Annotated in this window: 805 protein-coding genes, 12 tRNA genes, 3 rRNA genes, 2 other RNA genes, 9 pseudogenes, 4 riboswitches and 2 other annotated features (3 of these 837 only partly in view); of the genes and pseudogenes, 320 read left to right on the forward strand and 511 right to left on the reverse strand. The window is 44.5% G+C overall.

Features of this window, described 5'->3' with window-relative positions:
- A protein-coding gene (locus JKJ11_RS10390) for a triose-phosphate isomerase (RefSeq protein ID WP_252038133.1) crosses the window boundary here: on the reverse strand, positions 1–3 show its beginning. 774 nt of this gene lie to the left of the window's left edge; only the first 3 of its 777 coding nucleotides appear in the window; its start codon is at positions 1–3; its stop codon lies beyond the left edge, outside the window.
- On the reverse strand, positions 1–632 hold the 5' portion of the coding sequence (gene dhaL / locus JKJ11_RS10395; RefSeq protein ID WP_062457366.1) for a dihydroxyacetone kinase subunit DhaL. The gene continues 1 nt to the left of window position 1, outside the view; the window shows 632 of its 633 coding nt (coding positions 1–632); its start codon is at positions 630–632; only part of the stop codon is in view: it crosses the left edge, with 2 bases visible at positions 1–2. The genes JKJ11_RS10390 and dhaL overlap by 4 nt, the downstream gene beginning before the upstream one ends.
- Before the next feature lie 2 nt (positions 633–634).
- Positions 635–1636, reverse strand: coding sequence for a dihydroxyacetone kinase subunit DhaK (locus JKJ11_RS10400; RefSeq protein ID WP_252038134.1), 1002 nt, complete (start codon positions 1634–1636; stop codon positions 635–637).
- 17 nt (positions 1637–1653) lie between these two features.
- Entirely contained in the window at positions 1654–2664 is a 1011-nt protein-coding gene (locus tag JKJ11_RS10405) for a 4-hydroxythreonine-4-phosphate dehydrogenase PdxA (protein ID WP_252038135.1), read from the reverse strand.
- 18 nt (positions 2665–2682) lie between these two features.
- A complete protein-coding gene (locus JKJ11_RS10410; protein WP_006073799.1) occupies positions 2683–3966 on the reverse strand; it encodes a TRAP transporter large permease in 1284 nt (427 codons plus the stop codon).
- The gene (locus JKJ11_RS10415) at positions 3963–4538 is read right to left on the reverse strand and encodes a TRAP transporter small permease (protein WP_231892927.1); all 576 of its coding nucleotides are present in this window, start codon (positions 4536–4538) and stop codon (positions 3963–3965) included. The genes JKJ11_RS10410 and JKJ11_RS10415 overlap by 4 nt, the downstream gene beginning before the upstream one ends.
- Before the next feature lie 56 nt (positions 4539–4594).
- Complete coding sequence (locus tag JKJ11_RS10420) at positions 4595–5578, reverse strand: TRAP transporter substrate-binding protein (RefSeq protein WP_006073802.1); 984 nt, start codon at positions 5576–5578, stop codon at positions 4595–4597.
- 39 nt (positions 5579–5617) lie between these two features.
- Positions 5618–6064: a ribose 5-phosphate isomerase B gene (gene rpiB / locus JKJ11_RS10425; RefSeq protein WP_006073804.1), complete on the reverse strand. Its 447-nt coding sequence runs from the start codon at positions 6062–6064 to the stop codon at positions 5618–5620.
- A 430-nt stretch (positions 6065–6494) separates the two neighbouring features.
- Between rpiB and glpX the strand changes: the two genes are divergently transcribed.
- The 3 genes from glpX to JKJ11_RS10440 all read left to right on the forward strand — a co-directional run bounded on the left by glpX (position 6495) and on the right by JKJ11_RS10440 (position 8942).
- Complete coding sequence (gene glpX / locus JKJ11_RS10430) at positions 6495–7502, forward strand: class II fructose-bisphosphatase (RefSeq protein WP_252038136.1); 1008 nt, start codon at positions 6495–6497, stop codon at positions 7500–7502.
- A gap of 40 nt (positions 7503–7542) precedes the next feature.
- Positions 7543–8517 (forward strand): sugar-binding transcriptional regulator, encoded by a 975-nt coding sequence (locus JKJ11_RS10435; protein ID WP_252038137.1) that lies wholly within the window; start codon positions 7543–7545, stop codon positions 8515–8517.
- Positions 8518–8693: 176 nt separating this feature from the next.
- The gene (locus JKJ11_RS10440; RefSeq protein WP_006073808.1) at positions 8694–8942 is read left to right on the forward strand and encodes a hypothetical protein; all 249 of its coding nucleotides are present in this window, start codon (positions 8694–8696) and stop codon (positions 8940–8942) included.
- A gap of 94 nt (positions 8943–9036) precedes the next feature.
- Here the strand turns inward: JKJ11_RS10440 and JKJ11_RS10445 are convergent, their stop codons facing one another.
- The 4 genes from JKJ11_RS10445 to JKJ11_RS10460 all read right to left on the reverse strand — a co-directional run bounded on the left by JKJ11_RS10445 (position 9037) and on the right by JKJ11_RS10460 (position 14852).
- Complete coding sequence (locus tag JKJ11_RS10445) at positions 9037–10221, reverse strand: D-alanyl-D-alanine carboxypeptidase family protein (RefSeq protein WP_006073810.1); 1185 nt, start codon at positions 10219–10221, stop codon at positions 9037–9039.
- Positions 10222–10696: 475 nt separating this feature from the next.
- On the reverse strand, positions 10697–11971 hold the full coding sequence (locus JKJ11_RS10450) for a dicarboxylate/amino acid:cation symporter (RefSeq protein WP_252038138.1): 1275 nt from the start codon (positions 11969–11971) through the stop codon (positions 10697–10699).
- An 83-nt stretch (positions 11972–12054) separates the two neighbouring features.
- Positions 12055–13287 (reverse strand): NAD(P)/FAD-dependent oxidoreductase, encoded by a 1233-nt coding sequence (locus JKJ11_RS10455; protein WP_252038139.1) that lies wholly within the window; start codon positions 13285–13287, stop codon positions 12055–12057.
- A gap of 284 nt (positions 13288–13571) precedes the next feature.
- Positions 13572–14852 carry a sensor domain-containing protein gene (locus JKJ11_RS10460; RefSeq protein WP_006073814.1) on the reverse strand — a complete coding sequence of 427 codons (1281 nt, stop codon included), beginning with the start codon at positions 14850–14852 and terminating at the stop codon, positions 13572–13574.
- Between the two features lie 302 nt (positions 14853–15154).
- Between JKJ11_RS10460 and JKJ11_RS10465 the strand changes: the two genes are divergently transcribed.
- The 6 genes from JKJ11_RS10465 (at position 15155) to JKJ11_RS10490 (ending at position 20264) form a co-directional block, all read left to right on the forward strand.
- Positions 15155–15433, forward strand: coding sequence for a hypothetical protein (locus JKJ11_RS10465; RefSeq protein WP_252038140.1), 279 nt, complete (start codon positions 15155–15157; stop codon positions 15431–15433).
- Between the two features lie 323 nt (positions 15434–15756).
- Positions 15757–16890 (forward strand): ABC transporter substrate-binding protein, encoded by a 1134-nt coding sequence (locus JKJ11_RS10470; protein WP_503060926.1) that lies wholly within the window; start codon positions 15757–15759, stop codon positions 16888–16890.
- A gap of 22 nt (positions 16891–16912) precedes the next feature.
- Positions 16913–18619, forward strand: coding sequence for an ABC transporter permease (locus JKJ11_RS10475; RefSeq protein ID WP_240206078.1), 1707 nt, complete (start codon positions 16913–16915; stop codon positions 18617–18619).
- A complete protein-coding gene (locus tag JKJ11_RS10480) occupies positions 18585–19232 on the forward strand; it encodes an ATP-binding cassette domain-containing protein (RefSeq protein ID WP_031496155.1) in 648 nt (215 codons plus the stop codon). Before JKJ11_RS10475 ends, JKJ11_RS10480 begins: the two co-directional genes overlap by 35 nt.
- Entirely contained in the window at positions 19226–19831 is a 606-nt protein-coding gene (locus JKJ11_RS10485) for a CDP-alcohol phosphatidyltransferase family protein (RefSeq protein ID WP_006073824.1), read from the forward strand. Before JKJ11_RS10480 ends, JKJ11_RS10485 begins: the two co-directional genes overlap by 7 nt.
- 85 nt (positions 19832–19916) lie before the next feature.
- On the forward strand, positions 19917–20264 hold the full coding sequence (locus JKJ11_RS10490) for a YajD family HNH nuclease (RefSeq protein ID WP_006073826.1): 348 nt from the start codon (positions 19917–19919) through the stop codon (positions 20262–20264).
- Between the two features lie 59 nt (positions 20265–20323).
- On the opposite strand, the gene dkgB is transcribed toward JKJ11_RS10490, so the two are convergent.
- Both dkgB and JKJ11_RS10500 read right to left on the reverse strand, forming a co-directional pair.
- Positions 20324–21130 (reverse strand): 2,5-didehydrogluconate reductase DkgB, encoded by an 807-nt coding sequence (dkgB, locus tag JKJ11_RS10495; RefSeq protein ID WP_006073828.1) that lies wholly within the window; start codon positions 21128–21130, stop codon positions 20324–20326.
- Between the two features lie 143 nt (positions 21131–21273).
- Positions 21274–21873, reverse strand: coding sequence for a TetR/AcrR family transcriptional regulator (locus JKJ11_RS10500; protein WP_124939900.1), 600 nt, complete (start codon positions 21871–21873; stop codon positions 21274–21276).
- Between the two features lie 209 nt (positions 21874–22082).
- Here JKJ11_RS10500 and JKJ11_RS10505 point away from each other — a divergent pair, with 209 nt between their 5' ends.
- Positions 22083–23156, forward strand: a complete 1074-nt coding sequence (locus tag JKJ11_RS10505) for an efflux RND transporter periplasmic adaptor subunit (RefSeq protein WP_503060927.1) — start codon at positions 22083–22085, stop codon at positions 23154–23156.
- A complete protein-coding gene (locus JKJ11_RS10510; protein ID WP_252038143.1) occupies positions 23153–26209 on the forward strand; it encodes an efflux RND transporter permease subunit in 3057 nt (1018 codons plus the stop codon). The genes JKJ11_RS10505 and JKJ11_RS10510 overlap by 4 nt, the downstream gene beginning before the upstream one ends.
- Positions 26210–26265: 56 nt before the next feature.
- On the opposite strand, the gene gnd is transcribed toward JKJ11_RS10510, so the two are convergent.
- The 6 genes from gnd to JKJ11_RS10540 all read right to left on the reverse strand — a co-directional run bounded on the left by gnd (position 26266) and on the right by JKJ11_RS10540 (position 34374).
- Complete coding sequence (gene gnd, locus JKJ11_RS10515; RefSeq protein ID WP_252038144.1) at positions 26266–27714, reverse strand: decarboxylating NADP(+)-dependent phosphogluconate dehydrogenase; 1449 nt, start codon at positions 27712–27714, stop codon at positions 26266–26268.
- A 95-nt stretch (positions 27715–27809) separates the two neighbouring features.
- Positions 27810–29312: a glucose-6-phosphate dehydrogenase gene (gene zwf, locus JKJ11_RS10520; RefSeq protein ID WP_088877605.1), complete on the reverse strand. Its 1503-nt coding sequence runs from the start codon at positions 29310–29312 to the stop codon at positions 27810–27812.
- Positions 29313–29473: 161 nt separating this feature from the next.
- Complete coding sequence (locus JKJ11_RS10525; protein WP_038225819.1) at positions 29474–30478, reverse strand: LacI family DNA-binding transcriptional regulator; 1005 nt, start codon at positions 30476–30478, stop codon at positions 29474–29476.
- 190 nt (positions 30479–30668) lie between these two features.
- Positions 30669–31772, reverse strand: a complete 1104-nt coding sequence (locus tag JKJ11_RS10530; protein ID WP_006073841.1) for a porin — start codon at positions 31770–31772, stop codon at positions 30669–30671.
- A 147-nt stretch (positions 31773–31919) separates the two neighbouring features.
- Positions 31920–32936 carry a nuclear transport factor 2 family protein gene (locus JKJ11_RS10535; protein ID WP_006073842.1) on the reverse strand — a complete coding sequence of 339 codons (1017 nt, stop codon included), beginning with the start codon at positions 32934–32936 and terminating at the stop codon, positions 31920–31922.
- A 133-nt stretch (positions 32937–33069) separates the two neighbouring features.
- The gene (locus tag JKJ11_RS10540) at positions 33070–34374 is read right to left on the reverse strand and encodes an MFS transporter (protein ID WP_031494084.1); all 1305 of its coding nucleotides are present in this window, start codon (positions 34372–34374) and stop codon (positions 33070–33072) included.
- A 337-nt stretch (positions 34375–34711) separates the two neighbouring features.
- Between JKJ11_RS10540 and JKJ11_RS10545 the strand changes: the two genes are divergently transcribed.
- A complete protein-coding gene (locus JKJ11_RS10545; RefSeq protein WP_038222829.1) occupies positions 34712–36253 on the forward strand; it encodes a sodium:solute symporter family transporter in 1542 nt (513 codons plus the stop codon).
- Positions 36254–36267: 14 nt separating this feature from the next.
- Positions 36268–37638 (forward strand): L-serine ammonia-lyase, encoded by a 1371-nt coding sequence (locus JKJ11_RS10550; RefSeq protein ID WP_006073665.1) that lies wholly within the window; start codon positions 36268–36270, stop codon positions 37636–37638.
- Positions 37639–37701: 63 nt separating this feature from the next.
- On the opposite strand, the gene JKJ11_RS10555 is transcribed toward JKJ11_RS10550, so the two are convergent.
- The 6 genes from JKJ11_RS10555 to JKJ11_RS10580 all read right to left on the reverse strand — a co-directional run bounded on the left by JKJ11_RS10555 (position 37702) and on the right by JKJ11_RS10580 (position 43722).
- Positions 37702–39420, reverse strand: coding sequence for an ABC transporter substrate-binding protein (locus JKJ11_RS10555; RefSeq protein ID WP_038222822.1), 1719 nt, complete (start codon positions 39418–39420; stop codon positions 37702–37704).
- A 128-nt stretch (positions 39421–39548) separates the two neighbouring features.
- Complete coding sequence (locus JKJ11_RS10560) at positions 39549–39821, reverse strand: DUF2160 domain-containing protein (protein WP_006073669.1); 273 nt, start codon at positions 39819–39821, stop codon at positions 39549–39551.
- Positions 39822–39832: 11 nt separating this feature from the next.
- Positions 39833–40651, reverse strand: a complete 819-nt coding sequence (locus JKJ11_RS10565; protein WP_006073671.1) for a carbohydrate ABC transporter permease — start codon at positions 40649–40651, stop codon at positions 39833–39835.
- A 12-nt stretch (positions 40652–40663) separates the two neighbouring features.
- Positions 40664–41527: a carbohydrate ABC transporter permease gene (locus JKJ11_RS10570; RefSeq protein WP_006073672.1), complete on the reverse strand. Its 864-nt coding sequence runs from the start codon at positions 41525–41527 to the stop codon at positions 40664–40666.
- A complete protein-coding gene (locus tag JKJ11_RS10575; RefSeq protein ID WP_252038145.1) occupies positions 41527–42627 on the reverse strand; it encodes an ABC transporter ATP-binding protein in 1101 nt (366 codons plus the stop codon). The genes JKJ11_RS10570 and JKJ11_RS10575 overlap by 1 nt, the downstream gene beginning before the upstream one ends.
- Before the next feature lie 6 nt (positions 42628–42633).
- Positions 42634–43722 (reverse strand): ABC transporter ATP-binding protein, encoded by a 1089-nt coding sequence (locus JKJ11_RS10580; protein ID WP_006073675.1) that lies wholly within the window; start codon positions 43720–43722, stop codon positions 42634–42636.
- Between the two features lie 316 nt (positions 43723–44038).
- On the opposite strand from JKJ11_RS10580, the gene JKJ11_RS10585 reads away from it, so the two are divergent.
- Positions 44039–45934, forward strand: a complete 1896-nt coding sequence (locus JKJ11_RS10585; protein WP_252038146.1) for a sigma-54-dependent Fis family transcriptional regulator — start codon at positions 44039–44041, stop codon at positions 45932–45934.
- 32 nt (positions 45935–45966) lie between these two features.
- Here the strand turns inward: JKJ11_RS10585 and JKJ11_RS10590 are convergent, their stop codons facing one another.
- Positions 45967–46923, reverse strand: coding sequence for an NAD(P)H-dependent oxidoreductase (locus tag JKJ11_RS10590; protein ID WP_252038147.1), 957 nt, complete (start codon positions 46921–46923; stop codon positions 45967–45969).
- A 126-nt stretch (positions 46924–47049) separates the two neighbouring features.
- On the opposite strand from JKJ11_RS10590, the gene JKJ11_RS10595 reads away from it, so the two are divergent.
- The gene (locus tag JKJ11_RS10595; RefSeq protein ID WP_038225842.1) at positions 47050–47952 is read left to right on the forward strand and encodes a LysR family transcriptional regulator; all 903 of its coding nucleotides are present in this window, start codon (positions 47050–47052) and stop codon (positions 47950–47952) included.
- A gap of 52 nt (positions 47953–48004) precedes the next feature.
- Positions 48005–48625 (forward strand): HAD family hydrolase, encoded by a 621-nt coding sequence (locus tag JKJ11_RS10600; protein ID WP_252038148.1) that lies wholly within the window; start codon positions 48005–48007, stop codon positions 48623–48625.
- A 69-nt stretch (positions 48626–48694) separates the two neighbouring features.
- On the opposite strand, the gene JKJ11_RS10605 is transcribed toward JKJ11_RS10600, so the two are convergent.
- The 4 genes from JKJ11_RS10605 to JKJ11_RS10620 all read right to left on the reverse strand — a co-directional run bounded on the left by JKJ11_RS10605 (position 48695) and on the right by JKJ11_RS10620 (position 53012).
- On the reverse strand, positions 48695–49714 hold the full coding sequence (locus JKJ11_RS10605) for a YcjF family protein (protein WP_006073684.1): 1020 nt from the start codon (positions 49712–49714) through the stop codon (positions 48695–48697).
- Positions 49711–51084, reverse strand: coding sequence for a YcjX family GTP-binding protein (locus JKJ11_RS10610; protein ID WP_240206085.1), 1374 nt, complete (start codon positions 51082–51084; stop codon positions 49711–49713). Before JKJ11_RS10610 ends, JKJ11_RS10605 begins: the two co-directional genes overlap by 4 nt.
- A 114-nt stretch (positions 51085–51198) precedes the next feature.
- Entirely contained in the window at positions 51199–51384 is a 186-nt protein-coding gene (locus tag JKJ11_RS10615) for a hypothetical protein (protein WP_006073687.1), read from the reverse strand.
- A 107-nt stretch (positions 51385–51491) separates the two neighbouring features.
- Complete coding sequence (locus tag JKJ11_RS10620; protein WP_038225844.1) at positions 51492–53012, reverse strand: fumarate hydratase; 1521 nt, start codon at positions 53010–53012, stop codon at positions 51492–51494.
- Between the two features lie 178 nt (positions 53013–53190).
- Here JKJ11_RS10620 and pabB point away from each other — a divergent pair, with 178 nt between their 5' ends.
- The gene (gene pabB / locus JKJ11_RS10625) at positions 53191–54561 is read left to right on the forward strand and encodes an aminodeoxychorismate synthase component I (protein WP_252038149.1); all 1371 of its coding nucleotides are present in this window, start codon (positions 53191–53193) and stop codon (positions 54559–54561) included.
- Here the strand turns inward: pabB and JKJ11_RS10630 are convergent, their stop codons facing one another.
- From JKJ11_RS10630 to JKJ11_RS10645, 4 genes are all read right to left on the reverse strand, one after another.
- Positions 54562–56268: an ATP-binding protein gene (locus JKJ11_RS10630; RefSeq protein WP_252038150.1), complete on the reverse strand. Its 1707-nt coding sequence runs from the start codon at positions 56266–56268 to the stop codon at positions 54562–54564.
- 7 nt (positions 56269–56275) lie between these two features.
- The gene (locus JKJ11_RS10635) at positions 56276–56815 is read right to left on the reverse strand and encodes a heme NO-binding domain-containing protein (RefSeq protein WP_006073693.1); all 540 of its coding nucleotides are present in this window, start codon (positions 56813–56815) and stop codon (positions 56276–56278) included.
- A 156-nt stretch (positions 56816–56971) separates the two neighbouring features.
- Positions 56972–58405, reverse strand: a complete 1434-nt coding sequence (locus tag JKJ11_RS10640; RefSeq protein ID WP_252038151.1) for a hypothetical protein — start codon at positions 58403–58405, stop codon at positions 56972–56974.
- Positions 58406–58431: 26 nt separating this feature from the next.
- Entirely contained in the window at positions 58432–60405 is a 1974-nt protein-coding gene (locus JKJ11_RS10645) for an EAL domain-containing protein (RefSeq protein WP_006073697.1), read from the reverse strand.
- 159 nt (positions 60406–60564) lie between these two features.
- Between JKJ11_RS10645 and JKJ11_RS10650 the strand changes: the two genes are divergently transcribed.
- A complete protein-coding gene (locus tag JKJ11_RS10650; protein ID WP_198557992.1) occupies positions 60565–60924 on the forward strand; it encodes a hypothetical protein in 360 nt (119 codons plus the stop codon).
- A 102-nt stretch (positions 60925–61026) separates the two neighbouring features.
- Positions 61027–61407: a hypothetical protein gene (locus tag JKJ11_RS10655; RefSeq protein ID WP_006073701.1), complete on the forward strand. Its 381-nt coding sequence runs from the start codon at positions 61027–61029 to the stop codon at positions 61405–61407.
- Positions 61408–61421: 14 nt separating this feature from the next.
- On the opposite strand, the gene JKJ11_RS10660 is transcribed toward JKJ11_RS10655, so the two are convergent.
- Complete coding sequence (locus JKJ11_RS10660; RefSeq protein ID WP_252038152.1) at positions 61422–62294, reverse strand: sigma-70 family RNA polymerase sigma factor; 873 nt, start codon at positions 62292–62294, stop codon at positions 61422–61424.
- A gap of 306 nt (positions 62295–62600) precedes the next feature.
- On the opposite strand from JKJ11_RS10660, the gene JKJ11_RS10665 reads away from it, so the two are divergent.
- The 4 genes from JKJ11_RS10665 (at position 62601) to JKJ11_RS10680 (ending at position 66477) form a co-directional block, all read left to right on the forward strand.
- A complete protein-coding gene (locus tag JKJ11_RS10665; RefSeq protein WP_006073707.1) occupies positions 62601–62936 on the forward strand; it encodes an Hpt domain-containing protein in 336 nt (111 codons plus the stop codon).
- Positions 62937–62954: 18 nt separating this feature from the next.
- Positions 62955–63548: a CoA pyrophosphatase gene (locus JKJ11_RS10670; protein WP_006073708.1), complete on the forward strand. Its 594-nt coding sequence runs from the start codon at positions 62955–62957 to the stop codon at positions 63546–63548.
- Between the two features lie 227 nt (positions 63549–63775).
- Positions 63776–65026 (forward strand): aromatic amino acid transport family protein, encoded by a 1251-nt coding sequence (locus JKJ11_RS10675; RefSeq protein ID WP_038225865.1) that lies wholly within the window; start codon positions 63776–63778, stop codon positions 65024–65026.
- An 89-nt stretch (positions 65027–65115) separates the two neighbouring features.
- Complete coding sequence (locus JKJ11_RS10680; RefSeq protein WP_006073710.1) at positions 65116–66477, forward strand: L-serine ammonia-lyase; 1362 nt, start codon at positions 65116–65118, stop codon at positions 66475–66477.
- Positions 66478–66557: 80 nt separating this feature from the next.
- Here JKJ11_RS10680 and queD read toward each other — a convergent pair whose 3' ends face one another.
- Genes queD through JKJ11_RS10700 form a run of 4 tightly spaced genes read right to left on the reverse strand, consistent with a single transcriptional unit; the run spans position 66558 to position 69735 of the window.
- Positions 66558–66920, reverse strand: coding sequence for a 6-carboxytetrahydropterin synthase QueD (gene queD, locus JKJ11_RS10685; protein ID WP_006073712.1), 363 nt, complete (start codon positions 66918–66920; stop codon positions 66558–66560).
- Positions 66921–66979: 59 nt separating this feature from the next.
- On the reverse strand, positions 66980–68113 hold the full coding sequence (locus JKJ11_RS10690) for a hypothetical protein (protein ID WP_252038153.1): 1134 nt from the start codon (positions 68111–68113) through the stop codon (positions 66980–66982).
- Entirely contained in the window at positions 68106–69131 is a 1026-nt protein-coding gene (locus tag JKJ11_RS10695) for a glycosyltransferase family 2 protein (RefSeq protein ID WP_006073716.1), read from the reverse strand. Before JKJ11_RS10695 ends, JKJ11_RS10690 begins: the two co-directional genes overlap by 8 nt.
- Positions 69121–69735 (reverse strand): hypothetical protein, encoded by a 615-nt coding sequence (locus JKJ11_RS10700; protein ID WP_240206090.1) that lies wholly within the window; start codon positions 69733–69735, stop codon positions 69121–69123. The genes JKJ11_RS10695 and JKJ11_RS10700 overlap by 11 nt, the downstream gene beginning before the upstream one ends.
- Before the next feature lie 334 nt (positions 69736–70069).
- Between JKJ11_RS10700 and JKJ11_RS10705 the strand changes: the two genes are divergently transcribed.
- The 6 genes from JKJ11_RS10705 (at position 70070) to JKJ11_RS10730 (ending at position 77935) form a co-directional block, all read left to right on the forward strand.
- Positions 70070–71689, forward strand: coding sequence for a methyl-accepting chemotaxis protein (locus JKJ11_RS10705; protein ID WP_252038154.1), 1620 nt, complete (start codon positions 70070–70072; stop codon positions 71687–71689).
- A gap of 124 nt (positions 71690–71813) precedes the next feature.
- Positions 71814–73214, forward strand: coding sequence for an asparagine--tRNA ligase (asnS, locus tag JKJ11_RS10710; protein ID WP_063603779.1), 1401 nt, complete (start codon positions 71814–71816; stop codon positions 73212–73214).
- Between the two features lie 207 nt (positions 73215–73421).
- A complete protein-coding gene (locus JKJ11_RS10715; RefSeq protein WP_252039111.1) occupies positions 73422–73730 on the forward strand; it encodes a hypothetical protein in 309 nt (102 codons plus the stop codon).
- Between the two features lie 264 nt (positions 73731–73994).
- Entirely contained in the window at positions 73995–75185 is a 1191-nt protein-coding gene (locus tag JKJ11_RS10720) for an amino acid aminotransferase (RefSeq protein WP_252038155.1), read from the forward strand.
- Positions 75186–75319: 134 nt separating this feature from the next.
- The gene (locus JKJ11_RS10725; RefSeq protein ID WP_038225878.1) at positions 75320–77209 is read left to right on the forward strand and encodes a putative nucleotidyltransferase substrate binding domain-containing protein; all 1890 of its coding nucleotides are present in this window, start codon (positions 75320–75322) and stop codon (positions 77207–77209) included.
- A gap of 9 nt (positions 77210–77218) precedes the next feature.
- Positions 77219–77935 carry a 3'-5' exonuclease gene (locus JKJ11_RS10730; RefSeq protein ID WP_038222837.1) on the forward strand — a complete coding sequence of 239 codons (717 nt, stop codon included), beginning with the start codon at positions 77219–77221 and terminating at the stop codon, positions 77933–77935.
- Positions 77936–77980: 45 nt separating this feature from the next.
- Here JKJ11_RS10730 and JKJ11_RS26170 read toward each other — a convergent pair.
- Positions 77981–79153 (reverse strand): annotated as a pseudogene (locus JKJ11_RS26170) (methyl-accepting chemotaxis protein); the annotation flags it as partial.
- A pseudogene (locus tag JKJ11_RS26175) lies at positions 79136–79864 on the reverse strand (cache domain-containing protein); the annotation flags it as partial. The pseudogenes JKJ11_RS26170 and JKJ11_RS26175, both read right to left, overlap by 18 nt.
- A gap of 403 nt (positions 79865–80267) precedes the next feature.
- Here JKJ11_RS26175 and JKJ11_RS10740 point away from each other — a divergent pair.
- Positions 80268–80900 (forward strand): CatB-related O-acetyltransferase, encoded by a 633-nt coding sequence (locus JKJ11_RS10740; RefSeq protein ID WP_252038158.1) that lies wholly within the window; start codon positions 80268–80270, stop codon positions 80898–80900.
- Positions 80901–80977: 77 nt separating this feature from the next.
- On the opposite strand, the gene JKJ11_RS10745 is transcribed toward JKJ11_RS10740, so the two are convergent.
- The 8 genes from JKJ11_RS10745 to JKJ11_RS10780 all read right to left on the reverse strand — a co-directional run bounded on the left by JKJ11_RS10745 (position 80978) and on the right by JKJ11_RS10780 (position 89399).
- The gene (locus JKJ11_RS10745) at positions 80978–82549 is read right to left on the reverse strand and encodes a BCCT family transporter (RefSeq protein ID WP_006073732.1); all 1572 of its coding nucleotides are present in this window, start codon (positions 82547–82549) and stop codon (positions 80978–80980) included.
- A gap of 295 nt (positions 82550–82844) precedes the next feature.
- Positions 82845–83321 carry a MarR family winged helix-turn-helix transcriptional regulator gene (locus JKJ11_RS10750; protein WP_006073734.1) on the reverse strand — a complete coding sequence of 159 codons (477 nt, stop codon included), beginning with the start codon at positions 83319–83321 and terminating at the stop codon, positions 82845–82847.
- Positions 83322–83515: 194 nt separating this feature from the next.
- A complete protein-coding gene (locus JKJ11_RS10755; protein WP_006073738.1) occupies positions 83516–84151 on the reverse strand; it encodes a response regulator transcription factor in 636 nt (211 codons plus the stop codon).
- Positions 84151–85500 carry a cache domain-containing protein gene (locus tag JKJ11_RS10760; protein WP_006073741.1) on the reverse strand — a complete coding sequence of 450 codons (1350 nt, stop codon included), beginning with the start codon at positions 85498–85500 and terminating at the stop codon, positions 84151–84153. Before JKJ11_RS10760 ends, JKJ11_RS10755 begins: the two co-directional genes overlap by 1 nt.
- Before the next feature lie 110 nt (positions 85501–85610).
- Positions 85611–86894, reverse strand: a complete 1284-nt coding sequence (locus tag JKJ11_RS10765; RefSeq protein WP_006073742.1) for a TRAP transporter large permease — start codon at positions 86892–86894, stop codon at positions 85611–85613.
- Between the two features lie 10 nt (positions 86895–86904).
- Positions 86905–87447, reverse strand: a complete 543-nt coding sequence (locus JKJ11_RS10770) for a TRAP transporter small permease subunit (RefSeq protein ID WP_006073743.1) — start codon at positions 87445–87447, stop codon at positions 86905–86907.
- 106 nt (positions 87448–87553) lie between these two features.
- A complete protein-coding gene (locus tag JKJ11_RS10775; RefSeq protein WP_006073745.1) occupies positions 87554–88648 on the reverse strand; it encodes a TRAP transporter substrate-binding protein in 1095 nt (364 codons plus the stop codon).
- A 388-nt stretch (positions 88649–89036) separates the two neighbouring features.
- Complete coding sequence (locus tag JKJ11_RS10780) at positions 89037–89399, reverse strand: MarR family transcriptional regulator (RefSeq protein WP_038225886.1); 363 nt, start codon at positions 89397–89399, stop codon at positions 89037–89039.
- A gap of 211 nt (positions 89400–89610) precedes the next feature.
- On the opposite strand from JKJ11_RS10780, the gene JKJ11_RS10785 reads away from it, so the two are divergent.
- The gene (locus JKJ11_RS10785; protein ID WP_252038160.1) at positions 89611–90282 is read left to right on the forward strand and encodes a DUF2982 domain-containing protein; all 672 of its coding nucleotides are present in this window, start codon (positions 89611–89613) and stop codon (positions 90280–90282) included.
- Positions 90283–90334: 52 nt separating this feature from the next.
- Here the strand turns inward: JKJ11_RS10785 and JKJ11_RS10790 are convergent, their stop codons facing one another.
- The 9 genes from JKJ11_RS10790 to JKJ11_RS10830 form a co-directional block, all read right to left on the reverse strand.
- A complete protein-coding gene (locus JKJ11_RS10790; RefSeq protein ID WP_038223099.1) occupies positions 90335–90988 on the reverse strand; it encodes an MBL fold metallo-hydrolase in 654 nt (217 codons plus the stop codon).
- A 63-nt stretch (positions 90989–91051) separates the two neighbouring features.
- Positions 91052–91597 carry a peptidoglycan L,D-endopeptidase MepK gene (mepK, locus tag JKJ11_RS10795; protein WP_063603768.1) on the reverse strand — a complete coding sequence of 182 codons (546 nt, stop codon included), beginning with the start codon at positions 91595–91597 and terminating at the stop codon, positions 91052–91054.
- 155 nt (positions 91598–91752) lie between these two features.
- Positions 91753–93399, reverse strand: coding sequence for a L,D-transpeptidase family protein (locus JKJ11_RS10800; protein WP_252038161.1), 1647 nt, complete (start codon positions 93397–93399; stop codon positions 91753–91755).
- Between the two features lie 91 nt (positions 93400–93490).
- On the reverse strand, positions 93491–94579 hold the full coding sequence (locus JKJ11_RS10805) for a DUF1513 domain-containing protein (RefSeq protein ID WP_124939922.1): 1089 nt from the start codon (positions 94577–94579) through the stop codon (positions 93491–93493).
- Positions 94560–95591, reverse strand: coding sequence for an imelysin family protein (locus JKJ11_RS10810; RefSeq protein ID WP_006074880.1), 1032 nt, complete (start codon positions 95589–95591; stop codon positions 94560–94562). Before JKJ11_RS10810 ends, JKJ11_RS10805 begins: the two co-directional genes overlap by 20 nt.
- A 10-nt stretch (positions 95592–95601) precedes the next feature.
- Positions 95602–96999: a di-heme oxidoreductase family protein gene (locus tag JKJ11_RS10815; RefSeq protein ID WP_252038162.1), complete on the reverse strand. Its 1398-nt coding sequence runs from the start codon at positions 96997–96999 to the stop codon at positions 95602–95604.
- 64 nt (positions 97000–97063) lie between these two features.
- Entirely contained in the window at positions 97064–98323 is a 1260-nt protein-coding gene (locus JKJ11_RS10820) for an imelysin family protein (protein WP_006074878.1), read from the reverse strand.
- A 182-nt stretch (positions 98324–98505) separates the two neighbouring features.
- Positions 98506–99153, reverse strand: coding sequence for a GTP cyclohydrolase II (locus JKJ11_RS10825; RefSeq protein ID WP_006074877.1), 648 nt, complete (start codon positions 99151–99153; stop codon positions 98506–98508).
- Between the two features lie 176 nt (positions 99154–99329).
- Complete coding sequence (locus tag JKJ11_RS10830; protein ID WP_006074875.1) at positions 99330–99503, reverse strand: hypothetical protein; 174 nt, start codon at positions 99501–99503, stop codon at positions 99330–99332.
- A gap of 229 nt (positions 99504–99732) precedes the next feature.
- Here JKJ11_RS10830 and JKJ11_RS10835 point away from each other — a divergent pair, with 229 nt between their 5' ends.
- Both JKJ11_RS10835 and dbpA read left to right on the forward strand, forming a co-directional pair.
- Complete coding sequence (locus JKJ11_RS10835) at positions 99733–100209, forward strand: WbuC family cupin fold metalloprotein (protein WP_006074874.1); 477 nt, start codon at positions 99733–99735, stop codon at positions 100207–100209.
- 108 nt (positions 100210–100317) lie between these two features.
- Positions 100318–101700 (forward strand): ATP-dependent RNA helicase DbpA, encoded by a 1383-nt coding sequence (dbpA, locus tag JKJ11_RS10840; protein WP_252038163.1) that lies wholly within the window; start codon positions 100318–100320, stop codon positions 101698–101700.
- 57 nt (positions 101701–101757) lie between these two features.
- On the opposite strand, the gene JKJ11_RS10845 is transcribed toward dbpA, so the two are convergent.
- The 6 genes from JKJ11_RS10845 to JKJ11_RS10870 all read right to left on the reverse strand — a co-directional run bounded on the left by JKJ11_RS10845 (position 101758) and on the right by JKJ11_RS10870 (position 108026).
- Complete coding sequence (locus JKJ11_RS10845) at positions 101758–102336, reverse strand: ferredoxin-type protein NapF (protein WP_252038164.1); 579 nt, start codon at positions 102334–102336, stop codon at positions 101758–101760.
- Positions 102337–102351: 15 nt separating this feature from the next.
- Positions 102352–102960, reverse strand: a complete 609-nt coding sequence (locus tag JKJ11_RS10850) for a molecular chaperone TorD family protein (RefSeq protein WP_240206100.1) — start codon at positions 102958–102960, stop codon at positions 102352–102354.
- Positions 102961–103036: 76 nt separating this feature from the next.
- On the reverse strand, positions 103037–103879 hold the full coding sequence (locus tag JKJ11_RS10855; protein ID WP_031494042.1) for a DmsC/YnfH family molybdoenzyme membrane anchor subunit: 843 nt from the start codon (positions 103877–103879) through the stop codon (positions 103037–103039).
- A gap of 1 nt (position 103880) precedes the next feature.
- Entirely contained in the window at positions 103881–104495 is a 615-nt protein-coding gene (locus JKJ11_RS10860; RefSeq protein ID WP_063603757.1) for a DMSO/selenate family reductase complex B subunit, read from the reverse strand.
- A 10-nt stretch (positions 104496–104505) separates the two neighbouring features.
- Entirely contained in the window at positions 104506–106953 is a 2448-nt protein-coding gene (locus tag JKJ11_RS10865) for a DmsA/YnfE/YnfF family dimethyl sulfoxide reductase (protein WP_006074867.1), read from the reverse strand.
- A 260-nt stretch (positions 106954–107213) separates the two neighbouring features.
- Positions 107214–108026: a LysR family transcriptional regulator gene (locus tag JKJ11_RS10870; RefSeq protein ID WP_006074866.1), complete on the reverse strand. Its 813-nt coding sequence runs from the start codon at positions 108024–108026 to the stop codon at positions 107214–107216.
- A 108-nt stretch (positions 108027–108134) separates the two neighbouring features.
- On the opposite strand from JKJ11_RS10870, the gene JKJ11_RS10875 reads away from it, so the two are divergent.
- Positions 108135–108782, forward strand: a complete 648-nt coding sequence (locus JKJ11_RS10875; RefSeq protein WP_252038165.1) for a glutathione S-transferase family protein — start codon at positions 108135–108137, stop codon at positions 108780–108782.
- A 114-nt stretch (positions 108783–108896) separates the two neighbouring features.
- Here JKJ11_RS10875 and JKJ11_RS10880 read toward each other — a convergent pair whose 3' ends face one another.
- The 4 genes from JKJ11_RS10880 to JKJ11_RS10895 all read right to left on the reverse strand — a co-directional run bounded on the left by JKJ11_RS10880 (position 108897) and on the right by JKJ11_RS10895 (position 112371).
- Entirely contained in the window at positions 108897–109373 is a 477-nt protein-coding gene (locus tag JKJ11_RS10880) for a hypothetical protein (RefSeq protein WP_006074864.1), read from the reverse strand.
- Positions 109374–109504: 131 nt separating this feature from the next.
- Positions 109505–110953, reverse strand: coding sequence for a winged helix-turn-helix domain-containing protein (locus JKJ11_RS10885; protein ID WP_252038166.1), 1449 nt, complete (start codon positions 110951–110953; stop codon positions 109505–109507).
- Positions 110954–111155: 202 nt separating this feature from the next.
- Entirely contained in the window at positions 111156–111407 is a 252-nt protein-coding gene (locus JKJ11_RS10890) for a DUF2999 family protein (RefSeq protein ID WP_031497056.1), read from the reverse strand.
- Positions 111408–111486: 79 nt separating this feature from the next.
- Positions 111487–112371, reverse strand: a complete 885-nt coding sequence (locus tag JKJ11_RS10895; RefSeq protein ID WP_198558013.1) for a LysR family transcriptional regulator — start codon at positions 112369–112371, stop codon at positions 111487–111489.
- Positions 112372–112490: 119 nt separating this feature from the next.
- Between JKJ11_RS10895 and JKJ11_RS10900 the strand changes: the two genes are divergently transcribed.
- A complete protein-coding gene (locus tag JKJ11_RS10900; RefSeq protein WP_252038167.1) occupies positions 112491–113162 on the forward strand; it encodes a type 1 glutamine amidotransferase domain-containing protein in 672 nt (223 codons plus the stop codon).
- 70 nt (positions 113163–113232) lie between these two features.
- On the opposite strand, the gene JKJ11_RS10905 is transcribed toward JKJ11_RS10900, so the two are convergent.
- Positions 113233–114174, reverse strand: coding sequence for a DUF3179 domain-containing protein (locus JKJ11_RS10905; RefSeq protein ID WP_503060930.1), 942 nt, complete (start codon positions 114172–114174; stop codon positions 113233–113235).
- A 315-nt stretch (positions 114175–114489) separates the two neighbouring features.
- Here JKJ11_RS10905 and JKJ11_RS10910 point away from each other — a divergent pair, with 315 nt between their 5' ends.
- The 3 genes from JKJ11_RS10910 (at position 114490) to JKJ11_RS10920 (ending at position 118445) form a co-directional block, all read left to right on the forward strand.
- Positions 114490–115863 (forward strand): PTS transporter subunit EIIC, encoded by a 1374-nt coding sequence (locus JKJ11_RS10910; protein WP_124939932.1) that lies wholly within the window; start codon positions 114490–114492, stop codon positions 115861–115863.
- Positions 115864–115970: 107 nt separating this feature from the next.
- Complete coding sequence (locus tag JKJ11_RS10915; RefSeq protein WP_252038169.1) at positions 115971–117413, forward strand: glycoside hydrolase family 32 protein; 1443 nt, start codon at positions 115971–115973, stop codon at positions 117411–117413.
- A gap of 18 nt (positions 117414–117431) precedes the next feature.
- Positions 117432–118445, forward strand: a complete 1014-nt coding sequence (locus JKJ11_RS10920; RefSeq protein ID WP_006075497.1) for a LacI family DNA-binding transcriptional regulator — start codon at positions 117432–117434, stop codon at positions 118443–118445.
- Between the two features lie 57 nt (positions 118446–118502).
- Here JKJ11_RS10920 and JKJ11_RS10925 read toward each other — a convergent pair whose 3' ends face one another.
- The 12 genes from JKJ11_RS10925 to uvrY form a co-directional block, all read right to left on the reverse strand.
- A complete protein-coding gene (locus JKJ11_RS10925) occupies positions 118503–119057 on the reverse strand; it encodes a YceB family lipoprotein (protein WP_006075496.1) in 555 nt (184 codons plus the stop codon).
- Between the two features lie 124 nt (positions 119058–119181).
- On the reverse strand, positions 119182–120315 hold the full coding sequence (gene nspC / locus JKJ11_RS10930) for a carboxynorspermidine decarboxylase (RefSeq protein WP_252038170.1): 1134 nt from the start codon (positions 120313–120315) through the stop codon (positions 119182–119184).
- Between the two features lie 51 nt (positions 120316–120366).
- Positions 120367–121611 (reverse strand): carboxynorspermidine synthase, encoded by a 1245-nt coding sequence (locus JKJ11_RS10935; RefSeq protein ID WP_252038171.1) that lies wholly within the window; start codon positions 121609–121611, stop codon positions 120367–120369.
- 25 nt (positions 121612–121636) lie between these two features.
- A complete protein-coding gene (locus JKJ11_RS10940; RefSeq protein ID WP_252038172.1) occupies positions 121637–124534 on the reverse strand; it encodes a pyridoxal phosphate-dependent class III aminotransferase in 2898 nt (965 codons plus the stop codon).
- A gap of 501 nt (positions 124535–125035) precedes the next feature.
- Positions 125036–125758 (reverse strand): riboflavin synthase, encoded by a 723-nt coding sequence (locus JKJ11_RS10945; protein WP_006075492.1) that lies wholly within the window; start codon positions 125756–125758, stop codon positions 125036–125038.
- A 123-nt stretch (positions 125759–125881) separates the two neighbouring features.
- Positions 125882–125957 (reverse strand) — tRNA-Gly (locus JKJ11_RS10950).
- Between the two features lie 26 nt (positions 125958–125983).
- Positions 125984–126070 (reverse strand) — tRNA-Leu (locus JKJ11_RS10955).
- A 62-nt stretch (positions 126071–126132) separates the two neighbouring features.
- A tRNA-Gly gene (locus JKJ11_RS10960) sits at positions 126133–126208 on the reverse strand.
- A gap of 18 nt (positions 126209–126226) precedes the next feature.
- Positions 126227–126300: transfer RNA gene (locus tag JKJ11_RS10965), tRNA-Cys, on the reverse strand.
- Positions 126301–126639: 339 nt separating this feature from the next.
- Entirely contained in the window at positions 126640–127194 is a 555-nt protein-coding gene (gene pgsA / locus JKJ11_RS10970; protein ID WP_038225942.1) for a CDP-diacylglycerol--glycerol-3-phosphate 3-phosphatidyltransferase, read from the reverse strand.
- A gap of 48 nt (positions 127195–127242) precedes the next feature.
- Positions 127243–129078: an excinuclease ABC subunit UvrC gene (uvrC, locus tag JKJ11_RS10975; protein WP_124939940.1), complete on the reverse strand. Its 1836-nt coding sequence runs from the start codon at positions 129076–129078 to the stop codon at positions 127243–127245.
- Positions 129078–129722 (reverse strand): UvrY/SirA/GacA family response regulator transcription factor, encoded by a 645-nt coding sequence (gene uvrY / locus JKJ11_RS10980; RefSeq protein WP_006075673.1) that lies wholly within the window; start codon positions 129720–129722, stop codon positions 129078–129080. Before uvrY ends, uvrC begins: the two co-directional genes overlap by 1 nt.
- A 482-nt stretch (positions 129723–130204) precedes the next feature.
- Here uvrY and JKJ11_RS10985 point away from each other — a divergent pair, with 482 nt between their 5' ends.
- Positions 130205–132583 carry a DNA polymerase II gene (locus JKJ11_RS10985; RefSeq protein ID WP_240206110.1) on the forward strand — a complete coding sequence of 793 codons (2379 nt, stop codon included), beginning with the start codon at positions 130205–130207 and terminating at the stop codon, positions 132581–132583.
- An 8-nt stretch (positions 132584–132591) separates the two neighbouring features.
- On the opposite strand, the gene JKJ11_RS10990 is transcribed toward JKJ11_RS10985, so the two are convergent.
- On the reverse strand, positions 132592–133359 hold the full coding sequence (locus tag JKJ11_RS10990; protein ID WP_252039112.1) for a nucleotidyltransferase domain-containing protein: 768 nt from the start codon (positions 133357–133359) through the stop codon (positions 132592–132594).
- A 160-nt stretch (positions 133360–133519) separates the two neighbouring features.
- On the opposite strand from JKJ11_RS10990, the gene efpL reads away from it, so the two are divergent.
- On the forward strand, positions 133520–134086 hold the full coding sequence (gene efpL / locus JKJ11_RS10995; protein ID WP_006075135.1) for an elongation factor P-like protein EfpL: 567 nt from the start codon (positions 133520–133522) through the stop codon (positions 134084–134086).
- Positions 134087–134089: 3 nt separating this feature from the next.
- Positions 134090–134407, forward strand: coding sequence for an HI1450 family dsDNA-mimic protein (locus tag JKJ11_RS11000; RefSeq protein WP_006075134.1), 318 nt, complete (start codon positions 134090–134092; stop codon positions 134405–134407).
- Positions 134408–134490: 83 nt separating this feature from the next.
- On the opposite strand, the gene JKJ11_RS11005 is transcribed toward JKJ11_RS11000, so the two are convergent.
- The 3 genes from JKJ11_RS11005 to JKJ11_RS11015 all read right to left on the reverse strand — a co-directional run bounded on the left by JKJ11_RS11005 (position 134491) and on the right by JKJ11_RS11015 (position 136519).
- Positions 134491–135024, reverse strand: a complete 534-nt coding sequence (locus tag JKJ11_RS11005; protein ID WP_006075133.1) for a phosphatase PAP2 family protein — start codon at positions 135022–135024, stop codon at positions 134491–134493.
- A gap of 113 nt (positions 135025–135137) precedes the next feature.
- Positions 135138–135530: a DUF2750 domain-containing protein gene (locus tag JKJ11_RS11010; protein ID WP_006075132.1), complete on the reverse strand. Its 393-nt coding sequence runs from the start codon at positions 135528–135530 to the stop codon at positions 135138–135140.
- A gap of 83 nt (positions 135531–135613) precedes the next feature.
- Positions 135614–136519, reverse strand: coding sequence for a manganese-dependent inorganic pyrophosphatase (locus JKJ11_RS11015; protein ID WP_006075131.1), 906 nt, complete (start codon positions 136517–136519; stop codon positions 135614–135616).
- 208 nt (positions 136520–136727) lie between these two features.
- On the opposite strand from JKJ11_RS11015, the gene JKJ11_RS11020 reads away from it, so the two are divergent.
- Positions 136728–137969 carry a putative manganese transporter gene (locus tag JKJ11_RS11020; RefSeq protein WP_252038173.1) on the forward strand — a complete coding sequence of 414 codons (1242 nt, stop codon included), beginning with the start codon at positions 136728–136730 and terminating at the stop codon, positions 137967–137969.
- Positions 137970–137974: 5 nt separating this feature from the next.
- Here JKJ11_RS11020 and JKJ11_RS11025 read toward each other — a convergent pair whose 3' ends face one another.
- From JKJ11_RS11025 to torE, 4 genes are all read right to left on the reverse strand, one after another.
- Positions 137975–139726 carry a glycoside hydrolase family 36 protein gene (locus tag JKJ11_RS11025; RefSeq protein ID WP_252038174.1) on the reverse strand — a complete coding sequence of 584 codons (1752 nt, stop codon included), beginning with the start codon at positions 139724–139726 and terminating at the stop codon, positions 137975–137977.
- Between the two features lie 117 nt (positions 139727–139843).
- Positions 139844–142306 carry a trimethylamine-N-oxide reductase TorA gene (gene torA, locus JKJ11_RS11030; protein WP_006075128.1) on the reverse strand — a complete coding sequence of 821 codons (2463 nt, stop codon included), beginning with the start codon at positions 142304–142306 and terminating at the stop codon, positions 139844–139846.
- Between the two features lie 23 nt (positions 142307–142329).
- On the reverse strand, positions 142330–143511 hold the full coding sequence (torC, locus tag JKJ11_RS11035; RefSeq protein WP_006075127.1) for a pentaheme c-type cytochrome TorC: 1182 nt from the start codon (positions 143509–143511) through the stop codon (positions 142330–142332).
- 44 nt (positions 143512–143555) lie between these two features.
- A complete protein-coding gene (torE, locus tag JKJ11_RS11040) occupies positions 143556–143732 on the reverse strand; it encodes a trimethylamine N-oxide reductase system protein TorE (protein ID WP_006075126.1) in 177 nt (58 codons plus the stop codon).
- Between the two features lie 426 nt (positions 143733–144158).
- On the opposite strand from torE, the gene JKJ11_RS11045 reads away from it, so the two are divergent.
- Entirely contained in the window at positions 144159–144953 is a 795-nt protein-coding gene (locus JKJ11_RS11045) for an ABC transporter permease (RefSeq protein WP_124939945.1), read from the forward strand.
- Positions 144954–145211: 258 nt separating this feature from the next.
- Entirely contained in the window at positions 145212–145358 is a 147-nt protein-coding gene (locus JKJ11_RS11050) for a hypothetical protein (RefSeq protein ID WP_006075124.1), read from the forward strand.
- Between the two features lie 61 nt (positions 145359–145419).
- Here the strand turns inward: JKJ11_RS11050 and focA are convergent, their stop codons facing one another.
- The gene (focA, locus tag JKJ11_RS11055) at positions 145420–146262 is read right to left on the reverse strand and encodes a formate transporter FocA (RefSeq protein ID WP_031496119.1); all 843 of its coding nucleotides are present in this window, start codon (positions 146260–146262) and stop codon (positions 145420–145422) included.
- A 289-nt stretch (positions 146263–146551) separates the two neighbouring features.
- Complete coding sequence (locus JKJ11_RS11060; RefSeq protein ID WP_252038175.1) at positions 146552–147736, reverse strand: hypothetical protein; 1185 nt, start codon at positions 147734–147736, stop codon at positions 146552–146554.
- Between the two features lie 269 nt (positions 147737–148005).
- Between JKJ11_RS11060 and JKJ11_RS11065 the strand changes: the two genes are divergently transcribed.
- The gene (locus JKJ11_RS11065; protein ID WP_006075120.1) at positions 148006–148239 is read left to right on the forward strand and encodes a TIGR02647 family protein; all 234 of its coding nucleotides are present in this window, start codon (positions 148006–148008) and stop codon (positions 148237–148239) included.
- A 61-nt stretch (positions 148240–148300) separates the two neighbouring features.
- Here the strand turns inward: JKJ11_RS11065 and JKJ11_RS11070 are convergent, their stop codons facing one another.
- Positions 148301–148717 carry a PACE efflux transporter gene (locus JKJ11_RS11070; protein WP_006075119.1) on the reverse strand — a complete coding sequence of 139 codons (417 nt, stop codon included), beginning with the start codon at positions 148715–148717 and terminating at the stop codon, positions 148301–148303.
- A gap of 97 nt (positions 148718–148814) precedes the next feature.
- On the opposite strand from JKJ11_RS11070, the gene JKJ11_RS11075 reads away from it, so the two are divergent.
- Together JKJ11_RS11075 and JKJ11_RS11080 are read left to right on the forward strand one after the other, a co-directional pair.
- Complete coding sequence (locus JKJ11_RS11075) at positions 148815–149699, forward strand: LysR family transcriptional regulator (protein WP_124939949.1); 885 nt, start codon at positions 148815–148817, stop codon at positions 149697–149699.
- Between the two features lies 1 nt (position 149700).
- Positions 149701–150543: an NAD-dependent epimerase/dehydratase family protein gene (locus JKJ11_RS11080; protein WP_198558033.1), complete on the forward strand. Its 843-nt coding sequence runs from the start codon at positions 149701–149703 to the stop codon at positions 150541–150543.
- Positions 150544–150609: 66 nt separating this feature from the next.
- On the opposite strand, the gene JKJ11_RS11085 is transcribed toward JKJ11_RS11080, so the two are convergent.
- Together JKJ11_RS11085 and cysS are read right to left on the reverse strand one after the other, a co-directional pair.
- Entirely contained in the window at positions 150610–151188 is a 579-nt protein-coding gene (locus JKJ11_RS11085; protein WP_006075116.1) for a thymidine kinase, read from the reverse strand.
- A 59-nt stretch (positions 151189–151247) separates the two neighbouring features.
- Positions 151248–152630, reverse strand: coding sequence for a cysteine--tRNA ligase (cysS, locus tag JKJ11_RS11090; RefSeq protein ID WP_038225968.1), 1383 nt, complete (start codon positions 152628–152630; stop codon positions 151248–151250).
- A 241-nt stretch (positions 152631–152871) separates the two neighbouring features.
- On the opposite strand from cysS, the gene JKJ11_RS11095 reads away from it, so the two are divergent.
- The 4 genes from JKJ11_RS11095 (at position 152872) to JKJ11_RS11110 (ending at position 155961) form a co-directional block, all read left to right on the forward strand.
- Positions 152872–153366 carry a peptidylprolyl isomerase gene (locus JKJ11_RS11095; protein ID WP_006074416.1) on the forward strand — a complete coding sequence of 165 codons (495 nt, stop codon included), beginning with the start codon at positions 152872–152874 and terminating at the stop codon, positions 153364–153366.
- A gap of 37 nt (positions 153367–153403) precedes the next feature.
- Complete coding sequence (gene lpxH / locus JKJ11_RS11100) at positions 153404–154129, forward strand: UDP-2,3-diacylglucosamine diphosphatase (RefSeq protein ID WP_252038176.1); 726 nt, start codon at positions 153404–153406, stop codon at positions 154127–154129.
- A 98-nt stretch (positions 154130–154227) separates the two neighbouring features.
- Positions 154228–155460 (forward strand): EAL and HDOD domain-containing protein, encoded by a 1233-nt coding sequence (locus JKJ11_RS11105; RefSeq protein ID WP_164491465.1) that lies wholly within the window; start codon positions 154228–154230, stop codon positions 155458–155460.
- Positions 155461–155472: 12 nt separating this feature from the next.
- The gene (locus tag JKJ11_RS11110; protein ID WP_236109452.1) at positions 155473–155961 is read left to right on the forward strand and encodes a YchJ family metal-binding protein; all 489 of its coding nucleotides are present in this window, start codon (positions 155473–155475) and stop codon (positions 155959–155961) included.
- A gap of 81 nt (positions 155962–156042) precedes the next feature.
- On the opposite strand, the gene JKJ11_RS11115 is transcribed toward JKJ11_RS11110, so the two are convergent.
- Together JKJ11_RS11115 and JKJ11_RS11120 are read right to left on the reverse strand one after the other, a co-directional pair.
- On the reverse strand, positions 156043–156243 hold the full coding sequence (locus JKJ11_RS11115; RefSeq protein WP_006074412.1) for a DUF4250 domain-containing protein: 201 nt from the start codon (positions 156241–156243) through the stop codon (positions 156043–156045).
- Between the two features lie 77 nt (positions 156244–156320).
- Positions 156321–157004 carry an HI_1241 family integral membrane domain gene (locus tag JKJ11_RS11120; RefSeq protein ID WP_038225976.1) on the reverse strand — a complete coding sequence of 228 codons (684 nt, stop codon included), beginning with the start codon at positions 157002–157004 and terminating at the stop codon, positions 156321–156323.
- A gap of 152 nt (positions 157005–157156) precedes the next feature.
- Between JKJ11_RS11120 and JKJ11_RS11125 the strand changes: the two are divergent.
- The 15 genes and pseudogenes from JKJ11_RS11125 to JKJ11_RS11195 all read left to right on the forward strand — a co-directional run.
- A pseudogene (locus tag JKJ11_RS11125) lies at positions 157157–159340 on the forward strand (YgiQ family radical SAM protein); the annotation flags it as partial.
- A 200-nt stretch (positions 159341–159540) separates the two neighbouring features.
- Positions 159541–159873 (forward strand): STAS domain-containing protein, encoded by a 333-nt coding sequence (locus JKJ11_RS11130; protein WP_006074409.1) that lies wholly within the window; start codon positions 159541–159543, stop codon positions 159871–159873.
- A 43-nt stretch (positions 159874–159916) separates the two neighbouring features.
- The gene (locus JKJ11_RS11135; protein WP_006074408.1) at positions 159917–160744 is read left to right on the forward strand and encodes an OmpA family protein; all 828 of its coding nucleotides are present in this window, start codon (positions 159917–159919) and stop codon (positions 160742–160744) included.
- Positions 160744–162846, forward strand: coding sequence for an SLBB domain-containing protein (locus tag JKJ11_RS11140; protein WP_006074407.1), 2103 nt, complete (start codon positions 160744–160746; stop codon positions 162844–162846). Before JKJ11_RS11135 ends, JKJ11_RS11140 begins: the two co-directional genes overlap by 1 nt.
- On the forward strand, positions 162846–163562 hold the full coding sequence (locus JKJ11_RS11145; protein ID WP_252038177.1) for a CpsD/CapB family tyrosine-protein kinase: 717 nt from the start codon (positions 162846–162848) through the stop codon (positions 163560–163562). The genes JKJ11_RS11140 and JKJ11_RS11145 overlap by 1 nt, the downstream gene beginning before the upstream one ends.
- A gap of 112 nt (positions 163563–163674) precedes the next feature.
- On the forward strand, positions 163675–165162 hold the full coding sequence (locus tag JKJ11_RS11150; protein WP_006074405.1) for a sigma-54-dependent transcriptional regulator: 1488 nt from the start codon (positions 163675–163677) through the stop codon (positions 165160–165162).
- Complete coding sequence (locus JKJ11_RS11155; RefSeq protein ID WP_198558038.1) at positions 165152–166213, forward strand: glycosyltransferase family 4 protein; 1062 nt, start codon at positions 165152–165154, stop codon at positions 166211–166213. The genes JKJ11_RS11150 and JKJ11_RS11155 overlap by 11 nt, the downstream gene beginning before the upstream one ends.
- Before the next feature lie 201 nt (positions 166214–166414).
- Complete coding sequence (locus JKJ11_RS11160) at positions 166415–167551, forward strand: glycosyltransferase (RefSeq protein ID WP_252038178.1); 1137 nt, start codon at positions 166415–166417, stop codon at positions 167549–167551.
- Positions 167552–167611: 60 nt separating this feature from the next.
- Complete coding sequence (locus JKJ11_RS11165) at positions 167612–169000, forward strand: O-antigen ligase family protein (RefSeq protein ID WP_031493834.1); 1389 nt, start codon at positions 167612–167614, stop codon at positions 168998–169000.
- 105 nt (positions 169001–169105) lie between these two features.
- Entirely contained in the window at positions 169106–169840 is a 735-nt protein-coding gene (locus tag JKJ11_RS11170) for an acyltransferase (protein WP_198558040.1), read from the forward strand.
- Positions 169841–169877: 37 nt separating this feature from the next.
- Positions 169878–170999, forward strand: coding sequence for a glycosyltransferase family protein (locus JKJ11_RS11175; protein WP_252038179.1), 1122 nt, complete (start codon positions 169878–169880; stop codon positions 170997–170999).
- Positions 170996–172426 carry a GumC family protein gene (locus JKJ11_RS11180; protein WP_252038180.1) on the forward strand — a complete coding sequence of 477 codons (1431 nt, stop codon included), beginning with the start codon at positions 170996–170998 and terminating at the stop codon, positions 172424–172426. Before JKJ11_RS11175 ends, JKJ11_RS11180 begins: the two co-directional genes overlap by 4 nt.
- A 132-nt stretch (positions 172427–172558) precedes the next feature.
- Positions 172559–173674 carry a glycosyltransferase gene (locus tag JKJ11_RS11185; RefSeq protein ID WP_252038181.1) on the forward strand — a complete coding sequence of 372 codons (1116 nt, stop codon included), beginning with the start codon at positions 172559–172561 and terminating at the stop codon, positions 173672–173674.
- A gap of 39 nt (positions 173675–173713) precedes the next feature.
- Positions 173714–174901, forward strand: coding sequence for a glycosyltransferase family 2 protein (locus tag JKJ11_RS11190; protein WP_236109442.1), 1188 nt, complete (start codon positions 173714–173716; stop codon positions 174899–174901).
- A 10-nt stretch (positions 174902–174911) separates the two neighbouring features.
- The gene (locus tag JKJ11_RS11195; RefSeq protein WP_198558044.1) at positions 174912–175547 is read left to right on the forward strand and encodes a sugar transferase; all 636 of its coding nucleotides are present in this window, start codon (positions 174912–174914) and stop codon (positions 175545–175547) included.
- A 23-nt stretch (positions 175548–175570) separates the two neighbouring features.
- Here JKJ11_RS11195 and arnF read toward each other — a convergent pair whose 3' ends face one another.
- From arnF to arnB, 7 genes are all read right to left on the reverse strand, one after another.
- A complete protein-coding gene (gene arnF, locus JKJ11_RS11200) occupies positions 175571–175996 on the reverse strand; it encodes a 4-amino-4-deoxy-L-arabinose-phosphoundecaprenol flippase subunit ArnF (protein WP_124939967.1) in 426 nt (141 codons plus the stop codon).
- Positions 175996–176343 carry a DMT family transporter gene (locus tag JKJ11_RS11205; RefSeq protein WP_124939968.1) on the reverse strand — a complete coding sequence of 116 codons (348 nt, stop codon included), beginning with the start codon at positions 176341–176343 and terminating at the stop codon, positions 175996–175998. Before JKJ11_RS11205 ends, arnF begins: the two co-directional genes overlap by 1 nt.
- On the reverse strand, positions 176343–177995 hold the full coding sequence (gene arnT, locus JKJ11_RS11210; RefSeq protein WP_124939969.1) for a lipid IV(A) 4-amino-4-deoxy-L-arabinosyltransferase: 1653 nt from the start codon (positions 177993–177995) through the stop codon (positions 176343–176345). The genes JKJ11_RS11205 and arnT overlap by 1 nt, the downstream gene beginning before the upstream one ends.
- An 89-nt stretch (positions 177996–178084) precedes the next feature.
- On the reverse strand, positions 178085–178999 hold the full coding sequence (arnD, locus tag JKJ11_RS11215) for a 4-deoxy-4-formamido-L-arabinose-phosphoundecaprenol deformylase (RefSeq protein WP_006074392.1): 915 nt from the start codon (positions 178997–178999) through the stop codon (positions 178085–178087).
- Positions 178999–180981 (reverse strand): bifunctional UDP-4-amino-4-deoxy-L-arabinose formyltransferase/UDP-glucuronic acid oxidase ArnA, encoded by a 1983-nt coding sequence (gene arnA, locus JKJ11_RS11220; RefSeq protein WP_252038182.1) that lies wholly within the window; start codon positions 180979–180981, stop codon positions 178999–179001. The genes arnD and arnA overlap by 1 nt, the downstream gene beginning before the upstream one ends.
- 24 nt (positions 180982–181005) lie before the next feature.
- On the reverse strand, positions 181006–182004 hold the full coding sequence (gene arnC, locus JKJ11_RS11225) for an undecaprenyl-phosphate 4-deoxy-4-formamido-L-arabinose transferase (RefSeq protein ID WP_006074390.1): 999 nt from the start codon (positions 182002–182004) through the stop codon (positions 181006–181008).
- 3 nt (positions 182005–182007) lie between these two features.
- A complete protein-coding gene (arnB, locus tag JKJ11_RS11230; protein ID WP_252038184.1) occupies positions 182008–183168 on the reverse strand; it encodes a UDP-4-amino-4-deoxy-L-arabinose aminotransferase in 1161 nt (386 codons plus the stop codon).
- Between the two features lie 449 nt (positions 183169–183617).
- Here arnB and JKJ11_RS11235 point away from each other — a divergent pair, with 449 nt between their 5' ends.
- Complete coding sequence (locus JKJ11_RS11235; RefSeq protein ID WP_252039113.1) at positions 183618–184541, forward strand: 1-aminocyclopropane-1-carboxylate deaminase/D-cysteine desulfhydrase; 924 nt, start codon at positions 183618–183620, stop codon at positions 184539–184541.
- An 81-nt stretch (positions 184542–184622) separates the two neighbouring features.
- Here the strand turns inward: JKJ11_RS11235 and JKJ11_RS11240 are convergent, their stop codons facing one another.
- Entirely contained in the window at positions 184623–185402 is a 780-nt protein-coding gene (locus tag JKJ11_RS11240; RefSeq protein WP_198558047.1) for a tetratricopeptide repeat protein, read from the reverse strand.
- Positions 185403–185702: 300 nt separating this feature from the next.
- Here JKJ11_RS11240 and JKJ11_RS11245 point away from each other — a divergent pair, with 300 nt between their 5' ends.
- From JKJ11_RS11245 to JKJ11_RS11255, 3 genes are all read left to right on the forward strand, one after another.
- Positions 185703–186146 (forward strand): dCMP deaminase family protein, encoded by a 444-nt coding sequence (locus JKJ11_RS11245; RefSeq protein ID WP_031495097.1) that lies wholly within the window; start codon positions 185703–185705, stop codon positions 186144–186146.
- Positions 186147–186294: 148 nt separating this feature from the next.
- Positions 186295–187629 (forward strand): DUF4397 domain-containing protein, encoded by a 1335-nt coding sequence (locus tag JKJ11_RS11250; RefSeq protein ID WP_252038185.1) that lies wholly within the window; start codon positions 186295–186297, stop codon positions 187627–187629.
- A 142-nt stretch (positions 187630–187771) separates the two neighbouring features.
- The gene (locus JKJ11_RS11255) at positions 187772–188659 is read left to right on the forward strand and encodes a TonB-dependent receptor (RefSeq protein WP_252038186.1); all 888 of its coding nucleotides are present in this window, start codon (positions 187772–187774) and stop codon (positions 188657–188659) included.
- A gap of 265 nt (positions 188660–188924) precedes the next feature.
- Here the strand turns inward: JKJ11_RS11255 and JKJ11_RS11260 are convergent, their stop codons facing one another.
- The 3 genes from JKJ11_RS11260 to JKJ11_RS11270 form a co-directional block, all read right to left on the reverse strand.
- Positions 188925–191219: an efflux RND transporter permease subunit gene (locus JKJ11_RS11260; protein WP_252038187.1), complete on the reverse strand. Its 2295-nt coding sequence runs from the start codon at positions 191217–191219 to the stop codon at positions 188925–188927.
- Between the two features lie 253 nt (positions 191220–191472).
- A complete protein-coding gene (locus JKJ11_RS11265) occupies positions 191473–192168 on the reverse strand; it encodes a YccT family protein (RefSeq protein WP_252038189.1) in 696 nt (231 codons plus the stop codon).
- Between the two features lie 172 nt (positions 192169–192340).
- Positions 192341–193396 (reverse strand): porin, encoded by a 1056-nt coding sequence (locus tag JKJ11_RS11270; protein WP_252038191.1) that lies wholly within the window; start codon positions 193394–193396, stop codon positions 192341–192343.
- A gap of 534 nt (positions 193397–193930) precedes the next feature.
- Here JKJ11_RS11270 and dinG point away from each other — a divergent pair.
- Genes dinG through rsmS form a run of 4 tightly spaced genes read left to right on the forward strand, consistent with a single transcriptional unit; the run spans position 193931 to position 197492 of the window.
- Positions 193931–196006, forward strand: coding sequence for an ATP-dependent DNA helicase DinG (gene dinG / locus JKJ11_RS11275; RefSeq protein ID WP_252038193.1), 2076 nt, complete (start codon positions 193931–193933; stop codon positions 196004–196006).
- 14 nt (positions 196007–196020) lie between these two features.
- Positions 196021–196794: a sulfite exporter TauE/SafE family protein gene (locus JKJ11_RS11280; RefSeq protein ID WP_252038194.1), complete on the forward strand. Its 774-nt coding sequence runs from the start codon at positions 196021–196023 to the stop codon at positions 196792–196794.
- 27 nt (positions 196795–196821) lie between these two features.
- Positions 196822–197334 (forward strand): primosomal replication protein PriC, encoded by a 513-nt coding sequence (gene priC / locus JKJ11_RS11285; RefSeq protein ID WP_252038195.1) that lies wholly within the window; start codon positions 196822–196824, stop codon positions 197332–197334.
- Positions 197334–197492, forward strand: a complete 159-nt coding sequence (gene rsmS / locus JKJ11_RS11290) for a pleiotropic regulatory protein RsmS (protein ID WP_252038196.1) — start codon at positions 197334–197336, stop codon at positions 197490–197492. Before priC ends, rsmS begins: the two co-directional genes overlap by 1 nt.
- A gap of 71 nt (positions 197493–197563) precedes the next feature.
- Here the strand turns inward: rsmS and mukB are convergent, their stop codons facing one another.
- From mukB to cmoM, 4 genes are read right to left on the reverse strand one after another with little or no spacing between them, the layout of a single operon-like run.
- The gene (gene mukB, locus JKJ11_RS11295) at positions 197564–202012 is read right to left on the reverse strand and encodes a chromosome partition protein MukB (RefSeq protein ID WP_252038197.1); all 4449 of its coding nucleotides are present in this window, start codon (positions 202010–202012) and stop codon (positions 197564–197566) included.
- Positions 202009–202752 (reverse strand): chromosome partition protein MukE, encoded by a 744-nt coding sequence (gene mukE / locus JKJ11_RS11300; protein WP_006074957.1) that lies wholly within the window; start codon positions 202750–202752, stop codon positions 202009–202011. The genes mukB and mukE overlap by 4 nt, the downstream gene beginning before the upstream one ends.
- Entirely contained in the window at positions 202733–204070 is a 1338-nt protein-coding gene (gene mukF / locus JKJ11_RS11305) for a chromosome partition protein MukF (RefSeq protein ID WP_006074956.1), read from the reverse strand. The genes mukE and mukF overlap by 20 nt, the downstream gene beginning before the upstream one ends.
- Positions 204071–204081: 11 nt before the next feature.
- The gene (gene cmoM / locus JKJ11_RS11310) at positions 204082–204864 is read right to left on the reverse strand and encodes a tRNA uridine 5-oxyacetic acid(34) methyltransferase CmoM (RefSeq protein WP_038223139.1); all 783 of its coding nucleotides are present in this window, start codon (positions 204862–204864) and stop codon (positions 204082–204084) included.
- 114 nt (positions 204865–204978) lie between these two features.
- On the opposite strand from cmoM, the gene elyC reads away from it, so the two are divergent.
- Positions 204979–205872: an envelope biogenesis factor ElyC gene (gene elyC, locus JKJ11_RS11315; protein WP_252038198.1), complete on the forward strand. Its 894-nt coding sequence runs from the start codon at positions 204979–204981 to the stop codon at positions 205870–205872.
- Between the two features lie 111 nt (positions 205873–205983).
- Here the strand turns inward: elyC and torR are convergent, their stop codons facing one another.
- Positions 205984–206694: a two-component system response regulator TorR gene (gene torR, locus JKJ11_RS11320; protein ID WP_006074953.1), complete on the reverse strand. Its 711-nt coding sequence runs from the start codon at positions 206692–206694 to the stop codon at positions 205984–205986.
- Positions 206695–206974: 280 nt separating this feature from the next.
- Between torR and torD the strand changes: the two genes are divergently transcribed.
- The 5 genes from torD (at position 206975) to JKJ11_RS11345 (ending at position 211046) form a co-directional block, all read left to right on the forward strand.
- A complete protein-coding gene (torD, locus tag JKJ11_RS11325) occupies positions 206975–207628 on the forward strand; it encodes a molecular chaperone TorD (protein WP_252038199.1) in 654 nt (217 codons plus the stop codon).
- Between the two features lie 302 nt (positions 207629–207930).
- Positions 207931–208935 (forward strand): HTH-type transcriptional repressor PurR, encoded by a 1005-nt coding sequence (gene purR, locus JKJ11_RS11330; RefSeq protein WP_006074951.1) that lies wholly within the window; start codon positions 207931–207933, stop codon positions 208933–208935.
- A 179-nt stretch (positions 208936–209114) separates the two neighbouring features.
- Positions 209115–209202, forward strand: a riboswitch (cyclic di-GMP riboswitch).
- Between the two features lie 115 nt (positions 209203–209317).
- Positions 209318–209908 (forward strand): TfoX/Sxy family DNA transformation protein, encoded by a 591-nt coding sequence (locus JKJ11_RS11335; protein WP_006074950.1) that lies wholly within the window; start codon positions 209318–209320, stop codon positions 209906–209908.
- 119 nt (positions 209909–210027) lie between these two features.
- Positions 210028–210711, forward strand: coding sequence for a TVP38/TMEM64 family protein (locus JKJ11_RS11340; RefSeq protein WP_006074949.1), 684 nt, complete (start codon positions 210028–210030; stop codon positions 210709–210711).
- Positions 210711–211046 (forward strand): putative signal transducing protein, encoded by a 336-nt coding sequence (locus JKJ11_RS11345; protein ID WP_006074948.1) that lies wholly within the window; start codon positions 210711–210713, stop codon positions 211044–211046. Before JKJ11_RS11340 ends, JKJ11_RS11345 begins: the two co-directional genes overlap by 1 nt.
- On the opposite strand, the gene JKJ11_RS11350 is transcribed toward JKJ11_RS11345, so the two are convergent.
- From JKJ11_RS11350 to topA, 4 genes are all read right to left on the reverse strand, one after another.
- A complete protein-coding gene (locus JKJ11_RS11350; protein ID WP_006074947.1) occupies positions 211024–211824 on the reverse strand; it encodes an alpha/beta fold hydrolase in 801 nt (266 codons plus the stop codon). The genes JKJ11_RS11345 and JKJ11_RS11350 overlap by 23 nt on opposite strands.
- Before the next feature lie 161 nt (positions 211825–211985).
- Complete coding sequence (glgA, locus tag JKJ11_RS11355) at positions 211986–213449, reverse strand: glycogen synthase GlgA (RefSeq protein WP_038223135.1); 1464 nt, start codon at positions 213447–213449, stop codon at positions 211986–211988.
- Between the two features lies 1 nt (position 213450).
- Complete coding sequence (glgC, locus tag JKJ11_RS11360) at positions 213451–214668, reverse strand: glucose-1-phosphate adenylyltransferase (protein WP_006074945.1); 1218 nt, start codon at positions 214666–214668, stop codon at positions 213451–213453.
- A gap of 538 nt (positions 214669–215206) precedes the next feature.
- A complete protein-coding gene (gene topA, locus JKJ11_RS11365) occupies positions 215207–217834 on the reverse strand; it encodes a type I DNA topoisomerase (protein WP_236109428.1) in 2628 nt (875 codons plus the stop codon).
- A 332-nt stretch (positions 217835–218166) separates the two neighbouring features.
- On the opposite strand from topA, the gene JKJ11_RS11370 reads away from it, so the two are divergent.
- The gene (locus JKJ11_RS11370) at positions 218167–218415 is read left to right on the forward strand and encodes a YciN family protein (protein WP_031494484.1); all 249 of its coding nucleotides are present in this window, start codon (positions 218167–218169) and stop codon (positions 218413–218415) included.
- A gap of 40 nt (positions 218416–218455) precedes the next feature.
- On the opposite strand, the gene aroA is transcribed toward JKJ11_RS11370, so the two are convergent.
- Complete coding sequence (gene aroA, locus JKJ11_RS11375; protein ID WP_236109427.1) at positions 218456–219736, reverse strand: 3-phosphoshikimate 1-carboxyvinyltransferase; 1281 nt, start codon at positions 219734–219736, stop codon at positions 218456–218458.
- Between the two features lie 227 nt (positions 219737–219963).
- On the opposite strand from aroA, the gene aat reads away from it, so the two are divergent.
- The 3 genes from aat (at position 219964) to infA (ending at position 221686) form a co-directional block, all read left to right on the forward strand.
- Positions 219964–220689, forward strand: coding sequence for a leucyl/phenylalanyl-tRNA--protein transferase (gene aat, locus JKJ11_RS11380; protein ID WP_198558058.1), 726 nt, complete (start codon positions 219964–219966; stop codon positions 220687–220689).
- Positions 220689–221387 (forward strand): arginyltransferase, encoded by a 699-nt coding sequence (locus tag JKJ11_RS11385; protein ID WP_198558059.1) that lies wholly within the window; start codon positions 220689–220691, stop codon positions 221385–221387. Before aat ends, JKJ11_RS11385 begins: the two co-directional genes overlap by 1 nt.
- Positions 221388–221467: 80 nt before the next feature.
- Positions 221468–221686 (forward strand): translation initiation factor IF-1, encoded by a 219-nt coding sequence (infA, locus tag JKJ11_RS11390; protein WP_006075347.1) that lies wholly within the window; start codon positions 221468–221470, stop codon positions 221684–221686.
- An 85-nt stretch (positions 221687–221771) separates the two neighbouring features.
- Here the strand turns inward: infA and clpA are convergent, their stop codons facing one another.
- Complete coding sequence (clpA, locus tag JKJ11_RS11395; protein WP_006075346.1) at positions 221772–224054, reverse strand: ATP-dependent Clp protease ATP-binding subunit ClpA; 2283 nt, start codon at positions 224052–224054, stop codon at positions 221772–221774.
- Between the two features lie 41 nt (positions 224055–224095).
- The gene (gene clpS / locus JKJ11_RS11400; protein WP_031494481.1) at positions 224096–224416 is read right to left on the reverse strand and encodes an ATP-dependent Clp protease adapter ClpS; all 321 of its coding nucleotides are present in this window, start codon (positions 224414–224416) and stop codon (positions 224096–224098) included.
- 562 nt (positions 224417–224978) lie between these two features.
- Here clpS and cspD point away from each other — a divergent pair.
- A complete protein-coding gene (gene cspD / locus JKJ11_RS11405) occupies positions 224979–225200 on the forward strand; it encodes a cold shock domain-containing protein CspD (RefSeq protein ID WP_006075342.1) in 222 nt (73 codons plus the stop codon).
- A 96-nt stretch (positions 225201–225296) separates the two neighbouring features.
- Here the strand turns inward: cspD and JKJ11_RS11410 are convergent, their stop codons facing one another.
- Positions 225297–227519, reverse strand: a complete 2223-nt coding sequence (locus tag JKJ11_RS11410) for an NADP-dependent isocitrate dehydrogenase (RefSeq protein ID WP_124939981.1) — start codon at positions 227517–227519, stop codon at positions 225297–225299.
- Positions 227520–227832: 313 nt separating this feature from the next.
- Between JKJ11_RS11410 and JKJ11_RS11415 the strand changes: the two genes are divergently transcribed.
- A complete protein-coding gene (locus JKJ11_RS11415; RefSeq protein WP_252038201.1) occupies positions 227833–228555 on the forward strand; it encodes a pseudouridine synthase in 723 nt (240 codons plus the stop codon).
- Positions 228556–228574: 19 nt separating this feature from the next.
- On the opposite strand, the gene kdsB is transcribed toward JKJ11_RS11415, so the two are convergent.
- From kdsB to JKJ11_RS11440, 5 genes are read right to left on the reverse strand one after another with little or no spacing between them, the layout of a single operon-like run.
- Positions 228575–229330 (reverse strand): 3-deoxy-manno-octulosonate cytidylyltransferase, encoded by a 756-nt coding sequence (kdsB, locus tag JKJ11_RS11420; protein WP_198558060.1) that lies wholly within the window; start codon positions 229328–229330, stop codon positions 228575–228577.
- Entirely contained in the window at positions 229330–229509 is a 180-nt protein-coding gene (locus JKJ11_RS11425; protein WP_006075338.1) for a Trm112 family protein, read from the reverse strand. The genes kdsB and JKJ11_RS11425 overlap by 1 nt, the downstream gene beginning before the upstream one ends.
- A complete protein-coding gene (gene lpxK, locus JKJ11_RS11430) occupies positions 229490–230500 on the reverse strand; it encodes a tetraacyldisaccharide 4'-kinase (RefSeq protein ID WP_252038203.1) in 1011 nt (336 codons plus the stop codon). Before lpxK ends, JKJ11_RS11425 begins: the two co-directional genes overlap by 20 nt.
- Positions 230497–232251, reverse strand: coding sequence for a lipid A ABC transporter ATP-binding protein/permease MsbA (gene msbA, locus JKJ11_RS11435; protein ID WP_252038205.1), 1755 nt, complete (start codon positions 232249–232251; stop codon positions 230497–230499). Before msbA ends, lpxK begins: the two co-directional genes overlap by 4 nt.
- Positions 232252–232282: 31 nt before the next feature.
- Positions 232283–234565: a DNA internalization-related competence protein ComEC/Rec2 gene (locus JKJ11_RS11440; RefSeq protein ID WP_252038206.1), complete on the reverse strand. Its 2283-nt coding sequence runs from the start codon at positions 234563–234565 to the stop codon at positions 232283–232285.
- 8 nt (positions 234566–234573) lie between these two features.
- Between JKJ11_RS11440 and JKJ11_RS11445 the strand changes: the two genes are divergently transcribed.
- Positions 234574–235083 carry a DUF2062 domain-containing protein gene (locus JKJ11_RS11445; protein ID WP_006075333.1) on the forward strand — a complete coding sequence of 170 codons (510 nt, stop codon included), beginning with the start codon at positions 234574–234576 and terminating at the stop codon, positions 235081–235083.
- Positions 235084–235219: 136 nt separating this feature from the next.
- Here JKJ11_RS11445 and lolE read toward each other — a convergent pair whose 3' ends face one another.
- The 3 genes from lolE to lolC all read right to left on the reverse strand — a co-directional run bounded on the left by lolE (position 235220) and on the right by lolC (position 238363).
- Positions 235220–236401: a lipoprotein-releasing ABC transporter permease subunit LolE gene (gene lolE / locus JKJ11_RS11450; RefSeq protein WP_252039114.1), complete on the reverse strand. Its 1182-nt coding sequence runs from the start codon at positions 236399–236401 to the stop codon at positions 235220–235222.
- Between the two features lie 71 nt (positions 236402–236472).
- A complete protein-coding gene (gene lolD / locus JKJ11_RS11455) occupies positions 236473–237162 on the reverse strand; it encodes a lipoprotein-releasing ABC transporter ATP-binding protein LolD (protein ID WP_038229573.1) in 690 nt (229 codons plus the stop codon).
- Positions 237155–238363 carry a lipoprotein-releasing ABC transporter permease subunit LolC gene (gene lolC / locus JKJ11_RS11460; RefSeq protein ID WP_038223394.1) on the reverse strand — a complete coding sequence of 403 codons (1209 nt, stop codon included), beginning with the start codon at positions 238361–238363 and terminating at the stop codon, positions 237155–237157. Before lolC ends, lolD begins: the two co-directional genes overlap by 8 nt.
- Before the next feature lie 174 nt (positions 238364–238537).
- On the opposite strand from lolC, the gene JKJ11_RS11465 reads away from it, so the two are divergent.
- The 4 genes from JKJ11_RS11465 (at position 238538) to JKJ11_RS11480 (ending at position 244085) form a co-directional block, all read left to right on the forward strand.
- Positions 238538–239107, forward strand: a complete 570-nt coding sequence (locus JKJ11_RS11465) for a PilZ domain-containing protein (RefSeq protein ID WP_006075597.1) — start codon at positions 238538–238540, stop codon at positions 239105–239107.
- 5 nt (positions 239108–239112) lie between these two features.
- Positions 239113–242571 (forward strand): transcription-repair coupling factor, encoded by a 3459-nt coding sequence (mfd, locus tag JKJ11_RS11470; RefSeq protein ID WP_252038207.1) that lies wholly within the window; start codon positions 239113–239115, stop codon positions 242569–242571.
- A gap of 108 nt (positions 242572–242679) precedes the next feature.
- Positions 242680–243480, forward strand: coding sequence for a peptidoglycan binding protein CsiV (locus tag JKJ11_RS11475; protein ID WP_031497044.1), 801 nt, complete (start codon positions 242680–242682; stop codon positions 243478–243480).
- A gap of 59 nt (positions 243481–243539) precedes the next feature.
- Entirely contained in the window at positions 243540–244085 is a 546-nt protein-coding gene (locus JKJ11_RS11480) for a GNAT family N-acetyltransferase (RefSeq protein WP_031497042.1), read from the forward strand.
- A 60-nt stretch (positions 244086–244145) separates the two neighbouring features.
- On the opposite strand, the gene JKJ11_RS11485 is transcribed toward JKJ11_RS11480, so the two are convergent.
- The 9 genes from JKJ11_RS11485 to hinT form a co-directional block, all read right to left on the reverse strand.
- The gene (locus JKJ11_RS11485; RefSeq protein WP_031497041.1) at positions 244146–245435 is read right to left on the reverse strand and encodes an NAD(P)/FAD-dependent oxidoreductase; all 1290 of its coding nucleotides are present in this window, start codon (positions 245433–245435) and stop codon (positions 244146–244148) included.
- Positions 245436–245829: 394 nt separating this feature from the next.
- Entirely contained in the window at positions 245830–249975 is a 4146-nt protein-coding gene (locus tag JKJ11_RS11490; protein ID WP_252038208.1) for an Ig-like domain-containing protein, read from the reverse strand.
- A gap of 10 nt (positions 249976–249985) precedes the next feature.
- Positions 249986–251017 (reverse strand): outer membrane beta-barrel protein, encoded by a 1032-nt coding sequence (locus JKJ11_RS11495; RefSeq protein ID WP_252038209.1) that lies wholly within the window; start codon positions 251015–251017, stop codon positions 249986–249988.
- Between the two features lie 211 nt (positions 251018–251228).
- Positions 251229–251768 (reverse strand): alpha/beta hydrolase YcfP, encoded by a 540-nt coding sequence (gene ycfP / locus JKJ11_RS11500; RefSeq protein WP_006072986.1) that lies wholly within the window; start codon positions 251766–251768, stop codon positions 251229–251231.
- Between the two features lie 115 nt (positions 251769–251883).
- Positions 251884–252726, reverse strand: coding sequence for a phosphotransferase (locus JKJ11_RS11505; protein ID WP_252038210.1), 843 nt, complete (start codon positions 252724–252726; stop codon positions 251884–251886).
- A gap of 10 nt (positions 252727–252736) precedes the next feature.
- A complete protein-coding gene (lpoB, locus tag JKJ11_RS11510; RefSeq protein WP_006072984.1) occupies positions 252737–253327 on the reverse strand; it encodes a penicillin-binding protein activator LpoB in 591 nt (196 codons plus the stop codon).
- A 40-nt stretch (positions 253328–253367) separates the two neighbouring features.
- Positions 253368–253760, reverse strand: coding sequence for a YcfL family putative periplasmic lipoprotein (locus JKJ11_RS11515; protein ID WP_252038211.1), 393 nt, complete (start codon positions 253758–253760; stop codon positions 253368–253370).
- Positions 253760–255163 (reverse strand): COG3014 family protein, encoded by a 1404-nt coding sequence (locus JKJ11_RS11520; RefSeq protein WP_252038212.1) that lies wholly within the window; start codon positions 255161–255163, stop codon positions 253760–253762. The genes JKJ11_RS11515 and JKJ11_RS11520 overlap by 1 nt, the downstream gene beginning before the upstream one ends.
- A 77-nt stretch (positions 255164–255240) precedes the next feature.
- Positions 255241–255591 carry a purine nucleoside phosphoramidase gene (hinT, locus tag JKJ11_RS11525; RefSeq protein ID WP_006072981.1) on the reverse strand — a complete coding sequence of 117 codons (351 nt, stop codon included), beginning with the start codon at positions 255589–255591 and terminating at the stop codon, positions 255241–255243.
- 418 nt (positions 255592–256009) lie between these two features.
- Between hinT and JKJ11_RS11530 the strand changes: the two genes are divergently transcribed.
- Together JKJ11_RS11530 and JKJ11_RS11535 are read left to right on the forward strand one after the other, a co-directional pair.
- The gene (locus JKJ11_RS11530; RefSeq protein WP_252038213.1) at positions 256010–258001 is read left to right on the forward strand and encodes a methyl-accepting chemotaxis protein; all 1992 of its coding nucleotides are present in this window, start codon (positions 256010–256012) and stop codon (positions 257999–258001) included.
- A gap of 209 nt (positions 258002–258210) precedes the next feature.
- Positions 258211–259383, forward strand: a complete 1173-nt coding sequence (locus JKJ11_RS11535) for a DUF1887 family protein (RefSeq protein ID WP_006072978.1) — start codon at positions 258211–258213, stop codon at positions 259381–259383.
- A 58-nt stretch (positions 259384–259441) separates the two neighbouring features.
- Here JKJ11_RS11535 and JKJ11_RS11540 read toward each other — a convergent pair whose 3' ends face one another.
- The gene (locus tag JKJ11_RS11540; RefSeq protein WP_252038214.1) at positions 259442–260686 is read right to left on the reverse strand and encodes an MFS transporter; all 1245 of its coding nucleotides are present in this window, start codon (positions 260684–260686) and stop codon (positions 259442–259444) included.
- Between the two features lie 364 nt (positions 260687–261050).
- On the opposite strand from JKJ11_RS11540, the gene JKJ11_RS11545 reads away from it, so the two are divergent.
- Entirely contained in the window at positions 261051–261932 is an 882-nt protein-coding gene (locus JKJ11_RS11545; RefSeq protein ID WP_006072976.1) for a LysR family transcriptional regulator, read from the forward strand.
- Positions 261933–262006: 74 nt separating this feature from the next.
- On the opposite strand, the gene JKJ11_RS11550 is transcribed toward JKJ11_RS11545, so the two are convergent.
- The 3 genes from JKJ11_RS11550 to JKJ11_RS11560 all read right to left on the reverse strand — a co-directional run bounded on the left by JKJ11_RS11550 (position 262007) and on the right by JKJ11_RS11560 (position 265500).
- Positions 262007–263383 (reverse strand): aldehyde dehydrogenase, encoded by a 1377-nt coding sequence (locus tag JKJ11_RS11550; protein ID WP_006072975.1) that lies wholly within the window; start codon positions 263381–263383, stop codon positions 262007–262009.
- 80 nt (positions 263384–263463) lie between these two features.
- The gene (buk, locus tag JKJ11_RS11555; RefSeq protein WP_006072974.1) at positions 263464–264528 is read right to left on the reverse strand and encodes a butyrate kinase; all 1065 of its coding nucleotides are present in this window, start codon (positions 264526–264528) and stop codon (positions 263464–263466) included.
- Between the two features lie 36 nt (positions 264529–264564).
- Positions 264565–265500 (reverse strand): bifunctional enoyl-CoA hydratase/phosphate acetyltransferase, encoded by a 936-nt coding sequence (locus JKJ11_RS11560; protein ID WP_252038215.1) that lies wholly within the window; start codon positions 265498–265500, stop codon positions 264565–264567.
- Between the two features lie 683 nt (positions 265501–266183).
- Between JKJ11_RS11560 and JKJ11_RS11565 the strand changes: the two genes are divergently transcribed.
- Both JKJ11_RS11565 and JKJ11_RS11570 read left to right on the forward strand, forming a co-directional pair.
- Complete coding sequence (locus tag JKJ11_RS11565; RefSeq protein WP_006072972.1) at positions 266184–267710, forward strand: diaminopimelate decarboxylase family protein; 1527 nt, start codon at positions 266184–266186, stop codon at positions 267708–267710.
- Between the two features lie 642 nt (positions 267711–268352).
- Positions 268353–269609, forward strand: a complete 1257-nt coding sequence (locus tag JKJ11_RS11570; protein WP_252038218.1) for an MFS transporter — start codon at positions 268353–268355, stop codon at positions 269607–269609.
- 67 nt (positions 269610–269676) lie between these two features.
- Here JKJ11_RS11570 and udp read toward each other — a convergent pair whose 3' ends face one another.
- From udp to JKJ11_RS11590, 4 genes are all read right to left on the reverse strand, one after another.
- Positions 269677–270435 carry a uridine phosphorylase gene (udp, locus tag JKJ11_RS11575; RefSeq protein WP_006072970.1) on the reverse strand — a complete coding sequence of 253 codons (759 nt, stop codon included), beginning with the start codon at positions 270433–270435 and terminating at the stop codon, positions 269677–269679.
- Positions 270436–270688: 253 nt separating this feature from the next.
- Positions 270689–273001, reverse strand: coding sequence for a zinc/cadmium/mercury/lead-transporting ATPase (locus tag JKJ11_RS11580; RefSeq protein ID WP_252038219.1), 2313 nt, complete (start codon positions 272999–273001; stop codon positions 270689–270691).
- Positions 273002–273071: 70 nt separating this feature from the next.
- Positions 273072–274538, reverse strand: a complete 1467-nt coding sequence (locus tag JKJ11_RS11585) for an MATE family efflux transporter (protein WP_006072968.1) — start codon at positions 274536–274538, stop codon at positions 273072–273074.
- Between the two features lie 71 nt (positions 274539–274609).
- Positions 274610–275026 (reverse strand): CBS domain-containing protein, encoded by a 417-nt coding sequence (locus tag JKJ11_RS11590; protein ID WP_006072967.1) that lies wholly within the window; start codon positions 275024–275026, stop codon positions 274610–274612.
- Positions 275027–275279: 253 nt separating this feature from the next.
- Between JKJ11_RS11590 and JKJ11_RS11595 the strand changes: the two genes are divergently transcribed.
- Positions 275280–275537, forward strand: a complete 258-nt coding sequence (locus JKJ11_RS11595) for a hypothetical protein (RefSeq protein WP_006072966.1) — start codon at positions 275280–275282, stop codon at positions 275535–275537.
- Positions 275538–275541: 4 nt separating this feature from the next.
- Here the strand turns inward: JKJ11_RS11595 and JKJ11_RS11600 are convergent, their stop codons facing one another.
- From JKJ11_RS11600 to cobA, 5 genes are all read right to left on the reverse strand, one after another.
- Complete coding sequence (locus JKJ11_RS11600; RefSeq protein ID WP_252038220.1) at positions 275542–277290, reverse strand: bifunctional protein-serine/threonine kinase/phosphatase; 1749 nt, start codon at positions 277288–277290, stop codon at positions 275542–275544.
- Positions 277291–277392: 102 nt separating this feature from the next.
- Positions 277393–278862: a NarK family nitrate/nitrite MFS transporter gene (locus tag JKJ11_RS11605; protein ID WP_252038221.1), complete on the reverse strand. Its 1470-nt coding sequence runs from the start codon at positions 278860–278862 to the stop codon at positions 277393–277395.
- Positions 278863–278917: 55 nt separating this feature from the next.
- On the reverse strand, positions 278918–279256 hold the full coding sequence (gene nirD, locus JKJ11_RS11610; RefSeq protein ID WP_006072963.1) for a nitrite reductase small subunit NirD: 339 nt from the start codon (positions 279254–279256) through the stop codon (positions 278918–278920).
- A gap of 51 nt (positions 279257–279307) precedes the next feature.
- Positions 279308–281863 (reverse strand): nitrite reductase large subunit NirB, encoded by a 2556-nt coding sequence (gene nirB, locus JKJ11_RS11615; protein ID WP_252038222.1) that lies wholly within the window; start codon positions 281861–281863, stop codon positions 279308–279310.
- A 17-nt stretch (positions 281864–281880) separates the two neighbouring features.
- Positions 281881–282687 (reverse strand): uroporphyrinogen-III C-methyltransferase, encoded by an 807-nt coding sequence (gene cobA / locus JKJ11_RS11620; RefSeq protein ID WP_231892929.1) that lies wholly within the window; start codon positions 282685–282687, stop codon positions 281881–281883.
- Between the two features lie 427 nt (positions 282688–283114).
- Between cobA and JKJ11_RS11625 the strand changes: the two genes are divergently transcribed.
- The 3 genes from JKJ11_RS11625 (at position 283115) to JKJ11_RS11635 (ending at position 287824) form a co-directional block, all read left to right on the forward strand.
- Positions 283115–285604 carry a molybdopterin oxidoreductase family protein gene (locus JKJ11_RS11625; RefSeq protein ID WP_252038223.1) on the forward strand — a complete coding sequence of 830 codons (2490 nt, stop codon included), beginning with the start codon at positions 283115–283117 and terminating at the stop codon, positions 285602–285604.
- Positions 285605–285797: 193 nt separating this feature from the next.
- Positions 285798–286460 carry a potassium channel family protein gene (locus tag JKJ11_RS11630; protein WP_006072958.1) on the forward strand — a complete coding sequence of 221 codons (663 nt, stop codon included), beginning with the start codon at positions 285798–285800 and terminating at the stop codon, positions 286458–286460.
- The gene (locus JKJ11_RS11635; RefSeq protein ID WP_252038224.1) at positions 286457–287824 is read left to right on the forward strand and encodes a TrkH family potassium uptake protein; all 1368 of its coding nucleotides are present in this window, start codon (positions 286457–286459) and stop codon (positions 287822–287824) included. The genes JKJ11_RS11630 and JKJ11_RS11635 overlap by 4 nt, the downstream gene beginning before the upstream one ends.
- Positions 287825–287873: 49 nt before the next feature.
- On the opposite strand, the gene JKJ11_RS11640 is transcribed toward JKJ11_RS11635, so the two are convergent.
- Entirely contained in the window at positions 287874–288860 is a 987-nt protein-coding gene (locus JKJ11_RS11640; protein WP_006072956.1) for a glycosyl transferase family protein, read from the reverse strand.
- 434 nt (positions 288861–289294) lie between these two features.
- Here JKJ11_RS11640 and JKJ11_RS11645 point away from each other — a divergent pair, with 434 nt between their 5' ends.
- On the forward strand, positions 289295–290065 hold the full coding sequence (locus JKJ11_RS11645; RefSeq protein WP_006072955.1) for a glycoside hydrolase family 16 protein: 771 nt from the start codon (positions 289295–289297) through the stop codon (positions 290063–290065).
- Positions 290066–290234: 169 nt separating this feature from the next.
- On the forward strand, positions 290235–291038 hold the full coding sequence (locus JKJ11_RS11650) for an HAD family hydrolase (RefSeq protein WP_252038226.1): 804 nt from the start codon (positions 290235–290237) through the stop codon (positions 291036–291038).
- 41 nt (positions 291039–291079) lie between these two features.
- Here the strand turns inward: JKJ11_RS11650 and moaE are convergent, their stop codons facing one another.
- The 5 genes from moaE to moaA all read right to left on the reverse strand — a co-directional run bounded on the left by moaE (position 291080) and on the right by moaA (position 293824).
- Positions 291080–291538, reverse strand: coding sequence for a molybdopterin synthase catalytic subunit MoaE (gene moaE, locus JKJ11_RS11655; protein WP_252038227.1), 459 nt, complete (start codon positions 291536–291538; stop codon positions 291080–291082).
- Between the two features lies 1 nt (position 291539).
- A complete protein-coding gene (gene moaD / locus JKJ11_RS11660) occupies positions 291540–291785 on the reverse strand; it encodes a molybdopterin synthase sulfur carrier subunit (RefSeq protein WP_006072952.1) in 246 nt (81 codons plus the stop codon).
- Entirely contained in the window at positions 291782–292261 is a 480-nt protein-coding gene (gene moaC, locus JKJ11_RS11665; protein WP_006072951.1) for a cyclic pyranopterin monophosphate synthase MoaC, read from the reverse strand. Before moaC ends, moaD begins: the two co-directional genes overlap by 4 nt.
- A gap of 16 nt (positions 292262–292277) precedes the next feature.
- A complete protein-coding gene (gene moaB / locus JKJ11_RS11670) occupies positions 292278–292790 on the reverse strand; it encodes a molybdenum cofactor biosynthesis protein B (RefSeq protein ID WP_006072950.1) in 513 nt (170 codons plus the stop codon).
- A gap of 44 nt (positions 292791–292834) precedes the next feature.
- Positions 292835–293824, reverse strand: a complete 990-nt coding sequence (moaA, locus tag JKJ11_RS11675) for a GTP 3',8-cyclase MoaA (RefSeq protein WP_031494455.1) — start codon at positions 293822–293824, stop codon at positions 292835–292837.
- A riboswitch (molybdenum cofactor riboswitch) is annotated at positions 293813–293950 on the reverse strand. It overlaps the preceding gene by 12 nt.
- 171 nt (positions 293951–294121) lie before the next feature.
- Here moaA and JKJ11_RS11680 point away from each other — a divergent pair.
- Positions 294122–295006, forward strand: a complete 885-nt coding sequence (locus JKJ11_RS11680) for a YvcK family protein (RefSeq protein ID WP_006072948.1) — start codon at positions 294122–294124, stop codon at positions 295004–295006.
- 63 nt (positions 295007–295069) lie between these two features.
- On the opposite strand, the gene luxU is transcribed toward JKJ11_RS11680, so the two are convergent.
- From luxU to uvrB, 3 genes are all read right to left on the reverse strand, one after another.
- Positions 295070–295417 (reverse strand): quorum-sensing phosphorelay protein LuxU, encoded by a 348-nt coding sequence (luxU, locus tag JKJ11_RS11685; RefSeq protein WP_006072947.1) that lies wholly within the window; start codon positions 295415–295417, stop codon positions 295070–295072.
- Positions 295414–296811 carry a quorum-sensing sigma-54 dependent transcriptional regulator LuxO gene (gene luxO, locus JKJ11_RS11690; RefSeq protein ID WP_062462808.1) on the reverse strand — a complete coding sequence of 466 codons (1398 nt, stop codon included), beginning with the start codon at positions 296809–296811 and terminating at the stop codon, positions 295414–295416. The genes luxU and luxO overlap by 4 nt, the downstream gene beginning before the upstream one ends.
- 132 nt (positions 296812–296943) lie before the next feature.
- A complete protein-coding gene (gene uvrB, locus JKJ11_RS11695) occupies positions 296944–298974 on the reverse strand; it encodes an excinuclease ABC subunit UvrB (protein WP_096442393.1) in 2031 nt (676 codons plus the stop codon).
- A gap of 486 nt (positions 298975–299460) precedes the next feature.
- On the opposite strand from uvrB, the gene JKJ11_RS11700 reads away from it, so the two are divergent.
- The 9 genes from JKJ11_RS11700 to gloA all read left to right on the forward strand — a co-directional run bounded on the left by JKJ11_RS11700 (position 299461) and on the right by gloA (position 307484).
- Positions 299461–299536: transfer RNA gene (locus JKJ11_RS11700), tRNA-Asn, on the forward strand.
- Between the two features lie 541 nt (positions 299537–300077).
- Positions 300078–300659, forward strand: a complete 582-nt coding sequence (gene rsxA, locus JKJ11_RS11705) for an electron transport complex subunit RsxA (protein ID WP_006072943.1) — start codon at positions 300078–300080, stop codon at positions 300657–300659.
- On the forward strand, positions 300659–301240 hold the full coding sequence (gene rsxB, locus JKJ11_RS11710) for an electron transport complex subunit RsxB (protein WP_006072942.1): 582 nt from the start codon (positions 300659–300661) through the stop codon (positions 301238–301240). The genes rsxA and rsxB overlap by 1 nt, the downstream gene beginning before the upstream one ends.
- Positions 301241–301248: 8 nt before the next feature.
- A complete protein-coding gene (rsxC, locus tag JKJ11_RS11715) occupies positions 301249–303945 on the forward strand; it encodes an electron transport complex subunit RsxC (protein ID WP_252038228.1) in 2697 nt (898 codons plus the stop codon).
- On the forward strand, positions 303945–304991 hold the full coding sequence (gene rsxD / locus JKJ11_RS11720) for an electron transport complex subunit RsxD (RefSeq protein ID WP_252038229.1): 1047 nt from the start codon (positions 303945–303947) through the stop codon (positions 304989–304991). The genes rsxC and rsxD overlap by 1 nt, the downstream gene beginning before the upstream one ends.
- A 5-nt stretch (positions 304992–304996) precedes the next feature.
- Positions 304997–305629: an electron transport complex subunit RsxG gene (gene rsxG, locus JKJ11_RS11725; RefSeq protein WP_124940006.1), complete on the forward strand. Its 633-nt coding sequence runs from the start codon at positions 304997–304999 to the stop codon at positions 305627–305629.
- Positions 305626–306315 (forward strand): electron transport complex subunit E, encoded by a 690-nt coding sequence (locus JKJ11_RS11730; protein WP_006072938.1) that lies wholly within the window; start codon positions 305626–305628, stop codon positions 306313–306315. Before rsxG ends, JKJ11_RS11730 begins: the two co-directional genes overlap by 4 nt.
- Positions 306316–306407: 92 nt before the next feature.
- Positions 306408–307049, forward strand: coding sequence for an endonuclease III (gene nth, locus JKJ11_RS11735; RefSeq protein ID WP_252038230.1), 642 nt, complete (start codon positions 306408–306410; stop codon positions 307047–307049).
- Between the two features lie 18 nt (positions 307050–307067).
- Entirely contained in the window at positions 307068–307484 is a 417-nt protein-coding gene (gene gloA, locus JKJ11_RS11740; protein ID WP_006072936.1) for a lactoylglutathione lyase, read from the forward strand.
- 69 nt (positions 307485–307553) lie between these two features.
- Here gloA and motY read toward each other — a convergent pair whose 3' ends face one another.
- Positions 307554–308396, reverse strand: a complete 843-nt coding sequence (gene motY / locus JKJ11_RS11745; protein ID WP_412104838.1) for a flagellar protein MotY — start codon at positions 308394–308396, stop codon at positions 307554–307556.
- A gap of 342 nt (positions 308397–308738) precedes the next feature.
- On the opposite strand from motY, the gene rnt reads away from it, so the two are divergent.
- Together rnt and JKJ11_RS11755 are read left to right on the forward strand one after the other, a co-directional pair.
- Complete coding sequence (gene rnt, locus JKJ11_RS11750) at positions 308739–309392, forward strand: ribonuclease T (RefSeq protein ID WP_062458260.1); 654 nt, start codon at positions 308739–308741, stop codon at positions 309390–309392.
- A gap of 25 nt (positions 309393–309417) precedes the next feature.
- Entirely contained in the window at positions 309418–310743 is a 1326-nt protein-coding gene (locus tag JKJ11_RS11755) for a Na+/H+ antiporter family protein (RefSeq protein WP_088875961.1), read from the forward strand.
- A 91-nt stretch (positions 310744–310834) separates the two neighbouring features.
- Here JKJ11_RS11755 and JKJ11_RS11760 read toward each other — a convergent pair whose 3' ends face one another.
- A complete protein-coding gene (locus JKJ11_RS11760) occupies positions 310835–311173 on the reverse strand; it encodes a Grx4 family monothiol glutaredoxin (RefSeq protein ID WP_252038231.1) in 339 nt (112 codons plus the stop codon).
- A 300-nt stretch (positions 311174–311473) separates the two neighbouring features.
- Here JKJ11_RS11760 and sodB point away from each other — a divergent pair, with 300 nt between their 5' ends.
- From sodB to JKJ11_RS11775, 3 genes are all read left to right on the forward strand, one after another.
- On the forward strand, positions 311474–312058 hold the full coding sequence (gene sodB / locus JKJ11_RS11765; RefSeq protein WP_031493433.1) for a superoxide dismutase [Fe]: 585 nt from the start codon (positions 311474–311476) through the stop codon (positions 312056–312058).
- Between the two features lie 122 nt (positions 312059–312180).
- Positions 312181–312687, forward strand: coding sequence for a VC2046/SO_2500 family protein (locus JKJ11_RS11770; RefSeq protein ID WP_252038232.1), 507 nt, complete (start codon positions 312181–312183; stop codon positions 312685–312687).
- A 209-nt stretch (positions 312688–312896) separates the two neighbouring features.
- Positions 312897–313571, forward strand: a complete 675-nt coding sequence (locus JKJ11_RS11775) for an SDR family oxidoreductase (protein WP_038229491.1) — start codon at positions 312897–312899, stop codon at positions 313569–313571.
- Positions 313572–313704: 133 nt separating this feature from the next.
- On the opposite strand, the gene adhE is transcribed toward JKJ11_RS11775, so the two are convergent.
- The gene (gene adhE, locus JKJ11_RS11780) at positions 313705–316404 is read right to left on the reverse strand and encodes a bifunctional acetaldehyde-CoA/alcohol dehydrogenase (RefSeq protein WP_062457764.1); all 2700 of its coding nucleotides are present in this window, start codon (positions 316402–316404) and stop codon (positions 313705–313707) included.
- A gap of 659 nt (positions 316405–317063) precedes the next feature.
- On the opposite strand from adhE, the gene JKJ11_RS11785 reads away from it, so the two are divergent.
- Complete coding sequence (locus tag JKJ11_RS11785) at positions 317064–317702, forward strand: YchE family NAAT transporter (RefSeq protein ID WP_006070066.1); 639 nt, start codon at positions 317064–317066, stop codon at positions 317700–317702.
- A 142-nt stretch (positions 317703–317844) separates the two neighbouring features.
- The gene (locus tag JKJ11_RS11790; protein WP_006070065.1) at positions 317845–318690 is read left to right on the forward strand and encodes an ion transporter; all 846 of its coding nucleotides are present in this window, start codon (positions 317845–317847) and stop codon (positions 318688–318690) included.
- A 65-nt stretch (positions 318691–318755) separates the two neighbouring features.
- Here JKJ11_RS11790 and asd read toward each other — a convergent pair whose 3' ends face one another.
- The 4 genes from asd to yejK all read right to left on the reverse strand — a co-directional run bounded on the left by asd (position 318756) and on the right by yejK (position 323800).
- Entirely contained in the window at positions 318756–319874 is a 1119-nt protein-coding gene (gene asd / locus JKJ11_RS11795; protein WP_006070064.1) for an aspartate-semialdehyde dehydrogenase, read from the reverse strand.
- A 173-nt stretch (positions 319875–320047) separates the two neighbouring features.
- Positions 320048–321250: a chemotaxis protein gene (locus JKJ11_RS11800; protein ID WP_252038233.1), complete on the reverse strand. Its 1203-nt coding sequence runs from the start codon at positions 321248–321250 to the stop codon at positions 320048–320050.
- A gap of 177 nt (positions 321251–321427) precedes the next feature.
- Entirely contained in the window at positions 321428–322735 is a 1308-nt protein-coding gene (locus JKJ11_RS11805) for an Hpt domain-containing protein (protein ID WP_252038234.1), read from the reverse strand.
- Positions 322736–322801: 66 nt separating this feature from the next.
- Positions 322802–323800, reverse strand: coding sequence for a nucleoid-associated protein YejK (gene yejK / locus JKJ11_RS11810; RefSeq protein ID WP_031494007.1), 999 nt, complete (start codon positions 323798–323800; stop codon positions 322802–322804).
- Positions 323801–323884: 84 nt separating this feature from the next.
- On the opposite strand from yejK, the gene JKJ11_RS11815 reads away from it, so the two are divergent.
- The 4 genes from JKJ11_RS11815 (at position 323885) to JKJ11_RS11830 (ending at position 326354) form a co-directional block, all read left to right on the forward strand.
- Positions 323885–324112: a YejL family protein gene (locus JKJ11_RS11815; RefSeq protein ID WP_006070060.1), complete on the forward strand. Its 228-nt coding sequence runs from the start codon at positions 323885–323887 to the stop codon at positions 324110–324112.
- Between the two features lie 26 nt (positions 324113–324138).
- A complete protein-coding gene (locus tag JKJ11_RS11820) occupies positions 324139–325962 on the forward strand; it encodes a DUF3413 domain-containing protein (RefSeq protein ID WP_252038235.1) in 1824 nt (607 codons plus the stop codon).
- Positions 325963–326025: 63 nt separating this feature from the next.
- A tRNA-Pro gene (locus JKJ11_RS11825) sits at positions 326026–326102 on the forward strand.
- A gap of 161 nt (positions 326103–326263) precedes the next feature.
- Positions 326264–326354 (forward strand) — tRNA-Ser (locus JKJ11_RS11830).
- 375 nt (positions 326355–326729) lie between these two features.
- Here the strand turns inward: JKJ11_RS11830 and JKJ11_RS11835 are convergent.
- Genes JKJ11_RS11835 through JKJ11_RS11845 form a run of 3 tightly spaced genes read right to left on the reverse strand, consistent with a single transcriptional unit; the run spans position 326730 to position 328387 of the window.
- A complete protein-coding gene (locus tag JKJ11_RS11835; protein ID WP_006070058.1) occupies positions 326730–326918 on the reverse strand; it encodes a DUF2986 domain-containing protein in 189 nt (62 codons plus the stop codon).
- A 54-nt stretch (positions 326919–326972) separates the two neighbouring features.
- A complete protein-coding gene (locus JKJ11_RS11840) occupies positions 326973–327461 on the reverse strand; it encodes an NUDIX domain-containing protein (protein ID WP_006070057.1) in 489 nt (162 codons plus the stop codon).
- Positions 327458–328387 carry a histone deacetylase family protein gene (locus tag JKJ11_RS11845; RefSeq protein WP_198558093.1) on the reverse strand — a complete coding sequence of 310 codons (930 nt, stop codon included), beginning with the start codon at positions 328385–328387 and terminating at the stop codon, positions 327458–327460. The genes JKJ11_RS11840 and JKJ11_RS11845 overlap by 4 nt, the downstream gene beginning before the upstream one ends.
- A 54-nt stretch (positions 328388–328441) precedes the next feature.
- On the opposite strand from JKJ11_RS11845, the gene JKJ11_RS11850 reads away from it, so the two are divergent.
- Positions 328442–329128: an SDR family oxidoreductase gene (locus JKJ11_RS11850; RefSeq protein ID WP_124940061.1), complete on the forward strand. Its 687-nt coding sequence runs from the start codon at positions 328442–328444 to the stop codon at positions 329126–329128.
- A gap of 18 nt (positions 329129–329146) precedes the next feature.
- On the opposite strand, the gene JKJ11_RS11855 is transcribed toward JKJ11_RS11850, so the two are convergent.
- From JKJ11_RS11855 to JKJ11_RS11865, 3 genes are all read right to left on the reverse strand, one after another.
- Positions 329147–331099, reverse strand: coding sequence for a DNA topoisomerase III (locus tag JKJ11_RS11855; RefSeq protein ID WP_252038236.1), 1953 nt, complete (start codon positions 331097–331099; stop codon positions 329147–329149).
- Between the two features lie 100 nt (positions 331100–331199).
- Positions 331200–331748 carry an NAD(P)H nitroreductase gene (locus tag JKJ11_RS11860; RefSeq protein WP_252038237.1) on the reverse strand — a complete coding sequence of 183 codons (549 nt, stop codon included), beginning with the start codon at positions 331746–331748 and terminating at the stop codon, positions 331200–331202.
- Positions 331749–331839: 91 nt separating this feature from the next.
- Positions 331840–333843 carry an NADPH-dependent 2,4-dienoyl-CoA reductase gene (locus JKJ11_RS11865; RefSeq protein WP_198558096.1) on the reverse strand — a complete coding sequence of 668 codons (2004 nt, stop codon included), beginning with the start codon at positions 333841–333843 and terminating at the stop codon, positions 331840–331842.
- A gap of 298 nt (positions 333844–334141) precedes the next feature.
- Here JKJ11_RS11865 and sppA point away from each other — a divergent pair, with 298 nt between their 5' ends.
- Positions 334142–335995 carry a signal peptide peptidase SppA gene (gene sppA, locus JKJ11_RS11870; protein WP_006070051.1) on the forward strand — a complete coding sequence of 618 codons (1854 nt, stop codon included), beginning with the start codon at positions 334142–334144 and terminating at the stop codon, positions 335993–335995.
- A gap of 113 nt (positions 335996–336108) precedes the next feature.
- Positions 336109–337122, forward strand: a complete 1014-nt coding sequence (gene ansA / locus JKJ11_RS11875; protein WP_006070050.1) for an asparaginase — start codon at positions 336109–336111, stop codon at positions 337120–337122.
- Positions 337123–337173: 51 nt separating this feature from the next.
- On the opposite strand, the gene JKJ11_RS11880 is transcribed toward ansA, so the two are convergent.
- The gene (locus JKJ11_RS11880; RefSeq protein ID WP_252038238.1) at positions 337174–337623 is read right to left on the reverse strand and encodes a low molecular weight protein-tyrosine-phosphatase; all 450 of its coding nucleotides are present in this window, start codon (positions 337621–337623) and stop codon (positions 337174–337176) included.
- Between the two features lie 96 nt (positions 337624–337719).
- Here JKJ11_RS11880 and cobO point away from each other — a divergent pair, with 96 nt between their 5' ends.
- From cobO to JKJ11_RS11895, 3 genes are all read left to right on the forward strand, one after another.
- Positions 337720–338328 carry a cob(I)yrinic acid a,c-diamide adenosyltransferase gene (cobO, locus tag JKJ11_RS11885; RefSeq protein WP_198558105.1) on the forward strand — a complete coding sequence of 203 codons (609 nt, stop codon included), beginning with the start codon at positions 337720–337722 and terminating at the stop codon, positions 338326–338328.
- A 322-nt stretch (positions 338329–338650) separates the two neighbouring features.
- Positions 338651–339859: a NupC/NupG family nucleoside CNT transporter gene (locus tag JKJ11_RS11890; RefSeq protein ID WP_063606545.1), complete on the forward strand. Its 1209-nt coding sequence runs from the start codon at positions 338651–338653 to the stop codon at positions 339857–339859.
- Positions 339860–340076: 217 nt separating this feature from the next.
- A complete protein-coding gene (locus tag JKJ11_RS11895; protein WP_031496837.1) occupies positions 340077–340370 on the forward strand; it encodes a hypothetical protein in 294 nt (97 codons plus the stop codon).
- 87 nt (positions 340371–340457) lie between these two features.
- On the opposite strand, the gene JKJ11_RS11900 is transcribed toward JKJ11_RS11895, so the two are convergent.
- From JKJ11_RS11900 to apbC, 3 genes are all read right to left on the reverse strand, one after another.
- Complete coding sequence (locus tag JKJ11_RS11900) at positions 340458–342566, reverse strand: AsmA family protein (RefSeq protein WP_252038239.1); 2109 nt, start codon at positions 342564–342566, stop codon at positions 340458–340460.
- Positions 342567–342723: 157 nt separating this feature from the next.
- Complete coding sequence (gene udk / locus JKJ11_RS11905) at positions 342724–343365, reverse strand: uridine kinase (RefSeq protein ID WP_006070044.1); 642 nt, start codon at positions 343363–343365, stop codon at positions 342724–342726.
- Between the two features lie 203 nt (positions 343366–343568).
- Entirely contained in the window at positions 343569–344645 is a 1077-nt protein-coding gene (gene apbC, locus JKJ11_RS11910) for an iron-sulfur cluster carrier protein ApbC (RefSeq protein WP_252038240.1), read from the reverse strand.
- 167 nt (positions 344646–344812) lie between these two features.
- Here apbC and metG point away from each other — a divergent pair, with 167 nt between their 5' ends.
- Positions 344813–346879: a methionine--tRNA ligase gene (gene metG / locus JKJ11_RS11915; protein WP_062457845.1), complete on the forward strand. Its 2067-nt coding sequence runs from the start codon at positions 344813–344815 to the stop codon at positions 346877–346879.
- Positions 346880–347080: 201 nt separating this feature from the next.
- On the forward strand, positions 347081–347887 hold the full coding sequence (locus JKJ11_RS11920) for a hypothetical protein (protein WP_124940081.1): 807 nt from the start codon (positions 347081–347083) through the stop codon (positions 347885–347887).
- 49 nt (positions 347888–347936) lie between these two features.
- Here the strand turns inward: JKJ11_RS11920 and fadR are convergent, their stop codons facing one another.
- On the reverse strand, positions 347937–348776 hold the full coding sequence (fadR, locus tag JKJ11_RS11925; protein WP_252038241.1) for a fatty acid metabolism transcriptional regulator FadR: 840 nt from the start codon (positions 348774–348776) through the stop codon (positions 347937–347939).
- Between the two features lie 672 nt (positions 348777–349448).
- On the opposite strand from fadR, the gene nhaB reads away from it, so the two are divergent.
- On the forward strand, positions 349449–351041 hold the full coding sequence (gene nhaB / locus JKJ11_RS11930; RefSeq protein WP_038229448.1) for a Na(+)/H(+) antiporter NhaB: 1593 nt from the start codon (positions 349449–349451) through the stop codon (positions 351039–351041).
- Between the two features lie 80 nt (positions 351042–351121).
- Entirely contained in the window at positions 351122–351664 is a 543-nt protein-coding gene (dsbB, locus tag JKJ11_RS11935; protein ID WP_006070038.1) for a disulfide bond formation protein DsbB, read from the forward strand.
- A 71-nt stretch (positions 351665–351735) separates the two neighbouring features.
- Here the strand turns inward: dsbB and JKJ11_RS11940 are convergent, their stop codons facing one another.
- Positions 351736–352338 carry a YecA family protein gene (locus JKJ11_RS11940; RefSeq protein WP_252038242.1) on the reverse strand — a complete coding sequence of 201 codons (603 nt, stop codon included), beginning with the start codon at positions 352336–352338 and terminating at the stop codon, positions 351736–351738.
- 123 nt (positions 352339–352461) lie between these two features.
- Between JKJ11_RS11940 and dusC the strand changes: the two genes are divergently transcribed.
- Entirely contained in the window at positions 352462–353424 is a 963-nt protein-coding gene (gene dusC, locus JKJ11_RS11945; RefSeq protein WP_252038243.1) for a tRNA dihydrouridine(16) synthase DusC, read from the forward strand.
- Positions 353425–353434: 10 nt separating this feature from the next.
- Here the strand turns inward: dusC and malZ are convergent, their stop codons facing one another.
- From malZ to JKJ11_RS11965, 4 genes are all read right to left on the reverse strand, one after another.
- The gene (gene malZ / locus JKJ11_RS11950; RefSeq protein WP_252038244.1) at positions 353435–355267 is read right to left on the reverse strand and encodes a maltodextrin glucosidase; all 1833 of its coding nucleotides are present in this window, start codon (positions 355265–355267) and stop codon (positions 353435–353437) included.
- A 155-nt stretch (positions 355268–355422) separates the two neighbouring features.
- Entirely contained in the window at positions 355423–356217 is a 795-nt protein-coding gene (locus JKJ11_RS11955; protein ID WP_006070034.1) for an ABC transporter ATP-binding protein, read from the reverse strand.
- Positions 356214–357155 carry an ABC transporter permease gene (locus tag JKJ11_RS11960; protein ID WP_006070033.1) on the reverse strand — a complete coding sequence of 314 codons (942 nt, stop codon included), beginning with the start codon at positions 357153–357155 and terminating at the stop codon, positions 356214–356216. Before JKJ11_RS11960 ends, JKJ11_RS11955 begins: the two co-directional genes overlap by 4 nt.
- 71 nt (positions 357156–357226) lie before the next feature.
- Positions 357227–358192 (reverse strand): ABC transporter substrate-binding protein, encoded by a 966-nt coding sequence (locus JKJ11_RS11965; RefSeq protein WP_006070032.1) that lies wholly within the window; start codon positions 358190–358192, stop codon positions 357227–357229.
- Between the two features lie 392 nt (positions 358193–358584).
- On the opposite strand from JKJ11_RS11965, the gene JKJ11_RS11970 reads away from it, so the two are divergent.
- The gene (locus JKJ11_RS11970; RefSeq protein WP_252038245.1) at positions 358585–359691 is read left to right on the forward strand and encodes a PQQ-dependent sugar dehydrogenase; all 1107 of its coding nucleotides are present in this window, start codon (positions 358585–358587) and stop codon (positions 359689–359691) included.
- A 72-nt stretch (positions 359692–359763) separates the two neighbouring features.
- On the opposite strand, the gene yfbV is transcribed toward JKJ11_RS11970, so the two are convergent.
- Positions 359764–360216, reverse strand: coding sequence for a terminus macrodomain insulation protein YfbV (yfbV, locus tag JKJ11_RS11975; RefSeq protein ID WP_006070030.1), 453 nt, complete (start codon positions 360214–360216; stop codon positions 359764–359766).
- A gap of 338 nt (positions 360217–360554) precedes the next feature.
- Between yfbV and JKJ11_RS11980 the strand changes: the two genes are divergently transcribed.
- Both JKJ11_RS11980 and pta read left to right on the forward strand, forming a co-directional pair.
- On the forward strand, positions 360555–361751 hold the full coding sequence (locus JKJ11_RS11980) for an acetate kinase (protein ID WP_006070029.1): 1197 nt from the start codon (positions 360555–360557) through the stop codon (positions 361749–361751).
- A 127-nt stretch (positions 361752–361878) separates the two neighbouring features.
- Positions 361879–364023, forward strand: a complete 2145-nt coding sequence (pta, locus tag JKJ11_RS11985; protein ID WP_006070028.1) for a phosphate acetyltransferase — start codon at positions 361879–361881, stop codon at positions 364021–364023.
- Positions 364024–364084: 61 nt separating this feature from the next.
- Here pta and JKJ11_RS11990 read toward each other — a convergent pair whose 3' ends face one another.
- From JKJ11_RS11990 to JKJ11_RS12020, 7 genes are all read right to left on the reverse strand, one after another.
- The gene (locus tag JKJ11_RS11990; RefSeq protein ID WP_124940085.1) at positions 364085–365026 is read right to left on the reverse strand and encodes a glutathione S-transferase family protein; all 942 of its coding nucleotides are present in this window, start codon (positions 365024–365026) and stop codon (positions 364085–364087) included.
- Positions 365027–365259: 233 nt separating this feature from the next.
- Positions 365260–366252 (reverse strand): murein tripeptide/oligopeptide ABC transporter ATP binding protein OppF, encoded by a 993-nt coding sequence (gene oppF, locus JKJ11_RS11995; RefSeq protein WP_038221908.1) that lies wholly within the window; start codon positions 366250–366252, stop codon positions 365260–365262.
- Positions 366253–366257: 5 nt separating this feature from the next.
- Positions 366258–367229: an ABC transporter ATP-binding protein gene (locus JKJ11_RS12000; RefSeq protein ID WP_252038246.1), complete on the reverse strand. Its 972-nt coding sequence runs from the start codon at positions 367227–367229 to the stop codon at positions 366258–366260.
- A gap of 22 nt (positions 367230–367251) precedes the next feature.
- Positions 367252–368154: an oligopeptide ABC transporter permease OppC gene (gene oppC / locus JKJ11_RS12005; protein WP_031493371.1), complete on the reverse strand. Its 903-nt coding sequence runs from the start codon at positions 368152–368154 to the stop codon at positions 367252–367254.
- Between the two features lie 15 nt (positions 368155–368169).
- On the reverse strand, positions 368170–369090 hold the full coding sequence (gene oppB / locus JKJ11_RS12010; protein ID WP_006070023.1) for an oligopeptide ABC transporter permease OppB: 921 nt from the start codon (positions 369088–369090) through the stop codon (positions 368170–368172).
- Between the two features lie 98 nt (positions 369091–369188).
- On the reverse strand, positions 369189–370820 hold the full coding sequence (locus JKJ11_RS12015) for an ABC transporter substrate-binding protein (RefSeq protein ID WP_038221884.1): 1632 nt from the start codon (positions 370818–370820) through the stop codon (positions 369189–369191).
- 662 nt (positions 370821–371482) lie between these two features.
- Complete coding sequence (locus JKJ11_RS12020) at positions 371483–372319, reverse strand: helix-turn-helix transcriptional regulator (protein ID WP_006070020.1); 837 nt, start codon at positions 372317–372319, stop codon at positions 371483–371485.
- A gap of 335 nt (positions 372320–372654) precedes the next feature.
- Here JKJ11_RS12020 and JKJ11_RS12025 point away from each other — a divergent pair, with 335 nt between their 5' ends.
- Positions 372655–374271: a long-chain-fatty-acid--CoA ligase gene (locus JKJ11_RS12025; RefSeq protein WP_252038247.1), complete on the forward strand. Its 1617-nt coding sequence runs from the start codon at positions 372655–372657 to the stop codon at positions 374269–374271.
- Positions 374272–374499: 228 nt separating this feature from the next.
- Positions 374500–375726, forward strand: coding sequence for an MFS transporter (locus tag JKJ11_RS12030; protein WP_038229425.1), 1227 nt, complete (start codon positions 374500–374502; stop codon positions 375724–375726).
- A 46-nt stretch (positions 375727–375772) separates the two neighbouring features.
- On the opposite strand, the gene JKJ11_RS12035 is transcribed toward JKJ11_RS12030, so the two are convergent.
- Positions 375773–376750, reverse strand: coding sequence for a Gfo/Idh/MocA family protein (locus tag JKJ11_RS12035; RefSeq protein ID WP_236111356.1), 978 nt, complete (start codon positions 376748–376750; stop codon positions 375773–375775).
- A gap of 106 nt (positions 376751–376856) precedes the next feature.
- Positions 376857–377795: a helix-turn-helix domain-containing protein gene (locus JKJ11_RS12040; protein ID WP_252038248.1), complete on the reverse strand. Its 939-nt coding sequence runs from the start codon at positions 377793–377795 to the stop codon at positions 376857–376859.
- Between the two features lie 162 nt (positions 377796–377957).
- Between JKJ11_RS12040 and JKJ11_RS12045 the strand changes: the two genes are divergently transcribed.
- On the forward strand, positions 377958–379988 hold the full coding sequence (locus JKJ11_RS12045) for a TonB-dependent siderophore receptor (protein ID WP_252038249.1): 2031 nt from the start codon (positions 377958–377960) through the stop codon (positions 379986–379988).
- Positions 379989–380038: 50 nt separating this feature from the next.
- On the opposite strand, the gene JKJ11_RS12050 is transcribed toward JKJ11_RS12045, so the two are convergent.
- From JKJ11_RS12050 to JKJ11_RS12060, 3 genes are all read right to left on the reverse strand, one after another.
- Positions 380039–380560 carry an NADPH-dependent FMN reductase gene (locus tag JKJ11_RS12050; protein WP_006070014.1) on the reverse strand — a complete coding sequence of 174 codons (522 nt, stop codon included), beginning with the start codon at positions 380558–380560 and terminating at the stop codon, positions 380039–380041.
- Positions 380561–380673: 113 nt separating this feature from the next.
- The gene (locus tag JKJ11_RS12055) at positions 380674–380937 is read right to left on the reverse strand and encodes a YfcL family protein (protein ID WP_006070013.1); all 264 of its coding nucleotides are present in this window, start codon (positions 380935–380937) and stop codon (positions 380674–380676) included.
- 24 nt (positions 380938–380961) lie between these two features.
- A complete protein-coding gene (locus JKJ11_RS12060) occupies positions 380962–381492 on the reverse strand; it encodes an elongation factor P hydroxylase (protein WP_006070012.1) in 531 nt (176 codons plus the stop codon).
- 194 nt (positions 381493–381686) lie between these two features.
- On the opposite strand from JKJ11_RS12060, the gene JKJ11_RS12065 reads away from it, so the two are divergent.
- A complete protein-coding gene (locus JKJ11_RS12065) occupies positions 381687–382310 on the forward strand; it encodes a trimeric intracellular cation channel family protein (RefSeq protein ID WP_006070011.1) in 624 nt (207 codons plus the stop codon).
- Between the two features lie 180 nt (positions 382311–382490).
- On the forward strand, positions 382491–382961 hold the full coding sequence (locus JKJ11_RS12070) for a hypothetical protein (RefSeq protein WP_006070010.1): 471 nt from the start codon (positions 382491–382493) through the stop codon (positions 382959–382961).
- Between the two features lie 98 nt (positions 382962–383059).
- Here JKJ11_RS12070 and fusA read toward each other — a convergent pair whose 3' ends face one another.
- The 3 genes from fusA to prmB all read right to left on the reverse strand — a co-directional run bounded on the left by fusA (position 383060) and on the right by prmB (position 387524).
- A complete protein-coding gene (gene fusA, locus JKJ11_RS12075; RefSeq protein ID WP_252038250.1) occupies positions 383060–385075 on the reverse strand; it encodes an elongation factor G in 2016 nt (671 codons plus the stop codon).
- 272 nt (positions 385076–385347) lie between these two features.
- Complete coding sequence (aroC, locus tag JKJ11_RS12080) at positions 385348–386433, reverse strand: chorismate synthase (protein ID WP_006070008.1); 1086 nt, start codon at positions 386431–386433, stop codon at positions 385348–385350.
- Positions 386434–386591: 158 nt separating this feature from the next.
- Positions 386592–387524 carry a 50S ribosomal protein L3 N(5)-glutamine methyltransferase gene (prmB, locus tag JKJ11_RS12085; RefSeq protein ID WP_006070007.1) on the reverse strand — a complete coding sequence of 311 codons (933 nt, stop codon included), beginning with the start codon at positions 387522–387524 and terminating at the stop codon, positions 386592–386594.
- A 62-nt stretch (positions 387525–387586) separates the two neighbouring features.
- Between prmB and smrB the strand changes: the two genes are divergently transcribed.
- Positions 387587–388117, forward strand: a complete 531-nt coding sequence (gene smrB / locus JKJ11_RS12090) for an endonuclease SmrB (protein ID WP_031493271.1) — start codon at positions 387587–387589, stop codon at positions 388115–388117.
- A gap of 4 nt (positions 388118–388121) precedes the next feature.
- On the opposite strand, the gene sixA is transcribed toward smrB, so the two are convergent.
- A complete protein-coding gene (gene sixA / locus JKJ11_RS12095) occupies positions 388122–388586 on the reverse strand; it encodes a phosphohistidine phosphatase SixA (protein ID WP_198558117.1) in 465 nt (154 codons plus the stop codon).
- A 293-nt stretch (positions 388587–388879) separates the two neighbouring features.
- Here sixA and JKJ11_RS12100 point away from each other — a divergent pair, with 293 nt between their 5' ends.
- Positions 388880–391663 carry an insulinase family protein gene (locus JKJ11_RS12100; RefSeq protein WP_198558118.1) on the forward strand — a complete coding sequence of 928 codons (2784 nt, stop codon included), beginning with the start codon at positions 388880–388882 and terminating at the stop codon, positions 391661–391663.
- A 39-nt stretch (positions 391664–391702) separates the two neighbouring features.
- On the opposite strand, the gene fadJ is transcribed toward JKJ11_RS12100, so the two are convergent.
- Together fadJ and fadI are read right to left on the reverse strand one after the other, a co-directional pair.
- On the reverse strand, positions 391703–393820 hold the full coding sequence (fadJ, locus tag JKJ11_RS12105) for a fatty acid oxidation complex subunit alpha FadJ (RefSeq protein WP_198558119.1): 2118 nt from the start codon (positions 393818–393820) through the stop codon (positions 391703–391705).
- Positions 393820–395142: an acetyl-CoA C-acyltransferase FadI gene (gene fadI, locus JKJ11_RS12110; RefSeq protein ID WP_006070002.1), complete on the reverse strand. Its 1323-nt coding sequence runs from the start codon at positions 395140–395142 to the stop codon at positions 393820–393822. Before fadI ends, fadJ begins: the two co-directional genes overlap by 1 nt.
- A gap of 523 nt (positions 395143–395665) precedes the next feature.
- Between fadI and JKJ11_RS12115 the strand changes: the two genes are divergently transcribed.
- The 4 genes from JKJ11_RS12115 to JKJ11_RS12130 all read left to right on the forward strand — a co-directional run bounded on the left by JKJ11_RS12115 (position 395666) and on the right by JKJ11_RS12130 (position 399930).
- Positions 395666–396172, forward strand: coding sequence for a sigma-70 family RNA polymerase sigma factor (locus tag JKJ11_RS12115; RefSeq protein WP_006070001.1), 507 nt, complete (start codon positions 395666–395668; stop codon positions 396170–396172).
- Complete coding sequence (locus JKJ11_RS12120; protein ID WP_006070000.1) at positions 396165–396881, forward strand: DUF3379 domain-containing protein; 717 nt, start codon at positions 396165–396167, stop codon at positions 396879–396881. Before JKJ11_RS12115 ends, JKJ11_RS12120 begins: the two co-directional genes overlap by 8 nt.
- Positions 396882–397143: 262 nt before the next feature.
- Positions 397144–398397, forward strand: a complete 1254-nt coding sequence (locus JKJ11_RS12125; RefSeq protein ID WP_198558120.1) for an outer membrane protein transport protein — start codon at positions 397144–397146, stop codon at positions 398395–398397.
- A gap of 291 nt (positions 398398–398688) precedes the next feature.
- A complete protein-coding gene (locus JKJ11_RS12130) occupies positions 398689–399930 on the forward strand; it encodes an outer membrane protein transport protein (RefSeq protein WP_252038251.1) in 1242 nt (413 codons plus the stop codon).
- Positions 399931–399996: 66 nt separating this feature from the next.
- Here the strand turns inward: JKJ11_RS12130 and JKJ11_RS12135 are convergent, their stop codons facing one another.
- The 60 genes from JKJ11_RS12135 to JKJ11_RS12430 form a co-directional block, all read right to left on the reverse strand.
- Complete coding sequence (locus tag JKJ11_RS12135) at positions 399997–400872, reverse strand: MlaA family lipoprotein (protein ID WP_124940097.1); 876 nt, start codon at positions 400870–400872, stop codon at positions 399997–399999.
- 195 nt (positions 400873–401067) lie between these two features.
- On the reverse strand, positions 401068–402285 hold the full coding sequence (gene ccmI, locus JKJ11_RS12140) for a c-type cytochrome biogenesis protein CcmI (RefSeq protein ID WP_006069996.1): 1218 nt from the start codon (positions 402283–402285) through the stop codon (positions 401068–401070).
- A complete protein-coding gene (locus JKJ11_RS12145) occupies positions 402285–402770 on the reverse strand; it encodes a cytochrome c-type biogenesis protein (RefSeq protein WP_006069995.1) in 486 nt (161 codons plus the stop codon). The genes ccmI and JKJ11_RS12145 overlap by 1 nt, the downstream gene beginning before the upstream one ends.
- On the reverse strand, positions 402767–403321 hold the full coding sequence (locus JKJ11_RS12150) for a DsbE family thiol:disulfide interchange protein (RefSeq protein ID WP_006069994.1): 555 nt from the start codon (positions 403319–403321) through the stop codon (positions 402767–402769). The genes JKJ11_RS12145 and JKJ11_RS12150 overlap by 4 nt, the downstream gene beginning before the upstream one ends.
- Positions 403321–405282, reverse strand: coding sequence for a heme lyase CcmF/NrfE family subunit (locus JKJ11_RS12155; protein ID WP_252038252.1), 1962 nt, complete (start codon positions 405280–405282; stop codon positions 403321–403323). The genes JKJ11_RS12150 and JKJ11_RS12155 overlap by 1 nt, the downstream gene beginning before the upstream one ends.
- A complete protein-coding gene (gene ccmE / locus JKJ11_RS12160; protein WP_006069992.1) occupies positions 405279–405764 on the reverse strand; it encodes a cytochrome c maturation protein CcmE in 486 nt (161 codons plus the stop codon). The genes JKJ11_RS12155 and ccmE overlap by 4 nt, the downstream gene beginning before the upstream one ends.
- A complete protein-coding gene (ccmD, locus tag JKJ11_RS12165) occupies positions 405761–405967 on the reverse strand; it encodes a heme exporter protein CcmD (protein ID WP_006069991.1) in 207 nt (68 codons plus the stop codon). The genes ccmE and ccmD overlap by 4 nt, the downstream gene beginning before the upstream one ends.
- Positions 405968–405972: 5 nt before the next feature.
- Positions 405973–406722 (reverse strand): heme ABC transporter permease, encoded by a 750-nt coding sequence (locus tag JKJ11_RS12170; RefSeq protein WP_006069990.1) that lies wholly within the window; start codon positions 406720–406722, stop codon positions 405973–405975.
- Between the two features lie 66 nt (positions 406723–406788).
- Positions 406789–407457: a heme exporter protein CcmB gene (gene ccmB, locus JKJ11_RS12175; RefSeq protein ID WP_252038253.1), complete on the reverse strand. Its 669-nt coding sequence runs from the start codon at positions 407455–407457 to the stop codon at positions 406789–406791.
- 1 nt (position 407458) lies between these two features.
- The gene (ccmA, locus tag JKJ11_RS12180; protein WP_062457921.1) at positions 407459–408076 is read right to left on the reverse strand and encodes a cytochrome c biogenesis heme-transporting ATPase CcmA; all 618 of its coding nucleotides are present in this window, start codon (positions 408074–408076) and stop codon (positions 407459–407461) included.
- Positions 408077–408365: 289 nt separating this feature from the next.
- Positions 408366–408869, reverse strand: a complete 504-nt coding sequence (locus JKJ11_RS12185; protein ID WP_252038254.1) for a DUF2802 domain-containing protein — start codon at positions 408867–408869, stop codon at positions 408366–408368.
- Positions 408869–409363, reverse strand: a complete 495-nt coding sequence (locus JKJ11_RS12190; protein ID WP_006069986.1) for a chemotaxis protein CheW — start codon at positions 409361–409363, stop codon at positions 408869–408871. Before JKJ11_RS12190 ends, JKJ11_RS12185 begins: the two co-directional genes overlap by 1 nt.
- A 71-nt stretch (positions 409364–409434) precedes the next feature.
- A complete protein-coding gene (locus JKJ11_RS12195; protein WP_252038255.1) occupies positions 409435–410448 on the reverse strand; it encodes a chemotaxis protein CheW in 1014 nt (337 codons plus the stop codon).
- Positions 410438–411217: a ParA family protein gene (locus JKJ11_RS12200; protein ID WP_006069984.1), complete on the reverse strand. Its 780-nt coding sequence runs from the start codon at positions 411215–411217 to the stop codon at positions 410438–410440. Before JKJ11_RS12200 ends, JKJ11_RS12195 begins: the two co-directional genes overlap by 11 nt.
- A gap of 2 nt (positions 411218–411219) precedes the next feature.
- Positions 411220–412347 carry a protein-glutamate methylesterase/protein-glutamine glutaminase gene (locus tag JKJ11_RS12205; RefSeq protein ID WP_239940878.1) on the reverse strand — a complete coding sequence of 376 codons (1128 nt, stop codon included), beginning with the start codon at positions 412345–412347 and terminating at the stop codon, positions 411220–411222.
- A gap of 13 nt (positions 412348–412360) precedes the next feature.
- Positions 412361–414574: a chemotaxis protein CheA gene (locus JKJ11_RS12210; protein ID WP_252038256.1), complete on the reverse strand. Its 2214-nt coding sequence runs from the start codon at positions 414572–414574 to the stop codon at positions 412361–412363.
- Between the two features lie 9 nt (positions 414575–414583).
- Positions 414584–415300: a protein phosphatase CheZ gene (locus tag JKJ11_RS12215; protein WP_006069981.1), complete on the reverse strand. Its 717-nt coding sequence runs from the start codon at positions 415298–415300 to the stop codon at positions 414584–414586.
- Between the two features lie 31 nt (positions 415301–415331).
- Positions 415332–415700 carry a chemotaxis response regulator CheY gene (gene cheY / locus JKJ11_RS12220; protein ID WP_006069980.1) on the reverse strand — a complete coding sequence of 123 codons (369 nt, stop codon included), beginning with the start codon at positions 415698–415700 and terminating at the stop codon, positions 415332–415334.
- Between the two features lie 45 nt (positions 415701–415745).
- Positions 415746–416477 (reverse strand): RNA polymerase sigma factor FliA, encoded by a 732-nt coding sequence (locus JKJ11_RS12225; RefSeq protein WP_006069979.1) that lies wholly within the window; start codon positions 416475–416477, stop codon positions 415746–415748.
- On the reverse strand, positions 416470–417357 hold the full coding sequence (locus JKJ11_RS12230; protein WP_031495379.1) for a MinD/ParA family protein: 888 nt from the start codon (positions 417355–417357) through the stop codon (positions 416470–416472). Before JKJ11_RS12230 ends, JKJ11_RS12225 begins: the two co-directional genes overlap by 8 nt.
- A 12-nt stretch (positions 417358–417369) precedes the next feature.
- Positions 417370–418920: a flagellar biosynthesis GTPase FlhF gene (flhF, locus tag JKJ11_RS12235; protein ID WP_252038257.1), complete on the reverse strand. Its 1551-nt coding sequence runs from the start codon at positions 418918–418920 to the stop codon at positions 417370–417372.
- Between the two features lie 28 nt (positions 418921–418948).
- A complete protein-coding gene (gene flhA / locus JKJ11_RS12240) occupies positions 418949–421048 on the reverse strand; it encodes a flagellar biosynthesis protein FlhA (protein WP_006069976.1) in 2100 nt (699 codons plus the stop codon).
- A 126-nt stretch (positions 421049–421174) separates the two neighbouring features.
- Entirely contained in the window at positions 421175–422305 is a 1131-nt protein-coding gene (gene flhB, locus JKJ11_RS12245) for a flagellar biosynthesis protein FlhB (protein ID WP_006069975.1), read from the reverse strand.
- An 18-nt stretch (positions 422306–422323) separates the two neighbouring features.
- Positions 422324–423106: a flagellar biosynthetic protein FliR gene (fliR, locus tag JKJ11_RS12250; RefSeq protein WP_006069974.1), complete on the reverse strand. Its 783-nt coding sequence runs from the start codon at positions 423104–423106 to the stop codon at positions 422324–422326.
- Positions 423107–423113: 7 nt separating this feature from the next.
- Entirely contained in the window at positions 423114–423383 is a 270-nt protein-coding gene (gene fliQ / locus JKJ11_RS12255; RefSeq protein WP_006069973.1) for a flagellar biosynthesis protein FliQ, read from the reverse strand.
- 13 nt (positions 423384–423396) lie between these two features.
- On the reverse strand, positions 423397–424260 hold the full coding sequence (gene fliP / locus JKJ11_RS12260) for a flagellar type III secretion system pore protein FliP (protein ID WP_240206857.1): 864 nt from the start codon (positions 424258–424260) through the stop codon (positions 423397–423399).
- Positions 424253–424684: a flagellar biosynthetic protein FliO gene (gene fliO / locus JKJ11_RS12265; RefSeq protein ID WP_252038258.1), complete on the reverse strand. Its 432-nt coding sequence runs from the start codon at positions 424682–424684 to the stop codon at positions 424253–424255. The genes fliP and fliO overlap by 8 nt, the downstream gene beginning before the upstream one ends.
- Position 424685: 1 nt before the next feature.
- Entirely contained in the window at positions 424686–425096 is a 411-nt protein-coding gene (gene fliN, locus JKJ11_RS12270; protein ID WP_006069970.1) for a flagellar motor switch protein FliN, read from the reverse strand.
- A gap of 18 nt (positions 425097–425114) precedes the next feature.
- Positions 425115–426164, reverse strand: coding sequence for a flagellar motor switch protein FliM (fliM, locus tag JKJ11_RS12275; RefSeq protein ID WP_006069969.1), 1050 nt, complete (start codon positions 426162–426164; stop codon positions 425115–425117).
- Positions 426165–426171: 7 nt separating this feature from the next.
- Entirely contained in the window at positions 426172–426666 is a 495-nt protein-coding gene (fliL, locus tag JKJ11_RS12280) for a flagellar basal body-associated protein FliL (RefSeq protein WP_198558130.1), read from the reverse strand.
- A gap of 33 nt (positions 426667–426699) precedes the next feature.
- Positions 426700–428478, reverse strand: coding sequence for a flagellar hook-length control protein FliK (locus JKJ11_RS12285; protein ID WP_252038259.1), 1779 nt, complete (start codon positions 428476–428478; stop codon positions 426700–426702).
- A gap of 120 nt (positions 428479–428598) precedes the next feature.
- On the reverse strand, positions 428599–429042 hold the full coding sequence (gene fliJ / locus JKJ11_RS12290) for a flagellar export protein FliJ (protein WP_031494285.1): 444 nt from the start codon (positions 429040–429042) through the stop codon (positions 428599–428601).
- Positions 429043–429049: 7 nt separating this feature from the next.
- The gene (gene fliI / locus JKJ11_RS12295; protein ID WP_252038260.1) at positions 429050–430372 is read right to left on the reverse strand and encodes a flagellar protein export ATPase FliI; all 1323 of its coding nucleotides are present in this window, start codon (positions 430370–430372) and stop codon (positions 429050–429052) included.
- Positions 430372–431172: a flagellar assembly protein FliH gene (gene fliH, locus JKJ11_RS12300; protein ID WP_252038261.1), complete on the reverse strand. Its 801-nt coding sequence runs from the start codon at positions 431170–431172 to the stop codon at positions 430372–430374. Before fliH ends, fliI begins: the two co-directional genes overlap by 1 nt.
- 55 nt (positions 431173–431227) lie before the next feature.
- A complete protein-coding gene (fliG, locus tag JKJ11_RS12305) occupies positions 431228–432280 on the reverse strand; it encodes a flagellar motor switch protein FliG (RefSeq protein ID WP_006069963.1) in 1053 nt (350 codons plus the stop codon).
- Positions 432280–433992, reverse strand: coding sequence for a flagellar basal-body MS-ring/collar protein FliF (gene fliF / locus JKJ11_RS12310; RefSeq protein WP_412104837.1), 1713 nt, complete (start codon positions 433990–433992; stop codon positions 432280–432282). Before fliF ends, fliG begins: the two co-directional genes overlap by 1 nt.
- A 54-nt stretch (positions 433993–434046) precedes the next feature.
- Positions 434047–434358, reverse strand: coding sequence for a flagellar hook-basal body complex protein FliE (gene fliE / locus JKJ11_RS12315; protein WP_006069961.1), 312 nt, complete (start codon positions 434356–434358; stop codon positions 434047–434049).
- A 130-nt stretch (positions 434359–434488) separates the two neighbouring features.
- Positions 434489–435904 carry a sigma-54-dependent transcriptional regulator gene (locus JKJ11_RS12320; protein WP_252038262.1) on the reverse strand — a complete coding sequence of 472 codons (1416 nt, stop codon included), beginning with the start codon at positions 435902–435904 and terminating at the stop codon, positions 434489–434491.
- Complete coding sequence (locus JKJ11_RS12325) at positions 435904–436977, reverse strand: sensor histidine kinase (protein WP_006069959.1); 1074 nt, start codon at positions 436975–436977, stop codon at positions 435904–435906. The genes JKJ11_RS12320 and JKJ11_RS12325 overlap by 1 nt, the downstream gene beginning before the upstream one ends.
- 178 nt (positions 436978–437155) lie before the next feature.
- Positions 437156–438616 carry a sigma-54 dependent transcriptional regulator gene (locus JKJ11_RS12330; RefSeq protein ID WP_006069958.1) on the reverse strand — a complete coding sequence of 487 codons (1461 nt, stop codon included), beginning with the start codon at positions 438614–438616 and terminating at the stop codon, positions 437156–437158.
- A 236-nt stretch (positions 438617–438852) separates the two neighbouring features.
- Positions 438853–439263 carry a flagellar export chaperone FliS gene (fliS, locus tag JKJ11_RS12335; RefSeq protein WP_006069957.1) on the reverse strand — a complete coding sequence of 137 codons (411 nt, stop codon included), beginning with the start codon at positions 439261–439263 and terminating at the stop codon, positions 438853–438855.
- A 10-nt stretch (positions 439264–439273) separates the two neighbouring features.
- The gene (locus JKJ11_RS12340; RefSeq protein ID WP_252038263.1) at positions 439274–439576 is read right to left on the reverse strand and encodes a flagellar protein FliT; all 303 of its coding nucleotides are present in this window, start codon (positions 439574–439576) and stop codon (positions 439274–439276) included.
- 27 nt (positions 439577–439603) lie between these two features.
- On the reverse strand, positions 439604–441526 hold the full coding sequence (fliD, locus tag JKJ11_RS12345; RefSeq protein WP_252038264.1) for a flagellar filament capping protein FliD: 1923 nt from the start codon (positions 441524–441526) through the stop codon (positions 439604–439606).
- 43 nt (positions 441527–441569) lie between these two features.
- Positions 441570–442016 (reverse strand): flagellar protein FlaG, encoded by a 447-nt coding sequence (locus tag JKJ11_RS12350; RefSeq protein WP_006069954.1) that lies wholly within the window; start codon positions 442014–442016, stop codon positions 441570–441572.
- Positions 442017–442154: 138 nt separating this feature from the next.
- Complete coding sequence (locus JKJ11_RS12355; protein WP_006069953.1) at positions 442155–443303, reverse strand: flagellin; 1149 nt, start codon at positions 443301–443303, stop codon at positions 442155–442157.
- A 276-nt stretch (positions 443304–443579) separates the two neighbouring features.
- Positions 443580–444728 carry a flagellin gene (locus JKJ11_RS12360; protein WP_006069952.1) on the reverse strand — a complete coding sequence of 383 codons (1149 nt, stop codon included), beginning with the start codon at positions 444726–444728 and terminating at the stop codon, positions 443580–443582.
- Positions 444729–445219: 491 nt separating this feature from the next.
- Positions 445220–446365, reverse strand: coding sequence for a flagellin (locus JKJ11_RS12365; protein ID WP_006069951.1), 1146 nt, complete (start codon positions 446363–446365; stop codon positions 445220–445222).
- Between the two features lie 346 nt (positions 446366–446711).
- Entirely contained in the window at positions 446712–447905 is a 1194-nt protein-coding gene (flgL, locus tag JKJ11_RS12370; protein WP_006069950.1) for a flagellar hook-associated protein FlgL, read from the reverse strand.
- A gap of 11 nt (positions 447906–447916) precedes the next feature.
- Complete coding sequence (gene flgK / locus JKJ11_RS12375; protein WP_236110929.1) at positions 447917–449785, reverse strand: flagellar hook-associated protein FlgK; 1869 nt, start codon at positions 449783–449785, stop codon at positions 447917–447919.
- 206 nt (positions 449786–449991) lie between these two features.
- The gene (flgJ, locus tag JKJ11_RS12380; protein WP_252038265.1) at positions 449992–450930 is read right to left on the reverse strand and encodes a flagellar assembly peptidoglycan hydrolase FlgJ; all 939 of its coding nucleotides are present in this window, start codon (positions 450928–450930) and stop codon (positions 449992–449994) included.
- 9 nt (positions 450931–450939) lie between these two features.
- Positions 450940–452031 carry a flagellar basal body P-ring protein FlgI gene (locus JKJ11_RS12385; protein WP_006069947.1) on the reverse strand — a complete coding sequence of 364 codons (1092 nt, stop codon included), beginning with the start codon at positions 452029–452031 and terminating at the stop codon, positions 450940–450942.
- Positions 452032–452102: 71 nt separating this feature from the next.
- Positions 452103–452876, reverse strand: a complete 774-nt coding sequence (flgH, locus tag JKJ11_RS12390; protein ID WP_006069946.1) for a flagellar basal body L-ring protein FlgH — start codon at positions 452874–452876, stop codon at positions 452103–452105.
- A gap of 19 nt (positions 452877–452895) precedes the next feature.
- Positions 452896–453684 carry a flagellar basal-body rod protein FlgG gene (gene flgG / locus JKJ11_RS12395; protein ID WP_006069945.1) on the reverse strand — a complete coding sequence of 263 codons (789 nt, stop codon included), beginning with the start codon at positions 453682–453684 and terminating at the stop codon, positions 452896–452898.
- A gap of 24 nt (positions 453685–453708) precedes the next feature.
- The gene (gene flgF / locus JKJ11_RS12400; RefSeq protein WP_006069944.1) at positions 453709–454458 is read right to left on the reverse strand and encodes a flagellar basal-body rod protein FlgF; all 750 of its coding nucleotides are present in this window, start codon (positions 454456–454458) and stop codon (positions 453709–453711) included.
- A gap of 287 nt (positions 454459–454745) precedes the next feature.
- Positions 454746–456044 (reverse strand): flagellar hook protein FlgE, encoded by a 1299-nt coding sequence (gene flgE, locus JKJ11_RS12405; protein WP_006069943.1) that lies wholly within the window; start codon positions 456042–456044, stop codon positions 454746–454748.
- A 26-nt stretch (positions 456045–456070) separates the two neighbouring features.
- Positions 456071–456778 (reverse strand): flagellar hook assembly protein FlgD, encoded by a 708-nt coding sequence (gene flgD, locus JKJ11_RS12410; protein WP_006069942.1) that lies wholly within the window; start codon positions 456776–456778, stop codon positions 456071–456073.
- Between the two features lie 15 nt (positions 456779–456793).
- Positions 456794–457210, reverse strand: coding sequence for a flagellar basal body rod protein FlgC (gene flgC / locus JKJ11_RS12415; protein ID WP_006069941.1), 417 nt, complete (start codon positions 457208–457210; stop codon positions 456794–456796).
- 5 nt (positions 457211–457215) lie between these two features.
- Positions 457216–457611, reverse strand: coding sequence for a flagellar basal body rod protein FlgB (flgB, locus tag JKJ11_RS12420; RefSeq protein WP_006069940.1), 396 nt, complete (start codon positions 457609–457611; stop codon positions 457216–457218).
- A gap of 290 nt (positions 457612–457901) precedes the next feature.
- On the reverse strand, positions 457902–458729 hold the full coding sequence (locus tag JKJ11_RS12425; RefSeq protein WP_006069939.1) for a protein-glutamate O-methyltransferase: 828 nt from the start codon (positions 458727–458729) through the stop codon (positions 457902–457904).
- A 75-nt stretch (positions 458730–458804) separates the two neighbouring features.
- Positions 458805–459743 carry a chemotaxis protein CheV gene (locus JKJ11_RS12430; RefSeq protein ID WP_252038266.1) on the reverse strand — a complete coding sequence of 313 codons (939 nt, stop codon included), beginning with the start codon at positions 459741–459743 and terminating at the stop codon, positions 458805–458807.
- A gap of 76 nt (positions 459744–459819) precedes the next feature.
- Here JKJ11_RS12430 and flgA point away from each other — a divergent pair, with 76 nt between their 5' ends.
- The 3 genes from flgA to JKJ11_RS12445 all read left to right on the forward strand — a co-directional run bounded on the left by flgA (position 459820) and on the right by JKJ11_RS12445 (position 461428).
- The gene (gene flgA / locus JKJ11_RS12435; protein ID WP_031493497.1) at positions 459820–460566 is read left to right on the forward strand and encodes a flagellar basal body P-ring formation chaperone FlgA; all 747 of its coding nucleotides are present in this window, start codon (positions 459820–459822) and stop codon (positions 460564–460566) included.
- An 85-nt stretch (positions 460567–460651) separates the two neighbouring features.
- Positions 460652–460969 carry a flagellar biosynthesis anti-sigma factor FlgM gene (gene flgM / locus JKJ11_RS12440; protein WP_006069936.1) on the forward strand — a complete coding sequence of 106 codons (318 nt, stop codon included), beginning with the start codon at positions 460652–460654 and terminating at the stop codon, positions 460967–460969.
- Between the two features lie 33 nt (positions 460970–461002).
- On the forward strand, positions 461003–461428 hold the full coding sequence (locus JKJ11_RS12445) for a flagella synthesis protein FlgN (RefSeq protein WP_006069935.1): 426 nt from the start codon (positions 461003–461005) through the stop codon (positions 461426–461428).
- A gap of 67 nt (positions 461429–461495) precedes the next feature.
- Here JKJ11_RS12445 and JKJ11_RS12450 read toward each other — a convergent pair whose 3' ends face one another.
- Together JKJ11_RS12450 and JKJ11_RS12455 are read right to left on the reverse strand one after the other, a co-directional pair.
- Positions 461496–461924, reverse strand: a complete 429-nt coding sequence (locus JKJ11_RS12450) for an LPP20 family lipoprotein (protein ID WP_006069934.1) — start codon at positions 461922–461924, stop codon at positions 461496–461498.
- A 9-nt stretch (positions 461925–461933) separates the two neighbouring features.
- Complete coding sequence (locus JKJ11_RS12455; protein ID WP_006069933.1) at positions 461934–462569, reverse strand: FlgO family outer membrane protein; 636 nt, start codon at positions 462567–462569, stop codon at positions 461934–461936.
- A gap of 161 nt (positions 462570–462730) precedes the next feature.
- Here JKJ11_RS12455 and JKJ11_RS12460 point away from each other — a divergent pair, with 161 nt between their 5' ends.
- Both JKJ11_RS12460 and JKJ11_RS12465 read left to right on the forward strand, forming a co-directional pair.
- A complete protein-coding gene (locus tag JKJ11_RS12460) occupies positions 462731–463864 on the forward strand; it encodes a flagellar assembly protein FlgT (protein WP_124940115.1) in 1134 nt (377 codons plus the stop codon).
- 55 nt (positions 463865–463919) lie between these two features.
- Positions 463920–463996, forward strand: a tRNA-Arg gene (locus tag JKJ11_RS12465).
- 603 nt (positions 463997–464599) lie between these two features.
- Here the strand turns inward: JKJ11_RS12465 and JKJ11_RS12470 are convergent.
- Positions 464600–466678, reverse strand: coding sequence for a hypothetical protein (locus JKJ11_RS12470; protein ID WP_252039115.1), 2079 nt, complete (start codon positions 466676–466678; stop codon positions 464600–464602).
- Positions 466679–467001: 323 nt separating this feature from the next.
- On the opposite strand from JKJ11_RS12470, the gene JKJ11_RS12475 reads away from it, so the two are divergent.
- Complete coding sequence (locus JKJ11_RS12475; RefSeq protein WP_252038267.1) at positions 467002–468300, forward strand: hypothetical protein; 1299 nt, start codon at positions 467002–467004, stop codon at positions 468298–468300.
- 199 nt (positions 468301–468499) lie between these two features.
- Here the strand turns inward: JKJ11_RS12475 and JKJ11_RS12480 are convergent, their stop codons facing one another.
- The gene (locus tag JKJ11_RS12480; protein ID WP_252038268.1) at positions 468500–468793 is read right to left on the reverse strand and encodes a Fis family transcriptional regulator; all 294 of its coding nucleotides are present in this window, start codon (positions 468791–468793) and stop codon (positions 468500–468502) included.
- 262 nt (positions 468794–469055) lie between these two features.
- On the opposite strand from JKJ11_RS12480, the gene JKJ11_RS12485 reads away from it, so the two are divergent.
- Positions 469056–469547, forward strand: a complete 492-nt coding sequence (locus JKJ11_RS12485) for a VOC family protein (protein ID WP_006069926.1) — start codon at positions 469056–469058, stop codon at positions 469545–469547.
- A 141-nt stretch (positions 469548–469688) separates the two neighbouring features.
- On the opposite strand, the gene JKJ11_RS12490 is transcribed toward JKJ11_RS12485, so the two are convergent.
- Positions 469689–471047 carry an aminotransferase-like domain-containing protein gene (locus JKJ11_RS12490; RefSeq protein WP_252038269.1) on the reverse strand — a complete coding sequence of 453 codons (1359 nt, stop codon included), beginning with the start codon at positions 471045–471047 and terminating at the stop codon, positions 469689–469691.
- Positions 471048–471213: 166 nt separating this feature from the next.
- On the opposite strand from JKJ11_RS12490, the gene JKJ11_RS12495 reads away from it, so the two are divergent.
- On the forward strand, positions 471214–471822 hold the full coding sequence (locus tag JKJ11_RS12495; RefSeq protein WP_006069924.1) for a LysE family translocator: 609 nt from the start codon (positions 471214–471216) through the stop codon (positions 471820–471822).
- Between the two features lie 122 nt (positions 471823–471944).
- Entirely contained in the window at positions 471945–472340 is a 396-nt protein-coding gene (locus JKJ11_RS12500; protein ID WP_006069923.1) for a PaaI family thioesterase, read from the forward strand.
- Between the two features lie 156 nt (positions 472341–472496).
- Here the strand turns inward: JKJ11_RS12500 and JKJ11_RS12505 are convergent, their stop codons facing one another.
- Entirely contained in the window at positions 472497–472901 is a 405-nt protein-coding gene (locus JKJ11_RS12505) for a winged helix-turn-helix transcriptional regulator (RefSeq protein WP_252038270.1), read from the reverse strand.
- A 149-nt stretch (positions 472902–473050) separates the two neighbouring features.
- On the opposite strand from JKJ11_RS12505, the gene JKJ11_RS12510 reads away from it, so the two are divergent.
- Complete coding sequence (locus JKJ11_RS12510) at positions 473051–473593, forward strand: nuclear transport factor 2 family protein (protein WP_252038271.1); 543 nt, start codon at positions 473051–473053, stop codon at positions 473591–473593.
- Positions 473594–473720: 127 nt separating this feature from the next.
- Here the strand turns inward: JKJ11_RS12510 and JKJ11_RS12515 are convergent, their stop codons facing one another.
- Both JKJ11_RS12515 and JKJ11_RS12520 read right to left on the reverse strand, forming a co-directional pair.
- On the reverse strand, positions 473721–474071 hold the full coding sequence (locus JKJ11_RS12515; protein ID WP_252038272.1) for an ATPase: 351 nt from the start codon (positions 474069–474071) through the stop codon (positions 473721–473723).
- A 9-nt stretch (positions 474072–474080) separates the two neighbouring features.
- Entirely contained in the window at positions 474081–476429 is a 2349-nt protein-coding gene (locus tag JKJ11_RS12520) for a S8 family serine peptidase (RefSeq protein ID WP_252038273.1), read from the reverse strand.
- 595 nt (positions 476430–477024) lie between these two features.
- Between JKJ11_RS12520 and JKJ11_RS12525 the strand changes: the two genes are divergently transcribed.
- Entirely contained in the window at positions 477025–477396 is a 372-nt protein-coding gene (locus JKJ11_RS12525) for a hypothetical protein (protein ID WP_006069918.1), read from the forward strand.
- A 1-nt stretch (position 477397) separates the two neighbouring features.
- On the opposite strand, the gene JKJ11_RS12530 is transcribed toward JKJ11_RS12525, so the two are convergent.
- The 5 genes from JKJ11_RS12530 to JKJ11_RS12550 all read right to left on the reverse strand — a co-directional run bounded on the left by JKJ11_RS12530 (position 477398) and on the right by JKJ11_RS12550 (position 481118).
- Positions 477398–477814, reverse strand: a complete 417-nt coding sequence (locus JKJ11_RS12530; protein ID WP_252038274.1) for a MarR family winged helix-turn-helix transcriptional regulator — start codon at positions 477812–477814, stop codon at positions 477398–477400.
- A complete protein-coding gene (gene dmeF, locus JKJ11_RS12535; protein ID WP_252038275.1) occupies positions 477814–478743 on the reverse strand; it encodes a CDF family Co(II)/Ni(II) efflux transporter DmeF in 930 nt (309 codons plus the stop codon). Before dmeF ends, JKJ11_RS12530 begins: the two co-directional genes overlap by 1 nt.
- A gap of 97 nt (positions 478744–478840) precedes the next feature.
- Entirely contained in the window at positions 478841–479926 is a 1086-nt protein-coding gene (gene rodA, locus JKJ11_RS12540; RefSeq protein WP_503058975.1) for a rod shape-determining protein RodA, read from the reverse strand.
- A gap of 83 nt (positions 479927–480009) precedes the next feature.
- The gene (locus tag JKJ11_RS12545) at positions 480010–480687 is read right to left on the reverse strand and encodes a DedA family protein (RefSeq protein WP_124940123.1); all 678 of its coding nucleotides are present in this window, start codon (positions 480685–480687) and stop codon (positions 480010–480012) included.
- A 56-nt stretch (positions 480688–480743) separates the two neighbouring features.
- The gene (locus JKJ11_RS12550; protein ID WP_051868256.1) at positions 480744–481118 is read right to left on the reverse strand and encodes a hypothetical protein; all 375 of its coding nucleotides are present in this window, start codon (positions 481116–481118) and stop codon (positions 480744–480746) included.
- A gap of 279 nt (positions 481119–481397) precedes the next feature.
- Between JKJ11_RS12550 and JKJ11_RS12555 the strand changes: the two genes are divergently transcribed.
- The 7 genes from JKJ11_RS12555 to JKJ11_RS12585 all read left to right on the forward strand — a co-directional run bounded on the left by JKJ11_RS12555 (position 481398) and on the right by JKJ11_RS12585 (position 488504).
- Positions 481398–481796 (forward strand): YgiW/YdeI family stress tolerance OB fold protein, encoded by a 399-nt coding sequence (locus JKJ11_RS12555; RefSeq protein WP_006069912.1) that lies wholly within the window; start codon positions 481398–481400, stop codon positions 481794–481796.
- A 174-nt stretch (positions 481797–481970) separates the two neighbouring features.
- Positions 481971–482687, forward strand: a complete 717-nt coding sequence (locus JKJ11_RS12560; protein ID WP_252038276.1) for a sugar isomerase domain-containing protein — start codon at positions 481971–481973, stop codon at positions 482685–482687.
- A 190-nt stretch (positions 482688–482877) separates the two neighbouring features.
- Positions 482878–483243, forward strand: a complete 366-nt coding sequence (locus tag JKJ11_RS12565; protein WP_006069902.1) for a hypothetical protein — start codon at positions 482878–482880, stop codon at positions 483241–483243.
- 194 nt (positions 483244–483437) lie between these two features.
- The gene (gene mltC, locus JKJ11_RS12570; RefSeq protein ID WP_252038277.1) at positions 483438–484523 is read left to right on the forward strand and encodes a membrane-bound lytic murein transglycosylase MltC; all 1086 of its coding nucleotides are present in this window, start codon (positions 483438–483440) and stop codon (positions 484521–484523) included.
- 456 nt (positions 484524–484979) lie between these two features.
- A complete protein-coding gene (locus JKJ11_RS12575) occupies positions 484980–486572 on the forward strand; it encodes a BCCT family transporter (protein WP_252038278.1) in 1593 nt (530 codons plus the stop codon).
- 411 nt (positions 486573–486983) lie between these two features.
- Complete coding sequence (locus tag JKJ11_RS12580) at positions 486984–487514, forward strand: DUF3332 family protein (RefSeq protein ID WP_006069898.1); 531 nt, start codon at positions 486984–486986, stop codon at positions 487512–487514.
- 75 nt (positions 487515–487589) lie between these two features.
- Positions 487590–488504 carry a LysR family transcriptional regulator gene (locus tag JKJ11_RS12585; RefSeq protein ID WP_164491426.1) on the forward strand — a complete coding sequence of 305 codons (915 nt, stop codon included), beginning with the start codon at positions 487590–487592 and terminating at the stop codon, positions 488502–488504.
- Between the two features lie 22 nt (positions 488505–488526).
- On the opposite strand, the gene JKJ11_RS12590 is transcribed toward JKJ11_RS12585, so the two are convergent.
- From JKJ11_RS12590 to JKJ11_RS12665, 16 genes are all read right to left on the reverse strand, one after another.
- Positions 488527–489837 (reverse strand): MFS transporter, encoded by a 1311-nt coding sequence (locus JKJ11_RS12590; RefSeq protein WP_006069896.1) that lies wholly within the window; start codon positions 489835–489837, stop codon positions 488527–488529.
- Between the two features lie 11 nt (positions 489838–489848).
- Positions 489849–491360, reverse strand: coding sequence for a signal transduction histidine-protein kinase/phosphatase UhpB (uhpB, locus tag JKJ11_RS12595; protein ID WP_252038279.1), 1512 nt, complete (start codon positions 491358–491360; stop codon positions 489849–489851).
- Positions 491360–491971 (reverse strand): response regulator transcription factor UhpA, encoded by a 612-nt coding sequence (gene uhpA, locus JKJ11_RS12600; RefSeq protein ID WP_006069894.1) that lies wholly within the window; start codon positions 491969–491971, stop codon positions 491360–491362. Before uhpA ends, uhpB begins: the two co-directional genes overlap by 1 nt.
- Before the next feature lie 159 nt (positions 491972–492130).
- Positions 492131–493522, reverse strand: coding sequence for a hexose-6-phosphate:phosphate antiporter UhpT (gene uhpT, locus JKJ11_RS12605; RefSeq protein ID WP_031494267.1), 1392 nt, complete (start codon positions 493520–493522; stop codon positions 492131–492133).
- 245 nt (positions 493523–493767) lie between these two features.
- Entirely contained in the window at positions 493768–494940 is a 1173-nt protein-coding gene (locus tag JKJ11_RS12610; protein WP_252038280.1) for a MalY/PatB family protein, read from the reverse strand.
- 12 nt (positions 494941–494952) lie between these two features.
- A complete protein-coding gene (gene nhaC / locus JKJ11_RS12615; protein WP_252038281.1) occupies positions 494953–496416 on the reverse strand; it encodes a Na+/H+ antiporter NhaC in 1464 nt (487 codons plus the stop codon).
- A gap of 148 nt (positions 496417–496564) precedes the next feature.
- Positions 496565–497569 carry a LacI family DNA-binding transcriptional regulator gene (locus tag JKJ11_RS12620; protein WP_252038282.1) on the reverse strand — a complete coding sequence of 335 codons (1005 nt, stop codon included), beginning with the start codon at positions 497567–497569 and terminating at the stop codon, positions 496565–496567.
- 38 nt (positions 497570–497607) lie between these two features.
- Entirely contained in the window at positions 497608–498828 is a 1221-nt protein-coding gene (locus JKJ11_RS12625; protein WP_252038283.1) for a DEAD/DEAH box helicase, read from the reverse strand.
- Positions 498829–498992: 164 nt separating this feature from the next.
- Positions 498993–499493: a DUF3332 domain-containing protein gene (locus JKJ11_RS12630; RefSeq protein WP_006069888.1), complete on the reverse strand. Its 501-nt coding sequence runs from the start codon at positions 499491–499493 to the stop codon at positions 498993–498995.
- Positions 499494–499871: 378 nt separating this feature from the next.
- Positions 499872–501218: a magnesium transporter gene (locus tag JKJ11_RS12635; protein WP_252038284.1), complete on the reverse strand. Its 1347-nt coding sequence runs from the start codon at positions 501216–501218 to the stop codon at positions 499872–499874.
- Between the two features lie 238 nt (positions 501219–501456).
- Positions 501457–502230 (reverse strand): IclR family transcriptional regulator, encoded by a 774-nt coding sequence (locus JKJ11_RS12640; protein WP_124940132.1) that lies wholly within the window; start codon positions 502228–502230, stop codon positions 501457–501459.
- An 11-nt stretch (positions 502231–502241) separates the two neighbouring features.
- Positions 502242–503549 (reverse strand): TRAP transporter large permease, encoded by a 1308-nt coding sequence (locus JKJ11_RS12645; RefSeq protein WP_031496093.1) that lies wholly within the window; start codon positions 503547–503549, stop codon positions 502242–502244.
- A 4-nt stretch (positions 503550–503553) separates the two neighbouring features.
- Positions 503554–504063, reverse strand: coding sequence for a TRAP transporter small permease (locus JKJ11_RS12650; RefSeq protein WP_006069884.1), 510 nt, complete (start codon positions 504061–504063; stop codon positions 503554–503556).
- Positions 504064–504116: 53 nt separating this feature from the next.
- On the reverse strand, positions 504117–505100 hold the full coding sequence (locus tag JKJ11_RS12655; RefSeq protein WP_006069883.1) for a TRAP transporter substrate-binding protein: 984 nt from the start codon (positions 505098–505100) through the stop codon (positions 504117–504119).
- A 22-nt stretch (positions 505101–505122) separates the two neighbouring features.
- Positions 505123–505956, reverse strand: coding sequence for a 5-dehydro-4-deoxy-D-glucuronate isomerase (gene kduI / locus JKJ11_RS12660; protein WP_124940133.1), 834 nt, complete (start codon positions 505954–505956; stop codon positions 505123–505125).
- A gap of 298 nt (positions 505957–506254) precedes the next feature.
- Positions 506255–507061: a crotonase/enoyl-CoA hydratase family protein gene (locus JKJ11_RS12665; protein WP_006069881.1), complete on the reverse strand. Its 807-nt coding sequence runs from the start codon at positions 507059–507061 to the stop codon at positions 506255–506257.
- 301 nt (positions 507062–507362) lie between these two features.
- On the opposite strand from JKJ11_RS12665, the gene JKJ11_RS12670 reads away from it, so the two are divergent.
- Both JKJ11_RS12670 and JKJ11_RS12675 read left to right on the forward strand, forming a co-directional pair.
- On the forward strand, positions 507363–507659 hold the full coding sequence (locus JKJ11_RS12670) for a hypothetical protein (protein ID WP_031494511.1): 297 nt from the start codon (positions 507363–507365) through the stop codon (positions 507657–507659).
- Positions 507660–507857: 198 nt separating this feature from the next.
- Entirely contained in the window at positions 507858–508100 is a 243-nt protein-coding gene (locus tag JKJ11_RS12675; RefSeq protein ID WP_038167169.1) for a hypothetical protein, read from the forward strand.
- An 82-nt stretch (positions 508101–508182) separates the two neighbouring features.
- Here the strand turns inward: JKJ11_RS12675 and yihG are convergent, their stop codons facing one another.
- The 11 genes from yihG to JKJ11_RS12730 form a co-directional block, all read right to left on the reverse strand.
- The gene (yihG, locus tag JKJ11_RS12680; protein ID WP_252038285.1) at positions 508183–509067 is read right to left on the reverse strand and encodes a 1-acylglycerol-3-phosphate O-acyltransferase, YihG family; all 885 of its coding nucleotides are present in this window, start codon (positions 509065–509067) and stop codon (positions 508183–508185) included.
- A 129-nt stretch (positions 509068–509196) separates the two neighbouring features.
- Positions 509197–509700, reverse strand: coding sequence for a phosphatidylglycerophosphatase A (pgpA, locus tag JKJ11_RS12685; RefSeq protein WP_124940135.1), 504 nt, complete (start codon positions 509698–509700; stop codon positions 509197–509199).
- Positions 509697–510668: a thiamine-phosphate kinase gene (gene thiL / locus JKJ11_RS12690; RefSeq protein WP_062458073.1), complete on the reverse strand. Its 972-nt coding sequence runs from the start codon at positions 510666–510668 to the stop codon at positions 509697–509699. Before thiL ends, pgpA begins: the two co-directional genes overlap by 4 nt.
- 90 nt (positions 510669–510758) lie before the next feature.
- Complete coding sequence (gene nusB, locus JKJ11_RS12695) at positions 510759–511226, reverse strand: transcription antitermination factor NusB (protein ID WP_006069876.1); 468 nt, start codon at positions 511224–511226, stop codon at positions 510759–510761.
- Positions 511226–511696: a 6,7-dimethyl-8-ribityllumazine synthase gene (ribH, locus tag JKJ11_RS12700; protein WP_004415274.1), complete on the reverse strand. Its 471-nt coding sequence runs from the start codon at positions 511694–511696 to the stop codon at positions 511226–511228. The genes nusB and ribH overlap by 1 nt, the downstream gene beginning before the upstream one ends.
- A gap of 176 nt (positions 511697–511872) precedes the next feature.
- The gene (ribBA, locus tag JKJ11_RS12705; protein ID WP_031493350.1) at positions 511873–512982 is read right to left on the reverse strand and encodes a bifunctional 3,4-dihydroxy-2-butanone-4-phosphate synthase/GTP cyclohydrolase II; all 1110 of its coding nucleotides are present in this window, start codon (positions 512980–512982) and stop codon (positions 511873–511875) included.
- A 48-nt stretch (positions 512983–513030) separates the two neighbouring features.
- On the reverse strand, positions 513031–513684 hold the full coding sequence (locus JKJ11_RS12710) for a riboflavin synthase (RefSeq protein WP_038229276.1): 654 nt from the start codon (positions 513682–513684) through the stop codon (positions 513031–513033).
- 4 nt (positions 513685–513688) lie between these two features.
- A complete protein-coding gene (ribD, locus tag JKJ11_RS12715) occupies positions 513689–514798 on the reverse strand; it encodes a bifunctional diaminohydroxyphosphoribosylaminopyrimidine deaminase/5-amino-6-(5-phosphoribosylamino)uracil reductase RibD (RefSeq protein WP_252038286.1) in 1110 nt (369 codons plus the stop codon).
- A 37-nt stretch (positions 514799–514835) separates the two neighbouring features.
- Positions 514836–515285, reverse strand: a complete 450-nt coding sequence (gene nrdR, locus JKJ11_RS12720) for a transcriptional regulator NrdR (protein WP_006069872.1) — start codon at positions 515283–515285, stop codon at positions 514836–514838.
- Positions 515286–515363: 78 nt separating this feature from the next.
- On the reverse strand, positions 515364–516140 hold the full coding sequence (gene truC / locus JKJ11_RS12725; RefSeq protein WP_198558162.1) for a tRNA pseudouridine(65) synthase TruC: 777 nt from the start codon (positions 516138–516140) through the stop codon (positions 515364–515366).
- Complete coding sequence (locus JKJ11_RS12730; RefSeq protein WP_124940139.1) at positions 516137–516433, reverse strand: YqcC family protein; 297 nt, start codon at positions 516431–516433, stop codon at positions 516137–516139. Before JKJ11_RS12730 ends, truC begins: the two co-directional genes overlap by 4 nt.
- 124 nt (positions 516434–516557) lie before the next feature.
- On the opposite strand from JKJ11_RS12730, the gene JKJ11_RS12735 reads away from it, so the two are divergent.
- Both JKJ11_RS12735 and JKJ11_RS12740 read left to right on the forward strand, forming a co-directional pair.
- Positions 516558–517607, forward strand: a complete 1050-nt coding sequence (locus JKJ11_RS12735) for a DUF3549 family protein (RefSeq protein ID WP_124940140.1) — start codon at positions 516558–516560, stop codon at positions 517605–517607.
- A gap of 12 nt (positions 517608–517619) precedes the next feature.
- The gene (locus tag JKJ11_RS12740; RefSeq protein ID WP_081875866.1) at positions 517620–517919 is read left to right on the forward strand and encodes a DUF3301 domain-containing protein; all 300 of its coding nucleotides are present in this window, start codon (positions 517620–517622) and stop codon (positions 517917–517919) included.
- On the opposite strand, the gene JKJ11_RS12745 is transcribed toward JKJ11_RS12740, so the two are convergent.
- Positions 517810–518388 (reverse strand): GNAT family N-acetyltransferase, encoded by a 579-nt coding sequence (locus JKJ11_RS12745; protein ID WP_124940141.1) that lies wholly within the window; start codon positions 518386–518388, stop codon positions 517810–517812. The genes JKJ11_RS12740 and JKJ11_RS12745 overlap by 110 nt on opposite strands.
- Positions 518389–519172: 784 nt before the next feature.
- Here JKJ11_RS12745 and JKJ11_RS12750 point away from each other — a divergent pair.
- Positions 519173–519460, forward strand: a complete 288-nt coding sequence (locus JKJ11_RS12750; RefSeq protein WP_252038287.1) for a hypothetical protein — start codon at positions 519173–519175, stop codon at positions 519458–519460.
- Entirely contained in the window at positions 519453–519905 is a 453-nt protein-coding gene (locus tag JKJ11_RS12755) for a YaiI/YqxD family protein (protein WP_038229268.1), read from the forward strand. Before JKJ11_RS12750 ends, JKJ11_RS12755 begins: the two co-directional genes overlap by 8 nt.
- A 97-nt stretch (positions 519906–520002) precedes the next feature.
- Here the strand turns inward: JKJ11_RS12755 and JKJ11_RS12760 are convergent, their stop codons facing one another.
- From JKJ11_RS12760 to JKJ11_RS12785, 6 genes are all read right to left on the reverse strand, one after another.
- A complete protein-coding gene (locus JKJ11_RS12760; protein WP_236110860.1) occupies positions 520003–521253 on the reverse strand; it encodes a glutamate-5-semialdehyde dehydrogenase in 1251 nt (416 codons plus the stop codon).
- Positions 521254–521270: 17 nt separating this feature from the next.
- Positions 521271–522407: a glutamate 5-kinase gene (proB, locus tag JKJ11_RS12765; protein ID WP_082795499.1), complete on the reverse strand. Its 1137-nt coding sequence runs from the start codon at positions 522405–522407 to the stop codon at positions 521271–521273.
- Positions 522408–522543: 136 nt separating this feature from the next.
- Positions 522544–522933, reverse strand: a complete 390-nt coding sequence (gene crl / locus JKJ11_RS12770; protein ID WP_006075710.1) for a sigma factor-binding protein Crl — start codon at positions 522931–522933, stop codon at positions 522544–522546.
- A 129-nt stretch (positions 522934–523062) separates the two neighbouring features.
- A complete protein-coding gene (gene frsA / locus JKJ11_RS12775) occupies positions 523063–524310 on the reverse strand; it encodes an esterase FrsA (RefSeq protein WP_031494605.1) in 1248 nt (415 codons plus the stop codon).
- A gap of 91 nt (positions 524311–524401) precedes the next feature.
- Positions 524402–524866, reverse strand: coding sequence for a xanthine phosphoribosyltransferase (gene gpt, locus JKJ11_RS12780; protein WP_038229262.1), 465 nt, complete (start codon positions 524864–524866; stop codon positions 524402–524404).
- Positions 524867–524897: 31 nt separating this feature from the next.
- Entirely contained in the window at positions 524898–526190 is a 1293-nt protein-coding gene (locus tag JKJ11_RS12785; protein WP_031494607.1) for an NCS2 family permease, read from the reverse strand.
- Positions 526191–527083: 893 nt separating this feature from the next.
- Here JKJ11_RS12785 and JKJ11_RS12790 point away from each other — a divergent pair.
- From JKJ11_RS12790 to JKJ11_RS12800, 3 genes are all read left to right on the forward strand, one after another.
- Positions 527084–528553 (forward strand): aminoacyl-histidine dipeptidase, encoded by a 1470-nt coding sequence (locus tag JKJ11_RS12790; protein ID WP_171391835.1) that lies wholly within the window; start codon positions 527084–527086, stop codon positions 528551–528553.
- Positions 528554–528692: 139 nt separating this feature from the next.
- Positions 528693–528899: a YaeP family protein gene (locus tag JKJ11_RS12795; RefSeq protein ID WP_006075713.1), complete on the forward strand. Its 207-nt coding sequence runs from the start codon at positions 528693–528695 to the stop codon at positions 528897–528899.
- 9 nt (positions 528900–528908) lie between these two features.
- A complete protein-coding gene (locus tag JKJ11_RS12800) occupies positions 528909–529100 on the forward strand; it encodes a DUF4250 domain-containing protein (protein ID WP_038229260.1) in 192 nt (63 codons plus the stop codon).
- Positions 529101–529176: 76 nt separating this feature from the next.
- Here JKJ11_RS12800 and JKJ11_RS12805 read toward each other — a convergent pair whose 3' ends face one another.
- The 13 genes from JKJ11_RS12805 to bolA form a co-directional block, all read right to left on the reverse strand.
- Positions 529177–530538, reverse strand: coding sequence for a sodium-dependent transporter (locus JKJ11_RS12805; protein ID WP_172427882.1), 1362 nt, complete (start codon positions 530536–530538; stop codon positions 529177–529179).
- Between the two features lie 259 nt (positions 530539–530797).
- Positions 530798–531565, reverse strand: coding sequence for a YggN family protein (locus JKJ11_RS12810; RefSeq protein ID WP_252038288.1), 768 nt, complete (start codon positions 531563–531565; stop codon positions 530798–530800).
- Positions 531566–531586: 21 nt separating this feature from the next.
- Positions 531587–532063 carry a GreA/GreB family elongation factor gene (locus JKJ11_RS12815; RefSeq protein WP_240206923.1) on the reverse strand — a complete coding sequence of 159 codons (477 nt, stop codon included), beginning with the start codon at positions 532061–532063 and terminating at the stop codon, positions 531587–531589.
- 39 nt (positions 532064–532102) lie between these two features.
- The gene (gene dinB / locus JKJ11_RS12820; protein ID WP_252038289.1) at positions 532103–533173 is read right to left on the reverse strand and encodes a DNA polymerase IV; all 1071 of its coding nucleotides are present in this window, start codon (positions 533171–533173) and stop codon (positions 532103–532105) included.
- 148 nt (positions 533174–533321) lie between these two features.
- Positions 533322–533555: a (Na+)-NQR maturation NqrM gene (gene nqrM / locus JKJ11_RS12825; protein ID WP_006075179.1), complete on the reverse strand. Its 234-nt coding sequence runs from the start codon at positions 533553–533555 to the stop codon at positions 533322–533324.
- Positions 533556–533567: 12 nt separating this feature from the next.
- Positions 533568–534593: an FAD:protein FMN transferase gene (locus JKJ11_RS12830; protein WP_006075180.1), complete on the reverse strand. Its 1026-nt coding sequence runs from the start codon at positions 534591–534593 to the stop codon at positions 533568–533570.
- 162 nt (positions 534594–534755) lie between these two features.
- Positions 534756–535979 (reverse strand): NADH:ubiquinone reductase (Na(+)-transporting) subunit F, encoded by a 1224-nt coding sequence (gene nqrF / locus JKJ11_RS12835; RefSeq protein WP_006075181.1) that lies wholly within the window; start codon positions 535977–535979, stop codon positions 534756–534758.
- A gap of 17 nt (positions 535980–535996) precedes the next feature.
- Complete coding sequence (gene nqrE, locus JKJ11_RS12840) at positions 535997–536593, reverse strand: NADH:ubiquinone reductase (Na(+)-transporting) subunit E (RefSeq protein WP_006075182.1); 597 nt, start codon at positions 536591–536593, stop codon at positions 535997–535999.
- Between the two features lie 7 nt (positions 536594–536600).
- Complete coding sequence (locus JKJ11_RS12845; RefSeq protein ID WP_006075183.1) at positions 536601–537233, reverse strand: NADH:ubiquinone reductase (Na(+)-transporting) subunit D; 633 nt, start codon at positions 537231–537233, stop codon at positions 536601–536603.
- Positions 537233–538015: a Na(+)-translocating NADH-quinone reductase subunit C gene (locus JKJ11_RS12850; protein ID WP_063604111.1), complete on the reverse strand. Its 783-nt coding sequence runs from the start codon at positions 538013–538015 to the stop codon at positions 537233–537235. Before JKJ11_RS12850 ends, JKJ11_RS12845 begins: the two co-directional genes overlap by 1 nt.
- Positions 538005–539246 carry an NADH:ubiquinone reductase (Na(+)-transporting) subunit B gene (locus JKJ11_RS12855; RefSeq protein ID WP_006075186.1) on the reverse strand — a complete coding sequence of 414 codons (1242 nt, stop codon included), beginning with the start codon at positions 539244–539246 and terminating at the stop codon, positions 538005–538007. Before JKJ11_RS12855 ends, JKJ11_RS12850 begins: the two co-directional genes overlap by 11 nt.
- Positions 539247–539249: 3 nt before the next feature.
- Complete coding sequence (locus tag JKJ11_RS12860) at positions 539250–540590, reverse strand: Na(+)-translocating NADH-quinone reductase subunit A (protein WP_252038290.1); 1341 nt, start codon at positions 540588–540590, stop codon at positions 539250–539252.
- A 505-nt stretch (positions 540591–541095) separates the two neighbouring features.
- Positions 541096–541404, reverse strand: coding sequence for a transcriptional regulator BolA (gene bolA / locus JKJ11_RS12865; RefSeq protein ID WP_006075188.1), 309 nt, complete (start codon positions 541402–541404; stop codon positions 541096–541098).
- A gap of 151 nt (positions 541405–541555) precedes the next feature.
- Between bolA and JKJ11_RS12870 the strand changes: the two genes are divergently transcribed.
- The 4 genes from JKJ11_RS12870 to JKJ11_RS12885 all read left to right on the forward strand — a co-directional run bounded on the left by JKJ11_RS12870 (position 541556) and on the right by JKJ11_RS12885 (position 545380).
- Positions 541556–542686, forward strand: coding sequence for a methyltransferase (locus JKJ11_RS12870; protein ID WP_252038291.1), 1131 nt, complete (start codon positions 541556–541558; stop codon positions 542684–542686).
- Positions 542687–542812: 126 nt separating this feature from the next.
- Positions 542813–543382 carry a YajG family lipoprotein gene (locus tag JKJ11_RS12875; protein WP_252038292.1) on the forward strand — a complete coding sequence of 190 codons (570 nt, stop codon included), beginning with the start codon at positions 542813–542815 and terminating at the stop codon, positions 543380–543382.
- The gene (locus JKJ11_RS12880; RefSeq protein ID WP_252038293.1) at positions 543382–543930 is read left to right on the forward strand and encodes a peptidylprolyl isomerase; all 549 of its coding nucleotides are present in this window, start codon (positions 543382–543384) and stop codon (positions 543928–543930) included. The genes JKJ11_RS12875 and JKJ11_RS12880 overlap by 1 nt, the downstream gene beginning before the upstream one ends.
- An 82-nt stretch (positions 543931–544012) precedes the next feature.
- Positions 544013–545380: an AmpG family muropeptide MFS transporter gene (locus JKJ11_RS12885; protein WP_252039117.1), complete on the forward strand. Its 1368-nt coding sequence runs from the start codon at positions 544013–544015 to the stop codon at positions 545378–545380.
- A gap of 76 nt (positions 545381–545456) precedes the next feature.
- Here JKJ11_RS12885 and JKJ11_RS12890 read toward each other — a convergent pair whose 3' ends face one another.
- The 3 genes from JKJ11_RS12890 to JKJ11_RS12900 form a co-directional block, all read right to left on the reverse strand.
- Positions 545457–546137, reverse strand: coding sequence for a ChrR family anti-sigma-E factor (locus JKJ11_RS12890; RefSeq protein ID WP_124940149.1), 681 nt, complete (start codon positions 546135–546137; stop codon positions 545457–545459).
- 1 nt (position 546138) lies between these two features.
- Positions 546139–546717, reverse strand: coding sequence for an RNA polymerase sigma factor (locus JKJ11_RS12895; RefSeq protein WP_006075194.1), 579 nt, complete (start codon positions 546715–546717; stop codon positions 546139–546141).
- Positions 546718–546809: 92 nt separating this feature from the next.
- A complete protein-coding gene (locus tag JKJ11_RS12900) occupies positions 546810–547406 on the reverse strand; it encodes an LON peptidase substrate-binding domain-containing protein (RefSeq protein WP_124941184.1) in 597 nt (198 codons plus the stop codon).
- A 305-nt stretch (positions 547407–547711) separates the two neighbouring features.
- On the opposite strand from JKJ11_RS12900, the gene JKJ11_RS12905 reads away from it, so the two are divergent.
- From JKJ11_RS12905 to csdA, 4 genes are all read left to right on the forward strand, one after another.
- Positions 547712–548509: an outer membrane protein OmpK gene (locus JKJ11_RS12905; RefSeq protein WP_124940150.1), complete on the forward strand. Its 798-nt coding sequence runs from the start codon at positions 547712–547714 to the stop codon at positions 548507–548509.
- Between the two features lie 130 nt (positions 548510–548639).
- Entirely contained in the window at positions 548640–549533 is an 894-nt protein-coding gene (gene panE, locus JKJ11_RS12910) for a 2-dehydropantoate 2-reductase (protein ID WP_252038294.1), read from the forward strand.
- Positions 549526–550131, forward strand: a complete 606-nt coding sequence (locus JKJ11_RS12915; protein WP_006071112.1) for a DJ-1 family glyoxalase III — start codon at positions 549526–549528, stop codon at positions 550129–550131. Before panE ends, JKJ11_RS12915 begins: the two co-directional genes overlap by 8 nt.
- Entirely contained in the window at positions 550124–551323 is a 1200-nt protein-coding gene (gene csdA / locus JKJ11_RS12920; protein WP_252038295.1) for a cysteine desulfurase CsdA, read from the forward strand. The genes JKJ11_RS12915 and csdA overlap by 8 nt, the downstream gene beginning before the upstream one ends.
- An 81-nt stretch (positions 551324–551404) precedes the next feature.
- Here csdA and csdE read toward each other — a convergent pair whose 3' ends face one another.
- From csdE to JKJ11_RS12940, 4 genes are all read right to left on the reverse strand, one after another.
- A complete protein-coding gene (gene csdE, locus JKJ11_RS12925) occupies positions 551405–551836 on the reverse strand; it encodes a cysteine desulfurase sulfur acceptor subunit CsdE (RefSeq protein ID WP_252038296.1) in 432 nt (143 codons plus the stop codon).
- Positions 551837–551845: 9 nt separating this feature from the next.
- Positions 551846–552658, reverse strand: a complete 813-nt coding sequence (gene tcdA, locus JKJ11_RS12930) for a tRNA cyclic N6-threonylcarbamoyladenosine(37) synthase TcdA (RefSeq protein WP_252038297.1) — start codon at positions 552656–552658, stop codon at positions 551846–551848.
- Positions 552659–552764: 106 nt separating this feature from the next.
- The gene (gene mltA / locus JKJ11_RS12935) at positions 552765–553862 is read right to left on the reverse strand and encodes a murein transglycosylase A (RefSeq protein ID WP_252038298.1); all 1098 of its coding nucleotides are present in this window, start codon (positions 553860–553862) and stop codon (positions 552765–552767) included.
- A gap of 70 nt (positions 553863–553932) precedes the next feature.
- Positions 553933–554379, reverse strand: coding sequence for a DUF2850 domain-containing protein (locus JKJ11_RS12940; protein WP_006071103.1), 447 nt, complete (start codon positions 554377–554379; stop codon positions 553933–553935).
- A gap of 146 nt (positions 554380–554525) precedes the next feature.
- Here JKJ11_RS12940 and argA point away from each other — a divergent pair, with 146 nt between their 5' ends.
- Positions 554526–555863 carry an amino-acid N-acetyltransferase gene (gene argA / locus JKJ11_RS12945; protein WP_038222242.1) on the forward strand — a complete coding sequence of 446 codons (1338 nt, stop codon included), beginning with the start codon at positions 554526–554528 and terminating at the stop codon, positions 555861–555863.
- Positions 555864–556061: 198 nt separating this feature from the next.
- Positions 556062–556241, forward strand: coding sequence for a hypothetical protein (locus JKJ11_RS12950; protein ID WP_006071100.1), 180 nt, complete (start codon positions 556062–556064; stop codon positions 556239–556241).
- Between the two features lie 71 nt (positions 556242–556312).
- On the opposite strand, the gene recD is transcribed toward JKJ11_RS12950, so the two are convergent.
- The 4 genes from recD to JKJ11_RS12970 form a co-directional block, all read right to left on the reverse strand.
- On the reverse strand, positions 556313–558481 hold the full coding sequence (gene recD, locus JKJ11_RS12955) for an exodeoxyribonuclease V subunit alpha (RefSeq protein ID WP_252038299.1): 2169 nt from the start codon (positions 558479–558481) through the stop codon (positions 556313–556315).
- Positions 558481–562098, reverse strand: a complete 3618-nt coding sequence (recB, locus tag JKJ11_RS12960) for an exodeoxyribonuclease V subunit beta (RefSeq protein ID WP_252039118.1) — start codon at positions 562096–562098, stop codon at positions 558481–558483. The genes recD and recB overlap by 1 nt, the downstream gene beginning before the upstream one ends.
- 246 nt (positions 562099–562344) lie before the next feature.
- Positions 562345–565821 (reverse strand): exodeoxyribonuclease V subunit gamma, encoded by a 3477-nt coding sequence (gene recC, locus JKJ11_RS12965; RefSeq protein ID WP_252038300.1) that lies wholly within the window; start codon positions 565819–565821, stop codon positions 562345–562347.
- 77 nt (positions 565822–565898) lie between these two features.
- Positions 565899–566873 (reverse strand): TDT family transporter, encoded by a 975-nt coding sequence (locus tag JKJ11_RS12970; RefSeq protein WP_252038301.1) that lies wholly within the window; start codon positions 566871–566873, stop codon positions 565899–565901.
- A 97-nt stretch (positions 566874–566970) separates the two neighbouring features.
- Here JKJ11_RS12970 and JKJ11_RS12975 point away from each other — a divergent pair, with 97 nt between their 5' ends.
- From JKJ11_RS12975 to dapD, 3 genes are all read left to right on the forward strand, one after another.
- Complete coding sequence (locus JKJ11_RS12975; protein WP_006071093.1) at positions 566971–567864, forward strand: LysR family transcriptional regulator; 894 nt, start codon at positions 566971–566973, stop codon at positions 567862–567864.
- Positions 567865–567990: 126 nt separating this feature from the next.
- Positions 567991–568287 carry a YebG family protein gene (locus tag JKJ11_RS12980; RefSeq protein ID WP_006071091.1) on the forward strand — a complete coding sequence of 99 codons (297 nt, stop codon included), beginning with the start codon at positions 567991–567993 and terminating at the stop codon, positions 568285–568287.
- A gap of 265 nt (positions 568288–568552) precedes the next feature.
- The gene (gene dapD, locus JKJ11_RS12985; RefSeq protein WP_252038302.1) at positions 568553–569584 is read left to right on the forward strand and encodes a 2,3,4,5-tetrahydropyridine-2,6-dicarboxylate N-succinyltransferase; all 1032 of its coding nucleotides are present in this window, start codon (positions 568553–568555) and stop codon (positions 569582–569584) included.
- Between the two features lie 56 nt (positions 569585–569640).
- Here dapD and rfaH read toward each other — a convergent pair whose 3' ends face one another.
- Positions 569641–570132, reverse strand: a complete 492-nt coding sequence (gene rfaH, locus JKJ11_RS12990) for a transcription/translation regulatory transformer protein RfaH (RefSeq protein ID WP_006071087.1) — start codon at positions 570130–570132, stop codon at positions 569641–569643.
- Positions 570133–570435: 303 nt separating this feature from the next.
- On the opposite strand from rfaH, the gene JKJ11_RS12995 reads away from it, so the two are divergent.
- Entirely contained in the window at positions 570436–571821 is a 1386-nt protein-coding gene (locus JKJ11_RS12995) for a peptide MFS transporter (RefSeq protein ID WP_006071085.1), read from the forward strand.
- 73 nt (positions 571822–571894) lie between these two features.
- On the opposite strand, the gene hemH is transcribed toward JKJ11_RS12995, so the two are convergent.
- The 3 genes from hemH to htpG form a co-directional block, all read right to left on the reverse strand.
- Positions 571895–572854 carry a ferrochelatase gene (hemH, locus tag JKJ11_RS13000; protein ID WP_006071084.1) on the reverse strand — a complete coding sequence of 320 codons (960 nt, stop codon included), beginning with the start codon at positions 572852–572854 and terminating at the stop codon, positions 571895–571897.
- A gap of 118 nt (positions 572855–572972) precedes the next feature.
- On the reverse strand, positions 572973–573617 hold the full coding sequence (gene adk / locus JKJ11_RS13005) for an adenylate kinase (protein ID WP_006071083.1): 645 nt from the start codon (positions 573615–573617) through the stop codon (positions 572973–572975).
- Positions 573618–573936: 319 nt separating this feature from the next.
- Positions 573937–575841 (reverse strand): molecular chaperone HtpG, encoded by a 1905-nt coding sequence (gene htpG, locus JKJ11_RS13010; RefSeq protein WP_124940158.1) that lies wholly within the window; start codon positions 575839–575841, stop codon positions 573937–573939.
- Positions 575842–576102: 261 nt separating this feature from the next.
- Here htpG and JKJ11_RS13015 point away from each other — a divergent pair, with 261 nt between their 5' ends.
- Together JKJ11_RS13015 and JKJ11_RS13020 are read left to right on the forward strand one after the other, a co-directional pair.
- On the forward strand, positions 576103–576933 hold the full coding sequence (locus JKJ11_RS13015; RefSeq protein ID WP_124940159.1) for a winged helix-turn-helix domain-containing protein: 831 nt from the start codon (positions 576103–576105) through the stop codon (positions 576931–576933).
- An 11-nt stretch (positions 576934–576944) separates the two neighbouring features.
- Positions 576945–577463 (forward strand): regulatory protein ToxS, encoded by a 519-nt coding sequence (locus JKJ11_RS13020; protein WP_006071076.1) that lies wholly within the window; start codon positions 576945–576947, stop codon positions 577461–577463.
- A 125-nt stretch (positions 577464–577588) separates the two neighbouring features.
- Here the strand turns inward: JKJ11_RS13020 and JKJ11_RS13025 are convergent, their stop codons facing one another.
- The 4 genes from JKJ11_RS13025 to JKJ11_RS13040 all read right to left on the reverse strand — a co-directional run bounded on the left by JKJ11_RS13025 (position 577589) and on the right by JKJ11_RS13040 (position 581664).
- A complete protein-coding gene (locus JKJ11_RS13025) occupies positions 577589–578737 on the reverse strand; it encodes a flagellin (protein WP_006069952.1) in 1149 nt (382 codons plus the stop codon).
- A gap of 239 nt (positions 578738–578976) precedes the next feature.
- Positions 578977–580113, reverse strand: coding sequence for a flagellin (locus JKJ11_RS13030; protein WP_124940160.1), 1137 nt, complete (start codon positions 580111–580113; stop codon positions 578977–578979).
- A 114-nt stretch (positions 580114–580227) separates the two neighbouring features.
- Positions 580228–581133: a Dyp-type peroxidase gene (locus JKJ11_RS13035; RefSeq protein ID WP_006071073.1), complete on the reverse strand. Its 906-nt coding sequence runs from the start codon at positions 581131–581133 to the stop codon at positions 580228–580230.
- 36 nt (positions 581134–581169) lie between these two features.
- Positions 581170–581664 (reverse strand): DUF2919 domain-containing protein, encoded by a 495-nt coding sequence (locus JKJ11_RS13040; protein ID WP_198558185.1) that lies wholly within the window; start codon positions 581662–581664, stop codon positions 581170–581172.
- Positions 581665–581776: 112 nt separating this feature from the next.
- On the opposite strand from JKJ11_RS13040, the gene JKJ11_RS13045 reads away from it, so the two are divergent.
- Positions 581777–582118: a DUF2956 domain-containing protein gene (locus JKJ11_RS13045; protein WP_198558186.1), complete on the forward strand. Its 342-nt coding sequence runs from the start codon at positions 581777–581779 to the stop codon at positions 582116–582118.
- Positions 582102–582452 (forward strand): DUF4156 domain-containing protein, encoded by a 351-nt coding sequence (locus JKJ11_RS13050; protein ID WP_252038303.1) that lies wholly within the window; start codon positions 582102–582104, stop codon positions 582450–582452. The genes JKJ11_RS13045 and JKJ11_RS13050 overlap by 17 nt, the downstream gene beginning before the upstream one ends.
- 83 nt (positions 582453–582535) lie before the next feature.
- Here the strand turns inward: JKJ11_RS13050 and JKJ11_RS13055 are convergent, their stop codons facing one another.
- The gene (locus JKJ11_RS13055; RefSeq protein ID WP_006071066.1) at positions 582536–582817 is read right to left on the reverse strand and encodes a winged helix-turn-helix domain-containing protein; all 282 of its coding nucleotides are present in this window, start codon (positions 582815–582817) and stop codon (positions 582536–582538) included.
- Between the two features lie 293 nt (positions 582818–583110).
- Between JKJ11_RS13055 and JKJ11_RS13060 the strand changes: the two genes are divergently transcribed.
- From JKJ11_RS13060 to JKJ11_RS13075, 4 genes are read left to right on the forward strand one after another with little or no spacing between them, the layout of a single operon-like run.
- A complete protein-coding gene (locus JKJ11_RS13060) occupies positions 583111–583461 on the forward strand; it encodes an ArsC family reductase (RefSeq protein WP_006071064.1) in 351 nt (116 codons plus the stop codon).
- A gap of 34 nt (positions 583462–583495) precedes the next feature.
- Positions 583496–584632 (forward strand): succinyl-diaminopimelate desuccinylase, encoded by a 1137-nt coding sequence (gene dapE / locus JKJ11_RS13065; protein ID WP_006071062.1) that lies wholly within the window; start codon positions 583496–583498, stop codon positions 584630–584632.
- 2 nt (positions 584633–584634) lie between these two features.
- Complete coding sequence (locus tag JKJ11_RS13070; protein ID WP_006071061.1) at positions 584635–585309, forward strand: M15 family metallopeptidase; 675 nt, start codon at positions 584635–584637, stop codon at positions 585307–585309.
- Between the two features lie 9 nt (positions 585310–585318).
- Entirely contained in the window at positions 585319–585528 is a 210-nt protein-coding gene (locus tag JKJ11_RS13075; RefSeq protein WP_006071058.1) for a DUF2897 family protein, read from the forward strand.
- 15 nt (positions 585529–585543) lie between these two features.
- On the opposite strand, the gene bamC is transcribed toward JKJ11_RS13075, so the two are convergent.
- Together bamC and dapA are read right to left on the reverse strand one after the other, a co-directional pair.
- Positions 585544–586563 (reverse strand): outer membrane protein assembly factor BamC, encoded by a 1020-nt coding sequence (gene bamC, locus JKJ11_RS13080; protein ID WP_006071057.1) that lies wholly within the window; start codon positions 586561–586563, stop codon positions 585544–585546.
- A gap of 50 nt (positions 586564–586613) precedes the next feature.
- Entirely contained in the window at positions 586614–587492 is an 879-nt protein-coding gene (gene dapA / locus JKJ11_RS13085; RefSeq protein WP_006071055.1) for a 4-hydroxy-tetrahydrodipicolinate synthase, read from the reverse strand.
- A gap of 286 nt (positions 587493–587778) precedes the next feature.
- Here dapA and JKJ11_RS13090 point away from each other — a divergent pair, with 286 nt between their 5' ends.
- The 8 genes and pseudogenes from JKJ11_RS13090 to JKJ11_RS26090 all read left to right on the forward strand — a co-directional run bounded on the left by JKJ11_RS13090 (position 587779) and on the right by JKJ11_RS26090 (position 596270).
- Positions 587779–588321, forward strand: coding sequence for a glycine cleavage system transcriptional repressor (locus JKJ11_RS13090; protein WP_006071054.1), 543 nt, complete (start codon positions 587779–587781; stop codon positions 588319–588321).
- A gap of 34 nt (positions 588322–588355) precedes the next feature.
- A pseudogene (gene bcp, locus JKJ11_RS13095) lies at positions 588356–588688 on the forward strand (thioredoxin-dependent thiol peroxidase); the annotation flags it as partial.
- A gap of 91 nt (positions 588689–588779) precedes the next feature.
- A complete protein-coding gene (locus JKJ11_RS13100) occupies positions 588780–590183 on the forward strand; it encodes a tyrosine-type recombinase/integrase (RefSeq protein ID WP_252038304.1) in 1404 nt (467 codons plus the stop codon).
- Complete coding sequence (locus tag JKJ11_RS13105) at positions 590183–592504, forward strand: hypothetical protein (RefSeq protein WP_252038305.1); 2322 nt, start codon at positions 590183–590185, stop codon at positions 592502–592504. Before JKJ11_RS13100 ends, JKJ11_RS13105 begins: the two co-directional genes overlap by 1 nt.
- 14 nt (positions 592505–592518) lie before the next feature.
- Positions 592519–594714 carry a site-specific integrase gene (locus tag JKJ11_RS13110; RefSeq protein ID WP_252038306.1) on the forward strand — a complete coding sequence of 732 codons (2196 nt, stop codon included), beginning with the start codon at positions 592519–592521 and terminating at the stop codon, positions 594712–594714.
- The gene (locus JKJ11_RS13115) at positions 594714–595217 is read left to right on the forward strand and encodes a bacterioferritin comigratory protein (protein WP_252038307.1); all 504 of its coding nucleotides are present in this window, start codon (positions 594714–594716) and stop codon (positions 595215–595217) included. The genes JKJ11_RS13110 and JKJ11_RS13115 overlap by 1 nt, the downstream gene beginning before the upstream one ends.
- A gap of 169 nt (positions 595218–595386) precedes the next feature.
- Complete coding sequence (gene bcp, locus JKJ11_RS13120) at positions 595387–595851, forward strand: thioredoxin-dependent thiol peroxidase (RefSeq protein ID WP_062458177.1); 465 nt, start codon at positions 595387–595389, stop codon at positions 595849–595851.
- Between the two features lie 38 nt (positions 595852–595889).
- Positions 595890–596270 (forward strand): annotated as a pseudogene (locus JKJ11_RS26090) (recombinase family protein).
- A gap of 436 nt (positions 596271–596706) precedes the next feature.
- Here the strand turns inward: JKJ11_RS26090 and JKJ11_RS13125 are convergent.
- On the reverse strand, positions 596707–596913 hold the full coding sequence (locus JKJ11_RS13125) for a helix-turn-helix domain-containing protein (protein ID WP_062458179.1): 207 nt from the start codon (positions 596911–596913) through the stop codon (positions 596707–596709).
- 94 nt (positions 596914–597007) lie between these two features.
- Between JKJ11_RS13125 and JKJ11_RS13130 the strand changes: the two genes are divergently transcribed.
- The 7 genes from JKJ11_RS13130 to JKJ11_RS13160 all read left to right on the forward strand — a co-directional run bounded on the left by JKJ11_RS13130 (position 597008) and on the right by JKJ11_RS13160 (position 602473).
- Entirely contained in the window at positions 597008–597553 is a 546-nt protein-coding gene (locus JKJ11_RS13130; RefSeq protein ID WP_252038308.1) for a VspR family transcription factor, read from the forward strand.
- Positions 597547–598941 (forward strand): DEAD/DEAH box helicase, encoded by a 1395-nt coding sequence (locus tag JKJ11_RS13135; protein ID WP_252038309.1) that lies wholly within the window; start codon positions 597547–597549, stop codon positions 598939–598941. Before JKJ11_RS13130 ends, JKJ11_RS13135 begins: the two co-directional genes overlap by 7 nt.
- A 356-nt stretch (positions 598942–599297) precedes the next feature.
- Positions 599298–599579 carry a hypothetical protein gene (locus tag JKJ11_RS13140; protein ID WP_062458188.1) on the forward strand — a complete coding sequence of 94 codons (282 nt, stop codon included), beginning with the start codon at positions 599298–599300 and terminating at the stop codon, positions 599577–599579.
- Between the two features lie 28 nt (positions 599580–599607).
- A complete protein-coding gene (locus tag JKJ11_RS13145; protein ID WP_252038310.1) occupies positions 599608–600006 on the forward strand; it encodes a globin in 399 nt (132 codons plus the stop codon).
- An 866-nt stretch (positions 600007–600872) separates the two neighbouring features.
- Positions 600873–601097 (forward strand): GNAT family N-acetyltransferase, encoded by a 225-nt coding sequence (locus tag JKJ11_RS13150; RefSeq protein WP_305820486.1) that lies wholly within the window; start codon positions 600873–600875, stop codon positions 601095–601097.
- Between the two features lie 433 nt (positions 601098–601530).
- Positions 601531–601806 carry a rhodanese-like domain-containing protein gene (locus tag JKJ11_RS13155; RefSeq protein ID WP_062458195.1) on the forward strand — a complete coding sequence of 92 codons (276 nt, stop codon included), beginning with the start codon at positions 601531–601533 and terminating at the stop codon, positions 601804–601806.
- 10 nt (positions 601807–601816) lie between these two features.
- Positions 601817–602473 carry a DsbA family oxidoreductase gene (locus JKJ11_RS13160; protein WP_062458198.1) on the forward strand — a complete coding sequence of 219 codons (657 nt, stop codon included), beginning with the start codon at positions 601817–601819 and terminating at the stop codon, positions 602471–602473.
- Between the two features lie 518 nt (positions 602474–602991).
- On the opposite strand, the gene JKJ11_RS13165 is transcribed toward JKJ11_RS13160, so the two are convergent.
- Positions 602992–604698, reverse strand: coding sequence for an FAD-dependent oxidoreductase (locus tag JKJ11_RS13165; RefSeq protein WP_062458201.1), 1707 nt, complete (start codon positions 604696–604698; stop codon positions 602992–602994).
- Positions 604699–604891: 193 nt separating this feature from the next.
- Between JKJ11_RS13165 and JKJ11_RS13170 the strand changes: the two genes are divergently transcribed.
- The 8 genes from JKJ11_RS13170 to JKJ11_RS13205 all read left to right on the forward strand — a co-directional run bounded on the left by JKJ11_RS13170 (position 604892) and on the right by JKJ11_RS13205 (position 612917).
- The gene (locus tag JKJ11_RS13170) at positions 604892–605185 is read left to right on the forward strand and encodes an ArsR/SmtB family transcription factor (protein WP_062458208.1); all 294 of its coding nucleotides are present in this window, start codon (positions 604892–604894) and stop codon (positions 605183–605185) included.
- 332 nt (positions 605186–605517) lie between these two features.
- Positions 605518–605934, forward strand: a complete 417-nt coding sequence (locus JKJ11_RS13175) for a YeeE/YedE family protein (protein ID WP_252038311.1) — start codon at positions 605518–605520, stop codon at positions 605932–605934.
- Between the two features lie 11 nt (positions 605935–605945).
- Positions 605946–606392 carry a YeeE/YedE family protein gene (locus tag JKJ11_RS13180; protein WP_096444078.1) on the forward strand — a complete coding sequence of 149 codons (447 nt, stop codon included), beginning with the start codon at positions 605946–605948 and terminating at the stop codon, positions 606390–606392.
- Positions 606393–606819: 427 nt separating this feature from the next.
- Positions 606820–607830, forward strand: a complete 1011-nt coding sequence (locus JKJ11_RS13185; RefSeq protein WP_252038312.1) for an efflux RND transporter periplasmic adaptor subunit — start codon at positions 606820–606822, stop codon at positions 607828–607830.
- 11 nt (positions 607831–607841) lie between these two features.
- On the forward strand, positions 607842–611015 hold the full coding sequence (locus JKJ11_RS13190) for an efflux RND transporter permease subunit (protein WP_252038313.1): 3174 nt from the start codon (positions 607842–607844) through the stop codon (positions 611013–611015).
- 62 nt (positions 611016–611077) lie between these two features.
- The gene (locus JKJ11_RS13195) at positions 611078–611266 is read left to right on the forward strand and encodes a YgaP family membrane protein (RefSeq protein ID WP_062458224.1); all 189 of its coding nucleotides are present in this window, start codon (positions 611078–611080) and stop codon (positions 611264–611266) included.
- Positions 611267–611289: 23 nt separating this feature from the next.
- Entirely contained in the window at positions 611290–611607 is a 318-nt protein-coding gene (locus JKJ11_RS13200) for a rhodanese-like domain-containing protein (protein WP_096444082.1), read from the forward strand.
- Positions 611608–611615: 8 nt separating this feature from the next.
- Positions 611616–612917 carry a TolC family outer membrane protein gene (locus JKJ11_RS13205; protein ID WP_252038314.1) on the forward strand — a complete coding sequence of 434 codons (1302 nt, stop codon included), beginning with the start codon at positions 611616–611618 and terminating at the stop codon, positions 612915–612917.
- Between the two features lie 131 nt (positions 612918–613048).
- On the opposite strand, the pseudogene tnpA reads toward JKJ11_RS13205, so the two are convergent.
- Positions 613049–613495, reverse strand: a pseudogene (tnpA, locus tag JKJ11_RS13210) (IS200/IS605 family transposase).
- A 656-nt stretch (positions 613496–614151) separates the two neighbouring features.
- Entirely contained in the window at positions 614152–616380 is a 2229-nt protein-coding gene (locus JKJ11_RS13215; RefSeq protein ID WP_252038315.1) for a hypothetical protein, read from the reverse strand.
- A 2094-nt stretch (positions 616381–618474) separates the two neighbouring features.
- Between JKJ11_RS13215 and JKJ11_RS13220 the strand changes: the two genes are divergently transcribed.
- The 5 genes and pseudogenes from JKJ11_RS13220 to JKJ11_RS13240 form a co-directional block, all read left to right on the forward strand.
- Complete coding sequence (locus JKJ11_RS13220) at positions 618475–618708, forward strand: hypothetical protein (RefSeq protein ID WP_252038316.1); 234 nt, start codon at positions 618475–618477, stop codon at positions 618706–618708.
- A gap of 115 nt (positions 618709–618823) precedes the next feature.
- A complete protein-coding gene (locus JKJ11_RS13225) occupies positions 618824–619765 on the forward strand; it encodes a substrate-binding domain-containing protein (protein WP_252038317.1) in 942 nt (313 codons plus the stop codon).
- 743 nt (positions 619766–620508) lie between these two features.
- Positions 620509–620850 (forward strand): annotated as a pseudogene (locus JKJ11_RS26095) (PAS domain-containing protein); the annotation flags it as partial.
- Positions 620851–620906: 56 nt separating this feature from the next.
- Positions 620907–622577: pseudogene (locus tag JKJ11_RS26100) on the forward strand (GGDEF domain-containing protein); the annotation flags it as partial.
- A gap of 411 nt (positions 622578–622988) precedes the next feature.
- A pseudogene (locus JKJ11_RS13240) lies at positions 622989–623135 on the forward strand (thioredoxin-dependent thiol peroxidase); the annotation flags it as partial.
- A gap of 77 nt (positions 623136–623212) precedes the next feature.
- On the opposite strand, the gene JKJ11_RS13245 reads toward JKJ11_RS13240, so the two are convergent.
- Positions 623213–624283 (reverse strand): AI-2E family transporter, encoded by a 1071-nt coding sequence (locus tag JKJ11_RS13245; RefSeq protein ID WP_124940166.1) that lies wholly within the window; start codon positions 624281–624283, stop codon positions 623213–623215.
- A gap of 3 nt (positions 624284–624286) precedes the next feature.
- The gene (locus JKJ11_RS13250; RefSeq protein WP_038167498.1) at positions 624287–624514 is read right to left on the reverse strand and encodes a sulfurtransferase TusA family protein; all 228 of its coding nucleotides are present in this window, start codon (positions 624512–624514) and stop codon (positions 624287–624289) included.
- A gap of 291 nt (positions 624515–624805) precedes the next feature.
- Here JKJ11_RS13250 and bepA point away from each other — a divergent pair, with 291 nt between their 5' ends.
- The 4 genes from bepA to JKJ11_RS13270 are packed head-to-tail and all read left to right on the forward strand — an operon-like array spanning position 624806 to position 627629.
- Positions 624806–626257 carry a beta-barrel assembly-enhancing protease gene (gene bepA, locus JKJ11_RS13255; RefSeq protein WP_006072846.1) on the forward strand — a complete coding sequence of 484 codons (1452 nt, stop codon included), beginning with the start codon at positions 624806–624808 and terminating at the stop codon, positions 626255–626257.
- 22 nt (positions 626258–626279) lie between these two features.
- Complete coding sequence (gene arsC / locus JKJ11_RS13260) at positions 626280–626630, forward strand: arsenate reductase (glutaredoxin) (RefSeq protein ID WP_006072845.1); 351 nt, start codon at positions 626280–626282, stop codon at positions 626628–626630.
- Positions 626630–627199, forward strand: a complete 570-nt coding sequence (wrbA, locus tag JKJ11_RS13265) for an NAD(P)H:quinone oxidoreductase (protein ID WP_252038318.1) — start codon at positions 626630–626632, stop codon at positions 627197–627199. The genes arsC and wrbA overlap by 1 nt, the downstream gene beginning before the upstream one ends.
- Positions 627200–627206: 7 nt before the next feature.
- Positions 627207–627629, forward strand: a complete 423-nt coding sequence (locus JKJ11_RS13270; protein ID WP_062460787.1) for a DUF2069 domain-containing protein — start codon at positions 627207–627209, stop codon at positions 627627–627629.
- An 86-nt stretch (positions 627630–627715) separates the two neighbouring features.
- Here the strand turns inward: JKJ11_RS13270 and JKJ11_RS13275 are convergent, their stop codons facing one another.
- Positions 627716–628939 carry a DUF2066 domain-containing protein gene (locus JKJ11_RS13275; RefSeq protein WP_252038319.1) on the reverse strand — a complete coding sequence of 408 codons (1224 nt, stop codon included), beginning with the start codon at positions 628937–628939 and terminating at the stop codon, positions 627716–627718.
- A 273-nt stretch (positions 628940–629212) separates the two neighbouring features.
- Here JKJ11_RS13275 and JKJ11_RS13280 point away from each other — a divergent pair, with 273 nt between their 5' ends.
- Entirely contained in the window at positions 629213–630454 is a 1242-nt protein-coding gene (locus tag JKJ11_RS13280) for a uracil-xanthine permease family protein (protein WP_062460781.1), read from the forward strand.
- A gap of 67 nt (positions 630455–630521) precedes the next feature.
- On the opposite strand, the gene upp is transcribed toward JKJ11_RS13280, so the two are convergent.
- Positions 630522–631148 (reverse strand): uracil phosphoribosyltransferase, encoded by a 627-nt coding sequence (gene upp / locus JKJ11_RS13285; RefSeq protein WP_006072840.1) that lies wholly within the window; start codon positions 631146–631148, stop codon positions 630522–630524.
- A gap of 245 nt (positions 631149–631393) precedes the next feature.
- On the opposite strand from upp, the gene purM reads away from it, so the two are divergent.
- Both purM and purN read left to right on the forward strand, forming a co-directional pair.
- Positions 631394–632434, forward strand: a complete 1041-nt coding sequence (gene purM / locus JKJ11_RS13290; RefSeq protein WP_031495244.1) for a phosphoribosylformylglycinamidine cyclo-ligase — start codon at positions 631394–631396, stop codon at positions 632432–632434.
- A gap of 4 nt (positions 632435–632438) precedes the next feature.
- Entirely contained in the window at positions 632439–633077 is a 639-nt protein-coding gene (gene purN, locus JKJ11_RS13295; protein ID WP_006072838.1) for a phosphoribosylglycinamide formyltransferase, read from the forward strand.
- Positions 633078–633161: 84 nt separating this feature from the next.
- On the opposite strand, the gene JKJ11_RS13300 is transcribed toward purN, so the two are convergent.
- Together JKJ11_RS13300 and lpcA are read right to left on the reverse strand one after the other, a co-directional pair.
- Complete coding sequence (locus JKJ11_RS13300) at positions 633162–634004, reverse strand: class II glutamine amidotransferase (protein ID WP_006072837.1); 843 nt, start codon at positions 634002–634004, stop codon at positions 633162–633164.
- A 50-nt stretch (positions 634005–634054) separates the two neighbouring features.
- On the reverse strand, positions 634055–634630 hold the full coding sequence (gene lpcA, locus JKJ11_RS13305) for a D-sedoheptulose 7-phosphate isomerase (RefSeq protein WP_006072836.1): 576 nt from the start codon (positions 634628–634630) through the stop codon (positions 634055–634057).
- A 317-nt stretch (positions 634631–634947) separates the two neighbouring features.
- Here lpcA and fadE point away from each other — a divergent pair, with 317 nt between their 5' ends.
- Entirely contained in the window at positions 634948–637392 is a 2445-nt protein-coding gene (gene fadE, locus JKJ11_RS13310; protein ID WP_124940170.1) for an acyl-CoA dehydrogenase FadE, read from the forward strand.
- An 86-nt stretch (positions 637393–637478) separates the two neighbouring features.
- Here fadE and JKJ11_RS13315 read toward each other — a convergent pair whose 3' ends face one another.
- Both JKJ11_RS13315 and dnaQ read right to left on the reverse strand, forming a co-directional pair.
- The gene (locus JKJ11_RS13315; RefSeq protein WP_062460772.1) at positions 637479–638723 is read right to left on the reverse strand and encodes a TIGR03503 family protein; all 1245 of its coding nucleotides are present in this window, start codon (positions 638721–638723) and stop codon (positions 637479–637481) included.
- A gap of 9 nt (positions 638724–638732) precedes the next feature.
- On the reverse strand, positions 638733–639479 hold the full coding sequence (gene dnaQ, locus JKJ11_RS13320) for a DNA polymerase III subunit epsilon (protein ID WP_124940171.1): 747 nt from the start codon (positions 639477–639479) through the stop codon (positions 638733–638735).
- Between the two features lie 57 nt (positions 639480–639536).
- Here dnaQ and rnhA point away from each other — a divergent pair, with 57 nt between their 5' ends.
- Positions 639537–640001 carry a ribonuclease HI gene (rnhA, locus tag JKJ11_RS13325; protein ID WP_038227874.1) on the forward strand — a complete coding sequence of 155 codons (465 nt, stop codon included), beginning with the start codon at positions 639537–639539 and terminating at the stop codon, positions 639999–640001.
- 29 nt (positions 640002–640030) lie between these two features.
- On the opposite strand, the gene JKJ11_RS13330 is transcribed toward rnhA, so the two are convergent.
- On the reverse strand, positions 640031–640771 hold the full coding sequence (locus JKJ11_RS13330; protein WP_038227875.1) for a class I SAM-dependent methyltransferase: 741 nt from the start codon (positions 640769–640771) through the stop codon (positions 640031–640033).
- A 38-nt stretch (positions 640772–640809) separates the two neighbouring features.
- Between JKJ11_RS13330 and gloB the strand changes: the two genes are divergently transcribed.
- Both gloB and JKJ11_RS13340 read left to right on the forward strand, forming a co-directional pair.
- The gene (gene gloB, locus JKJ11_RS13335) at positions 640810–641568 is read left to right on the forward strand and encodes a hydroxyacylglutathione hydrolase (RefSeq protein ID WP_198558190.1); all 759 of its coding nucleotides are present in this window, start codon (positions 640810–640812) and stop codon (positions 641566–641568) included.
- A 76-nt stretch (positions 641569–641644) separates the two neighbouring features.
- Positions 641645–643207 (forward strand): LysM peptidoglycan-binding domain-containing protein, encoded by a 1563-nt coding sequence (locus JKJ11_RS13340; protein WP_031493868.1) that lies wholly within the window; start codon positions 641645–641647, stop codon positions 643205–643207.
- Between the two features lie 62 nt (positions 643208–643269).
- On the opposite strand, the gene JKJ11_RS13345 is transcribed toward JKJ11_RS13340, so the two are convergent.
- The 21 genes from JKJ11_RS13345 to rpsB form a co-directional block, all read right to left on the reverse strand.
- Complete coding sequence (locus JKJ11_RS13345) at positions 643270–644121, reverse strand: endonuclease/exonuclease/phosphatase family protein (RefSeq protein WP_107307139.1); 852 nt, start codon at positions 644119–644121, stop codon at positions 643270–643272.
- Between the two features lie 66 nt (positions 644122–644187).
- Complete coding sequence (glnB, locus tag JKJ11_RS13350; RefSeq protein WP_031495634.1) at positions 644188–644526, reverse strand: nitrogen regulatory protein P-II; 339 nt, start codon at positions 644524–644526, stop codon at positions 644188–644190.
- A gap of 118 nt (positions 644527–644644) precedes the next feature.
- Positions 644645–644956 carry a c-type cytochrome gene (locus JKJ11_RS13355; protein ID WP_031495636.1) on the reverse strand — a complete coding sequence of 104 codons (312 nt, stop codon included), beginning with the start codon at positions 644954–644956 and terminating at the stop codon, positions 644645–644647.
- Positions 644957–645068: 112 nt separating this feature from the next.
- Positions 645069–646382, reverse strand: a complete 1314-nt coding sequence (tilS, locus tag JKJ11_RS13360; protein WP_252038320.1) for a tRNA lysidine(34) synthetase TilS — start codon at positions 646380–646382, stop codon at positions 645069–645071.
- A gap of 67 nt (positions 646383–646449) precedes the next feature.
- Complete coding sequence (accA, locus tag JKJ11_RS13365; protein ID WP_006075352.1) at positions 646450–647409, reverse strand: acetyl-CoA carboxylase carboxyl transferase subunit alpha; 960 nt, start codon at positions 647407–647409, stop codon at positions 646450–646452.
- Between the two features lie 50 nt (positions 647410–647459).
- Positions 647460–650939 carry a DNA polymerase III subunit alpha gene (gene dnaE, locus JKJ11_RS13370; protein ID WP_088876133.1) on the reverse strand — a complete coding sequence of 1160 codons (3480 nt, stop codon included), beginning with the start codon at positions 650937–650939 and terminating at the stop codon, positions 647460–647462.
- A gap of 88 nt (positions 650940–651027) precedes the next feature.
- Positions 651028–651654, reverse strand: coding sequence for a ribonuclease HII (gene rnhB / locus JKJ11_RS13375; RefSeq protein WP_031496237.1), 627 nt, complete (start codon positions 651652–651654; stop codon positions 651028–651030).
- Entirely contained in the window at positions 651651–652793 is a 1143-nt protein-coding gene (gene lpxB, locus JKJ11_RS13380) for a lipid-A-disaccharide synthase (RefSeq protein ID WP_252038321.1), read from the reverse strand. Before lpxB ends, rnhB begins: the two co-directional genes overlap by 4 nt.
- Positions 652794–652888: 95 nt before the next feature.
- Positions 652889–653677, reverse strand: a complete 789-nt coding sequence (gene lpxA, locus JKJ11_RS13385; RefSeq protein ID WP_124940175.1) for an acyl-ACP--UDP-N-acetylglucosamine O-acyltransferase — start codon at positions 653675–653677, stop codon at positions 652889–652891.
- Between the two features lies 1 nt (position 653678).
- Complete coding sequence (gene fabZ, locus JKJ11_RS13390; protein WP_370736793.1) at positions 653679–654173, reverse strand: 3-hydroxyacyl-ACP dehydratase FabZ; 495 nt, start codon at positions 654171–654173, stop codon at positions 653679–653681.
- Positions 654174–654289: 116 nt separating this feature from the next.
- Positions 654290–655321, reverse strand: a complete 1032-nt coding sequence (lpxD, locus tag JKJ11_RS13395) for a UDP-3-O-(3-hydroxymyristoyl)glucosamine N-acyltransferase (RefSeq protein WP_006075358.1) — start codon at positions 655319–655321, stop codon at positions 654290–654292.
- A gap of 21 nt (positions 655322–655342) precedes the next feature.
- Positions 655343–655852: an OmpH family outer membrane protein gene (locus JKJ11_RS13400; RefSeq protein ID WP_038223300.1), complete on the reverse strand. Its 510-nt coding sequence runs from the start codon at positions 655850–655852 to the stop codon at positions 655343–655345.
- A gap of 50 nt (positions 655853–655902) precedes the next feature.
- Positions 655903–658341, reverse strand: a complete 2439-nt coding sequence (gene bamA / locus JKJ11_RS13405; RefSeq protein ID WP_006075360.1) for an outer membrane protein assembly factor BamA — start codon at positions 658339–658341, stop codon at positions 655903–655905.
- Positions 658342–658388: 47 nt separating this feature from the next.
- Positions 658389–659747 carry a sigma E protease regulator RseP gene (rseP, locus tag JKJ11_RS13410; protein WP_252038322.1) on the reverse strand — a complete coding sequence of 453 codons (1359 nt, stop codon included), beginning with the start codon at positions 659745–659747 and terminating at the stop codon, positions 658389–658391.
- 16 nt (positions 659748–659763) lie between these two features.
- A complete protein-coding gene (ispC, locus tag JKJ11_RS13415; RefSeq protein WP_252038323.1) occupies positions 659764–660963 on the reverse strand; it encodes a 1-deoxy-D-xylulose-5-phosphate reductoisomerase in 1200 nt (399 codons plus the stop codon).
- A gap of 60 nt (positions 660964–661023) precedes the next feature.
- Positions 661024–661866 carry a phosphatidate cytidylyltransferase gene (locus JKJ11_RS13420; protein WP_006075682.1) on the reverse strand — a complete coding sequence of 281 codons (843 nt, stop codon included), beginning with the start codon at positions 661864–661866 and terminating at the stop codon, positions 661024–661026.
- 12 nt (positions 661867–661878) lie between these two features.
- Entirely contained in the window at positions 661879–662634 is a 756-nt protein-coding gene (uppS, locus tag JKJ11_RS13425; RefSeq protein ID WP_124940179.1) for an undecaprenyl pyrophosphate synthase, read from the reverse strand.
- Positions 662635–662729: 95 nt separating this feature from the next.
- A complete protein-coding gene (gene frr / locus JKJ11_RS13430) occupies positions 662730–663287 on the reverse strand; it encodes a ribosome recycling factor (RefSeq protein ID WP_031494736.1) in 558 nt (185 codons plus the stop codon).
- An 83-nt stretch (positions 663288–663370) separates the two neighbouring features.
- Entirely contained in the window at positions 663371–664102 is a 732-nt protein-coding gene (pyrH, locus tag JKJ11_RS13435) for a UMP kinase (RefSeq protein ID WP_124940180.1), read from the reverse strand.
- 150 nt (positions 664103–664252) lie between these two features.
- A complete protein-coding gene (gene tsf, locus JKJ11_RS13440) occupies positions 664253–665095 on the reverse strand; it encodes a translation elongation factor Ts (protein ID WP_038227908.1) in 843 nt (280 codons plus the stop codon).
- Between the two features lie 129 nt (positions 665096–665224).
- Positions 665225–665956: a 30S ribosomal protein S2 gene (rpsB, locus tag JKJ11_RS13445; RefSeq protein ID WP_006072474.1), complete on the reverse strand. Its 732-nt coding sequence runs from the start codon at positions 665954–665956 to the stop codon at positions 665225–665227.
- 370 nt (positions 665957–666326) lie between these two features.
- Between rpsB and map the strand changes: the two genes are divergently transcribed.
- From map to JKJ11_RS13460, 3 genes are all read left to right on the forward strand, one after another.
- Positions 666327–667205, forward strand: coding sequence for a type I methionyl aminopeptidase (map, locus tag JKJ11_RS13450; RefSeq protein ID WP_062460750.1), 879 nt, complete (start codon positions 666327–666329; stop codon positions 667203–667205).
- A 110-nt stretch (positions 667206–667315) separates the two neighbouring features.
- A complete protein-coding gene (gene glnD, locus JKJ11_RS13455) occupies positions 667316–669940 on the forward strand; it encodes a bifunctional uridylyltransferase/uridylyl-removing protein GlnD (protein ID WP_006072479.1) in 2625 nt (874 codons plus the stop codon).
- Between the two features lie 181 nt (positions 669941–670121).
- Positions 670122–670505 carry a DUF3461 family protein gene (locus JKJ11_RS13460; protein WP_006072480.1) on the forward strand — a complete coding sequence of 128 codons (384 nt, stop codon included), beginning with the start codon at positions 670122–670124 and terminating at the stop codon, positions 670503–670505.
- A 46-nt stretch (positions 670506–670551) separates the two neighbouring features.
- On the opposite strand, the gene JKJ11_RS13465 is transcribed toward JKJ11_RS13460, so the two are convergent.
- Complete coding sequence (locus tag JKJ11_RS13465; RefSeq protein WP_252038324.1) at positions 670552–672138, reverse strand: AbgT family transporter; 1587 nt, start codon at positions 672136–672138, stop codon at positions 670552–670554.
- 348 nt (positions 672139–672486) lie between these two features.
- On the opposite strand from JKJ11_RS13465, the gene tsaA reads away from it, so the two are divergent.
- The 3 genes from tsaA to JKJ11_RS13480 all read left to right on the forward strand — a co-directional run bounded on the left by tsaA (position 672487) and on the right by JKJ11_RS13480 (position 675825).
- Positions 672487–673185 carry a tRNA (N6-threonylcarbamoyladenosine(37)-N6)-methyltransferase TrmO gene (gene tsaA, locus JKJ11_RS13470; protein WP_006072483.1) on the forward strand — a complete coding sequence of 233 codons (699 nt, stop codon included), beginning with the start codon at positions 672487–672489 and terminating at the stop codon, positions 673183–673185.
- Between the two features lie 90 nt (positions 673186–673275).
- On the forward strand, positions 673276–674991 hold the full coding sequence (locus JKJ11_RS13475; protein ID WP_006072485.1) for a proline--tRNA ligase: 1716 nt from the start codon (positions 673276–673278) through the stop codon (positions 674989–674991).
- A 147-nt stretch (positions 674992–675138) separates the two neighbouring features.
- Positions 675139–675825 (forward strand): tellurite resistance TerB family protein, encoded by a 687-nt coding sequence (locus tag JKJ11_RS13480; RefSeq protein WP_252038325.1) that lies wholly within the window; start codon positions 675139–675141, stop codon positions 675823–675825.
- Positions 675826–675872: 47 nt separating this feature from the next.
- On the opposite strand, the gene JKJ11_RS13485 is transcribed toward JKJ11_RS13480, so the two are convergent.
- Both JKJ11_RS13485 and purL read right to left on the reverse strand, forming a co-directional pair.
- Entirely contained in the window at positions 675873–676127 is a 255-nt protein-coding gene (locus JKJ11_RS13485) for a DUF3622 domain-containing protein (RefSeq protein WP_031496763.1), read from the reverse strand.
- A 193-nt stretch (positions 676128–676320) separates the two neighbouring features.
- Positions 676321–680220: a phosphoribosylformylglycinamidine synthase gene (gene purL, locus JKJ11_RS13490; RefSeq protein WP_252038326.1), complete on the reverse strand. Its 3900-nt coding sequence runs from the start codon at positions 680218–680220 to the stop codon at positions 676321–676323.
- Between the two features lie 296 nt (positions 680221–680516).
- On the opposite strand from purL, the gene mltF reads away from it, so the two are divergent.
- Positions 680517–682091, forward strand: a complete 1575-nt coding sequence (gene mltF / locus JKJ11_RS13495) for a membrane-bound lytic murein transglycosylase MltF (RefSeq protein WP_503059274.1) — start codon at positions 680517–680519, stop codon at positions 682089–682091.
- Positions 682092–682159: 68 nt separating this feature from the next.
- On the opposite strand, the gene JKJ11_RS13500 is transcribed toward mltF, so the two are convergent.
- The 3 genes from JKJ11_RS13500 to JKJ11_RS13510 all read right to left on the reverse strand — a co-directional run bounded on the left by JKJ11_RS13500 (position 682160) and on the right by JKJ11_RS13510 (position 684000).
- Entirely contained in the window at positions 682160–682348 is a 189-nt protein-coding gene (locus tag JKJ11_RS13500; protein WP_124940187.1) for a hypothetical protein, read from the reverse strand.
- A gap of 238 nt (positions 682349–682586) precedes the next feature.
- Positions 682587–683123 (reverse strand): tRNA adenosine(34) deaminase TadA, encoded by a 537-nt coding sequence (tadA, locus tag JKJ11_RS13505; RefSeq protein WP_088876145.1) that lies wholly within the window; start codon positions 683121–683123, stop codon positions 682587–682589.
- Positions 683116–684000 (reverse strand): LysR family transcriptional regulator, encoded by an 885-nt coding sequence (locus JKJ11_RS13510; protein WP_062460732.1) that lies wholly within the window; start codon positions 683998–684000, stop codon positions 683116–683118. The genes tadA and JKJ11_RS13510 overlap by 8 nt, the downstream gene beginning before the upstream one ends.
- A 172-nt stretch (positions 684001–684172) precedes the next feature.
- Between JKJ11_RS13510 and JKJ11_RS13515 the strand changes: the two genes are divergently transcribed.
- Together JKJ11_RS13515 and fghA are read left to right on the forward strand one after the other, a co-directional pair.
- Positions 684173–685297: an S-(hydroxymethyl)glutathione dehydrogenase/class III alcohol dehydrogenase gene (locus tag JKJ11_RS13515; RefSeq protein WP_006072498.1), complete on the forward strand. Its 1125-nt coding sequence runs from the start codon at positions 684173–684175 to the stop codon at positions 685295–685297.
- A 53-nt stretch (positions 685298–685350) separates the two neighbouring features.
- Positions 685351–686196, forward strand: a complete 846-nt coding sequence (gene fghA / locus JKJ11_RS13520) for an S-formylglutathione hydrolase (protein ID WP_038228008.1) — start codon at positions 685351–685353, stop codon at positions 686194–686196.
- Positions 686197–686269: 73 nt separating this feature from the next.
- Here the strand turns inward: fghA and JKJ11_RS13525 are convergent, their stop codons facing one another.
- The 5 genes from JKJ11_RS13525 to JKJ11_RS13545 all read right to left on the reverse strand — a co-directional run bounded on the left by JKJ11_RS13525 (position 686270) and on the right by JKJ11_RS13545 (position 690958).
- On the reverse strand, positions 686270–687829 hold the full coding sequence (locus tag JKJ11_RS13525) for an AbgT family transporter (RefSeq protein ID WP_006072502.1): 1560 nt from the start codon (positions 687827–687829) through the stop codon (positions 686270–686272).
- Positions 687830–688184: 355 nt separating this feature from the next.
- Positions 688185–688598 (reverse strand): type IV pilus modification PilV family protein, encoded by a 414-nt coding sequence (locus tag JKJ11_RS13530; protein ID WP_252038327.1) that lies wholly within the window; start codon positions 688596–688598, stop codon positions 688185–688187.
- The gene (locus JKJ11_RS13535; RefSeq protein ID WP_252038328.1) at positions 688588–689841 is read right to left on the reverse strand and encodes a hypothetical protein; all 1254 of its coding nucleotides are present in this window, start codon (positions 689839–689841) and stop codon (positions 688588–688590) included. The genes JKJ11_RS13530 and JKJ11_RS13535 overlap by 11 nt, the downstream gene beginning before the upstream one ends.
- On the reverse strand, positions 689838–690467 hold the full coding sequence (locus JKJ11_RS13540; RefSeq protein ID WP_006072509.1) for a PilW family protein: 630 nt from the start codon (positions 690465–690467) through the stop codon (positions 689838–689840). Before JKJ11_RS13540 ends, JKJ11_RS13535 begins: the two co-directional genes overlap by 4 nt.
- Positions 690464–690958, reverse strand: coding sequence for a GspH/FimT family pseudopilin (locus tag JKJ11_RS13545; RefSeq protein ID WP_006072510.1), 495 nt, complete (start codon positions 690956–690958; stop codon positions 690464–690466). The genes JKJ11_RS13540 and JKJ11_RS13545 overlap by 4 nt, the downstream gene beginning before the upstream one ends.
- Before the next feature lie 141 nt (positions 690959–691099).
- Here JKJ11_RS13545 and JKJ11_RS13550 point away from each other — a divergent pair, with 141 nt between their 5' ends.
- Positions 691100–691522, forward strand: coding sequence for a type IV pilin protein (locus tag JKJ11_RS13550; protein ID WP_006072512.1), 423 nt, complete (start codon positions 691100–691102; stop codon positions 691520–691522).
- A 46-nt stretch (positions 691523–691568) separates the two neighbouring features.
- On the opposite strand, the gene dnaJ is transcribed toward JKJ11_RS13550, so the two are convergent.
- The 4 genes from dnaJ to grpE form a co-directional block, all read right to left on the reverse strand.
- Positions 691569–692708, reverse strand: a complete 1140-nt coding sequence (gene dnaJ / locus JKJ11_RS13555; protein WP_006072513.1) for a molecular chaperone DnaJ — start codon at positions 692706–692708, stop codon at positions 691569–691571.
- A gap of 305 nt (positions 692709–693013) precedes the next feature.
- Complete coding sequence (gene dnaK, locus JKJ11_RS13560) at positions 693014–694927, reverse strand: molecular chaperone DnaK (protein WP_006072514.1); 1914 nt, start codon at positions 694925–694927, stop codon at positions 693014–693016.
- A gap of 280 nt (positions 694928–695207) precedes the next feature.
- A complete protein-coding gene (locus tag JKJ11_RS13565) occupies positions 695208–696482 on the reverse strand; it encodes a dicarboxylate/amino acid:cation symporter (RefSeq protein WP_038227932.1) in 1275 nt (424 codons plus the stop codon).
- Positions 696483–696756: 274 nt separating this feature from the next.
- Positions 696757–697365 (reverse strand): nucleotide exchange factor GrpE, encoded by a 609-nt coding sequence (gene grpE, locus JKJ11_RS13570; RefSeq protein WP_252038329.1) that lies wholly within the window; start codon positions 697363–697365, stop codon positions 696757–696759.
- 154 nt (positions 697366–697519) lie between these two features.
- Between grpE and nadK the strand changes: the two genes are divergently transcribed.
- From nadK to bamE, 3 genes are all read left to right on the forward strand, one after another.
- Positions 697520–698404 carry an NAD(+) kinase gene (gene nadK / locus JKJ11_RS13575; RefSeq protein WP_006072517.1) on the forward strand — a complete coding sequence of 295 codons (885 nt, stop codon included), beginning with the start codon at positions 697520–697522 and terminating at the stop codon, positions 698402–698404.
- Between the two features lie 184 nt (positions 698405–698588).
- Positions 698589–700253, forward strand: coding sequence for a DNA repair protein RecN (gene recN, locus JKJ11_RS13580; RefSeq protein ID WP_006072519.1), 1665 nt, complete (start codon positions 698589–698591; stop codon positions 700251–700253).
- Positions 700254–700423: 170 nt separating this feature from the next.
- A complete protein-coding gene (gene bamE / locus JKJ11_RS13585; protein ID WP_006072521.1) occupies positions 700424–700783 on the forward strand; it encodes an outer membrane protein assembly factor BamE in 360 nt (119 codons plus the stop codon).
- Between the two features lie 55 nt (positions 700784–700838).
- Here the strand turns inward: bamE and JKJ11_RS13590 are convergent, their stop codons facing one another.
- Together JKJ11_RS13590 and JKJ11_RS13595 are read right to left on the reverse strand one after the other, a co-directional pair.
- The gene (locus JKJ11_RS13590) at positions 700839–701204 is read right to left on the reverse strand and encodes an RnfH family protein (RefSeq protein ID WP_252038330.1); all 366 of its coding nucleotides are present in this window, start codon (positions 701202–701204) and stop codon (positions 700839–700841) included.
- On the reverse strand, positions 701194–701634 hold the full coding sequence (locus JKJ11_RS13595) for an SRPBCC family protein (protein ID WP_006072526.1): 441 nt from the start codon (positions 701632–701634) through the stop codon (positions 701194–701196). The genes JKJ11_RS13590 and JKJ11_RS13595 overlap by 11 nt, the downstream gene beginning before the upstream one ends.
- Before the next feature lie 175 nt (positions 701635–701809).
- Between JKJ11_RS13595 and smpB the strand changes: the two genes are divergently transcribed.
- The 3 genes from smpB to JKJ11_RS13610 all read left to right on the forward strand — a co-directional run bounded on the left by smpB (position 701810) and on the right by JKJ11_RS13610 (position 704966).
- The gene (gene smpB, locus JKJ11_RS13600) at positions 701810–702295 is read left to right on the forward strand and encodes an SsrA-binding protein SmpB (protein WP_006072527.1); all 486 of its coding nucleotides are present in this window, start codon (positions 701810–701812) and stop codon (positions 702293–702295) included.
- 67 nt (positions 702296–702362) lie between these two features.
- Positions 702363–702729, forward strand: a transfer-messenger RNA (tmRNA) gene (gene ssrA / locus JKJ11_RS13605).
- A 194-nt stretch (positions 702730–702923) separates the two neighbouring features.
- On the forward strand, positions 702924–704966 hold the full coding sequence (locus JKJ11_RS13610) for an FUSC family protein (protein WP_252039121.1): 2043 nt from the start codon (positions 702924–702926) through the stop codon (positions 704964–704966).
- Positions 704967–705122: 156 nt separating this feature from the next.
- Here JKJ11_RS13610 and JKJ11_RS13615 read toward each other — a convergent pair whose 3' ends face one another.
- Together JKJ11_RS13615 and JKJ11_RS13620 are read right to left on the reverse strand one after the other, a co-directional pair.
- On the reverse strand, positions 705123–706187 hold the full coding sequence (locus JKJ11_RS13615; RefSeq protein ID WP_252038331.1) for a threonine aldolase family protein: 1065 nt from the start codon (positions 706185–706187) through the stop codon (positions 705123–705125).
- 14 nt (positions 706188–706201) lie between these two features.
- Positions 706202–706375: a hypothetical protein gene (locus JKJ11_RS13620; RefSeq protein WP_156020474.1), complete on the reverse strand. Its 174-nt coding sequence runs from the start codon at positions 706373–706375 to the stop codon at positions 706202–706204.
- Between JKJ11_RS13620 and JKJ11_RS13625 the strand changes: the two genes are divergently transcribed.
- Positions 706367–706972 carry a DedA family protein gene (locus tag JKJ11_RS13625; protein WP_006072533.1) on the forward strand — a complete coding sequence of 202 codons (606 nt, stop codon included), beginning with the start codon at positions 706367–706369 and terminating at the stop codon, positions 706970–706972. The two genes, JKJ11_RS13620 and JKJ11_RS13625, sit on opposite strands and share 9 nt — an antisense overlap.
- Here JKJ11_RS13625 and JKJ11_RS13630 read toward each other — a convergent pair.
- Positions 706969–707487 carry a GNAT family N-acetyltransferase gene (locus JKJ11_RS13630; protein ID WP_124940197.1) on the reverse strand — a complete coding sequence of 173 codons (519 nt, stop codon included), beginning with the start codon at positions 707485–707487 and terminating at the stop codon, positions 706969–706971. The genes JKJ11_RS13625 and JKJ11_RS13630 overlap by 4 nt on opposite strands.
- Positions 707488–707720: 233 nt before the next feature.
- A riboswitch (FMN riboswitch) is annotated at positions 707721–707868 on the forward strand.
- Positions 707869–708064: 196 nt separating this feature from the next.
- On the opposite strand from JKJ11_RS13630, the gene ribB reads away from it, so the two are divergent.
- The gene (gene ribB, locus JKJ11_RS13635; protein WP_006072538.1) at positions 708065–708727 is read left to right on the forward strand and encodes a 3,4-dihydroxy-2-butanone-4-phosphate synthase; all 663 of its coding nucleotides are present in this window, start codon (positions 708065–708067) and stop codon (positions 708725–708727) included.
- 82 nt (positions 708728–708809) lie between these two features.
- Here ribB and JKJ11_RS13640 read toward each other — a convergent pair whose 3' ends face one another.
- Positions 708810–711335: a glycosyl hydrolase family 18 protein gene (locus JKJ11_RS13640; protein WP_252038332.1), complete on the reverse strand. Its 2526-nt coding sequence runs from the start codon at positions 711333–711335 to the stop codon at positions 708810–708812.
- Positions 711336–711675: 340 nt separating this feature from the next.
- Positions 711676–711777: riboswitch (TPP riboswitch) on the forward strand.
- Between the two features lie 70 nt (positions 711778–711847).
- Here JKJ11_RS13640 and thiD point away from each other — a divergent pair.
- The 6 genes from thiD to JKJ11_RS13670 all read left to right on the forward strand — a co-directional run bounded on the left by thiD (position 711848) and on the right by JKJ11_RS13670 (position 717722).
- Positions 711848–712669 (forward strand): bifunctional hydroxymethylpyrimidine kinase/phosphomethylpyrimidine kinase, encoded by an 822-nt coding sequence (gene thiD, locus JKJ11_RS13645; protein ID WP_006072541.1) that lies wholly within the window; start codon positions 711848–711850, stop codon positions 712667–712669.
- Complete coding sequence (locus JKJ11_RS13650; protein ID WP_252038333.1) at positions 712666–713406, forward strand: ABC transporter ATP-binding protein; 741 nt, start codon at positions 712666–712668, stop codon at positions 713404–713406. The genes thiD and JKJ11_RS13650 overlap by 4 nt, the downstream gene beginning before the upstream one ends.
- A 62-nt stretch (positions 713407–713468) precedes the next feature.
- Positions 713469–714209 carry an ABC transporter permease gene (locus JKJ11_RS13655; protein ID WP_373455219.1) on the forward strand — a complete coding sequence of 247 codons (741 nt, stop codon included), beginning with the start codon at positions 713469–713471 and terminating at the stop codon, positions 714207–714209.
- 18 nt (positions 714210–714227) lie between these two features.
- A complete protein-coding gene (locus tag JKJ11_RS13660) occupies positions 714228–715175 on the forward strand; it encodes an ABC transporter substrate-binding protein (protein WP_252038334.1) in 948 nt (315 codons plus the stop codon).
- Between the two features lie 8 nt (positions 715176–715183).
- Complete coding sequence (gene tenA / locus JKJ11_RS13665) at positions 715184–715846, forward strand: thiaminase II (RefSeq protein ID WP_252038335.1); 663 nt, start codon at positions 715184–715186, stop codon at positions 715844–715846.
- Positions 715847–716174: 328 nt separating this feature from the next.
- A complete protein-coding gene (locus tag JKJ11_RS13670; RefSeq protein WP_252038336.1) occupies positions 716175–717722 on the forward strand; it encodes an alanine/glycine:cation symporter family protein in 1548 nt (515 codons plus the stop codon).
- A gap of 134 nt (positions 717723–717856) precedes the next feature.
- On the opposite strand, the gene JKJ11_RS13675 is transcribed toward JKJ11_RS13670, so the two are convergent.
- The 3 genes from JKJ11_RS13675 to guaB all read right to left on the reverse strand — a co-directional run bounded on the left by JKJ11_RS13675 (position 717857) and on the right by guaB (position 721802).
- Positions 717857–718450 (reverse strand): acetate uptake transporter, encoded by a 594-nt coding sequence (locus tag JKJ11_RS13675; protein WP_006072549.1) that lies wholly within the window; start codon positions 718448–718450, stop codon positions 717857–717859.
- A 181-nt stretch (positions 718451–718631) separates the two neighbouring features.
- Complete coding sequence (gene guaA, locus JKJ11_RS13680) at positions 718632–720185, reverse strand: glutamine-hydrolyzing GMP synthase (protein WP_252038337.1); 1554 nt, start codon at positions 720183–720185, stop codon at positions 718632–718634.
- Positions 720186–720338: 153 nt separating this feature from the next.
- Positions 720339–721802, reverse strand: a complete 1464-nt coding sequence (gene guaB, locus JKJ11_RS13685; RefSeq protein ID WP_006072553.1) for an IMP dehydrogenase — start codon at positions 721800–721802, stop codon at positions 720339–720341.
- Positions 721803–722009: 207 nt separating this feature from the next.
- Between guaB and xseA the strand changes: the two genes are divergently transcribed.
- Positions 722010–723383, forward strand: a complete 1374-nt coding sequence (xseA, locus tag JKJ11_RS13690; RefSeq protein ID WP_051647159.1) for an exodeoxyribonuclease VII large subunit — start codon at positions 722010–722012, stop codon at positions 723381–723383.
- A gap of 9 nt (positions 723384–723392) precedes the next feature.
- Here xseA and JKJ11_RS13695 read toward each other — a convergent pair whose 3' ends face one another.
- The 21 genes from JKJ11_RS13695 to trmJ all read right to left on the reverse strand — a co-directional run bounded on the left by JKJ11_RS13695 (position 723393) and on the right by trmJ (position 743066).
- On the reverse strand, positions 723393–723626 hold the full coding sequence (locus JKJ11_RS13695) for a zinc ribbon domain-containing protein (protein WP_006072556.1): 234 nt from the start codon (positions 723624–723626) through the stop codon (positions 723393–723395).
- Positions 723627–723730: 104 nt separating this feature from the next.
- Complete coding sequence (locus JKJ11_RS13700; RefSeq protein WP_252038338.1) at positions 723731–724750, reverse strand: sensor domain-containing diguanylate cyclase; 1020 nt, start codon at positions 724748–724750, stop codon at positions 723731–723733.
- Positions 724751–725075: 325 nt separating this feature from the next.
- Positions 725076–725939 (reverse strand): hypothetical protein, encoded by an 864-nt coding sequence (locus JKJ11_RS13705; protein WP_006072558.1) that lies wholly within the window; start codon positions 725937–725939, stop codon positions 725076–725078.
- Between the two features lie 64 nt (positions 725940–726003).
- The gene (der, locus tag JKJ11_RS13710) at positions 726004–727488 is read right to left on the reverse strand and encodes a ribosome biogenesis GTPase Der (RefSeq protein WP_006072560.1); all 1485 of its coding nucleotides are present in this window, start codon (positions 727486–727488) and stop codon (positions 726004–726006) included.
- 173 nt (positions 727489–727661) lie between these two features.
- Positions 727662–728819, reverse strand: a complete 1158-nt coding sequence (gene bamB, locus JKJ11_RS13715; protein ID WP_006072561.1) for an outer membrane protein assembly factor BamB — start codon at positions 728817–728819, stop codon at positions 727662–727664.
- A gap of 12 nt (positions 728820–728831) precedes the next feature.
- Positions 728832–729446, reverse strand: a complete 615-nt coding sequence (locus JKJ11_RS13720; RefSeq protein WP_006072562.1) for a YfgM family protein — start codon at positions 729444–729446, stop codon at positions 728832–728834.
- Positions 729447–729527: 81 nt separating this feature from the next.
- On the reverse strand, positions 729528–730796 hold the full coding sequence (gene hisS / locus JKJ11_RS13725) for a histidine--tRNA ligase (protein ID WP_252038339.1): 1269 nt from the start codon (positions 730794–730796) through the stop codon (positions 729528–729530).
- Positions 730797–730822: 26 nt separating this feature from the next.
- Positions 730823–731947: a flavodoxin-dependent (E)-4-hydroxy-3-methylbut-2-enyl-diphosphate synthase gene (gene ispG / locus JKJ11_RS13730; protein WP_124940205.1), complete on the reverse strand. Its 1125-nt coding sequence runs from the start codon at positions 731945–731947 to the stop codon at positions 730823–730825.
- Between the two features lie 9 nt (positions 731948–731956).
- Complete coding sequence (rodZ, locus tag JKJ11_RS13735) at positions 731957–732910, reverse strand: cytoskeleton protein RodZ (RefSeq protein WP_252038340.1); 954 nt, start codon at positions 732908–732910, stop codon at positions 731957–731959.
- Positions 732911–733398: 488 nt separating this feature from the next.
- Positions 733399–734523, reverse strand: a complete 1125-nt coding sequence (gene rlmN, locus JKJ11_RS13740; RefSeq protein ID WP_006072569.1) for a dual-specificity RNA methyltransferase RlmN — start codon at positions 734521–734523, stop codon at positions 733399–733401.
- Between the two features lie 189 nt (positions 734524–734712).
- Entirely contained in the window at positions 734713–735138 is a 426-nt protein-coding gene (ndk, locus tag JKJ11_RS13745) for a nucleoside-diphosphate kinase (RefSeq protein ID WP_006072571.1), read from the reverse strand.
- A gap of 32 nt (positions 735139–735170) precedes the next feature.
- The gene (gene pepB, locus JKJ11_RS13750) at positions 735171–736469 is read right to left on the reverse strand and encodes an aminopeptidase PepB (protein ID WP_088876171.1); all 1299 of its coding nucleotides are present in this window, start codon (positions 736467–736469) and stop codon (positions 735171–735173) included.
- A gap of 176 nt (positions 736470–736645) precedes the next feature.
- Positions 736646–736846, reverse strand: a complete 201-nt coding sequence (gene iscX / locus JKJ11_RS13755; RefSeq protein WP_006072574.1) for a Fe-S cluster assembly protein IscX — start codon at positions 736844–736846, stop codon at positions 736646–736648.
- Between the two features lie 14 nt (positions 736847–736860).
- Complete coding sequence (gene fdx / locus JKJ11_RS13760; protein ID WP_006072576.1) at positions 736861–737199, reverse strand: ISC system 2Fe-2S type ferredoxin; 339 nt, start codon at positions 737197–737199, stop codon at positions 736861–736863.
- Between the two features lie 19 nt (positions 737200–737218).
- Positions 737219–739069 carry a Fe-S protein assembly chaperone HscA gene (hscA, locus tag JKJ11_RS13765; RefSeq protein WP_252038341.1) on the reverse strand — a complete coding sequence of 617 codons (1851 nt, stop codon included), beginning with the start codon at positions 739067–739069 and terminating at the stop codon, positions 737219–737221.
- 23 nt (positions 739070–739092) lie between these two features.
- Positions 739093–739608: a co-chaperone HscB gene (gene hscB, locus JKJ11_RS13770; protein WP_006072580.1), complete on the reverse strand. Its 516-nt coding sequence runs from the start codon at positions 739606–739608 to the stop codon at positions 739093–739095.
- A 67-nt stretch (positions 739609–739675) separates the two neighbouring features.
- Positions 739676–739999 carry an iron-sulfur cluster assembly protein IscA gene (gene iscA / locus JKJ11_RS13775; RefSeq protein WP_006072581.1) on the reverse strand — a complete coding sequence of 108 codons (324 nt, stop codon included), beginning with the start codon at positions 739997–739999 and terminating at the stop codon, positions 739676–739678.
- Positions 740000–740057: 58 nt separating this feature from the next.
- Complete coding sequence (gene iscU / locus JKJ11_RS13780) at positions 740058–740438, reverse strand: Fe-S cluster assembly scaffold IscU (protein ID WP_006072582.1); 381 nt, start codon at positions 740436–740438, stop codon at positions 740058–740060.
- Between the two features lie 33 nt (positions 740439–740471).
- Positions 740472–741686, reverse strand: a complete 1215-nt coding sequence (locus JKJ11_RS13785; RefSeq protein ID WP_006072583.1) for an IscS subfamily cysteine desulfurase — start codon at positions 741684–741686, stop codon at positions 740472–740474.
- A 29-nt stretch (positions 741687–741715) separates the two neighbouring features.
- Positions 741716–742222 carry a Fe-S cluster assembly transcriptional regulator IscR gene (iscR, locus tag JKJ11_RS13790; RefSeq protein WP_006072585.1) on the reverse strand — a complete coding sequence of 169 codons (507 nt, stop codon included), beginning with the start codon at positions 742220–742222 and terminating at the stop codon, positions 741716–741718.
- 112 nt (positions 742223–742334) lie between these two features.
- A complete protein-coding gene (trmJ, locus tag JKJ11_RS13795) occupies positions 742335–743066 on the reverse strand; it encodes a tRNA (cytosine(32)/uridine(32)-2'-O)-methyltransferase TrmJ (protein WP_038227966.1) in 732 nt (243 codons plus the stop codon).
- A 177-nt stretch (positions 743067–743243) separates the two neighbouring features.
- On the opposite strand from trmJ, the gene suhB reads away from it, so the two are divergent.
- Positions 743244–744047, forward strand: a complete 804-nt coding sequence (gene suhB, locus JKJ11_RS13800; protein ID WP_031493748.1) for an inositol-1-monophosphatase — start codon at positions 743244–743246, stop codon at positions 744045–744047.
- Between the two features lie 227 nt (positions 744048–744274).
- Here suhB and secF read toward each other — a convergent pair whose 3' ends face one another.
- The 5 genes from secF to queA form a co-directional block, all read right to left on the reverse strand.
- Positions 744275–745222 (reverse strand): protein translocase subunit SecF, encoded by a 948-nt coding sequence (gene secF / locus JKJ11_RS13805; protein ID WP_038227970.1) that lies wholly within the window; start codon positions 745220–745222, stop codon positions 744275–744277.
- A 9-nt stretch (positions 745223–745231) separates the two neighbouring features.
- Positions 745232–747088, reverse strand: a complete 1857-nt coding sequence (gene secD, locus JKJ11_RS13810; RefSeq protein WP_006074800.1) for a protein translocase subunit SecD — start codon at positions 747086–747088, stop codon at positions 745232–745234.
- 22 nt (positions 747089–747110) lie between these two features.
- Positions 747111–747440 (reverse strand): preprotein translocase subunit YajC, encoded by a 330-nt coding sequence (gene yajC / locus JKJ11_RS13815; protein WP_006074799.1) that lies wholly within the window; start codon positions 747438–747440, stop codon positions 747111–747113.
- Positions 747441–747609: 169 nt separating this feature from the next.
- A complete protein-coding gene (gene tgt, locus JKJ11_RS13820; protein ID WP_006074798.1) occupies positions 747610–748743 on the reverse strand; it encodes a tRNA guanosine(34) transglycosylase Tgt in 1134 nt (377 codons plus the stop codon).
- A 151-nt stretch (positions 748744–748894) separates the two neighbouring features.
- Positions 748895–749947 carry a tRNA preQ1(34) S-adenosylmethionine ribosyltransferase-isomerase QueA gene (queA, locus tag JKJ11_RS13825; RefSeq protein WP_252038342.1) on the reverse strand — a complete coding sequence of 351 codons (1053 nt, stop codon included), beginning with the start codon at positions 749945–749947 and terminating at the stop codon, positions 748895–748897.
- A 255-nt stretch (positions 749948–750202) separates the two neighbouring features.
- Here queA and JKJ11_RS13830 point away from each other — a divergent pair, with 255 nt between their 5' ends.
- Complete coding sequence (locus tag JKJ11_RS13830) at positions 750203–750673, forward strand: CBS domain-containing protein (protein WP_198558220.1); 471 nt, start codon at positions 750203–750205, stop codon at positions 750671–750673.
- A gap of 762 nt (positions 750674–751435) precedes the next feature.
- On the opposite strand, the gene JKJ11_RS13835 is transcribed toward JKJ11_RS13830, so the two are convergent.
- Entirely contained in the window at positions 751436–752341 is a 906-nt protein-coding gene (locus JKJ11_RS13835) for a hydrogen peroxide-inducible genes activator (protein WP_006074795.1), read from the reverse strand.
- A gap of 187 nt (positions 752342–752528) precedes the next feature.
- Between JKJ11_RS13835 and JKJ11_RS13840 the strand changes: the two genes are divergently transcribed.
- From JKJ11_RS13840 to JKJ11_RS13855, 4 genes are all read left to right on the forward strand, one after another.
- Positions 752529–753137: a peroxiredoxin gene (locus tag JKJ11_RS13840; RefSeq protein WP_006074794.1), complete on the forward strand. Its 609-nt coding sequence runs from the start codon at positions 752529–752531 to the stop codon at positions 753135–753137.
- A gap of 192 nt (positions 753138–753329) precedes the next feature.
- A complete protein-coding gene (locus tag JKJ11_RS13845) occupies positions 753330–754079 on the forward strand; it encodes a copper homeostasis protein CutC (RefSeq protein WP_252038343.1) in 750 nt (249 codons plus the stop codon).
- An 87-nt stretch (positions 754080–754166) separates the two neighbouring features.
- Entirely contained in the window at positions 754167–755108 is a 942-nt protein-coding gene (locus JKJ11_RS13850; protein ID WP_252038344.1) for a LysR family transcriptional regulator, read from the forward strand.
- Between the two features lie 85 nt (positions 755109–755193).
- A complete protein-coding gene (locus JKJ11_RS13855) occupies positions 755194–755682 on the forward strand; it encodes a hypothetical protein (RefSeq protein ID WP_252038345.1) in 489 nt (162 codons plus the stop codon).
- Between the two features lie 9 nt (positions 755683–755691).
- On the opposite strand, the gene phoU is transcribed toward JKJ11_RS13855, so the two are convergent.
- From phoU to JKJ11_RS13875, 4 genes are read right to left on the reverse strand one after another with little or no spacing between them, the layout of a single operon-like run.
- Positions 755692–756387, reverse strand: a complete 696-nt coding sequence (gene phoU / locus JKJ11_RS13860) for a phosphate signaling complex protein PhoU (protein WP_006074790.1) — start codon at positions 756385–756387, stop codon at positions 755692–755694.
- Positions 756388–756405: 18 nt separating this feature from the next.
- The gene (gene pstB / locus JKJ11_RS13865; protein WP_006074789.1) at positions 756406–757224 is read right to left on the reverse strand and encodes a phosphate ABC transporter ATP-binding protein PstB; all 819 of its coding nucleotides are present in this window, start codon (positions 757222–757224) and stop codon (positions 756406–756408) included.
- A 2-nt stretch (positions 757225–757226) separates the two neighbouring features.
- The gene (gene pstA / locus JKJ11_RS13870; RefSeq protein WP_252038346.1) at positions 757227–758873 is read right to left on the reverse strand and encodes a phosphate ABC transporter permease PstA; all 1647 of its coding nucleotides are present in this window, start codon (positions 758871–758873) and stop codon (positions 757227–757229) included.
- 20 nt (positions 758874–758893) lie between these two features.
- Positions 758894–761089 carry an ABC transporter permease subunit gene (locus tag JKJ11_RS13875; RefSeq protein WP_252038347.1) on the reverse strand — a complete coding sequence of 732 codons (2196 nt, stop codon included), beginning with the start codon at positions 761087–761089 and terminating at the stop codon, positions 758894–758896.
- Between the two features lie 283 nt (positions 761090–761372).
- Here JKJ11_RS13875 and ppk1 point away from each other — a divergent pair, with 283 nt between their 5' ends.
- Together ppk1 and ppx are read left to right on the forward strand one after the other, a co-directional pair.
- Positions 761373–763481: a polyphosphate kinase 1 gene (gene ppk1 / locus JKJ11_RS13880; RefSeq protein ID WP_006074786.1), complete on the forward strand. Its 2109-nt coding sequence runs from the start codon at positions 761373–761375 to the stop codon at positions 763479–763481.
- Positions 763459–764964, forward strand: coding sequence for an exopolyphosphatase (gene ppx, locus JKJ11_RS13885; protein WP_252038348.1), 1506 nt, complete (start codon positions 763459–763461; stop codon positions 764962–764964). The genes ppk1 and ppx overlap by 23 nt, the downstream gene beginning before the upstream one ends.
- Positions 764965–764999: 35 nt before the next feature.
- Here ppx and JKJ11_RS13890 read toward each other — a convergent pair whose 3' ends face one another.
- From JKJ11_RS13890 to phoB, 3 genes are read right to left on the reverse strand one after another with little or no spacing between them, the layout of a single operon-like run.
- On the reverse strand, positions 765000–765962 hold the full coding sequence (locus JKJ11_RS13890; protein WP_252038349.1) for a PstS family phosphate ABC transporter substrate-binding protein: 963 nt from the start codon (positions 765960–765962) through the stop codon (positions 765000–765002).
- A gap of 5 nt (positions 765963–765967) precedes the next feature.
- A complete protein-coding gene (phoR, locus tag JKJ11_RS13895; RefSeq protein WP_038227984.1) occupies positions 765968–767266 on the reverse strand; it encodes a phosphate regulon sensor histidine kinase PhoR in 1299 nt (432 codons plus the stop codon).
- Between the two features lie 19 nt (positions 767267–767285).
- Positions 767286–767975 (reverse strand): phosphate regulon transcriptional regulator PhoB, encoded by a 690-nt coding sequence (gene phoB, locus JKJ11_RS13900; protein ID WP_038227986.1) that lies wholly within the window; start codon positions 767973–767975, stop codon positions 767286–767288.
- Positions 767976–768169: 194 nt separating this feature from the next.
- On the opposite strand from phoB, the gene rdgC reads away from it, so the two are divergent.
- The 3 genes from rdgC (at position 768170) to JKJ11_RS13915 (ending at position 770856) form a co-directional block, all read left to right on the forward strand.
- Positions 768170–769078 (forward strand): recombination-associated protein RdgC, encoded by a 909-nt coding sequence (gene rdgC / locus JKJ11_RS13905; protein WP_038227988.1) that lies wholly within the window; start codon positions 768170–768172, stop codon positions 769076–769078.
- Positions 769079–769216: 138 nt separating this feature from the next.
- A complete protein-coding gene (trhP, locus tag JKJ11_RS13910) occupies positions 769217–770599 on the forward strand; it encodes a prephenate-dependent tRNA uridine(34) hydroxylase TrhP (protein ID WP_006074777.1) in 1383 nt (460 codons plus the stop codon).
- Between the two features lie 2 nt (positions 770600–770601).
- Positions 770602–770856, forward strand: a complete 255-nt coding sequence (locus JKJ11_RS13915) for a YfhL family 4Fe-4S dicluster ferredoxin (RefSeq protein ID WP_006074776.1) — start codon at positions 770602–770604, stop codon at positions 770854–770856.
- A gap of 33 nt (positions 770857–770889) precedes the next feature.
- Here JKJ11_RS13915 and JKJ11_RS13920 read toward each other — a convergent pair whose 3' ends face one another.
- The 12 genes from JKJ11_RS13920 to rluD form a co-directional block, all read right to left on the reverse strand.
- On the reverse strand, positions 770890–771198 hold the full coding sequence (locus tag JKJ11_RS13920) for a hypothetical protein (RefSeq protein WP_038223073.1): 309 nt from the start codon (positions 771196–771198) through the stop codon (positions 770890–770892).
- A gap of 178 nt (positions 771199–771376) precedes the next feature.
- Positions 771377–771712: a DUF1904 domain-containing protein gene (locus JKJ11_RS13925; RefSeq protein ID WP_252038350.1), complete on the reverse strand. Its 336-nt coding sequence runs from the start codon at positions 771710–771712 to the stop codon at positions 771377–771379.
- 220 nt (positions 771713–771932) lie between these two features.
- Positions 771933–772009, reverse strand: a tRNA-Trp gene (locus tag JKJ11_RS13930).
- 35 nt (positions 772010–772044) lie between these two features.
- Positions 772045–772121: transfer RNA gene (locus JKJ11_RS13935), tRNA-Asp, on the reverse strand.
- A gap of 56 nt (positions 772122–772177) precedes the next feature.
- Positions 772178–772293 (reverse strand): 5S ribosomal RNA (gene rrf / locus JKJ11_RS13940).
- Positions 772294–772383: 90 nt separating this feature from the next.
- Positions 772384–775270, reverse strand: a 23S ribosomal RNA gene (locus JKJ11_RS13945).
- Positions 775271–775544: 274 nt separating this feature from the next.
- Positions 775545–775620: transfer RNA gene (locus JKJ11_RS13950), tRNA-Ala, on the reverse strand.
- A gap of 41 nt (positions 775621–775661) precedes the next feature.
- A tRNA-Ile gene (locus tag JKJ11_RS13955) sits at positions 775662–775738 on the reverse strand.
- A gap of 64 nt (positions 775739–775802) precedes the next feature.
- Positions 775803–777355, reverse strand: a 16S ribosomal RNA gene (locus JKJ11_RS13960).
- The 16S, 23S and 5S rRNA genes sit together here with 4 tRNA genes alongside, the layout of an rRNA operon.
- Before the next feature lie 488 nt (positions 777356–777843).
- Positions 777844–780417 (reverse strand): ATP-dependent chaperone ClpB, encoded by a 2574-nt coding sequence (clpB, locus tag JKJ11_RS13965; RefSeq protein ID WP_006072932.1) that lies wholly within the window; start codon positions 780415–780417, stop codon positions 777844–777846.
- Between the two features lie 86 nt (positions 780418–780503).
- Positions 780504–781232, reverse strand: coding sequence for a peptidoglycan editing factor PgeF (gene pgeF, locus JKJ11_RS13970; RefSeq protein ID WP_252038351.1), 729 nt, complete (start codon positions 781230–781232; stop codon positions 780504–780506).
- Positions 781232–782206 (reverse strand): 23S rRNA pseudouridine(1911/1915/1917) synthase RluD, encoded by a 975-nt coding sequence (gene rluD / locus JKJ11_RS13975; RefSeq protein ID WP_171389603.1) that lies wholly within the window; start codon positions 782204–782206, stop codon positions 781232–781234. Before rluD ends, pgeF begins: the two co-directional genes overlap by 1 nt.
- A gap of 130 nt (positions 782207–782336) precedes the next feature.
- Between rluD and bamD the strand changes: the two genes are divergently transcribed.
- The 4 genes from bamD (at position 782337) to pheA (ending at position 786693) form a co-directional block, all read left to right on the forward strand.
- The gene (bamD, locus tag JKJ11_RS13980) at positions 782337–783062 is read left to right on the forward strand and encodes an outer membrane protein assembly factor BamD (protein ID WP_006072929.1); all 726 of its coding nucleotides are present in this window, start codon (positions 782337–782339) and stop codon (positions 783060–783062) included.
- A gap of 160 nt (positions 783063–783222) precedes the next feature.
- Complete coding sequence (locus JKJ11_RS13985; protein WP_252039122.1) at positions 783223–784644, forward strand: MltF family protein; 1422 nt, start codon at positions 783223–783225, stop codon at positions 784642–784644.
- 286 nt (positions 784645–784930) lie between these two features.
- The gene (gene hpf / locus JKJ11_RS13990; protein ID WP_006072926.1) at positions 784931–785257 is read left to right on the forward strand and encodes a ribosome hibernation-promoting factor, HPF/YfiA family; all 327 of its coding nucleotides are present in this window, start codon (positions 784931–784933) and stop codon (positions 785255–785257) included.
- Positions 785258–785379: 122 nt separating this feature from the next.
- Positions 785380–785499 (forward strand) — a sequence feature (Phe leader region).
- A gap of 12 nt (positions 785500–785511) precedes the next feature.
- Complete coding sequence (gene pheA, locus JKJ11_RS13995; RefSeq protein ID WP_006072925.1) at positions 785512–786693, forward strand: prephenate dehydratase; 1182 nt, start codon at positions 785512–785514, stop codon at positions 786691–786693.
- Positions 786694–786762: 69 nt separating this feature from the next.
- Here the strand turns inward: pheA and JKJ11_RS14000 are convergent, their stop codons facing one another.
- Positions 786763–787422, reverse strand: a complete 660-nt coding sequence (locus tag JKJ11_RS14000) for a YiaD family glycine zipper/OmpA-like lipoprotein (RefSeq protein WP_252038352.1) — start codon at positions 787420–787422, stop codon at positions 786763–786765.
- A 189-nt stretch (positions 787423–787611) separates the two neighbouring features.
- Between JKJ11_RS14000 and yjjX the strand changes: the two genes are divergently transcribed.
- Entirely contained in the window at positions 787612–788127 is a 516-nt protein-coding gene (gene yjjX, locus JKJ11_RS14005; protein ID WP_252038353.1) for an inosine/xanthosine triphosphatase, read from the forward strand.
- A 43-nt stretch (positions 788128–788170) separates the two neighbouring features.
- Here the strand turns inward: yjjX and trpR are convergent, their stop codons facing one another.
- On the reverse strand, positions 788171–788458 hold the full coding sequence (trpR, locus tag JKJ11_RS14010; protein WP_006072922.1) for a trp operon repressor: 288 nt from the start codon (positions 788456–788458) through the stop codon (positions 788171–788173).
- Between the two features lie 72 nt (positions 788459–788530).
- Positions 788531–790474, reverse strand: a complete 1944-nt coding sequence (gene sltY / locus JKJ11_RS14015) for a murein transglycosylase (protein ID WP_252038354.1) — start codon at positions 790472–790474, stop codon at positions 788531–788533.
- Positions 790475–790777: 303 nt separating this feature from the next.
- On the opposite strand from sltY, the gene ettA reads away from it, so the two are divergent.
- The gene (gene ettA / locus JKJ11_RS14020) at positions 790778–792445 is read left to right on the forward strand and encodes an energy-dependent translational throttle protein EttA (protein WP_006072920.1); all 1668 of its coding nucleotides are present in this window, start codon (positions 790778–790780) and stop codon (positions 792443–792445) included.
- A 146-nt stretch (positions 792446–792591) separates the two neighbouring features.
- Positions 792592–793599, forward strand: a complete 1008-nt coding sequence (locus tag JKJ11_RS14025; RefSeq protein ID WP_031493144.1) for a M23 family metallopeptidase — start codon at positions 792592–792594, stop codon at positions 793597–793599.
- A 54-nt stretch (positions 793600–793653) separates the two neighbouring features.
- On the opposite strand, the gene tyrA is transcribed toward JKJ11_RS14025, so the two are convergent.
- Together tyrA and JKJ11_RS14035 are read right to left on the reverse strand one after the other, a co-directional pair.
- Positions 793654–794781 (reverse strand): bifunctional chorismate mutase/prephenate dehydrogenase, encoded by a 1128-nt coding sequence (gene tyrA / locus JKJ11_RS14030; protein WP_252038355.1) that lies wholly within the window; start codon positions 794779–794781, stop codon positions 793654–793656.
- A gap of 8 nt (positions 794782–794789) precedes the next feature.
- Complete coding sequence (locus JKJ11_RS14035) at positions 794790–795863, reverse strand: 3-deoxy-7-phosphoheptulonate synthase (RefSeq protein ID WP_006072917.1); 1074 nt, start codon at positions 795861–795863, stop codon at positions 794790–794792.
- A 250-nt stretch (positions 795864–796113) separates the two neighbouring features.
- On the opposite strand from JKJ11_RS14035, the gene JKJ11_RS14040 reads away from it, so the two are divergent.
- Together JKJ11_RS14040 and btsR are read left to right on the forward strand one after the other, a co-directional pair.
- Positions 796114–797817, forward strand: coding sequence for a sensor histidine kinase (locus tag JKJ11_RS14040; protein WP_038223941.1), 1704 nt, complete (start codon positions 796114–796116; stop codon positions 797815–797817).
- The gene (gene btsR / locus JKJ11_RS14045) at positions 797814–798539 is read left to right on the forward strand and encodes a two-component system response regulator BtsR (protein ID WP_006072915.1); all 726 of its coding nucleotides are present in this window, start codon (positions 797814–797816) and stop codon (positions 798537–798539) included. The genes JKJ11_RS14040 and btsR overlap by 4 nt, the downstream gene beginning before the upstream one ends.
- 92 nt (positions 798540–798631) lie before the next feature.
- Here btsR and nagZ read toward each other — a convergent pair whose 3' ends face one another.
- Positions 798632–799615: a beta-N-acetylhexosaminidase gene (gene nagZ, locus JKJ11_RS14050; protein WP_088876192.1), complete on the reverse strand. Its 984-nt coding sequence runs from the start codon at positions 799613–799615 to the stop codon at positions 798632–798634.
- 102 nt (positions 799616–799717) lie between these two features.
- Between nagZ and JKJ11_RS14055 the strand changes: the two genes are divergently transcribed.
- Entirely contained in the window at positions 799718–800836 is a 1119-nt protein-coding gene (locus JKJ11_RS14055; RefSeq protein WP_252039123.1) for an anhydro-N-acetylmuramic acid kinase, read from the forward strand.
- A gap of 8 nt (positions 800837–800844) precedes the next feature.
- Positions 800845–801777: an N-acetylmuramic acid 6-phosphate etherase gene (gene murQ, locus JKJ11_RS14060; protein ID WP_006072912.1), complete on the forward strand. Its 933-nt coding sequence runs from the start codon at positions 800845–800847 to the stop codon at positions 801775–801777.
- A 40-nt stretch (positions 801778–801817) separates the two neighbouring features.
- Here murQ and JKJ11_RS14065 read toward each other — a convergent pair whose 3' ends face one another.
- Entirely contained in the window at positions 801818–802159 is a 342-nt protein-coding gene (locus JKJ11_RS14065; RefSeq protein WP_031493145.1) for a DUF2799 domain-containing protein, read from the reverse strand.
- Positions 802160–802435: 276 nt separating this feature from the next.
- On the opposite strand from JKJ11_RS14065, the gene JKJ11_RS14070 reads away from it, so the two are divergent.
- A complete protein-coding gene (locus tag JKJ11_RS14070; protein WP_006072910.1) occupies positions 802436–803920 on the forward strand; it encodes a carbon starvation CstA family protein in 1485 nt (494 codons plus the stop codon).
- 75 nt (positions 803921–803995) lie between these two features.
- Here the strand turns inward: JKJ11_RS14070 and JKJ11_RS14075 are convergent, their stop codons facing one another.
- The 5 genes from JKJ11_RS14075 to thrA form a co-directional block, all read right to left on the reverse strand.
- A complete protein-coding gene (locus tag JKJ11_RS14075; protein WP_006072909.1) occupies positions 803996–804988 on the reverse strand; it encodes a Gfo/Idh/MocA family protein in 993 nt (330 codons plus the stop codon).
- Between the two features lie 87 nt (positions 804989–805075).
- Positions 805076–805873, reverse strand: a complete 798-nt coding sequence (locus JKJ11_RS14080; protein WP_062459835.1) for an arylamine N-acetyltransferase family protein — start codon at positions 805871–805873, stop codon at positions 805076–805078.
- A gap of 139 nt (positions 805874–806012) precedes the next feature.
- The gene (thrC, locus tag JKJ11_RS14085; protein WP_252038356.1) at positions 806013–807293 is read right to left on the reverse strand and encodes a threonine synthase; all 1281 of its coding nucleotides are present in this window, start codon (positions 807291–807293) and stop codon (positions 806013–806015) included.
- Positions 807290–808252, reverse strand: a complete 963-nt coding sequence (thrB, locus tag JKJ11_RS14090; RefSeq protein WP_252038357.1) for a homoserine kinase — start codon at positions 808250–808252, stop codon at positions 807290–807292. The genes thrC and thrB overlap by 4 nt, the downstream gene beginning before the upstream one ends.
- A 1-nt stretch (position 808253) precedes the next feature.
- Positions 808254–810713, reverse strand: a complete 2460-nt coding sequence (gene thrA, locus JKJ11_RS14095) for a bifunctional aspartate kinase/homoserine dehydrogenase I (RefSeq protein ID WP_038223951.1) — start codon at positions 810711–810713, stop codon at positions 808254–808256.
- 29 nt (positions 810714–810742) lie between these two features.
- Positions 810743–810858, reverse strand: a sequence feature (Thr leader region).
- A 277-nt stretch (positions 810859–811135) separates the two neighbouring features.
- On the opposite strand from thrA, the gene JKJ11_RS14100 reads away from it, so the two are divergent.
- Entirely contained in the window at positions 811136–811609 is a 474-nt protein-coding gene (locus JKJ11_RS14100) for a hypothetical protein (RefSeq protein WP_006072904.1), read from the forward strand.
- A 29-nt stretch (positions 811610–811638) separates the two neighbouring features.
- Here JKJ11_RS14100 and JKJ11_RS14105 read toward each other — a convergent pair whose 3' ends face one another.
- Together JKJ11_RS14105 and JKJ11_RS14110 are read right to left on the reverse strand one after the other, a co-directional pair.
- Positions 811639–812121, reverse strand: a complete 483-nt coding sequence (locus tag JKJ11_RS14105) for a putative 4-hydroxy-4-methyl-2-oxoglutarate aldolase (protein WP_006072903.1) — start codon at positions 812119–812121, stop codon at positions 811639–811641.
- Between the two features lie 99 nt (positions 812122–812220).
- Positions 812221–812610 carry a DUF3293 domain-containing protein gene (locus JKJ11_RS14110; RefSeq protein ID WP_252038358.1) on the reverse strand — a complete coding sequence of 130 codons (390 nt, stop codon included), beginning with the start codon at positions 812608–812610 and terminating at the stop codon, positions 812221–812223.
- Positions 812611–812939: 329 nt separating this feature from the next.
- Here JKJ11_RS14110 and arcA point away from each other — a divergent pair, with 329 nt between their 5' ends.
- Positions 812940–813656, forward strand: coding sequence for a two-component system response regulator ArcA (arcA, locus tag JKJ11_RS14115; protein WP_006072901.1), 717 nt, complete (start codon positions 812940–812942; stop codon positions 813654–813656).
- A 70-nt stretch (positions 813657–813726) separates the two neighbouring features.
- Here the strand turns inward: arcA and JKJ11_RS14120 are convergent, their stop codons facing one another.
- The 3 genes from JKJ11_RS14120 to mnmL all read right to left on the reverse strand — a co-directional run bounded on the left by JKJ11_RS14120 (position 813727) and on the right by mnmL (position 817552).
- Complete coding sequence (locus tag JKJ11_RS14120) at positions 813727–814197, reverse strand: hypothetical protein (protein ID WP_252038359.1); 471 nt, start codon at positions 814195–814197, stop codon at positions 813727–813729.
- Positions 814194–816545, reverse strand: a complete 2352-nt coding sequence (gene arcB / locus JKJ11_RS14125) for an aerobic respiration two-component sensor histidine kinase ArcB (RefSeq protein WP_006072899.1) — start codon at positions 816543–816545, stop codon at positions 814194–814196. Before arcB ends, JKJ11_RS14120 begins: the two co-directional genes overlap by 4 nt.
- Before the next feature lie 68 nt (positions 816546–816613).
- Positions 816614–817552: a tRNA modification radical SAM protein MnmL/YtqA gene (gene mnmL / locus JKJ11_RS14130; protein WP_252038360.1), complete on the reverse strand. Its 939-nt coding sequence runs from the start codon at positions 817550–817552 to the stop codon at positions 816614–816616.
- 526 nt (positions 817553–818078) lie between these two features.
- On the opposite strand from mnmL, the gene gltB (JKJ11_RS14135) reads away from it, so the two are divergent.
- The 12 genes from gltB (JKJ11_RS14135) (at position 818079) to JKJ11_RS14190 (ending at position 837263) form a co-directional block, all read left to right on the forward strand.
- Positions 818079–822626 carry a glutamate synthase large subunit gene (gltB, locus tag JKJ11_RS14135; RefSeq protein ID WP_006072897.1) on the forward strand — a complete coding sequence of 1516 codons (4548 nt, stop codon included), beginning with the start codon at positions 818079–818081 and terminating at the stop codon, positions 822624–822626.
- Complete coding sequence (locus JKJ11_RS14140) at positions 822626–824095, forward strand: glutamate synthase subunit beta (RefSeq protein WP_038223963.1); 1470 nt, start codon at positions 822626–822628, stop codon at positions 824093–824095. Before gltB (JKJ11_RS14135) ends, JKJ11_RS14140 begins: the two co-directional genes overlap by 1 nt.
- A gap of 371 nt (positions 824096–824466) precedes the next feature.
- Complete coding sequence (gene gltB / locus JKJ11_RS14145) at positions 824467–828930, forward strand: glutamate synthase large subunit (protein WP_252038361.1); 4464 nt, start codon at positions 824467–824469, stop codon at positions 828928–828930.
- Between the two features lie 18 nt (positions 828931–828948).
- Positions 828949–830361 carry a glutamate synthase small subunit GltD family protein gene (locus JKJ11_RS14150; protein WP_038223967.1) on the forward strand — a complete coding sequence of 471 codons (1413 nt, stop codon included), beginning with the start codon at positions 828949–828951 and terminating at the stop codon, positions 830359–830361.
- Between the two features lie 89 nt (positions 830362–830450).
- Positions 830451–830891, forward strand: a complete 441-nt coding sequence (locus JKJ11_RS14155; protein WP_240207150.1) for a DUF1499 domain-containing protein — start codon at positions 830451–830453, stop codon at positions 830889–830891.
- An 85-nt stretch (positions 830892–830976) separates the two neighbouring features.
- Positions 830977–831672, forward strand: coding sequence for a 5'-methylthioadenosine/S-adenosylhomocysteine nucleosidase (mtnN, locus tag JKJ11_RS14160; RefSeq protein ID WP_006072892.1), 696 nt, complete (start codon positions 830977–830979; stop codon positions 831670–831672).
- Between the two features lie 48 nt (positions 831673–831720).
- A complete protein-coding gene (locus tag JKJ11_RS14165; protein WP_252038362.1) occupies positions 831721–832674 on the forward strand; it encodes a cobalamin biosynthesis family protein in 954 nt (317 codons plus the stop codon).
- A gap of 4 nt (positions 832675–832678) precedes the next feature.
- Entirely contained in the window at positions 832679–833497 is an 819-nt protein-coding gene (gene btuF, locus JKJ11_RS14170; RefSeq protein ID WP_252038363.1) for a vitamin B12 ABC transporter substrate-binding protein BtuF, read from the forward strand.
- 113 nt (positions 833498–833610) lie between these two features.
- Positions 833611–834219, forward strand: a complete 609-nt coding sequence (locus tag JKJ11_RS14175) for a TRIC cation channel family protein (protein ID WP_412104864.1) — start codon at positions 833611–833613, stop codon at positions 834217–834219.
- A 115-nt stretch (positions 834220–834334) separates the two neighbouring features.
- Entirely contained in the window at positions 834335–835789 is a 1455-nt protein-coding gene (locus tag JKJ11_RS14180; protein WP_006072888.1) for an ATP-binding cassette domain-containing protein, read from the forward strand.
- A gap of 3 nt (positions 835790–835792) precedes the next feature.
- Positions 835793–836377 (forward strand): flavodoxin family protein, encoded by a 585-nt coding sequence (locus tag JKJ11_RS14185; protein WP_252039124.1) that lies wholly within the window; start codon positions 835793–835795, stop codon positions 836375–836377.
- 31 nt (positions 836378–836408) lie between these two features.
- The gene (locus tag JKJ11_RS14190) at positions 836409–837263 is read left to right on the forward strand and encodes a LysR family transcriptional regulator (protein WP_038223974.1); all 855 of its coding nucleotides are present in this window, start codon (positions 836409–836411) and stop codon (positions 837261–837263) included.
- On the opposite strand, the gene JKJ11_RS14195 is transcribed toward JKJ11_RS14190, so the two are convergent.
- The 23 genes from JKJ11_RS14195 to rsmI form a co-directional block, all read right to left on the reverse strand.
- Positions 837205–837984 (reverse strand): TSUP family transporter, encoded by a 780-nt coding sequence (locus JKJ11_RS14195; protein WP_006072885.1) that lies wholly within the window; start codon positions 837982–837984, stop codon positions 837205–837207. The genes JKJ11_RS14190 and JKJ11_RS14195 overlap by 59 nt on opposite strands.
- A 97-nt stretch (positions 837985–838081) precedes the next feature.
- Positions 838082–838579, reverse strand: a complete 498-nt coding sequence (locus JKJ11_RS14200) for a porin family protein (protein WP_124940236.1) — start codon at positions 838577–838579, stop codon at positions 838082–838084.
- 168 nt (positions 838580–838747) lie between these two features.
- A complete protein-coding gene (gene carB / locus JKJ11_RS14205; RefSeq protein WP_006072883.1) occupies positions 838748–841972 on the reverse strand; it encodes a carbamoyl-phosphate synthase large subunit in 3225 nt (1074 codons plus the stop codon).
- A gap of 16 nt (positions 841973–841988) precedes the next feature.
- Positions 841989–843128, reverse strand: coding sequence for a glutamine-hydrolyzing carbamoyl-phosphate synthase small subunit (gene carA / locus JKJ11_RS14210; protein ID WP_062459866.1), 1140 nt, complete (start codon positions 843126–843128; stop codon positions 841989–841991).
- Between the two features lie 545 nt (positions 843129–843673).
- The gene (gene dapB / locus JKJ11_RS14215) at positions 843674–844483 is read right to left on the reverse strand and encodes a 4-hydroxy-tetrahydrodipicolinate reductase (protein ID WP_252038364.1); all 810 of its coding nucleotides are present in this window, start codon (positions 844481–844483) and stop codon (positions 843674–843676) included.
- Between the two features lie 75 nt (positions 844484–844558).
- Positions 844559–844957, reverse strand: coding sequence for an 8-oxo-dGTP diphosphatase MutT (gene mutT / locus JKJ11_RS14220; protein WP_124940237.1), 399 nt, complete (start codon positions 844955–844957; stop codon positions 844559–844561).
- Positions 844958–845044: 87 nt separating this feature from the next.
- Complete coding sequence (secA, locus tag JKJ11_RS14225; RefSeq protein WP_124940238.1) at positions 845045–847777, reverse strand: preprotein translocase subunit SecA; 2733 nt, start codon at positions 847775–847777, stop codon at positions 845045–845047.
- Positions 847778–848274: 497 nt separating this feature from the next.
- Positions 848275–849192: a UDP-3-O-acyl-N-acetylglucosamine deacetylase gene (lpxC, locus tag JKJ11_RS14230; protein ID WP_031494089.1), complete on the reverse strand. Its 918-nt coding sequence runs from the start codon at positions 849190–849192 to the stop codon at positions 848275–848277.
- Between the two features lie 99 nt (positions 849193–849291).
- On the reverse strand, positions 849292–850521 hold the full coding sequence (gene ftsZ, locus JKJ11_RS14235; RefSeq protein ID WP_031495612.1) for a cell division protein FtsZ: 1230 nt from the start codon (positions 850519–850521) through the stop codon (positions 849292–849294).
- A 29-nt stretch (positions 850522–850550) separates the two neighbouring features.
- Positions 850551–851813 (reverse strand): cell division protein FtsA, encoded by a 1263-nt coding sequence (ftsA, locus tag JKJ11_RS14240; RefSeq protein ID WP_038223983.1) that lies wholly within the window; start codon positions 851811–851813, stop codon positions 850551–850553.
- Between the two features lie 110 nt (positions 851814–851923).
- Positions 851924–852718, reverse strand: coding sequence for a cell division protein FtsQ/DivIB (locus JKJ11_RS14245; RefSeq protein WP_006072718.1), 795 nt, complete (start codon positions 852716–852718; stop codon positions 851924–851926).
- Between the two features lie 233 nt (positions 852719–852951).
- Positions 852952–854412, reverse strand: a complete 1461-nt coding sequence (gene murC / locus JKJ11_RS14250; protein WP_006072717.1) for a UDP-N-acetylmuramate--L-alanine ligase — start codon at positions 854410–854412, stop codon at positions 852952–852954.
- A gap of 18 nt (positions 854413–854430) precedes the next feature.
- Positions 854431–855492 (reverse strand): undecaprenyldiphospho-muramoylpentapeptide beta-N-acetylglucosaminyltransferase, encoded by a 1062-nt coding sequence (murG, locus tag JKJ11_RS14255; protein WP_031494213.1) that lies wholly within the window; start codon positions 855490–855492, stop codon positions 854431–854433.
- Positions 855479–856705: a cell division protein FtsW gene (gene ftsW / locus JKJ11_RS14260; protein ID WP_006072713.1), complete on the reverse strand. Its 1227-nt coding sequence runs from the start codon at positions 856703–856705 to the stop codon at positions 855479–855481. Before ftsW ends, murG begins: the two co-directional genes overlap by 14 nt.
- 14 nt (positions 856706–856719) lie before the next feature.
- The gene (gene murD / locus JKJ11_RS14265; protein ID WP_198558298.1) at positions 856720–858048 is read right to left on the reverse strand and encodes a UDP-N-acetylmuramoyl-L-alanine--D-glutamate ligase; all 1329 of its coding nucleotides are present in this window, start codon (positions 858046–858048) and stop codon (positions 856720–856722) included.
- A 23-nt stretch (positions 858049–858071) separates the two neighbouring features.
- Positions 858072–859154: a phospho-N-acetylmuramoyl-pentapeptide-transferase gene (gene mraY, locus JKJ11_RS14270; RefSeq protein WP_006072711.1), complete on the reverse strand. Its 1083-nt coding sequence runs from the start codon at positions 859152–859154 to the stop codon at positions 858072–858074.
- Positions 859151–860515 carry a UDP-N-acetylmuramoyl-tripeptide--D-alanyl-D-alanine ligase gene (locus JKJ11_RS14275; RefSeq protein ID WP_096442833.1) on the reverse strand — a complete coding sequence of 455 codons (1365 nt, stop codon included), beginning with the start codon at positions 860513–860515 and terminating at the stop codon, positions 859151–859153. The genes mraY and JKJ11_RS14275 overlap by 4 nt, the downstream gene beginning before the upstream one ends.
- Complete coding sequence (gene murE, locus JKJ11_RS14280; protein ID WP_198558300.1) at positions 860512–862011, reverse strand: UDP-N-acetylmuramoyl-L-alanyl-D-glutamate--2,6-diaminopimelate ligase; 1500 nt, start codon at positions 862009–862011, stop codon at positions 860512–860514. The genes JKJ11_RS14275 and murE overlap by 4 nt, the downstream gene beginning before the upstream one ends.
- A gap of 9 nt (positions 862012–862020) precedes the next feature.
- On the reverse strand, positions 862021–863757 hold the full coding sequence (locus tag JKJ11_RS14285) for a peptidoglycan glycosyltransferase FtsI (protein WP_006072706.1): 1737 nt from the start codon (positions 863755–863757) through the stop codon (positions 862021–862023).
- Positions 863754–864074 (reverse strand): cell division protein FtsL, encoded by a 321-nt coding sequence (gene ftsL, locus JKJ11_RS14290; RefSeq protein WP_006072704.1) that lies wholly within the window; start codon positions 864072–864074, stop codon positions 863754–863756. Before ftsL ends, JKJ11_RS14285 begins: the two co-directional genes overlap by 4 nt.
- Before the next feature lie 11 nt (positions 864075–864085).
- A complete protein-coding gene (rsmH, locus tag JKJ11_RS14295; protein ID WP_006072702.1) occupies positions 864086–865036 on the reverse strand; it encodes a 16S rRNA (cytosine(1402)-N(4))-methyltransferase RsmH in 951 nt (316 codons plus the stop codon).
- Between the two features lie 153 nt (positions 865037–865189).
- An RNA gene (gene rnpB, locus JKJ11_RS14300) (RNase P RNA component class A) lies at positions 865190–865596 on the reverse strand.
- A 30-nt stretch (positions 865597–865626) separates the two neighbouring features.
- A complete protein-coding gene (rsmI, locus tag JKJ11_RS14305) occupies positions 865627–866490 on the reverse strand; it encodes a 16S rRNA (cytidine(1402)-2'-O)-methyltransferase (RefSeq protein WP_006072698.1) in 864 nt (287 codons plus the stop codon).
- A gap of 62 nt (positions 866491–866552) precedes the next feature.
- Between rsmI and JKJ11_RS14310 the strand changes: the two genes are divergently transcribed.
- Genes JKJ11_RS14310 through JKJ11_RS14325 form a run of 4 tightly spaced genes read left to right on the forward strand, consistent with a single transcriptional unit; the run spans position 866553 to position 870111 of the window.
- Positions 866553–868457, forward strand: a complete 1905-nt coding sequence (locus JKJ11_RS14310) for a penicillin-binding protein activator (RefSeq protein ID WP_503059295.1) — start codon at positions 866553–866555, stop codon at positions 868455–868457.
- On the forward strand, positions 868420–868809 hold the full coding sequence (locus JKJ11_RS14315) for a YraN family protein (protein ID WP_252038366.1): 390 nt from the start codon (positions 868420–868422) through the stop codon (positions 868807–868809). The genes JKJ11_RS14310 and JKJ11_RS14315 overlap by 38 nt, the downstream gene beginning before the upstream one ends.
- Positions 868810–868811: 2 nt before the next feature.
- Entirely contained in the window at positions 868812–869402 is a 591-nt protein-coding gene (locus JKJ11_RS14320; protein ID WP_006072694.1) for a phosphoheptose isomerase, read from the forward strand.
- Positions 869403–869412: 10 nt separating this feature from the next.
- A complete protein-coding gene (locus JKJ11_RS14325; protein WP_240645396.1) occupies positions 869413–870111 on the forward strand; it encodes a BON domain-containing protein in 699 nt (232 codons plus the stop codon).
- A gap of 67 nt (positions 870112–870178) precedes the next feature.
- Here the strand turns inward: JKJ11_RS14325 and ilvN are convergent, their stop codons facing one another.
- From ilvN to erpA, 5 genes are all read right to left on the reverse strand, one after another.
- Positions 870179–870673: an acetolactate synthase small subunit gene (ilvN, locus tag JKJ11_RS14330; protein WP_006072691.1), complete on the reverse strand. Its 495-nt coding sequence runs from the start codon at positions 870671–870673 to the stop codon at positions 870179–870181.
- Position 870674: 1 nt separating this feature from the next.
- Positions 870675–872411, reverse strand: coding sequence for an acetolactate synthase 3 large subunit (locus JKJ11_RS14335; RefSeq protein WP_006072689.1), 1737 nt, complete (start codon positions 872409–872411; stop codon positions 870675–870677).
- A gap of 424 nt (positions 872412–872835) precedes the next feature.
- Positions 872836–875985: an efflux RND transporter permease subunit gene (locus JKJ11_RS14340; protein WP_252038367.1), complete on the reverse strand. Its 3150-nt coding sequence runs from the start codon at positions 875983–875985 to the stop codon at positions 872836–872838.
- Between the two features lie 9 nt (positions 875986–875994).
- Complete coding sequence (locus JKJ11_RS14345; protein WP_252038368.1) at positions 875995–877110, reverse strand: efflux RND transporter periplasmic adaptor subunit; 1116 nt, start codon at positions 877108–877110, stop codon at positions 875995–875997.
- A gap of 252 nt (positions 877111–877362) precedes the next feature.
- A complete protein-coding gene (gene erpA, locus JKJ11_RS14350; RefSeq protein ID WP_006072684.1) occupies positions 877363–877704 on the reverse strand; it encodes an iron-sulfur cluster insertion protein ErpA in 342 nt (113 codons plus the stop codon).
- Positions 877705–878007: 303 nt separating this feature from the next.
- On the opposite strand from erpA, the gene hemL reads away from it, so the two are divergent.
- From hemL to JKJ11_RS14370, 4 genes are all read left to right on the forward strand, one after another.
- A complete protein-coding gene (gene hemL / locus JKJ11_RS14355; protein WP_124940246.1) occupies positions 878008–879300 on the forward strand; it encodes a glutamate-1-semialdehyde 2,1-aminomutase in 1293 nt (430 codons plus the stop codon).
- A 338-nt stretch (positions 879301–879638) separates the two neighbouring features.
- The gene (locus tag JKJ11_RS14360) at positions 879639–880712 is read left to right on the forward strand and encodes an AI-2E family transporter (RefSeq protein WP_006072681.1); all 1074 of its coding nucleotides are present in this window, start codon (positions 879639–879641) and stop codon (positions 880710–880712) included.
- Between the two features lie 66 nt (positions 880713–880778).
- On the forward strand, positions 880779–881801 hold the full coding sequence (rsmC, locus tag JKJ11_RS14365; RefSeq protein WP_252038369.1) for a 16S rRNA (guanine(1207)-N(2))-methyltransferase RsmC: 1023 nt from the start codon (positions 880779–880781) through the stop codon (positions 881799–881801).
- Positions 881802–882034: 233 nt separating this feature from the next.
- Positions 882035–885421 (forward strand): response regulator, encoded by a 3387-nt coding sequence (locus JKJ11_RS14370; RefSeq protein WP_252038370.1) that lies wholly within the window; start codon positions 882035–882037, stop codon positions 885419–885421.
- 100 nt (positions 885422–885521) lie between these two features.
- Here the strand turns inward: JKJ11_RS14370 and acnB are convergent, their stop codons facing one another.
- The 4 genes from acnB to hrpB form a co-directional block, all read right to left on the reverse strand.
- Positions 885522–888119, reverse strand: coding sequence for a bifunctional aconitate hydratase 2/2-methylisocitrate dehydratase (acnB, locus tag JKJ11_RS14375; protein WP_252038371.1), 2598 nt, complete (start codon positions 888117–888119; stop codon positions 885522–885524).
- A gap of 302 nt (positions 888120–888421) precedes the next feature.
- Positions 888422–890740 (reverse strand): patatin-like phospholipase family protein, encoded by a 2319-nt coding sequence (locus JKJ11_RS14380; protein ID WP_124940249.1) that lies wholly within the window; start codon positions 890738–890740, stop codon positions 888422–888424.
- An 81-nt stretch (positions 890741–890821) separates the two neighbouring features.
- Complete coding sequence (gene mrcB / locus JKJ11_RS14385) at positions 890822–893212, reverse strand: penicillin-binding protein 1B (protein ID WP_252038372.1); 2391 nt, start codon at positions 893210–893212, stop codon at positions 890822–890824.
- The gene (hrpB, locus tag JKJ11_RS14390; protein WP_252039125.1) at positions 893209–895674 is read right to left on the reverse strand and encodes an ATP-dependent helicase HrpB; all 2466 of its coding nucleotides are present in this window, start codon (positions 895672–895674) and stop codon (positions 893209–893211) included. The genes mrcB and hrpB overlap by 4 nt, the downstream gene beginning before the upstream one ends.
- A gap of 56 nt (positions 895675–895730) precedes the next feature.
- Between hrpB and sfsA the strand changes: the two genes are divergently transcribed.
- The 7 genes from sfsA (at position 895731) to panC (ending at position 901613) form a co-directional block, all read left to right on the forward strand.
- Complete coding sequence (gene sfsA / locus JKJ11_RS14395; protein WP_124940252.1) at positions 895731–896444, forward strand: DNA/RNA nuclease SfsA; 714 nt, start codon at positions 895731–895733, stop codon at positions 896442–896444.
- 131 nt (positions 896445–896575) lie between these two features.
- Positions 896576–897022, forward strand: coding sequence for an RNA polymerase-binding protein DksA (gene dksA / locus JKJ11_RS14400; RefSeq protein ID WP_006072667.1), 447 nt, complete (start codon positions 896576–896578; stop codon positions 897020–897022).
- Between the two features lie 66 nt (positions 897023–897088).
- On the forward strand, positions 897089–897976 hold the full coding sequence (gluQRS, locus tag JKJ11_RS14405; protein ID WP_252038373.1) for a tRNA glutamyl-Q(34) synthetase GluQRS: 888 nt from the start codon (positions 897089–897091) through the stop codon (positions 897974–897976).
- Between the two features lie 87 nt (positions 897977–898063).
- The gene (gene pcnB, locus JKJ11_RS14410) at positions 898064–899413 is read left to right on the forward strand and encodes a polynucleotide adenylyltransferase PcnB (protein ID WP_252038374.1); all 1350 of its coding nucleotides are present in this window, start codon (positions 898064–898066) and stop codon (positions 899411–899413) included.
- Positions 899413–899898, forward strand: a complete 486-nt coding sequence (gene folK, locus JKJ11_RS14415; RefSeq protein WP_252038375.1) for a 2-amino-4-hydroxy-6-hydroxymethyldihydropteridine diphosphokinase — start codon at positions 899413–899415, stop codon at positions 899896–899898. The genes pcnB and folK overlap by 1 nt, the downstream gene beginning before the upstream one ends.
- A gap of 24 nt (positions 899899–899922) precedes the next feature.
- Complete coding sequence (panB, locus tag JKJ11_RS14420; RefSeq protein WP_006072660.1) at positions 899923–900717, forward strand: 3-methyl-2-oxobutanoate hydroxymethyltransferase; 795 nt, start codon at positions 899923–899925, stop codon at positions 900715–900717.
- A gap of 8 nt (positions 900718–900725) precedes the next feature.
- Positions 900726–901613, forward strand: a complete 888-nt coding sequence (gene panC / locus JKJ11_RS14425; RefSeq protein WP_124940254.1) for a pantoate--beta-alanine ligase — start codon at positions 900726–900728, stop codon at positions 901611–901613.
- Between the two features lie 90 nt (positions 901614–901703).
- On the opposite strand, the gene JKJ11_RS14430 is transcribed toward panC, so the two are convergent.
- On the reverse strand, positions 901704–902960 hold the full coding sequence (locus JKJ11_RS14430) for a methyl-accepting chemotaxis protein (RefSeq protein WP_198558305.1): 1257 nt from the start codon (positions 902958–902960) through the stop codon (positions 901704–901706).
- A gap of 134 nt (positions 902961–903094) precedes the next feature.
- Here JKJ11_RS14430 and JKJ11_RS14435 point away from each other — a divergent pair, with 134 nt between their 5' ends.
- On the forward strand, positions 903095–903862 hold the full coding sequence (locus JKJ11_RS14435; protein WP_006072654.1) for a potassium channel family protein: 768 nt from the start codon (positions 903095–903097) through the stop codon (positions 903860–903862).
- A 46-nt stretch (positions 903863–903908) separates the two neighbouring features.
- Here the strand turns inward: JKJ11_RS14435 and JKJ11_RS14440 are convergent, their stop codons facing one another.
- The gene (locus JKJ11_RS14440; protein ID WP_006072653.1) at positions 903909–905426 is read right to left on the reverse strand and encodes a CYTH and CHAD domain-containing protein; all 1518 of its coding nucleotides are present in this window, start codon (positions 905424–905426) and stop codon (positions 903909–903911) included.
- Between the two features lie 205 nt (positions 905427–905631).
- On the opposite strand from JKJ11_RS14440, the gene JKJ11_RS14445 reads away from it, so the two are divergent.
- The 3 genes from JKJ11_RS14445 (at position 905632) to JKJ11_RS14455 (ending at position 908532) form a co-directional block, all read left to right on the forward strand.
- Positions 905632–906312, forward strand: coding sequence for a TIGR00153 family protein (locus JKJ11_RS14445; protein WP_038222611.1), 681 nt, complete (start codon positions 905632–905634; stop codon positions 906310–906312).
- 124 nt (positions 906313–906436) lie between these two features.
- Positions 906437–907699 carry an inorganic phosphate transporter gene (locus tag JKJ11_RS14450; protein ID WP_038224033.1) on the forward strand — a complete coding sequence of 421 codons (1263 nt, stop codon included), beginning with the start codon at positions 906437–906439 and terminating at the stop codon, positions 907697–907699.
- A 221-nt stretch (positions 907700–907920) separates the two neighbouring features.
- Complete coding sequence (locus JKJ11_RS14455; RefSeq protein ID WP_006072646.1) at positions 907921–908532, forward strand: TIGR04211 family SH3 domain-containing protein; 612 nt, start codon at positions 907921–907923, stop codon at positions 908530–908532.
- 74 nt (positions 908533–908606) lie between these two features.
- On the opposite strand, the gene rpoS is transcribed toward JKJ11_RS14455, so the two are convergent.
- The 9 genes from rpoS to JKJ11_RS14500 form a co-directional block, all read right to left on the reverse strand.
- On the reverse strand, positions 908607–909584 hold the full coding sequence (gene rpoS / locus JKJ11_RS14460) for an RNA polymerase sigma factor RpoS (RefSeq protein ID WP_006072644.1): 978 nt from the start codon (positions 909582–909584) through the stop codon (positions 908607–908609).
- A 115-nt stretch (positions 909585–909699) separates the two neighbouring features.
- Positions 909700–910656 carry a murein hydrolase activator NlpD gene (gene nlpD, locus JKJ11_RS14465; RefSeq protein ID WP_124940255.1) on the reverse strand — a complete coding sequence of 319 codons (957 nt, stop codon included), beginning with the start codon at positions 910654–910656 and terminating at the stop codon, positions 909700–909702.
- Positions 910657–911280 carry a protein-L-isoaspartate(D-aspartate) O-methyltransferase gene (locus JKJ11_RS14470; RefSeq protein WP_006072640.1) on the reverse strand — a complete coding sequence of 208 codons (624 nt, stop codon included), beginning with the start codon at positions 911278–911280 and terminating at the stop codon, positions 910657–910659.
- Between the two features lie 4 nt (positions 911281–911284).
- The gene (gene surE / locus JKJ11_RS14475; RefSeq protein WP_006072638.1) at positions 911285–912049 is read right to left on the reverse strand and encodes a 5'/3'-nucleotidase SurE; all 765 of its coding nucleotides are present in this window, start codon (positions 912047–912049) and stop codon (positions 911285–911287) included.
- Between the two features lie 4 nt (positions 912050–912053).
- The gene (gene truD, locus JKJ11_RS14480) at positions 912054–913031 is read right to left on the reverse strand and encodes a tRNA pseudouridine(13) synthase TruD (protein ID WP_252039126.1); all 978 of its coding nucleotides are present in this window, start codon (positions 913029–913031) and stop codon (positions 912054–912056) included.
- A gap of 12 nt (positions 913032–913043) precedes the next feature.
- Positions 913044–913523: a 2-C-methyl-D-erythritol 2,4-cyclodiphosphate synthase gene (gene ispF / locus JKJ11_RS14485; protein ID WP_006072635.1), complete on the reverse strand. Its 480-nt coding sequence runs from the start codon at positions 913521–913523 to the stop codon at positions 913044–913046.
- A complete protein-coding gene (gene ispD, locus JKJ11_RS14490) occupies positions 913520–914230 on the reverse strand; it encodes a 2-C-methyl-D-erythritol 4-phosphate cytidylyltransferase (protein WP_006072633.1) in 711 nt (236 codons plus the stop codon). The genes ispF and ispD overlap by 4 nt, the downstream gene beginning before the upstream one ends.
- Entirely contained in the window at positions 914227–914508 is a 282-nt protein-coding gene (gene ftsB / locus JKJ11_RS14495) for a cell division protein FtsB (RefSeq protein WP_006072631.1), read from the reverse strand. Before ftsB ends, ispD begins: the two co-directional genes overlap by 4 nt.
- A 116-nt stretch (positions 914509–914624) precedes the next feature.
- Positions 914625–915278: a PilZ domain-containing protein gene (locus tag JKJ11_RS14500; RefSeq protein WP_252038376.1), complete on the reverse strand. Its 654-nt coding sequence runs from the start codon at positions 915276–915278 to the stop codon at positions 914625–914627.
- Positions 915279–915498: 220 nt separating this feature from the next.
- Between JKJ11_RS14500 and JKJ11_RS14505 the strand changes: the two genes are divergently transcribed.
- The 3 genes from JKJ11_RS14505 to JKJ11_RS14515 all read left to right on the forward strand — a co-directional run bounded on the left by JKJ11_RS14505 (position 915499) and on the right by JKJ11_RS14515 (position 920659).
- Positions 915499–917631: a TonB-dependent siderophore receptor gene (locus tag JKJ11_RS14505; RefSeq protein ID WP_252038377.1), complete on the forward strand. Its 2133-nt coding sequence runs from the start codon at positions 915499–915501 to the stop codon at positions 917629–917631.
- Between the two features lie 188 nt (positions 917632–917819).
- Positions 917820–919589, forward strand: a complete 1770-nt coding sequence (locus JKJ11_RS14510) for a bifunctional lysophospholipid acyltransferase family protein/GNAT family N-acetyltransferase (RefSeq protein ID WP_252038378.1) — start codon at positions 917820–917822, stop codon at positions 919587–919589.
- Between the two features lie 221 nt (positions 919590–919810).
- Positions 919811–920659, forward strand: a complete 849-nt coding sequence (locus JKJ11_RS14515; protein ID WP_006072625.1) for a GGDEF domain-containing protein — start codon at positions 919811–919813, stop codon at positions 920657–920659.
- A 44-nt stretch (positions 920660–920703) separates the two neighbouring features.
- On the opposite strand, the gene arsB is transcribed toward JKJ11_RS14515, so the two are convergent.
- The 3 genes from arsB to arsJ form a co-directional block, all read right to left on the reverse strand.
- Positions 920704–921753, reverse strand: a complete 1050-nt coding sequence (gene arsB / locus JKJ11_RS14520; protein WP_006072623.1) for an ACR3 family arsenite efflux transporter — start codon at positions 921751–921753, stop codon at positions 920704–920706.
- Between the two features lie 99 nt (positions 921754–921852).
- On the reverse strand, positions 921853–922161 hold the full coding sequence (locus JKJ11_RS14525; RefSeq protein ID WP_050798630.1) for an ArsR/SmtB family transcription factor: 309 nt from the start codon (positions 922159–922161) through the stop codon (positions 921853–921855).
- A 131-nt stretch (positions 922162–922292) separates the two neighbouring features.
- A protein-coding gene (gene arsJ, locus JKJ11_RS14530) for an organoarsenical effux MFS transporter ArsJ (RefSeq protein ID WP_252038379.1) crosses the window boundary here: on the reverse strand, positions 922293–922746 show its end. Its footprint extends 767 nt past the window's final position; 454 of the gene's 1221 nt are visible here — the last part of the coding sequence; its start codon lies off the right edge, out of view — the gene reads right to left on this strand; its stop codon occupies positions 922293–922295.

Below are 922746 nucleotides of genomic sequence, written 5' to 3' on the forward strand. Positions count from 1 at the left end.
CATGCTGGAACCTGCTCGCACGCATACTCAGACATGAACTGTAAGATAAGAGACATAGAAACCGCGCCTGGGTCTGGATGACCCAGTGAACGCTCGCCAAGAGTTTTCGCTTTACCAGTTGTGGCAATCATATCTTTAGTTGCTTCAACACCTTGCTTGGAGGCAGCAGCAATTGCAGGTAGGTTTTTCGTCAAGTCACCAGAAAGTTTTTCAGATGCTTCAACAGCTGCTACTAGGGCATCAATCATCGTCTTGTCCCCTGGTTTTGCACCACCACGGTCATAAACACCTTGCAAGCCGCCGGCTAAGAATGTCGCCAGTGTTTCGGTATCTAGTTGCTCTGCACCTTTGATGGACTTAGCACCGCTACGGAACAAGGTACCGAAGATCGCCCCAGAAGCCCCGCCCATGGTAGCCATCATAGTAGAGCCAATTTTCAGCATCAGCTTACTGACATCTTCTGGTTGAAATTCGTCCGTCAGCAGCGTCTGAACGGCTAGAAAGCCTCGCTCCATACCTATGCCGTGGTCACCATCACCAATCGCTTGATCATACTTAGTCAGCATAGGTTCGCTATCGACCATGTTCTTTGCCACATAAGCCATCATGTTTTTCGCTGTTAATACATCCATTGTTATTTCCTCAAAGCAAATGATTCACAAGGTAGGTCGTAGAGCGCTTTCAGCTCATCATCCAGTTTTAATAAAGTAATTGAGTAGCCAGACATTTCCTGAGACGTACAGTAGTTACCGACTAACGTGTCATGAACAGTGATGCCGCGCTCTGCCAGAAGCGCATGCGCTTGCTTGGTAGCAATAAGAAGTTCCATATAAGTCGATGCGCCTAGGTTATTAACCAAAAGACACACTTCATCGCCAGATTGATACGGAAGGTCAGTGCACAGATCATTAATGAGACGGGTGACGACTTCGTCAGCAGAGGTCATTTTCTCGCGGGATACGCCCGGTTCACCATGCAACCCCATACCAATTTCTAGCTCATCATCTGGCAGTTCAAAGTTAAAGGTATTGGTTTGTGGTACTGAACCCGCCGACAATGCCACGCCAATTGAGCGGGTGTAGTCGCGAGCGCGTTCAGTCACTGCCACAATTTGGTCAAAGTCATCGTATTTTTCAGACGCTGCACCCGCGATTTTTAGCACGTATAAATCACCCGCTGTACCGCGTCTTTCTTCGATTTTTTCTAGCGGTGCAGAAGCCACATCATCCCAAACACGAATGGTGTGAGTTTTGATGTCATCATCGTCCGCAAGTTCGGCAGCAATATCGAAATTCATATTGTCGCCCGCATAGTTACCGTAAATGTAAATCACGCCTTTGCCATTGTTGACCGCTTCAGTCGTCTGCAAAATCACGTTAGGAGCAGGAGCGGCGAAAATATCACCCAGAGCCGCGGCATCCGCGAGCCCCTTGCCGACGTAGCCTGCAAATAATGGCTCGTGACCTGCACCACCACCTGTCACGATAACGACTTTATCCTGAGGAAAATCGGTACGCATTGCTGCGGTAATACCCGGTAAGCCTTCCAGCTTGCCATTCATCGCAACTAAGAGACCATCAAATTGCTCTCTTGCCACCGCCATTGGATCATTAATCAGTTTTTTTGGCTTTCTCATGGGGTTCACCATTTGATTTATTGTTGTTTTAGTTGATAACTAGTCGCCATTCTTGTGGTCAGCTTCAGCGCATTTTCCATTGCAGGCGTTGAGGCAACATTCTTGCCGTAAATATCAAAGGCAGAGCCGTGGTTAGCGGTTGCGATTGGAATTGGGATTCCTCCCTGAACTGTTACACCGCGGTCAAAGCCCATCATTTTCAGCGCTGTCGCGCCTTGGTCGTGGTACATAGAAACAATCGAATTCATCGATTCTTTCTCTACAACCCACATAGTCGTGTCACCAGGGAATGGCCCGAATGCTTCGATGCCTTTTTGCTTCGCTTTTTCAATTGCCGGTGTAATAGTGGTAATTTCCTCATCACCGAACAGTCCACCTTCCCCACCGTGTGGGTTAAGAGCTTGAACGGCAATTCGTGGCGACTCAAAACCTGCAGATCGCAATGTTTTGTCCATCAGCTCAATGGTTTCCAAAACCGAATCAACCGTGAGGTTATCGACAACATTCTTGAATGGAATATGAGAGGTAACGCGACCAGCCCAAATGTCGTCAACAACGTTGACTTCACAACCAAATCCTTGATACCCAGTTAGCTCTGCAAACCACGACAGTTCATCACGGTGAGCCAGACCTGCCATGCTCATCGCCTGCTTATTCAAAGGCGCAAAGCAAATGCCGTGGGTTTTATGGGCTAGGGTTAAATCAACCGCTATCTTGAGTGTTTCAAGCACATAAGTTCCGCCTTGCGCCGTGGCTTTACCGTACTCAATAGGCGTGGCATGAGAGCTGCTAAATTTCAGTAGAACAGGCTTATTGTCGACAAAATTGGCTTGCTCGAATGAATCCACCACATCGTAATCAAATGTCACCTGCGCAATATCCATGCCTTTGCGAAGTTCGTATTCATCAGCAATGATAAGAATATTGGCTTGCTGTCTGTTTGCCTCGTCAGCGAGCACCTTAACCGCAACTTCAGGGCCAATTCCGGAAGGGTCACCTAATACAAGAGCAATAGTCGGTTTAGTCATGTTTTAATTCCTTGAAAGTTATTTATAAATGAAGTCCACAAAACCTACAGAGAGCGCGGGTACGTACGTTGCCAGTAGCAGTACAAAGAACAGTACTCCAATGAACAGTGCGTTGACTTTTGTTACCTGCCAAATGTCTCGTTTCGCAATAGAGCAGGCCGTGATAAGTACACTTGCCACGGGCGGCGTTTGCTGACCGATAGAGATGTTCAATGCCAGCATAATTCCGAAGTGGATTGGGTCGATACCTAATTCATGAATCAGTGGGAGTACGATAGGTACAGTTAGAATGATGGCCGCAGCGCCGTGCAGGAATACACCAACAATTAAAAGCATCACGTTAAGCATCATGAGAACAACGTACTTGTTTTCAGAGATACTTAAGATGCCAGCTGCCATTTGTTGTGGTACTTCTTGCTCGGTTAGGAACAGACCTAGTACTGCCGAGGTTGCGACAAGAAGCATAACTACTGATGTACCTGTCACCCCTTCCATCATCGCTTTATAGAACAGCTTTAGATCCATCTCACGGTAGATAAAGATACTGATTACTAACGCTAGTAACACCGCGATGCCCGCTGCTTCGGTCGCGGTCATAAAGCCTGAAAGGATGCCACCAAGAATAGCGAACGGCAGCGTTAGCGCCCAAAATGCATCTTTAAATGCTACCCAAAGCTTACGAAGGCTAAACGACTCTTCTCTTGGCAAGTTGTATTTGACCGCGTAGTAGTAACACACTCCAAACATGCCAGCTGCGCCTAGGAGACCCGACACGATGCCTGCCACAAACAGCTGTGAAATCGACACATCTGCCATCGCACCGTAAATAATCATTGGTAACGATGGTGGAATGATCACCGCTAAAGAAGCTGAAGACGATGTGACCGCCGCAGAAAAGCTTCCTGAATAACCACGTTTTTTCATCGCTGGAATCAAGATAGAACCTAGCGCGGCAACGTCGGCCACTGCCGAGCCAGAAATCTCAGCAAAAATCATCGAGACACCAACATTTACCATAGATAGGCCGCCGCGAACGAAGCCTACAATAGCGTTAACGAAATTGATCAATCGAAGAGAAATACCACCGGTGTTCATTAGTGCACCAGCGAAGACAAATAATGGAATAGACAGTAGCGTGAATTTAGAGCCACCCTCAAACATTGCCAGCGCAGCGTTGTAAATTGCGTCAATGCCTGACGTCGCGACCATCCCAACAATAGCAACCGCTCCGATAGCAACACCAATTGGTACATTAATCATTACTAAAGCGATCAAACAAAACAAAACGACTAACGCACTCATTTCACAGCCTCCATTGCTTCTGACATATCCTTTTTGGCATCACGAATTGCTTCTTTTATTTCTTCGTCTTCTTGCGTTGAACCATCACAGAGTAAGTTCCATGCTTTTGGCAATGAGCAGATTTGTGCCACGATAAACAGCACCGCTCCAATAGGTAACGCGGATTGAGCAAAGGAAAGTGTAATAAAGTCGAGACTCGTTAATGTCTCTTCTCCAAAAATCTCCAAAATGTAGTAACTGGCCCAAGCAATCACTGCAAAGAATCCAATCACCACCAGTTCACTAAATAAGAACAGCGCTTTACGTAATGGCAACGTCATGCTCGCCACTAAACCGCCAAAGCCCATATGAGATCGTTTGATTGCACAAAGCGCTGAACCATAGAAGGTCAACCAAGCCAACAAAATAGCGGAGACTTCGTCGTACCAATAAAGAGAAGCACCACTAAAGCGTGAAAAAACCGCAACAATGATAATGGTGCTGAGTGCGAGTAAGATCGTCATTGAAATAGCGATCAACACTTTTTCTAGAACGCTAGAAACTCTATTTAACACAGCTAGAAAAGACATCATAAACCCTCGCGAAAAACACATGAGTGGCTGCACCCAAGGTGCAGCCAAGGAACTTCTTAGTTAGCTGTTGCCATTGCTTTATTTAGCATGACTTCGCCGTTGTTTACGTTTTTCACAAAATCGTCGTAGATAGGTTGGCTTGCATCTACGAAGGCTTGACGGTTCGCTACGTTAAGCTTCATACCACCAGCAACCAGCTTATCTTTCAGTTCGCCTTCTAGCTTCGCGGCTTCTTGATAACCCCACTGCTGTGCTTGCTTAGCAGAGTCTTCAAGCACTGCTCGAACTTCATCAGGGAATTTCCCATAGTGGCGTGCACCTGCAGTTAGGTATGCTGGTGTGTACACGTGGTTTGTCACACTCAAGTAGCCTTGCACTTCATGTAATTTCGCTGCATAGATGTTGGTATACGGGTTTTCTTGCCCATCGATAACACCAGTTTGTAGACCAATGAATACCTCACTGAAGCTCATAGGCGTTGGGTTCGCTCCCCAGTTTTTGAACATCTTCACGCGCCATGAACTGTTTGGTGTGCGAATTTTCAAACCATCAAGATCTTCTGGTGTGTTAACCGGGCGCTGCGCATTAGTGATGTTTCTAAAGCCGTTTTCCCAAAAACCGATGACTTTATAACCTTTCTTTTCAGCAGCCGGCGCGATATATGGCCAGAATACTTGCTCCTCGATCTTAGCGACATGGTCACGATCTGAGACTAAAAATGGTAGTTCAAACAACGCCATTTCTGATACATGCGTTGGTAGTGTTGAAGTGAGTAGAGCCAAGTCTACCGTGCCAAGCTTCAACTTCTGCTGCACATCTTTATCTTTACCTAATTGAGCTGCACCAAAGAACTTAAGGTTGTAGTCAATACCTTGTTTTTTGAATTCTTCGTTTGCCACTTCAGTAAAATATTGTGTCGTGTTGTATTGAAGTGAACCTACCTGCGCGCTAGTCGCCACTTTTAGGTCTTTGGCAAATGCCGCTGAAGAAAGAACAGCAGACACAGCGAGTGCAGTAAAAGTAAGTGTTGTTTTTTTCATTTTAGTTTCCACGTTATTCCATTAAACATTGAGGGAGGGTTATCCAATAAATTCTTTCTCTATCTCCTTAATTCTATTTACCTTAGGGGTCGAGGGTCCGTCAGAAAACTCTGAATCTAACCATGTATCTAATATCGCTTTTGCGAGCTCAGAACCGATCACGCGAGAACCCATAGTGATAATTTGCGCGTCGTTGCTCTTACGAGCTCGCTCAGCAGAAAACGTATCGTGGCAAAGTGCAGCTCTAATACCTGGTACTTTATTTGCCACAATAGATACACCGATTCCGGTACCACAAAGAATGATGCCGCGTTCATGCTTTCCAGCACTCACTGCTAAGCTTACTTCTTTGGCAATATCCGGATATAGTGATGCGTTCTCTGGGTCGATTCCGTAGTCGACATACTCAATACCTTTCGCAGCTAAATGAGCTTTCAAGCACTCCTTCAAATCTACTGCTGCGTCATCACATCCAATTGCAATCATGTCGCTATCCTTATGTTCATTTGTCCATCGAGATTGCAAATGATATTGAACTTTTATTCCTAAAAGTTACAGATGAACATCTTTTAAATGAGATATCAGTCACCAAAACAATACAATTTATTAACATTATCGTGATCAACCTAGCCTAAAATCCAATTTAATAAATGCCTGTAGCTTTTATAAAACAGAACATACCTTAGATCTTGCAAATAGTATATTGTTTTATTATTCAATAACTTAAGATTAATTAGCAAAATTATCACCACTTGCTTAGTAGAGCATAAGCTCTATTCCGTAACTGTAAAACACCCAGTTTGATAGTTTGTTCACACAAACAAAGAAATGAGAACGCGAACATTCTAAATGCATTGTTCAGATGTTATATTGACTGAACATATGAACAACACCTATAACAAAAGGACTTGCCAAAATGCATAACGAATTAGGTTTAACACTTTCTCAAGTAACTGAATCAGCAGCACTAGCTGGATACAAATGGCTTGGGCGTGGAGATAAGAACAAAGCAGACGACGCAGCGGTAGCTGCAATGCGACATCAACTTAACGAATCACATGTCGACGCGACTATTGTCATTGGGGAAGGAGAAATCGACGATGCTCCCATGCTGTATATTGGTGAACAGTTAGGAATAGGCGGAGCTGCTATTGACATTGCTGTAGACCCTATTGAAGGCACACGAATGACGGCTATGGGACAATCGAACGCCCTCGCGGTGTTAGCTGCCGCTGAAAAAGGTACATTGCTTCAAGCTCCCGACATGTATATGGAAAAATTAGTTGTCGGCCCAGAGGCGAAAGGTGCGTTAGATTTAACGCTCCCTATTGAAGAGAACATTCTCGCTGTCGCTAAGAAACTCAATAAACCAGTACAAGATATTGTTGTCGCAACGCTCGCAAAACCGAGACACGATGCCATCATTCAAACTATGCAATCGATGGGTGTCAGAGTCTATGCTTTCCCAGATGGGGATGTCGCCGCTTCCCTACTCACATGCATGCCAGAAAGTGATGTTGATATGATGTACTGTATTGGTGGAGCACCTGAAGGTGTTGTAACAGCAGCGGTAATACGTGCATTAGATGGAGACATGCAGGCTCGATTATTAACACGTGATGTAGTCAAAGGCGAAACCTTAGCCAATATCAAACATGCCAAATCAGAGCGCCAACGCTGTCAGGAGATGGGGGTAAGTGAAAATGTTATCTTATCGCTCAACGACATGGTGAAAACCGATAACATTGTGTTCTGCGCAACGGGTATTACCAAAGGTGACCTCCTTGATGGTGTTCAAAAACATGGGTCGTACCTCACAACTGAAACCTTACTTATACAAGGTCACAACAGAACGATTAGAATGATAAAGTCTAATCACGACCTAAATAAAACCAATAAAGAACTACTTAAGCTTATTGCTTAGCAATCTATTGCTTGCAGTGATACGCCTTTAAAGGAACAGAATGGACTTAACCAACATAGAACAAACAGAAGAAACTAACCTTCTGACCGAGATTGCTGTAGCCTATTATCAAGATGGTGCAACACAAGAAGAAATATCAAAACGTTTTGGTCTGTCACGTGTCAAAATAGGACGCTTACTCAAACGTGCTAGAGATCAAGGCATTGTCGAAATCAAAGTCAAGTACCATCCTGTTTTTGGCGCTAAGCTCGAGGAGCAGCTCAAAGAACGCTTTGGTTTAAAGCGAGCTTTAATAGCACTCGATCAACCGACCGAAGATGAGCAACGCGCACTATTAGCCGGTGTCGTTTCTACCTACCTTTCCTCAACGTTAAAGGACGGCATGATTGTCTCAATCGGTCAAGGACGTAACGTCTCGTCTGTATCTGAGCATATCGGCGTCGTTAATCCGAAAAAATGTACATTCGTTTCTAGTATTGGAGGTATTCATCCCCGTGGTGGCATGCTCAATGCGGACCATATCTCGCGGCGCTTTGCTAAAACTTTTGGTGGCGTTAGTGAAACCTTGTACGCTCCTGCTTATGTTCGCAACCCCGATCTTCGTAGAGCCTTGCTTGAAGACGAAACCGTTCAGCAAACAATGGACATCGCAAAAAAAGCCGATGTGGCATTAGTCGGAATTGGTGACTTGAATGAAAGTAGCTATATGGTGAACCTAGGCTGGTTTTCAGTTCAGGAAATGGTCGAAGCACGAATCCAGCAAGGTGTAGTCGGTGAAGTCGGCGGTTATGATTTTTACGATATCAAAGGCAACGTCCAAGATACCAAAATGAGTAACCGTGTAATCGGACTAACCATCGCTGACTACCAAAAAATCCCACAGGTAATCGCTATTGCTGCAGAAAGCAGTAAGCCACTGTCTATTGTTGGAGCTTTGCGTACCAGAGCGGTAGACATACTAGCGACTAGCGTCGCCAACGCGATCACCATTCTTAATTTAGACGCTCAGCAATAAAATAGCCGTGCAATGTAACAACTAGTGCATTGCACGGCTTCAACTTATTGTTCCCGTTTACTTCACATTTCTCTCAGTTGACAGGAAAAGTCGTGTTTTCTCTCTTATCCTAAACAAGACGCCATAGTGACATTATTGTCATTATGACTTATCAAGTAACGATTCTAGGAGCTTCTATGGGAAAACTGATGCTAAAAGTTATTGTGCCAGCGCAAATGCATACAGGGATGACAATGGTGCCTGACCCAATGCCACAGTATATTGGAGCAGAATCACTTCTACCTAACGGGTTGCTACCACCAATGATAGCTGGAGCGACGGTTATTGGAGGCCAAAAGGTCGGGAGCAAATGGATGGGGTGTACTTACATGAAAGCTCCGTATGTGATTCCAGGATTTGCCGAAGTTGAGGAAACCCCTTTTTAGGCAGCAATGAACTATTTGCCTACCTATTTCATTCCGGTACCTACCTATTCAAAGAGTAAGTACCGGAACTTGTGTTCAAACTAATCCCAAAGAATTAACTCTCCCAAAGTCCTTTTGTATCAGAGAACAACGACTTAAACCAAAGAACAACTGAGTCCCATGCTCGTTTAAAAATAGAGCCTTGCTCTACATTAGACATGGCAATCAGAGGCTCTGAGGCAATTTCATCATTACCAACACTCCAAGTGACATTACCAATGATATCTCCTTGTTTCACGGGAGCAACCAACGGTGCGTAGATTTCGGTTTCCTTTGTCACTCCACGGCTGTTACCGCGAAGGTAAGTCGCATAAACATCATGATCAAACCCCACGTCAATATTGGCGTTTTTCCCTTTCCAAACTCTAATCGTCGCTTCACTTTCGTCCGCTACGGCAAGTTGGTCTGTTTCATAAAAACGGAAACCGTAATTGAGAAGTTGTCTTGATGCTTCCACGCGAGTTTGAGTACTTGGTGTCCCCATGACTACGGAAATCAGACGCATCTGTCCTTGTGTCGCTGAACTGACTAGGCTGTACCCTGCATCTGAGGTATATCCAGTTTTTCCACCGTCGACATTAAGAGAGTTATCCCATAGCAGTCGATTGCGGTTGTATTGCTTAATATCCGCCCAAACAAAGCGTTTTTCTGAGTATATTTCATAAACCTCTGGCACATCTTCGATGATCTTTCTCATCAATATTGCCATATCGTTTGGCGTAGTGTGAATACCCTGCCCGTCTAAGCCATGTGCATTAATGAACTGAGTATTGTTCATACCCAAGTTCACTGCCCACTGATTCATCAAGGCAACGAAACCACTTTCCGTTCCGGCTACATGTTCAGCAAGTGCGACCGCGGCATCATTTCCTGATTGAACAATCAAACCACGCAACAAGTCCGCAACCGTGACGTTGTCACCCGGCTTAATGAACATTTTGGAAGAATCTGGAAATTTAACTGACCACGCGTTCTCACTGACCGCTACTTTACTATCCCAAGAAGTACGGCCATTTTCGATTTCTTTGCCAACTACATAGGCAGTCATCAATTTTGTTAAACTAGCAGGTGCTAAAGCGGCATCTTGGTTGCCTCCCACGAGTATAGCTCCAGACTGATAGTCCATGAGCACGTAGCCTTTGGCATTAAGAGTGGGTGGGTTTGGTGTCACCAACGCCGCGACAGACACCGATGAACTCAAGGCTAAAGACGCAAACAGCAGTGACATAGTTTTATTCATCTCACGGACTCCTTATTCTGTGAGCACTCCGTTGAACCACCGATTTAGGGAATCTTGACTACAACTCGTCATTTGAAACATCGGCATCAACACGGAGCAGAAAGATTTCTTTCCCCCTACCCACAAACTAGAATAATATTCGCAAGTTAGCTCAGAATTTTTGTAAGATTTATTACGGCATCTCGAAATCACTCTTCGGGGTATTGCTCGCTACAATTATCGCCTACTTTACGCAACTCTCTCCTTTACTCACCTCACGTTTACTATATTGTTTTATAGCCACCTACTTATTTTGGTATGTCAGTAATACGGTAAAAAGCAACACAAAAACATCTCTATCAAAGTTCAAACATCGAGTTTATGATTATTGAGTACATACTTTGTAACAATGCGCCATCTGAAACCTATCTAATCGCCGCCGTTTGCCCTGTTGGGTCATGCACCGATGTTATTAAGTATGCTCGGTCCCCCTTCTTTACATCGCTTCAGGTGAACGTACCCCCTTAACATCATCTGCTTGATGCCACTTTTCCACGACCAGTGATGCAATCAAATCACCCTCTACATTTACTGCCGTTCTGAAAGTATCAAGGGGACGTTCTATAATGAGCAGAATGGCTATTGCTTCGAGCGGAATTCCCGCCGCCAATAAAACCATCTGCATCCCAGACATAGAACCAGAAGGCATACCGGGTGCCCCAATTGATGAAATCATCGCCATAATAAAGATCATCACCAAGCCCGTGGTGGTTAAATCAACACCGAACAATTGTGCTAAGAAGATTGCCGCAACGCCCTCAAATAAAGCCGTTCCATCCATATTCATAACTGCGCCTAACGGTAACACCATACTGCTCGTGCTTTGTGATACTTTAAGCTCTTGTTCTGCTACTTGCATCGAGAGTGGTAACGTAGCCGAACTGGATGACGTCGCAAATGCCATCGCCATCGGTGCATAGATCGCTTTAAACAGAGTTCTATAACTGATTCCCGTCACCAACTTGGCGATTGCTGGCAGAACAACTGCACCGTGGAACACCGTCAATAAGAACACGAGTAAAGCAAATAAGATCAGTTGATGAAACAAGCCACTGTTGCCGTTCGTGGTAAACTCAAACACGATGGAAAATACAGCGATTGGTGCCAATTTAATGATACCACTGACTACCGTATTGACGGCTTTGTTCAGTCCAGACAAGGACTCAAAGATACTGTGTTTCTCTGGCAACGAAACCAGCAATGCAATACCTAGTAAAAATGAGAATGTTACAATTGCTAGCAGATTCCCTTTAGCTAAAGCTGCTACAGGGTTTACCAACGCCATATTCAGTAGCTTTTCCACAATGGCGCCGCCCGTTGTGGACTCAGTGTCAATGAGTTGGACATGACTTTCTAAAGGCACATGACTAGTGAGCGGTTGCCATGCTGGTAACAATAGCGAAGCACCAAGACCTAAGCTGACCGCTAGAAGTGTTGTGGAAGTATAAAACAGTAGTGTGTGGCGTCCGATGCTCTTCAGTTTGACCGTCGAGCCTATGCTCGTAATGCCGTGTAGTAGCGACAACATAACCACGATACCTACAACCATTTTTAACAAGCCAATATAGGTGGCCTTACCTAACATAATCAGCTGATACCAACTCGTCTGAGTCAGGTTATTAGGTAACGGTAGAAAGGTCGCTATACTCCAAGCGAGAAACGCAGCAAACAACAATTGCAGTGGTAGAGAAAGACGCAGTTTTGCCCACATGATGGTGATATCCATAAACGATGAAACGAGTAACGAGAAGGCTCATTGGCCTTCTCATCTTTGAACCTTGGTGCTAGTAACAATTAAGAGATGTTGTTTCTATAAAAAGGATTCAAAGCACTTTTTAGTCGCTTCAGAACCACCAATGCCGTGACTCGACCCCACCCAAATAAGATACGCTGGTGAAGTCTGAAAATAGTATCGTAGAGATTGCGAACTAATCGCCCACGTAAAATCAGTTTATTGTTCATCAAAGTACCCACCGCGTAGTTGTGGCCCACCGCGATAACCATCCCACCGTCTTTGAAAATAAACGGCTTAATGGTTTTGCCTTTCAGCAGTCGTTTGATCTGATTCGCTAAATGTCCTGCTGCTTGATTAGCTGCCTGTGCGCGAGGCGGGACAAAACTGCCGTTGGGCTGAGGACATTCCGCGCTATCGCCAACCACGAAAATGGCATCATCAAGAGTGGTGACTAGATTAGCGTCTACTTTTAATTGATTTAGCGAGTTGGTTTCTAGACCATCAAGCGTTGCCAGCCATGGTGCACACTTGATACCAGCCGCCCATAGCTGCAAGTTAGCGTTAATAACCTCACCGCTATCAGTCACCAATTTACCCGCGTCGGCACGTTTAATGCGGGTCTCCGTTTTCACTTCGACACCATTTCTTACCAAGGCCTTACGCACTTTCTCTGACATGCATCCTGGGCCAGCAGGCAAGACTCGACTTGACGCTTCAATCAGAGTAATGGTGAGATTCATGTCATGGCGATAACGTGTCAGTTTCTGACTGACTTTTGCCAATTCGGCCGCCAGTTCCACACCGGTTGCTCCAGCACCGACGATCGAGATTCTTTGCTCACCTTGCGTACGTAACAATGGATTTATCTGATCCCATGCTTGTTGTGCTTGCAAAGCGGAGTCTAAAAATAAGCAGTGTTCACTAACACCTTCTGTTTTGAAATCATTACTCACCGCACCAACGGCGATCACCAAATAATCGTAAGCCAACTCAGAGACCATACCTTGTTGATCTTGAATCTCAATGGTCTTTTGACCTCGATTTAGCGATTTCATCGATGCCTGAACGTATTGATATTGATTGCAATAGCTATGTTGTAAATAGCTCACCGCATCAAGCTCCGAATCAAAAGTACCAGAAGCAATTTCATGTAAACGCGGCTTCCAATAATGGTGACTAGCGGACTCCACCAGTACGACCTCGTGTTGACCTACACGGCCAAAACTTCTTCCTAAACGAGTAACTAATTCAAGGCCGGCTGCACCGCCGCCTACTACCACGACTTTTGACATCGTATGCTCCAATAACTGTACAACCAATCTAGATTGCGCTCTAAAACCAATTGTTTGCGCAAACCCAACGCCTGACATCAAACAGAATGGCGACATTGTATTGGAACGATTTATTATGATAATCCAGCTAAATTCATATTAACTTATACAGATTTGTAATAATGAATTTGACCATCAAAGTATGACACTCTGGGATGTGGGACGAGTTTGAGAGTGGTCCTAAATAAACGCGTTTAGGGAGACAGAATGGTGTTTCAGTCGCTAACGGCCTTAACTCAGCAAATTTACATTAGGCTTTTCTTTTTATAATCAATAAAGTAGCTAGAGGAACCTTGAGTTTTCTTAGCTTCATACATTGCAGTATCAGCGATATGTATTGCTTGCTGAATGTCAATATGTCCACTTAAACACAGTGTGGTACCTATACTGAGCTCTGGCGTTACCTTATCACCATTATGAACATCGATGGGGTGAGATGAGACTTGCAATAGATGATTAGCGATACTTAGAACATGTTCTCGACTATTAAGTCCAGGTAATACCACCAAGAACTCATCTCCACCTAATCTTGATACCACGTCCGTTTGTCTAGTGAAATCCTGCAATCTCTCGGCAAGCGCCACCAATATTTCGTCTCCTATCACGTGACCATAGGTATCGTTGATCACCTTAAAATTGTCGATATCTAGAAACATAAACGCGATTTTCTCTGAACGATTCCAACAATGGCAGATCATTTCTTGAAGTTTCACGTCTAGAAGGCGGCGGTTGGGAAGACTCGTCAAAGGATCAAGGTTCTGCTTTTCTATGACGAGTTGCTCTCTAGCCTTTCGTTCAGAAATATCACGGACGATAGCCAAAAAATAGTTCTCACCATTAAACTCCACCATACTGATGTTAGCCTCGATAGGGATCTCAACTCCATCTTTACGTTTGTGCGTTGCTTCGACGAAACGATTTTGAGCTTGTTTCATTTTTTCAACGTGGTCTTTCCAAGTTATTTCTCTATTAAACAAAGGGTTGATATCTGGCACAGTTAGACGTAACAGCTCCTCTTTGGTGTAGCCTAGACGTTGATAACCAAGTTCGTTGCAGTTCAAGATCTGACCAAATTCCATATCGACGACATAAATCGCGTCATGTGATTTACGCACTAGTTGGTCAAGTAATAATTCAGCGGCTTGAGATTGTCTTGGCCCAGACAAATCAATTATTTGCGAGACTAAACGGGTAATATTTCCTTCATCATCACATTCAGCTGACATATTGAGTAGAGCTAATATTGAATGGCCGTCTTTGTGAATATACCGTTTATGGGTTTGAACGGAGTCAGTTGGGTTTTCAAGAAGTTGCGCCCTTATCCGCTTATTTAGCGCAAGGTCGTCCGGGTGAGTAATAACAACACTGTCAGACATTAACTCGGCTTCCGAATAGCCGAGTAGTTTACGCAAAGCAGCATTAGTATATTCCAACTTACCTGTTGGTAAGCTAATCGCTGTTGGTATCGGCGTTATATCGAATAGCCGACGAATAGAGTTATCCATTTGAGCGGAATTTTTATCCATACCATCCCCGCTTTTCTATAGTCGTAACACGTGAAAGCTAGCCAACATGTCACTACTGTACACAGCCCAGAACATTAAAATATGTATCACCAATGCTGACTGTCTTTTGATTATTGTTCAGAAACTATAGCCAAAACTTAAACAGAATATGCTTAATCTTGCCCGATAGAATGGTGTTATTAATCAATTACTCAAAAATGAGACATTGTCGTACAGGCGTTTTATCTACCTATAAAGTGGCATTCTATCGCGTGAGTGACTGGCTTATTATTCTCCCCAGTTAAACTACAAGTACTTTGCCAATGACCTCCAAACCTAGTCTTACTGATGCTACTCTGCAACTCATTTCCGACGTTAAGAAACAATTACCTCTTTACTCCGAGGATACGTTTGTTTGTGGTCCTGATAATTCTTGTATCGGCTGTCCTAAAAAGTTAATGGAATTAGTAGAGACCGAAGTAAGCTACTGGGAATCGGCATTATCACGTGGAATTACACCCAACTTTGAAGAACTCAGAAGGTTTGGAAAGTTGTGTTCTAGTGTAAGACGAGGATTGATTCGAAACGGTCTTGTTAACTAAGCACGATCACTCGTATTTTCCGATAATATTGTCACACGGATGTGAATCTCCCTTCCTTTTCTATTTCTATTGATTTACCCACTTCTATTACTGACAAATTAAATATCAACATCTTGAAATTTAATATCTTGTCTAGCGGTCTAGTGCTTTGAACCGATATTTTTTGGACGACCTCAATAGATAGCCTCAAGACTATTGATTATCGTGTCTCAACCTTTAGTATCAATTGTTAACAACAGGGCAAGGTTCGCCACAAACAGTATAAAATGGATAACATAATGAATAATAAGATGTTCAAATCTGCAGTGCTTTCCACTCTCGCAATGACGGTCTCTTCTTGGTCAACCGTTGTCTCTAGCGAAACACTCGACACGACTCAATGGAATTCGGTATTAGAACAAGCCAATGGACAAACAGTATACTTCCACGCATGGGGAGGTAGCCAAGAAATTAACCGTTACCTCCAGTGGGCAGGTAAAGAACTAAAAGACCAATATGGCGTTAACTTTAATCACGTAAAAGTCACCGACATCGCCGAAACTGGCTCTCGTTTACTCGCTGAAAAAGCAGCAGGAAAAAATGACGGTGGCAGTGTCGATATGGTGTGGATTAATGGTGAGAACTTCAAATCCATGAAGGACAATGCCCTACTTTATGGACCTTTTGTACCCAACCTTCCGAATTGGCAATACGTCGATAAATCGCTTCCCGTTGACAGCGACTTCTCAGAACCAACGGAGGGGCTTGAAGCACCTTGGGGAGTGGGTCAACTCGTGTTTATTCACGATACACAAACTCTCAATAACCCACCGACGTCTTATATGGAGATGCTCAACTACGCTAAAGCGTTTCCGAATAAGTTAAGCTACCCAAAACCGCCAGAGTTTCATGGTACTAGCTTCTTGAAGTCTCTGTTAATTGACCTTACAGATAACGATCCTGCGTTAGCAAAACCCGTTTCAGAAGCTGACTTTCAAGGCGTCACCAGGCCGCTTTGGGATTATCTGGATGAGTTTCATAAGGTTGCATGGCGGGCTGGTAAGCAATTCCCTGCCGGAACCGCTGAAACAATCCAATTACTAGACGATGGTCAGCTTGATCTAGCTATTACTTTCAATCCAAACGCTGTCTACTCTGCTCAAGCGAATGGTAACCTTAGCGATACCACTACCGTGTATGCAATGGATAGTGGTGCATTGTCCAACATTCATTTTCTTGCAATCCCTTGGAATGCTAATGCTAAAGCAGGGGCTCTAGTCGCTATTAACTTCCTACTGAGTCCAGAAGCACAATCGCGAAAAGGTGATATCGCAATTTGGGGTGACCCTTCGGTACTCAGCAAGCAATATCTCACTGGCAGTGCAGCGAAAACTCAACAATTTAAGTCTGTCGCCGAGCCTCACCCAAGCTGGCAGAGCGCCCTTGAGCAAGAGTGGCTCAAGCGCTACGGCAGCTAACGGCTTACGAGATAATAAGATTATGCTTAGACTGTTGTACGTCTGTTTAGTCGTTGTCTGCATTTTCCCTACAGTACCTGGTTTACTTGGGGTGGTGATATCCTCTTTGGGTTATATCCCCCCTTTAGGTCTACATCATTTTGATTTAGCCGGATTCAATCAGGTCTTTGCATGGCAAGGCGTAGAAACTTCTATTTTGCTGACGTTTAGCTCCGCAATACTGAGCAGCTATCTCGCCTGCTTCTTATCCTTTGCCATTATTGCCTCTTGTTGGAACAGTAGTTGGTGGAAACGAATCGAACTATCGCTATCTCCTTTACTTGCTCTGCCTCACGTCGCCTTTGCTATTGGTTTTGCTTTTCTGTTTTCTCCTACCGGATTTGGCGCGAGAGCCTTAGTTGACCTTTTGGGAATGGATCTAAGCGGAAACTCTGCCAGTTCAGCTTGGCTAGTCAAGGACCCTTATGGCGTTGGCTTGACGTTGATGCTAGCCCTCAAGGAAGTACCGTTTATACTGCTGATGAGCATCCCAATACTACGACAACTTAGAGTCAGTGAGTCACTGCGTATCGCTACATCACTCGGATACACTGAAAGTGCAGCTTGGTGGAAGATCATACTGCCACAATGGTTTACTAAAATTCGATTCCCGATGCTCGCAGTGATTGCCTACAGTTTATCTGTCGTCGACGTTGCTTTAATTATCGGACCAACTAACCCACCAACCTTCGCTGTCTTAGTTTGGCAATGGTTCAATGACCCCGACCTGAGCTTGCTTCCCCGCGCCAGTGCTGGTGCTGTTGTGCTATTTGCTATTGCTTCAATCTTGATTGGTATCGCTCGTCTCATCGAGCATCTCGTCGTTGCCATTTGCAATCAATGGCAATATTCAGGTCGTACATCGCTGCGCATTCCTGGCAAACCAATATTCACCGTACTTGTATCCATTGTTGCCGCCATGATACCGCTGACGGTTATTTGGACATTTGCGCAGCGTTGGCGTTTTCCGGACGTCTTACCAAGCCGCTATACATTGCGTTTCTGGGAGTACGAATGGGACGGTATTTTTGAAGTGATGGCACAGAGCTTGACCATCGCGCTTATCTCGGCAACGATTGCTCTCATACTTGCTGTTGTAGGACATGAGTATCGCAATAAATATCGCTTACATATACCAGGTTACGTCATTGCGATTCCCATGCTATTGCCGCAATTAAGTATCTTGTTCGGATTGCAAGTTACCACGCTATTACTTAGTGACTCGAGTTATTTGCTTTGGGTTTGTTGGTCACATGTATTCTTCGCCTTCCCGTTTGTTTTCCTTGCACTAGATGGGCCATGGCGCGGCTTCAATAGTAAGTTTACCCAGGTATCACTGAGCCTTGGGAAGAGCCCTATTCATACTTGGTTGCACGTCAAATTGCCGCTTCTTTTCCCTGCAATGGTATTTGCATGGGCGGTAGGCATTAGTGTGAGCCTTGCTCAATACTTACCTACGCTGGTATTAGGAGCGGGTCGAGTTGCCACTATTACAACCGAAGCGGTAGCCCTATCGAGTGGATTCGATCGCAGAGTCACCGCCATCTATGCACTCTTCCAGGCTTTCTTACCACTACTATTTTTCTCTGTTGCCGTATTGGTTAATCGCATTCACTCTCGTTATCGACGAATTAAGATCAAAGGACTTTTATTTAATGACACTATCGCTGGCAAACCTCACCATCCGTAAGAAGGAAGGCGAGGTGCTGTTTTCTGACTGCAGTTTCAACGTAAAACAGGGCGAAATATTGACGCTAATGGGCCCAAGCGGTTGTGGAAAATCCACGCTGCTTGACGTCGTTGCGGGTCATCTGTCGTCAGAGTTTGTCTACCAAGGACAAGTTCTACTCGAAGACAAACGTATCGACATGCTAGAACCACACAAGAGACAAGTCGGAATTTTGTTTCAAGATGACCTGCTGTTTCCTCATCTCAATGTATGGGAGAACCTTGCCTTCGCCTTGCCTAATCGAATTAAAGGAGCTGAACGACAAGAACATGCAATGAACGCTCTTGCTAGTATTCAACTCAATGGTGTGGCTAATCATTACCCAGAGCAATTATCCGGAGGACAACGTGCCCGCATCAGCTTAACACGAATGCTGCTCGCTGAACCAAAGGCCGCCCTACTTGATGAGCCATTCAGTAAACTCGATAAAGAACTGCGGGTTCAGTTCAGAGATTGGGTTGTGGAACAGCTTCGCAGTGCCAATATTCCCGCTTTAATGGTCACACATGATGAGGATGATATTCCTGATGGCAGCCAAGTCCTTAAATGGCCTTGGGAGAGTGCAGCATGTTAGACAGCATTAGTATCAAAGTTATTCGCTGGCCGTTATCTCAATCGGCACGTGTGCTTAACCGATTAGGGGTAACAGCTAATCAAACTACACTATTTGGCTTCGCTTTGGGTTGCCTTGCTTTTCCTGCTTTAGCGTTTGAGCACTATTCCATCGCCCTGATATTTATTTTGTTAAACCGAATTTGCGACGGTCTTGATGGCGCTCTAGCACGTATTCAAGGGATTTCAGATGCCGGAGGTTTTTTAGATATAAGCTTGGATTTCTTATTCTACTCACTGATACCGTTTGGTTTTGTTATTGCCAACCCGGAGCAGAATGCCATTGCTGGCGCTTTTTTGATTTTCTCTTTTATCGGCACAGGAACTAGCTTTTTGGCATTCGCTGTGATGGCAGGTAAACGCGGTATTGAGAATCCAGTTTATCGTCATAAATCTTTGTACTATATGAGTGGCCTTACCGAAGGCACCGAGACCATCGGTTGCTTTGTTCTTTTATGCTTATTACCTGAACATTTTGCTACCATTGCGTTCGTCTTCGGGGCTGCGTGCTGGTTTACAACGTTCACTCGCATTTATTCAGGGTTTCACACATTGCGATAAACACTACCGAAATCAAGTTAGAACCCACTTTTGTTGTGGTACATTCAGCATTAGTTGTTTCGGTTAATACGATGAAAGGATCGATATGTCTTCAGACTACTTTGGAACCAGTGCAGCCTACGCACGAAAAGAGAGCGATTACCGTGAAAAAGCCCTTAAGCTTTATCCGTGGGTATGTGGAAGCTGCGCTAGGGAGTTTGTTTATTCAAACCTGAGAGAGCTAACGGTCCATCACAAAGATCATGACCACACGAATAACCCCGATGACGGAAGTAATTGGGAACTTCTATGTTTGTACTGCCATGATCATGAGCACTCAAAATATACTGAGCACGATTTATACGGTAGCGAAGTAAAACCAGGAGAAGATAACCATCAGGCCGCTACGCATAATCCGTTTGCAGACTTAGCAAATATGATGAAGAAAAAGTAAGCGCATTAAACAAAAAACGTCAGGGCTTACCCTGACGTTTGTTTTCACCCAGTCGAAACTTAGTCCCACTCAGGAGCGAAGTCTGGATTGGCTAATCGATGACCTCTATCCAGTTTCGAGATACTCTCCATATCTTCATCGTCTAATTTAACGTGAACATACGCTAAATTACTTTCGATGTTCGCTTGCTTAGTCGATGATGGAATAGTCACAAATCCACATTTCGCCATCCAAGCCAATACGATTTGAGCAGGCGTCGCTCGATGTTTGTCGGCAATGTGTTTTATTGAACCATCTTTAAGTACATCCCCATACGCAAATGGCATGTAACCAGTCACAATCATATTTTGTTGACGGCAATACTCCACTACTTGTTGATTCTGAAGGTAAGGATGAACTTCAACTTGGTTGGTATAAAGCACATTATCGCCCAAGATTTCGATTGCCTGTTTCATTTGAGCAACAGTGAAATTAGATACGCCAATATGACGAGCGAGTCCACTATCTTGAGCTTGTTTAAGTTCTTTAAGGTACTCTTCCATTGATACTGCTTCATCTTTAAGAGGCCAATGAATAAGAAGTAAATCCACGTAGTCTACTTGAAGGTCTTTTAAGCTCTCTTGTAAACTCGGTATAAATGAGTCTTTTCCCAGTTTATCCATCCAGATTTTGGTGGTTATATAAAGCTCCTGACGAGGAATTCCGGAATCTGCTATCGCTTGCCCCACTTCTTTTTCATTGCCATAAATCTGAGCGGTATCAATGTGGCGATAGCCAGCATTTAATGCCATTTCAACAGACTTATAAGCATCGTCGCCTTTTAAACGAAAAGTACCAGCGCCAAGAGTTGGAATAGAAAGAGACATAGTTTTTCCTTGAATATATTCGGTGGACACTCTTATCCAGCAAGAGTCAAAGTTAAAACTTACTATAACTCAGAATTACAAAGTGTGCGCCACCTCTAAAACTATATAGTTTTAGAGGTGTTTAAGTTTTCAAGTGTTGCCGATTAACTTTCAGGTGCAAATGTTTTTAGTACTGAAACAACAATGAGCTCAATTTTTTCTTGGAGAACTGTTTCATCCGGTTTAGACGCCAAATCTAACACTTGTGGCCAAAACAGTAGACCTTGCAGAACACTGAGGTAAAAGCTTGTAATAGTCTGAGCATCTTTAGCACACAATTTACCATCAGCAATCGCTTGCTCGAACCAACGAGTAACAGCACGTGTTTCATAGATTCGTTGACTGATATTCTTAGCTAAGTCTGGCTGACGGAAAAACTCCATAATGATGGTGCGCGAAAAAGCAATACCGTAAACATCATAAGAAATATTGACCTCATTGACCGTAATCGCCATCAACTGTTGATGCAAACTGCTGTCGCTGTTGTAGGGGTAATGCCCCGCTCTCTCGACACCATCTTGTACGATCGCCAACACTGCTTCAAACAAAACTTCTTTACTCTCAAAGTGTCGATATAACGTTCGTTTAGAAACTTCTGCTGACGTACAAACGTTATTCATGTTCGCAGCTGAAAAACCGTTGTCGATAAACTCTTTTTTTGCTGCATCAAGGATTGCTTTTCGCTTTTGTTCTGAGCGAGTCATTCGTTATCTCCTATTCATTGATACCGAGTCTAACAAATCAATTATCGCAGGTAAACTTTAAGGTTTACTTTTTAAAAAACCTCAAATAGAATCCAAAAAATAAACCCATGAGTTTACCTCTATATTGATGAACTCTTTTATCTATCTTCTTTTTGGAGCACAACGTGAACGATACGCGCACTGCCACTTTTCGTAATAAGCCAAAAGCAATGGCATGGCTTTTTGGTATCTCTCTAACAGGATTACTTTTAGCGGGCTGCAACTCTCAATCAAAAACAGTCGAAACGACGGCTGTCGTTCGCCCTGCTCTTGTTGAATCAGTCTCAGCACACAAAAACGATCATCTGAGTTTTAACGGTGTAGTTCGAGCTGCTGAACGTGCAGATTTATCTTTTCGTATCAACGGTCGACTCACTGACATACTGGTTGAAGAAGGCGATCGAGTTGCACGTGGTCAATTACTCGCAACATTGGATTCAAAAGACGCAGAAATAGCATTAGCTTCTGCCGAATTAGAATTAGATAACTTGGCCGCTGAGTACAAAAGAGCTCTAACTATTTATGAGAAAAGCAACGCCATTTCTAAGAGTAGTCTTGATGAGCTAACGACCCGCTACAACTTGGCACAAAATCGCCGTGATGAAGCGCTTCGTCAGGTGGAATACACCAAAATTGAAGCTCCTTTTGATGGCGTAATCGGACGCAAATGGGTCGACAACCACATGCAGATCCAGGCGAATGAGGCCATATTTACATTACATGACCTCGACACGATGGAGGTGGTCATTCATATTCCTGACAACGTGATGATGTCAGGACTTAAAAGTACCAAAGCCATCGCTGAAATTACCGCCATTCCCTCACAAGTGTTCGATCTAAGCTTAGGGACCCACGCTACTCAAGCTGACCCTATCAGTCAGAGCTACGCTGTGGTTTTGCGGTTTGATGATTTGAAAGGGTTTCGCTTACTACCGGGTATGACCGCAAAAGTGAGACCCGTTGACGATCACGTTGTCTCAGGAAGCCAATACATTACGCTGCCTGTCACCTCTGTTGTTCCTGATAACCAAGGTAGACAATTCGTGTGGTTGGTGAACGACAATAACCTTATCACTCGTCGTTATGTACAAGTAGGCGCACTTAGCCAAGATCGATTGGAAATCAGCCAGGGGCTGACTGTGGGAGAGTCAGTGGTCATCGCGGGTGTTTCTAGCTTGCATGAAGGTATGGAAGTGCGTCCAGTGCTGTCTGTCGGCAATGGCAGTCAAGAGGTTCAACAATGAACATTGTTCGTTACACCATCGCTAAACGCACCAGTGTTTGGGTGTTAATCGCTCTGACGTTACTGGGGGGATACATTAGCTACCTAAAGTTAGGTCGCTTTGAAGATCCTGAGTTCGTCATTCGTCAGGCGGTGATTAATACGTCCTACCCTGGCGCGACCGCACAGGAAGTTTCCGACGAAGTCACGGATGTGATTGAGGGCGCAGTACAAACCCTGCAAGAGTTGAAGGAAGTCAAGTCCGTCTCAAAGCAAGGCATGTCTGAAGTAACCGTTGAAATTAAACTTGAGTTCGCTAACAGCAGCGCTGAACTGCAGCAAGTCTGGGATAAACTGAGACGAAAAGTCAGCGACGCACAACGCTTGCTGCCACCAGGAGCAGGGGCGTCTATAGTTAATGACGACTTCTCAGACGTGTATGCTCTGTTCTTTGCTGTCACCGGGGAAGGCTACACCGATAAACAGCTACAAGACTATGTCGATCAACTGCGACGAGAGCTCGTGCTGGTTCCTGGGGTTGCAAAAACTGCAACCTTGGCAGAGCGACAAGAGACCATATTTGTTGAAGTTTCAGGTGAACGCCTGGCTAAATTTGGCCTCTCTGCCGAGCAAGTGTTTCAAGTACTGCAAAAGCAGAATTTAGTCACTGTTGCCGGCGCTATCGATACGAAAGACATGCGCATCCCAGTGATTCCACGCTCAAACATTCATTCGTTTGATGACTTGCGCAATCTGCAAGTGGGCATTGGGCAAAATAATACTGTTATGCAACTTGGCGACATCGCAACGGTAACTCGGGGCTATCAAGAGCCATCAAGTATGCTTATGCGCTATAACGGCCAGCGTGCTGTCGGATTTGGTATTTCTAATGTCAATGGCGGCAACGTTGTCGAAATGGGCAACGCAGTTAAAGCAAGACTACTAGAGCTTGATAGCCAGCGACCAATTGGTATGGAGCTACACACTATCTCGATGCAGTCGGATTCCGTGCGCGCATCGGTAGCGAACTTCATCGACAACTTGATTGCTGCTGTGGTCATTGTATTTGTTGTGTTGTTGGTCTTCATGGGGCTGCGCTCTGGCGTCATTATTGGCTTTGTTCTATTGCTGACGGTTGCGGGTACGCTTTGTATCATGTTTATCGATGACATTGCCATGCAACGTATCTCTCTCGGAGCACTGATTATTGCTCTAGGTATGCTTGTCGATAATGCTATTGTGGTTACTGACGGCATCTTAGTACGACTGCAAAACAACCCAGAGCAAGATAAAGAAACGATCGTCTCTGAAGTGGTCGATGCAACAAAATGGCCACTGCTAGGAGGCACTGTCGTAGGTATCTGTGCGTTTAGTGCTATTGGCTTATCCCCTTCAGATATGGGTGAATACGCTGGGTCACTGTTTTGGGTTATCTTGTATTCCATGCTATTGAGTTGGGTATTCGCTGTGACAGTGACGCCAATGCTGTGTTTCGACTTTTTAAAAGTCAAAGCGAGTAAACAAGGTGCTAAGCCCGGCCGCATTATGACGACCTATAAAGCGGCGCTCAATTGGGTACTAAGCCATCGTTGGATGAGCCTTGGTATGTTGCTGGCAATAATGGTGGTAGCGATATATAGCCTCAAATATGTGCCTCCTGGTTTCATGCCGGATTCACAGCGTCCGCAATTTGTTGTCGATGTATATCTACCACAAGGTTCGGATATCTCACGCACTGAGCGTGTGGTCGCTAATATTGAACATGATGTGAAAGCAAAAAGCGGTGTGACCAATATCACCAGCTTCATTGGCGGTGGCGGTTTACGCTTTATGTTGACCTACTCTCCCGAGCCTCGTAACAGTAGCTATGGGCAGTTATTAATCGATGTTGACGACTATAAAAAAATCGCGCCATTACTTGGAGAGCTACAAGACGAGCTGTCCGTGAAATACCCAGACGCATCGATTAAGGTTTGGAAGTTTATGCTAGGCCGCGGGGGCGGTAAGAAAATCGAAGCTGGATTTAAGGGACCAAATAGTCAGGTACTTCGCTCTTTAGCCGAACAAGCTAAGGCGATTATGCTTGAAGACGAAAACCTCATCGCAATTCAAGACGACTGGCGCCAGCAAGTGCCGGTGTTGAGTCCGATTTATTCAGCAGAAAAAGCGCAACGTTTTGGCTTAACAACTCAAGAAATTAACCAAGCGATTGCTCAGACGCTAAGTGGCCGCAATGTGGGTGTGTACCGTGAAGGGAACGATCTAATTCCTATTGTGGTTCGCTCTCCAGAATCAGAACGTGACCACCAGCGAGCCGTTGAGAATACTGAGGTTTATGCCTCAAACGTAAATGGTTTCATTGCGGTCAGTCAGTTGGTCGATTCGGTGGACTTGGTATGGCAGGATGCGATTTTGCGCCGTATCGATAGAGTACCTACTATTTTGGTTCAAGCGGACCCAGCTCCGGGCGTCTTGACCTCTGATGCGTTCAATCAGATTCGTACAAAAATAGAAACCATCGAATTGCCACCGGGTTATGAGTTGATTTGGTACGGTGAATATAAAGCGTCTAAAGATGCCAATGAAGGTCTTGTCATTTCTGCACCTTACGGGTTTGCTGCGATGATTTTGTCGGTCATATTTATGTTCAACGCGATACGTCAGCCTCTCGTGATTTGGTTAACAGCGCCATTGGCTGTCGTCGGTGTAACCGTTGGCCTGATTGCATTCCAAACTCCATTTGAGTTTATGGCAATCCTAGGGTTCTTGAGCTTGATAGGTATGATGGTGAAAAATGCGATTGTGTTGGTAGATCAAGCCGATGTGGAGATCTCACAAGGTAAACAGCCTTACCAAGCGATTATTGATGCGGCAACTAGTCGTGCACGACCGGTTCTACTTGGCGCGCTCACTACCATCTTTGGTGTTGCTCCGCTGCTCGTTGATCCTTTCTTCAAGAGTATGGCGGTAACCATCATGTTTGGTTTGCTGTTTGCTACCATCTTAACCTTGGTGGTGATTCCTCTGTTCTATGCCCTCTTCTTTGGCATTAAATCGGAGCCAAAATCACTCTAAATCGCACCAAAAAAAGCCTCGCTAATTAGCGAGGCCTTTGTCATTTCACAAACGAATTATACGTCGTAAGTCGTTGAAGCCGTGTTACCACCTGTACCAGTCCAGTTTGTGTGGAAGAACTCACCACGTGGACGGTCAGTGCGCTCATAAGTGTGAGCACCAAAGTAGTCACGTTGAGCTTGAAGCAGGTTAGCTGGTAGACGTGCTGTTGTGTAACCGTCTAGGAAAGATAGCGCTGAAATCGTACATGGCATTGGGATGCCCGCTTCTAGAGATTTCGCTGCTACTTTACGCCATGCCGCTAGGCTGCTTTGTAGGATGTTTTTGAAGTAATCATCTGAACCTAGGAATGCGATATCTGGGTTCGCTTCGTAAGCATCACGAATATTACCTAGGAATGCAGAACGGATGATACAACCACCACGCCACATTAATGCTACGTTACCGTAGTTTAGATCCCAACCGTTCTCGTTTGACGCTTCACGCATTAGCATGAAACCTTGAGCGTAAGAAATGATCTTAGATGCAAGTAGTGCTTGGCGCAGTGCATCAACCCACTCTTGCTTATCGCCTTCTACTGGAGTAATAGTCTTGCCGAATAGAGATTCAGCTTCAACACGTTGGTCTTTAAGAGCAGATAGACAACGAGAGAATACAGATTCAGAGATAAGCGTTAGAGGAATACCAAGGTCTAGTGCGTTGATACCTGTCCATTTACCCGTACCTTTTTGGCCAGCAGTATCAAGGATCTTCTCTACTAGTGGCTCACCGTCTTCATCTTTGTAACCAAGAATATCAGCGGTGATTTCTACTAGGTAGCTGTCTAGTTCTGTCTTGTTCCAATCTGCAAATACAGCCTGCATTTCATCTGCAGACATACCTAGGCCGTCTTTCATGAACTGGTACGCTTCAGTAATCAACTGCATGTCGCCGTATTCGATGCCGTTGTGAACCATCTTAACGAAGTGACCTGCACCATCGTTACCAACCCAATCACAGCAAGGCTCGCCAGCATCAGTTTTCGCAGAGATACCTTGGAAGATAGGCTTAACTGCTTCCCAAGCTTCAACTGCGCCGCCTGGCATGATTGAAGGTCCGAAACGAGCGCCTTCTTCACCACCAGAAACGCCAGTACCGATAAAGTGGATACCTTTTTCACGTAGCTCAGCAACGCGACGGTTTGTGTCTGGGTAGTTTGTGTTACCGCCATCAATGATGATGTCGCCTTTGTCTAGTAGTGGTACTAGCGCTTCGATGAACTTATCTACAACATCACCAGCACGTACCATTAGCATCACTTTGCGTGGCGTTTCTAGCTTATCAACGAGTTCTTCTAGCGAGTATGCACCAACAATGTTCGTGCCTTTTGCTGGACCTTCCAGAAACTCGTCAACTTTTGCAGCAGTACGGTTGTGAGCCACTACTTTAAAGCCGTGGTCATTCATGTTTAGGATAAGGTTCTGACCCATTACCGCCAGACCAATTACACCAATATCACCTTTCATTGTTCTCTCCATCAATTCGGCAACTTAACTTGCTGCTTTGAAATCTTTTCGTCGAGCCAAGTTGTGCAGCTCTCCTAGCTCGACATTATTTGTGATTACAGTTCGCAGTAATCGGTATCAGTCAGGTTTTTACATGGGAAGCGCCACGCGCGACCATCATTATGTAGTAGCTGATCTGACTCTTGTGGACCCCAAGTACCACACGCATAACCAAACAGGGATTGCGGATCTTGCTTGTAGTCCAGAATTGGTTGAACAAATTCCCAACATGCCTCAACTGCATCGCTACGTGCGAACAGCGTAGCATCACCATTAAGTGCATCAAGTAATAGACGCTCATAAGCTGTAAGCATCTGTGTCTCTTGCAGTGATGCGTAATGGAAATTCATTTTTACTTCTTTTGCATTGAAACCAGCACCTGGTTCTTTCAAACCAAAGCTCATTTGAATGCCCTCATCCGGTTGAATACGGATGATCAGCTTATTCTCTGGCGCATCTTTACCAAACACTGGGTGCGGCGTTTGTTTAAAGTGAATCACTACCTCTGTCACACGTGTCGGCAATCGTTTACCTGTACGAACATAAAAAGGAACACCGTTCCAACGCCAGTTGTCGATAAACATTTTCAAGCCAACGTAAGTCTCTGTGCGAGAGTCGTCAGCAACACCATGTTCGTTGCGATAGCCTGGTAGGAATTGACCACGTACGTTAGATTCTGTGTACTGCCCGAGTACAAGGTTGTTACGCAGGTCTTCATCTGAAAGAGGACGCAAACACTGCAGCACTTTAACTACTTCGTTACGAATAGCGTCAGCGTTAATTTGAGCTGGAGATTCCATACCGACCATTGCTAACACTTGCAATAAGTGGTTTTGGAACATATCACGTACCGCGCCAGAACCATCATAGTAGCCACCGCGCTCCTCCACACCAAGGAACTCGGCACCTGTGATCTCAACATAGTCGACATACTGGTGATTCCAAAGTGGCTCGAACATGGCATTTGAGAAACGTAAAACCAATAGGTTTTGTACCGTTTCTTTACCCAGATAATGGTCGATACGATAGATTTGATGCTCTTGGAAATGCTCGTGAATTTCTTTGTCCAATTGGCGCGCAGACGCTAGGTCATAACCAAATGGTTTTTCGATGATCAAACGCTTCCAGCCATCAGCTTCATCATTGAGACCGTGAGCAGCAAGACTTGCAGGAATAATGCTATAAAGGCTTGGCGGTGTCGCCAAATAGAAAAGCGTATTACGTTGCTCGAAACCATATTGGTCAGCAACATCATCAAGGCGGGTTGCCAGTTTCGCGTAGTCTTGAGTATCAGAAGTATCAATGGCTTGATAGTGAAGATGATTACAGAAGGCTTCTAGTTTTTCAGGTTCTGTTTTTTCCATCTCCTGAAGGGAGTGTTTTAGCTTTTCTCGGTATGATTCGTCGCTGTATTGAGTGCGGCTTACACCAAGAATTGCGAAAGATTTAGGTAGCTGGTCGCTAGCATACAAATGGTAAAGTGCAGGGATCAACTTACGATAAGTAAGGTCGCCTGAAGCACCAAAAATCACGATGCTGCTGTTTTCAGGTATTACCATCTTTTTTCCTTAGACAATGGGGGCAATTGTTTAGCGGACGCAATGTTAACAGCGTGCTAGAGAAAAAGAAAATAAGTTTTGCCTATCCAAAGGATAGGCAAATTCACTCAAATGATAAGGTCTGACCACGACTATTATAGTCAGTTTAAAGATATTAGAGGTTAGTTAGTGCTATTTCGCTCAATAAAGCGTACGGGAACCATCAAGCGAACCAAACTTGAGTCCTTTTCTTTGATTTGATTTGAAATGATTTTTACTGACTCTCTCGCAAGACGTGTAAAATCTTGGCGGAAGGTCGACAGCTCATAGCTTAGCCAAGTAGCCTGTGGAATATCATCAAAACCAATCACCTGAACATCTTCCGGGATCTTCAAATCAAACTCAAAACGGGCGATGTCCATAAAAGCCATGGCAAGGTTGTCTGTCGCGCAGAACACACCTTGTGGCTTTGCCCCACTCTTCAGCAATGCACGGATCTCTTCTAGAGCGCCACCATAATCGTAGTTGGCTTCAACGACTTTTGGATTCTTACCTGTCAGCGATTTAAACTCATCGCAAAAACCATTGACACGCTCTTGGTTCGTAAAAGTAGGAACTTCACCCGTTAGATAAACGACGTCAGACAACTTGCTATCCGCAAAGCGCTGTGCGGCGATTTGCCCTGCAGAGTAGTTATCACTGATCACATAACTACTCTTAGTTCCCTCGACGACACGGGCGTATTGCACGATAGGAATATTAAACTCTTCACACTCTTCATAAAGCGCTGTGTTGAACGTAGCGGATGCGGCAATGACGCCGTCTACTCGATATTGGAAAATATTAGGAATCGAGTGTTGATTCTCACCATCAACTTGCCACGGTATTAGCACTGCTGAGTAACCAATTTTTTGCAGCTCGCTACTGATGAGCTGCAGCGTTTTCATGTGGATGGGATAATCCGCATCTGGGAAGACTAGACCGATAAGTTTAGACTGATTAGTCGTAAGACTTCGTGCGAACGCATTGGGGCGGTAGTTGAGCGCTTTTGCTGCCTCAAACACCTTTTGTTTGGTCTTCTCTGAAACAGAGCTTCCCTCAACAAAGACGCGAGATACCGTCGATTGTGAGACCCCTGCAAGTTTAGCGACATCTTTTGACGTGACCGTCTGTTTTGGAATATTCATTTATTTTGTTTAATTCATCTAGCCAGTTGCGCTAAATGTAGCATAAATTGGTACGTATGCATAAATAGAAAAGCCTTACATCGTTTAAATGTAAGGCTTTAGTGCTTAGATACCATATAAAATGGGTTGTACCCATCAACCTCCGGCAATTACCTATTCCCAAATTACTGAAGGTTGCGGGAACAAACCACTAGAAGTAGTAACGAATACCCGCAGAGAATTGGTTATCACGGTTATCATAGTGGTCTTGAACGTATTGATCATTACCTTGGTCAAACTGGTATTCAGCCCAAAGAAGGAAGGTATTCTTTGTAAAGTGATATTCTAGACCTGGAATGATGGTTTGACGCTCGTAGCCACTACCATTGTCATCTGTGCTAGTCAGATAGTTAACGTTAAGGGTTGGGCGAAGACCATTTTCAAAGTGGTAGTAGGTGTAAAGTTCTGCGCCACGCGAATCATAAAACTCAGCGTTGTCGTTTACTTCCCAGTTTGAGCCTTCGCTGTATGTCGCACCAACATAGAAACCGCCTAGTGAATAGTTCGCACCAAGCAACGCGATACGTTGAATGTCCCCATCATTGATGTTTGACGCATTCTTGATATCAGTAAGTTCATTCTGGTGATAAGCCAAACCAAGTGTTAGACCATTTTCAAAAGAGTAAGAGGTAGAAGCGCCCATACCGTTTTTCAATGTTGCTGTTGCATTGCCAGATAGAGCAACATCGTTACGTGTTGTTTGGTAAGTAAAGCCGTATTTCCAGTCTCCACCCAAGTTGTTGCGATAAGTGATGGAGTTTTCTGCACGACCCGTGCCTGATGCAATACCCCAATCAGCTAGGTTGTAATAACCAGTACCACGTGAACCATAGGTACGACCTAAGTCGGTGTACCAAGCCACATCATAGAAAGTACTCCACTGCTTAGTACCTGCAGCGATTTTACCCCATTTTTCGTGCTCTATACCTGCGTATAGAAGACGACTGTAGATGTCGTTAGCAGTCGAAGAAGAGTTATACCCCCACTCTGCGTGACCAAAGCCTTGCCAACCATTTTCAAGTTGCTTAACGCCTTTAAAACCGAAACGAGAGCTACCGCTGTTGAACTCATCAGTACGAGCTTCATACTCACCAGCGTTGTCATCAAAATTACGTGCCTTGTTTTGGTAGCGAACTTCAAAACGACCGTCAATAGTTAAAGAGTCACCATTTTCATTGGTAAAAGTGTGTGCGGCCATTGCAGAGGCAGAAGTAAGTGCAGTTACCACTAGTACACTTAATACAGACTTTTTCATTTGCTTCCTACTTTACAGGCAATAGAAAGCCTCCGTGCCTAACAGCCCGTTAAAAATAATAATCAAGGAAAAACGATGCCACATCCTGTGGCATCGGTTGGGAGCAGGCTTGAGGTTGAGAGGACGCTCAAGCCGTATGTATTGCTCTTATAGAGAAGGGTTAAGGATGCTTGAAGTACGCTCGAACACGTCTAGACCTTGCTGTTTTAGCCAGTAAGGTAGGTCGATCAGTACCCAGTTCTCAGATAGCTTGTCGCCGTCACGGTAGTAAACGTCAACGACTTGCATGTCCGCACGAACTTCACCGCCAGTCATACCTAGGAAACCACCGATTGGCGTGTTTGATAGGTTTGGCCAACCGAAGAAGCAAGAGAAACTACCTTCTGCGAAACGACATACGTGGCCGTTAAACTTCTTGTCTTTTAGGTTGTTACGGAACGGCAGTTGGTGCTGCTGTTGGTAACGAGGAATTGTGTAAGACGCGCCGATACCACATGGACCGTACCAGATCATATCTTCAGACCAGCTCTTCGCTAGCACTTCTGGTGGGCACCCCATAGCACCGCTGTCGTTAAGTGCCGATAAATCGTCAACCATCTTGTTCACTAGTGCTAGTGTTGCAACTCCCTCTTCTGGCGCAGCGTCTTCGAATAGAAGACCGTCATGGTTACGTGGACCTGGGTAAGTAAAGTGCTTGCCAGTTGATGGTGGAAGTGGGTAGCAACCCGCTTGATCCATTACACCTAGTAGGTCTAGGAAAAGACCTGTTTTAGTAATTTTACCGTTCTCTACGCAGTTGAATTCAGCGTAACGGATGTTCATGATTTTGCCTGTTGGACGCATACCTAGGTATTCAGCATCGAATAGACCCATGAAGTGACCCATGCTCATAACCCAGATTTCACCTGACGTTACTTCGTTCTCACCGCCGATAAAAATATCTTGGCGACGTTGCATGCGAGTCATAGATTTCATCAAAGGAGCCCAGAAAACTTCTGCAGCAGCTTCCGCACCTTCTTGCTCACGGAATGGGTAAACACCACGCCATAGGTAATCTTTTGAAGTGTGAGCTTTTAGTACTTCAGCAACGTTTTCGTGCGTTGCGTTTTCCATTGCGTCGAAGTAATCACGTACAACGCGTTTTGCTTCTTGATATTTAGACATAATCATCTCTCTTATTAATGATGAGTCATTGTTGGAACAGGACTCGTAATTAAGTTAGGTCGTCGACAGGTATCTTCAGATACCGGAGAGAATTTACCCGTCGACTAAATTCGTTAAAGACTAGGCTCTTTGATTAAGCGCTCGCTTTTTCTACTTTCTTCTCTTTATGGAACACGCCGCCTTTTAATGTCTCAGGCAATGTTAGCCATAGAAGACCTGCGATGATCCATACGATTGGTGAACCCCACATTGCCGTTTGAAGGTCGGTACGCTCTTGGATAAAGATAAGTACCATTGGTGCCCACATACCTAGGATACGACCGCCGTGGAACAATGCTGCACCGTAGCTGCGAAGGTGTGCTGGGAATAGCTCTGAGAAGTAACCACCCCATACTGCTGATGAAGACAGACCGAAGTTATAAATCAAGCCAAGAATAGCAAGCATGTTCAGGCCGCCAATGACCTTGTCACCCGGTGCGATGAAGAAGATTGACACCATGATACCGGCTAGGATAAAACCAAATGCGTTCACCTTACGACCGTACTTATCTGCTGCCCAACCCCAGAACCAAGCACCGAATAGCGAGCCAAATGCTGAGATAGAGAAGATAAGACCGATTGTTGCACCATCAAACATGCGCACTTCACGTAGATAAGTCGTTACGAAACCACCAAAGAATTGGAAACCGTAGAAGTTTAGGCCGGCAAGTAGCAAACAGGTAATTGTGATAGTGCGGTAAGGCTTACTTAGCATCTCGCCCCAAGAACCTTTCTTCGCTGTCACGTTAGAGTCTGCTGAAGCCTCAGCCTTCGCTTGCTCTTCTTCACCATAAGCAATCACTTTCTTATCACTTGGTAGAACGAAGATCATTAACACAGCTGCCGCTAGTGGTGGCACACCGCCAACCCACATGAGGCTTTGCCATGGAGCATCGATGCTTGTGATAAATGCCGCATACGCACCCATTACCATCAAAGCGACAGAGAACATAGAAGATGCAAAGGCAGTCAACTTACCGCGCACTGTTGGAGTGAATAGACCAATCATCAATGAAACAGCAACCGTGAAGTAGCCACCCAACGATAGACCGATGATGAAACGCATTGCAGCCCATGTTGCGTAGTCGGTAAACATCATATTGATGATGGTTGCGCCACCGTTTAGTGCCGTAATAGCAATCAAGGTGTTCTTTTTACCAAACTTGGTTGCGAACCAAGCACAGCTTAATGCACCAATCAGGGCACCAACTGACTGCCATGTATAGAACTGAGCCGTATCCGACAAGCTAATTCCGTCGTACGCTTCAACGATATAGGGGCGTACGTAGTCAATAATTACAAAGTTATAACAGTAAAAGAAGTAACCAACCAAGATAGCTAAGTAGGCAGCCACCCTTTGGATCATTGGAACTTCGCTCATGTGTTTTTTAGCGGTCATAGCCGTTAAACCCTTATTTTAATTAGGTATAGTATTTTTAATGGCGAGCACAGTGTTTCTAAACTTTATTTGACTGCCCCCGTTCTGCGAGATGAATCTTACTTTTTTTGTGGTTTAAAGATCCGTGATCCATATCAAAAACCAATGAATACGCACCCATTATGCAAATTTTGGTGACAACGATCACGCAAACGTGCAAAATTCGCCACTTCGATGTATTTATAGTCAATTTAGTCGATGAATCTCACATTTATTGACTCAGAACTGTATCATTCGCCTACAATGACGATAGAATCCACTCGAATTTGAAGCAAAATATGTTTTGGAATAATCAATAATGGTTACGTACTCAAGCCTCGTTGTAATCGCCCTATACATTACAGCAACCATATTTATCAGCTACTTAGTAAATAAGAAGCTGAAAACGGGTGGAGACTTTTCGACAGGTGGACGTCAATTCGGTTGGTTTACTGCGGGAGTTTCCATTCTCGCGACTTATATAAGTGCAATGACCTTCATTGGAATGCCAGGTTGGGTCTATGGAACAGGGATGGAAGCGATGGCGATCCACCTCAACTACCCTTTGGTGATCTTTTTTACCGTGGTGTTTTTCGTTCCTATCTTCTACAAGCTCAAACTGACTTCTATCTATGAGTATCTAGAAATGCGTTTTGGTATCTATGCCAGAACCATCAACTCAATCGTTTTTCTTGTGGTGCAATGTATCTCTGCAGGTGTGATTTTGTATGCGGTGTCATTGATTTTGGTCCAGGTTTTACCCATCACCATTACCCAAGCGATTTTGTGTATAAGCGTATTTACCGCTATCTACACCTATGCGGGCGGTATCTCGACGGTCATATGGACAGACATGCTTCAGTCGCTGATCCTAGTTATTGGTACTATCGCTATTTTCTTTATTTTAATTTTCGACATAGATAGCGGCGTGAAATCGACACCTGAGATGCTCAACGTCATTAACCTGAGTATGGATCCAAGTGTCGATACTACACTTTGGGCAGGGCTAGTCGCGGTTGCCTTTCTACATCTCAGCGTCTACGGCACCAATCAACTGATAATCCAGCGCACTCTTGCAACCAAGTGCATTAATTCAGCCCAAAAGTCGATGCTGCTTTGCGGTTACGGGGCGTTTTTTATCTATCTACTGTTCTCCATTTTAGGTGTGCTTCTTAACTTGTTCTACGATGGTCAAGTATTTGATAACCAAAATGAAGTCATCTTAGATTTTGTGTTCAACCACACCAATCCAATTATTATCGGTTTGATCATTTCAGCATTAGCAGCTGCAGCGATGTCGACACTGGATTCAACCTACAACTCAATGGCAACCGTAGCGACATTTGATATTTATAAGCGCTTTATTAAAACCGATGCTGAAGATGCTCATTATGAAAGTACCGCGAGAAAGATGAGTTTAGTTGCAGCAGCTTCGGTGGTCGTACCGGCAATTTTGGCGGTATCCAACGAATCCGTATTAAAGACGATCGCTAGTCTGACCTCAATTTTTGTAGGTATTCGTCTAGGCTCTTTTGTGTTAGGAATAGCGTCTAAGAAAGCCAACGAAAAAGGCATTATTCTCGGAAGTATTGTTAGCATGGTTGTAGTGTTTGCTGCTAAAGGAATGAACATCGCGTGGCCGTGGTTTGCACCAATAGGGACATTGGTATTTTTGGTCGTAGGATTGACCGCTAGCTATAAATGGGGCGAAGTAACGCCCGAGCAGCTAGACTTTATTCATAAACAGAAGCACTTGATCGCTAAACCGAAAGCCAGTCATTACGGGCTATTTGCCTTCGCTGCGTTCACAGTGGTCATTTGTATATATATCCCCGACTGGCTTGGTTCAGTACTGCTGTAATAAGGTAATAGGTTATGTTGTCCATCTTCGACATTTATAAGGTTGGCGTCGGCCCATCTAGTTCTCACACTAATGGTCCAATGATTGCTGGCTATCAGTTCACTAAGTTGATCGCAGACTCACTAGAAAATGTGGTTCGAGTTCAAGTTGATTTATACGGCTCACTCTCACTGACAGGCATCGGTCACCACACTGATCGTGCCACTATTTTAGGCTTATTGGGCAACAAACCTGACACTATTAAGATTTCGAGCGCAAATCAAGCGATGAGAAATGCTATCGAAGATGGTGTGTTACCTCTCTCAGGCACTCACCATATTCCGTTTAACTACGAAACAGACATGCTGTTTCATGAAGACAATCTGCCTTTACACGAAAACGGCATGACCATTTCTGCATTCGATAAACAAGGTGAACGCATTGGCTTTGAGACTTACTATTCCATCGGCGGTGGCTTTATTGCCACAGAATATGAATTGCAAAACGGTAAAGACGAAGAAGACGTCAGTGTCGAATTCCCGTTTAGCAGCGCTGACGAAATGTTAGAGCTAGCAGAAGAACACGGTATGAGCCTCGGTGGTATGGTACTTCGCAATGAATTGGCGTTCAAAGATCTTGAAGAAATCAATGATAAAGCCGAGCAGATTTGGCGAGTCATGTTACGTTGTATGGAGCGCGGTTTTGAAACTGAAGGTATCTTGGATGGCGGTCTAAACGTCACCCGTCGTGCTCCTAATCTACTGAAAAAGCTGGAAGCAAATGCCGCCATCGAAAATGATCCGATGGAAATTATGGATTGGATCAACTTGTTTGCCTTTGCCGTAAGTGAAGAGAATGCTGCGGGCGGTCAAGTGGTCACCTCTCCAACAAACGGAGCTGCGGGCGTTATTCCAGCCGTATTAATGTACTACCATCGTTTTATTAAAGAGCTTGATACCAAACAGCTCAAAGACTTTTTAGCGGTTTCCGGAGCCATTGGTATCCTCTACAAAACCAACGCCTCCATTTCCGGTGCTGAAGTGGGCTGTCAAGGTGAGGTAGGCGTATCATCATCCATGGCAGCGGCTGGCCTAACCGCACTACGAGGTGGTAGTAACGAGCAAATGTGTATCGCGGCAGAGATTGCCATGGAGCACTCACTCGGTATGACCTGCGACCCTATCGGCGGTTTGGTTCAAGTCCCTTGTATCGAACGCAATGCCATGGGTGCAATGAAGGCAATCAATGCTTCGCGCATGGCGCTTAAGCGAACCAGTAAGTGTCTCATCTCTTTAGATAAAGTCATCGATACTATGTATCAGACAGGCAAAGATATGAATAAGAAGTACCGTGAAACCTCGCAAGGTGGATTGGCGCTAATTCATTTGGCTCCGCCTTGTGAATAAATGTGCAAGTAAACAAATAAAGGCGACCAGAGGTCGCCTTTTTTGATGAACAACTTAACGATATTACTGCGCGATTAAGTCTTTGTAAGCGATAGTCTTGCCTTGAGGTTTCTCATTAGCGAGCTTAGCTTTAGGTGCTCCTGGTTGTGATAACCAATATTCTGGATCCTTCTTAGGATTCAGTTTTGGACCACAATCACCCTGAGCACCACTTCTTTCTAGACGCTTAAGCACTTTGTCTTGAGCTGCTGCTAGGCCGTCCAGAGCTTCTTGTGGTGTTTTTTCTCCACTTGCCGCTTCAGAAACATATTGCCACCATAGCTGTGCAAGTTTTGGATAGTCTGGCACGTTGGTACCAGTTGGGGTCCACTGTTTACGTGCATCACTGCGGTAGAACTCAACCAAACCACCCAGCTTAGGAGCAGCATCTGTCATCGCTTGAGAGTTAATGTCTGACTCACGAATTGGCGTCAAACCAACCAGTGTTTTCTTCAAGCTCACAGACTTAGACACGACAAACTGAGCATACAACCAAGCGGCTTGACGACGATCCACTGGCGTACTGTTTAGGAATGTCCACGAGCCCGCATCTTGATAACCAAGCTTCATGCCATCTTCCCAGTATGGGCCACGAGGTGATGGTGCCATACGCCATTTCGGTGTGCCATCTTCATTAACCACAGGTAGCCCTGGCTTGGTCATGTCAGCAGTAAACGCGGTATACCAAAAGATCTGCTGCGCGATAGAACCTTGTGCGGGAACCGGACCTGCTTCGCCAAACGTCATCCCTTGGGCTTCAGGTGGCGCATATTGTTTTAGCCAATCCACATACTTGGTGGTCGCATACACCGCCGCTGGACCATTTGTCGCACCGCCGCGAGCCACATCAGAACCGACAGGGCTACAGCCTTCTACACGAATCCCCCACTCATCAACTGGTAAACCATTAGGAATCCCTTTATCACCCGCACCAGCCATGGAGAACCACGAGTCAGTGAAACGCCAACCTAGTGATGGGTCTTTTTTGCCGTAGTCCATATGACCGTAGACACGTTCGCCATCGATCATTTTCACCTTCTCACTAAAGAATTCTGCAATGTCTTCGTATGCAGACCAGTTAAGTGGCACTCCTAGCTCGTAACCGTATTCCTTCTTAAACTTGGCTTTAAGATCGTCGCGCTCAAACCAGTCTGCACGGAACCAATATAGGTTCGCAAACTGCTGATCTGGCAGCTGGTAAATCTTACCGTCAGGACCTGTGGTGAAATCCAAGCCAATGAAGTCGGGAAGATCCAAATATGGGTTAGTCACACTCTTACCGTCACCTTCAATAAAGTCAGAGATTGGTACCACTTTTCCGTATCGAATGTGGGTACCGATCAAGTCTGAGTCATTGATATAGCCATCATAGATATTGCGACCTGTCTGCATTTGCGTTTGCAGCTTTTCTACCACGTCACCTTCTTGAATCAAATCGTGATTCACTTTGATGCCGGTTATCTCATAGAACGCTTTAGCAAGAACTTTTGCTTCATATTCGTGGGTAGTGATGGTTTCCGAAGCAACGTTGATTTCCATGCCTTTGAAAGGTTTGGCAGCATCAATAAACCACTGCATCTCTTTCGCTTGCTCATCAGCGGTCAACGTCGTCGGAGTGAACTCTTCACTCATCCACTTTTTAGCCGCGTCCATATCGGCAAACGCGTTTGGCGAGAGTGCTGCGAATGCAATAGATAAAGCAACGCAGCGGGTAAGATAAGACTTCTTCATATCCTTTTTCATTATTGTTTTACTCCAATTATGAGTGTTTTGTTTCGTACGTTATTAGTCACACCTAAGCGAGCCCTATGACATTGAAGCCAAATACAGCATGTTGAGCATGGTTAGGCACTTATCGGTGAAAGTTGTTATTACCCCCATTTCAAAACGGTCAAAATCCAAACCGTGGAAATCGCAAACGGCACCCAAATAGAGAGCTCCGTTAGTCCCACAAACCCAAGGTGTATATAGGCTGAACTCAGCAAGCCAATAAACAGTCGGTCTCCCCGTGTTGTACTGATTGGGAGAAACCCTTTGCGCTCAATACATGGCGCTTTAATTTCAGCAATGGTCATCGTTAACAAAATCAGTGCGATGCCAATAAAAAACAGTGCAGACGGAGTCGTCCATGCCATCCAAGCCATAATGTGTCTCCTTAAACTCGACCCAGTGCAAAACCTTTCGCAACGTGGTTGCGAACAAACCAAATGACAAGAATGCCCGGTACGATAGTCAGTACCCCGGCCGCAGCTAACACGCCCCAATCTATCCCCGAGGCACTGACGGTTCGCGTCATTACCGCAGAAATAGGCTTGGCATCAACTGATGTAAGTGTTCGAGCAAGCAGCAACTCAACCCAGCTGAACATGAAGCAGAAGAACGCCGTTACACCAATACCTGAGCGGATCATTGGCAGAAATATCTTCATAAAGAACTTTGGAAAGCTGTAACCATCGATATAGGCGGTTTCATCGATTTCCCTTGGAACACCTGACATAAAGCCTTCAAGGATCCAAACCGCCAACGGCACGTTAAACAAGCAGTGAGCAAGCGCGACCGCAATATGGGTGTCGAACAGGCCTACCGATGAATACAACTGGAAGAACGGCAACAGAAATACTGCAGGCGGTGACATTCGGTTGGTCAGCAGCCAGAAAAACAAGTGTTTATCGCCGACAAATTTGTAGCGTGAAAAGGCATACGCCGCAGGCAGTGCCACTGCTAACGTAATACACATATTCATTACCACATAGATGATGGAATTGACGTATCCCATATACCAACTTGGGTCGGAGAAAATGGTCTGGTAGTTCTTAAATGTCCAGTTCTCGGGCCAGAAGCTTAGGCTTCCCAATATCTCTTGGTTTTCTTTAAACGACATATTGAGCAACCAATAAATCGGCAACATCAAGCAGATGATATAAAGTGCTAAGCCGACAATTTGGGTATAGCGTGTGTATTTTGACTTCGTCATGGTTAAACCCCTTTATTTATTCTCACCGTGCGTCATCGCGGTATAGAACACCCAACTGACGAGTAGTATGATCAAGAAGTAAATGATGGAGAAAGCCGCAGCAGGACCAATATCAAATTGTCCGATGGCCATCTTGGTTAAGGTTTGACTTAAGAACGTGGTTGAGTTACCTGGCCCACCTCCAGTAAGCACAAAGGGTTCGGTGTAAATCATAAAGCTGTCCATGAAGCGCACTAACACACCAATCAATAACACACTCTTCAACTTTGGAAGCTGAATGTAACGGATGATTGACCATGTAGAGGCGCGATCAATATTGGCCGCTTGATAGTAGGCATCCGGAATAGCGCGCAGACCTGAATAACACAGCAAGGCGATGAGTGACGTCCAGTGCCATACGTCCATCAGAATCACAGTCAACCAAGCATCGACCGGATTACCTGCATAGTTATAATCAACGCCAAGCCCGTTTAGAGCCCAGCCAAATAAGCCAATATCCGCACGACCAAAGATCTGCCAGATAGTACCTACGACGTTAAGTGGGATAAGCAATGGAATAGCTAATACGATTAGGCAAAACACCGACCACTTGCCTTTGGTTGGCATGGTGAGTGCCACAATAATCCCAAGGGGAACTTCAATCATCAGCACCGTAAATGTAAATCCAAACTGACGCAGCAACGCACCGTGTAGTCGTTCATCATTTAACGTTTCTCGATACCACTCCGTTCCAACGAAGTAGGCGGTATTAGCGTCAAAGATATCTTGTAGCGAGTAGTTCACTACCGTCATCAATGGCACGATGGCACTGAAGGCCACCAAGGCGAAAACCGGAAGAACTAGAAACCATGCCTTGTTGTTGACTGCCTTGTCCATTAGTGGCCTCCTACATTGACTAAGAATTCATCGACATAGAGCATTGTCCATTGCTCTGGAAAGCTGATGTACGCGACACTTTTCGGTACATGTTGGTCTTCTTGAAGGCGTGCTTTGATGTGCTGTTCACCCAACTTTAAAGTGAGAATTTTGTAGGTACCCAAATCTTCAACATGCAATACCTGTGCTTTTAAAGCAGAAGGGTTCTCTTTCTCCCATACATGAACAAATTCCGGTCTTATTCCAATCTTGATATTGTTACTCGACGCCTTTGCAATAGCGTCTCGATAACTTGACGACAACGGCACATCGACATCATCAAATCGCACTCCAACCTCAGTTGGTGTCACTTCCATTAGATTCATTCCAGGACTGCCAATGAAGTAGCCGACAAAGGTATGGTTAGGGGTTTCGAATAGCTCTCTTGGTGTACCGAATTGCACAATTTGCCCGTTGTACATAACGGCAATTTCATCTGCGAACGTCGACGCTTCCAGTTGGTCATGGGTCACGTAAATCATGGTGATATTGAACTGTTGGTGGATCTGCTTAAGCTTGCGTCTTAGTTTCCACTTCAGCTGCGGGTCGATAACCGTTAGTGGTTCGTCAAATAGAATCGCCGAGACATCATCACGAACCAGCCCTCTTCCCATCGACACCTTTTGCTTTTCATCCGCAGTAAGGTGTTTTGCTTTTTTGTTCAGCACGTCGGTCAGCTCGAGAATTTCGGCAATTTCCGTCACTTTGGAATGAATTTTAGCTTTGTGTACCTTCATATTTCGCAGCGGAAACGCTAAGTTGTCGTACACCGTCATAGTGTCGTATATCACCGGAAACTGGAAAACCTGAGCAATATTTCTATCCTGAGGGCGCAGTTCATTCACTTTCATGTCATCGAAAAGCACTTCACCTTGCGAAGGACTCATGAGCCCAGAAATAATGTTGAGTAGTGTCGATTTTCCGCAGCCCGATGGACCTAATAACGCGTATGCTCCACCTTGTTTCCAAACGTGGTTCATTTCTTTAATGGCATACAGCGACGACTCGCTTGGCTGTTTGTCATAAGTATGAGCCAGTGAATTGAGTGTAATTTGGACCATGACTGACTAACCTCTCACATCATTAATCGGAGCATGAATCAGTTTTTCGTCCATACCGAATACATAGAATTTGTGGATTGGAATGTAGATTTTGATGGTTTCGTCCACTTCATAGCTGTGAACGCCAGCCAAGTGAAGCACCAACTCAAAATGCGCATTACGAACGTGAAGAAATGTCTCTGAGCCACTAATTTCGGCGACTTCCACTTGAACCGTCAGCTCAACATCGTCGTCGTTTTTCGGTAACAAACTAAGATGACTGGGTCGAATACCAAACTTGTAGCTACCCTTTTCAAGCTTGCTTAACGACTGGTTAAGCGGGAAGTGAGCACTTTGATCAAACGTGACTTCACTTTCAGTAACGTCACCTTTTAGTAAGTTAATAGGAGGCTCACTAAACAGAGTGGCCGAGGTCACGCAATCTGGGGTGTGATACACCTCTGCGGTCGGGCCTGACTGAATGACCTTTCCTTCGTGGAGAATGGTTGTCGTTCCGCCAAGTGCTAGAGCTTCGTTAGGCTCTGTAGTAGCGTAGATAGCGATCGTATGACGGGTTTTGAACAACTCACGCATTTCCTGACGCAGTTCCTCGCGAAGCTTGTAGTCTAAGTTCACCAGAGGCTCATCGAACAAGATAATTTCAGCATCTTTGACCAATGCTCTAGCCATTGCGGTTCTTTGCTGCTGACCACCAGAAAGTTCTAATGGGTGCTTTTTTAGATGTTCAGTAATGCGAAGCATGTCTGCTGTTGCGTGCACACGCTCGATGATTTCTTTTTCAGGTGTACCAGCAAGTCGCAGTGGAGAAGCGACGTTTTCAAATACCGTTAGATTGGGATAATTGATAAATTGCTGGTAAACCATCGAGATGTTTCGCTCTCTTACCGAAACCCCTGTTACATCAACGCCGTTAACCAGAATTCGTCCTGATGTAGGTTTATCCAAACCTGCTATCAATCTCATCAATGAGGTTTTACCTGCGAGTGTTCGCCCAAGCAAAACGTTAAACGATCCTGCTTCAAAGGTGAGGTTCACATCGGATATGTGATGCTCGCCGTCGACTACTTTGCTTACCTGCTCAAGTGTTAATGACACTAAAAACTCCTTTCATCTCGAACAATGTCGTTTTCGATATTGCTCATGATTGCTAGAGTCGTGCCAACTTGCGAAAATTGTAACAATTTAATTACAAGGCATGCGATAAACTATTGAATGAGCGTAGTTTTAAACGCTAACCCCATAGAAAGAAAGCACTTATCCTACAAAAACGTTTTATGATCCAAGTAACATTTGTTAACTAAATGTGTTCAAACTGTTCAGAGCAATGATATGTTTATTGAGCAATTGGTGAACAATCTTTGTTCGCAAACGCGCTTTTAGTATTTTGACTCTAATTTGGCTGGTCGTAGAAATGAACAGTAAACACAGCACGATCATTAAAAACTCTTGGCAACGATGTAGAGAAGCTGGGTTGTCACACAGCAGTGCTCCCATTATAGAGATGGAGACAGGCTCCTCACTGGCGAGAACAACAGAAGAGCACTCCGGTTTAATAGAAACTACCCAACAAAAAGTGTTGCCGTTTTACGACAGTTTATTGGCAAACAGTAACTGCCTCATTACCTTGGCAAATACTAAAGGCCAGGTTTTGAATAGCTGGGGAGAACAACGTTTTTTTACCCAACATCAACCACAAGTCTTTCAAAATGGCGTGCAATGGAAGGAACAGTTAATTGGCACGAACGCCATAGGCACTGCTTTAGAGACGGGCTCCATTGTGCAAGTTTTTCACGATGAACACTTTCTTAGTTCAAACCGATTTATGGCAGGTTCCGCAGCACCTTTGTTTGATGCAGACAGAAGAATGACGGGCGTTTTGTCGATATCAAGTGACGCTTATATGCCCTCTTCTCATACACTTGGTATGGTAAAACTGATGTCACAGGCCATTGAGAACCAATTAATAGCTAGTCGATTTCAAGCGACCCATCACCTATTTTGGTTCAATACTTCTCCTGAAAACATTGATAGTCAATGGTCTTCATTGTTGGTGTTTAACGATGAAGGCATTATTGTTTCAGCCAATCGTCGCGCTGAAGTGGTACTTGGTCAGAATCTTGCGCTGCAGCGTTTGGAACAATTGTTCGATGTAAAGATGGAGCAAGTGCTATCGCACCCTCCTTTTACGCCATTTGCTCTAACTTCTCGCAGCCAGTCTAATTATTATGGCTTGACCATACCTCCAACGATTCCAAAAGGTCGTCAACTCGATTTTAGGTTGGCACCGCAAACCACAGATATAGCTACTCCAACGGACAGACCACTTGATTTAGAACAGTTGAATACCGGTGACCCAAGATTGGCGAAAGCGATTAATCAAGCAAGTCGAATCCTTGATACCGATATACCCATTTTGATCCATGGCGAAACCGGGGTGGGTAAAGAAGTTTTTGTTAACGCACTGCACCAATCAAGTAGACGCAGTCACGCCCCACTCATTGCAGTAAACTGTGCCGCTATTCCGTCTGAACTGGTTGAATCCGAGCTGTTTGGATACGAGAAAGGGGCATTTACCGGTGCTCATACTAAAGGCTATGTGGGATTAATTAGAAAAGCCGATAAAGGAACACTGTTTCTCGATGAACTTGGCGACATGCCGATAAATGTTCAAGCTCGACTGCTTCGAGTACTGCAAGAGCGCAAGGTGACGCCACTTGGTTCCACAACCTCTTACCCAGTTGATTTTAAGTTAGTTTCCGCAACCAACCGGAACCTAAAAGCTGACGTAGAGCGCAGCACGTTTCGCCAAGACCTCTATTATCGAGTAACAGGTCTTAACATCACGCTCCCTGCTTTGAGGGAACGAACGGATAAAGAGGCTCTGATCCGATTAATTCTAAGAAAATACGTATACGGCAACGAGGTACCAAATCTAAGCGTGGAAGTATTGGCGATGTTCAAACAACACCCTTGGCCTGGCAATATCAGACAAATGGTTAGCGTGATTCAAATTGCAGCCGCCATGGCGGGCGATGAAACCATCACCTCAGAACACTTACCTGATGACTTCATAAATGACCTCAAACCTTATGAAAGTGCGCCGATTCAACCTATATTGGGCGCTACCGCATCAGACTTATCAGCCGCCCCAAATTTGGTTGAACAAGTCACAGAGCAAGTATCAAACAATCAAGAGTGGCTTGATATTTATGAGGAATATGGAAGGAATATTTCGGCCACTGCAAAGGCCCTTAATGTCAGTCGCAATACATTGTACAAACGCCTAAGAGAGCAAGGGTTAAGATAAGCTTCCCTTGCTCCACTTGGATTGTTTTTATATTAACTCACTGGATCGACATGATAATCATGAATTGTGATTCTGGTGTCATCCAAGCTTACTTTCCACACTTCGTTAACCAGCAAGTTAATGCTTTCACCACGTAGCGTTGACTCGGGATAGGTGTCTGCAAGTAAGCGTATTCTGAGTTCGACTGCGTAATTGTTGTCTTCTCTACGCACTTCTATTTGCTCGATTTGATGATGACAATCCGGTTTAAAGGTGCGCTTAACGATAGAATACCAATCTCTAAACCCATCATGACCTGAAAATGTTCCTTCTGGCGCTGACCATTTGATATCCGCGCTTAAGTAACGCGTAAAATCATCAGTCGACTCAGGAAGTTCATCAAACTGGGCGAACCATTGAGTCACAAACTTACTAACACGGTTTTCTGGTGATTGGATAAGGTCTTCAATCCTCGTTTGCAAGCGGTCAGCATGACTCATAGCACGAGTTTCTACCTCCTCCAGTTTGTTGTACACGCCTGCAATGTAAACCATGCTATGAGTGTAAATTGGCTTAACGTAATTCATTCCTGCAAGATAAGCGGTTTGCTCTAAAGGTTTTAACAACTCTTCAATTGAGAAATGGTTATAGCCAAGCGGGGTATAAGACTCCTCAGGACCACCGATTGTGAACGATAGCACCAAATCTTTGCCTTTTAACTTGTCGCCTTTAGCGCCATAAGCAAAGTTATAGCTGAATACATCATCAATCCATTTTTTTAGCAATGCAGGAATGGAGTACCAGTAGAACGGAAACTGCAGTACAACAACGTCAGCTTTCACTAAAGCCGCTTGCTCTGCCTCTACATCGATCTGATAGTTAGGGTATAAACGGTCTAGTTGACGCACTTCAATGTCATCAAAATGATCACTTAATTGGTTCAAAATAACTTTATTGGTATTTGACGCGTCCAAATTTGGATGACCTGAAATAACTAAAACCTGGCTCATAATGACTTTCTCATCGGTTACTGACTTAACATGTGAGTAGTGTAATTAGTATCATTGATAACTTTTAGATGACTTTTAGCTAAATAATTATTAGTTTAAAGCTAATAATAGTATTAGGCCCTAATCATGAACGGAACAATATTCAACCAACTGATTGTATTTAATACGATCGTTCAGGAAGGTAGCATTACCAGAGCGGCTAAGAAGCTCGAAATGGCACCTCCTTCAGTCAGCAATGCGTTGAAAGCTTTAGAGCAAGAATTAGGTCTACCGTTGTTTACACGTACAACACGACGCATTGAAGTCACTGAAGCAGGTAGATTACTGCATGAACGCACCTTGCATTCTATTTCCGAGCTGAGTTTGGCTTTCGAAAGTGTCAGCGATTTAAGCCGAGAACCCACTGGCACGGTTCGCGTCACCATGCCACGCTTTGTCTATCAGTATTTAATCGAGCCCATTTACGCGGAATTCTGTCAGCAATACCCTCATATACAACTAGAAATTTCAGTTTCTGACGCCACAATCGACATACTTAACGAGAACTTTGATCTTGGCATCCGCTTTGGTGATAAAGTGGAAGAAGGCATGGTCGCTCGACCACTTACGACTTCTATGAAAGAAGCCTTTTTTGCGTCCCCTGCCTATATAGAACACTATGGACAACCATCATGCCCAGATGATTTGAAACATCACAAGCTGATACAGTATCGATTCATCTCATCAAACAAAATTGCACCTCTATTGCTAAACAAACAGGGAGAGATGCTTTCGGTGGAGATGCCTACCTCCATGGTTGTTAATGACACGAACTTAATGGTAGATGCTGCCATTAAAGGTTTGGGAATAGGCAGACTTGTCGAACCTATGATTCAATCACATATCGCCCAAAAACAACTAGTACCAATTTTAGAAGACTATTGGTACCCATATTCTGGACTTTATGTCTACTTTCATAAAAACACACAAAAGGCTAAACGTGTCCGTGTATTGATTGATTTTTTGATAGAAAAAACCAAGCAGCTATAACTAAATAGCGGCTCTTTTCATGGATACATTGTCCCTACTACGAGGTATCAAATTGAACACAAGTAAAATTCGCAACGTGGTCTTCGACGTTGGCAACGTGATTGTTCGCTGGTCTCCCGTTGAGATCGTCCGACTAACATTTGGGTATAGTGCTCATGAAGCAGAGCAAAAGGCTAAAGCTATTTTTCAACATGATATTTGGATGGCTCTTAACAAGGGTCTATTGACCGAACATCAAGCACAAGAAGAATATCAAACTGCATTGGGGCTATCTGAGGCTGAGTGTGAGAGACTCTTCTACTACATCAAAGAAACCCAAATTCAGATTTTTGGTACGGTCGATCTCATTAAGCGCCTGAAACAAGCCAGCTACAACATTTATGCATTAACGGACAACGTCCATGAAATTGTCGAGCACTTAAAGCATCGTTATGACTTCTGGCCACTATTCGAAGCTGCTACCGTATCGGCTGATTTGGGTGTACTCAAACCCTCTGCTGACATTTATCAGTCGCTACTCAACAGCAACAATCTTATCGCGGAAGAGACCGTATTTTTGGATGACATGCCATACAACGTCGACGGCGCAGTGCAATGTGGACTGCATGCCATTCAGTTCAGCGACGCACAACAAGCGGAGAATGCACTTCGAGAATTGGGTTTAGAGTTTTAAGACGAATAACGGCAGTTCTCGTGACAAGAACTGCCGTTACTATTTCAGTTGATTCAAATGAACAAACGCTTAACTAAGCTTGCTCTTCAAACTTTCCAATACAGACTTACGAATTGAACCCAGTTTTGGACGCTCTTCATTTGGAAACGGGATTGGTCGCATAAGACTGATCGTTTTCAAACCCAAACGAGCTGTTAGTAGCCCCACACCAAGGCCTTGTCCAGCTCGGGCTGAAAGTTTTTCTGCCAAGTTCATCGACAATATATCCGCACTTGATTCAATGGCAAGTTCACTGGCACCCGCTAATGCAATGTTCATTAATACGAGTTTGAACAACTTAAGTCTTGACCAGTAACCTAACTCTACGCCGTAAACCTCTGATAATTTGTCGATCATTCGGAAATTACGCCAAGCGATGAGAAGCATGTCAGCAATAGCCAATGGACTCAGAGCCACCAAAATTGCCGCTTCCCCCGATAACTTCGACACTGCAGCCAGTGCTTGTTTATCTTGCTCTTTCAGTACCATGGACTGGTACATATTTAGCACTTCAGCATCACTATGCGCACTGTGAATACTGTTCTTCCAGCGGTCAAACGAAGGGTTTTCAGGTTGTATCCCCGCCTCATCAGCTAGCTTTTGACAGAATTTTTCACCCTGCCCCACTCCATCGTTGGCAATCAGTGCTTCGGCCTGTTCCTGAACCGAAAAGTGGTCTTTCAGTTTGCGAAGCTTATACAGCTCCTTACCAAACGCCCCAATACCCATTGCCGCTACTGCGGTAATCAAGCCTGACCAACCTAAAGACAACCAGTCTCCGGTATTGGCAGCAGTCACGACGTTATCTATCGCTTGCCAACCAACTAAGCCTGCAAATGCCGTTAATAAAGTAGTGGCAATCCAGCCTTTTTTGCTGCTTCCTTTGACTACTCTTTCAAGCTCTAGCTCGTCCTGTTGATCATTTGCTTCATGTTCAACAGGTATGAACGCCTGTTCTGGTTCAAACAGCTTTTGGCTGTTTATATCCACTGAAGATTCTATTTCGGAAGTATCCTCAGTGAAGACTTTTCTACCTTTGATATCACTCATCGAAGTTTATCTCCAATCAAATACTGCAGTGCTTTATCAAGTCGAATATGCCCGCAAGGTTCGTCAACCGCCGTTTCAAGCGGTCTAAATGAGGTAAACTCAAACTGATTGTTTTTCCAATACTCAGCCTTTGGGAGGCGGGCTGGCACATCACCGGGATACAAGGTCATGGTTTCATTATTCAAGGTCGTTCCTCTTAGCGCAGCACTGCTCTCATTTCCTTTACCTACAAATCCTGCTTCGGTCGCTCTGATGGAAGCGACGCTCATGCAGCTCATTTCTATATTTTCGAACGCAGTATCTTGCCACGCTGGATGTACCATTTGCTGTAACAAGCTCACTAAGTTGTTGTGCTGATCTGGCGTGACATGATCAGCCTTTGTGGCGGCAAACAGAATTTTATCTATTCGTGAAGAGAACAAGCGACGTAGTAAGCTAGATTGTCCATAGCGGAAACTCTTCATAATTTGTTGCAGCGCATCTTTCATATCGTGAAACGCTTCTGAGCCTGCCATTAATGGCTGTAAACAATCCACCAGCACAATCTGACGATCAAATGTCGCAAAGTGATTCTTGTAGAATTGCTTCACCACTTTGGTTTGATACTCTTCATAGCGGCGCTTGAGCATCGCATAACCGCTCGTCTTAGCGACTTTGTCTGACGGAGCCTGACAAGGGAAAAACTGCAGTACTGGTGCGCCTTTTAATTCACCCGGAAGAACAAAGCGTCCTGGTTGCACCCAATGTAATCCACGCTCTTTGCAGGCATACAGATATTGAGTAAAGCTCTCGGAAATGTCGGCTATTTGCTTTTCGTTTTCTTCTCCAGTGGCATCAAACTGCTCAAGCTTAGTCAGCCAGTCTTGGGCACATTCGCGGCGAATACCCGTTAGATTCTCAAACTGCAACTCACTCCACTGCTCAAAGGTCAAATCGAGTAGTGGTAAATCGAGTAACCACTCTCCCGGATAATCAATGACATCAATATACAGAGTCGACGTTTTGCTAATTAAGCGTTTCGCCCCTTTTGCTGGCTTATACTTAACCGCCAATCGTATCTCACTTACATCGCGCGTAGGCTCAGGCCAACTTGGTGGCATTGCATGCAGTTGACTCATCGCGTCATCATAAGCAAAACGTGGAACCATTAAGTTAGACTGCGGGACACGCTTGGCGCCGATCAATCGTCCATCTCTAGCACAGTCCAACAGAGGTAAATTCTCGTGCGTAGAGGTATGCAACAGTTGATTAACCAGTGAAGTGATGAACGCCGTTTTACCTGCTCGCGACAAACCCGTCACGGCAATTCGAACATGAGAGTCCATACTACGATGCAGAAGATCAGATACTTCTTGACCAATTCGGCTCATTTAACGTACTCCAATAAAACTAATGGGATAAGTTTGCACTATACGAGATTAACGAAACATGAACAAAAAACCCCTGAAAATATTCAGGGGTTTACGTGAAACTTTGAGAGCGTCCTAATCGTCTTCAATTAACTTATAAATGACGAACAGCGCGATTTCCAACAGAACCGTCAGCACACAAGCCATGGTGACGTATTTTTCATTAAAGATGCTGATACCGTGCAGTATTAAATCGTAGCCAACGAAAAATCCCACTACTAGCAATAACGCAATTTGTAATATTTGTATGAATCGAGGCATTGTTGCTCTCTCCTTGGTTCTTTTTCTAGTATGTTTTTTAGTATACGCCTGAATTATAGATAAAAAAAAGTGAGTATGCGTTCACACACCCACTTTTTCTAAGCGGATTAAGAAACTTTTTCTGCTTCCGCTATCTTAACTTTCCACGTATCTGGACCAATTTGGTGAGCATTCGCTCCGCTTGAATCTACCGCGACAGTCACAGGCATATCTTCTACTTCAAACTCGTAAATAGCTTCCATACCTAAGTCTTCAAACGCAACCACTTTGGCTTTCTTAATCGCCTTAGCTACCAAATATGCCGCACCGCCGACAGCCATTAAGTACACAGCCTTGTGCTCTTTAATAGACTCAATCGCCGCAGGACCACGCTCCGCTTTACCAATCATGCCAGTTAGTCCAGTTTCAGACAGCATCATGTCAGTAAATTTATCCATACGAGTTGATGTTGTTGGGCCAGCTGGTCCTACTGCTTCGTCGCCAACGGCGTCTACTGGACCTACGTAGTAGATAAATTTGCCTTTAAAGTCGACACCTTTTGGCAAACCTTCACCACTCTCCAACATCCCTTGAATACGTTTGTGCGCTGCATCACGACCTGTCAGAATTTTCCCAGAGAGCAATAGAGTCTCACCTGTTTTCCACTCTTGAACGTCTTCTTTGGTGATAGTGTCAAGATTCACTCGACGAGTATTTTCGCCAGCTTCCCATGTAATATCTGGCCACTCTTCCAATTTTGGTGGCGTAAGCTCTGCAGGGCCAGTTCCATCGAGGGTGAAGTGAACGTGACGGGTTGCCGCACAGTTTGGAATCATACACACAGGCTTAGAAGCTGCGTGAGTTGGTGCGGTTTTGATTTTAACATCGACAACGGTCGTTAAGCCGCCCAAACCCTGAGCACCAATGCCCAGTTTGTTGACACGGTTAAAGATATCAAGGCGAAGCTCTTCTTCTGCATTAGAAGGACCACGTTCGATAAGCTCTTGAATATCGATATGCTCCATCAAAGATTCTTTTGCAAGTACTGCCGCTTTCTCTGCCGTACCGCCAATACCTATACCCAACATACCTGGTGGACACCAACCTGCCCCCATTGTAGGTAAGGTTTTCTCTACCCATTCTGCGATGTCGTCAGATGGATTAAGCATGACCATTTTGGTTTTGTTTTCAGAACCGCCGCCTTTCGCTGCGATTTGAATTTCAACTTTATCCCCTGGCACCATATTGATATGAACCACAGCTGGCGTATTGTCTTTGGTGTTAATACGCTTACCTGCTGGATCTTTTAGCACAGATGCACGCAACGGGTTATCAGGGTTGGTATAACCTTGACGAACGCCTTCATCGATCATCTCTTGAACAGTTAGATCAGAGTCCCATTGGACATTCATACCAATGTTCACAAAGCAGGTAACGATACCTGTATCTTGGCAAATTGGTCGATGACCTTCTGCGGACATGCGCGAGTTAATGAGAATTTGCGCGATGGCATCTTTTGCCGCTTGGCTTTCTTCCTTTTGATAAGCTTTATCTAGGGCTTGAACAAAGTCGAGGGGATGGTAATACGAGATGTATTGCAATGCATCAGCAACACTACTGATCACATCTTCTTTACGAATAACCGCCATTGAATACCTCTTTATAATTTTAGCTTCCAGAATTACGAACTTTCTTTGAACCTGTACCACGCCTTAACCCGCAGTATTTTCAGGGATAATTGTCCGACTTTTTATTGTGAAAATATGATACTCTTGCTTTCCACTATGCGCCATGAGTGCGACAACGTTTCTGTCACAATTTAAGCAAATGAACACAAAAGAAAGACTATCTATTCAATTCGTTGACCTTCCTTATTACCAAGACCTAGCCCGAGACAAGTTTGCTGAGATTGAGCAACTTCCTTGGTCGATGCTACTGAAATCGTCAGACGCCAGTCATGAGAACAGCCGATTTGATATTTTGGTCTCTCAACCAGTCGCAACCGTCGAAACGTTTGGTGCTATCACCAAAGTTATGGTTGGAGACGAAGTGTCAGAAAGTGACCAAGATCCATTTGCCATCGTTAACGATTTGATAGAGAACTTAGTTGGTTTCAGGAAAGATTCTACCAACTGGCCATTCATTGGAGGTGCGGTTGGTTACTTCGCATACGATCTAGGACGCAGAGTGGAACGTTTGCCAATAAAAGCAGAGAACGACATCCAAGCCGCCGATATGTCTATCGGTATTTATGATTGGGCATTAGTCGTTGACCATCAAGAACAGCGAGCTGCCATCGTAGGTAACAACCCTGAATTTCATAAGCAATGGTTAGAACGCCAAGTCTCCCCTCAAGAGGATCCGTTTACGTTGGTGTCGAATTGGCAGTCCAACATGACCAAACAACAATACCAAGACAAATTTCTTTCAGTACAAAACTATCTCTCTGCTGGAGACTGCTATCAGATTAACTTAGCGCAACGACATCAAGCTCAATATACTGGTAGTGAGTGGCAGGCATTTAATCTATTGGACAACCAGAATCAAGCACCGTTTAGTGCCTTTATCCGAACCAACGATAGCGCGATAATCAGTGTTTCCCCTGAGCGTTTCTTACAGCTTCATCAAAACTGTATTGAAACCAAACCAATTAAAGGTACTCGACCAAGATCAGTCGATGTGGAACAAGATAAAGCGTACGCAGAAGAGCTAAAAGCAGCGACCAAAGATCAGGCAGAAAATTTGATGATTGTGGATTTGCTCCGCAATGATATCGGACGAGTAGCAACTCCAGGCAGTGTTAAAGTGCCTAAGCTTTTTGATATCGAAAGCTTCCCTGCAGTTCATCACTTGGTAAGTACGGTAACTGGCGAGTTAGCTCCAGAATACTGCGCTACAGACCTTCTTAGAGCTTGTTTCCCCGGAGGTTCAATAACTGGCGCACCTAAAATACGAGCCATGGAAATCATTGAGGAACTAGAACCTCACACTCGCAGTGTATATTGCGGTAGCATTGGCTACATCAGTGCTCATGGCGTTATGGACACCAGCATTACCATTCGAACACTCATCGCAAAACAAGGTAAAATCTATGCTTGGGCCGGTGGCGGTATCGTCGCCGATAGCGAATGTGATGCAGAGTATCAAGAAACCTTCGATAAATTAGGTAGAATTTTGCCAACCCTTGGCAACCTCTAGTCAGAGCGCATCTAAGCCAGAGCTTGGCCCCCATTTAGAGAGTGTGAGGGTCAAGTCTTTTGCGGTATAAGGTTTGGATAGGATGTCGTCCATACCCACATCATAACAAGTTTGTCGTTCTTCTCGTGTTGTGCCTGCGGTTAGCGCCACGATGGGTTTGGCGTAACTTGCGTCTCGTAGTCGTTTCGTTGCTTCAAATCCATCCATCACTGGCATTCTACAATCCATAAATATGATGTCGTATTGCTGATTGGTCGCATGTTCAACCGCTTCAAGGCCATTAACAGCAAGATCAGGTGTGATACCGACTTTGCTCAGCATTTTAGTAATCACGACCTGATTCATTTTAATATCGTCAACGACCAGAATCTTAAGGGCAGAAAAATCCTGTACCACAGTATCAAGGTTCTGTTTTATCCGTTCGTTATCGTCAACATCTTCAACCTGCAACGGTAAAAAACCATAAAACGTTGTACCCTTCCCTAACTCACTGGTTAACGAAATTGAGCCACCCATTAGCTCGACAAGTCTTTTACAGATGGCTAATCCGAGCCCTGTTCCCTCGTAGTTACGTGAACTAGACCTGTCTGCTTGAATAAACGGTTGAAACAGTTTCTTCTGAGCCGTCTGACTGATACCAATTCCCGTGTCTGTTACTGAAAAGCCAATCCCACCTTCCTGCGAGGTTAGCGTAACTTTAACACTTCCTTCATCGGTGAATTTAATTGCATTACCAATAAGGTTGACGAAAATTTGTGTGATACGTTCTAAATCGCCTTTGAAGTTCTTGTTAGAGAAGCCGTCAGCGCAAATTGTAAATCCAATTTGCTTCTCCGCCGCTTTGTGCTCAAAAATACTGCACAACGTTGATTGAAGGTTGGTCCATTTGAATGTTGATTCGATTAACTCTAACATTCCTGCATCAATCTTACTGAAATCCAAGAGGTCATTAATAATCGACCTAAGTAGTTGACCAGATTGACTTAAATTACTGTGAAGCTCTTGTTGAGCACCTTTCAGATCAGTATCTGCCAACAACTCAACGCTCCCTAGTAATCCATTTAAAGGAGTCCTCAATTCATGATTGATCATTGCCAGAAACTCACGAGTCGAACGTTCCGACGCTTCTGCGCGCTCTTTCGATGTAACAAGTCTTAAGTTGATTAACTGGCGTGTTATGGAGCTCGACAACAGTTCACAAACTAATGACATTTGGCTTTCAATAAAGGCCAAGTCAAAATCTTCACCAACAAGGTTAACCTCCAATTTCCCAACGTTTTTCTGTTCGACTTGAATTGGTATAGAAGCTTGTAAGGCCGGAGACGTGCTGGCTTCATTTATTACCTTAGTTGAGTTGAAAAGATTATGTTTAAGGGTAGGTATAAGGTTTTCAGTCAACTCAATACTATAAGAGATGCCCTCAGCAGCATCCGTTAATTGTTTGACTAAATCCGCAAGTAGTACATCATCAAGGTTGCTACGTAAAAAGGTTCTTCCAAACTGAATTAGAATTCGCTCAATATGCTGCTGAAACTCCAGCCGTTTAAAGCTAGCCTCTGAGCGCTGCTCTACTTGTTTTAGAGCCACTTCTAATTGTTGATTGGCATTAAACAATTCTAAGCTTTTAGCTTCGAGTAAACTCTCAGCCGCCTTTCTGGCCGCTATTTCACGCTTGAGTTTTCTTTCAATCGCCGCACTACTCGTCATAGTCAATTCACACTAAAGATAAGCTAAACCTGACCACGCTTCCGTCTTCTGTTTGAGGACTCATTTTGACATCTACGGTTTCCCCAAAGTGGGTTGCGCACCCTTCTATTAACCCCAAGCATACGTTAGACATACAGCGAGCGCTCTGATAGTCCATGACCATTTCTGTTTCTGTCTCACTAATGAAATGAAATTTAGGAGGTTCTGCATCCGCGTAGAGTTTTTTCACCTCAACATGAATGTAATCTTCTACGTGGCGAATGAACTGAAATGTAGATGTGCTTTGGCCAATACTGGCACTGTCCGGAATAGATGCCAGTAGTGCTTTAAACACGGTCTGACCAAACACTTGCTGCAATGTATCAGGCGCAATATCGGTTTTCTTACTAAGGTTAACAATTAGCTTCACAAGGTCTCTATGATCGTAACTCCCAACAGCTGTATAGATACCTTCATCCCCTGACATTTCAAGAACTTCGTCCAATACTTCTAAGCCGAACTTTTCTTCAACGAGTTCCATAAACTCGGTAAAAATGATTCCTTTCATAGCCAATCTCCCCAAGATTGAGAGTTGAGGTACTCTCTTTTCGATATTGAACCTAATCATTGGTAGGCTCGATGAATAATTAATCCTCTTAGTTAAGTTCTAGAACAATATTCACACTAAATCCAAGTTAATACGTGTTCACAATCAATAACCTAGTTAAATGGTTATTGATGAAAAGCCCAATGTTCCATCATCAAAACTCAAGGTTAAGTTCAGTTGTGTTTGTGCTTGGCAGTTCACAGACCATAACGTAAATGTATTAATGTTGTTGGCAGTCACTAACCCATCACTGCAATTAACATCAATATGTGCGATACGCTTGCGAACTCTTCGGCTCAGCAGTGCTTTAATCTCGCGAGTCGAAACTTCCCAATAGTTGCCGCTTTTAGTTTGAATACAGTTATCGAAAATCAAGTTAGGCATAAAGACCAGATCGAAAGTTAAATAGCCTTCACTACTTTCTCCATCATCACCTGACAAAGAGAGTTTTCCGAGTCCTTTGCTACGATTAACAGACGACAAGGTTAGGTCACCCTCGCTTTCTGATTTTACTTGAACTAAATCAGAATGCTCGAACGCTAATTGGTGAATAGATTTTGCACACTGCCGGCTCACCGAGTTGGAAATAAGATCTTTTTTATTTACTTCGATATCACACCACTTGTTCGACGCTTTAAGGCTGGTCTGAATCGGTGCCGCTTGCATGTGTGGCATGAAAATTCCAGTGGCAATGTAGTCAACCGCATCAGACAATAAGTAAATATATCCTTCCGACTCAGTTTTGGGTTGACTGAAAGAACCATTCGGCAAACGACGTAAAAAGCTCTGATTTGAAAATGAGTAAACAGCATCAACATACACTATCGGACTTGCAAACTGTGTAGGAGAACCAACAAGATCTTTTTGTTCAAGTGCTTTTCGTGAACACATACCGTTCTCTGTCTTTACTATTAGGTCCTTCAACAAAGTAAAATCAAAACGCAGAACTAAGTCCAAACTCTGCTCGCTGTGAAGATTGAGCGCCTCAACTAACAATTCACAAGACAGGGGCTGAAAACTATTTTTGGAATGTGTATACGGTGGAGAAATAAAACAAAACTCTTTCGTCAGTTTACTTTGATAATTTGCTGTGGCAGTCATTACTGACCTAACTTGGAACTCACTTCCTTGTATCGATGCATCTGAATGACCCGCGCTCTTATTCACAAATTTGACAAGAGCACTTCGGCTGATAGCTATGGTTCCGTCCGAAAGGACTGAATAACCAATTGGACTGCTCTTGGATTGCGCTAATTGAAATTGTTCGGGAACCACGATGTGAGGCACCGATAGAAGATTACATTGCACTCGCAATGGCACACCTTCGATCAAGCAGCGGAGCTCCAGTGTTCCTCCAAACTCTTTGTTCGGTAAGTAAGCATAGACACCATTTCCATAGTCTCTAAAGATACCTACACCACTGTCACAAAGAACTTGCTCCGGTGTTATTCCGTTGAGTTTTTCAATATGAGTTATTAGGTAATCTCTCGAAAACACGAGTAAGCCAGACTGAAATTCAACGATTTGATGTCGATAGCTATCTACACTCATCACATACTCTACCCGTCTGAATAAAATCAATGTCGCTTAGCGTCAGAAGCATACTTAAGAACTTCACGAACCTGACTAGAGGACAATGGACGATAAAAGAAATAGCCTTGGATATAATCGACATCAATAGACTTTAGCGTTTCCAACTCAGAGACTTTCTCTACCCCTTCAGCGACGACTTTAATATTCAAGTCGTGAGAAAGCTGCCGAAGCATATTTACGGCAAAATATTTCTGTTTAACCTCATTGATATTGGTAATGAACTTACGATCGATTTTTAGCTCATCAAAATGGAAGTCGTTAAAATAAGAAAAGGACGAACTACCGGTACCAAAATCATCAACCGCAATCTTAATACCAGCAGAGCGAATTTTCTCTAACAGGTTGGCATTGTTCACATTATTTTCGAAATAGGCCGTTTCTGTTATTTCAATTGTCACCGCATCATTGTCGACTGGAGACCGTTTAATAAGTTCGAATAAATCCAGGAGATGAATCGAAGGTTGACCCGATTCAGCAATTGAGCAATTAAGTGACAACGATAGTTTTTTAGAGACACCTGAGTTTATGCTAACAAACTCCTCAATGGCTCTTTCAGCGACCATTAGATCCAGTGCAGAAATGAGTTTGAGTTCTTCTGCTAGGTGGATCATTTCTTGAACCGTGTACGACATATCTTGAAAACGGAATCGGCAAAGCGCCTCAAGCTTTACTATTTCCCCCGTATGCGTATCGACAATTGGTTGGAAGTTGACGTCGATAGCTTTATTTCGTATTGCATCTATCAAAAGCTGTTCTAAGCGCTTTCTGCGTATATTGCCTTGAACTAGCTTTTCATCATAAAAATTGACGCTACTGCCGCTTGAGTCATGAACGAACATAGCTTGTACCGACTGAGAGATAACTTCATCAATACCACAGCCATTGAATCCATGAAGTGCAACACCAACCTGACCGTCGGCTATATCATTAACCAAATGGTCATCGAGGTATTTTCTCATGCCCTTGAAAAACTGCTTGATGCATAGATTGATAGTCGCCAGATCTTCGACGTCACTTTGTCGAATTTTGACAAGTGCGATGAACGTGTTGCGCCCCAAATACCCAAAGCTGGATTTGTCATGTGATGACTTTAGTGCAGCAAGGACTTTGCCACGTGACTCTTTTTCTAACTCACTATAAAAGTGCGGCTTGAAGCTGATAACAATATATTTTCCGTTCTTTTTGGATAACTCACTGGCACTTTTTCTAAAAGAGGCTTCATCCTGCGCTGTCTCCTGCTTAAAATTGATATGCGCTGATTTATCCGTGCTCTTCTCTGTAAAATTATCGCCAAAAAAAATGTACACAAAGATATGCTTGCCGTCTGACAACTCGATCTTTTTCACACTGATCGTCTCAAGACGAGCATGGGAATCGCGAGCTCTCGTGATAACAGCGCCCTGCCAACGTGAAGCCTGAGAAATCATACTTTTAAACACTTCCATATGACTACTATCACTTTGGAGCAATTGTATGTCAGAAATGTTTCTACCCAACACACTAATGGGCGATACATTATGTTCGTAGCACAAGCGGTTGTTGGTGAATAACACATTATGTTCATGATTAGTCACTAAAACACCACGATGTGGATCATCAAGCAGATGTTCAATCATTGAGAACACACTAATCTGAGCCTGTGATTGTGACAGTAGTTCAACACTACCTTTCACTTTGTTGTCCAAAATCAGATAGATTTCGAACTTAACAATAAACAGATCTTCGGTTGTTGTTTCAAGTGCAATGGGCACAGCTGCAGGTAGACCGTTAAACTGAACATCACGGATCAACAGCAAGATTTGGTTAACATAATCAATCGACGGAGGTTGAACTGTGATTAACTTATCCTCACAACACAGCACATTACGCCAGAACTCGCCTTTGGAAATTACCGACGTAATCTCCGAGAGATCTTCCGACCAAAATGTTTTATTTTCGTCATGTGTGGTAGAAAGCATTCGCCTCTCACTTCTTATAGTTATCTGCCAACAACGTGTACAGAAGTAAACTAGGCAATAGGAATATGAAATCAAGTTAACCTTAGCTGAGAATTTAAAGTTGAATACTTCAGATTCCCTCCTAGCTTGTTGACTAGATTTAGGAGCAAGGAGCGAGTCATGCGATATGTGTATGTAGATGACGTATACGATGAACGATATCGAATATCACCTCCCCTTAAAGTTAACCTCGTTAGCGGCGATATTCCGGAAGAAGAACTTGAAATAAGAGAGATTTTACGTTGCTGGATGGAAACAGGGCTATCTCCTTTTCAAACCGCTGCAGATATCAAAATGGATTTCTGGACACATGCAGATAACTTCTCACGGCTTAGCTGTACTTTGAATACTCTGCTAAAACACAAAGCCTACTATTTTGCTGCAAAGCGTGTCGCAACAATATGGCGACGCGGGTCTATCGAGAAAGCATATTTGGAATATTTGCTAACAAAGCATATTGGATTAGAGTCACACGAATAGATAAGCAACTAATACAATTACTTTTAATTTTCATCCTGTTAGCTTATATTTAATATTATCAATAGATAGCGGACGTTAGCCATACTGCTACCGTAGATACGTATGTATAAATATGTAAATGACATATTCGACACGGAATATAATCAATCGCTTCCTGATCAAGTGACTTTCACTGAGAATGAGGTTCCACTTGAGGAAATTGAAGTTAGAGAGATGGTTGAAGCGTGGTATTTATCAGGGTATGTGCCCTGTTTTGAAAAACACAAACTGAGTTCATCCAACAAAATTGACGAACTTTCGATTGACGCTGAGGACAGTGCAACACGATTACGGAAATTAGAAGCGACTCTGTTACTGGTTATCAAAAACCGAGTTTACAGAGCCGCGTTCAAACGTCTTATGACAGCTATGAAGCCATCGAGCTCAAAAGATCGATTAATGCTTCTGCTGGAACAAGTAGAAAACGTCTTAAAAGTTCACTAACTCACTTCGCCTGGTTAGTTGATCCAACCGTCAAATTTAAGTTTGTTTTGCAACTTGCTGATCCCTTCCTGTTGAAGCTGACGTACTCGCTCTTTCGATAGCCCAAACATTTCTCCCAGATTGTCCAGTGTTAGCACTTCTTTGCCAAACAAACCAAACCGATGAATCACAATGTCACGGTATTTTTCTGGAAGAGACAAGACCACACTTTCTAGACTCTGCAATAACTTCTCGTTGTGACATATATCGTATGGCTCTGGGATAGCCTCTGACTTACAAGTTTCTAAACTTTGAAATTCTTTATCAATAGTATCAACAGATGAACTCGACTCAATAAAGCCACTCATGTGGATCAAATCACTGATCTGAGCTTGAGATTTCGCGGTTTTTTCAGCGATTTCCTTAACAGATGGCGGGCGTTGAAGATCAGCAATAATCTCGTTAGTTTGCTTCGATAATCGGTTTATTTCTTTAATCACATGAACTGGCAGGCGAACGGTTCGTCCCGTGTTCATTAGTGAAGACTCGATGCTTTCACGAATCCACCAAACTGCGTAAGTACTAAAGCGAAAACCTTTTTCTGGTTCGAATTTGTCAATCGCTTTAATAAGTCCCAAATTCCCTTCTTCGATGAGATCAAGAATCGTGTGATTACTCAACCCTCTCTTCGTATAATTTCTGGCGATTTTTACTACCAATCGTAAGTTAGATTCGATTAATACGTCTCGAGCAGCCTTATCACCCCGGCGTGCTAACGTCGCATAATGATACTCTTGCTCGGGCGATAGCAAGTCGATACCCACGACGTCATGGATATACTTTGAATAGAAATCTGTACCACGCTCTTCGTACTGTTTGTTAAGCCTTTCTGTCCTTGTGCTCATCATTAGCTCCTTTGTATGGCGCTACTCCTAGCCAATTAATTATTATTGGTGTGATCTAAGTCGCACGAATAAGCATAGACGCGTTTATGCTATGCATCAAAATTTAGTCCTATCGAATAAGCTAAATTCTCTTAAAAATAGTATAAAAGTATTAGAAATTTAGTTTCATGGTCGTTCAAGTTTAGATCGTGTGTTTCTGCAGATTTTAATTTTCTATGAACTATACTATTTTTGTAACTATCTGAAGTTGGTAGGTAATCTACTTAGGAACACTACTTATTCACTCTTTACAACAACAGGGACGCTACAATGATAGATTTTGAGGTATTGCGCGGCTACATGGATAATGACGACGATATCATCGCTGCGGTATTCATGGCATTTATGGAAGAACACGAGGATGGTGCGGAAAAAATCCAAGCCTTGTTCAACGAACAAAACTGGAGTGAGCTATTTATTACCGCCCATTCATTAAAAGGCATACTAGCCAGCTTTGGTGAGACTAAGGCCGTCGAAAAACTCGAAGCTATAGAAGGTTCAACCAGAAACAGTGATGCTCCTAACAGCGAAGATATTCAGTTTGTTGTTCAAGAGCTCGATGTTATCAAGGGGCAAATTAATGAATATCTCGCTTCCGCCGTGTAACTAAACAGTAAGGCACCAATGACTAAGCACGAATTTTTAGAACGATTCCAGTTACATCAGTTAGCAGACTATCATGATGGTTCTAAATCAAGGACGGAACATCTTGATAAATCAGCGCTCAGGGAAGCGAGCGTTCTTATTGGTTTAGTTGAAAGAAATCAGTGTCTGCATGTCATATTGACGAAACGCGCAAGCCATTTGAAGCATCATCCGGGACAAATTAGTTTTCCTGGAGGAAAAGTTGAAGAAGATGACCTAGACGCAACCTTCACTGCTCTTCGCGAGGCTGAAGAGGAAATAGGCTTACGCTATGACGAAGTATCCGTCATTGGTCATCTTCCTCGTTTGGTCACCGTTACCCAGTTTAACGTTACACCTGTTCTTGCATTTGTGGATAGTAATTACCGCCCTTCGATAGATGCTAATGAAGTGGACTTTCTATTTGAGGTACCACTTGAGTTTCTTGCTCATCCAGAAAACATGTCAGCATTGCAATTTACTGTACGTGGAAAACCACACCGCGTTCTCTCTATTCCATATAAAGAGCACTTCATTTGGGGCGTGACCGCACAAATTATTGAAAGTTTACAAACACAGCTGCAACTTAGTTAACAGACCACCAACACCAGCCAATCGATTGCGTTATTTTTCATTAGTTTTACTAATGCATCGCAATAGTCAATCTAATCTCTGGCACGTAAAAAACGTGACCCAAATAACGAATCCATCATTAGTATCAATATCCCGCTACAAATCATGACCTAGATCTAATTTTCACGTGAGAAAAGCATGCAAAATGCCCCCGACTTATTTCCTGTTCCCAAAATGAGTAACAAACTATGACTACCACAACTACTACGGCAACGAGCCGTTCTTCGTCTAAGTGGACCTATAAGGATTTCACCTGGGCTCTTTCTCTATTCGGTACGGCGGTTGGTGCTGGTGTACTTTTCCTTCCAATTAAAGCAGGTGCTGGCGGCTTTTGGCCATTAGTTATCCTAGCCCTAATTGCAGCACCAATGACTTGGTTTGCACACAAAAGCTTAGCTCGCTTCGTTCTTTCTGCTAAGAACCCAGAAGCGGATATTACCGACACAGTAGAAGAACACTTTGGTAAAACTGGTGCGAACCTCATCACTTTTGCATACTTCTTCGCTATCTATCCAATCGTTCTAATCTACGGTGTAGGTATCACAAACACAGTTGATTCATTCCTAGTGAACCAAATGGGTATGGAATCTATCCCACGCTGGTTGCTTTCAGGCTGTCTGATTGCAGCGATGACTTGTGGTGTAGTATTCGGGAAAGAGCTTATGCTGAAAGCGACTTCCGCGATGGTTTACCCACTAGTATTCATCCTACTTGCTCTATCTGTATACCTAATCCCAGATTGGAATACTTCAATGATGAGCGTTAGCCCTGACTGGGGTTCAATGCCAGCAGTTATCTGGCTAGCGATTCCAATCATTGTTTTCTCTTTCAACCACAGCCCAATTATTAGCCAGTTCTCTAAAGAACAGCGTCGTGTATACGGTGAAGATGCGGTTAAGAAGACTGACATGATCACTGGCGGTGCAGCGATGATGCTAATGGGCTTTGTAATGTTCTTCGTATTCTCTGTTGTTCTATCTCTATCTCCAGAGCAACTAGCGATTGCACAAGAGCAAAACATCTCTGTTCTTTCTTACTTAGCTAACGTTCACGAATCTCCACTGATTTCTATCCTTGGCCCTGTTGTTGCGTTCGCCGCAATCACTTCAAGCTACTTTGGTCACTTCCTAGGTGCACACGAAGGTCTTGTAGGTCTAGGTAAGTCTCGTTCTAAAGCACCAGTTTCTAAGATCGAGAAAGCATCTCTACTATTCATCGTTATTACTACTTGGATTGTTTCTATCATCAACCCAAGCATCCTAGGCATGATTGAAACAATGGGCGCGCCAATGATTGCGGCAATCCTATTCCTAATGCCTGTATATGCAATGAAGAAAGTACCGGCTATGGCTAAGTTCCAAACTTCAGCACCTGTACAAATCTTTACAGCAATCTGTGGTATTGCAGCGATTACTTCTGTAATCTACGGCGCTTTTTAATTGACTTCGTCAGTTGAACATCTCGGTTAAACAATAACGATAATATAAGCCTCCATGTACTTTGGGGGCTTTTCTAGAGGTAAATCAGTATGATCAGTGTTTTTGATATCTACAAAATTGGTGTTGGACCTTCAAGCTCTCACACCGTAGGCCCGATGAAAGCTGGTAAAGAGTTCATCGACGACCTGCGTTCAATGGGTAAGCTAAGAGACATCACCAAGATCACTGTAGATGTTTATGGATCACTATCACTGACAGGGAAAGGTCACCACACAGATATCGCAATCATTATGGGTTTGGCTGGTAACTCACCAGAAAAAGTCGACATCGACTCAATCCCAAGTTTCATTGCCCGTGTTGAAGAAACAGAGCGTCTTCCAGTTGGCATGCACTGTCACACCGTTTCATTTCCTCGTGACGGCGGCATGAATTTCCACTCCACTAATTTAGAGCTTCACGAAAACGGCATGCAGATCCACGCTTGGATCGATGACGAAAAAGCGTATTCAAAAACTTACTACTCTATTGGTGGCGGCTTTATTGTTGATGAAGAGCACTTCGGAAAAGAAGAAGTATCAGCATTAAAAGCTCCTTATGAGTTCAACTCAGCGGAAGAACTGGTAGAACTGTGTAAAGAAAATGGCCTATCAATCAGCACACTGGTTATGGCTAATGAGCACGCTGTACACTCAGATGAAGAGACTCGTACGTACTTCGCTAATATTTGGAAAACAATGCGTGAGTGTATGGAACGCGGCATGAGCACTGAAGGCATTCTGCCTGGTCCACTGCGTGTTCCACGTCGTGCAGCAGCACTTCGCCAACAATTGATCACATCAGAAAAAACCACAACTGACCCGATGTCGGTAGTTGACTGGGTGAACATGTTTGCTTTTGCTGTAAACGAAGAAAACGCAGCAGGTGGTCGCGTAGTTACCGCTCCAACCAATGGTGCTTGTGGCATCATTCCAGCAGTACTTGCTTACTACGACAAGTTTATCCAAACCGTGACTGAAAAAGACTACATCCGCTACTTCGCTGCGTCGGGCGCAATCGGTGGACTGTACAAGCAAAATGCATCGATTTCTGGTGCAGAGGTAGGTTGTCAGGGTGAAGTTGGTGTTGCATGTTCTATGGCGGCGGCAGGTCTTGCTGAACTTATGGGTGGAAGCCCTGAGCAAGTTTGTATGGCAGCTGAAATCGCAATGGAACACAACCTCGGTCTAACTTGTGACCCTGTTGCTGGACAAGTTCAAGTACCATGTATTGAACGTAATGGTATTGCTGCGGTTAAGGCAATTAACTCGACTCGAATGGCGCTTCGTCGTGCTTCTGCACCTCGTGTGTCATTGGATAAAGTTATCGAAACTATGCTTGAAACGGGTAAAGACATGAATGCTAAATACCGTGAAACCTCTCAAGGCGGTTTGGCAATCAAGGTTGTTTGCTAATAGGTAAATTCCAATAACAAAAAACCGAAGCCTGAGCTTCGGTTTTTTTATGGTCATAGTAACGTTTAGCAGCTAGCGGTTTATTCGCCTTTGTAGATACAACCTGCAGTACACGTTTCTTTGATCTCTACTTTACTTAATAGCGGTAGGTTAGGCTTAAGCTGCCCCCAAATCCATTTGGCCAGTACTTCACTGGTAGGGTTCTCTAGTCCCTCAATATCGTTCAAGTAGTAGTGGTCTAAACGATCGTAAATTGGTTTGAATGCTGCTTTGATCTCTGCAAAATCGACTACCCAACCAGTATGCGGATCGACTTCACCTTCAACATAGAGACGCACTAAAAAAGAGTGTCCATGCAGACGACCGCACTTGTGGCCCTCTGGCACATGCGGAAGATGATGTGCAGCTTCGAACATGAACTCTTTATACAACTCAGTTTTCATAGGATATCTCTGTTAAAAAATGACACGCAATCCTACTGAAAACCGAGCTCTATCTCAAGCTATACCGTAAAGAACGACGACGAGAAAAACCCGATAGATATAAATGTCGACATGGCTGCACCGCACAACAGTACTGGCATTTTTGCTCTTGGGTAAGATTCAAGCAACAAGATAATCGCCAGATAAGTAGGATACAAACCAAAGATATAACGTGGCATCGCATTTACACCCGATGATAAAGGTATCACTAAGTTGATAAACATAAATAGCGCTTCAGCATAACGCTTTTTGTAGATTAGATAGCCGTTAAGTGCGAAGCCAAGTAAAGAAACAATGGTGAGATAGAGCTTTGGACCACCTCTTTCAAATCCATATTCCAACCAAACAAATGGATTACTAAAGGTTCTGCCCCACGCCACTTGAATATGACCGAATGCCAATGCATCTCCCATATGGAAGTACAAATAAGCCATGTAAGTAAAGAAGCCTAATGGGATGACCCAAATAGCCGCAATAACCGCCAAACCGCGAGTTTTAAATCGATAAAAACTATTTAACCCATAGTGCTGGATGCCAATAATGAGTACAGAGAATACTAACATCACACCTAGATTTCGCGTCACTGCAGCTAACATCCCTAATACAGCGACCAATAACCAATTCTGGCGATAACAAGCAATGAAGAGTCCTGCTACCAAGGCAATATACAGCGGCTCAGAATAGCCCGCTAATGAATAAACCGTATAAGGCGAGAAGCACATTAACCATATTGCCGTATCTTGCGCATTATTGCTGAGCTTCATCTGTTTCAATGCCATCACTAAAGCAGCAGTGCCAGCAATGAGGGTCACATTAGACACTAAGACCAATGACAGGTTGATGTTATTAACGACGTAATTCACTGTTTTCGCGAGATAAGGGGACATGGGCATAAACGCCCAGTTAGCTCCGTTGCTTTGCCTCATATAGCTAGGCACTAGCGCGTAACCATCTTCCGCTATTCGCCTAAACCATACACAGTCAAAGCGACACATTTGATGCCAAATATCGATGTCCTTGATCGCTTCAGGGTTGAATGAGTACGTTCCTATTAAACCAAAAGCGGCAAAAACGATACGACTAGTGATCACTGCCAGCAAGAGTGTTATCCATTGGTCTTTGGTTAACATTATTGAAGAGTTTGGATTATGCATGGACTGAACTCACTTTCTCGACTTTCTGCGTCCCGGATAGAGGGGGTTGTTCTGGGTTATTTCTCTTGTCATATTGACCATATATTCCTTCTACAAGGTAAATTGGTCTCTGTTTCATTTCACGATACATTCTGCTGATATAGCCGCCGATAATGCCAAGCGAGATCAACTGAATGCCACCTAAGAAAAGTACAACACTAATAGTCGAGGCATATCCCGGAGTCTTAATATCAAAGAAGGTTGCGCCAATCACTATCTTTAGCATAAACAGAAAAGCGAGTAGAGAAATCACACACCCTACAAATCCCCATATTCGCAACGGCCATGCAGTAAAACTCAGTAAACCGTCTACTGCAAAATTCCACAACTTCCAGTAATTAAATTTGGTTTCACCAACATGTCTTTCAGGACGCTTAAAAGTAATCCCTTTAGAACGAAATGCCCCCCAAGCCAATAAGCCTTTCATAAAGCGATTTCTCTCCGGTAGTTGACGCATCGCCTCTATCACTACTCGATCAATCAAACGAAAGTCACCTGCATTTTCCGGCAAGGTTGTTTCTGATGCGAGCCAGTTGAAGACTCGATAAAAGCCACCAGCAGAGACTCGTTTCATCCACGTGTCTTTGCTTCTATCTTCGCGCACGCCATAAACAGTGTCCCACTCACCTGTCTGCCACTCTTTAACAAACTCTAATATGAGTTCAGGAGGGTCTTGAAGGTCAACATCCATAATGACACACGCATCACCTCTAACATGATCAAGACCTGCTGTCATCGCCGCTTCTTTACCGAAATTTCGGGCCAAATTCACTAAAGTGACCCGTTTATCTTTGCCTATCAATTCTTCAATAACCGTGCGAGTTCGATCAGAGCTACCATCATTGACGAAAACAATATCTAATTGATGACGCATTCCATTGAGGGCATTATCCAGCGCATCAATAAACGGTATGATCGACTCTTCTTCATTAAACACGGGAACTAATATGGATAAACTAAACTCGTTGCTACTTTTCATCAGCCCCGTCCTTAATCGTTATTTTGGTGACCGTTAGACTCGCCGGAGTTTCAAATTGCATATATTGGATGGGACGCGCCGCATCGATATTTGCTGCGGGCAATGTAGCTGCAAGAGACAGCTGACCGATAGGCTCCAATCGTGTCTTATGTTCACCATCGATGGAAACGTAAACGGGCTCAGTAATGCTTTTCGCTAGATCAATTTTTACATACACGGAACGAGTTGGGTTTTGGTCAAAGTTAAAATACACACCGCCAGAATGAACCAGTCTCCTACCTTCATTTTTATTACGCTCAAGCTCGGTGTGTAAGTCGTAGTTCCAGCCTTCACGACTAATAAATGGGGACTGCTCTCCGGGCTCAATAATCCCTGACAAAGGCAGCACTAAGTTGTTATTATCCTTGCCCCAAAAAAGCGTGGCTTTATCAATGTAATACGTTTGATAGCCCACCGTTACATTCGGTGTTGCCGCTAAATATAAAACCCACAAATAGTAGCCAGACAACGTAATCAGAATGGCAATTAGACTTATTCTAAGTCGACACTCTTTACCTTTAACATTGCCTCTAGACGTTGTGTTTTCGAGATTTTGTTCGGTCATAATTAATTTACAACTAGTTACATTTCATGATGTTTTACTCCTGCCTAACGGAAAGACTGTCAACATTTAGTCAGAAGCTTATTAAGATTTGATCAACCGATAATTAAACTTAGGGTACAAACCACCACTCATCCACACCTTGTATTTCATCATCGATTTAAACTCATACCAACAAATACCAACTCAACTTATATTTGTCTCATTTCTCAATTCCAAGATTAGTTGCATAAAAAACCATGAGCTTTTCGAGGTTTTACCAATAAATGCCTTCCAGAGCACCGGTAAGTTAACTTAATATTCACTCCGTCAGCCCATATCATTAACAATAAAAACTATGCGTCTAACAATTACAAATAAACTTTTAATAGCGCTTATATTGGTCTTTGGAACAGTGGTTATTATTTCGACAACTTATCAATATAACCAACAAAGGGATCTCATCTATTCAGTCCTCAGTGAACAACTTCATGACAAAGCAAGTAACTATTTCGATAGCTTAAACATGATGATGCTCACAGGTACCATGGCTCAAAAAGAAACGCTGAGAAATAAAGCACTAGCTCAGGAGAATATTGAAAACGTTCGTGTTCTTAGAGGAGATGCTGTTTCCAAGCTATATGGACAAGGTTTAGAAAACCAAGTGGCGGTCGATGACATCGATAAACGTGCCCTCAATGGCGAAACGGTTATAGAGCCGTTCCAAGCAGATTGGGGAAGCGGCCTAGTCGTTGCCCTACCAATGGAGGCAAGCACCAACTATCGAGGTACTAATTGCATTACCTGCCACATGACAAAAGAAGGCGAAGTATTGGGTGCCATTCGCATCGAATACAACCTGAATCAAGTCAATGGATTCATCAATAAGCGAACCGCTATTGCTGTCGCGATTATGGCTGCCATCGCATTTCTTGGTTACTTAGCAACGATATTTATTGCTCGTCGATTTATTGTTGGACCAGTCCAGACAACATCCAAATTTATGACTCGTGTAAGTGGCAGCAAAGATCTCTCCATTAGATTATCGCAAAAACAAAATGATGAAGTCGGTGATTTAACTAATGACATCAATGCATTTCTAGACACGGTCTCAGATAGCCTGACTAAAGTGCAATCTACGGCACAAACTGTCAGTTCAAATGCAGATAAGCTAACAAGCATTGCGGAAAATAACGAATCTATCGCCAAACGTCAGCTTGATGAAACCGCGGCAGTAGAATCCAACATGCAGATGCTGAAACAGCAACAGGCTACAGTCAGTAACGCAACCGAACGTGCATCGCAGTTGATGCAAGAGACGTGTGAACTGACAAAGGCGAGCAGCACCGAAGCTCAATCTGCAAGTAATGATATCGAGTCGTTGGTACAAGACATTACTCAAGTCTCCTCTCATATCTCTGAGCTTAATGAACAGACAGAGCAAGTCTCAGCAATTCTGTCGACAATCAAAGGTATCGCAGACCAAACAAACTTGCTTGCACTCAACGCTGCTATTGAAGCTGCGCGAGCTGGGGAACAAGGGCGTGGTTTTGCGGTTGTAGCAGATGAAGTTCGCTCTCTTGCTAGCAGAACCACGCAAGCGACTAATGATATTGAAGATATCATTGCCAAATTCCAACAAGGCAGTAGCCATTCTGTTCAAGCGGTTCGAAACGTCTCCGAAACAGCTCACCAAAGAGCGGATGAGGTTCAAGCACTGGCAGATAAAATGCAGACCGTTGTATCTCAAATTGAGGCTACGACTGACATAGCTAGTCAAGTGCAAGAGCAAATACAAGCTAACCGAGAAACCAGCGAAAACGTTGGTCAAAAAACCGTCGTAATTAGTGAGCATGCCAATGAAGCCTCGGACTCGGCGACTCAAACTCACCAAATTAGCATGGATTTGCAGCAACTCTCCCACCAACTCGATACGTTACTGAATCAATTTATGCTGAATAACCACAATAAAGGTTGAACCGTAAAAATTGACAGGTAATATGTCCCTTTGAAAAGAAATTTAGTAGCAACCCAATGAATTGGCTAAATGTTAGCCAAAGTCATTGGGTTGTATTGTTACCTCCATGGAGAAGATTAATAACATGACTTACGCGCCTGTAACTGACGTACTAAGCGGTAAGCTAGCTGTTGACAGTGAAGTCACTGTACGCGGCTGGATCCGTTCACGTCGTGATTCCAAAGCTGGAATCTCTTTCCTTGCCATCTACGACGGCTCTTGTTTCGACCCGATTCAGGCCGTGGTCCCTAATAATCTTAATAATTACGAGAATGAAGTACTGAAGCTAACAACAGGCTGTTCTGTTGAAGTAACAGGTACCATCGTAGAGTCTCCAGCAAAAGGTCAAGACTTCGAACTTGCAGCGACAGACGTTAAGGTTGTTGGTTGGGTTGAAGATGCTGATACTTATCCGATGGCGAAAACACGTCACTCAATCGAGTATCTGCGTGAAGTTGCTCACCTGCGTCCACGTACCAATGTTATTGGTGCTGTTGCGCGTGTACGTAACTGCCTATCTCAAGCTATCCATCGCTTTTATCACGAGCAAGGCTATTTCTGGATGTCTGCACCACTTATCACGGCTTCTGATGCAGAAGGTGCTGGTGAGATGTTCCGCGTTTCTACGCTAGATATGGCTAACCTGCCATTGACAGAGCAAGGCGATGTAGACTTCAACGAAGATTTCTTCGGTAAAGAAACATTCCTGACGGTATCTGGTCAACTTAACGCTGAAGCATATGCTTGTGCTTTAAGCAAAGTGTACACATTCGGCCCAACTTTCCGTGCTGAAAACTCAAATACTAGCCGTCACCTAGCGGAATTCTGGATGGTTGAGCCTGAAGTCGCGTTTGCAGACCTTGATGATGCAGCGAAACTGGCTGAAGACATGCTGAAATATGTGTTCAAAGCGGTATTGGAAGAACGTCGTGATGATCTTGAGTTCTTTGCTCAACGCATCAACAAAGAAGCAATTACTCGTTTAGAGAAGTTTGTAGAATCTGACTTCGCGCAGGTAGACTACACTGACGCAATTCAAATCCTGCTTGATTCAGGTAAAGAGTTCGAGTTCCCTGTTGAATGGGGTATCGATATGTCTTCTGAGCATGAGCGCTACCTAGCGGAAGAGCACTTCAACGCACCAGTTGTTGTTAAGAATTACCCGAAAGACATCAAAGCGTTCTACATGCGTATGAACGATGACGGTAAAACAGTAGCGGCTATGGACGTACTGGCACCGGGCATTGGTGAAATCATCGGTGGTTCTCAACGTGAAGAACGTCTAGAACTTCTAGACAAGCGTATGGTAGAAATGGGTATCGACCCTGAGCACATGAACTGGTACCGCGATCTTCGCCGTTATGGCACAGTACCTCACTCAGGATTTGGTCTAGGCTTTGAACGTCTAGTATCTTACGTGACTGGCATGGCAAACATCCGCGATGTGATTCCGTTCCCACGTGCACCTCGCAGCGCGAACTTCTAATTCTTACTCATTTTGCTCTTACGAGCAGAGATAGAATCCAATTCAAAGACCACCGCTTATGGTGGTCTTTTTTATTTCATCACATGCCAATTCAAGAGCGGATAACTGAATGCTTAATTTGCAAATTCGAATCGAATATTCTGTTGGTAATTCATCCTATTAGCACTACATTTAGAGTGTAAACTTTATATAGAACGAGGTCTCATGATGGGAAAATTTACAGTAAAAGACATTGAATACTATGGTGAATCAGACGGCGTTCATAAATGGCAATCTTCAAGTGGTCAACCATATTACTGGCATCCTGATTGGCTACATGTTGCCGAAGATGAAACCGGATTGCACCCAAAACAAGCGCTAGAAGTGGATGACAATGAAAGCGCAACAAAAGAGCATGCAACAACCGCTATTGTTAAACATCTCAACGAATGGCTAAAAGATAAATTAGACCAAAACCCAGATATAGAAACTCAAGCTGTAGAATCTGAGCACGAGCTTAAAGGCAAAGACGATTAATCGTTATCTATCTTAGCTGACGTGCTTTCCATTGCTGCATAAAGAGCACGTTAGTTATAACTTAACCTAGCAACTCAAACACTATTTCTAGAACTTTACATACACAAACAATGAATTAGTGTCCTTTTCTGTTTCAAATCAAAATAATTTTCTGTTTTCTTCTTTAATGTGGTTGTCTCCTATAGCCTTGAAAGGTATAAATAGGCTGTTGTCGTTTGTTAACAAACGTTTTGATTGCCCCTTCAATTAACATGGATGAAGAATATGTTTGAAAAAGTTGTTGCAGCACCCGCCGATCCAATCCTTGGTCTTACAGATGAGTTTAAAAAAGACACTCGCGCAGAGAAAATTAACCTAGGTGTTGGTATCTATAAGAATGAACAAGGTGAAACTCCCGTTCTAGCGACTGTTAAGAAAGCAGAAGCGGCACTGCTGGAGACTGAGAAAACCAAATCTTATCTAACGATTGAAGGGACAGCTGAATACGGTCTAGCTGTTCAAAAACTGCTTTTCGGCGCTGATTCAGAGATCGTTGCCGAAAAACGTGCCAAAACAGCTCAAGCTCCAGGTGGTACTGGCGCACTTCGTGTTGCTGGTGAGTTCATCAAGCGTCAGCTTGGTGAAGTGAAAATTTGGATCAGCAACCCTACTTGGGCGAACCATAATGGCGTATTTAGCGCAGCAGGTATCGAAACCGCGCAATATCGTTACTACGACGCTGAAACTAAAGATAAAGACTTTGCAGGCATGGTTGCAGATCTTGAACAAGCGTCGGCTGGCGATATTGTGTTGCTACACGGTTGCTGCCATAACCCAACAGGCATCGATCCTACTGCCGATGAGTGGGACCAATTAGCTAAACTTGTTGCAGCGAAAGGCCTAATCCCATTATTTGACTTTGCTTATCAAGGCTTTGCTAAAGGTGTAGAAGAAGACGCTCAAGGTCTACGTGCATTCGCTAAACACAACAAAGAGATTCTAGTGGCAAGCTCTTTCTCTAAGAACTTTGGTCTATATAACGAGCGTGTTGGTGCCTTCACATTGGTTGCGACTTCCGAAGAAGTGGCAACAACGGCTTTCTCTCAAGTTAAGAGCATCATCCGTTCAATCTACTCTAACCCACCAGCACACGGTTCTGCAGTAGTAACTCACATTCTAAATGACCAAGCACTGCGCGCAGAATGGGAACAAGAAGTGGCAGAAATGCGCGACCGTATCCAAGAAATGCGTGAACTATTCGTAGAGACTCTTAAAGCCGAAGGCGTAGACGCAGACTTCAGCTTTATCGAACGCCAAAATGGCATGTTCTCTTTCTCAGGCCTGTCTAAAGAGCAAGTTAACCGCTTAAAAGAAGAGTTCGGTATTTACATCGTTGGTTCTGGCCGTATCAGTGTTGCTGGTATGACAAAGTCAAACATGGGTCCGCTATGTAAAGGTATCGCCGCAGTTCTATAAGCTCTAGCTCATAGAATCAAGACGTTAGCATTGAACAAATGCAACTAGAAGGCATAAATAATAGGTCAGCTTCGGCTGACCTTTTTTGTATCTGCGTGTAGTATTAAAGCATTGACCGACAGCTAAGGCCGCACATGGACGCAGAAATCTTGGAAATTCAAAACTTCCTAGCCTCCCACCCTCCTTTTGACGAACTTCCAGAAGAGACCGTACTTTATGTCTCTCAACATATGGAAATCGCTTACTACCGACAAGATACACCCATCATCCACTTTGGTGATGATATTCACGACCTTTATATGGTTCGCAGTGGTGTGGTTGAAATCTACCGTCGAAAAGGAGAGCTCTACAATCGCCTAGATGAGGGAGACCTATTTGGACAGATGGGACTGCTAACCAACAACAAAGTCCGTTTTCCTGCAAAAGCTGTCGAAGACACGTTAGTTTACTGTTTGTCAGCCGAAATCTTCCAGGAGCTCTATGACGGCTTCGACTCATTTGCTGATTTTGTAGAAGTAGAGGATACGGTACGTCTACGCCAAGCGGTATCCAACAACACCAATGAGAATGACCTGACCACATCCAAAGTAAGAACTTTACTAACACGTGACGCTCCAACTATCGAACGTTCTAGTACCATTCAAAACGCTGCACGATTAATGGCAGACGAACAAGTATCATCGTTACTGATCATTGACCCAGAAATTGTAGACAATGATGAGGAAGACACTTCTCCAGTCCTCGGCATTATTACTGATAGGGACTTATGTACTCGTGTACTTGCAGAGAGCCTTGATCCACAGGATGAAGTGGGTAGCGTGATGTCAACCGATGTGATTTCTCTCGATCACAATGCTTATGTTTACGAAGCCATGCTTACCATGCTTCGTTACAACGTGCATCACTTGCCGGTACTCAAAAACAAACAGCCTATCGGCATCATAGAAACTACCGATATCGTCCGTTACGAATCGCAGAACTCGTTACTATTGGTGAGCAGTATTTTCCAACAACAGTCCGTTGAAGAGCTTAAATCGCTCTCCGAACAAGTTGGAGACAGCTTTGTCCGTTTAGTTAACGAAGATGCTAATGCTCATATGGTAGGAACCGCCATGTCGGTCATTGGCCGAAGCTTTAAGCAGCGCATAATTGAACTTGCAGAAGAAGAACTCGGAAGCGCGCCTATCCCTTACTGCTTCTTAGCACTTGGCTCAATGGGACGAGACGAGCAACTTGTCGTCACAGACCAGGATAACGCCATTATTCTTGATGACAGCTACGATGAGAAGAAACATGGGAAGTACTTCGAAGCCTTTGCTAAGTTCATTTGTGATGCTCTGGCAGACTGTGGGTACAGTTACTGCACGGGTGACATCATGGCCACCAATCCGGAATGGCGCATGACTCGCAAAGAGTGGGAAGCGTGTTTCTCTGATTGGATTGATGATCCTAACCCGAAAGCCCTGTTGAATGCATCGATCTTCTTTGACCTCGATGGTGTGTACGGCAAGTTGAAATGGGCCGAGCAACTAAATAGCTTTATTGTCCGTCGTGCCCGTCGTAACAACCGATTCCTTGCTTGTTTGGCACGAAATGCCTTAAACCGAAAACCACCTCTCGGTTTCTTTAAAGATTTTGTGATGGAAAAAGATGGTCAACATAACAACTCCATCAACCTCAAACGTCGCGGTACTGCACCTTTGGTCGACCTAATTCGAGTACACGCGTTGGCGGTAGGTTCTCGCTCTACTAATTCATTTGAACGACTGGACGACATTCATGAAGCGGGAATATTACCCAAAGGCCGTGCCCGAGATCTCAAAGACGCGCTTGAGTTTATCTCTATGGTACGCATTAGCCACCAAGCTATCGACGTAGAGCAAGGAATAGAACCAGATAACAATATCGAGCCTGAAAATCTTTCTGACTTTGAGCGTCGAAACTTAAAAGACGCGTTCCAGATCTTAAGTAACGGTCAAAATTTCCTCAAATTCCGTTACCAAGCAAATAACGCGTTAAAGTAGGTTCAAATGATTAAGAAATTACTTCAGCCCCCTTCCGTTCAATGGGCAAACAAATTTGCGACCTTGGCAGAACGAGTTAATGATGAGCGCCTACGCGCATTTTACTCTGCCGGACTGCCTGCTGCAGACACGCCATTGAATGAGTTAGAGTTCGTTGCATTGGATTTCGAAACCACTGGACTAAATCCGGACAAAGATGGAATTCTCTCTATCGGTTTAGTGCCGTTTAACGCGTCTCGTATTCGTCTCAAGCAAGCAGCGCATTGGACCATCAGACCCAAAGCTAAGCTTGAAGAAGAATCCGTTGTCATTCACGGGATTACGCACAACGACATTCTTGATGCCCCAACATTGGATGAAGTATTGGGCGATGTCCTTTCAGCGCTAGCGGGAAAAATTATCGTTGTCCATTATCGACCCATTGAGAGAGGCTTTCTAAATAGTGCGCTTAAGCGAATGATTGGAGAAGGCATTGAGTTTCCGGTTGTCGATACCATGCAAATCGAATCGGATTATCAATCGCGCCTGACCGGAGGCATTATTAATAAACTGAAAGGGAAACGAGCAGACTCTGTGAGACTTGGTCAAAGCCGACGTCGATATGGATTACCTGATTACCCACCTCATCATGCGCTGACCGATGCCATCGCGACAGCAGAACTTTTGCAAGCTCAGCTTGCTTATCATTTCGAAGGCAAACATACGATTAGCGAGATTTGGCTATAACTTTGCATTCCCCTCTGACCACGTTTGGTCAGAGGAGAAATAAGATTAGATCTTAAAGCGACCAATCTCTTTCTCTAGTTTCTGAGATAAATTAGATAGGTCAACGGCTTGCTGTGCCGCTTCCTGAGCTTCTTCAGCTAACTCATCAGACACATCACGTATACCTTGGGTATTTCGAGTGATTTCAGAGGTCACAGACGCTTGTTCTTCCGCTGCCGTAGCTATTTGCGCAGCCATATCACTGATTTGTTCAACAGCCGCATGAATTTGCGTTAGGCTCGCTGCAGCACAATTCGCATCGTCAACACTAGTATCAGCCAGTTTTCGACTATCGTTCATAATACCCACCGCTTTTGCAGTGGTTGCTTGCAAGGTTTCAATCGTACTTTGAATTTCTTGAGTTGACGCATGAGTACGCTGACTAAGCACACGAACCTCATCCGCTACAACCGCAAACCCACGACCCTGCTCTCCTGCACGAGCTGCTTCAATTGCTGCATTAAGAGCGAGCAAGTTCGTTTGTTCAGCGATGTCTTGAATAGTCGAAAGAATGGTATTGATGCTATTACCGTGCGTCTCAAGCTCTTGAATTACGCCCGTCGCCACTTGAACTTCTGCCGCCAGATTTTGAATAGAGCCTTGAGTTTGAGAAACTTGGCCAGCACCGTGATTACTCGCACCAACCGCTTCTGACGAATTAGATGCTGTCATGTCGGCATTACTTGCGATTTCTTGAGTGGCCGCAGCCATCTCGTTAATCGCTGTCGCAACCATGTTGATTTCATCTTGCTGTGTTTGAATACGCTGGCTACGCACTCGGGCATGCGTTGCCGTATCTTTAGCTTGCTCCGATAGAGCCAATGATACATCTTTCAGGTGCATGACCGTTTCATGCATATAGCTGACGAACGTATTGAAGTTTCTAGCCAACTGCCCTACTTCATCTTTACTACGCGGTTCTAAACGCTGAGTTAGGTCACCTTCACCAGAAGCAATCTCTTTCAATGCTTTTGACACGCGAGCGAGGTCATTCACTAAGAAACTCATCAACCACGACGCTACAATACCAACCAGAATAACAATAATCAGAGAGGTAATAATCAGTTGAGTTAATGCCGTTTTGTGACCCGCTAGTTCTGTCGCTTTATCAAGTTCAACCGCAAACACCCAGTTTGTTCCGGGAACCTTCGAGAAGAACATCAGCTTCTCAGTACCGTTTAGTTTAAGCTCCAACATTGAGTTATCGGACGCTTTTTGCTGAATAGTTTGGATATTAAAACTCTGACCCAATGCCGTCACAGGCTTTAGAAGTAGCGATTTGTTAGGGTGCGCTAAGAAAGTGCCATTAGTCAGATCAATGAGCATTGCTGTCGCATTATTACCGACGTTTAAGCTGATTACATCGTTAACTAATTGGTCAATGAGAACATCAGCCCCAACGACCCCCATAAGTTGGCCGTGCTGTTTTACTGGCTCTGCAATTGTCACCAACAGTGCGTTGGTAATGGCATCTTGATAGGCCTCAGTGATAATCTGTTTATTCGCAGCCTGAGCCTCTTGATACCAAGGACGGGTACGAGGATCGTAATCAGCACGATTACGCTCAGGGTGAGAGCGGAACATTTCACCAGTCGGAGTGCCAAAGAAAATGTCGTCAAAGCCACCCGCTATGCGGGCTTGCTGTAAATATGGAACTTTATCCTCTTGATCAACAAAACCGTTGAACGCAGTGGCGATAGTTTTGCGAATATCGACCCAGTTTTTAATGCCTTCTACAGCAGCGTATGAGACGTTGTTCGCACGTGCACTGATTGCAGCATTAGTTTGCGAGGATAATTGATTAGCGGCAAGAATGGTCAACGCGACCGCCATGAGCACCACCGCACTGAGTGTGGCAGCAATAAGCTTTTGTCTTAATGATAAGTTCATAGTTTATTATTCTGTCTTTGTCGGATTTTGGTTGTTATTTTTATTGTTAACCACTACGTGGCGTGCGAATAATATACATATTCAGCAGCAAAATCGAGCGCCAATATATTGACTTATAAGCATTTTGTAGTGACATTTCATTGACCCCACTAATTTTACAAACAATGTTTTTATTTGTATTATGCTGGAGATTTAATCAACTCCACTATAATCGGCTGATCACTCCATTTCTTTAGGGCTCGACATGTTAAAGATCTACCAAAGACAATATGCAGTTGTCGAGGCCATTGCCTACTTGAAGCAACCTCACATTCATTAGCTAATGTTGACTTTTGTGCTGACAGCACTCAAAAACTCGCGAGAATTTCTCAACATTCACTTTGGCTAATTTTAGAGGTTCACTATGAACTCCAAACATTGGACTCGGTTTGAACTACTCCATCAAACTGTGACTAACCCTAATGTCCACGTTAAAGGTACGCATAGTTATTACAGCGACGCTTACGACAATGGTTTCGAGTCGTCGGTCGTCCGCTACCTGCATGGCGACGAGCAAACTCGACATAAGTCGCCGCCATGGGACATTGACCAACTATATATAGGCGATTATGTCTGTATCGGAGCAGAAGCAGTAATACTTATGGGTGGCAACCACACTCATCGACTCGATTGGTTTTCACTCTATCCATTTTTGGACAATGTCGAACAGGCTTATCAATCGAAAGGCGATACCATTATTTCTGATGGTGCATGGATTGGCATGCGAGCAATGCTCATGCCAGGAGTGTCTATTGGTGAAGGTGCAGTAGTTGCGGCGAATAGCGTGGTGACGAAAGATGTAGCGCCTTATTCGATAGTTGGCGGTAACCCAGCAAAGGTCATTAAGCATAGGTTTGATGCCGACAGCATAAAGCGTTTGCTAACACTCAATATCTATCAATGGAGTGAAGAAAAATTCGAGGCGCTACGACACTTCATTTGCGCCAGCGATATCGATGCACTTGAAAGTGCTCACACACTCTATGAAAGCCGTTAATAGCAATCATAATTTGAACATCGATAAACAAAAAGAGCGGCTAATTAGCCGCTCTTTCTTATCTGCTCAGATTGCAATCAGTATTTTTCAGTTCTCATACCAAGCAATAAGCTCACACACATCATCAGCAAAATGATGGTGAACGGTAATGCAGATGAAATCGCACCGGCTTGCAATGCTGCAATCGCCTCATTACCACCAATCCAAAGTAGCGCAACTGCGATAGCACCTTCCATAAACGCCCAGAATACGCGCTGAATAACTGGTGCATCGACTTTACCGCCCGCTGTAATACTATCGATTACCAAAGAGCCTGAGTCTGACGACGTAATAAAGAACACCAAAACAAGCACAACAGCAACGATAGAGAGCATCGTACCCATAGGCAATTCATCGAACATTTCAAACATCGCCAATGGAACATCACCTAAGCCATTGGTACCCAGTGAGCCAACTTGATTAATCACTTGATCAATAGCCATGCCACCAAATACTGACATCCACACCACGGTCACTGCGGTCGGTACGATAAGTACAGCTGTAATAAATTGGCGAACAGTACGACCTTTAGATACACGCGCGATAAACATACCTACGAATGGGGACCATGAAATCCACCACGCCCAGTAGAACACAGTCCAACCGTGCATCCATACTTCATCTTCGCGTCCATGAGGGTTGCTTAGTGGAATAATGTTCTTAATATACGCAAACAACGTCTCAGGAATCGCGGCAAATGTAACGGCATAACCAATAAAAGCAACTAATATAAGCAACAAGAAGGCGATGATCATGTTGATATTACTAATTACCTTAACACCGCCATCAATACCGCGTAATACAGAAACAACCGCCAATAATGTTACGACCGCAATAACGACAATTTGCAAAGTCATTCCTGACTCAACACCAAACACGTGATGAATACCGCTCGCTGCTTGCTGCGCACCTAAACCAAGAGATGTTGCTAAGCCGAACAAAGTCGCCAATACCGCAAGAATATCAACGATGTGACCTGCCCAACCCCAAGCTCTGTCGCCAAGAATCGGATAGAAAATTGAACGCATCGACAAAGGTAAACCTTTGTTGTAGGCAAAGAAGGCAAGTGAAAGAGCAACAACGCCGTAGATTGCCCATGGGTGTAGACCCCAATGGAACATAGTAGCACCCATTGCAAGCTCTCTTGCCGCCGCAGTGTTTGGCTCTACACCTAGTGGAGTTTCAAACCAGCCAGTAAAGTAAGCCACGGGCTCAGCTACACTCCAGAACATTAAACCAATACCCATACCAGCAGCGAACAACATGGCAAGCCATGACATAAACGAATAATCCGCGACCGCATCTTTACCACCAAGGCGGATTTTACCGTATGGGGACACTATCAATGCTAGGCAGAAAACAACAAATATGTTCCCAGACCACATGAATAGCCAATCAAATTTATCAATGATTGCTAGTTTGATACCATCAAGAGCAGATTTTGCGGTATCCGCGTCAACAATGACGGTTAGTAAGAGAAGCAGTGCAATAAATCCCGCACTAATCCCGAAGACAGGGTTGTGAACATCAAACCCCCATTTCTGGACATTATCTTGCCCAATAGTGTAGTCAGTACTATCAATACTGTACTTATCAATACCCTTTGTCATTAATCCTCTCTATGACCCATTCCTTTCAACTCAAAGCATTTTAGGTCAAAACTATGAATGCTGGACTACAACGAACAGCTGACCCTTAACGATATCTGCTTTGCAAACGCTGTATTTTACCAAATTATAAGCGGAATTTCACAAAATGTTAGGAAAGTCAGACAATTCGTACCAAATGGAACTGAGACAATTAACGATTAGAACTCGAATTAAATCGGAGTGGGCGGGAGTTTAAGGGCCAAAATAGAAGAGACATATGGCCCCAAATTGATGAGGCCACTATTCCAATAAAATACTAGTTCTTTGAAATATTACTATCGAGTTGTAGAACCGGAGACGCGTCAATATCGTCGGCATTCATCATCAACGAAATACGCTGGATCGACGACAGCAATAAAGTTTGCTCCCAACTTTCTAGACGCTGAAATTTCTGAACAAAACTATCCTGAAGTGGTAAAGGAGAATCTTTTAATACTTCCTCCCCCTTCTCAGTCAAAGTTGCGTGCACTTTGCGTTTGTCTTGCTGACTCCGAATACGTTGGACATAATCTTGAGCTTCAAGGCGGTCTATGATCGTCGTTGCCGTGGCTTGGCTGATATTGGTTGAGTTTGAAAGTTCACGAATTGTCACATCACCCATATCTTTGATAGCTTTCATCAAAATAAGCTGAGGCCCCGTCAAGCCGCACTCTTTCTTAAGCTTTTTAGAGTGTAGGTCAATCGCGCGGATAATCTGGCGTAACGCCACCAATACTTCTTCGTGTTTTTCCAATTTCCAATCCAGTCTTTCAAAGGGTTAGCGCGCTCTTTATAACAGAACGCGAAACAGAATGCGTCGTGATTTTAGTAAAAGTCTCAATTGATCACAGCTTTTGTCCACTTAAACAACCTAAAACCTCGCTAAATCTAGCTTCACGCCTATTTTATGCTCGTTAGGAGCATATTAAACCAAGTCGTTTAAGCACCCTACGACAAACCATTTTCTAGAGCGTATTTTGCCAACTCTGCCGTCGAATGTAGATCCAGTTTATGTTTGATGTTTTGACGATGAGTCTCCACTGTTCGATAGGAGATGTCTAACATCTGAGCTATTTTCTTACTACTACAACCTTGAGCTACTAACTTGAGCACAGACTCTTCACGTCGACTCAATGGGTTGGACTTTGCAACGACAGGGGTAATCTCTTGAGAGAATAATGTTTGGGTGACTGACTCACAAAAGTAGGTCGACCCTTGATGAACAGTCTTAATTGCCTGCACCATTTTCTCTGCGGAGATTTCCTTTAGCATGTAACCTACCGCTCCTGCCTGCATTACCTTCATAATGTATTCACGATTATCATGCATCGTTAACATTAGAACTCGGATATTGGGAAGCTCTTCTTTAAGCACTTGCGTGGACTCAATGCCGTTCATTATCGGCATACTTACATCCATTAAGACCACATCCGGCAAAGTGCTTTTGACGACCTCAATAGCTTCTACACCATTGCTTGCAGTTGCAACCACATCGATTTCCGGTTCCCGCTCTAGCCTAGCCATAAAACCTTCAAGAACAACCTGATGATCATCGACAATGACGACTCGGATCTTGGCATCCATTACACTGCCTCCTCTACCTTTAACAACACGGTAATTTCTGTTCCCTTTCCATATTCACTAATCAGCTCGAACTCTCCCCCGATGAATTCCACTCGTTCGCGCATGTTTCTTAATCCAATCCCACGGCTATTCATCGCATTTCCAACATCAAATCCAACTCCATCATCGGTGACGATCAACTGTAGTACACCGCCAAATTGCTTCAAGAACACGGTGACCTTGGTCGCCTGAGCATGCTTTTCGATATTATTAAGAGACTCTTGAACCACTCTATAGAGTGTAGTCGCCACTTCAGATTTGAGTTTCGAGGCATTGGAGTCTAAAACCAGTTCAGTACTTGCCATGGAGTAAGTTTTAAAATCTTGCAAGAGAGTGGTAATCGCTGCTTCCAAACCTATATCATCCAAAGCACTAGGACGTAAGTGATGGGAAATTCGACGAACTTCCATTATTGCTTCTGACAATGAAGATTGAGATTGCTGTAAGTGCCCCATAGAACGATCATCAACGCTTCTCGTGTCCATCAACTCAAGATGACATTTACTCGACACCAGCAATTGATTTACCCCATCATGAAGCTCTCTGGCTAAATGCTTACGTTCATCCTCCTGAAACATCACCGTTTTATGGGCGAGCTCTTTTAGATTTTTATCAGCTAATTTATGTTCGTGCCAATTAACCGCTAAGGTCAGTACAATAATCACCGCTACTGTTACTGCGAAAATTGTCACGATAGAAAATATCGTGGTCTCGATATTGTTATCAATGGCGGCCCTTAATATTGCCACTTCTTGCGCCACATCTTCGATATACAGCCCGGTCCCTATCATCCAGTCCCACTTATCCAGCCAAGCTGCATAACTAAGTTTGGTGACCGTTTCTCCAGTAGAAGGTTTTTGCCATAAGTACTGGTGATAGCCCCCTCCTGATTGAGCTTGAAACAACAGAGCTTCAATCAGGTAATCACCATCTTGGTCTTGAAGTTTTAACAAGTTTCGACCAACAAGTTGTGGAAGAATTGGGTGAACAAGGTTGGTGCCGTTTTTATCGTAGGCAAAAAAGTAGCCATCGGTTCCATAACGTAGACGATTGAGCGTTTCTTTGACCTGATTTTTGGCTTCAGTCTCAGTTAATGAAGAGTTGTTATAGACCTGCTCAATGGCATCAAAGGCCATTTCGACGCTATCTTTAAGAGCAGATTCTTTTGAGCGAATAAGACTCTCTCGGAAAATGTTAATTTCATTTTCTCCGAGGGCTTTTGCTTGGTGAAGAGTTATCCAACTAACACTCGCCGTCACAATGATAAGTGGGATGAGTGTCAGTAAGATAAGTTTTGCTTTGAGCGGCATAGAAGTCCTTTTTCTAAGCTGCATTGGATGTAGCTTATTGTTTCCTATTGTAAACAGTAGCAATGTCTAAAATAGAAATGAACCACTATGCCGAGCTAACGCAGCTCCGATCACATTCCATAAAATTCTGGGAACATAAGTATCGACGCTAAGACGACTATTTGTATCGCGATAAATGGCATTACGCCTCGGTAAATATCTCTTGTGGTCACGCCATTAGGGGCTACGCCTTTCAAATAAAACAAGCTAAAACCGAATGGTGGGGTTAAGAACGATGTTTGCAGGTTCATCGCAATTAAAATAGCAAACCACGTCATATTGATACCCATTAGCTCTGCCACAGGGGCAATCATCGGTACGATAATGAAACAGATTTCTACGAAGTCGATAAAGAAACCAAGAATCAAAATCACCACCATGGTAATGATTAGGAAGCCCCATTTCTCACCAGGCAGTTCAAGCATCCATTCCTCTACCAGCATATCACCACCGGTGTAAGTAAACGCCATTGAGAACGCTGTTGCACCAAGCAGAATCGCAAATACCATCGCCGTCACTTTCACCGTTTCTTTAGACGCATCATAGAGCATGCCCCAACTGAATTGGCGATACATAAGTGATAGAACAATTGCACCCGCTCCACCGAGAGCAGCAGACTCCGTCGGCGTCGCAATACCGGCAAAGATAGAGCCTAATACCACAACAATTAGTGCTAACGGCGGAATAATCGCTTTCAACGCCGTTTTTACTTCCTCTGAGCGTGAAATAGTTTCATCTCTTGGAATCGGTTGAGCACTCTCTGGGTTTAACTTTGCATAAATGAGTATGTAAGCGACATAAGCGCCAACTAGGACAAAGCCCGGCCATAACGCAGCTTGGAATAAATCCCCTACTGGAACACCTAACACGTCACCCAAAAGAATAAGCACGATGGATGGTGGGATAATTTGCCCAAGAGTACCCGACGCACAAATGGTGCCGCAGGCCAACCCTTTATCATAGTTGTACTTTAGCATCACTGGCAGTGAGATAAGCCCCATGGCGACGACGGATGCCCCTACAACTCCCGTTGATGCTGCAAGCAATGCACCCACGAGTACCGTTGAAATAGCGATACCACCACGAACACCACCAAACAGACGACCCATCGACTCAAGAAGCTGTTCAGCTAGTCGAGTCTTTTGTAAAACTAACCCCATAAAAACAAACAGAGGTACAGCCATTAATACCGTATTTTCCATAATGGACTGTATGCGATATGGCATAAACGCAAACATTTCTATCCCTTCAGCCCACACACCGAAGATCAGCGCGATACCGCCAAAAGTGAAAGCAACAGGAAAGCCAAGTAGTAGCGCGAATAAGGCTACAAAAAACATCACAATACCGATCATGAGAATGTCCTTATTCGTGTGAGCCGGAAGACTTAGCGTAAATGAGGTGTGGATTGAACAGTTTGTTCAATGAGTGCAGAACTAAGCCAACACCAGCAATCGCCATAAAGAAGAATGAAAGAGGAATCATCGCTTTGATGATCCAGCGATAAGGTAAGCCACCAGGGTCACCAGAGGTTTCTCCTAGCGCGTAACTTTCTTTGGCAAAATCGATACCAAACCAAGCGACCAATAAACAAAATGGGAAAAGAAAAACAAAAGTGCCTAGTAGGTCGATGATGGCTTGAGCTTTGATAGATAAACGCTCGTAGAATACGTCTACTCGTACATGTCCACCCGCCTTAATCGCGTATGGGACGCCTAGTAAAAACACCGCTGAGAACAAATGCCATTCCATTTCTTGGAAGGCGATAGAAACATCATTAAATACGTAGCGCATCACTACGTCATAAACAACATTCACCAATAAGAGCAAAAACAAAATACTGGATAACCAACCTAGCAAATCCGCTACCTTGTTAAACAGTCTTTCAATGTAAATTAAACTACGCATACAACTTTCCGCCTATCCGCCATATTTAGTTCATTGTTTTAGTTAAGGGCGTATGACCATTTTTTGGGAAAAAGTGGCGCAGGAGCCGCGCCACTTAAAGGGGGTATTAATTGTCGAACTTATTTAGGTAAGCTTTAGACGCAATATCAGTCCAAGAGCGCACTTGTTGTAGATAAGCGGCTTGAGAAGCTTGGATTTCTTTTGCCATCTCATCTTTAGCTGCGTGCTCTTTTAGCAACTTATCATTCGCATCACGCAGTGCATCCATTACTTCACGTGGGAAGTCTTTAACTTTCACATCTGGGTAATCTGTTTGGATAGTTGCCCAGTTTTTGCCACTTTCATGAGTCGATTGGATATACATGTCGTACGCAGCTGTCTTCATAGCGATTTGTAGAATTGCTTTCAAATCGTCAGGAAGTTTGTTCCAAGTACGTTTGTTTACTAGGAATTGCAGCTCTGTTGCTGGCTCATGCCAACCGGTGTAGTAATAAGGCGCAATTTTGTGGAAGCCCATACGAAGGTCTAGTGATGGTCCCACCCACTCAAGTGCATCGATGGTACGACGTTCTAAAGAGGTATACAGCTCACCTGAAGCGATGTTTGTTGGCTTAGCACCAACCTCTGCTAGGATTTCGCCGGCAAAACCTGGGATACGCATTTTCAGACCTTGTAGGTCATCTACACTATTGATTTCTTTTTGGAACCATCCGCCCATCTGAACATCAGTGTTACCACCAGGGAAAGACATCATGTTATGCGGTGCATACACTTTCTCCATTAGTTCCATACCACCACCGTGATAGAACCAAGCGTACTGTTCTGGTGCCGTCATACCAAAAGGCATTGTCGTAAAGTAGAGAGTATTTGGCACTTTACCTTTCCAGTAATACGACGCTGAGTGACCCATGTCATATTGACCAGATTTAACCATATCAAACACACCGAAAGGCGCTTTGTGCTTGTTCGAGGAGTCAATGCGGATTTGTAAACGACCGTTTGACATTTCTTCTGCCATTTTCGCCATGTTCTTCGTTGCGTCACCAAAGATAGGGAAGTTTGGCCCCCATGTTTCGGCTAACTTTAGACGATAAACTTTATCGGCTGCATTTGCGGTACCTGCAACAAACGCTAAACACGTTGCTGCAACAATCGCCGTGCTCTTCATGACACGTGTTACTGATTTCTTGATTAGACTCATTATTCAGTTCCTTGAGTAGGTTCCCTGTTGAAGTCACTGTCGCGACTCCAAGTTTCACATTCCACACAACTATGGATGCAATTCTGAATAACGGGTATTAGTGAGAGCACGCAGTGATAAAACCATTAATTAGCGTTGTCAGACCTTGGTATTACGTAGAAATACGTAGGAAATAACCGCAATGAAAATCTAAATGGCTATAAATCAATAAATTAACAAGATAGGGCTAGAAAGGAGCTAGTAAAAATACTTAGGCATTTATTATCAGGCACCAATTACACAATCGCTACTTTTGTGACATCAGTCGCTAACATTAGTGCATTTCAGTCTGCTGGATCAAAAAGACCCCTAAATAAGGGGTCTTTTTGAGAATGGGTAAAGTGAACGCTTAAAGCGCTTTATAGATCACTTTATTGCCCGCAAGCTGTTCTTTAGCCACTAAGCCTTCTTCTAGAAGCTTCTTAAGTGCGCCAGTCGCCCAAGATGCTGCTTTCGCTTCTTCTTGGCCAGCTTCTAGGCCGATGCCTTTTGGATTGATACCGTCAGCATTTTTAGCAACGATGTCTAGCACTTGTTGCTGCTTAGGAGTTAAGGCTACATCAACTTTTTTTGTCGCAGTTGCGGTTTCAACTACAGGCGCTTTCGCTACAACAGGCTTTTCTGTTTTTGTTGCAGCTGCTGTGTTGGCAACTACCGCTTTAACGCGCTTTTGCAACTTAGATTGCACTTTGCGCTTATGAGCAAGTCTCATTTAGTTTTCTCTCCAATTCACTGCACCAAGACAGTGGTCAAAATTCGAAGCGCGTTTTATACCAAAATTTTGATAGCTTTTGTAGAGGATTGACACAAAGTGGCGTCAAAAATGCAGACCCAGGACGTTTATGGCTATTATTTAAACAATAAACTTTATTATCGCTTCATCGGTATAAAGAACCAGATAGGGTTAAAAAACAGTCGTCATTATGGATACACTACATTTCAGCAATCATAACTACACTTGGCAATCTCCGACCATTAAAGTGGTCGCTGCGGTCGGAGGGTTGGCCTGTTTTAGTTTTCTTCTACTGTCACCCAATTGGCAACAAGCGTTGGTGTTTATTACGCTCGTCGCTGCGGTCTTGACCTTTGCTTACTTTATGCTTATTAAAAGCCGTGTCACCTTCACACTGACAGCGACTCATTTCCAGCAACACGTATTCAAAGGTGGCTGGGTCGTTAAATGGAGTAATATTGAACGAATCGGCGTATGCACACATCACCAAGAAGGTTGGCATAAACCACTGCCTTGGATTGGAATCAGACTTAAACACTATCAACCTTACTTAGATGCCATCTGTCCTAGAGTGGCCACCGACCTTTTGCTAAGCCAACGTGCATTGCTTTATTTGGGTGCCCAGCAAACCTCACCAGCACTTAATTTTGAAGACATAGTATTGGACTCTGAGGCATACGTTACCAATGAGGGAAAAGAGTACAGAGGACTTCTCGCCATGTTGGCAAATCGAATGCGTTATCAGCGAGAGTTTTATGGGTTCGATGTATTTGTAGCCGAGGCCGACTTAGACAGGTCTGCGGACGAGTTTGTGGGTCTTACCCGCCGCTATTTAGCTGCGGCGGATAGAGAGTTGTCCTAGAGAAGCGTTACTTTTAATCGCTTACTGTCAGTACGCTTCTCTTAGGCGCCTGTTAGTAAAGCGGCATCTCATCGGCAACAAACGGATTGGAGGCTCTCTCATGACCAAAGGTAGACTGTGGGCCGTGACCCGGTACAAATGTTACGTCATTACCCAGCGGCCACAACTTTGTCTTAATCGAGTTAATCAAAGTAGCGTAGTCACCTTGAGGGAAATCTGTGCGTCCAATACCACCATTAAAGAGAACATCACCAACAAAGGCGACTTTTGATTCATCATTAAACAGCACTACGTGACCTGGAGTGTGACCCGGCGTATGAATGACGTTAAGAGTTTGATTACCAAACTCTACAGTATCACCATCATCTAACCATTGATTGGGTTCAAACGCTTTAGTCAACGGAAAACCAAACATTTGACTCTGGTTTTCTAACCCTTGTAACCAAAAGTTATCAGCTTTATGAGGACCAACAATGTTGGCATCAAGCGCCTCTGCAAGTGGCTCAGTTCCGCCAACGTGATCTAAATGCCCATGGGTGAGTACCAGCTGTTCAACTTGGACTCCAAGTTCTTTGATCAGCATCTCTAGTTGTTTTACATCACCGCCAGGATCAACAACCACACCTTTCATGGTTTCGTCACACCAAACGATAGAACAGTTTTGCGCAAATGAAGTGACAGGCACTACTTGATATTGAAGACTCATCATAAACCCTATTAATTTTGCAATTAGCGGGACTATGACATCACGCTAGCGGAATGACAAGTGTTACCAGTTTCTCACAGGGCCCGTATCAATATGGACGAACTGGCTTCTTGGGTAATAACCAACTCCACCTGCCTTAATGGTTAGCGCCGCCTCGTGAAGATGACTGAGTTTTACTCCATCTAATCTAAAGTCGATAGCCTGACCTAACATATGAAGACTTTTTTTCGCCACTCCATTAGAGCCTGAACGCAATGAAGCATTGGTTTCAGGAGATCGATAGCCAGAAATGATCAACACCTCTGATTTAACGCCTAATAGGCTCTGAATCTCTGATATCTGGTCGAACAAACGCTTATCCATGTTATGGGTTTCATTACGTCGATGATCACGACAAAGTGTATTGAGGCGAGCAAGTTCAGCTTGAATATACTTAGCACCGTCAAAGTAACGACTTTCTAAACTCTCTCCTGTGTGTAAGTTATTCATTGCTAATGTTCTTGGTGCAGAAGAAGGCATTGCAAAAGATAGTGAAGGCACCAATGACGCCGTTGCACCACACAAAGCAAGTTTGAGGGCGTCTCGTCTAGAAATGTTTGTTTGGATCATACTACTCAAAGAAAGGAAACTACGGAATTGCGGCGCAAGATACGTGTTTCTCAAGCCCAGTTCAAATGCAGAGATGAGCGAAAAGCGCTTATTTTTGCAACCATTAGTGGTTAACCTTTGAGCAGAAAGCGTTTTTTAGATTGTTCAAATTTGTGTCAATTTTTTGAAAATGCCGCACTGTTCATACTTTCTCGTTTGGCATCGTATTGGTATACGTCGCCGCGGAAGTGTGCCTTCCCATCAGACATCCAAGCGGTTTGATAAATGATATGAACCGGAATTCGCTGCTTAAGGGCTATCGCTTTATTTGGGCGATCCGTTGCGACATCTTCTAGTGTTTTCCCTTGTGCTTCGAGTAGCACTTGAGCGAACTGGTCAGCGTTTTCCACTCTTACACAACCAGAGCTGAATGCACGTAAACTCTCATCAAAGAGATGCTTACTAGGTGTATCGTGTAGAAAGATGGCTTGCGCGTTGGGTGTGTTGAACTTGTACTGGCCAAGCGCGTTTAACTCCCCAGCTTGCTGACGCATACGATACGGGAAGCGCCGCGCATTTACCTCTTGCCAATCAATCATCGTAGGGTCGATACGTGCCTGATTGTTCCAACCTTCTAAAATTTCAATTCGTTGCGAAAATAGGTAAGTTGGATTCTCTTTTACTTTAGGAATGATGTCTTTAACCATAATTTTCCAGGGCACATTCCAAGTAGGATTTAGGATAAGCGAGTCCATTTTAGTTTCCAGTAAAGGCGTTTGACGCGACGCTCTACCTACAATTACGCGAGACTCAAATCGTTCCTCTCCTTCATCCCAATATTCAAGCTGAAAATTCGGCACATTGACGACAATGATGTTTTCGCGCTGTTGTGGCCACAAACGAGAACGTTCCGAGTTGAGCGCCAATATACGCAATTTATCGGACGCGGACTTGTTCAACCATTCGATGGTATTGGGACCTATAATGCCATCATCGTTTAACCCGTAAATGGTCTGGAACTCTCTAATAGCAAGGTCGAGTAATTCGTCGAAATACCGGTCTTCCCTAGCGGTAATGAAGACATTGGATTCGGATAGTCTTTCAATAAGAATTAAATATGCTTCTTGAGGTAGCGTATCACCGAGTCTCGTGAGCCCAACTTGCTGATACTCTATTTTGGTCATTTGCGATTTCGACACTAAGTCGATGTACGCATTCTCGAATCCATCTTGCTGTAACATTGGCGACGCAAACGAGGTGATGTAAGCCAGTGCATCTTGTGCTTCGAAAGCTTTTACCATCAGATCCACTTCAGTTGCTGAAGGACGCGGAAGAGGTTCAATTAAATCGGTAGTAAAATACCACTCTTTACCAAGTTCTTGAGACGCTGCAACATAGCTTAAATAAAGTAAGAAAGTATCCGAAGCCACTCTATCATAACGATCCATCTCCCCTTGTTGATAATACTGTTGCAGGAGTTCGACTCTTGATTGGAACAGCGGACTAAAGCCAGCGAGCTTCATCATATCTAGTTGCAGATTTAGCTGAGCGTTAAGCTCATTGCCGCTCCATATACGCTCAGCATCCAGTCTGGAATATAAGTAGTCAACTAACGAGGGATAGAGAAGCACGTCTTGGGTATTATCTATAAGCTCAGTTGAGCCTTTTGTATTGTCTTGCTGAAGAATTGGCTTGATGTGTTTTACAGAATATGAGGTGAGCTCGGTCGAATTTGAGACAAGCTGATCTGGCGCGGCAACCGTCAATCCGGTTGTAGCTAGAGAGAATAAACCAACACACAATGAGAGTAGCCAGTTTCGCATCTACCAACCTCCTTTCAACCAAGGATCTTAAGTATGGCAGAAATCACACTATCAACCGGACAATTTTATACTAAACCAGCTACCGTCTCATTTATGTGATGGCACTCCAGTGATTATCCCACTGAATTCCAGAATAAAAGCGTTGTTTGTTCAATTGTGGATTAATTTTGATTACTTGCCCTGCACCAGAACTCACATGAAAGTCGCCATTCCTGACTACCACTCCTGAAGCATCTGGGAGCGAATTAATTTCTAGTAATTCACGTGTTGTCTTGTCCCAAATACCGTAGCAGCTTCCTCTCGGTGATGTAGCTAGAATATGCGTTTCTGTCGCTGCAATACTGGCAATATAATGATTAAATCTTGCCCACTGCTCTGGCTCTCCACCCAATTCTTCCATCACCGAACCTCGCTGATGAATGGCTACGAGTGGGACGTATTCCTCCGCTTCACCCCGATATTGCTGACCTGTTAACACCGTAGTGTCACCATCATGAGCAAGGTGGCGAATACTCTTATGATGGTCGCCAAGCGTTGCTTGCTCTAGAAGCTCTCCTTGAGGAGAAAGATAACTCAAGCTAGGTTGCATGGTTGCAAGATTTTTAGGTTGCCTGCCATTGGTATGTACGCCACCGACTCCAACGACTAACGAATCGTCTGCCATCACGATCACTTCATGAGGACCTAACCCGAAACCGGTAAACTCTTCTATTTTTTTATAGCCATTCGCAACATCATAAACGCCAATAATTCCGCGACTGCTCGACCGCTCCCCTTCTGTAGCGTACAACCATCGACCATCATTTGAATACACGCCATGCCCGTAAAAATGTCGGTTATTTGGCGCTAAAATGAGCTTTCTTACTTCTCCTTCACGATAGTCAAACACCATGGCATAGCTACCTGGCCTTCGAGCAAACATCACCGCGTGATGAGTATTCGGCGATACAGCAATGCCATGGCCACGGTCTGGTAAAGGCAGTCGATGCATAGCAGTAGCATTTTCGGTAGAAACAATAACTTCGTAGTCACCCTTGTTGCGAACCGAACCGCCTATCAAAGTTTCCTGAGCCATTTTCGTCGTGGAAGCGCAAGCCGTAAGCAAAGAAGGCGACATCACCGTGATGCCTGCCAACTTTGTGAAGTTGCGTCTAGAAATATCAATCGCCATCAGTCGCATTAAATCCTATTACTACTCCCAACTGAACCGCAGCCTCTTCATTGATAAGATACTTAAGTTGTTCAAGCTTATTGAATTGCGACAGCACTGTTCGATAGCCTTGTTTAGATTGCAAAAGCACAAATAGGCTGGTTTCGCTCGGCCAAGTTTCCAACGTATCTTCAAATTGGTGAACGATACTATCCGCCAAAGGTGCATGACCTTCATCACGCAAAAGCTTATCTAGCCCTTCTCCTTTCGCCAGATAGAGTGCTTGCATAGCTTCTACGTTGGTTTTTAAATTGCTCATCGACGTTTTCGAGCGCCAAGACTCAGAGAAATAAGGTCGCGGAGCACCGATTTTTGCTAACGGACGAGACAGTTTTTTCATGCTGTAATCCAGCTGGTTAGACAGCAAAGCCAGATATTCTGACTCCCACCCCTCTTTGTCTAAAGAGGACCATGGATTGGTTTGCCATGCCATGAATATCGTGTCGGCGCGATCGGTAAGAGAAGCGGTAATGGCAGTCGCCAATGAGCAATGCTCTCGTGAGCCCTTTGCTAGTGTTGAAGCATCATCATAAAGCAGCCATTCAATTGCTCCTAGTCCCTGAATGGTGACACTTTGCAATTGTACTGACTCCATGCTCCACGCGTCGGTTTTAACCGCTTGCGACATCTTCCTACCGGTGGTGTTCTTCTTATCTGGCCAGAATTGAACATTCCAATTCTGCTCCAGTGCCATAGCAGGACCTCGCTCTTGCCCTTGCAACCACATCCAACGAGACATTCCTTGTTGCCATGCCGCAGACACCTGCGTCAGGTCCGATTCCCCTTGGCAAAACTGTGCAGTTTGCGATTGCAAGTTCATCATTGCCGTTTTGAACTTCAACGCAGAGTCAAATTCAACTTCATATACTGCTTGGCTAAGGTGTGTTGTGGCTTCTGGCTCTGGGGCTTGGATCACACTACTCGATTGACAAGCCGTTAAAAAAAGCAAGCTCAACGCTATAGATGAAAGTTTGTAATTCACGTTGCTCTCCTTACAGTGAATTTAGAAACGCCAATAGCGCATCACGTTCTGATTTAGATAAAGCTAACACGTTTTGTTTTGCGGCTTCTGCTTCGCCACCGTGCCATAAAATCGCTTCGGTGAGATTTCTCGCTCGCCCATCATGAAGAAAGTAGGTGTGACCATTAACTTCTTCCGTGTAACCAATGCCCCACAGCGGTGCTGTGCGCCACTCACGGCCTGAAGCTGCGTATTCTGGTCGATTGTCTGATAGTCCCTCTCCCATGTCATGTAATAGCATATCGGTATAAGGGTGAATCGTCTGGTTCGAAATGGCAGGCAACCCTTCTTGTGTACCGGTTTGAATGCCTGTTCTATGGCAGTTTTGGCAACCAACATTGTTGAATAGCTTCTCACCTGCGACAACCAAAGGGTCGTCGATATTACGTCGTTGAGGCACCGCTAAATGCTGAGTATAGAACTCGACGAAGTTGAGAATTTTGTCGCTCACCTCAGGGTCTCCGCCACTGTGCTGCGCCATACAAACGTCCTGATTACTGGTACAGTTCTCACTCGGAAACAGCGAACTTGTCAAGCCTACGTCACCATTGAACGCGGCCGCATTTTGCTGCATCAAATTAGGCTGGCCTGCTTTCCATCCAAAACGCCCCAATGTCATCTTTTGGGTGCGCACATCCATTACATAGTTCGGCTTTCCTGTTACTGATGAGCTGTCCGCTTTCTGCGCTTCAGCAAATGCTAAAATCGTCGACTCTGGAATCGATTCGAGCAACCCTAAGCCAATCATTGGCGGAGCAACTCGTGCCGACATTAAAACGTCGGGATGCATATCGCCGTAGGCTAGTTCAACAATCTTGAGATTAGGTTTGCGTAACATGACGACCGTGCCATCTTTAAAACTTACCGCAACCTCATCATAAGTAATATCAATTTGTCCTTCTGGCTGCATGTTCGGCAAAGCAAAATCTTGCAACTGACCGCCATACGTCGGCTCAGGTATTACACCGTCAAGCTCATAGGCCGCTTTCTGCTGCACAGTCACAGCCGGAATACTCAACCTAACCAACATAGATACGGCATGTTGGTCATTTTCTTCAGGAGGATGACCACGACCGTCTTTGATATGACAGTTTTGACAACCATTGGTATTAAATAGTGGTCCAAGTCCATCCCTCGCATCTGTGGAAGCGGGAGCTTGAACCCAGGGGTTTCTAAAAAAACTGTTACCGACGCTAAAATCTAGTCGCTTTGACATAGGCAAGTTGGCTGCAGGCATTGAGTAAGCGTTAGGCCCCTCTTTTTTTACTGTGGTTTTACCGCCCGACAGATGAGAAGACTCAGACCCGGCAAACACCGAGCCGACAAAAAGAAATAGTAGCGTGGCTAAAAAAGGATAAGATCTTGACATACAGCGCTCACAAAAAGATCGACAAAAGGGGGCAGTAGCCCCCTATTTATTATGGTTATTGTGCTTAGAATTCGTGGTCAGCAGTATCTGGATTTAGGCTATCAATACCGATGATGCCAGCGGCACGCTCAATTGAACCAGTTTGCGCGACAAGTGCAACAATGGTCTCATTCACTAGTTTGTTACCTTGAGGATTATTAGACGCGATCAACTGGTCAAAGTGTTGGTTGTCTTTTTCTGCCGAGGTAACAAGCTTGCCTACTTGCGCACGTGCAAGATCAAATTGCTTTTGAATCTCTTTCGCTGCTGTTTTGTCTTTTGCTTCAACAAGGTTAGCGATACTTGGACCGTCAACTAACGTTCCATCAACGCGAACGTAAGTGCCCGTGTAAACGTTATAGATACCTTGCTCGTTGTAATAGTGAGAGTTATGCGTGTTATCAGAGAAACAATCGTGCTCATCTTCAGTAGAGTTGGCTTCTAGAGCCACTTTCATGCGCTCACCCGCAAGCTCACCTAGAGAAAGTGAACCCATACCAAATAGCATCTTACGAATGCCGTTGTCAGCTTTGTCAGCGAGTAGTTCAGAGCGGTAGTTGCCTTTCTCGGAAGCTGACCATTGTTTCTCCATCCATTGAAGATCTTGAATCAACAGTTTTGATGCAGCTTGAAGATACTGCGCACGACGCTCACAGTTACCGTTAGTACAACCTTCACCGACGACATAGTCAGTATAAGGACGTTCACCTGCACCTGCGTTGGTTCCGTTAAGGTCTTGTCCCCACAGTAAGAACTCAATCGCATGATAACCTGATGCTACGTTTGCTTCAGAGCCACCAACTTCATTAAGGTTAGCAATGACTTCAGGTGTAATTTCTTTAACGTCAAGAGTTGTCGCGCCAATTTTTAGGCTCTTGTTAGCAACAATGTTCGCTTGTGCACCTTCATTACCTAGCTCATATTGGTAATCCGCACTCACATAGTCGATAAGACCTTCATCAAGTGGCCATGCGTTAAGCTGTCCTTCCCAATCGTCAACGATAGCATTACCAAAACGGAATACTTCCGTTTGCTGATAAGGTACGCGAGACGCTAGCCATGCTTGTTGAACATCGGCAAGACCTTTCTCTGAAGGGTTTGCCAAGAATGTGTTAATAGATGTGTCTAAATCTTTTGCTGTAATTAGCGCATCTGCGAATACCGCGTGAGCCAGATCAGCATAGTGTTCTACCACTTGGTCTTTAGTAACTGCAGAAAATGCAGCGCTTGAAGTCATTACAAGAGAGGCTGCCACTGCACCCTTCACCATGGTTGTTACATTCATGAAAAGCATCCTTGTTGAGCTTAATAGTTATCAGTAGTGCGAATTATTATCATTTATACTACGAAGTGCGATAATACTCAGTTACAATTTATTTTCAAGAATAAATACAAAAAAGCCTCACAAAAGTGAGGCTTTTCTATCATTTTACTAACAATTTTATGATTGGTGACCTAGATTACTGACTAAAGCTTGAGGTAGTGCTTACCGTGAGAGACCTTTGCTTTAAGGTAGTTTTCATTACCATCTTTGATATGAGCGTGCGTATTCACAACTTCTTCAATATTGATGCCGTGCTCGCGAAGCTCGCGCACTTTCTTAGGATTGTTAGTGACCAGACGAATAGAGTGTACGTCCAGCGCTTTAAGCATTTGAGCGGCTTCCGTAAAGTCACGTAAGTCATCGCCAAACCCTAAATGGTTATTGGCTTCATACGTATTCATACCATCAGACTGAAGCTTGTAGGCGTCTAGTTTGTTGTAAAGACCGATTCCTCGCCCTTCCTGGCGTAGATACAGGATGATGCCGCCTTCTTCGCCCATTTTCTGAATGGTTTCTTCCAATTGCTCACCACAATCGCAACGTGACGAGTGGAAGACATCACCGGTAAGACACTCTGAATGCATCCTTACCAAAGGTAAAGATTGGGTCTTGTCAGATGATTTAAAAATAATCGCTACATGTTCTTTATCTGTCTTGAGTCCACGAAACGACAGCATCTCTGCGTCTATATCACTCCTGGAACCGACTTTTAATTGTATTCTGGCACGTACTTCCGCCATAGTCTCTCTCACTAGATTATCTGAGGCTAGTAATGAACTTATCTCAGCCATCGCTCTATTCTCCATAAAGTGAACTATGGGGGCTAGTACTCGACTTTTCAACAATAAGATCAATATAGTAATTGTTATATTATAACAATTACTATTTATAAGAAACTAAAAAAGCCCCGAGTATCAATACTCGAGGCCCATAAAAATCATTTAGTTAGGCGATAAAAAGATAGGTCTTACGCTTGTTTTTGTTTCCATACAGCGAGTTGGACCCACACATTTTCCAGTTCCGCTAACTCTTCTTTTGTTAATAGAGAGATGGTCTGGGAAGACTCACCCGAGCTCGCACCATTGGCAGATTTAAGGTGTGCATAAAAGTCTTTTTTGAGTTGGCTGATGACTGCTTCCACTGCTGTACCACCTTACTTACGGGTTATTTCCTAAACAATGCGATAATACCACTCTGATCAGATCGTACAGCTTTTTCAAACATTTCTGGAACTGCCATCACAATCTAACTGGTTTTTACCTAGAATTTTCTAAACTTTATCCCACAGCGGACGAAGGCGGCAATTTGTTACTGAACTTTTTTATCGAGGCGGTAGAATATCGACACTTTACACTTCAAAGAACAATGTCATGTTAAAAATCATCAGCAACCAAGACTTCGATACATTTGCGCAAAACGCAAAAGAAGCGCCACGCAAACGCAGTCATCATAACCTACACGAGCAATTGGACGCTGGCGTTCAGCGTTTGTTCATCTCTACAGAGCCAGAAACCTACATGCGCCCTCACCGTCATAGTGAAGAGCACAAATGGGAATTATTCCTTGTTCTTAAAGGGCAACTGGATTTATTGATTTTTGATGATGAAGGCAACCTCACAGAGCGTCACAGTCTCTCACCAGAAACTAACCGTGCTATCGAAATCCCACCAGGCACTTGGCATGGTTACGCTTGTATGCAATCGGGCACGGTCGGCCTTGAAATCAAGGAAGGCGCATACATCCCTACTCCTCAAGAAGATTTCGCACCTTGGTCTCCAGCAGAAGGTGAAGATGGCGCCAATGAATATCGCGATTGGATGAGCACAGCACAACCAACGGCAAAATAATCTTCAGCTGCTATCCTCACTACTAAATCTACAAAAGCGTAGATAAAAGTAGCATCTAGAGCGGGAATGTTGATAATACCCGCTCTGCATACCGACTGAGGACAGCTCTTGAACACTCCAGCCTTTTCTACCTTAAACTTACCATCTGAATTACTCGGCACATTAGACAGTCTTGGTTACGCTTCCATGACGCCAATCCAAGCCGAGGCACTACCAAAGATTTTGGCGGGTAAGGACGTTATCGGCCAAGGAAAAACAGGTTCAGGAAAAACCGCAGCCTTCTCTCTCGGCGTACTTAGCAACTTAAGAGTAAAGCGCTTCCGTGTGCAGTCTCTTGTTCTCTGCCCAACTCGTGAGCTTGCGGACCAAGTTGCAAAAGAGATTCGCACCCTAGCTCGTGGTATTCACAATATCAAAGTACTAACACTGTGCGGCGGTATGCCAATGGGACCACAAATTGGTTCTCTGGAACACGGTGCGCATATTCTAGTGGGAACGCCTGGTCGCATCCTTGATCATCTAGAAAAAGGTCGTATCAACCTAAGCGAACTGAATACTCTGGTACTTGATGAAGCGGACCGTATGCTAGATATGGGTTTCAAAGATGCCTTAGACGCTATTATCGACCAAGCTCCAAAGGAGCGACAAACGCTGCTTTTCAGCGCTACATTCCCTGAGCAAATCCAAACCATTGCTGCTCGAGTTATGAAGCAACCAGAAGTGGTGAAGGTAGAGAGTAAGCACGATCACTCAAGCATCAAACAGTTCTTCTATCAAACTAACACTCTCGAAGAACGTGATAATACACTTGAAAACTTGCTTCTGACTCACCAACCGGAGTCTGCTGTGGTGTTCTGTAATACTAAAAAAGAAGTTCAGAACGTTGCGGATGAACTGCATCATCGTGGCTTTAGCGTGATCGATATCCACGGTGATTTAGAGCAAAGAGATCGTGACCAAGCACTCGTACAGTTCGCCAATAAAAGTGTTTCTATTTTAGTGGCAACAGATGTTGCAGCTCGTGGTCTCGATGTCGATAACCTCGATGCAGTATTCAACTATGATCTGTCTCGCGACCCAGAAGTACACGTACATCGCATTGGTCGTACTGGGCGCGCCGGTAATAAAGGTTTAGCCTTTAGCTTCTATAGCGAGAAAGAGTTCTATCTTGTAGCGCGTATCGATGAGTACATGGATATGCCGATTGAACCAAGCGAATTGCCTGCAAAGTCAACCAACCAACCATTTCAAGCAAAAATGGTGACGATTCAAATTCAAGGCGGTAAGAAGCAAAAATTGCGCCCTGGTGATATTTTAGGGGCGCTAACCGGTGATAAGACACTCTCCGGCAATCAAATTGGTAAGATCAATATGTTCCCAATGAGTGCTTATGTGGCTGTCGAGAAAGCGATAGCTAAGCAAGCGTTAGGTAAGATTACCAATGGCAAGATGAAGGGCCGAAACTTCCGCGCTCGAATCATCAAAGCTTAACCTTCAACTCCATCAAAAACAGCTCTTCGTTAATACATAGAGCTGTTTTTGTATTCGCTACTGCATGGATAACGCCATAGATATAGTGGAAAAAGGACATCCCTGCTTACAACGTCCGCAGCCATCACAAGCTTTCTTATCCAACTCCGGTAGGCTGTACGACTTGATACTTATCGCCTGTTTTGGGCAGGCTTCTTGGCATAAGTGGCAATCACTAAACAGTGCATTTTGACATCCATCCGAGAACTGCGGAATCAAACCAGTATCGTTGTCCTGTCCATGCAATGCACCTGTTGGGCATACTTGGCTACATTCTCCACATTGGCTACAGTACCCATAATCAAGTACAAGCCGAGCCAGTTCATCTTCAATGGCAATAACCTGCTCAGGACAAGCCTTGACGCAATCTCCACAAGCATTGCAAATCTGTTGATAGAGCAACTCATCAACAGCTTTTGGTGGTCTAGGGATTGTTCGTGATACTTCTTGGCAATCTAACTTAGCAGATAATGAGTCATCACTGGCCATTACAGGTGAATTCCTCGTACTGCCATTCGCCAAAGCGCGAAAAAGACCACGACGACTTATGGTTTTGTGCTCCATATACGCTTTGTAGTATTTTTCATCTCTGATCATGAGCGCTTACCAACCCTAACGATACAGTTTCACGGCAAGTGGCGTAATATTTAACAGCTCCTGAACGGCTTCACACCATTGCGATACCAAGGCAGCTAGTTGTTTGTAGCTTTGAGTTGAAGCATGCTTCTCAACCAACTCGAAATAACGGTAACACCAAGTCAGTAAGTGCTGTGAAAACAGCGCCTTGACCGACTCAATGTCGTGTTCTTGCTCAACCAATTGACTCACTGCAAATAACATTAAGCCAATTTGATCTTCTGGCTCTCTCATCCCAGTATCTAAGGCAATATCGTGATCTCGAAGAAACTGACGGTACGCTACTGTGGTATCACCAAAAATCACCTCTTCTCTATCCATATAGACTGAGCCCCACGGTGGTGCCAGCATCGCCTCTCCTCCTTCAAAAAGTAAGAAGAAGTCTTGATTTAGTGCTTCGTTGCTTTCGCCTTTAACCTGATGACACCATGCCTGAAGATCACTGTCTTTTAAGTTTTCATCTTGTAGCAACGCAGTCAATAAGGTCTGGTTGTTGTTGTCGGTAAGCGGGAAATAAAACAGCGAACCGAATACCTTTGCCATGGTTTGTAGACTAAGTAGATCGATAGATTGATTTTCTGACATGAATTTACCAAATTTCAAAAATGACTAAGTTGAACCAATAAATGAGAGCAGGCCGGTCAGCCTGCTCTCATCTTTGCTACATGCCTGCTGTCATGTGCAGACCAAAGAACACGCTGCGTCCGATGAGTTCCGCAACTAACACCATCGCAAAGCCAATGACGGCAATCGGCATAGAACGAGACTCAGAGCGCATCGCCCACATCCATGCAGCTAGGCCAACAAACACTAGGACAAAACGTAAGTTTTGAATCTCTGCCATATTTGGCACTAACTCACTAGCTGCAACAATCGCAGAATGAATATTAGGCAAGTTGGCGACCATTGACATAGTGACCATTGCCATTGTCACTGCGGCTACACTTGCCACAATCGCCGTGACTTTGCCTAAACGTGGACATTCCAACTTAGCGCCACGCATCAAAATAAGTGACAGCATCACGCCACAAATGACAGCCGTAAGCGTAAATGATTGACCCGTAAACGGTGTATCCCAAGTTGGAACCGTATCAATGATGTAGACGTTCGTCATGGCGACCATAAAGACCACGCCGATCACCATCGCCGCTACCATCAACCCTTTACGAATCGATTCACTGCCTTTATTGATGACAGACAATAGCCAATATAAACCACCTAAACCAAAGAACATCGAACCAAATAGGATCTCACGTGATAACCAAGACGTTCCAATTTGGTTTAACGCATTGATTGCACGCATTGGGCTACCTAAGTGCATGGTTGATGCCATAAAGCCTAGTCCCATGAACACCCAAATAAAAAACATATTGCGAGTTATCGCTGTCTTAACGTGTGCATCCGCCTTACCAAATAATGTGATTAAGCCCATTACGATAAACGCACCGACTGCTGTTTGAGCAAATACAGTAAAGAAAATCAGAGGCCATTCATGCCATCCCATGTTAAACCTCCTTAGGGTTTGCTAGGTGACCAGTGGTGTCATTCGTTGGACGCGCATGACGATTTGGTTTGATCACGATATTTGGTTTCGTTAACGTTGATGATGGAAGTGGCGCTACGTCAGCGTTGGTTCCATACTTGGCACGAAGCTCAGCAATAGGACCGAACTCCAACGCACGAAGTGGGCAAGAACCGACGCAGATTGGCTCAAAACCTTCTGCTACGCGCTCGAAACAACCGTCACATTTCGTCATGTGACCCTTTTCTTTGCTGTACTGTGGCGCACCGTAAGGGCAAGCGTTAGCGCAGTGTTTACAGCCAATACACACCTTCTCATCCACGACCACAAAGCCGTCTTCACGTTTGTGCATTGCACCCGATGGACACACTTTTGCACACGCCGGTTCGTCACAGTGGTTGCATGCAATAGAGGTGTAATAGGCAAACACGTCTTGACGGTAAGTGCCGTTATCTTCGATCCAGTTACCACCTGCGTATTCGTAAACTCGACGGAAGCTGCGATCAACACCAAGATCCTTAAAGTCTTTGCAAGCTAACTGGCAGGTTTTGCAACCAGTACACTTACTCGAATCGATATAAAAACCGTATTGTTTCATGAGTTAGTCCTTACGCCTTATTTGCCAGTTGAACTTCGACTAAGTTAGTGTGTTGAGGGTTACCTTTCGCCAACGGGCTTGGGTGTTGAGACGTCAGAACGTTGATCGAACCATTATGGTCAACCTTGTTGCCGTCAGGTGCATACCATGCTCCCTCTCCGAGAGCCACAACTCCCGGCATCATTCTTGGCGTGACTTTAGCGTTAATTCGAACTTCACCACGATCGTTGAAGATCTTAATTCGGTCACCATTGTTAATTCCGCGACGTTCAGCATCTACAGGGTTGATCCACATTTCTTGTTGTGCGGCCTGCTTCAACACATCGACGTTACCGTAAGTTGAGTGGCAACGTGCTTTAAAGTGGAAGCCCGTTAACTGCAATGGATACTTATCGCGTTTTGGTGAATCCCAGCCTTCTGATGTGCTCACGTAAATAGGTAGTGGATGAATCACATCACCTTCTGGCAGCTCCCATTCAGCAGCAATACGAGCTAACTCTTCCGAGTAGATCTCTACTTTGCCTGAAGGTGTGTTAAGCGGGTTATTCACCGGATCTGCACGGAAAGCTTGGTAAGCGACATAGTGACCATTAGGGTCGCTACGTTTGACGATACCTTGCTGACGTACCGTCTCGAAATCTGGCAATGTCGGGTCTAACTTCAATGTTTCAGCATACAAGTGACGTAGCCAACCTTCTTGGTCACGACCTTCGGTAAATGCCTGACCCACACCCATGCGCTCCGCCAAATCAGAGCAGATTTGATAGATGCTGCGTGCTTCAAATTGAGGCTCGATCGCTTTGTCAGCAAAGATAAAGTAAGGCATGTTTGCCGCTTTACCATCCATACAGAAATCTGCCTGCTCAGACGTAGTGAGGTCAGGCAAAATGATGTCGGCGTACTTTGCTGAAGACGTCATGTGGTTATCGATCACGACAATCATTTCACATGCTTTGTCATCTTGAAGGATATCGTGAGTACGGTTGATATCTGAGTGCTGGTTAATGACACAGTTGCCCGCATAGTTCCAAATGAACTTGATTGGCACATCGAGTTTGTCTTTACCACGCACACCATCGCGTGTCGCAGTCATCTCAGGACCACGAACAATCGCATCAGTCCACAGGAACATAGAGATCGACGTTTTCACTGGGTTTTCTAAGGTTGGGAAGCGCACAAACGGAATGTTATAATCCGATTCACGAGCACCAGAACCACCGCCATGAATGCCTAGGTTACCGGTTAAGAGCGCTAGCATGGCAATCGCACGTGACGCGATTTCACCATTTTGCGTACGCTGAAGACCCCAACCTTGATAGATTGCACAAGGTTTAGTTGAACCAATCTCACGAGCTGTCTTGATAATGATATCCGCTGGAATACCAGTAATTGGTGCCGCCCATTCTGGCGTTTTCTCAATACCATCTTCACCCAAACCTAAAATATAAGATTTGTAATCACTATTTGCTGGCGCAGATGCTGGCAGGGTTTTCTCATCGTAACCAACACAGTAGGTATCTAAGAACTCTTGGTCGACCAAGTCTTCTTTGATCATCACGTGGGCCATTGCTGCTATGAACGCTGCATCAGTACCCGGTTTGATAGGAATCCACTGATCTTCACGACCCGCCGCAGTATCGTTATAGCGTGGATCAATCATGATCATTCTTGCGTTGGATTTCTCTTTGCTTTCAATCAAGTGATGAATCAAACCACCGCCAGACATACGTGTTTCGGCTGGGTTATTGCCAAACTGAACAATGAGCTTACTGTTTTCGGTATCTGAGAAAGAGTTACCGTTCGCCCAACCGCCATAGGTATAACTCAGGCCTTTGGCAATTTGAGCCGTCGAATAATCGCCATAGTGATTCAGATAACCACCCGTTAGGTTCATCAGACGCGCGATTAACGTGCTACCAGGAGGCCATGACTTGGTGACCGTACCGCCTAATGTGCCAGTACCATAGTTAAGATAAATCGCTTCATTACCATATTCTTTCTTAATGTGGTCTAGGCTATTTACGATCTCGGTGTAAGCTTCATCCCAAGTAATACGCTTAAACTTGCCTTCGCCACGTTTACCGATACGCTTCATTGGGTACTTCAGGCGGTCTGGATTGTACACGCGACGACGCATAGAACGCCCACGTAAGCATGCGCGCACCTGGACATCTTTGTTTGCGTAATCATCTTTGCCGGTATTATCTGCATCTACCCACTTTATTTCACCGTCAACGACATGCATACGCAGTGGGCATCGACTGCCGCAGTTTACGGTACAAGCGCTCCACACCACTTTTTCATCGTTTGATTGTGGTTTGCTTTCCGCTTGGGCAGATTTAAAAGGAAGAGAAATGGCGCTGGTTGCAGCAGCAAGACCGCCGATGGCCGAAGAGGATTTTATGAACCCTCTACGCGTCAGCGACGGCGTCAATAATTGCTTCAGTTTATTATTCATAAAGACATGCTCGATTATAGTTATGCATCATCGAGCGAATGTTACTAACGAAACCTTTAGAAACTGTTGATAAAAATCAACACTACTACTTAATGGTTAGTGGATTGACAATTCTCTGACATTTGGTGGAATATTTTTAAATCACTCATTTATAGAAACAAATAATTTGCCATTTAATTGAAAGGCAAATTATCGTATTGATAGGCATTCCATTTTATAAATGAATATCAACACCATTTGATCTCAAAGAAAAATACCATTTAATGGTGTTTAATAAATACGTTCGCCAACGTTGGATGAGGATTAGTGCCAGTCAACAGTACAATATCCACACTAGGGAGTGGTGGCATTCCGTTTAGTATCTTAACGTCTTTGTTAGTACTTAGACGCCCCATCGCACCGACGCCCATTCCTTTAGCCACTAATGCTCGCTGAGCTGAAGCAGTATTGCAACAAGCAAGTAGTCGATGAGCGATCCCACGCTTGGTTAAACTATCCAACGCCGCGGCGTGGTACTTACAGTCGGTTTGAAACAGTACCAACGGCAATGGGGTGATGGCGGTATCAAAATCATGCCCCGCAATCCAAACGCCTTTGTCTGACTCTAACCAATAACCTTCTTCACTGTCAGGTGCTCGCGTCACAATCGCGGCGTCTAACTTCCCCTCGTCTAACCACTCTCTTAGCATAATGCTGGGCTGACTGAATATTTGAACTGAACAAGTAGGTTCAACTTCGTTAATTGCCGCCACCACTTTCGGTAGGACAGTGTCATTGTAGTCTTCAGGGCAACCAAGCCTCAACGCCGTTTTGTTTTGATAGCGTTTCACCTGGTGCAAGGCGGTATCATGTAAGGAGAGTATGCGTTCAGCGTGTGCTTTCAATGATAGTCCAGCTTCACTTAGCACCATATTCCGGCCGTCACGCTCAAACAATACAGCCCCAGTTTCGGCTTCTAACTTTTTCATCTGCGCGCTAAACGCAGATTGAGTTCGGTTTATTTGTTTTGCTGCTCGCGTAAAGCTCCCCGTCTCGGAAAAAGCGAGAAGACTTCTCAGCGCATCGATATCCATATCGCCCCCAATCCATCGATTTCATTGATGAAATACATTCAAATTTTGCGTTAGTCACCCATCTCACCATTGATTAGTATCAAAATCAAACAGGCAAAGGAGTCAAATATGAAACTGTATATTGGAAATCAGAATTACTCGAGTTGGTCATTACGTGCGTGGCTTATCTTTGAGCATTACCAGCTTGAGGTCGAAGTAGAAAAACTCAAACTGTTTTCAACCGAGTTTTATCACACACTTGAAACGCTGACGCCAACAGCCAAGGTTCCTACACTCATTGATGACGAAACTACAGTTTGGGACTCTCTTGCGATATTAGAATATGTTAATGAGCAATATCTCAATGGTTGCTGCTGGCCAAATGACAGCGTGAGAAAAGCCAAGGCAAGAGCAGTAGCCTGCGAAATGCACTCTGGATTCTTGGCTCTACGCAATGAATTACCAATGAACTGCCGAGCCAAGCGCCAGGTCGTACTTTCTGCAGAAGCTAGAAAAGATATCCAACGGATTGACACCTTATGGGCAGAGCAGATGTCAAAGCACGATGGTCAATGGTTATTTGGCGATTGGTCCATTGCCGACGCCATGTTTGCTCCTGTTGCACTTCGTTTCCGAACCTATGGCATTAAACTGTCACCTTTAGCGCAGCAGTATCAACAAAAAGTGCTAAATAGTGACGCAATAAAAACGTGGTTAATACAAGCAAGTCATGAGCAAGACATCATTGTTCAGGACGAAGCAGGATTTGATCGCTAGCCAATGCAACGGTTTGACAAAATAACAAAGGCTTGCCTAACGTTTCGTTATGGCAAGCCATGAGTTCAAAACCGCAGTGCATTGACTGCTTTATCAAATCATTATTCGATTAGTTTAACGCTTTTGCTCATTTCGGATATACATAATCGCGACCATACTAAAGCCCATAAATTGCCATAGGTACTGACCATCACTAGCACCCGAAATCGTTTGAGTAAATGCCATACAACCTGCGACGAAAAGAGAGGCGATTGCCGAATAAAGCAACCAAGGACGTTCTCTATCAGTCATAAATTCTAGATTCAATACCGAACGAATAATGAGAATAAAAGGTAGGCATTGCAACAAAATCAGAATCGGAAACATGAAGTCGAATGTTGGACTTAACAAAGCATGACCAACCTGACTTTTATCCCATGTCCCCACAATATAGCCTTTCCATCCGGCCCAAGTATCACCCGCATAGGCCGTCTCAGGAGTGACAGCCCCAAGTAGTACGCCCATTACCTTGTCGATAAAGCCATTCTTAAACCAGAATACAAATAAAAAGATTTGCACTGGAATGATTTGAAACGCGAGCTTCTTTAACATTTTTTGTTCCTGTTAGCATAAATAACACAAGAACAATTATGAGTTTGCCTTTATTAAAGACGCTTGATGCAAGGCAATCGGCGTTAATTACAAAGTAAATTCAAATAAACCATTCTCCGTAGCCCTATGAACTATGGCAAGGTTTGAATTAAATTTGATTTTTGTAAAGATTCAATTAAATCATAGAGTTGCCCACCACTCTCTTTCTTCATCGCGACATAGTGTTGGTAGTTAAAATCGGCACCTTTTAGATTACCAACTTGTTTGTCAGCCACACTTAATAGGTAGTAGCCAATGGGAGTTGGCGTGCTCTCTGCAGCATAGAAAAGGTAAGGAATGGCTTGGTCAGCGCGTTGGTTTAACAACAAGGCAAGCCCTAACGTCAGGTTCGCGATATCACAACGAGGGTTAAGTTCGAACGCTTTTTGTCCCAATTTAAGACTCTCAAGGCGTGTCTGAGCATCACCCGATTGCAAATAGTCAACGGAGGCTGAGTAAGAGAGTAAAGCACTGACTAAATAGTTACCGCGACCTTGAGACTGAATATTCTCTAGCATAGGTGAGAGCTTTACAAAGGCATCGTTTCCGCCACCTAAGTAGAACTGAGAAATACCGTCTGAAATCACTTCCCAATCATCGTAGTTATTAATGGCACTCACACGATGACTGGTCACTTCATACCCGTCTTCTTTAGGTTCTACCAACGCCTTAATTTCCAATACTACATCGCCAATAGCGGTGAAAAAATCTTCTTTGTTGAAAGATTTTTCAATACGCTGATTCTTAGATGGTAATTGGTTGTTCTGAATCATCAAAGTAAGTAAGAACTCACTCTCGCCGCTCTTTTTAAGCCAGCCTTTAAGCTCAATACCCTGTTGCTTTAATGCCGCTTTACTCTCCTTAGACAACTGGGAAAAGTGATAGCCGGTTAACGCTCGCGACGAGTTGAGGCCATAGAATAGATAATTGTAAACGCTTTCCGACAGTTGATAGTCTTGCATCGAATCTGAAGTAATATCATGGATATAAACCGGCACAGTACCAAGCGGATTGGTATTTTCTGCCACGATGTCTGTGTTCTCTTCAACAATATAAGTGACAATCCATGACGCCATTGCCAATATCGCTAAACACCCAGCAAGGGTAGCCCAAAGCTTGTTGTTACCGCCTTTGCGCCCACTTTTTTCCGAAAATTGTGGCTCCTCAATATCATCGACTTCAACCGCGACGACTTGTGGTGCTTTTTCAATGTGAGCAATCACTTCAAGATCAAATAGGTACCCTTTCTTCGGGATAGTTTTGATCGTACGGTAAGGCCGCGTTTTGTCTTTAAGCTGGCCTCTTAATGAGCTAATCACTTGGCGAACCAAATTGTCCGATACATGATTACGCTGCCAAACACTGTCTGCGATTTGTTGAGTCGTCAGGACTTGCCCTTGGTTTTCAACAAAATACTTCAACAAACGAGATTGCAATGGTTCTAAATGCAGTTCTGCACCATCGACTTCAAGCTTATTTTTGCTTGGATAAAAAACAATCGGAGATTCGAGCTGCAATACGTAGTATTTAATGGAGTCCATAGTGGCTACAAGGGTAAGAAATAACCCTAAAAGGGTATTAATTTCGTTTCACAGAAGCAACTGAGATTTTGTATTGTTAAGTATGGACAATGACGCTGGCGAAATGGATCGATAAGGAAAAGGATGTTGTGGGCGCTTTGTAAGTCAAGCCGCCATTTGAGAGCCTGCAGGCCCTGAAACGGCGACGAGGAATCTCAAACGATTACTTTTGAAGTTGCTCTTTTGCTGCTTCAACTTTTGCGAAATCAAGTCCTAACTCTTCAACTGCTTCTTTGATCAACGCAGGGTTTTGCATAACTTGACCCATTAGCGCTTGAAGCTGCTCTTGTGGCAAACCAAGCTGGCTGATTGTTGCCATTGCTGCAAGAGGGTTCTGTGTCAGTACTTCAAAAATTTCACTGATTTGCTCATCACTGATGTTGTTCTCTTTTAGCATTGCAATTATTGGATTCATTTCACTACCTTTATCAATATCAAATGAAATTGCCCGCAGTTTATCATTTGAGACCTTAACTGGGTACTACCTGATTCCATCACTCCTGCCAGTTGGCGAAATGCGAAACCAAGTAGTCTATCGCTAAACGAGCCCTCATTGGCAAAAACCGTCGATTCTGATAAACAATCCAACTACTAGAGCCTTTGCCCCAATAGGGTATTAAGACGGGAACCAGTCGCCCGTTATGGAAAGCGTCACTAAAACTGCTTTTTGGCATATAGACAATGCCTAACCCCTGTTCACAAGCATTGACCACAGCACTGGAGTTATTGCTGCGCCAACGTCCATCTACTCGAATACTCCCCATCGGTTTGCCATTATCTTCAAATACCCAATGGTCATTATTCGCGATGATACAACTATGGTGTCGAAGTTGATCAGGATGAGTTGGTACTCCGTATCGTTCTAGATATTCAGGACTGGCCGCGGCTGCCATTGGCCTGTCCACCAGCTTCCGGGCAACTAATCCCGAATCACTTAATCGGCCGTACCGAATCGCAAAATCGATACCATCTTCGATGAAATTGACCATTCGAGTATCAAAATCCATCTCAACCGTTAGTTCCGGGTACCCTTTCGCAAATTCCATCAATGCAGGAGCAACGTGGTTTTCGGCAAACGCACCAGCGGCACTCACCCTTAAAGTGCCATTTAGCTGTATTTGCTCGGAACTAAGCTGCTCGTTAGCTTGTTGAAGTCCAATAACTAAGTCTTTGCACTGCTGATAATACACCTGCCCCGCCTGTGTGAGATTCACCATTCGAGTGGAGCGGGCAAGCAAAGCGACGCCCAAGCGTTCTTCTAAACGCGATACCTGTCGACTCACATGACTTGTGCTGCAACCAAGTTGCTTAGCTGCCGCAGAAAAACCGTGGCTTTCTGCTACCGCTACAAACTCGTTGATTCCTTCAAAGCTATCCACATCTCACCTTTGTCATATAGCAATAATATTTTGTCATTTAGCTATATTATCACCAAATCAGTTAGCAATTAGTATAACTAAGGTAATTACAACAACGAATCAGCCAGAAGGACATAACGATGAAAAAGGTACTTATTCCCGTCACTAACCATGCAACATTAGGTGAGACAGACCAAGCAAACGGAACTTACGCTCCAGAACTCACTCACGCTTTACGTGAACTCCAGTCGGCAGGTTATGACTATGACATCGCATCCATTAAAGGTGGCAAAGCGCCACTTTACGGTACTGACATCGAGGGTGACAGTGTCAATACAGAAATCCTAACGGACGAGGCGTTTCAGAATCGTATTAACAACACCATTCCTGTCTCACAAATCAATATCAATGATTACGATGCTATTTTTTACCCGGGAGGGTTTGGATTGCTATCTGATCTATCAAGTAACGAGGATTTCGCTGCGCTTGCAGCTACTCATTATGAGCAAGGTGGTGTAATTGCAGCAGTGTGTCACGGCCCCGGAGCTCTTCTACCTATTACTCTGAGCAATGGCGGCAAATTACTGGCATCGAAGTCAGTCACTGGATTTACACGAGAAGAAGAAATCGACTTCGGCACTATCGGCGATATTCCTTTCTTACTTGAGGAATCACTGGCACGCACCGCTGCTCAGTACAGCAAAGTACAACCTTGGCAAGAGTTTGTAATTGTTGACGAACGTGTAATCACAGGCCAAAACCCAACCAGCGCACACGCTGTCGGAAAAGCGATCGTAGCGGCTTTATCTTAACTTTTGTCACAGCTGTAACCGTTCGTGTCGTGTTAACGTAACGCAACGTTCTCACGACACGTATTGTTGTCTATTGCCATTTATAGACTTGGGTCTCTGGATAAAAAGCGTACCACGCGAACCAAAATAGTAAGGTTGATGGTTGGGTTTCACCCTTCTCATCAGTTATCCAAGCTGACTGGTTGCTGCTATCCCAGTGAACATAATAGCGATCCCCGCCCAATTCAAAGCTTTGCTGCTGAGTTGCTAACTGAGATATCTCACTAAATGGAAACGCGATAGTTGACTGCTCCACTTTAAACCCTAATACCATCTCTTTCGGGTGATACTCATTGGGTGCTTGATTTGCTACAGGAAAGTAGATGGCAGCGTTTTTTCCATAACCCGCATAAGGATCTCTCCGGTAATCGCGTTGATAACCTGTGTTGGTGGAGAGAACTAGCGAGTCAGAGTAACGAGCTAGCCAATTCGACCAACGACTAAGTGTAAGCGGCACTTGTTTGAGTTTACGGCCAACTAATGCTCCAGCTATAGCCTCACCATGAATTTGGGACCATAGCGATTCAGTTTTGCGGTCGTACATAAGTACGTCTGAGTTATACAACAAACCAGAAACTCCAAAATCCAGAGCTTCACGCTCTCCCGTCGGCTGGCTAAGAAATGCCATTCCACTGCCACATAATGGACAATAACTGATAACGTAACGTGTTCCGCTGAATTGGTCATTAACGATTTCATGCCAGTTGAGAATTCGAATAGGATACGCCTTCACCACATCACCAACCTGCAACCCCAATACGATATCCTGTGCATGCATAAATTTTGCCTCGTTGCCTTTAATAAACTCGGGCTGATTGAGTGCCGGAATGCCATCTTTAGGTGGCCCGCCTTTTTGAATGAATTGTGAGGGCACAGATGCATTGTCTATGTTGAATCCATTGAGCACCTTCGCCAATAGTGATATCGGAAACGACAACAATATGAAGACCAAAAGAGTTAATCGCAGCTGCATTTGCCTCTCCTCCAATAAAGAAGACTGAACATATAGACCCGCCAACAACAGCAATGCTTTCAATTGTCCTCTAAAACAAAAGCAACGATGCTCATTAATACGCATAGCACTCTGGCGCTTATTCGACATAACAAACGCCGCGTTGAGCTGCTCAACAATTGTGACAAGCTTCAAAACCATAAATAAAAACTATACTTAATCCTACTGATCAAGTTGATCGAATGATGCAAATGTGAAAACCTTACCATATTGAAACATGAAAACCTTTTCATGTTATGTGAAAACCTTTTCTTAAAACGTATCAGGATAGAACAAATGAATAAGAAAATCGCGGTCCGCTTGCTTGCGGCTCTCGGCGGAAAAAATAATATTCGAGCCCTAGAACATTGCGCGACAAGACTTCGTGTTGTTGTAAAAGATGATGCACTTATCGATGTCGACCAAATCAAATCAACAGATAATGTAGCTGGTTACTTCTTCCAATCGGGCCAACACCAAATCATCCTTGGCACAGGCTTAGTTAACAAGGTCTTCGCCCTTATCCAGCAAGAACTAGATGGCGAACTTGAGAGCGCGAAAGGCGCTGCTTACGAAAACATGAGCCCATTCCAAAAGGCCCTGCGTTCTTTAGCAGACGTATTCATTCCTTTGATTCCCGTGCTGGTTGCGACCGGTCTGTTCATGGGGTTACGCGGATTCGCCCAACAGCTAGGCTTTGAGTTCTCTCCTGAGCTACTCACTATGACGCAAGTTGTAACTGATACGGTATTCATCTTCCTACCAGCGCTTGTCGTGTGGTCTGCCTTTAAACGCTTTGGTGGTACGCCTGTTATCGGCATGGTGCTGGGTCTAATGCTTATCGCACCGATGCTGCCAAACGCATGGGATGTGGCAAGCGGTAACGCAGAAATGCTGAGCATTGGTATGTTTAAGATTCAAGGCTTCCAAGGCACCATAATTCCAGCTCTAATTGTAGGTATCTTGGGCGCTAACCTAGAGCGTTGGATTAACTCATGGATGCCATCAGTGGTTTCGCTGATCTTTACTCCATTTTTGACGATCACTATTGGCATGCTAGCAGGTCTATTCATTATTGGCCCGGTATTCAACATTGTTGAACATGGCGTAATGGTTTCTACAGAATCAATTATTAACTTACCAATGGGCATCGGCGGTGCAATCTTTGGCGGTCTACAACAGGTTCTAACTGTAACGGGTCTTCACCACAGCTTAATGGTTGTAGAGCTTAACTTCCTATCGACTATCAAGATCAACCCATTAAATGCACTGATTACTGCATCAATGGCAGGTCAAGCAGGCGCAGCGATTGCCTACACCATGTCGATCAAAGATAAGAAACAAAAAGCGCTTAACTACTCTTCAATCGTACCGTGTTTCTTCGGCATCACTGAACCACTTCTGTTTGGTGTGACGCTAACTAATAGCCGTGTATTTGTATCAGGTATCATCGGCGGTGCCATTGCGGGTGCATTCGCAACCATCATGCACATCGCACCATCTGTTATGGGTGTCACTTTCATTCCAGCTATTCCTGCCTACTTAGGTAATGGTCTTGGTATGTACCTAGTGATGATTGTTATTGGTATGGGTAGCGCAGCAATGCTAACTAAATTACTAGTAAAACCAACACGCAACGAAGCAAAGATGACGGTTGCTTTAGATAAGTAAACTTCCCCTCGTGGCGGTGTACCTTAGGGTCACCGCCACGGTTCGTTTTAAAACATTGAATAATTCAGTGTTAGCAACAAGTCCAACTACAGAGTGTATTAATAGCAATGACTTCAACAGAACTGTGTTCACAAAGCGAATCTTCAGTGTCGCACCAACCAAACGCTGACCACTTGCGCCCACGGTTTCACCTAACTGCACCGTACGGACTGATTAATGACCCAAACGGCTTTATTGAATACGATGGAGAGTATCATCTGTTTTTCCAATGGAACCCACACGCTTGTGAGCACGGGGCAAAATATTGGGGACACAGCACCAGTCAGGATCTAGTAAACTGGACACTGCAAGGTCAAGCATTAGTCCCAGACGAAAGCTACGATCGCCACGGCTGCTACTCAGGTAGCGCGTTCGTATTGGATGAGCGACTTCATCTTTTCTATACCGGAAATGTAAAAACCGACGACGGTGTTCGTCTTACTACTCAATGTCTCGCCAAATCTATTGATAGCCACAACATTCATTTCGAGAAAATAGGCCCGGTTATCCCAAAACAACCTGAGGGATATACGGCGCACTTTCGCGACCCTAAAATTTGGCAACACGATGGCACTTGGTATTGCGTGCTTGGTGCTCAGACAAATGATGAACTTGGTCAGGTGCTTCTTTTCAGCTCAAAAGATGCTTCTAACTGGACGTTTCTCGGCCCAATTGCTGGCAACCAGATCAATGGACTTCGCGACTTTGGCTATATGTTCGAATGCCCAGATCTGTTCCATCTAGATAACACTGATGTTTTGATAGGTTGCCCACAAGGAATTAAGCCCAACGGGTTAAGCTTCCAAAATCGCCACAATAATGGCTATTTTGTAGGTAAGATGGATTACCTAAATACGTGCTATACACACGGCAACTTTGAGCCACTCGATCATGGGTTTGAGTTTTATGCTCCGCAAACCACCGAATCGACTGATGGACGCCGCCTGATGAGTGCTTGGGTTGGTATTCCTGAGGAAGATGAACAACCTAGCGTCACCAATGACTGGATTCACGCTTTATCCTTAGTGCGAGAGCTTTCCGTCGTTGATGGGAAGATGTATCAACAACCCGCTCGCGAGCATGAATCTTTGCGCGGTGCGATGTCTTCGTTTGAAGAGGTGCAGCTTACCAATCAGAATCACTTATCACTGGACAGCAACCACTGCTTTGAATTGAATCTGGATATCGAGCATATTACTGATGATGTCACGATCAAGTTATCAGATGAAGGTGACCGTTGGCTGGCATTAAACTATCAAGCAGAGACTGGCGTAGTCACTTTAGATCGTTCAAACTCCGACTATTTACCGGGGAAACGACAGTGCAAAGTAGACAGTGAGCAATCCCTCAATCTGCAGATTTTCTTTGATCAGTCTATTGTTGAAGTCTTCATCAATCATGGTGAAGCCGTGTTTACATCTCGCGTGTTCCCGCAAGCCGATCAGTCAAAAATCACACTTGAAACTGGAAAGTCATGTATAATCAAGCGCTTTATTAAATACGATTACTGACCAAAGGATTAACGGGAAATGGCGACAATTAAAGAAATAGCCAAGTTAGCAGAAACTTCAATTTCAAGTGTTTCCCGTGTCTTAAACAGTTCTGGCTATGTCAGTGAGCCCGTTCGAAAGCGCATTCAAAAAGTGCTTGATGAAACGGGCTATCGCCCCAACGCCTTGGCCAAAGCACTGCATTCAAAACGCAGTCAGACTATCGGAGTTATTCTTCCAAAAATAAACGCCACCTCCTCTGGTGACAACATCGCTGGCATTGATCAATACTTTGCCAATAACGGCTACAGTATCATCTTAGGTAACACCAACCACAGCATAAAAAGCGAGCTAGAATTTCTCGATTTATTTGCAGAAAAGCAAGTCGATGGCATCATCCTAATCGCGACTACGATTACGAGTGAACACAAAGAAAAAATCAGAAAGGTAGGCAAACCCGTTGTAGTTATGGGGCAATCCACCACCGATGGAACACCTTGTGTGCTGTTCGACGAAGTGACGGCGGTGGAAGAAATCATTGACTATCTTGTAGCGTCGCAACATCGTAATATTGCGCTTATCGGTGTATCTGAAAGTGACGTATCTGTTGGTGTGAAACGAAAGCAAGGTTACTTAAACAGTTTAGAAAAGCATGGATTACCCATTTCTGCCGATATGATGGTCAATGGTGAGTTCTCTGTAGAAAGTGGTTATACCGCCTGTCAGGAACTTTATGAAGAGCGAATGCAGCGCCCAGACGCTATTTTCGCTGCCAACGACAAAATGGCTATTGGTGCGATTACCTACTTACTTGAACATGGCTTTAAGGTCCCAGAGGATGTCAGCGTGTGTGGCGTTGGTGGTGGTAATATGTCTCGTTATTACAACCCTAAGATTACCTCGCTGGTTTATGACTTTGAGGAGTCAGGTAAAACCAGTGCACATTTACTGCATATGCTGATTGAAAAGCCCGATCTGGATTTGACCGACCACGTAAGCTTTATTCCCTACCATCTCGAAGTAAGAGACAGTACTGCGCCTAAACTCAGTTAATGCGCAGCCATATTTGATTGTCGTTTAACGAGTGATCATTTGACGGGCTATAAGAAGCTATTCGAAAAACTCTATTACTAACTGGTTGTTCTTTATCACAACTTCTGGATTAGAGGATTTCAGTAGCGCCTCTTTAACCGTATTGCTATCGAGTTTGTAAACAGGATAGGTAGATACAGCGGCACCAATCATACTTACTGCGGGCTTAATCAGCTTCTTGATTTCTGGGGTTAGAAGCTGCCCTTCTTGATCAATTTTTTCTAGACGGAGTGATTGTAGAAAAATCTCACCACTTTCTTGTTCATATCTAGGTATGGCACTGAACTCTATATCCAAATCAAGGTTAATATCCTGTTCATCCAACAACTGTAGTTGAGCCTTGGTGTTGGCAAATACCGCTACACGATCAGCGTCAGAGCGTCCAATTTTGACCTGAAGATCATCGACTGAAAGCTTGGCATACATGACGTTTTCAACACCAATAGATTGGTTGAGTTGTAGGTTGTCATTGAGATAATTCGTCATTTCTTGTTCAGTGATGCTGTAACTCACACAACCTGACAATAACAGCACTGATGAAGCCCAGAGGAGTTTGGCGAATCTGTTTTTCATAACGGGTGGCACTCTCAGAATATCGGAATAAGAGAAAATAAAGCAGACCTTTGAGTCTGCTTTATTTTATTAAAAGGTAGGGTGTTTTTGTGTCACAGGCAAGTGTTAACTTAGTCAGAATAACTTAGCTAATCGACCACCGTGACAATGAGCATTTAAAGTCATCGTAACCAAACTCATTAAGCTTTTCGATCTGACCGCTTGAGCGCTCACAGTAGATTGACGGCATCTTCAGACCATTAAACCAGTTGAGTTTCACCATGGTATAGCCAGCACTGTCCATAATATGCAGTCGTTGCCCCACCTCTAACGGCTCATCAAACTTGGCCTCACAGAATTGGTCACCAGCTAGGCAAGAACATGAGCCAATGACGTATTCATGATCACCTTCTGAATTGGCTTCTAAAATCGAAGCGGGTTCATCGTATATGAGCGTGTCCAGACGATGCGCTTCCGTCGCAGAATTTACAATCGCCGTCTTTTTCTCATTTTCTACAATGTCCACAACGGTAACAACTAGGTCAGTCGTTTTAGTTATGATCGCTTCACCTGGCTCTAGGTAGAGCTGCACACCATGCTTTTTAGAGAACGCGCTCAATGCAGCACCAAGTTTATCGATATCATAACCAGGCCACGTAAAGAACACACCGCCCCCCATACTAACCCAATCGAGCTTATCTAGATGAGTACCAAATCGCTCTGAAATAGCATCAAGTAAACCGATAAATGCATCGACATCTTTATTTTCACAGTTCATGTGAAACATAACACCATCGATAGAATCGAAGATTGTTGGGTCGATATGATCGGCTTGCACTCCAAGGCGAGAGTACGGTCTAGCAGGGTTGGCCAAGTCCTGCCCTGCATGGCTTACACCCGGGTTAAGACGTAAACCAATGGACGTTTTGCCTTCAACGATATGACGATAAGCGGCTAATTGAGACTGCGAGTTGAAGATCATCTTGTCACAAATATCAGCCACTTCGCGTACGTCGTCTTCGGTGTAACCAACACTGTATGCGTGCGTTTCACCACCAAAAGTCTCGTAGCCAAGTTTTACCTCAAATGGACCACTGCTGGTTGAGCCATCTAAGTATGGTTTAATAATGTCAAACACACCCCAAGTCGAGAAACACTTAAGCGCCAGCACTAGCTTTACGCCAGAGACCTCTTTAAGGTGTTTTGCTTTCTCTAGGTTCTCAACCAGTTTGTCTTCATTAATCATGAAGTATGGAGTTTTGAGTTCGTTTTTAATCATTTTGTAGACCTAAGTTTAAAGACCCTAGATAGCTACCTAGGGTCTGTCACTTTATTTAAGAATCTTGATATCCGGAGCACCGACTTCCAGCTCTTGAACATGCCAATCTAAACCGATTTCAGGCATGGTTTCTAGGAACGGATCAGGGTCTAATTGCTCCATATTGAACACTCCAGCGTCTGCCCATTGACCACGGAAGTATTGCAGTGCCGCCGTGATGGCTGGGACACCCGTTGTATAAGAAATGGCTTGATGCTCTACATCTTCGTACGCCACTTCATGGTCTGCATTATTGTAGATAAATACTGAACGTTCTTTACCGTCTTTCTTACCTTGAACCCAAGTCCCGATACAAGTTTTACCTGTGTAACCTGGTGCCAAAGAAGTTGGGTCTGGAAGCAGTGCTTTTAACACATGTAGTGGCTGAACCACAGTGCCATCATGTAGAGTTAGAGGGTCAGGGCTAAGTAGACCAATATCACGCATGCAATTGAAATAGTTCAAGTATTTATCGCCAAAGCCCATCCAGAACTCGATGCGCTTTGCAGGAATGAACTCTTGCATTGAACGAACTTCATCATGTGCCATTGAGTAGACTTTGTGTTTGCCGACTAATGGGAAATCGAACTCAAGCATACGAGTGTGGCATTCAACTTGTTTCCATTCACCGTTTTCCCAATAGAAAGAGTCACCTTGAATTTCTAGCATGTTGGTTTCTGGATCAAAGTTAGTGGCAAACTTTTTACCGTGGTCGCCAGCATTGACATCCATAACATCGATGGTGTCGATTTCATCGAATAAATGCTTCACTGCGTAAGCTGCAAATACGCTTACAACACCAGGATCAAAACCTGCGCCTAAAATACCCGTGATACCTGCCTCTTTGAATTTGTCACGGAAACCCCATTGCCAATCATAAGCTTGAGGAACTTGCTGACCTTCCGAGCATAGATCGACAGCGACAGAAGTATCTAAATAAGAGACTTTCGCTTGCAGACACGCTTTCATGATGGTGATGTTTACCCAAGGAGGACCCGCGTTAATCACTAGGTCTGGCTTCACTTCATTGATCAGGGCAACCAGCGCTTCAACATCGTCCGCATCAACGGCACGAGCGTCTAGCTTTTTAGTCGTGTCTTTTAAGTTGTTTTTGCCTTTAATGGATTCAATGATTTTTTCACACTTCGCGACGGTGCGTGACGCAATCGTAATATCACCTAATACATCGTTATTCTGAGCCGCCTTGTGCGCGACTACCCAACCAACACCACCAGCGCCAATCTGTAAAACTGCCATTTTCTTTCCTTATTCTGTTTATCGGTTAGTACGAGTTAGCTAGCTCAAGTGCTAACTGATCAATGTTATTCAGTAGGCTCTCAAAATCTGAGAGCGTTAAGCATGGGTTTAGAATCGTGAACTTCAGTGCTGACTGACCGTTCACTACCGTTTCCCCTAACACCGCAACGCCACGTGTTAGTGCTTGTAAACGGATCGCTTTATTCAGCTCATTCAAATCGTTGACGTCATCATTAATAACGCGCAATAAGACCGTTGATAATGATGGCTGTGCCAATAGCTCAAATCGTTCATGCGCTTGAACAAGTTTGGCCACCTCTTGCGTTTGTTCCATCAGATGGTCATACATATCACCTAGTGCCTGTGGACCAACGTTTTGCATCGTCATGAAGACTTTTAGAGCATCGAAACGCTTGGTTGTAGCAATGGATTTATCGACCAAGTTTGGCAGCTCATCGTGCTCTCGATTGAGGTAATCCGCATGATGAAGCAGGTACTTAAAGTTGCTGCGATCTTTTACCAGCAACGAGCCACAACTGATGGTTTGATAGAACAGTTTATGGAAATCGACGCTGACAGAGTCCGCTTTTTCAATACCATTAAGCTTGTGTTTGTGACTGCTTAGAATAAGGGCGCCACCGTAAGCACCATCAACGTGAAACCAAAGCTGGTTTTCGGCAGCAATGGTGGCGAGAGAGTTTAGATCATCAATAGCGCCGTGATCTGTCGTCCCTGCTGTTCCGACTAAAGCAAAAGGTATCAAGCCTTCAGCTCTCATCGCTTGTAAGTCAGTGATAAGTGCATCCGTTTTGATGGTACCGTTGTCGTGGGTTGCAACGCAGTGCACGGCTTGTTCACCCAAGCCTAACAACGAGGCTGACTTTTGAACCGTAAAATGCGACTTATCGGAACAGACAATACGAAGTCTATCGGCATAACTCGGAAGACCTTGCTTTTGGATAGAATGACCATCCGTCACATCCGCAATTCGGTCACGTGCCAACAGAAGACCCATTAAATTACTCTGTGTGCCACCACTGGTGAAAATACCATCTGCTGACGCACCAAGCTCATAGCGCTCGCAAAGCCAATCCAGTACTTTCTGCTCAACATAAGTTGCCGCCGATGCTTGGTCCCAAGAATCCATAGATTGATTCAACGCCGCGATCATCGCCTCTGCAGCGACAGCCGGCATTAAAGGTGGTGTATGCAAATGTGCAATACAATTAGGGTGTTGAGTGAATATTGAATGGTCTGCAACCAAACTTGCAGTCTCATCAACAACACGTTGTAGATCGTGATGACTGCCGTCAAGATTGACATTGTTAATGGCCGATTCAAGCACTTTTGGATCTAACCCCGAATACGGTTTAGAGACACCCTCAAACACTTCTTTCATCGCTTGAGTAGTGTGATTCATTACCTGAGAAAATTCGGTCGCACCTTGCACACCCGTATGGATGAAGTACTTTTTCCACGACTTTGCTTTGTTATCTTGCTGTGACTTTTGCCCGCCACCAGCTACAACGATAGCCTCTTCAATAGTGCGTAATGCAAAATCGATCTGCTCGAAACTAATGATTAGTGGTGGAAGAAAGCGAATAACGGCACCATCACGCCCACCTTTTTCAACCATCAAACCGCGTTCTAGCGCGGCGCGCTGTATGCCTAGGGTAAGCTGACCATCGGCAACAGGTTCACCAAACTTGTTGTGTTCACCCGTTGGCTTGACAATCTCGACGCCCAGCATCAGTCCTTTGCCGCGAACCTCAGCAATACAGTCTACACGTTGCTTTATTTTGTTGAGGCCAAGACGTAAATACTCTCCAGCGACTCTGGCATGCTCAACAAGGTTGTCGCGCTCGATGATCTCAAGCGCTTTCTCGCCCGAAACCATGGCCAGTTGATTACCGCGGAACGTGCCCGTGTGTTCACCTGCGTTCCACGTATCCACTTTTTTGTTAAATACCAGTAGCGACATCGGCAAGCCGCCGCCAATCGCTTTGGATAAACAAAGAATATCTGGGCTAATCCCCGCTTCTTCAAATGCAAAACGGTAGCCTGTTTTGCCTACGCCGCACTGGATTTCATCCAAAATGAGCAAGATCTCATGCTCATCACAAAGTCGGCGTAGTTCTCTCAGCCAAAACGCCGGAGCAGGGATAACGCCCCCTTCTCCTTGAACTGGCTCAACAATAATGGCAGCTGGTTTCATGATACCGGCTTCATCATCGTTCAATAGTCGTTCGATATAACGAATACTCTGTTTTGCGCCCGCATCGCCACCAAGACCAAACGGACAACGAAGACTATAAGGAAATGGCATGAAGTGAACATCGGACATCAGCCCAGTACGACGAGCTTTGGTGCCAAGGTTACCCATCATGCCCATGGTGCCATTCGTCATACCATGATATGCACCGCGGAAGGCAAACATAGTATTTCTACCCGTAGTTTGCTTCGCCAATTTGATAGCGGCTTCAACAGCGTCAGCACCCGAAGGGCCACAAAACTGAATCACCGATTGGTCAGCGAATTCTTGCGGTAGAAACGCTTTCACTCGTTTGATAAAACGATCTTTAGCTTCTGTCGTAATATCAAGAGTTTGGTACGGTAAACCTGAATCAAGCTGCTGTTTGAGAGCTTGATTGATTTCAGGATGGTTGTAACCCATCGCAAGCGTGCCTGCTCCAGCAAGACAATCAAGAAAGATTTGCCCACGAGTGTCTTCCACCAAAGCACCAAACGCACGCTTGATGGCGATAGGCAGACGACGTGGATAGGAACGAACTTCTGATTCGTGCTCCGCTTGATAAAGTAGAACCTGATCAGGTGTCAGGTCATAGGTGCCTTCAACGTGTGGAACGTGTACCGAAATTGAAGACGCGAATTCTTTGGAATCAAATTCGAATGCTGTACTCATTTTTTGTAACCTAGATTATGCGTGCGAAATCACTCGCTACGCGCATAGCAAAACAAGTCCCACCGTATTTCAGATGTGACAAAGGCCTAAATGAACTGCTTCATTTAGAAAGGTATTAGCGTTTTGAAATCAAGGCTCTGTGATACTACGGTTTAAGCGCAATACACAGTTTGGAAGTACAAAGCTGATTTTTGAGTGTGAGTTAATCTGTTTCAATGTTGGGTTTCCCATTAACATGCCCTTCTAGGCATCAGTATCCCGTCTACTAGTTATTGGCATAACCAGTACCTACCCTACGTTGTGTCACAATCAGCTTGAATGGTCACAACGCGTCTCCCCCAGATTCATTCCGAGATTGCGCGGGAAAGTAACATAGAAATCATTATCATCGCAACCGTTTTCTCCAGTTACGTTTTGTCTAACTTATGGAAACAACTACCAAAAATATGAAACTGATTAGATAAAAAACCGCCTCGTGGGAGGCGGCGTTATTTTATTTTGCTACTTATCCTTTTGATCGCTTAGGCGTTTGGTGGTCGCTTGGCCTATGGTATCTACGTCAACACCATTTTGTTCCAAGAATTTTTCAAACATCGGCAATAGTGGGCCTAAAGTGTCAGCAATTGTATCGCGCACGGTATCAACAACAACTTGAGTGCCACGCTCAATCTCTATATTAACGTCATCACCCACCAGTTTGCCTTCAAAGGTCGTCATACGGCGAGTTTCTGGAATCAGCCACACATCAAACCACCCTTCTTGCTTATCTACTTCTGAAACCGTCAAGCTTGCCCCGTTGATAGCGATATAGCCTTTAGGGAACACGTATGGTTTCCACTCTTTTGGCAACTGAAATTGTATACGGTAGTTATCTTCTTGTTGATGAATAGCAACCAATGGCGTTTTGAAGTCCACGTGTCCTGAAAGCGGATGACCACCAATCTCTGCGCCATCTTTTGCCGCACGCTCCACATTGATTCTCTGGCCTTCTTCAAATGCACTCAATGTGGTGATGTTCAGGCTCTGAAGCATGACGTCAAAAGAGAGACGCGTCTCACTTTGAATTTCGGTAACCGTTAAACATACCCCATCCACAGCGATACTGGCTCCAATTTCAACATCGACGCAAAACCCAGATTCAAAATCGATTTCAAAGGTACGAATGCCGTTAAGATCAGTAATTTTGTCGATTGTCGCGACAGATTGGATAATTCCCGTAAACATAGATGCCTCATTTCACTAGTGAAGTGCCTTTAGTACGGACATCATTACAAAAAGAATCAAGAAGATAAAGAGAGTAGAAAGGAAAAACGAAAAAGCCCAGCATAGTTGCTGGGCTTTCTTGTTTGGAGCGACACACGAGGTTCGAACTCGTGACCTCAACCTTGGCAAGGTTGCGCTCTACCAACTGAGCTAGTGTCGCATTTGTCTTTTCAGACTAATTTGAGATGGTGCCCCGGGCCGGACTTGAACCGGCACAGCGCGAACGCCGAGGGATTTTAAATCCCTTGTGTCTACCAATTCCACCACCAGGGCACACAAAATTCATTGTGATGGAGACACCATCTAGATACCGCTTTCGCCATATCTTTAAAACTTGGAGCGACACACGAGGTTCGAACTCGTGACCTCAACCTTGGCAAGGTTGCGCTCTACCAACTGAGCTAGTGTCGCATATTCTCTAAGAGAGAATGGAGGCGCCTCCCGGAGTCGAACCGAGGTCCACGGATTTGCAATCCGCTGCATAGCCACTCTGCCAAGGCGCCTTCTTGTCACTCTGGACTCTAACTTAATCGCTTTGCTTTAAGCAGTTCCTCTTGAGTACGGGAGGCATTTTACGCAATCAGAGAAATGAGTCAACACGTTTTTTTATATTTTGAATCGTTTGTCTAAGAAACATCCAAAAAGCGCTAATTTGCTCAATTTTCTAGCAAAAACATGCACATTTAGCACTAGAAAACTTGTTTTGCTTTGTTGTTGTATTTATATCTACAAAACCTAAGAACTCTGATATCACTTACCGAAGTGCCTCTCTTCGAGTATTAAAGCATTCAATAGTGACAAAAAAGGCGAGCTCATCGCTCGCCTTCTATTATTCATTATCTCTAATCATCTGCATTCAATAAATCATCTTTAGCAGCAGCTAGATATTGGAACATTGACCAGTAGGTTAATACCGTTGCAACATAAAGTGCACCGAAGCCTAGCCATACCATCCAATCGTCATAGCGCCAGATAAGTACCCATAGAGCAAACATCTGTGTCAGCGTCTTAACTTTGCCTACCCATGAAACAGCAACACTGGCGCGCTTGCCGATTTCAGCCATCCACTCTCTCAAAGCAGAAATGATAATCTCACGTGCAATCATGGTAACAGCAGGAATAGTTACCCAAATGCTGTGGTAGTGTTCAGTAATTAGAATCAACGCAGTAGCAACTAACACTTTGTCAGCGACAGGGTCGATGAAAGCGCCAAATCGAGAGGTTTGACCCAGCTTCCTTGCTAACATCCCATCTAACCAGTCGGTAAAACCGGCCACCCAAAACACCATTGCGGCAGCAAACGGCGCCCAGCTGTATGGGAGATAAAAAACTACAATGAATACGGGGATGAGAAATAATCTCAACAAAGACAGAATGTTAGGTATGTTTAAACGCATATTATTATCGGCTCTTTTCTACTGCGCCTTTATGTTGCGGGATTTTCTCTAGTGTTTCAATGCTTGATAGATGTTTTCTGCCAAAGATTTGCTAATTCCGGGTACTTTGGCGATTTCTTCTACACTGGCTCGCTTAAGTTCTTGCAAACCACCCATGTACTTCAGCAAGGCTTGACGACGCTTAGGACCGATTCCTTCAATCCCTTCTAACGGACTGGTACGTCTTGTTTTAGCACGTTTGGCTCGATGGCCTGCTATCGCATGATCATGACTCTCGTCTCGAATATGCTGAATTAGATGAAGTGCTGGAGCGTCACTTGGTAAGTTAAACTCACGCCCCTCAGGGGTAATTAACGTTTCTAATCCCGGTTTACGAGTCACCCCTTTAGCGATACCAATTAGTAATGGATGCTTAGGCCACTCTCCCCAATACTGAGAAACGATTTCAACCGCACGGTTGAGTTGCCCTTTACCACCATCGATAAAAATAATATCAGGAATTTTGTCTACGTCGATTTGCTTAGAGTAGCGACGTTCAAGCACCTGTCCCATAGCAGCGTAATCGTCACCGCCAGTAATACCAGTAATGTTGTAGCGACGATACTCTTGCTTTAACGGCCCTTCTTGATTAAACACCACGCAAGATGCAATCGTACTTTCACCCATAGTATGACTGATATCGAAGCACTCCATGCGAGTTATGCTCTCCAACTCAAGTTCTTCTTGAAGGGCTTTGAAGCGCTGGTTGATTGTCATCTTATGATTGATTTTGGTGGTAATTGCCGTTAATGCGTTGGTGTTTGATAGTTTAAGGTAACGACCACGAGATCCCATCGGGTTGACGTGGAAAATAACTTTCCTTCCAGCAATTTCAGACAGCGCTTCACCTAACGTACTGATATCCTCCACAAGGTCATCATTGAGGATGATTCGCGTAGGGATGGTTCTAGATTCTGTTTGATTCAGATAGTATTGGCTTAAGAAACTGTAAAACACTTCTTTTCGGTCGGTGTTACTTGGGATTTTAGGGAAATGACTGCGGCTACCGAGTACTTTGCCTTGGCGAATCATTAGAATATGGACACAAGCGACACCTTTCTCTTGAGCAAAACCAAGCACATCCATGTCATCATCGCTGTCTTCGGAGACGAACTGCTGCTCTTGAACCCGTCTAATCGCTTGTATCTGGTCACGATATTTAGCCGCATCTTCGAATTTTAGATTACGGCTTGCCTCATCCATTTTCTCCACCAGCATTTGCAATACGTTACTGTCTTTGCCTTGCAGGAAGAGACGTAGCAATCCCACCAATTCTGCATATTCTTCATCGGAGATAATGCTGCTGACACACGGGCCAGCACAACGGCCGATTTGATACATTAGGCATGGACGGCTACGGTTAGCATAGACCGAGTCTTCACACTGACGAACCGGAAAGATCTTTTGAAGAAGGTGAAGAGTTTGCCTAACAGCGCCAGAGTCAGGGTAAGGACCGAAATACTCCCCTTTCTTACGACGTGCCCCTCGATGCATCGAGAGCCGTGGATGTTTGTGTCCAGATAAGAAAATATAGGGATAAGACTTATCGTCTCTCAGCAGTACATTATATTTGGGCAAGTACTGCTTAATATAATTGTGCTCAAGGATCAGTGCTTCGGTTTCTGTATGAGTAACAGTTACATCGATTTTCGCAATATTGCTGACTAAGGCACGTGTCTTTTCGCTATCGACTCGTTTGCGAAAATAGCTAGTAAGGCGTTTTTTGAGGTCTTTGGCTTTACCGACATAAATAACGACCGACTCGGCGTCGTACATTCGGTAGACGCCGGGTTGGTTTGTTACAGTCTTTAGAAATGATGTTGAATCAAAAATGTGTTCCGACACTACAATGTCTCAGTATCTAACATTCCATGTCGAATAGCTAAATGAGTCAGTTCAACATCACCATTGATATCCAGCTTACTAAAAAGTCTGTATCGGTAGCTATTAACTGTTTTCGGGCTCAAGCTCAGTTGCTCTGAAATATCTGTTACCTTCTGTCCTTTGGTGATCATCATCATGATTTGAAGTTCACGTTCAGAAAGGTCTTTAAACGGGTTTTCAGACGCTGATGAAAATTGGCTAAGTGCCATTTGCTGAGCAATTTCAGGAGAAATGTATCTCTGACCACTATTGACGAGTCGAATAGCGTTGACCATTTCATCAGGCGCTGCACCTTTGGTTAGGTACCCGGCGGCACCCGCTTGCATTACTTTCGTCGGAAACGGATTTTCCGTATGTACAGTTAGCACGATGATCTTAATGTCTGGATTGTGGCGTAGAATCTTCTTTGTTGCTTCTAAACCGCCAATACCAGGCATATTCATGTCCATTAAAATGACGTCAACATGGTTGCTACGACACCATTTTACGGCTTCTTCACCACTGTCAGCTTCTCCTGCTACATTCATTCCACGGACGTCTTCGATAATACGTCGTATCCCTGTGCGAACCAGTTCGTGATCATCTACAAGGAAAACATTAATCAAACTTGTATCTCCACACTTGTCTATTGGCTCTGCGACCACTTGAGGTTAGTGGATAGCAGCATGGCTAGCTATCTTACCTCATTTGAAACTAAATTGCTCTCGTACAAATCGTGCACAAGCGCAAACTTTGGCAAACACATTACGATGAAGATGAAGCGTCGTCAATCATAAAAACTTTAAAATCATTAGGTTACAAATTAGTCACTCATCCTAGTGCTTAAACGTAACTCCTCGTTTTACTACGATTATTTCCCAATGTTCACCTATGAAACCCAGTACACATCATATGCCAAAAAATCACAAAAACTCGATATAAATCACTATTCTAATTTATACTGTTCGTTACTAAAGTTTAGCGCATATTCATAGATTTTCGCGGTTGGTAAGCCTTTGTTACACTACTTCCTTACATGTGATTATCAACCAATGATATTTTGCTTAAAATTTACGCAAAGCCATTATGCCGGTAGGAAAAAACTGAGTTGGACATCCATAAAGGGTTTCTATTAACCCGACAATCAAGAGACACGCGTCAAGGACCACAGATTGAGTTGTGGATTTCCACTGTGAATGGGCCCGTCCAAATTCTAATTGAGGGTCAGAAACCAGTTTTCTTCGTGCCACGACATTTTGCAGAGCTGGTCGATGACTTAGCATCTGATGCTCGACTTCCTATTGCCCTCAAGCCTGTAGAACTAAAAAGTTTTGAGGGTGAAGACCTCTTCGCGGTCTACAGCCAATCAATTTCCGGTGCGCGCAAGCTTCACGAACTCTTGTTGAATAATGACATTCTGGTTCTTGAAGCAGATATTAAGTTAGCAGATCGCTTTCTAATGGAGCGTTTTATCCAAGGCAGTTTAGCGGTCACTGGTAACTGTGAAGTGATCAATGCCAACACTTGCAACCAGTACATTCGAATCACTAATGCCAAGTGCAAAGCCTACGACTACACGCCTGAATTAAAAGTAGTTTCTCTGGATATAGAGTGCTCTGAGAAAGGCCAGTTGTATTCCATTGGCCTTGATAGCGCGAGGGATAGTCGCGTTATTATGGTAGGTGAAGCGCAGGCGTGCGCGACCCAAGTTCAATGGGTCAACGATGAAAAAGCCTTACTTGTAGCGTTAAATGACTGGTTTAAAACGTTCGACCCCGATGTCATCGTAGGGTGGAGTGTCATTGATTTTGATTTTAAGTTACTTAATAAACGAGCAGAATTGAACCATGTGAAGCTCAGTTTGGGTCGAGGCGATCAGAATATATACTTTCGTACCTTACCTTCTAGTCAGCAAAGCTTTATCACTATTCCGGGACGTGTGGTGTTAGACGGTATTGATACCTTAAAAACCGCCACTTACGGTTTCCGCTCTTGGTCTCTAGAGTCGGTTTCTCAAGAACTGTTAGGCGAAGGAAAAGCGATTCATAACGTGCATGACCGAATGGCAGAAATTAACACCATGTTCCGCCAAGACAAGCCATCACTCGCTAAGTATAACCTGCAAGACTGTGTGTTGGTTAACCGCATCTTTGCACACACCCACTTGCTAGAATTCGCCATTGAACGTACCAAATTAACAGGCGTTGAGCTTGACCGAGTAGGCGGGTCGGTAGCAGCTTTCACTAATCTTTATCTCCCTCGTCTACATCGCTCTCATTACGCGGCACCTAATTTGCACCCTGAGAACTGGGTAGCAAGTCCAGGCGGTTACGTCATGGACTCCATCCCAGGGTTGTATGATTCAGTACTTGTGCTCGATTTTAAAAGCCTTTATCCATCCATTATTCGCTCCTTCTTGATCGATCCTATGGGACTGATTGAAGGCTTGAAATTGGAAATTGGTAAAAATGACGACCAAGCTGTAGCAGGATTTAGAGGAGGTCAATTCCATCGAACGCAGCATTTTCTTCCAAATTTAATCGAAGAATTATGGAAAGCGCGCGATGTCGCAAAAGCCAACAATGAAAAAGCATTTTCTCAAGCCATCAAGATCATTATGAACTCGTTTTATGGTGTTTTGGGCTCATCAGGCTGTCGATTTTTCGATACTCGTCTAGCCTCCTCAATTACCATGCGTGGCCATGAGATAATGAAAACATCGAAACGCTTGATTGAAGAAAAAGGATATCAAGTTATTTATGGTGACACCGATTCAACCTTTGTCTCATTGAATGGTAAGTTCGATGCTCAAAGTGCGGATAATATTGGTAACCAACTTATCGACTATCTGAATACGTGGTGGGCCGATCATCTCAAGAACGAGTACAACTTAACGTCCATTTTGGAATTGGAGTATGAAACCCACTATCAGAAGTTTCTAATGCCAACAATAAGAGGTTCCGAAACCGGATCTAAAAAGCGTTATGCAGGGTTAATTGGAGATGGTGACAAGGAACGACTGATCTTCAAAGGATTGGAAAGTGCCAGAACCGACTGGACTGCACTGGCGCAACAGTTTCAGCAAAAACTCTATATGATGGTGTTCAAAAACCAAGATCCATCTGACTATGTCCGTTCATTTGTGGAAAGCACTTCACGAGGTGAGTTTGATGACCAATTAGTCTATCAAAAGCGCCTGCGCAGAAAACTGCATGAGTATCAAAAGAATATTCCCCCTCAAGTACGAGCGGCTCGCATGGCAGACGACATCAACCAACAATTGGGACGACCATTGCAATACCAAAACAAGGGAAGAATAGAATATGTCATTACCTTAAATGGACCCGAGCCCGTTGAGTATCAGCGTTCACCCATTGATTATCAACACTACATTGATAAGCAACTGCGGCCGATTGCTGAGGCTATATTACCTTTTATTGGTCAAAGCTTTGATGATTTGAGTGCGCCTCAAATGGGGCTCTTCTAATAGTAAAGTTAGCCAATTTTGAATTCTGTTTTCTTGTACTCATTAGCAATCCATGTGCCAAATTCATCCAAGATACCCACCACTGAACGTTTGGGAATGACTCGATTACCTAACAAGATCCCAAGACGTTCAACAGTTTGCTGGCGCTCCGGAAAATAGTTTAAGAATTGCAAACCACACTCCTTGGGTTCATCTATCCACTTCTTGTGTTTATGTAGAACAAGTCCATAAGCAGCACGTAAGAGTTTCTTCGCCATCTGGCGCTGCGCCATTAGCATTTGGTCTTTTGTTGTTGCTTGCGCAATTTCGCTACGCAGATTGATAGAGCTCTCTGCAATATCCATATTCCACTGCTTAGAAATTTCCCAGCTAGGAATATACTCGCCAAAACACTCGGCCAAATTTTCACCATACACATTCATACAGCACTGCTTAAGTAAGAAACCCCACGTAAACAATGCATCAAGTGATACCACTTGCTTTACGAGCGCAGTACGTATCGAGATACCTCGCACAAAGGGAAACTCTTTTTGAAAGCGCCAATTAATACTGTTGAAAAGAGACGTTCGACTGTCACTGAATGATTGATGAGTAACCACAACAACATCCAGATTGGATATGCTAGGGATAGCTCGCCCCTGCGCCACGGAACCATAGATATAAACGCTGTGGAGATTGTCTTTAAGCCCAGCTTTCAAACAAGCTAATAGGTCCTGGACGACATCAGCATATTGAGGTTGAGCTACCAGCGATGAAAGTGAATTCGGAGTATGCACGATATCGATATAGAGTACTGCGGATAGATCTATTCTACGTTTCGAAATGTCGAGATTCAATGCTCAAATGAATCATGGCCAGCATCACATGTTTCTTGAGCAAAGCCCGACTTCGGACGTATAATTGTCTGTCTAAACAAAAAACGAAGGAAATATTCCCATGCCTAAGGCAAGTGAGCTAAAAAAAGGTTTTGCGATTGAGTCAAATGGCAAAACGTTGCTAATCAAAGATATCGAAGTAACGACTCCAGGCGGTCGTGGCGGTGCAAAGATCTATAAATTGCGTTGTACTGATTTGGCAACAGGCTCAAGAGTTGATGAGCGTTTCAAGTCTGATGATACTCTAGAAACCGTTGAAATGAACAAGCGTAACGTGACGTTCTCTTACGTTGATGGTGATGAGTATATCTTTATGGATAACGAAGATTACAGCCAGTTCACGTTCAAACATAACGAAATTGAAGACGATCTACTGTTCATCAATGAAGACACTCAAGGTGTACAAGTTATTCTAGTAAACGGCAGTGCTGTGGGTCTTGAACTCCCTTCATCTGTCGAGCTCGTTATCGAAGAAACTGACCCGTCAATCAAGGGCGCATCAGCATCTGCTCGTACAAAACCAGCTCGTCTGTCAACAGGTCTAACCGTACAAGTACCTGAGTACATCGCAACAGGTGACCGTGTAGTGATCAACACTGCAGAACGTAAATACATGAACAGAGCATAAGTTATGTCAGAACTGATTTCATACGATGACGTTATCGAAGCGGCCTACGACATCTTCCTAGAGATGGCCCCTGATAATCTTGAACCTGCAGATGTCATTCTTTTCACCGCACAGTTCGACGACCGTGGGGCTGCTGAGGTTGTAGAAACAGGTTTGGATTGGGCTGAACAGGTAGGATTCGACGTTGATGAAACCTACGCAGAAGTGCGTATTGGGTTGGTAAACGAAGAAGACGATGTTCTTGATGATGTGTTCGCGCGCTTATTGGTAAGCCGTGATCCAGAGAATAAGTTCTGTCATATCCTTTGGAAGCGCGATTAATCGTTGGTTTCCATCCATTAAAAAAGCTCGGCAAACGCTGAGCTTTTTGTTTTACGCTAAGTATTGAGTACTGACATAAATCACTACCAAACATAGGTCATAGAAATACCGGCACCCTGAGATGAAGCCCACGGCAACAGTTGAACATTTGGGTCCAACTTGTCGGTAAACATCCAGCCAGTAAAGACACCGATAGCCGCGCCCGCAGCAACATCGCGCCAATAATGTTTATCCGCTTGTACACGGCCAACGCCTACTAAAGTTGCGACTCCATATGCGGGTAAGCCGACCTGCCACCCATGCCTTATGTGTAAGGTAGTTGCAGAAGCAAATGCATTTGCCGTATGGTTTGATGGAAAACTTTTGTTATCGCTACCATCCGGTCTCGGTGCATCGATCGTATGTTTTCCTACCAAACCGATAGCCGAGGCAGAGCCAATACTCAAACCTGCCTGCCAAACACCTTCCCAATCTTCTTGGTAGGCTGGTAACCCCGCCGCTAAACCAACCAATCCATAGGCGCCAATATCGCTGAATAAATCCCAGTTATCCTTATTTGAGGCAGACGCCAGCGAGCTAATAAGTACGCCCAAGATTAATAGAAAGAAACGTTGCATGACAGAAACTTACTGTAAGAAAACTGGCAAAGAGTCTACCCGAACTTCAGGTAAATGAATACGTCATGCAATGTCTATTTACTATTTCAATACTCACTGGCTTTCTGGAAAGCTTACTTTCTGGAAAGCTTAGTCGCCTGCTTCTTTAGCTCGAAATCAAACTCATCAGGGAATAAAATAACCCCTTCTTCATTTTGATTTGGGAACACAACCACAGCCAATTCGTCATCTTCCAAACCATAGGTCCAGCGGCTATGCCATTTATTTAGAGAGATAGCTTCTGCTTTGCAGTGATCCCACTCTCCTGTAGCCCATTGCTCAGCTAACTCTTGGTGCGGCCAAACTGGAACACAATCTTCATCTTCCGTATTTAACATGACACAACCATGTTCATCGGTCAGAATCCAAATCTGACGTTCTTGAACCATAGTCTTCACACTGTACTTCAGCCGTTTTTCTTCGTCATAGCTGGAGATTTCATCGATTTGCTGTTGCTCTAATGCCATCACTGAACACCTTTATGTAAATTCGAAAATTAAAAAACCCCAGTACCTTAGATACTAGGGCTTTTTTCAAACTTAGTGAATAATTACACCAGCTCGTTCTGAAGCCAAGGCCAACCTTGCTTCTTACGACTTAGTGTATTCTCCATCATAAGCATGCCGTTTTCTTCGTGCTTAACCAGCTTCTCAGCCCACTCACCTTTGTAGATTAGGCGAGTTTGTGCTGTTGTGATATCCGTTAGCATTACCGCTGCAAACGCTAGACCTTGTTCTTCACAACGACGAGTTAAGTCTGCTTCAAGCGCGTCAATCATGCCATCTACTTGCTCAAGTGTCGCAAGTTCAACTTGGCCAACAACAACGTCACGACCATTGAATGGGTATGCTTTAAGGTCTTTTTCTACTAGCTCAGCAGCAGACAGGCCCTCAATGTTTGTTTTTGCAATCAGAAGATCTTTGATAAATGCATCAAGATCTTCAACACCAGCGATCTCTGCTAGTTCCGCTACTGCATCTTTATCTTTTTGAGTACACGTTGGTGAAGCGAAGCCTACAGTGTCAGACAAAATTGCAGACATCATTAGGATAGCGAGAGGACGAGTGATCTCAGCGTTTTCCATCTTGAATAGATTGAACAAGATAGTACATGTACAACCCACAGGCCAAATCCAAGCTTCAAGAGGGTTAACGGTCATGACGTCACCTAAACGGTGGTGGTCAACAATACCTAGAATTTCAGCTTCATTGATATCATCTGGTGCTTGAGCTAAATCGGTATAATCAACTAACCATACTTTTTCACCAGCAACGCTAGTGCGAAGTTCTGGTTGGTCAACACCTGCTGTTGCAAGGATATGTTGAGTTTCACGGTTAATTTCACCTTGGCGAACTGGCTGTGCTTCAAGACCACGAGCTTTTAGAAGTTCTGTTGCAACGAGTGCACCACAAATGCTATCACTATCTGGGTTTTTATGACCGACAACTAAAATCATTTTGCTTCCTAACTAATTCTGATCATCAGGCTCATGCGCCTGCTTTACATCTCACAAAGGTCGTTACTTTACCTGAATTTCTAAATTTGTCATCGGTTGATGTCAGATTCGTTCTATTTCTTCGCGTAGAAAACCACATTAATAGCATTGAGAATTATTCTCATATATGTATAATGATAATAATTCTCATTTAATATCGGTAAAGTGTATGCAACAGGTAAAGAACCTCGCTATCGTGAATGGATTAACTATCGACCAGTTCACACCAAAGTATAAGCGTCTAATATTACCTATTGCTATGGCTGCCCTACTCGCCTCTAGTGTTACAAGAGAAGTCACAATAAATGCGCTTTCCGATGCTTTCTGGGCCGTCTCCTGCTATGTCGTATTTACCTTAGTCGTTTATCATCAAATATCTCAACTGATATCTAGTCAAAACCGACTCGTCGAGCTTTATCACCACTCACCAACACATCAAGTTGTCTTTTCTTCGTTGTTAGGAGCTCTACCCGGCTGTGGTGGCGCGATAATTGTCACGACGCAGTTTGTTTCCGGTCGAGTTGGCTTCGGTTCCGTCGTCGCGGTATTAACGGCAACAATGGGTGATGCCGCATTCTTGATTCTAGCGAGTAAACCTAGCGTGGGATTAGGCCTTGTCGCGATGGGTGTCGTTGTCGGGATGATCTCAGGGTTAATTGTAAACAAAATACACGCTGCCGATTTCCTGCGCCCGAAATCCGCTAATCCTTCGGCAAAACGCGTCTCACAAGTAAATAACACAGATAATACCGATTGCACATGTAAAACCACACAGGAATCAACGGGGGTTCAAAGAGCAGCGATCAATCTACAAGGACTATTCTGGAAGTGGATTATTGTGCCCGCTTTGATAGTTGCCTTTGCTATGTCATTTCAGGTCGACATAAACCAAGTACTTGGTTTGCCAACCAACAGTATTGAGTGGACTGGTGCGGTCTTAGCCGTGGTAATGATGTTTTTGTGGGCCTTCACCAAAGAAATCAACGACTATCAAAGCACGGTCGCAGAAGACGCTAAAATCGCGTCATCACACCCAATGCAAAAAGCAGCGCAAGACACTCATTTTGTGAGTGCTTGGGTCATAGTGGCATTTTTATTTTTTGAGCTAAGTGTCCACTTTGCACATATCGATTTAGGTTCTGCGCTATCTGGTTATGGCATTTATATGCCTCTTGTAGGGATGCTGGTTGGTCTACTACCGGGTTGCGGACCGCAAATTTTGGTAACTAGTCTTTATATTACTGGTGCGATGCCAATGTCCGCACAAATTTCGAATGCCATCTCTAACGATGGGGATGCTCTGTTTCCTGCGATTGCACTCGCCCCTAAAGCTGCGTTAGCCGCTACATTTTACTCGGCAATACCCGCAATCATCGTCGGCTACGGGTATTACTGGTTATTTGAACTATAACTTGGTCAATTAGTTAAGTGCATGACTGATACGATTGCACGACTGTCTAAGCCTCGATTAACCGGGATAATTTGGATCTGAACCGGTTCTTTATTAAGTTTCTCTCCCGTCCAGTAATCGAACCAGTCACAAGGTAACTCAGCGGTCAGGGTGTACTCCGTTACATCATCGTCATAGTGGAACAAACAATGCACTCTGCGATCTTCTGACAGCTTCAACGTTGCGTGATTCATCGATAGTGATGTAAATGTTGACGCATTGGTCGAGTGTCGCTGGCGTGACACCAAACGTGCGAGCGTTTCCTCAGCAAATGGTGTGAGTTCTGGTAATGGGTCTCCCGATAACAACAACCCGCCACTCGCCAACAAAACATTACGATGGAATTCGTAACTGGCTCTATCGGTGCCTTGATTAGGTAGTGAAGTAAACGTGGCACAATCTGGGTCAATCAACCACAACCTCTGATGTTGCCAACTGCGATAGAACGTCTCCTTGGCAATTTGTTCAAATCGATGTGGATCGCGTTCTACGTCATCAGAAACACGCATTGCATCAACCAACCCAAGTGAAGGCCACATTGGTGCGTTGCAACCCAGAACTAAGGCGTCGCCAGCACCTTCGTTTATTGCTGCCATACCTAGGCGATAAGCTTCAACACCAGTGACACCTTTCTGGTAACGTTGACCTTTTAAGGTTCCCCAGTAGTTGGCATCCAGCTTGAACAGCTCCACACCCCACTCTTCTCTCATGGTTTTAACAACACGAGTTAAGTGCTCTTGAACTTCTGGATGTGACGCATCAAGGATGTACCATGGCGTACAGCGCCAACCGCCATAAGTAATATCCTCCGCCTTAAGCAGTTCACCATTGTCATGCTTTAGAAACCATTCAGGGTGATTTTTAAATACTTCCGATTCCGCTTGAGCGATAAATGGTGCCATCCATATGGCCGGTTTTTTTCCTTTTTCACGAATATTGTTGATCAGTGATTTTACGCCACCTTCAAATTTTTCCGACGGTGTTAACCAGTCTCCCATAAAAGATTGGTAACCGTCATCAAGCAGCACCCACTCCAAGTCAAACATCTTATCAGCCATGATTTCGACGTTTTCAAGCACGTTTTGCTTAGTTACATCGGCATAGTATGCGTACCAAGAACACCAACCGATGGGACTGTCACCTGAGACGCCAATTCTGGTGGGATGATGATTTGAAATGAGGTTAGCGTATTCGTTGTAGACCGACTCTAGGCTATCGCCATGCAAGACCGTTAGCGATTCCAATTGGTTGTTTTCCCAATGCTGCGGAGAGCTTTCCTCACCATCAATCAAGGCCACAATGTCTACGCCATGACCGGTATGTTGCAGTTCAAAATAACCGGCGAAGCGATGACATGAGGTAAAACCAAATAGGTGAAAGCCAGTAGACTGCTCAACAACCAGATAATTGTAGAAACGGCGCGGAGCATCTTCAGGATATATTCGATAACTACTGTTGTTGTCTGGGCATCGGCCTATATCGATAAAGCCATCAAGTTTTCCTGCGGTTTGGCACAGCATTTGGAAACCATCACCAAGAACGTACGCTCCAGATTCGATCTGATTTTCAAACTGCACTAATGCGGTACGGGACGACAAAGGAGAGAAATGAAGACTAACATTTTCAAAATGCAGCTCTTTGCCTTGTTTGGTTACCTTAATTTCAGGATTGATAGCCAATGCATCAAGCTCTTGAGATACAGGGATATATTCGGTCATTGAACCCTCGACCATAAATTAGGAAGTTGCTCAATAAGTATATTGTTAGGTAAAAAAAAACCCATCCTAATGGATGGGTTTTGTGTACTAGTTAAAACTATGGGAGACCAATTGCAATTAAGCTACTTCGATCGGTCCACCGAACGACGTCACTGGCGGCACTTTGCCTGTGAACTTCTCGAAGTTTACAAGACAAGTATTTGCAGATGTCGCCTGTGCCAGCTCAGAAGAAGGAATATCTTGAGTTAGCGTATTTGGATCACCATAGGTATCGATCGCACCGATTTTTTCGTTTAGAGGACCATACCAAGCCCCCTCTTCAATACGAACCACACCAGGTGCATAGCTATCAGTAACCACAGCACCCGCTAGAAGCTGACCACGGTCATTGAATACGCGAACCAAATCACCGTCTTTAATGCCTTTTGCTTTCGCATCTTGAGGGTTGATGTAGATTGGCTCACGCCCCTGTACAGCATAAGTCGCGCGGAATTCTTCAGATTCACACATTTGTGAGTGAAGACGCTTGTCCGGGTGGCACGATTGTAGCCAGTACGGGTGCTTGTCAGAACCAGGACCGCCATGTGAACGCTCAGACTTTTCAAACCACATTGGGTGCTCTTGGCAATATTCGTAACCCATGTTGCCGATGGTGCGGCTAGTAATTTCGATAAAGCCTGAAGGCGTACCCAGTGCATTGATCTCTGGATCTTCACGGAAGTCGGCGTGGCGAACCCAAGGTTTACCAGTACCGAAGTCAAGGAAGCCTTTTTCCCAGAACTCTTCAAACTCTGGCAATTCAAACTTGCCTTTGTTCGCTTCTTTACAGTTGTTATAAAGCGACTTAACCCATTCCATTTCAGACATACCACGAGTGTAATCGTCTGAACGACCCCAACGACGAGTAAGCTCAGTCATGATCTCGAAGTCTGTCTTCGATTGGAATAGCGGGTCGACCAGCTTATGCATCGCGATTAGGCCACGGCCAGAGTATGCACCATAACCATCAATATCGTTACGTTCCCACTGAGTACAAGCAGGTAATACGATATCAGAGAAACGACACGTTGCCGTCCAAGCAAAATCAACAGCGACAACAGTGTGAAGGTTACGGAACGCTTTCTTCATGCGGTTGCGATCTTGATGGTGATGCCAAGGGTTGTTACCACTAAACACCATCATCTTAAGATCTGGTAGCGTCACAACAGAACCGTTTGAATTAATCTTCTTACCTGGCTCCACAAGACTGTCTACCCAACGCGCTACAGGAATAACTCGGCTGTAACCGTTGAAGTCTTGGTTGGTATACTTAGGCTTTTGACCTTGGTCGATATTCAATGGGAATGAACCCGGTGCTGCGAAGCCTGTTGATGGTACGCCAATACCTGAGTAGTGGTGACCGTATGATACACCGCCGCCTGGCAGACCGATTTGACCAATCATTGAGGCAAGTACGGCACCCATCCAGTATGGTTGCTCACCATGTTCTTGGCGTTGTACACACCAACCAAATAGGATTTGAGTGCGCCCTTGAACCAGCATACGTGCAAACTCACGAATCTTGTCCGCAGGAACACCACAGATGTCTGCAGCCCACTCTGGAGTTTTCTCAACCTTGTCTTTGGTCTCACCCTGAACATACTTGATGAAGTCTTCGAAACCTAGGCAATACGTATCGATGAACTTTTTATCATACAAGTCTTCGTTATAAAGAGTGTGAGCCATACCTAGCATGAACGCCACGTCTGTTTGCGGGTTCACATATAGGTGTTCGTTTTCTAGATAGCGTTGAGTCTTGTTTTTAACTGGGTCAACAGAAATAACATTGATCTCTTTCTTCGCTACTTTTTCTTTAAGCTGTTCTAGGTAAGCAAACGACTCATGTGTTTCACAAGTCCAACCTACCTGCAGGTTTTTAACTGGATCGTTAGCCCAAAGAATAATGTTGTCACTATTCTCAAGGATCAGTTCCCAAGACGTACCCTGTGCGTAAACTTCTGTAGAGCCAAGCACGTAAGGTAGGATTGTCTGACCTGCACCAGTTGAGTAATCACCCACTTTCTTAACAGAATAGCCGTGTAGGCCCATGGCACGCATCATGTGGTTAGTACAGCTGTGGAACTGACCTGTTTGACGCCAACCTGTTTGACCTGTGTGCAGTGCCCATGGACCGTAATCTTTCTGTACACGTTCTAGTTCACGGTAGAACAGGTCAAGTGCCTCATCCCACGTCACACGTACAAAACGGTTGTTACCACGAGTTTCAGCAGCATATTTGTGCTTCTTCAACCAATCAAGGCGAACCATTGGGTAACGCACACGTGATGGGCTGTAAATAATACCCTTAATGCCGTTAAGCATGTCAGTTGGGTATTTATCAAGTTCTAACGGTTTAATTTCTTGAACTTTTCCGCCCCATACACGGGCGCGAAACGCGCCCCAGTGAGAACCAGATGTCTTCCAAGTACCATCAGTTTCCGCTGCACTTGCAGACGCCGAAGCCAGCAAACTTGGTCCAATCAGTGCTGCTGCACTTGAGCCAGCTGCGCCTTTAAGGAAGCTTCTTCTTGTAATTGCCATTTTATTACTCCAATTGACGTCTATTAGTGGTGACCTTCAGAATAATCTGAAGAGTGCTTCTGTAGATACTTAAGAACAAGCGCTTCTGTATCTGTGTCGAAGTTCACGAATGCGATCATACCGTCTAGCATACCTACCCAACCGTTAGCACTGAAGTGCGCAACATCCGGTTGTGTGTGACATGTAGAACAGTTGGTTTGATACGCTTCACCAGCTGCATCCCAAATTGGATTGAAGTCAGACACCATAGAACCTTGTTTCATCCAAAGATCCACAGCAACTTTCTCCCAAGGAAGACCCGTTAACTCATCTTCTTTCTTCTCGCCGACATGAACGTCACTGCTCTGAGATACTTCACGAGTTAGAATCGCGGTAGAAATGTTCTTACCAAAGTCTTCTTGAATAACGCGACCGAAGCCTTTCGCCTTACGCCAGCCATCAATTTCAACTTTAATCATGTCACCTTTCACATCTAGGATTTCAACTTTACTTGCAGGGCTTAGTAGACCCGCTTCAGTTGTACCCGTTTCGTCTGTATAAAGAGGTAAGTGACGAATGGACACCACTTCACCGCCTTTAGAGTAAGACGTGCTATTTGCAACTTGCTCTAGGTCACCCACAATACCGCTTGCTTTAGCCATATCTTTAGGCAAGTTGTGCGCAATACCTTTGTGACAGTCAACGCAGCTTTGGTCACGTTCAGCCGCTGATTTCATTTGGATACGAGCCGTTGGAGACATTTGCTCAAAGTCCATTGACTCATAGTTGTGACAGTTTTTACATTCTAAAGATTTGTTGGCAGAGAAACGATCCCACTCGTGACGAGCGAGCTCGAAACGACGCGCTTCGAATTTCTCTGGTGTATCTAGATCGCCAAATACTTGCGCGAATACTTCTTTAGAAGCCTGCATCTTACGTGCAATTTTGTCCGTCCAGTTATGAGGAACGTGACAGTCTGGACAAGTAGCACGAACACCAGAGTGGTTTTTCCAGTGAACGGTTTCTTGCAGCTCTACGTAAACGTTGTCACGCATTGTGTGACAACTAATACAGAATTCTTCTGTGTTTGTTGCTTCTAGCGCAGTGTTAAAACCACCCCAGAAAATAACACCTGCGATAAAACCACCAGCAGTCAACACACCCAAGCTGATGTGAACTGCTGGGCGACTGATAGTACGCCAAAGTTTGATTAAAAAGGATTTCATGACTAACTCTCTTGAATATCGTAAATGAATAAAGGGCTATGGAATTAGCCGTGTACACCAGGAGGACCAAATACGAAGATTTGAAGCATCCAAACGATAAATCCGTAACCACCTACGATAGCTACACTCAAAAGAGGGAAGAAGACGGCACAGATGAAGAAAAATGATTTCCACTCCATACCATGCTTTTCAGCACTCTCAACTTTGTTAACATCACTCATACATTTGCCTATTTTGTATCGTGTATAGTTTGCGAATTGCACTAGTTTGCAACTCAATTATTTAATATCTCTATTGGAAAATGCTAAACCATACTAACCGTGTGGTTCAATCAATTCCGACCATTCATACCTTATTAATCAACCGTTTTTTGAGTTCATCCAGAGTTGTATTTAATTAAAAATCGATGTGTAATTTTGTTAACAGTTATGAAAAAATAATATCGTTATAAGTATGTAAAACACATTACAACTTTGCAACTTCAACCCTTTAGAGTAAGCTCGGAAATTCGATTTTTGACGTGATATTTTTAGATTTAAACAACACATTTGTTAATGAAATGTATCTTTTCTCATTTAAAAATAGGTGGTTAAGCATTCAGTTTGCGGTAGAATTTAGCCTCTCAAACACCACTAAATAGGGTCAATATGCAGCAAGTCGTCGATATAAGTTGGTGGCAAATACTCTTGTTTTCACTCACTCTGCTGATCCCGTTTTCTATCAATAGCTACTACAAAATCAACATTGGACGCGATGCCATTGTCGGTTTGGTGAGAATGACGGTACAGCTGGCATTAGTCGGCCTCTACCTTGAATACTTGTTTTATTTAAATAGTTTAGTCATCAATCTTATATGGTTAGCGGTGATGATAGTGGTAGGCTCAAACGCTATCGTTAATAAAGCAAAGCTGCCTAAATATCCATTAATGGGCTTCGTCAGCATTGGTCTAGTAGTCGGTCTATTTCCTATTGTCGGATTACTGTGCATTGCCATCATCCAACCAGAACCATTTTACAGTGCTCAATACGTCATTCCTTTGGCGGGTATGCTGTTAGGAAACAGCCTAAGTGGCAATATCGTCGCGTTACAAAACTTTTTTGGCTCTCTAGAAAACCGATGGAGCGAATATGAAGCCTCTATCGCGTTAGGAGCACCGATTCCTCTAGCGACCCTGCCTTTTATTAAGGTCGCACTCCAGAAGTCCTTAGCTCCTATTTTAGCGACTATGGCGACAACCGGGTTAGTCTCTCTCCCTGGCATGATGACTGGTCAAATTTTAGGCGGTGCTAGCCCGCTGATAGCGATCAAATATCAGCTTGTCATTATGATTGCGATTTTTGTAATGATGACGATCTCAATAACCATCAGTCTTAACTTAGTAGTACGCCGAAGTTTCAACGAAGCCGGCAAGCCGAAAATTCGATTTATTGATCCTCAATAGATCTTCAACTTTCATTGTTACTCACCAAATTTAAACCAAGTTATCCACAGCTTATGTGGATAACCAAGCTATTGAGTTTAGTATAATTATTGGTTATCACTACTACATATGGTGTGCTGATCATACTGGATCAGATTTCTTCATCTTATTGTCATACCTTCTGGTTATTTTGTGTTCTAAACAGTCACTCCTACTATATAGAAACACACACGGGCAGTGGCTTAACGCAGTTCGTATTATCGAGAGAGGAAGGAACCCATGCCGAATAACATGGATTTTGAAGACGGTATAGATAACGAGGCTAAAAACTGGCTCATTCACGAACCTGAAGAGCTTAAGGACATAATGGCTGACATTCCCTTTTTTATGGAAGGCAGCAGTACCAAAAGAGTGGTTATATCTTAAAGCCATTTAGACCGACACAAAAAAAGCGCCAAAAGGCGCTTTTCTACAATGAGTCCGTTATTTAATCTCTTAGGTAGATCAACCAGTAAAGCATACCGACGAAAACACCACCGCCGATAATGTTGCCCAGTGTTACCGGAATTAAATTGTTGACGACAAACGTAGCAACATTCAAATCTGCAAAGTCGGAAGGATTTGCGCCAATCATTTGCCAAAACTCTGGTGACGCAAAGTTCTTAATACCGATCGCCATTGGTACTTGAAATAAGTTCGCAATACAGTGCTCAAAGCCCGCAGAGACAAACATCGCCACTGGCAAAACCATCACAATGATTTTGTCAGTTAAGGTTCTACCACTGAATGTCATCCAGACAGCTACGCACACCAGTACGTTACACATAATACCAAGTGCAACCGCTTGCCAGAAACCATGATGCAGTTTGTGCTGAGCGATATGCATTGTGTTCAGTCCCACCTGCCCTGCATCAAACATATATTGTTTTGCTGTAAGCATGATTCCAACAAGAAGTAGCGCCCCTAGCATATTGCCAAAATAAACAACGAACCAGTTCTTGAACAATGAACGCCATGTAATCTTGCCACTGGCACGAGCAACTAACGTCAGTACCGAACTGGTAAAGAGTTCTCCACCAGTGATAATGACCAGTACTAAACCTAAACTGAACGCCAGTCCACCAAGAAAGCGAGTGATACCCCAAGGGAGATCACCAGCACCCGTTGTAATGGTTGTATAAAATATAAATGCGATACCTATGTGCAGACCTGCAGTAATCGCCAAAAGAAAAGACTTCATTGGGTCTTTTGTTGCTTTACCTACACCGGCCTCGGCCGCACGTTCTGCCATTTGTGGTGGCAGTAAGGCATCAAACTGATTCATTTCCATTTTGCTCTATACATATTTGGTTACATGTCAACTGGGCGCGGATAATCGCTCCAATCAATAGATAAAGCAAGATCTATTTATCACTTTAATCGCGTTTTTCTTGACAGGTGGAAAATGAATCCGCATTAAGGTTTATGTGACAAGGATCACTCGTCGATTTTCAAAAATAAGTGTTTATATTTCACTATTGAAAATGTTGAACTTGAATATCGGTAATAAAGATAACTGATAAAAAAACGCCGCATGAAGCGGCGTTGGTTTGAAAGATGCGAGACTTTAAAACAAGCCATTAAGATTTGTCTGATTTCTCTTGAAGTGCGGACACCAATTTCTTCAAAGCTTCAATGTCTGCCTGATTCTGCTCGGCTCGGTCTAGTGCTACTTGAGTATCCTCTGAATGTCCTTCGGTATTTTGCTCTTGTAACAGAGCTATTTGCTGTTTCAGTAGTTGATTTTCTTTCTGTAGCGCTTCAGAACGATCCGCCTTCCTCAATTGCTCAACATCATGAGCAATACGTTCAGACTGTGCTGTAAGAGATTGATCTCGATAATCGTTACCCTTTGCCACCGAAGATATCTTGTGCAAACGTGATTCAGCCTCTAGCACCATGGGTTCAAATTGAGATTTCTCGACATTAATCAACTTGTTTACTTCAGCGACAACCGCCTCGAGACGTCGGAACTGAAAGTTGATCTGATCGACTTGATGTTCTATCTCGGAAAAACTTCGTGGTGACTTGGCAACATACTTCGCCAATTCAGCGGTCCCCTGCTCTACATAGCCATAGCTCACTGGTGCCAATGTATTGTATTTTAACCGACTTAGATCTGACAGTCGCTGCTCCAATGGCTTGACGTACATGGCATCAATAACGCGAACTTCAAGTGCCACAGCGTTATTGAGGAATGTCTCTTGATAGCTTTCAGCATGCTCAGTTTCAGATACGACTAGATACTCAAACAAGCGCTGATAATCACGATTTAAATTGTTCATCGCATGTCTGAAATACTTGCCTGCTTCTATTTTATTAAGGTAGGCCATTTGACTCATCGCAGGTGCGAGCAAGACATCCGCTTGCTTTTTGAGTCCTTGAATTGCCTTATAATTATACTCCACAGAATTAATGCGATCTCGGAAACCAACCGCATACGTCTCACTAGAAAAGACGGAATGCTTCGCATCGACTTGCGTCGGGTCTTTACGCATTTCTATGAATAGATCATGCGCACTTTTCCAAGATGACATCATATCGCGGTAGTTTTCTGGCGCATAAATTCGAAGTGCATCCGCACCTTCCAATTTCTTCGACCATACGGCATAGGTGCCTGAAATCTCGCTAAATACCCTACTTCTTGTTTGACGAACCTCTTCCGGCGTCAAATTGGCATGGGACTCATTAGCCGTTGGGGTACTCGCACACGATGCAAGCCCCAAAACACACATTAATACAACAGCCAAATTGCGTGTAGACATCTACTCTCCTAATAACCTGGTTTCATCATATGAACCAAGAAAAATCGTCCTATCGAATCGACAGGCCATAACCTACGAACTATATTCAAATTACTCACTAAAATACATCACATAGAGCCCTAAGTGATTATATTTCATCCACTTAATAACAAAAATTTACCGTTTTCCTTTAGAAGGCGGCGCAAGCTAACACTTTATTAACTGTGTGATTGTCAACTCATTCAATCCCCACTATGTTGAGTGGAGAATCTCAACCAAGAGGCAAATCTATGAAATTCACTCCAACGCATCTTTCTGAAATGAACCTGTTATTGCAATTTGACTTAAGCAGTGCGGCAACAGGCATCAAGGTCCATCACGATGCAAGTAAAGAGATGCAAGAAGCAGTCCAAAGATTATTTGACAAAGGACTATGTACCCTACCTGACGGTGGCTACCTAACGGATGAGGGAATTGAAGTGGCAGAACACGCAGATAGAGTTCTTCGTGTCTTAACGTCTTAGCGCCAACGTGAAATGTCTCTAGCAGCGGCACCTCATTGCCGCTGCAATATACTCCTACCTTTTAGGCTACAAAAAGTCGACGATAGGGTTGCCATCTGTCATACACCCAGTTAAATCCCGTCGTATAAAAGAAAAAGAACACTAGGAAACCAGCCTCAATAATCAAGGCTGTCAGTAGTGAAACCTGCAAGAACCATGCTATGGCCGGTATGGTCATGACAATCAACCCTGCTTCAAATCCTACTGCATGACCGATACGCAAAAGCAAGGAACGCTTGCTCCTCTCACCAGGAATGTATCTATCAAACAATACATTATAGAGATAGTTCCATACTACGGTGAATAAGCTCATACCGACACCTACAACCATTAGTTCCATTGATTTACTACTTGTAGCTATAGATGCAATAGGAATTATGATAGCTAATGCTAACGCCTCAAACAGAACGGCATGAAACATTCTTTCTTTATTATTCATGAAGTTACCTTGTAAATATGAAACATCGTTTACCAATAAAGTAATTATCCGTTATGCTTTAGAAAGACGGAAACGAGATAACATCAGGAAACCTGATATGTTTAGTATCGAACAATTAGAAGCATTTATTACTACGGTTGAAACCGGTTCTTTTTCCGCTGCAGCACGAAAGCTTGGCAAGGTCCAATCTGCTGTTAGTCAGAACATCATGAATCTTGAGATCGATTGTGGTGTTGATGTTTTTGACCGAAGCGGTCGTTATCCAGTTCTTACCGATGCTGGTAATAAACTACTTCCCTATGCTCGCGCAGCAATTACCCAACACCAGCGACTTGCGGATTTAGTCGACACATTAGGACATGATGAGATACAACCTATCGTTTTAGCAGTAGATGAAGGTATTCCACTGGAAAGAATCACTCCAATACTCAAAACACTCTCGGAAGAGTTCCCCTCTCTACAATTGGAATGTTTGCTTGCCTCCAGTGTCGATATTATAGAAATGGTTCAATCAGGCAGAGCAACCTCAGGTTTAGTCTATGGAGAGCACGTTATCCCCTTCTCATTAGACTTTGAACATGTTGGGGATTTCGAGTTCGACATTTTTGTGTCTTCAGAGCACCCGCTCGCTAAAACTATCACTCCCCACCTTGAAATGTTGAGTTTGCACCGACAGCTTGTCGTCAGCTCGAGAAGTTCTCAAAAGAGTAGCTTTCATCAAGTGCTTAGTCCTGATGTTTGGTACTCTGATAGCTACGCTATGATTATAGAATGGTGCCTTGCAGGATTTGGGTGGACCTATGCTCCTTCTTATATGGCAAAAGAAGCGCTTGCTCAAGGTAAGTTAGTGCAGGTTCCGATAGAATTTGAAAAGATATCCGCAATCACTAACATCGATCTAATCCAACACTCAAGTAAGAGTAAAGATGCCGGTCATAAGCGACTGCGAGAATTACTTCGACACCGTTTCGAGGATGTATAACATGACAGAAAAGCAAATACTCGTCGTAGGGGCAGGTTGGCTTGGCCTACCGCTGGCCCATGCTTTGCAAAGCCGAGGCTATAAGGTTATAGCAACAAGAACCAGCGTTGAAGGCGTAGCTGAAATCTCCCAAGCTGGCGTGGATAGCCTCTGCTTGGATCTGAATGCTATCCGTTCAGAAGAAGAGGAGCTGACACTAACAGATCAACTCATCAAGAAGCAGATAAATGTGATTATTGGCTGCTTTCCTCCAGGCTTTAGGCAAGGAGGCGGTGCGCTTTACGCTTCTCAATGGGCGCAGCTTGTTCAAGTGGCAAAACGAATTGGTGTGGAAAAGATCATCATGATTAGCTCTAGCTCTGTTTATCCAGAACGAGCCGAAATCATGACTGAAGATATGGCTAGGCTACCGATAGCAAAAGGCAGAGAAGACTTTAGCGCTAAGTCTATTATTATGCTCACTGCAGAAGAACACGTTAGAAACTCAACTTTAGATTATGTCATCGTGCGTTGCAGTGGTTTGTTTGGTCCAAATCGTCATCCATCTCGATTTGCCTCGAAACTCAAGACTGTGAGTGATCAAGCATCCGCAAATATGCTGCACCTTGACGACGCTGTTGGCGCAATTATTTTTTGTTTAGAACATGTGGATGCGAGCGTGGTAAACGCCACCACACCAGAGACCTGCGACAAAGTGACCTTTTATCGTGCTGCCTTGCGTTCGGTAGGTTTAGATACCTCGTTGAATTTAGTGAACTCAGAGCCAGACAAAACCATCTCTAGTGAAAAACTGCAAGGTCTGGGTTATCACTTCAAATTCCATCATACGCTTGATGCGCTATAGATTACTGAATAGTCCACTACTAAAAAAGGAAGCATTATGCTTCCTTTTTTACTTTCATTATGTGCTTTACTTGCCCAGCGCTTCTTTATAATGCTGACGGCAAACTGAGACATATTTATCATTACCACCAATCGCTACTTGGTCACCTTCTGCGATAGCTTTACCGTCTTCATCGGTTCGGATTACCATATTGGCTTTACGACCACAGTGGCAAATTGTCTTTAGCTCGACTAATTTATCCGCCCACGCCAGTAGGTGTTTACTGCCTTCAAATAACTCACCCAAGAAGTCTGTTCTCAAACCGTAGCAAAGAACTGGAATATTCAGCTTATCAACCACTTCTGTAAGTTGATAAACTTGTTCCTTTGACAAGAACTGACATTCATCAATGAGGATACAGTGTCGTTTAGTCTCGGCATTCAGCGTTGCGATTTCATCAAACAAATTGGAGTCTGGCTGGAAAAGCTGCGCTTCGGACTGAAGCCCAATACGTGAGCTAACCTTACCAATGCCATAGCGATCATCAAGTGCGGCAGTGAAGATTAGAGGATTCATTCCTCGCTCTTGGTAATTGAAAGAAGACTGAAGGAGAGTTGTCGACTTACCCGCATTCATTGCTGAGTAATAGAAGTACATCTGAGCCAAAGTGATACACCAAATTCAAAACTTAAAAAGAAGCCCTTGCATGCAAGGGCTACGAGAAATTACTTACGACGCCACGTCGTGCCTTCAGGACCATCTTCTAGAACAATGCCCATTTCCGTTAGCTTGTCGCGTGCCATGTCAGCATTCGCCCAATCTTTAGATGCACGAGAATCGTTACGTAGCTTAATCAAAGCTTCAATTTCAGCCACCTCATCGTTATCGCCTGCATCACCTTTCAAGAAAGCTTCTGGATCCTGATGAAGGATACCGATAACATCAGCCAATTCACGCATTAGCGCACCAAGTTGGCTCGCCTGACCTAAATCCACCGTTTTCAGACGGTTGATTTCACGTGCCATATCAAATAGCACTGAGTACGCTTCAGGTGTGTTGAAATCATCGTTCATGGCTGCGGTAAAGCGAGTCACGTACTCTTCGCCACCCGTTGGTTCTGCATCTAAATCCAAACCACGAAGTGAAGTGTATAGACGCTCAAGTGCTGAACGAGCTTGATTTAAGTTGTCTTCACTGTAGTTCAGTTGACTACGGTAGTGACCTGACATTAAGAAATAGCGAACCGTTTCTGGATCGTAATGATCCAATACATCGCGAATCGTAAAGAAGTTGCCAAGAGACTTAGACATTTTCTCTTTATCAACCATCACCATACCGCTGTGCATCCAAGTGTTCACATATTGAGTGTCGTGTGCGCAGCAAGATTGAGCAATTTCATTCTCATGGTGTGGGAATTGAAGGTCTGAACCACCGCCATGAATGTCAAAATGATTACCTAGAATCGATGAGTTCATTGCCGAGCATTCAATGTGCCAACCTGGGCGTCCAGGTCCCCATGGCGACTCCCACGTAGGTTCACCTGGCTTAGACATCTTCCAAAGTACGAAATCCAGTGGGCTACGCTTCGCACTCTCAACATCTACACGAGCACCTGCTTGAAGCTGGTCAAGATCTTGCTTTGAAAGCTTACCGTATTCATCGAACTTCGATACTTCAAACATAACGTCACCGTTATCGGCAACGTAAGCAAAGCCGCGTTCGATCAGTTTTTCAACCAGCTCAATGATTTCCGCAATGAATTCAGTAGCGCGAGGCTCCACATCTGGACGCTTCATATTTAACGCATCAAAGTCCGCGTGCATTTCACCGATAAGGCGTTCAGTCAACGACTCGCACGATTCACCATTTTCGTTAGCACGTTTGATAATTTTATCATCGATATCCGTGATATTACGCACGAATTTCAAATCGTAACCAACGTAACGAAGGTAACGTGAAACCACATCGAAAGATACAAAAGTACGACCATGGCCGATATGACAGAGATCGTAAATAGTGACCCCACAGACATACATGCCGACTTTGCCCGCATGGATAGGTTTGAATTCCTCTTTTTGTCTCGTCAGTGTGTTGTATATTTTTAACATGATCTCTATCTGGATTATTACGTTTAAAAAGTAACGGCGATTATAACCATAATCCTTGTCATAATGGAGTCATTAAGCGAATAAATCTTGCATTTTGCGTGAAGAATGAGCTAACTCCAATCGAGTCAGCATAAAAACGAGCTCAATAATGCCAGATAACCGGATTTCGACGTTTGCTTGTGACAGCAGTTAGGCTAGAATCGTTGTCTCTAACATAAAAAACACAGAATAGGTATTCATCATGATCACCCTTCATACTAATTTCGGCGACGTTAAGATTCAGCTAAATGAAGAAAAAGCACCAGAAACGAGTGCTAACTTTGCTCAGTACTGCCGCGATGGTTTTTACGACAACACACTATTTCACCGTGTTATCGATGGTTTCATGATCCAAGGTGGCGGCATGACGTCTGGCCTTAAAGAAAAGGCAACTCGCGCGCCAATTAAAAACGAAGCTAATAATGGCCTGAGCAACAAAGTAGGCACTTTAGCAATGGCTCGTACAATGGAACCGCATTCTGCTAGTTCTCAATTCTTTATCAACGTAAACGACAACACTTTCTTAGACTTCCGCTCAGAAAGCCTAGATGGTTGGGGTTACTGTGTATTTGGTGAAGTTGTTGAAGGCATGGACATCGTCAACAAGATCAAAGGCGTGAGCACAGGTTCTATGGGTATGCACCAAGACGTACCACTAGAAGAAGTCATCATCACCGGTACTACGATTCACGAATAATCGTTCGAGGGAGGGCATTGCCCTCCCTAACTCAACTATGACTACACTATTTATTTCCGACCTTCATCTTTCTCCCTCTCAGCCCCAAATAACGGATTGTTTCGTTAAGTTTATGCGCGAAGAAGCAGTTCACGCAGAAGCACTCTATGTGTTAGGCGATCTGTTTGAATTTTGGATTGGCGATGATGACCCCTCTGATTTTGCTCAAGCGATCAAAGCCGAATTCACAACTCTCACTCAATCAGGTGTCTCCTGCTATTTCATCCAGGGAAATCGTGATTTTTTGCTTAACAGACGATTTTGCAAAGAAACAGGGATAAAACTACTCGATGAACATAGCGTGATCGATCTTTATGGTCGCAAAACCGTGATCCTTCACGGCGATACGTTATGCACTGAAGATCACAAGTATCAAGCATTCAGAGCCAAGGTTCATATGCCTTGGCTGCAGTGGATATTTAATCGGCTTCCATTCTTTACAAGACAGCATATCGTAAATAAAATCCAAGGCGATATTCGTGATGTAAAGGCGCAAAAATCGCTCGATATCATGGATGTCACTCAATCAGAAGTGGAAACACTGATGAAACAATGCGGAACCGACTTGATGATTCATGGTCATACACACCGACCTAATATTCACCAATTCGAGGTTGATAATAAGCCTTACACACGCATCGTACTTGGTGACTGGTACCAACAAGGATCTGTTTTGGTTTGTACACCAGAGTCGCAACATTTAGAAGTACGCCGTTTTGCTTAAAGCATGAGCCAAACCGCAGAAAATTCGACATATAATTAGTCAAGGACTGCAATAAAACGTTAAGATAGTCCAACGTTTTTGAGATCACGATGCAAAATTTGAAATACTCCTACATTGCTCGGCAACCTATTTTAAATAGCGAACAGAAGACTGTTGGCTATGAGTTGCTATTTAGAGACGGGCCGAACAATACCTTTCCAGATATCGATCCAGAACTGGCGACAAACCGTCTCCTTTCTGAGCACTTCCTTGCAACTCACTATAGTACTATTGGTGATAAGCTAGGTTTTGTTAACTTTCCGTACCAGAGTTTAGTGAATTTGGTCCCTACTCTATTCCCTAAAGATAACTTGGTGATCGAAATCTTAGAGAGTTGCGAGCCCACTGCGGAACTCCTCGCCGCGATAAAGAAGATGTCGAAAGCAGGCTATACCATTGCACTTGATGACTTTGTGCCACGTAAAGAATGGCTACCATTCTTGCCGTATACTTCGATTATCAAGATCGACATTCGCCAATATTCTTTGTCGAAAGCTGAGACTTTGATCGAGCGCCTCAAGGATCAAAACATCGTGTTTCTTGCGGAAAAGGTTGAAACCTATGAAGAGTTTGAACTCGCAAAGCAAGTTGGTTTCACCCAGTTTCAGGGCTACTTTTTTAGCCGTCCTCAGCTGATAAGAAGAAAACAGATCAAACCTTCCTTTTTGACTGTAGTTCAGCTTTGTAAAGAGATTTCAAACCCAAATATCAATTACGATGAGCTTGAGCGACTTATCTCTCTAGATGTCACGCTTTCATATAAGCTGCTCACATTTGTTAACGCCTCTTACCTGATACGAGCAGAGATAAAGTCATTTAAACAAGCTCTGGTCTATCTCGGCGAAGATCGCCTGAGAAAGTTCATTTCGTTAGTCGCAATCACTTCAACGCAAGACGATAAGCCTGACAGCTTATATAGCTTATCGATTCAGCGCGCCCGTTTTTGTGAATTATTGCTTAATGATATGAACACCAACTTGGATGATGGATTGGGTTTTCTGACTGGCATGTTCTCATTACTTGACTCGTTATTCGATCAACCTCTAGAAGAGTTGGTTCAAAAGATGCCAATTGATAATCTGGTTAAAAGTGCCCTTGTGACCAAACAAGGCACACTTGGAAAACTCTTAACCTTGGTGAAAGCTTATGAAGCGGCAGACTGGACGACGGTGATTGCCTGCAGAGATAAACTTGCTCTTAATGACGAGATGTTAGCTAAGTATTACGATGAAGCCATCAAATGGACCGAAGATCTATTAGCGATCGAAACGGAATATCACACCCACGCTTAACTTGGATTTTTTATGACATCATGCTATTGCGGTAACGATGCACCGTTTGAGTCGTGCTGCCTACCAATACACCAAGACGTTCGCAAGGCGAACAAGCCTGAACAGCTTATGCGCGCTCGGTTTAGTGCTCATAAGACCAAAAATGTCGACTTTGTTGTCGCCACCTATCACCCTAGCTGCGATGCCGAAGCCGAACGCAGTTCAATCGCTGATTCAATTAATAGCAATTGGACCAAGCTCAAGGTTACTGGTACTGAGAGCGGAACGAATGAGCATGAAGGTTTCGTGTCTTTTGAAGCTTATCTTGAAGAGGACGGCTTTGAATATTGTCTTACCGAACGATCTCGCTTCCTTTTTGAAGACGATCAATGGTATTACATCGATGGCGAGTTAGACGATTCTATTCCGCCTCGCCCACTCACCACGCAAGCGCTCAAGGTCGGCAGAAACGATCCATGCGTGTGTGGTAGCGGCAAGAAATACAAAAAGTGCTGCGGATAGGGGATCATAAGGGAAAGCGAATCAACTCACTTTCCCTTATTTCATACATTGGATTCGCTACGACTGAGCGCTGAACTGGAGTTAGCGTTCATACGCTTTAAACTGATTGGTTAAAGGATCATATTGATAACCCAGCATATCTAGCTTGCCAACGACCCCTTCTACATCCATTTCGTACATGCTAACAAGCTCTTCGAACGAATCACATTCTAAGCGAAGCTTTTCATTAACGATGCCCAATAAGATAATGCTATCAAAACGGCTCACGTTACTTAAATCCATAATCGTACTCCATAAAAAAAGCTAGCCTTTAAAGACTAGCCTTATTTAGTAAAATAGAAAGTGACCTAAGTGGCAGATTACGCCAGCCAATAGAGTTGCAACAACCCGACGTTAGTAACCATTAAACTAAGAAAAGCGATCGTCAATTGACCTTTGGTTGGCGTGCTATGACGAATGATGTGCCAACTCCAGATAACTATTCCGACCACCAGCATCACCAATGAACTAACCACAGCAGACGTGTATTGAGTCACGATTTCTGGTTCCCACTGGTAAGCATTTACGACAAAGCTCACCGCAAGAAGCATTGAAAAGATCACCCCAGAGACAGGCAAAATACGATGAAACGCCTGTAAGCGGGTTCTCGCGATAGTCAAAAGCAGGTGAGCAAAAGCCGTACCTAGCAGTAGGCCAGAACAGACTAGAGAAAGAGACTGAGCTAAATTTGGCTGTTGAGCAACAATGATACCCGCAAACGCAATACTGAAACCATTGGCTAAATGCACTACCCAAAAAGGGCCTTTCTCTCGCGTTTTGCCAGTTTTAACTTGGGAATAGAAGTAAAACACCGCGAATACCACAAGAAACGCCTCAACTTTTAATGATGCGATTGCTAACCACAAAATTCCGATAGCTGGAAACAACTTGTGGATACGTCCGCGTTGACCAGGGCAAATATCACCTTTTGCCAGTATTAGGGTCAGGATAAGCAGAGCTACCGTTAAAGCAGGCGCTAGAAGGGTTAAAACAGCGGTAATCATGGTTTGACATTCAAAGTGGTAATTGATGGCGCTGATAATATATCAGGTAACCCTCGAATGCTATTCACATTGAAAAACCACAATTTCTTTGGGCTTTGAAGTCATCAACGTAGGGGTATATAATGCCCGCCTCCAAAACTAGAGGTTAAAATATGTACAACGACGTTTCCCCAATCCATGAGCATAAAAAATACTGGGCCGAGTGCTTCGGTGTGGCTCGTTTTCTGCCAACTAGCAGAAAAGAAATGGATGCCCTTGGTTGGGACAGCTGCGACATCATCATTGTTACTGGTGATGCCTACGTCGATCACCCTAGTTTTGGCATGGCGATCATCGGACGCTTATTAGAAGCGCAGGGCTTTCGCGTTGGCATTATTGCCCAACCAGATTGGAGCAACAAAAATGACTTCATGAAGCTTGGTCAACCGAATCTGTTTTTCGGTATTACTGCAGGTAACATGGACTCGATGATAAACCGCTATACTGCCGATCGTAAGCTACGTCACGATGACGCGTACACGCCGAATAACGAAGGTGGAAAAAGACCCGATCGTGCAACACTTGTTTACTCTCAGCGTTGTCGTGAAGCTTACAAAGAGACCCCCATTGTATTGGGTGGTATAGAAGCGAGTTTGCGCCGAATTGCGCACTATGATTATTGGTCTGATAAAGTTCGCCGCTCTGTGTTATTTGATGCTAAAGCGGATATTTTGCTATTTGGTAATGCCGAGCGTGCCTTAGTTGAGGTCGCACACCGTCTTGCTGATGGAGAAACTGTTAGCAACATGACCAATATTCGCGGGACTGCTGTTAATCTTCCTGCAGAACCAGAAAACTACACGATTATTGATTCTTCTCGCATTGAAAAGCCGGGTAAAGCGTTCGTGCCTCAAAACCCGTACGAAGTAGAATCAAATTGCGATACACAAAAGAAAGAGCCTGAAGCTAAGCCAATTACGATTCGCCCTTCTCGTCATGATGCAAAAACAACGGCAGTGAGACTGCCACCGTACGAGAAGCTTAACAACGACCGTATTTTGTACGCGCACGCCAGTCGTGTCATGCATCTGGAAACAAACCCTTATTCGGGGCGTGCTTTGATTCAAAAGCACGGTAATCGTGAGCTTTGGGTAAACCAAGCACCAATCCCACTTTCTACCGAAGAGATGGATTACGTATTCGGTCTACCTTATGCACGTGTACCACATCCTATGTACGGTAAGGCCAAGATTCCTGCCTATGACATGATCAAGACTTCTGTGAACATCATGCGTGGCTGTTTTGGTGGCTGCTCATTCTGTTCGATTACTGAGCATGAAGGCCGCATTATTCAAAACCGTTCGCAAGACTCAATTCTTAACGAACTTGAAGAGATTCGCGATAAAGTTCCAGGCTTCACGGGTACGATTTCTGATCTAGGTGGTCCAACAGCTAACATGTATCGTCTTGGCTGTTCAGATCCAAAAGCAGAAGCCAACTGTCGTCGTCCTTCTTGCGTCTTCCCTGGCATCTGTAACAAGCTCAATACTGACCACAAACACACTATTGACCTTTATCGTGCAGCTCGCAAAGTTAAAGGGGTCAAAAAGGTGATGATTGCATCGGGTGTTCGCTACGACTTGGCAATAGAATCACCGGAATATGTGAAAGAGCTTGTTACGCATCACGTCGGTGGTTATTTGAAGATTGCTCCTGAGCATACCGAGAAGAATCCGCTCGACTTAATGATGAAACCGGGTATGGGAACTTACGACCGCTTCAAGGAGATGTTCCAAAAGTACAGTGAAGAGGCTGGTAAAAAACAATACCTCATTCCTTACTTTATCTCTGCGCACCCTGGCACTGAAGATGAAGATATGTTGAACCTCGCGTTGTGGTTGAAAAAGAACAACTACGAATGTGATCAGGTTCAGAACTTCTATCCATCACCGATGTGTAATGCCACATCAATGTATTACTCAGAGACCAACCCACTCAAGCGTGTGAAGTATAAAAAACGTGAGGATGTGCCTGTTGCTAAAGGAGATCGTCAACGTCGGTTGCATAAAGCGCTGTTACGTTATCATGACCCAGCAAACTGGCCTTTGCTCCGAGAAGCATTAACGAGCATGGGCAAGCAGTACTTGATCGGTGACAAACCGGGCTGTTTAGTCCCTGCAGAAGATCTTGATGCTAAGACGCCAGCCCAACGAAGAAAGTCAGGTCGACACGGTGCAAACAGATTCGCGACCAAACATACTAAAGGTCAACCAGATATCAGAACTGACAGCCAAAGAAACTCAGGTAAAGGTTCGAAACCTAAGAAAAAGTCTGGGCAACCATCTGGCAATGGAAAACCATCCAGAAGCCCTAAACGACGACCTCGTTAAGCCTAACGTCAATATAAAAAAGCGCCTCTCAATTTGAGAAGCGCTTTTTTTATTTTGCGACAGACCCTATTGCATGCAAATAAGTCATTGAATTATTTATATTTATAAGTTTGGCACAGTCCGTGCTCTATTACTCGAAACACACTCCCCTTGATAAGGACAGCAAGATGGAACTACTAAGAGCAGAGACCAACAACCACACTTTGAAACTAGAACTGTATGGTGATTTTGATGCTCGAGGAAGCCGTGAAGCACAGCCTCAAATCGATGACATTATCCACAATGATTGGCACCAAGAGATAGAGGTTGACCTAAGTCAAGTCCGCTTTATGGATTCTTCAGGCATCGGTGCTATTGTTTATCTATATAAGCGTCTAGTTGAACGCGAACGCAAAATGCGATTAGAGAACGTAACGGGACAACCGCTACAAATCATACAGTTGCTTCGAATTGGTCAGGCAATTCCTGTGAACACGCATGCGAGTAACGAATACCTGTAACACATAATTATACTAATTTGTTGGCAGAATAGGTGGTAACTACATGGACGTAAAAACGGGTGTAAAGCTATGCATTACCTGTCTCTCGGCATATCTCCTTTTAGCTTGTACAAGCTACCCAGATGAGGGAACAGGTGGTATTGCCGAGAACTATGCAGGTTCTGATTTTTCACCAGTGATGCCAGATGAACCCTTGGGACCTGAGCACGGTTTGCGATTTGACTGGAAGCTAGCCGCGCTGCACCTAGATTCCTTGATTGAAGAAGGAGCACAATGGTGCTTCCCCGCTGCCGTTCTTCAGGCACAAGAAAAACAAAATCGCATCGCAAGAGAGTTAGAGGGCGGCCTATGGATTGACGCTGCTAACGACATCGTCATTCAACGTAAAAAGCTCAATGATTTGGAGTTGCGTCTCGACTACGTATTGAATGAGGCGACATGTGCGCCCCCTCTCAAAGGCAAGGATTTTGATGATCTAATGCAAGTGGTTAAGCGTGTCTACCAACTTCTTAATGTCGATAACCAGTTCGCGTACAACTCTGTCGAAGTTAATCCCAAATACATGGGTCATCTCGCGGAAGCAGCAAACATCCTTAAGCAACATCCTACCATTCGCCTTTCTGTTACCGGACACGCCGATGCTACCGGAGGTACCGAATACAATGAAAAGATTGCGAAAGGACGTGCGCAGCAAGTTAAGCGTTACCTAACTATATTTGGCCTAGCTCCTGGTCGTATCGAAACACACTCACTTGGTGAAGAACTGCCTCTCTACGAGGGTGACAGCCCGGGAGTTCGACTTACCAACCGAAGAGTCAGCATTGAAGTCATCGCGGATAAAAATAGCAATGCCACTCAAGGAGCGTTGTGATGAACCAAGCTAAAGTAATAGTACTACTATGCGTAACTGTTCTCTTCGCCTTATTTGCACCACTTTCCCTAGCTAACGAGAAGCAGGTACAAGTCGGCGACCTCATTCAAGTCGATTTGCCTGGCGAATCGAGCTTAAATAGGGGATTTCAGGTTGATAAACGTGGTCGAATTACACTACCAGAAGTAGGCCCTGTATTCGTTGCCGGCTATAACGAAGAACAGCTCACCACGGCGGTAAAGGGTGCGCTTGATAAAGTTTTTCGTGACACCTCAAACGTCCAAGTTTATGTCGCAGAACGGCAAATTCTAATTTCAGTGCAAGGCTATGTTGCCTCACCAGGAGAATATACGCTTCCCTACAACTCAAATGTCCAAATGGCATTGCACGCCGCTGGCGGACTGCGCTCCGGAGCCCAGTTAAACAAAATGTTGCTAAAACGAGGTGCAGATAGACAGGAATTCGACTACAAGCGATTCCTTGATACTGGTGATGACAAAAACCTCCCAGCCCTGCAATCTTTGGACACCTTATTTGTACCAGCTTCCCCATTAGTCGGTAATATTGAACAAGAGTTTGACCCGGCTAAACTTGCTGATTCGGGTGATAGTGCCGACTCACGCCAAGCCATTAAAGTATTTGGTGAAGTGAATGCACCTGGCTCCTTCTCCTATAAATCGAATAGCGACCTAGTAGACGTGCTGATGCGAGCAGGCGGCGTTACGCGTTATGCGAGCGTGGAGCAAATTCGAGTAATCAGCAATAACACCCCTACACTATTCAACTTAAAACGCTATTTAGACAGTGGTGATGTTTCCTTGTTACCTCCTCTGCAAGCCGGAGCGACGATTTTTGTACCCAAACAAGAAGAGGAAATTAAATCCGGCTCCAATACCGTGTATGTCATGGGTGAAGTAGCCGCTCCCGGTGCTTTTGAAGGTAAAAAAGGCGCGACCTTTATGGATATCCTTGCCAATGCCGGAGGCCCAACACGATTTGCAGAGTCTAGACAGATTCGCGTAATAAAGTCCGATGGCCGAGTAGTCCCTTTTGATATGACGGCGTACACCGAAGGTCTAAAAGGCAGTCAAGCACCAAAAATAGAGCCTGGTGACGCTATCTTTGTACCAGAGAAAACCGATATCAACGAGAAATCGTGGCTTAAAGTATCCCCAGACCGAGCAGTCAACGTAATCGGTGAAGTAGTTCGACCTGGCCGAATTGAATGGTCAGATGAAATGGATCTGATGGACTTACTGGCGCATGTTGGAGGTCCAAGCGGCCGCGCAGACACCTCAAAAATCGAAGTCGCTAACGGCAATAAAATGGTGGTGTTTGATCTTGATGCCTTCATAAAACGAGGGGCTCCTCAATCAGAGCTGCCTTACATTTCAGCTGGCGCTATTGTCCGTGTTCATGATTTACCACAAGATCCATCAGATAACAAAGCTCAGTGGGTAAGACAAAGCTCCGATGCCTCCATCTACGTGTTTGGCCAAGTCAATGCTCCGGGCCGTTATCGATTCACGGACGATATGCATTTTCTTGATATTTTATCTGCGGCAGACGGACCAACTAAAGACGCGGACATTCACAACATTCGCGTGACTCACCGAGACAAGCCTTATTCGAAAGTAAGCAAGCTCAATCTCTCGCTTTACTTTGAGACCGGTGATGAGTCCATTATTCCACTGGTTAAGCGCGGAGATACGATTTATGTCCCAGAGAAAAACCGTAACTGGTTAGATACGCCTAAAGAGAAAACCATTCGCATATTAGGTGCTGTCAATAACCCCGGACGATACGTGTTTAACGACAATATGACAATTCTTGACGTTTTAGCAGAGGCAGGAGGACCAAGTGATAGAGCTTATGTAGAGAAGATTAGCGTCGTTAACATGTCTTGCTGCCAAGGACAAGCAAGAACCTTTGATCTGGTGGAGTTCAGTAAAACTGCTGATATCAAAATGTTACCCGTGATTCGCGCAGGCGATACTATTTATATCCCGGACCGCCGTAATAGCTTTGCAGAACAAGCTCGACTGGGCTTAACCGATATCTTCAGGATCGTCTCGACGATCGCTGTAATAGGAGCGCTATAATGTCTATTCCCGCGACTCATGCTGAAATTGAAGAGCTTTATCTCAATGCAGAATTGAAGCAATGCCGCTCAATCAGTATTACAGCCTGCAACAGCCAAGAAGGCACCTCTTCGATAGCGCAAGCTTTGACTGAGCGCTACCTTCTTGCTGGTCATAAAACACTGTTGGTCGACCTCAATCTATACCACCCAAGTCTGATGAGCATAGAACTGTCTGATGTTCCCTCTCTTTCATCAGAACTCACGCCGAAGAACAGCCACTGGGTGCAAGATAAACACTCCCCAAAAGTGTTTCTTGGGGTATCCGCACCTAGCGACCCACGAACTCGTTTGTTGTATAAGGACCCAACCAACTTAAGGCAACAAGTTGCAGAATGGCTAACTCAATATGATCGAGTGGTTATTGATACGTCACCTATCCTCAACGTTAATCAAAACAACATCCCAGCGCACTGTGTCGCTAACGCATGTGATGGTACTTATTTGGTTGTGCTAAGCGGGGTCACGCTCACCAACCAAGTAGCCGATGCAGTTCAGGCATTACAAGAAGGTACCCACACCCACTTATTGGGAACCGTACTTAACTACCGGGATCAACCTTCACTAGCAAGTGAGATTTGCCGCGAGATTGATCGTCTGGGTTGGTTACCTTCCAAAATAACATCGTGGGCTAAGAAGAAAGTGGTCAGCAATAGATTCCTGTCGTTGCCTATTTGACACTCTTTTGCGCAAATTCTTTATATTCAGCGCGTTAGACAGTAATTTACTAAAAATCGTCGTTATTTGTACTATCCTTTAATCAGCAGTGATATTAAACAAGGAAGTAAATATGACACCGAAAGTGCTCCTTATTGAAGACTCTTCTTCACTCGCAGTACTTTATAAACAGTTTTTGCAGAACGAGCCCTACGAATTATTGCATGTGGCTACCGGCGCGGAAGCAAAGCGTCTGTTAGAACGAACCTTGCCTTCATTGATAATCCTAGATCTGCAATTGCCCGATATGCAGGGAGACGAGATCCTTGAATGGATGGAAGAAAAAAACCTGCAGATTCCGGTTATCGTCGCTACCGCACATGGCAGTGTAGATACTGCCGTCAAGCTTATTCAAAAAGGCGCGAAAGACTTCCTTGAAAAACCAATTCGAGCTGACCGCTTAAAAACGTCCGTCAACATTCATCTAAAGCAAGTTCAATTGGAAACTATGCTCGATGATATTCAACAGCAGATGGAACGTGAACGATTTCATGATTTTATTGGCGCCAGTATTCCCATGCAAGGTGTATACAAAATTATCGATGCAGTAGCGGATACCAACGCCAGCGTGTTTATTATTGGTGAAAGTGGCACCGGTAAAGAGGTTTGCGCCAACGCCATTCACAACGAAAGCGAACGTCGAGAGCAGCCTTTTATTGCCATAAACTGTGGCGCTATTCCTAAAGATTTAATGGAAAGCGAAGTTTTTGGACATGTCAAAGGCGCATTTACAGGGGCGACAACGGATCGTAAGGGCGCTGCGTCACTTGCACACGGCGGTACTTTGTTCCTGGACGAATTGTGCGAAATGGACTTAGAAATGCAGAAGAAACTTCTGCGCTTTTTGCAAACTGGCACGTTTACACCATTAGGTGCAACCAAAGAACAAAAAGTAGATGTTCGCATTATTTGCGCGACGAACCGTGACCCATTAGCTGAAGTAAAAGAAGGTCGTTTCCGTGAAGACCTTTATTATCGCGTACATGTAGTTCCAATTCATATGCCGCCACTGCGTGAGCGAGACCGTGACATCGTCACTCTGGCAGAACACTTCTTGAAAGGTTACGCGAAGCAAGATAAACGCCGTTTTGAATCTATTTCCAAAGAAGCACAGCGTTATCTCAAACGATATGACTGGCCTGGGAACGTTCGACAGTTGCAAAACGTAATACGTAACATTGTGGTTCTTAACGATGACAAATCTTTGGGCGTTAATCATCTGCCCGCCGAAATGGTCCAAACAAGACCAGCAACAGTTGTTCGTCCTAGCACTCCACAAAGTCTTCTCTCAGTGGTACAACATCCAACGCCAGAAAACACCGTTGACCACAATATGGTAGAGACGGTCCAAATGGCCGCCGTGCAACCTCAGCCTGACAGCGATACTGAGCCTAGAACACCTAACATTCGTCCTATGTGGCAGGTTGAGCGAGAAACCATACAGCAGGCTATCGATTTTTGTGATGGCAATGTGCTCAATGCGGCCGTGCTTCTAGAGTTAAGCCCATCCACTGTCTACCGAAAAAAACAAGCTTGGGAGGCAGAAGACAGTGCCTCGTAGCAAGCGGGTTTGGCTACTGTTAGACAGTAGTACTTTTGGCGGTATAGAGACGCACGTCCTTGAGCTAGCAAAAGGCTTGATTGCCTTTAAGCAAAACGTAAAAGTTGTATTTTTAACGTCGCATAAACCTACGCCGCCACTCATTGCGCAGCTTCAAACCGCTAATATTGATACCACTATATTGGATGTCGACTATCCGCAACACTCTATTTGGCTGAGGCTAAACAAAGCCATTGACAAAGCGGCTTCGCAAAACCAAAAACCCACTGTTATTCATGCACATGGCTACAAAGCGAACATACTACTTCGCTTATCTCGCCTTTGCGGCGCGACATCTGCAATTAACATAGTATCGACTTTTCATGCTGGTGAAACACCGATCGGAAAAGTTCGCTGGTACGACGCTGTAGATCGAGTCAGTGCCATAGTCAGTCATAAGCGGATTTGTGTAAGTCGCGCGATCCAAGGGAAAGTTCCTTATTCTAGTGTACTGGTCAATAACTTTGTCCCACAAACTGAGTTTCTTGAATCCACAAATCAAAACGTAGCGTTCGTAGGGCGATTAAGTCCAGAAAAAGGCCCAGACACTTTTCTAGATATCGCAAATCGGTTTCCTCGCAATGCCTTTCATGTTTATGGCTCTGGTGATATGGAGCTAGAGTTAAAACAACACAATTCACCTAACGTCACTTTCCATGGCCACCAAAAAGAGATGGCCCGTGTATGGCCTGACATCGATGTATTACTCATCACCTCGAAGTATGAAGGGCTGCCCATGGCTGCGTTAGAGGCGATGTCTCGTGGCATTCCACTTATTAGCTTTAAACTGGGCGAACTGCCTAGCATGATAGACTCGGGGATCAATGGATGGATCGTTGACAGTAACCAGGAGATGTATGACGCGCTAAAGCACTGGTTTTCACTCTCCCCCGCTGAAAAAGCGCAAGTAAAGCTTAACGCGCAACAAACGATAGAACAGAACTACTCCACCAAAGTCATCATTCCCCAAGTACTCTCCATTTATGGTTTTGGCGATGCCGTAACCCAGTAACACCTATCATTAAGCTGTCATTGTGATTCCTATATTGAGAATTCCATTATCAAGTACAACCGCACCTGAAGAGTTTTATCCTTAACTATTTGTAATATAAAGAGTTAGTAACGTGGCATCTTACTTGCTCTAAACATATCTATTACGCAAATTGATGGGCTATCCCTCGAGATAGTTATTCATCTCAATCAGGCCTTAGATATGACCAAACAATGCCAAAAACATATTGTAGTCTTCGATGCTTATTCCACTAAAGACAACGATACTTTAGCGTTGCACTCTTTGCTGCGTCAGCTCGGTAATGAAAGTGTGCAGATAAGCGTCTTAGCCGCGAAAGCCAGTCATTGGACACGACTGAAAGACTACGAAATCCCGTTGCAGATATACTCACTCCCTTTCCCTATTGACTCTAAAAAGCGGTTATCAATTACTGATTGGTTCAAAAGCTTCTGCCAGCTTTGTTACTGTCTCTACTTCTTAACAACACTCCCAAAGGTGCATGTGATGCTATCGTTTTCTCAGCCTCAAATGGCCCTCCCAGTCTACTGGTTGAGAGTGTGTTGGGGCTATGCGCTCGTTCACTTGGTTTATTCAAAACTCTATGACTCTGCCACAAACCTGTGGTGCCTAACAAAAGCGACGAAAGTTTTCTACCTAGCTGGTACTGAAGAATTAAACAGGCATCTGCTACAACAAAACAACACGTTGAAAGATGAAAACTGGCAAAGCTTCCAAAGTGGTATCACAATCGCTGATTGGCCAACCGTAAGAAAAACCGCAGACTCGAGAATTTTCTGGGCAGGAGACCTTAATCAATATCATATCGAGCACCTCTTAACTGCGGTGGCACAAGTTCCTCGGCCTATTGACGGAGACATCTGTTACTACTCTCAATCATTACTGAAATCAGCTGATAAAAGCACCTCTATCCCCCGCCCAATTAAAGGGCTACATTGGTATCAGGGCTGTCGAAATATCGATGAAATAAGACAGCAATGCAGTATTTTTGTATCAACTGCGCCTGATGAATCGGCTAACCTGTTAATTTTAGAAGCGATGGCTGCGGGCATGTGCCCTATCATTCCGAGGGACAATGGATATTGGGGTCGAGTGTTATCAGACGGTTACAGCTGTCTGAAATATAATGGCAATGAACCCAGTTCTCTCGCAAAAGTTCTCCACCATTGTTACAAAGACCCCTTCTCAAGGGATGCAATTGCCGTCGAAGCGATGAAGGTTGCTCAGTGTTACGATGCTGAGAAGAGTTATCGCCCAATCACTACTTACATACTCGCTACATGCAATTCCATTCTTGAGTTGGAGCTTAGTCATGACTAGCGTCGATGCGCAAGATTCCAATTGGAATGGGCTAGATGTCGTTGTAAGCAAGGTATGGCGATGAATACCGCCACTCCTTCTTCTAACCACTCTAAACATACACTACTGAGTGTTACGTTGTGCGCTCTGGTAGGCCTTATATGGGCATTGGTACCCCACCCTATTGTGGGTCTGGCTATCGGACTAATTCCAATCGCTATATTGGTTGTTTTGAGTCAGACCTTTTGGTTGGTAACGCTATTTATCGTATTTTCTTTTTTCCGAATTCATGAAGTTTTTCCCGCACTCTATCCATTGAAAATTCCGTTAATGCTCTCGGCTGCCGCCCTGTCCGCGTTACTTTGGCATACCTTAATTAGTGGAAAAATACAGCTTTACTGGCATCCGGTTTACCGATGGCTGTTTATATTTTGGGGGATTGTCATTGTAGGAGTCGTGTTTGCAGCGAATAGAAGCGTTGCCATCGCGATGTTTAGTGGCACTTACGTCAAAATAATTATCATGACATTGGCCGTGTCATGGTTGATTACCTCTCCCAAAGAGCTATCACGTTTTTCATTTCTGATTGTTATTTCGGGGCTTGTTGTAGGTTGTGTTGCACTCTATAACTCCGCTAATGGTATTGGTTTAGTCGAAGGCTCAAGGGTCACTATTGGTCGAAGTTTCGGCTCTATGCTTGGCGACCCAAATGATCTTGCCTTAGTGCTGCTGTTTCCTCTTGCATTTACTGTCGCCACTATGACGACGAAAGGAATCGGGTGGTCATTTCGAGCCCTGTCGCTCCTAACTTCTGCGGTTCTGTTTTTTGCAATTGTCGCAACTCAAAGCCGAGGAGGATTGTTAGGGTCACTTGCGGTGCTGGGGTTCTACGCTTGGCGCATCATTCCATCAAAGACTCTGTTTGCCTTTTTAGGTGTTATCGGTGCTCTTGCGCTCTACTCATTAGCTGGCATATCCGGACGAGCCTCTGGAGGAGCTGCGGAAGAAGGCATTGATGAATCTGCAATGGGCAGGATCTATGCGTGGGAAGCTGCCTATAAAATGGCACTAGACAACCCTGTCTTAGGTGTTGGACTGGATAACTTTTACTATAACTATTTCTTCTACAGTCCTCATTGGGATGGATTAAACCACGCTGTTCACAGTACTTGGTTTGGTGTGTTAGCCGAGACTGGCTTTATTGGGCTTATTGTTTTCTTACTTTTCATTTATCAGCTTTTGAAGTGTGCTAGGCAAACGCTCACTTTCATAGATGGTAGAGCGGATATCCCACCTTATCTGCGCTCAATGGCACTGGCGGTATACAGTGGCCTTATAGGCACCTTTGTATCCGGTACTTTTCTCACTCAAGGCTTCGTATGGCCGATTTATATTCTCGCTGCACTGACCATCGCAGTGTCACAAATTGCTTCGCAATTTGAGAAGTGCGAAAGCCCAGAACATAAGTAGCCGATAACCCTTTGATTAATATAACTATAATTATTGGCGCATTTCTTGATACCCCTTCTAGTATCCTAAAATCTACGACTCAGAATAATGAGAAGGAATGTCAAAATGAATACTACTTCGTCATTCGATTTCAAAAATTGGCTTCGGTCTCATCCAAATCCCAAAATGAGAAACCTTTTTGTCATTTTGAAAAGAGCGCGTGCGACAGGCATTCCCACGCCATCGTTTTATAACAAAGCGCTCTATGCGTTATTAACTATTTTGCGAAATGGAATCGAAACACTATCTCGACTACTTGTATACACGCCTGCATTTAAAGGGCGCGTATCGAAATGTGGTCACTCACTCTATCTTTACAGCGGATTGCCACTTGTCACTGGTCCCCTGAAAATTGCATTAGGTAATGACTGCCGAGTGTCAGGACACACCACTTTTAGCGCTCGAACTACACCTCACCCTAACCCTGCAATACATCCAGAACTTATCGTCGGTAGCAATGTTGATATAGGTTGGCAGGTCACTATCGCTGTTGCCGAAAAAGTTGAAATTCAAGACAACGTGAGAATCGCGGGACGTTGTCAATTATTTGGTTACTCAGGACATCCGCTCAATGCACGCCAAAGAGCAGAAGGTGCACCCGATGAAGATCATCGCATTGGAAGCATTGTCCTAGAGCAAGACGTTTGGCTAGCGACAGGAGTAACCGTGCAAACTGGCGTGACAATTGGACAGGGAACCATCGTCGCTGCAGGTAGCGTCGTGACTAACGATTTACCCGCCAATGTTATCGCCGCTGGATGCCCTGCGAAAGTCGTTAGACATATCGATCAGACGATATAGCGTTAATTGACCGTTACTGAATAACAAGGATTATGTTATGAGAGATTTGATTGTATTCGGAGAAGACTATGGTGCCTTGCCTTCTAGCACTCAGCATCTCGTCAAGCGCCTTGCCAGTCAGCGGAAAGTACTCTGGATAAATTCCATTGGTTTACGTCAACCCAAGTTTACTAAACACGATGCGGCCCGAGCACTAAACAAGCTACTCCGACGTGATAAGTCCAAACAACTGAAACTCGAATCCGAGCCAGTACCAAAGACTATTACTATTGTAAACCTGATGACGATTCCAGCGCCTCGTTCAACATGGTCTAGAAAGCTGGCAGCAGCCTTGATGGAGTCACAGTTGGTTCCCGTTATTAAAAGACTAAAACTCAACAATCCCATTATTTGGAGTTCATTACCCACCGCTGCTGACGTCTGCCAACGATTAGGTAATCTACCTATTGTCTACTACTGCGGTGACGATTTTGGAGCGCTCGCAGGAGTTGATCATGACACGGTATTGCAGCATGAACGTCATCTGGTTCAAGAGGCTGATATGGTCATTACGGCAAGCGAAAAGCTTCTGAGAAAATTCCCGGAAAGGAAAACTCGCTTGCTAACTCATGGTGTGGATTGTCAGCGCTTCTCCCAGCCTACCAAGCGCGCCAATGACTTACCAAACAGAGGACGTCCAATTGCTGGCTTCTATGGCAGTCTTTCTAGTTGGCTAGATTATGATCTCCTTAATCAGGTGATAAGTGCCATGCCGCATTGGGATTTCGTATTTATTGGTCAACTCGAACTAGAACAGTTTCCAATTGTACAGGCCGACAACGTCTTTTATCTAGGACCCAAGCCTCATGCGCAACTCGCATGTTACAGCCAGCACTGGACCGTCAGTTTGCTGCCATTCGTCTTAAACACACAAATTAGTGCGTGCAACCCTCTTAAGCTGAAAGAGTATTTAGCCGCAAGAAGACCGGTTATTACTACCGAATTTCCGGCACTTAAGCCCTACCGTGAACATGTCATCGTGATTCAAAATGTTGACGAAATGATAAAAGCGCTTGAGTCAGCGGCAAAGCAATCGACTAAGCTTCCTGAAGGTCTAGTCGACAGCGAGAGCTGGGAACAAAGAACTCAAGTACTAGAGCGCTATTTGGAGGCCTTATGAGTGAGCTAAAGCTGAGGCTTTTAGCTATCTTAACGGCAGCCTGGAGGCGTCGTTATGCGATAGCAATGCCAATCTTGATCATGCCGTTTGTCGCTTATGCTATCGGCGTCTTGACTCCTCTGAAATATAAATCGCATACCAGCATGCTGATTCAAGAAACCGCCAAAATGAATCCGTTCCTTGAAGATATTGCCGTCTCGACCATGCTCAAAGATCGTCTGTCAGCACTTAAAACTCTCCTCAACAGCCGACACGTGCTGTTGTCAGTTGCAAGTGACCTAAGCCTTATTAATGACTCCATGACCGCAACTCAAAAAGATCAAATTATCGCTGAGCTTTCTGCCAACCTAACCGTTACTCAATTAGGCAAAGACTTCATAAAAATTGAACACTCCTCATCCTCACCAGAGGGCATGAAGGCGCTGCTAGAATCAGTAAGTGTTCACTTTGTCGAAGAACTTTTGGCACCTGAACGCTCATCGATCAGGGATTCCAGTGAATTTCTGACTATCCATATTAAGAAACGCAAACAAGAGCTAGAAAACGCCGAACAAGCGTTAGCCGATTATTACAACCAACACTCTTCAGCGACACCTGAAATGCAAAATGAGAATCTGAGCCGACTAGCCTCGCTTAAGCAAACTTTGGCGGAAAAACAAGCTGAGCTATCTGGCGTAGAACAAAGCCTAGGCTCGCTTGATCAGCAACTCTCCAAAACCAACCCGATAGTCGGCAAATTGGAAGAACAGATCATTGAAACTCGAAGCGCGTTAACCTTACTTAAAGCAAAATACACTGATACCCACAGTGCCGTGCAGGCCAAACTTAGAGAACTTAGTAGGCTAGAGAAAGAGCGCAACCAATTACTTCAGTCTGAGCAACCCGAACTCAACAGCGACCAACTGTGGGATATTGCCAGTGTGACTTCAGTTAGCGATGTAGGCGATATTCAGCCACTTCTAATTACGCAGCTTCACAGCCTCCAACTTGTTCGAGGTCGGTACGAATCACTCAAGCAAGAAACTAATAGCTTGCAGTCTATGATTGATGAGCTCACCGTCAACGCCCAAAGTTACGGTAGTAATGCCAAACAATTATTGAAGCTACAACGTGATGTCAGTCTTAAAAGACAACTCTACGATGAACTAGTGGAACGTTACGAAATGGCACAATTGACCGGTTCATTAGGTGTGTTTGAGCAAAATAAACGAGTCAAAATCATCGATCTCCCTTATACACCCAGTTCACCAACGAATTTCACGCCAACCGTATTTGCGGCTGTTGGTGTTATCGCTGGACTTGTTCTGGGCATAGGTATGGCAATTGTTCTTGAGCTCTTTGATACAACTATACGCCGTAGGGATCAACTCACTCAAATATCCGGTGTGCCTTTGATTACTGCGATTCCTAAGATTGCCGCCGAATGATATTCAGAATGAATGTCATATCGGGAAAGCCATATGTTTTGAGCTTAACTACATGTTTTTATTTACTTATTAACTTGGCACAACCCGTGCAACGTTAGATTAACAATGCAACGCCTATGCAAGGAGCAAATTATGGCAAGCTCACCCCTTATTCCAAAACACAACTCTGGTAGCACATACAAGGTCGTACACGTTGTTCAACACCTCGCTCCTGGAGGACTTGAAACAATGGTTCTTGAACTGCTTAAGCAAGCGAAAGAAGATGAAAGAGTATTCATCATCAGTTTGGAAGGGGAGCTTGAACAAGCAATTAAACACTGGCCACAACTTATCAAATATCGCTCACATCTATTCTTTCTCGGCAAAAAGCCCGGTTCACAAATTACTCTGCTTCGAGTGATGTATCGACTACTTAAGGTACTAAAGCCTCAAGTTGTCCACACTCATCATATTGGCCCTCTAATCTATGGTGGCATTGCAGCAAGACTCAACCGAGTCCCAGCACGAATTCATACCGAGCACGATATGTGGCACTTAACCGATGCAAAACGTCAAAAGGTAGAAAATCTCGCACTCAAGGTGGTTAACCCAATCTTAGTGGCTGATGCGCAAAAAGTTCAGCAGCAGCTTTCTCAGCTATTCCCTTATACCACGCCGACTGTAATTAAAAATGGAGTGGACTGTAACCGATTCGTACCTGCGAATCAGGCTGGAGCAAGGCGTATCCTTGGTTTGCCAGCCAAAGTTACCCTCATTGGCACCGCTGGTCGTTTAGAACCTGTTAAAGCACAAGCGACTTTGATCAAATCCGTTGCACGACTTTCGAACGATATCCACCTCGCTATTGCAGGTATAGGTTCCCTTGAGCAAAAGCTCAAAGACCTTGCCAAAGCTTTGAAAGTTGAGGACAGGGTTCACTTTCTTGGATTAGTAAACGATATGCCTTCGTTTTACCAATCGCTTGATCTGTTCTGTCTCCCTTCAGTGTGTGAGGGATTTCCACTTTCGCCGCTTGAAGCACAAGCGTGCAACATTCCAGTTGTGGTTACGGATGTTGGTGCGGCAAAGGAAACTCTATGCCCTTTATCTGGTGTGACAACGAAATCGAATCGAGTGTTTTCATTGGTGCAAGCTTTAGAGAACGCATTAAAAACACGTCACCTATTCTGTCCACGAGACTTTGTCGTCGAGAATAATGATGTACGTTCAATGAGCGAAGCCTATCGAAATCTTGTGTTCAAGGCTTAACTCTTGGCTAGTCAAGATTAATTATAGAAAGGACATAATATGGAAGTAGTATTGATTGGAATATTCATTCTAAGCGCATTTTTCATAGTGTATCACCATGCTGGATATCCAGTGATTCTCCGCTGGTGGGCTAATCGACATCCAATAATCACAAGTGGTGCAATACCAAGAGGCTATCGTTGCGTTCGTAGAGATCGTGTACTACCGACGGTTACCATTATCATACCTGCCTATAATGAAGAGCAGTGGATAGCGGATAAAGTCAGAAATTGCGCATCGTTAGACTATCCAAGAGATAAGCTGAAAATTGTGATTATTGATGACGGCAGTGAAGACAGCACTCTCAATATCGCTGAGTCAACAATACAAGAGGCCATATGCGCGGATACCCATTTTGAAATTATCAATCAGCAAGATAATACCGGGAAAGTTGCGATCCTTAACCGATACATTCCGAAAGTCGACAGTGATATTACTTGCATTTCAGATGTTTCAGCAATTATCTCCGTAGATGCCCTTCTAATTGCCAGTGAGTTCTTCAAAGATCAGAACATCGGTGTCGTAAACTCAACCTATCAGCTGCTTCATGCCGGTCAAACCGGAGAGTCAGACTACTGGCAATACCAAAACAACATCAAATATCGTGAATCCACTATGGGGTCTACGATTGGTGCACATGGAGCGCTGTATTTCATACGTACACCGCTATTTGAATTGTTACCGGACAATACAATCAACGATGATTTCATCATTCCGATGAGGATTGTTCGCCATCACTATCAAGCCGCATACGCACCTAATATGAATGCCATCGAGCAAGAACCCACTGAATCAGTCCAAGACTTTCGGCGACGATTACGTATCTCAGCGGGCAACATGCAGCAGGTAATCATGTTGTTTGATCTATTCTCGCCGCAATATGGCCGGACTGCATTTACCTTTTTCTCGGGCAAAGGACTACGCCTATTTACACCATACTTAATGATTACATGCTTGATTTCGTCACTTTGGTTGGCGCAAACAAACGCTATCTTCTTGGTACTGTTTTATTCGCAGGTAGCCGTTTACGTTATTGCCGCAATAGCGAACTACTGCCCACCTCTTCAAAAGCTGCGACTCATTCGTTTAATTACATACTTAATCGTTGGCCATACTGCTAACTTGATTGGTGGGCTTCGTTACTTATTTGGACTTGAAAATGGAAAATGGCAGCGTCTCGCGCGCTAGGAGGATAATTATGACTAACTATGAAAGACGCTCAATTCACTTCTCAAAACGAATTTTCGATATTGTAGGTGCTAGTGTTGGCATGATCATCCTTGCAATCACTTTTATACCTGTAGCGCTAGCAATTAAATTTACCTCGAGAGGACCCATATTTTATAAGCAGCTCAGAGTAGGGAAATGGACTCCTGAGAGAATGGATTTCATTTATGTACTCAAGTATCGTTCAATGTATGTGGATGCCGAATCCCATTCAGGCGCAACATGGGCGACAGAAGACGATCCGCGAATCACACCTGTAGGCCGCTTTCTTCGCAAAACCCGACTTGATGAACTCCCGCAGTTTATTAATGTACTCAAAGGCGATATGTCGCTCATAGGGCCAAGACCAGAACGCCCTGACTTCTATAACAAGCTTGAGAATGACATTCCATTCTTTGTAGAACGAACTTACGACGTCCTGCCCGGTATCACTGGACTAGCACAAGTTAATCAAGGTTATGATACGTGCATTGAAGATGTGAGAAGTAAGGTTGGTTACGACCATAGTTATGCCTTGTCATTGTCATCATTTAAGACGTGGCTGTCCACTGACATTCATATTGTCTTTAGAACTCTAAAAATCATGGTTGATGGACGCGGCAGGTAAGTTTGAGACAAAAACAGTCCAGCCTATTGGCTGGACTTTTTCGCGGTAAAGATAAAAGTCAGCCCAAGGAGGATAAAACCGATTCCGGACAACTTCACCCAACTAAATGTCTCATTGAGCCACGGTAAAGTCACTGCTAGCAAGTAGACAATCACATAGCTCAAACTAAGCAAAGGATATGCAACCCCAAGGGGTAAGTGCTTTAAAGCCATTACCCAACACGCCATAGACAGTGCATAGCATCCTAAGCCGATGCCAACACCAAATAAAGCTGACCACACATGTACTAGCAGCTCAAGCAATTGATCTTGTTCAAATAAAACAACAATGCTATCCCATTGCGATGCAATCCCTCCCATTCCCCATTTCATAGAGAGCTGAGCAGTAGATATTAGCAGGACACTCACTAGTGCAATTGGCAAGCCGGCTTTAAGATCTTTCGCTACCATCAACCAGCTCCTCCAATAATGCCAACGCCGATCATTATGCACATTACACCAAGCCATTGCTTGGGCAGAATGACTTCACCAAAGGCAAATTTAGAAACCAATAACATGATAACGAAATTAACGCTTAGTAACGGATAAGCAACTGATACATCCCACTGACTCAGTACACCCAACCAAGTTAAGGCACTGGTTCCCAAGAAGACAATTCCAAGAAGCATAGGAAAGCTCAATAGCTTCCCTACTGCGGACAGCTGCGGGTTTTCTTCAAAATACATAGCTGCTCGCTTTTGCCAATATTGGCTAAGCGAGCTTGCGACGACTGAAAGTACAAACAGCAGTACTGTCATTACTGGGCATCTTTTTGATTAAAGATCAGCGCATGATAACGGCCACGATCAACGTGATCATCTGGTTCAGGGAAACCTTCTGGCAACGGCGGTAGGTCTCTAAAGTGTAAGAGCACTGGACCCGTCAACTGTTTCTCTTTGATAAAGTCATCTAACTGATTCCACTCAATGAAGCGATGCTTCGAGTCCTCATATTTCAGACCGTAATCCACCTCCCCCATAGACTTGGTGAGATAGACATCGCTGCGCTTCAAGTACCAGTTTAGTGCTGACATTGTATCCGGATAGTCCGCAATAAGAACCATATCATCGGTGACTTTTGGTGCTAATTGCTCCATGAAACGTGCTGGCATTTTTGAGTCAATCGTCGTATTTGGAAGCACAGTGGAGAACAAGGCGAAAAGAGCCAAAGGCGATACCATATACGCAGCAAACTTGTGTTCGAACGCTTTGGCTTTCACTGCATAGAAAGCACAAGTAGCCCAAAATCCTAGTATGAACAACGCAATCCAAGGACGATAAGATTCAGACTCATCCAAAGGTAGCTTACCCATAAAGAACATCACCATTAGTGTAATAGCAACCGTTGCAAAGAATAAACCATTAATAATCGAACCTATTGTTAGGCCTTTCGCTTTGCTGTTATAGGCTTTGATAATGCCATGGGTCAATAGAATCGCAATTGGAGCCATGCAAGGTAAGATATACGTCGCCAGTTTTCCACTTGCATAGGAGAACAGCAAAAATGGCATTACCGCCCAGAGAATAGAGTAGCGAATAAGTGGCTTTGAAAACTCACCCTTTAACTGAACAAGAGCAGACGGAGCCCAAAATACCCAAGGTAGAGTTCCTAAGAATAGGAACGGTACATAATACCATATCGGCGCAGCGTGCTGCGCATCTTCAGCAGAGAAACGATGGATATGCTCTTCCCAGAAGAAGTAATTCCAATAATCTGGTTCAGCTGCATGTATAGCTAGAGACCATGGCAAACAAGTGATAAGCGCAACAAACATCACCCACCAGCCCCATCTTAATATCTCTAGGAACTGCTTTTGCATAATCATGTAAGGTATAACGACAATAACTGGTAACGCTAGCGCTAAAAAGCCTTTCGTCAAAACAGCACAACCACAGAAGAACCCTGCTAAGCCATAGTGTAACCATCGCTGTTTCGTAGAGGTCGCTTCCGTTGCAAAATAGAAGGCGGCATAACAAGCAGTAAGCCAGAATGCCAACATGCCATCGAGTACGCTATAAGTACCGATTGCTGCCACCATAAACATGCTAAGAAACACACCTGCGGTTAGCCAACCTTGACGGCGATCTGTCATTCTGCCAACGAGAGAAACTAAAAATAGTGCAGAACCAAACATAGCAAGTGCCGACGCAATTCTCACAGCAAAATTGGTGTCACCAAAAATAACTTGTGCAATGGCGTTAAACCAATAACCCATGATCGGCTTTTCGAAGTAACGTAAGTCGTTAAAGGTAGGAACTATCCAGTTACCGGAAGCCACCATCTCGCGAGAGATCTCTCCGTAGCGTAGCTCATCTGGTGACCACAGTGGGCGCAGATCAAGCGGTAGTATGTATAACGCAATAAAGAAAAGCGGTATCCACACCGCCCAGTTAATTCGTGATTGTTGCATTCTTCATCCAATTGAATAAAAGCCCATGACATCATGGGCTTATACTAGTTTCAAATCTACATGCAGCGACATTTAAGGCGTAAAAGCGACTACAATCCCATGCGTTCTACAAATGACGCTTGGTGTGTTAGCCACCCTTCTCGCCCTTCCATTTCGATGTTTTTTATTGCATCACTTGGAAGTGGCGATTCTGCCCCTTCAAGCAGATCTATCATGGGTACGAATTCTATATTCTGTTGCTTAGCTCTGACAATCAAATCTTCAAACATTTCAGCACAAACAATACCTTCTACTTCCGCGTGGATTGTATAAACATTCAAACCATCGCGCTTAATAAGCTTAAGAATAGCATCATTGTAGTTGCTGTTGTCGACACCATCTTGCCCGACAAGCTCATCATAGGTTGGCAAGGTCACTGGGATTTGAGGTGCCATTCCTTCACCTGGAGAAAAGATAGAATCGCCGCGACAATCGCTATTGTACTTAAATGGGAAAGCATCTTTCTCAATAAGCGTTTGATCAGTACAGCGCCAGCCAGCTACTGCACTACAAGGCAGATCTCTACCAGTAATATCCTTCAGCATGTTATAGCCTTTGGAAATCTCACTACGCAGCTCTTCCGGTGACATGGTATCGGTTTTCATCTGCCACTTGTGGTGGTCCCAAGCATGCAAACCAATTTCATGACCAGCTTTATCAGCCGCCTCAATAATTGGACGAAGTTTTTTGCCAATCACAGGACCTGGCCAGATAGTGCCACGAATTAAAATATCGTAACCGTAAAGACTAGCGGCCTTAGAGCGAAGCATCTTCTTCAGAAATGCGGGACGCAAAAGGCGCCATATATGGCGCCCCATGTTATCAGGTCCAACAGTAAAGAAGAATGAAGCCTTCACTCCGTGCTTCTCGAAAATTTCGAGTAGCTTAGGTACACCAAGTTTGGTGCCTCTAAAAGTGTCTACATCGATACGAAGACCGACTTTAGTGACTTCATTCTGTTCCATTACTTCTCTTCTGCTACTGCACCTTTAAGGAAGAAATCTAGAGTCTCTTCGATTGTGTCGTTCATGTGAACTTTTGGTTCCCAATCAAGCAGCTTCTTCGCGTTTGCGATGCTTGGTTTACGGTGTTGAACGTCTTGGTAGCCGTCACCGTAGAACGCTTTGCTTTCTACTAGGTTGTAGCCAGCAAATGGAGGGAACTGATCACGCAGTGGGTGGTTCTCAAACTTCTCAACCAATGTCTCAGCAAGCTCTTTGATGCTCGCTTCGTTTTTTGGTGCACCGATGTTGATGATTTGACCGTCACACAGACCTTCTTTGTTCTCGATGATGCGGAATAGCGCTTCAATCGCTTCAGAGATGTCAGTGAAACAACGCTTCTGTTCACCACCGTCGATAAGCTTGATCGGCGTACCTTCAACTAGGTTTAGGATAAGTTGAGTGATCGCGCGGCTAGAACCGATACGTGCAGAGTTCAAGCTATCTAGACGTGGGCCCATCCAGTTGAACGGACGGAATAGCGTGAACTTAAGGCCATCTTTCTTACCGTAAGCCCAGATAACACGGTCAAGTAGCTGCTTAGATACTGAGTAGATCCAACGCTGACGGTTAATAGGACCAACGATCAGTGGTGAAGTATCTTCGTTGAACTCAGGATCCGTCGACATACCGTAAACTTCAGAAGTCGATGGGAAGATAATGCGCTTGTTGTATTTCACACACGCACGAACGATCTTCAGGTTCTCTTCAAAGTCGAGTTCGAATACGCGAAGTGGGTTACGCGTGTATTCGATTGGTGTTGCGATAGCCACTAGCGGAAGAATGATGTCACACTTCTTAACGTGGTACTCGATCCACTCGTTGTGGATAGTGATATCACCTTCAACGAAGTGGAAATCTGGGTGGCTTAGGTGCTCTTCGATTTGATTCGAGTTCATGTCCATTGCATAAACTTCGTAACCACCGTCGTCTAGAAGACGCTTAGTTAGGTGAGTACCGATGAAGCCGTTAGCACCGAGGATAAGTACTTTTTGACGCTTCTTAGCGTTAATAAGTGCACTTGCTTGAGGACCAAAGCGCATGCCTTCAACAAGGTGAAGCTCAGCAGCTAGCTGCTCACCACCTAGGTATAGACCGTTTTCTGCTTCACCAGATTTAACAATCAGTGAACCTTGAGCACAAGCGATCGTTAATGGTGTAGTAGAAACGATAGTACCAGGAGTTACATCAAATGTTTTGTCGCTTGCTTCCGCGCTCCAAATAGTCAACTTACGCTCACCAAGGAAAGTGAATGCGCCTGGGAACGGTTCTGTTACCGCGCGAACTAGGTTAAATACGGTACGAGAATCGTTAGACCATTTAATCTCACCGTCAGCAGGAGTACGACGGCCAAAGTAAGTTGCTTTGCTTTCGTCCTGAGCCGTTGTTTTGAATGAACCATCTACGATAGTTGGAAGCACTTTGCTCAGTAGATCGCTAGATGCTGTGTTCATACGCTTATGAAGCGTTTCTGCCGTATCAGCGTCAGTGATAGCAATTTTTTCTTGACCAACGATATCGCCAGCATCCGCTTTCTGAACCATTTGGTGCAGCGTTACACCAGTTTCAGTTTCGCCGTTAACTAATGCCCAGTTGATTGGTGCACGACCGCGGTATGTTGGAAGCAAAGAACCATGTAGGTTGAAACCACCTTTAGGAGCGATATCTAGCACTTCTTGGCTGATCATATTGCGATAGTAGAAAGAGAACAGTGCATCTGGCTTCATCGCACGGATTTTCTCAACCCATAGTGGGTGGTTCACGTCTTCAGGTGCGTAAACTGGAATACCGTTCTTTGCTGCAAGTTTCGCTACAGAGTCAAAAAACACGTTCTCGTTGCTGTCATCAACATGAGTAAATACTGCTTCGATTTCTACACCCGCGTCTAGCAAGCTACGAATACCAGTACAACCGATATTGTGGTAGGCAAACACTACTACTTTCATGGAATATTCCTCTAAATACAAATCTTATTCTTTATTTTTTAATTCGTCGCTTTCACGTGCATTTTTAGTGGCTTCACCGACTAAAACATCTTGCACGTAAAAACGTGGGCGCGCTCTTACATCAGAGTAAATACGACCAATGTACTCACCAAGTAAGCCTAGACCCACAAACTGTGCACCAACAAATACAAATAGGATAGCAAACAAAGTAAACAGGCCATCACCTGCCCACTCAGAACCAAACATAATGCGCATCAACATAAGGATGACGCCAAACGCGATACCTGCCGCAGCGATACCACCACCAACAATGCTCAACAGGCGTAATGGCGCTGTTGTCATACTGGTGATCAAGTCAAACATTAGGCTAATAAGCTTCATAAAGCTATATTTCGACTCACCATCAGCACGCTCATCATGATGCACATCGATCTCAGTGGTGTGGCGAGAGAAGCCATTCGCTAGCACAGGAATAAACGTGCTGCGCTCGTGACACTCAAGCATTGCGTCAACAACATGTCGGCGGTACGCACGAAGCATACAACCATAATCATTCATCTCTACGCCAGTAGAACGTTTCACTAGCTTGTTGATAAGCTTTGATGGGTAACGACGAAGTGCACTATCTTGACGATTCTTACGAACTGTCCCCACAGAATCGAACCCTTCTTCAGCTTTTGCTACAAGGTTAGGGATTTCTTCTGGTGGATTCTGAAGGTCTGCATCAAGTGTGATGATCAAATCACCACGTACTTGCTCAAAGCCAGCCATAATAGCGTTATGTTGGCCATAGTTACGATTCAAGATAACGCCAACAACATGGCTCCCTTCTTTTGCTGATGCTTCTTCAATGATTTCCGCGCTGCGATCACGACTTCCATCGTCCACAAGAATGAGCTCGTAATCTTTACCTAGGCTATCACTCGCCTTGGTCGTACGGTCAATGAGTTCTTGTAGACAGTTTTCTTCGTTGTATACCGGAATAACGATAGAGACAAAGTTGATTGCTTGATTGTGTTTCATGGTTTACCCAATTATTTCTGAAACGGCGCTAACTACACGCTCGACATCATCCTGAGTCATATCAGGAAACAGCGGTAGTGAGCAGATTTGATTACTGTTACGTTCTGTATTCTGTAAATCAGGGTTAATCGCCCCGAACAATTCCGCGTAGTTTTCGCGGTAATATTTTTGAGTATGACAGGCTTTAAAGTGAATACCTGCTCCGATACCTTTTTCTTTTAGTGCGGCAATTAGGTCGTCGCGCGTAAGGCCTGCAACAGCAGGATCCACTCTAACGATCATTAGGTGCCAACAGTGTTTGTGCTCATGAGAAGCCAAACCTAGTGGCGTCACACCTTTGATAGACGCCAACTGACTGCGATAAGACAGCGCTACCTGCGTACGTTTTTCGGTGATTTCCGCAATTCGATCCATTTGTCCAAGCGCTAACACTGCACAGATATCAGGCATATTGTATTTGAAGCCAGGCTCCACGACTTCTGCTTGAGGCGCTCGTCCTTGAGTTTCACGATCAAAAGCATCAACGCCCAGACCATGGAATTTTAAACGACGCACTTTGTCAGCTAATTCAGCATCATGCGTGGTAAGTACACCACCTTCTGCCGTCGTCACGTTTTTGATTGCGTGAGTAGAGAATAGGCATGTACCACGATTGCCCACTGGCTTGCCTTTGTACTCGGTACCTAAAGCATGAGCCGCATCCTCAATCACAGGGATATTGTGCTTCTCACCTAACTGGTAAATAGGGTCAAGGTCAAGCGATGCCCCAGCATAATGCACCGGGATGATAAGCTTCGTCTTGCTAGTGATCAGTGATTCAATTTTCTCAGCATCCGTCATCAAGGTGTCAGCATCAACATCTACGAATACTGGTTTTGCTCCAACAAGCGTAATCATATTGACGGTAGAAACCCAAGTAAGTGATGGAGTGATAACTTCATCTCCAGGACCGATACCTAAAGCCAACAATACTAGATGCATACCTGCAGTTGCGCTACTAAGAGCAACTGCATGTGGAGCACCAGTGTGTTCAGACACTTTATTTTCTAACTCTGCATTTTTGGGACCCGTGGTGATCCACCCGGAACGAAGGACATCGACCACGGCTTGGATGTCTTGCTCATCTACAGCAGGTCTACATAAAGGGAGAAAAGGCTGGCTCATTTTTTAAACTCACAGTTAAATCGTGTACTCTGACACGAAGAAGGACAACAAAGTTTACTAGGGCGTTCAAAGAATTAAAAGGGTCGATGCGTTTTAGCAATACAAAACATTGACCTTTAGAACATAATTACCGCAAATATAACCCACACCTATGTGTGTATCGGCAAATTAACAATAATATTTACTAAAGTGCCACTTATCGATAAATATTCTTGGCCTAACAGTGAAAATCCTATGATTTATCTAATCAGCATAGCACTCAGGGCACTAAGTCAGTTTTATGTAAATTTAGCTGACTCTTGTTTCACACTTTCTAAGCTAAGCTAAGAAAACGCGCTATTCTGCCACATTTAATGGCTCGCCAATGTAATCATTTGTATGTGCTCTGTTTGTGTCTATCATGGTGAGAAGGTAGAATCAGCGTCCACTTTTTTGAGTCAGGTATGATCGTGAACCTCAATAACAGTCCTGTGACACAACATCAGTTTCAAGGACACGATTTTCATTTGAAGCGAGATGACTTACTACATAGTCATTTCAACGGCAATAAGGCGAGGAAATTTGCTGAATTGCTAGAGACAGATTTAGCGAACGTTACTCAACTCATCGGTTGGGGCTCCGCTCAAGCAAATTCCTTAACCTCTTTGGCTGCGCTGGCTAAAATAAAAGGTATAAGGCTCAAGTATTTTGTTGATCACAAACCAGAATGGTTAGACCTAAACCCTAATGGTAACTACAGGGCAGCTAAAGAGCTTGGCGCTGAGATAATCTCCCTCAAGGAGCTACTTGGTCCAAACGCACCGCATCCGCATGCCTATATTCAAGCCAACTTCGCTAATTCTACTGACAGCTATATCGTACCAGAGGGGGGACGCTTTCAATCAGCCCGCCAAGGTATCGTGCAGTTAGCAGAGGAAATTCTAAGTTGGTCGAGGTTTGAAAAAAACAAGCAGATTAAAGTGGCATTACCTTCAGGAACTGGAACGACAGCTCTGTATTTGGCACAAGTTCTCGCCCCCCAAGGTATTGAGGTTCTTACTTGCCCTTGTGTGAGCGGTAAAGATTACTTAATACAACAGTTTGACGAGCTTGGTAACTTTTCTTATTACCCGACCATTCTTGAGCTCGAAAACAAACATCACTTTGGCAAGTTGTATTTAGAAGATTATGAGATCTGGCGGTTACTACAAGCTGAAACCCACGTAGAGTTTGATCTACTTTACGACCCAATGATGTGGCGTTGCCTACTACCTTGGTTAAGTGATAACCCAGATGTTTCTCTATTGTACATTCACCAAGGTGGCATACTGGGTAATGAGACCATGCTACCCCGCTATCGAAGAAAATACGACGCACCAAAAAATGAGTGGTAGTTCAGCCTCAATGCGGTGCAACATGAAACAAAAAGAGGAGCTACAGCTCCTCATTTTTGTTTCTAAGAAGGCTCCGCTCTATCATTGATGCGAAGAGTACGACTCTAAATAAAGTTTTGCTTTCTGTTGAGCTTGCTGTAACTCGTCCGCGTTTAACTTGAGCGCTAAATCATCACGGAGCTTTTCCGCCGTCGCATAACCATTAGTAGATGCAACAGAGGCCCAAGCATAAGCTTCTACATTATTGAGCTCTACGCCCTCTCCTAATGAATACTTATAAGCCAAATTTCGCTGCCCATAAGCGTATCCGTTCTCAGCAGCCTTTCGATACCACTTTACTGCTTCAAGATCATCACGCTCGACGCCCAGCCCTTTAGCATACATTACGCCCAAACTATTCTGTGCTACATCAAAGTTGCGTTCAGCAGCTAATTGATAATACTCTACTGCCTTACTATTACTCTTGGGAACACCGCGTCCCCATTTGTACATACCAGCCAAATAATACTGGGCTTGAACACTACCTTTTTGAGACGCTTTTTCGAACCATGACGCCGCTTCTTTGGCATCGTAATTTACACCATGACCGTTGTCGTACATCATGCCTAGCTTGTACATGGCGGATTCGCTGCCTTGTTTGGCCGCTTTGTGATACCACTCCACCGCTTTGGCGTCATTTTCTTTGACACCATTGCCGTCAGCATAGCGGTCACCCAACTCTATTTGAGCAAATAGATCGCCTTGCTTGGCACCTTGCTCAACTTTTTTTACGCTCACTGTTGACCAATCTTTTACAAACGCAAGGCTTCCTGCACTAAAACACAGACCACATAGGGAAACCGCTAACAGTGTTTTTCGCATTGTTTATTCCTATCCTTAAAGACGTCGTCAAATTCTGCCATATGATTAATAATCTTCTGACTAATTAAAACAGAATTAGCGATACTCTGACAAAGAATTTCGTATTAGTCACAAAAATGTTGTGGGTTGAACGCAAACTAAGCACAAATATATCGTTTGCCTTTTCAAGTCCCGCCCTATTTGAGCCTACAAGGCTCAGCCTTGCAATCGTTTACAGAAATCCCTCGTTTTACCCTAGTAAGTTTTGTACACTCAGAAAAGATTTTGAATTGGTCAAATTAGATAAAGAACGGAGTAGTTATGGTCTCTAAATGGGCGAAACGATTCATTCAGATGGCGGAACTGGTTGGTTCCTGGAGTAAAGACCCATCGACGCAAGTTGGTGCCGTTATTACCAAAAATAATCGAATCGTTTCTGTCGGCTTTAATGGGTATCCCCATGGCATTTCTGATAGTGCAGAAGTCGATGAACGAGAAACCAAATATCTCAAAACTCTGCATGCTGAAGAGAACGCAATTTTATTTGCAAAGAGAGATTTAGACGGTTGTGAGATCTGGGTTACCCATTTCCCATGCCCTAATTGCGCTGCAAAGATTATTCAAACTGGTATTTCGGTCGTGCACTGTCCGCAACAAACGGAAGACTTTCTGTCTCGTTGGGGTGAAAAAATTTCACTGAGCCAAGATATGTTTGAGCAAGCAGGTGTTCATGTAGATTGGCTACCTTTAGAACAACTAGATTAGAAATCATAGCAGTCCGAGTGCTTATCTTTTAGTTTAGAACTTACCACCTAATTCTTAACTAAAGAGCTAATTACTCAACACGCAATGAACTGATAGCCTAGGGAAACCGTAAGCCAAATTGCAAATAATGAATGCAATGAGGCTTAACATGAACATCGTCAAACTTTCACTATTTGCTTCTGCAGCGACATTCCTAGCTGGCTGTGGAAGCGACTCTCACGACTCAACCCCTACTTCTCAACTTCGTGTAACGCATGCTAGTGCTGATGCACCGCAGGTTTCAATATTACTTGACGGCGCTATCGCCAGCGGACTTTCTGAAGTGGATTATCAACAAGGCAGCGGGCTAATTACTGTAGATGCGGGCAATCACGACCTCATCGTCAGAGGTTTATTGGCAGGAGATACGACCGCGGATGTCATCACTGCTAATGCTGTCAATTTTGCACCAGACATGCAGTATGACGTTTTTGCGGTAAATAACGTTAACGCAATCGAGCCTGTGATTTTGTCACGTTCGACAAGCGGTCCAGATGCTCAATCCGTGCGATTGGACGTATTACATGGTCATCCGGGAGTTGGTGGCGTCGATATTCACCTGACGACAGACCCAAGTATTAGTGCCAGCACTATCGCTGTTTCAGACCTTACTTTCAAAGAAGACGAATCTCAGCTCCCAGTTACATTACCTGCGGGTGATTATCGCATTAGAATTACGCTGGCTGGAAAGAGTACTGATGCCGATGTAGTTTACGACAGTGGAACCCTGACACTAGACGGTGGCAGCGATCTAATGGTTACCGCTGTGCCAAATGTCAGTGGAGGAATGGTATCACCTGTTAATTTGCTGGTTGCTGACGGTTCCGCTGTCAGCGTGTTGCGTAGTACAGGAGAAAAAGCAACGGTGCGAGTAGGTCATGCCGTTGCCGACCTCGGTGACGTCGACGTTCGAGCATCAGGTAACGTAGTGACAGGATTAAATGTTATTGGTTTTGAAAAAATCAAAAGCCTTGATTTGGCCGCTTCGTCATATGACTTAACCGTCACTCCTACTGGAGCAACTACACCAGAAGCAATTCAAGCTCCAGGAACATTATTTTCTGCTGGCTCGGAAACGACGATTTTTGCTGTGGGACGTTTTTCGGATCAATCTATTGAACCTGTGGTGATCGAAGATGATCTCAGAAGTGTGGCCTCCTACGCAAAACTACGTGTATTACACGCAAATCCAGTTGCAGGCACCGTTGATATTCATGCAGCAGCCGCAGGCACCGGATTCTCTGCGAACACCGTTGTTTTGGAAGGCGTTAACTTTAAAGAAACCGCTGTATTAGAGGTCAATGCTGGAACCTATGATTTTGCCATTGCAGCCGCTGGAACGACAAACGTACTCTTGTCTGCTTCTGGAGTCACACTAGCTAATGGTAACGTCGCGACAGCGTTCGCAACTGAAAACTCAATTGCACTCAATGTCGACAAATAACTAAAAGCTCGCTTCTAATCAAAGTCCGCAATGATCATTTAGCGGACTTTTTGCTCAGACTCACCACTAATTCTCTTCCCATATATGTTTTAGTCCACTACAATCCGCGATCTTATAATTTGAGCCAATAGTAAGTCCTTAAATGACCAATTTTCTTGTTACCGTTTTCAAGCGTGCCGTAAGCACTTCTGCCTTAATCTCTCTAGGTCTAAGTTCAGCGAACGCCATCGAGCTACCTCTATTTAAGAAGGAAGCAGAAGAGCGTGGATATACTCTACCCGAAGCGGTTGGGCTTAGCTTAGGGTATATGAATGTGTCTCAAGGTATTAATGTCGACTCTATTGCTTTGACTGGTTTACCTAGCATTATTAAAGACCTGAATATCAACACACAGGGCGGCTACCAAGAAAGTGAAGTACTTACATTAAAGGCGGATGTTTGGGTCCTGCCATTTCTTAATTTCTATGCAATTGGTGGTAAGTTAAATGGCTATTCAGAAACCACTATTACATCCGCCAACGGTACAATTGACTTAGGCTTTTTGGGCCAGCACGAAGTTAGTATTGACGATATTAATGCACCATTTCGTCTGGACTTAGATGGATATATGTACGGTGCAGGTACGGTTCTAGCCGGTGGCTACGAAAGTGTCTTTGCTCTTGTTGACGCCAGTTATACAAAAACAAAATTGACAGTAATTGATGGTGAAATAGATTCTATTGTTGTATCGCCGCGAATTGGCTACGACTTTTCAAGAAATACGGACTTTCCAGTTAGAGCTTGGATTGGTGCTCAGTATCAAAACATCGAACAAACTTTAACTGGAAACGTCAAAGATCTGCCTCTTGGTGGATTAGGAGACCTAGGCTTCATACAAAACGCCAAGTTTACTGTTAATCAAAGTCTTGCAAATAACTGGAACACCCTGTTAGGCGCTCAGTACGAGTTTACTCCAAATTGGGTTTTAGTAACTGAAATGGGTTTGGGGCAACGTAAGAGCTTTTTTGTTACTTTGGATGCGCGATTCTAGCTACCGAGATTGCTAAAGAGAAATCTAACGCATCGATTTAATTAGATAATAATGGAATTTGCATCTAATTTGAGCTTATGTTCGCTTTGGATAGATTCATTCCTGTGCAGGAATGACATTGCTTCTTCGCTAGGGTCGCTTCAGGTGATTGATTACCTACGAAGGCTGGGGTCTTGTTTCAACGGCACTGAATGCGCGCTTTAAGTAGATCCCTGCCTGCGCAGGGATGACCACCTTTTTGGCTTTGGTCTTGTCTTTGCGCCGATTATGTCGCTTTTTTCTTTGTTAGTTCTAGTAATACCGGTAGTAAAACCAAACTAAATACCAAGATGCAGCTAAGTGCGATGGTTAGCACTAAGCCAATAGAATGCATCCCTCTATGTTCTGCGACGATTAGCGCTCCAAACGTGGCGAGTGTCGTTAGGCAACTAATCAAGGACGCTTTAGGTGTAGAGGTTTTAAAGAAAGCATCGATGTTTCTAACGGCTCTAAAACGCTTAACGATGTGAATACCATTATCGACTCCCAATCCAAATATCAAAGGGATGACAATAATATTGGCCATGTTCATTGATAGATTAAACCAATGCATCATGCCTAAAGTGGTGATTGCAGCTAGGCCAAGCGGAATAAAGATCAAAATAACATCACGCTTCTTGTCTACTGTCCAAATCAAAATCAGTGCAATACCAAATACCGACATCAAGATGGCGGCTTGAAACGCTTGGACAATAATGCTTCCAACTTCTTGCTCTGCTACTGCACGTCCTGTTGCATTAGAAGCGATTTTTTTCACCTGGGAGATAAACTGTTCTAATTCATGAACATTTGTCATATCTCCCTTGGGAGTAACGGCAACCAACCACTCTCCACTATTAGCAATGTAACGTTGTTGAAGTGATTTTGGTAACTGACTGACTGTCGGAGCGACAAGCTTAGCTTCTGGATTATTAGCAAGTGATGAAAGGTTTTCAAAGAGGTCCATTGTCACTTTCTGGGTGTCAATATTTGTAGGTAATTTCTCAGCATCAACCCAATGTTTTGACAATGCAGACTGTCTAAATTCGGCATAATCCATTGGTTCGTCGACTGACTGAGCATTTATAGCATTGTTTAGTTGTAAGTATCGCTGTTCGATATTATTAGGTATAAAATCACTCGCAATTGTTACGTCTTGAACGCTCGTCTGATTCAATAGCCTTTTTTTCCACTGCTGAGCTTCTTGCTGATCCTTTGCTATAGCATACAATTGGTAACTCGAACCAAGACCGTGTTGCTGAAGTGCATTTAAGCCCGCCACCGACTCGGAATTAGGGTTTTTAAGAACCAATGTCGAGAAGTCGAATTTAAATTGTGTTGCACCATACCCCATACCGACAGCAAGAAGGCATGAAGCTGCGACTACCAGCTTTTTGTTTTCATTCAGTTTTTTTCCAAACCATACAAATCGGTGAGTATCCACTTGGTGCTTCACGGTTGGATACCCAAACAAAGTGAAGAACAACGGTATAATGATAAACGTGGCGGCTAGACCTAAAATCATACCCAACGCAGATATAATGCCCAATTCACCTAAACCAGTGTAACTAGTAGGATAGAAGCTTAAGAATCCTAGGGCCGAAGATAAAGCACACAGTGTAAGCGGTCTAATGGAATGGGCTGCTGCCTCTTTCAAACTTGTCACATTACTATCACCTCTCGTTCTCAGTTCATGAATATGCAAACAGAGGTGAATGGAAAAATCGACGGCTAAACCGATAAACATAACCATAAATACGATGGATATCGTATTGTAAGAACCAACAACAAATAGACCTGCCGCAAATGTCCATACTAAGCCGACTAGTACTGTTACGTAACAAGCAAGAATGACACGTAGAGAGCGAATGCCAATAGCTAGTATTAGAACCAAACCTAACAAAGACGCAGATCCAGCAATAGTAATACTGTTGTTCGCATCGGCGATTTCATCAAAGTCTAAGGCTGCTTGGCCAGTAATTTGGACTTTGATGTCATTCGGTAAATTCTGAGATTCGATAACACGGTGAATAGTTTCTATTATCGCCCTATTGGGCTCTTTTACTGTCTCGTCAGGCTGAGCCACTATCGTAATAGCAAACGCTTTAGGTAGCTCTATGTTAGTTTTTAATAATTGTTGCCAATCCACTACTTTGCTATCAATCGCTGACAGCAGAGGTCCAAGGGATGCTTGATCTTGCTTATCGAGGGAGCCAAAGTACTGGTTAATGTTTTGTGCTCTTGCTGCTTGAGCGGCAGGTGCAATTTCATCCTGTGCTGTCTCTAATAAACGTTGAAATTCTGTGTCTGAAAAGAAGCCCAGCGAGTATTGTTCAAACCAAGACAGTGAGCTTGGCGCGAATACGTCTTTATACAAAGCCTCGTTTGCTAAGGCGTCCGATAAATCGTCAACATGCTGCTTTAACTGCGGGTCGCTACTACTAGTAATAAGCAATACGACATTCCCAGTATCAGGGAACGTGCGATCTAACGTTGCTAAATTCTCAACCCATTGCCCCTCTTGTTTTACTAGAGAAGACAAATCCGCGTTCATTTTAAAATGTTGTTGACCATACCAAGCACAAAGGGCGGTCAGAGAAAGGACGAGAAAAAGTGTTAGTTTAGGAAAGCGTAGAATATGAGAGATAAATCGGTTCACAGTAAGATTTGAGACAAACGTTAGTTAAAGCAATGATAGCCTAAAATCACTAAACGTTGGTTAACTTCCTGTCAGACCCGACTAATAAAAAAGGAGGCAGACGCCTCCTTTCTGTAATATTCATCACGTCAAGTGATTATTCCTGATCAATCATCCACTTGCGGAATTCTTTACGTTCTTCTTTTGAGGCCTTAAGGTACCAAGCTTTCAGCTGCTCGACATTTTCTGCTTTTGTCGGTTCAGCTTTTACTGTAGCTTTCGGAACGTTATTATTTACAGCAGCAACATCCTTAGAAGTTGCTACCGCAGCTGTTGTCACTAAGGTTGCTGTAGTAGCTCGTTCCGCCTTAGTCATTTGACCATTATCGAAGACAATACCTCTTTCAGCATTGTGTGCTGCAATCAGCTCATCCATTTTCATATAAGGTAAGAAACCGCTTTGTGCTTGAAGTTTCTCTTGAGAATAGGAAAGGGTACTGCCGTCTTGTGTGATACGCCAGTCAGGCTGACCTGTTCTAAATGCGGCTTTTGCCTCTTGCTCACTTCTGGCTACTGGATGATTGATTTTTACTTCATCACCAGAGACATTGAATGTGATAACGTAAGGAGCAGAAGTATATACACTTGCACTGCCTCCCTTACCCACCTTTTTATCCATTCTAACGACGACTTGGTTTTCTCCGGGGACCAGCTCGTTTTCCCCGATTCTATTATCCGCTTCCTGACCATTAATGAAAAAAACTGAGACACCTTTCAACGGAATGAGTGTCGCTGCACTGACTGAAAATGAATAGCAAAGAGCAACTAACGCGACCACCATACTTTTTTTCACAGACCCTACTCCCTTACAAAATACAATTGGGCTATGGCATTTAGAATGCCATAGATTTTTGTACTAAAATAGCCATATTTAAGAATATTTGGCCATAAAACGTTGATTCCTTGCATAAAAAAGAGCCACCGTTAGGTGGCTCTATCAGTATATAACACTTTAGTTTCAGCTATTAGAATTCAGCTTTAACACCAACTGCGAAACCTGTACCATTTTGTCTAATGTCATCTGGTTGATTTTCTGCAGCTACGTTCGAGTAACCATCATTACCACCGACTTCGGCATAAATAGTCGCACCTGGAGCTACAAGATAGCCAGCATTCACAAACCAGTTAGTTTGTGTATCCCATGTGCCGTTAGCGCCATCAGTTAGGTCTTCATCATACTTAGATTGGCTTACACCCGCTGCGATGACAATTTGATTAATAGTGTAGTCTGCAGCAAACGCGTAAGTTTGACGTGTAAGTGACTCATCACCAGTAGGATCTAGCTTCATGTTATAGTAACCTAGCTCTAGGTTTAGGTTTTCAACACCAGCCCAACGACCTTCTACTGCGTAAAGAGTTTCTTTACCTTCCAATTTAGCGTCTGAACCACCTAGACGTGCATCATCTCCAGAGAAATCTGCATTGCCGTAGAAACCTGTAAAGTCAAAATCAGCTACACGTACACCGACTTTACCATCGAACATGTAACCGTCTTTACCAAGACTTGCGTTGCCGTTTTTGTCTTGCTTATACGCTAAAGCACCATAAAACATGCCTTTATCAAGGTCGTAACGAACAGACTCGTCAGCTCCAAATGGAGAACCTTTAGAGAAGAAAGAGTTCACACCAAATTGGTAATCTGAGCCAATACCTGCATCGTCTAGGACTGAGTCAAGACGACCAACGATCAAAGAACCAGCTGCTTGAGAATAAACACCTACGTAAGTGTTACCAGCTTCAACTGTTTTGCTTGTACCTTTAGTTACACTGTCGTTTGCGCCATCAAATTCCCAATATGCACCAAACTGAAGGTCATCGTTGATTGCGTAGCGAGTATCAAAACCAAAGTCTGCGTCTTGAATCTGCTGTTGGAATTCAGCGCCATCAGTCACATCTTTCAAGTAAACAACTTCAATGTCACCTTTTAGGTTAACAGTAACTTTGTTTTCGTTATAGATTTCGATACCTGCTTGCGCAGAACCCGCTGCTAGTACAGCTAGAGCTACTAGAGTTTTTTTCATGATAATCCACTGCCTTTTCTTAGATGGGAATTCCTTTTCGGTTCCCTTTTTTAATATATGTGACGTCTAAACCTTCCTTCAGAACGACAACCTTTTGTCCTTTGGTTGATTCAGCGTCTTTAAATCTCGAAACCAAGAATGCAAAAGTTATCAGACAATGTCAAACACTCTAAACGAAATAAATAAATATATATAAAACCAAATAAATCAATGAGTTACAAATTTATTAGTGATGTATCGCAAATTTTTTGAACACCTTTCAATTGCAACTCCAGTCTTGTTTTTAGGTAACAATCATAAATATAATTCTATAAACAGTGTGAATTATATACATCAACCAGAACTTTATTCGTTACAAGTATGTTTTTTGGCGTTTTATATTTTTTATCATGCGAAAAATATAACCTAATATGAAAGTTCACTTATTTTTTGTGACTTTGATCTAAATACCCACACTAGATGCGACTGTTTTTGAACATATTTTTCACTAGCTAAAGTGTGCTACACTCGCTCGTCGTCAATTTAGGGCTGTTTATGCTTACCAATAAAATCCAACAATCCATTCGCCAGAGTTATCAAAACCTTCAGAATCAACTAGAAAACTTTGTTCCGCGTCGAGCTCAGAATTATCTTGTTTCAGAGATCGCTAAAACACTTTGTGGTCAGTATCACAAATCAACACGGATGATTGTTGCAGAAGCAGGGACAGGGATTGGAAAAAGCCTGTCTTATTTAATGGCAGCTATACCTGTTGCCGTTCAAAATAATCGTAAGGTGGTTATTTCTACCGCAACAGTTGCCTTGCAAGAACAGTTACTTGATAAGGATTTGCCACTGTTCCGACGTATTACCGATCAAAACTTCTCTTTTATTATTGCTAAAGGAAGACAGCGTTATTGCTGCGCCGAGAAATTGGCCGTGGCATGCAGTGCCGATGGTGGTCAAATGGCCATGTTTGAAAGTAAGCCTAAAAAATCTGATATCGAACAGCTTCAACTCATGTACGAGAAGCTAGCTCAAGGTAAATGGGACGGAGACAGAGACTCCTGGCCGAAGCCCATTGATGATGTCATTTGGCAAACCATCGTTAGCGAAAAGCACAGCTGCAATAACAGTTTACCAGCTCACCGAGGCTGCCCATTCGCTAAAGCGCGTTCTGAACTTGATAAAAACGATGTCATTATTGCCAACCATAGTTTGGTAATGGCGGACGCAGACCTTGGCGGCGGCGTCATCCTCCCAGATCCCGAAAATACCATTTTTATCTTCGATGAGGCTCACCATCTACCGCACGTAGCTCGAGACCATGCATCCGCTGCGGCTACTTTAAAGGGTGCCACCTCTTGGTTAGAAAGATTGAATCAGTCTGCGAGTAAGTTCTCTGGTTTAGCTGACGAGAAGCGGGTTGGTCGCTTTCGCAACGAACTACAGGATTCCATACAGCAGCTCATCCCTCTATTAAATGAGGTCAATTCTTATTGCTCTGGTCTTCCATTTGAAGAAGACAGTTGTCGTTTCGAGAATGGCGAGTTACCCAGCTGGCTAGAAGAGCAGTCTAAAGCACTCAAACAGTTTTCTCAAAAAGGCGCACAAGCATCGGCGAAAATTGCTGACCTCATTTCAGAAAGACTCAAAGACGGAGAGGTTTCAGCCAAACTAGCCGAGCCCGCTTTAGCCGAATTGGGTTTCTATATTCAGCGATTTGATAATCTAGCCGCGGTATGGCAACTCATGGCCGAGCCTAAAAAAGAGAAAGGTGCACCATTGGCACGCTGGGTAGAAAAAAGCAAAGAGCGTGAGGGTGACTACGTAATCAGTGTCGCGCCCCTTGAGGTAGGCTGGCAATTAGATCAGCAGTTATGGTCTCGATGTGTAGGCGCCGTCCTTGTTTCAGCGACGATGCGTGCACTCAATTCCTTCGCTTTTTTCTGTAACCAAGCAGGTATCAGTCAGAAATCTGAAGATGGCGTCCAATTTTTAGCTTTAGCGTCACCTTTTAATTATGCAGAACAAGCAGAGCTTATTGTGCCCCAAATGCGTAATGAACCGCAGGCCCCTCAGTTTACTGAAGAGTTGACTGAAAAGCTGTTCGACTTTATTCAGGACGGCAAAAGTAATTTAGTGCTGTTTTCCTCTTATTGGCAAATGAATAAAGTTGCCGATGAGGTGCGATCGAAATTCGCTCTAAAAGGTTGGCATCTGCAGATTCAAGGCGAGAAGTCACGTACAGAAATTCTAAATAAACATAAAACACTGACTCAATGTCAAAAAACCAGTGTGCTTTTTGGAACAGGAAGCTTTTCCGAAGGGCTAGACTTACCAGGGGAGCTACTAGAGAACTTGATTATCACTAAAATACCTTTTGCGGTGCCGACTTCTCCCATCGAGCAAGCACACGCCGAATATATAGAGAGCAAAGGTGGCAATCCGTTTCTTCAGATTACAGTTCCAGAGGCGAGTAAAAAACTGATACAATCTGCAGGCCGTTTGCTACGTAAAGAAAGAGACTGTGGAACTCTCTATATTCTCGATAGGCGAATCGTCACAAAAAGGTATGGCAAGTCTCTGCTCGATTCCCTACCCCCTTTTAAAAGAACAATAGAATACTAAGGTCTCAAATCTCGATGGAATTTATCGAACCTAGCATGTTGGTTATTTTGGCGCTTGTCGCCTTTGCTGCAGGCTTTATTGACGCGGTCGCAGGCGGCGGCGGAATGCTAACGGTACCTGCACTGCTATCGCTAGGGCTTCCCCCACACATAGCACTCGGTACTAACAAGCTAGCAGCTACGTTTGCCTCATCTACCGCAGCGTTTACCTACTATCGCAAAAGGTTATTTAGCCCTGAATGCTGGTATCGAGCTTTTATTGCGACACTCATCGGCGCGACTATTGGTACTCTCGTTGTTGATATGATCAGCACCGAATGGTTAGAAAAGATCCTACCTCTTATTATTCTTGCCGCAGCGCTCTACACGGTTTTTCAAAAAGCACCTCAAGGCGATGAACAGAACAAGATCCATGTAGGCTGTCCAAAGTTTAATCGAAAGCAGTACTTACAAGGACTGTCTTTAGGCTTTTACGACGGTGTTGCGGGTCCTGGTACTGGTGCATTCTGGACAGTCAGTTCAATGGCTTTATACAGGCTGAACATTTTATTCGCTTCCGGTCTCTCAAAAGCTATGAACTTCACCAGTAACTTTACCTCACTGATAACGTTCGCGGTGTTGGGCCATATTAATTGGGTCTTGGGCTTAACCATGGGGCTGTGCTTAATGGCTGGTGCTTATATCGGCGCGCATTCCGCTATTCGATTTGGTGCCAAGTTCATTCGACCTATCTTTGTTACCGTGGTAAGCATTCTGGCCATCAAACTAGCGTATGATGCTTGGTTATAATTTGATAGAAGAGAAAGGGGAGCTGCAATGAAATTGTCAGAAGTTAAAGCTCGACTAAAACAACTCCATCAAGATGCTCAAGAATTTGATTTTCAAAATCGTGGTCATAAAAAGCCACTCTTTGATGAACACCTTTTCTCCGCTTCCAACTTACTGCTTCAACCTTGCGTTATAGAAGCCGAGCGAAACTTAGATAAAATCATCGCATTGAGTAAACAAGGTATTAGCGGCTCTTCAGAGATTTGGGTGACAAAGTTTACCGAGCAGCTTGAAGCGATTGAGCGAGTCTTGCTCATTGCTAATACACTCACTGATACTGCTTTAGAATGCAAGTCCCTCGAACAACTGAGGGCTGATCTTAAACAACATCAAGTTTGGGAACAAAAGTTGTGCACTCTTGTGAGGCAACAAGAACAGTGCCTGATAGATGATCAAACTACCAAACCACAACTTATCTCGACCGAACAACGTTTACAACGCTGCCGCAATGCTATGAATGCGATTCAGCACACCATCAATCAAAAGATGAGGTTTATATAATGTCTTCTGAATCTGGGCTCGATAACGCACCTGAAGAAATCAAACTTGCCGTTGATCTCATCTTTCTACTGGAAAGTAATGAGATTGATCCTAAAGTGGCACTCAAGGCGCTAGACATCGTGAAAAGCGATCTATTAAGAAAAGCGGAGAACTCTTAGGCTAAAACCTCCACCCAAACTTCATAAGCCGTAAAAAAAGCCTTCTAACAAGAAGGCTTTTTGGTTTTTCTTTACGCTGTTGCTTGTTCAACTAACTTTTCAGCGTCATCTAATCGTTTATTCTCACCAAAACCGCGAAGACCGACAACATGAACATGCTCGTGATCTTTGAACACTTTACGCACTAATTTGTACGTCGTCCCTTTTTCTGGACTAATGTTCTCCGGTGCGGCTATGAGTAGCTGCATCCCTTGGCGGTCACAAAGTTCAAACAATGTCGCGATGGATTTAGCATCAAGACGCGCAGCCTCATCCAGGAACAGTAAACGACAAGGCAAGATATCTTTGCTGCGTAAACGACGCGATTCTTCTTCCCAGCTCTGCACTACCATTAACAGAATTGACTGACCTGTACCGATGGCTTCACCTGTCGATAGTGCGCCCGATTCTGCCTGTAACCAGCCATCAGAACCACGGTTAACCTCGACACTGAGCTCAAGATAGTTTCTATAGTCTAGTAACTCTTCACCCAATACTTGCGGAGAGCGTTGCCCCATATCGATATGTGGGTTAACACGCTGGAACAACTTGGCCATCGCTTCAGAGAAGGTATAACGCGTTGTCTCGAACAAGTCTTTGTGCTCAGCCGTTAGAGCTACTAACAATTGCTCATGGCTCTCACGAATCTTGACATTAAGTCTTACGCCTTTCACCTGACCAAAATGAATATTCGATAAACCTTGGTTAAGCATACGAATTCGATTCTGCTCACGCTGAATCGTTTTCTTGATGATGCTTGATACTGATTCCGAACTAATAGCCAAACGGTTTTCGCGTTGCGTCAGTTCTTCGGTCAAGCGGGCCAGCTCTACTTCCATCTCTTCAATAGCTTCAACAGGATCATCGGTGCGGATGATATCCTGACGGATGCGCTCTCTTAGATGTTGATATACAGCGATATAGAACAGGACTTTGCGTTCTGGTTTTGAAGTATCTTCCGACTGACGCAGTGAATCACGCAAGTCTTCATTATCAGCAACTGCCAAACGCAGTGCACCCAGTGACTTATCCGACATTGAACGCAATTCACCAGCACTCATGTAGGCGAGTTCACGTTTGTGTAATCGACGTTCTACGTCATTAGCTTTGGCTAGACGTAATACGCTGCACCATCCCGCTTTTGCTGCTACCACATAAGTACGTAACTCAACGTACTCTTTCTGAACCTTTTTCAGACGTTTCGCCAAACCTTTCATTTCAAGTTCAGTGGACGTCATGGTTTTCTCGTACTCGCTCTTACGAGTACGAGATGTTTGCAACGCTAACTGAAGCTCATTACGACGCTGCTCTGCGCGTTCCAATGCAGACTCATCAGGGACAATACCGTATTCCTGAAGCTCTGATCTAAACTCTTGAACCGTCTCCAGTTTAGCTTGATGTGAGCTCTTTAGAGATGCCAATACTTGGTTGTATTGGTTGGCTTGCTCCTGAACTTGCTTTAAGCCTTCGCGCAAACGAGCACGCGTTGATTCAGCTTGCACCAACTTCGTTTTAAGTTGCTCACTAAGTTCACTACTTTGATTCAACATATTTATGGAATCAGCATAAGCAAAGTAAGGACGACGCTCAGCCAAATCGGCAACAGCAAAGATCTGAGCTTTTAATGCTTGTAGATTTTTGTCCGCAGATTGGTATTGCTCCGTTAACGCTTCAAACTGTTCAGGGTCACTATCCAACACATTGACTACACTAGATAGTTTTTCTAATGCAGAACCATGTTGATTAACATACGCTTTCGCTGAGGTTAGCTGTTCCATTTGCGATTGCAGCTCTGCAAATCGCTCAACCAATGTCTCATCAAACAAGACATTTGATGAAATCGCCAATCGGTCAAGTAAACCAACGGATTGTTTTGTCGCCACCAGCTGCGCGTTGATCTGCTGTTCACGTTGTTTGTGATCGCTTAGCTCGCGAGTTACAGCACTTCGTTGCTCACGCAGACGCGCTAGCTGTACTTCAGGATCGGATTCAAATGCTAACTGCATATGCTGTGCTGCGAAAGCATTGAATGCTTGGTATAGACGTTGCAGCTTTTGAGCATCAAACGCCGCTTTCGCGTGTTTTTCAACGGTCTCTTCACGTTGTTCACGCAGTAACTCCAAACGCTGTTCACGCGCCGCTCGGCCAAATAGAGGGATCTTCGGAAAACGCGAGTAACGTAACTGTCTTTCATTAAGCTGTACGCACACTGCACCATCTAATTCGTCAGCATCAAATGAACTATCATCAAATGCATCGATGTCGCCTTCGATGATGTACAGATCTTCAGGGCAGTCATCAAGCTCTACCAGCTTTTCTTTAATTCCGTCAAGGTTTGACACTACAATCGCATGACGAGCAGGACCATACATTGCGCTAAAGTACGGCGCATCATCAATAGTAATGTCATCGTAAATCTCAGAGAGAAGCACGCCACCCAATGTATCTGCCAAGCCTTTCAAGCGTGGATCATTTGAACCACCCGGAGACGCAAGACGTTCAATCTCAAGATCAAGTTCTTCACGACGTTTCGCTAGTGAGTCGCGCTCAAATGAGGTCTTACGTTCGTTATCATTCACTTCTTGCATTGAGCTGATAACATCCGCTCGATCTGTCAGTTCCAGGCCACTTTGCTCTCTTAACTCTTCTAGCGCATTGTATGACTTAATCCATTGAGGAGCATAACGTTCAAGTTTACTAATTTCAGAAACGAGTTCCTGTTCACGCTGCTTCGCGTCACTTGATGATTCACGTAACTGCTCAAGTCGTTGCTCGCCTTCTAGCACTTTTTCGCGCTGACGCTCCGCTTCTATCTCAATATCCATCTCATTGGCTATTGTGACGCCAACACTATGGAGATCGTTAACCAGTTGCTGAGCTTGCTCTTTACGTTCAATATTCTTTTCAGTATCGCGGAACTGTGCTCTTAACTGGGATTCATTGCCTAGCAGTTGACGCTGCTCATCCACTTGCTTTAACGCTAGTCTCGCTGCGCTTGCTGCTTTATTACGAGGTACATCGCCTGCAACTTGCTGGACGAGTTCTAATGCAAGTTCAAACTGCTTCGCCGCAGCAGAAGACATATCCAGCTTATGCTTAAATTCCAGCAATTGAGTAGTACGTTCAGCTTCTTCAGTTTTCAGCTGGGTTAGCTTAGTCGCAGCACCATGTTGTTCAAGAGCATCATCATCAAGCAGCTCACGCGCTTTCTCTAACGCTTGGACCGCCTGCTGATATTGCAGCGCGCGGGTCTGTTGCACATCCAGAGCTTGTTGGTAATCTGCGAGCTGCGTTTTTAAGCTATCCACTTCTTCTTCAGCGAATGTCGCTTGCTCTTCTGCGGCTAACTTGCGTTCGGTGGCCTCTTCAACCACCATCATTTGCTCTTCAAGACGCTCGTTGAGCTCCTCAAGATCTTCCTGATAACGTTCGATCTTCTCTTGTTGGCGCAAAGCATTTTGAACCAACAGTAAGTGATCTTGCGCGCCTTGGTAGTCCTGTTCAAGCCCAGATTCGCTTTCGATAAGCATAGACAATTCTTGCTGAACCTTATTGAGCAATTCATTCTGTGCAATTAAGGTCTGTCTTGAGCCAAACAACTCATTGCGCATCGCCATCGTACTTTCAAGCTTATTACGACGCTCATTCGCATGGCGCATGTAATCTGCAGCAACATAGTTCGTTGATTCAGTAATAAGGTGCTTGAACAGGTCACGGTCGGCTTGCGTCGTTTTGATCGCTTCTAAGGTTAAACGGTTTTCGCGCAGTGCCGATTCCATATCTTGGAATGCTTTTTTCACGCCACCATTTTGAGGCAATAGATAGTCACGAAGCGAGCGAGTAATGGCGCTTGAAATACCACCATATAGCGAGGCTTCAATCAGGCGATAAAACTTCGAGCGGTCGCTGCTATTGCGCAATTTCTTTGGCAAGACACCAAACTCAAACATTTGCGCATGATAATCAACAATAGAATTAAACGCTTTAAAGTGAGCGCCTTCCATACCGCTGACCGCATCTTTCACTTCATTGATTTGGCGGACACGAGCATGGTTGTCAGACACTGCTTCAATTAGGATATCGGTTGGCTTAACGCTGCTTGGCAAACCTTGAATAATAAACGGTTTAATATCGACTTTTTTATCTCGTCCAGCAACTTGCTGCAATTTAACCACGAACAAGACTCGTTGATTGCGTGAGTTCACAACGTCGAGTGCCGAGTAACATGTACCTGGTTGCAGCTTACCGTATAGGCCTTTGTCTCTCGATGCCTGAGAACTGCCGGCTTCTGTCGTATTTCTAAAGTGAAGCAAGCTTTGGTCGGGGATCAGAGCCGTGATGAATGACGCCATTGTAGTAGATTTGCCCGCACCGTTACCTCCAGATAACGTGGTCACTAGGCTATCAATGTCAAAAGTACGCGCGAAAAAGCCGTTCCAGTTGACCATCGTCATTGATTGATACTTACCTCTTTCAATCATACGTCAGCCTCCTGATCATCTTGCTGAATATCCAATTGTTCGGTTAACTCTGTCTCTTTCACTTCTTCGTTAGGAATTAAGCTACCTTGTGATGGTGCTTGAGTATGCGCTACCGCTTCACCATCGCGAATTAGTCTCAATTGAGCATCACGCATATCGTCACCAACCCGAACGTCGGCACCAAAGCGGAACACCGCCTCACTGATACGGAACTTACCAGTATCGCCAATAGAGATCGTCATACCTAGGCGGCGTAGACGTCGTAAAGACGTACGTACTTTTTCAAACAGTTTTTCTTTATCGAGATCCGATCCTGTTGCGCGATTAGTGACGAGGCGCATCAGTTTCTTTTCATCAGCGAGTGCCAATAACTCGTCATACAGTTCTTGATTGGTAAAGATGCCTTCATGAGCTAGACGCTCTGGGCTTAAATACAAAAAGCACAGTACTTTGCCCACCAGCATATCTAATTCTGACAACACACTTCGACCGATTAACGTGGTCGAACGAGGGCGTAAATAGAAGAATCCTTCAGGCGCTTTCACCAATTCGGTGTTATAACGCTGATAGAAACTCGCCAGTTCCACATCAAAATCACACAAAAGGGCGTGATTATCCATGTCCTCTGAGGAGATGTGTTTACCCGCACGAAGTGCACTATCTAGTGCAGGAAAAAGCGGATTTGTTATCGCTTTTGCCAGTTTTTCTGACATGTATTCGTCAATATTTGTCGATGACATTTGCTTGTACCTTTGCACCAAAATCGTTGATAGCTTGCCAATCTGGTTGAATGGCTGAGTAATCGGATTGGGAGTAGCCCAACCGAACTGCTTGATCCACAACGATTCTTGCGAGATCGAAATGATGAGTGTATGGGTGTGCTGCAAGATAATCTCGAAGCACTATGCCTAAATCAATTGGAGCACCCTGCTCTTTATGCACTTTCAGCATGTCTCCAATACGTTCGGCTAGTTCATCATTCACTTGTTCAAATTCTTCATATTCCACTTCAAGTGGCACAGCTCCCGTCACTTCGTCATTACGAAGCACCAAAGCTTCATCACGAAGGTCTGTGAGTTTTTCTGCGTCGGCATAGGTTAAATACCATGGCGCATCAAAGTAGTCAGTTACTGACTGGCGAAGTCTTTGGCTGAATGCACGGTTTTGATCCATATCGATCGCAGTACGAATAAATTTATGTACGTGACGATCGTAACCAATCCATAAATCGATCGCTTGCTGACCCCAGCTAATGATTCGATCCAGCTTCATTTGCAACCCAAAGAGCGCCTCTCCCACAAACTCAAGCTCATCGTCACCATAGACGATCTCTTGGATATCTAGAATTTGAGTTTGTAGCTCATCCCCAGCTGCTTGCAGAGTATCTTGAAGCTCACGAAGATTCGCGGAGGTTTCAGACAGCAAAGCTTCGCAATTGTTGATTGCTTCTCGCCAGTCTTTATTGAGTAGCTCTGCGATTTGCACTTTGACTGACTGCTGCTGTTCATCCATAACTCGTTGGTTCAAATCAATCTGGTCGAAGATTTCACCCACTGAGTATTTCAAAACGCCAAATACGTTCTTGCGCCAGTGACCAACCGTTCCGCCTTCTTGAGCCGCGAGAATGGCTTTCGCCATTTCATCCGCCACCATTGAAAGCTGGATAGAGAGTCTGAGCTTGGAGAACTCACGATGCCTGACGTAGTAATCCGTAATGCCAATCGCAAGTGGACTGAGACGGTAGATGCTCGCGCCATCGTTTACCTCACTGGTAAAACGACTTAGCAGCCTCTGTTTAACTAATTCATTAATTGCATTATTGGCACGAAACGCGGTCGCTTCGCCCGTTTGCTCGAACTGTTGGGTGACGATCTTAAACGCATCATGCAGTTCCCCTTCCCCAAGTTCTTCATCAAATCTTTCATTACTCAATACCGCAATGGATATGAGAAATGCCAGCCGTTCAGTGGAAAGATTCAATGCAAAATCATGCTGTTTGACCCAGCCGACAAGTTCATCAATCGGTCGGTCATCTGCAATCAGAGTGTTATCACTCATGGTCTTTCCTGTTATTGTTTTTTCCTCGCCCATACATGTATGTATCGGCCCATGGAGAGATAGGGTTCTTGGCGACACAGCTGCTGTTCTATTTTTAGAACATCTTCAGCGGTGTAGTCTCCCATGTATTGCATATTGCCAATGTAATCACTGAATGAACGAATGCCAGATTTGCCACATATTTCAAATCCCGCATCCTCTATCCATTGATACACTTCCTCTGGCTTCAGCCCTTTTTGTGGCTGAAGCTTAAATCTTTTTCTATGCGGCATGCCTTCAAGTACATGAGGAATATTGCCACATATGACGTTCTTAAATACCAATCCATGATGATTGTAAAACATGACAGAAGCGATACCACCAGGTTTCACTTGCTGCAAAACCGCTTCTAGAGCGGGTCTAGGTTCAGCTAACCATTCCATAACGGCATGAAACAACACCAGGTCTACTGGTTGACTCATATGTTCTGCAATACGCTGTACTGGACTATGTATCCAGCGATATTGCGAGAGTAGCCCGTTTTTTTCAACATCTGCCTTGGCCAACTTGAGCATTTCAGAAGAGAGGTCACACAATGTGATCTTGTGTCCTCTCTCAGCAATTCGTTGCGAAACTTGCCCTAATCCACCACCTGCATCTAAAACTTCTAGTTTTTTTCTTGTATCATCCAGCGCAGCGAGAGCTTGGGTTAAGTCTTCCCAAACAATAGTTTGGCGGATTTCACCCTTCTCTGAGCCGTAAATATTTTTTGCAAATTTGTGGGCGATATCGTCGAAATTTCGGTCTTGCATCACGGTATATTGAGTTAAGATAACCAGTTGTACAGCTATTCTGTCATATAAGTGACAGGAATAAAGGGGCAACTCCCTTTTTTAGCGTTAAGTGGTGTTTTTTCGGACTATTATTCTATGTTTGAGCTGAAAAAGGTTGTGTCTTCATTACTAATGCCTTTACCTGCCATGTTAATTCTTGGCTTCTTGGGCTTAGTTCTCATCATGTTTACGGCACGCCGTAAACTAGGAAGCGTGATTATTCTCGTGTCTCTGTGTGGGACTTTTCTTATTTCATTCCAACCCTTATCTAGCCGCCTGTTAATGCCACTTGAGCGCCAATACAGTGCGTTCTTACCCATTAATGAAACCATCGACTACGTGATGGTCCTTGGTGGTGGGCACGTGGTCGACGACCAAATTCCGCCCACTTCAGAACTGAGCCGAGCTTCATTAATGCGCTTAAGTGAAGGTATCCGAATTCTCAGAATGTATCCAGGCGCTAAATTAATTCTATCTGGTTATGATGGTGGTACCGGTGTCAGTCACGCTAGAACCATGGCGAAAGTTGCCCTTGCTTTAGGTATTGCTAAACCGGATATCATTTTGTTGGAAACAGCAAAAGACACATGGGAAGAAGCCCGACAAGCTGCTGGATTCGTGCAAAATAAGAAGCTGGTTTTGGTGACGTCAGCTAGCCATATGAAGCGCGCTATGCACGAATTTGAAGCTGCAGGCTTAAACCCACTCCCGGCGCCAACTAACTTCCTAGCACAAAAAGACATCGAGCAAGCATGGCAGAAATATACGCCATCATCTCGCTACTTGGAGCAAACTGAGCGGTACTGGCACGAGACCATGGGGTTAATATGGCAAAACCTTCGTGATTGGGTGGCTAACGAAGGTAACCAAGAGTTTTTACCTTCCGTTTCTGAGTTAGAGTCTTCTGAGGGTGTAGATAAGATCACTGAGCAAGACATTGAAGCGCAGCTTGCTCCTGAAGAACCGCAAGAAGCCGCAAACGCTCAATAAAAGTCAGGCACAAAAGAAAACGCCACACTTATAAAGTGAGGCGTTTTTTTCGACTATTCAAAAAGTCTAGTTGCAACGGACTTTATGTCATGATTGCAACAGAATAGAAAGCTAATCACCGGCGAACATATACCCTTCACCGTGAACAGTAATGAAAATCTGTGGGTTCTTCGGATCCAGCTCCATCTTCGCACGCATGCGACGAATTAAAACATCAATAGTGCGGTCGTTTGGCGCGTCAACTCGATGGCTAATCATATTAAGTATACGCTCTCGGCTAAGTACCTGGTTAGGATATGCCGATAGTGCTACTAAGAGTTCGTACTCTGCCTTAGTGAGTTTTACTGGCTCTCCATTGTTACTTAGCGAACGGCGTTGCTTGTCAAACACCCATTCACCAAAGTAAATCAAGTTCTCATTCTGCACCGATTCTTCAATAATAGGTTGTTTTCTGGCTAGAGAAATACGCCATAGCAAATTTTTGACGCGGACTAGGAGTTCCCTCAATTCGAATGGTTTCGTCACATAATCATCTGCGCCCATTTCCAAACCAACGATACGGTCGATACTATCTGTGCGACCCGTCACTAGAATGATGCCAATATCCGATTGACTTCTTAATTCACGCGTTAGCATCAGTCCATCTTCTTTCGGCAAGTTGATGTCTAACATCACCAAGTCGATGCTGGCTTCCTGTAGAATCTGACGCATTTGTTCGCCGCTCTCCGCTTCACTCACCAAGTAACCTTCACTTTCGAAGTAACCCGCTAGTTTGCTGCGCGTAACGACATCATCTTCCACTACTAGTACGTGATATTTCATGTCTTTCTATCTCAATCTTTCAATGACAGAGTCATTCTATTCATAATTAGTCACAATTCTAGCCTACATTGACGTGAATTGAAGAAAACTTGCTTTTTCTTGATTCAAAACAAATAGAAATCTTAACTTCAGATATGCAACAGAGATTTATCCAAAAACCTTGTTCCACATGACCATGTCTTCACAACCCTTCATTTTTCGTCTTTTTTTTTCACATCAATGATTACTGTTGTTCATCTTTATTAGCTAAAATAGAGATAACACTTTTGGAGATAAGAAAATGCAAGAAATCAAAGCATTTAACGAACAACGTGCTGAATTATACTGGTGGCTTTCGAGCCTCTTTGCTAGAGAACTAACCACAGAAGAACTCGAGCAATATCAAAGCCCAGATATACGCGCTTTCCTTACCGGACTGGGTGAAAACCCAACACTATCAGCTCCTATCGCCTCTATGGTCGACGCACTAAACAGACTGCAAGTAAGAGAAGATGCCCAACTTGAGTTGTCTGCTGATTTTTGTGATCTGTTTTTGAAAACAGATAAGCATGGGGCGCTACCTTATGCTTCTTTATATATTGGTGAGTCAGGTCTGTTAAACGACAAACCCGCTCAAGTGATGTCAGAGTTGCTTGCGGAGCATAATATTGCGGTAACTGAAAACTTAAACGAACCAGCGGATCATTTGGCTATTGAGCTCGATTTTCTCGGGAACCTCATTATTCGTTCCAACGAATTAGAGTCAGAAGCTCACATGAATGAGGCGATGGAGCAGCAAGCAGAGTTTATTGAACAACACCTGCTAACTTGGGTGCCACAATTCGTGACTAAATGTCAGCAGCACGATGAGTTTGGTTTTTACGCCGCGGTATCAACAGTACTTCAAGCACTCATCAAGCTAGATCTTGATTACTTAAAAGGTGATCAAGCCTAAGATTTTGAGGCGCATGTACTGTTTATCACTCACCGTTACAGACAAAAGTGCGCCTTATCTATAAATTTGTTGTATAAGTGATTGCTTGTATCAATGGGGAAGACTACAATCCGCCGTTTAAATGCAAAAGCCGCTTTGGTATTCAACAAGCACAATAATAATCTGTCGAACTGTTGAACCAAACCGCTGAAAAGCGGTTTTTTCATTCAGAATGCACTACTTATTAGGAACCCATATATTGGCTTCCAGAATTCGAAGCGGTATTGGCTATTAATAGCACTCCGCGATAAAAGGATATAGCTATGGCAACAATCAAAGATGTCGCCCGTCTGGCTGGCGTTTCAACGACCACCGTTTCTCACGTAATTAATAAAACTCGTTTTGTAGCAGAAGCCACACAAGAAAAAGTGATGGCAGCGGTAGATGAACTTAACTATGCACCAAGTGCGGTTGCTCGTAGTTTGAAATGTAACTCGACCAAAACGATTGGAATGCTTGTCACTCAATCTACAAACTTGTTCTTCTCGGAAGTCATCGACGGTGTTGAAAGCTACTGCTATCGCCAAGGCTATACTTTAATCCTATGTAACACGGGTGGTGTCTACGAGAAACAGCGCGACTATATTCGCATGCTCGCAGAAAAACGTGTTGATGGCATTTTGGTTATGTGCTCCGACTTAACTGAAGAGCTACTAGAAATGCTAGACCGTCATTCAGATATTCCGAAAGTGATTATGGACTGGGGCCCAGAAAGCTCTCAAGCCGACAAGATCATTGATAACTCGGAAGAAGGCGGCTATCTCGCAACTAAATATCTGATCGATAACGGTCATACTGACATTGCATGCTTGAGCGGACACCTAGAGAAAGCCGTTTGCCAAGAGCGTATTGTCGGCTATCAGCGTGCTCTAGCGGAAGCGGGTATCGAGATGAAAGATGACCGAATCTTAGAAGGTAACTTCGAATGTGATACGGCCGTGATTGCCGCTAACCGTATTGCAGCAATGGAAGTTCGTCCAACTGCCGTATTCTGCTTCAACGACACCATGGCATTCGGTTTAATGAGTCGCCTGCAACAATTAGGTGTAAAAGTTCCAGAAGATATTTCCGTTATCGGTTATGACAATATCGAATTGGCTGAGTATTTCTCTCCACCACTAACAACAGTGCACCAACCGAAGCGTCGTGTAGGTAAGAATGCGTTTGAGATTCTTCTAGAACGAATCAAAGATAAAGGTCACGAAAAACGCATTTTCGAAATGCACCCTGAGATTGTAGAACGTGATTCTGTCAAAAAACTCACATAATCCTGAAAAAAGTGCCTTTCTAGGCACTTTTTTTTGATCCTCATCCAATAAACTGAACGCTTTATTGTTTGTTTCGACACACTCTCCCGCACAAATCCCAATCGATTATCTGAAGCAATATCACACTTTTACCATACAACCGTCATAGATGTGAGTCATTTTCATTTATTCTAAATATGTCACGCACAGGGCAAACCACTTGAAAGGGTGGGACGCAAAGCCACCGGCCTAAACCAAATTTATTTGATAGGTAGCGGGGTTACCGATGGCAAAGGTATTAGCATTCTTTTGGTTTACCGCTAACAGAAGGCTGACACCCGTTTGCTATACTCTCGGACCTGATTTTGGTGACACAATCAATAACACCGAGAAAAGAATAAGCATGGACAATCCTATACTAAAAAACTCGATGCAATTGTTCGCTCAGCTTGGAAGAGTTAAGTCTCGTTCTATGTTTGGTGGATTTGGTATCTTTATTGACGATACCATGTTTGCATTAGCAGTGAATAACAAATTACATATCAGAACTAACCGTCAGACGATCGCTAAATTTAAGCAACTTGGCTACAAGCCATACGTTTATAAGAAGCGTGGGTTCCCCGTTGTCACTAAGTATTTCGCACTCCCTGAGGACTGTTGGCAAGATCAGGATGTTATCTTGACTCATGCTCGCTCTGCCTTAGAGTTCGCAAAAACAGAAAAAGTGCAACAGTCGGAAACAAAACCCAATCGACTCAAAGATTTACCTAATTTAAGACTGGCTACTGAGCGTATGCTTAAGAAAGCTGGAATTGAATCGGTATACGATCTGCAAGAGCAAGGTTCTGTGGAGGCTTTTAAAGCAATCCAACGAACTCACTCAAATACTGTAGGTCTTGAGTTACTTTGGGCGCTAGAGGGTGCCATTAATGGCACGCACTGGTCCGTGATTCCGCAAAATAAAAGAGAAGAATTGGCCAGTCTTATAAACTAGCCCTTATCGCTCTATACAAAAAATCAGCCTAACGGCTGATTTTTTTAGTTTATGATGAAAGTAAATCTATCCACGCCCTGTCTACTAAACTAATACAGAGTCGTCACAAGGACAGCATCATGAGCAAAAAGCTAATACTCGGAATCGCACTTCTCGCCGTCATTATCATTCTAGGTGTTAATTTTGGACAATATTTAACACTGGAAAATGCTCAGGCTCAGCAAGCTGCACTCAGCGAATATATCAGTCAGAATTTTGTTACTGCCGCATTAGTGTACTTTTTTGCCTATATTGCCATTACCGCATTCTCAATTCCGGGAGCTGCAGTCGTTACGTTACTAGGTGCCGCTTTATTTGGCTTTTGGACCAGCCTTCTTCTTGTCTCTTTTGCTAGTACCATTGGTGCAACCATTGCATTTTTGAGTAGTCGCTTTTTATTGCGTGACTGGGTTCAAAGCAAGTTCGGTTCAAAGTTAGAAACTATCAATAAAGGTGTAGAAAAGGACGGGGCTTTTTATCTATTCTCGCTAAGATTGATTCCGGTATTTCCGTTCTTTTTAATCAACCTATTAATGGGCTTAACACCAATTAAAGTGTCAAAGTACTATTTAGTGAGCCAGCTAGGCATGTTGCCTGGAACTGCGGTTTACTTAAATGCCGGTACACAGCTCGCCAATATTAACAGTTTGTCAGGTATCGTTTCCCCAGCAGTTTTAGCTTCATTTGCCTTGTTGGGATTATTTCCACTGATTGCTAAGTGGATTATGGCGCGAATTTCTCGCTCACCACAGGTACAAGAATAATGAAGGTTTTTATTGGCAATAGTCCGACGGAAGCACATATCGTTCAACAACAATTGAAAAATGAAGGAATCCTTTGTGAAGTTAGAGGTGAAGGGGTTTACACGCTTCGAGGTGAAGTGCCATTTGATGAAAATACCTTGCCTTATGTCTGGCTAATCGATAACAAACAACATGTTAAAGCGAAAGCTATCATAGCCGAGTGGCAAGAACAGTTAAAAGCAGATTTGGAAAAAAGGGATTGGGTGTGTCCAAGGTGTCATGAAGTGAATGAAGCGCAGTTTGGCGCCTGTTGGAGTTGCCAAGCGTTAGCGCCTACTGAGGTGTCACCGACTTAATAAAGGCAATTGAGTGACGATTGAACTCTTCGGGGTTCTCGACATTACAAACATGGCCACAATCTTTAATCTCTAATAGTTGGCTGGACTTATGTTCAGCCACCATTTCTTTCACCGGCTTGATGAACATGTAGTCTTTCTCACCCATTAGGTACAGGGTCGGAATCGGTAGTTCCCTCTCCTTGAAGTAACGATTCAGTGGGTTGACTTCCGTAGTTAGTCGATACCAACGCTTAAATTCGTTTTGGCACAGTTTCTTAGCTTCTCTAACAAACAAGTGGCGAGACTCTTTCTGTCCCCTCTGAGGCATCACAATGTACGCAAATAAGCTGTAGAGCCACATATAAGGGATTATGTGCTTACTCATGTTGCCAATTTTTACCAGTATTTGTGAACGTGTGTTAAAGCGCGTTACCGCTCCACCCAGAACCATCGAGCGCACTCTTGGCATTGCCAGTTCAGCAATATTGCGCACGATGATGGTACCAAGAGACATGCCGACAAAATGGGCCGATTGTATTTTAAGGTGGTCCAGTACACGAACGATATCCATTGTTACCGTTTTGAATGTGTACTTGTTGGCCATGATATCTTTTAAGAACTGATTTGATTTACCATGTCCACGCAAATCAATGAACAGTAAGTTGAAGTGCTCACGATAAGCTCGTATCTGCTTAAACCATATAGATGAGCTGCCCCCTGCCCCATGCACAAATACCACCCATTCATCACTTGTAGGATGGGTATACGTTTTATGAAATAGTAGGCTTTCGGACATAGTTCTCGGATTGGTTAGTAGTACGAAAATAAAGTTATCACAACTCTACACGTCTCAGGAGAAAATTGCGCGGAAATTTAGAAAAAATGATTTCCAATTGTGTCAAAAAATGCCAACAAGTGCATATAAAAGAGCGGCATTACGCCGCTCTTCCAATGATATTAGCTATGTGAGGCTTCAAGCGCCAAATCATACATTTTGATGTATTCCTTGGCAGATTCTATCCAGCTAAAGTCTTTGCGCATTGCTCGAAGTTGCATCTCACGCATCTCTTCTGGGTGTTGCAAATAGAACAGAAGCGCTCGCTGTAAGACAATCAACAGCGCGTCATGGCAAGGCTCATCAAACCCAAAGCCCGTTGCCTGCTGTGGATTGTCATCAAAGTCGATTACCGTATCTTTCAGCCCACCAACTTTACGTACAATAGGCAAGGTACCATAAGCCATACTGTAGATTTGGTTCAGACCACATGCTTCAAATTCAGAAGGCATTAGGAAAAAGTCTGAGCCAGCCTCTACTAGATGAGCAAATCGGTTGCTATACGCCTCTACAAACGCCAACTTATCAGAAAACTGCTCAGCAATATCGTTAAGATGGGAAGCGATTTGTGGTTCACCAGTTCCGATAATGACAACCTGAACATCGTTTTTCAGAAACTTATCCAATATTGGCAGTATGTAATGAAAACCTTTTTGGTGAGTCAATCGACATACCATGCCAACCATTGGAACATTACGTTCTGGCAGCGATAGCTCCTTTTGCAACGCCTGCTTAGCGGCGAGCTTACCATTTAGCATTCTCTCTAACTCGTCGTCGTAATTGACCGGTAGAAAGTCGTCAAGCTTAGGGTTCCACTCTGAGTAGTCACAGCCATTAACGATGCCATGAAGATCTTTGGAACGATGAACAAAATCGTCTACCAAACCATGTGAACCTAGAGGGGTCACTAGTTCAGCGGCATAGTTAGGGCTTACTGCGTTGATTTTATCTGCGAAGGCAATTCCCGCACGAAGTGTGCTTACCCAACCGTCCCCATACTGTAGAAATTCCATTCCAGAAAGACGAAGTTCCGGAATGATTTCCAGCTGACTGTAGGAAAAGATGCCTTTAAAAATAGCATTGTGAACCGTTAGAACTGACTTCATTCCTGCAAAACGCTCGTCATCAGCGTAGCGTGTTTTAAGCAAGAATGGGATCAAACCAGTATGCCAGTCGTTGGCATGAACAATAGAAGGTCGAATACCGAGTTTCGGTAACACATCCAGACTCGCTGCCGCGAAGAAACCAAATCGTTCCCCATTGTCAGCATAAGCTCGATTGTGCTCAGCATACAATTCCGGCCTATCGAAGTATCGATCACATTCGATCACGAACACATCAACGCCGTCGAGTTGCGTTTTCTTAACTTGGTACGGTGTGTGTGGCCAGTGCTCTAACTCCGTAGCTAGTACAAACTCATACTGATCCTTGTTAGGCAGTGACTGGTAACCGGGTAAAGTAATGGCTACGTTTTTACCCAGTTCTTGCAGAGCTTTAGGCAGAGCCTTGGCAACATCTGCCAAGCCTCCACTTTTTACAAGTCCTTGCGCTTCTGAAACTGGAAACCATACATCTATGTTTCGCATTTTAGAATCCAACTTTCGTCCCTTTCTTGATGACTACAACGCCACCCGGGGAGACATGGAAACGTTTCGCGTCCAACTCAAGATCTTCACCAATCACAGTCCCAGGGGCAATTTCTACGTTCTTATCAATGATCGCGCGCTTGATTGTACAACCAGCACCAATCTTAACGTCACCTAGGATAACAGATTCACTCACTACAGAACCAGCTGCAATGTTACTTCTAAAGCCTAATACAGAGCGATAGATTGATGAGCCACGGACATAACTACCACCAGCAATCAAGCTGTCAGTAATTTTGATTTTTTGATGCTCAGCGTCAACGAACGTTGCTGGCGGCAATGGTGGATAATAAGTGTGAAGCGGCCATTTACGGTTGTATAGCGAGAACTGAGCGTCTTCTTGAAGTAGGTCCATATGAGCTGCCCAGTACGAGTCGATCGTACCTACATCACGCCAGTAAGTAGTGTCTTTCTCACCGCTGATTTTGTTGGTAGAGAAGTCATAAACATAGACATCTCCTTCAGGGAACATCTTAGGAATGATATCTTTACCAAAATCATGGCTAGACTCAGTATTCTCGGCATCTATTCGTAGCTCATTGCAAAGACTTTCTGCTTCGAAGATATAGTTACCCATAGACACTAACGCCATATCAGGGTGACCAGGAATTGACTTCGGGTTTTGTGGCTTTTCTTCAAAGCCAATCATTTTGCCTTCTTCATCAACTTCAATCACGCCAAATTCTGACGCTTCCTCTAATGGCATTCGCAGTGCTGAAACGGTTAGTTTCGCTTCCTTGCGTTTGTGAAAGTCTAGCATCTGGCGAATGTCCATTTTATAGATATGATCAGACCCAAAGATACATACGTGCTCAGGATTGGCTAACTCGATAAAACGAACGTTTTGATAAATCGCATCCGCAGTACCTTCATACCAACGTTTACCATCACGCATTTGAGCAGGAATGGGGTCAATGAATCGATCGGTGATTCCCGTTAGATTCCAACCTTTACGCATGTGTTGATAAAGTGATTGAGACTTAAATTGAGTGAGGACATAAATTCGCATTAAGTCAGCATTGATAAAGTTGTTCAGAGCGAAGTCAATCAGACGATAGCTTCCTCCAAATGGTACCGCAGGTTTGCTACGTGATTCGGTTAAAGGACGTAGGCGAGAGCCTTCTCCACCAGCAAGAATCATTCCCAATACACCAGCCATTGATATCTCCGTTTTATTACAGCTTTTTTCCATTTATTGTCGGGTAGTTAAATTACATTTGGGGGTACCCGACTTCTTTATTAACGGATGACAATGTCGATTATTTCATCGACCATTCAAACGTTGAATCTTGTATATAAAATAGGCCTGAGGCCAAGTTGTTTAATTATTAACCTAGGGCCAACCATTTTTTTAATATGGTTTTTATCTAAATTATCGTTTTGAAATAAGATTACAATGCATCATGACGCATTATTTGGCATTGAACACAGTTGCATCAAAACTTATGCCTTTAATCACAGAATGGCATACCGACATCACCTTATCAACACATATTGTTAACATGCAATTCACCTCAACCACTCTTTGATGAAAACTGCCTGAAAAACAATGAGCTAAACTGCTATGACCAGTTTAATGGATATATATAGATAATGAATGTACTAAATATATACAATCATTTACAAAATTAAGGATTTAATAGTGAGGATAAAAAAACAGCACTCAAATGAGTGCTGTTAATTAGAACTTTCAGAGATTATTTTTTAGGCTTTTTGCGCTTATCGGTAATTTCCCATTTACCATCAACATATAACCCCGTCCAACCCGATGGTTTACCGTCGATTTCAGAACGAACATAATTCTCTTTAGTCTTACGACTGAAACGAACTACCGTTGGTCTACCGTCTGGATCTTCTGTTGGTGCATCCGCAAGATAGTGGAACTTCGGCGATAAACGTTCTTTGTATTTCGCAAGTTCACTCACAAGCGGTGCGCGAGTCTCACGAGATTTAGGGAAGTTGCTAGCAGCCATAAATAGGCCAGATGCACCATCACGCAGTACAAAGTAAGCATCCGAGTTTTCACAAGGAAGCTCTGGGAAATGAACCGGGTCCTCCTTAGGAGGTGCTATTTCACCGTTTTTAAGGATCTTACGGGTGTTTTTACAGGTCTCACTTGTGCAGTCCATGTACTTACCAAAACGGCCATTCTTAAGTACCATTTCAGAGCCACACTTGTCACATTCGACCGTCGGGCCATCATAACCTTTAACTTTAAACTCACCTTGTTCAACCACATGGCCTTCACAATTTGGGTTATTACCGCAAACATGAAGCTTACGCTTATCATCAATCAGATAAGCATCCATTGCCGTCTCACAAATTGGGCAACGTTTCTTAGCACGCAGAGCTGCCGTTTCGACGTCTTCTTCAAGAACGTTAATAATGCCTTCTTCATCACCCAAGTTAATCGTCGTTTTACAACGCTCTTTAGGTGGTAAAGCATAGCCAGAACAGCCCAAGAATACGCCAGTTGAAGCAGTACGAATACCCATAGGGCGTGAACATGTAGGACATTCAATTTCTGTCATAACGATATGATTTGGCTTCATACCGCCATGCTCTTCGTCTTGTTCAGCTTTGCCTAAATCAGTAGTGAACTCTTCGAAGAATTCGTTCAATACATTTTTCCAGCTTGCATCACCTTCGGCGATTTGATCGAGCTTCTGCTCCATGCGAGCAGTAAAGTCGTAGTTCATCAAATCAGTGAAGCTGTCATCAAGACGATCGGTCACTATCTCACCCATCTTCTCAGCATAGAAACGACGCTGGTCAACTTTTACATAACCACGATCTTGAATCGTTGAGATGATTGACGCATAAGTAGAAGGACGACCAATTCCACGTTTCTCTAGCTCTTTAACTAAAGCCGCTTCGGTGTAACGTGCGGGTGGCTTGGTAAAGTGTTGCTTAGGATCTAACGCAACAAGGTCAAGCTTATCGCCCAGCTGTACTGCAGGAAGGATAGCATCTTCGTTTTTGCCCATTGGACGCTGAACACGAGTCCAACCATCAAACTTAAGAATACGTCCCTTCGCTTTCAACGTATACTCATCAGCTTTCACGCTGATCGTTGTGGAGTCGTACTTCGCTGGTGTCATTTGACACGCCACGAACTGATTCCAGATAAGTGCATATAGCTTATGAGCGTCGGCTTCCATACCTGAAAGATCATCAACTTTCACGTTAACGTCTGAAGGACGAATCGCTTCGTGCGCTTCCTGAGCACCTTCTTTGCTTCCGTAGAAGTTTGGCTTTTCAGGAAGATAGGCACCACCAAACTCACTATCAATATAACCACGGACTGCATCAACGGCTTCTGTACTCAAGTTGGTAGAGTCGGTACGCATATAGGTAATATAACCCGCTTCATACAGCCTCTGAGCCAGCATCATGGTCTTTTTAACACCATAACCTAGGCGCGTACTTGCTGCCTGCTGCAGTGTAGAAGTGATGTAAGGTGCTGATGGCTTACTTTGAGTTGGACGGTCTTCACGTTTACATACTTCGTACGTCGCCTTGTCCAATACAGAAACAGCGGCTTGCGCTTCTGTTTCATTAGATGGTTTGAACGCCTTGCCCGCTTTTTGTGCAACTAGTAGTCGGAAATCTGTTTTATCCGAAGTTTTAGTATCCGCATGAATATCCCAAAATTCTTCTGGGATAAACGCATTAATTTCACGCTCACGCTCTACTAGAAGCTTAACGGCAACTGACTGGACTCGACCAGCAGATAGGCCTCGTGCGACCTTCTTCCAAAGAAGCGGAGACACCATAAAACCAACAACACGGTCTAAGAAACGTCGTGCTTGCTGTGCATTCACGCCATCCATATTCAGTTCACCAGGATCTTGGAATGCCTGTTGGATCGCGTTTTTGGTAATTTCGTTAAATACTACTCGTTTATATCGCTCTTCATCGCCACCGATGATCTCACGAAGGTGCCATGCGATAGCCTCTCCTTCGCGGTCCAAATCGGTTGCGAGATAAACATGGTCAGCGTCTTTCGCAAGTTTTTGTAGCTCGGCAACTACTTTTTCTTTGCCAGGCAATACTTGATAGTTTGCTGCCCAATCATCATATGGGTTAATACCCATTTTTTTAATTAGCGCTTTGCGGTCTTTTTCTTTTTTAATACGTGCTTTTTCTTCAGCACTTAAGCCTTTTGTAGAGACAGCTGCTGCTTTTTTACCAGTACTTTGCCCTGCAGTTGGTAAGTCACGCACGTGACCTACACTCGACTTCACTATAAAGTCTTTACCGAGGTATTTGTTAATGGTTTTAGCCTTAGCGGGTGACTCCACTATAACCAGTGACTTTCCCATAATGACACTAACGTCCTATATCACATTGCGACATTTAATCGCACGATGTTCGAAATTTATGCTTCTTTTTACTATTGAGCGAGAACAAAAGAAGATCAACCAGTTTTTTTGCAATTAGATTCTGATTGCTCGACAAATGTCCGATCAAATAGAACTCATCGCTTGAAAAATGGCGCAATATTAAACGCCATTTATGATTGTTGCCTAGCAACATTCACCAAAATTTGTTGCTTATCACAAATTGCTGCTAACTATAGCCGAGATATTTGTCCTTGCAAAATGTGTTGGCACTCATACACTACGCGGTAATGTTTTATATAGAGGACATCAATATGTCACAGAAAACCGCCATCACAGAGTTTGATTTGTTGCTCATCGCCAACCAAATCATTCAGGAACATGATGATTTCATTGAAGGAATGCGTGCAGACAGCGTCGAAGAAAAAGACGGTGTCCTAGTTTTCAAAGGTAACTACTTCCTCGATGATAAAGGGCTACCAACCGAGAAAACAACGGCGGTATTTAATATGTTTAAATACCTTGCACACCACCTTTCGAAAGAGTTTACTCTACAGAACTAAATAATAACGCCCCGATTCAGGGGCGTTATTATTCACTATGTTACTGGCTTAAATCTGCCAATTTATCAAAGTAGTCAGGGAACGTTTTTGACGTACACTTAGGATCGTTGATCGTCACTGGTGTGTCACTCAACGCAACGAGAGAGAAACACATTGCCATTCGGTGATCATCATACGTGTCAATCGCAGCATGTTTTAGGTCATCGGTTGGCTCGACGATAATATAGTCTTCACCTTCTTCTACTGTGGCACCTACTTTTCTCAATTCGGTAGCCATAGCCGCAAGACGATCTGTTTCTTTTACTCGCCAGTTATATACGTTACGAATTGCAGTTGTGCCCTTTGCAAAGAGTGCCGTCGTAGCAATAGTCATGGCGGCATCAGGGATATGATTATAGTCCATATCAATACCCACTAATTCACCTTTACGACACAGAATGTAGTCATCACCCCATTCAATCTCTGCACCCATTTTTTCTAGTGCGTCGGCAAATCTAATATCACCCTGAATACTGTTCTTACCGATACCCGTCACCTTTATCTCACCGCCTTTAATGGCTGCAGCAGCAAGGAAATAGGAGGCTGAAGACGCATCCCCTTCTACCAAAAACTGGCCTGGAGACTGGTATTGTTGACCACACTTAATAATAAACTGTTGATAGTCACGATTTTCAACTTTGACACCAAACTGCTCCATTATATGCAGCGTAATATCGATATATGGTTTTGATACCAATTCACCGACTATTTCGATAGTGACATCAGCCTTTGCTAGTGGTGCAGACATCAAGAATGCTGTTAAAAACTGACTGGAAATGGAACCATCAATTTTGACCAGTCCACCTGTCAAACCGGTACCAACGATCTTTAGAGGCGGATAGTTTTCTGCTTCTAGATATTCGACGTCCGCACCAGCTTGCTTAAGCGCATCAACCAAGTGACCAATGGGTCTTTCCTTCATCCTTGGCTCGCCAGTAAGAACATATTCGCCTTCACCAAGGCAAAGCGCAGCTGCTAGAGGACGCATCGCGGTACCCGCATTGCCAAGAAATAGTTCTTTTGGTTCCGAGACACTGAATGGCTGGCCTAAACCTTTAACGATGCATTGAGTTTTGTCTTCGGATAACTGATACTCGACTCCCAAACTGGTGAGGGCGTTAAGCATATGACGAATATCATCACTATCTAGAAGATTGGTTAGTGTGGTCGTACCTTCTGCCAGTGCAGCAAGCAATAAAGCACGATTCGAGACACTTTTTGAACCTGGAAGGTTAACCGTTCCGGATACTTTTTGGATGGGTTGGAGTGTTAAGCTTTCCATTAGTTGAATCTAATCCTTTGTAGACACTTCAGTCCTTGTAATGAAGCGTCTTAAATAATTCTTGGTAGTTGCAGCGTAACTAAAATACAAGGTAAACACCAGAGCTAATACACCTCTAGATGGTCAATATCTCGACACTCAGTACTAGCCAACTAGTACTGATGAAAATTAATAAATGAGTCGGTATTGCTTATAATTAATAGAAAGGAACGCGACATTACAACACTATGACGATCTACCTGACAGAACTAGACAGCAATGACTTTACATTTCCCTCTCCTTTCGAAGCGCTTGATGAGCCCAATGGCTTGCTAGCGTTTGGCGGTGATCTCAACCCACAACGACTGCTGTCTGCCTATCAACATGGCGTTTTCCCATGGTTTGGCCCAAATGAACCACTTCTATGGTGGAGTCCAGCCCCGAGAGCCGTATTTGATCCATCTCTTTTCCGTCCGGCAAAAAGCCTGCGTAAATTTCAGCGCAAAGCAGATTATCGAGTCACGATGAATACATGCACATCGCAAGTCATAGAATATTGCGCAAGTACACGTCCTATCGAAGAAACTTGGCTAAATGAGGATATGCGTTCTGCGTATGGAGAGTTAGCAAAAAAAGGTCATTGTCATTCCGTCGAAGTTTGGAACGATAATGCCCTAGTTGGTGGGCTTTACGGACTTTCCATTGGCCAGGTCTTTTGTGGCGAATCGATGTTTTCTCTGGAAACTAATGCTTCCAAGATTGCTCTCTGGTACTTTTGTCATCACTTTAAAAACCATGGAGGCAAACTCATCGACTGCCAAGTTATGAATCCGCACTTGAACTCACTAGGAGCACAAGAACTGACCCGCGAGCAGTTTATAACGGCTTTGCATGATTTACGCGAACAAACCGTACAAGATTCCTGTTTTTCTCAACAAGAGCTATCATTTCCTATACAACAGGAGATGAGTTGATGAACATGGCTGTCCAACAGATCCGAATTGGTCTGAGTCGCAAACAAGACTGTAGCTATTTGCCCGCTCAACAGGAGCGAGTGGCTATTGTTTTGGAAAAAGAACTGCATGAAGCCAATCAATACGAAATGTTATTAGCTAATGGCTTTAGAAGAAGTGGGGACGCCATTTATAAGCCTCAATGTGACCATTGCAGTGCCTGTCATGCGCTCAGAGTAGCTATCGATGATTTTAAGCTATCTAAGAGCCAGAAACGTCTGCTTGCCAAAACCAAATCATTTCACTGGGAGATAAGACCAACATTAGACGAAGAATGGTTTGATCTTTACTCTCGCTATATTGAGAAACGTCATTCAACAGGCAGTATGTATCCACCAAGACAACAAGAGTTTTTTGAGTTTGCACAGTGTTCATGGATGACCTTGCACTATCTGCACATCTTTGACGATGATAAGCTGATAGGGATCGCCATCACCGATATTCTCTCTGATAGCGCCAGTGCTTTTTATACCTTCTTCGACCCTGACTATACGTTATCTCTCGGTACGTACGCTGTATTGTGTCAAATTGAATACTGCCAACGATATAACAAACAATGGCTCTATTTGGGCTACCAAATCGATGATTGTTCAGCAATGAACTACAAAACACGGTTCCAACGTCATCAAAGGCTAGTAAATCAGCGATGGCGAGGGTAGAATACACCGCAACTTTACTTATTAAGATTTTAACGGCACAATGCCTGCCGTTAAAACGCCGCATTTCGAAAGAGGATTAAATGGCTAAAGAAGACGTAATTGAGATGCAAGGTACAGTCCTTGATACTCTACCAAACACAATGTTCCGTGTTGAACTAGAAAACGGTCACGTAGTTACTGCGCACATCTCTGGTAAGATGCGTAAAAACTACATCCGTATCCTTACTGGTGACAAAGTAACTGTAGAGATGACTCCATACGACCTAACTAAAGGCCGCATCGTCTTCCGTGCTCGTTAATCTCAACGTTTAAACGAACACAAAAAAACGGAGCTTAGGCTCCGTTTTTTGTTACCCACTAAGTAGCGATTCAGATGAAGAAGCGCTAGTGATGCGCTTCTGCTTCTTCCTTAGCGCCTACATATTCAAACGCTAAATCATCATCTTTAAGGGACACTTTCACTGTTCCGCCATCAACCAACGAACCAAATAAGAGTTCATTCGCCAGTGGTTTCTTAAGCTTGTCTTGGATAACACGACCCATAGGTCTTGCACCCATTGTCTTGTCGTAACCCTTAATCGCAAGCCAATCGCGAGCATCATCAGACACTTCTAACGAAACGCCTCGAGAATCCAACTGCGCTTGAAGTTCAACAATAAACTTATCAACCACTTGATGTATAACCGTGTCATCTAGGCTGTTGAACCAGATGATACCATCAAGACGGTTGCGGAACTCCGGAGTGAACACACGTTTAATGGCACCCATCGCGTCTGGTTTGTGGTCTTGTTGAATCAGACCAATAGATTTCTTCTCAGTCTCAGCAACACCTGCGTTACTCGTCATTACCAAAATTACATTGCGGAAGTCAGCTTTTCGGCCATTGTTATCCGTTAGCGTACCGTTATCCATGACTTGCAGTAGCAAGTTGAAGATATCAGGGTGCGCCTTCTCAATCTCATCCAGTAATACTACAGAATGTGGATGCTTGATAACCGCATCGGTTAGCAATCCACCTTGATCGTAGCCTACATAACCTGGAGGAGCACCGATCAAACGGCTTACTGAGTGACGCTCACCGTACTCCGACATGTCAAAACGAAGCAGCTCGATACCCAATAGCTTAGACAATTGAACGGTCACTTCCGTTTTACCAACCCCAGTTGGGCCAGCAAACAAGAATGAGCCAACAGGTCTATCATCATTACCTAATCCAGCGCGAGTCATCTTGATTGCTTCACAAAGCACGTCAATGGCTTTGTCTTGACCAAAGACCAGCATCTTCATCTTGTCATCAAGGTTTTGAAGAATATCCTTGTCTGAAGAAGATACAGACTTCTCTGGAATGCGCGCCATCTTGGCAACCATCGCTTCGATATCAGCCACACCAACCGTTTTCTTACGACGGCTCACCGGAACCAAACGACTGCGTGCGCCCGCCTCATCGATAACGTCAATAGCCTTATCAGGTAAATGGCGCTCGTTGATGTACTTCGCTGACAATTCAACGGCAGCACGCAACGCTTTGTTAGTGTAACGAACCTCATGGTGCTCTTCATATTTAGGTTTAAGACCCATCAAGATCTTAGTCGTATCATCTAAAGAAGGCTCCACTACATCGATTTTCTGGAATCGACGAGATAGTGCACGCTCTTTATCAAAAATGTTGCTATATTCTTGGTAAGTTGTAGAGCCAATACAGCGCAGTTTTCCGCTGCTTAGAAGAGGTTTAATAAGGTTTGCTGCGTCTACTTGTCCACCAGAAGCCGCTCCTGCACCGATAATTGTATGGATCTCATCGATGAACAGAATGGCGTCATCTTCTTTTTCCAATTGCTTGAGAATCGCTTTGAAGCGTTTCTCGAAGTCACCGCGGTATTTAGTACCCGCAAGTAGCGAGCCTATATCGAGAGAGTAAATAACACTGTTTTGGATAACATCTGGCACTTGGCCTTCAACGATTCTCCAAGCCAAACCTTCAGCGATAGCAGTCTTACCAACACCGGCCTCACCCACCAACAATGGGTTGTTCTTACGACGGCGACATAGCACTTGAATCGTACGCTCAAGTTCTTTATCGCGACCAATAAGAGGGTCTATGTTGCCTGCTTTCGCCACTTGGTTCAGATTCGTTGCAAAGCTTTCAAGACGATCTTCACCGTTGGCTTCTTCAATGTTCTCACTACCGCCACCAAGTGAGCCACTCGATGGTTCGTCACCAGTTGGACCGATGTTTTTGGTAATACCGTGAGAAATAAAATTAACGATATCTAAACGGCTAATGTCATTTTTCTTAAGAAGGTAAGCAGCATGTGATTCTTGTTCACTAAAAATCGCTACTAAGACGTTAGCGCCTGTTACTTCACTGCGCCCAGAAGACTGTACATGGAATACGGCGCGTTGAAGAACACGTTGGAAACTTAAAGTAGGTTGTGTTTCTCGCGTGTCGTCGGCATCAGGGATAAGAGGAGTTGTTTGATCAATGAAAATGTCGAGCTCATTACGCAGATTCTCTAAATTTGCGTTACAAGCAGTTAGTGCCTCTTTAGCCGAGTCATTTTCCAACAAAGCTAAAAGGAGATGCTCTACGGTCATGAATTCATGTCTTTTATCACGAGCACGAGCAAATGCGCCGTTCAGACTCGATTCTAATTCTTTATTAAGCATAAGTACCTCCTAAGGAATGACAAACGTCATTCATGCGAAAATTAGGCTTTTTCCATGGTACACAAAAGTGGGTGTTCATTTTCCCTTGAATACATGGTCACTTGAGCAACTTTCGTTTCCGCGACTTCGGATGTGTAGGTGCCACAGACAGCTTTACCTTCATAATGCACCGCTAACATCACTTGAGTCGCTTTGTCTTCGTTGAGTGAAAAAAAGCGTTCCAAGATTTCTACTACAAAGTCCATCGGCGTATAGTCATCGTTGTTTAACACAACGTTGTACATTGCCGGCGGCTCAACCTTAGTTTTTTCTTTCTCCAGTAAGTCTGAGTCTGGAGTCACCCATTCAAAATTTTTACTCATGGCCAAATGTTGAGAGTTTTCTTTTAATTACAAAACACTGTGCTGAATTTCAATGCTAAAAGCGTCGCTAAAAACACCTGAGACCCAACACTCAAAAAACATCTCTATTAAGAGACTAATGCACCAATTGTATCGCTGCAAACAAAACAATGCTATTAGTGTGTGTCACATATGAGCCAAGTTGAAAAAACTTTCGCCTCCCTCATAAATAGAATACATGAAGCTCATGCAAACAGAAGATAGATTTTACACTTTTGTTAAAACCAAAGCGCATATGTATAGAATATGTAGTTATTTATACGACTTTCCTATTGACTCCGCTCAATGTTTGACTACAGTGGTTAATTAGTGACTAAAATTTAACAAGTTTTGCATCGGTATTCCCCACAAAGTAAGAATACCCTTACAGCAAAAAACACATTCAAAACGGATGAATGTGGTTTAGAGCCACGACTTAGGTTGTGGTTAGTTAGTTTGAATCACAGCAAAGAAGAAGCAAACACGATTGGTCAGTGTCTTCAAAGCGACTTCAGTAACAAAAAATGCATGAGGGATGTATAGCATGGCTACAGGTACAGTAAAATGGTTTAACAACGCCAAAGGATTTGGGTTTATTTGTCCAGAAGGCGAGGATGGTGACATTTTCGCACACTACTCCACTATTAAGATGGATGGCTACCGTACTCTGAAAGCGGGTCAACAAGTGAATTACGAAGTAGAAGAAGGGCCAAAGGGCTATCACGCTAGCTCAGTTACGCCTGTCGAAGGTGACATAGCGAAGTAGTTTCACAAAACAATCACCCATTACAGAAGACACGACCTATAAAAAAACCACCTTTCGGTGGTTTTTTTATGCCTTTCACAATTCGATGTTTAGCGATTAGCCAACAATGTTATTCAATGTGGAGCTTGGACGCATTAACGTTGAAGTCTTTACATCGTCAAATTGATAGTAACCACCAAGATCGCCTGCAACGCCTTGAGCATTGTTTAGCTCAGAAACAATAACACTCTCGTTTGATGCAAGGTGCTCTGCAATTGGCGCGAACTCGTCTGCTAGTGCTTTGTCTTCTGTTTGAAGAGCTAGTGCTTGAGCCCAGTATAGAGCTAGATAGTAGTGAGAACCACGGTTGTCTAACTCACCAACGCGACGTGATGGCGACTTGTTGTTGTCTAGGAACTTGCCTGTTGCTTCATCAAGAGCTTTCGCTAGTACATTCGCTTTTTCTTTACCAGAAACGACCGCTAGATGCTCTAGAGAAGCTGCTAGTGCTAAGAATTCGCCTAAAGAGTCCCAGCGTAAGTGATTTTCTTTTTGAACCTGTTGAACGTGCTTAGGCGCAGAGCCACCAGCGCCTGTTTCAAATAGGCCACCACCGTTCATCAATGGAACAATAGATAGCATCTTCGCCGATGTGCCAAGTTCAAGAATTGGGAACAAGTCTGTTAGGTAATCACGTAAAACGTTACCAGTGACAGAAATGGTGTCTTCACCCTTCTTGATTCGATCTAGTGAGAACAGTGTTGCTTCCAGTGGAGCTTTCACATAAATTTCTAGACCTGACGTATCGTGCTCTGGAAGATATTGATTCACTTTTTTGATCAACTCAGCATCGTGGGCACGGTTCTCGTCGAGCCAGAATACCGCTGGCGTACTTGATGCACGAGCGCGTGTCACAGCCAGTTTCACCCAATCTTGAATCGGTGCGTCTTTCACCTGACACATACGGAAGATATCGCCTTCTTCAACTGACTGCTCAATAAGCACATTGCCGGCTGTATCGATAACTTCGACTTTGCCATCACCTTTTAGGATGAAGGTCTTATCGTGTGAACCGTACTCTTCTGCTTTTTGAGCCATTAGACCTACGTTTGGCACACTACCCATCGTCGTTGGATCAAATGCACCATTCTCTTTACAGAAGTCGATAACTGCTTGATAGATACTTGCATAGCTACGATCAGGGATCATTGCTTTGGTATCTTTCTGCTTACCATCCGGGCCCCACATTTGGCCAGATGAACGAAGCATCGCTGGCATAGAAGCATCAACGATAATGTCACTTGGTACGTGTAGGTTGGTAATACCACGGTCAGAATCAACCATTGCAAGTGCAGGTTGAGTTTCATAAACAGCTGCTAGATCGGCTTCAATCTCAGCTTTTTGAGCGGCTGGTAGTGAGGCGATTTTTGCGTATACATCACCAATACCGTTGTTTACATCAACACCTAGTTCTTCAAATAGCTGACCGTGTTTTGCAAATACATCTTTGTAGTAAACTTTAACTGCGTGACCAAAAATAACCGGGTCAGAGACCTTCATCATCGTCGCTTTCATGTGCAATGAAAGCAGAACATCTTGCTGTTTCGCCTCTGCAATTTGCTCTTCAAAGAAAGACACCAACGCTTTCTTGTTCATTACAGATGCGTCGATGATTTCACCCGCTTGTAGGGCAACCTTCTCTTTAAGAACGCTAGTCTCGCCAGTAGCTGAAGTAAATTGAATCTTCACATCCGTCGCATCAGCAACAGTGACCGATTTTTCACTACCGAAGAAGTCTTTATCTGTCATGCTAGAAACATGAGACTTAGAATCTTTCGACCATGCTCCCATTGAATGCGGGTTTTTCTTAGCATAGTTCTTCACAGATAGCGGTGCGCGTCGGTCTGAGTTACCTTCACGTAAAACCGGGTTTACCGCACTGCCTTTGATCTTGTCATAAGTAGCTTTGATAGCTTCTTGTTCTGGCGTGCTTGGCTCTTCTGGGTAGTTTGGCAAATCATAGCCATTTGCTTGAAGTTCTTTAATAGCAGCCTGTAGCTGTGGGATAGACGCAGAGATGTTTGGTAGCTTGATGATGTTCGCTTCTGGTGTTTTCGCCAGCTCACCAAGTTCAGCTAGTGCATCACCAATACGTTGCTCTTCTTTGAGGTATTCAGGGAAGTTAGCAATTATACGCCCTGCTAGTGAAATGTCTCTCGTTTCAACACTGATACCAGATGAAGCAGTAAATGACTGAATGATCGGCAGCAACGAGTAAGTTGCGAGCGCTGGAGCTTCATCAGTAATGGTATAGATAATTGTCGGCTTTTCTGTAGGCATGAAATTTCCCTATCGTTCTAATTGGGTATGAGTACCCTTATTAATCAACGTGCCTTCATCAAGGACACGTAAACGTTATGACGGAACGCGATTGAGTGGTTGATACAAAAAGTTTGCACATGAAAACCCTCTCAATTGGGCTTTTTTTGTTCAGTCAAACGAAATCCTAAGCACTTATAATTAAACAAATTTGGGCAATTAGTCTATTATCTTGTGCGTTATTCCTGTTTTTGAGCGCGCTTATGATAGCTCAAAACAACCGTAGACAAAACTACACCACACAGTTTGTTTACATTTTTGCAAGGTAGTTAACATGACGAATAAAACAGCGGCACCTCGTAGTAAGTCGACAAGCCGCGCTGCTTCTACACGTTTCAAACAGCACTCAGGTCCAGGAAGTAGACCGCGAAAGTCCACTTCGAAACCTGCGGTTAAACGAAAAACAGACACTAACCGAAGCAGACTACCCATTGAAGAACGCAAAGTGATCCTCTTCAACAAACCTTATGACACTTTAAGTCAATTCACAGATGGTGACGGACGTAAAACCCTTGCCGATTACATACCTGTCAAAGATGTATACGCCGCCGGACGCCTCGACAGAGACAGCGAAGGGCTGATGGTTCTTACCAACGATGGTATTTTGCAAGCTAGACTGACTCAACCAAAATCCAAGTCAGAAAAAACCTATTGGGTTCAGGTCGATGGAGCGCCCTGTGAGGATGACTTAGATAAGCTGCGACGCGGTGTAGTGCTTAAAGATGGGCCTACATTGCCTGCGAAAGTCAGCCTTATGGATACGCCTGACGTTTGGGAGCGTCACCCACCGGTGCGCTTTCGTGCCAACATTCCTACCACATGGTTAAGCATTACAATTATTGAAGGAAGAAATCGACAAGTACGTCGAATGACAGCCAATATTGGTTTCCCAACATTAAGGCTTATTCGTGCTTCGATGGCAGGGTTTGAGATTGGAGGCTTGCAGCCAGGTGATTGGTTGGAAATCCCCACCGATCACCCAGCTTTGAAGAGATAAGTAATCCAAAGCAAAGCTATTATTGCTGAGCAACAATAGCCCTCACATGCTCTAGGTCTTCAGGAGTATCTACCCCAGCAGGTGGTGCTTCCTGAGCCGTTGCGACGTGGATTTTTTCTCCATACCACAGCACTCGAAGCTGCTCTAGGCACTCAATTCGTTCAAGTGCACTCGGCTCCCATTCTACATAAGTCTTAATAAACCCAGCACGATAAGCATAGATGCCAATGTGTCTCAGTAGAGGGTTAGTTGCACGTTTTTTCGGCTCTGCAGCGTAAGCATCTCGATCCCAAGGTATCGTTGCTCTACTGAAGTACAGCGCATAACCTTGCTCATCCGTCACTACTTTTACCGCATTTGGGTTAAAGACTTCTGATTCATTCTCAATCGTTACACCGAGGGTAGCCATTGGCGCCGTGCTGCTCTCAAGATTATTAGCAACTTGCTTAATAATGCATGCTGGAATCAAAGGTTCATCACCTTGTACGTTCACAACGATGTGATCGGGTGCGATTTTCATCGACGCAACCACTTCCGCTAACCGCTCGGTGCCAGACTCGTGAGATGGAGAAGTCATACAAACTTCGGCACCAAATTGTTTTGCAGCGAGCTCCACTCTTTGGTCATCGGTTGCGATGATCACGCGATCGGCACCAGATTGTAGCGACTTCTCATAAACGTGCTGGATCATCGGTTTGCCACCAATATCCGCTAACGGCTTGCCTGGCAAACGAGAAGATTCATACCTTGCTGGGATAATGACCGTAAAAGACATTAGCGTCCCTCTTCCATACTCATTTGTCTCGCTTCAGGCTCTAGTAAAACCGGAATACCCTCTTTAATCGGATAAGCAAGACGATCAAGCTTACAGATAAGCTCTTGCTTATCTTTATCAAAAGTGAGTTTTCCTTTACATACTGGGCATGCCACGATTTCAAGAAGTCTGTGATCCATAACTTTCTATTACCTTGTTTATTTTTTTGAGTATTTCCCTACCGTCTTGCTCAGTAAATTGAGCCGATACAGGTAAATACCACCAATTGTTTTGTGCAAATGAACGACATTTTACGGCATCTTTCTCCGTCATAATGACGTTATCAGACCCATCACTTAGGGCATATAATTGTTCCGGTTGAAAATCTTTATGGTCTGCAAAGCCTTGGCTGCGCACCACATCTGCATCAAGATCATTCAACGTCTTAAAAAAACGTGGAGGATGGCCAATACCAGCAAACGCAGTGAGTTGCCCTAGTTCGGTCACAGCTTTACTCTCATTGGTTGTTAGATTGATAGCAAGCTCAGGCTGTAATTCAAAACGCTTCTCTTGCCCTAAACGAGGCTCCCCGCCATTGGTAACAACAAGGTCTACTTCTTCCAAGCGAGACAGCGTTTCTCGTAGTGGTCCTAGTGGAATAGATTGCTCATTACCAAAGCGGCGCACTCCATCAACCACTACAATTTCCATTGCTCTATCAAGCGCATAGTGCTGTAGACCATCATCGGTGATAATCACATCAACACCAAGACTTTCTAGTACCTTGACTGCATTCGATCTTACCGGATCCACAACAACAGGGACTTTGGTTCTTTCATAAATAAGCTTCGGCTCATCGCCACAGGCTTTAGTACTGGTCTGGGTTTCCACTTGCAAAGGATAATGGTTAGATTTACCCCCGTAACCTCGAGAGACTACTCCAGGTTTGAAACCTTGACGTTGCAAATTCTCAACCAGCCAAATAACGATCGGAGTCTTACCATTACCACCAGCGGTAATATTGCCAACGACAATCACAGGCACAGAAGCGCGGTAGCAATCTTTTGAACCATCACTGAAAGCTTTCCTACGTCGCTTCGCAATCGCTCTATATAACGCACTAAGTGGCCACAAAAGCGGCCACCATAAGTAGTTTAGTGGATTACGACCAAACCACAGTTTCTCAATCACTCGTTGTCACCAAACTGAATTTTATGCAGTTGAGCGTACGCACCTTTATGTGCAAGTAACGTATTGTGATCACCTCTTTCGATGATCTCACCGTCATCAACAACGAGAATTTCGTCAGCTTCTTCGATTGTTGATAAGCGATGAGCTATAACTAGCACCGTTTTATCCTTTTGAAGTTCATCCAACGCAGATTGAATCGCGCGCTCAGACTCAGTATCTAATGCCGAGGTTGCCTCGTCCAAAATCAGAACGGGAGCATCACGCAACAGAGCTCGTGCAATCGCGATACGTTGTCTCTGACCGCCAGACAAGCTTGCGCCATTCTCTCCGATTACGGTATCAAGGCCGTTGTCGAGACCATTAATGAATTCCATAGCATGAGCCAGTTTTGCCGCTTGCTCGATTTGCTCTCGGCTATATTCTCCATCAGTTGCATAGGCAATGTTGTTGGCAATAGTATCGTTAAACAGATGAACATTTTGAGAAACCAATCCGAAATGCTTACGCAAGTTGGTCAGCTTAATATCATCAATCTTGTGACCGTCAAGTTCAATATGTCCACTATCGACATCATAGAAGCGCGTAAACAAGTTAGCGATGGTACTTTTGCCCGAACCCGAACGCCCTACAAGCGCAATGGTTTTACCCGCAGGAAGATCAAAACTAACATGGCGTAACGCTGGCTTTTCGGTTCCCTGATAGGTAAAAGTGATGTCGTTAACTTTAATGTCGCCTTTCACTTTCGACAGCTCAACTGTACCAGTATCGCGCTCCGTATCTAAGTCCATCAGCCCAAATAAAGTTTGGCTCGCGGCCATACCACGCTGGAATTCAGCCGTAACACCAGTCAGTGCTTTCAATGGACGCATCAATGAAAACATAGCCGAGAAAATAACCGTAAAAGTACCCGCAGTAAGTTGCTCACGAATCTCATCGAAACTCGCCAAATAAAGGACCGCAACCAATGCTAATGAGGCAATCAATTGAATCACAGGGTTCGCAACCGCTGAAGCCGCAACCATTTTCATGCCCTGCTGCCTCATTTGGTTACTCATTTGATCAAAGCGCTCTTTTTCTACTCGTTGTCCGCCGTAGCTCAGAACAACTTTATGCCCTTTCAGCATCTGTTCTGCTGAAGTGGTCATATGACCCATAGAAGTTTGCATGTTGCGAGAGATCTTTCTAAAACGCTTAGATACAAAACTAATCGCCCAGGCTACAACAGGAGCGACCGCGAAAAGAACCAGCGATAACTGCCAACTGCTCCAGAACATCAGTATCAATAAACCCATGATACTTGCCCCTTCTCGGACAATACTGACTAGCGAGCGACTCGTCGCTCCTGCAACTTGTTCTGAGTCATAAGTAATCCGAGAGAGCAGTCCACCAGTTGACTCTTTATCGAAAAAGGAGACTGGCATGTGCATAAAGTGACTGAATATTTTGCGTCGTAGTTCCATGACGACTTTGCCGGATACCCAACTCAAACAGTAGGTCGAGACAAATCCACTGGTACCACGTATGAACATCATTCCAAGAATGATTAAAGGAAGGATTTTCAAGAAATTCGATTCGACATCACCAAAGCCTTCATCAAGTAGAGGCTTAAGTAGTGATAGCATGTAGGTATCTGCAGCAGCATTGATCACCAGTGCGATCACCGCAACGACGAGACCCGCTTTGTACTCTCGAATATAAGTCCAAAGACGCTTAAAGGTCTGCAGCGTCGTTTCATCTTGATTTAGCGACATAATTATTGTTCGTTTTCTTTTATCTATCTGTTCATTCTACTCTGCTTCGCAACATCTGCCTATACCAAGGGTCGAGGTTCTGGTTACGAAGCGTTGAAACGGTTAATTCTCCATCAAAAAAGACGAAATTAACCTGCCCCTGCTTACCTGTTTCATACCATTGAGCACCTCGCTCTAGGTATCGTTGTTTAACCAATTCGTTAGGCAGTTGCCAGTGGGAACGAAATTTCGTAGAGGCCACAACGTGCTCAGCATGAATCACTTGTGTCAAAAACGTAGAAGAGGAGGTCCGGCTGCCATGATGAGGTACACTCATAACATCAACACCTAGTTCAGAGAGTGTTCTGGCGATCAATATTTCGCTGACTTTCTCAATATCGCCTGTAAGCAATATTCGATGAACTGAATTGTCTCCCTGAACAAAACTAATCAGAACCACACAAGAGTGTGGGTTGTAAGCTCTGCCCACTCTCTTTGGAGGCCACAGCGCCTCAAATCGAATTGCCTTCCATTGCCAAGTTCTACCTCGAATACAGAGTTGCTCTTCTGTCATTCCATCTGGCTTCTTGACCCAATCAGGTTCCCAATAATTACGGAGTTCAATTTCACCACCAGCGTGGTCATTATCAGCATGACTGATAATAACTCCGTGCAGTTCTCTAACTCCTAAAGCTAAAAGATTGGGAGTCACTACCGTCCTCGCCATTGAGAAAGTTGGACTCGCGCGTCCTGTATCATAGAGTACAGCTTGATCTCCCTGTTTGATGGCAACAGAGAGCCCATGGGCCACATCAAAAAAGTGAACACTAACTTTTTGCCCGCTTTGTTTTAATGGCAATGTGACAGCACATAATATCAGTAACAATGCCAGCCACTTCAATGACACTACCTTTCTCAGAATAAACGCGAAAATTAATGGTATCGCATAGAAAGCTAAGTAACTTGGGGTGTTAATCCAGAACCAACTTGATAGGTTCAAAGAGTAATCAAAGGGCATCATCAGAATATCGACCAATGACCAAATAAAGCTCTCCTCTTCCAAGAGGACTGTCATCACAGTCGCTAAAAGCAATAAAGGAACGACTAAAAAACTAAACCATGGCACAAACAGCAAGTTATAGAAAGGTGACGCGACAGCAACCCCTTGAAATAAGCTGACCACAATGGGAATGAACAGCAAGCAGAGCAAAGCATGGGTATACAACACAGTACGAACACCAAATTGATACGAAACAACCGAGTTGGTCACCATAAGTGCGGAGACAGCGAGAAAAGAAAGCCAAAAACTGGTACTTGCGGCAGAAAAAGGTATCAAGGTGAGTATGAGAGAGGCAGCTACTAATAGAGTGGTCATACTCATTATCCTGATGTGAATAATGCTAAGCGAATTGGCAATGACAAGCATGAGTAGAGCGCGAACTGTTGGCGTAGCAAACCCACCTAAAGCCGCATAAAAAAACGCTAACACTAATCCTGTGAAGATACCTAACAATAAACGTAACTTCGTCGTTTTATAACGTAGTTCTGTTGGTAGAAGCAAAGTCAACACCAGCAGTGCCCCTCGTCCAACCAAATACCCAACGGCAAAAACTATTCCTATATGTAGGCCAGAGATGGCAACGAGATGAGACAATCCGCTGTGTTTTAATCGCGCCCAGTCTTCAAACGCGAGTTTGCTTCTATCACCGAAAATTAGCGCTAAATAATAACCTTGATGTATGCTGTTTTTAGTCGCAGACGTTACCAACCGATGTAATTTCGAACGCCAATCATACGTACTTCGAGCCATAAAATGACTGTCATCTGCTAGAACAATGTCGGCTAAAAAACGATTCGAGAAATAGTATTGCTCTTTGTCGAAACCAACCTGATTAAGAACACCAACAACGGGTTTTAGTTGAACCAAAGCTTGGAGTTCATCGCCCATTGTTAACGCTATCGGTGCATATAACTTAACGCTAGGCCTCTCAAAGAATGACAATTTTTCTCCATTAATCGATAAAATCGTCAATTCAACCTCATATCCACGAGTTATTTTTTTAAAATAGCTGTCAACTCGTCCTTTTATGGTAATATCTGTGCCAAATCGGTAAAGCACCTCTGATTGGTGCTTGTAAAGATTCCCTTGTATCAAAGCCACGGACATTGCAATAAAAACCACTGCAATTAACGAGCAGCGTTTTATTAGTAAGGCTATGCTAATTAAGGATGTAGGAATCAGCCAGTAGTAATGAGGCATCATTGGCCACCACGCAACACTGATAAGTGTTAGTGAAAAAACCAACGGTGCAACAATGCCTGTTAAGAGAGTCATGTTTCCCTATGCCAAGAAAGTTCATTAAACGTTTCATGCCCGATCACGAGATGATCAAGCGACAAAAGGCATTGAAAGTGTTCGGCAATGTCCTCTATAACCCAAACCTTTGGTGTTTAAATCGACGCTCAGCGGCAGGCGCTTTTGCGGTTGGTTTGTTTATGGCTTTTGTCCCACTACCAAGCCAAATGATTATGGCGGCAGGGTTAGCTATCCTGTTTGGTGTAAACCTTCCGTTATCGGTCGCACTTGTATGGATTAGTAACCCTGTGACCATGCCAGTACTGTTTTATTTTGCGTACAAGATCGGCGCATTTTGCTTGAATACGCCTCCGCAGCCATTCCATTTTGAGTTGTCTTGGCAATATTTATCCGACCAAATGACCACCATTGGCCCCCCGTTCCTCTTAGGGTGCGCGATATGTGGTATTGTTGCTTCTGTTGCTGGGTATTTCGGCATTCGTGGCCTTTGGCGTTACTCTGTGGTTCGCAGTTGGCAGCAACGCGCTACAAGATAACGTTAGCTTGAAACTGACAACAGAGTCGTAAACAGAAACTACGAGTGTGACGACACTTCTAAGCAACAAGACTGTCGACCAAATATGAAAAAGCCCGTCAATGATATTCATTGACGGGCTTTTTCTTGAGATTAAATTACTTGGCGCTCAGTACTGAAGCTGGGTTTAACTGACTTGCCTTAGTTGCTGGATACCATGTCGCAATCAGACTTAACACCGTTGCAGTCCCCGCCACTAAAGCCACATCACTCCAAACCAACTCAGATGGCAGAAAGTCTACAAAGTAAATATCGCCAGATAAAAACTTATGACCAATGAGAGACTCAAGGCCAGAAACCAATGGCGTGAGATTCAGTGCCACTAAACTACCCAGCATACCACCGACAATACTACCCACTACGCCAGAAAATACACCTTGCCAGATAAAGATGCGTTTTATGAGGCCATCTGTGGCGCCCATCGTACGTAATATTGCAATTTCAGATGCGCGATCTTTTACCGCCATCATCAGCGTTGAAACAATATTGAAGCACGCAACACCAATAACCAAAACCATCACCAAATACATAATGGTACGAACTAACTGAATATCTCGATATAGGAAACCATATTTCTGTTTCCAGCTACGTAAATAGACATACTCCGTTAAGGTATTACCCACCTCTCTAACAATCAAAGGGGCATTGAATACGTCATCTACTTTTATAGAAACGCCAGTAACTTGATTACCTAGTCGAGCATACTGCTGAGCATCTGCTAACGGAACAATCGCCAAGCTATGGTCAATCTGTCCATTTAACTCGAGCAAACCAGATACTTGGGCTCGAACTCGTCTTGGTGCTTGCACTTTGCTGGTGTTGCTAGTGGTTGGGATCATTAACGTTACGTAGTCACCTACTTTTGCATCCACTTGATCTGCGACCCCTTTGCCGAGGATCACTTGCTGTTCACCGGCATGAAAATTTTGCCAAGCAGTGCCTTTCACAAAGCCTGGTAGTGTCGACACTTTGGTTTCAAGTTCGGGGTCAACGCCGCGAACTTCAACAGCTTTGAGTAGGCTGCCCTTTTCAACCAAAGCTGTCATTCGAATATAGGGTGCAGCCGCCTCTACTTTTGAGTGTTTCATTGCCGAGTCCATCACCTTTTGCCAATTTTTGATCGGAGCATTCACACCTTCAAACTCACCATGGGCAATTACGGATAACACTCTATTCTTCAGCTCGCGCTCAAAGCCATTCATCGCAGACAAACCAATGACAATCACCGCCACCCCAACGGCGATGCCAACAATGGATGAAATCGAAATAAACGACACCATTTTGTTACGTTGTTTGGCTTTGCTAAAACGTTTACCAATAAAAAATGATAGTGACACATTAGCTCCTTGAATTACGCAATTTTGGCATCGAGTAGCAGGCCATCTTGCATATGCATCTGCCTATCCATTTTCGCGGCTAACTCATTATCATGAGTCACCACTAGAAAAGCGGTTCCGTATTCTTGGTTAAGTGTTCGCATCAAATCATATATAGATAAAGCCGTAGTATGGTCAAGGTTACCGGTCGGCTCATCAGCCAACACTAACGCAGGCTTATTGACCAAAGCTCTAGCGATGGCAACTCGTTGGCGCTCTCCTCCCGAAAGCTCAGAAGGTCGATGCTCTAAACGATGTTTTAGCCCCACACGCTCTAGCAATGCACTCGCTTCGGCCTTCGCAAGTTTGGTTCCCATACCACCAATGAGTAACGGCATCGCCACGTTTTCTACCGCTGTAAAGTCACTGAGTAGATGATGGAACTGATATACGAACCCTAAGTGTTCATTACGAAGCTTGGCTTGTTGGTTGCTGCTTAAAGTCAGTAGAGGCTCACCAAGGAAAGTAACCTCCCCTTCCGTTGCCTCATCCAAAGCACCTAGTACGTGAAGTAGAGTTGACTTACCGGAGCCAGAAGAACCAATTATAGACACCAACTCACCTTTGGAGATCTCAAAACTCACGCCTTTAAGTACCTCGGTATCCACCGCCCCATCGTGATACGTTTTTCGAATGTTTTGACAGGCGATTAACGGACTACTCATATCTTAAAGCCTCTGCTGGTTTAACGGATGATGCTCGGAAAGAAGGAAACAGTGTGGCTGCTAAACTCAGCAACACAGCGCAAATAACAACGACAATAATTTGGCTAGGATTCACCACTATCGGCAACTGTCCACCAAAGCTAAATAAAGCGACACCCATGACTTCCAATAGGCTATTAAGGTTGTTTGCCAACAACACACCAAGAATGCCACCAACAATGGCTCCTAGTGCACCACTGCTGGCACCCTGAACCATAAAGATGGCGAGCACTTGACGGTCAGTCATGCCTTGCGTTTTCAAAATGGCGACTTCTGATTGTTTCTCCATCACCACCATAATCAGTGCGGAAATAATATTGAACGCCGCTACGCCGATAATGAGCCCAAGCATCAGCCCCATCATATTCTTTTCCATTTTTACTGCTTGGAATAATTCGCCACGTTGATCGCGCCAGTCACTCCATAACCAACCATCCGGCAATGGCTGTTCACTTAAATTGGAAACAACGAACGGGTCATTAAAAAACAGTCTCCATCCACTCGCTTCATCGGCTTTGTAACGCATTAACTTGGCGGCGTCTTTCAAATGAGTTACGACTAATTGGCCATCCACATCGGAGCCAGTGCTATAAAGCCCAGCAACAGTAAACATTCGCTGACTCGGGATTCGCCCAAGCGGCGTATACTGGCTAGCACTGGTAACCATTAGTCTTACCTTATCGCCAACGCGCACATCGAGCTCTCGGGCAAGCGTATGACCCAACAAAACCTGATACTTTCCTGCTTGTAAATTATCTAGGCTACCACTTACCAGACGATAGCGAATCGGATCATCAGTTTCGGGCTCAATTCCAATCATCATGGCAGCAGACAATCCCTGATGGCTTTGGACCACAGCCTCACTGCGGACAATAGGGACCGCTGGCTGACTGGTAGCAAAACTATTCAGCAACGCATCTGGCTTGTCATTTAAGTCGACTCGACCTGAATCATGTGAAATAACCGCTTGAGGCAAAACGCCAAGAATTCGACCTTTCAGTTGAGCTTCAAATCCGTTCATTACTGAGAGAACAGTAACGAGCGACAAAACACCGATAGTGATTCCTGCGGTCGACATATAAGATACGAACCGACTAAAGCGATCGCCTGAGCGACCTCTTAGGTAACGTAATCCAATAAAAACGGGCAAAGGGTGAAACATAATAATGGCCATGGGACGAAATCTATGAGTAATGTAACCAGAAAACCCATTGGGTTGTAGCCCCGATTGTAAATTTCCTTTTAAATTACGTACTTTTGACCTTTCATTCGGTCATTTTCTTGATAACTCAGACATACACAGAGATAATTAATTCAAGTCGATTAGGAAAAATGTATGCAGCAGAACGAATTCTTCACCGTAAATGGACCTTTAAAAGCCAACATTGAGCCATTAGCACTTGGTAGTACTCTACCCGACCTAGACCAATACATTGCTGAAATTCCAGCTCCGTTTATGGCATCGAGTGAATTTAGTCTGCTCGATCAGCAAAATGACGCTGCAAAGCACGAACTGAATCAACATAACCTCAAGCACGTTGCCGAGTTAATTGAACAGCAAAACAGCAAGCTTAACTTGCTGCTTAATTATATTATTTCGCAACAAGATGACCCTGCACAACGCCATGTGACTCACAGTTTTGGTGCAGGTCAACTTACCTATATCACTTCAGAAGCACTGAAAGTTGGTCAAGTAGCCAAGGTGAAGCTTTTCCTAGATCACCCACCTGCTGGTATATATTGTTATGCAGAAGTCACCGATATACAGAACTCCGAATCAGGCCAATTGGTTACGTTGAGTTTTGTACGAATCCTTGAAGAACACCAAGACCTACTAATTAAAGCCGCTTTGTACCAACAACAGAAATTGCTTCGACAGCGCTCGCTAGACAGAGACAACCAATAAATACTATGAGTAATTGTCAACTACTTCCTCTTAATGCACCAACGGGTGCCGGTGATAAAAAGTTTCTCGGTAACCTGATTGGTGGCGCATTAGCCCTTGCTATTAGCGAGCATGCTAACGCCTATACTGATCATACTTTACTGGTTGTGCCAGACCCACAGCTTGCTCTTAAACTTCAAGGTGAACTAGAACAGTTCTTTCCAGGAGAGGTTGCGCTATTTCCTGACTGGGAAACCTTGCCATACGATAATTTCTCGCCACATCAGGATATAATTTCTGATCGTATTGCACGGCTATACGCCCTACCGCAACAGTCAAAAGGGATCACTATCGTTCCGGTAAGCACTTTGTTGCAAAGGCAAAGTCCTCGCGATTTCTTAATGCAACATACCTTGATGGTAAAAACTGGTGATTTGTTTTCACTGGATAAACTACGTCTACAGCTAGAAAACTCTGGCTACCGACATGTAGACCAAGTGTTTGGTCCCGGTGAATATGCAAGTAGGGGTTCAATTCTCGATCTCTTCCCTATGGGAAGCTCTGCGCCTTATCGCATTGATTTCTTTGACGATGAAATCGACACTATTCGCACCTTTGACCCGGAAAACCAACGTTCCATCGAAGATATTAGCGAGATTCGACTCCTCCCAGCTCATGAGTTTCCTACGACAAAAGACGCGATTGAAGAGTTTCGTGTTCGCTGGAGACAACAATTCGACGCAAGGCGCGAACCAGAGTCAGTCTACATGCAGGTAACAAAAGGCACTTGGCCAGCGGGTATAGAGTATTGGCAGCCTCTGTTCTTTGAGCATACTGAAACGCTATTTGATTACATCAGTCAAGACTCCCAAATTATTGCGGTGGGTGATATTGAGTCCGCCATAGATACCTTTTTGTCTGACGTGGAAACACGTTATGAGCAGCGAAAGGTCGACCCTTTGCGCCCACTGTTAGAACCGAGTGCGCTTTGGCTGCAAAAAGATGAGTTCTATTCACAGCTAAAAGCCTATCCACAATTGCTGTGCTCCGTTGATTCCGTGGATGAAAAAGCAGGACGCGTCAATGCTCCCGTCGAGGCACTTCCTGATTTAGCAGTACAGCATCAATTAAAAGAGCCGATGGCTCAAATCCGTCAGTTTACTGAGCAGTACGCTGGTAAAGTGATTTTCTCGGTGGAATCTGAGGGCCGTCGAGAGGCGCTGCTTGAATTACTTCATCGCATAAAACTGAGGCCACAAGAGAAAGAACATTTTCTCGATGCGCTGAAGAGTGACGATAAGTTCACACTTGTTATTGGTCAATGTGAACATGGTTTTGCTTATCGACAACAGTTCGCTCTGATCTGCGAAAGTGACATGCTCGGCGATCGCGTCATTCAACGACGCAAGAAAGAAAAACGCTCGATTAATAGTGACACGGTCATTCGCAACCTTGCTGAACTCAAGCCAGGCCAACCCGTTGTTCATATTGACCACGGTATTGGCCGCTACGTCGGCTTGCAAACACTTGAAGCGGGCGGCTTGACGACAGAATACGTCACACTCGAATACCAAAACGATGCCAAGCTGTACGTCCCTGTCGCTTCACTGAACTTAATCGGACGCTACTCTGGTGGTGCGGAAGAATCGGCACCACTCAACAAATTAGGCAGTGAATCTTGGGCTAAAGCCCGTAGAAAAGCCGCTGAAAAAGTGCGTGATGTTGCGGCAGAGTTGCTCGACGTATACGCCAAGCGCGAGTTAAAACCTGGCTTTAAATTCAGCTTAGATCGTGACCAATATGCGACCTTTAAAGCTGGTTTCCCATTTGAAGAAACTGACGACCAAGCACAGGCCATCAATGCTGTCATGTCTGATATGTGTCAGCCTAAAGCCATGGATCGTTTGGTTTGTGGTGATGTTGGCTTCGGAAAAACAGAAGTCGCAATGCGCGCAGCATTTGTGGCAACCGACAACGGTAAACAAGTCGCAGTGCTGGTTCCTACCACACTGCTGGCACAGCAGCATTTTGAGAACTTCCGCGATCGATTTGCCAACCTGCCAATCCGTGTTGAAGTCTTGTCGCGCTTTAAATCGGCCAAAGAGCAAAAAGCCACCCTACAAGACGTCGCCGATGGAAAGGTGGATATTGTCGTTGGCACCCACAAACTGCTCTCTAGTGACATTCAGTTTAAAGATCTTGGCCTACTCATCGTTGATGAAGAACATCGATTTGGTGTGAGGCAAAAAGAAAAAGTGAAAGCGATGCGTGCCGATGTCGACATTTTGACCTTAACAGCAACGCCTATTCCACGAACGCTGAATATGGCCATGAGTGGCATGCGCGATCTTTCCATCATTGCTACACCGCCAGCGAGACGTCTTGCCATTAAGACCTTTGTGCGTCAAAGCGAAGACAGTGTTGTACGCGAAGCAATACTTCGTGAAATCATGCGAGGTGGTCAGGTCTATTTCCTCCACAATCAGGTTGAAACCATTGAAAAGGTAGCGGCAGACTTAGAAAAGTTAGTCCCCGAAGCACGCGTCACAGTTGCCCACGGCCAGATGCGTGAACGTGAACTAGAGCGAGTTATGAATGATTTCTATCATCAACGTTTTAATTTACTAGTATGTACGACCATCATTGAGACGGGCATCGACGTGCCAACTGCCAACACCATCATCATGGATCGTGCTGATAACCTTGGCTTAGCGCAGCTTCACCAGCTTCGTGGACGTGTGGGTCGCTCGCACCATCAGGCGTATGCTTATCTGCTGACTCCTCATCCAAAAGCCATGACAAAAGATGCAGTGAAGCGATTAGACGCTATCGCCTCACTAGAAGATCTTGGGGCCGGCTTTACTCTAGCGACTCATGACCTTGAAATTCGTGGCGCTGGAGAACTTTTAGGGGATGAACAGAGTGGGCAAATTCAGTCCGTTGGATTCTCACTCTATATGGAAATGTTAGAGCAAGCCGTGGAAGCGCTAAAAGAAGGCAAAGAGCCCTCTTTGGACGATCTACTTCGCGAACAAACCGAAGTGGAATTACGTATCCCCGCTTTGCTACCTGATGACTATATTCCGGATATCAATACTCGTCTATCCATGTATAAACGAATCGCAAGCGTTGTAGATAACGAAGAGCTCGACGAGCTAAAAGTGGAACTTATTGATCGATTTGGCCTGCTGCCGGATGCTGCCAAACACCTTCTTGCCGTCTCACAAATGAAGCTTCGTGGTAGAGCGCTGAAAGTTAAAAAAGTAGAAGCCCATGATAAAGGTGGCTATATTGAATTTTATCCGGATGCTGACATTAACCCGGCCTTCTTGGTTAAACTACTTCAAGCGCAGCCAACAAAGTTTGCGATGGAAGGGCCAACTAAGTTCAAGTTTATGGAAGCGTTAACCGATAGGCGTAAACGCTTAAGCTACCTCAATAACATGCTTGACGAGTTTGAAGCCAATCAACTTCCGAACGCATAATTGCTTACAGCTGCAACGATTTTTCACCGTGAAATGTTTCAGCAACGTCCTGTATTAATTGATATAATGGGATTGCACTCAATGATAGTGGCAATCAATGGAGAAACAATGAAAAAACTGATCCCACTGCTACTCCTATTGGTTTCTATGCCAAGTTTGGCGCAGAGACAATTTGATATAGAAGTGATCGTTTTCAAACGTGCGGTAAACCCTGAAAAAGTAAACGAGTCTTGGCCGAACACTATGCCGCAAATAGACTTTAGCCGCGCTGGTTCAATGAACGATGCCAGTTATCGCGCGTCGAAAGGCGTTCAGATGCTGCCTTACTCTTCATACCAATTGAATGATGAAGCGGCAAAACTAAAAAATCATGCAGGCTATACGGTGCTTATGCACAAAGCATGGCGTCAAGGCGATAACGGTAGAGGCTCTGCTCCAATCTTCCATATTCGTGCAGGGAAAGATTACTCAGCTGGTTTTAATGCCGATGGAACAGAAAAGGGCAGCAACAGCAACACCACAAGCCCAGTTGATGGCGTAACGGAAGTGGCCATTGACAAACCGTTGTACGAGCTTGACGGTAAACTACAGATTTACGTGCAGCATTACTTGTATGCAGAAGCCCAACTAGACCTTCGCTCGCCAAGCACCAAAGAGGTGATTGTTACTGATTCCGTCACGGCAACAGAACCGATGGAACCGTCTGCAGACAATTCTGTAGCGACGGGGACTGAAGACAGTAACGTCATTGCTGGCAACTTACAGGCCATAGAGCCTCAACGTGAAGTTCAAACCTTTCTTAAGGACTATCGATTTGATCAGAAACGTCGCATGAGAAGTAGTGAAACACACTACCTAGACCATCCGTTAATGGGCATGATCATCCAAGTTCGAAGAGTGCAGAACTAATCCAGAAAGGGCCTGAAATACGGCCCTTTTTTTCATTTCTTCTTCCGTTCCAAGGCATTATGAATACGCATTACACCATCTACACAAAAAGATTATGCCTTCGATTAATGGATCTTAACGATGCCGAGCAACTGGCAATTGCAATCCAAGAATCTCCTTCGTTGCATCAATGGATAGATTGGTGTCATAAAGACTTTACTCAACATGAAGCGATGGAATTCATTGGAGCGACTCGAGTTAACTGGGTGAAAGCCGTAGCATTTGGCTTTGCATTGTTTGACCGAAAAACCGAACAGTTTCTGGGTATGGTGGCGCTCAATGAGTTTTATCATACCTTCAATATGGGAAGTCTTGGCTATTGGCTAAGAGATGATGCTCAAAAGCAGGGCTATGCCTTGGAAGCGCTCGATGCGTTGGTAGAATTCAGTTTTGCTAATTTATTACTCTCTCGACTAGAAATTGTTTGCGACCCAGACAACTCCGCTAGCCATAGGCTTGCTGAACGTATCGGAGCAACCTACGAATGCTTAGCGCAGAATCGCTTTGTTTTTGATGGTAAACCAAAAGCAGGACTAGTCTATTCCCTCATTCCTCCCACCCGCTGAACCAGTGAATGAGATGAAAAAAAGAGGCGCTTTTCAGCGCCTCTCTGTTGTTACTAGGTATTAGTGCAATTTCAAGTTTGGTCTCAATACACGGTTAATGCGACCAACCAACATCATTAATCCGGTCTTTAATACACCATGCAACGCCACCTGGTGCATACGATAAAGCGAAATGTAAACCACACGAGCGATTCGGCCTTCCACCATCATAGAGCCCTTGGTTAAGTTACCCATTAAACTGCCTACCGTTGAGAATCGGCTCAATGATACTAATGAGCCGTGATCATTGTATACGTAAGGCTTTAATTCTCTGTCTGTCAGTTTAGCAACGATGTTACTAAACGCTCGGCTCGCCATTTGGTGTGCTGCTTGAGCACGTGGTGGTACGAATTTACCATCAGCTTGGGTACACTGAGCCAAGTCACCGATAACGAAAATATCGTCATCACGCGTGGTTTGCAGTGTGTCTTTTACTACTAACTGGTTGATACGGTTAGTTTCCAAACCGGCAATGTCTTTCATAAAGTCTGGCGCTTTGATTCCTGCCGCCCAAACCATTATTTGTGCTGGGATTTTTTCACCATCTTTCGTAGTTAAGCCATCTTTGTCCGCTTGAGTCACCATAGTGGCAGTGCGAACGGTTACACCCAGTTTTGTCAGTTCAGAATGCGCTGCGCTTGAAATACGTGGAGGAAGCGCTGGAAGAATACGCTCACCCGCTTCAATCAAGTTTACGTTCAGCTTACTCGAATCCAGATCACCGAAACCATAAGTACGAAGCTCTTTGACTGCGTTGTGCAGTTCGGCAGACAGCTCTACCCCTGTTGCACCAGCACCAACGATCGCAATATCGACAGTGCCGTGACCATTTTTCGCATGCAGTTTTAGGAACTCATTGTTCATTTCTGTACGGAAACGGTGTGCTTGTTCTGGGCTATCTAAGAAGATGCAGTTATCGCGAACACCAGGAGTATTGAAGTCGTTTGATGTTGAGCCAATCGCAAGCACTAAGATGTCATAAGCGATCTCGCGGCTTGGCATCAATAGCTCATCGTGCTCATCTCTCAATTCACTTAACGTAATGCTTTTGCGCTCACGATCAATCTCATTCAGGCTGCCCATTTGAAAGTCAAAATGGTGGTTTTTCGCGTGGGCACGATAGCTTAGCGCATCAACCCCTTCGTCCAATGAGCCGGTCGCTACTTCGTGCAGAAGTGGCTTCCATAAATGGCTTGCTTTACGATCAACAAGCGTAATATTGGCGCGCCCTTTACGTCCAAGTGTTCGGCCTAATTTGGTCGCAAGCTCAAGTCCGCCTGCGCCACCACCAACAACGACAATATTAGTCACAATGGCTCTCCTAAAAAGTGAAATTTGAAAGTTAGAAAATGGTCTTACATCCCGCCCAAGGCGAAATGCTTAAAATTTGGTCATTATGCGCAAATATAGACTCCAAGTGGCAGCCCCTAGCGCGGTACAATCATGGTTTCACTTCACAAATTTGTTCAAAATCGTCTTTGTTTGAACATCTTAGGGCAAGTTCTCTTCTTGCTCTCAACTTTTTTTGATATTTATCAAATAATGTAGAATGGTTTTATTATATAGGGCAAATCAATGTCCGCAACTATTCAATGGAATTATTTTTGTTAAGTGAATTAAATGGCCATTTGTTAATCGATAGTTCCATCACTAAAAACGGCTCCTCAAAGGAGCCGTTTTTAACTTCATAATTCAAGGTCAATACCTAGGGCGTTACCGTAACTAATGCATCACCCGTGACATTTTCAAATGATGCAGTGATGGTAGCAGTACCCGCCGAAATGCCACTGACATATTGCTTGGATGGGTATGCAACATCCATGTCTGAACTGCTCCAAGAGACATATTTGGCGTAGTTCTCAACACGACCATCAGAGAAAGTGACATTAACAGTTACCTCAACAGTATCACCGGTAGCAACCGTGATATTTTGTGGCACAATTTCTACCTTTGTCGTTGTGGCAGGATAGGTTTGCGTTTCAACAAAATCTGTCATGCCTTGGTATGACATCGTAATCGTCGCGCGCCCTCCTTCATAAACACCTTGCGCTAAACCCGCCTTGGCATTTCCGGATTCAATCGTCGCGGCAGTGGTATCGCTGCTCGACCACTCAGCATCTAAGGTAACATCTTTGCTCGACCCACCTCGATAGTATGCAATAGCATGGTATTGGAATGGTGTTCCCGAATAGAGGATGTCCTGTCTTGGTTCTATTGCGACTTGTGCTAGAACTAGAGGAGCAACCGTGGTAGTTACCTCATCCTCAACCCCATCAAACTCAGCTTTGATCTGCGTGCTGCCTGCGGATAACGCTTCACCACTACCTCCTAACTCCCCTGTGGTGACCACTTGAATCACAGTAGGGTCACTAGAAGACCACGTCGCTTTTGAAGTTACATCTTCATCAGGCAAGCCTTGATGATATTTAGCAATCGCCTTATATCGTCCTACAGTTCCTTCTGGAACTGTCTCATTGTCTGGCGTAACGACTAGCTGTCTGATATATGTGTCAACAACACTAACCTGACCTGCTCCTTCGATGTTTTGATAGATCGCATACACTTCACTGTTACCCGCAGATTTTCCTTCTATCAACCCCGTCGTATTCACGGCAAGTTTATCTCTCTGTTGCACCCGCCAATCACTTAACGTTGTTACATCTTTAAATGAAACCTTATTAGTATTAACGTCTTTGTATATTGCATAAGCATTAAGTTGCTTTGTATCCCCTACTTTGACCATGGAATCGGCAGGCTCAACGTTCACGCCTAAGTAGGTCAGGCTACCAACCACTACTTCCGCGTTTGCCGTTTTACCATAATAGGTCGCGATGATTGACGTTTGTCCAGAGTTTAAACCTGTGACTAATCCTTCTCTAAAGCGCGCGTTATCTACATGGGCAACCACATCATCAGCAATCGTCCAAGTCACACCAGTCGTCACATCCGTCACGGTTTTGTCTGAAAATACCGCTGTTGCTTTATATTGCTGTAGATCTTGAATGTTAATGGTAGCTGTAGCTGGCGTAACCTGTAACTCCATCAAAATTGGCTCGGTAACTATCAACGATGTCGACACGGTAATTGACTCAAAAGTCGCGCTGATTTGGGTTTCCCCTGTAAAAACGGTTGAAGCCATCCCATCAGTACTAATTGTCGCTACCGTCGTCATACTGCTTTGCCAACTGGATTCTAAAGTTACAGTCTTACTAGTACCATCTGAATAGCGAGCATGAGCCTCATATTGTACTTCTAAACCCAGTGGTACGGTCTCATTTTGAGGACTAATAGTAAGTTCAACCAAGCTTGGGGCAACGACGGTGACGCTCGAAGTATCACTCATGCCAGAGTAGGTAGCAGTGACGACTGCATTACCAATGTTCAAGGCACTACCTATCCCCGCGTTAGCGGAGCTGTTATCAACATTGACCACTCTTGAATCCGAGCTGCTCCAATTAGCGCTAGATGTCACATCAATACTGCTTCCATCACTATAGATGGCCGTTGCCTCGAACTGCCCATTTGTGCCTTTTGGTACTGTAACGGCATTTGGCGTCACTTCTAGGTGATCAACTACCGCCGCGGTAACCGTTAAACTTGCTTCACCATTAAGACCCAAGTACTGCGCGCTGATTGTCGTTTGACCAGCAATAAACGTCACCGCATTCGCAGAAGCATCTATAGAAGCAACATCGTTATCCGAGCTTTGCCAAACAGACAGCAAGGTGACATCTTGCAAGGTTCCATCTGTGTAGAGCGCATCCGCATGATACGGTAAGCTCAATCCCGCAGGAACCTTAGTAATGGCCGGAGACACAATTAACTTAACTGCCGTTGCAGCTGTTACAGTCAACGTTGCCTGACTCAGTTGCCCCCCGTAACGAGCTGAAATAACGACATTTCCCTGTTCAACAGCCGTCGCTTTTCCCCCTGTTATTCCTGTAGAAGAAATAGTAGCAATATTGATATCCGAAGAAGTCCAGGTTGCTATCTGAGTCACTACTTTACTTGTCCCATCAGAGTAAAATGCAGTCGCTTGATAGTACTGACTCTGACCATCTGCAATAATGGCGCTAGCAGGCGTCACTTGCAGCCCTGTTACTACCGCTCGAGTGACAGAAAGGTTCGCGGTAGCGCACTGTCCTAAATAACATCCGCTGATCTGGCTAGTTCCTTGCTCCTCTCCTTGTGCCACGCCAAAGGCGTTAATGGTAGCGATATCAGTATTGTTCGATTGCCAGCTACTCAAAGTGCTGACATCTCGTTTGCTTCCATCTGAATACTGAGCAGTAAGCACATAACTTTGTGTCGTTCCTTTTGGAATCGTCGCATTAGCAGGTGATATGGATACCGAAGTTAGCGTTGCACTACTTACCGTGATCATGCTGCTCTGCTCCATACCGCCAAATTTCGCCGTGACACCCGCTTGGCCTAAAACTAAACCATGTACCGTTCCGGCGCTTATATTACCGGTTTCAACGTTTACTAAACTCTGGTCCATAGATGCCCAAACCGATTGCAGAGTTACATCATTCGATGACCCATCACTATACACGGCAAAAGCTTGTAGCCTAGTTTGATGCCCTGCAGGTATAGTCACCTTGTTTGGAGCTACCACCAGCTCTGTTAGTTGAGCTTGAGTCACATTCAATAAAGCATCCGCCTGTTGGCTGGCATAAGTAGCCGTCACAACAACATCACCACTCTGATAACTATCTGCCAGTCCTTTTTGATTAATAGATGCCACACTGTTGTTGGAAGATTGCCAACTTGCCAGCTCAGTTACCTCTCGACTTGTCCCATCACTAAATAAAGCGAACGCCTGATACTGCTGAATATTACCCGCCGCTACGCTGGCTTTTGCTGGTGTCACCACCAAATCGGTAACGGAAACCTGAGTCACGGTCGCAGCTGTACTATCGGAAATGGTATTACTCGTTTTCGAGAATGATGCGATGCCTTGATAGCTTGCGGTTATTTGGGTTGTGCCGATCTCGTTCGCCGTCGCCAAGCCGCCATCTGTGCCATCTACTACAATTGAAACTGCTCTACCATTTGACGAATTCCATGTGGCTAATTGCGTTACGTCTTCACTATGCCCATCTGAATAATACGCGGTCGCAGTGTATTTACCTGTGGTACCCACAGGCTTCGCCAGATTTTTCGGGGTGACCTGTAAACTCGATACAACCGCATTGGTAACGTTCAAATCCGTTTGTACCGACTTACCTTGATAGCTAAAACTGATCTGAGTTGTACCTTGAGATAACGTGGCCGCATTACCGCTTTGTGAACCTATCGTTGCAACATTAGCAGTGCCACTTTGCCAGTTACCGAATTTAGTCACATCTTGTTGGCTTGCATCAGAGAAGAGCGCCATCGCTTGGTACTGAACCGCGATACCTGCTGGAACCGTCTTGTTTACAGGAGAGATAGACAACGAATCCAAAACCGCAGAGGTAACCGTTAGTTCCGATGAAGCTTGGTAGGTTTGATACTGAGCGTTGACCGTCGTAATTCCGACTTGCTTTCCGCCAACAAGTCCACCTTGTGTGCCATCAGCGACAATCGTCGCAATAGAGGAATCGATAATACTCCACTGTGACAACGCTGAAATATCTTGAACGCTGCCGTCAGAATAATTCGCTATTGCTTGAAACTGATACTGTGTCCCTTTCGCTATCGCCTTGACCGGTGGCACAACAGCGATACTGGTAATATAAGGTGCACACGGATTATCTGGCCCACCGCACTCACTGGTTGGAAAGCCACTATTATCTCCATTACATGCCGCCAAAAAGAATGTCATCCATAACACACATAAGCGATAAAGTGTTTTTGTCATCTGCATGAGTCACTCTTTAGTTTTGATTAGTACTAGACGGGGTAGTCATTTCTTCGATATGAACGGTCACTCTTCGGTTCATATGACGATGTTCCGTTGTGTCATTAGGAACAACAGGAGAGTCTTCTCCATAACCAGCAACCCTTAGTTGCTCAGTACTTACGCCCGCATGTTTTAGGTACTCATAAACCGCATTTGCTCGACGCTCGGACAAGCTTTGGTTGTACTCATTCGGTCCAGTAGAATCGGTGTAACCATATACGGTTGCACGAGTTTCAGGATAGCGAGTTAATCGATAGACAATAGGGTTAAGCGCCTCAACATTCTCGATTTTTTCGGAGTCAAATGCGAAGAGAACCGAAGAATGCAGCTCTGGCAAGCGCGTTGTTATTATTGGAGTAACTGGTTTGGGCTCGGTTTGAGTCTCTGGCTTGGAACCTTCTGCCGAGCTAAATCGATACACAATACCCAAAGTAGCTAGATGCCCGTTACTTCCACCAAGTTTGTCGCTGCCAAGCGCATTGACATATTGGTACTCTACTCTGCCCGCCCAATGATTTGAGAAGTGGTATTCCAAGCCGACACCAGCTGTTGGAGCCCAACCGTCATCTGTTAGAGTTCTGGTTGGTCCGCTATTCTTACCTTGCCAGTAGAGTGTGCCCGCTTTTGCAAACGCGTCCAAATTGTCGGTCACAGGAATACGACCTACAACTGACATTTCTATGCCTGACATAGAACCCGCATATTGGTTGACTTTACCACCTTCTGGATACAAAGCTTTCGCTTCACCAAAATCGAGGTAGCCTAACTCTAGTCCCCAGTGCTGCCAAACCTGATAGCCAATAAAGCCCCCTAACGCAACATCAGTTCCATCACAATCTACCGCCCATTCTTCACAGGCATTTTGGTATTTCATTACACCTAGTTTTCCTCCTAGGTACCAATGCGATGAAAAAGCGTCACTGTCAGCCGACGTTTCATCGGCGAGGACGTTAAAGCTGAGCGATACAACTATCGCTAAACTGAGTACTTTATGAGTAGAAACCACTGCTTCCTCCGTTTTCGTCTAATACGAGCGTGAGGCAGGCTACTGAAGAGTGTGAGAATGACCTTGTAAGAGTAACCAACCTAAACTAACTGGGCGTACCATAATAAAATCTTAATGTTGTGTGAAAGTTGTTACCGTATTGAACAAAAAAAAGCAGCGAAATCCGCTGCTTTTGTAAAAAGTAGTACACGCCACTCGGACGTTTCTTACATTACGATTCTTTAAACGCCTTCATTGTTTGAAGGTGCTGAGAGATCTTTTTGAATTTATGTGTTTGAGTTTCATCCCACACTACATCGTAATAATCTTTAAGGGCATCCGCCGTTTTTTGGTTATCGTGAATTTCGTCTTCTTTGGACAAAATGACCATACAACGACCCGCATTTTTACTGCGGAACTTTTCAACACACTTAGTGGCAATGTCTTCATATTCTTCTGGCCGATCAATACGACCTTGCATATTTACTTCAGGGTGCAAATTGGGGTTGAAGATAACTTGTTTAATGCCACATAAGAAGCCTATGCGCTCTGACCAGTAGCCTCCCAGACCTACACCGCAAATAATCGGCGCTTCATCTTTTGACTCTTGAACCAGCTTGTTCACTTCTTTAAGAAGGTGCTGCATATCATGCTTGGGGTGAAGTGTGCTGTAGTTGACGAAACGAACGTCTTCGTCAATGAATTGCAACTGGAGCACTTTTTCATGGTTGCCTGGGCTTGTTGAATCGAAGCCGTGAAGATAAATAATCATAGTACCTCTCAATCCGTCCTTATTGGTACGCTTTCGTTAAATCTACCACGAAAGCCCTAGTTTCATAGGGGGTAAGATGATTTTTCAGAAAAGATAACGTTAAACAGTGATCCCCTCAACATAATCGTAGATAAATAGCCTCAGCTTCGACTAAAAAACCATCATCTTGCCACACCTGCGCTGCAAGTAGATACCAGAGCATAGCCATCATCTGCGAGTGTCTTTGCCAAATCTCCACATCCTTTTGCCAAGATCTACTATCTATCGTGGGCTGGTGCTGTTTGTAGAGTTCAATTCCTGTAACGACATCCATTTGAAGCATATCCAAGGTCATTGTTAGGTCCAGAACGGGACTGGCAATTGCAGCATATTCCCAGTCAATTACCGCAAGGCCCGTTTCAATCTGCACTAAGTTATGAATGCCAAAATCAAAATGACAAAGCGCTTGTTGCGCACAGCTTAATTTTGGTAGCGTTCGAAGGCTTTCGTAGATCGGACGAAAGCGCCGCTTTAGAACAGAATCGTCAAGCTGAGACCAGTAATGATCCACTTTTTTTTGGTAATCAAAACGTCGCACCTGACTGATAGGTTGAATGGTATGGATATTCGCAAGAAGCGCGATAACCTTTGAATGATCGTCTAACTGACTAACAGGAATGCCATTACACCAACTGAGCGCGATACCCTGTGGGCCGCGAGCGATGACTTTGTTAGTAGGGAGGTGTCCGGCAACCGAGTTCAAAACCTCAGCTTCATTGTCGCGACTGATATCAAATGACTGACATAGCGATGAGTTGGCACGCCAAATCACCCAACCATGAGATGGAGTCAATACACGCCACGCCCGATTTGTCAGGCCGCCAGATAACGGAAGTGCCCCTAAGGGCACTTCGTTTAACAAGGAAGATAATCCAGCCAAATCTGGTGATTGCTGGACCGCATCAATCCAATTAAGCATTGAGCGCTTGTTATAGACCTAGTACTGAACGAGACTCTTGCTTACGAATTTCAGTTTCGTCAGCCCACTCAATCAGACCCGTTTCTAGATCCATAAGACGCATTGTCATTTTGTAGTATACGTCTTTATCGCTGCCCGCTTCTTTAACGATACTACTTAGGTTACCGTAAAGCATATATTGCGCACCAACCATTTTACCGAATTGGATAGCTGTGCTTTGGTTCACTAGTTCATCATTGTTTTGGAAGTTAAGCTGTTCACGTACAGACTCAACACGATCCATATCTACGAAACGGAACTTACCAGAGTTCAGCATTTTGGTGCTGATGCTGTCAGTGATCGACTCGGTATCAATGTGCTCCGTTGTTTTGTTCTTGATACGTTCAACAAATACAATTGGGCGACTGTCGCGCGTGATTGCCGCAACTGAACCAGACATCAGCATGCTATCAACCATATCACCAGCGATCTTCTGTAGGTCAGTTGAACCGAAATCGATTGTTGTCGTTTCAGTAGCTTGCGCGTCGCCGTAACTTACTTTATTTGAACAGCCACCGAGAATGACAGCCAAACCCAACAAAGCAATAATACTTTTTTTCATTTTGTTTCCTTAGTCTTACTTACTTTCCAACGGGTGGAAATTACTCATCCGCTCCGCGCAATTGCACACGGAATTCTTTACCATTAGGATTTACAGACACCTCAGATAGGGTAATAGTTTCATCACCGCGTAAGATGGCTCTTTTCCAAGGGGCTTGTTTAGTATTTACTTCGAGTCCTTGCGCATCATACCAATAGAATCGATATTGGATGATTTGGTCCGTAGATGTCGTATTAGACAATCGCACCACGCCTCTCGCATGACCATTGGTATCAATGGTCGAAATATCATCAATAGAGAATTTTTTACCCATTTGTGCCTCACCATAAAGCACTGCCTGAGTTTGGCCTTCGATTTTGATCCCTGAGGTTTTACTTGAAGCACAGCCAAACAGCGTCAACAGCACACCAATACTCACTAACCATTTTTTCATTACATTCTTCCTAATTGTTTATGCCAAATGGTGGCATTGCCGCCCTGGCGCGACACCCAAACCAAAGTTGTTTGTCTGTCTCTCACATCAAAAGTATAGTCTTGACCATCTAACGTCATTTTGTGGCTGCCCGCTTTAACGATTTGACTAGCACCGTTCACGACACCCGGTAATGTTTGCCAACTCCTAGTATCAGGCTGTTCCGTCAAGGTGTTCCACACGTTGAAGATAAGGTTACCGACATCATCGTCTTTCGCCGTACTCTTACGAATTTGGTCTTTGGCATACACGCGCAGTGCTTGTCGCAACAAGATGGTCGGCATATTCTCGGTAAGCTGCTGCTGCGCCATTAAATTAGTATCCACTAATTCATCTGACTTCAGGGACTTACCATCCAACATAATATTCGAAAATTTAGGCGTCACCGCTGGAACATAATACGGCAGTGCCACAGTATACAACGCAGTATTACCTTGGCTGTCATAAACAGGCAAAGTCAGATTCCAAGATTGCATGGCGCTCACAACCCCCTGCTCTTCGAGCAGGATGACACGACCTTCACCAGCTTTGACACCTGGTCGATCACCATATTGCTTTTTAAGCTTCGCAAGATCTTGATTCCGACTTGAGCGTTTAGCCACACGAATTACCGCGTCGATAACGGCTTCGTTATCTGGTGCAACGGCAAGTGCGCGAGTATAGTCAATATAGGCCCCATTGAGGTCATTTGAAGCTTCGTACATCAAGCCTGACAAAAACAACAAATAGCCATTTTGAATCGCTTTCAGTTGATTTCCCGCATCAGGATAACGCGACAACACCGACCCTAGATTAGGTGATAACCCCTTCTGCTTCATTTCAGCTTCAGCAGAACGTAAGTCTTTCTCTCGCGCTTGGCGAGCACGCTGTTGAACTTGGTTTGCTCGTCGCACTTCAACCAGTGCACCCTCTAGGTCGTTTTTTTGAATATAGTTGAGCCCTAGATACAGGTGTAAATAACCTAGCTCATAATCTGGCGGTACATATTCGGTTATATTGTCATTGACCGCTAAGGCGCCAACACTAGTCGCAGTGTCAGTAATAGAAATAAGCGCCTTATCTTGCTGAACTCTAACGGCCTTATCACTAACTTCAAGCGCTGATTTACTTTGCGGATAGGATTGGTTTAAGAACTCGACCCTGCCGCGCTCAAAATTATCCAAGATATCACCCGCAACGACATCTTCAGCTTGAGGCAATGCAGCCTGCGCTTTTTCATATTGGCCAGTTTTCACCGCTTGATACACCACCGTATTCTGCTGGGTATAATGGCTAAACAGATTACCTGCACTTAGTCCCGCACAAGCGGTAAGTGATGCAGCAAGTACGACGATGAGTGCGTGTTTAACGCTACGTATTAACATATGTTTTGAAGAGAATAGATACCTTTAGTGAGGCTTTGACAATTACGTTAGTACTAAGTTGCCAAAGCCTCTCGAAATTAGCTCATCAACAATGGGCCAAGTGGGCGACCACCAACGAGATGCATGTGAATATGGTACACCTCTTGACCGCCGTGAGAATTACAGTTGACGATCAAACGATAGCCATCTTCTGCAATACCTTCATCATGGGCGATCTTCCTTGCAACGGTGAACATACGTCCCATCATTGCTTCATCATCAGTTTCAACTTCATTAACAGTGGGAATCAGTTTGTTTGGAATGATCAACACGTGGCTTGGAGCACGCGGATTGATATCACGAAATGCGGTAACAAGATCGTCTTGATACAACACATCGGCAGGAATTTCTTTACGAATAATTTTGCTAAAAATGGTTTCTTCAGCCATGAAGTTCTCCAATTACCAAACCAATAATACTGACACAGGATCGCCAGCACATACTTACTTTAGAAGTATGCACTAAGGTCTATAGAATCACAATTTAAAGCAAAGCCAACATAGCTTGTTGTTTTCACTATTGTTCGATTCTCAACCTATATCTCGCTAGAAGTACTTTTTTTGAGATAACACTTCACGACAAAACCTTGGCTTTTATTACATTTTTGACGAGTGCGTCATAAAACGTAGCACGACAAGTCATATATATTTCAGTTTTTGTTATTTGTAACGATAAAGAGACAAAAGCGCCAAACCTCAATTCCGACCTGATGTTACGAGTGGACGGATAGTGCAAGGTTTAGCGTAAAGCGTCCAGTTAAATTTTGTATGATTTTTGTATTGCTGCAACATCACTAGGGAGAGATATATGCAGGGTTCCGTTATACGGAGGATGTACGCCGGGTTCACGCTCATCGTCATTCTTTTTGTTATCACCATCATGATTATGCTCAGTGGCATGAACCAAATTCATCAGTATTTTGGTTCTGTTTCTAAGTCCTCTCTCCCGTTAGTTTCTCTTTCGAATCAAACCAGTGTGCAATTATTGTCTGCGGACAAATCCTTCAAAGATTTCCTCACAACGCAGAACGAAGAAAGAATGACTATCCGTCGCGAAGAGTTTTCCGCTTCAATGGAAGAGTTTGGTCGTGACTTAGAACAACTCGCTAGCGCGAGTGCCGGTTTCCCTGAGCTAGAAAACCGAGTTGGAGAACTGCGAGAGGTTCAAGCTCGCTATAGCGAAGAAGCTCAAGAAGCAATGGATAACTATCAATCCATGTTCTCAGCTCAAGAACAGGTTCAACTCTCCACACGACGATTCCAAAAACTCCACTCAGACCTTTCTGTTGGTATGAAAGAGTATGTAGATGACGCTTCGAGTATTTCTGTCAAAGTGATGGCAAAAAGTTACTTTATCAAGCTAAAAGACGCCGAACTCATCACTTCAGATGCACTAGCCAGTAGCGATACCGTCTTCGTTCAAGAAGCCGTTAATAAAAACCGCAAAGCCGTCACTCACCTCAACTACGCTTACCGCGGCTTAGTTACACAAATGCCAGAGTTGAAGAAAGTGTTTGAGAGCTCTGTGGAACAATTTACCAAAGATGTCGGCCAGAAAGGTGGCGTGTTAGACCAACATAATAATTATTTGATCGCCAGAGCCGCTCTGTATCAAAACATCGAAAACCTAGCTCAGGAAGTAGACGGTGCGATGGCGACACTTAACGGCTTCACCGAAACTGCGACAGCCAATCTAAACCAATCTCTTGAACAAGCAGGCACTATCTATGACGAGGGCGTAATAAAAGCCATTGGTATAGGTATGGTCGTTGTCTTAATTGCAGTCGGTATTGGTTACCACATTGCGCAAAGTGTGCGTCAACCACTGAACAGCACACTCAAAACACTAGAAAGCTTAACCGAAGGCGACATGACGCAGCGCATTGAAGTGAAATACAACAATGAGTTCCGCCGCCTAGGCAACCACATTAATACGCTTGCAGACAGCCTGCACAACGTGTTGGTCAAACTGAATGATGCATCGGACAACCTCACTGATACTGCAAGCAACAACCAAAGCACGTCTTTGAGTGCGCAAAGCCAACTTAATGCGCAGCGTGAGCAAACCGCTAACGTCGCAACGGCAATGACCGAAATGTCTCATTCAGTACAGGAAGTGGCAAACAGTGCGCAAAACTCGTTAGAGAAGGTACATCAAGTCGAATCGGCCTCTGAATCTGGTCGTCAAATCATGAGTACCAATATCAGCACCATCAATCAGTTGGAGCTTCGTCTTAATGAATCGGTTGAAGCGGTTGGCGAACTTCAGAAGATGAGCAGCCAAATTGGCAGCATTTTAGATGTCATTCGCAACATCGCTGAGCAAACCAACCTACTCGCCCTCAATGCTGCTATTGAAGCAGCACGTGCAGGCGAGCAAGGACGTGGGTTTGCAGTGGTGGCAGACGAAGTTCGCGTACTAGCTCAGAAGACCACTGAATCTACCACTGAAATCGAAACCATGATCAGTAACTTACAAACCAGCTCTAAGAGTGCAGGACAAGTCATTGAAAGCTGTATGAAGGATATGGAACTATCGGTTGAGCAAGCCTCTACCGCTAATGGAGCCATGGAAGAGATACAAGCGTTGATCATCGAAATCAGCCAAATGAGTACGCATATTTCTCAAGCCGCAGGCGAGCAAAGTGAAACTACCGTAGATATCGCTAAAAACATCGAAGAAATCAATCATATCGCCGATGAAAGCTATCAAGCCATGTCACAAATTGCGGCAACAAGTGAGAGCTTAACTAGCCTAGCCAATCAGCAAAGTGAACTAGTACACCGCTTCAAACTTTAGTTTTCGTGTAAGAAACGCGTAAATTATCCCCCTAAGAGCAGGTTTCGTTGAGACCTGCTCTTGTTTTTTACAAGTAACGGCATTATATCTGAATCATGGCTTGCTTCACTTTTCCATGACCTTTGATTTTGAAAGCCCAAGTTTCGATATCAATGACGAATGTCATGCTCTCATTTTCTTCAGCAAGCCAATAGTTGAAGGAAGCTATAATGGCCGTTCACGTAGGCATAATTGATCAAGATCCCATTCGTTTGGTAACTCCTTTACTGGATGACCGAACCGTTAGTCGTCACATCATCTTTATTGGTGACGAATCCCAATTTGAAATGTATGAGCGTTTGAGCTCAGTATTGGCGGAGCGCGACATTACTGCAGAATTTTATGAAATTCCCAATATCGTCAATACGTCTGTTATCAAACAATCCATTCTCGGTTTAGCTAAGCAACTTAAAGAAAAGAATGTCGAAGTTAAATTGAATGCCAGTTGCGGCTTAAGACATCGACTGCTTTCTGTCTATGAAGTATTCCGTACCTTCCATTGGCCAATCTTCGTTGTTGAACCGAACAGCGATAAGATGTGCTGGTTGTACCCAGAAGGCGCAACTGATGCGCAGGTACAAGATCATATCACCATTGGTGATTACCTCACGATTTTTGGTGCTCGTGGTGAATTTACTGACTACGATCTTCCTCCACAACTTGACAGAAAACTTTATGAGCTGGGTGAAAAATGGGCGAGTAACGCACTGGAATTAGGTCCGGGTCTAGCGACGCTAAACTACTTGGCAACCACGTGCCGAAAAGAACAGAAACTCGATGTTGAGCTTTCCGAAAAACAACAAGGTTATCGCGAACTCAATATGCTACTTAGCGATTTGGTAGAATCTGAAATAGCGACTTATGACAACGGCATTTTAACCTTTATCAGTGAAGATGCACGTCGCTTTTCCAATGGGGAATGGTTAGAGAACCTAGTTCATAGCACGGTCAAACAAATCCAAGACGACTTACCGACCATTCAAGACCGTTCTTTGAATGTTCAAGTATACCGTCAGCTTGGTGAGCGAGAAGTTCGCAACGAACTGGATGTCGCATCCGTTGTAAACAATAAACTGCATATTATTGAATGTAAGACCAAAGGTATGCGCGACGATGGTGACGACACTCTATACAAACTGGAATCGCTGCGTGACTTGTTAGGTGGCCTGCAAGCCCGTGCCATGTTGGTTAGTTTTAGACCGCTACGTCACAACGATATTACTCGTGCAGAAGATCTTGGCTTAGCACTTATTGGACCGGATGAGTTGAAGGATCTAAAACTGCATCTAACCAAATGGTTTAAAGGTGCCGGCGGTATCGATGAGAAAGCTCACCTTTCTTAAGCAGTTAGAAACAGAAAAAGCTTGGCCATCGCCAAGCTTTTTTACTTTGATTTTGCGTTTACGCTGCAGCTTGTTGCTGCTTATGCTTTACCGACGCTTTATGTTTCGCGCCAACAATGACAATACATACATATGCAGCAATCGTCAGGGCTAAAATAGCAAATGGCAACGCTGCCCAACCAAACCCATCTACAGCAACACCACTGATAACGCTACCAGCAGCAAAACCTAATGAGATGAAGAACATCATTAAGCCTTGAGTCAGACCGCCACCTACTACGGTCAAGCGAGCAGCAATTGCTGGTGAAATCATATCGGTAATAGTGATACCTTGCAGATAAATTAGGAACAAGCCTAAGGTAATAATGTAGTGCACACTCATTCCGGCTTCAGCTATCACGTAAAGCAAACCAATCACGATGATAGAAGCAATCGCTGACACTTTGAACAAGCTAAGGTTGCCGTAACGTGCCACAAAGCGCTCAGCCGCGATTAAGATAAACAGGCCCACAACTGACGCCACCGATAGGTTAGCAGCAGAGAGAGATTGCGCGACACCATAAGCGTTTTCTAGTAAGTTCGGATACTGTGCCTGAAATGCCCCTTGTCCCGCACATAGCAAACCAACGGCAAGTAGGAACAAACCGAAATTTGAGAATAGTGATTTTGCTAGACCAACGTCTTCTTTGCCACCGATATCCGCTTCGGCACTCGCCTCTGCGTTATCTAGTACTCGTTGAGCTGCGGTTTTATTGGTAAACATGGTTATAACCAACAGCACAGCAACAATCGCCATCATAACGCCAAAACGTTGTTCGTAAGACCAACCTAAATCAGTGATATATGCCAAGGCTACACCAGATAGTAAAGCACCAATGATAAGCGTTTGAGCCATACGGCCAAGCTTCATCGCTTCAGTTTTTGTATCGTAGCCCGCAAACGTAATAAAAACAGGGTTGAGCATAAGAAGAATAGCTGAGCCAACACCGAAACATGCAGCACCCACTAACATCAATGGAAAGCTTTCACCCGCGACGACAAAACTTGTCCCAGCAAGCAGATAAAAGATCATACCGAAAAGCTGTGCATGTCGATGCGCTTTGTACTTATCAGCGAGGCCTCCAATAATTGGAGCGGCAAGACCCGCCATACCAAATACTGCCATTGCCAGACCTGCTTGAGTCGCACTACCAGTACGAGCAAGAATAAAGGAAGGCATTAACATAGGAATAAACACGATTTGCACAATGCCATAAGCAAAGTGCGCGGCAAACCAGCCCTCTAAGCCAAGTTTTTTCAACATGATCACAGACCTCAATAGATCATTACCCTTAGTGTTGTGGGTAATAAATTAAACCACAGCAAAAAGATCCGTTTTCTACTGAGCGAATAGCTAGCCCACGCCAAATCTAGGTAAATTATCAACTGAGTAAACACTCTGTTTGACCCGTTGTTAACCATAAAAATACTGGGCTTATTTATAGTGATGATAATATCAGCCTACCTACAAAGTCGTAATAGCCCAAAGCCTCCAGTGTTAAGCCCACACTTCTCTCAGCGTCAAGTTTGTTATACTCTAATCATGCTGACAGAAAGAATAGTTGTCATCTACCCAGTCGTGTTGGGTATATACTTTGCCGCTAATTATTAAGGTAGGAGTTTGCCTTATGAATCTCACCAAACTTAGAGTGTTTGCGTTAACTGCAGAGCATGGTTCATTGACCAAAGTTGCTAATATTATGGGTAAAACGCGCACCTCACTAAGTATGGCGCTATCCAGTTTAGAAGATGAATTGGGTGTAGAACTGTTTGAACGGACTCGTAATCGTCTGGTATTAAATGACGCGGGAAGTGCTTTACTGCCCGATTGTCGAAACATCCTCAATATGGCCGAGAGTCTGTACTCAAAAGCCGAGCAGTTTCGACAAGGTGACAGTGACAAAATACGCATCGCCTATGACGACACACTACCGTCTTCATTCTGGCGAAAACAACTTGTTGCTTTGTCTGATGAATTTCCACATGTCTCCCTGACCGTAATCAAAGCCTCCAGTGCCGATATCCCGACACTCGTTCGCGAAAATCACGTAGATCTTGGCTATGGTTTGGTCTTTAGCTCAGGCGATGACCCTCAAGTTAAGGTTCGTGCTCTGCATCGTATTCGAATGATGGCGGTATGTTCCCCTAAGCATGAATTGGCTAAACTCACCAACGTAACCAGTACCGACATCAGTGCCCATCGGCAAATCGTGCTTTCTCACCTGTTTGAAGAGATTCATCAAGATTTTCGCCCTATTTCGAGTAGCACAATGAGCTTTTCTAATTACCAAGAAGTATTGGATGCGGTTATCGATAATTTAGGTTGGGCGATCATTCCTGAGACATTGGTAAAACAAGAATTACGCCAAGAACATTTAGTGGTCGTGAAGCATCCGAACGGCATGTATTTTGAGAGCTTTGGCGAGATGTCACGCCCGAACGATCATGCGGTAGAGACAAGACAAGCACTGATCGATGGCATCGAAGAAGGTATCTACGACTTGTTTTAACTATCCGCTTCCATAAACGAGAAAAGCCGAAGCAAATGCTTCGGCTTTTTCGTTTCTCGATTGGGGTAAATCGATTAAACGATGCGCAGACCGCCTTGAGCGATTGCGAAACGACGTGCACGAGTGAACGAGTACGCGTTTGTAATACCTTCACCAGTTGGACCAGCGATTGTGAACGTTGAAGTACCTTCAGCGTTGTAACCTACACCAGATAGTGTTGGACCGTTGTGTGCGAAGATAGTTGTGTTAATAGCACGACCGAACTTAGTTACGTTCTCGATATTGCCAGAGTAGATACATGCAGAGTGTTTGTTACCACGTTCCGCAGCAACAGCGCGTTCGATAGCTTCGTCGATGTTCGCACAACGAACAACTGGAAGTACTGGCATCATTTGCTCAACGTGTACTAGTGGGTGGTCGTTCTCAACAACCATAACCGCTAGACGAGTCTCAGACTCAACACCGATAGACTTAAGGATCTCACCAGCGTCTTGACCAACGTGTTGCTTAACTGGATGCCATACGCGAGCAATTTCTTGCGCAGTACATGGCTTAGCACCATCGATTTCATCCATAGTTAGGATTTGTGCAGTTAGCTTCTCAGCTTCTTCTGCAGAAAGAACGTAAGCACCCGTTGCTTCTAACTTAGCTAGGAACTCGTCAGCTACTGAATCTTCAACGAAGACTTCTTTCTCACCGATACATAGTAGGTTGTTATCGAAAGATGCACCGCCGTAAACGCCTGCCGCAGCTAGGTCTAAGTTAGCAGAAGCGTCTACGATTACAGGTGGGTTACCCGCGCCAGCGCCTACACCTTTCTTACCAGATTGTAGGATTGCTTTAACTAGACCTGGGCCACCAGTACCTACTAGCATGTTTACTAGTGGAGACTTAGCGATTTCGTTAAGAGTTTCTAGCGTAGGCTCTTTAACCATAGTAACTAGGTTAGCTGGGCCGCCTGCTGCAACGATAGTCTTGTTGATCATGTCAATCATTACCGCAGAAACAACTTTTGAAGATGGGTGAACGTTGAACGTTACCGCGTTACCAGACGCTAGCATAGAGATAGCGTTGTTAACGATAGTTTCAGTTGGGTTAGTTACAGGAGTAACAGCACCGATAACACCGTATGGTGCACGCTCTTCTAGAGAGATACCGTTGTCACCAGACCATACTTTAGTTTCTAGAACTTCAGTGCCCGGAGTCTTAGCAGCAGTTAGCTGGTGCTTAGCGATCTTGTCTTCAACACGACCTAGTTTAGTTTCTTCACGAACCATTTTCGCGAAGTCTTCAGCTTTAGCTAGAACCGCACCACGGATAGCAGTAAGGATAGCTTCACGGCCTTCTTTGGTAGAGTTAGCGTAGAATTCAACTTGAGCTTTGTGAGTTGCTTCGATTGCTGCTTCAACAGTTTCGAATACACCTTGTGCGTTATTGATATCGAATGACATTTTAATTACCTTCTGTAAAGTATTCAGTGGCGAGCCACTTCTACAGAGCAGGTTGATGACCTGCCCTAATCTTTAATTCATTAAGCGTATGTTTTCGCCGCTTCTTCGCCGTTAGCCACACGCAGTGTGCCTAGTACAAGTGCTTCTAGTTCAACTTCACCTGGGAACTTAGTTACCGGAGCAATGAACTCAACGCGCTTAGTGATTTCAGCTGTGATGTATTTGCTGTAAGCGATACCACCTGTTAGCAGGATTCCATCAACTTTCTCACCACCGAATACCGCGCCCATTGCCGCGATTTGCTTAGACACTTGGTAAGCCATTGCATCAGTGACTAGTTTGAACTCAGCGTCTCCTGCTTCCGCTTTCTCTTCGATTTCACGCATATCAATGCTACCTGTGTAGCTAAAGGCGCCGCCTTTACCTTGGATGAATGCTTTCATCTCAGCATGCGTGTACTCACCGCTGAAGCAGATGTCAATTAGCTCACGAGTTGGCAGATCACCAGAGCGCTCAGGAGTGAAAGGGCCTTCAGAAACCGCGTCGTTTACGTCAACAGTACGACCGCCCATATGAGCACCAACTGTGATACCGCCACCCATGTGACACACGATAACGTTCACGTCTTCGTATTTCTTACCTTGCTGTTCAGCAAACTGACGAGCGATCGCTTTCTGGTTAAGCGCATGGAAACGACCTTTGCGTTTAATGGCTTTGTGACCAGAGAAAGCAGCTAGCTCAGATAACTCATAAGTCACTGGTGCGTCAGTGAAGAACGCTTCAATACCGTTCTCGTCTGCAATCTCTTTACCGATGATGCCTGCGAGGCTTGCTGGGTGTTGAATTTGTGCTTCAAGAAGATCAGCGATAACTGCATCGTCAACTTTGTAAGTACCACCAGCGATTGGCTTAAGAACACCGCCACGACATGCAATAGCACCTAGTTCAGACGCTTTAACACCAGCTTCTTCTAGTGCCGCTAGGATCGCTTCTTTACGGAATGCTTTCTGGTGAGCAACAACCGCGCCAAACGGTGCCAACTCTTCAGCACTGTGACGTAGTGTTTTCTCGAACAGCTCAGTAGTGCCTTCGAAAACACCGATTTTTGTAGAGGTAGAGCCAGGGTTGATAGCTAGAATTTTCATCACTTATAAACCTAATTTAGTTATTGCTATTTATGATTAAGCAGACGCTTCTGCGGCTGTTTTCTGTTGGCTCATTGCAGCAACAGAACAAGCAAGCGCGATAGAGACTGTCTTCTCTGCTTCGCCGTCAGCGCGAGACACAAGAACAACAGGAATACGAGCACCAAGTAGAACACCCGCCATGCTAAATCCAGCCATGTACTGAAGTGCTTTCGCAAACACGTTGCCTACTTCGATGTTTGGAACCATTAGGATATCGGCGCTGCCCGCTACTGGAGACTCATAACCTTTTAGGTTTGCAGCGTACTGAGATACCGCGATATCTAGAGAGATAGGACCAGAAACGATACAACCTTCGATTTCACCGTTTTGGTTCATTTTTTGAAGCTCTGCCGCGTCCATCGTCGCTGGCATCTTGTCGTATGGCTTCTCTTTCGCACATAGATTAGCGACTTTAGGCTCTTCGATACCTACAGAGTGCGCTAGGCTTACAGCGTTTTTGATGATGCCCGCTTTTTGCTCAAGCGTAGGCATGATGTTCATCGCTGCGTCGGTAAATACGTGGAAGCTGTCGCCACCTTCTTTGAATAGAACGCCAGCATGGCTAAGTACATTACCAGTACGAAGGCCGTGTTCTTTCTTTAGGACTTCTTTAAGTAGAACAGAAGTGTCAATAAGACCCTTCATTAGTAGGTCGCCTTTACCTTCTGCAATAGCTGAAACTGATGCGGTTGCAATTGCTTCAAGACCGTCGGCTTCGATGATCTCAAAGTTGGCTAGGTCAACATTTGCTTTCGCCGCTGCTTCGTTAATTAACGCGCGCTCACCAACAAGAATGACGTCTGCCATGCCTTCTTGGAATGCATTGTTTGCTGCATCAAGCGTTGCATCATCGTGCGCTGCCGCAACAACCATACGTTGCTTCTTGCCGAACTTTTTAGCTTGCTGAATAAAGAAATCTTTATTGTACATAGGGGCGATACCTTTTAATTAAGAAGAAGGAAACAACCTTCTTTTTATCTTCGATAAATATTCATCAAAGGGAGTAATCAATTATTGTGGAACAATAAATTGAGACTATTTTTAACCCTTTCAAAGGATGGAATTAATCTATCTCAGGTATCGTCGAAATAAACTTCACTCAGAGTCAGGTTTTTTGACCGTTTTACGGTAACAATGATTTGACGATGAATAATTAAAACAATGAAGTATCAACCAGGGCTATAACTGGCGATCTTCATCACAAAAACAACTTATATTTTCGCGTAGAAAAATAGACTTTTTACTGTCCTAGCCTTAGGTAACACTACAAAGTAACCGAGTAATTTACTTTAGAGCGAATAGGTAACAATTACTGGTTCTTGCCTTTATTAGTGGAATTTATGGATTGTCACACTCTAATAACCGCTTCAACACCAAAGTCAGAAAGCCACATTCATTCACCAGAGGAATGATTTTACTTCCTGATGCAAGTTGTTATTTTTCGCTAGCGTAAGTTTTTTTGACGCTGAGTGATGTGCTTGGGGACAACGTCCAAGAATATACTCAACAGCAACAAATCAATACCGCATTCGAGCCTTTGTAGAGTCCAAAACTCAGTAAATAAATCGAATGTAACTTCATGATAATCATTGACTAAATAGTAAGGGTCGAAGATGACAATTCAAAACCGCTTAGAAGAAAGTGTAAACAACCTTAGCGTTGTTCTTGAAGAACAAAAACAACTACTTGCAGAGCACAAAGCTAACCAAAACTACGCTGAGCGTCTAAACAACCTATTGACTCCAACTGACGAGTTAACCACACAGGGCGACGATCTATTGATTGGTGGTTGTAAAGCGACTGACCTTATTGAACAATATGGCAGCCCGCTATTCGTTCTAAGCGAAGACACACTGCGTGGTAACTTACGCCGTGTGAAAAACGCCTTCGGGAACTACTGGCCAAAACCTGTAAACGTTATGTTTGCTATCAAATCGAACACAAACTTTGCGGTTCGCGCTATCTGTAATGAGGAAGGTGTTGGTGGCGACTGTTTCGGTCCCGGTGAAGTTGAAGCGACTCACATTGCGGGCGCTGATCCAAAAACTATCGCACTAAACGGTACAGTGAAACCTGAGCTTGCCATCCGCAAAGCCATTGAATACGGCTACGCTATCCACCTAGATTCTTACGAAGAGATCGAGATTGTTGAGCGTATCGCTCGTGAAGTGAAGCCTGCTGAGAAAGTACGTATCGCGGTACGCCTAAAAGTCATCCCTGAAGATTTCTTCAACGACTTCGAACCAGACGCCTACCCGTTCCCTAACTTTATCGGTGCGATGAAGTGGATTAAATTCGGTCTACTTAAAGAAGAAGCGAAAAAAATCATCAACCGCGTTAAAGAAATCGATATCTTCGAATTCTACGGCTTCCATACTCACCTAGGTCGCTTCTCTAAGCAGCCTGAAGGTTGGGATGCGCTATACCGTGAGTATGCACGTAACGTAATCGAGATCTCTCGTGAATGTGGTGTACAACCTTTCCAAGTGGACCTAGGTGGTGGTTGGCCTCGTGAACGTGAGCCAGAGTGTCGTAGCAAAGAGCACATGATGAACTCCAACACTATCGAAGATTACGCAAAAATCGTCTGTGAAGGTATGCTAGAAGAGTTCACTAAAGAAGGCTTCGAAGTTCCACAATTATGGCTAGAACCTGGCCGTTACATTGCAGGTAACATTGGTACTCTACTGACATCTGTATACGTCGTAAAGGACGACCAAGAGATGGATTACACTTACACTATGGTTGATGCGTCAACCTATCTAGCAACGCTAGTAGAGTCTCAAGAGTCGAAGAACCCTGTACTACCCGCAAACAAGATGACACAACCTCTTGTTAAGAAAACAACAGAAATTGCGGGTCCAATCTGTATTCCTTCAATCTGGGAAAGCGCTGCAACAATGCCTGCATTAGAGCCAAAAGACGTACTAGCAATTATGGATGTGGGTCACTACGCTGAATCTCAAGCGAGTCAATTTAACTCACTGCCACGTCCAGCAACCGTGCTTGTTAAAGATGGTCAAGCTGAACTCATTAAGCGTGCAGAAACAGTTGAGGACGTATTCGCTACTCAAATCCTTCCAGAACGTTTTAAGAAGGCCAAAGCAGAAATCGCTAAAAAGAAAACCGCTAAAGCGTAAGCTTTAACGTATCAGGAATAGAAACCTCTCAATTGTCATATGAGCTGTTCTATTTAAAAGGCTTAGCTTATTGCTAAGCCTTTTTATTATCTAAACTTCCAGTCTACTAATTACATAAACCTACATTACTTCTCTATTGGTTAGGTTTTCCATTAATTATACCAGCTGTTTCCATCCGAACATTTAATAGAACCTACTTTAATCCAACTTAATATTACATAGATAGAGCCAATAACTGGCATTGAAAGTAATTTATATAAATTAACATTTCAAAAACATCATAGTTAACAAATAAACAAAGCTATTTGCAATTAATTATCGCTACTATTTTAGGAAAATAATATTGAGACATAGAGCAATATATAACACTACTTTGTACCTATTTAAGGTATATCCAAAAGGAGTATCTCTAGCTAACTTAAGTAACAGTTATCAAGTGAATGACTATCATCCTATTAGGTGTTTTTTGTTAATAATATTTTTAACAAAAGATTTTTTATTAATTTTAATAATTCACTTCTTGAAAACTTATCAGTGTGATTGCAGCCACGATGGTTGAAATATTAATTAGAAGGATGCGGGTTGAAATTTTATCTTCTTTCGATTGAACGAGGGAAGCTAAATGGGAAACGCAGATTGATTATGCTAAAAAAAATATGTAATAAACTGGGCATTGAGCTTTGGTTCTCCGCTCACCTTGCCTATGGCTTTGTCCAGCTTGTGTTTATCCCGATCGTAATGCCTGCGTTTGTCGCAGAGCGAACCGGCAGTTTTGCCAATGCAGGCTTAGCGATGGGCTTCTTCGGTGTAGCGGGTCTTGCAGCTCCTATTATTGGCTTATTAGCAGACAAATATAAAGCACATCGATTAGCTCAGTTTTTAGGCATGGTGGCGTATGTGATTGCCGGTTTCTGCTACATCGCTTCAGGCAGTGACTTTACGATGATGGCGATTGGCTCTATTTTCTTTGGTCTAGGTTCTGCAACACTATTAATGTTAAACCCCGTCTTTATCGCTTTCGCCGGTTATGACAATAAAACGGAAGCTCTCAAACTGGGTCGAATGGCACAAGCCGCTATTATAGGTACTTTGATTGGTGGTGGCGTGTTAGCAGCTTTAACCGATGGAGGGTTTGGCTATGAAACGAGCTTTTACACGATGATGGGCACCGTCGCTGTATTAGCCTTGATCACCTTTATGACTAATAAACAGGCTGGTCAGCGAGTACTTGATACCGCAAAAGCTCGCGAAGAAGCAGCTAAAGTTGAGTCTCAACAAAAAGTGAATCTGTTGAGTGTGCTGTTTTCTAAATTCGGTCTATTCCTTTTTGCTGTCGCAGCGCTATGCGCAGGTCAAGGCGCGTTTCAAGCTCAATTCCCAAACTTAATGAAAAATGCGTTCTCGGTATCTGAAGCAGTCTCCGCCACCAGCCTATCAATTTCAGCAGTGCTTGGGTTAATCGTCGTCGTTATGGCCGAGCGCTTCTCAGCTAAATTTGGTCCAGCAGCACTATTTAGGCTGTGTACGGTAGCGTCTATTGTTGTTGTTGCAGCACTTTACTTTATTGCTGAGTTCCAACTCATACCAACCATTATTTTCCCAGTTGCGTTAGTCATCATTTATTTACAAGGTATTACTGTGACAGACATGTGCTCTCCAGCCGTCGCTTCCCGCTTAACAAGAGTTGGCGCAGGTTATACGCAAGGGCTGATGATGTTCTTCATTTCCATCGGTTTTGCAACTGGCAGCGCGATCAGCGGCTTTACTGTCGAATCGTTTAGTTGGAGCGCATTACCCGCCGCCATTGGTGTACTAACAACAGTTGCTTTTGTATGTATTTGGGCCGTCACTCGTGACAACAAAGAAGCAAAACACCAAACCTCGACAAAACATGCTTAGCAAATTTGGCGATTTTTGACTAAAAAAAAGCCTCCATAACAGGAGGCTTTTCTAATTGAATCAATGCTTAAAGAAGCTTACGCGCAGCCTCTACAACCACTTTGATAGAGCGAGTTTCCGCTTGCTTCAACGTATCATGGTCAGGCGTTTCTTTCTGAGTACGGTTGATGATAACACCCGCAACACAGCCAGCTTTAAGACCAGAACTTGCGCACATAGTCAGTAGCGTTGCCGACTCCATTTCGAAGTTCAGTACGCCCATTTGTTGCCACTCTTCCATAGAACCTTGGAAACGACGAACAACACGGCCTGAGAAGGTGTCGTAGCGCTCTTGGCCAGGGTAGAAAGTGTCACTTGATGCCGTTACACCAGTATGAACCGTAGAACCCGCTTCAATTGCTGCTTCTTTCATTGCCGTTGCTACATCGAAATCGGCTACCGCAGGGAATTCCATAGGAGCAAAATGCAAGCTTGCACCATCTAGACGAACAGAACCAGTGGTGACAATCATGTCGCCAACGTTTACGTCAGATTGAATCGCACCGGTCGTACCAACACGCAAGAAAGTGCGAACGCCCAATTGAGCCAGTTCTTCAACAGCAATAGAAGTTGATGGACCACCAATACCTGTCGAACAAACAACAACCGTCTTACCGTCTAGTTTTGCACGGTATACTGTGTATTCACGTTGGCTAGCCAAAAACTCTGGCTCATCCATTAACTCAGCGATCTTTTGAACTCGAGCTGGGTCACCTGGAATAATCGCTAGTGTAGCGCCTTGTAGATCTTCTTTATTTACTCCGAGATGGAAAACAGCTTGGGACATGGGGGACTCCTTTTGTCTCTTGGATATGTGGTAAAGCTTATAAGATCACGTCCAACATAAACGTACACAGATCACACTTTACTAATGTAACAGCATCAACATTTCAAATAAAAACGGTTTGCATCACACTTTATTGTTATATCGGTCTATAAATTACACGAATAACTCTTTGCTGTTCACAAAAAAACCGCCCTACAGAGGGGCGGTTTATTGATGGAATTATTTATAAATACAGCGAAGCTGAGTACTACATTCAATCAAATTTAGATTTATGACGCAGTAATCTCAGTGCGTTGAGGGTCACGATGGCGGTAGCGCCACTATCTGCCAAGACAGCAACCCATAACCCTGTAATACCTAAAAGACTAGTGACTAAGAATACGCCTTTTAAACCCAATGCTAACGTAACATTTTGCTTAATGTTACTGAGTGTTGCTCTTGAGAGCTCGATCATCACAGGAAGCTCACTCAAGCGGTTATGAGTCAAAGCTGCATCAGCCGTTTCCAGCGCAACATCAGTCCCCCCACCCATAGCAATACCAATATTGGCCGCTTTCATCGCAGGTGCATCGTTGATGCCATCGCCGACCATAGCGACACGACGACCTTGAGCTAACTCATTTACAAAGGTGACTTTATCTGCGGGCAACAAGCTTGCTTTATAATCCATACCCAGAGGCGTTGCTATCGCATGTGCGCTTCGCTCATTATCACCTGTCAACATGATGGTATCGATACCGAGTTTAGCGAGTTTTTCCACCGCTTCTGCGGTATCCGCTCTAACTTCATCCTGCCATGCAATGATACCTTTCACCGTGTTTTCTGTTGCCAGTACCACCACCGTTTTACCGCCATTTTCCAGCTCTACTACTTTATCCATCACCTCATCAGCAATGTCAAAAGTCACTTTAGATGGTGCGCTTAATATCCACTTACTACCATCAACAATACCTTCGATACCAACACCAACCAGCGCTTTTTTCTCTTGGGCTTCTGGAATAGTAATGCCACGCTGCTCTACGTGCTTAATCAATGACGTTGCTAAAGGATGATTTGAACCTTGTTCAATCGCGCCAGATAGCGCCAACACTTGCTCAGTATCCAAATCTGCTGTCACTACTACGTCAGTAACATGAGGTTTGCCTAACGTCAGTGTACCCGTTTTATCAAATGCAATAGCTTGAACGTTGCCTAACTGCTCTAACGCTGCTCCGCCTTTAATCAGTGCACCACGTCTTGTTGCCGCGGCAAGACCTGACGTAATCGCTGCTGGTGTTGAAATCACAAGCGCACAAGGACAAGCGATTAGCAGTAACGCTAAACCACGATACACCCAGGTTTCCCATGGCTGTGCAAACATAAGAGGCGGCGTGATAATTACTAGTAGCGATACCAACATCATTAATGGTGTGTACCAACGACTGAATTTGTCCAAGAATCGCTCGATTGGTGCTTTTCTCGATTCCGCTTCTTCTATGAGGTGGAGAATGCGGTCAATGGCGTTTTCACCTTGTTTGGACGTAACCGTGAGTCGCACAACTTTGTCTGCAAGGACCGCACCCGCCATAACGGTCTCACCGATATGGCGTTCGACAGGGAGCGATTCGCCTGTCAATGCACTTTCATCAAAGCTGGCGTTAGCATCCAATAACGAACCGTCGGCTGGCATACGATCACCAGGTGCAACTTCGATAATGTCACCGGGCACAAGTGCCGATGCACTCTTGGTTTGACGCACACCATCTACAATCACTGTAGCTTCTTCTGGAACCAAGGACATTAACGCTTGGACACCACTGCGCGCTCTAGAAGCAGCAAACGCTTCCAATCGCTCACCGACAAGAAACAGTAACAGAACCATTGCAGCTTCTACCGTTTCACCGAGATACAGAGCACCAATCGCCGCCACACTCATTAGTGTTTCAATGGCAAAAGGAGTACCAGATTTGGCAAGTTTCAATGCCTTTGAGGCAATAGGGATAAGACCAAGAATACATGTAAGCGTGAATAGCCATTCGCTTAACTGCGGCAAGCTGCCTTTAAACGCAGCAGCGATCGCCATACCGGTAGAGATAGCAAGGATATGAAAGTTGTCTTTTAAGGTTTTTTTCCAGCCTGTTAGTTGGTCTTGCGGCGCTCCATTGGTACTGCCATCTAGAGCGTTCAGAGTAAAGCCAGCATCAACAACGGCTGCTTCAACTTGAGTAAATAACGCAGCATCATTAACTCGAACCACCAACTTTTCAGTGGCAAACAGAACTTTAGAACTCACCACACCAGCTAACTTATTGGTTGCTGATTCCACTTTTCTGGCGCATGCAGGACAGTCCATCCCGACAACTTTCCAAGATTTTAATAGTCCAGAATCAGATTCACTTTTCCCACCGGAGGCGGCAGGTTCATCAGGTTCTGACGCACAGCAACTGCTCTCTGAGTCGCAACAATCCGCAGATTGCTCGCTAGAAATGGCCGTTACTTGTGCGATTTTTGGCGCGTTGCACGCATCACCCGCGGGACGAATAGCGTTGATAGATTGTGAGCTGCACGCTTTATGTTTTGTACACATGGGATTCTCCTTTGCTTATCCTACATCCCAAGTGTAAACCTTGGAGCTAGCTCCAAGGTCAAGAAGAATTTTACCCTGATAGTGTTGGCGACTCTAACTGCTCCTCAACTTTCGACACATCATTAATCATAACCGGATCTGTTGTACTGAATGGTTGAGAGTTAACACAAACCAAACTTGGGTCTTCTTCTGTACTTTGACATTCGCCAGTCTTACGCAGTTCAGAGATATGGAATTTAAGAACAATGTAACCTAACACCCCAAACACGATATTACCCACCGCTTGTCCATACAAGACGCCCAACGCACCAAACCATAATGAGCCTAAGTACACAAATGGCAAAGTACCTAAAGTCGCCTTACTCAGATTAAGTGCGGTAGAATACAGTGGCTTACCCAAATTATTGAACGACGTATTCGCAACAAACAGCACACCATTAAACACAAAGGTAATCGCTACATAAGTCGCAAATGCCGCCACGATCAGCGATGCATCACCGGTTAACGAGAACATGTTAATAATCGGCTGTTGGAGAAGATACAATAAAGCGCAAACCACTAATGTGTAGATGGTCGTCACGATGAGTGAGTTCTTTAGCGTTTCCTCCACACGATCAATTCTTACCGCTCCATAGTTTTGCCCCACGATAGGCCCAACAGCCCCAGACAGCGCAAAGATAAAGGCAAAACAAACTGGCGTCAGACGACCTATTACCGCAAACCCAGCAACAAAATCCTCACCATATTGGGCAATAGCAGTGGTCACAATCGCATTACCAATAGGCGTTGCGGTATTAGTAATAATGGCAGGAATAGCGATCGCCAACATCACTCTGGCATCACTAATGACATTCGAATATGTAGGTTTGGCTAGTAATTTGTGAACACGTAATAACGGTGCAAACGAGAAATAGAACACAGCAAATCGGGCGACCACCGAAGCGGCGGCGGCCCCTTCCACATTCCAGTTAAAACCGAAAATGAAAATAGGATCCAATATAGCGTTAACGATCCCACCCGCAAGCGTTGCCCACATCGACCGTTTCGCATCACCCGCAGCTCGCAAACCTGCACCACTAGCCATACCTAAAGCAATCAGAGGCGTACTCGGTAATAAGATCCAAAGGTAGGCTTCTGCTCTCTCGTGTGCTCTCCCTTCTGCACCGATGGCCGTCAGCAGTTCTGGAATGTAGGCACACATTATTGCCGTTACAATCGCGCTAATGATAAATGCGATGACAAGAACACTAGAGCCTATCTGCCTTGCATAATCTACGTTCTTAGCTCCAATCGCTTTGGACATTAATGCACCCATAGCGATGGAAGTTCCTATAGAAACGGAGGTTGCAAAAAAGGTTAACGTACCAGCGAACCCAACCGCAGCAGCCAGTTCAGCTTGACCCAACATACTGATGAACAGCATATCGAGTAAATCGACAATGAATATCGCCATGATTCCGACAGTGGAGGTTCCTGACATCACCAGGATATGCCTCATGGTTGATCCTTCAACGAATTTAGCCGATTGGTCCGCCATATCAGTCCTTTTATTTACATGCAACAAACAATAAAGGGCGCCGAAGCGCCCATAGGGGAATATTGTTTAGTTTACACAGGATGTTTGAAGCACGCTTCAATATTTTTGCCGATGGCTCGAAGTACATCGCGGCGAGTAATCGTCCCTACCAATCTTCCATTGTCGATAACAGGATAGACTTTCGGTTTACCGACCTTCATCATATCTGCGAGTTCAATGATGGACGTTTCAGGTGTCACTGACAGCACCTCTTGATGCATACAATCTCCAACAGTATGCGTGTCTTGACAGTGATAGCTAACTTTAACCAACTTGTCGAGCAAGTCTTGTTCCGAAATAAAGCCAATAACTTGTTCACGTTCATTAATAACTGGACCACCAAGGTGGTTAGATTGCATGACTTTATCAAGCGCAGCACTCAATGACATGTCTTGTGTAAAGGTCACCGTTCTTTGAGTCATGTAGTCTTTAACTTTTAGCGATTCCATGGCGATCTCCTTCAGCCCCAATAACTTAATCTAGATAAGTTTATTGTTGTCCAAATTTTCAATATTGCTAAATGGGATTCTACGATTCTTGTAATAGACATTACCTATCAATCCATGATGTTAAGTAAGAATTGTTTGTCCCGTTTAAATTAAGCGTAAGACGAATTTTCTTGTTTTGCCTATCTTATTGTTAAGATTTTTGTAACAATCGGTCGCCTTATTGTCTGTTAACTCAATGCACTGAGTCATTTTCATGCTAAAAAAACTTCTCAATTCTCTTGCGAATGCGGTCGAATTTCGCTCTCGCATTTGGGTAGTCCATGTTTCCGAGTCCATACTCAAAGACCAGTCATATGTGGTCAATGAAGATCAGTTCTCGTCTCCGTTGTCTTGGATGAAAGGCAAAGGCTACGATCAAGAGATGCTGAGTAAAGTCGAGAGCATGAAGCGCTCGCAAATCTTAGTGTTTGAACTTGGTCGCACTAAACACCAGCTTATGCGCGTCAAATAAACAGCTATTGAATCATTAATAGCATCAACTCGATGGCGGCCAATAATGCAAGCAATGCTGTCGCTCCCTTCCAAAAGAGCAATGGGTGCTTTTTAATGAGCGGGCTCGTCTCATATTGTTTCATTAACGCTTTATTCGGCTGGCTCAAATCCAATAAGAACTCTCCCAACGCTTGATGACGATGTTGCGGATTGTGATGACAAGCCTTCTTTAAGGCCATATCCAACCATAGCGGGAGTTCAGGATTGGTGATTTGAATACTCTGATACTTCCACTGTTGATGGCGTGCACTGTCGACACTACGTGCAATCGCCGCTTTATAGGGAAGCGTGCCAGACAGCATTTCATACGTCATTACCGCAACAGAAAATAAATCGGATACGGTTGTCGCTTCGTTGCCATTCAAATACTCAGGGGCAATATAATTCGCCGCGCCTTTAGGCATTTGAGCACATTGTTCTTGTCTTGCTTCATCTAAGCCCTTTACCGAAACAGACCCCAAATCAATCAAGGTCACTTGCAGCGACTCTGATATCATCACATTTTCCGGCTTTAAGTCGCGATGTACCATATCTAACCGTTGCAACACTCGCACCGCTTTTACTATCTCAGAAACAATACTCCTCACAGAGTCTAAGCTCGGCGTCGGATTATCAAGCATCCACTGCCTCAACGTGCTCCCTTCTATCGGCTCACATAGTAAGTAGAGAAAGGGAGAATTAGCAGGTCGTGGATAAGTACGCATGATTCGATGGCTATTCACATGCGTTCCCACCCAATACTCATTACTTATGTCGAGTAGAGCCTGTTTATCTTCCACATGCAGTAAAGAAGGCGCTTTGAGAATATACTTCTGATCCGTCTGTTCCTGCCTCACCTCATAAACATGGCTTCGAGTTCCAGCATGAAGTACTTTTGTCACCGTGTAACTATCAATTCTGTTGTTCACTTTAAGCGGGGGTGGCACCACTTGGTTAAGTGATTGTTGTTGAAACTCATGCAATGTTAGGTTGGGAACATGATCGATAGAAACCAATAAGCTGGTGACATTGTCTTGGCTACCATTTTCTATGGCAAGATCCGTCAATGCTTGGCTTCGTGTCTCAAAGCCTTGGAGGTGATTTTGGATAACGTTGACCAACTGTTTCTCAGTGATGAAATCATGTACCCCATCGGTTGAGAGCAAGAAGAGATCGCCAGTTTCGACGGCTACGGTCTGAAAATCGACCTCCAATTTGCTATCCATGCCTAAAGCGCGAGTTAGGTACGCCGCTTTACCGATGTTGGTCCGCTGATGATCTCTGGTTAACAAACGGAGTTTGCCTTGTCTAAGCAAATAGATTCGGCTATCACCCACATGAAATAGATACGCCGTATTGGATTTGACGACAACGGCACTAAAGGTGGTAACCAGTCCATTATGCTTCAGCGGTTGCTTTAAACTCTGTTCATATAGCCAAGTATTCAATGACGTCAATACCTGAATGGCCGAACGCCGAACGCTCCAACTTTCTGGCGTTGCATAATAATCGGCGACAAACTGCATCACACTGGTGTGACTGGCTTTTTGCCCGTGTTCACTGCAACTCACACCATCGGCAATGCAAGCAAGCATACCCTTGGTTTCCAACTCACTTTGTAGTTTTGGCTCTCGAACCACAAAAGCATCTTGGTTTTCGCTTCGAGTACCAGCAGAAGACACGCCTCCGTAAGATGTCGTCAGCGTTTGTGGATGGTTAAGCGGTAATCCCATAATCATTCCCTAATTAGACCTTCGGAGAACAAAAGCTCTGTGCAAGCAGAGCTTTTGAACGAGTGAGCACGCTAAGTGCTCATGCTCACTCCCCGATTACCATTAATGAGATACGTTGATTAACGTTACGCTACCATCTTCGTTTACCTCTGCTATTTGACCACTGGGTTCTTCCATAAACATCAAAGTTGCGAAACCAAGAACCGCTGTACCCGCGATAACATAGAAGAAGGTTTGATAGTCAACAAACGACAGAACCGTCAAGTAAACCACAGCACCGACATTTCCGTAAGCGCCTGTCATTCCAGCGATTTGACCTGTCATGCGGCGCTTGATTAATGGCACTGTCGCAAACACCGCCCCCTCACCTGCTTGAACAAAGAATGAACAAACCATGGCTGCGCATACTGCAAGCCACAACGGCCACTCACTGTTGACCTGGCCCATCATGAAATATCCCACAGCCAAACCTGCTGTTAGAATTAACAATGTCGATTTACGACCAAATTTATCTGAGATCCAACCGCCACCAGGACGCGACATTAAGTTCATAAAGGCATAAGCTGAAGCCACCATACCTGCTAAAACAGGCGTCAGTTCAAACGTTTCAGAGAAGAACAGAGGTAACATCGAGACCACCGCCAACTCCGAGCCGAACGTGGCAAAATACAACACGTTCAAAACCGCTACTTGCTTAAACTTATATTGATGCATCTCCGGAACTGGCTTAGAGAAGATAGATTTGTTGACCTTCCATACTTGAGAAACTTCGTATCCGTATAGGACTACTAAGCCCACATAGAAGGTGTTAACCACTGTGTCACTCAACATACCAATATTCGATGGCGCAAGTTTCCAAGCGAGTAGCGCAAGTGCAGCATACATAGGGATCTTCATGATCAACAGGAAGAAAAAGTCCCCTTTCGATGACACTTCCATCGCAGCTAAATGTTTAGGTTTAAAGTAAGTCGATCCTTTTGGCGTATCTTGAACGTTACGATAAAAAATGACTGAGAACACCAAGCTCATTAGGCCCGTCACACCAACGGCATAGCGCCATCCGTCGTCACCACCAAACATCAGAGCCAAGGTTGGTAAAGTGAAAGCCGCCGCCGCTGAGCCAAAGTTGCCCCAACCACCATAAATACCTTCCGCAGTACCCAGTTCATCATGTGGGAACCACTCAGATACTAAACGAATACCAATAACAAACCCTGCACCAATAAAACCTAATAGGAAACGAGCGATAGCCGCTTGAATAAATGAATCTGACAACGCAAAAACAAAACATGGAATAGAACATATTGCCAACAATGCGGAGTAGACCAGACGTGGACCATATTTGTCGGTCAACATACCAATGATTACCCTCGCTGGTATCGTCAGCGCCACGTTGAGGATAAGTAAGGTTTTGATCTCTTGTGTTGATAAGCCCAATGACGTTTTTACCATTTGAAGTAATGGTGCAAAGTTAAACCAAACCACAAAGGTAATAAAAAAGGCCATCCAGCTTAAGTGCAGTGTTTTCATCTTCCCAGAAAACGAAAACAAATTAAATTTAGTGCTTTCCATAACAAATTCCTTTTACTGATCAATTTGTTGATCAAGTTTCCTTGTACACGAAGAGTTAAGCTGCAAGTGGCAACTTGAGTTGAACATCATTACCACTGACTCGTACATCAAACCGAGTCAGTTGGACCTCTGGCTCTTCAATGCAGACACCCGTTTGTAAGTTAAAGTGCTGCTTGTAAAGCGGTGAAGCCACACAAGGTTGGCCATCTAGCGAGCCCATAATGCCGCGAGACATCACATAGGCATGGCCAAAAGGATCGTAATTGCAAAGCGCGTACAGTTGGTCGCTACGCTGACAATAGAAAATAGCGACCTGTTTATCTTCGACTTTAGCACACACTCCGGTATGGGGTACTAAGTCATCAGTTGAGCAAACAGTTAACCACTGACTCATATTCTTCTCCTTAACTATCAAATTTCATTCGCCTATAGCGAGGCAACGTCGTTAAACTTCAACAACATCAATACGTTGCTCCAAAACAAGCGCTTGTTTCTTATTATTAGTTGGGAATCTTTGTTGGCGAATATTGACAAACTGAAGGTTACCATCCAGCTCATCGGTATTAATAAAGTGTTGGAATCGTTTTAGTTTCTCTGGATTTTCGAGTGTGGTTTTCCACTCACACTGATACCTACCGACATTGGTAGCCATGTCTTTTTCCAGCTCATCGGCGAGTTTCAATTTGTCATCGACAATCACTTGTTTGAGGTATTCAATGCCACCTTCTAGGTTTTCAAGCCACACAGAAGTTCGTTGTAAACGGTCTGCAGTGCGGACGTAAAACATCAATATACGGTCGATATAGCGAATCAGTGTTTGTTCATCAAGATCAGTGGCTAGCAAGTCGGCGTGACGAGGACGCATTCCACCATTACCACACACATACAAGTTCCAACCTTTGTCGGAGGCAATCACACCAATGTCTTTCGACTGAGCTTCTGCACACTCACGAGTACAGCCTGAGACAGCGAACTTCAGTTTGTGAGGCGATCTTAGTCCTTTGTAACGATTTTCAATGTCGATAGCTAAACCTACACTGTCACCGACACCATAGCGGCACCATGTGCTCCCGACACACGATTTCACCGTTCGTACCGATTTGCCATAAGCGTGTCCGGTTTCAAATCCAGCTTCCACCAATCGTTTCCAAATCAAAGGCAACTCATTGAGTTGTGCCCCAAACAAGTCAACGCGTTGACCTCCGGTAATCTTGGTGTACAGGTCGAAATCTTTAGCTACCTGACCAAGTACAATCAATTTATCTGGTGTGATTTCACCACCAGCGATACGAGGAACCACCGAATATGTTCCATCTTTTTGCATATTACCCAAATAGATATCGTTGGTATCTTGGAGCTCCATGTGTTGCTCTTCCAGAATATAGTCATTCCAAAACGACGCTAAAATTGAGCCCACTGTTGGCTTGCAAATCTCACAGCCCAACCCAGAGCCATGGCTAGATAGTAATTCATCGAACGTCTTAATTTGGTTAACGCGAATAATGTCGCTGAGTTCTTGACGGGAATAGGCAAAGTGCTCACAAATATCGTTGTTCACTTCAACGCCGAGGTTCATCAACTCACTATCGAGTACTTGTTTTGCTAACGCTGAACAGCCACCACAACCTGTCGATGCATTAGTGGTATCTTTTAGCGCAGCCATCGTGTTACAACCGCTCGCCACCGCTTGTTTGATATCACCCTTTGTCACATCAAAACAGGAGCAGATCACCGCAGAGTCAGGCAGAGCATCTACACCGAGTCCTGCTGAGCTATCGTCAGCCACATTAGGCAGAATCAATACCGAAGGGCTGTCTGGGAGAGCCATGTCGTTTTGTTTGAGTTGCAATAAGCTGCCGTAGGCATCAGCATCCCCTACCAAAACAGCACCTACAATTTTACTGCCATCCTCAGACACAATTAGCCGCTTGTAGACTTGCTCAATTTCGTCATTGTAGGTGTATGACTGCGCACCAACTGTCTTGCCGTGAACCTCACCGATACTCGCAACATCAACGCCCAACAATTTAAGTTTGGTGCTCATATCGGCACCAGTAAATGCCAGTGGCTCCAATGAATCGACAATTTGGCTAGCTGCGACTTTTGCCATTTGATAACCCGGTGCAACAAGCCCGAAGATCTGATTTTGCCACAACGCACATTCGCCAATCGCATAGATATCCTCGACGCTGGTGCGGCATTGATCATCAATCACTATTCCGCCGCGCGGCCCTATCTCAATATCTGCTTGACGCGCTAACTCATCTTGAGGACGAATGCCAGCCGAGAAGACAATAAGGTCGGTCTCAAGGTAAGTACCATCAGAAAAATTCATTCGATAGCGAGCCTGCTCACCTGCAATAATTTCAGTAGTCGCTTTATCGGTGTGTACCGATACGCCTAAATTTTCAATTTTCCTGCGCAGCAATGCGCCGCCACCTTCATCAAGCTGCACCGCCATAAGACGCGGGGCAAACTCCACCACATGCGTATCTAAACCAAGGTTTTTAATCGCGTTAGCGGCCTCCAAGCCGAGTAATCCACCTCCGACAACGACGCCTGTTTTACTGACTTTACTGCCCGACTCGATGGCATCTAGATCTTCAATGGTGCGATAAACATAACAGTGTTCTTGGTCATTACCAGAAATGGGCGGTACAAAAGGAAATGAACCCGTGGCAAGTACCAACTTATCGTAACTCTCCTGACGCCCACTTTCGGTTGTCACCTGCTTTTGGTCTGTATCAATCGAGACAACTTTGTCGTTTAAGACATAGTTAACCCCATGATTCTGATAGTAAGTTTCATCGGTTAGCGCAAGATACTCAGCACCTTTGTCGTCATCAAAATAGCTGGTAAGCTGCACGCGGTCATAAGCAAGTCGCGACTCTTCTGAAAACGTGATAATTTGCGCAGACTCATCGTTTGCAGCAATCACGCTATCAATGAACTTGTGGCCTACCATCCCATTGCCGACCACCACAATCCTTTGTGTTTTCATAATGCTTCCTTTCATAATTACGCTGTCAGCTGTAATTTGTGTTGTTGATTTTGTTTTGGTGATTCCATCAATACTCGTTCGTTGAGCTGCGACAGCCACTGCATTTGCTCGGCCACTTTAACCACTTGGCCAATTACAATGAGAGCAGGCGACTGAATTTGATGACTATCTCTTAACTCGACAAGCTCATCCAAACTGCCCAGCACCGTTCTTTGTGCTGGGCAACAGCCGTTTTCAATTAACGCTACGGGGGTAGACGCCGATAAACCTGCGTCTATAAGAGAGCTCGCAATCATCTCCGCTTTGCTTAATCCCATGTAGATAACGAGAGTTTGATTCAGGTCAGCCAGTGCTTTCCAATGTATGTCCAATTCCTTTTCGGCATGGGCCGTGATAAAAGTACACCCTTGAGCTAAACCGCGATGAGTAAGCGGGATATCAGAGTATGTGGTGCACCCCGAAGCAGCCGTAATGCCAGGAATAACATCAACATCAAAGCCTTGTTTTTTGAGTAGTAGCATTTCTTCTCCGCCACGACCGAATATAAAGGCATCGCCCCCTTTAACTCGGCAAACTCGTCCACCTCGATGGGCATAGTCGATTAAGGTTTGGTTAATTTGCTGCTGGGTATAGCTATGGCAACCCTTAGCTTTGCCAACATAAACCTGCTCGCTGTTGGATGGAAAAAGTGCCTTGATCTCTTGGCTAACGAGATTGTCAAAGATAATGACATCAGCAGATTGGATTGCTCGAAGAGCCTTAACCGTGAGCAAATCAGGATCGCCCGGTCCAGCACCCACCAATGAGATATGATTACTTCTCATACTATTTCCTTGCATGGCATTTCTCCTTATAGACAGGCGAAATTTTTTTATTCGCTTGCCAACTTAGAGGCAATAAGGATGCCAGCGATGATAATAGTCTCGTTATTTTTTGAATAAACTCTTTAAAAACAATGAAATATAATTTCAGTCTTTGATTTAGAAACACAAAAACAACACCCACAAAAATCCAATTAGAGAAGATTTTGAGCATTTTTAGTGCGATAAATCCCAAAACAGTGCAAATAAACAATAAATAACTGATATTTTGTCAAAAAAGCCCATATACCACTTTAGTGGTATATGGGCTAACCATTTGTATTAATTGACTATATTAGGGATAAATACATATTTAACCCAACAACGCCCCAATGGCGCGCGTTTTGCTTTCAACAACAATTAACGGAAATTATCAGCAAGGATAAAGGTTATGACTAAAGAAGGCTGGATTAAGACAACATGTGCCTATTGCGGAGTCGGTTGCGGTGTTGAAGCGAGACCAAAAGCAAACGGTCTTCTGGAAATAAGAGGCGACAAACAGCATCCCTCCAATTATGGCAAACTGTGTACCAAAGGTATCGCACTTGGGGATACGGTCATTACCGACGGTCGCCTTTTATCACCGATCCATCGCACTCGCAGCATTGATGCTTTAGAGGAAAAGTCTATGACTTGGGATGAGGCGACGTCTCTTGTCGCTGAGCAATTCCAGAAGGCCATTCAACAACATGGTCCTGACTCTGTCGCATTCTATGTATCAGGTCAGTTGCTCACTGAGGATTACTATGTCGCCAACAAACTCATGAAGGGCTTTATTGGCAGCGGCAATATCGATAGTAATTCCAGGTTATGTATGGCCTCGAGCGTCGTAGGCCATAAACGTGCTTTCGGCAGCGATACTGTCCCCGTGGTCTATGAAGATGTCGAACTGGCTGACTTGGTTGTCATTACTGGTTCTAACTTGGCGTGGTGTCATCCGGTCCTTTTTCAACGCTTAAAGACTGCTAAGCAGAATAATCCAAATATGAAAGTGGTGGTAATTGATCCTCGTCAAACCGCAACTTGTGAGCTTGCCGATCTACACCTCGCCATTCATTCTGGCAGTGATGTTGCTCTGTTCAACGGGCTATTGAATCATCTCTCACTGACGGGACAGCTCAACGCAAACTACATAGAACACCATACGCAAGGGTTTGATGACGCGTTGGCCGTTGCGAAGCAGACGGTCGACGTTGGTTCCATCACAGGGCTAACTCAATCGCAACTTGAAGAGTTTTACACTCTGTTTGCTAACACCCCAAAAACCGTCACCATCTATTCGCAAGGCGTTAATCAATCCAGCAGTGGCTCGAACAAAGTCAACAGCATTCTAAATTGCCATCTCGCTACAGGCAGAGTTGGACAGCCTGGCATGGGCCCCTTCTCTGTCACTGGGCAACCTAATGCAATGGGAGGAAGAGAGGTAGGTGCACTGGCAAACACATTAGCAAGTCATATGGAGTTTGATAATCCACAGCATCACTCATTAATTAGTGAGTTTTGGAAAACCTCCACTCTTGCCACTAAGCCTGGCCTTAAAGCGATCGACCTGTTTGACGCAGTCGAAGCAGGAAAAATCAAAGCGATTTGGATCATGGCAACCAACCCCATGGTGAGTCTACCTAACTCAGAAAAAATAAAATCAGCGCTACAAAAGTGCCCGTTTGTAGTGGTCTCGGATTGTATTAAGGAAACCGAAACCGCCCAACTAGCTGACGTGCTTTTACCCGCACAAGGTTGGAGCGAGAAATCGGGCACGGTCACCAATTCTGAGCGCCGTATTTCAAGACAACGTCGATTGCTTCCCAGCCCTGGCATGGCTATGCCTGATTGGTGGATAGTAAGCGAGGTGGCAATGAAAATGGGTTTCACCAATACTTTTGATTATCTACATGAGGGGCAAATCTTCAACGAGTATGCTCGCATGACGACCTTAGGTAATGAGGGCGGTCAACAGCGTGATCTGACATTAAGTGGGTTAACTCAGTTGGATGACAAAGGCTATAACACGCTTATTCCGCAACAATGGCCAGTGTTAACGTTACAAACCGATATCGTCAACCAGCGATTGTTTAACCAACATCAGTTTTATACTGCTGACCAAAAAGCACACTTTGTCGCCACGGGTTATCAAGCCCCACAACAAACAACCAGCAATGCACTGCCTATTTTGCTTAACAGTGGCCGGACGCGAGATCATTGGCACACCATGAGCCGTACTGGATTGTCACCTCATCTGGCCTCTCATACTCCAGAACCGTTTATAAGCCTGCATCCTGATACGGCGCTCATGTGGGGACTTAAATCTGGAGACATCGCAGAGCTATCCAACCCACACGCCAATATTCACATGCGGGTGGCGGTAGATTCCGGCGTGACTGCTGAGCACGCCTTTGTACCCATTCACTGGAACTTAGCAACCGCCAGTAATGCAAAAGCGTGTCAACTTATCTCGCCCAATACTGACCCTTTTTCTGGCCAACCCGAATTCAAACATACCCCAGTATCAATAGAGCTTTGGCCAAAACAGTGTGAAGCGTTGCTCATCAGCCGCACTCCGTTAAGCCTCATTGACATGGATTACTGGGTGAAACAGAAGGTTGAATCCGGCTACTTGTATCGTATAGCCTCGAAATGTGATGCCATGTCGCTCATCGTACAGCTCACAAACATCATTGCTGTAAAGAACAACAAAACACTGTCATTTGATGGAGGTATTACGGATTTGGAACATCGCAAAGCAGTCATTAGCGCCAATGTTATGCAACGAGCCTTTATAGTAAAAACCACGATACAAGAACATGACCTAGACTGGTTGACATCTTTGTTTGAGCAATCAGCCAACGACCATCTGGAAAGCCAGTTTATGAGTAGAGCCTAATCTCCTCGATATAGCCGAATCGAATAGAGCATTGACCTGTCTACGTTTTAGGCGCTTAATGTATATTTACGTGAACCGCTGTTATTGTCAGATAACACTGAAATTTTTATCCGATAATTAATACTATATTTAAACAACAGCCACCTAGCGTTAAGCTCCGAATGCATAAAAACAAAGTAAGCAGGTAGATATTATGAAAGCAGTGACCAAACAATACGCCGTGATTGGTTTAGGGCGTTTTGGAATGAGTATCTGTAAAGAGTTATCTGAAGCCGGTGCTCAAGTTCTTGCTATCGACATCAATGAAGATCGTGTAAAGGAAGTATCTAAAATCGTCGCACAAGGCATCATTGCCAACTGTACGATAGAAGAAACCGTTGAAGAGCTCAGACTGAATGAGTTCGACATGGTGATGGTATCCATAGGTAATGACATCAATGCCAGTATTCTCACCACACTGGTGCTTAAAGAAGCCAAAGTGAAGAAAGTGTGGGTTAAGGCGAATGACAAGTTCCAGTACAAAATCTTGCAAAAGATAGGGGCAGATAAAATCATCATGCCTGAAAGAGATATGGGTATCCGAGTAGCGCAGCGTATGCTTGATAACCGAGTGATTGCTTTCAATGAACTAGGAAGTGGCTTAGCGCTAACCGAAATCGTCGTTGGCAATAAGTTAATGGGCAAAACCTTGGCTGACGTCGCCATTTGCCAAGCTAGCAATGTTAAAGTGCTGGGATTCAAGCGCGGTCCTGAGCTGGACGCCAACCCCAAAATGAGTCAAACACTTGAAATTGGTGACATGATCATTGTTGCTGGCCCAGAAAAAGACCTGCACGAAAAGATCAGACTGTCATGAATCGTCGTTTCCAAAAAGGTCTGATTTACCCGATTAAACTCACTAGGAAATCAGCAGTACCATCAGAGCCTTACCTTATAGTAGCAAGCTTTTTGGCGGTTTTAGTACCCTCTGCTTTGCTGCTGACACTACCCGTATTTTCGGTTACCGGATTGAGCTTTAGCGACGCCTTCTTTACGGCGACATCCGCTATCAGTGTGACTGGACTCGGTGTGGTCGATACTGGTCAGCATTTCACGACTTCAGGGAAAGTGTTGCTGATGCTGTTGATGCAAATTGGCGGCCTTGGGCAAATGACGCTTTCAGCGGTTTTACTCTACATGTTTGGTGTTAGATTAAGTCTGAAACAGCAAGCCTTGGCTCAAGAGGCGCTTGGCCAAGATCGCCGGGTCAATATTAAAGGCTTAGTAAAGAAAATCATCATTTTTGCCTTCATTGCCGAAGCTATCGGCGCGGCTGTCCTAGCAATACGCTGGGTCCCCGAAATGGGCTTGTCTCAAGGCGTGTTTTATTCGATATTTCACGCGATTTCCGCCTTTAATAACGCCGGCTTCGCTTTGTTCTCAGATAGTATGATGAGTTTCGCATCAGAGCCAGTCGTTCTGCTTGTTTTGTCTGGGTTATTCATCTTCGGCGGGTTGGGCTTTACCGTGGTCAGTGATCTTGCGATCAACGGTAAGAAAGGCTTTTCTAGGCTAGGGCTACATACAAAAATCATGCTCACTGCCACACCCATCTTGTTGTTGGGCGGCACACTGTTTTTCTTCTTACTGGAACGCACCAACCCAGAAACTTTAGGGGCTTTACCTCTTGGTGGACAATGGCTCTCCGCATTCTTCCAGTCGGCAAGTGCTCGTACTGCTGGCTTTAATAGCGTTGATATCGCTCAGTTTGGGCAACCTGCCCTACTGATTATGATTATCTTAATGCTGATAGGTGCAGGCTCTACATCGACAGGTGGTGGTATTAAGGTATCGACATTCGCAGTTGCCTTCTATGCCACATGGGCATTCTTAAGGCAGAAACAATACGTGGAGATCTTTAATCGCACTGTTAGTTGGCAGACCGTCACTAAGTCGCTTGCAATCATAGTGGTGAGCGGCGCTATTTTGACTATCGCCATGTTCTTACTTATGGTCACCCAACAGGCAAAATTTGAACAAGTGTTGTTTGAAACCATATCGGCATTTGCTACCGTCGGACTAACAGCAGGTTTAACTGCTCAACTCAATACCGAAGGTAAGTGGATTATGATTGTCGTGATGATTATTGGTCGTGTTGGACCACTAACCTTAGCCTACATGCTAGCCAGACCAAAACCGACATTACTAAAATACCCTGAAGACAACGTCCTGACAGGTTAATAACGGTAAACTAAAACAGGCGCGGTCAATGGCTGCGCCTGTTTATTACTTAACAACTTGAGTGTGGAGTCTCGCAATAACCATTCCAGTATTGGTTTGCTTTCTCGGATGCTTGTTGCCAATCCCCTGAAATTGAAAACAGCGCTGCCGTCAATGTGGATACAACGGTATTTGCCATCAACTGCATTTCTTCTTGCGGTGTCTGTAATGGACAGTGTTGTGGAAGCGCTAGCTCGGCCATACTTTCTTCAACGTACTCAGAATGAATCGTATCGGATTCGACCCACCACACAGTTTGGCTTACTTTCGGATTGTATTCCGTTTCACCACCTTGTCCCTTGAACGATAGCATTCGTTGATAGTCATTGTTGTCTCTTCCATGTCGAGCGAGAAGATGTTCGACTTTGGCGTGCAGTTCTTGGAAACCCGGGTGAAAACTTCCTCGCATACCAAAAGGTGCATTCGCTGGATTCAGGGCTCGAATAACAGTATTGATCGGTGTTCTTAGACCGTAGCGATGCTTCCAATCCAACATTTTCTTGGCGAGTGGACAAAAGTGGTTCAGCGGTAAATAGGCAATATTATCGCGGTCAAGAAGTTGCTGTGCATGAGCTAAATCTTCCGCTTTGGAAATATTCAGTGTACCCAAACAGTCTTTTGCATGTAAGCGATCACTTTCTTTATCCAAGTCGCCATGCAACACCACCCGTACACCATGTTCCGCCAAAATGCTCGCAGCAATAAGATGCCAAGGTTTTCCCGATGACTGCCCTACTCTTTTACCCGCATATAATGGCCAGTCGAAATCAGCGCTAATATCTGGGTAATGAGGTTTCAAACCTTCCACGAAGCCCGCGATTTCCTCTGGGGTTTCGTCGCGGACGCGGATAAGCATCATCAACATAGCCATTTGATCATCACCGATCTGTCCATCGATAAACTCTTCCATCACTTGCTTAGCTTGTTCCTGAGTTAACGGACCACGTCCACGAGACCCACGGCCAACCGTGCGAATACACTCTTTAATAATCGACAAACTTAATCCTTTTTATATGTACTGACTCACCCATTGTAATCCAAGAATTAGCCATCGCCACAACATATCCCTTACTCAATAGAAAAAAGGTGCGCCTCGAATGAATGAGAACGCACCGTCGCCAACTGATTATTAGTGAGACACTTTATGTCACGCTTCTTATTTAGAAGTCTTCATGTCACTGCAAGAACATTGCCAGTTATTAAAGTCACTAAATATCAACAATTTGTATCTATTTCTTTGTATTTACCACGTCTTACTGTGATCTATCATCATGCAGTTGCACCAATAGTGTGATTCTTAACTTTGTTGTTTCTCAAAACTGTTACAACGCTCTGATGGATTGTCAGTCGTCCACAACTACTATAAAGAGCGGGCCATAACAGCGATTTCAGCCCGAGGTGAAAGCTCTAAGCCAATGAAAGGACTCGATAATGAAAACAACGACTACAACACTTGCTATGGTGTGTCTTGCCACTTCTGCCGAGGCTGGGAAAGCATTTGACGACCCGCTGACCTCATTAGACACCAATCGTTGGTTTATAGCCGACGGGTGGGAGAACGGTTATCCGTTTTTAAATCGATGGCAACACGACCACGCAGAATTTAGTCCACAGGGGTTGGCACTCAACTTATCCAATATCATCGACAATCATGGCTATCCAGAGATCGTATCAGGAGAGATACGCACTCAAGGCTTTTATGGGAACGGCTGTTTTGAGGTAGAAATGAAGCCTGTCAAAGCGGAAGGTGTCGTGAGCGCGTTCTTCCTGTTTGCAGGTCCCTACGATCAGCCTGAAGGTGGCAATGGAATCCATAACGAAATTGACATTGAATTTATTGGCCTGAACACCAACTTGGTACAGTTTAATTTTTGGAGTAACGACGATAGCTACGAGCAGCGTAATGAATATATTCACTACCTAGATTTTGACGCCGCAGATGAGTTTCATAAGTACGCCATAGAGTGGAATAGAAACACCATAAAATGGTACATCGACGATGAACTGGTATACAAAGTGCGCAATACTGAAACACAACCTATTCCTAGCCAATCCGATACGAAGCTAAGAGCGATGATGAATATCTGGGCCACCGCGCCAGAGCTCTCAAACTGGGCTGGGTTGTACGATCAAAGTACTGGCGCTCACCATTCGGCCCACTATCGAAATTTCCGTTTCACACGTTCGAAATGCAATAACTAGCTATCTCTTAAGGTGATTTTGAGTGTGATAAGAACCTATTTACCCAACAACTGAACCGTCTGTCGTCAACGTGACCAAGTCATTAACTAAGATTCCAGTTATTTACTTCACCATCGCGTCGATTTACGTATACTGCACACGTCTCTTACCATTTGAACAGCGATAATATATGCACAGTACAATCAAGTTTATAGCAACGGACATGGATGGCACACTGCTCGACCCAAACGGTCAACTGACTCCAGATTTTTTCCCTCTCTACGAGCGTATTAAAGAGCAAGGTATTCACTTTGCACCAGCTTCCGGCCGTCAGTACTACAGCCTTAAAGACATGTTCTCTTCTATTCAAGATGAGCTGATTTTTATCGCAGAAAACGGCACGCTGGTCATGCAAAACGATGAGGAGCTTTACAGCTGCACATTAGATACGGCCGCCGCAAAAGAGATCATCAAAACTGCCCGATCTATAGATAACACTTATATGGTTCTATGCGGTAAGCACTCAGCCTATATTGAAACTCAGGATCCTAGAGCGCTTGAAGAAATCCGTAAATACTATCATCGATGCGAGTATGTCGAAGACCTACTCTCTGTCGAAGACGATTTTATCAAGGTCGCGATCTGCAACTTTGAGGGGGCTGAGCAACATGTCTTCCCAACCATCAATGATCTTTTTGGCAATGAGTATCAAGTGGTGGTAAGCGCAAAAATATGGTTGGATGTCATGAATAAAGAAGCCTCAAAAGGGGCTGCTATTCGTTTCTTGCAACAGCATTTAGGGTTTAAGTTTGAAGAAACAATGAGCTTCGGTGACTACTTCAATGACGTTGAAATGTTAAAAGAGAGCTACCACTCTTACGCTATGGACAATGCACATCCTGAGATAAAGAAACTGAGTCGATTTATTGCTCCAAGCAACAATGAAGCAGGTGTATTGAAAGTGGTAGATAAATACTTAGCCACTATCGAGTGATACAAAAAGAGCATGTCATCGACATGCTCTTTTGATTTAGATTATTTTTCTTGCCAGCGTGCCGCCGCTTCGGCGTCGGAGTCTCGAGACTCAACCCAACGCGTCGACTCTGTAGTTCGCTCTTTCTTCCAAAACGGAGCTTTGGTTTTAAGGTAATCCATTATGAATTCGCAAGCTTCAAACGCAGATCCACGATGAGCACTAGATACTCCAACGAATACGATTTGGTCACCGGCATCCATATCACCCACGCGATGAATTACACGAATACCATTTAACATCCAACGCTCTTCTGCTTCATCACAGATCATTTCCAGCGAACGTTCTGTCATTCCCGGATAGTGTTCTAGTGATAAACCGGTAACATTGTCGCCTAAGTTCATATCGCGAACTTTGCCGGTAAACGTGACAATTGCACCCGACGCTGTACCTTCAGCCAACGCATCGTATTCAGCGCCCACTGAAAAGTCTTCGTGTTGAACGGATACTCTTAAGGTCATGTTAACCTCCCGTTACCGGTGGAAAGAAAGCCACTTCATCGCCGTCTTGAACTTTCTCATCCAGAGCAACAATATTTTGATTAAGAGCAGCAAGCAACTTACCACTTTCAAGAGCTAGTTCCCACTTACCTTGCTGAGCGGCAAGATGGGCTCGAATATCTTCGATTGTGGCGAACTCAGCAGCAAGCTCCACACTGTCTTGACCAATCAGCTCACGAGTTTGTGCAAAGAAAAGTACTTTAATCATGATTCCACCTTGAAGTGTCCTGATTTTCCACCCGTTTTTTCGAGTAGACGAACGTTTTCAATAACCATGTCTTTTTGTACCGCTTTACACATATCGTAAATAGTCAAAGCCGCCACAGACGCAGCTGTTAACGCTTCCATTTCTACGCCAGTTTTACCTGCTAGCTTACAAACAGACTCGATACGTACTTTGTTTTCCGCTTCGATAGCTTCCAGCTGTACTTCCACTTTAGACAGTAACAACGGATGGCACAAAGGAATAAGATCCCATGTTTTCTTAGCCGCTTGAATACCTGCGATACGTGCAGTAGCAAACACATCACCTTTGTGATGGTTGCCTGAAGTAATCATCTGCAGAGTTTCTGGTGCCATGTGAACAAAAGCTTCGGCCCTTGCTTCACGCACCGTCTCGGCTTTGGCCGACACATCGACCATGTTTGCTTCGCCAGAGGCGTTGATATGGGTAAATTCGGACATGACTTTCCCTAGATGATTACTTACTTAGATGAGGCATGAAGTTACATGGGCGGTGGCTAGCATCAAGTTGCTGCTTGATGATCTTTGTCCAACCTGTGCGACATGCTCCAGTCGAGCCTGGCATCGCAAAGATAACCGTGTGGTTTGCAAAACCTGCGATTGCACGAGATTGGATAGTTGATGTGCCAATTTCCTCGTAAGAAACTGCACGGAATAGCTCACCAAAGCCTTCCACTTGTTTGTCGAATAGTGGAACGAGTGCTTCAGGCGTGCTGTCACGAGAAGTAAACCCCGTACCGCCAGTGATCATTACCGCTTGCACACTCTCATCAGCGATCCATTTCGACACCACTGCGCGAATTTGATAGATATCGTCAATAACGATTTGCTTATCCGCCAGTGTGTGGCCTGCTTCTTGTAGATTCTCGACTAAAAAGCGACCTGACGTGTCATTTTCTTCGGTACGTGTATCCGATACGGTTAGCACTGCGATATTTGCAGGCACGAACTTGCTTTCTGCGTGACCCATGATTATTCACCCTATAAAATTTTTACGTATTTTTTCGCGGTCTATTAGCCGCCGATAGATGCCAAATGCGGCGTCATCCCTGAATTACCGTCATGCAGGAAATGACTGACTGATTTGGTCTGTAATTGTGCTTGAATTCGTTCGATCAGAGCGCTCTCTTGAGCGTCTTCTTGAAGTAAGTCGCGTAGCTCTACACCATGGTCACCAAATAGACAGAGGTGCAGTTTGCCCATTGCCGACACACGTAGACGATTACAACTTTCACAGAAGTTTTTCTCGTATGGCATGATAAGGCCGATCTCACCTTGGTAGTCCGCATGAACAAAAACTTGAGCTGGGCCATCATTTTGACTTCGAGCTTTCAAGATCCAACCGTTGGCAATCAGTTGATTACGAATGTCAGTGCCGGAGACATGATGCTTGTTAAATAGCTCGTCCATTTCACCAGTTTGCATCAACTCGATGAAACGCAATTGAATCGGACGATCTTTGATCCAGTTGAGGAAGGCAGGAAGCTCTTTGGCATTGAGATCTTTCATCAATACCACGTTGACTTTGACCTGCTCATAGCCGACTTCAAACGCTCGGTCGATGCCAGACATCACTTCAGTAAATTTGTTTTCACCGGTGATCTGGTGGAACATTCTTGGATCGAGACTATCTACACTTACATTGATATTGGTAAGGCCAGCTTGACGCCATGTATCAACTTGTTTAGCCATTCGATAACCATTGGTCGTCGTTGCTACCTTCGTAATACCCGGTGTATTCGCTACCGTTTCAATGATCTGAGGGAAATCTTTGCGCAAGCTCGGCTCACCACCAGTGATTCGTACTTTGGAAGTACCACAATCTGCAAACGCGGTAACCACGCGTTTGATTTCTGGAAGCGTCAAAAAGGCTGGTCTTTTGTGACCAGGCGGTTTGTAGCCATCAGGGAGGCAATATGTACACTTGAAGTTACAGACATCTGTAACCGAAAGACGCAAGTAATAGAACTTGCGATTAAATTTATCTTCGAATTGTTGCGCCACGGAACACCTTTCCAAACACGGGAGGCACAATCATTTCCAATTATGCCCTTGTGACAAATTGTCACTGGCTCTAGAAGCTTATCTTTGGTTCGACTTAGCGCGTAGAGCTCGGAGTTATGGCAGTTACCGCATAATGAGTCGGTAACAGCTTTTGAGTAAAATACTCAATAACGGTATGGTTTTCCAGCCTTCATGTCAAAAAACCTTACATATTCGTCATTTTTATTATAGTTGAGTATCTCAAATGAACAATTTAACCTATGTTACAAAGTTCAGATAACTCAAAAGAAGTACAAGATGAGCATATATTCATCAAAGAAAGTCGTGGCCATTGGTGGTGGTCATGGGCTGGGTCGTATGTTGGCGGCTTTGAAGGAATTTGGCGGGAATGCCACTGGTATCGTAGCTACTACAGATAATGGTGGTTCTACTGGGCGCATCCGAGAATGTCAAGGCGGCATCGCTTGGGGTGATACTCGTAACTGTATTAATCAGCTGATTACCGACCCGTCTATTGGCTCCATGATGTTTGAGTACCGCTTTAAAGGCTCTGGCGATCTAAACGGCCACAACCTTGGCAACTTAATGCTCACTGCGCTGGATAACTTGTCCGTCCGCCCACTTGAAGCCATACACTTAATCCGCAAGCTTCTCGCGGTTGATGTCAATATCATTCCAATGTCAGAACATCCATCTGACCTGACAGCTCTCTCTGTCGACGGTAAATGGGTGACAGGTGAAACATCCGTTGATGAGATGGAACAAGATTTACAAAGATTGGATCTTGACCCCGTCGTGCCCGCCACCAAAGAAGCAGTAGAAGCGATTACTCAAGCCGATTGTATTATTCTCGGACCGGGCAGTTTCTTAACCAGTATTATGCCACCGCTGCTTCTCGCTGATTTGAGCCAAGCGATCTGCCAGAATCAAACCGCTAAAGTCGTATTTGTCGAGAACCTATCACCCGAATATGGCCCAGCTGGCCGCATGACATTAGAACAGAAGTTGTTGTGGTGTGAACGTGCACTTCAAGGCAGAAAACTGGACGTTGTTTTAGGTGAAGAAGCACACTCTGATATTTGCAGTCAATGGAATTGCGTTACCCTTCCTCTGGCATCGCCAAATAGAGATTGGCGTCATGACCGAGTAAAACTAAAGCATGCTATCGAGTCACTGCTTTAATAATTGATGCAAAGGAAACGGGGGCGCCAAATGGTGCCCCCGTTTTGCAACTCGGTGATGACATTATTTAATCGACTCTAAGAATTCTATATAGCAAGAGTGTGTTTCCGAAAGATTCGCCAGCATACTGTCGACCTGGGCTTGATCTTCTCGTAATTTGCCACCTTTCACTTGAGCGTCGATATCAATAGCAAACTCACACAGTGACTCAGCTCCGAAGCTAGCTGCACTGCTCTTAAGCGCATGGCAGATTTCCTTCATGTGCGACATTTTTTCGGTTAAGTCACCTTCACTTAACTGCGCCTGATAAGTCACCAACTCTCCGGTGAAAATCCCTAGAAGAATAGGAATGTTATCTTGACCAATCTCGCGAGTGAGCTGCTCTACTTTTTCTCGATTCATAAACTTCATGCTTTCTTCTCGCTTGCATTCCATGCCTGTATTTTGCGGTAGATTGTCGAGGGACTCACGTCCAAGTGTTTCGCTGCTTGTGGAATGTTACCGTCACACGCTTCTATCGCTTGCTCTATGGTGGTTTTTTCAGTTTTCCACAAAGGTTGGATGTCCTGTGGCCCAAATGATACTGATACCACATTACTTGAGTTTGCGGGCTTAACCGCTGGCTCATTCAAAGGCGGCGGCAACATACTTAACTCTATTTCTTTACCCTGATTCAATACCACCACATTGCGCAATACATTCTGCAATTGGCGGACATTACCTGGCCACTCGTACTGAATGAAGCGGTCAATGACGTCTTGAGCAAAGCGCACAAAACTCTTACCTTCTTCATGCGACATAAAGCCTAATAACGAGTAGGCAATTTCAATCACATCTTCTTCACGCTCTCGAAGCGGTGGCAAATGAAGAGGGATAACATAAAGTCGGTAGTATAAATCTTCTCTAAATCGCCCTTCTTGTACTTCTTTCCAAGGATCTCGGTTGGTCGCACATACGAAACGTACATCCACTTTCTTCATACGTGAAGACCCCACTTTTTGGAAGGTACCCGTTTGAATAAAGCGCAGTAGTTTAGTTTGTAGATCAAGATCCATTTCACAGAGCTCATCAAGAAACAGCGTGCCGCCATCAGCAAGCTCTGCCGCACCTTGTCGGTCACTTGCCGCCCCAGTAAAGGCACCTTTGACATGACCAAACAGCTCACTCTCAATAAGATCTTTTGGTATGGCGGCACAGTTGATCGCAATAAATGGCTTATCGCCTCGTTTACTCGCAGCGTGGATCGCCTCTGCGCACACTTCCTTACCTGTACCACTTTCTCCAGTAATAAAGATACTGGCCTTACTGGAAGCGGCAGAGTCAATAGTGCGGTAAACCGCTTGCATAGGTTGGCTGCTGCCAATGAATCCTTGGTAGTTTTGGCTACTAGAATCATTAATCTCATTACGTAGCTTAGAAGCTTTGCGGATGGCGTTGGTTACCGTCACGCGAAGTCGGTCGGCTTCGCACGGTTTGATTAAAAAGTCCTGCGCGCCATGCTGCATAGCGTCTACCGCAATGTCGATAGAACCATGAGCTGTCATAAAGATGACAGGTACATCGGGATTGAATTCTTTTACAGCGTCCAATACATCCATACCCGTCATGTCGGGAAGTCGTAAATCCAGTAGAATGAGGTCAGGCGTCCGGTGCGCTAAACTTTGAATTGCATCTCTACCGTTTCCAACGATATTGATATCTATACCCAATGGAGATAGATATGAGCGATACAGCGCAGCAACGGAAGCCGTGTCTTCTACCATAAGTAGATAGCGAGACTTGGGCTCGTCGAATAGTTGTTGCATAGTTCCTAGCTAACTGTTGATTATAATTTGGTCTTTATAAGAATATTCGCATTTTGCAATTTTTATCCAATAAAGACCATTTTTATTTTGCTGTTTATATTTGAAACAGCCTATCAAACTCAACCAAAACTTTTAACTATTAGCAATAAAATGCTGTCTAAGTTTTTCTATTTCATCACGTTTTTCTGCGGCTAGTTCAAATTCTAGGTTCTGAGCATGCTGGTACATCTCTGCTTCTAATTTTAGAATTTGTTTTTCTAGATCTTGAGGTGATAGTGCCACATACGCTTGAGAAGGCTCAGCCACTTTCGATAACGGTACTTGTTTTCCTTTCTTGGGCTTACCACCCTTGGCCACGCTGCCAATCTCCATAATATCTTTGATATTACGTTTCAAGGCCATCGGGACCATACCGTTTTCAACGTTATAAGCATGCTGCTTTTCACGACGGCGGTTGGTTTCATTGATGGCTTTTTGCATGGAATTGGTAATGCGGTCACCGTAAAGAATCGCCTTACCTTTTAGGTTACGTGCAGCTCGACCTATGGTCTGAATCAGGGAGCGCTCAGAGCGCAAGAAACCTTCTTTGTCAGCGTCAAGTATAGCTACCAATGACACCTCAGGCATATCTAGACCTTCTCGTAGTAAGTTAATACCTACTAACACGTCAAATTCACCCAATCGTAAGTCGCGTATGATTTCAGTCCGCTCCACGGTATCAATATCTGAGTGCAAGTAACGTACTTTGACGCCATGTTCACTCAAGTACTCAGTAAGGTCCTCGGCCATACGTTTGGTTAGTGTAGTTACTAACACACGCTCATCTATCGCTGATCGAGCGCGTACTTCAGATAACAGATCATCAACCTGAGTTGCTACAGGACGTACTTCAATTTCTGGGTCAAGCAAACCAGTCGGACGAACAACTTGGTCAGCGACATCGCCATCGGATTTTTCCAGCTCATAAGTACTAGGTGTTGCCGAAACAAAAATAGTCTGTGGTGCAATCATCTCAAATTCATCAAACTTGAGGGGGCGATTGTCTAACGCTGAAGGTAATCGGAATCCATACTCCACCAGCGTCTCTTTTCTTGAACGGTCCCCTTTGTACATGGCTCCAATTTGAGGCACGGTGACGTGAGATTCATCGATAATCAATAAACCGTCAGCAGGGAGATAGTCAAACAGTGTCGGAGGCGGCTCTCCCTCACTTCTTCCGCTGAGATAACGTGAGTAGTTTTCGATACCAGAACAGAAGCCAAGTTCGTTCATCATCTCAATATCAAATTGAGTCCGTTGCGAAATACGCTGTTCTTCAAGTAGCTTGTTATTATCTTTTAGATACGTCTGTCTAGCGGCTAACTCTACTTTGATATTCTCAATAGCATCTAAAATACGATCTCTAGGCGTCACATAGTGAGTTTTTGGGTAAATCGTATAGCGAGCAATATCTCGCTCAGTAATCACTCCGGTAAGAGGATCAAAGAGACTGATGCAGTCGATTTCATCGTCAAACATTTCCAATCGAACCGCTTCTTGATCGGATTCCGCTGGGAAGATATCAATGACCTCCCCTCTAACTCGGAACTGACCACGCTCAAAGGCCACATCATTTCGAGAATATTGCAGTTCGGCCAGACGCAATAGAATATCTCGCTGGTCAATAACCGCACCTCGAGTAACATGCAACATCATCTTCAGGTAAGAGTCTGGGTCACCCAAACCATAAATCGCTGATACTGAAGCCACAATGATGGCATCTTTTCTCTCTAGTAATGCCTTAGTCGCAGATAAACGCATTTGCTCAATATGTGCATTGACTGACGCATCTTTCTCAATGAAGGTATCGGTGGTAGGCACATAAGCTTCAGGCTGGTAGTAGTCATAATAAGAGACAAAATACTCAACCGCATTGTTTGGAAAGAAGCCTTTCATTTCACCATACAGCTGAGCCGCAAGAGTTTTGTTTGGTGCTAACAGAATCGCTGGTCGCTGAGATTGCGCAATCACATTGGCAAGCGTGAACGTCTTACCTGACCCGGTCACGCCGAGCAATGTTTGGTGTGCTAAACCAGAATCCAGCCCATCGACTAGCTGCGCGATGGCGGTAGGTTGATCTCCAGAAGGTTGATAATCCGAAACCAATTCGAAGTGTTTTGCCATAATGCGATTCCTTTGTTAACGAACCTAGTATTTCACCCCTAGCCGACAGAATTTGCAACCTAAAGCTCGCTATCGGGCAGACTTTTTGATATTGTATTCGCCCTGCTCGGCGTCACAGCCAAATAATTATTGTTAATTAATCCACGACTTTTCCCCAATCAATCGATAAAAGTGTCTTATTCACACAATTCTCAATTCTGACATTAATTTTACCTTTCCGTTTAATTCCAGAAGATTCAGTAAGTTACCATCAAAGCTTAAAACTTATTCACAACCTCTTGTTCGAGCATTTCACCTACTTCTAATTTGATACAGTGTAATTAACACATTTATCCACAAATTTGGTGGATAAGTAAAATAGCCTTATACCCAGCAAGGCATACAGAAAAGTAAAGTTTTTTCTTCGGTTTTTTTTCTGCTTTTTTTTGCAGAAAAATATTGACTCTATCTGGTGAGATAGCTAACATTCGCCCCGCTTAAAGCAATTCCCCCTTAGTTCAGTTGGTAGAACGGCGGACTGTTAATCCGTATGTCGCAGGTTCGAGTCCCGCAGGGGGAGCCAAATTCCAAAAAAGCCGTGTCGAAAGACGCGGCTTTTTACGTTTCAATGCGACGAAACTCGTACCGAGCTTTATGTCGCAGAGCTCGCCGCCCGCGTCCGAGTCCCGCAGGGGGAGCCAAATTACAAAAAAGCCGTGTCGAAAGACGCGGCTTTTTACGTTTCAATGCGACGAAACTCGTACCGAGCTTTATGTCGCAGAGCTCGCCGCCCGCGTCCGAGTCCCTCAGGGGGAGCCAAATTCCAGAAAAGCCGTGTCGAAAGACGCGGCGTTTTACATTTCAATGCGACGAAACTCGTACCGAGCTGTATGTCGCAGAGCTCACCGCCCGCGTCCGAGTCCCGCAGGTGGAGCCGAATTCCAAAGAGGTCGTGTCGCAAGAAATGCTTGTTGCGTTTCAGAAACCTAAAACTTCCCTTTCCTGATTTTAGGCTTAATACCTATACTTTTCGTACAAACAGACAAAACCTTATGTTTCACTGGTTGTTATTCGCTACGCAAAGCAGGATAATAACGGGATCGGAGCTCTTTACACTTATTATTATGACCGAATATTTCTTATTGTTGGTGGGTACTGTCCTCGTCAACAATTTCGTACTGGTAAAATTCCTTGGGTTATGCCCTTTCATGGGCGTTTCTAAAAAACTCGAGACTGCAATTGGCATGGGGTTAGCCACGACATTCGTGCTGACACTTGCGTCAGTGTGCGCGTACTTAGTAGAAACTTACGTCTTAGTACCTTTAGGCATTCAATATTTACGAACCATGAGTTTTATCTTGGTTATCGCCGTTGTCGTGCAGTTCACTGAGATGGTAGTTCATAAGACCAGTCCAACGCTTTATCGTTTGCTAGGTATTTTCCTACCCTTGATCACCACTAACTGTGCAGTTTTAGGCGTAGCATTACTAAACATCAACGAAAACCACAATTTTATCGAATCCATTATCTATGGCTTCGGGGCGGCTGTAGGTTTCTCTTTAGTTCTTATCTTGTTTGCTTCAATGCGTGAGCGTATTGCCGCAGCTGATGTGCCAGCTCCCTTTAAAGGAGCCTCGATTGCCATGATAACAGCGGGACTAATGTCTCTTGCATTTATGGGCTTCACTGGGTTGGTGAAACTGTAATGACGACAATTCTTATTGCAATTATTGCTCTTGTTATCTTAGCGGCCGTTTTTGGGGCCGTTCTCGGTTTTGCTTCGATTAAGTTTAAAGTAGAAGCCGATCCAATTGTTGACCAAATCGACGGTATTCTGCCTCAAACACAATGCGGACAATGTGGCTACCCTGGCTGCCGCCCTTATGCGGAAGCTATTGCAAACGGCGACGCTATTAACAAGTGTCCTCCCGGTGGCCAAGCAACTATTGAGAAGCTTGCTGACTTAATGGGTGTTGAAGTCGAAGACTCCGCTCATGACGCAGAAAAGTCGATAAAGAAAGTGGCTTTTATCCATGAAGATATGTGTATTGGTTGTACTAAATGCATCCAAGCGTGCCCAGTAGACGCCATCGTTGGCGGAACAAAGGCGCTGCACACTGTAATCAAAGACGAATGTACTGGTTGCGATCTATGCGTTGCCCCATGCCCTACTGACTGTATTGAAATGATTCCTGTAAAAACAACCGCTGATACTTGGAAGTGGCAGCTTGATGCTATTCCTGTTGTCAATATTTCCGAAACTCAAACACAAGCTAGCGGTGAGTAGGGAGCGTCATGTTATCACTTATTGAACAAATCAAATCTGGTGCTCTTTGGGATTTCCCCGGTGGCGTACACCCGCAAGAAAACAAGAAACAATCCAACCAAAGCTCTATCGCCAAGGCAAATATTCCAAATGAGTTAGTGATTCCACTCAAACAGCATATTGGTAAACCAGGCGATATATTAGTAACTGTGGGTGAGCGTGTCTTGAAAGGACAACCTCTCAGCCAAGTCAATGCGGCATTTATGCTGCCGATTCACGCGCCAACATCTGGAACGATAAAGGCCATTGAACCGCGCACTATTGCACATCCATCAGGCTTGAGCGACCTATGTATTGTTATCGAAGCGGATCAACAAGACGAATGGTTCGATCTAATAAACCCATGTGAGAATTATCTTGATGAGCTACCAGAGTCCTTGATAGAGCGAATCCGCTTAGCAGGCATTTCTGGTATGGGCGGCGCAGGTTTTCCAACTGCAAGAAAAATCCAGTCTGGCTTACAACGCACTGAGATCCTAATTCTCAACGCGGCCGAATGTGAACCCTATATCACTGCTGATGACCGCTTGATGCAAGATAAGGCACAGGAAGTCATTGAAGGTATTAAGATCCTCAATCACATTCTCAAACCAAAGCTGACGATCATTGGTATTGAAGACAATAAGCCTGAAGCAATTAAAGCACTGGAACAAGCAGCGACAGATGAAGATATCGTCATTCGAGTCATTCCAACTAAATATCCATCTGGTGGCGAAAAGCAGCTCATTAAAATACTTACCAACCTGGAAGTCCCTGTAGGCGGTATTCCTGCTGATATTGGTTTGATGGTGCAAAATGTTGGCTCGGCTTACGCAATCAAACGTGCCGTTTGCGATGGTGAACCTTTGATTGAGCGCGTTGTCACTCTAACAGGGAAAACCTTTAAACAACCACGTAATGTTTGGGCATTGATCGGCACTCCTGTGCAATCTTTATTGGATCAATTTGGTTACAAAGCCGATAAAAAATCTCCACGCTTAATTATGGGCGGCCCTATGATGGGCTTCACATTGCCTCATGCGAATGTGCCAATTACTAAAACAGCGAACTGTATTCTAGCTCCGACTTATCGAGAGATTGATCCTCGTTCACATGAAATGTCATGCATTCGTTGTAGTCAATGCGCAGAAGCTTGTCCTGCATCCTTGTTACCTCAGCAGTTACAGTGGTACGCGAAATCTCAAGAATACGATAAGTGTGAAGAGTTAAACCTCAAAGATTGTATCGAATGTGGAGCGTGTGCTTTTGTTTGTCCAAGTGAGATCCCATTAGTTCATTACTATCGCCAAGCTAAAGCCGAAATTCGTACTCGGAAACAAGAGTCTGAGGCAGCAGAACGAGCCAAAGTTCGATTTGAAGAGAAGAAAGCACGTCTAGAGCGTGATAAAGCTGAGCGAGAAAACCGCTTCAAGAAAGCCGCTGACGACCGCCGCAAACAGATGAAATCATCTGGTGGCGAGGATGCCATCGCTGCGGCGATTGAACGCGTAAAAGCGCAGAAGTCCACTTCTGCAACGAATGAGGTTAAGCCTGCCGTTGCCGCAGCCATAGCTCGTGCTAAAGCCAAACAAGCTGAAGCCGCTAAACAAGGACAAGCAGAACCAGACAACTCCGAAATGGCCAAGTTGCGAGAAGAACGTAAACGCTTGGCTAGAGAACGAAAAGCAAATAAGCCAGCTGAAGCTGACTCTGCACAAGGCTCAGACAGTACTGAGCAAGACCCTAAAAAAGCGGCTATTGCGGCTGCATTAGCAAGGGCAAAAGCAAAGAAAGCCGCTCAACAGTTACAAGCTGAAGAATCATCAGGTGAAGAGGCTCAGACGTCGAAAGAAGACGCTGTTGCCGCTGCGATTGCTCGTGCTAAAGCAAGGAAGCAAGCAGCAACTGAAGCAGAGCCGGAAACTCAAGATGCCGATGCACCTGCTGAAGACGATCCGAAGAAAGCAGCCGTCGCTGCCGCTATCGCTCGTGCCAAAGCGCGTAAGCAAGCCGCTGTCGAAACCGAGCCGGAAACTCAAGACACCGATGTGCCTGCTGAAGACGATCCGAAAAAAGCTGCCGTTGCGGGCGCTATTGCTCGTGCTAAAGCGCGTAAGCAAGCCGTTGCCGGAACAGAACCTGAAACCCAAGACGCCGACGCACCTACTGAAGACGATCCAAAAAAAGCAGCCGTCGCTGCCGCTATTGCTCGTGCTAAAGCGCGTAAGCAAGCCGTTGCCGGAACAGAACCTGAAACCCAAGACGCCGACGCACCTACTGAGGACGATCCAAAAAAAGCAGCCGTCGCTGCCGCTATCGCTCGTGCTAAAGCGCGTAAGCAAGCCGCTGCCGCTACAGAACCAGAAGCTCAAGACGATCCCAAAAAAGCAGCTGTTGCTGCCGCTGTCGCTCGTGCTAAGGCGCGTAAACAAGCCGCTGTCGAGACCGAGCAAGAAGCTCAAGACGCCGACGCACCTACTGAAGAGGATCCGAAAAAAGCAGCCGTTGCTGCCGCTATCGCTCGTGCTAAAGCACGTAAGCAAGCTGCTGCCGAAACAGAGCCTAAGACTAAAGGTGAGAACGAGCCTGCTGTGGATGACCCCAAAAAAGCGGCAGTTGCAGCTGCAATTGCACGCGCAAAAGCGAGAAAAATTGAAAAAGAACAAAATAACAAGGAGAACAACTAGTGTCTTTCTTTATTGCTAGCTCTCCACATGCGCACAGTCGTAAACGCACTCCAGATCTAATGAAAGGTGTGGCGCTTTGTGCGTTGCCAGGTCTGATAGCGCAAACATACTTTTTTGGTTGGGGCACCGCTATTCAACTGTGTTTAGCTATCATAGTCGGCTTGATGCTCGAAGCGATCGTAATGCTGTTTCGTAAACGCTCCCCTCTCTCTGCTCTTCGTGACTATAGCGCACTCGTCACGGCTTGGTTATTGGCCATTGCGATACCGCCACTCTCTCCTTGGTGGGTATTAGTCATCGGCTTAGTATTTGCCATCATCATTGCTAAGCATTTATATGGCGGCCTAGGACAGAACCCGTTCAACCCAGCGATGGTAGCCTATGTTGTTCTGCTGATTTCCTTCCCAGTTGAAATGACTAGTTGGATTACGCCTCATTCACTATCCAGTGAACCCGTTACTTTCACCGATGCTTTCTCGCTCATTTTCTCGGGTTTTGATGCTGACGGGTATTCATTACAGCAAATTCGTACTGGTATTGATGGTATTACCATGGCGACACCACTTGATGCTTTCAAAACGGGTATTAAAAATGGCAACACTATTGCGGAAGTCGTTCAACAGCCTATATTTGGCGGTCTAGCGGGTATTGGTTGGGAGTGGGTGAACCTTGCTTATTTAGCTGGTGGTCTTATCTTACTTAAGCTACGAATCATTCAGTGGCACATTCCTGTTGCGATTCTTGCCTCGTTAACCGTGATTAGTGGTCTATTCATGCTGTTTACACCAGGCACGACGGCGTCACCAATATTACACCTGTTATCTGGTGCAACCATGCTTGGTGCGTTCTTTATTGCTACTGACCCAGTATCAGCCTCGACAACAGTAAAAGGTCGATTGATATTTGGTGCATTTATCGGCGTGATGATCTTCGTAATCCGTACTTGGGGTGGCTTCCCTGACGGTGTCGCCTTCGCTGTTCTGTTAGCGAATATGTGCGTTCCGCTCATAGACTATTACACTAAACCAAGAACTTATGGACATTAATCACCATGTTGAATGCAATTAGAAAAAATGGCTTAACCTTGGCTATCTTTGCCTGTGCATCAACAGGGGTAGTCGCTGTTACGCAGTATCTAACCAAAGATCAGATCGTTCACCAGGAGCGAGCACAACTTCAAGCGACACTTAATGAAGTTATCCCGCATGAACTGCATGATAATGAACTTTACGCATCTTGTACTTTGGTGAGTGATCCAGCTCTTGGAACAACACAGCCACAGCCGGTCTATATCGCGACCATTAATAATGAACCCAAAGCCATGGCTATCGAGTCAATAGCACCTGATGGCTACAATGGCGCAATTAAGATCATTGTTGGTATGGATATCGAAGGCACGATCTTAGGTACTCGGGTTCTGGCCCATCAAGAAACACCAGGACTAGGCGATAAAATCGACCTAAGAATTACTGACTGGGTGCTTGGCTTTACAGGCAAGCAAGTCACAGAAGATAATCAGTCACAGTGGGCCGTGCGAAAAGACGGTGGTCAATTTGATTCTTTCACTGGCGCCACAATTACACCACGTGCCGTCGTTAAGGCCGTGAAGAATACAGTAAACTACGTGAACACCCATCGCGATAAGATATTAAACCAACCACTAAATTGTGGAGGTGAAGAGTGAGTACTTCTAAAGAGTTGTTAAAAAATGGCCTATGGAATAATAACCCCGCGCTAGTTCAGCTTCTTGGCCTATGCCCTCTTCTTGCAGTGTCATCCACAGTGACGAATGCGTTGGGTCTTGGCCTTGCGACTTTAGCGGTGTTAGTCGGTTCCAACGTGACCGTTTCTCTTATCAGAGACTACGTCCCCAAAGAAGTTCGAATCCCTGTCTTTGTGATGATCATTGCCGCGCTAGTTACCTGCGTTCAGTTATTAATGAATGCGTACGCTTATGGACTGTATTTATCCCTCGGTATTTTCATCCCTCTTATTGTGACCAACTGCATTATTATTGGGCGAGCAGAAGCGTTTGCCTCCAAAAATGCGGTGCTACCAGCGGCACTTGACGGTTTGTGGATGGGGCTAGGCATGACTTCAGTACTGGTCGTTCTTGGTGCCATGCGCGAACTTATCGGCAACGGTACTCTATTTGATGGTGCTGATTTGTTATTGGGGCCGTGGGCGGCGGCACTTCGTATCGAAGTATTCCAATTTGATAGCCAGTTCTTACTCGCCTTGCTACCACCAGGCGCATTTATCGGGGTTGGCTTTCTCATAGCTCTGAAAAATGTTATTGATAAGCAAATAGAGCTTCGTCAACCGAAACAAGAAAAACAGCAGATAGAACGCGCTCGTGTAACGAACTAATCACCATCTATAACAAGCCCAAGACTTTGCTAATCTTGGGCTTTTAATCACCGGAAGAACCCACTACTTTTTGGGAAGAGCTAAGTCAGCCAATGAACAATATAAAAAGAAAAGAAATCCTCGAACGACTTCGAGAAAACAACCCAAAGCCAGAGACTGAGCTCAACTGGAACTCTCCATTTGAGCTACTTATCGCCGTTTTACTCTCTGCTCAAGCAACCGATGTTAGCGTTAATAAAGCGACCGATAAGCTCTATCCCGTCGCTAATACACCTGAAGCAATGCTCGAATTGGGTGTGGATGGCGTAAAGGAGTACATTAAAACTATCGGCTTGTTTAACTCTAAAGCAGAGAATGTCATCAAGACTTGCCAAATCCTAGTTGACCAACACAATAGCGAAGTCCCAGAAAACCGCGAAGCATTAGAAGCTCTGCCCGGTGTTGGGCGTAAGACCGCTAATGTAGTGCTAAACACTGCGTTTGGCTGGCCTACCATTGCTGTAGACACCCACATTTATCGTGTCTCAAATCGAACCAAATTTGCGATGGGCAAAACGGTGGATGATGTAGAACACAAATTACTAAAAGTTGTACCGAAAGAGTTTAAACTAGACGTTCACCACTGGCTGATCCTTCACGGACGTTACACATGTGTCGCTCGAAAACCGAGATGTGGTAGCTGCATTATTGAAGATCTTTGTGAGTTTAAAGAAAAAGTCTATCCAGAGAATTAAAAACAAAGGAGCAATGTTATGTCTAACGGCCGTATCCTTCACACCATGCTGCGCGTGGGTGATTTAGACAAGTCAATTTCTTTCTATACCGACGTTATTGGAATGAAGTTGCTACGTAAAAACGAAAATACTGAATATAAATACACGTTAGCGTTTTTAGGGTTTGGTGACGAGTCAGAAGGCGCAGTAATTGAGTTAACCTACAATTGGGGCGTAACTGAATACGATCTGGGCAGCGCTTACGGTCATATCGCTATTGGTGTCGATGATATTTACAGTACTTGTGATGCAATTAAAACAGCAGGCGGTAACGTCACTCGTGAGCCAGGTCCTGTGAAAGGTGGCACCACTCAAATTGCATTCGTAAAAGACCCTGATGGCTACATGATTGAGCTTATTCAGAACAAACAAGCAAGTGCAGGTTTAGAGGGGTAATCTCTACTCTTTCACCACGCCTTAATTTAAAACGCCAGCTTAGTTAGCTGGCGTTTTTTTCTATCAAAACTAAACTTCGGTACGCCCGAAAGAAATCACCACGCGCTGATTCTTCGCTTTACCTATTGGAGAAGAATTTTCAGCAACAGGACGACGCTTCCCATAGCCTTGAACTTGAATACGGTCTTTAGGTAGTCCCAGTGATTGAAAATAGTCTTGCAGAATCGATGCGCGTTTATCGGAAAGTTGTTGGCTCTCACCTTTGGAATCTGAAGAATCCGTATAGGTCGAGACGAGAACCAAATCGATATCTTGATTGTATCGAACATACTCGGCGATTTGCTCAAGCCTATGTTGGGAAGTCTTATTCAACTGCTCACTATTACGGTCATAATGTAAAATCGTGAATGAAATGTCTTCGAAGCTATAAGGTAATAGATTGGCGATACAGTCACTAAAGACATTGTATTTGGCTTGGAATAAAACCGAAGACAACGAGACCTCGATTCGCTCATCTCTACTTTGCCAATCTTGATAACTGAAAGTTGGATAGCGTCCTTTTTCCAGCTCACTCAATATACTCCAAGCAGCCTGTCCACCGACATAGCCATCAAACTGCTTAAAGAACTGTAAGTTAGTAATTCTGTCGGCACTGTCACCCGGTCTCCATGGAGGCGGTAAAGACACCAAACTCACATTTCGAGTTTCGCCCATAGAACGGCGCATTTTTAATTCAAAATCCAGATTCATCTTCTTGCTTGCACGTGCGATGAACTCCGCGTCACCGAAATTAGGAATCGGATGAACAAGTCGGCATTCTAGCGGAGAATTACTGACCATTTCCCATTGTGACTGTGTTGGTGTTGCCACATAACGTTTCTCAATTGCCGCATTGGCCGCAGTAGCAGTCATAATAGGCAACAGTGATATTGTTAGTAAGGCTTTTAATTTCATACAGTTAAGTAACTCTTTTGCAATATACGCGACGGCACAGTTTTGCCGCTCTACGTGCTAGATGGATCTCCACATCAGTTACTGCAAAAACCTCGCCATGTTATCGGCTCAATTCACCAACATACGTTTCCTCTGCTTCTTTGTTCAACTTGTTCCCTTTAATGTTTTGATAAATAGTCATGAATCATAGCCAAGCATGATTTTTCAAACTTTGTCTGCGAAAATTAAATGACTCGTCTGGTTTTTTATAGTTGGATAATCTGCAATAATGCTGCCTTCGTCACACTAGAAAACTCTGAAATGACCGTAGAAAACGAAGCACTCACCCTAAAAAAGCGATTCCGTGGCTATTTTCCCGTCGTCGTTGACGTTGAGACCGCAGGTTTCAATGCTAAGACCGATGCGTTATTAGAGATTTGCGCAATCACTTTAACCATGGACGACCAAGGAAATTTGCAGCCAGCTTCCGTCTTGCACTTTCACATAGAGCCATTTGAAGGCGCTAACCTAGAGAAAGAAGCACTGGAATTTACAGGGATTCGCGACCCATTTAGTCCGCTTCGAGGTGCTGTGCCCGAACAGGAAGCACTTAAAGAAATCTACAAAGTCATTCGCAAAGAGCAAAAGCAACATGATTGCAGCCGAGCTATCATGGTGGCTCACAATGCTAACTTTGATCATAGTTTTGTTAGTGCAGCGAATGAGCGCGCTAAACTTAAGCGTGTTCCCTTCCACCCGTTTGCCACTTTCGATACAGCCACTCTAAGTGGTTTAGCTTATGGTCAAACGGTATTGGCAAAAGCTTGTAAAGCCGCAGGTATGGAGTTTGACAATAGAGAGGCTCACTCTGCCCTTTATGACACTCAAAAGACGGCTGAGTTATTTTGTCGAATCGTCAACAAATGGAAAGCGCTTGGTGGCTGGCCTATTGTTGATGAACAAGCCCAAGAATAAATAAACACAACTTTTAGAGATTAATATGAATCCTGTCGTTATTTCCGTTTGCATCATGCTGGTTTTGGCCTTGATGCGAGTTAACGTTGTCGTTGCGTTAACATTCAGTGCCATTGTTGGTGGCGTCGTGTCTGGTATGTCATTGACTGAAGCTGTGAGCGCCTTTGAAGGTGGTTTAGGTGGTGGTGCAACCATCGCGCTAAGCTACGCAATGCTTGGTACCTTTGCGGTGGCAATTTCAAAGTCTGGCATCACTGACCTGTTAGCTCAAAGTGTTATTAAGCGTATTCATGGCAAAGAAAGCTCTGCTTCAACTACTGGCCTAAAATATGCGGTACTTGCAGCACTCATTCTCGTTACCATGTCTTCGCAGAACATTATTCCTGTACACATCGCCTTTATCCCAATTTTAATTCCACCTCTATTGGGCGTTTTTGCCAAGTTAAAGCTCGACCGTCGACTGGTAGCATGTGTACTAACTTTTGGTTTGGTGACGCCTTATATGGTGTTACCTGTTGGTTTCGGTGGCATTTTTCTAAACAACATTTTGCTTAAGAACCTTCATGACAACGGTTTGGAATCAGTGACAGCGGCACAAGTGCCAATGGCAATGCTTCTTCCTGCTGCTGGTATGATCACTGGCCTCCTATTTGCTATTTTCTTTAGTTATAGAAAACCTCGTGTGTATGCTGAAACGGAGATGACTCAAATCGATGAAGAGCCAACACATATTAATAAGAAAAACATTGCTGTAGCCATTGCAGGTATCGTCGCAGCGCTTGCTGTGCAGTTAACATCTGGTTCTATGATCATTGGTGCACTTGCAGGTTTCATGGTTTTCACGTTTGGCGGTGTTATCGCTTGGAAAGAAACCCAAGATGTGTTCACTAAGGGTGTTCACATGATGGCAATGATTGGCTTCATCATGATTTCTGCTGCTGGATTTGCCGCAGTAATGAAACAAACGGGCGGCGTAGAATCTTTAGTGGCAGCACTATCAACAAGTATTGGTGACAATAAACCACTAGCTGCTCTGCTTATGCTTATCGTCGGTTTGCTAGTTACTATGGGTATCGGTTCTTCGTTCTCAACCATCCCAATTATCGCAACTATTTATGTGCCTCTGGCACTGGCATTTGGCTTCTCACCAATGGCAACAATTGCTCTAGTTGGTACCGCCGCTGCCCTTGGTGATGCAGGCTCTCCAGCTTCTGACTCAACCCTAGGTCCAACCTCGGGATTGAATGCCGACGGCCAACACGAACACATTTGGGAAACTGTTGTTCCGACCTTTATTCACTACAACATCCCACTGATTATTTTCGGTTGGATTGCAGCCATGGTTCTGTAATCACATCAGATACGAAAAAGGCTTGGTCATTGACCAAGCCTTTTTTATTTCTGTCATCACTCAATAAAGAGGAATGATTGAAATCAACGCGTTACGCTTCTTCTTCACCAGCGTTACGTGCAGCCGCTTCTTTGATTAGAGGTTGTAGTTCACCCTTTTGGAACATTTCCATAATGATGTCACAGCCACCAATTAGCTCACCTTCAACCCATAGTTGTGGGAACGTTGGCCATTGTGCGTACTTAGGCAGTTCAGAGCGAATATCTGGGTTTTGTAGAATGTCTACGTAGGCAAATTTTTCACCACAACCCATTAGTGCTTGAGCAGCTTGAGAAGAAAAGCCACAGCTAGGCAATTTAGGTGAACCCTTCATGTAAAGAAGAATTGCGTTTTCTTCAATTTGCTGTTTGATTTTATCGATAGTTTCCATTGCTTCCTCGAAATGCTTTTACTGCGGATATGGTCACATTCTAGCGAATCGCCACAGAATAAAAAGCACAATAATTATGTGGTTATACTATTGTAGCTAAGATGTGATGCAACCGACTCTAATCTTAGCTACCTGAGTTCGGTTTTTAATAAGTCATAACAATAAATTTTCTTGAGAACTCTTTTAATAAAGTAAAAACTTGCTAAAATAGCAAGCAGTCAGTCAACACCCGACTCAATAATAAATATCTTGGAAGCAATCAGGGTAAAAACCCGCTAATAATCAATGGAGAAGCGAGCAATGGCATTCGAACTACCAGCACTTCCTTACGCAAAAGATGCTCTAGAACCACATATCTCAGCAGAAACTCTGGACTACCATCACGGTAAGCACCACAACACTTACGTTGTTAAACTAAACGGCCTAATTCCAGGTACTGAGTTTGAAGGTAAAACACTAGAAGAGATCGTTAAGACTTCAACTGGCGGTGTTTTCAACAACGCAGCTCAGATTTGGAACCACACGTTCTACTGGCACTGTCTAGCGCCAAACGCTGGCGGCGAACCAACAGGTGCGGTTGCTGATGCAATCAACGCTGCATTCGGCTCGTTCGAAGAGTTCAAAGCTAAGTTCACTGATTCTGCAATCAACAACTTCGGTTCTTCATGGACTTGGTTAGTTAAGAAAGCTGACGGTTCTCTAGATATCGTGAACACTTCAAACGCAGCGACTCCACTAACAGAAGAAGGTGTGACTCCACTACTAACTGTAGACCTGTGGGAACACGCTTACTACATCGATTACCGTAACCTTCGTCCAGACTACATGAATGGTTTCTGGGCTTTAGTTAACTGGGCATTCGTAGAAGAAAACCTAGCTAAATAATCGGATCGATAACTGATTACTTTAAAGGCCTGCTTTCGCAGGTCTTTTTTTATGATAACCGCCAATTATTACTAAAGCCCCCTAGCCTCATGCCGATAAAGAAAGAGTCATGAGGGGTATATATGCAAATTCATAGCTTAGACAAAGCGAATTTAATCAACGAACTACAATGTGGTACGTCGCTTTGCCGTGCCGTAGAACAAGGTAGACGCGCTGATTTCGCATTAATGCTATCTATGTTCAGTCATGACTGCCGTGAAACCAGCGTCATTGAGGATATCGATACTGCTATAGCGGACGAAACAGTATTGCGCCAACGCTTCAATGTCCCTACTGCTCAGAAACTTCAGGGGGAGTTGGATGATTATCAAACCTCAGCGGCAATTGCTAATCAATTCCACCAAGGTGGCCTGGCAAGCGCAAAACTTCAGCATTACAGCACACCTGAACCTCTAAACTACCAGCCAACAGATACCATAGGTCTCAGTGAAGAAGTCTATCAAAATCTGTCAGGACATACGCGCCGACGGTTGGCTCAAGGGTCTGTTAATACCCCAAATAATATAGATTACTTATATAACCACCTTTCCACCGCCTACCGTAAAGATACGTTAGCTATCCAAGCTTAACCACACTTTATAAGTGGTTACTAATGTAATCTTGTCCACTTTTTCCGTACACAATGTGATATGTGGCAGAAATAACCCTTTCGTTTAGCACTTTTCTAGAAAAGTTTGAAGTTATTCACATTTGATTCACAGTTTTTCTACCAAGTTATTAATTCAGGGGAATGCCTTTTTGGCTAAATCTATCCGAAACCGACACTTTCGGGGTAACTATGATCATTAAAAATTCAGTTGTACTTATCACATCCGCAGGGACTAGCTTGGGTGCAATGATTGCGTTGCACTTTGCTAAACTTGGTGCCCGTATTGTTCTGTGCGATGTGAATCCATCTTCATTACTCGCTACTTACCGGCGTTGCCTCGAACTTACCGAGCTTGTCGACATGGTTGAGATTGAGGATATATCGTTAGATTCGGTAGAATCTCTGTTCAATGTGATTGAGTCAAAAACTGGTCGATCTCCTGATGTTCTGGTTAATCATTGGACATCACTCCCACAACAATCCTTAACAGGAAGTTCATCAAACTCGAGCTTTATTCAAAAATTCTCTATGCTCGCCTCCAGTCTATTTATGTTTGGACAAGTGGCAGCGGAGCGCATGGCTATTCACCAATCTGGTGTGATAGTCAATGTGGTCGCGCAAGAGCCAGATCAGCATCATAGTGATTTGGATAACACGACGTCGATGGTGACCGGGTTTACCAAAAGTTGGGCGAAAGAACTAAAAGCACACAATGTACGTGTTGGAGGTGTCATTCCGGTCACAACGCATAACTATCACATTGCCACAAATTGGTCAGAAGTGCAGGACGAGCTAACGAGAACAACGGAATACATAGTGAGTAATGATTATTTCAGTGGTCGAGTTGTAAGCACTGAAGCATAGCCGTGCACAGGTTCGAGTAACGCCATAAGTAGGGACTCTTTGAAAACCGGACAAAAAAAGCCCCTTCATTTCTGAAGGGGCTTTATCATTTTTCCCGATTTAGTTTTCGTGCTAGCGAAAATCTACAACTGAATTAAGCTTCAGCTTTCTCTTTTTTAGCTTTAGCTGCTGGCTTAGCTTCTTGGTCTGCTTTCTTCTTGATAACAGTCGTACCTTCGAAAGTTTCACCTTCAACGAATGCTTTACCGTAGTAAGCCGCTTTCAGAACTTCTTTAAGCTCAGAGATTAGAGGGTAGCGTGGGTTCGCACCAGTACATTGGTCATCGAACGCTTCAACCGCTAGCTCGTCAAGCTTCGCTAGGAAGTCAGACTCAGCTACACCTGCAGCTTGGATAGAAGCTGGGATGTCTAGGTCTTGCTTAAGCTCTTCCATCCATGCTAGCAGACGTTCAATCTTCTGAGCAGTACGGTCACCAGCTTGGCTTAGGCCTAGGTGGTCAGCTACTTCAGCGTAACGACGACGTGCTTGTGGACGGTCGTACTGAGAGAACGCAGTTTGCTTAGTTGGGTTGTCGTTAGCGTTGTAACGAACAACGTTAGAGATTAGTAGTGCGTTCGCCAGACCGTGTGGTAGGTGGAACTCAGCACCAATCTTGTGAGCCATTGAGTGACAAACACCTAGGAAAGCGTTCGCAAATGCTACACCAGCGATAGTTGCCGCGTTGTGTACTTTTTCACGAGCGATTGGGTCATTTGCACCGTTCGCATAGCTTGAAGGTAGGTACTCTTTAAGCATCTTAAGTGCTTGTAGAGCCTGACCATCAGAGTATTCGTTCGCTAGAACTGATACGTAAGCTTCTAGAGCGTGAGTTACTGCATCGTAACCACCGAATGCTGTTAGAGACTTAGGCATGTTCATAACAAGGTTCGCATCAACGATAGCCATGTTAGGAGTTAGTTCGTAGTCAGCTAGTGGGTACTTAGCACCAGTCTCGTCGTCTGTAACAACTGCGAATGGAGTAACTTCAGAACCAGTACCAGATGTTGTAGTGATACATACAAGCTCAGCTTTTTGACCCATTTTAGGGAACTTGTAGATACGTTTACGGATGTCCATAAAGCGCATTGCAAGCTCTTCGAAGTGAGTTTCTGGGTGCTCGTACATTACCCACATGATCTTAGCAGCATCCATCGGAGAACCACCACCTAGAGCGATGATTACGTCTGGTTGGAAGCTTTGCATTGCTTCAGCACCTTTCTTAACAACAGATAGCGTTGGATCCGCTTCTACGTCGAAGAAAGTTTGAACTTCCATGCCTTGAGCTTTAAGAAGCTTCACTACTTCATCACTGTAACCGTTGTTGAATAGGAAACGGTCAGTTACTAGGAATACGCGCTTCTTACCTTCTAGGTCGCTAAGAGCGATTGGAAGGCTACCACGACGGAAGTAGATAGACTTAGGTAGTTTGTGCCACAACATGTTTTCAGCTCGCTTCGCTACAGTTTTCTTGTTGATTAGGTGTTTAGGACCTACGTTCTCAGAGATAGAGTTACCACCCCAAGAACCACAACCTAGAGTTAGAGAAGGTGCAACGTTGAAGTTGTAAAGGTCACCGATACCACCGTGAGTAGTTGGGATGTTTACAAGGATACGTGCAGTCTTCATCTTGTCACCGAAGTAACGGATGCGGTCAGCGTTAACGTCTTGGTTTGTGTATAGACCAGATGTGTGACCGATACCACCGATTTCAACCATAGTTACTGCTTGAGCAACTGCATCTTCGAAATCGTCAGCGCGGAATAGACCTAGAGTTGGAGATAGTTTCTCGTGAGCAAATGCGTCGTCGTAAGAAACTTTACCTAGACCTTCACCAACTAGAACTTTAGTGTCAGCTGGAACTTTAACGCCTGCCATTTCAGCGATTGCTGGAGCTGGTTGACCTACGATCTTAGCATTAAGGTTGCCGTCGATTAGAAGTACTTTACGTACTTTCTCAGCTTCAGCTTTGCTTAGAACGTATGCTTTGTGAGAAGCGAAACGCTCTTTAACTTCGTCGTATACAGAGTCAACAACGATTGCAGCCTGCTCAGAAGCACAAACTACGCCGTTATCGAACGTTTTAGACATAAGGATAGAGGCAACTGCACGTTTAACGTCAGCAGTTTCGTCGATGACTACAGGAACGTTACCTGCACCTACACCGATTGCTGGCTTACCAGAAGAGTAAGCTGCTTTAACCATGCCTGGACCACCAGTTGCAAGGATAAGAGCGATGTCGTCGTGCTTCATAAGAGCGTTAGAAAGCTCTACAGATGGTTGGTCGATCCAACCGATGATGTCTTTTGGAGCACCTGCTGCTACTGCTGCATCTAGAACTAGTTTAGCTGCATCGTTAGTAGAGTTCTTCGCACGTGGGTGTGGCGAGAAGATGATACCGTTACGAGTCTTCAAAGAGATTAGAGATTTGAAGATTGCAGTAGAAGTTGGGTTAGTTGTTGGTACGATACCGCAGATGATGCCTACAGGCTCAGCGATAGTCATAGTGCCTAGGTTGTCGTCTTCTTCAAGAATGCCACAAGTTTTCTCGTCTTTGTATTTGTTGTAGATGAACTCAGACGCAAAGTGGTTCTTGATAACTTTATCTTCAACGATACCCATACCAGACTCTTCTACCGCTTGTTGTGCAAGAGGGATACGAGCTTGGTTAGCTGCTAAAGATGCTGCGCGGAAAATCTTGTCAACTTGCTCTTGAGAGTAAGTTGCAAATTCTGCTTGTGCCGCTTTAACACGTGCAACCATTGCATCTAGTTCAGCCATATTTGTTACAGGCATAATGAATCTCCTAAAATAAAAAAACTAAAAACTTTTTAGTAAGTTAGCTGTTTGCCATCAATAGTTACTCTTAGGTAACTCAACTCTACTTAGTAAATTGCTTTCATGGCTGAGTATAATATTTCAGGACGTGAAAAAAATTGACTCAGATCAGTTCTGAAAAGTAATTTACCTACTTAGTAGTAACCATTAAGGGTAATGCAAGGTAAGTAATTGTTTTATAATAATTATATTGAGTAAAATACTTAGCTCAAAATTACAGCAATCGAATGATTTTTTTAAATAAACTACAAATTTCTGTAAAAAAGTTTCATTTTTGTACAGATAAATCAAGTAAACCACCCTGCACGTGCTACAGCAAGTATATCCGCAGCCACCTCTAAAACCACCGACATCACATTTTTTTATCAAAAACGTGCTCGCGATAACAAATACGAAACAAGCTTCAATTCAGTTTGCTACTGGTATTGAAATTTATTTTCACATTCTATTCATAAATGCGACCAGCATCATTTGCCATTAGATTTTTTGTGGTTATTGAGTGACATATCGTTAGATTTTTTCATTCGCTTATCGACAAATGTTAGCGTACATTAGCGTCCTAAAATTGGGGACTCCACGCCCATGTTATCCACCTCTTTCACATAGAGTATCGAGAAATGAGTAGTATCGAATTCGCTATTTATTTGCAGTTCTTCTTAGGTCTAGTTGCCGCAGTGAACCCTGTAGGAATCATGCCGGTTTTTGTGTCGCTAACTGGACATATGTCGCTCGAAGATAAAAACAAAACCGCAGCGACAGCCAATATTGCTGTCGCTATCATCTTGATCACCTCGTTGTTAGCAGGCCAAGTACTTCTTGATATGTTTAGTATCTCGCTAGACTCATTCCGCGTTGCCGGTGGTTTGCTGCTACTGAGCATCGCGTTTTCAATGATGTCGGGTAAGCTCGGTGAAGATAAGCAGAATAAACAAGAAAAATCGGAGTATGTCAGCAAAGAGCAAATCGGCGTCGTTCCACTGGCAATGCCATTAATGGCGGGGCCTGGTGCGATAAGCTCTACTATTGTCTATGGCGCTCGCTACCCAGGAATGCTGGAAACAACGGGTATCATCATTACCATTATCGCTTTTGCTCTGTGTTCGTGGCTACTTTATCGCTCAGCGCCTTTAATCGTGCGTTTCTTAGGGCAGACAGGAATTAACGTAATCACCCGTATCATGGGTTTGATTCTCGGTGCATTGGGTATTGAGTTTATGGCAAATGGCCTTAAAGCTTTGTTCCCTGGTTTGGCTTAAATAATCTTTCAAACCCCACTTTAATAAAGGTGGGGCTACCTTGCGTCTGCCCTTAATTTCCGCTCTCCGAAACTAAGCCCCCTGCCCCTACACCTCACTTAGGTATATACTAGTTTTTAGTCGTTAACGAAATGTACTTGCTATGGAAAACAATCGGTTAAAGCATCAGCTTTACGTCATCATATTTGGCCATAATACCCGAGCGGGACGAGCGTTTGATATTGCGCTCATTATTGCCATTCTTCTTTCGCTCACAGTGTTAATCCTTCACTCAATCGAAGGGCTTGCGACAGAATGGGATCAAGAATTTCAACTACTCGAGTACTTCTTTACTGCATTATTTACAGTGGAATATATACTCCGGCTGTATTGTTCTCCAAAACCCAAAGCGTACGCCACAAGTTTTTACGGTGTGGTTGACCTCCTTGCCATTTTACCGACCTACCTAGCCCTTCTTTTCCCATCGGCTTCGTTTATGGGGGTAATCAGGCTGCTTCGAGTCATGAGAATATTCCGAATCTTAAAGCTCGTGCGCTATCTTCAAGATTCAAATATTTTGTTGCGTTCTCTACTCATGTCGAGACGTAAGATCTTTGTATTCTTCAGCACAGTAGCAATTCTAGTCACCATATTTGGTGCTTTGATCTTCGTTATAGAAGGCCCCGAGAATGGTTTTACTAGCATCCCACAAAGTATTTACTGGGCGATCGTCACTATAACGACGGTTGGCTACGGCGATTTGGTGCCAAGTACACCTCTTGGCAAAGCGCTGGCATCATTAACCATGCTACTCGGTTACTCTATTCTTGCAGTGCCTACTGGTATTATTACGGCGGAGCTAAATCAAGAAATGAAGACACATAGGAACCTGGTAAAGTGTCCAAACTGCTCAAAGGCGGGACACGAAAGTGATGCTTTGCACTGCAAGCACTGTGGCAGTGAACTTGCTCCACCAGACGAGCGTGTGACAGCCAGTTCAGAAGAATAATTTCCGCCCCCCAATACCAAAAAAAGCCCTCATCTTGAGGGCTTTTTTATTGTTCAATGCATTGATTACGATGCTTTTTCTGCAAGAATAATGCGCAGTGTACGGCGTAGCGGTTCCGCAGCCCCCCAAAGTAACTGGTCACCTACAGTGAACGCATTCAAGAAGTCATTACCCATCGCCATCTTTCTTAGACGACCAACAGGGATAGACATCGTGCCGGTAACTTTCGCCGGAGTCAGTTCTTGAGCGGTAATGTCACGCTCATTCGGGATAACTTTAACCCAGTCATTATGAGTGGCGATGATCTCTTCGATTTCATCCATTGGTACATCTTGCTTAAGCTTGATTGTGAGTGCTTGAGCATGACAACGCATCGCGCCGATACGAACACAAGTACCATCGATAGCAATTGGGTTGCCATCCGTACCAAGGATCTTGTTGGCTTCAACGCCAGCTTTCCATTCTTCTTTACTTTGACCGTTATCGCGTTTTACGTCGATCCATGGAATGAGAGAGCCAGCCAAAGGCACACCAAATTGATCCGTTGGGAAAGAAGACGAACGAATAGTCTCAGCCACTTTACGGTCGATGTCTAGAATCGAACTAGCTGGGTTTGCAAGCTCTGAAGAGACAGCATCATTAACTACACCCATTTGTGAAATAAGCTCACGCATGTTTTTGGCACCGGCACCAGAAGCCGCTTGGTACGTCATGGCACTCATCCATTCGACCATGCCTTTTTCATACAGGCCACCTAAACCAAGCAACATCAAGCTCACGGTACAGTTACCGCCAACAAAAGTGTTTGTGCCTTTAATTAGACCATCTTGAATCTGACCTAAGTTCACTGGGTCTAAAGTAATGATAGAGTCTTTGTCCATACGGAGAGTAGAAGCTGCATCAATCCAATAGCCTTTCCAACCAGCTTGACGTAATGCAGGATAGACTTTTTCTGTGTAGCTACCACCTTGACAGGTAATGACTGCATCAAGTTGTTTCAAGCTTTCGATATCAAAAGCATCTTGAAGCATACCGGCATCTTTGCCGAAGTTAGGGGCAGGGATACCTACTTGAGAGGTACTGTAGAATACTGGTTCGATAACGTCGAAGTCTTTTTCTTCGACCATACGCTGCATCAATACCGAACCAACCATGCCGCGCCAACCAACTAAACCTACTCTCATTGAATTACTCTCCGTGTGAATTTAAAAAAGGCTACTCCATCTATAAAATTTTCCGAGCCATAACACAAGAGCAAAGTAACAATAAGTGTGTCTTTTTTTAACTAACCCTACCAGTTTTGCTAATTTGAAAAGATTAAGTTGTAAAAAAGCCCCAATACGGGGCTTCTATAAATTTACGCGCTTGTTTTACTTTCTTTTCTTGCTTGAACCTTCTTACCAAGGATGTAACCAAGCCCGAGAGGCGCAAAAAAGATCACCAAAATAAACAAGATAAAGTAAACAATAGTGCTCTTAATCAGTTGGATAAGTTTTTCTACAGCTAACGTTACGACATCTTGAGAAATCTTGTCGAGGTCTTGAGCAAACAGTTCTCTCTCTTGATTAACGATAAGCGCAATTTCCTTCCGTTCACGTTCAACCATTTTAATTAACTCTTCACGCTCTCTCGCCACCATATCATCAAGGGCTTGTCTTTCCGCGCTTAACTGCGTCAACTTATCTTGAGTCTTAGCATCCAGATCATTGAGTAGTGGCTGCAATTCAATCGCCATCTTCTGCGCTAGATCTCTCATGTACTCGGGATTATTGTTAACAAAGTCCTGAAACGCGTCTGCACTTAATTGGAAGCTCTGGATAGCTCCTCGAATGTCATCACCATTTACGTTGCTATTTAATGCAATCAGCTGCGCTTTCCACGTCATTAGCTTTGGTGTTTGTTCCGACATAAGAGATAAACGGTCCGAGACATCCGATAGTGCTTCTGGCATGGTTCCAAGCGTTGTTGTAACTTCACTTTCGTCAATCCCCTGCGCTTTTAACCACTCACGATAAGCCGGTGTTCTAGAAAAAGTTAGATTTTCAAAAGGGTGTAACGCGGCAAATTTCTCGACAAACTCTTTGCTAGTTGCGTAGCTATCACCTTTGAATAACGATTTTGCTAACTGATCAATTTCGCTGCTAAGTTGCTGAGACACTTGTTTAGCATCATCACTTGTAAACAGAGCTTGACCATTACCTTGGTTGAAAAAGTTATTCATCTGGATCGTAAACACCCACGAATCGATCAACCCTGCAGTCGGCGAAACTTGATAAGCAGCTTGTTGTAGGCCCTCTTCTGCATGGATTTTCCAAAGTAACACGTACGATTGGTTCATCACGTCATTTTCAGGATACTGAGCCGCAAGTGAGTCCGCTGTTAATTCAACTTGGCTAAAAAACTCACGACTGTATTCTCGCGTCATCAAGCGCATATTCAATTCTTGCTTCGTCAGCGGGGTCGTTTGGCTATCGAGTTGAACCTCGAGAAGTGAGCAGCCTGAGAGAGCTACCATGAGCAGTAGTAAAAGAAAATTGCGAGTGGCGCGCAATGCGTTCATCAAAAAAGCCTCTGATCGTGAATAAATGTACAACACATTCATTATACTTCTAAAACACAAAGTTCTCGCTAAGTGTCAGTATTTTTGAGTGATTTTGACAAACTCTTTTCAAGGTGCATCTTCAACCTTTAACCTAAATGCGTGAAAACCTTAGGCTGTTTTCGCTAATTCAAAGTACTAGGTCGTCGATTGCGCAATGTAGGCCTGCGCTGACACTATCGCTTGCTGTAAATTATTGTCCAGCTCAGAGAGCACTGTTTCAGATAACGTTTGACTCTCTTTCAAGCTTTTTTCCGCTACTGTCGCAACATTACGAAGTTCATCAGCAAAAATACTTCCAGACACGCCTTTCAACGTATGAGCAATACGCGTGGCTTGTTCAATGTCGTCGGTTAAATGTTGTTGTAATCTTTCTGCATCTTGCGCGTGCTCTGAAACAAATACCCCCAATAGCAACAACATAGACTCTCGGTCACCGTCAAGAGTGTTCAACATCTTTGAGAAATCTATCGCCTCAAAACTCTTCTTCCTTTGAGCTGGAGCTTGCTGCTCAGTTTCTACCTCAGTCTCCTCATTCAGTGCGTTTTTGGGTTGATTAGGCACGGCTTGTGATTCAATTTCCACAGCGAGTGCTAATTCATGCTCTGAGATATGCTGCTCCTGCTCAACCGAGCTTTCCGTCGCCAATGACTGGGTAGTAGGCTGCAATTGACTATCCTGAGCGACACGCATTGTCCGGATCGCAATTAGGATGATTAGAGCCATCGCGACAATACTTAGCATTACTATAATTAATATTTGATGATTAACGATAAGCTTAGATTGATCCGTTCTTTGAGAAAGCTCACGCATCACCGGGTGATTTACAACTCGTTCGATTAGGAACTCAGTATTCGCAGATTGTGAGAGTAGTACCGATGCTTGAGAGTTCAGAGCTAATAGCTCCAACCTATCCTCTTCTGGTAGTTGATACGCCGCACGCTGAATTTCTTCTAGACGCAGATAGACTTGTCTTGGCTCGATAGATTCATTAAACAATGTGTCCAATACTACATAAGACAATTGATTACTTAGCGCTTTTGCACTTGCACTAAATGTTGGCGTTTGCTCGCTAACTCGCGCGATAAACTCATCAAGACGAGTTTCATCACTTGCAAGCAATTCTGCCTGCTCAACAAACCGTTCTAGCAAATATACAGTGTGTGATACGTCGGAAAGTAGATCTGAGCTGGTTAGAGATTTAAGTTGAATCGCTTGCGCATGTATTAACTGAATATCAAGCTCTATCTGTTCCGAAAACTTAGAGCGATAAGGTTGAGGGAGAAAGAGAGTCTGCTGCAGCTTATTGATACTAATGGATATCTCATCCATTAAATGGTTAATTTGATCTTCTTTAGAAGTCAGGTAAACGACAACCGAAATGGCCAGCGCCCACATCATGCCAATAATGGCAACGACAGTAAAAAGACGTTTATAAGAATTCAACAACCGTTCCCCTTCCTTGGTTCTTGCGATCTAAAAAGCGCTACACAAGGCAGCGCTTTCGTTATTTTATCGGTTCCGAGTCAACTGATCTCTGAGATTAGGAGGTGTCCCCTTGATCGTCAATGTATCAGTTTCTGGATCGTAAAATACGCGCTCACCCAGTAATAGACTATCAAAGCTTAAGTTCAGTCCACCACCTGCACCAACAAATTTTGTTAGCTTGCGAACTGTGGAGCGATCTGCTGGAAAACTGTCTTCAAGATCATAGCCTTGTTCTTGAGTGTAATCTAAAAAGCTCGCGCCTTCATTACTAGGTAACTCTCCGGACAGTTCTTTTATTTGAACTTCATCACCAGTCTTCAACTGATCACTGCAGTAATCAAAGACCTGCTTCTTGTAACTAACGGTTTCATCTTTATCAAGCTGAGCATCCGCACAATAATCCTCTACCGCTTGCATCAAAATGGTATTTTGCTGTTTAGTATCCAGCCCCACCTGTGCCTGCAAAAAGTCGAGGAAGAAGTCTGCTACTTTACGACCTACCCTACCTTTGATGTAGGTAAGATAACGGTTAGAGCTTTTATCTAGGTCATAACTGGTTAGGTCAATGCGTGCGGCAATGTCCATCTTGGCGATATCGAGATAATCAATTGAACCGATGTTCAACCCTTCGGTTATTTGCAAGCTGTTGTATGAAGGCAGCAAACCAATGAACAGATAGTCGGTTGCTAAAGACTGATACTGTGCCATTACCAAGGTACCCGCTTCTGCAAATGGGTATTTAGCTAACTCAGTTTTTAGTCGCTCGGCGCTGTCTTGCGAGAATGCGTAAAAGTCTTTATCACCTTTTAGCAGCTCACCCAACCAAACTTGGAAGTCACTTTCTTGAGTGAAGGAACCAAATCCTTTTCCTGCTTTCGAATTAAATACGCGATGAAGCTCAGCAACAAGGCTTTCGGTTGAATTATCGTTTGGTAAAAGGGCCTCACGGTAATGAACAACCAGTTCTTCCTGCTCATTTATCGCCAACTGGTGTAAAATAACGTTAGATAGGTTCAAACTCATAGTGAAATTATTATCGTTGCTGTTTCGTTTGTGATGCAGAGTAGGGTATCATAAGCCGCTTTCATTATCATTAGCAGAGTCTTTATGCCAATTACATCTAAATATACCGATCAACAAGTTGAAGATATCCTTTCTGAAGTTGCAGCAGTGCTTGATAAGCATGGCGCAAGTGCAGAACTTTCACTTATGATTGCAGGCAATATCGCAACCAATGTCTTAAATCAGAACGTTGCTCCTTCACAACGCCAAGCAATTGCGGAAAAATTCTCTAAGGCTCTGATTTCTTCTCTAGAAACTAAAGACCAACACTAATCAACTACGGACAGAAAAAACGGCAGATGGTAGATAGCGAAAATTCATATGGTGAACGAGTCTCACGACTAGTCGGTTGGGGACACTGGTTTGCGTTCTTCAATATTATCGCAGCTATGTTGGTTGGCACGCGTTATATCGCCGCGTCGCCATGGCCAGATACACTGTTGGGGCAGATCTATCTGCTGACCTCGTGGATTGGGCATTTTGGCTTTTTAGTATTTGCCTTGTATCTTTTAGTGTTATTTCCGCTAACGTTTATTGTTCCTTCGCGCAAGCTCTTTAGGCTGCTTGCCGTTTGTTTCGCAACGTTTGGACTCACAGTCCTACTCATTGATACTCAAGCATACCAGTCAATCAACTTACACCTTTCTCCGGTAGTATGGGAGCTACTGTTCAATGACGAAAGTAGCCCGATAAGTTCGGACCTACAACATCTATTTATTGTGTTACCGCCAATATTCTTAGCGCAGTTGGCACTTTCAGAGTGGGTTTGGAAGAAACAACGTAAACTCTCCCACAAGCATGTCGGACGCCCACTCACGGCAGTGTTCTTCTTGTGCTTTATTTCTAGCCACCTGATTTTTATCTGGGCAGATGCTTATTTCTATAATCCAATTACCATTCAAAAAGCGAACTTCCCGCTTTCTTACCCAATGACAGCTAAGTCATTCATGGAAAAGCATGGTCTATTGGATAGAGAAGAATACCTTCAAAAATTAAAAGAGAATGAAGGTGCGGTAGACCTTGTTAGCTATCCATTAACAGAGATAGAGTTCAATCGTCGCTCAGAAAATTTAAACGTACTTGTCGTTAGCATTAATAACTTACGCAGCGATATGTTAACTGCGGAGACCATGCCTGTTAGTTATGGCTTTGCTCTAAACAACCAGAATTTCACTAATCACTATAGCTCCAGCAATGATGATCTTGGTGTATTCGGGTTGATGTATGGTCTGCCAAGTAGCTACGCAAGTAGCATCAAAGCTCAAGGGACTGCGCCTCTGTTTATGTCAATTCTTCGCGACCAAGGCTATAGTTTCAAACTCTATAGCGGTGATAATTTTGAAGATGATATTTATAGAGACACCATGTTCCGCAAATTCCCTATGGTAGACCTAACCGTTCAGCAAGAAGGTGAAACGAACCCACCTGTCGTCTCTGACCTCACTGCCATCAAACGTTGGCAAGCTGATATTGAATCAGGGACCGGAAAACCTTGGTTCAGCTACATAGAACTTACGACCGTTGATAACTTCGACGCCTATCAACCACAAGGCACTGACTTATCACCGGAACAGCAGTTTATTGCTGCTTATTCTGCTGCAGCGACAGCAGCGGATGGTGAGTTTGCTAAAATATTGCAAACAATCGCTGACCAAGGGTTGATGAACAACACCGTGATTATTCTTACGTCTAATCATGGCACTGAATTCAACGAAACGAAGACGCGCAGTTGGGGCTCTAATACCAACTACAGTCAATATCAACTTCACGTTCCGATGGTGGTCCATTGGCCTGGAAAACTAGCTGCAGACTATACCCATATGACCAGTCACCTTGATCTCTCAGCAACCATCATGCAAGACTTAAGTGGCGTGTCCACGAATGTGAAAAACTACAGCAGTGGTCGTAACTTGTTTGATGAACGTAAACGCAAATGGATTATCGCAGGGGACACTAGAGAGCTAGCATTAATTACGCCGACAGATACTACTGTTGTCGATAAATTTGGTAACTACAGCTTATACGATCACAACTATCGTAAACTAGACGATAAGAATCCGAAGCTGCCGATACTGATGCAAGGCTTCACAGAACTACAACGTTTCTACGCAAAAAGTCAGTAAATCAAGGATTTAATAACTCTGGACTCTTGACCTAGAAAATCCTCTGGTTTAGATTAATCCCATCGGACTGTAGCGCAGCTTGGTAGCGCACCGTCATGGGGTGTCGGGGGTCGCTGGTTCAAATCCAGTCAGTCCGACCATATTCAAGCCCCTAGTGAAAACTAGGGGCTTTTTACTAAAGAAATGTTTAGTTTATAGACACCCAAACCTATTTTTTAATTCAAGTGCTTATAATTGCAGCAAACAGTTAAAATAAGGGTTTACAAACAGTAAGATGCCTATTATTATGCGCATCAACAACGGAGAGATGGCTGAGTGGTTGAAAGCACCGGTCTTGAAAACCGGCATACGTTAATAGCGTATCTAGGGTTCAAATCCCTATCTCTCCGCCACATTCAGAAAAAGCCGCTACTAAGTAGCGGCTTTTTTGCATCTAGCGTTTCTATACACCTACTTAACAACACGTATCAAATATCCGCAGTGTGCTTACCTACAAACGTAAAGAAATGATGGTTTATACTGACTACACCGCCGAGTCATGGCGTAAAGCTGTATTAATAAAATAAGTATGTCGATTTAAGGTCATAGCGATTCCTTTCCCTGAAAACGCTCACATGAAATTGTGCGTCTTATTTAAGGAATCTTGGCTTAAGAGTTTCTGGTGATACTTTTTGCACTGCGCAGTGCTTGAGAAGAAGCTGAAGTTGAAGTAATTGATATGGTTGGGGTTGAGCGGTTTTAAACTGCTCAACCAGACTTGCTAAACATTATGATGTTGCCTGTTCAGGCGCATCTAACACTTCATTATTATTTTGTGCTTCTTGCTCCGCTTCCATCTTCGCACGTTCGGCTTTAGATATGTAACGCGGTTTATTCTTCCCTGCGCCATTCTTTTTAGCGTTCGCTTTTTTCATTCGCGCTTTATGAATCTGGTTGATTTTTTTCTTTCGGTTCATCGCAGGTACTCATTGGTTCTGTGTTGGTCGTGCATCATACAGAGGTTATTGCCGTTAATCTAGGTGGTTCACATCGTCATTCTCTCCTTGGACATAACTTCCTAAATGGGTCGCAAACTGCTTGGCTTGAATCAGTGGAAGTACCGTAGACACAATGTCAGCTGGAAAGACTTTGTATTGATTGAGATCTTCAACATCAACCCAAGCTACTTGTTGAATGTACTCAGAGTCATTAAGTCCCTCTAGGTTAACTAGAGAAAGCTCTCCTCTCCATGACTCAACTAAATAAAACAACTCAACGTGGTAGCGATCGGATGAGGTCTCATGAAACTCCCGTACACACAATAACGGCCCGACGGTCACATCAAGCCCAGTCTCTTCACGAAACTCTCGCACTAACGCTTGCTTGGAAGACACATCCGAATCCTCAAGGCCACCACCCGGTGGAATCCAGTATTCTCCCGAGTATTGGTCGCGCACACGAAGCATTAGTATCTTATTATTTTGTAACGCGATACCTGCCGCTCTTATTCTGTGCTTCATTTGCCGCTCCTTTGCTGGTATGCCGCATCGATAAGTGACATGTGAATAGGAATTAAATCGCTATGCTCTGTTCGATAACCACCACCAACGACACAAGCGACAGGGATACCTTTATTTCGACAGTAGTCCAGCATCCATAAATCACGCTGGCATACTCCGTCCAAGGTCACTTGTAGATAGCCTAGTTCATCGTCCTCGTGAATATCTACACCCGCGTCATAAATAATCAGATCGGGTTGATGCAGTCGTATTGCTAGTTCAACCACCTGCTTGAAGCTTGCCAAGAACTCTTTGTCACTCGCACCTCGACTTAAAGGCACATCCATATCAGATAACGGCTTTCTCGCGGGAAAGTTCTTTTCGCAATGAAGTGATAGAGTCACTATTTGATCAGTACCTGCGGCAAGGGTCGCACTTCCATCGCCATGATGTACATCACTATCAACAATCAGTACTTTCTCCATCCCATGCTCTATTGCATTTTGCGCGGCGATAATAAGGTCATTGAACAAGCAGAAACCACTACCAAAATCGTAATGGGCGTGATGATAACCGCCACTTAAGTGAATCGCTAAACCATACTCCATCGCTTGTTGTGCTGCTAAACACGTCCCACCAGCTGAGATCAGTGTTCGTTGAATAAGCTGCTCTGTCCAAGGAAAGCCTATTCTTCTTATCTTCGCTGCAGGTAAGCTTCCTGTGACCAAACCCTCAACATAGTCTCTACAGTGAACCTGTTGCACTTGCTCTACCGTCAACGGGCTAGGTGTTTTTATGACAAAAGGAGATTCAGCCAAGTGTAAATACTTTCGCTCAACCTCTTCATACAGCAAACGGTATTTGTTGATAGGATAACGATGTCCTTCTGGCAATGGTAAATCAGAATAGATAGGGTGATAAATCAAAGGAACAACGTTGTTGTGCATCAGACGCTCTAGATTTCATTTATAATGGGAGCATCTTATCGTTAGGGAGCACATATGAAAACCGTATTCATTACAGGGGCAAATCGAGGTATTGGTCTTGCTCTTACCAAAAGATACCTTCAATCTGGCTACCAAGTACACGCCACTTATCGCAGTGCATGCAGCGCTAAGGAGCTGCTGTCTCTGGAGGTAAGTGAGTCAAACCTGTCTACATACTGCTTTGACGTCACCGATTATCCAACCTATCCGCAACTTCTCGCACAGTTACCCAACCTAGATATAGTAATCAATAATGCAGGCTATTATGGCCCCAAAGGCTACGGTTTCGGCAATACAGACATCGATGAGTGGCGCAAGGTGTTAGAAATAAACACCATCGCTCCGCTTAAATTGGTGGAAGCGCTGTATCCCAAAATTCAACGCTCCGCGGTTAGGAAAATTGCGTGCTTATCCTCTAAAGTTGGTAGCATGACAGAAAACACATCAGGTGGTGGGTACATCTATCGCTCCTCAAAAGCCGCACTGAACTCAGTAGTTAAGAGTTTGAGTAACGATTTAAGCCAAGAAGGTATTACCGTTCTGGCATTACATCCGGGTTGGGTTCAAACCGAGATGGGCGGTCCAAATGCTCTTATCTCAACCACAGAATCAGCATCTGGCTTGTTCAAGGTCATCGAAAACGCTGACTCCAACCAGTCAGGCCAATTTATTAACTTCGACGGTCAACCACTTCCTTGGTAGGTCATTAGTCATTCGATATTAGCTGCGGCTCTTGGTCTTACTAGGCGCTTTTTTTCCCTTACTAAAACGTCGTTTCTTAAATGCCGGTCTCTCAACTTTGGGCAAATTTCTGAGAGAGTCCGGCACAGGACCCGACTTCACTTGTTGCATAAGCTGTTCAAGGCGGTTATTGAGCTCTGCCATAAATGGCGTATAGGACTGCGTTTTCTCAGCCATGCCTTGCAGCTGAAACTCCCAGTGTGCTGTCATATCAGGATAGGTCGATTCATCAGGTAGCGCATGAATTAAACCTCTTCCTGCAGAAGTGCTAATAACTGACTTGCCCTGACGATTAAGCAACTTGCGTTTAAAAAGTGTATCAAGAATACCCGCACGCGTTGCTTCTGTTCCGATACCATCGGTATCACGTAGGATTTTCTTCAGCGATTTGTCTTCAACGAATCGGCTGATACCGGTCATAGCCTGAAGTAATGTTGCCTCGGTGAAATGTCTTGGTGGCTCGGTTTTCTTCTCTGCGATCACACCTTCGCGACAGATGAGTTCGGTACCGACTTCCAAAGGCGGAACGGCATCTACGCCATCCTCTTGTTCATTAGCAGAGTTCCCTAACAAGACTCGCCACCCAGGTTGCTGCAAGCGCTTGCCTTTAGCAATAAAACAGCCACCTTGAATATCGAACTCTAACATGGCTTCGGCGTACACCGCGGCTGGATAAAACTGCATTAAATACTGACGCGCGATCAACCCATAGATTTTCTCTTCAAACCCAGATAGCACACTGCTGGTTTTCTTTGGTGTCGGAATAATAGCGTGGTGTGCATCCACTTTGCTGTCGTTCCACGCTTTAGACTTACGACTGCTGTCCGCGTCATCAACCGCCTGAGCATGCTCTCTGCTATTGTTCTTTATTGCACTTAGGACATCATTCGCTTGGTAAAAATGATCTTTAGGTAAATATCGGTTATCAGAACGTGGATAGGTAATCAGTTTGTGCTTCTCGTACAGAGCCTGACAAACATCCAACACTTGTTGCGCGCTCATATTAAAACGCTTGGCCGCATCAATCTGTAAAGCAGACAAAGAGTACGGTAAAGGCGCATTCTGTTTTGTCGACTTATGCTCTGACTTAGTGACTGTTGCTGGCTGTCCTTGAATACGACTCGCGACATTTTCCACCAGCTTTTTATTCAGCACTCTTCCTTCTTCATCTTGCCATGGTTGGCAGGCTTCACTTGGTTTCCATTTGGCACGAATGTCAAAGGCCGCGTGCGAATCTTGGTAAGGAATCAAGGCGTGCAAAGTGTAATAGTCTTTGGGAACAAAGTTCTCGATTTCTTCATCACGGCGAACCACCAATCCCAACACGGGTGTTTGTACTCGCCCAACAGATAACACACCTTGATAACCCGCCTTTTGTCCGAGAAGCGTATAGGCCCGAGACATATTCATCCCATAAAGCCAATCCGCTCGTGAACGTGCTAATGCCGATACCGAAAGTGGAATAAACTCTTGATTCATGCGCATAGAATTGAGCGCTTTTTTTACCGCCGGAAGGTTTAAATCGCTAATCAACAAACGCTGAGCAGTATCTTTCTTGGCTTTCGGAACCTTACAGTAGTCGATCACCTCATCAACCAGAAGTTGCCCTTCCCTATCTGGGTCTCCCGCGTTAACAATACTGGTCGCCGTTTTTAGTAGTTTCTTTACCGCAGTAAGCTGTTTTGAAGCACTTTTTCGAGGTCTGAGTTGCCACTGATTTGGCACGATAGGCAGATCATTCAGATTCCACTTTTTATAACGCTCATCGTAGGCATCAGGCTCTACCTGCTCAAGCAGATGACCAATACACCATGTGACCACATCACCATTCCCACATTGGATGAATCCGTCGCCTTTCTTTTGAGGGTTTGGCAAAGCGGCGGCAATAGCACGCCCTAAGCTGGGTTTTTCGGCAATAAAGAGACGAGTCATAGAGAAGGGTCACTGGTATCTGAAAAAATAAAGGTAAGCTTAACTAAGCTTACCTTTAAGAATCAAGAAAAACTGTATAAATAGCCAGTTAAATATTCCATTATAGAAACTTAACGTATTTATTTAAATCACGCTCTGGCGCTTTCATTGGTGTACATCCGGGCGTACCGACGTAGAGAAAGCCAACGATTTGATCATCACCCTCAACGCCAAACGCCCGACGAACGTGTTCATCAAACATCCATTTGCCCGAACGCCAGAATGCTTGGAAGCCTTGAGCTACAGCCGCCATTTGCATTGCTTGAACTGCACAGCCAGCAGAAAGATGCTGCTCGATTGCGGGTACCTTGTCATGTTGCGTCACTTTCGCAATGACGGTGATTACTAGAGGAGCACGAAAAGGGGCTTTCTTAGCTTTTTCAATCACCGCCTCCTCACTGCCCACTTGAGCAGCGGCATCACTTAAGATATCAGCCAGTTTCTGTCTGCCATCACCTTGCGCCAGCACAAACTGCCAAGGAGTAAGTCCTGCATGATCGGGAGCACGCAAGCCCGCTCTAATAATATTTTCTAACGCTTCTCCTTCAGGAGCCGGTTCTGATAGTCGAGCAATCGACCGCCTATTGAGTAACAGTTCTAGGGCATCCATAACACTTCCCTTTTTGTTTGTTGTAATAACGCTCATTATAACAAAACGTTAACGTCATGACAGCAAAAGTGAGAACTGTTCTCAATGTACTTTATAGCTTGGCAGCTAATTCGACACCTTGGCGAATCGCTCTAACCGCATCCAGTTCACCAGCATAGTCAGCGCCACCAATAACATGCAATTTGTCACCAAAGCTTTGCCACTGGTCTTCGAATGGTTTTACAGACTCTTGTCCAGCGCAGATGACCACTTTATCTGCGGGTATCAACTGCTCTTCACCTTTGACAGTAATGTGCAGACCTTGATCATCAATCTTGTTATAAGTCACACCACCTAAAAGATGTACACCTCTCTTTTCAAGGGTTTTCTTGTGGATCCAGCCTGTCGTTTTACCCGGGCCTTTACCTACTCTGCCTTCTTTACGCTGCATTACCCAGACATTGGTATCGGTCACTTCTTCCGGGAATGGGAATAGACCACCTGGATGCTCGATGGTTTTGTCGATGCCCCATTCGTGTAACCAGTCATCTAACGTCTGACCATGAGGTTCAGTAATCATGCTCGCAACATCGACCCCAATACCGCCTGCCCCCATGATCGCCACGTTGTCACCTACTGGTGTCTTATCGCGAATCAATGTTTGATAGTCGATGACTTTATCTTGGTTATCGATACCTTCAAGCTTGGGCATTCTTGGCTGAACACCGGACGCCATCACTACTTCATCATATTCGCGTAGCAGGTCAGACGTCGCTTCGGTGTCAAGATGTAGCTTGACGCCGGTCTCTTCAATACGGTTGGCAAAGTAACGGATAGTTTCTCTGAATTCTTCTTTACCTGGGATTTGCATCGCTAAACGGAACTGGCCACCAATGCGGTCACTCTTCTCGAAAAGATCCACAGAATGGCCTTTTTCCGCCAACATGGTCGCACACGCTAATCCTGCAGGTCCGGCACCTACAACGGCAATGGTCTTACTATTTACGGTCTTCTTGACGATTAAGTCCGTTTCATAACACGCTTGAGGGTTGACCAAACAAGTGGCGCGCTTGCCTTTGAATGCATTATCCAAGCACGCTTGGTTACAACCTATACACGTATTGATTAGTTGTGACTTGCCTTGCTCTGCCTTCGCGATAAAGTTTGGGTCGGCCAAGAAAGGTCTCGCCATCGAGACCATATCAGCGTGCCCTGATGAAAGTATCCGCTCGGCTTCTTCCGGTGTATTTATTCGGTTAGTCGTGATAACAGGCACATTGAGATAAGGACGGATTTTTTCGGTTACCCAGGTGAAAGCACCACGAGGAACTTGAGTGGCAATCGTCGGTACTTTCGCTTCGTGCCAACCAATACCAGTATTGATTATCGTTACGCCAGCCTGCTCAAGCGCCTGGCCAAGCTGTACCACTTCTTCAAAAGTACTGCCTTGCTCGACCAGATCCAGCATCGAGAGTCGGAAAATGATAATAAACTCTTTACCCACAGCCGCTCTTACTGCTTTAACGATTTCTAACGGCAAGCGGATACGGTTTTCATAACTACCACCCCACTCATCGTAGCGAACATTGGTGCGCTTACAGATGAACTGGTTGATGAAGTAACCTTCCGAACCCATGATTTCAACACCGTCATACCCTGCTTCTTGCGCCAGTGATGCACTGTTTGCATAAGCGTCGATAGTCTTCCAGATTTGACGGCTGCTCATTTCACTAGGTGCAAAAGGAGAAATAGGTGATTTTATTTTCGATGCGCTTTGTGAAAACGGGTGGTAACCATAACGACCAGCGTGAAGAATTTGCAATGCGATTTTACCGCCATGCTTATGCACAGCCTCAGTAACAACTTTATGCGCTTTGGCATGTTTTGGCTTGCTAAATTCAGCAGCAAAAGGGGCAAGACGTCCGCGAAGGTTTGGCGCAAATCCGCCAGTGACAATCAAGCCTACTCCTCCTTTGGCTCGCTCTTCATAAAATGCAGCAAGCTTATGCAGTCCTTCCTTGTGTTCTTCAAGACCTGTGTGCATCGATCCCATCAGCACACGATTACGTAGTTGGGTAAATCCTAAATCCAGAGGCTTAAGTAAGTTCGGGTACATAGCAGACTTCACTTCCGTTGTTATAGTTGTGGTCTGACCAGAATATTATGTAAAGGTTAAAAAATCAAACTAGCGTTTACATTTTCTCAACATTATTAAAAATTTTTTCCTGAATATTTGAACTTAATCTAGTATGTTAAGTCTTTAATTTTTATTCACTTAAAACCTTGATTGAGTGATAGTGGCAACAAGCATGTACAATTACATTATTCATACAGCGAATCTGCCACGCCAACGCTACACTAGTAATTGATGTTTAGGGACAAAAACACTCACCAATTGGTGATGTGGAGAGATGATGAAAAAAGTATTTCGATTTATCGGTTTGATCTTCAAAGGGTTCTGGAAAGTCATTAACTTTACCAGACTTGCCATTATTAACCTGCTCTTCTTTGCTGTGATTGCAATGATCTATTTTGCTTTCACTCAAGTCGAACCTGCGCCAGCTACCGTCAAAAAAGAGTCAGCGTTAGTCCTGAACATTTCTGGGCCTATCGTCGAGCAAAGCAGTTATGTGAATCCTATGGATTCTGTCACTGGATCACTGTTCGGGCGCGACCTTCCAAAAGAAAACGTTCTGTTTGATATAGTAGATTCAATCCGCCACGCATCGACTGATGATTCTGTAAAAGGATTAGTGCTATCGTTGAGAGACATGCCGGAAACTAGTTTAACCAAACTTCGCTACATTGCTAAAGCGTTGAATGAGTTTAAGGCGACAGGCAAGCCTATCTATGCCTACGGTGCTTTCTACAATCAAAGTCAATACTATCTAGCCAGCTATGCCGACAAAGTCTACCTTGCTCCTGATGGTGCGGTACTTATCAAAGGCTACAGCGCGTACTCAATGTACTACAAGACGTTACTCGAAAAACTCGATGTGACAACTCATGTATTCAGAGTCGGGACTTACAAATCCGCGGTCGAGCCATTCCTTCGTGATGACATGTCTGATGCAGCGAAAGAATCTGCCACTCGCTGGGTTTCACAGCTATGGGGCGCTTACGTAGATGATGTTGCCTCTAACCGTCAAATCGAAACCAGCGTTTTAACGCCAACCATGGATGAATTTCTTAAAGAACTAGAAGCTGCTGACGGCGATTTAGCCGCATTATCTAAGCAACTAGGATTGGTCGACGAACTTGTTACCAAACAGCAAGTCAATCAGGCTATGGTCGAGGCATTTGGTAGCGACGGCGATGGTGGCTTTAACGCTGTGGGTTATTACGAGTACTTGGCATCCATGCCATATGACCTACCAAAGCAGCCAGATAACCAAGTTGCCGTCATCGTAGCGAGCGGCACCATCATGGATGGTGAGCAACCGCGTGGTACTGTCGGCGGTGATACAACAGCAGCCCTTCTCAAACAGGCTCGTGAAAACGACTCCGTTAAGTCAGTGGTATTGCGTGTTGATAGCCCAGGTGGAAGTGCGTTTGCTTCAGAAGTGATTCGCAACGAGGTTCAAGCGCTGCGCGATGCTGGTAAGCCTGTCGTAGTGTCCATGTCGAGTGTTGCTGCCTCCGGTGGTTATTGGATTTCTATGAACGCTAATAAGATCATGGCACAGCCAACGACCATCACTGGTTCAATCGGTATCTTTAGTGTGGTAACAACCTTCGAGAAAGGGTTAAACAATATTGGGATTAATACCGATGGCGTTGGTACATCACCCTTCTCAGGCGTTGGTGTAACCACAGGCATCAGTGAAGGCGCGTCAAAAGCATTCCAAATGGGCATCGAAAATGGATATAAGCGCTTCATTACGTTAGTCGCGAATAACCGCAACATGTCTGTCACGGATGTCGACTCTGTCGCGCAAGGTCGAGTATGGACCGGTAAAGACGCATTAGAGCGAGGCTTGGTTGACCAGATTGGCGATTTTGATGATGCTGTCGCTCTCGCTGCTGAACTCGGAGGTATGGAGAAGTACGATATCTACTGGGTCGAAGAACCGTTAAGCCCAGCGCAACAGTTCGTCCAAGATATTATGCAGCAGGTGAAAGTGAGTCTTGGACTCGACATATCAGCTTGGGTCCCACAAAGCTTACTGCCTGTCGCAACTCAGTTGCAACAACAAGCCAGTTTGCTGGAAAGCTTTAACGACCCAAAAGGCCAGTACGTACTGTGCTTGACCTGTAATATCCAGTAGGCATGCCGAGCTAACAAATTCATTTATCTAGAGCCACCAATCGGTGGCTCTTTTGTTTGTTTTGGTTATAATCGCCTGCATCTGTTCCCCTTGATAATAAAGCGATCCCTGGCATGACAAGAAAACACATCTATATTGCGTACACTGGCGGCACCATCGGCATGCAAAAGTCCGATCACGGCTATATTCCCGTCGCCGGTTTTATGGAAAAGCAACTGGCTAGTATGCCGGAATTCCATCGCCCTGAAATGCCAGAGTTTACTATTCACGAATACGACCCGTTGATTGACTCTTCAGACATGACACCTGCAGATTGGCAACAGATTGCTGACGATATTCGTGATAACTATGACAACTATGACGGCTTCGTTATTCTGCATGGCACCGATACGATGGCGTATACCGCATCGGCACTATCGTTTATGCTAGAAAATCTAGGTAAGCCAGTCATTGTCACCGGATCACAGATTCCTTTAGCGGAGCTACGCTCTGATGGACAAGCTAACCTGCTGAATGCACTGCACATTGCGGCTAACTATCCGATTAACGAAGTCACACTGTTCTTCAATAATCAACTAATGCGCGGTAACCGCAGTACCAAATCTCACGCCGATGGTTTCAACGCGTTTACGTCTCCAAACATGTCGCCGATTTTAGAGGCGGGTATCAATATTCAGTTAGGTAGTGGTGTAGAACTGAACAAAATGCCTGAGGGCAAGTTTAAAGTACACGACATCACACCACAGCCTATTGGGGTCATTACTATGTACCCTGGCATCTCACATGAAGTGATTCGTAACACGCTACTTCAACCTGTTAACGCTATGATATTGCTAACTTTCGGTGTTGGTAATGCGCCACAAAACCCTGAGCTTCTCGCACACCTAAAAGAAGCCTCTGAACGTGGCGTGATTGTGGTCAACCTTACCCAATGTCTAGCAGGTAAAGTCAATATGGGCGGTTATGCCACTGGTTGTGCCCTAGCCGATGCCGGAGTTATAAGTGGTTTTGACATGACCCCAGAAGCGGCTCTAGCCAAGCTACACTATCTACTTAGCCAAAACTTGGGCTACGAAGAAGTCAAAGCCCAAATGTTAGAAGTGCTACGTGGCGAAATGAGCAAATAAATCCTTACTATTGATCATTCTAAAAACGCAGCTAAGCTGCGTTTTTTGCCATTAGACTTTAGCTAACACTGCATCGGCCGCTTCTTCAATCAGATCCAACACCAACTCAAAGCCCTGCTCTCCTCCATAGTAAGGGTCTGGGATCTCACTATAAGATGAAGAACCATGGCTAAGAAACAACGAAAGTTTGTACTTGAGATGTTGAGGACAACGTTGTTTAAGGTCGGCCAAGTTATCCTTATCTGCGGCTAGAATCATGTCAAAGATCTCAAAGTCTTCATCTGTCACTTGTCGCGCTTTTATTCCAGAAAACGAGTAACCACGAGCTTCACCAGCGGCTTGCGCTCGCCTATCAGGGGCATCACCGTGATGGTAGCCAATCGTCCCTGCTGAATCGATAAGGACCTCAACCCCTTGATTCGCTGCTCTAGAGCGTAATACCGCTTCGCCCGTTGGCGAGCGACAAATATTGCCCATGCAGACCACCAATATCTTTTTCATCCTATTACCCCTGAACTTTGTCTTGTTTTTTTCTGTTTCTATTTCATTATCATATACCGAACACAGAGGACTAGCAGCTAAACATAAGGAATCACCATGTCACTCTCCGAAGAGCAAAAACAAGATCGTCATAAAGCACGACAACAGAAAGTAAAAGAAAACGTTGATAAGAAGATCGCCAACGCTCAAGAAGAAAAAGGTTTGTTGTTAGTCATCACCGGAAACGGTAAGGGCAAGTCAACATCTGGCTTTGGTACCATTGCTCGAGCCGTTGGTCATGGAAAGCAGTGCGCGGTTGCTCAGTTTATCAAAGGAACATGGGATAACGGCGAACGTAACCTACTCGAGAAGTTAGGTGTTGAGTTTCAAGTGATGGCAACAGGCTTTACTTGGGAGACCCAAAACAAAACCGCTGACACGGAAGCAGCTCAGTTAGTTTGGCAAGAATGTAAACGCATGCTTAAAGACGAATCACTTGACGTGGTTCTATTTGACGAGCTGACCTACATGGTGAGCTACGGCTATATCGATTTGGAAGAAGTAGTAGAAGCGTTAACCAACCGACCTAAAATGCAATCTGTCATTATCACAGGTCGCGGTGCCCACCGAACGCTCATAGACATTGCAGATACCGTTTCAGAGGTTAAAAATGTCAAACACGCCTTCGAATCAGGCATAAAAGCGCTAAAAGGTGTCGATTGGTGATGTTCTAGCCAATCGAACCAAAAGAGTAAAAAATGAGATGTAAGTCTCATTTTTTACTGTATACTGCCCTCCCGTTTGCTAGGGCACTTCGCATTGTTGCGTAATCTTCTAGCTATACACCAATACAAGCCGTCACCAAGGAACTGTGAACGACCCAAGGATTTGGACCAGCTGCAATCTCCACGCTTGTAAAGGGTATAAAAATGGGCAAATTTATCTTCAGTTACCACAATCCGTGGTTTCCTCAGCTTTCCGCTGTTTCCTCTTGGTCATCGTATTCCATGCTTAACTGTCTAAGCTACGGTGAGGTGACCCAATGTTAATGACTATCCTGTTTGGCTTTGTGGGCATTATCTCGTTGTTAGCCATCGGTTTTATTTTCTCAGAAAACCGTAAAGCAATTAACTGGAATACCGTATTACGCGCACTCCTCCTTCAAACATTGTTTGCTGCTTTTGTTCTTTACATTCCTTTTGGTCAACATGTTCTTGGCGCAATGAGTTCTGGTGTTGCCAAAGTACTGAGCTTCTCCGACGTTGGTATTCAATTTCTATTTGGTGATTTAGCTTCTGAAGGCTTTATTTTTGCCATCCGTGTTCTTCCTATCATCATCGTTATTAGCGCTCTTATTTCGGCACTTTACTACCTTGGCATCATGCAAGCGGTAATCCGTGTACTCGGTGGTTTAATTCAGAAGTTCTTGGGAACAAGCAAAGCGGAATCGTTGGTGGCAACCGGCAACATATTCCTATCACAAGGTGAGTCCCCACTGCTTATTCGTCCTTTCCTTGCAACTATGACACGCTCGGAACTGTTCGCAGTCATGGCGGGCGGAATGGCGTCTGTGGCAGGGAGTGTTCTTGGTGGTTACGCCGGGTTAGGCGTAGAGCTAAAGTACTTAATCGCGGCAAGCTTTATGGCTGCGCCAGGATCCCTAATGATGGCTAAGCTTATCGTACCTGAGCAACAAACTCCGGTAGCTCATGACTCTGTCGACTTAGATACTGGCGATCAAAGTAATGTGATTGATGCCTTAGCAGCGGGGGCAATGAACGGAGTAAAAGTTGCGGTCGCAGTGGGTACGATGCTTATCGCTTTTGTCAGTGTTATTGCGATGGCTAACGCCGCTATTGAATCCATAGCGGAGCTGTTTGGTGCGCAAGGAATCACATTACAACTGCTATTCGGTTACCTCTTCGCTCCAGTAGCTTGGCTTATTGGTGTCGATCAAAGTGAGATGCTGATGGCAGGGTCATTTATCGGCCAAAAGGTAGTCATGAACGAATTTGTTGCTTTCATCGACTTCATTCAGCATCAAGCTAGCTTATCGGAGCACAGCCAAGTTATCGTTATATTCGCTCTTTGCGGTTTCGCCAACATTGGCTCTATTGCCATTCAACTAGGGTCTATTGGTGTAATGTCACCGGAGCGCCGCTCTGACGTGGCAAGCCTGGGCCTTAAAGCCGTGCTAGCCGGTACGTTAGCCAACCTGATGAGTGCTTGTTTAGCGGGCATTTTCATTGCGCTTTAACGCAAGGTAAAACTGCCTTCAGGGTAGCAGTTTAAAGTGTCAGCTTGTTAGTACTTTAAATCTGCTATCCTCGCCTTAATTCTTACTGACTCCTCTCCCAGCAACAACACTCTGTCACCCCATTTAGGTACAATCAGACAATCAACTTGGCGTGAAACTGTCGTCACAATTGGTTAAATTAACACAAACACAACATCATGATAACAAGGAGAGTTTCATGGAAAGTGGTCGTTTGATCCTATGGATTGGTAGTAATGAGCACCGATTTATACTTGGCCAAAGTACAACTCAACCTATCAAACAGTTAAAGCAAGACTGGGAAAATATCGAAAAGAGCCAACATGAGAGTAGCTATTCGATTACTCTGCAACATGACGGCTTGCCTACCCATGCTACTCACAACTTATACAAAACTATCACAATGGCCGCTGCCACAGCACTTATAGAATCATGGCAGCTTCTAGCAGTTGAGGAGCTCGAAGAAGAGCAAGATCTTGACTGCCATTGGTAGCAACATCTCTAACGTAATTCGTTCCGCCAATACGAAAAATGCCAGCGTGATACACGCTGGCATTGGCTTTACTTGTAGCTGGCTAGTTTAGTTAAACAGCCCTTTTAGTAGCCCATCGACGGCTTTCTTGGTCTTTTCATCTTTAATACCAAGACGCTCAGTCGCGCGTTCTACTTCTTTTTGAGCTTTCTGTTTCAACACATCGTCAAACACAAGAGCGAACTTTGGATCAGTCCAAGCGCCGGTCACCTTGATTGGAATCGTAACATCACGCAGCTCCGTAATGCTTTGACCACCTTGCCCTTCCAATGTCCCTACGATAGAAGTGCGCACCAAAAAGTCGACCGTCTCATTAATGTAATTCGCAGATCCTTCACCTTGAATACGCAATAGCGGCGATTCTGCTGACATATCTTTGGTGGATACGACACCTTTGGCTAGCTTGAGTGTAGCTTTCATCGCGCTAAAGTCGGTTTTCTTAGGCCCTTTTTCAGCTTCAACAGACTGACCTTTAAAGCGAGCATAATTTTCTCTGATAATCTGTGCAACGTTGATACCATTGACGGCACCATCAGCAAAATTGATCTTCACCGTACCCGCTAGATTTTTCTTAATACCCGTTGGGGTTAAGCTCCTACCTGTAACATTCACATCGATATTGCCGGTGCCTTCGAGCATGTCGTTGTTAGCAACATCTTTTAGAAGCGGTTGTACTTTTACGCCTTTAATACGCTTCACGGCACTATAAGATGCTGGTGATTTACGCGCATCCAGTTTTGCTTTTGCTGTAATTGATCCGCTATACAGTTGAGAACTAAATGACGTTAGTTCTGCTACGCCACGATTAACATAAAAGTCGGCTTTTACTTTCTGCATGTGCGCATTAGCCGCTTTAAACTTATCAATCGTTACACTGCCTTTTACATCCAAGCCTTTAAGTGCACTTAAGTCAGGTTCTACCTCTTTCACAGGTGCAGATTTGCCTGAAGAAGCGGTTGGCTGGCCACCAGCATTGGCTGTTTTATTGCCGGTCTGAGTTTGGTTTAATCCTAAGAACTCATCAAGATCAATATTAGGACTATGCAGTGAGAAGCGGACTTTCGGAATATCAGCCAATTGAACAGTCGCCTTCCCATCTAGCTCCATTTTATTGAGTGATAGTTTTTGAAGCACAAAGTTCAAGAAGTTCTTCTTAAGATCAAAGCTAAGATCTGATGACATACCAACTTTCATTGGAGATTGAGGTAGTGGTTTACCCTCTAAGGTAGAGTCAAGTGTCAACGCGCTTAACTTAAGCATGGTCATCGCTTTATCAATTTCAAATGACGTACCACCTTTGGCATCGAAGCTAAGATCTGGCGTTTTACCTTTAACCGCAAACTCAATACTGTTTGGTTTATCAAATTCGAATGTCGCTACCGTAAGCTGAGCTTGCTCAACATTATTAACCGTATCTTGATATGTAGCATCAAACTTGATGTTTTTCAGTGCGTACTCAGCAAAGTCCTTGCTCAACTTAAAGTCTGCAGTACCTTTAGCAGTAAAACTCTGGTCGTTGTTTTGACCTTTCAAATCAAAGTCGGCTGTAGTCCATTGGTCTGCTGCGAACTGAGAGACATTTAAACCGACATCATAAAGCTTGGTAAATGACCCTGTTTCTTCGTTAGAAATCTCAAGTAACGCATTGGACACCGTCACACCAGAAAGTGAAATGCTCCAACCTTGTGCGGCAGACGCGGACGACGTAGTCTCAGGCTCGGTCGCTGCCTTATCGGCTGGGGTTGCAGATTCAGCCTCTTTGCTAGCGGCAGTCAATGCGTCCAAGTTAGACGTTCCGTCTTTTAGTGTTTCTAAATGAACTTGCGCACCATCAAGCGTCACAGAACCAATTTCTAGGGTTTTATCGAGCAGAGGCATCACCCCAACACTCACGCCAACTTGGCTGACACTGAATAGATTGGGATTCTTAAAGCCCTGAGGATTCTTGAGATTTGTTTGACCAAGTTCAAATCCAAGTGAAGGGAAGAACTGCCAACTGATGTCACCGCTTATTTCAAGTTCTAGACCAGTTTGTGCCTGAACCTGCTCAGTTATCATAGGTTTGAACTGATTAGGGTTTACAAACATCACCAAGGCGGCGATAGCGACGACGATAAGCACAATCGGGATCGCCAAGATAAGGAGTAGTTTTTTCATTCGCATCTTCCTTGCAAAGCGGAAAACAAAAAGTGGCACATAAAGTGCCACTAATCTATTAAAAAATAAAGCAATTTAAACGTTATACGTGCACCCGTTCAGTATAGAACAGTTTGGTTACTTATAACGTAAGAATTCAATCCGAATATTGTAAGGATTACGCTTTTAACAGCTTTGCGATGTGTGCTTTAAGTACATCGATCGCAATACGGTTTTTACCGCCACGTGGAACGATAATATCAGCGTACTGTTTTGACGGTTCAATAAACTGCATAAACATAGGACGAACCGTTTTTTGGTACTGCTGAAGAACGGATTCCATGGTACGTCCACGCTCTTCAACATCACGTTTAACGCGACGCAGTAGACAGATATCAAGCGGAGTATCCATAAATACCGTCGCATGCATTAGCTTGCGAAGACGAGGATCAGTCAGAAGAAGAATGCCTTCAAGGATGATCACTTTCTTTGGTGTCATCGACGTAGTGTTATCAGTGCGAGTGTGCTCGGAGTAGCTGTATTCTGGCACTTCTACCGCTTCGCCTTGAATCAGCTTTTCAAGATGGTCACAAAGCAAGTCATGATCCAGTGCACTTGGATGGTCGTAGTTCGTTTTTACACGCTCTTCCATACTCAAATGACCTTGGTCATTGTAGTAACAATCTTCCGTGATCACTCCGATTTGATGGTCGCCTACCTTCTCGCGAAGTTCGTTATAGATTGTGCTCGCAATGAGGCTTTTTCCGGAAGCAGAAGCGCCAGCGATACCTACGATGACACATTGATTATTATCAGACATTCTTTGCACCTAGTACATATATGGTGGTGAGGACAAAACCGGGTAATTATATGGACATCAACCCTTAGATACTAGTCGAGATCTCACTTATTTGATGCCCAATTTTGCCCTCGCTCAAGAAATAGGAAATTGCAATCGATTACTTCATTTTACAAAGTAGAAGGCAATAAGAAACCGAGCTCACAACTAGCTCGGTTTCTCCGTTATTCCACCATTTTAAACAAGATGGATTCCGGTTTCGCTTTTCCATTCCAATACAGGTCTGCACATACTCTTTCAGCCAATTGTGTGTAGATCTGAGCATGCTCTCCATCTGGATTGGACACCACAGTTGGCGCACCATTATCAATGGATTCTCGAATATCAATATGAAGCGGAACTTGGCCCAGCAGGTTAAGACCGAATTTCGAAGCCATCCATTCAGCACCACCTGCGCCAAAAATATGTTCTTTCGAGCCACATTGGCTACAAATGTGATAACTCATATTTTCGACGATGCCCACCACAGGAACAGACACTTTTTCAAACATAGCGGCACCTTTGATAGCATCTGCTAGCGCTAAGTCTTGTGGGGTGGTGACAATCAATGCGCCAGTTACCGGGATCTGTTGAGACAGGGTAAGTTGGATATCACCAGTACCTGGCGGCATATCAATCACCAGATAATCAAGTTCTGGCCATTCGGTTTCATTAAGCAGCTGAGCTAACGCTTTGGATGCCATCGGACCGCGCCAAATCGCCGCATCATCAGAGCTAATAAGGTAACCGATAGATTGAGTATAAATGCCGTGCGCGGCAATTGGTTGCATCCACTTTCCGTCGCGGACTTCGGGATGCGCATTGATTTGCCCAAACATCATCGGAATTGATGGTCCATAGACGTCGGCATCAAGAATACCTACCTTCGCCCCAAGCTTACTGATGGCAAGCGCTAGGTTGACCGCTGTTGTCGATTTCCCGACCCCTCCTTTTGCGGACGTGACCGCTATAACGTTCTTCACGCCTTTGATTTCTGACGCCACCGTAGTTTCTAGTGCTTTCACTTGGCTTGATACAGAAAACTCAAATGCTGCCACTTGGTTTGATTGTTGCTGCGTTTTAATCCAAGTCGTCAGCTCTGAAATCAGTGATTGATTAGCGAAAGGCAACGTAATCTGAAATTCACCAGATGCCGATACAGACACTACATCCGGTGACTCGCTCCAACCCAGTTTTAGGTTTTCCCCGTGAAACTCCCCGAGCCACTGGCAAAAATCTTGTTTTGATTCGAACGTGCGCATCTTGCTTTCCTTATTATTTTTTAGTCCTGTTAAGATTAGCATTACGTCGCCAGAACCAGAACCCCAAAAAAGTTATGGGGATTGACTCTGGATACCTTGGAGTCATGGCAGTCATCATGTAGTATTAGCGAATATTTTACTCTGAATAAAGAAAGCGAAACTAAAGTATGGCAACCGATCCAAGAAACCTTAACTCAAGGAAACTGTTGGTCACTTGCGCGCTACCGTACGCTAACGGTTCTATTCACTTAGGACATATGCTTGAGCATATCCAAGCGGATATCTGGGTGCGCTACCAACGTCTACGTGGCAACGTAGTAAACTTCATTTGTGCTGATGACGCTCACGGCACACCAATCATGCTGAAAGCTCAGCAGATGGGGATCTCGCCAGAAGAAATGATCGCAGCAGTTAGCGAAGAGCACCAAAAAGATTTCGCTGGCTTCGATATCAGTTTTGATAACTACCACAGCACGCACTCAGAAGAGAACCGCGAGCTTGCATCTCACATCTATCTGGAATTGAAAAAGAACGGCTTTATTTCAAGCCGCACTATTTCTCAGTTGTTCGACCCAGAGAAAGAGATGTTCCTCCCAGACCGTTTTGTTAAAGGTACTTGCCCTAAGTGTAAGTCTGAAGACCAATACGGTGACAACTGTGACAACTGTGGTGAAACATACAGCCCAACAGAACTTATCAACCCTAAGTCTGCGGTATCCGGTGCAACCCCAATCATGAAGGATTCTGAGCACTTCTTCTTCGACTTGCCTCAATTTGAAAGCATGTTGAAAGAGTGGACTCGATCTGGCTCACTTCAAACTGAAACTGCAAACAAGATGCAAGAGTGGTTTGAATCTGGTCTACAACAGTGGGACATCTCTCGCGATGCACCGTATTTCGGTTTCGAAATCCCTGGCGAAAAAGACAAGTTCTTCTACGTGTGGCTAGATGCACCTATCGGTTATATGGGTTCATTCAAAAACCTATGTGACAAGCGTGACGACTTAGACTTCGAAGAGTACTGGAACAAAGACAGTAGCACCGAGCTTTACCACTTCATTGGTAAAGACATTGTTTACTTCCACAGTTTGTTCTGGCCTGCAATGCTTGAAGGTTCTGGTTTCCGCAAACCAAACAACGTATTCGTTCACGGCTACGTAACGGTTAACGGCGCGAAAATGTCTAAGTCTAAAGGTACATTTGTGAAAGCAAGCACTTACCTTGACCACCTAGACCCAGAATGTCTACGTTACTACTACGCTGCAAAACTGAACAGCCGTATCGACGATCTTGACCTTAACCTTGAAGACTTTACGCAACGTGTAAATGCCGATGTGGTGAATAAGATTGTTAACTTGGCTTCACGTAATGCAGGTTTCATTACTAAGCGTTTCGAAGGCAAGCTTTCTGAAAACTTCGCTGAGCCAGAGCTATACAATGAATTTGTAGCCGCCGCTGATCGCATTGCTGAGTTGTATGAAGCTCGCGAATTTGGTCGTGCAATTCGTGAAATCACTGCACTTGCTGACAAAGCAAACCAATATGTTGATGAAAAAGCGCCATGGGTTGTCGCGAAAGAAGAAGGTAAAGACCAAGAGCTACAAGATATCTGCTCTGTTGGTATCAACTTGTTCCGTGTACTGATGACTTATCTCAAGCCTGTAATGCCTGCTCTTGCTGCTCGCACCGAAGCTTTCCTAAACGAAGAGCTATCATGGGATGGCATCGCGCAGCCACTCACTGCTCATGAGATCACTAAGTTCAAGGCTCTGTTCAACCGTATTGATCCTAAGAAAGTAGAAGCAATGATCGAAGCGTCTAAAGAAGACGCAGCGGCAGAGCAAGCTGCGAAGGAAAAAGCGGAAGCAGCTAAGACGGAAACTGAACTAAGCAAAGACCCAATTGCAGAAGAGATCGAGTTTGATGCTTTTGCTAAAGTTGACATGCGTATTGCTCGTATCATCTCTTGCGAAGAAGTGCCAAAAGCAAACAAGCTATTGAAATTCCAGCTTGATATTGGTGGTGAAACACGTCAAGTATTCTCAGGAATTAAGTCCGCGTACAAGCCAGAAGAGCTTGAGGGTAAGCTAACCGTGATGGTTGCAAACCTAAAACCTCGTAAGATGAAGTTTGGCATGTCTGAAGGCATGATCCTAGCTGCAGGACCAGGTGGCAGCGATCTTTGGATACTTGAACCGCATGAAGGCGCTCAACCAGGTATGCGAGTGATGTAACCGACTCTTTTATGACTAAAAGCCAGCCTTCGTGCTGGCTTTTTTTTGTGACAGAATTCGCACAAAATGTGCATTTGCACCAATTAGTCGCATTCCCATTGATTGACTAATATATAAGCCATTGTTTTCAATGGGATAATCAATTGGCATTGAGCTTGCTGAGACATAGACAGTAGATATTGTTCGACAAAGGAGGTCGTTATGTTTGTATTACTGTCTCTACTTCTATCTTTAGCCATACTTGCAGCAATCTATCGATATGCCAAAGTCACCGAGGCAAAAACTGAGCGTAAATATCAACTCATCGTTCATTTACGTGAGTTAGTCACATTAGTCAGACAGCACCGTACCGCTACTCACTACACATTGATGTTTGAGCAGAAGAAGAATAAGCAGCTACAGAAAATTGAAGTCGCAATGGAAGAGTGCTGTCTTGCATTGACTGACATTGCTCACTTCGACAACAAACCTATGTACCGTGTGCTGCACAGCAATATTAAGCTGTTAAGTCGTTCTTGGAAGAAACACAGCGTCAACAAAAACCAAATTGTACATGGCAAGCTCATCCGCCAGACATTACTGCTGATTGATGACATTCTGGTTGCTTGGTTGATGGCTGTGGAAAGAGAGGACTTAGAACAAGAGTATCGTACTCTATGGCAAAGTGTTATTGACTCGCTTGATTGCCTAACTCAGTTAAGACTTTGTATTGATAGCATTGACTCTGAGCTCGGCAAACAACGCGCCTTGCATTACTGCAATCAAATCCATCGCAAGGTTAACCAACTTAGCTTAGTTGGTCCGCTGTCTATTCCTTCTCCTATGTACAGCACTGCCATAGGAAAAATAGAGGCGTTGATTGACCATCCGAAAGCCGAGCTCGATAAAGAATTTATGTATCAGCTCACGTCGGAGCTCTCTGAACTTATATTCACCAACTACGATGGCATCATTAAAGAGCTAGCAGAAGAACTATACCAGCCGATTCCCAATTCGGTCATCGTCTGAAGCAAGACTTGCACTCACAAAAAAGGCCACAATTGTGGCCTTTTCATTTTTAACTGTCGTCTTCGGTAAAATCCGTCGGAAGAGTGGTCTTCATCTGATTCCAGATCTGACTACTCTCAATACCATAGTGACGAATAACCAACGGTAATTTGTCTCTATTACCCGTTTGGCAAACATCTAGAAGCTCTTTATAGAAGTTAAGAGCCAAGGCACGTGCTTCTGGATTCGAGAAGTAGTAGCTACCTACACGATCATAAAGCTTCTTAAGACCGTTAAAGATCAAACCATAGATTTGGTTCCCAGAGTGGAATGCTAGGCGCTGGAAAAGCATGTAATCATAGAAGTTGAAAGTGCGAGCTACCAGCATGGCTTGGCGCTTAGCTTCATCTTTCTCACCTTCATCTTTTACGTTCTGTTTGATCTTGTCAGCGTATGGGGAAGAAGCAACAAACTCGTCCCACGACTCCGCTTTCAACAGACTCTCACAAGAATCAATCACACCTTCAATCGTACGCTCAGAATTATCTTTATTAGCTTTAAACGCATAGCGCATGAAGATTGGACTGATGTTCGTTCTCGCTGCTAACAAATCTTCTACGATAGAAGTCGCGTTATCCGCATCAAGAGTCATCAGCGTATCTAGGATATGAAGACCAGACGTCTCCATAAATTGATTCACTTTTGTTGGCTTGCCATGTTGGATCGTCAACCAACCATCTCTTGCTAGGCGCTGTAGTACTTCTCGAAGCGTGGTTCTTGTTACCCCAATTAGTTCAGATAGCTCTCGTTCAGCTGGAAGAATGGAGCCAGGAGGAAAACGGCCATTCCAGATGCTCTCAATAATATACTTTTCAGCGAACCCTGCTGGGCTCTTCGCCTTAATTACCATTATGGGGTGTATCCAATCATTTTATTTATTCGTGTATAGAACTCATCATACCACTACTTCGAGAATTTGGTAAACCTACACTACTTATATCTGTAACAATACCAAAATAGAGCAAATGCTCCATTTTAACAATTTTCTCAGCATAACCATTTATAGGTACGAGGCATAAGTATTACATATTTATTAATGTTCTATTAACCTCAAACCCCTTATAGATTATGGTTATTCAACCTATCATAGCCAAAACTAATCAATACGTTTTTATCGAGTATTAGGCGCAAATCACGCTAAAAAACATACTTTTTTGAAGGCTATGTTTCGAATATTATCCATGAGTCATGTTTTAGGTGGTCAGCCACCTAGAGGCTAAAAACGCAACTATTGTATAGGTCTATGTTTTGCTTATTACACATAGATCGCGTTTTTAACAAAAAGTAGAAATTTACCAATCTGAATTTGTAATTTTTGTTGACTATATCTTACCGAAGAGTAGAGTTTCGGGCGAAGCAAGGAGTGCTTAGCAACTGAGGGACTTGGCAAGTGAACAATGGTCTCCACTCCATGTAAGCATTGTTCGTTTACTAAGTTTTTTAAGTTAGATATTTTGGAAGCCCTCTCAAATACTCTCGTACCCTTGCATTTGTCGATTAATAACAACATAAGAGTATTACTATGCCGATGTCTTTAGGAAATGCTTTTATCAAGAACTTTCTTGGTAAGGCTCCCGATTGGTATAAAGTAGCGATCATCGCTTTCCTAATTATCAACCCTATCGTTTTCTTCTTCATTGACCCGTTTACCGCTGGTTGGCTGTTGGTCATTGAGTTCATTTTCACGCTTGCTATGGCGCTAAAATGCTACCCATTACAGCCTGGTGGCCTACTTGCAATCGAAGCCGTTGCAATTGGGATGACCAGCCCGGGTATGGTGAAGCATGAAATCGTCAACAACATTGAAGTTCTATTGCTTCTAGTGTTTATGGTTGCCGGTATTTACTTTATGAAGCAGCTTTTGCTGTTCATCTTTACCAAAATACTTCTCGGTATCCGCTCTAAAACAATGTTGTCTCTCGCATTCTGTTTCGCAGCCGCTTTTCTGTCTGCGTTCCTAGATGCTCTGACCGTTATCGCTGTTGTTATCAGCGTAGCTGTAGGTTTCTACTCGATTTATCACAAAGTCGCGTCTGGTCAACCTAGCAGTTCTTCTCATGACCATACTCAAGATGAACACTTATCTGAACTAACTCGTGATGACTTAGAAGATTACCGCGCGTTCCTACGCTCGCTACTTATGCACGCTGGTGTTGGTACCGCACTGGGTGGCGTAATGACCATGGTTGGTGAGCCACAGAACCTGATTATTGCCGATCAAGCAGGTTGGCTGTTCGGTGAGTTCATCATGCGAATGCTGCCAGTTACTGCGCCAGTATTCGTTTGTGGCCTTATTACTTGTGCACTTGTTGAGAAATTCAAGGTATTTGGCTATGGAGCCAAGCTACCAGACAACGTTCGTCAAATCCTTGTTGATTTCGACCGCGAAGAACGTAAAACACGTACTAAACAAGATGTTGCTAAACTTTGGATTCAAGGCGCTATCGCAGTTTGGTTGATTGTTGCTCTTGCAATGCACTTGGCCGCTGTCGGTCTTATTGGCCTGTCTGTGATTATTCTTGCCACGTCTTTTACCGGTGTTATTGAAGAGCACTCAATGGGTAAAGCGTTTGAAGAGGCACTACCATTCACGGCACTACTTGCAGTGTTCTTCTCAATTGTTGCTGTAATTATTGACCAAGGGCTATTCAAGCCAATCATTGATGCTGTGCTGCATATCGAAGACAAAGGTACTCAGTTGGCGCTGTTCTATGTTGCGAACGGTCTGTTGTCGATGGTATCTGATAACGTCTTCGTTGGTACGGTATATATTAACGAAGTGAAAACAGCATTGGTCGAGGGTGTCATTGACCGAGCGCAGTTTGACTTATTGGCCGTCGCTATCAACACAGGTACTAACCTACCTTCAGTAGCAACACCGAACGGACAAGCAGCCTTCTTATTCCTGCTTACGTCTGCTTTGGCACCACTTATTCGTTTGTCTTATGGCAAGATGGTAGTCATGGCCCTGCCATACACTATCGTTCTCGCTTTGGTCGGCTTATTTGGTATTGTTTATCTCTTAGAGCCAATGACCGCGATATTCTACGATCTAGGCTGGATTACCGAAGCCACAGGCAAGGTAATTGAGGCGAGTGTCTCATCTGGGCACTAATTTTTAGTTGATTGTGAAACTAATCCGCGTTAAAAAGCTCTGAGTATTCAGAGCTTTTTTATTTCAACAAGGACGTATCAGTGACGGTTCTTTCCAACATCAAAGCATTTTCCAAAACTCGTTTGTCTTGGGGCCTGCTTTTTATCTGCACCATTTTCTTCGAGCTTTGTGCCTTATTCTTCCAACATGTTATGCAGCTTGGCCCATGCGTGATGTGTATTTATGAACGGGTTGCCATGTTTGGTATTACCGGTGCTGCGCTAATAGGTATGATCAATCCGAAAAATACGGTAATGCGTTGGATTGGATTTGGTGCTTGGGGTGCTTCGGCAATCAAAGGATTAACATTGGCGCTTGAACACGTGGACTATCAGTTCAATCCATCACCATTCAAGACCTGTGATTTGTTCGTCACCTTCCCAGATTGGGCACCTTTAAATCAATGGGCTCCTTGGTTATTTGAAGCCTACGGTGACTGTTCTAAAGTCGTATGGCAGTTCCTGACACTATCAATGCCACAATGGCTGGTGATTATCTTTGCAGGTAACTTAGTTGCACTGGCCATCATCATTATCTCCCAAAGCGCGAAACTGTCTGGCTCCAGAGCACGTGGTTTTCAGTAACGCTTTTCGGTAACTAATTGATAAAACAAAGCCTCCAAATTGGAGGCTTTGTTTCTTATGGTTGTAAGCGATTACTGACCACAGCACTTCTTGAACTTTTTGCCACTACCACAAGGACAAGTGTCATTACGGCCCACGTCTTTAAACGGGTTAACGGTTTGAGATTGATGTCCAATCATCATTTCATCAGCCGCCATACCTACTTCGTGTATCATCGCATCTAACTGTGGTAGAAATTCCGTTAGTTGTGGTAGCTGTTCATACCCTGCTTGACGCATTTCGTTATGCGTCTGCTCTTCATCAATAGCCAGCATAAACGTAGTTAACAGCGCTTGAAGCATGCGCTGCGTGCCATCTGCAAACTGCTTGTTAATCCATTGCTGTTCAACAGTAGGCCACACAGTCATAAACCCTTCGGCTACGTCTGCTAACTGCTCAGTATTACTGCCAATAAAATCCGTAAGATGGTATTGAGCGGTCTTCAATTGGGCGTATTGAGCATTTAGATGATCTACAATCCATGCTTCTTGCTCAGCCGAATAGTCGCCGACCACATTAGCTAACCAGCTTTCCGGCTTTAATGGTTCGACCGCAAAGTTTGCCGCCAAGATTGCGCCTTCAATAAATGCCCTAGACTCACCTGTCCAATCAGCAGGTAGCTCGATGAATTTCATACGTTGATCTTTTATCTTAAAAATTTGCAGCAAGTATATTTGGCTACGTCGCTGAACTCAATGGTCGATTCTTTACCATATAACAGGTAGAATCCCCGCTCCCTGAGTATAGTGAGAACTGGTATGCGTGTTGTTTTGGGCCCAATGGAGGGCGTTTTAGATCATCTAATGCGAGAGATTCTTACAGAGATCAACGATTACGATCTCTGTGTGACTGAGTTTGTTCGTGTCGTTGACCAAACCCTACCCGATCACGTATTCCAACGACTGTGCCCTGAGTTAGCGCAAGGTTCAATGACCAAATCCGGTACACCCGTTCATATTCAATTACTGGGTCAAGACCCTCGCTGGATGGCAGAAAATGCGGTAAGAGCGGCGAGCCTTGGCGCTAAAGGTATCGACCTTAATTTTGGTTGCCCCGCAAAACTGGTTAACAAAAGCAAAGGGGGCGCTGCCCTATTGCAACATCCCGAGCTTATTCATAACGTCGTTAAAGCGTGTCGTGAAGCTGTTGACCGCAATATTCCGGTGACAGCGAAAATCCGCCTAGGTTGGGAAAACCCGGATGATTGCTTTGAGATTGTCGATGCGATAGAGCAAGCTGGAGCCAACGAGTTAACCGTTCATGCTAGAACCAAAACTGGTGGCTATAAGGCAAGCGAGATCAAGTGGGAATATATCAATGAGATCCGCAAGAAAACATCAGTTCCCTTAATTGCCAACGGTGAAATCTGGAACTTTGAAGATGGTCAACGCTGTATAGAAACTACCGGTGTTGATTCACTCATGGTCTGCCGTGGCGCGTTTAATGTCCCTAACCTCGGCAATGTAGTGAAACATAACCACACCGTGATGCCATGGCAAGACGTGGTTGATTTGTTGCTGGTCTATTCGACTTATGAAATCAAAGGCGACAAAGGACTGTACTACCCTAACCGAGTAAAACAATGGTTCTCATATCTTCGTCAGCAATATCCTCAAGCGAACGAGTTGTTCCGAGAAATACGCACTTTCAATAAGGCTGCACCTATCGTTGAGCATATACAGAACTACCGTGACAATGTACTTGAGACATTGCCACAGTAGTTTACTCAGGCTAAAGGGTTAGAAGCAGTGAATGTTCGCCTTCTATCGAGACGGTGAGCATTCCTTTGTTAGCAGAGATCATCTTCTCGGTAATTGGACAACGAAACGCTCCCTGTTCAATCCCCAGCTTCCATACGGGCAATTCTACTTGGTTAGATTGTTTTCCTAGATTGAATCCACTTAGCACCACTTCGCTATCGAGTTGGCGAGCGAATACCAAACAAGCGTCATCAACATACAAAGGCATAAAGCTACCTTTTTGCAGTGCCTTCGAGCGCCGACGAATGGCAATCATCTTTTTGAAGTACGGTAGCCATTCACTGTGCTCAATCTGTTCCCAAGGGAAGCAACGACGGTTGTCTGGGTCGTGAGAGCCTTCTAGAGCAATCTCGGCACCGTAATACAAACAAGGCGCCCCCACAAAAGACATCAATAGCTGGTTCGCGATAGCAAACTTCGCTTTGTCTCCACCAAGTGTTGTAATAAAGCGTTCAGTATCATGGCTATCTAATTGGTTGAGCTGTGACAGCTGGTTATTCCATGGAATCTTTGCACTTGCTTCCTGAAGCCACTCAAGAAAGTCATGGCAGTCAATGTTAATTGCTTCAAATTGAATGTCCTTGCTTGCTAGCAAAGCTCTAACTGGATGCGCGAATCCATAATAGTTCATCGCCCCATCTTCTTGATCACCCTGTAGCCACTGAGTCGCCTCAAAGAAATGCTCTCCGAGCATATAAGAATCTGGGTTCACCGACTTCATCGAATCACGGAATGCTTTCACATAATGCGCATTATTGGTTGCTCCCTCTCCTTCACCTAACATATGAATCACATCAAAACGCCAGCCATCGATATTATATGGGGGCTTTAGCCAGTACTTGATGACTGAGCTTTCATCCAGATAGATCTGGTTGCATACTTCTTGGTTGTGGAAATTCAATACTGGTAACGTGTCAATCCCTTTCCAGCCGACGTACCTATCTGAATCAGCTTCAAAAAAGTAGTAATCACGATATGGGCTATCTTGCGATGTATAAGCTCCATTGCCGTGACTAAGGATATCGAACCATGAATGTGAGGTGGATGTGTGATTGAGTACTGCATCTAGCACTACTTTCAAGCCTCGTTGATGAAGCTTATCCGTCAATTGGGCAAATTGTTCATTAGTGCCAAATTTTGGATCAATTGAGTAGTAATCAACGGTATCGTATTTATGGTTAGAGTATGACGTGAATATTGGGTTCAGATAAAGCGTAGTGATACCTAAATCTTGAAGATAGTCGAGTTTACTTTCGATGCCCGCAAGGTCACCACCGAAGAACTCTACTGCACCAGTATCACCATGAGTACCAACACTTTCTCCCCACTGTTTTTTCACAGACTGTCTATTCCGAGCAGGGTATTGATATTCACCCGTTTCCACCGCTAAGTCTGGGTCACCGTTGCAAAAACGTTCAGGGAAGATTTGGTAGAAAACTTGCTCTGCTACCCAACTTGGGGGCTGATGACGGCGATTGTACTTAAAATGGTACTCTCGCCCGGGCATACGTTTTTGAACACCGCGGGCATCTAACCAGTACTGCTCCGTTTGCGTTAGAGCTTTAAACACGTAGTAAGTAACATCTTTATCTTCGCTAAGAGGAAGCGTCGCCTGCCAAATATCAAGTCGTCCTTTCGTGCCCACTTTAGACATAGGGACTATGTACTCTTCATTGTCAGGCTCATGACGAAGGCTTACCGACTCATAATCTTTTGCTTCAGCAAACAAAGTAATGGTTAGCTTATCTTCGACGCGCACCACCCCATCATGAGTCTGTGGATGAAATAAAAAAGGCTGTGTCATTGTTATTCTTCTTAAATAGAGGGAACGAGATTACGTTATCTTAGTTGAATAACCGCAATAAAAAATCCCCCTTCAAATTGAAGAGGGATCACAGTCTGTAGGCGTAGCACTGAGGCTTAGAAACAGCTCGGTTAATGATGTTTAAGAATAGAATGTTAACTCAATAGCAAACTGTCATCCGCCAGCTCTTCACCACGAACTTTTGAGAACATTTCTAATAGATCTGGAACTTGCATATTTGCACGCTGTTCCCCTTCAACGTCCAAGACGATTTCTCCTTGGTGTAGCATTACGGTTCGATCACCGCAGGCCAGCGCATCTTTCATCGAGTGCGTTACCATCATTACCGTAAGGTTAAACTCCTTGATCACCTTTTTAGTTAAGTCGATAACAAAAGCTGCCATACGTGGGTCAAGTGCCGCTGTATGCTCGTCAAGCAGTAACAGCTTACTATCTGACAGCGTTGCCATCACCAAACTTACCGCTTGGCGCTGACCACCTGAAAGTAACCCAATATTGTCACTCAATCGGTCTTCAAGGCCTAAACCAAGAATGCTAATGCGCTCTTGGAATAGCTTGCGACGCTTTGACGATAGCGACAAACTCCAGCCCCGTTTTTTACCACGCATATATGCCAGGGCCATGTTTTCTTCAATAGAAAGGTCACCACACGTTCCTGCTAAGGGGTCCTGGAATACACGAGCACATTGGTTTGCTCGCTGATCTACCGTTTGTCTGGTCACGTCCATTTCGTCAATGAGCACTCGACCGCCAATCATAGGTGTTTCACCAGTAACAGCGCCAAGTAACGTAGATTTACCCGCTCCATTTGAACCAATCACCGTTAGAAACTGATGTTCCGGAACCTCTAGATTAACGCCTTTCAATGCTTGGTTTTCTAGGATAGTACCTGGATTGAAGGTAACTTGAATATCTTCTAAACGAATCATGCTACTTTCCCCGCTTTGCCTGAATTAGATACTGCTTGACTCTTTACAGGCTTAACGCCCTTTTTTGCTTTGAGGTTTCCTTTTAGTTTCGGAGCAATCAGTGCGATGGCTACCAAGACCGCCGTCACCAAGTTAAGGTCCGATGCTTGTAATCCAAACATGCCAGAACTTAATGCGAACGCCACAGCTAGACGATACAAGACGGAACCGACAATCACCGCGGTCACCGCTACCCAAATCTTTTTACCCGGAATCAAGGTCTGACCCAGAATAACAGCAGCAAGGCCAACCACGATCGTACCCACACCAGAAGTCACATCCGCAAAGCTATTGGTCTGAGCGAACAGCGCACCAGCGAAACCTACGAAACCGTTGGATAAAGCAAGACAAAAATAGGTATAAAACGATGTGCTTGCACCTTGAGCCTTAACCATGCGCGCATTGACACCAGTCGCTCGTAGCCCCAAACCGAAATCACTATTAAGAAGGCGGACAACAAACCATGCCGACACCAGAACGAGTACACCCACCACTAACGGCCTGATGTACATGGCATCACCCATCATTTCAAATGGCGTTAAAATAGTATCTTCACCAAGTAGTGCAATATTTGGGCGTCCCATGATTCGAATATTGATCGAAAACGCCGCGATCATAGTCAAGATAGATGCTAGAAGATGAAGAATGCCACACCTAACGGCTAAGAATGCTGTCACCCAACCCGTTGCTGCACCAGCAACGATAGCCATCCCCGTTGCAATCCAAGGGTCGATTCCAGCCACAATAGCGGTCGCTGCAACGGCCGCTCCCATAGGGAAACTGCCATCAACACTAAGATCTGGAAAATCAAGAACTCGGAAGGTGAGATAGACACCCAACGCGACCAGTCCGTAGATAAGACCGATTTCTAGAGCGCCGAAAAAAGCGAAAGCAGACATAACAACTCCTCTTCTGCTTAATAAAAAAGCTGGGCCTTAAATCACAAAGCCCAGCCACTATCACTCGTGCGTTACTTTACGCTTGTTGCGCGATCCATCACTGATTTAGGAATCGCTAAACCCAATTTTTTAGCTGCTGTTGCATTGATAACCAAGTCAGAGCCTTTCGCAACTTTGACATCCATTTGGCCTGGATCTTTACCATCTAGGATATCGGCTACGTAGTCTGCGGTTTGGACACCAATTTGGTAGTAGTCGAACCCAAGACTTGCTACCGCACCACGCTCAACATAAGACGTTGCTGCACCAAATACCGGTTTCTTCGCTTGATTTGCAGAAACAATCATGCCTTCAATCGCACTAGCAACCGTATTATCGATAAGTGCGTAGATGATGTCTGATTTAGCAGCAATTGCTTGAGTCGCAGTTTGTACATCAGCACTTTTAAGTGCCGTCGCTTCTACCAATTCAATACCGCGCTTATCAGTGCTCTCTTTAAGCAGCTTCATAAGGCTAACCGCGTTAGCTTCACCTGGGTTATAAACCACACCAATACTTTTTACATCTGGCATGATTTCTTGAATTAATTCAACGTGTTGATCAACAGGAGAAAGGTCAGACAGACCCGTTACATTTTTACCTGGTTGCTCAAGCTGCTTCACTAACTTCGCTCCCACTGGATCAGTAACGGCAGTGAAAACAACCGGGATATCGCGCGTTGCTGATACCAGAGCCTGAGCCGTTGGAGTTGCTATACCAACAAGAACGTCAGGGCGCTCACCTACATATTGGCGTGCAATCTGTACCGCAATAGCTGGATTGCCCTGCGCCGTTTTATAGTCAAATTCTAGATTCTTTCCTTGCTCATACCCTTTCGCTTTTAAACCATCCACTAAGCCTTGGCGAGTCGCATCAAGCGCTGGGTGTTCAACGATTTGGGATACTGCCACTTTTGCCGTCTTTGCCATAATGCTCGTAGACGATAATAGAGCCACGCCAGTTAGTGCTGCTGTGACAAGTAACTTGCTTGCTTTCATCTTCACTCCTTGATTCAGCAATTTTTCCTTGTGAGGCAGAAAGCTCTCACTCGAGAGGAAATTAGGTGTAATTATTGTTTTACATTAAATGTCGAATATTTATTTAATTTTCGACTTACTGCTATTTCTACCAGTAAGCTTACCAAATTGAAAGATAATATTAACAATCCGACCAGATAAACGTGCTGAAAGATTGATTTAATGACATACATTTTAATCAGGATGTACACTATACGATACATGCGACTAATATTTGGTCAAATCTTAGCGTAATGCATTTTTGACAAAAGTGAAGGATTGTGAGTGATTTTTTGTGAAAGGTGTCTATATTCATACAGATAGCGTTCAGCTTCATATATGCTCGCTCCCGATAGTTACCAAGGAAGACCTTCATGAACCTACATATTCAAAAAGCTTTATTCATATCTCTAATTTGTGTGTTCTCTGCATTCGGGTTTGCGAGGGAATTGGAAAGCAGCAAGCTTGATAAAGTTGCCGTCATTGATGGCGTACCGTGGTCAATAGAGCCAATTGATAACAAACGTTTTTTGATAGCTTTACGCCAAGGCAGTCTTGTTATCCTTGATGGGAAGACCGGAAAGGTATCTGCTGTCTCCGGTGTGCCAAATGTGTATTCGTCGGGTCAAGGCGGTTTAATGGACATCATCGCTAGTCCTAAAGACAAAAATGTTTTTTATTTCACTTATGCCAAACCAGATGGTAAAGGTGGCACCCCGACACTTGCCAAAGCGCGTTTAAACGGGTCAACAATAGAATCATGGCAGGACTTGTTCTCCAGCAATGTTGTCGTCACCTCGGGGCGACATTTTGGCAGTCGTCTTGCTTTTGATGATGAAGGCTATATCTACATGACCATCGGAGACGCAGGGGAGCGAGATAATGCGCAGCAAACCGACAATCACGCGGGCACTATAATTCGGCTTAATCAAGATGGCAGCGTGCCTAAAGACAATCCATTTATTGATAACAAGCGCTTTGCCCCCGAGATTTACTCGTATGGTCACCGAAACCCACAGGGCATAATCTACGACAGCAATAGAAAACAGCTTTGGGCCATTGAACACGGACCACGAGGTGGAGATGAGCTCAACTTAATCAAAGCTAGGGCAAACTATGGCTGGCCAATTACTTCTCATGGAAAGGAATATTGGGGGCCGATTAATGCGGGTGAAGCTCAAGAAAAAGATGGAATAGAGTCGCCGAAGAAAGTGTACATCCCCTCTATCGCACCTGGTTCACTACACCTTTATCAAGGAGAGAAGTTCCCTCGATTAAACGGCATACTTCTGATTGGCGCATTAAAGCTCACTCATATGAACGTCCTCGATGTCAATGAAGCAGGCCAAGTACTCGAAGAACGCCGTTATTATGAAGAGCTGGGCGAACGTATCCGCGATATCACTTCTGATGCCGCGGGTAACGTATGGTTTACGACAGACAGTGGCACCGTCTACAAGATCCGTCGTGCCTATGAATAGCGGTTACTAAGACAAGCCTCTATAAAACAAAACCCCGCATTAATGCGGGGTTTTGTTTTGAAGCCAATTAAATTAGAACCAACGGTCAAAATCGCTGCGATCGAGCTGTCTAAACGCTCTATTTAGAGTGACAGCGAGTTCTTTATATTTGGGCTTGGCCTTAACTGGCTCCATCGCACAGCCCGTCTCAATGATCTTTTGATGCAGCTCTCGATACCAAGACGCAAGTGCTGGAGGTAGTTGTGTGTTGTAGCGGTTTCCAAGCCACCACATACCTTGAACTGGTAAGCTGATAGCAAACAACGCGATAACAATAGATTGTGGCATGGCTTGAGCATTGCTAAACGCCATTTGCGTTAACACACTAATAGCGGCAACCGCAGGCATGACTTTGATACCAAACTTTGTTGCTTTGATTATGCGCTGCTCTGGGAACAATGGTGTGAGTTCCTTTCTCATTGGCCACAGCTCCATGTACTTTTGGCCATTTTTTATACTCTGAGTCAGACTTACTCGCTCGCTCATAGGCAACCTCACTAAAAAAAAGTTGAACTCTTCAACTAAATCAGCAAAATATTGACTGAAGTTAATATTCTTTCAAATTTATTTTGTTATCTTCTGTCATTATCGTTATTCTTTGCGTTTCCTCAATCTCATTGTTGTCTTTATTTACAAATAAGGCAACCAAGAGATGAACGTCGCAAGGACGCAAATGTGATTTTAATGAAGAAATCGCATATTATTATACGGCAATTGATGAATTTTTGACCAAGACTGAATGGTAAATCTTTTGTACCTTCTCAGCCTTGAGATACGTTTTATACCCCAATGATCCATGATCAATAAAATACAGGTAACCTCTAATGTCTAAGCTGGTTTTAGTTTTAAACTGCGGTAGTTCTTCTCTTAAGTTCGCCATCGTTGATGCAGAAAACGGTGATGAGCACCTAACAGGCCTTGCTGAATGTCTACACCTTCCAGAAGCTCGTATCAAGTGGAAACTTGATGGTAAACACGAAGCTCAACTAGGCGACGGCGCTGCTCACGAAGAAGCGTTAGCATTCATGGTAGAAACTATCCTTGCTTCTAAACCTGAGCTAAAAGCTAACCTAGGCGCTATCGGTCACCGTATCGTTCACGGTGGTGAGCAATTCACATCTTCTGCGCTAATTACAGACGATGTACTTAAAGGTATCGAAGACTCTGCAACATTTGCACCTCTTCACAACCCAGCTCACATCATCGGTATCGAAGCGGCGAAGCACAACTTCCCAGAGCTTAAGAACGTAGCAGTATTTGACACTGCGTTCCACCAAACTATGCCTCAAGAGTCTTACCTATACGCTCTACCGTACAACCTGTACAAAGAGCACGGCATCCGTCGCTACGGCATGCACGGTACGTCTCACCTATTCATCGCACGTGAAGCAGCTGAACTACTTGGTAAGCCAGCTAACGAACTGAACATCATCAACTGCCACCTAGGCAACGGTGCTTCTGTTTGCGCTATCAAGAACGGCGAATCTGTAGATACTTCAATGGGTCTAACTCCTCTTGAAGGTCTAGTAATGGGTACTCGTTGTGGTGATATCGATCCAGCGATCATCTTCCACCTACACGACGCACTAGGTTACTCTGTTGAGCAAATCAACAACATGCTAACTAAAGAGTCTGGCCTTCTAGGTCTAACTGAAGTGACTTCTGACTGCCGTTTCGTTGAAGACAACTACGGTGAGAAAGAAGAAGCAACTCGTGCAATGGACGTGTTCTGCCACCGTCTAGCGAAATACGTAGCGGGTTACACTGCATCTCTTGACGGTCGTCTAGACGCTATCGTGTTCACTGGTGGTATCGGTGAAAACTCTGCACCAATCCGTGAGATGGTTCTAAACCGTCTAGGCGTATTCGGCATCGAAGTTGACGGTGAAGCTAACCTTAAAGCTCGTTTCGGCGGCGAAGGCACTATCACTGCTGCAAGCAGCCGTATCCCTGCAATGGTTATCTCTACTAACGAAGAGCTAGTAATTGCTGAAGACACTGCGCGTCTAGCGGGTCTTTAATTTTCAAACTGGCTAACTTAGGTTAGCCAGTTTTCTTATTGGGCTCAGCCGACCGTCTGTTTTTCTCCTAAAAGGACGTTCACCACGCTGAGTTTCTTCCCTACATATAGTTTGAGGTACTCAAAGAATGTCCCGTACTATTATGCTTGTACCAACTAGCGCTGGCGTAGGTCTTACCAGTGTTAGCATGGGTGTATTGCGTGCTATGGAGCGCAAAGGTGTGAACGTTGCGTTCTACAAGCCTATCGCTCAGCCTCGCCACGGTGGCGATCAACCAGACTTAACTTCAACTATCGTTGGTAACAGCAGCGATATGAAAGTGGGCCAACCACTTCCAATGTCTGACGTTGAGAACCTATACGGTAGCGAAAAAGTTGATGTACTACTTGAGACAATTGTTGAACGTTACAATCAAGTAAGCAAAGACGCTGAAGTAACGCTTATCGAAGGTCTAGTACCGACTCGTAAACACCCATTTGCGAACGCAGTTAACGCAGAAATCGCAAAAACACTTGGTGCAGAGATCGTATTCGTAGCAACGCCAGGTACTGACAACCCAAGTCAGCTTAAAGAGCGTATCGAAGTTGCATGTACTAACTACGGTGGTACTAAAAACAAGAACATCTCTGGCGTTATCATCAACAAGCTAAACGCTCCTGTTGATGAAGCAGGCCGTACTCGTCCAGATCTTTCTGAAATCTTTGATGACGCAGACACCGCGCAGCAAGCTAACCTTGAAGTAATGCAAATCTTCAACACTAGCCCAATCCGCGTTCTTGGCTGCGTGCCTTGGAAGATCGATTTAATTGCAACGCGTGCAATCGACATGGCTCAGCACCTAAATGCCGAAGTAATTAACGCGGGCGATATCGAGAAGCGTCGTATTAAGAGCATCACGTTCTGTGCACGTTCTCTACCGAACATGATCGAGCACTTCAAACCAGGTTCTCTACTTGTTACTTCAGCAGACCGTCCAGACGTTATCGTCGCTGCGGCACTTGCTGCAATGAACGGTGTAGAAATCGGCGCTATCCTATTAACAGGTGGCTACGATGTTCCTGTTGAAATTGCTGACCTAATCAAGCCAGCACTAGACACTGGCCTGCCAATCTTTAAGGCTCAAGGTAACACATGGCAAACGTCTCTGAACCTACAGAGCTTTAGCCTAGAAGTACCTGCAGACGATAAAGAGCGTATCGAGTTCGTTAACGAGCACGTTGCTGGTCACATCGACGGTCCATGGATTGACTCTTTACTTGAAGGTACTATCGGTACTCGTAAGCTAAGCCCACCAGCATTCCGTTACCAGTTAACAGAACTTGCTCGTAAAGCTGGCAAACGTATCGTTCTTCCTGAAGGTGATGAGCCTCGTACAGTTAAAGCTGCGGCTATCTGTGCTGAGCGTGGCATCGCGGAATGTGTGCTTCTTGGTAACCCTGACGAAATCAAACGCGTAGCTGCACAACAAGGTGTTGAGCTAGGTGCTGGTGTTACTATCATCGATTCTGATGCGGTACGTGAAAACTACGTTGCTCGTCTAGTAGAGCTGCGTGGCGCGAAAGGTATGACTGAAGTTGTGGCTCGTGAGAAGCTACAAGACTCTGTTTACCTTGGCACAATGATGCTTGAAGCAAACGAAGTAGACGGTCTAGTATCTGGTGCTGTTCACACAACAGCAAATACTATCGTTCCTCCGTTCCAAATCATCAAAACAGCTCCGGGTACATCTATCGTATCGTCAATCTTCTTCATGCTTCTGCCTGATCAAGTATTGGTATACGGTGACTGTGCAATCAACCCTGACCCAACAGCTGAGCAACTTGCGGAAATCGCTATCCAATCTGCAGACTCTGCTGCAGCATTCGGTATCGACCCACGCGTTGCAATGATCTCATACTCTACTGGTGAGTCTGGTAAAGGTGCTGATGTAGATAAAGTACGTGAAGCAACCAAACTAGCAAAAGAGAAACGTCCTGATCTTATCATCGACGGTCCTCTACAGTACGATGCAGCGATCATGGAGAACGTAGCGGCTTCTAAAGCACCTAACTCTCCGGTTGCAGGTAAAGCGACTGTATTTGTATTCCCAGATCTGAACACTGGTAACACAACATACAAAGCGGTACAGCGTTCAGCAGACCTAGTTTCTATCGGTCCAATGCTGCAAGGTATGCGCAAGCCAGTTAACGACCTTTCTCGTGGCGCACTAGTAGACGATATCGTGTACACAGTAGCACTAACTGCGATTCAGTCAGGTCAAGAGCAAAAGTAATTTGCCCTTTAACTGAATGAATAAAGCCTCCGTCATCGGAGGCTTTTTTATTGTATGCAGTTTAACGCTCTCTTCCATGAGGCGAATCCAAGTCCAAATCAGGGCCAGCAGGAACAATTTGAGTTGGATTGATACCCGTATGACTGAAGTAGTAGTGGCGTTTAATATGGTAGAGATCCGTGGTCTCTTTAACACCTTTAACTTGGTATAGCTCTTTGAGGAAACCTTGGATATTTTCGTAATCAGCGATACGTTTTTTATTGCACTTAAAGTGCCCCACATACACCGCATCGAAACGCACTAATGTGGTAAACAATCGCCAATCAGCTTCCGTTATCTGGTCACCCGTTAAGTATCGATGGGTCGCCAACTGCGCTTCTACCTTATCCAAAGCATCGAACAAGCTATTGTAAGCTTCTTCATACGCCTCCTGAGTAGTTGCAAAACCGCAACGGTATACCCCATTGTTAATGTTTGGGTAGATAAACTCATTCCACTCGTCAATCGCGGACTGCAATTTCTCCGGATAAAAATCGTCACTATTACCTGTCAGATGGTTGAACTCCGAGTTGAACATTCGGATGATTTCCGATGACTCATTACTCACAATAGTGTTGGTCTTTTTATCCCACAAAACAGGTACAGTAACTCGACCGGTATAGTCCGGTTTAGCTTGTGTATAAATTTGGTGAAGTTTGGTGAATCCAAATAGTGGCTCGGGAAGCCCAAAAGACCACCCTTCTGAAAGCATATCAGGACACACGACAGTAACATCAATATGCGCTTCCAAGCCTTTAAGAGTGCGAAAGATCAGTGTTCTATGAGCCCAAGGACAAGCTAGCGATACGTATAAATGATAGCGACCAGATTCAGGTTGGAATTCTGCTTGTGGGCTATTGTCTATCCAATGACGAAAGCCAGCATCTTCACGCACAAACTTACCGCCAGACGTTTTAGTGTCATACCATACATCATGCCAAACACCTTCAACCAATTTCCCCATGCTTTCATTCCTTCTCTTCATTTAGTGATGACATTATATGAAGCGAGCATGAAGAACTTGAGGGGATGGTTTGAAAGAAGTCGTTCGAATAACTTGAATGATCTTTTGGTGAGAACAAAAAAAGCGCGACCAAAAAAGTTGCCGCGCTTAGGCCCGTCACAGGCTGAAAATAGCGGCTCTAATTATTCACACACAAACAACTAGAGCCATTCCTTGCTGGTTAGTGGGATTCCCTAAACACTGACGTTTAGGCACGACACTGCGTGTACGTCCGTTCCCTGAATTGTTGGTTTCTGTTGCGCACACTGCTCCGTTGCTTGTGGGCAGCGCGTTCTAAACACACAACCTGATGGAGGACTGATCGGAGATGGCAGATCCCCTTCCAACATCTGAATGGTTTTAGTACGTTCAATTTTAGGATCTGGAATCGGAACCGCTGACATTAGCGCTTTAGTGTAAGGATGCGACGGATTGGCAAATAGTGCTTCTGCCTCACCTAGCTCAACAGCATTGCCGAGATACATTACCAATACACGATCAGAAATGTGCTTCACGACTGACAGGTCATGCGCAATAAACACTAGGCTCAAACCCAGTTCTTTTTGTAGCTCTTTCAGTAGGTTAACCACCTGCGCTTGGATAGATACATCCAATGCCGATACAGGCTCATCACAAATAATCATCTTAGGGCGTAAGATAAGTGCACGCGCAATACCGATACGCTGACACTGACCACCAGAGAACTCATGAGGATAACGGTTAATCACGTTTGGTAGCAGACCTACTTTCGCCATCATTTCTTTGACGCGATCTTTCACTTCCTGCTTCGATAGTTCTGGATAGAAGGTCTCTAATGGCTCAGCAATGATGTCACCCACCGTCATACGAGGGTTAAGTGATGCCAAAGGATCTTGGAAAATCATTTGGATTTCTTTGCGAGTGTCACGACGCTGAACCGCTTGCATCTTAGTCAAATCTTGACCAAGCCACATCACTTCACCATCTGTCGCTTCTACAAGACCGATAATAGCGCGTGCAAACGTAGACTTACCACAACCTGACTCACCTACTACACCCAGTGTTTCACCTTCGTATAAACGAACATTTACACCATCTACGGCTTTAAGCTGAGCCGGCTTTGACCAAGGCCAAGCTGATTTCGATGCAATGCTGAAGTGTACTTTTAGCTCTTTTACATCAAGTAATAGTGATTTGTTGTTTGTCATTGCATTCATTTTGCCCAAGCCTCCCAATCAGAAAAACACGCACGTTGACGACCTTGTCCAAAGTTCTCTAGTGTTGGCGCAGACACGCTACACTGTGGAGTTGCACGGTGGCAGCGCTCTTGGTAAGGACAGCCCGGTGGCAAACGTAATAAGTTTGGTGGATTACCTGGAATCGTTGGTAGGATCTCCCCTTCCGTGTCCAGACGAGGGATTGCCTTTAACAGACCTTCCGCATAAGGGTGGCTAGGGTTATAGAAGATTTCATCTACCGAGCCGTACTCCATCGTACGACCTGCGTACATAACTAGTACTTTGTCACATGAACCTGCAACAACACCCAAGTCATGCGTAATCATGATAATGGCTGTGTTGAACTCCGATTTAAGCTCGTTCAGAAGGTCCATGATCTGAGCCTGAACTGTTACATCCAATGCCGTTGTCGGTTCATCAGCAATCAGCAGTTTTGGACGACACAATAGTGCCATTGCGATCATCACACGCTGACGCATACCGCCTGAGAATTCGTGTGGATACATAGTAATACGCTTACGCGCTTCAGGAATTTTTACCGCTTCAAGCATACGAACAGACTCTTCGAACGCTTCCGCTTTACCCATGCCTTTGTGCAGCATAAGTACTTCCATCAATTGGTCGCTAACTTTCATGTATGGGTTAAGCGACGTCATTGGGTCCTGGAAAATCATCGCAATTTGCTCAGCGCGAACTTTGTTCAGTTCTTTTTCTGGCAAGTTGAGGATTTCACGCCCTTCAAATTGTGCACTACCCGAAATGATACCGTTTTTCGCTAACAAGCCCATGATAGCGAATACAGTTTGCGATTTACCTGAACCGGACTCACCTACAATACCCAGCGTTTCGCCTTGGTTGAGGGAGAAATTCAAGTCGTTTACAGCGGTAACAATACCGTCCTGCGTGGTGAACTCAACACGCAGGTCTTTGACATCTAATAAGCTCATATTCAATCCTTTCTTCTAGTTCTTATCTGTCTTTTGGATCCAGCGCGTCACGAAGACCATCGCCAACATAGTTAAAGCAGAACAAGGTTACGACCATGAAAATAGCAGGGAAAACTAACTGCCAAATAGCCACTTCCATTGTTTGAGAACCCTCTTGAAGCAATGCGCCCCAACTGGTCATCGGCTCCTGTACGCCAAGGCCAAGGAATGAAAGGAAAGATTCTGTCAAAATCATACTTGGGATAAGTAGTGTTGAATACACCGCTACGATACCAAGTACGTTAGGGACAATGTGACGTGTGATAATTTTCCAATTACTCACGCCCGAAACGTGTGCCGCTTCGATAAACTCTTTGCTGCGTAAGCTAAGAGTTTGACCACGTACAATACGCGCCATGTCCAGCCATGCAATCGCACCGATAGCCACAAAGATAAGCACAATGTTACGACCGAAGAATGTTACTAGAACGATAACCAAGAACATAAACGGTACAGCGTACAAAATCTCAAGTACACGCATCATAACGCGGTCAACACGACCACCAATAAAGCCTGATGTTGCACCGTAAAGTGTACCAATCAGTACCGCAACAAATGCACCTAGAACCCCTACCATTAGAGAGATACGGCCACCCATTAATGTACGCACATAAAGGTCACGTCCAAGACTATCAGTACCAAACCAGTGCTCAGCACTTGGTGCAGCATGCATGGCATACCAATCCGTATCATCAAACGCGTATTGAGCAAACATTGGCAGGAAAATCACTGCTAATGTCATCAGGGTTAGAATAAATAAACTCACCATCGCAGCTTTGTTACGCATAAAACGGATACGCGCGTCTTGCCACAAGCTACGACCTTCAATTTCTAAATTCTCGGAAAACTTCTCTACCGCTTCCAAGTTTTCTTTTTTCGTTAGCATCATTACCACACTCCCTTAGTAACGAATTTTCGGGTCGATCATCGCAAGCAAGATATCTACGATGGCGTTAAATAGAATGAATAGGAAACCAATTAAGATGGTGACACCCATTACTAACGAATAGTCTCGGTTAAAGGCTGCGTTTACAAACAGCTTACCGATACCAGGTAATCCGAAAATAGTCTCTACTACTACCGAACCGGTAATAATACCTACGAACGCGGGGCCCATGTACGATACTACTGGCAACAGTGCAGGCTTAAGAGCGTGCTTAAGAACGATATAACGATAGCTCAAGCCTTTTGCGCGAGCTGTGCGGATAAAGTTACTGTTCAATGTCTCAATCATGCTGCCACGAGTAATACGTGCAAACGTTGCAACATAAAGCAGTGACATGGCGATCACGGGTAACACGATGTATTGAAAGCCACCATCATGCCAGCCACCAGCAGGGAAAAGATTCCAATGCAGTGAGAACAGATAAATCAATGCTGGTGCCAATACGAAAGAAGGCATAACGACCCCAAGCATGGCCGTAGACATAATCGTGTAATCGAGCCAAGTGTTTTGCCGTAAAGCAGCAATAGTCCCTACGGTTACCCCCATGATAACGGTAAAGATGAAGGCAATCAGACCTACTTTGGCCGATACAGGTAAAGCAACCGAAATAAGCTCGTTTACGGTGTAATCTTGATATTTAAAAGATGGACCAAAATCACCTTGTAAGATGTTGGTCAAGTACGTGGTGTACTGTTCGAATACTGGCTTATCAAGGCCATATTTTGCTTCAATGTTAGCCATAACTTCCGGTGGAAGTGGGCGCTCACTTGAAAAAGGGTTACCTGGTGCGAATCGCATCAGGAAAAAGGAGACAGTAATTAATACCAACAGTGTTGGTATCGCTTCAAATATCCGTTTAAGTATGAATTTAATCATAAACTCATCCATCCAGTCTGTGACAATTTAAAATAAAATAGACACTGCGTGTGCTTACGCACACACAGGTCTTAGTTAGTTATATTTTTTATAGGGGATTATTTTGCTTTGATGTATAGATCTTTTGAGTAGATCTTATCTTCAGCGTTACCTTCTGGGTAACCACCAAGCTGAGGTGATACTAGACGTGTTGTAACATACTGATAGATAGGAGCAATTGGCATATCTTTCGCTAGCAATTTCTCTGCATCGATGTATAGCTGAGTACGCTCTTCTTCAGAAGTAGAGTGTAGGGCTTTATCGATGATCTTATCGTATTCTGCACTCTTATAGTGCTGACCCGCCGTTGTGTTTTGACTAACCATTAGTGTTAGGAATGAAGACGCTTCGTTGTAGTCACCACACCAACCAGCACGTGCAACGTCAAAGTTACCTGTGTCTTTACTGTCCAGGTAAGACTTCCACTCTTGGTTTTCAAGCTTCGCGTTGATGCCTAGCTCCTTCTTCCACATAGAGGCGATTGCAACAGCAATCTTCTTGTGGTTTTCAGATGTGTTGTAAAGTAGGTTGAACTCTAGAGGGTTGCTCTTCGTGTAACCTGCTTCTTCAAGAAGACGCTTCGCTTCAGCGATACGCTCTTTCTGAGAAAGCTGACCATACTCAGGAGTTACAGGGTCGAAGCCTGCAGTGATCTCTGGCGTTAGGAAATAAGCTGGTTTTTGACCTTGGCCAAGGATAGCTTTAGTAACGATATCTCGGTCCATTGCATAAGACATTGCTTTACGTACGCGAACGTCGTTAAACGGTGCTTTTTGTGCATTGAACTGATAGTAGTAAGTACATAGGTTACCCTTGATGTTTACATCTTGTGGGTACTCTTTTTGTAGACGACGGAAGTGCTCGTTAGGTACTTCGTATGTGAAATCTAGTTCGCCAGAAAGGAAACGGTTCATTTCAGCAACTTGGTTCTCGATAGGCAAGAACGTTACTTTATTAAGAACAGTATGGTCGTTATCCCAGTAGTTGTCGTTACGTACAAGCTCTAGACGCTCGTTAACTACCCATTTGTTAGGAACAAACGCACCGTTACCAACGAAGTTCTCTGGCTTAGTCCACTGGTCACCGAATTTTTCTACCGTCGCTTGGTGAACTGGCTTAACCGTTGTGTGACCCATCATCATTACGAAGTAAGGTACTGCTGTATCTAGCGTCACTTCTAGCGTGTAGTCATCTACTGCTTTAACACCTAGCTCGCTCTTGTCTTTCTTGCCAGCAACGATGTCTTTAGCGTTTGCCATCTTGGTGTATTCCATGTACCAAGCGTATGGAGATGCTGTTGCTGGATCAACTGCGCGTTGGAAGCTGTATACGAAGTCGTTTGCCGTTACAGGATCGCCGTTAGACCATTTTGCGTCTTTGCGTAGGTGGAAAGTGAAAGTTTGGTTGTCTGCCGTTTCCCAAGTTTCGGCAACACCTGGGATAGTCTTACCATTTGCATCTTGGTTCACTAGGCCTTCAAGAAGGTCACGAATTACGTGTGACTCTGGAACACCTTGAGATTTGTGTGGATCGAGTGTTGCTACCTCGGTACCGTTACCACGAACAAGCTCTTGTTTCTCTGCTAGTTTAGTGCCCGCTGGTACATCTGCGGCAAGAGTAGAAAAAGAAGTGGCAGCCACTGCCATGCCAGCACCTAGAAGAAGGGCTTGCGTGATTTTATTCTTATACATGCATTTAACTCCAAGTTTTAATTTTGCATCCATGACTTCTTCGTAAGATTGCTAGAACGGACAGCATTTTAGATTTATTTAGCTCACTTTTTGAGCATTTAATTCTAAATCCATACAAAGATTGCGGTTCACATTACCAACCTTCGAACTAATTTGCCATATTTTTGTAGCAAAAATGGCATAATTCTCCTACAACAGGTAAAAATCAGATGAATATACTGCAATGTGAAGGTAAATTGACAACTTCTCTCTGCTCAGAGAAATATAGCTAGAAATTAATATTGATAGTTCTATTTATTAACGATTATTCAGCACATTATGCCAACCATCTAGCATCAAGTTTAACAATTCGTTTTCATTCTACCCTTGCTGTAGAATTATCAAATGTCAAAAAAAACCTAAATGTGAACATAATCACATACAAGTGAATGACGTACAGAAACCCTAGGATAGAGATCACAAAAAGACCCGACCTCTGACTACCAGGAGGTCGGGGAAACTGATGTTTTCACGCGGCTCAAGCGTGAGTTCAGATAAGGAGATGTGTCACTAGCAAACTTGATTGCTACTGCTTGATTGCTGCTTGCCTGTTCCAACATCATCATTGTTCCGCGCTTTCGGTAGAAATTGAATTCCCCAATGAGGTGACATTACTCTCATCATCAATGGACATGTTTGCCTCCGAAATAGACCGTCAATGGATCGATATTACTATCAGCGGGAACCGTTGATGCCGCCTCAAGAAAAAGAGAAAACAACTCAGATTGGGAAGATATCTTTAGTTTGTTATGAATCCGCTTTCGATACACTTTGACGGTTTCGGTGCTGACTTCTAACAATGGAGCAATCGCTTTGGTCGAATAGCCTTGCAGAACCAGTTGCGTCACTTGGCATTCCCTTTCACTTAAGAAGTCTTTCCCAAAATTACTAAAAATGTCATTGAGCTGATGCCCAATCGTTCTCTCTTCTGGACTACCCAACTCAAAATGTTTGCGAATGGCTGATTTAAGCATGTCAAAGTACAAATTCAGACGTCGCTTCTCATCACAATCAACACTCTGTTTATTTCTCAGCCCAGCAGAAAGCACCAAAGTGAACCCTTCGGTACAAGTAACAATCAAGCCTATTTCTTGCTGTAAGCCAGTCTTCTTGTATATCTGATGGTAATAATCACTGCTATAAAACTCATCTGGGGCGATTTCATCCAGTTTATACACCCCCTCTCTCACGCCTCTGCGGATCAGTTGGTAAAACGGATCCAAAACTAACGCCCCCATAAATTCTTTATCTCTGCTCTGTTCGGCAAAGAAGTTGGTATCGTTATAGATGACCACTGGAGCTTTATCTTCGCTAAAGCCCATAACCACTAGACTTTCATAGTCAACAATGTTGGTGATGAGCTGAGACAGTTTTTCCAAAAAGCTCTGCTCACCGATTGCTTCAATAAGAGGAGGATAGCGATGGCTAAACTCCATCCACCCGTCCATAATAACTGACATAGACACTCCTTATCACGTATCGCTCCCTGATGAAATACCACGTCAGGGGCACGAGCTCAAATCCACCAATTCAACATCTCAAACGATGACCCAATGACCTATTCGATTTGTCAAACTTGCGACTATTTTTGGGCATTATTTAGTACACGATGGCAAATATTCTTGATGATAAAAAGTAAAATACCTGCGTTTTGATGAAGACCATCACAGATTGAACCTAGTGAGAACGTAAACCCCTTAAGTCACTTCGAACACGTAACCCCATCAGGGTACATACCCAAAAGGAAAGCGATCACATACTGTTTACATTTCATCAACACAAATGGAGTTGCATAATGAAAGGACAGATGATGAACGTCCCTCTCACCATCACTGAAATCATGCGTCACGCCGACCGCGTCAATGGCGATACCGAGATAGTCTCGGTGACCTACGACAACCCTAGGCACCGCTATACCTTGTCGGACGCCTTTTCACGAACTCGACAATTGGCGAATGCACTCAAATCACTGGGATTAAAAAAAGGTCAGCGCGTCGCTACGCTTGCATGGAATGACTACCGACATCTTGAGTTGTACTACGCCATCTCTTGTTCTGGGGGAGTATTACACACCGTCAATCCTAGACTCTTTGAACAACAAATTGAGTACATCATCAATCATGCAGAAGACACCATAGTGTTCTTTGACCCCATCTTCACACCTCTTATTGAAAAACTGCAAAGCAAACTCTCTACCGTTAACCACTTCATCGCACTAACGGATCACGCTCACTTACCTGAATCTCAAATCGAAAACCTATTGGACTACGAAAGTTTTATCGCAGACCGAAGCACTGTATTTACTTGGCCCGAGCTAGAAGAAGATGACGCCAGTTCTTTATGCTATACCTCGGGGACAACAGGCCATCCCAAAGGCGTGCTTTACTCACACCGGTCGACAGTCCTTCACTCATTAGGCAGTGCTCTACCTGATGCGTTTGGGCTTTCCATCGATGAGTGCGTAATGCCTATCGTACCTATGTTTCATGTTAACGGATGGGGTCTGGCGTACAGTGCCCCGATGACTGGGACTAAACTCGTGATGCCCGGCCCCAAAATGGCAGATGGAGCTACATTGACTGAGCTTATCAACAATGAAGGCGTGACCATGACAGCGGGTGTGCCTGTTGTGTGGCTGATGTTGTTGGAGCATTTAAAACAATCAGAGCTTCAAGTACCAAGTCTCAAGCGAATCGTCGTCGGTGGCTCTGCTTGTCCTGAAGTATTAATAAGGGAGTTCGATGAATTATTTAATGTCTCGATGCACCATGCTTGGGGTATGACCGAAATGAGCCCCCTTGGTACCTTCAATAAACTCAAGCCAAAGCTACGTTCACTTGCTGATGAACAAAAGATGGGGTACCAGCTTAAACAAGGTCGCATTGTGTTTGGCGTAGATATGCGAATAGAAGATTGGCAAGGCAATCAGGTGCCGTGGGATGGTCACCAATTTGGTTCGGTCAAAGTACGAGGCCCGTGGATTGCATCAGGGTATTACAAGCAAGGAGAAAGTGTTGATAGCAACGGCTACTTTGATACCGGAGACGTAGCCAGCATTGATCCTGATGGTTACATACAAATCACCGATCGTTCAAAAGATGTTATTAAGTCAGGAGGCGAGTGGATTAGCTCAATTGAACTGGAGAATATCGCCGTAGGGCACCCTGATATCAAGGAAGCTGCAGTGATCGGTGTTTCGCACAACAAGTGGGGTGAACGCCCGCTGCTTATTGCAGTCACTCATGATGTGACTGTGACGGAATCAGAGCTCTTGGCTCACTTCGATGGTAAAGTTGCGAAGTTCTGTATCCCCGACGCCGTTGAGTTTATTAACGAACTTCCTCACACCGCCACTGGCAAACTCAGTAAAAAAGATCTGCGAGATCACTTTAAAGATTATGTTCTCGGTTGATCGTCACTTTGAGTTAAACGATAACACGCCAATAGATATCGCTCCCCTCTAAATCTTCCCGCCTTCAATATGTGTTCGATAAACAGATATTGAAGGCAGTAACAGTTTACACAACAAGTACAATTGCAACATTTTTGTAACCCATAAGGGTACTACTGTAATTCATCAATAGCACTCATGATTAACATATCATTAACAACCCTAATCTAGGATGGATAGGAGATAACTATGTTAAAACACTTTGTGAGCCCCGCTAGGACTATCGACTCCAAAGCCCTGATCATTGCAGCCATGATGCTGGTAATGTTCGCCCCAAATGCCTTTAACTTTCTACCTTTTATGCTAGGTGGTGCGGCCGAAGTGATGTCATTAAATGACGCACAAATCGAAAGTATTGCCATGTACGAATTATTAGCCACCGCCCTTTCATCACTTCTCTTTTCGTTGCTACTCATTCGTCGTACTAATTGGCGCTATATTGGATACCTTGCTGCACTTGCGTTGATTGTGGGCAACTATTTAAGTATGACGGCACAAGATTTTGACAGTTTTATCTTAAGTCGCCTCATTGCAGGTAGTGGTCAGGGTATTGGTTACTCACTAGGTCTTGTCGGAATGAGTGTGACTCGTCACCCTGGTCGGAATTTTGGCTATATGATTGCAGCTCTGAATGTATGGCTGATCACGTGGTTTATCCTCATTCCAGAGTTAATGGCTACCTATGGTTTGAATGCGCTATATCAATTCTTCATGTTCGCATCCGCTCTTTGTCTAGTGGCATTTTGGTTCTACCCAGATAATGGCCGTCTCGACAAAGATCTTGAGATATCAGAGGGTAGTCAGAGCAAGGTGGATAAGAAAACATTTGTCGTCCCGATGATATGGGTCGGCGGCGCGTTTCTTGTGTACAGTTTGAGTCTAGGAATTATCTACCCGTACATCGAAATTATTGGCGATGATATGCAAGCTTCCACTGAAGATGTTGGTTTGGTGTTAGCGGTTGGTTCAGTAATGGCAGTTGTTGGTGGTATTTTGACGGCTGTAGTGGATAAAAAGTACAGTCATACCACGATAATTGTCTCGCTAAGTATCATCAATGCCGCAGTCTGCTTTGGTATGGCTAGCACCAATGACACCACCTCTTTCCTCGGTTTTTCAGCATTTTATATCATGCTATGGAACATGATGTACGCACGTTACTACACCGCATTAGCCACCACCGATAAGTCAGGGTATTTCAGTTCCTACGGGCCAGAGATTGGTACAGTAGGTCTTGCACTTGGGCCAATTGTCGCCCAGTCAGCTACGGCAACTGGTGACTTTCAAGGACAAGTCGGTGTCGGTGCTATCTGCATTGTCTTTGCCACCGTGATGGTGTTCATTGGCCTTGGAAAATCCAAACTCATAGAACGCTCTTTAGCGACGTCAACTGATTCAAGTCATCAGAAAGCATAAAGCAAAGGAGCCGATATCTTATCGGCTCCTTTGCTTTTTCTATCGATTATTTATCAGCCGGGAACACCACACCGGTCTGCAATCGTACTTCGGTAATTATTCTCGAAATATCCAATGAACGCTGCACCGCATGCGGATCCATTTCTTGCGCAGTGATCATAGAAGCAAACGCCTCAGCTTCATACATCATGCTGTTCTCTACTTGTGGAAGCGACACGCTGGTGATTTCACCGCTTCTTTCTCGCTTTTCAAAGCCTAGACACTCAGAAAAGTGAGTGAGTAGTAAGCTCGCTTCTTCACCTTGAATCTCGCTCGCCGCGTAACTGTTACTCACCTTTGAATGCTCCAGCGTCACATCAAAGTCCGAATAACTTAGCAATACACTGCCATGCGCATCAACGCCCGACTCCAGTAAATGCCCAGACGCTTGAATCTTGTTTGGGGCGCCAAACAACTCAACCGCTGCCGCAACGGAATAAAAACCAATATCCATAATAGAGCCGTTAGAAAACTCAGGATTGAACGTATTTGGATTTTCGCCGTCAAGGTATCTTTGGTAACGTGAGGAATATTGGCAATAGGTCAAATGAACCTTATGTAGGCGGCCTAATTCCTTCGTGGCTTTTTTTAACTCAATAAAGTTAGGTAAGTACGCCGTTTTGAAGGCTTCCATTAGAACAACGCCATTCTCTTTGGCAACCTCAAACATCTGCTCAACTTCTTTAATATTCGAAGCTAACGGCTTTTCACAAATCACGTGTTTGCCCGCGCGCATAAGTTGAATCGCTTGTTGGCAGTGCAGACTGTTAGGAGAAGCAATATAAACTGCATCAATGTCTGTCGATAATCCAAGCTCATCTAAACTATCAAAAAACAACGTCGCTCCAAGAGGCTCACCAAAACGCTTTGCTGTTTCTAACGCTCTAGAATAAACGCCACGCACGATGAATTTTTCACTTTCTAGTGCCGCCTGAGCAAACTTCTCACTAATCCAATTGGTTCCTACTATCGCAAGCTTAATCATGATACATCCTTATGATTTTAGTTTGCTGCTAGGGTACTCCTTCAGCTTGATAAACATCAAATGAAATCGTCAATATTGATAGAACATCACGATTCGTCGCTTCACCTTATTCGACCTCTTCCACTATCAGTTTGGACGGGCACTGCCCAAAGTGCTTGCGAAACGCTAAGGTAAAATTAGAAGGATGATGATAGCCCGCTTCGTATGCAGCTTCGGATATGGATAGTCCTCCCTGTTCAATAGACTGCTTAGCGCGCTCCAATTTGCGCGCTCTCACATAGCTTATGACCGTCATGCCAATCTGATTCTTGAATTTTCTTTGTAACTTAGAAACACTCATTGCCATCGAGCGAGCGAGTTCTTCCAAACCTAGATCCTGATCTAAATTGTACTCAATGTGTTTAATCAACTGCGCCACACTGCCTGGCCGTTTCTGTTGTGACAAGTTAGAGATTGGTAAACGCTGCTCAATTTCATCCGTGACGATTTTAACCAACTGCAATGTTGCAATATCTCTTGAGATCGTGTCATTAAAGTTGCTGTTTTGTATTGGTTCAATAAGACTACGAACTATCCGATCCAATTCTTCAGAATAATGAACGTCGATATGTGCCTTATGAGTATTGAGAAATTGATTCAGTGTACAAGACCCGCTCCCCAGCCTAGATTGCAACCACTGGTGAGAAAACAAGATGTTAATTTTCTTTAATGTCGATTGCTTGATGATATCTCTTCGAAAACTTGCTGGCTTCGTCAGATTAACCGCTATCGCTTGCGATTGATTCGTTCCCGATAAATCAAAACAGAGGTCATCGTACCCAAAGCTGAGCCTCCCCTCGAGTAGCACAGTTACGATGAGAGCTGGCGTGGCGACAGAAACTACTTTGGTATTCATTAATTCTTCACTGATACCTCCGTGAAGAACATACCCTTCCTCAATAGTAGAAGGGTGTGAGATAAACACCCCTCTAGCCAATTGCGAACGTCGGGAAGGTGTCTCACTAACAATCGCCTCAAGGTCGTTGTCAGCGACTCTTTTTGTCATTACCACTTTCTTAAAAACACTATTGGCCAATTCCACTGCCATTCCTCTTTATAAAACTCATAACTGTTGGACGATTTCTCATAATTGTTTTTGCTATTCACGACCAAATTACAAACTTATCATAAATGCAAACTATTATCATTTACATCATTGGTTAATTTTATGAATGTTTGTCTACCCTCAAAGCCCTATCACGACTTATCTAAAACCAGCTTAGCGGTGGCTCTTGCTTTAGTAAGTGCCCAATCTTTAGCGGATACCGCTATCAATAACGAAAGTACCCCACTTGAAGAAACCGTTGTGGTCTGGGGAGCAAAAGTCTCCAGTAGCTCGGAGTCAGTGTTTGCTGAAGATATGTCACTACGCCAAGCCGATCATATGTCCGACTTATTACGAGATATACCCGGTGTCGATGTTGGCGGTACGCACTCGGTAAACCAGCGGATTAATATTCGCGGATTTGGTGAAACTGATTTAGATATTCGTTTAGATGGCGCTTCGCAGCACGCGAATATGTTCCATCACATCGGTAACTTGACACTCAACCCTGACATCATCAAACAAGTAGACATTCAAGTTGGCAATAACTCTGTTACTCAAAGTGGCATTGGTGGCGCGGTTTATTTTGAAACGAAAGATGCACGGGATTTGCTTCGAGGTTCTGATCAGTTTGGCGCCCGTGTGTTTGGTGGCTATGCTGACAACAACAGTAAGCAAGGCTCGCTAACTCTTTATGGACTGATGTCAGAGAAAGTTGATTATATGGTATACGGCCACGGTGTAAGCCGTGGTAATTTTAAAGATGGTGATGGTAATCAAACTTATGGCTCCGAAGGTGATGTTTATAACATTCTGGGTAAACTAGGATTTGAACCCACTCACGAACACCGCTTTGAACTGGCTTATGACTACTATCGTGACAAAGGTGATTACAACCCTCGCCCTGATATGGGTGGAAACGCCAATATAGGGCTCACTCAGGACGATCTCATTCCGACAACTTATGACCGCAATACCATTACGCTTAATTACGAACTCAACAAAGAGAAACATATAGGTCGGGTAAATGCGTTTTACAGTAAAACCAAGATAGAGCGCGATGAGAGCGCCATCAGTGGGCGCTGGCCGGGCAACCGACATTCCAACAATAGCGCTGAAAACCGTAATCAGGGCTTCAACGCTAAAGTGCAATCTCAACTGCCTGTCTTTGGCTTCGACAACTCACTCACTTACGGTGTCGATTATGTCGACAAACAGTCAAAAAGTGCCTACGGTGGGGTCGAATTTATGGATGAAAGCGCTATTTCCAGCGCTGCATTCATCGAAGACAAGTTTTATGCTACAGATAGGTTTGCAGTAACGCTTGGAGGTCGTTACGACAACTATAAACGTGAAGCCACAACCAGCGACAAGACATTTTCTGACTTCACATGGGCTTTGGCAGCAGATTGGGAGTTTGTTGATGGATGGACATTATTTGCCAGTGGGCGAACACTCTTTAAAGGACCAGAACTATTAGAAACCTTTATTCGATATCAGGATGTGGCTTATTTGTCCGACGATATCAAACCAGAAACAGGTTACAACGCTCAAGGTGGACTCAAGTTCAATCGACATATCTCGGAACACTTTATTGGCGGTAACTTAACTCTATTTAATACTCGTATAGATGACTATATCGTCGCAGAAGGTAGTGGTCGCCCATATGTTTACAACATTTACAACAAAGGCGACGCCCAATACCGTGGCTTTGAGCTAAGCGGTACATACAGCTATCAAGCATTCCGCTCGAAAGCATCATACTCCAAGTCGGACAACAAAGATTTGACCAACGGTGGACCCGTAGTCAACGCTGCAGGACGCAGTGCGGACATTGGGGATAGTATTGCCGTAACCTTGGAATATGATATTTTTGCCGTTGATACGCTAATTGGATGGACATCCATAGTGGTACTTGATGAAACGAACGTTCAGGATGGAGCGCCTATCAAGCAAGGTTACAATGTTCACAATTTCTACGCACAATGGGTTCCTAACCAAACGCCTGAGCTTTCGGTAACCTTTGGTATTGATAACATCTTTAATGAGCAGTACGTCTCTCATGCTTCACGCTCTGGAACTGCAAGAGGATTTACGTTGGACGACTATGAGCCTGGACGTAACATTAAAATCTCAGCAGCATACGAGTTTTAAATCAATATAAGACGATCTGATAGAGAAAAGGCGCCAATTGGCGCCTTTACTTATAACTGTTTAACAGCAATTTGAATTTGCTCAGCAAGTTCTGCATTGCGCAGACTTCCCGCTTCCAAGTCAAAGTTGTCGTAGAAACTTGGCACTGAGACTGTAGCTTTAACATTGCCGCCAAAATAAGGTGCAGAGTTAACCGCAGCCGCAAGAACGTTACTTGCTCCGCCTGGACCAGGTGAGGTAGCCAAATAAACCGCCGGAATGCCTTTAAACACTTCGCGTTCAATGCGCGTTGCCCAGTCAAACAGGTTTTTATAAGCCGCTGGATGATGGCCGTTATGTTCAGCAAAAGACACCACCAAAGCATCGGCTTGATGAATAGCCGCTAAGAATGCCTTTGCCCCTTCGGCTTGGCCAATTTCTTTCTCTTTATCTTCGCTAAACATTGGCACATCAAACTGGGTAAGATCGAGTACTTCAACGTCCGCGCCTTCGATCAGATTTGCAGCATAAGTAGCTAATGCTTTGTTGATAGAAGTGCTACTCGTGCTGGCTCCGAATGCGATTACTTTCATGACAAGTTCCTTATTAGTGACAACGTTTTAAGAAGTTGTTTAAAGGTTAACCTATCCATCGTTTTCAACAAGCGAGTAAAACCAATCAAATCAATCGATTTTTTCGAACAAGATTAGATCGCGGCTTGTAGTTCGGTCCAAAGATCGTTCACTATGATTCTATCGGCTGGAGACAATTCAGATTTCGCTTCATCAATACTAGCCTGAATACGAGTTTTGAACTCAGCCAAATCCACTACCCCTTCTTCCTCACAAGAAGCCGCTGACAACGAAATGTGGCCGCGAAGATACCCACCGGCAAACAACTCATCTTCGGATGCGTCTTGGATGCGAGAATCAATGGTCTCTAGAAGTTTTTCTTCATATTCGATGATCATAGTTTAGGTTTTTCCTAGTTTACTCTAACGAACCGCAAATTGGTCACGGCTAAGTTCAGGGGTTTGATAAAACTGTCTTAGTGCTTGAGAAAGTGCCAATACCCGCTTAGGAATACCTTCGGAAAGTATTGCCATTACTTCGTCATGGACTTTACTCATAAACGCCACTCTATCTGGCTCAAAGTCGCCGCTTAGATTGTCACAACTTACGGTAAACGGGAACCCTGCACTGACGGATAAAATCCATTCATAAGCTTGAGGGCGAATTTCTACTTTCTCAAATTCACTCTGCACTTCCTGAGTACGCCCATCTGGATGATACCAGTAGCCAAAATCTTCCAATAATCTTCTTTCAGGTCCCGCCACACACCAGTGTGCAATCTCATGTAAGCCTGAAGCGTAAAAACCTCGTGCAAAGACAATACGATGATATTCCGTTGTTTCGTCGGCAGGTAAATAGATAGGCTCATCTCCACCAAGCTCTAGCTTAGTGTTGTATTCCTGATAGAAAGTTTGGTTAAAAATAGTAATTAAATCTTGATACTGATGCTGCATAGTGACAGTTAAGCGAAAACAATTGGGGCGTATTGTCTATGGAATTTTGCTAGAGGTAAAGTCTTGAGGTGAGGGAACAAGTCGTATCATTAGTTTTATTAATCAGAAAAACGTTTCCTTTATATAATATTTCATTCGTCACAACGCCTTTATGCCACTACACTAGCGCATCTTTTATTTTCGAGTATCGTGTCATGTTGCTAAGTGTCTTATATATTATTGGGATTACCGCCGAAGCAATGACTGGCGCACTGAGCGCTGGCCGTCGCAATATGGACTGGTTTGGAGTTATGTTAGTAGCGAGTGCTACCGCTATTGGCGGTGGTACCGTTCGCGATATTCTGCTTGGCCATTACCCTCTGGGTTGGGTAAAACATCCTGAATTTCTCGCTATCACTTGTGTGGCAGGTGTTCTCACTACTGGGCTTGCCAAATGGATCATCAAGTTCAAAGGGGTGTTCATTCGTTTAGATGCACTCGGTCTTGTTGTCTTCACCATCATTGGCACTAACGTCGGGCTTGGCATGGGATTACACCCGTTTATCTGTATTGTTTCCGGATTAGTAACCGGCGTTTTTGGTGGCTTGTTGCGTGACTTGATTTGTCGTCAGACACCTCTGGTGCTACACCAAGAGCTTTACGCGTCGATCTCCGTCATCGCTGCTTGTTTGTACCTTGTTCTTCTGGAATACGGTGTGAGCACTTTGACCACAACGATAGTTACCTTAGTGATCGGTTATACCCTGCGCATGGCAGCGGTTCGGTTTAAATGGCGTTTGCCTTCTTTCCACCTTGATAGTGAAGAAGCCGTCCACTAAGCCCAATTCAACACCATTTTTTCTCTTAGCTGATATTTACAAAGTAAATATCAGCTATCTTCTCCGCTCTATCGCTCCTACTCTCTTCTGCTTTTATAGTAAGACTCATCCAAAGCAACCAACATTAAATGTTAGCTGCGCAGCAACGTTTGCTCGTGGCCGCACAATAGGTACTCAACTATGTTTAAGTCTAATTCTTTAAAAGCACTCGCGATCGTTATGGCTATATTCGCAACGGGATGCGCGTCTAATAAGGCTACGGATGGCGAGGAAGAGAATCGAAATGCAGCGCGTAATCGTGGTGCTATTGGTGGTGCGCTTATTGGCGTCACAGCAGGTGCTTTAACTGGTAGCCCTGAAGTCGCAGTAAAAGCAGGCACTATGGGTGCGGTTGCCGGTGGCGTATCGGGCTCTATGAAAGATACCGCAGAAGCGAGAGAAACCGAGCGTACTGAGATCCTTGCCGAAAGCTTGGACAAAGATACGCGCAGCGAATCAGAAAAACGTGTTGCCGAGCTTGAAGCAGAAATTCGAATTAAAGAACTTGAGCAGCAAATCGCAGAGATGGAGCAGCAAGAACAAGCCACGGATTCGGAAAATGACCAAACTACAACTAAACTAGAATCACAACAAGAGAGTGACAGATCCTAACTTATAGCGTTTGAAGAATAACAACAACGTCGGTTGGAAGCCCCTGCAACCTCATTCGAGGTGCGGGGCTTTTTTTCATCGTTTAGGAAATATCAGAATCAATCGGCGCCTTCACATACTTTCTTTTGTATCGTTGGCGGTGCCGGTTCATAGTGGCTAAGCGTCATACTAAATCGTCCTTCGCCACCCGTCAGTGCTTTGAGGCGTCTTGAGTAATCTTGCAGTTCGTTAATTGGCGACTTGGCTTCCAGTAACGTACTACCAAACGCCCCCTGTTCGCTGCCAACAATCAACCCACGATTACCGGACAAGTCGCCAGATACATCACCTACTGACGCAGTCGGTATCTCAAGTGTTAAATCCACAATCGGCTCCAGTACTATTGGACCTGCCTCTTCAACCGCTTGCAAAAAGGCTTTCTTACCTGCGATAACAAAGGCAATTTCTTTTGAATCTACTGAATGGTATTTGCCATCAAAAACCGTCACTTCAATATCACGAATTGGGTTACCGGAAATAGCCCCTTCTTCAAGGGCCTGTTGAATGCCTTTCTCCACAGCAGGGATTAATGCCGTTGGAATGGCACCACCTACCACTTTATTGACAAACTTAAATCCTGCGCCTCTTGCTAGCGGTTTTACTTTTAGCTGAACCTCTCCAAACTGCCCAGCTCCGCCACTTTGTTTCTTGTGACGATATTGCGCTTCTGCTGGCTTAGTTATGGTCTCGAAATATTCAACGCTTGGCTGACTGGTTTCAACGTCCAACTTAAACACTTTAAGCATTTTTTCGAGCGCAATTTTGAGGTGGAATTCACCCTGTCCACTCAAGACTGTTTCATTGGTACGAGTGCGATGCTCAATTTTCAGTGTCGGATCTTCTGCGGCAATCTTAGCCAAAACATCAGAAAGCTTCTGCTCATCACCACGTTTTTTGGGGCGCAGGGCTAAGCTATACATGGATTCAGGGAAGTTTAGTGTTTTGAACGCCACTCCATCTTCATCATGGGAGTCATGAATGACCGAATCAAACTCCAGATCATCCACCTTAACAAGTACACATAAATCGCCGGCTTTAGCACTGCTAATTTCTTGTCGTTTTTTACCTTGCAGATTATACAAATGGCCCACTTTGAATGCCTTGCTGCTATCTCCAACAAATAACTGGCTACCTGTTGTGAGCTCCCCTTGGAAAACTCGGACATAAGCAAGTTTGCCCATGTATGGGTCTACATTTATTTTATAGACATATGCGACCGTGTGGTCACGTTTATCGCAGTCAATTGATACTCGTTTGCCATTTTTCTCTAATAAAGGCGGGTTACCTTCATCAGGCATTGGCATGATTTCTGCCAATGTACGAAGCAGAAGATCACAACCTGCCCCCGTATCGGACGATACGAAACATACTGGTATTACATGCCCAGTGCGCAAGGCTTCCTCAAATGGATCATGAAGCTGTTCTGGTGTTAATTCTGAGCCTTGTTCTAGGTATAGCTCCATCAAGGCTTCATCAACCTCCACTACTTGATCGATGAGCAGTTCATGGGCATCTTCAACTCCGCTAAACAAGGTCGCTTGCTCTGGATTAGGTTCGAAGTAACAGTCTATGACCTCTGCGGGCTTATCGGAAGGTAAGTTTATTGGCAAACATTGAGCGCCAAAACGTTGCTCAATGTCTTCTAAGAGTGCCACCAATTTATCGGTATGTTGGTCAATCTTGTTCACCACGATCATTTGGCATTTTTTCTGCTCTTGAGCAAATTTGAAAAGGCGTTCTGACACTTGGTTAATTGGTAAACTGGCATCAAGAATCAATGCCGTCGTTTCAACAGCAGGAAAGATACTCAAAGTGCGGCCAAGCAGCTCAGCTTGTCCTGGAGTATCGATAATATTCATTTGGTGTTTTTGCCAAGAGAGCGTAACGGGAGTTGCTTCAACACTATGCTGGTAGTGTATGGATTGGTCATCAAAATCAGTGATGGTGTCACCATCTTCCACATGACCAAGATGTTGGCTGGAATGGGACTCAAAAAGCAGGCGTTCAATTAGGCTGGTTTTACCGGTTCCTGTTTGACCGACAAAGGCAATATTTCTGACTTCATGTTGAGACATAATGGACTCCTAAAATGATTGGAAACAAGCACAGTTGCATCGAGTCGGCGGTTTCCCGCCAGCTCGTCTTCCAAGTCATTTTTCGGATCCTTCTGTCCAATAAATGCACTCCTTTTCTCAATGAAGTTCTAGTGTGACCCTATACCCCTAAAATTATTGTGACTAATTTCATATCATTACTAATTTTGAGCATTTATTGTCCAAGACGTGATGAGGTACAAAAAAAGCCTCGCAGCGTTACTGCGAGGCTTCAAGTCTGTTGCTTATTCGAGCTAAATAACCGGTGTTTCTGTCGTTACACCGTGGTTTTGACCACGATGACGCAGTAAGTGATCAAGGAGAACAATCGCTAGCATCGCTTCCGCGATTGGCACAGCACGAATGCCTACGCAAGGATCGTGGCGACCTTTGGTAATTAGCTGAGTTGGCTCACCAGTTCGAGTAATTGTGTCTCCCGGAACGGTAATACTTGATGTTGGTTTTAGAGCAATATTCGCAACGATATCTTGCCCGGTAGAAATACCACCTAAAATGCCCCCAGCGTGGTTGCTTGAAAAGCCTTCAGGCGTTAAAGGATCACGATGTTCGCTGCCTTTTTGGTTTACCACATCAAAGCCATCGCCAATCTCGACACCTTTAACGGCATTAATGCTCATCAATGCATGAGCAATATCGGCATCAAGACGATCAAAGATAGGCTCCCCAAGGCCAACTGGTACATTGGTTGCTACTACTTGCAGCTTAGCGCCAATGGAATCACCCTGTTTTTTTAGGTCACGAATCAGCTGATCAAATGCTTCGACTTTGTCCACGTCAGGGCAGAAGAACGCGTTGTTTTCGATTTCATTCCAATCGACCTTATCGATAGACACATCGCCCATTTGTGATAAGTAAGCACGAATTTCTACACCGAATTCTTGTTTAAGATATTTCTTTGCAATTGCACCAGCCGCAACACGCATTGCGGTTTCACGAGCTGATGAACGACCACCACCTCGGTAATCACGTACCCCGTATTTTTGGTGATAGGTATAGTCGGCATGACCGGGACGGAATTTATCTTTAATTTCTGAATAATCTTTAGAACGCTGATCGGTATTTTCAATCAGCAGACCAATTGATGTACCCGTTGTTTGACCTTCAAATACCCCAGAGAGGATTTTTACTTCATCAGGTTCACGTCTCTGAGTGGTGTACTTTGAGGTACCTGGGCGGCGACGATCTAAGTCTACTTGCAGATCGGCTTCGGTAATTTCTAACCCTGGAGGACAACCATCAACGATACAACCCAATGCAATACCGTGACTTTCTCCAAATGTTGTTACACGAAAATGTTGTCCGATGCTATTTCCTGCCATTACTTCCTCTGTCTGTCAGAACAAGCTATATCCGAGCTTGTTCAATGCCTGTCTGTTCTTCGTGATTTCATAGTGACGACAAAGGCAGACGTTGTAAACCCCCAAACAAAAAAACGCCGCAATTCTCATTACGGCGTCTTCAGTCATCTCGTTAACGATCAATCTTTATAGATTGCAAATTCCTCAGCGTGGGCAACAAGCTGCTCTCGCGTCAGCATAAATACGCCGTGACCGCCGTTCTCGAACTCAATCCAAGTAAATGGAATATGAGGGTACTGTTCCATCATGTGAACCATAGAGTTACCCACTTCACAAATAAGAATGCCGTTATCAGTTAAGTAGTCTGGTGCATTAGAAAGAATACGACGCACCAATTTCAATCCATCGGTCCCTGCCGCAAGACCAAGCTCCGGCTCATGAGTAAACTCTTCTGGTAAAGAATTCATATCTTCTTCATCCACATATGGTGGATTTGAGACAATCAGGTTGTATTTCTCTTTTGGCAGATCGCGGAACAAATCAGAGCGAATTGGGAACACTTGCTGCTCGAGGCCGTGGTCTTGAACGTTTTGTTCTGCAACTTCCAATGCATCGGTGGAGATATCAATCGCGTCTACTTCGGCATCAGGGAAAGCATGTGCACATGCAATCGCAATACAGCCACTGCCAGTGCAAAGGTCCATGATGCGTACCGGCTCTTCACTTAACCATGGCTGGAACTGCGCCTCAATTAATTCGCCAATTGGAGAACGCGGCACTAATACGCGCTCATCAACGAAGAACTCTAAACCACAGAACCACGCTTTGTTAGTCAAGTAAGCTGTTGGAGTGCGATCGTTGATACGCTTAATCACACGCTCAACAACGCGAAGACGCTCACTACTTGTTAAGCGAGAGTTCAAAACATGCGGTGGCACATCGATAGGTAAGTACAGCGTTGGCAGAATCAGCTGAACCGCTTCATCCCAAGCATTGTCAGTGCCGTGGCCGTAAAAAAGACCCGCTGCGTTGAAGCGACTGACCGTCCAACGAATCAAATCTTGTAATGTGTGAAGCTCAGAAACGGCTTCTTCCACAAAAATCTTATCCAAAATTGCCTCCAAAAAGCGCTACAATACTGCTAATAACCTAATTTAATGAGTTGTTCCCATTAATGAGCCAGAAAGACGACAATACCGATGATGATTTCGGTCTATTCCGGGACGCAGTACAAGGCGTAAAAAAGTTGCGACAGGATACCATAGTCCAGCAGCCAAACCGAAATAAGAAACAAAAAGAAGCGAAAAGAACCAATAGAGAAGCGAAAGACGCAGAGTTTTACTTCTCGGATGAGTTTGTTCCGCACTTAAGCGATGAAGGACCAACGCGCTATGCTCGCGATGATGTGTCTACGTATGAAGTAAAGAGGTTACGTCGTGGTGTCTATGTGCCTGATGTTTTCTTAGACATGCACGGCATGACACAACAAGAAGCAAAACGTGAATTAGGCGCAATGATTGCTCATTGCGTGAAAGAGAACATTCATTGTGCTTGCGTTATGCATGGCATCGGCAAGCACATTCTGAAACAAAAAGCGCCTCTTTGGTTGGCGCAGCATCCAGACGTAATGGCGTTTCACCAAGCACCACTCGAGTTTGGTGGTGATGGTGCTCTGTTGGTATTGCTTTCAATACCAGAAAAGTAACGTCCTAAGGGTGAATGTGCCAGAGCACTTCGCCCTGCCTTCTCTCCACATCATACTCAATACACACTAAGCCTGATGTTGGAAACATTGGTGCACTGATATCACCGACAAACTCGGCAGTTAGGTAACCAACCAACGGCAAGTGCGATACCAGCAAAATTGACTCTAGATTTTCTAACTCAGCAATAGCCGACACATACTCAACCACGTCTTCCGCTTGACCATAAGGCGTAATATCGTCAGAGGTCACCACGTCGTTACTACTAAACTCGCTACTAACTGCAGCCCAAGTTTGTTGTGCTCTCAGGTATGGGCTTACCAGCACTTTGTCGAATTCCGAGTAACCTTGCTGTTTGCAAGCTCTCGCAACGATTACCGAGCATTCTTTGCCGTGAGATGTCAGAGCTCGCTCTTCGTCGCTAGGTGCGTAATGGACAGCCTCGCCATGGCGCATTATAAAAACTTTCATATGTTTACCTGTTTCTACTGATGGTTAACTTCATCGTTCCATCGATACAGAGCTATACTTATTTAAAAAAATTAATTATATCAATTCACTTGCTAAAGGCTTCGACTTTCTTAACAATTTAATAAGTAGTCTAAAAATATTTGTAACTTTGTTTTTGCGTGTCTCTTATTTAACGTCATAATTATTTTACTTAAGTATTGGTAAACCCTGTTAGTACCAATAGTGAGACATTGCTTTTGTTGCCAGGTGCTTGGTTGAGCTGTCCAAGCTTCCGCTTAATCTGGAGAAGATAAGTGCATCTAAGTCCTAATGATAGTCGCTCCTATCGCTACCTTACTCTCAACAATGAGCTAAGAGTACTGCTTATTCAAGATATGCAGGCTCAAAAATCGGCTGCCGCTCTGGCCGTTAATGTCGGTCATTTTGACGATCCTGATGATCGTGAAGGGCTCGCTCATTACTTGGAGCATATGCTGTTTCTCGGCACAGACAAATACCCCAAAGTTGGTGAATTCCAGTCTTTTATTAGCCAACATGGTGGCTCAAATAATGCGTGGACAGGCACTGAGCACTCGTGCTTTTTCTTCGATATTTATCCAAACGCCTTTGAAAAAGGTCTCGACCGTTTCAGCCAGTTTTTTTCTGCCCCTCTTTTTAATGAGGAAGCGCTCGACAAAGAACGTCAAGCGGTAGATTCAGAGTACAAACTAAAGCTGAATGAAGATGGACGACGTTTGTATCAGGTCCAAAAAGAGACCATTAACCAAGCTCACCCATTTTCTAAATTTTCCGTCGGAAATATCGACACGCTGAGTGATCGAAATGGGCAAAGTATTCGCGAAGAAATTGTTCGTTTTCATAAGGAACAATACTCTGCTGATCTTATGACATTAGCACTCATAGGTCCTCATGAACTTGATGAGCTAGAGCAATGGGCTGCCGGCAAGTTTAGCGATGTAGGCAATAATCAATTACACGGAAAAGTAGTTGATGTCCCTTTTACGACGAAAGAACATACCGAAGTTCTAATTCAAGTAGAACCTATTAAAGAGATCCGCAAGCTGATTCTCTCTTTCCCATTGCCTGCCACGAATCAGCATTATCACCAAAAGCCAATGTCATACTTCGCCAACTTACTCGGCTACGAAGGTCAAGGCAGCTTAATGCTTTATCTTAAAAACAAAGGGTGGATTACCTCGCTATCTGCTGGTGGTGGAGCGTCGGGCAGTAACTTTCGCGAATTCAGTGTCAGCGTCTCTTTAACACCTGTTGGCTTAGAGCATGTTGATGAGATCATCCAAGCCGTTTTCCAGTTTACCGCGCTAATAAAGTCTGACGGCATGGATGAATGGCGCTACGATGAAAAAAGGGCTGTTACCGAATCAGCGTTCCAATTTCAAGAACCTGCACGCCCATTAGATCTCGTTAGCCACCTTGTAATGAACATGCAAAACTATTTGCCAGAGGATATTGTCTACGGCGACTATAAAATGTCTGGTTATGATGAAGAGCTATTGAAGCAATATGGTTCCTATCTCACCACAGACAATTTGAAAGCAACCTTAGTCGCTAAAGAGCAACATTACGACCAACAAGCGAAGTGGTATTTTACGCCCTATTCAGTAACGCGTTTTACTGACGAACAGTTAGCATTCTTTAATCAGTTGCCTGCGTTTTCTGACCTTCCATTTGGATTGCCAGAGAAAAACCCATTTATTAACTACGATTTAAAGACCTACCCTGTTGAGTCCAATGGTGAGCACCCTGAGCTAATTGAAGACCTTGACGGCTTTAGGCTGTGGCACCTACAAGACGATAAATTCAACGTCCCAAAAGGCGTAGTGTTTATTGCTATCGATAGTCCTCATTCTGTCAATTCACCCAAGAACATTGTCAAGACTCGCTTATGTGTTGAAATGTTCCTCGACTCATTGTCTGAAGAGACTTACCCCGCTGAAGTGGCTGGTCTTGGATATGACATGTATGCACACCAAGGTGGTGTCACGCTGTCCATCTCTGGATTCAGTAAAAAACAGCCTCAACTACTGGAAATGATTCTTAAGCGATTCGCGTCTAGAGAGTTTAATCCTGCTCGGTTCGAAAGCATCAAATCTCAACTATTAAGAAGCTGGCGCAATACCGCCAAAGATCGTCCTATTTCACAGTTATTCAATGCGATGACTGGGATATTGCAACCAAACAACCCACCTTATCCGGTACTAATCGAAGCTCTTGAGTCTATCGAAGTAGACGAGCTACCGAACTTCGTTCAGTCTATTTTGTCCGAGCTGCATATTGAGATGTTTGTCTACGGTGATTGGCATCGCCAAGGCGCACTCGATATCGCCACTACTTTGAAAGATGCCCTTAGACTGAATAATCAAAAATACGAAGAAAGCCTACGTCCTTTGGTCATGCTTGGGGAGAATGGCAGTTTCCAAAAAGAAGTGTTCTGCGACCAAGATGACTCTGCCATCGTGGTTTACTATCAGTGTGAAGATATTGAACCAAGAAGCATTGCGCTGTATTCGTTGGCGAACCACCTGATGTCCGCCACCTTCTTTCATGAGATTCGTACCAAGCAGCAGCTCGGCTATATGGTTGGCACTGGTAATATGCCGCTTAACCGTCACCCTGGTATTGTATTGTATGTCCAATCGCCAAATGCGGCGCCCAACGATTTGATTCGCTCAATCGACGAGTTTCTTAACGCCTTCTACATGGTGTTACTAGAGCTTAATGATTACCAGTGGCACAGCAGTAAGAAAGGGCTTTGGAATCAAATCTCAACCCCTGATACCACATTACGAGGACGAGCTCAGCGACTCTGGATTGCTATTGGCAACAAAGACACAGAGTTCAACCAACGAGAGAAAGTACTAGCTGAACTTAAATCACTCACAAGGGCGGATATGATTCGCTTTGTTGTGAATGAGCTAAAACCCAGAACCGCCAATCGACTGATCATGCACAGCCAAGGTAAAGCGCATATTAACGCGCCACGCTTGGACCTAGGTTTCGAGATAGGCTCAATTGAAGAGTTTCAATTAAGGCCGAAGGATACGGATTTAGGATAATAAAAAACCCCTCATTTGAGGGGTTTTCTTTTTTAACGCTTATTTATAGAAGGTTTCGTCAAGTCCAGCTCGAGTTAACAAGCCGTCGCATGGCGCAAAGCGGTCACCGTATTTCTCAGCGTGCTGGTTCATCAACTCAACGACTTTCTTAATTCCAATCGTATCCATATAGCGGAAAGGACCACCTAAGAATGGTGGGAAACCAATACCGAAGATCGCACCAATGTCACCATCACGTGGACTGCGAATAATGCCTTCGTCCAAGCAGCGCACTGCTTCGTTCAACATAGGTAAAGCGCAGCGAATAGCGATATCTTTCTCAGACATCTTAGCTTCAGGTTTTAGCCCAAGAACACTGTACACCGAGCTGTCCACTGACTTCTTCTTACCTTTATAGGTATAGAAGCCTTTACCTGTTTTTCTGCCTTTACGACCATCGTTTAATAGTTTGTCGAAGACATCCGGACCTTGGAATCGCTCGCCTAGCTCAGCGACTAGAATTGGCATGATCTTGGCACCAATATCAACACCTACTTCATCTAACAGTGTGATAGGACCCACAGGGAAACCAAAGTCCAACAAAGCGTTATCAAGCGCTTCAATTGGCTCGTTTGATAGTAGAACGTTTGCCGCTTCATTCATGTAAGGCGCTAGAATACGGTTTACGTAGAAGCCTGCTTGGTCTTTAACAACAATCGGTGTTTTACCCTGCTTTCTGGCAAACTTAACCATAGTCGCGATAGTTTCATCCGATGTACCTTCATGCGGAATCACTTCCACCAACGGCATTTTATCGGCTGGACTAAAGTAATGCAGACCAACCACATTTTCTGGACGTTCCGCTTTTTCAGCAATCTGCGCGATAGGAATGGATGACGTATTGGTAGCAAAAATGGTTTCTGGTTTAGCGTTGCTCTCGACGTCATTCACCATCTGTTGTTTCAACGATAGATCTTCAAATACCGCTTCGACCACAACATCGGCCTTGGCAAAACCGGTAAAGTCTGTGCCGCCGGCCATTTGCAACATTTGCGCTTGTAGATCCGCTTTAGAGATAATGCGACGCTTACGCTTTTTCTCTAACAACTTAAAGTTGTAATTAAGCGCATTCACAATGCCTTCATTAGCAACATCTTTAATGCGAACTGGCACTTTCGCTTTGCATACGGTGACGTGAGTAATACCCGCCCCCATTAAGCCACCACCAAGTACCACAGCGTTGTCGACGGCTTTAGGCTGGGCGTCACTACCAAATTCTTTCTTCATCTCTGTGGTAGCGAAGAAAATAGAACGTAATGCTTTAGATTCTGAAGTCATCACTAATTCGCCAAAGCGTTTAGCTTCATTCTCCAGCCCTTTCTTCATGCCTTTTTCGAGACCATAGCGAATTACATCTAAAATGGCATCGGCCGCAGGATAGTTACCGCGTGTTTTTTCGTTGGTCTTCTTCGCTGCTTGGTCAAAGATAACTTTACGACCAAGACCGGTACCTGACATCAACACTTCTTTCTTGGTGAGCTTTTTCGCTTTGCGCTTTTTGCCCTTACCTAAGAAATCTTTCGCCACGTCCAACAAAATAGTGTGTGGCACACTCGCATCGACGACACCAAGTTTTTTCGCCTTTTTGGCGCGAAGTTGCTTACCCGTAAGAATAAGGTCAAGAGAAGGCAGTAGCCCAATAAGTCTCGGTAGTCGCTGTGTGCCACCTGAGCCAGGAAGCAAACCAAGCTGAACTTCTGGTAGTCCTAGCTTAGTAATATCCGCATCACTACATACACGATAATCACAAGCAAGTGCGAGTTCTAGACCACCGCCCAAGCAAGGACCGTGAATCGCAGCAACAACAGGGAATGGGAGATCGGAAAGCTGCTGAAACATCTCTTGCCCTTTTGCAGCTAACGCTTGTGCTTCTTCTGCAGATGTACATGCATCAAGCATTCTGACATCTGCTCCGGCAATAAAGTTATCCGATTTTAACGAGTGGACAATCAACCCTTTAAGTGCCGATTTTTTCTCTTCAAGCTCAGAAAAAACTTGTGCCATTTCATCGGCAAACGCAGCTTGAAGGGTATTCATTTTCTCACCTGGAACATCTATTCCAAGCCATGCAATGTTCTGCTCATCAACATTAAGATGAAAGGCTTTATGCTCGCTCATTATTCTACCTCCAGAATCATTGCCGCACCTAAACCACCAGCCGCACAAGCGGTGTTAAGCGCTAATCCACCACCGCGACGCTTAAGCTCGTTCAGTGTTTGCGTAATCATTCGTGCACCAGTGGCTGCGAATGGGTGGCCATAGGCAAGTGAACCACCAAGTACGTTGAATTTCTCCATATCGATTTCACCAATTGCACTCGAACGGCCAAGCTTCTCTTTAGCAAATGACTCACTTGCAAACATCTTGACGTTAGAAAGTGCTTGGGCAGCGAAGGCTTCATGCATGTCGATAAGCGTTAAATCTGACAGCGAGATTCCAGCACGATCTAGTGCCATAGGTGTCGCATAAGATGGCCCCATCAGCATATCTTCACGAACACCAATAGCAGAGAACGCATAAGAGCGGATATAGCCTTTGATTTCTAAACCCAGCTCTTTAGCTCGACCTTCACGCATCAACATAATCGCTGCAGCGCCATCGGTCAGCGGCGTACTGTTAGCCGCAGTTACGGTGCCATATTGGCGATCGAATGCTGGACGAAGCTTACTATAGCTAGCAAGCTCTGAGTCATGACGGATGTTGTTGTCTTGCTCTAGGCTCTTTTTATATGGTTCAGGAAAGGCCGTCATTACCTCATCACGCACTTTGCCTTCTTTCCAAGCCTGCGACGCAAGGGAGTGAGAGCGATGTGCTAATTCATCTTGTTCAAGGCGAGTAATTCCATGAGATTTCGCCATTTGCTCAGCCGTTTGTCCCATAGATAAACCAGTCGAATACTCAGCGACCGCAGGTGGCACAGGCATAAGGTCCTTGAACGACAACTTCTTAAGAATGCTAAGTTTTTGGCCGACTGTTTTGGTTTTACTCAAAGCAAGTAGGTTCGCCGCCAGTTTTTTAGAAACCCCAATAGGTAAAACAGAAGATGAATCGGCGCCACCAGCAATCCCAACATCAATGGTGCCAGCCATAATACTTTCGCAAACATTGGCAGCGGCTTGGAAACTTGTCGCACAAGCTCTTGTCACACTATAAGCGTCAGTATGAATGTTCATACCAGTGCCAAGTACAATTTCTCGCGCGATGTTTGGGGCTTCTGGCATCTGAACAACCTGACCAAATACCACTTGGTCGATTAACTTAGGGTCGATATCGGTACGTGCCATCATTTCAGCAACGACCATCTTTCCTAGGTCAACAGCGGGTACTTGGCTAAATTCGGTGCTTTGGCGCGCAAAAGGTGTTCGCAAGCCTGCAACTACAGCGATACGTTCGCCGTTACGGGTGGTGAGATCGATTTTCCCCACTTCCTTACTGCTCATAATTTCTCCTTCCTAAGAGGTCTGACCACAGCATTGTAACGAAGATGTTAAGAATTTAAAACAGTCGTTTAATAAAACTTGATGGATTTATTGAATAACGTGATATGGTCGACCAAAATGGAATATGAGAATGACGCAAGCTAAGCGACAATAGGAATAGTGAAAACAAGAAGATAGATTCTACGAGCAAAAAAAAACCACACAGTAAATTGTGTGGTTGGAATCTATAAAGCAATTAACTTGCGCCAATTGAAAATAATCAGTTTCCTGATTAGGAGAAAGTAAAGTCAGCCTTCAAAAGGAAGTGTCATCTTGCTCAACATGTTAGTCCCGAAAGACCAACGAGATGACAAGGGTTAATATAACCGCTCCTCAGGTCTTAATTTTGAACTAGATCAATTTTGAGTGACTTTGCTGTAAATCCAGGGAAAAAAACACGAATCACAGAGCAAAAACGGGGGCTCCTGTGTCATTTATAAAAAAGTTTGGAAAGAAATCTTCGAGTAGTCCGGTCAACTCGAATATGGACAAACAAAGAAAATACGAAGCACTGGTTCGTGCTTATCATAGAGATCTTTATCGATACGCTTATTGGTTGTGTAAAGATAAGCCCGTCGCTGAAGATCTTGTTCAAGAAACCTGCTTGCGTGCTTGGAAGTCTCTGGATAGCCTCCAAGATGAAAAAGCCGCGAAGTCATGGCTTATCACGATTCTACGTAGAGAGAATGCTCGACGTTTTGAACGTAAGCAGTTTGATCTCGTCGATATCGATGATTATGGCAATGATGCAAAGGTTTCTGATGATCCGCACCATCAGCAGGAATGGCTTCAAGCACAAATTATGAAACTCGATGTCGAGTATCGAGAACCGCTCTTTCTACAAGTCGTTGGTGGCTTTAGTGGTGAAGAAATCGGCTCGATCCTCGACCTTAACAAAAACACTGTAATGACTCGATTATTTAGAGCACGCAATCAGCTCAAGGAAATGTTGGAGTCTGCGGATTCACCTAGGGGGCAACACAATGGATGAGTTAGAATTCCGTCGTCGTATTATGTCCGATCCGAAGGCGAAAGATGCTGAGTTATTGGAAGCGATCCAACAAAGCGAAAACAATGCGAAATATATGGACGATATTTTGTCATTGGACGCTCGAATCGAACAAGCGATGAAAGTCGATGTTCCCGATGATTTAGCTGACCGGATCTTATTTAACCAACCAGAAAGCAACGTGGTCAAAGTGAAATTCGGTAAGCGCGCGCTTTCATTAGCAGCGTCTATCGCTTTTGCCTTTGGTTTACTAGTAGGCCAAGTTAATTGGGGGAATGTGGTTGTTTCACCGGCGCAAGCTTCGTTATCTGATACAGCTATGAAACATGTTCATGAAGAAATGGGCTTTATTGAGCCACTTGATGAAAACGTCTCTAAAGCTCAAATTAATGCTAAATTGCTGCCATTTGCTTATCAGATCGGCCAGAGCTTTCCTTACCATGTTTATTATTTGAATCACTGCGGTTTTGGTGAGTCCAATGCAATGCACATGGTTTTTCAAGGTGAAAAAGGCAAAGTGACCCTGTTCTTAACAGGCATCGCGAGCGAACAAACTAAGTCTTTCGATAAAGATGGAATGGCGGGAATGGTCGAACCGATTGGCGATGCCAGTTTCATCCTTGTTGGTGAAGAAGGTGAAGACTTTAGTAAAATCGGCGAAAACATTAAGAAAATCCTTAACCCTGCTTAATTTTATAGATAAAAGAGCCTTATTTCCGAATAGGGCTCTTTTTTTATTGATATTGTTATTTTTAGAGTATCAACTCTAGAAATAACCTTTTTCGATGCATTTCCTGCCAAATAGTCATCATTTATATACTTTTTACGCGATTTTAGTTACTGGTCAGATTTCTATTGCCTATACTAGCGATTAGGATCAGCCCCGAAATTGAGCATTAACTCAATTTTCACTAACGCCCAAAGAGGCGATTACAAAAAAGGATGTATACTAAATGACTACTTCGCGTCTGTATAAAAAAACACTATTAGCAGTGGCAGTCTCGTCACTCACTTTCGCCTCTCAACATGCAGCAGCAGCAGGTTTCCAACTTAACTCTCAATCAGCAACAGGTCTAGGCCGTGCTTTTGCGGGTGATGCTGTAATTGCGGATAACGCTTCGGTAATGGCGCGTAACGCAGCAGCGATGACGTTGTTTGACTCGCACCAGTTTTCTGGTGGCTTGAATGTAATAGCATCTAGCATTGATGTTAAAAATATTGGTGGTGCAGGGTCTCCACCTTACGGATTGCAAGAACCTGATGCAAACAACACGGCAACCTCATATGTACCTAATATCTATTATATCCATCGCTTAAATGATAAATGGGCTTTAGGTGCTGGTATCTATTCTAACTTTGGAACCACCAACAACTTCGATGACTCTTTCGGAGACAATAACTTGGCTAAGGTCTATGGCGGTACGACAGAGATTTCCAGCATCAACTACACACTAAATGCTGCATACCGCATTAATGAGCAGTGGAGTGTTGGTGGTGGTATTGATATCGTCCAAGGCTCAGGCAAGCTAGAACGTACAACTAGTCCTTCTACACCTGGGCTAAATGAAACCAAAGTTGTAAACATTGATGCTAGCGGCGTTGGTGTTGGTTTTAATGTCGGCACTGTGTTTGAGCTAAATGAAGATAACCGATTTGGCCTAGCATATCACTACAGCCCGACAGTCACCGCTGACGGTACAGTAGAGTATGCATTGGATCCAAATGCAAGTAGTATCGATCTAAAACTACCTAGCATGGTTGAGTTTAGTGGTTTCCACAAAATTACTGACACAAAATTCGCGGTTCACTATAGCGTTCAATGGATTGGTTGGAGCGTATTTGACAAAGTTGAAACTAATAACAGCGCAACTATTAAAGAATACAACTGGCAAGATGGCTACCACTTTGCTCTAGGCGGTACGTACTACCTAAACGAAGAATGGACCCTACGTGCTGGCTATATGTATGACACCGCAGCACAAGACCAAGACCGCTCAATCTCTGTACCAGACTCAGATCGTCAATGGTTCTCTGTCGGTGCAGGTTATAACTTCAAGAAACACCACACTATTGACCTAGGTCTAACTTACCTAGCAGGTAAAGATGTTTCTGTAACTGAATCGAGCGCTCCTTTAGCTCCAGAACTAACTGCTACCACACATGCTAACGCATGGCTAGCAGGTATCCAATACAGCTACAGCTTCTAAGCTAAATAACTAAACTTCTTAAGGGTCGGTATTCCGACCCTTTTTTCTATCTCCCCTGACTCAACCCTTCACTTTCAGCATACAACTGGTCATACCTTTTCTTGATTTTTGTATACAGGTGTAAGCTGATTTTTTGAAACATCACCATAACATCTAGATTATTGACCCATAAAAATTTAGTTCTACGATATTTAAATTCAAAAATGATGTATTTGCAATAAATTAGTTTTAAAGCATTTACTCTAAAAATAGAATCACCGCTCTAAATGGAAATACTTTGAGCGAACAACAATGACAATTTCAAAACGAACTCCCCTATCTCTTGCAGTGGTTTTGGGGCTGCTATCCTCTTCACAGGTCTCAGCGGCAGGTTTTCAACTAGCAGAATATTCAGCGACTGGTCTAGGACGTGCATTTGCAGGTGAGGCAGCAATGGCTGACAATGCAAGCGCACAATGGCGTAACCCAGCGATGTTGACTTATCTAGAGGGTACTCAGGTATCTGGCGGTGTACTTTATGTCGACCCAAATATAGACGTTACCGGTACCTCTTCTAAATTTGGCTACACTGAAGCTAAAGACATTGCTCATAGTGCACCTGTACCTAACTTATACGTGTCACATCAAATTAATGATAGTTTTACAGCTGGCCTCGCTCTAGGGTCAAACTACGGTATGGAAACAGAGCTTGATAGTAGCTTTCTTGCGACCCAGTATGGCAATCAAGCGAAAGTAATGACGGTAGAAGCTGTCGCTAGCTTAGGCTATAAAATCAATGAGCAATTTAGTATTGGTGGCGGTATTCGTTTCGTCACAGGAGAAGGACATTTTGGTGCTTCAGTCCCTGTAGCAGGCACTGATCTGAAGTATATGGAAGGAAAAGATAGCTCTTGGGGCTACCAACTTGGCGCCGCTTGGCAGATTAATCCCGACAACCGTGTTGGTATTGCTTATAAATCGAAAGTCACCATGGATTTCGATGGCACAGCGAGAGGTGTAGCTGTACCTAATCAATCTATTGGTGGAAAACTCTCAGTTCCACTACCAGCAACTCTCGAGCTCGCCTCATTCCATCAGTTGACAGAGCGTTGGGCCATCCATGGTAGTATTAATTGGACTCAATGGAGTGACTTCGACAAGCTTATTGCAGAATATGATAACGGAGTAAGTGACCATATTAAAGGTGAGTACTGGAAAGATAGCTATCGTTTCGCTTTAGGTACAACTTACGCCCTTAACAAAAAGGTCACACTGCGCGGCGGAGTGGCATATGACATGTCTGCGGTCGATGATAAATATCGCACAACAACAATCCCAGAAACAGATCGTACTTGGCTCAGCGCCGGTGGTAGCTATGCATTTTCTAACCAATTTACAGTGGATGCAGGTCTAACTTATATCATGGCACGTAAAGCTCCAATAAAAGAGCCTAGAGATGATCATGATAAACTTGTACTTCCGTATGGTGCTTTTGAGGGTGAAATCTCAGGTGATGTTTGGATTGTAGGTGTGCAAGCAAACTATCGTTTCTAATAGTTCCTACTGCTAATTAAGAGATCCTCTCATAATGAGGATCTCTTTACAAAGTGCCTTCTCGAGCTACTCAAAATCCTCCAAGTAGTCATCAATATAAGCTTCTTCCTCCGCATCCACTTCATCATCCACTACTTCTGCTTTGTAGTTCTGACGTTGGATATAAATATCCCGAGTAAGCGAATAAGGATCTGGTGACTGTTCGAGTGTTGCTTCTTGAGGGACGACTAGCGCGCGTTTTTCCATTCCTTCTAAGGCCCACTTGCCAAAGCTAGCCCAGAAGTTCAAGAAAGATATTGGCGGATATAATCCATCTACGACATCTGCACCTTCACGTAAAGTAATCGGCCCATAACCCGGTATCATAAAATATGGGCCCGTACCGACTCCATAATGCCCAATCGCATCACCGAACTCTTTCTTATCTCGCTTTTCAATACCGGCCGCAGATGCGATATCAATAAAGCCTAATAAGCCTAAGGTACTGTTTATCCAAAATCGGTTGAAGTGATCCAGCGCCTTACCACCATTACCCATAACAGCATTGTTCACAGCACTAAATGGTTCATCAAGGTTAGCTAGGAAGTTACGTACCCCTAGTCTGACTGGATCAGGCGTGTAGTTGACGTAAGCGAGAGAGACGGGACGCACAAAATAGGGGTCTAAATAGTCATAATTAACCGCCCACATTGCTCGGTTAAAGCTTTCGAAGGGATCATAGACGTCGGTTCCAACCTGAGTCGTATCATTGTCAGGTTGTAGTTCACTGTTCTCGACTTGCAGATCGCTGGAGTCACTTGAGCTAGAATCCAAAGTCGAAGTTGCCTCTTGGCTTTCTATTGGTTGGGTATCTTCAGGAGATGAAGAACAACCAAACAGAAATACGCAAGAAACAAAAACGGCAAAAAGAGTGATCTTTTTGCCGGTTGATGCTGACTGCATAACCTCATCCATAAGCCATGACAATCTGAGCAGTTTCGTATTTTTTTGTCCTAATGCTTTGATAATTAGGAATTAAGCTCTAGATTGTTGTTATAACCACTAGTAATGAGTATAGCGGTATGCAACTACACAGGCTAGTTAAAGCAACAATCTAGGCCAATATTTATTAATCAGTATGACTATATGTTATAGGCATTAGTACTGCTGATTAATAGACACCTCCACGGTATCACCCAATTTAGCAGGTTGGCTTTCACCAAACCAATCGCCATCGCGAGTCGCAACATTACCATCACTATCGATACGAACTCTCACAATGAGTCCATCCAAACTTGATAGTTTACGCCCTTCCATCATGCTGTTGTTATCATCCAAAACAACAGTACGTGGGAAAGTACCTAGCGGATAGCGCGCCGCCGCAACTGGCATTGGCGAACCATCTGCTGGGTGTACTGAGACGATTAGTGCTGCATCTTCTGGGATACGAGCATCAGGGCTTAGTGAAATAGTCACCGCCACTGACTTACCTTGAACAATCGGCTCACCCATGCGCGCTTTGGCACTCTCAATGCTTCGAGAAAGCATTTCATAGCGGCTATCTTCTGGACCAATCATTTTCTGCATAATCGACCAGTAACGGATAGCTCCTGGGAAATCTTCTCGCTCAAATGCATCGAATGCCAATAGCGAAAACACTCGAAGATCAACATACTCTTCTTGAATCAAGCTAGTAAGTAGGCTTCTTGCACGATTATTATCCATTTCATCTTGAGACATCATCAGAGCTTGAGCGTAACCTAACTTAACATCTGCATCGTTAGGCGTTAGCCGATAGGCTTTTTCCATCGCGTCTGTAGCGGTTGTCACATCGCGATTCGCAAGGGCGATTCGACCTAATAGCAACCAGCCCGTTGCATCGTCTTTTTGATAGTGCAAACGAGTACGCAAGGCCAAAGTAAGATCTTGCATCTCATCTTCAGTCATTGGCTCAGCAGAGCCCGCCATCAGCTTCTTCGATAATTCAGGAAGGTTAGCTGTGACTTCTTGCCAATTTTTCACTTTGGTTGCACCACCAAAATGCATATACATGCCGTAAGTCAAGATCACAACCAAAGCAACAGAAGGAATCAGTACCGCCATTGGCGAAATATTGAATTTCTCGGTCTGTTGCTGCTGTTGTGGAATATCGTCAAGCAGTGATTGTTTAAGGTCATCGATTAAGTCTTGTTGGTTCTCCACCAAGCCTTCTTCGTTTTCCACTTCCAACTCAGAAAGACGATCTTTATAGAATGCCTTGTTTAATTCATCACGAAGCTGTTCATCGTTGTTGGCTTTCTTACTGTTAAGAGTGATTGCCAGCAGTGCGATTGCAACGACAACAAGACCGACTGTTGATATCCAAAAAAGTGTCATTACTGCTTATCTCCAGTCTCTTTTTCATCCAGCAACGCTTTCAGTTGAGCTTCTTTTTCATCGCTCCACTCGCTGCCTGCTTGTTCAGTTTGCTTAGCGCGGTTCTTACGACTGCGCATCACAATCAAACCAAAACCGAACACCACGACAAATAACGGGCCAACCCAGAGGATCGCCGTTGCGAATGTCAGCGGTGGATTATAAGTCACAAAGTTACCGTAGCGAGCGATCATATAGTCGATAATCTCTTGCTTAGATTTGCCTTCTTTGGTCATCTCATAGACTTTCTGACGAAGGTCTACAGCAAGCTCAGCATTAGAGTCACCGATAGTATTGTTTTGACACTTAGGGCAACGCAGCGTGTGGTTTAGCTCTTGGAACTGATTTTCCTGTTCTAACGAGTCAAACTCATGAACTTCAATTGCAGCATTAGCTGTCAATGCGAGCACTAGTGAAGACGTTAAAGCGATTAACCACTTTTTCATTTTTTCGCCTCCTCTAACATTTGCTGATATAGAGGCTGAAGTTTCTCACTCCAGTTGCGAGCGTTCACATCGCCAACGTGACGGTAACGAATCACACCATTAGCATCGATTAAGAAGGTTTCAGGCGCACCGTAGACCCCTAAATCTAGACCTAACATGCCATCACCATCGAACAGGCTAATCAAGTAAGGATTACCCAACTCATTAAGCCATTGAATCGCCTTGTTACGTTGATCTTTGTAGTTCAAACCGATGATTTTGACGCCATTCCCCGCAAGCTCATTAAGATACTGGTGCTCTGCATAACAAGTTGGACACCATGTAGCCCAAACATTTAGCAGTAAAGGCTCACCTTTGAAGATATCCTGATTGTACAGTTTTCCAGGCTCGGCAAGATCTTCTAAACGAAACTCTGGAACGTGTTTGCCAATCAGCACCGATTCTAGCTTGGTAGGATCGTCCCCAGCCTGGTTACGCCCTAGCTGAACGGCAAAGACCGACACCAAAATTAGAAATGCGACTAAAGGAATAAATAGGATCTTCTTATTCATTATGCGTCTCCTTCCGCCTTCGCTGTCTTTCTGAAACGGTAACGTTTATCACTGATAGCTAATGCACCACCGATAGACATAATCAGCGCACCTAACCAAATCCAACGAACAAACGGTTTGTGGTAGATACGAACTGCCCATGACTTACCATCATCTAGACGCTCACCCATCGCGATATACAAGTCACGAGTCACTCCACGATCGATAGCGGCTTCAGTCATCATAGACTTAGCAGTGCGATAGAAACGCTTTTCTGCATGAAGGGTGTTGATGTATTTACCACCTTTGGTGATTTCAAAGTCAGCGATATAACCATCGTAGTTCGGACCATCTTTGTCACGCAGACCTTTGAAATAGAAATCGTAGTCATTAATCTGGTAATGCTCACCCGGCGCTAAACGCACATCGCGTTCAATGCTGTAGTTTTGCACCATAGCGATACCAATAACGCTTACTGCTAAGCCGATGTGACCCAACATCATCGCCCAGTGGCTACGAGGTAGCTTAGTAATGCCTTTGGCAAAACTGTGGCGGTGAGTTGCGCGCTCGTAAAGTTCAAAGCCATGCATGGTAATGATCCAAGATGCCATCAACCAACCAAGGAATGCTAGACCTGTAAAGTATTCGGCCAAAACGGTTACCATCAGCGCAGAGAAAGCAAGTGAGATAACACCAGAGATGACCATTGGCTTAATAAGCGTCGACATTTTGTCACGCTTCCAACGAATCAGAGGGCCAATACCCAGTAGGAACGCGAATGGCACCATTAGCCAAGTAAACAACATATTAAAGAATGGCGCACCGATCGATACCGAGCCCAAACCAATCTGTTTATGAACAAGTGGTAGTAAAGTACCAACAAGCACCACGACGAGTGCTGCCATCAACAGAACATTGTTACCCAACAGCGCGTTTTCACGTGACAGCAAGTCGAAGTTACCACGTACTCTCACCGAGGCGCCTTTCAAAGCGAACAGCAGTAATGAGCCACCTATCACGAATACTAAGAAACCAAGAATAAACATACCGCGCGACGGATCGGAGGCAAATGCGTGTACTGAGACCAAAATGCCGGAACGTACTAAGAAGGTCCCCAACAAACTCAAAGAGAATGCTGAAATCGCCAACAATACCGTCCAAGCTTTGAACGTGCCGCGTTTTTCAGTCACTGCCAATGAGTGCATTAATGCGGTACCCGCTAACCAAGGCATGAACGAGGCATTTTCAACTGGATCCCAGAACCACCAGCCGCCCCAGCCAAGCTCATAATATGCCCACCATGAACCCAGTGCGATACCTAGAGTTAGGAAAACCCATGCAGCGGTTGTCCAAGGTCGAGACCAGCGAGCCCAAGCAGTATCCAAGCGACCTGACATCAATGATGCAATCGCAAAAGAGAACGCAACCGAGAAGCCAACATAACCCATATATAGCATTGGAGGGTGGATGATCAAACCAGGGTCTTGCAACAGTGGGTTGAGATCTCGTCCATTAACCGGGAAGAAAGGTAATGTTCTTAAAAATGGGTTTGAAGTAACAATGATAAACAGTAAGAAACCTACTGTGATCATGCCCATTACTGCTAGTACTCGCGCGACTGACTCTTGAGGCATACCACGGCTAAAGCTAGCTACAGCAACGGTCCAAGCCGCTTGAATCAACACCCAAAGTAATAATGAGCCTTCGTGAGCACCCCATACTGCCGTTAGACGGTAGTACCAAGGCAACTGAGTATTCGAGTTATTCGCCACATACTGCAACGTAAAGTCGTTAACGTAAAACGCCCACTCGAGAATAACAAAGGACAACAGTAGCATAATGAACATACCCCAAGAGAGAGGCCTTGCCGTGTTCATCAGCAATGTGTTGTTTTTCGATGCGCCTATGAGCGGCAAAATACTGAGTAGCACTGATAAACTCAACGAGAGTATCAGTGCAAAGTGACCAATTTCAGCAATCATTGACCGCTTCCTTGTTTCTGTTCTTGAGAATATTGCAGTGGTTCATGCGTCTTCTTCATAGCTTCTGCTACTTCAGGCGGCATGTATTCTTCATCGTGCTTAGCTAGTACTTCAAAAGCCTCAATCTTAGTAGGCTCCACTAGTACTCCTTGAGCAACAATGCCCTGCCCTTCACGGAACAAGTCAGGAAGAATACCATCATAAACCACTGTCACCTTAGGACCGACATCAGCTAAATCGAAGCTGACGCGCAGTGATTCTGTATCACGACTTACCGAACCTGCAACCACCATTCCACCAATACGCAGGCGTTGGCCAATTTCAGGTTTTGAGCCGTCTTTCTTACCATTCACCAATTCCGTTGGTGTATAGAACAGATCCATGTTTTGATTAAGTGCATAAATGATCAAGCCAACAGTCGCACCGATACCAATGAAAATGGCCAGAATAATGCCGAGCCTTTTCTTACGCCTTGGGTTCATAGAGTGTTCTCCATATTTTTCGCTGCTTCGATACGCGCCTGCCTATCGACTTTAGCTTGAACGTCTTTAAGTAGTTTTTTTCCTCGTGACACGCTAGTCACAAGAAGAATAATCATGGACAAAAAGGTGATGCCAAATGCACTCCAAACATAGGAGGCATAACCTCCCATAGCAAAAAAGTCACCTAAAGATTCAAAATGCATAATATCTAACCTCTTTGCTTGGCTTGTTCAGCCAGTTTGATCACCCACGGACGGTGCCCCTCTTTATTGATGATCTCATTACGTAAACGAATCATCGTCACAGCTCCAAAGAAGAAGGCAAATCCGAAAATATTCAATAGTAGTGGCCACAGCATGTCGCTGGAAATCGAAGGTTTAGCGAACTTAGTAATTGTCGCGCCTTGATGTAGCGTGTTCCACCACTCCACAGAGAAATGGATTATAGGGAGGTTAATCACACCTACTATGGCAAGAATACCCGCTGCTTTTGCTGCCGTTTTTTGATCATCAAAAGCGTGGTAAAGCGCAATGACACCTAAATAAAGGAATAGAAGAATCAGTTCTGACGTCAGACGAGCATCCCAGACCCACCATGCACCCCACATAGGCTTGCCCCACACTGCACCTGTTAACAGGGCGATGAAGGTGTAGACCGCACCAATTGGCGCCATCGCCAGAGCCGCTAAGTTAGACAACTTAACCTGCCACACTAGACCAATAAATGCCGAAATCGCCATCGACATATACACGCCCATAGACCAAATTGCAGAAGGGACATGAATATAGATAATACGGAAGCTATCACCTTGTTGATAGTCTGAAGGTGCAAAAGCAAGTCCCCAGACGGTGCCGATGGATAGACATAGTAATGCTATCGTGGCAAACCATGGTAAAAGCTTACCGCACAATTGGTAAGTGGTTTCGGGTTTGGCATAAGGATGGAGCCATTTCCACATAGTGTTTCTCACTCTTTGACGACATTTCTCTCATCGCCGAATCGGCAATGTAAGCGTGGTATATTTTTAGTTTACGCTAACTCTTAGTGCGGCACTGATAGCAAACGGAGTCAGAGTCATTGCTCCGGCTAACATAGCAGCTAGCAAAGCTAACTGACCATTATACGCAACACCCAATGATGCAGCATCAATCGCAGAGGTAGCAAATATTAGAATAGGAATATAGAGAGGCAATACGAGCAAACTCAGCAGCACCCCACCTTTTTGCAACCCAACGGTCAATGCAACACCGATAGCGCCTATAAAACTCAAGGTAGGTGTCCCCACCAATAAAGTTAAGACGACAGCAATCCATGTATTTGAGTCCAGTGATAACAAAATCGCCAGCAGTGGACTAATAATGATAAGAGGCAACCCTGTCAGCAACCAGTGAGCAATAATCTTTGCTATAACAACCAGTTGTAGGGGAATAGGCATGAGCATCATCTGTTCAAGAGACCCGTCTTGGAAGTCATCTTTAAACAGTCGCTCCAATGACAAAAGTGCAGAAAGCAAAGCAGCAACCCACACAATACCAGCAGCAATACGCGCCAGTAGATTCGGCTCAGGTCCGATACTTAATGGAAAAAGAGTAATCACTATGATGAAAAACCATAGTGGATTGAAAATATCGGCTTGACGGCGAAACGCAATGAGTAGCTCTCGACGGACTATTTTCATCATGGACGCAATCATACTACTCTCCAAGTTTGATCTTTTTGAGTTTAGGATTGTCGCTAAACATATCTTGGTGAGTCGTTAACAATACGATACCGCCCTGTTCCGCATGGTTGAGAAATAGATCTTCTAGCACTTTAACACCCTGCTTATCGATCGCAGTCAGTGGTTCATCCAAAATCCACAATGGTTGCTTACTGAGCCAAAGACGCGCCAACGCTACTCTGCGTTGTTGACCTGCAGAAAGTTGAGCAACAGGTACATCTTCTCGACCAGCAAGGCCGACTTGGGTTAACGCAGAAAAAATCTGTTCCGTCGATGTGTCAGGAGCATGAATAGACTGATAAAACTTTAGATTTTCGAACGCGGTCAGATCGCGTTTGACGCCAGTTTGGTGTCCTAGAAACAACAAAGATTGGTGATAATCTTCCCGACTGGATTCGATTTTTTCACCATTCCATTTGATCTCACCGTCTTCTTTATCTCCCAGTCCAGCAACAATACGCATCAGCGTGGTTTTACCGGTACCGTTTCGGCCCTCAATCTGTACGAGATCGCCTAATTGTAAAGAAAAAGATAAATTCTCAAATAATACGCGGTCATCGCGAATCGCTGTTAATTTTGTTACTTCTAACATTCATTTACGTACTGGTTCGACAGGGCGTCCATCTTACCATAGCTAAAATAGCGTTAAACGATAATGATCAAACTCGCTTCACGAAACTTGGTAAGAAACTATAAATTACTGTTCTTAAAACGAAATATATACCCATAAAGTGGTAGATATTTTCTTAATTTGTCATATCATGCCGAACCATAGAATAGCAAACCGTACACCTATGACGACTAGAAAAAGGTAAAGAATTGTTAACGTTGTTATTAAAATAGAACAAGAACATCAATGAGTTATTGATGTTCTGTAACGCCTATCTGCTCTTTTTAAGGGAGGGATAACCTTGACTGGCGGGTGCTCGGACTGGTTGCTTTGCCTTGTGTAAAGGCGGCACTTTTTCTTTGCCGGCAATTTTGTTCTGCAGGGAGAGCATCAGCTCTGCTTCTGCCTTTGGAAGTTCGCACTCTTCGATAAGCTCGTTGATATCCGCGCCCAGTTTGACCATTTTGTTAGCACGAGTGTACAAACGACCGTCACTATCGACATTTTCCACCTCGATAATACGCTCGGTTAGGTGAGCTATAATTTCTTCTTGTTCAGATACTTTCTGACCAAGTCCAACTAACACCGAACGTACTTCAAGAAGCTGTTTATTGCATTTTTCTACATCTTTCTCTAGCGCTCGCTTTTGCTGGCGAGCATGTGCCTTATGTAGATTCAGGCCACGATGAACCTTCACCAACCATACAAAGAGAATAATTGCTAATGCCACCGCTCCCCATAGCAGTGGTGACATCAAAGACACAGAGTCAATCATTATAGATAAGCCATTTCATCCCACTCATCTTCAGAGAGCAGTTTATTAAGGTCAACAAGAATCAACAATTTACCTTCACGGTTGCTCACCCCTTGAATGAACTTCGCGCTTTCATCTGTACCAACACTTGGCGTTGTATCAATTTCAGAAGAGCGCAGATAAACCACTTCAGCCACACTGTCGACTAGAATACCAATAACTTGGCGTTCAGATTCGATAACAATGATACGAGTATTATCCGTGATTTCACCAGGCATCAAGCCAAAACGTGAACGAGTATCAATCACCGTGACCACGTTGCCACGGAGGTTAATAATGCCCAGAACGTAGTCTGGTGCTCCAGGTACAGGCGCTATCTCTGTATAACGAAGTACTTCTCGAACTTGCATAACATTGATGCCGTAGGTTTCTTCTTCTAACTGAAACGTCACCCATTGCAGCACTTCATCGTTAGCTTGATCTTTTCTTAGTTCAACATCCATCGTTTGAGACATAGTCTTCCTCTCAATTCATTTCTGCCTTGCTTCATAATGAAAGCGGAAGCAAATAGCATTAATTTTGTTGTTTACTGTACCGATTTAACATCTAATCCAGCATTAAGCATGTCAATTAGCTCAGACACATGAACTAACGCACACATTTGTTCTTTTACCATCCCAGCAAGCCAAGGACGCTTACCGGATTTTTCTCTCCAGCGCACCGCTTCTGGTTGAAGTAGCTCAGTACCTTTAAGCTCTGTAGACGCCAGTCCCCAATGGCTCTCACCTAACATCACAATATACTCATAGGCATCTTTGTAACTATCGTCATTAAGAACATCAGGCATTACCCACATAGCCGTATCAACCACATCAAGTTGACTATCGCGACTCGACTGCAGCCCCAGATACCAAGCAGGTTTGCCAATCAAATGGTTTAGCTCACCAATCTGGTGGATACCCCCAAGCTCATCCAAAGGCACGGCAAACGTCATACCATTGACATCAAAATACAGCACCTGAAAACCTTCAGTACGCTCGCCATTTTGCCAAATGTTCTGCTCACCCGACCCACCATCTGCGGTAACCAGTTCTACATCAACTGTATCGGCAATCTCAGAATCAACTTTAATATCACTAATTACATCCGAAGTTTCTTCTAGATCCCACGATTGAATTTCTTCTGTTGCTGCTTCAGCAGCAATTTGTTCTGACTCCACCTGAACGGCTATGTCTGGCTCAGCAACTATTGACTCTTCAGTTTCTTGGGTTTCTGACTGGTGCTGCAACCCACTAAACAGCTTCTCAAGGTGTTGCAGATCAGGCTCTTCAGCTTCCGCGATAAGTTCGTCGTAAGTGCGTGCTACTTCTTTTGATTGGCTAAGTTGTAGTTGAGGCTCAGGTTGCCATGTAGATAGCGAATCCTGCTGCTCAATAAGAGCCTCAGCTTCCGATGATTCAGCAACAGAAACTGGTTCACTCACTTCGATTGGCTCAGACTCTCCATTATCGAAATCAAGGCCATCTTCTAGCCCTAATAATGACGTAAAGTAATCGTCTAGCGCTTGTTCGCTTGAGAGGGGAGCTGCATCAGCTTTCATCTTGAGCCAACCTTTCTAAATAAATTAGCAGCTGCTTATAGGCAAATACGCCACGACTTCCAGCGGCAAAATGCGACGCAGGTAAGTGCTTAAGACTTGCGTCTCTAAATTTGGTATCGATAGGTACCGCAGAGCTCCAAACTTGCGATGGATAATCGTGTTTAAGCTGGGTGAGTGTTTGCAAAGATGCCCGAGTCCGTTTGTCATACATGGTAGGGACAATCGTTACTTTGAATGGACGTTGACGTGATTTCTGCATGATAGCCAACGTACGCACCATTCTTTCCAGCCCTTTCATAGCCAAAAACTCGGTCTGTACTGGGATTAAAATTCTATCACTCGCCGCCAACGCATTGACCATCATCACACCTAATATTGGTGGGCAGTCTATCAACACATAATCGTACTCATCACGAAGTGCCAATAATGCGCGCTTTAAGATAAGTCCCATGCCACTGCGATTGCCCATAACGCGGTCGAGTGTCGCCAGCGACATATGAGCTGGCAAAATATCAATATTATCTATCTCGGTCTGGTGAATTAAGGCTTTAACACGTGTCTCACTGAATTCTTTCAGTTGGAACAAATCAAACAAACTATGAGTCAGCTCGTCTGAATCCATACCCAGATAAGTGGTCAATGATGCATGAGGGTCGGTATCGATCAACAAGACTCGATGCCCCTTTTGGCTCAATAGCCCTGCCAACGTTACCGTGGTGGTGGTTTTGCCCACTCCACCTTTTTGGTTAGCTACACTCCAAACAATCATAGTTAGTGCCTCTTGAGCTCTACTAAAATACGTTCGGCGATGCGCTCCAACGGCAGGTCTTCCGTCGAAATACCTGCTTTCGCTACAGCCTGAGGCATGCCATAAACCACGCAAGACTCTTCGTCTTGAGCCCAAATCGTTGACCCTGCAGCTTTGAGCATACGAGCGCCTTCTCTACCATCTGCACCCATTCCAGTTAATATCATCGACAACACTTTGTCTTGATAGATCTTAGCGGCAGAACCAAAGGTGACATCAACACAGGGTTTGTAATTCATGCGTTCGCCACCATCAATGATGCGGATCTTGGTATTACCAGGACGTCCTTCGAGCATCATCTGCATTCCGCCTGGCGCCAAATAGGCAACACCTGGTTGTAACATATCGCCATCCGCCGCTTCTTTGACCGTAATTTGGCAAAGAGAGTTTAAGCGTGCTGCAAACGCTGCAGTAAACGTCGCTGGCATATGCTGTACAAGCAGAATCGGGTGGGGATAATTAACAGGTAACTTGGTTAAGATCTTTTGCAGAGCGACTGGTCCGCCCGTTGAAGTTCCGATTGCTGTCAACTGATACGACTTACCACTGGCACGAAACCGTGCTGCAGGGGTCGCTGGCGCGGTTGCTTTAACAGCACTCATTGAAGGTTCAACACGTGAAGCGGCTGTTCTCGATGTTAATGTGCCCGCTGGCCTTGATATTGGGCGAATAGGTGTTCTGCGTAACAACGCGCGACGGCTAGCAATTTGCTGCACACGTTGCTGCAATAGGCTGACGGCTTCGTCTTTGTTGCGCGCAATATCTTCAAATTTCTTTGGTAAGAAATCTAAAGCACCAGCTTCCAATGCATCTAAGGTCGCTTTGGCGCCTTCATGCGTCAAAGACGAGAACATAAGTATCGGGGTTGGCTGAGACGCCATGATCTCACGTACCGCAGAGATGCCATCCATAACTGGCATCTCTATATCCATAGTGATCACATCGGGTTTCAGAGACAGTGCCTTTTCGACTGCCTCTTTGCCATTCACAGCAACATCAACCACTTCTAATCGAGGGGCTGCATTAATAATATCGCTAACACGTCTGCGGAAAAAACTTGAGTCGTCGACGACGAGTACTTTAAGTGACATAGACTTCCCTAAATTAGATACGCGATGCTGCTGCGTACTGCTTGAGTAAGTCAGGTACGTCTAATATCAATGCGATGTGACCATCACTAGTAATGGTTGCGCCTGCCATGCCCGGCGTACCTTGTAATAGGCTATCTAGCGGTTTAATCACCACTTCTTCTTGGCCGATCAAAGTATCCACAACAAAGCCAACACGCTGGCTGCCTATCTGAACGATGACCACATGCCCATGACCCTTACGCTGCTCAGCGCGACCCGCATGTGGTGCGAGCCAGTTTTGCAGATAGAACAGAGGAATAGACTTATCACGAACAATGATGGTCAATTGACCATCAACCACATTGGTACGGCTTAAATCTAGGTGGAAAATCTCGTTCACGCTTGCCAAAGGCAGTGCAAATGGATTACCTCCCACGCCCACCATCAAGGTTGGAAGTATCGCTAATGTGAGCGGAACTTTAATGGTAATTTTGGTGCCTTTACCGAGTTCTGAGTCAATATCGATAGAGCCGTTTAAGGTATTAATGGCGGTCTTCACCACATCCATACCTACGCCACGACCCGATATATCCGAGATCTTTTCTTTACTGGAGAAGCCCGGCATAAAGATAAGATTAAAGCACTCTTTATCGGTTAGACGAGAGGCTGCATCCTCGTCCATCATGCCACGTTTTACTGCGATAGCTCGTAGCTTCTCAGGGTCCATACCACCGCCATCATCAATAATGGCAAGTTCGATATGGTCACCTTCTTGCGAGGCAGAAAGGGTTATCTTACCCGTGCGAGATTTACCTGACTGTTCACGAACATCTGGCATCTCCACACCATGGTCAACCGAGTTTCGAACCAAGTGAATCAGTGGATCCGCTAGGGCTTCTACTAAGTTCTTATCGAGGTCGGTATCTTCACCTTGCATTTCAAGAACAATGTCCTTGTTAAGGCTACGCGCTAAATCTCTTACCACTCGTGGGAAGCGACCGAAGACTTTCTTAATAGGCTGCATGCGGGTTTTCATTACCGCACCTTGCAGATCTGCTGTCACAACATCGAGATTGGAGACTGCTTTAGACATCTCTTCATCATTACTGTTGAGACCAAGACTTACCAAGCGGTTACGAACCAACACCAGCTCACCAACCATGTTCATGATGGTATCCAGTGTTGAAGTATCAACACGAACTGTTGCTTCGGCTTGTGGTTTCTTGACCTGCACAGCCGTGTTCTTGCTTTCCGCTGGTAAGGATTTTTCTGGGGCTGGCGCAACAGCCGGGGCCGCCGCTTTAGCAGGTTCTGCTACTTTAGGCTCGATCGTCGCTGGTGCAACGTTTTGAGATGCAGGTTTTGTTGCTACATCCAGTTCATCTGGAGAAGGACCCTTACCAACACCATGCAATTCATCCAGCAGTTTCTCGAACTCTTCGTCCGTCATCAAATCACCGCCGCCAGACCCTGCTGGTGTCTCTTTAACCTCTGGCTTAGAAGCAGCTACAGGGGTCACTGCCGGGGCAACATCTGCCGCAGAAGGTCCCTTCCCGACACCATGTAGTTCGTCTAACAGTTTTTCAAACTCATCGTCCGTAATGTCTGACGAGCTAAGTTCCGCTGGTGCCACAGGCGCGCTATCCACCGCAGAGATGGCAGGCGCAGCAGCAACTTTACTCGGGCCACTCCCCTTGCCATGAAGCTCATCTAAAAGACGCTCAAACTCATCTTGAGTAATGTCATCGATGGAGTCGCCTTGCGCCACCGTTGAAGATTCAACTACGCTGAGTTCTGGCTCAGAGACGGTCGGAGGTTCTGGGATTTCAACCTTAGGAGCTACGGCCTCATCTGCGGACTCTGGCTTACTTAGGCGATGAAGTTCCTCTAGTAGTGCAGGATCGGCCGGTTCAATCGGAGCCATGTTCTGAACTGATTGGAACTGATGGTTAACGGTGTCTAACGCTTTAAGCATGGTATCCATTAGACTGGCATTCACTGAGCGCTGGCCGTTTCGAAGGATATCGAAGACGTTTTCCGCACCATGACAGGTATCAACAAGTTCAGTTAATGCTAGAAATCCTGCACCACCTTTTACGGTGTGGAAACCTCTAAATATCGCATTCAAAAGATCTTTATCTTCAGGATTGTTCTCTAGTTCGACTAGCTGCTCTGAAAGCAACTCGAGTATCTCACCCGCTTCTACTAGAAAGTCCTGTAGAATCTCTTCATCTAATTCGTAGCTCATTGTCCACCCCTAAAACCCAAGACTCGAAAGCAAATCATCGACTTCGTCTTGCGAAGAGACGGCATCGTCTCTCTCATGAGGGTTAATAATCGGTCCCTCGACGCCAACTGGTGCCTGCTTTGGTTTTGTTGTTATTGGTTGTTGTTCGTCACTGAACACTTTCAAGATTTCCACCAGCCTCGTTTCCACTTCACTGACTAAAGTGATAACGCGGCGAATGATTTGTCCAGTAAGGTCTTGAAAATCCTGCGCCATTAGAATGTTGGTGAGCTGAGTACGCAGTTCGGTACCATCCCCTTCCACCTGACTAAGTAGATCATCAATACGATGACACAGGTCTTTAAATTGTTTTAGCTCAAGCCTGCCATGCATTAGCTCGTTCCACTGTGGACGAACTTGCAATAAACATTCATGGAGATTGTCCGCCATAGGCAGACAACGTTCTACCGCGTCCATTGTGGTATTGGCAGAAATTTCCGTTTTGTTGATGACGTATTCTAAGCGGTCGCGAGCTTCAGGGATTTCATCATTGGCGATCTCATTAAGACGCGTATCAATGCTGAATTCCTTTAAAGCATCGTGCAGGTCACGAGTCAGAGCGCCAACTTCTTGAAGTACTCGACTTTCGTTGCCGCCTTGAATCATCATGACCAGCTCATTGGCTTCTTGTTGTTTGTCGTTTTCCAACAAATCAACAAGCTGCTTAGCTTGTTCTAATGAAATCATTCTGATATAGCCATTCGCTATGCTGAGCGCGTTATAAACGCTCGAAAATTTTGTCTAATTTTTCTTTTAGTGTTGCTGCGGTAAATGGTTTAACGATGTAACCATTTACACCGGCTTGCGCCGCTTCGATAATCTGCTCGCGTTTAGCTTCTGCAGTGATCATAAGAACAGGTAGGTGTTTAAGTTCTTCATCCGCTCGGATGTGTCGTAGTAGATCGATCCCTTGCATGCCTGGCATATTCCAGTCGGTTACGACAAAGTCAAAATCGCCCTTCTTGAGCATTGGTAGTGCCGTTAAACCGTCATCAGCTTCTAGCGTGTTGCTAAAGCCCAAGTCGCGTAGAAGGTTTTTGACAATACGGCGCATTGTTGAAAAGTCGTCAACAATAAGGATTTTCATGTTTTTATTCAAAATTGCCTCCACTGAAAGCAAGATCAGTGTTTATTAATTATTATCTGTCCAAGCACTTAGCTTGGTGCGAAGACGCTGCATCGATTGGCTCAATATTTGACTAACGCGCGATTCGCTGACGCCCAATACTTCACCTATCTCCTTCAAATTTAACTCTTCGTCATAATACAAGGATAACGTTAATGCTTCACGCTCTGGTAGCGATTTTATTGATTCTATTAACGCTTCACGGAACGCATCGTCCGCGACGCCTTGAAACGGAGTATTATCTTCTTCATCTGAAACAGAGACAGAATCTTCCGAAACGCCTAAATCTTCTATTCCCACCAACTTCGAACAATTAATATCGGTCAGAGCTTTGTGGTATTGAGCAAGACTCAGCCCCAAATAGTTAGCCACCTCAGAATCGGTTGGGTCTCGATTCAGCTCGACTTCCAACACCGAAATGGCCTGAGAGATATCACGGCTATGTTTATGTACCGAACGTGGCACCCAATCACCGCGACGAATATCGTCAAGCATGGCTCCTCGAATCCGAATCCCTGCGTAGGTTTCGAAGCTCGCGCCTTTACTGCCATCGTAATTTTTTTGTGCTTCAATCAGGCCGATCATTCCAGCCTGAATCAAGTCTTCAACCAACACGTTCGGTGGAAGTCGCCCAATCAAATGGTGGGCGATACGCTTCACCAATACTGAGTACTTCTCTAAGAAAGCTTGCTGACCACTCAAATTGGCATGTTGGTCATAGGTCAAAGCTTTATTCACTAAACGGTTCCTCTAGCGCTTCTGGTCTATTTAGTAGCCTTTCGACAAAAAACTCTAGGTGCCCACTTGGTACTTTTGGAATAGGCCAAGTTAACGCTTTGTTCGCCAAAGAACTTAGCGCTAGAGCAGCAGGTGAGCGTGGAAATGCATCAACTACTATCTTTTGTCTCTTCACTGCTTGTCGCACTTTATCATCTAATGGGATGCATGCGACTAACTCAAGACTCACATTGAGGAATCGTTCTGTGACTAATGTCAATTTTGTAAACAATTCTCGCCCTTCTCGATAGCTACGAACCATATTCGCCACCACTTTGAAGCGCTGAACTTGATGCTCTCGACTAAGTAGCTTAATAAGTGCATAAGCATCGGTAATTGAGGTTGGTTCATCACAAACCACCACTACTACATCTTGCGCTGCGCGAGAAAAACTCACCACCATATCGGAAATGCCCGCTGCGGTATCAACAAGCAAGACGTCCATTTCTTCTTCTAAGCTACCAAACGCTCGAATCAATCCCATATGTTGAGCATGGCTCAGCTCCGTCATGCTCTGCGTTCCAGATGTCGCTGGGATAATTCGAATGCCGTGAGGACCTTCGACAATAGCATCTTTTAAATCACATTCGCCTGCTAATACATGGCCGAGGTTTTTCTTAGGTCGAATACCAAGCATGACGTCGACATTTGCCAGACCTAAATCGGCATCCAACACCATTACTTTTTTGCCTTGACGAGCCATACAGATTGCAAGTCCAAGCGTCACATTGGATTTACCAACACCACCTTTACCGCCAGTAACTGAAATTACCTTCGTCAACGTTGGCTGAGTCAAACGTCTTAGGCCACTCGCTTGGTCATGTATCATGTTATTTGTCATATTCGCTTGCACCTAAACCCCCTCCATATCACTGTTCCAGAAGTGGGGTTCATTCTCTGTCGACTTCTCTAATAGTTCGTTCGCTTTCGCGACCATATATTTGGGCTGCGCAATTACAATGTCTTCTGGCACCCGTTGTCCATTGGCAATATAGGTGACTGGTAGTGCATTTTGTACTACAACACTGATAAATTCGCCCAAGCTTAACGACTCATCCAACTTAGTCATAATGCACCCTGATAACGGGATGCGTCTAAAGTGGTCTAACGTTTCTTGCAAAACTTGACGCTGCGCTGTCGCTGGTAGCACCAAGTAGCTATGTATTACTTCTCCGCTTTCCTGCATCAGCGTATCGAGCTGTTCGGAAAGCCTAACGTCTCGCTGCCCCATACCTGCTGTATCAATTAGTACTAAGCGTCTGTTTCTTAACTGATATAGTACATCGGCAAGTTCTTCAGAATCTTTAGCAACTCTGACGGGACATCCCATAATTCTGCCATAAATGGATAATTGCTCATGAGCACCAATTCGGTAGGTATCCGTTGTGACTAGCGCTACGTTATCCGAACCGTATTCCATAGCGGCTCTTGCCGCTAATTTAGCCACTGTCGTCGTTTTACCGACACCCGTAGGCCCAAGCAATGCGACAATCCCACCTTTGCGCAGAATATCTTGCTTGCTCACAACGATTTGATCTGAGACTAAAGACAGCAATGCCTTCCATGCTTTTTGAGGCGGCGTATCTTCTGGGATATAACAAGCGAGCTGATCGGAAAGTTCTGGAGACAGACCCATTCTTTCTAATCGTTTGATTAACATGGCTCGAAGTGGCTCTCGGCGCTCGACTTCTTGCCACATTAAACCGGACACCTGATGTTCAAGAAGGCGACGGATGGATGACATATCTTCTTTCATCGCTTCGAGCTCTTCACCGATTTTCGCGTCACGTGGACTGGAACCTCGGCGCGGTGCATCTGTGCTATTTTCAGCAAATTGATGACGCCCTGTGGAACGTACGCTTGAGCGATTGTCGCGAGAGTCAAAATCTGAGCGATTTTCTTGAGCGTATTGATAGCGATCGCTGTTTTGATAACCGTCACTGACCGATTTTGCTCGCTCTGATTGTCTTTCTAACAAAGCAGAAAGAGAATCAGGTGGTGTCGATGCGCTTTTACTCGCGTTACTGTCAGCACCACGATAGTTTTTGAGCATATTGGCAAATCGATCGGTGACCGAAGGCGCGCTTGCTGAACTTTTTTGATTGAGATTCACAACGTCGTCCTTGAGGCTGCGTCCACTGTTATAGTTTCTACCATCAGCCTGACGATCATTGGTCTGACGACCACCGTCATAGCCGCTTTGTGGACGTGTTGGTGCCGCCAATGCGTTGCTTTGCATCTGACGTGGTTCCGATGATGAACTATCACCATCGACGGCAGCAACGATTTCTACCCCACCCGCCACTTTTTTATTGGACATGATCACCGCTTCAGCACCAAGTTCTTCTTTCACTTGGAGTAATGCCTGACGCATATCTCTGGCAAAAAATCGTTTAATTTTCAACTGTTACATCCATTTTCAATCCAAACCGCTAATTACCAACGGCTTGCACAATTCTGATTTGTTTCTCATCTGGGATTTCTTGGTAAGACAAGACACGTAAGTTAGGAATGGTATTTTTCACAAACTTAGCCAATGTCGAACGTAATACCCCTGATGTCAGCAGCACAGCTGCCTCACCTTTTAGCTCTTGCTCTTGTGTCGCTTGAGTTAGTGACGCTTGCAGTCGTTCGGCTAATCCAGGTTCAATTCCGGTTGATTCACCACCAGAAGCTTGCATTGTTTGATGCAATATTTGTTCCAGCTCAGGAATGAGCGTAATGACCGGCAACTCTGGCTCTATTCCATTGATTTCCTGAACAATTAGTCGTTTTAGCGCTATTCGAACCGCTGCTGTGAGAACGTCAGGTTCTTGACTCTTGCCGGAGTACTCGGCCAAAGTTTGCACAATAGTTCGAATATCTCTAATTGGTATTGCTTCATGCAGCAAGTTTTGCAGCACTTTCACCACGGTTCCTAAAGGTAATTGCTCTGGTACAAAGTCTTCGACCAGTTTTGGCGCACTTCGTCCCAGCATCTCAAGAAGGTTTTGCACTTCTTCGTGTCCAAGCAATTGCGCAGCATTGTTAGTTAGCAACTGACTTAAGTGAGTCGCCAACACAGTAGATGAGTCGACAACGGTATAGCCTAGTGCTTGAGCGTGCTCTCGCTGTGCTTCCTGAATCCAGACCGCTTCAAGTCCGAATGCTGGATCGATGGTTTGTTCGCCGTCAATCAAACCATAAACTTGCCCCGGGTTAATTGCTAGTTCTTGGTCAGGACGAATTTCTGCTTCACCTACTGCGACTCCCATCAACGTGATTCGATAGGAATTTGGTGTTAGCTCTAGGTTGTCGCGAATATGAACAGCTGGGATGAGGAAGCCAAAATCTTGTGACAGCTTCTTACGAACTCCTTTAACACGCTCGAGTAATTCACCACCTTGGTCTCGGTCAACAAGCGGTATAAGTCGATAACCTACTTCCAAGCCAATGACATCCACAGGGTGAACATCATCCCAAGACAACTCCTTAGGCGTTGATGAGGTTTCATTGCTGCTGATCTCCGCAGGAAGATTCTTCTGTTCCTCTTTCTTCGCTTGTTTTCTGTGTAACCAGTAAGCCCCCAAACCGGCAATCAATGCCAGCATCAAGAATGCAAAATGAGGCATACCAGGCACAATACCCATCACACCCAGGATCCCCGCTGTAATGGTTAGAGCTTTCGGATTATCAAACAGTTGGAAAACAACTTGCTGTCCCATATCCTCGTCAGTATTTTGACGGGTTACCATGATTGCAGCAGCGATAGAGAGTAAAAGTGATGGAATCTGTGCTACTAAACCATCACCAATGGTTAATAGTGTATAGATTTGGATGGCATCACCAAAACTGAGTGAGTACTGCATCATCCCAATACTCAAGCCGCCAATAATGTTTAAGAACAAAATCAGAATACCAGCAATGGCATCACCTTTAACAAACTTTGATGCACCATCCATCGAGCCGTAGAAGTCTGCTTCTTTGGTTACTTCAAATCGGCGTGTTCTAGCCTGCTCTTGATCAATAAGGCCGGCATTCAAGTCAGCATCGATGGCCATTTGTTTACCTGGTAAGGCGTCCAAAGTAAAGCGTGCACTTACTTCAGAGATCCGCCCCGCACCTTTGGTAACCACCATAAAGTTAATGATCATCAAAATCATAAACACGACTAAACCAACTGCGTAGTTACCGCCAATCACTACGTTACCAAAGGCCTCAATAACGTTACCCGCTGCACCACTTCCCTCGTGACCATACAGTAACACCACTCGAGTTGAAGCAACGTTTAGTGCCAAACGCAGTAAAGTAGCGATGAGCAACACCGTCGGAAAAGCAGCAAAGTCGAGAGGACGACGGGTATAGACCGACACCAATAGCACCACCATCGCTAACGCGATGTTGAAGGTAAAAAACAGGTCGAGAAGAAATGCCGGGATCGGCAGTACGATCATCGCAAGCGCTGCAAGAACCATCACTGGCGCACCAATCGCAGGTAATGCACGACGTGGAATCGTCGGTAACCTGTCGGCAAAAGGTAAAGTTAACTTCATGTACTACATCACTGCACTACCACTCTAGATTAAGCGGCGTATTGTTTTTCCTATAATGACTTAAGAAAAAGCAAGAATTAAGCCAAGAAAAGCGTCATTATTTTGACAATAATGACGAAAATAGGGCTAGTAGCGCATATCTTTAGGAATACTAATCTGGTCGTTTTGCAGTGTCGGCCGCTGTCCACCTTTTTTGCGATACTGTTTAAGTTGATACACATACGCCAATATCTGAGCAACCGCGGCAAACAAGCCATCTGGAATCTCCTGCTCCAGTTCTGTTGTATGATAAAGAGAACGCGCTAACGGAGGCGAAGGAATTACGTAGATGCTGTGCTCTCTAGCCACTTCTCGTATCTTAAGTGCCATGTGGTCGATCCCCTTTGCAACCACGACAGGCGCTTTGTCTTGCCCCTGTTTATAGCGCAGCGCTACAGAGAAGTGCTCCGGGTTGGTAATAATAACGTCGGCCTGCGGTACTTCTGCCATCATTCTTCGTTGAGCGGCTTCTCTTTGCAGCATTCGAATCCGTCCCTTCACCTCGGGTTTACCTTCGGTATCTTTAAACTCATCTTTGACTTCTTGCTTAGTCATTTTGAGCTGATTCGCATGCTGCCAAATCTGGAATGGAATATCGATGGCGACCACAATCAATAGTGTCGCACTAATCAACAAAATAAAGTTAAGTAAAATATCGAGCGCGTGAAAAATGTTTTGTGGAAAGACTTCCATACTAAGCTGGAACAAGTCTGCTCTAGAGGCATTAACGAGATAGAATGCCATCCCTGCCACCAACGTGACCTTTAGAATAGATTTGATCAGCTCAACCCAGCTTTGCATTCCCACCATGCGTTTAAGGCCACTAAGCGGGTTCATTTTGGATAGTTTTGGCATCGCCGCTTCTGCAGAGAAACTAATACCACCAACACCAGCAGCTCCGATTAACGCCGCAATAAATAGAACAAACAAGATAAGCAGAAGTGGGAGCAATAGACTGGAAAGTGCGCCAAGTGCCACATCAAACAGCTTGGTCGAATCGTAGATTTCTTCTCGGCTCAAGTTAAACAGCCGAGCCATTGAACCAAACAAAGCGCGCGCGAGCCCTTCACCAAACATCATCAGCGAAAGCGCACCAACAATCAGTACTGAGACCGACGCTAACTCTTTAGAACGTGCCACCTGCCCCTTTTCGCGAGCTTGTTTAAGCCGCTGGGGGGTGGCGTCTTCGGTGCGTTCTTGGCCATCTGATTCTGCCATCGTCAGCCTCCTACTCGCTTAACAGTTCAGGTCGATCAAGCGACATACCTGACCTTCCACTTCGAGCCAATACAATTGGTAGTGACTGTACAGGCCAGCCATGATGTACCAACAGATCATCAAACCAATCAGCAATGCAAAGGCAAAACCAAGAGAGAAAATATTCAACTGCGGTGCCGCACGAGTCATCACACCAAACGACAAATTCACCGTTAACAGAGCGATAATCCCGGCTAAGGCCATACTCAAGGCGGTTTGGAACATGATACTTAACCATCCAGCCATCTCACGAAAATCGGCACTAGAGAGATGTCCAGACCCGATAGGCAGAGTCTTAAAGCTCATCACCACCAGTTGAATCATCTTCAAATGACCATCCGTTGCCAGAAAAAACATCGTGGCTAGGAACATAAATAGCTGACCAAGCAAAGGAGTATTTTGACCATTCGCTGGGTCGACCATAGAAGCAAAACCCAGACTCGATTGCATACCGAGGATCTGACCTAGCATAACAAACGTCTGAATCATGAAGACGGTCGTCATCCCCATCGCAGTACCAATCAGTATCTGTTCTGCGACCGTAAGAAAGCCTTGGAAAGAAAACAACTCGATAGTTTGCGGAACGGCAGGGATAGAAGGCATGACAGCCAGTGTCAGCGCTAGCCCCAAAAACAATCGAATTCTAGGTGACACAAAGTTGGCCCCCGTCACCGACATCACCATCAACATGGCAGAAATACGCACGTAAGGCCAAAAGTAATTACTGATCCATTCGAGTACAGCGCTGGTAGGGTACTCCATAATGTTGTTACCAGAGTACCTGTGGCAGTCTCTCTATAATTTCATAGAAAAACTCCATCATCATCTGAGTGCCCCAGTGAGCAAAGCCAATCAACGCCAATATGGTGACTATCAATCTTGGTAGAAAACTCAGCGTCTGTTCATTGATAGAAGTGGCCGCTTGGAAAATAGCCACCACCAAACCGACGAGAAGACTTGGCACTACAATGGCACAGACGAGGATCAACACCATCCATAATGCGTCTCTAAACAGTTCAACAAATACCTCTGGAGTCATCGATTATCTCCAGCTACAAGGCAAAACTGCCGGCCAGTGTGGACAGTATTAAGTTCCATCCATCAACCAACACGAACAACATCAACTTGAATGGCAGCGATACGATCATTGGTGACAACATCATCATACCCATCGCCATTAGTATCGACGCCACAACCAAGTCAATAATTAAAAACGGTAAGAACAACATAAAGCCGATCTGAAATGCCGTTTTCAACTCTGAAGTAATGAATGCCGGAATCAGTACCGCCATTGACACATCTTCTGGGTTCTTTGCTGTCGAGCCCGACATTTCAACAAACGTCTCCAAATCTTTGACTCTTGTCTGCTTCAGCATAAAGGATTTCATCGGACCTTGTGCCTGCTGAAACGCTTCTTTTGCCGTGATTTGTTCATTCAAGTAGGGTTGAATCGCTTGGTCATTCACCTGATTCAATACCGGCGACATGATGAAAAACGTCAAGAAGATCGCGATACCGATAATCACCTGATTAGAAGGTGTTTGTTGCAAACCCATCGCTTGTCTTAGTATCGACATCACAACAACGATACGGGTAAATGAGGTCATCAAAATAACCATGGCAGGCAAAAAGCCCAACATGGTCATCAACGCCAAAATCTGCAAGTTTATTGAGTAGTCTTCGCTGCCATCAGGGTTGGTTTTCATGGTGAACGCCGGAATACCTGGCCCTGTGCCAAACGAGCTTGAGGAGGCGCTACCCGCTGCCCCCCGGTCATTCTGCATAGCGGTGACAGTCACACCTGTGTCTAGTGCAGCATTACTCGGTACTGGTGTCGCTACCGCCTCTTCTGCCCATGACAGTGGCGCAAGAAGCAGCGTCAAACAGATGAAAATCAGTCGAGTTAAGTTAGTCATGGGAATTCGGTTTCTTCATCAGTTTCGATAGCTGCGCAGCAAACGCAGGCTGAGCCAAATCGGCTTCCTCTAGTGGCCTCTCCAACTTTGAAATCAGCTGAATTGACTGCGAGGTAATACCCACTAAAAACTGCTCTTCACCTGCCTGTACTATAGCAATACGTTCTTTTGTCCCAACTGGAATTTGCCTAACAATCTTAAGCCCTTGCTGGTTGACCAGTGCTGGCACCTTCATGCGTTTTAGCACCCATGCCAAACCAAGAATTATCAGAATAACTAACACTAAAGAACCTAGCGTAGTAGCTAGGTCAAATGGAGAACCAGAAGCGCTTAGTGGAGCACTTTCTTGAGAGGCGACCGCCGTCGATGCCCCTCCTAATGAAACTGCCACTAGCAGAACTCTAGACAAAAGCTTTATCGCCATATTAACGCAACTTCTTAATTCGCTCAGTTTGACTGATGACATCCGTCAAACGGATACCAAACTTGTCGTTTACCACAACCACCTCACCATGAGCGATCAAGGTGCCATTTACCATGACATCGAGCGATTCGCCGGCAATGCGGTCTAATTCCACTACCGAACCTTGGTTCAGCTGAAGTAGGTTACGGATGCTAATTTGTGAGCGGCCAACTTCCATAGAGATGGTCACTGGAATATCCATAATCGTATCCAGTTTACGACGCTCATCCTCTGAAATCGGCGCTGGTGAGTCTTGCAGTTCATCCAGTGGTGCGGCGAGTACCTCATCCACATCAATTTCTGGCGCCATTGGATCTTCACCTAAAGCGGCTGCCCATTCGTCCGCAAGTTTTTGGTCGTCACTTATCGTCATTATTTATATCTACTCTGGTTATTCTTCGTCTGCGTCTTCCACATGCTCCAACTCAGCCATAATATCCTTACCAAGGAAAGCTAAGTCGGTTTTCACTACATCTGGGCGTCTTATTTTTTCGGAAATCTGTACGGCAACTTTTTCGCCAGTGCGTCCCATCTTCACTCTGAACGTCGGCAATTCCTCGACAAACATGGTGGCATTTTCCGGCATATCGATAGGAATGATATCTCCGGCTTGCAACTCCATAAGGTCGCGAAGTGATACGTCTTTCTCTAACAGGTTCACGCGGAAGTTCACCGGAACATCCATAATTTCTTCACGCAGGGCGCTACTCCAACGGACATCGGTTTCCATCTTATCCGACTGGACACCTGCATCGAGTAATTCGCGAATAGGCTCCACCATAGAATACGGCATCACCACATGGAAATCGCCACCACCGCCATCCACTTCGATATGGAACGAGCTGACCACAATAACTTCGGTTGGGCTGACAATGTTCGCCATGCTTGGGTTCACTTCAGAGTCCAAATACTCAAACTCAACGCCCATAACTGGCGACCACGCTTCCTTGTAGTCTTCGAAAACGGTTTTCATCAATAACTGAATGATACGCCGCTCTGTAGGGGTAAACTCTCGACCCTCAATCTTGGCGTGAAAACGGCCGTCACCACCAAAGAAGTTTTCTACCAAAATGAACACCAAACGCGCTTCCATAGTAATGAGAGCTGTTCCTTTTAGCGGTCTAAAGCGCACCATATTCAAGCTTGTTGGCACGTATAAGGTGTTTTGGTATTCACCAAACTTCATCATCTGAACGCCGTTAATCGACACTTCAGCGGTTTTTCGCAACATATTGAATAAGCTGATTCGCATATGGCGCGCAAAACGTTCATTGATAAGTTCGAGTGTAGGCATTCGACCACGAACAATGCGATCTTGCGACGAGAAGTCAAAATGCACCACATCATTGGGGTCTTGATCTAGCTCATCTTCAACTTCATCGACATCGTCTACTCCGTGGAGAAGCGCATCAATTTCGTCTTGGCTTAATAAATCGGTCACACAATACCTACTGGATTACAAAATCGGTAAATAACACTCTTTCGACTACAGGCTTACCGACAACCTGAGACAAACTGGCTTGAACATCAGCGGTAGCTTGGTCACGTAATTCAACGCGTCCATTCGTACTGCGCAATTGCTCAACCGTCGCCGACGCAAACGTCGACAACAATGTACTTTCTATTAAAGGAGAGTGATAACGCGCCACTTCTTCGTTATCTAGGCCACGGACCATAAGTTGCGCTTTGATCTGAACAACACGATCGCGCTGTTTGCCAGCGGCATTAAAGATAAATGGTTGGGCGATATTCACATACGATATTGGGTCAACTGGCACCGCTGCAGCACCGCTTTGTGCCGCGGGAGCACTTGCTGGCGCCTCATCAGATCCCAGTAACCAATAGGCGACACCACCAGCAGCCAGTAATAGAACCAGCGCTGCGACAATAATGATCAACAGTTTTTTGTTGTTCTTAGGTTGTTCTAAAGTATCTTCTGCCATTTTGTTCTTCTATTTTCCATGAGATTACTCGCGTTAGGCGTAGTAACTAATACCATCTTTTTTATTGGCAACATTCACGTTCAAGCTTACGCTTTCTTCAGTATCATCGACACCATGATTCGACTGACCACTAGATTGAGATCCAGAACCACTCGATTCATGAGAAGCGTGACGTTGTTGCTGACCTTGACTCTGTTGCTGAACCGACGAATCTGCCAGTTGAATTCCCTGTTGAGACAGCATTTCACGCAGCCTTGGCATAGCATGATCGACCATATCGCGCGTTTGTTGGTTTTGAACCGTAAAATGCACCGTCGCAGAATCATTGTTTAAACTCATGCGAATTTGCATTCGACCTAAGTCTGGCGGATCTAAACGAATATCCACATGTTTCAAGTTTTTCGCCATCATCATTTGAACGCGCTCTGCAACTTGGTCACTCGCGTTCTCTTTGGTGAGCACTAGGGGCGACTGTACGTTTGTTGGTGCTTGTGATTGCTCAGCTCGCAGTTGATTAGCAGTCACACCTGCTGCTGCGGCATGCGTTATACCGGCGGGAGCATCATTTGCTTGTCCAAGGTTGGCGGCTCCTTTTTGTTTTTGCACGCCAGCTAAACTTGCATTCCCCGAGGTTAACGATGGATTATTGGTATTGTGACTGGTTGCGGCAGCATTAGCCGCTAATACACTTGCGGCCATCGCCCCCTCTGAGCCGGCTTGAGTTGCACTATGTATTGGCACTGCTGTTGCCTGGGTAGCTGGCGTCGCCATAGCAGCACTTTGACTTGCACTCGAATGAAGCTTATCTGCAGTAAAAGCCGTCGCCGCGAGAGTCTTGGCGTCTAATTTTCCGCCTTGCTCCGCATCAGGCTTAGACCAAGCAATTTGGTTTTGTGTGCCAGCTTTTGTGTCTCCATCAAACGTCGTTGCTTTCGCCTCTTGGCCGGACGCTAAATGTGCTGCAGTTCCTGCGGCAACCGCCTTAGATTTGTGTGAACCGTCGAGGTTATCGCCAGAAAGCGAAGCACTACCTTGTGTAGGATTGTTTTGCGTAGACCCCGTTTGTGAAAGATTGCCCTGAGACGCAGAAAGTGCCGCCAATTCTTCGGCGGTAGCTTCACTGACAACCCCATCAGGAGCAACGATATTTTTGCTTTGTTTCTCTATTGACGAGCCGTCGCCACTCATTGATGCTGCGTGTCCATCAACTTGATTCATCGTTTGAGGGTTGCGAGCGTTTGCAGTTGTAGCACCTAATATCGCGGCTCCTGCTAATTTGGCTTCATCTTGAGACTCAACTGATGTTGATTTGGGCTTTAACGCACTGTTTGATTCATCTAAACGATTAAGCAATTCAGCACTGTCGCTCACGGTTTTTTTGGCTTCGACACTGTTGCCTTGAGAATCGGAGCTTAACGTCTCATCACCCACAGCTATAGCACCACCAGCCGCCATTTTTTTGACGCCCTTATCTTCAGTGCTTTCTACATCTTCATCATTTGCCTGACTCTTTACCGTTGCTGGGGTAGCTTGTGAAGACTTGGTGGTCTCAGCGGCTTTTCCTACCTCATCACTCACTTCAGCGCCATCTTCCAATAAAACACCTGTCGAACTCGACGTTATCTTTTCGCCTGATTTTTTGCCTTCAACCTTTTGGTTTTCCTCAGTATTTTCTGAAGAAATTGCGCTTTTAAGCTTATCAAAAAAGCCCTGTTCTTCCGCGTTATCGGCGGAATCCACCAAGGTGGTTTTGTCACTAGACTTAGCATTTGGTGTCGCTGAAATACTGTTGTTAGTAATTGCCAGACTCATTCCATTAAGGCCCGTAAAGAAGAGTTAAATACGCTAGGTGGCAAAATGCCGCCGCTTACAGTTATGTCATCTATCGATGCAAAATTTGTACCGAACAGTGAGTTTTACTAAAGGATAGGGTTAACGAGCAGAGCGACGACGAGCGAAAAGCAGGTTAGAAAACTCATCCATCTGTTTTTGTTCAAGCTTTTGTTCTTGCAGTTGTTTCTCTTTAGCTTTTTTATCGATAAGCCACTCATAGGACCGACGTTGTTTACGAGTATTGTGCCAGTAATCTTGGCAATCTTCGACCTGTTGTTTGAAGTGACTTTCTGCGGATTTTTGCTTGGTTAATGTCTCATCTAGCTGTGTCAAAAAACGATTGAGGTGACCATACTCACTCGCCGTCAGCCCTCCTTTGCCACGCTCTACAAGTTGATTACAGTAATCAAGGCGATACTGCTCAATTTGTCTTACTTGGTTGTAATAGTCTTCAAGCTCTGATCGTGCTTTGTTGAGGGCTAAGACCGCTTGTTGCTCGCTGTCTTTGGCTTGTTCTAGAAGAAAATCGAGCGCATTATCCATAACCGAATCAGTTTACCTGCAATAGTTGTTTAAGCATACCCAAACACATATCGTATGGCACCGTTTCACGCATACTTTGTTGCAAGTACTGGTCAAGCTTAGGTTTCAGCGTAAAGGCGCTATCAATAGCAGGGTCAGTTCCCAGTTTGTAAGCGCCTATGGATACCAGATCTTGATTTTTGCGACAAACCGATAGCACCTGCCTAACAGCTTTAGACATTAGTACATGCTGATCATCCGTGATTTGTGGCATAACACGACTCACCGATTTTTCTACATCAATGGCTGGATAGTGACCAGCATCTGCCATTTCACGAGACAGAACGATATGACCATCCAAAATCGCCCTCGCCGCATCAGCGATAGGATCCTGTAAATCATCCCCTTCAGTAAGCACAGTGAAGAATGCAGTAATGGAGCCCTGATTCACATCACCGTTGCCCGCTCGCTCAACTAAAGCAGGGAGCTTGGCAAAGACCGACGGCGGATAACCTTTGGTTGCCGGTGGCTCACCTACTGAAAGCGCTATCTCACGCTGCGCCTGCGCAAAACGAGTTAATGAATCCATCAGAAGTAAGACATCGAGCCCTTGATCACGGAAATACTCGGCAATGGTTAAAGCGGTTTGACAGCCCTTCAGGCGCATAAGTGGTGACGCATCAGCTGGTGCTGCAACGACCACCGAACGCTCACGACCCGATGTCCCTAGAATCTCTTCGATAAATTCTTTAACTTCTCGGCCACGTTCACCAATCAGTCCCACCACAACCACTTGTGCCGTCGTACCACGAGTCATCATACCTAGCGTGACCGACTTACCAACACCTGAACCTGCAAAAAGACCAATACGCTGGCCTTTGCCAACGGTCAATAAGCCATTAATGGCTTTAAGGCCAACATCAAGTGGTTCAGAGATGGGTTTACGCGCTAGCGGGTTGATAGGTTCAGCATTGAACGACGCGCGTTTGTCAGTATAGATCTCACCCAGTCCATCAAGCGGGTTTCCCACTCCATCAATCACTCGACCGAGTAGTTCCATTCCTACTGGAAGTCCAGCATCAGAAGTCATTGGCGTTACCCGAGCGCCAGGAAGAACTCCGGTAATCTGTTCACTTGGCATTAGATACAAGTGTTCACCGGAGAAACCTACCACTTCGGCGTCCATTTCGCCGTGCATGGTTTCCACTTTACAGACACTACCAATGGGTGCTTTGCAACCGATGGCTTCGAGTGTTAATCCAACAACACGAACCAGTTTACCAGAAGCAATCGCGCGAGACTTATGCCCTTCAACTTTGTAATTGGCCAGTCGCTCGGCAAGTGCTTGCATCACTCGCCTCCCTGATGGCGATTGGTTCCACAAAAACTTTGTAATACGCTTTTCACACGCTCTTCGAGTTTGTAACTCACGCTCGATTCACCCGCTTCGATAAATACATCACCACGATTGAGTGACGGTTCAATAACAAGCGTCCAATTGCGAATATCAAGCTCTTCATCACCATAAGCGGCACGGATAATATCAACATCAGCCGGATGGAGTTTTAACGTAATTGCATGGCCAACAATCGGTAACGCGTCGACCGATTGCTTGACGGTATCGAGAATGACTTGCGGATTGGTTTGTACCTCAACATGCACCACTTCCTTGGCCAACGCGAGCACCATGTCGACCAATTGCTTTTCAACTTGGTTGTTCATTAGCTCTAACGGTTGAGCAAATTGGTTCGCCATGTTCATGAAGACTTCAACCTGCTGCTTAATGTACTCTTCACCAGCGGCAACGCCTTCTGCTTTGCCTAACTCAAGTCCCTCGGCATGTCCTGCTTGAGTTCCCTCTTCCTTGCCTTTGTCGTAGCCTTGTTTAAAACCGGCTTCTTGGCCTTGGAACAAGCCTTCTTGATAAGCACCCTGTTTGATCTGCTCAATCTGCTCTTCAGTGAGCATCAAAGGCTCTTCTTCAGCTGGTGCTTCTTCTAGAGGAGCCCAACTAGGATCGTAGTTAAGCGCGGTCTCTTTGGCATGTTGATTAGTTTGTGAGGTGTAATCTGGTAACCCCCAAGAATGAGCTGACTCTATGGTATTGTCTTCTGACGGACGCAAAAAGCCACGTTTTCTATCTCCAGACATCAAGCCTTCCCTTTTATTCTTAAGAAAGTTTTCCAAATGAATATGTTATGAGTTTTTATAGGAACTCATCTGCACCACCAGAAAGCATCAGCTCACCGTTGTCCGCCATTCGTCTAGCAATCGTGAGAATTTCTTTCTGTGCCGTTTCTACATCAGCAACACGCACAGGTGGCATCGCCTCAATATCTTCACGCATCATGTCAGCAGCACGTTTCGACATGTTATCGAAAATCTTCTCTTTAAGCGCATCATCGGCACCTTTAAGAGCACGTTGCAACACGTCTTGCGGTACATCTCTAAGCAGCTTTTGGATACCTTGGTCGTCCACTTCGATAAGGTTCTCGAATACAAACATAAGATCTTGAATCTGAGTCGCCATATCTTCGTCTTGGTCGCGAATTTGATCCATAAGAATCCCTTCAACGTTGTTGTCGAGGTAGTTCATGATCTCCGCAGCCGCCTTCAGGCCGCCAATCTTCGCGGCTTGAGCGCCTGCTTGGCCTGCGAACTGCTTCTCCATAATTTCGTTCAGTTCTGCTAAGGCAGACGGCTGAACTTCTTCCAAGTTCGCAATACGCATCATCAAATCAAGACGAACTCTCTCAGGGAACTGAGAAAGAATTTCTGCTGATTGATCAGCTTCCAAGTAAGAAAGTACGATAGTTTGAATTTGTGGGTGTTCGTTAACAATGATGCTGGCAACTTGACGCGGATCCATCCATTTCAATGAATCCAAACCTTTGGAGCCAGTTCCCAGAAGGATTTGGTCCACAAGGTTGTTGGCTTTATCTTCACCTAATGCAGCTACCAAGGTATTGCGCATGAAGTCTTCGCTACCCATACCAATATTGGTGTACTTCTGGATATCTTCTAAGAAGGCGCGGTGAACCGCCCCCACTTTGTCTTGGCTCAGATCGCTGGCTTTCGCCATCGCACTACCCACACGCTGAACTTGTTTAGGTTCAAGATGACGAATGATGCTGGCCGCATCGGATTCATTCAAACTGAGTAGCAAAATAGCCGCTTTTTCATCTCCGCCAATGCTAGAAATGTCGACACTGGTTTCTGCAAGTTGGCCGCCATTTGCTGCCACGATCTCGTTTGCCATTAGTTTTCAGCCATCCAATTTTTAACAACTTGTGCCGCGAGTTCCGGCTCATTCGCCACCAGAGCTCGTACTGCTTTAAGCACATCTTCGTCTTTGTGTAGGTTTGGTAGGTCAATACCGGTACTAAATTCGAACAACTCACTGCCGTCAATATCGGTACCAATCAAGCTAGTTTCGCCGTCGGCGCCAAGCGGCAGACCATCCGGGCCATAAAGCTGGTCGTCTTCTTCCTGAGCTGCTGGGTTAAGCAGCTTCTTCATTGCTGGTCTAATTAGAACAAAGACCACGACGATGATCACCAAGGCACTCGCAAACCAGCGAATCCAATCATTGAAATTAGGGTGCTCCCAAATTGGTACATCCGGTAATAGATCGGCCGTAGGCTCTTCAAACGTCATACTTAAAACATTGAGTAGATCACCACGGTTTTCATTAAAACCAACAGCACCGATAAGTACTTGTCGAATTGCCGCCAGTTCACTCTCTGAACGCGGCTGGTAAGTGACCTCACCAGTATCTGGGTTCACGCTTGAACGGTTTTTTATTGCAACCGCTACGGTCTGGCGATTTACTACACCGCTTTGTTTGCGCTCGTGACTAATCGTGGTATCGAGTTCGAAGTTACGTGTCGCTTCTTTGTGAACTGAACCTTGCCCCATGATCGAGCCATCTTTCATTTGTGCGACATCAGTAGGAATAGAGGCGTCAGCGGGCGGCTGGTTACTAAGTGCACCCGGTACACCAGCCACAACATTACCGTTGTTGTAGTCTTCTAAGGTATATTCACTTCGAGTTGCTGGCGTATTCGGGTCAAAGCGCTTGCGCGTTTGCTCAACGGCGCTAAAGTCGAGTTCAATATCAACTTGAGCGGTGTAGTTACCTAAGCCAAGAATCGGAATCAATACCGAATCAATTTTCTCACGTAACGCTTGTTCTTGATTTTGCTCTAGTTCTTGCTCTTTTCGACGCGCCATAGAAGCAGCATCTTGAGAGCCCGAACTCAATAGGCGACCGTGCTGATCAGTAACGGTAATACGTGATGGCTTCATGCCCGGAACGGCGCTCGCCACCATATCCACAACGGAGTCAACTTCTTGCTGCCTTAATACAGCGCCTGTGGCTAGGGTGAGAAAGACTGAAGCGGATGCTTCTTGATTATGGCGAACAAAAACACTTTGTTTTGGCAGTGCCAAAAGTACACGAGCGGTGCGCACTTGCTTCATCTGCTCGATAGCTTTGCCTAGTTGCCTTTCGCGGCTTAGCTTAAGACGTTCTTGTTCAAGACGCTGAGAAACACCAAATCCCATATCCTGCATCAGGATATCGTCACCGGTATTTGATGCGCGGTTTATTCCTGCACGCACCATATCAAGTTTGAGGTTATTGTATTCACTCGCAGGAACACTCAGCGCATTACCTTCTAACTTGTATTGCACTTTCTTTTGGTCAAGATAATCAAGAACTGGAATAAGCTCTTCGGTCTCATATACGCCTAACGGGCGCATCTCTGGCTCTTTAACCCAGAAGAACAACATCACGATGAGCGCCACACAAATAGAGATAGACAGAACTAGGACGATTTGTCTGAGAAGATCGAGATCGCCTACGGCTAAGTCAAACTTAGAGCTGCTTTTCTCGTTGATGTCTGGATTTTGACTTTCTGCTGCGATGTCTGAGCTCGTCACCATTGCGGTATCTGAGCCACTATCCATTAACGCTACGTCTGTCGATTGATTTTCTTGAGCCACTACTTTTTACTACCTAGATTAAACGGGCATATTCATGAGTTCTTTATAGGCTTCTACAAGCTTATTTCTCACTTGAATGGTTGCTTCAAAGGCGACGCTAGACTTGTTTCGAGCGATCATGACATCAGAAAGAGAGACATCAGCGTCCCCTCGGTCAAAACGCATTTGCAGATCACCGGATGATTTTTGAAGACCATTCACGTTGTTCACCGCTTGAGAAAGCATGTCGCCAAAGTTAGCACCAACCTGATGGGCGTTTGCTGCAGGCTTAGAGTTGGCCGCTTCCAACATCATGGTCTGCATTTCATTGTGTAATCCGTCTACTTTCATGCTTTATCAATCGCCGTCAATCTTTTGACAGTGTCCTTACAATATCTTGATTCTTTCCTGAAAATTGCAAAAATTATGCCATGGTTTAAACCTAAAGTGTTAGCTCTAAACCAACACTTTAGGACACATCTTAGCTCGGGATCTCAATACCAGCATCGCGCATCTTCGCTAACTTATAGCGTAAGGTTCGTGGGCTAATACCAAGTTTCTCCGCCATTTCTTTACGGCGACCTTCGCACTCTTTGAGCGTCTCCAAAATAATTGAAAACTCTTGATCACGAAGTTCACCACCCAAGCCTTCGCTCGATGCTGCACTGCGACCCATCACGTCACTTGAAACCTGAGCAACAGGATCAATCTCCGGTGCAACTTGCTCAGGGCTCGACACCACTTGTTGTAAGCTCGATGCGTCTTGCCAGTCCACACCTTCTAATAGAATGTGCTCAGCGCAAATGGTTGACTCGTCACATAAGATCAAAGCTCGTTGCACCACATTATCTAGCTCGCGAACGTTACCCGGCCACGGATAGCTCATGAGTTTTGCTAATGCTGCCTGACCAAATTCTGGCACTGGCATTCCCAATTTTTTACAGTGGCGCTCGGTTAGATGACGGGCTAAAGGCGCAATATCTCCAGAACGATCACAAAGAGCTGGCCACGCAATTGGGAACACATTTAAGCGATAATATAAGTCTTCACGGAAGTTACCTTCCTGAACATATTGTTTAAGATCACGATTACTGGTCGCCAATACACGAACGTCTAGCGCAATGCTTTTACGACTGCCTAACCGCTCTACCTCACGCTCTTGTAGTACACGAAGTAATTTAGCTTGAAGGTTTAAATCCATTTCACTGATCTCATCAAGCAAAATGGTGCCACCTTGAGCTTGTTCAAATTTCCCCGGACAGGCTTGAATAGCGCCGGTAAACGCCCCTTTCTCATAGCCAAATAGGGTCGCTTCTAACATGTTGTCTGGAATCGCCGCACAGTTGATTGCGACAAAAGGACCGTCCGCACGTAGCGATTTGTTATGGATATAGCGTGACATGACTTCTTTACCTGAGCCACTTGGCCCCAGCACCATGACACTGGCGTCAGTCTTAGCAACTTTTTCAGCCAAAGTAAGCAGTTGAATACTCTTAGCATCCGCAACAATCGCATCACCATTATCATCTGACTTCACTGGCGCATAACGACTGACCATATTCAACAACACTTCCGGCGCAAAAGGTTTCGCCATGTAATCAATCGCACCTTCCTTCATGGCTGCGACGGCATCTTCAATGTTGGCATAAGCTGTCATTAACAACACAGGCAAATTGGGCCAATGCTGCTTAATGTTTCGCAGGAGTGCTAAACCGCCCATCCCCGCCATCTGTACATCGGAAACAACAATATCTACCGGCTGAGTTTTGAGCTTCACTAGAGCATCTTCAGCGCAATCGGCTTCCACCCACTCATAACCTGCAAGGGCCAATGTATCGACGAGAGCTTCGCGAAGACCTTCATCATCCTCTACGATAAGTACTTTGCTTTGAGCCATCAGCTTATTCCTTCATTTGTTACTTCTTGAGATGACGTTGCCAATGGCAAGCACATGGTAAAACATGCGCCATCATCCTCTTCTGATATCAATTCAAGCCGTCCTTCATGAGCACGGCAAACCATTTGCACTACCGCAAGACCAAGACCCGTGCCTTGTGAACGAGTAGTGAAAAACGGTTCCATTATTTTCTGTTGCAGTTCAGCAGGTACGCCTGGCCCGCTATCTTGGACAGAGATTTTTAATTCGTTATTAACTGGACGGAAAAACACATCCAATTGCGACCCTTTACCAGCAATTTGCACGGCATTAAGTACAAGGTTACTCAAGGCAGAGGCAACCGCATTAACATTACCCAGCAGCGCTACTTCGTCTTGCTCTACTTCTAAACAATAATCGATGTTGTTGCTTTTTAGTGTGGTCTCGACCATCGGCTGATACTCATCCACCAGTTGTTTTAGGGTAAATGGCTTTATGACCTTATTGTCGCCCCCCTTTGCAAACAACAGCATGTCATTAACCTGCTTCTCAAGATCATGAAGTCTGTCGACCAATTTGATTTGAAAGCGTTCACGAGTAGGTTGTGGAAGGTTAGGCGCACCAAGGTTAGAGGCATACAACATAGCACTGGATAACGGCGTGCGAACTTGATGTGCGAGTGAAGCAACCATTCTTCCCAAAGATGATAAGCGCTGTAAATCGCTGACTCTTGATTGCAGCAAGCGCGTTTCAGTGAGGTCAGTAATGAGAATCAACTGTCCAGTTGAGGAAGCGGAAATAGCCAATCGAACCTTGCGGCCATTGCGCAAAGAGACCTCATGACCATCATCTTCTTTGGGGTCAAAAACCACTTGAATCAGATGAAACCATTTTTGGCCAACAAGGGGAATATCGAGAATACGGTGCGCTTCTGGGTTCGCTTCCCTGACCACACCTTGTGTATCCAACAAAATGACACCTGCAGGCATCGCTTCTATAACCTGCTGATATCGTTCTACTTGCGATTCCAAGGAATCTAAGTGTGAGCTTGATTGCTCATCTTGTTGTGATTCGCCCGTTGCCAACTGATCCATTTACGAGATGTTCCTTCTCAATACGACTCGCAGAAATACGTAGTCCATAAAAGACTTAAGCCCGAAAATGCAAAAAGCATGCCGGGCTTAAGTCTATACATTTCAACAAGTTAATCGCGTCAATAAATTGTCATAGCAAATTGAGCGTGACTTAAATCACATCACAAACAGCTCCAATCTAGCGGTGTAAGTTATACTTACGCATTTTTTCAACAAGGGTGGTACGACGCATACCGAGCATATCAGCAGCACGAGCAACGATGCCTTCTTGAGCATCCAAAGCTTGGCTAATCATGTTCACTTCGAGGTCGGCCAACATTTCTTTCAGGTTAACACCTTCAGGAGGCAACGATTGAGGTGCATTGTGACTTTCCAGTTCAGGCTCTTCAAAGGTAAAGTTTTCCGCGAATATACTGTCTAGTGCATCACGCTCTTGTTCTTCAATCGTTTTGAACGCATTCATTTCTGGCTGGAATTCTGGGATATCACTATAGCGGTATTTAACCGGAAGATGATTCACATCCACCAAGCTATTTGGATACAAGATCACCATACGTTCAACGAGGTTGGCAAGTTCACGAACGTTACCTGGCCAATCATGTTCCATTAACGAATTAACGGAGCGAGGGGCGAAACAGATAGGTTGCCCCCCTTCTGCCTCCATACGCGCTAGCAGTTCTTGCAACAACAGAGGGATGTCTTCTTTGCGCTCTCGAAGCGATGGCATTTCAATTGGGAAAACATTTAAGCGATAGAACAAGTCTTCGCGGAAGTCACCCTGTTGGATCATACTTTCAAGATCGCGGTGCGTTGCGGCAACAATGCGAACATTGGCTTTAATCACGCTACTGCCGCCAACGCGTTCAAACACGCGCTCTTGCAATACGCGAAGTAACTTGACCTGCATCGGCATTGGCATATCACCAATTTCGTCAAGGAATAAGGTACCGCCATCGGCAAGCTCAAAACGCCCTTTACGAGAAGTAATCGCCCCCGTAAAGGCGCCTTTCTCATGACCAAACAACTCACTTTCTAGCAAGTCCGGCGGAATCGCTCCGCAGTTCACTGGAACAAACGGCCCACTACGACGAGTTGAATGGTAGTGGATGTTGCGAGCAACAACTTCCTTACCCGTGCCTGACTCACCCAGAATCAACACGTTCGCTTCTGAACCAGAGACCTGTTCAATCAAATGACGAACTTCCTGTATGCCAGGACTTTGTCCAACTAAACTACGAAATAGCGTATTTTTACGAAGATTCGACGGAACCTGAACACCTTTACGCCCCAAAAACTCGCGACAATGACGCAGCGCATCACTTAGCTGAGGGTAGTTGAGAGGGAGTTCTAACTCACCAACAAAGTTGGAAAGTGGCTCAACCGCGCCGGTAAATTCACTCGTCACCAGCAAAGGAACATGATTAGACAGCGAAAGCTGCGATAACAAGACTTGAGATAGATTTGGGCTTTCCAAAGCACCTACGATGCAACCCGACCACGTCTGGGACCAATCGATTTGGTTTATGTCTGTAGATGGAATCGCCACACAATGCTCACCAACAAACTCCAAAATGGTGTTTAGATTAGTGCGAATTTGCGGATCATCAGCAATAACAAGAAGTTTAGCTAAGCCTTGCATGAGTCAGGAATTATGCCTTGATCAAAACCAACCACAGCGGCGTCAATTTTTTGTCACTCGTCAATTTTACGCCGAGCTAACAAAAGCCAAAAAACACCTTATAAAATTGACAAGCAATTTATAAAACAAGTGGTTAGATATAAAAAAACGCCATTAGGCTGGGAATGGCGTCTATTCTATTGACATTATTCTGATATAGCAACTTTGTCACGTTGACTTTAAGAGGTTAATTCCGCTTAGATTCCAACTTCTTGTGCTGTTAAGTTGTGGTAATCACTAGGAATTTGATCCCAAGCAGATTTTATCTCTCGTATGATCTCTATCACATCATCAATTGGTTTTGGGTTATTTTCGTGATTAGCCGTTGTGATTTGCGCAATCATGAATTCATACAACTGGTCGAGGTTTTTAGCAATGTCGCCGCCATCATCCATAGACAAGCAACTACGTAGTGCAATGATGATATCTAGAGCTTTGCCGATACGCTCGCCTTTCACAGGCACATTGCCTTGTTCCATCGCTGCCTTGGCTTGAATCAGTCTTTCTATCGCACCACCCATTAGCATTTGGATAACTTTGTGCGGTGACGCAGCACTCAATTGGCTGTCTACAGATACTTTCTTATATGCTTGTAATGAACCACGCATCACTATCCTCTCAAATAAATTTTTGGTACTGCTGTAGGGACTTTCTACCATGTCGGTACTTTCTAAGTTCCAGTCCCAATTGATCCGTTTTGATTTGCATATGGGTCGCAATTCGACGTGTCGACTGTTCCACTTGCAGCCACTCATCACTCTGCTTTAGGTTCGGATTCCTTTGGCAAGCGGCTATTAACTTCGTGATTATCTGTTCTCTTTTATCGACCAGAAGGTGAATTTCTTCAGTATCCAACTCATCATTTTCTAAAACAGATTGTAAACGGTGATCCAAATCACCTAATTGATTGAATATGCTCAATTAGTAGACCCTACTTTCGACATCAGCTTATCCCCCCATCGCACTCATCATGCCTGCTAATTGCGACTGCATCTTTCCGGTAGCGTCTTGCATGGCGGCAAATTTGTCGTGAGTTCGTTTCTGTAGGCTATCCATGCGGCGGTCTAAATTGACCTGTTGGTCATTCAGTCGATAATTTTGTTCAACTAAGCTTTGCTCTCGAGTACGGATCGTCCCGGTAGCACCAGTCATACTGTGAATAGCATCTTCGACGCGTTTGGCAAATCCGTTATTACCGCCGAAAAACTCGCCTAGCTTGTTGAAGTTATTATTCAACTGCTTATCGAGCATTTGATAGTTTATTTCGAGATTACCTTGGCGCGTCGTAGTGACACCAAACTCAGTTAAGGTCTCTAACCCTTCAGGGGCACCTTCTACCGCTGATGAAAAGACACTTTTCAAACGCGAGTCCGCACTTCTAACCACACTATCTCCCGCCAATGGGCCGGTTTGCCCAGTTGTGGGGTCTGCACTAGAAAGCTCTTTGGACACTTGATAAAACTGGTTGTAGGCGGCAACAAATTGTTCAATATCAGCACGCACACTAGCGCGGTCATATTCCACACCAATTTCAGCTGGACGCTCCCCTTGCTTGGTCGTGCCTTTCAACGTTAAATCCACGCCTTCAATGGCACCTTCAATGACATTATTGTGACTTGATAGCTCAGCAATACCGTCGAGTATGACCTTTGAATCTTGCGCCGCTTGGACTTGTGACATGCCATTGTAGATTTGCAGCGATCGCTGTGCTTCGGCAAGTTCAGCTTGAACTGATTCTACTTTTTCTAAACGCTCACGCTCTTCAGGTGATAGCTTGGCACGCTCTAGTTGCTTGGCCTCCGCTTCGGTCATATCACCGTCAGCAACAGCTTGGGCAATGGCCGCTTTTTCATCGACCAATTCTTGCTCTAGCTGAGCTTGTGCTTCACTTGGCGTTACATAAGAGTCGGTCAAAGTGCCCGAGGCTGTATTACTCCAACCCGGGACTTCACCCGATTTCTCTAATGCTTTTTGATCAAGCTCCGGCTCTGGCGCTTGATAGGAATCCATCAAGGTTCCTGATGCAGTTTCTGTCCAACCGGGAATAGTGTCTTCAGGGCGGCCAGATGTTGCCTCTTGCGCGACAGATTCTGCGCTTTGCTCATCCTTGGTGTTTTCCTCTACCAAAGCTTCATTAGCAGTGGCTTCATTCACCTCATCTGCTTTCTTAGCGTCATCTTCCTCAGAGGATGGAACATCTAGTAAAGCTAATGCATCAGCCTGAGCTTGCTCCAACGCTTTAACGCGCTGCTCAATAGTTTTGTATTCGAATCGATAGAGATCGTTGCCGGGCTCAGCGTCTACATCAATTATCAAGGCATGTTCAGCCCCTGATTGGTTGGCCGCCACAATAAGCCTAGGACCGTTGATGTCTTTAACGATAGATGCGCGTACACCGGGATTGTCACTCGCGCCGTTAATGGCACGAACTACGTCGGTTAAACGAGAATTACTGCGAAGGGAAATATCAAAGCTGTCATCACCCATTGAAATTTGCAGCTTACCTGGACCAAACTTCGTATCTTCAGGAATAGCATCCGAAGCGATTTTATGGCTTTGAGCAAGCTGCAATACATCGACAGCGTATTTGCCAGCAATAGCATCAGTTGATGCTGTTGCCGTGACAACGCTTTCTTCGGAGGTGTTGACGCTTCTCAGCGCAAACGCCTTCTCCTGGCGAAAGCTTGCCATAAGATTTTTCATCGTATCTAGTGACTCTTTGAGTCGTCCGTAGGCACTTATACCGGAATCAATTTTGCTACGCTCATAGTCGAGACGTTGCTGTTTCGGAATCCGCTCAGCATCGACTATTTTGCTCACCATGGAATTGATATCCATGCCTGAAGACATCCCTATCGGGCCCATATTCACCAAACCACTTCGAATTTAATACTATTGCATCTTAGTGATGCGACTACACCAACATGTCAATGCTGAGTGCGCCATGTTTTTCAACACGCTTTAGTACGTCGAGAAGCTCTTGATCTGGAAATTGACGAATGATCTCACCGCTGTCTTTTGCATAAACAGTAATGATGTCGCGCCCTGATTCTTCATCTCTTCGAAACGATAATCCCGTATTCATTGAGGTGAGAAACTCATCAAGACGTTTGACCATATTTTCACGTTCTGCCTGATTGAGGTCATGACGCTCGGTCGCAATTTTCTGAATCAATTCGGAAGTTTTCTGGTTAGAAAACGCCACACTTTCCGCCGTTCTCAGTTCATTGACCTTTATCGGCTGTGAGCCTTTATCGGTATCAACTGACGGTGTTGTTTTATTAGTATTTTTCGAAGCAAGTTCTGTGCCACTAGAAGAGGCAAAAGGCTGAATGTTCGACGCGTAGGATGAGATATCCACTTTCGTTCTCCCGTTTCTAACCTTCTCTATTGTCCAACTCCAACTGGGGTAAAACTAGTTGAGCAATAAGCTTGAAATTGGAAGTTGGTGATAGAGTAACCCTATCACCAACACACTTGCCTAAGGTGTAAGCCTTTTTTAGCCTAGTAGGCTAAGTGCAGCTGAAGGCGATTGCTTCGCTTGAGCTAGAATTGAAGTACTCGCTTGCTGCAGGATTTGGTTCTTGGTCATTGCCGTCGTTTCTTTCGCGTAATCGGTGTCTTCGATACGGCTCTTAGATGCATTAACGTTTTCGTTGATGTTATCTAAGTTATTGATTGCGTGATTGAAGCGGTTTTGGAACGCACCAAGTTCTGCACGGTTACTGTCTACGTATTTTAGCGCCGCATCTAGAATAGCTACTGATTCTTGTGCACCACCTACAGAAGTAACGTTGATGTCATTAACTGATACCGCGCTTGCTGCGCCAGAAAGGTCAAGCTCAGAACCGCCCGCTAGTGAACCACCGAACGTTAGTGAAGCACTATCAGCTTCGCCGTTGCTGCTTGCGAAGATTTGCAGAGCACCGTCTTCATCAACAGATGCTTGAACTTGGTCTGTTTGACCATTGATGTAGGTTGCAAGTTGCTCGATATCATCACCTTCTTTACCAGTGATAGCAATCTGAGTCATTGCGTTACCCGCTTTGTCATTTAGGTCAATCGTTAAAGTAGCACCCGCTCCAACTGTCCAGCTTTCATCTTTCGCGTTAGCCGCTTTATAAGAAGAACCGCCCATTTGTGCATTGTCAGAGCGCATATCGTTCATGCTCAGCATAACTGCTTCGCCACTGTTAGAACCGATTTGGAACGACTGTGTACCGTATGTGCCATTTAGAAGACGGTTGCCACCAAAAGACGTGGTTTCCGCGATACGGTTTAGCTCGTCATTAAGCGCTGTCACTTCTTCTTGAATTGCTACACGCTCTGCTTTTGAGTTAGAGCCGTTTGCAGATTGTAGAGATAGGTCACGCATACGTTGTAGGATGTTAGTAGTTTCATCCATAGCACCTTCAGCTGTCTGCGCAATAGAGATACCATCGTTTGCGTTTTTTACAGCCATATCTAAGCCGCGGCTTTGAACATTCAATCGGTTCGCAATTTGCAGACCTGCTGCATCGTCTTTCGCACTGTTGATTTTGTAGCCCGAAGACAAGCGTTCCATTGATTTTTGTGTGTTCTCTGCTGCGTTATTCAGATAACGCTGAGCAGTCATTGCAGACACATTCGTGTTTACATTAATTGCCATACTGATCTCCTTAGGCATTTAGGATAGATGGCCTCTGTGTCTCTCACCTCACATTGGCACATCCGATTTTATTTCTCTCAATCCCTGTAACGGCGATAAATTTAGAAGCTTTAGAACAAATTGGCGTTTTTTTTACTATTAATTCAATTGATTGGATAAATGTGATTTAGATCGGAGATTCGAATGGAGGATAGTTGTGTTTGCAACGCTCTAAAGCCAAATGAAAAAAAACCAGAGCCGAAGCTCTGGTTTTTTGTTTGTCATCTGAGGTGACGCTTAGCCTAGTAGGCTCAATGCTGCGTTTGGCGCTTGCTTCGCTTGTGCCAAAATCGAACTTGAAGCTTGCGATAGAATTTGATTCTTCGTCATCGCTGTCGTCTCTTTCGCAAAGTCCGTGTCTTTGATACGGCTCTTCGACGCGTTCACATTCTCATTGATGTTGTCTAGGTTGTTGATAGCGTGATTGAAGCGGTTTTGGAAAGCACCAAGCTCAGCACGGTGGCTATCCACATACTTCATCGCAGAATCCAGAATCGCCACGGATTCTTGAGCGCCACCTACTGACGTGACATCAATATCGTTAACCGTTGCTGCTGCCGCTGCACCTGACATGTCTAGCTCACCTGAACCCGCTAGCGTACCACCGAAGCTTAATGAAGCGCTGTCGATATCTTTATTGTTGCTCGCAAATACTTGTAGTGCGCCATCTTCATCTACAGACGCTTGCACTAGGTCAGTTTGACCATTGATGTACGTCGCTAGCTGCTCAATGTCGTCGCCTTGTTTCGCGTTAATCGTCAGCGTTGTCATCGCATTACCTGCGCTGTCGTTCATGTCGATAGTCAGTGTTGAGTTTGCTGCCACTGACCAATCTTTATCTTTTGCATTCGCTGCTTGGTAAACCGAACCACCCATGCCGCTGTTGTCTGAGCGCATGTCTTTCAGGCTTAGCATCACCGCTTCACCATTGTTTGAACCGATTTGGAATGACTGGGTACCGTAAGTACCGTTCAGTAGACGGTTACCACCGAATGCTGTGGTTTCAGCGATACGGTTTAGTTCGTTATTCAGTGCCGTCACTTCTTCTTGAATCGCCACACGCTCTGCTTTTGAGTTTGAGCCGTTTGCCGATTGCAGTGATAGGTCACGCATACGTTGCAGGATGTTCGTTGTCTCATTCATCGCGCCTTCAGCAGTTTGGGCGATAGAGATACCATCGTTCGCGTTGCGCACTGCCACATCAAGACCACGGCTTTGAACGTTCAAACGGTTCGAAATTTGTAGACCCGCTGCGTCGTCTTTCGCACTGTTGATTTTATGACCCGAAGACAAACGCTCCATTGACGTTGCTTGCGCTTGACTTGCGCTGTTTAGGTAACGCTGAGCGGTCATCGCTGATACGTTAGTATTTACATTCACTGCCATGTTGTTTCTCCAATTGATTTTCCGGTGTAGCGGTTTCCGACGTCTCGGAAAACCAAGTAGTTCTCTCAAAGTTAATCTTTTAACGACACGAGTGAAAAAACCTTTAGAAAAAAACTCGAAAAAACAAAAGAAAACGTCCGTTTGATTAGGATTTGAGCAGTTAACGAAAGATTAAAAAGAAAAGACTAAAGTTTAGCGAAATACCGCCGAAACACTGAAATTTTGCTTAATTTGCTAGGCGTGAGTTGTGGATCTTAAGAAAAGAAAAAGCCCCTTTTCCTTTGAGAGAACTGGGGCTGGGTGGTGACTAGTAGCGTGCGGAGATCAGAGAGAAATAAACACACCCTAGCTAACCTACATACTTTGATGCCGTATTGAGGCAGGTTGAGAGAGAGAGCCCCAACACATCACAAAGTATGTTTGCCAAGCAACAGGAAATTTATTGCCACGTCTGGCTTATGTTCCTATCACTTAGAACTCGGACACTATCTCTATTGTAGTAGAGACATCGCTGAGTTAGGCAACTGTTTTGCTTGCGCCAAAATTGACGTACCAGCTTGTTGTAGAATCTGGTTCTTGGTCATTTCGGTTGTCTCTTTAGCAAAATCGGTATCTTTGATTCGGCTGTTCGAGGCATCAACATTCTCTTGAACGTTCGCCAAGTTGTTAATGCTGTGGCTTAAGCGGTTCTGCTTCGCCCCTAAATCTGCACGTTGTGAATCCACATACTTAAGTGCAGAATCGATAATCGAGATAGCGTTTTGCGATCCGGCGACTGAAGTCATGTCAATATCTTGCACTGTAGACTGAGCAGCAGATGCAGTTTGTAAGTCTAAGTCTGTGGCTAACGAACCACCAATTGTCACTGACTGGTTTAGGTCAATGTCAGGCTCTGCGACAAACACTTGAAGCTCACCGTTATCACCTACAGAAGCGCTAATCTTGTCAGACTGACCATTGATATACGTTGCTAACTGCTCAATATCGTCGCCTTGCTTTGCTGTGATGTTGATAGCGACTGCTTCGCCAGATTTGGTCGTAAAGCTAATGTCCAACTGGTTATTCGTGTTATCCACACGCCAATCGGCACCTTTACCGTTGTTTGCGGTATATGTGGTCCCGCCCATACGGAAATCATCCGCACGAATGCTGGTTAGGCCCATAATTAAAGCCTCACCCGAGTTAGCACCGATTTGGAATGACGCTTCACCGAAGCTGCCATTAAGCAAACGACGGCCACCAAATGAGGTGGTCTCAGCAATACGGTTTAGCTCCGCTTGAAGTGCATTAGATTCTTCATTAATTGCAACACGCTCAGCAGGAGAGTTAGTACCATTTGCCGATTGAATCGCCAGGTCACGCATGCGCTGCAAGATGCTAGTAGATTCATTCATGGCACCTTCCGCAGTCTGTGCAATCGAAATACCATCGTTAGCATTACGCATTGCCACATCAAGACCACGTGATTGCGCTGTTAATCGGTTCGAGATCTGCAAACCTGCAGCATCGTCTCGTGCGCTATTGATCTTGTGACCAGACGACAAACGCTCCATTGAAGTATTTAGCGCATCGCTGGATTTGTTCAGGTAGCGTTGGGCTGTCATAGCCGAAACGTTTGTATTTACTGTTACTGCCATTGTGCTCTCCTAATTGAGTTCGCAAGCTTCAAGTAGGCTCACTTAATAACAAACATTGTTAATTCAATATTGTTACTACGCCCACCTAATACCCCGTATCAGGTGGAGTATCTAAAGTGCTTATTTATCGAGTTAGCCCTTAATCGGGTACTTTGTATTCATGATTAGCATTTTCTATGCCAACTAATACATTCAATTATAAATCAATACATTAAAGCTCTTTCTTTGAACCAATGCATACCATGACCTCGTTAGCGCGTTCAAAGTGGCTTAAGATTGCCACCTAACGTTCTCACCTCTGCACACATGGCAATGCTCATGCGGCAACCGAGATGCCAAACTTTCGCTATAGATAATTAAATAACGTCAGGTCCTTGGTTTTTCCGAAAGCAAGCTGTGAAGCCTGCAGTGCTCGTGAGTTCTCTTCAAAGTCGATGACTGCTTTTGAGTAATCGAGATCCTCAAAATTACTTTTAGAACGAGCGAGCGAAATTTTAAAATCTTCATGTTGCGACTGCTGGATATCAAGACTGTTTAGCCTTACTCCAACGTCGGTACGTGAACTGGTTAAGTGCAAAAATGCTGCGTGAAACTGCTCAGTGACCTGATGAAGCTGAGCACTGGCCGAAGCATCGGCTACATCGTTATCCATCCAATACACCGCATCATTAAACGTATCAAAGACGCTAAATGTTTTTTGAGGTTCGATTTCAATCGCGTCCCCCGGTGTAATTTGCCCTTTGGTCTGAATGTTGAGCCCTTGGAATTGAATGCCTTGGCTTGGGTCAAAATTTCCCGCAGCAACAACCGTATTGTTCTGTTCAAGCTGATAACCAAATTGCTGATTACCCATGTCGACAAACGTCACTTTGTAAGTACTGTTGTCGTTAGCATTACTGTTAGTGGCTTTTTCAAGTAGCAATTCTGAGCCTTTTTGCAGTTGATAATTGGCTTTGTAATCCCCAAGTGGGTTATCAATCTCCATAAACAGTTTGCTACCTGGATCGCTCGTAGCCACTTCCAGACTTGCTGCAATGCGCATTTTGCGTTGATAGTCATCACCAGCGTAAGAAATACGCCCTTCCCCATCGACGAAAAATGGTTGAGTCTTAGGTTTTGTGCCAGCAAAGCTATAGTTACCCGATTCATCACGTGTATTAGCAAGTGCGAGAAAGTTCTTTGCCAACTCCTCTATTTCACGTGCTTTTGCTTCACGGTCTTCAGGAGAAAGCGCACCGTTGATCGCTTGCATCGTTAATCGCTTTGCATTATCGGCAAACTGCTCTGTCTCACCGAGCATGACTTCTTGATGCTCAAGGCGATTTCTCGACAACGTGATGGCGCTGTCGTACTGATCCAACTGCTGCGTCTGCTGTTTAAGTTTTTGCAAATAATGCGTCGCTAGTGGTGAGTCCGCTGGCTTTTGCAACTGTTTACCAGAGGCGAGCTGTGCATGGTTTTCATGAATTTTGTTTTCTTGGCGGCGCATATCATTTTGCACCGTTTGGTAATTATGAAAACTAGAAATTCGATTCATCATAATCTAGCTCCTTACCTTAGCTGCAAAATAGTATCGAAGGTTTCATTCGCCGCCTGCATCACTCGAGAAGACGCCATGTACGCTTGCTGAAACTTCATCATGTTGGCCGCTTCTTCATCAAGGTTAACGCCCGAAATAGACGCTACTCGGCTTTGCGCGTTTTCATGCTCAAGCTCAGCGACTTCCTGTAAACGAGTCGCCGTCGAGGCTTTCAAACCCACATCGGTATTTAAGTTGTGATAGATATCAATGACCGTTGAGTCGCCATCATTCATCGATTTATCAGTCTGAATATGCAGCATTTTTCTCAAGTTACCGTTATCACCCTCTGCCGGATTGAGGTTAGCGGTGAACTTGTCATTTGCCATCGCTCCGTCACTGAGCTCGAACGTGGTGCCAAGCACCGTCACCGGACCAGTCGGAGGATAAGGCGTTGGACTTAATAATACGTTGCCGCTTTTGTCAGTGACGGCAAATTCCGTCCCCGTTGGCGACACTACCACTTCAAATTCTTTCAAACTGCCCACTGACGAGACTTTAAATTTGGCATCACCCTGCGCAAACGTGGTTGAGGCTTCAAAGCTCTGTGCTGCTATGGCTTTTGGGTCGTTAGTCGTCATTTTCATGTTGGCTGCACCGTCTCTCGTCGGACGCAGCAAAAGCTTTTCGCCAATGGCAGGCGGATTACCAATTTCGACTCGAATGCCATCTAGTTGCATGCTCGGGCCTGAGAAAGACTGAGTCACACCATCTGAGTTGGTCACATGGTAATTAGCACCGTCAAACTTCAATGAATACTCGCCACCCTTGAGTTGTGAGGTATCATCAATAAACACTGCCACGTCGGCACTTGAGTTGACTGGTGCAACGACCCTTGCTTTCGCAAACGCGAGAGTATTTACATCCGCGAACAGGTTTTGTCCGACTTGGCCATTCAAATCAAGCCCTTGCCCTTGCAATTCATTTACTTTTTCAGAAAAAGCGATAGAGAGACGACCGAGTTCATCCAAAACGTATGGAATCTCTTTGTCGCGAGTTTCAAACATACTTTCTAAGCGTCCGCCAATATCATCGCTGGTAATTGGTTTAATGCCTTTGCCTTCAACAATCGCAAGGCGGTGTTGGTGAGTATCTGGGAATCCATCAATCATCTTCAACTGACTGGCTTCTGTACCCGATACCAAAGTATGACCATTACCGATATGAACGTTGAAGCCCTCAGCATTCCTGCGAGGCGTCACCGTCACTTTGGTGTATTCGGACAACTCTTTGATTAACGATTCATGCTTATCCATCAAGTCGTTATGTGGACCAGGCGAGCGCATCATTAAGCGGTGAATATCACGAATTTCGATACCGATTTGGTTCACTCGCTCAACACTCACTTCGAGTTTCTTGTTGACGTTATCCCGCTGTTCACGAACCGTATCGTGGAAATCATTCATCGATTGACGAATCAGGTTGGCTTTATCAAGTACGACTTTACGCGCACCAATATCATTGGGGGTGTCGGCCAATGTTTTTACAGCATCAAACCAGTCGTTAAGACTTTCAGGCACCTTTTTAGACGACATAGACGACAACATCCCCGACATCATATCGAGGTTAGTCAGGTTTTCGTTGCGATAATTCACCTGAGTCGTTGCCATGTTGAGTTCTTTGACGGCAAACTGATCCCACGAGCGGCGAACATTTTCCACATGCACTCCCATACCGTAGGTTTGACCACCAAACTGTCGCGGGGTATTGGTCCCCTGTATAACAGATTGTCGGCTGTAACCTTCTGTATTTGCATTAGAAATGTTATGACCAGTCGTGTTTAACTGTCTCTGAGCTGTCAGTACGCTTTGCGCACCTAAGTTCAGAAGATCTGACGCCATATCGCCTCCAAAAAACCAAAATTAGCCTAACTAAATCCACAAGTTACGCCACTCTGCCGTTTAATTTGCAATATATATGCCAGAGTATCTTTGCCGCTGAGCTTGGCACTAAAAAGATAAGAATGAACGGAAAAAGATAAAGGTAGTGAGAAAAATCCCGGCGATTTGCCGGGACCAATAAGTATAAGGAAAACTATCGATAGCCGTTAAAGCGACATATCATCGATTTGCGCCTTAACGCGCAACACTTTGTCCGCATAGTTTGGATCTGTCGCATATCCAGCTTGATGAACATCACGAATGAAACGTTCAGAACCTTGGTTACCATTCAATGCCGACTGATAACGTGGATTGTCATTAAGAAACTTCACATAATCGTTGAAGCTGTCTTCATACGAGTCGTAAGAACGGAATGCTGCGCGTTCTTGCACAGGTACATTCTGATGGTATTCCAGTGTCTGCGTTGCGACCTTATCGCCATGCCAACTTCTATCAGCCTTAATATTAAATAGGTTGTTACTGCTGCCCTTACTGTTGTTGACGACTTTTTGCCCCCAACCAGTCTCTAAAGCCGCTTGCGCTAATAGTAACGATGAATCCACCCCTAACGACTGAGCTGCTCTGTCCGCGTATGGTTTCAAAGACTCGACAAAATTTTGTGGTGTCTTGAAATCAACAGGCTGAGCAACAGGGGCTCCGTCAAGGCCCAGTGATTTCGCAGTTTTACGAGCCTTTGCTTCATCGTAAGGGAGATTAAGTGACGTATCGAACGCTTCATTACGCATACGGATTTCACTGCCTGCTGCAGCGTGCGCTTCTGGTGAACGTGCCGCACCAAGCTGAGCGACGATCATATCAGCCAATCCCAGAGAACCATTGGCACTCAACTCACTCGACATCTGCTCATCAAGCATTTGACGGTAGAATTGACCGTTCTGGCTATTGGTCAGGTCTGATTCAAAATGAGTATTCGCGTCGCGCATCGACTTTAACATCATAGAAGTAAAGATAGATTCGAACTGACGAGCGGCAGCGCGTAATGCCGCATCATCATCGCCTTCTTTGCCGCTCACGGCTTTCTGACGAAGCTTATCTAGGCTACTGATATCATGGATAAAACCGATGTCATTGGAGTTTTTAATCATGATACTTACCTAGATAACGATCAACTGACCTTCAATGGCACCAGCTTGCTTAAGCGCCTGTAAAATCGCCATAAGATCTGATGGTGCTGCGCCCACTTCGTTAACGGCACGAACGAGGTCATCTAGAGTCAAACCCGGTTGGAAATTGAACATCTTGCCCGAACCTTCTGTTACCTGAATATCTGAGTTCGGCACCACCACCGTATCGCCACCCCCAAACGCATTGGGCTGGCTTACTTTCAAGTTTTCTTTGATAGCAACCGTCATACCACCGTGAGTCACTGCCGCTGGTTTAAGCTTGACGTGTTTGCCAACCACGATTGTCCCTGTACGCGAGTTAACAATGATTTTTGCACCGCTGTCTGCGGTATCGAATTCAACGTTTTCAACCGCTGATAGGAAAGCTACACGTTGGCTGAGGTCGCGAGGCGCACGAACTCGAACAGAGGTAGAATCTAATGGGCTCGCCATTTGCGGACCCAGAAAGTCATTGATAGCATTTGCCATGTTTTGCGCCGTTGTGAAATCTGATTGCAGAAGGTTAAAGGTAATGTAATCGCCGCGAGAGAACGGGCTCGGAATTTCGCGTTCAACCGTTGCACCGCTTGAAATCATTCCGACCACAGGGTTATTGCCCACAATCTTAGAGCCATCTAAGCCTTCGGCACTAAAGCCACTTACCACTAAATTACCTTGTGCCACAGCATAGACTTCACCATCCAAACCTTGCAAGAAGGTCTGCATCAAAGTACCTCCACGGAGACTTTTTGCCGCACCGATTGAAGAAACTGTTACGTCCACGCGCTGACCAGGTTTTGAGAACGCAGGTAATTCTGCGGTAACGATAACCGCTGCCACGTTTTTAAACTTAGGCTTAAAACCTATTGGCATTTGAATACCAAACTTCTCAAGCATCGAGCGGAAACTTTGTTCTGTAAACGGCGTTTTCTCACCTGTGCCCGGAAGACCAGTCACCAGACCATAACCCACCAATTGGTTACTACGCACCCCGGCAACTTCTGCCACATCCTTAATGCGTGCCGCTTGTACACTTGCCGCAGCAAAACATAAACCAAGAAGTAAAAACGTGAATTTTTTCATCATGTTACCCTAAAAACAAACAAACCCTCTGAGGAGAGGGTTTGCCGCTTATTATTCGTCGATTCCTATCCCTATAGAGAGACATTAAAAAATCGTGCCAAGAATCCAGGTTCCTGCATATCTTGTTGGGTTCCGGTCCCCGAATACTGAATTCTAGCGTTAGAAATACGGTTAGATGCGATGGTGTTATCAAACTCAATATCATCTGGGCGAATCGTGCCGCTTAAACGAATGTACTCATCTCCAGTATTTAAAGTTAGCCACTTTTCACCACGAATGACGAGATTACCATTGGCAAGCACTTCAATCACTTCTACGGTAATCGAACCTGATAAACTGTTGCTCTGATTGGCCGAAGCATTACCTTTGAAGTTGTTGTCGTTCTTCAACTCATAAGAGAAGTCATAGTCATTGACGGTGACGGGTCTACCACCAACGAAAAGTGGATCCATTGAAGAGTCATTGGCTTTCGAGAGATCCGCATCAGCACTTTTTGCTGCTTTCGTTGCTTCATTAAGTTCTACCGTAATGATGTCACCAATGCCACGGGGTTTAGAATCATCATACCAATCGCGCGCGTAGTGAGTATTAAACAGTGAACCCGTTGCCGCTGCGTAATGTTCTGGCTTGTTTTTTGGGTGAATCGGCGCCCATGCTGGGTCATCGGCAACAGGGTCAGTTCGACCACGTAGCGTATCAACAATCCCAGACGATTGGGTTTTATCTCCTTCAACAGCATCGACCGTCGTCGTGCTGTTCGAGACATCGTCTACCGACTCTTCCTGACCAAACTGAGCGCAACCAGAGAGCACAGCAAGTAAAGAGACACACAATAACTTTTTCATTCAATGTCGTCCTTATTCGTTAAAGCTGCTGGTTAGCAAAGCTCATCATCTTGTCGACTGACGAGATAACTTTAGAGTTCATTTCATACACGCGCTGCGCTTCAATCATGTTAACGAGCTCTTCCGTTACGTTAACGTTTGAAGTCTCTAACATCGACTGGCGAATTTGACCGAAACCATCTAGACCCGGAACCCCTTCATTTGGATCGCCACTAGCGCCAGTTGGTAAGTAAAGGTTCTGACCGATAGGCTCTAGACCACCAGGGTTAATGAAGTCGACAGTGGTAATGTTACCCACGACTTGGTTATCTTGCTGGCCACGTACTCGAACGGACACTTCACCGTCGGTACCCACAGTAATGGAAATCGCATCTTCAGGAATCGCAATTTCTGGTTCCAACGCATAGCCTGAACCAGACGTAACAATAGTCCCTTCATCGTTTAGCGTGAACTGACCGTTGCGGCTATAGCCAATATTGCCGTCTGGCATCAATACTTGGAAAAATCCATCACCTTCAATCATCATATCGAGACTGTTGGTCGTAGTTTGAGCATTACCCGGTGTGTGGATCTTTTGCGTTGCCACCACTTTTGAACCAGCACCTAGCATTAAGCCTGAAGGCAGTTCGGTGTTTTGCGATGATTGACCACCAGGCTGATTGATATTTTGATAAAACAAATCTTCAAACACCGCACGGCTTTTCTTGTAACCGATGGTTGATGCGTTCGCTAGGTTGTTTGAAATTGTCGAAATATTGGTTTGCTGAGCGTCTAAGCCTGTCTTACTTACCCATAGTGCCGGATGCATTCTATTCTTCCTCTCTCAATCCTATTAACCCATGCGAAGCAATGAGTCTGAAGCCTTATCCATGTCTTCTGCGGTGCTCATCAGCTTGACCTGCATTTCGAATTGACGCTGCAAATCAATTAAGCTTGTCATTTCACCAACGGCATTAACGTTGCTGCCTTCAATAGCCCCGGTCATAAGCTGTACATTAGCTGAAGCGGTGTAGCCTAATTGAGGATCTTTATTACGAAATAAACCATTAGTGTCTTTGAATAGTGAACGGTTATCAGTATTGGTGAGCTTGATACGGTCAACGATTTCCATTTCGTCAGCAGGTGCATCTTGCGGTATAACAGAGACGGTGCCGTCACGGCCAATCTCAATCTTACGCAATGGAATAGGTACAGTAATTGGCGTACCACGTTCCCCTAACACAAGGTTACCGTTGCCATTGACCAACAAACCGTTTTGATCCACGCGTAAACTGCCGTTGCGGGTTAACCCTTCTTTGCCGTTTTTATCCAATACTGAAATCCAACCTTGGCCTTCAATAGTGACATCAAGGTCGCGACCTGTCGTCACAACACTGCCTTGTTCGAAGTTATGTCCTGGACGCTCTGTCATGCTAAACACACGACTTGGCATGCCTTCACCATACGCTTGCATTGAGCGCGCTTGGGCAAGGTCAGCTCGAAAGCCAGGCGTGCTCGCGTTCGCAAGGTTGTTTGCTCTAAGCTGCAAAGCTTGCATATTCTGCTTTGCGCCGCTCATTGAGAGGTAAAGGGCACGATCCATTGATAGCTCCAAAATTCAAAGTACGGAGCTTATAAAGCAAAGACTATGCCACTAATTTTATTCCTTATAAATCAAAGAAATAAACGGAAAATAAGGTAAGAAAGCGGAGGATCGGCAACCGATGTTCTATCGAAGAGGCAAAGCTAAACGGCAAGGTGGCAACGGTGCGGCAACAATATGACCGCTTTGTTGAAACGCAAAACAGCGTACGAATGTCCATATGCACTCGTACGCTCGATTTTTCAAGACATTAACGACGAGTGACTGACAGCCACTCATACTATGACTTAACGGATTTGTAGAATGTTTTGTTGCAGCTGGTTATGTACATCCAAAGCACGTGAGTTTGCTTGGAAATTACGCTGCGCTGAAATCAGGTCTACCAACTCTTGGGTCATATCAATGTTCGATTGTTCTAGCGTGCCGTTATTGATGGTACCAAAAGAACCCTTGTTTGATTCGCCCCAAATCTTAGCACCAGAAGCAGTCGTAGAATCCCATTGGGTACCACCCTTCTTATCAAGACCTTGTTCGTTCGCTACACGTACCATAGCGACACGACCTAATGTCACATTCTCACCGTTTGAGTAAGTACCTAACACGTTGCCTTGCTCATCAAAGTCTACTTTAGTTAGGAAGCCAGTCGTCGCACCATCTTCTTGGAACTTAGTCAGTTCAAACGGAGCGGCAAACTGAGTGGCACTATCAAGACTAAACGACAATGTCTGCGCAGGATCGGCACCGTTCATATCGATACCATTTGCACCAAGATCAGTAGTGACAATTGGCTGCCCATTGTTCAAGCTCGCCAGCGTACCGTCGTTGTTGAATCGCATTGTATGACCAACATGCCCTGTTGGCGTTGTTGCATCACCACCAGCGATATTCACTGGCTTTTCACCTTGGCCGTCGGTCACCGTGTAGTAACTTTGCCACGTGTTTTGCTGGGTTTGATCTTTCACATAGTACGTCGTCATTTTGTACGACTGTCCCATGGAATCATAAATCGTTGATGATGTTGAACGGTTATAAGTTTCAGGATCAGTAAAGTCGAACAGAGCCGGATCTTTTAGATCACCATTAGCAGGAAGGTTCACACCAATCTCAATATTCGCAGTCTGTTTCGGCTTACCAAACTCTGGCGGTATATTGATTGGACGAGGCTCATAAGACACAACCTCATTGGTATCTTTATTCACTTCATAACCCAATAGAAACTCATCGTTCGACGTCACCATGTAGCTATCTTTGTTTAGGTGGAAAGCACCGTTACGCGTTAGCTCATTTTGTTGTGGTACAAGACGATCTTTAGATACGGCAAAGAAGCCAGTACCGCTAATGCGCAAGTCCATTGGGTTGTTAGTCGATATGCTCGAACCTTCGTGGAACTGCTGAGCAATCTTGCTAGGCTGAGCACCGCCACCCGGTGTGGTTTTCGCATTAGTAAATAGTGAGTTTGAATACACATCACCAAACTCGGCACGTGACTCTTTAAAGCCGAATGTGTTGGCGTTGGCAATGTTGTTACTGGTGGTATTGAGGTCTAACTGAGCCGCAGATAGACCACTTAAAGATACATATGACATTCCTAATCTCCTAATCTAGCCAGCGGTTACGCTTTGCCGACTTCCAGTACTTCTGCTAGCCGAACTGGATTTTCGAAGCCAGCTAGATTGAGTAGTACGTTTCCATCCCCTTTACCAAGAAGCACACTGTTCACGTTCGCATAAGTCGACACTTCGAACTCGCGGCTTTCTCCATCAAGTAAACCCGAAGCTTTCACTTTGTATTTACCTGCAGGCATTGGATTACCCTGATCATCTTTACCGTCCCATTCGACACGAGCATCACCGCCAGGTTTTGCGCCGACATCAAAGGTACGTACTAATTGACCCATTTCATTTTCTACACGAACAAACACGTTATCCATGGACTGTGGCAATTTGACCATTGCCGCCATGCCAGCGTCTGCTTCCTTCACACCAGCCGCACCGGGTACCAAGACATCACGCCCAACAAGTGAAGACGCTTGTAGTGCTTGGTTAGACGTCATTGACGAGTTCAAACTCTCGAACTGAGTGTTCATCTTGCCAATACCATCTACCGTGGCAAACGACGCCATTTGAGCAATCATCTGGTCGTTGCTGACTGGTTTAAATGGGTCCTGTTGAGCCAACTGTTTGGTGAGTAGGGACAAGAAGTCTTCTTGCTTCAGATCCTGCTTACCGGTTGTCTCTTCAGGCTTGCTTTGTTCTTGCAGTTTTTTCAGTTGGTCAATGTAGGATAAACTGCCTTGACCAACGTTGTTGATTCCAGCCATGAGCTACTCCTATCTCTATTGACCCATTCGCAAAGTACTCAACAACATTTGCTTGCTCGCGTCCGCTACCTGAACGTTAGTCTGGTATGAGCGCGAAGCTGAAATCATGTTGGCCATTTCTTCCATCACGTTAACGTTCGGCTTGTAGATATAGCCTTCATCGTTAGCGAGTGGATGATCTGGGTTGTACTCTGCACTTAAGGGTTTATCGCTCTCTACAATACCCAATACTTTCACAGGTACTGAATGATCGCGGTTGTATTGAGCTTTACTCAGTTCCGCGCCAAATACGGCGTGGCGAGCTTTGTAAGTCTCTTTTGCCGAGCTACTAATACTGTCAGCGTTGGCAAGGTTACTTGAGGTGGTATTTAGACGAACCGACTCAGCGCTCATCGCACTGCCTGTCACATTAAATACATTAAATAAGCTCATCTAAATTACTCCCCTTTAATCGCTTTGGTCATATTTTTGAATTTGCCGCCTAAGAAATCGAGTGATGCCTGATGTCTTAATTGGTTCTGCATGAACAAGTTTCTTTCTAAATCTACGTCTACAGTATTGCCGTCACCTGTATCTGGCTGTGTCGGAATGCGGTAAAGCATTTCGCCACTGACGTTAGTAGAGGCAGAAATATGCCGTCCATCAGTTCGACTAAGCCCAATACTTGCCCCTGAGCTTGCCGCTTTTAACGCACGATCAAACTCCATCCCCTTCGCTTTATAACCCGGCGTATTCGCCTGCGCGATATTGGTGGAGATGACTTCAGCATTCTTCTCACGCACACCAACGGTGTACTGATGAATACCTAATGCATTGTTAAAAGAGATGGCCATTGAAACCTCATCGTTCAAAAATACGTGCCCTATACAGAGATAAAGCAATTTCCGCGCCAAAAGTTATTTTTTGGTAACAACCACTGATGACGCTATTCAATTCGACGTTCATCGTGCTCCTTCTGGCAAAGATAGAGAGCAAAATGTACGCCAGTTTTGGCGGAGGGTTTAATTAGGAATGTCGACAGTGATGGCCTCCAAACCGTCACTGAACCTAGAGAATAGCAAGAAAAAAGCCTTGGCGAAAACCAAGGCTAGATACGGTAAAGATTGTGGAGAATAACTATTAGCTATTTGAGCTTGTAGATAATGCCCGGATTACAACGCACCATTTCAAATTGATCCGTCAGCCCCGTTAGCGACTCCGATGCCCCTAACAGCAAGTAACCACCTGGGTTTAGGCTACGTGCCATTTGGTTCAGCACTTTAGACTTCATTTCAGGGGAGAAGTAAATCAGTACGTTACGACAAAAGATAATGTCGAACTTACCCAACAACGCATACGAGTCCATCAGGTTTTGCGGACGAAAGTTCACCAAACGCTTTACGTTGTCTTTCACTTTCATCTTACCGTTACTGGTGTTTTCAAAAAACACTCGGCGACGCTCCGGTGATAGACCGCGACCCAACGCGAGGTTGTCATATTCTCCAAGACGACACATATCTAACATCGTAGACGAGATGTCCGTCGCGGTAATCGACACGTTAGGGATCATTCCCGGCTTCTTGTTTTGTGTCTCCAAAACTGTCATCGCCATGGAATACGGTTCTTGACCAGAAGAACTCGCAGCCGACCAAATTTTAATCGGTCGCTTATTGGCGGCAAGTTCTGGGAGCAGTTTGTCAGACAACACCGTAAATGGGTAGTTATCTCTAAACCATAAGGTTTCGTTGGTGGTCATGGCATCAACAGCGGCAACTCTTAACTCACGATTGCGTCCAGTAACCACATCTCTTAATAACTGAGACAAAGAGACTAGACCGAATTTTGCCACCAACGGGCTTAAACGGCTGCGGACTAAATACTGTTTACTATCGCCAAGAACAATACCGCATTGGGACTCTAAAAAGCGGCTAAAATCACGATACTCTTGATCGCTTATGGTTATCGCTGTCATTCACTTCTCTATACTGCTTTGAAGGCTTGCTTTATACGCTTTTCTCAAGCGACTACAAGCTCTAATTTTGTTTGTTTAATTTGTCGGCAAAATGGCCGCTTTGACGGCGCCTCCCAATTCATCAGGGTTGAACTTAGCGATGAATTCGTTAGCCCCTACTCGCTCTACCATTGCTTGGTTAAACACACCGCTTAACGAGGTATGCAAAATAATATGAAGATCTTTAAGATCGGGATGGCGGCGCACTTCTGCCGTTAGGGTGTAACCGTCCATTTCTGGCATTTCAATATCAGAAATCAACAGGGAAATCTGTTCATGAATATCGCCTTCAGCTGCCATCTCTGTCAGCTTGTTGTAAGCGTCTTTACCATCTTTCACCAAAATGGACTCAAAGCCAATAGACTCAATGGCTCGTTGGACCTGTTTTCGTGCCACTGCGGAATCATCAGCGATCATAATACGCTTAACGATCTGCTTTTGCTCTTTCTCTTCAGCTGCGGCAATTTCCGTGGCGATATTGCTGTCCATGGTCTCAACCACAGGCGAAATCTCAGCGAGAATCTTCTCAACATCCAGAATCTCAACCAATTCATTGTCGATGTTGGTCACAGCTGTCAGGTAGTTGGCTTTACCTGCACCTTCAGGCGGCGGCAAAATCGATTCCCAATGCATGTTAATAATGCGTTCAACAGAGCTTACCAAAAATCCCTGTACGCTACGGTTAAACTCTGAGATAACCACAAAACAGTTTTCAATGTCCGTTGTTGGTCGACCACCAACAGCAAGACTTAAATCAATCACTGAGATAGTTTGACCACGAATATGAGCCACCCCTTTGACAAGACGATGTAGGTTGGGCATGCGCGTTAATTTAGGGCACTGAAGCACTTCTTTAACTTTGAACACATTAATGCCGTAACGCTGGCGGCCCATCAGACGAAACGTCAGTAGCTCTAGTCGGTTTTGACCAACCAGTTGCGTTCGTTGATTCACCGAATCCAAGATACCGGTCATAAGTTCATCTCCATCTCAAACTTTAAAGCTAAAAAAGTGATAGTCTACACAGGCAACAAGGAACCCGAGAAACAGAATGCTGTATAATAAGACATCTTTTTTGTGTACATCCAGTTACAAAACGAGGTTAAGGCGCAACTGGCTTTCCCTCTGTATCGTCTGGCAAGCGTTATTCTTTAGTGTATTAACGCACGCAGCAACGCCTGAGCAAATAGAAAACATTCAAAAGGCTGCCCAAGCTCATGTTTTAAATACTATTGAGCAACCTATCGGCGGTGAAATTGTTGCCACACCTGGCCGTATCGACTCTCGAGTACATGCAACAGATTGCCCCTCTCCGCTTTTGACCTCGTCGTCAAACACCCGCAACACCAGCAGTAATGTCACCGTTTTGGTGGAGTGTCCGGAAGATAATTGGCGACTTTACGTACCCGTTCGAATGTCCATTTCCTTACCCTTAGTGACCGCAACTCGCCCGTTATCTCGAGGCAATATTGTATCCAGTGACGATGTCACGATGAGCATGGTGGATAAGAACCGTTTTCGCCGCCAAGGCTTTACCGAGTTTGACCAAGTGGTTGGCGCAAAGCTCAAGAAAAACATGAAGATGGGTGATGTTATTGAGCGTAATGATGTCTGTGTTGTTTGCCGCAACGAAAAAGTCGTTATTCGTGCAGTGAAAGGTGAAATGACCATCTCCACTAAAGGCACAGCACTTACCGATGGCGCTAACGGCGATCAAGTAAGAGTGAAAAATGACAAGTCTCAGCGTATAATTGAGGGTATTGTTACTGGCGTTGCGGAAATCACGGTTAATTTTTGATTTTTTCCTAAAGTAATCATTACGCTGGTCGATATGCTCGATATACAGGTAAACTATGCAAATTAGGCAACAAGAAGGCTAAACGATGGCAGGCATTGATAATATTCGTTCTGGACAGACGCTAACGACGACAAGTCGCGCTCCTGCCCGTTCGGAAGCAAGCAAAGACAGTAGTTCAGCTCAAGTTGGTCAATCATCAGCACAGCAAGATGCCGTAACACTGAGCCAAGGCGGTAAAGCCATTGGTCAGATGCATCAGCAAATGGCAAGTCAGCCTACCTTTGACGCGGCAAAAGTTGCGGCAATCAAAGAAGCAATCTCGAACGGTTCTTACACCGTCGATGCTGAAAAACTGGCAGACAACATGATGAAGTTCGAAGACGAACTTGGCGGATTACGCTAAACAGGTTAACAGATAATACTCACAGGTATATTAATGGCAGCACTGGTTGATTTGGTTGAATACCAACTGAAAAATGCAAAAGCATTGTCTATGCTCCTCTCCGAGGAGACCAAGGCCATTACTGCTCGCGAATCATCTGAAATTGAAAGATTTGCCAAAGAAAAGATGGCAATCATTGGTCAGCTTCAACAAACCGATCAAAGACTGGCTCAACATCAAGATGTAGCAAGACTCACCGAAGAAGCCGTGCTGGCTCAAAAGGTGGCTGACATTAAGTCGATTATCCTCGACTGCCAACAACTCAACGACATCAATGGTCAGAGTCTACAACGCGCCCAATTAAGCTTTAATAAGCTCAATAATTTGATGCAGCAAAGTCATGGCAAAGTGGGCATGACTTACAACGCTGGTGGCCAGACCCACACCTTGTCGACATTAGGAACTAACTTAAAAGCCTAATATCTCAAATACAAAAAAGCGGCAACAGGAGAACTGTTGCCGCTTTTTGCTATCTAGAGTGTTGATATTAGAACAAGCTCTGACGTTTCTTCTCAGGCACTCGGCGGATTTCGCCGTAGTCTCTTAGACGATTCATCTTATCAATATCGAGTAGCAGTTCAGTAACATAGCTGTCACCAACTTTATAGCTGCGAACTACTTCCGCACCACGAATGACACCATCTACCGCACCTGTCGTCGATTCAACACCCAAGCGTTGATCTTGTAAGTCAGCACGAGCAGACACTCGTAGGCCGTACACTTGCTCCGCTAGCTCGCGGTAAGCATCAATCTTAGAAGCACGCATGGCACGAACTTGCTTTTCTTCTTCATTGCGGCCAGTTTGCTCGCTAATACTCGCATAGCCCACCGCCGTTAATGTGTTCTGGTCCATGGCTGTAATCGGAGTACAACCCATCATCACAAGCGCTACAAGCGCGGCAAATAAAAATCTCATTATCCTTTCCTATGGGCGCAAGATGACTGTATGAGGTGTCGTCATAGTCGGGTCTGAACGAATCAGAACGCCATCTTCGGTACGCATTTGATTCAGCGTATCCAAATCACGGCCAATGCGGTCAGCAGGCAAGAAGCCTTGAGCCGAAGCGACCACAATACGCGACTGCATGCCAACAACACGAGCATTAACCAGTACACCACCTTCTTGGCGCAACATGGTTCCCGTCAAGACGAACTGAATCTGCTGCTCTTGGGCCAGATCTTTCCAATCACGACTTAGTACGAAGTCACCTTGACTGGTCACCTGAATTGAGCCAGTTGTCTTGAAGTCAACAACCTTAAAGCCACGGCGCTGAAGCTGGTAGATAAAGCCCTCTGATACCGAGTTCCCCAACCAGTTCGTCGCATCCATATTCTGCAAATCAACAAACGATGCCACCGCTATCGGAGTGCGAGACGACACGCTAGTGTTCGATTCAACTAAGTCTTCCGTCAAACTCTCGACGAAATAATCCATCGTATGGCGAGGACTTTCCATCAGCATAAACTTACTGCCGGAATAAGGTTCCTTACCGTTATAGATTGGTGAGTAGGCACAAGCGGTCAGTGTTAACACTGATGCCATCAGGAGCCACTTTTTCATTACACACTCTCCAAAAAGTTATTAATTGGATGGATAGGTTCTCCACCTTTTCAAGGTTGGAACAATCCTTGCTATTCTCATTCTGTCCTTAATAAGAAAGCCCGCTCCAATATTCGCTACAAACTAGCTAGCAAATATTGTTCCGCATTTGGATTGGTTGTATGAAAAAAATCGTTTCTTCTTTAATTTCAACGGTATTGGTTACTTTTAGCAGTAGCTCTGCCTTTGCTGCATGGTATGAAGTCACCGGTACTTCCACCATCGTCTCCTCTGAGAAAGCGGCAAGGATCTACGCACTAGAAGATGCCGTCTACAAAGCGGTAGACTTCTCTGGAGCTGATATCGGTGGGCTTGCAAACTTAGCGCCGTTGCTCGAAGACGATAGAAAACAATACCAATTCATTGATTCCGAAGTTCGCCAGATCGTCATCGACGATCAATACAAAAGCGGCAATCAAATGGTCGTCAAAGCGCGGATCGACATTTATCCAACGGCAAAGGCTTGCCATAACGAGCAATACAAAAAGACATTTGGCGTGGCAATGTTTGATATCGTTGACCCACAACAAGCGGTCATGGGGCAAATATACGACCTGGGTGAAGACTTCAGTTCTGTTATCTCTAATCAGCTTGAACATCGCTCATACAGTTTTGTTTCGGTCGGTACCACACGCTATGAGATTAATAAACGCCAACCAGAGCGTATAAAGATGATCGCCGAAGATCTGGGAGCTCAATACTTAGTAACCGGACAGATTAACGATTTGACAGCCACCATCACACAGGGCGGTTTGCTGTCCGATGATGTAATCAATCGCCAGTTTGCTATGGATATGTCGGTCTACGACGGCAAAACAGGCCATGAAATCTATCAACGTAATTACCGTGAGATCGCCCAGTGGCCATTTGCTAAAACCAGTAAAGTTGACACCAAAAGCGCTCGTTTCTGGACATCCGCTTACGGCGAAATGATGCAGAAAGTCAGCCGTAATATCATGCTCGATCTCGAAGCAGAGATCTCTTGTAAGATGACCTTGCCTGAAGTGGTCGCCTCTTACGGCAATAAAGTCACCATCGACTTAGGCCGAGTCCACGGTGTGCAAGCGGGAGACCGATTGCAACTTTGGCATACAGGATCCTTTATCGACCAGAATGGTTTGCCGCGCAATAAAGTGAGTCAGAGCGACATCACCCTAACTGTGTCACGCGTCTATGAAAATGATGCTGAAGCAACCGTCGACCAACCAAGCCTCGCCAACAGTATTCAAATTGGTGACGTGATGAACAAACTATAATAAATGTTGCAAAGCGACTTAACTTATTCAAATAATTGAGTATTATTAGTCATAAGCTCCCGTGGCACAGCTGGATAGCGCGGCCCCCTCCTAAGGGGCAGGTCACAGGTTCGAATCCTGTCGGGAGCGCCATATTAAAAGGGCTAGCAAGTTAGTGATTGCTAGCCCTTTGTTGTTTTTGGTGTTCTGTGTAGGAAAATCATAGGTTAGACTTTGATATCTAATACATTTTAACGATAAATCGAGCAACCTCACCAATCTGCAATCTTAGCCGCTTGTTTTTATAGCGATTCGGCGCTTCCAAATACAACCCCCTTCTTGAGATTCTATAGGAGACTCGCTTTCCATAGCATGATGTCAAGACTTGAGGCGTGCGTATAGCTTATTAAAAAAGTCTGATTGACTGAGTGGAAACTCTAAAAGCTTTCGTTAAGGAATGAGCCCTATATAAGAGTTTCGACTCACTTTTGGACAAAATCGAGTCTGCGACGTTAGTAAATTAGCATCTAGCGGATAATCGGAGGTATTGCAAACCCTCCTGGCGATTGGCTAAAGCAACTCACCCATTCCGGTTCTATAACCGATTGAAAATGTCTTGTAGAGACATTGGTTATCCCAAGCGACTGACACACGATATAACAGGATTGATAATGTATCTTGACATGTCGCAAAATTGACCACCAAGCCTGCTATTAGACTTAAACATACTTTTTAAGAACCAATAATCAACGAATATCAGTCGGGAACATCAGAATCGAATCCCAATATTAACTCCACTAAGTTGTCAACACTCCCATCCTGTACTGGCACCTCCAGTTTATCTTGACGATCTAAGATATAGTCAGGAACTGGCTTCGGAGTAGGGATTACCTCCTTTGGAAGCTGTGAAAGCATGCTCTCACTCTTTGCTTTTAGGTTCTCATATCCCAAGTGATCTGCTAATTTGATGATCTGTTCTAGCATTGCTTCATGCATTATCAATACGAACGCACGTTTGTGTTTCTGGCGAATGAGATTGAAGCTCTCCTCTGTTGCTACATTTTCTGGGTCTATTTCTGCTTTATACGCGTCAGGATCTTCCATCACGATCCGTTGCCGGTATATCACAAGCATTCTGCTATAATCTCTCACTATTGCAGTTAGGTCTTCTTCGCTGGGGGGCGATTTCTCTGCTAGCCTTTCTGGGTTCAAGCGTATCGGCATGAAGAACTGGAAATCGATACCAGATAGAAACAACACAGTGTCAGCTACCATGGCATATAGTTCGGCTGTAGGAAAAAGTCCGCGTGCGATAGCCAGTCTCTCACCCTTGGATAGAGTTAATAGGTAGTTTTCCCCTAAGTTCAAAGACAAGTATTCATAGAGGTGTTCTGGTTTCAGCTCGATATCTACTTCTGGAAACCCGATAATGCTACGCCCTAAATTATTGTTTTCTTTTACGAAAGGACTAAGATCAAACTCACTATATAATGCTGAACGGCATGGTGAATTCGCCAACGCGGTAAAGAAGTCACGACGTGAGTTCGCATCTGGATGGTCTAGAACTGCCTCTAAAAACTCACCAAGAACCCTCTTGAACTGTAAAGTACAGAGTCCACCAGTGTGCACTACGGCCATGCTTATGAAACGAACTATGACATCAATAGCCCTCCTAGTGCCATTTCCTATATCACTATGAGTCAACACTTGAATACACTCAGCAATATTCTCAAACAATTGAGCGGCATTAAATAACTCATCATCCTGACATACTTGATCTAAAAGACAGGTGTATATACTACACTGCACGCCATAAGGGTCTTTACTACATATATAGTCTCGTAAATAAATCTCTATGCCCTGCAACTCTTCATAAGACATCGAAGGAGCTATCTCCATCAATTCTTTCTCACGCATATCACGCCAATTATCAATGGTAATTGAAGAATCACGACGTGGCCTTTGTAGGATAAAGGTTGGAGTGATATCGAGTAACGCATCCGTGCTGGGGGATTTCTCTTGAAAGATATGGCCCCAAGGATTTGAGAATTTTTCGTGAAAAACTGTTGATCCAGCAATATTGAAGCTTATTGAGTTTGAATGCGAGTATGGTTTACCATTATTTCCAGTGAAAGGTTGTTCCCAAGCAGGAAAAGCTGATTGAATCTGGTTTCCTCTAAGTTGTATTCGCAACTTTATAGTCTTTAGAGGGGAATTCACCAAAGCGTACCCATAAAGCACTCCTGCTCCTTGTTCTGATGTTGGGTAAGTAGAATCATCGTCATCAATATTATCAAAGGCTTCGGTGAGGAGCTTGATAATATCATCTTCTGTATGCCCTATAGGGTATAGCGTCTTCCAAAGGTAACCTGATTTATAATAGTTATCAGGCTGCATAGTTATTTTAGCAGCGCTACCTGTAAATAACTGTCGGGGAATTTTTAAGGTAATAACTCCGTTCTGAAGTTCTCGAGCGAAGAACCAATCGTCATGTCTATCAACATCGTACTCTAGAAGGTGTGCAATGTTTGTATGGTGTGATAGTAAGTTCTCCCAACCGTCCCATGAGTGAAGTCCACCAGAGAGAACTACTTCGGTCGTTCTGACACCTTGTGAACTTACCGGTCTAATTGCAGTATCACCGAAAAAAATATGTTTGAGAGAAGACTCAGTTAACTCATACTCCCCTTTCTTCCCGAAGCGAATAGGGTACATCTTTGACTTTGCCATTCTCTCAACAACCTTAAACGGTTCATTTTTTAAGCGTAAGAACTCTCGCATTTGCTTACGCACTTTTTTCATCTTGATCTTAGAACCAACTCGCCCCATCAGCATCACCTTCACTTATATTCCTACGTCAAAGATACACATTTAAAACTCTAATGTAGAGGCCTGACAGGGAAAATACCCAAGGCGAAATAGCAGATCTTACATGCTACAACGTACTATTTTTTATACTAAACTTGCTGATTCTCTATAACGTCTTCAGGTACGTAACAAACTTAAGGGCATAAACTGCTTTAACTTGACTTGTCTCTACTTGACTAGGCATGCAACCTGAACGACGTCGCTTTTGATGATACTATACGCATATTATTCTGCATAAATTGAGTACAACGCACAATTCTTGCTTAAAAACCATAAGAACCGTCAGCGAAATGAACAAACACCTCAACCTTTTTAGAACCTACGCAAAAACAGAGCGTACCTACCAATTAGAAAATGACCTGACTCGCGCTCTAGCAATCTGTCTCCAAGAAGATGCGTTGTTCCTTCATGAAGTGCTCAAGTCTATTTTTGATGGCGATGTCCGTTATAACGCACTTTTTCAAGACATCAACAGCCCCCCCATCCTTAATATCTCTATTCAAAAAAATGCCGAAAGCATTAAGGACTACAAGCACATCTATGCCGTTAGTTTGAGTGAAGTTGAAATGGTTAACTTTTGGGGGCAAACGCGAGTAGATGAATATGACCCGATATGTGACTTGGTACTTACTATTAACGATGTTTGTATAGTAATTGAAGCCAAAAGAGACGGTATCGACTGTACTGCTCAGCTATATAACCAAATCTTCAACATCCTCCGCAATTCCCATTTATCTCTGGTCAAATGCAAAGATATGGTCACAGACAGGGATCTAAGTTGGAAGAAGCTAATGACAATTGCTGTGAGGGTATCAAGCTTTGAGAAAATGAGTGGCAACAAAAACCGTTTCTTAGCTGACTTCATTCAATTGGTGCGAGACCATAACCCAGAGTGGCTTCCAGCAACGCCAATTGTTTGCCTAGATCCTAAGAGTTGTAATGCGATATATCGACGTATTCGTATCGCTGTCGAAGAGTTTGAATCCTCTAGGGGGAATCTGAAGCTCTTAACCTACAATGACCGACTTGGAACAAACTTTTCTAAGGGGTGGGCAGATGAGGTGCTTTATGAGGTTTGTCCAGAAACAGGTGACTTAGTGGCCTCAATCTATCCTGGAAATACTAAAACGCAGGGGTGGCACATCTTTTACAAAGACCCAGAGTTCAGTACTGAACTAGTGTTAAATAGTCAATCTTATCCCCTGTCTATTGGATATCACGTTAAATTTTCGGGACAAGGTTACATAAGCGGTCTATGGTTTGACGACCAAAAGATGAAAAAGAACCTGTACACACATGAAATCTTCAAAAACAAGACAGGTCGTTACACGAGAGACTCTTGGTCTGATATTGAAGAATTACTTGATCAGCATTTATCCTACAATTGGAAAAAGCAGTGTCAGTGGCAGATGAAGATTCTTGACTCAAATCGTACCGTTATAAATATGGCGATTGGTTATGTAATTAGGTTGACAGTACCCAAGAACATTTTGGATAAGCTTGATACACAAATCCATGATACTACGCAACTGACAAAGCTTGTTGGACATATCTACGATGCCTTTGAAAATGATTTGATAAAGGACTAATAAACTCGCTTTGGTATGGCTTGAGGTTTGTAGGTGCATTCGGATTAGAAAATTTAACGTATTACCATCTTGAAGTGCCAAACACTTCTGTAGGGTGTAACACCGAAAGGGGCAAAAGTAAGCTAGAGGTGGCTCACCTGACTCAGAGGACGCTAATGGTAGATTCCTGCCTTCGCAGGAATGACTGGATATAGGCACTTTACCGTATATCGTAACTGATTTGCTTACTTACGTTCTTTAGTTGCACCCCGACCTTACTAAACGCCTCATAGATAGCTGTTGAGACATGCTGCTGACCTTCTCCCATTAAAAAGTTTGCTCTATCTTGATTCGTTTCGAATACGCAGACGATTTTTAAGCTCTGCGGAAAAGAACCGAATTTAACAGTATGAGTCACCCAAAGAAAACCATCGTAGCTTTTTAGCGTCCCTTCACATACTTCTGTTAGTACGTCTCTAATTAAATTTTCAACTTTCTTATCTGATTTACGCATGGAGAAAATTTCCTATTTGTAATGGATAAATAAATATGACCGCATACTTAGCGCTCCCAATGTTTGGAAAGTAGGTCAAGCAACAGGAGTTGAGGTTGGAGTATACCCACATCAAACTCATAAAGGGCAACTGCCTTTAATAACGTTATGTTATCATTTTTATAATTATTGATAATTTTTAAATACTACCAGTCATACTTATACTTCTCCACATCGAAACGAAACACGAAACGAATAATCAAATCAGTTTTTGGAGAAAGTTATGAAAATGAATCACGTTGGTATCATGGTTGGCGATATGGACAAAGCGGTAGAGTTCTACACTAAAGCGCTGGGCCTTCGCGTTGTAATGAACAACACTAAAGTAATCGAAGAGCGCGAAAGTGCAATCGGTCGTATGTGTATTGCAGTATTTGGTGAAGGCTTCAAAGGCTTCAACATTGCTCACCTAGTAACTAATGACGGTATCGGTGTAGAGCTGTTCGAAATGGTTGACCGTGAAGAACGTCATAACGTTGACTTTTCTCGCCTAGGTATCTTCCACTTCTGTCTACAATTGCCAAAAGAGCAGTTTGAATCAGCAATCAAACGTGTAGAAGAGTTTGGCGGTAAAGTGCGCATGGATATCCACCGTTACCACCCAGAAGATGATTCTAAGCAAGCGCAAATGGTTTACCTAGAAGACCCGTTTGGTAACTTATTTGAGTTCTACTCTCACTCTTACGAAGACACTTACGCTTCTGACTACGAGTAACTCTCTCAGCTGCTAATTAAATAATTTTAATGCCCACTAGATATTTGTCTCGTGGGCATTTTTGTTTTATTGCCTCAATGAATCTCGAAAAAAGTGAGTTAGTGAGGCTCTTGCTGACTCAAACGACATAAACTATGAAGTTTAGGTGAGCCGTGCGATTTGCTCTCTTACAATCTCTAAAGCTGATTGCAATTGTGGACGACTTGATGGACCTGCCAGAGATATCCTCACCGCTGCCGGAACTTCATAACGACCCACAGCAAACATTTCTGCTTCTCTCACTCTGACCCCATATTTAAGCAACGATTGGTTAAAATGATACCCGGTTAGCGGTTCCGGCAAAGGTAGCCAAACATTGTAGCCAGGTACACCAATCTGGATTTTGGGAAATACCGTCTTCCAGACCCGATGACGTGCATTGAGTTCCATTGCGATCTCTTCATCCACAGCTTGCATCGCTCCGCTGGTTAGCCAGCGACACACCAGATCGATGATTAGCGGGCTAACATACATACAACTGGCTCGTAGCGCGCGTTGCATTAGGTCCTTGAAAGACAGTGGTAGAATGATAAAGCCTAGTCGCAACCCACCCGCAAAGTACTTAGAAAAGCTACCCACGTATAAGGTAATATCCGGAGCGATAGCAACTAACGGAGTCTTTCGATGAGACGGCGGGCAGTAGAGCACATCGTCCTCAATAATTAGCACGTTGTAGCGACGGCATATTTCAATGATTTTCAGTCTTCGGCTGTCCGATAGCTGGGCTCCGGTCGGGTTTTGAACTCCCGGTGTTAGGTAAAGTAGTTTGGGGCGATGTCTCTTACAGTGCAAAGCCAAATCTTCCGGGTCTAATCCATGCTCATCAACTTTTACTGGCACTAACTTTCGTTCGGCTTGTTGACATGCGTGCATGAATTCCGGATAACACAAGCCTTCAGCAAGAATAGTATCTTGGGGACGGCTTAGTGCTTGTATAATCAACGATATTCCGTGCTGCCCTCCATGTGTCCACACCACTCGTCGGGCATCAATATCAATATTGAATTTGGTCATCAGCCATTGTCGAAGGGTCTCACTATGACCATGAATACCATCAGCGGAGTAATAATCCAGTACCGCTGCTTGCGCGATTTCTTCGTGAGATAACTCCTTCAATGCGTCAGCAAGAAATTTCGGCTGTGACAACAGAAAAGGTCGGCAACGTGCCAAATCAATACCTTTTTCTTCCAATACCGGATGATAAAAGTGATTCAGTTCAGTTTCTCTGTTCCGAACATAGGTCCCGCTTCCTACTTTGGGCTCCGTTAGTCCCCTTCGCTCAAGCTCATGATAGGCTCTTGTCACCGTTCCAACTGTCACACCCAATCGATAAGACAAAATACGCTGGGGTAACAATTTAGTATCTGGCTCCAGCTCACCACTTTCTATCACCTCAGCAATCGCATCAGCCAGTGCCATAAACTTAGGTCCGGAACGACCCGATATATCTGGGACTAACATTGTCTCTCTCCAAAGGGGTACAATTGTTTCTTGTAATCAGGATAAATAAGGCCTGAGGAAAATGAAACCAAAGAATTGTCACCATGACGCATTAACTGTAGGTCAATCTCTCTGAGCACCTTTACTCTTGGGCTGTCTGTACTTGTTTGAGAGGAGAAGAAAGGAAATGACGACATTATGGGACTTAATGCCGGCCATGAGTTTATTCGCATTTGTAACCGCCATCACCCCGGGACCGAATAATTTATTGCTCGCCAATTCAGGGGCACAATTTGGTATCCGGAAATCATGGCGACATCTAATTGGCATTCGTATTGGTGTAGCCGGGCTGATCCTGCTCTGTGCATGTGGCGTAGGTGTCGCTCTTACGACTCACCCTAGCTGGTATCTAGCAATAAAATACCTTGGTCTGGCTTATATGTTTTGGTTGATGATAAAGCTTTTATGTACCAACCCTTTCTCCGGAAAATCCACCAAGAGCAAACCAATCAATATGACTCAGGCTACGTTATTTCAACTGGGTAATATGAAAGCCTGGATGGCATCACTCGCTTTGGTAACAAGCTATAGCCTACCCTCCAGCTATTGGCTCTCAGTGGCACTGATTACCTTGGTATTTACGACATTCGGACTGTTTGCCAACATCACTTGGGTTTGGGTTGGTCAAAAGATCCGAGTTTATCTCAATACCACCTTAAAACAGCGCATGTTTAATATCAGCCTAGCCGCTATAACGTTTATATCATTGTTACCAGTGTTGGAGCACTCTATCTGAAAAACACCTGTCACCCTTGTTATATGAACACTAATTTCTCACAACTAATTATTGGCATATGCCAGTTATATTTATAGTATCTCTGGCAAAGCTTAAGGAGTCCATTAACCTGAAGGTACGTTATGTCTATTCATCATCCTATCAACCACCAGCAGTGCGCCATTTGCTGCCAGCCTTTTTTCAACCCACATACAACTCTTGAGTTCATTCCTACGTTAGATGGTGGAGTAAGAGCTAAAATCGTACCCATGGAGAATGTGCAAGGCTACCAAGATGTCATGCAAGGTGGGGCAATCAGCGCTCTACATGATGCCGCCATGACCCACTGCCTTTTCTCTCGCGACGTTTGTGCCATGACAGCCCAGCTTGATGTTCGCTTTATCAAACCAATACCTCTTAACACGTTAATTGAAGTACAAGCTCATTGCTTAAAAAGCAAACGAGGTTTGTATATATTAAATAGTGGTATTTATGTGGATGGTGAGTGTTATTCAAGAGCTGAAGCGAAGTTTATGTAAATACCTCCATTGCGGATGGTCGTCAGTCTCCCTCGCGCAAGAGACGGGCTTCAGGAGCATGTAGTCCAATGAAAATAGAGTGTTAGATAAGTAGAATAAAACGCATATGGTTGAACTTTTAAGACTCTTTAGACGCTATGACATGCTCATCATTTTCTAGCCTTTTGTTTTACTATCATACTCAGCGCGAGCTTGCTCAATATTAGGTTTATGATTCTCGGCCCATTGAACAAGTTCATATAATGGCTTAACTAGTTGTTTACCTAAGTCAGTCAACGCATATTCCACGCGAACAGGTACTTCTGGGTAAACGGTCCTATTTACATAACCTTCTCTTTCCAAGTCACGAAGAGTTTGCGTCAACATACGTTGAGAGATTCCTTCAATTCTAGACTTTAAATCGTTAAATCGGTCAGGCCCATCCACTAGTGCAAATAAAATAAGCAACGACCATTTGTCACCGATTTGAGCTACCACGTTTCTAACGGGACAGTCTTGGGTGTTATAAAACACACGCCTTTCCGTTTTCGTTTTCGTTTTCGTTTTCGTTGCTTTGACCATAACTTCTTACCTTTTCTCTGTACCAAACCCGCCAACAGTTACCAAAAGGTAACTAACGCATCTTTTGGTGCCTTATTGTACTGCTAGTTACTATAAATTACTATAGTTACTAAAAGTAACCAATGGAAAACTGTGAAAGGGAGTTAACTATGTTTAAAGCACTAACTACATTCATCCTTCTTATCGTGACTAGCCACGTCTGCGCACAATCAGAAGACACTTTAACTATTGATTTTAAAAACTTAACAAAAGCGAACTGGACAGAACAAGAAGCGAAAAATGCCGCACTAATTACGGATTTTGTTCAGCATCTAATGAACAACCATGACTTTGACTATGTGATGGAGCACTACAATGATAGTTCTTACGTTCAGCACAACCGAAACCTCCCCGATAAAGTCACTGGGCTAGTTGGATTTCTCAAGGAGTTTGTCGAGGACTACCCAGAGTACAGCTATGATGTAAAACATATCTATGCTGACGGTGACTATGTGATTTTTCACTCTCACGCCACACTCAACAGTGAAGACAGAGGAAACGATCAAAAAGGGATGAATATTATCGATACTTGGCGTATTGAAGATGGTCGGATTGTAGAGCATTGGGATTCGATTCAAGCGCTCGACTTCTCAATGCGGGTTTATTCACTTATCAGTGGCGGCGATATCGAAAATGAAAATGGCGTGTTTTAAGCCTTTTTCGCTGGTCTTGTTATCAACGCCACCTCTTTAGATGACGTTGAATAGATGCCTTGGCCTGATTATCAAACCGAGGCATTATCGTTAACGCCTACTCTGTATCTTGAAATGAAGCACCGGATTACTGAGAGTACAGTTTCCTAATTGGCTCAGGCTCCACGTACTCAACCAATGCGTTATCAGCTAAGGAATCAGCCTTTTCCTGCTCACCAGAGACAACAAACACCCTCTGATTCTCCAATACCTCGACTACTTCTAATTGATGAGACATTAATAACTCCCTCACCTGTTGCTCCGCTCCCTGAGTGTACTTAACGTAAAATCGGGTTGGCAGCTCTGTGATGTCCACTGGCCTCTCATCTATTGGTGGAAAGGCCGGGTTGTCCGCAAAGGGCGCTGTCATGCTAAATACAAGGACAAATCCGATTAACCAAGTTAGCCATTGAGAGCGAGAAGCTATGTAGTTCTTCATATCCACTCCTTACTGAAATGACAGTGTCCAACTATTGATTGTTCCGGTATCTTGGCGAGCGCTATCTACCGCTTTAAGCGTCCAGTTCCCTTTAGACTCAACACCAGAAAAGTCTATAGAATAGCTGGTCTTGATGTCGCTGGCAGAACCCCCACTATTTTCGTGCAGTACTTTTTCACTATTGGTCGGTGAGCTCAATGTCAGTTTAAGATCTCCGATATAACTATGGCTAATGTCCACGGTGACCTCAAGGCTTCCGGAGTCACCAGAGCGTAAGACCTCTATTTGGCTGGTTGCTCCGCTAGTATTGTTATCAGGGATCTTGACCGCGGTACTGTTGGTGTAAGTGGATGGTGGTTGAGTGCCGCTCTCTGCACCATCATGAGCGGCGGTGAGCATCACACCAGAATACGCCGAGTAGCCCTTCACCAATACATGATACGTGCCTGCTGAGACGTCACTTATAGTGCAGCGTTCATTATTTCCAGATTCCCATGAACGACAATCATAACGACGATTCGTCGGCTCTTGCTCAAAACTAACATAAAGATCAGCATCACCACTGCCGCCCACTAATGAGAAGCTAAGCTCGGTTGCATCATCGGGTACATCAAATGTGAACAGACGACTTGATTGAGCACTACCTTGGAGCGGCCCTTTAGCAATACCATTAACTAATACCGTTTCTCCCTGTCCACCATCCGGACCATTACAACCTTGATCGAGATAGCGCTTTGCCGCATCAGCATCGACTAAGCCATAACCGGTTCTGTTATCTCTGCCAGCAACATCGATATCTTTTGCACTTGCGGTTAATGCTCGGCGAACTTGTGACGCGGTGCAATTTGGATGATAGCTCCACACTAGTCCTGCTACACCGGCAACATGTGGCGTAGCCATGGAAGTTCCATTGTAATACTCGTAGTCTTGCCCTTTTGATGTGGAAACGGTAACAATTTGGCCTTGTTGAGCGGCAAGCTCTAGCCCGAACTCCCTATTTACCGTTACTGAAATCAAGCGATATTGGTCGTTGTCATCCAATACAAACGGGTTCTGTAAACCTGGTAATTCACTGTTGCTGTAGACAATAGCAGCCCTAGCACCTGCGTTATAACAGGCTTTGACAGCATTTATCTCAGGGCGAACGCCAGAGCGTTGATTCTCGATACGCTCAGTCAAACACACTTTGTCGGTAAGATCGCCGCAGCGATAATCGCCAGACGACACATCACATTGTGCTAATTCTCCGCTAAAGGATCCTGAGATTGGGTCCGATAAATAACGGCCAGAGGTTTTTGACTTGCGGTTGTGCGATACCACACCACGCTTAAACTGACTGACGCCATTGAATACAATGTCACTCAACACCCCTTCTCCAACGGTTACCGTAGACAGTACTGCGACACCCGGAGCAGCAATCTCTACTTGGTCAGTAGCCTGAGAAAACGCTGCATGATCGTCGTTGTTATCAACAGCTGCCACAGACATCACCGCCTCGTATGACGCTGGATAGCTATGTGCGGTATTCCCATCGTTACCTGCAGCGGCGATGAGCAATACGCCTTGGTCGGACAATGACTGCAAAGCATTTTGCTCAGTGCGGCTGGCTTGGCTACCACCTAAACTCATGTTCACAACATCGGCACCATTCTCTGCACAGGTTTGTATTGCTTTCACCAAGCTTGACGAATAACCCCACCCCGACTCGTTGAAAACCTTAACAATATGTAGATTCACCTGCTGATTTGGCATGACTCCTTTCACACCTTCACCATTTGCAATGGCAGCAATAGTTCCCGCAACATGCGTACCGTGAGCATTGTTATATCCCGGTTCACTCCAAGAACCCGTTCCACTGTCATTGGTACCACGAACACGATTTCCACTCAGATCGTTATGGCTAACATCGTAGCCCGAATCAATAATGCAAACGGTTCGATTGCCAGCATTAATATCACTCAGCAACTGGGCATTGACAGCGTTGTATCCCCACGGTGCTGTTTCGCTTAGTAGAAAACGGGGAGGGTCAACTTCCACATACTCTACTTGTTCATGACTTCTTAACTTTGAAAGCTCAGCATCGTTGACCTCTATACTGTAAATCGGCTCAGCGCTGATCTTCTCCACCGCACTCGCTTGGGCAGCTTGGAGAACATTCTCTGGCAACTGATTCAAACTTGGCTCTGTACCGTCCGCAGAGAAGGCGTCTCTAGAAACCTCTTCTTTGAACTTAATAATGTACTTAGCTGGGAAGTCATCTTCGTTGAATGGCGCTATCTGAGAAGCATTCGCTATAGAGGTACCAAGTAGAACCAAGGTTAGTGATGACAGGGTATAAACCCCTTTTGTGTTGTGCATGTAATCTTTCCTTATCTAGCCATTTTAATTATTTTCATTCACGAACTATCACCTCGGTGACCATTTATGAACTATTTAGCTATAAGGTGTTGTCACTAACTTGCAAATAATAAGGTTTACTATTGATTGTTTTTTGCACTTCAAATCACTAAATAAACCCGAAGAGTGAACACTCAATAAGAGCATATGCTCTAAAAAATTAAATTGACAAAATTATGATTTAAGCTATTGATTTAGTTCCACTTTATTGAACACATCAAGATAAGAATTGAAGCATTATTTAAGAGTTAATCGTAAAAACGAGAAATTATTCTTAAATAACAAAGCGAAAAAATAACAATTAGCTTATTTAATTAAATTACGATTGGAATATGCACTCGTTATCTATCAAACTCATTAATAACATTTTAATTAATTAAATTTGACTACGGCTATTTAGGTAACAAATAAGTTTATTGCAAACCAATAAGAGACTAATGGTGACCAATACTTTTGTTTTGTTTGAGTGCACTGCTAAGCTGAAATAATCCCTTGTGACTCAACTCGACACGACGAGTGGCAACTTATCATTATCAATGAGATTAGGGAGGAGGAATTGCCAAGTATCATTCAGGAATGTAATCGAGAGCTCAAAAAGGTGTTGTTGTTCTACCCTGAAGAACAGAGATCAAGCGTCGATTGTATGCTGGCGCAGCTGATGTGCTGTGAAATATTTTTAATTCAGTACCCTATTCTTAATCACTTTCGAGGCAAGAGTTCACCGTGGTATCACGTCCAGAATATCCGCTATCAGCTATTGTCACAGACAAATGGGAAAGAATTGAGTGGTTATGAGCTCGTCATTTTTCAAGGTTGGTCAATGGCGAAAATTGACGATGCTCGGATTTATGAAAAGCCAATACCAGAGCGAGTACGTCGCGCGTATTTAGACTATCAATTCTTCGTCGACAGCCTGGCTTCCGACTAGCCTAGAACTCGCTATTCATCTTTGCGAGACATGAAATCAACAAGGCTTCTTGTTCCGGCTCGATATGCCTCGTTAAATCTTTAACCAAATCCAAATGCAACTGGTTATGATGACGATGAATCTCTTGCCCTTGCTGTGTTAGCGCCACCACGATGGCGCGACGATCATTAGGGTGTGGTAAGCGTTCCATCAGGTTGGCAGCAACAAGTTTATCTACTTGAACCGTTAATGTGCCCGTAGTAATGCCGAGCTTGTCGGCAAGCTCTTTCATTCTCATTGCACCATGAATACCGAGCACTTCAATGGTGTGGACTTGTGCAAGGGAATAGCCTGTCTCTTTGACCACTGACTGTTCCCATGAAGACATCTTGTCATAAAACTCGGTAAGCAACTGATTTAACGATTCTAAGTTTCGCATTATGTTGAATGTACTTCTAAAGTGAGATGGTCAATCTTATCAAACTTGCTTAGCTTTTGCTTATACTCATCCAGTGAAATACCCGCTTTGTCTATTAGCGTAATCGCCGCTGCGTGATGGTGTCCACTCACCTTCCAAATATGTAAATCCGTAACAAGGGCTACTGGCGTAAGCTCATCTTGGATTGCCTTTCGATATTTATCATCGATATTTTCATCAAGCAGAATCGGGCTTGTTTGCTTGAGTAAGTTCAATGTCCACTTACTGATCACTAACGCACCGACCATGCCCATCACCGCATCGAGCCAATTCCAGCCATAGAACTTTCCTAATACCAAGGCCACAATTGCCATCACGGAAGTCAGCGCATCTGCTAGCACGTGTAAGTAGGCTGCTCGCAAATTATGATCATGATGATGTGTATGTCCGTGATGGTGTGAGTGCTCGTGATGATGCGCATCATCATGTCCATGGTGGTGATGGTCACCTAGCAGCAACATACTGATGACGTTCACCGCTAAGCCAATACAAGCGACAATAATCGCTTCATTGAACTGAATCGACTGTGGATTAAGCAAGCGATGGACCGACTCTACCAACATTAATAATGCAACAATCCCAAGTGCAATGGCACTGGTGTAGCCACCAAGCACGCTGACCTTTCCAGTGCCAAATGAAAATCTATCATTACTCTGATGTTTTTTGGCATATCGGTAGGCGAACAAGGTAATACAGAACGCGGCAGCATGTGTACCCATATGCCAACCGTCTGCCAAAAGCGCCATAGAGCCGTAGACCGTACCCGCAACAATTTCGACTACCATCGTGGTCAACGTAAGAAGCAGCACGTAAAACGTTCGCTTTTCACCTTGATGATTGTGGCTAGAAAAATTGTGATGATGAGTCAGTGTGTCATTAGCTATTTTCATTATATTGTTTGATTATCAAATTATTTGATTTAAATTTAGTTTGATCATCAAACAATGTCAATGTTCGATTGCAGCAATAACTGCTACCTCGTTATCGTCAGGACTCAAATCGTGAGGATGCACGACATAGCGACATAATGATTCCAAAGCAGATACCTTGAGTGATCATGGCGGTCCCGCCATAGCTAAAGAAAGGCAAGGGGCTACCCATCACCGGTAATATCCCACTCACCATGCCCGTGTTAATAAAAGCATATAGAAAGAAACTTAATGCCAACGAACCCGTCACTAGGCGGCTATATGCATGGTGGCAATGACAGGAAAGCCAGAGCGTACGCAGCGTGATGAATAAATAGAGCGATAGCAGCAGTACACTGCCAATGAACCCCCACTCTTCTGCGTAGGCGGAAAAAATGAAGTCGGTATGACTTTCAGGAATAAAACCCAGCGAGCTTTGCGTTGCATTAGTCCAACCCTTACCCGTGATACCACCTGAACCAATCGCAATATGTGACTGAATAATCTGATACCCAGAGCCCAATGGATCACTTTCGGGGTTAAGAAACTGCAGGATGCGCTTCTTTTGATAGCTCTCGATAACAAACCACCAAAGCAAAGGGATCATTGTCGCGACCAAACCAATAAAACCACCGATGATCTTCCAGCTCATTCCCGCGAAATAGAGTACAAATAACATGTAAATCACGCTAAATATTGCCCCGTCCAAGTCTGGCTGAACAAAGATAAGCCCTGCGGGGATGGCGGCCAGTATCATGGCATACACAATCTTCATCCCTGTCGGTCTCTCGCCATCTTGCTGGATAAACCATGCCACCATCATAGGAATGGCTAATTTCACTAGTTCAGAAGGTTGAAAACGGAACCCAGCAATGCTCAACCAACGTTGGGAGCCGTTAGTACTATCCCCAGCAAACACAACCGCTACCAGAAGTGTTACCGTCAAAAAATACAGATATGGTGAAAAACGGCGGTACTGTTTGGCAGGAATCGACGACATGATCGCAAGACAAGACAGTGAAATAACGCATCGAATTAGGTGGTTGGTGATAACGGCCTCGTTATAACCACTGGCGCTCCATATCGTTAAGGTACTGAGTAACATCAAAGACAGAATCGCTAACACAATAGACAGGTCTATTTGTGGAATAAGGTACTTTTTCAAAATATAGCTCGGTAAAGTGACGCACAATATCGCCACTTGGATTGATAAAATGGTGAAAGGAACAACGAAGAAACCGCTCTCAATTAGTGTTTTTTAGCGGTTTGCCTAAATCCGCGAATAGCTTTACGTAGTCGCCATGTCATAAAGGTAAAAATCGCTGCAAACAACGTCACAAAGGGAGCAGCCATTAAGACCATAGTGGTCACTCTGCTAATGGGCTCAGGCAACGAAGGTAAGAGAAATCCTACACCCGCCAACAAGCCAATCCACAGCGTGGCACTAAGCCATGAGAAATAGTGAAAGCGAGGGGCATCATGAACACGAATCCCCATGACCATTGGGACTAAAGAACGCACACCCGGAACAAAGCGAGCACAGAACAAAGCGACGAGCCCATGACGACAAAGTAAATTGTCCACCAAACGCATATTGCTCTCAGGAACTTTCGCTAACCAACCACGAACAATGGGAAGCTTGTTAAGCCACTTACCTTGTAGATAGGCGAGCCAACTCCCACCAGCCGCAGCAACGATGAGCAGTGGAAACGCGACAAATGGACTGAGAACACCGACTGCCGACAACGTCCCAACTAAGACGACGACACTGTCGCAGGGCAAGGGGGCAGCTGGAAGAAAGCTACTTTCTAACCCAATAAAAAAAGTCACCAATACATAGATTAAAATGGCGCTCTCTGGTGCAAGCAGCGCATTAAAGTCCTGATTCCAAATAGCAATCAAGACATCCTGAGTAGCTTCAAACATAACGACTCCAAAAACCAACAGTTAACTAAGGAAATAACAGCAGGAATGAGGCGTACTTAACGAGAATGGATAAACCGATATTGAAGGTTACTGTCCTGCCATCCGGCTAAGCGTCGACTGTCTGAAAACAAGTAACTGCGTGGGGTGTAACGAGCTCCCCAGCAAGTAGTTATCAGACACGCGAAAGCCGCAACGACAAGCAGCCAGGGCAAGACTTCTTTTGAGGCTGGCTGAGCTTTGGGAATAGGTACTCGAAACGTTGAGCTGCGCAACAACTGGTTATCATTGGCAAGGTCAGGAGTACGATCAGGAGTGATGACCGTCGCTTGATATTGAGGCAAATCCACTTCCATAGCATTAACGATCCCGCCCAACAGCAGTATCGATAGCAAGGTCGCAATCAGTGGAAAAAGCTCAATGAGTCGCTTCAAAGAAAAAGCCCAGTAGTGGAATCTGCTTATATGTACTGCTATCCATGCTAAAAAGCAATCTTTGTTATCACTAGACGACAATACACCCAGTTAACTCTCTATTTTCGATAGCTTATTTTCCATCAGATCCAATTGCGTGAAATCTTCGTAGCTGATATTTATCCACTCATTGAAATATGGCATTTCCTGCATATTGCTCTATAACTACGAGTAATGGCTTTGCACATACTCAATGGCTGGGCAGTCACACTGTCTCGATCTGGTTTCTAAGGAATCAATATGAAAAAAATCCCTCTTGCTATCATTACCTCACTTATTCTTTCAACCTCTGCTTTCGCTGCTCAAAGCACGATTAATCAAGAAGCTATGGAAACGACAACGGGTGGGTTTCAAGGACCGTCAGCGGAAGACTCTTTAAACACGGTTCAGGAAATCATGGATGCGGGCTGGTTAACCGACGGTAACAAGGTCACCATCGTGGGCTATTTGGTAAAATCAATGGGTCATGAAGTGTATATGTTTAAAGATGATACTGGTGAAATGCCGGTAGAAATCGACGCCGACCAATGGGCAGGACAAACTATCACGCCAAAAGACAAAGTAAAAATCTATGGCGAGATTGAAAAAGGTGACAGTGATGTTGCTGTAGAGGCGGAATCAATTCGAATTATCAAGTAGTCCCGTCTAATACAATGAATCTTTACGTACTCAGCGCCGATTTACATTGGCGCTATTTATTTTCCTTTTAAATAAAACACTTGCTCGACAGCGCACTCCTTATCATCTCCCCTTCTTATCTCAGTATATCTCTGTTCTAATCCATTTATCTCAACGATAAAAGAGAACCGAACCATGTTTGAATACAGCCAAAAACTCATTTCTGCACTCGATACACTTTTTAAAACCAATCAATCTCAGATTATTCAATCTTCTCAGCTTTTTGCTGATGCTATTGTCGGCGATAACATGATTCACATCCTTGGCACCGGACATTCGCATATGGTGGGGTTGGAAGGCTTTATCCGGGCCGGAGGGCTTGGTAATGTGAATGCTATCTTAGATTCAACCGTACTGACTTCAGATGGTGCCTTGCGAGGTTCAAAGCTCGAGAAGCTAGAAGGTCTTGCGCAGATCTTATGGGAAGAGCAGAACATTTCGAGTGGTGACGTCATTATGGTGGTATCAAACTCGGGAAGAAATGCGCTACCGGTCGAATTTGCTCAGTTAGCTAAGAAAAAAAATCACCCTGTGATCGCTATTACTTCCGTCACCCAATCGTCTCAATACCCGAGCCGCCATAGTTCTGGATTAAAGCTGATGGACATCGCTGATATCGTGTTAGATAACCAAGTTCCAAGTGGCGATGGTCTATGCGAAATCAACCAACGCGTTACCGGTGCCTTTTCAAGCATCTCAGGTATGGCGCTGGTCAATACAATTACCACCGAGGCGCAAAAGCTTGCACTCGAAAAAGGGGTAGAGCCGCTGATATTCTCAAGTCAGAATGTAGATGGATTTAATAATGATGATGTCTATGCGCACTTTAACGGTCGCCTCAAGTCCATGTAATACGGCGTCACATTGCCTATTTTGTCGAGAAGAAACCAACTCACTAATACATTCAAGCTACTGATGAAAAACAATAAATTGCAAGACTTGACGATATAGTTATGTAAAATGACCGCACCTATATAAAAAGTTAGCACCAAGACTAACTCGCCTTAGGTATATCAGAATAACAATATAAAAAGGTATCAGTATGAATCGAGTTGTTCATGTGCCCGCTCACTTTTGTGAAGTCGGCAAGCATGAAGCTGTCGACTATAGTGACACGCCTGTTTGGACCAAAACGGGTTACTCTAAGTCTGTCATTGACAGTGTTCGCCTCACAGAAGATCTTCAAAAAGCCGTAGAAACTCTTAACCACGATGGCTACGAAGTGATTTCGATTACACCCATTACCAGTGGTGACTATGATTTTAAAGCGCTACTGGAGCCAGGAGGGCGTGGTGATAGCGGATATGGCGGCTACGGTTATGGTTATGGCTTTAGCTATACCCAAGGGCTTATCGTCACCGCAAAGCGTATTTCAAGTAATCAAGCACCGACACCCAAACCATACTAGTCATCTCAACTAGGTAAAAGCAGCCTCTGGTTATCGTAGGCTGTTTTGCTCACTCGCCACCAAGCACGTCGCATTGAGAGTTTTCACTTCAACTCTGTACTAGCAAATACCCACTCAGTGAGAAAGTAGATTTTTAAAGTACGCTAGTTATCAGATACTTAGCCTCGTATATTCCATATAATGAGTAACACTTGGTGAAGAAAGCGCTTCTTATCTCAGTACTGCTGTTATTTGGCTGTGCTAACCACACGAATCCTCCTGGATCTTCCACATCATCGAACACCCAAAAGCAAGTCATCAATCAACTTTTGAACTACGTGGCAGGTCAAGCCAAAGAAAAGTGGGGAGAGGACGAGTTTGTTCAGGCTGGTAAGCATCGCTACGTGAAATACCTAGACGGCTACCGAACACGAGCGCATATCGATTTTGACCGCGGGAAAATTTACGTCTCGACACTGTCTCAAAGTCACCCAAAACAACATCTGCAAAAAGCCATTGTACAAACGCTGCTGATGCCGGCCGATCCAGAACATGCTGAGCTGTTTTCCGACAAAGAAGTGGTTCTAAAGGGAAAGCCTTTTCTACTTGGTCAAGTACTCGACCATGATGGCAAGCCGATTGAATGGCAGTGGCGAGCCAATCGTTACGCCAAACATTTGATCGCTACTCAACTGCACACCAAGCCAATTAAAAATGGTAACGCTTACTATGTCGAGATCCCGATGACGGACGATCACTTGCAGCAGCGCGAGTATCAATACGCGGATCTGATCCAAAGCGCAGCAAAACGTTACGGCTTATCTGAAGATCTCATTTACTCGATCATAAAAACCGAAAGTAGCTTTAACCCATATGCGGTGAGTCACGCAGGTGCTTACGGTCTCATGCAGGTTATTCCTAAAACTGCAGGGGCGGATGTGTTCAATTTGGTCAAGAACAAACCCGGCATACCGACCAAAGAGTACCTTTTTGATCCTGCTAATAATATTGATACGGGCGCTGCCTATTTTTACATCCTAAAGAATCGTTATTTACGCGATGTAAAGCACCCTACTTCTCTGCATTTCAGCATGATTTCGGCCTATAACGGCGGAACTGGTGGGGTACTGGCGACATTTGATAAAGATAGGAAACGAGCGATGAACAAATTAAACCAGATGGAACCACAGCAAGTTTATACCGCTCTCACCACACAACATCCGAAAGATGAAGCGCGGCGCTATTTACAAAAAGTTTTGTATTTTCAGAAGGACTTTAATGAGAATGTGTTAACCAAATAACGCACTTTCTTACAACGTTACCCAGCCTGCTCAACAAACGATCAAAAGATTAACAAACCTATATTATTCATATAGTTAAAAATAAAAAATTAAAGAAAAAGGACACTGATACTTACAATATTTGTGTCCGAATTTTCTAGCAGTCCGCGACCAGACTGATATGATCATCGCAAACCAATGAACCTCCAATTTTCGACATCCTATTTGTTGGTTAATAAGGCCTAAAAGACTCAGCATCTGATAGGCCTTTATATTTATCTGCGCTCTAAAACTTCCTAAACATCAGACGCTTTCTTATTGAAGCACCATATATCCGTAAAAAATCTCTGTTCCCCACCAAGCAATATGTTAGGATGGCCAACTTTTTATGACGCAGCTCACACTTTGCTCTGCAAAATTGTGTCCAAATCCACATTGCTCGCTTAACCGCAGCATATAGTGAATAGTGATTATTTAATGCTAAATTCTAATACTGTTGAATCTACTTCAGCAGCTTCAAACTCAGCGTACAATGCGATCCATCCACCTGAACGACTGAGACAGCTCGCAGCCAAACTGGAAATGAACAATCCTGTGTTTTGGATTAGCGGCTCTTTTCTAACTCTATTTGTTCTACTTGCCCTCACCCATCCTGTTACTCTTTCCTCTTTTGTCGATTCTGGTTTTCAGCTGGCAACTCGCTATTTTGGCGCATTTTGGCAAATTTTGTTGTTAGCCAACTTCGTTATTGGTCTCACACTCTGTTTTGGTCGTACCGGTGATGTTCGCTTAGGAGATCTCAATACTCCTGATGTAACGAATTTCAAATGGCTATCGATAGTATTGTGTACACTGCTCGCAGGTGGCGGCGTGTTCTGGGCTGCTGCTGAGCCAATCGCACACTTTGTTTCACCTCCACCTTTATTTGGCTCTCAAGATGCCAAAACCAATGCCATCAACGCACTTTCTCAGTCTTTTGTTCATTGGGGTTTCTTAGCTTGGGCTGTTTTAGGTTGTTTATCTTCTATCGTGTTAATGCATCTGCATTACGACAAAGGCTTACCTCTAAAACCGAGAACCTTGCTATATCCGCTACTTGGGGAAAAAGCTATTAAAGGCGGAATCGGCAACACGGTAGATGCACTGAGTATTATCGCTGTTGCCGCTGGCACAATTGGCCCTATTGGTTTTCTGGGGCTGCAAATCAGCTATGCTATGCAAGAGCTCTTTGGTACTACGGACACCTTCATAACCCAAGCTATAGTAGTGGTCGTTGCGATGGTATTTTATACCCTCTCAGCATTAAGCGGAGTCAATCGCGGTATCCAGTTGGTGAGTCGCTATAACATTATTCTTACCGTGGCTCTTATCGTGTTTATTCTATTTGCTGGTCCCACTGGCTTTATTATCGATAGCTATGTTCAAGGTTTAGGTCAAATGATTGACCAATTTGTTCCAATGGCGCTGTATCGAGGAAACCCTGAGTGGTTAGGTTGGTGGACCGTGTTCTTCTGGGGTTGGTTTATTGGCTATGCTCCGATGATGGCGATTTTTATTGCCCGTATTTCCCGTGGCCGCACTATCCGCCAATTAGTACTTGCCATTAGTATCGCCGCCCCACTAGTAACTTGCTTTTGGTTCACCATCGTCGGTGGTTCTGGACTTGCCTTTGAATTGGAAAATCCTGGTGTGATTCAGGCAGGCTTTGAGGGATTCAATATGCCAGGGGCACTTTTAGCGATTACACAACAGTTGCCATTCCCGACGCTGATCTCCATTTTATTTTTGATTCTCACCACGACTTTTATTGTCACCACGGGTGACTCCATGACTTACACCATCACCATGGTGATTAGTGGAGACAAAGAACCGAACGCGACGATTCGTGCTTTCTGGGGAATCATTATGGGTGCCGTTGCCATTGTTCTGATTTCGCTGGGCAGTGGTGGGATATCTGCATTACAGTCATTTATTGTTATCACCGCAGTGCCTGCCTCTTTCATTATTGCGCCGAGTCTTTGGTATGCACCCAAAATTGCCAATCAGATGGCAAAGCAGCAACGACTTTGACGCTATAACAAAGTCACCGCGAGTTAAAACTATTTTACGGCAAGCACTTTACGCTTGCCGTTTTCATTCCACTTATCTGTGTTCTACGTTCCCTATTCATTACAAATATCCGCCTCCACTTTTGATACATTTCATCATCAGATACATCAGAGTTATGTCAACTTGTTTCACCTTATGACATCACGCTCAGCAGCTTTCCATTACTATCTGTTAATTAAAGAAAAATTTGTCTTCTGTCATTATTAAGCAGCACTTAAACGTCTTTTAAACCAAACACATTTATCTGTTCCCTCCACCGCTTTAGGCTGCGCCCCCTCCGTTACCAAAGGTTTGTTTAGGTTCCTGTCTAACCCCCTAGAACCTGAACATCTTTGGTAACAACCAACTTATTATTACTGCTTAAGGCTTGTTATGAACACCAAAACTAAAATTGCATTTTTTCTCGCTTCTGCGCTGACACTCAGTGGCTGTGTCGGCAGTAACGCTGTGACCGAAAAGCTAATGGGCTTCAACGTTAAAGTCGTGGATAACCGTTACGCACGTGCAGGCGTTAACTTCCTGCTATCTCCTGTCTATGGTTTTACGCTAGTGGCTGACTTGTTCGTTGTGAACTCAATCGAATTCTGGTCTGGTACCAACCCAATTAACGGTAAGCCTCATGTGTTTGATACAAAAACAGAGACCTACTTAGAAGTGAATGACAAGGTTGATTCTAGCCTGCACGATGCACCAATTGATCCACTGACAATGAGCACGCCTAACTCAGGCACCATTCGTTACCTTGATGAAAATACGATTGAAATGGAAGTGACCTTGGCGGATGGTCAGCAATCGAAAGTGATAGGTGTAAAAGAAGGCGACAAGATCAGTTACTACATTGATGACCAACTAGTGTCTCAAACAACACTTGATGCGCTAGAGCATGAGTTCTCAGAATCGTAGGAAACAATCTCTATCTTTCCTATAGTTAACTAAGTAACCACGGAAGGTTACCTACTTTAACTCATGGCAAACTCTATGACTCAATACAGTGACAAGATTGATTTAAACCTTTTTCGAACTTTTGCTACCGTATACAAACATGACTCGATTAGTCGTGCCGCAGAAGAGCTCAACGTCACTCCAGCATCAGTAAGCCAATCAATTAAAAAGCTTTCTATTGAGCTCAACACCTCGCTATTTATGCGTCGAGGCCGCGGTATAACTCCAACCCTACAAGCGCATCATTTAATAGAACGCATTGCCCCTCTGCTCCATGAATTCGATGTAATTACCAATGACTGCCTTTATGGTGTTCACCAATCAACACCACGAAAAGTGGTTGTACAAGCACCTGAACCCATCATATTTGAACACATAAAAAGCACCGAGCTTGCCAATCACACTGAAACTCGTTTTCGTCTCGAATGGTTGGATATCCTTTATAGTAATAGCGATAGCTACGAGACTTTAAAATTCAAACACGCCGATGCCATCATAGATATTTTCCAGCTCGCTGAACCGAACATTTGCAACGATCTGTTATTTGAAGATGAAATTGTGGTGATCGCTTCGAAAAACCATCCACGAGTAGGCTCCACCATCTCACCAGAGCAGTTTGCCGAAGAGTCGCACATCATATTGAATTACCAATTTGGAGAGTCTTCGCTGTTTGAAATGCTATATAATTCACCGCCACCCAAAAGACGTATCTTAAGCACGCAAACCTCTTTAACCTCCATGCTGTCGCTTACTTCAGAAAGTGAAGCACTGTGCCTCTGTACCAGACGATTCGCTGAGCAGCATGCCAATCGGTTACCCATCAAGATCTTGCCATTTCCGGGTCCGGTTGAACCCGTCAAATTCTGGCTTATCTACCCAGCCCAAAGCCGAGATACACACGCGATAAAATGGCTTCACTCCACACTGGTTGATTGGATACAACGGCAATGAGTCCGAGCCATCAAACCATGAATTAACGCTGACTGAATTGTGCTTGTAAAAAGGGTAACAACAATAGGCCGATGACAGCCGAACAGACCGATATCACCACAAAGAACCCAGTCCAATGAAACTGCTCTAATACCATCGCAAGTGGGTAGCCAGCAAGAGCTGCGCCCATATAGGCAAACAGTCCAACAAATCCTGTAGCCGCACCTGCTGAGTCTTTATGTGAACACTCAGCCGCCGCCATACCAATGAGCATCTGCGGTCCAAAAACAAAGAAACCAATGGCAAAAAAACCAGCAGACTGAAACACAAAGTTGGTTAATGGCATTAACCAGAGCGCGGCAACAGACAGGAAAATCCCCATTGCGAAAATCAGGTTCATTGGTCCACGATTACCGCCAAATAGCTTGTCTGAGCCCCAGCCAGCGACTAAAGACCCCACAAAGCCGCCGACTTCAAACAAAGATACTGATGCATTGGCGTTGATTAAACTGTAATGATGCTGCTCAGTCAGATACAAGTTACCCCAGTCATTAATCGCCGTGCGCACGATGTAAACCAATACGTAGCTAAAAGCGAGCAACCAAATGTATTTATTGTTGAGAACATACGACCAGAGAATCTGCTTCGGCTTCAGCCCTACTCCGTCGTTTTCTTGAGCCAATTCTAACTTATCATTGCGCCATTGGCCTACGGTAGGCAATCCCATTGACGTGGGTTTATCACGCAGTCGCCAACAGAGAAATAAACCTATCAGCACGCTTATTACGCCCGGAATAATAAACCCTTCGCGCCAACTATAATGAAAGGTTAGAAAGCCCACCAGCAAAGGAATCATCGCACCACCGACATTATGTGCCGTATTCCAAAGCGACCAGAAAAACCCTCTTTCGGTTCTGGAGTACCAAGTGGTCAAAAGCTTGGAACAGGACGGCCAACCCCAACCTTGGAACCAAGCATTAAGAATCCATAAACTCGCGAGAACAAACAGCGAACTCGACAGACCAAAAACAATGTTTACCACTCCACTGGCAATAAGCCCGATACCCATAAAATAACGAGGGTTGGAACGGTCTGAAATAATACCTGAGACAAATTTTGATAGCCCATACATCAAATAGAACATGGTGCCCATCATGCCGATGTCTCCCTTGTCTAAACCAAGGTCGGCAATAAGTGCAGGCGCGGTGTAATTGAAGGTTTTTCGGGTAAGATAAAAACCGGCATAGCCGAGATACATTCCCAGCATGATGTGAAAACGCCAGTACCGATAGCGAGTATCGACACTCGCGCTATCTTGATGTTTCATCTGTTGTTCTGCTACTTTGACTGTCATGAACTACCCCGCTACACCAATGGAAGTCGTGCATCAATTTCGGTGCCACGTTGTGTTTCATCTCCGTCAACAACGCTGCGAATCTCAAACTGGCCACCTAACGCTTGAACACGCTCTTTCATGCCTTTAAGGCCAAACCCTTTTTGGCTATCTTGAAGCGGAAAGCCAATACCATCATCAGCAATCTTTAGCGTGATTGTCGCATCAATGACGAGCTCTATTCGCACCTGTTTGGCTTGAGCGTATTTGAGAATGTTATTCAGCGCTTCTTGGCATAAACGGAACAAAGTCACCTCCATCATATCCGAGAGCACTCGCTGGCTAACATTGTCGACAGTAAATTCAACTTCAATACCAAGCTGTTCAAACTCCATCTCACGCACCATTTGCTGAATGGCGGAGATCACGTCTAAATCATCCAAGGTTTTTGGTCTTAATCGAGTAAGCAGTCCTTTTGTGGTGTCATAGACATTCAGAGACAAGGATTCAATGGTATCAGCGCAACCAATGCTCAAATCAGGATTGTTGACGCGCTTAATAATGCTCGCTTGCGTTCGAATAGCAGTGATATTCTGACCAATTTCATCATGCAGTTCGCGAGCAATGTCCTTACGCACCGACTCTTCCGCTTGCACCAACTGTTTCGCTAAGTGCTTATTGCGAGTAAGTTCAGAGCGAAGCTGATGGTTTAAATCGCGCTGTCTCTGCACCGCCACACCCAGCAATATTCCCGTTAATGATTGAGCACTTATTGATAGCAGTAGGTCCGTGACTTCCAACTGTGACACCCCACTACGCGCCGCTATTAATGCACAACTATTAAGAAGCGTACCTAGCAGAGCACCCTGCCATCCATAACGAAACGCAAGCAAGATGATGGGTATTGCCAAACAAAACGGAGCAAAGCGCCTGAGCTCGTCAGGCAGCCCGACTTGCAGAGAAATGCTCACCGCAAACAGTGCAATGAACAGCAAAATGGGCTTATAGTGAAATTCGATTGGTTGATGAATGAGGTTAGATGTCAAAGGTCGCCACGTACTTTGAAACAGGTAATTCCAGATGAGGTAACAACTCGGCACCAGCATAAGCCCCGCCGTAACACTCACCAAACCGACGAAACTCAGAGAGTCACTATGACTGCCGACAGCAAGCATGTTAATCAGAGCGCAGGCAACAATCGCTGCGGCTTGAATAAGTAATCGTCGCCACTGAGCACCTTGATAATAACGCTCAGCAACCAAGGCAACAGGAATACTTAGCGCACTAGCAACCAAAATGGCCGACCACTGAGGCTGCGCAAGCAAAATAGCCAGAGAGATGGTTAAGCACCACTCAGCAGCATAAACGGCACCCCAGTATTTTTTAGCGGCATGCAGGGTAATCCCAAGCCTAAGAGCGAACGGGAAAAACAGAATTGCCAACTCAGCGTCGTTAACGAAGTAATAGGAAATCACCCATAAGCAAAACCAACTGCACAGGGTTATCAGCCATGCACTGGCGCTGGCAACGAGGTAAGTTCGCATTACAACGTCGCTTCTGCCCTAAACAACTTGGCAAGTTCCACATTGTTTTTGACAGCAAGTTTATCCAGTGCATTAGCACGATGAACATGAACGGTTTTATGACTTAATCCAAGTTCGGCCGCTACCGCCTTCACATCGAGTCCCGTTGCCAAGAGCTCTGACACTTCATATTCACGTTTAGTGAGTCGAGATAAGGCTTGTTGGAACGGTCTTGGAGAAGCCAGTTTCATGGCAATATCCGGGGTAAGATAGCAACCACCGTTGGCACTGGTTCGCACCGCTTGAATCAGTTCATCAGGACTGCAACGTTTGGTCAAATAACCAAGTGCACCTAATTCCAATGCCTTTTCCACCATAGCAGGAGAGTCATGCACACTGAGCATCACACAGGCAATGCCCTTGGGCATCGACTCTAGTAACGCGAGACCACTTTCGTCCGGCATCGAGATATCCAGAATACATACCTGCACACCACTGCCCGGCAGCCCTCTTTTAGCTTCTTCAACCGAGCTAAACTCACCGACTACATTAATGTCTTCCTCTAGATTGAGTAATTGAGCAAACCCAGAACGTACGATGATGTGGTCATCCACTAAAACAACATTGATCATGATGAAGTACCAACTAGAGAAAGGCGAAAAATGGGGTAACTTAACGCCGACGCATCGATTAAGCAAATAGCGTTTGGTTCTAAAAAAAGCGCTATCTATGATTCCAATGGCTCAGGCAAACCAAATGCGAAATCGTAGACAGCGCTTTTCAGGGGTATATTAAGCCGTAACTTGTTGTAACTGCTTCTTAGCTTTACGAATTTTCTTCTCTTCTGCGATAGCTACGAAGACAAGTAGACCGATACAAATCGCTGCAGATGTATCCAGAGCCGCAAAGGTGCCTTTCCATCCAGTTAGACCAAAGATAGGCGTACCATCGGCAATCATACCTAAACCTAACTTCGCAAAGCTGTCACCAATGAGGTAAGCAAACGTCCCTTTCACACCGTCGGCAACACTGATGGCTTTCTTAGGTACGAAACCTACTGCCGCTACACCGATAAGTAGTTGAGGACCAAAGACCAAGAAACCTAGAACAAATAGAGAAGCAAGATACATGAACTCGCTTGTCGCATGCTGGTAGAACTCCAAGCTTACGATGATTAGCGCCAATGACACACAAGCTACCAGAGCACGGCGACCATTCGCCAAATCAGACAGATAACCCCAAAGTAAGGTACCCACTAATGCACCGACTTCAAATAAAGTGAAACCTGAGATTGCCGCTTCTTTGGATAGACCAAGTTCTTGATAGGCATAAACCGTTGACCATTGGTCGATACCGATACGCACGATATACAAGAAGATATTGGCAAAACACAGTAACCAAATCACTTTGTTTTTAAGTACATACTCAACAAAGATTTCACGCTTGGTCATTTGGTTTTCTTCAGCTGCTTCGTCTTCTTCACTCACCGCTTCATCGAACAATTCTTCTACTTTACCTAGACCGTAAGCTTCGGGAGAGTCACTACCGTAACGAAGACCAAAGAAACCAACCACCAAAGCAATCAGAGATGGGAACACAAACATACCAATAACGTGGCCATCAAACAGGTAGTTAGCACCGAATAGCGCAACACCCGCCGCACCTGCACCACCTACGTTGTGCGACATGTTCCAAAGGCCAAGGTATGAACCACGCTTGTTACGTGGCGTCCACTTAGTAATGGTTGAATAACTAGAAGGTCCACCGGTACTTTGGAAGAAACCACTTAGTGCATAAAATGCAATCATTAGGAATAGACTAACGCTGCCGCCACCCATACTGAAACTGAAGCCAAGCATCGCAAGACCTGAAAGGATCAGCATAAACGGAAGGAACTGTTTGGTGTTCTTGCCATCGGCATAGTAGGACACCACGGTTTTACCAATACCGTAAGTGATGGAGAAACCAAGACCAATCAAACCAAGTTCAGTCATGGAAAGCCCATAGTTCGAAATCATATCGTTTTGCGCGATATTGAAGTTCTTACGAATCAGGTACATGGTCATGTAACCGATAAAGACTACTAAATAGGACTGTAAGAAGGGTTTAAACCACATTTTGCGTCTTTGCTCGACGGGAAGATCCAACGTCGGCTTACGCACTTGCTCTAGAAATTTCAACATGATGAATCCTTAGACTCTCAACATAAGCGGCAGCACTACCCAAAGAGCGACCCATCGCCGGTCTTGGTGTGGTGCAAAAAGTAAATTCGTTTGAGGATCAGCGCTAATAGCGCTGAAAATCTATGAGCAAGAGTGTAAGAATTGGCCGGGATAATGGCTTGAGAGGCGGTCTTAGGAGTACTAGGAAAAATTCCTAGTACTCGCTAGTTATCAAAGAATACGTGAATCACATCACAGATGTAGGGTTATACTAAGGCGTGTTTAATACAAGTAAGTGCTCTTTGCAACGTAGTCTCTGGACAACCAAGGTTAAGGCGGACAAAGCCCGAACCTTCTTTACCAAAGGCTGTGCCCATACTTGGCACCACGCCAGAGTTGATAAAGCGCTGCTCCAGATCGTTGTCAGTAAGGCCAAGTGCTCGGCAATCCAACCACGCTAGATAGCCCGCTTGAGGAGGTAAAAACTTCACCCCTGTACCTGAAAGCTCCAATTCTACAAAGCGTTGAAGTCGCTCGATATTTCGTTCTAGATACTGCTTTAATTGCTCCAACCATTCGGCACAATGCTGATAGGCAACAGTCGCGGCGACCAAAGACAAGCTATTAAACACATCCATGCCATGAGCATCTAATCGTCTAACAAAGCGTGCTCTCAGTTCTTCATTAGGAATAATGAAATTAGAGATACGCAGTGACGAAAGGCCAAAGGTCTTGCTCGCTGCCGTTGCCACTATCAAACGTTGATTTAGGCTTTGCGGCAGTTTCAGCGCCGAATAGTGTTGTTGGCCGGAAAGCGTAAGATCGCACCAAATTTCATCACTTAACAACCACACTTGATAGCGCTCGCAAAGCTCTGCAAGCTTTAGCACATCTTGCTGTGACCACACACGTCCCGTTGGGTTGTGAGGATTACAAAAGATCATCGCCTTTGCACCTTGAGCAAAGCACTGCTCGAGGTGTTCAAAGTCAATACTGTACTCGCCATTCTCAAGCGTTAATGGATTTTCCTTCACTACTCGGTCGTTGAACTCAATGATTTTGCGAAAGGACCCGTAGCCCGGAGACTGCATGACAATCTGGTCACCAATATTGGTAAGCATTTGCAGTGCGATCGATAACCCAGGCAACACACCATGGACCGTTGTGACCCACTCCTTATCGATATGGGTGTCATGCTGAGTAGCAAACCAGTCAATGATGGCTTGATAATAGTCAGCATCTCGCTCTGCATAGCCAAAGACACCATGCTCAGTGCGCTGCGTTAGCGCATCTAATACCACTTGTGGCGCTTTGAAATCATAGTCTGAGACCCACATAGGGAGTAAATCCGATTGATGCAATCCTAGCTTCTGACCCATAAAATCCCATTTAAGCGAGCCAGTGTTACGACGTTCTAACGTTTGGTCGAAGCAATTCATTCAGCAGTTACCTTATTTTGTTGGGGTAGCAACAGTTTGTAATTCTGTACTATCTGTTGATTCTGGCTTCGCTTTCGCAATACCAAAACCAGTAAAACCGTAAATAAGCGCGAAGATAACGCCGGTATAGCACTGAATCGCCCAAGGTAGATAATCAAGCGTTGCTACGCCTAGCGTGCCCGCCATGTAAATACCTGCAGCGGTCCAAGGCACTAGCGGTTCAATAATTGTGCCTGCATCTTCGATAGTACGAGAGAGGTTCTTGGTATCTAGACCCATTTTTCGGTAGGCGTTTTGGAACAGTTCTCCCGGAATCAATAGTGCTAATTTGCCGTCTGATGTCGTGAACACAACCGTAATCGTCGCGATAACCGTTGAAGCAATCAATTGACCCGTTGAGTGAATCAGATGCAGGAAGCGACCAAGTACCACGTTCAATGCGCCAGTTAAGCTTAAAATACCTGCGAAAGAGAAGGCACAGAATACCAACAAGATAGTGCTCATCATTGAGAACAGACCACCACGGTTAAGCAGCTTCGCTACATCTGGAATAATGCCTGATACTTCGTGACCATTCGCTTCAAACATTGATAGATTGAAGCCATCAACATACGCTTGGAAACCTTGTTGTAGCGAGAAGCCTTGAAGTAGCATGCCAAGTGCTATAGCAATCGCCGACGCTGCAAGCATCAGCGGTAATACTGGCTTTTTAGTAAGAGCACCCCAAAGGATCATCACTGGTGGAATAATAAGAACAATGTTGAGGTTATAAAGGCTTTCAAGGCCCGCTAAGATCTCAACGACTTTCTCTGGTTCGCTCACTCCTGCCACATCGGCACTTTGACCAGCAAAGAAGAACACGGTTGCGGCAATCACAAAGCCTGGCAAGGTAGTGTAGAGCATATGTTGGATGTGTTCGTACAAGGTTGTGCCTGATACCACTGGAGCAAAGTTGGTTGAATCAGACAATGGAGAGATTTTATCGCCGAAATAAGCGCCGGAAACTACTGCACCCGCAGCGGCAGCAAGCGACACATCTAGGCCGGCCGCAACACCCATTAGTGCAACACCAACAGTACCTGCTGAACCCCAAGATGTACCTGTACATACCGATACTACGCTAGTCACGAAAAAGGCAGCGATAAGGATGTATTCGGGACTGATCACTTTAAGTCCCCAATACACCATATAAGGGATCGTGCCGCTCACCATCCAACTGGCGATAAGGCCGCCAACAGAAACAAGAATTAGGATGACTGGCATCGCCTTGGCAAGCTTCTCAACAATAGCGCCAATAATGTCATCCCAGTTGTAGCCCATCTTCCAAGCGATGAAACCAGTAAATGCCGCAGAAATCAGCAGCAAGACTTCAATTCGTAGTCCTAGCGCTCCGTAGCCGATTGCCAAAAGCAAAAACATCACCGCGATAGGGGCGAGCGCTAAACCAAATGAGGGCAGAGGCTTTGAATTTGTCATAATGTATATCCTCAAAAACTGTGTAGGGTTTGTTCGCAGAGATAATATCCTTAGCCTCATTCCAAAATTGAGAGCTAGATGACTGTTTCATGTAAGCGCTTACATGAGATTATCTGATGTGAACATTCTCACGTTTTTTCATTGATAATTACCTTTTTAACGGCTTGACGGTCTGTCTTTCGACTAAATTAGCTTCAAAACGATGGTTATGGGGAGGAGTATAGGCTGATTTTTTGAGGTTCAGTGCTAGCTTCGTGGCATGCACCGACATCTCGTCGATAGGGTTATGCATTGTGGTTAAACGTGGATAAAGATAGCGTGCCAACAACACATCATCAAAACCCACAATAGACATATCGTCAGGTACTACAACGCCTTGTTCGTAGAGACTCGCCATCAACCCCGCCGCCATGACATCATTAAACGTCACCACAGCAGTAACTTCTGGGCACCGCGCCATCAAAGCCTTTCCTGCCGCTTCACCGCCAGACTCACTGAAATTCTCGTTAATAATCCAGCTAGGCGGTACTTCAATGTTGGCAGATGACATGGCGTCTTTATAGCCTTGAAGGCGATCGGTTCTATCTTCTATCGGCAGGTCGCTGGTGACGTAGGCTATCTTGCGATGACCTAAAGCAATCAAATGCTCCACCGAGACCTTTGCTCCAGCGCGATTATCCACCCATACCGAGCGATTCGAGATCTGTGGAATAGTGCGATTGAGTAGAACCATAGCGGGAGCTTGGGCAGCGTAGCGGAGCAAAGTGGCATCATCAAGCATTTTGGCGTGCACAACCATAGCTTCACAGCCTTGGCCAATAAGAAAGTCCAAGCCTTCTTTTTCACGTTCCGCATTGTGACCGCCACTCACCACTACCAGTTGATGACCATTAAGACGTACCACCTCTTCCACATTTTTGGCGATTAGTGCAAAGAAGGGATCAGCCAAGTTACCTGTGAGTAGACCTAACGTGTTATTGCTTCGTTTCGCTAACGCAGCGGCTCGAGGGTCACGACGATAGTTAAGCGTTTTAATCGCTTTTTCTACCCGCTCCAACGTTACTGGTTCTACGTAGTGTGAGCGGTTGATTACCCTCGATACTGTCGCTGTCGAAACCCCTGCTAACTCTGCTACGTCTTTCATGGTTGCCATGACTGCTTTCCTTAACGCTCTCTGTTGCGAACTCGATGCTAACGTTTCTTGCTCTTGAATTGACTCGCACGGGTCTTTTTATTGGTGCGTCGATTGGCTTGCTTATCTCGTTTAGGGCGCTTGCTTTCTCCTGTCGAGGGTTTATCCGTCACCGGAAAGTCAGCCAGCTCTTCCAACACTAAACTTCGTAATGTGAGTTGACGAATCGCCTCAAGATATTCGGTTTCACCATGGCAAACTAGCGACAATGCCTGTCCCGTTTTTCCTGCTCTGGCGGTGCGCCCAACTCGATGCACGTATACAGACGGGTCACTTGGCAACTCATAATTAATCACGACTGGAAGATCATCTACATGGATGCCTCGAGCTAAAATATCGGTAGCAATCAGTACTTGAATCTCACCTTGTTTGAAGGCCTGTAAGGTACGTTCACGCTCCGTTTGCTCCTTATTACCATGTAAGGCGCCACTAGTAATACCTGCTTTATTCAACTTCTTACAAAGCGCATCGGCATTGTCTCGTGCACCAATAAACACCAACACCTGAGGCCATTGATGCTGAGTAATTTGCTTAATCAGCACATTGGCTTTACTGCCTTTATTTACCAAATACAATGTCTCTGCAATCTGCTCCACCACACTATTGGTTTTATTGGCTACAACTCTGATTGGATTGTTAAGCAAAGTCGTGACTTTTGCTTCCAATTGTTCTGGTAGCGTTGCTGAGAACATTAAGGTTTGTTTTCTGTGGCTCAATCCATTGAGTATAATCTGAATGTCTGGCCAGAAACCCATATCGAGTAAACGGTCAACTTCATCAAGCACCACAGTTTCAATACGTTGAGTGTCCACCAGCTGTTTATTCATGATATCGAGCAAACGTCCTGGTGTTGCCACTACAATCTCTGGAGCAGCATTAAGCTGACCCACCTGCGGCTCTACATCCTCGCCGCCGCAAACCACAGCAACTGAATAACCTAATAGAGCGACGATAGGATCGATGGTCTCTGTTACCTGTTTCGCCAATTCACGCGTAGGCACTAGTATCAAGGCTTGCTTTATCTCGTTGTTAAGCAACTGCTCTATCAGCCCAAGGCCAAAGGCTAAGGTCTTACCGCTCCCAGTTTGTGCAAGAGCCAAGACATCGTGCTGTGCGGTAATAGCAGGAATAGCGAGGGTTTGAATATGAGTAGCATGAGAGAATTCACTAGGAATGGCATCAATTAATGCCGAGCTTAACGTTAACTCAGAAAAAGACATGATAGGTTCACACGATCGCAGAAATATGTGCGGATGATAGGAGGAAAGCGCAGGGAACTCCAGTTTCTGCATCAATAAAAGTGTTGATCGTTTGAAGTGTCAACGTTAGTAAGCAGCTGGCAAAAACGAACCTGCTCGAATCAATGAGCAGGCTCTGATAACTATTAAGACGCCGTTGCGTACTGTTCTAGTTCTGTGTGGGATGCCGTAGTAATGAACTCACCATCTAGGTAGAAATCAACCGAGTCTTTACCGCTCACACCGACAAGTGTGCGTGCCTTACCAGAATCATCAATGAAGTCCATCTGCGTTGTGTTGTCATCCAGCATAGATAACTTAACAGGTGCAGTAGAGAGCTTCTTTCCTACCTTGTGGTTTACTTTGATGTACGCTTCAGCAGGAGTGTCCGCTACCGCCTTTTTCTTAGTTAGTGGGTTGGTACCAGTCCAGAACTCAATAGAGTTAATCACGAATAGATCCGCTGCCGCTGTAATGGCATAAACTGGTGACATCAAAGTGTATAGGCCAGCACGAGCATAACGGTTGTCCACACCTTTTAGGTTAACTTCATACATCACCATACTCGTTGTTGCCATTTGGCCAATACAGCCAGTTAGCATAGTAGACATTAGTGCAGCAGCAATCGTGGTTTTAATTAGTTTCATTTGTTTCGCGATCCTCTCGCATCATCACGATAGATAAATGATGAGCAAGTTGATTAAAGTGGATTATTACAGGAGAGGCGCCAGGCGAGCGGCTCATCCCATTCACACCATTAATAAAATGGCGCGCGATTATAGCCAGACTTTAGAGCATCGCAAGCACTTAAAAACTAGAGATTTATTGATAAAAACAAAGGAATTAGAAAGAGAAGATCCCAAATAGCCAAAACAATATCAAATAGGATGAATTTACATTTACATTCAACTAATTACAAAACAAAAAGGCTCAATTAAAATCAGGGAAAAAGGGAAGGTTTTTCGTTTTAAAATCATAGGAAAAGAGGGTTGCAGTCCAATTCTTACAACCCTCTTAATGAAGACTTACAACATGACTAGGCTTGCGGTACCAAGGAACGCAAAGAAGCCGACCACATCGGTAACCGTCGTTAATATGACTGAACCCGCTAAAGCAGGATCAAGCTTGAGCTTATCCAGAACCAGAGGAATCAAGACACCAAACAGCGCTGCTGTGATGATATTGACGACGATAGCCAACGCTATGGTCGCACCAAGGATCGAAGACTGGAACCACAATCCAGCCATCGCACCTATGATGATCGCCCACAGTAGCCCGTTAATTGCACCAATGCCCAACTCATTCTTGATAAGGGCAAATCGGTTACCGGAGGTAATCTGGTTGAGAGCCATAGAACGCACGATCAAAGTTAGTGTCTGGCTTCCTGCGATCCCACCCATAGAACCGACAATAGGCATAAGGATCGCAAGGGCAACAACCTGCGAAATGACGTTTTCAAACAAGCCAATTGTCACTGAAGCTAAAATAGCGGTAAGCAAGTTAATCCCCAACCAAACCCCACGCTTTTGCGAACTTTTCAATACTGGTGCGAAGAGGTCATCGCCTTCATCCATACCCGTACCGGCCATTAAACGCGTCTCGTAGATTTCTCGTTGCGTGCTAAGAGCAAACTTCCAGTCAATCTCCCCTACCAACAATTTACGTTCATCAAGAATAGGCAATGCACTGAAGGAGGAGCGCTCCATTGCTTCCACCGATTCGGCCAATGTTAGCTTTGCACTAAGCGTGGTGACGTGCTCCAAAACCAATTGTTTGATTCGCGTTTTAGGATCACTTTTTAAGACATCGCAATAAGCCACCATCCCACGAAAACGTTTTTGCTTATCAATTAGATAGATATGCTCTGGCTGCTCATAATTGTATTTATCAATCAACAGCTTGGCTCTGTCTACTGAGATACTAAAAGGAATCGTAATGACTTTCCTATCTGCCCAGCGGCCAATCTGATCTTCTTCATATTCATTGGCTTGGTCATAAAGCTCTAGCTCATCCTTTTCAAGTAAAGAGATAGCTTCGGCAATGATGTCATCAGGCAGTGAGTCCGCCCACTCGATAAGCGAAAGGTTATCCAACTTCGCCAGCGTAAGCTTAAGCTCAGTTTCCGATAACGCATCCAGAATAGAAACACGTACTTCCGCACGAGTCTCTGTGAGCACTTCGATATGCATTTCCAGCGGCAACTCACGCCACAAACGAACCCTTTGCTCTATAGGAAAGGCTTCCAATATCAATCCCACCGACGACGACTCCATCCCCTGCTCTATAAGTTCATTAAGCACACTTGGTTGCTCATGCTCCTCAGCTTGAGAGATTTGTTCGATTTGTATGGATAGATCTTGGAATTCGCTCACTCGTGGCTCCACATGGTGCTATACGTTGTTAGTCTCGTAAATTTGTTCGATAAATTAGCGCGTTAGAGTTAAAAAACTCTGTGATAAATGTGCTGAATAGAAAGAAGAAATCTTAGCTTGTCACAGATGAATAATCTAGCGTGGTCTTGATGAATTCAGAGGCATTATTGAACAATTAGACCTAAGAAGAGTAAAGGCATGTCGCTATCTATGAAATAACCACACGCCTTTGAAAGTATTACACTTGGGGCGTTAACTGATGACTGATTGATTGGCAAATAGCGACTAACTCGTTCTTTGTCGTTTCAATACTATCTACAGCATGATGAACTGCATCAGAGTCTAAAGTGACGTATGGAACAGTCAACACAGCCAACATCTCACTGCCCGTAAAGATCGGCACACTGATATTAGTAATACCCGAAATTTGTGGACTGGGACCAATAAAGTAACCTTGATTCTTGGTCTGATTGAGTAAAGCTTTCGCTTGTTCTATTTCGTAATCAGTTGCACCACTCTGCTTGAGTATTTTCTCTCTTTTGAGCTCATCACTAAAGCTCAACAGTACGATTCCAGAGCCGGATGAACATACGTCTAACTTAGCGCCAATCTTAAGGCTAAAACCCATCTTATATGGACTCTCTTCCCTTCCGATCACCACCAGATGCTGATTGTCATACCATGAAACATGGCATGATTGATTGACTTTTTCACTCACCATTTTCATTAATGGCTTGGCGATATTTAACAGTTGAGACTGAGGTGGATACTGATTAGCAACGGTAAACATTTGCATAGAAAACATATATTTACCGCTATCTTCATTAAAGGTCACATAACCACGACGAGCCAACACGGATAGTACTCGGAAAATCTCTCCCACACTACGACCGACCATCTCTGCGATCTGTTTCTTTGACATGGGTTCAGCTGAACTTGCTAGCAACTCCAGTATATCCAACCCTTTCTCTAAGGCTGGGGCGTTATACTCCTGCCGAACAACTTTTTCCAAGTACCTGCTCCTTATTTCACTAAGCCCATCATTTGTGGGATCGTCATCGAAATTGCCGGGATATAAGTCACTGCCATTAGTACTAAAAATATCACCGCAAAGAATGGTAGCAGCGTTTTGATCACATGGTCAATTTTGATATCGCTAACCTTACAACCAGTAAATAGTATTGGTCCAACTGGTGGTGTTATAGTGCCAAGTGACAAGTTAAACACCAACAAAATACCAAACTGGACTGGATCCATACCCAAATTCATACAAATCGGTAGAAAGATGGGTGTGAAAATTAATACCGCTGGCGTGGGATCCATAAAGGTCCCTACAAACAATAAAATCACATTGATGATTAGAAGAATCACAATCGGGTTATCGGTTAACGACAACAAAGCATCGGCTATAGCTCCAGGAATTTGCGTAAACGCCATTACCCACGACATGATTGACGAAGCGGCTATCATAAAGATGACAATCGCAGTTAACTTGGCAGTCGACAACAAAATACTTGGGAGCTGTTCAACTTTCAGAGCTTTGTATATAAACCCAAGCGCCAAAGAGTAAACGACCGCAATAGCTGAAGCTTCTGTCGGTGTAAAGATGCCTGCGAGAATACCTCCTATCACTACCACCACTAATGACAAACTAGGTATTGCATCAATAAATAGTTTGGCGCGCTCAGAAAGGCTCATCACATGTTTCGACATATATCCACGGCGATAGGCCATAAACCCTGCCACTAGCATAACGCCACCACCCCAGAGTAAGCCGGGCAAATAACCGCCCATAAAGAGTGCTGAAATAGATACCGAACCAGCGACTGTCGCATAAACAATTAACGTGTTACTTGGTGGAATCAACATTCCAGTTGGAGCAGATGCAATATTTACCGCTGTTCTAAATGGCGAGTCGTACCCTTCCTTCTCTTGAATAGGGTTCATAATTCCACCAATCGCCGCTGCCGAAGCAACGCCAGAGCCACTGATTGAACCAAACAACATATTGGAGACCACATTAGTTTGGGCTAATGCTCCAGGAAAATAACCCGTTACTATGCGCGAGCAATTAATGAGTCGTATGGCTATGCCACCGTTATTCATAATATTGCCCGCTAAAATGAAAAACGGTATCGCTAGCAATGCAAAACTATCCAAACCCGTGAACATTCGTTGGGCGGCTGTCGTCGTAGCGCCTGCTAAAGGCAGAATACTGACCATGGCAACAAATGAAGGCAATCCAATACTAATACCTATCGGCGCACCTAAAACGAGTAGAATGATAGCGCCGCCGAACATAATAAGGGCAGCGAGGGTAGCAGCATCCATATGTCTATCCTTTTACACTAAGTTGCTGAAACTGATGTATTAGTTTCAGTTGGTTGATAACGAAATAAACAAGAATAAGCACTCCGGCAATAGGTAATGCCGAGTAAATAACACCCATTGGCACTTCTAAGGCCGAATCTAACTGCCACATTTGACGAACGGACGCTTTGAATCCGCCTTGCCACATAACCACGAAAGCAAATATAGCGATTGTCCATTCAGTGAAAATATCAACCAGTATGCCTATTTTCGGCGAGAACTTATCTCGTACATAGGTAATAGCCATATGTTCTCTCAAGCCAAACACATAAGCCCCACCAATCAACACCAACCAGACAAACATGTATCGTGACAGCACTTCACTCACCGCACTTGGACTATTGAAGACATAACGAGTAACGACCTGATAAGTAACAAGAACTGTCAAGAATGCCATAATAGCGATACAAGCTCGTTCCACTACCCAGTCGATGATTTTCTTGAACTTATCTGTCCAGACTAACAACTTTTCCACTAGACTTTTCCTTGCAAAAAAGGAGTTAGGCTTGGCGCCTAACTCCTTCTTAATTAGCTCAGTTCACTGATCGCCTTAGTTAATTCTTTCTGTGCGTCAGTTTTAATCAATTTTTGCTGTAGAGGCTTGCAGCTTTCCTGGAATTGTCTCACGTCGACATCAATAAAGGTCGCACCATTCTCCTCCGCTAACGCACGAGCCTTACCAATTTGAGCATTCCATTTAGCAAACTCGTCAACAGTCGACTCTTTAGCTAAACGACGAATCGTCGCTTGGTCTTCCTTCGACATTGAATTGATGAAGTCGTCGCTGATAACGACTAGGTCAGGCACCATCAAGTGAGAAGTTTTGCTAAAGTAAGGAGCCACTTCATAGTGCTTCATATCGGCATAAGTAATTTCATTATTCTCACCACCGTCAAGGACACCTTGTTGAACCGCAGTATACACTTCACCTTGACTCATCGGCACACCAGTGCCGCCCATGCACCCTAGCATCTCTACCATAGTATTCGACTGCATCACGCGGATTTTCTGACCTTTCATATCCTCGACTGACTTAACGTTATGCCCCTTGGTATAAACGTTACGAGAACCAGCGGTATAAGCCGTCAATACTTCAAAACCAAACTTTTTGGTAGAGGCAAATAGCTTGTCTAGAGCTCCGGAAGTAAACACTTTTTCTTGATGCTCAATACCGGTATAAGCGAAAGGCATGCCGATTGCAGTGAAGGTATTGTCATAGTTTTCTACCAACGGGTTTGCTACTACTGCCATTTGCACTGCGCCAGCTTGAACCAGCTCCAACGACGCACGTTGATCGCCGAGCAGTGCATTGGGATAAATAGTAACTTTGTAACGACCATCCGTTTCCGCTTCTAACTGTTTACCAAACTCTTCCAAAGCCAAATATTGAGGGTGCTTGTCAGATTGGTTAAATGCCGCTTTGATTTCCGTTGCTGCAAATGTCATTGATGATACTGTGACTGCTGCGCCCGCTACGGTAGTAAGAAGTACATTTTTCAGAGTTTTGTTCATGTTAATTTCCTATTAGTATCAACTAAGCCAATGTATCCATTGGAATAAAGTCCATATCGTCGAATGTTTGATTTTCACCTAACATTCCCCAAACAAAGCTATAGTTTTGCGTACCACACCCCGAATGAATCGACCAACTTGGTGACAGTACGAGTTGTTTATCTCTAACTAGAATGTGACGAGTTTCGGTAGGTTCGCCCATCATATGAAACACGGCTTGTTCTGGCTTGATATTGAAATACACATACGCTTCCATTCGACGCTCGTGAGTATGTGCAGGCATCGTGTTCCAAACGCTACCCGGTGCTAAATGAGTGATTCCTAAACATAGCTGACAGGTTTCTATCACATCCGGATGCAGGTATTGGTTAATGACGCGTTGGTTTGCCGTCTCTATTGAACCAAGTTCTACCACGCGAGCCTCACTCTGAGGAATTACCCTTGTGGGTAGCGATTTGTGCGCTGGTGCACTTAATCCGTAGACTGTCGCGTTACCTTCTACTTTCTCTATCTCAATTGTCTTTGAGCCTAGGCCGACATAAAGCACATCCATAGCATTTAAATGGAACGTTTTTGCATCTACGGTTACTTTTACAGCTCCTTCTAAGCAAGCTAACCCAAGCTCTCTTCGCTCAAGAAAAAACTCGGTCCCGAACGACTTACTATCTATCCACTCCTCTAAAATCAATGGTTTATCTTGAGGACAAATCCCTAAGGCAACTGCTCGGTCAATATGGCTATACGCCACCGATACCCGAGATGGTATGAATAGCTCGTCGATCAAGAACTCATCACGCAGTTGTGCAGTGGAGTACTTTTTCACATCACTGGGGTTCGCTGAATACTTCGTTAACATAACTTTCCTTAACCGTAATTTATGCTTTTAATAGTAACAGCCGTTCTTATACGATCAATATCATTCACATACGAACAGCCATAGACGTGATCACTGATCCTTAAAATTGGAAAATTAACGGTTAAATCTTGAACTAGATCTGGTTTTGAAACTGCGTTTTAAAAAACACAAAGAGAGGTATTTGATGTGAGTAAATTAACTTTGAATATTAAGCAGAGATGAACTCAATGGGCGTGGCTGGCTAGAGCACAGCCACGTTACATTGATCATAAAAAGTGGTGAGCGTAAATAGTTGAACTTACCAGTGACGCTGTCTTGGCTCGAATTGTGGTGATGTTTTCTTTTTCAAAGCCTGTTGTACGCGAACAAAATTTCTCCCCAGCATAATGCGTATCTGGCTATAAGTTTCATACGCCAAAAGTTTCCATGCAGGTGCGGTCCAATAGCGAGTGTACATATGCTTCATAGCGGCGGTCACATCTGGGGATTTTTGGGCGATTTGAGTACAAAGTGTCAATGCCTCTTTCATAGGATCATCGCTGACTTCGGTCACTAATCCCATAGATAATGCAGCCTTAGCGTCAAGTTCTGTAGCGCATATCGAGATTCGCATCGCTTGGTCCTTCGGCATGATTTCTCTAAGAGCAATGGATCCCGCCATATCTGAGGTTAATCCCATCCGCGACTCCATGATTGAAAGGTTGGCATTAGGCGCACAGAATCTAAAATCGGCCCCTAGCGCGATTTGCATACCCGCTCCCCAGCAATATCCTTCGATTACAGCAATAACAGGAACGGATAGCTTTCGCCAATTACTGCTTACTTGCTGTGCACGATTTGATTGGCCAGGAAGCCACTTAAACAAGAGTCTTGCAGCAAAGCTCTTGTTTTTCATCATAGATTTGAAATCGAGTCCTGAGCTAAAGTTGCCTTCACTTCCCGTCAGGATAACTGCCCTCAGCGTTCGGTCGTTACGAAGCGCTTTGCTCACATGAATCAACTCATTAAACATAATCATGTCGACGCCATTAAGCTTATCCGCCCTGTTTAAGCGTACAGTCACGACGTGCTCGTCCCTAGTTACTTTAATGCGTTGATAATCCATCCTTGTATCCTCTGTCTAATCGTCTATCGCAACCGATATGCGAACTCTAATAGTTATCTCAAAGTGTAGTCGGCAAACCATCACAATTAGAATCAATACTCTAAAATGAGAGGTCATCACGAAAAAAGCTAGATACTTGGATCCATGGTGTTAAGCGAGTAATTGTGAGCGAGGTTCATTCTTAACAATATTAATTTATAGAATTATGAGATTGCTCTAATTAGCCGTCGAGTATTCTTGTGAACAGCGACTAGAGTGTTTGAATATCTTAGACGTAACGGATAATTAGGAAGTACTGTCCATGATTAAGGAAAATCAATCACGCTCTAAACACCAATCCAAAGCTAATAAGCTCTCTGAAAACAGTCGTGACCCTTTATGGCTTACGGTCAGCTATACCATCTTTACCTACCTACTTCTTAGCTACGTACTACCTAATTATTTAGGAACAGAAACTGCTGTTGGCATGGCGCTTGTTGGGCTTCTTGCCGAGTATGCTCTGTATGTCTCTTCACTGTGGCTGTTACCAGAGCTGATCGCTCTAGTAAGATCTTTCAAATCAGAGTCCGACATAGAAACCGTACAGAAAACCATTTAACTCAAACGTTATATCACTCGCAAAAACTATTTTAATGATTAAGTATTAACCAAATAAAAATAAGTTCGCGCGTTTACAATAGGTTACGACTAGCACATTAATAGCCCAAAAAAACTGTGAGCAAGATCAACTTGATCCTGTAAATTCATAGTGTTACTGTGGCTTGGATGACGAAAATATGACCACAAGGAGTGTGCTTTGCCGAATATTCAAGTGAGTCGTTGGCGTGTTGAATCCTGTCCAGAATCATTGGAACAGAAAATCATCTCTGCCGTCGCCTACCAAGAAATGAAGGGAACTATTTCTGATTTTGAGTTGTGTCAGATATTCGGAGAAACCGTTTGGAAGAGCGGAGAGAATTACCATACACATGCTGTTTCTGTGTTAATCAATGAAGCAGAAAGGTGCTGTCGAGTCATTCCAAGATTACCGGTTGGGTAGTCTGTATTGATAACCTAATGTATTGATATTAAAAAGGGTCTACCAACTGGTAGACCCTTTTTTGTATTCTTGTCTCTTATTATTAGCTCTGCGAATAGATAGCTTCCAATTTTTCATCTTTGCGCTTCCATACATCGTTGAGCCAGTTGTGGAAGCGACGTTTGAAGACTTTGTCGTTGAAGTAATCGCCGTTGAGGTTTTCGTCCATCTGATATACATCGATTTTGACCACAACTTTCGTCAACTTACCCTTCAACAAATCATTAAATGGGTCTTCTCGATTTTCTGGATACGCCAGTGTGATATCAACGACCCCATCCAACAAATGGTTCATGGCGTTAAGTGTGAACGCTACACCACCTGTTTTGGGCTTCAATAGGTGTCGATAAGGTGTTTTAACCGTCGCCAACTTTTCTTCGCTATATCGCGTCCCTTCAACAAAACTGATCATCGTTGTTGGCACGTGCTCAAACTTTTTACAAGCCTTGCGAATCGCATTAAAGTCATCATTGCGTCGCTCGGGGTGCTTAACCAGATAGGCCTGCGAGTGTCGCTTCATAAATGGCATATCCAAGCCCCAACAAGCAAGACCAACGAAAGGCACATACAGTAAGCTTTGTTTTAGTAAGAATTTGCACATTGGCATTCTGTTTTTCATCACGGATGTGATGATAACAATGTCAGCCCAGCTTAAATGGTTAGACAACAACATATACCATTGGTCTGGCGTCAGATCTTCACCGCCTTCAACGTCCCATTCAATGTTGTTATTCAAGTTTAGCAGCCATAAGTTAATCGTCGCCCAAAGCCACATCTGTTTATTAGATAGGCTGGTCATCAATGTCTGAACGAATTTCAGTGGCAGTAGTAATTTGATGATCGAGAATGTGCAAACTACGAATGCAGTCACAGCCGTATTTGCCATTACTAGAAAAGAATTGATGAAGAGACGTAGATTGCTGAACATACCAATTGTTACAAAACTTAAAGAGGCCGCAATCATAGCAACTTTTGGCTAAACGTATAGTAAAGCTTTGTCATTCAAACGTGCCTTTCTAAAGGCACGTTTATTTTATTGTTTAATTACAAAGCGTTATTAAATCCAACCTGCTAGTCGTCCGACCAGGTAAAGTGAAATACCCGCCATCACACCCGCAACAATGTCGTCAATCATGATACCTAAACCACCATGAACGCGCTTATCGAGCCAACCTATTGGCCATGGTTTTACCATATCGAAGAAACGGAATAGCACAAAGCCTGTCAGTAACCACTTCCAATCGTCAATCGGTAGTTTGAGTGCTGGAACTATCGCCATGGTGATCCAAAATCCGGCGAACTCATCCCATACGATAGAGCCATGATCGTGCACACCCATATCATCTGAGGTCACTTGGCAGATTTTGATACCGATAATACAAGACAGTAAAACCGCGATAAGATACATGCCCAAAGGCAATTGTGCTAACAGTAGATATAACGGAATCGCTGCCAGTGTACCCATAGTACCGGGTACAACAGGCGATAGACCACTGCCAAAGCCAGTCGCAAGCAAATGCCAAGGGTTTTTCAAAGAGATTAAGTCAAGGGGGTTACTCATTGGCTCACCTTAAAGTGGTCGAATCCACCCAACTGCCAGTCAAGTGGTTGGTCGTTAGAATGTAGATCAAGATAGCCTGTGCCCGTTATTTGTCCAATACAGGTAAATGGCGTATTTGAAAGCGCGATCTCAAGTTGCCCTCTGTTGGCTTCCGGCACCGTAAAGCAGAGTTCATACTCTTCTCCGCTAGTTAATGCGTACTGCTTTGCGATGTCATCAGACTCAACGAATTGCTTGAGTTCAGACGAAACAGGCAGCAAGTCGACATCAATACGGGCGCCAACGTCTGAGCACTTTAAAATATGCCCTAAGTCAGAAATAAGGCCATCAGAGATATCAATCGCGGCAGAAGCGATATCACGGAGGGTAATGCCTGCAAGCACTCTCGGCGTCGCCTCAAAGTGGCGCTTTTCTAATTCGCGGTTGAGCTCGGTATTCGCGCTGATGTTTTTTTCCAGAATCACATCAAGGCCGGCTTTGGCATCACCGAGGTGACCTGTCACATATACCCAGTCTCCAGAACTTGCCCCACTTCGAGTCAAGGCTTTGCCTTGTGGCAGTGTGCCTTGCACAGTAAGAGTAATCGCCAGCGGTCCTTTTGTGGTGTCGCCGCCAATGAGCTGGATACCGTAATAGTCTGCTAACGAGAAAAACGCATTGCAAAAACGTTCAAGCCAGCGTTCGTTCACTTCTGGTAATGAGATCCCCATGGAGACCCAAGCAGGTGATGCACCCATTGCAGCTAAATCACTGATATTCGAGGCAAGTGCCTTATGTGCAATCCAAGCCGGATCGGCGTCAGCGAGAAAGTGGGTACCGGATACTAAGGTATCAGTGCTAATGGCGATGTGGCTGTCAGCTGGAGGGGCAACAATGGCACAATCATCACCCTGTGCTAAGACCACGTCTTTGCGTTGCTGCTGTTTATGCGCGAAGTACTTGTCGATTAAACTAAATTCACCGGACATCTTGTAGGCTTTGTGCTGGAAAGGTGAGAAGAGTATATAAAAAAGGCCAGCAATTTGCTGACCTTTTTACGAATAGACAAACGTTAATCGTTACTTTTTGCGAACGTGAGGTGCTGCTTTATCTAGAACACCATTAACGAACTTGTGGCTGTCTTCTGCTGCGAATACTTTCGCAAGCTCAATAGCTTCGTTGATAACCACTTTGTAAGGTACGTCTTCGCGGCTCGTCATTTCGTACATAGCTAGACGAAGAAGCGCAAGCTCCATCATGTCTAGATCTTGCATTGGACGAGAAACGAACGGACGTAACTTGCTGTCTAGTTCCGTGTGATTCAACGCGACACCCGTGAGCAAATCACGGAAATATACAACGTCAGTCTCTGGCGCAGTCAACGCAGGCTCAGCAGCATGATGTTCTTCTTCATCATACTTACCACCTGATAAGAACTGTTCTTCAACAGTGGCAACATTTTCTTTAGTAATTTGCCAAGAATAAATTGCTTGCAGAGCAAATTGACGTGCATTACGACGTGCGGCTGGTTTCACACTGGCCCCCATTAGGAATCGATTTCAGAAAGAACGTTGATCATTTCAAGCGCGCTTAGTGCAGCCTCTGCACCTTTATTACCAGCCTTGGTTCCGGCACGCTCAATTGCTTGATCGATAGTATCAACAGTCAATACACCAAATGCTACTGGTAGGCTATATTCCAGAGACACTTGCGCAAGACCTTTATTACACTCACTACAAACATAGTCGAAATGTGGTGTACCGCCACGAATTACTGTACCCAAAGACACGATTGCATCAAACTTACCTGTTTTAGCAACTCGCTGAGCAACCAATGGTAGCTCTACCGCACCAGGGCAGCGAACAACAGTGATGTTGTCTTCACTTACTTGGCCGTGACGTTTTAAAGTATCGATAGCACCAGATAATAGGCTTTCATTGATAAAACTATTGAAACGAGAAATTACAATAGCAATCTTTGCGTTCGGTGCTGGGAAGCCACCCTCGATAACTTTCATATGCTTTCCTTATAAACTATGTTCATCGCGCGAGAATCGCCGGATTCTAGCACAACTCAATTATTAATATCCACCGCTAACTTTAGTCAAACACTGCTTTCACAATACTTGAAATCGGTTGCGGCGCGACGAAAAAGAAAAAGCCTTTGCGTTTCATAAGCAAAGGCTTGGATAAATTACTCAGTAATGTATTCGGTGACACTCAGGCCAAAGCCACCCAGTGCGTGATACTTTTTATCCGCCGAAGACAGAAGCTTCATTTCATGTACACCAAGATCCGCAAGAATCTGCGACCCTACGCCTACTCGGCGTGATGTGCCTTGTTTTTTAGCCATGGTCGGTGCTGAGCCATTGTCTTGTTGCTCGAATACCTTGATCTTGTGAACAATAGCCTCAGTGCTTTCTTCATTACCAAGAATCACCAGTACACCACCTTCTTTTCCAATGCGCTTCATTGCTTTGTCCAAAGTCCAGCTGCGATCGGAGTTTCGATTTGAGCGTAAGATATCAGTGAAGGTGTCTTGCAAATGCACGCGAACTAATGGAGTGCTAGCCGTCAAATCACCAGCACACATCGCGTAGTGGATTTGATTGTCGATAGTGTCGCGGTAGGTCACTAGCTCAAAGTCACCGAATTCAGTCGGCAAATGACACGCAGCAACGCGTTCAATAGTGGTCTCGTTATTGTTACGATACTCGATGAGGTCAGCAATCGTTCCCAACTTAATGTTGTGTTTTTCGGCGAATATTTCTAAGTCAGGACGGCGCGACATAGTGCCATCGTCATTAAGAATCTCGACAATCACAGAGGCAGGTTCAAAACCCGCGAGCTTTGCCAGATCGCAGCCAGCTTCAGTATGACCAGCGCGAGTTAACACACCACCGTCTTGAGCTGCCAATGGGAAAATGTGTCCTGGTTGCACTAAGTCTGCAGCCTTTGCGTCTTTTGCAACTGCGGCCTGAACTGTACGTGCGCGATCTGCCGCAGAGATACCAGTGGTTACGCCTTCCGCGGCTTCAATAGACACAGTAAAGTTAGTAGTGTACTGCGCGTTGTTGTCTTGAACCATAGGTGGTAAGCCTAGTGCTTCACAACGGCTCTTTGTCATGGTTAAGCAGATCAATCCACGTCCATGAGTCGCCATAAAGTTAATGGCTTCTGGTGTGATATGTTCAGCGGCCATAATAAGGTCACCTTCATTCTCACGGTCTTCATCGTCCATTAGGATAACCATTTTCCCAAGGCGAATGTCTTCAATGATTTCTTGCGGCGTACTAATTGGCATTTCACATTCCTGTATTGGTTCGTTGGGCATCAAGCTTTGCGTCAGATTTTAAGCGAAGCCGTTTTGTTGTAGGAAGTCCATGGTAATTCGAGACTCAGATTCGTCACTGGCTTTCGATTGCAGCAATCGTTCCATATAACGAGCTAGGACATCCACTTCTAAATTAATTTTTCGGCCAACATGAAAGTTGTCGATGGTCGTTTCTTCAGATGTATGGGGCACAATCGTTAGTTTAAAGGCATCTTTGCGAACGTCGTTTACCGTCAGGCTGATCCCATCTACGGTAATAGAACCTTTTTCCGCTACATACTTGCCTAGCTCAGACGGCATCTGCACCCAAAACTCTATGGCGCGACCAACTTGTTGTCGGTCCACAATTTCTCCAACACCATCCACATGCCCAGACACGATGTGCCCGCCAAATCGTGTCGTTGGTAGCATCGCTTTTTCTAGGTTTACTTTGTCGCCAACGCTGTAGTGAGCAAAGCCTGTTTTCTTTAGCGTCTCAACGGATAAGTCCGCATGGTAACTGTTGTCTGTGAAGCTGGTGACCGTAAGACAGACGCCATTTGTCGCGATGCTGTCTCCTAGTTTTACGTCACTCATGTCCAGTTTGCCCACTTCAACATGAATACTGATATCTTCTCCTTTTGGAGTGATACCCTTCAGTGTGCCAACCGCTTCAATAATTCCTGTAAACATTGTTCTACTTCTGCTTTAGTTGTGGTGTGGCGACAATGCGAATGTCGCTTCCCACCATACGAATATCTTTTATATCGAGCTCGATGACGTCTTGCATCTCAGTCAATCCAAGTGCCCCAATAAGCCCTCGCCCATCGGCCCCCATAAGCTTAGGTGCTAAATACACAATAAGCTCATCAACGAGCTGTTGTTGAATCATCGAGCCCGCTAGCGTTGCCCCAGCTTCTATCCATACATGATTAATTTGTTGGTCTTTAGCCAAGCCTTGCAGTGTTTCAGCTAGATCCAGTTGATTAGCTGAGTTCATTGTCACGTTAAGATCGCCACCAGCCTGAGCCACTCGAATCATATCACCCTCAGATTGGAACAATTTCAGCTCTCTCGATAGTGCATTTTGTCTATCCAAAATCACGCGAGTAGGTTGGCGTAATTCATCAGGCTTAATTACATCAGTGACATGACTTGGAAGCTCATCCCAACGTACATTCAAAGAGGCGTTATCTTCTACGACTGTTTGACTGGTCGATAGAATAGCTCCTGACTGGGCACGATATGCTTGAACGTCTCGACGTGCTTCGGGGCCAGTAATCCACTGGCTTTTGCCATTAGCTAATGCCGTTTGCCCATCAAGGCTGGCTGCCATTTTCAGTTGAACAAAAGGCATCCCTGTTTCCATTTTCTTCAGGAAACCAGGGTTAAGCGCTCGCGCATCTTGTTCCAAAAGACCAACGGACACCTCAATACCAGCTTCACGAAGCATATTAAAGCCTCGGCCAGCCACTTGCGGATTAGGATCAGACATGGCACAAATGACTTTAGACACTCCTGCTTTTATCAGCCCTTCAGCACATGGAGGTGTTCGTCCATAGTGTGAACATGGCTCCAATGTGACATAAGCGGTGGCGCCCTTAGATCGCTCTGCTGCCATTCTTAAGGCATGAACTTCCGCATGTGGCTCACCGGCTTTCTTATGATAGCCTTCTCCCACTACCTCGTTGTTTAAGGTAATGACGCAGCCTACATTTGGGTTAGGCGCAGTGGTAAAGCGCCCTCTTTTCGCGAGCTCTATGGCACGGCTCATCATTTGATAATCAATAGCGCTAAATTGGCTCATAACTTTCCATATCTATGGCTAAATGCATCTGGGTCGATCAGTCTTCGAGACGAGCGATTTCTTCTCCAAACTCTCGAATATCTTCAAAGCTTCGATAAACGGAGGCAAAGCGAATATAAGCGACCTTATCCAACTCTTTTAATTGAGTCATAACAAGGTTACCAATCATCTCACTTGGTACTTCACGCTCTCCAGTCGCACGAAGTTGTGACTCAATATGACTGATAGCAAGTTCAATAGCGTCTGCACTTACCGGACGCTTTTCTAAAGCACGCTGAATACCGCCAACCATTTTATCTTTATTAAACGGTTCACGATTGCCGTTAGACTTGATGACTTTAGGCATCACCAGTTCGGCCGTTTCAAAGGTGGTGAAACGTTCACTACATGCCAAACATTGACGACGACGACGCACTTGGTGGCCATCCGCTACCAACCTTGAGTCGATAACTTTTGTATCATTTTCAGTGCAAAAGGGACAATGCATAACACCTCCTGTGGTTGATTTCCCAGTTTAGCGAAAATTCACCTATTAAGAAATCCACTATTTGACCAGTTAAGCCCGTTATCTATGGTATTGCTGAATGGCTTCACACTCTTGCCAATCAAATGCATCAACAAGACTTTGCCAGACCGCATCAAAGTTTGCAGAAATGGTTATTTCCTGCTCTGTAATAGGATGAACAAACTTCAGTTCAGAAGCGTGTAGCAATAGGCGGTGCGAATCGTAGTGTTCGCGAAACAAACGATTGTGCTTGCCATCACCGTGACTAGTATCACCAATAATCGGGTGACTCAGATGGTGCATGTGTCGGCGGAGTTGATGTTTACGACCAGTCTTAGGTTTCATCTCGACCAGGCAATAGCGACTGGTTGGGAATCGCCCTGTTGAATAAGGTACTTCAACCGATGCCAATGGCTGATAAGCGGTTACTGCAGGCTGCGCTTCCTTGTCTTGAGAAGCAAATTTATCGGCGATTTTGTCTAGCTCCACTTTAAGAGGGTAATCGAGAACATCACCCTCAGTGATCCAGCCTCGAACGATGGCATGATAGGTTTTCTCAATGTTGTGCTCAGCAAACATCGGCATAGCCTGTGAAGCGATTTCACTAGACAGAGCAAATAACAACACGCCAGACGTTGGTCGATCTAAGCGATGCAGTGGGAATACATGTTGGCCAATTTGGTCTCGTAATGTTTGCATGACAAAACGTGTTTCGTTTTTATCAAGCCACGAACGATGCACAAGCATACCCGCAGGTTTATTTACCGCGACTAAATATTGGTCTTGATAAACGATCTCTAGTGGTTCCACGGCAGGTAGAGTCATGGTTTCGGTCATTTGGCGTTATCATCCAGTTTTTTCAACACAAGGATTATTTCTTGATACTCAGGGCGCAGCTTCCATACCTCTTCAAAGTAAGGAGCGATCTCAAAGCCCTTCGGTAATGGCTGTCCCGTCTCTATCATAGATTCAATACGCTGAATAAAAACCCACTGTAGCCACTCATGGGGTTCCAAAGTATCGACAGAGAAAGGTTGTTGGCTGCTCATCGCACTGGCTGTTGGCTCTTGGGTTTGCCACAGTGCATGTTTTTTAAGCAACTCTTTTAGCTCTACGAGCAATAGCTTCATGGTAAATAGGCCGTTCGTTAGATTGCGGTCTCATCATTCGATGAAATTGGCAACCAATGACTTGAAAATTCGCGATAGAATACCATCTATTGTTCTATACCCAAACCGTACTAGGAATTACTCCATGGATACCATTCATACTTTGTCGGACCTTCTGGTAAACAGTGGCTGCGAATATCACATTTATGATATTTCTCGACGAGTTCAGCGCATCGACAATGATCAATTTGCCAACGTTGAGCAAGCAAGCCAACCGTACCCTTATCCGATTCAAAGACAGGCACAGTTTGCGATTGCCTACTGGAACGCGGAGAAACAACCTTGGATATGGTTTCTGAAGTTTAACCTCGATGAGCGTGGCCTTCTTAGTCAGGCTGATGTGGGCCAGTTTCTTAAGTTTGTGATGGAAGCGATGGGGAGTCGGCTGAGTAAAGAAATGAGTGAAGAGCAACAACAAAAGCTCGCTAATAATCCATTTACGTTCAAACCAAAAGACGACAAGCTTGCCGTGTTTCATAGCGTACTTCGTGCTGAGTTAGCACTACCAACCAGTCAATACTACACGCATGCGCAAGAATATTTTGCCGGTAAACTGGGATGGGATAATTGGCAAACAGTCGGTCTACAAGGTATTACTGATATTGCCGCTCGTCTCAGTACTGACGATAACAATCGACTAGTAAGAACCAGTTTACGACATATTGCTAACGAGCCGAGATATGCTCTGCTTGGAGCCTTGGAGCATATTGCCCTTCCAGCAAAACTTTCTGATACCTTATTTGAATTGGCACAAAAAGAGGTGGAGACAGAGTATGCCGATCTGTTCCTACTCTCCGCATATGTCCGTGCCTTATCTGGAGGAAAACCGGAACAACTTGAGTCACTGATTACTACCATCTTAGCCAGTGCGACACTCAGTCATCAAGAAATTCTCATCGCAATCGCGGGTCGCTCTTGGTTACCGTTAACGACACCAGCGCTGGCAGAACAATTTCTGATTAGGCTGGCACAAACAGGAAACCAGACTCTGTTCAACCAGTTGTTTGCCGATCTGGTTATGATGCCAAGTTTACGTTTGGTTCTGCTGCCACTGTTGCACTCTAGTCCGTCCCCTGAACTAGCACAGGCTTTAGTTGCGCTTCAGCAAAGTGCCACGCAGGGCCGGGTGCACTAAGGAGACCTAACGGTGATCGACAATTTACTGATGATCTTAGCATTGAGCTTATTTTGCTTTTTGTTTTGGCAACAAAGACGACAAGGTGAAATTGCTAAAGCTGCGGTAAGTAGGCGTTGCAAAGAATTGGATCTGCAGATGCTTAGCGTGTCGTTCGGCGCACACAAGCTAAGAGATGCCAACGGTAGATGGGGTTGGCATACTATTTATGAATTTGAGTTTTCAGCCCTGGGCGATGATTACTATCAAGGAAAGCTGTTGATGAAAGGCTTTCATGTTCTGAATTTTCATCTGCCACCGCACCGAATGTAGATTGAAAGATCAAATACGGGCCGTGTTCATCTTTTGCATGGCCTATTTGCTCAAAGTCGAGCTTCTTAAGTAGTCTGATGGAAGGTTCATGGTCAGTATCGACATTCGCCGTCAATTTACTTAATCCCAAGGCCGCAACCACGTCAGGAATAAACGCGCGCAACACTTCCGTGGCAATACCTTTATTCCAATACTGTTTATCAAAGATATAGCCCAGTTCCCCTTCACTACTCGCATGCCTGTCGACAAATATATGACCCAAATAGTCTCTGGTTCGAATGTCCAAGACTGCCATGGCATAAATATCAGGGTCGCTTAAGATCGATTGAAAAATAGTGCGTGCTTTTGCCAACGTGTGAGGGCCATTCATGTGCTTTCTATTCTTAGCACAGACGTTAAGCATGAGAAAATCCGACTCGAGATGGTCGGTATAGGGGATTAATACTGTCCGTAGCGTAGCGATCGTCATAACGTTATTACATTCCTTTGATTTCGCGTGCAGACTATAACAAGTGATTCCATGAGATTTATTGATCTCAGATATAAGAAAAGCCCCAACACTTGCGTATTGGGGCTATAGTCTTACTCGCAGCAGTCCGGCTACTAAAAATGCTCCATGCATCATCCGTAATAGTGGCTGAATCCTTCAGCTATATCCATTCGTCGCCGTCCTAGCGGTGTCCATCTCATCCAATGACGCTAACCATCCCAGTCAGCTCGCTTCACTTGTTCCTTGAGCGGTGTCCTTGACCATCTTCCTGATGGGGTTCCTTCACTCTTCCTGAGTGTATCCTTTTCCTTTTAAATCATCTTCCTGATGATTGTTCGCATCCCGCGCTATCCTAACTTCCTTGCTGGTTACGGTTCCCTTGGTAACCAAATCTTCTTCCTGAAGATGACCTTCCAATGTCTTTCCTGTTCCGTGTCAGCATCCTTCCGACAAGTTCTAATTTACGCGATTGCCGTTTTTGAGCAATGCAGAAAACTCAATTTTTTCCGCACCAAAATGTTTCATAGCGGTTAAAAGGCAATAAATACAAATACTTAATATTATTTTCTTCCAAATTTCTCGCGCTTTTATCTCTTTCTCTCACAACTGCTGTGAGAGATCTCGCACAAGCATCTTCCGTTTTAGCGCGCTTATTAATGAAGCCATCAATGCCAAAGTGTGACGAAAATCGACTTTTGCTTTTCTGTACCCCGACCAAAATCACAGGTACTATTTAGTTATCCCTTATTGAATGGAAAAAAACATGCTAACGAAAGATGTCTCCGCAGAAATTGAAGCGGCTTTAAACTCATTGCATGCTGAGGGCAAGGAACCAACAGTCGCTTTGGTAAAGGCGCGTTTGAAGACCAAAGTGCCTATGCCTGCACTAATCACTGTAATTAAGTCCTGGAAGAGTAGCCAACACGTTCCTAAAGTTGAAGTGGCTGCTGAGCCTGAGATTCAGCCATTGGAACTCAGAGTGAAGGAATTAGAACAAAAAGTCGCACTACTGACGGAAAGACTGACCAAGCTGGAGCAGAACAATGGTTAAGATTTGGGTGGATGCCGATGCGTGTCCAAAGGTAATTCGCGAAACCATTTGTCGAGCAGCAGAGCGAACCGGATTAACCTGCACATTCGTGGCGAATCACGCGGTGCCTGTACCAAAACGAGAGAACATTCACTCACTCACTGTGCCTTCAGGGTTTGATATCGCTGACAATGAAATTGTTAGGCGTGTTAGCGAGGGCGATTTAGTCATCACATCAGATATCCCGCTTGCAGATGAAGTCATCACCAAGAATGCCCTAGCGCTGAGTCCGCGCGGCGAGATGTACACTAAAGATACAATTAAAGCACGACTCAACATTCGCGACTTTATGGATACCATGCGCTCGAGTGGCGTACAAACTGGCGGGCCCGCACCGTTAGGACAAACTGAACGACGCGAATTTGCCAATAATTTAGACCGCTTTTTGGCTAAAGCGAAGCGATAGCGCACTCTAAGTAAGTCGTCATTGCAACAGAAGCACACAAACAAAAAAGTCAGAGCTTACAGCTCTGACTTTTTCAATTCATCATGCTTGTGATTTATTACGCACGTGGCAAGTAATCAGCCTTTCCAACCCACTTGTAGCTGGTTAGTTCTTCTAAGCCCATTGGACCGCGAGCATGAAGCTTCTGAGTAGATACGGCAACTTCAGCACCTAAGCCAAACTGCGCTCCATCGGTAAAACGCGTAGATGCGTTGACATAAACCGCTGCCGAACCAGCTGAGTTGATGAACTTTTCTGAGTTCACTAAGCTGTTAGTCATAATAGCGTCGGAGTGACTAGCATTATGTACTCGCATATGGTGAATCGCTTCTTCCACATCCGCGACCACTTTCACACCTAGTGTAAAACTCAACCACTCAGTATCAAAATCGCCCTCGCCTGCACTTCTTAAGTCTTCCGTGCCAGCTAGAATAGCCTCCGCCTTTGGCTCAGCGACTAGGCTCACTTTACCTTTGAGACGCTCGGCAAGCATCGGTAAGAACTCTGCCGCTACCTTCTCATGCACTAGTAGGGTGTCCAATGCATTACACGCGGATGGACGCTGAACTTTAGAGTTTTCTACCACATCTAACGAACGTACTAGATCAGCAGAGTCGTCAACGAAAATATGACTGATACCAAAGCCGCCAATGATTACTGGTATATTACTGTTCTCTTTACACATTTTGTGTAAACCGGCACCACCACGAGGAATGATCATATCGACATAATCATCCAACTTAAGCAGTTGTGATACAAGCTCACGATCTGGCTTTTCAATATACTGAACCGAAGCAGCTGGTAAGCCCGCTTTATCTAACGCCAATTGAATGACTTTCACCAGTTCCATATTGGAGTAAAACGTCTCTTTACCGCCACGCAGAATGCTTGCGTTACCTGTTTTTAGGCAGAGCGCCGCAATATCGATGGTTACGTTTGGACGCGCTTCATAGATAACACCTACTACACCAAGTGGCACGCGACGACGAGACAGACTCATGCCGTTCTCAAGGATTTTGCTGTCAATTTCACTGCCAACAGGATCTGACAAGGTGATCACATTGCGCACGTCATCAGCAATGCCTTTCAAGCGCTGCTCGTTTAACAGCAAACGGTCCAAAAGTGCTTCAGTAAGCCCTGCTTGACGGCCAAGCTCAATGTCTTTAGCGTTTGCCGCTAGGATTACGTCAGCATTAGCTTCTAGCTCATCAGCAATGATCTGTAGCGCATTGTTTTTTTGAGCAGTCGATGCAGTAGCCAGAGAGAAGCTTGCTTGCTTGGCATTCTGACCGAGTTTAATCATATCCATTACTTATCCCTTTATTCTTAATCTTGAATGACAACCATATCGTCGCGGTGAATGACTTCAGCACCATAGTCATAGCCTAAAGTCTCACCGATTTCTTTACTGTGTTTACCTGCAATTTTCGCTAGGTCAGTATCGGAGTAGCCACAAATTCCTTTTGCAACCAGTGCTCCGTCTTTGGTTGTCACACGCACCACTTCACCTCGAGCGAAGCGGCCTGAAACTTTAACAACACCTTTTGCGAGTAAACTGCTGCCTTTGCCAATCACAGCATTGACAGCCCCCGCATCGATGACAATGTTACCCGTTGCTGCCGGGCCAGCAAGAATCCAACGTTTACGATTCTCTAGTGCTTCTGGAAGTGGTAGGAAGCGTGTACCTTGGGGCTCATCTGACAACGAATCAAACACCACGTTCTCAGCACTACCAGCAGCGATAATAACTTCAATACCGGCACGACGTGCAATATCCGCTGCCTGAAGTTTGGTTGCCATACCGCCTGTGCCCAATGTCGTTCCACTGCCGCCAGCAATCTTACGAAGCGTTTCATCAATCGTAGTGACTTCGCGAATAAGTTCCGCATTAGGATCCTTGCGAGGATCGGCGGTAAACAGGCCACGCTGATCGGTTAACAGCAGCAGTTTGTCTGCACCACACAAGATACCCACCAATGCTGACAGGTTATCGTTATCACCAACTTTAATCTCGCTAGTCGCAACCGCATCATTCTCATTCACAACCGGAATAATGTCGTTTTCCACTAGCGCATTGATGGTGTCACGTGCATTCAAGAATCGCTCACGATCCTCAAGATCTGCGCGTGTTAGCAGCATTTGACCGATTTTAAGTCCGTAAATCGCAAATAGCGACTCCCAAACTTGAATCAACTGACTTTGTCCCACAGCCGCTAATAGCTGCTTACTCGCCATTGAATTGGGAAGTGCGGGGTACCCTAGGTGCTCTCTGCCTGCGGCAATAGCACCAGAAGATACCATAACCACAGAATGACCAAGCTTTTTCAGCTCAGCACATTGTCTAACGAGCTCGACCATATGCGCTTTGTTTAGCGCTAGGGAACCACCTGTAAGAACGCTTGTTCCTAACTTCACCACTACAGTTTTTTTGTCTGTAGCTTGACGATTAATATCAGTTGTCATCTCTGTTTGTTGGACACGAAAGTTAAATAAGGAGTGATGTTTTAGCAATCAAACATCATTTATACAAGTAAAAAGTGAGAGGATTGGAAAAGCAGCAAAAAAAAGCCCCAATCGAGACATTGAGGCTTTGTAAACGTTACACGAACTCTACAGAGTCATCATGTATTGCTACATCCAACGAGAACTTTTCTTGAAGCGCAGAAACCAACTTTTCATGGAACACTTCTTGTGTTCGAGTAATCTCTTGAGTTGCTGATTCCGGAGCCGATTCTAGGACCCACTCACCTACTTGGTTATAGCGACCAATCTGATACGTTGCTTCAAATTGCTCGTCAACTAGGCTCAAATCAACCCACCAACCCCAAAACTCTCTATCTTCTGGAGACTTAGTATCATCAACACAAACGGAAAGGCAATCAAAGTGATAAAACCCTTCTTTGCATAGAGGCTCTCTAAGATAAGGACCAATCGCTTTTAGAGCAGTGAGCAAACGATAATGCGTAGGGTTTTTAGCCGCTTCTGACATGGGGAAACTCCATTTATAAGTAAAATTAGTTATTGAATTGAAATAGCGTTAAATTTTCCGAGATATTTATTGTTTTATCATATATTTGATTACACGCTTATTTCATATTTAACTAATTTACCACAAATGTCACCTCCAAAGTTCGTCCTCCAACCACTTAATCGCCATTTCGAGTGATTGCTCATATCCTTTAGCAATACCTTTCGCAGGTATTTGTTTTGCCTTGCCGTAATCACTGAACATGGCTACCAAGCGGTTGTCTGAATGTGGTGAAACCATATCGCCTTCTAGGCTCATTGCTAAGATCGGCACTTTCGTGCGACGAGCACTGAGGAAGCCTTGTATCTTGAGTGACCAAGCCATTAACTGCCCTGACAAACTATTGATATCAATAGCATCTTTGCCTAATCGAGAGCCCAGCATATCCAAATACATCTTAGGCATGTTCTGGATTTTCTTTGGACTCGTCAGCAAATCATGGATAGGTGCGCCAAGTGATACACAACCTTTAATCTTATTGGGTTCAAGGAAAGACAACCTTACCATCGCGTTGCCACCAAAACGGAAACCTAATAGACCTACTTTGAAATGATCAACCCATGGGATATTTGGTAGCTCGTTTAGCACAGCTTGGTGTAAGCAAGACGTGTCTTCCGTTAGGGGCCAATGAGAGCTGTGACCGATAGAAGGCATATCGACGGTTAACATCGCAATGCCTGCTGGTGCAAGGTAATCGCGGAACAAACGCCACATGTCTGTTTGTAAGGAGTCGAGACCAGCACTCACTATAACAACAGGTTGTGGTTTGTCTGTGCTAACTAAGTGCAGATTAGCAATAATACGTTTGTTCTTATAAGGAACTTCAATTTGCTTAATAATGTGACTAGTGCGTTTTGCTGCCTCATTGTAAGCCGTATTCGCTAGCACCTGCGCCTGTAACGCAAGATTGTCGTTCTTTAGATGAGGGTAACCTGCAATGCTAAAACAAAGTGAGGCTTTAAATAACTCTTCGGCCGAATCATCACCAGTCACATCATTAGCACGCTTTTGATGCAACATACCAAGCTTCGTCCACTCATAGTTCCAGTTACCACCGTGATAGCCCATTACGGTATCCAGCCACTCGTCAACCGTACGAGAATGTTTTGATGAGGCAATGGTCGCTAGCACACTTTCCTGTTCAATAGGATCAATACCCTGCCAAACCCATTGCAACCGTAGTAGGTTTCGGTACCAAGAGGTTGGGTTCTCCGCTCTGCGCTCCTCAAGCAGCTTATCGCTACTCGGCATATATCTAATCAGACGGGAGGTTTCTTTTGCCTGTTTGTTTTTCTCGAACAACGTCTCAGAGATATTCTTGCTGGTTTCTTCAGACATGTCATAGCCTTCTAATGGAACTTTGTCCTATATAGTAATAAAAAAAATGACCCAATAAAGGGTCATTTTTCGCAAATACAGATTGATGTATTTATTTTTGTTTACGGTTGATTGGCTCAACGTAAGACAGCACCATATCCCATGGCTGCTCAATCCAACAGTCCTGAGCGATGTCAACGATGTATTCATCAACAAGCTCAACACCCGCAGGTTTCGCACATACTGTTACAAATTTAGCTTTAGGGTACATCTCGCGGATCTTACGAGCAGTGTCGCCACTGTCTACTAAATCATCAACGATTAGATAACCTTCACCATCATGCTCAGGTGCTTTTAGCACTGTCATGTCACGCTGATGATCGTGATCGTAGCTAGAGATACATACCGTATCTACGTAACGAATACCTAGCTCACGAGCCAGAATTGCAGCAGGAACCAGACCACCACGGCTTACGCCTAGAATGCCTTTCCACTGTTCTGCTGGCATTTGACGCTCAGCAAGTTGACGGCAATATGCGTGCATATTGTCCCATGTGATGATGAATTTGTTAGCCATAGTAAAAACCTAATTAAAACGTGTTCGTGCGTTATGCAGCCAAAATGTACTTCATGATAAAGATTGCCGACATTACCCATACACTTAGAGAAACGTCACGTCCTTTACCACTCAATGCTTTGATCGCCGCGTAAGCAATGAAACCTAACGAGATACCTTCTGCAATAGAGAATGTAAAAGGCATCAGCAAGCAAGTTACAACAACCGGCGCAGCTTCTGTAATGTCTCTCCAGTCGATACCAACTAGACCAGACATCATAAGAATTGCTACGTAAAACAGAGCACCTGCAGTTGCGTAAGCTGGGATCATACCCGCCAAAGGCGAGAAGAATAAAGCAAGTACAAACAAAATGCCAACAACAACTGCAGTCAGACCTGTACGACCGCCAGCAGCCACACCTGCTGTACTCTCTACATATGAGGTTGTGTTTGACGTACCCAGTAGTGCACCTACTGATGTCGCTGTTGAATCCGCTAGAAGCGCTTTGTTCAAGCGTGGGATTTTGCCATCTTTGCCGATTAAATCTGCTTTTTGAGCAACGCCAACCAGCGTACCTGCAGTGTCAAACAAGTCGACGAATAAGAAAGCAAATACCACTGAAATCATGCCAATCTCAAACACGGCTGAGAAATCTAATTGCATGAAGGTAGGCGCAATGCTTGGTGGAGCAGACATGATACCGCCCCACTGCACGTCACCAAAAATAAGACCAAGACCGGTTACCGCCAAGATAGCGATCATTACTGCACCTTTTACACCACGGTGTACAAGTGCAATAGTCAGAAAGAAACCAACTGCAGCGAGAGTTGCTGGCAGTGACGTGATATGACCAAGCGAAACCAGTGTTGCTGGGTTATCGACAACAATACCCGCGTTTTTCAGCGCGATAAGTGCCAAAAATAGACCAATACCCGCAGAAATACCGGTTCTAAGCGACATTGGAATGGAGTTAATGATCCACTCACGAATTTTGAACACACTCAAAAGGATGAACAAGACACCTGAGCAAAATACTGCCGCTAGAGCCACTTGCCATGTGTAACCCATACCTAGCACAACCGCGTAGGTAAAGAACGCATTCAGCCCCATACCAGGAGCCTGTGCGATTGGATAGTTAGCTACGAAGCCCATGATGAAACAGCCAATAGCAGCCGCAAGACAGGTAGCAACGAATACTGCGCCGCGATCCATGCCGGCATCAGCTAGAATTGCTGGGTTAACAAAAATAATGTAAGCCATCGTCAGGAAGGTTGTTAAACCTGCGATGATCTCAGTGCGCACATTGGTACCATGTTCACTGAGTTTAAACAGCCTTTCGAGCATAATCGAATCCCTAAAATGTAAAAAGTAAACGGTTGCGTAAACGATTGGCGCGAATTATAAGGTTATCAAAACGCAAATTCCACCTAGAATTTTGACTCTAAACCAAATAATTTTAAGTTGATATGAAACCTATTCGGTAACAATAACTAACAATTTGATGTAGTTACTCAATCGTCAATAGAATTCAGTGTAGTCAGGCTATTTACCGTTCGTTCACTATTTGAACGTTTTTTGAGATTAAGACGGTAGTTTGGGGAGATAAAAGGCAAAAAAAACGCCACTCAGTTGAGTGGCGGTAGAATAATTTGGTCATCAATTGGGGTATATAACCAACGAAAAATTCTAAATATAGGGGTATAAATCGTTCACTATCTACCAAAGTAGACATTGTACGCGAAGTCTTTTGTGTATACGTTTTGAGTTGTCCAAAACATCGCGCTTGCTAAACCTTTCATAAACATCACCTTCTAACAAAACATCATTGTGCATTAATTGCTTTGAATCTCGGTTCCTTGGAGGCGATAAATCGGGCTCTTTCCGTGAGCAGTATCGTTGAGTCTCTCAACTGTTCAAAAGAATACCATATCGGATTTTTATTACAAGCACAAAAGCGATCTAAGTCACAATTATTTTAATGATGATTAATTTATTACTTAAAACTGTAATTAAATTACAAAAACAACACTATCAAATATGCACCTAGACTCATTCAAGTCTGGTAACTAAGCTTTACCACCGTTTCTACAAGATACTTCAGGTTTGACTACTACCTATTTACAACTAATGATATCCTTTGCTTTATCTTAAATAAGCTAGAAAACCAGACGTTCCCTTCAAAATAAGGGGCATCTGAGGAACAACTATCTAGCAAAGCCCGTCAAAAGGAGAGTTCCGTGTCTGAATTCCATTCTGAAATCAGTAAGTTGTCACCAGCACCTGTCTGGCAATTTTTCGATAAAATCTGCTCTATCCCTCACCCATCTAAGCATGAAGAAGCTCTTGCAGAGTACATTGTCGGCTGGGCAAAGGAGCAAGGTCTTGAAGTAAAACGTGACAAAACTGGCAACGTCTTCATTAAGAAGCCTGCTACCGCAGGAATGGAGCATAAGAAAGGTGTTGTGCTTCAAGCGCACATCGATATGGTACCGCAAAAGAACGAAGATACTGACCATGACTTTACCGTTGACCCAATTCAACCTTACATCGATGGCGAATGGGTAACCGCAAAAGGCACAACATTGGGTGCTGATAACGGTATTGGTATGGCAACATGTTTAGCTGTACTTGCTTCTAATGACATCAAACACGGTCCTCTAGAGGTATTGCTGACTATCGACGAAGAAGCTGGTATGACTGGCGCGTTTGGTCTTGAAGCAGGTTGGCTGGAAGGTGACATCCTACTTAACACGGATTCAGAGCAAGAAGGTGAAGTCTACATGGGCTGTGCTGGCGGTATCGACGCAGCAATTACTTTCGAGGTAAATCGTGAAGCAGCTCCTGAAGGTTATGTGGCGCGTCAGCTGACATTAAAAGGTCTTAAAGGCGGACACTCCGGGTGCGATATCCATACTGGTCGCGGCAATGCTAACAAGCTGCTGGCTCGCTTCCTTGCTGGTCATGCTCAAGAGTTAGACGCACGTCTTATTGAATTCCGTGGCGGTAGCTTACGTAATGCCATCCCACGTGAAGGTTTTGTCACCCTTGCACTGCCAGAAACGAATCTAGCAAAGCTGGACGAATTATACAGCTTCTATACTGAACTGCTGAAATCTGAGCTTGGCGCTATCGAAACCGATATTGTTACCTTTAACGATGCAGCTGACTTAGCTGATGTATTTGCGACAGAATCTCAAGCTCGCTTCATTGCAGCACTAAACGCTTGTCCAAATGGCGTGATTCGCATGAGTGATGATATTGAAGGCGTGGTAGAAACCTCGTTAAACGTTGGCGTTATCACCACTCAAACAGATAAAGTAGAAGTACTTTGTTTGATTCGCTCTTTAATTGATTCTGGGCGTTCACAAGTTGAAGGCATGCTAGCCTCTATCGCAGAGCTAGCTGGCGCTACTATCCAATGCTCAGGCGCATATCCTGGTTGGAAGCCTGATCCAGAATCAGAAATCATGGCTATCTTCCGTGACATGTATGAAGGTATCTATGGTCACAAACCAAACATTATGGTCATTCACGCGGGCTTAGAGTGTGGTCTGTTCAAAGAACCATACCCTAGCATGGATATGGTCTCGTTTGGCCCAACGATCAAGTTCCCTCATTCGCCAGATGAGAAAGTGAAAATCGATACCGTTGAACTGTTCTGGAACCAAATGGTTGCGCTATTAGAAGCCATTCCTGCTAAAGCATAATTTGCTGCTTTAATCGCCATGATCAAGCCGATGTTTAACCATAACATCGGCTTTTTTGTTTCATATCAAAAGGCAGTTTTGTTTTTTCCGTTACCTCTGTGTATATTGAGACAAGTTATCATTTACAGAGATCATTGATATGCAAGTTTACGGTTGTTGTGACTTAGTAAGAGAAATCTACGCCCAAATTGGTAGTGGTGACCAAGGTTATATCCCCCAGGCTATTTCTTGTGCAGTACGTGCGTTAAACGACATTGCAGCGGACGAATCCTTACCTTTGGAAACACGTGAAAAGGCAGCTTTTGCCGCCGCCAATTTACTCATTTCCGACTTTGAAGATAAGTAGAGACACATTATGAATCTAGCGAACTTTGAAAGTATGGACCCCATCATGCTGATGAGTATTGTTAATATGAAGCTACGGGACGATTTTGGTGGCGATCTCGACAAACTTGCTAACTTCTTCGATATCAGTAAGTCGGCATTAATTGAGAAACTAGCAGGTGCTGGGTTTGATTTTCTTCCCGAGGCTGGTCAATTTCGATAAGACGTAGACACGACGTTTTCTTTGTAAAAAAGCTCTGCAAATGCAGAGCTTTTTTACTGATCTCATTCTGTTTGTCTCAACCAAACGATGCCCAAATAACCGTAATCACTAAGATCGGGCAGACAAATTTCACGTAGAAAGGCCATACCTTGCCAAACCAGCCAAGTTGAAAGTCTGGACAGCCTTGTTCAAGTTCTTTTATCTTACCAGCTCGGCTCCAGACCCAACCACCAAATAAGCAGAACAACAGGGCAGCGACTGGTTGTAAATATTGTGTCGCTACCATAGCAACCAGGCCAAATAGCTCTGCAAAATTAAACACAATATAGACACTAAATAGAGCGATTAATGCGCCCAATACCCAACTGGTTTTCTTACGGCCAGTCTTGAAGCGTTCATCCACTAACGCTACCGGACATTCAAGCATCGAAATAGAAGACGTTAGCGCTGCAATAGTAAGCAACAAGAAGAAAACAACAGAAAACACTAAACCCAATAAGCCAAGAGATTCAAACATCAATGGCAGCACGGTAAAAACAAGCGTGTCGGAGCTCAATAATGAACCGTCTTCAGCATAGATTTGTACCCCTTTCTGCATAGCAACAAACATCGCTGGCATCACCACCAAACCAGCGATAAATGCCACCGCTGTATCTACTAACGTGACGTTCATCGCCATCTTCGGCAGGTTCTCTTTTTTTGAAAGGTAAGAGCCATAAATCAGCATTGAACAGCCACCTATCGTTAATGAGAAAAAACCCTGTCCCATGGCAGCAAGAATTAATTTCCTGTCCCAAACTTTTTCGAAATCAGGGATTAGGTAATGCTTGAGTCCTTCCATCGCTCCTTGTTGCATCATGATATAAACGAATAACAACGCAAATAGAATGAAGAGTGAAGGCATTAATCGGGTTGACCATTTCTCGATCCCCTGTTTAACACCACCTTGAACGATAAGAACAGTGAGAAGGTAGAAGACAATGGTACCGAACACGTTGCGTTCGACACTAAAACCCTTGAACCAGTCGGCAAGACTCGTTAAGCCTGCAATATCTGCTAACGCCCCAAACAAGAAGCAAATCAGCCAGCCACCAACAATGGAATAAAATGCTAGTACTGCGCATGGCACAGAAAGGCCAATCCAGCCAACGAGGCCGCCCGCTCGTTTACCTAGAGCATTAGTGGTTAGTGACTTCATACTATCCACTGGGTTGGCTTGACCATGACGACCAATCGCCATTTCCACAACCAACATAGGAAAGGCGACCACCAAAATCATCACCAAATAAACCAACAAAAATGCCCCACCGCCATTACTTGCAGCTTGAGTTGGGAATCCCCAGATGTTGCCGAGACCAACAGCTGCACCAGCTGCAGCCAGTATAAAGCCAAGTCGAGAACCAAAATGCTCCCTTGGAGCTGAAGAAGAATTAGAAATGTCCACTGCGAATATCATACCGTACTAGTTTGCTGGTACAGTATGATAAAAATGCGACGAGAGCAATGTTATTTAGTTAAATACTCTAATATAAACATCAGTATTAATAGTAAGTTTTTCGTTACAGCAAAAAAAAAGCAACTTAATTTACAATTACCAAAAGATGCAACACTAAAACCCAACATCCTAATACAAAAAACTCCGCTATTACTTTTTAAGCACTAGCGGAGCTCATAGATAACTTACAGTAATAACAAAGTTAAATAGTAAAGACTTGATAGTCCTTTAACTCTGGGATTTTCTTTTGAAGATCTTGCTCTTGTTCAGCAACATCATTGAGAGAATCGCAGTAATCTTCTGCTTGTTGCTTCAACGATTCAGACTGTACCTTCATGGTTTCTGACATACGAGTTTTGAGCTCGTCCATCTGCTTCGATAGTTCAGTCAAATTCAAGCCTCCCTCTTCACTCATTTTCTCTTGAAGAGCAGTAAACGCACTACTAAAGAATTCTTTATTAAAAACTTCTTTCGCTTTAGCGACATCTTGTTCCCAATTGTCCATAAAGGAGCTAAAGGCTTCAGATTGTAAAACAAACTCGCCATTATTTTCATATCGAGATTCCACATCAGCAAAAAACTCGGCAACGGCTTGTTTTACGTTTTGGAACGCTTCTGAGTTGTCAAAACTCTCTGCAACATCGTCGATAAGTTCATTGGTAAGTTCGAGCCCGTTTTCCGCAAGCTCCTTCGCTTTAGGCACGTACTTATTCATGTTTTCGCGATAACTTTCAAGTGCTTCTTTTTGCAACTGAGTCAGCTCTATCGCTTTCCCATTGATGAATAAGTTATTGTCTTGATCAATAAGTACTTTAGAAGCGGGGGTCTTTACAATTTCTACCTGCTCGCCATCAAGGTGAACTTCATTCTTGATATCGACACCACACTGATCCACAGCCAAAGCATGACCCGAGGCTAGTAAGGTGCTTAATAATAGACTACGACTGAACACTCTATTGTGTATCTTCATAAATTACCCTATAGCATACGCTTAATATAAGTGAATAATAGCATAATGCGTCAGTTTCTCTCCAATACTAACCACAACCTCATCATCAATAGACTTACCAATTAGGGCCCTACCTAAAGGAGAATGTGGTGTGACTACCTTGATTGTCGGCTCTTCAATGGTCAGGCCGCCAGCACATGGTAGTACGAAAAATCGCGACACTACTTCGTCTTCATCTTCTATCTCTACCACGGTGGTAAGTCTAACATTGTCTAGTGACGAGAATGGATTCAATACCATTTTGCGAAGTAATGCGATATCGCTTTTTACTTGCTCCAACCTCACCGCTTGCCCGTGAGCAAGGTATGAAGCTTCTAAAGCCAAGGTATCATATTTATGCTCTGGCACTGTTTCTTCATTGGTCGCGGCGTCAACCGTTTTCTCCATCGCGGAAGTTAACATCACAACGTTCTGTTCCAGTTGACCGATCACGTCATCTAGCAGCGCTTGCTTGTCCATTGAGCTCCTTACTACAATTACTAGTTAACAATGTAACGGTTAATCTTCAAACATCGTCAGTTGGCGAGCTTGCTCTATGGGCTCCAACATAACGCTTAATCCTAACAAACGAATCTCGCGGCCTTGTTGACGCTCTAACACCTCTCGCAGCAGGTCTTTAAAATATGCTAAATCCAATCTATTGTGGACATGCTCGATGGTCGTTAGTTTAAAGTCAGCAAACTTCACTTTGATGCCTTGCTTGATAACATTACGTTTAGGCTGAGCTTTATTAAGTCGCATATCCAGCTCTGGGTACAACTTCTCTTCTATTACTTGCCAACATTGTTCAAAGGACGAAATATTAGTGCTAAACGTCCTTTCGACACCAATGGACTTACGCTCTCGCTCGACGACCACTTCCCGCTCATCAATTCCGTGACTCTTTTTCCACAGAGAAGCACCAAGGCGCCCAAAGCGCACGATCAGCTCTCGGTAATCACTATTACGAACGTCTAAACAAGTAAAAAGACCTGCTTTGTTAAGTTTCTCAAGGCTGACCTTTCCCACTCCAGGTATCTTACCAAGTTCGAGATCATCAACAACCTGTTGTACTTTATCGGGTGGAATCACAAACTGACCATTTGGCTTATTCATATCTGAAGCGATTTTGGCGAGAAACTTCAATGGTGCGACGCCTGCTGAAGCCGTGAGTTGTAATTCATCCCAGATGTCTTTGCGAATCGCTTCCGCAATCAGAGTTGCAGAGTTTTGACAGTGTGGAGAATCGGTAACGTCTAAATAAGCTTCGTCCAGAGACAGTGGCTCAATCAACGAAGTATAACGAGAGAATATCTCTCGAATCTTAATTGAGGTCTCTTTATAAATCTGCATACGTCCAGGGACTAGCAACAAATTGGGACAAAGCTTAAGCGCTTGTGCAGTTGGCATAGCTGAACGAACCCCAAACTTTCGAGCTTCATAATTGCATGTGCTTATTACGCCTCTCTGGCGCTCGCTGCCACCAACCGCTAGTGCCTTACCGCGATAGTGAGGATTATCTCGCATTTCCACTGCGGCGTAGAAGCAATCCATATCAACATGGATGAATTTTCGTATTTTGTCAGACACCGCCACTCACAACTGTTTATTTATACAGTTTAATTATACGACGAGTTTTCAGGTAATCAAAACAAAAAGACCAGAGCATTACTCTGGTCTTTCATAAAGTATTAAGGTTGACGCAATTATCAAAACCGCAGCAAACCAGATTGAACGCTTACGCAATACGGTCCTTTTCCCACGCTGCAAGCTTCTCAGCACGCGCTTGCTCACGTGCTTCACGCTTCTTACGTGCGTCACATGGTTCTGGGCAGTTACAAACTTTGTCAATACCTACGGCACCTAGTCCACCGCAGCTACCTTTTACCACTTTCTTCTGGATAATATAGCCAATCGACATGGCAGCAATAACCGCTAAGAAAACACCAAACGTAATTAAAAATGTATTCATGTGATTGACCTATTACTTGTTCAGATAAGGTTTAAACGCTTCTGATGCAAACTCTTCAAAACCGTCTTCTGTTTTAACTATGATAAAGGCTGGGATATTGTTTTGATCAGCGATCTCTAGTGCTTTCTCTTCACCCAAAACCATCAGTCCTGTCGCAAGTCCATCCGCTGTCATGGATGACTTATCCAAAATCGTCACCGACACCACTTTATTATGAATCGGCTTACCTGTCGAAGGATCAATGATGTGAGAATAGCGCACACCATCCTTCTCAAAGTAGTTACGATAGTCACCTGACGTGGCAATCGCCATATCTCCAGGTTCAATAATTTCTTGTACATTGCGCTCGTCTACGGTTGGCTTTTCAATAGCAATACGCCATTTCACGCTGTCACGATTAATCCCTTTCAGACGCATTTCACCACCCACTTCAACCATGTAATCTTGAATACCGATACTTTCAAGGTAGTTAGCTAAAACATCAACGCCCCAACCTTTTGCAATAGTAGATAGATCTACATACAGACTACGAAGGTCTTTTCTTAACGTTGTATCGGTTGCAGACAAATGCTTGATGCCAGTTTGCGCCTTACGAGACGCCAGTTCTTCATCACTCGGGACTACTTCTGGACGAGCTTCTGGTCCAAAACCCCACAAGTTAACCAACGGACCTACTGTCACATCAAGTGCGCCTTGTGTCAGTTCATTCAAACGAATGGCTTCGTTAACTACGATAGCGGTTTGTCGTGAAACAGGGAATGGTTCCGTACCATAGTAACGATTGAAGCGACTCAGTTCAGAATCTTGACGATACGTCGACATCTGATCGTTTACTTCTTCAAGTAATCGATTGATTTCAGCTTGAATGACTTCCGGTTTAGGGGACGTATCAGTCACAATGTACTTAACATTGTAGATTGTGCCCATTGTTGGTCCACTCAAATGAACCTGCTCACGCTGATTACCGCAACCCGACAAAATTACAGTCGCAAACAATACAACCAAAATTAGCTTAAGATGTTTAGCTAGATGAAACATACCTTTACTCACCTACTTTCAAAAGTATTTACGTTTGCCCAAAAAATAAATTTCTAGACAAACGTGAATAGTTTCAGAAACTTAGAAACAGGAAATGTGTTGTCCCTGAAAATACAAATGGCTGACTCACATGAGCCAGCCATGTCGATGCTTCAACGAAGATTAACCACCGAAGTCATCTAGAAGAATGTTTTCATCTTCTACACCAAGATCTTTCAGCATGCCGATAACAGCCGCGTTCATCATTGGTGGACCACACATGTAGTATTCACAATCTTCTGGTGCTTCGTGATCTTTGAGGTAGTTCTCATAGATTACGTTGTGGATGAAGCCTGTGTAACCATCCCAGTTATCTTCTGGCATTGGGTCAGATAGAGCAACGTGCCACTGGAAGTTATCGTTCTCAGCCTGTAGGCCGTCGAAATCTTCTACATAGAACATTTCACGTACAGAACGAGCACCATACCAGAAAGACATCTTACGCTTAGACTTCAGACGCTTAAGTTGGTCAAAGATGTGCGAACGCATTGGAGCCATACCAGCACCGCCACCGATGAATACCATTTCGTTGTCTGTTTCTTTCGCGAAGAACTCACCGAACGGACCTGAAATCGTACACTTGTCACCTTCTTTAAGTGACCAGATGAACGATGACATGATACCCGGTGGTACATCAGGATTATTAGGCGGCGGCGTAGCGATACGCACGTTTAGCATAATAATGCCTTCTTCTTCTGGGTAGTTAGCCATTGAGTATGCACGGATGCATTCTTCATTAACCACTGACTCATAGCGGAACAGGTTAAACTTGTCCCAGTCTTCACGATACTCTTCAGGTACGTCGAAGTCAGAGTACTTAACATGGTGAGCAGGTGCTTCGATCTGGATGTAACCACCAGCACGGAAAGGTACTGATTCGCCATCTGGAATCTGAAGCTTAAGCTCTTTGATGAAGGTTGCTTTGTTATCGTTTGAAATAACACTACATTCCCACTTCTTAACACCGAAGATTTCTTCTGGAAGCTCGATGTCCATGTCCGTCTTCATGTTAACCTGACATGCTAGACGCTCACCTTCACGTGCTTCACCTTTAGTAATATGGTCAAGCTCAGTAGGCAGAATGTCGCCACCACCAGTTTTCACTTTCACACGGCACTGACCACAAGAGCCACCACCACCACAAGCAGAAGACACGAATACGCCAGCACCAGCTAGAGCACCCAGAAGCTTACCGCCTGGTTGAGTTACGATTGCCTTCTCAGGATCGCCGTTTACAGAGATCGTGATGTCGCCTGTTGGTACTAGCTTAGATTTAGCGAACAAAATCACTAAAACTAGGGCTAGAACAATCAGCGTAAACATCACTACACCAAGAATAATGTCCATTGACTATTCCTTATACCTTACAGTTGAACACCAGAGAAAGACATGAAGCCTAGTGCCATCAGACCTACTGTGATGAACGTGATACCAAGACCACGAAGACCAGGAGGTACATCAGAGTACTTCATCTTCTCACGGATACCCGCTAGCGCAACGATAGCTAGCATCCAACCCACACCAGAACCAAAGCCGTAAACGACTGATTCAGCAAAGTTGTAATCACGCTGTACCATAAATGATACGCCACCAAAGATTGCACAGTTCACCGTGATTAGCGGTAGGAAGATACCTAGTGCGTTATACAAAGGTGGGAAGAAGCGGTCTAGTACCATCTCCAGGATTTGTACTAGTGCTGCGATTACACCGATAAAGGTAATAAAGTTCAAAAAGCTAAGGTCGACACCTGCAACTAGCGCATTTTCTTTTAGAACTAGGTTATACAGTAGGTTGTTTACAGGTACTGCGACTGTAAGTACAACGATTACTGCGACACCAAGACCGAAAGAAGTTTTAACTTTCTTTGAAACCGCTAGGAATGTACACATACCCAAGAAGAAAGAAAGCGCCAAGTTTTCGATGAAAATCGACTTAACTAATAAGCTAATATAATGTTCCATGACGCCGTTACTCCTTCGCTTCTACTTGTTCTGGCTTAATAATACGAATTACCCAGATCAGGAAGCCGATAAGGAAGAACGCTGAAGGCGCTAGAAGCATCATACCGTTAGGTTGATACCAACCACCGTTGCTTACCAGCGGTAGAACTTCCATACCGAACAGCTTGCCTGAACCAAATAGTTCACGGAAGAAGCCAACAGTGATTAGAACGAAGCCATAGCCAAGACCGTTACCAATACCGTCGATTAATGATGGGATTGGCTCAGACTTCATAGCGAATGCTTCCGCACGACCCATTACAATACAGTTGGTAATGATAAGGCCAACGAAAACTGAAAGCTGTTTAGATATATCGTAAAGATACGCTTTCAAAATTTGGTCTACCACGATTACCAATGATGCGATGATCGCCATCTGAACGATGATACGTACGCTATTTGGAATATGGTTTCGAATCAGAGATACAAAGAAGTTAGACAGTGCAGTAACGAAAATTACTGCTAAAGTCATTACAAATGCTGTCTCTAACTTAGTGGTTACTGCTAGAGCAGAACACACACCTAGAACTTGAAGTGCAATCGGGTTGTTATCCAACACCGGTGCCATCAGGCTCTTTTTCACATCTTTAGCACTAGACATTAGTTCAGACCTCCGTCACGAACTTTTGCTAGGAATGGACCAAAGCCCATATCACCCAACCAGAAGTCAAACGTACCTTGAACGCCGTTACCTGTCAGTGTTGCGCCAGATAGACCGTCAACACCGTGTTCAGAGCCTTCAGGTGCGCCACCTTTTACGATTTCGATCGCTGGCTTGAAGTTTTCATCAAACAGTTTCTTACCAACAAACTGTGCACGCCAAGACGGGTTCTCAATCTCACCACCCAATCCTGGAGTTTCACCTTGCTCGTAATATGTAATACCGTTCACAGTATTACCATCTGTCTGAACTGCCACGAACGCGTACATCATAGACCATAAACCCGTACCATGTACTGGTAGGATAACGCTGCTCACTTTGCCATTTTGCTTAACTAGATAAACAGTACCTACGTTAGCACGACGAATGATTTTTGCTTGGTCTTGTTCAGCTGTTAGGCGAATTGACTCCGAAGGGTCTTTTGCCGCTTTACGCTGATCGTAGTTGTTTGCATCGCTACCATCTGGAGCTGTATCAACAAACTCACCAGTATCAAAGTTCACAAGACGAGGTTCGATGTACTGACTATAAAGTTCAGCGACTGTGCCATTCTCTTTAATGCCAGCGACTTCGATAATTTTTGACTGTTTGTCTAGTAACGCGTTCGCTCTTTGCTTGTCACGCAGACCAACTGCTGCAAGCGATACAACGATTGAGCACACTAAGCTCAACGCGATAACAACAAACAGCGTCTTTTTAATGCTATCGTTATTACTTGCCATAGCGTGCTTCTCTCCGTTTAACGTTCTTCTCGATCACAAAGTGGTCGAATAGCGGTGCGAACAAGTTAGCAAATAGAATTGCTAGCATCATACCTTCTGGGTATGCAGGGTTCACAACACGGATCATGACACACATAGCGCCAATCAAAATACCGTAAGCCCACTTACCTTTATTAGTGAACGAAGCCGATACTGGATCCGTTGCCATAAAGAACATACCGAATGCAAAACCACCTAGCACTAGGTGCCAATGCCAAGGCATTGCAAACATTGCATTAGTATCTGAGCCAACAACGTTGAATAGCGTCGCCACAGCAACCATACCAACCATAACACCTGCGATAATGCGCCATGAAGCAATGCCCATGTAAACAATCATCGCTGCACCGATCATAAGTGCAAGTGTCGATACTTCACCAATTGAGCCAGGGATGTTACCAATAAACGCGTCCATCCAAGTGATCGTTTGGCCAGTAATGTTGTTGATAAGTGCGCCTTCGCCGCCTTGTGCCCATTGGCTTAGAGCCGTCGCGCCAGAGAAGCCATCTGCTGCAACCCATACCACGTCACCCGAAATTTGTGCTGGGTACGCAAAGAATAGGAAAGCACGGCCAGCTAGAGCTGGGTTAAGGAAGTTACGACCTGTACCACCAAAGATCTCTTTTGCAACAACAACACCGAAGGTAATACCTAGAGCAGCTTGCCAAAGAGGAAGAGTTGGTGGAACAATCAGTGCGAACAGAATAGAAGTTACAAAGAAACCTTCGTTAACTTCGTGCTTGCGCACCATACAGAACAAGACTTCCCAGAAACCACCGACAATGAATACTGTCGCGTAGATTGGTAGGAAGTAAGTTGCACCAAGTAGCATCTTGCTGCCCCAACCCGCATCAGTCCCTAGCGTTCCGCCAAGACCTTGGGTTAGCCAGTAGTGCCAGTTGCCATCGATAACGCCCGCAAGCTCAGCGCCAGCGTAAAGATGGTTAAGTGCCATAATTGCTTGGTTACCCGCGTTGTACATACCCCAGAACATTGCTGGGAATACTGCGAACCAAACCATGATCATGATGCGTTTTAGGTCAACGCTATCACGGACATGCGAGCTGCGCTTCGTGACCAGACCTGGCGTGTAGAATAGCGTTGCCGCTGCTTCGTACAGTGCAAACCACTTTTCATGTTTGCCGCCTGGTTCGAAATGATGCTCGATATCCTCGATGAATTTCTTAAGCATGGATTACCCTTCCTTCTCAATATTGTCTAGGCACTCACGTAGGAGTTGACCATATTCGTACTTACCTGGACAAACAAAGGTGCATAGCGCCAAATCTTCTTCATCTAGTTCAAGAGCACCAAGACGCTGAGCGCTGTCCTGATCACCTGCACATAGATCACGAAGTAATAACGTTGGCTCCATATCTAGAGGCATTACTTTCTCGTAGTTGCCGATTGGAACCATTGCACGATCACTACCGTTAGTCGTAGTTGTCATGTTGAACAACTGACCTTTGAATAGGTGACCTAGGAATGAACGAGTAATTGAGAACTTGTTCTTACCTGGTGTCGCCCAACCAAACAGTTCTTTATCACGACCTTCGCGCAATACAGATACTTGTTGATGGTAACGACCTAGATAAGCGTGTGGACCAGAAGCTTGAGTACCAGACAGTACTGAACCAGAAATGATTCGTACTTCACCAGGCATCAGCTCGTTGTTAGTGACATCATCTAGGCTTGCACCTAGTTGAGTTCTAACTAAACGAGGGTTATTAACTACTGGACCAGCAAGTGAAATCACACGATCTGTATAGATTTCGCCAGTGGTGAAGAGCTTACCGAATGCAATCACATCTTGATAATTAATGCTCCAAGCAACGTTATTCACGCTAACTGGATATAGGAAATGCATGTGAGTGCCAACAAGACCAGCTGGGTGTGGACCATTGAAAACATGCTCTTCGACATTGGATTGATTTGAGCGAGGTAGACTCGTTCCTTTTTTGCAGACGTAAACTTTGCCTTCTGTCAATTTAGACAGAATATCAAGACCTACAACGAACGCTTCTTTTTGCTCATTGATAACCAATTCAGGCTCAGCCGCAAGTGGATTAGTATCCATTGCAGTTACGAAAATCGCTTGAGTCGTTGAATCGATCGCCGGTACCTTGCTAAACGGACGAGTACGCAACGCAGTCCACATACCTGATTCAACCAGTTGAGTTTTGATCACTTCGCGATCAAGACCTGCTAGTTGGTCAGCTGTGTAGCTATTGAAAGTAACTTGCTCGTCACCTGCCACTTCAATCACAACAGATTGTAGGACACGCTTCGCGCCACGGTTAACTTCAATAACCTTACCGCTTGCTGGAGAAGTGAACTTAACACCAGGGTTCTTTTTATCTTCAAAAAGAACCTGACCTTTTTTCACTTCATCACCCACGCGAGCATGCATTGTTGGACGCATACCCACGTACTCTTCGCCAAGCAAGGCGACTTTAGTGATGGACTTACCATCATTAATCACCTGGGATGGAGTTCCTGCGATAGGAAGATCCAAGCCCTTCTTTATTGTAATCATACGCACTTGCACTACTTTTATCGGGAAAAAGATTCTTTAAAATTGCGTAACATATAGACACGACATTGAGTGTCTAACCTTGGTTTTATTAGCACCAAGGCAGCAACATCACTTTAACAATCTCGTCATAGAATCACTGCGAGATTTTTCTGGTGCGGTAGTTTAGCATCATTTGTAAAGGGGATGCCATGATGAATCCCTGCAAAGGGGTCATTATTTCGAAACTTTTGCTATCTCTAGGGTTGCGAATATGTATAACTTTGACCAATCGCACAAAGTCTTATTAACCCTTTTGAAAATAAGCAATTGCCCCATTCATATCCTGAAACATTCCTCACTAACAAAAACACATAACATTATATGTTGACACGCTGTTAATGATTTACCACCAAAGTGGTAGTAAATCCATCAGACACTTACGCAAAAATAACTAAGGTTTATCGTTGACGTGTGTGATTGTTACTGAAGCGCTATGACCTGCACCAAAACTAGAAAGAGTATAGAGCTATTTACCGCCGCCTGCGCAATTAGGACTGTTTGGGGCTAGTTGATTCTCTTTTGTCCACTCTTCTGGTGTATAAGTATGGATTGCTAAGGCATGAACAGGGCCTGCCAATTCATCTGCTAAGACCGTGTTTATTTTTCGGTGCCTTGCAATAAGACGCTCACCATTAAAGCAATCGCTGACAACAATTACTTTAAAATGACTCTCTGACCCTGGAGGGACATTATGCATATTGCTTTCGTTGCGAACGTCTAAGAATGTGGGGTTGAAAGTCTGATGGAGCTTTTGCTCGATGGTTTGTTGAATCATCTTACTTCCTTGGGCTGTAACTATTTATTTTTATTTAGACGGTAAAGTATATACTTTACTTAATCAAGAATCTTCCCTTAAATCATATTCGCCTTGGCGAAAGTTCCGAGATTTTGTCAAAATACAACCATTGTCACCAAATCACAGCATTATGAAGACTGAATTAAACCTATTTGAGCGCTCATATTCACTATTTCGTTTCCCTAAACTCAACAATGAACAACTTCAAGCTTGGGATGCTGGAGACGAATACCTGATTCAAAATTTTGAAGAGCTAAAACTGCCTACTGGCTCTAACATTCTGATTCTTAACGACAGTTTTGGTGCCCTAAGTTGCTGGGCTTCAGAACAGCATAAGGTGACTACAATCAGTGATTCTTTTATCTCTCATCAGGGCATTAAGCATAATTTAGAGCTTAACCATTGCAAACCCATCGATCTTCGAGCCTCAACCGATGAATGGCCGCAACAGGTAGATATCGTGTTGATGCAGATTCCCCGTAACAATCGTTACTTGACATGGCAACTCAACCAAATCGCCTTAAAGTACAGAGATAACTGCTCGCTCATTGCCGTGAACAAAGCAAAAGAGATCCATAGTTCTACTCTTAAGATTTTTGAAAAATATGCGGGACACACCACAACTTCACTCGCTTGGAAAAAGCATCGTTTGGTGTTTTCAGATCTGAATAGCGTGCATCAAGAGAGTATTGACCCTTATACAACTTGGCCAGTATCAGAGCATAAATTGGTACTTTCTAACTTACCAAATGTATACTCCGGGGAAAGTCTTGATTTGGGTGCGCGGTTTATCCTAGAACATCTTAAGAGCAACACCAAATATCAAGATATCGTGGATTTGGGGTGCGGTAATGGCGTATTGACACTGAAGCTAAAGCAACTCAATCCTCAAGCAAATATCACAGCTATCGACGAAAGCTTTATGGCCGTGAAGTCAGCTCATCACAACCTAACTTTAAACAACCTCGCTCTCGATGGTTGTGAGTTTGTGGCTAATAATTGTTTAGACGGTTTTCAGGCAAATAGTCAAGATTTGGTAGTTTGCAACCCACCTTTCCATCAACAACAAGCGGTGACCGATCACATTGCGTGGCAAATGTTCTGTGATGCTAAGCAAGTTCTTCGAGATACAGGGGAGTTAATGGTTATCGGCAATCGTCATCTAGGCTACGATAAAAAACTAGCGCGACTCTTTGGCAAACACAATGTAAAACTTGTCGCATCTAACGCCAAATTTGTTATTTTACAGGCAACTAAGTAAAGTTTGAGTCATTGTTGCTGCTAATAGTCATATAGCTTAACAATAATCGGATAATATTCATCATGAAGCCCAAGCGGACTTCATAACTTTACTCGTCATTTTGAAGAGTGTGAAAAGGAATAATCAATGAGAAAGCTCGTTCTGGCTGCTTCAGTCGTTTTACTTGCTGCATGTGCAAGTCCTCAAAAAGAACAGGTTAATTTTGCGCCTACCGCGGCAACCAGCGCTGCCAAGATCGTTGAAGGTAAGGCGATGTCCATCTCTAGCCAAGATGTCCGTACTGCGCAATACGTAGCTTTACTGGATAATGGTCGAGCGAACATCACCCCAGTGCATGCTAGACAGAATGTTCGCATTGGTATCGAGAACGCCCTAGTCAACCAATTCTCTTCAGAGGGTTATCAGGTTACCGTAAACAGCAAAAACACACTAAAAGTTGAGATCCAAGAAGCATTAGTCTCAGTCAAGCACACTGTGATGGAGAATGATATGAACGCAACGGTCATTCTCGAGCTAACAGCAGAGAATGAGCAGGGTAAATTGGTGAAAACCTACACTGGTACCGCAAAGCGCTCTGGGTTAATGAGTGCTTCTAACGAAGAGATCGAAACCGTACTTAACGACACCGTAAACCTTGTTTTAAAAGAAATTTCTAACGATACTGAGCTACAAGATTACATGAAGGAACGTTTCTAATGATTAAAACACTTGTCGCTTCCCTAGCACTGATCGCTACGAGCGTTTTTGCGGGACCAAAAGTAGAAGTCGAAACAAATTTGGGTTCATTCATCCTAGAACTAAACCAAGAGAAGGCACCTATCACGGTAGAAAACTTCTTAACCTATGTTGAAGATGGCAGTTACGTAAACAGTCAATTTCACCGCGTAATTCCGGGATTTATGGCACAAGGTGGTGGTTTTGACAGCAAGTTTAACCGCTTACCTGTTAACGCCCCAATCAAAAATGAAGCCTCAAACGGACTGGATAATGACGCAGCAACCATTGCAATGGCCAGAACTCAAGATCCAAACTCAGCAACACGTCAGTTCTTCATTAACTTCGTTGATAATGACTTCTTGAATTACAGTGTGACGAATCCAGGTTACGCAGTATTTGGCCAAGTTATTGAAGGCTTTGACGTCGTCCAGAAAATGGCACAGAAACCCACACGCAGTGTTCGTGGAATGCGAGATGTTCCTTTAGAGCCTATCGTCATTACAAAAATACAACGTATTACTGAATAATACGCAAAAATGAGAGAGGATTTCCTCTCTCATTTTCCTATCAGCTCACCCCCTAGCAAGGAGCGTACTTGTGGAACATAAAATGACGTGGTTAGACACGGTCAAAAGCTATTGGGACAAACGACTGCTTTGGGTCTTTATGTTGGGGTGCTCAAGTGGCTTTCCATGGGTTCTAATTGGCTCAAATATGTCCGGATGGCTTAAAGATGCAGGTTTAACTCGTGCTGCCATCGGATATTTTGGTTCTGTTTTTGCTGTCTATGCAATCAACTTTTTGTGGGCTCCATTAGTCGACAGGGTAAAGTTACCTGTCTTGCACTCAGCCCTCGGTCAACGTCGTAGTTGGATATTCTTGTGTCAGAGCTCCATTCTGGTTGCTACCTTATTCATTGCAGGTGTTAACCCCGCCAATGACTTGATGTTTACGTCAATGCTCGCTTTGTGTATCGCTCTTTCATCGGCAACGCAAGATATTGCTATCGATGCATTTCGTATCGACACCTTCCCAAAATCTGAGTCGAACAAGCTACCACAAGCATCAGCTATGGCTGTGATTGGTTGGTGGACAGGCTACTCGTTACCTGGCTACCTCGCGTTTATCAATGCTGACTCAATGGGATGGAATGGCGTCTACTATGGCATGGCCGGAATCGTTGCTATTTTGATGCTATTTACCCTTCTCGTAGGAGAACCAAAAACCGCACGGGATAAACTGCAAGCTGAAGCCGAGAAGCGCCATGAGAAAGTGGTTGGCAACCCAGTAATTAGCTGGCTATCAGTTACTGTTATTGAGCCTTTTCTCGACTTCTTCCGCCGTAATGGTGTTCAAGTCGCGATTACCCTACTGTTGTTTGTTTTCTTGTTTAAAATCGGCGAGGCCTTCTTAGGTAGAATGTCAATTCCGTTCTACAAAGAGATCGGTTTTAGTAACGAGCAAATCGGCTACTATTCCAAACTCATTGGCTGGGGCGCAACCATCTTATTTACACTATTAGGCAGCATGTTCAATGTGCGTTTTGGTATTGTAAAAGGGTTGATGATTGGTGGTATCGCGATGAGTGCCAGTAACTTGATGTTTGCATGGATCGCGAAGGTTGGTCCGAGTGAGCACCTGTTCTTAGCAACCATTCTAGTGGACAACTTTACCACCGCCTTCTCCACTGTCGCTTTCGTTTCGTTCCTTACCGTACTGACAGGTCAGGCTTTCTCGGCTACACAATACGCCTTGTTGGCTTCTTTGGGTAACTTCGGTAGAACTACCCTGGCTTCATTTAGTGGGGAATTGGTTGATGCGCTAAATGACTGGGCTCTCTTCTTTGTCATTACGTCGTTAATGGTCATTCCAAGCCTTATTATGCTCTATTCATTAAGGCACTATTTTACCGATCTCTTGGATAAAGCACGTAAAAGAGACCAAGAAGAAATTAAAGACGATAAGATCGTTGAATAGATACATCGTTGAAATAAAAAGAGCCTCAAGAATAAATTGAGGCTCTTTTCTATGCGTCTCTGTCGGACCTTGAGGCTTAAGGATACATTCCCTTCCCAAACATATTAAATACTCTTGCTACGCCCTGGGTGAAAATCATTGGCTCTGTTAGGATCGATAGGCACAAGCAATCTTGACCTTCAACGGTCTGAGGCGCATGCTTGGTTTCACCGTCTTCACGAATGAAATCTCCAACATGATATTCGCCGTTTTCGTCTTTAAAACTACCGTGTAACACAAGAGTCGATTCGAACCCTTTATGGGTGTGCTGAGGCACCTGAACGCCTTGATTTATGTAGAGCAGACTTACTCTACATTCCTCGTCCACATCGATTGTTGACGTAAACACCTTGCCGCCGTAGCTACGCCATTCACTCATCCTCTCTACGAGAGGAACTATCGTCGCCGGAACAATAAATTCTTTGCCATCTACTTGCACCTTGCCGGGTTTTCTTACCTTGGGCTTCGAATAGTCGGCATCAAGGGTCATAATATCGTCGAGCATATTAGAAAAAACCAGCTCCAGATCTTTTGAAGACTTTTCATCCTTTGAACTTAAGGACATCATCGCTTCGCCAGCTTCAGCTTCAAATCTCATCACTTTAGCGCGACATTCTGAGCAAGACTCAATATGTGAGGCGATTGCTGCACCGTGCGCAGAATCTATCTCACCCGTCGCATATAGCTTTAATAATTCTGAATTAGGGTGGTGACTCATATCAATTTGCCTCCATTGAATGTCGAAGTTTCTCCACTGCTAACCTCAACCTCGATTTAACGGTTCCCAGCGGAATATTGAACATCTCAGCGACTTGTTGGTGCGGTAGCTCTTCCAAATAGACTGCTTGCACTACTTCCCTCTGAGCCTTTGGCAACTCATCCAAAAACTTAATTATTTGCTCTTTCAAACGATCAGTTTCCGGAGAATAGTGTTCTACAAAGTCAGGTGGGCAATAATCTGTAGGCCAAATATCATCGGCGTGGACGTGAAGCTCTTTACCTTTTTGCTTGCGGAGCATGTCGAAGCATAAGTTACGCGCAATCGTATAAATCCAAGTCGACAACGAACTTTTCGAGCCGTCAAATAAGTGAGCTTTTTGCCATACTGTCGCCATGGTTTCTTGGACCATTTCAATGGCCACTTGCTCATTACCCATGTGCTTAAAGGTGAATTGCTTCAACCTAGGAGTGAAATAGTTAAACAGGTTAGCGAAGGCGCTTTTGTCCCTTTGCTTGACCCGTTCCATACATTCTGCCCATTCTTGCTTACTAAGGGCTTGGGGACTGTCTAATGTCATGCCTTGTATCCCTAGAGTTCCAGATGATCCGTCTTTCTACCTAAATACTTACGACAAATTTACAACAATGATCACTACGATTGCACAAATATTTAGTGTCGAGTTGCATTATCAACATCGTCGCTGCGAAACGCTTCTCCCAAAAATGACAGAGTAGCTGAGCAATCCTGCTGTGTTACAAGATGTTCAAAATGATGACATTCGAGTGGTAATACTTCCAGCCACCTCTGGCTTACCCATGTCGCATCATCAAAAAAGCGGTGAAGGTACAGATCGCCAATTTGAGGAAACTTTTCGTAGACATGTTGGAGCCTCTCACCAAGAAATTGGTCTTCATCACTTAAATCGGTTGGAGGCCAACTTTCTATCCAACTGACCTGAGCTTGACGCAAACCGTCTTCTTCAGATTCAACATGGTGGATTTGAAACTTGCGTATCCCAGAAACGGTAACGCCAAGCATTCCATCTTCAAGGCTTTCGAAATCTACAATGCTGACGTAGGTGCCTATAGATGAAACGTTACTAGGGATAGCTCCTGCAGATGCACTGATCAAACAGACGCCAAACCCTGTTTCGTTTTTAAGACACTCCGTTACCATGCGCTTATAACGAGGTTCAAAGATCCTGAGCCTCATTTTTCCCTCGGGTAGCACCACGGAGCGCAATGGAAACAACTTTATCTGCGTCATCATAGTTCCTTTTAATTTTATATACCCTTTGTACGCTAACTCGCTAAATACGATCAGAAACAACATATGTTAACAACTATCGAGATTTTGTTATCACACAGATCGACAACATTGATTAAATTGTAGGCTATTTATAAAAGTTCCCATTCACCGTTAGTATTTGTGATACCACTCACAAACTTTAGTAAACGTTTGCGACGTTGCACATTTACTTTGAGATATAAATCGCTATCATGCCCACCCATCGGATGAGTTCGCATGGATTCGCGGCTAATTTCAGTACAACTTAAAGAGTAGTTAACACTATGCGTAAATCACTTTTAGCTCTTGGCGTTGTTGCAGCGGTAGCTTCTGTACCAGCTTCAGCAGAATATCTATACGGTTTTGGTGGCGTTTATCTTGATCATCAGAGCTGGGATCACGGTCCTAACAAAATCGATAACGGTGCAGTGGGTGACCAACGTAACCAATTTGTACTAGGTATTGAAGGTGGCGCTGGCTTCACTTGGGGCGAAATCTACGGCTTCTACGATCGCGAAAGTGTTGAGAAAAGTGCATCAGAGCAAAAGAACTCATTCAAAGGTACTGCGCACGTTTACCTAGGTGATACTGGCGTATCGCTTTACGGTCAGGTTTACCACCACGATAACCCAGCTCAAAGTGAAACCAACCGCGTTCTGGGTCTTGGTTATACGGCTCTACAAGGTGATAACTGGTTCTTCAAACCATGGATTGGTGTTCATGACATCACTTCTTGGGACTCTTTTAATAAAGAATCTGATGGCATGAGCCAAAACATCAACGGTCGCAACGGCTACATGGCAGGTTGGACTGCACGCTATGGTTTCGAAGCATTCGGTCAAAACTTCTCGTTCGTTAACTGGAACGAAATCGAATTTGACCGCAACGATGAATACGCTAAAGCTCAAGGCGGTAAGACAGGCCTTAACGGTGCATTATTGTTTAACTGGCACGCAACAGAGCACCTAACAGCAGCAATTCAGTATCGTTACTTCCAAAACAAACTTGGTGTTTGGGGTTCAACAAACTACGAACAGCACTACGGTGATGCAATCATCTACCGTCTGCAATACAACTTCTAATTCTTCGAAGTTAGATAAAATGGCGCTGCGGCGCCATTTTTTGTATCACCAAATCGCCAACATAGCTTTCGAAAACCACAGCTAAATTTGCTATTCTTCTATCCTCTCTTTCCACGATTACATAACTATTGTGAATATTACTATTTTGGGCCCCGGCGCTATTGGCTCTTTATACGCTTATAAGCTTCATCAGGCAGGGCATCGAGTTTCGGTTTGGGGCCGATCACCTCAAGATACCGTAGCCATCGAGCTAGATGGTGGTAGTGCTATCCACTTCCCCAATTGCGATGTCACCTCACTTAAAGCGAGTGATCTTGTTATCGTTACATTGAAAGCATGGCAAGTGGAATTGGCTTTAATGCCATTACTTAAACATTTAAATAGCGATACCATCTTGCTCTTTCTTCACAATGGTATGGGCACCGTTGAGCACTTAGAAACCGCCATTAATCACCACCCAGTGTTACTTGGTACTTCTACTCACGGCGCGCTTAAACTATCAAGCTCACAAGTACGCCATACCGGCCTAGGCCAGACCTTTATAGGGGCCTGGAATGACAAAGGCTCACGTTGTTCCTTTATCGCCGACGTTCTCGACCATGCTTTCAAACCTGTAGTTTGGAATTCTGAAATTCAAACGGCACTATGGAGCAAACTTGTTATTAACTGTGCCATAAACCCATTAACAGCTATCAACAACTGTCAAAATGGTGGACTGGCTCATAAAGATTATCAGCAACAGATCGCCATGGTAGTGCGCGAAGCAACTGAGTGTGCAAACAAAGTGGGAGTGGCTCTTAAAGCAGAAGAGATGTTGGATACCGTCTACAAAGTCATCCATGCCACTGCGCAAAACTACTCATCCATGCATCAAGACATTTATAATAAAAGACAAAGCGAAATTGATTATATTACCGGCTATGTGGTCTCTATTTCAAAGCGATACGGTATTGCTGTTCCCACCAACCTAGCCCTGTATCATCAAATTAAACAGATCGAATCAAGTTGGAATCAACATGACTAAGAAAATCCTTGTTCCCATAGCGCCAGGCACCGAAGAGATGGAAGCGATTACCATCATCGACATTATGGTGCGTGCAGGTTTCAACGTGACCGTCGCTAGCGCGGCATTTGATGGAGCACTGACTATGAAAGCGTCACGCGGTGTCACCCTGACTGCGGATTGCAGGCTGGTCGATGTCGCCGATGAAGAGTTCGATGTTATCGCCTTACCAGGCGGTGTAGGCGGTGCCGAAACATTTCGAGACAGCACATTATTAGTCGAAATGGTTCGCCAACACCAATACGACGGTAAACTGGTTGGTGCTATCTGCGCAGCTCCTGCATTGGTGCTGCAACATCATCAGCTTTACCCAAATGCGCTGATGACAGGCCACCCAAGTTTTCAATCACATATCCCAGAAAACCGCTGGCGCAGCAAACGAGTAACAATTGATATCAACCACAACCTTATCACGAGCCAAGGCCCTGGGACCGCCCTCGAATTTGCGATTGAAATTATCATCGCCTTGTGTGGTAAAGAAAAAGCCTGGCAAGTGGCTGAGCCAATGATCACTAACCCGACTCTTCACTACCATAAAATGGGTAAATACGATGAGTGAGTTACTCAACATTCGGGCCCAGTTCCCAGCTATTGATGGCGATTTGGTTTATCTGGACAGTGCGGCAACGACACAAAAACCGCAAGCTGTAATCGACTGTATCACTCAGTATTATGGTAACCAAAACGCCAACGTCCATCGTGGTTCACATTCACTCACCGCAGTTGCAACCGAGCGCTTTGAAGCAGCGAGAGAAACCGTGGCACGCTTTATTAATGCGGCTTCCAGTAAAGAGATCATCTGGACACGAGGGGCAACCGAAGCACTCAATCTTATCGCACAGACTTACGCTCGAAGCACCCTACAACCAGGGGACGAGATTCTGGTTTCTGAGATGGAACATCATGCAAATATTGTCCCATGGCAAATCGTTGCTGAGCAAACTGGCGCGAAGGTTATTAAGATTCCAATAACACCAGAATGTCACTTTGATCTTAATGCGTTTGAGGCGCTACTCAGCCCGAGAACGAAAATTGTCGCCACTACGCAAGTCACCAATGTTACCGGAACTGCTCTACCGTTGGATAAGATTGTAACGCTAACCCGAGCTAACACCGATGCCATTATCATCGTCGACGGTGCGCAAGGTATTGTTCATCAGCAAACGGATGTACAAGCGTTGGATGCTGATTTCTACGTCTTTTCAGGACATAAACTGTATGCACCAGCTGGTATTGGGGTGCTGTATGGCAAGCTAGCCCTACTGGAAGCTATGCCGCCTTGGCATGGTGGTGGCAAGATGGTGGAAAAAGTGTCCTTTGAAGGCACCACATTTAGTCAACTACCCGGAAAGTTTGAAGCTGGGACTCCGAATGTGGCAGGAGCCTTAGCACTAGCTTGTGCCATAGACTGGCTATCAAGCTATGACCGCCAACTACTGGAGAGTCACATCAGTGACCTACAACACCAAGCTTTTCAGGGTTTGAGCGCTTTAGAGAATATTCGCATCATTGGTTACCAACCTGGTGCAAGCGTCATCACTTTTGTGATGGATGGCGTTCATCATCAAGATATCGCCACGCTGTTAGATCAACAGAACATTGCATTAAGAGCTGGTCATCACTGTGCTCACCCATTAATGGATGCGCTTGGTGTGAAGGGAACAGTTCGAGCATCTTTTGCTATTTACAACACAAAAGAAGATGTAGAGAGATTTCTTACCGCACTAACCAAAGCGGTGGATATGCTGTAGCGATTACGCCCTAAGCTTCAATAACATAGCTTCAATAATAAGGTCGACTAACGAATGTGAGTCGACCTTATTTATAATCAATTACTCTGACGCTTTAGACTTAATGACGTCAACAATGGCTTTCAAGCCATTACCGCGAGACGGACTAAGATGATTGATGAGGTTTAACTGTGCGAAATACTCATCCAAGTCGAACGCCAATATTTGCTCCGATGTTTTACCATTGAAAGCTGCCAAAACGATAGCGATCAAGCCACGAACGATTCGCGCATCAGAATCTGCCTGAATCTGCCATTTGCCTTCTTGCTGTGTCAGTACTAACCATACTGAGCTTTCGCAGCCAGCAACTAGAACCTGCTCCTGCTTGAGAGATTCATCCAATACTGGCAACTTCTTACCCCACTGAATAACCTGTCGATAGCGGTCTTCCCAACCTTTCAATTGAGCCATGGCGTCAACAACATCTTGTGCGTTGATTTCCAATCCAAATGGGTTGTTGTTATCTGATGACATAAGCTGCCTCTATTTCTGCGCGTATTTCTGAATAAGCTTCTCAACGATACGAGACACCGCAACAAAGCCAAATGTCGCTGTCACTACCGTAGCCGCGCCAAAACCACTTGCACAATCCATACGTTTTGGCCCTTCCGCCGTGGACTTCACTCCACAGACAGAACCATCAGCTTGAGGGTATTTAAGCTGCTCCGTAGAAAATACGCAGTCAATGCCAAACTTACGTGCAGGGTTCTTACTGAAGTTGTGATGACGACGCAAAGTGTCTTTGAGTTTCTTAGCTAACGGGTCTTGAATCGTTTTTGTCAGATCCGCCACCATAATTTGTGTTGGTTCGGTCTGTCCACCAGCTCCACCAGTGGTCACAACTTTGATTTTGTTGCTACGACAGTAGGCCAATAGCGCTGCCTTAGGTTTAATGCTGTCAATGGCATCCAGTACATAGTCAAAGTCTTTACTGATGTATTCCGAGACATTGTCTGCTGTAATAAAGTCATCAATCAAATTAACTTTGCATTCGGGGTTAATCAATTTTACCCGCTCAGCCATAACTTCAATTTTGCTCTGACCAACAGTACCTGACATCGCATGGATTTGGCGATTAATGTTGGTCACACAAACGTCATCCATATCGATAAGAGTCAGCTCACCCACGCCAGTTCTTGCAAGCGCTTCAACCGCCCATGAACCCACACCACCAATTCCTACCACACAAATATGCGCCGCACGTAAGATCTCGACCTCACTGTTGCCGTATAGTCTGCGCGTGCCGCCAAATCTTTGATTGTAGCTATCAGAAGCTGGTTGGTTAAGTTCTCGCATGGGTTACCTAACTTGTCTCGGAGAAAAAAGAAAGAGTGCGATTTATACGCACTCTTAGTAAAAAGGTCAACTATGTACGAAACACGCTCGTACTATTTTCTCAATGTTACTTTTTCTCAGGTGGCAATGCCCATGGACTCTCTGTCGCCGAGTTTTCTAGGCCAAGCTTCCAAACTCGACCAAAGTGCTTATAGTGACCAGCCTGTGTACCTGCAAAATCACCCATCCCATGATATAGGTCGAAGTGGTTTCCTTTTACCGCCCCACCGGTATCAAGCACAATCAATAGACGTAATTCATGGGCACCGCTCCACGTACCATCCGCATTCAACAGCGGTACTTCTGCGAGGATTGGTGTTCCCATTGGAAATGCTGAGCGATCACCCGCTACCGACGCCATTGGCAATAATGGAATGCCAGCCGTACCCGTCACCGGTGCGGCATCTTGAGGCTGGAAGAACACATACGAGGTATTTTGCTCTAGTAGCTCTTGCACGCTCTGCTCATCTTGCTGCATCACCCAATCTTTGATGGCTTTAAGCGACATCTTTTCTTTTGGTACTTCACCGCGTTCAATAAGCACACGTCCGATACTCACGTATGCCTTGTTGTTTTTGCCGGCGTAGGCGAAATATTCGAGCGTGTCATCATCTTCAAAATGAACAAAGCCACTACCCTGCACTTCCATAATGAATGGATCAATCAAGTTGCTTGCATAGCCAAGTTCTAAACCTTGACCATTAAGCGCACCACCGTAGATTTCAGCTCGAGTTGGGCAGTCTTGCGAACAATCTGGTAAGGCATAGACCGGATAGCGGAAGGTTTCATCTGGCTTGTGACGCAGTTCCATCACTGGCGAAAAATAGCCTGTAAATAACACATTACCTTTGTTATCGCCGCCACCTAATTGGGCCGCTTGCACACCAAAATTTGCCAGTTGCGCTGGATCGCCACTTTGGATCGCCCACGCCTCTAGTTGCTCATACAAAGGCTGATAGATTTTAGCCATCGACGGCGACTTCTTAATCACTTCATCTGCCTGACTTGCAAAAGAGTTGAAGTTTCTAGGTTGGTTCGACTCGATAACTTCGGTCTTGTTAAGCAGTTTGGTAAATTCGCCATCTTGATATTGCTGAGCGCGGTCAGTTTGTGCGCAGCCAAATACGAGCAATACAGAGGCGAGAGGCAGAATACGTTTGATCAAGTTAGTCATCCCTTATTTGTGGTGCATTCAGGATGGCAAACTCTTTAAAAAAGCGCAATAAAACCGAACGTTATAGTAGGTTGTTTTTGTGTTTTCCTGACAAAACAAAGATGGGATTGTAATGAGTCGGTGATAATTGCCTCAATTCCGTTTTAGCTTCATTAAGAATGTGATAACGATACAAGGTAGGACCAACATAGAATGACAATTCATCACGAGTAAGCTCAAAGTCTGTCGCAACTACTCGGTTATCGATAACCACTTTATCAGGAGTAAGCTCGAAGGAATCTCTAGCAAAAGGAGCCGCATCTCTTTCGTACCAAACACCGTACACGGCCTGTTTTGGATTCGCATGAGATTGATAACGGTCATACAAGTCTTGATATAATCCTAATACTGCTAAGCTACCGACTAACGCCAGCACGATTAAGGTTCGTTCCAACCACTTATTGGGTTTTAGTCTAGCTGCCGGTACTGCTTTGATTCCGACTGCACCGCTTTGCTTACCGCTACTCATACCAAGCCTTACCATTTATCGACAGCGACATATTGTCACTGCAAATCCAATCATGCAACTCATCACCTAAACTGCGCAAATTAAACCTTGCGCAACACTGAATAAAAAGTCATTATTTCAACATAAATAAACCAAGAGTAAGCCGCGTGAAGATTCGTAGTACCGCCTTAGTTAAAGGATTTAGGCAGTCCACACCTTATGTTAATGCACACCGTAACAAGACCATGGTCATTATGTTAGGTGGCGAAGCGTTTTCCGATAAAAACTTCACCAATATCGTCAGCGACATTGCCTTACTGCACAGCCTCGGTGTCAAACTGGTTCTCGTCCACGGCGCGAGACCACAGATAAACCAATTACTGGAGCAAAATGATTGCCATTGTCCTTACCACAAGGGAACACGTGTCACGACGGAAAAATGTCTCGATTACGTGATGCAAGCGACGGGAAGATTGCAACTCGACATCACCGCTCGCCTGTCTATGAGCCTTAATAATACTCCTATGGCAGGCAATCAACTTAACGTCATCAGTGGCAACTTCGTTATCGCGCAACCTCTTGGAGTCGATAATGGCATCGACTACTGTCACAGTGGGCGAGTCCGTCGTATCGATATCCAAGGAATCAACCAAGTACTCGATCAAGGTTCTATTGTACTTCTTGGCCCAGTTGCCGGCTCTGTCACAGGCGAAACTTTTAACCTTCTCTCAGAAGAAGTGGCGACCCAAGTCGCAATAAAATTAAATGCCGATAAATTAATTGGTTTTTGTTCTGAGCAAGGCGTGTTGGATGAAAATGGAAATGCTATTGCAGAACTATTCCCTGCCGAGGTCAATCAACTTATCGAGCAGTTCGAGGATAAAGAACGCGTTAACGAGGGTGAAAGCAGCGGTACGCTACGTTTTTTACGTGGCGCTCAGTCGGCTTGTCGCGCGGGCGTTCCTCGTTGTCACCTTATCAGCTATAAAATTGATGGCGCATTGATACAAGAGCTATTCTCTCTTGACGGTATCGGAACGCAGATAGTCATGGCCAGTGCCGAACAAGTTCGACAGGCAGATATTGATGATATTGGCGGTATTTTTGATTTGATTCGCCCGCTTGAAGAAAAAGGTATTTTAGTTCGTCGTTCGCGCGAGCAACTTGAGCAGGAAATCCATCAGTTTACCATCATAGAAAAAGATGGGTTGATCATTGGCTGTGCGGCACTTTATCCATATCTACATGAAAAGATGGCGGAAATGGCCTGTGTCGCTATTCATCCCGATTATCGTGATGGCAACCGCGGCGTGTTATTACTCAATCACATGAAACAACAATCAAAGATGAAAGGGATAGAGCAGATTTTTGTGCTAACCACTCATAGCTTGCACTGGTTTAGAGAACAAGGATTCTTAGAGATCGGTGTAGAGTCCTTGCCAATGGCAAAACAAGATTTGTACAACCTACAGCGCAAATCAAAGATATTGTCTGTAGCAGTTTAATAATAGCTCGATAGCCGTCGATTTTATGAAATCGATTGCTATCAATAAAATTCACAAATTATTTTACTTCTCAAAGATTACTGTCTAAAATTCGCTCAAATCACAGGCATTTTTGTGATGGGACTCCCAAATACATAGCGCTTTTTGGGGAATGCAAGGATAGCTAGGTGTGCCACGACAACTTTAAGAGTGACATCTATGCGTACAGTTATTTGCAATTCCATTCAGAGCTTCTGGGATATGGCTGAAAACCAGTTCTTAGAAGGACACAATGTCCATTGCGTGTTTCCGGTAACTGACAAGGTAAAATCTCTAATGAAGATTTACCAACAACAGTATCGAATCAACCAAATCACGTATTCAGAAGTCTTTAACTAAAGGCTTTGGGCATCTACCGCCATGGATGGTGGAAAACCACTCACTGTATCCCCTCATTCTATTCTCACGCTTTAGTTCGCTAACCGCTTCGCTAAACCACTATGTCGTAAAGTTTTATGGCGAATACCTCGATTCACGACTCGTTGATCAGCCACCAAAGTGAACTGTTTTTTCGCTCGGGTAATGCCAGTATAGATAAGCTCTTTAGTCAACAAGGGCGAGAAGTCGGCTGGTAAAATCATAAACGTATGAGAAAACTCACTGCCTTGAGACTTATGAATCGTCATCGCATAAGCTGTCTCATGCTCAGGCATACGGCTCGGCAGCACAGACTTAATACTACCATCAGGCAATTCAAAAAATACTTTCAGCCTTGGTGTCTCAGCGCAATGGTCCCACATACAAATGCCTATATCACCGTTAAATAAGCCAAGACCATGATCATTTCTCGTCACCATCACAGGACGGCCGATATACCACGCCTCGTCACCGCGAGAAATTAGCCCGCGTTGCTTTAGACGTTTTTCGATTCGCTGATTAAGCCCTGAAACTCCAAAATCGCCTTCACGAACCGCACACAACAACCGGCTTTGGGCAAAACTGGAGAGCACCTCTCTCGACAAACGCTGCTGCCAATGTGACAACGTTTCAGCACTTTGCAGTTCTTCTCCTTGCGGATTGGCGCGCACCAATAGCGTCAGGTAATCTTTGTAAGTACGTACTAGCTTATCAACTAACTGTTGATAGCTATCCGCACTTAAGGCTAGCCATTCAATATCATCAAATGTTTTGTTCCAGACCTGATCAAAACCGTAGCTATTTGCCGAGTTAACTTGCTTAGCCAGTTGACCGATGCCAGACCTTGCATCAAAACGATAACTTTTTTGTAGCACGCACAAACTATCAACCAATGCAGAGGCGGATTTTGAGGATTCCACTTTGCCAGCTAATCGGCAATCAAACTGTGTTAACGCTTGAATCAAATCATTTTGCTGACTGCTGTAACCAAACTGAGCAAAGTCACAAATGTCCGACAACACTGCTCCGGCTTCCACTGAGGCTAGCTGGTCTTTGTCTCCAAGAAGAATAAGTCGAGCATGCGCCGGTAACGCATCCAATAGACGATGCATCATCGGCAGATCCACCATAGACGCTTCATCGAGAACCAACACATCTAAATGCAATGGGTTAGCGTTGTTATGTCGAAACTCAACGCGACCGGGGATTGCACCGAGTAAGCGATGTAGCGTGCTCGACTCCGTTGGAATTTGCTGCTTAATTTCTGGCTCCACAGTTAACGAGTCTACCGCTTTACCTATGGATTCCGTCAAACGAGCTGCCGCCTTCCCCGTTGGCGCCACCAGCTTAATTGAAGGTGATTCACCGGCTTGATTCGCCTGATGTACCATCGCAGCTAACAACTTAGTTACCGTCGTAGTTTTGCCAGTACCAGGTCCGCCTGATATCACAGCGAAGCGACGTGTAAGCGCAACTGCGGCTGCCACTTTTTGCCAGTTTAAACACAGAGATAATGGAATAGCATCATCCAAACCTTGAAGTGCTTTTACGTTTGTCGCTTGCGTGACTATATCGTCAACATATTGCCAATCGATAGATTCCGGCTTAACCACATCGAGAAAATCGCAGATAACCTGCTGGCGCATAACCTGATTATTCTGCTCTGCGGGTAGAGCAGACAAAGCGGAATAAAGATAGTGGTACTCACGCGTGAATAGGCGATCTAACATCTTTGCGACGCTTTGCAGCGCATCTCTCTCAATGGAAATCGGTTCAGCCATGGCATGGAGGCGAGTAGCGATCGTCTGTTCAAAGTAGTAATAACGCTGTAGATATAATCTATTTTGCTGCCAAACCAATGGCGTGACCGCCGATGTCATAATGTCGTTTGGAGACAAACAGGTAACCGTAGACGCCTCCGTCATTACCTTTTGCCAATCGACTTGACTCACCATGCACTCTAGCGACTCAGCAGCTTCACCGTACAAACCGATCAAGCTTGGCATCGGCAGAGAGACTTGCTCATCTGCATCAAGGTTGACGCAAATATGCCCTTGACCTAATTGGTAGCTTGTAACCGCAGCTAACCACATCAACGGATCTCGATGCTGTTGCTCAATGGAAGAGATAAACTTCGCAAACTGAAAATCCAGCGGTCTCAAGACATTTTTTTCCGCTAGATACGTGACCCATTCGGAGAAGTTTTTTAATACCATTGCCATCAGAATCCTAACCCCATTTGCTCATTTGTCTCATCCAATTGCAAAGACTCTCCTGAAATAAGCCCATCTAATGCTTCTATCATGGCTTTGTCGGGCCTAGCACTAAAAATACCGGAGTCAGAGTCGGGCCTAACACCACGTAAAAAGAGATAAAACACGCCGCCAAAATGCTGGTCATAATCGTAATCAGAGATACGGGTTTTCAAGAACCGATGCAGCGCTAGTGCATAAATTTGGTACTGGAGATCATAGCGATGATCAACCATAGCGTTATCGAGTTGATGTTTTTGATAACGCTCTGCTTCATCACCTAAATGGTTAGATTTCCAGTCGAGCACATAGTACTTACCTTGATGTTCGAACACTAAGTCAATAAAACCTTTAAGCATGCCTTTAACGGTGTAAAAGCCCAGTTCGTTCGCCTTAGCGGATAACGCATCGTAGCGTTGTATAACACGGTTTAATGACACCGCATCAAGCACTTCAATCGGCAACAGAAATTCCATTTCCACCAAACGTTGCGTAGAGTCCTTATCCCTTAAGTACAGCGCTTCACCATCTAGCGCCGTATTCATGACCTGATCGACAAGTTGCTGAATCACCGGTAACCATTCTGCATCGTATTGCTCTCGCTCGAGAAGCTGTCGAATAACCTCGCTATTTTGTAGTGATGTCGCGGGCTCGGTAAATTCGATTTCTTCAAACACGGTATGTAAAAACGTGCCGGGACGCGCCCCTTTAGGAAAATGAAAAATGGTTTTTTCTGGTTCCAATAACACGTCGACTTCGTGCTCTTCGGATGAATCGATATCAAGTCCAGATGCTTCAATAAACACCTCACTATCGTTGCTATGATGGCTCTTTTTTACAAGGGCTGAATAACTGGTGATTCGCCAGTCACGATCAATGGCCATTGATTGAGCTTTAGCGACGAGCTCTTCGGTCGGTTGCGCCAACTCTTGATAACGCTCCTCATCAAGTTCTGGTACCTCTGTGATAGCGATAGCTTGAGAAGCATTGGCAAGCTGATTGAGCGCAGAACTTAACTCGCTCACTCCCATTTCTTGACCATTTTGGATTAGATGCCCTATTGCGCTGTGATGAACTCCAGTTGGCTCCTTGGTTGAGCGGCCATTTCTCAGTGGCACCATCCCGATAAAACAACCATAAACTGCACGAGTTAATGCCACATAGATGAGGCGCAAATCTTCGGCAAGCCGCTCTTTATCGGCTTGTGCCATAGAGGCTGATGATTGACGTAGATCGAGTACCGATGATTGGCTTTCGGCATCATAATACTTGGCTTCCATCGCTTCTCGATAACTCACCACAAACGGCAAATAAACCAAGTCGTATTCCAAACCCTTTGACTTATGAATAGTGATAATCTGAACGAGATTACGCTCTGACTCTAAACGCTGAATATGCTCATCACTAGAGCCTAATCCTTGCTTGGCATCCTCTATCGCTTGCCCCAACCAACGTAGTAATGCACTGTCGCTCTCCATATCTTGTCTTGCTGCTTGCAGCAGTTCGCCCAAGTGGAGATAGTCGGTAAGTAATCGCTCACCACCATCAGTAGACAACAATCGGTTGGAGATTTCTCGCTTAAACAATACTGAACGCAGCATTGGTAAAATACCGCGCGATATCCACTGTTGGCGATAGTCACGAAATTCAGCAACCACTTGTTCCCAGAGATTTTCATCATTATTGAGGCTGTCCAGTTGAACGGCAGGCAGAGCAAATAGCTGGGAGGCTAACGCACTTTTTAGCATTCTTTCATCGTCTTGATGCCAAACTGCCAGCATCAAACGCAGTAAGTCATCAGCTATTTCGCTGGTAAAAACGCTATCACGGTTGGAAAGATAAACACTAGCGATACCGCGCTCAGCCAAGGCCTGTTTAATCAACTGACCTTCACTACCAGTTCTCACCAACACAGCGATATTGCCCGCTTCAATTGCTTCGTTTTTGTCACCATTAATCAGCGCTGCTTTACCGGTTTGGGACTGGGTCAACACCTGTTTGATGTGCTGAGCGGTAGCGGCTGCCATCGTTGGTACATACTCACTTTTAGCAACGGGGGATTCCGCGTCTTGGAGCCAAAACTGCATTGCCGCTTGATGTTCACCGTTAAACTGCCACTGCATTTTACTCGCTTTAGGGCTAGCATTGACAGCATGAAACGGAATATCATCATCGTAAAGAAAAGCCGAATCTGCCTGTTTAAACAGTGCATTAACGCCAGTGACCATGCTCTCGCTGGAACGCCAATTCGTACCTAACGTATAGTGGTCTTGTACCTGGTTTCGAGCTTGTATATAAGTAAAGATATCAGCTCCACGAAAACCATAGATTGCCTGTTTCGGGTCACCAATCATAAACCAACCACAGTCGGCGTGATTTAAGTACACATGACTAAATATCTGATACTGAAGCGGATCTGTATCTTGGAACTCATCAATCATCGCCACCGGAAATTGTGTTCGGATTTTTTCCGCCAGAGTGTCACCAGATTCGCTGTCCAAAGCCGCTGATAAATGGGTCAGCAAATCATCAAATGAGAGCCATTGCTTTTGTTCCTTAGCTAGAGCCAGTCGCTGACGACAATGCTGAATAGCCAATGCCAACAACGAGGTTTTGAGCTCAGGTGGCTGTGCTAAGAAGGCTTCAATCTCAGTAAAGATCGCCATCGTTGGCGCGTCGCCTTTAGGCGTTTTTTCTGTAAGAACGTTTTGAGCGAATTTTTCTAATTGCGTTGGTAGGTAGTAGTCCAATGTTTCTTGTTTAGACCAATCAGTAATCGCCTCAACCCAAGTCGGCAGTGACTTTTTAGTGTAACTGCGTTTGTTTACATCCGATTGACTCACACATCCAACAATGTCGTCAGCGACCGCTAGCCATTCCGACTTAAGGGTTCGGATTCGCTGTAAATTCTGTGCATGAAGCTGGGTAATATCACTACAAGCATCGACATTTGTTAGCGACAGCGCCGGGCCTGTCAAGTAATTGGCAATGACTTTGAGTAGATCATTTGGCGTCGCCCATAGCTTTCGGACTTCACTCGCAAGCTCCAACCCCAGAGGATAAAACTGACTACGCCAAAAATCTGCGACCACTTGAGCTTTTAGTCGGCTTTCGTCGGTGATGAATTCATTATTAAATCGAGATCCAGACTCAAACGCATTTTGTGTCAGCATTCTTTGGCAGAAACCGTGGATGGTGTACACCGCCGCTTCGTCCATTTGGCGTTCTGCCTGAAGCAAAGTATCTACCGCAAAGCGATGATCTGTGATGTCATTTAGAAGAGGTTTAATGACCGGGTCGTCACTGTCACCGCGCGCAAAAGCAATTCGAGCCTGATGAATTCGAGCGCGAATACGATCTCTAAGCTCAGCCGTTGCCGCTTCAGTAAACGTTACGACTAAAATCTGGTCGACAGTTAGTGGCTGTTTATGACGACTTTGATCGCTGCCATGACCGAGAAGTAGGCGCAAATAAAGGCCCGCAATGGTAAATGTTTTACCAGTACCCGCTGACGCTTCTATTAATCTTGCACCGTGCAATGGAAATTGCATGGTGTCTAACGCTATTGGTTCATGGCTCTGTGACATGGTGTTTAAACTCAACTGTGTGATCCAACGCTTAATTCTTTAATTCTATCAATAAGATGAAACTATCATTTATACAGGGTGCGATCGCATTCACGGAATTCATTATCTGCTCCCACTACTATGCGCCCTAGAAACTGGTCCCTCTGACCTACTTGGCCGCACAGCAATCTCCCTACACACTATAAAAATACTGGCGGCCGCCCCCTTTCTTGCTCACGCAGCCTTCCCAAATTCACGAAACTTTCCCTATTCATGAGAGTAGTACTCTTCAGCATCCATACTTAGGGTTCTTGGGGCTTCTAGCACGAGCTGCGAGACTAACTTGAGATCATTGGCAAGCACTTCACTCCATTCAGGCCAGACTCTAGAAATATAAGGATTCTCGCCCTCTCCCGTTTGCATGTAACCACCGATAAATCGAGCTTCCATTTTACTCAACATCTTTTCATCGTTCGGAGTCCAGTTGCCTCGACTATAGTTCGCCTCGATACCTGCTAATGCCGATTCAGGGAAATAGGCTAGAGGTTTATCCAAACCACCAAGAAACAACTCAAGTAATTGCCTCATATACTGTTCCGCTTGAACACTATCAAGTTGAGGATAGACACGATGTACTACCCCTTCTTTTTTGTCGTAGGCCAGCATATGGGTCGCTGCTGGTTGACCTGCGAGGGTCAGTGCTAAATGGTCAATCCACGCACTTAAATAGTCACTAGAACGCAAACGCCCACTGCGGTATCTAAGCAAGCCTGAGGCATAAATACCCGTGACCCAACCTTGTACTTTAATGGTGATCGAACCCAAGGTTAATTGCAGGTTTATTTCGGTATCGTCCAATGCTTTATTCGACAGCGGTCTCACGGCCTTAGCGAGTTCTTCGGTTTGCGCCACGTTCGATGCAAATTCCAAATCACCAAAGTGATTGATAGGTAGATAGCCTTGCGCCTTCTGTTCGGATTTAAATGCCGTTATTAAGTCAGTGCCGTCTTCTGATTTAGTAAAGAAATCAAGTAGCTCTTTTCGCAATACAAAGCTCTCTAATCCATTAAGCGCAAAGGGTTCATCGTCTTCGGTTGTAAACTGCTGTGAATCAAAACTGACTTCAAGCCTGCGGTTGAATAGATATTGAACGGGCAACCGCCAAAAACGCTGCAACTCGGTAAGTTCCAGCTCAACAACACTGCCGACGGCACGTTCAATAGGCTCAAGCGTAAATGGCTCTGAACCGTCAAACCTCACATTACTGAGCTGCTGCAAAGCAGCGGGTAGCCACTCGGAGGCATAACTTTGATAGCTGTGTGCGGACTTAAAATGAGAAGCACTAAACGGCACCATCGCGTATTCCTGAACCAAACTGTTGCGAAGTTTGGCTCCAGACTCATCCACGCTTAACTCACTATCTCCTTGCAAGCAGTAGTTTTGCTCACAATATTCCACCAGCTCTGATACTAGTACCGAAGGTACTCGCTCAGTGTTGTCCTGAATAGAGCGTCCAACGTAGCTAATATAAAGCTGTTGCTGTGCCGATAATAAGGCTTCCAAAAATAGATAGCGGTCATCATCTCGACGAGATCGATCTCCCGGTTTGGTGCGACCTGTCATTAAGTCAAAACTTTCAGGTGGAACACTTCTCGGGTAAACACCGTCATTCATACCAAGCAAACACACAGCTTTAAATGGTATCGAGCGCATTGGCATTAAGGTACAGAAGTTGACTTGCCCAGCAAGGAAGCGCTGACTGACTCGTGATCCCGATAGCTTATCGATAAAATATTGGCGTACAATGCGAGGTGCAAGTGGTTCGCTATAGCAAGCATCTTGAAGCTGTTCTTTGAGACCAGAAAGCGTGTCACGAATCGCTTTTACAACCACTTCACCTTCTAGATCAACATCAAAGAAATCATCCAACAAGGCATTTATGTTGGTTTGCCATGTATCTATTGGTGCGGATTTGGCAAGCAATCCACGATACTTGGTAATGGTATCGATAAACTGTGCCAGTTTGCCTGCACTTTCGGCTTGCATACCTTGAGTCTGCTCATAAGGCGCAATGGTGCCATGCTCAAACTCAAACAAGCCAGCTTGTTCACTAATAGCATACCCGGCCAACATTCGAGAAATACCGAACATCCATGAGTTTTGCTCAAATTCAGGTAAGTCGAACTCACTGGCAGTGTGGTTATCCAAACCCCAACGTATCTGAGCCTCTTCGACCCAAAGTTTTAATGTAGCAAATTCACTGTCACTGATATTGAATCGCTGCAAAATAGCAGGTACCTCAAGCAATTCAAGTAACTCACTACTGGAACAACGCAACTCAGGTAACTGCAATAATAGGTTAAAAGCATTCAATAAAGGGCTTTCTTTGTCTGCCGTTCGGTCCGAGATCGAAAATGGAATGTAGCGCTCACCGGAAGCATTACCAAATACCGCCTGAATCGCAGGGCTATAGGCGTTGATATCGGCTACCATGACAATCACATCACGCGGCTTGAGATCGGGGTTACGATCAAACATCGCTAGCAAGTTATCATGCAACACTTCCACTTCACGCATTGGACTGTGGCAAACGTGTAAAGATAGTGAATGATCTTGAGGCAAAATGGTTGGCTTATGTTGAGAACTTAGCAATAGCTGATCATCTTGGTGTTCTTCTAAGTTCAAAATATCCGCTTGGATATTTTCCAACAGCGTAGTTCGCTGTCCATCAACAAATGCTTCTATTTCGTTCGACTCCAGCTGTGAAAGAAGATAGAGATTATCCCTTCCTAACTTACCCATAGATGCCAGTAAGCTGTTGCCAACTTCAGAGATATGCAGTTCATCTTCGATATTTTGCTCGATGGAGCCTTTAAGCTGCTCCACCATCGACATATCGCCAGAATGCGCCACATCGGCAATTTGTTGTAAATGCTTGCGCTTATTGGCGGCAAGCTTGGACAGATATTTTCTGTCACGCACTTCACCCCAGTAATAACGACAAGGGTTGGTGAACATCAGATGCACATCAATATGCTGCCCGAGCGCCTTAAGGGCGTCCAAGTATCTCGGGGGCAAAGAAGAAATGCCGAAAACAAATAAGCGCTTGGGCAGCCTATCTAGACCATGCGATTTCACATCCACATTGTGTGTTAAGGCATCAATAAAGTGTTCATAGAGGTTAGCACGGTGGTAAGGTGACTGACCTAACGCTACCGTATGATCATACAACGCCTGCCATAGTTTAGGTTGCCAAGGCTGCTGATCTTCCAGTTCAACGACAGGTTCCCCCGCTTCCCATGCCGCTATCCACTCTGGTCGATAAACCAAGTAGCCGTCATAGATATCGGCGATTTTTTCAGCCAATTGATAGCGTTTCGAGGCATCGGCATCATCGGAAAGGTACTGAGCGAGCGGAGCAAAGTCTGTGTCATTGAGATGAAGCGGTAACAGATGCATGATTTTCCATGTCATCGCTTCTTTATTGAATGCACTGCGCTTGGGCACCTCATCCAACACTTGAACAAATCGATCCCAAATAAACGTCGCGGGAAGTGGAAAGTCGATATTGGCAGCAATGCCAAATTCTTGTGCCAGCGCCATTTTCAGCCATTGTGACATACCTGGGCTTTGCACAAGAATCTGTTCTTTTTCGAATGGATTATCTAGTGGGTCAATCTTGATTAATTGCACCAGTAGAGATTTCAATACATCGATTTGATTTGAGTGATAAACGGTGAACACGTTGCCGCGCGCCTTTAACTAATTGTCCTCACTCAAGATTAACACATTAACTTCAGTTCTAATATTTACTTGAAGCCCTACGCTGTTTGATGTGAAGGTTTAGGTAGATAAGCCATTAAGTAACGTACCGCTACGTAGCTTACAACAATCGTTGCCACAATTAACTCAATATTGGCTAGCACTCGAACTTGCTGAATCGCACTCTCTGATATTCCGTGAGCGCCCATCCAAGCTACCAATTTGTACAGGGCTGTTGCACCTATAACCATTGGGAAAGTAAATGCTGCATAGCCTGGGCTAAATGGTAAACGAAGCAATTTAATGAACGCTAAATAGATAATCATCGTCATCAGTACTGCAATACCGAATAGCAGTGCAAGTATCACTGGTGAAGGCTCTGCTGCCACGGTTAGGTAACCGGCAAGTGAGAGACTCGCAGGCGCTGCCATAATCGCTAATGTTGGTTTAGCTGCGTCTGGAATTTCGTGAGTGAAAATCAAACGATAAATCATGGTAGGAAGCATCACTGCGTACACACCTAGACCAAAGTACAAAGCACCATTTGCGACCCATTGCAGATTTGGATTACCAGAGAACGCCACATCCGCAACCACAATACCAACAGGTGGTACAAACCAGCTTGGCACCATATGGTGCAATTCGAAATCACGACTACGGTGATAAACAAAGCTTGCTAGGAACACAATATGTAAGCCTACAGCAACTAGCCAGATACCATCACCGAGTCTTGGTAAAAACTGACCAACTGAGTGAGAGACCACCATAGTGGCCATTGCAAACGTAGGAACAACACTGCCCACAACAGGGTGTGCTAGGTCTTCTCTTAATAGGTGGTTATGAAATAAAAATTTGTAAGCCAAAATCACAAGTAATACACTCGCGATGGCCGCGCCCATCCACTGTGCGCCATGATGCAGTTCCAGTGTATTTTCCCAACACCAGCCAAGACTCGCGATACCTAAAGCCAATCCTGCCATTGGTGTAGGTGCGCCTTTAACTCTGTAGTGTGCTTTTTTCACGGTCGCAATCATTATTAGCTGCCTCAATTAATGTGTTGCGCTTATTCTAACTCTGCCTTATGTTTAGGTATATCTATTAAAACTCAACTAACGTTCAGATTAACTAAACATGACCCCACATATCTCGCTTAAGCAACTTAAAGTCTTCGTAGCCGTTACTCAGCATCAAACTCTCACTGCTGCGTCGGAAACACTGTTTCTCTCAAAAGCGGCGGTGAGTATGTCGTTAAGTGAACTAGAAAAGCAAATCGGCCATGCTCTTTTTGATCGGGTAAATAACCGTTTAGTGATCAATCAAGAGGGTCAGAAGTTACTCCCTCTCGCCGATGAACTGCTTAGTCGAAGTCGCGACATAGAATCTCTATTTAGCGATGAGCAAAGTTATCGCGGGCAACTACGCATTGGCGCCAGTGATACCGTTGGTAATCAATTAGCGCCGTTTTTATTGAGTGATTTTCGCCAGCAACACCAACATAAAGCGCAACAGTTGTTTATTTCCAATACCGCGTTGATCTGCCAAAAGCTCATCGATTATGAGTTAGATATTGGCTTGGTTGAAGGTAAAACGCTGCATCCCGAACTTAATAGCACTCAGTTTAGTGAAGATGAAATGTGTATCGTCTCCTCGGTCAATCACCCACTAGCAACTAGTGATATGAATGATTTGTCCTTGCTTGAAAACAGCGATTGGATATTGCGAGAACCGGGTTCCGGCACAAGAGAGTTTTTTTTAAGAACGGTTGCACCAAGAATAGAGGTATGGCACGAAGCATTCGAGCTGAATACCACAGAAGCGATCATTAACTGCGTATCGGCGGGATTAGGTCTCGCATGTTTATCTAAACTTGCCGCACAAACAGCGATTAATGACGGTCGTATCAAACAACTTCCCGTTGCGCTGGATATGAAGCGACGGTTCTGGGTATTAGTTCATAAAGAGAAATATCAGAGCCCGCTGCTTAAGAACTTTATCGATTTTTGTCAGGTGTGGGATAAAGCCTAGTCTTGCATGAATAGGAAATAGGCAATCAGTTCTCACTTTTGACCCGCCGACTGGACAAGCGGATCTCGCATCTGTATAAACAGACAGTATTACACGTTTCAAAATTAACATATTAGAGGATTGACCATGGCTGTAATCGTCAAGTACGTGGTGGAACGCAACGGAGAAGAAAAGATGACTTTTACCTCTAAAGCTGAAGCTGACGCTTATGACAAAATGTTGGATATGGCAGACGAGTTATTCTCACTGCTAGGCGAAAGTGAGCTCATTGAAGATGAAGCAAAACAGGAAGAGCTATCCCTTTTCCTTGCTCAACGTAAAGAAGAAGTGCTTTATGCTCTGGGTGCTAAACGCAAACCGACACCAAAGAAACCAAAAGTGGTTGAGCCTGTGGAAGAGGATGATAGCGAGGCTGCAGCATAAATCGCTTACCTTAGTATTCCCCTTCTCATCAATAAACCAGCAACGGCCAATCAGGTCCTGCTGGTTTTTTTGTCTCTAGTATCGACTATTTCTTATTAGACAAAACTATCGCTAAAAAGACAAAGGGTATCGTTTTACAGACTTTTGCCATTTTTGCCCTTTCATCACATCCTGTCACTCTATAAGATGATTGCCAACAAATTACACCAAGTCGCTGCAGTTTGGCGCGACTTTTGGACAATTCTATACATGGAGAACGAGAGTCATGGCAGCATATTCAATTGCTTTCGGCAGCGCAACCAAAAACCGCGACGGTAAAATCATCGAAGCGTTTTTCCCACATCCACGTCTAAATCCAAGTGATGCACTGGTCTCAGCCATTGCTGAAGTAGCAGGTTACACAGACGGTAACCAAGCGATTGAAGTAACTGCAGAGCAAAGCGCTGCATTAGCGACAGCATTCGCCTCAAACGACGATGCACAAAACGCAGCTTTCGCTGAAAAAGCAGCAAACTCTTCTCAACCATTAGTTATCGTTATTCTTGCCACTGACGAGAAGCCACAATCTGTTGCAGAAGGCTTCCTGAAGCTACAACTGATTTCTAACCGCTTGGTTCAACCACACGGCACTGTGTTAGACGGCATCTTTGGTCTGCTTCATAACATCGCGTGGACTAACCAAGGTGCTATCGACCTTCCAGAGCTGGCTGACCGCCAAATCGAGGCTCGCCTTGCGGGCGAAACACTAACGGTTGATTGCGTCGATAAGTTCCCGAAAATGGTGGACTATGTGGTTCCAACTGGCGTTCGTATTGCCGACACTTCTCGTGTACGTCTTGGCGCACATGTTGGTGAAGGTACAACGGTTATGCATGAAGGCTTCATCAACTTTAACGCAGGCACGACAGGCGTTAGCATGGTTGAAGGCCGAATTTCTGCTGGCGTTGTCGTTGGTAACGGCTCTGATATTGGTGGTGGTGCATCTATCATGGGTACACTGTCAGGTGGCGGCACGGTTGTGGTATCTATCGGTGAGAACTCATTACTGGGCGCGAATGCTGGTCTAGGTTTCCCGCTTGGTGATCGCTGTACTGTTGAGTCTGGTCTGTATGTTACAGCGGGTTCTAAAGTACGTATGCTTGATGCTTCTGGTCAAGAAGTAGAAATCGTCAAAGCAAGTGACCTTGCAGGTAAGCCAGACCTACTATTCCGTCGCAATTCTGTGACTGGTCAAATCGAATGTCTAACCAATAAGACTGCGGTTGAGCTAAACAGCGAGCTACACAGCAACAACTAGTCGGTAGTAATAGCCCGATGTTAAAGAAGAGCCTCAGCATAGTGCTGAGGCTCTTTTTATATATCCAAATCTTTATTGTCGATACTTACTGGAACTTGTTTGTTAATCAAATTGACTAACATAATAGAACGCGCCTCACCGTCAGCCTCTTGGAAAATGGCTTCAATGCCCGCAAACTGACCACCAATCACTCTCACGCATTCCCCTTTGTCAGGAAGGTCAGCGCAATCTGGCTCATCACAATGAACCATCGATCTTAATTCAAAAATCAGATCACCATTGATCTCTTTTGGTTGAGCACCAAAACGAATGAAATCAACCACACCTCGTGTCGAGCGAACGGTAGTGAAAGAAGGTCCTACCTCATAATCAAACTTCACGAATACATAGGATGGAAAGAGCGGCTCTTTCACATTCTGTCGTTTGCCACGCAATATTTTTTCTACCGAGATCTCTGGGTAGTAGCACTCTAAGCCTTGATTTTCGAGATGCATTTTCGCGCGAGCTTGTTCTCCGCGCTTACAATAAAGCAAATACCAACGTTTCATTTTCACTGCATAATGTTTCTAATTACCTACATCGTATCACTAAATTTGCGGTCTTTCTCTAAAGTTCAATTAATGAATCGAATAGTAAAGAGGAATATTCCTAATAATTGCGAGTTAACAAAAAATGAAATGTTAGTTTGCAGCACATTTTTCTCGTACCATCCCTGAAAAATTTACTTACATTTCATTGTGTTAAACATTTTATTCACAATATCTATTAATTAATGCTATTGCAGTTATTAATTTGGTCATGTATACAAGTTGGCACATTATATTCTTTGATAACTAAAATTAGTAAAACTTATGACAGCACAGCACAACATCCTAGGCCACCCACGAGGCCTGTTTCTATTGTTCGGTACCGAACTATGGGAACGTTTTTCCTATTACGCAATGCGTGCCATCCTAGTTCTGTTCTTAACTGATGCTACTATGAATGGCGGTATGGGCTGGTCCACTAAAGATGCTCTAGATCTCTATGGTATCTATACTGGACTTGTTTACATCACTCCGCTTATCGGTGGTTACATTGCCGATAACTTCCTAGGCCAACGAAAATCTATCATCATTGGTGGTGTATTGATGGCAGCGGGTCAATTCACTCTGGCTGCAGCAGCATCAGGCGAGCCTAATGCGCACTTATTTTATGGTGGTTTGGCACTTCTTATCGCTGGTAACGGTATGTTTAAGCCAAACATTTCAACCATGGTTGGTGACCTTTACGAAGAAGGCGACAACCGTCGTGATGGTGCCTTCACTATCTTCTATATGGGTATCAACTTAGGCGCACTACTAGCGGGTATCGTTGTGGGTTCAGCAACGGATTCATTCGGTTGGTCAGCAGGTTTTGTGGTTGCTGGTATCGGTATGGTGCTCAGCTTAATCATGCAGCTTACTATGGCGAAATCTTGGTTAGGTGAAATCGGTAACGTGCCTGCGGCTGCTCGTGCAAAAGCACTGAACAACTCAAAAACAAAAGCGCCATTAACTAAAGAAGAGATCGATCGTCTTAAAGTTATCCTCATCATGGGTCTATTTGTTATCGTTTTCTGGGCCGGTTTTGAACAAGCTGGTGGCCTGATGAACATCTACACGCAGCAATATACAGACCGTATGATTGGTGACTTTGAAGTACCAGCAGCTTGGTTCCAATCGCTAAACCCGTTCTTCATTATTACTCTTGCTCCTGTTTTAGCGGCAGTTTGGGTGAAACTTGGTAAGCGTGAACCTAACTCTCCAGTTAAATTTGCTCTAGCACTATTCTTCCTAGCACTTGGCTTCCTTTGTATGGTTGGTGCAGTGATGGAGCAAGGCGGCGACACTGCGGTTAAAACCTCTATGCTTTGGTTAGTGGGTGCGTTCTTCTTCCACACACTAGGTGAGCTTTGCCTATCTCCGATCGGTCTATCACTTGTAACGAAATTAGCACCGCTTCGCCTCGCATCACTTATGATGGGTGCATGGTTTGGTTTCAATGCGATTGCAAACTATGTGGCTGGCCTTATTGGTTCACACGTTGGTGAACTAGGTGCAATGGCTATCTTTGGCGGCATTGCCGCAACGGCCGTCATTTGTGGTGTTATTTTACTCGTGTTCTCAAGTACCTTAGTAAAATGGATGCACGGTGCCGAGTCTAACGGCATTAGCAAGGCTCAAGAAGTAGAAGAGCAACAAGCACAACTCGCTTAATAAACGAATAAGCTTAATAACTAAAAAGGGTCAGACATTGAATGTCTGACCCTTTTTTAATTAAGACAAGCCATTAAGCAGACTGAACCAATTCAACCATCATGTCGATGTGTTCCTGCGAATCGTTAAGACAGCTAATATAACGATAACTTTCGCCACCCGCTTCGATGAAGGTTTCTTTCGCCTCCACCGCGATTTCTTCCAGTGTTTCTAAACAATCCACCGAGAATGCCGGTGTGATAATATCCAGCGATTTAATGCCTTTATCTGGCATTTGCTTTAACGTCTGTTCCGTATACGGTTGTAACCATTCCTCACGACCAAAAATGGACTGATAGCTCATTCCTATTTGCGACGAATCTAGGCCTAACTCTTCACCCAGAAGCTTCGTCGTCGCTTCACAATGCAGAGGATAGACGTCACCGTTATCAGCGTAGCGTTTTGGAATGCCATGATATGAGCACAACAAGTAATCCGCGCGCCCGTGCTGCTCCCAATGCGCTCGCACCGAATTGGCTAGCGCTTTGATATATCTGGCGTTGTCATGATAGTCGCGTACCAATGAAATGCTAGGAAGCGTTGAGATAGATTTACAAGCCTTGGCAATACCATCAAATGCAGCCGCAGTCGTCGTCCCTGAGTACTGAGGATAAAGTGGCAGTACCACGACCTTATCAACCCCTTGGTCTAGTAATCTTGAGAGCCCATCTTTAAGAGAAGGATTGCCGTAGCTCATACCAAGTTCAACCGGCATATTTAGAGCTTGCGCCAGTTTGTCGGCTTGTTGACGGGAGTACACCATCAAGGGTGAGCCCTGCTCCATCCATACTGATTGATACAGTTTAGCGACTTTAGGCGAACGAATAGGCAAGATGACGCCGTGCAAAATAGGGCACCAAAGCCAACGATTCATATCCACAACGCGGTGATCATGCAAGAATTCTTGTAAGAACGCTTTCACTCCTTTTGCTGTAGGTTCATCAGGCGTACCTAAGTTAACCAGCAAAACTCCTGTTTTTAGCGAACCGCTCATAGACTTCCTTTTAGTTGTTATTTGATTTCTAAACGGATTATATACTCTAGCTGACCATCCATGGATCAAAAAAAACGACCTAATAAGGTCGTTTTTTTACTTGATTCACAATTGCGAATTAAGACAGAGCTTTTTCGATATCTGCGCTTACGTCAGCAACTTGCTTAGTACCGTCAAATTTCAGGTACTTAGTGTTACCCGCTTCTGCTTCTTTACCATAGTAAGCAATCAGCGGCGCAGTTTGATCGTGGTAAACGCCTAGACGAGCACGTACTGTCTCTTCTTTGTCGTCATCACGAACTACTAGGTCTTCACCTGTTACGTCGTCTTTACCTTCTACTTTGGGTGGGTTGTAAACAACGTGGTATGTACGACCAGATGCTAGGTGAGCACGACGACCCGCCATACGCTCAACAATCACATCATCAGCAACGTCAAACTCGATAACGTAGTCTACGTCTACACCCATCTCTTTCAGGCCATCAGCTTGAGGGATAGTGCGAGGGAAACCATCTAGTAAGAAACCTTTTTCACAGTCGTCTTGAGCAATACGCTCTTTGATTAGACCAAGAATGATATCGTCTGATACTAGCTGACCTGCATCGATAACCGCTTTGGCTTTCTTACCAAGCTCAGTGCCTGCTTTGATTGCTGCACGTAGCATGTCACCAGTAGAGATTTGAGGGATACCGTACTTCTCCATGATGAATTGAGCTTGTGTGCCTTTACCAGCACCTGGAGCACCTAAAAGAATGATGCGCATGACTTGTCCTCTTATACTTAAAAAGATTTTATACCGAAGCTCACAGCTAAAGGCTTCACCTTAGTGGCTGCTTTACGATAAGTTTCGGTATAAAGATGAATTCTGAATGTATAAACATTGCTCAACAAAGATCTGAATGTTTATGCGTGCGGCGCATTCTAACACAGAAATCTTTTGCTTGGCGCGAAATACGACTAAAGAATAGCCAACAAGCATCTAAAGTTCGCTAACTCTGTGTTAAACCACACTTTAAAATGAATGAGCCCAATACTATTGGGCTCATTTTTATGCTTTAAGTCACAAAATAAATCTAAGGTTATTAGACTTTAGACAAAAGCTTATTCACTGCACCTAGGAATTGAGATGGATCTGTCATAGAGCCACGCTCAGCCAGCATTGCTTGCCCTAGTAATACTTCAACCCAGCGACCAAACGCATCTTCATCCGCTTCGTCTGCCATGCGCTTAACCAACTCATGCTCAGGGTTAATTTCAAAGATGTACTTAACTTCAGGAACTTCCTGACCAGCTGCTTCAAGCAACTTCGCCATCTGTGTGCCCATTTCGAAGTCATCGGTAACCACAACAGCTGGAGTAGTCGCAAGCTTGAACGTGGTGCGAACTTCCTTAACGCGATCACCTAGGTAAGCTTGAGTGCGCTCGACCACAGACTTGAACTCTTCCTCTGTCTCTTTTTGCTTCTCTTTTTCCGCTTCGTCTTCAAACTTACTTAAATCAAGACCCGATTTAGTAATGGACTGGAACTGCTTACCGTCAAACTCGGTTAGGTAGTTCATCAGCCATTCGTCGATGCGGTCATACATCAGAATAACTTCAATGCCTTTCGCTTTAAATTGCTCCAAGTGTGGGCTGTTTTTTGCCGCCGCGTAACTATCTGCGGTTAGGTAATAGATCTTGTCTTGGTCTTCTTTCATGCGCTCAACATAAGACGCAAGAGACACAGTTTGCTCAGCAGAATCCACCTCCGTCGATGCAAAACGAAGCAGGCCAGCGACCTTCTCCTTATTTGCCATGTCTTCCGCTGGACCTTCTTTCAGTACTAGGCCAAACTCCTTCCAGAACGATTGATATTTCTCTTCATCATTCTTAGCCATGCGTTCAAGCATAGTTAGCACGCGTTTGGTACATGCGCCACGCAACGATTGAGTAACTTTGTTGTCTTGAAGAATTTCACGCGAAACGTTTAGTGGTAGGTCATTTGAATCAATTAGACCACGGACAAAACGCAAATAAGATGGCATGAACTGTTCTGCGTCATCCATAATAAACACACGTTGTACATACAGCTTAAGTCCGCTCTTATGATCGCGATTCATCATATCCCAAGGCGCTTTAGCTGGAATATACAGCAAGCTAGTGTAGTCATTCTTGCCTTCTACGCGGTTGTGACTCCATAGCAGAGGGTCGGCAAAGTCATGAGACACATGCTTATAGAACTCTTGATACTCTTCATCGGTAATATCAGATTTGTTGCGAGTCCAAAGTGCTTGCGCTTTGTTGATCTGTTCCCACTTACCTTGTTCTGTCTCTTTACCTTCTTCATCACGCTCAAGCGTCCAAATAGATACTGGAATGCCGATGTGGTCTGAATATTTGCTGATTACATCACGAAGACGCCATTCAGATAGGAACTCTTTACCTTCTTCACGCATGTGAAGAATGATATCCGTACCACGTGTTTCTTTAGTGATGTCTTCGATGGTGTAGTCGCCTTCACCAGCAGAGTGCCATTGCACCGCTTGGTCAGCGGCCGTGCCCGCTGCGCGCGTGCGTACGGTCACCGCGTCTGCCACAATAAACGCTGAGTAGAAGCCAACACCGAATTGACCGATTAGTTGTGAGTCTTTACTTTGCTCATCTGACAATTTAGCAAAGAACTCTTTTGTACCTGATTTTGCAATAGTGCCTAAGTGTTCGATCACATCATCGCGCGTCATACCGATACCATTATCGGAAACGGTTAATGTGTTGCTCTCTGCATCAAACGACAACTTAACGCCTAAGTCTGCGTCACCTTGATATAAGTCAGCGTTAGATAGCGCCTGAAAGCGCAGCTTATCGGCTGCATCGGACGCGTTCGAGATTAACTCTCTTAGAAAGATCTCTTTATTTGAATACAGAGAGTGAATCATTAAGTGAAGAAGTTGTTTTACCTCTGACTGAAAGCCACGGGTTTCTTTATTGTTAGTTTCAGCGGTGCTCATGCTATCTCCATTACACATTTAATATCGAGTTTCGACATTTTCTGGAACTCGTTATTGCTATGATTAATCTGCTAAAGAAATGAGGATGAAGATTGTAAATTCAAGGTCAAAAAACATAAAAATGCTGTTTTTTTGATTGGTTTTTATTATCCTACTGCTCCTGACTATAAAAAAATCCTAAAATCCTATAATTGGCCCTGCAATTATTCAGTGCCAAAGTATCAGTATCTGTCGCGTTGCGGCACTAAAAAGAAGAATGCAATGAGTAACATAGGCACTAAGTTTATACTCGGTCAAAAGTACATTTTTGACCCTAATAGCAACTCTTTAGTCGATCAAACCAATAACGATGAAGTAGTCCGTCTTGGTAGTAATGAAAGTCGCATTTTACTTCTACTCGCTGAAAGACCGAATGAAGTCGTGACCCGTAACGACCTTCATGAATTTGTTTGGAGAGATCAAGGCTTTGAGGTCGATGACTCAAGCTTGACTCAAGCTATTTCTACGCTCCGCAAGATGCTGAAAGATCCAACAAAGTCACCTCAATTTGTAAAGACGGTGCCTAAGCGTGGCTATCAGCTTATATCTAGTGTTGAGCGCTCTGTGCCTGTCGCTTCATCAGAAGCCATAAACGAAGCTCCTGTTGTTGATCTTGCCAAAGAACTGCAAGAGCCAAACTCTGCGTCAACAATTCCTCACTCAGAGCCAGTGATCCCACCAGCTCCAAAAGAAAAGACACCGCCAACCGTTTGGGCAATGGTCGTAGTGGCAATTTTGCTACCTATTCTTGTGCTTATGGTAACCAACCCGGCGCAATCAAGCTTTAAAGAGCTTGGTATGGTCGAAAGCGTTAAGATTGTGACGCCTGAAAACCACCCTGACGTCTCTAGCTGGCAACCAAAAATTGAGCAATGTGTTGCTAAGTATATTGAAACACATACCGACGACATGTTGCCTCTAGAAGTGATTGTAACAGGCGATCAGAGTGATCAAATTGCACTGAACTTTATTCATAGTGTCGAATTCTCTGGTGAAAATAGCACAATGCGTATTTTTACTGAGCAATCAGACTTAAGCAAAGTGTGCAAGTAAGGAGTGTCCTGATGAAAATGAAATACGCTGCTATTTTACTTGCTCTATCTACTGCTCTAAGTGCTTGGCTTTACTGGGGAAGTGATTTAAAAATCGAGCAAGTTCTAACGTCCAATGAATGGCAATCCAACATGGTAGGTATCATTGCTGCCCGTGACTATCCAGATACCGATATCGGCCCGTTAAGCCGATTAGAAATGTCGGCCAACGTAAAATATTTGCCAGGTGGTGAATATATCCGCGAATCTTCAATGCGCTTGTACGGTAACGATCCAGAAAAACACACCTTGATTAAGATTTCTGAGAAAGGCGCTTGGACTATCAGTGACAACTACTTACTGATTTCACCTCGAGAGTTCAAAGACACTGCGACGGCACAATCGGACGAGTTTACTCATGAGCAACTTGCGATGATTAAGCAGTTCCTAAAAATGGAAGCCCAGCAAAGTCGACGTATTGATATCGTTAACGAAAAAACATTATTGCTGACTAGTTTAAACCAAGGTTCATCTATCTTGTTCTCTAACTAAGTTAGAATTTAAATATCATAAAGGAGGCAGTCTGCCTCCTTTATTTTTTGTAGCTAAAAAGTGTGAGACCATAAAAAAACCAGAGCTGAAGCTCTGGTTTTTTTGTTTGTCATCTGAGGTGACGCTTAGCCTAGTAGGCTCAATGCTGCGTTTGGCGCTTGCTTCGCTTGCGCCAAAATCGAACTTGAAGCTTGCGATAGAATTTGATTCTTCGTCATCGCTGTCGTCTCTTTCGCAAAGTCCGTGTCTTTGATACGGCTCTTCGACGCGTTCACATTCTCATTGATGTTGTCTAGGTTGTTGATAGCGTGATTGAAGCGGTTTTGGAAAGCACCAAGCTCAGCACGGTGGCTATCCACATACTTCATCGCAGAATCCAGAATCGCCACGGATTCTTGAGCGCCACCTACTGACGTGACATCAATATCGTTAACCGTTGCTGCTGCCGCTGCACCTGACATGTCTAGCTCACCTGAACCCGCTAGCGTACCACCGAAGCTTAATGAAGCGCTGTCGATATCTTTATTGTTGCTCGCAAATACTTGTAGTGCGCCATCTTCATCTACAGACGCTTGCACTAGGTCAGTTTGACCATTGATGTACGTCGCTAGCTGCTCAATGTCGTCGCCTTGTTTCGCGTTAATCGTCAGCGTTGTCATCGCATTACCTGCGCTGTCGTTCATGTCGATAGTCAGTGTTGAGTTTGCTGCCACTGACCAATCTTTATCTTTTGCATTCGCTGCTTGGTAAACCGAACCACCCATGCCGCTGTTGTCTGAGCGCATGTCTTTCAGGCTTAGCATCACCGCTTCACCATTGTTTGAACCGATTTGGAATGACTGGGTACCGTAAGTACCGTTCAGTAGACGGTTACCACCGAATGCTGTGGTTTCAGCGATACGGTTTAGTTCGTTATTCAGTGCCGTCACTTCTTCTTGAATCGCCACACGCTCTGCTTTTGAGTTTGAGCCGTTTGCCGATTGCAGTGATAGGTCACGCATACGTTGCAGGATGTTCGTTGTCTCATTCATCGCGCCTTCAGCAGTTTGGGCGATAGAGATACCATCGTTCGCGTTGCGCACTGCCACATCAAGACCACGGCTTTGAACGTTCAAACGGTTCGAAATTTGTAGACCCGCTGCGTCGTCTTTCGCACTGTTGATTTTATGACCCGAAGACAAACGCTCCATTGACGTTGCTTGCGCCTGACTTGCGCTGTTTAGGTAACGCTGAGCGGTCATCGCTGATACGTTAGTATTTACATTCACTGCCATGTTGTTTCTCCAATTGATTTTCCGGTGTAGCGGTTTCCGACGTCTCGGAAAACCAAGTAGTTCTCTCAAAGTTACTATCTTTATCGTCTTCAAAAAGAAAGACTTGAGAAGTTTATTTATGGAAAGTTACTTTTTTTATGCGGTTGGACATGAATTGTGATAAGAAACATAAAAAGTGAAGTTTTGTAGGAAAAAGAACTAAAGTTATCTGCCAAGCCGTCGTACGACCTATTTTGCTATTAGCTCTGCAAAAGAGTAAGTGCTAGGTTAGGAGTCTGTTTTGCTTGAGCCAAAATCGTAGTGCTAACCTGTTGAAGGATTTGTTGCTTTAACATTTCGGTTGTTTCTTTCGCATAGTCAGTATCTTTAATACGGCTGTTCGAAGACGATAAATTCTCTTCCATATTTGCCAGATTATTAATGGTATGACCTAGCCTATTTTGGTACGCACCCAACTCAGCCCTATGACCATCCACATACTTTAAAGCTTGATCGATCACCGACACCGACATTTGCGCACCTCCTACTGCTTCGATAGACAAATTATCCACCGTCACAATACCTTGTGTCGCAATATCTAAAGCCTGAGCAAAGCTCCCAGAAAATGTAACGCTACTGGTGACTTGCTGGGAGTCTGCAAACAATTGTAACTGCCCCTGCCCGTTTACTGAGGCTGAAATCGTATCTGTTTGCCCGTTAATGTAAGTTGCAACCTGTTCAATATCATCGCCAACTTTAAGCTCTATCGTGTCAGTCTGAGTTCTACCTTGAGCATCTTGATAACTGAAACTCAAGCTACGATTACTTGAATCCACCAGCCACGATTCAGAAACGCCATTATTGGCACGATAAGCAACGCCGCCCATTTCCAGTTGGTCAGAACGCATATTTTTTAGTTCAACTTGAATGGCCTCACCTGCCTGCGCACCTATTTGGAACGTGGCCTTACCAAAGCTTCCATTGAGCAATCTTTTACCACCGAATGAGGTGGTTTCTGCGATTCGATTTAGTTCATCATTAAGGGCGGTAAACTCTTCTTGCAGCGCCTTTCGATCTTGAGCCGAATTGGAACCATTGGCAGATTGCAGCGAGAGATCTCGCATTCGTTGTAGGATTGATGTGGTTTCATTCATCGCGCCTTCCGCAGTTTGCATGATGGAAATACCATCATTTGCATTACGCTGCGCTACGCCTAAACCACTTATTTGAGCTTCTAATCGATTAGAAATTTGTAGGCCAGCTGCATCATCCTTAGCACTATTAATACGATAGCCAGATGACAGGCGCTCTAACGACTGATTCAACGCCTGAGACGCTTTATTCAGTTGATTCTGCGCCATCATTGCACTGACATTGGTATTAACAGTAATCGACATACAAGTTCCGAAAACAAGAGGGTTAGTTTGATATCGACTAAATGAGAAAAAACTGAAGGGAAAAAAGGTAGTGAGAAGGTTCCTAGTACAAACGCCTAGGAACCAAGATATGGATTATGCTGCGATATTTAGTGAGGCAAGCATCTCTTGCGACGGCGCAAAGAAATACGCCCCTGTGACCGCTTTGGTAAAGCGTAACAACTGGTCAGTTTTACCATCGGTTGCACCGTACATGCTTTCAAGCATCGCATCGAAGTTATGTACCGTATGACAATAAGCAATGAACAGTAAGCCATGAGCGCCACTTACCGTACCATACGGTAAGCTGTGACGAACAATTTTAAGTCCTTTGCCTTCCTCTTTGATGTCTACACGCCCCACGTGAGATGCGGCAGGGACATCATCCAGCTCTATAGAATCAGGCTTGGTACGACCAATTACTTTTTCTTGTGCTGCAACATTAAGGCGGTTCCACGCTGGCAGATTATGTTCAAAACGTTGCACCATCACGTAACTTCCAGAAGCAAACTCACCATCAGCAACTAATGCGACTTCACCACGCTGCTCACCTTTCGGGTTTTCAGTGCCATCAATAAAGTCGGTCATATCACGAGCATCCATAAAGCGATAGCCGTAGGTCTCATCCACAACAGTTACGTCCTCAGCAATCTGACCCATGAGTTTACGCAACACATAAAAATGCAGGTCATGACGCTTAGAGTGACAATGCACTAATACATCTACCTCAGTCGATGGAGCGTGAATATCACCTTCACCTAGTTCTGGGAACGCTTTCAGTTCTGGCGGCATCGCCTGTTCAAACTGTGTCCAGAATGAGTGAGAGAATGCTACTGATGAAGTCAGTTCAGCACCAGGTTGAGACTCATTAAGCTCTTTTACTAACTGTGGTAATGCTTGCAGTGCACTTAGCACTTGCTGAGGGTTTTGATTCACTTTTAACTGCATGTACAACGCAAATGGTTCAGCATCAGGCGTTATTGCACTTTGTGGTAATGACATTGATCTTTCCTCTGTTTTTGCACAGTGTATTTTTAACTAGTTACTCGTAGTATGACCTTGATCAGTAACTGTATTGATTTTTCTTGGCATCGCTAAGCAATCTATCACATAGCGACTATTTACCAAATAAATAGCAAACCAGCACAGCAATACCAGAGTCATCGCGTTGGTCCAGGTAAACTGCCAGTGCTGTAAGCTGACTAAGTAGACAGTATGTCCTAGCTGCATTAGCACCACGAGAATAGAAGTGCCTCTTAAATAGCTAACAGAGCGATTGATTTTGTCTGTATCCGCTTTACGCAATCCCATTAGCCACATTCCTACAACAATCGGTAGCCCCATGGCCAATCCGAGGTAAAGCATAGTGTGGTTTGGGTAAACATACTCGAGAATTTGACTTCCTTCTTGGCGACTCGCACCAGCAACAATAAATACCACCCAAGCACGTGTCAGGAACGCCCACCCTAACCAGAGCCAAATTGGCGCTTTGAGGATTCCGTGCTGGTCATATTGTTCTATGCCATAGCGCATAATACGTCTCAAATTCTAACTAATATCAAACTATATGGTGTTAATGGCGCAATGATTCAAGTTCAAACTCTTGGTTATGATAAAATGCAGCAAATTTTGAGTTAGGATGAGTATGAAAACCAACAAAAGTGCGCCTTCTGTAGAAACGCAGCAAGAAGCGATGCGCATAGCGAAATCAACCCAAAAGCCTGGTCAAACAAAAGAACAGACTAAATTGATCGCTCAAGGAATTGAAAAAGGCATCGCGCAATTTAAAAAACAGCAGAAAGAAAAAAAACGTCAGGCAGATAAAGCGCTAAAAAAACAGAAAAGAGATAAGCAGCAACGTGACCACGTTGAAGCAGACAATCAAACACAAGACATTCAAGTTCAGGAGGTAGGCTCTACCCGTTTACCTTGGATGTTGTTGGTATTTAGCTGGATAGGTTTTATTGCTTATGTTGCTCTTAACTAAACGTAGTCTCGGTGCTATCACCGCACTGATTGTGCTGCAAGGCTGCTCAACACCAGCCAATCAACTTTCATCACCGCAAGCTGAACGTGTTGAGGTAAGACTGGATGCCAGTATGGATGTCTCGTCTTGCGCTTGGAAAGGCGACATCACTGGTTCAGAAGGACGCTGGTATAGCTCGATTTTTTATGGCAATGATGCACTGGCCCGTGGCGCAATGAATGACATAAAGAATCATGCAAGTGAGTTGGAAGCAGATACTGTACTTTTGCTATCCCCTCTCGACTTTCAAACGTCGGTAACCTTGATAGGTAGCGCGTACCGATGTAAAAAATAAAGCCAGAGTCTTCACTCTGGCCTCATTTATCATCCATATGCACACGGCTGATACTTAATTCACACTCAACAACGATATGCTGCTTAAACGCCAAGAGTTGACTCGATGTCATTTTGGCGTTCAATCACCCATTGGCTGTCGAATGGTCCCCAGTCAGATAACTGGTAATAACCATCATTGTGTCTACGCCCATCTTGAACAAACATGAGCTCAATGCCGATACCAGGTAGCGCCTTGATTACATCTTGAATTGTTCGGCGAGGCCACCCCGTTTTTTCGATAAGTTTTGGCACATTCGGTCTCTCGATGCTCTCAACAAGCAATGCGAGATAGAGACGACGTGCAAAAACAGGACTCAGTTCCATTGACACCTCCTATTTATGTGCATTTCCAATATATTGGATTTCAACAAGATGGTGTTGCGCTTGATCAATTTCTCGATAATCCGCGCGATATCAACAATTCAGATTTTGTAACTTTTCATCAATATTGGTTAATTTAGCTGGCTTTTCTGTTGTTTTTGCGCCATCTGTTCAGAACAAACAGATCAGACCAAGTGTGATAAAGAACAAGTTTTTGTTTATAAGGAGAGTTCTTGATAGGATGCTTGAAAACAAAATTGCCGAGTCGGCAAGTCAATTATAGAAAGGAAGTCATTATGTCGATCACCATGTTTGGGATCCCTAACTGCGACACAATTAAAAAAGCTAAAAAGTGGCTCGAAGCTAATGACGTGGAGTACACATTTCACGACTATCGTAAAAATGGTATTTCAGAGCAAATGGTTCGCGAGTTTTGTGATGCTCTAGGTTGGGAACAAGTACTAAACAAACGCGGCACGACATACCGCCAGCTCTCACAAGAGCAAAAAGACACACTTAATGAAGACTCTGCGATCTCACTTCTTGTTGAGCATCCTGCCATGATTAAACGTCCTATTGTCGATATTGACGGCAGCAAACACATTGGCTTCAAAGCTGATCAATACCAACAGATTTTCAACGCATAATTCGAATTAACGATAAGTACAAGGATCATCAAGGATGACAGACAGCCCCGTATTGGCACTCGCAAAAGATTTAATTAGTCGCGAATCAGTAACACCGGAAGATGCAGATTGCCAAAAGGTAATGATTGAACGCCTAGAAAAACTCGGTTTTGAGATCGAAGTGATGGTGTTTGAAGACACCACCAACTTCTGGGCTCGCAAAGGTAGTGAAGCGCCGCTATTCGCCTTTGCTGGCCATACCGATGTTGTACCAGCTGGACCAAAAGAACAATGGCATACCCCACCATTTGAACCAACAATCATTGATGGTCATCTTCATGGACGTGGTGCAGCAGATATGAAAGGCTCGCTAGCCTGTATGATTGTTGCGGTAGAACGATTTATAGAACAGAACCCAAACCACACGGGCTCCATTGCTTTCTTGATCACCTCTGATGAAGAAGGCCCATTTATTAACGGGACTACCCGAGTGGTCGATACCTTGATGGAGCGTAACGAGCTGATCGACATGTGTATTGTAGGAGAACCTTCAAGTACGCTAGCGGTTGGCGATGTGGTTAAAAATGGCCGTCGTGGCTCTATCACTGGTGATTTGAAAGTAAAAGGCATACAAGGTCATGTTGCTTACCCTCACCTAGCAAACAACCCAGTGCATCAAGCGCTTCCTGCATTAGCAGAGCTTGCTGCAACAAAGTGGGATGAAGGTAACGACTTCTTTCCTCCAACCAGCTTCCAGATCCCCAATCTACATTCTGGCACCGGTGCAACTAATGTGATTCCTGGTGAATTCGATGTGCAGTTCAACTTCCGTTTCAGTACTGAACTGACCGACGAAGACATCAAACAACGCGTACATTCGACACTTGACCTTCATGGGTTGGATTACGAGTTAAAATGGACATTAAGTGGTCATCCGTTCTTAACGGATAGAGGTGAATTACTGGATGCAGTAGTCGATGCCGTGGAAGAGGTCAACCATAAGAAACCTGAGCTTCTAACGACGGGTGGTACATCCGACGGCCGCTTTATTGCACGCATGGGCACTCAAGTAGTAGAGCTTGGTCCTGTTAACGCAACCATTCACAAGGTAAACGAATGTGTAAACATTGCTGACCTTGAAAAGCTCACCGATATGTACGAGAAAACTCTGTTTAATCTTTTGGGTAAATAGATATGGATAGAAAGCAGCTTGTTGGTCAAAGTGAATGTGAGCTAGTTCCACTTCAAGTTGGAAACAAAGCGTTTCTTGTGCATCAGCAAGTTAGGCAAGATTTGCACGCTCTGATTCAAGCTGCTTCATCCGATGGATTTCAACTGTATATCGCCAGTGGATTTCGAAGTTTCGAGCGTCAACTTGGTATTTGGAACAACAAAATGTCAGGGGGTAAGCCAATTCTAGACGATGATAGCCACCCCATGGATACTGCCTCACTGTCTGATGAGCAAAAGGTTCGAGCAATTTTGCGTTGGAGTGCTTTACCCGGTGCAAGCCGCCACCACTGGGGTACCGATTTTGATGTCTATGCAGGTAACTTGTTACCTGTTGACACTTCTCTCGCCTTAGAGCCTTGGGAATATACACAAGGTCATCAAGTACCCTTCTATCAATGGCTAAAAAACAATGCTAGCCGGTATGGTTTCCGCTTTCCTTATCAGCAAGATCGTGGCGGAGTAGCCTTTGAACCCTGGCATATCAGCCACCATGCCACGGCAGAACAATGTCTTAGCCAACTTTCCATCACATTGCTTCAAGAAACTTTAGAGCAATCAGAGATTTTGGGACAACGTGCCATACTTTCTCAACTTGATTACATCTACAATCAATATATAACAAATATACAACGTTGAGAGTGAAGTATGATTGAATGGCTATTTAACCCGTGGGTTATCATTATTGTTGTTGTAGCCGTTGTGATTGGCAACATTGCAGCACTGAAACACACCGCCAATATGAAGTTCAACCAAGAAGATAACGTCCGTTCACGTAAACATGAACTTGACCGCCTCAATGAGTTAGATAAACAAAAATATGGCGATGATGACGAAGACATAAAAAAAGGACCTTAACGGTCCTTTTTTGTTTTAGTCTTTCTTGATCACTGTCGATATCAACGGTTCTAGGGAGCGGAGCAGGTTCTCTGCTACTGGCTTACCGTCTTTATCCGTAACATTAATCGAAGTACGGTTCCCTAAATCACCGAATAGGAAGGTGTATTCGCCCGGTTCTAGATCAATTGGTTTCAAGCCAACGTCATTCCAGAACGCGTCATCCGGTGCAGCGTATTTGGCTTTTGCAGTACCTTGAGACTGGTTACGCTCTTCAATGGTGAAGCCCATCTTAGGCAGCAGCTCTGGGATCTCTTGCCACATTACATTATACGGTGTACGTGCAATGATGACTGGCAGACCACTTCTGTCCGTACCCATGCTAATCGGGATAGACTTGACCAACTCTTGAGCTCGACGAGCGGCTTCTTCACGAAGGTCTCTGTCATAGCGAGCAGTTACCAAATTGGTCATCAATGTGTTGTAACGCTCTTCGTTAACACGAGTTACTGGCTTATCTTTTCCACCCTCACGCCAATCGATCAGCTTCATTTTGAAACCATAACGATTGTTTGCTTCGAAACGGCTTATCTCGTAACGGCTACCAATCTCAACGTCCTCATCTTCAGAAACCCAAGACACCCAGTCGGTTTCGATAAAGTCATCGGTTTCTTTTCGTGCTTTGACGTTGATTTCAGCTAGCATGGTCTTGACTGTTGACCATACTTTATCCATCTCATCTTTTTGTAGCAGCCACAGTGTTACGTCGGAGCCTTGTCTTTCTACTCGAGCACCAGGGATAAGCTCTAAAACTTGTTGAGGCGGACGAATATCAACCTCACGGCCAATGCCACCCGAGTAATCCCCTTTAGGAATTTCATAATTTGGATAGAACTGAGGCGTGGCATCTTCCGGTAGCGTCCAACTTTCTAGCGGTGGCGCATCTAGGTAGTTAAAGTCATCTTTTGCTTCGCGACGAGTGTTAGGGTCACTCGAACAAGCGGCTAAAACAATAACAGCTAACGACGATACCGCTAGCTGACGAGAAAATTTCATTGATACTCCCTTAATAAGAGGAGCGATAGTTCACTCCTCTTAATGTTCTATTAGTAAATACAAGCTTCTGTTAGAGCTTGAGCAACAATAGGTTTTGCTTGCTCGGATAGTTCAACAAGAGGTAAACGTAAATCTCCGTTGTCAATCAAACCCATTTTATGCGCAGCCCACTTCACAGGAATCGGGCTAGATTCTACAAACAGATTTTTATGCAAAGGCATAAGACGTTGATTGATGATTTCAGCTTCTTCGAATTTACCTTCTAGAGCCAGCTTCATCATTTTTGCCATGTCTGCCGCTGCAATGTTGTTCGTTACGGAAATCACACCAGTGCCGCCTTGCTTAATGAAATCAAGCCCTGTCGAATCATCACCACTTAGTAAGATAAAATCTTCGCCACAAAGTTCACGATGAATTTGAACTCGTGATAAATCACCGGTCGCATCTTTAAGTGCAACAACATTTGAAATCTCAGATAAACGTGCAACCGTCTCTGGTAGTAGATCCACACCTGTACGACCAGGTACGTTGTACAAGATTTGTGGAATGTCTGTCTCTTCGGAAATCGCTTTATAATGCTGATACATGCCTTCTTGCGTTGGCTTGTTGTAATACGGTGTCACACTCAGACAACCCGCAATACCAACGTTATTAAATAAGCGACTAAATGTAATCGCTTCGTGCGTCGCATTTGCACCTGTACCAGCAATAATTGGTAGACGACCTTCAGCAAACTCAACCGTCTTCGCGACGACCTTGACATGTTCTTCAACAGTTAGTGTTGCAGACTCACCTGTTGTACCGACAGCAACAATACCGTCTGTACCAGCTTCAATATGATACTCAACTAGCTTTCGTAAGCTAACGAAGTCCACTTCGCCGTCTGGAGTGAATGGGGTTAATAAGGCAACAATACTTCCTGAAAACATGGTGATCTCCCTAAATTGATACTTCTTGCATGGTACTGTAATGCTATTGATAAACACAAGAGATTAAAAACGATCCCCGCAAGAAGTGAATGAATAATTATCAGATTTCAGATATGAGGCACGTATAAGGTGCGCTATTACTATTTCGAGGTGTCATCAACAGGTTAATTTTCTGGCTGATAAACTTATTCCCCTTAAATTTGTCGGTATTCGGTTACATCTATCACAAGAGCTTTACCGTTAGCTGTGCTACCATATCATCAAATAAGGACTTTAGAGTGACACCATGAATCAGTATTTAGTGATTACCGCCGTTGGTACTGACCGCCCAGGGATTTGTAATGAAGTCGTACATCTGGTCGCACAAGCCGGATGTAACATCATCGATAGTCGCATTGCCATGTTTGGTAATGAATTTACTCTCATAATGCTGATATCCGGCACCCCCAGTTACATCACAAGAGTTGAGACTACCTTGCCACTTTTAGGGCAAGAACATGATCTCATTACGATGATGAAACGTACATCCAAACACGACGCCTTACCGAATCAATATACTGTTGAAGTGTTTATTGAATCAGAAGACCGCATTGGACTCACTGAACAATTTACCCAGTTTTTCGCCGATAAACAGATCGGTCTGGCTTCATTAAGCGCGCAAACTATTGTCAAAGAGCGTGCGGGCACAGAAGTCGATCAATTCCAGATCGCTCTAACTGCTAACGTAGAAGAAAATTGCAATTTGATGCAGTTACAAGAAGAGTTCGACTCTTTGTGTCAACGCTTATCAGTAAAAGGCTCGCTGAACTTCATCAGCGGTAGTAAATAAAACAATAACACCATTCAGCTTCAAAGGAATTTTGATGAACACGTTGACTGCGGGCGCACCAGCTCCAAACTTTTCTTTGCTCGACCAAGACGGCAACACCGTCACACTACAAGACTTCAAAGGTAAGAAAGTCCTGTTTTACTTTTACCCTAAAGCTATGACACCGGGTTGCACTGTGCAAGCTCAGGGGCTACGTGACGTTAAAGCCGAGCTTGACGCTCACAACGTTGTGGTATTGGGTGTCAGTATTGACCCAGTAAAACGTCTAGGTAAATTTATTGAGCGTGATGAACTTAACTTTACGCTTCTCTCAGATGAAGACCATGCCGTTGCAGACCAATTCGGTGTTTGGGGCGAGAAGAAGTTTACCCTTAGAAAAAAAGCATGACAGAAATCCTTGATCTGTTTTTATGACAAACCTAGCTTTGATATGTGGGTAGCATATCGAGGATTGTTTTGTGATAGAAACGTACAAAGAAAAATGTTCTGATGTTTATGATGACTACCGACTTCTTTCTATCGAAGTCGATACATTAGCAAAGCTAAGAATCTCTACAAATACCGATACTGAATCAGGGGAAGTGACATACTCTCTCGACCTTTCTCCTTCCAACCTAAAATCACGCATAAAGAAAACCGATATCATCGTTGCCCCTGACGGTAGAGTGGTTTATCCACAGTCTCTTTATATAGTATCTAAATTGCGTGGTGAAGCGGCCGTAAAAGACACAGGTTCAATCGCAAAAGGTTTGCTCGCTTTCACTCGTTATTTGGATTCGACTCACCACTGTCGAGTTGATGAAGATGGTCATGAAATACCATGTGAATACCTAACGTATAAAACCCTATCAAAGTACGAAGAAGAAGGCGCTCCTTGGCGATTTGCTGAGTTTCTACTTGCGAACTGCAATGATATTGAAGGCTCTAATGGCAACGAGGCTTTTAGTTTATCTACCGCTCGCACCTATATGGGTGTGGTAATTGGATTCTATAAGTGGATGCAAAAAAACGGCTACATCAAAAATAACGATGAAAATATCGTTACGCACTACACCACAGAAACAGTACATCAGGAGTTAAACCAACACGATATGCTGGCTCACACAAAATCTGGCTCGCAGCGTACTTATGAAACTTCCAATATCATGAAGAGGTTTCCTAAAAAACAAAAAACGCCTGCTCATAAAAAACTCAAGCCCATGCACCCCGAGCACAAAGCTTTATTCAATGAGCATATAACATCACTCCCAAAGACGACAAAACTCATCTTTCGCCTATGTGTCGAAGCAGGACTTAGAATAGATGAAGCCATTCACTTCCCCGCTCACGATATCGGAAACGCTGACTACAGTGATTTAGATACTGTACCAATCAAAATTACTCACACGAAAGGCCGCAAAGAGCGTACCGTAGAAATCCCTATAGAACTGTACGAAGAGCTAGAGGTACACAAAGAAAGTCACACGCAACTTAAAAACCTAAACAACCGCAATGACCTTATTCAGGCAGGCAACAAAATGGATACCATTGCGTACCTATTTCTCTCAAACAAAGGTGTGCCATACTCCGCCAATACTTTAGAAACGCACTTTTCAAACCTTAGAAAGCAGATTCGGGAAGTGGACTCTTCTTGGTATTACCGAATTCATGATTTACGTTCTACCTTTGCTACTCACTGGCTTTGGGAAGAGTCAAAAGAACGTAATGTTAGCTATGACTATCTTATGGGTGATTTAGCGGAATTGATGGGACACGCCAGCACATCGACCACCGAAAAGTACATTCAGTACATGAATAAGCTGGACGACCAAATCAACACAGCTAAAGCCAAAAACCGCAAAATAAACGGGGGTTGGTCGTAATGGCGAAAAGCAAAATCGCAAAACAGTCCAAAGCCGTCAAGCATATACGAAACAATCAAAATGTTGTTCCTTTGACTTTTGAGATTCCTTATAAAGATGCCAAATCAAACAAAGTGCAGCAGTTCGATGTTTCTCACCTATTGCATTTAGGGGGGAGCAAAGAAAACGAAAAGATAAACAGTCGAGCTGTATTTATCAGAACTTTTTGCAAGAAAGCTAATCAATATGTCAGCAATGGGAATTCAGCGCGCACCGTCAGCTCAAACTACGATAACTTGCGCAGCTACCTGGCTTTTTGTGACACCATAAATGTTAACCCGTTCACCGAAAACGGCTATTTGAAGTATGCTGGCAACGATGGCGAATTAAGGCATCGAATCAAGATGTTTACCCCTTCAAAACGCCTGTGGGAATACAATCACGGTGATGAATTAGGCATGAAAGAATCAAGCGCTACTGGTTTGCTTTCAAGCCTTCGTACTGCGCTTGAATGGTGCGGCTTACCTATTTCAGATTGGGCGAGAAATCACCGAGGGTTTACAGGAGAAAATACGCCCTTTAAGGGTTACTCAGATGAGGAAGAAAAGCTTCTGGTCACACGATTAGAGGCATTGTTTTTCACTCTTGCACCACAGCTCATTGCTGCTAAAGAAAACAACACGTCTTTACCCGAAACTCTGCCTCTTATCATTAGTCTTGGTTTGCATGAGGAAACAATTCAAATTCCTACATCATTGAAAGTGAATGTAGGAAGATATAGCAAAAATAACACTGCTGTTAATACTGCATCAGCCTTTAACCTTACAATGGCTGCCGCCTATCACTTAATGTGCTTTTTTACCTCACTGAACGACAGCAACATTCGAAACATTGCCCACCCAATTCATGTTCATACCGAAGAGCGAGACAAAAGCCTACAGATAGTCAAGATCTCAAGCTATAAGCCTCGCTCAAGCAGCGAAGTCGATGCCCTTTTGGTGGGGGAGCAATTTGACGTTGATAAGCGCGATGGCGTGAAGTTTATAAAGCTACTAGAACGATTATCCAAACTCTACGGCAATGGTGAAGATGGCTCGGAGTTGATTTTTCCTCTCAATAACTACTCAGAAGTCAGTGATACCTTTAATTTGCATGAGCTAAATAAATACCTCGTTAACACACTACACCTGTTATCTCCCCATCGGGCGGGTAATCTACCTTGGTTTAAAGAGCTGTTTTACACCTACCGAAATCAACAAGCCATCACGTTAAAAAAGGTCACGAATCATTTAGGTCGCACGGTTGCTCATAAAGAAGTGCAGGAAATTTCCAAGAATAAGGCAAGTCAAGGAGCGACCAACAGCGCCTACTGCATTTTATCTTGTTACACAGACCTACCTCTTAAGGGAATTTTACTTCCGCTCACCTATTCCGAAATTGATGGCAATGTTACCGTTTCTTTTAACTATAGAAGTGGCGAAACAGGATACTTCAAAGTCCCCGCTTGTGATTTAACGCTTATTAAAGATATAGAGCAATATGCGAAAGACAAAGCGAACAAACAAGCTAAGAAATATGAACGACTGCTTTTAGCAAGAACTTCCAGGTATATTCCTTATGATTGGGAAGGAATTAGCCCTATTTCAGCCAGTCTCATGAAACTATGGTCTGTTGAACCCAACCATTACTACCTCTCTCTTCAATCAAGTCGCTGGCGAGAAATGAGCAGTAATCAAGCCTATGCGGAGGGTGGGATTCAAGCCGTTCAAAGCTTGCTCCAAAACAAGCGAGACACAATAGAGAGAAGTTACATAAACGGGCTTCCATCACTTAATAAAGTCATTCTCTCTCAGGGTATCGAAGTCATCGAAAACCTCTATGATAATGACTTAGAGCAAGCAAAAGATGCTGTTACTAAAAGGCGCGGTATTCCGATGCTGACATACGAGGAAGGTGAGAAAAAGCGCAAAACTAACCCCAATGGGATCGCTTGCGACGGGAAGCAAGTCATGATTGATGGCAAGAATACACAACGTGAAACGAACTTTGCGCTAGGCGTAGACTTACCTTGCGCTGAGTTTGATATGTGCCACAAGTGCCAATCTGCCAAAGCGGCAAATGACGCTGATGCTATTTATAAGCTTATTTCATATATCGATGTGTTGAAGGAAGGGCTAGATATGTTCCCTGATTCGAAAGGGGGGGCTCTAGAAAAAATCGAAGCGTTTGAGTGTACGCTAGATGGAGCAAGTAACGATATATTCGATGAAGCTATGAAAAAATTTAATTCTCAAGGTCGTCACCCAAGAGTGTTCATCGATCATGCAATTCTATCTATGTAGTTACGGAGGCTCACATGATAAAACTCTCTGACCTAGAGCACCAAAACAAGCTTCTTAAAGCGCAACAAAACGTTGGCGCTCATACTAATTACTTAATAGATGTATTAAAGCCAGCGATTGAGCGCGGCGATTGGGATGAACTCGAAGCTCTTGATATAGGCTTTACGGTAACTAGTGAATCATTAGGTAAAATTGCCGATGATGAAGCTTGGAGAAACTTGCAGTCTCATATTGAGCCGCAAGCAAAGGCGCCCCGCACCCTAGAGTTTACTAGCGATGGCAAAGTGATTGAGCGCAACCTAAAAAATGAGCTTAGAGTGTTCATACTTAAAATGATGTGGCTTTCACCTCATGACCATTCCTTTACCACTCTTTATGATGCGCTAAATGATCTAAAAAAAGTCATTAACCCGCTTTTAAATGAGGGGTTTAATACGTTATCTGCGCTTGACTTTGACCGACTCGAAACTTGGGTGCTAACAGGCTTTACCGATATCGACTTTGAAAGAGCGCCAATATACAATGGGTTAAACCGCCTTTACATAGAAGCCAAAGGTTTGCCATTTGAGGTTAACCTAAACAAAAAACTTAACGCCTCGGATTTTGGTTTAACGATTAAAGACGCTGAGCAATTTACTGTCGTTCCACAAAGGCTCTACTATATGGGGCTTCAAAAGTCAGAAGAGGTGATAAATGAAGCTTACGCTCTTCGTCATGAGCTAGACCAACTGGCAGATTACATTACCACCTATTTTGAAAAAGCCTATGTAGGTTATGCTAAGTATCTTATCAGTGATGAGGCTAGACAAAAAAACGGTGGTATTAAATGGCACTTAGCCAAGTTGAGTAAAGAAGGCAAAAAGCGCTCTATTGCCTTTCAACAAGCCTTCACTGCACTTCACTCCCCAAATGAAGAAGAGACACTGGCTCTCACACAACTTCATAAGCCACAGATAAGAAACGAATGTTTAGATAAATTCCACGCCGAGCGAGAGCTGACGATTGGGCAATGGTCAATCAACAACCTAAGAGAGGCTCAGTCACTTTTTAAAAAGCTTAATGGTAGCTGCTTATGGGGATTAATGGCTCGTACAGGAATGAGACGCGATGAAATATATAGTCTGAACACTGCTCAAGGCTGCACCGAAGATATCATTGACCGCCAGAATATATATATTATCCATGCCAACCTATCAAAGACAGTAAAAGGCTCTCAATCAATACAAGATGAGTTTGTTACGACTGAGATTGGAATGAAAGCTTATGAAGTCCTTCAAGCGCTGCATACACCACTTAGAAAAAGGCACCCTAGTTCACAATCATTCTTCCATAAAATAAAAGAAGATTTTAGTGAAGTAGGCAAAAATGCAATAGGAAGATACTCTGTCGCTTGGTTTGAAGACGCTATGGGTGAAGAGCTTACGCTAACCAATGAAGACATTGTTGACCTGAAAGTATCTGACCCCAATTTATCGTTTGAATTGGGCAGCAATTACGAGTTTACGCCACATCAACTTCGCCGCTCTTTTGCTTACTACTTAATTGGTTACGAGCTTTGCCACTTCCCACAACTCAAACAACAGTTCAGTCATGTGTCTATGGCAATGACGCGACACTACGCTAAAAATGCCAGTAAATTTCAAAAAATCAGACAAAAGAAAAAGACACTAGCGGATGAAATTGATGAAGAACGAATCGACCAAAAAGCCCGTGTCTATTTAAGCATATATGAGAAATTGGCAAACAAGGAGAGAGTTGCAGGTGGTAAAGGCAAAGAGTTTGCTAAAAGCATGACCAAAACCAACCGTAACTTATTCAAAGACAAGGTGGATAATGACATGCTTTCTCTTAATTATTGGAAAAAGCAAATTCGAAATCAAAACCGACACCTTCATGCGGTTGCGCCTGGGATATATTGCACCTCGACCACTTGTGGGCTAAGAACGCTCGTTAACCTAATAGAATGTGTTGATTGCAAGAATGACTACATCGTGGATGCCGTATTTGCTGAAGCAAAGCGTAAAGAAGCCGAAATTCACATGCTTTATGATATTGAAAACAACGAACTCACTCCTCAAACCGCCTCTGAATCTTACATAAAAGTTCAAGCTGCTGAACGCATCATGGATGATTTAGGTATCGACTTTGAGCCTGTCATTTTCCCTGATGAAGTTAAGAACTTACTCATCCCATACGGAGTGATTTCATAATGTCACAGATAACCAAAAATAAGCTAATCAAAGCATTGGAAAGGCTGCTGGATGGTGATGTAGCCAAGTTAACATCGAAAGAGCTGCGTAATAAAGCACGAAAGGGCAAACTTAAAATCAACAATAGTAATGTTGAAAAAGAAGCGGGCCTTTCCGCTGGCGCACTCAGAAGGCATAACGACGTTGTTCTAATGGTAAAAAATAAATCATTAGAAGTACAAGTTGCTCAGGATGAAACCGCTAACTCCCCTATTGAAGTGCTTCAAAAAGAAATAAAGTCACTTAAAGGTGAAAGAGCACAAGCGAATAAAAAGAAAAAAGAGTATTACGACGAAGCTCAAAGCCATAAAGAGGCGTTAGCTGTTCAAGCTGCCACTCATGTAAAGGTAGTTCAAGAGCTGATGGAGGTGTTACATGAGAGTCAGCGAGAAAAGGCGATGGATAGAATCGTATCGTCTCGTTCAGACAATGTTGTTACACCCCAATTTAGAAAGCCAAAGTAGCGTAAAGCGCTACAACTAAAAAGATCGTCCTGTTTAGTGTAATCACTAGACAGGACGGTTAGCTATCGGTAAAAATGCACACTCTAACATTATAAAAGTGCTCTAGACCGGATGTAGCTCACCACACCTATCCGCAAATAGTTCAAATAAAGAAAGTAAGGACAAGACAATGGCAATTGAAGCCGGACAAACTGCACCAAATTTTACGCTTAATGACCAAGACAGCAACCCAGTGACACTATCAGAGCTTCAAGGAAAAAAGGTGCTGCTCTACTTCTATCCACGAGCCTCAACGCCAGGCTGCACGGTTCAGGCTCAGGGGCTACGTGATACAAAAGCTGAACTAGATGCCCACAATGTTGTGGTTCTTGGTGTCAGCCCAGACACTCCCAAAAAACTGACGAACTTTATCAACAAGCAAGAACTGAACTTCACTCTACTAGCTGATGAAGAACACGAAGTTTGTGAGAAATACGGTGTTTGGCAACTCAAGAAGTTCATGGGCCGTGAAAATATGGGCGTTATAAGAACAAGCTTCCTGATTGATGAGTCTGGCAAACTTGAGCATGTGTTTAACAAGTTTAAGACCAAAGATCACCATGAAGTTGTATTGGACTACCTAAACAACAAATAACCGTCCATGAACAATTAACTCTTCACCTTGGGGCAGGCATGATTGGTTACATTCGAGTATCAGATTCACAAAGAGCCGATGGCGAATCTCAAAGAGAAACTATCACGGCGTACGCCGTTAAACATGGCATACAAATATCAGATTGGATCTAAGAGCATGTGCCTGCCACCAAGACAGAACTTAGTGAGCGGAAGTTATCTTTCCTCATCAACTCTCAACAAAGCGTCATTGTATCGGATATAACTCGTCTGTGTCGCCAGAAGGGCCAGAAGGTGAAATCCAAACTCGATGAGCATACAGCTTATATATTGACCCTCATTGATTAAAACACCTCCAAGGCAGAAATCCTTATACAACTGAAAGAGCGCAGTATCTCGATCTCTAGAAGTAGATTCTACTCTTGGTCGGAAGCCAGGTGAGTGCATAACAAGAAGGTTCAGTTTCAGGCTGATATGTTCTTTGAATAACCTAACTTACCTCCCTCCTTTTTTAAGACTCGCTTTTGCTCCATTACGAACTCCAAGTCTTCCACAAAATTATCGTCATTCCATTGAAAAAGAGAATCTCATTCAGTGCGTTGCAAAGCCGGTTTACGCGACTTGGTCGAATGTTTTGAGTTATTTACTCGCGGCAGGAGATCCTCACGATCATGAGAATAACCGCTAGATGAAGCATGTTAGAAACGAAAGGATGTGTCGCGTTTCTGTCCAAATCATCGCTAACATGTACAACAAACATGTTTGGTATTCGGAGTAGGCTTTATATTAACAGGTTAAGCTACTACTTCATTTTTGTTAGTTTGCGCGTTAGCCTGTGGGTACTTGGCCTTATCTATGCGACGATAATTAGCTGACTTTATGGCAATAGTTCTCTAACATCGCACTCCAGCACTGACGCCAACGTATAAGCTTTCTCGAGAGTAATGTTGACTTCACCACGTTCGACTCGACCAATGTAACTTCGATCTATCTGCGCCATCAATGCCAGTTTTTCCTGTGCAATGGATTTACTCAAACGCTTTTTACGTAGATTGTCACCAAACTGCTTCGCTAAGTCTTTCATTTTATGTAGCTCTCAAAATCAAAGACTATCCACTCTTGATGCAAATATATCCACGGACTATAATCCGCATCGTTTCTGTTTTGACGGTGCTCTTATGACCAAAACCTATCAAATTAATCGTGATGTATATGAAGCCATTACTCACCCTACGATAAGTAACTTTTGCGTGTCGGAGATACGTAAACACATACAAAGTGTTTCTGATGCCTATGGCAGTGTCTCTAACGCTCGTCAATTTGTCGCAAGGCAATTAGATAAGCTCGAAAAGGCGGGACTTGCAGTAAGTCGAGGTTCAAAGCACAACAAGGTTTACTCAAAAACCAGTGCTTTTCATGAGACAAAGTTTGAACTTAAGGACAAGCGGGCACGAAGCTCGAGGGTAGCCAACGCTAGCTTAAAATCGATACCAATGTACACAACCCTACAACGAGAAAAGTCTGATATAGAGGCAGAGCTCACAATCACACTAGAGGAGATCAAAGAGTATAAAACGCTTATGAAACGCTCAAGGGAGCTTCGTAGACTGCTAGATGAACCGCACTCAAATGCAACAAATAAGGCGGCATTGCTTGTAGCAAAACTGAACGTGTGGTCAGAAGCTCTTAACCGATTAAGTCAAATTGAGCTAGTGTCATGTTAAGAGTATGGCAACATGAGTGTGTTCAACTCGCTTATGAAAAGTACAATAATGGTGCTTCTCATTTTCTGGCACAAGCTACACCTGGTGCTGGCAAGACGATTATGGCTGCAAGCCTCACTAAGAAACTGTTTGATGAGAAAATGATTGACTTCGTAGTATGTTTTTCGCCTTCAAAAGTCGTTGCAACGAGTATTGAGGGAACATTCTCTAGGCACCTAGCGTGTAAGTTTAAAGGCCAAATTGGTGATAGGGGCATATCAATAACTTATCAATCACTTAGGTCAGTGAGTCAAGCATTTTGGGATACACTAGCAAACTATAGAGTGCTTTGTGTCTTCGACGAAATTCATCATTGTGGTGGCGACAACGACGACAATTACAACTCTTGGGGCTACCACACGCTGGCGATAGTCCAAAAGGCGGCCACCTATACACTTGCACTCACTGGCACTCCTTGGCGTTCTAATCGGACTCCCGTCACTCTCGCTACGTACTCTGATCCAGAAGGAAAAATACTATGCGACTACCAGTACCCTCTTTCACAGGCTGTGCAAGACAGAGTGTGTCGACGCCCAAACGTTGCACTGATTGATTGTAATAAAACTGTATTCTCTGACTCAAACGGTAGTGAGGTATTTGGTTCGATCAACGACCTAGTATCTAGTGGTCAAGTTCGTTATTCGGCTGTAATCAAAAACATTGATGCCCTCATTTATATTCTTGAAGAAGCGATAAATCGGTTAGAGCGTATCAGAAGAACAAACGAGTGTGCCGGTGGCTTAATTGTAGCCTCTTCAATACAGCATGCTAAGCAAATAGCTCAAATACTATCAAAGCACTTCAATCAATCTGCGACCATTGTGACCTATAAAACACAAGATGCACAGTCGACTATCCAGCACTTCAGAGACAGTTCATGCAGTTGGATTATTAGTGTTGGCATGATCAGCGAAGGAACCGATATACCCCGGCTACAGGTTTGTTGTTACCTTTCAAACATCAAGACAGAGCTATACTTCCGTCAAGTGTTAGGGCGGATATTACGAACCACCAAAGACATGAATCAAGAAGCGTGGCTGTATACCTTTGCTGAGGCAAAACTGCTTCAATTCGCCGAGCAAGTTGAAATTGATATCCCTGAAAGCTGCACTTTCATCAGCAAATCAGTTTCTAGCCATCACGAACTAAACAAACTGAGAGAAAGATCCTTGCAATCTGCGACTAAAGACGAAGATACAACAGTTGGTGGATTATTGTCATGGGAATCATCGGATAAAGCAGAGATGGACTTAGCAAGTGAGGACATCGGCTCATCTCAACATGTTCATCTTGATGAGTTCAATCAAAGAGTTATTGAGGCCTTCCGAAATATTAAATCACTGTACTAAACATCATCACATCTAGCTCGAGGCAACCAAAGAACCTCTAATTCGTCGAGTTACAGTTATTACGCTTCTATTGTTCGGCACTAGAGATCTGGGTTTCTCGTCATGACGCATTCTCGATAGAAAAAGGCGCCTGAAGTCCCATGAGCATTGTTTGCACCTCATACTCTCACTTTGACGCGTAAATCACCAGTCAATCATTTTGTCCCAATTTCAAAAGCGTTGGGCGTTCAATTCATACGAGTTTAGTCCAATGAAAACTAAATTATTTGGGCTAAACTGAACGCTATATGATGTAATTTTGGTTGAGTGAATACTACTATTATGAAACGAGAGATCGCTTAATTACAGGAGTCGGAATGAAATTATTGTCTGTTCTTATTTTTGTCTTTGCCTCCACCTTCGCACAGGCAGCACTTATACCCTTGAAGGATGAGAGGGTAATTGAGCAAGCAAAACTTTCAATGGCTGACCATCTTGAGAAAGAGGGATTGAGCATTGATGATGCAGAGTTTGTCTTTGCCTTCAAAGATGGGCTAAACAAATCCACCATCTACTTTGAAGTCAAAGAGCACCAAGGTGATCATGTATACTACATGGTTACTTGTCGCAAAGAAAAATGCCTTTTGAATTATCGCTAATCTATCTTCATCGGTTGACAGGGAGTACATGAACAACAATGAGGCCTTTCTTGACAGTTATCAACGGTGTCGTATCGGTACCGAATTTATGACCGACTTTTTGACTATCTTTTGTGATGCAAACCCACCTTTCTTAGAACGTTTTGATGGGGTCGACGTAGAGAAACAAGCACGTATGCTCAAAGCGTCTTTGGTTCTGATACAGAATACGTCCACAACCACTTCCATACGTGAAGCCATCAGAAAATTGGCCACAAAGCACAAAGAGATGAGGTTGGATATTTCTGAAAATGAGCTCGACATGTGGGTCGATAGCCTTTTAGCAACCGTGGAAATACATGACCCATTGTATGATGAAAGCATCGAACTCGCCTGGCGTAATGTGCTGAATTTAGGCATTGAGATAATGAAGGAAAAAGCGTGCTAAGACTCGCTTCATTTTGTGCTTGTACAAAGCATCACTTTAATAATGCGCTTTGTTCGAGGGCGCGACTTTACAGATGAGCCTTTAGCATTCTCTAACTAATACTAAAAAGATAAACTCGCCATCACGGTAACAAGCTGAACACTATCAATGTTGCTTAGAGAGCTTATTAGTAAGCCAAAACCACTATTGAGCCCTTGCTATTACTGGTACTCAACATTGACGGACAGGTTTACTTAACAAATCATATTTCACATCAACAGCGGCTTTGGAATTGGAACATTCATTTTCTTGATACGATTGTCTGTGAGCGATGTATGGCGTGAGCGGAACTAGGCGAGGCTCAACTTGTCCGTACCAGTCCACGCATATTCCTTCCAACCTTTGAAACTCAAACGTCGTTTTTAGAGCATCAAACTCACACACCTTTCCTACCGACTATTGTTTGAAAGTATTCCGATAGGTGAAGTTCCAGCGATAGTAGTCTCCTGTCAATTGAGCGTTGAGCTCCCACAAGTTCTTAGTATCGAATTCGGGAGTGATGTCTGGGTTAAGCCGACAAAAGGGGTTAAGGAAAGCTGAAGCTTATCTGTTACATAATATCACCAGTCAACACTGGCGCCGTTGCAGGCCTTGAGTCCAAGCAGCGCACTATACTCTTCCGCAGAAGGGCGAGTCGGAGCAACTAAACGAAAGATACTTTGCCAAATTAGTTTTAGCCAAAGATACAGAAGCAGTTTGTTAGCCGAGAGTCAGTAACAAAGATAACTTTGTTGGTGTTATATGGGTGGAGAAATAATGAATTTAAGTCTTACTTTTGTTACATCGTTAAAACCCTTCACTGGCAACATGTGTAACATGAATAGAGATTGGCTAGATGTAATTGCGCTGTTTCAAAGCTCATGCTTGGTCAGTTAGTCGAGTTGGCAAAAGAAAAATACAACGCCAGCTTACTATCATTGGCCGTATTTGAGCAAAACTTAGTTGCGAGAAACTGCTATGAGTCTATGGGTTTTACCGTGACATCGCGTGAAAATGGCTCTCACTCTTTCGACGGTGAGGTTTGGGGTCTTTTACTCATGGAAAAACGGTAATACAAACATTTAAGCCTTCAAGGTACTTTTTCCTAATATCTGGCGAGAAGAAGGTGGTACCTTTGAAAGAGCTCTATGATGTCTGACAAGAAAGCCCTCAATAATGTGTTACAGCTACAAAGCTGCATGTACTTGCGCCAATTGATTATGTCGAGCTTTCAAATCCAAGTAGTGTTTACGCTTTAGAAAAACAGTTCGGGAACTACTATATGGTAGCCAGCCCTTATAAATAAAGATTTGGTGTTGACATCTAAGTTTGAGGTTTAGTGTTATTCAAGATAGCAACTATCTAACACAGTCATAACTCATGGCAATGATAACCCTTATCTAGCAAGCATTATATGTAATAGATCTATACAATCACGGAGGATTGACTTATATTAAAGCACAAGCTACATTAGCAAATGCTAAATAAAGATATTCAGAGGTACTTATGAAAAAAGCAAACTACAATTTGATCGATGTACGCTCTATTGAAGAGTTTACTAGGGATAGCATTGAGGGTTCTTATAATGTGCCTCTACAGGAAATTCACCGCCTTGCAAATAGTAACTTGGACACGAGCACGCCAGTTCTCGTGTACTGCGCTTCAGGGATGAGAGCAAGTCAAGCGGAGCAGTACTTAAAATCCTTTGGCTACGCTGAAGTTGTAAATGTAGGTACACTTCAAAATGCTCGAAACATTACAGTAACTCACCCTCAATACTAGGATTATCACAATGGTAAAAATAGATTATGTAACTGACGTTTTATGTGTATGGGCTTGGGTTGCTGAGCATCGGAATAAAGAGTTGAAGAACCATTGGGGGGATGAAATTCAAATTAAGCCTCGATTTATTAATTTGTTCGGAGATACTGGTTCGAGAATAGCAGACGGCTGGAAAGATAGAGGGGGGTTTGAAGGCTTTGCTGCTCACACGGTCGATGTTGTCACTAACTTCCCAGAGCTACAACTGCATAAAAATGTCTGGACTACAACAAGACCAACCTCCTCTATGCCTGCACATTTGTACCTTAAAGCCTTCGCTATGTCAGGGGCTAGCGATAGCAATGTACAGTCTTTGGCAAGTACAATTAGAGATGCTTTCTTTTCGAGTGGTCGAGATGTTAGCGATACGAAGGTTCTTCATGACATACTTGAGAGTCAGAGTATTTCAGTTTCATCGCTGGATAAGTTCATTGAGAATGGAGAGGCTTATGCCGCACTTTGGTCTGACCAATTATTTAGAGAGAACCACCAGATTAAAGGTAGTCCAACGTACATATTGGATGGCGGGCGTCAGGTACTGTTCGGCAATGTTAGTTTCCATGTTATCAATGCAAACATCCGTGAGCTAGCTCAGCCAGCGAGCAAACACGGAGTTAGCTGGTGTTGAATTGAAGAGTAAACCATTAAAATACCAAGTATCTCCCCAGTTACCACAATCTATTGAACGCGGTAACTGGGTTTTTTAGGCATTTCATAACTTAGTCAACCAACTCATCCAAAAAACTATCTTCCCTCCATGGTCGAGATCAAACTAGTCGAAGTTGAGGAAGCATAACTTTTATTTTTCCTAAGTATCACCTAATGTTCAAACGAAAAAACAAGCGACTCAATTTACCTGAAAGCATGAGCTAAAAAAATATGATTCAAATAGGAGCTTACGGTTGATTTGGAGTGAGGAGCTCAAGTACTGAAGAGCTTTGCAAAAGACAACTCTTTAATATATTGAAATTGAGAGAGTACAATCGAATAGATGTTATTGAGATGTAACAAATAAAGCTAAGTTGTAGAAGTTGATTTAGTGGAATACCATCCCACACTATTATCTGTGGGTTGCCTAGTTAAAAAAGCAGTGCGGATGGGCGCCCCTATGCCTTCCACACTGCAACTCCCGAATTATTGTATAGATTAAGCGTCAGCAAACTTATAGGTGCGGTATCCACCGATCAAGTTTTTAGCTTTAAAGCCATTGTTGATTAGTTGACGGTAAGCTACATTGCCTCTCAATCCTACCTGGCAGTAAACAATGATTTCTTTGTCTTTTGGTAACTCACTCAATCGACCTCTTAGCTGATCGACTGGTATATTGATTGCGCCCTCTAAATAGCCAACGTTTTCAAGCTCACCAGGGTTACGGACATCCAGCAAAACCTGATCTTCAGTCAAATTATTAACGTCCGCGTAATGTGCAGGAACCACATCACCCACTACGATGTTATTAGCAACAAATGCTGCCTGGTTGATTACGTCCTTGGCACTCCCATATGGTGGAGCATAGGTGAGCTCTAGGTGTTGTAATTGCTCTACAGTCATCCCAGCCCTTTGAGCCACGGCAAGTACGTCGATTCGCTTATCAACACCATCCTTGCCGACAGCTTGAGCGCCCAAAATTTTGCCAGTCTTTTTATTAAACAATAGTTTAAGAGAAACAACTTCTGAGCCAGGGTAGTAACTTGCATGACTGGCAGCGTGTACGTATACCTTTTCAAAATCCATGTTCTCTCTAATGAGAGTTTTCTCATTTTTGCCAACGGACGCAACGGCGAGGTCAAATACTTTACATATTGCGGTTCCTTGAGTGCCTTGATAGCTTTCACTGCGTCCAAAGATATTGTCAGCAGCCATTCGGCCTTGACGGTTTGCTGGACCAGCGAGTGGAACAAGACCAGGTTTTCCAGTTACAAAGTCCTTGTCTTCAATTGCATCCCCCACAGCGTATATATCAGGGTCACTTGTCTGCATTTTTTCATTTGTGTATATGCCGCCAAGCTCACCTAGCTGTAGTCCAGCCTCAACAGCCAACCTAGTTTCTGGTCTAACACCAATTGCCATTACCAAGAGGTCTGTGTCAAGCTTGTCACCGTTACTGAGTGATAAGGTAAGCTTGCCTTGCAGATGCTGATTCTCTGTGGATTGACCAGCATCTTTGCTGGCTACAGTGCAGTTTTGTTCAAACGAGATAGACTCCAATGCGGTATTCAAGCGTAGGTCGATACCTTTGGCTTTGATTTCCGAATGAACGAAACCAGCCATTTCTCGATCAACAGGTGTCATTACTTGATCAGCCATTTCAATAAGTGAAGTTTTGATACCAAGCTGCTCAAAGGCTTCCATCACTTCAAGGCCAATAAACCCGCCACCAACTACAGTAGCGTGATTTGGTTTGTTCAATTGAATGGACTGAATAATTTTGTCCATATCAGGAATGTTTCGAAGTGTATGTGTGAGTGGATTGTCGATTCCTTCGATATTAGGAACGAAAGGCGCTGCGCCTGGACTCAATACTAGCGAGTCATAACTCTCTGAGTATTCCGTGTTATCTAGAAGGTTTTTTACTAAAACCTTCTTGCTTTGTCTATCAATTGAAACAACCTCGTTCATCACTCGAACATCAACGTTGAAACGAGCTAAAAAGCTTTCTGGTGTTTGAAGAAGCAATTTAGAGCGGTCTTGGATATCGCCACCTATGTGATAAGGCAGACCACAGTTAGCGAAAGAAACAAACGGCCCTCTCTCAAACATCACTATTTCCGCATCTTCGCTCAAACGACGCGCTCTTGCTGCGGCTGATGCACCACCGGCAACACCACCGATGATCACTATCTTCTTCTTCATAATAAGTCCTCATTTGTTTTATTTGCCTAAGATCGCTTTCACGCCCTTAACCAAGGTACTCATTACACTATACCACTAAAATAAGCGATGTCTAATGTAAGGTGATCTAAATTAACTGTTACTTAAATAAGTATTGACTAATGTAGCGTTTTGGGTAGATACTTCCTACATAGTACAAATAGGTGTAAGTAGTATGGATTTTAAACAGATGAAAGAACGTGCCTCTGACGTGTCTGAGGTTTTAAAGGTGATGTCCCATCCGGAGAGATTGTTCGTACTGTGTCAGTTATCTGAGGGCGAAGTTGGTGTGGGTCAATTGCAGAGTAGCTCTAATTTAAGTCAATCTGCTTTTTCTCAACACTTATCAGTTTTACGAAGAGCTCGCCTTGTTACTATTAGAAAAGAGTCGCAACACGTCTATTACTCTCTGAAAGACAAAAGAATTATTGATTTAGTAAAGCATATTCACAGTATCTACTCTGAGTAGATACTGTGAATATGCTGATTTTCAGAAGGACTTGCATCTTTTAAGCCCCCAAAAAGCTTATCCATCCCATCCCATCACATCGCTTCCGCCACTGTCGCATAGTTAACGTTCGATTAACTTAACTTCTTGCTTAGATACGATTAATTGACTTAACGCAATATTAGTGTCAATTAAATATACACGAGTGATAAAAATGGTGTATATTAGCAAAACCTTAAGTAAAGCGCCTAATTTGTTCGATACCTCTTTTAAGACAAGTACCTTTAATCAATTGAATTTACGAAGTTTTATTGCTTAAAGAGATTTTGGTTTAATTTTTAGTAGAGGTTACTATGGAACTTATTATTCCTTGGGCGTCATTGTTTGGTGGTATGTTGCTTGGACTGTCCGCAATTTTACTCTTGCACTTCAATGGCAAGATTGCTGGCATAAGTGGGATAGTTGGCAGACTATTTGAACCAAAAACCATCGACAAGAACTGGAGGTTGCTGTTTGTCATAGGAATGATTGCGGGTGGCGTTTTGAGCGCAAAAGTCTTAAATGCACCTATCGCTGAAATGGTTGTTCCGGATTATTTGATCGTTATTGCAGGCCTATTAGTGGGTATCGGCACTAAAATCGGAAATGGTTGTACGAGTGGACACGGTATATGCGGTATGGGTAGGCTATCAAAGCGCTCGATTGTTGCCACTATGACGTTCATGGGTAGTGCTATGATCACTGCATATGTAATGCTACACGTTTTATAAGAGAGTCTGTTATGTATCGTTTTATTTCAATTGTAAGTGGCTTTCTGTTTGGTGTCGGCATGATCCTTTCAGGTATGAGTGAACCAGCAAACGTAATTGCATTTTTGGATATTCATGGGGCTTGGTCTCCAAACCTAGCATTCGTAATGGGGGGAGCTTTATTAGTATTTACTCCAACCTATTTCCTTGTATCAAGAAAAAGTAAGCAGCCAGTTTGTACAGATAAATTTTGCCTGTCCGATAACAAAAAAATCGATGGCCAGCTGATCACAGGTGCTATCTTGTTCGGTATTGGTTGGGGCATCGCTGGTATTTGTCCTGGGCCGGCAGTGGCATCTATCGCTAACGGTAGTGCCGGCATTGTATATTTCGTAGTAGCAATGTTGGCAGGTATGCAACTAGGATCTTTTACTTTGAGCAGAAAATCCACACGTCAAAACGCCGTAAAAGGACTTTAATCATCTTCCCCCGATACTGTGTAGTGTCGGGGGGAACATTCACTATATCCACCGCTGGTATAAGGTGAAACTGTGTCCGCTCATTTTGTTAGTTTGATTGCTTCTAATCACGCTATACATCGATTTAACTTCAACAGCTCAACGTCTACTTCGACCCTAGATTAACGCTCCCGCTATACCCTGAACTTATTCATTCCTCTAGTGATAAACACGCGTTTCCCTTTGTCAGACCTACATAAAATTTATCAAGCTAACACTCTAAGCCTGCAGTCATATAAAAACACTGGTTCAAAAAATTATAACTATCAATCTATTACTGTGAGTCGCCTTCGTTCTATAGCTGAACTAACTTTAAATTAGACATTGCTAATGTTGTGTATTATAGTTACGTACATTAGGTAATGCTAAAATAAGAAAGAGGTCATCAATGAAGGTCAGAATGTTAAGCGTAGTCGCTTTTAGTTTATACGCAAGTAGTGGTATAGCCTCTCCGTCTCTGAACACGGTATCAGTCGCAACCAAGCCAACCAACTCAACAGTAGTGCTGGACGGTACCGTTGAAGCGGTGAATCAAGGTACGTTGGCGGCGCAAACATCAGGCAGAGTTATCGCTGTTAATGTTGATGTTAACGATGTTGTCACTCAAGGGGACGTGTTGCTTGAAATAAGTGCTGAGCAACAGTCCGCTTCATTAGACGCTGCAATTGCACAGTTAAGCAGCGCTAAATCGGAGCTTTTCCGTAGCACAGCTCAAGTGAACAGATATAGAGAGCTCTATCCAAAGGGAGCGATCTCCAAAGAACGCCTCGATAACGCCGAAGCTGAGACTCGATCTGCAACGTCAGCAGTTCGAGCTGCAGAAGCCGCTGTAAAACAGGCCAAAGAGTCTCTTGGGTATACAAGCATCAAAGCACCGTACACTGGAGTCGTAACAAAACGCTATGTTGAGTTGGGGGAAACGGTAGCACCTGGTAGTCAACTTATTACTGGCTTTTCTTTGTCTCCTTTGCGCGTGGTTACTGAACTACCTCAACGCTATAGAGACAAAGTAGAGGGGCCAGAACAATTTAGTATTACAACCATTAATGGTATTGAGTTAGAGCCGTACGAAGCAAAACTTTTCAATTATGCCCACCCACAGTCTAGAGCTTTCCAACTTCGTTTAGAGTTATTAGAGGAGCCAAAGAGCATCTACCCAGGAGAGTGGGTAAAAGTTGCTTTTGCGTATGGTGAAAAAGATGCCATGTTGATCCCAAGTACCGCCGTTATTAAACGAGGGGAATTAAGTGTTGTCTATCGAGTTAATGGCTCTGAAGTATCAATGAATCCTATTCGTGCAGGGTATGACAACGGCAAAGAGGTCGAAGTACTCAGTGGGTTAGAAAATGGCGATGAGATCGTATCAGACGTCGTCAAATATCTTCGTGATAAGAACTAGAGGGCGCCTAAATGAATAACAAACTTGGCATCTCGGGGAAAATAGCTGCAGCGTTTCAAGCCTCAGCGATGACTCCTCTTCTTGCTTTAGTCGCATTGCTTTTGGGGTTAATGGCAATTGTGGTTACCCCAAAAGAAGAAGAGCCTCAGATTGATGTTACCTTTGCAGATGTGTTTATTCCTTTTCCTGGAGCAACTCCCCGAGAAGTAGAAAGCTTGGTGACTAACCCAGCGGAACAAATCATATCGGAAATAAATGGGATAGATAAACTTTACTCATTTTCTCAACCAGGTGGGGCACTTGTTGTAGCGATATTTGATGTAGGCATACCACGCAATGAAGCTGTTGTTAAGATCTACAACAAATTATATTCCAATCGTGATTGGATGCCACCAAACATGGGTGTAGGCGAGCCATTGATCAAGCCAAAAGGCATTGAAGATGTGCCAGTTGTCAACATTACGCTTTCTTCCCAATCGCAGAGCGTCACTACAGCAGAGTTAACTCAAGTCGCCAGCGGCCTAGAGACCGAGTTGAAGCGTATAAAAGGCACGAGAGATATATACACAGTAGGTCGACATCCAACTATCGTCGATGTGAGATTAGACCCAGCTAAAATGGCGGGTTTTGGGGTTACTATCGATGCCCTTAATCAAATGTTGCCAGATGCCAACTCTACGTCTCCATTGCTTACGTTGACGCATGACAATCAAACGTTGCCTCTCCAAATTGGTGAGTTTCTGACTAGCATTGACGAAGTTAAGCAACTCGTAGTGGGTGTGTATGACGGTAAGCCCGTTTACTTGGCAGATATTGCAGAAATAGAGCTTGGCACAGACACGCCTACGCAAATGGTTTGGACAGGAGATAAAACACAAATAAACCCTGCGGTCACTATCGCTATCGCTAAAAAAAGTGGAGAAAACGCGGTAGATGTCGCGAAGAATGTTGAGAATAGAGTTGAAGAGTTAAAAAGCACACTCATCCCGAGTAACGTGGATGTGGAGATCACAAGAGACTACGGTAAAACAGCGGCAAACAAAGCCAACACGCTGATCGGGAAGCTCGCCTTTGCCACGGGTGCTGTCGTCCTTCTTGTTCTACTGACAATGGGGGGGCGTGAAGCTGTAGTCGTTGGTATTGCAGTCATCATAACGCTATTGCTGACACTGTTTGCATCGTGGGCATGGGGGTTCACACTCAATCGCGTTTCTCTTTTCGCGCTAATTTTCTCAATTGGTATACTGGTCGACGATGCCATCGTTGTGGTTGAAAACATACATCGCCACATGATGAAGGGTAAACAGAAACTTGTAGACTTAATACCTGGCGCCGTGGATGAGGTCGGTGGCCCAACTATTCTGGCAACTTTGACAGTGATTGCGGCACTGCTGCCAATGGCGTTTGTATCAGGTTTGATGGGACCGTATATGAGTCCTATTCCAATTAACGCATCGTTGGGTATGATCATCTCGCTCATAATTGCGTTTGTCCTAACACCTTGGCTCTCACGGCTTCTTTTGAAGAATGATGGTCATGGAGAAGAGCAGACGAACAGTAAACAAGCTGCTTTCTTCCATCGTGTGATGTCTCCATTTGTCACGGCTCGAGCACAGAAAAGAAACCGACTTCTATTGGGTGTCGCTATCATTGTTGCTATTGCTGCTTCAATGTGGATGCCGATGCACCAAGCTGTTGTAATGAAAATGCTGCCCTTCGACAACAAGTCTGAGTTTCAGGTGATCCTTGATATGCCTGAGGGCAACTCGCTTGAAAGAACGCAACGAGTACTATTCGAGCTTGCTGATGAAGTGAGAGCGATAGAAGAGGTGGATAACTTCCAGATCTATGCTGGAACGGCGGCACCAATTAACTTTAATGGCTTGGTTAGGCATTACTTTTTACGTCAAGGGGCCCATCAGGGCGATATACAAGTCAATCTTGTTGATAAAGGTGATCGCACACGTTCGAGCCATGAAATTGCTTCTGATGTTCGATCTAAATTAAACGACATTGCTAGTCAGTATGGTGGAAAAGTTAAAGTTGTAGAAGTCCCACCAGGCCCGCCTGTATGGTCTCCAATACTAGCTGAAGTCTACGGTCCGACACAGGAAGTTAGAGAGCACGCTGCTCTTCAACTTAGAGAGATATTTAGAGACACCGACGATATTGTAGATATCGACTTTTACCTCCCTGAGAGTTATCAAAAGTGGCAGGTTGTCATTGACCGAAGCAAGGCTGCGAGGCTAGGTGTAGCATACTCCAACATTGTAGATACTATGGCAACGGCGGTCGGTGGAAAACCAATCAGTTATTTACATAGTGAACAGAGTAAATACCCAATACCTATTCAGGTTCAAGCGCAAGAGTCATCAAAAGTGAGACTAGAGCAGGTATTGAATATGAAGGTTCAATCGCTAAGCGGTCAAAGTTATTTATTGGCCGACCTAGTTAAAGTAAATATTGAGCCGATGGAGAACTACATTGTCCATAAAAACCTAGTTCCAATGATTATGGTCGTTGGCGATATGACTGGGGAGTTAGATAGTCCACTTTATGGTATGTATGACATTTCATCCAATATGGCTGAACAGGGGATGGATGTTGAACAGTACTATGTAAACCAGCCTTCGGGTCTAGAGAATGTAGAAATATTCTGGGATGGAGAGTGGACAATCACGTATGAGACTTTCCGAGATATGGGAATTGCGTACGCGGTAGGAATGGTTCTGATTTATCTGCTTGTTGTAGCTCAGTTTAAGTCCTATTTGGTTCCACTTATTATTATGGCACCAATACCTTTGACAATTATTGGCGTTATGCCTGGACACGCTCTACTCGGGGCGCAGTTTACTGCGACGTCAATGATAGGAATGATTGCGTTAGCAGGGATTATTGTTAGGAACTCAATACTGCTGGTCGATTTTATAAACCATCAGATCTCAGAAGGTATGGAGCTATCACAAGCTGTAATCGACGCCGCGATAGTTCGAGCTAAGCCTATAATGCTAACGGCATTGGCAGCAATGATTGGTGCAGTCTTTATTCTTGATGACCCAATATTTAGCGGGCTAGCTATCAGCCTTATTTTTGGTATTTTCGTATCAACTGTACTGACGTTACTTGTTATTCCGATCTTGTACTACGTGGCACTAAAGAAAGGTATCGTTTCACATAACGCATAATCATTAACGCCCACTCTTAGCGAGTGGGCAAAAAATATACTCGAATGTAACAGGAGCCTATCATGAAAGTCGAAAATGGAATCCGAATCCTCGCAGGGGTAATGGTATTAATATCACTAATATTGACTATTTATGTCAGTAAGCACTTTGTTTGGTTTACTGTTTTTATTGGTGCAAACCTAATACAAAGTGGCTTCACAGGGTTTTGCCCGCCACGAAAGATATTATTAAAACTCGGCTTTAAAGAGTAATAAGAGCAGGAGTTGAGGTAGATATGTTTCAATTATTAAAAAATATATTCGGGTTCAAAGATGAATCTCTAGAAATAAAGAATGCCCTACAAGAAGGCGCATATATTGTTGATGTGAGAACACAGCCGGAATTTAACCGCAGTCATTTAAATAATGCGATAAATATACCATTAGATACTATTGAGGCGTGCCATAAGCAATACCTAGATAGAAATAAACCTATTATTGTTTACTGTGCATCGGGAATGCGTTCGAAAGTAGCTTCCAATTTTCTCTTGAACCACGGATATACAAGAGTATACAACGCTAAAACAATCGGTAGGCTTGAAAAGCTACTGTGAGGTGTAAAATGAAAAACAGCATTCTTTTAGTATTACTGACGCTAAGCATACCGTTCAAGGCTGCCTCTGAGAGTATCTTGGACGTTTATAACTTGGCGAAAGACAGTGATCCAGAGTTATTGCAAGCTAAGGCTTTTGCAGATGAAGCACAGGAAAGTATAAACAGTGCGAGAAGTGTGCTACTTCCTCAAATTGACCTTAGTGCCGGCTATGATTACTACAACAGCGACCGACCTCTTCTAAGTAGTGAGCAATGGAGAGCGGGGATTGGCCTATCGCAGGAGATATACAATCCGGCAAGTTGGATTGTGCTAGAGCAGTCTGAAAAAGCTGCTGTAAAAGGCAACGTTTTGTATGCTCAAACTCAGCAGTTTGTCATTTTGCGAACCGCTGAAGCCTACTTCAATGCCCTAAGAGCAGAAGATACGCTCTCTTTAGCAAAGTCGGAACAGGCACTAATAGAAAAGTACACTGCCACAATACAAGAGGCTTATCGTGTAGGTACTTCCGATCTAACTGATCTACAGGACGCAAAAGCACAGTTAGATAGAGTTAATGCGAGCCTTGTTAGTGCACGTAATCTAGTGAGGAACTCTTATGAAGAGCTCAGAAAGATTACCAATGTTAAGTTTGATCGCTTGGACAAGCTGAATATTGATGCATTCAGCCCCTCTCTTCCTGCAGATGATGTAGAGGCATTGGTTGAACTTGCACTTCAGGAAAACCTTGTAGTGCTAGAGAACAAAATTCAACAAGAAATCGCAAAGCAGGATATCGACTTAGCTAAATCGGGACACCTGCCTCACTTATCATTGAATGCTGGGTATCAGTATTCAAATGAGAAAAGAGACGATTCATTCTACTCAAAGGGTGGAAGTAACGATACATACGGAGGACTTAACCTCGTCGTGCCATTATACAGTGGTGGTGGTACTTCTTCCGAAGTTAAGCAAGCTCAGCATAGGTACGTAGCTGCGTCTCAGGAGTTAGAGCGCAACTTCCGGGACATCTCTAGCAATGTTCGGGGCAAGTACAATGATATTATTGCTTCTCTAGAAAACATAAAGGCTCAAGAACAATCAATGAAATCGGCAGAGCTTGCTCTATCAACACAACAGTTAGGTTTAGAAGTTGGAACTAGAACAATTGTTGATGTACTAGAAGCGACTCGATTTTTGTTTGACGCGAAGCTACAACTCTCAGACGCACGGTACAACTACATTCTTGAACGTTTATATTTGAGCCAACTTCTAGGGAACCTGAATGAGGGTGACATTATTGCGATTAATCAGGGTCTGAATGAAAAATAACATTTGACGAGGTCTCGCGGTAGCCGAAAGCATTCTCACTCATTGAGCTTATGTTCGATTAGACTCGGGAATTGTAAAAATCCACCTGCTGAGCAGGTGGATTTAAATGGCCCCCCATAAGGGGCTAACTTTTAGTTACTCAACCCTAGATGCATCTGACACTCTTCTTCTTCCTTTCCCACACGATCTTGATGCCTGACATATCTTCGGATTATTTCCTCGTTCATTCCTACCGAATCAACAAAGTAGCCACACTGCCAAAAATTATTGCCCCATAACTATTGCTTTCTTAAATACGGAAATTTGTTGAACAGCCTTATCGCTGTCCGTCCTTTTACAAATCCCATATACTTTGAAATACTCAAACTTGGTGGCATTCTCACAACCAAGTGGACGTGATCTACTTGAACGTTCAACTCTACAACCTAGCAGTTTTTCATGTTGCTTTATATATAAATACTTCAGTATAACTCTTTGCCCAAGTGACCCTTGAGTATTTTGAGTCGGTACTTCGTCGTCCAAACTATGTGGTAATGGCACCTGTAATATACGTGCGAAGCGGATTCATATCTGCTCATGTTTTTTCTCCTTGATTTGCTGTTTACAAACTTGGATATCTTGAACATGAGCGTCCTTCGGGCAAAGCCCTAATGGACGATCACCACCTTCCTAGAGGGTGGTTTAGGGTTAGAAATGAATAGAGCCACAGACTGTAGCTCTGTTTTTATCATCAATAATGATGAGTTAACGTTACTTTGGCCTATGAATAGTCGATTTGTTGGGCTTTTAAATACAGCTATTTTCTCTTTGTTATCTGGAATTGAGCTAGGTGAAGTTGTCGGAGGACATTAAAGTTTGAAACTTTTCTATTTCCGAAGTGCGTTACTATCGTGGCTACAAGAACCCAATACTGACAATAAAGATCGACACTTAGACTCAATCAACGTGGCTATCCAACGAAAGTGTGACAACAAAGTTTGAAACTCGCTTTTGGACAAAAGTGTGTTAGCTATTTTTCTAAACTAGAAAGTAATGAATAATTTAAAGTATGGAAAGCAGCCTAGCTTGTTACCGAACAATCAGTCTGAAGTAAATTACAGTCTGTAACTTCAGAGAACGCATAGAGATTCGAAGCGACAACCTGAGAACTATGTGTTCTCAGGTTGTAGTTATTGATATGTCAGACATGTCGGTAATGGTTGGAAAGAGCCTACTTTAGTTCCGAAAAGTTCACTTATGAGGATTCTACTTCTCGTATAAACTTGTCGATACTTGCCTCATTTACGTCTTCATCGAAATGTTCCGCTTTTAGCTTATCACAGAGCATTCTAGTTTTAGCTGCTACTCGACCATCTTCTTGTTCCTTCCATATATCAACTTGCTCTAGAACCTTATGGAATAGTTTGTCAGGTAACCTGTTGCCCATTTGAATGCCCATGACTGAAGGGAAAATTGATTTATATGACTCTCTAATATCGCGTACACTGGGAGCCAATGAGAAAAAGTTAAGTAGAAATTCTGGTCGCATAATATATTTAGCTGCATTTTTTTTGACAAGGTCAGCAGTATAGCGTTGAACTCTCGACTCCTGCGTCAACCACCATGTTTGATAGCCATACTCAGGGTATGTAGAAATCTCTTTCCCTTTATTCCTATAGCCGTAGACAGCCTTTATGATTAACGCAACACCTTCAGCTAGTTGATTATTACGTTTTATCGGCAAAATTTCCTCTGCCAATTCGTTTACTTCGCCATCATCTGTAACTGACCTCAAATCATCATTTGAGTAAAAGTTCATTCCAAATTGGTGAATAATGTATGCTTTTAACTCCTCTTTACCAAGCGAAGTGTGAAGTTCATTATAAGTTAAGAATCCAGACATAAAAGACTGCCAGGAATGAGAATATCCTTCCCTTATCGCATGGTAATACGTGCGAATTAATATTTGCTCAGACTCTCTAATCAAATCTTCTGTTAAATGTGACTCTCTTTTACTGATGTGGTTTTTATATTCATTATCAGTCACGATCAGATGCTTGATAACACCATCGAGCGCTGGTTCAGTGAGCATTAGGTCAATACCTGCTTCATTTGACATTTTGAAGAGGTTTCGAGTCATCTGATTTTCTTTACTTAAGAACCTTTCTGTGAGCGCTCTAACAATCATATCAGTACCAACAACTAACCTAAAATTTGCTGTGGCTTTCTGAAAATACTCAACAACTCTAGGCTCTGCTTGTAGCGTAAATAGTAGTACATAAGTTCTAGAAAACTTATTCAATAATGCTCGTTGGTTCTCTGTACTTTGGTAAAACATGGAACGCACTATATTGACAACCATGTCTCTTTGAGCATGAAAATTCATTCCCTGTGCTTCATACTCATCAAGTGCGTCAGACACTCGGTCAAAGACAGTATTTTCGATGAAATTGCTTTCGATACCATCAGAGCCATTGAGGTAAGATGAGCACTTTAACCCTTCTTTTTCGAAGAAGAGTTGAGATGTTCTTATAGCGATATTTGCAATGATTTTACGCTCTTCGATTGGTAATTTTGATAGTTCATCCTGAGAGCTAATTTCAGTAATTACATCAATCTTGACACTTTCATCTATTGCTTTTTCGTTCGCAATAATTTTTCTCGTGTCATAAGGTAAGCAGTACTTATCCCCTTTTCTATGATAATTAACTTGCTTACCCCCAACGCCATTCTTCTTTACTAGTTCTCGAAGACGATCCGATAGCATTCCCCCAACTATATTCTTTGCCCACGGGATATTTTCTGCGATCTTTTGGTTGATTTCCAACCGAGTCATGAACTTATCTTGGTCTGGGTCTGTATCATTCAGCGACCATAAAATTAAACTATCTGCGACAGTTTTAACTAAATGTTTGTCTTTTTCTCTGTTCTCTACTTGTTGTTGAAGAAAAACATAAACCGAAGGGTGAGTTATGTTCTCACTAGTCTTAAGTTGTGAACTTTTCGATAGGTCTTTGAGGAAGTCTGTGAATCGGTGCAAATGCGTGTAATACGCTTTTTTTGTCGCTTCATTATAGTTTATTTTTGAAAGTAGCCATTTGGCATCTCTGATCCGAACAAATACATCATGTTTGTCAGTTAGATCCTCTTCCTCTTTGTCAAATCTTCCTATCGTTTGGGAGGTAACATAAATGATCGTTTTTACAGTTCTTCCAAACTCTTCCAGCCTATCCAATGTCTGTTTGATTTTTGGTCTATGATTTGCTGTGACGGACATTTGGTAGAACACGTTAGGTCTATCTTTTGTATACAAACCTTCCACACGAGCGCCGTCTGCACCACCATCAGAAGTACCACCAACTGGTACAAACCCTGGCCCATCGATGGCTCCAATTAACTCATTTGCAAACTGTTCAAATGGAAACCCTTCACAATTATCAAGTGCTACTTGAGCCAGTTTTGTGTTCACTTCCTCTAGTGCCATATCCGTTCTCATAACTAACTGTTCTATATAAAGTTACGATACTACTATCACTATAAATAATCTATGTGCTTCCATTTCATTTGGTAGAGGTGTGACATCAGTCGATTGGTGCTGAGGTGTTCCTGAAAAATTTCGGATGAGAAAAAGTAGGCAAAATGGATATTGGATTGCCGAAGTAGATCATCTGCTCTAACTAAGAAAGGGGCAAAATCTTCTCAGAGAAGAAGGCAAACTACGACAAATGGCACCGAAAAGTTTCGCACTTTATTGTCATAGTTCTAATCTTTATTGTTCGAGTTTCAAACTTTGTTGTCCACCGACAGAAGTTGTAGTTGCTAAGCGAAGTAGATCACTAGATAAAGGGATTGCAATACCTAAAACTATCCGTCATATGCTAATTTAAGAGACTCACTAACAAAGTTCTTGTCCATCTTAGAGCTAGTTGATGTGGCTCGCTCAGGTTTGCCCCAAGATGTGTTAGAGCGCAAGAAACCATCATGAGATTTATTTGTGAAACAAGCTGTTTCCCAATTGTCCAACAGGTTATTGGACAAACTCTAGTAACCAATTATGCAAGAGGGTCTTGCACAATTGCGAAACAGGTTGTTTCGTAAATCACCTCTGCTCCAACGCTGCTCTGATCTCGTCGCTTCGGCAATAGAACTAACTAATGTGCAAAATACGCACATTGCTTATCAAGCAACTATCGAAGATCCCTCGGTAGTTGAACTATTGCAATTTTTGCAATAGTTGCCCGAGTAACGAGAAAGCTCAGTGATTGCAGATTCTGCAACAACTCACATCTGTCCCATTATCAGTCTTACCGTTGTAGGGAGCGTCATTCCATAAATGAAATTTCCCCGAAAAAACTTATGGTAAAGGCAAATGGTATCACCAGACCAATGCGGACATAAATGGAGCAACGTTGTGTGTTGTAAGCCGACATGTAGTGTACGATAGGCAAAAAAAAGCACCATAAGTATAGATTTGGTGCTTAATACACGACAACAAGGAACTTAAAGTTAAGTCCAACAGACTAGTATGGGAACTTTGATCTTCAAGTTATTTACACTGACTATTTCCGAATGTCATAGTAGGGTGAAATCAATTCAACTAAATACATAACCAGACTTGCCATGGCTAACAGATAAATGGCAACTTCATTCTGAAGGAGTATCAAAGTAAAAGACTCTACCCAACAAAATTGCTTCAATGATATCTTTGTGCTGTTCAACTATTGAGGCTGATATCTCAGCATTTACCGCAAATTCTAACATCGATTGATTACCACAAAGATAGTTAGCTTTTTCGGCGGCATTTAATGACTGAACGTAGCTGCAAGCCTTGGCGAAAGTTTGTTGCTTCGACACGATTAATGAATGCGACATTATAGTAGAATCAATCCGTATTACTCTGATTATATGAGCAGTGTTCTTAAATTTTATATCAAACAAATATGTCGATGTTTGAGTCGGGTGTCCCGTAGGGGTTGTCAGCTATGTCATAAGGTGTTTTATTGCAGTGTGGCAACACGTCCCCCTTATAACATTCGAACTCCACCTCTGTTGAAACATACAAACACCCATCAATTTCAATTGTCTCTTATATATAAGGCACCTTCATTTTTTCCATAGTCGCTCCAATGATTTCCTCTAGCGGCATAAAAAACCACACGCTTGTTTTTGGTTATGGCTTTCTCGACTATGCCATCTGCCCAAAAAGCGTAAACGAGTGCGCATGACGACAAATGAACCGTTTGTATTGCGATAATGTGTCGCATGCTGCTCCTCACACATTGACTGCCATTCTTAGTTTAAGTAAAGGTCATTCTGAATATCAATCAAGACTAATTTTTAGGAAAAATCATATTGTAAAAAGCGATTGATTATCTAACCTATAAAACACTCAATATTATTCATAAGGTTATTATACGGGGATGACTATTTTTTCTAATGAAGAATGGTTTAGCATCGTAGAGGACGGTGAGTTTTGGGATATACATGGAGACGAATGTTGAGTGTCAGATGGAAATAGATGATGGTTCTGAATACCAATCGGCCATTAAAGTGTATGTTCTGTAGGAGTCGTTGATGTATGGACAAACCACAGTGTGTGGAGTTACATCTATATATTAAAACAAGTAGAGGTGGATTTATCTTAACCTCCAGCAACACCTCAAGAGCAGAGAGCATCACCTATTGGCTCATGACTCCCAGAGAGAAGCGTGAAGTTGAGTACTATGTGGTTCTAGTTCGGGATGAACAAGCAGTAGACTTTAAGTTCATTTCGAAAGAGTGGGCTGACTTTTTGCTAGAAAAGTGGAGATAGTACTTCTTTGTAAATGTTCTGCGTGATAAGGAGGCAGTAAAGACATTACATTAATTTATACTAATATAATAATGTTAGTTCTATGTTGCTAACTAGAGTTTAGTAGGAGACCATTATGAAAAAGATGATCGTGTTATGCTTGCTCTTTCTCTCTATGGATGGAGAAACGTCTGAAAAGCAACTGGTTTATCTTGTTTCAGATTTGAGAATACCCTTTTGGGAAATTATGAGTAGAGGAGTTACTTCGAAAGCAAACGTCTATGATTACGACGTGCTTGTCCTCTCTGCCAACAATGATGCTAAACAAGAATTAGAAAACCTTGTAGTGGCCATCGATATGAAGGCTGATGCCATTATCATGTCTCCTACGAATTCTTCTGCCGCGGTGACCTTGCTTAATTTGGCAAAACAAGCCCAGATCCCTGTTGTCATTGCCGATATTGGAGCAGAGAGTGGCGACTACTTGTCCTACATAAAATCAAACAATCTCCAAGGAGCCTATGATTTAGGAAAAATGCTTGCAGCTAAGATGGAGCGTAGCTCAAGTGTTGACGGCACCGTCGGTATTATCGCAATTCCCCAGATGAGAGTGAATGGTCAACAGAGAACACAAGGTTTCATTGCTGCTCTTGATGAAAGTGGTATAGACGTTAATGGCCTTTATCAGCAAGTGGATTTTAGCTATCAGGAAACATTTGATTATACAATCGAAATCTTAACAAAAAATCCTAGAACGCGTGCTATTTGGCTACAAGGTTCGAACAGGTATCAAGCTGCTCTTGATGGTATAGCGAAAATGGGTAAAGAGAAAGAGGTTTTGTTGATTTGTTTTGATGCAGAGCCAGAGTTTCTGGAGCTGCTCAGAACGGATGTTATTGTTGGAGCTGCGATGCAACAACCTTTTAAAATAGGAGAGCGTTCAGTCGAGACTGTTTATGAGTTTTGGCAGGGCGCGAAGATTGAATCCACACAAGAGCTTAAGGTGCTTGCTGTGGACAAAAATACCCTTGATAGCCAAGAAGAAGAAATTAAAAGAAATGTCCTCGGTTTGGATTAGAAAGGAACCTGATGGGGAAAATGAACGCTTCTTCCAAGTCCGTCGCTCTCATAAGAGTGACCATGCTAGTTATCATGCTCAGCATCAGTCTCGTGATAGCTATCTATACAACGATTACTCTTTCAATTGAAAAACAAGCACTCTCAAAGCACATCAATAAACAAGTTGAAATGAGCTTAATTACACTGAGTAATAATATTGCTCCTTTGATGCAAGCGTATGCTATTAATGAATATAAAAAAATCATCTTAAATGAAGCAAGAGAAAGAAATTACCAAGCTATTGTGGTTTATGACAATCAGTTCGCCAAAATTCTTAATCGAGATAACTATGTTTCGGGTGTAACAAAAGTCAATGGTGAAATTTCAGAGTGTGACGAGGAAAAGGGCTATTTGTTTGGTGATGAGTTTGTCATAACAAGCATGCCTATTGAATCACCAAACGGTGAAGAGATTGGCAAAGTAAAGATCAGTGTTTCTGATAGCATTATTAAGGATAAGATGTATGAGTCGCTTTTTCATGCCGTACTCTCAGGTCTAATACTTAACACTATTATCTTATCGATATTATATTTTCTTTTACAACGGTTTGTATCGAAACCCTTAGCGAGTTTAAAGCTTCAGTTAGAACTTGATGAAGTCAATGCCATTCCCAATCGGGAATTGAAGCTCAGTGGGTATAATGAAATTGATGGTTTTATTCGGGTTGTCAACCAGATGTTTTCAACAATCAAAGCAACGCGAATGAAGCTGCTGGAAGAACAGAGAGATTTGAATAGTGTTATTGCAGCAACCAAAATTGGCACTTGGTACTGGAATATAAAGTCGGGTGAAGTTAAATTTAATGAAAGATGGGCAGAGATGCTCGGCTATCGCTTAGCAGAGCTTGAACCACTCACTTTCAAGACTTGGGAAAAGCTCTGTCATCCAGAAGATTTTGTTCAATCAGAAGAACAATTAAAGCGCCACTTTGAAGGTTCTCTTGAAGTTTATGAATGTCAATGTCGTGTTCAACACAAATCTGGACAATGGCTTTGGATACTCGCTCGAGGACAGGTGGTGAAATGGGAAAAGACTGGTGAACCGATAGAGATGTTTGGAACACATCTTGACGTAACGGAAAAGAGCCATGCAGAAGAAGAATTGAGAATGTCAGCGAGTGTTTTTGACAACACGAGAGAAGGTATTTTAATTCTTGATAATTTGGGGTTAGTTCGAAGAGTTAATGAAGCGTTTATTTCAGCTAATGACTACAGTAGAGAAGAACTATTGGGTCACTCTTTAGAGTCAATGATAGATGAAAGTGAATCTCAGGTTCGCTATGCCGAACTGAAACAAAAAGTGTTAAGTAATGGGTTTTGGCGTGGTGAATTATGGCTCGTAAGAAAAGATGGTCAGGCTTATCCTGAACTTGTCAGCATAACGGCTGTTAGGGACTCTCAAAATAGGCTATCTAATGTTGTTGCTCTGTTTACCGATATATCACGCCTTAAAGAGCAAGAGAAGCAACTAGAGTTACTTGCACTCTATGACCCCCTTACGAAACTGCCTAATCGTAACCTATTGGTGACCAAAGTCAGTGAGTTACTAAAATTCAATGAATTCGGTCGATATATGGCAGTTCTTTTTATTGACCTCGATGACTTTAAAAAGATTAACGATTCTTTTGGACATGATGTTGGCGATGAGGCGCTAAAATTACTCGCTTCTACCTTGAGTAAAAACATTCCTTCAAACGATATTCTAGTAAGGTGGGGGGAGATGAATTTATTATTATCCTTAATAATGTTCGGAATGAAACTAAAGTAAAATCGTACGCTTCAAAGCTACTCAATATAATTTCTACAATGAGATTTAAAACAGATCTGATTCACCCACAGTCCTTCTCTGCGAGTATTGGTGTAACTATGACGGAGGCGGATAGTGTAACAGATATAGAGCACCTTATTCGACAAGCTGACCTAGCTATGTATGAATCGAAACTGCAGGGGGGGAATAGTATGGCATTCTTTAACTCTGAGCATGATAGAAGTAAGCGAAAACAACATGCTAAAAAGCGACAGTTGGAACAAGCCGTTTCTGAAAATGAGCTGGAACTATACTTTCAGCCAAAAATGAACCTGAGAAGCAATGAGGTGGTAGGAGCAGAAGCCCTTCTTCGTTGGAATCACCCCGACAAAGGAGTGTTAACCCCCGAGCAATTTTTGTTTGATATAGAGACTCCCTCGCTGCAATGTGAGATTGGTGACTGGGTAATGACTCAAGCCGTTCATCAAGTGTCCGAGTGGATGAAATGTGGCATGGATATACAATTGTCTATTAACGTATCCAGCTATCAATTGGATGATATCAATTTTACCAGTCGCCTAAGAGCGCTATTGTCTCAATATAAGGTTCCTCCAAGCTATGTGCAGATAGAAATTCTTGAATCGAGTGCTCTAGAACTGGTAGAAAGAGCTCAGGCGGTGATCGAGCGTTGTCAGTCGTTTGGGGTGAGTGTGGCAATTGATGATTTCGGAACTGGCTATTCAACCCTCTCTTATTTAAGAGATCTTCCCGCTGACGTGTTAAAAGTCGATAAGAGCTTTATTATTGGTTTGCAAAAAGATAGTAAGAATTGGGGGCTTTTGAAGGCGGTGATGAGTTTGGCCTCAACCTTCGACAAAACGGTTGTGGCAGAAGGTTTAGAAGATTGGGACGCAAAGGAGTTGTTATTGGAAGTAGGATGTGAAATTGCCCAAGGTTATGCGATAGCGCGGCCAATGAAGATAGAGCAATTTAACCGTTGGTATCGACAAGAACAGGTAGCGGTATGAGAAAGAAGAGCCATTGTTACGTATGACTAAATGGAGAAATGATTTCGAGTTGCCGTTCTGCACCCTATTTCGCAATTTTCCTTACTTTAGATATTTTGAAAATATCCATTTTGAGTTGGTGCTTTAACAGGCTTCTGTCCAGAAGCCTGTTACGTGTGACCACTTCGAATTTTGTTATCAACAAGCGATCCCATCGCAATGACTATCATCTTCACCAGATAGCAACGTCTCAGTTTTTATGACAAGTTTTCGCTTGAAAAAGCGTCAAAATCAGCCCAATTTACAAAAAAATATGACAACTGCTATAATTGAAGTCCAAAAAGATAAATCATTAGCCTAACTCACTGTTAAAGATAGAATTTGTCAACAGCCGTCGAAACTTCTGTCTCATTAAATTTCCAAGGGTGCAAGCTTATGGGCAAAGTCTATGATGGCTTGCACCGTATCAGCTTCTTGATCAATGAAGAAGGTGTGATTGAGCATGTATTTAATAAGTTCAAGACTAAAACTCACCACGAAGTAGTGCTTGATTACTTGAACGACAAAGCATCTTAATACACCTTGTAGTTCGGGACATTCAATTCAAAAAAGCCTCGCTTGTTTAGCGAGGCTTTTTTACTCTTTTCAGATAGCTAAGTGGCGTGCTGAGTGCCATCATCATGACTTGGTAGTGCATTCCAAACCGCTTTAACTAGCGTTGCCAATGGTATGGCAAAGAACACTCCCCAGAAGCCCCATAATCCACCAAATACCAAGACCGCAACGATAATTGCTACCGGGTGTAAATTCACCGCTTCAGAGAAGAGTACTGGTACAAGAACATTACCATCCAACGCTTGGATAATACCGTATGCTACAAGTAACCAGTAAAATTGTGGTGCTAAGCCCCATTGGAACAGACCCACCATAGCAACGGGAACCGTAACGGCTGCTGCACCGATATAAGGGATAAGTACTGAGAAACCAACCAACACGGCCAACAAGACCGAATAACGAAGATCTAGAATAGCAAAAGTGACATAACTTACTGTACCAACAATCAAGATCTCCAATACCTTACCACGAATGTAGTTAGAAATTTGCTGGTTCATCTCGATCCATACTTTATTCGCTAGACGACGGTTACGAGGTAAAACGCCGCTCGCCATGCTGACCATCTCTTCTTTATCTTTTAATAAGAAGAAAACCAGTAACGGTACTAAAATCAAATATACCGCTAGCGCCGCTAAACTAACGAGCGATGCCAGTGAGCCTTTCACTACATTTTCACCTAAAACGAGAACTTTATCTTTTACGTTACCCATAATGGTTTCGACTAAATGAATCTCAGCGAGATCAGGATATCGTTCAGGTATCGTTGCAACAAACTGCTGCATGCCGTTATACATATTTGGAATATCATTCAGCAAGTTTCCAACCTGATTCCAAATTGTTGGTACTAAACCAAAAATTGCTAACAGCATTAAACTGATGAAGAGGAGGATGACCGCTACTACTGATAGGGTTCTCGGTACACCAAGTGCGCATAGTTTGCTAACCGGCCACTCTAATAAGTACGCCAAAACAATCGCCACCAATAGCGGAGCAATCAAATTACCGAAGAAGTAGATGGTAATAAATCCAAATAACAGAATTACTACCAAGCTCACTGCATCTGGGTCTGAAAAACGTCGCTTATACCAACGACGGACCATATCTAGCATCAATTAATCATCCTGTTTACGAATATTGATAACGCTCACTTCACCTTCAATCCTATGATGTATTGCCGCATTCTGGATAGATAAGTATTGAAGGACGTCCGAGACTGAGTGTTTGTCGATTAATCTCACCGACAATAGTTGTCCTATTTCAACCTGTTTAAAAGCGCGCTTGACCAAGAGTAATGACATCGGGCATCGTTCTTCCACTAAGTCTAGATGTATATCGGTCATACACTTTCCATTTGAACAGCGTTGAAACTAAACATATACGCTACGAATCTCTCAAAGTCATCCATTGTAAAGACTTTTGATAGCATACCCAACCAGTAAGTGTTACAGAAACTATGAATAATGGATATTCACACAAACCAAAGATAACTAAATACAGCTAAGCCCGAGAATGAGAAAACCTTTCCTATCCCAGTTCCGTATGCAAAAATGAGTGGCAAGAGGATAAGGTAGGAAACCAAGTTAGGATTTCATGGTCAAAACTACCACATTTTAAGGAGTCACCTCAGTCGTATGTTGAAACGCGCCCGTTCATTGATTTGCCTATGCGTTGCTACCGCATTAAGCGTCCCTCAAGTTGCCTATGCCGAACTCGATCTTCCTGATATCGGAACTGCAGCAGGGGCGACGTTGACCATAGATCAAGAACTTATTTATGGTGATGCGTATATGCGGATGATTCGCGCTAGCTCTCCAATTGTTAATGACCCAGTGCTCAACGAGTACGTTGACTCTATTGGCCATCGATTGGTTTCCAGTGCTAATGATGTAAAGACCCCTTTCACCTTTTTTATGATACGCGATCGTAACATAAATGCTTTCGCATTCTTTGGTGGTTATGTCGCTTTGCATACGGGGCTGTTCCTTCACGCCCATACTGAAAGCGAACTGGCCTCCGTTATGGCGCACGAAATCGCCCACGTCACTCAGCGCCACTTAGCGCGTAGAATGGAAGACGAAGCTCGCCGTTCACCCGCTACCGTTGCAGCACTTGTTGGTTCACTCTTATTGGCGATTGCTTCCCCTCAAGCGGGTATGGCAGCGCTCACAGCGACCACCGCGGGTTCGATGCAAGCTTCTATCAACTATACACGCAGTAACGAAAAAGAGGCCGACCGATTTGGCATTGCCACTCTTGCTCGTGCAAAGTTTGATGTCAACGATATGCCACGCTTCTTCGGTCGCCTTGCGGATGAATATCGTTATGCAAGCAAGCCGCCACCAATGTTACTGACTCACCCACTTCCAGAAGATCGTATTACCGACACTCGTGAGCGAGCTCAGAGCTATCCGCCACTACGAGTACAGCCTTCAATCAATTATCACTTGGCTCGGGCTAGAATTGTGGCCCGCTATGCTGGAATTAAGTCCGCTTCGGCAATGGATTGGTTCGAGCGAACTGCTCGTAAAGCCGGGCCGAAAATTCAGGACTCTTTCGAATACGGCAAAGCCCTAGTGTATCTAGACACAAATAAACTCGATGAAGCAGAAGCGATACTCGACAAGCTTTTAAAGAAAGATCCAAACAATAATTTCTATCTTGATGCAGCATCCGATCTTTACATTGCTCAAAAGAGGCCTGAAAAGGCAGCCGAGCTGATGAAAGAAGTCTTAACTGTTAAGCCTAATAACCCAGTCATCACTATCAATTACGCCAACGCGCTACTCAAGGGCGAAAAATACAAAGACTCAATTCAAGTTCTCCAGCGATACACTCACGAGCACCCTAATGATACTAATGGCTGGCACTTGTTATCGGAAGCTAACATTAAACTAGGCAACAGTGCCGAAGATCTCGCCGCACGCGCTGAAATCTTGGCATTGAATGCTCAGTGGGATAAATCTATTCAGCTTTACTCTCAGGCTAGTCAACTGGCCGAGTTAGGAAGCCTAAAACAGGCTCGCTATGACGCACGTATTGACCAATTACTGGTACAACGTGACCGTTTCATGGCATTACAATAAAACCAAAAAGGAATAGCCATCTATGTCAGTCACCATTTTTCATAATCCACGTTGCTCTAAAAGCCGCCAAACTCTTGCTCTTCTTGAAGAAAAAGGCATTCAACCAGAAGTAGTTAAATACCTAGATACTCCACCAACAGTAGAAAAGCTCAAAGAGATTTTTGGTCAGCTGGAATTAGAAAGCGTTCGTGCGATGATGCGTACTAAAGAAGATATTTACAAAGAACTTAATCTAGCAGATCCAGCACTGACCGATGATCAACTGTTTCAGGCTATGTTCGATAATCCAAAGCTAATCGAGCGTCCTATAGTGGTCAGCAACGGTAAAGCAAAGCACGGCCGCCCACCTGAGCAAGTGCTAGACATTCTATAATGCCATGCCAAATTCTGGTGCTTTACTACAGTCGACATGGAAGCACCAAGCAACTCGCTCGCGCAATAGCGCGAGGAGTTGAATCAGTCGAGCAATGCCAAGCCATTCTGCGTACAGTGGAAGAGTTGACGAAAGAGTCAGACTCAAACAGTGGCGATCCGATTGTCTCCATCAAGGATCTAAAGCAATGCGACGGTTTAGCTATGGGGAGTCCAGTTTGGTTTGGCAACATGGCTGCTCCTTTGAAGCACTTTTGGGATCAAACCACCAGCTTATGGATCGCTGGAGACCTAATCGATAAACCCGCTTGTGTGTTTACCTCATCATCTTCATTGCACGGCGGCCAAGAAAGCACCGCCATGAGTATGCTACTTCCTCTGTTACACCACGGAATGATGATTTTAGGTATTCCCTATAGTGAGCCACAGTTGCATACCACGACAACCGGTGGAACGCCTTACGGAGCATCACACGTAGCAGATTCAAGCACACAACTTAGTATTGAAGAGTCAGAGCTAGCTTTTGCGTTAGGAAAACGCTTGGCACAAACCGCCAGAAAATTGAAGTAATGGAATCATGATAGCAATCCCTTTTAAAACCAAAACCATGCGCATCTTTGCACTGGCAGCCAACTTAGCATTGCTAACTTGGGTCACTGTTTGGCACGGCTATTTGTCTCCACACCCTCACATTAGCCCCACTGCGATTACAATCGCTTGGATGATTCCGCTGCTATTACCATTACCGGGTATTATCGCGGGAAAACCTTATACCCACGCTTGGGCGAACTTTGTGTTGATGTTGTATTTTCTGCATGCACTAACACTGCTTTATGCCGATGAAGGAGAACGTTGGCTAGCATTAGTAGAACTTCTGCTCACCTGTTCGGCCTTCGCAGGAAACATCCTCTACGCCAGATTAAAAGGAAAGGAGCTTGGACTTAAACTGCCAAGACTGTCTTCGGTAGAGAAAAAGGAAAAGCAACGCTTCGAAGAGTAGGCTTTGAAGAAGAGTAGGTTCTTGCTTCAAGACCAAGAAAAAAGGAGGCATTGCCTCCTTTTTTAATCTGTAAATCTACATCTCAGCTAATATAGCCATTCAAAAGTCAGTTGTGGCTTAGCGATTAGGCCAGATGTAGACACTGTAGACTCTGATGAGTCCGTAGCCACATTAACCTCATCAACTGACGACACTGTTGCTGGTTCAGCGGTATCGGGCTGAGCTGGAGTATTCGCCTCAGGATTTGCCGTTGAGCTATCGACTTCAGGTAAAGTCGCAGGTACGGCAGTAGGGGCAGGCTCAACCACAGTTTCTTCCGGCAGAACTTCAACCAACTTGACTAAACCAAGCTTAAGTACTTCTTGTTCAAATGACTCAATCGAACCAAGTAAGTAAGCTCTGATAATGACTTCATCACCTTTAACTTCAGCCACTTCCACTTTCGCCGTCGAAGCTAAGCGCCCTAATGCACGTTCCAGAGTAAAGAACGCATCTGCACTCTTCATACCGGTAAAAGACACAGTAACGGTGCCTGCACTTTCGCCGCTAATCACTGTTGCATTTTTAGAGGCGTAATAGTCACTGACTTGATCGATAAGGTTAGCCATTGCAACGCCACCTGACGCTGAACCAGTGATAGGCTCTAACTGGTTTCGACCTAAGGTTTCTGGTGCTTGGTCGTATAGTGTCCAGCGTAAACTACTACCTTCAGCTCTTACAACCATCACCGCATCTACAGGATAACGCTGAGTTGCTTGTGATATTGGGCCAACAAAGCCTCCCCACAAATCTGTTGGTTGAATTCCCGTCATGTCATCAAAGTCGCCAACAGGGAACGTTACTGGAAGCCCACGTCGTTTCGCTTCTTTTCTTAACTGATTCGCCGCTTCAGAATTGGTATGCTCCCAAGTGATAGCGCGATCCCGACCATCATCTTCAACCAACCACACCATGACATTGGCGCGCTCAATTGGCCAAGACGACAAATCAGCTTGCTTCAATAGGGTGTTAATTTGCTCACTATTGAATGTCATTCTTAATGCTTGCTCACCATTTAGCCGCGTGTAACCCAACTGTGTAATGAACTGAGAGCTCTTGCCTAGTGCTTTCTTTACCACGGGATTAGCCGCAGCTTTCGAATCACCACTGGCTTTAATGAGTACTTCCAGCATGCCTTGCTGGCGAGCCACTTCATCAGCGTTCGGTTCTTCAGAATTCACCACCACTTCGGTCGAGTAAATATCAACCTTGGTCAGTGCATAAGCTGGCAGTACAAAGACTGTTGCCAACAACCAAGCTAAATAACGCATAAGCATCCTAAATTACAAAGATATAAGTCGAAATGATAAGCAAGTATGAGTTCAGGAGCAAGCCAAGTGCTTCAAGGTTTGGTTAATATTTTTTGCCACAGCCCCTATCCATCAAGATCCAAAGCACGATATCTGGCCTTGTATAGAAGTTTTACTAACAAATAATCCAGATTTTTTACCAAGATCATTAAGTAATCGATTGCAAAGTGATATTATCGCGCCAATTTGCCCAAAGCCCTTGGGTGAAACTTCTATTTGCTTGGATATCAAACTATGAAAACTATCTTACAAGGTTCGCAAATGCTATTCGTCGCGTTTGGTTCCTTAGTCCTAGTACCGCTGCTTACTGGGTTAGATCCTAACGTTGCTCTGTTTGGAGCTGGTGTGGGCACACTGTTGTTCCAATTAATCACCCGTCGTAGCGTTCCTATTTTTCTAGCGTCTTCTTTTGCTTTCATCGCTCCGATCATGTTCGGTGTTCAAACTTGGGGCGTCGGTGCCACTATGGGTGGCTTGATGGCCGCAGGTGTTGTTTACGTCATAATGGGTGCCGTTATCAAAGCAAAAGGCGTGGAGATCATTCACAAGCTATTACCGCCTGTTGTAGTAGGCCCGGTTATTATGGTGATTGGTCTTGGCCTAGCGCCAGTTGCTGTAAACATGGCATTGGGTAAAACTGGCGATGGCGCCATTGAACTCGTCAACGGTAATGCCGCACTATGGATTTCGTCAATTTCGCTATTAGTGACTATTGCTGTCAGTGTCTTTGCAAAAGGTTTCCTTAAGCTTCTGCCTATTTTCAGCGGAATCGTGGCGGGATATGTCACTAGTTTAGCATTTGGTGTCGTTGACTTTACTCCTGTTGTTCAAGCGTCTTGGCTGTCGATGCCAAACTTCACTACTCCCGAATTTAACATCAATGCAATTCTGTTCATGTTACCTGTTGCGATTGCACCAGCGGTTGAACACGTTGGTGATATGCTAGCCATCTCGAACGTTACTGGTAAAGATTATTTGAAAAAGCCAGGGCTTCATCGCACCATCACAGGTGACGGCGTAGCAACAATCGCAGCCTCTATGGTAGGTGCTCCGCCAAACACGACGTACAGCGAAGTTACCGGCGCTGTGATGCTAACCAAAGCGTTCAACCCAGTTATCATGACCTGGGCGGCAGTGACTGCGATCGTCTTAGCATTGGTAGGTAAACTTGGTGCTATTTTACAAACCATCCCTGTTCCTGTGATGGGCGGCATCATGATCTTGCTGTTTGGATCTATCGCTACCGTAGGTCTGAATACACTGATTAAGAACAATGTTGATTTGCATAAATCCCGCAACTTAGTGATTGTCGCTATCACATTAGTATTCGGTATTGGCGGCATGGCATTTGGTATTGGCGACTTCAGCCTTCAAGGTGTGAGTTTGTGCGGTATTGTGGCGATTGTTCTTAACCAGATTCTTCCTCATGACCTAGGTGAGAATAAAATGGTTGATAACGCTCAAATGGAAGATTAATTGCTCTGAACGCAAAAAAAGGCTGACACTTGTCAGCCTTTTTCTTTTTAAATCATCAGACTCTTAATTATTGAGTACCGAAAATCTTATCGCCAGCATCACCTAGACCTGGAACGATGTAGCCTTTGTCATTCAGACACTCATCGATAGCAGCAGTATATAGCTCAACATCTGGGTGGGCTTTTTCTAGTGCTTCGATGCCTTCTGGAGCAGCAACAAGAACCAAGACTTTAATTGCTTTACAGCCTTTTTCTTTCAGCAGGTCGATGGTGGCAATCATAGAACCACCCGTTGCTAGCATTGGATCAACAACTAGCGCAATACGCTCGTCGATGTTTGACGCTAGCTTGTTGAAGTAAGGTACCGGCTCCAATGTTTCTTCATCACGATAGATACCAACAACACTGATACGTGCGCTTGGCATGTGCTCAAGCACACCATCCATCATACCTAGACCAGCACGAAGAATTGGCACTACAGTCACTTTCTTACCTTTGATTTGGTCTACTTCAACAGGACCATTCCAACCTTCAATAGTTACTTTCTCAGTTTCAAAGTCTGCGGTCGCTTCATACGTCAACAGGCTACCTACTTCTGTAGCAAGTTCACGGAAACGCTTTGTGCTGATGTCCCCTTCACGCATCAAACCCAGTTTGTGCTTCACAAGAGGGTGTTTAACTTCAACAACTTTCATGTCCTACTCCGGCAATTTTTAACAAAACCTGCAAATTATACATGGTTTCTTTTGCTATTTCAGTCAAGATTATAGGTTAATGGTGTTTTTTCCGCATATTTACTCGCTTAAATCTGCCTATATCAACAGATTACCCTCACTCAAAAATAGTTTGTAATTTCTTACGCAAACGTTTTCCTTTTTGTTTAAACCCCTGTTAGAATAGCGCCGCTTTTCACATCCATTTATTTATCGAGGACTGTCCCGTGAGCGGAAACAACACTTCCCTAAGCTATAAAGACGCTGGTGTAGATATTGATGCTGGTAACGCATTAGTTGACCGTATTAAAGGCGCGGTTAAGCGCACTCGTCGCCCTGAAGTTATGGGAGGCATCGGTGGATTTGGTGCTTTATGTGAGCTGCCAACTAAATACAAAGAGCCTGTACTCGTATCTGGAACAGACGGTGTCGGTACCAAACTGCGCCTAGCTCTAGATATGAACAAACACGACACTATCGGTATCGATTTGGTTGCGATGTGTGTGAATGACTTGATTGTTCAAGGTGCAGAGCCATTGTTCTTCCTCGACTATTACGCAACAGGCAAACTGGACGTAGACACTGCAGCTGATGTTGTATCTGGTATCGCTGAAGGTTGTATCCAAGCTGGTTGTTCGCTGATTGGTGGCGAAACGGCTGAAATGCCTGGTATGTATGAAGGTGAAGACTACGACGTTGCTGGTTTCTGTGTCGGCGTCGTTGAAAAATCAGAAGTTATCGACGGTACAAAAGTCGCTGCCGGTGACGCACTTATCGCGGTTGGTTCAAGTGGTCCACATTCAAATGGCTACTCTCTTGTACGCAAGATCTTAGAAGTATCTGGCGCAGATAAAAACGAGATGCTAGGTGAACGCACAATTGGTGAACACTTACTAGAACCGACGAAAATTTATATCAAATCAGCTCTGAAAATGATCGCTGAACACGATATCCATGCAATCTCACACATCACAGGTGGTGGCTTCTGGGAAAATATCCCACGCGTACTTCCTGAAGGAACAAAAGCTGTGATTGATGGCAAGAGCTGGGAATGGCCAGCAATCTTCAACTGGCTACAACAGAAAGGTAATGTTGATACATTTGAGATGTACCGCACCTTCAACTGTGGCGTAGGTCTAATTGTTGCTCTGCCAAAAGATCAAGCAGAGGCAGCAGTTGAACTATTAAAAGCTGAAGGCGAAAACGCATGGGTAATTGGTGAGATCGCGACTGCACAAGCTGGTGAAGAGCAAGTAGAGATCAATTAGTTTCATGAAGAATATTGTTGTTTTAGTTTCAGGAAATGGTACCAACTTGCAGGCGATTATTGACGCTTGTGAGTCCACCATCGAAAACGCCAAGGTTCGAGCGGTATTCTCAAACAAAGAGTCCGCTTTCGCCTTAGAACGTGCACGTAAAGCAGGAGCGGAGGCTGAGTTCCTTGATCCAAAATTAAGTGAAACACGTGAAGCGTTTGATGCTGAACTGATGCGTCGTATTGACGTGCACAAACCTGATTTATTGGTCTTAGCAGGCTACATGCGTATCTTAAGTGGCGAGTTTGTACGCCACTACATGGGACGAATGATCAACATTCACCCTTCACTGTTACCAAAATATCCAGGTTTGCACACACATCAACGTGCAATTGATAACTGTGATGAACACCATGGCACCAGTATCCATTTTGTTACTGAGAAGCTAGATGGTGGTCCAATTATCTTGCAAGCTAAAGTTCCGGTATTCGATGATGATACAATTGAAACACTAGAACAGCGTGTTCAAAGTCAGGAACATAAGATCTACCCGCTGGTTGTAAAATGGTTCGTCGAAGGCCGCTTATCTATGGATGGTAGCAAAGCGATGTTGGATGGTTTAGAACTTGGCCCTCAAGGCTACGCAGACAAATAACCCTCTAACTCACAACGAGTCAATATCAAAAAAGCGAGTGATTCCATCACTCGCTTTTTTCTTATGTTCCAGTTTGATGTGGACTTATAACGGCTCAGTAGGCGCTTGGCTTGCAGGCTTTGCCTCCGCAAACTCCACGTCTTTTAACTCATCAACATTGCTGGCGACTAACTCCCCAAAATGAAAAAGGTTAAACTCACCCGGCTTCATTCGATGCCAACTCTCATTACTAGTCAGCGGTTGAGTCGCAACAACCGTCACCACATCGTTAGGTGTTGTCTCTTCGTGGAAGTTAATCGTCACATCTTCATCAAGTAAAGTCGCTTTACCAAATGGGGCTTTACGCGTGATCCAGTACAAATGGTTAGTGCAATAGGTCATCACAAACTCACCATCACTCAACAGCATGTTGTAGACACCGTATTCTCGCAACTCATCACAACATTCGGAAATGTATGCGAACATCGCCATCATGTCTTGCGGTGGTTCAGGAAAGCGCTCATCCAATTTTCGCAGCAGCCAGCAAAATGACAATTCACTGTCAGTTTCGCCAACTGGACGAAAGTGACCAGTTTCCAGCCCTTGATAGTCACTGAGCTGACCATTGTGTGCGAATGTCCAATAGCGCCCCCATAGTTCACGCGTGAATGGGTGCGTATTTTCTAGATTAACCTGACCACGGTTCGCTTGTCGTATATGACTAACAACTGCACGACTCTTTATCGGATAGTTTTGAACCAACTCCGCTATTTTAGAATCACAACTCGGTTGCGGATCTTTAAAGGTTCTAAAACCTTTCCCTTCATAAAAAGTTATACCCCAGCCATCTTTGTGAGGACCGGTGTTGCCACCCCGTTGAATCAAACCGGTAAAGCTGAAACAGATATCTGTTGGCACATTTGCACTCATGCCAAGCAATTCACACATTGAGTTCCCTACTCTTTTTCTTCCACAATAATGTCACTAGTAAACTGAGATTATTCCATCTCTTTTTCAATCAATTGAATCACAATATGAATGATCTTGATGTGTACTTCTTGAATTCGATCCGCATAACCAAAATGCGGTACGCGAATCTCAATATCAGCAACACCTGCCATTTGACCACCATCTTTACCGGTAAGGGCAATTGTCTTCATGCCTTTTGCCTTGGCAGCTTCAATAGCTTTCAAAATGTTGCCAGAGTTACCCGATGTAGAAAGACCAAACAAAACATCACCAGAACGACCTACTGCTTCCACATAACGTGAAAATACGTAATCGTAACCAAAATCATTGCTAACGCATGAAAGGTGGCTTGGATCAGAAATGGCGATACCAGCGTAACCTGGGCGGTTCTCACGATAGCGACCTGTTAGCTCTTCAGCAAAGTGCATCGCGTCACAATGCGAACCGCCGTTACCACAAGACAGTACCTTGCCGTCTTGCTTGAATGATTCCGCAATCATTTTCGCTGCTGCTTCGATCTGCGCAATGTTGTGATCGTCGCTCAGGAATTTGTTTAGTACGTCTGCCGCTTCAGTAAGCTCGTTTCTAATTAGATCTTGGTACATAGGTTTATTCTCTTTATTTTCCGACATCAACGCGTCGTTGCGATTACCTGAGTTTAACTATAAACCCCCAATTCTGTCGATAGGCATAGGCTCATCTAACTCCCTCCCTGATTCGTTTTTCATAGCTTCGCATTCGAAACTGGTGGGAAATTATACAAAGCTCTCATTTTTGAATCGAATTAGAGTAATTACTTTTGAAAATTTACATTTGTGCAATAATTGAGTTACAATTAACACTGGTACGACCTCTTACCTTACGTATTACTAAAACGGTCAACCACTACAACAACGATAAGTACCCAGATAAAGGAACAATCATGGACATCTTGCTCTCTCTCGTCGCCTTGCTCGGCGCAGTTGGATTCAGTTTCTACCAACGAGCATCGCTGGCAAAATCTTTATTACTCGTGACCGCTGCTATGGTCTTAGGTTCACTACTCGGTGTATTTGGCGCCATCATATGGGCGTTGTACGTTGCTACGGTAGCGGTATTGTGTGTTCCTTCTATCCGACAATCACTGATTTCTGCTAAAGCGCTTAAACTATTTAGGAAAGTGCTTCCTGCCATGTCTCAGACAGAAAAAGAAGCATTGGATGCGGGTACGGTTTGGTGGGAAGCAGAGCTTTTCAAAGGCAAGCCAAACTGGCAAAAGCTACAGAATATTAGTCAGCCAAAACTTAGCGCAGAAGAGCAAGCCTTCTTAGACGGTCCTGTTAACGAAGTCTGTGCGATGGTGAGCGATTATCAAGTCACTCACGAGCTGGCTGACCTTCCACCAGAAGTCTGGCAATACCTAAAAGACCACAAATTCTTCGCCATGATCATTAAGAAAAAATACGGTGGCCTTGAATTTTCTGCGTATGCACAGTCTCTCGTTTTACAAAAACTAACTGGCGTGTCGGGTGTCCTTTCATCTACCGTTGGTGTTCCTAACTCCTTGGGCCCAGGTGAACTCCTTCAGCACTATGGTACAGAAGATCAAAAAGACTACTACTTACCTCGTCTAGCCGTCGGTAAAGAGATTCCGTGTTTTGCTCTAACTAGCCCAGAAGCAGGTTCTGATGCAGGCTCAATCCCTGATTTTGGTGTGGTGTGTAAAGGCAAGTGGGAAGGCAAAGAAGTTTTGGGCATGAAGCTCACATGGAATAAACGTTACATTACGCTTGCTCCAGTCGCTACCGTACTTGGTCTCGCTTTCAAACTTCGAGATCCAGATGGCCTGCTAGGTGACAAAGAAGACTTGGGCATTACTTGTGCGCTTATTCCAACACATCTTAAAGGTGTAGAAATTGGTAACCGTCATTTCCCACTGAACGTTCCGTTTCAAAACGGTCCTACAACAGCGAACGAATTGTTCGTGCCACTAGATTTCATTATCGGCGGTCAAAAAATGGCTGGCCAAGGCTGGCGTATGTTAGTTGAGTGCCTCTCAGTTGGACGTGGCATCACGTTACCATCAAATTCAACAGGCGGTATCAAAACAGCAGCTTTGGCAACAGGTGCTTACGCTCGTATCCGTCGTCAGTTCAAACAACCAATCGGCCATATGGAAGGTATTGAAGAACCATTAGCACGTATTGGCGGTAATGCTTACGTAATGGATGCAGCCAGTCATCTTACGGTTACAGGGATCGACTTGGGCGAGAAGCCATCAGTAATCTCTGCCATCGTTAAATATCATTGTACTCACCGTGGTCAACAAAGCATTATCGATGCTATGGATATTGTTGGCGGTAAAGGCATTTGCCTTGGTCCATCGAACTTCTTAGCACGCGGCTATCAGGGTTCACCTATTGCAGTAACGGTAGAAGGTGCCAATATTCTTACTCGTTCAATGATCATCTTTGGTCAAGGCGCGATTCGTTGTCATCCATATGTTTTAACGGAAATGGATGCTGCGCACTCTACCGCCAATGATGCTGTTGATAAATTCGACAAAGCCCTTGCTGGCCATGTTTCATTTACGATCAGTAATTTAGTACGTAGTTTCTGGCTCGGTCTTACTGATGGTCGTGGTTCATCAACGCCGCAGAAAGACGCAACAAAACGTTATTATCAACAGTTGAACCGTTACAGTGCCAACCTAGCATTGCTGTCAGATGTGTCTATGGCGGTCCTTGGTGGCTCACTAAAACGTAAAGAACGCTTATCGGCGCGCCTTGGTGATATTTTGAGTCAGTTGTATCTCAGCAGTGCAGCATTGAAACGTTATGACGTGGAAGGCCGTAACAGCGAAGATTTACCGCTTCTTCATTGGGGTCTACAAGATAGCCTAATGCAAACTGAAAAAGCGTTGGACGATTTCTTGGCTAATTTCCCCAATAAAGCGATTGGTCGTTTGATGCGCTTTATCGTCTTGCCACTGGGCACAGTTCGCAAAGCGCCTTCAGATAAGCTTGATAGCCAAGTGGCTCGTATCTTACAAACCCCTTGTGGAGCTCGAAGCCGTTTGGGTCGTGGTCAATACCTAGAACCAACCGAGTTCAATGCGGCAGGTCGTATTGAGCAAGCGCTTGATATCATTCTACGTGCTGAGCCGGTGTTTACTAAAGTGTGTAAAGCGCTTGAGCAGCGTCGTCCATTTACGCAGCTTGATAAAGTCGCAGCACTAGGTTTAGAGAAAGGCCTAATCACTCAGGATGAGGCGACACTGCTTATTACTGCAGAAGCACATCGCCTGTACACTATAAACGTTGATGACTTTGCTCCAGAGGAGCTAGCAGCAAAGCCTGTCTACCCGACAATGGAAGAAGTCGCGTAATTGATCACTCTAGGTAATTGATCATTCCAAATAGCTAAAAGGGTCAGCAATTGCTGACCCTTTTTTATGTCATTACCGTTACTAAACTAACGCGGCATATTTAACTGCATTTCTGGTAGTGAAGCCTTAATGGCTCGCTTACGTCGAACCAACCACCAGATGAGTCCACCCACCACGATAAGCACTAGATTACCGATCACGATGGCCAGTATTGCTCGAGTTCTCACTTGTTCTCTATGTGCAAGGATTTGCGCTTCTTGTTCCGCTTTTTTCTTCGCTTCTCGTGCCGCCGCTTGCATTTCCTCGGCTTTTTCTAAATCCAAAGCCCCAACAACACTGAAGGTACGCATTGGAAGATCAAACACTAACGAACGCCCCGTGGAGGCTTCATTGGCATACACATGGCCAGTCCAATGATAAGTCCCCATTTGATGTAAGTCGTTAAAATACGATGTGACATCGTTTTTACCTGCGTCCGCTTGGTGTTGCACGACCTGCTCTGACTCATCAGGGGACTGCAGTTCAATTGAGGTGGCCAAACTACCAGCTTCTATCGTCGCGACTTCACCGCGAACTACAATTTGATGTGGTTTCTTATCATCGCCTTGGATAAATTTGCTAGAAAATGGCGTCGGGTAAATCAGCACTTCTTGCTCTAGAGCGCGTAAAAACACCCCATTGCCTGTAGTAATTCGAACATTGTATTTCCCGGGCTCAAGTTCAATAGGTAGCTCAACGGTGAACACACCATCTCCAGCGCGCTCATCCAACCCTTCACCGTTATCATAAAACTCACCAATGACAATAGGTACCGGGCGCACCTTGTTATCCGTTTGTTCTTGAGATTCTAAATAGCGCGTCATCACAACTTTAAGGTTCACACGGTCGAGGATGTTCTCAACAATTAACGGCTTGCCATCGGTCATGAGTCGGGCAGTAAACTTTAACTTCTCACCTTGATAAATACGCTGTGGCAAGGTGTCAGCTTTTAAAGACAGCTGAGAAATGATTTGAATGTTATTTTTGGGCGTGACTTTGCCAATGGCTTGCCAAGGGCCTGGCATTGGCTTTTCGATTGAAATGACATCGACACTAGGCTCTTCAATCCAGTGAACATTTTCAGGATGACGCCAAGCGTAGTATTTTTTACCGTCAGGGCGAACTAGCGTAACCGGCTTAGAGTTATCCTGTCGATAAACCAAAAAAGTGATTCGTTCCACCGTTTGGTCAACTCGAAAACGGTTATCAAGAAATGACATTGAGGACTCAGTCGCGAATGCACCAACTGTCAGCGATAACCATAATGCCATCGCAAAAATAATCCTCTGCATGTTTCTCTCCTACAGGCGCCAGAGACAACTGCCACCTTTTTCAACAATATCTAAACGCGAATTGTGCGCTTCTATTTCATCGGCAGAAGCATGCAAGATCTTTAGCGATTTTCTTCCCGTTGTGAGCCTCTTAATGGTTTCACCACCACTTTCGTCCCCATCGGACTGCCCCGCATTAAATTGCATCGAAGTTTGGCCGCCCGTCATTGCCAAATATACATCCGCCAAGATCTCCGCATCGAGCAAAGCGCCGTGGAGAACACGAGCAGACGTATCTATTGTGTAGTGTTTTGCTAACGAGTCGAGGTTCTTTCTTGCCGGCATGTTCGCCATGCGTTTTGCCATCGCAAGCGTATCGGTAACCTTACAGTACTGTTCCGTTTTACCAATCGAAGCGCCTAACTTCTCAAACTCGTAGTCCATAAAGCCCACATCGAAGGGCGCGTTGTGGGCAACAAGTTCTGCGCCTTTAATAAAGTCTAAGAACTCTTCGTGAACTTGATGATAGAGCGGTTTATCTAATAGAAACTCATCAGTGATACCGTGAACGTCGATAGCGTCAGGTTGAATTTCACGATCAGGCTTTAAATAGACGTGAAAATGGCGACCAGTCAGTTTACGGTTGATGATTTCCACCGCGCCGATTTCAATGATTCGATGCCCCATGTAGTGAGGACCACCTTCGCGGTTCATACCTGTTGTTTCGGTATCGAGTACCACGATTCTGCGTTGTTCTGAATTGAGACTGGTATTCATGATGTTTTGTATGTCAGACTATGTAGATAAACTTACTGAGCTATATAGTATCAAATCATGACGAAGCAGGTTGAAATTTTCACAGATGGTTCTTGTTTGGGTAATCCTGGTCCCGGCGGCTATGGAATCGTCCTAAGGTACAAACAGAACGAAAAGACGTTAGCCAAAGGCTATACGTTGACAACAAACAATCGCATGGAAATGATGGCAACCATTGTTGCACTTCAGACACTTAAAGAGCCTTGCAACGTTATCTTAACCACAGATAGTCAGTATGTTCGACAAGGGATTACCCAGTGGATACACAACTGGAAAAAACGTGGTTGGAAAACCGCAGATAAGAAGCCAGTTAAGAATGCGGACCTATGGAAAGCACTCGACTCAGAGACTGCACGGCACGATATTGACTGGCGCTGGGTGAAAGGTCATGCAGGTCATAGAGAAAATGAAATGTGTGATGAACTAGCAAGAGCTGCTGCAGAAAACCCAACAGAAGAAGACACTGGCTATCAACCAAGCTAAGGTTTCTCCCGCTTATAGCTTTCCCTTGCTTACGAGCTTTGCTTTTTATCTGCAGTACGATAGCTAACACTAGCCGGTGTTAGCTTTTTCTTTAGACGCCAATGCGGCTTTATCGGTTTAAGCGGGTAGGTTCGCTTTCTCGCTACGATAAAATACAAGCTTCCCATGGGCGACGCCCAGTCACCAATACTGCTTTCTAACCACGTCCACATCGTCCGATATCGTTTCATAGGAAACAGCGCATAAGTATCCGCATAGACGACCTGATAATTGAGTACCCCTAACCAGTCTTTTATCCGATTTGGCGTAAACATGCGACCACTCCAAGGGAAATTGTTCTTTCTCCAAGGCATCAAGCTAGCAAGACCGGTGAAGCTCATAGGGTTGAAGCCAGTAATGATAAGGTAACCATCATCGATCATCACTCGATCCACTTCGCGCAGTAGACGATGGGGGTCTTCGGCATACTCAAGTTGATGCGACATTACCACAGCATCAAAACTCTTCTCTAAGAATGGTAATTCGTAGCGGTCAGCGATAACATTGTGCAGAGGGTTCTTGGAATCAAGGTTCACTTGATGCTGAATGTTGCAATTGCAGCTTGTGAGTTCACAACTCAGTCCTCCAAGTTTTAGCATATGATAGCCAAAGAACTTGGGGCACCACTCATCAAGCCTCGTTTGAATAGATTCAGAGACCCATTGACCGTTGGCAAGCTCTTCCCAAGAATGGGGATGATCAACTTTTTTCTTGCTGCGTGCTGGCTTCATTTACGCGCTCTCTCCCATACTGAACTGGAGAAACAACAATGTTACATATCAAAAGCATACCTGCATTTAACGATAATTACATCTGGCTGATTCAAAATAACCAGAACTTGTGCGCCGTTGTCGATCCAGGAGATGCTGAACCGGTGATCGAATATTTAGAAGCCAATCAACTTGAGTTAGTAACGATATTGATTACCCATCACCACTGGGACCATACTGGTGGCATAGAGAAACTGGTAGAAAAATACCCGACGATCACCGTTCTTGGCCCTGAGAATTCCAATATAGGACAGCTTACTCACCATGTCAGTGAAGGACATCGTATCAACTTGTTCAATGAAGAGTTTTTGGTGCTCAATTTACCGGGCCACACGCTCGATCATATTGGCTATGTAGGCGACGGTAAGCTATTTTGTGGCGATGTCCTGTTCTCCGCGGGCTGTGGGCGCATTTTTGAAGGCACTCCGGAGCAAATGTACAATTCGTTGCAAAAACTCACTCTACTGCCTGAAGAGACGGAAGTGTACTGCACTCACGAATACACACTTAGTAACCTCGCCTTTGCCATGGCCGTAGAGCCCCATAATGAGTTCCTTCATGAGTACAGAGATGGTGCCAATCAGAAACGCGCTAAAGGTTTCCCAACCTTGCCAACCACGATTTCCATAGAGAAGCGCATCAATCCATTTTTACGAACTACTCAAGCAGAAGTTGTGAGCTCGGTAGCAAACCGAACTGTCAATAATGATCCCCTATCAACTTTTACAGCATTACGTGAGTGGAAAAACGAATTTTAACGTTTTGCTGCTTGTTTGGCCCAATCCGTATTAGTATTATGCACAACCGTTCAAATTAGAGGTTGTAGCAAACAAAATGCATAAGAAATACAGTTGGGCCTTAGCCCTGTTGCTGGCCGGTTGTCAGATGACACAGCCAGATTCAAGCAACACCACAACAGAGCCCACCAACTCTCCTGCAGAAACAGCAACCACTAATACAACAAAGCCCGTTTCCGTTGATACTCCAACTCCAGCAAAAGCACTAACGCCACAAGAGCAAGAAGATGTATGGCAGCGCATCGCTATGCAGCTAAAAATGGAGATTCCAGACAACGCTAAAGTGGACTATTATCGCGAATGGTATATTAAACACCCTAGCCACTTGAGAACAGTCTCACAGCGCGCTCAGCCTTTCCTATATTTGATTACTGAAGAAATAGAAGCACGTAACCTACCATTAGAGCTTGCGTTACTGCCTATTGTCGAAAGCTCCTTTGATGCCTTCGCTTATTCTCATGGCAGCGCCGCAGGATTATGGCAGTTTGTCCCAGCAACAGGAAAAGCGTTCGGCCTAGACCAAACCTACTGGTATGACGGTCGTCGTGACGTTACCGCATCGACTCAAGCCGCTTTAGATTATCTGACTCAGTTGAACAAACGTTTTGATGGCAACTGGAATCACGCGATCGCGGCCTATAACAGTGGCGGCGGTCGAGTAAACAGTGCGATTCGAAAAAATCGTAACTTAGGTAAGCCTACGGACTTTTTCTCTCTCGATTTACCGAAAGAAACCAGCAGCTATGTCCCTAAGTTGCTGGCTCTAGCTGATGTTCTGGCTAACAAAGAAAAGTATGGTGTCGACATTCCACCAATCGCAAACAAGCCTGTGTTGGAATTGGTCGACCCTAATGAACAGCTCGATCTTGCAATTGCAGCCAAATATGCCGGCATTTCGATTAAGGAACTGCAAAGTTATAACCCTGCATACAACCAATGGGCAACTGCACCAGATGGCCCTCAGACATTACTGCTACCTATCGAGACTTTAGATAAGTTCCGCTTCGAACTAGAACAGAATCGCGGTAAAGGGATGCGTCTTGTGCGTTATAAAGTAAAGTCAGGTGATTCATTGAGTGTGATTGCGCGAGACCACCAGACAACGACGCAAGTAATTCGCAGTGCCAATGGGTTAAAAGGCAACAATATTCGCGCGGGCCAGTATCTTCTTGTTCCGACATCAACCAAAGATGAATCAACCTATTCATTAAGCGCAGCAAATCGCTTGGCAAAAACACAATCAACATCTCGTGGTAACTATAAAGTGACCCACAAAGTTGCCAGTGGTGACAGTTTGTGGTCGATTGCCAGAGCAAATAAAGTTTCTCACCAATCGTTGGCAAAATGGAACGGTATGGGGCCTCGTGACACACTAAGAGTTGGGCAGGAACTCGTAATCTGGAAAAATGCGAGTGATGGCGCGATTATCCGCACCGTTTTCTACTCTGTAAGAAGTGGGGATACCATCAGCGGTATTGCACAGAAATTCAAAGTACGTACCAACGATGTTGTTAAATGGAACGACCTTCAGAAACAGAAATATCTTAAGCCGGGCCAAAAACTGAAACTCTACGTTGATGTCACCAAAACTAGTGCTTAGTTCTCATTAAAAAAGCGGCGTTTACGCCGCTTTTTTAATGTCTGACCACCTCATTGGTTCAATTACTTAGAGACAATCCTAAACTCAGCAAGTAGAGGATTATGATCAGAGGCATCAGATTCAGGAACGCGCTGTCCTGTCAGTTCCATTCCACGATAAAAAATGTGATCCAAAGGTAAACCAGTGATAAATCGCTTACGGTTATCACGTTGAAATTCGACCTCTTTAATATGGTATTTATGTAGGGCTTGTTTTAACGCTGAGAGTCGTGATTCACTCCAACTATTGAAGTCCCCTGCTATTAGCAGTGGTCCTTGATGCTTCTCGAGTACTTGCTTGAAGGACTCGAGTTGTTGCTTATACTCTTCTGTTCCTATCGTAAAATTTACAGAGTGCAGATTCACACTGATTAAAGTTTGTCCATTCGTCAGTGCGTATTCCGCATACAAGCCTGATTTAGGTAATCTTAGCCAAGGTTCGGTTTGCAGATTCGCGCAAGCGATTGAAGGCATGGTACGGCTTAAATTAAGTACGCCAGAAGAGACATCAAATGCTTTGAATGCACTAACTTGATTACTCCCCCAGTCCGAGCGCTGTAGCCAATCTAAAAATGTATCATCGAGGCTGGCTTCTTGAAGTAGGACCAATTGTCGGTCTTCGGACAGACGAGTAAGTTCGGGCAATAAGTTTTCGCGATTTTGTTTGTAAATATTCCAAACCAAAATATTCAAGTGCCCGGACTCGTCCAACGCAACTGGATGGTCATTGCGGTAACACTTTAGCTCCGTTTGAACTTGGCTATCCTTAATACTGGTAATTTCTGGTGTTTCTCGCACGGTAAATACCGATTGAAAACCACCCACTGTCATTCCCACAATAGCGACACCAGTAAGCAGTACCCACTTTAACTTCATAATACCTCTTCTCTAAAACGAAAAAGGAGCAGTTACCTACTCCTTTATGATTCTTTGAGATTCGACTTAGATAGCGTCTTCATCTTCTTCGCCAGTACGAATTCGTACTACACGTTCGATATCAGTGATGAAAATCTTACCATCACCAATCTTACCCGTTTGAGCGGTCTCAATGATGGTTTCCACACATTGATCAGCCACGTCACTTGATACGACAATTTCCAATTTTACTTTTGGCAAAAAGTCGACCATGTATTCAGCACCGCGGTAAAGCTCTGTGTGACCTTTCTGGCGACCAAAACCTTTTACTTCAGATACGGTCATACCTGTAATGCCCACTTCTGCCAATGCTTCACGGACGTCATCAAGTTTGAATGGTTTGATAATCGCTTCAATCTTTTTCATGTTCTTCCCTTAAACCTCATTGATTGACACCATTATCTGGCAGGCTGCGCCAACAATCAACGAAAACAAAAAACCCGAAGGCAATCTTCGGGTCTCTAATAGTAAATCGATAATGCGATTATTTCAGACTAGCGTAATAAGCAGCAACGTTGGCAATATCTTCGTCGCTCAGCATTGACGCTTGAGCTTGCATGACAGCAGCCAAACCGCCTGTACGTTCTTTATTCTTGTACGCTTTGATAGAAGTTGCTAAGTACTGCTCGTTTTGTCCCTTAAGGTTTGGGTAACCTGGAATAACTGCGATGCCATCAGCACCATGACAAGCGGCACAAATCGCTGCTTTTGCCTTACCAGCTTCAATGTCAGCGGCCATCGCCGTACCACTCAATAGGCCTGCAGCCAATACTGCACCAATTACCATATTTTTCATTGCTTTACCTTCTGTGTATTTCCATATAAGCCAGATAACAGCGTGTACTCTAGTTTGCGCTTTGCCATTTCTGGCGCTTTATTATTGTATACGATTGTGACATGAAATGTGGTCACTTGTCCCATACAAGTTCACAATCTGAACCATAAAATGCTTTATCTACAAATAAGTTACCAACAGCAACGACCTTATCATCCTGTATTAGAATTGGGATTCTACGTCGCTGCCAGCTAGGTATTTTCAGCTCTTGGAACAGTTTTTTTAACTTACGAGATCCTGCTCGTCCATGGGGGTGAGCACTCAAACCTTCAGGGTTGAAAATGACTTTTAACGACCTATTCAACGTTTGGCGATCTAGTGTCATCTTTGCGTCTTTGCTCGGTGAAACCAACTTTAATACGCCTAAGTTATCTGGCAACACTAACGTGTCTTTATCTAACCAGGATTGTTGCCAATCGCTGACATCTTTATAAGCTTCAACCCAATATAGATGCCCCTGAGCACGTCTAATCGCTCCACCAGCCAAATTCATTTCCGGGTTAGCATCTTGCTTAGCTAGTGCCACTTCTTGCCAAATTTTGCGAAACTGCACCTCAGTAGGCATCAACGAAGTATTGGCTTCTAACCACAGTCTAAGTAGTTGTTCTCTCTTTAAAATAGAGTGTGATGACATCGTGGAAATACTCAGCCCTTGGAACTCATTCATACATACTTCAAGTTCAGGCAATAGTAACTCTTTAATTAACCGTTCTTGTTTCGCACATAAGCGCGCACTGCGACTTGCAGCTTTAGCAAAACTAGGCCAGCGCTGATTCAATACGGGTAAGATAGATTGACGAAGAAAATTACGGTCGAATCGAGTGTCTGAATTACTTTCATCCTCGACCCACTGTAATTGCTCATGCTGCGCATAACGCTCAATATCATGTCGTGCAATATTTAAGAGTGGACGAACTAACCTCCCCGAGCCAAAGTTCATTGAAGAGGCCATCGAAGAGAGCCCTTTGGGTCCGCTACCACGTTTTAAGGCCAGTAACATGGTCTCAGCTTGATCATCAAGGTGCTGACCCGTAAGCAAAATATCGCCGCTCTGCATATGTTGACGCAGCGCTTGATACCGAGCTTGACGCGCCAACTGCTCAAGGCTTTCTCCCGAGTCTTGCGACAATGTTACGCGCTCGCAGGTAAACTCAACGGCCTCCTCTTGAGCCCAACGCTCACACTGAACTTGCCATTCATTTGCGTTATCGCTTAATCCATGATGCACATGTACCGCTAAACAGGTTATTGAATGCTGTTTGCTATACCTTGCTGCTAATCGCAGCAGTACACGTGAATCCACCCCGCCACTAAATCCAACAATGATCTTGCCATGTATCAATTGCTGTTCATCAAGCACTTGAGAAAATTGCTGGTACAGAGTCATGGTTTCTTCCTAGGTTAAATAAAAAAGGCGAGCATCTCGCTCGCCTTATTATATAAACAGTTTCTACTTAGCAGTAGCCATAACTCATCAAACGTTGATAGCGACGCTCAAGTAAGTTGTCATCATCCAACTGATCGAGTTCTTCTAATTGGCGTAGCAATGTCGCTTTCATATTAGCAGCCATTTGCACCGCATCACGATGAGCGCCACCTAGTGGCTCTTCAATGATTTCATCAATAAGCTCAAGCTCTTTTAATCGAGGAGCAACTAGTCCCATTGCTTCCGCTGCTTGCGGCGCTTTATCAGAGTCACGCCATAAAATCGATGCACAGCCTTCAGGAGAAATTACTGAGTACGTTGAGTATTGCAGCATGTTCACGTAATCGCCTACACCAATCGCTAAAGCACCACCAGAACCGCCTTCACCGACAACGTTACAGATGACTGGCACTTTTAGACCTGCCATGACTTTAAGGTTCATCGCAATCGCTTCTGATTGACCACGTTCTTCTGCGCCAACCCCTGGGTAAGCACCCGCAGTATCGATAAAAGTGATGATTGGCATATTAAAGCGCTCTGCCATTCTCATCAAACGAAGTGCTTTACGGTAACCTTCTGGTTTTGGCATACCAAAGTTACGCTTCACTTTCTCTTTTGTTTCGCGGCCTTTTTGGTGGCCAATGATCATAACCGGACGACCATCTAGACGAGCCATACCACCAACAATAGCTTTATCGTCCGCAAACGCGCGATCGCCAGCCAGTTCATCAAACTCAGTAAATACATGCTCTACATAATCAAGCGTGTACGGACGCTGTGGGTGACGCGCAAGCTGTGCCACTTGCCATGCCCCAAGATCACTAAAGATTTTTTTCTTAAGCTCTAAGCTCTTTTTCTCTAGTTGTTCAATTTCTTTATCTAAGTCAATTGCACTATCACCACCATGACGAGAAACGTCACGCAATGCTTCGATTTTTGCTTCTAGTTCGGCAATTGGCTTTTCAAATTCAAGAAAGTTCAAGCTCATCTGTGAATCCTTATCGATTCAGCCCCAAGTCTTTTTGCTCTGGGACTCAATTAGTTAAATTCGAGTTCAACCTGGTCTTTACCAAGTAACTGCTGTAATTCTTCTAGTAACGCATCATTCGGCGTTACACGCCATTCTGTTCCTAGCGTAAGTTTTGCGCGTGCATCGGCACGCTGGTAGTAAATATTAACAGGTACTGTCCCAGCTTTGTGTGGGGTTAATATTTCTGTGAAGCGCTGGTAAAAACGCTCATCTATTTGTTGCTCTAACAACGAAATGGATACGCCTCGTGTAAATTTCTCACGAGCGCTACCTAAATCTAAAACTTCGCGGCCAGACATTTTAAGGCCACCGTTGAAGTCATCAAAGCTGACCTGTCCAGAAACGACCACTATTTTATCTTTTTCTAACAATTCAGCATATTTATCTAGCGCATCTGAGAACAACATCACTTCCATACGACCGCTTCGGTCATCCAAAGTCATCAGTCCGATACGTGTTCCACGCTTGGTTGTCATTACCCGAGCAGCAATCACCAAACCTGCGACCGTCAACGATTGGTCGCGTCTTGTTGGCGTTGCGTCTTTTAATCGACAACTGGTGTATTTGGTAAGTTCCTTAAGATAGGCGTTTATTGGGTGCCCCGTCAAATAAAGCCCCAAAGTTTCTCTCTCACCTTCTAACCATACCTTTTCTGGCCATGGTGGAACTTGAGTATATTTATGCTCCACATCTTCTGGCGCATCAGTCAATACACCAAACATGTCAGCCTGACCAAAGGCTTCAGCCTGATGGTGTTGGCTCGCCGCTTTAACCGCATCGTTCAGTGATGCCATCATCGCCGCTCGATGCGGGCCTAGTCGGTCAAGCGCACCCGACATAATAAGCTTTTCAATTACTCGCTTGTTGACTTTCTTGATGTCAATACGAGCACAAAAATCGAATAAATCTCGGAAATGGCCACCTTTATTACGAGCCTCGATAATGACATCAATAGGACCTTCACCAACCCCTTTGATCGCGCCAATACCATAAACGATCGCGCCCTCTTCGTTAACATTGAAGCGGAACAGACCAGCATTAATATCAGGTGGTAGCACTTTGAGCTTCATGCGGAAGCATTCATCTACAAGACCAACAACTTTCTCTGTATTATCCATATCGGCGGTCATAACCGCCGCCATAAACTCAGCAGGGTAATGGGTTTTCAGCCAGAGCGTTTGATAGGAGACCAGTGCATATGCCGCTGAGTGAGATTTGTTAAAGCCATAACCCGCGAACTTTTCTACCAGGTCAAAGATCTTCATGGCAAGTTCGCCATCAACGCCGTTGTTTATCGCCCCTTCTTCAAAGACGGCACGCTGCTTAGCCATCTCTTCCGGCTTTTTCTTACCCATTGCACGACGCAGCATATCCGCACCACCCAGCGTATAGCCCGCTAGGATCTGTGCAATTTGCATAACCTGTTCTTGATAAAGAATGATGCCGTACGTAGGCTCCAGAGTCTCTTTTAGAGATTCATGTTGCCACGTTTCATCTGGGTAGGAGACCGCCTCTCGCCCGTGCTTACGGTCGATAAAGTTATCAACCATGCCTGATTGCAATGGGCCTGGACGGAATAGTGCCACCAATGCAATGATATCTTCAAAACAGTCCGGCTGTAGACGCTTGATAAGCTCTTTCATACCTCGCGATTCCAACTGGAATACCGCAGTGGTTTCAGAATTCTGTAACAGCTGGAATGAAGCCGAGTCATCAAGTGGTATCGATTCAATTCGAACTGGGTCTTTACCCTCTCTTTCGAGTCGAGGGTTAATCAGTCCAAGCGCCCAATCGATAATCGTTAATGTTCTCAGACCCAAGAAGTCGAATTTAACCAAGCCTGCCGTTTCAACATCGTTCTTATCAAACTGAGTAACAGGGAAATGTCCCTCAGAGTCGGCATAAATCGGTGCAAAATCAGTAATCGTAGTCGGTGAAATTACTACCCCACCCGCGTGTTTACCGGCATTTCGAGTACACCCTTCCAATATGCGGCACATATCGATGAGGTCTCGAACCTCTTCATCGCCATCATAAAGCTGCGGCAATGCAGGCTCCGCCTTGAAGGCTTTTTCTAACGTCATGCCAGGGTCAGCTGGAATCAGTTTTGATATGCGGTCAACAAAGCCAAACGGGTGACCCAATACACGCCCCACATCACGAATAACCGCCTTCGCAGCCATAGTACCGAAGGTAATGATCTGCGATACCGCATCCCGACCGTACATCTCGGCTACGTGATCAATCACTTGGTCACGTTTATCCATACAGAAATCGACATCGAAATCGGGCATGGAGACACGTTCAGGGTTCAAGAATCGCTCAAAAAGAAGATCGTATTCAAGCGGATCAAGGTCGGTGATTTTAAGAGCATAGGCCACCAATGAACCAGCACCTGAACCACGTCCAGGTCCTACTGGAATCGCATTATCTTTTGACCACTGGATGAACTCCATAACGATCAAGAAGTAACCTGGGAATCCCATTTGGTTGATAACATCAAGCTCAATTTGTAGTCGGTCATCATACTCAGGACGACGCTCTGCTCGCACCGCTTCATCTGGGAACAAAAACTCCAAACGCTCCTCAAGACCTTCTCTTGATTTCATCACCAAGAAATCAGTCTCTTTCATACCTTCAGTTGGGAACGCAGGTAAGAAGTATTCACCGAGGCGCACGGTCACGTTACAGCGCTTAGCAATTTCTACTGAGTTCTGAAGTGCTTCTGGGATGTCCGCAAACAGCTCACACATGTCTTCCTCACTACGAAGATATTGTTGAGCACTGTACTTTTTGGGACGTTTAGGGTCATCAAGTGTGTAACCATCATGGATCGCAACACGAATTTCATGAGCATCAAATAGTTCTTTGTCGACAAACACGACCTCATTGGTCGCGACAACCGGAAGATCGAGCTCCTCGGCCAACTCTACGGCAAAATGCAGGTAACTTTCTTCGTCAGGTCGTCCTGTACGAATCAGTTCTAAATAGTAGCGATCTGGAAAATGCGTCTGATAAAACTGAGCACACTGCTTAGCAAGTGTTGTATTGCCTTTTAATAGCGCTTTACCTACATCACCCTCTTTCGCTCCAGAAAGAACGATAAGCCCTTCAGATAACTCGACTAACCACGCCTTATCAATCACAGGTTGATGTTGGATATGGCCTCGAAGGTATGCTTTTGAGATAAGCAAAGTCAGATTGTTGTAACCAGTATTATCCGCTGCCAATACTGTTATGCGAGTTAACTCATCTCCAAATTCGTCAGACTGAACAGCAAAGTCAGCACCAATCAGCGGTTTAACCCCAGAGGAGTGTGCATTACCATAAAATTTCACTAACCCACATAGGTTAGTAAAATCAGTCAGTGCCATTGCTGGCATACCCATCTCTGCCACTTTTTTTACTAATGGTGGCACCTTCGACAGGCCATCGACCATGGAGAAGTCACTGTGAACTCGAAGGTGTATAAACTTGGGGTCTGACATAATAAATCCTAAATTGCCATGACGATTATTTGGCGAATCATACTCTAACGAATCGTACTATCACGATCCTTAATACGACTAACGTGAGCTAGTCTTTAATACCTAAGGCGCGTTTGACTGGTTTGAAACTTTTGCGATGCTCTGCAATGACGCCATGCTGTTCAATGGCTTCAAAATGCGCTTTCGTTGGATAGCCTTTATGTTTAGCAAAACCAAATTGTGGATGTTGCTGATCAAGCTCTTCCATCTCTTGGTCGCGAACGACTTTAGCTATAATCGATGCTGCACTGATTTCTGCGACACGTAAGTCTCCCTTAACGACCGCTTGAGCATCCATTGGTAACGTTGGCGTTCGGTTGCCATCAATAAGCACCATATCAGGTTGTACTTGCAGTCCAGCGACCGCACGCTGCATTGCTACCATGGTCGCTTGTAGGATGTTTAACTCATCAATTTCTGTTGGAGAACAACGCCCAACTGCCCATGCCAGCGCTTTTTCTTTTATCTCAGGATAAAGGGCGAGTCGTTTCTTCTCGGAAAGTTTCTTTGAGTCGTTCAACCCTTCAATCGGATTGTTGGGATCCAAGATAACCGCGGCTGTGACGACATCACCCACTAAAGGGCCTCGACCTACCTCATCCACACCCGCGACTAGTGAGTAACCTTGCGGATAATCAAAGGGGGGAAGCTCAGCACTTTTTTTCTTCGTTGTCATAACTTTCCAATTAGATTTAACACTGCATTTGCCGCTTGTTTATCGGCATCTTTACGAATCCAGTGGTGCATTTCCGTGAATTTGGCAATCACCGCACTGTTGTCACTATTAAGAAGCTTGGTGAGCTCATTGTACAAGTTTTCCGGCGTACAAGCTTCTAACAGAAACTCTTTTACTATCTCATCATCGGCGAGAATATTTGGTAAGGAAACGTATTTGGTTTTCACTAAACGCTTGGCCAGAAATGCGGTTATTGCATTCATTTTATAACCAACGACCATTGGTCTTTTAAGTAGCATGCACTCTAAAGCTACGGTGCCAGACGCCAATAATACTGCATCTGCAGCAGTAATAACGTTACGTGCGGTATCTTGAACAATGTGAAATTCAAGCTGAGGCGCAATTTGCTGCCAAGCTTCAATAAACTGCTGTTTACGCTTTTCGTTGACAGCAGCCACCACAAAACCGAGATTTGGGTCGTCTTGATGTAGTTTCACACAGGTTTCAATAAACGGTTGTGAAAGCATCTTCAACTCGTTACCACGACTACCAGGTAAGACCGCTAGCCACTTTTTATCAGGCGCTAATCCTAAAAGCTCGCGAGCTTGTTGTGCATCCGATTCTAGAGGGATGGCATCAGCCAAAGTATGGCCGACAAACTCACAAGGCACTTGGAATTTGTCATAGAAAGCTTTTTCAAATGGCAAGAAAGCAAGTACGAGGTTAGTCGCCTCAGCAATCTTATGAATGCGCTTTTGTCTCCACGCCCAAACAGAAGGACTGACATAGTGTACCGTTTTTGTTCCAGCTTGTTTAAGGTCCAATTCGAGACGCAAGTTGAAATCAGGGGCATCTATACCGACAAACACATCTACCGGGTTTTGAGTAAAGTATTTCACCAACTCTGCTTTAACATGCAACAACCGTTTCAAGCGCCCAAGAACTTCTACCAATCCCATGACCGCAAGCTCTTCCATATCGAAAAGAGACTCGCAACCTTGAGCTATCATTTTAGGGCCACCGATACCAACAAACTCGGCATCTGGATATTGTTGCTTTATTGCTTTAATGAAGCCCTCTCCCAGAGTATCTCCGGAAAGTTCGCCAGCTACGATACCAATTCGCAATGGTCGTTCCATTACCAGTCCTTATTTTCGCCAAATTTCTCGAATACCATAAAACAGAAAAAGACCGCTAACTGATTAGCGATCTTTTTATACTTACGTGACCAACGTTAGCGGATAATGCCACGCTCAGAGCTTTCCAAAATATCCACAAAACGCTGAACTGATGCCCACTCTTGCGCCATTTCCTCAAGCACAGGCTTTACCTCTGCCAGTGTCTTGCCTGAACGGTAGATCTCTTTGTACGCTTTTTGCAAAGCACGCAGTTCTGGCTTCTCGAAACCGTTACGCTTTAATCCCACTAAGTTGAGACCAAACGGTGTTGCATGGTTGCCTTGCGCAAGAACGTATGGTGGTACATCTTGTACTACTGCCGAACACCCGCCAACATAAGCGTAAGCGCCAACTGTGCAGAACGGGTGGATCGCCGACAATGCCATAACTCCAGCATGATCACCAACCGTTACATGACCACCGAGAATAGCATTGTTACCAATGTGTGTGTGGTTGCCCACAATCACATCATGCGCAATATGAGCATTTACACAAAGAAGGTTGTCATTACCGACCACTGTCTGGGTCTTATCTTGAACAGTACCACGATGAATTTGTACGCTCTCGCGGATAACATTCCGGTCGCCAACCACAACTCGCGTATCTTCACCACCGTATTTCTTATCTTGGTTTTCTTCACCAATGATCGCTTGAGGGAATACTCGGTTATCGTTACCTATTGTAGTATGACCCTTAATAACAACATGCGACATAATCTCATTGTTCTCACCAATTGTGATATCACCTGAGATATAGGTAAAAGGACCTACTGTGGTATTTGCACCAATAGTGACGTTCCCTTCGATAACGGCACTAGGATGAATCTTAGCGGTTTCATGAATCATATTAAAACTCTCGACGAGCACACTTTAGCTCAGCAGAACAAACAACCTCACCATCAACCTTTGCTACGCCGTTGAAGGCAGCAATACCGCGACGCTCCTTGATAAATTCCACTTCAATAATCAATTGGTCACCTGGTACAACTGGCTTGCGGAACTTCGCTTTATCGACACTCGCAAAGTAGTACAGCTCATTGCCTTTTGGCGCACCAAACGATTTAAATGCCAATAGACCCGTCGCTTGAGCCATAGCTTCTAAAATCAACACACCAGGAAACACAGGTAATTGCGGAAAGTGCCCTGTAAATTGTGGTTCATTCACAGACACATTTTTAATGGCGGTTAGATACTTTTCTTCTTGATAATCAGTAACGCGATCGATCAACAGAAACGGATAGCGATGAGGAAGCAGTTCCTGGATCTCAGTGATTGTCATTGTTTTTGTATCAGTGCTCAAAGTAAAAATCCTATTATCAATTCTTTTTCTAACTAGAGGCATTATATACCCAAATGCCACTTAGTGTCAGTTCGGGGGGAAGCAGTGCTCAACCTAGCGTTATCTGACACACATAAAAAGACTCGCCTAAGCGAGCCTTCATTTTTAAGCCACAGAAGTTAGTCTTCTGTTTGCTCTAGCAGTTTCTCAACTGCTTTGAGGCGCTTGTTCATCTCATCAATACGATGGACTCGAGTAGCCGTTTTGCGCCACTCTTTGTTGGTCTGTAGTGGAATACCTGATGAGTAGATGCCTTTTTCTGGCAAGCTACGCATGACCATTCCCATACCTGTGACAATAACACCATCAGCAATTTCGATATGTCCATTGAGAACACTCGCACCGCCAATTTGGCAGTATTTACCGATTTTGGTGCTACCAGCAACAATAGTACCACCAGCCATTGCTGTGCCATATCCGATGTGCACGTTATGAGCAATTTGCATCTGGTTATCAATGATTACATTGTCTTCGATGATGGTGTCGTCCAGCGCACCACGGTCGATAGTGGTACAAGCACCAATTTCTACACGGTTTCCAATTCGCACGGTACCGACTTGAGGAATTTTGACCCACTCGCCTTTTTCATTAGCGTAGCCAAAACCATCAGAACCAATGACAGTACTTGACTGCACTAAACAATCGTCACCAAGCACTACATCATGATAAATCGATACATTAGCCCACAGCTTAGTATTGCGACCTAGCTTAGCACCCTTTCCAATAAAGCAACCCGCGCCGACAATTACGTTGTCGCCAAGTTCTGCTCCGGCTTCAATCACAGCATTGGCGCCTACGGATACATTCTCACCCAAGCAGGCCTCTGAAGAGACCACTGCACTTGGCGCAATACCAGATGCAGCAGGAGCTGGAGTAGTATCTAACGCTTGGGCGACTTTAGCATAGGCCACATAAGGATCAGCAACCACTAGAGCATTGGTTTTGCAATGCTCTAACTCACTGGCTTTCACCATGATTGCCGATGCTTGGCATTCACCAAGATGCTTTGCGTATTTTACATTAGTGAGGAAAGTAATTTGTCCCTCACCTGCGCTGTTCATAGGCGCTACCGCACTAATTAGCGTGCTCTCATTACCATGGATTTCCCCACCAGTAATCTCCGCTAATTGTGCTAACGTCAATGCTGTCATGTCTAACCTACTGCAATACTGTTACTTAAGTGAGTCGATAACTTTCTTCGAGATGTTGAACTCTTCTTTTGCATAACCAACCGCCTGAATATCGATGATCATGTCGTAGCCTTCTTTTTTCGCTACTTTTTCAACTGCTTCTTGGATGGTCTTAAACAGTTTCTGCTTTTCTTCCGCTTCACGACGCTGGCTCTCTTTTTCTAGAGCTTGGCCTTTGATCTTATATTTGCTATCTAGCTGACCAATCTCGATACGTAGTTTCTCGATTTCATCTTTACCTAGTAGCTCACCATCACGTTGAAGTTTTTCCATCTTCTTAGCTGCATCCGCTTGAATCGCTTGAAGCTCGGCAGCTTTGTCTTTGAACTCATTCTGTAATTTTTGCAGTGTTGCTTCACGCTGTGGAAGTGCTTGGAAAACTTGAAGCGTATTCACATAGCCAATTTTCTGCGCCGCTTCTGCTGCGTTTGCAAACAGTGAAGACGTAAGGATAACTAGGCCAAGTCCAGCCGCTTTCATTAATTTTTTCAAGGTCGATTCCTCTGTTCGTATAGAAACTATTTTCGTTACAAAATATATAGTTAGAAAGTATTACCAATCGTGAAGGTAAAGGCTTCTGTTTTATCGCCTTCAAACTTCTTAACTGGTGTTGCGAGTGAGAATACAAGAGGCCCCATTGGAGACATCCACTGTACTGCTACACCTACCGACGCTCGGTAATTCGACGGATCCGAGTAATCGTAATAATACTGGCTTCCAGGCATGTTAGGGTCTGGTGAAACATAAGTAAACTCTGTGTCCCAAAGGCTCGCAGCATCCATAAACAAGCTAGTACGAATTTGGTTGCGGAACTCATCCGAAGCAAATGGCGTCGGGACAATCAACTCAACACTAGCAAGCGCTACTGCGTTACCACCCACTGACTGGTCAGTCGCGGAGTAACACGGATTATTCCCACCTACATTACCGCAACCACCACCATTTGGATCGTTATAGACTGCTTTAGGGCCTACCGAGTTCTGACGGAAACCACGCAGTGTTGAGAAACCACCCACATAGAAGTTTTCGTAGAATGGCAGCAAGTTATCATTGCCATTGGTTTGACCATAACCGTTACCGTAGCCTAAGCGACCTTTCAACAATAACGTAAAACTGTGACTATCGGTAATAGGAAAATACTGTCTTACGTCATATTGAGTCTTGAAGTATTGAACATCCGATCCAGGAACCGTCACTTTACCATAGAGTTTTTGATGGTTACCTGCGGTCGGGAAACGTCCACGGTTTAAATTATTTCGAGTCCATGCTGCCGTTAAGTGGAAATCATCCGTAATCAAGTTACCTTCTGAATCACGGTTCTTCTCTTGAGCTTGCAGGAACTTCTCAATTTGAACGTACTCTTTGATGTTACCTAATCGGCTATGTGTATAACCTCCACCAAACTCTAGGTAGTTAAGTTCATCGACCGGGAAACCCCAAGTCAACGTACCACCATAACTTTGGTCGGTATAGTCAACGATACCTGCTTTCGATGCTTCAAACTCATTGTAGAAAATCTGACCACCAAGACTGACACCATCTAGGTTCCAGTATGGGTCGCGATAATCCAACGTTATGTTTTTCTGATACTTGTTGGTCATCGCACTGATACCAACTCGGTCACCAGAACCTGCAAAGTTATCTTGCTGGAGACCAACCTGGAAGCTAATACCTGATTCAGTACCGTAACCGACACCAAAGTTAATGCTTCCTGAGTTTGCCTCTTTGACATCATATACCAAGTCTACTTGATCATCAGAACCAGGCACACGAACTGTTTGAACATCAACCGTTTCAAAGAAACCTAATCGGTTCAAACGGTTTTTACCGGTTTCAATAGACTTCGAGTTCAACCAACTCGATTCCATCTGACGCATTTCACGACGTAACACTTCATCTTTGGTGGAGTTGTTACCTGTGAATCGAATATCGCGAACATAAATACGGTTTCCAGCTTCAACATTGATGACTAACGAAACTTGGTTATTCTCATCATCAAACTCTGGAATGGTGCGTACTTGCGGGTAAGCATAGCCAGCTTCACCTAAGACGCGCTTAATGTTCTCCTCTAATGCGGTAACACTAGAGCCGTTATAAGTATCACCATCCTTAAATGGGATCATACTTTCAAATTCGGCTTGTTTGCCAATTAGCTGACCACGGAACGTCACATCTTTCACTTGATAAGGTTCGCCCTCATCGATACCTAGCGTAATGTAAACGCCTTTCTTGTCCGGAGAAATCGATACTTGAGTCGTATCGACTTTAAACTTTAAATAGCCACGATCGAGGTAAAACGACTTGAGAGCTTCAATATCACCTGCAAGAACTTGCTTCTGGTATTTATCATCTGCAAGGAAGTTCCACCACGCAACATCTACATTCAGATTAAAACGTGATAACAATTCCTGATCGCTAAAGACAGTATTACCGATAAAGTTGATCTGTTTGATCTTTGCCGAAACACCTTCAGAGAATACAAACTTCAAGTCGGCACGATTACGTGGCAACGGTGTAACAACCGCTTGAACCTTCGCGTTGTATTTACCGACACTGTAATAGAAATCTTCTAGACCTTTTTCGATATTACTTAACGTTGTGCGGTCTAGTGCTTCACCGACAATAACACCTGACGCATCAAGGTTTTGCTGTAGTTGCTCTTCCTTTATCGCGCTGTTACCTGAGAAAGAGATGCTCGCAATAGTTGGGCGCTCTTTCACACGTATTACCAGTGCGTCTTTATCACGAAGTACCTTAATATCCTCAAAGTTACCCGATTGATAGAGGGCATTAATGATCTCTGAGATATCTTTACTGTCTACCGAATCACCAATACGTACAGGCATTTTCAAAAGAGCAGCACCTAGTGCTACCCTTTGCAAACCTTCGATTCGAATGTCCTGTACAACAAAATCCTCAGCCCCATTCGCCGACACACTGGTCGCTAGTAGAGATGCGAATAGAATATGCTTAATCGCCATACCTGCTCTAATTAATCCTTGCTAATACCGCTGCCTAAATTCTGATATCAAAGGCGTGTAAAATCATTAAAAATTGCTATCAGCATCAATGAGAAGATAATAGCCCCTCCCACTCGATACCCCATTTCTTGTACTTTTTCTGGTACTGGTCTTCTAATTACTGCTTCAATTGCAAAGAACAATAAATGTCCTCCATCAAGCATTGGCAATGGTACTAAGTTGATAATACCCAAGTTGACACTAATCAGCGCCAAGAAGCCTAAGAAATAAACCAGTCCATAATCTGCGGTTGTACCTGCCCCTTTCGCAATCGAAATAGGTCCGCTTAGGTTGTTTAGGCCAACATCACCCACGATCAGCTTTTTCAGCATAGAGATCGTAAGCTCGATAATTTGTCCCGTTTTCGCGATAGCTTTACCTACCGCTTCAACCGGCCCGTATTGAAGGTCAAAGCGATAACTCGCAGGCCACTCACCAATCTCTGGAGCGATACCCGCAAAGCCAATAACCGTGCCATCTCTTAGCTCACGTGACCCAGGAGTCAATGTTGTTGTTAATCGCTCACCGTCTCTCAGCACTTGTATAGTCACTGGACTATTTGGGTTCGCTTGAATCACATCCACAACTTGTTGCCATTGAGAGATGTCTTGCTCTCCAGCCGAGATAATAGTATCACCAACCTGAAGGCCAGCAGCCGAACCGGCTCCGTCTTCACTTACATTTGTCAGAGTTGTTTTAATCTCTGGGGTATACGGTTTAAAACCAAGCGTCCCCATAGCAGACTCTGTTTCTGGATTAAAGTTCCAGCCCGACAAATCAATTGTTAATTTTTTGTCCGTTCCTATTTGGCTATCTGATGAAACTGTGACCGTCATTTGATTATCGCCAATATGCGACACTAGCCCCAAATTAACCGATTCCCAGTCCAAGGTTGGCGTACCATCAATGGACTTAAACTCCATTCCTGGTGTTAACCCAGCTTGTGCAGCAATCGAGTGCGGGGTAACTTCGCCAACAACAGGCTTGACCGCAGGCACACCAATCAAAAACACCAGCCAGTAGGCAAAGACCGCAAAAAAGAAGTTAAATGCTGGTCCTGCACCTACAATAGCGGTTCTTTTCCAGAGAGGCTTTTTATCAAAGGCATACTTGTGATCGGCTTCAGAGACTTCATCAACTCGACTATCGAGCATCTTGACATAGCCGCCTAAAGGAATAACGGAGATACTATACTCAGTCCCATCTTTACCGACTTTAGACCAAATCGATTTACCGAAACCAATCGAGAACTTTTCGACATACACACCACACTTTCGCGCTACCCAAAAGTGACCGTATTCATGTACCGCGACTAGAATCCCTAGCGCAACGATAAAGGACGCGAAGTTCCAAAGGATGTCCGTCATATCAAAAATTCTCTCACTAAATCGAACGCACGATTTCTCGTGCATAGTTTCGAGCCATTCTATCTAGCTCAAGAATAGTTTCCAAGTTATCTAATTGTATAAATTCATTTGCTGAACAGACTTTCGACATAACGCGCTCATTTACCACGCTAATATCAGTAAAACGGATTTTTTCCGACAAGAAGGCTTCAACCGCAATTTCATTTGCGGCATTGATAGCCGTGGTTGCATGTTGCCCTTCAAAACAGGCATCTATTGCTAACGCTAAGCAAGGATACTTAGCATAGTCTGGAGCCATAAAAGTCAATTCACCGATTGTCGTAAAATCAAGAGGAGCAACACCAGAAGGGATTCGGTCGGGATAAGACATCGAATAAGCAATCGGCGTTGCCATATCTGGCTGTCCCATCTGTGCTAAGACCGAACCATCATTGTATTGCACCATAGAGTGAATAACCGATTGAGGATGAATGACCACTTTTAGCTGCTCTCGATTGGTATTGAATAACCAGCGGGCCTCAATAAACTCCAAACCTTTGTTCATCATTGTTGCAGAATCAACAGAAATTTTTGGCCCCATCGACCAATTTGGATGAGCAATTGCCTGTGCAGGTGTTACTGAAGAAAGCGTTGAAACGTCAGTATATCGAAAAGGGCCACCCGAACCGGTTAAAAGGATATGATTGATACCCGCTTCAGATAACTGGCAGTTCCCAAGATTGGTTTGAATATTCGTAGGTAAACATTGGAATATGGCGTTATGTTCACTATCAACGGGTAGCAACTGAGCACCAGATTCGTACACGGCGTCCATAAATAGCTTACCAGACATGACCAGCGCTTCTTTATTAGCTAACAGTACACGTTTGCCTGCTTTCACAGCAGCAAGCGTAGGTAACAAACCCGCAGCACCGACGATAGCAGCCATTACAACGTCGACATCTTTGGATTCCGATACCATGCACATGGCTTGTTGACCAAACAGTACTTCGGTTCTCATATTGCTAGGAAGTAGTCGCTTTAGCTCTGACGCATCCGCTTCGTCATTCAGAACCGCAAACTTGGGTTTCCAAATGGAGCAAAGCTCAGCCATTTTGGCTACGTTTTTACCACCAACAAGAGCATAGATAGCGAAAGATGAAGGATTTTCTGAAACGACCTTTAGAGTGCTTGCTCCAATAGAACCAGTAGCGCCTAGAATGGTTAAATTTTGCATGCTATTACAACCGCTTATAAGTCAACCAGAGAATAAGAGCTTACTCTCTGGTTGGGGAGATTAGAAAATGAGATAAAGGAGAGCAAATACAGGAAATGCTGCGGTTAGACTATCCACACGATCGAGAACACCACCATGACCTGGGATAATATTACTGCTGTCTTTTATCTTCGATACTCGTTTGAACATACTTTCCACTAAGTCGCCCAGCACTGAAATAACGACTGTGGCAAGAGTAATGATAGTCATACTGGCATAGCTCGTAAACTGAATATCAAAGAGTGATGAACTTCCCCACGCGACAACCAAAGCAGCCGCAATGCCGCCAATCAAACCCTCGATGGTTTTGTTAGGGCTTACATGAGGCGCCATCTTACGCTTACCTAAACTTTTTCCAGCAAAGTAAGCACCGCTATCTGCAGCCCAAACGATCAAACAAACAAACAGAACCAGTTTTGAGCCGTAATAAGGGTCTAAGTAATAGTGCTGTCCTCTCAAGATAACAATGCTCCATAGAAATGGTAGCAAAGTTAGTAGTCCGAATAGATGTCGCAGTACATTAGAGTGCTCCCACAGTCCCGCAGACTTAGGGTACGTCATCGCTAGACTACTCGCAATGAGCCACCAGCTAAAGCCAATACCCAGCAATAAAAGATGCAATGAATCGACCTGATTCAAAGAGACAATGTCAGAAGGGACAATGAACAAAGAGAGCCCAACAGTAAGGACAGGAGGAATTAAGGCTAGCAGCCGAGAACGAGTAAGAGTAAATTGAGTCCACTCCCACGCTCCAATAAGCGTAACAGCGGCAACAAAACCTATGAACCAAGTTAATGGCAGTGAAAAAATACCCCAAACCACCAGCGGAGCTAGTATTAGGGCGGTAATAATTCGTTGTTTCAAATTAAATCGTCCTTAATTGGCTTCCATTAACGCTTTGACTTGCTCTCCGGTACAACCGAAGCGTCGTTCGCGATTCACAAACCAAGTGATTGCCTTTATTAGGCTGTCCTCGTTAAATTCTGGCCAGTACTCATCCGTGAAATACATTTCGGCATACGCCATTTGCCAAAGCATAAAGTTACTAATGCGACATTCGCCGCTGGTACGGATCAGTAAGTCGACATCTGGCAAATCAGACATAGTGACATAACGACCGATCATATCTTCAGTTATGTCATCGGCTGACAACTCGCCTCGCTCCACTAAACCAGCCAGCGTTTTAGTTGCCTGTAAAATATCCCATTTCCCACCATAGTTTGCAGCGATGTTGATAACAGTACCTGTATTGTTTTCTGTCAACTTCTCTGCTTCGGCGATTTTTCTTTGCAATCTGTCGTTAAAACGAGATTTATCGCCAATGATACAAAGTCTTAAGTTATTCTGATGAAGTTTATTAATTTCACTCGACAGAACGCTAATAAAGAGTTCCATCAACAAGCCAACTTCATCTTCAGGCCTACGCCAATTCTCACTGCTAAACGCAAACAGTGTTACGGCTTGAATATTCAGCTTTGCAGCGGTAGAAATGGTCTTACGGACAGCAGAAACCCCTTTTTTATGCCCGAAAACTCGTGGTTTTCCCTTAGATTTTGCCCAACGTCCATTACCATCCATGATGATAGCGATATGTTTTGGAAGGGAATCATTGACGATGTGTGAGTTTTGCATAAAAGAGTATAGTTATAATTCGGGTCGGACAGGGTAGCATAAAAAAACGCTGTGCTGTCAGCACAGCGTTCAAACTAGAACTGAGTGGTGAAATATTAGACTTCCATCAACTCTTTTTCTTTTGCAGCAAGCAGTTCGTCAACATTTTTCACTGCTGCATCGGTAAGCTTTTGAATCTCATCTTGTGCTTTACGATCTTCATCTTCAGAGATTTCTTTATCTTTCAGTAGCGCTTTCAGGTCACCGTTAGCGTCACGACGGATATTACGGATTGCAACACGGCCGCCTTCAGCTTCACCACGAACGATCTTCACTAGGTCTTTACGACGCTCTTCTGTTAGCGGTGGAAGTGGCACGCGGATAACCGTACCCGCAGACATTGGGTTTAAACCAAGGTCAGAAGTCAGAATCGCTTTTTCAACTTTAGGCGCAAGCTCTTTATCGAATACTGTAATAGCAAGTGTACGCGCGTCTTCAGCAATAACGTTTGCTACTTGGTTTAGAGGTGTTGGCGCACCGTAATATTCAACAGAGATACCTTGAAGAAGGCTTGGGTGTGCACGACCTGTGCGAATTTTAGTTAGGTTATTCTTAAGTGCTTCAACACTTTTTGCCATGCGCTCTTGAGCGTCTTGTTGGATTTCGTTAATCACAATATCACCTTAAATAATAGTAACCTGAAAGCCGGTCTGCTTTCAGGCTATGTCCTTCGATAATTCTGGTTAAGAGTGTACTCTTATTCTGCGTCGCTGATAAGTGTGCCTTCTGCTTCACCCATCACAACACGACGCAATGCACCTGGCTTATTCATGTTGAATACGCGGATTGGCATCTTATGGTCACGAGCCAATGTGAATGCCGCCAAGTCCATTACTTTCAGCTCTTTGTCTAGAACTGCGCTGTAAGAAAGCTTATCACATAAAACTGCATCAGGGTTAGCCACTGGATCAGCTGTGAAAACACCATCTACTTTTGTTGCTTTAAGTACAACATCAGCTTCAATTTCGATACCACGAAGACACGCAGCAGAGTCAGTTGTGAAGAATGGGTTACCAGTACCTGCAGAGAAAATTACCACGCGACCTTGACGTAATTCGCGAATAGCATCAGCCCAGTTGTAATCGTCACAAACACCTTTAAGAGGGATAGCAGACATAACACGAGCGTTCACATACGCACGGTGAAGAGCATCACGCATAGCTAGGCCATTCATAACCGTTGCTAACATACCCATGTGATCACCAACTACACGGTTCATACCTGCTTCAGCAAGGCCTGCACCACGGAACAAGTTACCACCACCAATGACCACACCAACTTGAACACCCAGTTCAACCAGTTCTTTAACCTCTTGTGCCATACGGTCAAGGATTTTTGGATCGATACCAAAGCCTTCCTCGCCTTGTAGCGCTTCACCACTAAGTTTTAACAGAATACGTTGATAAGCTGGTTTAGGGTTCGTTGTCATGAAGTATACCTTCCAAAGAGTTATCGATTAACGGTCATGGCTTGAGACTAGTATAGACTCAACTCATGACGGCTAAAAAATGACAGATAGCCTAGTCGTAAAAAGACCGTAGCCAAGGCCACGGTCTTTTCATCAACAAATCATCAAGGATTAACCTTTCTGAGCTGCTGCTACTTCGTCAGCGAAGCTCATTTGCTCGCCCTTGTCGATGCCTTCACCAACTTCTAGACGTACAAAAGTAGCTACTGATGCGCCACGCTCTTTAAGGATTTCGCCAACAGTTTTCTTTGGCTCCATTACGAACGCTTGACCAGTTAGAGAGATTTCGCCAGTGAATTTCTTCATGCGGCCAACAACCATCTTCTCAGCGATCTCAGCAGGCTTGCCTTCGTTCATAGCGATTTCAACTTGAACAGCTTTCTCTTTTTCTACTACGTCTGCAGGTACGTCTTCTGGGTTAACGAACTCTGGACGAGAAGCAGCAACGTGCATAGCAACGTGCTTAAGAGTTTCTGCGTCGCCTTCACCAGCAACAACAACACCGATCTTCTCACCGTGACGGTAAGTAGCGATAGCAGCGCCTTCAACGTACTGTACGCGACGGATGTTGATGTTTTCACCGATCTTAGCAACAAGAGTAACACGCTCGTCTTCGAACTTAGCTACTAGCTCTTCAGCAGTTGCTTTAGTTGCTAGAGCTTCGTCAGCTACTTTCTCAGCAAATGCTGTGAAGTTTGCATCTTTAGCAACGAAGTCAGTTTGGCAGTTAACTTCAAGAAGAGCAGCAACGCCGTTCTCTTCTTTAATGATGATCGCGCCTTCAGCAGCGATGTTACCTGCTTTTTTAGCAGCTTTAGCAGCGCCAGACTTACGCATGTTTTCAATTGCTAGTTCGATGTCGCCGTTAGTTTCAACAAGCGCTTTCTTACATTCCATCATGCCTGCGCCAGTGCGGTCGCGCAGTTCTTTAACTAGAGCAGCAGTAACAGCCATTCTCTATTCCTCAGTTGATTCTGATTAGGGTAAAAATCAGGGGCTCTCATTCGGCCCCTGATGCTAACTATAACTCAGTTTATATGAAGACTAGATGTCTACGAAACTAAGTGTGACTTCGAGCCGCTATTATTCAGCTTCTTCTACGAAACCGTCTTTGTCAGCTACAGCTGCAACGTCTTTGTTACGACCTTCTTTAACCGCGTCTGCAGCAGCGTTTAGATAAAGCTGTACTGCACGGATTGCGTCGTCGTTACCTGGGATAACGTAGTCAACGCCGTCTGGGTTAGAGTTAGTATCAACAACAGCAAATACTGGGATACCTAGGTTGTTTGCTTCTTTAACAGCGATGTGCTCGTGATCAGCGTCGATTACGAATAGAGCGTCTGGTAGACCGCCCATGTTCTTGATACCACCAAGAGACTTCTCTAGCTTCTCCATTTCGCGAGTGCGCATTAGAGCTTCTTTCTTAGTTAGTTTCTCGAAAGTACCGTCTTGAGCTTGTGCTTCGAAATCTTTTAGACGCTTGATAGACTGACGAACAGTTTTGTAGTTCGTTAGCATACCGCCCAACCAACGGTTGTTCACGTAGAACTGGTCAGCGTTGATTGCAGCTTCTTTAACAGCTTCAGATGCAGCGCGCTTAGTACCAACGAAAAGAACTTTACCTTTCTTCTCACCGATTTTAGCTAGTTCAGCTAGTGCATCGTTGAACATTGGTACAGTTTTTTCTAGGTTGATGATATGTACGCGGTTACGAGCACCAAAGATGAATGGCTTCATTTTTGGGTTCCAGTAACGAGTCTGGTGACCGAAGTGAACACCAGCTTTTAGCATATCGCGCATTGATACAGTTGCCATTTTAAATTCCTCTATGGGGTTAGGCCTCCACATTTCCCATGAATCCGACTTGGTATGAATGATTACTCAAGCACCCCGGAACATGTGACGAAATGTGTGTGATTTAAATTAAAGTTAATGGGAACAAAACCGAGCTCGCCGATTCGAAGAAACTAAGTCCTGTTTCCGGCGCGCTTTATACCATAATTTGGCCACTGATTTCTACAAAAATCGCAATAAATGTACAAAGTACAATCATCACAGCAGTGAGTTTTTAACTAAACCCAACTAAAATGAATCACGTACATAACTACAAACGAGTTTTATTCTTGTTGCGCTTAATCTCGCCACTGATAGAATAACCCGTCAATTTAGAAAGCAGAGAACACAGATGTCTATCAAAATCAAAACTGAAGCTGAAATCGAAAGAATGCGTATCGCAGGTAAGCTTGCAGCAGAGCTTTTAGAAATGATCGAACCTCACGTGAAAGAAGGGGTCACGACGGAAGAGCTCGATAGAATTTGTGCGGATTACACTCGTGAGCGTGGCGCTTACTCGGCCCCACTTGATTACCACGGTTATCCAAAATCAATCTGTACATCTATCAACCATATCGTTTGTCACGGTATCCCAGCAGAACAAGACGCAATGGGTACTACAGGTAAACTAAAACCGGCTGTTCTAAAAAATGGCGATATCGTCAACGTAGACGTGACAGTTATTATTCCTAACGATGAAAATGCCTCACTAGACACTCGTCCAGAAGGTTATCACGGCGATACATCAAAAATGTTTTTAGTCGGTGATGTTTCGCCTGCTGATAAGCGCCTATGCATGGTTGCTCAAGAAGCATTATATCTAGGTATGAAGACCGTCAAGCCTGGTTCCACAGTTGGTGCTATCGGTACTGAGATCGAAAAATTCATTAAAACGAATAACAAGAACAACCCACGTAATAAGTTCTCTATCGTGAAGGATTTTTGTGGCCACGGTATCGGTTCTGAGTTCCATGAGGAGCCACAAGTGGTTCACTACAAAAACAACGACCGCCGTGTACTAAAAGAAGGTATGGTGTTCACTATTGAGCCAATGATCAATGCTGGTAAGTTTGGCTGCAGCATTGACGCAGAAGACGACTGGACAGTCTACACTGGCGACGGCAAAAACTCCGCGCAATGGGAACATACGATTGTGGTAACCAAAACAGGTTGCGAAGTATTGACCTTACGTAGCGATGAATCTATTCCTCGTCACATGAACAATATCTAGCCATTCCGCTTCGATTCAAAAATATCCCCAAACACTGGGGATATTTTTTTATCTGAATCATTTTGGTATAACCGTAGTTAGAATCTTTTTTGCTTGCACGGATCGCACTCATGACTTTTCAGAGCCCAACCACACTAAGCGACGAACAACTCACGATCAGCGAGTTAAAGTCACAATTAGAAACCTTTTCTGAACATCAGAAACAGGAGTTCTTAAATCACCACCCTATTACCGATTTGGTCCTAGGTCGCTCAGATTACATTGACCAGTTACTTAACCGGTTATGGCAGTTCACTGGTCTCGCTAACCAAACTAACCTAGCGTTAGTGGCTGTAGGTGGATATGGTCGCGGTGAGCTGCACCCGCTATCGGATATCGATATTCTGGTGGTCTCGCGCAAAAAGCTTCCAGCGAACCTTGAAAGCACCATTAGTGAATTCATTACCCTACTTTGGGATCTGAGATTAGAAGTCGGCCACGCAGTAAGAACCGTTCAAGAATGCCTAGAAATCGGCCAGTCGGACTTAACCGTCGCCACCAATCTTCAAGAGGCACGCTTGCTATGTGGCAGCGAAGACACCTTTTCCTTACTTAAGAGCCAGATTGATTCCGAAGAATTTTGGCCCTCAGAAACCTTTTATCACGCAAAAATCGAAGAACAACGCACTCGTCACGCCAAGTACCACGACACCACCTACAATCTAGAGCCCGATATTAAATCAACACCGGGTGGGTTGCGTGATATCCATACTCTAAGTTGGGTAGCGCGCAGCCACTTTGGCGCTACCTCCTTGTACGAGATGAGCCGATTTGGTTTCCTCACCGATGCAGAGTACCGAGAACTCGTCGAGTGCCAGAACTTTCTCTGGCGCGTGCGCTTTGCACTACACATCGAACTACGACGCTACGACAATCGATTAACCTTCGCTCATCAAGCTCAAGTGGCCGAGAACTTAGGTTTTGTCGGTGAAGGCAACGTAGCAGTCGAAATGATGATGAAAGAATTCTATCGAACATTACGACGTGTCGCTGAACTGAATAAGATGTTGCTGAAACTGTTTGATCAAGCCATCGTCAATAAAGGCAAGATTCAAGACGCCATCATCATTAACGATGATTTCCAGCGCAGGGGTAAACTCATAGAAGCAAGAAAGCCAGCGCTGTTTCAAGCTAGGCCAGAAACCATTTTAGATATGTTTATTCATATCGCTAATGACTCGAGTATTGAAGGCGTCAGCCCAGCAACATTGCGTCAATTACGTACTGCTCGACGTCGATTAAACAAGTTTTTGCACACCATTCCGGCAGCTAGAGAGAAGTTTATGGATCTGGTTCGCCATCCTAACGCGCTGCACCGAGCATTCCGCTTGATGCACAAGCTAGGGGTTTTATCAGCCTACCTGCCTCAGTGGAGTCAGATCGTTGGACAAATGCAATTTGACCTGTTTCATGTCTACACCGTTGACGAACACAGTGTCCGCCTGCTGAATCATATTCACACCTTTAGTATCGAGGAAAACTACTCCAAGCACCCCATTTGCTGCGAGGTCTATCCTCGTATGCAGAAAAAAGAGCTGCTTATCCTCGCTGCCATTTTTCATGATATCGGTAAAGGTCGAGGGGGCGATCACTCTGAGATCGGCGCTGTCGAAGCGTATGATTTTTGTATGGAACACGGCTTGTCTAAACCGGAAGCCAAACTGGTCTCTTGGTTAGTTCAAAATCACCTTTTAATGTCGGTTACCGCTCAACGTCGTGATATTTACGACCCAGATGTGATTATCGAATTTGCTAAAAAAGTTCGAGATGAAGAATACCTTGAGTATCTAGTCTGCCTCACTGTTGCCGATATCTGTGCCACGAACCCAGAACTATGGAACAGTTGGAAGCGAACCTTGCTTGCTGAGCTCTTTTACTCCACACAGCGAGCACTCAGAAGAGGCCTAGAGAATCCTGTCGATGTACGTGACCGTATTCGACACAATCAACAACTCTCTTCAGCGCTTCTACGTAAGCAAGGCTTTAACGCTCGAGAGATCGAAGTGCTTTGGCAGCGATTCAAGGCTGACTATTTCCTAAGACACACTCATAAGCAGATAGCCTGGCACAGTGAACATATCCTTAACGCCGATGATCCTACTAAGCCACTAGTGCTGATGAGTAAGAATGCGACACGTGGCGGCACTGAAGTCTTTGTATATTGCCAAGATCAGCCTGCATTGTTTGCCACAGTGGTTGCAGAACTCGATCGCCGTAATTTTAACGTGCATGACGCGCAGATCATGACCAGTAAGGACGGTTTCGTCCTTGATACCTTTATGGTGCTTGATCAACATGGTGATGCCATTGATGTAGAGCGACACTCTGCGGTGATCAAACATTTGGTTCATGTCTTGGAGGATGGACGCCCTACCCGCGTGAAAACGCGTCGCGCACCAAGAAACCTAAAGCATTTCAATGTAAAAACTCAGGTCGACTTTTTACCCACTAAGGGGAAAAAGCGCACGCTGATGGAACTGGTCGCTTTAGATGCCCCAGGCTTACTAGCAAAAGTGGGAGCGACGTTTGCCCAGCTTGGCGTTAATCTACATGCGGCGAAAATCACTACAATTGGCGAACGTGCAGAAGACTTATTTATCTTAACAAGCGCAACGGGTGGCAGACTGTCTGAAGAGGAACAGAGCCAGCTAAAACAAAAACTGCATGACACAATTTCAGAACAAATTGCTAGTTAATAAATAGTTATCAGTAATAATGACTGGCCACACCGTCGTGGCCAGTCACCTAAATTAAAATTGCGCATCATTTAAGCGATCTCGTCCACATTTCTCTCTTATTTGTCTAATTATCAGCTATCTACCACATTAATTGCCTGCTACAGTTGTAGAGAAAACACACTGCAATAAGAGGTAACTTATGTACCCAAACCTCACAGGTTTAGGCATTCACGATCCTAAACAAATTGAGCGTTACTCACTAAGACAAGAAGCGCACAAGGATGTGTTGAAGATATACTTTCATAAGCAAAAGGGCGAGCTCTTCGCCAAAAGCGTTAAGTTTAAGTATCCAAGACAAGTAAAGAATGTTCGCGTTAATAGCAGCAGTGGCAATTACAAAGAAGTCACCGAAATTAACCGCAATCTCACGCTGGTTATTGATGAATTAAATAAACTAACCAAACCTGTAGAAGTCGCCGAAGTCGATGTTAAGCAGAAAATCCTCACCGATCTTCGCCACTTAGAAAAAGTCGTTTCTAGCAAAATTGCCGAGATTGAAGCGGATTTAGAAAAGTTAAAGTAATTAAAAAAAATGCTCCCATTGGGAGCATTTTTTATAGGCTTATCTATTAAGGTGTATAGAACGTTGCTGCGCCTGGACCTACTGGTAGACCTAGTAGGAATACCCAGATATAGAACAGTAAACTCCAACCTACCAAGAAACAGATAGAGTACGGCAACATAGTTGCGATTAGTGTACCAATACCTAGATTCTTCATATAGCGTGTTGCCACTGCCAGAATCAGCCCAAAGTAGCTCATCATAGGTGTGATGATGTTGGTGGTTGAATCACCAATACGGTATGCCGCCTGAATGGTTTCAGGAGCATAACCAACCAACATAAGCATTGGAACAAAGATAGGTGCTGTTACTGCCCACTGTGCAGACGCTGAACCAATCATTAGGTTGATAAAGCCACACATTAGGATAAATGCAAAAAACAGAGCAGGACCTGTTAGACCGATAGTCTGTAGGAAGTCAGCACCCGCTACAGCAAATACCTGACCAAAGTTCGTCCACTTAAAGAAAGCAACAAATTGTGCAGCAAAGAACACCAATACAATGTACATACCCATCGAAGACATAGACTTCGACATCGCATCGATCACGTCACGGTCATTCTTCATAGAGCCAGTCACTTTACCGTAGACAAAGCCCGGAATCGCGAAGAAGACAAAGATGAATGCTACGATACTCTTCAAGAACGGAGAACCTGCAACCTGACCATCAGCAGTACGAAGCACGCCATTTTCAGGAACAACAGTTGATGCAATGATTGCACTTACAACCAGTACTGCAATACCTGCCATTTTCAGGCCTTTCTTTTCTACTGCAGTCAGTGAACCCATGCTGTCATTAGAAAGATCTTCTGCAGCTTCTTCTTCATTGTATTTACCCAGTTTAGGCTCAACGATTTTCTCGGTAACAAAGGCACCTGTAATCGCAATGAAGAAGGTCGATACAAACATAAAGTACCAGTTCACCTCAGGGCCAACGGTGTAGTTTGGATCGATCATTTGAGCGGCAGTTTCAGTAATACCTGATAGTAGTGGATCCACAGTACCAATTAATAGGTTTGCTGAATAACCACCAGATACACCAGCAAACGCTGCTGCAAGACCTGCTAGAGGGTGACGTCTTAGAGAGTGGAACAGCATCGCTGCCAATGGAATAAGTACGACGTAACCAAGCTCTGAAGCAGTGTTAGAAATAATACCTGCAAATACAACGGTTACTGTTACCATGCGCTGAGACGCACCCATAACAAGACCACGCATTGCGGCAGATAGCATGCCAGAATGTTCAGCAATTGCCACACCCAGCATAGCGACAAGAACGGTTCCTAATGGCGCAAAACCTGTGAAGTTTTTCACTAAGTTTGTCACAATTAGCTGTAAGCCTTCTGCGTTCAATAAGCTCACTACTTTAATCATACCGTCTGCTGCACGACCAGCAGCGCCTTCAGGGCGCGGATCGGCAACCGCTACGTCAAAGTAGCCGGCAATGCCTGACATAACTAAGATAGCAACACAGAAAATAGCAAACAGTGTGATTGGGTGGGGTAATAGATTCCCCAAGTACTCTACCGCGTCAAGAAAACGGGTAAATAGAGGCTTTTTTGGCTTGTTGTGTTTCATTGTGGCAGATGAACTCATCTGTCCCCTCCTTTTTTATTTGTCCTAGCATTCTTTACAAAGCCATGGTCGATTCCTGACAACTTTGTAAAAAAGCAGCCGCAGGGTACGTGAGGGAGCTCAACATTAAAAGCCGAAAATGTTGCTAATTGTAAATAATGCGCAATTTACATCCAGTTATTTGGCAAAAACACAACAACTTATAATGACAAAAATATAAAACAAAAAATAACAATCTCGTGACATATTTACCTTTTTGTAATATCGACAACCGATTAGGGATAAAAAAAGCTCAACTAAATCATCATTGAAAACACACTCCGCTTCTGAAATGATGGATTGTGATTTATGTGAACTAGGACTCAATTCGTGACTTACTCATTGGAGCCAATTGGCATCATTCATTCTCCTTACAAAGAGAAGTTTGCTGTACCGAGACAACCTCGGTTAGTCTCAAGCGCCACCGCAACAATTGCGTTGCAGGGTGACATCAATTGTCTAGAAGCCGTTCGCGGCCTTGAACAGTTTTCTCACCTTTGGTTGCTATTTCTCTTTGACCAAAACCTTGCCGCAGGCTGGAAACCTACAGTGAGACCGCCTCGATTAGGAGGCAATGAACGAGTCGGAGTATTAGCCAGCCGCGCGACATTTCGTCCCAATGGTATCGGGATGTCTTCAGTTGAACTGAAAGGTATTCGTCAGCAAGGTTCCCAAGTATTTATTGATGTGGGCAGTGTTGATCTTGTCGATGGCACCCCAATCGTCGATATCAAACCTTATATCCCTTATTCAGACTCAATCCCTGATGCCATCGGTGGCTATGCGGAATCTGAACCTGAATCGATAGAAGTCGCGTTTTCAGACATCGCATTAGAGGAACTAGCTAAGGACAAGGAGGTTGCCTATAAGACGCAAGTCATCAAAGAGGTACTCGCTCAAGATCCCCGACCTGCTTACAAAAAAAGTAAGGTTGATAATAAGGAATACGGAGTCAGACTCTTCGATTGGAACGTAAAATTCAAAATAATCGCGCAACTAGCCTTGGTAACTTCCATTGACTCTTTGTAGAAAGCGAATTGGCTGATATCATAAGCGGCTGAACTCAATTTGGGTCTTCTGCCCAAATTCTCTATTAACATAATGAACGGATACCCATAAATGCGTACCAGTAACTATCTTCTTTCTACTCTGAAGGAGACACCAAACGACGCAGAAGTTGTAAGTCACCAGCTAATGCTGCGTGCAGGTATGATTCGTAAACTAGCTTCAGGTTTATACACTTGGCTACCTACGGGTCTACGTGTTCTGCGTAAAGTCGAAAACATCGTTCGCCAAGAGATCGATAATGCAGGTGCAGTTGAGACTTTGATGCCCGTAGTGCAGCCGTTTGAACTATGGGAAGAAACAGGCCGATCTGAAAAGATGGGTGCGGAACTACTTCGCTTCACTGATCGCCACACGCGTCCGTTTGTTCTTAGCCCAACGGCTGAAGAAGTTATCACTAGCCTTGTTCGCAACGAAGTAAGCTCTTATAAGCAACTTCCGCTGAACCTATATCAGATTCAAACTAAGTTCCGTGATGAGCGTCGCCCTCGTTTCGGTGTTATGCGTGCACGTGAATTCTCGATGATGGATGCATACAGCTTCGATATCGACAAAGAAGGTCTAGAAAAATCTTACCAAGCGATGCACGAGGCGTACTGCAAAGCCTTCGATCGCATGGGTCTAGATTACCGTCCAGTACTAGCAGACACTGGCGCTATCGGTGGTAACGGTTCACATGAATTCCATGTATTGGCAGAGAGCGGTGAAGATCTCATCGCCTTCTCTTCTGAATCTGACTACGCTGCTAACATCGAAAAAGCGGAAGCAGTAGCACCAGCAATGGATCTAGCAGCACCGACTCAAGAGATGACATTGGTTGATACACCAAATGCAAAAACTATTGCTGAGCTTGTAGAACAGTTCGATCTACCAATCGAAAAGACGGTCAAAACACTGTTTGTAAAAGCCTCTGAAGAGATCGATGCTCCACTTGTTGGATTGATCATTCGTGGTGACCACGAGCTTAACGAGATCAAAGCAGAGAAACTGGCTGAAATCGCTTCACCACTAGAAATGGCGACTGAAGAAGAGATTCGCGCTGCTATTGGTGCTGGTCCTGGTTCTCTTGGTCCAGTTGGCCTTGAACTGCCATTTATCGTAGACCGCTCTGTTGCAGTAATGAGTGACTTCGGTGCGGGCGCAAACATTGATGACAAACACTACTTTGGCATCAACTGGGGCCGCGATGTAGAGTTAGGTAAAGTTGAAGATCTACGTAATGTTGTTGAAGGTGACCCTAGCCCATGTGGTCAAGGTACTATCCAACTTAAGCGTGGTATCGAAGTTGGTCACATCTTCCAGCTTGGCAAAAACTACTCAGAGAAAATGAACTGTGGCGTACTTGGTCCAGATGGTAAAAATACTATTCTAGAGATGGGTTGCTACGGTATCGGTGTTTCTCGTGTAGTTGCTTCTGCAATTGAGCAAAACAATGACAAATACGGCATTATTTGGCCAGATGCGATTGCTCCATTCCAAGTGGCTATAGTTCCTATGAACATGCACAAATCTGAGCGCGTTAAAGAAGCAGCAGAAAAGCTATACGCTGAATTAACTGCTGCTGGTATCGAAGTTCTGTTTGATGACCGAAAAGAACGTCCAGGCGTAATGTTCTCTGACATCGAACTTATCGGTATTCCTCATACGATCGTTATTGGCGACCGTAGCATGGACGAAGGTAACTTCGAGTATAAGAACCGTCGCACTGGTGATAAGACTCCAGTTGCCATGGAACAAATCGTAGCGCACGTTACTTCGCAGCTAGCGTAATACTGCGTTATCACGACTGGTCCTCTACGCCAGACGAGCTAAATTTTATCTTTAAGGCCGCTTACGCGGCCTTTTTTATCACCTTCATATTCTGTTCATCTTCCCTCTTTTACTATGACCTATATCGGTAAGTACCAGGAGAACAAGATGGACTTGAAAGCACTTCTTAATCAAGCTCTCAACTCAGATCTAGCAAAACAGGCCACTCAAAAAGCAAGCCAATCTTCATCCAGTTTAAGTAACGCACTTGGTGACAAAAAGACTCTGGGAGCGTTAGGAGCAGGAGCTGTAGGCGGCGGTATTCTTGGCATGTTAATGGGCTCTAAGAAAACGAAGAAAATGGGTAAGAAAGCCTTAGGTGTTGGCGGTGCAGCAGCGCTTGGAGCTCTAGCCTATAAACTTTACAACGACTACAGCAATAACAACGGAGGAAACTCCGATGCTACTACAGTTACACATTCATCAACATCGGCTAATTTTACTCAGACTAACCAGCACGATGAATCGGTACTCAAAGCCATGATAGCCGCAGCTAAAGCAGATGGTCATATTGATGAGCAAGAAATGGCGAAGATTGAACAAGCTCTGACAGGATTAGATGCAGACCAATCAGTGCATCGACTTGTTCAAACTGAAATGGCAAAACCTCTCGATCCAAGCGAAATTGCTCAGCTAGCCGTCTCTCCCGAGCATGGTACTGAAATCTATTTAGCGAGCCTATTAGTCGCGGATGAACAAAACTTTATGGAAAAAGCGTATTTGAAAGAACTGGCGAACCAGTTAGGTTTAGAAGAGGGGTTAGTAGCACAACTAAATGCGCAAATCAGTCAATAAAGTAACAAAGTACCTAAGGCCTAAACCGACCTTAGGTACATAAATTCTTATTCTTCGCTTGCAACAGCCGCAGCAGCTTTAGCAGCACGTGCTTCCGCTTTACGCTCATTGCGCTTTGCTTGGTTTTCAATGAAACCAGCTAGCTCTTTATCCGCCCAAGCTTGAGCCAGCTCTTGACTCTCAAAACCCATCTCACGCTTTGAAACAACAGTGCGACGAGACGTTACTTGACGAATGATCTCTGCAGACCAACCGTTACGCTTTTCCGTTAGACGGATAGTAAATTTTTTATTTTCAGACATTTATGTATTTCCTAAAGACTTTGTTAAGGGATATTCCAGCAATGTAATGCTGGCCATCCCTAAGCCAGCGCGGTATTAGAACACAAATCGAGCGCTGACGCTCAGAGTTTTTATAAGAAAAAGTCCCCAGTGTTTCCACTGAGGACTTCATTAACTATTGGGTTGCGACCTTTGAGGCTGTTGCCTTGGTCGATTACTTACCAACGTTCACGCGAGCGTTGCGGAACATGCGCATCCAAGCACTGTCTTCACCCCAAGACTCTGGCGCCCAAGAGTTAGCAACCGTACGGAATACACGCTCTGGGTGCGGCATCATGATAGTCACACGACCGTCACGAGTCGTTAGACCTGTGATTGCGTTTGGTGAACCGTTAGGGTTGTTTGGATACTGCTGCGTTGGGTTACCGTGGTTATCAACGTAACGCACCGCTACCGTACCTGAAGCTTCAATCGCGTTTAGGTGGTCAGTGTCGCGAACTTCTACGCGGCCTTCGCCGTGAGAAACTGCGATTGGCATACGAGAACCTTCCATGCCATCGAAGAAGATAGAGTCAGACTTCTGAACTTCTACTAGGCTAAAGCGAGCTTCAAAGCGCTCAGATTCGTTACGAACGAAGCGTGGCCATAGGTCTGCACCTGGGATCAGCTCTTTTAGGTTCGATAGCATCTGACAGCCGTTACACACACCTAGTGAGAAGGTGTCTTCACGGTGGAAGAAGTTCTGGAACTGGTCACGCGCTTGGTCGTTGAACAGGATAGACTTCGCCCAACCTTCACCCGCACCTAGAACATCACCGTAAGAGAAGCCACCACAAGCCACAAGACCTTGGTACTCTTCTAGAACTGCTTGACCCGTCAGGATGTCGCTCATGTGGATGTCTGTTGCTTCAAAGCCAGCACGGTCAAACGCTGCTGCCATTTCAACGTGAGAGTTAACCCCCTGCTCACGAAGAATTGCCATCTTAGGCTTAGCGCCTGTTGCGATGTATGGCGCTGCAACGTCTTCTTTAACGTCGAAGCTCAGTTTCACGTTCAGACCTGGGTCAGAGTTGTCTTTCTTCGCTTCGTGCTCTTGGTCTGCACAAGCAGAGTTGTCACGTAGAGACTGCATCTTGTGCGTTGTTTCCGCCCAGATAGTACGTAGCTCAGTACGAGAGCGCTCGATAACAACCGCATCACCAGAAGTGATAACGAAGTCGTCAGACGCTTCAACGCTGCCGATTACGTGAGAACATGCCTCTAGGCCGTTCGCCGCTAGAACCGCCTTCACTGCTTCTAGGTCGTCATTCTTAACCTGAACAACCGCACCTAGCTCTTCGTTAAATAGTGCTGCTAGCGCATCTTCACCTAGGCCTGCAATATCAGCTTTCACGCCACAGTGACCAGCAAATGCCATCTCAGCAAGCGTTACGAATAGACCGCCATCGCCTTTATCGTGGTAAGCCACTAGCTTGTCATCACGAACAAGGGTTTGCATCGCATCGAAGAAGCCTTTTAGTTGCTCTGCGTTGTCTACGTCTGCTGGCTTATCACCAAGCTGCTTGTAAACCTGTGCCAATGCCGTTGCACCTAGACGGTTTTTACCGTTACCTAGGTCAACAAGAACCAGTGACGACTCGCCTTTGTCAGTGCGAAGCTGCGGCGTAACCGTTTTACGAACGTCTTCCACACGACCAAATGCAGTGATAACCAGTGAAAGTGGCGACGTGACTTCTTTGTCTTCACCGTTCTCGTTCCACTTGGTCTTCATCGACATTGAGTCTTTACCTACTGGAATCGTTAGACCCAGTGCTGGACATAGCTCTTCACCTACTGCTTTCACCGCTTCGTAAAGACCTGCGTCTTCACCTGGGTGACCCGCTGGAGACATCCAGTTAGCTGACAGCTTGATGCGCTTGATATCGCCAATGTCTGTCGCTGCGATGTTAGTTAGAGACTCACCTACCGCTAGACGAGCAGACGCGCCAAAGTCTAGTAGAGCAACTGGTGTGCGCTCACCCATAGACATCGCTTCACCGTGGTAAGTATCGTAGCTCGCTGCTGTTACTGCGCAGTTTGCTACCGGCACCTGCCAAGGACCCACCATCTGGTCACGAGCAACAAGGCCTGTCACCGTGCGGTCACCGATGGTGATTAGGAAAGTTTTCTCTGCAACTGTTGGCAGACGAAGAACGCGGTCAACCGCATCGTTCATTTCAATGCCTTCACGAGAGATCGCAGGGCTGTCTACTTTCAGTGTTTTCGCATCACGGTGCATCTTCGGCGTTTTGCCAAGAAGGATGTCCATCGGCATGTCGATTGGCGTGTTGTCGAAGTGTGAATCTTCAAGTTTCAGTTCACGCTCTTCTGTTGCCACACCCACTACTGCGTAAGGTGCGCGCTCACGCTTACAGATAGCATCGAATGCTTCCATGTTCTCTGGCGCTACCGCCATTACATAGCGTTCTTGAGATTCGTTACACCAGATCTCAAGTGGGCTCATGCCTGGCTCATCGTTTGGTACGTCGCGTAGTTGGAAGATACCGCCGCGTTCACCGTCATCAACAAGCTCAGGAAGTGCGTTTGAGATACCGCCCGCGCCCACATCGTGGATAAATGCGATTGGGTTGTCTTCACCTAGCTGCCAGCAGCGGTCGATCACTTCTTGACAGCGACGTTCCATCTCTGGGTTTTCACGCTGCACTGAAGCAAAGTCTAGGTCTTCTGCAGACTGACCAGACGCCATAGAAGACGCTGCGCCGCCACCAAGACCGATGTTCATTGCAGGACCACCAAGTACGATTAGGCTTGCACCTACTGGGATCTCTTTCTTCTGAACGTGCTCGTCGCGGATGTTACCCATACCACCAGCAATCATGATTGGCTTGTGGTAACCACGCACTTCTTCACCTGCGTGTGATGTAACTTTCTCTTCGTAAGTACGGAAGTAACCCAGTAGGTTTGGACGACCAAATTCGTTGTTAAATGCCGCGCCACCTAGTGGACCTTCTAACATGATATCTAGGGCGTTAACGATACGGCCTGGCTTACCAAAGTCGGTTTCCCAAGGCTGTTCGAAGCCAGGAATGCGAAGGTTAGACGTTGTGAAACCAACAAGACCTGCTTTTGGCTTACCGCCAATACCTGTTGCGCCTTCGTCACGGATTTCACCGCCACTACCTGTCGATGCACCTGGCCATGGAGAAATCGCAGTTGGGTGGTTGTGTGTTTCCACCTTCATTAGGATGTGCGCTTTCTCGTGGTTGTAGCCGTATTGACGTGTTTTTGGATCTGGGAAGAAACGACCCACTTCAGAGCCTTCCATAACCGCTGCATTATCTTTGTAAGCAGACAGAACGTGCTCAGGTGTCGTTTCGAATGTGTTTTTGATCATCTTGAACAGCGACTTGTCTTGCTTAACGCCGTCGATAGTCCAATCTGCGTTGAAGATCTTGTGACGACAGTGCTCAGAGTTCGCCTGTGCAAACATCATCAGCTCGATGTCTGTTGGGTTGCGCTCTAGCTTAGTCACAAAGCTTTCAACTAGGTAATCAATTTCATCTTCTGCAAGTGCAAGACCTAGCGTCACGTTCGCTTCTTCTAGTGCTTTGCGGCCACCTGTTAGTAGATCAACATCAGCTACCGGTGCTGGCTCTGCTACTTGGAACAGCGCTGCCGCTGATTCGAAGTCAGAGAAAACAACTTCCATCATACGGTCGTGGATCACCGCTTTAAGCTCAACAAGTTGAAGCTCCGTCAGTTCGCTTGATGTCTCTACATAGTAAGCAGTACCGCGCTCTAGACGAGTCACTTTGTCTAGGCCACAGTTATTCGCAATATCCGTAGATTTAGAAGACCATGGCGAGATAGTGCCAGGGCGAGGTGTCACTAATAGCAGCGTGCCTGTTGGTTCGTGCTCTTCAATCGTTGGACCGTAAGTCAGCAACTTCTCTAATTTTTCAACTTCAGACTCATCCAGGTCTGCCGTTAGGTCGGCAAAGTGGGCAAACTCAGCGTAAATACCTGTTACTGGTAGGTTTAGTTCACGACAGAGCTCTAGTAGCTTGTTAACACGAAACTCAGAAAGAGCTGGGGAACCACGCAAAATTCTCATGTGCTTAGGTCTCTTATGCAGTTGATTGAGGTGAAATTATTATAAATTCAAATAGTTAGATTGTATTTTTGAACTTATAACAATTTATCCTGCTCTAATGCGGCGCTATTATAGAGGATTTTTTTTTGTGACGTAACCGCTAACGCAAACGTTTTCGTCATTTTTTTTCGATTTGCAGCAAACGATATCGTCATGGTGATAAAGTGACCACTCTCGGGTGTTTATGCCTTCTTGCTTTGCCAAGCTCGTCAGCTTTGGTATAAAGACAGCACTATCGTTGTGAGATAAATGAATTAATGCAAAATCCATCTGCTGTTTATTGGTTAAATTTACGCTGGCTCAAATTACTATCCGTTTGTCTGTTAACGCTTGGAATGGCAGGCTGCCAAATCGACTCTGATCCCAAAAGCGAACTAGAGAATATTAAAGAGCGTGGTGTGCTTCGTGTCGGTACTCTCAATAATCAACTCTCTTATTATATTGGTCCTGATGGTCCGACTGGTTTGGACTATGAGCTTGCAAGGCAGTTTGCCGATGAACTGGGTGTGCGGTTAGAAATGAAGCCCGCTTACCGCCAAGCAAGTCTGTTTCCAGCATTGCAAAAAGGTGAAATCGATATTATCGCAGCCGGACTAAGCCAATCTCCAGAACGTATCAAGCACTTTCGTGCAGGCCCTGCCTATTACTACGTAAGCCAACAGGTGGTCTATAAGAAGGGTCAATGGCGACCAAGAAACTTAGAACAATTATTAAACAATCAGCAAGAGTTAATCGATAAAGCCGATGGTGAAGAGGTCTTTGCGATAGTAAAAGACTCTCACTTTGAGCAAACACTAGCGAATGTCGCTAACCAGAACCCTGAGTTCCGCTACTACATTGATGCTAATGCTGACGTCAATGACCTACTAAAGCAGGTTTCTGAAGGCCAACTTAAATTCACCATGGCAGACTCTGTGGAACTGTCACTTTCTCAACGAATTTATCCTGATCTCGCATTGGCGTTTGAAATGACTGAAGATCAACCGATCTCTTGGTATATGCGAAAGTCAGAAGATGAAAGCCTGTACGCGTTATTGATCGAGTTCTTCGGTCGCTTGAAACAGACAGGTGAACTGGCGAATTTAGAAGAGAAGTATATCGGACACATCGGTGTTTTCGACTACGTCGATACTCGCGCGTTTATCCGTGCTTTAGATGGCAAATTGCCTAAGTGGTCGCCTCTCTTTAAGAAATATTCGAACGAATTTGATTGGCGCTTAATCGCTGCTCTTGCCTATCAAGAGTCTCACTGGAATCCTGTGGCTAAATCGCCAACAGGTGTTCGCGGTATGATGATGCTTACATTACCGACGGCTAAAAGTGTTGGTGTTACCAACCGCTTGGATCCAGAACAGTCTGTTCGTGGTGGTGTGGAATACTTAAGACGAATTGTTGATCGTGTTCCAGATTCTATCGCAGAACATGAGAAAATCTGGTTTGCCCTCGCCTCTTATAACGTCGGTTTCGGTCATATGATGGACGCAAGACGCCTGACAAAACGACAAGGTGGTGATCCTGATGCTTGGGCGGATGTGAAAGATCGTTTACCGTTATTACGCCAAAAGAAATATTACAGCCAGACACGTTACGGCTATGCTCGCGGTGATGAGGCAAGAAATTATGTCGAGAATATTCGTCGCTACTATCAAAGCATTATTGGTCACATCGACAAGCAGATGGCCGTTGAAGCGGAAAAAGAAATAAGTACAGAAGACTTAATCGTCATCCCACCACTGCCTCCAGAGAAAGGACCGGTCGCGCCAGAACAAGAGGAGGTTAGCTCAGGCTCAGACTCTGCATCAACCCAGCAAACTGGACACTCAGGACGTTAACTATCAGCAATCTTCAAGTATGCGAATGTGATCGTATATCGCATACTTGAAATCTTATTCTCAAGCCCTTACATTAAACTTTGAGATTGATCATTCGCCAACGCTTCGGTTGGCGAGATAATCTCTTCTGTCGCAAGGTACTGTCGTGCCCTCTGCAAATACTCAGCATAATCGAAATCACCCGACAACAAGATTGGGCGGTGGATTGTGTTTCGTACTCCGGCATCGATCCATTGATAAGGAAATCTATTACGCAATGATTGTGTCTAGATACAGATCGGAGAGGTTTATCTTTCGTGATAGGAGGTAGTTTTATGCTTGCAAGGAAAAGAATGCAATCTAAACACCTTAATAAGACGGTGGCAGCAAACCGCCGCAAAAGAAAAATGGCCAATAATAAGAAGAAAGTTATTTGGCGTCACCGAGCTTTTATGCAGTTACTCACTCCATAAAGCACAGACAGCAAACATCTGCCCAGCAGATGTTTGCTAAAAATTACTCTTCACCCTTCATCTGTTCATCACGCTTCTCTTGCTTCTTCTGTTTTATTTCTTTACGTCTGCGTTTGAAAAATGCCTGCAATTGATGACGACATTCCGCTTCTAATAACCCAGATTCAACATCGGCGTAGTGATACGATGCTTGGCTCTCAAACAAGTTTAATACCGTCCCTGCTGCGCCAGCTTTTAAATCAGGTGCACCGAATACAACCCGCTTTACACGACTATGCAGCAAAGCTCCAGCGCACATTGGACATGGCTCTAGCGTTACATACAATGTCGTATCCAGCAGTCGATAGTTTTCTAGGCTCTGGCCGGCTTTACGAATCACTTGCATCTCAGCATGCGCCGTCGCGTCATGATTACCGATAGATTGATTCCATCCTTCAGCGATAATCTCCCCATCTCTGACTAATACCGCTCCAACAGGCACTTCACCTTCAGATTCAGCATGATTCGCCAACTCCATCGCGCGTTGCATAAAACGACGGTCTTCATCATTAAACTCAAAGGTCATTTGTTCATCAGTCATGTTTTTCTCGGCTTAATGCTTCTGATAAGTAATCAATTAACGTTCGAACTTTCGAAGTGAGCATTCGGTTCTGTGGATACAATGCCCAAATACCCTCACGATCACCTCGATATGGAGTCAGCACTTCCACCAGCTCCCCAGCTTCCAAATACGGCTGCACATAGTAATCAGGAAGTTGCACTATGCCTAATCCTTTTAAAGCCGCATCAACGAGCGCATAACCACTGTTGCATTGAACTCGACCTTCAACGTGAATAAGACGCTCAGACCCTTTTTCATCGAAACGCCAGTACTTTGTTGAACCTCGTAAACAGCTATGCCTTTTCAATTCCGACAGTGTGTGAGGCTCACCATGGTTTTCAAGGTAGGTTGGACTTGCACACACAAACATATGTCGGTCGAGTAGTTTTCTGGCCATCATAGAAGAGTCTTCGAGTCGACCAAGACGAACGGCTAGGTCAAACCCTTCTTCCACCAAGTTCATTTTCTGGTTAGAAAGAATCAAGTCCAGTTCAATTTGTGGGTGCATCAACAGAAACTCGTGCATCAACGGCGCAAGAACTTGTTCACCAAAGGTGACTGGCGCCGTCATTTTTATTTTACCCTTAGGTGTAGATTGAAGTTGAGTGATCGCTAACTCTGCCAACGCTAGTCCATCAACAAGAGGTTTACAGTGTTGATAGTAAGTCGCCCCCACTTCCGTTACTGAAACCTTGCGAGTAGTTCTAACAAATAGCTTTACGCCGAGCTTTTCCTCCAACGCATTCACTCTGCGACTAATATTGGCTACTGATGTTGCCAACCTGTCTGCTGCACCAGTAAAACTCTGCGTTTCTACCACTGCTACAAACTCATTGATCCCTTCCCAATTTGCCATTTCAACCCTCACTATTACTTTCATGTAATAGTGTATTTCAATTTATGCTAATTATCATTATTTAAGAAATAAATATACTAGCCCCATCTGATGCAAACGGCGTGAAGTGAACTAGTCTTACTCAAGTTAGCCGTTAGTTAATTTTGTGACCTTGTAATAATAAGGAATAACCATGACTGAACAATTTATCAAATCACGTGCTGCTGTTGCTTGGGGCCCTAACCAACCACTTAAAATGGAAGAAGTGGATGTAATGCTTCCAAAAGCTGGTGAAGTACTCGTAAAAATCGTTGCTACTGGCGTATGTCACACCGATGCATTCACTCTATCTGGCGATGATCCAGAAGGTATTTTCCCAAGCATTCTTGGCCACGAAGGTGGCGGTATTGTAGAAATGGTTGGTGAAGGTGTAACAAGTGTTGAAGTTGGCGACCATGTTATTCCACTTTACACAGCAGAATGTGGCGAATGTAAGTTCTGTAAATCAGGTAAAACTAACCTTTGCCAAGCAGTTCGTGAGACTCAAGGTAAAGGTCTGATGCCAGATGGTACGACTCGTTTCTACAAAGACGGTCAACCGATTTACCACTACATGGGTTGTTCAACTTTCTCTGAATACACCGTACTACCAGAAATTTCTCTGGCTAAAGTAAACAAAGAAGCGCCTCTAGAGGAAGTATGTTTACTTGGTTGTGGTGTTACTACCGGTATGGGTGCGGTACTGAACACAGCAAAAGTGGAGAAAGGCGACACTGTTGCTATCTTCGGTCTTGGTGGCATCGGGCTATCAGCTATCATTGGTGCTCGTATGGCTGGCGCTAGCAAAATCATTGGTGTTGACATCAATGAAAGCAAATTCGAGCTTGCTCAGCAACTTGGCGCGACTGACGTGATCAATCCACAAAAATTCGATAAGCCAATTCAAGAAGTAATTATTGAGATGACAGATGGTGGTGTTGATTACTCTTTCGAATGTATCGGCAACGTAAACGTGATGCGTCAAGCACTTGAGTGCTGCCACAAAGGTTGGGGTGAATCCGTTATCATCGGCGTAGCGGGTGCAGGTCAAGAGATCTCAACTCGTCCGTTCCAACTCGTGACTGGTCGCGTATGGCGTGGTAGTGCTTTCGGTGGTGTTAAAGGCCGTAGTGAACTACCAGAAATCGTTAACCGTTACATGGCAGGTGAGTTCGGCTTACAAGAGTTCATCACTCATACCATGCCACTGGAAGATATTAACGAAGCATTCGAATTAATGCACAAAGGCGAAAGTATTCGTACCGTTATTCACTATTAATGATTCAGGGCTCTAGTGTACTAGAGCCCTTGCTTTTAAATTGGATTGATAGAATGACCATAGAAAATGTAAGCCAAGCCAAAGTATTTGGTGGGTGGCACAAACAGTACCATCACCAATCTTCGGCATTGAGCTGCCAGATGAGATTTGCCATCTATTTACCACCAGAAGCGAGCGCTGATAATCCAGTCCCCGTCCTCTACTGGCTTTCAGGTTTAACCTGCACCGACGAAAACTTCATGCAAAAAGCAGGCGCTTTCCGCATGGCGGCAAAACTCGGTATTGCCATCGTCGCACCTGATACTAGCCCTCGCGGTGAAGATGTACCTGATGATGCCGAAGGTGCATACGACTTCGGCTTAGGCGCTGGGTTCTATGTAAATGCCACACAAGCCCCCTGGAATCAACACTACCAAATGTACAACTATGTCGTCGATGAGTTGCCATCACTTATCGAACAGCACTTCCCTGTCACACAGGTTCGATCCATTTCTGGACACAGCATGGGCGGACATGGCGCGCTAACGATTGGATTAAAGAACAGTGATAGATATCGCTCTATTTCGGCATTTAGCCCAATCAGTAATCCAATGAACTGCCCTTGGGGCCAAAAAGCACTGAGTCAGTACCTTGGTAACAATACGGATGACTGGAAACAGTATGACAGTGCTGAGTTGCTTAAAGCTAAGATGGCAACGCTGCCAATTTTAGTAGACCAAGGCGAAGACGACGGATTCCTACAAGAGCAGCTAAAGCCAGAGCTGTTGTTAGCTGCGGCAGAAATTTCTGGTAGTGATATAAAGCTTCGTATGCAGCCTGGTTATGACCACAGCTATTTCTTCATTCAGAGTTTTATTGAAGATCACTTACGCTTTCATGCTGGATTCTTGAAAGACTAAGTTTTAGCTATTACTTAAACTAAAAAGCCCGCCCTTTATAGAAGGGCGGGCTTTGTTCTAACTGTCTACCAACTTACATTGTATAAGTGTATGGCGCTTGGATACCTAGAGGGATACCTAGTGCCCAGTAAGCTAGCAAGAAGATTGTCCAACCAATTAGCATTGCAATAGAGAACGGCATCATTAGTGACGCAAGCGTACCGATACCCGTCGACTTAACGTAGCGTTGGCAGTAAACCACAACTAGAGGGAAGAATACCATTAGTGGTGAAATGATGTTAGAAACAGAATCACCTACACGGTATGCCGCTTGAGATAGCTCAGGAGAGATACCTACTGCCATTAGCATTGGAACAAGGATAGGACCAATCAGTGCCCATTTCGCAGATGCAGAACCAACAAGCAGGTTTACACACGCTGTTAGCAGAATCATACCAACAATCGTCGCTTCACCAGGAAGGTTCATCGCTTTCAGACCTTCTGCACCATAAAGCGCTAGCATAGTACCAATGTTTGATTGACCAAACGCAGCTAGGAACTGTGCACAGAAGAATGACATTACGATGTACGCACCCATTGTCGCCATTGTGTCAGACATCGCTTTGATTACATCATTGCTGTTCTTGAATGTGCCAGAAACACGTCCATATACGTAACCAGGGATGATAAATAGAATGAAGATTAGAGGAACAATCGACTTCATTAATGGCGCAGAGAACGCAGTGATCTCACCTTCAGGTGAACGCAGTGCCGATGTCTCAGGGATGATCGCTGCGATTAATAGCGCGATACCAGCAACCATTGACCAACCAGCAGCGCGGAACGCTTTAGATTCTGTCTCAGTAAATGTACCTAGGTCAGGTGCTTCTTCTGCATCTTCATCTACAGGTGTATTCGCAAGACGCGGTTCGATGATTTTCTCTGTAACGTACCAACCGATAGCAACAATAATCACTGAAGATAGACCAGTGAAGAAAATGTTTGCTAGAGGGTTAACGATGTACTCAGGATCAAGAACTTGAGCAGATGTCTGCGTGAAACCAGCAAGTAGTGGGTCGATACCAGAAGGGATAAAGTTCGCAGAGAAACCACCAGATACACCAGCAAATGCTGCTGCAATACCCGCTAATGGGTGACGGCCGGCTGCGTGGAAGATGATACCTCCTAGAGGAATAACCAGTACATAACCTGCATCTGCTGCTGTGTGCGATACAATAGCAACAAGAATTAGCATTGGTGTTAGTAGCTTAGCTGGTGTGAAGTTAAGCATCTTCTTAAGGCCTGTAGTAATAAAGCCTGAAGAGTCAGCAACACCAACACCTAGCATCGCAACAAGAACGATACCTAACGGCGCAAAGCCAGTGAAGGTTGTCACCATATTAGCTAAAAAGCTAGCCAGTGCTTCACCAGTAAGTAGGTTATTAACTTCTAGTGCAGTACCTGTACGTGGGTTAATCAGATCAAAACTGACGTTAGATAAAAGTGCTGACGCAACCCAAACAATAACCAGTGCCCAGAAGAAAAGGATAGCAGGATCTGGGATCTTGTTACCTGCTTTCTCAATAAAGTTTAAAAAGCGATCCATTCCACTCGGCTTTGGAGCTGGCGCTTGATTAATCGATTGGTTACTCATGGTAACTCCGTGTGTGATGTTGTTATTTGTTGGTCTCATCGCGCGAGGCGAGAAGATTATATTTGCGTGACCATTTTATTTAAAAAAGATGAAAAGAGTAGATAATTTGGAACTTTTTCCATATTTGTAGACTTATTTTGCAAAAAACACCGACTAACATAACATTTAACCAACATGTTAATGCACAAATGCAAAACAATTATCTAACTAGCACGCAAAAGACCCGATTATATAAACATAGCTTATATTTTCACCATCATCTAAGCGCCTAATGCTTGCGACAATAACGCAAACCTTGGCTATGACTCTCAGTTCATTTACTTAATGGAAAAATGACACGATAGAGGCAAGAGAATTAGTCAAACTCACTAAAGCGGGAAATCTGAGTAACCAGAGCAACATTGCGTTTCACTCCCAATCGATCAACCCAAAATACTTCAACCTCAACCGTCTTGATGCTTCCATTCAGAGCTACTTTCGAGACAGTCCACTTAACATCAAACACTGGATGTGAGTGGTCCTGTCCGTCAACAATATCCGTCATATAATCTGCAACAACTCGATTGGAAACTGATGGGTCAGCCCCTCGAGTTCGAAACCACTCTAGCTTTGATTCCGCTAATGCTAGCGCTTGGATACTTCGATAAGCAAAATCTGAGCGCTGCTCCATGTCGACTTGCATTTTCGCCAGACCTAACACACTAATTCCAAAAAGGCACAATGCGACTAACACTTCAATGATGCTAATGCCGCTCTGCTTAAAAATCACGCCACGCTCCCTTCTTCCATAGGTAACTGGAGGATGAAGAACTAGAATGAGTGATGACATCATGATTGTATTGAAAGCTTAAGGAATCCCGGAATAAAGCAAGATGCTCGGCATTGGAGTAATCAAAAAATGCGCCCCCAGTAATCATAAAACTGCCGTCTTGGTAATAAGCCGCAAGTGATTGATCTTCAGGAAAGTGTGCCGTAATACTGTCGCTTATTCCCAACTGCTGCCATTGCTCTATTGAAGGTTCAAAGTCTTGATTGAAATGAAACAAAACACCTTTAATGCTTGCTGCGCCTTGCATCGCAAATATACCCTCATGAACTAGCAACGTAATCCCGTCACTCGCTTCCGATAGCACTTTAATATCTGCTAAGTAATCATCCGATATGACACATGAGCCATTTATCCACAGATGTAAGTTATTCTGTCGGAGCTGCTGGAGTATCTCTTCTCCACAGTTTTTCCGTTCCCAAAGGCCTTCTGCCGTTTGAGTTTCTAGGTTTATCTCTCTAAACATGCCGTTAGTTCTCACCGCATCATGTTGATGACGAGGAACACCGAAAAAATCTTCAAATACGCTAAACTGGTCATCTTGAACAAAATCGTTAGCAAAACATTTGGGATCTGAAGAAGAGCTGCAATCACCGACGACAGTAGTTAAGTGCTCCTGCAAACACTTCTTATGACTCATAAACTCTTCACTAGGCACTGGACCATCACTCAATCCGCGATTAATTAATGAACCTTTTACTGAAAGATGACCTTTGAAGCGAAATGCCGCACATTCCCAGCCTTCATCCTCTTCCATACCAGGATCCGGCGTATTGATCACCAAGGACGATTTGATTTTAATGCTCGCAGAAGTTTGTATTGCCCCTGACTTTAATTTGGAAGTTGCTAAAGCAAAACGCCGGCTGATAGTCTGGTTTCCTGATGTCGCTGAAGCCACCACATCACCAGTTATGCTGTCTGACCACAATTTTGTTGTCACTGATAATGTGTCATCGCAAACCTGAATGCTTGCAGGGATTTTCTGCGAAGGGAAATACTGAGCGATCGCGCATTCCACACCACCTTCAGCGAGCCAGAAAGACTTTCGAGAGGTAATTTCGTTTTGTGCACGCTTGATCTCGTAAAATGTCGTCTTATACATACCAATAAACAACATCAAAGCCAAACTCAGCAATATTGAAGTCATCATTAAAGTGATCGCTCCTAACTGATGTCCGACTCTCATTGACCATTCCTCACCATGAAGTCTCGATAAATGGATGCGGTAACAGAAGGTTTTGCTCTTAAGTGTCCTTCCATCTCCAATTTAAGGTACTGATTGGTGCTACTCGAAGAGCCCACTTCATCGCTGATTAGCTCAAAGCGTGAAATCGCCACCAAGTTTGGTTCGAATACGGATGTACATCCCGAGACGAAGGAAAAACTAATGTCTCTTGCCCCCGATGCCAAACTTGAAACTGAACGGCAAATCTTCAGTTTTTGGTTATCAGCATCAAATTGCCACACTACATTTTCAATTGGTTTGGTCACACTAGGGTCTCTGTCGTCCCAATAAGCATATTGAACCGACATGCCATTGTTGGATACGTATACAGTCTGTGTTGAACCTTGAGGATTCAGCGTCGCATTATTAAAGCCATCTGCACCAGAGCGTATAAGGTCATTTTGAACTCGCCGTGCTGTTGTTGACAGCGCTTGCTGAAGAATAAGTAACTGCGAGCGCTCGATAACATGACGTTGGATAGACATATAGAAGGTAACAAGTGCCGATAGCACTAACGTACTCAGAGCCATTGCAATGACAAGCTCTATCAACATGACTCCACGTACGAGATTAGGGGCACTTCTCATTTAGGACAGGCTCCAAAGCCAAACTGGATCTCGCCAACATCACATACAATCACTCGACCAGAAACACTGTGAGTCCGAATATTGATATAAGACTCCTCATCACTGTAGGGTTGTAATTTGATAGTGCCATTAGACAGGGCCATTCCCGTCAAATTATCAAACTTAATCCGATGGTTAGAATGATTGAGTGACAACCCAATGCCTTTAAACACCTCGCCTTTTATTTGCCGCAACAACCTGGCATCGGGATCATTAATATCAACACGATTCGTCACTTCAACACTCCAGTGCTCAGTTTCTGGATGCTCTGAGAGCCCCGAAAAGTGAACCCATAGCGGCGTATTCTGTACAATCGACTCGGCCTTTGTTTGCATTAACAGAGCATATAGCTCATTAGCGGCTCGCGTTGCTTTGAGTTTCTTAGAAGCGTCTTGAAAGGTAGGAGCTACAGCAGAAAGCAGTGCACCAAGAACCGCTATCGCAATAACCAACTCAAAGAGTGAGAAGCCGCGAGATCTTTCCCAAAAAAGAATGAAACCACCTACAAATGACGACTAAGACTTGCGTTAAATTTAGCAGCCACGAAAACTATTAAAGTAAATGAAATTAGTTATTTAGGGCTAGGGAGAAAAATGAAATGCAATAAAAGTAACAGGCTTCAATGTGGTTTAACCTTGGTCGAGGTTGCTATTACTTTAGCCATACTTGCAGTGATCACAGGTATTGCTTACCCAAGTTACCTGCAACAAGTTAGGAAGAGTCATCGTATGGTAGCGCTGAGCGATATGCTCGCTATTCAACACGAACTAGAACGCCGCTATGACAACGGCTATCATTTCGAACAAATCGTTTCTGCCGGCACTTGTTCGATCTGTGACTCACAAACGACGCGATATCGGTTTGAAATAACTACTGGCAGCACCGTTGCCTACATCATTAAGGCAACGGCTCAATCATCACAACAACAAACGAAAGATAGCTGTCTGGATGATGATAAGTCGATGACATTAAACGCCTTAGGTGTGACCACCCCTGCAGCGTGTTGGGGGCAATAAAAAAGCTCGCGACTGGTCGCGAGCTTTAGCAATAGTTTGAATAATCTTAACTTGTTAGATCATCAAAGAACTTTTTAACGCCATTGAAGAAACCTTCTGATTTAGGCTTATGCTTATTAGCAGCATCACCACCGCATGACTCTTCAAATTCACGTAGTAGCTCTTTTTGACGGGAACTTAGCTTAACTGGTGTTTCAACTACAAGCTTCACGATAAGGTCACCCACACCGCCGCCACGAACGCCTTTCACGCCTTTACCGCGCATACGGAACATGCGTCCTGTTTGGGTTTCTTCTGGTACTTTAAGGCTTACACGACCATCAAGGGTAGGTACTTCCACTTCGCCGCCTAATGCCGCTTGAGCAAAGCTCACAGGTACTTCACAGTATAGGTTGTTGCCTTCACGTTCAAAGATGTGATGCTCTTTCACGTGCACTTGAACGTACAAATCACCTGCTGGTGCGCCATGCTCTCCCGCTTCACCTTCGCCAGATAGACGAATGCGATCGCCGGTATCTACGCCAGCTGGAATCTTAACATTAAGTGTCTTAGTCTTCTGAATACGACCTTGGCCATGACAGCTATTACAAGGGTCTTTGATGATCTTACCTTGGCCATGACAAGTAGGACAGGTTTGCTGAACCGCAAAGAAGCCTTGACGCATTTGAACTTGACCGTGTCCATGACAGGTACCACAAGTTTGTGGCGAAGAGCCTTTCTTCGCGCCGCTGCCGTCACAAGTCTCACACTCAACGAGCGTTGGAACTTCAATCTCCTTAGAGATACCACGAACCGCTTCTTCCAGTGACAGTTCCATGTTGTAACGTAGATCAGCACCACGCTGTGCACGACTCCCACCACCACGGCGACCACCGCCAAAGATATCACCGAATACATCACCGAAGATATCACCAAAATCAGCACCAGCGCCACCAAAGCCGCCACCGCCCATACCACCCTGTTCAAAGGCTGCATGACCATACTGATCGTAAGCCGCTTTCTTTTGCGGCTCGGTAAGAATTTCGTACGCTTCTTTTACTTCTTTGAATTTCTCAGCAGCGGCTTCATCACCCTGGTTTCTATCTGGGTGATACTTCATCGCAAGACGCTTGTACGCCTTCTTGATGTCGCGCTCTGATGCGTCACGATCAACGCCTAATACTTCGTAAAAATCACGTTTTGACATATTGCTTGTTACCAATTACTTCGACAAACAGCCCGACGCTGTTTGGGGATTGTATCGTTCTAGATAAAGATTGGTGTCCTTATCTAGAGCGACATGGCTCTCATAAACTCACTGTTTACAAATTTGCGGGCGTAAAGGTTACCCCAAACGCCCGCATAAATCACTTTTCGAGAAACCAGTTCACTGAATTCTCTAAGCTATAAAGTTCAAGCTCAAGGAGGAAACGCGCAGTTTGCTTAGTTTTCATAGAGAAAGCGCAAATGAGCATTTCCGACGCCGAGATTGGGCTTTATAGCGACGAGAAATTATTTTTTCTCGTCTTTTACTTCTTCGAACTCAGCATCAACAACATCGTCGTCTTGCTTAGGCTGTTCGCCAGCTTCAGCGCCCGCACCTTGTGCTTGAGCTTGCTGTTGTGCGATTTCCATTAGCTTCTGAGCCGCTGCCATTAGCGCTTGAACTTTCGCGTCAATCGCTTCTTTGTCTTCACCTTTACGAGCTTCTTCTAGCTCAGTGATTGCTGCTTCGATCTTCTCTTTCTCTTCTGCAGGTAGCGCTTCACCAGCTTCTTCTACTTGCTTACGAGTACCGTGAATCATTTGGTCTGCTTGGTTACGTGCAGCTGCTAGCTCTTCGAACTTCTTGTCCGCTTCTTTGTTAGCTTCTGCTTCTTGAACCATTTTCTCGATGTCTTCATCGCTCAGACCACCAGACGCTTGGATAGTGATCTTCTGCTCTTTACCAGTCGACTTGTCTTTCGCAGATACGTGTAGGATACCGTCCGCATCTAGGTCGAAAGTTACTTCGATTTGAGGCATACCACGAGGTGCAGCTTGAATGCCTTCTAGGTTGAATTGACCTAGAGACTTGTTGTACATCGCTTGCTTACGCTCACCTTGAAGAACGTGGATAGTTACCGCGTTCTGGTTGTCTTCTGCTGTAGAGAAAACTTGGTTCGCTTTCGTTGGGATAGTTGTGTTCTTCTCAACTAGCTTAGTCATTACGCCGCCCATAGTCTCGATACCTAGAGACAGAGGAGTAACGTCTAGTAGAAGTACGTCTTTCACATCACCAGCTAGTACACCACCTTGAACTGCAGCACCCATTGCTACTGCTTCATCTGGGTTCACGTCACGGCGAGCTTCTTTACCGAAGAACTCAGCCACTTTCGCTTGAACCATAGGCATACGAGTTTGACCACCAACTAGGATTACGTCGTTGATGTCGCTTACTGATAGGTCTGCATCAGCTAGAGCAACTTTTAGTGGCTCAAGAGAACGTTGTACTAGGTCTTCAACTAGAGATTCTAGTTTCGCACGAGTCACTTTTACGTTCATGTGCTTAGGACCAGTTGCATCTGCAGTAACGTAAGGTAGGTTTACGTCAGTTTGAGAAGTAGAAGAAAGCTCGATTTTCGCTTTTTCTGCTGCTTCTTTAACACGCTGCATTGCTAGAGGGTCGTTCTTAAGATCGATGCCTTGCTCTTTCTTGAACTCTTCAACTAGGTAGTTGATCATACGGTTATCGAAGTCTTCACCACCAAGGTGCGTGTCACCGTTAGTTGCTAGAACTTCAAATGTCTTCTCGCCTTCAACTTCGTCAATCTCAATGATAGAGATATCGAATGTACCACCACCAAGGTCGTAAACTGCGATAGTGCGGTCGCCGCCTTTCTTGTCTAGACCGTAAGCAAGTGCTGCTGCTGTTGGTTCGTTGATGATACGTTTAACTTCTAGACCTGCGATACGACCAGCATCTTTAGTTGCTTGACGCTGTGCATCGTTAAAGTAAGCAGGAACTGTGATAACTGCACCAGTTACTTCCTCACCAAGGAAGTCTTCAGCAGTTTTCTTCATTTTCTTAAGTACTTCAGCAGATACTTGAGGAGCCGCCATTTGTTGGCCTTTTGCTTCTACCCATGCATCACCGTTGTCTGCCTTAACAATTTTGTAAGGCATGATTTCGATATCACGCTGAACTTCTTCGTCTTCAAAACGACGACCGATTAGACGCTTAATAGCAAATAGCGTGTTCTCTGGGTTTGTAACTGCTTGACGTTTTGCAGGTTGACCTACTAGCGTTTCGCCGTCTGTATAAGCGATAACCGATGCGGTTGTGCGCTCACCTTCAGCATTTTCGATTACGCGTGGTTTGTCGCCATCTAGAACAGCAACACAAGAGTTAGTAGTACCTAAGTCAATACCAATGATTTTACCCATCAGGCTATCTCCGAATAAATTCTATTGTTTCGTTTGCAAGCTCCAGTATGGAGCATTGAGCCGGCAATACACCCGCTCGCAATAGGTTTGTTTTATGTATGAACCTTAAATAAGGGCTGCAAAATGCTTTTCAAGGGAGGAAGGTAAAAAAAATTAAGTTTTTTACCGAAGAAATTAGAAACTGTCTATAAAAGGGACAACTAACTCTTTGAAAGCATGGATATCCATAAAAAAAGCGGAACCTTTGAGGCTCCGCTTTGCAAATCGTTAAATAAGGTGATTAGGCACGGCTTTCAGTAAGTTGAGCTTCTGAACCTTGCTCAACATCAAGCTCATTTTCGCTGCCCGCTACAATCGTATTCACTGCAGTATCACCAACAACGTTAGAACTTGTACAGAACATATCATTAATACGGTCAACCGCGGCAACAATAGCTAAACCTTCTGGCGGCAAACCTAGTTGGTGCAGGATAACGCCGATCATGACAACGCCGCCACCAGGAACACCACCAGCACCAATAGAAAGTAGTAGAACTGTGAAACCTAGTGTAAATAGGTCACTCATTTGAATTGGCTGACCAAACGCGTTGGCGATAAAAATAGTTGCGATAGCAATATAAATAGACGCTCCTGCCATGTTCATCGTTGCACCTAGTGGAACACCAAAACCAGCTACCGATTTAGACACACCAATTTTGTCAGTCAAAGTACGCATCGTTACTGGAATCGTAGCGTTCGAACTTGCTGTTGATAGTGAGAACAGTACCTGCTCACGAGTCGCACGAATAAACTGTGAAGGAGTCATCTTGGTTGTTGCGCCCACCATTAATGGATACACAACAAAAATCCAAAGCACAAGGATACCAACAACCAGTGCCACATAACCTGCCACTGAAGCTAGCGTACCAGCATCTAGAGTTGCACCTAGTTGAATCATAAGAGCAAACACACCATAAGGAGCAAGACTCATGACTAGACCAATGAGCTTCATCATGATGTCGTTCGCTACTTTGAACGCATTCACAGCAGGACCGCCCTTCTTATCCAATGCTTGGATGGCAAGACCTGTCAAAATTGCCATAAAGATGATTTGCAGCATATCGCCATTTGCAAACGCCTGAATTGGATTGCTTGGAACGATATTAGTGATCATTGAGAAGATATCAGGGGTTGTGGTTGACGTAATCTCAACGGCTTGAGCTACTGTACCACCAAGGTTTGCACCCGCCCCCGGCTGAACGATCATACCGATTGTTAACGCAAAAGTGATAGCGACTACAGTATTAAGAATATAAAGCGCAAAAGTTTTACCGCCTAAACGGCCAAAAGAGTTGATGTCTTTAAGTTCTACGATACCGCAGACAATAGAAACGTATACGAGTGGAACAACAAGCAGTTTGATAAGCGAGACGAACATGCCGCCCACACCTTCAGCAAAACCAAGTAGGTATTGGTCAAAAATGCTGACACCTGCGAATAAGTATTGAATCGCTGTACCAATTAGCAGGCCAGCAAATAGACCTATAAAGATCTTTTGGGATAGTGATTTATTCATTCATAAACTCCAGAATGTTGTGTTTAGTCCCTGTGTTTTTATAGTTATTTACTTTCTTATTAGTAGAAAGCTCAGGGCATCTTACAGATCTGAAGCTCAAAATAAAGCATTAATTTTACATTTTGTTATCCAAAATTTAAAATACTATCACCTATTTTTTCAAAGGTTATTAGAATAAATAACCAAAAAAAATGAAGCCCATAAGGCTTCATTTCTCAATAAATCAAAAACAAGCGGGATAAACCTCTAGTGTCAATCCCTAACTGTTTGCTTGTTATTTAGACACCATTACCATAGCTGGTCTGATCACGCGGCCATTTAGCTCGTAACCCTTTTGCATAACAAACATTACGGTATTAGGTTCATGATCAGCACTTTCCTGAATAGACATCGCTTGATGCAGCTCTGGATTGAACGCTTCACCTTCAGGGTTAATTTCTTTCAAGCCAAATTTAGCTACTACATCAACGAACGTTTTGTGAGTTAGCTCTACGCCTTCAACAATCGGTTTTACCGCTTCATTCTCTGTGTCAGCAGCGGCGATAGCGCGCTCAAGGTTATCAATTACCGGAAGCAACTCTTCAGCAAACTTATTCAGTGCATATTTACGTGCTTTGTCGATCTCTTGTTCTGTGCGGCGACGCATGTTCTCAACGTCTGCTTTTGCACGAAGCACAGCATCTTGCTGCTCTTTTACTTTCGATTCACTCGCTAGCAAAGCGGCTTCTAGTTGAGCAATTTTCGATTCTTGAATATCTTGCTCGGATTCTTCGTTCCACTCAACATCAGCGTCAGAACCAACTACATCAGCGTCAGCTTGCTTCGCTTCCGCTTCTTGCGTGTGCAGCCCTTCTTGGTTTACCTTATTTTCTTCGTTGCTCATGGTTTCTCCGGAATACTCAATTCGAGGCAATGTAGAATATGACTTGCCCATAAAACTTGGATCAAAATCATACCAAACACTGCATATATACATACTTTGGGTATATTATGGGGATGAAGATTTGTGATTCAAGCACTATTAGTTTGGAAGTGATATGAAAAAACCCTTTGAGGTGATCGCCATCATAGGCAAACCAAGAGCACAGAAAGCCGTTCAGACCCATAAAGAACTGTTTCACTGGCTCACCTCTAAAGGCTACAAAGTATTGGTGGACGACCGGCTTATCGACATTCTCGTCGATATCCCACGACAACACTTTTTTAGCCTAGTCCGTATTGGACGTGAAGCTGATCTCGCCATTGTGGTTGGAGGTGACGGTAACATGCTCGGAGCAGCACGAGTTCTCTCGCGCTTCGATGTTGCAGTTATTGGCGTCAATAGAGGTAGCTTAGGGTTTTTGACCGATTTAAATCCAGAAGGGTTTGAAACCTCTCTTGAAGCCGTACTTCAAGGGGAATTTCGTGAAGAAGAACGATTTCTTCTTGAAGCCGAAATTCACCGTCATGGCCAGATAAAGAGTCATAATGCCGCTCTCAACGAAGCAGTCCTTCACCCAGGACAAGTCGCACATATGATCGAGTTTGAGGTATACATAGATGATACCTTTGCATTTAGCCAACGCTCTGATGGGCTAATCGTTTCTACACCAACGGGTTCAACAGCCTATTCGCTTTCAGGAGGCGGCCCTATTCTGTCCGCAAACCTAAATGCGATTTCGCTGGTGCCGATGTTTCCTCACACTCTCTCTAGTCGCCCTTTGGTTGTCGATGCAAACTGTCGCATTAAGCTGATTGTCTCCCCCGATAACCGAGGCACTCAAGAAGTCAGTTGTGACGGGCAAATCTCCTTACCTGTCTCACCAGGTGACGAGATTCATATTTACCAAAGCCCGAATCGCCTGAAACTGATTCACCCTAAAGACTATAGCTATTACCACGTCCTAAGAAACAAGCTTGGCTGGTCAAGCAAATTGTTTTAAAAATCATATTGATGAACCCCAGCACATAATGCTGGGGTTTTCGTATCTAGCGTTAACATTGACGACAAATTCAACAACAGTGCGTTCAATCACATAAAAAAACACCTGTACAACTTTACTGTATAAAGAAACAGTATATACTGAATTTACATACAGTAATGTTCATTTAAACAGGTAACTAAAAATGCTGTCTCATCTAAGTGTTAATAATTTTGCCATTGTAAAATCTCTGCAGTTAGAACTCAGTACAGGTATGACAACCATCACCGGTGAAACTGGCGCAGGTAAATCGATTGCGATTGATGCACTAGGACTTTGCTTAGGTGGCAGAGCGGAAGCAGGAGCCGTTCGCGCTGGTGAAGATAAAACCGAAGTCACCGCGGCTTTTGTTATCGAAAACAACCAACAAGCAACACGTTGGCTGGAAGATAATGACTTGTTTGATGGCACTGAATGTATTTTAAGACGCACCATTACCAAAGAAGGTCGTTCGCGTGCCTTCATCAACGGCAGCCCTGTTCCGTTATCGCAATTAAAATCTCTAGGGCAGCTTCTAATCAACATCCATGGTCAGCACGCTCATCACCAGTTGATGAAAAGCGACTACCAATTGTCATTGCTTGATCAATACGCCGGTCACACTAACCTATTACAACAAGTTCGCAATAAATACCAAGCATGGCGCAGTGCCGATATTGCACTCTCCCAACTAAAAGAAAACAGTGCTAATAACCTCGCTCAGCTTCAACTTTTAGAGTACCAAATAAAAGAACTTAATGAGCTAGCGATTGGCGAACAAGAGTTTCCCGAATTAGAACAAGAACATAAACGTCTATCAAATAGCGGAGAGCTGGCAATCACCTGTCAGCAAGCCATTGATATCATCTATGAAGGTGAAGAAGTCAATGCATTAGGTATGCTTCAAACTGTGAGCAGTAAACTGGTTCAACTTGCCGAGTTAGACACCGAATTGACTGCCCTACCCAATATGATTGAAGAAGCCATGATTCAGTTAGAGGAGGCCAATACCGAGCTGCGCAGTTACCTTGATAAGATTGATGTTGACCCTGAACGTATGGCCTATGTAGAAGAACGCTTTTCAAAGATTATGTCTCTGGCTCGAAAACACCATGTGATGCCCGAAGAGCTGTACCAACATCATCAAGATCTTCTGGGGCAAATTGAAGCACTGGACTGCTCCGATGAAAAGTTAGCGGCAATGGAGGAAGAAGTCTCTGCACATTTCGACGCTTACGTCCGCTCATGTGAAAAGCTAAGCAAATCTCGTGGACGCTACGCGAAAGAGCTCAACAAATTGATCTCACAAAGCATGCATGAATTGAGCATGGAGAAGGCCAAGTTCGCCATTACCGTTGATTTCCAGCAAGAGCATCCTTCACCAACAGGTATGGATAACGTGGTATTCGTTGTTTCCACCAATCCAGGTCAACCAATGCAACCAATCGCAAAAGTAGCCTCTGGTGGTGAGCTATCTCGAATCTCACTCGCGATTCAAGTCATTACCGCACAAAAAGTTGACACACCTAGCCTCATCTTTGACGAAGTAGATGTGGGTATCAGTGGTCCAACAGCAGCAGTCGTAGGCAAAATGTTACGTAAGCTCGGAGAATCAACTCAGGTACTGTGCGTTACCCACTTACCTCAAGTTGCGGGCCATGGCCATCAACAGCTGTTTGTTACGAAAACTACCAAAGCCAACAAAACAGAGACCAGTATGTTGACGCTAAACGAACAACAACGCATCAGTGAATTAGCGCGGTTACTGGGCGGTAGCCAGATTACCGATAGCACACTGGCCAATGCGAAAGAGCTATTAATTGCGGCGTGATTGCGGGACTTCACGATAGTTCCATCGGATTGTTTTTTTAAACAAGGATTGTAAGCTAACTCATAAAATAGCGTCTCTAGTTACAATCTAAGACAGACAAGTTTTTACTTCTGCTTCATCCTTGTTTATTATCTTTGCAGTCTCAAAAATCAAAGTCGTAAATTAAAGCTATGCAATTAAAAAAGTGGTTGATCGCATTACCACTCGCGCTCACGATGCTGACAGGATGTTCAGTGATCGAAAAAATCGTTTATCGTATCGATATCAACCAAGGTAACTTTGTTGAGCAAACGGCTGTTGAACAGCTACGTTTCGGCATGACAAAAGAACAAGTTCGTTTCGTACTTGGCTCACCTATGCTGATTGAAAATGGCTACCCAAATACTTGGTATTACATTTACCATGCAACAAAAGGTCACGATGATCCAGTGCAACGTAATCTGGTTGCCAACTTCGATGCAACAGGCACTCTCACCAGTATCTCTGGCGATTATGAAGCCAGTGACCAGTTCTACGAAAGCCTAAACTAGACATCAAAAAAGCTCGCATTTAGCGAGCTTTTTTGATGTCTATTAAACGTCACCACTAACTGGATGTAGATTTAGACTTTCTCTGCGCAGCAGGTTTTCCACCAGTAACTGGGTCAGCGGTTCCAGTCATTTTGGCCTGCTCTGCTCTCTTACGTCGAATTTCTTTCGGGTCAGCTAGCAAAGCACGATAGATTTCAATACGGTCTTTATCTCGTACTGTCGCGTCCAGCTTAACATTACGACTAAACACACCCACTTTATTGCTTTCAAGATCAATCTCAGGGTAAACCGCTAAAACGCCTGACTTTTGAATGATCTCTTCAACCGTTGACTCGTGATTTACAACCAGTTGAAACACGCGCTGCTCGTGAGGTAGTGCATACACCACTTCGACATGGATAAGCTGACTATCAGCACTCATAGGTGTACACCTCTTTTGCACGCTTGGTAAATGCATTGACCATATTACTGGTCACATCGTGGAAAATCTTACCAAACGCCAATTCAATCATTTTGCTCGAAAATTCAAATTCTAGCTTCAACTCCACTTTACAGGCCTGATCATCAAGAGGAATAAAGGACCAAACGCCTTTTAACATCTTAAATGGACCATCGACCAATTCCATGAAAATTTCGCTGCCATGCACCAAGGTATTCGCTGTCGTAAAGGTTTTACTGATCCCGGCCTTTGATACATCGACCGACGCCACCATACCTGAGTTCGATAACTCCAAAACTCGAGAGCCAGAACAACCAGGCAAAAACTCATGGTAACTGTCAACATCATTGACCAAGTTAAACATTTGATCAGCACTAAACATCACCAATGCTGAACGCGTCACTTGTTGCATAAAATTTCCTCAAAATAAAAGGCTGCCTCCGATTCTACTGTTTACCTTGAGTTAGCTCAAGTTACTCGACCTTACGTTTCGTCATAATCAAGCACGTACCCTTGTTGCTAATTTATCAATCAAGCACATAAAAGCCTTTCCTTAATCCAAAAACAGACCTTATAATGACCCCATTATGGTAAAGAAGAATTCAAAGAAAAAAGCGGGTAGCAATACCATCGCTCAGAACAAAAAAGTTCGCCACGAATATCACATCGAAGACGAAATTGAATCTGGAATTGAGCTGCAAGGATGGGAAGTAAAATCACTTCGCCAAGGCAAAGCTAATATCGCAGAAAGTTACGTCTATATCCGTGATGGTCAGGCGTACATCAGTGGCATGTCTATCATTCCACTTAACCAAGCATCCACACACATCGTGGCTGAACCGACTCGCGTTCGTAAACTACTGATGCACCGTCGTGAATTAGACAAACTTATTGGTTTGGTTAACCGTGACGGTATGACATTAGTAGCTACTGCACTTTATTGGTCTCGCTCTTGGGCGAAACTCAAAGTCGGTGTTGCGAAAGGTAAAAAGCTTCACGACAAACGTGCTGATCTTAAAGAAAAAGATTGGGCTCGCGATAAAGCACGAATTATGAAGAGTAATTTGCGTTAATAGTGACCACTTAAACTTGCAAAGCTAGACAGCGTAAGCTTTTCTGGTACTATGCAAGGAACACTTTGGGGCTGATTTAGGATTCGACAGGAATTTTGCAGTCTGAGGTGCATGCCGTGGGGCGGTTGGCCACGTAAAAAGCCGCAAAAAAATAGTCGCAAACGACGAAAACTACGCACTAGCAGCTTAATAACCTGCTCAGAGCTCTCTCGCCCTAGCTTCCGCACGTAAGACGGGGAATAACGAGAGATCAAACCCAAACGCGCTAGCCCGGATTTTCCCACCTGAGAGATGAACGGCGAATTATAATTCAGGTTAGCCATTAACTAGCGTGTCGGTTCGCAGGTTGGTGGTGAAATTAAAGATCGACTAAGCATGTAGTACCAATGATGAATGGTTTCTGGACGCGGGTTCAACTCCCGCCAGCTCCACCAAACGTTTGGAAAGGGCGATAACTCTTAGAGTTATCGCCCTTTTTGTTTCTTATGACCTTCCCCAGACGAAGCAAATGCATTTTGCTGTCAAATGAGCCTTCTCAGCTCGACAATTTAGTAATCTGTAGTTGATACCGAAACAACTGTAACAATTAGAGTTACACTGAATGGATAACAATAAATGTCGAGGGTTTATGACCATTTCTCCTGCCATTTTACGTAAGGTTTGGTACTCACCATCCATCAACTTAGGGCTACGAGCCACCAGCGCCATTGTGATTTTTATTGGCTTAGGTGTGTTATTCCATCAAGTTAATATTGTGATGACCGCTTTGATGACAATGCCTGCAGCATTGATCAGCGGATTAGACACTGCGGGGCCTAGACGTTGGACTCGGTTTGCTATTACTGCAATGACGTGGAGTCTTACTCTCGTTGCTAGCTACGTATTGCTTTTGAGCGAATTACCCTTGTGGTTTACTTACGGTGCTATTGGTGCCGTAATGGCAAGTTTTGCCGTTAATGGACCATTCTGGGGGCGACTGGGTATGTCGAGTTTGCTTATCGCCGTGGTGACTTTGTCGCTTTATCATTCACACTCCAGCACCCTTTTGTATCCAATGTTAGTGCTTGGACCGCTCACTTTTGCGCTCTTCAGCTGGCTATGGTTTGCCTTATGGAAACATTATGCACTGCGAGTTTGCCTTTCGGCGATCTACGAGAAATTGGCAGACTACATTCAATATCGACAAGCTTTTTTGTTAGGGAATGAAAGTGAAGCTCCTAAGCGTCTTATCAAATACCAGCTTATTGAGCTTTTTCAACAAGCCCTTCAATCTGAGTCATTTCGCTCAAAACATGAGGACGTTAACGATCTTAGGCAGGCGTTATTTCTCGCTCTGGATACTTTTGAAGTTATTCTGAGCAGTCACACTAATAACCCAGATTTGTTATCACAGTTCCAATCCAGTAAGTCGAAACGTGACCTACTATTGGTATGGAGCCAACACTGTCAGCAAAGGCTCAGACACAAAGCGAGACAGTTGCTGTACAACACTCATGAGAAGGCTGCCCATTTAAGTTCACTCGAGCAAGACGCTCACGATCTCATCGAAGCGGTAAAGCTTGAAGATCAACCACGTTTCCGCTACTGGGCCTATGCAATTAAACACATCTCTCATCGCATTGAGTTAAACGAGCCCGCCTACGAACGCTCTTTTGAAGTACAGCCCTTCGAGCTTTCCTTGCGCTGGCCAAGTAAAGACAATCCAATTTGGCGATACGTCGCTCGTGTGGGGCTGATGTTTGCTCTTGGTGCTGGCATTGCTGAGTATTTCGAATTGATTCGTCCTGATTGGGTGCTTATTTCCATGTTAATGGTGATCCAACCTAGCTTCTTAGCCACACGCAGTAAGACATGGCAGCGCTGTTTAGGCACCGCCTTGGGCGTCTTGTTTGCAACAACTGTCATTAAAATTGGAGTGCCGCCCGCAGCTATATACACATTGATAATTGTATTACTGCCCGTCGCTATGCTTAATATCATGCGCCGTTATTCGCTTGCTATTGGATGTATCACCGCTTTATTAATTCTGGTTTACCATGCTATGGCTCATCAAGGGCTTAACTTTGCAGCACCACGTTTGATCGATAATCTTATTGGTGGTGCGATAGTGTTGTTAGGCTACAGCGCTTTATGGCCACAGTGGCGCGGTAAAGAAATTCACTCTCAAGCACTAAAGGCATTGGACAGCTCAAAAAGCCTTTTTGTGTATTGCTACACTCAACTGCAAGCGGAGCCGGCTCAAAGAAGCCACATAGATCTCACTAAGCAAAGAGCCGCAATGCTTACTGCCGAGAGTGACCTTGAGTTGGTATATAGTGAGATGCAACAAGAACCACGCCACACTCGCAGTGACCCACATTATTATGACGATATGCTAAGCCATTACCGACTGCTCAATCATTACCTCTGTTTGCTTCTGCCTTTGGTGCGAGCTGGCGTCTCGTATCAAGGTTCCAAGCAGGTAGAGTATTTAATCAACAGCGCGATGGATGCCTTAATATTTAGTCTGCGTGACCAACAAGTTCACGAACTCCCTGCTTTAAGTAATAAAACCGCAGACATGGCACTCAGCTCTACATCAGGTCAACGCTCGGTAGAAGAGATCATATGGTTAGCATTAATGACCATTAAACAGATGCACGATTTAGTCAGGCGCAACCTTAGTAGCTAACTGTACGAGAGATATAAGAAAAAAGAGCGACAACTACGCTAGTTATCGCTCTTCCAATTTCAGTAAACTGCTTATTCTTAATGTCGGTTATTTGCTTTTGACCACCCATAGCCCAAAAGCTTAATGGTGGTCAAAAGGTTGCAGGTTTTACTCGTACTACTGGCAACCTTGCTCAATGAGCGCGAGATATCCTTTCAACTCATCGTCTGGCATCTGCAGCAATGTGTCACCAACATACCACTCAATATAGCTCTGCTGTGTGAGTAGCCCTTGTTGGGGATTGCCAATCCACACACTGTGCTGCTGCGCTAAGATATCGCGAAGGGCAATGGCTTTCTTCTGACTAATTGGCAAATGGATATGTAGCATATTAGCTTGCGGAGCTTCTGGATTCGGAGTGAGAGAGGGGTAATCTGCCAACATTTGGTAGAGCTCAAGTGTGCGCTCGAATAAGGAAGGAAGTACTTGAATACGTGATTCAAATTGCATCGCCGCTGCAACAACATATGGAGAACGCTGATAAACACTACCACCTTGTCTGTGCATCCAAACACTCGCTTTATCAATGAAGGTTTTATCACCAAGTAACATCGCGCCACCTAAGCCTCCAATACCTTTATAAAGAGAGACATAAACCGAATCAAAACCATTAGCGATCTCTTGATAAGATTTCTGGTAGTACGCGGCACACTCCCAAAGCCGAGCTCCATCCATGTGTAAGTGAATGTTGTTGGTTTGACAGTGGTTTTTAATCGCCTCTAATTCACCAAAGCTAGGTAACTGCCCACCAATTTCTCGCATTGGTAACTCATAAACAGCCGCCCCAAGCGTGTCTGGAATTTGCAAAAGCGATGACACATTCCAAGGCTCATAAGGTTTGCCAACGGGCAATGCATTAAAACGATTTTGTAACTGATAGCCTTGGTTTTCATGTATATAGATATGACAGGAAGGATGCATTGCCACATTGTTACTGCCTCGCTGTTCACAGGCAATTTGCAGCGCAGTGGGCTGTGTCATGGTGCCAGTAATTACAAATAGTCCAGCTTCAAATCCGAGGAGTTCTGCAACTTGACGCTCAAAGGATTGTACCAATTCCCCCTCACCATATTTGTCGTGCTTTACACCATTTTGCTCACACCAGGCCGCCATTTGCGAAAACATCTCCGCGGGTGTAATCACCCGATTTCCAGGCAATACAACTTGACACTTATCCTGCATCTTATCTTCCTTTCTCATATACAACGTGCGTCAACCATGTCACCTGTCAGTTGTTTAGTAAAGAGAAGATTGTTAATCGATTGCTCAGCAGTGAGGTGTAGGTTTTGTCGGGACTTTGATTGACGAACAGGAATAACAGGAGTATCTATCAATAGATCTTCATTATTTGGATACCGCGCTTGCAACATATCAACGACCTTTTGCTCGCAATGAAACCGTTACTTGAGCAGTACGGCTACTTCGCTCTTATTGTCAGTATCTTTTTAGAAGGTATTGGTATTCCCATGCCAGGACAATCTTTGATGATTGCAGCTTCAATACTCTCTTCACAGCAGGTTATGAATCTAAGCTTGGTCCTCTCAATATCCTGGTTAAGCTGCTTTTTGGGTAATACTTGTGGCTATATGATTGGCTACTATTTTGAGGGGTGGCTAGATAAGAAGGGTTATGTATCAGGCCCTAAAATGCAAAAGCTTCAATCGATGATAAAACGCTATGGCCCTGCATGCTTAGTCATCAGCCGTTTCGTTGAAGGAATGAAGCAGTTTATGCCACTGGCGTGTGGCGTAGCAAAAATGCCGCGCAATGAGTTCTTATTAGGGAACGCTCTTGCGACCACGATTTGGGTTGCTGTATTTGGTTTACTCACTCATTTTGCTTTTGACCACCTACAGTTATTCCAGCAGTTTTATCATCAACACCGAGCGATCGTTTGGTTGGTGTCAGCAGGCTTATTTGTCGCTCTCATCGTCGCGCTTATGACGAGAAAGCGACGCACAAATTAGTCTACTGTCACCGCTAACTCTAGTCGTAATATATCCATATCATCGATTGGACTGGCTTCTGCCATGGACGGTTTGAGCCCTAAACGGCGACAAACGGCAATGGCAGCCTTATTCCCTGCTTTAGTTTCAGCAAATATGGTTGTCGGAGCAAATTGACCAATACCAAACTCAATTAAAGCAGACATGGCTTCGACCGCGATGCCTCGTCCTTGCCTATCAACCGCTAAACCGAAGCCAATAGATGCTTGATTATCAGCTTCTAAGCGAAACCCAACAGTGCCAATAACTTGATGGCTCTCTTTTCCTTCAATCACAAGCTGGAATTTGGTGCGTGGAAGCTGCTCTGATTGCTCGACAAACATTTCCAGTAAATGCGCATTAAACTCCGGCGAGCACTCTTCTTTTGGATAGAAGGTTTGATACTTGGGATGAGACGTTATGGTGAGCCATGCCTCGATATCACCCAGTTGAAAGTCACGTAAAATAAGTCGTTCTGTTTCTAGCGTTAATTGCATTTTGTTCTCTTTTTAAATCGGGCACACATATCTGCCGCCTAATTTTGGCAAGGCTGCATGTTTATCACACTCATCAACTCAATAGAGTGACGAAGGTAGCTATTTGGCTACCGAAAAGGTTCAGTGTAGAACAAGCGGTGAAATTTGGAGTCGTAATTGTAATTAATGCGACCCTTGCTGCTTTTCAAGCTGTGAAAAAATCGCTACCATTTACAAGTCGTTAAGACATTAACTTTTATTCTCAGGGCGGGGCGAAATTCCCCACCGGCGGTAAATCAATGTTTGATAAGCCCGCGAGCGCTTAACTTTATAGAGTTAAGGTCAGCAGATCTGGTGAGAATCCAGAGCCGACGGTTAAAGTCCGGATGGGAGAGGATAATGATATTTACAGATACTGTAGTGAGTACTCACTAGAGTTTGCTGTGCGTATTGTTGCGCACATTGTAAATATAGAATGATACCTCCTTGCTTTACGGCGATGCGGGTGTCGTTCATCTATCTTTTGGATCTGTGTATTTTCATACAGGGTCCCCATACCTATGCCCTGATTCTGGTATTTTTATTTAGGAGTATTACCATGAATCAGAACCAAACTTCATTGCTATCTGAATTTGGCAACCCACTAGAGCGCGTTGAAATCGCATTACAAGCCCTTCGAGAAGGTCGCGGTGTATTGCTACTCGATGACGAAGATCGTGAAAACGAAGGCGATATCATCTATTCCGTTGATCACTTAACTAACCAGCAAATGGCGCTTATGATTCGTGAGTGCAGTGGTATTGTTTGCCTGTGTATTACTGATGAACAAGCCAAGCAACTTGACTTACCGCCTATGGTTGAGAACAACAACAGCGCTAACCAAACTGCATTTACCGTCTCTATCGAAGCAAAAGTGGGAGTGACAACTGGCGTTTCTGCAGCTGATCGTGTCACAACTATCAAGACAGCATGTCAAACTGGTGCTCGACCAGAAGATCTTGCTCGTCCAGGGCACGTTTTTCCTCTACGTGCGAAGCAAGGTGGAGTACTAACTCGTCGTGGTCACACTGAAGGAACCATTGACCTGATGCAAATGGCTGGCTTATCACCATTTGGTGTACTTTGTGAAGTCACTAACCCAGACGGAACAATGGCGAAAGCTCCAGAAATAGTTGCATTTGGTAAGCTTCATGACATGCCAGTGCTGACGATTGAAGATATGGTTCAATATCGCCTAGCAACGGCAGAGCAGTCAGCTTAAGCCCCTGCTTCAATGAAAATCGCCACCTAATATTAGGTGGCGATTTTGGTTCTAGCACTTAGCTAACGAGTTCTTGCCTTTCTTATTGGCATGCACCGGTATTTTCCCAGACACCCCACTCGCCTGTTTTCGTAGGATCTTCACCCTGCGTCCACCATTTGGCTTTGTAGTTCTGGCCTTGGTAAATCACTTGATCACCACCAGTGTACACCGCTGCCGCATCCCAATTATCTTCACAAGTACCACCAATTGGTCCATCGGCACTCACCGTAACAGTATGAGTCTGACTGGTACTTAGTGAGCCATCACTAACGGTCACAGTGAAGGTATAACTCGTATCGGCAGAAACACTAGGTGCCGAAAAGCTCACTGAACTGCCTAGAACAGATACATTTAGACCATTGGGTGTCTGCCAACTGAAACTCAACATATCGTTTTCTGCATCTGTTGATGCACTGGCATCCAACACCACAGCTTCATTAGCGCTAGCAGTAGTTGGTCCAGTAATGACCGCGTTCGGCGCAGTATTATCTGGAGTCGTCACTTTTGGAGTGACATTAATCCTTACCACGTCTGTGGCCGTTGCACCTTCATTATCCGTTACCGTCACCGTAAACTGATAAGTCTGTGTCGCAGTGACCTCTTGAGCATCAAAACTCGCTTGAACCGTATCGGATCCAACAAGAACTACCGCGTCACCACCAGTTTGCACCCAGCTATAGCTTACGATAGAGCCATCACTATCACGTGATGCACTAGCATCTAATGTTACTGTCGCAGGGCCTTGAACTGATTGGTCTGCACCAGCACTGGCAAAGGGTGCACGATTGCTTGGTGTTCCGCCAGCTAAACTCTCATGCATTGCATTAAGAATGTCACCATTATCAGCATCAATCTCCCATGAAAATAAGCCTGCAAGTCCAAGGCTTTGAACATAAGCACCTTTCGCTTTCACTGAACGGTCATCGTCGAAAGTAATCAAATCGCCAGTTGTTTGATTCCAAACATAGGCCGCTTCAGCCATCGCATCGTAACCGTACTCAAAACCGTTGACTCCAGTGTTGTCTGGACCAAGCATATACGCTTTTATGCCTTTGTAATCAATGACACCATCTTCCCATACTCCTTGAGCTGTTGAACCCTTCAGTTTGCCGGTCGCAACGCCAGTCATAGGATCTGTGGGGTCAGTTAAAGTATCAGGTGTTACCCCAGTCCAACCTCGGCCATACATGGCGGCACCCAATACCAACTTGTTCGCAGGTACACCTTGAGCTAACAATAACTGAATACCGTTGTCCGCAGTATAGGCAGGCCCTTTGTATGGAATCCCTTCGGCATCAACACCCGTTCCATCACATTGCCCAGGACGCATAAAGTTGCCACAATACAACGCTGCTTGGTGTCCAGGAACATTATTCCAGCCGCCATAGAAGTCATATGTCATGGCAAAGATGTAATCCATATATGGAATCGCTTTGCCATAATCCACATCTTCAATCTTGTCATGACCAACGCCAATCGCGGAAGTCAGCTCGTACTCTCTGCCTGTTTCTGCTTCAAGCTCATCCAACATAGCTCGCAGTTCGCTCATCAAATCAATGTAAGCCGGTCCATCGTTTACTGGGTCACCTAAGTCTGATGCAGCGCCATCCCCACCCGGATACTCCCAATCGATATCCACGCCATCATAGAACTTCCACGTATTGAGGAAGCGTTTCACAGACGCGACAAATATGTCTCGATTGGCTTTATCGGTAAAGCTGTAAAATGGGTCTGAAAGAGTCCAACCACCAATGGAAGGGAGAATTTTAAGATCGGGATTACGCTGCTTTAGTGCCATTAACATGGCATAGTTGCCTTTAATTGGCGTGTTGTAGTCATGACCAGCTTGAGTGAAGCTTTTCTGGTACGCTGCCCAAGGGTCGTGAATAACCACTTCAAAGTCTTGCATGCCCTTACAGGCGGTTTGCAGAGCATTAAAGCTGTTGCCTCCCACAGATTTCACCGATTCATTAGGACCACAAATCGGGATAAAACCATAGATAATGTGGGTTAGGTTGTCGGCCGGAATGTTGTCTACTGTGTAGTCACGCCCATAAATTCCCCATTCCACAAAGTAGGTGCCGACGACCATATTAGGGTCGGTATTATAAGACTTGTTGTTGGGGTCAATATTCATTGTCAAAGGGGCTAGATGAGAGCCATCAGTATCAGCAACCACCAGCTCCATTGGCGCACTTTTGCTACATCCCGTTGCATCACACGCTTCCACTTGCATTTGATACAAACCACCCTGACCATAACCAAACGTAGCGGTTGTTTGGCTACCAGTTATTGGCCCTGTCGCCACCTTGTTACCATCGAAGTAGATGTTATAAGTATCTCCAGTGGTACCACTCCACTGATTAAATGTGATTTTGATCTCTGCTAGATCGTTGTATTGAACCATCTGGTCGTAGCCAGAGGTGGTCTCCATAGCCAATTGGATTTTCGAAAACTGCAGATTATTCGAGCCCCAGACGTCAATTGAGGGTTTTGCTGGCGCGGCATTGACACTTTGGCTTACCGCCAAAGCAACCGCCGATACCCCTAATAATAGATTTTTCATTATTTGTTCTCTTTCCCTGAAAGGTCTAATGACGCTGCTCACACCTGTTATAAAAGTGTGAACATCGAGAACAATTAATAGAACTTGGGGTTTATTTTGTGTTCAAAAAATAAACTCACTTCGAGTCACCACTCAAAAATACTCAATATGTAACAAGAATTTTCATTCACATTTTTACTTTGTGCCCAGAATTTTATTCTTGTGATGGCACCTCCTTCCTTAAAAAACACCAAACCCATTCACCAAGAAAATAAGCGCACTCGGAGGTATTTTCCGTTTAAGTCGATGAGCTCACGTTTTAATTCTGGAAAAAAACCAGCGCTTGTATAACAATGTCCTTTCTCATTAGTCGGGGAGCGTTTTCGCTGAGATCACCAAAGTGGTGAGACCCGTTGAACCTGATTCAGTTAGCACTGGCGTAGGGAACTGATAGACACCGCACTAAGACTCTGCGTCCGCAGTGGATCTTTGCCCTGCCTATTTTGTGTTCCTACCCTGAAAAGGAACATGATATGACATCATCAACCTCTAAAACTCCTATTGTATTGACGATCGCTGGCTCCGATTCTGGCGGTGGCGCTGGAATTCAGGCTGACATTAAAGCCATCTCAGCAACAGGTTCTTATGCGTGCTCAGTCATTACTGCATTGACCGCCCAAAACACGCAAGGTGTATCTGGTATTCTCGGCATCGATCCTCAATTTGTTCAGGCGCAATTAGACGCGGTATTCAGCGACTTAGATGTAGTGGCGGTAAAGATCGGTATGCTTGCTGACGCCAATATTATTCGCGCTGTGGCTGAAAAGATTCGTCAATATCAGCCAAAGCATGTGGTTCTAGACCCTGTCATGGTCGCTACCAGTGGCGACCTGCTATTAGAACCTTCCGCTATTGATGCGTTAAAAACGGAATTACTACCTTTAGCGACAGTGATCACACCTAATTTACCTGAAGGTGCAGCCCTACTTGGCACCCAAGTTCCGCAATCCCAAAATGACATGGAAGCGTTGATTGACCAGTTACGCGAACTCAATACGTCAGCGATTTTGCTTAAAGGTGGTCACCTTGAGTCAGACTCCAGCAGTAATGACTTACTGATTACTCAAAATGATGTGTCTATCTTTGAAACAACGCGTATCAATACCAAGAATACTCATGGTACAGGTTGCACATTAAGCTCTGCCATCGCGTCTTACTTGGCTCAAAATAATTCCTTACATCAAGCGGTCTCCAACGGTAAAAGCTACATTACTCAAGCAATTGCCCACGCCGATGAGCTCGACATCGGTAAGGGGCACGGTCCTGTTCACCACTTTTACGCGCTGAACCGATGAACGATATTCGTATTGAAAACGCCACGCTCACCTATTTAGGTGACGCTCAACCGATATTCTCAGACTTGAGCGTACAGTTTGAAGCGGGAAGCTGGACCGCTTTGTTAGGACCTAGTGGCTGCGGGAAGTCGACATTGCTGCGCTATATCGCTGGGCTACTAACGGAAAAAGTCACCTTTACCGCCAAAACTGTAGTTCCTAGCCTTACTCAGTTGTCGAGCAACGTAGCCTACATGGCGCAGCAAGACTTACTTATGCCTTGGTTAACCGTTGTTGATAATGTGTGTTTAGCTACACGTTTAAATGGTCAGCGTGTCGAAGCCAATACGAAAGCCAAAGCTATGGCGTTATTGAAACAGGTTGGACTCGATAGCAAAGCGAATGTTCTTCCCAACGAACTATCTGGCGGACAAAAACAGCGCGTTGCCTTAGCTCGAACTTTAATGCAAGACAAATCGATAGTGTTGATGGACGAGCCATTTTCTGCGCTTGATGCCGTCACTAGACATAAATTGCAAAATCTTGCCGCTCAGTTGTTGTGTGATAAAACAGTGTTATTGATCACCCACGATCCTCAAGAAGCCTTGAGGCTCGGCGAGCAAATATTGGTCATGAACGGGAAACCCGCTCAGCTCAATAAAATCATCCCTCCACAATCGGCAATTCCTAGAGATATCGATGGCGAATTCGCAACCATCCAACAATCCATCCTAGAACATTTAGGGGGACACTCGTGACAGTCTTAACACAAGTCGCTGAACAAAGCCGTCGACAGGCGGCTGCTCAGAAAAAACAAGGGATAAGCACACTATTGCGAGTGCTGGTTAGCTTCCTGATTATCTTAGGGCTTTGGAAAGCTATCGTGGTGCTGTTTGAGCTCCCCAGTTTTATCTTACCAGCACCCGAGGCCGTACTCGTTAAGCTGGTCGAGCGTCAAGATGTACTTCTTAAACACACTTGGGTTACGACACAAGAGATCCTGCTCGGGCTCCTACTTGGCTTATCAATGGGACTGTTCTTTGCACTGCAGATGCTGTTGTTTCAGCCCGTCAAACGTTGGCTCCTGCCGATTTTAATAACCAGCCAGGCTATCCCAGTGTTCGCTCTCGCTCCAATTCTGATGCTGTGGCTGGGCTACGGTATTGCTTCCAAAGTGGTCATGGCAGCACTGATTATCTTCTTTCCCGTTACCACTTGTTGCTATGACGGACTACGTAATACGCCTGTGGGTTATTTGGATTTGTCACAGACTATGGGGGCTAGCCGCTTCCGGCAACTATGGCACATACGTTTACCAGCCTCGCTACCTGTCCTTGCCTCTGGTATACGAGTCGCCGTCGTAGTTGCTCCTATCGGTGCTGTCGCTGGCGAATGGGTTGGTTCAAGTGAGGGCTTGGGGTATCTCATGTTGCAAGCCAATGCTCGCATGTTAATTGATGAAATGTTTGCGGCGCTGTTTATTTTAGCCAGCGTCTCAGTCGCGCTTTACTTTTTTACCGATTGGGGGCTCAAGCGCCTAATCCCTTGGGAAAATAAATAACAATCAAAAGGAAAAACCATGAAATCCATGCTCAAACTCGCTGCGGCTCTGCTGCTAACTACAGCTAGCATCATGCCAGCTCACGCTGCAGAAAAAAAACTCACGCTAATGCTCGACTGGTTTGTTAACCCAAATCATGGCCCTATCGTCATTGCTCAAGAGAAAGGTTACTTCAAGGAGCAAGGGCTTAATGTTGATATTCAAGAACCAGCCGACCCAAGCACACCAGCCAAACTGGTTGCTGCGGGGAAAGTCGACCTTGCGGTTTCGTATCAAACTAGCCTTACTATCGACGTAGCTGCCGGACTGCCACTGATCCGCAGCGCAACTCTGATCGCAACGCCGCTTAATACCATGATGGTATTGGACAATGGCAAGATAAACACACTAGCAGACCTAAAAGGTAAGAAAATTGGTATTGCTATCGCAGGTAACGAAGAAGCGACCATAGGTACCATGCTCAGTACCGAGGGAGTGGCATTTGACGAAGTACAGATCATTAATGTTGGTTGGGCTCTCTCCTCTTCCCTTGCTTCAGGAAAAGTAGACGCGATTTGGGGTGGTTTGAGAAACTTTGAAACCAACCAGCTAGAACTTGAAGGTTATAAACCAAAAGCCTTTTTCCCAGAAGAACACGGTGTTCCAACTTATGAGGAACTAGTGTTTGTTGCCAATGCCAACAGTTATGACAAAGATGCCATCGTAAAATTCAACCGTGCGATTGAAAAGGCAACCACTTACATAGTGAATCACCCAACAGCTTCTTGGAATGAGTTTGTTGCCTACGCACCAGACACGTTAAACAACGAACTCAATAAAAGAGCGTGGCGTGACACATTGACTCGATTTGCGCTTAGACCATCTGCGGTTGATGCGACCAAATATGACGCGTTTACCGAATTCATGTATCAACACAAAATTATCAGTGCTAAGCCAAAAGCAGAGACCATCGTACCTGTACTTTAGGAGTGACCATGAATCATCAAGACTTAATTAACGCTTGCCAACAAGAGTGGTTGGCTTACACCGAACATGACTTCGTCAAGCAATTAGCCGTGGGGACTCTCGCTCAGCAGGCGTATTTACACTATTTAAAGCAGGATTTTCTATTCTTAAAGCAGTACGCTCGTGCCTATGCACTAGCGATCTACAAAGCCAAAACACTCGCTCAAATGCGCGAAGCAGTACCAAGTGTTGAGGCATTATTAAACTCTGAGATTGGCCACCATGTCGCTTATTGCCAGCAGTGGGGAGTCACAGAAGCAGATATGGAAGCGGAAGTCGAAGATTTTGGTACCGTGGCGTACACACGATATGTTCTAGATGCAGGAATGACGGGCGAATTAGTTGATCTTTATGCTGCACTAGCACCCTGTGCCATCGGCTATGCCGTTATCGGTGACAACTTACTCAAAAGCGCCGATACCATGCTAGAAAATAACCCCTATCGTAGTTGGATAGAACTGTATGGCAGCGAAGAATTCCAGTCAGGTGTGCACACCAGTATCAAACGATTAGACGCGCTACTAAAAGACATTGACCTACAAAGCCAGAGAGCACAAGAGATCATACATGTGTTTAAAACGGCAACTCGCATGGAAATTGCCTTTTGGCAACAAGGCTTAGATGTCGCCTAATCTAAAGCCGACCATTTAGGTCGGCTTTTTTTATCTCTTTAAAGAAAGCAAATAACAAACAAATATCACACAAACAACCCGCATTTAAAATTTTGTGCCTGTCATCACGTGTTAACACAATATTTACATCCAACCTTAACATTTGCAACAAACTTAGGTAGGATGCGCGAAGTGTTTTATAAATTCAAACACTTCGCGCTCAGCTTTCTCATGCTTTTCGTGCAAGCAAGGACGATTGGGAAACGGTGGGTATCAACAATAGCTTTTGAACAATCAGAACATCAGTCGCTGAGCTTCAAAAGCTACCCCAGCTTTACAGGGAAGAACTATGCAGTCTTTGGTTGATTTTTTAAACGGGATAATCTGGAGTCCCGCTCTAATTTACTTGTGTCTTGGTGCTGGCCTTTTTTATTCAGTGCTCACTCGTTTTGTACAGGTGCGTCATTTCTTCGAAATGTGGCGTCTATTACTTTCCGGTAAAAGCTCAGAAAAAGGGATCTCCTCATTTCAAGCTTTAGCGGTTTCACTTTCTGGTCGCGTTGGTACGGGTAATATTGCCGGTGTCGCTGCGGCTATTGGTTTTGGTGGTCCAGGCGCAGTTTTCTGGATGTGGATGGTTGCGTTTTTTGGCGCAGCAACAGCCTATATCGAATCCACGCTCGCTCAAATCTATAAAGAAGAAGATGAAGGGCAATTTCGTGGCGGCCCAGCTTATTACATAGAAAAGGCGATGGGACAAAAATGGTACGCATGGATCTTTGCTATTGCGACTATTTTCGCTTGTGGTGTTCTTCTACCTGGTGTTCAATCGAACAGCATTGGTAATGCAGTAGAAACCGCATTCGGTACAGGCGCTATGATTGACACTGCTATCGGTACCATCAGTTTTGCTAAAATTTTCACTGGTGCAGTTATTTCCGTCATTCTTGCGTTCATCATTTTTGGTGGCGTAAAACGAATCGCAAACTTCACACAAATCGTTGTGCCATTTATGGCTCTAGCGTACATCATCATCGCGTTCGTGATTATTCTGCTTAACATCGGTGAAGTACCGGGGATTGTTAGTATGATTATTGGCGATGCATTTACCCCAATGGCAGGCTTCGGCGCGGCAATTGGCTGGGGTGTAAAACGTGGCGTCTACTCTAACGAAGCAGGCCAAGGTACTGGTCCACATGCAGCTGCAGCAGCAAACGTTGATCACCCAGCACAGCAAGGTTTAGTGCAATCTTTCTCTATCTATATTGATACACTTCTAGTGTGTTCTGCGACAGCATTTATGATTCTTATCACAGGTGCGTACAACGTTCATGGTCCAGAGAGTACGTTCTTGGTACAAAACCTTGCCGAAACCGTTGGAGCCAATGGTCCTGCGTTTACTCAGCTAGCTATCGAAAGCACAATGCCTGGTGTTGGTAAGCTATTTATCGCATTTGCACTATTCTTCTTCGCATTTACGACCATTCTGGCGTACTACTACATTGCAGAGACAAATATCGCTTACATTCGCCGTACTTTCAAAATCAACGGATTGATGTTCATCTTGAAACTCGTGCTAATTACATCTGTGTTTTATGGGACAGTGAAAGCGGCTAACCTTGCTTGGGCTATGGGTGATGTAGGTGTTGGTCTGATGGCATGGTTAAACATCGTGGGCATTTTGATCATCTTCTTTATTGCCAAACCAGCAGTCATTGCACTCAAAGATTATGAGAAACAGCAGGAGCAAGGTGTAGAAGAGTATACATTCAACCCTGTCGCACTTGGTATTAAAGGTGCAGACTACTGGGAAGGTCGCTACGAACGTAAAACAGGTACAAAGCCTGACGCGCCTCAAGAGGCGGACTCCGCATCCACTCAGACACAGACATCTTAATTAAGAATTGATGTTCACTTTGGGTAGGTATCTGCCTGTGCAGGGATGACATGAAACATGCTCATCGCATAAAAAAAGGGGTAGCTTAGCTACCCCTTTTATCATTCACTGTTCCCGAATGAATGAAACTTAAATTATGCAGCCACTTCTTGAGTGTTCATTGCTGGCGCTTTTTTCTCACCGATAGGGAGAATAGTGCGACCATATTCGTTGTTAAGTACTTGAGCCATAGCGAAGTAAATCGCGCTCGCGCCGCAGAAGATACCTTCAAAGCCAGCAATAGTGCCAATCAATTCGCTGCCGAAGAAATCACGCGCTGCTAACAAGAAAAATAGGATAGTCAGAGAACCAAAGACCACTTGCTTAGCCACTGGGTAGCAAAGTGAACCAATGAACATGAAGCCAGTGAACACACCCCATAGCAGTAAATACCAACCCATAAATTTCGCAGGGCTTGCAGGAAGACCCATGTAAGGCATTACGATAATACCCACTAGCGTTAACCAGAATAAGCCGTACGACGTGAATGCCGTAGTGCCAAAAGTGTCACCACGCTTAAAGCACATCATGCCAACAAACACTTGGCTAAGACCGCCATAAAAAATACCCATAGCAAGAATCATTGAATCAATCGGAAAGAAACCTGCATTGTGGATGTTAAGCAGAATGGTAGTCATACCAAAACCCATTAGGCCAAGTGGCGCAGGGTTTGCGAGTTTGTTCGACATGTAAAAGAGCCTTCGATTAAAAATTAGTGGTAAAAGTTATAGAAAAATTTTAATCGATATTTGTGACATTGAGCAGATCCGTTATTTGCAATCTAAGATTGATAATTTGCAGATATCAATTAGCATGCATAAAAAAACCGGCTTGCGCCGGTTTCTATAATTTAATGACAACAAGCGGAGATTATTCCCACTCGATTGTCGCTGGTGGCTTACCAGAAATGTCGTAAACCACACGTGAAATGCCGTCAACTTCGTTGATAATACGGTTCGAGACCTTACCTAGGAAGTCATATGGTAAATGTGCCCAATGAGCCGTCATAAAGTCGATGGTTTCAACAGCACGCAGTGATACTACCCAGTCATACTTACGGCCATCACCCATAACACCTACAGAACGAACTGGTAGGAACACGGTAAATGCTTGAGAAACTTTGTTATACAGATCTGCGGCGTGCAATTCTTCAATAAAGATAGCATCAGCACGGCGCAGCAAGTCACAGTACTCTTTCTTGATTTCACCAAGAACACGAACACCTAGGCCTGGTCCTGGGAATGGGTGACGATAAAGCATATTGTATGGTAGACCCAGTTCTAGACCGATCTTACGCACTTCATCTTTAAACAATTCACGTAGTGGCTCAACAAGCCCCATTTCCATATCATCAGGAAGGCCACCCACATTGTGGTGTGATTTAATAACGTGAGCTTTACCCGTTTTAGAAGCAGCTGACTCAATGACATCTGGGTAGATGGTACCCTGTGCTAGCCATTTCGCATTTTTAAGCTTCTTAGACTCTTCATCGAATACGTCAACAAACACGTGACCGATTGTTTTACGTTTCTCTTCTGGATCTGACTTTCCTTCAAGTGCAGTCAAGAAGCGCTCTTCTGCGTCAACTTTGATGATGTTTAGACCGAACTTATCGCCAAACATTTCCATCACTTGCTGGCCTTCGTTAAGACGAAGTAGGCCGTTGTCCACGAACACACAGGTCAGCTTGTCGCCAATTGCACGGTGAACAAGCATTGCAACTACCGATGAATCAACACCACCAGATAGACCCAGAATAACCTCATCATCGCCTACTTGCTCTTTAATACGAGCAACAGCATCTTCGATGATGGATTCTGATGTCCATAAACGCTCACAGCCACATGCACCAAGAACAAAGTTCTCTAGCATTTGCAGGCCTTGTTTAGTGTGCGTTACTTCTGGGTGGAACTGAACGCCATAGTATTTCTTCTCTTCATTCGCCATAGCAGCGTACGGGCAAGTGTCCGTTTCACCAACTTTTACGAAGTCTGCTGGAATTTCTACAACTTTATCGCCGTGGCTCATCCAGACGTCTTGAGTCGCTTCAAGATCTTTGAAAATCGCTGAGTCACCAGATACTTTAACTTGTGCGTAGCCAAATTCACGTTCGTTTGAACCTGCTACTCGGCCACCAAGCTGCTCAGCCATTGTCTGCATGCCGTAACAAACGCCAAGAACAGGAACACCTGAATCAAATACGTATTGAGGAGCACGAGGAGAATTTTCCTCTGTTACACTCTCAGGGCCGCCAGATAGAATAATACCGTCTGGGTTGAATTCACGAATATCCGCTTCTTCTACATCCCAGCTCCATAGTTCACAGTAAACGCCGATTTCACGTACACGACGTGCTACTAATTGTGTGTACTGCGAGCCGAAGTCTAAAATCAGAATTCGTTGGTCATGAATATTTTTCGTCATTTTGGGCAATCTTATAAGCTAAGTATTGAGAACGGAGGCGAGTTTACCCGCCTCACATCTATGCATCAAGGAAAAAAGCAAACGTTTACGTAAGATTTAGACTTACTTGGGTCAATTGTGACCCTCAACGTTATCACTACAGTCTATGGGTAATTAACCTAGACGGTAGTTTGGTGCTTCCTTAGTGATTTGAACGTCGTGCACGTGTGACTCGTTTAAGCCAGCACCAGAGATACGTACGAACTCTGCTTTAGTACGCATATCTTCGATAGTCGCAGAGCCTGTTAGACCCATGCTTGAACGAAGACCACCCATTTGTTGGTGAACGATTTCTTTTAGGCGACCTTTGTAGGCGATGCGACCTTCGATACCTTCTGGAACAAGCTTGTCCGCAGCATTATCTGATTGGAAATAACGGTCCGATGAACCTTGAGACATCGCGCCAAGAGAACCCATTCCACGGTAAGCCTTATAAGAACGGCCTTGATAAAGAATAACTTCGCCTGGTGCTTCTTCAGTACCAGCAAACATAGAGCCAACCATCACGCATGATGCACCAGCAACGATTGCTTTACAGATATCACCAGAGAAGCGGATACCACCGTCTGCGATAACTGGAATACCATATTCGTTGGCAACACCAGCAGCGTCAGCAATCGCTGTAACTTGAGGAACACCAACACCTGTAACGATACGAGTTGTACAAATAGAACCAGGGCCAATACCAACTTTAACGGCACTAACACCCGCTTCAATCAATGCTTTCGCGCCAGCAGCCGTAGCTACGTTGCCACCAATGATATCGAGATCTGGGTACGCTTCACGTGTTTCGCGAATGCGAGTTAAAACGCCTTCTGAATGACCGTGTGAAGAGTCAATCAAAAGCACATCAACACCAGCTTCAACTAGAGCTTTTACGCGCTCTTCGTTACCCGCGCCCGCACCGACAGCAGCACCTACGCGCAGACGACCTTGCGCATCTTTACATGCGTTTGGTTTACGTTCTGCTTTGTGGAAGTCTTTTGCAGTGATCATACCGGTAAGTTGGAACTCATCGTTTACGACCAACACTTTTTCAACACGTGCACGGTGCATCTCTTCTTGCACTTCTTCACGAGAAGCGCCTTCTTTTACTGATGCTAGACGCGCTTTTGGCGTCATTACTACTTCTACTTTCTTACTTAAATCAGTAACAAAGCGAACATCACGGCCAGTGATGATGCCTACAAGCTCATTCGTTTCTGTAACAACAGGGAAACCTGCAAAGCCATGCTTTTCAGTTAGCGCCATTACATCTGCAATCGTTGCTTCTGGACGAACAGTAACAGGGTTTGTTACTACACCAGCTTCAAAGATCTTAACAAGACGTACTTGCTCAGCTTGTTGCTCAATAGACATGTTTTTGTGGATAAAGCCAATGCCACCTTCTTGGGCAAGCGCGATCGCTAGACGCGCTTCCGTCACTGTGTCCATAGACGCAGAGATCATTGGAATATTCAGACTGATATTCTTCGTCAACCGAGTGCGAAGATCGGCTGTGTTTGGGAGAACGGTGGAGTGAGCTGGAACGAGTAGTACATCATCGAACGTCAGCGCTTCTTTGGCAATTCTTAGCATTTGCAATATCTCACAATAGAGGAGTTGAAGGAATAATCCGCCCTTATCGTTTCGCATAATAAGGTCATTTGGATTAGATATTGCGGTGGGATTATACGCCCGACGAAATCGCTTGGCTACACATTTTTATATTTTTTATTTGCATTTACCCCCTTGATATGTATTATATTGCCGCTAATTTCCATACCCACGTCTTTGAGATTAGCTGTGCCCCTATCCTCGCGATCAAGCTCTAATTCTACGTCTAGTAATCAAAACATTTACACGGTGTCACGCCTGAACTCTGAAGTTCGTTTGTTGCTAGAAAATGAAATGGGGATTGTGTGGTTAGTCGGCGAAATTTCTAACTTTTCTGCACCTGTCTCTGGTCATTGGTACCTCACTCTTAAGGACTCTCGCGCTCAAGTGAAATGCGCGATGTTTCGTGGTAACAACCGCCGTGTAACGTTCAAACCTGCTAATGGAAATCAAGTACTAGTTAAAGCAAGACTCTCTCTCTATGAGCCACGAGGTGACTATCAGCTCATCATAGAGTCAATGCAACCCGAGGGGGATGGTCGACTTCAGCAAGAGTTTGAGAAGCTGAAAATGTCACTTGCCGCAGAAGGTTTGTTTGCTCAAACACTAAAACAACCATTGCCCAGCCACCCAAAACGTGTAGGTATCATTACCTCCAAAACGGGCGCTGCTTTATTTGATATTTTAGATGTTTTGAAAAGGCGTGATCCTTCCTTACCTGTGGTTATTTACCCGACGACGGTTCAAGGAGATAATGCTGCGATTGAGATTGCTCAAGCGATTGGCAGAGCAAACAGCCGAAACGAGTGTGATGTGTTAATCGTCGGTCGAGGCGGAGGTTCACTTGAAGATTTATGGTGCTTCAACCACGAAATCGTCGCCAGAACCATTGCCGCCAGCCAAATACCAATTATCAGTGCAGTCGGACATGAAATTGACGTCACTATCGCTGATTACGTCGCTGATGTGCGCGCCCCGACACCAAGTGCAGCCGCAGAACTAGTCAGCAATGATACCTCTCATAAACGTGAGTCACTGATCACTAGAGAACAGCGCCTGAGAAACATCATTCGACTTTATCTGTCGGAGCAAAAGCAGCGCTTGTCCTCGTTGATGCAAGACCTGAGCAATCAACATCCTAAACATCATTTGCAGCGCCAAAGTCAACGCCTGGATGAATTTGAGTACCGCCTTAATGCCGCAATGAAGCAAAGGTTATCTCAAGAGACTCTAAGGTTAACCAACAAGCTGCATCGCCTGAAGTTACAGTCTCCTGTTACTCGTCTGGCACAACAATCGCATCGATTGACTCAATTAGAAAGCCGACTAGAGCAAGCGATGCAACGCCAACTCTCTTCAACTAAGCATAAATTTGCATTAACAGTAGGTAAGCTTGATACGGTGAGTCCACTCGCTACTTTGAAGCGCGGTTACTCTATTACTCAAGATGAGGATGGGAAAGTCATTTCTCATGTAGATTCGGTAGAGATAGGCTCGACAATGACGACTCAAGTAGAGCATGGCACTCTTGTCTCTACCGTTACCGATATCAAACCTAACTAGACAATCTCACTAAGCTTTGATTGGTTGGAATTCAAACCTTGCTCGAGATTTGGACTTTAGTTCATTACATGAGTTACAAAAATAGTTAGCTGCACCACACGCCTGAAGCTTTTCCATTTCAGCTTGGCAATCTGGGCAATAACCAATTTTGACAAAGTGTTTAGTACATTGTTTACAGAAATACTGCCCGTCCCAATCTAAAGCGACCTTGCAATCTGGGCACTCGTTGTCTGCGAAGTTCATATCTCACCTAAATATTAGTAGATGTTAATATTGATATTCTATCTCGAACACCTAAAGGATACTAGGCAACTGCCATAAGACGTTCTTTAACGTTAGGAAAACGTTTAGCCACGAGATAGGAATAAACTCTCTAACTTAGCTTTACGTTTGACTTTGTACATCTCGGTATCCGCTAAACGGATCAATTGGTCAATCGTCATGTCTGAACAACATTCTTTAGTTGCAAACCCAACGCTAACACCGATGTTAGTCTCTTCTAAAGTGACAGGTTGATTCAATTCTGACTGCAATGTCTCGTAAAAAGTTCTGGAATCTTCCTGACTAGGAAAGCAACTAAACGCAAGAAACTCATCGCCACCATATCGACCTAACACAGCTTGGTCAGGTAATAGCAAACGTAATTTTTGCGCGACAGCAACCAACACCCTATCGCCAAATTGATGTCCATATACATCATTTACCTGTTTGAATTTATCGATATCTATGAAGAAACAGCCAAGAAAATTGCCTTGAAAGCAATGACTTTGTTCGACACGTTCTAATAGAGCTCGACGATTCAGGCATTGAGTCAGACAATCAAACTTAGCTTGGTAGTTGAGTTTATCTTCTAAAGCATATTTCTCTAGTGCCACAGAATAAACCGCGGCAATAGACTCGAGTATCTCCAGTTCAATAGCATGGGGATCAGAGGGCAATGAGCTATAGAGTGCAAACGTACCCAATACGTGCTCTTGTGTCGAGATCACTGGCACAGACCAGCATGCTCTAATATTTGCTTGTGTCGCAAGTTCAACAAAAGGCTGCCAATTACTATGGCTTTTGACATCAGAGACGATAACAGAACGTTTTAAATAGGCAGCCGCACCGCAGGAACCTACTCTTTCTCCTATTTCGATCCCATCAATAGCATCGTTGTAAAAGTCAGGCAAGTTAGGTGCTGAAGTGCTGTACAGTCGATGTGTCTCTTGATCTAACGTTAATATTGAGGCGCGTTTATCCTTAAACAGGCGCTCTGTTAACTTAATGATTCGCTCCTCCAATTGGGGTTTTGGCAACCCCAGAGCAAGTTCTTTCAAGAGTAAGTTCATGCCCTTATGGGCATCTATCAGCAAATCTTTCGTCATAAATCCGCAGAATTGTCGTTCTTATTGAGTATGCGTAACCGACACATAATAACACAACGTACGGATAGATGATCTATTGACCAGTTTAATATTTAGTCGTATGGTCAAAGGGACGAACAACAATACGATGCTGTTCTAGATCTTCCCTAGATCTTCCCCTTAATCTAATCTGATCAGCGATCTGCTCTTAAAAGAACATTTATATAACCACACACCGAAAGCATAAGTTACATATTCTGCATTTGGATTTAATTTAGATTATTATTCCACATAAGACTTGATAAATGACACTATACAGAACTTAATAAAACGATCATTTCTCGAATTAGTCACTTACATGGGTATGCATTTCGATATAAGACGAATCTACGGCTTTTAGCTCGACTCTAAGGTTAATCAGTTCATCCATATGATTGATATGCGTTCCACCGCAAGGCATCACGACGTCGACGCCATCAAGAGTGCAGTGCCAATATCTTGAACTGGTCAAAAATGGACCTTCAAGTTGCATTGAAACTTCAGAGGGTTCTTGTGACCACTCAGCTAACTGTTGATTAGTCATATCTTCAATTCTCTGTAAGTCTGTCAACACCTCTACAGTATTTAATCCACGTTTCTTTAGCGTTTTCCCAAGGCGATATCGGTCAAAACATCGGTTTGGCGATACCACACTCTGTTCCTGAGCATAACTATTAAAATCATAGTGGGCCAAACCATCTTTTCGGTCTGCTTCTTTTCTCCAGTATGACGCAGCTAGCACTTTGTTAAGTGCAAGAGAAGCGATATGTCCGGCACTATGTCCTCTGCTCAAACTTTGTTGATAGGCTTTGTCCACTTCCAATGTAATGACCTGGCCAACACAAAGTTCTGGTCCTTTCGCGATTCGATGAACAACAACAAATACCCATCCATCACAGTCTCGTTTTACGGGAATCGCGCTGCCGACATACAGTGTTTTGGTATCCAGTTCGATAGCACCAACAAGACAATCTATGACTTCAAGTTGTTGACCTTCCGCTAGCAAATAACCTTTGTCTGCCGGATGATCAGGCCATATGTGACTTACAGGGTGAAATGGCGTACTGTCTACAACAATATCGGTGTAATCAGAATGCTCATCGATCAATTGAATTGCGCTGTCTAGCTGCCAAGTTTGATGACAAAAGTGAATTTTACTAGCGGTAAACACGGTATGATTATTCCTTGCAACAAAAAACGCCCGCTGTACTCAGAGGGCGTTGTTTAATTTCGATTTATTTTTTAGGACGACCTTTCATCATCGTCATTAAGCGTTTACGTTTACGCTCTTGTGAAAGGGTCATCTTGTTAGACTTACCTTCAAATGGGTTATCGCTGCTTTGGAAGTTAATACGAATTGGCGTACCCATGATTTCCAAAGAACGACGATAATAGTTCATTAAATAACGCTTATACGAATCTGGTAGTTCATTGACTAGGTTACCGTGAACCACAACGATTGGTGGGTTGTAGCCACCAGCGTGCGCATATTTCAACTTAACACGACGTCCACGAACCATAGGTGGCTGGTGATCTTCCGTCGCCATTTTCATGATACGGGTCAGTACCGAAGTACCCACACGGGTAGTCGCAGACTTGTAAGCTTCTTGAACAGATTCAAACAAGTGGCCAACACCAGTACCATGAAGAGCTGAAATAAAGTGGATACGAGCAAAGTCAACGAAACCAAGACGACGATCAAGCTCTTTCTTAACGTGTTCTTTCACGTCAGTATCTAAACCATCCCACTTGTTCACAGCGATCACAATAGAGCGACCAGAGTTTAACGCAAAACCAAGGAGGCTTAAGTCTTGATCTGAGATGTTTTCACGAGCATCGATAACGAGCAATACAACGTTTGCATCTTCTACTGCTTTCAGTGTTTTAACCACTGAGAACTTCTCAACCGTTTCGTTGATGCGACGACGACGACGTACACCAGCAGTATCGATCAGCACATACTCACGATCATCACGCTGCATAGGAATATAAATAGAATCGCGAGTGGTACCCGGCATGTCATAAACTACGACACGCTCTTCACCAAGAATACGGTTGGTCAGCGTTGATTTACCCACATTAGGTCGACCAATGATAGCCAACTTAATTGGTTGATCTTGAAGACGCTTAAACTCTTCTTCCGCTTCTTCTTCGGTATAATCGAGTTTCTCTTCTTCTTCGTCTTCAAACTCAGTCAGATCTTCAATTTCACCTTGTTCAACAAAGCTTTCTGCAAATGGGTTAAGTGCGCGTTCGATAAGTGCAGTAACGCCACGACCGTGTGCCGCTGCGATGTGGTACATGTCTTCTACACCAAGTTGCCAAAACTCAGCACTGGCAGCATCAGCATCAATACCATCAACTTTGTTAATCACTAGGAATGACGGCTTCTCAATTTTTCGCAGGTGCTGAGCAATAGCTTCATCAGCCGACGTTAAACCTGCACGGCCATCCACGAGGAAAAGCACGACATCCGCTTCATCAATCGCAGCTAGCGATTGTTCCGCCATTTTTGTTTCAACACCTTCTTCAGTACCATCAATACCACCGGTATCAATAACAATGAATTCATGCTCACCCAGTTTCGCCTGACCGTATTTACGGTCACGTGTTAGCCCCGGAAAATCCGCAACAAGAGCATCACGCGTACGCGTCAATCGATTGAACAGGGTCGACTTACCCACATTCGGGCGTCCAACTAGGGCAACAACAGGTACCATATAAACCTCTACACTTATCTTCTAATTGTAGTTATAGGTAAAATTCTCACGTTTTCCTATAACCACAAATTAATCCATCTATCCGAGCTCGAAAAGATCCTTTTGCTTCGCAGCAATAAAACGGCTCCTAACTGAGATCAGCCAGGAGCCGTTTGTGAATTATATCACGCTTTCTAGTTGATAGTGAGTTTCTTTATTTCACCATCACGAGTCACTAAAACATAGCCTTCAGGTACCTTAGTTGGTCCAACAGAAAGGCCACTTTCGTTGATGAGTTGCTGTGCTACAAACTCACCTGACTCTCGATCAATCCAGTGCAAGTAACCTAAGCTATCACCTACTACGATGTAACCATCAACAATAACAGGAGCGGTTAGCAGTCGGTTTTCCAACTGGTTGTTTTCCCACAGCTCAGTACCACTGCGAGCATCAACAGCTACTACATGATCATTATCTGTCACCAAGAATAAACTACGGTTATCCGTCGCCATATCCGTTGCTGATGAGTAGTTACGTTTCCAAATAGGGTTACCAGAACGTAGATCGATAGAAATTAACTGCCCATTGAAACCCACTGTAAACAGTGTGCCACCTAAAATGATTGGAGATGAATCCACATCAACCAAGCGATCGATCTCTGTAGCACCTTTTGGCGTACCTACAGGTTGCTGCCAAATCAACTGTCCACGTTCGACGATAGCAGCAGCTAAACGTCCATTGGCCGTGCCCCAGAAAACACCACCTGATACGGTAGCTGGTGCACTGTCACCGCGTAAAGTTAGGTTTGGAACATCGGTACTGATCGCCCAGCGCTCTTCTCCCGACGTTTGTTCCAATGCAACCAACAAGCCTTGACTGGTATGAACCATGATTAAACTTGCATCCGCTACCGGGTTCGCAAGCACCTCACCATTCACTTTAGCGCGCCAAACTTCTTCGCCCGTTTTGACATCGAGCGCAATGACCTCACCGTTTTCGCTACCGATATAAAGCTTTTGATACGCTGCGGCAATACCGCCAGAAAGTCGAGCCGATGTCTCACCAGCAACATTGACTTCCCAAAGCGTCTTGCCCGTTTCTGGATCAAGCGCTTTTACCACTCCGTCTCGGCTAGCGACAAACAAGTTGTCATAGGCGTAAATTGGAGAGAGCTTCGAGAAGAACTGACCAACACCATCACCAATACTTGCAGACCATACCGACTGAGGCGTGAACTCACTTTGTACTTTTGGCAGTGGTGCCATAATGACTGTATCTTCTTCACTAGAACACCCTGCAAGAATTCCCAGTACCGAAATAGAAAGCAGTACTTTCTTTACGACTCTATTCATCGGCTATGGCCCTTACTTGGCAAGATCGTCCAGTTTAATTTGTAGCCCTTGGCTTGCGTCCTGCGCTTGCTGTGCTTCAGTATAAGCAGTGTAAGCTGCATCACGGTCACCGTCACGAATTGCGATATCACCACGCAGCTCGGCCACTCGACCTGCCCATGCGTCATCGGTAATTTTCGCAAGTTCAGCACGCGCACCATCAACGTTACCTGTTTCCGCCATTAGACGAGCAATACGGTAAGTCACTAGCGGAGTGATCGCCGCATCTTTAGTTTTGCTTTGTGCCCATTGCAGTTGCTCAAGAGCCTTTTCAAGCTCACCAGCTTCTACTTGAACTTTCGCTAGTTGTAGTGAAGCCAAAACACTGTATTCAGTGTCTTTGCTACCATCGATAAATGCTTGCACGTCACCACTTGCGTCAGTGCCTTTAGCGGCAATAGCTTCTACCGCTTTGGTATACTGTTCAGAAGCAGCTTCTTGCGCAGACGTTACTGAGTCTTGATAGTAACGCCAGCCAAATAAACCACCTAAACCAACAACAACACCAAGAACCACTGCTTTGCCGTTCTCTTTCCACCAATCTTTGATTGCTTCTACTTGTTGTTCTTCAGAATCGTAGAGTTCCACTTCCTGTCCTCTTAAAAGAATTCGTCACTAACGTTGATTGATTCATCTATCGAATACGTTCAATCAACGTCAGTCTATAAACTAGATAATATCTGCTAATTTAGCGGCTAACTCAGTTTGAGCAATAGTTTCTTGCTCACCACCCTGCAAATCTTTGACCACGACCGTATTCTCGGCCACTTCATTCTCGCCTAGCACTAGAGCGTATACTGCGCCAACTTTATCTGCACGCTTAAATTGTTTCTTGAAGTTGCCACCACCAAAGTGGTTCATGACACGAATACCAGGGATAGCTTCACGTAAAGACTCGGCTAGCTTCATACCTGCCATCATGGTGCCTTCACCCGCAGTCACTACGTAAGCATCAACACTACGACGAACATCAGTCAGCTCAAGCGTTTCCATCATTAGTACCAAACGCTCTAAGCCCATAGCAAAACCGACAGCTGGCGTTGCTTTGCCACCTAGTTGTTCAACCAGTCCGTCATAACGACCACCGCCACAAACCGTGCCTTGAGCACCTAAACTTTCGGTGATCCACTCAAATACCGTGCGGTTGTAGTAATCCAACCCACGAACAAGGCGTTGATTTACCGTATATTCGATTCCTGCTGCGTCAAGAAGTTCACAAAGACCTGCAAAATGTTGTTTTGAGTCTGCATCGAGGTAATCTGACAGTTCAGGAGCATCAGCCAAAATCGCTTGTACATCTGGGTTCTTGCTATCTAGAACACGTAGAGGATTGGTGTACATACGACGCTTGCTATCCTCATCAAGAACATCAATATGCTGCTCTAAGTGAGCAATCAATGCTGTACGATAATCAGCGCGAGCTTCTAGAGAGCCGATAGAGTTCAGTTCCAAACGTACGTGTTCAGCAATGCCCAACTCACGCCATAGACGCGCAGTCATCATGATAAGCTCAGCATCGACGTCAGGGCCATTTAGACCAAAGACTTCCACACCACATTGATGGAATTGACGGTAACGACCCTTTTGTGGGCGCTCATGGCGGAACATTGGGCCCATATACCAAAGACGTTGTTCTTGGTTATATAGCAAGCCGTTTTCAATACCAGAACGGACACAACCAGCCGTGCCTTCAGGACGAAGCGTTAGGCTATCGCCATTACGGTCTTCGAAGGTGTACATTTCCTTTTCGACCACATCAGTCACTTCACCAATAGCGCGGCTAAATAGATGGGTCATTTCAACGATAGGCATACGTACTTCGTTGTAACCATATGCGCTAACAACATGCTTAACTGTATTCTCAACTTTTTGCCAAAGTGGAGATTGTGTTGGGAGGCAGTCGTTCATGCCTCGGATTGCTTGAATAGTTTTTGCCACAGTTTAATACCGTTATATCGTTGAAATTATTTATTTTCTACTTGATTCACTTCGATGCGATTTGACTCATCTAACATCGACGCCTTAGCACGAATTTTTGCTTCGAGCTTATTCACTAGGTCATCATTATCGAAGCGCTCTTTCTGACGTTTACCGTCCTCGTAGAATGCACTTTTCTTGTTACTACCAGCTAAGCCTAGGTGTGAAACTTCTGCTTCACCTGGTCCATTAACCACACAGCCGATAATCGACACATCCATTGGTGTAATCACATCTTCTAAGCGTTGCTCCAGCGCATTTACTGTGCCGATCACATCAAATTCTTGACGTGAACAACTTGGGCAAGCAATGAAGTTGATACCACGAGAGCGAATACGCAATGACTTTAAGATATCAAAGCCCACTTTGATCTCTTCGACAGGATCTGCTGCCAAAGAAATACGTAATGTGTCACCAATACCTTCCGCCAGCAGCATCCCAAGACCAACTGATGACTTCACAGCACCCGCACGTGCGCCGCCAGCTTCAGTGATACCTAAGTGTAGTGGCTGATCAATCTTTTGAGCCAGCAATCGATAAGAGTCTACAGCTAGAAACACATCCGACGCTTTGACACTGACTTTAAATTGGTCGAAGTTTAGACGATCCAAGATATCCACGTGACGCATCGCCGACTCCACCAAAGCAGCTGGTGTAGGCTCGCCATATTTCATCTGAATATCTTTTTCTAGCGACCCGCCATTTACGCCAATACGAATTGGAATGTTTTTGTCGCGTGCGCAATCTACCACAGAGCGAATGCGAGCTTCGTTACCAATATTACCCGGGTTGATACGTAAACAATCTACGCCATACTCCGCAACCTTCAATGCAATTCGATAGTCGAAATGAATGTCAGCAACCAAAGGAATCGAAACTTGCTGTTTGATTTCTCGGAAAGCTTCAGCGGCATCCATAGTAGGAACAGATACACGAACAATGTCTGCACCGACATTTTCTAACGCTTTAATCTGAGCAACTGTCGCAGCAACGTCCGTCGTGCGAGTGTTAGTCATTGACTGAACAGCAATGGGAGCGCCATCGCCGATAGGTACATCGCCCACATAAATACGCGTAGATGGGCGACGTTTAATTGGTGATTCGTGATGCATATTGATTATCTAAGGTAAGGTGAATCGAGCTACTTTGCCTGAAGTATACCCAGAAAGGTCGACAGGTTCACTCGCTAATGTCATAGAAACTTTCTCAGGAGCACCTAAAATCACTTTAAATGGTGCTTTTCCGTTTACATTGACATTGTCGCCCTGCTTTTTGATACCGGTAGTGATAGTTTTTCCGTCCGCGTCTTTTACTTGGATCCAACAGTCACCTGTGAAAGCCATCGTTAAATTAGTCAGACCATCAGCTGGCTTTGGTTGCTCGTTTGCAGTTTGAGGTTGTTCCTCAATTACTGCAACATCTTCCGAAGCCGCTTCTTCAGCGTTAAGATTGGCAGTCTTTGATACCGATTCTGTCGCTACTTCCTCTGTCTGCTCAGGCGTATCGATGATAGCAGACACATCTATAGTTTTTACTTCATCTTCGGCTGGTGCTAATTCAGGCTCAGCAGTAAGTTGTGGCGAAGCGGGTTCTTCTACTTGAAAGGCAGGATCGCTGGTATCTGCGATTTCCGAAAGAGTATCTTTTTGCTGACTTTGTAACCACCAAACCGAGGAGATACCAATAATCACCACGAAAATACCCCAAGTAAGTTTCATTATGCGGCTATCGTGTTTTTCTTTATTGGTTTTCTGAGAGAAGCTCTGCATTGGTTGTTCTGAAGGTTGCGCCTCACTGTGGTGTTCAATAGCACCAAGGATCTCTTTTTCATCTATGCCAACTGCTTTAGCGTAAGAACGTAGATAACCTCGAGTGAAGGTTGCAACTTGCTCACCATCAAAATCATTGGCTTCGATTTTTTGAATGATGGCGACACGCAAGCGTAAACGGTCCGCAATCTGTTTCTGCGTGAGGCCTAGCGCTTCACGTTTCTCTTTTAATATGGTTCCGGCAAGAACGGGCTCTTGTGGTTGCTGTTCAACTTTATCTACTACGGTGTTTTGTTCAGTACTCATTTATCATGTACTTCTTCTGGTTGTGACTATGACGCTACACGCTTAGTTCGTTTTATTTATTGGTGTGATATCGTCATTAGTGTGGTAAATCGTACGTACTAACTGTATTTACAGCATAGTCCCAAATTGCCTACTTCTGCACCTCAATCTATTGCAAAGTGCTCGATTTCATTATGATTTTCGCGCAATGTCGCCCCATAATGGGCCAAGACAGCGGCTGAATGTGACCATCATAGTCGATTCTAACCACGAGTTAAAATCGGCAAACGTAAAACGACGTAAATAGAGCCATTTTTGATAAAAAATTGACACTATCTATAAGGTTCAAGCGACGTTTTGAAATATTTGATTAACAAAACCGATATTTGTTCCATTAATACTGAATTTTTTATCAGTAAATTGTGGCAAAGATCAGATATTTTCGATTACAGCACTATAGATACAAAAAAACCAAGCAAATACTTGGTTTTTCTTTATTTATTTCTGTTTTATACCGTTTTTACCGGAATGGCTTCACCTTTTTGCTCAGCCAACTGCTTGGTGCGTTTAGTACGGTCAATTACATCACCGACTAATTGGCCACACGCCGCATCAATGTCGTCACCGCGAGTCTTACGGACTGTCACAGTGTAGTCATACTGCATTAACGTCTTCATGAAACGATCTATGCGCGAGTTACTCGGTTTCTTGTAAGGAGAGCCCGGATAAGGGTTAAATGGAATCAAGTTAATTTTCGCAGGCGTGTCTTTCAACAATTCTGCAAGCTCACGAGCATGATCCATATCATCGTTGACGTGGTCTAAAAGTACGTATTCAACCGTTACTTTGCCGCGATTAGCATTAGATGACGCAATATAGCGACGAACTGACGCTAAGAAATCTTCGATATCCCAACGATCATTAATCGGCATGATTTCACTACGCAACTTATCATTTGGAGCGTGAAGAGAAATAGCCAATGCAACATCAATTTCACCCGTCATTTGATCAAGACCGGACACCACACCTGAAGTCGATACCGTTACGCGGCGTTTGGACAAACCAAAGCCAAGATCGTCTAGCATAATTTCTAACGCAGGCATCAGATTTTTCATGTTGAGTAGAGGCTCGCCCATACCCATCATCACTACGTTTGTTATTGGACGACGACCAGTCTCTTTTTCAAGGCCGACTTCACGCGCAGCGCGCCAAACCTGACCGATGATTTCCGAGACTTTAAGGTTACGGTTAAAGCCCTGCTGTGCCGTTGAACAGAATTTACACTCCAACGCACAACCTACTTGAGATGAAACACACAACGTTGCGCGGTCATCATCTGGGATATAGACCGTTTCGACATCTTGATCACCTACACGCATCGCCCATTTAATGGTGCCATCTGATGAGTGTTGCGCTTCAGAGACTGTCGGAGCTTTAATTTCAGCCAAACGAATCAGCTTTTCACGAAGCTTCTTGTTGATGTTGGTCATCTTTTCAAAGTCATCACAACCAAAATGATAGATCCACTTCATAACCTGATCTGCACGGAAGGCTTTTTCGCCAAGTTCCTCTTGGAAGAATTTACGCATACCTTTGCGATCAAAATCGAGTAGATTGACTTTTTGTGCGGTCATGTTGCCTCTTCGATGACGGTGATTCTACTTAAGGGCGCGAATTGTACAGCCTTTAGGCGACTACAACAAGCGCTACAAAACCTTAAAATAATAAGGTATTCATTTATAAGTGAACATTTTTTGAACAGCATAAACACTCAATATTAAAAAAGGAGGCTTAAGCCTCCTTGTGTTGAGCGGTATCAATCATTATCGCGGACAAATTTCCGACGTAGGGAAGAAAAATTCAATTTCACGCGCTGCCGACTCTGGACTGTCTGAGCCGTGTACCGAGTTATGACGCATGCTTAACGCGTAATCTGCACGAATGGTTCCACATGCAGCTTCTTCTGGGTTAGTCTTCCCCATAAGCTCACGATAACGAGCGATAGCATCTTCGCCTTCAAGTACTTGAACCATGATAGGACCAGAGGTCATAAACTCGCGCAGTGCATCAAAGAATGGCTTACCCTCGTGTTCAGCGTAAAACCCTTTCGCTTGCTCATCGGTCAAGTGAACCATCTTAGCTGCGATAATTTTTAGACCAGCTTTCTCAATACGATGATAGATCTCACCAATAAGATTACGTTCTACAGCATCAGGCTTAACGATTGAAAATGTTCTTTCTAGGGCCATTATTGTTCCTTATCTTTCTGTTTATATTGTTGTTATTTGGTTTGAGCTTGCTCAGTAAGCAGTCGAGCTAGAGTACGAATACCCATGCCAGTTGCCCCCGCAGACCACTTGTCAGTCCCCGCTTTGCGATAAGTGCCGGCACAATCGAAATGCAACCAACCTTTTTTATAATCGGTAACAAAGTAAGACAAAAATGCCGCTGCAGTGCTTGCACCTGGTGAGTAATCACCACTGCTGATATTTGAAAGATCAGCAAAGTTTGACGGCAGCATACCTCGATGGAAATCTGCTAGCGGTAGTGGCCACAAACCTTCTTTTTCTTGGTTTGCATTGGTTAATGCTTGATGAGTGAGTTCATCATCAAAAGACATGATAGCGTGGTAATCATTACCTAGAGCATTCTTAGCTGCACCGGTGAGCGTAGCACAGTCAATAATCAGCTCAGGGTTTTGTTCACTCGCGTAAATGAGACCATCAGCTAGAACCAAGCGTCCCTCGGCATCGGTATTCATGATCTCAACCGTCTTACCATTTTTATAAGTGATCACGTCACCCAATTTAAGCGCTCGGCCAGAAACCATGTTTTCCGCACAGCAGAGAATCAACTTCACACGTTTATTCAAACCACGCATGATAGCTAATCCCAAACCGCCAGTGATAGTACCAGCGCCACCCATGTCTGCTTTCATCGCCGACATAAAGTTAGAAGGCTTCAGGCTGTAGCCACCAGAATCGAATGTGATGCCTTTACCAACTAGGCACGCAAATACTGGGGCATTTTCGTCACCAGTTGGGTTGTAATCGAGTTGCAGCATTGCCGATGTACGTTCAGAACCGCGACCTACAGCGAAAATACCTTCCCATCCTTCAGTCAGCAGATCTTTATCTTTTACAATGCGGTAAGTAACGTGCTCAGGTGCCGTTGATTTAATGAACTCAGCCGCCATAGTCGCAAGTTGACGAGGCGCAACTTCTTCCGCGCTCTTGTTGATGATGTCACGAGTCCAGTTGGAGGCTTTGATACGTGCATTCAGCTCGTTTTCATCTTGCTCACCGAGTGACGGCAGCGTTACTTGCGTGCTTTTCTTAGAGTTACGGTAGCCTTGATAGAATGCCCAGGTTGATTCTAGATCCCAGCCTTCACCAGCCAGTGTTGCATTAGAAATACCTTGTGAGTCTAATTTACGAGCCGCGCGCTGAATAGCGCCTAAATCGTGGCCCTCGCCTAAGTGGACTGTCGCGCCAGTTTCTGTGAAAGAGATGATTGCTTTGTCGCCCCATTGAGGAGCAGCCGCTTCTTGGCTAAGAAATACCGACATTGTGTTAGACATGGTCTCTCCTTGTCTTAATTCTGTTTTGTGTTGTCGTATCTTATGATTCAAATGATGTTATCACTATGTAGAGACAATACCAATGACCCGCCCAAGGGAATTAATAACAATGTAACATGTAGCGACAAAAAAACGGACCAAAGGTCCGTTTTTAGAAGTAAAGTTAGAGCGATTTATCAATCGTACTCATCCATCCAGCATAAGATGACTGCTTCAAGGATTTTCTCATTAGAACGATTTGGATCATCGTCAAAATCTTCTAGTTCCGTAATCCATTGATGTAAGTCGGTAAAACGAACCGTTTTAGGGTCCATATCTGGAAATTGATCGCACAACTCAATAGCGATATCACGAGAATCAGTCCATTTTAAGCTCATGTATCCTCCACTTATTAGTGATCTTCAGATGCGTGGTTTAACGTGTATTTTGGAATTTCTACCACTAAGTCTTCATCAGCAACAACGGCTTGGCAACCCAAACGTGATTCTGGTTCTAAGCCCCACGCTTTATCTAGCATGTCATCTTCAAGCTCTTCACTCTCTTCAAGTGAATCGAAACCTTCACGAATAATCACGTGACAAGTTGTGCAAGCGCACGATTTCTCACAAGCGTGCTCAATCCCAATACCGTTTTTTAGTGCCACATCTAATACGGTTTCGCCTTCGTTAGCCTCTAACACTGCGCCTTCTGGGCACAGATCTTCATGGGGCAGAACAACTATTTTTGGCATGACTACTTAGTCCTCGAATTTAAATGTTATCTACTGATTGACCGGCAAGAGCTTCGCGAATGGACTTGTCCATACGACGAGAAGCAAATTCTTGGCTCGCTTTATCAGTATCTTTTATACCTTGTTCAATGGCGTCGGCATCGTCACCATTGCGCAGTTTAATTAGTGCTTCAATGGCTTCTACTAGTGTTTGTTTTTCTTGTTCATCTAGTAAAGCATCGCCATCAGCTTGCATCGCTGCAATTAACCCTTCGATAACGCGATCGGCTTCCACACGTTGTTCAGCCAAGGCACGAGCCAACATGTCGTCTTTAGCGTAAGTCATCGAGTCTTTGAGCATATTCGTCACTTCATCATCGCTTAGTCCGTATGATGGTTTGACTTGAATATCAGATTGAATACCAGTGCTCTTTTCCATCGCTGTGACAGACAGTAGACCATCTGCATCAACCTGATAGGTGACTCGAATATGCGCAGCACCCGCCGCCATTGGAGGAATACCTTTAAGTGAAAAACGAGCAAGAGAACGACAATCATCAACCATTTCACGTTCACCTTGAACGATATGAACCGACATAGCCGTTTGACCGTCTTTAAAAGTGGTAAACTCTTGAGCACGGGCAACTGGGATGGTTGTATTTCGAGGAACAATTTTCTCGACTAGGCCACCCATTGTTTCAATACCTAGAGACAAAGGCAGTACGTCGAGTAGCAGCATTTCAGAGTCTGGTTTGTTTCCTGCGAGAATATCCGCTTGAATGGCAGCACCAATCGCAACCACTTCATCAGGGTTAATGCTAGTCAGAGGCGTTTTCCCAAAGAACTCGCCTACCATGTCGCGAACCAAAGGTGTACGGGTTGAACCACCCACCATGACGACTTCAAGTACCTCTTCAGCATCCACTTCCGCATCTTTTAGAGCACGGCGACAAGAAAGAAGGGTTTTCTTAACTAGGGCACGAATGAGATCTTCAAATTGAGCTTTCTCTAATTCGCCTTGCCAACCTAGCACATCCACACTTGCCACATCAGATTGACTCAAGTCGATCTTAGCTTGCGTTGCTGCGTCCAGTAATTCACGCTGCTCTTGAACCGTTAGTTCAGCCTTACCAATTTGCTGCTGCAAATGTTCTGCAACCAAATGGTCAAAGTCATCGCCACCCAGCGCTGAATCGCCGCCCGTTGCGAGTACTTCAAACACGCCACGAGATAATCGCAGAATAGATATATCAAAGGTGCCGCCACCAAGATCATAGACAGCAATCACACCTTCTTGACTACTATCCAAACCATAAGCAATCGCGGCCGCAGTAGGTTCATTGAGTAGTCGTAAGACATGTAAACCAGCTAAGCTCGCTGCGTCCTTTGTGCCTTGACGCTGAGCATCATCAAAGTAGGCAGGAACCGTGATAACCACCCCTGCTAATTCGCCACCTAATGATTCTTCTGCACGTTGAGAAAGTGCTTTTAAGATATCAGAGGACACTTGAATAGGATTCTTCGCCCCACCACGCGTTTGTAATACTGGCAGACCATTATCACTTTCTGTCAAAGAGTAAGGCATAGATGGGTAACGGCTTTGAACATCCGCAAGTGAACGACCTAATAAGCGTTTTACCGAAATAATAGTATTCACTGGATCAGAAGCTGCGTTATCACGAGCCTCAACACCGACCGTGGTAGACTCTTCTGTATAATGCACGGCCGAAGGCAAGATATTTCTGCCATTCGAATCTGGTAGCGTGGCTGCTTCTCCACTTCTTACCGTTGCAACTAGAGAGTTTGTAGTCCCTAGATCAATACCTGCAGCCAACTTATGTTCGTGTGGCGCAGAGCTTTGACCGGGTTCTGCGATTTGAAGTAATGCCATTCAAATATCCTTGGGAGCTTCCATTAACCAAGCAGCTTATCTTCGAGCTGTTCTATTTCACTTTGCAACTTGGCGATAAATTTTAGTTTTCTGACGCTATCTGCAGCTTGTGGCCACTGATTCTGTTCGAGCAGCTGTTGTAACTCAAGCAGTTGTGATTTGAACATTTTGCTGACCTTCGCCTCAAAGTCAAAGAGTTCTGACTCAACATCACTTGAGGTCTCTATTTCTTCGAGGGTCTCACGCAGTTCCATCTGTTCCATTAAGAACATAGGGTCTTGCAAGGTTTGCTGTTCAGCTCGAATATCTACGCCATTCTCAGCCAGCAGATACTCTGCTCGAGAAATTGGCTTACGAAGTACTTCGTATGCGTCATTGATTTGCGCTGCTTTCTGAACCGCAAGCATGCGGTCACGCTCGGAAGCGGTAGCAAAGTTATCGGGATGAAAGCGTCGCTGTAATTCTCTGAATTGAGAAGAAAGAAGGCTACCGTCCAGCTGAAACTGAATAGGTAGCCCAAATAGTTCGAAATGGTTCATAACATAGACTCGCAAACAAGAATCGTGGAGCAACTGGCTAAACCAACTGCACCACGACTATTAAAGGTTAAACATTAAAGCTCTCACCACAACCGCACTCGCCTTTTGCGTTTGGGTTGTTGAATTCGAACCCTTCGTTCAAGCCCTCTTTCACGTAATCAAGCTCTGTTCCATCGAGATAAACCAAGCTCTTTGCATCGATGATGACTTTCACACCTTCATGCTCAAAGACTTCATCACCATCATCAAGTTCATCAACAAACTCAAGAACATAGGCCATACCAGAACACCCAGTGGTCTTTACACCTAAACGTAATCCAATACCTTTACCGCGGTTTTCTAAAAACGTTCTTACTCGGCTTGCTGCTGCTTCTGTCATTGAGATGGCCATACTACAACCTTTGTTTGCTTCTCTTGATGATATATTAAGGCTTGGTTATCCAAGCGATTTAGTCGTGCTTTTTCTTATAATCGGCTACGGCGGCTTTAATTGCGTCTTCCGCAAGAATTGAGCAGTGAACTTTCACTGGCGGCAACTCTAGTTCTTCAGCAATTTCAGCATTTTTGATAGCCGCAGCTTCTTCAATTGATTTACCTTTTACCCACTCTGTAACCAGTGAGCTTGATGCGATAGCTGAACCGCAACCGTAGGTTTTGAACTTCGCGTCTTCGATAATACCTTCTGGTGTTACCTTAATCTGAAGCTTCATTACGTCGCCACAAGCTGGCGCGCCTACCATACCACTTCCCACAGCAGGATCATTTTTATCAAACGACCCTACATTACGTGGGTTTTCATAGTGGTCAATAACCTTTTCACTATATGCCATAATAAATTCCTCGAATCCTCTACTATCGTGAGATTAGTGGTGTGCCCACTCGACCGTATCTAGGTCAATCCCTTCTTTATACATATCCCATAGAGGAGACATGTCACGTAACTTGTTCACTGCTGTTGTAATTTGCTCAATCGCATAGTCGATATCTTCTTCTGTCGTGAAGCGACCAAACGAGAAACGTACAGAGCTGTGTGCCAGTTCATCGTTCAAACCTAATGCACGAAGTACATAAGATGGTTCTAGGCTCGCTGAAGTACATGCTGAACCGGATGATACTGCAAGATCTTTCAATGACATCAATAGCGATTCACCTTCAACAAATGCGAAGCTCACGTTTAGGTTGTGAGGTACACGCTGCTCTAGATCACCATTGATCGTAACGGCTTCAAGATCTTTAACACCGTTTAACAGGCGATCACGCAGAGATTTTGCATGGTCATAATCTTTTTGCATATCTTGCTTAGCAATAGCAAATGCCTCGCCCATACCAACAATTTGGTGAGTCGGTAGCGTACCAGAACGGAAACCACGCTCATGACCACCACCGTGCATTTGTGCTTCTAAACGGATACGGGGTTTACGACGAACGTAAAGTGCACCGATACCTTTAGGGCCATAAATTTTGTGAGCTGACATTGAAATTAAGTCAACTTTCATTTCTTGAACATCAATTGGCAATTTGCCAGCCGATTGCGCAGCATCAACGTGGAAAACGATTTTCTTGCTGCGGCATAGCTCACCAATAGCGGCGATATCTTGAACAACACCAATTTCGTTGTTTACGTGCATGATAGAAACAAGCACAGTATCGTCACGCATTGCAGCTTCTAACTTTGCTAAATCGATAAGACCATTGGCTTCCGGCTCAAGATACGTTACCTCAAAGCCTTCACGCTCTAATTGACGACATGGGTCAAGTACTGCTTTATGCTCTGTTTTACAGGTAATAACATGCTTACCTTTTTTAGCGTAAAAATGAGCAGCGCCCTTGATAGCAAGGTTGTCTGATTCTGTCGCGCCCGAAGTGAAAATAATTTCGCGAGGATCCGCGTTCAACAGATCGGCGATTTGCTCACGCGCGTTGTCTACTGCTTCTTCTGCTTGCCAACCAAAACGGTGTGATCGTGACGCTGGATTACCAAAGGTACCGTCCATCGTCATAAATTGAACCATCTTTTCTGCAACCCTCGGGTCAACAGGACATGTGGCAGAGTAGTCTAGATAAATAGGCAGTTTCATTCTTTACTCCAATGTAAAAGCAACACTACTTACGAGCGAACATTAATTCCGATGGGTGCGGTGCTTGTACTTTTTCTTGAGAACCCATGATTTACCGCAAGATCTACGTCTTGTCGGTCTGAAATTTCTAATACTTCATTATCTACCATCAGCTCACCGAGAGTGATGTTATTTAAGAAGTCACTAATGCGAGAGCTTAAATCTCTCCAAAGCGTATGAGTGAGGCAACGTGTACCACCTTGGCAATCGCCTTTGCCAGCACATTTGGTTGCATCAACAGACTCATCAACAGCAGCTATCACCGTTCCAATTGCAATATCAGACGCTTCTGCGCCGAGTCGGTAACCACCACCTGGACCGCGTACACTGGCTACAAGTCCAGCTTTGCGCAATTTTGAGAACAGTTGCTCTAAATATGACAGTGAGATCCCTTGACGTTCAGAGATATCTGCCAGAGGTACTGGGCTTTGCTGTGAGTGCAGTGCGACATCTAGCATCGCCGTTACTGCATATCTTCCTTTTGATGTTAGTCTCATATCACACGTTTCCACATTGATTATGTGGTTTCGATTTTTCCATACCTGACTATTTTAATCAAGTATTTATTTGACTAAAATAGTCAGGTATTTAACCCAACAGAAAAAGTGGTTATTTTTTAACCCCTAGCCCTTTTTCTATTGACGTTAAAATACCACGCAACGTGTTGATTTCCTGTGACTCAGGGCGAGCTCTGCTGAACATTCTTCGTAATTTGTTCATTACTAACCCTGGTTTATCCTTAGAGATAAACTGGGTATCGGTGATGACTTTTTCAAGGTGTTGGTAGAATAATTCTAGCTCTTTGTGACGTGGATACTCAGCTTGCTCTTGTTCAGGAAATTGGTTGGCCACACGCTGCAAATGTGCAACACGTACTTCATAACTTAATGTCTGAACCGCCATCGCTAAGTTAAGAGAGCTGTATTCCGGGTTTGCTGGAATACAAGTATGAAAATGGCAAAGCTGCAATTCTTCGTTGGTCAAGCCAGTGCGTTCACGACCAAAAACCAAAGCAACAGGGTGTTGCTCACCTTCTATGGCAAACTTCTCGCCACACTCTCTTGGTTCAATCATAGGCCAATCCAATGTACGAGACCGCGCACTTGAGCCAACAACCAAACCACAATCTTCAATAGCATCTTGCAATGAACCAACAATTTGAGCACCAAGCGCAATATCACTAGCACCCGCTGCAAGCGCAATCGCTTGAGCATCTACCTCACATTGTGGGTCAACCAAGACCATCTGGCTTAACCCCATCACCTTCATCGCTCTTGCTGCTGAGCCGATATTACCGGAGTGAGAGGTTCCGACGAGGACGATTTTCACGTTGTCTAGCATTGTCAAATTGCACCGAGATTACAAAACCGACGAATAATAACATAAACCCGACTAAAATAGTCAGGGTCTTTTTATTCACCCCAATGACAGAACAAAAAATAACCACTTCCTTTTTGCCAAAACTTTGGTATACTCGCCGCCGCTTTTTGTTCTTTAACATCCGTTGGGAAAATTCGTATGCATCCAATGCTAAATATCGCTATACGCGCTGCGCGTAAAGCGGGCAACCATATTGCTAAATCACTAGAAAACACTGACAAGATCGAGTCGGTACAGAAAGGCACTAATGACTTTGTTACTAACGTAGACAAAGAAGCTGAAGCACTCATTATCCATACTATTCAAACATCTTACCCTGACCACAGCATCATCGCTGAAGAAGGTGGCATGATTGAAGGTAAAGATAGCGACGTACAATGGATCATCGACCCACTGGATGGCACTAATAACTTCGTTAAAGGTATTCCACACTTCTCAGTATCTATTGCGGTTCGCATTAAGGGTAAAACTGAAGTTGCGTGCGTATACGATCCAATGCTAAACGAGCTATTCACTGCACAACGCGGTGCTGGCGCTCAATTAAACAACGCTCGAATCCGTGTTAACACACTAAAAGACCTAAAAGGTACTATTATCGGTACAGGTTTTCCTTCGAAGCAGAAACAGCACTCTGAAAGCTATTTCAAGATCATGTCAGCAATGTTTGTCGAATGTGCAGACTTCCGCCGCGCAGGTTCTGCTGCTCTTGATCTTTGCTACGTAGGTGCAGGTCGTCTAGACGGCTTCTTCGAACTAGGCCTAAAACCATGGGACATGGCTGCAGGTGAACTTATCGCACGTGAAGCTGGCGCTATCGTGACTGATTTTTCAGGCGGTACTGAGTACATGAAGTCTGGTAACGTTGTTGCTGCAAGTGCACGTGGTGCTAAGAGCATGCTTAAAATCATTCGCGAGAATGGTAACGAAGCTATCCTTAAGTAATTAGCTTAAGACTCACAGCCCGTCACAGCTGAATTTGAAATCCCGGCCATTGGTCGGGATTTTTTTTTAGCGTTTTCGATGCAGTGAGACAGTTACTGTCATCCATTTATGACAGACAAAAAAAGCCACTCGATAGAGTGGCTTTTGCGATTTAGGATGATGCTTTCGTCATCCGTGAGTCACGCCTGTGTGGGGATGACGACGCACTTGAAGTCTAATTCGATGCCTTAAGGCATTTCATCAAACTCTGCACCTTCTTTCTCAATCTGCGGTGGCATTAAGTGCTCTTTCTGGATACCCAGTTTCAGAGCCAGAGCCGATGCAACATAGATTGAAGAATAAGTACCAACGGTAATACCTAACAGCAAGGCTGTTGCGAACCCGTGAATCATCGCACCACCTTGAGTAAAGAGTGCGATAACTACGAATAATGTAGTACCAGACGTAATCAAAGTACGGCTTAACGTTTGAGTGATTGAGCTGTTCATAATGTCAGCTGGCTCACCATTACGCATCTTACGGAAGTTTTCTCGAATACGGTCGAAAACAACGATCGTATCATTGAGCGAGTAACCGACTACGGTAAGCAGTGCCGCAACAATGGTAAGGTCGACTTCGATTTGCATCAAAGAGAAAATACCCAACGTAATTATAACGTCGTGCGCGAGTGCTAGTACCGCACCTGCCGCTAAGCGCCATTCGAATCGTACAGATACATAGATCAAGATACAGATTAACGATACTAGGATCGCTAAACCGCCCGCTTCGGTCAGCTCATCACCCACGTTCGGACCAACAAACTCGATACGGCGCATTTCAACGCTTTCGCCCGTACCTTGTTTAATCGCGTCCAAAATCTGGTTACCTAGTGCTTCCGCTTGTACATCTTCACGCGGACGGAGACGAACCATGACATCACGAGATGAACCAAAGTTCTGAACCGTTGCATCACCGAAGCCTTTCGCATCTAGAGCCGAACGAACTTGCTCAAGATTAGCTGGTTGCTCAAAGCCAACTTCAATCAACGTACCGCCAGTAAAGTCTAGACCCCAGTTCAACCATTTGGTTGACAGAGTAAAGATGGCAGCACCTATCATCACGAGCGACAAGGCAAATGCCGCTTTAGACCAACGCATAAAGTCGATCGTTTTGTCTGCTTTCAATATCTGAAACATAACTAACCCTTAGATCGACAACTTGTTGATGCGCTTACCACCGTACACAAGGTTCACGAGGCATCGTGTACCAATGATGGCAGTAAACATTGAAGTGATAATACCAATCGACAGCGTTACCGCGAAGCCTTTGATTGCTCCGGTACCTACTGCGAATAGAATAATCGCGGTAATTAGCGTGGTAATGTTCGCATCAGCGATGGTACTAAACGCATTGGCATAACCTTGGTGAATCGCTTGTTGAGGGTTACGTCCCTCTTTTAGCTCTTCACGTATCCGCTCAAATATCAGAACGTTAGCATCAACCGCCATACCTACGGTAAGTACGATACCTGCAATACCTGGTAACGTCATCGTTGCACCCGGTATCATGGACATCACACCAACGATCAATACGATGTTAGCCATTAACGCCATATTGGCAAATAGGCCAAATCGACGGTAATAGACCAAGGTGAATAGCATTACGGCGATCATACCTGTAATACATGCCTTAATGCCCATATCAATGTTTTGCTGACCCATTGATGGACCAATGGTACGCTCTTCAACAATCGAAATAGGTGCAATCAGAGCACCGGCACGCAATAGCAGAGCTAAGTTGTGAGCTTCGGCAGCAGAATCGATACCAGTGATGCGGAAGTTGCGACCAAGTGCCGATTGAATCGTCGCTTGGTTAATGACTTCTTCATGCTTATCAAGGATAACTTTGCCTTCAGGTGTGCGCTTGCCGCTGTCTTTATACTCAGCGAAAACCGTTGCCATCAGCTTACCAATATTCTGACGTGAGAACGCCGCCATTTTGTTACCACCTTCGCTATCTAGCGAGATGTTAACTTGTGGGCGACCATATTCATCAGCACTTGAACTTGCATCGGTAATGCTCGCACCGCCGAGAATAACGCGCTTCTTCAACACCACAGGACGACCGTCACGGTCTTGCTTGATTTCACTACCCGCTGGCGCTCGACCATTAGCAGCCGCTGCAAGATCAGCTGAGCTGTCTACTTCACGAAACTCTAGCGTTGCCGTTGCACCAAGAATCTCTTTAGCTCGAGCAGTATCTTGTACACCTGGAAGTTCAACTACAATACGGCTAGCACCTTGACGTTGAACCAGAGGTTCAGCCACACCCAGTTCGTTTACACGGTTACGTAAAATGGTGATGTTCTGCTCAACAGCATAGTTACGAATCTCTTGTAGACGAGTTTCTTTAAAACGCGCTACGAGTGCGAAACGACCATTTGAGTCAGAATCAAAGAAGTCCATGTCTGGGTGTTTCGTGGTTAGCACCGCTTTTGCTTCCGCGAGTTGTTCAGCGTCACGAAGTAGTACTTCAACACCATCTTTGCCCGATGGACGAATGGAGCGGTAGCGAATTCGGTCTTCACGAAGCTCACTACGAAATGCTTCTTCTTGCTGACCCACCAGCTTTTCCATCGCAGCGTCCATATCCACTTCCATCAAGAAGTGAACACCACCACGAAGGTCCAAGCCTAATTTCATTGGGTTTGCACCGATCGACTCTAGCCAGTTTGGCGTAGCTGGCGCTAGGTTCAATGCAACAATGGAATCTTTACCTAAAGCTTGGCTGATTACGTCACGCGCACTGATTTGAGTATCAGTATCGTTGAAACGAACAAGAATGGAGCCATTTTCTAAAGCAATGGACTTACGAGAAAGTTGCTCTTCTTCAAGAGCTTTGGTGACAGTATCCAGCGTCGACATATCAACAGAGGCGCCACGCGCCCCTGTAATTTGAATAGCCGGATCTTCACCGTATAGATTGGGAAGTGCATACAAAGCTGCGATGGCGATGGCAAACACCACCATCAGGTACTTCCACAAAGGATAACGGTTTAGCACAGCGAGGATCCTTTAGCTGTTTTTATAGAGACTTTAGCGTACCTTTTGGTAGCACTGCAGTAACGAAGTCTTTCTTGATAACTACTTCATTGTTGTCGTTAAGAGCGATAGCAATGTAGTCGTTGTCTTCAGCAATTTTAGTGATCTTACCAATTAGACCGCCATTAGTTAGGACTTCATCACCCTTACCCATAGAAGCCATTAGGTTTTTATGCTCTTTAGCACGCTTAGCTTGTGGGCGGTAAATCATGAAATAGAAAATTACCGCAAACATGCCAAGCATAATTAGCATTTCAAAACCGCCACCTTGTGGTGCCGCTTCAGCTGCGTGAGCTGCAGAAATCAAACTCATCGGAAAACATCCTCTTTAATGTAAATACATATCCAAAATTGGGCTATCCCCCTATCTTTTCAAGAAGCAAACGGTAACTCAATGTTTCATAGCGACTTAAACACATAAAAAATGTGACCGAGAGCTAGGATTTGGTACCAATTGCAGGGATAGCCGTTTATTTAGCCAACTATTTCATATCTAGTGGCGGCACTTCGCGATTGCGTCGTGCATAAAACTCTTCTACAAACTCATCAAAACGGTCTTCATCAATCGCAGTGCGGATGCTTTCCATCAGACGTTGGTAGTAGCGTAGGTTGTGAATCGTGTTTAAGCGAGCGCCTAAGATCTCATTACAGCGATCTAAATGATGCAGATACGCTTTAGAGTAATTTTTACAGGTGTAGCAATCACAATGCTCATCCAATGGACCTGTATCCGTCTTGTTCGTTGCATTACGGATCTTAACAATGCCACCGGTTACAAATAGATGTCCATTACGTGCATTTCGAGTCGGCATTACGCAATCGAACATATCGATACCACGGCGAACACCTTCAACTAAATCTTCAGGTTTACCTACACCCATTAGATAGCGAGGTTTGTCTTCAGGTAGTTTAGGCGTTGTATGCTCTAATACACGGTGCATGTCTTCTTTTGGCTCACCAACAGCAAGACCACCAACCGCATAACCGTCGAAGCCAATATTAGTTAAGCCTTCAACAGACACATCACGTAGATCTTCGTACACACTACCTTGGACAATACCAAACAACGAGTTAGGGTTCTCAAGCTTGTCGAAATGATCGCGAGAACGTTGTGCCCAGCGCAATGACATTTCCATCGATTTTTTCGCTTCAGCATGGGTCGCTGGGTATGGCGTACATTCGTCAAAAATCATCACCACATCAGAGCCAAGATCTTTCTGGATTTCCATCGATTTTTCAGCATCCATGAAAATCTTGTCACCGTTTACTGGGTTACGGAAATGCACACCTTCTTCAGTGATTTTGCGAATATCCCCAAGGCTAAATACTTGGAAGCCGCCTGAATCGGTAAGGATTGGGCCATGCCAGTTCATGAAGTCATGCAAGTCGCCGTGCATCTTCATGATTTCTTGACCTGGGCGCAACCAAAGGTGGAAAGTGTTACCTAGAAGAATTTCAGCTCCAGTGCCTTTTACTTCTTCTGGTGTCATACCTTTCACAGTACCGTAAGTACCAACAGGCATAAACGCTGGCGTTTGTACCGTCCCGCGTTCAAACGTCAATTGACCACGACGAGCGTGGCCATTTTTCTTTTTTAGTTCGTATTGTAATTTCACGAAGCCTCCACATTGCCAGAGACACAGTCTGACTCAATCTTAAAACGCACTAACAAGCGTAGCTTGTCGCACTTGAATGCACTAGCCAAGCGACTAGTGAAGTTGGTAATCCTTACCGTATTCCACTGGCTCCTTGAGTGAAATAAAAATATTAAGCGGTCTTTTTGGTAATGAACATCGCATCACCATAGCTAAAGAAACGGTACTTCTGTTCTACAGCGTGGTGGTATGCACTCATCACATTATCGTAACCCGCAAAGGCACTGACCAGCATGATGAGTGTGGACTCAGGAAGGTGGAAATTGGTGACTAAGCAATCCACCAGCTGATACTCATATCCCGGGAAAATAAAGATTTCTGTATCACCAAAAAATGGCACTAGCTCGGTGCCGTTTTTCAGCGCATCTTGCGCAGCGCTTTCTAAAGAACGAACGGATGTTGTACCGACCGCAATAATTCGGCCACCGTTTGCTTTGGTTTCATTGATCGCGTCTACGACCTCTTGCGACACTTCAACGTATTCCGCATGCATATGATGGTCGTTGATATTTTCAACTCGCACAGGTTGGAAAGTACCTGCACCAACATGCAGAGTCACATAGGCAAAGTTTACGCCCTTGGCTTTGATTTTCTCAAGTACAGCATCATCAAAGTGCAGACCAGCGGTAGGAGCAGCAACCGCACCGGGTTTCTCGTTGTAAACGGTCTGGTAACGTTCTTTATCGGCATCCTCATCTGGACGATCGATATAAGGAGGTAATGGCATGTGGCCAATATCATTAAGAATATCAAGAACCGTCTTCTCAGATTGCATTTCAATCTCAAAAAGTGCGTCGTGACGAGCAACCATCAACGCTTGGTATTCATCATTCTCTCCAAGAAACAGTTCTGTACCTGGTTTTGGAGCTTTAGAAGATCGAACATGAGCTAAGACACGCTTGTCATCAAGCATACGTTCGACAAGTACTTCAATTTTACCGCCTGACGCTTTACGTCCAAACATTCGTGCTGGAATCACGCGAGTATTATTGAACACGAGCAAATCGCCCGGCTGTACTTGGTCAACAATATCAGTGAAGCTTCCATCTACGACTTCACCAGTATTTCCGGTTAGCTGAAGCAGTCGGCTTGAGCTTCTTTCGGCTTTAGGGTAGCGAGCGATAAGCTCATCTGGTAAATCAAAATGAAAATCTGAAACTTGCATAACACCAATCTTCTATATTAAGCGACAAAAACGGCGAAAAAATTCGCAGCCGCATAGTATAAAGTGACCCGTTGGAATAGCAAGCTGAACCGTCATTACCCAACGTAAATGCTGTGTTTTTAGGGCACACAATTTAACCTTATTATCAGTAAGTTTATTTTGTGACTGGCGCTACAAAAAACGACGCCTGTCTCAGACTTAATCCATGAAAAATTCTATAGTTAAAGTACACAATCAGAACGAGTTGGAGGCCCTATGATTAAGGTCGAAGATATGATGACTCGCAACCCTCACACCCTATTGCGGTCTCACTCCCTAGCCGATGCTAAACATACGATGGAAGCACTCGATATCAGGCATATACCTATCGTTGATGCAGAACGTCATTTGCTCGGCATTGTTTCTCAACGTGATGTTTTGGCGGCACAAGAATCCATCCTACAAAAAATCCCAAGCGACCAGTCTTACACATTATCCACCCCATTGAGTGAACTCATGCACAGTAATATTATGACGGTGGAACCAAGAGCCGGATTAAAAGAAAGTGCACTCTACATGCAAAAACACAAAGTGGGATGCCTACCTGTTGTGAAAAATAAACAACTAGTTGGCATTATTACTGACAGTGATTTTGTCGCGATTGCGATTAACTTGCTAGAACTTCAAGAAGAAGTCGAGCCGGACGAAGTTGAAGAGAGTAGCGATTCGGAAGTACTAGACGCGTAACAGTCAAAAAAAGGGAGCGGCTTGCGCCGCTCAAACTTACCGACATTCAGTAGCCATTACTGAACTACTGAGGCAGTGCTCAAAACCAGTCGAAGCGTTAAGCTTCTGTTTTTCAATAATGTGATAACTCATTATGAGAACGCTTAAACACTACGAGAGACAATCAAACGATCACAGCTGGGGCTCTTTATCACTAAGATAAGCCACTGACTGCACTTACTCTCATCTCACTTGAAAGTTTAAAACAAAAGTAGTTACAGAAACGGTCAACAAACTTTATGTTCATTGTGGCAAAATGAGTCAAATAAATGATTCATTACCAAGTCTTATCTTCCACTGAAAACATACAAATACAATACCTAAGCCAACTTGGAGTATCAACTCTAAATATGCCTTTTTCGAAAATTCGACACTTTGTACTCTTAATAACAATCATTGATAAAGTGCAAATAATGTAGCTTATTACGTAATTTAATTACATAAAATGGCAACCATTATTTCTTACATGGTTATAGCGAAAGTAGGAACATTGCTAGGTACACCTCGTTATCATTAAGATGTCTAGATAACGACCGCACACCTCTTCAATTTGACAGTGTGAAATTGACACTGTGAAGCGCAGGATTTGATTGAAAGATTTTGTGAAAATTAAACTGTGTTTTTTTACACACTAACCTAGGCATTTAGAGTAATTTAACAAAAAAGACATCAAAAGTGGTGTCTTTCACTAGCCGTTCTCTTTTATGCAGAATAGTTTGAAAACTAAAGTAATTCTGAAACCACATCCGCCAATTGAAGAAATGAGTCACGTCGAGATGAACTTGGTCGCCAAACTAAACCAATATCACGATAAGCTTGCTGCCCCGGAGGCTCAACGACAATAAGGTTTTGGTTCTCCAATAGACCATGCTCGATCGCCATCTGAGGAATAAATGTAGTCCCCAATCCATTAGCAACCATTTGAACTAAAGTATGTAAGCTTGTTGCGCTAAATGGATTGATTTTCTCTTTCTCAGTCAGCTTGCACGCAGAAACCGCATGCTCTGTTAAACAGTGTTCATTTTCTAACAAGAAAACCGATTCATCCGGTAGATCATCATATTTGATAGGGACACGAATTCTGTCCGCTTGATTACGGCTGATAACCATCTTGAACGGGTCATGTCCAACAATGCAGCTGTCCATATTGCCGATGTCCATCGGGAGCGCCAAAATGAGAACGTCCAATTCACCATGTCTCAGCGCGGCGAGTAAGTTCGCGGTAGTATCTTCTCTGAGTAAAAGATTAAGCTGAGGGTAACGCGCGTTCACTTCCTGAACTAAATCACACAGTAAAAATGGCGCTATTGTAGGGATACAACCAAGCTTCAACTGCCCCTGCATCGCATCACCTTGACACAAGTTGCCTAACTCAATCAGGTCTTGTCCCTTTGCTAGGAGCTCTCGTCCTTGTGAAACCACCATTTCACCAGCTTGGGTAAAGACTAACGGACTTTTCTTATCTTTCTTTTCATAGAGAGGACAGCCTATCAGTTCTTCTAGGTTCTGAATCCCCTTGCTTAACGTAGACTGACTGACGAAACAGCGCTCTGCGGCTTCACTAAAGTGTCGCGTCTCATGCAGAGTAACCAAGTAATGAAGCTGCTTTAAACTGGGCCATTTATTCATGGTAACTGCCTGTTTTTGGACCAATATCAAAAAAGGAATCGGCATTACTGCTTCATCGCTTTTTTCGATGGAATTAATCTATTAATTTCGCTTTTTTCAATACTACAATGTGTACTATAGTTTGTCTCGCACAAACACGGACCAAACCAAAAATGGTTTGAATTAAACTCTATTTAGGAGCAAAAAAATGGTACTAGTTGGTCGTCAAGCCCCAGACTTTACTGCAGCAGCTGTTCTAGGTAACGGTGATATCGTTGAGAACTTTAACTTTGCTGAGTTCACTAAAGGCAAAAAAGCAGTTGTATTCTTCTACCCACTAGACTTCACTTTCGTTTGCCCATCTGAACTGATCGCATTCGACAACCGTCTTGCTGATTTCCAAGCTAAAGGTTGTGAAGTTATCGGTGTTTCTATCGATTCTCAGTTCTCTCACAACGCATGGCGTAACACTGCTATCGAAGATGGCGGTATTGGTCAAGTTAAGTACCCTCTAGTTGCAGACGTTAAACACGAAATCTGCCAAGCGTACGACGTAGAGCACCCAGAAGCAGGCGTTGCTTTCCGTGGTTCTTTCCTAATCGACGAAGACGGTCTTGTACGTCACCAAGTAGTTAACGACCTACCTCTAGGCCGTAACATCGACGAAATGCTACGTATGGTTGACGCTCTAAACTTCCACCAGAAGCACGGCGAAGTATGTCCTGCACAATGGGAAGAAGGTAAAGCTGGTATGGACGCATCTCCAAAAGGTGTTGCAGCGTTCCTATCTGAGCACGCAGACGACCTGTCTAAATAATTCGATACCTTCACCCTGCGCTCAATCAGGGTTGATGGTTGGATAAATATAAAGCGAAAAACGCAGCCAATCATTGAAGAAGAAACGAGTTAGCCAAAAAATTAAAGCCCGAGTCACGACTCGGGCTTTTTCTATTTTCAGAATTCAAAAGCAGAGATATATTGATACCCAGTATAGTTACTGAGAGACCTTATGAACTACCAACTTGAAGTCTGTATCGACAATATCGAGTCCCTGCCACTGGCTATTGCAGGTGGTGCTACGCGGATTGAGCTATGCTCATCTTTGGCGTTAGGGGGACTAACCCCGAACGCAGGCCTCATTAAACAAGCTGTCCAATCTTCTTCTATTCCTATCTACGTCATGATTCGTCCTAGACAAGGTGATTTCCTCTATGATTGTGACGATGTTGAAATCATGGCAGAAGACGTGCGCACGGCCGCTAAATATGGTGCTCAAGGCATCGTTTTAGGTCTACTTGATAAAGATGGCAACATCGATATGCCTCGCTCTATCCGCTTAGTAAAACTGGCTCATGAGTTACAGCTGGGCGTCACCTTCCATCGAGCCTTCGACCAATGCAAACATCCCGAACAGGCTTTGGAGGATGTGATCGCATTAGGGTGTGAGCGAATACTCACATCCGGACTGGCCTCAAATGCACTAGACGGTAGCGATATGCTCGCCAAGCTGTCAGCTTTGGCAAATGGACGCATAGAATTGATGGCCGGAGCTGGAGTCAATGCTGATAATGTCGCTAAGATCATCGCCACCAGTCACGTTTCTGAAGTCCACCTTTCAGGCAAATCAACTAGAAAAAGCAGGATGCATTTCATTGCTGACGATGCAAAAATGGGCAGTGATGATGTGGATGACTTTGCCATTCCTGTGACAAGCAGTGATAAAATTCGAGCGGTAGCGAAAGTGCTAAACTCATTATAAAGCTTGTGCTTTTAACCAAAGTTCCATAGAAGAAGCCGACTGTTTTGAGGCTTCCTTCAATCTCGCACCACTTTCTCCTAGGGATTTATGAAAACGTCAGCGAATTTATTTCAAAAGCTCGATTTGAACCTACTCAGAACGTTTCGAGTTCTGTTGCAAGAGCGCAATGCCCGTAAAACCGCCGAGCGCTTATTTGTAACTCAGCCTGCAATCAGTCAAGCTCTGCAAAAGCTGCGATTTCACTTGGATGACGAACTCTTCGTCAAAGTACAGGGCGGGCTAGAGCCAACACCATTTGCTCTTCAAGTAGAGGAAAAGATTGCCCCTTATTTAGATGGACTCGAAGCCTCTTTAGAACAGCTTTCCGACTTTTCGCCAAGTGAGCTTGAAGGAACAATAAAAATCGCTTTGGCGCCGATAGTATTATCTTGTTTGGCGGGCTCTCTGTTTATAGAACTTAGAAAGCAAGCACCAAACCTAAACTTAGAACTCACCAGTTGGACCCAGCAAACCCCAGAGCAACTTCGTAATGGTGATGTGTTTCTCGGTATGCACTATGACTTAGATAGTATCTCGAAAGAGATTGCTAGAGAGAAGTTAGCCGACATGGAAGCTCGGGTTTATGTGCGCCAAGACCACCCTCTCAAGAGTACTGTCATAACTCCTCATGATGCAGCTAAATATGAGATTGCATCACTCATCTCTCCTGGGTGGAATGACAATTTTAGCTTTGCCGCTCAAATACTAGAACAGCACGGATATGAAGCAAAAGTAGGCTTTCGTTCTGAGGTCGTGTTAGCAATCATTGATGTGGTATCGTCAACAGATATGCTATTACCACATTCAAACCTATTACCAAGTCAACACAGCAAGCAGCTAAGGGCATTAAGAGTTGAACTTAGCGAACAGCCTTATACCAAAGGTCTGTATGCCTATGTCCATAATAAAAATCGCCATTCACCAAAAGCCAAATGGCTAGAAGGAATACTCCGCGAAAAGATACTGCAACATATCAATAATCAGGACTAATGATAACTATAAGCGACTCTTCTTAGCCATACGGCATAGCGACAGCTAACATCAGCGCACTTTTACTGTTCTATAAAGGTGCTTGATGAAAAAGCTATTGTTACCTCTAATCGCTACTCTTTCTTTCACAACATCAGCTCAAACGTTCCATGTGTCTCCTGATGTGAAAATCGGCATATACAACGGTGCTGGTATTCAGTTAGGTGTAGCGGACACACTAGGTATGGATGCTGTATTTTTTAGCTATGGACGCAAGACCTATAACACTAACCGTTACGACGAGCGCATTGACTCTTATCGCCTAGGTTTGCAACACATGTTTGGACATAAACAGGACCATGGCTTGCAGGCTGAATTTGGTCTAGCCGATTATTACGGTCGTGATAGCCGTGATAGTGAAACGAGCAGTCGCAGTTCCTTAGGCTTAAGCATTGGAGCAAGTTATGTTTATATGCTCAACTCAAGCTTTGGTTTAAAGACAGGTTTCGATTATGACGTATTCAACTCACAGGACACCTATATCCCAGTAGGCTCGAATATGACCTTAAACTTCGGTGTGATTGGGCGTTTTTAAACTGCCCAACTAAAGAATGTCGTTAATGGCTTTCTCGTCTAGGTGACGAACATCTTTACCCTTCACGAAGTAAATGATGTATTCACAAATATTCTGGCAACGATCACCTACCCGCTCAATGGCTCGAGCTGACCACATGACCTGAAGAATGTTAGGAATGTTCTTCGGGTCTTCCATCATATACGTCATCAACTGACGAACCACTGCTTCATACTCTGCATCCAGCTTGTCATCTAATTTATAGACTTCGGCAGCAGCATCGACATCCATACGAGCAAATGCATCAAGCACTTGATGCAACATAGTGATGGCTTGTCGGCATAGCGGCTCTAAAGAGACATGAAATTTCTGTTGTTTCGTTGATGGTTGCTCTATAGCCACGCGAGCAATTCGAGTCGCTACATCGCCGATACGTTCAAGATCCGTTATCGTTTTGATGATTGCCATCACTAAGCGGAGATCTTTAGCCGTTGGCTGGCGTTTAGCAATAATTCGCGTACATGCCTCGTCAATGGAGACTTCCATCGCATTCACTTTGTGATCGTCCCTGACCACTTTTTTGGCCAACTCAAGGTCGTCTTTGTGCAACGCCTGCATCGCAAAGGATAGCTGCTGCTCGACCAGCCCTCCCATTGTTAACACGTGAGTGCGTATCGATTCTAATTCGGCATTAAATTGACCAGAGATATGACGACCAAAGTGCATGTCCAACAACTTCCTTAATTAACCGTAGCGACCGGTAATATAGTCTTCGGTTTGTTTTTCAATCGGTGAGGTAAATATAGTATCAGTATCCGCATACTCTACCAATTTTCCGAGGTGAATAAAGGCAGTGTGATCACTAACTCGCGCTGCCTGCTGCATGTTATGCGTTACGATCACAACCGTGTACTTGGTTTTAAGATCATTAATGAGCTCTTCGATGGTCAATGTTGAAATAGGATCAAGCGCCGACGTTGGCTCATCCAACAGCAATACTTCGGGTTCGATGGCGATGGCTCGAGCAATCACCAGTCGCTGTTGTTGTCCACCTGACAGCCCAAATGCATTCTCGTGTAATCTGTCTTTCACTTCATCCCAGAGCGCCGCAGAGCGCAATGCTCGCTCTACCGCATCATCGAGATTACGGCTGTTCTTAATTCCTTGAAGCCGCAATCCATACACCACATTCTCATATATAGACTTTGGAAATGGATTCGGACGCTGAAACACCATCCCAACTCGTCTTCGCAAAGTCGCGACGTCCACATCCGGATGATAAACATTACCTCCATGCAATTTCACTTTGCCTGTCACCGTGCAACCTTCAATTAGATCATTCATTCGGTTGATACAGCGAAGCAGAGTCGATTTACCACAGCCAGACGGTCCGATAAATGCGGTCACTTGCCCTTTTGGAATCCGCATAGATACGTCGTCTAGAGCTTGTTTATCGCGATAAAACAGATTCAAGTTTTCTATCGCAATGGCGGTTTGCTCATCACTTAGATTGTTAACATCTAAAGGAGTGGGATAGCCCAACGTTTGATTGATAGAAAACATGATTAATCTTGTCCTAATGTTCGATATTTTTCGCGCAGGTTATTTCGTATGGCGATTGCTGTTAAGTTTAGCCCAACGACCACCGTTACCAACAAGAAAGAGGTGGCATAGACTAACGGTCGTGCGGCTTCAATATTCGAGGTTTGAAAGCCCACGTCATAGATATGAAAACCAAGGTGCATAAATTTACGCTCTAGATGCAAAAAGGGAAACTGCGAATCAATAGGCAAGCTTGATGCTAGTTTTACCACCCCAACCAACATTAGAGGCGCAACCTCTCCCGCGGCTCTCGCGACTGCAAGGATCAGCCCAGTGATGATTGCAGGGCTCGCCATAGGCAATACAATACGCCAAAGCGTTTCGGATTGCGTTGCTCCTAAAGCTAGTGACCCATGTCTGGCGGACACCGGAATTCTATTCAGCCCTTCCTCTGTTGCAACGATCACTACTGGCAATGTAAGAATCGCAAGAGTTAATGCCGACCACAATAGCCCCGGAGTACCAAACGTTGGTGCAGGTAATCGCTCAGCATAGAACAGCGAATCAATTGAGCCACCAATGGTATAGACGAAAAAGCCTAAACCAAACACACCGTATACAATGGAAGGTACCCCCGCTAGGTTAATCACCCCTACCCGTATCATTCGTGTGAGAGCATTATTTTCAGCATATTCATGTAGATAAACCGCAACTAGCACCCCTAACGGCATCACCATTATCGACATAATGATAACCAACAGAACAGTGCCGAAAATGGCTGGGAACACCCCGCCTTCAGAATTTGACTCTCGTGGATCATCAGAGAGGAACTTCCAGACTTGTCCACTCCAATGTACTAACTTATCGGCAAAAGACATGTTGTTCGGATACCAGAAATCAAGGATCCGATTTAACCCAATCTCAACTTTCTCACCACGCATATCTTCAACAATGAGCGTTTTGCTGCTCAGCTCGTTACGCAATGCATCCAGCTCCCCTTCACTTTGGTTTAGCTGCTGGTGAATAATACTGACTTGTTGCTCATAACGGTGAGTAAGCTCCTCTGACAGCTCTCCATTAAGTGAGTCTCGGCGCTGCTTTAGCCGTAATGCTTCCAATTGATGATTCAAGCCACGTATTTTACGCTGAATCGTGTCATCTATTTGCTCTCGAGTCAGTTTCACCTGCTGAATTTCGAGCTTCAGCAGAGTGTTAAGATCCGTAGTAATTGCGCCATCGGGCGTCTTTAGAGCGATAATTTTCCCAAAGAAGTCACCACCACGTGTTCTCTCTAAAACGACAAGATCGGCAGGTGTCGTTTGCAACTTAAGTTGTGGTGAGAGCAAAGAAACAAAATCGACACCATATAAGTCTCGATTCGCGACTTTAATACTCAGACGCTCTACTTTCCCCGCAGCCAGCACCTCAGTCGGTAACAACTTATCGGCATCAGGAATGTTATGGGTAGGAACCCAAGTCTTTGAGTAAATCTGCCCAATTAAAGCTTTGCCGTTGTCATCTTGCCATTGATAAAGCGGAGCGGGCCAAAAATAAGTGAGCCCTTTCCAACCAATCAATAGCAAAAGACCGAGGACGGATATTAAGCTGATGCTAACGGCACCACCTGTTAGCCAAACCCAAGGTGCGCCAGATTTGAGCCACTTAAACATGGTAAGGCTCCTTCCACATTCTACAGCGCACTGTATTTCTCCCGCAGTCTTTGTCTAACCCACTCAGCCAGTGAATTCACAACAAAAGTAAAACTAAACAAAATCAACGCGATTAAAAACAACAAACGATAGTGGCTGCTTCCAACCTCAGATTCAGGGAGCTCCACAGCCATGGTGGCAGAAAGTGTTCTCATGCCCTCAAAAATATTCCAATCCAATATTGGTGTGTTGCCCGTCGCCATCAAAACGATCATTGTCTCGCCTACTGCTCGACCCAATCCCATCATTACTGCCGAGAAAATCCCTGGACTTGCGGTGAGTAGCACAACATACACTAAGGTTTGCCACTGAGTTGCACCTAGTGCCAATGAACCATCGGAAAGATGCTTCGGCACAGAAAAGATCGCGTCTTCAGCAATCGTAAAGATGGTAGGAATCACAGCAAATCCCATTGCAAAGCCCACAACTAGAGCATTTCTTTGGTCAAAATCAATGCCATGTTGAGCAAGAAAAACTCGCGCATCACCATTAAAAAACAACACCTCCATGTCAGTGGAGTACGTCATGGCAAGGTACATCGCAACAATGATGACAGGAATTAGCGTAAACGGATGTAATCCACTGGGTAGTTTACTGGTGTATTGACGTGGCAGGATGTACCAAACAACACCAGCCAATAGACAAATTGTTGGTAGAGTTAGTAGAAGCAGAAGTACCGCTGGTAAATGCGTTTCTACTATCGGCGCAAACCAAAGACCGGCGAGAAAACCAATGATAACGGTAGGCAACGCCTCCATCAGTTCAATGGTTGGCTTAACGACTTTACGCATACTAGATGACATAAAATACGCCGTATAGATCGCACCCAGCACCGCAATCGGTACCGCAAACAACATAGCGAACATCGCAGCTTTAATAGTACCAAAGGCAATAGGCACAAGACTGTACTTACCTTCAAACTCATCAGAAGCAGCAGTAGTTTGCCAAACGAATTCAGGCTCTGGGTAACTCTCATACCACACTTTGCCAAACAGTGCCGACAACGAAATTTCTGGATGCGGATTATCAATATGCCCTAAGTAGGTCGTACCGCCGGACAATACCAATGCATACTGATTGTTATAAGAAAGCGCAGAGACGCTTACCAGGCTCTTACTCGGCAGGCTACTGGTGAATACAACGCGTTCACTAGTGGTGTAATTACTTTGTAGGCTTCCGTCAGCTAGGACGGTTATGAACCCTTTCGTTAAATTTTCTGGAAGTAAAGCTGTTAAAGGTGCGTCAAAATTAAAGGAACGAATAGCAGTTAAGTGCCTAGCGTCTTGTTTCACCACATCAAACCACTGCCAAACTTGCTGATTATCATACTCCACCAGTAAGGAGTGAGCGCCAGACAACAATTTGAGCCCCGTGACTTTGGCCTTATTCACTGCAGTTAAGTCCACCAGCTCACGAACCACGAGATGCTCGGCCCCTCTGTTGATCACAGCAAGTTCATTACCACTTCGCACATAAACCGTTTGCGCATCTGGAGTTAGCAATATTTCATCGGCAGAGTCTAAAGGTGCAAGAGTAGAGAGAGTTTGCACTGTTTTCGAATCGGAAGAATCCTGCGTATCTGAACTCGTTGGCTGCCAAATCAAATGGACTAAGCCACGACTATCTACCATAGCAAAAGCTATACCACGAGCATTGCTGGTTGCTGTTACCAATGATATGACGCTGCCATGAGTGGGCATCCAATCAGCACGACCTGGCAACTTAAGTTCTAGATCACTTTGTCCTTTTTCTGATTGCCATTTAAATTTAGGCTGAACTAAGGCGAGTCTCTGATCAGAATCAACAATGAGTAACTGGTCATTATTAACCGTCTTAAGCATTGAGGTACTAATAGGAAGTTGACGTGTTGTTTGTTGACCTGAGACTAAAGATTGCTCAACCACCACGCCATCCGTTGTCACAAAAGCAGCTCGAGTGCCGTGGTCGTCGATCGCGCTATAGACGATAGGTTTATCTATACTTAACTCAACCCCTTGTGACCATGATACCTTGGCATCAGAGAACAGTGGGAACGTCACATAAGCCAAATAGACAAAGATAAAGATCAAACTCGCCAATACACTCAAACCGCCAAAAGACACGATCCAGCGAACCAAACGGTCCTTTACCAGTCTTTTACGATCTTTGGTTTGTAACGAAAAATTGGCTGTTGCCATAATCTACATTTGTCTCTTTGGTGACGGTTAGAATCTTACGAGATATTACCCGTTAAGGGTTCTGGGACGAGTTACTAGAATGCATGACGTGCCCCAATATTTTATGTCGTTTAGATGACAGTTATATTACATGCCATCTAACGTGCTGAAAATAATGAAATGTGTCAAGTCGCACGCTATTTGAAATAAAAATGTCATATAAAATCAATAAGGTTCACGATTAGATTAGTCTTATATGTCACTCATTGACAACAATGAGTCCAGAATGTTGGTGGTTAGGTAAATGAGCGCGGAAAAACTCTATATCGAAAAAGAACTTAGTTGGCTCTCTTTTAACGAGCGAGTGCTGCAAGAAGCCGCAGACAAGACCGTCCCACTGATTGAACGCATCCGCTTTTTAGGGATTTTCTCTAACAACCTCGATGAGTTTTACAAAGTTCGTTTCTCTGACGTAAAACGTCGCATCCTCATTAACCAAGAAAGTGGTATAAACGACAACTCCAAACATCTACTGGGTAAGATGCAAAGTAAGGCACTCAAGCTTAATTTGCGATTTGATGAACTCTACAACGAGCTGATTTTAGAGATGGCTCGTCGTCGAATCTTCCTAGTTAATGAAACTCAGCTAAGTGACACGCAACAAAAGTGGGTAAAGAAATACTTTAGAAATGAAGTGTTGCCTCACTTAACACCTTTTATGCTTGGAGAAGACATCAACGTACTGCAGTTTCTTAAGGATGAGTACGCCTATATCGTTGTCGATATGCAAAAAGAGCAGAGTTCTCAGTATGCGATCTTAGAGATCCCTACTGATCACTTACCCCGTTTTGTCATGGTTCCTGAACAGAAAGGTAAACGCCGTAAAACCATCATTCTGCTCGACAACATCATTCGTTATTGTCTTGACGATATATTCCGCGGGTTCTTTGATTACGATGAGCTTAATGGCTATGCGATGAAAATGACGAGGGATGCGGAGTACGACTTGAGTCTCGAAGTAGAACACAGCCTGCTCGAACAAATGTCTGAGAGTGTCAATCAACGACTGACCGCCATGCCCGTACGCTTTGTTTACGAGCGTGATATGCCCGAAGAAATGCTAAATACCTTGTGCAGCAAACTAGGCATTTCTAACTACGATAGCCTAATTCCCGGTGGTCGCTACCATAACTTTAAAGACTTTATCGGCTTTCCAAATGTTGGACGTGAATACCTAGAAAACAAACCACTACCTCCAATGCGTTGTACCGATTTCGATGGCTACGACAACCAGTTTGAGGCCATACGCGCTCAAGATATTTTGCTCCATTTCCCCTATCACACCTTCGATCATATTACTGAGTTAGTGCGTCAAGCCTCGTTTGACCCTAAGGTCATTGGTATCAAAATCAATGTATATAGAGTGGCGAAAGACTCCCGTTTGATGAACTCATTGATTGACGCCGTACACAACGGGAAAAATGTCACAGTAGTGGTTGAGCTACAGGCTCGGTTTGACGAAGAAGCCAACATTGAATGGTCTAGAGTGCTCACCGAAAACGGGGTACAAGTGATCTTTGGTGCTCCGGGGCTAAAAATACACGCTAAGTTACTGCTGATAAGTCGCCGAGAAGAGGGCGAGATTACCCGCTACGCTCACATTGGCACTGGGAACTTTCATGAGAAGAATGCTCGTATCTATACCGACTTTTCTTTGCTAACTGCCGATCAAGAGATCGCGAATGAAGTTCGTAACGTTTTCGGCTATATCGAAAACCCTTATCGCCCAGTGAAGTTTAACTATCTCATCGTCTCCCCACGTAACTCGCGTAAACAACTCTACCGACTCATTGATACTGAAATCGCCAATGCTAAGGCGGGCAAGAAAGGTAAACTCACTTTAAAAATTAACAATTTAGTCGATAAGGGGCTGATCAACAAACTCTACGGCGCGAGCAATGCAGGGGTTAAAATCCAAATGATTATCCGCGGCATGTGCTCTCTAGTTCCCGGTGTTGAAGGAGTGAGCGATAACATAAAAATTATCAGCATTGTTGATCGCTTCTTAGAACACCCTCGCGTCATCATTGCTCATAACAATGGCGACCCTCAAGTCTATATCTCATCTGCCGACTGGATGACTCGCAACATAGACCATCGTATTGAAGTCGCCGCTCCAGTGCGTGACACTCGTTTAAAACAGCGAATTATCGACATTATTAACCTTCACTTTACTGATACCATGAAGGCACGTTGGATAGACAAAGAAATGAGCAACAGCTACGTACCGCGCGGTAACCGTAAGAAAGTACGCTCACAAATGGCTATTTACGACTATCTTAAAAAGGTAGAGAAACAAACAAGAAAAACCAAAGAGCAACTGATCAATAATGAGCCAGACCAAGGACAGTAGTATAAAAAATGTCGCCGCTATCGATTTAGGTTCGAACAGCTTTCACATGGTTGTCGCTAAGGTAGTGGATCAAGATCTACAGTTAGTAAGTCGCCATAAACAGCGAGTGAGATTAGCCTCTGGGTTGGACGCTCAACAGAATCTCGACAATGCTGCGATTGAACGAGGATTAGAATGCCTTGCCATGTTTGCTGAGCGCCTACAAGGTTTTGAGCCAGAAAACGTTCGTATTGCCGCAACCCACACGCTGCGTATCGCCAATAATACCCATATCTTTTTGCAACGCGCTCGCGACATTCTTCCCTTTCCTATTGAAGTCATCCCTGGTGAAGAAGAAGCACGCCTAATCTATACCGGCGTTGCGCACACTCAAACCGAGTCAAATTCAAAACTGGTGATTGATATTGGTGGTGGTAGTACCGAGCTCATCATAGGTAAGGCTTTCGAACCTGTGTTACTAAATAGCACTCAGATGGGCTGCGTGAGTTATACCACTAAGTTTTTTGCCAACGGAAAACTCTCCGCTAAAAATTTCTCCAAAGCTATTTTATCTGCTCAGCAAAGACTCGAAGCATTATCGGTTCGATATAAAAAGAAAGGTTGGGAAGTTGCATTAGGCTCCTCTGGAACTATTAAGGCAATAAGGGAAGTCTTAATCGGTTTAGGACATGAAGATGGTTTAGTCACCCATAAACGTTTGTATAAACTTATCGATACCTTATGTGAATTTAACACTCTTGATGACATCAACTTAACTGGACTAACGGACGAAAGGAAGCCAGTGTTTGCCGCAGGCGTAGCGATATTAACTGCGCTCTTTGAAAGTTTGAAAATTCGTGAAATGCACTTTTCAGCTGGCGCTCTTCGTGAAGGTTTGCTCTATGAAATGGAGGAGCGTTTCCAACGCTCTGATATCCGTATGCGAACCACTGAAAATTTAGCCGCCAAACATTTTGTCGATCTTGAACATGCCGCCAAAGTTCGCGGCCAGGCAGTCGAGTTTTTAAATCAAACTCATGAGCAGCTCAATCTTAAAAAGAAAAGTGATTTGTTTAGTTTGCTCGAGTGGAGTGCTCTACTTCACGAGGTTGGACTCAGTATCAGTTATCAAGCCTTCCATAAGCATTCAAGTTACATACTCACGCACACCAATATGCCAGGTTTTAACAGTGAACAGCAACGCATTTTAGCGACACTGGCTCGCTATCAAAGAAAATCACTCAAGTTACAAGAGCTCCCTGAGTTTAGCCTGTTTAAGAGAAAACATATTCTCGGTTTAATACGAATCCTACGACTCGCCATTATCGTTAATGGGCAGCGCAATGATGAGTTATTACCTCTAAAGCTGACTATTGTCGACGACATTTGGACTGTGAGTTGTGAGCAAGTAGATTGGTTAGAACAAAACCGGCTTCTCTCCGCTGATTTACAAACGGAGCAAAACTACTGGCAAGCGGTAGGGTGGCAACTTGAATTCAATTAACTGTCGCAGCTACATTTGCAGTTCACCAATGAAGGTTAGTCGATAAAGCTCAATCCAACCTTGGCTAGCTCTTGTTCTGCAAATTCTCGACTTAACGGTACATAGCCATCTTTCACCACTATTCGCTGACCTTCTCGAGAATAGATATAGCGAATATAGGCTTCCTCTATGGGATCAAGTTTTCGTTGTGGGTCTTTATTGACGTAGACATACAAGAACCGAGACAGTGGGTAGTGACCTGACTGTACATTGTCTTGAGTTGGTAAGATGTAATCCTCACCTTGTTTCGCGATGGACACCAACTTCGCCCCAGATACTTGATAGCCAATGCCAGAGTAACCAATGGTATTCACGGATGACGCTACTGATTGCACCACAGATGCTGAGCCAGGTTGCTCATTCACATTGCGTTTGAAGTCGCCTCCACAAAGTGCATTGTTCTTGAAATAACCATAGGTCCCCGATACCGAGTTACGACCGAACATCTGAATAGCACGTTGACTCCAAGGTGCTTTAACGCCTAGCTGCTCCCACTTACTAATGTAGTGGTTGCTTCCACAGCGTAATGTTGAGGAAAAAATACTGTCTATTTGCTGGAAATTCAAACCTTTGATGGGGTTGTCGGTATGAACAAATATCCCAATAGCATCAATCGCAACTCGAAGTTCGGTCGGTTTGTAACCATAATGCCGTTCAAAAGATTCCACCTCTTTTAAACGCATCTTCCTGCTCATAGGTCCGAATTGTGCCGTACCTTCGGCCAGAGCAGGAGGCGCCGTCGACGAGCCTGAAGCTTGAATTTGGGCATTAACATTAGGATAAATGTTCTTAAACTCTTCAAGCCATAAGGTGGTCATCCCCGATAAAGTATCTGAACCTACTGAGGATAAGTTGCCTGCAACCCCAGGTTGCTTCGTATATTTAGGCAACTCTGAAGCCAGCGTAGAGAAGGATATCACACCAAAAATCAATACTGACCAACTTAACCTTCCGCTCATCGCCATTAGTTCACTACCAAACGTTCAGGAAGAATGAATGAGAATTTACTACCAACGCCCACTTCCGAGTGAATTTCCAGATGAGAATCATGGTGAGATAGCGCATGTTTTACGATAGCTAGCCCTAACCCACTTCCGCCAGTATCACGAGAGCGTGCCTTATCGACACGATAAAAACGCTCAGTTAGTCGGTGCAAATGCTGGGGCTCAATACCATCCCCAGTATCTTCCACATCTAAACATGCACCTTGAGCAGATTGATACCAGCGTACTTTTACGTTTGCACCCGGTGGCGTATATTTAATCGCGTTGTAAACCAGATTAGAAATAGCACTTCTTAACTGATCATCATCGCCAAATACTCTCAGGCTATTATCGACATCAAACTCAACCTTGTGCCCATCCTCACCACTTAGGCTAACTGCCTCTTTTTCGAGAACTTCGAGCATAGCAGGCACATTGACGACTTCGTCTAACTCATGCATTGGCGCAGCTTCAATTTTGGAGAGCGTGAGTAACTGATTCACAAGGCTGTTCATTCGATTAAGCTGTTCGGTCATTACACCGTGAGCTTTAGTCCACATAGGACCGACAACCATGTCTGGATCTTCTGTCATCTCAAGGTAACCCTGAAGAACAGTCATTGGTGTACGTAGTTCATGAGAAACGTTAGCAAAGAAATTGCGACGCATACCTTCTAATTGCTTAAGTTGGCTGACGTCACGCACGACCATCAAATGCTCACCTTCGGTATACGGTACAATTCGAAGCTCCAGCATTCTTTCCACATTCAAAGGCGAACGCATTTCTAAAGGTTCAGAGAAATCCTGCTTATTTAGATACTTAATGAAATCTGGGGTGCGAATCAGATTAGAAATCGGCTGTCCTGAATCATCAGGCCAGCGAAAGCCAAGAAGGTGCTGTGCGAGTTTGTTACACCACACGATATTACCTTCACTACGAAACACCACAACCGCATCGGGAAGCGATTCCGCACCGTTTTTAAAACGGCGAATTAGGTTGGTCAACTCTTTTCGTTTACGTCTTTGGCGCTGTTGAAGTCGATAGATGCCATTAAATAACGACTCCCAGTTGCCTGTGCCTGATGGCGGCGTCAGACGCTTTTCATCCCACAACCATGCAGACAAACGCAGCTGATTATGTAGGTGCCATATCAACTGCAAAACCGTGGCAACGAGCAGTAACCACGGCATGTATCCAAATATCCACCCAACAACAATCCATGGGGTGTAAAAAAAAGCCAGCTCCCAGGCCAGCTTTTTCCAGGTTAACCTTTCAACCATCTATCTCTCCAGTTCGATGCTAGCCTTTGGTAGAGAAACGGTAGCCAGCGCCTCGAACGGTCTGAATCAACTTATCATGTCCTGCGGACTCTAATGCCTTACGCAAACGACGAATGTGCACATCCACCGTGCGGTCTTCAACATAAACGTTAGTACCCCAAACGTTATTAAGCAGTTGTTCGCGGCTGTATACGCGCTCTTGATGCGTCATAAAGAAATGCAGCATTTTAAATTCCGTTGGTCCCATATCTAGCGGTGCATCATTCGCAGTAACACGATGCGATACTGGGTCCAGCTTCAGCCCTTGAACATCGATAACATCTTCCAACGCAGTTGGTGTGACACGGCGAATAACTGCTTTTAGTCGAGCAACCAATTCCTTTGGAGAGAAAGGTTTAGTGATATAGTCATCAGCCCCGACTTCTAAGCCGCGCACTTTATCTTCTTCTTCACCACGAGCCGTCAACATCACTACTGGAATGTTTCGAGTAAGCTCTTCACGCTTCATGTGCTTTATGAAATTGATACCTGAACCACCAGGCAACATCCAATCTAGCAGAACAAGGTCTGGGTAAGGTTCAGCCAGTTTGTTTACTGCGGTATCGTAATCTTCTGCTTCAACAGCTTGGTAGCCTTTCTGCTCTAACACGAAACACAGCATTTCACGAATTGGTGCTTCATCCTCAACAACCAGGATTCTTCTAGACATATCTGAATAACCTTATGGAATCTAATCAACTGCATGCATTATCAAGAATTATTATGACACTTTTGTGACCATTGAAAACAATTTTTAATATAACTTTCGCACAATCTGGGTTGTCATATTGAAGATTTAAGCTAGGACAATTGTTTGAAAATTGCCTATCATGTGCAGCTATCTATTCTAAAGGTGAGAGTAATATGTGGTTTAAAAACTGTTTGGTCTATCGATTCAACAAGGATCTTGAATTTAACGCCGATAAACTCGAGCAGCAGCTTGAAGAGTTTCGTTTTACACCTTGTGGTAGTCAAGATAAGCAAAAATTTGGTTGGGTGACAGCGCTTGGTAAACATGGCGACATGATGACCCACGTTTCTGAAAACCGCATTTTGCTTTGTGCAAAGAAAGAAGAAAAAATGCTGCCAGCGTCTGTGATCAAAGAGTCACTAAACAGCAAAGTAGAAGCGTTGGAAACGCAAGAAGGTCGACCACTTAAGAAAAAAGAAAAAGATGACCTTAAAGATGAAATCATCATTGATTTGCTTCCACGAGCTTTCAGCCGTAGCAACCTCACTCATCTGCTTATCCTTCCAAAAGAAGGCTTCATCATTGTAGATGCAAGTAGCTTTAAGAAATCAGAAGATGTCATCGCCCTCTTGAGAAAAACAATGGGAAGCCTGCCTGTTGTTCCTGCCTTCCCAGAGCAGCCTATTGAAAATACATTAACCGAATGGGTGAAAGGCGGTGAAGTACCTACAGGCTTCAATCTTCTAGATGAGGCTGAGCTTAAGTCAGTGCTAGAAGACGGTGGTGTTATCCGTTGTAAAAAACAAGAACTGTCAAGCGATGAGATTCTTGGTCATATTGAGGCAAACAAGTTTGTAACTAAACTCGCGCTGAACTGGCAAGAGCGTATTGAATTTATTCTGGCTGATGATGGCAGTATTAAACGCCTTAAATTCAGCGATGAACTGAAAGATGAGAATGACGACATTCCAAGAGAAGATGCTGCGGCTCGAATGGATGCCGACTTCTCATTGCTTTGCGGTGAGTTTGGCGCATTCCTACCAAATCTTTATGACGCCTTAGGCGGCTTACCAAAGCAATAGCCATTACTTATCTGAGCTCGCGTTCTGCGAGCTCAATACAAAACTTGGAAACCTCTCCATATTAGCGTAGAATTTGCGCCCCTTAGTGCCATTAGGTGGCACAACACTGACTTGAAATCAGATTAGAGATATAAAGCAATGTTTACTCCAGAACTTCTGTCACCTGCTGGCAGCCTTAAGAACATGCGTTATGCATTCGCCTACGGTGCGGACGCGGTTTACGCAGGTCAACCTCGTTACAGCCTTCGTGTTCGTAACAACGAATTCAACCACGAAAACCTTCAGATAGGTATCAATGAAGCGCACGCCCTAGGTAAAAAGCTTTATGTGGTTTGTAACATTCAACCGCATAACTCGAAGCTAAAAACCTTCATCCGTGATCTAAAACCTGTTGTTGAAATGGGTCCAGACGCACTGATCATGTCTGACCCAGGTCTTATCATGATGGTTCGTGAAGCATTCCCTGAAATGCCGATTCACCTATCAGTACAGGCAAACGCCGTAAACTGGGCGACTGTTAAGTTCTGGGCAGCTAATGGTGTTGAGCGCGTTATCGTGTCTCGTGAGTTATCGTTAGAAGAGATTGAGGAAATCCGTGAACATTGCCCTGAAACTGAGCTAGAAGTATTCGTACACGGCGCACTTTGCATGGCTTATTCAGGTCGCTGTCTACTATCCGGCTACATCAACAAACGCGATCCAAACCAGGGTACGTGCACCAATGCATGCCGCTGGGAATACAAAGTTGAAAAAGCGACTGAAAACGACGCAGGTCAAATTGTCGAAGAATTTGTTCCTGAGGCACAAGCAGTTGAAGTCGTTGATGAGCGTCCGGAGACCACTATTGGTCGTGGTAAACCAACGGATGAAGTCGTACTACTTTCTGAAAGCCATCGTCCAGAAGATAAAATGGCGGCATTTGAAGATGAGCATGGTACGTACATCATGAACTCCAAAGATCTTCGTGCGGTGCAGCATGTTGAGCGTTTGACTAAGATGGGTGTCCACTCACTTAAGATTGAAGGTCGTACTAAATCTTTCTACTACTGTGCTCGTACTGCTCAAGTTTACCGTAAAGCTATTGATGACGCTGTTGCTGGCAAACCGTTTGATGAATCACTATTAGGCACGCTAGAAAGCCTAGCTCACCGTGGTTATACAGAAGGCTTCCTGCGTCGTCATACTCATGACAGCTATCAAAACTATGACTACGGTTATTCCGTTTCCGATTCTCAGCAATTTGTAGGTGAGTTTACCGGTAAACGTCGTGGTCACTTGGCTGAAGTTGAAGTGAAAAACAAATTTGTGGTTGGCGATAGCCTTGAGTTAATGACACCAAAAGGCAATGTGGTATTCAGCCTAGAAGTGATGGAAAACCGTAAGTCAGAAAGCATCGACGACGCTAAAGGTAACGGTCACTTCGTCTTCATTCCAGTACCAGAGGAGTTGGATCTGGACTACGCACTACTTATGCGTAACCTAAATTCAGGACAAGATACACGTAACCCAACTGGTAAGTAACCATGGCACTATTAATCACTGACAAGTGCATCAACTGTGATATGTGTGACCCTGAATGTCCTAATGGGGCAATTAGTATGGGCAGCGAGATCTTTGAGATCGACCCCCATTTATGCACGGAGTGCAAAGGGCACTACGACAAACCAACTTGTCAGTCCGTCTGCCCAATCACAAAATGTATCATCACCGATCCAAACCATGTGGAAACCGATGATGAGCTACTTGAGAAGTTTGTGATTATTCAAGGTATGGCCTAGTCAGCAAAAAGCCTCCAAGCGGAGGCTTTTTTATTACCCAGACTTTTCGATCGGAAAAACATTGCAGTAAAGCTCTTTCTCATACTGCATCTCCAGTTTTTTGCGCCAGTTTTCTGCAGAGTTAATAGGAATTAAATAGAACTTCTCTCTGCTGGTGTCGGTCACAAAGGCAATACCGTGCTGCATCAACTCATAGTGAATATCATTGATGAAACCGAGTGTGAAACTTTGCCTACCGGATAGTTGATTAATGTCCTCTCTAGTTAGAATCACTCCATCTTTTTCTGAAGCGAATCTCTCCCTAAGCCATCGGGCAAACTGCCTTGATGAGATCATAGTCATAACAGTCTTCCTTACCCAAAACTTAATGGGGAAATCCCCAAAAATACAGTAGATAAGCCTTAACTCAATAACAATAACACCAAGAAACAAAAAGACTAATCTACCGAAGTATTGATAACCATAGTCAACATACTTCGACTTCTCCAGTCCCAATTGTGAGAGTCACCTTATTCAAGTACTAACCGTAATGCTGTCCATTATCGTAGTAATTTGCAGGCTCAAGCGCACTAAAGATTACCGCCACATCTACCTCTTTTCCAAGGGCTGAGCGTACTTGAGTCGTAATAACTGTGGCCACTGAATCTTTGACTTCCTGTCCCCGATCAAACCAAAGAACTTCAATAAATGGGTAAGCATGAGTGACCTTATTATCAAAGTAAAAAGTGGAAGCAATATGCTCAACAGTGAAGTCCTCTTTGGGGCAGTCCATTAACGGTTGCAGTTCATCAACTAGTGGACTCGAAAGAGTTTTAACAAGCTCAGGTTCAATCGCTCTAAATCGTAAATGAGGCATAATCATATCCATGTATTTGATAACGATTACGAGTATATCAGTGAACAATGAGATTAGAGAATTTAGGAAAGGAAAAACGAAAAAGGCTCTGACCTAAGTCAGAGCCTTTAAATATGGCAGGAGTGGAGAGATTTGACCGGGCTGGCGACCCAGCTCCCAACACATCGCTTTGAAAAGCGAAAACAAAAAAGGCTCCGACCTAAGTCAGAGCCTTTGAATATGGCAGGGGTGGAGAGATTCGAACTCCCAACACGCGGATTTGGAATCCGCTGCTCTGCCAATTGGAGCTACACCCCTATCTTCGTGTTTATTGAGACGACTCTCAAATAAAGTGGCGGAGTGGACGGGACTCGAACCCGCGACCCCCGGCGTGACAGGCCGGTATTCTAACCAACTGAACTACCACTCCGCAGTGGTCTATTTAAAGTCTTATCTTAAGCGTGCTTTAAACAGATTGTGTTCAAAGCCTGGCGATGTCCTACTCTCACATGGGGAAGCCCCACACTACCATCGGCGCTATTGCGTTTCACTTCTGAGTTCGGCATGGGATCAGGTGGGTCCACAACGCTATGGTCGCCAAGCAAATTCTTAATTCGGAAAGCTGTTAATGCGTTCTCATACACATTCAATTTGTTCTTGCTTTGAGTCCATCAAAACCCTTTGGGTGTTGTATGGTTAAGCCTCACGGGCAATTAGTACAGGTTAGCTCAACGCCTCACAACGCTTACACACCCTGCCTATCAACGTTCTAGTCTCGAACAACCCTTTAGGACGCTTAAAGCGCCAGGGAAGACTCATCTCAGGGCTCGCTTCCCGCTTAGATGCTTTCAGCGGTTATCGATTCCGAACTTAGCTACCGGGCAATGCGTCTGGCGACACAACCCGAACACCAGAGGTTCGTCCACTCCGGTCCTCTCGTACTAGGAGCAGCCCCCTTCAATCTTCCAACGCCCACGGCAGATAGGGACCGAACTGTCTCACGACGTTCTAAACCCAGCTCGCGTACCACTTTAAATGGCGAACAGCCATACCCTTGGGACCGACTTCAGCCCCAGGATGTGATGAGCCGACATCGAGGTGCCAAACACCGCCGTCGATATGAACTCTTGGGCGGTATCAGCCTGTTATCCCCGGAGTACCTTTTATCCGTTGAGCGATGGCCCTTCCATTCAGAACCACCGGATCACTATGACCTGCTTTCGCACCTGCTCGAATTGTCATTCTCGCAGTCAAGCGGGCTTATGCCATTGCACTAACCTCACGATGTCCAACCGTGATTAGCCCACCTTCGTGCTCCTCCGTTACTCTTTGGGAGGAGACCGCCCCAGTCAAACTACCCACCAGGCACTGTCCTCATTCCCGATTAGGGAACCAAGTTAGAACATCAAACATACAAGGGTGGTATTTCAAGATTGCCTCCACGAATACTGGCGTACTCGCTTCAAAGGCTCCCACCTATCCTACACATGTAGGCTCAATGTTCAGTGCCAAGCTGTAGTAAAGGTTCACGGGGTCTTTCCGTCTAGCCGCGGGTACACTGCATCTTCACAGCGATTTCAATTTCACTGAGTCTCGGGTGGAGACAGCGTGGCCATCATTACGCCATTCGTGCAGGTCGGAACTTACCCGACAAGGAATTTCGCTACCTTAGGACCGTTATAGTTACGGCCGCCGTTTACCGGGGCTTCGATCAAGAGCTTCGTCCGAAAACTAACCCCATCAATTAACCTTCCGGCACCGGGCAGGCGTCACACCGTATACGTCATCTTGCGATTTTGCACAGTGCTGTGTTTTTAATAAACAGTTGCAGCCACCTGGTATCTGCGACTCTCGGTAGCTCCATCCGCGAGGGACTTCACCACTAAGAGCGTACCTTCTCCCGAAGTTACGGTACCATTTTGCCTAGTTCCTTCACCCGAGTTCTCTCAAGCGCCTTGGTATTCTCTACCCGACCACCTGTGTCGGTTTGGGGTACGATTCCTTACAATCTGAAGCTTAGAGGCTTTTCCTGGAAGCATGGCATCAATGACTTCACTACCGTAGTAGCTCGACATCGTGTCTCAGCCTTAAAAAGGTCCGGATTTACCTAAACCTTAAGCCTACGCACTTAAACCTGGACAACCGTCGCCAGGCCCACCTAGCCTTCTCCGTCCCCCCATCGCAATTGTAAGAAGTACGGGAATATTAACCCGTTTCCCATCGACTACGCCTTTCGGCCTCGCCTTAGGGGTCGACTTACCCTGCCCCGATTAACGTTGGACAGGAACCCTTGGTCTTCCGGCGAGGAGGTTTTTCACCCCCTTTATCGTTACTCATGTCAGCATTCGCACTTCTGATACCTCCAGCAGACCTTACAGTCCACCTTCAACAGCTTACAGAACGCTCCCCTACCCAATGTGTAAACACATTGCCGCAGCTTCGGTGTATAGCTTAGCCCCGTTACATCTTCCGCGCAGGCCGACTCGACTAGTGAGCTATTACGCTTTCTTTAAATGATGGCTGCTTCTAAGCCAACATCCTAGCTGTCTAAGCCTTCCCACATCGTTTCCCACTTAGCTATACTTTGGGACCTTAGCTGGCGGTCTGGGTTGTTTCCCTCTCCACGACGGACGTTAGCACCCGCCGTGTGTCTCCCGGATAGTACTTACTGGTATTCGGAGTTTGCAAAGGGTTGGTAAGTCGGGATGACCCCCTAGCCTTAACAGTGCTCTACCCCCAGTAGTATTCGTCCGAGGCTCTACCTAAATAGATTTCGGGGAGAACCAGCTATCTCCAGGTTTGATTGGCCTTTCACCCCTAGCCACAAGTCATCCGCTAATTTTTCAACATTAGTCGGTTCGGTCCTCCAGTTGATGTTACTCAACCTTCAACCTGCCCATGGCTAGATCACCTGGTTTCGGGTCTATATCCAGAGACTGAACGCCCAGTTAAGACTCGGTTTCCCTACGGCTCCCCTAAACGGTTAACCTTGCCACTGAATATAAGTCGCTGACCCATTATACAAAAGGTACGCAGTCACACCACGAAGGTGCTCCTACTGCTTGTACGTACACGGTTTCAGGTTCTATTTCACTCCCCTCACAGGGGTTCTTTTCGCCTTTCCCTCACGGTACTGGTTCACTATCGGTCAGTCAGTAGTATTTAGCCTTGGAGGATGGTCCCCCCATATTCAGACAGGATATCACGTGTCCCGCCCTACTCGATTTCACTGATGATGAGATGTCGGTTACGGGGCTATCACCCTGTATCGCGGCACTTTCCAGAGCCTTCACCTGTCTCATTAAAAGCTTAAGGGCTAATCCAATTTCGCTCGCCGCTACTTTCGGAATCTCGGTTGATTTCTCTTCCTCGGGGTACTTAGATGTTTCAGTTCCCCCGGTTCGCCTCGCTGAGCTATGTATTCACTCAGCGATAACTGCTTATGCAGTTGGGTTTCCCCATTCAGGAATCTCAGACTCACAGGTTTTTACTACCTAATCTGAGCTTATCGCAAGTTAATACGCCTTTCATCGCCTCTGACTGCCAAGGCATCCACCGTGTACGCTTAGTCACTTAACCATACAACCCCAAAGGGTCTTTGTTACGTAACCAAAGTTGTCTGCATTTTTATACATGTGCAGACTCGATTTTGCCGGACTCAAATATGAATAGCTTTCGCTATTCCCAAGAACACTTGAATGTGTGTTGGTACCTACATCTTTCGATATAGGATTTGAGAACTTTTAAATGAATAACATTAATCAAATGTTATTCGTCAGCTTTCCAAATTGTTAAAGAACTTGATTCATAAAGAATCATTTTTAAATATTCTCAAAGAGAAAACACTTAAAGATGGTGGAGCTAAGCAGGATCGAACTGCTGACCTCCTGCGTGCAAGGCAGGCGCTCTCCCAGCTGAGCTATAGCCCCATCAGTGTTGATGCTTACCGCCAATCATCTGGGAGGAAGATTGGTGGGTCTGAGTGGACTTGAACCACCGACCTCTCGCTTATCAGGCGAACGCTCTAACCACCTGAGCTACAGACCCAAGCATCGTCTTTAATCTAAACCTAATCAATCTGTGTGAACACTCATCGCAATAATCTTTCGTATAAGGAGGTGATCCAGCCCCAGGTTCCCCTAGGGCTACCTTGTTACGACTTCACCCCAGTCATGAACCACAAAGTGGTGAGCGTCCTCCCGAAGGTTAAACTACCCACTTCTTTTGCAGCCCACTCCCATGGTGTGACGGGCGGTGTGTACAAGGCCCGGGAACGTATTCACCGTAGCATTCTGATCTACGATTACTAGCGATTCCGACTTCATGGAGTCGAGTTGCAGACTCCAATCCGGACTACGACGCACTTTTTGGGATTCGCTCACTTTCGCAAGTTGGCTGCCCTCTGTATGCGCCATTGTAGCACGTGTGTAGCCCTACTCGTAAGGGCCATGATGACTTGACGTCGTCCCCACCTTCCTCCGGTTTATCACCGGCAGTCTCCCTGGAGTTCCCGACATTACTCGCTGGCAAACAAGGATAAGGGTTGCGCTCGTTGCGGGACTTAACCCAACATTTCACAACACGAGCTGACGACAGCCATGCAGCACCTGTCTCAGAGCTCCCGAAGGCACACCTGCGTCTCCGCTGGCTTCTCTGGATGTCAAGAGTAGGTAAGGTTCTTCGCGTTGCATCGAATTAAACCACATGCTCCACCGCTTGTGCGGGCCCCCGTCAATTCATTTGAGTTTTAATCTTGCGACCGTACTCCCCAGGCGGTCTACTTAACGCGTTAGCTCCGAAAGCCACGGCTCAAGGCCACAACCTCCAAGTAGACATCGTTTACGGCGTGGACTACCAGGGTATCTAATCCTGTTTGCTCCCCACGCTTTCGCATCTGAGTGTCAGTATCTGTCCAGGGGGCCGCCTTCGCCACCGGTATTCCTTCAGATCTCTACGCATTTCACCGCTACACCTGAAATTCTACCCCCCTCTACAGTACTCTAGTCCGCCAGTTTCAAATGCAGTTCCGAGGTTGAGCCCCGGGCTTTCACATCTGACTTAACGAACCACCTGCATGCGCTTTACGCCCAGTAATTCCGATTAACGCTCGCACCCTCCGTATTACCGCGGCTGCTGGCACGGAGTTAGCCGGTGCTTCTTCTGCAGCTAACGTCAAACGAGCACGCTATTAACGTACCCGCCTTCCTCACTGCTGAAAGTGCTTTACAACCCGAAGGCCTTCTTCACACACGCGGCATGGCTGCATCAGGCTTGCGCCCATTGTGCAATATTCCCCACTGCTGCCTCCCGTAGGAGTCTGGACCGTGTCTCAGTTCCAGTGTGGCTGATCATCCTCTCAGACCAGCTAGGGATCGTCGCCTTGGTGAGCCATTACCTCACCAACTAGCTAATCCCACCTGGGCATATCCTGACGCGAGAGGCCCGAAGGTCCCCCTCTTTGGCCCGAAGGCGTTATGCGGTATTAGCCATCGTTTCCAATGGTTATCCCCCACATCAGGGCAATTTCCCAGGCATTACTCACCCGTCCGCCGCTCGACGCCGTTAACGTCACCCGAAGGGTCAGTTAACTCGTTTCCGCTCGACTTGCATGTGTTAGGCCTGCCGCCAGCGTTCAATCTGAGCCATGATCAAACTCTTCAATTTAAGATTTTGTCGGCTCAATGAATACTGAACATTACATAAAGTAATGTTTGAATTGACTGTGCTGAATCTTTCGATTCAATGGTCACTTCGTTTCATTGAAACCTAATTTGATACCGAAGTATCTAATTTGATTATCATCAACGAGTGCCCACACAGATTGATAGGTTTATATTGTTAAAGAGCTTGTTTTGAGCCTTACTCAAAACGGACGGTCATTTTAGCTATTTCAGTTATCGTGTCAACCACTTTCCTAACTAATTTTGCTTTACTTCTTTAGAAGCAACTTGACCTGCTAACTCGTGAAGGCTTTTAGTTGCCTCATCCCGTGTCAGCGAGGTGGCATTATAGAGATGAACCAATTCTTGGCAAGCGCTAATTTGAAATAAAATCGTTTTTTACAGCCGTTCGAACACAAAAGAAACAAAGCGTCGAAAAAAGACACAAAAAGGGGGCTAAGCCCCCTTTTATTAGTCTATTTCCCTTGCTATTTACTGCCCGACAGCAATTTTGTCGTTGTTCACTATCAAACGAACTGGCTTAGTCGGGTCAACTTTGCCGGCAAGTATCTCTTTAGCCAACGGATTTTCGATACTTTGTTGAATAGCTCTTTTAAGCGGTCTAGCTCCATATACTGGGTCATAACCTACTTTGGCGATGTAATCTAAAGCTGCATCGGCAACCACTAGGTGATAGCCATTGTCTTCCATGCGTTTGCCCAAGCGTTGCAACTGAATACCCGCAATAGATTTAATGTGCTCCGCACCCAAAGGATGGAAGACCACACTTTCATCTACACGATTTAAGAATTCTGGCTTGAAGTGAGAGGTCACAACATCCATTACTTCTCGCTTAATACCCTCATAATCAAGCACCTGGAAATTCTCTTGGATACGAGATGAACCAAGATTCGATGTCATAATGACTACCGTATTTCTAAAGTCGACTGTTCTACCTTGTCCATCGGTCAAGCGACCATCGTCGAGAACTTGCAGTAGAATATTAAAAACATCAGGATGCGCCTTCTCAACTTCATCCAGCAAAATAACCGAGTATGGTTTACGTCTAACGGCTTCCGTTAGGTATCCACCTTCCTCATAACCTACATAACCGGGAGGGGCACCTACTAAACGAGCGACTGAGTGTTTCTCCATGAACTCAGACATGTCGATACGCACCATGGCGTCTTCACTATCAAACATAAAACTTGCAAGCGTTTTACATAGTTCCGTTTTGCCCACACCAGTTGGGCCAAGGAATAAGAAAGAACCTATTGGACGATTAGGATCCGCGAGGCCAGCTCGACTACGGCGAATGGCATCAGATACAACTTCGACAGCTTCCGCTTGCCCTATGACGCGTTTGTGCAGAACATCTTCCATTTTTAGAAGCTTATCTTTTTCTGCCTCAAGCATTTTAGATACTGGAATCCCAGTTTGCTTTGATAATACTTCCGCGATTTCAGCATCTGTCACTTTGTTGCGAAGCAAGCTCATTTCTTGCATTTCAGCTTGAGTCGCTAAATCGAGTTGTTTCTCTAGCTCTGGGATACGGCCATATTGTAGCTCAGACATTCGGTTCAAATCGCCTGCACGTCTTGCCACATCCATATCGAGTCTTGCCTGTTCGAGTTCAGACTTAATATGTTGAGTTCCCGATAGCGCTGCTTTTTCTGCATTCCAGACTTCTTCCAACTCCGCATAGTCACGCTCTTTTGACTCTAACTCTTCATTGAGAGCAAGCAAGCGCTTCTCACTAGCATTATCCGACTCATTTTTGAGAGCTTGCTGCTCGATTTTTAGTTGAATGATTTTACGTTCTAACTTATCCAAAGATTCTGGCTTCGAATCTATCTGAAGTCGAATGCTCGACGCAGCTTCATCAATAAGGTCGATCGCCTTGTCGGGTAGTTGTCTATCAGTAATATATCGATGCGATAAACTCGCTGCAGCAACAATAGCAGGGTCAGTAATTTCAACATGGTGATGGAGCTCATAACGCTCTTTCAAACCACGTAATATCGCTACGGTGTCTTCGACGCTTGGTTCATCAACCAGTACTTTTTGGAAGCGTCGTTCTAACGCCGCATCTTTTTCAATATACTGGCGATATTCATCCAATGTTGTCGCACCTACACAGTGCAGTTCACCGCGCGCTAATGCAGGCTTTAACATATTGCCTGCATCCATCGAACCTTCACCTTTCCCAGCACCAACCATAGTGTGCAGCTCATCGATGAACAGAATGATGTTACCTTCTTCTTTAGCTAGTTCATTTAGGACCGATTTCAAACGCTCTTCAAACTCACCACGATATTTGGCGCCAGCCACCAATGAGCCCATATCTAAAGAAAGAACACGACGCCCACGCAAACCTTCAGGGACTTCATTATTTATAATGCGTTGTGCTAGTCCTTCTACGATAGCTGTCTTACCTACACCGGGCTCACCTATAATGACGGGGTTATTTTTGGTACGACGTTGAAGTACTTGAATGGTGCGGCGAATCTCATCGTCACGACCAATGACCGGATCAAGCTTGCCTTGTTCCGCTCGCTCAGTAAGATCGATGGTAAATTTCTCCAAAGCTTGGCGCTTTTCTTCCGCATTGGGATCATCTACTTTCTGACCACCACGAATTTGCTCAATTGCTTGGTTTACTTTTGCTTCTGTTAACCCTTGCTGTTTCAAAAGCGCACCTAAAGGGCCTTTATCTTCTATTGCTGCAAGCAAAAAGATCTCAGAAGAGATATAGGCGTCTTGACGCTTTTGAGCAATTTTGTCACAGAGATTAAATATTTGCCCCATAGCACTAGACAGCTGAACATCGCCACCGACACCTGTGACTTTAGGAAGTTTGTCCATTAACTCAGACAGCTTGGAACGTAATTGAACCACATCGACGTTCAGCATGGTTAATAGTGGACGAATAGAACTGCCCTCTTGGTTAAGCAAAGCAACCATAAGGTGAACAGGTTCAATATATTGATGATCTCGACCCAATGCCAATGACTGAGCATCAGAAATAGCAATTTGGAATTTGCTAGTAAATCGATCTAGGCGCATAGCAACCCCCGTTTAAATTACATACAGCTTGTTATGCAATTAAGATGGTTGCTAGCAAAACGGATTTCAAGACAAAGGAGTGAAAATCAGTGACTGATCCAGATAAAGCTTGCCATACGACCTGTCTTTCCATCACGTCGATAAGAAAAGAAACGCTTTTCATCGCTAAATGTGCATAAGTTACTCAGCGTTACATCACTGATCGCTGAAGCTTGTAATTTCATCTGTGCAATGAGTGCCAGATCAGCAAGCCATTTCTCTGGATTCACGCTTTCTTTAAACGCAATTCCATATTCAGGATTCATCTGACAAAATGCGTGTTTCACATCCAGCCCAACTTCAAAAGACTCAAAGCCAATTGCTGGTCCAATCCAAGCCTGTGCTTCACTATCGAACAGGCCAGCGGCCTTTTCGACAATCCCGTCGGCCAATCCACGCCATCCTGCATGGACCGCAGCAACTGCTGTTCCATCCTTTGCACATATTAGAATTGGTAAGCAATCTGCCGTCATGGCACTAAGGACGACACCGGGCGTTCGTGTAAAACTCGCATCCGCGTCCAATACCAGTTCAGTTGGAGCTTGAACGATAGCGACTCTAGTCGAATGAGTTTGATTAAGCCAAACAGGAGAAGACGGCATATTCGCACTGATTTCCAGTGCTCGACGGTTTGCCAATACATCGGAAGGTTCATCACCAACATGCATCCCTAAATTAAAACTGGAAAATGGAGCCTTTGAGACTCCATTCTCACGTGTTGAGCTTACCGCTTCAACATTATTAGGTTTGCTCCAGTTTGGCGTCAGAAGCGACATTAATAATCTTCTTCTTTGTTTAACTTAGCGTCTTCACGCAACGCTTCCGTCATGACCACCATGTCATCTGGAATAGGAGCATGGAAAGTCATCTCTTCTCCAGTAACTGGATGCGCAAACTTAAGCATTACCGCGTGCAGAGCTTGACGATCAAAGCTACGAATCATCTGAGTCAGTTCTTCGCTCGCTCCGCGTGGAATACGAGCGCGGCCACCATAAGCGCTATCACCTAACAGTGGATGCTGAAGATAAGACATATGAACACGGATTTGGTGAGTTCGACCCGTTTCTAGACGTAAACGAATACGAGTGTGCTCTCGGAAATGTTCTGCAACTCGGTAATGAGTTACCGCAGGTTTACCAAGTTCGTTCACAGCCATCAGTGTACGTTTAGTCGAGTGACGACCGATCGCTTTATCTACCATACCACCAGCCGTCATTTTACCGATAGCAATAGCTTCGTATTCACGGGTGATGTTACGCTTTTGTAGAGCACGTACCAATCGAGTTTGAGCAGGAACCGTCTTAGCGACAACCATCAAACCTGTCGTATCTTTATCGAGGCGGTGAACAATACCTGCGCGTGGTACTTCTGCGATCGCTGGGAAATGATGTAACAAGGCATTAAGAACCGTGCCATCTGGTGTCCCTGCTCCAGGATGAACAACGAAATCTCTTGGCTTATTGATCACAATAATGTCATCATCTTCGTAGACGATATTAAGAGGAATGTCTTGAGCTTCAAAGCGCTCTTCATCTTCTAGTTCAGCTTGAACGGTTATCAACTCACCGCCCATAACTTTGGTACGCGGTTTAGTGATTACCTCACCGTTAACGGCAATTTTTCCGTCCAGAAGCCACTCTTTCAGGCGCGAACGGGAAAAATCTGCGAACAATTCAGCTACAGCTTGGTCTAAACGTTGACCTAACTGGCTGTCTTTTACTGTATTTGTTAATTCAATCTGCTGAGCCATATCGAACTTTTTAAAAAACCTTGGGACTAATACCACGAGTGTGGATAATATAGCCCATCATTGTATCCGTTACTGAGAAGAAAAGTAATGGACACGGAAAAATATTTACGTCAAGGAAACTCGTTCTCGTATGAAACTACTTAAACTAACAAGCTTGCTTTCTCTAGCTTTGTTGTTTGGTTGTGCTGACAAAGAAGTCACCGTCCCAGATGTTCCGCCTTCCCAGCTCTACGCTGAAGCTCAAGAATCGTTACAAGGTGGTAACTGGACATCAGCCATTGAGCGCCTTGAAGCGCTGGATTCTCGCTACCCATTTGGTGCTTACACTGAACAAGTACAACTTGATTTGATTTACGCTTACTACAAGAACGATGACTTAGCGCTGGGTCTGGCTACGATAGAGCGTTTTTCTCGATTGAATCCAACTCACGAACGTTCTGACTGGGTGTTGTACATGCGAGGTCTAACGCATATGGCACAAGACAGAAACTTCATGCATGACATTCTCAGGATCGATCGCTCAGACCGCGACCCTGAGCCAGTAAAAGCTGCATTTGCTGATTTCGATCGCCTACTAAAACGTTACCCGAATAGTGCTTACGCCGAAGACGCACAGAAACGTATGGTTGCGTTGAAAAACCGTTTGGCTAAATATGACCTTGCTACCGCTGATTTCTATATCCGACGTGAAGCTTGGATTGCCGCTATCAATAGAGCTCAAGAAATTCAAAAAACCTATCCTGATACGGAAGCAGCTCGCCAATCTTTAGTACTGCAAAAGAAAGCGTACGAAGAACTAGGAATGCAAGAGCAAGTTGAGCGTACTGAGAAATTAATGGAACTAAACCCACTTTAGGGTTATAGACAAATCCGCCTTCCAGAAGCGCTGCCAATGCAGCGCTTTTTTGTGCCCATAAGTTGGCAAAATTCCTTTTTTATTTATATATTTATCTTTAGCTAAGTAGCAAAAAGGGATAGTTGTGAAAGCGATTTTATTATGTTTTGTCATAGGGATCATGACACTTCCAGTAAGGGCTTTAGAGTTAACTCCTCTAAGTAATGAACCCTATACTGGTGATTTGGATAGTTTAGTAGAAAAGCGTGTTATTCGCGTTTTGGTCTCTGCTGATCTTGGTTTCTATTACATAGAAAAAGGACAACCCAAAGGGATTGGAGCGGAACAGCTCTATCACTTCGAGAAAAATCTCAAAAAGAAGTACTCCAAGATGAAAGTACAGGTTATTCCTGTACCAAGAGACGACCTCATTCCGGCTTTAGTTAATGGCTATGGAGATCTGGTTGTCGCAAACCTCACAATTACACCCAAACGACAAGAAATCATTCAGTTCAGTACCCCGATTCTCTCTGACATCAGCGAGCTGATTGTGACGACTAGCGACTATCCGTCTTTAGAAAGTGTCGAAGACCTGAGTGGTCAAGAAGTTTGGGTTCGTGGAAGCTCCAGTTATTTCGAGAACTTACAGGCACTAAATCAAAAACTAACCAACGATGATAAGCCTCCTGTCTACGTTCAGTATTTAGAAGAAACGCTTCAAGACTACGAATTGGTCGAAATGGTCAAGCAAGGCTATATTGGAGCGACCGTCCTCGATAGCCATAAAGCATTCTTTTGGAACAAGACGTTTGACGATTTGAATATCCATGACTCAATACCATTGAGTAAAGATGGTCAAATCGCGTGGGCCATGCGCAAAGACTCACCAAAATTAGAGAAACAAGTAAACGCCTATATTAAAACGGCCAAGCAAGGCACATTGCTGGGTAATGTTATTTATAACAAATATTTGGATAACACAGGCTGGTTTTCAAAGGCCCTTGATCCTAAGAATGTCCAACAATTGGATAAGCTGATTTCATTGTTCAAGAAATATGGCGACAAATACGACTTTGACTTCCTTATGATTGCTGCACAGGCTTTTCAAGAATCTAAGCTAAACCAAAACAAAGTCTCACCCAAAGGCGCTGTTGGCATCATGCAGGTCCTTCCAAGTACCGCTCGTGATCGCAATGTAAACATCAAAAACATCAATAAAATTGAGAATAATGTCCATGCTGGCGTGAAATATATGCGCTTTATCCGAGATAGATACTTTAGCGATGACGCGATAAGTAATGATGACAAAGTTTATTTATCGCTGGCGGCCTACAATGCAGGTCCGGGAAACATCGCTAAAATGCGGCGCTTAGCCACCAAGCACGGTTACGACCCCAATAAATGGTTTGGCAATGTGGAGCTGATGGCACGAAGAAATATTAGCTCAGAGCCCGTTACTTACGTCGCCAATATCAATCGATACTATGTCATCTACAAACAGCTAGAGTCTCTACAGCAGATCAGGCAGGAGCAACAAGCACTAAATAGTGACATTGAATTTTATCGAGTTTTGGGGTCAAAAGAAGAAACCATTACTGAGTGATAGTGATCACATTTTAAAGTCGAGTGAATTTTAAGCAGGAGATTTCTTAGGTCGTAAAAACGCGCCAAAAATGGAGGATTTTCAGTGCGCTACTCTTTCCAAATTAATGACTTTTGACGGAAAAGAAAGTCTTTTCATGTGTTAACAGTGAAAAGTTTTGCGTTAGATCACATTTAAATTTTGATGCGAAAAACCCTATCATTTTAGTGATCTATATCACATTCTTTTCTCCATGGATAAGTAATCTGGAGTTAACCCATGAGGGATGCAACAGAGGAAAAAACATATGAGAGTAAACATCACTGGTAAAAACATTGAGATCACCTCTGCAATCCGTGAGCATATCGAAAGCAAGTTTAAGAAGTTAGAAAAATGGCAAGTGGATATCATTAGTTGCCAGACTGCTTTCAGCGAAGAGCCGAACAAACAAATGAAATTCGAAGCGTCCATTACGGTACCCAAAGGCAAACTTGTCGCTTCCGCTACTCATGAAGATTTATATGCTGCCGTTAACGAGGTAGAACAGAAGTTAGAACGTCAGCTAAACAAACTCAGACATAAGCCAGAAGCGAGACGCACGGATAAGCCTGAGTTAGTAGAAGAAACCGAATAAAGGCTCGTAAATAAAACGATTGTAGAATAGCGCCGTAAGGCGCTATTTTTTTGCTTGACGCTCCCCACTCCCTTGCTTATTGTGTGGCTTAGCCCAAAAAAACTTAAGACTACATTTTCTATGTACCCGATTAATCTGTTCTTTTTTGACTTCTTTTTTCTCCACTAGGCTTGGAGGCTTCTTCGTTTTCGAAAGAAAAGTCAAAAACGAACGGAAAGCCTCCCAATGGGAGGTTTTTTTATAAGGATTATTTGATGACAGACACAAACTACTCACTTGAAGAAATTCGCTTACGTCTGAACGAGCTAGACGACAACTTGTTGCAGCTTCTTTCTGAACGTCGCAAGCTCAGCATTGAAGTAGCAAAAAGCAAAGTAGAAACCTCAAAACCGGTTCGTGATGCCGCTCGTGAGCAACAGCTTTTGGTTAAGCTCATTAATAACGGTAAAGACAAGTACGAGCTGGATGCGTCTTACATCACAAAGATCTTCCACACCATCATTGAAGATTCTGTTCTGCTGCAACAGGTTTACCTGCAAAACCTAGCCAACCCGCAACAAAGCAGAAAACCTGTTGCTAGAGTGGCCTTTCTAGGCGCTAAGGGTTCTTATTCACACCTAGCAAGCCGAGATTATTTCTCTCGCAAGAACACGGAGCTCATTGAACTCAATTGTGACCAGTTTAAAGAAGTCACAAAAACGGTTGAGTCAGGTCATGCTGATTTCGGTGTATTGCCTATTGAAAACACCAGCTCTGGCTCAATTAATGAAGTATTCGACTTACTGCAACATACGACTTTACATATCGTTGGTGAAATCACCCAACCTATTGAGCACTGCTTGGTTGCGACCAAAGAAATTCGTCTGGAAAACATCAAAACGCTGTACTCTCACCCACAACCTCATCAGCAATGCAGTGAGTTCTTGGGCAGACTATCTGGCGTTCAACTAGAGTCTTGTGCAAGTACAGCGGATGCAATGCAGAAAGTTCAGCAGCTTAATAGAGACGATGTTGCTGCAATCGGCCACGCAGCCAGTGGCAAACTGTATGGCTTGCAATCGATTCAAAGCAACATTGCTAATCAGACAGAAAACCATACTCGATTCATCGTCGTTGCAAGAAAGCCTGTTGAAGTGTCAGCGCAAATTCCAGCAAAAACTACCTTTATCATGGCGACGTCTCAACAAGCAGGTTCGTTGGTTGAAACCCTCTTAGTACTCCAGCGCTATGGAATCAATATGACCAAGCTCGAGTCACGCCCTATTATGGGTAATCCTTGGGAAGAGATGTTTTATGTGGATGTGGAAGCCCATAAAGACTCAGAATCAATGCAACAAGCCATTCATGAGCTTATAAAAATCACTAAATACCTTAAAGTACTGGGTTGCTACCCTATCGATAACGTAAAACCAGTGATGCCCGATTTAGGTGAATAAAAACAAATAGCCCCAGTCATCATGAGCTGGGGCTATTTCTATTTTACGAGCTGTGGCCTGTCTTCAAAGCTACTTTAGCGGCAGAATCTTAATCTCCACTCGACGATTACATTGACGCCCATCTGGTGTAGAGTTGCTGCAAATTGGGAATCGCTCACCATTACCACGGGCGACCGCACGACCTGCCGCTACATTCTGACTAATCAAGAACGAACGTACTTGCTCAGCGCGCTTTTCTGATAGCTCTTGGTTGTATTGAGCACTACCCGTACTATCTGTATAGCCTTCGATAACTAAACTGGTATCAGGATACTCAACCAAAATACGCGCTACACCTCTCAGTGTGTTGTGAATACTACTGTTAAGAGCGTGAGAATTACTGTCAAAACCAATACCGTTCTCTAAACGTAATAAAAGTTGATTGTCACCAACACGCTCAACTTGCACACCTGAATTTAACAACTCTTGTCTCAGCGCTTTTTCTTGTTGGTCGAAATAATATCCGACACCACCACCCAACGCTGCGCCACTCGCCGCACCAATAAGAATCCCACGGCTATCACCACCTGAAGCAATACCAACAGCTGTGCCAGCAATTGCGCCAATCACAGCTCCTTTGGTTGCTGAGTTTGTCTCATACTCTCCTGTTGTCGCGTTTTGTCGCTGCGTCGCTTGGCAACCAACAAGAGAAATAAGCCCTAAGGCAACCACTACTTTTTTTAATCTCATTTCTATTATCTCTTATGCGTACAACATTACCATCAAATACAGAATATCGTACCATATAAATTCTAATTATTCCTAATGGAGGCATTTAGCACTCACACTAATGATAAAAAACACATCGTTATTAAATGACAAATCTAAGGTAGATTTACGTTAGAATTAAGCCCAAACGTATAGACAGGATAAGTAATAATGAACAAAGTGGTTATCGCGTCGCTTAACCCAGCCAAAATCAATGCCGTAAAAAGCGCCTTTGAATCCGCTTTTCCTAGCCAAACGTTCACTTTTCAAGGGGTAAACGTGGCAAGTGGCGTGGCCGAGCAACCTATGAGCAATGATGAAACTCATCTTGGTGCTAAAACACGAGTTCACAATGCCAAGAAAACCGTCAAAGACGGTGATTTCTATGTTGGGATTGAAGCTGGTTTAGATGGGCATTCCACGTTTGCATGGATGATTATTGAAACAGAGACACAGACGGGCGAATCAAGAAGCGCTAGTCTAATGCTTCCACCCGCTGTCGTAGACCAGCTGTCGCCAAGCGTTGAACTAGGCGATGTGATGGATAAGACCTTTGGTACCGATAATATCAAACAAAAAGGCGGGGCAATTGGTTTGCTAACCCAGCATCAGCTCACACGCAGTTCTGTGTATCACCAAGCGTTAATACTGGCGCTGATCCCATTTACCAATCCTGAACACTTCTAAAGACGTTTGCTCTAACAAGGTAAGCGAAACCCGTAGGTTTCGCTTACTTAAGCAATAAGTCGCTGAGCGCGTTCTTATCTTTGTCGGCCAAGCGCTTTACTTCCGCAGAGCCACGAGTAATGGTCGCCACACCTACGCCTAACATCTGACTAATTTGGCGTTGTGACATGTCTCCCTTTAACAACTCACAGAGAATGTTCACCCGCGCCGTCACTGCTTCACGTTCATCTGGTGTTAGCAACATCGTCATCAGCATTGCTTGCTGCTCACTGCTTTGCGAACGCTGAATAAGGTCGAGTACCTGTTGCCAGTCTTGATAGTGTGGTTCCATTTAATATTCCATCAGAAACATCCAGTTACCCATTCTAACTCCAAGCCCACATGAATTGGTAGCCCATCTCCACTAGTAACGTTTTTTCGCTTCCGCTTCAGTGAGGAAACTTCCCTGAACACCAAGTAAATCTCGATAGTAGACTTGAAACATTAGAATGTTCTGAACGTAACCACGAGTCTCTCTAAAAGGTATCGCTTCAATAAAGGCGATGGCATCTAACTTGCCATCAGAAGCTTCACGCCAACGTTTTACGCGGTTAGGCCCTGCATTGTAGGCAGCTAATGCATAGATACGGTTATCATCGTAGTTATCAAGCAGCTCATTAAGGTAGTGCGAGCCTATCTCAATGTTCTTACCCACCTGATACAAGTCACTAGTACTGCCGTAGCGTATCTTGTGCTTTTTCGCAGTATACTTTGCCGTAGCTGGCATAATCTGCATCACGCCGCGAGCACCAACAGGAGAGCGCGCTTCCACATCCATCGCGCTTTCTTGACGTGCTAGCGACATGAGTAACACGCTATCAAGGTCGAGCTTGTCACTGTAGAAATCAAACCACCAGCGATGAGCCGTTGGGAAGCGCAATGACATGTTGTCCCACATTTTGGCAGAAATTGTCGCTACGACGGTGAAGTGATGCCAACGGTTCTTACCAGCATAAGCCGCTAACATCTGCTTCTCATCCGCAGTTACGTTAGACAACAAGAAACGCCACTCTGATTTAGCTGCGGCTATTTTGTCTCGCTCAATCAACTCTTCGATTCGATCTAAGCTAGCTTGATACGGCGCTACGACTTCGGAGTCTAACACTGTCGTGGAAATAGGATAAACAATAGAGTGCTCTAGGTATGTCGCGGCAGCGGCGCTGTAGAAGTTACGCTGACCTACAATCCCTTCTAGGCGTTGTTGTCCTTGCTCTTTGTTACCTGTTACCAACTCAGAACGCGCCAACCAATATTGCCAACGACTGGTTTCTTGTTTCTCTGGCGACATTTTACTAATCCAACGGTTCAAGCCTTTCCAATCGGCTTGTTGCACCGCAAGACGCGCTCTACGTTCCAAGTAACCATCATTGCTTGATTGGCTAAGCACTTTATCACGCCAGTTAGCTTCGGCTTCGGAATCCGTCGTGATGTAACGCATCGCCACATAATCTTGCATCGACTGTTGCAACTCATCGTCTAGCGAGGCATTTTTACTCAGTTGAGTTAGTGCGGTTCTTGCTTTATCTCTGTCACTACGAGCTAACTTTCGGAGTGACAGTTCAGTTAGCTGGTTTTTATATGGTTGTGAGAAATTACTGTCAGCAAAAGACACCACCTTATTAGGTGATTTGAACAGGTCTTTAATTTGTTTCCCCTGCTGTTTACCTGTCGATGTTGCCAGCTTCTTATTTAGATAGTTAATTAATGACCCATTACGCTTTTCAAAAGCAAGGATCATTCGCTCGACAATTAGTTGGTCGGTCAGCGCTCCTGACTTATCCCATTCCTTGAATAACTTATCACAAGCACTATCAACACTATTTCCACTCAACCATAAGTTTTGAGCGCCTTTGTACGCCTCCTGTTTATTCCCAGTTTTAAGCTGAGCATAGTGGTAGTGACATTGATATCGCTCGCCATTTGGGTAAGAGGTTTGAAAGGTTAGAATGTCTTGCCATTTGTTTTGACGGGCCAATTGATCCAAATACGGCGCTCTAATACGATAGGAGAAAGGGAAACCCTTATGCTGCTCAATAAATGCATTGACGTCCTCAATCGACTTATCTGCAAGCTGCAAAGAAAACACTCGATAATCGACATAAGGAGTCAAAGCGTAATCTTCAATTTTAGGCCGAAGTTTTTGATAACCACTGATATCTTTTTTATCAATGAGCTTTTGCGCCCTATCATAATCTGAGCGTTGTTGTTCTAGTTTTGTTTCTGCCGCAAATGCAGGCCATGCCAGTGAGGCTACTATGACCGAAGTAACTGCTAGCAGTCGTTGCTTATACCGTCCGTATAAAAGCATGTACCGATTTCCTTAGATGCTGTGAAGAATGACCAGTGAGCTTATTGTTGTCGTTTTTTATTGAGCCTTGTCAGCTTCATTTGAATACATGGTCAATCTTCAATTTAAGACCAATTACTCCTTCTTGCCAATGGGTTTGTCATTAAGAATTTGTTTCCATTGTTGAGAATTCCCTGACTCTTGGCGAAACCGCGCATTTTGAATGATATTGAGGCTTAAGATCGCACAACGAAAATTGAAACGTTCTGACTGCGTAGTGTAAAATAACAACTTTATTGACTTCAAAAGTAGGAACGATCGGCAATGGCTGAATACGTCTATACCATGTCGCGCGTGAGCAAAGTAGTGCCACCAAAGCGACAAATCCTTAAAGATATCTCTCTTAGCTTCTTCCCTGGTGCAAAAATCGGTGTTCTAGGCCTAAATGGTGCTGGTAAATCTACCCTTCTACGTATCATGGCGGGTATTGATACTGATATCGATGGTGAAGCGCGTCCGCAACCTGGTCTAAACGTAGGTTACTTGCCGCAAGAACCCGTTCTTGATGAATCAAAAACGGTTCGTGAAATCGTTGAAGAAGCAGTATCCGATGTTGCTGGTGCAATGAAGCGTCTAGACGAAGTGTATGCGGCTTACGCTGAACCAGATGCAGACTTCGACGCATTGGCTAAAGAACAAGGTGAGTTAGAAGCTCTTATCCAAGCGAAAGATGGTCATAACCTAGAGAACGCCCTAGAGCGTGCCGCTGACGCTCTTCGTCTACCTGAGTGGGATGCGAAGATTCAACACCTATCCGGTGGTGAGCGTCGCCGTGTCGCTATCTGTCGCCTATTGCTTGAGAAGCCAGACATGCTGCTTCTTGACGAACCAACCAACCACCTAGATGCCGAATCTGTTGCTTGGCTTGAACGCTTCCTAGTGGACTACAATGGCACTGTTGTTGCGATTACCCACGACCGTTACTTCTTAGATAACGCAGCAGGTTGGATTCTTGAACTTGACCGTGGTGAAGGTATTCCCTGGGAAGGTAACTACACTTCATGGCTAGAGCAAAAAGACGCACGTCTGCAACAAGAAGCGTCTCAAGAGAAAGCTCGTCAGAAAACCATTGAAAAAGAGCTGGAATGGGTTCGTCAAAACCCTAAAGGCCGTCAAGCGAAGTCAAAAGCACGTATGGCACGTTTTGAAGAGCTACAAAGTGGCGATCATCAAAAACGTAACGAAACGAACGAGCTATTCATTCCACCGGGTGAGCGTTTAGGTGATAAAGTTCTAGAAGTGAACAACCTGACTAAGTCATTCGATGGCCGTGTACTGATTGATGATCTTTCTTTCAGCATTCCAAAAGGTGCTATCGTAGGTATCATCGGTGCTAACGGTGCGGGTAAATCGACATTATTCAAAATGCTAAGTGGCACAGAGCAACCAGATGCCGGCACGATTGAACTTGGTGATACCGTGAAACTGGCTTCTGTAGAACAGTTCCGTGATTCAATGAACGATAGCAATACGGTTTTCCAAGAGATCTCAGAAGGCGCTGACATCATTAAGATCAACAACTTTGAAATTCCTGCGCGCGCGTACTGCTCACGCTTTAACTTCAAAGGTAGCGACCAACAGAAGATCATCGGTGAACTTTCCGGTGGTGAGCGCAACCGTGTTCACCTAGCTAAGCTTCTTAAAGCGGGTGGCAACATGTTACTACTCGATGAGCCTACCAACGACCTAGACGTTGAAACTCTACGTGCACTTGAAGAAGCACTACTTGAGTTCCCAGGCTGTGCCATGGTTATCTCGCACGACCGTTGGTTCCTAGACCGTATCGCTACTCACATCATCGACTATCGCGATGAAGGTCAAGTTAACTTCTATGAAGGTAACTACACTGAGTACATGGAATGGCTGAAGAAGACTTTGGGTCCAGAAGCTGCTGAACCACACCGTATTAAATACAAACGCATCTCAAAATAACCGTTTGAATTTGAGATAAACTTGTTTTTTTTCAAGAGGGCGCTAATAATAGCGCCCTCTTTTTTGTGATTTTCACCCACAAAATAACGAAATTAACTGAAAAATCACCACATTTCATAGACAAATGTAGTGTTGCGATAATCACTATGCCGAATAGAATCAAGGTAGTAATACCGAATGAACAAGGAAAGAAACGAACTCTGCGTTTAGGACGAAAGCGTACTTACACTGCCATCCTCTTCGCTGCAGCCTTTCCTGTTGCCTTGGGCTTAGTCGGTTATTCCTATAACCAATCTCAAACACAGCTGTCATCTACTGAAGTGTCTCTGACGGATCTACAGCAAGAAAAAGCGCTACTTGAAGCTAAACTGGAAGAACAAGTCAATGTCACTCACGATCTTTCTCAAGAACTTGAAGAGAAACGTGATGAGCTCCAACTCCTGAGCAAACGAGTTAATGACGTGGAAACAGTTCTTGGTCTCACCGATGAAGAGCTCTACGATGCTGAAATGCCATTAGCGGAGCGTATTGATGCGGCCGCCATTGACTCCGCAGTTCGTGCCACAATGCTGCGCTTAATTCCCAATGATAGCCCGGTTACTTATCAGCGCGTTTCCTCGTCTTATGGACGACGTACTAACCCTATATCTGGTAAACGCCAGTTACATACTGGTATCGACCTAACCTGTAAAACAGGTGAACAAATCTTAGCGCCAGCCGATGGCGTTATTGAAACGGTAAGACCAAGCCGTCAAGGTTATGGTAACTATATGACGGTGCGCCATTCATTTGGTTTTATGAGCTCTTACGCTCACTTACATAAGTTTAAAGCTAAGAGTGGGCAGTTCGTCAGCAAAGGAGACGTCATCGCTACGTGTGGAAATAGCGGTAATTCAACCGGACCACACCTTCACTATGAAGTACGCTTTTTGGGGCGCACACTTAACCCTCAGTACTTCATCGATTGGAGCCCTGAGAACTTCGATTACGTATTCGAGAAAGAAAAGAAAGTGCAATGGGCACCGCTGATTGATCTTGTCGGGAGCGTGGTTAAGCTACAAATCAACCTAACCAATGCACCCTATGTGGATTCTTCGATTAAAACTGCCGTTACCGAAGACGCCACCAGCGAAACAAGTGAACAGACAAACTAAAAAAACGCAGCGACTTCGCTGCGTTTTTTTAATTGGTTCTTTCATCGCACGCTTTTAACCGCGATGAATGGCATCGTTAGCCTGCTTCAGTAGATTCTGACTCTCAGACATAAACTGCTGTGAATAATCACCAAACCACTCGCTAACTTCATTAAACTCAGAGATGAACTTATCTTTATCTTTGCTATCAAGCAGTGCTAATGCTTCTCCAAACTGTTTATGGAAGCACTTGATCATCTCAATGTTCTCTTCTGAAGACATAATAATGTCACCGTATAAGCTTGGGTCTTGAGCAAATAATCGACCCACCATCGCCAACTCGAGTCGGTAGATAGGTGAACTGAGTTTAACTAACGTATCTAAATCCGGGTTCTGCTGACTTAAGTGGCGACCGTAAGCAAACGAGGTAAAGTGACGAAGCGCTTGGATAAGCGTCATGCCTTTATCATGCTGCTCTGCAGAAATCTGACACAAACTTGCGCCCCAAATCTTGAACTGCTCCAACAGCCACTGGTATTCGTTCTCACCTCGGCCATCACAGTAAACAATCACCTGTTTCGCAAGGCTTGGTACATCAGGACCAAACATCGGGTGAAGACCAACAACGGGACCTTTGTGAATATCAAGCATTGAGTTCAAAGGTTTAGATTTGATCGATGTTAAATCACAAAGGATACAATCTTTCGGTAACGCATTTAGCTTTTCAATCACACCCTCAGTGAGGTGAATCGGCACAGTGACAACAACCAAACCAGCATTATCGAGAATCTCATCTGCACGATCCCAATCTTGGCTGCCTAGTACTTTGACTTCGTAGCCAGACAGTTTGAACATTCTACCAAATAGGCCACCAAGTTGACCGTTACCACCAACGATAACCACTGAACGTAACTCTGGATTTAGACATTTGAATCCAGAGTCTTTTTCGCTCGCGTAAGACTCGCGCATCGTACGGCGCAGAATGTCTTCAATTAGCTGTGGTGGTATGCCCTTCTTCGCCGCCTCTTCACGACGAGACGCTAGCATGGCAGCTTCTCTATCCGGAGCATAGATAGGCAAACCATGACGGCTTTTCACTTCACCAACTTGTTCTACTAGGGATAGACGCTTCGCAAGAAGCTCGAGCATTTGCTTATCGACTTCATCAATTTGGTCGCGCAATGCGTTCAATTCAGCAGCCATGGACGTGATTATTCCTTAATACGATTTTCCAAGAATGGGACAAGCTCTTTATGAGCATGACGTAATAGTGCCTCAGTTGTATCCCAATTGATACATGCGTCGGTGATCGACACCCCATATTTCATTTGATCTAGAGGAATATCTGAACTTTGGTTTCCTTCATTGATATGACTCTCAATCATTAGACCAATAATAGATTTGTTGCCTTCTCGGATTTGGTGAATGACATCTTCAGCTACTAGTGGTTGACGACGGTAATCTTTACGAGAGTTAGCATGACTACAATCCACCATCAATGACGCATCAAGATTCGATTTCGCTAACTCTTGCTCACATTCGGTGACCGATACTGAGTCATAATTGGTCTGCTTACCACCACGTAAGATAACATGGCCATTTTCGTTACCTTGAGTCGTTAATAGGGCGACTTGACCTTCACGGTTGATTCCCATAAAACGGTGACTTGATGAAGCAGCTTGCATCGCATTAATTGCTGTCGCCAAACTACCATCGGTACCATTTTTGAAGCCGATTGGCATCGAAAGACCACTGGCCATTTCGCGGTGAGTTTGTGACTCTGTTGTACGTGCACCAATTGCCGCCCATGAGAAGGTATCCGCCAAGTATTGTGGACTGATCGGGTCAAGCGCTTCTGTCGCTAATGGAATATCCATTTCTGCAAGCTCTACCAAGAGTTCGCGCCCTACGTGCAGTCCGTGCTCAATATCGAAGGTACCATCCAGTTGAGGGTCATTAATCAAGCCTTTCCAGCCTACCGTTGTACGCGGCTTTTCAAAGTACACACGCATAACAATGTATAGCTGGTCGTTAAGCTGCTCCGACAACGCTTTCAAACGCTTTGCGTACTCTTTCGCCGCTTCTACATCATGAATAGAGCAAGGCCCACATACGACAAGTAGACGATGATCTTTCTTATGAATAATGTTAGCGATAGTCTCACGGGAATCTTGAATGAACTTTCTAGCTTTTTCACTCAGCGGTAATTTTTCTTTTAGTTGTTCTGGTGTAATCAGTACCTGTTCGTCACTGATATTAATATTACTTAGTTCACTCTTCTTCATGGCCTCACCTGTAAATATTATTTTACACCGAACTTTATAATTAAAACCGTCCGGCTAAGCTTTAACTGGTAATATACCTAGATAAAAAACACATGCAAGCGTAAACTATAAAAAACATTATATGTAAATATAACTTTACATCCAGAATTACTGGCGCTTCAGTTCTTGCTAACAGTTCGATGATAACAAACTGCCACGATTGGCCAGTTGCGTATACAATAAAATACAACTTCGTTGTTGGTTGTAATCTATGGACTTAATCATCTCCCTTTTGCAGCAGATGTGCGTGTATCTAATGCTCGCTTATATGCTGAGCAAGACTCCGCTTTTTATTCCACTGTTTAGTGTCTCCAATCGTTTAAGTCATAAACTCAGCATTTATGTGCTGTTTTCATCGTTTTGTATTTTGGGCACCTACTTCGGATTGCAAATCAACGACGCTATCGCCAATACTCGAGCCATTGGTGCGGTGATGGGAGGGCTATTCGGCGGCCCCATCGTAGGATTTGCTGTTGGATTAACCGGTGGTCTACACCGCTACACCTTAGGAGGATTTACCGATTTAGCCTGCGCGATTTCCACTACGGCAGAAGGGGTAATCGGTGGTTTAATGCATCTGTATTTTCTCAGAAAGGATAAAAAAGAAGAGCTATTTAACCCCCTGGTTGTCTTCTACATTACTTTTGTGGCGGAACTGGTTCAGATGCTAATCATCCTCATTGTAGCTAAACCTTTTGATCAAGCTTATGCGCTCGTTTCTGATATTGCTGCTCCGATGATCATCGCCAACTCTGTCGGTGCCGCGCTATTCATGAGCATTCTTCAAGACCGTAAGACCATTTTCGAGGAATACTCAGCGACCTTCTCTCGTCGCGCATTAAACATTGCAGAACGTTCCGTGGGCATTTTAGTCCATGGTTTTAACTCCAATAACGCCAGCAAGATTGCACGAATTATCTACGAAGAAACCAATGTCGGTGCTGTCGCCATTACCGATCATGACAAGATACTGGCTTTTGTCGGTATAGGCGCTGACCATCATCACCTTAACCGACCTATCTCCTCTCAAAGTACGCTCGATTCGATGAACAACAACGAGATCATTTACCTCGATGGCAAAGAGAATCCTTACCAGTGCTCAATCTCTGAAGACTGTAAACTGGGATCTGCGCTTATAATTCCACTGCGCACGGGTGACGAAGTAATTGGCACTATCAAGCTATACGAACCCAAGCGTAAGCTGTTCTCAACCATTAATATGTCCATGGCTGAAGGTATTGCTCAGCTGCTCTCTAGCCAGATCCTTCATGGTGACTACATAAATAAACAGACCTTACTCAAACAGGCCGAAATCAAGCTACTTCACGCACAAGTTAACCCACATTTTCTGTTTAATGCATTGAATACCATTAGTGCTATCACTAGACGCGACCCTGATAAAGCACGCAGCCTAATACAGCATCTTTCTCAGTTTTTCCGTAGCAACCTGAAACAGAATATCGAAACGGTCACCTTGAAAGAGGAATTAGCCCACGTTAACGCCTACCTCACTATCGAAAAAGCACGTTTTACCGACCGTTTAGAAGTGGATATTGATATTGCTCCAGAACTGTTAGAACAAGAAGTACCGAGCTTCACTTTACAACCTCTGGTTGAAAACGCGATTAAGCATGGTATTTCCAATTTAATTGAAGGTGGGATCATTCGAATCTATAGTCACACCACTCAGTCAGGGAGTGAGATAGTCGTCGAGGATAATGCCGGAACCTTTATTGCGCCCAAGGAGGGACATGAAGGGCTAGGTATGCAAATTGTCGGTAAACGCTTAACAAATCAATTTGGTCGTGACGGAGCGCTAAAAATTGAAGTGGAAAAAGACCACTTTACGCGAATGAGCTTTATCATCCCCTCGCCTTCTACACGCAAAGATAAAAGGACGGCTATTGCGTCATGACACAGTTAACAGCTTTAGTAATTGATGATGAGTTATTTGCTCGTGAAGAGCTAATAGAGCTCTTGGAGGAAACCGAGCAAATTGACATCATTGGTGAGGCAAGTAATGCCATTGAAGGTCTCAAGAAAATTAACCAACTCAAACCAGATGTGGTCTTTCTTGATATTCAAATGCCACAAGTCACCGGTATTGAACTACTTGGCATGCTCGACCCTGATACCATGCCGAAAGTCGTCTTTGTCACCGCTTACGATCAATATGCCATCCAAGCGTTTGAAGATAATGCGTTCGATTACTTACTAAAACCTGTTGATCCGTGTCGTCTTGAAAAAACCGTTAAGCGACTAAAAAAACGTGAGCAACAAACGCTGGAAGCGATCGATACTCTCGCACCACAAACACTCGACCAAATCCCTTGTGTCGGCCACAACCGTATCGTCATTATTCCAACTACCGATGTTGAGTTTGCCTACAGCGACCTTTCCGGTGTACATGTTCAAACTGCCGAACAAAAGGCCACATCGCAGCTAACGCTTAAAGTACTGGAAGATAAAACGCCGTTGATCCGTTGCCACCGCCAGTTTTTAGTGAACGTCAAAGCTATTAAAGAAATTAAGTTGTTAGACAATGGGTTAGCGGAGATCATTACTCAAAGTGATCACCCAATACCTGTAAGTCGCCGCTACCTGAAATCATTAAAAGAGACGTTAGGCTTTCATTAACGGAAGTATTACCACCTATCTCGATCAGCTGAGGCTAGGCATTTCTCAATTCCTATCCCCCTGCACCGACAAGGGGATAGCAATAGCGACTCTTAACCTTCCAACGACGACAGAATTTTGTGATTCGCCGCTTTCCATTGAGCACTCTTCTTAAGGTCTTCTAAATTAAACTCTTTTTTCCTCAACATCCGACTAGCCTGCTTCACCTTAGTAATTGGTAAGTTATCTAGTACTTCGATAGAGTATTGACGATTATTACACATGAGCAACGTATCACAGCCTGCGTCCAGCGCTTGTTGAGCACGCTCTGCGGGTCCTCCCATGATCGCCGCGCCTTCCATAGAAAGATCATCAGAGAATACTATGCCTCGAAAGCCTAGCTGATTACGAAGTACCTCTTTTAACCAATAGCTCGAACCACTGGCAGGCTTGTCATCATAATGTGGGAACACTACGTGAGCTGGCATCATTGCATCCAACACACCCGCTTTGATATGAGCCTTGAAGATTCGCATATCATCTTCAAAGATAGTGTCTCGACTGTCCATTGGCGTTTCGAAATGAGAATCTGCCGTTACTCCTCCGTGACCAGGGAAGTGCTTGCCAGTAGTCGCCATACCCGCAGCTTTCATGCCGGCCATAAACGCTGTGCTGTACTGGACGATGGTTTGAAAGTTATCACCAAAAGCACGATTGCCGATGGCTTTAGATTGGTGTCCTTGGTCGAGAACAGGCGCGAAGCTCAAATCAATATCGTGAGCAATCAATTCTGCTGCCATAAGCCAACCAGCTTGGTTCGCGAGCGCTTCATCACGTAATTGCGCGTATCGAGCGGCTGGCGGCAATAATGTAAAACCATCTCGAAAACGTTGAACACGCCCCCCCTCTTGGTCCACACCGATAACAATGGGCTTTTTCGCCGCTTGACGGATTTGGCGGTTCAGTTCAATAAGCTGCTCGGAATCATGATAGTTACGCGCAAACAAAATCAAGCCCCCAACGGTAGGATGCTCAAGAATCTCTTTATCTTCAGCACTCAGTTCATAACCTTCCACATCAAGCCATAGCGGTCCCATAATTGCTCCTCTGCAAATTTATTATCAAATGGGCGTCTCCAGAGATTATTCTGATTATTTTTGATTTACAATATTGCTAGGTAAAAACGGAGTAAGTTTATGATGACTAAGGAAGCGCTTTACATAGGCATAATGTCGGGTACCAGTTTGGATGGTGTCGATACTGCACTGGTATCGATAAAAGACCGTGAAATTAACATACTCGCCAGCGATTTCCTTAGCTACCCTGAATCACTGAAAACTCAAGTGCTTGCTATCTGTCATGGTCAAGAAACCAACCTTAAACATATCGGTGAGCTCGACCACCAGCTAGGGCTACTTTATGCTGAGGCCGTCAATTCTTTGCTTAGTAAAACCACCTATACGGAGCACGATATCGCAGCCATCGGTAATCACGGCCAAACCGTCTTTCACCAACCAGATGGTGCAATACGCTTTACCACTCAGTTGGGAGACAATAACCTCCTAGCAACACTAACAGGTATTGATACAATCGGAGACTTTCGGCGTAAAGATATGGCGCTCGGCGGACAGGGTGCGCCCTTAGTACCCGCATTCCATCGTTACTTATTTGCCGATAGTGACTCAACACAGGTGATTTTAAACATTGGTGGTATTTCCAATGTTTCCATATTGCAGCCCAACGGCGATGTGATTGGCTTTGATACAGGACCTGGAAATGTGCTTTTGGATCATTGGTGTTCTCACGCTTTTTGCCAACCTTTTGACAAAGATGCACAGCTTGCTGCACAAGGCAATGTGCTCACCCATTTGTTAGATGAAATGCTCAAAGATGACTACCTAAAACGTCCTGCACCAAAAAGTACCGGACGCGAGCATTATCATGAACAGTGGTTGAAACAATGCCTTGCTGCCATCTCAACGCCAATAAACGAGCATGATGTGCTCAGAACTCTGACCGAATTTACCGCCCTGACTATCGCTAATGCCATTGAGAACTATCCCATCGGTACTACGCCGAAGCTTTTAGTGTGTGGCGGTGGCGCAAATAACCCAATAATAATGAAACGCCTGAGTGAACTGCTTAAAGGCTGGAATGTGGCACCAACCGATAGCGAAGCTATTAGTGGAGATTATATGGAATCCATGGCCTTCGCTTGGCTTGCACATTGCTATCTCAACAAGATACCGAGCAATTTGCCCTCAGTAACTGGCGCCAGTAAAGCCGTCCCTTTAGGCGTACTCTATTCAGCTGACTAGGAACCACTATGACTAACGACGCACTTCTCAATGCGCTTTCTCAACTTGTCTCCGAGGGAAGAAACCCTGAGACCATGGATATAGATTTACTCTCATCGCAACAGATTCTAGCGCGCATGAATCAACAAGATGCCCTAGTGCCTCTTGCGGTAGAAAAGGTCATTCCAGACATTGCGCTGGCGGTAGACGCCATCACTAAGGCCTTTAAACAAGGTGGTCGATTATTGTATTTGGGTGCTGGCACCAGCGGCCGATTAGGCGTACTCGATGCATCAGAATGCCCACCAACCTTTGGCACCGACCCTGATATGGTCGTCGGTATCATCGCTGGCGGTAATGACGCGATGTTCCGAGCCAAAGAAGGTGCAGAAGATGACCCAGCTCTTGGTGAACAAGACCTTATTGACCATAAGCTGACTTCAAAAGATGTGGTTGTTGGCATCGCCGCTAGTGGGCGCACGCCTTACGTCATTGGCGCATTAGAATACGCCAATCAATTGGGTGCCACGACAGTCGCACTGTCATGCAATCCCGCTTCTGATATTGCTAACATCGCTCAAATAGCTATTAGTCCTGTGGTAGGTCCGGAAGCTCTGACAGGTTCCACTAGACTGAAATCGGGGACCGCACAGAAGTTAGTTCTCAACATGCTCACGACAGCAAGTATGATCCGTTTAGGTAAAAGCTATGAGAACCTGATGGTGGATGTAAAAGCGACCAATGCAAAGTTAGTCGCCAGAGCAACGCGCATTGTGATGCAGGCTACGGATTGCAACAAACAACAGGCAGAAGTCACGTTAAAAGAAACTCAATATGACGTGAAGCTGTCGATTCTCATGATTCTAACTGGATTAGATAAGCAGCAAGCACATCAGCAGTTACATCAACAAGACGGTTTCCTAAGAAAAGCGGTAATAAGCAAGAGCCAAGAAAGTGAATAAAAAAGCTAGGGTGTCATGCCCTAGCTTCCTAAATCATTTTTTAATGGGAATAGTCATTCCAACCGCGTTGCCATTCCATTCTAAAACGCTGTCCATCGGGTAAGCCTTCACACGCCCCAGTGTAATACTGCCCAGATAACCCGATTTGATAAGCAAAATCAGCATCACAAAACTCTAGAATGCCTCTTTGATAGCCCGAGTCGTACTCTGAATGAACGGCAGCGCCGAGTTTATTAAGGTCAGAGTAACTGCGAGACAATTGCCCACGCACACCATCTTGATAGCCAATCTGTTCCCAACTTCCCTCTTTAGCGAGGTCATCCACTCCTTTGGCGCATCCAAATATTAACAAAGCGGATGCTGCCACTAAAAACGCTTTCATGAGATTCCTTTTCATCCAACTCTCTCTGCCGTCACAATGCCAGTTTTAAGTGTTTTTTACCACTCAATCCTTGACTAAGTGATGAGCTTCACGCTTTTCTACCGCCACTTAACTCGGAAAAACGACCACTTACTCTTCGATAAAACCACTTAAGTTGGTTATTGACCACTTAATCATCTATTCCACCACTAACCGAATAAGCCGATGTGTAGCCAATTCATCATTTTTATAATGGTTACCAGAATTTAATGTCATCACAAACTAGGGATAACAGTTATGTTGTGGTTTTTAACTTGTGTTGCAGCCTTGATCGGCGGCTACTTTATCTACGGGGCTTTCATTGAGAAGGTCTTTGGTATTAATACAAAACGTCAAACACCAGCTCACACTAAAGCTGATGGTGTTGACTACGTGCCAATGTCGACCAAGAAAGTGTACTTGGTTCAATTGTTAAATATCGCTGGTGTTGGTCCAATCTTCGGCCCAATCATGGGTGCACTATACGGTCCTGCCGCTATGCTTTGGATTGTCATTGGTTGTATCTTTGCTGGTGCAGTGCACGATTACTTCTCAGGTATGCTTTCAGTACGTAACGGTGGTGCTTCTGTTCCTACTATTACCGGTCGTTACTTAGGCAATGGCGCCAAACACTTTATGAACATTTTTGCCATCGTCTTGTTGCTACTTGTTGGTGTGGTATTCGTTTCTGCACCTGCAGGCATGATCACTAACCTAGTGAATGACCAAATGGGCATGTCAATGAGCATGACAACCATGGTTGTGGTTATCTTCGCTTATTACATCATCGCGACAATCGTACCTGTCGACAAAATTATTGGTCGCTTCTACCCACTATTTGGCGCACTGCTCATCTTCATGTCTGTTGGTCTTATCACAGCAGTGGCACTATCAAGCGAGCACCAAGTTATGGGTGGCTTTGAAGTCAGCGATATGTTCACCAACATGAACCCAAATGACTTACCATTATGGCCAGCTCTATTCATCACTATTGCTTGCGGCGCTATCTCTGGCTTCCACGCAACACAGTCTCCACTGATGGCGCGCTGTATGGAAAACGAAAAGAATGGTCGCTTCGTCTTCTACGGTGCAATGATCGGTGAAGGTGTTATCGCTCTTATCTGGTGTGCTCTTGCTCTGTCTTTCTTCGGCTCTATCGACTCGCTAGCTGAAGCAGTTAAAAATGGTGGTCCAGGTAACGTAGTGTACAGCGCTTCATTTGGCCTATTGGGTGTATTTGGTGGTGTGCTTGCTTTCCTAGGTGTGGTTATTCTGCCAATCACTTCAGGTGATACTGCATTCCGCTCTAGCCGTCTAATCCTTGCTGAATACTTCAACATGGAGCAGAAAACACTACGTAACCGCCTACTGATGGCTCTACCACTATTCGTTATCGGTGGCATCTTAACTCAAGTAGACTTTGGTGTTATCTGGCGCTACTTCGGTTTCGCTAACCAAACAACTGCAGTAATGATGTTGTGGACAGCCTCGGCTTACCTACTACGTCACAACAAGATGCACTGGGTAACGACTGTTCCAGCCATCTTTATGACGACGGTTGTTATTACCTTCATCTTGAATAACGCAACCCTAGGCTTCGGTCTGCCAATGCAGCTGTCAACAATTCTAGGTATTGTTGCCTCACTATCTATCACTGGCTACGTGATTAAGAAGTCGAAAGGTAAAGGTGAAACAGACCTTGCAGATGAAGAAAAGCCACAAGGCAAAGCAGAAACTGCTTAACTGATTATCCCGTTATCCGCTCTTTGAGCTAAAAAAGCGCCTTCACATTGAAGGCGCTTTTTATTTGTTACCTGATTATTCGCTAAGGTAACCCAAACCACCAGCAATCAGACTTTGCTCCATCACCTCAATGACGGCTCGGCTGGTTTCATGCTTTAAGATTGATGAGGTATTAGCACCTTGCAAAATCAGCCCACTTAGATGATCAATTTCATGTTCAAAGCCAGTCCCGATTGTTTGCGGTGCTATCAACACGGTCTCATCTCGATACACCACTTGAATTGATTTCGGGTTCCACCACTTTTCAGCAATGGTCGCTTCAAAGTCCTCACCCTGAATGACAGCACTACGCACTAAATTACGTGTTATTGAGGCTGCTAACTGACCTTGAAGACCAGATTTAAAATGAAACTCTGCGGTTTCATCCACCTTTGCTTGAGGGTTATCTTGAGAAAAGACCACGTCGGGCTTACCAATAGTTACGCCACACAATGTACATAAATCTGCGTACAACCACAGCGCATACACTCCCACATCCAGTGTCGCACCACCGGCTTGCTGAGCGTTGAAGATTTGGTAGTTCTCATCATACTCATGCCAATTACCAAATGCTGCCTGTACTGAGGTTAGCTTGATATTGTTGTTGGCAATAAACTGTTTTAACTCTTGGTAGGCAGGAAACACAACAGACTTCATGGCTTCCGCCAAGATGACACCATGTCGTATCGCTAGCGCAGCCATTTCATCCCAATCTTTTACATTGGTAAATGCGGGTTTTTCTACCAGCACATGCTTGCCAGCGTTTAAAAAAAGCTCGACCAAATCTCGGTGATAGGGGTGTAATGTCGCAATATAGACCACATCTACGTCGGCATCATCCGCTAATGCTTGGTAGGAACCATACGAGCGGCTACACTCAAATTCTTCGGCAAACTTCGACGCTCTAGCTTCATCACGTGCTGCCACCGCAACTAATTCGCCACATTGCGAATGTTGAGTTAAGTCGATAGCAAACCGACGTGCTATTTTCCCTAAACCTGCAATACCCCAGCGAGCTTTCTCCAACATCCTCTACCCTTCACCATTACGTTTTTTGCCAACCATACCTAAGTCATATGATTACTCAAGTATCATACGGTGTAACATGGTCAGTTATTACCATCCAAGTTTTGCGATGATACTACCAAGCTGTGATGCCTCTAGTTGAATACCAAAGTGGCGTTCAACGTTCTCCGCCAAGTCCGCTTTAGTCAGTTCTACTTCTTGCGCCTCTTCGTTACCCATTCTGATTTTTAACGTACTATCGAGTAGTGTAATGATGCCGCCTTCAATTGGCTTTGCTGCAATCAAACTGTTGGTAAAGTGAGTCTCTGGGCTGGTCGAGGTAAAATGATTGCCATACAAAATATCGCCACGACATACATAGGTCATATCCAAGCTGTATAGACTCACCCAATCTTGCTGTTTCACTTGAAGTAAATAACCACAGCGTTCATCTTCGATAAATCGAAAACATTGGTGGTCAATACACTGCTCGCGATGCAATGTCAGCTCCAGAGGTGCTCTTGGCGTATTCGCACCGAACCCTGCATCAACAATCCACTGCTGGTCATCAATCGTAGCCAATGTCACTTGATGGCTCCGTCCCGAAGGCTCGCCGCTAAGATGTACTCGTGCTAATAGTGGCCTAACGGTAAAACCTAAGCTCTCCATAACTCGAAGCAGTAACCCGTTGACTTCAAAGCAATAGCCGCCACGCTGATGACGTATCAGTTTTTCAAAGATCGCATCAATATCAAGTTTAATTCCTTGGCCAACGTAGACGTCAAAGTTTTCAAATGGCAACGTCCGATGCTGAGCATGATGAAGCGATATCATATCGGCCACCGTAGGCTCAAGCTCATTCTTAATGCCAAGCTTATCGAAATAATCACGCATTTGAACAGGGGTCATCCTGTACTCCTTTAATAGTGGCAGTGTTTATTGTTTTAGGTAATCCGCAAACAACAGATACAAAAAAACGCCCGAAACCTAAATGTGCTTACTCAGCTACACTTAAATTTCAAGGCGTTGCGATTAGTGTCATCTAGACCTATTGGACTCGACGTAACACCGCTTTTAGTGCCTCAAAGTCATTGGCTAAATCTTCAGATAACAGCTCCATTGCCGCGTGTTTAGCCAATGGCCCAGGTAACTCAATGTCAGAACCTAAGATATCATCGACCACTTCTTTAAACTTAGCAGGATGCGCGGTACACAAGAACAAGCCTGTTTCACCCGGTTGCAACTGCTCTTCAAGTACTCGATAAGCAATCGCACCATGAGGTTCACATAAGTAGCCTAGAGCATTAAGATCACGAACCGACTCCGCACTTTGCTCATCAGAGACCGCCCCTTTGCCTAACGTGTCCAAACCCCAACCTTTAAGGCGGCAGAGTTCTTCGATACGCGGCCAGTTGTTTGGCTGACTAACATCCATCGCATTTGACGTTGTTGCCACCGTCGGTTTTGGAGCCCACTCACCTGTTTCTAGGTAACGTGGCACAGTATCATTCGCATTGGTTGCCGCGATAAAGCGCTTAATAGGCAATCCAAGCGCTTTCGCAAGCAGGCCAGCCGTTAAGTTACCGAAGTTACCGCTTGGCACCGATACTACCAGGTTTTCGCGCTGCTCTTTACTTAGTTGAGCCGCCGCTTCGAAGTAGTAGCAAATTTGCGCCATCAAGCGACTGATGTTGATCGAGTTTGCTGAGTTTAATCCAATTTCTTCACGCAATGCCGCATCATCAAATGCCTGTTTCACGAGCGCTTGGCAGGCATCAAAGTCACCATCGATGGCCACTGTGTGAATGTTTTTGCCTAGCGTACAGAACAGCTTTTCCTGAAGTGGACTGATTTTACCTTTCGGGTAAAGAATCACGACATTGATGTCTTCCATACCATAGAAAGCGTGAGCGACTGCCGCACCGGTATCACCTGATGTTGCTGTCAAAATAGTGATTTTGCCACCATCAGAAACCGCGGCTAAAGACTGAGCCATAAAACGGCCTCCAAAGTCTTTAAATGCCAACGTCGGGCCATGGAAAAGCTCTAGTGCGTACACACCATCTTTCACTTGGTTGATTGGAGCCGGAAATTGGAACGCATTGTCCACTAATTCGCTGACTTTCTCTGCAGGCAACTCCTCGCCAATTAGCGCAGAGAGAATCTTTGCGCTGCGCGACACAAAATCTTCAGCCAATAAAGCATCTACGTCATCGAACTTAGGCAGCTCAGATGGGAAAAATAGACCTTGGTTGCGACCTAAGCCTTGACGGACAGCTTGGCCAAACGAGACTTGCTCGTCATTTTCTTTGATGTTGTAAAGCTTCATAGCTCACTTCCTGTTACTTTCGAACCCTGCTTGTCTAAACGACAAACGTGCACGAATCCTTCGTTATTTTGTACGTAATTTTCTTCTAGCCAGCGAGCCACTCGCTCTGCCACATCTTTTTGTTTACAGATGCTGAACAGCGTTGGGCCACTACCTGAAATTCCAGTTGCCAAAGCCCCCGCTGTTGCCGCGTATTCACGCGCTTGACTAAAGCCAGGTAGCAACTTAGCACGGTATGGTTCGGCAATGACATCTTTGATCATCTTTGCTGCCAATTCTGGCTGATTAGAATGACATGCATGGATAAACCCTGCCAGATGACGACCATGAGCAATGATGTCTTGACGACGATATTGAGAAGGTAAAATTTCACGCGCTTCTGCCGTCGACACTTTAATGCCTGGATACGCCATCACCCAATACCAATCATCAAAACAGGGTACTTCTTGGCTAATAATACCAAGCTCTTCCAGCATCAGTTGCACACCGCCTAAATAGCAAGGTGCCACATTGTCGTAATGGATGCCACCAGAAATTTGCCCTTCCATCTCTCCCATAAGAGCCAGTAACTCGGTCTCATTTAATGGATTTCCATGAAATTGGTTCAAAGCGTCTAGCGCCGCGACGATAGAACAAGCGCTCGATCCTAAGCCAGAACCGATCGGCATGTTCTTCTCAAGTGTCATAAATACAGGTTTAAGGGCTAGCCCTTTCTTATCTAATTCACGGGCGTACACTTTCCAACAATCATAAACAATATTCTCTTGCGGGTCAGCGGGCAGCTTATCAACAAAGCTGCCTTTCGTTGCTAGGTCAAAAGGTTTATCACCTAGCTTAACCTCAACGCAATCGCCAAGTAGAGTGCCATCTATAGGAGAGACTGCCGCACCCAATACATCAAAACCAACACTCACGTTACCAATAGAGGCCGGAGCATAAACGACAACGCTATCACTCATCTTACACTCCTAGTTTCCAGCCTAATGTACGCATCACATCAGAGAACACGCCTGCTGCGGTCACTTCTGTACCCGCACCGTAACCACGTAATACCAGTGGAATTGGCTGATAATAGCGACTATAAAATGCCAGTGCGTTTTCACCATCTTTAATCTTGAACATAGGGTCGTTTTCATCCACGGCAGCAATGCGTACGCGACACTTACCATCTGCGATTTCGCCCACGTAGCGCAGCACTTTGCCTTCTTTGGCAGCGTCCGCTGACAGTTGGCTGAAGTAAGCATCCGCTTCAGGCAGACGGGCCATAAACTCATCTACTGAACCTGAATCATCAAAACCTGGTGGCAACGCTTGGTCAACTTCGACATCTTCAAGTTCAAGCGCCATCCCCGCTTCGCGAGCTAAGATGAGCAGTTTACGTGCTACGTCCATGCCTGATAGATCATCACGTGGATCTGGCTCAGTGAAACCTTTATCTTTTGCGACATTAGTTGCTTGGCTTAGCGTTAACCCTTCATCTAACTTACCGAAAATGAAAGATAACGAACCCGATAGAATACCGTTGAATTTCTCTAGCTCATCACCCGCTGCGATCAGGTTCTGTAGGTTCTCAATAACTGGCAGACCTGCCCCTACCGTTGTCTCATACATTAGCTTACGACGAGAGTTACGAGCGACATCACGCAGTTGATGATAGTAAGACATGCTCGCAGTGTTTGCCTTTTTATTTGGCGTGACTACATGGAAGCCTGCCGCTAAAAACTCCGTATATTGATTGGCAATGTCTTCACTAGAAGTACAATCAACCAAAACAGGGTTAATAATGTGATTACGCTGAACCAATGCGGCTAAACCTGCCACCGAGAACTTCTCACTTACGTCGCCCATACGATCGCGCCATTGGTCGAGAGGAAGTCCTTTGCCATCGAGCAAGACACCTTTACTGTTTGCCAGACCACATACGCGGATAATGATGCCTTTCTCTGCCAGTTTGGCTTGCTGGCGCTGAATTTGATCCACCAGCTCACCACCAACACCGCCAACACCAACGACAAACACATCTAGGAAATGCTTAGAATTGAAAAGATTTTCATGACACGCTTTGATGGCCTCAGAAATTTTGTCTTCTGGGATTACCGCTGAGATAGCGCGCTCGGAGGAGCCCTGTGCGATTGCGACAATATTGACGTTAACTTCTGCCAGTGATGAGAAGAACTGAGAAGCGACACCGCGAGATGTACGCATGCCATCGCCCACTAGTGTCACGATCGCGACATCATCCATAAACTCAACAGGCTCTAGCAAGCCGTTTTTGAGCTCCAGCTCAAAAGCTTCGCGCAATGCTCGCTCTGCATCGAGCTTGTCTTCTTCTTCAATACAGAAACTGATGCTGTATTCTGAAGATGATTGAGTAATAAGAACGATGGACACACCCGCTGATGACATAGCGCCAAAAACGCGACTCGCCATGCCCACCATGCCTTTCATACCAGGTCCAGATACGTTTACCATGATAAGGTTCGACAGCGTCGTGATACCTTTGATTGGTAAGTTATCTTCACCAGTATCTTGACCAATCAAGGTACCAGCCCCTTGTGGGTTAAACGAGTTCTTGATGAGACATGGAATATGGAACTGAGCGATAGGTGCAATAGTTTTTGGGTGAAGAACCGAAGCGCCAAAATAAGAAAGCTCCATCGCTTCTTGATAGCTCAGTGACTTGAGAAGGCGAGCATCATCAACCAGGCGAGGGTCACAGTTGTAAACCCCATCAACATCCGTCCAAATTTCACAACAATCAGCACGCAAGCACGCTGCTAATACCGCCGCAGAATAGTCAGAGCCGTTACGACCAAGCGTAACCAATTCACCCTTAGCGTTGCCAGCAGTAAAGCCCGGCATAATGTGCACGACACCTTCTGCCAGTGGGTTAGCTTGGAAGTTTTGGGTTGATACTTCCACATCCACCATCGCTTCTAAATGATCACCTTGAGCAAAAAGGTACTTAACTGGATCAATAAGATCCGCAGCTTGACCTTTAGCTTGCAGTACAGCTTTCATAAGTTGAATCGAGATTCGCTCACCTTTTGAGATAATGCGAGCATTCACGTGATCTGGGCAAGTTCCGAGTAATCGGATACCGTGGACAAATTGATGCAATTGGAATAAAGATGTTTTGACTTGGTTGTCAAAATCTGTGCGCTCAATATTCGGGAGTACAGCAGCAATATTAGAAAATAGTTCGTTGAATGATGTTTCAAGCTCTGAAATCTGTAACTCAACTTCATTGTTTTTTAGGGCAGTTTCAATAACGGCGACAAGTTTGTTTGTCGTTTTACCCGGTGCCGATAGCACCACTGCCAAATCTTCTTGCTGGGCATTATTAGCGATGATGTCCGCTGCTCTTAAAAAGCGGTCTGCATCAGCTAATGATGAACCTCCAAATTTTAGTACTCGCATCCTTTCCTCCCGAAATACTCAAAACAGGTAAAAAAAAGGCCCGTATCTTGGGGATACAGGCCTTGTTTTTGAATTTCTTCCGTCTACCAGCCCGCCCCAACATTGGTAATGTCGGTAATAATAATCGTGGTGGTCATTACTACGTGCTGGCAACTAAACATAGGGTCTTCTTAAAAATCTCTTATGTGCTTACCCATACGTTTAACCTATTTGTTGTAGCAGAGTCAATTAAAAAATGTACTTTTATTGCTTTAGCGGCGTTTTTTTCGTAAACGCATAGAAATTGATAATTGCAGATAACTTATTCAGTTAGGATCTTTATTAATAACCAATTGCTATATAGATTTACAACTTTTTGCTTAGTTTATGTGCTTTAATTAGAAGTCAATAAACTATAAAAACAATAACCAAGGAGTGGTGCTATGAAAGCAGTGTCTTTTTACGCTTTACCCTTGCTATTGTTCTCAGGAATGTCCCTCGCGGTAGACCTACCTACGCTGCCTTCGCAGCATGACGCCTCCCCTCATAACTTCTTTCTTTCTTCAGGCACTAAGCTGGGTAGCAGTGATTCTTTTGATACTTGGAATATTGATAGTGGCTATTCCTATTCAATCTTTGACTCGTTAGATGTTTACATCGGGGCTCGATTGAATAATTCGCACGAGTCGATAGACCAAGGATTTTTGAGTGGCGTTAGCTACAATGTGTCTGACCGTATCTCGGTAAAAAGCACACTTCGTGGCTACCAATATGAAGAGAATAACGAAAAGCAAGGCGCAATGGCTGCGGAAATATCAAGTAGGATGAGATTAACCGAAAACCTAGACGTTCACGCCACCTTCGATTTTGAGAAGATACAACAAGGCGTTGAAGTGGGTCTAGGCTTCCGTTTTTAACTGAGCATCAGTTCAAGCATGATTACGCTTTAAAACTCTAATGCTTCTTTAGCGATCAATACCCCATTCCAATCAGAATAAACGTAATGTCCAGGTTGAACGATTTGGTTGTTCATCGTTAATGTAACGTTGATTTGACCTGCTCCACGTTTTTCTGTTTTGAAAGGACATGCCGCTAGCGCTTTAACTCCCAGATCCATTTCCGCCATAGCCGCCACGTCCCGAACTGCGCCATTCACAATCACGCCTTCCCATCCGTTTTCTATTGCCATAATCGCGAGTTGGTCCCCAAGCAGTGCTTTGGCACAAGAACCATTACCGTCAACAAAGAGTACTTTGCCTGTACCATTTTGCCCTAACACTTCTCGCACCATTGAGTTATCGTGGTAACAGCGTACCGTTACAATCTCTCCCCAGAACGCGGCACGTTGCCCGAAATTTTGCAGTGGCAAATTCAGCAACATGACTTTATCTTCGTGTTGGTCACAAATATCAGGTGTGATATCTCTCATTTTTCCTCCGTGATTTTTTGCTCAATAGCCATGCTAACAACAAGTCTTTAGAGAGCATTAAATTAAAATCCTTTATCGCCTACCCGGTTATTTTTTCTGTTAACGTAAGAAATCACCCAATCGGCCTAATTTTTTTTGCGTTTGACTCTCATCACAGGAAACCAGAAACAGTACACCATTTTCTACCCAATAAATGGCATTTTGCTGGTATTTTTGCGCTAACTCACAGCCTTGCGCTAAAGTCATTTCTACCGCAAAGCTGTCTTCAACCCAGCTGAAACTCGGGTTCCCCACCTTAACATTTTGGTAGTCATAGATTTTGAGCCTTTGCTCTAAGTCGAGGTTTTTTATGCGATTTAGTTCGTTAGACAGTTTACGACTCTGTGGGTTCCAAGCCGTTATGATCACGTAATTTTCGCTGTCCCACTCAGTGATAAATTCTATGCAAATTTCTGAATAGGCACGCCACAAATATGCATCAATACTCATATTATCTAAATTGTTGTATTTGCCCAATACTATTAATATTTGTTACAAAGGCGCTATTGATTTAAATCAACAAAGTGCATGGAATTAACATTTGACCATTGTTAGCATGCTGTTAACATTATAGAATTCGCCTCAATGACATAGCAGAATAATAAGAGATTTAAGGGATTTCTCGTTTTTTTGGCAACATCACGGAAGGCGACTTAACCTGTAACTGTTTCTACGATTTTGAGTAAACATCTAAGAAACATTACCTATATGTTAACTTTTTGCCTAGAATTTATTCTACTAGCGACAGAATTATCACAAGTTTAAATTAGGTACCGCCGATGCAAAGCCCGCAGATTCTTATTGTTGAAGATGAGCAAGTAACCCGTAACACCCTTAAAAGCATTTTTGAAGCAGAAGGATATGCTGTATTCGAGGCCAGCGACGGTCAGGAAATGCACCAAGTCATGTCTGAGAACTCTGTAAACCTTGTTATCATGGATATCAACCTTCCTGGTAAAAACGGTTTACTACTAGCTCGTGAACTTCGTGAGCAAGCTAATGTAGCACTAATGTTCTTGACTGGTCGTGACAACGAAGTGGATAAAATTCTAGGTTTAGAGATTGGCGCTGATGATTACATCACTAAGCCATTCAACCCTCGTGAATTAACTATCCGTGCACGTAACCTGTTAACTCGTTCAATGAGCACAAGTGCCGCTACTGAAGAAAAACGCAGCGTTGAGAAATATGAGTTCAACGGTTGGGTTCTTGATATCAATAGTCGCTCACTAGTTAGCCCAAGTGGCGACGGCTACAAACTACCTCGTTCAGAGTTCCGTGCTCTACTGCACTTCTGTGAAAACCCAGGTAAGATTCAAACTCGCGCCGATCTTCTTAAGAAGATGACTGGTCGTGAGCTTAAACCACACGATCGCACTGTAGATGTAACGATTCGTCGTATCCGTAAGCACTTTGAGTCGGTTTCAGGTACTCCTGAAATCATCGCAACTATCCACGGTGAAGGCTACCGCTTCTGTGGCGATCTAGAAGAATAATCATCTTCTAACGAATAGCAAAAGGGACGTACTATGCGTCCCTTTTTTAATGTAAGCGATTCAGCCTCAATCAATACACCGTATCCACATTCACTTGTTTGTTGACAACCCAAGTTTGTTTATCGCCACCAACCAGCTGCACAGCCACATCTACTGGCTTAGTAATGTTGACTTCTAACTGCCAGTTAAACGCCACTTCCCACTGATTCTCTGAGTGATTTCGCAGTTCAAAGTCATCACCTTCAAACTCCCAAGACACATCACCTTGTTTCAATACCACCATAGCGACATCCATATCAGCTGGTAGCTGCGTGTCAGTCATTAGGTTTAATGCACCGTGAAGAGTTTGTTCTTTTACCAGTGCAGTCGTTTCACCAATTTTTGGCATCATATCGATCCAAAGGTTCGACTCGAGACGAACAGTCTGCTGTTCAACCATAGCAGTATTTCCCGTCATCCATACTTTTGAGTCTGTCGCTGGAGAGGTTGCACAACCGGCCAAAGCTGCAGAAAGTGCTAGTGCTGTGAGTATTTTCTTCATTTTGATTCCTTACTTTCCAACCACATTTTAAGTACTTGAATATCATTGTGATATTCATTTTTTATCTCTTCAACCCAATCTTCAATGTTCTCCCACCATGCTGGCATATCCGGAGACTGAGCCTTCTGGGCAACTGATTGAATGCGTTTTAAGCCAATAGATCCAGCAGCACCTTTAATCTTATGTGCTTCAGAGGCAATGCCGGATTGATCTTTCGCAGTCATGTTCGAATCCAGTATCTCGAGATAGTCTGGCATCATTTGCTCGAACATAGTGATGCTATCGTACACAGGCTTGGTGCCGACAATATCAACATAAGAGTCCAACATATCGAAATCTAAAAGTCGGTTAAACAGTTCGTCATTAATATCTGTTTTCTCAACTACGGTTGCTTCCTCAACGTCAGTAGACTCTTCATCGCCAGCAAACTTGTTAATGACTTCCGTGAGTGCTTTAACACTCAGTGGCTTACTGATAGCGTCATCCATACCTTTTGTTAGGTACTCTTGTTTATCCTTTAGCACATTCGCCGTTAAAGCGACCAAAGGAGGCAATTGTGTGTAGTGCTCTCTAAAGTTCTGTGCAACATCAAAGCCCGTCATATCAGGTAACTGAATATCGAGCAACGCGAGGTCATACTCTTCTGGCTTAAACGTCGCGATGGCTTCTTCGCCCGTCATTGCAACACTGACTGTATGTCCTAAGCTTTCCAACAGCGAACGTGCGACCGTAATGTTCAACTCTATATCTTCCAGCAAGAAAATATTGAGACTACCTTGTTGCTTCACTTCTACTGGAGCCAATTGTTGTTTATCAGCACAAGGGACATTGATGGATACCGTAAATGTACTTCCAAACCCTTCTTCACTGTCTACCGTGATGTCACCATCCATCATCTTGATCAGCTGCTTAGAAACCGCAAGGCCAATTCCGGTGCCCACAGCATGTAAATTGTCTTTCCCTGACTTCACCTGATAATACATAGCGAAGATCTTATCAAGTTCGTGCTGAGGAATACCTATTCCAGTATCTTCAACTTCGATAATGATATGAGCATAATTATCTTCAATATCCGCACTGATGGTCATCACAACGCCACCCTGCTTAGTGAACTTCATGGCGTTGCTAACCAGATTCCAAATCACCTGACGCAGTCTCGTCGCATCGACTACCACGCCTTCTGGGAGATCCGTTAAACGCTCAAGATCAAATCGTAACCCTTTCTGCTCCGCCATAAGAGCCGAAATGCTCTCAAGTTCAGTGACAAAGTCTTCAAAGTTCAGTGGTTCAGGGAAAAGTTCAAGCTTACGTCTATCAAACTTGTCCATATCAATTATGTCATTAAAAATATGGCCCAGCGTGATGGCACTAACATTAATAGTTTGCATGTGCTTACGCTGTTCAGTATTTAGATGGCTATCAAGCAACATTCTGCTCAAACCGACGATGCCATTTAACGGCGTACGCAGCTCATGACTAATGGTCGAAATAAACGTTGTTTTGTCTCGACTCGCTTTCTCTAATGACTCTTGATGACGCTTACGCTCGGTGATATCACGACCAAAACCAACCAGCCCAAGGTGCTTACCATCTTTGCTATAGAACGGCACCTTACGCAGTTCATAGAAACATTTCTTGCCATCTGGGTACTCTAACCACTGCTCATACGTCAGTGCTTGGTTATCACCCATCACTTTATGGTCGGTTTCAACAACTTGTTTAGCGATCTCTTCAGAGTAAACGTCCCATGGCGTCAAACCCACTAGCTCTTTTTCTTTTCGACCAGTCAACTCTTCCATCGCCCGGTTACAACCAGAGAAGACACCTTCCGCATTGCGGTAATAGATCAAGTCGGGAGAAGCATCAATAAATGAACGCAGTAAAGCGGTTCGTTCAGCCAGCTCTAGTTGAGTACGTTCACGTTGAAACACCTCATTTTCTAGATCCTTCATCGCCTCTTCACGCGCTTCCTCCGCTTTTTGTCTCTCTTCAATCTCTTGATTGAGTTTGCGGATATTTTGTTGCAGCTTGTGGTTCAAATCTTGGTCACGCGAACGCATGTCTTTTAGTTTAGAAACCATCTTAGAGAGACGCTGACGTGATTCTTCCAACTGGTCGACAACAACAGAGAGAAAATACACAGCCCACGGAGTAATAAGCAGACCGAAAAATACCGAACGGACAATATCTATGTCATCTACACGCCCATTCAAAACAAGGGTAATACCCACCTGAACCACAACGGCTAATGCCACCAAAGCCAATGCGAGAAGAATAGAAAAACGAACAATGCCGAGCTTTACTAACAAGTCGACATAATATTGAGCGAGGTTTTTGATAGGTTTCATTCAGCACTCCGTGCGTTACAACTGGCCTAAGTCTATCATTAAGCCAGTAGCTTCACACGGTAGTAGAATTATTTGAGAACAGGTTTGTGATAAATAAACGGATTCAGAGTCAATGAGCCCTGTTGGCCTTCTTTGGTTAACACTCGGCCTAGTTCTGTCATCGCTAACCAACGGTTCTCACACCAAAGTGGCGACAACAAGGTTGGCCTTCTCGCGGAAGAGGAGACGCGGTGAAAAATGACCTCTGCTGGCGTACGACGAATCATTTCACTGGCCACGTCTAAGTAAAACTCTAGCGTTGGCGCTTCTAATCTCCCAGCACGCCACGCCTTAGCCATCGTACTGCCTTCAACAATATGTAAACCGTGCAATTTAATGCCATCCGTTCCGGTGGCCAGCACCTTGTCTAGAGTAACAAGGTTATCTTGCTTTGATTCATTTGGCAGACCGACGATAAGATGTGTACATACCTTGATTCCAAGTGCACGAGCGCGTCGGGTGATCTCATCGTACACAGCAAAATCATGGCCTCGATTTATGCGTTTAAGTGTGTGATCGTGAGCCGTTTGCAGCCCTAACTCCAGCCAAATTTCATAGCCTTGTTCAACGTACCCAGCCAAAAGTTCAAGTACGGATTCAGGAACACAATCAGGACGCGTTCCGACACATAATCCAACGATGTCAGCATACTTAAGTGCTTCTTCGTACATGTTTTTCAACACCTGTACTTCTGCATAAGTGCTGGTATAAGCCTGAAAATAAGCGAGATACTTCTTTGCACGCTTCACTTCATCAGCACGATCCGTGAGCTGTTCATGAATGGATTGAATCTGTGTCTCTTCACTTGCAAAGGAGGCAACATTACAAAATGTACAACCGCCACGACCTATCGTGCCGTCACGGTTAGGGCAGCTAAAACCACCGTGCAGGGTCAGTTTGTGAACTTTTTCACCGTATCGACGCTGGAGATCTTGGCCGATGGTATTCACCAACTCATGTAATTGCATGTTCGAAAAACCTATTAATAAGAATGAATCTCACTCTAATTAGTGAAACTAAATTACATCCCTGCAAAAGAAAACCATGCATCGTATCAACGAGCGGGAAAAGCATGCTTAACCAAAATCAATAAATATTCATAAAAACAACAGAAAAACGGCAAATGTTGCATGTATGTTATTAGATATATTCAAAAGTAGATAAAAAAAATGTGGAACAGACGTAACTTTCGTTGGAATTACACAGCGCAAAATTGTAGGATACTTACACAATTCTGCTGTTTTTGCCGTTTTTATTACAGTACGAATTAGTAGATTGAAGGTTGATATTCTACTCCCACCAACATATTCCACTGGATTGTGGAAAGATGACATTGAATATCACCACGGAATGTTTTTCTCGCAACACTTTTCCTGCGAGATGCAGAATGGACTCGAAAACTGCCCCCTCTGGCAGTCAAGAATCAAAATTACAAAGGACAAGGCACAATCACACACTCAAGTTGTGCCTAGATTAAACTGGAAGGAAGTATCTATGGTAGATAGAGAGCAGAATACACAAGGTCTGTATACTCCAGAGTTGGAGCATGACGCTTGTGGTATCGGTTTTGTTGCTCACCTAAAAAACCGTAAATCACACGAAGTAGTGACCCAAGCCCTGGATATGCTAGCGCGCATGGAACACCGTGGCGGTCAAGGCTGCGATCCATGCAGTGGCGATGGCGCAGGTATCCTACTTCAGAAGCCCCATGAATTTCTTTTGGAAGAAGCTGTTAAGCTTGGTATTAAACTGCCTTCTTTTGAGAAATACGGTGTCGGTGTTGTTCTTTTCCCGAAAGACGAGCACAAACGCGCACAATGTCGTGACATTCTAGAGCGCAATGCACAACGTTTAGAGTTGGAAGTAATTGGATATCGTGTCTTACCAACTGACAACTCAATGATTGGTGCTGATCCATTGAGCACTGAGCCACAATTCGAACACGTATTCGTTTCTGGTGGTCCGGGCTGTACGCCTGAAGAGCTAGAACGTAAGCTTTACGTATTACGTAACTACACAGTACGCGTTTGCTTAGAAAGTGTGTCTAACATTGGTGATGACTTCTACATCAATTCAATGTCGTACAAGACACTGGTTTACAAGGGCCAGCTCACTACTGAGCAAGTACCTCAGTACTTCCTAGATCTACAAAATCCAACGATGGTGACAGCGCTTGCACTGGTTCACTCTCGTTTCTCTACCAATACTTTCCCGAAATGGCGCCTAGCGCAGCCTTTCCGTTACATTGCCCACAACGGTGAAATCAACACGGTTCGCGGTAACTTGAACTGGATGAAGGCGCGTGAAGCTATCATCGAATCTGACTTGTTCACACAGGCAGAAATCGACATGCTGCTCCCTATCTGTCAAGAAGGCAGCTCGGATTCATCAAACTTCGATATGGCACTTGAGCTCCTAGTTCTGTCTGGTCGTAGCCTGCCACATGCGCTAATGATGATGATTCCTGAAGCATGGCAAGAAAACAAAAACATGGATCCAACCCGTCGTGCGTTCTACCAGTACCACGCGAACGTTATGGAACCATGGGATGGCCCAGCATCGGTATGTTTCACTGACGGTGTTCAGGTAGGTGCAACGCTTGACCGTAACGGTCTGCGTCCATCACGTTATACCGTGACCAAAGATGACTTCCTCGTTATGGCATCAGAATCTGGTGTTGTAGATATTGAGCCAGAGAACGTTGAGTTCCGTGGCCGTCTACAGCCAGGTCGTATCTTCGTTGCTGACCTAGAGCAAGGTCGCATCATCTCTGATGAAGAAGTGAAAGATGGCATTGCAAGTGCTCAGCCATACCAGAAATGGGTGGAAGAGAACCTACTTAGCCTGAAGAAGCTTCCAGATGCGAGCAACGAGTTCAGCCAACCTTCTCCTGAAAAGCTACTCCACAAACAGCAAGCGTTTGGTGTTAGCTCAGAAGAAGTGAACGAAATCATTGTACCTATGGCAAAAGATGGCAAAGAGCCATTGTCTGCAATGGGTGCTGACTGGCCACTAGCGATCCTTTCGCACCAGTCACAACATCTATCTAACTACTTTAAGCAGCTATTCGCTCAGGTTACCAACCCACCAATCGACCCGATTCGTGAACGTATGGTGATGTCTCTGAACACTTACCTTGGTAAAGATCAGAACCTGCTATCGGAATCTCCGGAGCACTGCCAAAAAGTTGAGCTAGAGTCCCCAGTTCTATCTAACTCTGAACTTGAGAAGCTGCGTGCTATCGATAATGAGCACCTGCAAGCGAAAACTCTGGATATCGTTTTCCAAGCAAGTGAAGACGAAGGTAAGCTAGAGCGCGCACTAAAACGTATCTGTCAATACGCAGAAGATGCGGTTATCGATGGTTACTCAATCATTCTGTTAACTGACCGAGCTATCAACTCTAACCATGCCGCTATCCCAGCGATGTTGGCGGTAGGCGCGGTTCACCACCACCTAATCCGCAAAGGCTTGCGTGCTAAGTGTGACATCGTAGTAGAAACTGGCGATGCACGTGAAACGCACCACTTTGCAACGCTTGTTGGCTATGGTGCAAACGCGGTTAACCCATACCTCGTTATCGAGACCATGGTTGAGCTACAACGCACTAAAAAACTGGATCCAGAAACCAGCATCTCTGAGCTGTTCGAGAACTACCGTAAGTCGATCAACGGCGGCCTATTAAAGATTTTCTCGAAAATGGGTATCTCCACACTTCAGTCTTACCATGGTGCACAAATCTTCGAAGCGTTAGGTATCAGTAAGTCTGTAGTTGAGAAGTATTTCACGGGTACGGTTTCACGTATTCAAGGCCTTACCATCGATGATATCGCCAAAGAAGTTTTGGTTCGTCACCGTATTGGTTTCCCAACACGTGAAATTCCAGTTCAAGTTCTTGATGTGGGTGGGGTTTATCAGTGGAAACAGCGTGGTGAAAAGCACCTGTTTAACCCAGAAACTATTTCTCTACTGCAAGAGTCAACTCGCAACAAAGATTACTCTCAGTTTAAGAAGTATGCGAAAGCCGTCGATGACCAAGGCGATAACGCTGCGACTCTGCGTAGCCAATTAGACTTCGTTAAGAACCCAGCAGGCTCCATCCCGCTGGAAGAAGTTGAGCCAATTGAAAACATTCTGAAGCGCTTTGCTACAGGTGCGATGTCATTCGGTTCTATCTCTTACGAGGCTCACTCAACACTTGCTGTAGCCATGAACCGTATCGGTGCTAAGTCTAACTCAGGCGAAGGCGGTGAAGATCCAACTCGTTTCGAACGTAAAGAAAACGGTGACTGGGAACGCTCAGCAATTAAGCAGGTAGCATCCGGTCGTTTCGGTGTCACGTCTTACTACTTAACTAACGCTGATGAGCTACAAATCAAGATGGCTCAAGGTGCGAAGCCAGGCGAAGGTGGTCAGCTTCCTGGTGATAAAGTCGATGACTGGATCGGTGCGACTCGTCACTCAACTCCAGGGGTTGGTCTAATTTCTCCACCGCCACACCACGATATCTACTCAATCGAAGATTTGGCACAGCTGATCTACGACTTGAAAAACGCTAACCGCGCGGGTCGCGTTAACGTGAAGCTAGTATCAGAAGCGGGTGTAGGTACTATCGCCTCAGGTGTTGCAAAAGCGAAAGCTGACGTTGTCCTGATTGCGGGCTTCGACGGTGGTACTGGTGCTTCACCAATGTCTTCAATTCGCCATACAGGTCTTCCTTGGGAGCTTGGTTTGGCAGAAACACACCAAACGCTTCTGAAGAACGGTCTACGTAACCGTATCGTGGTTCAATCTGATGGTCAGATGAAAACGCCACGTGACCTTGCGGTAGCAACTCTACTTGGTGCTGAAGAATGGGGCGTCGCAACCGCAGCGCTTGTGGTTGAAGGCTGTATCATGATGCGTAAGTGTCATAAGAACACCTGCCCTGTGGGTATCGCAACGCAAAACAAAACACTACGTGAGCGCTTCGATGGTCGCGTAGAAGATGTTGTTACCTTCTTCCAATACATGGCTGAAGGATTACGTGAAGTGATGGCTGAACTTGGTTTCCGCACTATCGATGAGATGGTGGGTCAATCTCACAAACTAAAAGTTCGTGAAGATATTGGTCACTGGAAATATAAGAACCTCGACCTAACACCTGTACTACATATTGAACAGGCTCGTGAGCAAGATGGCGTTTACAACCAAACGGAACAAAACCACAACCTAGAACAGGTTCTGGACCGTAAGTTAATTCAAGCAGCGATTCCAGCACTTGAGAAGGGCGAAGCCGTAAATGCTGAGTTCCCTATCATCAACACCGACCGTTCAGCTGGTACCATGCTGTCGAATGAGATTTCTAAAGTCTACAAGGACCAAGGTCTACCTCAACCAATGAACGTGAAGTTCACTGGCAGCGCAGGTCAATCATTCGGCGCTTTCCTTGCTAAAGGCGTTAAGTTTGAAGTGGAAGGCGATGCGAACGACTACTGGGGTAAAGGTCTGTCAGGCGGTACGTTAGTACTCTACCCTGATGCGAAATCAACGATTGTCGCTGAAGATAACATCGTGGTTGGTAACGTATGTTTCTACGGTGCAACGTCTGGTGAATCCTTCATTCGCGGTATGGCTGGTGAGCGTTTCTGTGTACGTAACTCTGGTGCTAAAGTCGTTGTTGAAGGTGTCGGTGACCACGGTTGTGAATACATGACTGGCGGTGCGGCCATCATCCTTGGTTCGACAGGACGTAACTTTGCGGCTGGTATGAGTGGCGGTGTTGCCTACGTTTGGGATACAGCGGGTGATTTTGAAACCAAGCTAAACCCTGAATTGGTCGACCTAGACCCAATCGAACAAGAAGATCGCGAACTACTTAAAGATATGCTGACTAAGCATGTAGAGTTCACAGGAAGTGAAGTCGCTCAGTCGTTCTTAGATAACTTTGAAGTAAGCCTAGCGTCACTCGTTAAGGTTATGCCGCGTGATTACAAAGCGGTACTTCAAAAGCGCAAAGCAGAAGCTGAGCAAGCTCAAACGGAAGAAGTGGAGGCAGTATAATGGGTAAGCCTACTGGATTTTTAGAACATGGTCGCGAGCTTCCAAAGAAGCTCGACCCAGCCGTTCGTATTGAAGACAACAAAGAGTTCGTACTAAACGAAGAGTTTGGCGACAAAATCAATACTCAGGCTTCTCGTTGTATGGATTGTGGCGTGCCGTTCTGCCACAGTGGTTGCCCAATCGGCAATATCATCCCAGAGTTCAACGATGCCGTATATCGTGATAGCTGGGAAGAAGCTTGGAACATCCTAAGTTCTACTAACAACTTCCCTGAGTTTACAGGTCGCGTCTGTCCGTCTCCTTGTGAGAGTGCTTGTGTACTGGGTATTAACCAAGACCCTATCACCATCTGTAATATCGAGAAAACTATCGTTGAAACAGCATACCGCGAAGGTTATGCAAAACCGAAAACGCCACGTTCTCGTTCTGGTAAAACTGTTGCTATCATCGGTTCTGGCCCTGCTGGTCTCTCTGCCGCTGAACAGCTCAACAGTGCAGGTCACTCTGTGACTGTATTTGAACGCGATGAGAAAGTGGGTGGCCTACTTCGCTTCGGCATCCCAGATTTCAAACTGGGTATGGACATCATTGACCGTAAGATCAATCTGATGGCAGAAGCTGGCGTTGAGTTTAAAGTAAACCAACATGTGGGCGTTGACGTTAATGCTCAGCAACTGCGCCAAGAGTTTGATGTGGTGCTGTTAACAGGTGGCTCTACCGTTCCTCGTGACTTACCTGTTCCTGGACGTGAACTTAAAGGCGTACATTTCGCTATGGAGTTCCTTGCTCAGAATAACCGTCGTGCTAACGATATGGATCTGAAAGGCGAAGAAATCCACGCTAAAGATAAGCACGTTGTGGTTATCGGTGGTGGCGATACAGGTTCTGACTGTGTGGGTACATCAAACCGTCACAAAGCGGCGAGTGTTACTCAGGTCGAAATCATGCCGATTCCACCAGAAAAACGCCCTGCGAATATGCCTTGGCCTCAATACCCAATGATTATGAAAACAACCACTTCTCATGAAGAAGGCTGTGACCGTCATTGGAATATCCTGACAAAAGAATTCATCGGTAACGATGAAGGTCAAGTAACAGGTCTTCGTATTGCTGACATCGTATGGAAAGACGCTGCGCCAGGTGAACGCCCAAGTTTTGAAGAAGTGGCTAACTCTGAGCGTGTCATTCCTTGTGATATGGCATTCCTAGCAATGGGCTTCTTACACCCAGAACCAACGGGCGTATTAGCACAACTTGATATCAAACTGGATGAGCGAGGAAACGTAGCGTCACAAGGTTTCCAAACCAACCAGCAAGGTGTTTTTGCCGCAGGTGATATGCGTACTGGTCAGTCTCTGGTCGTGCGTTGCATCAACGAGGGACGTGAGTGTGCACGTGCCATCGATGAATACCTTATGGGCAACACCAACCTTGAAGCGAAAGCAGATTCATTAATGCTTTCAGCCTAAAGGTTGTCTGTCTGGTTACACCAATAAGTAACTAACAGTATTCCTTCCTAATTTGGCCAGCAGTTTGCTGGCCTTTTTTGTGTCCGTCTTCATTGCAACCCCAACAAACTGTTAACCTTCTCACTATTTCACAGCAATGACTTGTCAGCTATCGCAGATAAATCGTTTGAATTTCTGAATCATACACAACAAATTTCTGAAAACTTGACCTTTATCGCCATAAGCTATACGTTGTGAAGTTCGTGAAAATAGAATAGATACAATTTGTTAAGTTTATAAATTCTAAAAATTTGACGCAAATAACAACAAAAAGTCATTAAAAAGCATTAATTTACTGTCAGGATGACAGCAAGCTCAAAGGGAGAAAGGCAATGGCTCTTTACGATCCAAGTCTTGTAAAAGACAACTGTGGATTTGGTCTTATTGCGCATATGCAAGGTCAGCCCAGCCACAAACTGGTTCGCACCGCAATCTCAGCATTAGACCGCATGACTCACCGTGGCGGTATCAACTCAGATGGAAAAACAGGCGACGGATGTGGCCTACTACTCCAAAAACCGGATTCTTATTTTAAACTCATCGCAGAAGAAAATGGTTGGAACCTCGGCAAACAATACGCCGTAGGCATGCTATTTCTTTCCAAAGACCCGGTAAAAGCGCAGTCAGCGAAAGATATCATCAACCAAGAATTGTCACAGGAAACACTCACTGTTTCCGGTTGGCGAGACGTTCCCACCAATGATGACGTACTTGGTCCAATCGCACTGAACTCGGTACCCGACATCGTTCAAGTCTTTATTTCTGCACCCGCAGGTTGGCGTGAACAAGATGTTGAACGACGCTTATATATAGCCAAACGTCGCATTGAAAAGCGCATCATCGATGATGAAGATTTCTATATTTGTAGCTTATCGACGCAAGTGATCGTCTACAAAGGGCTGTGCATGCCAGCTGATCTTCCACGCTTCTATCTCGATCTTGCTGATCTCCGCATGGAGTCATCGATCTGCCTATTCCACCAACGTTTCTCAACGAATACTCAACCTCGCTGGCCATTAGCACAGCCATTCAGATATTTGGCGCACAATGGTGAGATCAATACTATTGAGGGGAATAGACAATGGGCAAAAGCGCGTGCCTACAAGTTCGCATCACCGCTCCTGCCTGACTTACAAACCGCTGCACCATTCGTGAATGAGACTGGCTCAGATTCATCCAGCTTAGATAACATGCTGGATCTGTTCCTGTCTGGAGGTATGGATATCTTCCGTGCCATGCGTATGCTTGTGCCACCAGCATGGCAAAATCACCCAGATATGGATCCTGATTTGCGTGCCTTCTATGACTTCAACTCCAAACACATGGAGCCATGGGATGGACCCGCTGGGATCGTATTATCAGATGGTCGCTATGCTGCATGTAACCTAGATAGAAACGGCCTACGTCCAGCGCGTTACGTGATTACCAAAGACAATTTGATTACCTTAGCGTCTGAAGTGGGTATCTGGGACTACGCGCCTGATGAAGTTGCAGAGAAAGGTCGTGTTGGCCCCGGCGAGCTGCTTGTTGTCGATACTCAACAAGGTGAGCTATGGCATTCAGAAGACATAGATAACGATCTAAAGAGCCGTCATCCTTACCGAGAGTGGATGGAAAACAACGTCCACAAACTGACCTCCTTTAGTGAATTACCGGACGACCAAGTCGGAGCTCGCAGTTTTGATGAACCCCTGCTGAAAACCTATCAAAAGCAGTTCGCTATGACGAACGAAGAGACGGATCAGGTATTACGTGTTTTAGGTGATATGGGCCAAGAAGCCGTCGGCTCTATGGGTGATGATACCCCAATGGCAGTCCTCTCTTCTAAAGAGCGCTTGGTCACCGACTATTTCCGTCAGAAATTTGCTCAGGTCACCAACCCACCAATTGATCCACTGCGCGAAAAGCATGTGATGTCATTGGCGACCAGTGTTGGCCAAGAGATGAATGTATTTTGTGAGACCGATGGTCACGCTTATCGAGTCACATTCGACTCTCCAGTACTCCTTTACTCTGATATGCAGCAACTCTTAGAGCTGAGTGATAAGCACTATCGCAATACTATTTTGGACATTAATTACGACCCAAATGAGAAAGATCTCAAGCAAGCTCTGCTTGACCTTTGCGATAGTGCCGAGAGCGTCATCAAGCAAGGAACCGTTTTATTGGTTCTCTCAGATCGAGCTCTAGTCAAAGGAAAACTACCTATTCCGGCAGCAATGGCCGTCGGCGCGGTGCAAACTCGTTTAATCGAAGCCAACTTACGTTGTGACGCCAATATTATCGTTGAAACTGCAACGGCCCGAGACCCTCACCAATTTGCTGTATTGCTTGGTTTCGGCGCTACGGCTATCTACCCTTATTTGGCCTACGAAGCACTTGGTAAACTGATCGATGATGGTGCTATTGATAAGTGCTACCGAGACGTGATGCAAAACTATCAATACGGTATCAATAAAGGTCTGTATAAAATTATGTCCAAAATGGGCATTTCCACCGTAGCCTCCTATCGCTGCTCTCAGCTGTTCGAAGCCGTTGGTCTGCACACCGACATCGTCGATCTTTGCTTCAAGGGAGTGACTACTCGTATTCAAGGTGCAAACTTCGAAGATTTCCAACAAGACCTGTTTAACCTATCAAGAAAAGCATGGGCAAAACGCAAGCCTGTCGAGCACGGTGGACTACTAAAATACGTTCATGACGGCGAATACCACGCCTACAACCCAGATGTTGTTGGTACGCTGCAAAAAGCAGTGAAAAGTGGTGAATCATCTGATTATCAAACGTTTGCCAAACAAGTAAATGAACGTCCTGTGTCTATGCTGCGCGATATGATGGCGCTTAAAAAGTCAGACTCACCACTGGCACTAGACAAAGTCGAGCCGAATTCAGAGCTGTACAAACGTTTTGACTCTGCTGCAATGTCCATTGGTGCTTTAAGTCCAGAAGCTCATGAAGCACTGGCCATGGCGATGAATAAGCTTGGCGGATATTCTAATTCAGGTGAAGGTGGCGAAGATCCGCGTCGATTTGGTACGAATCGTAACTCTCGCATTAAACAAATTGCCTCTGGACGTTTTGGTGTCACGCCGCACTATTTGACCAATGCCGATGTGTTGCAAATCAAAGTGGCTCAAGGCGCTAAACCCGGTGAAGGCGGTCAGCTTCCTGGCCATAAAGTGACAGCGGAAATTGCCAAACTGCGCCATTCAGTACAAGGTGTTACCTTGATTTCCCCACCTCCTCACCACGATATCTATTCTATTGAGGATTTAGCACAGCTGATTTTCGACCTTAAACAAGTCAACCCAAATGCGCTCGTGTCAGTTAAGTTGGTGTCTGAGCCGGGAGTTGGCACTATCGCAACAGGAGTAGCAAAAGCCTATGCCGATCTTATCACTATTTCCGGCTACGATGGCGGCACTGCGGCGAGTCCACTAACGTCGGTCAAATACGCAGGTTGTCCTTGGGAACTCGGTCTGGCTGAAACTCAACAAGCTCTTGTTGCCAACAACTTAAGACACAAGATTCGTCTCCAAGTTGATGGCGGTCTTAAAACAGGGCTTGATGTAGTCAAAGCTGCAATTTTAGGTGCGGAAAGCTTTGGCTTTGGTACTGCACCAATGGTGGCTATGGGCTGTAAGTTCTTACGTATTTGTCACTTGAATAACTGTGCCACGGGCGTAGCCACTCAGGATGAGACCTTACGAAAAGAGTACTTTAAGGGCTTACCTGAAATGGTGGTCAACTACTTCACAGGTCTTGCTGATGAAGTAAGAGAGTTACTCGCTCAGTTAGGAGTAGAAAAGCTTACTGACCTTATCGGTCGTACTGATCTGCTCGAGAGTCTCGAAGGTATGACCGCGAAACAAGCCAAGCTTGACCTGTCGAATATCTTGGAGGCCCCTATCTCACCTCTTTCGCTGCCTTTGTACTGGACAGAGCCAAATCAGCCGTTCGATAAAGCACTGCTAAACCAAAAGATTGTCGAAGAAACGCAAGCTGCGGTCGAGGCTAAATCAGGTGGTAGCTTCTACTTTGATATCCGTAATACCGATCGCTCTGCAGGAGCGAGACTCTCAGGTGAAGTCGCCAAACGTTATGGCAACCAGGGAATGGCGAGTCGCCCTATTAAGCTTTACCTCGATGGTACAGCGGGTCAGTCTCTTGGGGTATGGAACGCGGGTGGTGTTGAAATCTATCTAACCGGTGATGCTAACGACTATGTAGGCAAAGGCATGGCTGGCGGTAAGCTGGTCGTGAAGCCGCATGTCGGTACAACATTCACTTGTAATGAGGCCACTATCATTGGTAACACCTGTTTATATGGTGCCACTGGCGGTAAGTTGTTCGCCGCAGGGACCGCTGGTGAGCGTTTTGGTGTCCGTAACTCAGGCACGATTGCAGTTATCGAAGGTGCAGGTGACAACGCTTGTGAGTATATGACTGGTGGCATTGTGGCGATTCTAGGAGCAACAGGCGTGAACTTCGGTGCCGGTATGACGGGCGGCTTTGCCTATGTAATGGATACTAACGAGGATTTTGAAGGACGTGTGAACACCGAATCTGTCGAAGCTATCTCTTTATCCGATCTCTATATTCACCAAGAACACCTTCGTGGACTGATTGCCGAGCATTTAGAAGAAACCGGCTCTGTGCATGCTGAGAATATTCTGGCGAACTTTGATGAATGGATTCCAAAGTTCTACCTAGTCAAACCAAAAGCTGCGGATTTACGCACACTACTTGGTCATCAAAGCAGAAGCGCCGCTGAGCTGCGCGTTCAAGCACAATAATTGGAAGGAGCCAGAATTATGAGCCAGAACGTATACCAATTTATTGATGTGAACCGCGTCGACCCGGCTAAAAAGCCGCTCAAGGTTCGCAAAATTGAGTTTGTAGAGATTTACGAACCCTTTACGAAACAACAAGCAACCGCTCAAGCAGACCGATGTCTTGACTGTGGTAACCCTTATTGTGAATGGAAATGCCCCGTTCATAACTATATCCCTCAATGGCTTAAACTGGCGAATGAGGGACGAATCATTGAAGCAGTCGAGCTATCGCATCAAACCAACAGTCTACCTGAAGTCTGCGGGCGAGTTTGTCCACAAGATCGCCTTTGCGAAGGCTCGTGTACACTCAACGAAGATTTTGGTGCCGTTACTATAGGTAATGTCGAGAAATACATTACCGACAAAGCCTTTGAAATGGGCTGGAAGCCGGATATGTCCCATGTAGAGTGGACGGACAAAAAGGTGGCTATCATAGGTGCAGGCCCGGCGGGACTAGCCGCTGCCGATATCCTAGTTCGTAATGGTGTTAAGCCCGTTGTCTTTGACCGCTACCCAGAAATCGGCGGACTGCTGACCTTTGGTATCCCATCGTTCAAGTTGGAAAAGGATGTCATGTTAAACCGACGTCGAATCTTTAGCGAAATGGGCGTCGAGTTTCAGCTCAATACTGAAGTGGGTAAAGATATCGACATGGCAACACTAGTTAAAGACTATGATGCGGTGTTTTTAGGTGTCGGCACTTATAAAAACATGCGGGCAGGTCTGACAAATGAAGAGGCATCTGGTGTATTTGATGCCCTACCATTTTTGATTTCCAACACCTACAAAGTTATGGAGTTGGAAGCCTCTGATCCTTTCATTGATATGAAAGGTAAAAAAGTGGTCGTTCTTGGTGGTGGTGATACAGCTATGGACTGTGTCAGAACGTCTATTCGCCAAGGAGCTAGTAGCGTTGTCTGTGCTTATCGACGAGATGAGGCTAACATGCCGGGCTCCCGACGCGAGGTAAAAAATGCTCGTGAAGAAGGCGTGAACTTTATGTTCAACTTGCAGCCTCTAGGCATAGAGGTGGATGCCAATGGCAACACATGCGGCGTTAAAGTAGTGAAAACGGCACTAGGTGAGCCCGATGAGGCTGGTCGTCGTCGTCCAGAACCAGTAGAGGGCAGTGAACACGTTCTTGCCGCTGATGCTGTTATCATGGCGTTCGGTTTTCAACCGCACCAGATGTCATGGCTTGAACCTCACGGTGTAGAACTCGATCAATGGGGACGGATCAAAGCTCCAGCCTCTCAAGAATTTATGTATCAGACGACCAATGAGAAGATCTTCGCTGGTGGTGATGCAGTTCGTGGTTCAGATCTCGTGGTTACTGCCATTGACGAAGGGCGCAAAGCGGCAGAAGGCATACTAGACTTCTTAGAGGTCTAACACCAGACACGCCATTCCGATCTTCATCAATCAGAATGACCATTGTTTTCTTTGCCCAGCCTAGCTGGGCTTTTGTTTAAGGGATGATTATGACATTACCCAAGTGGCTTACACTTTCTTCAGTGATGCTCCTAACCGCATGCGGTGCAGGTTATAAAACAACAACGGACCGGACAGAGCAACCCTGTGGCGATAGTCCTCGGTGTGTTTCAACTCAAGATAGCCGAGAAGAGTTTACACTTGCCCCATTCACATTGACGCCAAACACCAATATCAATCAGATAGAACAAGTCGCCTTAACCCTTCCGAATGCCGAAGTTGCGGCCAAAGAAGGCAATTATCTGCGAGTCGAATACACCTCCAGTGTTTTTCGCTATGTCGATGATATGGAGCTAAAAATTGAAGGAGACCAATTATTGGTTCGCTCCGAAGCTAGAATTGGCTATTACGACTTTGACGTGAACCGTGAAAGAGTTGAAGCATTTCGCCTCAAGTTGATCGAATCAGGACTGATTGAAGCAAACCCTTGAGTAATTGCTATAGCAATGGTTGGGCTGTGCAAAGACTATTGCTATACTGCACGCCAAATACGTTTTCCAACCTGAGAGAATCTCTATGAAAATCGGCGTAATCGGCGCAATGGAACAAGAAGTTTCCATCCTAAAATCAGCATTAACAAACCTTGTTGAAACTAAAAAAGGCGGTTGCACCTTCTTTACTGGTCAACTTAACGGTGCAGACATTGTCTTGCTACAGTCAGGTATTGGCAAGGTAGCGGCAGCTGTAGGAACAACGATTCTTCTTAGTGATTACCAACCTGATGTGGTTATTAACACAGGTTCTGCAGGTGGCTTTGAGTCTTCACTCAACCTAGGAGATGTCGTCATCTCCACTGAAGTTCGTCATCACGACGCTGATGTGACGGCATTTGGCTATGAAATTGGTCAGATGGCGGGTCAACCAGCGGCCTTCGCTGCCGACGCTAAATTGATGGAAACAGCAGAACAAGCGCTTGCACAGATGAAAGATAAGCACGCAGTACGTGGTCTAATTTGTACTGGTGATGAGTTTGTATGTCGTCCAGAGCGTCAAGAAACTATCCGTAAGAACTTCCCTGGTGTTATCGCTGTCGAGATGGAAGCATCAGCTATCGCGCAAGTTTGCCACCAGTTCAATACACCTTTCGTAGTGGTACGTGCTATCTCTGACGTGGCAGACAAAGAGTCACCAATGAGCTTCGAAGAATTCCTACCTTTGGCAGCACAAAGCTCGTCTGAAATGGTAGTAAATATGGTGGATTTGCTTAAGTAACCCTTCAACTTAAGCCTCCTAAGGGAAATAAAACGCAAGGACTGCTGAATGAGCTCTTTTCTAGAGAGTTTATATGGAAATGGCGCACTGCTGGTAATGTGGAGTGCGCTGTTATTTCATCTGCTAATTCCAATCCCCTCCGCCGCTCATCCTGTTCGATTTTGGCAACAGATTGCTGCGCTAGTGGCAGATAAAGTCAATTCTCCATCGTCAACAAACGAGCAACAACGCCTTGCGGGTTGGCTTGCCCTGTTACTAATGTTAGTCCCCACTGGCCTAGTACTTTGGGCTCTTGAGCCATTAGTTTGGAAGCCAGAATTCTATCAATTAGCCTTGCTTCTCTTGGCCATTGATTGGCGCAACAACGAACAGTACGCCCACAAACTTATTAATGCCCTCGCTCAAGAAAATAAAGCCAATGCGCGTAGACTGCTGTCAACCAAAGTAAACCGAGAGACCAACAACCTATCGCTTCTGGGCATAGGCAAGGCAGGCTCTGAAACTCTACTTCTGAGTTATGCTAGAAACGTAGTCGGCGTGCTATTTTGGTACGGCGTTAGTGGTGGTGTTGGCGCTTTGCTGTATCGACTGACTTTAGAGCTCGCTCGCAATTGGAGTCCTAGCCAAAAAGGCTTTGCTAGTTTCGGTAAACCTATTGCTTGGCTATTTTCACTGTTGGATTTCGCACCCCAGAAGCTGTTTTCAATACTCATGTTTGCTGGTCTGCCCATTACCTCTATTAAACACGCCATAATGCAAGCTAAATCGTGGCATAACCCAGTCACGGCTTGGCTCATCAGTGGCTGTGCACACCGTTTTGAGCTTGCTCTTGGTGGGCCAGCTATCTATCAAGGTGAAAAACTTCAGCGAGCACGTATCGGCGGAAAAGTAGCACCATCAGCTTATCACTTGGCCTTGTTGCAGAAACACATTGCTTGGCGTATCTATTTTTGGCTAGTGATGCAGAGCCTAGTCATGTTTATCATTCACAGAGGTTTCTAATTTCATGAAGAATTGGCTCATACTTGTCATTACTTTTTTGGCAACTCAACATGCTCTAGCAAACACACAACGTATTATCAGTTTAGCTCCTCATGCTACGGAACTGGCGTATGCCGCAGGACTTGGCGATAAGCTTATCGCAGTAAGTGAATACAGTGACTATCCAGAGCAAGCGAAAGAGTTGGAGCGAGTGGCCAATTACCAAGGTATCAAATTGGAACGAATCGTGGCTATGCAACCTGACCTCATTCTTGTCTGGCCAGCGGGAAACCCTGCACGTGAATTGGAGAAACTAGAAAAGCTGGGATTTAACCTATTTTACTCACAAACCAAAACTCTCGATGATATCGCTATCAACATCGAGAAATTAAGCCAATATGCCGATGACCCTTCCATTGGCTTAAACGCAGCCAAAGAGTTTCGTCGAGGTTTAGCGCAGTTAAAGCAAAAATATGACACAGAAACACCCGTTCGCTACTTTTACCAACTAAGTGAAAAGCCCATTATCACCTTAGCGCAAGGCAGTTGGCCAAGCGAAGTGTTTGAGTTTTGTGGTGGTGAAAATATTTTTGCCGATAGCAAAGCCCCCTATCCACAAGTCAGCCCTGAACAAGTAATCGTTCGCCAGCCCCAAGCCATTTTTACTTCAGAACATGCCATTAAAAACGGCACCATGTGGCACAAGTGGCAGCAGGAGTTACCAGCAGTTAGCCAACATCATGTGTGGTCATTGACGTCTGACTGGCTAAACAGACCAACACCAAGAACACTTCTAGCCATACAACAGGTTTGCAAGTATCTGGATCAGGTAAGAACTCAATAATAATTGAGAGATGGATCACATTCAGCTACGAACCACTAGGCGCAATCGTTAAATCCCGTAAAATTGGCGAACTTTCCTTTTAATGCTTCAGTGAGAAACTAGCTGTGGACTCCATGCTCTATTTGGTCGACTTATTTGGTACGGCAGTGTTTGCGATATCAGGAGTGATACTTGCAGGAAGACTCAGGATGGATCCTTTTGGTGTAATGGTACTCGGTAGCGTCACTGCGATAGGTGGCGGCACGATTCGAGACATGGCACTCGGTGCAACGCCAGTTTTCTGGATCACCGACAACACTTACCTTTGGGTCATTTTCATCACCTGTATTGTGACCATGCTATTGATTCGCCATCCACGTCGACTTCCTTGGTATGTGTTACCAGTGTGCGATGCCGTTGGTCTTGCGGTTTTTGTCGGTATCGGGGTTGAGAAGTCAATGTTATTCCAAGACTCCTATATGGTTGCAGTCATTATGGGGGTAATTACCGGATGCGGTGGCGGTATTATTCGGGATGTGCTGGCTCGCGAGGTCCCTATGGTACTGCGCCGTGAGGTATACGCAACAGCCTGTATCATAGGTGGTGTTTTCCATACCTCAGCTCTGTTACTTGGTGCTTCTTCAGAAGTGGCCTTCTTGTGTTGTATTGTTGCAACGCTGGTTATTCGCTTAGGCGCTATTCGCTGGCACTTATCCTTACCTACGTTTGCTCTAGATAAGTAACCTGATTACCAAAAGCTAGAGATAACAATCTCTAGCTTTTACTCTTCATTTTTCCCTTTCGCTTTAGTATGTTGGTTCATTCATCGTCTCTCAGACCAATGACAGGGAAAAGTCTATGGATGTCATCTTCAATCACGTTTCTTTTGACCAAGCTGGTTCTATCTCTATTCCAGATTGGCGCATTCAATCTGGTGAACATTGGGCAGTATTTGAAACCCAAGGCAATGTAGGCTCCTTATTAGGCGACTTATTGTGCCAAGAAATCCTTCCTAAAGAAGGGGAGATTCTTGGTTTACAAACCGGCATCGCACAAGTTTCTTTAGCAGAACAGCAGCGATTACTTGAACTGGAAAATGCCAATGACGATACCGACTTTATGGACCGAATCGATTTTGGTCGCACCGTGATTCAACTGGTATCCGAGTTTGCCAGCAACGAAACTGTAGCAGAGCAGTTGATTCAAGAGCTGGATCTTTTGCACTTAAAAGAGCGAGGCTTTAAGCAACTATCAACCGGCGAAACACGTCGCGTTATGTTAGCCAGAGCATTAGCAACCTCACCTAAACTGCTTATTTTGGATGAGCCATTTGTCGGCTTAGATACGCTGCATCGCAAGATGCTCGCCGACTACCTTCGCGACCTATCACTGCATATTCAATTGGTGGTGATCACCTCAAGGGAAGATGAAATCCCTGTTTGGGTTAATCATGTCGCCATGTTTGAAGATGGTACATTGACCGAGCAACTAAGCTATCAGCAATGGCGCGCTCACCCTGTCATTTCACAGCTACTGGCTCAATCTTCAGCGCAAAGCGAACAATGGCTTGCGCTAATTCGTAAGCATCAACATCAATCGAAGTTTCCAGATCCCTTGGTTAAAATTACCGACGGACACGTAGAATACGTCGACCAAAAAATATTCTCCGGCGTGAACTGGCAGATTAACAATGGAGAGCACTGGCAAGTTCGTGGACCAAACGGTTGTGGGAAAAGTACATTGCTCGGCATGATCTTTGGCGATCATCCGCAATGTTATAGCAATGACATTCTGATTTATGGTTTGAAGCGCGGCAGCGGAGAAACCGTTTGGGACATCAAACAGCATACTGGCATGGTCTCTTCTGCACTTCACTTGCAATATCGTGTCAGTTGCAGCGCCTTGGAAGTCTTGCTATCGGGCTTTTTCGACTCTATCGGACTTTATGATAAGCCTAGCCAAAATCAGATAGATGCAGCGAAAGAGTGGTTAACGCTACTTCATATGGAGCACTTGCACGACCGTTCTTTTAAGTCCCTCGAATATAGTCAACAAAGACTCCTTTTAATTGCTCGAGCTATTATCAAACAGCCTACTATCCTTATCTTGGATGAGCCTTATCAAGGGCTTGATTTTCTTGGCCGTAAGCTGGTGATGAATGCCCTCGATATGATAGCCAAAGAAAACTTAAGCCAGTTGCTCTATGTCTCCCATTATGTGGAAGATGAACTAGACAGCATTCACCATTTTGTCGATTTTATTAAAGATGAAGACGATGAATACTATCGCGTTGAACTCACACAGCCTATGTAGGAGATTGATATGTCAAACATCGCTATTGTTTACTTCTCTAAGAGTGGAGCGACACGAGCACTCGCAAAAGCCATTCAAAGTGGCATCGAGTGTGCGCTCTGTAATGCCACTCTGTTTGAGATTGAGAGCCGTGATATTGAAGAGGGTCGTTACGTCAATAATCATTTACTTTCATCACTAAAGCACTTCGATGCTATTGTTTTCGGAAGTCCTACTTACATGGGCTCGGCCAGCGCTCAATTTAAGGCGTTTATGGATGCAAGTAGCGATGAGTATGTCCAACTCAATTGGCGTAATAAGCTCGCCGCAGGATTTACCATGGGCGGTAGTCTCAATGGTGAGCAGCAACAAACGCTGCTTGGTTTCTTTGCCTTAGCCTGCCAGCACGGTATGATCTGGGCAGGGTTAGATGTTTCAAAACACACAGATAACAAAGCTTTGAACCGCACAGGTTCCTCAATTGGCTTAGTGGCAAGCTACTATGACAATAAGCAAGTTCATCCTAATGACTTAGAAACTGCACATTACTTTGGTAGCCGAATTGCTGACTTAACCCACCAACGTCGTCATCAGGTTATGTTAGAATAATAAAATCTATTCCCAATTTTCATCAAAGCGCATGCTATTAGAAGGCATTGAGACCTTACTTGTGCTCTCACAAGAAAAAACCATGAGCCGTACTGGCAGCAGGCTATATATCAGCCAGTCGGCAGTCAGTAAGCGAATAGCCAATCTAGAGAGAAAACTTGGTAAAAAGTTAATCGAGCCAGAAGGGAGGCAAATAAAATTGACTCCTGACGCCCTCTCTCTTATCGATCGTGTTGGTCCAAGTCTGCATGAGCTTCGCGGATTAATTGCTGAAGAGCAGACCCTTGATGATCAAACGATTATTCGCGTAGATTGTTCGGAAACCTTAGTGGCAGGTTATCTCAGTGAAGTATTTCCCACGTTGCTGCTTAAAGACCCATTCCTCACCATTACCACCAACCATACGCCCCGAATCATTGAACACGTTAAAGCAGGGGACGCGGCGATTGGACTCTGTGCAGGGCATCTTAATAGTCGTCTTGGCCTGCATGCTACCCATCTATTCAACGAACCGTTTCGAGTCGTGAGCCATCAACCGCTTACCGCACCGCCCGCTAAACTCATCACTAACGACCTCAACAATCCGGCCAATACCTATCAAGCGGGCTTACTTCAACAAGCGGGTATTATTCCAAGCATGCAGATGGACTCCTATACTGCAGCAGCCCAGTTGGCAATCAAAGGTGTCTCTGCCGCTTTGGTTCCTTTATCAATTATAAAAACCCTTCACATTGATGAAGGGCTTTGCTTTGACTTCGATTTTCTTGCTACGTTGACACGTCCCGTGCACCTTGTTTATCGTCCTTCAGCACTGAAATTAGAACGAGTTAGAACAGTGATTGAAACCATTGAGGATGCTGTTCCCAAAGTAGCTTCAATGCCATGACCATTGACATGATCACAACCAATGGGCGGATGAATTTTTTCCCCTTAGATACAACGACCTTAGCTCCCATTCTGGCACCCAAAAAACCGCCAACTGCCATAACTAAGCCGATTTCCCAAACCGGTAAGCCTGCAATAATGAAAAAGATTAATGCGGCTAGATTGGAAGTAAAATTTAGTACTTTGGTTTTTGCTGTAGCGTGAACAATCGACAGTTGTGCGATGGCGACAAAACAAATGGTAAAGATAGAACCGGTACCCGGTCCAAAGAAGCCGTCGTAAAATCCGACACCAGTACCTACGGAAAAGGCAAATAGGGTTTCTGACATTTTAGGTTTGCCACCGCCCTCTCCTGCTTGTGGAGCCAGCAAAAAGTACAGAGAAATCCCCAGCAGTAAAACTGGAATCAAGCTCGTCAGCACCCCTGCATCAATATGCTGTACTAATTCAGCACCAACTGCAGATCCTATAAAAGTACATAGAATCGCAAGTCGCATTTCCTTGAGGTCAACAATACCATTGCGCACAAAATACCAAGTTGCCGAAAAACTACCAAATGAGCTTTGCAGCTTGTTAGTTGCCAATGCTTGGGTTGGGGGAACACCGACAGACAGGAGAGCAGGAAGAGTAAGCAACCCTCCACCACCAGCCATCGCATCAATAAAGCCCGCTAATCCTGCGACTAGGAAAAGGAGTCCAAGAATTTCTATTGTAACTTCCATTATGCTAACTCAACGTTAAATATCGTCTCATTTTACTCGCGACAAATATCAACACTAGCGAAATCATGGATACAAACCTATTCCCTTAAGGAATCAATTAGAAGTAGTAACTTAAGCCGATATTGACTGCATTACCTTTATAGGACTTGCTTTGAGCTAAAGAGACATATTCTAATGACCCTTTAAGTTTATCCGTAAAGGTATAAGAGACACCGGCACCTCCCGAAAAATACCCTTTCGTTTGACTACTTGCGGAATATTCTTTCGCAAAGTTGACCCCAGCTAAGGCGTAGATCGAAAAAGTGTCACTGAGTGGATAGCTTGCTTTGGCATAAATTTGCGACTGGTGTTGAGGCAAAGAACTTGTACGATTGAGTGCATAGAAATATCGCCCCTCAAGGGCAAAATGCTGATTGAGTGAGTACCCGGCCTGAAGTCCTAAATTACTAATATTGGAAGTCGATTTGTCAACGCTCTCATCCGCTGCTCGCACCGTACTATATATGGTACCTAGGTAAAAACTATCGTCAGCCAAAGCTGAAAAAGACAATGTCATTGCCGCCGTTAAGATGGATAAAGTATGTTTAATTTTCACTGCTAATTTCCTACGTTTTAATTAGGGGTAGGAATATAACGACTAAAATAATTGATTAAAAAACACTCTCTGAATAAAGAATGCGACACAAAAAAAGCCCGCTCAAATGAGCGGGCAATGAGGTTGTCTAAAAGGCAGGCGCTAGACCTGCTTCTTAGTTTTTATCTATTAAGCACTTTTTACTTGTGCGTGAAGCTCTTGAACCGATGTCACTGTCGACTTCGCATCTGCGGTATGAGACATACAGGTTGCAAACGCCGCATTTAGCGTTGTAGTGTAGTTCACTTTCTCCGCAAGCGCGCCACGACGTAGAACTTTTGAGTCCTCAATCGCTTGACGACCTGCTGCCGTGTTAACGATGTAGGTGTACTCGTTGTTCTTGATACGGTCTAGGATATGTGGACGACCTTCGTGTACCTTGTTTACAAGACGAGGGTTGATTCCAGCTTCACCTAAGATTACTGCTGTACCGTGTGTTGCATCTAGTTGGTAGCCAAGCTTAGTTAGCTTAGAAGCTAGGTCAACTACGCGCTCTTTATCACCTTCACGAACAGACAGTAGCGCACGACCACCTTCAGGGTAAACATTGCCGCAACCTAGCTCTGCTTTCGCATAAGCTTCAGCAAATGTCGCACCGACACCCATTACCTCACCAGTGGAACGCATTTCTGGGCCTAATAGTGGGTCAACGCCAGGGAACTTGTTGAATGGCAGTACCACTTCTTTCACTGAGTAGTAAGGAGGAATAATCTCTTTAGTGAAGCCTTGCGACTCTAGAGATTGACCCGCCATAACACGAGCAGCAATCTTAGCAATAGGTGCACCTGTTGCTTTCGATACAAACGGAACGGTACGCGCTGCACGTGGGTTAACCTCAATCAAGTAAACCTTGTTGTTCTTAACCGCAAACTGAGTGTTCATTAGACCACGAACACCCAACTCAAACGCTAGCTTTTCAACTTGCTCACGCATTGTATCTTGGATTTCTTGGCTTAGCGTGTATGCAGGAAGTGAACATGCTGAGTCACCAGAGTGAACACCTGCTTGTTCGATATGCTCCATAATACCGCCGATAACCACTCGCTCACCGTCACATAGTGCATCGATGTCAACTTCAACGGCATCGTCTAGGAAGCTATCTAGTAGCACAGGAGACTCGTTCGAAACACTCACAGCTTCGTTGAAGTAACGACGTAGGTCTTGCTCGTCATAAACGATTTCCATTGCGCGACCACCTAGTACATACGATGGACGAACAACCAATGGGAAGCCGATTTCACGAGATTTCTCTACCGCTTGCTCCATTGTCGTTACTGTTGCGTTTTCTGGTTGTAGAAGGCCAAGACGGTCTACCGCTACTTGGAAACGCTCACGGTCTTCTGCACGGTCGATAGCGTCAGGGCTAGTACCAATGATTGGCACACCAGCAGCTTCTAAAGCACGAGCCAGTTTCAGAGGCGTTTGACCACCGTACTGAACGATTACGCCCTTCGGTTTCTCTACTCGAGCGATAGCCAATACATCTTCCAGTGTAACTGGTTCGAAGTACAAACGGTCAGACGTATCGTAGTCAGTAGAAACCGTTTCTGGGTTACAGTTAACCATGATGGTCTCGTAACCGTCTTCGCGTAGTGCTAGAGACGCGTGTACACAACAGTAATCAAATTCGATACCTTGGCCGATACGGTTTGGACCGCCACCTAGGATCATTATTTTGTCTTTATCTGTTGGATTCGCCTCACATTCGTCATCATAAGAGGAGTACATGTAAGCGGTATCAGAAGAGAACTCAGCCGCACAAGTATCAACGCGCTTGTAAACTGGATGGATATCGTATTGGTCACGTAGGCGACGAATTTCGCTTTCCGCTACACCTAGAATCTTAGATAGGCGCGCATCAGCAAAACCTTTACGCTTAAGCTTGTTTAGCTCTTGCTTATCAAGACCTGCAAAACCTTTCGATCGCAACTCTTGCTCTAGTTTCACAATCTCTTCGATTTGAACTAGGAACCAACGGTCGATTTGTGTCAGGTTGAAGACACCATCTACAGATAGACCAGCACGGAATGCGTCAGCGATATACCAAATACGCTCAGCACCAGCTTCTTTCAGCTCGTGGCGGATTTTAGACAATGCATCTGGAGCATCAAGGTCAACCATTTCGTCAAAGCCAGTCGCGCCAACTTCTAGGCCACGAAGCGCTTTTTGTAGCGACTCTTGTTGGTTACGACCAATCGCCATTACCTCACCAACTGACTTCATCTGTGTTGTTAGACGGTCGTTAGCGCCAGCAAACTTCTCGAAGTTGAAACGAGGAATCTTGGTCACTACGTAGTCGATAGTTGGTTCAAACGATGCTGGTGTTGCACCACCCGTGATATCGTTCATCAGTTCATCTAGTGTGAAGCCAACCGCTAGTTTCGCTGCAATCTTGGCGATAGGGAAACCCGTTGCTTTAGACGCTAGAGCAGAAGAGCGAGATACACGTGGGTTCATCTCGATGATAACCATACGGCCATCTTTCGGGTTGATACCAAACTGAACGTTTGAACCACCTGTTTCAACACCAATCTCACGCAGTACCGCTAGAGAAGCGTTACGCATTAATTGATATTCTTTATCTGTCAGCGTTTGCGCTGGTGCGACTGTGATTGAGTCACCCGTGTGGATGCCCATTGGGTCGAAGTTTTCAATCGCACAAACGATAATGCAGTTGTCCGCTTTGTCACGAACCACTTCCATTTCGTATTCTTTCCAACCGATAAGTGATTCATCGATAAGAAGTTCGTTCGTTGGGGAAAGGTCTAAACCACGGCGACAGATTTCTTCGAATTCTTCTTTGTTATATGCGATACCGCCACCAGTACCACCCATAGTGAAAGAAGGACGAATGATACAAGGGAAGCCAACCATATCAAGAACCGCGTACGCTTCTTCCATAGTTTTCGCAGTATCAGCGCGTGGACATTCTAGGCCAATTGATTTCATCGCTTTATCGAAGCGAGAACGGTCTTCTGCTTTATCGATAGCGTCGGCCGTTGCACCAATCATTTCCACACCGAACTCTTCAAGTACGCCGTGCTTCTCTAGGTCAAGTGCACAGTTCAGCGCGGTTTGACCACCCATTGTAGGTAGAACCGCGTCAGGACGTTCTTTAGCGATGATATTACGAACAACTTCCCACTGAATAGGTTCGATGTACGTCGCATCCGCCATGTCCGGGTCAGTCATGATTGTTGCAGGGTTCGAGTTCACTAGGATAACTCGATAACCTTCTTCACGTAGCGCTTTACACGCTTGTGCGCCAGAATAGTCAAACTCACAAGCCTGACCGATAACAATCGGGCCAGCACCAAGAATTAGAATACTTTTAATGTCAGTACGTTTTGGCATTCTCAACTACTCCGAATTACGCTTTGTGTTTTTTAATCAGTTCAATGAAGTGGTCAAACAATGGTGCAGCATCGTGTGGACCTGGGCTTGCTTCAGGGTGACCTTGGAAGCTAAATGCCGGCTTATCAGTGCGATGGATACCTTGAAGCGTACCGTCAAATAGAGACTTGTGCGTCGCACGCAGGTTTTCAGGTAACGTCTCTTCATCAGCAGCAAAACCATGGTTCTGAGAGGTAATCATCACTACATTGCGATCGAGATCTTTTACCGGATGGTTGGCACCGTGGTGGCCAAACTTCATTTTCACAGTTTGTGCACCTGATGCTAGCGCCAAAATTTGGTGACCCAGACAGATACCGAAGATAGGCAGTCCGTTATCTAGGAAAGTCTTAGTTGCCTCAATAGCGTAAGTACAAGGTGCTGGGTCTCCAGGGCCGTTCGATAGGAACACGCCATCTGGGTTAAGCGCGAGCACTTCTTCTGCTGAAGTTTGCGCTGGAACCACCGTTAGGCGGCAGCCGCGGTCAACAAGCATGCGCAAGATGTTACGCTTGGCACCGAAGTCGTAGGCAACAACGTGATATGGCAATTCACTGTCGTCTTTCGCTTCAGGAAGTCCACCCTCGAGCGTCCACGAACCTTGTTTCCATTGATACGTTTCTTTTGTTGTAACCTCTTTCGCAAGATCCATACCTTTCAAGCCTGGGAATTCTTTTGCTTTAGCAAGTGCTAGAGCTTCATCTAGGTTATCGCCCGCTACGATACAACCGTTCTGCGCACCTTTTTCACGAAGAAGGCGAGTCAGCTTACGTGTATCGATATCAGCGATACCAACGATGTTCTGAGACTTGAGATAGTCTGAAAGGGATTGTTCGTTACGGAAGTTTGATGCGATAAGAGGAAGATCGCGAATCACAAGGCCTTGTGCGTGGATTGCTGAAGACTCTTCGTCTTCTTTATTAGTACCAGTATTGCCAATGTGAGGATAAGTAAGAGTTACGATCTGTTGAGAATAGGAAGGATCAGTGAGGATTTCTTGGTACCCCGTCATCGAGGTATTAAAAACAACTTCACCAACGGATAAACCATCTGCTCCAATGGAAACACCGTGGAACACTGTCCCATCTTCTAGGACTAACAGTGCTGATTTACTCAAGACAACCTCCAGAATAAAAATGCATAAATTTTAAATTAAATTGCAGATTTGCCTTCCTCTTCGCTATAAATAAGCGCTTTTAGGTAGTTCAGACAAATTGGCGGTATTCTAATGATGCCCGTGACAAGTGTCAACAACTGCCGAAAAATAAAATTAAATTTTATCGCCATTGACCATTTTTTTACTCTAAACCCTCAAAAAAACACATTTCAAGAGCAAAAATCAATCAGTTATGATTCCGCATAGTTTTTCGTGCTAGCAAAGTTAATAACAACCCCGCAATTTTTACCTCATAACTACGCAAACGTTAACCGAAACAAGTTAACATATAAAAACAAGACATAAGAGACGATTTTTATCTCAAAGCTACAAAACTCACACATAAATCCATTTATTTTGTACAGTTATTGTGTTTTTGGTCGATTTAGCGAGATGGCTATTCATACCCTAGAACAATACTGACCTTGAGAATAATTATGTAAAACAATTGAGCTTTGAGATTCGACGCCATGAGATATAAAAAAAGCGCCGACTGGCGCTTTTCGTTAAATGCTATCGAGACCGAGAACTTCAGTCATGGTATAAAAGCCCGCAGGCTTATCATTGAGCCATACTGCAGCTTTAACGGCCCCATTGGCAAACGTCATGCGATCGGTCGCTTTGTGGGTAATCTCGACGCGCTCACCAATATCAGCAAACATAGCGGTATGTTCACCAACAATATCGCCAGCTCGAATCGTAGCAAAGCCAATTTCGTCACGAGTGCGCTCACCAGTGATGCCTTCACGAGCATAGACGGCTACATCGTTGAGTTCATTACCCATTGCGCCTGCAATCGCTTCTCCCATACCTATAGCAGTACCAGATGGAGCATCTACTTTATGGCGGTGGTGCGCTTCAACAATTTCGATGTCGCAGTAATCGCCCATAACTTTCGCTGCTTTCTCAAGAAGCTTAAAGACTAGGTTAACCCCAACGCTGTAGTTCGGCGCCATAACCACTGGCACAGATTGAGCAGCCTCATCGATGATCGCGTTCTCTTCTTCGCTAAAGCCAGTTGTACCAATCACCATTTTTTTGCCATGCTGTTTGCATAGCTCTAGATTCGCAAGGGTACTTTTTGGCGCAGTGAAATCGATGATAACGTCAAAGTCATCAATAGACTTATTAAGATCATCCACCAAAGCGACGTCAAATCGCCCTTCACCACACAATTCACCAACATCAACACCAACTAAAGATGACTCTGGGCGTTCAGAACCTGCGCCTACTTCAGCCTGATTGTTGTGAAACGTTGCTTTCACTAGGTTGCGACCCATGCGGCCCGCTGCTCCTGCAATCGCAATTCTTACCATTGCGTTATTCTCCGTTGTTTATGTTGTTACCAATGTAACGCAAAGACACTAGGGCTACCAGAGTCGTTACAGATTTTAACGGTATTTTTCGACCACTTTATTTAGGATGGGTACATTCGCTTCGGGGAATACATAATTCGGTAAATCGGCAATATTTACCCAACAGCCTTCCTGTCCCTCTTTTCCGTATGGTTCATTGTCAAACGACGTCACCGAGATAAAATCAAACTCCAACGATTTTTCTGGGTAGTCATGAAGTAGGTGCTCGAACAACTCAAACTCTTTAACTTTTATGTCGATCTCTTCGAACAGCTCACGAGTTATCGCCTCGCCGACTGATTCTCCTACCTCGACTTTACCCCCAGGAAACTCCCAGAAGCCGCCTTTATGAAGGTTATCAGGACGTTTAGTGATATAGATTTGCGACTTATCTTGGTTAAAGATGATTGCGGCAACGATATGAACTCGCTTCACGTTTTTCCCCACCTATTTCTGTGTTTCTCGTAAATTCAGATTAAAAAAAGAGCCGCATAATGCGACTCTTCATTTTTACATCATGGTTTAGTTAATCTTACCATGGCATTGTTTGTATTTCTTACCAGATCCACAAGGACATGGTTCATTGCGCCCAACCTTACGTTCTTCACGAACCATAGGCTGTTGTGAACCATCACCAGACTCTTCTGAGTGATCAGCAAGTTGGTTCTCAGCATCCGCGTGTTGAGCATGTGCTTTTGCTGCTGCCGCCTCTGCTTGCGCTTGACGCTGAGCTTCCATACGCTCAACTTCTTCTTGCTGTTGCACACGTACTTTTGAAAGTATAGTGATCACGTCAAATTTCAGAGAATCCAACAGTTGCTCAAACAACTCAAACGACTCACGCTTGTATTCTTGTTTCGGGTTCTTCTGAGCATAACCACGAAGGTGAATACCTTGACGTAGATGATCCATAGCCGCTAGATGCTCTTTCCATAGCGTATCTAGAGTCTGCAGCATGACCGATTTTTCAAAGTTACGAAGTACTTGTGCACCAACAGTTTCTTCTTTCTGTTGATAAATCGTTACTGCTGTATCAAGGATTTTCTCACGAAGTGCTTCTTCATAGAGCTTGTCATCTTCATCAAGCCAAGTTTTGATTGGAAGCTCTAAATCGAAGTCGTTCTTCAGACGTTCTTCTAGACCCTCGATATCCCACATATCTTCTAGAGATTGAGGTGGGATGTACTCATCGATAACAGAAGTGAACACATCAGCACGGTTTTGCTCAAGCATTTCACTAATGTCTTCTGCCGTCATTAATTCATCACGAAGCTCGTAGACTACTTTACGCTGGTCATTGGCTACGTCGTCAAACTCAAGCAATTGCTTACGGATATCGAAGTTACGACCTTCCACTTTACGCTGAGCTTTCTCAATAGATCGCGATAACATCTTACTTTCAATCGCTTCACCTTCGTCCATACCACTTTGGATAAGGCTAGCCATACGATCAGAAGTGAAAATACGGAGTAGTTGATCTTCCATTGATAGATAGAAACGAGACGAACCAGCATCACCTTGACGACCAGAACGACCACGTAACTGGTTATCGATACGGCGAGATTCATGACGCTCTGTACCAATGATATGTAGACCACCAGCAGCAAGAACTTGATCATGAATCACTTTCCATTCTGCTTTAATGGCATCGATTTGCTCTTGCGTAGGCTCAGAAATCTGTTCAACTTTAGACTGCCAGCTACCACCTAACACGATATCGGTACCACGACCCGCCATGTTAGTTGCGATAGTTACCGCACCTGGCGTACCCGCTTCAGCAACGATTTCAGCTTCGCGTTCGTGGAACTTCGCGTTAAGAACGTTGTGCTTGATCTTAGCTTGCTTCAACGCATTAGATAACAGCTCTGACTTCTCAATCGAAACCGTACCAACCAGAATAGGCTGACCTTTTGCACTGCGCTCTTTAATGTCCTCGATAATCGCGTTGAATTTTTCAACTTCAGTACGATAAACCACATCAGCCATGTCATCACGAACCATTGGTTTATTGGTTGGGATAACAACTGTTTCTAAACCATAGATAGACTGGAACTCAAACGCTTCAGTATCTGCCGTACCTGTCATACCCGACAGTTTTTCATAAAGACGGAAGTAGTTCTGGAACGTAATAGAAGCAAGTGTTTGGTTTTCGTTTTGAATCTTCACCCCTTCTTTCGCTTCAACAGCTTGGTGAAGACCTTCAGACCAACGACGGCCTGGCATAGTACGACCAGTATGCTCATCAACGATAACTACTTCGCCTTGCTCGTTAACGATATAGTCAACGTTTTTCTCAAATAAAACATGAGCACGAAGGGCGGCGTTCACGTGATGCAATAGGCTAATATTGGTTGGCGAGTAAAGTGTGTCACCCTCTTCCATCAAACCATTTTTGATCAATAGTTCTTCAACAAACTCCTGACCTGTTTCGGTTAAGTGAACCTGTTTTGATTTTTCATCAACCGTGTAGTGACCATCACCACGGTACTCTTCTGAGTCTTCTTGATCTTGTTGTTCAAGCTGAGGAATTAACGTGTTAATACGTGTATATAGCTCTGAACTGTCTTCAGCAGGACCTGAAATAATAAGTGGAGTACGAGCTTCATCAATTAAGATTGAGTCCACTTCATCGACAACAGCAAAGAATCGCTCACGCTGAACTCGGTCTTCCACACGGAAAGCCATGTTATCACGTAGGTAGTCAAAACCAAATTCGTTGTTGGTACCGTATAGAATGTCCGCTTGATAAGCTTCTTTCTTTTCTTGTGGGTGCATGTTTGGCACGTTCACGCCAACACTCATGCCTAGGAATTCAAATAGAGCGCGGTTTGTTTCAGCATCGCGTTTTGCTAAGTAGTCATTCACGGTTACGATGTGAACGCCTTTGCCCGGTAGAGCATTTAGATAAGCAGGCAAAGTTGCTGTTAGCGTTTTACCTTCACCAGTGCGCATCTCTGCAATTTGACCAGAGTTCAACACCATGCCACCGATAAGCTGAACGTCGAAATGGCGCATCCCGAAGACACGTTTAGACGCTTCACGAACTGTAGCAAATGCTTCTGGCAGAAGTTGGTCTAGGTTTTCACCTTTATCCAATCGCTCACGAAACTCTACTGTTTTTGCTTTCAGTTCTTCGTCAGACAATGCTTCGAACTGTGGCTCGTAGTTATTGATCTGCTTTACGATTTTTCTTAGTCGACGCAGTGTTCTGTCGTTACGACTACCGATGACCTTTGTCAGTAGGTTAGTAATCATTGTGTTTTTATTCTCTCTACCATTAGATCATATCGACCTATTAAAATTGCCTTCCGTCTCGACTAGGGTCTACTGACCTAACTGAGATAAAATCTATACCAACTGATATTGAGTTCAAGCTGTTAAATTTCAAGGCAGATATACCAATTAATGGCACATAGTTTAAGGAATTTTTGCCCTAACAACCAAGCTTCAATACAAACTAACCGTAATTAGTTTGATGTGTTTGGAAGTTTTGTCATATAAAGCCGTATTCAGCGCAGCATTGTGGCGGATATTTCTAAACGGAGATAGCGGCAGCATACATCAAAAGTGAAAACTTAAACTGCACAGCGAGTATCATTTAAAGCAACCAAACTGCAAGATCACGAAGATCCACTGCAGATCTTTGCCACTATTAAGTAAAGTGCAACAGGCAACAAACTGCCACTTCACTGTTTAATAGGCATAAAAAAACCAGACTCAAGGTCTGGTTTTTTTTAAACACTAGTAGTTTTTTAAGCGAGGACCATGTTTGGTTCTGCAAAAGCAACTGGAGAACCAGCTTGCTCTTCGAATGTAGCCCATTCCCACGCTTCTTGGTCTGCCAATACCGCACGCAGTAGTTGGTTATTTAGACCATGACCTGACTTATACGCAGAGAACTCACCAACAATCGCGTGACCAGCCATATAGAGATCGCCAATCGCATCCAACACTTTGTGAGTAACAAACTCATTATCGAAACGAAGACCCTCTTCGTTAAGAATACGGTATTCATCAAGAACGATAGCATTATCGAAGCTACCACCTAACACAAGATTTTGTGATTGTAGGTACTCGATGTCACGCATGAAACCAAAAGTACGAGCGCGAGCGATATCTTTAATAAAGCCTTGCGACGAGAAATCAAACTGCAGACGCTGTTCGTCAGCATCAATTGCAGGGTGGTTGAACTCAATCTCGAAATCCATACGGAAACCGTTGTATGGACGAAGCTCTGCCCACTTATCACCATCTTCGAAACGCACTGGTTTCTTGATACGGATGAAACGTTTTGGTGCATTCTGAGTTTCGATGCCTGCTTGTTGTAGCAAGTATACAAACGGGCTTGCACTGCCATCCATAATAGGGATTTCAGGCGCATCAACTTCAACGATGATGTTATCAATGCCCATACCCGCTAATGCTGCATTCAAGTGCTCGACTGTTGAAATACGAACACCGTCATCATTAACAAGCGCAGTACATAGCATTGTGTCGCGCACAGAAAGAGGATCCGCAGGAAAATCCACAGGCGGATTCACGTCAGTACGACGGTAAACGACACCAGTATTAGCAGCCGCTGGACGCAAAGTTAGTGTTACTTTACGGCCAGAGTGGAGACCCACTCCTACAGTAGTCACTATTTCTTTAAGCGTACGTTGTCTGATCATCTACAAACCTCTTCTTCAACGCTACAAATCACGGTTGATTATGTAAGCAACCGCGAATCCTACCAGATTTTTGAGCTGTGTCAAATTTAAGCAGACAGCTTAGTCTGCTTGACGACGCAAAAATGCTGGAATATCTAAGTAGCCACTTTCCTTTTCAGGTTTAGGTGCAGCACTAGTATTCGCGCCAGATGCAGGTGCATTTGATCCCGAATGACTCGGTGTGTTCACTTCAACCTTGTCCTGACTATTTACAGGCAAAGTTTGTGCCACTTTCTCTTCAACTTTCGCAGCTGGAGCTTGCGTTTGTTGTTGTGGCTGACTTGCTGTTACTGGTGTTTTACCACCTGCAACAAGCGTGATGTCAGGTTTGCGCTCATTACCGATACCAGTAGCAACCACAGTCACGCGAATTTCGTCGCTCATGTCAGGGTCTAGCGAAGTACCAATTACCACTGTTGCATTATCAGAAGCAAAAGCCTTCACTGTATTACCGACTGTTTCAAACTCGTCTAAACGCATATCCAGACCAGCAGTAATGTTCACTAGAACACCACGAGCACCAGCAAGATCGATATCTTCTAGAAGCGGGCTAGAAATCGCCATTTCAGCGGCTTCTTCTGCACGGTCTTCGCCTTTAGCAACACCGCTACCCATCATCGCATGACCCATCTCAGACATCACAGTACGTACGTCCGCAAAGTCGACGTTAATCATGCCTGGGCGAGTAATTAGCTCTGCAATACCTTGAACGGCATTCTTAAGAACATCGTTCGCACTTGCAAAGGCTTCTAAAAGCGTAACACCACGACCTAGTACTTTAAGTAGCTTTTCATTTGGAATAGTGATTAAAGAGTCAACATGCTTTGATAGCTCTTCAATACCCTGTTCTGCAAATGCAAGACGCTTTTTACCCTCGAAGCTAAATGGTTTAGTCACCACCGCAACAGTAAGAATACCAAGCTCTTTCGCTACTTCAGCAATAACGGGAGCTGCACCGGTTCCGGTACCACCACCCATACCAGCTGCGATAAATACCATATCGGCGCCAGTAATGCTTTCTTTAATTCTTTCTTTATCTTCGAGAGCTGCATCACGTCCAACTTGTGGGTTTGCACCCGCACCCAAGCCTTTTGTAATATCGCCGCCGATTTGAATGACGTGACTAATACTCGTTTTGCGAAGTGCCTGAGCATCCGTATTCACACTAATGAAATCAACCCCTTCGATTGACTCACGAACCATGTGTTCTACAGCGTTACCACCGCCACCGCCGACTCCAACTACTTTAATGACTGCTTCGTCAGACATTTCCATCATCGGTTCAAACATTTGTTATCTCCGTTTTCCTGCAACTCAGGTTAAAACTCTTTTTGTATCCAATTACGCAACTTTCCAAAGATTGTCGACACCGATTGACGTTTTGGTTCGTTATAATCATTGTCGTCATTGATCTGACTGTCTCTTGCGTAATGAAGTAATCCAACGGCCGTAGAATGATACGGCTCCTTTACATAGTCCGTGAGACCGCTAACCTCTAAAGGCTTGCCTACACGAACCTGATTGCGGAAGACGCGCTCTGCACACTCCACAACCCCTTCAATTTGTGCTGCGCCGCCCGTTAAGACCACGCCTGCTGCTAGATGATGTTTTACACCATTCTCTCTTAGTTTAGCTTGAACATTATCAATGGTTTGATTTACTAGTCCCATTAACTCTGTATAGCGTGGTTCTATCACTTCTGCCAATGTTTGGCGTTGCAAACTACGAGAAGGTCGACCACCAACGCTTGGAACGTTAACTGTATCATCTTTGCTCACTAGTTCGCTTAGAGCACAACCATACTTTACTTTTATTTCTTCTGCATCACTAAGAGGTGTACCAAATGCAAATGCAATATCACTGGTCACCGCATTACCAGCATAAGAGAACACTTCTGTATGTCGAAGTGCACCACCGGTCCAAATAGAGACATCCATGGTTCCCGCGCCAATGTCTACGACACAAACGCCCAGCTCTCGTTCATCTTCAGTAATAACAGCGTTACTGGAAGCTAATCCAGAGAAAACCAACTGCTCTACCTTTAATCCACAACGCTCAACAGCCTTGATGATATTTCTTGCCATATCATTGTGACAAGAAATCAGATGAACACTCACTTCCATTCGAACACCAGACAAGCCAAGCGGATTTTTTATCCCTTCTTGATAGTCTATGGTAAATTCCTGAGGAATCACATGAAGAATACGTTGTTCATCACCAATTTTAATGGATTTCGCGGTATGAATCGCTCGGTCCATATCATCCTGTGACACTTCTTCCTCAGAAATGGTTCCCATGCCTTTTTCAATTCGACTCGCAATATGCTTGCCTGAAAGAGAAATAAATACATTGCTAATCTGGCATTCTGCCATCAACTCAGCTTGATCGATCGCACGCTGCACGGATTTAACCACTGACTCTAGGTCGTTTACACCGCCTTTGTCCATGCCTCGAGAAGGACTGGAGCCAGCACCAATGATATTGACCTGACCGTCGGGTAATACTTCACCGACCAACGCAGATACAGTTGCAGTGCCTATATCAAGACCGACAATAATATTGTCATCCGTGGTCTTCGTCATCTGTACTCTCTTTGTTATAGATATTTCAATTTCCAGCGAACAATCTTGTTGCTCAATGTCCAAACTGAACTTAGGTATCGATAAATTGCTCTACCGATACGTAATACCAGTCATCCTACTTTTTTGCTCTCTGCGTGAGCGGTTCCAGCCTCTTCCGCAGGGAACCAGCCAACCGCAGCGCCGGTATCATATCTTAAGTCGATATAACTAATTTTAGAGACTTGATCGCCCAACTTTCGATAAAGCGAAATAAAGCGCTCCAAGCGCTCCTGCATCGAGTCTTTACCCAACTCTAAACGGATACCGTTGTCCAAAATAACTTGCCAAGCTCGGCGTTCGTTCAGTACCAATGATGATATGGATAACCCAAGCGGTGCTAATTGCCCGTTGCTGTCTCGATAAGTTTGAAGTACTTGTAACTCAGTGCCTTTTGGCCCATAAAGTTTTACTTTCTGCTCTTCAATTGCCGACACATCACCGCTAAACACAACACCGTTTGTGTCTAACATATCAATACCATTCCAGATGGCACTAGCCTGATGCTCTGTAAGAAAGACTTTTACTGTATCTGGCCATTGTTTGCGAACGGAGGCCTGAGATACCCAAGGGATTTGCTCGACGCTTTGCTGCAGCACATTGATGTCTTGAGACATAAAAGTGCCAATGTGTTCAAGGTTGGCAAATGCGTGTTGCACATCCTTGGCAGTTACATGAGTTAAATCGCCCTGCAACACTATCTTTGATAAAGGGAGGCGCTGGTCGTCCCACATCCAGCTAATGGTGGAATAAAGTGTTGAACCTATTACGGTGATTACAGCTAATAAAAAAACAGCCCCGACCCCATGTTTAGAAAACAAGGTAATTCGACGCGTTGATTCTGCACTGCTCTCTGAAGTTTCAGTCAAACTCTTTGGTCCTTTATTAACTTCTCTTCGCCTTTCCTTAAGATAGTGGAATAAGAGTCTAATCTAATATTGTTAACCTTAGGATTATACTAATGAATATCAAACTATCAAACACTGAACCTAAGAAATATCGGCTTTTACACATTGAAATAACAAAAATGTTCGACTAAGCGATCAAAATTCTCGATAGCTCGGTCGAACAGTTAAGTTTTTTACTAATTGAACTGACGTTGCTAACTATTCTGCATTAGCTGGATATCTAACTTCATCTGCTCAAGCTTTCTGGCTACTTTACCGATATCACCAGCACCTTGCGTCAGAAGAAGGTCGCCTTCTTGCAAAAGATTCGATAAAACAGATGGTAACGCATTCACGTCTGGAACAAAAACAGGATCCAACTTACCTCTTGTACGAATAGTACGACATAGTGAGCGTCCATCAGCCCCAGCAATCGGAGCCTCTCCTGCCGAATAAACATCCAACATCACTAAAACATCAACTTGTTCCAGCACATTGGCAAAGTCATCATATAAATCGCGAGTACGACTATATCGATGAGGTTGGAAAATCATCACTAAGCGTTTTTCTGCCCAGCCATTGCGCGCCGCTTTAATCGTAACATCCACTTCTGTTGGGTGATGGCCGTAGTCATCCACTAGCATCACTTTACCGTTACCTGTTTCAAACTCACCAAGGTGCTCAAAGCGTCGGCCAGTACCTTCAGTCCCTAACATGGCGTTAACGATAGCTTCATCGGCAATATTATCTTCCGTTGCAACAGCAATCGCCGCCGCTGCATTAAGAGCATTATGTTGACCTGGAATATTTAGAGTAATTTCTAAGTTCTCTCGGCCTTTTCTGACAACCGTGAATTTACCTTGCTGGCCGTCTTGACGATAGTTCTCAATTCGCACATCTGCATCATCAGAAAAACCATAAGTAATCACTTGACGACTAACACTTGGAATCAATTCACGAACTACCGGATCGTCAACACACATCACCGCCTGACCGTAGAAAGGCAGGTTATGTAAGAAATCGATAAAGGTTTGTTTTAGCGTATCAAAGTCTCCACCATAGGTATCCATATGGTCAGCTTCAATATTAGTCACAATACTCACCATCGGTTGCAGGTGAAGGAAAGACGCATCACTTTCATCCGCTTCAGCGATCAATATTCGGCTTGAGCCTAATCGAGCATTAGTACCAGCACTTTTTACCAAGCCACCGTTAACAAACGTCGGATCCATTCCAGCTTCCGAATAAATCTGAGTAACCAGTGCAGTCGTCGTGGTTTTACCGTGCGTACCAGCCACAGCGATCCCATGTCTAAAACGCATCAGTTCCGCTAGCATTTCAGCACGGCGAACTACAGGAATTCTCAGCTCTTTTGCAGCAACTAATTCTTGGTTTTCTGGATCGATAGCCGTAGACACCACTACCACACTTGCATTTTCAATATTGCTCGCCTGATGGCCAATATAGACAGTGGCACCTTTTTGAGTCAGACGCTCTGTCACAGCATTTTCAGCAAGATCTGAACCGGTAATCTGATAGCCTTCATTAAGCAGTACCTCTGCGATACCACTCATGCCAGCACCACCAATTCCGACAAAGTGAATACACTTCACTCGTCTCATTTCAGGTATCAGGGCCCGTATTTGTGCTAGGTCTTGAGTATGTTGCTGTGTCATGGATTAAATCTCGTCAATCTATTTTGTTAATTCGATAATTTCTTGGGCGACGCGTGTATCTGCATCAAGTTTAGCGGCTTTTCGTGCATTCTTCGCAAGCTCTAGTAGTTGCAGTCGATCGAGCTGTTTTACCTGTTGCGCCAATTTTTCTACCGTTAAATCCGGCTGTTCAATCATATAGGCAGCGCCACTGTGCACTAGGTGATCACCATTAAGTGCTTGCTGCCGATCTTTGTGCATAAATGGAATAAATATTGCGCCTACGCCGACCGCAGCTAATTCAGAAACAGTCAAAGCACCAGAGCGACAAATTACTAGGTCAGCCCAACGATAGGCTTGGGCAACATCGTCGATAAACTCAGTAACGTCTGCATTGTCAACTGCATTGGAGCGATATAGCTCAGCCACTTCTTCGCTATTACCTTTACCCGCTTGATGACGGATTGTGTAGCCTGAACCAAGCTTTGCCATTACGGGAGGTAGCGTCTGGTTTAAAATACGTGCACCTTGACTGCCACCCATGACAAGAATACGAATATCACCTTCGCGGCCTTCAAGTCGCTGTTGCGGTTCTTCAGTATCAATTAAATCTTGTCTTACTGGGTTCCCAACTACTTCAGCGTTAGGGAATGCACCAGGGAACGCCTGGAATACTTTCTTGGCAATTTTCGACAACCATTGATTGGTTAATCCCGCTACACCATTTTGTTCGTGTAATACAACTGGAATGCCCATGGTCCAAGCCGCAATACCACCAGGGCCACTCACATAACCACCCATGCCTAGCACGGCATCCGGTTGCCATTTTTTTAGGTGCTTTCTAGCCTGTAATATAGCGCTAAATATCTGAAATGGCGCTTTCATAAGCTTGGTAATGCCTTGTCCTCGAAGACCTTTCACTTTAATGAAATCGATCTCAATACCATGCTTGGGAACCAAGTCGGCTTCCATACGATCAGCCGTTCCTAACCAGCGAATCTCCCAACCTTGTTCTTGTAGTCGATGCGCAACAGCAAGCCCTGGAAACACGTGACCACCAGTACCACCAGCCATCACCATCAAACGTTTATTCTTTTTCATCTTTGGCTTTTTTCTTGTCTTTCTCAGGAGGCGCTTCCTGAGGTGTAGGTTCATCTATGTCTGGTAACAGACGGCATTCGTGGTCGATACGTAGCAGTATCGACACCGCAACGGACATAATTATAAGACTGGAGCCACCATAACTGATTAAGGGCAATGTCAAACCTTTGGTAGGAACCATACCAGCAGCAGCACCAACGTTGACTAACGTTTGAAAAGCAAACCAAATTCCGATGGCAAAAGAGAGATAGCCCCCAAACAGTTGCTTCTTCTCAAAGGCACGCTTGCCGATGTACAGAGCTTTAATCACCAAAGCAAACACCAACATCAACACGAGAAGCACACCAATAAAACCTAACTCTTCAGCTAAAACCGCAAATACGAAGTCAGTATGCGCTTCAGGCAGGTACTCCAATTTTTGTACCGAGTTACCTAACCCTTGCCCCATCAAATTACCGCGGCCGAACGCCATCAATGATTGTGTTAGCTGGTAGCCACTTCCGAAAGGGTCTTCCCATGGGTCAAGGAAAGATGTCACTCGGCGAACACGATAGGGCTCCACCAAGATCAGGGCAATAACCGCACCAACACCAGCTACCAATAACGCGATAAACTGAGACAGCTTTGCGCCCGCTATAAACAGCATACCAAATAGGGTCACCAACATTACCACCACGGTTCCTAAGTCAGGCTGACCAAGCAACAAAATAGCAAAGGTAGTAAACACCATGATAGGTTTGATAAAGCCGCCAAAGAAGGATTGCCTTACCTCATCTTGCTTGCGAACTAGATAGCTCGACATGAAAATGAACAGTGACAATTTAGCGACTTCAGCGGGCTGCAGGTTAAAGAGCCCAAGAGGGATCCAGCGCGAAGCACCATTAACCGACTTCCCGACGGCCAATACGACGACCAGAAGAAATATCGACAGCGCAAGCAAATAAGTACTGTAACGAAACCATTTTTCCGTTGGAACTTGGAGAACAATGGACGATGTCCCAAGCGCTAGCACCAAGAAAATCGCATGTCGAAACATGAAGTGGAATGGTTGGTCAGTGAGTCTTGAACTAATAGGAAAAGAAGCCGATGTTACCATAACCAAGCCGGTAATCATCAATGCAAACGCTAACCACACTAACTGTCTATCGTAGAGGGCATCAGGAGCTGGATGTGAAAACCAACCTGTTACCCTTTGTCGAAATTGATGGAACATAGTAGCGAGTCCGTTTAACTAACTTGTTTTGAAAATTGCTGAGCCAGCTGGGTAAAGTCATCTCCACGAGCCATAAAATTGGCAAACTGATCAAAGCTTGCACAAGCTGGAGATAACATAACCATATCACCCTTTTGCAGTTCGGGTGTAATATCGGTTAGGACATTGTTGAGCGTGTCATATCGAACCGCCGATGGATGCAAGGCCATGAACTCCTCACCATCTCTCCCAAAACAGCACAACTTCACATTCAGCTCAGACAGTGGTTTGGCTAACTCAGAAAAGTCAGCGCCTTTGCCAACGCCACCTACCAAAAGATACAGTTTACCCTCTAAGGTTAAGCCAGATAACGCCGCAAGTGTGCTCGCCACGTTAGTAGCCTTGGAATCATTCACCCACTTGACGCCCTTTTCATCTGCAACCACTTGGCAACGATGACTCAAACCAGTGTACGCAGCCAAACACGCCAAACCTTTTCGGTAGTCGATACCGCTCAGTTTGAGCAATGCACAGGCCACCAGCGCATTGGACCAATTGTGCTTGCCAACCAAACGAAGTTGGTCGGTGGAAATAATGGTTTCATCGTTATCGACTAGCCAGACTTGTCCGTCGATTTCACGCATACCGAAGTCTTGCTCATTAAAACCAAACGTTGCTACAGGAAGCCCGCTCAGCTCAGGGGAAGTCTCTGGCTCATCACGATTCACCAAAGCATGTTCTGCATTGAAGAAAATACGTCGTTTCGCTTGTGCATAATCTTCCATCCCATGGTAGCGATCCATATGATCTTCGGACAGATTCAAAAATGTCGATACTTTGGTTTTTAGAGAATAGGTTGTTTCGAGTTGGAAGCTAGATAATTCTAGGACATACAAGTCGGCATTCAGTTCCAGCAAATCTAAAGCAGGAACACCAATATTACCGCCAACACCGACATTGATACCCGCAGCTTTGGCCATTGCTCCTGTTAGGTCGGTCACTGTACTTTTACCGTTGGAGCCTGTAATAGCAATAACAGGCTTGGTAGTTGCCCACGCAAACAGTTCAATATCGCCAACAACGCGAATACCTTTTTCCAGTGCCTGCTGAATTTCTGGTGTTGCCAAAGCAATACCAGGGTTGCAAACAATCAGGTCTGCTTGATTCAACCACTCAGTATTAAAGCTTCCAGCATGCAGTTCTGCACCTTCTGGCAACTGCTCAGCACCGGGAGGGTTCTCCCGACTGTCCATCACACGAACAGTCACGTCAGGATGGTTTTTACTAACATGATTAACGACAGAGAGCCCGGTAATACCGAGCCCAACTACAACGACTTGCTTTATGTCTTGCCAAGAATCCATGAACTGATTGTCCTACTGCGTTTCTAACGTACTTTAAGAGTGGCTAATCCAATAAGAACTAGTACGATTGAAATAATCCAAAAACGAACAATAACACGTGGTTCCGGCCATCCTTTTAGCTCGTAGTGGTGGTGAATAGGCGCCATACGGAAAATACGCTGGCCACGCAGTTTGTATGAACCTACCTGAAGAATAACCGACAGCGTTTCCATTACGAATACACCGCCCATAATAACAAGCACAAACTCTTGGCGAACCAACACCGCAATCACACCAAGTGCACCACCAAGTGCCAGTGAGCCAACATCACCCATAAACACTTGTGCTGGATACGTGTTAAACCAAAGGAAACCAAGGCCAGCACCAACCATTGCGGTACATACAACGACCAACTCTGAGGTATATGGGATATAAGGAATATGTAGGTAGTTAGCGAAGTTAACGTTGCCCGTAGCCCAAGCAATAACCGCAAAACCCGCCGCTACAAGTACTGTCGGCATAATAGCCAAGCCATCCAAACCATCCGTCAGGTTTACAGCGTTACTTGTGCCTACAATAACAAAATAGGTGAAGACGATATAAAACAGCCCCATCTGCGGCATTACGTCTTTGAAGAAAGGCACAACCAGCTGAGTTGCAGCCGTATCTTGTCCATGAGCATATAAAGCGAAAGCCACGAACAGAGCGATAACTGACTGCCAAAAATACTTCCAACGAGCAATCAAACCATCAGTGTTCTTACGGACAACTTTGCGATAATCGTCGACAAAACCCACTGCGCCGTAGCCAAGTAAAACAACCAATACAGCCCAAACATAAGGGTTGCTTAGGTCAGACCACAACAACACTGTTAATGTAATCGCAAACAAGATCATCACGCCGCCCATGGTTGGCGTTCCGCGCTTACTAAAGTGCGATTCAGGACCTTCGTTACGAACAACTTGACCGATTTGCAACATTTGCAGGCGAGCAATCATTTTAGGTCCCATCCATAAGGACAACCCTAAAGCGGTTAACACACTGACTATGGCTCTGAATGACAGGTATTCAAACAGTCGAAAAAAAGAAAAGTATGGCTGTAGTAATTCCGCAAGCCAAATAATCATGTGTAAGTCTCCTTCAGTGCATTAGCAATGGTGTACATGCCTGCACTTAGTGCCCCTTTCACCAATAAGGTATGAGAGGTCTGGTTTAGCTGTGTTAAATTGCGCTCGATATATTCAAGCATGCTGTCGTGACTCTGAAAATGCATACCACCACATAGGTCACTGATAACCTTCGCATCTTCACCATAGGTCAAAACATGTTCAAATGCGAAAGGAGCAGCATGTTGTCCGACTTCTTTGTGAAGTGCAAGACTTTCATGCCCCAATTCTGCCATATTACCCAGAATCAACCAGCGCTGCCCTTGCTTAAACTGTGCAAGCAAGTCAACCGCCGCTTTCATCGCAGGCACACTGGCGTTATAGCTGTCATCAATTAAGGTAATGTGCTCAGTAAGTTTTTCGACATCAACACGACGTTTAACCTTACTTAGCGATTGCAAACCTATTTTGATTTGCTCTAAGGTCGCACCACATTGAATCGCCAAAGCACTCGCAGCAACGGCATTCGCCACATTATGCTCACCTAGCAATGACAACTGCAGTTCGACATTGCCGATTGGTGTGTGCAGTGTAAATAACGGATAGCCCTCTGATGACATCGCTATGTCAGAGCCATAAAAATCGGCGTTAGTGTTTTGTTTAGAGAACGTTATAAGGTTTTTATCTTGTAAAACTTCTGACCAAATCGACTCACCTTGACTATCGAGATTGATCAGCGCTGTCCCGTTGGCTGTGAGACCCTGGTAAATTTCACCTTTCGCAGTTTTCACGCCATCAAGAGAACCAAAGCCCTCTAGGTGCGCTTCTGCCACATTATTAACCATGGCAATATCAGGTTTCACCAGCGCCGTGGTGTAAGCAATCTCGCCAATATGATTCGCACCTAGTTCGATAACAGAAAAGTCATCTTGTGGTGTGCTGCGAAGTAATGTCAGTGGAACACCAATATCATTATTGAAGTTGCCAGCTGTGTATAGCACTTGTCCAAGGCCAGATAAGATACTCGCCACCATCTCTTTTACTGTGGTTTTGCCACAGCTACCAGTAATGGCAAGAGTTTTTGTCCCACAACGACGATGCACTTCAGCCCCTAATAAGCCAAGTGCAACTTTACTATCTGCTACGATAACCTGCGGAATATCAATATCCAGTTGACGTTCAACAATCAGTGCGGCAGCACCTTTATCAGCAGCTTGCTGGCAAAAATCGTGAGCATCAAAGCGTTCACCGACTAACGCAATAAACAGTGCTCCAGACTGAATCGCACGAGTATCTGTCGTGACTTCTTGGATTTGAACCTCACCGCCACTCTGCGTACCTTCAACAATATTGGCAATGTCAGATAGTGTTAATGCAATCATAATGTAAGTCCCAATAATGTTGCGGCCGATTCTCTGTCCGAGTAATGCACCGTTTCGGTGCCAATAACCTGATAGTCTTCGTGACCTTTACCAGCGAGTAAAATAATGTCCGATGCCCCAGCTTGGTTCATCGCCACCTGCGCCGCATCAAACCGTTTGTGTTCAACAATAGCAGCTTGCGGTTGGCTCATACCGGCCAACATATCTTCGACAATAGCAGCAGGGTCTTCACTTCGAGGATTATCATCACTAAGAATAACGTGGTCAGCTAAGCGTTCAGCAATCGCCGCCATCATTGGTCGTTTTCCTTTGTCTCGGTCACCACCGCAGCCGACAATCACCCAAAGTTTACCTTCACAATGTACTCGCAACGCCAACAGCGCTTTTTCAAGAGCATCGGGGGTGTGAGCATAATCGACAACTATTTTGGGTTTACTAGTGGTTTGGAATAGTTCCATTCTGCCAAGCACTGGTTGCAGTTTCGACGCAGTTTGTTGCAGATGTTCGATATCAAAGCCAAGCGCTAATAACGACGCAAACGCCAGCATGAGATTGCTAGCGTTAAATTGACCAATCAGTGGTGCTTGCAGATTGCCTTGCCCAAAGTAACCATCGAATTCAAGTGAGATTCCGCTATCGCTGTATTCTACTGTTGTTGCCCACAGCCCTCTTTCACCTTCTTGACGTCCTTCCACAGACACCGCGATGGCATCACTTCGTTCCGTCAACCAACGGCGACCAACGACATCATCAATATTGAGAACCGCATGTTCACAATGATGGCCGGTAAACAGGAGCTTCTTCGCGGCTTCGTATCCTTCCATTGTTCCATGATAATCGAGATGATCACGGCTCAGATTGGTAAAAATACCTAACTTAAATGGCACAGCGGCAACGCGACCTTGAACTAAGCCGTGAGAAGACACTTCCATCGCTGTATAGTTCGCACCTTGCTGATCTAACTTTGCTAAGATTCGCTGTACATCAATGGCACTGCCTGTGGTGTTTTTTGCCTCTTCAAGCTGATCTAAGAAGCCATTGCCCGTCGTGCCCATAATAGCGGCTTTATCACCGAGTAAATCAATCCATTGAGCAATAAGCTGGGTGATGGTGGTTTTGCCATTCGTCCCAGTTACACCAATGACTTGTTGCTGATATTGATATAGGCGTGCCGCGATGACAGAAAGCAGCGTGTCGAGTTGGTAGAGATGGATAATTGGCACTTCACCAATATAGGTCACTTCGCCATGCTTATGCTCACTGTCTGCTTGAGCCAGCACAGACGTAGCGCCTGCTTGCACTGCTCTTTCGATAAACAGACGGCCATCGACAGTATGGCCAATGATCGCGACGAAGCTATCGCCTTGTTGAATAACCCTGCTATCTAATTCCAAATTGGAAACGACTATGTCATCAAGTGACAAGTAGCTCACAGAGCCTTCCATTTCGCTAATCCAAGGTTTTAGCAGTTTTGCCAATGTCAAAGAGGTCAACATTGTTTTCACCTATTTTTGAAACTGATTTTCATCAGGCGCTACATTTAATATTTGCAGCGAGCCTTTCATAATTTCTGAGAATACTGGGCCTGCGACAGCACCACCATAATACTGATCACCTTGTGGTTCGTTAATCACCACAACAAGCGCAATGCGAGGGTCACTCACGGGAGCAACACCCGACGTAATTGCCACGTATTCGTCACTATAGCCACCTGCTGCTGCTTTTCGTGATGTACCTGTTTTGGCTGCAACACGATATCCAGGAACGGCAGCACGCGTCGCTGTACCACCTGGTTGAGTTACCGCTTCTAGCATGTGTAATACTTCAACCGCGTAGTGATGATCTATGACCTGCTTCGATAAATCTTGCTGGTTATTCTCGATAATATGCACTGGTTGATACAACCCGCCATTACCTAATGTCGCATAGGCATGCGCTAATTGCAGTGGAGTAATCGAAATACCATAGCCGAAGGCAAGTGTAGCAATTTCAAATTGAGACCAACGGCGACGGTTAGGGAAAATACCGGTGGTTTCGCCGACTAAGTTCAGCCCAGAAAGTTGGCCAAAACCGATCGAGCTATACATTCCCAATAACTCTTGCAGTGGCATTTCCAATGCAAGCTTAGCCACACCGATGTTACTGGACTTTTGAAGAATCTTCGCCAAGTTAGCCTTACCAACTTTTGAAGTATCACGAACGCGACTCCCACCAATTTGCATGATGCCATTACCGGTATCAATCACGGTATTTTCATCGGCTACACCTGCTTCTAAAGCGGCTAACACAACAAACGGTTTAACAGTCGAGCCCGGTTCCATCGCATCGGTTATCACTCGGTTACGCATGGTAAAGGATTGACGAGAGGAGCGATTATTAGGGTTGTATGATGGTGCATTGACCATAGCCAACACACCGCCAGTCTTCACATCGATAATCACTGCACTGCCTGAGGTCGCGCGGTAATCAGCAACGGCTTGTTTTACTGCGCGATAAGCAATCGCTTGCAAACGCTGGTCAATAGTAAGTTCGAGCGGCTTACCTTCTTCGCGCTCCTCTAGAGAGATATTTTCTACGACTCGACCATAACGGTCTTTACGAATAATGCGTTTACCCGCCTCACCTGTCAGCCATTTATCATAGCTTCGTTCCACCCCTTCGAGACCATGACCATCAATGCCAGTGACCCCAACTAAGTGCGCGCTGACTTCACCAGCAGGGTAATAGCGGCGAGATTCAGCTTTCAGTCCAACTCCCGAGAGTTTTAACTCTTTGATGTACTTTGCCATGGCTGGGCTGACTTGGCGTTGCAGATAGATAAAGCGGCGAGTTTTGTTTTTCTCAATCTTATTGATAAGGGCCTGTCGGTCAAGACCAAGTACATCCGCTAGGGCATGCCAACGGTCAAGTTTTGCCAAACCATTATCTTTAAATATCGTAGCAGGATCTGCCCATACCGCTTGAACTGGAACACTGACCGCCAAGGGCTCGCCATTGCGATCTGAAATAATGCCGCGGGCAGAGGGAAGTGCTTTAACGCGAACCGAACGTAAATCGCCTTGCTTGATTAAGTTATCCGGTTCGATAACTTGGATATAGCCGATTCTGGCTACCAGTGCAGTGAAGATTAATAACACACAACCTAAGATGAGACGAAAGCGCCATGCAATCAACGTTGGAGCTTCCGCAGTTTGTGTACTTTTCTTCTTGTTGGAGGGTTTTACAACTTTTTTGCCTTTCATTTCAGGGAAACCACTACTTCCTTGTCAGCATCAGGACGCTTCATATCCAGTTCTTGCTTTGCCATCGCTTGGACTCGACTATGTTCAGACAACGCATTTTCTTCAAGAAGTAAGTTGCGCCATTCATTATCAAGCCTTTCACGCTCTTGGAGCGCCACATCTTTTTGGTTAATTGCCTGGCGAGTATGGTGAGTAGCAAAGACGACCCCCATCGCTGACGCGAATATTAATAGCAATACCATTAAAGGTACTCGACCCACCGTTATGATATCTATTCCGATGAGTTTGGCTAAGTTGTGTTTTGGCTCGTTAGACATCCACTTGTCCGCTACAGTTTTTCTGCAACTCGAAGTACAGAGCTGCGTGATCGCGTGTTCATTTCAACTTCTTGATCGGATGGTTTAAGTGCTTTACCAATTGTTTTTAGATTTGCACTCCCCAAGGCACGAATTTGATCTTCCGTCATCGGAATACCGTGAGGCACTTGAGGGCCTCTACTTTCTTTCCGCATAAAACGCTTTACCATGCGATCTTCCAACGAGTGGAAACTGATCACAGATAAACGACCTTCTGGTGCTAGAATGCTTGCAGCTCCTTTTAGAGCAGTATCGATCTCTTCAAGTTCACTGTTGATATAGATACGAAACGCTTGGAATGAACGTGTCGCTGGGTGCTTCTTCTCTTTGAAGCTTTTTGGTGCCGCGTCAGAAATTAACTTCGCTAGTTGGCCTGTGCGAGTAAGTGGCTCTTTCTCTTCATCTTCACGATGAGCAACAATCGCTTTAGCGATTCGACGAGCGTGCTTATCTTCACCAAATTCACGAATAACCCAAGTGATATCATCTAGCTCAGCCTGAGCTAACCACTCAGAAACCGGCATGCCTGATGTTGGGTCCATGCGCATATCCAGTGGGCCATCTTTCATAAAGCTAAAACCACGTTCCGCATCATCCAATTGTGGTGAAGAGACACCTAAGTCCAGCAATACACCGTCAACTTTACCAACTAAATCATAGCGTTCCGCATATTCTGCCATACCAGAAAACGGGCCGTGAATAATGGTGAATCGTGGGTCATCGATTTTACCCGCTTCTTCAATCGCTTGAGGATCTCGGTCAATACTATAAAGGCGACCATTTTCACCCAATTGTGAAAGAATTTGACGACTGTGACCACCACGTCCAAACGTCCCATCGATATAGATACCGTCAGGTTTAATGGCTAAGCCATCGATAGATTCATGAAGTAGTACCGAAATGTGTTGGAATGATTCGCTCATTGGTGATCTCGAGAGTTGCTAAAGGCAAAGTAGACAAGTGTACTGATTTCCTTCAGTAACGTCATCTGGTTAAGTTCAGCCTAACGTAAAGATAGGTGATAAAAAAGCAAAAAACCCATCACAAAATCAATTTGTAATGGGTTTTTTTATAATAGGTGAAGTTGACCTGTACGCCGGGTTCTGTATCCGCCGAAGCGGTGATAGCCATTCGTCTAGGCCAGCAATCGCTCACTGGCTCGAGCAACCTACCCGCCTCCATACGCGAGCAACGCAATGTGGAAGCCTATTTGGTCTTGCTCCGGGTGGAGTTTACCTTGCAACGAACTGTTACCAGTCGTCCGGTGCGCTCTTACCGCACCCTTTCACCCTTACCTGTGCTCCTTCCGAAGAAATGGAGCCATCGGCGGTTTCCTCTCTGCTGCACTTGTCGTGGGCTCACGCCCCCCAGGCGTTACCTGGCACCCTGCTCTGTGGAGCCCGGACGTTCCTCCCCTCCGTCAGTCTCCCCCAAGACAAGCTCAAGGGGACGTCAACGAAGCAGCGACTATCCAGTCAACTTCAGGGCGCGGATTGTAGCGGAGCGCGAGCAATTACTCAAGGTTTTCTAAACCCCATTTGTATAATGCGTTCTTTTTCAGGTTATAAATCTCTGCCGTTGCTGCCGCAGCTTTCTTCAATGGTAGCTCTTTAACTAAGATAGCTAAGGTTCGAGTCGCCTCGTCAGGTAACGTGTCCGTCACGGGTTCGCGGTATCCATGAATTAATAAAACCATCTCACCGCGCTTGCGGTTTTCGTCTTCTTCAATCCACTCAACCAATTCACCTAATGGCAGGCCCTGTATGGTTTCGTAAGTCTTTGTCAGCTCACGTGCCAATACAACTTCACGCTCCGGACCAAGAACTTCAAGCATATCTGCCAACGACTCAGTGATTCGATGTGGTGACTCATAGAAAATACAGGTACGCTCTGCCTTAGCGATTTCCATAAACTTGTCTTTACGACCTTTGCTTTTTGCAGGCAAGAAACCTTCAAAGCTAAATCGATCAGATGGCAGACCTGAGGCGCTCAAGGCTGTTATTACGGCACACGCACCAGGTAATGGCACAACTTTAACGCCCGCTTGACGACATTGAGACACTAAATGGTACCCTGGATCGCTGATCAGTGGCGTACCCGCATCAGAAACCAATGCGATGGATTCGCCCGCTAACAATTTATCGACTAAAACTTGTGCTTTTTGCTGCTCATTGTGATCATGGAGCGCAAATGTCCTAGTTTGAATATTGAAGTGAGATAAAAGTTTACCCGTATGACGAGTATCTTCAGCAGCAATAATATCGACGCTGTTTAAGACATCGAGCGCTCTTTGTGTGATATCACCGAGATTTCCAATAGGAGTCGGTACAATAAAGAGCGTTGGTTGCTCAATATAAGTGGTTTTGTTGCTTGTCATTTGTTTACCAGCACTTCAACGATTAATATAATGATTTTACACGAATAGTGATTAAAGAGCTCATGGCAATGATGAACCCAAAGAGAAATAGTGTAACACGCCTACTGACTCCAATTGCATTGGCTTTGTCCATTGCCGCTTGTTCTACTCAGCCAAGCGCCCCAACGAGTGTTGATATCACCCTTGCTCCAACCGCATCTTCTGAAACGTACTTAATGCGTGCCGATGCCGATCAAGGTGGTTTTGCTAATGAATGGCTAATTCTAGCGTTCAAAGCATCGATTCAAGAAGGCAACTACGAACAAGCTAAGCGACTTTCTAATCGTCTAGCCAAACAAAACCTAACCGTTATTCAGCAAGCAGAATGGCAATTAGCTCGTGCCGAGCTTAACCTAGCGCAAGGTAATGCACAGGATGCATATCTACAACTGAACTTCCCAGCGGAATGGCCTCTTGCCCAACAGCAATGGCAACGCTACTACGAGTTAAGAGCGCAAAGTCTGGCCCAATTAGGCCGCTACTTTGAGGCTAGCCGAGAATTGATTGCCATGTCAGGTTTCGCTCCACGCGAAGATCAGCAAGGCATCAATGATGAGATTTGGAATAACCTCAACCAGTATTCTGCTGAGCAGCTTTCAACCCTAGTCGCAGAACCTAAAGAAGAAGTTCTTGATGGCTGGTTACAGCTTGCAACTTATATGAAAGCACTAGGTGGTAGCCTTCCACAGCTACAAAATACCTTAAAGAACTGGTTGGCCGAGAACCCGGACCATCCCGCTGCTGAATACACCCCACAAAGTATCTTAGACATTTTAAGTTTAGAGATCACGACGCCTCACAGCACTGCACTGCTGCTTCCATTAACGGGCAAATATGCGAAACAAGCGCAGCTAGTTCGTGATGGGTTTATGATGGCAATGATGGACGATGAGCAACGCGACCCAGAAGCAATTTTTACCGTTATCGATACTAATGAAACGGCTCCAGCAGATATCAAAGCACAACTAATTGCCAATGAAGTGGACTTCATTGTTGGTCCACTTATCAAAGAAAACGTTGAGAAGCTGCAACAAGCACAAAAACAATCTGAAACGCCAATTCCAGCACTTGCACTCAATATTCCTAGCGAGTTAGAACCATCACAAATGATGTGTTACCTAACGCTTTCCCCAGAGCAAGAAGTAGCGCAAGCCGCCGCTCATCTTTCTGAAGGTAACTATGAGTATCCTCTGGTCCTAGCACCAAGAGGCAACCTCGGTGACCGCGTAGTGAAAGCATTTGAAGAAGAATGGGCGAAAGTCAGTGACAACAAAGTGGCTATTGCACAATATGGAAATCGCGCTCAGCTGCAAAAAACCATCAATAATGTATTCGGTCTTCAGCAAAGTCAGCAACGCATCGCCCAAATGGAAGCGTTGACAGGCATGAAGCTAGAGAATCAACCACGTAGCCGTCGCGATATTGACTCTGTTTATATCGTTGCCAATAGTGCAGACCTGACGTTGATCAAACCGTTTATTGAAGTGGCGATTAACCCAGATGCGAAGCAACCTCAGTTGTTTGCTGATTCACACAGCCACACTAGTAAACGTCAATACGAGGATCTCACTGGCGTAGTCTACAGTGATATCCCTCTGCTAATTGACCAAGATCCTCAGCTTGACGCACAAATGACCAAGTTCTGGCCGAAGAGCTCGAATGCAGAGAAACGTCTGCAAGCATTGGGGATGGATGCTTACTCATTAACTAAAGAACTACCGCAGTTAAAAGCCGTTCAAGGTTATTCTGTAGATGGCCAAACTGGCACATTGAGCGTTGATTCTGACTGTGTCGTACAGCGCCAAATTTCGTGGGGTGTATATGGTCAAAAGCCAACTCAAGTAACGGAAGCTTCTGAGACACAAGCGCCTAACATGGAAGAAGGTACGGATGGCACTGCTACCGTGGAACAACCGATCAGCCAATAAAAGAGCGGTTGGCAAAAACTACGAAATTCTCGCTAAGGACTATCTGGGTCGACAAGGCCTAGTAGCCTTAGCGGAGAATTACACCGCTAAATGCGGTGAGGTGGACCTCATCATGCAAGACAGTTCCACTCTTGTCTTTGTCGAGGTAAAGTATCGTCAAAGCACTCAGTATGGCTTAGCTCAAGAGATGGTGACACCCTCTAAAGCACGAAAGCTTCAAAAAGCTGCCACCCTTTGGTTGCTGCAAAACGGCTTATCGCCCTACGATACTGATTTTCGATTCGATGTCGTTGCCATTCATCAGCAAGGCAATGACATTAACTGGATAAAGAACGCGATCACTCAAGGATAACCATGCGCGATAGCATTAAAGAAAGTTTCACTGAAAGTATTCAAATTCAAATTGCGGCTGCAGAAGCGCTTCCTGACGTTATTACCCACGCTGCACAAGCCATGGTAGCAACACTACTCAACGGTCACAGAATTCTTTGCTGTGGTAATGGCGGCTCAGCTTCCAACGCCCAACAATTTGTCTCTTGTTTACTGAATCGCTTCGAAACTGAACGTCCCAGCTTACCTGCTATGACTCTAACTGCCGATAGCACCACAATGACCGCAGTAGCAAACGACTATAACTTCGAAGATATCTTTGCCAAGCAAGTACGCGCCTTTGGTCAAGCTGGAGATATACTGCTTGCGATTTCCACCAGTGGTAACAGTAAAAACGTCATCAAAGCTATGGAAGCCGCAGTAACTAGAGATATGACCATCATCGCCTTTACTGGTAAGGACGGTGGCGAAATGGCAGGTCTGCTGGGTGAGAATGATGTGGAAATCCGTATCCCATCTCACAGAACCGCACGCATTCATGAGGTGCATATGGTAACTCTGCATTGCTTATGCGATCTTATTGACCAAGTTCTATTCCCTTCCCACGAAGAGTAATACCATGAAGATGTACAAAGTTCTGACTTTGCTATTGGTTAGCATCATGTTGTCTGGATGTGCGGGCTTGTTTGTCGCTGGCGCAGCAACCACTGTCAATTTAGTGACTGATACTCGAACCACAAAAGAGATTTGGAACGATAACTCATTAGAATCCGAAGTTGCGGGGATGAGCAATAAAGCCCCCTACGTAGGCCAAGTACGTGTGGTTGCAAGTTCTCAACGCGGTACCGTGGTTCTGATGGGACAAGCTAAGACCCAAGCACTAAGCAACCAACTCGAAGCGCAAGTTAAAGGCTTAAAAGGCGTTAAACGAGTTTATAACCAAATTCGAATTAAAGATCCGATCAGCTTCACTAGTGTCAGTAATGACAGTTGGTTAACGACAAAAGTGAAGTCAGCGTTGCTGACCGATGAGCGCCTTAACGGTGTAAAAGTTAAAGTCATCACTGAAGACAAAGAAGTGTTCTTACTCGGTTACGTTTCTAAAGAGCATGCAGATGTTGCCACTGAAATCGCTCGTAACGTCTCTGGGGTAAACCAAGTTATTCGTGCTTTCCAATTTAGTGAGCAGCAAGACAAACTCAATACCGAGGCTCCAGTAGAAGAAACAAAACAGCCAGAAGCTCAGGTTAAAAATGCCGAACCTGAAGAAGAAATGAGACCAATTATTGAAGAGCCTGCACCTTTTCATGAAATAGAAGGTTAAAGTCCTTTTAAACGTAAAAAGCGAGCTTGGTGCTCGCTTTTTTAATATCTGTGGTTCGTCTTTAACTCTATGGCTTAAGTGCTCGCTCACCACGAGCAATACCTACGATACCACTTCGTGCAACTTCCACCACATCAGTCACTTCAGAAAGTGCTGAAACAAACGCATCCAACTTCTCTGCGGTGCCCGCGAGTTGCACGGTATACTGAGAAGCCGTCACATCAACAATCTGACCACGGAAAATATCTGCAGTACGCTTTACTTCCGCACGAGCGAAACCACTGGCTTTTACTTTCACCATCATCAGCTCACGCTCAATATGGTCAAACTCAGTTACTTCTTGAACCTTTAGAACATCAATAAGTTTGTGGAGCTGCTTTTGAATCTGTTCAAGTTCCATTTCGTCTGACTCAGTCGTGATGTTAAGACGAGACAGAGTTTCATCATCCGTTGGTGATACGTTGAGTGACTCGATGTTATAACCACGTTGAGAGAACAAACCTACCACTCGAGAAAGTGCACCCGGTTGGTTTTCCATTAGTAGTGAAATGATATGTCTCATATTATGTTCTCTCCGTTTTGCTTAGCCACATCTTATCCATGCCTTCCCCTTTAATTTGCATTGGGTAAACATGTTCTGTTTCATCAACATTGATATCGACAAACACTAAGCGATCTTTCATTTCTAGCGCTTTCTTCAAACCAGACTCAAGCTCGCTTGGGTTGGAGATTCGAATCCCAACATGGCCGTAAGCTTCTGCAATCGCAGCAAAGTCTGGAACAGAGTCCATATATGAGTTTGAGTGACGACCTTGATAAATCATGTCTTGCCACTGTTTTACCATTCCTAAGAAACGGTTGTTTAGGTTAATGATCTTAACTGGCACATCGTATTGCATCGCCGTCGACAGCTCTTGAATATTCATTTGAATACTGCCGTCACCGGTGACACACACCACTTCCTCATCGGGATGCGCAAATTTCACGCCCATGGCTGCAGGGAAGCCAAAGCCCATGGTCCCTAGACCACCAGAGTTGATCCAACGACGAGGTTTGTTGAATGGGTAATAAAGCGCTGCAAACATTTGGTGCTGGCCAACATCCGACGCGACATACGCATCACCGCCAGTCAGTTTGTGCAGCACTTCAATAACTTGTTGTGGTTTAATGCGTTCTTCTGAGGTCTCATAACCTAAGCAGTTGCGCGCTCGCCATCCTGCAATGTCATCCCACCAAGCATTAAGCGCTGCTTCATCATTAGTTCCGCCTTGCTCCACAAGCAATCTAAGCATGGTCTCAAGCACCACATCAGCAGAGCCAACAATCGGCAGGTCAGCACGAACGTTTTTAGAAATCGACGATGGATCGATATCGATGTGAACCACTTTGGCATTAGGGCAGTACTTATCAAGGTTGTTAGTTGTACGATCGTCAAAACGTACACCTACACCAAAAATCAGATCAGCATTATGCATTGCCAAGTTCGCTTCGTAGGTGCCGTGCATACCCAGCATACCTAGTGCATTTTTGTGAGTACCAGGGAACGCGCCTAGCCCCATCAAAGTACTAATAACAGGTAAATTAAGCGTTTCAGCTAGCTTAATGATATGCTGGTCGGCTTCTGACATCACCGCACCACCACCGACATAAAGCACCGGTTTCTTCGCTTCTAGAATCGCTTTTAGTGCTTTTTTGATTTGTCCTTTATGACCCGTCATTGTCGGGTTGTAAGAGCGCATCTTAATCGTTTCCGGATACTCGTAAGGAAACTTAATTTGCGGATTCATGACATCTTTTGGAACATCAACAACAACTGGACCAGGACGACCTGAAGAGGCGATATAGAACGCTTTCTTTAATGTTTCAGGTACATCTTCTGCACGTTGTACTAGAAAGCTGTGTTTGACCACCGGACGTGAAACACCCACCATGTCACACTCTTGGAATGCGTCATTACCAATCAGGTTATTTGGTACGTTACCAGAGATAACGACCATAGGGATAGAGTCCATGTATGCGGTTGCAATACCAGTAATCGTATTGGTTGCACCAGGACCAGAACACACTAATACAACACCAGGTTTACCGGTTGCACGTGCGTAGCCATCAGCCATATGGGTCGCAGCTTGTTCGTGACGAACGAGTACGTGTTGAATGTTTTCGCGCTTTTCATGCAGCGCATCGTAGATATCGAGAACGGAACCACCTGGGTAGCCAAAGATTTGTTGAACACCTTCGTCAATCAAAGATTGTACGATCATCTCTGCACCAGATAGCATTTCTGGGGTTGAATCTGCCATATTGTCTCCTTACCAGTTATCGCAGCAATTTGGTTATTGCTGAGCTGGCATTACATAGTTAGGTCTTATTCGTAGCCTAAATCGAAATTACTCACTTTCGGCTATGTCACGCCTAGCTTGTCATAACAAGCCATTCGTTTACGCAACAACTTTAACTCTTTCTTAGCACAAGATCTAACCCTATCAAGTTCTCAAAAAACACACTCCACTTTTAATGAGTCGTTTTGCAAACATTTGTTACAAGCTTGAACCACTAGCCAAACGATCAACAAGGACATCAATGAAAATTCAGTATTAAATTCTTTCAAATAACCCTAAAAACCGCGCAAACCTATCGTTGAGTTGGATAATTCACAATAAAGCTATCTGCAGAAAAAACAAAAGCCTCCCAAAGGAGGCTTTCAAATTTGAAGGCTCTATCTTTTTAAGCCGCTTTTGCTGGAGGCTTTCTCTTACTAAAGCGCCAACGCTTGAAGATGGATGGTTTAGATTGCTTCTCTTCTCGCTTTCCTAACATTAACAAACAAGGAGTTAATACTAATGTCAATACTGTCGCGAATGCCAAACCACCAGCGATAGCTGTTGCTAACTGCGACCACCACTGAGTGCTCGGAGCCCCAAACTCTATTTTTTGGTTAATGATGTCGACATTCATCTCCAGCACCATTGGCATAAGGCCAAGTATGGTCGTTACTGTAGTCAATAAGACGGGACGCAAACGCTGTACTCCGGTTCTCAATATGGCATCTCGCTTGTCTAATCCTCGTTTTAGCAGTTGGTTATATGTGTCGATAAGCACGATGTTATTGTTCACGACGATCCCAGCTAAAGCGATAACCCCAATTCCCGACATGATAATGCCAAATGGTCGCTGGAAAATAAGCAGACCTGCAAATACCCCCACTGTCGAGAATATAACGGCACTTAAGATAAGGAAGGCTTGATAGAAACTATTAAACTGAGTTATCAGAATCAATGCCATCACCGCTAGTGCAACCAAAAACGCACTTTGCAGGAATTCAGATGAGTTCTTCTGTTCTTCGTTTTGACCACGAATTCTATAATCGATACCGGCTGGTAAATCGATATTACTCAGTTGCTGCTGAAACTCTGGCAGTTCGACCGCGAGGTTATACCCTTCAGCCATATCAGCCTTAACACTAATAATACGAACGCCATCTAAACGGTTGATCGTATCTTGTTTAGGCTGAGGAGTTATCTCTGCAAAGTTGGTAATAGGCACCAATCCCGCTGGGGTTTTGATACGGAGCTCATCAAATCGGCCAATATCTCGTTTGTCACTTGGGAATCGAACGAGAATATCCACCTCCTCCGTCGAGTCGTCAGGCAAATAGTCGCCAATCTTCAATCCATTAGTGACAAACTGTACCGTATTTCCAACCAAAGTCGCATCTGCAGCAAACCGTGATGCATCATCGCGACTGATATCAATTTGCCAATCAATACCCGGCTTATTCGAGGTATCACTGATATTGGTCAGCTTAGAGTTACCATCAGCCCAGCGACGTATCATTTTAGCGGCTTCATCGAGCTTTTCTGGGAAACGCGCTGAGAGCTCAATTTCTAGATCGTGTTCAACAGGCGGTCCAGCATCTGGGAATTTGTACTCGATTTCGACACCAGCAAACTGATCCGTGGTCTGCTTTAGCTCTTCGATAATAACATTCACACGGCGACGATCTTGCCAATCAACCGGAGTGATCTGAATCGTACCAATTTCATCCTTACCACCGGTTTTGGTATAGACGCTCTCAAATTCTTTGTGGTTAAACATTACCTGTTCCACCACTCTCATCACTTCATCTTTCTCCTTGATCGATAAGTCACCGTGAGAACGCACTTTTACATTGAAGTAAGGAGGATCTACCTCAGGGAAGAACTCGGCACCTAGACCCGCTTTGTTGTAGGCGAACCCAACCCCTATCGCCATCAAAATCGCCAACAACAGTATTTTCAATGGGTGACCGATGGCAATATCTAGTGTGTGGTAATAGAGCTTAGTGATACCGGTTGCTTGATCAAATTCACCGTTATGTAACGCAACCATCTGTTGCTGGCGCTTCTGTGAAACATACTGAGGCTTGCCAATCAAACCACCGATCACAGGTACAAACAACAGTGCCATGACAAGCGATGCAGTGAGGGTTGCGATAAGAGTCAACGGTAAGAATTTCATAAATTCGCCGGTGGTGTCCGGCCAGAATAATAGCGGCGCAAAAGCTGCTAGCGTAGTGGCCGTTGAGGCTGTAATTGGCCAAGCCATTCGCCTTGCAGCGTCACGATAAGCTTGTTTACGAGGGGTACCCTCTTGCATTCGACGGTCAGCAAACTCCGTTACAACAATGGCCCCATCAACCAGCATCCCCACAGCCATGATTAGTGAGAACAGCACGATAATATTGACCGTTAAACCAAATACTGAGAGCACCAATAAGCCCGTTAGGAAAGAGCCGGGAATTGATATCCCTACCAACAAGGCCGTGCGTACACCAAGAATAGCAATAATGACGATCACTACTAAAATGATGGCCGAAAGAATATTGTTTTGGAGATCATTAAGCATGATCTTTACGTCTTTCGATTCATCTTTGGTGAATTTCACCAAAAGGTTATTTGGCCACTCCGGCAGCATTTGCGCTTGGCGTAATACCTCTTTAACGAGATCTACCGTTTCAATAATGTTCTCACCCGAGCGCTTTTTGACATCGAGTACCACTGCCGAGCGACCATCTAAACGAGCAAAGCTGTCAGGATCCCTAAATGCGCGGCGCACTGTCGCCACATCACCAAAAGTAATCACCTGTTTGCCATCGACCTTAACCGGTAGCTCTAATACATCTTTCAGGCTATCAAATACGGAAGGAACTTTAACGGAAAAACGTCCATATCCAGTATCGACAAAACCCGCAGCCACCACCTTATTGTTCAATGCGATTAAATTGTAGATATCGCCCTGATCTAAGCCATAGCTTTCCATTAACAATGGATCGACAACGATTTCAACGATGTCTTCACGGTCACCCGCGATATCCACGTCAAGGATCTGCCTATAGCTCTCCAACTTATCCCGCAATTGGCGAGCGAGTTGAACAATTGTGCGCTCTGGAACAGTACCGTAAAGAACGACTGATAACACAGGTTGCTCAGAGGCAAGGGTTACTTCGTTTACCGTCGGCTCATCACTGCCATCAGGTAGCTTAGGCTTCGCTAAATCTACCGCATCTCTGACATCGGCCATTGCTTTGGCTAGATCGACACCGACGTTAAATTCCAACGTCACTGAGCCATGCCCTTCTGAAGCCGTCGCCGTCATCTCTTTCACTCCCTCTACGGAGCGCATCTCTTTTTCAAGGGGACGGACTAACAATCGTTCACTGTCAGTAGGAGAAATACCTTGGTGGCTAACAGAAACATAAATGATTGGAATGGTAATGTCGGGGCTCGACTCTTTTGGTATCGAGTTATAAGTCGCAATACCAGCAATCAAAATTAGAACCAGTAAACTCAACATGGTTCTGGAGCGAGACAGCGCCGCATCAATTAATGCAAACATAGCAGCTCCTTATTGCTCTTGCTGCTGGGCAATTTGATTGGCTTGGTCAACACTGATGGCTTCAACGTTGTCGCCATCACGAACAAACCCCTGTCCGAGCACAATAATGTCAACTTGCTTGCCCAGTCCGGTCAGCCAAACGCCATCTTGCTCAGCTTTAACAAGCTGAATCGGTATAAAGGCGACTCGATTTTCCTTGAGAGTTTTCACCCCTAGGTTGCCCCTTTCATCTAGCGCCAGCATTGCAGGCGTAATCTTAATCGCTAATTGCTCATCTAACGCAAGTTCAACCTCAGCACTGATACCAGCCGGAATACGTTGATTAGGATTTGGTACTTCGATTTCAATCGGGAAAGTATTCGTCGATTCGGAAGAAACTCGAGAGATATAGCGCAACTTTCCAGTCACTTCATCACCGTTAATAAAGCGGATTTGCGATGGCTGGCTAGTGACCAATTGCTGAATATGTCTCTCGCTAACATCCGCTTCGATGATCAACGTTTCTAAATCAATCAGCGTCGCCACAGGGTCACCAACCGAAACAAAATCACCAAGTTCAATATATAGATGGTCGACAATACCGGTAAATGGAGCTTTGACTGATGTATTGCGTAATGCCAATTTCGCCGCACTCACCATAGCTTTCGCTTCAGTTAAATTTGCGGCAGCGGTTGAGTAAGCTACTTCTCCTTGAAGTCCTTTGCTTTTTAAAGATTTAGAGGCATTGAATTCTTGCTGTCTGACATTTAGCATCGCTTGAGCACGCTCTAAGCGTATCTGCAAATCACCGAGATCGATTTGAGCGATTGACTGACCTGCTTTAACTGAATCACCTTTTCGTACATTCAGTTTAATGATCTTACCTGCAATCTCAGCACCCAATTTCGCGGTACGATCTGGCGCTGTTCGGCCGTAGAGATCGATTTTCTTCTCGACTTGTTGAGCATTAAAAGTTTGATATACAACACGAGCTAGAGGCGCAGGATCATCGGAAGGTGCGGTAGATTGATTTTCTTCAGCTTTTAACACGCCTAAACCTAGCCACACACTAAGTATGAAGATACAGAGCAGAGAAATAAGCCAAGGACGTTTCGAAAAAAAACTGCCAGATTGACTGATTGGCATAATCATTTCCTTATAATTGTGTTTTTGACGCTAACGGTTAGATACGTTGCTCTAAGGCAACTAGTTCTAAAAAATTATTAGCAATCAAACATTAAACGACATCCTATGTTTAATGTGGTGACTGAACTACTTTACTCAGCCTAGAGAAATAGACAACTAAACTTCTCTCCTAATCTGCTCTTAATGGGGAATTTTTCACAATGTTAAAAGCGAGATCAAAAAAGGCGAACACATGGTTCGCCTTTTTATTTGCTATACGCTAAAAGATGCGCCACAGCCACAGGTTGTGGTCGCATTTGGGTTATTCACGAAGAAACGGGAACCTTCTAGTCCCTCAGTATAATCAACCACACCACCAACTAAATACTGCAGGCTCATTGGATCAACCACTAGAGTTACACCACATTTCTCAATAGTCGTGTCACCTTCGTTCACGTTCTCATCAAACGTAAAGCCATATTGGAATCCACTACAACCGCCACCCGTAATATAAACGCGAAGCTTAAGCTGTGGGTTTTCTTCTTCTGCAATTAGGGTCTGTACACGCGTTGCCGCGGCATCTGAAAAATCTAAAGGAATAGCTACATCACTCACGGGAACCTCTCTTGCTACTCAATCGCAAATAACACCCTACCACAACCTAATGATGGGCAGATATCCCCTGCGATGAAAAACGACGGCCCAGTTGCTCACCAGACCTTGCATATAATTTTTAAAGTTATTGCACCAGATTATCTAATACCTGACTGCTTCGTTCAAGTATTACGCAAAAGCAAATTAGCTTTACAGCAGATTCAAACGCTAATTTACGAAAATGTGCTCAAAACACTACTAGAATCTGTGCGGAGATGTACAATGCTGCTCAACTTGGTCCGAACAAGCAAAGAGGAACTTTCCATGACCAAATCAGCTGAGCTGTATGAAAAAGCGCAACAGACCATCCCGGGCGGTGTTAATTCTCCGGTTCGTGCCTTCAACGGCGTAGGTGGTTCACCTATTTTTATCGAACGTGCCGATGGTCCATTGATTTTTGATGCTGATGGTAAAGCGTACATTGATTACGTAGGTTCATGGGGTCCTATGATTCTAGGCCACAACCACGCTGCAATTCGTGATGCTGTGATAGATGCAGCACAACGTGGATTAAGTTTCGGTGCACCAACTGAAATGGAAATCAACATGGCGGAATTAGTTCGCAAGTTGGTGCCATCAATGGAACAACTGCGCATGGTTAGTTCTGGTACAGAAGCAACCATGAGTGCGATTCGTCTAGCGCGTGGCTACACTGGTCGTGACAAAATTCTTAAATTCGAAGGTTGCTACCACGGTCATGCTGATAGTTTATTGGTTAAAGCAGGTTCAGGTGCACTAACACTTGGACAACCAAGCTCTCCAGGTGTACCAGCTGACTTTGCTAAATATACACTGACGGCACGTTTCAACGATCTAGATTCTGTTAAGGCTCTGTTTGAAGCAAACAAAGGCGAAATCGCTTGTATTATCGTTGAGCCTGTTGCGGGCAATATGAACTGTATTCCGCCAGTGGAGGGTTTCCATGAAGGTCTACGTCAGATTTGCGATGACGAAGGTGCTCTACTTATTTTTGATGAAGTAATGACAGGTTTCCGTGTTGCTCAAGGTGGCGCACAAGCACATTACAACATCAAACCAGACCTAACCACGCTAGGTAAAATCATTGGCGGCGGTATGCCAGTTGGTGCTTTCGGTGGCCGTAAAGAAGTGATGCAATACATCGCACCGACAGGTCCTGTTTATCAAGCAGGTACGCTATCAGGTAACCCAATTGCGATGGCGGCAGGTTACGCTTGTTTGACGCTACTTTCTGAAGAAGGTAATGAAAAACGCCTAGCGAACAAGACCAAACAACTTGCTGATGGCTTTAAGCAACTTGCTGACAAACACGGTGTACCACTAGTCGTGAACCAAGTAGGTGGCATGTTCGGCTTCTTCTTCACTGAGCAAGAAACTATCACTTGCTATGAAGAGGTTGCTAAGTGTGATGTTGAACGTTTCAAACGCTTCTTCCACTTAATGCTAGACCACGGTGTTTACCTAGCCCCATCAGCATTTGAAGCCAGCTTCACATCGTTGGCACACGGCTCTAAAGAAATCGATGCGACATTAGAAGCAGCTGATCGCTGTTTCGCCATCATTGCTAGCGAAGCATAAGCAAGCATTGAAAAATATCTTAAGGGCTGATTAATCAGCCCTTTTTTATGCCTGCCAATTAAACAATGCCAGAATAATGAGCACTACAATGGTCAGAGAAAACCAAGGAATAGCACGTTTTTGACGCTTATTCGATTGACACTTCTTGTCGTCGCTACAACACCCCATATCCCCTCCGTAAAGCCAATGAATGAAAAGTAATTAACGTTGATCGATCAACATTTTGCGTCCATTATATGACCACTATAACTAAGTAAAAACGCCTCGTCTGTAGGTGTTTGTCATAAAGTCATTATCCCTTCTTTAAGAAGGTCTGAGGAAACGTTGTGAAGAATAAAATGAATGTGACTGCTAGCCACTGGGTACTGATCCTTGCCCTTCTGTTTGCAGCGTTTGCTTGTTATTTATTAGTTGAACCCTATATGAACTCCATTGTTATGGCGTTCATCCTTTCTCTGTTGATGTTCCCGATTCATGAGTGGATTGAGAGCAAAATGCCGAAGCACAAAAACGTCGTCGCCTTGCTCTCATGTATTGTATTGACGTTTATTATCGTTATGCCTCTACTTTTAGTGTTTAGTGCTATCGTTCAACAGGGTTCCGTGTTTTCTCAAAACATGTATCAATGGGTCACTGGCGGTGGTATTCAAGAGGTTATCGCCCACCCTTGGGTAAAGAAAGGGTTGTCTTTTATCAATGACTACCTACCTTTTGACGCAATTAACGCACAAGATATTGCTCAGAAAGCGGCTGAGTTTGCGACTTCGCTAGGTTCGAATTTAGTTGCGACTAGTGCAAAAATTCTTGGTGACGCAACAAACTTCCTGATGAACTTCTTCTTGATGTTATTTGTTCTGTTTTTCCTATTGCGTGACCACGACAAAATCATCGCTGCGATTCGCCATATTCTGCCGTTCTCGCGCAGTCAAGAAGATCGCCTCTTGAATGAGATTGAAAAAGTGTCGAAATCAGCGGTCATGGGATCATTCTTGACCGCGATAGCTCAAGGAGCTGCAGGTGGTTTTGGTATGTGGATGGCAGGGTTCCCTGGGCTGTTTTGGGGCACAATGATGGGCTTTGCGTCCTTTATTCCTGTTGTAGGGACCGCACTTATATGGATACCAGCTACCGCTTACTTGCTCATTACTGGCGATACCACATGGGGCTTGTTCTTAGCTGTCTGGAGCATCGCTGTCGTCGGCTCTATTGATAACGTACTACGCCCGCTGCTAATGCAGGGAAGTGCGGGTATGAATACTCTGATGATATTCTTCTCTCTCTTAGGTGGTATTCATCTATTTGGCTTAATTGGATTAATTTACGGCCCTCTTATCTTTGCCATCACTATGGTTCTGTTCAATATGTACGAAGAAGAATTTAAAGACTTCTTAGACGGACAAGATAACAGCTAGACACTTTTTTCAGGGAGGGCTTTGTGAGAGAATCCCCTCCCTTTTTACTTCTAGAGATAACTCGTCATGGCAACCTACATCGCACCTAGTCAAATCGCGGAAAGGCAACTCGAATACTTCGCACAAAAGCGTGTATTGGTCATCGGCGAAATAGAAGATCAGTTCCCTATCGAGCTTAGTAAACACTGCGACAAGGTGACAGTATTTACCAGTAATTACATCACCTACCGCATGTTAAGCTCTTCAAGTAAAATCACGACGTTGTTCGGCGCTTCATTATCGAGTGACATTGATGCCGATATGATTTTACTCTACTGGCCAAAAGCGAAAGCCGAAGCGCAAATGCTACTGGAAATGGCACTAGCAAAACTTGGCAACGACACTGAGATTGCTGTTGTCGGTGAAAATCGCTCTGGCGTAAAGAGCATCGAAAAAATGTTCAAGCCTTACGGACCAATGAACAAATATGACTCAGCTCGACGTTGCTCATTTTACTGGGGCATGTGTCAGTCAGCCCCCGAGTCATTTGAGCTTAAAAACTGGTTTAAAAGCTACCAAGTAGAGCTCAATGGATTACCCATCACAGTTAAAAGCCTGCCAGGCGTCTTCAGTCACGGTGAATTTGATAGTGGTAGTCAGCTGCTCCTAAACAACCTACCTGAACTGAAAGGTAAAGTGCTCGACTTTGGTTGTGGTGCCGGTGTTATTGGCGCTTACATGGGGCTAAAATATAACGATATTGAACTCAATATGTGTGATATCAATGCCTTTGCCATTGAATCAAGCAAGCAAACTCTATTAGCGAATAATTTAGAAGGGCAGGTATTTGCGTCAGACGTCTACTCCGATGTCACCCCAGGACTCGACTTTATTATCAGTAATCCACCGTTTCACGCTGGCTTAGATACCAGTTATTCAGCAACAGAAACCTTATTGTCTGACGCACCTAACTATATGAATAACAAAGGGCAGTTAATGATTGTCGCCAATAGCTTCCTCAAATACCCCCCTATTATTGAGCAGCAATTTGGTCACTGTCACACTGTCGATAAAAATCGTAAGTTTGCTATCTATCACGCAACAAAATAAATCATAAAGAATCCAATTGGTTGGTATTCTCAACCCTTTCACCAACCAATTGAATTCATTTAAATAACTCGCTTCATTAGGCCCTTTCTTACACCACAAAGCTGATTGCATACGTTATTTTTGTGTTACTCAACACGGTTTATCGCCAACTTACTTGTCAAAGAAAAAAAAGTCATTAAATTGCTAAGGTTAACTCTTTCTTAATTCGTCATACCGAGAGCTAAGCGATAAATATGTTCAAGTTGTATCGAAAACAGAAATTCAAGCGACTGCAAAACACCTTGATGATGGCTTTTTTGGTGCTCAGCATTACGCCCTTGACGGTCATCGCTCTATTCTTTCTCAACGCACACAGTCAGGATCTAAAAGATCAAAGTACCTCTCATCTGGTATCGATAAGAGATACTAAAAAACAGCAGTTGATCAACTACTTTCAAGCTCAAGAGTCTGAAGTCATGGGATTTGTACGTTCAGAGCTAGCTTATGCCAGTGGTGGGCGATTCTATGGACTGGTAAATGCGTTTCAGCGCCTCGGTGACGATATAGAACAAGCAAGAGAACATGCGCAAGAACGCTATATTCAAGGTTCAGGCAATCAAGTAAAAACCGCAATCCTTCCAGACTCTAGTAGTTATGTAGGAAGTGAGCGCTACCGTCTTCTACACAAGCGCTATCATAGGGCGTTTATGGAGCACCTGAAACGCTCAGATTTTGATGACATCATACTGGTCGATCTTGCAGGCAACGTCACCTACTCCGTCTATAAAAATCGCTATTACGGCACAAATTTAGAAACGGGCGAGTTTTCAACTCAGATCCTTGGCGAAACCTTTGATCGTTTGAAATCTGAAGTCACTCACAAGCGCAAAGAAAACGAAGAGTACACCCCGGTTGTTATTTCCGATTTTGCCCTACAAGATGACCAACAGTACGCTTGGCTTGGTGCACCGATTATCCAGCAAGGTTATCTTCACAGTTATGCCATGTTCAGGCTTCCCATCAAGGGAATCACTAAACTCATCACTGACGGCAAACCAGATGATATTAAGCTGCTGCTGGTCGGTAGTGACCATGCCGCCAAGATACTTGGGCTTGAACAAGACACCATAGACAACAGCAACGAAGTTATCTCACAAGCCTTATCGGGACTCACCATGGTGGGTAGCTACACCAATGCCAAAGGCGAAGACTACTTTGCGGCATTCACTCCTATTCAACTCAATGAAACCAATTGGGCACTGGTTGCCGAAACACCAGAGGCCATCGCCTTTGCTAGCGTTAAGCAACTAGAAAAACTGTTTGTTATTGCAATGCTGACCGCGATTGTACTGGTTGTCATTGCTTCACACTACCTTTCTAACTTTATTACGTCGCCACTGCTTAAGCTTACTTGGGCAGCCGAAAGAGCCTCTGGTGGAGACTTAGAACCTTCGATTATTAGCGCAGACCGTAAAGATGAGATTGGCCGATTGGCTCTGAGTTTCGAGCGTATGAGGCGCTCAATAAAAGAGAAGATCGAGCTCATTAAGAGTCAGAACCAAGAGCTAGAGCAGAATTTAGTCACTATTAAAAAGCAAAACGAAGAATTACAGCTAGCAAACAAGCTGAAAGATGAATTCCTTGCAACCACCTCTCACGAACTTCGCACTCCACTTCACGGCATGATTGGGATTGCAGAGGCCATGATCTCAGGTGCCAATGGGCCAATCGGCGCCAACCATAAATATCAGCTTGATATCATCGTTAACAGTGGCCAGCGCCTTGCTGGATTGGTGGACGATCTTCTCGATTATCACAAGATGCGTTACGGCAACTTAGATATTGAACGTTCTGCTATCAGCTTAACCGGTGCAACACAGCTGGTCTTGGAGCTGTCACATCACTTGCTTGGTGAAAAGAAGATTCGAATTATCAATCAAGTCCTCGAACCATTGCCTTATGTCTCAGCCGACCCACAGCGCTTAGAACAGGTACTTTATAACCTTGTAGGTAATGCCATCAAATACACCAATGAAGGTAAGATCGTATTATCGGCCACCGCCATGGATGATCATATTCGTGTACAAGTAGTAGATACTGGCCAAGGGATTCCTGCTCAGCAGCTTGAACATATTTTCGAGCCGTTGGTTCAAGCTGGCCATGATTCAGGTCATTACCGCCAAGGTGCAGGGCTTGGCTTATCGATAAGTCGACAGCTTATTGAGTTAATGGGCGGTTCTCTTTATGTCAGTAGTCAGCCTCATGTTGGCACCACGTTCAGCTTCACCCTTCCTTTAGCGACACAGGAAGAAATAGAGCATATGTCTCAATTAGGACAAAATAGTCACTTCCATATCGCCGAGCCGACTGAGATCAATCCCGAAGAAGAGGAAGTCCTTCCTGAGAATCCTGATGGACCAGTGTTGCTTGTCGCCGATGATGAGCCAGTGAATTTACGTATCCTAGAGAGCTTTTTAAGACTAGAAGGCTATCAAGTGAAATTGGCCAAAGATGGCTTAGAAACACTGGATATCATTGAGCATGAAAAACCAGACTTACTGCTACTCGATATTATGATGCCTGGAATGAGTGGCTTTGAAGTGTGTGAAACCATTCGTGAACAATACGATCATGCCGCGCTGCCTATCATTATGCTCACTGCTTTGAATCAATCAGAAGACAGAGTTCGTGGTTTTGAACTCGGTGCCAATGACTACCTTGCAAAACCGTTCAGTAAGCCGGAGCTAGCGGCACGTATCGCCGCTCACCTTCAAGCAAGCAAAGCTGAAGAGAGACGCGCCGAAAATCAACTTCTCAAGTATGAAATCAAGCAACGTGCGTTGGTTGAAGCAAGTTTGTTAGAAACACAAGGGCGTTTGATCGAGCAACTCGATAGTGCGCCGGAAGCGATTCTATGCATCCGAGAAGACCTCAAGGTACAGTTTGCTAACCAAAGTGCCGGACGTATGTTTAAACGCAGTGTTGAACGGCTCAAACGCTCCAATGTTGAAGAGCTAATTGCGCCTAAATTTATTCACTTGTCTCAGGAGCATTATTGCGGCGATATCGATATTTTTGTCGATGATGTACGCCAACATATAAACACCGATATTCTCACCTTACCTGAAGGTTCGGGGTTAAAGAGCATTTACATATTCGAACAAGGGCAGTCCCTAGATCAAACGCGCGTGAAGAACCTAGAAACCGCTATTGATGCGTTATCTCGATATGCGATTGAAGGTGATAAGGCGAAACTGCTGGAACTCAAAGAGCTGGGCGGAGAATTTACTCAATTAGCGGATAAAGCCGTCGATGAAGAGAAGTCTCGTCCTGAATTGATGCGCGAGTTATTGGTAGATACCATGACCAATGCGCTGGAGTATTGGGAAAGTGTTACTGGACAAAGCAAATTTGCCTTTGCTGAACAAAGTGGCTTGTGGCGTGTTTACTTGGACCGCAGTACCTTGCAAACGCGCACATTGGATAAGTATTTGCGCGTAGAGACTTTACCTAAAACACCTCGTTGGCGCACAGTACTCAGCTCAGTAGAATACATACTCGACCATTGTCACCGTCAAGGCCCAGAGCGTGACCATATTATTGCTCTGCGCGACAAGCTGCAAAAGTTGCTGACCAATTAGCCTAGAGCAAATCACTAACTCAGCGAATAAAAAAACGGCCACTCAAAGTGGCCGTTTTTTTATTCAGTATAGAGCTCTTAGCAAGCTCTATAATTCACCATTAAGCAGGCTCTTGAAAGATGACTGTGTCTGCTTTCTCTGTGTACTGGCCCATACGGTGGAAGTTTAGATAGCGGTATGTATCTGCTGCCGTTGGGTCAATCTGCTTCATGTACTCTAGGTATTCTTCTTTCGTTGGAATCTTACCTAGGATTGCACCGACTGAAGAAAGTTCAGCTGACGCAAGGTATACATTAGCACCAGTACCAAGACGGTTCGGGAAGTTACGAGTCGACGTAGACATAACTGTCGCTTCGTCAGCCACACGCGCTTGGTTACCCATACACAAAGAACATCCCGGTGTTTCGATACGAACCCCAGCGCGACCAAAGATACCGTAGTAGCCTTCTTCCGTTAGCTGGTCACGGTCCATTTTCGTTGGTGGAGCAATCCATAAACGAGTATCTAGTTGACCATTGTATTTATCAAGCAACTTACCAGCAGCGCGGAAGTGACCAATGTTAGTCATACAAGAACCAATGAAGACTTCGTTGATTTCTGTCCCTTGCACCTCAGAAAGTAAACGAGCATCATCTGGGTCATTTGGTGCACAAAGGATTGGCTGCGTCACGTCTGCAAGATCAATCTCGATAACATGAGCGTATTCTGCATCGCTATCCGCTTGCATTAGTTCTGGGTTAGCCAGCCACTCTTGCATTGCAACAATACGACGTTCGATAGTACGACGGTCACCATAGCCTTCTGAAATCATCCACTTAAGCATAGTGATGTTTGAGTTCAAGTACTCTTCGATGGACTCTTGAGACAGTTTAACGGTACAACCTGCAGCACTACGCTCAGCCGAAGCATCAGAAAGTTCGAATGCTTGTTCAACAGTTAGATGTTCAACGCCCTCAATCTCTAGGATACGACCAGAGAACTCGTTGATCTTACCGGCTTTCTCAACCGTCAATAGACCTTGCTGAATCGCATAGTAAGGAATCGCATGAACAAGGTCACGAAGTGTGATGCCTGGCTGCATTTCACCTTTAAAGCGAACAAGGATAGATTCTGGCATATCAAGAGGCATAACACCGGTTGCTGCAGCAAACGCGACCAGGCCAGAACCTGCTGGGAAAGAAATACCAAGAGGGAAACGAGTATGTGAGTCACCACCTGTACCAACGGTATCTGGTAGAAGCATACGGTTTAACCAAGAGTGGATAACACCATCACCTGGACGCAGTGAAACACCGGCACGGTTCATGATGAAATCAGGCAGTGTATGATGAGTATTCACATCGACTGGTTTTGGATACGCTGAGGTGTGACAGAATGACTGCATTACTAGGTCTGCAGAGAAGCCTAGGCATGCTAAGTCTTTTAGTTCATCACGCGTCATTGGGCCTGTCGTATCTTGAGAACCAACCGTCGTCATCTTCGGCTCACAGTAAGTCCCCGGACGAACACCTTCAACGCCACAGGCTTTACCAACCATCTTCTGAGCCAATGTATAGCCAGCATCTGACTCTTCAACAGCTACTGGGCGGCGGAAAACTTCTGACGGCTCAAGACCTAAGGATTGGCGAGCACGATCTGTTAGACCACGACCAATGATAAGTGGAATACGACCACCTGCACGAACTTCATCAATCAGTACGTCTGTTTTTAGTGCAAACTCTGCTAGGGTTTCACCTGAATCGTGGTTACATACTTTGCCTTGGTATGGATACACGTCAATCACGTCACCCATTTTCAGCTTAGTTACATCCACTTCGATTGGCAGTGCCCCTGCATCTTCCATTGTGTTGAAGAAGATTGGCGCAATCTTGCCACCCAATACATAACCACCAGCACGCTTATTTGGTACGTTTGGAATGTCATCACCCATAAACCACAGCACAGAGTTGGTTGCTGATTTACGAGAAGAACCTGTACCTACCACGTCACCAACATAAACAAGTTGATGGCCTTTGTCTTTAAGTGCTTCAATTTGTTTGATTGGGCCGATTGAACCGGGTTGATCAGGTTCAATGCCATCGCGTACGTTTTTCAACATCGCTAGGGCGTGTACTGGAATATCTGGACGAGACCATGCATCAGGAGCAGGAGACAGATCATCAGTGTTGGTTTCACCCGTCACCTTAAATACTGTCAACGTAATTTTCTCTTGTAGTTCTGGCTTAGACAGGAACCATTCTGCCTCTGCCCAAGAGGTTAGGACTTGTTTCGCGTAAGCATTGCCTGCTTTTGCTTTCTCTTCAACATCATAGAAAGCATCAAACATCAGTAGCGTATGAGACAGTGCTTTAACGGCAATTGGCGCTAGCGCTGCATCGTCAAGCAAGGCAATCAGTGATTCAATGTTATAACCACCTTGCATAGTGCCTAGGAGTTCAGCTGCTTTTTCACGGCTCACTAGTGGCGATTCTACTTCGCCCTTAGTTACAGCCGTCAGAAAACCTGCTTTAACATAAGCAGCTTCATCAACACCAGGTGGAATACGGTTCTCGAGGAGGTCTAGAATAAACTCTTCTTCACCCTGAGGTGGGTTCTTTAATAGCTCAACAAGTCCAGCAACTTGTTCGGCGTCTAGGGGTCTTGGGACAACTCCTTCGGCAGCACGCTCTTCGACGTGTTTACGGTAGGCTTCAAGCACGACTTTTTCCTCTCATTGCGGTCCCTCCTTAATAATTAGAATTAGGAGTGGACATCCTTGGAAACTTGGCTCTCCCTCGCCTTATCTCGTCATCAAGTAACTGAATCAGCAGTGCCAGAGAGGCCAAACTGTGGGGCGAAGGATAGCAAATTTAACGTTAGATTAAAATCTTATCATTTTGACCAACATTGCAAGTTTGAGTAAAAACAAGCATTTTGCGACTAAAGTTGCAGCAGGTCGCTGCAATACTACCCTTCATTTAGAGTATTTATATTCAACATAATCTGGAGTGATAATGACGTTTAATAAGCAGCTCCAATAATCAAATAGAACGAGCGTAACCCTGTTTCTACTTGACCATAAGACAGCATAATAGGCCCGACAGGAGAGTCTATGCCAGCAAAGACCGACCCTGCCAGATACAGTGGCGCATTAGACAACGAACGGTCGCCATCCCAGACACCGCCATACTCAGCACTTGCTCCTAAGTAAACTGGGGATTGAAACATGCCAAAGTCGTTATCGAACCAGCGATAGCGATACACGAGACTACCATAGAGCTTGTTCTGGCCAATCAAACTGTTACGAGGAATACCCGACATATTCAAAAAGCCACCAAGTTCTCTTGGGCTCACTGGCAATGAGTCGTTTTCCGTCTCGATCATTTCGTAATCGAACGAGCCGACTAAGGTATTACGATTAAAGGTTTTTGCATATTTAGTAGCAATGCTAATTTCGTAGGCGTTATCAGAAAATTCTGAAGGTTCAGTTTGGATGTTTTGGTCGCCACTGTCTCTCGATAGCAAATACTCTAAATTCACCAACCAGCCTTTTGTCGGCAAACTATAATCATCTAACGTGTCCAGTTTGTAGTTGGCAAAAATACCTCGACGGTCAAAATCAAACGTACCAGCAGAAGGTAAAGGTGATACATACGATTCACCAGTCGTATACCTTGCACCAATTTTCACTTCTTGCCATAGCGCTGGTTGATAACCAACCGCAAACTCTCCTTCCCACTCGCGATACGATACTGGAATAAAATCAGCATTGCCTTCAAGAGCTGGCTCCATGCAACCATCCCCGCTGGAGTTTAATTGACAGAGCACATTTCGCTTGTCGCTGTTGTAGCGAAGGCCACCTAACAAGAAAAAGTCTTGATTGAACATGAATGGCGAGTAGACCTCTGCTTCCACTCGCTTGTCAGTACCAAAGTCCGCGTTCACTCTCAGCTCTGCCCCGCGATCGTTCAAGTCGGTAAAGTTAGTGGTAACACCGATCGAATAGAAGCTGTTCGCATTGAAGTCTTCTTCAAGGTAGAAACGAAAGTCCATATAATTTGGACCCCAAGATTTCTCTTTTACATCGACAACAAGATCTGTTTCATCGCCTTTATCATCGTAACGGTATGTGATCAATTCAAAACGATCGAGCGCATAGAGCTCCTCGATATGCTTCTCTATCTCATCAGTTTCTAGAATCTCACCCGCTTCCAGCCCCAGACGGCTTTTGATTAACTCATCACTGTAGTGACTCTGGTTATTGATCACTATCTTATCGACTACGTTCTCATCACCGTACACCAATTTTTTACGTGCTAACTGTTTGGCATCGATGTAATGCTGAAACTTAGCACTGTTTACGGTCAGAGCTTTAAGCTGTTTCTCATTACGATAAGCCGCTTGATACCCTAAGTCATACGCTTTCGGCATCGCTGAAAAATCGGTGGTAGCGATCTGTCCCACATCTGGATGCATTAAGATGTCGTTGTCATCCAAAGCTTGCATTTGCTCTTCTGTACTGCGGCGTACCAAATAATTGGATAGCTGTTCGCCAACAGTTAAGAAGCTACTGAAATCCTCTCGGGTTTTGTAATCACTACTGATATCAACCGCGATGATAATATCCGCACCCATTTGCTTCGCCAGCTCGACAGGCATGTTATTGGTCACCCCACCATCAACCAGTAAATAGCCATCTAGCTCATAAGGAGGTAGTGCGCCCGGCACCGACATACTCGCCATCATTGCGTCCACTAGATAACCTTTATCAAGTACAACAGGTTCAAGTTTTAGTATATCCGTCGCTACCGAACGATAAGGAATGGCCAAGTCATCAAACGATTTAAACTCAGGAAGGTTGCCCGTAGTTTTGCGCAGAATGCGTAACATATTCTGGCCTTGTACCACCCCTTTTGGGGCTTCTATCGAGCCAAAATGTAAACCGATATCGGTGCGAATTTGATAGCGGTCTTCCGACTCCTTATCGCGAACTCGGCGTTGACTGCGGCTAACGCGGTCGCGATATCCATTATTCCAATCCACGGTATAGATGAAGCTTTCAATCTCATCGGCACTCATCCCGGTAGCATAAAGGCCACCCACATAGGCCCCCATGCTCGTGCCCGTGATGATATCAACAGGAATCTGCATTTCTTCTAGTGCTTTTAGAACACCAATGTGCGCAGCCCCTTTCGCGCCACCGCCTGCCAAAACCAATCCTATCTTAGGACGGTCAAGTTCCTTTGCGTTGTTATCGGTATTTTCGGTTGCTAACACCCATCCACTGCTGGACAGGAGAGCGACGGCTACTAGCCACTGAGTCAGGCGTTTCACATTCATCCCTAAAAGCGCTTTTTATTATGGTTAATCCAATATATCAGGTAATTAGCAAATTCTCTTCATAATTAAACGTAGTTGAAATCACCAATCAAACAGGTTTTTTATCCACTGTTTGGGTTGGTTGTCACAGGACGCTTTGAGTTTTCCACCTTCATCCCAGACGGGTAATTCAAATTGGCTTCCGCAATCAAGTTCCAGTGCACCGCTACGCTGTTTAGAGAAACCAATCATGCTGATGTTCTTAGGCCAAGGTAATGTTAACTTCTCCGGAATTCGAGCTTTCAAATAGTCAGAATACACTCGTAATGCACCACTAGACCCTGTGAGTTTAGTCGACTTGTTATCATCACGCCCGACCCAAATTGTCGTTACCTCTCGTCCATCGACACCAACAAACCAACTATCACGAGTGTCATTACTAGTACCCGTTTTTCCTGCCAGTGCTGCCCATGCAAACTGACTATTCAGATAACGTCCTGTTCCCTCAGCTACCCCTTTTTTCATCGCAAAGGTGGTAAGCCATGCTGCTTGCTGAGGGACCTTCTGTTGGGATTTTGGTAGAGATCGATAGAGCACTTCCCCCTCTACAGTAACGACTGAACGTAAAGCCGATAGCTCAGCTTGTCGTCCTGAGTTAGCGATGGTTTGGAACATCTGCGCCACTTGATATGGCGTCAACGACAGCGAACCAAGGAACATGGATGGAACAGGCCTGATCTCATTCGCATCTACGCCTAATCGTACTAATGTCTCGGAAACTGGCTTGATGCCGAGAGACATCCCTAAACGCACTGTCGGTACATTAAGGGATTTTGCAAGCGCTTGATAGAGCGGCACATCACCACGGAACTTACGGTCGTAGTTTCGTGGTTGCCAAACATTACCTTGACTGCCTTTCAATGTAATTGGAGTGTCTTTTAGAGTCGATGCCAAATCATAGCTCTGCGGCTGTTCTAACGCAGTTAGATAGACTGCAGGCTTAACTAACGACCCGATTGGCCTGCTCGCATTCAACGCTCGGTTAAAACCACTGTAACCAGTGCGCTTACCACCCACCATAGCGCGGATTTCGCCAGTATTTCTGTCCACCGCTACGGCAGCGGCTTCAAGCCCTTTGCCGGAGGTTTTCTCTAACTGAGGTACCCGCTTAGCAATGGCCTTTTCTAACTTGTCCTGTGAAACAGGATCCAGAGAGGTGTAGATTCGAATGCCTTTGCCACCACGTAGCTTATCGCCTAGCTTGCTATTCAGCTCACGGTTAAGCTGCTGAAAATACGCTGGTTGGCGGCTCGCAATTTGTGGATTGTTCTGCAAGTCGAGATCACGAGAGGCTGCCATTTCAAACTCACGTCCGGTCAGCATGTTCTGATCCATCATTAAACGCAGCACTAAGTCTCTGCGCTGCTTAGCTCGCTCTGGATGACGAATAGGGTTGTAGTACGATGGCCCTTTTACCATACCCACCAATAACGCAAGCTGGTCAATTCTCAACTCTTGTAGTGGCTGACCAAAATACAAACGAGACGCTAGCCCAAATCCATGAATAGCCTCACCGCGGCTTTGGCCAAGGTAAACTTCATTTAAATATGCTTCTAAGATTTGGTCTTTGCTATAGCGATAATCAAGAATGAGTGCGATAAACACTTCTCTTACTTTACGCCATAAGGTTCTATCACTGGTGAGGAACAGGTTTTTAGCCAACTGTTGTGTTAACGTACTGCCCCCTTGTACCGTACGGCCAGCACGAATGTTAGCAAAAAACGCACGTGCTATGGCAGTAGGAGAGATGCCATCATGTTGGTAAAAATCACGATCTTCCGTTGCTAATAACGCGTCGATCATGATTTCTGGAAATTGATCACGCCTTAAAAACAAGCGTTGTTCATCGGCTTTTTTCTCGAGCATCCCAAGCATCTTAGGTTCAATTCTTAGAAAGCCAAGATCGCCTTTCTTTTCCAACGACTGAATTCTAGACAATGACCCATCGTTAAAATACAACATCACATGACGATCGGGCTCTGGACCGTCGGCAAATTCGAAGGGACGGCGAATCAGTTCTATTTTGGTGGAAGACGAAGAGTACTCACCTGGATGGCGCGGTTGAGATACCTTACGATAGTTCAAGACGTCCAGTTCATTACGTAGCTGAGCTATCGTGATGTTGTCGCCGACAGACAGATTGAGCACACGAGCATAAACCACTGTTGGCAACTCGAATAAATTGCCTTCAAAGCGCTCTTTAACCACTTGATCAAGATAGTAAAACACCGCGCCAAGGGCGACCACGCCAACCAAAGCCAGTTTCCAACCGATTGAGAACAGGCGTTTCCCCCACCCTTGTTTTGGTTTTTTCCGACTCGGCTTACGCTTAGGTTTGCTGCTTTTGGCTTTCGATTTAGGAGCCGATTTTGTGGTGGTCTTTCTTGGTGCTGGCTTTTTACCACTAGGTGCCAACTTTTTCGTTACTGTCATGAATTCAATTGTCTTTTAGTTTTACTCGTTGCCTGATGATTCATTGGGTCATCAGGCCAAGGATGTTTCGGGTAACGCCCCTTCATCTCTTTCTGTACTTCTTTGTAGGCGCCTTGCCAAAATGCCGCCAAGTCTCTGGTTATCTGCAACGGACGTTGAGCTGGAGATAATAGTTCTAACACAATCGCTTGTTTACCTAGCGCAATAGTAGGTGATGACTTTTCGCCAAACATTTCTTGCAGCTTCACCGACAACGTCGGAGCTTCACCAACTTGGTAATGTATTTTCTTTCTTCCGCCAGAGGCAACCACCAAATGTGTCGGGAGGCACTCATTGAGTCGTTGTTGTTTATCCCAACCTAAGCGGGCTTGTAATGCGGCCATTACATCCAACTTCTTAAGTTGTTTGGCATTCTTGATGCCAGCCATGAAGGGTAATAACCACGTCTCAAGCTCGTCGAACAATGCTTGCTCAGACATATCCGGCCAACCTTCATCTGGGAGCCAGTCCGAAGCACATATGACGCGCGTACAAAGCGCTTGCGCGTGTGAGCTCCAGTCTAACGCAGCTAAGCCTTTACGCTTAACATAGCCAAGCAGCGCAGCTTCAACATCCGCTTTTTCTGGAACGGGAATCTCTTTGTGATGCAAAACAATCGCGCCAATTTTTCGTTGTTCACTGGCAACTAAGCGACCTTTCTGATCATCCCAATCCACCACAGAGAGTTCATCAATTAATTGCGGTGCTGTTGTCGAAAGCAGCTCAATATCCAGCGGCAACGCCTTAAAAATCTGACTACTTCCCTGACCGGTTTTCATTAAATCAACAACGGCCAAGTAAAGTGACTTCGCTAATGGTTGCTGATTATCGACACTTGCTCCATGCCCATTTGCTAACAAATAGTGTCCCGATGCAGCACTGCGACTTGCCGCTATTCTATCTGGGAATGCGAGCACTGCGACAAATCCGAGTAAAGATTCATTCATCACCTCTAAAACAAAACGATGCGATAAACGTTGCGCCAATACAGAAGCTCTTTGGGAAAGAGGGCCACGGCGAGAGTGAGTGCCTTGCTGCCAGCGCGTTAATGAACGGGTAAGATCCAGCTCATTGCGTTCGGGCTCTTCAATCAGGCAGCATACGGCTATTGCCACATTGAGCGTCTTAGACCCTAACTGCTTAGCCTGTAGCAACATGCTAGCAAGGCGAGGCTCAACACCCAACTCATGAGCTTGATGTCCAAGTGCGGTTTGCTTGCCCTTCTCATCGATAAGTTTCAGCTTGCTAAGAAGCGACTGGGCTTGCTGTAGATGCGTGGACTTAGGAGGGTCTATCCAAGCTAAATCCATTGCATCAGAGCAGCCCCACTTGGTCAGTTCTAATTGCAATGTGGACAAGTCACTACGTAGAATTTCTGGCGTACTTTGCTCAGGTTGTGAGTTGAACTGAGCTTCACTATATAAACGTACACAAAGCCCAGGCTCAATTCGACCTGCACGTCCTGCCCTTTGAATCGCGGAGGACTGTGCAATACGGGTTTGTTCAAGTCTCGAAACACCGGTCTTTAAATCAAACCAAGATTGGTTTTCTAAACCCGAATCTACGACGAGGCGAATACCTTCAATGGTTAGGGAAGTTTCAGCGATATTGGTTGCAAGAACGACTTTTCGTGCCCCGGATTTAGCTGGCTGGATAGCCTTTTGCTGCACTTTAAAATCCAACTGCCCATATAAGGGATAGACATCTGCTTCGATACCAGATTGGCTCAAAAGCTCTTCAACTCTTTTGATGGCGCCAACGCCCGGTAAAAAAGCCAACAAGGAACCTGACTCACGTAGCATCAGGTTCTCTATATGTTTTGCCATAAACATTGGCAGGTTATCATTACGGCTCATTGGCACATAATGGGTTTCTACTGGGAAAGAGCGTCCACTGGATTCTATAAAGGTTGCTGTTGGTAATACACGTTGAAGATCATTGGCTTCCAACGTTGCAGACATCACTATCAGCTTCAAGTCATCTCGCAGCGCCTCTTGGCTTTCAAGGGAAAAAGCTAGTGCGGTATCGGCATGCAGGCTACGCTCATGAAACTCATCAAAAATAATCGCTCCAATGCCCGTCAACTCGGGGTCGTCTTGCAGCATACGAGTTAAGATGCCCTCTGTCACAACTTCTAACTTTGTACCCTTGCTTACCTTACTCTCACCACGTACTCGGTATCCTACGGTTTGACCTACCGTTTCATTGCGCTGCGACGCTACGTACATGGCTATATTCCTGGCCGCAATACGTCGCGGTTCGAGCATGATAATTTTGCCGTCTATCAGTCCACTTTCAACAAGCTTTTCAGGAAAGTACGTTGACTTACCGGCACCAGTCGCCGCCTTGAGTATGATCTGATTCGATGAGGAAATCGCTTCAAATATTGAAGGCAACACTTGTTCTATAGGGAGCTGTGACAACGCTTTGACCTTATGTTGTAATGTGGCCACTCATTCTAATAAAAAATGGCCTCGAAATGCACTTTGATCCTCCTTTAAAGCAAGGAAAGCTAATAAAACGATACAAACGCTTTCTTGCTGATATCCATTTAAGCAACAAAGAACAGATCACTATCCACTGCGCAAACACCGGGGCAATGACTGGTTGCGCCGACCCAGACTCTACCGTTTGGTACTCCACCTCTGACAATGCAAAGCGAAAATACCCTAATAGTTGGGAGCTAACGGAAACCGTCTCAGGTCATAAAATTTGCGTTAATACGGTTAGGGCTAATACTTTAGTTGTTGAAGCAATAGAAAATGGCATTGTTGAGGAGCTTAATGGTTATCAATCGTTGAGAACCGAGGTGAAGTATGGTCAAGAAAACAGCAGAATCGACATTTTATTACAAGATAGTGATCGCGCAGATTGCTACATTGAAGTAAAAAGTGTCACACTGCTTGATGATGCAAGCACCACCGGTCAGGGCTACTTTCCAGATGCACAAACCACAAGAGGACAAAAGCATTTGCGAGAGCTCACAGAAATGGTTCAAACCGGACATCGAGCTGTATTATTTTTCGCTGTTTTGCATTCAGGGATTGAAAAAGTGTCAGCGGCACACCATATAGATGCGAAATATTCACAATTACTCAAGCAAGCAGAGGAAGCAGGGGTAGAGGTAATTTGTTACAAGGCAGCGTTTTTTGATAATGAAATTACGCTCTTATCGAAGGTCGATTTCAGCTAAAAGTGATTTCACTTCACATTGATAAGAACTTTAACAAACTTCATTTGCCACCAGCATTTCTTTTTGCTATAGATACCCGCCTTAAAATTAACTGTACGCACAGTTGACTAGGTGTAAGTAGGAGATGCTGCATGCCAGAAACTAAGAAAAAAGCGCTAGGCATCCTAGCCATTGCAGGTGTTGAACCATATCAAGAGAAAGCTGGTGAAGAATACATGTCACAAGCTCAAATGGATCACTTTACAAAAATTTTGAGCGCTTGGCGCAACCAACTTAGGGAAGAAGTTGATCGAACTGTGCACCACATGCAAGACGAAGCAGCTAACTTTCCTGATCCCGTTGACCGCGCGTCACAAGAAGAAGAGTTCAGTCTCGAACTTCGCAACCGTGACCGCGAACGTCGCTTAATCAAAAAGATTGAGAAGACACTAAACAAGATTGAAGAAGACGAGTTTGGCTTCTGTGAATCTTGTGGTATCGAAATCGGTATCCGTCGTTTAGAAGCTCGTCCTACTGCCGATTTATGTATCGACTGTAAGACTCTTGCAGAGATCAAAGAAAGACAAATGCAAGGCTAATAAGCGATAAGAAAAGGGAGCAAACGCTCCCTTTTTTGATCCACTACTTCATACGAAACTAATACTATGTACATAGGTCGATTTGCCCCCTCTCCCTCAGGTCCACTCCATTTTGGTTCCTTAATTGCCGCTCTGGGAAGTTATTTCCAAGCCAAAAGCCATTCAGGTCAGTGGTTAGTTCGAATAGAAGACATTGATCCTCCGCGTGAAGTGACTGGGGCAGCCTCGCTTATCTTAAAAACATTGGAAGCCTATCAATTGCATTGGGATGGTGATGTTCTTTACCAAAGCTCTCGGTTGGAGGCTTATCAGGCTCAAATCGACCATTGGCTACATCAAGGGCAAGCTTATTTGTGTGAGTGCACCAGAAAGCAAATAAAAGCACAAGGTGGATACTACCAAGGTACGTGTCGTGATAAAGCACTGAGTGCAAGCGATCAGTGCGCAGTCCGTCTCAAAATGCACCACCCGGTTGAATCCTTTATCGACCAACGATATGGCCAACTGGACATCCCTAGAGCTTTAGCTGAAGAAGACTTCATTATTAAGCGTCGTGACGGGTTGTTTGCCTACAACCTTGCGGTGGTGCTCGATGATATTTACCAGAACATCACTGAAGTTGTTCGCGGTGCTGACCTTATTGAGCCGACAGGTCGTCAAATCAGCTTATATAAGACATTAGAGGTGGAACCAGTGAGCTACCTGCATCTTCCGCTGGCAATTGATGATAATGGCAACAAGTTATCCAAACAAAATCATGCCACCGCTATTGATTTAGATAATCCAAGACCCACATTACTCAATGCAATGCGTTTTCTTGGTTTCAACATTGATAGCCATATTGAAACAGAAAACATAGAGACTATCATCCAGTGGGGCGTGGAAAACTGGCAGCTTTTACAACTACCAAATGAGCTCAAAATCAAACCGCCATTCTCAAATGAGGCTCTCTAAGCTATCATAAGCGGCAAATTTCATGCGTCAGGCACGGAATGTACGCCAAAACTGCGTCATTTCGCGAACCTAAATTGCGTTAATATTATGAATAAAAAAGAAAATTCTCAAAAAGTTCAACCGGTCTATCACGAGCTTTCATTGCAGACTTATAGCCGAGACGAACACAACATCTCGCGCAAGCAGATCAGCGAAAATGCGTTAAAAGTCTTATATCGCCTTAATGGTGCAGGATATGACGCATATCTCGTTGGCGGCGGCGTGCGCGATCTGCTGCTTGGAGAACAACCTAAAGATTTTGATATAGCCACTAACGCAACGCCAGAGCAGATCAAAAAACTATTTAGGAATTGTCGTCTCATTGGTCGACGTTTTCGTCTTGCACACATTATGTTCGGTCGCGATATTATTGAAGTCGCTACCTTCCGTGGACACCATCAAGAACAAGAGAAAAACGTTTCTCAACAGAGCAAAGAAGGCATGCTACTGCGCGACAATGTCTATGGTTCTATTGATGAAGATGCAGAGCGTCGTGATTTCTCAATCAATGCGATGTATTACAACATCGGCGACTACTCCATTCACGACTATGCAGGTGGAATGGAAGATCTAGAAGATCGTTTAATTCGTCTTATCGGTGAGCCTGAAGTTCGCTACCGCGAAGATCCAGTGCGTATGCTGCGCGCTATACGCTTTGCTGCCAAATTAGATTTTGACATTGAAGAAGACACAGCAGCGCCGATTGAAGAACTTGCACCATTATTGCGTGATATCCCATCTGCTCGCTTATATGAAGAGTCATTAAAGCTATTACAGTCTGGGTATGGACTAGAAACCTATCACCTATTGAGGGAATACAATTTATTCCAACAATTGTTCCCAATCATAGCGCCGCACTTTACTGAAGAGTATTCTTCTCGCACTGAGCAAGTCTTAGACTTGGTGTTGGATGCTACCGATGAGCGCATCGAAGAAGGTAAACGCGTAAACCCTGCGTTTATGTTTGCTGCCATGCTTTGGTACCCAATGATGGAATATGCCACTCGATTAATGTCAAAAGGCATGTCTGAGTACGACGCTATCATGGAAGCTAGTAATAATATCCTTGATGAACAAGTCAAATCGACAGCGATCCCGCGCCGTCATACCGCAACGATTCGCGAGATATGGCAACTGCAATTGCGACTGCCTCGTCGTTCAGGCAAGCGAGCTTACCGACTGATGGAGCTTAACAAGTTCCGAGCGGGCTTTGATTTCCTCGAAATGCGTGGTGAAATTGAAGGCGGTGAAGTAGCTACTTTGGCAAAATGGTGGGCAACGTTCCAATCAGCGGGTCGTAATATGCGTCAAGCCATGGTCAATGACCTTGGTGGTTCAAGCTCTCGTTCTGGTTCTCGTCGCAGAAGAACACCGAAGAAATCTAAGAGCGCTGAGTAATGATCACTTGTTTTATAGCGATTGGCAGCAATCTTTCAAATCCCGTAGCTCAAGCTAACGAAGCGATTGAAGCACTTAAGCACTTACCAAAGAGTAAGCTCACGATTTGCTCCTCGCTTTATAGCAGTACACCAATGGGGCCACAAAATCAGCCTGATTACATTAATGCTGTCGCGCAAATTTCTACCGAATTAACGCCACTTGAGCTCCTCGATTGCACGCAAGCGATCGAACTGGAACAAGGGCGTGTCCGTAAAGATGAGAGATGGGGCCCAAGAACTCTTGATCTCGATATTATTCTTTATGGCAATGAGGTGATCGATTCCGAGCGCCTAACCGTTCCTCATTATGGGATGAAAGAGAGAGAGTTTGTTCTCTATCCGCTTCTGGAAATCGCACCAAATTTACAACTCCCTGACGGGACTGAGCTCAAAACACTGGTGGACAATGTGTCACGTAATGGGCTCAGAGTTTGGCAATCGTAGCCAACCCCTAAGTAAGGATTAAAAATGAAAAAAATCACCATCAACGATCTTGTTAAATGGAAACAAGAAGGTCGTAAATTTGCAACGTCAACCGCGTATGATGCGAGCTTTGCAGGTTTATTTGAAAGCCAAGAAATGCCAGTTCTACTAGTGGGTGATTCACTAGGTATGGTACTTCAAGGCCGCAACGACACACTTCCTGTAACAGTAGAAGACGTTGTTTATCATACTCGTAGTGTACGTGCAGGCAGCCCAAACTGTCTTCTTATGGCCGACATGCCTTTCATGAGCTATGCCACTCCAGAGCAAGCTTGTGAGAATGCGGCAAAGCTGATGCGTGCAGGCGCTAACATGGTTAAAATTGAAGGCAGTGATTGGCTCGTTGATACCGTAAGAATGCTGACTGAACGTGCTGTTCCAGTTTGTGCTCACCTAGGTTTAACGCCGCAAAGCGTCAATATTTTTGGTGGTTATAAAGTTCAAGGTCGCGATCAGAAGAATGCAGACAAAATGGTACGTGACGCACTGGCTCTTCAAGAAGCTGGCGCTCAAATCGTTCTATTGGAATGCGTTCCTCAAGAGCTCGCAAAACGTATCACAGAAGCGCTCGATGTCCCTGTTATTGGTATCGGTGCAGGTAACACTACTGATGGCCAAATCTTAGTGATGCATGACATGTTTGGTATTTCGGCGAACTACATGCCTAAGTTCTCGAAAAACTTCCTCGCAGAAACTGGTGATATGCGCAGTGCTGTCGCGAAGTACATCGCTGATGTGGAAAGCGGCGCTTTCCCTGATGACGCTCATACGATTGCCTAGGGGGAATCATGCAAACTTTAGCTGATATTGCTGAACTTAGAGAGCAAATTGCACTACTTAAGCGCGAACAGCGTCGAATTGCCTTTGTTCCTACTATGGGTAATTTGCACGAAGGCCATCTTACTTTAATGCGCAAAGCACGCGAACATGCTGATGTCGTCGTCGCGAGCATTTTTGTTAATCCGATGCAATTTGATCGTGCGGATGACTTAAACAACTATCCACGCACGCTTGACGAAGATATGGCGAAGTTGACGGCTGAAGGTGTCGACTTATTGTTCACGCCAACACCAGAAGTTATGTACCCACAAGGCTTGGATAAACAGAGCTTTGTTGAGGTTCCAGGCATTTCTCACATGCTTGAAGGTGCTTCACGTCCAGGGCACTTTAGAGGCGTATCAACTATCGTCACTAAGCTGTTCAATATCGTTCAGCCAGACGTAGCTTGCTTTGGTGAAAAAGATTACCAGCAACTGGCGCTTATCCGTCAAATGGTGAGCGATCTTGCCATGAATATTGACATTGTCGGTGTCCCAACAGTGCGTGAAATGGATGGCTTGGCAATGAGCTCACGTAATGGTTATCTGACAATGGATGAACGCCAGCGTGCACCTGTGTTAGCAAAAACCATGCGTTGGATTAACAGTGCAATTCGCGGTGGTCGTGATGATTACGCTTCCATTGTTGAAGACGCAAGTGATCAATTGCGTGCAGCAGGTCTTCAGCCAGACGAAATTTTCATTCGCGACGCACACAGCTTGCAACCGATTAGCAGTGATTCAACGCACGCGGTTATTTTGATGTCGGCTTTCTTAGGAAAAGCGCGTCTAATTGACAACCAAGTCTTAGAGTTACAACAGCAACAAGCGGAAACAGAATCAGCAGAAGAAAACTAGCACTGTAGTTTTTGTTGCTACAGTGCACACATTCGTTGGATACAAAAAAGGGGTCACTGTAATCAGTGACCCCTTTTCTATTATTGCGAATTAAACTCTAAACGATTGAATCTTACCATCGAGTTCTGTTGCGTTATTCTGCATCATTTCCGACGTTTCCAACAGCTCAGTAACAACCACAACCGACGCTTCGACCAGCTCTCTTACATTAGTCAGGTTTTGATTCATCTCTTCGGCAACACTGCTTTGCTGACCCGCTGCAGTGGCAATTTGGAAGTTCATATCATTAATCTGATTGACTTGATTCACAATGCCATCAAGTTCTACACCGGCATTGGTGACAAGTTCTACACCGTCGGCCGCTTCGACCACGCTCTTTTCCATCAATTCAACCGCTGAATTGGCGCTTGATTGCAGTTGAGAAATCATCTCTTGGATTTCTACTGTCGCCTGCTGTGTGCGTTGAGCGAGATTGCGCACTTCATCCGCAACAACAGCAAAGCCTCGGCCTGCCTCTCCTGCACGTGCAGCTTCAATAGCTGCATTAAGCGCTAGAAGGTTAGTCTGCTCTGAAATACCTTGAATGGTGCCCACAACACTGCCGATGGACTCAACACGTTCTTCAACTTGGTTTACCGCTTGCGCAGAAGCTGCGATATCATCCGACAACTCACTCATTTTAGTCACAGTGCCTTGAACAAAACGTTGACCTGTCGATGCCTGCCCTGAAGCTTGTTCTGTTAGCTGAGAAGCATTCTGAGCGTGATCTGCAACGGTCTGAACCGTTGAAGTCATTTCACTCATTGCCGTGGCAAGCTGATCGATTTCGTTAAACTCTTCTTGAGAAGACTCTTTGGTTTCAGACATGCTTAACGTCATCACTTCAGTGAGCGTCGCGAGTTCTTGAGAAGTAACCACTTGAGTCTTGATGATATCTTGCAGCTGAACACGAGTGCGTTCTAGCTCTCTAGCAACGTCACCGTACTCATCTTTACAATCCATGTTGACCGGCACGGTCAGGTCTTTGTCCGCCATGCGTTTGATAGCATCGCTGAGATATGTAGTTTGTTTTAACATCGTTTTAGCGGCGAATAATAAGAGCGCAACAAAGAGCACGATCATCAATGCTGTTTGCCAAACCACTTGAACCAAGTAGGCTTCATAATGCTGTTGCGCGACCTCTGCACTTTGCGTCGCAGCAAGCAATGAATCATAAAATGTACTGGCATCCCATAATTGCTTGCTAACCAACAGAACCGTACTAAATATCATCAACATCAACATCTTAGGAACTAAGCGCACGTCCGTTATTACACGCTCCCAAGGTTTAAATGCCAGTGTGGTCATTATCCGTTCTCCATTATTTATTATATAGTTAGGGTGTCTTTACCTAACTTTGATGCCAACGTCATTTACTTGTACGTTACCTTCGCTAAAGGAAATGGCACGCATGAGCCCAAGTTATTTATTTCGAGCCTCGTATGAAAGCAAATGATACCAAAACTGAAACTAAGCCTCTGAGTTTATTGTCACTTTTTCTGTCGTTTATGGCGCTATTTGTGATCTCAGCCTTGTTGTTTGCGCCTATCAATAGCGATGAGCGTACCGTCCTTATCGGCCTAGACTTTATAATCTGTAGTTTATTTCTGCTGCAGCTTTTCATAGATCTGATCCGCTCCACAGATCGTCTGCAATTTATGAAAACCCACTGGATCGATTTTGTCGCTAGTGTACCTATGATTGAGCCGCTACGTTTTGCCAGAGTGTTTCATATCTTTAGAGTTATTTTGGTTATCCGTTCTGGTGAGGCCCTACTAAGACAACTGGCGCGGAATAAGCACGAAACCACCATTGCTTCTATTTTATTACTACTGATCTTACTGATCACCGCAGGCGCTGGGCTTATGCTCTGGGCGGAAGGAGATGATCCCGAAGCCAATATTCAGCATATCGGCGATGCAGTTTGGTGGGCTTTCGTTACCGTTTCAACAGTGGGCTATGGAGATCATTACCCTGTTACGGGTTTGGGAAAAGCGCTAGCTGGAGTGATTATCATCTGTGGTGTTGGTTTGTTTGGTATGACATCAGGTTTGATTACCTCGCTGCTTTCCTCACCAAGTTCAATGGATGAAAGGCGTTCCAAACATAAAGAAGTGATGCTACAGAAGGTGTTAAACCAACAAGAAATCATCTTACACAAGCTAGAGAAAATCGAAAGAAAAATGGACTCGCTGGATTCCAATAAATAACAAAAAAGAGGCACCACGCCTCTTTTTTGCAGCAATTAATTAGCCACTAGTCCTGCCAGTAAGGCTGAGCTTCAATACTGATTTGTCGAGTTTGCTCCATCGCATGTAGTATGGAGCTCTCCTGGCGTTTCAACCAACGTTCTAGTTGCTGTTGCTCTTCGCCTTCTAATTTTGTGACTAAGCGCTCTAAAGGCTCCAACATCAGTAAGTCGTCGATTCCCTGAAGTAAATCTGCCCAAGGAAGCCGGAAACTATTGCGCTCATCCATATTATAAAGGCTAGCAAAACCAACACCGGTGTAGAGATTCCTCATCAAACGATATTGTTGGTCGATGTAATCCTGTCGAGTGAGCAGTTTCTCTGGTGGGAAAGCCTCAATCAACTCAGCCCAAGTGCGTGCAAGCTGTTTGATGGAAAACGGCTTAATGTTTTGCGCCATCTTATCGCGAGCTTTGTCATCAAGAAACGGCTGCCAGCCTCGCGATAAAATCCAGCGACTTAGGTCTAGTAATAGACCTGCATAGCGTGCCGAGTGAATCAATTTCAGCATGTCTTCACGATCAGGTAGCTCTTGCTCCATCTCTTTCAGCTCAGCAACCAAATACTTTCTTGCATCCAGCTTTCTTAGAACATGCCCTTTATCTTCAAGTAACGTTTCGAAGTGATCATAACTCTTGAGCCAGCTTAGCTCCTCTTCTAACCACTTCAATTCTTGTCGTACAATTGCACTAGCACGGCGAGGAACAATGCCACCGTAAACAGTAAGAATCTGGCGAATAAAGCTTAGTGCATGACTAATTTCATGCAGCGCTTCTATGGACTCATGCTCAACGTAAATTTGCTCATGATAATGCCAGTGAGCTAGAGCATGTTCGAGAGACTGAATAAAGCAGGTTTCTACACTATCGCTTTCTACGGTGTCGACTAAATCCATTGTCTTGACGGGATCACCTTCGTAATCCATTGCCAAGCGATAACCTCTCGCCGCTTTACTTAAGTTACCTAAGCGAATGCCACCGTCTTCACTAAATGAGCGAGCCAATGTGAATAGCGCATCGGTTTGACCTGATTTTAACTCCAGCTCCACTTCGCAAATGGGATAAGTTTTATCACCCGAAGAGACCACTCCTTGATCGAAGGCCACTTCCACTTGGCTACCATCAGCCATACCAATCAACCACTGTTCACGCGTAAAGTCTGTCGCAAAAATAGGTGTCAGTTCTGCTTGCAATACATCGATATCTTTTCCTTGAGGATAGATATCTACTGGGTGAAGTGTGAGCAATGGAGAGTTGGAAGTGTGTTCTGCATTAAATTCTGGACGTTGGTGCAAACCTGCAACCACGCGTCCAGATGTTTTTACAGTTTGAACAAAAACATCATCAAAACGGCGAATTCTTAAGCCAATATCATGTTGGCGTAACCAGTTATCAGGAGTATCGAAGTAAGTGTTTCCTAACTCACGACAACTGTGCTGAAGTACTTTTGTTTCAGAAATTTTGTTACGTAAAGTTTCTGAAAATTCAGGAGAAACAAAAAACTTCAGTTCTATCTCGGTTTCCATAGTTTTACCTTTCGGGGACACTCACAACAGGATATGAGCAATCGATGCGTTCAGCAAGTGACAAATATCACCCAAATGATGATCTAAAACAGTTTAAATCAGACTTTTAATGGGTTACCATGCGCGCCTTTATAGCCATCGCTCAACATTTCACCATGAATTGGTGTATGTTTATTTCAGGTTATATTAATTAGGTTGAATGACCATGCCAGTAAATACAATTATGGGGTTATTTGCAAAGTCCCCTATTAAGCCTTTGCAGCGCCACGTAGTGTGCGTAACAGAATGTTGTTCTCATCTTATCAACTTCTTTGAGACTAGTGCTCAAGGCGATTGGGAGAAAGCAGCAGAGATCCGTGCGCAGATTTCTCACCTAGAGAAAGAAGCGGACGTACTTAAGCGTGAAATACGCTTAAAACTACCACGCGGTTTATTCATGCCTGTGGATCGTAGCGACATGCTTGAGCTACTTACACAGCAAGATAAGTTAGCGAACCTATCAAAAGACATTGCCGGTCGTGTATACGGTCGACAACTCGTCATTCCAGCTCCACTGCAAGAAAACTTCATCGCTTATGTAAAGCGTTGTCTTGATGCAGCTAACCAAGCTCAAAAAGTAATTAACGAGCTTGATGAACTGTTAGAGACTGGCTTTAAAGGCCGCGAAGTTACGCTTGTAGCAGAAATGATTCATCAGCTAGATATCATCGAAGATGACACTGATGCAATGCAGATCCAACTTCGTCAGCAATTGATGACGATTGAGCACGACATGAATCCAATTGATGTCATGTTCCTCTACAAGATTTTTGAATGGGTCGGCGGTATTGCAGATCAAGCACAGCGTGTAGGCGCTCGTCTTGAAGTGATGCTGTCTAGGTCTTAATCGAACGTTAACTAAGTAACAAAGAGCAAGGATGAATTAGGCGTTGAGCACAGACAATGCTTAAGAGTTTGCCCTGCGCCTAAAGAATTGCTCCGCTTGTTATGAAACAAAACTAGGTATTACAATGGATATTCTTGCAAACTACGGCACTATCCTAATTATTGTTGCAGCAGTATTCGGTTTCCTTATGGCAATCGGTATTGGTGCAAATGATGTTGCCAATGCAATGGGTACTTCTGTTGGCTCTAAAGCTCTAACAGTTAAGCAAGCGATCATCATCGCGATGATCTTTGAATTTGCTGGCGCATACCTTGCCGGCGGTGAAGTGACTGACACGATTCGTAAAGGTGTTATTGAAACGTCACTGTTCGCCCATCAACCTGACATTCTTGTCTACGGTATGATGTCCTCTCTACTTGCCGCAGGTACATGGCTACTTCTAGCTTCTTACATGGGCTGGCCAGTATCAACGACACACTCAATCATCGGTGCCATCATTGGTTTCGCATGTGTGTCAGTCGGTACTGAAGCGGTAGACTGGGGCTCAGTTAAAGGCATCGTAGGTAGCTGGGTTATTACCCCTGTTATTTCTGGCTTTTTTGCTTACGTAATATTTATCAGTGCACAACGACTGATATTTGATACTGAAAAACCACTGTTTAACGCAAAGCGCTTTGTGCCAGTTTACATGTTCATTACTACCATGGTTATCGCCCTGGTAACGATTAAAAAAGGTCTTAAGCACGTAGGTCTGCACCTAGAAGGTATGGAAGCGTGGTTCTGGGCTGCAGGTGTTTCTGCACTCGTTATGATCGGTGGTTACATCTATATCCAACGTAAGTTTGCTGACCGTGAGGAAGATCATGGTTTTAGCGGCGTTGAAGGTATCTTCAGTGTTCTAATGGTTATCACAGCTTGTGCAATGGCATTCGCACACGGTTCGAACGACGTAGCTAACGCAATTGGTCCACTGTCTGCGGTAGTATCTACCGTTGAACACATGGGCGAAATTACAGCGAAAAGCTCTATCGCTTGGTGGATTCTTCCATTAGGTGGTATCGGTATCGTTGTTGGTCTTGCAACAATGGGCCACAAAGTAATGGCGACTGTTGGTACGGGTATTACCGAACTAACACCAAGCCGTGGCTTTGCTGCACAGCTAGCAACAGCTTGTACGGTTGTTTTGGCTTCAGGTACAGGTCTTCCTATTTCGACCACGCAAACACTTGTAGGTGCGGTTTTAGGTGTTGGTTTTGCTCGCGGTATTGCTGCACTAAACTTAGGTGTTGTTCGTAACATCGTAGCTTCTTGGATTGTTACGTTACCAGCAGGTGCACTACTAGCGGTCGTATTCTTCTACGCTATGCAAGCCATCTTTGGTGCATAAGCACGATGTGCAATAAAGTCAGAGAGATGTGAAGCTCACGTCATATTTGACTCAAATTCAAATAAAGGGAGGCTTTGCCTCCCTTCTTTGTTGCACCCCGTTAAGAAACTTCATACTATTTGCCCATTCTTAAAAATTTACAAATTGAGAGTACGTCTCCGCGACCAAAGCGAACGATACTTTCTTGTTCATTCCCCATTGAAACACTTAAGGGACTTACTGTGAAAAAACTGATCTGCATGATCATGGTGTCATTACTGGCAGCCCCTGCTGCATTGGCGCAGGATCGTTATATTGCTGACAAGCTATTTACTTATATGCATTCTGGCCCTAGCAGCCAATATCGAATCATTGGCAGCATCAATGCTGGTGACAAAGTTCGACTACTCTCCACTAATAGAGAGAATGGTTACTCTCAAGTTCAAGATAGCCGTGGCCGCAAAGGCTGGGTTGAAACTAAGTATGTGACCACTCAAGAGAGCATGGCAGTGCGTCTTCCGCGTCTTGAGAAAGAACTGACTGAAGCGAAATCACTACTGGCTAACGCTCGTGAAACAGCGAACAGCGAAAAAGATGGTCTAGTGAGCTCTCTAGAAGCACGTAACAAGCAAATTGCTGAACTGGAGCAAAACTACTCAGATATCAGCTCGCAGCTAACCTCATCTCAAACTGAAATCCGTGAGCTGCGCGCAAAGCTGGATACACAGAAAGAAGACCTACTGCTGCGCTACTTTATGTATGGCGGTGGTGTAGCTGGAGCAGGTCTGTTGTTTGGTTTGATTCTTCCACACATCATTCCTCGTCGTAAGAAGAGTCCAAACGGCTGGGCATAAGACAGTTCAGCATTACGCACAGACAAAAATACCGCCTAATTTGGCGGTATTTTTTTGTTCATGAGACGAATAGTTTAATCGTCATCGAAATTGAACAGTGACTCCATATTCAACCCTTGTTTGATCAGGATATCGCGAAGTCGACGTAAGCCTTCAACTTGAATCTGTCTCACGCGTTCACGGGTCAGATTAATCTCACGTCCTACTTCTTCTAGTGTCGATGGCTCATAACCGAGCAGACCAAAACGTCGTGCTAGTACTTCTTTCTGCTTAGGGTTTAGCTCGTCAAGCCAGTGAATCAGCGAAGACTTGATATCATCATCTTGAGTCGATACTTCAGGGTCTGAATGCGTTGAGTCAGGAATAATATCTAGGAGTGCTTTTTCACCATCACCGCCAATCGGTGTATCTACTGAGCTAATACGTTCATTTAGACGTAGCATCTTAGACACATCACTGACTGGCTTATCAAGCTTCTGTGCAATCTCTTCTGCTGTAGGCTCATGGTCTAGCTTCTGTGATAACTCACGAGCAGTACGCAAATAGATATTGAGTTCTTTCACTACATGAATCGGAAGACGAATGGTGCGAGTCTGATTCATTAACGCACGTTCAATCGTTTGTCGGATCCACCAAGTGGCGTAAGTAGAAAAACGGAAGCCTCGTTCTGGGTCAAACTTTTCGACTGCTCGAATCAAACCAAGGTTTCCTTCCTCAATAAGATCAAGCAGCGCCAGCCCACGATTACTGTAACGTCGAGAGATCTTCACCACCAAACGTAGGTTACTTTCGATCATACGTTTACGAGCGGCTTCGTCACCCTTTAGGGCACGTCGCGCATACAGGACTTCTTCTTCCGCGGTAAGTAATGGAGAGAAACCAATTTCGCCTAAGTAAAGCTGAGTCGCATCCAGGCTTTTCGCCGATGCGTCATACATATCTTTATCTTCAGAAATGGATTCATCGTTGGTAAGTGCGTTTTCGACGATCTCCGTTGATTCCGTTTCAACGTCGAAGTTTTCATTTTTGGTTACTGCATTGCTGATACTCATAGCGCCTCCCCCTGGCGAGCTAGCAAAACATGACTACAAACTATGTCGCTAACCTTCTCTGATAACGTCAATCAAATTGCAAGTAGCTTTCGTATTGTAAATACGTATACGGTAATTACGGTAAGTAACGCTTAGGATTTACCGATTTACCTTGGTAACGAATTTCAAAGTGCAGTCTTACACTATTGGTTCCGGAGCTTCCCATTGTTGCGATTTTTTGTCCGGCTTTTACACTTTGTCCTTCTGATACCAACAACCGATCGTTATGTGCGTAGGCACTGAGGTAGTTATCGTTATGCTTAACAATAACCAAATTTCCATAACCTCTGAGTGCATTACCCGAATAAACCACGGTTCCTTTTGCAGTGGCAACAATCGCTTGGCCTCTCTGGCCTGCAATGTCGATACCTTTATTTCCTTGGTCCCCTGCAGAAAAGTTCTTTATTACACGTCCCTTGGTTGGCCATTGCCAGCTCGTTACTTTGCCGCTAGAGCTAGGTGGTGGCTTCGGCTTGGTTTGAGCAGTGCTCTGTTTTGCCGTATTGGGTTTTGTGTTATTAACATTTTGTTTACCTTTAGAGTCACCATACTCCTTTGTTTTTGATTGATCAACCTTCTTAGTGGCTGTTTTTTGACTATTTTGCGTTGATGAACTACCCGTCTTCGCTTTGGAGGATTGCGAGTTAGAAGACTTAGCTTTAGCGGTGGTAGAACCCGCGGCAGCTGTTGCAGTAGAAGCCGCAGCCACTTCCCCAGCACCAGAGCCAGCGTACGCAGGAGGAGTATAAACAGGTCGCCACAAATTGAGGCGCTGACCAGGATGAATGGTGTAAGGAGAACGAAGATTATTTAGTCGAATCAGTTCCTTAACGTCTTTATCCGTTTTGTAGGCGATGAAATAGAGGGTATCACCCTTTTGCACTTCGTAATAACTACCGCGATAGCTCCCTCGAGAGACATTATCGTACCTGCCTCCCAAATCTGAGACAGGTGCAGGCGAACGCCCAGCACACCCAACAAGTGCACTGGACAACATAATTACGGAACCCACGGCCTTCAAACGGCTTTGCATTTACGCTAATTCACCTGCAATCAAAGGAACAAACCTTACTAATTCAATAACTTCGGTATTAAAACTATCACCTTTTCGAGTGATTTTTAATAGTTGTTGTTCATCATCACCAACAGGAATTACAAGTCGCCCACCTTCTGTGAGCTGAGACAGTAAAGCGTCAGGGACTGTCGCCGCTGCAGCTGTCACAATAATCGCATCAAAAGGACCTTTTGCTTTCCATCCTTGCCAACCATCACCATGTTTAGTCGAGACATTGTAAATATCGAGTCTCTTTAGACGACGTTTAGCATCCCATTGAAGAGATTTGATTCTTTCTACCGAGAAGACGTGCTCAACTATTTGAGCTAAAACTGCAGTTTGGTAGCCAGAACCCGTTCCTATCTCGAGTACTTTAGTTTCTCTTGATAGCTCTAAAAGCTCGGTCATTTTGGCGACAATATAAGGTTGAGATATCGTTTGACCAGCGCCAATAGGCAACGCATTGTTATCATACGCTTGATGTATCATCGCTTGAGACACGAACTGTTCTCTGGGTACAGATTGAATCGCTTCTAATACTGCACCATTGGTAATGCCATGCCCTTTGATAAACTCAACGAGTCGTTCCGCTTGCGGATTCATTACCTTAATCTCTCCCTGCTATCCAACGTTCCATTGCACCAATTGATTCATGCGCGGTCAAATCCACCTGAAGTGGAGTAATGGAAATATGGCCATGCTCTATTGCATAGAAATCCGTTCCTATACCCGCATCTTGCTCTTTCCCCGGAGGACCTAGCCAATAGATATCATGACCACGTGGGTCCTTCTGTTTAATCATACTCTCAGCATGATGGCGCGCGCCTAATCGAGTCACCTCAACCTGACCTAATTGCGCTAATGGAAAATCTGGAATATTGATATTCAACAAGCGATTAGTTGGGACTCTTTGCTTAAGATGTCGCTCCACAAACTGACGAGCGATAATCGCCGCAGCGGTAAAGTTCTGTTTGCCTACCAAGCTAAATGCAATGGATTGAACTCCAAGAAAGTGCCCTTCCATAGCTGCGGCAACCGTTCCGGAATACAAAACATCGTCACCAAGGTTTGCGCCATGATTAATACCAGATAGCACGAGATCGGGCAGGTCATCTTTCATTAGCTCATTGAGTGCAAAATGCACACAGTCCGTAGGTGTGCCTTGCACAGAGTACACACCCGGCTCAATTTGATTAACGCGCAGAGGCTGTTCTAGCGTCAATGAGTTGGAGGCACCAGATCGGTTGCGATCTGGTGCAACAATGGTTACTTGCGCAATATCACTAAGTTCTTTCGCTAGTGCTCGAATGCCTTCGGCATGCACCCCATCATCATTGCTGATTAAAATGCTAAGTTTTTTACTCATATCCATGTGTTTAGAATTGTCGTTCCACTTCTTCTATTTGAGCCAGCTCTCGTAAGATTGATGTTGCAAAGCTACCTGAGTCTAAAAAGAAAGAAAGCGTCACAGCATCATCTTCTAGCTGACTTTTTAATGATTCAGGCTTTAGTAAGATAGCTCGGCGATCGTGTCGCATACGATTACCACGAATCAGCATCATGAGGTCAGGCTCTTGATCTACCGCGTTCTGCTCAAGTGTTAAAGCATCTTGCTCTGTCGGCAGTGCGTTATCACCAGCTAGCGCAGCGGTAATCACGCCATTATCGTCCAGAATATCACCCGCGATTGCACTCTCGAAACACTGAGCTTCGATGCGCTTAGAGACAATCTCGTTGAAAACCCAAGAGCGAGCCGCCGACAAATATAGGCTGCGCTTATTTTGGTTACGAGTTCGTACATTTTCACGTCCCCAACGTCTTGCTTCGGTGACATTGCCGCCATCTCTACCAAATCGTTGCTGACCAAAATAGTTAGGAACACCACTTGCTTCGACTTGCTGTAATCTCGCGCTCAATTCCGTTATATCAGAAACATCCGTAAGACGAATATCAAACTCATTCCCAGCCAAATCACCAGGCCTTAACTTCTTGTTATGCCAGTCAGTTGCTACTATCTCAATACTAGGATATTGCTTATGAAAGTCGGCAAAGTCAGGAACATTCTTTTTCGGTAGATGCACACTCAACCACTGTTCTGTCACGGCGTGTCTGTCTTTAAGACCTGCCCAACCTATATCTTTAGACTTGACCCCGCAAAACCTCGCCAGTTCGTTGGCAACAAAGCTGGTATTCTCACCATTTTTGCGAACGCGTAGCATCAAATGCTCGCCTTCTCCTGTGAGCTCATAGCCAAGTACTTCGCTAACCACAAAATCTTCATTGGTCGCTTTAAATTTGGCTGTCGTGGTCGGCTTACCGTATAGGTAGGCTAAGTGTTGTAAAACATCAGTCATCATCGCTGCCTATTAAGACGTAATTTTGCTAATCAATACCACTGCTTCAGTGGCAATTCCTTCTTTACGTCCTGTAAAGCCTAATCTTTCAGTTGTCGTTGCCTTCACATTGACGTTACCAATATCGGTATCTAAGTCTTGTGCAATGACTTGGCACATGCTGTCAATGTGAGGGGCCATTTTAGGTGCTTGTGCCATGATGGTGATATCCGCATTAACCAGTTCGTAGCCTTTCGCTTTCACTTTACTGTACACATCACGAAGTAGAGCGCGACTATCCGCTCCTTCCCACTCAGCATCAGTATCTGGAAAGTGACGACCAATATCTCCTGCGGCGATAGCTCCAAGCAAGGCATCACATAAAGCGTGAAGTGCAACATCACCATCAGAGTGTGCGATCAGTCCTTGCTCGTAAGGGATGGCCACGCCGCCAATGATTACAGGACCTTCGCCACCAAACTTATGAACGTCAAAGCCATGGCCTATTCTCATTGTTGTACTTCCTCTTTCATTAAATAAAATTCAGCCAGAGCTAAATCTTCTGGCCTAGTAATTTTGATGTTGTCTCCACGCCCTTCAACTAGCAATGGAGAAAGCCCAGTCCACTCAACAGCAGACGCTTCATCGGTAATAGAAACCCCTTCCTCTAGTGCATTAGTAAGTGCACTATGAAGTAGCTCTACTTTGAACATTTGTGGCGTCAACGCATGCCACAAACCCACTCGCTCTACAGTATGGTCAATACCATTAACGTCATCGGCTCGCTTCATGGTGTCTTTCACGGGCGAAGCTAAAATTCCGCCAACCGGGTGTACGGACACTTCATAAATCAGCTTGCTGATATCTGCCAAGGTGATACAAGGGCGAGCGGCATCATGAACCAAACACCACGCATTAGGAATACGCTGTTTAACGTAGTCGATGGCAGCGAGTACCGAGTCGGCACGCTCATTACCACCAGCAACACGCACTACTGGCTTTTCCGATAAAAATGACAGTCCAGAATAATAAGGGTCATTTTCACTAACAGCGACAATGACGCTTTCGACACTTGGATGTGACAGTAACTTATCAACCGTATGCTCTAAGATGGTTTTGTCATTAATCTTAAGGTATTGCTTAGGGAGGTCAGCTTGCATACGACTGCCCACGCCAGCAGCTGGCACAATAGCAATGATAGGATGGTGTTCAGGGATCATTGGTTGTCCTCACCTATGATGCGATAGAACGTCTCTCCGTCTTGAATCATTCCTAGTTCATGTCGTGCTCTTTCTTCAATGGCATCAAGCCCTTGTCGAAGGTCATCAATCTCCGCAAACATCTCGTTATTACGTGTCTGTAGGTTTTGATTCACTTGCTGTTGCACTTGGATTTCTGATTCAACTTGATTGAAGTCGACGATACCGTTTTTTCCAAACCAGAGAGTATATTGCAACCAAGAAAAAACAACTAACAACACTAGGGTAAAGATACGCATAAACTGGCACGTTCCATCGAAAAAATCTGCTCTTTATATAGCACAGTTTACACCTTGAAATAAGCGAAGAGAAAGCCTTGTTCTCGACTAAGGTGAAAAGTAAGTGCCTACTCGCCCTAATGACTGGCTTGAAGAGACCATTCGGCAAGTGTCATTTTTAGGTTATTTGACATCAATACCTGCTGGTTGAATTGAATTCCGATTAACGAACCCACTCCATGCTTTTTAATACTAGCTATTTCGAAGGTAATTCCTGCGGGTAAAAAACGATTCAGCTCACAATCTATTTTTACCTCTAGCCCTTTACAAAAATCATGTTCTGAAGCGATAAAAATACCACAACCAGACAACGAGAAATCCACCATTGTTGCTTCGGTTTGCGCTTTACCAACAGAAAGAGAGCAAGGAATTGCAAGCTTATAACGCGAATGCTCTCTAATGGGCTTAGATACGAAGTTGTTGGGAGGTGAAAGATAAATCTGTTTACTAGGCACACTAGAATCGGCAATGCACTGACAAGTAAACGCCACTACATGTCCGTACCCCGTATCCGTCAACCCCCTGACAATCACCTCTTTTTCTCTCAAGGCACAAATCGTCTCTTGCTCCAGTTCTTGCACATCCACAACCAAATAGTCATCAAATTTAAAGCCGATTAAAGACGCAGGTAGCCCTTTGAGCGGCTCTTCACCTGTAACAGAAAGACTGAGTTTCATACCTGTTTTAAGGTAACGATAACATTCATATTGTTTTTTTTGTCCCCATTCCACTGACGCTATCCTTTTGTTTACCAACAAATTAATTACACCTCATTTACCTGTTTGATGCAATCCATCAGCCTAAATTTCAAAAGATACAGATTGTTACATTTAGCAATATTGCAAATGATAATAAATAGCATTAGCATTCACCTCGCTACTAATATGATGTCATATACCAATAATAAACTATTCAATTTGTCTCGATTTTTACGAGCAAGGAAAGCCCAGAATGAAATTCCAAGTGACCACACTTTGCAGTGCCGTGGTACTCGCACTTAACACCTCTCCAGCATTTGCCGAACAAAACAAATCGAGTGTGGATGAAACACTCGTCGTACATGCGCAAAGCTTTGATGACTATAAAGTTGACAGTGCTTCAGGTGCTATGCGCACCGATGCCTCTATGTTAGAAACCCCGCAATCTGTAAACGTGATTCCCGAGATTGTCTTGGATGAACAACTGGCAACCACATTAGGTGAAGCGTTGCAAAACGATGCTAGTGTCAGCGCAGGCTCACAGAAATGGAATAGAGAAACGTTCTACTTACGTGGATTTGAGCTGTCATCAACCAATGGCTACTTGCGCAATGGTCACTCACTATTCACTCACTACATGTTGCCAATTGAAACCTTAGATCGCATTGAGGTCATAAAGGGTCCATCCAGCCTTTTATACGGTAACTCAGCGCCAGGCGGCATGATTAATATGGTGTCAAAAAAGCCGACTGCGACTCCAAAAGTCAACGTAGGTGCAGATTTTGACGATCTAGGGAGCACACGCTATCACGTTGATGCATCGGGCAAATTGAATGAATCAGGGACACTTCGTGGTCGTACTGTCTTAGTAAAACAAGACAGTGTTGAAAGTAGAAAGTACGCAACGGGTGATAACCGAGAACGCGATCGTTTTCTAGGTTATGGCGTCATTGAAGCTGATCTTTACGACTGGGGTCTACTCTCTTTCAACTACGAAAAGACTCAAGATAATGCACCGATCGACTCAGGCTCTTGGTTGGACCTAAATGGTAATCGAATTGGCGATAAAGAAACCATCAGAGACGCTCACTGGTCATTCATCAACAACGATGTAGAAAACTTTGGAGCTGATCTTAATCTGTATATCAATACACAATGGGAAGCCAAACTAAGCTACAACTTACAGGACATGAAGCGTCATCGCTATGATTCGATGCCGACACCAGACTCTAATACGCTCGTTGATGGCAGTTACACCATGAGCCCATTTGATCGTCATGATCATTGGAAAACTCAAGCTTTCCACGCAGATCTTCACGGTAACTTCACTGCTCTCAATGTGGATCACCAAGTCTTGATCGGTACAAATGGCCAGTTCTATGACTATGCGCAGCAGCGAGTGAAAGGCAGCTCAATTAGTGTGCAACCTGGTGAGAACCCAGCAAACCCAGGGCTAGACTATAACAATGCCACGTCTACTTATGAAAGTAACAACCATTTCTACGGTTTTTATGCTCAAGATTTAATCACTTTCAATGACCAGTGGCAAGCACTTGTAGGTGGTCGATATGACATGTACTTTGCCGATGGTACCAACTCAAAAGATGAAGTTGTAAGCGGTGCAAATGACAGTCAATCCTTCTCTCCAAAAGCAGGCTTGATATTCCATCCAAGCTATAATGGTAGCATTTACGCTAACTACTCTGAGAGCTTCAACCCAGTCTCTAACGTGGTTAATGATGACAACTCTATTACCGAGCGTGTACCTGAGAAAAGCCGTCAGTACGAGTTGGGCACAAAATGGGAGCTAATGGATAATCGTTTACTGCTTACTGGTGCTATATTCGATATTGAGAAAAAGAACATCAGTATCAAAGAGAATGGAATCACGACACAAAACGGTACTCAGCGCCACCAAGGCGTAGAAGCTGGTGCACAAGGTCAAATCGCCGATAAATGGTTTGTGATGGCAACCGGTATGTACTTAGATGCAAACTTCGACAAACATGATAAATACCAAGATAAACGTCCAGCCAACGTTCCAGAGTGGAGTGGCTCTGCATGGACTCGCTATGCGATGACTGACTCGACGGCATTTAACCTTGGTATGTTCTATCAAGGTGAGCGCTGGGCTGATAATGCTAACACCGTCAAACTGGATGGTTACGTGCGCTTTGATGCCGGTGCATCACACAAAATTAAGAGCGATTATGTCGTGTGGGATTTCCGATTCAATATCGAAAACCTCTTTGATAAAGAGTATGTTGCCGGCACAGGTGGTGGTGGCGAATATACCACTAAACCAGGTAGCTCGACAGGTGTGATCAACGATGTTCATTTCGGAAATGAACGCCGATTCAAACTGTCCGTGAACGCAACATTCTAAACTAACTAAATCGAGCCCAGCGACCTCATCGCTGGGCTTTTTCTTCTCACTGTCTCATATCCCTCTAATTCGATGTCACGATTTTGACATCAACACGTCATCCATCTTCCATCTGCTGTTCGCCATTTTGACATATCAACGTCATAGCATTTTAACCACATTAATTTGGCTTATGTTCAGAGGTTGTCATGGAAACTACCAGTCCTTTTCGTCTGCCGCGCAGGTCTCCACTAGGCCTAGCAGAAAACGTTACTGAGTGGGCTACTGGCCTGTCAGTTTTAGACCGATTATACGCTCAACGTCCTGCAGATTGTGATACCGAGACTTTCTTGCGTTTCACGTTGGATATCCTAGGTATTGATTATCGCATCGAAGCCGGCAGTAGTGAGACGATACCTAAAACTGGAGCAACCATCATCGTAGCTAATCATCCTCTGGGTTGTGTTGAAGGCGTCATCTTGGCTGAGGTGCTACTGCAGATTCGCAAGGACGTGAAAATTCTTGCCAATGAATTTCTTAAACTGGTTCCGGAGCTGGAGCCTTTGTTCATCGGCGTAGATGTGTTCAACGGAACCAATGCACATCGATCAAACTCCAGAGCATTGCGACAAGCCAACCAACATTTAGAACTTGGTGGCCTTCTGCTTGTATTTCCTGCAGGCGAAGTGTCACAACTGGTTGACAGAAAATCGCTTCAACTGGAGGATAAGCAGTGGAGCCGCTCCGTAAGTACCCTTATCAAAAGAAATCAGGCAACCACTGTGCCAGTGCATATCGGCGGCGTTAACTCCAAACACTTCTACTTGGCAGGAAAGGTCCACCCGATGCTGAGAACGGCCATGCTAGGTCGCGAGCTTCTCAATAAAAAGAACACCGCCATCCGAATTTCAATTGGCAACAAAATCAAGTTTAAAGAGGTGAGTTCGCTAGACAGTCAGCAGCTAGTTAGTTATCTGCGCCTTAATACCTATTTGCTCAATCAGCAACATCCTGAAAGAAACCATAGCTCACTTTCTTCTCATCAACATGAGCAAGCCATAGCCTCAGAAACTCACCTCAGCGAACTGCTTGAGGACATCGAACTCCTTCCTCAAGAGCACTTACTCCTTACTAGCGGTGAGTTTGAGGTTTACTGTACCACCATGGATCACATTCCTGCGGTGATGCGAGAAATCGGACGTATAAGGGAAATTAACTTTCGACAAGTTGGAGAAGGAACGGGGCAATCTTTAGACATCGATCAGTTTGATCAGCTCTATCAACACCTATTTGTTTGGGACAAGGAGAAACAAAAGTTGGTCGGCGCTTATCGTCTAGGTCTCGTTGATCAGCTCATTAAGCAAGGGGATATGCGCACCTTATACTCTCGCACCCTGTTTAACTTCGAGCACACTTTCTTAAATACAATGGGCAAATCCATTGAAATGGGACGCAGTGTTGTCGCAGAAGAATACCAAAAGAGCATGAGCGCCCTACTACTGTTGTGGAAAGGTATTGCGGAATTTGTACGTCGAAATCCAAACTACACTCATCTATTTGGTCCGGTGAGTATTAGCAATGACTATAGCGACATCGCTCGCCAGCTCCTCACCGACACAATGACCTTGCATCACTACGATAATGACAGTGCAAGATATGTAAGCGCGTCTAATCCCCCTAAACAAAGTCGCCATAGACAGTGGTGCCCTCAAACACTGGGTGCTCTAGCGGACGTTCAACTGTTGTCGCGCGTTATCTCAAGACTGGACACTGGAAAAAGCGTACCTGTCTTGTTAAGACAATACCTAAACTTAAACGGCAAGTTGGTTTGTTTTAACGTCGACCCCAACTTCAATGACGCATTGGATGGTTTGATCGTTGTCGATCTCACCTCGGTACCTCATAAATCCTTAGCTCGCTATATGGGATCTGAACACGCTAAACAGTATCTAAACAAGCACAATGCTATGTCCATTTAGTGTCTACGTTACCTTCTTCAAAGCAGCTTCGGCTGCTTTATCCTCTCTCAAACCGTCTCATCCATGAGAACTAAGTCATTCTTTTCCAATAACTATCAACAAGAGGATGTGCATCACAGTTCTTATGCTGGGAGCATGCTAGAAACGGCTGAAAAAACGATAACGACATCGACCGCTTTTCAGCTGTAGGAAGATCGGACTTACTTGAGTGAGATTTAGCAGTGACAGATTTGACATATCACCAAGCGAATGAACTATTTCGCCATTTTCCGGGGTTTCTGTCGATTAGAAATTCGTCCCACGAATACGTCTATATTAATGATAAATTTAATGTCTGGTTGCGCCAGTATACCGACATCAACCCAATAGGGATGACGGCAAACGCGCTAGCTCAAGTGGTTCCTGAAAATGTAGCTAATATGCTTCAAGAATGTCATGACGCGAGTATCGATTATATTGAGTCCGGCCAATGCATTCCAAAAATCGTTAAGTTTCAAAGCTTACATTCCACTTTTTACTACAATGTGCTGAAGTTTAAAGTCGACATTGAAGGCGAGTCTTTCATCTATACCACCAGCTTCGATGTTTCTGAACTGCATCAAGAAGCAAAGTTCTTCGAAAAGAAAGCGTATACCGATCCATTAACTAAACTGCGAAACCTGACTTATCTCAGTTCGATTCGCTGGAAAAAAGGATTCTGCGTCGTTATTGACCTCGATAACTTTAAACAGATTAACGATAACTTGGGTCATAGTGAAGGCGATTTGGTTCTACTTAGGTTCGCACGTTGCTTACGACAGAGCTTTTCTGATAAGGATGTGATTGTTCGATATGGTGGGGATGAGTTTGTAGTTTTAACGCACTATGAAAATGAAGACACATTAAAGCAATCTATAAGCAAACTGCATCGCTTATTTATTGATGACTTCCAAGCCTACCCTGAGCTTTGCCACAGTATCGGCTATTCGGCATTCCAGTCCAGTTTACGAATCACTTTGAAGAAAGCCGACCTTGCCATGTACCAAAGTAAGCACGATAAACGCGCAAAAAAGCCTAAAGTCCTATTATAAAAAAGCTGAGCCTAATGCTCAGCTTTTAACTTTTATTTTTGGCGCTAGTAGCGTTTTTTCATTTTCAATGTGAAGTTCACTAAGGCAATCAGCACTGGCACCTCAATCAGAGGGCCAATAACCCCCGCGAATGCTTCAGGTGAATTCAAGCCAAATACGGCAATAGCCACGGCGATGGCCAGTTCAAAGTTATTACCCGTCGCGGTATATGCAATTGACGCATTCTTATCGAAAGGAACACCCATCTTCTTAGCAACAAAGAAACTCACAAAGAACATCATAAAGAAGTAGATCGTAAGTGGAATCGCTACGCGTACTACTTGCATTGGTAGTTCAACTATCATCTCACCTTTAAGGCTGAACATCAGTACGATGGTAGCCAGTAGTGCGATTAACGTCATCGGTGAAACCTTAGGAATAAAGGTCTCGTTGTACCATTGCTCTCCTTTCTTCGCGACTAAGATCTTGCGACTTAAAAATCCAGCCAAGAAAGGAATACCTAGGTAAATCATTACACTTTCAGCGATATCACCCATTGAGATATCCACGACCTGCCCCTGGAAACCAAATTTTGGTGGCAACACCGTAATGAATAACCAAGCAAGGAAGCTATATGTGATAATTTGGAATACACTGTTCAGTGCGACTAAGGCTGCGCCGTATTCTTTGTTACCACCACCAATGTCATTCCATACTAGTACCATAGCAATACAACGAGCTAGACCAATTAAGATGACACCTGTCATTAAGCTGGGTTCATCACCCAGAAATGTCAGTGCCAGCACAAACATAAGAATTGGGCCAACCAGCCAGTTCATAACCAATGAAAGTGTCACAGCCTTTTTGTCTTGGAGCACACTGCCCATCAGGCCGTAGTTCACTTTCGCCAATGGCGGGTACATCATCAGTATCAAGCCAATGGCGAGAGGGATATTAGTGCTACCCACCGTCATTGACTCATTCAAGTTCTCAATCTGGCTCGGAAATGCAACTCCCAGAACCACCCCAATTCCCATCGCCAAAAAAATCCATAAAGTAAGAAAGCGATCAAGGAAGCCCAGCTTTTTCGGTTGTTCCATAGCTAACTCGGACATGTTAACTCTCCAATATCGTCAATCGTCGAATAACGATTAAATTATAGTAATAAAAGTCGGCAATGCCGACTCAATAATCAAAGAATGATAGAAGCTTGCTTAATCAAAGGCTGATTGTGTTAGACGCGCAAAGTCACTGAGTGCCTCTCTCTGGATTCGATAACACACCTTCGGTGGCATCGGCTCAGCACTAATAAAACCGGCGACTTTAAGTATACGTAAATGCTCAGATACCGTTGATTGAGCGAGACCCAATTGAGAAACTAGATCGCTGTTTAAACAACCACCGGCTCGTTCTAGGTCTGACAGAATTCGTAAGATACGAATACGAGCAGGATGGGACAATGCCTTAGCTTGTGCCGCCAGCGTTTTCTCTTGGACCAGTTGCTCATCTGATGCAATGAACATTTCAGTATTATCAACTGTACAATTCGTCACACTCTACCCTCTATCGTATTTTGACGATAAATATACGCCTGACATAAAAAAGAGTCAATCGTCGTTTAACGATTAACTCTTTAAAGTGGATATTTTATGACTTACTGAGCGATCGCTTTCGGAGCACCGGGTAGGCGGATCGAAATGATGGTCGCGAGCACAAGGAAGGCAAAAGAGACCCACATACATGCTGCAAGACCAGCAACTTGGAATACCCAGCCAGACAACACAGTGCCAATTAAACGTCCCATCGCATTAGCCATGTAGTAAAAGCCTACATCCATGGAAACCCCATCACCTTTGGCATAGCTGACGATCAGATAGCTATGGAGCGAGGAGTTTACTGCAAAGATAGCGCCGAAAATCAATAACCCAACCACAATCACAGCCTGTGGGTACCATTGCATTTGAACACAATAAGCGATTATGCCAGTCACGGCCGCAAGTGCTAATGCCCACCACATTGCTGCACTGCCATCGGGCACCTTTCCTTGGGCTTTGCCCGTGATTTTTGGGGCAATGCCTTGAACAAAGCCATAGGCAATTACCCACGTA

The sequence above is a fragment of the Vibrio sp. SCSIO 43133 genome, from assembly GCF_023716845.1.
In the GTDB taxonomy this organism is placed as follows: Bacteria; Pseudomonadota; Gammaproteobacteria; order Enterobacterales; family Vibrionaceae; genus Vibrio; species Vibrio mediterranei.

Coding starts and splice junctions, on each gene's coding strand:
- JKJ11_RS13610 (WP_252039121.1), top strand. CDS start 702,924: ATGACCATTTCTCCTGCCATTTTACGTAAGGTTTGGTACTCACCATCC.
- JKJ11_RS14080 (WP_062459835.1), bottom strand. CDS start 805,873: ATGACCCCTGTTCAAATGCGTGATTATTTCGATAAGCTTGGCATTAAG.
- thrC (WP_252038356.1), bottom strand. CDS start 807,293: ATGAAGCTTTACAACATCAAAGAAAATGACGAGCAAGTCTCGTTTGGC.
- JKJ11_RS14345 (WP_252038368.1), bottom strand. CDS start 877,110: ATGCCAATCAGTCAATCTGGCAGTTTTTTTTCGAAACGTCCTTGGCTT.
- pabB (WP_252038149.1), top strand. CDS start 53,191: ATGAACACAAAAGAAAGACTATCTATTCAATTCGTTGACCTTCCTTAT.
- JKJ11_RS10510 (WP_252038143.1), top strand. CDS start 23,153: ATGAACATTGTTCGTTACACCATCGCTAAACGCACCAGTGTTTGGGTG.
- JKJ11_RS13330 (WP_038227875.1), bottom strand. CDS start 640,771: ATGAAGCCAGCACGCAGCAAGAAAAAAGTTGATCATCCCCATTCTTGG.
- ccmA (WP_062457921.1), bottom strand. CDS start 408,076: ATGTTAGAAGTAACAAAATTAACAGCGATTCGCGATGACCGCGTATTA.
- lpxB (WP_252038321.1), bottom strand. CDS start 652,793: ATGGAACGACCATTGCGAATTGGTATCGTAGCTGGCGAACTTTCCGGA.
- JKJ11_RS10415 (WP_231892927.1), bottom strand. CDS start 4,538: ATGATGTCTTTTCTAGCTGTGTTAAATAGAGTTTCTAGCGTTCTAGAA.
- yejK (WP_031494007.1), bottom strand. CDS start 323,800: ATGAGTTTGAACCTATCTAACGTTATTTTACACCAGTTGGCGATAAAT.
- rseP (WP_252038322.1), bottom strand. CDS start 659,747: ATGACGGACATCCTTTGGAACTTCGCGTCCTTTATCGTTGCGCTAGGG.
- JKJ11_RS13890 (WP_252038349.1), bottom strand. CDS start 765,962: ATGAGCGGAAGGTTAAGTTGGTCAGTATTGATTTTTGGTGTGATATCC.
- sixA (WP_198558117.1), bottom strand. CDS start 388,586: ATGAAAGTTTTTATAATGCGCCATGGCGAGGCTGTCCATTACGCACCT.
- rsxB (WP_006072942.1), top strand. CDS start 300,659: ATGACGACAATTCTTATTGCAATTATTGCTCTTGTTATCTTAGCGGCC.
- fliI (WP_252038260.1), bottom strand. CDS start 430,372: ATGCAAGCACTTGCCGAGCGACTGGCCAATTACAAAGTTGAAGGGCAT.
- arsC (WP_006072845.1), top strand. CDS start 626,280: ATGTCAGTCACCATTTTTCATAATCCACGTTGCTCTAAAAGCCGCCAA.
- JKJ11_RS11595 (WP_006072966.1), top strand. CDS start 275,280: ATGCTAAAAAAACTTCTCAATTCTCTTGCGAATGCGGTCGAATTTCGC.
- JKJ11_RS10565 (WP_006073671.1), bottom strand. CDS start 40,651: ATGACGAAGTCAAAATACACACGCTATACCCAAATTGTCGGCTTAGCA.
- JKJ11_RS10465 (WP_252038140.1), top strand. CDS start 15,155: ATGACCTCCAAACCTAGTCTTACTGATGCTACTCTGCAACTCATTTCC.
- lolC (WP_038223394.1), bottom strand. CDS start 238,363: ATGTTTCACCCTTTGCCCGTTTTTATTGGATTACGTTACCTAAGAGGT.
- torA (WP_006075128.1), bottom strand. CDS start 142,306: ATGGCAATTACAAGAAGAAGCTTCCTTAAAGGCGCAGCTGGCTCAAGT.
- JKJ11_RS12145 (WP_006069995.1), bottom strand. CDS start 402,770: ATGAAAAAGTGGTTAATCGCTTTAACGTCTTCACTAGTGCTCGCATTG.
- rlmN (WP_006072569.1), bottom strand. CDS start 734,523: ATGACCGCACAAAAAGTCAATCTACTCGATTTTGATCGCAAAGGTATG.
- aroA (WP_236109427.1), bottom strand. CDS start 219,736: ATGGAAAGCTTAACACTCCAACCCATCCAAAAAGTATCCGGAACGGTT.
- JKJ11_RS12450 (WP_006069934.1), bottom strand. CDS start 461,924: ATGAGATTTTTATTTGCCGCGCTTGTAGCGCTTGTGATGATGGGTTGT.
- gltB (WP_006072897.1), top strand. CDS start 818,079: ATGGTAGATAGAGAGCAGAATACACAAGGTCTGTATACTCCAGAGTTG.
- JKJ11_RS13175 (WP_252038311.1), top strand. CDS start 605,518: ATGGAACTTATTATTCCTTGGGCGTCATTGTTTGGTGGTATGTTGCTT.
- rfaH (WP_006071087.1), bottom strand. CDS start 570,132: ATGAAACGTTGGTATTTGCTTTATTGTAAGCGCGGAGAACAAGCTCGC.
- JKJ11_RS13190 (WP_252038313.1), top strand. CDS start 607,842: ATGAATAACAAACTTGGCATCTCGGGGAAAATAGCTGCAGCGTTTCAA.
- dapA (WP_006071055.1), bottom strand. CDS start 587,492: ATGTTTTCAGGAAGTATTGTTGCCTTATTAACCCCATTCACTCCAGAC.
- JKJ11_RS12950 (WP_006071100.1), top strand. CDS start 556,062: ATGCGTACAGTTATTTGCAATTCCATTCAGAGCTTCTGGGATATGGCT.
- JKJ11_RS11815 (WP_006070060.1), top strand. CDS start 323,885: ATGCCAATTACATCTAAATATACCGATCAACAAGTTGAAGATATCCTT.
- thiL (WP_062458073.1), bottom strand. CDS start 510,668: ATGTCCGGTGAATTTAGTTTAATCGACAAGTACTTCGCGCATAAACAG.
- JKJ11_RS11990 (WP_124940085.1), bottom strand. CDS start 365,026: ATGGGGAAATTGGTTGAAGGTGTTTGGCATGATGTATGGTATGACACT.
- JKJ11_RS12455 (WP_006069933.1), bottom strand. CDS start 462,569: ATGAAAAAGTGGCTCCTGATGGCATCAGTGTTAACACTGACCGCTTGT.
- flgC (WP_006069941.1), bottom strand. CDS start 457,210: ATGAGCTTATTTAATGTATTTAATGTGACAGGCAGTGCGATGAGCGCT.
- JKJ11_RS12210 (WP_252038256.1), bottom strand. CDS start 414,574: ATGAGCTACGAATTAGATGAAGAGATTCTACAGGACTTTCTAGTAGAA.
- JKJ11_RS13200 (WP_096444082.1), top strand. CDS start 611,290: ATGTTTCAATTATTAAAAAATATATTCGGGTTCAAAGATGAATCTCTA.
- JKJ11_RS12870 (WP_252038291.1), top strand. CDS start 541,556: ATGAAGACTGAATTAAACCTATTTGAGCGCTCATATTCACTATTTCGT.
- JKJ11_RS10620 (WP_038225844.1), bottom strand. CDS start 53,012: ATGGCGGTTATTCGTAAAGAAGATGTGATCAGTAGTGTTGCTGATGCA.
- JKJ11_RS10405 (WP_252038135.1), bottom strand. CDS start 2,664: ATGACTAAACCGACTATTGCTCTTGTATTAGGTGACCCTTCCGGAATT.
- JKJ11_RS13205 (WP_252038314.1), top strand. CDS start 611,616: ATGAAAAACAGCATTCTTTTAGTATTACTGACGCTAAGCATACCGTTC.
- fliF (WP_412104837.1), bottom strand. CDS start 433,992: ATGGATAGTGGCTCAGATACCGCAATGGTGACGAGCTCAGACATCGCA.
- JKJ11_RS11880 (WP_252038238.1), bottom strand. CDS start 337,623: ATGAAAAAGATATTGGTGGTCTGCATGGGCAATATTTGTCGCTCGCCA.
- glgA (WP_038223135.1), bottom strand. CDS start 213,449: ATGCGAAACATAGATGTATGGTTTCCAGTTTCAGAAGCGCAAGGACTT.
- JKJ11_RS13565 (WP_038227932.1), bottom strand. CDS start 696,482: ATGAATAAATCACTATCCCAAAAGATCTTTATAGGTCTATTTGCTGGC.
- ribB (WP_006072538.1), top strand. CDS start 708,065: ATGAATCAGAACCAAACTTCATTGCTATCTGAATTTGGCAACCCACTA.
- JKJ11_RS13055 (WP_006071066.1), bottom strand. CDS start 582,817: ATGGAACTGAGTCCTGTTTTTGCACGTCGTCTCTATCTCGCATTGCTT.
- clpS (WP_031494481.1), bottom strand. CDS start 224,416: ATGAGTAAAAATTTTGAATGGGTGACTCCAGACTCAGACTTACTGGAG.
- JKJ11_RS13355 (WP_031495636.1), bottom strand. CDS start 644,956: ATGAAAAATATGGTAATTGGTGCAGTATTGGCTGCAGGCCTATTGAGT.
- rodZ (WP_252038340.1), bottom strand. CDS start 732,910: ATGAGTACTGAACAAAACACCGTAGTAGATAAAGTTGAACAGCAACCA.
- JKJ11_RS13855 (WP_252038345.1), top strand. CDS start 755,194: ATGAAAAAGCTATTGTTACCTCTAATCGCTACTCTTTCTTTCACAACA.
- ppx (WP_252038348.1), top strand. CDS start 763,459: ATGAGCCAGACCAAGGACAGTAGTATAAAAAATGTCGCCGCTATCGAT.
- JKJ11_RS10460 (WP_006073814.1), bottom strand. CDS start 14,852: ATGGATAAAAATTCCGCTCAAATGGATAACTCTATTCGTCGGCTATTC.
- JKJ11_RS10655 (WP_006073701.1), top strand. CDS start 61,027: ATGTATAAATATGTAAATGACATATTCGACACGGAATATAATCAATCG.
- focA (WP_031496119.1), bottom strand. CDS start 146,262: ATGGAAATGAATCAGTTTGATGCCTTACTGCCACCACAAATGGCAGAA.
- JKJ11_RS12785 (WP_031494607.1), bottom strand. CDS start 526,190: ATGCTCGAAAGGCTGTTTAAACTCAGTGAACATGGTACCAATGTGCGC.
- carB (WP_006072883.1), bottom strand. CDS start 841,972: ATGCCAAAACGTACTGACATTAAAAGTATTCTAATTCTTGGTGCTGGC.
- JKJ11_RS14310 (WP_503059295.1), top strand. CDS start 866,553: ATGGCAATGATGAACCCAAAGAGAAATAGTGTAACACGCCTACTGACT.
- JKJ11_RS11145 (WP_252038177.1), top strand. CDS start 162,846: ATGTCTATTCCCGCGACTCATGCTGAAATTGAAGAGCTTTATCTCAAT.
- rnhA (WP_038227874.1), top strand. CDS start 639,537: ATGACGAAGCAGGTTGAAATTTTCACAGATGGTTCTTGTTTGGGTAAT.
- arnT (WP_124939969.1), bottom strand. CDS start 177,995: ATGCAACAATCACGAATTAACTGGGCGGTGTGGATACCGCTTTTCTTT.
- asnS (WP_063603779.1), top strand. CDS start 71,814: ATGACTTACGCGCCTGTAACTGACGTACTAAGCGGTAAGCTAGCTGTT.
- bcp (WP_062458177.1), top strand. CDS start 595,387: ATGGCAATTGAAGCCGGACAAACTGCACCAAATTTTACGCTTAATGAC.
- JKJ11_RS12330 (WP_006069958.1), bottom strand. CDS start 438,616: ATGCAAGGCTTAGCTAAACTTCTTGTTATTGCTGATGATCCGCAAATT.
- JKJ11_RS11845 (WP_198558093.1), bottom strand. CDS start 328,387: ATGCACAACAACGTTGTTCCTTTGATTTATCACCCTATCTATTCTGAT.
- JKJ11_RS13020 (WP_006071076.1), top strand. CDS start 576,945: ATGAAAATGAAATACGCTGCTATTTTACTTGCTCTATCTACTGCTCTA.
- JKJ11_RS10545 (WP_038222829.1), top strand. CDS start 34,712: ATGGTTACGTACTCAAGCCTCGTTGTAATCGCCCTATACATTACAGCA.
- JKJ11_RS12135 (WP_124940097.1), bottom strand. CDS start 400,872: ATGCAGTCAGCATCAACCGGCAAAAAGATCACTCTTTTTGCCGTTTTT.
- cobO (WP_198558105.1), top strand. CDS start 337,720: ATGTCACTCTCCGAAGAGCAAAAACAAGATCGTCATAAAGCACGACAA.
- torE (WP_006075126.1), bottom strand. CDS start 143,732: ATGAGTGATGTTAACAAAGTTGAGAGTGCTGAAAAGCATGGTATGGAG.
- ansA (WP_006070050.1), top strand. CDS start 336,109: ATGACAAGAAAACACATCTATATTGCGTACACTGGCGGCACCATCGGC.
- JKJ11_RS11440 (WP_252038206.1), bottom strand. CDS start 234,565: ATGACTCTCTTAACAGGCATTGTTGCACCGTTGGTTTTTTCACTAACA.
- JKJ11_RS10525 (WP_038225819.1), bottom strand. CDS start 30,478: ATGAATATTCCAAAACAGACGGTCACGTCAAAAGATGTCGCTAAACTT.
- JKJ11_RS11970 (WP_252038245.1), top strand. CDS start 358,585: ATGAACCTACATATTCAAAAAGCTTTATTCATATCTCTAATTTGTGTG.
- JKJ11_RS11005 (WP_006075133.1), bottom strand. CDS start 135,024: ATGCAACGTTTCTTTCTATTAATCTTGGGCGTACTTATTAGCTCGCTG.
- JKJ11_RS12860 (WP_252038290.1), bottom strand. CDS start 540,590: ATGATTACAATAAAGAAGGGCTTGGATCTTCCTATCGCAGGAACTCCA.
- JKJ11_RS10800 (WP_252038161.1), bottom strand. CDS start 93,399: ATGCGAAACTGGCTACTCTCATTGTGTGTTGGTTTATTCTCTCTAGCT.
- JKJ11_RS12880 (WP_252038293.1), top strand. CDS start 543,382: ATGATTAAAACACTTGTCGCTTCCCTAGCACTGATCGCTACGAGCGTT.
- phoU (WP_006074790.1), bottom strand. CDS start 756,387: ATGCACTTTGGTCGTCATATCTCTGGTCAATTTAATGCCGAATTAGAA.
- JKJ11_RS10560 (WP_006073669.1), bottom strand. CDS start 39,821: ATGGCTTGGATGGCATGGACGACTCCGTCTGCACTGTTTTTTATTGGC.
- JKJ11_RS13985 (WP_252039122.1), top strand. CDS start 783,223: ATGACACTTCCAGTAAGGGCTTTAGAGTTAACTCCTCTAAGTAATGAA.
- mepK (WP_063603768.1), bottom strand. CDS start 91,597: ATGATCCAAACAAACATTTCTAGACGAGACGCCCTCAAACTTGCTTTG.
- ccmI (WP_006069996.1), bottom strand. CDS start 402,285: ATGACACTTTTTTGGATATCAACAGTCGGTCTTGTTGTCGTTGCAATC.
- JKJ11_RS13540 (WP_006072509.1), bottom strand. CDS start 690,467: ATGAGAAGTGCCCCTAATCTCGTACGTGGAGTCATGTTGATAGAGCTT.
- JKJ11_RS13075 (WP_006071058.1), top strand. CDS start 585,319: ATGATTGAATGGCTATTTAACCCGTGGGTTATCATTATTGTTGTTGTA.
- flgE (WP_006069943.1), bottom strand. CDS start 456,044: ATGTCATATGTATCTTTAAGTGGTCTATCTGCGGCTCAGTTAGACCTC.
- JKJ11_RS12580 (WP_006069898.1), top strand. CDS start 486,984: ATGAACACCAAAACTAAAATTGCATTTTTTCTCGCTTCTGCGCTGACA.
- JKJ11_RS10920 (WP_006075497.1), top strand. CDS start 117,432: ATGGCGACAATTAAAGAAATAGCCAAGTTAGCAGAAACTTCAATTTCA.
- hemL (WP_124940246.1), top strand. CDS start 878,008: ATGACCAAATCAGCTGAGCTGTATGAAAAAGCGCAACAGACCATCCCG.
- JKJ11_RS14440 (WP_006072653.1), bottom strand. CDS start 905,426: ATGGAAACCGAGATAGAACTGAAGTTTTTTGTTTCTCCTGAATTTTCA.
- metG (WP_062457845.1), top strand. CDS start 344,813: ATGGCAACCGATCCAAGAAACCTTAACTCAAGGAAACTGTTGGTCACT.
- hpf (WP_006072926.1), top strand. CDS start 784,931: ATGAGAGTAAACATCACTGGTAAAAACATTGAGATCACCTCTGCAATC.
- JKJ11_RS10585 (WP_252038146.1), top strand. CDS start 44,039: ATGAACAGTAAACACAGCACGATCATTAAAAACTCTTGGCAACGATGT.
- mfd (WP_252038207.1), top strand. CDS start 239,113: ATGAGTAATTGTCAACTACTTCCTCTTAATGCACCAACGGGTGCCGGT.
- JKJ11_RS11180 (WP_252038180.1), top strand. CDS start 170,996: ATGAGTGAGCTAAAGCTGAGGCTTTTAGCTATCTTAACGGCAGCCTGG.
- JKJ11_RS14325 (WP_240645396.1), top strand. CDS start 869,413: ATGTACAAAGTTCTGACTTTGCTATTGGTTAGCATCATGTTGTCTGGA.
- htpG (WP_124940158.1), bottom strand. CDS start 575,841: ATGAGCACCGCTGAAACTAACAATAAAGAAACCCGTGGCTTTCAGTCA.
- gnd (WP_252038144.1), bottom strand. CDS start 27,714: ATGAAAGGTGATATTGGTGTAATTGGTCTGGCGGTAATGGGTCAGAAC.
- JKJ11_RS12655 (WP_006069883.1), bottom strand. CDS start 505,100: ATGAACAAAACTCTGAAAAATGTACTTCTTACTACCGTAGCGGGCGCA.
- JKJ11_RS10485 (WP_006073824.1), top strand. CDS start 19,226: ATGTTAGACAGCATTAGTATCAAAGTTATTCGCTGGCCGTTATCTCAA.
- oppB (WP_006070023.1), bottom strand. CDS start 369,090: ATGATTAAATTCATACTTAAACGGATATTTGAAGCGATACCAACACTG.
- csdA (WP_252038295.1), top strand. CDS start 550,124: ATGAGTGAGTTACTCAACATTCGGGCCCAGTTCCCAGCTATTGATGGC.
- mltF (WP_503059274.1), top strand. CDS start 680,517: ATGCAAAATCCATCTGCTGTTTATTGGTTAAATTTACGCTGGCTCAAA.
- JKJ11_RS14510 (WP_252038378.1), top strand. CDS start 917,820: ATGGAAACTACCAGTCCTTTTCGTCTGCCGCGCAGGTCTCCACTAGGC.
- bamD (WP_006072929.1), top strand. CDS start 782,337: ATGAAACTACTTAAACTAACAAGCTTGCTTTCTCTAGCTTTGTTGTTT.
- JKJ11_RS11335 (WP_006074950.1), top strand. CDS start 209,318: ATGGACAATCCTATACTAAAAAACTCGATGCAATTGTTCGCTCAGCTT.
- fadJ (WP_198558119.1), bottom strand. CDS start 393,820: ATGAGCGAGCATAAAGCCTTTCATCTTAATGTTGATGAGCAGAACATT.
- pheA (WP_006072925.1), top strand. CDS start 785,512: ATGACAGACACAAACTACTCACTTGAAGAAATTCGCTTACGTCTGAAC.
- yjjX (WP_252038353.1), top strand. CDS start 787,612: ATGAACAAAGTGGTTATCGCGTCGCTTAACCCAGCCAAAATCAATGCC.
- flgK (WP_236110929.1), bottom strand. CDS start 449,785: ATGGCGTCAGATCTTCTGAACTTAGGTGCGCAAAGCGTACTGACAGCT.
- JKJ11_RS13785 (WP_006072583.1), bottom strand. CDS start 741,686: ATGAAACTGCCTATTTATCTAGACTACTCTGCCACATGTCCTGTTGAC.
- lpcA (WP_006072836.1), bottom strand. CDS start 634,630: ATGTACCAAGATCTAATTAGAAACGAGCTTACTGAAGCGGCAGACGTA.
- JKJ11_RS11785 (WP_006070066.1), top strand. CDS start 317,064: ATGAGTAGTATCGAATTCGCTATTTATTTGCAGTTCTTCTTAGGTCTA.
- JKJ11_RS11490 (WP_252038208.1), bottom strand. CDS start 249,975: ATGCAGATGACAAAAACACTTTATCGCTTATGTGTGTTATGGATGACA.
- murC (WP_006072717.1), bottom strand. CDS start 854,412: ATGACACAGCAACATACTCAAGACCTAGCACAAATACGGGCCCTGATA.
- JKJ11_RS11585 (WP_006072968.1), bottom strand. CDS start 274,538: ATGGCGGACCAATCGGCTAAATTCGTTGAAGGATCAACCATGAGGCAT.
- JKJ11_RS10480 (WP_031496155.1), top strand. CDS start 18,585: ATGACACTATCGCTGGCAAACCTCACCATCCGTAAGAAGGAAGGCGAG.
- fghA (WP_038228008.1), top strand. CDS start 685,351: ATGACCATAGAAAATGTAAGCCAAGCCAAAGTATTTGGTGGGTGGCAC.
- ftsA (WP_038223983.1), bottom strand. CDS start 851,813: ATGACGAAGACCACGGATGACAATATTATTGTCGGTCTTGATATAGGC.
- JKJ11_RS11955 (WP_006070034.1), bottom strand. CDS start 356,217: ATGATTCGTTTAGAAGATATTCAAGTTACCTTCAATCCAGGTACTATC.
- murG (WP_031494213.1), bottom strand. CDS start 855,492: ATGAAAAAGAATAAACGTTTGATGGTGATGGCTGGTGGTACTGGTGGT.
- dnaJ (WP_006072513.1), bottom strand. CDS start 692,708: ATGTCAAAACGTGATTTTTACGAAGTATTAGGCGTTGATCGTGACGCA.
- JKJ11_RS12025 (WP_252038247.1), top strand. CDS start 372,655: ATGAAAGGACAGATGATGAACGTCCCTCTCACCATCACTGAAATCATG.
- JKJ11_RS14360 (WP_006072681.1), top strand. CDS start 879,639: ATGAATGTGACTGCTAGCCACTGGGTACTGATCCTTGCCCTTCTGTTT.
- ribBA (WP_031493350.1), bottom strand. CDS start 512,982: ATGCCAATTAGTACGCCGCAAGAAATCATTGAAGACATTCGCCTTGGG.
- guaA (WP_252038337.1), bottom strand. CDS start 720,185: ATGACGAAAAATATTCATGACCAACGAATTCTGATTTTAGACTTCGGC.
- JKJ11_RS10880 (WP_006074864.1), bottom strand. CDS start 109,373: ATGTTAAAGAAGCTCGCGTTTCAAATCATTCCAGTGCAAATCTTTTTA.
- moaE (WP_252038227.1), bottom strand. CDS start 291,538: ATGACCTTAAGAGTATCCGTTCAACACGAAGACTTTTCAGTGGGCGCT.
- JKJ11_RS13640 (WP_252038332.1), bottom strand. CDS start 711,335: ATGAAAAATCTATTATTAGGGGTATCGGCGGTTGCTTTGGCGGTAAGC.
- JKJ11_RS10905 (WP_503060930.1), bottom strand. CDS start 114,174: ATGCAGCTGCGATTAACTCTTTTGGTCTTCATATTGTTGTCGTTTCCG.
- yfbV (WP_006070030.1), bottom strand. CDS start 360,216: ATGAGCGAGCGAGTAAGTCTGACTCAGAGTATAAAAAATGGCCAAAAG.
- JKJ11_RS11960 (WP_006070033.1), bottom strand. CDS start 357,155: ATGTCTGCTTTCGCTTTTTTCGGCGCTCTAGAAATCGGTCTTATCTAC.
- dapB (WP_252038364.1), bottom strand. CDS start 844,483: ATGGTAAGAATTGCGATTGCAGGAGCAGCGGGCCGCATGGGTCGCAAC.
- glnB (WP_031495634.1), bottom strand. CDS start 644,526: ATGAAAAAGATTGAAGCGATTATCAAACCATTCAAACTTGATGACGTC.
- ribH (WP_004415274.1), bottom strand. CDS start 511,696: ATGAAAGTTATCGAGGGTGGCTTCCCAGCACCGAACGCAAAGATTGCT.
- csdE (WP_252038296.1), bottom strand. CDS start 551,836: ATGTCATCAGATAACAACAACCCATTTGGATTGGAAATCAACGCACAA.
- JKJ11_RS12015 (WP_038221884.1), bottom strand. CDS start 370,820: ATGTATAAGAATAAAATCACGCAAGCCCTTCTTCTAGGTGCTGGCATG.
- rluD (WP_171389603.1), bottom strand. CDS start 782,206: ATGGCTCAGCAGATTGAATTAACAAATACAGTAAAAGACAGCCAGTTA.
- JKJ11_RS11540 (WP_252038214.1), bottom strand. CDS start 260,686: ATGTTGAAAAAACTTGGCTTAGAGGGCTGGTTTGCCGCGCACTTTGCT.
- JKJ11_RS13040 (WP_198558185.1), bottom strand. CDS start 581,664: ATGCGCTATGGCATAGAACAATATGACCAGCACGGAATCCTCAAAGCG.
- fabZ (WP_370736793.1), bottom strand. CDS start 654,173: ATGCCTCTAGTTAGAAAAAGAATTGATAATAGGATTTTTACTTTGAGC.
- hemH (WP_006071084.1), bottom strand. CDS start 572,854: ATGAGCGGTTCGCTAAAAACAGGAGTTTTGCTGGTTAACTTAGGTACG.
- JKJ11_RS10775 (WP_006073745.1), bottom strand. CDS start 88,648: ATGAGTCTAATCAAGAAATCAGTAACACGTGTCATGAAGAGCACGGCG.
- nlpD (WP_124940255.1), bottom strand. CDS start 910,656: ATGCAAAGCCGTTTGAAGGCCGTGGGTTCCGTAATTATGTTGTCCAGT.
- JKJ11_RS12460 (WP_124940115.1), top strand. CDS start 462,731: ATGAAAAAAATCGTTTCTTCTTTAATTTCAACGGTATTGGTTACTTTT.
- gloA (WP_006072936.1), top strand. CDS start 307,068: ATGTCTAACGGCCGTATCCTTCACACCATGCTGCGCGTGGGTGATTTA.
- JKJ11_RS10540 (WP_031494084.1), bottom strand. CDS start 34,374: ATGACCGCTAAAAAACACATGAGCGAAGTTCCAATGATCCAAAGGGTG.
- JKJ11_RS10870 (WP_006074866.1), bottom strand. CDS start 108,026: ATGGATATCGATGCGCTGAGAAGTCTTCTCGCTTTTTCCGAGACGGGG.
- JKJ11_RS11605 (WP_252038221.1), bottom strand. CDS start 278,862: ATGGAAAGCACTAAATTTAATTTGTTTTCGTTTTCTGGGAAGATGAAA.
- JKJ11_RS11045 (WP_124939945.1), top strand. CDS start 144,159: ATGCAGCAAGTCGTCGATATAAGTTGGTGGCAAATACTCTTGTTTTCA.
- JKJ11_RS14100 (WP_006072904.1), top strand. CDS start 811,136: ATGAAAGCAGTGTCTTTTTACGCTTTACCCTTGCTATTGTTCTCAGGA.
- JKJ11_RS11170 (WP_198558040.1), top strand. CDS start 169,106: ATGAATACTACTTCGTCATTCGATTTCAAAAATTGGCTTCGGTCTCAT.
- JKJ11_RS12905 (WP_124940150.1), top strand. CDS start 547,712: ATGCGTAAATCACTTTTAGCTCTTGGCGTTGTTGCAGCGGTAGCTTCT.
- guaB (WP_006072553.1), bottom strand. CDS start 721,802: ATGCTAAGAATTGCCAAAGAAGCGCTGACGTTCGATGATGTACTACTC.
- JKJ11_RS10725 (WP_038225878.1), top strand. CDS start 75,320: ATGGACGCAGAAATCTTGGAAATTCAAAACTTCCTAGCCTCCCACCCT.
- JKJ11_RS11175 (WP_252038179.1), top strand. CDS start 169,878: ATGAGAGATTTGATTGTATTCGGAGAAGACTATGGTGCCTTGCCTTCT.
- fliE (WP_006069961.1), bottom strand. CDS start 434,358: ATGAAAGTAGACGGATTACACAATGAAATGCAGACCATGATGTTGGAA.
- JKJ11_RS12795 (WP_006075713.1), top strand. CDS start 528,693: ATGCAAGTTTACGGTTGTTGTGACTTAGTAAGAGAAATCTACGCCCAA.
- grpE (WP_252038329.1), bottom strand. CDS start 697,365: ATGAGCAACGAAGAAAATAAGGTAAACCAAGAAGGGCTGCACACGCAA.
- JKJ11_RS12115 (WP_006070001.1), top strand. CDS start 395,666: ATGGACAAACAAAGAAAATACGAAGCACTGGTTCGTGCTTATCATAGA.
- JKJ11_RS13460 (WP_006072480.1), top strand. CDS start 670,122: ATGTACCCAAACCTCACAGGTTTAGGCATTCACGATCCTAAACAAATT.
- recB (WP_252039118.1), bottom strand. CDS start 562,098: ATGTCACAGAGCCATGAACCAATAGCGTTAGACACCATGCAATTTCCA.
- JKJ11_RS11415 (WP_252038201.1), top strand. CDS start 227,833: ATGACGAATAAAACAGCGGCACCTCGTAGTAAGTCGACAAGCCGCGCT.
- JKJ11_RS12430 (WP_252038266.1), bottom strand. CDS start 459,743: ATGACCGGTATCTTGGATTCGGTGAATCAACGAACGCAACTGGTTGGT.
- dinG (WP_252038193.1), top strand. CDS start 193,931: ATGCTTACCAATAAAATCCAACAATCCATTCGCCAGAGTTATCAAAAC.
- JKJ11_RS12565 (WP_006069902.1), top strand. CDS start 482,878: ATGAATCGAGTTGTTCATGTGCCCGCTCACTTTTGTGAAGTCGGCAAG.
- ispG (WP_124940205.1), bottom strand. CDS start 731,947: ATGCATCACGAATCACCAATTAAACGTCGCCCATCTACGCGTATTTAT.
- flgJ (WP_252038265.1), bottom strand. CDS start 450,930: ATGATTAAAAACTCCAATGACATCGGTTTTATCCATGATATCAGTAGC.
- JKJ11_RS13590 (WP_252038330.1), bottom strand. CDS start 701,204: ATGAGTGCTGATAGTCAGCTTATCCATGTCGAAGTGGTGTATGCACTA.
- oppF (WP_038221908.1), bottom strand. CDS start 366,252: ATGACAAACAACAAATCACTATTACTTGATGTAAAAGAGCTAAAAGTA.
- JKJ11_RS13620 (WP_156020474.1), bottom strand. CDS start 706,375: ATGTTGCAAGCGCGGTATCCAAATAATGAAGATCTATTGATAGATACT.
- JKJ11_RS12215 (WP_006069981.1), bottom strand. CDS start 415,300: ATGATTTCATTAGAACAAGCTAAGCAGCTTGTTGATTTGTTGGAAAAC.
- mtnN (WP_006072892.1), top strand. CDS start 830,977: ATGAAAATCGGCGTAATCGGCGCAATGGAACAAGAAGTTTCCATCCTA.
- arnB (WP_252038184.1), bottom strand. CDS start 183,168: ATGAGCCAGCCTTTTCTCCCTTTATGTAGACCTGCTGTAGATGAGCAA.
- smpB (WP_006072527.1), top strand. CDS start 701,810: ATGGTAAAGAAGAATTCAAAGAAAAAAGCGGGTAGCAATACCATCGCT.
- JKJ11_RS10945 (WP_006075492.1), bottom strand. CDS start 125,758: ATGTTTACGGGAATTATCCAATCTGTCGCGACAATCGACAAAATTACT.
- JKJ11_RS14075 (WP_006072909.1), bottom strand. CDS start 804,988: ATGTTGGAGAAAGCTCGCTGGGGTATTGCAGGTTTAGGGAAAATAGCA.
- JKJ11_RS11165 (WP_031493834.1), top strand. CDS start 167,612: ATGAATACCGCCACTCCTTCTTCTAACCACTCTAAACATACACTACTG.
- JKJ11_RS11385 (WP_198558059.1), top strand. CDS start 220,689: ATGAACATGGCTGTCCAACAGATCCGAATTGGTCTGAGTCGCAAACAA.
- JKJ11_RS11060 (WP_252038175.1), bottom strand. CDS start 147,736: ATGTCTACACGCAATTTGGCTGTTGTATTAATGTGTGTTTTGGGGCTT.
- btuF (WP_252038363.1), top strand. CDS start 832,679: ATGAAGAATTGGCTCATACTTGTCATTACTTTTTTGGCAACTCAACAT.
- JKJ11_RS11135 (WP_006074408.1), top strand. CDS start 159,917: ATGGACGTAAAAACGGGTGTAAAGCTATGCATTACCTGTCTCTCGGCA.
- bamC (WP_006071057.1), bottom strand. CDS start 586,563: ATGAAATTTTCTCGTCAGCTAGCGGTATCGTCGTTAGCTGTTATTGTT.
- iscR (WP_006072585.1), bottom strand. CDS start 742,222: ATGAGACTAACATCAAAAGGAAGATATGCAGTAACGGCGATGCTAGAT.
- arnA (WP_252038182.1), bottom strand. CDS start 180,981: ATGAAAGTAGTAGTGTTTGCCTACCACAATATCGGTTGTACTGGTATT.
- fliL (WP_198558130.1), bottom strand. CDS start 426,666: ATGGCAGAAGATACTTTAGAACAACCTAAGAACAACAAAAAACTGTTG.
- JKJ11_RS13030 (WP_124940160.1), bottom strand. CDS start 580,113: ATGTCGATTACTGTTAATACCAATGTCAGTGCAATGATGGCGCAGAAT.
- phoR (WP_038227984.1), bottom strand. CDS start 767,266: ATGGTTGAAAGGTTAACCTGGAAAAAGCTGGCCTGGGAGCTGGCTTTT.
- JKJ11_RS14525 (WP_050798630.1), bottom strand. CDS start 922,161: ATGTTCATTGCATCAGATGAGCAACTGGTCCAAGAGAAAACGCTGGCG.
- JKJ11_RS10455 (WP_252038139.1), bottom strand. CDS start 13,287: ATGTCAAAAGTCGTGGTAGTAGGCGGCGGTGCAGCCGGCCTTGAATTA.
- JKJ11_RS14430 (WP_198558305.1), bottom strand. CDS start 902,960: ATGACCACACTGGCATTTAAACCTTGGGAGCGTGTAATAACGGACGTG.
- JKJ11_RS12125 (WP_198558120.1), top strand. CDS start 397,144: ATGACTACTTCGCGTCTGTATAAAAAAACACTATTAGCAGTGGCAGTC.
- JKJ11_RS11000 (WP_006075134.1), top strand. CDS start 134,090: ATGTCAGAACTGATTTCATACGATGACGTTATCGAAGCGGCCTACGAC.
- JKJ11_RS10435 (WP_252038137.1), top strand. CDS start 7,543: ATGGACTTAACCAACATAGAACAAACAGAAGAAACTAACCTTCTGACC.
- JKJ11_RS11800 (WP_252038233.1), bottom strand. CDS start 321,250: ATGAACGCATTGCGCGCCACTCGCAATTTTCTTTTACTACTGCTCATG.
- purR (WP_006074951.1), top strand. CDS start 207,931: ATGGCAACAATCAAAGATGTCGCCCGTCTGGCTGGCGTTTCAACGACC.
- lpxD (WP_006075358.1), bottom strand. CDS start 655,321: ATGACAGCATTGACGTTAGCACAATTAGCGGAGATTACTGGTGGGGAA.
- JKJ11_RS11020 (WP_252038173.1), top strand. CDS start 136,728: ATGCAACAGGTAAAGAACCTCGCTATCGTGAATGGATTAACTATCGAC.
- JKJ11_RS11160 (WP_252038178.1), top strand. CDS start 166,415: ATGACCAAACAATGCCAAAAACATATTGTAGTCTTCGATGCTTATTCC.
- ccmE (WP_006069992.1), bottom strand. CDS start 405,764: ATGAACCCAAGGCGTAAGAAAAGGCTCGGCATTATTCTGGCCATTTTC.
- JKJ11_RS13595 (WP_006072526.1), bottom strand. CDS start 701,634: ATGCAACAAGTGACGCGTTCAGCATTGGTGATGTTTAGTGCTGATCAA.
- JKJ11_RS12425 (WP_006069939.1), bottom strand. CDS start 458,729: ATGACAGCGATAACCATAAGCGATCAAGAGTATCGTGATTTTAGCCGC.
- JKJ11_RS13270 (WP_062460787.1), top strand. CDS start 627,207: ATGATAGCAATCCCTTTTAAAACCAAAACCATGCGCATCTTTGCACTG.
- fliR (WP_006069974.1), bottom strand. CDS start 423,106: ATGGAGTACCCTACCAGCGCTGTACTCGAATGGATCAGTAATTACTTT.
- JKJ11_RS12610 (WP_252038280.1), bottom strand. CDS start 494,940: ATGAATTGCTTCGACCAAACGTTAGAACGTCGTAACACTGGCTCGCTT.
- JKJ11_RS13165 (WP_062458201.1), bottom strand. CDS start 604,698: ATGAAGAAGAAGATAGTGATCATCGGTGGTGTTGCCGGTGGTGCATCA.
- recN (WP_006072519.1), top strand. CDS start 698,589: ATGCTGTCTCATCTAAGTGTTAATAATTTTGCCATTGTAAAATCTCTG.
- JKJ11_RS10475 (WP_240206078.1), top strand. CDS start 16,913: ATGCTTAGACTGTTGTACGTCTGTTTAGTCGTTGTCTGCATTTTCCCT.
- proB (WP_082795499.1), bottom strand. CDS start 522,407: ATGACAACTGATATTAATCGTCAAGCTACAGACAAAAAAACTGTAGTG.
- JKJ11_RS11240 (WP_198558047.1), bottom strand. CDS start 185,402: ATGCGAAAAACACTGTTAGCGGTTTCCCTATGTGGTCTGTGTTTTAGT.
- gluQRS (WP_252038373.1), top strand. CDS start 897,089: ATGTACATAGGTCGATTTGCCCCCTCTCCCTCAGGTCCACTCCATTTT.
- JKJ11_RS13670 (WP_252038336.1), top strand. CDS start 716,175: ATGCAGTCTTTGGTTGATTTTTTAAACGGGATAATCTGGAGTCCCGCT.
- JKJ11_RS10630 (WP_252038150.1), bottom strand. CDS start 56,268: ATGACGAGTAGTGCGGCGATTGAAAGAAAACTCAAGCGTGAAATAGCG.
- lpxH (WP_252038176.1), top strand. CDS start 153,404: ATGACTACACTATTTATTTCCGACCTTCATCTTTCTCCCTCTCAGCCC.
- murD (WP_198558298.1), bottom strand. CDS start 858,048: ATGGATTCTTGGCAAGACATAAAGCAAGTCGTTGTAGTTGGGCTCGGT.
- rnt (WP_062458260.1), top strand. CDS start 308,739: ATGACCGTAGAAAACGAAGCACTCACCCTAAAAAAGCGATTCCGTGGC.
- JKJ11_RS11410 (WP_124939981.1), bottom strand. CDS start 227,519: ATGCCTACAGAAAAGCCGACAATTATCTATACCATTACTGATGAAGCT.
- rsxC (WP_252038228.1), top strand. CDS start 301,249: ATGTTATCACTTATTGAACAAATCAAATCTGGTGCTCTTTGGGATTTC.
- JKJ11_RS14150 (WP_038223967.1), top strand. CDS start 828,949: ATGAGCCAGAACGTATACCAATTTATTGATGTGAACCGCGTCGACCCG.
- iscX (WP_006072574.1), bottom strand. CDS start 736,846: ATGAGCTTAAAATGGACTGATTCTCGTGATATCGCTATTGAGTTGTGC.
- surE (WP_006072638.1), bottom strand. CDS start 912,049: ATGGATATGAGTAAAAAACTTAGCATTTTAATCAGCAATGATGATGGG.
- JKJ11_RS13140 (WP_062458188.1), top strand. CDS start 599,298: ATGAAATTATTGTCTGTTCTTATTTTTGTCTTTGCCTCCACCTTCGCA.
- JKJ11_RS12130 (WP_252038251.1), top strand. CDS start 398,689: ATGACAATTTCAAAACGAACTCCCCTATCTCTTGCAGTGGTTTTGGGG.
- panB (WP_006072660.1), top strand. CDS start 899,923: ATGAAAAAAATCACCATCAACGATCTTGTTAAATGGAAACAAGAAGGT.
- JKJ11_RS12830 (WP_006075180.1), bottom strand. CDS start 534,593: ATGTTTCATCTAGCTAAACATCTTAAGCTAATTTTGGTTGTATTGTTT.
- JKJ11_RS12505 (WP_252038270.1), bottom strand. CDS start 472,901: ATGGTCAAAGCAACGAAAACGAAAACGAAAACGAAAACGGAAAGGCGT.
- murQ (WP_006072912.1), top strand. CDS start 800,845: ATGACTAACGACGCACTTCTCAATGCGCTTTCTCAACTTGTCTCCGAG.
- priC (WP_252038195.1), top strand. CDS start 196,822: ATGAAATTGTCAGAAGTTAAAGCTCGACTAAAACAACTCCATCAAGAT.
- JKJ11_RS12890 (WP_124940149.1), bottom strand. CDS start 546,137: ATGAGTCACCACCCTAATTCAGAATTATTAAAGCTATATGCGACGGGT.
- yihG (WP_252038285.1), bottom strand. CDS start 509,067: ATGTTCAGCAATCTACGTCTCTTCATCAATTCTTTTCTAGTAATGGCA.
- JKJ11_RS11520 (WP_252038212.1), bottom strand. CDS start 255,163: ATGTTAATACGTAGCGTTAAACACGCACTCATCGTCGTACTTGCTGCA.
- nqrF (WP_006075181.1), bottom strand. CDS start 535,979: ATGGACATTATTCTTGGTGTAGTGATGTTTACGCTGATTGTTCTAGCC.
- JKJ11_RS11755 (WP_088875961.1), top strand. CDS start 309,418: ATGAATCCTGTCGTTATTTCCGTTTGCATCATGCTGGTTTTGGCCTTG.
- JKJ11_RS13830 (WP_198558220.1), top strand. CDS start 750,203: ATGATTAAGGTCGAAGATATGATGACTCGCAACCCTCACACCCTATTG.
- fliJ (WP_031494285.1), bottom strand. CDS start 429,042: ATGGATAATGCGCTCGATTTTCTTCTAGAACAAGCCAAAGACAGCGAG.
- JKJ11_RS11535 (WP_006072978.1), top strand. CDS start 258,211: ATGGCCGTTCACGTAGGCATAATTGATCAAGATCCCATTCGTTTGGTA.
- smrB (WP_031493271.1), top strand. CDS start 387,587: ATGAGCCAGAAAGACGACAATACCGATGATGATTTCGGTCTATTCCGG.
- fadI (WP_006070002.1), bottom strand. CDS start 395,142: ATGAGCAGTAAGGAAGTGGGGAAAATCGATCTCACCACCCGTAACGGC.
- JKJ11_RS12155 (WP_252038252.1), bottom strand. CDS start 405,282: ATGATTGCTGAAATTGGTCACTTTGCACTGATACTCTCGTTGAGTTTA.
- JKJ11_RS12490 (WP_252038269.1), bottom strand. CDS start 471,047: ATGTTAGTCCCAGATATATCGGGTCGTTCCGGACCTAAGTTTATGGCA.
- JKJ11_RS10490 (WP_006073826.1), top strand. CDS start 19,917: ATGTCTTCAGACTACTTTGGAACCAGTGCAGCCTACGCACGAAAAGAG.
- nqrM (WP_006075179.1), bottom strand. CDS start 533,555: ATGAATACATTTTTAATTACGTTTGGTGTTTTCTTAGCGGTTATTGCT.
- JKJ11_RS12475 (WP_252038267.1), top strand. CDS start 467,002: ATGAACAAACACCTCAACCTTTTTAGAACCTACGCAAAAACAGAGCGT.
- purN (WP_006072838.1), top strand. CDS start 632,439: ATGAAGAATATTGTTGTTTTAGTTTCAGGAAATGGTACCAACTTGCAG.
- uppS (WP_124940179.1), bottom strand. CDS start 662,634: ATGCAAAACTCACACATCGTCAATGATTCCCTTCCAAAACATATCGCT.
- JKJ11_RS13050 (WP_252038303.1), top strand. CDS start 582,102: ATGTTGCTCTTAACTAAACGTAGTCTCGGTGCTATCACCGCACTGATT.
- JKJ11_RS12875 (WP_252038292.1), top strand. CDS start 542,813: ATGAGAAAGCTCGTTCTGGCTGCTTCAGTCGTTTTACTTGCTGCATGT.
- fliO (WP_252038258.1), bottom strand. CDS start 424,684: ATGGCGATAAAGCTTTTGTCTAGAGTTCTGCTAGTGGCAGTTTCATTA.
- JKJ11_RS12040 (WP_252038248.1), bottom strand. CDS start 377,795: ATGACAAAAAGAGTCGCTGACAACGACCTTGAGGCGATTGTTAGTGAG.
- JKJ11_RS12845 (WP_006075183.1), bottom strand. CDS start 537,233: ATGTCTAGTGCTAAAGATGTGAAAAAGAGCCTGATGGCACCGGTGTTG.
- JKJ11_RS12120 (WP_006070000.1), top strand. CDS start 396,165: ATGGATGAGTTAGAATTCCGTCGTCGTATTATGTCCGATCCGAAGGCG.
- JKJ11_RS11530 (WP_252038213.1), top strand. CDS start 256,010: ATGCAGGGTTCCGTTATACGGAGGATGTACGCCGGGTTCACGCTCATC.
- JKJ11_RS11345 (WP_006074948.1), top strand. CDS start 210,711: ATGAAGGTTTTTATTGGCAATAGTCCGACGGAAGCACATATCGTTCAA.
- JKJ11_RS14190 (WP_038223974.1), top strand. CDS start 836,409: ATGCTATTAGAAGGCATTGAGACCTTACTTGTGCTCTCACAAGAAAAA.
- glnD (WP_006072479.1), top strand. CDS start 667,316: ATGACTTTTCAGAGCCCAACCACACTAAGCGACGAACAACTCACGATC.
- JKJ11_RS10720 (WP_252038155.1), top strand. CDS start 73,995: ATGTTTGAAAAAGTTGTTGCAGCACCCGCCGATCCAATCCTTGGTCTT.
- secA (WP_124940238.1), bottom strand. CDS start 847,777: ATGATTACTAACCTACTGACAAAGGTCATCGGTAGTCGTAACGACAGA.
- JKJ11_RS10610 (WP_240206085.1), bottom strand. CDS start 51,084: ATGAGCCGAATTGGTCAAGAAGTATCTGATCTTCTGCATCGTAGTATG.
- pcnB (WP_252038374.1), top strand. CDS start 898,064: ATGAATAAAAAAGAAAATTCTCAAAAAGTTCAACCGGTCTATCACGAG.
- JKJ11_RS11840 (WP_006070057.1), bottom strand. CDS start 327,461: ATGAAGCACAGAATAAGAGCGGCAGGTATCGCGTTACAAAATAATAAG.
- JKJ11_RS13170 (WP_062458208.1), top strand. CDS start 604,892: ATGGATTTTAAACAGATGAAAGAACGTGCCTCTGACGTGTCTGAGGTT.
- JKJ11_RS13035 (WP_006071073.1), bottom strand. CDS start 581,133: ATGTCATTACCACAAAGTGCAATAACGCCTGATGCTGAACCATTTGCG.
- JKJ11_RS10470 (WP_503060926.1), top strand. CDS start 15,757: ATGACGGTCTCTTCTTGGTCAACCGTTGTCTCTAGCGAAACACTCGAC.
- arsB (WP_006072623.1), bottom strand. CDS start 921,753: ATGTCCGAGTTAGCTATGGAACAACCGAAAAAGCTGGGCTTCCTTGAT.
- flgD (WP_006069942.1), bottom strand. CDS start 456,778: ATGGCTGGAATCAACAACGTTGGTCAAGGCAGTTTATCCTACATTGAC.
- JKJ11_RS13510 (WP_062460732.1), bottom strand. CDS start 684,000: ATGGCAAATTGGGAAGGGATCAATGAGTTTGTAGCAGTGGTAGAAACG.
- JKJ11_RS11835 (WP_006070058.1), bottom strand. CDS start 326,918: ATGAACCGAAAGAAAAAAATCAACCAGATTCATAAAGCGCGAATGAAA.
- JKJ11_RS12520 (WP_252038273.1), bottom strand. CDS start 476,429: ATGCACAACACAAAAGGGGTTTATACCCTGTCATCACTAACCTTGGTT.
- JKJ11_RS10785 (WP_252038160.1), top strand. CDS start 89,611: ATGGATACACTACATTTCAGCAATCATAACTACACTTGGCAATCTCCG.
- JKJ11_RS11350 (WP_006074947.1), bottom strand. CDS start 211,824: ATGTCCGAAAGCCTACTATTTCATAAAACGTATACCCATCCTACAAGT.
- JKJ11_RS10860 (WP_063603757.1), bottom strand. CDS start 104,495: ATGAAACAATACGGTTTTTATATCGATTCGAGTAAGTGTACTGGTTGC.
- JKJ11_RS10835 (WP_006074874.1), top strand. CDS start 99,733: ATGTTAAAAATCATCAGCAACCAAGACTTCGATACATTTGCGCAAAAC.
- mukF (WP_006074956.1), bottom strand. CDS start 204,070: ATGAGTGATAACACTCTGATTGCAGATGACCGACCGATTGATGAACTT.
- dusC (WP_252038243.1), top strand. CDS start 352,462: ATGCGTGTTGTTTTGGGCCCAATGGAGGGCGTTTTAGATCATCTAATG.
- JKJ11_RS14165 (WP_252038362.1), top strand. CDS start 831,721: ATGAGCTCTTTTCTAGAGAGTTTATATGGAAATGGCGCACTGCTGGTA.
- JKJ11_RS13215 (WP_252038315.1), bottom strand. CDS start 616,380: ATGGCACTAGAGGAAGTGAACACAAAACTGGCTCAAGTAGCACTTGAT.
- JKJ11_RS14175 (WP_412104864.1), top strand. CDS start 833,611: ATGCTCTATTTGGTCGACTTATTTGGTACGGCAGTGTTTGCGATATCA.
- dapE (WP_006071062.1), top strand. CDS start 583,496: ATGACAGACAGCCCCGTATTGGCACTCGCAAAAGATTTAATTAGTCGC.
- rsmC (WP_252038369.1), top strand. CDS start 880,779: ATGGCAACCTACATCGCACCTAGTCAAATCGCGGAAAGGCAACTCGAA.
- JKJ11_RS11550 (WP_006072975.1), bottom strand. CDS start 263,383: ATGTCATTCGATATCAATAACGCACAAGGTGTATTCGAAACTGTTGAA.
- JKJ11_RS10695 (WP_006073716.1), bottom strand. CDS start 69,131: ATGAAAAGTAGCAACGAGTTTAGTTTATCCATATTAGTTCCCGTGTTT.
- JKJ11_RS11920 (WP_124940081.1), top strand. CDS start 347,081: ATGTTTGTATTACTGTCTCTACTTCTATCTTTAGCCATACTTGCAGCA.
- JKJ11_RS11865 (WP_198558096.1), bottom strand. CDS start 333,843: ATGTACCCGAACTTACTTAAGCCTCTGGATTTAGGATTTACCCAACTA.
- JKJ11_RS11680 (WP_006072948.1), top strand. CDS start 294,122: ATGAGCATATATTCATCAAAGAAAGTCGTGGCCATTGGTGGTGGTCAT.
- JKJ11_RS10530 (WP_006073841.1), bottom strand. CDS start 31,772: ATGAAAAAGTCTGTATTAAGTGTACTAGTGGTAACTGCACTTACTTCT.
- JKJ11_RS11645 (WP_006072955.1), top strand. CDS start 289,295: ATGAAAACAACGACTACAACACTTGCTATGGTGTGTCTTGCCACTTCT.
- JKJ11_RS14320 (WP_006072694.1), top strand. CDS start 868,812: ATGCGCGATAGCATTAAAGAAAGTTTCACTGAAAGTATTCAAATTCAA.
- JKJ11_RS13515 (WP_006072498.1), top strand. CDS start 684,173: ATGACTGAACAATTTATCAAATCACGTGCTGCTGTTGCTTGGGGCCCT.
- tcdA (WP_252038297.1), bottom strand. CDS start 552,658: ATGCGAGAACTTAACCAACCAGCTTCTGATAGCTACAATCAAAGATTT.
- bamA (WP_006075360.1), bottom strand. CDS start 658,341: ATGGCGATTAAGCATATTCTATTCGCATCTCTACTAGCGACCAGTGTG.
- JKJ11_RS13875 (WP_252038347.1), bottom strand. CDS start 761,089: ATGGCAACAGCCAATTTTTCGTTACAAACCAAAGATCGTAAAAGACTG.
- thrA (WP_038223951.1), bottom strand. CDS start 810,713: ATGCGAGTACTAAAATTTGGAGGTTCATCATTAGCTGATGCAGACCGC.
- JKJ11_RS11855 (WP_252038236.1), bottom strand. CDS start 331,099: ATGACTCGTCTCTTTATTGCCGAAAAACCCAGCTTAGGGCGTGCTATT.
- JKJ11_RS10635 (WP_006073693.1), bottom strand. CDS start 56,815: ATGAAAGGAATCATTTTTACCGAGTTTATGGAACTCGTTGAAGAAAAG.
- JKJ11_RS12445 (WP_006069935.1), top strand. CDS start 461,003: ATGGCAGCACTGGTTGATTTGGTTGAATACCAACTGAAAAATGCAAAA.
- luxO (WP_062462808.1), bottom strand. CDS start 296,811: ATGCAACAACTATTCGACGAGCCCAAGTCTCGCTATCTACTTATGGTA.
- JKJ11_RS12620 (WP_252038282.1), bottom strand. CDS start 497,569: ATGGCAACCATGAAAGACGTAGCAGAGTTAGCAGGGGTTTCGACAGCG.
- truD (WP_252039126.1), bottom strand. CDS start 913,031: ATGACTGATGTTTTACAACACTTAGCCTACCTATACGGTAAGCCGACC.
- JKJ11_RS14315 (WP_252038366.1), top strand. CDS start 868,420: ATGGCACTGCTACCGTGGAACAACCGATCAGCCAATAAAAGAGCGGTT.
- JKJ11_RS12195 (WP_252038255.1), bottom strand. CDS start 410,448: ATGAAAGCTGATGCAGCTCCCCTCTCAAGCGAACAAGCGCTAGACGAT.
- JKJ11_RS14505 (WP_252038377.1), top strand. CDS start 915,499: ATGAAATTCCAAGTGACCACACTTTGCAGTGCCGTGGTACTCGCACTT.
- JKJ11_RS12355 (WP_006069953.1), bottom strand. CDS start 443,303: ATGGCAATTAATGTAAACACGAATGTGTCTGCAATGACTGCTCAGCGT.
- JKJ11_RS12055 (WP_006070013.1), bottom strand. CDS start 380,937: ATGATCATCGAATATGAAGAAAAACTTCTAGAGACCATTGATTCTCGC.
- JKJ11_RS11980 (WP_006070029.1), top strand. CDS start 360,555: ATGTCTAAGCTGGTTTTAGTTTTAAACTGCGGTAGTTCTTCTCTTAAG.
- JKJ11_RS13045 (WP_198558186.1), top strand. CDS start 581,777: ATGAAAACCAACAAAAGTGCGCCTTCTGTAGAAACGCAGCAAGAAGCG.
- JKJ11_RS10700 (WP_240206090.1), bottom strand. CDS start 69,735: ATGACCGAACAAAATCTCGAAAACACAACGTCTAGAGGCAATGTTAAA.
- flgB (WP_006069940.1), bottom strand. CDS start 457,611: ATGGCCATCTCTTTTAACAATGCATTAGGTATTCATCAGTACACCGTT.
- JKJ11_RS10535 (WP_006073842.1), bottom strand. CDS start 32,936: ATGTCTAAATATCAAGAAGCAAAACGCGTTGTACGTGATTACTTCGAC.
- motY (WP_412104838.1), bottom strand. CDS start 308,396: ATGACTGCTACTGCGGCCAATGCGGCAATTGAGAAACGTTATGTGGCA.
- JKJ11_RS10815 (WP_252038162.1), bottom strand. CDS start 96,999: ATGTCAAGATCTTATCCTTTTTTAGCCACGCTACTATTTCTTTTTGTC.
- kduI (WP_124940133.1), bottom strand. CDS start 505,956: ATGTTAACGAAGTATTCAGCGAACCCCAGTGATGTGAAAAAGTACTCC.
- JKJ11_RS12895 (WP_006075194.1), bottom strand. CDS start 546,717: ATGACATTAGACAGTCCCCAAGCCCTTAGTAAGCAAGAATGGGCAGAA.
- JKJ11_RS11025 (WP_252038174.1), bottom strand. CDS start 139,726: ATGACCGAATATATCCCTGTATCTCAAGAGCTTGATGCATTGGCTATC.
- JKJ11_RS13465 (WP_252038324.1), bottom strand. CDS start 672,138: ATGAGTTCATCTGCCACAATGAAACACAACAAGCCAAAAAAGCCTCTA.
- wrbA (WP_252038318.1), top strand. CDS start 626,630: ATGCCATGCCAAATTCTGGTGCTTTACTACAGTCGACATGGAAGCACC.
- JKJ11_RS12575 (WP_252038278.1), top strand. CDS start 484,980: ATGCTAAATTCTAATACTGTTGAATCTACTTCAGCAGCTTCAAACTCA.
- JKJ11_RS14000 (WP_252038352.1), bottom strand. CDS start 787,422: ATGAGATTAAAAAAAGTAGTGGTTGCCTTAGGGCTTATTTCTCTTGTT.
- JKJ11_RS14140 (WP_038223963.1), top strand. CDS start 822,626: ATGGGTAAGCCTACTGGATTTTTAGAACATGGTCGCGAGCTTCCAAAG.
- JKJ11_RS10770 (WP_006073743.1), bottom strand. CDS start 87,447: ATGCGTAGTTTAATTTACATTGAAAGACTGTTTAACAAGGTAGCGGAT.
- mraY (WP_006072711.1), bottom strand. CDS start 859,154: ATGATTATTTGGCTTGCGGAATTACTACAGCCATACTTTTCTTTTTTT.
- JKJ11_RS14110 (WP_252038358.1), bottom strand. CDS start 812,610: ATGAGTATTGATGCATATTTGTGGCGTGCCTATTCAGAAATTTGCATA.
- JKJ11_RS12590 (WP_006069896.1), bottom strand. CDS start 489,837: ATGACAGTCAAAGTAGCAGAACAACAGATGAAACATCAAGATAGCGCG.
- ispF (WP_006072635.1), bottom strand. CDS start 913,523: ATGAGAATAGGCCATGGCTTTGACGTTCATAAGTTTGGTGGCGAAGGT.
- oppC (WP_031493371.1), bottom strand. CDS start 368,154: ATGCTAACGAAAAAAGAAAACTTGGAAGCGGTAGAGAAGTTTTCCGAG.
- JKJ11_RS11895 (WP_031496837.1), top strand. CDS start 340,077: ATGGAAAGTGGTCGTTTGATCCTATGGATTGGTAGTAATGAGCACCGA.
- JKJ11_RS12030 (WP_038229425.1), top strand. CDS start 374,500: ATGTTAAAACACTTTGTGAGCCCCGCTAGGACTATCGACTCCAAAGCC.
- dnaK (WP_006072514.1), bottom strand. CDS start 694,927: ATGGGTAAAATCATTGGTATTGACTTAGGTACTACTAACTCTTGTGTT.
- fliG (WP_006069963.1), bottom strand. CDS start 432,280: ATGGCAAACGAGATCGTGGCAGCAAATGGCGGCCAACTTGCAGAAACC.
- pta (WP_006070028.1), top strand. CDS start 361,879: ATGTCCCGTACTATTATGCTTGTACCAACTAGCGCTGGCGTAGGTCTT.
- JKJ11_RS11140 (WP_006074407.1), top strand. CDS start 160,744: ATGAACCAAGCTAAAGTAATAGTACTACTATGCGTAACTGTTCTCTTC.
- JKJ11_RS14120 (WP_252038359.1), bottom strand. CDS start 814,197: ATGAAGAAAATACTCACAGCACTAGCACTTTCTGCAGCTTTGGCCGGT.
- JKJ11_RS12815 (WP_240206923.1), bottom strand. CDS start 532,063: ATGGACAAGCAAGCGCTGCTAGATGACGTGATCGGTCAACTGGAACAG.
- fliP (WP_240206857.1), bottom strand. CDS start 424,260: ATGACTAACTTAACTCGACTGATTTTCATCTGTTTGACGCTGCTTCTT.
- JKJ11_RS11545 (WP_006072976.1), top strand. CDS start 261,051: ATGAATCTCACCAAACTTAGAGTGTTTGCGTTAACTGCAGAGCATGGT.
- JKJ11_RS11245 (WP_031495097.1), top strand. CDS start 185,703: ATGGTCTCTAAATGGGCGAAACGATTCATTCAGATGGCGGAACTGGTT.
- fdx (WP_006072576.1), bottom strand. CDS start 737,199: ATGCCAAAAATAGTTGTTCTGCCCCATGAAGATCTGTGCCCAGAAGGC.
- ycfP (WP_006072986.1), bottom strand. CDS start 251,768: ATGATTATTTATCTTCACGGCTTCGATTCAACAAGCCCAGGCAACCAT.
- recD (WP_252038299.1), bottom strand. CDS start 558,481: ATGGCAATGGTATTAAAAAACTTCTCCGAATGGGTCACGTATCTAGCG.
- JKJ11_RS11565 (WP_006072972.1), top strand. CDS start 266,184: ATGACAATTCAAAACCGCTTAGAAGAAAGTGTAAACAACCTTAGCGTT.
- JKJ11_RS10760 (WP_006073741.1), bottom strand. CDS start 85,500: ATGCCGCTCAAAGCAAAACTTATCTTACTGACACTCATCCCACTTATC.
- iscU (WP_006072582.1), bottom strand. CDS start 740,438: ATGGCATATAGTGAAAAGGTTATTGACCACTATGAAAACCCACGTAAT.
- hinT (WP_006072981.1), bottom strand. CDS start 255,591: ATGGCTGAAGAAACCATTTTTAGCAAAATTATTCGTAAAGAAATTCCT.
- sfsA (WP_124940252.1), top strand. CDS start 895,731: ATGCACTTTGATCCTCCTTTAAAGCAAGGAAAGCTAATAAAACGATAC.
- JKJ11_RS11185 (WP_252038181.1), top strand. CDS start 172,559: ATGGCAAGCTCACCCCTTATTCCAAAACACAACTCTGGTAGCACATAC.
- JKJ11_RS13315 (WP_062460772.1), bottom strand. CDS start 638,723: ATGCAGAGGATTATTTTTGCGATGGCATTATGGTTATCGCTGACAGTT.
- gpt (WP_038229262.1), bottom strand. CDS start 524,866: ATGGCTAACAAATTCATCATCACATGGGACAATATGCACGCATATTGC.
- ftsL (WP_006072704.1), bottom strand. CDS start 864,074: ATGTCTAACGAGCCAAAACACAACTTAGCCAAACTCATCGGAATAGAT.
- JKJ11_RS12325 (WP_006069959.1), bottom strand. CDS start 436,977: ATGGATCAGTTGGCAACGGGCGAATCACAACAAGATGAGCAATCAAGC.
- JKJ11_RS11600 (WP_252038220.1), bottom strand. CDS start 277,290: ATGGGATTACCGCTTAACCATCCACAAACGCTGACGACATCTTACGGA.
- btsR (WP_006072915.1), top strand. CDS start 797,814: ATGACACAGTTAACAGCTTTAGTAATTGATGATGAGTTATTTGCTCGT.
- JKJ11_RS13345 (WP_107307139.1), bottom strand. CDS start 644,121: ATGAAGTTAAAGTGGGTACTGCTTACTGGTGTCGCTATTGTGGGAATG.
- JKJ11_RS13845 (WP_252038343.1), top strand. CDS start 753,330: ATGAACTACCAACTTGAAGTCTGTATCGACAATATCGAGTCCCTGCCA.
- JKJ11_RS11580 (WP_252038219.1), bottom strand. CDS start 273,001: ATGTGTACAAAACATAAAGCGTGCAGCTCACAATCTATCAACGCTATT.
- JKJ11_RS10420 (WP_006073802.1), bottom strand. CDS start 5,578: ATGAAAAAAACAACACTTACTTTTACTGCACTCGCTGTGTCTGCTGTT.
- JKJ11_RS13155 (WP_062458195.1), top strand. CDS start 601,531: ATGAAAAAAGCAAACTACAATTTGATCGATGTACGCTCTATTGAAGAG.
- JKJ11_RS11480 (WP_031497042.1), top strand. CDS start 243,540: ATGAATACGCATTACACCATCTACACAAAAAGATTATGCCTTCGATTA.
- JKJ11_RS12560 (WP_252038276.1), top strand. CDS start 481,971: ATGTTTGAATACAGCCAAAAACTCATTTCTGCACTCGATACACTTTTT.
- JKJ11_RS12365 (WP_006069951.1), bottom strand. CDS start 446,365: ATGGCAGTAACAGTAAATACAAACGTTTCGGCTATGACAGCCCAACGC.
- JKJ11_RS10590 (WP_252038147.1), bottom strand. CDS start 46,923: ATGAGCCAGGTTTTAGTTATTTCAGGTCATCCAAATTTGGACGCGTCA.
- buk (WP_006072974.1), bottom strand. CDS start 264,528: ATGAAAATTCTAGCTATCAACCCTGGCTCTACCTCTACAAAAATCGGT.
- JKJ11_RS10865 (WP_006074867.1), bottom strand. CDS start 106,953: ATGAATAATAAACTGAAGCAATTATTGACGCCGTCGCTGACGCGTAGA.
- malZ (WP_252038244.1), bottom strand. CDS start 355,267: ATGACACAGCCTTTTTTATTTCATCCACAGACTCATGATGGGGTGGTG.
- lpxC (WP_031494089.1), bottom strand. CDS start 849,192: ATGATCAGACAACGTACGCTTAAAGAAATAGTGACTACTGTAGGAGTG.
- JKJ11_RS11775 (WP_038229491.1), top strand. CDS start 312,897: ATGATCATTAAAAATTCAGTTGTACTTATCACATCCGCAGGGACTAGC.
- JKJ11_RS13110 (WP_252038306.1), top strand. CDS start 592,519: ATGATAAAACTCTCTGACCTAGAGCACCAAAACAAGCTTCTTAAAGCG.
- sltY (WP_252038354.1), bottom strand. CDS start 790,474: ATGCTTTTATACGGACGGTATAAGCAACGACTGCTAGCAGTTACTTCG.
- JKJ11_RS13245 (WP_124940166.1), bottom strand. CDS start 624,283: ATGCTAGATATGGTCCGTCGTTGGTATAAGCGACGTTTTTCAGACCCA.
- JKJ11_RS10715 (WP_252039111.1), top strand. CDS start 73,422: ATGGGAAAATTTACAGTAAAAGACATTGAATACTATGGTGAATCAGAC.
- JKJ11_RS13840 (WP_006074794.1), top strand. CDS start 752,529: ATGGTACTAGTTGGTCGTCAAGCCCCAGACTTTACTGCAGCAGCTGTT.
- JKJ11_RS13015 (WP_124940159.1), top strand. CDS start 576,103: ATGAGTAACATAGGCACTAAGTTTATACTCGGTCAAAAGTACATTTTT.
- flgA (WP_031493497.1), top strand. CDS start 459,820: ATGCTGTATAATAAGACATCTTTTTTGTGTACATCCAGTTACAAAACG.
- trpR (WP_006072922.1), bottom strand. CDS start 788,458: ATGGAACCACACTATCAAGACTGGCAACAGGTACTCGACCTTATTCAG.
- nspC (WP_252038170.1), bottom strand. CDS start 120,315: ATGATTAAAAACGAACTCAAAACTCCATACTTCATGATTAATGAAGAC.
- JKJ11_RS10605 (WP_006073684.1), bottom strand. CDS start 49,714: ATGAGTGATATCAAAGGTAGAAAAGTCTTCACTGAGGATACTTCCGAA.
- JKJ11_RS10780 (WP_038225886.1), bottom strand. CDS start 89,399: ATGAGACTTGCTCATAAGCGCAAAGTGCAATCTAAGTTGCAAAAGCGC.
- fusA (WP_252038250.1), bottom strand. CDS start 385,075: ATGTCTCAACATGAAGTCAGAAATATTGCCTTTGTCGGTCAAACAGGA.
- JKJ11_RS12730 (WP_124940139.1), bottom strand. CDS start 516,433: ATGAAGCTATTGCTCGTAGAGCTAAAAGAGTTGCTTAAAAAACATGCA.
- gltB (WP_252038361.1), top strand. CDS start 824,467: ATGGCTCTTTACGATCCAAGTCTTGTAAAAGACAACTGTGGATTTGGT.
- nth (WP_252038230.1), top strand. CDS start 306,408: ATGAACAATATAAAAAGAAAAGAAATCCTCGAACGACTTCGAGAAAAC.
- JKJ11_RS10805 (WP_124939922.1), bottom strand. CDS start 94,579: ATGCGACTGATGGCGATTGATATTTCTAGACGCAACTTCACAAAGTTG.
- nirB (WP_252038222.1), bottom strand. CDS start 281,863: ATGAAAACACAAAGGATTGTGGTGGTCGGCAATGGGATGGTAGGCCAC.
- JKJ11_RS10850 (WP_240206100.1), bottom strand. CDS start 102,960: ATGTCAGAAAATCAATCTATCGATCTACTTAGTCTACAAACCATGGCA.
- JKJ11_RS11205 (WP_124939968.1), bottom strand. CDS start 176,343: ATGACAGTACTGCTGTTTGTACTTTCAGTCGTCGCAAGCTCGCTTAGC.
- fliQ (WP_006069973.1), bottom strand. CDS start 423,383: ATGACTCCAGAGGTATTTGTTGAACTGTTTAGAGACGCATTATGGATG.
- JKJ11_RS11075 (WP_124939949.1), top strand. CDS start 148,815: ATGTTTAGTATCGAACAATTAGAAGCATTTATTACTACGGTTGAAACC.
- JKJ11_RS11150 (WP_006074405.1), top strand. CDS start 163,675: ATGACACCGAAAGTGCTCCTTATTGAAGACTCTTCTTCACTCGCAGTA.
- uhpA (WP_006069894.1), bottom strand. CDS start 491,971: ATGATCAATGTTGTTTTAGTGGATGACCACATCATCGTACGTTCTGGG.
- JKJ11_RS13115 (WP_252038307.1), top strand. CDS start 594,714: ATGTCACAGATAACCAAAAATAAGCTAATCAAAGCATTGGAAAGGCTG.
- JKJ11_RS11370 (WP_031494484.1), top strand. CDS start 218,167: ATGTCACAGAAAACCGCCATCACAGAGTTTGATTTGTTGCTCATCGCC.
- lolE (WP_252039114.1), bottom strand. CDS start 236,401: ATGGTGTCGTTTATTTCGATTTCATCCATTGTTGGCATCGCCGTTGGG.
- lpoB (WP_006072984.1), bottom strand. CDS start 253,327: ATGAAAAAAAGTATTATTGCTTTGTTGGGTTTGGCTGTCATTCTCGGT.
- JKJ11_RS13275 (WP_252038319.1), bottom strand. CDS start 628,939: ATGCGTTATTTAGCTTGGTTGTTGGCAACAGTCTTTGTACTGCCAGCT.
- JKJ11_RS14155 (WP_240207150.1), top strand. CDS start 830,451: ATGACATTACCCAAGTGGCTTACACTTTCTTCAGTGATGCTCCTAACC.
- JKJ11_RS12515 (WP_252038272.1), bottom strand. CDS start 474,071: ATGAAGAACTACATAGCTTCTCGCTCTCAATGGCTAACTTGGTTAATC.
- JKJ11_RS10755 (WP_006073738.1), bottom strand. CDS start 84,151: ATGGATGCCAAGATCCGAGTCGTCATTGTCGATGATCATCAGGTTGTT.
- JKJ11_RS12970 (WP_252038301.1), bottom strand. CDS start 566,873: ATGATTGCGACCGTGAAAAAAGCACACTACAGAGTTAAAGGCGCACCT.
- JKJ11_RS14370 (WP_252038370.1), top strand. CDS start 882,035: ATGTTCAAGTTGTATCGAAAACAGAAATTCAAGCGACTGCAAAACACC.
- arnD (WP_006074392.1), bottom strand. CDS start 178,999: ATGGAACAGAATGAAGTCACTAAAGTCGGTCTTCGTATCGATGTAGAC.
- JKJ11_RS14055 (WP_252039123.1), top strand. CDS start 799,718: ATGACTAAGGAAGCGCTTTACATAGGCATAATGTCGGGTACCAGTTTG.
- JKJ11_RS13535 (WP_252038328.1), bottom strand. CDS start 689,841: ATGAGAGTCGGACATCAGTTAGGAGCGATCACTTTAATGATGACTTCA.
- adhE (WP_062457764.1), bottom strand. CDS start 316,404: ATGCCTGTAACAAATATGGCTGAACTAGATGCAATGGTTGCACGTGTT.
- arnC (WP_006074390.1), bottom strand. CDS start 182,004: ATGAAACACAATCAAGCAATCAACTTTGTCTCTATCGTTATTCCGGTA.
- fadE (WP_124940170.1), top strand. CDS start 634,948: ATGGACATCTTGCTCTCTCTCGTCGCCTTGCTCGGCGCAGTTGGATTC.
- JKJ11_RS12530 (WP_252038274.1), bottom strand. CDS start 477,814: ATGCGAAACTTAGAATCGTTAAATCAGTTGCTTACCGAGTTTTATGAC.
- JKJ11_RS11770 (WP_252038232.1), top strand. CDS start 312,181: ATGCAAATTCATAGCTTAGACAAAGCGAATTTAATCAACGAACTACAA.
- dkgB (WP_006073828.1), bottom strand. CDS start 21,130: ATGTCTCTTTCTATTCCAACTCTTGGCGCTGGTACTTTTCGTTTAAAA.
- JKJ11_RS10900 (WP_252038167.1), top strand. CDS start 112,491: ATGAAAAAGGTACTTATTCCCGTCACTAACCATGCAACATTAGGTGAG.
- JKJ11_RS12205 (WP_239940878.1), bottom strand. CDS start 412,347: ATGTCACTTAAAGTACTCGTCGTCGACGACTCAAGTTTTTTCCGCAGA.
- upp (WP_006072840.1), bottom strand. CDS start 631,148: ATGAAAGTTGTTGAAGTTAAACACCCTCTTGTGAAGCACAAACTGGGT.
- infA (WP_006075347.1), top strand. CDS start 221,468: ATGGCTAAAGAAGACGTAATTGAGATGCAAGGTACAGTCCTTGATACT.
- flhA (WP_006069976.1), bottom strand. CDS start 421,048: ATGAAGTTAACTTTACCTTTTGCCGACAGGTTACCGACGATTCCACGT.
- luxU (WP_006072947.1), bottom strand. CDS start 295,417: ATGAAGTTTATGAATCGAGAAAAAGTAGAGCAGCTCACTCGCGAGATT.
- JKJ11_RS13130 (WP_252038308.1), top strand. CDS start 597,008: ATGACCAAAACCTATCAAATTAATCGTGATGTATATGAAGCCATTACT.
- pgeF (WP_252038351.1), bottom strand. CDS start 781,232: ATGTCGCTTCTGACGCCAAACTGGAGCAAACCTAATAATGTTGAAGCG.
- rpiB (WP_006073804.1), bottom strand. CDS start 6,064: ATGATTGCAATTGGATGTGATGACGCAGCAGTAGATTTGAAGGAGTGC.
- JKJ11_RS11860 (WP_252038237.1), bottom strand. CDS start 331,748: ATGGATGCCCTAGAACTGTTACTCAATAGGCGGTCGATTGCTCGACTA.
- JKJ11_RS13300 (WP_006072837.1), bottom strand. CDS start 634,004: ATGTGTGAATTGCTTGGCATGAGTGCAAATGTGCCAACAGATATCTGT.
- JKJ11_RS11190 (WP_236109442.1), top strand. CDS start 173,714: ATGGAAGTAGTATTGATTGGAATATTCATTCTAAGCGCATTTTTCATA.
- dnaQ (WP_124940171.1), bottom strand. CDS start 639,479: ATGAATACCAGTCTCAATTCAGAACAACGCAGAATCGTGGTACTCGAT.
- JKJ11_RS12230 (WP_031495379.1), bottom strand. CDS start 417,357: ATGACAAATAACATGATACATGACCAAGCGAGTGGCCTAAGACGTTTG.
- trhP (WP_006074777.1), top strand. CDS start 769,217: ATGTTTACTCCAGAACTTCTGTCACCTGCTGGCAGCCTTAAGAACATG.
- JKJ11_RS10875 (WP_252038165.1), top strand. CDS start 108,135: ATGAAACTGTATATTGGAAATCAGAATTACTCGAGTTGGTCATTACGT.
- JKJ11_RS12510 (WP_252038271.1), top strand. CDS start 473,051: ATGTTTAAAGCACTAACTACATTCATCCTTCTTATCGTGACTAGCCAC.
- JKJ11_RS11790 (WP_006070065.1), top strand. CDS start 317,845: ATGGAAAACAATCGGTTAAAGCATCAGCTTTACGTCATCATATTTGGC.
- ettA (WP_006072920.1), top strand. CDS start 790,778: ATGGCTGAATACGTCTATACCATGTCGCGCGTGAGCAAAGTAGTGCCA.
- JKJ11_RS14275 (WP_096442833.1), bottom strand. CDS start 860,515: ATGATTGCATTAACACTATCTGACATTGCCAATATTGTTGAAGGTACG.
- JKJ11_RS13850 (WP_252038344.1), top strand. CDS start 754,167: ATGAAAACGTCAGCGAATTTATTTCAAAAGCTCGATTTGAACCTACTC.
- JKJ11_RS13695 (WP_006072556.1), bottom strand. CDS start 723,626: ATGAACTTCGCAGACAACGAGTGCCCAGATTGCAAGGTCGCTTTAGAT.
- JKJ11_RS14070 (WP_006072910.1), top strand. CDS start 802,436: ATGTTGTGGTTTTTAACTTGTGTTGCAGCCTTGATCGGCGGCTACTTT.
- JKJ11_RS10910 (WP_124939932.1), top strand. CDS start 114,490: ATGAATAAGAAAATCGCGGTCCGCTTGCTTGCGGCTCTCGGCGGAAAA.
- accA (WP_006075352.1), bottom strand. CDS start 647,409: ATGAGCTTGAACTTTCTTGAATTTGAAAAGCCAATTGCCGAACTAGAA.
- nhaB (WP_038229448.1), top strand. CDS start 349,449: ATGCCGATGTCTTTAGGAAATGCTTTTATCAAGAACTTTCTTGGTAAG.
- crl (WP_006075710.1), bottom strand. CDS start 522,933: ATGTCAGAAGCGGCTAAAAACCCTACGCATTATCGTTTGCTCACTGCT.
- rdgC (WP_038227988.1), top strand. CDS start 768,170: ATGTGGTTTAAAAACTGTTTGGTCTATCGATTCAACAAGGATCTTGAA.
- queA (WP_252038342.1), bottom strand. CDS start 749,947: ATGCAAGTTTCAGATTTTCATTTTGATTTACCAGATGAGCTTATCGCT.
- cysS (WP_038225968.1), bottom strand. CDS start 152,630: ATGTTAAAAATATACAACACACTGACGAGACAAAAAGAGGAATTCAAA.
- cspD (WP_006075342.1), top strand. CDS start 224,979: ATGGCTACAGGTACAGTAAAATGGTTTAACAACGCCAAAGGATTTGGG.
- clpB (WP_006072932.1), bottom strand. CDS start 780,417: ATGCGCCTAGATCGATTTACTAGCAAATTCCAAATTGCTATTTCTGAT.
- JKJ11_RS13615 (WP_252038331.1), bottom strand. CDS start 706,187: ATGCAGGATAAGTGTCAAGTTGTATTGCCTGGAAATCGGGTGATTACA.
- map (WP_062460750.1), top strand. CDS start 666,327: ATGTCTATCAAAATCAAAACTGAAGCTGAAATCGAAAGAATGCGTATC.
- ccmB (WP_252038253.1), bottom strand. CDS start 407,457: ATGATTGCGTCCATGATGAAAATAGTCCGTCGAGAGCTACTCATTGCG.
- murE (WP_198558300.1), bottom strand. CDS start 862,011: ATGTTGACCTCTTTGACATTGGCAAAACTGCTAAAACCTTGGATTAGC.
- JKJ11_RS13925 (WP_252038350.1), bottom strand. CDS start 771,712: ATGCCTCATTTACGATTTAGAGCGATTGAACCTGAGCTTGTTAAAACT.
- JKJ11_RS13920 (WP_038223073.1), bottom strand. CDS start 771,198: ATGACTATGATCTCATCAAGGCAGTTTGCCCGATGGCTTAGGGAGAGA.
- ilvN (WP_006072691.1), bottom strand. CDS start 870,673: ATGAGACATATCATTTCACTACTAATGGAAAACCAACCGGGTGCACTT.
- JKJ11_RS10615 (WP_006073687.1), bottom strand. CDS start 51,384: ATGCCTCGATTCATACAAATATTACAAATTGCGTTATTGCTAGTAGTG.
- JKJ11_RS14435 (WP_006072654.1), top strand. CDS start 903,095: ATGAAAGCAAATGATACCAAAACTGAAACTAAGCCTCTGAGTTTATTG.
- JKJ11_RS11820 (WP_252038235.1), top strand. CDS start 324,139: ATGGTAGATAGCGAAAATTCATATGGTGAACGAGTCTCACGACTAGTC.
- mrcB (WP_252038372.1), bottom strand. CDS start 893,212: ATGACAGTAACGAAAAAGTTGGCACCTAGTGGTAAAAAGCCAGCACCA.
- sodB (WP_031493433.1), top strand. CDS start 311,474: ATGGCATTCGAACTACCAGCACTTCCTTACGCAAAAGATGCTCTAGAA.
- JKJ11_RS10670 (WP_006073708.1), top strand. CDS start 62,955: ATGACTAAGCACGAATTTTTAGAACGATTCCAGTTACATCAGTTAGCA.
- frsA (WP_031494605.1), bottom strand. CDS start 524,310: ATGTCTGAAGAAACCAGCAAGAATATCTCTGAGACGTTGTTCGAGAAA.
- nqrE (WP_006075182.1), bottom strand. CDS start 536,593: ATGGAACATTATATTAGCTTATTAGTTAAGTCGATTTTCATCGAAAAC.
- JKJ11_RS10890 (WP_031497056.1), bottom strand. CDS start 111,407: ATGAATCCAATAATTGCAATGCTAAAAGAGAACAACATCAGTGATGAG.
- tenA (WP_252038335.1), top strand. CDS start 715,184: ATGAATCATCAAGACTTAATTAACGCTTGCCAACAAGAGTGGTTGGCT.
- truC (WP_198558162.1), bottom strand. CDS start 516,140: ATGACCGAAACCATGACTCTACCTGCCGTGGAACCACTAGAGATCGTT.
- JKJ11_RS12500 (WP_006069923.1), top strand. CDS start 471,945: ATGTCTATTCATCATCCTATCAACCACCAGCAGTGCGCCATTTGCTGC.
- JKJ11_RS13525 (WP_006072502.1), bottom strand. CDS start 687,829: ATGAGTAACCAATCGATTAATCAAGCGCCAGCTCCAAAGCCGAGTGGA.
- JKJ11_RS10745 (WP_006073732.1), bottom strand. CDS start 82,549: ATGACAAAGGGTATTGATAAGTACAGTATTGATAGTACTGACTACACT.
- JKJ11_RS10665 (WP_006073707.1), top strand. CDS start 62,601: ATGATAGATTTTGAGGTATTGCGCGGCTACATGGATAATGACGACGAT.
- JKJ11_RS14195 (WP_006072885.1), bottom strand. CDS start 837,984: ATGGAAGTTACAATAGAAATTCTTGGACTCCTTTTCCTAGTCGCAGGA.
- JKJ11_RS12940 (WP_006071103.1), bottom strand. CDS start 554,379: ATGAGTAGCGGTAAGCAAAGCGGTGCAGTCGGAATCAAAGCAGTACCG.
- aat (WP_198558058.1), top strand. CDS start 219,964: ATGACGATCTACCTGACAGAACTAGACAGCAATGACTTTACATTTCCC.
- JKJ11_RS11110 (WP_236109452.1), top strand. CDS start 155,473: ATGACATCATGCTATTGCGGTAACGATGCACCGTTTGAGTCGTGCTGC.
- JKJ11_RS13145 (WP_252038310.1), top strand. CDS start 599,608: ATGAACAACAATGAGGCCTTTCTTGACAGTTATCAACGGTGTCGTATC.
- uhpT (WP_031494267.1), bottom strand. CDS start 493,522: ATGTTGAAATTTCTAGAGCAAGTGCGTAAGCCGACGTTGGATCTTCCC.
- panC (WP_124940254.1), top strand. CDS start 900,726: ATGCAAACTTTAGCTGATATTGCTGAACTTAGAGAGCAAATTGCACTA.
- ccmD (WP_006069991.1), bottom strand. CDS start 405,967: ATGCATTTTGAATCTTTAGGTGACTTTTTTGCTATGGGAGGTTATGCC.
- fliH (WP_252038261.1), bottom strand. CDS start 431,172: ATGTCTGGAGATAGAAAACGTGGCTTTTTGCGTCCGTCAGAAGACAAT.
- JKJ11_RS13340 (WP_031493868.1), top strand. CDS start 641,645: ATGCATAAGAAATACAGTTGGGCCTTAGCCCTGTTGCTGGCCGGTTGT.
- JKJ11_RS12060 (WP_006070012.1), bottom strand. CDS start 381,492: ATGCAGCATCAGTATCAAGATTTAATTACTATTTTTAACCAAACTTTC.
- JKJ11_RS10915 (WP_252038169.1), top strand. CDS start 115,971: ATGACTTCAACAGAACTGTGTTCACAAAGCGAATCTTCAGTGTCGCAC.
- JKJ11_RS11965 (WP_006070032.1), bottom strand. CDS start 358,192: ATGAAAGCAAGCAAGTTACTTGTCACAGCAGCACTAACTGGCGTGGCT.
- JKJ11_RS10845 (WP_252038164.1), bottom strand. CDS start 102,336: ATGATCAGAGATGAAAAATACTACAAAGCGTATATGGAGCACAAAACC.
- JKJ11_RS12480 (WP_252038268.1), bottom strand. CDS start 468,793: ATGCGTAAATCAGATAAGAAAGTTGAAAATTTAATTAGAGACGTACTA.
- JKJ11_RS11065 (WP_006075120.1), top strand. CDS start 148,006: ATGAAATTCACTCCAACGCATCTTTCTGAAATGAACCTGTTATTGCAA.
- JKJ11_RS12735 (WP_124940140.1), top strand. CDS start 516,558: ATGGATACCATTCATACTTTGTCGGACCTTCTGGTAAACAGTGGCTGC.
- JKJ11_RS10640 (WP_252038151.1), bottom strand. CDS start 58,405: ATGAGTGTAGATAGCTATCGACATCAAATCGTTGAATTTCAGTCTGGC.
- trmJ (WP_038227966.1), bottom strand. CDS start 743,066: ATGCTAGACAACGTGAAAATCGTCCTCGTCGGAACCTCTCACTCCGGT.
- JKJ11_RS12360 (WP_006069952.1), bottom strand. CDS start 444,728: ATGGCAGTGAATGTAAATACTAACGTATCAGCGATGACCGCTCAGCGT.
- arcA (WP_006072901.1), top strand. CDS start 812,940: ATGCAAAGCCCGCAGATTCTTATTGTTGAAGATGAGCAAGTAACCCGT.
- nirD (WP_006072963.1), bottom strand. CDS start 279,256: ATGAGTCAGTGGTTAACTGTTTGCTCAACTGATGACTTAGTACCCCAT.
- JKJ11_RS13485 (WP_031496763.1), bottom strand. CDS start 676,127: ATGTCTGAAAATAAAAAATTTACTATCCGTCTAACGGAAAAGCGTAAC.
- JKJ11_RS13550 (WP_006072512.1), top strand. CDS start 691,100: ATGAAATGCAATAAAAGTAACAGGCTTCAATGTGGTTTAACCTTGGTC.
- adk (WP_006071083.1), bottom strand. CDS start 573,617: ATGCGCATCATTCTTTTAGGTGCTCCAGGTGCTGGTAAAGGCACACAA.
- lpxA (WP_124940175.1), bottom strand. CDS start 653,677: ATGATTCATGAAACCGCTAAGATTCATCCTAGTGCCGTTATCGAAGGG.
- JKJ11_RS10825 (WP_006074877.1), bottom strand. CDS start 99,153: ATGGCTGAGATAAGTTCATTACTAGCCTCAGATAATCTAGTGAGAGAG.
- ispD (WP_006072633.1), bottom strand. CDS start 914,230: ATGATCCCTGAACACCATCCTATCATTGCTATTGTGCCAGCTGCTGGC.
- cheY (WP_006069980.1), bottom strand. CDS start 415,700: ATGAAAATCCTTATTGTTGACGACTTTTCAACAATGCGCCGTATTGTC.
- JKJ11_RS12285 (WP_252038259.1), bottom strand. CDS start 428,478: ATGAGTCTGGCAATTACTAACAACAGTATTTCAGCGACACCAAATGCT.
- JKJ11_RS12810 (WP_252038288.1), bottom strand. CDS start 531,565: ATGAAGATACACAATAGAGTGTTCAGTCGTAGTCTATTATTAAGCACC.
- bepA (WP_006072846.1), top strand. CDS start 624,806: ATGTTGAAACGCGCCCGTTCATTGATTTGCCTATGCGTTGCTACCGCA.
- JKJ11_RS10855 (WP_031494042.1), bottom strand. CDS start 103,879: ATGGGATGGCATGAATGGCCTCTGATTTTCTTTACTGTATTTGCTCAA.
- JKJ11_RS11050 (WP_006075124.1), top strand. CDS start 145,212: ATGCCGAATAACATGGATTTTGAAGACGGTATAGATAACGAGGCTAAA.
- JKJ11_RS10500 (WP_124939900.1), bottom strand. CDS start 21,873: ATGACTCGCTCAGAACAAAAGCGAAAAGCAATCCTTGATGCAGCAAAA.
- JKJ11_RS11505 (WP_252038210.1), bottom strand. CDS start 252,726: ATGCTTAATTGGATTGATGCGGTCCAGCAATCACCAGATTTGGCTGGA.
- suhB (WP_031493748.1), top strand. CDS start 743,244: ATGCATCCAATGCTAAATATCGCTATACGCGCTGCGCGTAAAGCGGGC.
- nusB (WP_006069876.1), bottom strand. CDS start 511,226: ATGGGGGCCAGTGTGAAACCAGCCGCACGTCGTAATGCACGTCAATTT.
- flgM (WP_006069936.1), top strand. CDS start 460,652: ATGGCAGGCATTGATAATATTCGTTCTGGACAGACGCTAACGACGACA.
- JKJ11_RS13195 (WP_062458224.1), top strand. CDS start 611,078: ATGAAAGTCGAAAATGGAATCCGAATCCTCGCAGGGGTAATGGTATTA.
- queD (WP_006073712.1), bottom strand. CDS start 66,920: ATGAAAACTGAGTTGTATAAAGAGTTCATGTTCGAAGCTGCACATCAT.
- JKJ11_RS12980 (WP_006071091.1), top strand. CDS start 567,991: ATGGCTGTAATCGTCAAGTACGTGGTGGAACGCAACGGAGAAGAAAAG.
- JKJ11_RS12855 (WP_006075186.1), bottom strand. CDS start 539,246: ATGCTTAAGAAATTCATCGAGGATATCGAGCATCATTTCGAACCAGGC.
- JKJ11_RS13475 (WP_006072485.1), top strand. CDS start 673,276: ATGCGTACCAGTAACTATCTTCTTTCTACTCTGAAGGAGACACCAAAC.
- rpoS (WP_006072644.1), bottom strand. CDS start 909,584: ATGAGTATCAGCAATGCAGTAACCAAAAATGAAAACTTCGACGTTGAA.
- JKJ11_RS11850 (WP_124940061.1), top strand. CDS start 328,442: ATGAAAACCGTATTCATTACAGGGGCAAATCGAGGTATTGGTCTTGCT.
- moaD (WP_006072952.1), bottom strand. CDS start 291,785: ATGATTAAAGTACTTTTCTTTGCACAAACTCGTGAGCTGATTGGTCAA.
- JKJ11_RS10740 (WP_252038158.1), top strand. CDS start 80,268: ATGAACTCCAAACATTGGACTCGGTTTGAACTACTCCATCAAACTGTG.
- JKJ11_RS14065 (WP_031493145.1), bottom strand. CDS start 802,159: ATGAAAGCGTTTTTAGTGGCAGCATCCGCTTTGTTAATATTTGGATGC.
- JKJ11_RS13090 (WP_006071054.1), top strand. CDS start 587,779: ATGAATCAGTATTTAGTGATTACCGCCGTTGGTACTGACCGCCCAGGG.
- flgL (WP_006069950.1), bottom strand. CDS start 447,905: ATGATGAATCGAATTTCTAGTTTTCATAATTACCAAACGGTGCAAAAT.
- nadK (WP_006072517.1), top strand. CDS start 697,520: ATGAAAAAACCCTTTGAGGTGATCGCCATCATAGGCAAACCAAGAGCA.
- JKJ11_RS13480 (WP_252038325.1), top strand. CDS start 675,139: ATGGACTTGAAAGCACTTCTTAATCAAGCTCTCAACTCAGATCTAGCA.
- JKJ11_RS12665 (WP_006069881.1), bottom strand. CDS start 507,061: ATGGATTATCAACGCATTAAAGTAACTAGGGACGAGCACGTCGTGACT.
- torD (WP_252038199.1), top strand. CDS start 206,975: ATGCAAGAAATCAAAGCATTTAACGAACAACGTGCTGAATTATACTGG.
- dmeF (WP_252038275.1), bottom strand. CDS start 478,743: ATGAAAATAGCTAATGACACACTGACTCATCATCACAATTTTTCTAGC.
- uvrB (WP_096442393.1), bottom strand. CDS start 298,974: ATGGCAAAACACTTCGAATTGGTTTCGGATTATCAACCTTCTGGAGAT.
- torR (WP_006074953.1), bottom strand. CDS start 206,694: ATGAAATATCACGTACTAGTAGTGGAAGATGATGTCGTTACGCGCAGC.
- JKJ11_RS11625 (WP_252038223.1), top strand. CDS start 283,115: ATGACTAAAGAAGGCTGGATTAAGACAACATGTGCCTATTGCGGAGTC.
- JKJ11_RS12050 (WP_006070014.1), bottom strand. CDS start 380,560: ATGAAAGTAATCGCATTCGGAGCCAGCACGAGTAGCACTTCTATCAAC.
- bolA (WP_006075188.1), bottom strand. CDS start 541,404: ATGATTCAACAAACCATCGAGCAAAAGCTCCATCAGACTTTCAACCCC.
- JKJ11_RS13135 (WP_252038309.1), top strand. CDS start 597,547: ATGTTAAGAGTATGGCAACATGAGTGTGTTCAACTCGCTTATGAAAAG.
- JKJ11_RS14035 (WP_006072917.1), bottom strand. CDS start 795,863: ATGAAGAAGAGTGAACTAAGTAATATTAATATCAGTGACGAACAGGTA.
- JKJ11_RS11120 (WP_038225976.1), bottom strand. CDS start 157,004: ATGATTACCGCTGTTTTAACCCTTCTAGCGCCTGCTTTAACGGTAGCT.
- JKJ11_RS12975 (WP_006071093.1), top strand. CDS start 566,971: ATGACCCCACATATCTCGCTTAAGCAACTTAAAGTCTTCGTAGCCGTT.
- JKJ11_RS11195 (WP_198558044.1), top strand. CDS start 174,912: ATGACTAACTATGAAAGACGCTCAATTCACTTCTCAAAACGAATTTTC.
- JKJ11_RS10570 (WP_006073672.1), bottom strand. CDS start 41,527: ATGGACAAGGCAGTCAACAACAAGGCATGGTTTCTAGTTCTTCCGGTT.
- JKJ11_RS12995 (WP_006071085.1), top strand. CDS start 570,436: ATGACAGCACAGCACAACATCCTAGGCCACCCACGAGGCCTGTTTCTA.
- msbA (WP_252038205.1), bottom strand. CDS start 232,251: ATGTCGCTAAATCAAGATGAAACGACGCTGCAGACCTTTAAGCGTCTT.
- JKJ11_RS11570 (WP_252038218.1), top strand. CDS start 268,353: ATGCTAAAAAAAATATGTAATAAACTGGGCATTGAGCTTTGGTTCTCC.
- JKJ11_RS14180 (WP_006072888.1), top strand. CDS start 834,335: ATGGATGTCATCTTCAATCACGTTTCTTTTGACCAAGCTGGTTCTATC.
- pstA (WP_252038346.1), bottom strand. CDS start 758,873: ATGTTTAAGTGGCTCAAATCTGGCGCACCTTGGGTTTGGCTAACAGGT.
- tyrA (WP_252038355.1), bottom strand. CDS start 794,781: ATGGCTGCTGAATTGAACGCATTGCGCGACCAAATTGATGAAGTCGAT.
- flgG (WP_006069945.1), bottom strand. CDS start 453,684: ATGCATCCGGCACTATGGGTAAGTAAGACAGGCTTAGACGCTCAGCAA.
- secF (WP_038227970.1), bottom strand. CDS start 745,222: ATGTTTCAGATATTGAAAGCAGACAAAACGATCGACTTTATGCGTTGG.
- JKJ11_RS13835 (WP_006074795.1), bottom strand. CDS start 752,341: ATGAATAAATGGCCCAGTTTAAAGCAGCTTCATTACTTGGTTACTCTG.
- tilS (WP_252038320.1), bottom strand. CDS start 646,382: ATGACTCTGTACCAGCAATTTTCTCAAGTGCTTGATGAACAGCAATTG.
- JKJ11_RS10645 (WP_006073697.1), bottom strand. CDS start 60,405: ATGCTTTCTACCACACATGACGAAAATAAAACATTTTGGTCGGAAGAT.
- JKJ11_RS14285 (WP_006072706.1), bottom strand. CDS start 863,757: ATGAAAGGCAAAAAAGTTGTAAAACCCTCCAACAAGAAGAAAAGTACA.
- JKJ11_RS13105 (WP_252038305.1), top strand. CDS start 590,183: ATGGCGAAAAGCAAAATCGCAAAACAGTCCAAAGCCGTCAAGCATATA.
- JKJ11_RS14340 (WP_252038367.1), bottom strand. CDS start 875,985: ATGTTTGCATTAATTGATGCGGCGCTGTCTCGCTCCAGAACCATGTTG.
- purL (WP_252038326.1), bottom strand. CDS start 680,220: ATGAGAATTTTGCGTGGTTCCCCAGCTCTTTCTGAGTTTCGTGTTAAC.
- moaB (WP_006072950.1), bottom strand. CDS start 292,790: ATGGGTCACGCAGAAAGCAAGTTCGTGCCTGCAAATATCGCAGTGCTA.
- yajC (WP_006074799.1), bottom strand. CDS start 747,440: ATGAGTTTGATTTCTGCAGCTCACGCAGCTGAAGCGGCACCACAAGGT.
- mukE (WP_006074957.1), bottom strand. CDS start 202,752: ATGTCATCGACAAATATTGACGAATACATGTCAGAAAAACTGGCAAAA.
- JKJ11_RS13250 (WP_038167498.1), bottom strand. CDS start 624,514: ATGACCGATATACATCTAGACTTAGTGGAAGAACGATGCCCGATGTCA.
- hscB (WP_006072580.1), bottom strand. CDS start 739,608: ATGAACCATTTCGAACTATTTGGGCTACCTATTCAGTTTCAGCTGGAC.
- dnaE (WP_088876133.1), bottom strand. CDS start 650,939: ATGTCAGACCCCAAGTTTATACACCTTCGAGTTCACAGTGACTTCTCC.
- glpX (WP_252038136.1), top strand. CDS start 6,495: ATGCATAACGAATTAGGTTTAACACTTTCTCAAGTAACTGAATCAGCA.
- JKJ11_RS14445 (WP_038222611.1), top strand. CDS start 905,632: ATGCCAGTAAATACAATTATGGGGTTATTTGCAAAGTCCCCTATTAAG.
- flgF (WP_006069944.1), bottom strand. CDS start 454,458: ATGGATCGTGCCCTTTACCTCTCAATGAGCGGCGCAAAGCAGAATATG.
- JKJ11_RS12035 (WP_236111356.1), bottom strand. CDS start 376,750: ATGATTAAGCTTGCGATAGTAGGAACCAATTGGATTAGTGAGAAGTTT.
- JKJ11_RS14450 (WP_038224033.1), top strand. CDS start 906,437: ATGGATATTCTTGCAAACTACGGCACTATCCTAATTATTGTTGCAGCA.
- JKJ11_RS12150 (WP_006069994.1), bottom strand. CDS start 403,321: ATGAATAAGAAGATCCTATTTATTCCTTTAGTCGCATTTCTAATTTTG.
- JKJ11_RS10575 (WP_252038145.1), bottom strand. CDS start 42,627: ATGGTCCAAATTACACTCAATTCACTGGCTCATACTTATGACAAACAG.
- JKJ11_RS11280 (WP_252038194.1), top strand. CDS start 196,021: ATGGAATTTATCGAACCTAGCATGTTGGTTATTTTGGCGCTTGTCGCC.
- uhpB (WP_252038279.1), bottom strand. CDS start 491,360: ATGCGAACTTACCTCGTTGCCAGCGCCAGTGCATGGCTGATAACCCTG.
- efpL (WP_006075135.1), top strand. CDS start 133,520: ATGCCTAAGGCAAGTGAGCTAAAAAAAGGTTTTGCGATTGAGTCAAAT.
- JKJ11_RS12000 (WP_252038246.1), bottom strand. CDS start 367,229: ATGAGCTTATTAGATGTCAAAGACCTGCGTGTTGAGTTCACCACGCAG.
- JKJ11_RS13125 (WP_062458179.1), bottom strand. CDS start 596,913: ATGAAAGACTTAGCGAAGCAGTTTGGTGACAATCTACGTAAAAAGCGT.
- JKJ11_RS10660 (WP_252038152.1), bottom strand. CDS start 62,294: ATGATGAGCACAAGGACAGAAAGGCTTAACAAACAGTACGAAGAGCGT.
- rpsB (WP_006072474.1), bottom strand. CDS start 665,956: ATGGCAACTGTATCAATGCGCGATATGCTAAAAGCTGGTGTTCACTTC.
- JKJ11_RS12070 (WP_006070010.1), top strand. CDS start 382,491: ATGTTTAAGTCTAATTCTTTAAAAGCACTCGCGATCGTTATGGCTATA.
- JKJ11_RS13675 (WP_006072549.1), bottom strand. CDS start 718,450: ATGTCGAACAAACTCGCAAACCCTGCGCCACTTGGCCTAATGGGTTTT.
- tsf (WP_038227908.1), bottom strand. CDS start 665,095: ATGGCTGTTACTGCTGCTCTAGTTAAAGAACTGCGCGACCGCACTGGC.
- JKJ11_RS12625 (WP_252038283.1), bottom strand. CDS start 498,828: ATGTCTTTTTCTGAGTTAACGTTAAGCTCGGCATTAATTGATGCCATT.
- gloB (WP_198558190.1), top strand. CDS start 640,810: ATGTTACATATCAAAAGCATACCTGCATTTAACGATAATTACATCTGG.
- ispC (WP_252038323.1), bottom strand. CDS start 660,963: ATGCAAAATTTAACCATTCTAGGCGCTACTGGTTCTATTGGAGCAAGC.
- JKJ11_RS13070 (WP_006071061.1), top strand. CDS start 584,635: ATGGATAGAAAGCAGCTTGTTGGTCAAAGTGAATGTGAGCTAGTTCCA.
- JKJ11_RS12800 (WP_038229260.1), top strand. CDS start 528,909: ATGAATCTAGCGAACTTTGAAAGTATGGACCCCATCATGCTGATGAGT.
- JKJ11_RS11890 (WP_063606545.1), top strand. CDS start 338,651: ATGACTATCCTGTTTGGCTTTGTGGGCATTATCTCGTTGTTAGCCATC.
- JKJ11_RS10450 (WP_252038138.1), bottom strand. CDS start 11,971: ATGTGGGCAAAACTGCGTCTTTCTCTACCACTGCAATTGTTGTTTGCT.
- JKJ11_RS12190 (WP_006069986.1), bottom strand. CDS start 409,363: ATGTCTCAAACGATGGATGTTGAACTAAGAAAAGATCAAGCTAACGAT.
- JKJ11_RS10550 (WP_006073665.1), top strand. CDS start 36,268: ATGTTGTCCATCTTCGACATTTATAAGGTTGGCGTCGGCCCATCTAGT.
- JKJ11_RS13160 (WP_062458198.1), top strand. CDS start 601,817: ATGGTAAAAATAGATTATGTAACTGACGTTTTATGTGTATGGGCTTGG.
- JKJ11_RS11650 (WP_252038226.1), top strand. CDS start 290,235: ATGCACAGTACAATCAAGTTTATAGCAACGGACATGGATGGCACACTG.
- aroC (WP_006070008.1), bottom strand. CDS start 386,433: ATGGCAGGAAATAGCATCGGACAACATTTTCGTGTAACAACATTTGGA.
- ftsB (WP_006072631.1), bottom strand. CDS start 914,508: ATGCGTATCTTTACCCTAGTGTTGTTAGTTGTTTTTTCTTGGTTGCAA.
- JKJ11_RS14335 (WP_006072689.1), bottom strand. CDS start 872,411: ATGGCAGATTCAACCCCAGAAATGCTATCTGGTGCAGAGATGATCGTA.
- rsmI (WP_006072698.1), bottom strand. CDS start 866,490: ATGACAAGCAACAAAACCACTTATATTGAGCAACCAACGCTCTTTATT.
- JKJ11_RS11425 (WP_006075338.1), bottom strand. CDS start 229,509: ATGGATCACAGACTTCTTGAAATCGTGGCATGCCCAGTATGTAAAGGA.
- JKJ11_RS13280 (WP_062460781.1), top strand. CDS start 629,213: ATGAAAACTATCTTACAAGGTTCGCAAATGCTATTCGTCGCGTTTGGT.
- JKJ11_RS14040 (WP_038223941.1), top strand. CDS start 796,114: ATGGACTTAATCATCTCCCTTTTGCAGCAGATGTGCGTGTATCTAATG.
- JKJ11_RS12200 (WP_006069984.1), bottom strand. CDS start 411,217: ATGATTGTTTGGAGTGTAGCTAACCAAAAAGGTGGAGTGGGCAAAACC.
- flhB (WP_006069975.1), bottom strand. CDS start 422,305: ATGGCAGAATCAGATGGCCAAGAACGCACCGAAGACGCCACCCCCCAG.
- JKJ11_RS11130 (WP_006074409.1), top strand. CDS start 159,541: ATGGAACTACTAAGAGCAGAGACCAACAACCACACTTTGAAACTAGAA.
- nagZ (WP_088876192.1), bottom strand. CDS start 799,615: ATGGGACCGCTATGGCTTGATGTGGAAGGTTATGAACTGAGTGCTGAA.
- lolD (WP_038229573.1), bottom strand. CDS start 237,162: ATGAGTAGTCCGTTAATCGCCTGTCAAAACATTCGAAAAACGTATCAC.
- rsxG (WP_124940006.1), top strand. CDS start 304,997: ATGTTGAATGCAATTAGAAAAAATGGCTTAACCTTGGCTATCTTTGCC.
- JKJ11_RS11115 (WP_006074412.1), bottom strand. CDS start 156,243: ATGGATTTAAGTAACGTGAGCCGTTTTGATAGCATTATCTTATTGGGC.
- nrdR (WP_006069872.1), bottom strand. CDS start 515,285: ATGCATTGTCCCTTTTGCACTGAAAATGATACAAAAGTTATCGACTCA.
- JKJ11_RS12755 (WP_038229268.1), top strand. CDS start 519,453: ATGGTTAAGATTTGGGTGGATGCCGATGCGTGTCCAAAGGTAATTCGC.
- sppA (WP_006070051.1), top strand. CDS start 334,142: ATGAAAAAAGTATTTCGATTTATCGGTTTGATCTTCAAAGGGTTCTGG.
- JKJ11_RS10445 (WP_006073810.1), bottom strand. CDS start 10,221: ATGAATAAAACTATGTCACTGCTGTTTGCGTCTTTAGCCTTGAGTTCA.
- JKJ11_RS10680 (WP_006073710.1), top strand. CDS start 65,116: ATGATCAGTGTTTTTGATATCTACAAAATTGGTGTTGGACCTTCAAGC.
- JKJ11_RS10595 (WP_038225842.1), top strand. CDS start 47,050: ATGAACGGAACAATATTCAACCAACTGATTGTATTTAATACGATCGTT.
- JKJ11_RS10925 (WP_006075496.1), bottom strand. CDS start 119,057: ATGAAAAACAGATTCGCCAAACTCCTCTGGGCTTCATCAGTGCTGTTA.
- JKJ11_RS11760 (WP_252038231.1), bottom strand. CDS start 311,173: ATGGAAACTATCGATAAAATCAAACAGCAAATTGAAGAAAACGCAATT.
- moaC (WP_006072951.1), bottom strand. CDS start 292,261: ATGTCCGAATTTACCCATATCAACGCCTCTGGCGAAGCAAACATGGTC.
- JKJ11_RS12915 (WP_006071112.1), top strand. CDS start 549,526: ATGACTAAGAAAATCCTTGTTCCCATAGCGCCAGGCACCGAAGAGATG.
- JKJ11_RS14380 (WP_124940249.1), bottom strand. CDS start 890,740: ATGAATGTGAAACGCCTGACTCAGTGGCTAGTAGCCGTCGCTCTCCTG.
- JKJ11_RS12670 (WP_031494511.1), top strand. CDS start 507,363: ATGATTAAGGAAAATCAATCACGCTCTAAACACCAATCCAAAGCTAAT.
- rnhB (WP_031496237.1), bottom strand. CDS start 651,654: ATGACAACGAAGAAAAAAAGTGCTGAGCTTCCCCCCTTTGATTATCCG.
- JKJ11_RS10935 (WP_252038171.1), bottom strand. CDS start 121,611: ATGGCAGTTTTACAGATTGGCGCTGGTGGTGTTGGTTGGGTAGTCGCG.
- topA (WP_236109428.1), bottom strand. CDS start 217,834: ATGGGAAAGTCACTGGTTATAGTGGAGTCACCCGCTAAGGCTAAAACC.
- JKJ11_RS13025 (WP_006069952.1), bottom strand. CDS start 578,737: ATGGCAGTGAATGTAAATACTAACGTATCAGCGATGACCGCTCAGCGT.
- JKJ11_RS11635 (WP_252038224.1), top strand. CDS start 286,457: ATGAATCGTCGTTTCCAAAAAGGTCTGATTTACCCGATTAAACTCACT.
- JKJ11_RS11010 (WP_006075132.1), bottom strand. CDS start 135,530: ATGGCATTAGAGCAACAGCAAATCGATGAAATCTCCAGCTATGACGAA.
- JKJ11_RS12320 (WP_252038262.1), bottom strand. CDS start 435,904: ATGGCTCAAAGCAAAGTACTTATCGTAGAGGATGATGAAGGTCTTCGC.
- JKJ11_RS12020 (WP_006070020.1), bottom strand. CDS start 372,319: ATGTCAGTTATTATGGACGGGTGGATGGAGTTTAGCCATCGCTATCCT.
- fadR (WP_252038241.1), bottom strand. CDS start 348,776: ATGGTAATTAAGGCGAAGAGCCCAGCAGGGTTCGCTGAAAAGTATATT.
- rsxA (WP_006072943.1), top strand. CDS start 300,078: ATGACCGAATATTTCTTATTGTTGGTGGGTACTGTCCTCGTCAACAAT.
- folK (WP_252038375.1), top strand. CDS start 899,413: ATGATCACTTGTTTTATAGCGATTGGCAGCAATCTTTCAAATCCCGTA.
- JKJ11_RS12470 (WP_252039115.1), bottom strand. CDS start 466,678: ATGCTGATGGGGCGAGTTGGTTCTAAGATCAAGATGAAAAAAGTGCGT.
- JKJ11_RS12900 (WP_124941184.1), bottom strand. CDS start 547,406: ATGACGCAGATAAAGTTGTTTCCATTGCGCTCCGTGGTGCTACCCGAG.
- JKJ11_RS11270 (WP_252038191.1), bottom strand. CDS start 193,396: ATGAAAAAAACTCTAGTAGCTCTAGCTGTACTAGCAGCGGGTTCTGCG.
- JKJ11_RS11900 (WP_252038239.1), bottom strand. CDS start 342,566: ATGAAAAAACTACTCCTTATCTTGGCGATCCCGATTGTGCTTATCGTC.
- JKJ11_RS14025 (WP_031493144.1), top strand. CDS start 792,592: ATGCCGAATAGAATCAAGGTAGTAATACCGAATGAACAAGGAAAGAAA.
- tadA (WP_088876145.1), bottom strand. CDS start 683,123: ATGACTGATGAACAAATGACCTTTGAGTTTAATGATGAAGACCGTCGT.
- iscA (WP_006072581.1), bottom strand. CDS start 739,999: ATGGCCATCTCAATGACAGAAGCAGCAGCAAGCCGAGTAAGAACGTTT.
- JKJ11_RS12065 (WP_006070011.1), top strand. CDS start 381,687: ATGTTGCTAAGTGTCTTATATATTATTGGGATTACCGCCGAAGCAATG.
- JKJ11_RS10410 (WP_006073799.1), bottom strand. CDS start 3,966: ATGAGTGCGTTAGTCGTTTTGTTTTGTTTGATCGCTTTAGTAATGATT.
- JKJ11_RS11475 (WP_031497044.1), top strand. CDS start 242,680: ATGAAAAAACTGATCCCACTGCTACTCCTATTGGTTTCTATGCCAAGT.
- JKJ11_RS14470 (WP_006072640.1), bottom strand. CDS start 911,280: ATGAATCCGCAAGCGGAACGACTCGTTGAGTTTATCAAAGGGCATGGC.
- hscA (WP_252038341.1), bottom strand. CDS start 739,069: ATGGCATTACTTCAAATCGCAGAACCCGGTCAAAGCTCTGCGCCACAC.
- JKJ11_RS10690 (WP_252038153.1), bottom strand. CDS start 68,113: ATGCATAATCCAAACTCTTCAATAATGTTAACCAAAGACCAATGGATA.
- JKJ11_RS12170 (WP_006069990.1), bottom strand. CDS start 406,722: ATGTGGAAATGGCTCCATCCTTATGCCAAACCCGAAACCACTTACCAA.
- JKJ11_RS10675 (WP_038225865.1), top strand. CDS start 63,776: ATGACTACCACAACTACTACGGCAACGAGCCGTTCTTCGTCTAAGTGG.
- JKJ11_RS12495 (WP_006069924.1), top strand. CDS start 471,214: ATGACGACATTATGGGACTTAATGCCGGCCATGAGTTTATTCGCATTT.
- pyrH (WP_124940180.1), bottom strand. CDS start 664,102: ATGACAACGAACCCTAAACCAGCTTATCAACGTATTCTGTTAAAACTT.
- JKJ11_RS11080 (WP_198558033.1), top strand. CDS start 149,701: ATGACAGAAAAGCAAATACTCGTCGTAGGGGCAGGTTGGCTTGGCCTA.
- JKJ11_RS11095 (WP_006074416.1), top strand. CDS start 152,872: ATGATCACCCTTCATACTAATTTCGGCGACGTTAAGATTCAGCTAAAT.
- fliN (WP_006069970.1), bottom strand. CDS start 425,096: ATGACGATAAGTGACGACCAAAAACTTGCGGACGAATGGGCAGCCGCT.
- der (WP_006072560.1), bottom strand. CDS start 727,488: ATGGTACCTGTTGTTGCCCTAGTTGGACGCCCGAATGTGGGTAAGTCG.
- flgH (WP_006069946.1), bottom strand. CDS start 452,876: ATGAAAAAGTTATTGTGTGTCTCTTTACTTGCTGTGCTCTCTGGTTGC.
- torC (WP_006075127.1), bottom strand. CDS start 143,511: ATGAAATCCTTTTTAATCAAACTTTGGCGTACTATCAGTCGCCCAGCA.
- JKJ11_RS14105 (WP_006072903.1), bottom strand. CDS start 812,121: ATGAGAGATATCACACCTGATATTTGTGACCAACACGAAGATAAAGTC.
- JKJ11_RS10885 (WP_252038166.1), bottom strand. CDS start 110,953: ATGGACTCCATTAAATACTACGTATTGCAGCTCGAATCTCCGATTGTT.
- pepB (WP_088876171.1), bottom strand. CDS start 736,469: ATGTCTAACACAATGTCGGTATTTCTTAGCCAAGAAGCGGCTGCTCCT.
- JKJ11_RS13650 (WP_252038333.1), top strand. CDS start 712,666: ATGAACGATATTCGTATTGAAAACGCCACGCTCACCTATTTAGGTGAC.
- JKJ11_RS13220 (WP_252038316.1), top strand. CDS start 618,475: ATGGACAAACCACAGTGTGTGGAGTTACATCTATATATTAAAACAAGT.
- zwf (WP_088877605.1), bottom strand. CDS start 29,312: ATGGTAATACCTGAAAACAGCAGCATCGTGATTTTTGGTGCTTCAGGC.
- JKJ11_RS11940 (WP_252038242.1), bottom strand. CDS start 352,338: ATGAAATTCATCGAGCTACCTGCTGATTGGACAGGTGAGTCTAGGGCA.
- JKJ11_RS10650 (WP_198557992.1), top strand. CDS start 60,565: ATGCGATATGTGTATGTAGATGACGTATACGATGAACGATATCGAATA.
- bamE (WP_006072521.1), top strand. CDS start 700,424: ATGCAATTAAAAAAGTGGTTGATCGCATTACCACTCGCGCTCACGATG.
- JKJ11_RS10555 (WP_038222822.1), bottom strand. CDS start 39,420: ATGAAAAAGGATATGAAGAAGTCTTATCTTACCCGCTGCGTTGCTTTA.
- JKJ11_RS12585 (WP_164491426.1), top strand. CDS start 487,590: ATGACTCAATACAGTGACAAGATTGATTTAAACCTTTTTCGAACTTTT.
- ftsZ (WP_031495612.1), bottom strand. CDS start 850,521: ATGTTTGAACCGATGATGGAAATGTCTGACGAAGCAGTCATTAAAGTA.
- JKJ11_RS12885 (WP_252039117.1), top strand. CDS start 544,013: ATGACGTGGTTAGACACGGTCAAAAGCTATTGGGACAAACGACTGCTT.
- JKJ11_RS13180 (WP_096444078.1), top strand. CDS start 605,946: ATGTATCGTTTTATTTCAATTGTAAGTGGCTTTCTGTTTGGTGTCGGC.
- ftsW (WP_006072713.1), bottom strand. CDS start 856,705: ATGTTCCATCAATTTCGACAAAGGGTAACAGGTTGGTTTTCACATCCA.
- JKJ11_RS10790 (WP_038223099.1), bottom strand. CDS start 90,988: ATGAGTCTTCAATATCAAGTAGTGCCTGTCACTTCATTTGCGCAAAAC.
- mukB (WP_252038197.1), bottom strand. CDS start 202,012: ATGATTGAAAGAGGTAAGTATCAATCAATGACGATGGTCAACTGGAAC.
- JKJ11_RS12760 (WP_236110860.1), bottom strand. CDS start 521,253: ATGGATATGATTAAACTCGGTCAGAATGCCAAGCAAGCAAGCTTCTCT.
- JKJ11_RS12185 (WP_252038254.1), bottom strand. CDS start 408,869: ATGATTGACTCTGTGTCTTTGATGTCACCACTGCTATGGGGAGCGGTG.
- JKJ11_RS10440 (WP_006073808.1), top strand. CDS start 8,694: ATGGGAAAACTGATGCTAAAAGTTATTGTGCCAGCGCAAATGCATACA.
- JKJ11_RS10940 (WP_252038172.1), bottom strand. CDS start 124,534: ATGAGTACAGCATTCGAATTTGATTCCAAAGAATTCGCGTCTTCAATT.
- phoB (WP_038227986.1), bottom strand. CDS start 767,975: ATGTCTAGAAGAATCCTGGTTGTTGAGGATGAAGCACCAATTCGTGAA.
- thrB (WP_252038357.1), bottom strand. CDS start 808,252: ATGAGTGATAGCGTTGTCGTTTATGCTCCGGCCTCTATTGGTAACGTG.
- JKJ11_RS11560 (WP_252038215.1), bottom strand. CDS start 265,500: ATGTACAATAAAGATTTCTTTATTCAGCAAGCTAAAAAGTTCGGCAAG.
- JKJ11_RS13700 (WP_252038338.1), bottom strand. CDS start 724,750: ATGACGAAAGATTTGCTGATAGATGCCCATAAGGGCATGAACTTACTC.
- arcB (WP_006072899.1), bottom strand. CDS start 816,545: ATGAAACCTATCAAAAACCTCGCTCAATATTATGTCGACTTGTTAGTA.
- JKJ11_RS11340 (WP_006074949.1), top strand. CDS start 210,028: ATGAGCAAAAAGCTAATACTCGGAATCGCACTTCTCGCCGTCATTATC.
- udk (WP_006070044.1), bottom strand. CDS start 343,365: ATGTCTGATAATAATCAATGTGTCATCGTAGGTATCGCTGGCGCTTCT.
- pgpA (WP_124940135.1), bottom strand. CDS start 509,700: ATGAGTAACCCCCTTGACTTAATCTCTTTGAAAAACCCTTGGCATTTG.
- JKJ11_RS12745 (WP_124940141.1), bottom strand. CDS start 518,388: ATGACGATCGCTACGCTACGGACAGTATTAATCCCCTATACCGACCAT.
- rsmH (WP_006072702.1), bottom strand. CDS start 865,036: ATGAGCGAATCATTCCAACACATTTCGGTACTACTTCATGAATCTATC.
- nhaC (WP_252038281.1), bottom strand. CDS start 496,416: ATGACAAATTCAAAGCCTCTGCCCTCATTTGGTTTAGCGCTCGCCCCT.
- JKJ11_RS13660 (WP_252038334.1), top strand. CDS start 714,228: ATGAAATCCATGCTCAAACTCGCTGCGGCTCTGCTGCTAACTACAGCT.
- dksA (WP_006072667.1), top strand. CDS start 896,576: ATGCCAGAAACTAAGAAAAAAGCGCTAGGCATCCTAGCCATTGCAGGT.
- JKJ11_RS11255 (WP_252038186.1), top strand. CDS start 187,772: ATGACCAATTTTCTTGTTACCGTTTTCAAGCGTGCCGTAAGCACTTCT.
- rsmS (WP_252038196.1), top strand. CDS start 197,334: ATGTCTTCTGAATCTGGGCTCGATAACGCACCTGAAGAAATCAAACTT.
- JKJ11_RS11250 (WP_252038185.1), top strand. CDS start 186,295: ATGAACATCGTCAAACTTTCACTATTTGCTTCTGCAGCGACATTCCTA.
- JKJ11_RS11515 (WP_252038211.1), bottom strand. CDS start 253,760: ATGAAAAAATGGTTAGTGAGTATTGGTGTGCTGTTGACGCTGTTTGGC.
- cobA (WP_231892929.1), bottom strand. CDS start 282,687: ATGAGAAGTAATCATATCTCATTGGTGGGTGCTGGACCGGGCGATCCT.
- clpA (WP_006075346.1), bottom strand. CDS start 224,054: ATGCTTAATAAAGAATTAGAATCGAGTCTGAACGGCGCATTTGCTCGT.
- JKJ11_RS10505 (WP_503060927.1), top strand. CDS start 22,083: ATGGCATGGCTTTTTGGTATCTCTCTAACAGGATTACTTTTAGCGGGC.
- udp (WP_006072970.1), bottom strand. CDS start 270,435: ATGTCCCAAGCTGTTTTCCATCTCGGAGTAAATAAAGAAGATCTACAA.
- JKJ11_RS13915 (WP_006074776.1), top strand. CDS start 770,602: ATGGCACTATTAATCACTGACAAGTGCATCAACTGTGATATGTGTGAC.
- arnF (WP_124939967.1), bottom strand. CDS start 175,996: ATGGTAGCGAAAGATCTTAAAGCCGGCTTGCCAATTGCACTAGTGAGT.
- kdsB (WP_198558060.1), bottom strand. CDS start 229,330: ATGTCTTTTACGGTCATTATCCCAGCAAGGTATGAATCTTCTCGTTTG.
- JKJ11_RS10820 (WP_006074878.1), bottom strand. CDS start 98,323: ATGAATGTAACAACCATGGTGAAGGGTGCAGTGGCAGCCTCTCTTGTA.
- JKJ11_RS10400 (WP_252038134.1), bottom strand. CDS start 1,636: ATGAGAAAGCCAAAAAAACTGATTAATGATCCAATGGCGGTGGCAAGA.
- fliS (WP_006069957.1), bottom strand. CDS start 439,263: ATGCGTGGTTCATTACAAGCATATAAGAAAGTATCTGTAGACAGCCAA.
- bamB (WP_006072561.1), bottom strand. CDS start 728,819: ATGAATAGAGTCGTAAAGAAAGTACTGCTTTCTATTTCGGTACTGGGA.
- JKJ11_RS10705 (WP_252038154.1), top strand. CDS start 70,070: ATGCGTCTAACAATTACAAATAAACTTTTAATAGCGCTTATATTGGTC.
- JKJ11_RS12485 (WP_006069926.1), top strand. CDS start 469,056: ATGAAAATGAATCACGTTGGTATCATGGTTGGCGATATGGACAAAGCG.
- JKJ11_RS12555 (WP_006069912.1), top strand. CDS start 481,398: ATGAAAAAAATCCCTCTTGCTATCATTACCTCACTTATTCTTTCAACC.
- JKJ11_RS13060 (WP_006071064.1), top strand. CDS start 583,111: ATGTCGATCACCATGTTTGGGATCCCTAACTGCGACACAATTAAAAAA.
- pstB (WP_006074789.1), bottom strand. CDS start 757,224: ATGTTTTCTATCAATCAAACGTTGGGCTATCCCACTCCTTTAGATGTT.
- JKJ11_RS12630 (WP_006069888.1), bottom strand. CDS start 499,493: ATGAAACTAATTAAAACCACGATTGCTGCTGCACTAATGTCTACTATG.
- JKJ11_RS11630 (WP_006072958.1), top strand. CDS start 285,798: ATGAAAGCAGTGACCAAACAATACGCCGTGATTGGTTTAGGGCGTTTT.
- JKJ11_RS12710 (WP_038229276.1), bottom strand. CDS start 513,684: ATGTTTACAGGAATTATTGAAGCGGTTGGCACACTGAAGGGTATCACT.
- dapD (WP_252038302.1), top strand. CDS start 568,553: ATGGCAGCATATTCAATTGCTTTCGGCAGCGCAACCAAAAACCGCGAC.
- JKJ11_RS13225 (WP_252038317.1), top strand. CDS start 618,824: ATGAAAAAGATGATCGTGTTATGCTTGCTCTTTCTCTCTATGGATGGA.
- JKJ11_RS12545 (WP_124940123.1), bottom strand. CDS start 480,687: ATGTTTGAAGCTACTCAGGATGTCTTGATTGCTATTTGGAATCAGGAC.
- JKJ11_RS10765 (WP_006073742.1), bottom strand. CDS start 86,894: ATGATCGGTATTGTGATGTTTTTTGTAGCCTTATTCGCGCTACTACTT.
- JKJ11_RS11590 (WP_006072967.1), bottom strand. CDS start 275,026: ATGGAATCGCTAAAAGTTAAAGACTACATGACTCAAAGAACGGTGACC.
- ppk1 (WP_006074786.1), top strand. CDS start 761,373: ATGAGCGCGGAAAAACTCTATATCGAAAAAGAACTTAGTTGGCTCTCT.
- JKJ11_RS12850 (WP_063604111.1), bottom strand. CDS start 538,015: ATGGCAAGTAATAACGATAGCATTAAAAAGACGCTGTTTGTTGTTATC.
- mnmL (WP_252038360.1), bottom strand. CDS start 817,552: ATGCAATTACATGAGTTGGTGAATACCATCGGCCAAGATCTCCAGCGT.
- JKJ11_RS12750 (WP_252038287.1), top strand. CDS start 519,173: ATGCTAACGAAAGATGTCTCCGCAGAAATTGAAGCGGCTTTAAACTCA.
- ribD (WP_252038286.1), bottom strand. CDS start 514,798: ATGAGCCAATTTAGCGCTATTGATTATCAAATGATGAGCCGTGCCATA.
- JKJ11_RS12385 (WP_006069947.1), bottom strand. CDS start 452,031: ATGAAAAAATTCACGTTTTTACTTCTTGGTTTATGTTTTGCTGCGGCA.
- asd (WP_006070064.1), bottom strand. CDS start 319,874: ATGAGAGTAGGTTTAGTTGGTTGGCGCGGCATGGTTGGTTCGGTATTG.
- JKJ11_RS12645 (WP_031496093.1), bottom strand. CDS start 503,549: ATGGATGCTGCTACCCTCGCTGCCCTTATTATGTTCGGCGGCGCTATC.
- JKJ11_RS11015 (WP_006075131.1), bottom strand. CDS start 136,519: ATGATTTTAGTTGTCGGTCATAAAAACCCAGATAGTGATAGCATTTGT.
- apbC (WP_252038240.1), bottom strand. CDS start 344,645: ATGCGCACGTTCGAATCAAAACAAGATTTTTGCCAGTGGCTCGGGGAG.
- pgsA (WP_038225942.1), bottom strand. CDS start 127,194: ATGCGTTTAAACATACCTAACATTCTGTCTTTGTTGAGATTATTTCTC.
- ndk (WP_006072571.1), bottom strand. CDS start 735,138: ATGGCCCTAGAAAGAACATTTTCAATCGTTAAGCCTGATGCTGTAGAA.
- JKJ11_RS13185 (WP_252038312.1), top strand. CDS start 606,820: ATGAAGGTCAGAATGTTAAGCGTAGTCGCTTTTAGTTTATACGCAAGT.
- JKJ11_RS12045 (WP_252038249.1), top strand. CDS start 377,958: ATGAATGTTTGTCTACCCTCAAAGCCCTATCACGACTTATCTAAAACC.
- elyC (WP_252038198.1), top strand. CDS start 204,979: ATGTTTGAGCTGAAAAAGGTTGTGTCTTCATTACTAATGCCTTTACCT.
- JKJ11_RS13630 (WP_124940197.1), bottom strand. CDS start 707,487: ATGCAATTAACGCTAGAAACAGAACGACTTATTTTACGTGACTTTCAA.
- JKJ11_RS11070 (WP_006075119.1), bottom strand. CDS start 148,717: ATGAATAATAAAGAAAGAATGTTTCATGCCGTTCTGTTTGAGGCGTTA.
- JKJ11_RS11445 (WP_006075333.1), top strand. CDS start 234,574: ATGCCAAGAAAGTTCATTAAACGTTTCATGCCCGATCACGAGATGATC.
- glgC (WP_006074945.1), bottom strand. CDS start 214,668: ATGGCTGGTGTATTGGGAATGATTCTTGCTGGTGGAGAAGGCTCTCGC.
- thiD (WP_006072541.1), top strand. CDS start 711,848: ATGACATCATCAACCTCTAAAACTCCTATTGTATTGACGATCGCTGGC.
- JKJ11_RS11465 (WP_006075597.1), top strand. CDS start 238,538: ATGCAGCAGAACGAATTCTTCACCGTAAATGGACCTTTAAAAGCCAAC.